Origin of the sequence: Paracoccus marcusii, from assembly GCF_028621715.1 — a bacterium.
Classification (GTDB): domain Bacteria; phylum Pseudomonadota; class Alphaproteobacteria; order Rhodobacterales; family Rhodobacteraceae; genus Paracoccus; species Paracoccus marcusii.
This window is the reverse complement of sequence record NZ_CP117466.1, coordinates 2441365-3175811: the sequence shown is the minus strand read 5'-3', so window position 1 is coordinate 3175811 and position 734447 is coordinate 2441365. Positions and strand designations below refer to the sequence as shown.

705 protein-coding genes, 14 tRNA genes, 1 other RNA gene, 1 pseudogene and 1 riboswitch (1 of these 722 running past the window's edge) are annotated in these 734447 nt (G+C 67.5%); of the genes and pseudogenes, 387 read left to right on the top strand and 334 right to left on the bottom strand.

Annotated elements, in window-relative coordinates; translation table 11 throughout:
• Positions 1-16: 16 nt before the first annotated feature.
• Positions 17-2371: pseudogene (gene uvrA / locus PRL19_RS15680) on the top strand (excinuclease ABC subunit UvrA); the annotation flags it as partial.
• Positions 2372-2496: 125 nt separating this feature from the next.
• A tRNA-Gly gene (locus PRL19_RS15675) sits at positions 2497-2571 on the top strand.
• A gap of 295 nt (positions 2572-2866) precedes the next feature.
• Here the strand turns inward: PRL19_RS15675 and PRL19_RS15670 are convergent.
• Positions 2867-5359, bottom strand: coding sequence for a GcvT family protein (locus tag PRL19_RS15670; protein WP_273743509.1), 2493 nt, complete (start codon positions 5357-5359; stop codon positions 2867-2869).
• A 152-nt stretch (positions 5360-5511) separates the two neighbouring features.
• Between PRL19_RS15670 and panC the strand changes: the two genes are divergently transcribed.
• Both panC and panB read left to right on the top strand, forming a co-directional pair.
• The gene (panC, locus tag PRL19_RS15665) at positions 5512-6357 is read left to right on the top strand and encodes a pantoate--beta-alanine ligase (RefSeq protein WP_273743508.1); all 846 of its coding nucleotides are present in this window, start codon (positions 5512-5514) and stop codon (positions 6355-6357) included.
• Positions 6358-6395: 38 nt separating this feature from the next.
• Entirely contained in the window at positions 6396-7205 is an 810-nt protein-coding gene (panB, locus tag PRL19_RS15660; protein WP_273743507.1) for a 3-methyl-2-oxobutanoate hydroxymethyltransferase, read from the top strand.
• An 8-nt stretch (positions 7206-7213) separates the two neighbouring features.
• On the opposite strand, the gene PRL19_RS15655 is transcribed toward panB, so the two are convergent.
• Positions 7214-8356, bottom strand: coding sequence for an MFS transporter (locus PRL19_RS15655; RefSeq protein ID WP_273743506.1), 1143 nt, complete (start codon positions 8354-8356; stop codon positions 7214-7216).
• Entirely contained in the window at positions 8356-9360 is a 1005-nt protein-coding gene (locus PRL19_RS15650) for a 2-hydroxyacid dehydrogenase (protein ID WP_273743505.1), read from the bottom strand. The genes PRL19_RS15655 and PRL19_RS15650 overlap by 1 nt, the downstream gene beginning before the upstream one ends.
• A gap of 152 nt (positions 9361-9512) precedes the next feature.
• On the opposite strand from PRL19_RS15650, the gene PRL19_RS15645 reads away from it, so the two are divergent.
• The 24 genes from PRL19_RS15645 (at position 9513) to trmB (ending at position 31459) form a co-directional block, all read left to right on the top strand.
• On the top strand, positions 9513-10064 hold the full coding sequence (locus tag PRL19_RS15645; protein WP_148912076.1) for an SH3 domain-containing protein: 552 nt from the start codon (positions 9513-9515) through the stop codon (positions 10062-10064).
• A 190-nt stretch (positions 10065-10254) separates the two neighbouring features.
• Positions 10255-10572, top strand: a complete 318-nt coding sequence (gene ndhC, locus PRL19_RS15640) for an NADH-quinone oxidoreductase subunit A (protein WP_206692694.1) — start codon at positions 10255-10257, stop codon at positions 10570-10572.
• The gene (locus tag PRL19_RS15635; RefSeq protein ID WP_176695081.1) at positions 10572-11096 is read left to right on the top strand and encodes a NuoB/complex I 20 kDa subunit family protein; all 525 of its coding nucleotides are present in this window, start codon (positions 10572-10574) and stop codon (positions 11094-11096) included. The genes ndhC and PRL19_RS15635 overlap by 1 nt, the downstream gene beginning before the upstream one ends.
• A gap of 2 nt (positions 11097-11098) precedes the next feature.
• On the top strand, positions 11099-11719 hold the full coding sequence (locus PRL19_RS15630) for an NADH-quinone oxidoreductase subunit C (RefSeq protein ID WP_273743504.1): 621 nt from the start codon (positions 11099-11101) through the stop codon (positions 11717-11719).
• Positions 11716-12957: an NADH-quinone oxidoreductase subunit D gene (locus PRL19_RS15625; protein ID WP_045998809.1), complete on the top strand. Its 1242-nt coding sequence runs from the start codon at positions 11716-11718 to the stop codon at positions 12955-12957. The genes PRL19_RS15630 and PRL19_RS15625 overlap by 4 nt, the downstream gene beginning before the upstream one ends.
• Positions 12957-13850: an NADH-quinone oxidoreductase subunit NuoE gene (nuoE, locus tag PRL19_RS15620; protein WP_045998810.1), complete on the top strand. Its 894-nt coding sequence runs from the start codon at positions 12957-12959 to the stop codon at positions 13848-13850. Before PRL19_RS15625 ends, nuoE begins: the two co-directional genes overlap by 1 nt.
• Positions 13851-13885: 35 nt before the next feature.
• A complete protein-coding gene (locus tag PRL19_RS15615) occupies positions 13886-14440 on the top strand; it encodes a hypothetical protein (protein ID WP_273743503.1) in 555 nt (184 codons plus the stop codon).
• Positions 14440-14649: a DUF5337 domain-containing protein gene (locus PRL19_RS15610; protein ID WP_045998811.1), complete on the top strand. Its 210-nt coding sequence runs from the start codon at positions 14440-14442 to the stop codon at positions 14647-14649. The genes PRL19_RS15615 and PRL19_RS15610 overlap by 1 nt, the downstream gene beginning before the upstream one ends.
• 24 nt (positions 14650-14673) lie before the next feature.
• Positions 14674-15969, top strand: coding sequence for an NADH-quinone oxidoreductase subunit NuoF (gene nuoF, locus PRL19_RS15605; RefSeq protein ID WP_045998812.1), 1296 nt, complete (start codon positions 14674-14676; stop codon positions 15967-15969).
• 101 nt (positions 15970-16070) lie between these two features.
• Positions 16071-16472, top strand: coding sequence for a DUF5333 domain-containing protein (locus PRL19_RS15600; RefSeq protein ID WP_127898878.1), 402 nt, complete (start codon positions 16071-16073; stop codon positions 16470-16472).
• 10 nt (positions 16473-16482) lie between these two features.
• Positions 16483-18495, top strand: coding sequence for an NADH-quinone oxidoreductase subunit NuoG (nuoG, locus tag PRL19_RS15595; RefSeq protein WP_273743502.1), 2013 nt, complete (start codon positions 16483-16485; stop codon positions 18493-18495).
• Between the two features lie 35 nt (positions 18496-18530).
• Complete coding sequence (locus tag PRL19_RS15590) at positions 18531-19247, top strand: hypothetical protein (RefSeq protein ID WP_240542436.1); 717 nt, start codon at positions 18531-18533, stop codon at positions 19245-19247.
• Positions 19248-19265: 18 nt separating this feature from the next.
• Positions 19266-20297 carry an NADH-quinone oxidoreductase subunit NuoH gene (gene nuoH / locus PRL19_RS15585; RefSeq protein WP_045998816.1) on the top strand — a complete coding sequence of 344 codons (1032 nt, stop codon included), beginning with the start codon at positions 19266-19268 and terminating at the stop codon, positions 20295-20297.
• 3 nt (positions 20298-20300) lie between these two features.
• Positions 20301-20792 (top strand): NADH-quinone oxidoreductase subunit NuoI, encoded by a 492-nt coding sequence (gene nuoI / locus PRL19_RS15580; RefSeq protein ID WP_045998817.1) that lies wholly within the window; start codon positions 20301-20303, stop codon positions 20790-20792.
• The gene (locus PRL19_RS15575) at positions 20789-21202 is read left to right on the top strand and encodes a carboxymuconolactone decarboxylase family protein (RefSeq protein ID WP_045998818.1); all 414 of its coding nucleotides are present in this window, start codon (positions 20789-20791) and stop codon (positions 21200-21202) included. The genes nuoI and PRL19_RS15575 overlap by 4 nt, the downstream gene beginning before the upstream one ends.
• The gene (locus PRL19_RS15570; protein ID WP_045998819.1) at positions 21199-21801 is read left to right on the top strand and encodes an NADH-quinone oxidoreductase subunit J; all 603 of its coding nucleotides are present in this window, start codon (positions 21199-21201) and stop codon (positions 21799-21801) included. Before PRL19_RS15575 ends, PRL19_RS15570 begins: the two co-directional genes overlap by 4 nt.
• 58 nt (positions 21802-21859) lie before the next feature.
• Complete coding sequence (gene nuoK, locus PRL19_RS15565) at positions 21860-22165, top strand: NADH-quinone oxidoreductase subunit NuoK (protein ID WP_042248542.1); 306 nt, start codon at positions 21860-21862, stop codon at positions 22163-22165.
• A gap of 4 nt (positions 22166-22169) precedes the next feature.
• Entirely contained in the window at positions 22170-24308 is a 2139-nt protein-coding gene (gene nuoL, locus PRL19_RS15560; RefSeq protein ID WP_273743501.1) for an NADH-quinone oxidoreductase subunit L, read from the top strand.
• A 1-nt stretch (position 24309) separates the two neighbouring features.
• Positions 24310-25863, top strand: a complete 1554-nt coding sequence (locus PRL19_RS15555; protein WP_273743500.1) for an NADH-quinone oxidoreductase subunit M — start codon at positions 24310-24312, stop codon at positions 25861-25863.
• 10 nt (positions 25864-25873) lie between these two features.
• Complete coding sequence (gene nuoN, locus PRL19_RS15550) at positions 25874-27334, top strand: NADH-quinone oxidoreductase subunit NuoN (protein WP_273743499.1); 1461 nt, start codon at positions 25874-25876, stop codon at positions 27332-27334.
• A 25-nt stretch (positions 27335-27359) separates the two neighbouring features.
• Positions 27360-28094 (top strand): biotin--[acetyl-CoA-carboxylase] ligase, encoded by a 735-nt coding sequence (locus PRL19_RS15545; protein ID WP_273743498.1) that lies wholly within the window; start codon positions 27360-27362, stop codon positions 28092-28094.
• Positions 28095-28098: 4 nt separating this feature from the next.
• Positions 28099-28878, top strand: a complete 780-nt coding sequence (locus PRL19_RS15540; protein ID WP_045998823.1) for a type III pantothenate kinase — start codon at positions 28099-28101, stop codon at positions 28876-28878.
• The gene (locus tag PRL19_RS15535) at positions 28871-30547 is read left to right on the top strand and encodes a ribonuclease J (RefSeq protein WP_273743497.1); all 1677 of its coding nucleotides are present in this window, start codon (positions 28871-28873) and stop codon (positions 30545-30547) included. The genes PRL19_RS15540 and PRL19_RS15535 overlap by 8 nt, the downstream gene beginning before the upstream one ends.
• 198 nt (positions 30548-30745) lie before the next feature.
• On the top strand, positions 30746-31459 hold the full coding sequence (gene trmB, locus PRL19_RS15530; protein WP_148912088.1) for a tRNA (guanosine(46)-N7)-methyltransferase TrmB: 714 nt from the start codon (positions 30746-30748) through the stop codon (positions 31457-31459).
• A gap of 27 nt (positions 31460-31486) precedes the next feature.
• Here trmB and glmS read toward each other — a convergent pair whose 3' ends face one another.
• Complete coding sequence (gene glmS / locus PRL19_RS15525; RefSeq protein ID WP_273743496.1) at positions 31487-33304, bottom strand: glutamine--fructose-6-phosphate transaminase (isomerizing); 1818 nt, start codon at positions 33302-33304, stop codon at positions 31487-31489.
• On the bottom strand, positions 33304-34647 hold the full coding sequence (glmU, locus tag PRL19_RS15520) for a bifunctional UDP-N-acetylglucosamine diphosphorylase/glucosamine-1-phosphate N-acetyltransferase GlmU (protein WP_273743495.1): 1344 nt from the start codon (positions 34645-34647) through the stop codon (positions 33304-33306). The genes glmS and glmU overlap by 1 nt, the downstream gene beginning before the upstream one ends.
• 117 nt (positions 34648-34764) lie before the next feature.
• Here glmU and PRL19_RS15515 point away from each other — a divergent pair, with 117 nt between their 5' ends.
• A complete protein-coding gene (locus PRL19_RS15515) occupies positions 34765-35439 on the top strand; it encodes an HAD-IA family hydrolase (protein ID WP_273743494.1) in 675 nt (224 codons plus the stop codon).
• 4 nt (positions 35440-35443) lie between these two features.
• Here PRL19_RS15515 and bfr read toward each other — a convergent pair whose 3' ends face one another.
• Complete coding sequence (gene bfr, locus PRL19_RS15510) at positions 35444-35929, bottom strand: bacterioferritin (protein WP_045998827.1); 486 nt, start codon at positions 35927-35929, stop codon at positions 35444-35446.
• Positions 35877-36170 carry a (2Fe-2S)-binding protein gene (locus PRL19_RS15505; RefSeq protein ID WP_127898865.1) on the bottom strand — a complete coding sequence of 98 codons (294 nt, stop codon included), beginning with the start codon at positions 36168-36170 and terminating at the stop codon, positions 35877-35879. Before PRL19_RS15505 ends, bfr begins: the two co-directional genes overlap by 53 nt.
• A gap of 118 nt (positions 36171-36288) precedes the next feature.
• On the opposite strand from PRL19_RS15505, the gene queA reads away from it, so the two are divergent.
• The 3 genes from queA (at position 36289) to lpdA (ending at position 40135) form a co-directional block, all read left to right on the top strand.
• Positions 36289-37335 (top strand): tRNA preQ1(34) S-adenosylmethionine ribosyltransferase-isomerase QueA, encoded by a 1047-nt coding sequence (gene queA / locus PRL19_RS15500; protein WP_139598370.1) that lies wholly within the window; start codon positions 36289-36291, stop codon positions 37333-37335.
• An 85-nt stretch (positions 37336-37420) separates the two neighbouring features.
• Positions 37421-38677: an MFS transporter gene (locus PRL19_RS15495; protein ID WP_045998830.1), complete on the top strand. Its 1257-nt coding sequence runs from the start codon at positions 37421-37423 to the stop codon at positions 38675-38677.
• A gap of 66 nt (positions 38678-38743) precedes the next feature.
• Positions 38744-40135, top strand: a complete 1392-nt coding sequence (lpdA, locus tag PRL19_RS15490) for a dihydrolipoyl dehydrogenase (RefSeq protein WP_273743493.1) — start codon at positions 38744-38746, stop codon at positions 40133-40135.
• A gap of 54 nt (positions 40136-40189) precedes the next feature.
• On the opposite strand, the gene PRL19_RS15485 is transcribed toward lpdA, so the two are convergent.
• Complete coding sequence (locus PRL19_RS15485) at positions 40190-42607, bottom strand: penicillin acylase family protein (protein ID WP_273743492.1); 2418 nt, start codon at positions 42605-42607, stop codon at positions 40190-40192.
• A 137-nt stretch (positions 42608-42744) separates the two neighbouring features.
• On the opposite strand from PRL19_RS15485, the gene PRL19_RS15480 reads away from it, so the two are divergent.
• The 3 genes from PRL19_RS15480 (at position 42745) to PRL19_RS15470 (ending at position 45770) form a co-directional block, all read left to right on the top strand.
• Entirely contained in the window at positions 42745-43611 is an 867-nt protein-coding gene (locus tag PRL19_RS15480; protein WP_273743491.1) for an NAD(P)-dependent oxidoreductase, read from the top strand.
• Positions 43612-43664: 53 nt separating this feature from the next.
• The gene (locus PRL19_RS15475; protein WP_045998834.1) at positions 43665-44048 is read left to right on the top strand and encodes a PaaI family thioesterase; all 384 of its coding nucleotides are present in this window, start codon (positions 43665-43667) and stop codon (positions 44046-44048) included.
• A 78-nt stretch (positions 44049-44126) separates the two neighbouring features.
• Positions 44127-45770 (top strand): long-chain fatty acid--CoA ligase, encoded by a 1644-nt coding sequence (locus PRL19_RS15470; RefSeq protein WP_273743490.1) that lies wholly within the window; start codon positions 44127-44129, stop codon positions 45768-45770.
• Between the two features lie 12 nt (positions 45771-45782).
• Here PRL19_RS15470 and PRL19_RS15465 read toward each other — a convergent pair whose 3' ends face one another.
• From PRL19_RS15465 to PRL19_RS15390, 16 genes are all read right to left on the bottom strand, one after another.
• Entirely contained in the window at positions 45783-46022 is a 240-nt protein-coding gene (locus PRL19_RS15465) for a ribbon-helix-helix domain-containing protein (protein ID WP_084693622.1), read from the bottom strand.
• Positions 46019-46204: a DUF4169 family protein gene (locus tag PRL19_RS15460; protein ID WP_273743489.1), complete on the bottom strand. Its 186-nt coding sequence runs from the start codon at positions 46202-46204 to the stop codon at positions 46019-46021. Before PRL19_RS15460 ends, PRL19_RS15465 begins: the two co-directional genes overlap by 4 nt.
• A gap of 64 nt (positions 46205-46268) precedes the next feature.
• Entirely contained in the window at positions 46269-47663 is a 1395-nt protein-coding gene (fumC, locus tag PRL19_RS15455; protein ID WP_273743488.1) for a class II fumarate hydratase, read from the bottom strand.
• 94 nt (positions 47664-47757) lie between these two features.
• The gene (locus tag PRL19_RS15450; protein WP_273743487.1) at positions 47758-48645 is read right to left on the bottom strand and encodes a dihydrodipicolinate synthase family protein; all 888 of its coding nucleotides are present in this window, start codon (positions 48643-48645) and stop codon (positions 47758-47760) included.
• A gap of 4 nt (positions 48646-48649) precedes the next feature.
• A complete protein-coding gene (locus tag PRL19_RS15445; RefSeq protein WP_045998839.1) occupies positions 48650-49135 on the bottom strand; it encodes an SspB family protein in 486 nt (161 codons plus the stop codon).
• Between the two features lie 84 nt (positions 49136-49219).
• Positions 49220-50020 carry a sugar phosphate isomerase/epimerase family protein gene (locus PRL19_RS15440; protein WP_273743486.1) on the bottom strand — a complete coding sequence of 267 codons (801 nt, stop codon included), beginning with the start codon at positions 50018-50020 and terminating at the stop codon, positions 49220-49222.
• Complete coding sequence (locus PRL19_RS15435; RefSeq protein WP_273743485.1) at positions 50017-51249, bottom strand: DUF6005 family protein; 1233 nt, start codon at positions 51247-51249, stop codon at positions 50017-50019. The genes PRL19_RS15440 and PRL19_RS15435 overlap by 4 nt, the downstream gene beginning before the upstream one ends.
• On the bottom strand, positions 51246-53963 hold the full coding sequence (locus PRL19_RS15430) for an IucA/IucC family protein (protein WP_273743484.1): 2718 nt from the start codon (positions 53961-53963) through the stop codon (positions 51246-51248). Before PRL19_RS15430 ends, PRL19_RS15435 begins: the two co-directional genes overlap by 4 nt.
• Positions 53953-55653 carry an IucA/IucC family protein gene (locus PRL19_RS15425; RefSeq protein ID WP_273743483.1) on the bottom strand — a complete coding sequence of 567 codons (1701 nt, stop codon included), beginning with the start codon at positions 55651-55653 and terminating at the stop codon, positions 53953-53955. The genes PRL19_RS15430 and PRL19_RS15425 overlap by 11 nt, the downstream gene beginning before the upstream one ends.
• 128 nt (positions 55654-55781) lie before the next feature.
• The gene (locus PRL19_RS15420; protein ID WP_273743482.1) at positions 55782-56120 is read right to left on the bottom strand and encodes a hypothetical protein; all 339 of its coding nucleotides are present in this window, start codon (positions 56118-56120) and stop codon (positions 55782-55784) included.
• Positions 56117-56506 (bottom strand): response regulator, encoded by a 390-nt coding sequence (locus PRL19_RS15415; protein ID WP_045998843.1) that lies wholly within the window; start codon positions 56504-56506, stop codon positions 56117-56119. Before PRL19_RS15415 ends, PRL19_RS15420 begins: the two co-directional genes overlap by 4 nt.
• A gap of 10 nt (positions 56507-56516) precedes the next feature.
• Entirely contained in the window at positions 56517-57389 is an 873-nt protein-coding gene (locus tag PRL19_RS15410; protein WP_273743481.1) for a CheR family methyltransferase, read from the bottom strand.
• On the bottom strand, positions 57386-57856 hold the full coding sequence (locus tag PRL19_RS15405) for a chemotaxis protein CheW (protein ID WP_042250654.1): 471 nt from the start codon (positions 57854-57856) through the stop codon (positions 57386-57388). The genes PRL19_RS15410 and PRL19_RS15405 overlap by 4 nt, the downstream gene beginning before the upstream one ends.
• 3 nt (positions 57857-57859) lie before the next feature.
• Entirely contained in the window at positions 57860-59941 is a 2082-nt protein-coding gene (locus PRL19_RS15400; protein WP_273743480.1) for a chemotaxis protein CheA, read from the bottom strand.
• Between the two features lie 2 nt (positions 59942-59943).
• Positions 59944-60312: a response regulator gene (locus tag PRL19_RS15395; RefSeq protein WP_127898852.1), complete on the bottom strand. Its 369-nt coding sequence runs from the start codon at positions 60310-60312 to the stop codon at positions 59944-59946.
• Positions 60309-60584: an STAS domain-containing protein gene (locus PRL19_RS15390; protein ID WP_042250649.1), complete on the bottom strand. Its 276-nt coding sequence runs from the start codon at positions 60582-60584 to the stop codon at positions 60309-60311. Before PRL19_RS15390 ends, PRL19_RS15395 begins: the two co-directional genes overlap by 4 nt.
• Positions 60585-60746: 162 nt before the next feature.
• Between PRL19_RS15390 and PRL19_RS15385 the strand changes: the two genes are divergently transcribed.
• The 4 genes from PRL19_RS15385 (at position 60747) to PRL19_RS15370 (ending at position 65344) form a co-directional block, all read left to right on the top strand.
• Positions 60747-61718: a CheB methylesterase domain-containing protein gene (locus PRL19_RS15385; protein ID WP_273743479.1), complete on the top strand. Its 972-nt coding sequence runs from the start codon at positions 60747-60749 to the stop codon at positions 61716-61718.
• Positions 61715-62236: a chemotaxis protein CheD gene (locus PRL19_RS15380; protein ID WP_252928339.1), complete on the top strand. Its 522-nt coding sequence runs from the start codon at positions 61715-61717 to the stop codon at positions 62234-62236. The genes PRL19_RS15385 and PRL19_RS15380 overlap by 4 nt, the downstream gene beginning before the upstream one ends.
• Before the next feature lie 90 nt (positions 62237-62326).
• On the top strand, positions 62327-64525 hold the full coding sequence (locus PRL19_RS15375; protein WP_273743478.1) for a methyl-accepting chemotaxis protein: 2199 nt from the start codon (positions 62327-62329) through the stop codon (positions 64523-64525).
• 138 nt (positions 64526-64663) lie between these two features.
• Complete coding sequence (locus PRL19_RS15370; RefSeq protein WP_273743477.1) at positions 64664-65344, top strand: spermidine synthase; 681 nt, start codon at positions 64664-64666, stop codon at positions 65342-65344.
• 33 nt (positions 65345-65377) lie between these two features.
• On the opposite strand, the gene PRL19_RS15365 is transcribed toward PRL19_RS15370, so the two are convergent.
• Complete coding sequence (locus PRL19_RS15365) at positions 65378-66844, bottom strand: methyl-accepting chemotaxis protein (RefSeq protein ID WP_252928334.1); 1467 nt, start codon at positions 66842-66844, stop codon at positions 65378-65380.
• 108 nt (positions 66845-66952) lie between these two features.
• Positions 66953-67309, bottom strand: a transfer-messenger RNA (tmRNA) gene (ssrA, locus tag PRL19_RS15360).
• A 57-nt stretch (positions 67310-67366) separates the two neighbouring features.
• Between ssrA and PRL19_RS15355 the strand changes: the two genes are divergently transcribed.
• Positions 67367-67639: a PepSY domain-containing protein gene (locus PRL19_RS15355; protein WP_084693624.1), complete on the top strand. Its 273-nt coding sequence runs from the start codon at positions 67367-67369 to the stop codon at positions 67637-67639.
• Between the two features lie 58 nt (positions 67640-67697).
• On the opposite strand, the gene PRL19_RS15350 is transcribed toward PRL19_RS15355, so the two are convergent.
• The 4 genes from PRL19_RS15350 to ectA are packed head-to-tail and all read right to left on the bottom strand — an operon-like array spanning position 67698 to position 71410.
• Positions 67698-69116, bottom strand: a complete 1419-nt coding sequence (locus PRL19_RS15350) for an aspartate kinase (RefSeq protein ID WP_273743476.1) — start codon at positions 69114-69116, stop codon at positions 67698-67700.
• Positions 69116-69505, bottom strand: a complete 390-nt coding sequence (locus PRL19_RS15345; RefSeq protein WP_127898845.1) for an ectoine synthase — start codon at positions 69503-69505, stop codon at positions 69116-69118. Before PRL19_RS15345 ends, PRL19_RS15350 begins: the two co-directional genes overlap by 1 nt.
• A gap of 5 nt (positions 69506-69510) precedes the next feature.
• Positions 69511-70806 (bottom strand): diaminobutyrate--2-oxoglutarate transaminase, encoded by a 1296-nt coding sequence (gene ectB / locus PRL19_RS15340; protein WP_273743475.1) that lies wholly within the window; start codon positions 70804-70806, stop codon positions 69511-69513.
• Between the two features lie 55 nt (positions 70807-70861).
• Positions 70862-71410, bottom strand: a complete 549-nt coding sequence (ectA, locus tag PRL19_RS15335; protein WP_420704430.1) for a diaminobutyrate acetyltransferase — start codon at positions 71408-71410, stop codon at positions 70862-70864.
• A gap of 206 nt (positions 71411-71616) precedes the next feature.
• Here ectA and PRL19_RS15330 point away from each other — a divergent pair, with 206 nt between their 5' ends.
• Positions 71617-72120, top strand: a complete 504-nt coding sequence (locus tag PRL19_RS15330) for a MarR family winged helix-turn-helix transcriptional regulator (RefSeq protein ID WP_273743473.1) — start codon at positions 71617-71619, stop codon at positions 72118-72120.
• On the opposite strand, the gene gndA is transcribed toward PRL19_RS15330, so the two are convergent.
• The 3 genes from gndA to PRL19_RS15315 form a co-directional block, all read right to left on the bottom strand.
• Positions 72121-73521, bottom strand: a complete 1401-nt coding sequence (gndA, locus tag PRL19_RS15325) for an NADP-dependent phosphogluconate dehydrogenase (RefSeq protein ID WP_273743472.1) — start codon at positions 73519-73521, stop codon at positions 72121-72123.
• A gap of 37 nt (positions 73522-73558) precedes the next feature.
• A complete protein-coding gene (locus tag PRL19_RS15320; RefSeq protein WP_045998855.1) occupies positions 73559-74020 on the bottom strand; it encodes a PaaI family thioesterase in 462 nt (153 codons plus the stop codon).
• 140 nt (positions 74021-74160) lie between these two features.
• Entirely contained in the window at positions 74161-74703 is a 543-nt protein-coding gene (locus PRL19_RS15315; RefSeq protein ID WP_045998856.1) for a biotin transporter BioY, read from the bottom strand.
• A 392-nt stretch (positions 74704-75095) separates the two neighbouring features.
• Between PRL19_RS15315 and PRL19_RS15310 the strand changes: the two genes are divergently transcribed.
• The 9 genes from PRL19_RS15310 (at position 75096) to PRL19_RS15270 (ending at position 83064) form a co-directional block, all read left to right on the top strand.
• A complete protein-coding gene (locus PRL19_RS15310) occupies positions 75096-77381 on the top strand; it encodes a putative monovalent cation/H+ antiporter subunit A (protein ID WP_273743471.1) in 2286 nt (761 codons plus the stop codon).
• Position 77382: 1 nt separating this feature from the next.
• Entirely contained in the window at positions 77383-77799 is a 417-nt protein-coding gene (locus PRL19_RS15305; RefSeq protein WP_045998858.1) for a Na+/H+ antiporter subunit B, read from the top strand.
• A gap of 7 nt (positions 77800-77806) precedes the next feature.
• A complete protein-coding gene (locus PRL19_RS15300; RefSeq protein ID WP_273744525.1) occupies positions 77807-78175 on the top strand; it encodes a Na+/H+ antiporter subunit C in 369 nt (122 codons plus the stop codon).
• Complete coding sequence (locus tag PRL19_RS15295) at positions 78172-79671, top strand: Na+/H+ antiporter subunit D (protein WP_194885729.1); 1500 nt, start codon at positions 78172-78174, stop codon at positions 79669-79671. The genes PRL19_RS15300 and PRL19_RS15295 overlap by 4 nt, the downstream gene beginning before the upstream one ends.
• Positions 79668-80144, top strand: a complete 477-nt coding sequence (locus PRL19_RS15290) for a Na+/H+ antiporter subunit E (RefSeq protein ID WP_273743470.1) — start codon at positions 79668-79670, stop codon at positions 80142-80144. The genes PRL19_RS15295 and PRL19_RS15290 overlap by 4 nt, the downstream gene beginning before the upstream one ends.
• Positions 80145-80149: 5 nt before the next feature.
• A complete protein-coding gene (locus tag PRL19_RS15285) occupies positions 80150-80440 on the top strand; it encodes a monovalent cation/H+ antiporter complex subunit F (RefSeq protein ID WP_052715060.1) in 291 nt (96 codons plus the stop codon).
• Positions 80437-80796: a monovalent cation/H(+) antiporter subunit G gene (mnhG, locus tag PRL19_RS15280; RefSeq protein WP_052715061.1), complete on the top strand. Its 360-nt coding sequence runs from the start codon at positions 80437-80439 to the stop codon at positions 80794-80796. The genes PRL19_RS15285 and mnhG overlap by 4 nt, the downstream gene beginning before the upstream one ends.
• A 111-nt stretch (positions 80797-80907) precedes the next feature.
• On the top strand, positions 80908-82077 hold the full coding sequence (rnd, locus tag PRL19_RS15275; RefSeq protein ID WP_127899399.1) for a ribonuclease D: 1170 nt from the start codon (positions 80908-80910) through the stop codon (positions 82075-82077).
• 3 nt (positions 82078-82080) lie between these two features.
• A complete protein-coding gene (locus tag PRL19_RS15270; protein WP_273743469.1) occupies positions 82081-83064 on the top strand; it encodes a GNAT family N-acetyltransferase in 984 nt (327 codons plus the stop codon).
• Here the strand turns inward: PRL19_RS15270 and PRL19_RS15265 are convergent.
• Positions 83061-83834: a PAS domain-containing protein gene (locus PRL19_RS15265; protein WP_240542432.1), complete on the bottom strand. Its 774-nt coding sequence runs from the start codon at positions 83832-83834 to the stop codon at positions 83061-83063. The genes PRL19_RS15270 and PRL19_RS15265 overlap by 4 nt on opposite strands.
• A gap of 194 nt (positions 83835-84028) precedes the next feature.
• Between PRL19_RS15265 and gmk the strand changes: the two genes are divergently transcribed.
• The 12 genes from gmk to PRL19_RS15205 all read left to right on the top strand — a co-directional run bounded on the left by gmk (position 84029) and on the right by PRL19_RS15205 (position 97665).
• Entirely contained in the window at positions 84029-84661 is a 633-nt protein-coding gene (gene gmk / locus PRL19_RS15260) for a guanylate kinase (RefSeq protein WP_176695079.1), read from the top strand.
• Positions 84658-85182: a gamma carbonic anhydrase family protein gene (locus tag PRL19_RS15255; RefSeq protein ID WP_273743468.1), complete on the top strand. Its 525-nt coding sequence runs from the start codon at positions 84658-84660 to the stop codon at positions 85180-85182. Before gmk ends, PRL19_RS15255 begins: the two co-directional genes overlap by 4 nt.
• Before the next feature lie 4 nt (positions 85183-85186).
• The gene (locus tag PRL19_RS15250) at positions 85187-86293 is read left to right on the top strand and encodes an ATP-binding protein (protein ID WP_273743467.1); all 1107 of its coding nucleotides are present in this window, start codon (positions 85187-85189) and stop codon (positions 86291-86293) included.
• Positions 86294-86367: 74 nt separating this feature from the next.
• Positions 86368-87120 carry a ribose-5-phosphate isomerase RpiA gene (gene rpiA, locus PRL19_RS15245; RefSeq protein WP_127898834.1) on the top strand — a complete coding sequence of 251 codons (753 nt, stop codon included), beginning with the start codon at positions 86368-86370 and terminating at the stop codon, positions 87118-87120.
• Between the two features lies 1 nt (position 87121).
• On the top strand, positions 87122-88501 hold the full coding sequence (gene gorA / locus PRL19_RS15240; RefSeq protein ID WP_273743466.1) for a glutathione-disulfide reductase: 1380 nt from the start codon (positions 87122-87124) through the stop codon (positions 88499-88501).
• A 115-nt stretch (positions 88502-88616) separates the two neighbouring features.
• Complete coding sequence (hflK, locus tag PRL19_RS15235; protein ID WP_194885723.1) at positions 88617-89915, top strand: FtsH protease activity modulator HflK; 1299 nt, start codon at positions 88617-88619, stop codon at positions 89913-89915.
• Positions 89915-91126 (top strand): protease modulator HflC, encoded by a 1212-nt coding sequence (gene hflC, locus PRL19_RS15230; RefSeq protein ID WP_273743465.1) that lies wholly within the window; start codon positions 89915-89917, stop codon positions 91124-91126. Before hflK ends, hflC begins: the two co-directional genes overlap by 1 nt.
• 374 nt (positions 91127-91500) lie before the next feature.
• On the top strand, positions 91501-92898 hold the full coding sequence (locus PRL19_RS15225) for a DegQ family serine endoprotease (RefSeq protein WP_232303267.1): 1398 nt from the start codon (positions 91501-91503) through the stop codon (positions 92896-92898).
• Positions 92899-92998: 100 nt separating this feature from the next.
• Complete coding sequence (locus tag PRL19_RS15220; protein ID WP_045998869.1) at positions 92999-93322, top strand: 2Fe-2S iron-sulfur cluster-binding protein; 324 nt, start codon at positions 92999-93001, stop codon at positions 93320-93322.
• Between the two features lie 138 nt (positions 93323-93460).
• Positions 93461-93892, top strand: a complete 432-nt coding sequence (locus PRL19_RS15215; RefSeq protein WP_273743464.1) for a DUF2141 domain-containing protein — start codon at positions 93461-93463, stop codon at positions 93890-93892.
• A 33-nt stretch (positions 93893-93925) separates the two neighbouring features.
• Positions 93926-95038, top strand: a complete 1113-nt coding sequence (locus PRL19_RS15210; protein ID WP_273743463.1) for a metallophosphoesterase family protein — start codon at positions 93926-93928, stop codon at positions 95036-95038.
• A complete protein-coding gene (locus PRL19_RS15205; protein WP_273743462.1) occupies positions 95035-97665 on the top strand; it encodes an AAA family ATPase in 2631 nt (876 codons plus the stop codon). The genes PRL19_RS15210 and PRL19_RS15205 overlap by 4 nt, the downstream gene beginning before the upstream one ends.
• 2 nt (positions 97666-97667) lie before the next feature.
• Here the strand turns inward: PRL19_RS15205 and PRL19_RS15200 are convergent, their stop codons facing one another.
• Entirely contained in the window at positions 97668-98282 is a 615-nt protein-coding gene (locus PRL19_RS15200) for an aspartate/glutamate racemase family protein (RefSeq protein WP_273743461.1), read from the bottom strand.
• A 235-nt stretch (positions 98283-98517) separates the two neighbouring features.
• On the opposite strand from PRL19_RS15200, the gene PRL19_RS15195 reads away from it, so the two are divergent.
• From PRL19_RS15195 to PRL19_RS15165, 7 genes are read left to right on the top strand one after another with little or no spacing between them, the layout of a single operon-like run.
• Positions 98518-100122 (top strand): ABC transporter substrate-binding protein, encoded by a 1605-nt coding sequence (locus PRL19_RS15195; RefSeq protein WP_337960262.1) that lies wholly within the window; start codon positions 98518-98520, stop codon positions 100120-100122.
• Between the two features lie 52 nt (positions 100123-100174).
• On the top strand, positions 100175-101128 hold the full coding sequence (locus tag PRL19_RS15190; RefSeq protein ID WP_045998875.1) for an ABC transporter permease: 954 nt from the start codon (positions 100175-100177) through the stop codon (positions 101126-101128).
• A 4-nt stretch (positions 101129-101132) separates the two neighbouring features.
• Positions 101133-102014, top strand: a complete 882-nt coding sequence (locus PRL19_RS15185) for an ABC transporter permease (protein ID WP_273743460.1) — start codon at positions 101133-101135, stop codon at positions 102012-102014.
• A complete protein-coding gene (locus tag PRL19_RS15180) occupies positions 102001-103014 on the top strand; it encodes an ABC transporter ATP-binding protein (RefSeq protein WP_217845681.1) in 1014 nt (337 codons plus the stop codon). Before PRL19_RS15185 ends, PRL19_RS15180 begins: the two co-directional genes overlap by 14 nt.
• The gene (locus PRL19_RS15175; RefSeq protein WP_139598344.1) at positions 103011-103988 is read left to right on the top strand and encodes an ABC transporter ATP-binding protein; all 978 of its coding nucleotides are present in this window, start codon (positions 103011-103013) and stop codon (positions 103986-103988) included. Before PRL19_RS15180 ends, PRL19_RS15175 begins: the two co-directional genes overlap by 4 nt.
• A gap of 3 nt (positions 103989-103991) precedes the next feature.
• Positions 103992-105161, top strand: a complete 1170-nt coding sequence (locus tag PRL19_RS15170; protein ID WP_273743459.1) for an amidase — start codon at positions 103992-103994, stop codon at positions 105159-105161.
• On the top strand, positions 105158-105628 hold the full coding sequence (locus PRL19_RS15165) for a RidA family protein (protein ID WP_252928482.1): 471 nt from the start codon (positions 105158-105160) through the stop codon (positions 105626-105628). Before PRL19_RS15170 ends, PRL19_RS15165 begins: the two co-directional genes overlap by 4 nt.
• Here the strand turns inward: PRL19_RS15165 and PRL19_RS15160 are convergent.
• Positions 105615-106505 (bottom strand): LysR substrate-binding domain-containing protein, encoded by an 891-nt coding sequence (locus PRL19_RS15160; protein ID WP_139598389.1) that lies wholly within the window; start codon positions 106503-106505, stop codon positions 105615-105617. The two genes, PRL19_RS15165 and PRL19_RS15160, sit on opposite strands and share 14 nt — an antisense overlap.
• Before the next feature lie 106 nt (positions 106506-106611).
• On the opposite strand from PRL19_RS15160, the gene PRL19_RS15155 reads away from it, so the two are divergent.
• The gene (locus PRL19_RS15155) at positions 106612-107820 is read left to right on the top strand and encodes an acyl-CoA dehydrogenase (protein WP_273743458.1); all 1209 of its coding nucleotides are present in this window, start codon (positions 106612-106614) and stop codon (positions 107818-107820) included.
• The gene (locus PRL19_RS15150; RefSeq protein WP_273743456.1) at positions 107813-108958 is read left to right on the top strand and encodes a CaiB/BaiF CoA transferase family protein; all 1146 of its coding nucleotides are present in this window, start codon (positions 107813-107815) and stop codon (positions 108956-108958) included. The genes PRL19_RS15155 and PRL19_RS15150 overlap by 8 nt, the downstream gene beginning before the upstream one ends.
• Here PRL19_RS15150 and PRL19_RS15145 read toward each other — a convergent pair.
• The 5 genes from PRL19_RS15145 to ribA are packed head-to-tail and all read right to left on the bottom strand — an operon-like array spanning position 108942 to position 113055.
• Positions 108942-109772: a RibD family protein gene (locus tag PRL19_RS15145; RefSeq protein ID WP_273743455.1), complete on the bottom strand. Its 831-nt coding sequence runs from the start codon at positions 109770-109772 to the stop codon at positions 108942-108944. The two genes, PRL19_RS15150 and PRL19_RS15145, sit on opposite strands and share 17 nt — an antisense overlap.
• Before the next feature lie 20 nt (positions 109773-109792).
• Positions 109793-110566, bottom strand: a complete 774-nt coding sequence (locus PRL19_RS15140; protein WP_273743454.1) for a class I SAM-dependent methyltransferase — start codon at positions 110564-110566, stop codon at positions 109793-109795.
• Between the two features lie 2 nt (positions 110567-110568).
• Positions 110569-110964, bottom strand: coding sequence for a 6-pyruvoyl trahydropterin synthase family protein (locus tag PRL19_RS15135; protein WP_273743453.1), 396 nt, complete (start codon positions 110962-110964; stop codon positions 110569-110571).
• 13 nt (positions 110965-110977) lie between these two features.
• On the bottom strand, positions 110978-111922 hold the full coding sequence (locus PRL19_RS15130) for a zinc-dependent alcohol dehydrogenase (RefSeq protein WP_273743452.1): 945 nt from the start codon (positions 111920-111922) through the stop codon (positions 110978-110980).
• A complete protein-coding gene (gene ribA, locus PRL19_RS15125) occupies positions 111919-113055 on the bottom strand; it encodes a GTP cyclohydrolase II (RefSeq protein WP_420704402.1) in 1137 nt (378 codons plus the stop codon). The genes PRL19_RS15130 and ribA overlap by 4 nt, the downstream gene beginning before the upstream one ends.
• 195 nt (positions 113056-113250) lie before the next feature.
• On the opposite strand from ribA, the gene PRL19_RS15120 reads away from it, so the two are divergent.
• Entirely contained in the window at positions 113251-113982 is a 732-nt protein-coding gene (locus PRL19_RS15120; RefSeq protein WP_273743451.1) for an FkbM family methyltransferase, read from the top strand.
• Here the strand turns inward: PRL19_RS15120 and PRL19_RS15115 are convergent.
• Positions 113979-114761, bottom strand: a complete 783-nt coding sequence (locus PRL19_RS15115) for an inositol monophosphatase family protein (protein ID WP_273743450.1) — start codon at positions 114759-114761, stop codon at positions 113979-113981. The two genes, PRL19_RS15120 and PRL19_RS15115, sit on opposite strands and share 4 nt — an antisense overlap.
• Before the next feature lie 185 nt (positions 114762-114946).
• Between PRL19_RS15115 and PRL19_RS15110 the strand changes: the two genes are divergently transcribed.
• Together PRL19_RS15110 and PRL19_RS15105 are read left to right on the top strand one after the other, a co-directional pair.
• Positions 114947-116056: an efflux RND transporter periplasmic adaptor subunit gene (locus tag PRL19_RS15110; protein WP_273743449.1), complete on the top strand. Its 1110-nt coding sequence runs from the start codon at positions 114947-114949 to the stop codon at positions 116054-116056.
• Positions 116053-119121, top strand: coding sequence for an efflux RND transporter permease subunit (locus PRL19_RS15105; RefSeq protein WP_273743448.1), 3069 nt, complete (start codon positions 116053-116055; stop codon positions 119119-119121). Before PRL19_RS15110 ends, PRL19_RS15105 begins: the two co-directional genes overlap by 4 nt.
• Before the next feature lie 3 nt (positions 119122-119124).
• Here PRL19_RS15105 and PRL19_RS15100 read toward each other — a convergent pair whose 3' ends face one another.
• Positions 119125-119760, bottom strand: a complete 636-nt coding sequence (locus tag PRL19_RS15100) for a GntR family transcriptional regulator (RefSeq protein ID WP_273743447.1) — start codon at positions 119758-119760, stop codon at positions 119125-119127.
• Positions 119761-119852: 92 nt separating this feature from the next.
• Here PRL19_RS15100 and PRL19_RS15095 point away from each other — a divergent pair, with 92 nt between their 5' ends.
• From PRL19_RS15095 to PRL19_RS15070, 6 genes are all read left to right on the top strand, one after another.
• Positions 119853-121430 carry a gamma-glutamyltransferase family protein gene (locus tag PRL19_RS15095; RefSeq protein WP_273743446.1) on the top strand — a complete coding sequence of 526 codons (1578 nt, stop codon included), beginning with the start codon at positions 119853-119855 and terminating at the stop codon, positions 121428-121430.
• 10 nt (positions 121431-121440) lie between these two features.
• Positions 121441-122421, top strand: a complete 981-nt coding sequence (locus PRL19_RS15090) for a bile acid:sodium symporter family protein (protein ID WP_148912138.1) — start codon at positions 121441-121443, stop codon at positions 122419-122421.
• A gap of 76 nt (positions 122422-122497) precedes the next feature.
• The gene (locus PRL19_RS15085) at positions 122498-123025 is read left to right on the top strand and encodes a 2Fe-2S iron-sulfur cluster-binding protein (protein ID WP_273743445.1); all 528 of its coding nucleotides are present in this window, start codon (positions 122498-122500) and stop codon (positions 123023-123025) included.
• Positions 123022-123984, top strand: a complete 963-nt coding sequence (locus PRL19_RS15080; RefSeq protein ID WP_273743444.1) for an FAD binding domain-containing protein — start codon at positions 123022-123024, stop codon at positions 123982-123984. Before PRL19_RS15085 ends, PRL19_RS15080 begins: the two co-directional genes overlap by 4 nt.
• Positions 123981-126197 (top strand): xanthine dehydrogenase family protein molybdopterin-binding subunit, encoded by a 2217-nt coding sequence (locus PRL19_RS15075; protein WP_273743443.1) that lies wholly within the window; start codon positions 123981-123983, stop codon positions 126195-126197. The genes PRL19_RS15080 and PRL19_RS15075 overlap by 4 nt, the downstream gene beginning before the upstream one ends.
• A 50-nt stretch (positions 126198-126247) precedes the next feature.
• Positions 126248-128521 carry an FdhF/YdeP family oxidoreductase gene (locus PRL19_RS15070; RefSeq protein WP_273743442.1) on the top strand — a complete coding sequence of 758 codons (2274 nt, stop codon included), beginning with the start codon at positions 126248-126250 and terminating at the stop codon, positions 128519-128521.
• Here PRL19_RS15070 and PRL19_RS15065 read toward each other — a convergent pair.
• Complete coding sequence (locus PRL19_RS15065) at positions 128425-129006, bottom strand: MarR family winged helix-turn-helix transcriptional regulator (RefSeq protein ID WP_273743441.1); 582 nt, start codon at positions 129004-129006, stop codon at positions 128425-128427. The genes PRL19_RS15070 and PRL19_RS15065 overlap by 97 nt on opposite strands.
• Positions 129007-129164: 158 nt before the next feature.
• Between PRL19_RS15065 and PRL19_RS15060 the strand changes: the two genes are divergently transcribed.
• Positions 129165-130352, top strand: coding sequence for a hypothetical protein (locus PRL19_RS15060; RefSeq protein ID WP_273743440.1), 1188 nt, complete (start codon positions 129165-129167; stop codon positions 130350-130352).
• Positions 130349-131596, top strand: coding sequence for a Zn-dependent hydrolase (locus tag PRL19_RS15055; RefSeq protein ID WP_273743439.1), 1248 nt, complete (start codon positions 130349-130351; stop codon positions 131594-131596). Before PRL19_RS15060 ends, PRL19_RS15055 begins: the two co-directional genes overlap by 4 nt.
• On the opposite strand, the gene PRL19_RS15050 is transcribed toward PRL19_RS15055, so the two are convergent.
• Both PRL19_RS15050 and PRL19_RS15045 read right to left on the bottom strand, forming a co-directional pair.
• On the bottom strand, positions 131593-132165 hold the full coding sequence (locus tag PRL19_RS15050) for a retropepsin-like aspartic protease family protein (RefSeq protein ID WP_273743438.1): 573 nt from the start codon (positions 132163-132165) through the stop codon (positions 131593-131595). The two genes, PRL19_RS15055 and PRL19_RS15050, sit on opposite strands and share 4 nt — an antisense overlap.
• On the bottom strand, positions 132162-132782 hold the full coding sequence (locus PRL19_RS15045) for a MarC family protein (RefSeq protein ID WP_045998899.1): 621 nt from the start codon (positions 132780-132782) through the stop codon (positions 132162-132164). The genes PRL19_RS15050 and PRL19_RS15045 overlap by 4 nt, the downstream gene beginning before the upstream one ends.
• A gap of 195 nt (positions 132783-132977) precedes the next feature.
• Here PRL19_RS15045 and PRL19_RS15040 point away from each other — a divergent pair, with 195 nt between their 5' ends.
• The 14 genes from PRL19_RS15040 (at position 132978) to PRL19_RS14975 (ending at position 143606) form a co-directional block, all read left to right on the top strand.
• Positions 132978-133244, top strand: coding sequence for a twin-arginine translocase TatA/TatE family subunit (locus PRL19_RS15040; protein ID WP_045998900.1), 267 nt, complete (start codon positions 132978-132980; stop codon positions 133242-133244).
• A 28-nt stretch (positions 133245-133272) separates the two neighbouring features.
• Positions 133273-133764, top strand: coding sequence for a Sec-independent protein translocase protein TatB (tatB, locus tag PRL19_RS15035; RefSeq protein ID WP_127898799.1), 492 nt, complete (start codon positions 133273-133275; stop codon positions 133762-133764).
• Entirely contained in the window at positions 133765-134625 is an 861-nt protein-coding gene (gene tatC, locus PRL19_RS15030; RefSeq protein WP_045998902.1) for a twin-arginine translocase subunit TatC, read from the top strand.
• Complete coding sequence (locus PRL19_RS15025) at positions 134622-135461, top strand: ATP-binding protein (protein ID WP_045998903.1); 840 nt, start codon at positions 134622-134624, stop codon at positions 135459-135461. The genes tatC and PRL19_RS15025 overlap by 4 nt, the downstream gene beginning before the upstream one ends.
• 3 nt (positions 135462-135464) lie before the next feature.
• On the top strand, positions 135465-136754 hold the full coding sequence (locus PRL19_RS15020; RefSeq protein ID WP_337960261.1) for a short-chain fatty acyl-CoA regulator family protein: 1290 nt from the start codon (positions 135465-135467) through the stop codon (positions 136752-136754).
• A gap of 63 nt (positions 136755-136817) precedes the next feature.
• Complete coding sequence (locus PRL19_RS15015; RefSeq protein WP_045998904.1) at positions 136818-137177, top strand: response regulator transcription factor; 360 nt, start codon at positions 136818-136820, stop codon at positions 137175-137177.
• Positions 137177-137452, top strand: a complete 276-nt coding sequence (locus PRL19_RS15010; RefSeq protein ID WP_127898796.1) for a hypothetical protein — start codon at positions 137177-137179, stop codon at positions 137450-137452. The genes PRL19_RS15015 and PRL19_RS15010 overlap by 1 nt, the downstream gene beginning before the upstream one ends.
• Positions 137442-140087: a sensor histidine kinase gene (locus tag PRL19_RS15005; protein WP_127898795.1), complete on the top strand. Its 2646-nt coding sequence runs from the start codon at positions 137442-137444 to the stop codon at positions 140085-140087. The genes PRL19_RS15010 and PRL19_RS15005 overlap by 11 nt, the downstream gene beginning before the upstream one ends.
• A 61-nt stretch (positions 140088-140148) precedes the next feature.
• Positions 140149-141258, top strand: a complete 1110-nt coding sequence (locus PRL19_RS15000) for a FliM/FliN family flagellar motor switch protein (protein WP_273743437.1) — start codon at positions 140149-140151, stop codon at positions 141256-141258.
• A gap of 87 nt (positions 141259-141345) precedes the next feature.
• The gene (gene infA / locus PRL19_RS14995; RefSeq protein WP_010397442.1) at positions 141346-141564 is read left to right on the top strand and encodes a translation initiation factor IF-1; all 219 of its coding nucleotides are present in this window, start codon (positions 141346-141348) and stop codon (positions 141562-141564) included.
• 37 nt (positions 141565-141601) lie between these two features.
• Positions 141602-142204 (top strand): Maf family protein, encoded by a 603-nt coding sequence (locus tag PRL19_RS14990; RefSeq protein ID WP_420704401.1) that lies wholly within the window; start codon positions 141602-141604, stop codon positions 142202-142204.
• Complete coding sequence (locus tag PRL19_RS14985) at positions 142201-143256, top strand: ribonuclease E/G (protein ID WP_273743436.1); 1056 nt, start codon at positions 142201-142203, stop codon at positions 143254-143256. Before PRL19_RS14990 ends, PRL19_RS14985 begins: the two co-directional genes overlap by 4 nt.
• Positions 143256-143417, top strand: coding sequence for a DNA gyrase inhibitor YacG (locus PRL19_RS14980; RefSeq protein WP_127898792.1), 162 nt, complete (start codon positions 143256-143258; stop codon positions 143415-143417). The genes PRL19_RS14985 and PRL19_RS14980 overlap by 1 nt, the downstream gene beginning before the upstream one ends.
• A 113-nt stretch (positions 143418-143530) precedes the next feature.
• Positions 143531-143606: transfer RNA gene (locus tag PRL19_RS14975), tRNA-Phe, on the top strand.
• A 309-nt stretch (positions 143607-143915) separates the two neighbouring features.
• On the opposite strand, the gene sciP is transcribed toward PRL19_RS14975, so the two are convergent.
• Positions 143916-144224 (bottom strand): CtrA inhibitor SciP, encoded by a 309-nt coding sequence (sciP, locus tag PRL19_RS14970; protein WP_217845909.1) that lies wholly within the window; start codon positions 144222-144224, stop codon positions 143916-143918.
• Positions 144225-144430: 206 nt separating this feature from the next.
• A complete protein-coding gene (locus PRL19_RS14965) occupies positions 144431-144592 on the bottom strand; it encodes a hypothetical protein (RefSeq protein ID WP_273743435.1) in 162 nt (53 codons plus the stop codon).
• Positions 144593-144814: 222 nt separating this feature from the next.
• Between PRL19_RS14965 and PRL19_RS14960 the strand changes: the two genes are divergently transcribed.
• The 4 genes from PRL19_RS14960 (at position 144815) to PRL19_RS14945 (ending at position 150167) form a co-directional block, all read left to right on the top strand.
• Positions 144815-145564 carry an SDR family oxidoreductase gene (locus PRL19_RS14960; protein WP_127898789.1) on the top strand — a complete coding sequence of 250 codons (750 nt, stop codon included), beginning with the start codon at positions 144815-144817 and terminating at the stop codon, positions 145562-145564.
• A 391-nt stretch (positions 145565-145955) separates the two neighbouring features.
• On the top strand, positions 145956-146747 hold the full coding sequence (gene radC, locus PRL19_RS14955) for a RadC family protein (protein WP_420704429.1): 792 nt from the start codon (positions 145956-145958) through the stop codon (positions 146745-146747).
• 823 nt (positions 146748-147570) lie between these two features.
• Positions 147571-149088 (top strand): coiled-coil domain-containing protein, encoded by a 1518-nt coding sequence (locus tag PRL19_RS14950; protein ID WP_273743433.1) that lies wholly within the window; start codon positions 147571-147573, stop codon positions 149086-149088.
• A 26-nt stretch (positions 149089-149114) separates the two neighbouring features.
• Positions 149115-150167, top strand: a complete 1053-nt coding sequence (locus PRL19_RS14945; protein ID WP_273743432.1) for a TAXI family TRAP transporter solute-binding subunit — start codon at positions 149115-149117, stop codon at positions 150165-150167.
• Here the strand turns inward: PRL19_RS14945 and PRL19_RS14940 are convergent, their stop codons facing one another.
• The 12 genes from PRL19_RS14940 to PRL19_RS14885 all read right to left on the bottom strand — a co-directional run bounded on the left by PRL19_RS14940 (position 150168) and on the right by PRL19_RS14885 (position 165994).
• Complete coding sequence (locus PRL19_RS14940; RefSeq protein WP_273743431.1) at positions 150168-151775, bottom strand: AAA family ATPase; 1608 nt, start codon at positions 151773-151775, stop codon at positions 150168-150170. It lies immediately after the preceding gene.
• A gap of 1003 nt (positions 151776-152778) precedes the next feature.
• Entirely contained in the window at positions 152779-153531 is a 753-nt protein-coding gene (locus tag PRL19_RS14935) for a hypothetical protein (RefSeq protein WP_273743430.1), read from the bottom strand.
• A 211-nt stretch (positions 153532-153742) separates the two neighbouring features.
• Positions 153743-154498, bottom strand: coding sequence for an ABC transporter ATP-binding protein (locus PRL19_RS14930; RefSeq protein WP_273743429.1), 756 nt, complete (start codon positions 154496-154498; stop codon positions 153743-153745).
• The gene (locus PRL19_RS14925) at positions 154495-155529 is read right to left on the bottom strand and encodes a FecCD family ABC transporter permease (RefSeq protein ID WP_045998917.1); all 1035 of its coding nucleotides are present in this window, start codon (positions 155527-155529) and stop codon (positions 154495-154497) included. The genes PRL19_RS14930 and PRL19_RS14925 overlap by 4 nt, the downstream gene beginning before the upstream one ends.
• Entirely contained in the window at positions 155526-156536 is a 1011-nt protein-coding gene (locus PRL19_RS14920) for an ABC transporter substrate-binding protein (protein WP_273743428.1), read from the bottom strand. The genes PRL19_RS14925 and PRL19_RS14920 overlap by 4 nt, the downstream gene beginning before the upstream one ends.
• Before the next feature lie 188 nt (positions 156537-156724).
• The gene (locus PRL19_RS14915; protein ID WP_217845918.1) at positions 156725-156973 is read right to left on the bottom strand and encodes a DUF2188 domain-containing protein; all 249 of its coding nucleotides are present in this window, start codon (positions 156971-156973) and stop codon (positions 156725-156727) included.
• 148 nt (positions 156974-157121) lie between these two features.
• Positions 157122-158306: an alginate export family protein gene (locus tag PRL19_RS14910; protein WP_273743427.1), complete on the bottom strand. Its 1185-nt coding sequence runs from the start codon at positions 158304-158306 to the stop codon at positions 157122-157124.
• A 21-nt stretch (positions 158307-158327) separates the two neighbouring features.
• A complete protein-coding gene (locus PRL19_RS14905) occupies positions 158328-160484 on the bottom strand; it encodes an aminoglycoside phosphotransferase family protein (protein ID WP_273743426.1) in 2157 nt (718 codons plus the stop codon).
• Complete coding sequence (locus PRL19_RS14900; RefSeq protein ID WP_273743425.1) at positions 160468-162321, bottom strand: ABC transporter ATP-binding protein; 1854 nt, start codon at positions 162319-162321, stop codon at positions 160468-160470. The genes PRL19_RS14905 and PRL19_RS14900 overlap by 17 nt, the downstream gene beginning before the upstream one ends.
• Positions 162321-163481 (bottom strand): glycosyltransferase family 4 protein, encoded by a 1161-nt coding sequence (locus PRL19_RS14895; RefSeq protein ID WP_273743424.1) that lies wholly within the window; start codon positions 163479-163481, stop codon positions 162321-162323. Before PRL19_RS14895 ends, PRL19_RS14900 begins: the two co-directional genes overlap by 1 nt.
• Positions 163481-164713, bottom strand: a complete 1233-nt coding sequence (locus tag PRL19_RS14890) for a glycosyltransferase family 4 protein (RefSeq protein WP_273743423.1) — start codon at positions 164711-164713, stop codon at positions 163481-163483. The genes PRL19_RS14895 and PRL19_RS14890 overlap by 1 nt, the downstream gene beginning before the upstream one ends.
• 27 nt (positions 164714-164740) lie before the next feature.
• Positions 164741-165994, bottom strand: coding sequence for a glycosyltransferase family protein (locus PRL19_RS14885; RefSeq protein ID WP_273743422.1), 1254 nt, complete (start codon positions 165992-165994; stop codon positions 164741-164743).
• Positions 165995-166210: 216 nt separating this feature from the next.
• Here PRL19_RS14885 and PRL19_RS14880 point away from each other — a divergent pair, with 216 nt between their 5' ends.
• The 5 genes from PRL19_RS14880 to arsJ are packed head-to-tail and all read left to right on the top strand — an operon-like array spanning position 166211 to position 171648.
• Entirely contained in the window at positions 166211-167791 is a 1581-nt protein-coding gene (locus PRL19_RS14880; protein ID WP_273743421.1) for a sensor histidine kinase, read from the top strand.
• Complete coding sequence (locus PRL19_RS14875; RefSeq protein WP_127898772.1) at positions 167788-168474, top strand: response regulator transcription factor; 687 nt, start codon at positions 167788-167790, stop codon at positions 168472-168474. The genes PRL19_RS14880 and PRL19_RS14875 overlap by 4 nt, the downstream gene beginning before the upstream one ends.
• A gap of 60 nt (positions 168475-168534) precedes the next feature.
• Positions 168535-169371, top strand: coding sequence for an arsenate reductase/protein-tyrosine-phosphatase family protein (locus PRL19_RS14870; RefSeq protein ID WP_273743420.1), 837 nt, complete (start codon positions 168535-168537; stop codon positions 169369-169371).
• Between the two features lie 4 nt (positions 169372-169375).
• Positions 169376-170386, top strand: a complete 1011-nt coding sequence (locus tag PRL19_RS14865) for an ArsJ-associated glyceraldehyde-3-phosphate dehydrogenase (RefSeq protein ID WP_273743419.1) — start codon at positions 169376-169378, stop codon at positions 170384-170386.
• A complete protein-coding gene (gene arsJ / locus PRL19_RS14860) occupies positions 170383-171648 on the top strand; it encodes an organoarsenical effux MFS transporter ArsJ (RefSeq protein ID WP_273743418.1) in 1266 nt (421 codons plus the stop codon). The genes PRL19_RS14865 and arsJ overlap by 4 nt, the downstream gene beginning before the upstream one ends.
• Positions 171649-171665: 17 nt before the next feature.
• On the opposite strand, the gene PRL19_RS14855 is transcribed toward arsJ, so the two are convergent.
• Together PRL19_RS14855 and PRL19_RS14850 are read right to left on the bottom strand one after the other, a co-directional pair.
• Positions 171666-172226, bottom strand: a complete 561-nt coding sequence (locus PRL19_RS14855) for a P-loop NTPase family protein (protein ID WP_273743417.1) — start codon at positions 172224-172226, stop codon at positions 171666-171668.
• Positions 172227-172399: 173 nt separating this feature from the next.
• Positions 172400-172476, bottom strand: a tRNA-Ile gene (locus tag PRL19_RS14850).
• A 106-nt stretch (positions 172477-172582) separates the two neighbouring features.
• Here PRL19_RS14850 and purM point away from each other — a divergent pair.
• Together purM and purN are read left to right on the top strand one after the other, a co-directional pair.
• Positions 172583-173623 carry a phosphoribosylformylglycinamidine cyclo-ligase gene (gene purM / locus PRL19_RS14845; protein WP_273743416.1) on the top strand — a complete coding sequence of 347 codons (1041 nt, stop codon included), beginning with the start codon at positions 172583-172585 and terminating at the stop codon, positions 173621-173623.
• Positions 173620-174207: a phosphoribosylglycinamide formyltransferase gene (purN, locus tag PRL19_RS14840; protein ID WP_273743415.1), complete on the top strand. Its 588-nt coding sequence runs from the start codon at positions 173620-173622 to the stop codon at positions 174205-174207. Before purM ends, purN begins: the two co-directional genes overlap by 4 nt.
• Here purN and PRL19_RS14835 read toward each other — a convergent pair.
• A complete protein-coding gene (locus tag PRL19_RS14835; protein WP_273743414.1) occupies positions 174204-174806 on the bottom strand; it encodes a thiamine phosphate synthase in 603 nt (200 codons plus the stop codon). The two genes, purN and PRL19_RS14835, sit on opposite strands and share 4 nt — an antisense overlap.
• A gap of 68 nt (positions 174807-174874) precedes the next feature.
• Here PRL19_RS14835 and PRL19_RS14830 point away from each other — a divergent pair, with 68 nt between their 5' ends.
• From PRL19_RS14830 to PRL19_RS14820, 3 genes are read left to right on the top strand one after another with little or no spacing between them, the layout of a single operon-like run.
• Complete coding sequence (locus tag PRL19_RS14830; protein ID WP_273743413.1) at positions 174875-175603, top strand: RNA methyltransferase; 729 nt, start codon at positions 174875-174877, stop codon at positions 175601-175603.
• A gap of 35 nt (positions 175604-175638) precedes the next feature.
• A complete protein-coding gene (ctaA, locus tag PRL19_RS14825) occupies positions 175639-176784 on the top strand; it encodes a heme A synthase (RefSeq protein ID WP_045982910.1) in 1146 nt (381 codons plus the stop codon).
• On the top strand, positions 176781-178250 hold the full coding sequence (locus tag PRL19_RS14820; RefSeq protein WP_273743412.1) for a carboxypeptidase M32: 1470 nt from the start codon (positions 176781-176783) through the stop codon (positions 178248-178250). The genes ctaA and PRL19_RS14820 overlap by 4 nt, the downstream gene beginning before the upstream one ends.
• Positions 178251-178355: 105 nt before the next feature.
• On the opposite strand, the gene preA is transcribed toward PRL19_RS14820, so the two are convergent.
• The 5 genes from preA to PRL19_RS14795 form a co-directional block, all read right to left on the bottom strand.
• The gene (preA, locus tag PRL19_RS14815) at positions 178356-179654 is read right to left on the bottom strand and encodes an NAD-dependent dihydropyrimidine dehydrogenase subunit PreA (RefSeq protein ID WP_273743411.1); all 1299 of its coding nucleotides are present in this window, start codon (positions 179652-179654) and stop codon (positions 178356-178358) included.
• A gap of 10 nt (positions 179655-179664) precedes the next feature.
• On the bottom strand, positions 179665-181020 hold the full coding sequence (locus PRL19_RS14810) for an NAD(P)-dependent oxidoreductase (RefSeq protein ID WP_273743410.1): 1356 nt from the start codon (positions 181018-181020) through the stop codon (positions 179665-179667).
• Between the two features lie 97 nt (positions 181021-181117).
• Complete coding sequence (locus tag PRL19_RS14805; protein WP_273743409.1) at positions 181118-182416, bottom strand: ATP-binding protein; 1299 nt, start codon at positions 182414-182416, stop codon at positions 181118-181120.
• Positions 182413-183072, bottom strand: a complete 660-nt coding sequence (locus PRL19_RS14800; protein WP_045998937.1) for a response regulator transcription factor — start codon at positions 183070-183072, stop codon at positions 182413-182415. The genes PRL19_RS14805 and PRL19_RS14800 overlap by 4 nt, the downstream gene beginning before the upstream one ends.
• Before the next feature lie 10 nt (positions 183073-183082).
• Positions 183083-183439 carry a PepSY domain-containing protein gene (locus PRL19_RS14795; RefSeq protein WP_273743408.1) on the bottom strand — a complete coding sequence of 119 codons (357 nt, stop codon included), beginning with the start codon at positions 183437-183439 and terminating at the stop codon, positions 183083-183085.
• Between the two features lie 132 nt (positions 183440-183571).
• Between PRL19_RS14795 and PRL19_RS14790 the strand changes: the two genes are divergently transcribed.
• The 5 genes from PRL19_RS14790 (at position 183572) to PRL19_RS14770 (ending at position 188676) form a co-directional block, all read left to right on the top strand.
• Positions 183572-184573 (top strand): PepSY-like domain-containing protein, encoded by a 1002-nt coding sequence (locus PRL19_RS14790; protein ID WP_273743407.1) that lies wholly within the window; start codon positions 183572-183574, stop codon positions 184571-184573.
• 210 nt (positions 184574-184783) lie between these two features.
• Complete coding sequence (locus PRL19_RS14785; RefSeq protein WP_045981663.1) at positions 184784-185902, top strand: extracellular solute-binding protein; 1119 nt, start codon at positions 184784-184786, stop codon at positions 185900-185902.
• Between the two features lie 50 nt (positions 185903-185952).
• Positions 185953-187017: an ABC transporter ATP-binding protein gene (locus PRL19_RS14780; RefSeq protein WP_127898758.1), complete on the top strand. Its 1065-nt coding sequence runs from the start codon at positions 185953-185955 to the stop codon at positions 187015-187017.
• Positions 187010-187891 carry an ABC transporter permease gene (locus tag PRL19_RS14775; protein WP_045998942.1) on the top strand — a complete coding sequence of 294 codons (882 nt, stop codon included), beginning with the start codon at positions 187010-187012 and terminating at the stop codon, positions 187889-187891. Before PRL19_RS14780 ends, PRL19_RS14775 begins: the two co-directional genes overlap by 8 nt.
• Positions 187888-188676, top strand: coding sequence for an ABC transporter permease (locus PRL19_RS14770; protein WP_273743406.1), 789 nt, complete (start codon positions 187888-187890; stop codon positions 188674-188676). Before PRL19_RS14775 ends, PRL19_RS14770 begins: the two co-directional genes overlap by 4 nt.
• Here PRL19_RS14770 and PRL19_RS14765 read toward each other — a convergent pair.
• Positions 188673-189284 carry a nucleoside/nucleotide kinase family protein gene (locus PRL19_RS14765; protein WP_273743405.1) on the bottom strand — a complete coding sequence of 204 codons (612 nt, stop codon included), beginning with the start codon at positions 189282-189284 and terminating at the stop codon, positions 188673-188675. The genes PRL19_RS14770 and PRL19_RS14765 overlap by 4 nt on opposite strands.
• A gap of 123 nt (positions 189285-189407) precedes the next feature.
• Here PRL19_RS14765 and PRL19_RS14760 point away from each other — a divergent pair, with 123 nt between their 5' ends.
• The gene (locus tag PRL19_RS14760; RefSeq protein WP_127898754.1) at positions 189408-190523 is read left to right on the top strand and encodes a PAS domain-containing protein; all 1116 of its coding nucleotides are present in this window, start codon (positions 189408-189410) and stop codon (positions 190521-190523) included.
• Positions 190520-190987, top strand: a complete 468-nt coding sequence (locus PRL19_RS14755; RefSeq protein ID WP_127898753.1) for a response regulator — start codon at positions 190520-190522, stop codon at positions 190985-190987. The genes PRL19_RS14760 and PRL19_RS14755 overlap by 4 nt, the downstream gene beginning before the upstream one ends.
• On the opposite strand, the gene PRL19_RS14750 is transcribed toward PRL19_RS14755, so the two are convergent.
• Both PRL19_RS14750 and PRL19_RS14745 read right to left on the bottom strand, forming a co-directional pair.
• Positions 190968-193106, bottom strand: coding sequence for a histidine kinase dimerization/phosphoacceptor domain -containing protein (locus PRL19_RS14750; protein ID WP_127898752.1), 2139 nt, complete (start codon positions 193104-193106; stop codon positions 190968-190970). The two genes, PRL19_RS14755 and PRL19_RS14750, sit on opposite strands and share 20 nt — an antisense overlap.
• A gap of 47 nt (positions 193107-193153) precedes the next feature.
• Complete coding sequence (locus PRL19_RS14745) at positions 193154-193684, bottom strand: biliverdin-producing heme oxygenase (protein ID WP_273743404.1); 531 nt, start codon at positions 193682-193684, stop codon at positions 193154-193156.
• A 164-nt stretch (positions 193685-193848) separates the two neighbouring features.
• Between PRL19_RS14745 and PRL19_RS14740 the strand changes: the two genes are divergently transcribed.
• Complete coding sequence (locus tag PRL19_RS14740) at positions 193849-195114, top strand: glycerate kinase type-2 family protein (RefSeq protein WP_273743403.1); 1266 nt, start codon at positions 193849-193851, stop codon at positions 195112-195114.
• Here the strand turns inward: PRL19_RS14740 and PRL19_RS14735 are convergent.
• Positions 195111-195806, bottom strand: a complete 696-nt coding sequence (locus PRL19_RS14735) for a GntR family transcriptional regulator (RefSeq protein ID WP_157001347.1) — start codon at positions 195804-195806, stop codon at positions 195111-195113. The two genes, PRL19_RS14740 and PRL19_RS14735, sit on opposite strands and share 4 nt — an antisense overlap.
• Positions 195807-195887: 81 nt before the next feature.
• On the opposite strand from PRL19_RS14735, the gene uxaC reads away from it, so the two are divergent.
• From uxaC to PRL19_RS14690, 9 genes are all read left to right on the top strand, one after another.
• Entirely contained in the window at positions 195888-197294 is a 1407-nt protein-coding gene (uxaC, locus tag PRL19_RS14730; protein WP_273743402.1) for a glucuronate isomerase, read from the top strand.
• Positions 197295-197317: 23 nt separating this feature from the next.
• Positions 197318-198289: a TRAP transporter substrate-binding protein gene (locus PRL19_RS14725; protein ID WP_045981674.1), complete on the top strand. Its 972-nt coding sequence runs from the start codon at positions 197318-197320 to the stop codon at positions 198287-198289.
• Positions 198290-198356: 67 nt separating this feature from the next.
• A complete protein-coding gene (locus PRL19_RS14720) occupies positions 198357-198950 on the top strand; it encodes a TRAP transporter small permease (protein WP_232303234.1) in 594 nt (197 codons plus the stop codon).
• A gap of 4 nt (positions 198951-198954) precedes the next feature.
• Complete coding sequence (locus PRL19_RS14715; protein WP_045998951.1) at positions 198955-200235, top strand: TRAP transporter large permease; 1281 nt, start codon at positions 198955-198957, stop codon at positions 200233-200235.
• A gap of 13 nt (positions 200236-200248) precedes the next feature.
• Positions 200249-200530: a cupin domain-containing protein gene (locus PRL19_RS14710; RefSeq protein ID WP_045981676.1), complete on the top strand. Its 282-nt coding sequence runs from the start codon at positions 200249-200251 to the stop codon at positions 200528-200530.
• Positions 200531-200541: 11 nt separating this feature from the next.
• The gene (gene kduI, locus PRL19_RS14705; RefSeq protein ID WP_273743401.1) at positions 200542-201366 is read left to right on the top strand and encodes a 5-dehydro-4-deoxy-D-glucuronate isomerase; all 825 of its coding nucleotides are present in this window, start codon (positions 200542-200544) and stop codon (positions 201364-201366) included.
• The gene (gene kduD, locus PRL19_RS14700) at positions 201363-202103 is read left to right on the top strand and encodes a 2-dehydro-3-deoxy-D-gluconate 5-dehydrogenase KduD (protein WP_045998954.1); all 741 of its coding nucleotides are present in this window, start codon (positions 201363-201365) and stop codon (positions 202101-202103) included. Before kduI ends, kduD begins: the two co-directional genes overlap by 4 nt.
• Position 202104: 1 nt before the next feature.
• Positions 202105-203505, top strand: coding sequence for a mannitol dehydrogenase family protein (locus PRL19_RS14695; RefSeq protein ID WP_476445277.1), 1401 nt, complete (start codon positions 202105-202107; stop codon positions 203503-203505).
• Positions 203498-204973, top strand: coding sequence for a UxaA family hydrolase (locus tag PRL19_RS14690; protein WP_273743399.1), 1476 nt, complete (start codon positions 203498-203500; stop codon positions 204971-204973). Before PRL19_RS14695 ends, PRL19_RS14690 begins: the two co-directional genes overlap by 8 nt.
• Here PRL19_RS14690 and PRL19_RS14685 read toward each other — a convergent pair whose 3' ends face one another.
• Positions 204974-205906 (bottom strand): sugar kinase, encoded by a 933-nt coding sequence (locus tag PRL19_RS14685; protein ID WP_273743398.1) that lies wholly within the window; start codon positions 205904-205906, stop codon positions 204974-204976.
• A gap of 13 nt (positions 205907-205919) precedes the next feature.
• On the bottom strand, positions 205920-206582 hold the full coding sequence (locus PRL19_RS14680) for a GntR family transcriptional regulator (RefSeq protein WP_045998957.1): 663 nt from the start codon (positions 206580-206582) through the stop codon (positions 205920-205922).
• Between the two features lie 159 nt (positions 206583-206741).
• On the opposite strand from PRL19_RS14680, the gene PRL19_RS14675 reads away from it, so the two are divergent.
• The 3 genes from PRL19_RS14675 (at position 206742) to PRL19_RS14665 (ending at position 210125) form a co-directional block, all read left to right on the top strand.
• The gene (locus PRL19_RS14675; RefSeq protein ID WP_273743397.1) at positions 206742-207200 is read left to right on the top strand and encodes a putative pterin-binding protein; all 459 of its coding nucleotides are present in this window, start codon (positions 206742-206744) and stop codon (positions 207198-207200) included.
• Complete coding sequence (locus PRL19_RS14670; protein WP_273743396.1) at positions 207197-209422, top strand: hybrid sensor histidine kinase/response regulator; 2226 nt, start codon at positions 207197-207199, stop codon at positions 209420-209422. Before PRL19_RS14675 ends, PRL19_RS14670 begins: the two co-directional genes overlap by 4 nt.
• A 130-nt stretch (positions 209423-209552) precedes the next feature.
• Positions 209553-210125, top strand: a complete 573-nt coding sequence (locus PRL19_RS14665) for a L,D-transpeptidase (RefSeq protein WP_045981684.1) — start codon at positions 209553-209555, stop codon at positions 210123-210125.
• A gap of 32 nt (positions 210126-210157) precedes the next feature.
• Here PRL19_RS14665 and PRL19_RS14660 read toward each other — a convergent pair whose 3' ends face one another.
• Positions 210158-211615: an aldehyde dehydrogenase family protein gene (locus PRL19_RS14660; protein ID WP_273743395.1), complete on the bottom strand. Its 1458-nt coding sequence runs from the start codon at positions 211613-211615 to the stop codon at positions 210158-210160.
• 11 nt (positions 211616-211626) lie between these two features.
• Here PRL19_RS14660 and PRL19_RS14655 point away from each other — a divergent pair, with 11 nt between their 5' ends.
• Positions 211627-212607, top strand: coding sequence for an NAD(P)-dependent oxidoreductase (locus tag PRL19_RS14655; protein ID WP_420704400.1), 981 nt, complete (start codon positions 211627-211629; stop codon positions 212605-212607).
• On the opposite strand, the gene PRL19_RS14650 is transcribed toward PRL19_RS14655, so the two are convergent.
• The 8 genes from PRL19_RS14650 to PRL19_RS14615 are packed head-to-tail and all read right to left on the bottom strand — an operon-like array spanning position 212604 to position 222974.
• Entirely contained in the window at positions 212604-214010 is a 1407-nt protein-coding gene (locus PRL19_RS14650; protein WP_273743393.1) for an amidase, read from the bottom strand. The two genes, PRL19_RS14655 and PRL19_RS14650, sit on opposite strands and share 4 nt — an antisense overlap.
• A 7-nt stretch (positions 214011-214017) precedes the next feature.
• Positions 214018-215148, bottom strand: a complete 1131-nt coding sequence (locus PRL19_RS14645; RefSeq protein ID WP_273743392.1) for a M20/M25/M40 family metallo-hydrolase — start codon at positions 215146-215148, stop codon at positions 214018-214020.
• Positions 215145-216314 (bottom strand): M20 aminoacylase family protein, encoded by a 1170-nt coding sequence (locus tag PRL19_RS14640; protein ID WP_273743391.1) that lies wholly within the window; start codon positions 216312-216314, stop codon positions 215145-215147. Before PRL19_RS14640 ends, PRL19_RS14645 begins: the two co-directional genes overlap by 4 nt.
• Positions 216298-217971 (bottom strand): ABC transporter ATP-binding protein, encoded by a 1674-nt coding sequence (locus PRL19_RS14635; RefSeq protein WP_273743390.1) that lies wholly within the window; start codon positions 217969-217971, stop codon positions 216298-216300. Before PRL19_RS14635 ends, PRL19_RS14640 begins: the two co-directional genes overlap by 17 nt.
• The gene (locus tag PRL19_RS14630; RefSeq protein ID WP_273743389.1) at positions 217971-218846 is read right to left on the bottom strand and encodes an ABC transporter permease; all 876 of its coding nucleotides are present in this window, start codon (positions 218844-218846) and stop codon (positions 217971-217973) included. Before PRL19_RS14630 ends, PRL19_RS14635 begins: the two co-directional genes overlap by 1 nt.
• On the bottom strand, positions 218846-219787 hold the full coding sequence (locus PRL19_RS14625) for an ABC transporter permease (protein ID WP_045981692.1): 942 nt from the start codon (positions 219785-219787) through the stop codon (positions 218846-218848). Before PRL19_RS14625 ends, PRL19_RS14630 begins: the two co-directional genes overlap by 1 nt.
• Before the next feature lie 55 nt (positions 219788-219842).
• A complete protein-coding gene (locus PRL19_RS14620) occupies positions 219843-221408 on the bottom strand; it encodes an ABC transporter substrate-binding protein (RefSeq protein WP_273743388.1) in 1566 nt (521 codons plus the stop codon).
• Positions 221409-221450: 42 nt separating this feature from the next.
• Positions 221451-222974 (bottom strand): M81 family metallopeptidase, encoded by a 1524-nt coding sequence (locus PRL19_RS14615; RefSeq protein ID WP_273743387.1) that lies wholly within the window; start codon positions 222972-222974, stop codon positions 221451-221453.
• 78 nt (positions 222975-223052) lie between these two features.
• On the opposite strand from PRL19_RS14615, the gene PRL19_RS14610 reads away from it, so the two are divergent.
• Positions 223053-223844 carry an IclR family transcriptional regulator gene (locus tag PRL19_RS14610; protein ID WP_273743386.1) on the top strand — a complete coding sequence of 264 codons (792 nt, stop codon included), beginning with the start codon at positions 223053-223055 and terminating at the stop codon, positions 223842-223844.
• Positions 223845-223897: 53 nt separating this feature from the next.
• On the opposite strand, the gene PRL19_RS14605 is transcribed toward PRL19_RS14610, so the two are convergent.
• Positions 223898-223972, bottom strand: a tRNA-Gln gene (locus PRL19_RS14605).
• Positions 223973-224066: 94 nt separating this feature from the next.
• On the opposite strand from PRL19_RS14605, the gene PRL19_RS14600 reads away from it, so the two are divergent.
• Positions 224067-225236 carry a BaiN/RdsA family NAD(P)/FAD-dependent oxidoreductase gene (locus PRL19_RS14600; protein ID WP_273743385.1) on the top strand — a complete coding sequence of 390 codons (1170 nt, stop codon included), beginning with the start codon at positions 224067-224069 and terminating at the stop codon, positions 225234-225236.
• Here the strand turns inward: PRL19_RS14600 and PRL19_RS14595 are convergent.
• Genes PRL19_RS14595 through PRL19_RS14580 form a run of 4 tightly spaced genes read right to left on the bottom strand, consistent with a single transcriptional unit; the run spans position 225233 to position 229785 of the window.
• Positions 225233-226540: a mechanosensitive ion channel family protein gene (locus PRL19_RS14595; protein ID WP_273743384.1), complete on the bottom strand. Its 1308-nt coding sequence runs from the start codon at positions 226538-226540 to the stop codon at positions 225233-225235. The genes PRL19_RS14600 and PRL19_RS14595 overlap by 4 nt on opposite strands.
• The gene (gene kdsA, locus PRL19_RS14590; protein ID WP_273743383.1) at positions 226537-227379 is read right to left on the bottom strand and encodes a 3-deoxy-8-phosphooctulonate synthase; all 843 of its coding nucleotides are present in this window, start codon (positions 227377-227379) and stop codon (positions 226537-226539) included. The genes PRL19_RS14595 and kdsA overlap by 4 nt, the downstream gene beginning before the upstream one ends.
• Complete coding sequence (locus tag PRL19_RS14585) at positions 227376-229106, bottom strand: KpsE/RkpR family capsule polysaccharide export protein (RefSeq protein ID WP_273743382.1); 1731 nt, start codon at positions 229104-229106, stop codon at positions 227376-227378. Before PRL19_RS14585 ends, kdsA begins: the two co-directional genes overlap by 4 nt.
• 25 nt (positions 229107-229131) lie before the next feature.
• A complete protein-coding gene (locus PRL19_RS14580; RefSeq protein WP_045981699.1) occupies positions 229132-229785 on the bottom strand; it encodes an ABC transporter ATP-binding protein in 654 nt (217 codons plus the stop codon).
• 169 nt (positions 229786-229954) lie between these two features.
• On the opposite strand from PRL19_RS14580, the gene PRL19_RS14575 reads away from it, so the two are divergent.
• The 5 genes from PRL19_RS14575 to PRL19_RS14555 all read left to right on the top strand — a co-directional run bounded on the left by PRL19_RS14575 (position 229955) and on the right by PRL19_RS14555 (position 236623).
• Positions 229955-230545, top strand: coding sequence for a uracil-DNA glycosylase family protein (locus PRL19_RS14575; protein ID WP_273743381.1), 591 nt, complete (start codon positions 229955-229957; stop codon positions 230543-230545).
• Positions 230546-230683: 138 nt separating this feature from the next.
• The gene (locus PRL19_RS14570) at positions 230684-231649 is read left to right on the top strand and encodes a TAXI family TRAP transporter solute-binding subunit (protein WP_139085344.1); all 966 of its coding nucleotides are present in this window, start codon (positions 230684-230686) and stop codon (positions 231647-231649) included.
• An 83-nt stretch (positions 231650-231732) separates the two neighbouring features.
• The gene (locus PRL19_RS14565) at positions 231733-234537 is read left to right on the top strand and encodes a TRAP transporter permease (RefSeq protein ID WP_127898720.1); all 2805 of its coding nucleotides are present in this window, start codon (positions 231733-231735) and stop codon (positions 234535-234537) included.
• On the top strand, positions 234530-234955 hold the full coding sequence (locus tag PRL19_RS14560; RefSeq protein WP_127898719.1) for a universal stress protein: 426 nt from the start codon (positions 234530-234532) through the stop codon (positions 234953-234955). Before PRL19_RS14565 ends, PRL19_RS14560 begins: the two co-directional genes overlap by 8 nt.
• 3 nt (positions 234956-234958) lie before the next feature.
• Positions 234959-236623 (top strand): formate--tetrahydrofolate ligase, encoded by a 1665-nt coding sequence (locus PRL19_RS14555; RefSeq protein WP_273743380.1) that lies wholly within the window; start codon positions 234959-234961, stop codon positions 236621-236623.
• A 5-nt stretch (positions 236624-236628) separates the two neighbouring features.
• Here the strand turns inward: PRL19_RS14555 and PRL19_RS14550 are convergent, their stop codons facing one another.
• Entirely contained in the window at positions 236629-238020 is a 1392-nt protein-coding gene (locus tag PRL19_RS14550; protein WP_273743379.1) for a hypothetical protein, read from the bottom strand.
• A gap of 160 nt (positions 238021-238180) precedes the next feature.
• Here PRL19_RS14550 and PRL19_RS14545 point away from each other — a divergent pair, with 160 nt between their 5' ends.
• The gene (locus tag PRL19_RS14545; RefSeq protein ID WP_045981705.1) at positions 238181-239776 is read left to right on the top strand and encodes a peptide chain release factor 3; all 1596 of its coding nucleotides are present in this window, start codon (positions 238181-238183) and stop codon (positions 239774-239776) included.
• On the opposite strand, the gene PRL19_RS14540 is transcribed toward PRL19_RS14545, so the two are convergent.
• From PRL19_RS14540 to PRL19_RS14530, 3 genes are read right to left on the bottom strand one after another with little or no spacing between them, the layout of a single operon-like run.
• On the bottom strand, positions 239773-240630 hold the full coding sequence (locus tag PRL19_RS14540; RefSeq protein WP_273743378.1) for a transglutaminase-like domain-containing protein: 858 nt from the start codon (positions 240628-240630) through the stop codon (positions 239773-239775). The genes PRL19_RS14545 and PRL19_RS14540 overlap by 4 nt on opposite strands.
• Positions 240630-241052, bottom strand: coding sequence for an OsmC family protein (locus tag PRL19_RS14535; RefSeq protein ID WP_045999588.1), 423 nt, complete (start codon positions 241050-241052; stop codon positions 240630-240632). Before PRL19_RS14535 ends, PRL19_RS14540 begins: the two co-directional genes overlap by 1 nt.
• Before the next feature lie 60 nt (positions 241053-241112).
• On the bottom strand, positions 241113-242279 hold the full coding sequence (locus tag PRL19_RS14530; RefSeq protein ID WP_273743377.1) for a deoxyguanosinetriphosphate triphosphohydrolase: 1167 nt from the start codon (positions 242277-242279) through the stop codon (positions 241113-241115).
• 74 nt (positions 242280-242353) lie between these two features.
• On the opposite strand from PRL19_RS14530, the gene PRL19_RS14525 reads away from it, so the two are divergent.
• Positions 242354-242677, top strand: coding sequence for a HesB/IscA family protein (locus tag PRL19_RS14525; RefSeq protein ID WP_045981709.1), 324 nt, complete (start codon positions 242354-242356; stop codon positions 242675-242677).
• Here PRL19_RS14525 and PRL19_RS14520 read toward each other — a convergent pair.
• Positions 242674-243207 carry a hypothetical protein gene (locus tag PRL19_RS14520; RefSeq protein WP_273743376.1) on the bottom strand — a complete coding sequence of 178 codons (534 nt, stop codon included), beginning with the start codon at positions 243205-243207 and terminating at the stop codon, positions 242674-242676. The genes PRL19_RS14525 and PRL19_RS14520 overlap by 4 nt on opposite strands.
• 58 nt (positions 243208-243265) lie before the next feature.
• Here PRL19_RS14520 and xth point away from each other — a divergent pair, with 58 nt between their 5' ends.
• Entirely contained in the window at positions 243266-244051 is a 786-nt protein-coding gene (gene xth, locus PRL19_RS14515) for an exodeoxyribonuclease III (protein WP_273743375.1), read from the top strand.
• Positions 244052-244075: 24 nt separating this feature from the next.
• Here the strand turns inward: xth and PRL19_RS14510 are convergent, their stop codons facing one another.
• Positions 244076-244963, bottom strand: a complete 888-nt coding sequence (locus PRL19_RS14510) for a cation diffusion facilitator family transporter (RefSeq protein WP_045981711.1) — start codon at positions 244961-244963, stop codon at positions 244076-244078.
• 285 nt (positions 244964-245248) lie between these two features.
• Here PRL19_RS14510 and PRL19_RS14505 point away from each other — a divergent pair, with 285 nt between their 5' ends.
• On the top strand, positions 245249-246406 hold the full coding sequence (locus tag PRL19_RS14505) for a choline transporter (RefSeq protein ID WP_045998981.1): 1158 nt from the start codon (positions 245249-245251) through the stop codon (positions 246404-246406).
• 15 nt (positions 246407-246421) lie between these two features.
• Here the strand turns inward: PRL19_RS14505 and PRL19_RS14500 are convergent, their stop codons facing one another.
• The gene (locus tag PRL19_RS14500; protein ID WP_045981713.1) at positions 246422-246754 is read right to left on the bottom strand and encodes a hypothetical protein; all 333 of its coding nucleotides are present in this window, start codon (positions 246752-246754) and stop codon (positions 246422-246424) included.
• Positions 246755-246884: 130 nt separating this feature from the next.
• Positions 246885-248741, bottom strand: a complete 1857-nt coding sequence (locus tag PRL19_RS14495) for an extracellular solute-binding protein (protein WP_420704399.1) — start codon at positions 248739-248741, stop codon at positions 246885-246887.
• Positions 248742-248985: 244 nt separating this feature from the next.
• Here PRL19_RS14495 and PRL19_RS14490 point away from each other — a divergent pair, with 244 nt between their 5' ends.
• Entirely contained in the window at positions 248986-249768 is a 783-nt protein-coding gene (locus tag PRL19_RS14490; RefSeq protein ID WP_273743373.1) for a 3-hydroxybutyrate dehydrogenase, read from the top strand.
• Between the two features lie 185 nt (positions 249769-249953).
• On the opposite strand, the gene PRL19_RS14485 is transcribed toward PRL19_RS14490, so the two are convergent.
• Together PRL19_RS14485 and PRL19_RS14480 are read right to left on the bottom strand one after the other, a co-directional pair.
• Positions 249954-250331: a host attachment family protein gene (locus PRL19_RS14485; RefSeq protein ID WP_252927274.1), complete on the bottom strand. Its 378-nt coding sequence runs from the start codon at positions 250329-250331 to the stop codon at positions 249954-249956.
• Positions 250332-250384: 53 nt separating this feature from the next.
• On the bottom strand, positions 250385-251587 hold the full coding sequence (locus tag PRL19_RS14480) for a pyridoxal phosphate-dependent aminotransferase (protein WP_273743372.1): 1203 nt from the start codon (positions 251585-251587) through the stop codon (positions 250385-250387).
• A gap of 81 nt (positions 251588-251668) precedes the next feature.
• Between PRL19_RS14480 and PRL19_RS14475 the strand changes: the two genes are divergently transcribed.
• From PRL19_RS14475 to PRL19_RS14465, 3 genes are all read left to right on the top strand, one after another.
• Positions 251669-252016 (top strand): helix-turn-helix domain-containing protein, encoded by a 348-nt coding sequence (locus tag PRL19_RS14475; protein WP_042249702.1) that lies wholly within the window; start codon positions 251669-251671, stop codon positions 252014-252016.
• Positions 252009-252311 (top strand): FAD assembly factor SdhE, encoded by a 303-nt coding sequence (locus PRL19_RS14470; RefSeq protein WP_273743371.1) that lies wholly within the window; start codon positions 252009-252011, stop codon positions 252309-252311. The genes PRL19_RS14475 and PRL19_RS14470 overlap by 8 nt, the downstream gene beginning before the upstream one ends.
• 176 nt (positions 252312-252487) lie before the next feature.
• A complete protein-coding gene (locus PRL19_RS14465; RefSeq protein WP_127899388.1) occupies positions 252488-252943 on the top strand; it encodes a MarR family winged helix-turn-helix transcriptional regulator in 456 nt (151 codons plus the stop codon).
• A gap of 45 nt (positions 252944-252988) precedes the next feature.
• Here the strand turns inward: PRL19_RS14465 and PRL19_RS14460 are convergent, their stop codons facing one another.
• On the bottom strand, positions 252989-253417 hold the full coding sequence (locus PRL19_RS14460) for a VOC family protein (protein ID WP_148912353.1): 429 nt from the start codon (positions 253415-253417) through the stop codon (positions 252989-252991).
• A 137-nt stretch (positions 253418-253554) separates the two neighbouring features.
• On the opposite strand from PRL19_RS14460, the gene thyX reads away from it, so the two are divergent.
• On the top strand, positions 253555-254460 hold the full coding sequence (thyX, locus tag PRL19_RS14455; RefSeq protein WP_045999591.1) for an FAD-dependent thymidylate synthase: 906 nt from the start codon (positions 253555-253557) through the stop codon (positions 254458-254460).
• 30 nt (positions 254461-254490) lie between these two features.
• On the opposite strand, the gene PRL19_RS14450 is transcribed toward thyX, so the two are convergent.
• The gene (locus PRL19_RS14450; protein WP_273743370.1) at positions 254491-255207 is read right to left on the bottom strand and encodes a calcium-binding protein; all 717 of its coding nucleotides are present in this window, start codon (positions 255205-255207) and stop codon (positions 254491-254493) included.
• Between the two features lie 132 nt (positions 255208-255339).
• On the opposite strand from PRL19_RS14450, the gene PRL19_RS14445 reads away from it, so the two are divergent.
• From PRL19_RS14445 to PRL19_RS14435, 3 genes are read left to right on the top strand one after another with little or no spacing between them, the layout of a single operon-like run.
• Complete coding sequence (locus tag PRL19_RS14445; protein ID WP_273743369.1) at positions 255340-255645, top strand: PepSY domain-containing protein; 306 nt, start codon at positions 255340-255342, stop codon at positions 255643-255645.
• A complete protein-coding gene (locus PRL19_RS14440; protein ID WP_273743368.1) occupies positions 255645-256307 on the top strand; it encodes a response regulator in 663 nt (220 codons plus the stop codon). Before PRL19_RS14445 ends, PRL19_RS14440 begins: the two co-directional genes overlap by 1 nt.
• A complete protein-coding gene (locus PRL19_RS14435; RefSeq protein WP_273743367.1) occupies positions 256304-257647 on the top strand; it encodes a sensor histidine kinase in 1344 nt (447 codons plus the stop codon). Before PRL19_RS14440 ends, PRL19_RS14435 begins: the two co-directional genes overlap by 4 nt.
• A gap of 3 nt (positions 257648-257650) precedes the next feature.
• On the opposite strand, the gene PRL19_RS14430 is transcribed toward PRL19_RS14435, so the two are convergent.
• From PRL19_RS14430 to PRL19_RS14410, 5 genes are read right to left on the bottom strand one after another with little or no spacing between them, the layout of a single operon-like run.
• Positions 257651-258064: a VOC family protein gene (locus PRL19_RS14430; protein ID WP_273743366.1), complete on the bottom strand. Its 414-nt coding sequence runs from the start codon at positions 258062-258064 to the stop codon at positions 257651-257653.
• 54 nt (positions 258065-258118) lie between these two features.
• Entirely contained in the window at positions 258119-259168 is a 1050-nt protein-coding gene (locus PRL19_RS14425) for a glycosyltransferase family 4 protein (protein ID WP_273743365.1), read from the bottom strand.
• Positions 259165-260109: a lysylphosphatidylglycerol synthase transmembrane domain-containing protein gene (locus tag PRL19_RS14420; protein ID WP_045998988.1), complete on the bottom strand. Its 945-nt coding sequence runs from the start codon at positions 260107-260109 to the stop codon at positions 259165-259167. Before PRL19_RS14420 ends, PRL19_RS14425 begins: the two co-directional genes overlap by 4 nt.
• A complete protein-coding gene (locus PRL19_RS14415) occupies positions 260106-261683 on the bottom strand; it encodes an alkaline phosphatase family protein (protein ID WP_273743364.1) in 1578 nt (525 codons plus the stop codon). The genes PRL19_RS14420 and PRL19_RS14415 overlap by 4 nt, the downstream gene beginning before the upstream one ends.
• On the bottom strand, positions 261680-262423 hold the full coding sequence (locus PRL19_RS14410) for a CDP-alcohol phosphatidyltransferase family protein (protein WP_273743363.1): 744 nt from the start codon (positions 262421-262423) through the stop codon (positions 261680-261682). The genes PRL19_RS14415 and PRL19_RS14410 overlap by 4 nt, the downstream gene beginning before the upstream one ends.
• A gap of 102 nt (positions 262424-262525) precedes the next feature.
• Between PRL19_RS14410 and PRL19_RS14405 the strand changes: the two genes are divergently transcribed.
• The 7 genes from PRL19_RS14405 (at position 262526) to PRL19_RS14375 (ending at position 271701) form a co-directional block, all read left to right on the top strand.
• Entirely contained in the window at positions 262526-263074 is a 549-nt protein-coding gene (locus PRL19_RS14405; protein ID WP_273743362.1) for a cytochrome b, read from the top strand.
• 163 nt (positions 263075-263237) lie between these two features.
• Positions 263238-266303 carry a response regulator gene (locus PRL19_RS14400; RefSeq protein ID WP_273743361.1) on the top strand — a complete coding sequence of 1022 codons (3066 nt, stop codon included), beginning with the start codon at positions 263238-263240 and terminating at the stop codon, positions 266301-266303.
• On the top strand, positions 266300-267163 hold the full coding sequence (locus PRL19_RS14395; protein WP_045981320.1) for a CheR family methyltransferase: 864 nt from the start codon (positions 266300-266302) through the stop codon (positions 267161-267163). The genes PRL19_RS14400 and PRL19_RS14395 overlap by 4 nt, the downstream gene beginning before the upstream one ends.
• The gene (locus PRL19_RS14390; protein WP_139598141.1) at positions 267153-268982 is read left to right on the top strand and encodes a response regulator; all 1830 of its coding nucleotides are present in this window, start codon (positions 267153-267155) and stop codon (positions 268980-268982) included. The genes PRL19_RS14395 and PRL19_RS14390 overlap by 11 nt, the downstream gene beginning before the upstream one ends.
• A 201-nt stretch (positions 268983-269183) precedes the next feature.
• On the top strand, positions 269184-270218 hold the full coding sequence (locus tag PRL19_RS14385) for a methionine ABC transporter ATP-binding protein (protein WP_420704398.1): 1035 nt from the start codon (positions 269184-269186) through the stop codon (positions 270216-270218).
• Positions 270208-270882, top strand: coding sequence for a methionine ABC transporter permease (locus PRL19_RS14380; RefSeq protein WP_045981317.1), 675 nt, complete (start codon positions 270208-270210; stop codon positions 270880-270882). Before PRL19_RS14385 ends, PRL19_RS14380 begins: the two co-directional genes overlap by 11 nt.
• Before the next feature lie 30 nt (positions 270883-270912).
• The gene (locus tag PRL19_RS14375; RefSeq protein WP_273743359.1) at positions 270913-271701 is read left to right on the top strand and encodes a MetQ/NlpA family ABC transporter substrate-binding protein; all 789 of its coding nucleotides are present in this window, start codon (positions 270913-270915) and stop codon (positions 271699-271701) included.
• Here the strand turns inward: PRL19_RS14375 and PRL19_RS14370 are convergent.
• From PRL19_RS14370 to thiD, 10 genes are read right to left on the bottom strand one after another with little or no spacing between them, the layout of a single operon-like run.
• The gene (locus tag PRL19_RS14370) at positions 271688-272443 is read right to left on the bottom strand and encodes an ABC transporter permease (protein ID WP_273743358.1); all 756 of its coding nucleotides are present in this window, start codon (positions 272441-272443) and stop codon (positions 271688-271690) included. The genes PRL19_RS14375 and PRL19_RS14370 overlap by 14 nt on opposite strands.
• The gene (locus PRL19_RS14365; protein ID WP_273743357.1) at positions 272431-273126 is read right to left on the bottom strand and encodes an ATP-binding cassette domain-containing protein; all 696 of its coding nucleotides are present in this window, start codon (positions 273124-273126) and stop codon (positions 272431-272433) included. Before PRL19_RS14365 ends, PRL19_RS14370 begins: the two co-directional genes overlap by 13 nt.
• A complete protein-coding gene (locus PRL19_RS14360) occupies positions 273123-273800 on the bottom strand; it encodes a TenA family protein (protein ID WP_273743356.1) in 678 nt (225 codons plus the stop codon). Before PRL19_RS14360 ends, PRL19_RS14365 begins: the two co-directional genes overlap by 4 nt.
• A complete protein-coding gene (locus PRL19_RS14355; RefSeq protein ID WP_273743355.1) occupies positions 273797-274729 on the bottom strand; it encodes an ABC transporter substrate-binding protein in 933 nt (310 codons plus the stop codon). Before PRL19_RS14355 ends, PRL19_RS14360 begins: the two co-directional genes overlap by 4 nt.
• Entirely contained in the window at positions 274726-275697 is a 972-nt protein-coding gene (locus PRL19_RS14350) for a HesA/MoeB/ThiF family protein (protein ID WP_273743354.1), read from the bottom strand. The genes PRL19_RS14355 and PRL19_RS14350 overlap by 4 nt, the downstream gene beginning before the upstream one ends.
• On the bottom strand, positions 275694-276290 hold the full coding sequence (locus PRL19_RS14345; protein WP_273743353.1) for a thiamine phosphate synthase: 597 nt from the start codon (positions 276288-276290) through the stop codon (positions 275694-275696). The genes PRL19_RS14350 and PRL19_RS14345 overlap by 4 nt, the downstream gene beginning before the upstream one ends.
• Positions 276287-277048 (bottom strand): thiazole synthase, encoded by a 762-nt coding sequence (locus tag PRL19_RS14340; protein WP_273743352.1) that lies wholly within the window; start codon positions 277046-277048, stop codon positions 276287-276289. The genes PRL19_RS14345 and PRL19_RS14340 overlap by 4 nt, the downstream gene beginning before the upstream one ends.
• 3 nt (positions 277049-277051) lie before the next feature.
• Entirely contained in the window at positions 277052-277249 is a 198-nt protein-coding gene (gene thiS, locus PRL19_RS14335) for a sulfur carrier protein ThiS (RefSeq protein WP_273743351.1), read from the bottom strand.
• Positions 277239-278198, bottom strand: a complete 960-nt coding sequence (locus PRL19_RS14330; RefSeq protein ID WP_273743350.1) for an FAD-dependent oxidoreductase — start codon at positions 278196-278198, stop codon at positions 277239-277241. The genes thiS and PRL19_RS14330 overlap by 11 nt, the downstream gene beginning before the upstream one ends.
• The gene (gene thiD / locus PRL19_RS14325) at positions 278191-278994 is read right to left on the bottom strand and encodes a bifunctional hydroxymethylpyrimidine kinase/phosphomethylpyrimidine kinase (protein ID WP_273743349.1); all 804 of its coding nucleotides are present in this window, start codon (positions 278992-278994) and stop codon (positions 278191-278193) included. The genes PRL19_RS14330 and thiD overlap by 8 nt, the downstream gene beginning before the upstream one ends.
• A gap of 70 nt (positions 278995-279064) precedes the next feature.
• Positions 279065-279167: riboswitch (TPP riboswitch) on the bottom strand.
• A 94-nt stretch (positions 279168-279261) separates the two neighbouring features.
• On the opposite strand from thiD, the gene PRL19_RS14320 reads away from it, so the two are divergent.
• The 8 genes from PRL19_RS14320 (at position 279262) to PRL19_RS14285 (ending at position 288272) form a co-directional block, all read left to right on the top strand.
• Positions 279262-279738, top strand: coding sequence for an acyl-CoA thioesterase (locus tag PRL19_RS14320; protein ID WP_045999004.1), 477 nt, complete (start codon positions 279262-279264; stop codon positions 279736-279738).
• A gap of 147 nt (positions 279739-279885) precedes the next feature.
• A complete protein-coding gene (locus tag PRL19_RS14315) occupies positions 279886-281793 on the top strand; it encodes a DEAD/DEAH box helicase (protein WP_194885573.1) in 1908 nt (635 codons plus the stop codon).
• Positions 281794-282015: 222 nt separating this feature from the next.
• Positions 282016-283119 carry an ABC transporter ATP-binding protein gene (locus tag PRL19_RS14310; protein ID WP_045981305.1) on the top strand — a complete coding sequence of 368 codons (1104 nt, stop codon included), beginning with the start codon at positions 282016-282018 and terminating at the stop codon, positions 283117-283119.
• A gap of 25 nt (positions 283120-283144) precedes the next feature.
• A complete protein-coding gene (locus PRL19_RS14305; RefSeq protein WP_273743348.1) occupies positions 283145-284215 on the top strand; it encodes an ABC transporter substrate-binding protein in 1071 nt (356 codons plus the stop codon).
• A gap of 74 nt (positions 284216-284289) precedes the next feature.
• The gene (locus tag PRL19_RS14300; protein WP_373946421.1) at positions 284290-285399 is read left to right on the top strand and encodes an ABC transporter substrate-binding protein; all 1110 of its coding nucleotides are present in this window, start codon (positions 284290-284292) and stop codon (positions 285397-285399) included.
• 59 nt (positions 285400-285458) lie between these two features.
• Complete coding sequence (locus tag PRL19_RS14295; RefSeq protein ID WP_273743347.1) at positions 285459-286760, top strand: ABC transporter permease; 1302 nt, start codon at positions 285459-285461, stop codon at positions 286758-286760.
• A gap of 4 nt (positions 286761-286764) precedes the next feature.
• Positions 286765-287715, top strand: coding sequence for an ABC transporter permease (locus PRL19_RS14290; RefSeq protein ID WP_045981301.1), 951 nt, complete (start codon positions 286765-286767; stop codon positions 287713-287715).
• On the top strand, positions 287712-288272 hold the full coding sequence (locus PRL19_RS14285) for a hemerythrin domain-containing protein (RefSeq protein WP_273743346.1): 561 nt from the start codon (positions 287712-287714) through the stop codon (positions 288270-288272). The genes PRL19_RS14290 and PRL19_RS14285 overlap by 4 nt, the downstream gene beginning before the upstream one ends.
• Positions 288273-288358: 86 nt before the next feature.
• On the opposite strand, the gene PRL19_RS14280 is transcribed toward PRL19_RS14285, so the two are convergent.
• The 10 genes from PRL19_RS14280 to PRL19_RS14235 all read right to left on the bottom strand — a co-directional run bounded on the left by PRL19_RS14280 (position 288359) and on the right by PRL19_RS14235 (position 296843).
• The gene (locus PRL19_RS14280) at positions 288359-289303 is read right to left on the bottom strand and encodes an AEC family transporter (RefSeq protein ID WP_194885567.1); all 945 of its coding nucleotides are present in this window, start codon (positions 289301-289303) and stop codon (positions 288359-288361) included.
• Positions 289300-290106, bottom strand: coding sequence for an MBL fold metallo-hydrolase (locus PRL19_RS14275; RefSeq protein WP_273743345.1), 807 nt, complete (start codon positions 290104-290106; stop codon positions 289300-289302). The genes PRL19_RS14280 and PRL19_RS14275 overlap by 4 nt, the downstream gene beginning before the upstream one ends.
• Entirely contained in the window at positions 290103-290897 is a 795-nt protein-coding gene (locus tag PRL19_RS14270; RefSeq protein ID WP_273743344.1) for a TatD family hydrolase, read from the bottom strand. The genes PRL19_RS14275 and PRL19_RS14270 overlap by 4 nt, the downstream gene beginning before the upstream one ends.
• A gap of 3 nt (positions 290898-290900) precedes the next feature.
• The gene (locus tag PRL19_RS14265) at positions 290901-292010 is read right to left on the bottom strand and encodes a DNA polymerase III subunit delta' (RefSeq protein WP_273743343.1); all 1110 of its coding nucleotides are present in this window, start codon (positions 292008-292010) and stop codon (positions 290901-290903) included.
• Positions 292007-292603, bottom strand: a complete 597-nt coding sequence (tmk, locus tag PRL19_RS14260) for a dTMP kinase (protein ID WP_273743342.1) — start codon at positions 292601-292603, stop codon at positions 292007-292009. The genes PRL19_RS14265 and tmk overlap by 4 nt, the downstream gene beginning before the upstream one ends.
• A complete protein-coding gene (locus PRL19_RS14255; protein WP_273743341.1) occupies positions 292603-293757 on the bottom strand; it encodes a D-alanyl-D-alanine carboxypeptidase family protein in 1155 nt (384 codons plus the stop codon). Before PRL19_RS14255 ends, tmk begins: the two co-directional genes overlap by 1 nt.
• Positions 293758-293845: 88 nt before the next feature.
• Complete coding sequence (locus PRL19_RS14250) at positions 293846-294418, bottom strand: thymidine kinase (protein WP_127898678.1); 573 nt, start codon at positions 294416-294418, stop codon at positions 293846-293848.
• A 111-nt stretch (positions 294419-294529) separates the two neighbouring features.
• Positions 294530-295771, bottom strand: a complete 1242-nt coding sequence (locus tag PRL19_RS14245) for a DEAD/DEAH box helicase (RefSeq protein WP_045981350.1) — start codon at positions 295769-295771, stop codon at positions 294530-294532.
• Positions 295772-296158: 387 nt separating this feature from the next.
• Positions 296159-296608 carry a D-aminoacyl-tRNA deacylase gene (gene dtd / locus PRL19_RS14240; RefSeq protein ID WP_273743340.1) on the bottom strand — a complete coding sequence of 150 codons (450 nt, stop codon included), beginning with the start codon at positions 296606-296608 and terminating at the stop codon, positions 296159-296161.
• Between the two features lie 7 nt (positions 296609-296615).
• Positions 296616-296843 (bottom strand): hypothetical protein, encoded by a 228-nt coding sequence (locus PRL19_RS14235; RefSeq protein WP_273743339.1) that lies wholly within the window; start codon positions 296841-296843, stop codon positions 296616-296618.
• Positions 296844-296954: 111 nt separating this feature from the next.
• Here PRL19_RS14235 and PRL19_RS14230 point away from each other — a divergent pair, with 111 nt between their 5' ends.
• A complete protein-coding gene (locus PRL19_RS14230) occupies positions 296955-297206 on the top strand; it encodes a DUF2312 domain-containing protein (protein WP_042248738.1) in 252 nt (83 codons plus the stop codon).
• A 30-nt stretch (positions 297207-297236) separates the two neighbouring features.
• On the opposite strand, the gene PRL19_RS14225 is transcribed toward PRL19_RS14230, so the two are convergent.
• Positions 297237-298112 (bottom strand): hypothetical protein, encoded by an 876-nt coding sequence (locus PRL19_RS14225; RefSeq protein WP_273743338.1) that lies wholly within the window; start codon positions 298110-298112, stop codon positions 297237-297239.
• A 229-nt stretch (positions 298113-298341) separates the two neighbouring features.
• Here PRL19_RS14225 and PRL19_RS14220 point away from each other — a divergent pair, with 229 nt between their 5' ends.
• The 8 genes from PRL19_RS14220 to PRL19_RS14185 all read left to right on the top strand — a co-directional run bounded on the left by PRL19_RS14220 (position 298342) and on the right by PRL19_RS14185 (position 305427).
• Positions 298342-299934: an ABC transporter permease gene (locus PRL19_RS14220; protein ID WP_273744517.1), complete on the top strand. Its 1593-nt coding sequence runs from the start codon at positions 298342-298344 to the stop codon at positions 299932-299934.
• A gap of 30 nt (positions 299935-299964) precedes the next feature.
• Positions 299965-300039 (top strand) — tRNA-Thr (locus PRL19_RS14215).
• A 155-nt stretch (positions 300040-300194) separates the two neighbouring features.
• A complete protein-coding gene (locus tag PRL19_RS14210) occupies positions 300195-300401 on the top strand; it encodes a cold-shock protein (RefSeq protein ID WP_042248736.1) in 207 nt (68 codons plus the stop codon).
• Between the two features lie 99 nt (positions 300402-300500).
• Positions 300501-301316: a TIGR00282 family metallophosphoesterase gene (locus PRL19_RS14205; protein ID WP_273743337.1), complete on the top strand. Its 816-nt coding sequence runs from the start codon at positions 300501-300503 to the stop codon at positions 301314-301316.
• 102 nt (positions 301317-301418) lie between these two features.
• On the top strand, positions 301419-303203 hold the full coding sequence (locus tag PRL19_RS14200; protein ID WP_045999020.1) for an SLC13 family permease: 1785 nt from the start codon (positions 301419-301421) through the stop codon (positions 303201-303203).
• Positions 303204-303325: 122 nt separating this feature from the next.
• Positions 303326-303553, top strand: a complete 228-nt coding sequence (locus PRL19_RS14195) for a hypothetical protein (protein ID WP_273743336.1) — start codon at positions 303326-303328, stop codon at positions 303551-303553.
• 124 nt (positions 303554-303677) lie between these two features.
• Positions 303678-304421, top strand: a complete 744-nt coding sequence (locus tag PRL19_RS14190) for a YebC/PmpR family DNA-binding transcriptional regulator (RefSeq protein ID WP_045981286.1) — start codon at positions 303678-303680, stop codon at positions 304419-304421.
• Positions 304422-304518: 97 nt separating this feature from the next.
• Positions 304519-305427, top strand: coding sequence for a DMT family transporter (locus tag PRL19_RS14185; RefSeq protein WP_273743335.1), 909 nt, complete (start codon positions 304519-304521; stop codon positions 305425-305427).
• Between the two features lies 1 nt (position 305428).
• Here PRL19_RS14185 and PRL19_RS14180 read toward each other — a convergent pair whose 3' ends face one another.
• Complete coding sequence (locus tag PRL19_RS14180) at positions 305429-305671, bottom strand: hypothetical protein (RefSeq protein WP_273743334.1); 243 nt, start codon at positions 305669-305671, stop codon at positions 305429-305431.
• Positions 305672-305695: 24 nt separating this feature from the next.
• Positions 305696-306625: a heparan-alpha-glucosaminide N-acetyltransferase domain-containing protein gene (locus PRL19_RS14175; protein ID WP_273743333.1), complete on the bottom strand. Its 930-nt coding sequence runs from the start codon at positions 306623-306625 to the stop codon at positions 305696-305698.
• Between the two features lie 116 nt (positions 306626-306741).
• Here PRL19_RS14175 and PRL19_RS14170 point away from each other — a divergent pair, with 116 nt between their 5' ends.
• Positions 306742-307071 (top strand): DUF3140 domain-containing protein, encoded by a 330-nt coding sequence (locus tag PRL19_RS14170; RefSeq protein ID WP_045981284.1) that lies wholly within the window; start codon positions 306742-306744, stop codon positions 307069-307071.
• 16 nt (positions 307072-307087) lie between these two features.
• Here the strand turns inward: PRL19_RS14170 and PRL19_RS14165 are convergent, their stop codons facing one another.
• Entirely contained in the window at positions 307088-307987 is a 900-nt protein-coding gene (locus tag PRL19_RS14165) for a bifunctional allantoicase/(S)-ureidoglycine aminohydrolase (protein WP_084697227.1), read from the bottom strand.
• Positions 307984-309390 (bottom strand): allantoinase PuuE, encoded by a 1407-nt coding sequence (gene puuE, locus PRL19_RS14160; RefSeq protein WP_273743332.1) that lies wholly within the window; start codon positions 309388-309390, stop codon positions 307984-307986. Before puuE ends, PRL19_RS14165 begins: the two co-directional genes overlap by 4 nt.
• A 218-nt stretch (positions 309391-309608) precedes the next feature.
• Here puuE and PRL19_RS14155 point away from each other — a divergent pair, with 218 nt between their 5' ends.
• On the top strand, positions 309609-310910 hold the full coding sequence (locus PRL19_RS14155) for an NCS2 family permease (protein WP_045999024.1): 1302 nt from the start codon (positions 309609-309611) through the stop codon (positions 310908-310910).
• A 6-nt stretch (positions 310911-310916) separates the two neighbouring features.
• Here PRL19_RS14155 and bhcR read toward each other — a convergent pair whose 3' ends face one another.
• On the bottom strand, positions 310917-311717 hold the full coding sequence (gene bhcR / locus PRL19_RS14150; protein WP_273743331.1) for an HTH-type transcriptional regulator BhcR: 801 nt from the start codon (positions 311715-311717) through the stop codon (positions 310917-310919).
• 268 nt (positions 311718-311985) lie between these two features.
• On the opposite strand from bhcR, the gene PRL19_RS14145 reads away from it, so the two are divergent.
• The 12 genes from PRL19_RS14145 (at position 311986) to PRL19_RS14090 (ending at position 326838) form a co-directional block, all read left to right on the top strand.
• A complete protein-coding gene (locus PRL19_RS14145) occupies positions 311986-313464 on the top strand; it encodes a nucleobase:cation symporter-2 family protein (protein ID WP_273743330.1) in 1479 nt (492 codons plus the stop codon).
• Between the two features lie 107 nt (positions 313465-313571).
• Positions 313572-313922: a hydroxyisourate hydrolase gene (uraH, locus tag PRL19_RS14140; RefSeq protein ID WP_045981279.1), complete on the top strand. Its 351-nt coding sequence runs from the start codon at positions 313572-313574 to the stop codon at positions 313920-313922.
• A 1-nt stretch (position 313923) separates the two neighbouring features.
• The gene (locus PRL19_RS14135; protein ID WP_420704397.1) at positions 313924-315177 is read left to right on the top strand and encodes a urate hydroxylase PuuD; all 1254 of its coding nucleotides are present in this window, start codon (positions 313924-313926) and stop codon (positions 315175-315177) included.
• A gap of 295 nt (positions 315178-315472) precedes the next feature.
• Positions 315473-316921 (top strand): xanthine dehydrogenase small subunit, encoded by a 1449-nt coding sequence (gene xdhA, locus PRL19_RS14130; RefSeq protein ID WP_273743329.1) that lies wholly within the window; start codon positions 315473-315475, stop codon positions 316919-316921.
• 3 nt (positions 316922-316924) lie between these two features.
• Positions 316925-319234, top strand: coding sequence for a xanthine dehydrogenase molybdopterin binding subunit (gene xdhB / locus PRL19_RS14125; protein WP_273743328.1), 2310 nt, complete (start codon positions 316925-316927; stop codon positions 319232-319234).
• Positions 319231-319962 carry a xanthine dehydrogenase accessory protein XdhC gene (gene xdhC / locus PRL19_RS14120; RefSeq protein ID WP_273743327.1) on the top strand — a complete coding sequence of 244 codons (732 nt, stop codon included), beginning with the start codon at positions 319231-319233 and terminating at the stop codon, positions 319960-319962. The genes xdhB and xdhC overlap by 4 nt, the downstream gene beginning before the upstream one ends.
• Positions 319950-321230: a guanine deaminase gene (gene guaD / locus PRL19_RS14115; RefSeq protein ID WP_273743326.1), complete on the top strand. Its 1281-nt coding sequence runs from the start codon at positions 319950-319952 to the stop codon at positions 321228-321230. Before xdhC ends, guaD begins: the two co-directional genes overlap by 13 nt.
• Before the next feature lie 314 nt (positions 321231-321544).
• Entirely contained in the window at positions 321545-323488 is a 1944-nt protein-coding gene (locus tag PRL19_RS14110; protein WP_273743325.1) for a potassium transporter Kup, read from the top strand.
• Between the two features lie 98 nt (positions 323489-323586).
• Entirely contained in the window at positions 323587-324798 is a 1212-nt protein-coding gene (locus tag PRL19_RS14105) for an acyl-CoA dehydrogenase family protein (RefSeq protein ID WP_273743324.1), read from the top strand.
• The gene (locus PRL19_RS14100; protein WP_273743323.1) at positions 324795-325802 is read left to right on the top strand and encodes a phosphotransferase family protein; all 1008 of its coding nucleotides are present in this window, start codon (positions 324795-324797) and stop codon (positions 325800-325802) included. Before PRL19_RS14105 ends, PRL19_RS14100 begins: the two co-directional genes overlap by 4 nt.
• Positions 325799-326080, top strand: a complete 282-nt coding sequence (locus tag PRL19_RS14095) for a hypothetical protein (RefSeq protein WP_045999032.1) — start codon at positions 325799-325801, stop codon at positions 326078-326080. The genes PRL19_RS14100 and PRL19_RS14095 overlap by 4 nt, the downstream gene beginning before the upstream one ends.
• Positions 326077-326838: an SDR family NAD(P)-dependent oxidoreductase gene (locus PRL19_RS14090; protein WP_273743322.1), complete on the top strand. Its 762-nt coding sequence runs from the start codon at positions 326077-326079 to the stop codon at positions 326836-326838. The genes PRL19_RS14095 and PRL19_RS14090 overlap by 4 nt, the downstream gene beginning before the upstream one ends.
• A gap of 48 nt (positions 326839-326886) precedes the next feature.
• Here the strand turns inward: PRL19_RS14090 and PRL19_RS14085 are convergent, their stop codons facing one another.
• Positions 326887-327594, bottom strand: a complete 708-nt coding sequence (locus PRL19_RS14085; RefSeq protein WP_273743321.1) for a gamma-glutamylcyclotransferase — start codon at positions 327592-327594, stop codon at positions 326887-326889.
• A 212-nt stretch (positions 327595-327806) separates the two neighbouring features.
• Here PRL19_RS14085 and trpB point away from each other — a divergent pair, with 212 nt between their 5' ends.
• Complete coding sequence (gene trpB / locus PRL19_RS14080) at positions 327807-329033, top strand: tryptophan synthase subunit beta (RefSeq protein ID WP_252926462.1); 1227 nt, start codon at positions 327807-327809, stop codon at positions 329031-329033.
• Here trpB and PRL19_RS14075 read toward each other — a convergent pair whose 3' ends face one another.
• Genes PRL19_RS14075 through pth form a run of 4 tightly spaced genes read right to left on the bottom strand, consistent with a single transcriptional unit; the run spans position 329034 to position 331736 of the window.
• Positions 329034-329633, bottom strand: a complete 600-nt coding sequence (locus tag PRL19_RS14075; RefSeq protein WP_273743320.1) for a DUF4893 domain-containing protein — start codon at positions 329631-329633, stop codon at positions 329034-329036.
• Positions 329623-329997 (bottom strand): DUF2237 family protein, encoded by a 375-nt coding sequence (locus tag PRL19_RS14070; protein WP_045999036.1) that lies wholly within the window; start codon positions 329995-329997, stop codon positions 329623-329625. The genes PRL19_RS14075 and PRL19_RS14070 overlap by 11 nt, the downstream gene beginning before the upstream one ends.
• Positions 329998-330045: 48 nt before the next feature.
• The gene (locus tag PRL19_RS14065) at positions 330046-331044 is read right to left on the bottom strand and encodes a DUF2332 domain-containing protein (protein ID WP_273743319.1); all 999 of its coding nucleotides are present in this window, start codon (positions 331042-331044) and stop codon (positions 330046-330048) included.
• Entirely contained in the window at positions 331041-331736 is a 696-nt protein-coding gene (gene pth, locus PRL19_RS14060) for an aminoacyl-tRNA hydrolase (protein ID WP_273744516.1), read from the bottom strand. The genes PRL19_RS14065 and pth overlap by 4 nt, the downstream gene beginning before the upstream one ends.
• A 155-nt stretch (positions 331737-331891) precedes the next feature.
• Here pth and PRL19_RS14055 point away from each other — a divergent pair, with 155 nt between their 5' ends.
• The 5 genes from PRL19_RS14055 (at position 331892) to PRL19_RS14035 (ending at position 335234) form a co-directional block, all read left to right on the top strand.
• Positions 331892-332524: an ATP-dependent Clp protease proteolytic subunit gene (locus PRL19_RS14055; protein ID WP_045981267.1), complete on the top strand. Its 633-nt coding sequence runs from the start codon at positions 331892-331894 to the stop codon at positions 332522-332524.
• 161 nt (positions 332525-332685) lie between these two features.
• Positions 332686-333951: an ATP-dependent Clp protease ATP-binding subunit ClpX gene (gene clpX, locus PRL19_RS14050; RefSeq protein ID WP_045981266.1), complete on the top strand. Its 1266-nt coding sequence runs from the start codon at positions 332686-332688 to the stop codon at positions 333949-333951.
• Positions 333952-334034: 83 nt separating this feature from the next.
• Positions 334035-334409: an NADH:ubiquinone oxidoreductase subunit NDUFA12 gene (locus PRL19_RS14045; protein WP_045981265.1), complete on the top strand. Its 375-nt coding sequence runs from the start codon at positions 334035-334037 to the stop codon at positions 334407-334409.
• A 1-nt stretch (position 334410) separates the two neighbouring features.
• Complete coding sequence (gene mlaD / locus PRL19_RS14040; protein ID WP_273743318.1) at positions 334411-334887, top strand: outer membrane lipid asymmetry maintenance protein MlaD; 477 nt, start codon at positions 334411-334413, stop codon at positions 334885-334887.
• 26 nt (positions 334888-334913) lie between these two features.
• Complete coding sequence (locus PRL19_RS14035; RefSeq protein ID WP_232303241.1) at positions 334914-335234, top strand: DUF2155 domain-containing protein; 321 nt, start codon at positions 334914-334916, stop codon at positions 335232-335234.
• On the opposite strand, the gene aat is transcribed toward PRL19_RS14035, so the two are convergent.
• The 6 genes from aat to hisA all read right to left on the bottom strand — a co-directional run bounded on the left by aat (position 335225) and on the right by hisA (position 339703).
• Positions 335225-335842: a leucyl/phenylalanyl-tRNA--protein transferase gene (aat, locus tag PRL19_RS14030; RefSeq protein ID WP_273743317.1), complete on the bottom strand. Its 618-nt coding sequence runs from the start codon at positions 335840-335842 to the stop codon at positions 335225-335227. The two genes, PRL19_RS14035 and aat, sit on opposite strands and share 10 nt — an antisense overlap.
• A 7-nt stretch (positions 335843-335849) precedes the next feature.
• On the bottom strand, positions 335850-337196 hold the full coding sequence (gene accC / locus PRL19_RS14025; RefSeq protein WP_045981261.1) for an acetyl-CoA carboxylase biotin carboxylase subunit: 1347 nt from the start codon (positions 337194-337196) through the stop codon (positions 335850-335852).
• Positions 337197-337200: 4 nt separating this feature from the next.
• On the bottom strand, positions 337201-337719 hold the full coding sequence (accB, locus tag PRL19_RS14020; protein ID WP_045981260.1) for an acetyl-CoA carboxylase biotin carboxyl carrier protein: 519 nt from the start codon (positions 337717-337719) through the stop codon (positions 337201-337203).
• A 107-nt stretch (positions 337720-337826) separates the two neighbouring features.
• On the bottom strand, positions 337827-338144 hold the full coding sequence (locus tag PRL19_RS14015) for a phosphoribosyl-ATP diphosphatase (RefSeq protein WP_273743316.1): 318 nt from the start codon (positions 338142-338144) through the stop codon (positions 337827-337829).
• Entirely contained in the window at positions 338141-338902 is a 762-nt protein-coding gene (hisF, locus tag PRL19_RS14010) for an imidazole glycerol phosphate synthase subunit HisF (protein WP_127898659.1), read from the bottom strand. Before hisF ends, PRL19_RS14015 begins: the two co-directional genes overlap by 4 nt.
• An 84-nt stretch (positions 338903-338986) precedes the next feature.
• Positions 338987-339703, bottom strand: coding sequence for a 1-(5-phosphoribosyl)-5-[(5-phosphoribosylamino)methylideneamino]imidazole-4-carboxamide isomerase (hisA, locus tag PRL19_RS14005; protein WP_273744515.1), 717 nt, complete (start codon positions 339701-339703; stop codon positions 338987-338989).
• A gap of 135 nt (positions 339704-339838) precedes the next feature.
• Between hisA and PRL19_RS14000 the strand changes: the two genes are divergently transcribed.
• Both PRL19_RS14000 and PRL19_RS13995 read left to right on the top strand, forming a co-directional pair.
• Entirely contained in the window at positions 339839-340222 is a 384-nt protein-coding gene (locus PRL19_RS14000) for a DUF2147 domain-containing protein (RefSeq protein WP_273743315.1), read from the top strand.
• An 86-nt stretch (positions 340223-340308) separates the two neighbouring features.
• On the top strand, positions 340309-341124 hold the full coding sequence (locus PRL19_RS13995; protein ID WP_273743314.1) for an alpha/beta fold hydrolase: 816 nt from the start codon (positions 340309-340311) through the stop codon (positions 341122-341124).
• Positions 341125-341161: 37 nt separating this feature from the next.
• On the opposite strand, the gene PRL19_RS13990 is transcribed toward PRL19_RS13995, so the two are convergent.
• The 3 genes from PRL19_RS13990 to PRL19_RS13980 form a co-directional block, all read right to left on the bottom strand.
• Positions 341162-342337 (bottom strand): NAD-dependent epimerase/dehydratase family protein, encoded by a 1176-nt coding sequence (locus tag PRL19_RS13990; protein WP_148912305.1) that lies wholly within the window; start codon positions 342335-342337, stop codon positions 341162-341164.
• 113 nt (positions 342338-342450) lie between these two features.
• Positions 342451-343119, bottom strand: a complete 669-nt coding sequence (locus PRL19_RS13985; protein ID WP_045981253.1) for an ABC transporter ATP-binding protein — start codon at positions 343117-343119, stop codon at positions 342451-342453.
• On the bottom strand, positions 343116-344339 hold the full coding sequence (locus tag PRL19_RS13980) for a KpsE/RkpR family capsule polysaccharide export protein (RefSeq protein ID WP_246071247.1): 1224 nt from the start codon (positions 344337-344339) through the stop codon (positions 343116-343118). The genes PRL19_RS13985 and PRL19_RS13980 overlap by 4 nt, the downstream gene beginning before the upstream one ends.
• A gap of 281 nt (positions 344340-344620) precedes the next feature.
• On the opposite strand from PRL19_RS13980, the gene PRL19_RS13975 reads away from it, so the two are divergent.
• Positions 344621-345532 carry an ABC transporter permease gene (locus tag PRL19_RS13975; RefSeq protein WP_052714598.1) on the top strand — a complete coding sequence of 304 codons (912 nt, stop codon included), beginning with the start codon at positions 344621-344623 and terminating at the stop codon, positions 345530-345532.
• Here PRL19_RS13975 and choV read toward each other — a convergent pair.
• From choV to choX, 3 genes are read right to left on the bottom strand one after another with little or no spacing between them, the layout of a single operon-like run.
• The gene (choV, locus tag PRL19_RS13970) at positions 345529-346533 is read right to left on the bottom strand and encodes a choline ABC transporter ATP-binding protein (RefSeq protein WP_045999051.1); all 1005 of its coding nucleotides are present in this window, start codon (positions 346531-346533) and stop codon (positions 345529-345531) included. The genes PRL19_RS13975 and choV overlap by 4 nt on opposite strands.
• Positions 346530-347378 carry a choline ABC transporter permease subunit gene (choW, locus tag PRL19_RS13965; RefSeq protein ID WP_273743313.1) on the bottom strand — a complete coding sequence of 283 codons (849 nt, stop codon included), beginning with the start codon at positions 347376-347378 and terminating at the stop codon, positions 346530-346532. Before choW ends, choV begins: the two co-directional genes overlap by 4 nt.
• A gap of 55 nt (positions 347379-347433) precedes the next feature.
• The gene (gene choX / locus PRL19_RS13960; RefSeq protein ID WP_217846095.1) at positions 347434-348375 is read right to left on the bottom strand and encodes a choline ABC transporter substrate-binding protein; all 942 of its coding nucleotides are present in this window, start codon (positions 348373-348375) and stop codon (positions 347434-347436) included.
• A gap of 87 nt (positions 348376-348462) precedes the next feature.
• On the opposite strand from choX, the gene betI reads away from it, so the two are divergent.
• The 3 genes from betI to betA are packed head-to-tail and all read left to right on the top strand — an operon-like array spanning position 348463 to position 352086.
• The gene (gene betI / locus PRL19_RS13955) at positions 348463-349029 is read left to right on the top strand and encodes a transcriptional regulator BetI (RefSeq protein ID WP_045981248.1); all 567 of its coding nucleotides are present in this window, start codon (positions 348463-348465) and stop codon (positions 349027-349029) included.
• Positions 349026-350471, top strand: coding sequence for a betaine-aldehyde dehydrogenase (betB, locus tag PRL19_RS13950; protein WP_273743312.1), 1446 nt, complete (start codon positions 349026-349028; stop codon positions 350469-350471). Before betI ends, betB begins: the two co-directional genes overlap by 4 nt.
• On the top strand, positions 350458-352086 hold the full coding sequence (gene betA, locus PRL19_RS13945; RefSeq protein ID WP_273743311.1) for a choline dehydrogenase: 1629 nt from the start codon (positions 350458-350460) through the stop codon (positions 352084-352086). Before betB ends, betA begins: the two co-directional genes overlap by 14 nt.
• A 33-nt stretch (positions 352087-352119) precedes the next feature.
• Here betA and metH read toward each other — a convergent pair whose 3' ends face one another.
• From metH to PRL19_RS13930, 3 genes are all read right to left on the bottom strand, one after another.
• Positions 352120-354837, bottom strand: a complete 2718-nt coding sequence (metH, locus tag PRL19_RS13940; protein WP_273743310.1) for a methionine synthase — start codon at positions 354835-354837, stop codon at positions 352120-352122.
• Complete coding sequence (locus PRL19_RS13935; protein WP_045981245.1) at positions 354830-355867, bottom strand: homocysteine S-methyltransferase family protein; 1038 nt, start codon at positions 355865-355867, stop codon at positions 354830-354832. Before PRL19_RS13935 ends, metH begins: the two co-directional genes overlap by 8 nt.
• A 96-nt stretch (positions 355868-355963) precedes the next feature.
• Positions 355964-356416: an Lrp/AsnC family transcriptional regulator gene (locus tag PRL19_RS13930; protein WP_148912299.1), complete on the bottom strand. Its 453-nt coding sequence runs from the start codon at positions 356414-356416 to the stop codon at positions 355964-355966.
• Between the two features lie 128 nt (positions 356417-356544).
• Here PRL19_RS13930 and hppD point away from each other — a divergent pair, with 128 nt between their 5' ends.
• Both hppD and PRL19_RS13920 read left to right on the top strand, forming a co-directional pair.
• Complete coding sequence (hppD, locus tag PRL19_RS13925) at positions 356545-357657, top strand: 4-hydroxyphenylpyruvate dioxygenase (protein WP_273743309.1); 1113 nt, start codon at positions 356545-356547, stop codon at positions 357655-357657.
• 43 nt (positions 357658-357700) lie between these two features.
• A complete protein-coding gene (locus PRL19_RS13920; protein WP_273743308.1) occupies positions 357701-358054 on the top strand; it encodes a Rieske (2Fe-2S) protein in 354 nt (117 codons plus the stop codon).
• A gap of 29 nt (positions 358055-358083) precedes the next feature.
• On the opposite strand, the gene PRL19_RS13915 is transcribed toward PRL19_RS13920, so the two are convergent.
• The 6 genes from PRL19_RS13915 to PRL19_RS13890 all read right to left on the bottom strand — a co-directional run bounded on the left by PRL19_RS13915 (position 358084) and on the right by PRL19_RS13890 (position 364164).
• Positions 358084-359121 (bottom strand): ABC transporter substrate-binding protein, encoded by a 1038-nt coding sequence (locus PRL19_RS13915; protein ID WP_273743307.1) that lies wholly within the window; start codon positions 359119-359121, stop codon positions 358084-358086.
• A gap of 95 nt (positions 359122-359216) precedes the next feature.
• A complete protein-coding gene (locus PRL19_RS13910) occupies positions 359217-359960 on the bottom strand; it encodes an SDR family NAD(P)-dependent oxidoreductase (RefSeq protein WP_273743306.1) in 744 nt (247 codons plus the stop codon).
• A 58-nt stretch (positions 359961-360018) separates the two neighbouring features.
• Positions 360019-360903, bottom strand: coding sequence for a polyphosphate kinase 2 (ppk2, locus tag PRL19_RS13905; RefSeq protein WP_273743305.1), 885 nt, complete (start codon positions 360901-360903; stop codon positions 360019-360021).
• Between the two features lie 4 nt (positions 360904-360907).
• Positions 360908-361834, bottom strand: coding sequence for a homoserine O-succinyltransferase (locus PRL19_RS13900; RefSeq protein ID WP_273743304.1), 927 nt, complete (start codon positions 361832-361834; stop codon positions 360908-360910).
• 1 nt (position 361835) lies between these two features.
• Positions 361836-362699 (bottom strand): ATPase, encoded by an 864-nt coding sequence (locus PRL19_RS13895; RefSeq protein WP_273743303.1) that lies wholly within the window; start codon positions 362697-362699, stop codon positions 361836-361838.
• 307 nt (positions 362700-363006) lie between these two features.
• Positions 363007-364164 carry an outer membrane protein transport protein gene (locus PRL19_RS13890; RefSeq protein WP_045981236.1) on the bottom strand — a complete coding sequence of 386 codons (1158 nt, stop codon included), beginning with the start codon at positions 364162-364164 and terminating at the stop codon, positions 363007-363009.
• Positions 364165-364375: 211 nt separating this feature from the next.
• Between PRL19_RS13890 and guaB the strand changes: the two genes are divergently transcribed.
• On the top strand, positions 364376-365824 hold the full coding sequence (gene guaB / locus PRL19_RS13885; protein WP_045981235.1) for an IMP dehydrogenase: 1449 nt from the start codon (positions 364376-364378) through the stop codon (positions 365822-365824).
• Positions 365825-365912: 88 nt separating this feature from the next.
• Here the strand turns inward: guaB and katG are convergent, their stop codons facing one another.
• Entirely contained in the window at positions 365913-368099 is a 2187-nt protein-coding gene (katG, locus tag PRL19_RS13880) for a catalase/peroxidase HPI (protein ID WP_273744514.1), read from the bottom strand.
• 250 nt (positions 368100-368349) lie between these two features.
• Here katG and PRL19_RS13875 point away from each other — a divergent pair, with 250 nt between their 5' ends.
• Together PRL19_RS13875 and PRL19_RS13870 are read left to right on the top strand one after the other, a co-directional pair.
• Complete coding sequence (locus PRL19_RS13875; RefSeq protein WP_273743302.1) at positions 368350-369498, top strand: RsmB/NOP family class I SAM-dependent RNA methyltransferase; 1149 nt, start codon at positions 368350-368352, stop codon at positions 369496-369498.
• Between the two features lie 63 nt (positions 369499-369561).
• The gene (locus PRL19_RS13870; protein WP_273743301.1) at positions 369562-371676 is read left to right on the top strand and encodes an ATP-binding protein; all 2115 of its coding nucleotides are present in this window, start codon (positions 369562-369564) and stop codon (positions 371674-371676) included.
• Between the two features lie 8 nt (positions 371677-371684).
• On the opposite strand, the gene PRL19_RS13865 is transcribed toward PRL19_RS13870, so the two are convergent.
• On the bottom strand, positions 371685-372272 hold the full coding sequence (locus PRL19_RS13865; RefSeq protein ID WP_045981232.1) for an alpha/beta hydrolase: 588 nt from the start codon (positions 372270-372272) through the stop codon (positions 371685-371687).
• A 241-nt stretch (positions 372273-372513) separates the two neighbouring features.
• Here PRL19_RS13865 and recA point away from each other — a divergent pair, with 241 nt between their 5' ends.
• The 4 genes from recA to PRL19_RS13845 all read left to right on the top strand — a co-directional run bounded on the left by recA (position 372514) and on the right by PRL19_RS13845 (position 377534).
• Positions 372514-373593, top strand: coding sequence for a recombinase RecA (gene recA / locus PRL19_RS13860; RefSeq protein WP_045981231.1), 1080 nt, complete (start codon positions 372514-372516; stop codon positions 373591-373593).
• 139 nt (positions 373594-373732) lie between these two features.
• Positions 373733-376384, top strand: coding sequence for an alanine--tRNA ligase (alaS, locus tag PRL19_RS13855; RefSeq protein WP_273743300.1), 2652 nt, complete (start codon positions 373733-373735; stop codon positions 376382-376384).
• Entirely contained in the window at positions 376381-376680 is a 300-nt protein-coding gene (locus PRL19_RS13850; protein WP_045981229.1) for a DUF1330 domain-containing protein, read from the top strand. Before alaS ends, PRL19_RS13850 begins: the two co-directional genes overlap by 4 nt.
• A gap of 59 nt (positions 376681-376739) precedes the next feature.
• The gene (locus tag PRL19_RS13845) at positions 376740-377534 is read left to right on the top strand and encodes a class II glutamine amidotransferase (protein ID WP_045981228.1); all 795 of its coding nucleotides are present in this window, start codon (positions 376740-376742) and stop codon (positions 377532-377534) included.
• Positions 377535-377537: 3 nt separating this feature from the next.
• On the opposite strand, the gene PRL19_RS13840 is transcribed toward PRL19_RS13845, so the two are convergent.
• Positions 377538-377846, bottom strand: coding sequence for a DUF4177 domain-containing protein (locus PRL19_RS13840; RefSeq protein ID WP_045999071.1), 309 nt, complete (start codon positions 377844-377846; stop codon positions 377538-377540).
• A gap of 29 nt (positions 377847-377875) precedes the next feature.
• Positions 377876-379387, bottom strand: coding sequence for an Asp-tRNA(Asn)/Glu-tRNA(Gln) amidotransferase subunit GatB (gatB, locus tag PRL19_RS13835; protein ID WP_045999072.1), 1512 nt, complete (start codon positions 379385-379387; stop codon positions 377876-377878).
• A 277-nt stretch (positions 379388-379664) separates the two neighbouring features.
• Here gatB and PRL19_RS13830 point away from each other — a divergent pair, with 277 nt between their 5' ends.
• Positions 379665-380276 carry a transglycosylase SLT domain-containing protein gene (locus PRL19_RS13830; protein ID WP_045981225.1) on the top strand — a complete coding sequence of 204 codons (612 nt, stop codon included), beginning with the start codon at positions 379665-379667 and terminating at the stop codon, positions 380274-380276.
• 50 nt (positions 380277-380326) lie between these two features.
• Here PRL19_RS13830 and PRL19_RS13825 read toward each other — a convergent pair whose 3' ends face one another.
• A complete protein-coding gene (locus PRL19_RS13825; RefSeq protein WP_273743299.1) occupies positions 380327-381712 on the bottom strand; it encodes a M20/M25/M40 family metallo-hydrolase in 1386 nt (461 codons plus the stop codon).
• A 163-nt stretch (positions 381713-381875) separates the two neighbouring features.
• Here PRL19_RS13825 and hemA point away from each other — a divergent pair, with 163 nt between their 5' ends.
• Both hemA and PRL19_RS13815 read left to right on the top strand, forming a co-directional pair.
• Positions 381876-383105 (top strand): 5-aminolevulinate synthase, encoded by a 1230-nt coding sequence (hemA, locus tag PRL19_RS13820; RefSeq protein WP_045999074.1) that lies wholly within the window; start codon positions 381876-381878, stop codon positions 383103-383105.
• Between the two features lie 205 nt (positions 383106-383310).
• Entirely contained in the window at positions 383311-384519 is a 1209-nt protein-coding gene (locus PRL19_RS13815) for a helix-turn-helix domain-containing protein (RefSeq protein ID WP_420704428.1), read from the top strand.
• 28 nt (positions 384520-384547) lie between these two features.
• Here PRL19_RS13815 and PRL19_RS13810 read toward each other — a convergent pair whose 3' ends face one another.
• Complete coding sequence (locus tag PRL19_RS13810; RefSeq protein ID WP_273743297.1) at positions 384548-385594, bottom strand: dipeptidase; 1047 nt, start codon at positions 385592-385594, stop codon at positions 384548-384550.
• Between the two features lie 123 nt (positions 385595-385717).
• On the opposite strand from PRL19_RS13810, the gene PRL19_RS13805 reads away from it, so the two are divergent.
• Both PRL19_RS13805 and parA read left to right on the top strand, forming a co-directional pair.
• Positions 385718-386038: an antibiotic biosynthesis monooxygenase family protein gene (locus PRL19_RS13805; protein WP_045981336.1), complete on the top strand. Its 321-nt coding sequence runs from the start codon at positions 385718-385720 to the stop codon at positions 386036-386038.
• 75 nt (positions 386039-386113) lie between these two features.
• Positions 386114-386746, top strand: coding sequence for a ParA family partition ATPase (gene parA, locus PRL19_RS13800; protein ID WP_045999076.1), 633 nt, complete (start codon positions 386114-386116; stop codon positions 386744-386746).
• A gap of 28 nt (positions 386747-386774) precedes the next feature.
• On the opposite strand, the gene PRL19_RS13795 is transcribed toward parA, so the two are convergent.
• Positions 386775-387077, bottom strand: coding sequence for a hypothetical protein (locus tag PRL19_RS13795; RefSeq protein ID WP_052714596.1), 303 nt, complete (start codon positions 387075-387077; stop codon positions 386775-386777).
• 130 nt (positions 387078-387207) lie between these two features.
• A complete protein-coding gene (locus tag PRL19_RS13790; protein WP_127898633.1) occupies positions 387208-387402 on the bottom strand; it encodes a cation transporter in 195 nt (64 codons plus the stop codon).
• A gap of 64 nt (positions 387403-387466) precedes the next feature.
• On the opposite strand from PRL19_RS13790, the gene PRL19_RS13785 reads away from it, so the two are divergent.
• The 4 genes from PRL19_RS13785 (at position 387467) to lepA (ending at position 391831) form a co-directional block, all read left to right on the top strand.
• A complete protein-coding gene (locus PRL19_RS13785) occupies positions 387467-388168 on the top strand; it encodes an HAD family hydrolase (protein ID WP_273743296.1) in 702 nt (233 codons plus the stop codon).
• Entirely contained in the window at positions 388165-389070 is a 906-nt protein-coding gene (locus PRL19_RS13780) for a DMT family transporter (RefSeq protein WP_273743295.1), read from the top strand. The genes PRL19_RS13785 and PRL19_RS13780 overlap by 4 nt, the downstream gene beginning before the upstream one ends.
• 200 nt (positions 389071-389270) lie before the next feature.
• On the top strand, positions 389271-389966 hold the full coding sequence (locus PRL19_RS13775; protein ID WP_273743294.1) for a type 1 glutamine amidotransferase domain-containing protein: 696 nt from the start codon (positions 389271-389273) through the stop codon (positions 389964-389966).
• 65 nt (positions 389967-390031) lie between these two features.
• Positions 390032-391831 carry a translation elongation factor 4 gene (lepA, locus tag PRL19_RS13770; protein WP_127898630.1) on the top strand — a complete coding sequence of 600 codons (1800 nt, stop codon included), beginning with the start codon at positions 390032-390034 and terminating at the stop codon, positions 391829-391831.
• Positions 391832-391834: 3 nt separating this feature from the next.
• Here lepA and PRL19_RS13765 read toward each other — a convergent pair whose 3' ends face one another.
• The 8 genes from PRL19_RS13765 to guaA all read right to left on the bottom strand — a co-directional run bounded on the left by PRL19_RS13765 (position 391835) and on the right by guaA (position 400109).
• A complete protein-coding gene (locus tag PRL19_RS13765; RefSeq protein ID WP_273743293.1) occupies positions 391835-392218 on the bottom strand; it encodes a hypothetical protein in 384 nt (127 codons plus the stop codon).
• Positions 392219-392359: 141 nt separating this feature from the next.
• Positions 392360-392506 carry an entericidin A/B family lipoprotein gene (locus PRL19_RS13760; protein WP_064503532.1) on the bottom strand — a complete coding sequence of 49 codons (147 nt, stop codon included), beginning with the start codon at positions 392504-392506 and terminating at the stop codon, positions 392360-392362.
• Between the two features lie 63 nt (positions 392507-392569).
• Entirely contained in the window at positions 392570-392953 is a 384-nt protein-coding gene (gene rbsD / locus PRL19_RS13755; protein WP_273743292.1) for a D-ribose pyranase, read from the bottom strand.
• A 9-nt stretch (positions 392954-392962) separates the two neighbouring features.
• Positions 392963-394144, bottom strand: coding sequence for a dipeptidase (locus tag PRL19_RS13750; RefSeq protein ID WP_273743291.1), 1182 nt, complete (start codon positions 394142-394144; stop codon positions 392963-392965).
• A 58-nt stretch (positions 394145-394202) separates the two neighbouring features.
• A complete protein-coding gene (locus PRL19_RS13745; protein WP_273743290.1) occupies positions 394203-396023 on the bottom strand; it encodes a M3 family oligoendopeptidase in 1821 nt (606 codons plus the stop codon).
• 70 nt (positions 396024-396093) lie between these two features.
• Positions 396094-396891: a GNAT family N-acetyltransferase gene (locus PRL19_RS13740; protein ID WP_273743289.1), complete on the bottom strand. Its 798-nt coding sequence runs from the start codon at positions 396889-396891 to the stop codon at positions 396094-396096.
• Between the two features lie 62 nt (positions 396892-396953).
• A complete protein-coding gene (locus PRL19_RS13735) occupies positions 396954-398474 on the bottom strand; it encodes a cryptochrome/photolyase family protein (RefSeq protein WP_273743288.1) in 1521 nt (506 codons plus the stop codon).
• 75 nt (positions 398475-398549) lie between these two features.
• Positions 398550-400109, bottom strand: a complete 1560-nt coding sequence (gene guaA / locus PRL19_RS13730; protein WP_273743287.1) for a glutamine-hydrolyzing GMP synthase — start codon at positions 400107-400109, stop codon at positions 398550-398552.
• Between the two features lie 123 nt (positions 400110-400232).
• Here guaA and PRL19_RS13725 point away from each other — a divergent pair, with 123 nt between their 5' ends.
• Entirely contained in the window at positions 400233-400745 is a 513-nt protein-coding gene (locus PRL19_RS13725; protein ID WP_052714591.1) for a CAP domain-containing protein, read from the top strand.
• A 47-nt stretch (positions 400746-400792) separates the two neighbouring features.
• Here PRL19_RS13725 and PRL19_RS13720 read toward each other — a convergent pair whose 3' ends face one another.
• The 6 genes from PRL19_RS13720 to proS all read right to left on the bottom strand — a co-directional run bounded on the left by PRL19_RS13720 (position 400793) and on the right by proS (position 407862).
• Positions 400793-402127 carry a branched-chain amino acid ABC transporter permease gene (locus PRL19_RS13720; RefSeq protein WP_127898621.1) on the bottom strand — a complete coding sequence of 445 codons (1335 nt, stop codon included), beginning with the start codon at positions 402125-402127 and terminating at the stop codon, positions 400793-400795.
• Between the two features lie 12 nt (positions 402128-402139).
• Positions 402140-403147 carry a branched-chain amino acid ABC transporter permease gene (locus PRL19_RS13715; protein WP_045981210.1) on the bottom strand — a complete coding sequence of 336 codons (1008 nt, stop codon included), beginning with the start codon at positions 403145-403147 and terminating at the stop codon, positions 402140-402142.
• A gap of 3 nt (positions 403148-403150) precedes the next feature.
• On the bottom strand, positions 403151-403978 hold the full coding sequence (locus PRL19_RS13710) for an ABC transporter ATP-binding protein (protein ID WP_084693643.1): 828 nt from the start codon (positions 403976-403978) through the stop codon (positions 403151-403153).
• Positions 403975-404757: an ABC transporter ATP-binding protein gene (locus PRL19_RS13705; RefSeq protein ID WP_045981209.1), complete on the bottom strand. Its 783-nt coding sequence runs from the start codon at positions 404755-404757 to the stop codon at positions 403975-403977. Before PRL19_RS13705 ends, PRL19_RS13710 begins: the two co-directional genes overlap by 4 nt.
• A gap of 114 nt (positions 404758-404871) precedes the next feature.
• Complete coding sequence (locus PRL19_RS13700; RefSeq protein ID WP_273743286.1) at positions 404872-406056, bottom strand: ABC transporter substrate-binding protein; 1185 nt, start codon at positions 406054-406056, stop codon at positions 404872-404874.
• A gap of 444 nt (positions 406057-406500) precedes the next feature.
• On the bottom strand, positions 406501-407862 hold the full coding sequence (gene proS, locus PRL19_RS13695; RefSeq protein WP_127898619.1) for a proline--tRNA ligase: 1362 nt from the start codon (positions 407860-407862) through the stop codon (positions 406501-406503).
• Between the two features lie 129 nt (positions 407863-407991).
• Between proS and PRL19_RS13690 the strand changes: the two genes are divergently transcribed.
• Genes PRL19_RS13690 through PRL19_RS13675 form a run of 4 tightly spaced genes read left to right on the top strand, consistent with a single transcriptional unit; the run spans position 407992 to position 413684 of the window.
• Entirely contained in the window at positions 407992-409203 is a 1212-nt protein-coding gene (locus PRL19_RS13690; RefSeq protein ID WP_273743285.1) for an AI-2E family transporter, read from the top strand.
• Between the two features lie 4 nt (positions 409204-409207).
• Positions 409208-409912, top strand: a complete 705-nt coding sequence (locus PRL19_RS13685; RefSeq protein WP_331497796.1) for a P-loop NTPase family protein — start codon at positions 409208-409210, stop codon at positions 409910-409912.
• Between the two features lie 28 nt (positions 409913-409940).
• On the top strand, positions 409941-412106 hold the full coding sequence (locus PRL19_RS13680) for an RNA degradosome polyphosphate kinase (protein ID WP_273743284.1): 2166 nt from the start codon (positions 409941-409943) through the stop codon (positions 412104-412106).
• 54 nt (positions 412107-412160) lie between these two features.
• Positions 412161-413684, top strand: coding sequence for a Ppx/GppA family phosphatase (locus tag PRL19_RS13675; RefSeq protein ID WP_273743283.1), 1524 nt, complete (start codon positions 412161-412163; stop codon positions 413682-413684).
• Positions 413685-413765: 81 nt separating this feature from the next.
• Here PRL19_RS13675 and groL read toward each other — a convergent pair whose 3' ends face one another.
• Together groL and PRL19_RS13665 are read right to left on the bottom strand one after the other, a co-directional pair.
• The gene (groL, locus tag PRL19_RS13670) at positions 413766-415412 is read right to left on the bottom strand and encodes a chaperonin GroEL (protein ID WP_045981206.1); all 1647 of its coding nucleotides are present in this window, start codon (positions 415410-415412) and stop codon (positions 413766-413768) included.
• A gap of 45 nt (positions 415413-415457) precedes the next feature.
• On the bottom strand, positions 415458-415745 hold the full coding sequence (locus PRL19_RS13665; protein WP_045981205.1) for a co-chaperone GroES: 288 nt from the start codon (positions 415743-415745) through the stop codon (positions 415458-415460).
• 184 nt (positions 415746-415929) lie between these two features.
• On the opposite strand from PRL19_RS13665, the gene PRL19_RS13660 reads away from it, so the two are divergent.
• Positions 415930-416937, top strand: coding sequence for a TraB/GumN family protein (locus PRL19_RS13660; protein WP_273743282.1), 1008 nt, complete (start codon positions 415930-415932; stop codon positions 416935-416937).
• Between the two features lie 6 nt (positions 416938-416943).
• On the opposite strand, the gene PRL19_RS13655 is transcribed toward PRL19_RS13660, so the two are convergent.
• On the bottom strand, positions 416944-419847 hold the full coding sequence (locus tag PRL19_RS13655; RefSeq protein ID WP_273743281.1) for a hypothetical protein: 2904 nt from the start codon (positions 419845-419847) through the stop codon (positions 416944-416946).
• Between the two features lie 201 nt (positions 419848-420048).
• On the opposite strand from PRL19_RS13655, the gene PRL19_RS13650 reads away from it, so the two are divergent.
• Positions 420049-421029 carry an SIMPL domain-containing protein gene (locus PRL19_RS13650; protein WP_273743280.1) on the top strand — a complete coding sequence of 327 codons (981 nt, stop codon included), beginning with the start codon at positions 420049-420051 and terminating at the stop codon, positions 421027-421029.
• Between the two features lie 50 nt (positions 421030-421079).
• Here the strand turns inward: PRL19_RS13650 and PRL19_RS13645 are convergent, their stop codons facing one another.
• Both PRL19_RS13645 and PRL19_RS13640 read right to left on the bottom strand, forming a co-directional pair.
• Positions 421080-422366, bottom strand: coding sequence for an O-acetylhomoserine aminocarboxypropyltransferase/cysteine synthase family protein (locus PRL19_RS13645; RefSeq protein ID WP_148912273.1), 1287 nt, complete (start codon positions 422364-422366; stop codon positions 421080-421082).
• Between the two features lie 105 nt (positions 422367-422471).
• A complete protein-coding gene (locus PRL19_RS13640) occupies positions 422472-423314 on the bottom strand; it encodes an AAA family ATPase (RefSeq protein ID WP_273743279.1) in 843 nt (280 codons plus the stop codon).
• A 173-nt stretch (positions 423315-423487) separates the two neighbouring features.
• On the opposite strand from PRL19_RS13640, the gene dksA reads away from it, so the two are divergent.
• Together dksA and PRL19_RS13630 are read left to right on the top strand one after the other, a co-directional pair.
• Positions 423488-423910 (top strand): RNA polymerase-binding protein DksA, encoded by a 423-nt coding sequence (gene dksA, locus PRL19_RS13635; protein WP_045984066.1) that lies wholly within the window; start codon positions 423488-423490, stop codon positions 423908-423910.
• Between the two features lie 67 nt (positions 423911-423977).
• Positions 423978-425096 (top strand): FAD-dependent oxidoreductase, encoded by a 1119-nt coding sequence (locus PRL19_RS13630; RefSeq protein WP_273743278.1) that lies wholly within the window; start codon positions 423978-423980, stop codon positions 425094-425096.
• A 72-nt stretch (positions 425097-425168) separates the two neighbouring features.
• On the opposite strand, the gene glmM is transcribed toward PRL19_RS13630, so the two are convergent.
• The 7 genes from glmM to PRL19_RS13595 form a co-directional block, all read right to left on the bottom strand.
• Complete coding sequence (gene glmM / locus PRL19_RS13625; protein ID WP_148912271.1) at positions 425169-426512, bottom strand: phosphoglucosamine mutase; 1344 nt, start codon at positions 426510-426512, stop codon at positions 425169-425171.
• Positions 426509-427501 (bottom strand): dihydropteroate synthase, encoded by a 993-nt coding sequence (folP, locus tag PRL19_RS13620; protein WP_420704396.1) that lies wholly within the window; start codon positions 427499-427501, stop codon positions 426509-426511. The genes glmM and folP overlap by 4 nt, the downstream gene beginning before the upstream one ends.
• A gap of 6 nt (positions 427502-427507) precedes the next feature.
• Positions 427508-428305 (bottom strand): dihydroneopterin aldolase, encoded by a 798-nt coding sequence (locus tag PRL19_RS13615; RefSeq protein WP_273743277.1) that lies wholly within the window; start codon positions 428303-428305, stop codon positions 427508-427510.
• Positions 428306-428346: 41 nt separating this feature from the next.
• A complete protein-coding gene (locus tag PRL19_RS13610) occupies positions 428347-428943 on the bottom strand; it encodes a cell wall hydrolase (RefSeq protein WP_052714635.1) in 597 nt (198 codons plus the stop codon).
• Positions 428944-429267: 324 nt separating this feature from the next.
• A complete protein-coding gene (locus PRL19_RS13605; RefSeq protein ID WP_273743276.1) occupies positions 429268-431811 on the bottom strand; it encodes a putative PEP-binding protein in 2544 nt (847 codons plus the stop codon).
• A 174-nt stretch (positions 431812-431985) separates the two neighbouring features.
• Entirely contained in the window at positions 431986-432663 is a 678-nt protein-coding gene (locus tag PRL19_RS13600; RefSeq protein WP_252928240.1) for a peptidylprolyl isomerase, read from the bottom strand.
• A complete protein-coding gene (locus tag PRL19_RS13595) occupies positions 432656-433162 on the bottom strand; it encodes a peptidylprolyl isomerase (protein WP_273743275.1) in 507 nt (168 codons plus the stop codon). The genes PRL19_RS13600 and PRL19_RS13595 overlap by 8 nt, the downstream gene beginning before the upstream one ends.
• A gap of 176 nt (positions 433163-433338) precedes the next feature.
• Here PRL19_RS13595 and PRL19_RS13590 point away from each other — a divergent pair, with 176 nt between their 5' ends.
• Positions 433339-434541 carry a phosphoglycerate kinase gene (locus PRL19_RS13590; protein WP_273743274.1) on the top strand — a complete coding sequence of 401 codons (1203 nt, stop codon included), beginning with the start codon at positions 433339-433341 and terminating at the stop codon, positions 434539-434541.
• A 28-nt stretch (positions 434542-434569) separates the two neighbouring features.
• On the opposite strand, the gene PRL19_RS13585 is transcribed toward PRL19_RS13590, so the two are convergent.
• A complete protein-coding gene (locus PRL19_RS13585) occupies positions 434570-434830 on the bottom strand; it encodes a hypothetical protein (RefSeq protein ID WP_127898607.1) in 261 nt (86 codons plus the stop codon).
• A 204-nt stretch (positions 434831-435034) separates the two neighbouring features.
• On the opposite strand from PRL19_RS13585, the gene PRL19_RS13580 reads away from it, so the two are divergent.
• The gene (locus tag PRL19_RS13580) at positions 435035-435967 is read left to right on the top strand and encodes a class I fructose-bisphosphate aldolase (protein WP_045999101.1); all 933 of its coding nucleotides are present in this window, start codon (positions 435035-435037) and stop codon (positions 435965-435967) included.
• A gap of 83 nt (positions 435968-436050) precedes the next feature.
• Here PRL19_RS13580 and PRL19_RS13575 read toward each other — a convergent pair whose 3' ends face one another.
• From PRL19_RS13575 to scpA, 4 genes are all read right to left on the bottom strand, one after another.
• Positions 436051-437340, bottom strand: a complete 1290-nt coding sequence (locus PRL19_RS13575; RefSeq protein ID WP_127898606.1) for a homoserine dehydrogenase — start codon at positions 437338-437340, stop codon at positions 436051-436053.
• 107 nt (positions 437341-437447) lie between these two features.
• A complete protein-coding gene (locus PRL19_RS13570; protein WP_217846140.1) occupies positions 437448-437966 on the bottom strand; it encodes a hypothetical protein in 519 nt (172 codons plus the stop codon).
• Positions 437963-438787: a glycosyl transferase gene (locus tag PRL19_RS13565; RefSeq protein ID WP_273743273.1), complete on the bottom strand. Its 825-nt coding sequence runs from the start codon at positions 438785-438787 to the stop codon at positions 437963-437965. The genes PRL19_RS13570 and PRL19_RS13565 overlap by 4 nt, the downstream gene beginning before the upstream one ends.
• Positions 438788-438913: 126 nt before the next feature.
• Positions 438914-441046, bottom strand: a complete 2133-nt coding sequence (scpA, locus tag PRL19_RS13560) for a methylmalonyl-CoA mutase (RefSeq protein ID WP_273743272.1) — start codon at positions 441044-441046, stop codon at positions 438914-438916.
• 57 nt (positions 441047-441103) lie between these two features.
• Here scpA and PRL19_RS13555 point away from each other — a divergent pair, with 57 nt between their 5' ends.
• Positions 441104-441691: a DUF4174 domain-containing protein gene (locus PRL19_RS13555; RefSeq protein ID WP_273743271.1), complete on the top strand. Its 588-nt coding sequence runs from the start codon at positions 441104-441106 to the stop codon at positions 441689-441691.
• A gap of 93 nt (positions 441692-441784) precedes the next feature.
• Positions 441785-441976, top strand: coding sequence for a hypothetical protein (locus PRL19_RS13550; RefSeq protein ID WP_148912262.1), 192 nt, complete (start codon positions 441785-441787; stop codon positions 441974-441976).
• On the opposite strand, the gene PRL19_RS13545 is transcribed toward PRL19_RS13550, so the two are convergent.
• Positions 441942-442619, bottom strand: coding sequence for a hypothetical protein (locus PRL19_RS13545; RefSeq protein ID WP_273743270.1), 678 nt, complete (start codon positions 442617-442619; stop codon positions 441942-441944). The genes PRL19_RS13550 and PRL19_RS13545 overlap by 35 nt on opposite strands.
• A 47-nt stretch (positions 442620-442666) precedes the next feature.
• On the opposite strand from PRL19_RS13545, the gene PRL19_RS13540 reads away from it, so the two are divergent.
• Positions 442667-443053: a DUF4174 domain-containing protein gene (locus tag PRL19_RS13540; protein ID WP_273743269.1), complete on the top strand. Its 387-nt coding sequence runs from the start codon at positions 442667-442669 to the stop codon at positions 443051-443053.
• 10 nt (positions 443054-443063) lie between these two features.
• Here the strand turns inward: PRL19_RS13540 and PRL19_RS13535 are convergent, their stop codons facing one another.
• The 7 genes from PRL19_RS13535 to PRL19_RS13505 form a co-directional block, all read right to left on the bottom strand.
• A complete protein-coding gene (locus PRL19_RS13535; protein ID WP_273743268.1) occupies positions 443064-443432 on the bottom strand; it encodes a hypothetical protein in 369 nt (122 codons plus the stop codon).
• The gene (locus PRL19_RS13530) at positions 443429-445474 is read right to left on the bottom strand and encodes an acetyl-CoA carboxylase biotin carboxylase subunit (RefSeq protein WP_273743267.1); all 2046 of its coding nucleotides are present in this window, start codon (positions 445472-445474) and stop codon (positions 443429-443431) included. The genes PRL19_RS13535 and PRL19_RS13530 overlap by 4 nt, the downstream gene beginning before the upstream one ends.
• A gap of 99 nt (positions 445475-445573) precedes the next feature.
• Entirely contained in the window at positions 445574-445786 is a 213-nt protein-coding gene (locus tag PRL19_RS13525) for a hypothetical protein (protein ID WP_042246739.1), read from the bottom strand.
• A 75-nt stretch (positions 445787-445861) separates the two neighbouring features.
• Positions 445862-446104 carry a hypothetical protein gene (locus PRL19_RS13520; RefSeq protein WP_045999109.1) on the bottom strand — a complete coding sequence of 81 codons (243 nt, stop codon included), beginning with the start codon at positions 446102-446104 and terminating at the stop codon, positions 445862-445864.
• 127 nt (positions 446105-446231) lie between these two features.
• Positions 446232-446645 carry a hypothetical protein gene (locus PRL19_RS13515; RefSeq protein ID WP_045983965.1) on the bottom strand — a complete coding sequence of 138 codons (414 nt, stop codon included), beginning with the start codon at positions 446643-446645 and terminating at the stop codon, positions 446232-446234.
• 87 nt (positions 446646-446732) lie between these two features.
• Positions 446733-446888: a hypothetical protein gene (locus tag PRL19_RS13510; RefSeq protein WP_157001723.1), complete on the bottom strand. Its 156-nt coding sequence runs from the start codon at positions 446886-446888 to the stop codon at positions 446733-446735.
• Positions 446889-447093: 205 nt separating this feature from the next.
• A complete protein-coding gene (locus tag PRL19_RS13505) occupies positions 447094-448626 on the bottom strand; it encodes an acyl-CoA carboxylase subunit beta (RefSeq protein WP_139599025.1) in 1533 nt (510 codons plus the stop codon).
• Positions 448627-448796: 170 nt separating this feature from the next.
• On the opposite strand from PRL19_RS13505, the gene alr reads away from it, so the two are divergent.
• The 6 genes from alr (at position 448797) to PRL19_RS13475 (ending at position 453915) form a co-directional block, all read left to right on the top strand.
• The gene (gene alr / locus PRL19_RS13500; RefSeq protein WP_273743266.1) at positions 448797-449813 is read left to right on the top strand and encodes an alanine racemase; all 1017 of its coding nucleotides are present in this window, start codon (positions 448797-448799) and stop codon (positions 449811-449813) included.
• On the top strand, positions 449810-450568 hold the full coding sequence (locus PRL19_RS13495) for an MlaE family ABC transporter permease (RefSeq protein WP_127898596.1): 759 nt from the start codon (positions 449810-449812) through the stop codon (positions 450566-450568). The genes alr and PRL19_RS13495 overlap by 4 nt, the downstream gene beginning before the upstream one ends.
• A complete protein-coding gene (locus tag PRL19_RS13490) occupies positions 450565-451287 on the top strand; it encodes an ABC transporter ATP-binding protein (protein WP_273743265.1) in 723 nt (240 codons plus the stop codon). Before PRL19_RS13495 ends, PRL19_RS13490 begins: the two co-directional genes overlap by 4 nt.
• A gap of 135 nt (positions 451288-451422) precedes the next feature.
• Positions 451423-452499 carry a PhoH family protein gene (locus tag PRL19_RS13485; protein WP_273743264.1) on the top strand — a complete coding sequence of 359 codons (1077 nt, stop codon included), beginning with the start codon at positions 451423-451425 and terminating at the stop codon, positions 452497-452499.
• Entirely contained in the window at positions 452492-452989 is a 498-nt protein-coding gene (ybeY, locus tag PRL19_RS13480) for an rRNA maturation RNase YbeY (protein ID WP_045983969.1), read from the top strand. The genes PRL19_RS13485 and ybeY overlap by 8 nt, the downstream gene beginning before the upstream one ends.
• On the top strand, positions 452986-453915 hold the full coding sequence (locus PRL19_RS13475) for a hemolysin family protein (protein ID WP_084693645.1): 930 nt from the start codon (positions 452986-452988) through the stop codon (positions 453913-453915). The genes ybeY and PRL19_RS13475 overlap by 4 nt, the downstream gene beginning before the upstream one ends.
• Before the next feature lie 37 nt (positions 453916-453952).
• Here the strand turns inward: PRL19_RS13475 and PRL19_RS13470 are convergent, their stop codons facing one another.
• Positions 453953-454891 carry an alpha/beta fold hydrolase gene (locus PRL19_RS13470; protein ID WP_252928267.1) on the bottom strand — a complete coding sequence of 313 codons (939 nt, stop codon included), beginning with the start codon at positions 454889-454891 and terminating at the stop codon, positions 453953-453955.
• Between the two features lie 8 nt (positions 454892-454899).
• Positions 454900-455184, bottom strand: coding sequence for an SCP2 sterol-binding domain-containing protein (locus tag PRL19_RS13465; RefSeq protein WP_042246766.1), 285 nt, complete (start codon positions 455182-455184; stop codon positions 454900-454902).
• A gap of 130 nt (positions 455185-455314) precedes the next feature.
• Between PRL19_RS13465 and PRL19_RS13460 the strand changes: the two genes are divergently transcribed.
• From PRL19_RS13460 to PRL19_RS13410, 11 genes are all read left to right on the top strand, one after another.
• Positions 455315-455827, top strand: a complete 513-nt coding sequence (locus PRL19_RS13460; protein ID WP_232303246.1) for a tetratricopeptide repeat protein — start codon at positions 455315-455317, stop codon at positions 455825-455827.
• Between the two features lie 9 nt (positions 455828-455836).
• A complete protein-coding gene (locus PRL19_RS13455) occupies positions 455837-458767 on the top strand; it encodes a helicase-related protein (protein ID WP_273743263.1) in 2931 nt (976 codons plus the stop codon).
• Position 458768: 1 nt separating this feature from the next.
• Positions 458769-459062: an RNA-binding S4 domain-containing protein gene (locus PRL19_RS13450; protein ID WP_273743262.1), complete on the top strand. Its 294-nt coding sequence runs from the start codon at positions 458769-458771 to the stop codon at positions 459060-459062.
• Between the two features lie 31 nt (positions 459063-459093).
• On the top strand, positions 459094-459432 hold the full coding sequence (gene fdxA / locus PRL19_RS13445; protein WP_045999118.1) for a ferredoxin FdxA: 339 nt from the start codon (positions 459094-459096) through the stop codon (positions 459430-459432).
• A 292-nt stretch (positions 459433-459724) separates the two neighbouring features.
• Positions 459725-460234, top strand: a complete 510-nt coding sequence (locus PRL19_RS13440; protein WP_042246772.1) for a CarD family transcriptional regulator — start codon at positions 459725-459727, stop codon at positions 460232-460234.
• Positions 460235-460372: 138 nt separating this feature from the next.
• Positions 460373-461290 carry a manganese-dependent inorganic pyrophosphatase gene (locus tag PRL19_RS13435; RefSeq protein ID WP_148912254.1) on the top strand — a complete coding sequence of 306 codons (918 nt, stop codon included), beginning with the start codon at positions 460373-460375 and terminating at the stop codon, positions 461288-461290.
• Positions 461290-462159, top strand: coding sequence for a TIGR01459 family HAD-type hydrolase (locus PRL19_RS13430; RefSeq protein ID WP_273743261.1), 870 nt, complete (start codon positions 461290-461292; stop codon positions 462157-462159). The genes PRL19_RS13435 and PRL19_RS13430 overlap by 1 nt, the downstream gene beginning before the upstream one ends.
• 141 nt (positions 462160-462300) lie before the next feature.
• On the top strand, positions 462301-462744 hold the full coding sequence (locus PRL19_RS13425) for a MaoC family dehydratase (RefSeq protein ID WP_127898588.1): 444 nt from the start codon (positions 462301-462303) through the stop codon (positions 462742-462744).
• 29 nt (positions 462745-462773) lie between these two features.
• The gene (locus PRL19_RS13420) at positions 462774-463703 is read left to right on the top strand and encodes a bifunctional riboflavin kinase/FAD synthetase (protein WP_045999121.1); all 930 of its coding nucleotides are present in this window, start codon (positions 462774-462776) and stop codon (positions 463701-463703) included.
• Complete coding sequence (locus PRL19_RS13415) at positions 463703-464143, top strand: YcgN family cysteine cluster protein (RefSeq protein WP_045984124.1); 441 nt, start codon at positions 463703-463705, stop codon at positions 464141-464143. Before PRL19_RS13420 ends, PRL19_RS13415 begins: the two co-directional genes overlap by 1 nt.
• Positions 464140-465180, top strand: coding sequence for a threonine aldolase family protein (locus PRL19_RS13410; protein ID WP_273743260.1), 1041 nt, complete (start codon positions 464140-464142; stop codon positions 465178-465180). Before PRL19_RS13415 ends, PRL19_RS13410 begins: the two co-directional genes overlap by 4 nt.
• Here PRL19_RS13410 and PRL19_RS13405 read toward each other — a convergent pair.
• The 5 genes from PRL19_RS13405 to PRL19_RS13385 all read right to left on the bottom strand — a co-directional run bounded on the left by PRL19_RS13405 (position 465177) and on the right by PRL19_RS13385 (position 470666).
• Complete coding sequence (locus PRL19_RS13405; protein ID WP_084697672.1) at positions 465177-465647, bottom strand: CinA family protein; 471 nt, start codon at positions 465645-465647, stop codon at positions 465177-465179. The two genes, PRL19_RS13410 and PRL19_RS13405, sit on opposite strands and share 4 nt — an antisense overlap.
• Positions 465644-466141: a phosphatidylglycerophosphatase A family protein gene (locus PRL19_RS13400; protein ID WP_127898585.1), complete on the bottom strand. Its 498-nt coding sequence runs from the start codon at positions 466139-466141 to the stop codon at positions 465644-465646. Before PRL19_RS13400 ends, PRL19_RS13405 begins: the two co-directional genes overlap by 4 nt.
• Positions 466138-467280 (bottom strand): bifunctional 2-C-methyl-D-erythritol 4-phosphate cytidylyltransferase/2-C-methyl-D-erythritol 2,4-cyclodiphosphate synthase, encoded by a 1143-nt coding sequence (locus tag PRL19_RS13395; protein ID WP_273743259.1) that lies wholly within the window; start codon positions 467278-467280, stop codon positions 466138-466140. Before PRL19_RS13395 ends, PRL19_RS13400 begins: the two co-directional genes overlap by 4 nt.
• A complete protein-coding gene (gene purL / locus PRL19_RS13390) occupies positions 467277-469457 on the bottom strand; it encodes a phosphoribosylformylglycinamidine synthase subunit PurL (RefSeq protein WP_273743258.1) in 2181 nt (726 codons plus the stop codon). The genes PRL19_RS13395 and purL overlap by 4 nt, the downstream gene beginning before the upstream one ends.
• A 303-nt stretch (positions 469458-469760) precedes the next feature.
• Positions 469761-470666 carry a LysR family transcriptional regulator gene (locus PRL19_RS13385; protein ID WP_045999125.1) on the bottom strand — a complete coding sequence of 302 codons (906 nt, stop codon included), beginning with the start codon at positions 470664-470666 and terminating at the stop codon, positions 469761-469763.
• Between the two features lie 161 nt (positions 470667-470827).
• On the opposite strand from PRL19_RS13385, the gene PRL19_RS13380 reads away from it, so the two are divergent.
• The 8 genes from PRL19_RS13380 to PRL19_RS13345 all read left to right on the top strand — a co-directional run bounded on the left by PRL19_RS13380 (position 470828) and on the right by PRL19_RS13345 (position 480146).
• Positions 470828-474217, top strand: a complete 3390-nt coding sequence (locus PRL19_RS13380; protein WP_273743257.1) for an indolepyruvate ferredoxin oxidoreductase family protein — start codon at positions 470828-470830, stop codon at positions 474215-474217.
• 67 nt (positions 474218-474284) lie between these two features.
• Positions 474285-475097, top strand: coding sequence for a glutamate racemase (locus PRL19_RS13375; RefSeq protein WP_273743256.1), 813 nt, complete (start codon positions 474285-474287; stop codon positions 475095-475097).
• Between the two features lie 18 nt (positions 475098-475115).
• Positions 475116-475565, top strand: coding sequence for a cytochrome c maturation protein CcmE (gene ccmE, locus PRL19_RS13370; RefSeq protein ID WP_045999619.1), 450 nt, complete (start codon positions 475116-475118; stop codon positions 475563-475565).
• A gap of 96 nt (positions 475566-475661) precedes the next feature.
• Positions 475662-476273 (top strand): holin-associated N-acetylmuramidase, encoded by a 612-nt coding sequence (locus PRL19_RS13365; protein ID WP_127898579.1) that lies wholly within the window; start codon positions 475662-475664, stop codon positions 476271-476273.
• Positions 476264-476791, top strand: coding sequence for a holin family protein (locus PRL19_RS13360; protein WP_273743255.1), 528 nt, complete (start codon positions 476264-476266; stop codon positions 476789-476791). Before PRL19_RS13365 ends, PRL19_RS13360 begins: the two co-directional genes overlap by 10 nt.
• A 102-nt stretch (positions 476792-476893) precedes the next feature.
• Positions 476894-478858: a heme lyase CcmF/NrfE family subunit gene (locus PRL19_RS13355; protein ID WP_273743254.1), complete on the top strand. Its 1965-nt coding sequence runs from the start codon at positions 476894-476896 to the stop codon at positions 478856-478858.
• A complete protein-coding gene (locus PRL19_RS13350; protein ID WP_273743253.1) occupies positions 478855-479313 on the top strand; it encodes a cytochrome c-type biogenesis protein in 459 nt (152 codons plus the stop codon). The genes PRL19_RS13355 and PRL19_RS13350 overlap by 4 nt, the downstream gene beginning before the upstream one ends.
• A 62-nt stretch (positions 479314-479375) precedes the next feature.
• Entirely contained in the window at positions 479376-480146 is a 771-nt protein-coding gene (locus tag PRL19_RS13345; RefSeq protein ID WP_273743252.1) for an enoyl-CoA hydratase-related protein, read from the top strand.
• Here the strand turns inward: PRL19_RS13345 and PRL19_RS13340 are convergent.
• From PRL19_RS13340 to PRL19_RS13330, 3 genes are all read right to left on the bottom strand, one after another.
• Positions 480143-480814: an NUDIX hydrolase gene (locus tag PRL19_RS13340; protein WP_273743251.1), complete on the bottom strand. Its 672-nt coding sequence runs from the start codon at positions 480812-480814 to the stop codon at positions 480143-480145. The two genes, PRL19_RS13345 and PRL19_RS13340, sit on opposite strands and share 4 nt — an antisense overlap.
• A complete protein-coding gene (locus PRL19_RS13335; protein WP_045984140.1) occupies positions 480811-481209 on the bottom strand; it encodes a DUF983 domain-containing protein in 399 nt (132 codons plus the stop codon). The genes PRL19_RS13340 and PRL19_RS13335 overlap by 4 nt, the downstream gene beginning before the upstream one ends.
• A gap of 63 nt (positions 481210-481272) precedes the next feature.
• Positions 481273-482658, bottom strand: coding sequence for a diguanylate cyclase (locus PRL19_RS13330; protein ID WP_273743250.1), 1386 nt, complete (start codon positions 482656-482658; stop codon positions 481273-481275).
• A gap of 105 nt (positions 482659-482763) precedes the next feature.
• Here PRL19_RS13330 and PRL19_RS13325 point away from each other — a divergent pair, with 105 nt between their 5' ends.
• The 6 genes from PRL19_RS13325 (at position 482764) to PRL19_RS13300 (ending at position 487853) form a co-directional block, all read left to right on the top strand.
• The gene (locus tag PRL19_RS13325; RefSeq protein ID WP_045999135.1) at positions 482764-483054 is read left to right on the top strand and encodes a DUF3572 family protein; all 291 of its coding nucleotides are present in this window, start codon (positions 482764-482766) and stop codon (positions 483052-483054) included.
• A 70-nt stretch (positions 483055-483124) separates the two neighbouring features.
• Positions 483125-483694, top strand: a complete 570-nt coding sequence (locus PRL19_RS13320) for a hypothetical protein (protein WP_052715087.1) — start codon at positions 483125-483127, stop codon at positions 483692-483694.
• An 11-nt stretch (positions 483695-483705) separates the two neighbouring features.
• Positions 483706-484677: a GGDEF domain-containing protein gene (locus PRL19_RS13315; RefSeq protein WP_045999621.1), complete on the top strand. Its 972-nt coding sequence runs from the start codon at positions 483706-483708 to the stop codon at positions 484675-484677.
• Positions 484678-484953: 276 nt separating this feature from the next.
• Positions 484954-485751: a Crp/Fnr family transcriptional regulator gene (locus tag PRL19_RS13310; RefSeq protein ID WP_273743249.1), complete on the top strand. Its 798-nt coding sequence runs from the start codon at positions 484954-484956 to the stop codon at positions 485749-485751.
• Positions 485752-485834: 83 nt separating this feature from the next.
• Positions 485835-487115 carry a hypothetical protein gene (locus PRL19_RS13305; RefSeq protein ID WP_148912237.1) on the top strand — a complete coding sequence of 427 codons (1281 nt, stop codon included), beginning with the start codon at positions 485835-485837 and terminating at the stop codon, positions 487113-487115.
• A gap of 3 nt (positions 487116-487118) precedes the next feature.
• Complete coding sequence (locus tag PRL19_RS13300; RefSeq protein WP_139599046.1) at positions 487119-487853, top strand: COG3904 family protein; 735 nt, start codon at positions 487119-487121, stop codon at positions 487851-487853.
• A 15-nt stretch (positions 487854-487868) separates the two neighbouring features.
• Here PRL19_RS13300 and PRL19_RS13295 read toward each other — a convergent pair.
• Positions 487869-487953, bottom strand: a tRNA-Leu gene (locus PRL19_RS13295).
• Between the two features lie 47 nt (positions 487954-488000).
• On the bottom strand, positions 488001-489590 hold the full coding sequence (locus tag PRL19_RS13290; RefSeq protein WP_273744512.1) for an NAD(P)H-hydrate dehydratase: 1590 nt from the start codon (positions 489588-489590) through the stop codon (positions 488001-488003).
• Positions 489591-489745: 155 nt separating this feature from the next.
• Between PRL19_RS13290 and PRL19_RS13285 the strand changes: the two genes are divergently transcribed.
• The 3 genes from PRL19_RS13285 to PRL19_RS13275 all read left to right on the top strand — a co-directional run bounded on the left by PRL19_RS13285 (position 489746) and on the right by PRL19_RS13275 (position 492010).
• Positions 489746-490084: a P-II family nitrogen regulator gene (locus tag PRL19_RS13285; protein WP_042248864.1), complete on the top strand. Its 339-nt coding sequence runs from the start codon at positions 489746-489748 to the stop codon at positions 490082-490084.
• A gap of 75 nt (positions 490085-490159) precedes the next feature.
• Complete coding sequence (glnA, locus tag PRL19_RS13280; RefSeq protein WP_045983010.1) at positions 490160-491566, top strand: type I glutamate--ammonia ligase; 1407 nt, start codon at positions 490160-490162, stop codon at positions 491564-491566.
• A gap of 174 nt (positions 491567-491740) precedes the next feature.
• On the top strand, positions 491741-492010 hold the full coding sequence (locus PRL19_RS13275; protein ID WP_045999139.1) for a hypothetical protein: 270 nt from the start codon (positions 491741-491743) through the stop codon (positions 492008-492010).
• 67 nt (positions 492011-492077) lie between these two features.
• Here PRL19_RS13275 and PRL19_RS13270 read toward each other — a convergent pair whose 3' ends face one another.
• Positions 492078-493145, bottom strand: a complete 1068-nt coding sequence (locus PRL19_RS13270; RefSeq protein WP_273743248.1) for an alkene reductase — start codon at positions 493143-493145, stop codon at positions 492078-492080.
• Positions 493146-493362: 217 nt separating this feature from the next.
• Between PRL19_RS13270 and PRL19_RS13265 the strand changes: the two genes are divergently transcribed.
• From PRL19_RS13265 to PRL19_RS13245, 5 genes are all read left to right on the top strand, one after another.
• Entirely contained in the window at positions 493363-495912 is a 2550-nt protein-coding gene (locus PRL19_RS13265; protein WP_273743247.1) for a cation:proton antiporter, read from the top strand.
• A 39-nt stretch (positions 495913-495951) separates the two neighbouring features.
• Positions 495952-498243, top strand: coding sequence for a Tex family protein (locus PRL19_RS13260; RefSeq protein ID WP_273743246.1), 2292 nt, complete (start codon positions 495952-495954; stop codon positions 498241-498243).
• A 10-nt stretch (positions 498244-498253) separates the two neighbouring features.
• The gene (locus PRL19_RS13255; RefSeq protein ID WP_337960260.1) at positions 498254-499477 is read left to right on the top strand and encodes an AGE family epimerase/isomerase; all 1224 of its coding nucleotides are present in this window, start codon (positions 498254-498256) and stop codon (positions 499475-499477) included.
• Between the two features lie 106 nt (positions 499478-499583).
• A complete protein-coding gene (locus PRL19_RS13250; protein WP_273743244.1) occupies positions 499584-500657 on the top strand; it encodes a sensor histidine kinase in 1074 nt (357 codons plus the stop codon).
• A gap of 102 nt (positions 500658-500759) precedes the next feature.
• Positions 500760-501536 (top strand): transglutaminase-like domain-containing protein, encoded by a 777-nt coding sequence (locus PRL19_RS13245; protein WP_139598615.1) that lies wholly within the window; start codon positions 500760-500762, stop codon positions 501534-501536.
• Positions 501537-501540: 4 nt separating this feature from the next.
• On the opposite strand, the gene cbiB is transcribed toward PRL19_RS13245, so the two are convergent.
• Both cbiB and PRL19_RS13235 read right to left on the bottom strand, forming a co-directional pair.
• A complete protein-coding gene (gene cbiB, locus PRL19_RS13240; RefSeq protein WP_273743243.1) occupies positions 501541-502452 on the bottom strand; it encodes an adenosylcobinamide-phosphate synthase CbiB in 912 nt (303 codons plus the stop codon).
• Between the two features lies 1 nt (position 502453).
• Complete coding sequence (locus PRL19_RS13235) at positions 502454-502993, bottom strand: histidine phosphatase family protein (protein WP_273743242.1); 540 nt, start codon at positions 502991-502993, stop codon at positions 502454-502456.
• Between the two features lie 144 nt (positions 502994-503137).
• On the opposite strand from PRL19_RS13235, the gene PRL19_RS13230 reads away from it, so the two are divergent.
• The 7 genes from PRL19_RS13230 to PRL19_RS13200 are packed head-to-tail and all read left to right on the top strand — an operon-like array spanning position 503138 to position 511503.
• The gene (locus PRL19_RS13230; RefSeq protein WP_273743241.1) at positions 503138-504298 is read left to right on the top strand and encodes an acyl-CoA dehydrogenase family protein; all 1161 of its coding nucleotides are present in this window, start codon (positions 503138-503140) and stop codon (positions 504296-504298) included.
• Complete coding sequence (locus PRL19_RS13225; protein ID WP_045983021.1) at positions 504298-504786, top strand: lysozyme inhibitor LprI family protein; 489 nt, start codon at positions 504298-504300, stop codon at positions 504784-504786. Before PRL19_RS13230 ends, PRL19_RS13225 begins: the two co-directional genes overlap by 1 nt.
• 1 nt (position 504787) lies before the next feature.
• Positions 504788-506335: an AMP-binding protein gene (locus PRL19_RS13220; RefSeq protein WP_273743240.1), complete on the top strand. Its 1548-nt coding sequence runs from the start codon at positions 504788-504790 to the stop codon at positions 506333-506335.
• The gene (locus PRL19_RS13215; RefSeq protein WP_045983023.1) at positions 506332-507936 is read left to right on the top strand and encodes a carboxyl transferase domain-containing protein; all 1605 of its coding nucleotides are present in this window, start codon (positions 506332-506334) and stop codon (positions 507934-507936) included. The genes PRL19_RS13220 and PRL19_RS13215 overlap by 4 nt, the downstream gene beginning before the upstream one ends.
• Before the next feature lie 10 nt (positions 507937-507946).
• Positions 507947-509872, top strand: a complete 1926-nt coding sequence (locus PRL19_RS13210; protein ID WP_273743239.1) for an acetyl/propionyl/methylcrotonyl-CoA carboxylase subunit alpha — start codon at positions 507947-507949, stop codon at positions 509870-509872.
• Positions 509865-510728: a hydroxymethylglutaryl-CoA lyase gene (locus tag PRL19_RS13205; protein WP_273743238.1), complete on the top strand. Its 864-nt coding sequence runs from the start codon at positions 509865-509867 to the stop codon at positions 510726-510728. Before PRL19_RS13210 ends, PRL19_RS13205 begins: the two co-directional genes overlap by 8 nt.
• On the top strand, positions 510721-511503 hold the full coding sequence (locus PRL19_RS13200) for a crotonase/enoyl-CoA hydratase family protein (RefSeq protein WP_273743237.1): 783 nt from the start codon (positions 510721-510723) through the stop codon (positions 511501-511503). The genes PRL19_RS13205 and PRL19_RS13200 overlap by 8 nt, the downstream gene beginning before the upstream one ends.
• On the opposite strand, the gene PRL19_RS13195 is transcribed toward PRL19_RS13200, so the two are convergent.
• Positions 511500-512756, bottom strand: a complete 1257-nt coding sequence (locus PRL19_RS13195) for an Nramp family divalent metal transporter (protein ID WP_045999154.1) — start codon at positions 512754-512756, stop codon at positions 511500-511502. The two genes, PRL19_RS13200 and PRL19_RS13195, sit on opposite strands and share 4 nt — an antisense overlap.
• Positions 512757-512881: 125 nt before the next feature.
• Positions 512882-514177, bottom strand: coding sequence for a serine hydroxymethyltransferase (gene glyA, locus PRL19_RS13190; RefSeq protein WP_273743236.1), 1296 nt, complete (start codon positions 514175-514177; stop codon positions 512882-512884).
• Positions 514178-514293: 116 nt separating this feature from the next.
• Between glyA and PRL19_RS13185 the strand changes: the two genes are divergently transcribed.
• On the top strand, positions 514294-515118 hold the full coding sequence (locus PRL19_RS13185; RefSeq protein WP_127898552.1) for an NAD kinase: 825 nt from the start codon (positions 514294-514296) through the stop codon (positions 515116-515118).
• 7 nt (positions 515119-515125) lie between these two features.
• Here PRL19_RS13185 and PRL19_RS13180 read toward each other — a convergent pair whose 3' ends face one another.
• The 3 genes from PRL19_RS13180 to PRL19_RS13170 all read right to left on the bottom strand — a co-directional run bounded on the left by PRL19_RS13180 (position 515126) and on the right by PRL19_RS13170 (position 518270).
• Complete coding sequence (locus PRL19_RS13180; protein WP_240542409.1) at positions 515126-516160, bottom strand: hypothetical protein; 1035 nt, start codon at positions 516158-516160, stop codon at positions 515126-515128.
• Between the two features lie 68 nt (positions 516161-516228).
• On the bottom strand, positions 516229-517137 hold the full coding sequence (rpoH, locus tag PRL19_RS13175) for an RNA polymerase sigma factor RpoH (RefSeq protein WP_045999157.1): 909 nt from the start codon (positions 517135-517137) through the stop codon (positions 516229-516231).
• 110 nt (positions 517138-517247) lie between these two features.
• Positions 517248-518270, bottom strand: a complete 1023-nt coding sequence (locus PRL19_RS13170) for an RluA family pseudouridine synthase (protein WP_273743235.1) — start codon at positions 518268-518270, stop codon at positions 517248-517250.
• On the opposite strand from PRL19_RS13170, the gene PRL19_RS13165 reads away from it, so the two are divergent.
• Positions 518269-518580: a DUF6476 family protein gene (locus PRL19_RS13165; protein ID WP_252928590.1), complete on the top strand. Its 312-nt coding sequence runs from the start codon at positions 518269-518271 to the stop codon at positions 518578-518580. The genes PRL19_RS13170 and PRL19_RS13165 overlap by 2 nt on opposite strands.
• Here the strand turns inward: PRL19_RS13165 and PRL19_RS13160 are convergent.
• Positions 518571-518828, bottom strand: coding sequence for an accessory factor UbiK family protein (locus PRL19_RS13160; RefSeq protein ID WP_045983033.1), 258 nt, complete (start codon positions 518826-518828; stop codon positions 518571-518573). The two genes, PRL19_RS13165 and PRL19_RS13160, sit on opposite strands and share 10 nt — an antisense overlap.
• A gap of 119 nt (positions 518829-518947) precedes the next feature.
• Here PRL19_RS13160 and lgt point away from each other — a divergent pair, with 119 nt between their 5' ends.
• Genes lgt through pgeF form a run of 3 tightly spaced genes read left to right on the top strand, consistent with a single transcriptional unit; the run spans position 518948 to position 521623 of the window.
• On the top strand, positions 518948-519829 hold the full coding sequence (lgt, locus tag PRL19_RS13155) for a prolipoprotein diacylglyceryl transferase (protein WP_273743234.1): 882 nt from the start codon (positions 518948-518950) through the stop codon (positions 519827-519829).
• Positions 519826-520884, top strand: coding sequence for a class I SAM-dependent methyltransferase (locus tag PRL19_RS13150; protein ID WP_273743233.1), 1059 nt, complete (start codon positions 519826-519828; stop codon positions 520882-520884). The genes lgt and PRL19_RS13150 overlap by 4 nt, the downstream gene beginning before the upstream one ends.
• Positions 520868-521623 carry a peptidoglycan editing factor PgeF gene (pgeF, locus tag PRL19_RS13145; protein ID WP_273743232.1) on the top strand — a complete coding sequence of 252 codons (756 nt, stop codon included), beginning with the start codon at positions 520868-520870 and terminating at the stop codon, positions 521621-521623. Before PRL19_RS13150 ends, pgeF begins: the two co-directional genes overlap by 17 nt.
• Here the strand turns inward: pgeF and PRL19_RS13140 are convergent.
• Positions 521620-522645: a hypothetical protein gene (locus PRL19_RS13140; protein WP_273743231.1), complete on the bottom strand. Its 1026-nt coding sequence runs from the start codon at positions 522643-522645 to the stop codon at positions 521620-521622. The two genes, pgeF and PRL19_RS13140, sit on opposite strands and share 4 nt — an antisense overlap.
• 3 nt (positions 522646-522648) lie before the next feature.
• Positions 522649-523149 carry an Lrp/AsnC family transcriptional regulator gene (locus tag PRL19_RS13135; protein ID WP_045999164.1) on the bottom strand — a complete coding sequence of 167 codons (501 nt, stop codon included), beginning with the start codon at positions 523147-523149 and terminating at the stop codon, positions 522649-522651.
• 156 nt (positions 523150-523305) lie between these two features.
• Between PRL19_RS13135 and trxB the strand changes: the two genes are divergently transcribed.
• Positions 523306-524289 (top strand): thioredoxin-disulfide reductase, encoded by a 984-nt coding sequence (gene trxB, locus PRL19_RS13130; RefSeq protein WP_084693651.1) that lies wholly within the window; start codon positions 523306-523308, stop codon positions 524287-524289.
• 4 nt (positions 524290-524293) lie between these two features.
• On the opposite strand, the gene PRL19_RS13125 is transcribed toward trxB, so the two are convergent.
• On the bottom strand, positions 524294-524836 hold the full coding sequence (locus tag PRL19_RS13125; RefSeq protein WP_273743230.1) for a hypothetical protein: 543 nt from the start codon (positions 524834-524836) through the stop codon (positions 524294-524296).
• Between the two features lie 191 nt (positions 524837-525027).
• Between PRL19_RS13125 and PRL19_RS13120 the strand changes: the two genes are divergently transcribed.
• The 3 genes from PRL19_RS13120 to PRL19_RS13110 all read left to right on the top strand — a co-directional run bounded on the left by PRL19_RS13120 (position 525028) and on the right by PRL19_RS13110 (position 529072).
• Entirely contained in the window at positions 525028-526737 is a 1710-nt protein-coding gene (locus PRL19_RS13120; protein WP_273743229.1) for a bifunctional sulfate adenylyltransferase/adenylylsulfate kinase, read from the top strand.
• A 110-nt stretch (positions 526738-526847) separates the two neighbouring features.
• Positions 526848-528275 carry an MFS transporter gene (locus PRL19_RS13115; protein ID WP_273743228.1) on the top strand — a complete coding sequence of 476 codons (1428 nt, stop codon included), beginning with the start codon at positions 526848-526850 and terminating at the stop codon, positions 528273-528275.
• Entirely contained in the window at positions 528272-529072 is an 801-nt protein-coding gene (locus PRL19_RS13110) for a TolB family protein (RefSeq protein WP_273743227.1), read from the top strand. Before PRL19_RS13115 ends, PRL19_RS13110 begins: the two co-directional genes overlap by 4 nt.
• Here PRL19_RS13110 and PRL19_RS13105 read toward each other — a convergent pair.
• From PRL19_RS13105 to PRL19_RS13095, 3 genes are all read right to left on the bottom strand, one after another.
• Complete coding sequence (locus PRL19_RS13105; RefSeq protein WP_273743226.1) at positions 529069-529296, bottom strand: DUF1150 family protein; 228 nt, start codon at positions 529294-529296, stop codon at positions 529069-529071. The genes PRL19_RS13110 and PRL19_RS13105 overlap by 4 nt on opposite strands.
• Positions 529289-529717: an Hsp20 family protein gene (locus PRL19_RS13100; protein ID WP_045983045.1), complete on the bottom strand. Its 429-nt coding sequence runs from the start codon at positions 529715-529717 to the stop codon at positions 529289-529291. Before PRL19_RS13100 ends, PRL19_RS13105 begins: the two co-directional genes overlap by 8 nt.
• Positions 529718-529824: 107 nt before the next feature.
• Positions 529825-530256 (bottom strand): hypothetical protein, encoded by a 432-nt coding sequence (locus PRL19_RS13095; RefSeq protein WP_045983046.1) that lies wholly within the window; start codon positions 530254-530256, stop codon positions 529825-529827.
• A gap of 122 nt (positions 530257-530378) precedes the next feature.
• Between PRL19_RS13095 and PRL19_RS13090 the strand changes: the two genes are divergently transcribed.
• Genes PRL19_RS13090 through PRL19_RS13075 form a run of 4 tightly spaced genes read left to right on the top strand, consistent with a single transcriptional unit; the run spans position 530379 to position 532598 of the window.
• Positions 530379-530594 (top strand): YdcH family protein, encoded by a 216-nt coding sequence (locus PRL19_RS13090; RefSeq protein ID WP_045983047.1) that lies wholly within the window; start codon positions 530379-530381, stop codon positions 530592-530594.
• Between the two features lie 60 nt (positions 530595-530654).
• The gene (purE, locus tag PRL19_RS13085) at positions 530655-531140 is read left to right on the top strand and encodes a 5-(carboxyamino)imidazole ribonucleotide mutase (protein ID WP_045983048.1); all 486 of its coding nucleotides are present in this window, start codon (positions 530655-530657) and stop codon (positions 531138-531140) included.
• Positions 531133-532167: a 5-(carboxyamino)imidazole ribonucleotide synthase gene (locus tag PRL19_RS13080; protein WP_273743225.1), complete on the top strand. Its 1035-nt coding sequence runs from the start codon at positions 531133-531135 to the stop codon at positions 532165-532167. The genes purE and PRL19_RS13080 overlap by 8 nt, the downstream gene beginning before the upstream one ends.
• On the top strand, positions 532164-532598 hold the full coding sequence (locus tag PRL19_RS13075) for an NUDIX domain-containing protein (RefSeq protein WP_273743224.1): 435 nt from the start codon (positions 532164-532166) through the stop codon (positions 532596-532598). The genes PRL19_RS13080 and PRL19_RS13075 overlap by 4 nt, the downstream gene beginning before the upstream one ends.
• Positions 532599-532655: 57 nt before the next feature.
• Here the strand turns inward: PRL19_RS13075 and purF are convergent, their stop codons facing one another.
• The 3 genes from purF to radA all read right to left on the bottom strand — a co-directional run bounded on the left by purF (position 532656) and on the right by radA (position 536277).
• Complete coding sequence (purF, locus tag PRL19_RS13070; protein WP_045980781.1) at positions 532656-534146, bottom strand: amidophosphoribosyltransferase; 1491 nt, start codon at positions 534144-534146, stop codon at positions 532656-532658.
• Between the two features lie 130 nt (positions 534147-534276).
• Positions 534277-534870, bottom strand: a complete 594-nt coding sequence (locus PRL19_RS13065; protein ID WP_045980780.1) for a CvpA family protein — start codon at positions 534868-534870, stop codon at positions 534277-534279.
• Between the two features lie 42 nt (positions 534871-534912).
• The gene (radA, locus tag PRL19_RS13060; protein WP_273743223.1) at positions 534913-536277 is read right to left on the bottom strand and encodes a DNA repair protein RadA; all 1365 of its coding nucleotides are present in this window, start codon (positions 536275-536277) and stop codon (positions 534913-534915) included.
• Positions 536278-536412: 135 nt separating this feature from the next.
• On the opposite strand from radA, the gene PRL19_RS13055 reads away from it, so the two are divergent.
• From PRL19_RS13055 to PRL19_RS13040, 4 genes are all read left to right on the top strand, one after another.
• Positions 536413-537708 (top strand): lipoprotein-releasing ABC transporter permease subunit, encoded by a 1296-nt coding sequence (locus PRL19_RS13055; RefSeq protein WP_273743222.1) that lies wholly within the window; start codon positions 536413-536415, stop codon positions 537706-537708.
• The gene (locus PRL19_RS13050; RefSeq protein ID WP_148912205.1) at positions 537701-538366 is read left to right on the top strand and encodes an ABC transporter ATP-binding protein; all 666 of its coding nucleotides are present in this window, start codon (positions 537701-537703) and stop codon (positions 538364-538366) included. The genes PRL19_RS13055 and PRL19_RS13050 overlap by 8 nt, the downstream gene beginning before the upstream one ends.
• 64 nt (positions 538367-538430) lie before the next feature.
• A complete protein-coding gene (locus PRL19_RS13045; RefSeq protein WP_273743221.1) occupies positions 538431-538838 on the top strand; it encodes a c-type cytochrome in 408 nt (135 codons plus the stop codon).
• 4 nt (positions 538839-538842) lie between these two features.
• Positions 538843-539340 carry a phosphatase PAP2 family protein gene (locus PRL19_RS13040; protein WP_273743220.1) on the top strand — a complete coding sequence of 166 codons (498 nt, stop codon included), beginning with the start codon at positions 538843-538845 and terminating at the stop codon, positions 539338-539340.
• Here the strand turns inward: PRL19_RS13040 and selD are convergent.
• Positions 539337-540398: a selenide, water dikinase SelD gene (selD, locus tag PRL19_RS13035; protein WP_273743219.1), complete on the bottom strand. Its 1062-nt coding sequence runs from the start codon at positions 540396-540398 to the stop codon at positions 539337-539339. The two genes, PRL19_RS13040 and selD, sit on opposite strands and share 4 nt — an antisense overlap.
• Before the next feature lie 156 nt (positions 540399-540554).
• Between selD and tig the strand changes: the two genes are divergently transcribed.
• The 5 genes from tig (at position 540555) to PRL19_RS13010 (ending at position 543206) form a co-directional block, all read left to right on the top strand.
• Positions 540555-541889, top strand: a complete 1335-nt coding sequence (tig, locus tag PRL19_RS13030) for a trigger factor (protein ID WP_045980797.1) — start codon at positions 540555-540557, stop codon at positions 541887-541889.
• A gap of 96 nt (positions 541890-541985) precedes the next feature.
• Entirely contained in the window at positions 541986-542405 is a 420-nt protein-coding gene (locus PRL19_RS13025; RefSeq protein WP_045980796.1) for a DUF1489 family protein, read from the top strand.
• A gap of 42 nt (positions 542406-542447) precedes the next feature.
• Positions 542448-542521 (top strand) — tRNA-Gly (locus PRL19_RS13020).
• Between the two features lie 18 nt (positions 542522-542539).
• The gene (locus PRL19_RS13015; protein WP_273743218.1) at positions 542540-543082 is read left to right on the top strand and encodes a histidine phosphatase family protein; all 543 of its coding nucleotides are present in this window, start codon (positions 542540-542542) and stop codon (positions 543080-543082) included.
• Positions 543083-543131: 49 nt separating this feature from the next.
• A tRNA-Val gene (locus PRL19_RS13010) sits at positions 543132-543206 on the top strand.
• A 103-nt stretch (positions 543207-543309) separates the two neighbouring features.
• Here PRL19_RS13010 and PRL19_RS13005 read toward each other — a convergent pair.
• Positions 543310-543399: transfer RNA gene (locus PRL19_RS13005), tRNA-Ser, on the bottom strand.
• Positions 543400-543507: 108 nt separating this feature from the next.
• Between PRL19_RS13005 and PRL19_RS13000 the strand changes: the two genes are divergently transcribed.
• From PRL19_RS13000 to PRL19_RS12985, 4 genes are all read left to right on the top strand, one after another.
• On the top strand, positions 543508-544365 hold the full coding sequence (locus PRL19_RS13000; protein WP_273743217.1) for a hypothetical protein: 858 nt from the start codon (positions 543508-543510) through the stop codon (positions 544363-544365).
• Positions 544362-545423 (top strand): NUDIX domain-containing protein, encoded by a 1062-nt coding sequence (locus PRL19_RS12995; RefSeq protein WP_273743216.1) that lies wholly within the window; start codon positions 544362-544364, stop codon positions 545421-545423. Before PRL19_RS13000 ends, PRL19_RS12995 begins: the two co-directional genes overlap by 4 nt.
• A gap of 84 nt (positions 545424-545507) precedes the next feature.
• Positions 545508-546539: a cysteine synthase A gene (locus PRL19_RS12990; protein ID WP_273743215.1), complete on the top strand. Its 1032-nt coding sequence runs from the start codon at positions 545508-545510 to the stop codon at positions 546537-546539.
• A gap of 8 nt (positions 546540-546547) precedes the next feature.
• Positions 546548-549010: a DUF3772 domain-containing protein gene (locus PRL19_RS12985; protein ID WP_273743214.1), complete on the top strand. Its 2463-nt coding sequence runs from the start codon at positions 546548-546550 to the stop codon at positions 549008-549010.
• 42 nt (positions 549011-549052) lie between these two features.
• On the opposite strand, the gene PRL19_RS12980 is transcribed toward PRL19_RS12985, so the two are convergent.
• The 4 genes from PRL19_RS12980 to PRL19_RS12965 all read right to left on the bottom strand — a co-directional run bounded on the left by PRL19_RS12980 (position 549053) and on the right by PRL19_RS12965 (position 554124).
• The gene (locus PRL19_RS12980) at positions 549053-550141 is read right to left on the bottom strand and encodes an AI-2E family transporter (protein ID WP_084697130.1); all 1089 of its coding nucleotides are present in this window, start codon (positions 550139-550141) and stop codon (positions 549053-549055) included.
• A gap of 59 nt (positions 550142-550200) precedes the next feature.
• Positions 550201-552978 (bottom strand): DNA gyrase subunit A, encoded by a 2778-nt coding sequence (gene gyrA / locus PRL19_RS12975; RefSeq protein WP_371927532.1) that lies wholly within the window; start codon positions 552976-552978, stop codon positions 550201-550203.
• Between the two features lie 103 nt (positions 552979-553081).
• Positions 553082-553549 (bottom strand): disulfide bond formation protein B, encoded by a 468-nt coding sequence (locus PRL19_RS12970; protein ID WP_045980734.1) that lies wholly within the window; start codon positions 553547-553549, stop codon positions 553082-553084.
• The gene (locus tag PRL19_RS12965) at positions 553546-554124 is read right to left on the bottom strand and encodes a YqaA family protein (protein WP_139598592.1); all 579 of its coding nucleotides are present in this window, start codon (positions 554122-554124) and stop codon (positions 553546-553548) included. Before PRL19_RS12965 ends, PRL19_RS12970 begins: the two co-directional genes overlap by 4 nt.
• 148 nt (positions 554125-554272) lie before the next feature.
• Here PRL19_RS12965 and ypfJ point away from each other — a divergent pair, with 148 nt between their 5' ends.
• A complete protein-coding gene (gene ypfJ, locus PRL19_RS12960; protein WP_045980732.1) occupies positions 554273-555109 on the top strand; it encodes a KPN_02809 family neutral zinc metallopeptidase in 837 nt (278 codons plus the stop codon).
• A 137-nt stretch (positions 555110-555246) separates the two neighbouring features.
• Here the strand turns inward: ypfJ and PRL19_RS12955 are convergent, their stop codons facing one another.
• The gene (locus PRL19_RS12955) at positions 555247-555426 is read right to left on the bottom strand and encodes a hypothetical protein (RefSeq protein WP_127898487.1); all 180 of its coding nucleotides are present in this window, start codon (positions 555424-555426) and stop codon (positions 555247-555249) included.
• 71 nt (positions 555427-555497) lie between these two features.
• Between PRL19_RS12955 and PRL19_RS12950 the strand changes: the two genes are divergently transcribed.
• Positions 555498-555956 (top strand): type II toxin-antitoxin system RatA family toxin, encoded by a 459-nt coding sequence (locus PRL19_RS12950; RefSeq protein ID WP_045999186.1) that lies wholly within the window; start codon positions 555498-555500, stop codon positions 555954-555956.
• Between the two features lie 38 nt (positions 555957-555994).
• Here PRL19_RS12950 and metK read toward each other — a convergent pair whose 3' ends face one another.
• From metK to PRL19_RS12915, 7 genes are all read right to left on the bottom strand, one after another.
• Positions 555995-557173 (bottom strand): methionine adenosyltransferase, encoded by a 1179-nt coding sequence (gene metK / locus PRL19_RS12945; protein WP_273743213.1) that lies wholly within the window; start codon positions 557171-557173, stop codon positions 555995-555997.
• Between the two features lie 4 nt (positions 557174-557177).
• The gene (gene ahcY, locus PRL19_RS12940) at positions 557178-558563 is read right to left on the bottom strand and encodes an adenosylhomocysteinase (protein WP_127898484.1); all 1386 of its coding nucleotides are present in this window, start codon (positions 558561-558563) and stop codon (positions 557178-557180) included.
• A 75-nt stretch (positions 558564-558638) separates the two neighbouring features.
• Positions 558639-559283: a TetR/AcrR family transcriptional regulator gene (locus PRL19_RS12935; protein ID WP_045999189.1), complete on the bottom strand. Its 645-nt coding sequence runs from the start codon at positions 559281-559283 to the stop codon at positions 558639-558641.
• 256 nt (positions 559284-559539) lie between these two features.
• Positions 559540-561360, bottom strand: a complete 1821-nt coding sequence (typA, locus tag PRL19_RS12930; protein ID WP_045999190.1) for a translational GTPase TypA — start codon at positions 561358-561360, stop codon at positions 559540-559542.
• A gap of 141 nt (positions 561361-561501) precedes the next feature.
• A complete protein-coding gene (locus PRL19_RS12925; protein ID WP_273743212.1) occupies positions 561502-562626 on the bottom strand; it encodes a hypothetical protein in 1125 nt (374 codons plus the stop codon).
• Between the two features lie 218 nt (positions 562627-562844).
• Positions 562845-563603 (bottom strand): hydroxypyruvate isomerase family protein, encoded by a 759-nt coding sequence (locus PRL19_RS12920; protein WP_273743211.1) that lies wholly within the window; start codon positions 563601-563603, stop codon positions 562845-562847.
• Entirely contained in the window at positions 563604-564149 is a 546-nt protein-coding gene (locus PRL19_RS12915) for a DUF1285 domain-containing protein (protein WP_273743210.1), read from the bottom strand.
• 63 nt (positions 564150-564212) lie between these two features.
• On the opposite strand from PRL19_RS12915, the gene PRL19_RS12910 reads away from it, so the two are divergent.
• From PRL19_RS12910 to lpxB, 8 genes are all read left to right on the top strand, one after another.
• A complete protein-coding gene (locus tag PRL19_RS12910) occupies positions 564213-565220 on the top strand; it encodes an AAA family ATPase (protein WP_273743209.1) in 1008 nt (335 codons plus the stop codon).
• The gene (locus PRL19_RS12905; protein ID WP_273743208.1) at positions 565217-566080 is read left to right on the top strand and encodes a DUF58 domain-containing protein; all 864 of its coding nucleotides are present in this window, start codon (positions 565217-565219) and stop codon (positions 566078-566080) included. The genes PRL19_RS12910 and PRL19_RS12905 overlap by 4 nt, the downstream gene beginning before the upstream one ends.
• Complete coding sequence (locus PRL19_RS12900) at positions 566080-568827, top strand: DUF4159 domain-containing protein (RefSeq protein ID WP_273743207.1); 2748 nt, start codon at positions 566080-566082, stop codon at positions 568825-568827. The genes PRL19_RS12905 and PRL19_RS12900 overlap by 1 nt, the downstream gene beginning before the upstream one ends.
• Positions 568824-570917 carry a hypothetical protein gene (locus tag PRL19_RS12895; RefSeq protein ID WP_273743206.1) on the top strand — a complete coding sequence of 698 codons (2094 nt, stop codon included), beginning with the start codon at positions 568824-568826 and terminating at the stop codon, positions 570915-570917. Before PRL19_RS12900 ends, PRL19_RS12895 begins: the two co-directional genes overlap by 4 nt.
• A 60-nt stretch (positions 570918-570977) precedes the next feature.
• Positions 570978-571454 (top strand): 3-hydroxyacyl-ACP dehydratase FabZ, encoded by a 477-nt coding sequence (gene fabZ, locus PRL19_RS12890; RefSeq protein ID WP_045981419.1) that lies wholly within the window; start codon positions 570978-570980, stop codon positions 571452-571454.
• Positions 571447-572235: an acyl-ACP--UDP-N-acetylglucosamine O-acyltransferase gene (gene lpxA / locus PRL19_RS12885; protein ID WP_273743205.1), complete on the top strand. Its 789-nt coding sequence runs from the start codon at positions 571447-571449 to the stop codon at positions 572233-572235. The genes fabZ and lpxA overlap by 8 nt, the downstream gene beginning before the upstream one ends.
• Complete coding sequence (locus PRL19_RS12880) at positions 572232-573041, top strand: LpxI family protein (protein WP_273743204.1); 810 nt, start codon at positions 572232-572234, stop codon at positions 573039-573041. The genes lpxA and PRL19_RS12880 overlap by 4 nt, the downstream gene beginning before the upstream one ends.
• A 63-nt stretch (positions 573042-573104) precedes the next feature.
• A complete protein-coding gene (gene lpxB, locus PRL19_RS12875; RefSeq protein WP_273743203.1) occupies positions 573105-574259 on the top strand; it encodes a lipid-A-disaccharide synthase in 1155 nt (384 codons plus the stop codon).
• Here the strand turns inward: lpxB and PRL19_RS12870 are convergent.
• Complete coding sequence (locus PRL19_RS12870) at positions 574243-574590, bottom strand: RidA family protein (RefSeq protein WP_045981415.1); 348 nt, start codon at positions 574588-574590, stop codon at positions 574243-574245. The two genes, lpxB and PRL19_RS12870, sit on opposite strands and share 17 nt — an antisense overlap.
• 99 nt (positions 574591-574689) lie before the next feature.
• Here PRL19_RS12870 and PRL19_RS12865 point away from each other — a divergent pair, with 99 nt between their 5' ends.
• Complete coding sequence (locus PRL19_RS12865) at positions 574690-575151, top strand: MmcB family DNA repair protein (protein WP_252929178.1); 462 nt, start codon at positions 574690-574692, stop codon at positions 575149-575151.
• On the opposite strand, the gene PRL19_RS12860 is transcribed toward PRL19_RS12865, so the two are convergent.
• A complete protein-coding gene (locus PRL19_RS12860; protein WP_045999198.1) occupies positions 575132-575347 on the bottom strand; it encodes a DUF6324 family protein in 216 nt (71 codons plus the stop codon). The genes PRL19_RS12865 and PRL19_RS12860 overlap by 20 nt on opposite strands.
• 100 nt (positions 575348-575447) lie before the next feature.
• Here PRL19_RS12860 and PRL19_RS12855 point away from each other — a divergent pair.
• Both PRL19_RS12855 and PRL19_RS12850 read left to right on the top strand, forming a co-directional pair.
• Positions 575448-575524, top strand: a tRNA-His gene (locus PRL19_RS12855).
• 102 nt (positions 575525-575626) lie between these two features.
• The gene (locus tag PRL19_RS12850) at positions 575627-577003 is read left to right on the top strand and encodes a GntP family permease (RefSeq protein ID WP_273743202.1); all 1377 of its coding nucleotides are present in this window, start codon (positions 575627-575629) and stop codon (positions 577001-577003) included.
• Here PRL19_RS12850 and PRL19_RS12845 read toward each other — a convergent pair.
• From PRL19_RS12845 to PRL19_RS12820, 6 genes are all read right to left on the bottom strand, one after another.
• On the bottom strand, positions 577000-578850 hold the full coding sequence (locus PRL19_RS12845) for an ABC transporter ATP-binding protein (protein ID WP_273743201.1): 1851 nt from the start codon (positions 578848-578850) through the stop codon (positions 577000-577002). The two genes, PRL19_RS12850 and PRL19_RS12845, sit on opposite strands and share 4 nt — an antisense overlap.
• Position 578851: 1 nt before the next feature.
• Complete coding sequence (locus PRL19_RS12840) at positions 578852-579874, bottom strand: oligopeptide/dipeptide ABC transporter ATP-binding protein (RefSeq protein ID WP_273743200.1); 1023 nt, start codon at positions 579872-579874, stop codon at positions 578852-578854.
• Positions 579871-580983 carry an oligopeptide/dipeptide ABC transporter ATP-binding protein gene (locus PRL19_RS12835; protein ID WP_273743199.1) on the bottom strand — a complete coding sequence of 371 codons (1113 nt, stop codon included), beginning with the start codon at positions 580981-580983 and terminating at the stop codon, positions 579871-579873. Before PRL19_RS12835 ends, PRL19_RS12840 begins: the two co-directional genes overlap by 4 nt.
• 1 nt (position 580984) lies before the next feature.
• Entirely contained in the window at positions 580985-581911 is a 927-nt protein-coding gene (locus PRL19_RS12830) for an ABC transporter permease subunit (RefSeq protein WP_240542400.1), read from the bottom strand.
• A 3-nt stretch (positions 581912-581914) separates the two neighbouring features.
• Complete coding sequence (oppB, locus tag PRL19_RS12825; protein ID WP_045981409.1) at positions 581915-582838, bottom strand: oligopeptide ABC transporter permease OppB; 924 nt, start codon at positions 582836-582838, stop codon at positions 581915-581917.
• Between the two features lie 85 nt (positions 582839-582923).
• Entirely contained in the window at positions 582924-584525 is a 1602-nt protein-coding gene (locus PRL19_RS12820; RefSeq protein ID WP_273743198.1) for a peptide ABC transporter substrate-binding protein, read from the bottom strand.
• 130 nt (positions 584526-584655) lie between these two features.
• On the opposite strand from PRL19_RS12820, the gene cobU reads away from it, so the two are divergent.
• From cobU to PRL19_RS12795, 5 genes are all read left to right on the top strand, one after another.
• Complete coding sequence (gene cobU, locus PRL19_RS12815; RefSeq protein ID WP_273743197.1) at positions 584656-585186, top strand: bifunctional adenosylcobinamide kinase/adenosylcobinamide-phosphate guanylyltransferase; 531 nt, start codon at positions 584656-584658, stop codon at positions 585184-585186.
• Positions 585173-586126, top strand: coding sequence for a nicotinate-nucleotide--dimethylbenzimidazole phosphoribosyltransferase (gene cobT / locus PRL19_RS12810; protein ID WP_273743196.1), 954 nt, complete (start codon positions 585173-585175; stop codon positions 586124-586126). Before cobU ends, cobT begins: the two co-directional genes overlap by 14 nt.
• A complete protein-coding gene (gene cobS / locus PRL19_RS12805) occupies positions 586119-586841 on the top strand; it encodes an adenosylcobinamide-GDP ribazoletransferase (protein ID WP_273743195.1) in 723 nt (240 codons plus the stop codon). The genes cobT and cobS overlap by 8 nt, the downstream gene beginning before the upstream one ends.
• 117 nt (positions 586842-586958) lie before the next feature.
• Positions 586959-587570 carry a TRAP transporter small permease subunit gene (locus tag PRL19_RS12800; RefSeq protein ID WP_045981404.1) on the top strand — a complete coding sequence of 204 codons (612 nt, stop codon included), beginning with the start codon at positions 586959-586961 and terminating at the stop codon, positions 587568-587570.
• Entirely contained in the window at positions 587567-589471 is a 1905-nt protein-coding gene (locus PRL19_RS12795; RefSeq protein WP_273743194.1) for a TRAP transporter large permease, read from the top strand. Before PRL19_RS12800 ends, PRL19_RS12795 begins: the two co-directional genes overlap by 4 nt.
• 93 nt (positions 589472-589564) lie before the next feature.
• On the opposite strand, the gene PRL19_RS12790 is transcribed toward PRL19_RS12795, so the two are convergent.
• A complete protein-coding gene (locus PRL19_RS12790) occupies positions 589565-590683 on the bottom strand; it encodes a TRAP transporter substrate-binding protein (protein WP_273744510.1) in 1119 nt (372 codons plus the stop codon).
• 239 nt (positions 590684-590922) lie between these two features.
• Here PRL19_RS12790 and PRL19_RS12785 point away from each other — a divergent pair, with 239 nt between their 5' ends.
• Entirely contained in the window at positions 590923-592338 is a 1416-nt protein-coding gene (locus PRL19_RS12785; RefSeq protein WP_273743193.1) for an aminotransferase-like domain-containing protein, read from the top strand.
• 4 nt (positions 592339-592342) lie between these two features.
• Here the strand turns inward: PRL19_RS12785 and eno are convergent, their stop codons facing one another.
• The 3 genes from eno to PRL19_RS12770 form a co-directional block, all read right to left on the bottom strand.
• On the bottom strand, positions 592343-593617 hold the full coding sequence (gene eno / locus PRL19_RS12780) for a phosphopyruvate hydratase (RefSeq protein ID WP_045981400.1): 1275 nt from the start codon (positions 593615-593617) through the stop codon (positions 592343-592345).
• Between the two features lie 60 nt (positions 593618-593677).
• Entirely contained in the window at positions 593678-594358 is a 681-nt protein-coding gene (locus tag PRL19_RS12775) for an endonuclease/exonuclease/phosphatase family protein (RefSeq protein WP_045981399.1), read from the bottom strand.
• Between the two features lie 78 nt (positions 594359-594436).
• Positions 594437-595825 carry a protein adenylyltransferase SelO gene (locus PRL19_RS12770; RefSeq protein ID WP_273743192.1) on the bottom strand — a complete coding sequence of 463 codons (1389 nt, stop codon included), beginning with the start codon at positions 595823-595825 and terminating at the stop codon, positions 594437-594439.
• Positions 595826-595935: 110 nt separating this feature from the next.
• Between PRL19_RS12770 and obgE the strand changes: the two genes are divergently transcribed.
• Both obgE and proB read left to right on the top strand, forming a co-directional pair.
• On the top strand, positions 595936-596970 hold the full coding sequence (gene obgE / locus PRL19_RS12765; RefSeq protein WP_273743191.1) for a GTPase ObgE: 1035 nt from the start codon (positions 595936-595938) through the stop codon (positions 596968-596970).
• Positions 596958-598073 (top strand): glutamate 5-kinase, encoded by a 1116-nt coding sequence (proB, locus tag PRL19_RS12760; protein WP_273743190.1) that lies wholly within the window; start codon positions 596958-596960, stop codon positions 598071-598073. The genes obgE and proB overlap by 13 nt, the downstream gene beginning before the upstream one ends.
• A gap of 80 nt (positions 598074-598153) precedes the next feature.
• Here proB and PRL19_RS12755 read toward each other — a convergent pair whose 3' ends face one another.
• Complete coding sequence (locus PRL19_RS12755; protein WP_240542399.1) at positions 598154-599065, bottom strand: 1-acyl-sn-glycerol-3-phosphate acyltransferase; 912 nt, start codon at positions 599063-599065, stop codon at positions 598154-598156.
• 10 nt (positions 599066-599075) lie between these two features.
• Positions 599076-601649 (bottom strand): aminopeptidase N, encoded by a 2574-nt coding sequence (gene pepN, locus PRL19_RS12750; protein ID WP_273743189.1) that lies wholly within the window; start codon positions 601647-601649, stop codon positions 599076-599078.
• 182 nt (positions 601650-601831) lie between these two features.
• Between pepN and PRL19_RS12745 the strand changes: the two genes are divergently transcribed.
• From PRL19_RS12745 to PRL19_RS12725, 5 genes are all read left to right on the top strand, one after another.
• Entirely contained in the window at positions 601832-602482 is a 651-nt protein-coding gene (locus PRL19_RS12745) for a hypothetical protein (protein ID WP_148912176.1), read from the top strand.
• A gap of 195 nt (positions 602483-602677) precedes the next feature.
• Positions 602678-604252: a Re/Si-specific NAD(P)(+) transhydrogenase subunit alpha gene (locus tag PRL19_RS12740; protein ID WP_273743188.1), complete on the top strand. Its 1575-nt coding sequence runs from the start codon at positions 602678-602680 to the stop codon at positions 604250-604252.
• A gap of 12 nt (positions 604253-604264) precedes the next feature.
• Positions 604265-605707 carry an NAD(P)(+) transhydrogenase (Re/Si-specific) subunit beta gene (locus PRL19_RS12735; RefSeq protein ID WP_045980869.1) on the top strand — a complete coding sequence of 481 codons (1443 nt, stop codon included), beginning with the start codon at positions 604265-604267 and terminating at the stop codon, positions 605705-605707.
• A 123-nt stretch (positions 605708-605830) separates the two neighbouring features.
• Positions 605831-607135, top strand: coding sequence for a DUF3422 family protein (locus PRL19_RS12730; protein ID WP_273743187.1), 1305 nt, complete (start codon positions 605831-605833; stop codon positions 607133-607135).
• A gap of 145 nt (positions 607136-607280) precedes the next feature.
• Entirely contained in the window at positions 607281-607625 is a 345-nt protein-coding gene (locus tag PRL19_RS12725) for an arsenate reductase family protein (RefSeq protein WP_246071275.1), read from the top strand.
• A gap of 37 nt (positions 607626-607662) precedes the next feature.
• On the opposite strand, the gene PRL19_RS12720 is transcribed toward PRL19_RS12725, so the two are convergent.
• From PRL19_RS12720 to PRL19_RS12710, 3 genes are all read right to left on the bottom strand, one after another.
• Complete coding sequence (locus tag PRL19_RS12720) at positions 607663-608094, bottom strand: protein tyrosine phosphatase family protein (protein ID WP_337960259.1); 432 nt, start codon at positions 608092-608094, stop codon at positions 607663-607665.
• Between the two features lie 66 nt (positions 608095-608160).
• On the bottom strand, positions 608161-608838 hold the full coding sequence (gene gph, locus PRL19_RS12715; protein ID WP_273743186.1) for a phosphoglycolate phosphatase: 678 nt from the start codon (positions 608836-608838) through the stop codon (positions 608161-608163).
• Entirely contained in the window at positions 608835-609389 is a 555-nt protein-coding gene (locus tag PRL19_RS12710; protein WP_273743185.1) for a thioredoxin family protein, read from the bottom strand. Before PRL19_RS12710 ends, gph begins: the two co-directional genes overlap by 4 nt.
• A gap of 221 nt (positions 609390-609610) precedes the next feature.
• On the opposite strand from PRL19_RS12710, the gene PRL19_RS12705 reads away from it, so the two are divergent.
• The 3 genes from PRL19_RS12705 (at position 609611) to grxD (ending at position 610536) form a co-directional block, all read left to right on the top strand.
• On the top strand, positions 609611-609778 hold the full coding sequence (locus PRL19_RS12705; RefSeq protein WP_176695092.1) for a hypothetical protein: 168 nt from the start codon (positions 609611-609613) through the stop codon (positions 609776-609778).
• A gap of 119 nt (positions 609779-609897) precedes the next feature.
• On the top strand, positions 609898-610140 hold the full coding sequence (locus PRL19_RS12700) for a BolA/IbaG family iron-sulfur metabolism protein (protein WP_045999221.1): 243 nt from the start codon (positions 609898-609900) through the stop codon (positions 610138-610140).
• A gap of 33 nt (positions 610141-610173) precedes the next feature.
• The gene (grxD, locus tag PRL19_RS12695; protein ID WP_045999222.1) at positions 610174-610536 is read left to right on the top strand and encodes a Grx4 family monothiol glutaredoxin; all 363 of its coding nucleotides are present in this window, start codon (positions 610174-610176) and stop codon (positions 610534-610536) included.
• Between the two features lie 36 nt (positions 610537-610572).
• On the opposite strand, the gene PRL19_RS12690 is transcribed toward grxD, so the two are convergent.
• The 6 genes from PRL19_RS12690 to PRL19_RS12665 all read right to left on the bottom strand — a co-directional run bounded on the left by PRL19_RS12690 (position 610573) and on the right by PRL19_RS12665 (position 615159).
• Positions 610573-611232: a phage holin family protein gene (locus PRL19_RS12690; RefSeq protein ID WP_273743184.1), complete on the bottom strand. Its 660-nt coding sequence runs from the start codon at positions 611230-611232 to the stop codon at positions 610573-610575.
• 10 nt (positions 611233-611242) lie between these two features.
• Positions 611243-611674, bottom strand: a complete 432-nt coding sequence (locus PRL19_RS12685) for an ElaB/YgaM/YqjD family protein (protein ID WP_045980861.1) — start codon at positions 611672-611674, stop codon at positions 611243-611245.
• Positions 611675-611786: 112 nt separating this feature from the next.
• Positions 611787-611870, bottom strand: a tRNA-Leu gene (locus PRL19_RS12680).
• A 110-nt stretch (positions 611871-611980) separates the two neighbouring features.
• Complete coding sequence (gene lipA, locus PRL19_RS12675) at positions 611981-612937, bottom strand: lipoyl synthase (protein WP_273743183.1); 957 nt, start codon at positions 612935-612937, stop codon at positions 611981-611983.
• A 93-nt stretch (positions 612938-613030) separates the two neighbouring features.
• Entirely contained in the window at positions 613031-613939 is a 909-nt protein-coding gene (locus PRL19_RS12670; protein ID WP_273743182.1) for a hydrogen peroxide-inducible genes activator, read from the bottom strand.
• Between the two features lie 74 nt (positions 613940-614013).
• Positions 614014-615159, bottom strand: a complete 1146-nt coding sequence (locus tag PRL19_RS12665) for a DUF6456 domain-containing protein (protein WP_139597611.1) — start codon at positions 615157-615159, stop codon at positions 614014-614016.
• A 216-nt stretch (positions 615160-615375) separates the two neighbouring features.
• On the opposite strand from PRL19_RS12665, the gene PRL19_RS12660 reads away from it, so the two are divergent.
• Positions 615376-615711: a DUF6477 family protein gene (locus tag PRL19_RS12660; protein ID WP_045980859.1), complete on the top strand. Its 336-nt coding sequence runs from the start codon at positions 615376-615378 to the stop codon at positions 615709-615711.
• A 3-nt stretch (positions 615712-615714) separates the two neighbouring features.
• Here the strand turns inward: PRL19_RS12660 and PRL19_RS12655 are convergent, their stop codons facing one another.
• Positions 615715-617265 (bottom strand): helicase HerA-like domain-containing protein, encoded by a 1551-nt coding sequence (locus PRL19_RS12655; protein ID WP_273743181.1) that lies wholly within the window; start codon positions 617263-617265, stop codon positions 615715-615717.
• Between the two features lie 466 nt (positions 617266-617731).
• On the opposite strand from PRL19_RS12655, the gene PRL19_RS12650 reads away from it, so the two are divergent.
• Entirely contained in the window at positions 617732-618532 is an 801-nt protein-coding gene (locus PRL19_RS12650) for an invasion associated locus B family protein (RefSeq protein WP_273743180.1), read from the top strand.
• A 75-nt stretch (positions 618533-618607) separates the two neighbouring features.
• Here PRL19_RS12650 and PRL19_RS12645 read toward each other — a convergent pair whose 3' ends face one another.
• From PRL19_RS12645 to PRL19_RS12630, 4 genes are all read right to left on the bottom strand, one after another.
• A complete protein-coding gene (locus PRL19_RS12645) occupies positions 618608-619906 on the bottom strand; it encodes a beta-ketoacyl-[acyl-carrier-protein] synthase family protein (protein WP_273743179.1) in 1299 nt (432 codons plus the stop codon).
• Positions 619903-620169, bottom strand: coding sequence for an acyl carrier protein (locus PRL19_RS12640; protein ID WP_045980857.1), 267 nt, complete (start codon positions 620167-620169; stop codon positions 619903-619905). The genes PRL19_RS12645 and PRL19_RS12640 overlap by 4 nt, the downstream gene beginning before the upstream one ends.
• A 12-nt stretch (positions 620170-620181) precedes the next feature.
• Positions 620182-621282, bottom strand: a complete 1101-nt coding sequence (locus PRL19_RS12635) for a UDP-3-O-(3-hydroxymyristoyl)glucosamine N-acyltransferase (protein ID WP_045999272.1) — start codon at positions 621280-621282, stop codon at positions 620182-620184.
• A gap of 70 nt (positions 621283-621352) precedes the next feature.
• Entirely contained in the window at positions 621353-623008 is a 1656-nt protein-coding gene (locus PRL19_RS12630; protein WP_273743178.1) for a L,D-transpeptidase family protein, read from the bottom strand.
• A 303-nt stretch (positions 623009-623311) separates the two neighbouring features.
• On the opposite strand from PRL19_RS12630, the gene mepK reads away from it, so the two are divergent.
• Both mepK and PRL19_RS12620 read left to right on the top strand, forming a co-directional pair.
• Positions 623312-623875, top strand: coding sequence for a peptidoglycan L,D-endopeptidase MepK (gene mepK, locus PRL19_RS12625; protein ID WP_045980855.1), 564 nt, complete (start codon positions 623312-623314; stop codon positions 623873-623875).
• A gap of 133 nt (positions 623876-624008) precedes the next feature.
• Positions 624009-624593: a TetR/AcrR family transcriptional regulator gene (locus PRL19_RS12620; protein WP_052714525.1), complete on the top strand. Its 585-nt coding sequence runs from the start codon at positions 624009-624011 to the stop codon at positions 624591-624593.
• Here the strand turns inward: PRL19_RS12620 and PRL19_RS12615 are convergent.
• A complete protein-coding gene (locus PRL19_RS12615) occupies positions 624590-625207 on the bottom strand; it encodes a TetR family transcriptional regulator C-terminal domain-containing protein (protein WP_232303252.1) in 618 nt (205 codons plus the stop codon). The genes PRL19_RS12620 and PRL19_RS12615 overlap by 4 nt on opposite strands.
• A gap of 141 nt (positions 625208-625348) precedes the next feature.
• On the opposite strand from PRL19_RS12615, the gene aptA reads away from it, so the two are divergent.
• The 7 genes from aptA (at position 625349) to PRL19_RS12580 (ending at position 633126) form a co-directional block, all read left to right on the top strand.
• Positions 625349-626674 carry an omega-aminotransferase AptA gene (aptA, locus tag PRL19_RS12610; RefSeq protein ID WP_139597606.1) on the top strand — a complete coding sequence of 442 codons (1326 nt, stop codon included), beginning with the start codon at positions 625349-625351 and terminating at the stop codon, positions 626672-626674.
• A 63-nt stretch (positions 626675-626737) separates the two neighbouring features.
• Positions 626738-628003: a Zn-dependent hydrolase gene (locus tag PRL19_RS12605; RefSeq protein WP_420704395.1), complete on the top strand. Its 1266-nt coding sequence runs from the start codon at positions 626738-626740 to the stop codon at positions 628001-628003.
• Between the two features lie 69 nt (positions 628004-628072).
• The gene (gene hydA / locus PRL19_RS12600) at positions 628073-629524 is read left to right on the top strand and encodes a dihydropyrimidinase (RefSeq protein ID WP_273743177.1); all 1452 of its coding nucleotides are present in this window, start codon (positions 628073-628075) and stop codon (positions 629522-629524) included.
• A gap of 1 nt (position 629525) precedes the next feature.
• Positions 629526-630299, top strand: coding sequence for an ABC transporter ATP-binding protein (locus PRL19_RS12595; protein ID WP_273743176.1), 774 nt, complete (start codon positions 629526-629528; stop codon positions 630297-630299).
• Positions 630300-630318: 19 nt separating this feature from the next.
• Positions 630319-631161 (top strand): ABC transporter permease, encoded by an 843-nt coding sequence (locus PRL19_RS12590; protein ID WP_273744508.1) that lies wholly within the window; start codon positions 630319-630321, stop codon positions 631159-631161.
• Positions 631158-632090: an ABC transporter permease gene (locus PRL19_RS12585; protein ID WP_273743175.1), complete on the top strand. Its 933-nt coding sequence runs from the start codon at positions 631158-631160 to the stop codon at positions 632088-632090. Before PRL19_RS12590 ends, PRL19_RS12585 begins: the two co-directional genes overlap by 4 nt.
• Positions 632091-632142: 52 nt before the next feature.
• Entirely contained in the window at positions 632143-633126 is a 984-nt protein-coding gene (locus tag PRL19_RS12580; protein WP_273743174.1) for an ABC transporter substrate-binding protein, read from the top strand.
• Between the two features lie 34 nt (positions 633127-633160).
• On the opposite strand, the gene PRL19_RS12575 is transcribed toward PRL19_RS12580, so the two are convergent.
• Both PRL19_RS12575 and PRL19_RS12570 read right to left on the bottom strand, forming a co-directional pair.
• The gene (locus PRL19_RS12575) at positions 633161-636271 is read right to left on the bottom strand and encodes an efflux RND transporter permease subunit (protein WP_273743173.1); all 3111 of its coding nucleotides are present in this window, start codon (positions 636269-636271) and stop codon (positions 633161-633163) included.
• Positions 636268-637419, bottom strand: a complete 1152-nt coding sequence (locus tag PRL19_RS12570) for an efflux RND transporter periplasmic adaptor subunit (protein ID WP_273743172.1) — start codon at positions 637417-637419, stop codon at positions 636268-636270. The genes PRL19_RS12575 and PRL19_RS12570 overlap by 4 nt, the downstream gene beginning before the upstream one ends.
• Positions 637420-637841: 422 nt before the next feature.
• Between PRL19_RS12570 and PRL19_RS12565 the strand changes: the two genes are divergently transcribed.
• The 3 genes from PRL19_RS12565 to PRL19_RS12555 all read left to right on the top strand — a co-directional run bounded on the left by PRL19_RS12565 (position 637842) and on the right by PRL19_RS12555 (position 639241).
• The gene (locus PRL19_RS12565) at positions 637842-638168 is read left to right on the top strand and encodes a hypothetical protein (RefSeq protein WP_273743171.1); all 327 of its coding nucleotides are present in this window, start codon (positions 637842-637844) and stop codon (positions 638166-638168) included.
• A gap of 91 nt (positions 638169-638259) precedes the next feature.
• Entirely contained in the window at positions 638260-638802 is a 543-nt protein-coding gene (locus PRL19_RS12560; protein ID WP_273743170.1) for a CAP domain-containing protein, read from the top strand.
• Between the two features lie 310 nt (positions 638803-639112).
• Positions 639113-639241 (top strand): hypothetical protein, encoded by a 129-nt coding sequence (locus tag PRL19_RS12555; protein ID WP_255352761.1) that lies wholly within the window; start codon positions 639113-639115, stop codon positions 639239-639241.
• 258 nt (positions 639242-639499) lie between these two features.
• Here the strand turns inward: PRL19_RS12555 and PRL19_RS12550 are convergent, their stop codons facing one another.
• The 4 genes from PRL19_RS12550 to PRL19_RS12535 form a co-directional block, all read right to left on the bottom strand.
• Positions 639500-641764: an adenosylcobalamin-dependent ribonucleoside-diphosphate reductase gene (locus tag PRL19_RS12550; protein WP_273743169.1), complete on the bottom strand. Its 2265-nt coding sequence runs from the start codon at positions 641762-641764 to the stop codon at positions 639500-639502.
• A 94-nt stretch (positions 641765-641858) separates the two neighbouring features.
• A complete protein-coding gene (olsA, locus tag PRL19_RS12545; RefSeq protein WP_273743168.1) occupies positions 641859-642692 on the bottom strand; it encodes a lyso-ornithine lipid O-acyltransferase in 834 nt (277 codons plus the stop codon).
• Positions 642689-643474 (bottom strand): L-ornithine N(alpha)-acyltransferase, encoded by a 786-nt coding sequence (gene olsB, locus PRL19_RS12540; RefSeq protein WP_476445276.1) that lies wholly within the window; start codon positions 643472-643474, stop codon positions 642689-642691. Before olsB ends, olsA begins: the two co-directional genes overlap by 4 nt.
• Positions 643475-643601: 127 nt before the next feature.
• The gene (locus PRL19_RS12535) at positions 643602-643781 is read right to left on the bottom strand and encodes a DUF3553 domain-containing protein (RefSeq protein WP_042249936.1); all 180 of its coding nucleotides are present in this window, start codon (positions 643779-643781) and stop codon (positions 643602-643604) included.
• Between the two features lie 42 nt (positions 643782-643823).
• Here PRL19_RS12535 and PRL19_RS12530 point away from each other — a divergent pair, with 42 nt between their 5' ends.
• Positions 643824-644447, top strand: a complete 624-nt coding sequence (locus tag PRL19_RS12530) for a histidine phosphotransferase family protein (RefSeq protein ID WP_273743167.1) — start codon at positions 643824-643826, stop codon at positions 644445-644447.
• Here the strand turns inward: PRL19_RS12530 and PRL19_RS12525 are convergent.
• The 5 genes from PRL19_RS12525 to PRL19_RS12505 all read right to left on the bottom strand — a co-directional run bounded on the left by PRL19_RS12525 (position 644444) and on the right by PRL19_RS12505 (position 647945).
• Positions 644444-645700 carry a glutamate-5-semialdehyde dehydrogenase gene (locus PRL19_RS12525; RefSeq protein ID WP_420704427.1) on the bottom strand — a complete coding sequence of 419 codons (1257 nt, stop codon included), beginning with the start codon at positions 645698-645700 and terminating at the stop codon, positions 644444-644446. The genes PRL19_RS12530 and PRL19_RS12525 overlap by 4 nt on opposite strands.
• Positions 645701-645777: 77 nt before the next feature.
• Positions 645778-645854 (bottom strand) — tRNA-Asp (locus tag PRL19_RS12520).
• Positions 645855-645882: 28 nt separating this feature from the next.
• Positions 645883-645959: transfer RNA gene (locus PRL19_RS12515), tRNA-Asp, on the bottom strand.
• Between the two features lie 194 nt (positions 645960-646153).
• On the bottom strand, positions 646154-646723 hold the full coding sequence (locus PRL19_RS12510) for a PRC-barrel domain-containing protein (protein WP_273743165.1): 570 nt from the start codon (positions 646721-646723) through the stop codon (positions 646154-646156).
• 115 nt (positions 646724-646838) lie between these two features.
• On the bottom strand, positions 646839-647945 hold the full coding sequence (locus tag PRL19_RS12505; RefSeq protein WP_273743164.1) for an anhydro-N-acetylmuramic acid kinase: 1107 nt from the start codon (positions 647943-647945) through the stop codon (positions 646839-646841).
• Positions 647946-648002: 57 nt separating this feature from the next.
• On the opposite strand from PRL19_RS12505, the gene tyrS reads away from it, so the two are divergent.
• From tyrS to PRL19_RS12490, 3 genes are all read left to right on the top strand, one after another.
• Complete coding sequence (tyrS, locus tag PRL19_RS12500; protein ID WP_273743163.1) at positions 648003-649244, top strand: tyrosine--tRNA ligase; 1242 nt, start codon at positions 648003-648005, stop codon at positions 649242-649244.
• Positions 649245-649365: 121 nt separating this feature from the next.
• Positions 649366-649518, top strand: coding sequence for a hypothetical protein (locus tag PRL19_RS12495; RefSeq protein WP_157001283.1), 153 nt, complete (start codon positions 649366-649368; stop codon positions 649516-649518).
• Positions 649519-649727: 209 nt separating this feature from the next.
• The gene (locus PRL19_RS12490; RefSeq protein WP_273743162.1) at positions 649728-650675 is read left to right on the top strand and encodes an alginate O-acetyltransferase AlgX-related protein; all 948 of its coding nucleotides are present in this window, start codon (positions 649728-649730) and stop codon (positions 650673-650675) included.
• Positions 650676-650763: 88 nt separating this feature from the next.
• Here the strand turns inward: PRL19_RS12490 and PRL19_RS12485 are convergent.
• The 4 genes from PRL19_RS12485 to pdxH form a co-directional block, all read right to left on the bottom strand.
• Positions 650764-650840 (bottom strand) — tRNA-Pro (locus PRL19_RS12485).
• A 40-nt stretch (positions 650841-650880) separates the two neighbouring features.
• Entirely contained in the window at positions 650881-651366 is a 486-nt protein-coding gene (locus PRL19_RS12480; RefSeq protein ID WP_337960258.1) for a DUF192 domain-containing protein, read from the bottom strand.
• 16 nt (positions 651367-651382) lie between these two features.
• Positions 651383-651964, bottom strand: coding sequence for a cold-shock protein (locus PRL19_RS12475; RefSeq protein WP_045999287.1), 582 nt, complete (start codon positions 651962-651964; stop codon positions 651383-651385).
• A gap of 148 nt (positions 651965-652112) precedes the next feature.
• On the bottom strand, positions 652113-652727 hold the full coding sequence (pdxH, locus tag PRL19_RS12470) for a pyridoxamine 5'-phosphate oxidase (RefSeq protein WP_045980837.1): 615 nt from the start codon (positions 652725-652727) through the stop codon (positions 652113-652115).
• Between the two features lie 79 nt (positions 652728-652806).
• Here pdxH and fabI point away from each other — a divergent pair, with 79 nt between their 5' ends.
• The 4 genes from fabI (at position 652807) to PRL19_RS12450 (ending at position 655676) form a co-directional block, all read left to right on the top strand.
• Positions 652807-653634, top strand: coding sequence for an enoyl-ACP reductase FabI (gene fabI, locus PRL19_RS12465; protein WP_045980836.1), 828 nt, complete (start codon positions 652807-652809; stop codon positions 653632-653634).
• A 16-nt stretch (positions 653635-653650) separates the two neighbouring features.
• The gene (locus PRL19_RS12460) at positions 653651-654259 is read left to right on the top strand and encodes a LysE family translocator (protein WP_206692642.1); all 609 of its coding nucleotides are present in this window, start codon (positions 653651-653653) and stop codon (positions 654257-654259) included.
• Between the two features lie 11 nt (positions 654260-654270).
• A complete protein-coding gene (gpt, locus tag PRL19_RS12455; RefSeq protein WP_045980835.1) occupies positions 654271-654771 on the top strand; it encodes a xanthine phosphoribosyltransferase in 501 nt (166 codons plus the stop codon).
• A 137-nt stretch (positions 654772-654908) separates the two neighbouring features.
• Entirely contained in the window at positions 654909-655676 is a 768-nt protein-coding gene (locus PRL19_RS12450; protein ID WP_273743161.1) for a PRC-barrel domain-containing protein, read from the top strand.
• A gap of 54 nt (positions 655677-655730) precedes the next feature.
• Here the strand turns inward: PRL19_RS12450 and trpE are convergent, their stop codons facing one another.
• The 4 genes from trpE to PRL19_RS12430 form a co-directional block, all read right to left on the bottom strand.
• Positions 655731-657236 (bottom strand): anthranilate synthase component I, encoded by a 1506-nt coding sequence (trpE, locus tag PRL19_RS12445; RefSeq protein ID WP_273743160.1) that lies wholly within the window; start codon positions 657234-657236, stop codon positions 655731-655733.
• Positions 657236-659113: a peptidylprolyl isomerase gene (locus PRL19_RS12440; protein ID WP_273743159.1), complete on the bottom strand. Its 1878-nt coding sequence runs from the start codon at positions 659111-659113 to the stop codon at positions 657236-657238. The genes trpE and PRL19_RS12440 overlap by 1 nt, the downstream gene beginning before the upstream one ends.
• Before the next feature lie 67 nt (positions 659114-659180).
• Positions 659181-660356: an aminotransferase gene (locus PRL19_RS12435; protein WP_273743158.1), complete on the bottom strand. Its 1176-nt coding sequence runs from the start codon at positions 660354-660356 to the stop codon at positions 659181-659183.
• Between the two features lies 1 nt (position 660357).
• The gene (locus PRL19_RS12430) at positions 660358-660897 is read right to left on the bottom strand and encodes a hypothetical protein (protein WP_194885416.1); all 540 of its coding nucleotides are present in this window, start codon (positions 660895-660897) and stop codon (positions 660358-660360) included.
• A gap of 122 nt (positions 660898-661019) precedes the next feature.
• On the opposite strand from PRL19_RS12430, the gene PRL19_RS12425 reads away from it, so the two are divergent.
• The 7 genes from PRL19_RS12425 to lexA all read left to right on the top strand — a co-directional run bounded on the left by PRL19_RS12425 (position 661020) and on the right by lexA (position 666551).
• Positions 661020-661610, top strand: coding sequence for an anthranilate synthase component II (locus tag PRL19_RS12425; RefSeq protein ID WP_045980829.1), 591 nt, complete (start codon positions 661020-661022; stop codon positions 661608-661610).
• Entirely contained in the window at positions 661607-662626 is a 1020-nt protein-coding gene (trpD, locus tag PRL19_RS12420; protein WP_127898391.1) for an anthranilate phosphoribosyltransferase, read from the top strand. The genes PRL19_RS12425 and trpD overlap by 4 nt, the downstream gene beginning before the upstream one ends.
• Positions 662623-663258 (top strand): uracil-DNA glycosylase, encoded by a 636-nt coding sequence (locus PRL19_RS12415; protein WP_273743157.1) that lies wholly within the window; start codon positions 662623-662625, stop codon positions 663256-663258. The genes trpD and PRL19_RS12415 overlap by 4 nt, the downstream gene beginning before the upstream one ends.
• Before the next feature lie 48 nt (positions 663259-663306).
• Positions 663307-664098 (top strand): indole-3-glycerol phosphate synthase TrpC, encoded by a 792-nt coding sequence (trpC, locus tag PRL19_RS12410; RefSeq protein ID WP_217844426.1) that lies wholly within the window; start codon positions 663307-663309, stop codon positions 664096-664098.
• A complete protein-coding gene (gene moaC / locus PRL19_RS12405) occupies positions 664095-664568 on the top strand; it encodes a cyclic pyranopterin monophosphate synthase MoaC (RefSeq protein ID WP_273743156.1) in 474 nt (157 codons plus the stop codon). The genes trpC and moaC overlap by 4 nt, the downstream gene beginning before the upstream one ends.
• Positions 664565-665746: a molybdopterin molybdotransferase MoeA gene (locus tag PRL19_RS12400; protein ID WP_273743155.1), complete on the top strand. Its 1182-nt coding sequence runs from the start codon at positions 664565-664567 to the stop codon at positions 665744-665746. The genes moaC and PRL19_RS12400 overlap by 4 nt, the downstream gene beginning before the upstream one ends.
• Positions 665747-665834: 88 nt before the next feature.
• Positions 665835-666551, top strand: coding sequence for a transcriptional repressor LexA (lexA, locus tag PRL19_RS12395; RefSeq protein WP_045980823.1), 717 nt, complete (start codon positions 665835-665837; stop codon positions 666549-666551).
• 32 nt (positions 666552-666583) lie between these two features.
• Here the strand turns inward: lexA and hemC are convergent, their stop codons facing one another.
• The gene (hemC, locus tag PRL19_RS12390; RefSeq protein WP_273743154.1) at positions 666584-667522 is read right to left on the bottom strand and encodes a hydroxymethylbilane synthase; all 939 of its coding nucleotides are present in this window, start codon (positions 667520-667522) and stop codon (positions 666584-666586) included.
• A gap of 74 nt (positions 667523-667596) precedes the next feature.
• Between hemC and hemE the strand changes: the two genes are divergently transcribed.
• Positions 667597-668625, top strand: coding sequence for a uroporphyrinogen decarboxylase (gene hemE, locus PRL19_RS12385; protein WP_273743153.1), 1029 nt, complete (start codon positions 667597-667599; stop codon positions 668623-668625).
• Here hemE and PRL19_RS12380 read toward each other — a convergent pair.
• From PRL19_RS12380 to PRL19_RS12355, 6 genes are all read right to left on the bottom strand, one after another.
• Positions 668622-669602, bottom strand: a complete 981-nt coding sequence (locus tag PRL19_RS12380; protein ID WP_273743152.1) for an SPOR domain-containing protein — start codon at positions 669600-669602, stop codon at positions 668622-668624. The genes hemE and PRL19_RS12380 overlap by 4 nt on opposite strands.
• A gap of 69 nt (positions 669603-669671) precedes the next feature.
• Positions 669672-670301 (bottom strand): uracil phosphoribosyltransferase, encoded by a 630-nt coding sequence (gene upp, locus PRL19_RS12375; protein ID WP_273743151.1) that lies wholly within the window; start codon positions 670299-670301, stop codon positions 669672-669674.
• Positions 670301-671266 (bottom strand): adenosine deaminase, encoded by a 966-nt coding sequence (locus PRL19_RS12370; RefSeq protein WP_273744506.1) that lies wholly within the window; start codon positions 671264-671266, stop codon positions 670301-670303. Before PRL19_RS12370 ends, upp begins: the two co-directional genes overlap by 1 nt.
• A complete protein-coding gene (locus tag PRL19_RS12365) occupies positions 671257-672435 on the bottom strand; it encodes a phosphopentomutase (RefSeq protein WP_273743150.1) in 1179 nt (392 codons plus the stop codon). Before PRL19_RS12365 ends, PRL19_RS12370 begins: the two co-directional genes overlap by 10 nt.
• Positions 672432-673715, bottom strand: coding sequence for a thymidine phosphorylase (locus tag PRL19_RS12360; protein ID WP_273743149.1), 1284 nt, complete (start codon positions 673713-673715; stop codon positions 672432-672434). The genes PRL19_RS12365 and PRL19_RS12360 overlap by 4 nt, the downstream gene beginning before the upstream one ends.
• On the bottom strand, positions 673712-674110 hold the full coding sequence (locus PRL19_RS12355; RefSeq protein WP_273743148.1) for a cytidine deaminase: 399 nt from the start codon (positions 674108-674110) through the stop codon (positions 673712-673714). The genes PRL19_RS12360 and PRL19_RS12355 overlap by 4 nt, the downstream gene beginning before the upstream one ends.
• A gap of 142 nt (positions 674111-674252) precedes the next feature.
• Here PRL19_RS12355 and PRL19_RS12350 point away from each other — a divergent pair, with 142 nt between their 5' ends.
• Together PRL19_RS12350 and PRL19_RS12345 are read left to right on the top strand one after the other, a co-directional pair.
• Complete coding sequence (locus PRL19_RS12350; protein ID WP_252930510.1) at positions 674253-676532, top strand: NADP-dependent malic enzyme; 2280 nt, start codon at positions 674253-674255, stop codon at positions 676530-676532.
• Between the two features lie 174 nt (positions 676533-676706).
• Positions 676707-678593, top strand: a complete 1887-nt coding sequence (locus PRL19_RS12345) for a propionyl-CoA synthetase (protein ID WP_273743147.1) — start codon at positions 676707-676709, stop codon at positions 678591-678593.
• Here the strand turns inward: PRL19_RS12345 and aroA are convergent.
• Complete coding sequence (aroA, locus tag PRL19_RS12340; RefSeq protein WP_273743146.1) at positions 678590-679921, bottom strand: 3-phosphoshikimate 1-carboxyvinyltransferase; 1332 nt, start codon at positions 679919-679921, stop codon at positions 678590-678592. The genes PRL19_RS12345 and aroA overlap by 4 nt on opposite strands.
• Positions 679922-680040: 119 nt before the next feature.
• Between aroA and PRL19_RS12335 the strand changes: the two genes are divergently transcribed.
• On the top strand, positions 680041-680754 hold the full coding sequence (locus tag PRL19_RS12335; RefSeq protein WP_273743145.1) for a DNA alkylation repair protein: 714 nt from the start codon (positions 680041-680043) through the stop codon (positions 680752-680754).
• Here PRL19_RS12335 and PRL19_RS12330 read toward each other — a convergent pair.
• Positions 680742-681221, bottom strand: a complete 480-nt coding sequence (locus tag PRL19_RS12330) for a hypothetical protein (RefSeq protein ID WP_045999307.1) — start codon at positions 681219-681221, stop codon at positions 680742-680744. The genes PRL19_RS12335 and PRL19_RS12330 overlap by 13 nt on opposite strands.
• Positions 681222-681338: 117 nt before the next feature.
• Here PRL19_RS12330 and moaA point away from each other — a divergent pair, with 117 nt between their 5' ends.
• Positions 681339-682346 (top strand): GTP 3',8-cyclase MoaA, encoded by a 1008-nt coding sequence (gene moaA / locus PRL19_RS12325; RefSeq protein ID WP_273743144.1) that lies wholly within the window; start codon positions 681339-681341, stop codon positions 682344-682346.
• A 62-nt stretch (positions 682347-682408) separates the two neighbouring features.
• Here moaA and ispG read toward each other — a convergent pair whose 3' ends face one another.
• From ispG to PRL19_RS12300, 5 genes are all read right to left on the bottom strand, one after another.
• Positions 682409-683542 carry a flavodoxin-dependent (E)-4-hydroxy-3-methylbut-2-enyl-diphosphate synthase gene (gene ispG / locus PRL19_RS12320; protein ID WP_045980812.1) on the bottom strand — a complete coding sequence of 378 codons (1134 nt, stop codon included), beginning with the start codon at positions 683540-683542 and terminating at the stop codon, positions 682409-682411.
• 62 nt (positions 683543-683604) lie between these two features.
• Entirely contained in the window at positions 683605-684267 is a 663-nt protein-coding gene (locus PRL19_RS12315) for a thiamine diphosphokinase (protein WP_273743143.1), read from the bottom strand.
• 8 nt (positions 684268-684275) lie between these two features.
• The gene (locus tag PRL19_RS12310) at positions 684276-684485 is read right to left on the bottom strand and encodes a DUF2842 domain-containing protein (RefSeq protein ID WP_045980810.1); all 210 of its coding nucleotides are present in this window, start codon (positions 684483-684485) and stop codon (positions 684276-684278) included.
• 87 nt (positions 684486-684572) lie between these two features.
• Positions 684573-685865, bottom strand: coding sequence for an adenylosuccinate synthase (locus PRL19_RS12305; RefSeq protein ID WP_127898375.1), 1293 nt, complete (start codon positions 685863-685865; stop codon positions 684573-684575).
• 163 nt (positions 685866-686028) lie between these two features.
• Positions 686029-686244, bottom strand: a complete 216-nt coding sequence (locus PRL19_RS12300) for a SlyX family protein (protein ID WP_045980808.1) — start codon at positions 686242-686244, stop codon at positions 686029-686031.
• Between the two features lie 58 nt (positions 686245-686302).
• Here PRL19_RS12300 and hisS point away from each other — a divergent pair, with 58 nt between their 5' ends.
• Genes hisS through hisG form a run of 3 tightly spaced genes read left to right on the top strand, consistent with a single transcriptional unit; the run spans position 686303 to position 689534 of the window.
• A complete protein-coding gene (hisS, locus tag PRL19_RS12295; RefSeq protein WP_273743142.1) occupies positions 686303-687784 on the top strand; it encodes a histidine--tRNA ligase in 1482 nt (493 codons plus the stop codon).
• On the top strand, positions 687781-688842 hold the full coding sequence (locus tag PRL19_RS12290) for an ATP phosphoribosyltransferase regulatory subunit (protein WP_420704394.1): 1062 nt from the start codon (positions 687781-687783) through the stop codon (positions 688840-688842). Before hisS ends, PRL19_RS12290 begins: the two co-directional genes overlap by 4 nt.
• Positions 688839-689534, top strand: a complete 696-nt coding sequence (hisG, locus tag PRL19_RS12285) for an ATP phosphoribosyltransferase (RefSeq protein WP_148911710.1) — start codon at positions 688839-688841, stop codon at positions 689532-689534. Before PRL19_RS12290 ends, hisG begins: the two co-directional genes overlap by 4 nt.
• Before the next feature lie 16 nt (positions 689535-689550).
• On the opposite strand, the gene PRL19_RS12280 is transcribed toward hisG, so the two are convergent.
• A complete protein-coding gene (locus tag PRL19_RS12280; protein ID WP_127898371.1) occupies positions 689551-690459 on the bottom strand; it encodes a nickel/cobalt transporter in 909 nt (302 codons plus the stop codon).
• Positions 690456-691121: a DUF1007 family protein gene (locus PRL19_RS12275; protein WP_273743141.1), complete on the bottom strand. Its 666-nt coding sequence runs from the start codon at positions 691119-691121 to the stop codon at positions 690456-690458. The genes PRL19_RS12280 and PRL19_RS12275 overlap by 4 nt, the downstream gene beginning before the upstream one ends.
• Before the next feature lie 154 nt (positions 691122-691275).
• On the opposite strand from PRL19_RS12275, the gene PRL19_RS12270 reads away from it, so the two are divergent.
• The 4 genes from PRL19_RS12270 to PRL19_RS12255 all read left to right on the top strand — a co-directional run bounded on the left by PRL19_RS12270 (position 691276) and on the right by PRL19_RS12255 (position 695343).
• Entirely contained in the window at positions 691276-692235 is a 960-nt protein-coding gene (locus tag PRL19_RS12270) for an alpha/beta fold hydrolase (protein ID WP_273743140.1), read from the top strand.
• Between the two features lie 63 nt (positions 692236-692298).
• Positions 692299-692958: a glutathione S-transferase family protein gene (locus PRL19_RS12265; RefSeq protein WP_139085723.1), complete on the top strand. Its 660-nt coding sequence runs from the start codon at positions 692299-692301 to the stop codon at positions 692956-692958.
• Positions 692959-693058: 100 nt separating this feature from the next.
• Positions 693059-695020, top strand: coding sequence for a DNA topoisomerase IV subunit B (gene parE / locus PRL19_RS12260; RefSeq protein ID WP_127898368.1), 1962 nt, complete (start codon positions 693059-693061; stop codon positions 695018-695020).
• Complete coding sequence (locus PRL19_RS12255) at positions 695017-695343, top strand: YnfA family protein (protein ID WP_369799393.1); 327 nt, start codon at positions 695017-695019, stop codon at positions 695341-695343. Before parE ends, PRL19_RS12255 begins: the two co-directional genes overlap by 4 nt.
• 10 nt (positions 695344-695353) lie before the next feature.
• On the opposite strand, the gene hemF is transcribed toward PRL19_RS12255, so the two are convergent.
• Positions 695354-696220, bottom strand: coding sequence for an oxygen-dependent coproporphyrinogen oxidase (gene hemF / locus PRL19_RS12250; protein WP_273743139.1), 867 nt, complete (start codon positions 696218-696220; stop codon positions 695354-695356).
• Between the two features lie 62 nt (positions 696221-696282).
• On the opposite strand from hemF, the gene PRL19_RS12245 reads away from it, so the two are divergent.
• On the top strand, positions 696283-696699 hold the full coding sequence (locus PRL19_RS12245; RefSeq protein WP_127898366.1) for a hypothetical protein: 417 nt from the start codon (positions 696283-696285) through the stop codon (positions 696697-696699).
• On the opposite strand, the gene PRL19_RS12240 is transcribed toward PRL19_RS12245, so the two are convergent.
• Genes PRL19_RS12240 through clpS form a run of 3 tightly spaced genes read right to left on the bottom strand, consistent with a single transcriptional unit; the run spans position 696696 to position 698834 of the window.
• The gene (locus PRL19_RS12240) at positions 696696-697502 is read right to left on the bottom strand and encodes an SDR family NAD(P)-dependent oxidoreductase (RefSeq protein ID WP_273743138.1); all 807 of its coding nucleotides are present in this window, start codon (positions 697500-697502) and stop codon (positions 696696-696698) included. The two genes, PRL19_RS12245 and PRL19_RS12240, sit on opposite strands and share 4 nt — an antisense overlap.
• Complete coding sequence (locus PRL19_RS12235) at positions 697499-698512, bottom strand: class I SAM-dependent methyltransferase (protein ID WP_273743137.1); 1014 nt, start codon at positions 698510-698512, stop codon at positions 697499-697501. The genes PRL19_RS12240 and PRL19_RS12235 overlap by 4 nt, the downstream gene beginning before the upstream one ends.
• A 4-nt stretch (positions 698513-698516) precedes the next feature.
• On the bottom strand, positions 698517-698834 hold the full coding sequence (gene clpS / locus PRL19_RS12230; protein WP_045980873.1) for an ATP-dependent Clp protease adapter ClpS: 318 nt from the start codon (positions 698832-698834) through the stop codon (positions 698517-698519).
• 271 nt (positions 698835-699105) lie between these two features.
• On the opposite strand from clpS, the gene PRL19_RS12225 reads away from it, so the two are divergent.
• The 4 genes from PRL19_RS12225 (at position 699106) to PRL19_RS12210 (ending at position 703902) form a co-directional block, all read left to right on the top strand.
• Positions 699106-700788: a D-alanyl-D-alanine carboxypeptidase family protein gene (locus PRL19_RS12225; RefSeq protein ID WP_273743136.1), complete on the top strand. Its 1683-nt coding sequence runs from the start codon at positions 699106-699108 to the stop codon at positions 700786-700788.
• A gap of 143 nt (positions 700789-700931) precedes the next feature.
• Positions 700932-701498 (top strand): GbsR/MarR family transcriptional regulator, encoded by a 567-nt coding sequence (locus PRL19_RS12220; RefSeq protein ID WP_273743135.1) that lies wholly within the window; start codon positions 700932-700934, stop codon positions 701496-701498.
• Positions 701499-701502: 4 nt separating this feature from the next.
• Positions 701503-702888, top strand: coding sequence for a cytochrome ubiquinol oxidase subunit I (locus tag PRL19_RS12215; protein ID WP_273743133.1), 1386 nt, complete (start codon positions 701503-701505; stop codon positions 702886-702888).
• A 3-nt stretch (positions 702889-702891) separates the two neighbouring features.
• The gene (locus PRL19_RS12210; RefSeq protein ID WP_194885401.1) at positions 702892-703902 is read left to right on the top strand and encodes a cytochrome d ubiquinol oxidase subunit II; all 1011 of its coding nucleotides are present in this window, start codon (positions 702892-702894) and stop codon (positions 703900-703902) included.
• A 36-nt stretch (positions 703903-703938) separates the two neighbouring features.
• Here PRL19_RS12210 and ychF read toward each other — a convergent pair whose 3' ends face one another.
• On the bottom strand, positions 703939-705036 hold the full coding sequence (ychF, locus tag PRL19_RS12205; RefSeq protein ID WP_273743132.1) for a redox-regulated ATPase YchF: 1098 nt from the start codon (positions 705034-705036) through the stop codon (positions 703939-703941).
• A 154-nt stretch (positions 705037-705190) separates the two neighbouring features.
• On the opposite strand from ychF, the gene trpA reads away from it, so the two are divergent.
• The 5 genes from trpA to PRL19_RS12180 all read left to right on the top strand — a co-directional run bounded on the left by trpA (position 705191) and on the right by PRL19_RS12180 (position 708262).
• Positions 705191-705988 carry a tryptophan synthase subunit alpha gene (trpA, locus tag PRL19_RS12200; RefSeq protein WP_045983790.1) on the top strand — a complete coding sequence of 266 codons (798 nt, stop codon included), beginning with the start codon at positions 705191-705193 and terminating at the stop codon, positions 705986-705988.
• Positions 705985-706545, top strand: a complete 561-nt coding sequence (locus PRL19_RS12195; protein ID WP_273743131.1) for a VOC family protein — start codon at positions 705985-705987, stop codon at positions 706543-706545. The genes trpA and PRL19_RS12195 overlap by 4 nt, the downstream gene beginning before the upstream one ends.
• Positions 706542-707036: a GNAT family N-acetyltransferase gene (locus PRL19_RS12190; RefSeq protein ID WP_273743130.1), complete on the top strand. Its 495-nt coding sequence runs from the start codon at positions 706542-706544 to the stop codon at positions 707034-707036. Before PRL19_RS12195 ends, PRL19_RS12190 begins: the two co-directional genes overlap by 4 nt.
• A 140-nt stretch (positions 707037-707176) precedes the next feature.
• Positions 707177-707842 carry a molecular chaperone DjiA gene (locus PRL19_RS12185; protein ID WP_045999326.1) on the top strand — a complete coding sequence of 222 codons (666 nt, stop codon included), beginning with the start codon at positions 707177-707179 and terminating at the stop codon, positions 707840-707842.
• A gap of 39 nt (positions 707843-707881) precedes the next feature.
• A complete protein-coding gene (locus PRL19_RS12180) occupies positions 707882-708262 on the top strand; it encodes an AAA+ family ATPase (RefSeq protein WP_273743129.1) in 381 nt (126 codons plus the stop codon).
• On the opposite strand, the gene PRL19_RS12175 is transcribed toward PRL19_RS12180, so the two are convergent.
• The 10 genes from PRL19_RS12175 to PRL19_RS12130 form a co-directional block, all read right to left on the bottom strand.
• A complete protein-coding gene (locus PRL19_RS12175; protein ID WP_273743128.1) occupies positions 708259-710133 on the bottom strand; it encodes a 3'-5' exonuclease in 1875 nt (624 codons plus the stop codon). The genes PRL19_RS12180 and PRL19_RS12175 overlap by 4 nt on opposite strands.
• Positions 710133-710495 carry a response regulator transcription factor gene (locus PRL19_RS12170; RefSeq protein ID WP_042244394.1) on the bottom strand — a complete coding sequence of 121 codons (363 nt, stop codon included), beginning with the start codon at positions 710493-710495 and terminating at the stop codon, positions 710133-710135. Before PRL19_RS12170 ends, PRL19_RS12175 begins: the two co-directional genes overlap by 1 nt.
• Positions 710488-710991, bottom strand: coding sequence for a hypothetical protein (locus PRL19_RS12165; RefSeq protein ID WP_127898357.1), 504 nt, complete (start codon positions 710989-710991; stop codon positions 710488-710490). The genes PRL19_RS12170 and PRL19_RS12165 overlap by 8 nt, the downstream gene beginning before the upstream one ends.
• Positions 710988-712802 carry a DUF294 nucleotidyltransferase-like domain-containing protein gene (locus tag PRL19_RS12160; protein ID WP_273743127.1) on the bottom strand — a complete coding sequence of 605 codons (1815 nt, stop codon included), beginning with the start codon at positions 712800-712802 and terminating at the stop codon, positions 710988-710990. Before PRL19_RS12160 ends, PRL19_RS12165 begins: the two co-directional genes overlap by 4 nt.
• 60 nt (positions 712803-712862) lie before the next feature.
• Positions 712863-714770, bottom strand: coding sequence for a sodium:solute symporter family protein (locus PRL19_RS12155; protein ID WP_127898355.1), 1908 nt, complete (start codon positions 714768-714770; stop codon positions 712863-712865).
• A 10-nt stretch (positions 714771-714780) separates the two neighbouring features.
• On the bottom strand, positions 714781-715038 hold the full coding sequence (locus PRL19_RS12150; RefSeq protein ID WP_042244402.1) for a DUF4212 domain-containing protein: 258 nt from the start codon (positions 715036-715038) through the stop codon (positions 714781-714783).
• Between the two features lie 119 nt (positions 715039-715157).
• Entirely contained in the window at positions 715158-717113 is a 1956-nt protein-coding gene (gene acs / locus PRL19_RS12145) for an acetate--CoA ligase (RefSeq protein WP_273743126.1), read from the bottom strand.
• 178 nt (positions 717114-717291) lie between these two features.
• Positions 717292-718827, bottom strand: a complete 1536-nt coding sequence (locus PRL19_RS12140) for a SulP family inorganic anion transporter (RefSeq protein WP_273743125.1) — start codon at positions 718825-718827, stop codon at positions 717292-717294.
• 70 nt (positions 718828-718897) lie between these two features.
• Entirely contained in the window at positions 718898-721192 is a 2295-nt protein-coding gene (locus PRL19_RS12135) for a glycosyl hydrolase family 28-related protein (RefSeq protein ID WP_273743124.1), read from the bottom strand.
• A gap of 129 nt (positions 721193-721321) precedes the next feature.
• Positions 721322-722908 carry a lysine--tRNA ligase gene (locus PRL19_RS12130; RefSeq protein WP_273743123.1) on the bottom strand — a complete coding sequence of 529 codons (1587 nt, stop codon included), beginning with the start codon at positions 722906-722908 and terminating at the stop codon, positions 721322-721324.
• An 87-nt stretch (positions 722909-722995) separates the two neighbouring features.
• Between PRL19_RS12130 and PRL19_RS12125 the strand changes: the two genes are divergently transcribed.
• Positions 722996-723418, top strand: coding sequence for a tellurite resistance TerB family protein (locus PRL19_RS12125; protein WP_045999336.1), 423 nt, complete (start codon positions 722996-722998; stop codon positions 723416-723418).
• Here PRL19_RS12125 and PRL19_RS12120 read toward each other — a convergent pair.
• The 3 genes from PRL19_RS12120 to PRL19_RS12110 form a co-directional block, all read right to left on the bottom strand.
• Entirely contained in the window at positions 723415-724800 is a 1386-nt protein-coding gene (locus tag PRL19_RS12120) for a D-alanyl-D-alanine carboxypeptidase (protein ID WP_273743122.1), read from the bottom strand. The two genes, PRL19_RS12125 and PRL19_RS12120, sit on opposite strands and share 4 nt — an antisense overlap.
• On the bottom strand, positions 724797-725390 hold the full coding sequence (locus PRL19_RS12115; RefSeq protein ID WP_273743121.1) for a nicotinate-nucleotide adenylyltransferase: 594 nt from the start codon (positions 725388-725390) through the stop codon (positions 724797-724799). Before PRL19_RS12115 ends, PRL19_RS12120 begins: the two co-directional genes overlap by 4 nt.
• Positions 725391-725479: 89 nt before the next feature.
• On the bottom strand, positions 725480-727081 hold the full coding sequence (locus PRL19_RS12110) for a bifunctional metallophosphatase/5'-nucleotidase (protein WP_273743120.1): 1602 nt from the start codon (positions 727079-727081) through the stop codon (positions 725480-725482).
• A 141-nt stretch (positions 727082-727222) separates the two neighbouring features.
• On the opposite strand from PRL19_RS12110, the gene PRL19_RS12105 reads away from it, so the two are divergent.
• Both PRL19_RS12105 and PRL19_RS12100 read left to right on the top strand, forming a co-directional pair.
• Positions 727223-727558, top strand: a complete 336-nt coding sequence (locus tag PRL19_RS12105) for a DUF952 domain-containing protein (protein ID WP_139597533.1) — start codon at positions 727223-727225, stop codon at positions 727556-727558.
• Positions 727555-728607, top strand: coding sequence for a quinone-dependent dihydroorotate dehydrogenase (locus tag PRL19_RS12100; RefSeq protein ID WP_273743119.1), 1053 nt, complete (start codon positions 727555-727557; stop codon positions 728605-728607). Before PRL19_RS12105 ends, PRL19_RS12100 begins: the two co-directional genes overlap by 4 nt.
• Before the next feature lie 2 nt (positions 728608-728609).
• Here the strand turns inward: PRL19_RS12100 and cysE are convergent, their stop codons facing one another.
• The 4 genes from cysE to PRL19_RS12080 all read right to left on the bottom strand — a co-directional run.
• Positions 728610-729437, bottom strand: a complete 828-nt coding sequence (gene cysE / locus PRL19_RS12095; protein WP_045999342.1) for a serine O-acetyltransferase — start codon at positions 729435-729437, stop codon at positions 728610-728612.
• Between the two features lie 77 nt (positions 729438-729514).
• A complete protein-coding gene (locus PRL19_RS12090) occupies positions 729515-730225 on the bottom strand; it encodes a DUF2793 domain-containing protein (protein ID WP_273743118.1) in 711 nt (236 codons plus the stop codon).
• The gene (locus PRL19_RS12085) at positions 730215-734096 is read right to left on the bottom strand and encodes a baseplate multidomain protein megatron (RefSeq protein WP_273743117.1); all 3882 of its coding nucleotides are present in this window, start codon (positions 734094-734096) and stop codon (positions 730215-730217) included. Before PRL19_RS12085 ends, PRL19_RS12090 begins: the two co-directional genes overlap by 11 nt.
• A gap of 24 nt (positions 734097-734120) precedes the next feature.
• Positions 734121-734447: the 3' portion of an NlpC/P60 family protein gene (locus PRL19_RS12080; protein ID WP_273743116.1), read on the bottom strand. Its footprint extends 99 nt past the window's final position; 327 of the gene's 426 nt are visible here — the last part of the coding sequence; the start codon falls outside the window, past its right edge; its stop codon occupies positions 734121-734123.

Here is a 734447-nt window from a genome sequence, read left to right as displayed (position 1 = left end):
GGAGCTGGCCGAACTGCGCCGCCAGGGCTTTCAGCGGGTTAAGATCAACGGCACCTTCCACGACCTGGACGACGCGCCGACCCTGGACAAGAAGTTCCGCCACAACATCGATATCGTGGTCGACCGCATCGTCGTGCGCGAGGGGCTGGAGACGCGGCTGGCAGACAGTCTGCGCACCGCGCTGAACCTGGCCGACGGCATCGCCCATCTGGAGCTGGCGCAGGAGGAGGGGGCCGAGGGCGAACCCGAGCGCCTGACCTTTTCCGAGAAGTTCGCATGCCCCGTCAGCGGCTTCACCATCCCCGAGATCGAGCCGCGGCTGTTTTCGTTCAACGCGCCGTTCGGCGCCTGCCCGGTCTGTGACGGTCTGGGGGTCGAGCTGTTCTTCGACGACCGCCTGGTCGTGCCCGACGCGGCCCTGTCGGTGGACAAGGGCGCGATCGTGCCTTGGGCCAAGACCAAGTCGGCCTACCTGACCCAGACCATCAACGCGCTGGCGAAGCATTACGGTTTTGACAAGAAGACCCCGTGGAAGGATCTGCCCGACAGCGTCCAGCAGATGTTCCTGCGCGGGTCGGGCAAGGACGAGATCAAGTTCCGCTTTGACGACGCCGGCCGTGTCTATGAGATCAGCCGCGTCTTCGAGGGCGTGATTCCCAACATGGAACGCCGCCTGCGCGAGACCGACAGCGCCTGGGTGCGCGAGGAGTTCGAGCGTTATCAGAACAACCGCCCCTGCGGCGCCTGCGGAGGCTATCGCCTGAAGCCCGAGGCGCTGGCGGTCAAGATCGCCGGCAACCACGTGGGCGAGGTCGTGCAGCTGTCGATCCAGGAGGCGCTGGACTGGATAACCGACGCGCCGAACCACCTGTCCAAGCAGAAGGCCGAGATCGCCGCCGCAATCCTCAAGGAGATCCGCGAGCGGCTGGGATTCCTGGTCAATGTGGGCCTGAACTATCTGACCCTGTCGCGCGCGGCAGGCACGCTGTCGGGCGGCGAAAGCCAGCGCATTCGCTTGGCCAGCCAGATCGGGTCGGGCCTGACGGGCGTGCTGTACGTTCTGGACGAGCCGTCCATCGGCCTGCACCAGCGCGACAACGACCGGTTGCTGACCACGCTGATGAACCTGCGCGACCAGGGCAACTCGGTGTTGGTGGTCGAGCATGACGAGGATGCGATCCGCCATGCCGACTATGTCTTTGACATGGGGCCGGGGGCGGGGGTGCATGGCGGCAGCGTGGTCAGCAAGGGCACGCCTGCCGAGATTGCCGCCGATCCCGACAGCCTGACTGGCCAGTATCTGTCCGGCAAGCGCGCGATCGAGGTCCCCGAGACCCGCCGCAAGGGCAACGGCAAGAAGGTCACCGTGGTCAAGGCGACCGGCAACAACCTCAAGGATGTCACCGCCGAATTCCCGCTGGGCCGCTTCGTCTGCGTGTCGGGCGTGTCGGGGGGCGGCAAGTCCACCCTGACCATCGAGACGCTGTTCAAGACCGCATCCCTGCGCCTGAACGGCGCCCGCCAGACCCCCGCGCCCTGCGAGACGATCCGTGGGCTGGAGCATCTGGACAAAGTCATCGACATCGACCAGCGCCCCATCGGGCGCACGCCGCGGTCCAACCCGGCGACCTATACCGGCGCCTTTACGCCCATCCGCGACTGGTTCGCGGGCCTGCCTGAGGCCAAGGCGCGTGGCTACAAGCCGGGCCGGTTCAGCTTCAACGTCAAGGGCGGGCGCTGCGAGGCCTGCCAGGGCGACGGTGTCATCAAGATCGAGATGCACTTCTTGCCCGACGTCTATGTCGAGTGCGAGACCTGCAAGGGCAAGCGCTATAACCGCGAGACGCTGGAGGTGCAGTTCAAGGGCAAGTCCATCGCCGATGTGCTGGACATGACTGTGGAGGACGCGCAGGAATTCTTCAGCGCCGTCCCCTCGATCCGCGAGAAGATGGACGCGCTGATGCAGGTGGGCCTCGGCTACATCAAGGTGGGCCAGCAGGCGACGACCCTGTCGGGTGGCGAGGCGCAGCGCGTCAAGCTGTCCAAGGAGCTGTCTCGTCGGTCCACTGGCCGCACGCTGTATATCCTGGACGAGCCGACGACGGGTCTGCATTTCGAGGATGTCCGCAAGCTGCTGGAGGTGCTGCACGAACTGGTCGATCAGGGCAATTCGGTCATCGTGATCGAGCATAACCTGGACGTCATCAAGACGGCGGACTGGATCATCGACATCGGCCCCGAGGGCGGCGATGGCGGCGGCGTGATCGTGGCGGCAGGCACGCCGGAGGACGTCGCGCAGGTCGAGGCCAGCCATACCGGGCGCTATCTTGGACCCATGCTGAACCCGGCCCGTAGCCGCGCTGCGGAGTAGGGCAGGGGGTGCAAAAGAAAATCGCCGATGGTGCGTTTTTTCCTCTTGCACCCCCCGGCGGGCTTTCGTAAATACCCGCTCACCGAAGGCGAGACGGTGAAACGGATCGCAAGAGGAACTGGAGTGCGGGCGTAGCTCAGGGGTAGAGCATAACCTTGCCAAGGTTAGGGTCGGGCGTTCGAATCGCCTCGCCCGCTCCAAAAACAAAAGGCCAGACCCTCGGGTCTGGCCTTTGTCATTTGTGGCCTGCGGCTTGGCGTCAGGCGGCAATAGCCCGAATTCCATCGTGATTGCCTGCGACGATGGTCTGGGTGATTCCGGGTGCACAAACAGCTTTTGTTGGCACGCGGAGGATGATCCGCCGGATGCGGCGACCATGGTCAGTCCCGCTGCCCCGTACGCCGGTCAATCGGTGACGACATAGGCCGATCCAACCATCGGTACCCTTGGCGTCCGTGCGCAGGCGATCGCGGGGGGACCGCCTGCGCAACCTTGTCAGCCGTCGACGCGAATGCGGGCGTTCTGCGGGTCGTGCGGGCTGTCCTCGGTCACCACCGCGTCATACAGCTCGCGGAACATCCGCACCTGAAGCTTGGTGCCGGGCGTCGCCAGGTCGGGGCGGACATAGCCCATGCCGATCTGCTTGCCGAAGGCCGCCGAATAGCCACCCGAGGTCAGGCGCCCGATCTTTTCCCCGTCCAGGAACAGCGCCTCGCGGCCCCAGGGGTCCGCATCCGCCGGCCCGTCGATCAGCAGCGTGACACAGGTGGACCGGATCCCCTTGGCCTGCATCGCGGCCTTGCCGCGGAACTCCTTGCCCAGGTCCACGAACCGGTCCAACCCCGCCTCCAGCGGCGTCGCATCCCGGCCCAGTTCGGTGCCGAAGGCGCGGTACGACTTCTCCTGGCGCAGCCAGTTCTGAGCCCGAGCGCCGACCAGCTTCATGCCAGACGGCTCTCCGGCGGCGATCAGCTTGTCGAACAGGTGGTTCTGCATCTCGATCGGGTGGTGCAGCTCCCATCCCAGCTCGCCGGTATAGGCGACGCGGATGGCCATGACCGGGACCATGCCCAGCTCGATGTTGCGCATCGACAGCCAGGGAAAGCGCTTGTTCGACAGGGCGGTCGCAGGTTCCGCGTCACGGATCATCCGGGCCAGGATGTTCCGGCTCTCAGGCCCTGCCAGGGCAAAGACGCCCCATTGCGTGGTCACGTCCTGCACATGGACGTATTCGCCCCCAGCGGCCATGAAATCCTGCGCCAATTTCAGCAGGTTGTCGCGGTCGTAATCCGTCCAGGCCCCGGCGCTGACCAGGTAGTAATCCTGCTCTCCGCGCCGCACGATCGTGTATTCGGTCCGCACCGTCCCGGCATCGGTCAGCGCATAGGTCAGGTTGATCCGCCCCACCTTGGGAAGCTTGTTGGTGGTCAACCAGTCCAGGAAGGCGGTCGCCCCGGGCCCGGTGACGGTGTGCTTGGCAAACGCCGTCGCATCGACCAGGCCCGCCGTCTGGCGCACGGCCTCGGCCTCGGCCTTGGCGTATTGCCACCATCCGCCGCGACGGAAGCTGCGGCTGTCATGGTCGTCAAAGCCCTCGGGCGCGTAGTAGTTCGGGCGTTCCCACCCGTTCACATGCCCGAACTGCGCGCCATGCGCCGCCTGCCGGTCATAGGCAGGCGAGGTACGCAGCGGGCGGCAGGCGGGCCGCTCCTCGTCGGGATGGTGCAGGATGAAGACGTGGTCATAGGCCTCCTCGTTCTTGCGGGCGGCGTATTCCGTGGTCATCCAGGACCCGAACCGGCGGGGGTCCAGCGAGGCCATGTCGATCTCGGCCTCGCCCTCGGTCATCATCTGCGCCAGGTAATGGCCCACGCCCCCGGCTGCGGTGATGCCAAAGCTGAACCCCTCGGCCAGCCACATGTTGCGCAGGCCCGGCGCGGGTCCGACCAGCGGGTTGCCGTCGGGGGTATAGCAGATCGGGCCGTTGAAGTCGTCCTTCAGACCCACCGTCTCCGAGGTCGGAATGCGATGGATCATCGCCATGTACTCCTCCTCGATCCGCTCCAGGTCCAGGGGGAACAGGTCGGCGCGGAAGCTGTCCGGCACGCCGTATTCGAACCGCGCGGGTGCGCCTTTTTCATAGGGACCCAGGATCCAGCCGCCGCGCTCCTCGCGGACATACCACTTGGCATCGGCATCGCGCAGGACCGGATGCTCGGGGTTGCCTTCGGCGCGCCAGCGCATCAGCGCGGGGTCTGGCTCGGTTACGATGAACTGGTGTTCGACCGGGATGGCGGGGATCTTGATGCCCAGCAGCTTGGCCGTGCGCTGTGCGTGGTTGCCGGTCGCGGTCACCACATGTTCGGCGTGGATGTCATAGACCTCTCCGGACGGGATCAGGTTGCCGCCGCGATCGACCATCTTTTCCACCGTCACGACCCATTCGCTGCCGGTCCAGCGATAGGCGTTCACCTGGATCTTGCGCTCGATCCGGCAGCCCGCCATCCGCGCGCCCTTGGCCATGGCCTGGGTCACGTCGGCGGGGTTGATGTATCCGTCGGTCGGGTGGAACAGCGCGCCCTTCAGGTCCTCGGTGCGGACCAGCGGCCAGCGCTCCTTGATCTGGGCGGGGGTCAGGAACTGATGCTCGATCCCGATCGTCTCGGCGGTGGCGGAATACAGCATGTATTCGTCCATCCGCCCATCCGTCTGCGCCATGCGCAGGTTGCCGCAGCGGGTGAAGCCCGCGTTCAGCCCCGTCTCGGCCTCCAGCCCGGCATAGAGCTTGACCGAGTAATCGTGGATATGGCTGGTCGCATAGCCCATGTTGAACAGGGGCAGCAGCCCCGCCGCGTGCCAGGTCGATCCGGCGGTCAGCTCGTCGCGTTCGACCAGCAGCGTGTCCCAGCCCGCGCGCGCCAGATGCAGCGCGATGCCGCATCCGACCGCGCCCCCGCCCACGACCAGAACCTTCACATGCGACGTCATCGCGCTCTCCTGTTGGAACCGTTTCGCCTGTGATGCCCCATCGGTGAAACGCCGCGTCAAAGGCGCCCGACATCTGCGGGCGAAAAACGACATGGCCTTGCCCAGACCCGCCCCCGTCGCTAGGTTGCGGCCCACGCCAACAAGGGGGCACCATGGACATCTGCCGCAGCACCGACGCCATGCGCGCCTGGCGCCGGGACGCGGGCCGCACAGCCCTGGTGCCGACGATGGGCGCGCTGCATCAGGGCCACTTGACCCTGGTCGCGCGGGCCCGCGACTGGCTGGATCGGCAGGGCGGCGGCCGGGTGGTGACCTCGATCTTCGTGAACCCCGCGCAGTTCGGCCCGAACGAGGATCTGGACAAGTATCCTCGGCAGGAGGCGCAGGACCTGGACCTGCTGCGCAAGGCCGGTTGCGACGCGGTGTTCCTGCCGCAGGTGTCCGACATCTGGCGCCCCGGTGCGCAGACCCATGTGCAGGTGACGCAGTTGGGCGGCATCCTGATGGGCCGCCTGCGCCCTGGCCATTTCCGCGGCGTGGCGACTGTGGTCACCAAGCTGTTCAACATCGTCCAGCCCCAGGCCGCGGCCTTCGGCGAAAAGGACTATCAGCAGCTGACCCTGATCACCCGCATGGTCGAGGACCTGGACATTCCCGTGACCATCCTGCCCGTGCCGACCGTGCGCGAACCCGACGGGCTGGCCATGTCCTCGCGCAACCAGCGCCTGACGGCCGAGGATCGCGCCGCCGCCCCGGTGCTGGCCCGTGCGCTGGACCATGCGGCGGAATCGGTCGCGATGGGCACGCCCGTCAGCCTGTTGCGCCGCCAGATCCGCGCCATCCTGTCCACGGAACCGCGGGCCGACATCCGCTCGATCGACATCCGCGACGCGCGCGACCTGTCACGCATCGCCGTCGTGGGCGGTCCGGTGGCGATCCTGCTGGCGATCCGTTTCGGCGACGTGCTGCTGATCGACCAGCGCACCGCCCATCCCTGACCCGCGCGGCCCCGCGCATCCCCTTGAAAGGCCGACCCATGTCCGCGCAAGCCCCCGTCCGCCGCGTCACCGCGCCCCAGATCGCCGACTGCAAGGGTTCGACCCCCATCGTTGCGCTGACCGCCTATACCGCGCCGATGGCGGCAATGGTCGATGCCCATGCCGACGTGATTTTGGTGGGCGACAGCCTGGGCATGGTGGTCCACGGCCTGCCTTCGACGATCGGGGTCACGCTGGAGATGATGATCCTGCACGGCCAAGCCGTCATGCGCGGGTCCGACCGCGCCATGGTCGTCATCGACATGCCCTTCGGAAGTTATGAGGAATCGCCGGAACAGGCGTTCCGCAACGCCGCCCGCGTGATGGCCCAGACCGGCGCCGGCGCCGTCAAGCTGGAGGGGGGCGCCCGCATGGCCCCCACCATCCGCTTTCTGGTCGACCGCGGCATCCCGGTCATGGCCCATGTCGGCCTGACGCCGCAGGCCACGAACACGATGGGCGGCTTCAAGACGCAGGGCCGCGATCCAGCCACTTGGCCCGCCTTCGTCGCGGATGCCCGCGCGGTCGCCGATGCGGGCGCGTTCAGCGTCGTGGTCGAGGGGGTGATGGAGGCCTTGGCCGATCAGATCACCGATGCCATCGCCGTGCCGACCATCGGCATCGGCGCCAGCGCGCGCTGCGACGGGCAGATCCTGGTGCTGGACGACATGCTGGGCCTGTCGGGTCGCGTGCCGCGCTTTGTCCGCCGTTTCGGGGAATTGGGCAAAGAGGCCGACCAGGCCATCGCCGCCTATGCGGCCGCGGTCCGTGACCGCAGCTTTCCTGCCGCGGCCGAACTGTACCGCTAAGGCGGCGCTCAGTCGTCGCGCGGTTCGAAATCGGCGGTGGCGGCCAGGCGGGACAGCAGCAGCGGGATCAGCAGCAGGGCGGCAAGTCCCAGATAGATGGTGCCAAGGCTGAGGTGTTCGGCCAGGAAACCGATGCTGCCCGGCGCCAGCAGGATGCCGGAATAGCCCATCATCGTGACCACCGACAGGCCCATGCCTGCGGCAAGCCCCGGCACGTTCCCGGCCGCGGAAAAGGCGATGGGCACCATGTTCGCGATGCCGATGCCCGCCAACGCGAACCCCGCGATCGCCGGGGCGGGGCTGCTGGACAGCCCGGCCAGGACCAGGCCCGCCATCGCCACGGCCGAACTGGCGCGCAGGGTGGTGACCGCGCCAAAGCGCCGGCGCAGTCCGTCGCCCGCAAAGCGCATCGCCGCCATCGTGCCCGCGCAGGCGGCAAAGCCCAGGCCCGCGACGGACAGCGACGCGCCCATCTCGCGCTGCAGATAGACGGCGGCCCAATCCAGGATCGCGCCCTCGGGAATCATCGCGGCCAGGGCCATCAGCCCGATCAGCCAGGGCAGGGGGCTGCGCGGCAGGCGCAGCGGCGCCTTGGGCGCGCCCGCATCGGGGGCGTCCTGCAGCAGCCGCGGCAGCGCCCACAGCAGCACCAGCGCAAAGACTGCGGTGATGACGGCGGCATGGGCCAGTTCCCCGAATCGCTGGATCAGCCAGCCGCCCGCGGCGGCGCCGGCAAAGGCGCCCAGGCTCCAGAATCCGTGGCAGGACGACATGATCGCCCGGCCACGCGCGCGTTCCACCGCAACCGCGTTGGCATTCATCGCCACGTCCATGCCGCCGACCATGCCGCCGAACAGCACCACGGTCGCCGCCACCGTCCAATAGGTCGGCGCCAGAGAGATCCAGATCATCGACGGCGCGGCCAGCCACGCGGCCAGCCTCACGGCGCTGGCCGATCCGGCCCGTGCGACCATCGCCCCGAACAGCGGCATCACGCAGATCGAGCCCAGGCCCAGCCCCAGCACGATCACCCCGGCGCTGGCCTCGGTGATGCCAAGCCTTTCCATCAGGACGGGAATTTTCGGCGCCCAGCTGCCCACCAGCAGGCCGTTCACGAAAAACAGGACCGACACGGCCCAACGCATCGTCATCACAGCATCGACGGCACGACCAGGTCGGGCGGGCGGTGCCCGTCGGAAAAGGTCTTGATGTTGATGATCACCTTCTCGCCCATCTCGGCGCGGCCCTCGACGGTCGCGCTGCCCATATGCGGCAGCAGGACGACGTTGGGCAGCTCGCGCAGGCGGGGGTTGATCTCGTGGCCATGCTCGAAGACGTCCAGGCCCGCGCCCGCGATCTCTCCGGCGCGCAGCATGCGGGTCAGGGCGTTCTCGTCGATGACCTCGCCGCGCGAGGTGTTCACGATCACGGCGGTCGGCTTCATCAGCTTCAGCCGACGCGCGTTCAGAAGGTGGAAGGTCGAGGGCGTGTGCGGCGCGTTCACGCTGACGATGTCCATGCGCGCCAGCATCTGGTCCAGGCTCTCCCACCAGGTCGCGCCCAGGGCCTCCTCGATCTCGGGGCGCAGGCGGCGGCGGTTGTGATAGTGGACCTGCATGCCGAAGGCGGCGGCGCGGCGCGCGACCGCCTGGCCGATGCGGCCCATGCCCAGGATGCCAAGACGCCGCCCGCCGACGCGCCCGCCCAGATGGGCGGTGGGCGACCAGCCCTGCCAGCGTCCGGCCTGCATCTCGGCCAGGCCCTCGGGGATCTTGCGGGTCACGGCCAAGATCAGCGCCAGCGTCATGTCGGCGGTGTCCTCGGTCACGACGCCGGGGGTGTTGCTGACCAGAACGCCGCGCTGGCGGGCGGACATCACGTCGATATGGTCGATGCCCGCGCCGAAATTCGCGATCAGCTTCAGCCGCTCGCCCGCGCGGGCCAGCATGGCGGCGGTGATCTGGTCGGTCACGGTCGGCACCAGGACGTCCGCGTCCTGCATCAGCGATACCAGCTGATCGGACGACATCTTGCGGTCGTCGTCGCGCAGGGCCACGTCGAACAGTTCGGACATGCGGGTCTCGACCGCCTCGGGCAGGCGGCGCGTCACGGCGACGCGCAGTCTGCTGCGGGGGGCTGCGGGGGTGGCGGGCATGGTCACCTCACTGTGTCAGAGCCTTGATCGGTCGCCTGCAGGCACGCCCTTCCCATCGGCGGACGCTTTTGGCAAACTGCCCGCGTTGAGGGGCAGGCACAAGACCCCAGAAGGGGCGTCCGCGCCCCGCACAGGACAGGAACGGACAACGCATGACGGCACGGCCAGGCAGGACGGGCGCAAGGGTGGCACTTGCGCTTGTGGCGATGATGGGGGCTGCCGCCCCGCAGGCGATGGCCCAAAGCGAACCGCAACAAAGCCAGGGTGCGACCGAACAGCGGGGTCCGGTGACCAACCTGCCGCTGCCCCGCTATGTCAGCCTGAAGGGCAACGAAGGCAACGCCCGGCGCGGGCCCAGCCTGTCTCACCGCATCGACTGGGTGTTCCGCCATGCGGGGATGCCGCTGCGGGTGGTGGCCGAATTCGGTCATTGGCGCCGGGTCGAGGACAAGGATGGGGCAGGGGGCTGGATCCACTATGCGCTACTGTCGGGGGTCCGCACAGCACTGGTCACCCAGGACATGCTGGAACTGCGCGCCCGACCGCATCGCGATTCCGACATCGTGGCGCGGGCCGAGGCCGGGGCCATCCTGCGGCTGAACGAATGCGAGCCCGAATGGTGCCGCGTGTCGGGCGGCGGCCAGCGGGGCTGGGTGCCCAAGACGGCGATCTGGGGCGTGGACGCGGGCGAAATCCGCGACTGATCCGCGCCGCATTGCAACAATTCGCCGCGCTTTCGATCCCCTGCGCCCGTTGACCCCGGACGGTCACGGGTCTAAACCGCACTCAGCCAACCCGTCGCGGGGTCAGCCGTGATCCCCGCGACCGACAAGGGGATCGTCACCCGTGCAAAACATTACGCAGGACTATCTGCCCATCCTCGTCTTCGCGGCGATGGCCTCGGCGCTTGCGCTGATCTTGCTGCTGTCCGCGTTCGTCATCGCCGTGCGCAATCCCGACCCCGAAAAGGTCAGTGCCTATGAGTCGGGCTTCAACCCGTTCGACGACGCGCGGATGAAGTTCGACGTGCGATTCTATCTGGTGTCGATCCTGTTCATCATCTTCGACCTCGAGGTCGCGTTCCTGTTCCCCTGGGCGGTCAGCTTCCAGGCGATCAGCGAGACCGCGTTCTGGTCGATGATGGCGTTCCTGGGCGTGCTGACCGTGGGCTTTGCCTACGAGTGGAAGAAAGGAGCCTTGGAATGGGCGTGATGGCAGGGGCGAATACCGCCGGACCCGATCGCGAATACGCGACCAAGGCCTTGAACGCGGAGCTGCAGGACAAGGGTTTCCTGCTGACCACGACCGAGGACATCATCAACTGGGCGCGCAACGGCTCGCTGCACTGGATGACGTTCGGCCTGGCCTGCTGCGCGGTCGAGATGATGCAGACCTCGATGCCGCGCTATGACCTGGAACGCTTCGGGACCGCGCCGCGCGCCTCCCCGCGCCAGTCGGACCTGATGATCGTGGCGGGCACGCTGACCAACAAGATGGCCCCGGCGCTGCGCAAGGTCTATGACCAGATGCCGGAGCCGCGCTATGTCATCAGCATGGGCAGCTGCGCCAATGGCGGCGGCTATTACCATTACAGCTATTCCGTGGTGCGCGGATGCGACCGGATCGTGCCCGTGGACATCTATGTCCCCGGTTGCCCGCCGACCGCCGAGGCGCTGCTTTACGGCATCCTGCAACTTCAGCGCCGCATCCGGCGCACCGGCACGCTGGTGAGGTGATCATGGCGACCTATACCGATCCCGACGCGCTGGACCAGCTGGCCGAGCACATCAAGCTGCGCCGCCCGAACGAGGTCATCGGCACCGACGTGGCCTTTGGCGAGCTGACCGTGACGGCCACGGCCAGCGGCATCCTGGATCTGCTGGATTTCCTGCGCAGCGACAGCAGCTGCCGGTTCTCCACGCTGGTCGACATCACCGCCGTCGATTACCCGTCGCGCCAGCAGCGGTTCGACGTCGTCTGGCACTTCCTGTCGATGTACCAGAACCACCGCGTCCGCGTGAAGGTCGCCATCCGCGAGGATGAGATGCTGCCGACGCTGACCGCGATCTATCCCGCCGCAAACTGGTTCGAGCGCGAGATCTTCGACATGTTCGGGATCCTGTTCACCGGTCATCCGGACCTGCGCCGCATCCTGACCGACTATGGCTTTTCCGGCCATCCGCTGCGCAAGGACTTTCCGACCACCGGTTATGTCGAGGTTCGATATGACGACGCCGAAAAGCGCGTGATCTATGAGCCCGTGTCGCTGGTGCAGGAATACCGGCAGTTCGATTTCCTGTCGCCCTGGGAAGGCGTGCAATACGCCCTGCCCGGCGACGAAAAGGGGGCCGCGAAATGATGGACGGCGACATCCGCGCGAACAGCTATGACGACGGCAGCCACGACCTGGTGACCGGCGAACAGCGCATTCGCAACTTCAACATCAACTTCGGTCCGCAACACCCTGCCGCGCATGGTGTGCTGCGCATGGTGCTGGAGCTGGACGGCGAGGTCGTGGAACGCGCCGACCCGCATATCGGCCTGCTGCACCGCGGCACCGAGAAGCTGATGGAAAGCCGGACCTATCTTCAGAACCTGCCGTATTTCGACCGGCTGGATTACGTGTCGCCGATGAACCAGGAACACGCCTGGTGCCTGGCGATCGAACGTCTGACCGGGACGGTCGTGCCGCGCCGCGCCAGCCTGATCCGGGTGCTGTTCTGCGAGGTGGGGCGTATCCTGAACCACCTTCTGGGCCTGACGACCGGCGCGCTGGACGTCGGCGCCCTGACCCCGCCGCTATGGGGTTTCGAGGCGCGCGAGGATCTGATGATCTTCTATGAACGCGCATCGGGCGCGCGTCTGCATGCAGCCTATTTCCGGCCGGGCGGCGTCCATCAGGACCTGACCCCCGACCTGCTGGACGACATGGAGGCGTGGTGCGAGCGTTTCCCCAAGGTTCTGGACGATCTGGACACGCTGCTGACCGAAAACCGCATCTTCAAGCAGCGGCTGGTCGACATCGGCATCGTGTCCGAACAGGATGCGCTGGATTGGGGTTTCTCGGGCGTGATGGTGCGCGGATCGGGCATGGCCTGGGACCTGCGTCGCAGCCAGCCTTACGAATGCTATGACGAGTTCGACTTCAAGATCCCGGTCGGTACGAACGGCGACTGCTATGACCGTTTCCTGTGCCGGATGCAGGAAATGCGTGAATCGACGCTGATCATGAAGCAGGCGATCGCCAAGCTGCGGGCCGAAGGGCCGGGCGAGGTTCTGGCCCGCGGCAAGCTGACCCCGCCCAAGCGGGGCGACATGAAGCGGGACATGGAAAGCCTGATCCATCACTTCAAGCTGTACACCGAGGGCTTCCGCGTTCCCGCCGGAGAGGTCTATGCCGCCGTCGAGGCCCCCAAGGGCGAGTTCGGCGTCTATCTGGTCAGCGACGGCACCAACCGTCCCTATCGTGCGAAACTTCGCGCGCCGGGGTTCCTGCACCTTCAATCCATGGACTGGATGTCCAAGGGCCATCTGCTGGCCGACGTCCCGGCCCTGATCGCCACCCAGGATATCGTCTTCGGAGAGGTTGACCGCTGATGCTGCGCCGCCTGCACCCCGTCCAGCCGGACAGTTTCGAATTCACGCCTGCGAACCTGGAATGGGCGCAGGCACAGATCACCAAATACCCCGAAGGTCGTCAGCAATCGGCGATCATTCCTGTCCTGTGGCGTGCCCAGGAACAGGAAGGCTGGCTGTCGCGTCCCGCCATCGAATATTGCGCCGAACTGTTGGGCATGGCCTATATCCGGGCGCTGGAAGTGGCGACGTTCTACTTCATGTTCCAGCTGCAACCCGTTGGGACTGTTGCGAACATTCAGATCTGCGGCACCACGACCTGCATGATCTGCGGAGCCGAGGACCTGGTCGCGGTCTGCAAGCGCAAGATCGCGCCCACGCCGCATACCCTGTCGGCCGACGGCAAGTTCAGCTGGGAGGAGGTCGAGTGCCTTGGCGCCTGCGCCAACGCCCCGATGGCCCAGATCGGCAAGGACTACTATGAGGATCTGACGCCCGAGAGCCTCGAGGCGCTGATCGACCGCATGTCGGCCGGAGAGGTTCCGGTGCCCGGATCGCAGACCGGTCGCTTTGCGTCCGAACCCGTCAGCGGGCTGACCAGCTTGGCCGATCTGAAGGGGCAGGAGGGTCACAACGCCAGCGTGCAACTGGCCTCTGACCTGGGCGAGACGCTGAAGCGGATCGACGGGACCGAGGTTCCGATCCTGACGAAATGGCGCCGCAAGCCCGATGCCGCGGCGGACGACCAGACCGGCGTGGACACCGCGCCGGAACGCGAACCGCGCCCGTCGGACGGGGCACCGGTCGATTCGACCGGCGTGACCGAGCAGGAGGCGCAGGCCAGTTCGGCCGCGCGCCCGGTTTCGGCGCGCGAACCGGCCGATGTGCGCAAGGATGACAAGGACCGCGACTGACCGCAGCCCGACGACCCGCAGAAAGGACGCCAGCCATGACACCCGCCAGCAGAACCACCGGAGCCGTCACGGCGCTGCTGGTCTTTCTGGGCATCGGCCTGTTCGGGCAGATGGGCTGGCTGGCGGCCTTGGTGCTGGCGCTGATCGCGGGTGGCCTGCTGGCCCTGATGGTGGCTTGGCTCGGCGATCCCCGCGGGGTCCGAATGGACGAGCCGGACTGGGACGCGATGCCGCTGCCGCCGCAGGCGGCCGCGCCCGTCCGGCAGGCACCGGCGCCTGCGGCTGCGCCCGAGATTGCGCCGTCGGGTGATGCCATTCCTCCGGCCGCCCCGCGCGAGACGCCGGACGCCGCGCGCAGCATCTATGCCGGCGGGCCGGACGACCTGCGGGCCATAAAGGGCATCGGGCCGAAGGTCCAGCAGGCGCTGGAACAGGCGGGCGTGACGCGGTTCTCGCAGATCGCGGCCTGGGACGACGCCGACGTGGATCGCATGGCGGCCGGGATCGGCCGCGCCGCGTCGCGCATCCGCAATGACGACTGGGTGGGGCAGGCGCGCGCGCTGGCCGCACGCAGGCAGGAGGCGGGGTGATGGCGGACCCCGCGCAGGACGCCCGCCAGATGCGGCTGGTCGCGATCGTGATCGCGACGACCATGCTGATCTGGCTCGCCATCCAGGCGATCGGGCAGCACTATGACTGGGCGGCGCGGTGGGCCTTTCTGGCCGACCTTGCCGCCATCGGCGCTTTTGTCTGGTCGCTGATCGTGACCTGGCGTATCTGGCGGCGCAGGAATGCGTGACGCCGGGAATAAAGGACGTATCGGATGCTGAAAGACCAGGATCGCATTTTCACCAACCTGTATGGCATGGGCGACCGCAGCCTGGCGGGCGCGCAGAAGCGCGGCCATTGGGACGGGACCGGCGACATCATCGGCCGCGGGCGCGACAAGATCATCGAGCAGGTCAAGGCTTCGGGGCTGCGTGGACGTGGCGGCGCAGGCTTTCCGACCGGTCTGAAATGGTCCTTCATGCCCAAGGAATCGGACGGCCGGCCCAGCTATCTGGTGATCAACGCCGACGAATCCGAGCCTGCGACCTGCAAGGACCGCGAGATCATGCGCCATGATCCGCACACCCTGATCGAGGGTGCGCTGATCGCAAGCTTCGCGATGAACGCGCATGTCTGCTACATCTACCTGCGCGGCGAATACATCCGCGAAAAGGAGGCCCTGCAGGCCGCCATCGACGAATGCTATGATGCGGGGCTTCTGGGCGCGAATGCGGCCGGGTCGGGATGGGATTTCGACCTGTACCTGCACCACGGCGCCGGCGCCTATATCTGTGGCGAGGAGACCGCGCTGCTGGAAAGCCTGGAGGGCAAGAAGGGCATGCCGCGCATGAAGCCGCCGTTTCCGGCGGGTGCGGGCCTTTATGGCTGTCCGACCACGGTGAACAACGTCGAATCCATCGCCGTCGTGCCGACGATCCTGCGCCGCGGGGCGGAGTGGTTCGCGGGCTTTGGCCGTCCGAACAACGCGGGCGTTAAGCTGTTCGGCCTGACCGGCCACCTGAATGCCCCCTGCGTGGTCGAGGAGGCCATGTCGATCAGCATGAAGGAGCTGATCGAGAAGCATGGCGGCGGCGTGCGCGGCGGCTGGAAGAACCTCAAGGCGGTGATTCCCGGCGGCGCCTCCTGCCCGGTCCTGACGGCCGAGCAGTGCGAGAACGCCATCATGGATTACGACGGCATGCGCGAGCTGAAATCCAGTTTTGGCACCGGCTGCATGATCGTGATGGATCAGTCGACCGACATCATCAAGGCGATCTGGCGCCTGTCCGCCTTCTTCAAGCACGAAAGCTGCGGCCAATGCACGCCCTGCCGCGAGGGCACCGGCTGGATGATGCGCGTCATGGCGCGCCTGGTGTCCGGCGAGGCCGAGGTCGAGGAGATCGACATGCTGCTGGACGTGACCAAGCAGGTCGAAGGCCATACCATCTGTGCCTTGGGCGACGCGGCGGCATGGCCGATCCAGGGCCTGATCCGCAATTTCCGCGGAGAGATCGAGGATCGCCTGATCGCCAAGAAGACCGGGCGCACGGGCGCGCTGGCCGCGGAATGAGCATGAAGGCGGCATATCACGATCCCCGCACGGGGTCGTGTCGGGCAATGCGCCCGGCCGGTGATTACGTGGAGGCACGTGATTACCGAAAGGATGCCGTGATGAAACGACCCATGCTTGCCGCCATCGCCCTGGCGTTCCTGGCCCTTCCTGCCGCCGCGCAGGTGCCGCTGAGCCAGGAGACCTATATCAACGACCGGCTGGTCCAGGCCCGTGTGGCCGACATGCTGCGCCGGGGATGCCCCGACATCAGCGCGCGGATGATCCGTGCCTTCAGCGAGGCGCGCGCGCTGAAACGCTATGCCCTGGATCAGGGCTATTCCGAGACCGAGATCGAGACCTTTCTGGACAGCCGCGAGGATCGCCGACGCATCTATGCCGAGGCAGACCGCTATATGGTCCAGAACGGTGTCGTGAACGGACAGCCGGAAACCTTTTGCCGCCTCGGGCGGGACGAAATCGCACGGCAGACGGTCGCAGGATCGCTGCTGAGTGCCAGATAAGGAAGTCATCATGGCCGAATTGCGGACAATCAAGATCGACGGCATCGAGATCCAGGTCGATCCGAACCTGACCTTGATCCAGGCCTGCGAGCAGGCCGGGATCGAGATCCCGCGTTTCTGCTATCACGAGCGGCTGTCCATCGCGGGCAACTGCCGGATGTGCCTGGTCGAGGTCGTAGGCGGCCCGCCCAAGCCCGCCGCCTCCTGCGCGATGCAGGTCAAGGACATGCGCCCCGGTCCCGACGGCGCGCCGTCTGAGATCCGCACCAACAGTCCGATGGTCAAGAAGGCCCGCGAAGGCGTGATGGAGTTCCTGCTGATCAACCATCCGCTGGATTGTCCGATCTGCGACCAGGGCGGCGAATGCGACCTGCAGGACCAGGCGATGGCATACGGCGTCGATTTCAGCCGCTATCGCGAGCCCAAGCGTGCCTCCGAGGAGCTGAACCTGGGGCCGCTGGTCGAGACCCACATGACGCGCTGCATCAGCTGCACCCGCTGCGTGCGCTTCACCAGCGAGGTCGCGGGAATCACCCAGATGGGCCAGACCGGTCGCGGCGAGGACAGCGAGATCACCAGCTATCTGAACCAGACGCTGGAATCGAACCTGCAGGGCAACATCATCGACCTGTGCCCGGTGGGCGCGCTGGTGTCGAAGCCCTATGCCTTCACCGCCCGCCCGTGGGAGCTGACCAAGACCGAGACGATCGACGTCATGGACGCGCTTGGCAGCGCGATCCGCGTGGACACCAAGGGTCGCGAAGTGATGCGCATCCTGCCGCGCAACCATGATGCGGTGAACGAGGAGTGGATCAGCGACAAGACCCGCTTTGTTTGGGACGGTCTGCGTCGCCAGCGTCTGGACACCCCCTATCTGCGCGAGAACGGTCGCCTGCGCCCGGCCACTTGGCCCGAGGTGCTGACCGCCGCCGCCCGCGCGATGCAGGGCGGAAAGGTCGCGGGCCTGGTCGGCGACCTGGCCTCGGTCGAGGCGGCCTTCAGCCTCAAGACGCTGGTCGAGGGGCTGGGCGGTTCAGTGGAATGCCGCACCGACGGCGCGCGCCTTCCCGCGGGCAACCGGTCGGGCTATGTCGGCAATGCGGTGATCGAGGATATCGACACCGCTGCGTCCATCCTGCTGATCGGGACCAACCCGCGCGACGAGGCGGCCGTGCTGAACGCCCGCCTGCGCCGGGCCTGGGCACGCGGCGCGCAGGTCACGGTCGTCGGTCCGGCGGTCGATTTGACCTTCGATTATGACCATGCGGGCACCGATCGCGCGGCGCTGTCCGCCTTGCTGGACAAGGCCGAACAGTCCGAGGACGCGGGCATCATCATCATCGGGCAGGGCGCCCTGCGCGAGGCCGACGGCGAGGCCGTGCTGGCCGCCGCCCAGGCCTTGGCCCAGACCACCGGTGCGCGCCTGCTGGTCCTGCACACCGCAGCGGGCCGCGTGGGTGCGATGGACGTGGGTGCCGTGACCGAGGGCGGGATGTCCGCCGCGATCGACGGGGCGCAGGTGATCTTCAACCTGGGCGCCGATGAGGTCGAGATCGCCGCGGGTCCTGTAGTCATCTATCAGGGCAGCCATGGCGACCGGGGCGCGCATCGCGCCGACATCATCCTGCCCGCCGCCTGCTATACCGAAGAGATGGGCCTGTTCGTGAACACCGAGGGCCGTCCCCAGCTGGCCATGCGCGCCAATTTCGCGCCGGGCGAGGCCAAGGAGAACTGGGCCATCCTGCGCGCCCTGTCGGCCGAGCTGGGCCAGACCCTGCCGTGGGACAGCCTGGCGCAGCTGCGTCGTGCGCTGGTCGAGGCCGTGCCGCATCTGGGCCAGGTCGATCAGGTCGTCGAGAGCGACTGGCAGCCCCTGCCGATGCGGGACCTGGGCCAGGCGGCCTTCGTGAACCCGATCCGTGATTTCTATCTGACGAACCCGATCGCACGCAGCTCTCCGCTGATGGGAGAGTTGTCGCGCATGGCTGCGGCGCGCCATATGCCCGCGTTGGCTGCGGAGTAACAAGGATGACCCCCACTGTTCGGACAAGCGCTTCGGTGACGGCCCTGATCGGGGCCGTCTTGGCCCTGTCGGGCTGCATGCAGACCTCGACCGGTGGGGGGGCGGAGGCGCGTCCTCCGGTGGCGGCCTCGGTGGCGGGGGGCGACAGGCTTGGCCGCGCCCGCGTGTCCAGCCAGTCGGGAGAGATCCTGATCCTGGAGGAGGACGGCAGCGTCACGACGATGGATCTGGACAGCCCCGGAGGCCGCGACGCCTTTGCGGTGACCGAGGCCGACCTCGAGGCGCTGAACCAGAACCTGGATCTGGATTTCGCAGGCCTCGTCGCGCCCAACCGCCCGCGGGAGAAGACCGCGCAGCAGAAGGCGCTGGAAGCGTTCGCCGCCCGGACCCAGCCCGCGCTGCCGGTGCTGGCCGAGGGGACCGAGATCGCGCCCGAATCCTTCATCGCCGTGCAGGTGGTGCCGCTGAACCGCGGCGCGGGGGCCGATCTGGTCGAGGTGACGGCCAATCTGCAGCAGGGGGTGGACGCGGATATCGCGTTCTCGTATGCCACCTGCGCATTGGCCGGTTGGGCCCGCGACAACGGCAACCCCTATGGTCGGCATGTCCGCACGCTTCAGGCCGAACGGAACGGCAAGCTGCTGATCGGATCGGCGTTCCTGCTGTCGGACAGCAAGCCGATGGGATTGCGGGTGATGGAAACGGAAGAGACCTTGCGCGAATGCGACGCACGCGGCATTCCAACGGCGTAAGGCAAAGGGACTGGCATCATGGCTGAATTTTGGGCATCCTCCTGGGGCATCGCGCTGATCCTGCTGGCGCAGGGCCTGGCGCTGATCGTCTTCGTGATGCTGTCGCTGGTCTACATGGTCTATGGCGACCGCAAGATCTGGGCGGCGGTGCAGATGCGCCGCGGACCCAACGTGGTCGGGCCCTGGGGCGTCCTTCAGACATTCGCCGACGCGCTGAAATTCGTGGTCAAGGAAATCGTCGTGCCCGCGGGCGCGGACAAGTTCGTGTTCTTCCTGGCGCCGTTCCTGTCGATGATGCTGGCGCTGCTGGCCTTCGTGGCGATTCCCTTCGCGCCGGGCTGGGTCATGGCAGACATCAACGTGGGCATCCTGTTCATCTTCGCGGTCTCCTCGCTGGAGGTCTATGGGGTGATCATGGGGGGCTGGGCGTCCAACTCCAAGTTCCCGTTCCTGGGCTCGCTGCGGTCGGCCGCACAGATGATCAGCTATGAGGTCAGCCTGGGCCTGATCATCATCGGCGTGATCATCTCGGCAGGCTCGATGAACCTGACGGCCATCGTCGAAGCGCAGCGCGGGGCGGGACTGCTGTCCTGGTTCTGGCTGCCGCACCTGCCGATGGTCGTCCTGTTCTTCGTGTCGGCCCTGGCCGAGACCAACCGCCCGCCCTTCGACCTGCCGGAAGCGGAATCCGAACTGGTCGCGGGCTTCATGACCGAATATTCCTCGACCCCCTATCTGCTGTTCATGGCCGGCGAATACATCGCCATGTGGCTGATGTGCGCGCTGATCAGCCTGCTGTTTTTCGGTGGCTGGCTGTCGCCCATCCCCGGCCTGCCGGACGGCGCGATCTGGATGTTCCTCAAGATGGTCATCTGGTTCTTCATGTTCGCGATGGTGAAGGCCATCGTGCCGCGGTACCGCTATGACCAGTTGATGCGGATCGGCTGGAAGGTGTTCCTGCCGCTGTCCCTGGGCTGGGTCGTGATCGTGGCTTTCCTTGCGAAATTCGAAGTCTTCGGGACCTTCTGGGCCCGTTGGGCAGGAGTGTAAAAGATGGCTTTCGACGTCGTCCGCGCCACCAAGTACTTCCTGATGGTGGATTTCATCAAAGGGTTCGGCCTGGGCATGCGCTATTTCTTCGCGCCCAAGGCGACCATCAACTATCCCCACGAAAAGGGTCCGCTGTCGCCGCGCTTCCGCGGCGAGCACGCCCTGCGCCGCTATCCCAACGGCGAGGAGCGCTGCATCGCCTGCAAGCTGTGCGAAGCGATCTGCCCTGCGCAGGCGATCACCATCGATGCCGAACCGCGCGACGATGGCTCGCGCCGCACGACGCGCTATGACATCGACATGACCAAGTGCATCTATTGCGGCTTCTGCCAGGAGGCCTGCCCGGTCGATGCGATCGTCGAAGGGCCGAACTTTGAATTCGCCACTGAGACCCGCGAGGAGTTGTTCTACAACAAGGACAAGCTGCTGGATAACGGCGCTCGTTGGGAATCCGAGATCGCGCGCAACCTGGCGATGGACGCGCCCTACAGATGACCGATCCCTTCACCAAGATGTTCCAGCAGATGCTGAGCCAGGGACAGGAGATGGCGCGGACCTTCAATCCGGCGCTGGAGCATTTCGACGTCAAGGCGTTCGAGAAGATGTTCCCGACCATGCCCGCGGACATGCTGGAGATGTGGTTCGGCAAGACCTTCAACCGCGACGGCCTGGATGCGCGCACCCGCCTGCTGGTGACCATTGCGGCGATGACCGTGCAGGGCGCGCTGGCCGAACCGCAGATGCGCATGACCATCCGCCACGCCATCGAGGCAGGCGCCACCCCGCGCGAGATCGCCGAGGTGATCTATCAGATGGGCATGTTCGGCGGCCTGCCGGCGATGCAGAAGGCGCTGGAGATCGCCCAGGGCGTCTTTACCGAATCCGAGGGGAGCCCCCAGTCATGATGACATTCGCATTCTACCTGTTCGCCATCTCTGTCTGCACGGCGGGCTTCATGGTGGTGCTGGCGCGCAACCCGGTCCATTCGGTGCTGTGGCTGATCCTGGCCTTCCTGTCGGCCGCGGGGCTGTTCGTCCTGCTGGGCGCCGAGTTCGTGGCCATGCTGCTGATCATCGTCTATGTCGGTGCGGTCGCGGTGCTGTTCCTCTTCGTGGTCATGATGCTGGACGTGGACTTCACCAAGCTGAAGGGCGAGTTCGCCCGCTATCTGCCGCTGGCCGGCCTGATCGCCATCGTCCTGCTGGCGCAGCTGGCCATCGCCTATGGCGCGTGGGAAAGCAGCGATCAGTCGGCGACCCTGCGGTCCGTGCCGATGGCGACCGAGGTTCTGAACACTAACGCGATCGGTCTGCTGCTCTATGACCGCTACATCCTGCCGTTCCAGATCTCGGGCCTGATCCTGCTGGTCGCGATGATCGGGGCGATCACGCTGACCATGCGGCACCGCACCAACGTCAAGCGCCAGGACGTGATCGCCCAGATGCACCGCGATCCGGCCAAGGCCATGCAGCTGCGCGACGTCAAGCCGGGGCAGGGGCTGTAAGCCTTCGCCCCAGCCAACGGAATATCAACGGGTGAGAGAGCCCGGAGGGACTGAACTGATGATCGGATTGACACATTACCTGGTCGTGGGCGCGATATTGTTCGTCGCCGGGATCTTCGGCATCTTCGTGAACCGCAAGAACGTCATCGTCATCCTGATGTCGATCGAGCTGATGCTGCTGGCGGTCAACATCAACTTCGTCGCCTTTTCAGCCCATCTGGGCGATCTGGGCGGGCAGATCTTCACCATGTTCATCCTGACCGTCGCCGCGGCCGAAGCGGCCATCGGCCTGGCCATCCTGGTCGTCTTCTTCCGCAACCGCGGTACGATCGCGGTGGAAGATGTCAACGTGATGAAAGGTTAGGGTCATGGCTCAGTTCATTCTTTTCGCGCCCCTGCTGGGTGCGCTGATCGCGGGCTTCGGATGGCGCCTGATCGGAGAGCGCGGCGCGCAGATCCTGACGACCACCATACTGTTTGCCGCCGCGGCCCTGTCGTGGGTGGTCTTCCTGACCCTGGGCGAGCCGCAGAGCATCCCCGTCATGGACTGGATCGTCTCGGGCGACTTCACCTCCGAATGGGCGATCCGACTGGACCGCCTGACCGCGATCATGCTGATCGTGATCAATTCGGTCTCGGCGCTCGTGCACCTCTACAGCTTCGGCTACATGGCGCATGACGAGAATTTCGGCGACGACGAGCCCTACCGCGCGCGTTTCTTCGCCTATCTGTCGTTCTTCACCTTCTCGATGCTGATGCTGGTGACCTCCGACAACCTGCTGCAGATGTTCTTCGGTTGGGAAGGCGTGGGCGTCGCCTCGTATCTGCTGATCGGCTTCTACTTCAAGAAGCAGTCGGCGGGCGCCGCCGCGATGAAGGCGTTCATCGTCAACCGCGTTGGTGACTTCGGCTTCCTGCTGGGCATCTTCGGCCTTTGGTGGATGACCGGGTCGATCCAGTTCGACGAGATCTTCGCCCAGGTCCCGATGCTGGCCCAGACCGAGATGACCTTCCTGTGGCGTGACTGGAACGCCGCCAACGTGCTGGCGATCCTGCTTTTCATCGGCGCAATGGGCAAGTCGGCGCAGCTGTTCCTGCACACCTGGCTGCCCGACGCGATGGAGGGCCCGACCCCGGTGTCGGCCCTGATCCACGCGGCGACCATGGTCACCGCGGGCGTGTTCCTGGTCTGCCGGATGTCGCCGCTTTACGAATTCGCGCCCGAAGCCAAGATGTTCATCGTCTATATCGGCGCGACCACCGCCTTCTTCGCGGCGACTGTCGGTCTGGTCCAGAACGACATCAAGCGCGTCATCGCCTATTCGACCTGTTCGCAGCTGGGCTACATGTTCGTAGCAGCAGGCGTCGGCGTCTATTCGGTCGCCATGTTCCACCTATTCACGCATGCCTTCTTCAAGGCCATGCTGTTCCTGGGCGCGGGTTCGGTGATCCACGCGATGCATCACGAGCAGGACATGCGAAACTATGGGGGGCTGCGCAAGAAGATCCCGCTGACCTTCGCGGCAATGATGATCGGCACGCTGGCCATCACGGGCGTGGGCATCCCGCTGACCCATATCGGCTTCGCGGGCTTCCTGTCCAAGGATGCCGTGATCGAGAGCGCCTTCGTCGGCAGCACCTATGCCTTCTGGATGCTGGTGATCGCCGCGCTGATGACCAGCTTCTATTCCTGGCGACTGATGTTCATGACGTTCTTCGGCACGCCGCGCGGCGATCATCATGCGCATGACCACGCGCATGAGAGCCCGCGCGTGATGACCGCGCCGCTGGTCGTGCTGGCCTTCGGCTCGATCTTCGCAGGCATGATCTGGTACAACAGCTTCTTCGAGGAGGAGGGCGTTGCCGGCTTCTTCGGGATCGAGGCCGCCGTCCACCACGAGGAGGCCGGACATGCCGAAGGCGCCGCCGTCGCGGGCACCGGCACGGCCCTGGAAGGCAGCGTGGCCGAGGCCCCCGCAGCGGAGCCCGAGGGTGCCGCAACCCACGCCGCCGCAGGCGCGGCCGAGGATCCGGCCGACATCGCCAGCTATGCCGTGACGCCCGGTGCGATCTACATGCGGCCGGACAACCACGTGATGCATGACGCCCACTATGTCCCCGCCTGGGTCAAGGTGTCGCCGTTCATCGCGATGCTGATCGGGTTCGGTCTGGCGTGGCTGATGTACATCCGCCGTCCCGAACTGCCCGGCCAGCTGGCGGCACAACAGCGGGGCCTGTACCAGTTCCTGCTGAACAAGTGGTACTTCGACCAGGCCTATGACGCGATCTTCGTGCGTCCCGCGCGCTGGATCGGCCGCAAGCTGTGGACGGCCGGTGACGGAGCCGTTATCGACGGCGCCATCAACGGGCTAGCCTTGGGAATCATCCCGCGCCTGACCCGGTTCGCCGGACGGGTGCAGTCGGGCTATCTGTTCCACTACGCCTTCGCGATGGTTCTGGGCATCGTGGGCTTGCTGATCTGGGTGATGATGCGGGGCGCGCACTGACATGACGAACCTTCTTTCCATCATCACCTTCCTGCCGATCGTGGCGGCGGGCATCCTGGCCCTGTTCCTGCGCGGCGACGACGCCGCATCGCAGAAGAACGCCAAGTGGCTGGCCCTGATCGCGACCAGCGCGACCTTCCTGGTGTCGCTGTTCCTGCTGTCGGGCTTCGAGCCTGCGAACACGGGCTTCCAGTTCGTCGAGGATCACGCCTGGATCATGGGCCTGCGCTACAAGATGGGCGTCGACGGGATCTCCGTCCTGTTCATCATGCTGACCACCTTCCTGATGCCGCTGACCATCCTGTCCTGCTGGGACGTCAAGATGCGGGTCAAGGAATACATGATCGCCTTCCTGGTGCTGGAAGGGCTGATGATCGGCGTCTTCGCGGCGCTGGACCTGATCCTGTTCTATCTGTTCTTCGAGGCTGGGCTGATCCCGATGTTCCTGATCATCGGCATCTGGGGCGGTAAGAACCGCATCTATGCCTCGTTCAAGTTCTTCCTCTATACGTTCATCGGCTCCGTGCTGATGCTGGTCGCGATGATCGCGATGGCACGCACTGCGGGCACCACCGACATCGCCCAGCTGCTGGCCTTCGACTTCCCGTCCGAGACGATGGCGTTCATGGGCTTCAGCATCGTCGGTGGCATGCAGACGCTGCTGTTCCTGGCCTTCTTCGCCAGCTTCGCGGTCAAGATGCCGATGTGGCCGGTCCACACCTGGCTGCCCGACGCGCACGTGCAGGCGCCGACTGCGGGGTCCGTGGTCCTGGCGGCGGTTCTGCTGAAAATGGGTGGCTACGGCTTCCTGCGCTTCAGCCTGCCGATGTTCCCGGTGGCGTCCGACCTGCTGCAGGGCATCGTCCTGTGGATGTCCGCCATCGCGATCGTCTACACCTCGCTGGTGGCACTGGCACAGTCGGACATGAAAAAGCTGATCGCCTATTCGTCGGTCGCCCACATGGGCTATGTGACCATGGGCATCTTTGCCGCCAACCAGCAGGGTCTGGACGGGGCGATCTTCCAGATGCTGTCGCACGGCTTCATCTCGGGCGCTTTGTTCCTCTGCGTGGGCGTCATCTACGACCGCATGCACACGCGCGAGATCGACGCCTATGGCGGTCTGGTGAACCGGATGCCGGTCTATGCGCTGGTCTTCATGTTCTTCACCATGGCCAACGTGGGCCTGCCCGGCACATCGGGCTTCGTGGGCGAGTTCCTGACCCTGATGGGGACGTTCCATGCCAACACCTGGGTGGCCTTCGTCGCAGCGACCGGCGTGATCCTGTCGGCGGCCTATGCGCTGTGGCTTTACCGCCGCGTCACCATGGGCGCGCTGATCAAGGAAAGCCTGCGCACGATCACCGACATGACCCCGCGCGAACGCTGGATCTTTGCGCCGCTGATCGCCATGACCCTGATCCTGGGCGTCTATCCGCGCCTGGTCACCGACATCACCGGCCCCTCGGTCCAGGCGCTGCTGGTGAATTACAACGACGCGCTGCCTGCTGATGCGGCGACGGGCGACCTGGCCTCGGCCACCGCCAGCCATTGAGGAACGCACGATGACCGGTTTGGATATCTCCACCATTCTGCCCGAGCTGCTGCTGGCGATCTATGCGCTGGCCGCGCTGCTGGCGGGGGCCTATCTGGGCAAGGACCGGATCGCACGGCAGATCCTGTGGGCCAGCGTGGCGGCGCTTCTGGCGGCGGCGATGGTGGTGGGCATGGCCGACCGCCCGCAGCAGAGCGCGTTCTTCGGGATGTTCATGGACGACGCCTTCGGCCGTTTCGCCAAGGTCACGATCCTGCTGTCCGGCGCCGCGGTGCTCGCGATGAGCGCCGAGTACATGGAACGGCATCGCCTGATGCGGTTTGAATACCCCATCCTGATCGTGCTGGCGACCGTCGGCATGATGGTGATGGTGTCGGCCGGCGACCTGCTGTCATTGTACATGGGCCTGGAGCTGCAGTCGCTGGCGCTGTACGTCGTCGCCGCCATGCGCCGCGAAAGCGTCAAGTCGTCCGAGGCCGGGTTGAAGTATTTCGTGCTGGGCGCGCTCAGCTCTGGCCTGCTGCTCTATGGTGCGTCGCTGGTCTACGGCTTTGCCGGCACCACGCAATTCGCCGGCATCATGCAGGCCGTTCAGGCCGGAAGCCTGCCTCTGGGCCTGCTGTTCGGTCTGGTGTTCCTGCTGGTCGGCCTGGCCTTCAAGGTGTCCGCCGTGCCGTTCCACATGTGGACGCCGGACGTCTACGAAGGTTCGCCCTCGCCGGTGACCGCGTTCCTGGCCACTGCGCCCAAGGTCGCGGCGATGGCGCTGATTGCGCGGCTGATGTTCGACGCCTTCGGGAACGTGCCGGCCGATTGGGGTCAGATCATCGCGGTGCTGGCGCTGCTGTCGATGTTCCTGGGCTCGATCGCGGGCATCGGTCAACGCAACATCAAGCGTCTGATGGCCTATTCCTCGATCGCGCATATGGGCTTTGCACTGGTCGGCCTGGCTGCGGGCACCGCCTACGGGGTGCAGGCCATGCTGATCTACATGGCCATCTATGCGGTCATGAACGTGGGCAGCTTTGCCTTCATCCTGTCGCTGGAACGCGATGGCCGCCCGATCACCGACCTGGAGAGCCTGAACCGCTTTGCCAGCGCCGAGCCGCTGAAGGCGATGGCGGTCCTGCTGCTGATGTTCAGCCTTGCGGGCGTGCCGCCGCTGGTCGGTTTCTGGGCCAAGTACGGCGTGCTGTCGGCAGCGGTCGATGGTGGCATGGCATGGCTGGCTGTCGCCGGCGTGATCGCATCTGTCATCGGCGCATTCTATTACCTGCGCATCGTGTACTACATGTATTTCGGCGCCGAGACCGAGGGCGTGACCAGCCGCATGGGCAGCGTGCAGTACGCCGCCCTGCTGGTGCCGGCCTTCGCGCTGCTGCTGGGTTCGATCACCCTGCTGGGCATCGACGATTCCGCGGCGCTGGCCGCGCAATCGCTGGTCGGTCAAGCCACGGTTGCGGGTGAATAACCCGCCCGCCACATGGCCCCAGGGCGTGGCACGCCATGTCCTGGACCGTGTGGACAGCACCAACGCCGAAGCCTTCAGGCTGGCCCCGACGCTTGGTGGGCCGGCCTGGATCATGGCGCGCGAACAGCAGGCCGGCCGTGGCCGCCGCGGCCGCGCCTGGACCGATCCGCCCGGAAACTTTGCCGCTACGCTGGTCCTGCGCCCGCAGGGGGTTGCGGCCGATGCGGCGAGGTTGTCTTTCGTCGCGGCGCTGGCCGTGCATGACGCGCTGCGCGACCTCTGCGGTCCAGCGCTGAACCTGTCCCTGAAATGGCCCAACGACGTCCTGCTGAACGGCGGCAAGCTGTCGGGCATCCTGCTGGAGAGCAGCGGGGCAGGGGGACAGGTCGCGGTGTTGGCGATCGGCATCGGCGTCAATCTGGCGCAGGCCCCGGAGCCGTCCGAGGTCGAGGCCGGTGCGCTGCGTCCGGTCAGCCTGGCCGGAGAGACCGGCCTGACCGTGACGCCCGACGATCTGCTGGACGCGCTGGCCGTCCGTTTCGACGAAGGCATGCGGAAGATGTCGGCCTATGGCTTTGCGCCGATCCGCGCAGCCTGGCTGGCCCGCGCCGCAAGGCTGGGAGAGACGATCACCGCCCGCACCGGCACCGCCGAGATCACCGGGCGCTTCGACGGTATCGACGAAACCGGCGCCCTGATCCTGACGGGTCCGCGCGGCCGCCAGGCGATTTCCGCCGCAGACATCCATTTCGGGGGCTAGATCCATGCTGCTGTGCATCGATACCGGCAACACGAACACTGTCTTCTCGATCTGGGACGGGACGCGGTTCCTGTCCCACTGGCGGATCCGCACGGATCATCGGCGGACGGCGGACGAATACTATGTCTGGCTGTCCACGCTGATCGCGGTGCAGCGGTTCGAGCTGCAGATCGACGCCTGCATCATCAGCGCCACGGCGCCGCGGGTGGTCTTCAATCTGCGGGTGCTGTGCAACCGCTATTTCGACACGCGGCCCCTGGTGGTGGGCAAGCCCGACTGCCTGCTGCCGGTGCCGCCGCGGGTCGATGCGGGGACGACCGTGGGGCCCGACCGGCTGGTGAACACGGTCGGCGCCTATGACCGGCACGGCCCGGACCTGATCGTGGTCGATTTCGGCACGGCCACCACATTCGACGTGGTCGACATCGACGGCGCCTATATCGGGGGCGTCATCGCGCCGGGCGTGAACCTGTCGCTGGAGGCGCTGCACATGGGGGCGGCGTCCCTGCCGCATGTCGATGTGACGATGCCCGCGACGGTGATCGGCACGAATACGGTTGCATGTATCCAGTCAGGCGTGTTCTGGGGATATGTGGGGCTGGTCGACGGTATCGTGGACAAGATCCGCGCCGAGCGCGACCGACCCATGAAAGTGATAGCCACTGGCGGGCTTGCGCCATTGTTCGATCAGGGGTTCGACCTGTTCGATGCGATTGAAGACGATTTGACGATGCACGGGCTTCGGCTCATTCACGACTTTAACAAGGAGATGGGAAATGGCTGAACGCCTGATCTATCTGCCGCTCGGCGGAGCGGGCGAAATTGGCATGAACGCCTATGTCTATGGATACGGCCTGCCCGGCAAGGAGCGGCTGATCCTGGTGGACCTGGGCGTAACCTTCGGCGACATGGAGGGCAGCCCGGGGATCGACCTGATCATGCCCGACCTGACCTGGCTGGAGAAGAATCGCCACCGGCTGGAGGCGATCTTCGTCACCCACGGCCACGAGGACCATATCGGTGCCATCGCGCATCTGTGGAAGCGGCTGGACGTGCCGATCTATGCGCGCCGCTTCACCGGGACGCTGGTGCGCCTGAAGATGGAAGAGCACGGCCTGCCGTCCGAGGTGGTCAACATCACCGAAGCGCGCCCTGCCGTGACCAATGTCGGCCCCTTTGGCGTGCAGTTCGTGCCGATCAGCCACTCGATCCCGGAAAGCAGCGCGCTGATCATCGATACGCCTGCGGGTCGGGTCGTGCATACGGGCGACTTCAAGATGGACGTGACCCCGGTCGTGGGCGACGCCTTCGACCCGGTCGGCCTGTCGCAGATCGCGGCAGAAGGTAAGGGCGTCAAGGTCCTAGCCTGCGACAGCACGAACATCTTTTCGACCCATCCCGGCCGGTCCGAGGCGGTTCTGGCGACCCCGATCCTGGAATGGGTCATGGCGCAGCAGAACATGGTCGTGGCCACCACCTTTGCCAGCAACATTGCGCGTCTGAAGACGCTGGCCGATGCGGCCCGCGCCTCGGGGCGCAAGGTTTGCCTGTTGGGCCGCGCGATGCGGCGCATGGTCAGCGTGGGCTTCGACAGCGGCATCCTGAAGGATTTCCCCGAGACGATCGGGCCCGAGGAGGCCGCCAAGCTGCCCCGCAACAAGGTCCTGCTGCTGGTCACCGGCAGCCAGGGAGAGCGTCGCGCCGCCAGCGCGCAACTGTCGCGCGGCCGCTATCTGGGCCTGTCGCTGAAGGAGGGGGACAGCTTCCTCTTCAGCTCCAAGACCATCCCTGGCAACGAGAAGTCGGTCGGCCGCATCATGAATGCGCTGAGCGAGGCCGGAGTCGAGGTCTGGGACGCCGATGACGGGCTCTACCACGTCTCGGGTCACGCGAACCGGCCCGACATCGAGGCGATGCACGACCTGCTGCGGCCCAAGGTCGTGATCCCCATGCATGGCGAGCACCTGCACCTGCGCGAACACGTGATGCTGGCCCGTGCCAAGGGCATGACCGCCGAGATCGTGACCAACGGCACGATGCTGGACCTGACGGGCGATCGCCCCAAGGTCTGTGATCAGGTCGAAACGGGGCGTCTCTATCTCGACGGCAACTTGCTGATCGGCGCGATGGACGGGGTCGTACGCGACCGCATCCGCATGGCGCTGAACGGGCACGCGATGGTCAGCGTGATCGTGGACGAGGACGACAATGTCCTGCCCGATGCTTGGGTCGAACTGATGGGCCTGTCCGAGCGGACCCGTTCGGGCGGCGACCTGGCCCGCCAGATCGAGGCCGAGCTGTCCGAGTTCCTGGAGCGTGCCGATGCCCGCACCGTGCGCGACGACGGCAAGATGGACGAGGCGATCCGCAAGATCACCCGCCAGGTCGCGATGGAGGAGATCGGCAAGAAGCCCGAGGTCACCGTCAGCATCAGCCGCCTGATGGCCGACTGACCGGAACCAGGCTTGCTTGCGTCCCGCGATGGGCCGGGGGGCCAGCCCCCCGGACCCCCCGATGTCCCACGGAGCGGAGGCGAAGGCTTGATCATCCCGCAGGGGGTCCGGGGGGTGCGAAGCCCCCCGGCCACCGCGGGACGCAAAGGCGCACAGGGGGCTTGAAACCGCGCCGCGCTTGCGGCAATGCCCGGCATCATGAGCGACACATCCGAATCCGGCTTTGATCCGAACCCGCCCCGCCGCAACTTCTATGGACGGCGGCACGGCAAGACCCTGCGGCAAAGCCAGAAGGGCTATCTGTCCGAGGACCTGGGCGAGCTGCGGCCCCGCGGCATCACCCTGCAGGACAACCCGGAACGAACGCCGGTCGATCCTGCCGCGATCTTCGGCAACGACCGCCCCGTCTGGCTTGAGGTTGGCTTTGGCGGTGGCGAGCACATGGTCCACATGGCCGCCACTTATCCCGACATCAACATCATCGGGTGCGAGCCGTTCATCAACGGCGTCGCGATGCTGCTGGGAAAGATCCGGGCGGCGGGCGTGACGAATGTCAGCGTCCATCCGGGCGACGCGCGCGATCTGATGGATGTGCTGCCCGATGCCAGCGTCGAGCGCGCCTTCCTGATGTATCCGGATCCCTGGCCCAAGGCGCGCCACCATCGGCGGCGGTTCGTAACGCCCGAACACCTGCGCCCCCTGGCCCGCGTGATGCGCCCCGGCGGGATCTTTCGCGTCGCCAGCGACATCCCGGACTATATCCGTCAGACCCGCGAGGAGGTACCGCCCGCCGGGTTCGAGACGCTCGACGACACCGCTGTCGCATGGGACGACTGGATCAGCACCCGTTACGAGCAGAAGGCCCTGCGCGAGGGGCGTCCGCCCCATTACGTGACCTTTCGCCGTCTGTAAGGAAAGGCCCGCCGAAGCGGGCCTTTTTCATTCCACGGTGACGGATTTTGCCAGGTTGCGGGGTTGATCGACATCGGTGCCCTTGGCGACCGCCGTGTGATAGGCAAGGTACTGCATCGGCACGGCATAGAGGATCGGCTGGAACACTCCGCCGCCGGTGGGCAGGGCCAGGCTGGCCGTGATGCCGTCGCCCGCCGCCGCAATCCCCGCCGCGTCCGAAATCAGCAGCACCTGGCCGTGACGGGCCATCACCTCCTGCATGTTCGAGATGGTCTTGTCGAACAGCGCGTCATGCGGCGCCAGCACCACCACCGGCACGTCGCCGTCGATCAACGCGATGGGGCCGTGCTTCAGCTCTCCGGAGGCATAGCCCTCGGCGTGGATGTAGCTCAGCTCCTTGAGCTTGAGCGCGCCTTCCAGCGCGACGGGGTACAATGCGCCCCGGCCCAGATAAAGGACGTCGCGGGCCTGCGCCAGCCAGTCGGCCTGCATCCGGCAGTCGTCCGACAGGGCCAGCGCCTGCGCCAGCAGCGCGGGGATGGCGCGCAGGTCGCGCAGATGGGCCGTCAGGGCGGCATCGTCGAGCCGACCACGGTCATGCGCCGCCTTCAGCGCCAGCACGGCCAGCACGGCCAGCTGGCAGGTGAAGGCCTTGGACGATGCCACGCTGACCTCGATCCCCGCCAGGGTTGGCAACGCCATGTCGGCGTCGCGCGCGATGGCCGACGTGCCCACGTTCACCAGCCCCACGGTCCGCGCGACCTTGCCGCGGGCATAATGCAGGGCGGCCAGCGTATCCGCCGTCTCTCCGGACTGGCTGACGGCGATGAACAGGCTGCGATCCGACAAGGGCGGTTCGCGATAGCGGAATTCGGAGGCGACATCGATGTCGCAGGGCAGGCCCGCCAGCTGTTCGAACCAGTATTTCGCCACATGCCCCGCCAGATGTGCGGTGCCGCAGCCGACCAGGGTCACCCGGTCCAGGTCCGCGAAATCCAGGCCGTCCGGCAGGACGATGCGGTCGCCCTTGACGTAATGGTTCAGCACGTCGCCGATCACCACCGGCTGTTCGGCGATTTCCTTGGCCATAAAGTGACGGTGCCCGGCACGGTCGATGACGGTCGCGCCGACATCGATGCGGGCGGTGGCGCGGTGGACCTGGTAGCCCTCCGCGTCCCAGATCTGCACGCCCGCGCGTGTCAGAACGGCATGGTCGCCATCCTCCAGATAGGTGATGCGGTCCGTGAAGGGCGCCAACGCCACCGCGTCCGAACCAAGATACATCTCCTTGTCGCCATGGCCCACGGCCAGCGGGCTGCCCTTGCGGGCCGCGATCAGCAGGTCGGGCTGATCCTGGAACAGGAAGGCCAGCGCAAAGGCCCCCTGCAGGCGGGCCAGCGTGGCACGGGCGGCCTCCACCGGCGACAGGCCCTGATCCAGGTGATGCGCGGTCAGCAGCGCAACGGTTTCGGTGTCCGTCTGCGATTCTGGCATAATGCCCCGATCGGCCAGTTCGGCGCGCAGTTCGCGAAAGTTCTCGATGATGCCGTTATGGACGACGGCGACGGGGCCGGACTGATGAGGATGGGCGTTGACCTCGGTCGCGGCGCCATGGGTGGCCCATCGCGTGTGTCCGATACCCGCATGCCCCGTCAGCGGTCGATGGACCAGCAGGTCCGACAGGTTGACCAGCTTGCCCACCGCGCGCCGGCGCGACAGCTGTCCGGTCCCGTCCACGGTCGCCACGCCGGCGCTGTCATAGCCGCGGTATTCCAGCCGCTTCAGCGCATCGACCAGCTGCGGGGAAACCTCGTGGTTGCCCAGGATTCCGATGATGCCGCACATCAGCGCGCCTCCTTCTTCAGCCGCAGCGCCGCCATCAGGCGGGTCGCCAGGCCCGGTTTCGTGACCTGGCGGGCCCGGCCGATGGCCAGGGCGCCGTCGGGGATGTCCTCGGTGATGGTGCTGCCCGATCCGGTCATGGCATCCGCACCGACATGGACGGGGGCCACCAGCATCGTGTCGCTGCCGATGAAGGCGCGCGGGCCGATCGTGGTCCGATGCTTGGAGACGCCGTCGTAATTGCAGGTGATGGTACCAGCGCCGATATTCGTGTGCTCGCCCACATGGGCGTCGCCCAGATAGGTCAGGTGGCCGACCTTGACGCCCTCGTCCAGGACGGCGTTCTTGATCTCGACGAAGTTGCCGACATGGACATCCGTGCCCAGTTCGGCGCCGGGGCGCAGACGGGCGAAGGGTCCGACGGTGGCCCCTTCACTGACATGGCAACCCTCCAGATGGCAAAAGGGCAGGATCTCGGCGCCCGATTCCACCGTCACGCCGGGGCCGAAGACGACGTTGGGCCCGATCACGGCGTCGCGCCCGATGACCGTGTCCAGCGCCAAAAAGACGCTGCCCGGATCGGTCAGGGTCACCCCGTCTTCCATCAGCGCCGCACGGGCACGGGCCTGGAAGGCGGCCTCGGCTGCGGCCAGTTCGGCGCGGGTGTTGATGCCAAGCGTCTCGGCCTCGTCGCAGATCACCACGTCGGCGCGACGCCCTTCGGCGCGGGCCAGGGCCACCAGGTCGGTCAGATAGTACTCGCCCGCGGCATTGTCGTTGCCCAGGCCCACGATCAGGCGGCGCAACAGATCGGCCTGCAGCGCCATGACGCCGGAATTGCACAGCACGATCTCGCGGGTCGCGGCGTCGGCGTCCTTGTACTCGACGATACGCTCCAGCCCGCGGTCGGTGACGACCAGCCGCCCATAGCGGCCGGGATCGTCCGCCTCGAAGCCCAGAACGACCAGATCTGCGGGGTGGGCTGCCAGTTCGTCCAGCGTCTCCTGGGCGATGAAGGGGGTGTCACCATAAAGGATGATCACCCGTCCCTCAAATCCTTCCAGGCTGGGCAGTGCCTGGCGCACGGCGTGCCCGGTGCCCAGCTGTTCGGCCTGCAGCACGGTCGCGGCCTCGGGGTCCAGCTTGGCCACCGCCCGGGCGACGGCGTCCGCGCCGTGGCCCGTCACGACCACGATCTGTTCCGGCTGCAGGTTGCGCGCCGCGCGCAGCGCATGCCCGACCAGCGGCACCCCGCCAAGACGGTGCAGGACCTTGGGCAGGTCCGATTGCATCCGGCTGCCCTGTCCCGCCGCCAGAACCACGACCGCCAATCCAGCTTCCGACATCACCGCCCCCATCGCCTGTTTGCTTTTTCTTCATGGCGTTCTAATCGGGGCGGGACGCGCTGGAAAGGCCCGGCGCGGTCACCTTTGTTTTCCGAACATTTCCACGGGGGATGGCGCATGGCGGGTACGGTGGTCTTCGATCTGGACGGAACGCTGGCGGATACGTCAGGCGATCTGGTCGCGGCGGCGAATGCGTGCTTTCGCGCGCGGGGCCTGGGCGACCTGCTGGACCCGGTCGCGGATGCGCTGATCGCGTTTCATGGCGGACGGGCGATGCTACGGGCGGGCTATGGCCGGATGTCGGATGATACGCTGCTGCCGCCTGGTGCCGAGGAAGAGGATTTCGACAGCCTGCTGTCCCATTACGGTGCGGCGATCGCCGTGCACACGCGACTGTATCCGGGGGTCGAGGCGGCGCTGGACCGTCTGGCCGCCGACGGGCACCGCCTGGCCGTCTGCACCAACAAGCCCGAGGCCCTGGCCGAGACGCTGCTGCGCGAACTGGGCATCCGCGACCGGTTCGGCGCCATGATCGGCGCGGACACGCTGCCGGTGCGCAAGCCCGACCCGCGCCCCTATCAGGCCGCCGTCGAGGGCGCGGGCGGCACCGTCGCGCAGTCCTTCCTGGTGGGCGATACCGAGACCGACCGCAAGACGGCCGCGGCTGCCGGGGTGCGCGTCGCACTGGTCAGCTTCGGTCCCGAGGGCGAGGCGATCTCTCGCCTGGCGCCCGAGGTTTTGCTGGCGCATTTCGACCAGCTGCCCGCCATTGCCCGCGACTGGCTGGGCTGAGGGCCTATTCGGCCTCGTCGGCGGACTTGGCGTTCAGCTGGCCATAGTTTTGGGCGCCGATCGTCTCGAAAAGGTGGATCTGCGTCTCCAAGAAGTCGATATGGCCTTCCTCGTCCTGGATCAGCTCCTCGAACAGCATCTTGCTGGGATAGTCGCCAACGGCATCGCAATGGTCGCGCGCCTCGATGTACAGCGTGCGCGCGTCATGTTCCGCGGCCAGATCGCTGTCCAGCGTCTCGCGCAGGTTCTGTCCGATTCGCAGCGGGTCCAGCCGCTGCAGGTTGGGATGACCCTCCAGAAAGATGATCCGCTGGATCAGCTTGTCGGCGTGGTTCATCTCCTCGATGGATTCGGCGCGCGACTTGGCGGCGATCTTGCCGAAGCCCCAATCCTCCTGCAGACGGTAATGCAGCCAGTACTGGCTGACCGCCGTCAGCTCAGAGCGCAGTGCGGCGTTGAGATACTCGATGACCTTGGCGTCGCCCTTCATGGGTGGCATCCTTCTTGCTGTCGGTTCTGGCCCGCAAAATCGGCGGTGCGACGCCCAGCTTATCGCACGCGCGCATGGTGTCCAGAAACAGCGGCATGCACCCCCCGCAATCGGCGCGCTTGCCCAGGGCGTGATAGATCTTGCCTGGCGTGATGATGGTCTGGGCATCCGCCGCGCGCATCCAGTCGATGGCGGCGCGGATGTCGTGATCCGAGATCATGGCGCAGTGGCAGACGATCATGGCGGGCTCCTGTCGGGCGGAGACTTACCAATTCTGTCGGGCTTGTAAAGTCCGACGTTTTCGCTTTGGCATCACGGCTGCTTGACGCGGGCGCGGGCGGGCCGCAAAACCCCGTGCCATGAAGCTGTCCGATTTCGATTTCGACCTGCCCGCCGACCTGATCGCCACGCGGCCCGCCAAGCCGCGCAGTTCCGCACGCCTGCTGCTGGCGGAAGGCGGGGCCATCGCCGATCGGCATGTGGGCGATCTGCCGCAGATCCTGCGCCCCGGCGACCTGCTGGTGCTGAACGACACCAAGGTCATTCCCGCCCGCCTGACCGGCACCCGCGCCCGCCAGACCCCGCAGGGCGAGGCCGTGGCGCGGATCGAGGTCACGCTGCTGGAACCCGCCGCCGAAGGCTGGCAGGCGCTGGCCAAGCCGCTGCGCAAGCTGCGCGTGGGCGAGGTGATCCGGTTCGGCGACGCCCTGTCCGCCAGCGTGGCGGAGATGACCGCGACCGGCCTGCGCCTGGTCTTCGACGCTACGGGTGATGCGTTCGACGCGGCGCTGCAGCAGGTGGGGGCGATGCCCTTGCCGCCCTATATCGCGGCGCTGCGGGCGCCGGACGACCAGGACCGCGACGACTATCAGACGGTCTGGGCCGCGCGGCAGGGCGCGGTCGCGGCCCCCACGGCAAGCCTGCATTTCGACGCCCCCCTGCTGGAGACGCTGGCGGCGCAGGGAGTCCAGTTCGTGCATGTGACCCTGCACGTGGGGGCGGGGACGTTCCTTCCGGTCAAGGTCGACGACGTCACCACCCACCGGATGCACGCGGAATGGGGAGAGGTGTCCCCCGAGGCCGCCGAGGCGATCAACCGCGCCAAGGCCGAGGGCCGCCGGGTGATCCCGGTGGGCACCACCGCCCTGCGCCTGATCGAATCGGCCGCCCCCCAGGTCGGGCGGATCGCGCCGTTCCGGGGCACGACCGACATCTTCATCTATCCCGGTTATCAATTCCGGGTGACCGACGGGCTGATGACGAACTTTCACCTGCCCAAATCCACGCTGCTGATGCTGGTTTCGGCCCTGATGGGGTCCGAGAAAATCCGGGAAATCTATGGACATGCGGTCGAACGGGGCTATCGTTTCTTCAGCTATGGCGACGCGTCGCTGCTGATCCCCTGAGGTCGGTTTCCTGCTGGCATCGGGGCCCCGTCGGGCATAGGTCGGGCATTCCGCCCCCACGCCCCTGAACAAGACGAGACCCGCGATGATTTCGGTGTTGCGCACCACATGGCCGCTGCTGCTCGGCATCCTTCTGCTGATGGTCGGCAACGGCATGCAGGGCACCCTGCTGGGCATCCGCGGCGGGATCGAGGGCATCCCGACCTTCCAGATGTCCATCGTCATGGCCAGCTATTACGGCGGGTTCCTGCTGGGCAGCCTGACCGTGCCCGACCTGATCAAGAACGTCGGCCATGTCCGCGTCTTTGCCGCCCTGGGGTCGCTGATCAGCGCCGTGCTGGTCCTGTTCGCGGTCGAGCCGCACTGGATCAGCTGGACGGTCCTGCGGTTCCTGATCGGGTTCTGCTTCTGCGGGGTCTATGTCACGGCGGAAAGCTGGCTGAACGCCGGCTCCACGAACGAGAACCGCGGCCAGGCGCTGTCGCTCTACATGATCGTGCAGTTGCTGGGCATCGTGATCGCGCAGGCCCTGCTGAACGTCAGCAGCCCGGCGGGTTATCTGTTGTTCATCATCCCGTCGGTGCTGGTGTCGCTGGCCTTCACGCCGATCCTGCTGTCGGCCCAGCCCGCGCCGCAGTTCCAGACGATCAAGCGGATGTCCTTTGCAAAGCTGTACAAGGCATCGCCGCTGGGCTGCGTGGGGATCTTCCTGATCGGGGGCGTGTTCTCGGTCCTGTCGGGCATGTCGTCGGTCTGGGGCGCCCAGATCGGGCTGTCGGTGGCGCAGATCAGCCTGTTCGTGGCCGCGATCTATGCGGGGGGCCTGGTCCTGCAATATCCGATCGGCTGGATTTCGGACCGCTATGACCGGCGCAAGTTGGTCCTGGGCATGTCCGCCATCGGCGGGCTGTGCGGCCTGGTGACCGTCGCGGCACAGCCCGGAACCCTTGGCCTGGTCATCGCTGGGGCGATCATGGGCGGGGTCGCGAACCCGGTCTATGCGCTGCTCTTGGCCTATACCAACGACTATCTGGATCAGTCCGACATGGCGTCGGCATCGGCGGGCCTTCTGTTCATCTATGGCATCGGCAGCATGGGCGGGCCGATCATCACCGGTTGGATGATGGGGATCATCGGGCCCGACGGGTACTGGGTCTACATGGGCGTCCTGCTGGCGCTGCTGACGGCCTATGCGGGATGGCGCACCACGCAGCGTCGCGCCCTGACCCCGGACGAACAGGGCAGCTTTGCGGTCATCACGCCCAACGCCACCCCCCTGGCGGTCGACGCAGTGCTGGAGGAGGCGCAGTCGGACGACCCGTCGCCCCAGCCTGCGACCTGACCGCCCGCTTGCCGCCTTGGGGCAAATGGTTTAACGCTGAACTATAATTCATCAGCGGGGGATCCGATGGCCCAGAATTTCGACTTGGTGGTGATCGGCGCAGGGCCGGGCGGCTATGTGGCCGCGATCCGGGGCGCGCAGCTGGGCCTGAAGGTGGCCTGCATCGAACGCGAGCATCTGGGCGGCATCTGCCTGAACTGGGGCTGCATCCCGACCAAGGCCATGCTGCGCTCCGCAGAGGTCTATCACCTGATGCACCGGGCCAAGGAATTCGGGCTGAAGGCCGAGGGGCTGAGCTATGACCTGGACGCGGTCGTGAAGCGGTCTCGCGGCGTTGCCAAGCAGCTGTCCGGCGGCATCGGACACCTGTTCAAGAAGAACAAGGTGACGGTGATCATGGGCGAGGCCAAGCTGGCCGGCAAGGGGAAGGTCACCGTCAAGACCGACAAGGGCACCGAGGAGGTGACCGCGAAATCCATCGTGCTGGCCACCGGCGCGCGGGCGCGCGAGCTGCCGGGGCTGGAGCCGGACGGCAAGCTGGTCTGGAACTACAAGCACGCGCTGGTCCCGCCGCACATGCCCAAGAAGCTGCTGGTCATCGGGTCGGGCGCCATCGGCATCGAATTCGCCAGCTTCTTCAACACGCTGGGCGCCAAGACCACCGTGGTCGAGGTCATGGACCGCGTCCTGCCCGTCGAGGATGCCGAGATCAGCGCCTTTGCGAAGAAGCAGTTCGTCAAGCAGGGCATGACGATCATGGAAAAGGCCGCGGTCAAGAAGCTGGACCGCAAGGGCTCGACCGTCACCGCCCATATCGAGGTCGGCGGCAAGGTCGAGACGCAGGAGTTCGACACCGTCATCTCGGCCGTGGGCATCGTCGGCAATACCGAGGGGCTGGGCCTGGAGGAGGCGGGGATCAAGGTCGATCGCACCCATGTCATCACGGACGAATACTGCCGCACCGGCGTCGAGGGCGTCTATGCCATCGGCGATCTGGCCGGCGCGCCCTGGCTGGCGCACAAGGCCAGCCATGAAGGCGTGATGGTGGCCGAGCTGATCGCGGGCAAGCACCCCCATGCGATCAAGCCGGGCAGCATCGCGGGCTGCACCTATTGCCACCCCCAGGTCGCATCGGTGGGCCTGACCGAGGCCAAGGCCAAGGAGCAGGGGCTGGACATCAAGGTCGGCCGCTTCCCCTTCGTCGGCAACGGCAAGGCCATCGCGCTTGGGGAACCGGAAGGCATGATCAAGACCATCTTCGACGCCAAGACGGGCGAGCTGCTAGGCGCACACATGGTCGGCGCCGAGGTGACCGAACTGATTCAGGGCTATGTCATCGGGCGCCAGCTTGAGACGACCGAACAGGACCTGATGGAGACGGTCTTCCCGCATCCTACACTGTCGGAAATGATGCACGAATCCGTGCTGGACGCATACGGGCGGGCCATCCACTTTTGATTACTACTGGAACACGGGAACGAAGGGGGGCGGTTTTGCCCCCCTTTTTTTTCGTCAGTCGGCCGGTGTCAGCGTGGTGATGCCCGCGGCCGCGGCACGGGCCAGGTCGGGGTCCAGCGACATGCCGATGTATTCGCCTCGCCGCCACAGGCCTGCCAGGTCGTCGTAATGGCGCGACAGCGGATGACCCGACTGTCCGGTCGAGGTGATGAACACCGAACTGTCCGGGTCCGCCAGGTCGATCACGCTGCGATAGCCGGCCCCGCCGATCGCCTGATAGGGGTCGTCGCCGGTGCCGATCATGCCGGTGCGGGCCACGGTGAACTCTCCGCCCGAAATCGACTGGGTGATGTTCATGATCCAGCCAAGTGCGGGCAGCGCGCCCAGGCCCGGATGCACGTGACGCGCCTGATGCGCGTCGCCCCACCGCCAGCTGGTCACGTCGGGACCGTATTCGGCCGTCAGGTCCAGGATGGCGCGGTCCAGCGACTGGCGGGCGATGGTCGCGCAATCCTCGGTCGCGGCGCTTTGGACCACGTCGCACCAGGCGGCGGCGCCGTCGCGATCGCGGAACACCGCGTCGATGAAATGCGGTTGCAGGCGGATCAGGTCGTCGGCCAGCGGCCCCAGCTCGTCCCGGACCAGGCGGTCCTGCAGCGCACCCATCCAGGCGGCATAGATCAGGGGTTCAGGCAGGTGCTCGTTCATGGCGCCGTCCCATTCGGCCAGCAGGGTCAGGGCGTCCTGACGCTGGCGTTCCGGGGTGCCGGGCGCCGCCGGATCGCCGGTGAACCAAAGATTCGCCCCCACCAGCGGCAGCAGGGCGCGGGCCGCAGGGCTGACGACGTCCAGCTGTGCGGCGATGAAGCTGTCGCGGGAATGCACCTCGCGCCCGCCCAGCAGCCCGGACAGCCGGTCATGGCGTAGCCCGTCGGCCTCCGGCTCCTCCGTCGCGAGGGCAAGCCCGTCCTGCGGGCGACGCGCCTGGGTCGCCAGCGACACGGTGCCCTGCCATGCGGTTTCGGTCAGCCAGCCGGGCGAGGGCAACGCGCCCTTGGTCGGATGGTCGTCGGCCCGCTGGGGTGCCGCGCCTGCGGCCAGCCGGGTGACGGTCTCTCCCTGCGCCAGGGTCACGTCCAGCGCCGGGGCGACCACGTCGGCCAGGGCGCGGGTCGCCTGATCGGCGTCGCCGGCCCGCATCAGCGCCATCAGCGCGGACATCGTGCGGTCGCGCTGCGACAGCCCCGTCCAGCGCAGCGACGGAACATGCCCGATGGGCGTCACGTCGCGCAGCCCCGGGTCCAGGCCGGGGACGACGGGACCGTTCTGCGTCTCCCGCAGGGTGATGGTCTGGGGGCGCGCGTCCAGCACGCGGATCACCTCGGTCCGGGTCTGGAACTCCGTCCAGCCCTGCGTGCCGCGATAGCGGTCGGTGTTGCCGGGCTGGACCTCCTCGATGGCGATGTCGGCCACGTCCAGGTCCAGCGGCGTCAGCGCCCAAGACAGCGTCGGGTTGCGCCCCGACAGGACCAGCGGCATGCCGGGCACCGTGGCTCCGATCACCCCGCCGCCTTCCAGCTCCAACCGCGCCAGATAGTACAGCGACGGCACCGTCAGCCCGGCATGCAGGTCGTTGGCCAGCAGCGCGGCCCCCGCGGCCGTCCGCTGTGCCTCGGCGCCGAAGGCATTGCCGCCAAGCGCCTGTTCGGGGCGCAGGAAGCCAAGCGGGTCGTAATCCGCCTGCGGGTCCAGGCGCCGTTCGGGCGCACCAAGGCGGGCACCGGGAAACAGCCCCGCATAGTCGGGCAGGGCAGCAGGTATGCCGGCCCGGTCGACGATCTGCATGCCGCGTTCGGGCCAGGCCAGGGCTAGCCGGGCGCGCAGGATCTCCTCTCCCGCGGAATCGGTGCCGGCCGCCGCCATCAGCTTCAGGATCGCCAGCGAATCGGCGGGCTGCCAGAAGGTGATGACATCCGGGAACAGGAAGAATTCGGGCGCGCCGCGCCCCATCGCACCGTCGTTGACGATGCGGATCCACTGGTTCACCCCGTCGGCATAGGCCTGCAGCGCCGCAAGCGTGTCGTCGTCCTGCACCTCCAGCGAAGCCTGGGCCGCGCGCTGCAGGCCCAGCCTGCGGATCAGGTCGTCGGCGGGCAGGGCGCGAGGGCCATGGACCTCGGCCAGCCGGCCCTGCGCCGCGCGGCGCAGCAGGGTCATCTGGAACAGCCGGTCCTGCGCGTGGGCCAGGCCCAGGGCAAAGAACACGTCCGCGTCGGTCTTGCCGAAGATGTGCGGCACATTCTCGGTCGAGCGCACGATCTCGACCGGGGCGGTGATGCCCGTCACCGGATAGCTGGCGGTATAGTCGGGCAGGGACCGCACGGCGAAATACCAGACCAGCACGGCGGACAGAACCGCCAGGACGATCAGCGCGATGGTCAGCCGCAGAAGCCAGCGAAACAAGGTCAGCATGTGCGGGCAGGTCCTTGGCCGGGGGCGCGGCACGGGTTGACCCTGCCGCGCATGGATGGTGGTGTGTTGCATAGGACAGGCGCGCGGGCATTTCAACGCACCCCCGCGCCACGGGCAGCGACCCGAGGGAGATTTGCATGGCCAAGACGGCGTTTCTGGGACTGGGCGTGATGGGCTTTCCGATGGCCGGGCATCTGGCCGCGGCGGGACATCAGGTGACGGTGTTCAACCGCAGCCCGGCCAAGGCCGAGGCCTGGGTCGGCCGGCACGCCGGCGCCTCTGCGGCGACCCCGCGCGAGGCGGCGCATGGCGCGGATCTGGTGATGTGCTGCGTGGGCAATGACGACGACCTGCGCCAGGTGTGCCTGGGGCCCGACGGGGCATTCGCGGGCATGGCGCAGGGTGCGGTCTTCGTCGATCACACCACGGTGTCGGCCAAGGTGACGGAGGAGCTGGCGCAGGCGGCGGCAGAGGCGGGCATCGGCTATGTCGATGCACCCGTATCCGGCGGTCAGGCGGGGGCCGAAAACGGCCAGCTGTCGATCATGTGCGGGGGCACGGTCGCGGATTTCGATCGCGCCGCGCCGGTCATCGATGCCTATGCCAAGATCTGTCGCCGGATGGGCGATGTGGGCGCGGGACAGATGACCAAGATGTGCAACCAGATCGCGATCGCGGGGTTGGTTCAGGCGCTGTCGGAATCGCTGGCATTCGCGCAGAAGGCGGGGCTGGACGTGGCCGATGTCGTCGAGGTGATCAGTCAGGGTGCGGCCGGCAGTTGGCAGATGGTCAATCGTCATGCGACCATGCATCGTGGCGAATTCCAACACGGATTCGCCGTCGACTGGATGCGGAAGGATCTGGCGATCTGCCTGCAGGCAGGGGACCAGCTGGGTGCGGCGCTGCCGGTCACGGCACTGGTCGACCAGTTCTACAAGGATGTGCAGGCGATGGGCGGCGGCCGGTGGGACACCTCGTCCCTGATCGCGCGGCTGACCCGCTAGGGACGGGGAACGACAAAAGGCGGGATGCCCGCCTCTAACGAAGGGACTTGGGGATGGCGGATCACAGCCTCGCCGGACAGATCGAGTTCGAGATCACCGGCGTAAACGAGCAGGAAGCCACCGGAGAGATGACCGTGACCGCGGGCATCCTGAACCCGTTCGGAACCATCCATGCGGGCGCGCTGGTCTGGTTCGCGGACGTGGTCGCGACGAACCTGGTCCTGGGCGGAGAGCAGCCGCAGGAGGGCATGGACAACTTTCCCGTGGCCATCACGCTGAACGCCCAGCTGCTGACCAACCGCCGCGACGGGGTTCTGACCGCGCTGGCATCCTGGATGCGGCGCGGGCGTCGCATCTCGACCGTGCGCACGCAGGTCACCGATGCGGACGGGGCGGTGCTGCTGGACCTGACCTCGACCCATGTCAGTGCCCGCTGACCCTGCGGCACCATCGCGCCGGGCGGGTTGAAACGCCCGGCAATCGCGTCATCATGGCGCCATGATGGAGGAGACGTCATGGACGGTCTGATGATGCACCGCCCGCTGCTGCAAAGCGGGCTTCTGGATTTCGCCGCCGAGAGCTTTCCCGAAGCGCGGATCGTGTCGCGCCGGGTCGAGGGAGACCTGCACCGACAGAGCTGGGCCCAGACCCGTGCCCGCGCGGTCCAGCTGTCCTTCGCGCTGGAGGGTTGGGGCGTGGCGCCCGGCGACCGGGTCGCGACGCTGGCCTGGAACGGGCACCGCCATCTGGAAATCTATCACGCCGTGCCGTCCATCGGAGCGGTCTGCCACACGATCAACCCGCGGCTGTCGGCCGACCAGATGGTCTTCATCGCGCATCACGCGGGCGACCGGCTGCTGTTCACCGACCTGAGCTTCGTGCCGCTGCTGGAAAAGCTGCAGGACCGCCTGCCGCCCATGCGCTATGTCGTCATGACCGACGCGGCGCACATGCCGCAGACGACGCTGGATGCGCTGTGCTATGAGGACCTGCTGGCGGGGCAGCCGACCGACCGGGTCTGGCCGGATCTTCCGGAAACGACCGCATCGGGCCTGTGCTATACGTCCGGTACGACGGGTGATCCCAAGGGCGTCCTGTATTCGCACCGATCGAACATGCTGCACGCGCTGGCCACGGCGGCGGTGCTGGGCCCGGACCTGGGACCGCAGCCGCGCATCCTGCCGGTGGTGCCGCTGTTTCACGTCAACGCCTGGGGTCTGCCCTTCACGGCCCCGCTGATCGGGGCCAGCCTGATCATGCCCGGCCCGGCGCTGGACGGAGCCAGCCTGTGGGACCTGTGCCAGGCCGAGGGCGTCGAAAGCGCCTGGGGCGTGCCCACCATCTGGCAGGGGCTGTTCGCCGAGATCCAGTCCCGCGGGGCCAAGCCCGCAAACCTGCGCCACATCGTCGTCGGCGGCAGCGCGATGCCCCGCAGCCTGACCGAGGGCTTTGAACGTCTGGGTATCGACGTGAACCACGCCTGGGGCATGACCGAGACCTCTCCGCTGGGCAGCCAGGGGTCGCTGACGCCGGCGCAGCGCGATCTGCCGTTCGACCGGCGCATGGCGCTGAAGCAGGCGCAGGGGCGGCGGGTGTTCGGTGTCGAGATGAAGATCGTGGACGACGCGGGCACGCGCCAGCCCCATGACGGCCAAGCCATGGGAGAGCTGTTCGTGCGCGGCAACACCGTGGCCGCCGGTTATCACGACAATGCCGGTGCGACGGCGCGCGCCATCGACGCCGACGGCTGGTTCGGGACAGGCGACATCGCCTCGATCAGCGCCGACGGCATCCTGACGCTTCGCGACCGGGCCAAGGACCTGATCAAGTCGGGTGGCGAATGGATCAGTTCGATCGACGTCGAGAACCTGGCAGTCGCCCATCCGGACGTGGCGCAATGCGCGGTCATCGCGTTGCCCCATCCGAAATGGGATGAACGCCCGCTGCTGGTGATCAAGCCCAAGGGGGCCGCCCGACCTGGGCTGGAGGAGATGCGGTCCCATCTGGGCGCGCATCTGGCCAGCTGGCAGCTGCCTGACGACGTCGTCTATGTCGACGAGATGCCCCTGACCGCGACCGGCAAGATCAGCAAGCTGACCCTGCGGGAGCAGTTCCGCGACCACGTCCTGCCCGATTTGCGGGGCCAGGCGGCTGACTGACCCAATGGCGGGTCAGGGATCCTGCGCCTGCAGGGTGGACAGCACATAAAGGCGCAGGGCCGTGGCCAGTCCGATCTGCGGCGGCCGGGCATGGTCGATCTGTCCGATCAGCGCGGCGCGGGTCAGGTCGCGCGCCGCGGCCTGGGTCGCCAACGCCTTCCAGAACGCATCTTCCAGCGACACCGACGTTCGGTGCCCGTCTATGGTCACCGACCGCTTCAGCGGCGGCGTCATGGCGGGCAGGTCGATCATTCGTCGGGCGTGTCGCGCCGATGCGCGTCCAGCACGCGGGCCGCGCGGTCGCGTTCGGCCTGGCGCGCGTCGCGCAGCGGCTTGGCCTCTCCGTGCAGGGCGGCGTTCGCGTCGCCCTCGGCGCGCTTGGCGTCGCGGTCGCGGGCCTTGCGGGCCTGGCGCAGGTTGATGATGCGGGTCATGGCGGTCCGTGAAACGACGAAGGGCGCGCCACTGTGGCGCGCCCTCCGGCCTTGGGTCAAGAGGTCAGCCCTTGGGGCTGATCATGTCCTCGGGGCGGACGACGCGGTCGAAGGTCTCTCCGTCGACGAAGCCCAGGGCGATGGCCTCCTCGCGCAGCGTCGTGCCGTTCTTGTGCGCGGTCTTGGCGACCTTGGTAGCATTGTCATAGCCGATGGTGGGCGCCAGCGCCGTCACCAGCATCAGCGATTCGCGCATCAGCTGGTCGATGCGCTTTACGTTGGCCTGAGTGCCCACGACCATGTTGTCGGTGAAGCTGGAGGCCGCATCGCCCAGAAGCTGCATGGATTGCAGCACGTTGTAGGACATCATCGGGTTGTAGACGTTCAGCTCGAAATGCCCCTGCGACCCGGCAAAGCCCACGGCGGCGTCGTTGCCCATCACATGCGCGCAGACCATGGTCAGCGCCTCGGCCTGGGTCGGGTTCACCTTGCCTGGCATGATCGACGATCCCGGCTCGTTCTCGGGCAGGATCAGTTCGCCCAGACCCGAACGCGGCCCCGACCCCAGCAGGCGCATGTCGTTGGCGATCTTGAACAGCGATCCGGCCACCGTCTTCAGCGCGCCCGAGAACATAACCATCGCGTCATGGGCGGCCAGCGCCTCGAACTTGTTCGGCGCGGTGACGAAGGGCAGGTCGGTGATCTTGGCGATTTCCGCGGCGATGGCGGTGTCCCAGCCCTTCTTGGTGTTCAGGCCGGTGCCGACCGCCGTGCCGCCCTGGGCCAACTCATAGATGTCGGGCAGGCAGGCCTTGACCCGCTCGATCCCCTTGCGGACCTGATGGGCATAGCCACCGAATTCCTGACCCAAGGTCAGGGGCGTCGCATCCTGGGTGTGGGTGCGACCGATCTTGATGATGTCCTTGAACTCGGCCGACTTTGCCTCCAGCGCGGCGGCTAGCTTCTCCAGACCCGGCAGCAGCGTGTCGCGCGCCAGCATGGCGATGCCCACATGCATCGCGGTCGGGAAGGTGTCGTTCGACGACTGGCCCATGTTGCAGTGATCGTTCGGGTGGACGGGTTTCTTGGACCCCATCTCTCCGCCCATGATCTCGATCGCGCGGTTGCTGATCACCTCGTTGGCGTTCATGTTCGACTGGGTGCCGGACCCGGTCTGCCAGACGACCAGCGGGAAGTTGTCGTCGAACTTGCCCTGGAACACCTCGGTCGCGGCCTGCTCCATCGCATCGGCCAGATCGGCAGGCAGGTCGCCCGTGGCGCGGTTCACCCGCGCGGCGGCCAGCTTGATCGCGCCCAGGGCGCGGATGATGGGCACCGGCTGGCGTTCCCAGCCAATCGGGAAGTTGATGATCGAACGCTGCGTCTGCGCGCCCCAGTATTTCGAGGCGTCAACCTCCAGCGGGCCGAAGCTGTCGGTTTCGGTGCGGGTCTTGGTCATCGGGTCGCTCCCTCACGGTTTCGTGGCGGGTTGTAGCCGTCCGGGTCATCGGGCGCAATTCGTATGCAACGGTATGCTGGCGCAAACAGCGCCCTCAGTCGTCCAGCGCATGCATCGCCGCGCGCAGGCGCGGGGTCAATGCGTCGGGCAGGGGCAGGATCGGTCGGGGCGGCTGCGCGTCGGTCAGGTCCATCAGCCGGGCGCAGGCATGAACGACCCGCAGGCTGCCATGGGCCTGGAACAGGTCCCACATCGGCTGGAACCGGGCCTGCCAGCGGGCCGTTTCGGGCCGGTCGCCCGCACGGGCGGCACAGGCCAGGGTCAGCGTCTGGTCGGGCCACAGGCCCGCCGCCACGCTGAACCAGCCGTCGGCATGGTTCAAAAGCGCGTCGGGACAGCCCCAGTCGCCGCTGTAGCCGATGGCGAAATCGGGCGGCAGATCGGCGCGCAGGGCCGCGATCTGGCCTGCGAAGTCCCCGCCTGCGGGCAGCGGCATCTTGACCGCCGTGACGGTCGGCAGCGACGCCAGCCGGGCGATCAGCGCGGGCGAAAAGGTGAAATGCGTGGTCGATGGATTGTTGTAGATGCAGATCGGCAGGTCCGACGCCCCTGCGACGGTTTCGAAATGCCCAAAGACCTCAGCCTCGGTCAGGGGGGTGTAGGACATCGGCGCCAACAGCAGGCCCGTCGCCCCCGCATCCGCCGCATGACGCGCCAGCGCGGCCGAGGTGTCGCTGCGCAGCGCGCCCACGCCCGCGATCACCGGCACCCTGCCGCCGGCGGCGTCAAGCGCGGTCTCCAGCACCTCCCGGCGCTGGTCGGCCTCCAGATACGCATAGCCGCCCGTCGATCCCAGCACGCCGATGCTGTCCACGCCCGCCCGCGCAAGGCGCAGGATCAGGCGGCGCAGGTCGGCGGGCAGGGGGTGGCCCGCGGCGTCGGTCGGCGTGATCGGAAAGGCCGACAGGCCGCGCATGGTCATGGCGCTATTTCCGCCAGCGGTCCAGGCGCACGACATCGGCGCCGCCCGACGGGGGCGTGTCGTCGCCGTCATCCTCGGCGTCCAGCTGGTATTCGGCGTCGGCCTCGGCGTCCTCATCCTCGTCGTCGTCGCTGTCCTGCGTCTCGAAGCGCAGGCCGAATTCGACGGACGGGTCCACGAAGGTGCGCAGCGCATCGAACGGGATCTTCAGCGGCTCCGGCTGGTTGCCGAAGTTCAGCGTGATGGTGAAATGGTCGGGCTGGATCGTCAGGTTGTCGAACCAGTGCTGGATGACGATGGTCATCTCCTCGGGATAGCGTTCGCGCAGCCAGTCCGCCATCTCGACACCGTCGTCGCGCGTGTCAAAGGTGATGAAGAAATGATGCTCTCCGGGCAGACCGTCGCGGGCGACCTGGCGCAGCACCTCGGCGATCAGCCCCTGCATCGCGCGATGCATCATTCCGCCGTAATCCAGTCCCGATCGCGCCATGACGTCACCCTACCTTTTCTTGCCGGCAAGCATAGGGATATGACCGGGGATGAAAAGGGGGGCGGAGGTGGATTCCGCGTCCCCTCACGCCGCGCGGTCCAGCAGGTCCCGCCGCAACGCGCGCAGATCGGCCGCCATGGTCGCCGCGGGCTTTGGGCCGAACCATTCCAGCGACGCACCCATCCCCGCCGGCACCGCGCGCAGGAACGCCGCATAATCGACGACACCCGTCAGCAGCGGGCACATGCCGTCACGGCTGCCGCGCGGATCGTGGACGTTGTCCGGGTGAAAGACCGACAGGCGGTCGCGCGCGGTCACGGATTTCAGGTGCAGGTGCTCGATATGTTCGCGCAGTGCGGCGACTGCAGATACGGGGTCGTCGCCCGACTCCCACACATGCAGCACGTCGAAGTTCACGCCGACCGCGGGATGGTCCAGCGCATCCAGCAGGTCCAAGGTCGCGGGCAGGCTGTCGGCCAGGGTCTGCGGATGCGTCTCGACCGCGATGCGCAGGCCGCGGTCATGGGCCATGTCGGCCGTCGTGCCCAGGTCGCGCAGGATCGCGCGGCGCTGGTCCGCCCCCGCCTGATCGCGCCCCACGCCCCCCGCGAACAGCCGCAGCCGTGGCGCGCCCCAGGTCCGGGTCAGGTCCAGCAGGTCGGCCGCGTCGGCGCGGCTGAAACCGGCAGTGCCCAGGGGCAGATAGCCCGCCAGCATCGGCACCGGGGGACGCTGCGGCAGATCACGCCATTCGACGGCCAGCGCGCGGGCATGCGCGGCCCAGACCTCCAGCCCGTCGAACCCCTCGCGGGCGACATAGCGGGCGAGGTCGCGGGCGGTCACGTCCAGGTGGCGGAAGGCCACGGAACAGGCATTGATCCTCATGCGCGCGCCCTCTGCCAGCGGTCGAACCACTGGCCCACGGTGGCCTTGATGCCCCGTTCCAGCAGGGTCAGCCGGTCCAGATCGGCCAGCACCTGCAGCAGATCGTCGCAGTCACCGCCGCGGGCAAAGGCCACCGCGCGCAGATGGGCCGCGTTCAGCCCGCCATGCAGCGCCGCGATCCGGTCGCAGCATTCCTCGAACGCATCGTGATCGGCGCCCTCGATGTCGCCGAAGATCGCCAGCGCGTGCTCATAGGCGTATTTGCGGATCGCGATGACCGGCAGTTCGCGCAGCGCGGGTTCCAGATCGGCGCGCGGCAGGTCGGCGACATGGGCCTGCACGATGCGGCGGATCGCGTCGATCAGCGGCACGGCCTGCGCGTCGAAGGTCGCGTGGTGCATCGCGGCGATGGTCGCGTCGTCCGCGGGATGCGCGCCCGCATTGTCGAAGGCGAAGCCCCCGGCCACGGTGGGTGCCAGGAATGCCGCCCGCAGGTCGCGGGCAGGCAGCGGCCCCTCCCACCGGAAATCCGGGTCGCGCATCAGCCAGGTGTCGGGGTCCGCCGTGGGCTCCAGCAGGGCATAGTGGGGAAAGCTGGCCTGGGCGAACTTGTTGTCGCGTTGCGGCAGCAGCGCCATGTCGACCATCGGCATGACGTAGCGGCCGGGCCGCCAATCGGCCAGCAGCGCGTGCAGGTGGTCCAGGTTCCGCGCGCCCGGCGCGGCATCCTCATGCCAACGCGTCACCTGCAGGCCGAACAGGCGACCAGCCCAATGCAGATAGAAGCCGTGATCGATCCCCGGCGCGTGATAGGACAGGCGCATCCTGTCGTCGACGATCACCTGCCCGTCCCACAGGCCCAGATACAGCGGGCGGTGGTCGATCCCGCCGCGGTCCTTCAGCGCCTGGCACAGGCAGCTGACGACGCAATGGACCTTGATGTCGACAGGTTCATCGGGTGCGGGGGTCACGCCCGCCAGCGCCATCGACAGCGCCTGCACGGTCATTCCGGGGGCGCGGTCGAACGTATCCTCGGCCATGGTGATGCCCGCCTCGTCCAGGTGCAGCATCAGCGTCATCAGGGCGACCGAATCCAAGCCCAGGTCATGGCCAAGACGCGCGTCGGGACCAAAGGCCGCCATGCGCGGGCAGGCCATCGGACCGGCCAGGATCGCGCGGATGCGGTCCTGCATGTCCTGTGGGGCGGGGATGGGGTGGGGGTCGGTCATGCGGGGGCCTCCGACAGGGTTTCGGCAAGGGCGCGGCGGGCGATCTTGCCGTTCGCACCACGCGGCAGGGCGGGCAGGCGGACCAGACGCACCGGCCGCTGGCGTGGCGACAGCAGCGCCGCCAGATGGGCGTCCAGCGGCGCCTCGGCGATGTCGCCGGCATAGGCAAGCGCGGGGCGCTGATGCGCGACGGGGTCCGGGACGGCGAATGCCACCGCGTCGATGATGCCCGGCAGGCTCAGGGCCGCGGCCTCGATATGGGCGGGATAGACGTTCAGGCCCGCGACATCGATCACCTCGGCCTGGCGCCCGGCAAAGATCAGGTGGCCGCGGGCGTCGATCACGCCCAGATCGCCGGTCTGCACCGTCGCGCCTGCGGCATGGACGGAGACGGGGCCGGGTGCGTCCCGTCCGGCCTGCAGGCGGACATGCGGCAGGGGCAGGCCCATATCCTCGGGCCGGTCGGGGTTCTGCGCGATGGCCAGGCATCCCGCCTCGGAACAGCCGTACTGCTGGAACAAGTGGCGCGCCGCGCAGCGGATCGCGTCAAACCACGGCTGCGGCAGCACAGTCCCCGACGACATCACCGCGTGCAGCCCCTGCGCCCCGGCCAACCGCGCCAGCACATGCAGCAGCGGCGGTGCGGCATAGATCAGCGGATCGCGGATCCGGGCCAGCTGGCGCAGGATGGCGCGCGGGTTGGCGTGGTTCAGCACCACCGGAGCATGTCCCCGAGCCTGTCCGACAAGCACACCGGCGATCAGTCCATAGGAATGGGTGATCGGGGCTGCGATGACCGGCGTCATCCCGACCGCCTGCGAAAAGGCCTGCAGATAGGCGTCGATCTCGGTCTGGATGGCGGCCCAACTGCGGGCGATGATCTTGGGTGCGCCGGTGGTGCCCGAACTGGTCTGGATCAGCACCCCACCCGGCGCATGCGGCGCATCCTGTCCCAACCCCTGCAGACCCGCATCGGTCATCATCAGGTCGCAGCCCGCCCGCCTTGCCAGATCGTGCGCCTGATCGGGGGGCGTTTCCGGGTGGATCGGATGACAGGACGCGCCCGCATCCCGCAGGCGCAGGATCTGCGTCAGGCATGCCGCGCGGTCAGTCATCAACAGTGCGATGCGCGTGCGTTCGGGGTCGCGGCCGGCCAGCAGGTCGGGGGCGTCCGGGCCGAACGGATCGATCAGCGTGTCGTTCAGGTGGAACAGGCGGGTCATGGCGGGCTCCTTCAGCGGGTTCGGCGCAGGGTGGGTTTCGGTGCGGCCCAGCAGCCCCGCGGCCAAGCTCTCCGCCGGAACCGTCGCGGCGTCGGTGCGCAGGCTGGGGGCATGGGGCAGGGCGGCGCGGGCCAGCCGCCAGAAGATCGCTTCGGACAGATGGCCGGTGCGGTGCAGCAGATCCGCCAGATCCGACAGCACGTGGGTAACCAGACAGTCGGCGACCAGATCGCGCAGGTCGGTGGCCCGGCCCATGCGGTGATAGGTGCCGTCCGGTGCCCCCGCCATCGCCGGTTCGATGGCCGCAAGGTCGGGGGCGGCCAGGCTCAGCCGGTCCGGCAGGTACTCCAGGCTTTCGCTGAAATCGCGGGCCACCAGCCCGGTCGGCCAGCCGCCGTCATGGGTGATCAGCAGGTTCTGGCCATGCGCCTCCAGCGCGATCCCGTGATGGGTCATCAGGCGCCAGACGGGCTGCAGGATCGTCAGCAGCCGCGCGGTCCACGCCTGGGTGCCATGCGCGGCCAGCCAGGGCGCGATCAGTGCGCGCCCGTCCGGCTGGGTCAGCGACAGGGCCGACAGGGGCATGGCACCTGGGGGCGGGGGGCTGCGCCGGATCGCAGCCAGCCTGCCGCCCAGCAGCTTGCGTGCGACGATGGCCGCGCCATGTTCCGGGAGGATCGTCAGCCCGGCCAGGTGCCGATCGGACGCCACCACGCGTTCCAGCCAGTCCGATATGGCCGGCGCCACCGCCACCGACCACGGCATCAGGTCGCGGACCGAGGAGGTCACCCCCACGCTAAGCGACAGCTTCAGGTGATCGCCCCCGTCGCAGGCGGCCAATGTCCGCAGCGACGCCGTGGCCTGCATCCGCGGCCCCTCCGCCGGCAGCACCTTCAAGGCCCCGCGCGCCATCAGCGCCTGCACCGCCGGGTCACGTTGCAGGCGCCGCCACTGCCACGGGTGGACCGGGATGGCCCCCGGCGGCGCCCAGCCCTGCGCGGGGTCCGTTCCTGCACGCGTCACGATTGCGGGGTCGACCGATAGCCAGACCGGCACGATGGTCCTGCCGCCTTCGGGGCCGAAGGCGGCATTGTCAGTGTCCGAAAACCCGGCGCGGGACTTGAAGCCGGGATGATACGGATGCCCCTCGATCAGGCTCGCCTCCAGCGCCGGGCCGGTCAGCGACAGGCGGTTGTCGCGAACCGGCCCCGCCGCGCGCAGGAAATGCGCGCTGCGCCGCATGGCGGTCATCAGCGCCGCGGGATCGTGGCCGGCCCTGGCCAGCGCGCGTTCCAGGTCGTCCGGTTTCAGCAATCCGCCGGTGGCATCGCGCGGGTCGTCCAACAGCCTGACACGGCCGCTGGCCTGCAGGCGATATGGCGCCCGGATGGCCAGGCCGCCCACTGTCCAGCCGCCCTGCGCCGGGCGCAGGATGCGTTCGAACGCCAGAGCCTCTATCGTCTGGCGCAGGGCGCGGGTCTCAGGCGACATCGGACAGCATCCCGGCATGGGCCAGCGCGGGCAGGGGGTTTGGCACGCGGATCATGGGTGCGCGTTCCCCGGGGATCAGCAGTTCGTCCACACCGCCCAACTGGGTCAGCAGATTGCCTTTGGCGGGCAGATGCGGCTGCGTCAGCCAACGGCGGGCCAAGGGGCCGCCATGACCCGGCAGGCGGGTCAGACCGCCAAGATGGGCTGCCAGCGCGGATAGCGCCCGCCGCTCTGGCCAGATCCCGTCCAGCGCCATGCGGTGGATCACGCCAAACACCTGGTTCACGATCAGCGAATAGGTCAGGGCGTCCTCTGCCTCGGCGCGCGGATAGAACAGGTTGGGAATGGCGCGCAGCGTGGCGCAGGCCATGTCGTCGGCCACATAGAAGCCCTGGTTGTCGCGGATGTCGCAGCGGCGCGGCAGACCTTGGGAGAGGTCCAGCAGGGCGTTCTGCTGATGTGCCTCGACCGCGATGCCGGTGGCGTCATACAGGCGCAGCAGGGGGGCGACGGTGCAGTCCAGATAGGCGTCGAACCAGGCGGCCGGGTCGTGCCCCGCCATGACCTGCGCCAGCATCGACGGCCGTCCCGGCAGAGGTTCGGCGACCAGGCCCGCGACCTGCATCACCTGCCCCCCGCGTCCCCCGCGCCACGGGTTGCGGCGCAGGATCACCTCCAGCCCGGATTCGATGCGACCGGGCAGGGCCAGGGTCAGCCAATGCGGGTCGTCGATCAACCGCAGCCGCCCGAACCGCCCCTGCAGCGCGCCGATGCGGGCCGACATCGCCGCGCCCGCCAGCAGTTCGTGACGCTTGTTCACGCGCTGCGAGTTGGTGATGGTGACCGGCAGCGACACCTTGACCTGCCACGGGCTGTCGCCGCGCCACAACGTCCGCACCGAGGATGTCGCCCACCATGCCGGTCCCACCGGGCCAAGTTCGCGGATGGCGCCCTGCGACAGCAGCGCGGCGATGGCCGGATCGCGGCGGGCGCGGTCCCAGGTCAGCGGATGCGCGGGCAGCAGGATGCGTCCGGGACCGGGGTCCAGATCCATGCCCGGCAGATCGCGCGCACGGTCAGGGTCGGTGCCTGCGATCAGGTCTTTGCGGACCGACAGGCCGACAAGGTGCAACGCGCCGCACCAGTCGGGGGTCATCGCGCGTTCCTCGGGCAGGGACATGCCGGACAACGCCTTGGGGCAGGGATGCATCCAGTGGCCGAAGATCACCGCCTGTTCGGCGGTCAACCAGTCGGGTGCGGGGTGCGGCCGCGCCAGGCGCTGTCCGCAGATCGTGGCGATCCGATGACGGCTGGCCTGCACGCGGCGGGCCAAGGCGGCGCCTGCAGGTCCGTGATCGCCTGTCAGTCGGTCCAGGATCAACGACAGCGCCAGGTCCGGGTCGATGGGGCGCGATCCGTCCGGCCCGTGCCGGATCAGCCCGCGGATACGCGGCAGGCCCGATGCCATCGGCGCATCGGTCACGACCTCCAGCCAGCCGCCGGCGACCGGGACCAGATCGCACCCGCCGCCCAGCTCGCGTCTGTCGCAGATCAGCAGCGCGCGCAGGCTGGCCAGATCGGCGATGCCCTGCGCGTCAGACGCAGGGCAAGGATCGGGCAGGGTGCCGGCCCCCGGACCTGCTTGGTCAGGATGTCGGACAGCCAACAGGCACGGGTCGGAAAAGGTCATCTGCGCCTCGGAGTGCGGCCATGGGCCGTGGGATCACGAGGCTGGCAGATGCTGGCAAGGCGTGGGTTATTATTGTTTATTATTTATGTCAAGTATATCCTATGAACATGCAGGTATTGTCGCGTCCGCTACCACAGGTCGATTGTCGGGGTACTGTCGGCCGCCGGCGCCATCCCGCCAAGGCGAACGGCCTGCGCCCGCAGATCCAGGCCAGCCGCGGCTTGGCCTGGGTTGCAGGGCTGCCCCGGCGGGGTCTGCTGCGCCAGCACGCCCAGAAACCGCGACAGCCCCTCGACCTCCTGACGCAACAGGTCGGCGGCCTGCAGCGACTGGGCCGCCGCATCGGTCACCTGCAGCATCGCGCCCAGGGCGGCATCGATCCGCCCCAGGCCTTGGGCGATGCGATGCGCCTCGGCGGCGGCGCGATGCAGGGCCGCGTTCAGACAAGGATCGGGCGTCGCCGTCATTGCAGCTTGCCCGTCACCGATTCGATGCAGCGCAGCAACGCCTCCTTGGTGAAAGGCTTGGCGATGAAGTTGTTCATGCCGGCGCGCTGGCCCCGCTCGATCATCTCGCGCGTGGCGGTGCCGGTGATCAGGATGAAGCCGATGCGCTGGGTGCTGGGATTCTGACGCAGCGCCTCCAGCAGGCCAAGGCCGTCCATTCCGGGCATGTTGTAATCCGAGATGACCAGATGAACCGGAGCCGCGGCCAGTCTGCGGAACGCCGTCTCTCCGTTCGCCTCGTATTGGACGTTGACCAGGCCGGCCCAGTCCAGCGCCTGTTCGATCAGCGAGCGGCTGATGGTCATGTCGTCCACCACCATTACATGAAGGTTCGATTTCAGTGCCATGTTGTCCCTTTCACGTCCTGGCAGAGGCCGGCGTCGCATTGCGCCGGTATTGGGTTGTGCCTGTTGCGGCGAATAGGCCCGCGGCCGGGCCGTCCAGCCGTTCCGAATGACCGATGAACAGCGCGCCGCCCTCGTTCAGGGCGCCACCGAAGCGCAGCCACAGGCGCTGGCGCGCGGCACTGTCGAAATAGATCGCGGTGTTGCGGCAGAAGGTCACGTCGAACCTGCCGGAAAATGGCCAGTCGTCATGCAGGTTCAGTTCGCCGAACCGCATGATGCGCCGGACCTCTGGCTTGGCCTCGAAGCCCGCGGCATGGGGCTGGAAATACCGCTTGACCTGGGCGGGGGGGACCGGGGCCAGCGCATCGGATGCAAAGCGGCCCTGCTGGGCGCGGTCCACCATTTCGGGGTCGATGTCGGTGGCCAGGATCAGAACGTCATGCTGCGCCGCATCGGGAAACGCGTCCAGCAGCGTCACGGCCATCGAATAGGGTTCCTCGCCCGAGGAGGAGGCCGCGGACCACAGCCGCAGCCGCCGTCCGGCGCGGGCCTGGGCGATCAGCGGGGGCAGGACCTCCTGCGCCAAGGCCTGGAAATGGTGGCCCTCGCGGAAGAAGGCCGTGACGTTCGTCGTGATGGCCGACAGCAGGTGGCGGCGTTCCTGCGGTCCGTCAGGCCCTTCCAGACGGTCGCAATAGGCGCCGTAATCGGGCAGCGTCAGGACCCGCAGGCGGCGGTTCAGGCGGGCCATCAGCAGGCTGCGCTTGGATTCCGACAGGATGATGCCGCTGTCCTGATGCACGATCGCGGCGATCTTGCGGAATTGTCCATCGGTCAGGACCGGCCCCGCGGGGGTGGGGGTCGAAAGGGGTGCTGTTCTCACGCGTCGACCCCGTGGGCCGCGGGCAGCAGCTGCGCCAGGTCGATCTTGCGCAGGATGCGTCCGTCCTCCAGCGTGATCATGCCGACGATGAACTCGCGCGCGGGGTTCGACGCGATGTCGGGCACCGCCTGGATGTGATCGTCGTTGATGGGCAGGATGTCGGACACCAGGTCCGCCAGCAGCCCCACGATCCGCCCGGCATGCATCGCGATGATGACGACATGGCGGTGGGACGGCGTCGCAGCGCCAAAGCCGAGCCGCGCCGACAGGTCGACGACCGTCACGACCGATCCGCGCAGGTTGATCACGCCTTTGACGTAGTCGGGCGCGTGGGGCAGCATGGTCGTTGGGGTCCAGCCACGAATTTCGCGGACCAGCCCGATGTCGATGCAGAAGTCCTGATCGGCCAGCTTGAAGGCCACGACGTCGCTTTTGCCGACGGAATTATGCGAGATGGATTGCAGCATGCGTCACCCGTTCGATGCCATGGCGGCCATGCGGCGGCCCTGGTCGTTGGACATGGAAAGAAGGATTTCTTCGGGATCGATGATCAGGGCGATCTTTCCGTCGCCCAGGATCGTGGCGGCCGACACGCCCGGCACGCGGCCGTAGTTCTGTTCCAGGCTTTTGATCACAACCTGTCGCTGATCGAAGATCGCGTCGACCCGGAAGGCCGCGCGCCTGCGGCTGTCGGTCTCGACCACGATCAGCACGCCGGTGTCGGGACCCTCCGCGGGCCGGGTGACGCCGAAGCTGGTGCACAGGTCGATGATCGGGATCAGCTCTCCGCGATTGGACAGCAGCTGCGATCCGTGGCCCACGCCGTGCAGCATCGTGTTCTCGGGGCGCAGCGTTTCCTGGACCGCGGTGATCGGCAGGACCATCGTCTGGTCGCCCAGCTGGATCAGCATCCCCTCGACGACCGCCAGCGTCAGCGGCAGCGCGATCGAGAAGGTCGTGCCCTGACCCTCGGTCGACTGGATCATCACGCGGCCGCCCAGGTTCATGATCTCGCGGCGCACCACGTCCAGGCCGACGCCGCGACCGGACAGGGCCGACACCTCGTCCTTGGAGGAGAAGCCTGGCAGGAACAGCAGCTGATCGATCTCGGCGGGCGACAGGTTGGCGCCGGGCGCGATCAGGCCGCGATCCTCGGCGATCTGACGCACCTTGGCGCGGTTGATGCCGCCGCCATCGTCCGACACCTCGATTTGGACGCGACCGGACCGATGGGCGGCCGACAGGGTGATCGTGCCTTCCTGGGGCTTGCCGCGACGCTGGCGCGTCACGCTGTCCTCCAGCCCGTGATCGACCGAGTTGCGGATCATGTGCGTCAGCGGTTCGACCAGGCGTTCGATCATGGTCTTGTCGACCTCGGTCTGCTCACCGATGGTGATCATGCGGACGGGCTTGCCGGTGGCGTCGGCCGCCTCGCGCAGGATGCGGTGCATGCGCTGGAACACCAGCTTCAGCGGTTGCGCCCGGATCGCCATCACGCTTTCCTGGATGTCGCTTGCCAATTGCCGGATCGCATCCAGGCCGGCGACGACGTCGGGCTGCTCGTGCAGGCCCGCCGTCTGGATCACCTGGGAAAGCATCGCCTCCTTGATGACCAGTTCGCCGATCATGTTCATCAGACGATCGACACGGTCCAGCGCCACGCGGATGGTCGGTGCGGCCTGGGCGCTGTCCTGTTGCTGGACCGCGCGCGGCGGAGCGGTGGTGGGGGCATCGCGGACGATCTGGGCGACGGGGGCGGTGTCTGCAGGCGCGGCTGCGGGTTCGGGGGTAGGCGCGGGCAGGTCGTCCTCGGTCAGCGGGCGGACCGTCAGCGCGCAGCAATCCTCGACGAACTCGAACACGGACATGACATCGGGCTGGCTTGCCGCGCCGGTCAGGCGGACCTGCCACGACAGCGCGGGCTGTTCGGGCGACCAGTCCTCCAGCAGAGCGACCGCGTCGCAGTCCAGGTGGACGTCCGCATCGCCCAGCTTGCGCAGGGCGTTCAGCAGGGCCATCGGATCGTTGCCCGAACGGTACAGCTGAAAGGTGGGCGTCATCTGGACCAGCAGGCCCGACGCCGGTGGCGGGATCGGATCGAAGGACAGGGGCACATCGAAGTCCAGCGAGATCGGTGTGAACTCGAACGCGGTCTCCTCGGGGGTTTCCGTGTCGATCAGGGCAGCCAATTCGGTCATCAGCCCGTCGACCTGGGCCTGATCGGTATCGCGGCCCGACCGGGCGCTGGCGACCAGATCCGTCAGGCAGTCCGAACAGCGGTGCAGCAGCGCCATGATCTGGGGCGTCACGTCCAGCCGGTCCGACCGGACCAGGTCCAGGACAGTCTCGAAGCGGTGGGCAAAGGTGACCAGCGTGGTCAGGCCGAAGGCGGCAGCGCCCCCCTTGACCGAATGCACCGCGCGGAACACGGCATGCACCGTTTCCACGTCGAAGCCGGGCTGCTCGATCTGGCGCAGGCCGGTGGCCAGCACCTCCAGCAGCTCGTCGCATTCGACGAAGAACATGTCGCGGAATTCGTCCATGTCAGCCATCGTCAGCGCCCCAGGACCTTGTCGATGACGGCGATCAGACGCTCATCCTCGAAGGGTTTCACGATCCAGCCGGTGGCCCCCGCGCTGCGGGCGCGTGCCTTCAGGTCGGCGCCGCTTTCGGTGGTCAGGACCAGGATGGGCACGTCGGCATAGGCGCCGGTCGCGCGGACGTTCTCGATCAGGCCGAAGCCGTCCATGCGCGGCATGTTGATGTCGGTGATGATCAGATGCGGATCGGCCTCGCTCAGCGCGCCGACGCCGTCCACGCCGTCCACGGCCAGGAACACGTCAAAGCCCGCATTGCGCAGGGCCTTGGACACAAGCGCGCGGATTGTCGGCGAATCGTCGACCGCCAGGATACGGGTCGTCATGCGGGTCCCCCGGTTTGAAGAAGCTGGACCGAGGCGCCGACAGCCTGGATCGTGGTCAGAAACGGGTCCGAGGCGTCACGGATCGACAGCGTCTTGCCGTCGGCCTGCCACTGCTTGCGCGCTGCGATCAGCAGCTCGACCGCAAGGGTGCCCATGCGCGCGACCCCGGACGCATCCAGGACCGCATCCGCGCCCCGATGGTCCAGCAGGGTGCGGGCAAAGGCAGAGACGGCCTTGCGGTCGAACGTCTCGGGCAGGGGCAGGGCATGCATCTCAACTACCTCGTATTGTCGTCGGCGTCCCCATCGCTAACAGCCATGAGTTAAGGAACCATTGCCGCCACTGATTAATTTCCCGTCCGGCAAGTCTCTCACAGGAAACGATATTTTAATCTTTCCCGGCGATGGTCCCCTGACCCATCCAGGAGTGTCCCTGTGTCGAATCCGGTCCTGCTGATCGTTGAACCGAACCCCGCCCGCCTGACCGCCCTGCTGCGCCGATGCGAGGAACAGGGCGGTGTGACCGTGCTGGGCGCCACCACGCCCGGCGAGGCCTATGTGCTGATCGAACTGCACCTGCCGCGCCGCGTGGCCGTGGCCGCCGAATTCGCCGAATCGATCGAATTCGACGCATTGGCGGACATCCTGACGATGATCGACGCGGGCGTGGTCATCTATGGTCAGATGCGCGTGCCGGCGGGCGGATATCCGGTGATGTCCAGCCCCGAACAGATGCTGTCGCGCCTGTTCGGTGGGCTTCAGCCCGCCCGCGCCGCACCGATCCGTGCCGCAGACCCCGTACCACCCACGGACGCGGCGGCCGGGCTGATCCTGCTGGGCGCCTCGACCGGCGGAATCACCGCGTTGGAGGCCGTGCTGGCCGGATTTCGCGCCGACTGTCCACCGACGATGATCGTGCAGCATATTCGCCCGGGCTTTGCCGAAGGGCTGATCCGCCGGCTTGATCAACTGCTTGCGCCGCAGGTTGTCGCGGCGCAGGACAACATGCCCCTGCGGCGGGGCGTCGTCTATCTGGCCGCCGCGCCTGACAGGCATCTGGGCGTGACCCTGCGGGGCGGACCCCGCGCGCGTCTGTCCGCGACCCCACCCGTATCCGGGCACCGTCCGTCCGTGGACGTGCTGTTCTCCGACGGTGCGGCGATTGCCGATCGTCTGGACATCCGTGCCGCGCTGCTGACAGGGATGGGGGCCGACGGCGCGCAGGGGCTGTGCGCGCTGCGTCGGGCAGGGGCGCACACGATAGCTCAGGACCGTGCCACATCCGTCGTCTGGGGCATGCCGCGTGTCGCGGTGGAGCTGGGCGGTGCGGTCGACGTGCTGCCCCTCACGCGCATCGGCCAGACGCTTTTGACGCGGGAACCCGCCCGCCTGAGGAGGCTGTCATGATCCGCGATGCCGCGACGCGCGTCATCCATGTCGTTCAGGGCGAACATGCCATCAGCGACGATCCTGACGCGATCCTGACCACCGTCCTGGGGTCCTGCGTGTCGGCCTGCATCATGGATGCGGACCGGGAAATCGGCGGGCTGAATCACTTTCTGCTGCCCGATGCGGGGCCGGGCGGCCCCGACATCCGCTATGCCGCCGCCGCAATGGAAGTTCTGGTGAACGGGCTGATGCGCCGCGGCGCCGTGCGCAGCCGCCTGCGCGCCAAGCTGTTCGGCGGCGCACGGATGATGGCCGGCCTGCCCGACATCGGCCAGCGCAATGCCGATGCCGCCCGCCGCTTCCTGCAGGACGAGGGCATTCCGCTGATCGCCAGCGACCTCTGCGGCACGCAGGCGCGGCGCATCCGGTTCTGGCCCGTCATCGGTCGGGTGCAGCTGCACCTGCTGGGCGAGGCCCGCGCACCCGTGCGCGAACAGCCGATGCCGCAGCGTGGCGGCGACGTCGAACTTTTCTGACCAACATCCGCCGACAGCCGCGGCCCAACTGACACATCGACCCGCAATGCGCCCTCGTGGCGCCTCGCCATCCCCGTTCCGGAGAAAGACATGATGATGAAGAATACCCGCATCGCGACGCGCATCGCGGCAGGCTTTGGCCTGATCCTGCTGATGCTGGCGGTGCTTGCCGGCTTTACCTGGAACCGGATGGACCGGTTGCAGGCCATCGACGCCCAGGCCCATGATGCCGAGGTGCTTGCGCTGGCGGCGGCGGACATCAATTTCGGCGTGGCCCAGGCCGGGCTGGCGCTGGACGATTTCATGGTTTCGGCCTCGGATGCGGATCGTCAGCGGGTGCAGGACGGCATGACCTCGGTCATGGTGCTGGCGGAAAAGGCGCAGGCCCTGGGCAGCCCGCATGCCGGGGCCTTGGTCGCGCTGAAGGAGCGGCATGTGACCGAGGCCGACCAGCTGTTCGACAGCTTCCAGCCGCTGTCTGCGCTGACGGCACAGATGCGCGAGCTGGGCATCACCCACCGTCGCAACATGGAACAGCTGCAGACCCTGTACCAGCAGCGTGGTGATCGCGATGCGGCTTATGCCGCCCTGCAGGCCGCCAACGAATTCCTGGTCGCGCGTGTGCGCATCGACCGCTTTCTGGAAGGCAGCGCCGTGAAGGATTTCGACGACGCGGCCGCGCCCTTCCAAAGGTCACGGCAGGCCTTGTCCGATCTGCAGCCCCGTGTGATGGGCGATGACGCGCGTACCCTGCTGGCAACCACGCTGTCCGGTATCGACGAATACTGGTCGATGGCGCAGCAGAGCCGGACGCTGGAGCTGGTCGTGCGCGACCATCTGGCGACGCTGTCGCTGACCGAGATCGAGGTCCTGGCCGCCGTCGAACGGATCCGCGACGACGCCATGTCCAGCCTTGCCCGGCTGGAGGAGGAGGCAGCGGCGGTGATGGATGCCACGGTGATGTCACTGCTGGCAGGGGTCGCGGCCACGATCGTGATCGGCGCAGTCATTGCCGCATGGATCTCGCGTGATCTAGGGCGCCGCCTGGCGGTGACGGTCGACCAGACCAACCGGTTGGCGCGGGGCGATCTGGACGTCGAGATTCGCGGAACCGAGGGTCGCAACGAGCTGGCACAGCTGGCCCAGGCCCTGGCAATCTTTCGCCAGAACGCGGTCGAGGCGCGCACCATGGCCGACGAGGCCCGCCGCCTTGAGAACGAGGCTGCCGCCGCCCGCGACATCGAGGCCCGCCAGCAGGCCCGGGTCGTGCGCGACATCGGTGCCGGGCTGGACAGGCTGGCGCAGGGGGACCTGACACAGCAGATCCCGAACCCGCCGTCGGACCCGTTCCCGGCCGGCTATGACGGGCTGAGAGAGGCGTTCAACAGCGTCGTGTCGAACCTGACCGGCACCATCAACCGCATCACCGACGTCGCCGATCAGGTCCGGGGTGGCGCAAGCGAGATCACCTCGGCCGCGCAGGACCTGGCCTCCCGAGCCGAGACGCAGGCCGCCACGCTGGAGCAGTCCGCCGCGGCCCTGAACCAGATGAACGCCAGCGTCACCTCGACCGCCGAACGCGCGCGCAATGCCGAGCAGGCCAGCCGTCAGAACCGCGACATCGCCGAAACCAGCGCCGAGGTCGTGCGCGACGCCGTGACCGCCATGCGCGGGATCGAGGCGTCGTCCGACCAGATCACCCGCATCATCGGTGTCATCGATGACATCGCGTTCCAGACCAATCTGTTGGCCCTGAACGCGGGCGTCGAAGCCGCCCGTGCCGGAGAGGCCGGCCGCGGCTTTGCGGTCGTGGCCTCCGAGGTGCGGGGCCTGGCACAGCGCGCCTCGGATTCCGCGCGGGAGATCAAGTCGCTGATTTCGCAGTCCGCATCGCAGGTCAAGGCGGGGTCCGCCCTTGTGGGGCGGACGGGCGACAGCCTCGGCCAGATCCTGTCCAAGGCGCATGAGGTGTCGGAACAGATCACCGCGATCTCGCTTGCGGCCAACGAACAAGCGATCGGCTTGGCCGAGGTGAACACGGGCGTGAACCAGCTGGATCAGGTGACCCAGCAGAACGCCGCCGTGGCCGAACAGGCCAACGCCGCCGCCGCATCGCTGCAGCAGCGGTCCGAGGATCTGATCCGCGAGATCGCCGGGTTCCGGATCGGCAGCCGCACCAGCCGGCCCGAGGTGGTCCGCACACGTGCATCCGCGCCGCTTCCCGTGGTCGAACCGGTCCCCCTGCGTGTCGTGGGTGGTCGCGGCGAAGGCCAGATGTTCGAGTTCTGACCGAAGCGACCTGCACCATGTCCGACCCGCGCCGATCCTGTCGGCGCGGGTTTCGCATTGCAGCCATGCCCAAGCGCCTTTCCGGCACGGAACCGATCGGCTAGATCAGGACCGGGTTACGCAGAATGGGACATCGGCATGCTGCCTTGGGTGCAACTGGCCAGCGCGACCGCGCCGGATGGCGACACGCTGCGGCTGATGCGGCGGGGCGACGAATTCTCAATCAGGCTGCAGGGCGGAAACGAGCTGATGAACAGCCGCTTGGGTGGGTCCGAGGAGGCTCTGGCGACGCTTGCGCTGGACCGGCTGGCCGACCGGTCCGCGCCGCGGGTGCTGATCGGCGGGCTGGGCATGGGGTTCACCCTGCGCGCGGCCCAGGCCGTGGCCAGCCCCCAGGCCCGGCTGATCGTGGCCGAGATCGTGCCCGAACTGGTCGGATGGGCGACGCAGCACATGGCGGCGGTCTTTGCAGGCTGCCTGTCCGACCCGCGGGTTCAGGTGCGGATCGGCGATGTCGGCGCGCAGATCCGTCAGGCCACGACGGCGTTCGACGCGATCCTGCTGGATGTCGACAACGGTCCCGACGGGCTGACGCGGACCGGGAACGATGCGCTGTACGGGACGGCCGGTCTGCAGGCGGCGCGGCGCGCGCTGTCGCCCGGCGGTGTGCTGGCCGTCTGGTCGGCAGAGCCGGACGCCGCGTTCGAACGGCGCCTGGCCGGGTGCGGCTTTGCCGTCAGCACGCACGGGGTGCGCGCCGGCGGGTCGGGGCGCGGATCGCGGCACGTGATCTGGATCGGCGTGCGGCGGGACGACTGAAACGCACGCCCTGTTGGGGCGCGCGGCGCAAGGTTAGACGGCCTGGCGGTAGGTCTGCTGATGCAGCTGCGGGCGGGGGGCCGCCATCGTGAAGCTGCTGACGATGCGGGTCAGGTCCTTGACCTCTGCGTTCAGCAGGGTGCTGGTGGCGTTGGCTTCCTCGACCATCGCGGCGTTCTGCTGGGTCACGTCGTCCAGGTACCGGACCGCGCTGTTGATCTCGGAGATGCTCAGCGACTGGCGTTGGGCGGTGGAGGACATCTCGGTCACGATCCCTTCGATCTCGTTGAAGACCAGGATGATGTCGGACAGCGCCTGGTGCGTCGCGCCGACCAGCGACACGCCATGTGTCGTCTGCTGGACGCTGCGGTCGATCAGTGTCTGGATGGTGCGCACGGCCTCGGCCGATCGTTGGGCCAGGGCGCGGACCTCGGCGGCGACGACGGCAAAGCCGCGGCCGGCCTCACCGGCGCGGGCGGCCTCGACGCCGGCGTTCAGGGCCAGCAGGTTGGTCTGGAAGGCGATCTCGCTGATCACGCCGATGATCTGGCCCATCTCTCCGGCGCTGGAGGAGACGTCGTCCATCGCGGTGCGCGTCTGGTCCATGATCTGGCTGCCATGCGCGGCGACCTGGCGGGCGCGGGCGGCCATCTCCTCCGCCTGGCGGCTGCGGGTGGCGGAATCGCGCACGGCCTCGGTCATCTCGTTCAGCGCGGCGGCGGTTTCCTCCAGGCTGGCCGCCTGCTGTTCGGTACGGCGCGCAAGATCGTCGGAGGCCGCCGCGATCTCTCCGGTGCCGTTGCCGATCTGGCCGGCGGAATGGCGCACCGATCCGATGATGCTGGCCAGCTGTTCGACCGTTTCGTTGAAGCGGGTGCGGGCCGACAGTTCCGGGTCCAGCCGGGTGGTCAGATCGCCTTCGGCCAGACGGCCAAGGGCGCCCGACAGGGCCTCGAAGGCACGTTGCTGGGCATCCTCGACCTCTTTGCGGCGACCGTCGATCTGGTCCAGATAGGTCGAGATCGACAGGTCGATGTCCAGCAGGGACGCCCGCATCAGGACCGAGATGTCATCGGCCAGGCGCTTGCGGCTGGCGGCGGTCCAGGTGCGGCGTTCGCCCAGCATGTCGCGGATCACATAGTCCAGAACAAGGCCATAGCCGCCGATGTACCAGCGCGGCTCCAGCCCGATCCGTGCGTGCACCGCGCCGATGCGGCGGACCGACAGCGCATAGTCGGCGCCAAACTCTCCAGATGCGATACGGGCCCAGTGCTGGGCTTGGCTGCTTTTGGCGCGCTCGGTATGGGCATTGTCGGTAAAATATCGGCGCAGGACGGGGGTCGACGCGATCTTGGTGTAAAATTCGGACAGGGCAGGGCCGACGCTGGCCGCGATCCGGGGGGCCAGGGCCTTGAGCCGGGCCTGCGCCGGGGCGTCCAGGCCCAAAAAGTCCAGCCTGTCCTGCAGGTGGATCGTGTCGTGGGAATCGGGGTGTGTCACCGCTTGATCCTTTCGCATGGCAAAGGCGGACAAGCGCAACAATAGACCTCGCGCGTTAAGGAACGCTGAATGCCGGACAAGACGGTTCAAAAATATCAGGGGGTATAAGGTGCAGGATTCTGTTGCCAGGCTCCTGCGGGCCCCGCCTTACGCTGCTAGGCGCAAGGGCTTAGGTTTCGATCTTGCGGACTGCTTACGCAGCCAGCGCGACCGGAGCACGGTTGTCATTGGCAACTGTACGTTTTGCACCGATAACGGTAGTAGCTCACCGAGACAAAGCATAACCCCTTTAGACGTTCGTCGATCCTGTTTCGGCCCCATTCGCCCCCAATGAAGGGTTGTTTGGTGGAGCCGCCGGGTACCGCCCCCGGGTCCGATCCGCTTATTACGAGCGCGTTTATGTCCATAGTCGGAATTGCTTCCGACAGCACCGATATAGGTCATCGGCACGGATGCGGCAAGGGGTCGGAACCACGGGCCTTGGGTGCGGGTTTGACCGCAGACCCACAACCGGAGAGAACGATGACCTTCCGCACCCTGACCGCCGCCGCCCTGATCCTGTCGCCCACCGCGCTGATGGCGCAGGAGGCCATGCGCGGTGCCCCGCCGGCCGATGCGATGGCCCTGTCCGAGATCGTCGCCAAGATGGAGACGGACCTGTCCGCAGAGCTGGGCTATATCGAGGATATTCAGTGGGACGACGACGGCTATTACGAGGTCGAATACCGCACCCAGGACAACCGCGAGGTCGAGATGCGTGTCGATCCGACGACCGGCGAAGCGATGGCGCGCTGATTGCGCCATCCAGAATGCGAACGGGCGGCCCTTGCGGCCGCCCGTTTCGTTTTGTGCCTCAGGCCACCTTGGCCAAGGGTTGCGCAGTCTGTTCGATCAGCGCGCCATGCAGGGCCTTGATGCCGGGCGCCAGCGCCGTGCGTTCCAGGATGAACTGCACGTCCACCGGCCGCGGTCCCTGCGTCGCCCCGATCGCCTCCAGCCCCGCGGCCGCCAGCGCGTTCAGACCGCGGCTGAGCACTGCCAGGCCCTCCAGGTCGCGGCCCACGGCCGAGGCCATGGCCACCGCCCGTGACGACACCTGTGCCGAGGGATAGCGTTCGACCAGGTCCTTCTCCACGCGGCGCAGCACCTTGAGGCTGCTGTCGACGTAATGCGTGATCGTGTTGGCGTTGGACACCTTGCTGACGATGCGCACGCGGTGGCGGGTCAGCACCTCCAGGATGAACGCATCATAGCCCTTGGCGCCGACCATGTCCTGTTCGAACAGTTCAAGCGCAAAGACGTTCAGGCCTGTCACGATCTCCACCGCCGGGGTGGGGGCGGGCTGGTCGTCGATCAGCGTGCCGGGATCGTGCGGCTCGAACGCGTTGGTCACGCGCAGCGGGACGCCGGACTGGCGCAGGGTCTTGGCGGCCTTGGGGTGGATCGCCTCCATCCCCAGGTTCGACAGCTGGTCGGCCACGTCATAGTTCGTGCGGCCCAGCTTGCGCACCGCATCCGCCCCGACCAGGTTCGGGTCGGCCGAGGACAGGTGGAACTCCTTGTGGATGATCGCCTCTCGCGCGCCGGTTAGTGCCGCCAGCCTTGAAAACGTCACCTCGGAATAGCCGCGGTCGAATTCGCGCATCAGCCCCTCGGTGCACTGGGCATAGCCGGTGACGATGGGCATTTCGGTCGTGGGATCGACGCCGGCCATCGCGCCGGTGATGCGTTCCTCCAGCGTGACCTGTTCCGTGTCGCGCCATCCCGACAGGTCGACGAACCGTGCCTGGATGCCCACGCGCTGCAGCATCAGGGTGGTGACGAAGGCGGAATGCGCCTCTCCCAGTCCCGACAGCAGTTCACGCGTGTGCAGCATGTGTTCCTCCAGCCGGAAATGGCCATAGGAGCACAGGCGCTGCAGGTCGATCAGGCAGTTGCGCGCCCCGACCAGCCGGTCGCGGACAAAGGCATCGGCACGTTCCAGATCACCGGGATGATCCAGAACCGCCCGATGCGCCTCGATCATCGCGTCGCTGGCACGGTCCAGCGCGGCCAGCCAGCCGTGATCGCCGTCGCCCGACGCGAAGGCTGCGTAGACGCCCGACTCTCCAGACTTCTTGTGTTCCAGAAGCAGGTTCGTGATGCCGCCAAAGGCCGACACCACGAAGATCCGGCCATAGGGCGCGTCGCGGTCGGCGATCAGCACCGTGTCGCGCAGCTCGTGCACGCGCGACATCGAGGTGCCGCCGATCTTCTCGACCGTATGACCCATCACGCGGTCTCGGCAGGGGCGTAGCTGCCGTCCTCCTGATGCACCTCGGTCCCGGTGACGGGCGGGTTGAAGCAGCAGGCCATGACCAGCGTCTCCTCGGCCCGCAGGATGTGCTTGTCATGCAGGTTCAGCGCATACATCACGCCCGGCGTGATCTCATGCGTCTCTCCGGTGCCCAGATCGGTGATCGAGCCCTTGCCCTGCATGCAGAACACGCTTTCGAAATGGTGCTTGTAGTGGAACTGGTGCTCCGACCCGGCCTGCAGCGTGGTGATGTGGAATGAAAAGCCCATCCCGTCATCGGCCAGCAGCATTCGGACCGAATTCCATTGCGCGTCTGACACCGAACGGTCGGTGTCCTTCAGTTTGTTGAAATCACGTACGATCATGTGAATTACTCCGCAGCAATCTTGGTGGTGGCAAGGACGTCGCGGGCGGCATCCAGCAGGATGTCGAAGCCGCGCGACAGCAGCGTGTCGGGGGTGGTCAGCGGGGCCAGGACCTTGACGACCTGATCCTCGTTGCCCGATGTCTCGATGATCAGCCCGCCGTCGAAGGCGCGCTTGCAGATGGCGGCCGCCAGATCGCCCGATCCGACGTCGACGCCGCGCATCAGGCCGCGACCCTTCAGATAGGCGCCGGGCACCAGTTCGGCCAGTTCGGTCAGCCGGGTCTGGATCAGGTCGGCGCGCCGCGCCAGGTCGGCCTCGAACGCGTCGTCGGACCAGAACTTCTCGATCGCCACGCGGGCGGTCACGAAGGCATGGGTGTTGCCGCGGAACGTGCCGTTGTGTTCGGCCGGACCGAAGACGTCATGTTCCGGGCGCACCAGCACCATCGCCAGCGGCAGGCCAAAGCCCGAGATCGATTTTGCCAGCGGCACCAGGTCGGGCATCACGCCCATCTCCTCGAACGAGAAGAACTTGCCGGTGCGGCCACAGCCGGCCTGGATGTCGTCCATGATCAGCAGCGCGCCGTGGCGCTTTGCAATGTCCGCGATGGTGCGTACGAATTCGGCGGACGCGGCGTTCAGGCCGCCTTCGCCCTGCACGGCCTCCAGCATGATGGCGGCAGGGGCGTCGATGCCGCCCGAATTGTCCGACAGCATCTGGTCCAGCAAGGCCGCGCTGTCCAGCCCGTCGGCATAGCCGTCGAACGGCACGCGGGTCACGCCCTGCGTCTCCATCCCGGCGCCGCCGCGGTGGTATCCGTTGCCGGTCGCGGCAAGCGCGCCCATCGTCACGCCATGAAAGCCGTTGGTGAATGCCACGACATTGGTACGGCCGGTCGACTTGCGGGCGATCTTCATCGCCGCCTCGACCGCGTTGGCACCGGTGGGGCCGGTGAACATCACGCGATGATCCATGCCGCGCGGCGTCAGGATGTGACGTTCGAAGGCGTCAAGGAACGCAGCCTTGGTCGTGGTGTGCAGATCCAGGCCATGGGCGATCCCGTCACCCGCGATGTGGTCGATCAGCGCGGACTTCATGTCCGGATCATTGTGGCCATAGTTCAACGACGAGCAACCGGCCAGAAAGTCGATGTAGTCGCGTCCGTCCGCCCCGGTCATCACCGAGCCGCTGGCCTTGGTGAAGACGGTGGGAATCCCACGGCAATAGGATCGGGCCGCGCTTTCGCGGCGTTCGAAGATGGCGGTTCCGGGCATGGTGGCGGTCATGTCTTTGGGCATGGGAAGTCCTTTCGCATCATGTGCGTCAGTCTGAATGCTTCGACGGGCAAAGGGATCAGGCGGCGCGGGCCTGATCGGCGTGACGGGGCAGGGTGATCGTGACCATATGCTCGGTCGCGTGCCGTCCGTCGAAATGATCGTGGCGGGTATAGTGAGGATCGTCGGTCAGCCGCCCGCCCTGCTGGCGGGCAAAGCTGCGGAACAGCGCCCATGACGCGTCGTTGTCGCGGGTGATCGTCGTGTTCAGCCGCTGCGCATCGGCGCATTCGTCGCGTTCCACCAGATGCGTCAGCATCTTGCGGGCCAATCCCAGACCGCGCGCATCCGGTCCGACAGCTACCTGCCACACGAAAAGCGCGTCCTCGTTCGGGATCATGTGCCCCGAGATCCAGCCCACGATCTGGTCGTCCAGCAGGGCCACGACACAGGTGTCGCGGAAATGCTCGGCCTGCACCAGATTGCAATACATCGAATTCTCGTCCAGCGGCTTGCAGGCCCGGACCAGCTCCCAGATGGCGGCGCCGTCGGTCGGGTCGGGCTTGCGCAGCGTCAGTTGGCGGGGGCGTTCGAGTTCTTGCACGTCTTTGGGCATGGGGCGGCGGATCCTCAATTGCTTCGTCCCTCTAACTAGTCAAAATGCGTCTTGGTTGCAACCTTGGCGTGGAAAATACGCGGGATTTCGTCTAAGACCTTACGCTGGCGTGATATTTGGACACGGCCGCGTGACCGCTAGGTTCGCCTGCCGAAATATCAGGTTCCGAAAGCATGCCATATTGCCCTGTTCCGCGCGCTGATGGCATACAGGAGGGCATGAGCCAGCCGCCCGCAATTCCGCGTACCGACGCCGCGCTGATCGCGCTGCGGCGGATCCTGCGCGCCACCGAACATTATGAACGCGACCTTGCCCAGGCCGCCAAGCTGACCCCTGCCAAGCTGCGCGTCCTGCAGATCCTTGCCGGAACCGAGACGCGGTCCGCCATGCCGACCCAGCTGTCGACCCAGATGGGCGTCAGCCAGGCGACCGTGACGGCGCTGGTCGATCAGCTGAACAAGCTGGGCCTGACGCAGCGTCAGCGCTCCAGCACCGACCGCAGACAGCTGCACGTGATCCTGACGGATGCCGGGCTGGACGCGCTGCGCAATGCGCCAGACGCGCTGCAGCAGCATTTCGTGACCGGTTTCCAGGCCCTGCAGGATTGGGAACAGGCGATGCTGGTCGCATCGCTGGAACGCGTCGCGGCGATGCTGAACGCGCAAGGCATCGATGCATCGCCGCTGCTGACCCTGGGCGACATCAGCCGCCCGCGCGGCTGATCAGGTCGCGCTGCCCCAGGGGCCGTGCGGATCGTCGATCCCGTCCAACCGCTGGAACCCGTGGGCACCGAAGAAGTCGCGCTGCGCCTGGATCATGTTCGCTGTGCCGCGCGCGGTGCGCATCATGTCAAACCACATCAGCCCGGATGCCAGGGCGGGCAGGGCGTGGCCCGCGGCGATCCCCTGCGACACCACCCGGCGCAGACCCGGCAGGGCGCCTTCGATCAGGTCGGCGAAGAACGGCGCCATGATCAGGTTGCGGGCCGGATCGTCCGCCAGCGCGTCGGCCATGTCATTCAGCATGGTCGACCGGATGATGCACCCCGCCCGCCAGACACGTGCGATCTCCGGCAGGTCCAGCGTCCAGCCGAACCGTTCCGAGGCGCCTGCGATCATCGTGAAGCCTTGGGCGTAGCACAGGATCTTGCCCGCGATCAGCGCCTGTTCCAGATCGTCGGGCGTCAGGTCGACCGCGCCGGGGGCGGCCCCGAAGCGGGCCTGGCCCGCCTGCCGTTCGTCCAGGCGTGCGCTGACGTTGCGGGCCATCACCGCAGCCTCGATCACCGGGATGGGCGCGGACAGGTGCTGCGCCTCGATGGCGGTCCAACGGCCGGTGCCCTTCTGGCCGGCGCGGTCCAGGATCACGTCGGGCATCGCGGCCCCGGTATGCGGGTCCCGCGCCGCGGTGACCTTGGCCGAGATCTCGATCAGATAGCTGGACAGCGTGCCGCGGTTCCAGTCGGCGAAGATGTCGGAGATCGCCGGGGCCTCTAGCGTCAGCCCGTCGCGCATCAGGCCATAGGCCTCGGCGATCATCTGCATGTCGGCATATTCGATGCCGTTGTGGACCATCTTGACGAAATGCCCCGCGCCCGCGTCGCCCATCCGTGCGGCACAGGGGGTGCCGTCATCGGCCTTGGCGGAAATGGCGGTCATCACATGCGCCACGCGGTCCCAGTCCGCGGCGTCGCCGCCGCCCATGATCGCGGGGCCGTGGCGTGCGCCCTCCTCTCCGCCGGACACGCCCATGCCCAGGAACCGGAAGGGCAGGCCGGCCGCGGCGCGGCGGTTGGTGTCGTGAAAATCCGCATTGCCCGCGTCGATCACCAGATCGTCGGCGTCAAGCAGCGGCGCCAGCGCCTGCAGCTGATCGTCGACCGCCTGTCCCGCCGGGACCATCAGGATGATCGCGCGCGGCGGCGTGATGGCCTGGACCAGCGCCCGCAGGGAATCCGTGGGGATCACGCGGGGGGCCAGATCGCCGGCCTGGGCAGCAAAGCGGTGCGTGACCTCGGTCGTGCGGTTCCACACGGCGATGGGAAAGCCCTTCTCGGCGATGTTCAGGGCCAAGGCGGCCCCCATCGTCCCAAGCCCGATCAGCCCGATTTCTGCCTGCGCCATCGCCGTCCTCCTGCGGATAGTTTGATCGCGGTTTACGCTAACGGCCGGGCGGTGTCACGGGGGCGCGGCCCCGGACGCAGATCAGCGTCTGCAGCCCGGTCGCGACATGGGTCCGCGCGGATCCGTGGACCGCATGGACGTCCAGCTGGCACACGGTCAGCGTCCGGCCCGCCTTGACGACCCGGCCGATGGCCTCCAGCCAGTCGCCCTGCGCGGGGTTCAGCAGGTTCAGCTTGAATTCGGTGGTCAGCACGTCGTCGCCCTGGGCGAACAGCGTCAGCGCGGCATAGCCCCCGGCGCTGTCGGCCAAGGCCGTGGTCGCACCGGCATGAAAATATCCCATCTGCTGGGTCAGTTCCGGCCGGAAGGGAAGGCGCAGCGTGACCTCGGCAGGGCGAATGGCGGCGATCTCGGCACCAAGATGGCGCATCAGGCCCTGGTCGCGAAAGCTGTCCTCGATGCGGGCGATGGTGTCGGGTGTCAGGGTGGTGGGGGTCAAGCGCTGCTCCTCCTGCTGGCTTGGGCGCAGTCTGGGCGCGGGCGGGGCAGGGGAAAAGCCCCGATGGCGGGGCGGACGCGGGGTCACCATGCGAAACGGGGCCCGCATGGGGCCCCGTCGCGGTCATTCGGCGGTCTGGTTCAACCGCGGCGGGTGACCGCCTGCAGGGCCAGCGCGCCCAGGGCGATCTTGACCATGTCGCCCAGGATGAAGGGTGCGACGCCCACGGCCAGCAGCCGGTCGGCCGGCACGAAGGCCGACAGCCAGATCAGGCCGGGCACATAGATCGCCACGGTCCCGGCCAGCATCGCTACCGCCCGCATGCCCAGGCCGCGGCCCTGCGCCAGCGCGCCGGTCACGATCATGGACAGGGCCATGCCGATCAGAAAGCCGGTGGTCGGGCCCGCAAGATAGGCCAGGCCCAGCCCGCGTTCCGGCGAACCGGCAAAGACCGGCAGCCCCGCCAGTCCCGCCGCCATGTAGGCCCCCATCGCGGCCAGGCCGAGGCGCGGCCCCAGACCGGCGGCGATGACCAGCACAGCCAGCGTCTGCAGCGTCATCGGCACCGGCCAGAACGGCACCTGCACCTTGGCGCCAAGCGCGATCAGCGCGGCGGCGGCCAGGGTCAGTCCGATCTTGGCGCCAAGGCTTTGTTCGGCGATGCGGTCGCGTGCGAGCAGCATGGGATGTCCCTTTCATCGAGATGTCGCGAATCGAGGGCAGCCTGCTGCGCCCCGGTTGCCGCGCATCAGACCCCAAACGGGGGGGCGCGCACAAGCCTTCAGATGACAGGCGCCGGACATGCGGCCGCAAGGCCCTGTCGGCGCGGCATTTTCGATGCTTGAAACGCTGCGCCAAAATGTCGCAATCCGGCGACCGCAGGGGTCACCGGACGGATGCGGCCGGAAACCCGATACCTATTTACAGGGCGCGCGCGCACGTAAGGGCGGCCACCGTGCCCCGATGCGCAATTTTCGGTCGTCAGCGCCGATTTAGCCGCCCCAAGCGACTGTTTTCCGCCGACCAAGGGTGCTAAGCCATCCGCCAATTGCATGCCGCGACAAGGGTTCGAGACATGGCTGACGACTATCCATCGGTGGACCGCGTCATGGGAGGGCCTGCGGGCTGGATCTCGATCGCGTTCCCGACGATCCTGTTCCTGTACTTCCTGGGACTGCTGCCGGAAATCGCACAAGGCCCGCAGGTCTATGGCTTTGACTGGGTGCCCTCGCTGGGGGTGCAGCTGTCGGTCCTTCTGGACGGGCTGTCGATGACATTCGCCCTGCTGATCACCGGGATCGGCGCGGCGGTCACGCTGTATTCGGCGCGCTATCTGGGCGATCACCCGGATTATCCGCGTTTCGTCAGCTATCTGCTGATGTTCATGGTCGGCATGCTGGGCCTGGTCCTGGCCGACAACCTGATCATGCTGTTCGTGTTCTGGGAGATCACGACCATCGCGTCCTATCTGCTGATCGGCTTCAACGCCGACAGCGCGGCGTCGCGCAGGTCCGCGCTGCAGGCGCTGCTGGTGACGGGGACGGGGGGCCTGATCCTGCTGGCCGGCCTGATCGTGCTGGGCACGGTCGCGGGCACGTCGCAGCTGTCGCAGATCGTGACGATGGGCGACATGATCCGCGCGCATCCCTGGTACCTGGGCATCCTGCTGCTGTTCCTGGCGGGCGCGTTCACGAAATCGGCGCAGGTGCCGTTCCACTTCTGGCTGCCCAACGCGATGGCGGCCCCTACGCCCGTATCGGCCTATCTGCATTCGGCCACGATGGTGAAGGCGGGCGTTTTCCTGATGGCGCGCATGAACCCCGCGCTGGGCGGGACGGATGCGTGGTTCTGGATCCTGACGCTGTTCGGCGGGGTCACGGCGGTCTTCGCCTCGGTCATGGCGCTGCGCCAGACCGACATCAAGCAGGTGCTGGCCTATACGACGCTGATGGCGCTGGGCACGCTGACCATGTTCATCGGCGCGGGCACGCATTACGCCATCGTCGCGGCAATGCTGTTCCTGGTGGTGCACTCGCTCTACAAGGCGGCGCTGTTCCTGATGATCGGCATCGTCGATCATGCCACCGGCACGCGCGATGCGGGCGTCCTGGGCGGCCTGTCCAAGGCGATGCCGCTGACCGGGCTTGCCGCCGCGCTGGCCGCGATTAGCATGGCGGGCATTCCGCCGATGATCGGCTTTATCGGCAAGGAATTCATGTACAAGGCCGGCCTGGGGCTGGACGGGTTCGGCGCGTTCTGGGTGACCGCGATGGCCTTCGCGGCATCGGTCCTGATGTTTGCCGTCGGCGGCATCGTCGCGCTCAAGCCGTTCCGCGGCGATCTGCGCCCGACCCCCACCACTCCACATGAGGGGCCGTGGGCGATGCTGGCGGGTCCGCTGGTCCTTGGCGCACTGTCGCTGATCTTCGGCCTGCTGCCGGGCGTGCTGGGCCACTATCTGGTCGGCCCTGCCACCCATGCCGTCTTCGGAGAGGTCCGCGAGGTCCACCTGTACCTGTGGGGCGGCATCAACATGGCGCTGATCCTGTCGCTGCTGACCTTCCTGGCGGGCTGGCTGGTCTATCGCCGCCATCAGGCGATCCGCGACCGCCTGGCCGCGTTCGAGGCGCGCAGCCCGATCGACTTCGACGCGGGCTGGGACCGTCTGCTGGACGGGTTCAAGGCCTTCGCCGCCTGGCAGACCAACCTGATCCAGACCGGCAGCCTGCAGCGCTATATGGCCGTGATGTTCGCGACCTTCGTCGTGATGGTCGGCGGCTCGTATCTGATCAAGGGCGCGTTCCAGGGCGTGCCGGGCCTGTCGGCCGAGGGCGTGCACCCGATCCAATGGACGGTGCTGGGCCTGATCGTGGCGGGCGCGATCCTGACCGTCTGGACACACAGCCGCATGACGGCCATCGCCGGGATGGGCGCGTCGGGCATCGGCGTGTCGCTGATCTTCATCATGTTCAGCGCCCCCGACGTGGCCATCACCCAGCTGCTGGTCGAGGTGCTGGTCGTCGTGCTGGTCAGCGTCGTCATGCTGCGCCTGCCCTATCTGCCGCGCCGGTCCAAGACCCGGTTCCGCACCGGACACGCGGTCATCGCGGGGGGCGCGGGCCTTGTCACGACCTTCCTGCTGATGTCCGTGATGGCGACCGATTTCGACCGCCGCCTGACGTTCTTCTTCGAGGCCGCGTCCTATCCCGAGGCGCATGGCCGCAACATCGTCAACGTCATCCTGGTCGACTTCCGCGCCCTGGATACGTTCGGAGAGATCACCGTCGTGGCCATCGCCGCCATCGCCGCGTTCGCCCTGCTGCGCGGTGCCACCCGCCGCAAGCCCGAGGAGGAGAGCTGAGATGCAGTCGCTGATCCTGACCACCACCACGCGCCTGCTGGCGGCCCTGCTGCTGATGTTCTCGGTCTATGCGCTGCTGCGCGGGCACAACCTGCCCGGCGGCGGCTTCATCGGCGGGCTGATCGGGGCCACGGCGTTCATTCTCTATACCATCGCCACCTCGGTCGAGGAGGCGCAGGCCGCGCTGCGCATCGATCCGTCGAACCTGGCGATGGCGGGCCTGGGCGTCGCGGCCCTGGGGGGCATCGGCGCGGCCTTCGCGGGTCAGCCCTTCTTCACCGGACAGTGGCTGTTCCTGTTTCGCGACGGCGACAGCTATGTGCCGCTGTCCACCGTCCTTGTCTTCGACATCGGAGTCTACATGGCCGTCTTCGGCGGAATCCTGACCCTGGTCTTTGCCCTGGAACAGGAGATCTGATTTGGAAATGCTGCTTGCCCTGTCCGTCGGCGTCCTTGTCGCCGCGTCGGTCTATCTGATGCTGGACCGCAACATCCTGCGCTTCCTGTTCGGGCTGGCGCTGCTGTCGAACGCGGTCAACCTGTTGATCTTTGCCAGCGGCCGTCTGACCCCAGGCGCGCCTCCGCTGATCGATGCGGGCGAATATGCCCCCACCGGCGTCGTCGCGAACGCCCTGCCGCAGGCACTGGTGCTGACCGCGATCGTGATCGGGTTCGGCCTGCTGGCCTTCACCCTGGCGCTGGTCTATCGCACGTTCATGACCCTGGGCACCGTCAACAGCGACGAGATGCGCGTGGCCGAGCCCGTCGATGCGGGCAAGGAGGCCGGGAAATGAGCTGGCTTCTGGTCTATCCGATCCTGATCCCGCTGCTGACGGCGGTCCTGTCCTATCTGTTCCGCAAATCGCCGGCCGGGCGCTGGATCTCTGTCGCGGGGACGGTCGCGCTCTTGCTGGCCAGCGTCGTCCTGATGGCCGAGGTGCTGGAGGAGGGCGTCGTCGCCGCCCAGATGTCGAACTGGCAGGCGCCCTTCGGCATCACGCTGGTGGCCGACCTGCTGGGTGCGGTCATGGTCGTCATCACCGCCATCACCGGCCTCGCGACCGTGATCTATACCCTGTCCGAAATCCCCGAACGGCTGGAACGGCTTGGTTTTCACGCCCTGCTGCAGACGCTGCTGATGGGCGTCTGCGGGGCCTTCGTCACGGGCGACCTGTTCAACCTGTATGTCTGGTTCGAGGTCATGCTGATCTCCAGCTTCGGCCTGCTGGTGCTGGGGGCCAGCCGCGAACAGCTGGACGGCGGCATCAAGTACGTGCTGCTGAACCTGGTCTCGACGATCATGTTCCTGGCGGGAACCGGTCTGCTGTACGGCCTGACCGGTACGCTGAACATGGCCGACCTGCACCTGGCCGTCCGCGAGGTCGAGAATACCGGCCTGCTGACCACCGTCGCGGTGATGTTCATGGTGGCCTTCGGCGTCAAGGCCGCGCTGTTCCCGCTGTTCTTCTGGCTGCCCGCCTCCTATCACACGCCCCCGGTGGCGGTGTCGGCGATCTTCGCGGGCCTGCTGACCAAGGTGGGCGTCTATGCCCTGATCCGGATGTTCACGCTGGTCTTCGACCAGGATGTCGGGTTCACGCACACGATCCTGCTGTGGGCGTCGGTGGTGACGATGGTCACGGGCGTTCTGGGCGCGGCGGCGATGAACGACTTCCGTCGCATCCTGTCGTTCCACATCATCAGCCAGATCGGCTACATGGTCCTGGGCTTGGCGCTATACACGCCGCTTGGCCTGATGGGAGCGGTGTTCTACCTGGTCCACCATATCATCGTGAAGGCGAACCTGTTCTTCGTCGCGGGCGTGGCCAAGCGCATTGCCGGATCGACCGATCTGGCACGCATCGGCGGCCTTTACGCCCATGCCCCGGTGCTGGCCTTCCTGTTCCTGATCCCGGCATTCTCGCTGGCGGGCTTTCCGCCGCTGTCGGGCTTCTGGGCGAAATACGTGGTCGTCAAGGCCGCGCTGGACCTGGAAATGTGGTTCGTGGCCGGGGTGTCGCTGGCGGTCGGTCTGCTGACCATCTTCTCGATGACCAAGATCTGGGGCTCGGCCTTCTGGCCCGCGCATCCCGACGGGGTCAAGCCGCGCCTGTCGGACCTGCCGATGGGCGACCGGATGGCGCTGATGCTGCCGATCGTCGCGCTGGCCGCGCTGACCTGCATCATCGGCCTGTTCCCGGAATCCTTCGTGCTGTTCGCCGAACGGGCGGCCGCGCAGCTGCTTGATCCGACCGACTATGTCACGACCGTCCTGGGGGTGCAGCCATGAACCTGTTCGCCATCAACATGGTGCTGGCCTTTGCCTGGGTCGCGTTGACCGGCGGGCTGACCCTGGGGGGACTGACGACCGGCTATCTGGTCGGCATGGCCGCGATGTGGCTGGTCCGTCCGCTGTTTCCCGAAACCGGGGTCTATTTCCGGCGCCTCTACTACTGGACGCGCCTGATCGTGATGTTTGTCTATGAACTGGTGGTCAGCTCGATCCCGGTCGTGCGCGACGTGCTGACGCCGGGACAGTCGTCTCAGCCCGCGCTGATCGCGGTGCCCATCACGGTGACGACCGACCTGCAGATCACGCTGCTGGCCAACTTCATCTCGCTGACCCCGGGCACGCTCAGCCTCGACGTGTCTGAGGACCGCAGCACGCTGTATATCCACGCAATGTTCGGCGACGACCCGGACGCGATCCGCGCGCAGATCCGCGACCGGTTCGAGGTCTGGGTCCGCGAGGCGACGGAGTGAACGACATGACCCTGCTGGAATTTGTAATCCTGTTCGGCTTTGCCTTGGTGATCCTGGGCGTCGTGCTGGCCGCGATCCGGCTGGTACGGGGGCCAAGCCTGGCGGACCGGATCGTGGCGCTGGACCTGATGACGGTGCAGCTGGTCTCGTTCGGCGGCCTGACGGCGCTGCTGTCGGGCAGCGCGGGCTTTCTGGACGTGGCCGTCGTGCTGGCACTGGTCGGCTTTCTGGCGACCGTGTGCCTAGCGCGCTATCTGGAGCGTCGCATCCTGCTCAAGGCGGAGGAACTGACATGATGCATGACATCATCGTGGCGATCTTGGTGCTGTCCGGCGGCATCTTCTGTTTCGCGGCGGGGATGGGGGTGCTGCGGCTGCCCGACCTGCTGACGCGGATGCATGCCTCGACCAAGGCGGGAACGCTGGGTTCGGGCCTGATCCTGGTGGCCGTGGCCGTGCAGTTCGCCGAAGGGACGGTCATCGCGCGGGCGGTGGCGGCGATCCTGTTCTTGCTGATGACCGCGCCGGTCGCGGCCCATCTGATCGGCCGTGCGGCCTTTCGCACGGGCGTGCCGATGGTCGACCGGACCGTCTGCGAGGACGGCGTCGCCGACGCGCTGCGCGCCCGTCCGGGCGAGCAGGCACCGGACTAGGACCTGTGCCCCGGCGGCGGGCGACGGGGCTTTTCAACGCGCTGCCGTGGGCGTAAAGCTGTCCAATTGGCGGACGAACCGCCCGATCTGAAAGAGCGCATGAGCCAGGACATCCCCACCATCACCCGCACCGAAGACCTCGCCCGTTTCTGCGAGGCCGCAAAGCTTGCCCCCTATGTGACCGTCGACACGGAGTTCCTGCGCGAGCGGACCTATTGGTCCAAGTTGTGCCTGATCCAGCTGGCGATCCCGCCGGCATCGACGGCCAAGACCGGCGGGGGCGACGCCGTCCTGGTCGATCCCCTGTCCGAGGAGCTGTCGCTGGAGCCGCTTTATGACCTGTTCCGCCACGAGGCGACGGTCAAGGTGTTCCATGCCGCCCGCCAGGATCTGGAGATCTTCTATCACGACGCGCAGCTGTTCCCTGTGCCGCTGTTCGACACCCAGGTCGCGGCCATGGTCTGCGGTTTTGGCGAACAGGTCGGCTACGAGACGCTGGTCCGCAAGATCGCCCGGGCCGACCTGGACAAGTCATCGCGTTTTACCGACTGGTCGCGCCGTCCGCTGTCGGATGCGCAGGCCGCCTATGCGCTGGCCGACGTGACCCACCTGCGGGTGATCTATGAATACCTGTCGGCCGAGCTGAAGAAGACCGGCCGCGAGGCATGGCTGGCCGAGGAGATCGCGGTCCTGGAGGACCCCGAGACGTATATCACCCGCCCCGAAGAGGCTTGGCTCAAGGTGCGCACCCGCACCAACTCGCCCCGCTTTCTGGCGATCCTGCGCGAATTGGCGCGGTTCCGCGAAAGCTATGCCCAGGCCCGCGACATCCCCCGCAGCCGCGTCTACAAGGATGACGCGATGATCGAGCTGGCCTCGACCAAGCCGCTGACCGAGGCCGATCTGGGCAAGTCCCGCCTGCTGCTACGCGAGGCGCGCAAGGGCGACATCGCCAACGGCATCCTGGCCGCGGTCAAGGCCGGGATCGAATCCAAGGACCTGCCGCAGCCCAAGGGCGAGGAGCCCGGCAAGCCCGGCAATGCCGCCCTGTCGGATCTGCTGCGCGTGCTGCTGAAGGCCAAGGCCGATGCGGCGGGCGTCGCGCCAAAGCTGATCGCGTCGTCGTCCGAACTGGACGCGCTGGCCACCGGCAGCCGTGACCTGCCGGCATTGCAGGGCTGGCGGGCCGAGGTCTTTGGCCGCGACGCTTTGCGCCTGGCCGCCGGGGAGATCGCGCTGTCGGCCAAGGGCGGCGCGGTCCGGGTCGTGCCGGTCGGATAGGCGATGCACCCGCCGGTCGCCCTGACGCGCCCCTGGCCCGAGGATGCCGACGACATCGCGGCAGCCCTGGCCGATTGGGACGTCGTGCGCTGGCTGACCAGGCTGCCCTGGCCCTATGGCACGGCTGACGCGCGCGATTTCATCGCGGCCGCGGGGTTGGACGAACATGCGATCCGTCTGGATGGACGGCTGGTCGGCATGGTCCAGGCGGGCCGCATCTTTGGCATCTGGATCGCACCGGACCGGCAGGGGCAGGGGATCGGCCGGCGCGCGGGCGTGCTGGCCCTGTCGCGCCTGTTCCTCTCCGGCGCGACCGAGGTGCATGCCCATTGTCTGATCGGCAACGACCGTTCAGCGCGCCTTCTGGCTTGGCTGGGGTTTCGGTCCTGTGGCCGGACGGTGCTTCGGTCGCGCCCGCTGCGGGCCGAGGTTCCGGCCGAGATGCTGCATCTGGACCGCGACACGTTCCAGCAGCGCCACGCGATCGCGTTGACGACGCCGCGCCTGCGCATCGACGCGGTGACCCCGGACGACCTGCCCGCGCTGCACCGCATCGTGACCAAGCCCGACGTGGCACGGATGCTGCTGCGCTATGACCCTGCCATGACGCTGGACGATGTCCAGCCGCTGTTGCTGCAGGGCGCGCTGCTTCCGCCGTTGCGGCTGGCGGTCCGATACAGGGGGCAGGTCGTCGGCATCGTCGGCCTGTCCGAAGGCCCACCGCCGCGCCTGAACTATTTCCTGGACCCCGCCCATGCCGGGCAGGGCCTGGGGCAGGAGATGGTCGCCGCGGTCTTTGCCGAACTGGTGGCGCGGTTCGACCCCCCCGAGGTTCTGGCAGGCGCCTTCGTCGACAATGATGCGTCGCGCAAGATCCTGAAGAACCTTGGTTTCCGGCGGGGCGAGGATCTGGAGCTGCAGAGCCTTGGGCGTGCGTCGCCGGCGCCGGCCGCGCTGTATCGCTGGCGGCCGGGGTTGCTGGGCTAGGCGTCGGGTTGCCGGGGCTGGATGACCCGGAACAGGGCGCGCCGTTCCTCGGGGGTTTCGGCCTGGGGGAAACCGCGCAGGGGCTTTTCCGCTGCGGGTTTGTCCGGCACGGCCCCGCGCGGCTTGAAATCGGCGCGTCCTTCGGCAAAGCCGATGGCCGAGGGCGAGGGCTTGACCGTCGTTCCGCCTTCGATGATCGGCATGACCTCATCCGCCAGGATGTCGAAGCGGCGGGGCGCGATGCCGGTGTCGCCCTCCGCCACCAGGCAGCCCAGGGCGCGGGTGACGTCGCCCAGATCCGAACGCAGCGGCAGCAGCAGCATCTGGGCGTTCAGCTGCGGGCGGCCATAGTCGGGCTTGCCCTGCAGCGTCAGCCGCGCCATCTGGGGCGCCTTGAACACGCTTTCCAGCACGTCCGAGAACCGCCCCCGCGATGAGGTGTTCAGGAAGGCGCAGACGGGCATGCCGCGCACCTCCATGCCCATCAGGTCGATCAGGTGCCGTCCCGCCAGACGCAGGCGCCCGGCGCCCGGCGCGATGCGTTCCAGGATGAACGCGTAATCCAACGTGCGCGCGATGCCCCGCGGATCGACATCCGACCGCGCCGGGATCGCCCGGCCCTTGCGGATGCCGTCCCAGTATTCGCGCATCTCGCGCAGAACGCGGTCCGGCGTGCAGGTCTCATAGTCCTGCAGGCGCACGATCCGTCCCATGGCGTCCTGGGGCGGCATTCCCGGCTTGGTGTCTGGTCCGTCTTCCCGGTCCGGCACGGTCAACCCTTTACTCTCTCCGGCCACGGCCGGTCACTGCTCACCCCTGACAATAGCGCGTTCCCCGCCCGCTCGCCGAGTCATTTAATGAACGAATGGTTAAGATGCCTTCCGGTTGCGGGTCTTGACCCCTGCGGCGCGACGGGGCATCCCCGGACGCATCGCGACCAACCGCCAGGGAACATGCCGCCATGATCGAACGCACCGGCCTGATGGTCATCCTGTCATCGCCCTCCGGGGCGGGGAAATCCACGCTGGCGCGGCGGTTGATGGACTGGGACGCGGGGCTGCGCTTCTCGGTCTCGGCCACCACGCGGGCGCCGCGGCCCGGAGAGATCGACGGAGAGCACTACCATTTCACCACCCGCGACGGCTTTCTGCGGATGGTCGCCGAGGGGCAGATGCTGGAACATGCCGAGGTCTTCGGAAACCTTTACGGCAGCCCGCGCGGGCCGGTCGAACAGGCGATGCTGGCCGGGCGCGACACGCTGTTCGACGTGGACTGGCAGGGCGGCCAGCAGATCCGGGCATCGGCCCTTGGGGCGCATGTCGTGTCGATCTTCGTGCTGCCGCCGTCGCTGCCCGAACTGGAACGCCGCCTGCGCGGCCGCGGCCAGGACAGCGACGCGGTCATCGCCGGGCGCATGCAGAAAAGCCGATCCGAGATCAGCCACTGGGCCGAATACGATTACGTCCTGGTCAACGACGACCTGGACCAGACCGAGGCGCGGATGCGTGCCATCCTGACGGCGGAACGCCTGCGCCGCGACCGGCAGGCGGGGCTGGGCGCCTTTGTCCGCGACCTGATGTCCGAAGGTGTCGCATGATCTGGTCGCTGGACGGGATCACGCCGCAGATCGACCCGCAGGCCTGGGTCGCGCCGGACGCGCAGGTGATGGGGCGGATCGTGCTGGCGCCGGGCGCCTCGGTCTGGTTCGGGGCGGTTCTGCGCGGTGATACCGAGGTGATCGAGGTGGGGCAGGGCAGCAATGTCCAGGACCTGTGCGTGCTGCACACCGATCCGGGCCACCCGCTGGTGATCGGGGCCGACTGCACGATCGGGCACCGTGCGATCCTGCACGGGTGCCGGATCGGCGACGGTGCGCTGATCGGCATGGGAGCGACGGTGCTGAACGGGGCGGTCATCGGCGCGGGTGCGCTGATCGGGGCAGGGGCGCTGATCCCCGAGGGCAAGGTGATCCCCGACGGCGCGCTGGTCATGGGCGCCCCGGGCCGCGTCGTCCGGATGCTGGACGCCGAGGCGCAGGCGGGGCTGCGGGCATCCGCGGCGCGGTACCGGGACAACGCGGCGCGGTTCCGGGCCGGGCTGTCGCCGGCGGGGGACTGACGCGATGGCGGCCGGGCCGCGCCGGGTCGAAGGGTTCCTGGACGGCATCCCGCTGCCCATGCTGGCCGTCGACCGCGAGGCGCGGGTGATCGCCGCCAATCCGCTGGCGCTGGCGCTGTTCGGCCCGGGCCTGGTCGGGCGACCGTTCGTGACCGTGCTGCGCCATCCTGCCATCGTGCAGGCCGTGGACTGGGTCTTGGACCCGGAGGGGATGCCTGCGCCTACGCCCGATCAGACGCTGCCCACGGCGCCCGACGGGGTCGCCACCCTGCGCGCGACCTGTGTCGCCGACGGCCGCGAGATCCTGGCCGAGGTGACGGTGGCGCCCCTGCCAAGCCCCCTGGGGCGTGGCGCGACGGTCGCCGTCCTGGACCGCAGCGTGGCCGAGGAGGCCGAGCAGATGCGCCGCGATTTCGTGGCCAATGTCAGCCACGAGCTGAAGACCCCGCTGACCGCCATGACCGGCTTCATCGAGACGCTGCGCGGTCCGGCGCGTGACGACGCCCGCGCCCGCGACCGGTTCCTGGACATCATGGAGCGTGAGGCCGCGCGCATGAACCGCCTGATCAGCGAGCTGCTGTCGCTGAGCCGGGTGCAGGCCGAGGAGCGGTCGCGCCCCTCGGGCCGGGTCGATCTGCCGGGGCTGCTGCGTGGAACGCTGGCCATGCTGGCGCCGCGCATCCAGACCGCCGGGGTGAGCGTCGCGACCGAGGGGCTGGACATCGACCTGCGCCTGCCCGGCGACGGCGACCAGCTGACCCAGGTGTTCCAGAACCTGATCGAGAACGCGGTGAAGTACGGGGGATCGGGCGGCGTGCTGCGCGTCACGCTGTCGCGCATCGCGCACGAACCGCTGCTGCGCGGGCCGGCCTGGGCCGTGGCCATCGAGGACTGCGGCGACGGCATCGAGGAGCAGCACCTGCCGCGCCTGACCGAGCGGTTCTATCGCGTGGACACCCACCGGTCGCGCGAACAGGGCGGTACCGGGCTGGGCCTGGCCATCGTCAAGCACATCGTGAACCGCCACCGCGGCCGGCTGCGGATCGAGAGCCGGGTGGGGCAGGGCAGCCGCTTTACCGTGATCCTGCCCGAGGGACTGGCGCGCGGCTGACGGGTCGCGGCCTCTCGCCCTTGGCGGTGGCTTGGCCTATAAGCGGGCGAACGGATTTTTCAGGGGATGTCGTCATGTCGCAATCACCGCAGGTCGATCCCGCCAAGCTGGCCGCCGCCAAGGCGGCGGTCGCGCTGGTCGAGGACGGGATGAGGCTGGGGCTTGGCACCGGCTCGACCGCCAGCGTCATGGTGCGCGAACTGGCCGCCCGCGTGCAGGCCGAGGGTCTGTCCCTGCGCTGCGCCGCGACGTCGCGCGCCACGGCCGAGCTGGCCGAGAGCCTGGGCCTGCGCATCGAGAGCCTGGACGACATCGGCTGGCTGGACATGACCATCGACGGCGCGGACGAGGTCGATCCCGACCTGCACCTGATCAAGGGCGGCGGCGCGGCGCATCTGCGCGAGAAGATCGTGGCCGCCGCCAGCGACCGCATGGTGGTCATCGCCGATCCCGGCAAGGTGGTCGAGACGCTGGGCGCCTTTCCCCTGCCGGTCGAGGTGCTGGAATTCGGGTTCGAGACCACGCGCAAGCTGATCCGCCGCGCGCTGGAGGGGCTGGAGCTGGGCGATCACGACATCCTTCAACGCCTGAAGGGCAGCGACCCGGTCGTCACGGACGAGGGCAACCTGATCCTGGACCTGCACCTGGAGGTGATCCCCGATCCGTCCGCCCTGGCGCGGGCGCTGTCCTGCATTCCCGGCGTCGTCGAACACGGGCTGTTCCTGGGGATGTGCGATCTGGCCATCATCGGCCGCGAGGACGGCAGCGTGATCGAACTGGCGCGCAACGACATCGACGCCGACATGCTGGCGCAGGAAGGGGAATGACGTGACCTTCGACTATGACCTGTTTGTCATCGGCGGCGGCTCGGGCGGGGTGCGCGCGGCGCGGATCGCGGCGGGCGAGCACGGCGCCAAGGTCGGCCTGGCCGAGGAGAGCCGCATGGGCGGCACCTGCGTCATCCGCGGCTGCGTCCCGAAAAAGCTGATGATCTTTGCCTCTCAGGCCGGGCTGATGGCCGAGGAGATGCGCGGCTATGGCTGGTGCGACGCGCAGGCCGGGGCATTCGACTGGGAGGTGTTCCGCGAGAAGCTGGACGCCGAACTGTCGCGCCTGGAAGTGATCTATCGCGCCGGCCTGACCCGCGCGGGGGTCGAGATCCACGACCAGCGTGCCACGCTGGACGGCCATCACCGGGTCCGGCTGGCCGACGGTACGACGAAGACGGCCCGCCACATCCTGATCGCGGCCGGCGGCCGTCCCGCGCCCATCGGCATTCCCGGAGAGGAGCTGGCGATGATCTCGGACGACCTGTTCCTGATGGACAGGCTGCCGGGGCGCATCCTGCTGGTCGGCGGCGGCTTCATCGCCTGCGAATTCGCGACGATCCTGGCGGGGCTGGGGGTGGACACGGTGCAGGCCTATCGCGGTGACGCGGTGCTGCGCGGTTTCGACCGCGAGGCGCGCGACCTGGCGACGCTGCAGCTGAGCGCGGTGGGCGTGGACCTGCGCCTGGGCCTGACGCCCGCGGCGCTGGAACGCGACGACGACGGCATCCGCGTGCGCTTCGACGACGGATCGGACGATCGTTTCGACGCCGTGCTGATGGCGACCGGGCGCGACCCCTATACCCGGGGTCTGGGCCTTGAGACGACCGAGGTCCGTACGAAACCCAACGGCGCGATCGAGGTCGACGAATGGTCACAGACCTGCGTGCCGTCGATCTTTGCGGTGGGCGACGTGACCGACCGCGTCAACCTGACCCCGGTCGCGATCCGCGAAGGGCATGCGTTTGCCGACACGGTGTTCGGCGCACGGCCCCGGACGGTCGATCACGGGTTGGTCGCCAGCGCCGTCTATCTGCGCCCGCACGAGCTGGCCAGCCTCGGCCTGACCGAGGAGGAGGCCAAGGCGCGCGGTCCGGTCGACGTCTTCGCGACGACCTTCCGGCCGATGCGGTCTATGTTCGCGGGCAGCGACGCCAAGGTGATGATGAAGCTGCTGGTCGATCCGGCGGACGACCGCGTGCTGGGCTGTCACATCTTCGGCCCCGAGGCCGGGGAGATGATCCAGCTGGCCGCCATCGCCATCACCATGGGCGCGACCAAGGCGCAGTTCGACGCGACCGTGGCCGTCCACCCGACCGCGGCCGAGGAGTTGGTGACGATGCGCCAGCCCACGCGCCGGCATCAGGGCGTGGCGGGCTGACAATCCCGTGGGCGCGGCCTTGGGTCGCGGCCAGGGGCGGGTGTCAGGGTTGACATTTCGGCCGCGCGCCCCAGTTTTCAACTAACGGAAATTTCTACGAAAGAAGGTCTATCGGATGGCAAATCAGGGCCCCTGGGGCGGAGGCGGCGGCGGCAACGGCGGCCGGGATGACGGGGATCGTGACAAGAAGCCTGCCGGCCGTCCCTGGGGCGAACAGCCGCCCCCCGGCGGGCCGCGCCGTCCGAACAACGATCCGCAGCGCCCCGAGATCGAGGACCTCATGAAGAAGGGCCAGGAACGCCTGCGCGTGCTGATGGGCGGTCGCGGCACCGGCGGCGGCACGGGCGGGGGTGGCGGCGGCGGTCGCAGCCCGATGGGTCCGAACTTTGGCCTGAACCGCTCGACCTTGGTCGTGGCGGGCCTGGCTGCGGTCGGTCTGTGGGCCTTTGCCAGCTTCTATCGTGTCCAGACCAACGAACAGTCGGTCGAGTTCCTGTTCGGCCGCGCCATCGCCGTGGGGACCGAGGGTCTGAACTTTGCCCCCTGGCCCGTCGTCACCGCCGAGGTCGTGCCCGTCACGAACGAACGCGTGACCGAGATCGGCACCGGCCAGGCCGGCCCGATGGACAGCGGCCTGATGCTGACCAGCGACCAGAACATCGTGAACATGGAATACCAGGTGGTCTGGAACATCCGCGATCCGCAGATGTACCTGTTCAACCTGGCCGACCCAGCAGACACGATCCGCGCCGTGTCCGAGGCGGCGATGCGCGACATCATCGCGCGCAGCGAACTGGCCCCGATCCTGAACCGCGACCGCGGCGTGATCGCCAGCGACCTGCGCGCCGCCGTGCAAAGCACGCTGGACAGCTATCAGTCGGGGATCAACGTGATCCGCGTCAACCTGGACCGCGCCGACCCGCCCGAGGAGGTCATCGACGCCTTCCGCGAGGTGCAGGCAGCCCAGCAGGAGCGTGACCGTCTGCAGAACGAGGCCGACGCCTATGCCAACCGCGAACTGGCCGCAGCCCGGGGTCAGGCGGCCCAGATCCTGGAACAGGCCGAAGCCTATCGCGCCGAGGCGGTCAACACCGCCGCGGGTGAGGCCGCGCGCTTCAACTCGATCTACGAGGAATACGTGAACGCGCCCGACGTGACCCGTCGCCGGATGTATCTAGAGACGATGGAGCAGGTTCTGGGCGGCGTGAACAAGATCATCATCGGTGAGGGCATCGGCGGTGGCGAGGGTGGCTCGGGCATCGTGCCCTATCTGCCGCTGGACCAGCTGCGCGGCACGGGGCAGGGCGGCGCCACGCCCCCGGCGCCGACCGCCGGCCAAGGCGCGGGCCAGACCACCGGCACGCAGGCGGGCACCCAGCCCGGCACCACCACGACCAGCGGAGGGACGAACTGATGGCTGCGCGCAAGAACCTGCTGACCGCCCTGGCCCTGCCGGCCGTGGTCGTCGTCGCCGTCCTGGCCGGATCGGCCCTGTTCATCGTGGACGAGCGGGAAAAGGCGCTGGTGCTGCGTCTTGGCCGGGTCGTCGACGTGCAGGAGACGCCGGGCCTGAACTTCAAGCTGCCCTTCATCGACAACGTGGTGAAGTACGACGGGCGCATCCTGGGTCTGCCGACCAGCCCGCTGGAGGTCACCCCGCTGGACGACCGCCGCCTGGTGGTCGACGCATTCGCCCGCTGGCGCATCACCGATCCGGTGCGGTTCCGCCAGGCGGTCGGCGTGCAGGGCATCCAGGCCGCCGAAATGCGCCTGGAGCCGATCGTGATCGACGCCATTCGCGGCGTTCTGGGTACGGTGCCCTCGACCTCGGTCCTGTCGGATGATCGGACCAGCTTGATGAACCAGATCCGCGACGAGGCGCGGTCGAATTCGGGCGGCCTGGGGATCGAGATCATCGACGTCCGCCTGACCCGCACCGACCTGCCCGAGCAGAACCTGAACGCGACCTATGCCCGGATGCGGGCCGAGCGTGCCCGCGAGGCCGCCGACGAGGTTGCACGCGGCAACGAGGCTGCGCAGCGCGTCCGCGCCGCCGCCGACCGGACCGTGGTCGAGCTGACCTCCGAGGCCGGCCGCCGGTCCGAGATCGTCCGAGGCGAGGCCGACGCGCAGCGCAACGCGATCTATGCCGACGCCTATGGCCGCGACCCCGAGTTCTTTGCCTTCACCCGCTCGCTGACCTCGTATCAGCGCGCGCTTCAGGGCAGCAACAGCTCGCTGGTGATGCAGCCGGACAGCGAGTTCTTCAGCTATCTGTCCAGCGACGGGGCTGCGAACGCCAACCCCGCATCGACGCCGGTACCGCCGGGCAATTCGGCCGAGCGGCTGGGTCTGAACGGTCCCGCCGAAACGCCCGAAGGCGAGGAGCTGGTCGTTCCCGAGGTGGTCGACCGCGACGGCAATCGTCTGGGCGAATCCGCCGGGATCGAGCTGACCCCGGTGCCCGAGAATCTGGCCACGCCCCCGCAGGAGCCGTCCGAGATCCTGTCGCCGGACGCCCCGGCTGAGGGCGCTGCCCAGAGCGAGGATGCGCCGGTCGAGGAAGCCCCGGCCCCCGAGGCCCCGGCCGAGGATACGGCGGCGGAACCCGCGCCCGCCAACTGACGAACCCGAGGCGGGCGGAGGGAAACCTTCGCCCGTTTCTGCAATGAAAATCACGATCTGTTCACAAGTCGAGAGCGTGGTTTATTTGCCACGGCACCTTACATTGGCGTCATATCCAACAGGCAGTCCGGGCACCCGCCCCTGATCGCTGCCGTCGAGAGATGAGGACATCCCGCATGAAACCGCTTTTCCCTCGCCATATCCTGACCGCGTCGGCACTGGCGCTGGCGGTGGGGCTTGGCCAAGCCGGCGCGCAGGCCGTCGACCCGGCCAATGACGACGTGCCCCCCGAGGTCAGCCAGCAGGCCCAGGAGGCCGCCGAGGCCAACCAGCCACTGGGGGCGGACGCCGCGACCGCCGACACGTCCCAGGTCATGCCCGGCAGCTTTGCCGACCTGGCGCAGCAGGTCTCGCCCGCGGTGGTGAACATCACCACGACCTCGGTCGTGTCGCAGCCGACCGGCGGGCCGGCCTTCCCCGAGGGCAGCCCCTTTGCCGACCTGTTCCGCGAATTCGGCCTGCCCGGCGGCCCCGGTGCACCGGAAGGGATGCCGACGCCCCGCAGCCCGCAGCGGTCCAACGCGCTGGGGTCGGGCTTCGTCATCTCGGCCGACGGGTTCATCGTCACGAACAACCACGTCATCGAGGGCGCCGACCAGATCGAGATCGAGTTCTATTCCGGCGAGACGCTGCCCGCCGAGGTGGTGGGTACCGACCCGAACACCGACGTGGCCCTGCTGAAGGTCACCAGCGAGACGCCGATCCCCTTCGTCACTTTCGGCGACAGCGACAGCGCCCGCGTGGGCGACTGGGTCCTGGCGCTTGGCAACCCGCTGGGTCAAGGCTTTTCGGCCAGTTCCGGGATCGTGTCGGCGCGCAACCGCGAGCTGTCGGGGACCTATGACGATTATCTGCAGACCGACGCGGCGATCAACCGCGGCAACTCCGGCGGGCCGCTGTTCAACCTGAAGGGCGAAGTGATCGGCGTGAACACCGCGATCCTGTCGCCCAACGGCGGATCGATCGGCATCGGTTTCTCGATGGCGTCGAATGTCGTGTCGCAAGTCGTTGAACAGCTGCAGGAATTCGGCGAGACCCGCCGCGGCTGGCTGGGTGTCATGATCCAGGATGTGACCCCGGAAATGTCCGAAGCGATGGGTCTGAACGTGGCTGGCGGCGCGATGATCACCGACGTTCCCGAAGGCCCGGCGCGCGATGCAGGCCTGCAGACGGGCGACGTCATCACCAGCTTTGCCGGCACCGAGGTCGAGGACACCCGCGGCCTCGTCCGCCGCGTGGCCGAGGCCCCGGCGGGAGAGACCGCGCAGGTCGTGGTGATGCGCGACGGCGACGAACTGACGCTGGATGTGACCCTGGGTCGCCGCGAGACGGCACAGAACGGCGCGTCGGAATCGCCTGCGGCGGCAGAGCCGTCGGAGAGCGATGTCCTGGGCATGACCGTGACGGTGCTGACGCCTGAAATGGCGGCCGAGCTGGGTGCGCCGCGTGACGCGACCGGCCTGGCCATCACCGGCATCGACCCCGAGGGTGCGGCCGCAGAAAAGGGCCTGGCCCCCGGCGACATCATCACCGACGTCAACCAGCAGTCCGTCGCCAGCGTGGCCGACCTGAATGCCCGCATCGACGAGGCCCGCGAGGCCGGTCGCCGGTCGGTCCTGATGCTGATCCGCCGTGGCGGAGAGCCGCTGTTCGTGGCGCTGCCCCTGTCAGAGACCGCCCCCGCGGACGAGGACACGGCTCCGGTCGAATAAGCTGCGGCCCATGGCAAAAGAGGGGCGGCCTTTCGGGGCTGCCCCTTTTCAATGGCCGTCCGATCCCGTAATTCCGGGGAACACAAGGGAACAAGCACTCATGGCGAAGATTACCTACATCGAACACAACGGCACCCGCCACCAGGTCGAGGTCCGCCCCGGCATGACCGTGATGGAGGGTGCGCGCGACAACGGCATTCCCGGCATCGACGCCGATTGCGGCGGCGCCTGCGCCTGTTCGACCTGCCATGTCTATGTGGCGCCGGAATGGACGGACAAGCTGCCGCCGGTGGACCCGATGGAGCAGGACATGCTGGACTTTGCCTACAAGCCCGACCCCGAACGGTCGCGCCTGACCTGCCAGCTGAAAGTGACCGAGGCGCTGGACGGCTTGGTCGTGCAGATGCCCGAACGCCAGATCTGATCGTCCCTCACGGTGACGTGTCGATGGCCGCGCCCGCACAGGCGCGGCCATCTGCGTATCAGGCCCTGGCGGCGGTTGTCCGGCACCGCGTTTCGTGGTGACCTGCCACGTCATGTCACGACCGTCACGGGGGAACGGATGCAGCATCGTCGCAGGATCGGGATCGCGGCCTTGGTCGCCGCAACCACGCTGGCCGCGCCCGCGATCGCGGGCACCATCCAGGTGACGGTGACCGGCATCCCCGATGACCGCGGCGTGCTGGCCTGCAGCCTGCATGCCGATCCCGCGGGGTTTCCCGACGGGGCGGGCGCGGTCCATGACGCGTCCCCGCCGCGCGGTGGCCAGGCTGTCTGCACGTTCGAGGGCGTGATGCCGGGACGCTATGCGGTGGCGGTGCTGCATGATGCGAATGCCAACGGGCGGCTGGACACCAACGTGCTGGGAATGCCGCAGGAACGCTGGGGCATTTCTGTCGGGCCTGCACCGCGCTTGCGCGCGCCGCGTTTTGACGAGGCCGCGTTCGACATGGGCACCGACCCGCTGCAATTGCGGATCGACCTTGATCCGTGACTGTGACCCGTTGACCGACAAGGATTTTCACGCATGACATTCCGCTTTCTGCACGCATCGGATCTGCATTTGGGCAAGCCCTTCGGCGGCTATCCCGAGGGTATCCGCAACCGCCTGCGCGAGGCGCGTCATGCCGCCATCGGGCGCCTGGCCCAGGCCGCCCGGCAGGGCGGTGCACAGGTCGTGCTGCTGGCGGGCGACAGTTTCGACGCGGAAACCCCGGCCCCCGACACCCTGCGCCAGGCGCTTCGCGCGATGGCGGAGGAGGCAGACATCCGCTGGATCATGCTGCCCGGCAACCATGACAGCCTGGCGGCGACCGAGCTGTGGCGGCACATCGCGACCGATGGCCCGGCGAACCTGAAACCCCTGCTGGATGACGGCCCGGTGACCTTGGCCGACGACGTCTGGCTGCTGCCCGCGCCTTGCACGCAGCGTCGCGCCGGGCGCGACCTGACGCAGGCGATGGACGCGGCCACGCCGCAAGGCGCGCGGCGGATCGGCTTGGGCCACGGCCCGGTGACGGATTTCGACGAGAGCGACGGGCGAACGGGCATCATTCCGCCCGACCGTGCGGCGCGGTCGGGGCTGGATTACCTGGCACTTGGCGATTGGCACGGACAGCGCCAGATCGGCCCCGCGACCTGGTATTCGGGCGCGCCAGAGGCCGACAGCTTCAAGCATGACGGCCCGGCGGGTGCGCTGCTGGTCGAACTGGGCGCCCAGGTGACGGTGCAGGCGGTGCCCGTGGGGCAGTTCCGCTGGACCCGCTCGCACCTGGACCTGCTGCCCGGCGCGGATGTGCGGGCGGCGCTGACGCGCGCCCTGCCGACGGAACGGGCACGCGATCATCTGGTCAGCGTGACGGCAGGCGGCAGGCTGGCCCTGTCGGACCGTGCGGCGCTGGACGCGGCCCTGCAGGCGGCTGCGCCCGATTACGGCTGGTTCGCCGCCGACTTGTCCGCCCTGCAGGTCGAGGCCCGGCCCGACGATCTGGACCTGATCGACCGCGCGGGCGCGCTGCGCCACGCCGCCGACGCGCTGCTGGCGGATACGACCGACCCGCAGCGGTCGCAGGCCGACCGCGACATCTCGGCCGCGGCGCTGTCGCGCCTGTACAGCTTTGCGCAGGAGGTGCAGGCATGAAGCTGCGCGCGATCGAGCTGACCAACCTTCGCCGCTTTGCCGGGCGCCGGGCGGTGCTGTCCGACCTGGGCGACGGCATCACGGTTCTGTCCGAACCGAACGAGTTCGGCAAATCCACCTTTTTCGATGCGCTGCACGCGCTGTTCTTTGAACGCCACCGCAGCAGCCGCGCACCGGTCAAGGCGCTGCAACCCCATGCCGGCGGCGCGCCTGAGGTGGCGGTCGAGATCGAATCGGCCCAAGGGCGGTTCCGCATCCACAAGCGGTTCCTGTCGCGCGCGCACGCGCGGATCACGGACGCGCAAGGCCGCCTGATCGCCCAGGAGGACGAGGCCGAGGCCTGGATCGACCGCCTGCTGGATGGGGGGCTGGCCGGACCGTCGGGTCTGTTGTGGGTCCGCCAGGGCCTGTTGGGGCTGGAGCCGGAAGGCAACAGCGCCGCGGACCGGCAGGACCGCGATCGCAACCTTGGGACGCGGCGCGACCTGCTGTCTTCCGTCACCGGAGAGATCGACATGATGACCGGGGGGCGGCGCATGGACGCGGTCCTGGACCGCGTCGGGCAGGAGATGGCACGGCTGGCCACCGCCACCGGCCGCCCCAGGGCCGGGGGAGAATGGCAGCGTGCGATCGAGGAGGCCGAGCGACTGTCCCGTGCCGAAACCGAGGCTCGCGACAAGGCCGCGCGTCTGTCCGGCGACTTGGCCCGCCGCTCCGAGGTGACGCGTATGCTGGCCCGCGTGACAGACCCGGAGGCAGCACGGGCCCGCCAGGCTGCCCTGACGCAGGCCGAGGAGGCGCATCAGGCCGCCCGCAAGCATGCAGACCGCCTGGCGCAGGCGGAACGCGACCTGACGCTGGCCCGGATGGCCGAGACGACCGCGCGCCAGCAGATCGACCAGACCCGACAGCTGTCCGACCGCGTGACCCAGGCCCGCGAGACGCTGCGCCTGGCCGAAGCGCGCGCGGTGGCCGCCCGCGATCGCGCCGAGGTGCTGGCCCTGCGCGATTCGCAGGCTGCCGAGGCGCACCGCCAGGCTGGCGAGGTCGCGCGCGATCTGCGCGGACGCCTGTCGCGGGCACAGCAGGCGCGGCTGGCGCTTGCGGCGCGGTCTCGGGTGGTCGATCTGACCCATCGGCTGGACCGGGCGCAGGCGCTGCAGGCGCAGCTGCACGCGGATCGGGCACAGCGGGCGCGGCTGACCATCACACCCAAGGCGATGGCACGGCTGGATCAGGCACAGACGGTGCTGGACCGCCTGGACGCGCGGGCCGAGGCACAGGCGGTGACCATCGAATTTCACGCGGACGGGCCTCTGGCGACGCTGGCGGACGGAACCCCCGTCGAGGGTGCATGGGCGGTGCCGGGGCGGACGCACGTCACGCTGCCGGGCTTTGGCGCGATCAGCGTCGATCCGGGATCGGGGCGGGGGGCGCAGCTTGCCGCAGATCTGGGGCAGGCGCAGCGGGACGTGGCAAGCGCGCTGCAGGATTGTGGGGCGGCCGATCTGGCCGATGCGCGTGACCGGCTGAACCGCGCGACGCGGCTGGACGATGCGCTGCGCCAGGGGGCGCAGGCGCTGGACGATCTGGCGCCGCTGGGCCTGGATGCGTTGCGCGAAGCACTGGCCCTGGCCACGGCCGAGGCTGCCGATGCCCCTGCGGATGCCGAGGACGCGGCAGTGCTGGAACCTCTGCTGACCGCCGCCGATACCGCCGAGGCGCAGGCGCAGTCCCAATCCCGCAGCGCCCATGAGGCCGCGACCGCCGCCGGGGAGGCGCGTGCCGATGCCGAGGGAGAGCGCCGTTCCGCCGAACGCGCGCTGGCGGATGTGCTGGCCGAGGCCGGATCGCTGGACGATCTGGCGGCGCGTCTGGATGCGCTGGCCGCCACGCTGCCCGACCTGTCGGCCCGCAGCGCCGAGGCCGCCCGGCTGTGCGCCACCCTGTCGGATGCGGCCCCCGACCTGACCACCGCCCAGGCCGCGCTGTCGCGTGCCACCAGTGCTGCCGAACAGGCCCGGCGCGACGCGGAGACGATGGAGCGCGACCTTGCCGCGCTGAACACCCGCATCGCGCTGTTGGCCGAGGAGGGGATCGAGGAAACGCTGGACGAACTGTCCGGGCAGTGCGCCGAGGCCCACGCCCGCGCTGACCGCTATGCCGCCGAGATGGCCGCCCTGACGCGCCTGCGCGACACGCTGGAGCAGGCGCGCACGCGCCAGCGCGATGCCTATTTCAAGCCGGTGGTGCGCGAGCTGCAGCCGCTGTTGTCGATCCTTCATCCCGGCGCGGCGCTGCAGATCGACGACCAGACCCTGCTGCCGCATGCGCTGACCCGTGACGGACAGGCCGAACCGCTGGACATCCTGTCGGGCGGCACGCGCGAACAGGTGGCGATCCTGACGCGGCTGGCCTTTGCGCGCCTGTTCGCGCAGGCCGGGCGGCCGGTCCCGGTGATCCTGGACGATGCGCTGGTCCACACCGATGACGACCGGATCGAGGCGATGTTCACCGCGCTGCACCGCGTCGCCACCGATCAGCAGGTGCTGGTCCTGACCTGCCGCCAGCGGGCGTTCCAGTCCCTGGGCGGCACCCGCGCCCATGTCCGGATCGAGGACCTGTAACCTCAGCGGGCCAGCAGCTGCGCCATCGCGCGCGCGGCCTCGGGGACGGGCTGGATCAGCGGTACGGGGGACAGGGGCGCCAGCCGGACCGCCGCCTGCGCCAATGGGCCGCCGCCGATGATCACCGCCTCGGCACCGGCTGCCGCGGCCCGCATCACCGCCTCCAGCAGGGCGTGATCCAGCGCGTCGGGATCGCCCATCACATCTGGGCTGTCGGTCAGGTGACACCCCAGATAGCGGCCGGGCTGCCCCCGCATCAGCGCGTCGATCCGGTCCCGCAGGGCAGGGGTGGTGGTCGCGACCGCAAAGGCGCGCCCCCCCTGCGCCGCCGCCCGCGCGGCTGCGGCCCCGATGCCGATCACCGGCACCGCAAGGCGGGCTGCCAGCCGATCCGCGCCCGGATCGCCGAAGGCGGCGACGATCACGCCGCGACACGCCGCGGGCGGGTGCAGCGCCGCGATGCCGTCGGCCGCACGGTCCAACTGGTCCGGGGTGACGATCACCTGCGGCCCTGTGGGCGCCGTCCACCCCTGAAGGTCCGCCAGCCACGGCGCCGCGATCGCGCACATCGCCGCGGTCGTGACCGGGTTCGCATTGGGATTGGCCAGCAGGATCATCCCGCGCCTGTGGCCCGCTTATCGATGCGCTGTCCATCCCGAAAGACCGGCCGCGATGGCGAAAACATTGCGTGCAGGAATTGTCAGCAATCTGACCGCCCGGCGTGCAGCACGCAGGTTTTTTGCGAACCGACCCCCGCGCGATGCCCGCCCGCCGCTGCGCAGCCCTGCAGCGGCGGTCCAAGGTGATCCCAATTCGGGGCAGCAACGACCCCGGCCAACAGGGAGAACGACCGTGCTTGATCTGAGAAAAGGCATCGCCGCATTGGCGCTTTCGGTGGCGGTGCTGGCCGGACCTGCGGCCATGGCCCAAGGCACGCTGCGCATCGGCATGACCGCCGCCGACATCCCGCTGACCACCGGCCAGCCCGATCAGGGCGGCGAGGGGCTGCGCTTTATCGGCTATACGGTCTATGACGCGCTGATCAACTGGGATCTGACGCAGGGCGACGGGCCGTCCGGCCTGGTGCCGGGCCTGGCCACCGCATGGGAGGCCGACGAGGCCGACCGCACCCGCTGGACCTTCACGCTGCGCGAGGGGGTGACCTTCCACGACGGCAGCCCGTTCAACGCCGAGAACGTGGTCTGGAACCTGGACAAGCTGCTGGACGAAAGCGCCGAACAGTATGATCCGCGCCAATCGGCGCAGGGCAAGTCGCGCATTCCCGCCATCGCCAGCTATCGCGCCGTGGACGATCTGACGGTCGAGATCATCACGCATGAGCCGGACGCCACGCTGCCCTATCAGCTGGCCTGGGTGATGATGTCGTCCAAGGCCAACTGGGAGGCTCTGGGCAAGGACTGGGAGCAGGTCGCGGCCAAGCCGTCGGGGACGGGGCCGTGGATGATGGAATCCTTTGTCCCGCGCGAACGGGCCGAGCTGGTGCCCTTTGCCGATTACTGGGACGAGACGCGCATTCCCAAGCTGGACCGGCTGGTGCTGATCCCGTTGCCGGAATCGAATGCACGCTCGGCCGCGCTGATGTCGGGGCAGGTCGACTGGATCGAGGCGCCGGCCCCCGACACCATCCCCGCGATGCAGGGCAACGGCTTTGCCATCACCCAGAATGCGCTGCCGCATAACTGGACCTGGCACCTGAGCCGGGTCGAGGGGTCGCCCTGGAACGACATCCGCGTGCGCAAGGCCGCGAACCTGGCCATCGACCGCGAGGCGATGGGCGCGCTGCTGGGCGGGCTGATGATCCCGGCCAAGGGGTTCGTGCCGCCCGAATCGCAATGGTTCGGAGAGCCGGATTTCGACGTCACCTATGACCTGGAGGCCGCGCAGGCCTTGATGACCGAGGCCGGGTTCGGCCCCGACAACCGGCTGAAGGTCAAGGCGCTGATCTCTCCCTCCGGGTCGGGCCAGATGCTGCCGCTGCCGATGAACGAATACATCCAGCAGTCGCTGGCCCAAGCCTGGATCGACGTCGAGTTCATGGTCGTCGAGTGGAACCAGATGATCAACCTGTGGCGCGCAGGCGCCGCCGATCCGTCGGTCGAGGGATCGCAGTCGATCAACTTCACCTACTTCATCCAGGACCCGTTCACCGGCTTCATCCGGCACCTGGATTGCGACCTGATGGCACCTAACGGCACCAACTGGGGCCATTACTGCGACGAGGACATGCAGGGCCTGTTCGAGGAGATCAAGACGACCTTCGACCCCGCCGAACAGGACGCGGTCCTGCGCCGCACGCATGAGAAGTTCGTCGATGATGCGCTGTTCCTGATGGTCACGCATGACGTGGCGCCCCGCGCCATGTCGCCCAAGGTACAGGGCTTCGTGCAACCGCAGAACTGGTACCTGAACTTCTCGTCCATAACGATGGCCGAGTGACCCGCAACCGGCCGCGCCCGTTGCGGGTGCGGCCCAGCCAGGGACACATGACGTGCTCAGCTATTTCCTTCGACGCCTGATCCTGGTGCTGCCGGTGGCCTTCGGGGTGTCGGTCGTCTGCTTTGCGCTGGTACAGATCGCGCCGGGCGACCCGCTGACGGCCATCATGCCGGTCGATGCCACCGCCGAACAGCAGGCCGCGATGCGCGCGGCATACGGCTTGGACAAGCCGGTGCCGGTGCAATACCTGATCTGGGTCGGCAACCTGCTGCAGGGAGAGATGGGCCGCTCAATCGCGTCGGGCCGCCCCGTCGCGGCCGAAGTCTTCGGCGCGGTCGGCAATTCGCTGCTGCTGGCGGCGGCGGCGGCGGTGATCGCCTTTCCGATCGGCATCTTCCTGGGGTTCCTGGCGGGCTATTTCCGCGACACGGCGCTTGACCGGGCGGTGACGGCGCTTTCGATCACCGGGGTGTCGGTGCCGAACTATTGGCTGGGCATCGTGCTGGTCATCATCTTTTCGGTCAATCTGGGCTGGCTGCCGTCGATGGGCGCGGGGCCGGGCGGGTCGCAGGACTGGCAATGGGACTGGGCGCATATGCGCCACCTGGTCCTGCCTGCGGTGACGCTGGCGGTGGTGCCCATCGGCATCGTCGCACGCACCGTCCGGGCGCTGGCGGGCGACATCCTGTCCATGGATTTCGTGACGGCGCTTTACGCCAAGGGTCTCAGCCGCGGTGACGTGCTGCGCCACGTGGCCCGCAACGCCGCCGCCACTGCGCTGTCGGTGATGGGGTTGCAGCTGGGATACCTGCTGGGCGGGTCGATCCTGATCGAGACGGTGTTCAACTGGCCCGGATCGGGGTTCCTGCTGTCCAACGCGATCTTTCAGCGCGACCTGCCGCTGCTCCAGGGGACGATCCTGGTGCTGGCCATGTTCTTCGTCGGCATGAACCTGATCGTCGATGTGGCCCAGGCCGCCATCGACCCCCGCGTGAAAAGGAGCTGAGCGCATGGTTCAGGTGACCACAACCATCCCCGCCGTCCCGCCCGCGCAGCGCGGCTACTGGTCGGGCGTGCTGGCGCGGCTGCGGCACGACCCGGTGTCGATGATCTGCGCGGCCGTGCTGGCGCTGCTGGTCCTGTCGGCGGTCTTCGCGCCCTGGCTGGGCCTGGCCGACCCCTATCAGGGCAGCATGATCAACCGCCTGGCCGCCCCCGGCACGCCCGGCCACCTGCTGGGCACGGACGAGCAGGGCCGCGACATGCTGTCCCGGCTGATCCATGGCGGGCGGCTGACGCTGTTCATCGGGCTGATGCCGGTGGTGCTGGCCTTCTTCATCGGCGGCACGTTGGGGATCATCGCGGGCTATGTCGGCGGCATCACCAACACGATCATCATGCGGGTCGTGGACGTGTTCTTTGCCTTTCCGTCGGTCCTGCTGGCCATCGCCATCTCGGGCGCCTTGGGGGCGGGGGTGCTGAACAGCCTGGTGTCGCTGACCATCGTGTTCATCCCGCCGGTGACGCGGGTGGCCGAGGCGGTGACATCGGGCGTGCGCAGCCTCGATTACATCGACGCGGCGCGGGCGTCGGGGGCGAATGCGCTGACGGTGGTCCGGGTGCATGTGATCGGCAACGTGCTCTCGCCGATCTTCGTCTATGCGACCTCGTTGACGTCCGTCTGCATGATCCTGGCGGCGGGGCTGTCGTTTCTGGGCATCGGCGTGCGCCCGCCCGAACCGGAATGGGGGCTGATGCTGAACACGCTGCGGTCGGCCATCTATGTGAACCCGTGGCTGGCTGCGTTGCCGGGGGTGATGATCTTTGCCACCTCGCTGTGCCTCAATCTGCTCAGCGACGGTCTGAGGAGTGCGATGAATGTCCGCGACTGACAAACCACTGCTGAGCGTCCGCGACTTGAAGAAGCATTTTCCCATCAAGGGCGGCATCCTTGGCCGCACCCAGGCCATGGTCCAGGCCGTGGACGGCGTCAGCTTCGACGTCCGCGCGGGGGAAACCCTGGGCATCGTCGGCGAATCCGGCTGCGGAAAGTCCACCACGGCGAAACTGCTGATCGGCCTGGTGGACCGCGACGAGGGCGACATCGACCTGGGCGGCAAGTCCCTTGGCCGCGACATCAGCCTGCGCGCGCTGCGCCGCGACATCCAGATGGTGTTCCAGGACAGCTATGCCTCGCTGAACCCGCGCATGACCATCCTGGACAGCATCGCGTTCGGCGCGCGCGTGCAGGGCCTGGACGATCCGGCGGGCCGGGCGCGCCGCCTGATGGCGCGGGTCGGGCTGGATCCCGACCGCTTTGCGGGCCGCTATCCGCACGAACTGTCGGGCGGGCAGCGCCAGCGCATCAACATCGCCCGCGCCCTGGTCATGTCGCCCAAGGTCGTGGTCCTGGACGAGGCCGTCAGCGCGCTGGACAAATCGGTCGAGGCGCAGGTGCTGAACCTGCTGTCCGACCTGCGCGCGGAATTCGGGCTGACCTATATCTTCATCAGCCATGACCTGAACGTGGTGCGCTACATCTCGGACCGCATCCTGGTCATGTATCTGGGCGAGGTCGTGGAACTGGCCCCGGTCGACATGATCTGGGCCGAACAGGCGCATCCCTATACCCGGTCGCTGTTTTCCGCGATGCCGTCGATGGACCCGGACAACCGCACGCAGAAGCCGCCGCTGACCGGCGATCCGCCGAACCCCATCGACCCGCCGCCGGGCTGCCGGTTCCACACCCGCTGCGCCTTTGCGGCCGACATCTGCAAGACCCGTCACCCCGCCCTGGGGCCGATGGTCGCCGGGTCGCCGCATTGGGTCGCCTGCCACCTGCACGACCCGGCATCCGGCCATCCGCGCGCCGGACAGGGGGTGCCCGCATGACGCCGCTGTTGCAGATCGACAATCTGGACGTTCGTTTCAAGGGCGGGCGCACGGTCCATGCCATCAACGACCTGTCCCTGACCCTGATGCCGGGCGAAACCTTGGCCCTGCTGGGCGAGAGCGGGTCGGGCAAGAGCGTCACGCTGAAGACCCTGCTGCGCCTGCTGCCCGAGAAACGCACCGACCTGTCGGGCGACATCCGCTTTGACGGGACCGACATCATGACCCTGTCGGGGCGGGCGTTGCGGTCCTATCGCGGGGGCGACGTGTCGATGGTGTTCCAGGACCCCGGCCTGGCGCTGGACCCGGTCTATACCGTGGGCCAGCAGATCGCCGAGACGGTGATGCGCCACAAGGGCCTGTCCCGGGAGAACGCGATGGACGTGGCACTGGACATGCTGCACCGCGTGCGCATCCCGTCGCCGAAACGGCGGCTGGCCAATTATCCGCACGAGCTGTCGGGCGGCATGCGGCAGCGGGTGATGATCGCGCTGGCGCTGGCCTGCCGTCCGCGCCTGCTGCTGGCGGACGAGCCGACGACCGCGCTGGACGCGACGGTGCAGATCCAGATCCTGCTGCTGCTGCGCGAACTGCAGCGCGAATTCGGCATGGGGGTGATCTTCGTCACCCACGACATCGGCGTGGCGGTCGAGGTCTCGGAACGTATCGCGGTCATGTATGCCGGCCAGATCGTCGAGGAAGGCACCACGCGCGACGTCATCCGCAACCCGCGCCACCCCTATACCCAGGGGCTGCTGGCCGCGAACCTGCATGACGTGGCGCGTGGCGCGCGGCTGGACGCGATCCCCGGCGCCCCTCCGTCGCTGGAGGTGCGGCCGGACAGCTGTTCCTTTGCGCCCCGCTGTCCGATGGCGCTGCCGGCCTGCCGACAGGCGTTGCCGCCCGTCCTGACGCCCGGCCCCCGCCGCCGCGTGGCCTGCCTGCGCGCAGGCGAAACCCTTGCCGCAGAGTAGATCATGACCGACCCCTGGCACGCCTTTCTGCCCTATCCGCCCGTCCCGGTTCCCCATGCGGACCAGGGCCCGCTGTCGGGCCTGACCCTTGCGGTCAAGGACATCTATCATGTCGCCGGATACCGCACCGGGGCGGGGTGTCCGCTGTATCTGGCGGAAAGCCCGGTCCACGCGGACACCGCCCCCTGCGTCCAGCGCCTGCTGGACGCCGGAGCCCACTTTGTGGGCAAGGTCCACACGGACGAACTGGCGTGGTCCATGTACGGCATGAATGCCCATTTCGGCACGCCCGTGAACCCGGCCGCCCCGGATCGCATTCCCGGCGGGTCGTCGTCGGGGTCGGCGGTCGCGGTGGCGGGCGGGCTGGCCGACATCGCCATCGGGTCGGATACCGGCGGCTCGGTCCGCGCACCGGCCAGCTTTTGCGGGACATGGGGGTGGCGGCCGACCCACGGCCTGATCCCGATGGCGGGCGCGATGGCGCTGGCGCCCAGCTTCGACGCCTGCGGGCTGTTCGCGCGCGACGGGACGGTGCTGGCCCGTGCCGCCGCCGTGCTGGTCGCGGATGCAGCCCCCGTGACCGCGCCGGACCTGATGGTGCCCACCGACATGCTGGCCCTGCTGGGGCCAGAGGCGAGCGCGGTGTGGCAGGACGGGTTCGGACATCTGCCTGCGCGCGGGGTGAGTGTCTATCCCGACAGGGTGGATGCGGCCTATGCGACGTTCCTGACCGCGGTCATGGCGGATGCCAAGGAAACGATCCTGCCCTTCATCCGGGCCTCGCGCATGCCGCTGGTGCGCGGCATCGACAGGCGCGCCGACGCGGCCGACGCGCTGACCCCCGACCAGATCGCCCAGGGTCGCGGCGCGCGCGAGGCGTTCGCGCGGCACATGGACGCCCTGCTGGGCGCGAATGGCGTCCTGCTGGCCCCGGTCGTGCATGACGCGCCGTTCCGCCTGGACGCGCCCCAAGCGGTGTTCGACGGCTTTCGTCACGATGCGCAGCGGTTGCTGTGCGTGGCTGGCATGGCGCGGCTGCCGCAGGTCGTGTTTCCCGCCGGAACCGTCGACGGTGCGCCGTTCGGCCTGTCGCTGATAGGGCCGCGCGGGTCCGACCTGTCGCTGATCGCGCTGGCCTGCCAACTGTCCCGCCAACCGCAGGAGGCCGCATGACCTGTCCCATAGAGACGCGCCTGGCCGACCTGGGCCACGCGCTGCCGCCATCCGCCCCGTCGCGGGCGCTGTTTCTGCCCGGCAAGGTCAGCGGCAACCTGCTGTTCCTGTCGGGCCAGATCTGCGAATGGGAGGGGGTGCCGCAGTATTTCGGCCCCATCGGTCCCGGCTTTGATATGGCGGACGGGCAGGCGGCGGCGCGGATGTGCGCGCTGAACCTGCTGTTCTCGATCCGCGCGGTGGCTGGCTCGTTGTCACGGGTGTCGCAGGTGATCCGGCTGGGCGGGTTCGTCGCCGCGCCGCCGGGCTATGGCGATGGACCGGCGGTCGTGAATGGTGCGTCGCAGCTGTTCATCGACCTGTGGGGCGATGCGGGACGCCATGCCCGCACCGCGGTCAACGTGGCCTCGCTGCCCGCCAATGCGCTGGTCGAGGTCGAGGCGATCGTCGAGCTTACCCCGCCGTGACCTGATCCGCGATCCAGGTGCGAAACCGGGCAAAGGCCGGGTCACCCTGACGGCGGTCGGGCCATGCCAACCAATAGGCGCCCTCGCCGGGAACGCCCGCGCGCAGGATCGGCTGCAGGCGGCCCTCGTCGATCTCGGGCTGGGCCAGATAGCTGGGCAGCAGCGCCACGCCAAGCCCCGCGATCGCCGCCTGGATCATCATCGAGAACTGGTCCATCACCATGCCCGACACAGCCGGCGGCGTGCCGCCCTGGGCCGCGAACCATGCGGACCAGCCCGAAGGCCGCGTCTCCAGCTGCAGCAGGGGCAGGCCCGCCATGTCCGAGGGATGCGCCACCGGATGATGCGCCAGCATCTGCGGCGAGGCGCAGGCCGTCAGGCGTTCGTCGAACAGCCGCAGGTGATGCGCGTCGGGCCAATCGGGTTGGCCGAAGAAGATCACCGCGTCAAAGGCTTCGCTGGCAAAGCTGAAACGCTGGATCTTGGTCGACAGGTTGATCGAGATGCCGGGATTGTCCGACAGGAACTGTCCGATCCGCGGCGCCAGCCAGCGCGTGGCAAAGGTCGGCAGCACCGACAGCGACAGCACCCCCCCGCCCGGATTGGCGATCAGCCCCATGCTGGCCCGCTGGATCACGTCCAGCCCCTGGGTGACGGACGCGGCATAGGTCACGGCCTCGGGGGTGGGGGTCAGGCGCTTGCGGTCGCGGGTGAACAGGGGTTTGCCCAGCTGCCGTTCCAGTGACGCGACCAGCCGGCTGACGGTGCTTTGCGTCAGGTGCAGCTCGTCCGCGGCGGCTGTGACGGACCCGTGGCGCATCACCGCCTCGAAGGCGATTAGTTGGGACAGGCTGGGCAGGAACCGGCGTTGGCGCATGGGATCATTCATAGAATGCATGAACGCATGAGGAAATAGCGTTTTTCATGCGACGCTTGCCGGGTTACCCTGTGTCCAACAGTCATCACATGCAGGACCCATCGCCATGCTGGACAAGACAACCGTCGATCATAAGGGCACGGCTTTTGCCTGGGAGGACCCCTTCCTGCTGGACGACCAGCTGGAGGAGGATGAACGGATGATCCGCGACACCGCCGCCTCCTTCGCCGCCGACAAGCTGGCTCCGCGCGTCACCGACGCCTATCTGAACGAACAGACCGACCCCGAGATCTTTCGCGAGATGGGGGCCAGCGGCCTTCTGGGCGTGACCATCCCCGAGGAATATGGCGGGGTCGGCGCGGGCTACGTCGCCTACGGCCTGGTCGCGCGCGAGGTCGAGCGGATCGACAGCGGTTACCGGTCGATGATGTCGGTGCAGTCGAGCCTGGTGATGTTCCCGATCCATGCCTATGGGTCCGAGGAGCAGCGGATGAAATATCTGCCCAAGCTGGCATCGGGCGATTGGATCGGCTGCTTCGGCCTGACCGAACCGGATGCAGGCTCCGACCCCGCCTGCATGAAGACCCGCGCGACCAAGACCGAGGGCGGCTATGTGCTGAACGGGGCCAAGATGTGGATCTCGAACAGCCCGATCGCGGATGTCTTCGTGGTCTGGGCCAAGTCCGAGGCGCATGGCGGCAAGATCCGCGGCTTTGTCCTGGAGAAGGGCATGAAGGGGCTCAGCGCGCCCAAGATCGGCGGCAAGCTGAGCTTGCGCGCATCCATCACCGGCGAGATCGTCATGGAGAACGTGGAGGTGTCCGAGGACGCGCTGCTGCCCAATGTCAGCGGCATGTCCGGTCCCTTCGGCTGTCTGAACCGCGCGCGTTACGGCATCAGCTGGGGCGTGATGGGGGCGGCCGAGGATTGCTGGTTCCGCGCGCATCGCTATGGCATGGACCGCAAGCAGTTCAACCGTCCCCTGGCCGCGACGCAGCTGTTCCAGAAGAAGCTGGCCGACATGCAGACCGAGATCGCCCTGGGCCTGCAGGCGTCCTTGCGCGTCGGTCGCCTGATGGATCAGGGCCGCTTTGCGCCCGAGATGATCTCGATCATCAAGCGCAACAATTGCGGCAAGGCGCTGGATATCGCGCGGCTGTCGCGGGACATGCATGGCGGCAACGGCATCCAGGCCGAATATCACGTCATGCGCCACGCCCAGAACCTGGAGACGGTGAACACCTATGAGGGCACGCATGACGTCCATGCCCTGATCCTGGGCCGCGCGCAGACGGGGCTTCAGGCCTTTGCCTGAAGGCCCGCTCTCTGGTCTGCGCGTCGTCGAGCTGGCGCGCATCCTGGCCGGTCCCTGGATCGGCCAGACCCTGGCCGATCTGGGCGCCGAGGTCATCAAGGTCGAGGCCCCCGAAGGCGACGACACGCGCCGTTGGGGTCCGCCCTTCATCGACCGCCTTCGCGCCGACGGCACGGTGGAGACGGTCGCCGCCTATTTCCACGCCACGAACCGCGGCAAGACCAGCGTCACGTGCGACTTCAACGATGCGGGCGATGTGGAGCGTCTGCGTGCGCTGATCGACGGCGCCGATGTGGTGGTCGAGAATTTCAAGGCGGGTGGCCTGGCGCGGTTCGGGCTGGATTACGCGATGCTCTCGGCGCGCAATCCGGGCTTGGTTTATGCGTCGGTTACGGGGTTCGGGCAGACCGGGCCGCGCGCCAGCCAGCCGGGATACGACTTCATGATCCAAGGCATGGGCGGCATCATGGAGCTGACCGGCGATCCTGCAGGCGATCCGCAGAAGGTCGGCGTGGCCTGGATCGACATCTTCACCGGCCTCTATGGCGTCATCGGCATCCAGGCGGCGCTGGCGGAGCGGGCGCGGTCGGGGCGGGGGCAGCAGGTCGATCTGGCGCTGTTCGATTGTGCGCTGGGGGTGCTGGCCAATCAGGCGGCGAACCATCTGCTGGGCGGGGTCGAACCCGTGCGGCTGGGAAATGCCCATCCGAACATCGTGCCCTATCAGGTCTTTCCGGCGCGGGACGGCCATCTGATCGTCGCCTGCGGGAACGACCGTCAGTTCCGGTCGCTGTGCCTGGCGCTGGACCTGTCCGCTCTGGCGGATGATCCGACGCTTGCCACGAATGCGCAGCGGGTGGCGGGGCGCGAGGCGCTGTGCGCGACCCTGGCGCGGGCGATGACATCGCGCGACCGCGCCGACCTGATCGCGGCGCTGACCGCGGCCGGAGTGCCCGCAGGTCCGATAAACCGCGTGTCCGAGGCGCTGTCCGACCCGCAGGCGCAGGCGCGGGGCATGGTCGTGTCGCCCGAGGGCATCGCGGGGTTGCGCACGCCCATCACCCTGTCCCGCAGCCCGACGGTAGCAGAAGATGCCGCCCCGGCCCTGGGCGAGGGTTCGTTCAGCTGGCGGCGGTGACCAGCGGCTGCGGCGCATGCAGCGGCAGGATCGCCCGCGCCGCCTGATCGCCGAAGGCGCAATCGAAGACGATGTCGCTGCCCATGCCGAAGACGCGCGTGTCCGGGCGAAGCGCGTCTTTCAGCTTGTCCACCGGGGACAGACTGGTCAGCCCCTGCGGCCCCGATCCGATGATCAGCGGTGCAATCGACACCTGCAGCCGGTCCAGCAGGCCAGCCTCCAAGAAACCGGTGATGGTGATGCCGCCACCCTCGATCAGCAGCGATCCAAGGCCCATGTTCCGCAAGCCATCAAGCACCTGTATGGGGTCCATACGTCCGTCTGGGGCGGGCAGGCGCAAGACCTCGATCCCCGGGGCGCGGGGGCGGTTTACGCCAGTGACGATGATCCGCCGCGCACCATCCGCCATCAGCACCAGCGCATCGTCGGGCAGCCGCCCGCGCGGGTCGATGACGATGCGCGCAGGGTTGTGGCCGCTGCACAGCCGCACAGTCAGGCGCGGCTGATCGTGCAGCGCGGTCTTGACCCCGATCACCACCCCGTCGACCAGCGCGCGCAGGCGGTGCAGATGGGCTAGGCCTTCGGGGCCGGACACGTCACGCGCATCGCCGGTGGCCGTCGCGACCCGCCCGTCCAGCGACTGTCCGATCTGCGCGATCGTGACCGGACCAAGATCGCGTCGTGCGACCGGCGCATAGAGGTCAAGCGCCGCGCGTTCGCCGGCGCTGAACCGACCGCAGCAGGCGCAGGCCTGACCGGTGCGGACCGACAGAAGCCGGTCCCAGACCCGAGGGGTGACGTCGACGGCATGCATGGGCGGTCCTCCTCTGGGTGTCAGGCCGTGCCGGGGGGCAGGGCCAGCATGTCATGATGCCCGATCAGGCAACGGCTGTCGCCTGCCATGGCGATCCGGCTGCGGCCCCAATCGGTGGCGACGGACAGGCCGGTCTCGGATGCGGCCTCGGCGATGCCCTGGACCAGCGCGCGGTGCAGAGGGGCCTGATCGGGGCCGATCCGCCACGGGCTTTGGCCGGTGTGGACGTCGAAGCCCGCGTCACGGAAGATCTGCGTGGCGGTCACGGCCGCATCGGGCCCAAGCGCGGGGCCAAGTCCCTTGTCGCCGCGCTGATGGTCGTTGAACGCCCGCGTGACATCCGCATCGCGCGGCAGCGCCGGGTCCCACGTCATGATGCCGTCATAGGACAGCGCCGCATAGAACGGCACGCCGGCATCAGCCAGTCGCGTGGCCAGCGCGGCGATCCAGTCGGCGGGCATCAGGTCCAGCAGGGCCGATGCCGTGACCAGCGTCACGCCGTCCAGCGGCAGCCCCTCCAGGTCGCGCAGGTCCAGCTGGTGGACGGTGGCGCGGCCCGGCGCCTCGGTCGCCGCGCGCTCCAGCAGGGCTGGATCATTGTCGACCAGGTGCCAGCGGGCATTGTCGGGCAGATGCGGGCCAAGCGTGCGCAGGGTCGATCCGGTGCCACAGCCCAGGTCCAGCACGACCGGGTTCGGCCCGGACAAAACCGCAGCCTGCGCCATCAGGGTCGCGTCGCGGGCGGCCATGTCGGCGGGTTCGCGCAGGCCCAGCCATTCCGCCGAGAACCCCATGCTCAGATATCCCCTTCGTACCAGGCGCGGGCCATGTGGCTTTCGTGCAGCAGGACGCGTAGCTTCTTGACGCGGCCGCCATCCTTCAGCCCGCCGGCCCGCACGGTACCAGCCATCTGGTCGAAAATGTGCTTGCACAGGAATTCTGTGGTGGTCATTTTCCCTTTGAATTCAGGAATTTCATCCAGGTTCTTGTAGCGCAGCGGAGCCAGCGTCTCGGCCAGGGCTTCGGTTGCAAGGCCGATGTCGACGACTAGGCTTTCGTCATCCATCTCGGCGGCGAAGAAGGCGCAGTCTACAGTGAAGGTCGCGCCATGCACCCCTTGTGCCGGACCGAAGGTCGGCGAGGGAAAGGAATGGGCGATCATGATGTGGTCTCGGACTTCGACGGCGAACATGGTGTCTCCAGGGTCAATAGATGATGCGGTGGCACAGCGTGGCGGGGTCCGCCAGGATGCCGGGATAGGCGTCGGGCAGGTCGGCAAAGGCCGTTTGCCCCGAAATCAGGGCGTCCAGCCTCGCGTCTCGAAGCAGGTCCAGCGCCTTGGTCAGGCGGCGTCGATAGGTCCAGCGCGGCGCACGGTCGGGCGGGATCCCGCCCACCTGCGTGCTGACGATGCGCAGGCGGCGGCTGTGGAACGCGCCGCCCAAGGGCAGGGCCACCTGTTCGGCGCCGTGCCAGCTGGCTTCGGCGATGGTGGCCTGCGGCCCGGCCAAGGACAGCGCCAGCACCAGCCCGGCTTGGGATGCGCTGGTATGGATCACCACGTCCTGATCACCGGGGGCATCACCGGGGTTTGCAAAGGCGCAGCCCAAGTCGCGCGCGGTGGTGGCGCGTTCGGGCAGGGTGTCGATCACTGTGACCTCTGCCCCCGGCAGTCGCGCCGCCAGAGAGGCCGTCAGCAGTCCCACCAGCCCACCACCGACCACGGCGATGCGGTCACCCGCGCCCGCGCCGCTGTCCCACAGGATGTTCAGCGCTGTCTCCATGTTCGCGGCCATAATCGCGCGTTCCGGCGGCAGCTCGTCGGGCAGCGGGATCAGCGCATCCTCCGGCAAACGAAATTCGGTCTGGTGGGGGAACAGCGAAAAGACCATGCGACCGGCAAGCGCCCCGTCGGTTGCCTGACCGACATTGGCATAGCCGTACTTGACCGGAAACGGAAAGTGGCCTTCCTGGAACGGCGCGCGCATGCGGTCATGTTCGCTGGACGGCACCTTTCCCGACAGGACCAACCGTTCCGTGCCCCGGCTGATGCCGGAAAACAGGCTGCGGACATGGACGCCGTCGCCGACCTGTGCGGGACGCAACTGCGCCTCGCCCGGTGTGGTGCACCAGAGTGCGCGGGCCGTCATGCCAGCAGATGTCCCGACTTGCGTGCCTTGGTGTCCAGATAGCGGGTGTTCTCGGGGCCGCGGCCGACCTTGAGCGCGACGCGGTCCACGACCTCGATGCCCTCGCTGTCCAGACGGGCAATCTTGGCAGGATTGTTGGTCATCAGGCGCACGCGAGCGATCCCCATCTGGCGCAGCAATGCCGCGCCCGTGCGGAAATCGCGTTCGTCATCCTCGAACCCAAGGCGGTGATTGGCCTCGACCGTATCCAGTCCCTGATCCTGCAGGCTGTAGGCGCGCATCTTGTTGGCAAGGCCGATGCCACGACCTTCCTGGTTCAGATACAGCAGGACGCCGGTCCCGTTTGCCTCCATCGCGCGCAGGGCGGCCTGCAGTTGAGGGCCGCAATCGCATTTCAGGCTGCCCAGCACGTCGCCGGTGAAGCAGGCGGAATGCAGGCGGACCAGCACGGGCTGGCTGCGATCGGGTGTGCCGACCTCGACCGCGTAATGCTCGGGGCCGCCGTCGGGCGCGCGGAACACGTGCAGCCGTCCGTTTCGTGCCGCCAGCATCGGCACGCGGGCGTTCGACACGGGGCGGGGATCGCGGGGCAGCAGGATCTGATTCAGGACATCATCGGCGGCCAGGATGCCCAGATCGTTGCGCAGGGCGGTCTCGACGACATCGGGGCCGGTCACGACCAGAACGGCGGGCAGCAGTTCGGCCGCCTTGACCAGACGGATGGCGGCGCGGTGCATCGGGGCGGGGGCGTGCTGCGGTGCCTGGGGCACGGCGGCCGATGCGGGCATCTGGCGCGACGGATCGGCCAAGGCCTGGATCCAGTCCAGACGTGCGCCGGCGGGAACCGGGATCAGGGCGACCTCACCCTCGTGGGGACGATGGCGCAGGGCGTCCGCGCGACGGGCCGTCAGCACCAGTTCACCCCCGGAACCAAGGGCCGCGAACCGTTCCGGCGACAGCGTCTCGACCGGCAGGATCAGCGCCGCAGCGGGCTCGCCCAGCAGCACGACGGGCAGGCCAAGCCTGAGATCGGAGACCATGCGCGCAACCCGTTCGGCCGTGCGCAGCGCCAGCGGATCACCGGTCGCGGTGACCGAAAGCGCAGCGGGGGTGGTCGGGGGAAATACGTGCATTGGTCAACCTTCGTCCCTGCAAATTGAGGTGTCACGCAAGTCGCAACGTCTTGAAACACGTAGCAGTTCCGCAAAGGTTGCGGCGTTGTGGCAGAATGTCGCAAAGTTTCGCGCGGCGTTTCGGCACGCCCCGGTTTTCTGGACGCGGGCCGCCGATGGCCCTAGGCTGCGACCGTTCAAACCTGAGGATACCCGATGCAACTGCGTGCCTATCTGGGGCTGATCCGGTCGCTTGCCATCTATTACAACCCGCTGCGGCGCAGGCAGCTGCGGGCGTTCTATGGCGGGCTGCTGCAACCGGGCGACCTGGCCTTCGACATCGGCGCGCATGTGGGCAGCCGGGCGCGCGCCATGCGGGCCGCCGGGGCGAGGGTCGTGGCCTGCGAACCGCAGGAGCCGTTCGCGGGCTTTCTTCGCCGCAGCCTGCCGCGCGACATCGTGCTGGTGCAGCAGGCCGTGGGCCCGACGGAGACGGTGGCCCGCATGGCGGTGTCGTCGCTGCATCCGACGGTATCGTCGCTGAGCACCAGCTTTGCGGCCGAGGCGGCCGCTGCCCCCGGCTTCGAGCATGTCCGGTGGGACCGCAGCCAGGAGGTGCGGATGACCACCATGGACGCGCTGATCGCGGCGCATGGCCTGCCCGATTTCGTCAAGATCGACGTCGAGGGGTTCGAGCTGGACGTGCTGTCCGGGCTGGGCCAGCCGCTGCCGATGCTGTCGGTCGAATACCTTCCTGCGTTCCGCGACCGGACGCTGGCGGTGATCGACCGGCTGCAGGATCTAAGCCTTTACCGCTTCAATCCGGTGACCGGCGAGGCGGGCGGATTCCTGTGGGACGACTGGCGCGACGCGGATGCCGTGCGCGCCTGGCTGAAGGGCCTCGACCCGCAGGGCGGGTCGGGCGATCTTTACGCGCGGCTGGCCTAGCGGTCCGCACGCAGCGTCGCGGCCAGCCGGTCGAAGATCGGCGCCGGGGCGGTGATGACGGTCCCCGTCTCCTCGGGGCGTTCGTCGGGGGTCCAGCCTTCGACCTGCATCCCCGCCTCGCGGACCAGAACCAGGCCGGCGCTGATGTCCCAGGGACGCAAGCGGCGTTCCCAGAACCCGTCCAGCCGCCCGGCCGCCACATAGGCCAGATCCAGCGCCGCGGCACCCATCCGGCGCACCCCCGCCGTGCCCGGCAGCACCCGCGCCAGGTCGGCCGCGTGATCGTCGATGTAAGGCATGTTGCCGAACGGCAGGCCCGTCCCAAACAGCGCCACGTCAAAGCCCGGCGGCGCGGCAGGGTCCAGGCGGCGCCCGTTCAGCTGCAGCCCCGACCCTGTCATGGCGCTGAACGTTTCTGCCTTCAGCGGGTCGTGGACCACGCCCAGCACCAGTTGCCCGTCCTGTTCCAGCGCGATGGACACCGCCCAATGCGCGATCCCGCGCAGAAAGTTCGTCGTGCCGTCCAGGGGGTCCACGATCCAACGGCGCCGGCCGGGACGGGCGTCGGTCTCCTCGCCCAGCCAGCCGTCGTCGGGGTTGGCGCCCAGCAGGCGGTCGCGCAGCAGTGCCTCGGACTGGTGGTCGGCCTGCGACACGAAGTCGCCCTGACGCTTGGCGTCGATGGTCAGCAGGTCGCGGTCGTTCCAATGCGCCTGCAGCAGCGCACCGGCTGCATGGGCGGCGTCGATAGCCAGGGTCAGGTCGTCGGTGGTACCCATCGGGGATCCTTTCAGGGGGCGGGCCGCATGCCCCCTGCGGAGGCAACGGGGGCGTATCGTGCCCCCTACACGGGATTATCAGTTGCACGATGCGCACCAAGGGGCAATCTGCGCGCAGCACCGCCCGGCGACAAGGGCGGCAGGAGGCCGACCGACCCCAGGCCCGTCACGGGAGAATACAGACCATGCGCTTCGTCAAGGCAACCATCGGCGCCATCGTGATCATCGCCGCGGCCGCCGGGGGCATGACGCTGTCGGACCGTCTTCTGAGCGAACCCGAACAGGCCCGCCGCCCGTCCGACGGCGCCGGAGAGGCGGTGCCGGTCGAGACCGTGGCCGTCCAGACCGCGCGGTTCGTCGACAGCGTCCGCGCCGTCGGCACCGCACGTGCCCGCAGCGCGGTCGAGCTGATGCCCGAGGCGAGCGGCCGCATCACCCGCATCGCCTTTCGCCCCGGCGCACAGGTCGAACGCGGCGATGTCCTGCTGGAACTGGACGACCGTGCCGAACAGGCCGATCTGGCCGCCGCCGAGGCGACCCTGGCCGAGGCCGACGCCGCCTTTGCCCGCCAGGAACAGCTGAATGCCAGCGGATCGTCGTCGGACGCCGCCTTTCAGACCGCCCGCGCGGCCCAGCTGCGCGCCCGGGCCGAACGCGACCGCGCCCAGGTCCTGCTGGAGGACCGTCTGCTGCGCGCCCCGTTTTCCGGCGTCATCGGCCTGACGGACCTGGTCGAGGGGCAGATGCTGGACAGCGGCACCCCCATCGCCACGCTGGACGACCTGGAGGTGATCGAGGTGGATTTCGGCGTGCCCGAGACGCTGTTGCCGCGCCTGGCGGTCGGGCAGGGGGTCCAGCTGCGGTCCTCGGCTTGGCCCGACCGGGTCTTCGACGCGACGATCAGCCTGATCGACACGCGGGTCGATGCCGCCACGCGGTCGATCGCGCTGCGCGCGCAGATGCCGAACCCCGACCGCGCCCTGACCGGCGGGATGTTCCTGCAGGTCGAGCTGGTCCTGGATCAGCGCGAACGCCCCGCGGTCCCCGAATCCGCGCTGAGCGTCGAGGGCGATGTCCAGCGCGTACTGATCGTGCAGGGGAACGAGGCGGCCTGGGCCGACATCCAGGTGGGCCAGCAGTCCGACGGACTGGTCGAGGTCCTGGCGGGTCTGGACCTGGGCACCCAGATCATCGTGTCGAACCTGCACCGCGTCGACGCCGGCACCGTCGTCACCGCCACGCCGCGCCCTGACCGGACTGCCGCCGCCGAACCCCTGGTCGGAGCCGACGGATGAGCGTCCCTGATTTCGCCCTGCGCCGCCCGGTCTTCGCAACCGTCATCAACCTGCTGATCGTGCTGATCGGGGCGGTGGCCATCACCCGCCTGCCGGTCCGCGAGCTGCCCTCGGTCGAGGCGGCCGAGGTCAGCGTCCGCGTGAACTATACCGGCGCCGCGCCCGATGTGGTCGACAACCAGCTGGCCACGGTGATCGAGGGCGCGCTGGCCGGGGTCAGCGGCGTGACCGCCATGCGCACCAGCTCGGACCGGGGACGGATGCGCAGCGTGCTGACATTCGATCCGGGACGCGACATCGACAGCGCCGCCAACGACGTGCGCGCCGCCGTCGAACGGGTGCTGAACGACCTACCCGACGGGGCGGACACGCCCCGCGTGGAAAAGAACGACGACGAGGGCGACCCGGTGATCCGGCTGGCCCTGTCCAGCCCGTCGATGACGCCGCTGGAACTGTCCGATTACGCCAGCCGCTTCATCACCGATCGCCTGGCGCGCCTGCCCGGCGTGGCCAATGCGCAGATCTTTGGCGAGCGCGCGCCGTCGATGCGCATCTGGCTGGATCAGTCGCGCATGGCCGCCTATGGCATCACCACCAGCGACATCATCGGCGCGCTGCAGGCCAACAACGTCGAACTGCCCGCGGGCCAGATCGAGACGAGCGCCCGCCAGCTGCAGGTGCTGGCGCAGACGCGCTTTACCTCGGCCGACGTGTTCCGCCAGGTCGTGCTGCGCGACGAGGGCGGGCGCCCCCTGCGCCTTGGCGACGTCGCGCGGATCGAGGAGGGGGCCGAGGACACCACGACCATCTATCGCGCCAACGGCACCGTGGCCCTGGGCCTGGGCGTCCAGCCGCAGGCGCAGTCGAACACCGTCGCCATCTCGACCGCCGTCCGTGCGGAACTGGACCGCATCCGCGACACCCTGCCCGACGGCATGGCGCTGACCATCACCACGGACGAGGCGGTGTTCATCGAAAGCTCGATCGAACAGGTCCTCAAGGTGTTCCTCGAAGCGGTGGCCCTGGTCACGGCGGTGATCTTCCTGTTCCTGGGGTCGCTGCGGCTGTCGCTGGTGCCCATCGTGACCATCCCGGTATCGGCCTTGGGCGCCGCATTGGGGATGCTGGCCCTGGGGTTCACGATCAACATCCTGACGCTGTTTGCGTTGATCCTGGCGATCGGCCTGGTCGTCGACGACGCCATCGTCGTGCTTGAGAACATTCAGCGCCACCGCGCCATGGGCAAGTCGCGGGCAGAGGCCGCGCGGCAGGGCGCGGGGCAGGTCAGCTTTGCCGTCATCGCCACCACCGCCGTGCTGATCGCGGTCTTTGTCCCGGTCAGTTTCATGGACGGGGAACTGGGCCAGCTGTTCGCGGAATTCGGCATCGTGCTGGCCATTGCGGTGGCCGTGTCGGGCCTTGTCGCGCTGACCCTGTCACCGGTGCTGGCCGCGCGGGTGATGCCGCGAGAGGATCGTCCGAACCTGCTGACCCGCACAATGAACCGGGCCATCGTCTGGCTGGAACGCGGCTATGACCGCATCCTGCGGGTGCTGATCGCGCGGCCCGTGGTAATTCTGGCGGGCACGGCCTTCCTGGTCGCGGGGGCGGTGTCCGTCTATCAGGCGCTGCCGCGCCAGCTGACCCCGGACGAGGATCGCGGCAGCTTCCGCATCATTCTGAACGCGCCCCAGGGGTCGAACCTGGAATATACCGACGCGGCGACCCGGAAGGTCGAGGCGATGATCCAGCCGCTGCGCGATCAGGGCATCGTGGAAAACGTCACCGCCATCGTCGGGCTTGGCGCGAATGCGCGCCGGGCGCTGCTGTTCGTCAACCTGTCGCCGTGGGACGGCCGCGATGTCAGCGTGGAGGAGGTCATGGCCGACCTGCGCCCGCAACTGTCCGCGATGACCGAGGTGTCGACCTCGATCCGCCCGTCGGGTGGCCTGGGCCTTGGCGGCGGCAGCGGAAGCATCAGCTGGTCCATCGGCGGGCCGGACCTGGACCGCGCCGCCGCTTGGGCCGAGGACGTGGCCGCCCGACTGGCCGATGCGCCGGGCCTGTCCGGGATCGAGGTCGATTACGCGGCCAACCAGCCGGGCGCGTCGCTCGACATCGACCGCACCCGCGCCCAGGACCTTGGTCTGGACAGCGAAACCGTGGCCCAGACGCTGCAGGTGCTGTTCGCGTCCCGCACCGTCGGTGAATACACCAGCGACGGCCGCCAGTACCCGGTCATCCTGCAGGCGGCCCCCGAAGACCGCGACAGCGTTCAGGACATGCTGTCCGTGCTGATCCGCAACACGCGCGGCGACCTGATCCCGCTGTCGGCCTTTGCCGACGTCACGACCGGGGCCACGGTCCCGTCGATCGCGCGGAACGACCGCCTGATTTCGGTCAACACCGAGGCCGATCTGGTCGAGGGGACCGACCTGGCCCGCGCCATCACCCTTGTCGAACAGGCCGCGGCCGAGCTGCCGGCGGGCGCTCTGCTGGTCTGGCGCGGTCAGGCGGCGGACTACCAGGAAAACCAGGGCGGCGTCGCGACGGTCTTCGGAATGGCGCTGCTGATCGTGTTCCTGGTGCTGGCGGCACAGTTCGAGAGCTTTCGCACGCCGCTGACGATCATGCTTACGGTGCCCCTGGGCCTTGCGGGGGCGGTGGCGACGCTGCTGCTGACGGGGGCGTCGGTGAACATCTTTTCACAGGTGGGGATGATCCTGCTGATCGGGATCATGGCCAAGAACGGCATCCTGATCGTCGAGTTCGCCAACCAGCTGCGCGAGGAGGGCCGCGATCTGGTCACCGCCGCGCGCGAGGGGGCGGTGACGCGCCTGCGGCCCGTGCTGATGACGACCATCGCCACGATCCTGGGAGCCGTGCCCCTGGCGACCGCGACGGGGGCGGGGGCGGAAAGCCGCCGCGCCATCGGTGCGGTCATCGTGGGCGGGCTGTCGCTGGCCTTCGTGCTGACGCTGCTGCTGACGCCGGTGATCTATGTGCTGATCGAACGGATCGGGCGCCGGGACGTGCCCGCGACCGATCCTCAGCCCGCGGAATAGCGGTCAGTCCCGCCCCGCGATCATCTCCAGGATGACGCCAAGCGAGGTGCCCATATGCGCCCGCATCAGGTCAGCCGCGCGATCCGCGTCGCGCGCCGTGATCGCCCCCAGGATCGCGCGATGTTCCGCCCGCGAGGTTTCGATGCGCGCCGCGCGGACCTGGAACTGCGCGTTGCGCCACGGCAGGCTGCGCCGGTTCAGGTCGGCCAGCAGGTCGGCCAGCACGGCGTTTCCCGCGCCTTGGCGCAAGGCCTCGTGAAAGCGCATGTTGGCCTGGGCGTAATCCGCGCCGGGCAGGTCGTCGCGGTCCAGGATGCCCGCCAGCAGCGCATGGTCGGTCGGGGTCATCCGCAGCGCGGACAGGCTGGCGCACAGTGCCTCCAGTTCCGCCAGGGCCTCGAACAGGTGGCGCAGGGCGTCGCTGCCCATGCGGCGCACCAGGAACGCCCGGCGGGGGCCGCGTTCAACCAGCCCTTCGGCGGCCAGCCGCTGCAACGCCTCGCGCACCGGGGTCCGGGACAAGCCGAACCGCGCGGCAAGGGTCGTCTCTCCCAACGGGTCGCCGGGACGCAGCGTGCCCGCGATGATCTGCGCGGAAAGCGCATCGTGGATCTGATCGGCCGAACGGATGGGAGGCATCGGGAATTCCGTCAATTGTATTCCTGTGCCTGCAACATGTATACATACCGCAGCCGCTTGACCATGTGATTCCTCGCCGGAGAGCCTGTTCCATGACCGCATTCGATTTCCTGTCGGGCCGCAGGCCGTCCACCCTTGCCGGTCGTGCGATGGTCGCCACCTCGCACCCGCTGGCCAGCGCATCGGGCCTGGCCATCCTGGCCGAGGGAGGGAACGCGGTCGACGCCGCCATCGCCGCCAGCGCGGTGCAGGCGGTAGTCGACCCGTTGATGACCGGGATCGGCGGCGACTGCTTTGCGCTTTATGCACCGGCAAACGGGCCGGTGCGCGCACTGAACGGGTCGGGCCGCGCCCCCGCCGCGGCGACGGTCGAGGCGCTGCAGGCCGCGGGTCTGACCGACACCATTCCTCAGACCAGCGCGCATGCGGTGACCGTGCCCGGCGCTATCTCCGCGTGGTGCCGCCTGCATGCCGATCTGGGCCGCCTGCCGCTGTCGCGCCTGTTCCGCGACGCGATCGGCTATGGCCGCGACGGGTTTCCCGTCACCCCCCGCGTCGCCCAGGACTGGGCCGAAGGGCAGGCCACCGTCGCAGGCGATCCGCATGCGGCGGCGCATTTCCTGCCTGTCCCGGATGCTGGCGCCCGCTTTGCCCAACCCCTGCTGGCCGACCGCTTGGAGGAGATCGCGGCCCATGGTCCGGCCGCCTTCTATCAGGGCGACACCGCGGCACGCATGGTCGCGCATCTGCGATCCTTGGGCGGGCTGCACACCCAGCAGGATTTCGCGGATGCCACCGACGGCGCCGAATGGGTCGACCCGATCAGCGCCCGCTATCGCGGGTTCGACGTCCATGAATGCCCGCCGAACGGGCAGGGGCTGGCCGCGCTGTTGATCCTGAAGATCATCGAGGGGTTCGACATGGCCGCGCTGTCCGTGGCCGACCGCATCCATGTCCAGGCCGAGGCGACGAAGCTTGCCTATCATCACCGCGACGAACTGCTGGGCGATCCCGATCATTGCGCCGGCCTGACCAAGGCTCTGATGTCGGAGGCCGCCATCGCGGCCCTGCGCGCCCGCATCGACATGGCCCGCGCCCAAGCCCCGGCCCTGTGGGACGAGCCCGAGCACAAGGACACCATCTATCTGTGCGTCGTGGACGCCGCGGGGAATGCGGTGTCCTTCATCAATTCGATCTTCCACGGCTTCGGGTCCGGGCGGCTGGACCCCGCGACCGGCGTGCTGTTCCAAAGCCGCGGTGCGTCGTTCCGTCTGATCCCCGGCCATCCGAACGCGATCGGCCCGCGCAAGCGCCCGATGCACACGATCATCCCCGGCATGCTGACCCAGGGCGGCCGCACGGTCATGCCCTTTGGCGTGATGGGCGGACAGTACCAAGCGGCGGGCCACGCGGCCTTCCTGTCGGCGGTGATCGACCGCGGCCTCTCGCTGCAGGCGGCCATGGACGAGCCGCGGACCTTTGCCACCGACGGCGTGCTGCAGGTGGAACCGACCCTGCCGCAGGACATCTGCGACGACCTGGCCGCGCGCGGCCATGTCATCAAGCGCCTGACCGGCCCGATGGGCGGGGCGCAGGCGATCCGCATCGGCGACGGCCTGCTGGAAGGCGGGTCGGACAGCCGCAAGGACGGCATGGCCATCGGCCTGTAAGGAGACGGACATGGGCTTTCTGAAACGCATCGGAATCGACAGCTACATGCTGATGCTGCTGGGCACCGTCATGGTGGGCCTGGTGCTGCCGGCGCGGGGCGTGGCGGCCGACGCCCTGGGTCAGGTGACCTATTGGGCGGTGGCGCTGCTGTTCTTTCTGTACGGGGCCAAGCTGGATCCGGCTTCGGTCAAGGCGGGCATGCTGAACTGGCGCCTGCAGGGACTGACATTCGCCGCGACCTATCTGATGATCCCGGTGCTGGGCATGGCATTCGCGCTGATCTTCGGCGATCTGCTGGGACCGCAGGTCACGCTGGGGCTGGTGTTCCTGGCGGTGCTGCCCTCGACGATCCAAAGCTCGATCGCCTTCGTGTCGATGGCGGGGGGCAACGTCCCCGCGGCGATCTGCGCGGCGTCGCTGTCGAACCTGGTCGGCGTGGCGCTGACCCCGGCGCTGGTCGCGGTGCTGTTGAAGACCGGAGAGGGCGGCGTCAGCCTGGACGCCGTGCTGCGCATCGGCACGCAGATCCTGCTGCCCTTCGTCCTGGGCCAGATCCTGCGCCCGTGGGTGGGCGCGTTCGTGCGCAACCGCAAGACGCTGACCTTGGTCGTGGACCGGGGTGCGATCCTGCTGATCGTCTATTCGGCCTTCAGTGCGGGCACGGTGTCGGGCCTGTGGGCGTCGATCCCGCCGACTGCCCTGATCGCGCTGATCGCGGTCATGCTGGTGCTGCTGGCCTGCGTCTTCGGGATGATGGTCGGGGCGGGCCGCGCCTTCGGCCTGCCGCTGGAGGACCGGATCGTGCTGTTCTTCTGCGGGTCGACCAAGAGCCTTGCGACGGGCCTGCCCATCGCCACCGCGCTGTTCCCGGCCGAGACCGTCGGGGCCACCGTCCTGCCCGTCCTGGTCTATCACATGGCACAGCTGCTGATCTGCGCGATGATCGCACAGAACCGGGCGCGGCGGAACGCCACGGCCCTGGTGGCGTAAGGGCGAAAAGACATGGGAACCGGGTTGCCCGGCCCACGTTGCCTTGGACCCAGCACCGCGGTCCAAGGAGCCCCCAATGGCACAACGCCCCGCCGCCAGGTTGTCCGTCAACGGCCAATCCCATGAATATCACGGCGACCCCCGCCGCAGCCTGCTTGACGTCCTGCGTCTGGACCTTGGCCTGACCGGCACAAAGAAGGGCTGCGACCACGGTCAATGCGGCGCCTGCACCGTCATCGTCAACGGCCGCCGCATCAACTCCTGCCTGACGCTGGCCGTCATGCATGACGAAGATGAGATCACCACGATCGAAGGCATCGGCACGCCCGATGCGCTGTCGACCCTGCAGGCGGCCTTCGTGGCCCATGACGGGTTCCAGTGTGGTTATTGCACGCCCGGCCAGATCTGTTCGGCGACCGCGATGATCGAGGAGATCCGGCAGGGCTGGCCCAGTGCCGTCACCGCCGATCCGGCCGACAAGCCCGCCGTCGCCGATGCCGAGATCCGCGAACGGATGAGCGGCAACCTGTGCCGCTGCGGCGCCTATGACAACATCCTGGCCGCCATCCGCAACGCCATGGCCCAGACGGAGGCCGCGCAATGAAGGCATTCGAATACGAACGCGCGGGTGATCTGGCGCAAGCCGTCGGCAACCCCGCCATGCTGATCGCCGGCGGCACCAACCTGCTGGACCTGATGAAGCTGGAGGTCGCGACCCCCGATGCCCTGCTGGACATCACCCGCGTCGGCCTTAAGGAAATCACCCCCGAGGGTGCCGGTCTTCGCATCGGCGCGCTGGTCAGCAACTCGGACTGCGCGGCGCATCCGCGCATCCGTGCCGACTGGCCGCTGCTGTCGCGCGCCATTCTGGCCGGTGCCAGCCCGCAGTTGCGCAACAAGGCGACGATGGGCGGCAACCTGTGCCAGCGCACGCGCTGTGGTTATTTCATGGACGGGCGGTCGCCTTGCAACAAGCGCGAACCGGGCACAGGCTGCGCGGCGCAGGGGGGCGTGAACCGCAACCATGCGATCCTGGGCGCGTCCGATGCCTGCATCGCGACCTATCCGGGCGACATGGCCGTGGCTCTGTCAGCCCTGCGCGCCACGGTCGAGACCGAAGGTCCTGACGGCACCCGTGAAATTCCGATGCGCGATTTCCACCGCCTGCCGGGGGACGATCCGTCGTGCGACAACGTGCTGAAGGCGGGTGAGGTCATCACCGCCATCCGCCTGCCGGCACCGTTCGGGGGACGTCAGCTGTATCGCAAGGTGCGCGACCGGGCATCCTATGCCTTTGCGCTGGTGTCGGTGGCGGCGGCGGTTCGCATGGACAATGGCCGCATCGACGCCGCGCAACTGGCGTTCGGAAGCATTGCCCACAAGCCGTGGACCGACGACCGCGTCGAGACGCTGCTGGTCGGGGAACGCCCGACGCCCGCGCTGTTCGACAAGGCCGCCGACCTTCTGCTGGTGGATGCGCGCGGCCAGGGACACAACGATTTCAAGATCACGCTGGTCCGCCGCGCCCTTGCGGCGGTGCTGGCGGAAGCCACGGGGGAATGACGATGAGCGATACCTATGACACCCCCGACACCCGCGACATGCTGGACCGCACCCGCCAGGGGGTGATCGGCAAGCCGCTGGACCGGCCGGAAGGCCGGCTGAAGGTGGCGGGCACCGCGACCTATGCCGCCGAATATGCACGCGAGAACTGCGCCGAGGGCGTGCTGGTCGGCGCGACGATCAGCACCGGTCGGGTCAGGAAGATCAACCGCGACGTCGTGATGGCGATGCCCGGCGTTCTGGGCGTCTATTCCTCGGAACGGATGCTGCGCCGCGCGGCGCAGGGCACCGCGGGCGAGGCCCCCGAGCAGGACGTCTCGAAGGTCGACTTTCCGATGCAGCCGGTGGCCCTGGTCGTCGCCGAGACGTTCGAGCAGGCGACCAATGCCGCAAAGGCGCTGGACATCGAATACGAGGATCAGTCCGGCGACGCGCAGTTCCTGCCGGATGCCGCAGATGCGGAACCGGCCGCAGATCCGATCAAGGCGGGCGATCTGGACAAGGCCATGCGCGACGCCGCGCATTCCGTCGATCTGACCTTCACAACCCCCGGCCATGCCAGTGCCGCAATGGAGCCGCATGCGGCGGTCGCGGAATGGAACGGCAAGGATCTGACGCTGTGGGGCAGCCTGCAGATGCTAACCTATAACGTCGCGGAGCTGGCCGACAGCCTGGGGATCGACCCCAAGCACGTGCATCTGCTGTCGCCCTATGTCGGCGGCGGGTTTGGATCCAAGCTGGGCATCTCGCACGAGGCGGTCGCCGCGGCGATTGCCGCCAAGGAACTGGGCCGCCCGGTCCGTGTGGTCATGAGCCGCCAGCAGGTGTTCCAGTCGATCATGCGCCGGTCGGAAACCGAACAGCGCATCCGTCTGGGCTGCGGCCCCGACGGTCGCCTGACCGCCTTTGCCCATGAGGCACTGGTATCGAACCTGCCCGGAGAAAGCTTCTCTGAACCGGTGACGCAGGCGTCCGAATTCCTGTACGCCGGCGAGAACCGCCTTTTGGCAGTGCGTAAATCCGACATCACCCGTCTGACCGCCGGATCTGTCCGTGCGCCGGGCGAGGCCGTCGGCATGCAGGCCCTTGAGGTCGCAATGGACGAACTGGCCGAAGCCACCGGCATCGACCCGGTCGAATTGCGCAAGCGCAACCTGCCCGACGAGGTGCCGGGCGAGGGTACGCCCTATTCCTCGCGCAGACTGGTCGAGGCGCTGGACGCCGGCGCTGCAGCTTTTGGCTGGGACAAGCGCAACGCCACACCCTGCGCGCGGCGCGAGGGTGAATGGTGGATCGGCATGGGCGTGGCATCCGCCGCCCGCGTGAACATCCTGGCCAAGGCCGAGGCCCGCGTGACCCTGACCGCCGATGGCCATGTGGTGGTCGAGACCGATCATACCGATATCGGCACCGGCAGCTATGCCATCCTGGGTCAGGTTGCTGCAGAGATGCTGGGTCAGCCGATCGAGCGCACTACCGTCCGTCTGGGCGACAGCCGCCTGCCGTCCGGCGCCGGTTCGGGGGGCAGCTGGGGCGCGTCGTCAACAGGTTCGGCGGTGTTCCTGGCGTGCGACGCGATCCGCGCAACCTTGGCACAGGCGCTTGGCTGTGCGTCCGACGACCTGCTGCTACAGGACGGCAAGGCCTGGGCCGAGGGCGTCGAGCCGCGTCCCGTGACCGACCTTTTGTCCGAGGATCTGACGCGGACCGGCAAGATCGAACCGGGCAAGCTGATGGAGAAGGTCAACCAGTCGACCTACGGCGCCTTCTTCTGCGAGGTCGCGGTCAATGCCTTCACCGGAGAGACGCGTTTGCGCCGCATGACCGGGGCATTCGGCTTTGGCCGGGTGCTGAACGCCAAGACGGCGCGGTCGCAATGTCTGGGCGGCATGGTCTGGGGCATCGGCAGCGCATTGACCGAGGAGCTGTCCTTTGACAGCCGCGACGGTCATCTGGTGAACCACGATCTGGCCGAATACCATGTGCCGGTCCATGCGGACATTCCCGACATGGAGGTGATCCTGCTGGAGGAGCGCGATCCGTACGCATCGCCCATCCAGGCCAAGGGGGTCGGCGAACTGGGCATCTGCGGGGCGGCGGGGGCGGTGGCGAATGCCATCTACAATGCCTGCGGCGTGCGTCTGCACGATTTCCCGATGACGCCAGACAAGCTGCTGGTCCATCTGCCCGATCCCTTCGCCCCGGCGGCGTGATCGCATGCGGGGGCGGTGCGCCGCCCCCGAACCCCTGACAGGAGCCCGACATGTCCGACGACCAGCCCAACACCGACGACCGCGTTTTTTCCTATGACGGCCCCGTCGGGGGGTGGGGATCGGCGAAGGGGATGGCCCAGGTGGCCCGTGCCGCAAAGCCGGGGCCGGGCGCGTTTGAAACCTTGCGGGGTCAGAACAAGGCGGGCGGCATGATGTGCGCGTCCTGCGCCTGGGGCAAGCCGCCCAACCCGCATGTCGTTGAATTCTGCGAGAACGGCGCCAAGGCCACGCTGTGGGACCTGACCTCGGAACGCTGCGGGCCCGACTTCTTTCTGGATCACACGGTGGCCGAACTGGCCACCTGGTCCGAATACGACTTGGAGATGGCGGGACGGCTGACCCACCCCCTGCGCTATGACGCGCCCAGCGACCGTTATCTGGAAACCACGTGGGATGAGGCCTTTGCCGAGATCGGCCAGGGCCTGCGTGCGCTGGACCCCAAGACCGTGACATTCTATGCCTCTGGCAAGGCGGGGCTGGAGGCGTCGTTCCTCTATGGGCTGTATGCGCGTGCTTATGGGCATGTGAACCTGCCCGACAGCTCCAACATGTGCCATGAGACGACATCCGTGGGGCTCAAGACCGTTGTCGGATCGCCGGTCGGCACCTGCGTGCTGGAGGATTTCGATCATTGCGACATGATCCTGCAGATCGGCCAGAATCCCGGCACGAACAGCCCCCGCATGCTGCACCCGTTGCAGCAGGCGGCCAAGCGCGGCTGCTGCATCGTCGCCATCAACCCGCTGCGCGAGAAGGGTCTGCTGGAATTCGCAAACCCGCAAAGCCCGTGGCAGATGACCGTGGGCGCACCCACCGAGATCGCCGACCGCTATCTGCAGGTGCGCGCGGGCGGCGACATCGCCGCATTGACCGGTATCGCCAAGCATGTGCTGGCGTTGGAACGCAGCCGGGGCGGCGTGCTGGATCATGACTTCCTAAACAGGCATGCACATGGGTTGCAGGACTGGATGGATTGGGTCGATTCGACCGACTGGACCGAACTGGAGGAGGTCAGCGGCCTGACCCGCGCGGCGATGGAGGGGATCGGTACGATCTATGCCCGGTCGCGTGCCGTGATCGGTGTCTATGGCATGGGCCTGACGCAACATGTTCATGGGTCAGACGCCATTGGGGCGCTGGTCAACCTGCTGCTGCTGCGCGGAAATATCGGGCGCAAGGGCGCAGGGTGCAGCCCGGTCCGCGGCCATTCCAACGTGCAGGGGCAGCGCACCGTCGGCATCACCGAAAAGCCCGACCTTGTCCCGAACGACCGCCTGCGCGCGCTGTTCGACATGCAGCCGCCGATGGAGGAGGGGTGGAACACCACCGCCTTCGTCGAGGCGCTGCTGGAAGGGCGGGCCACAGGGTTCGTGGGCTTGGGCGGCAACCTTGCGCGCGCGGTGCCCGACACCGATCGCGTGGCCGACGCCTGGCGGTCGATGCCGTTGACCGTCCACGTGGCGACGCGCCTGAACCGCACCCACCTGATGCCGGGACAGGCGTCCTGGATCCTGCCCTGCCTGGTCCGGGCCGAACAGGACATGCAGGGTGGCGTCAACCAGCAGGTCTCGGTCGAAGACAGCTTCAGCCATATCCACGGATCGATCGGCAATCGCACGCCCGCCAGCCCGCATCTGCTGTCCGAGACCGAGATCGTCGCCCGGATGGCCGCCGCGACCCTGGACCCCAACCCCAAGATGCCGTGGAGGCATTGGGCAGGCGATCATGCCCGCCTCCGCGCGTTGATCGAGGCGGTCTATCCCGATGATTTCCGCGATTTCGAGACCCGCATGAACCAGCCGGGCGGATTTTATCGCGACAACGCCGCCCGCAACCGCGTCTGGAAGACCGAGAGCGGCCGCGCGCAGTTCACGCGACCCGCCGATCTGGACGCGACCGGCCTTGGCGCGCAGGAAGGCGTGTACCGCCTGATGACGCTGCGGTCGAATGATCAGTTCAACACCACCGTCTATGGCATGTCCGACCGCCTGCGCGGGATCGAGGGCGACCGCATGCTGGTCATGATGTCGCCCGACGACATGGCGGCGGCGGGGCTGGCCGCGGAGCAGCGCATCACCCTCACCTCGGCCGCCGAGGACGGGATCGCGCGGAGGGTCCAGGGGCTGCGCGTCATCCCCTATGACATCCCGCGCGGCTGTCTGGCCGGCTACTTCCCGGAGCTGAACCCGCTGTCGCCGCTGTCGCGCGGGGATCTGGCATCGGACACCCCGGCGTCCAAGGGCATCCCGGTCCGCCTGGCCTGATCGGGCATCACCTGCGATCTCACCAGCCGTGGTCCCGCGGCGATCTTTCGGCACAATGCCAGAAAGGTCGCCCGTTCCCCGGCATCCAGCACGCCGAATATCTCGTCCTGACGCAGCCTTGCGGTCTGGCGGATCGTGGCCAGCAGGTCGGACCCGTTCTGGGTCAGATACAGCCGCTTGGCCCGCGCATCCTGAGGGCAGGGACGCTGTTCGATCAGGCCGCGCGCCTCCAGCAGGGCCAGGGCGCGGCTGACGGTGTTCTGCGGGCGCGGGAACAGGTGCAGCAGATCGCGTGCCCGGAGTCCCGGAAAGCTGACCGTCGCCAGCAGCGCGGACCAGCATTGCACGGGCATGTCGTGGACACGCTCGATATGGCGGTTCGTCACCTGGTTGTTGGCCAGCACGACATAGCTGATCGACAGCAGCTCCGACAGGTCGCTGTCCAGCAGCTGCGCCAGCATCGCATCAGGGTCGTCGGTCTGCATCGGCTCCTCCTGTCGTGGCCGTCGCGTGAACGCGACGATTGACCGTTGCACAATACATCCAGATGGATCAATTGTAACGCGCATCACGGCCGGCGCGCGGGGTTTGTTGCGTCACGCGGCCGGTCTTTGACAGATCCTGATCCGAAAGGCTTGGACCCATGCCGCAATTGCTGGCCTTCTCCATCTTGGCGCTGATCCTGTGGATCGGCGATGTCGTCTCGACCCGGACGCGGTCCTGGCTGCCGTCGGTCTTCGTCTGCGCGATCCTGTTCCTGGTGGGCTACTGGACCTTCTTCCCCGAGGACATCGTCCAGGTCGCGGGGTTTCAGACGCCGATCGTCTTTCTGGCCATGTACCTGCTGATCACCAATATGGGGACGCTTCTGTCCTTTGCCGAACTGGCACGGCAGTGGCGCACCGTCGTCGTGGCGTTGGCCGGAATCGGCGGCATCGTGGCACTGCTGTTCACCCTGGGCGTGATGCTGCTGGACTGGCAGACGGTGGTCGTGGCGACGCCGCCGCTGGTCGGCGGGGTGGTGGCGTCGCTGATCATGTCGCAGGCGGCGGCGGACGCGGGCCTGCAGGCGCTGTCGGTTCTGGCGATCCTGATCTATGTGATGCAGGGCTTTGCGGGCTATCCGCTGACCGCCATCATGCTGAAGCGCGAAGGGCGGCGCGTTCTGGACCTGCACCGCGCGGGCCGCTGGCAGGGGGCGGCACCGGTGGCCGACAGCGCCGATGCGCCGATACCGCCGCGCCTGTTCGCGCGTCTGCCCGCCGCCTATGACACCGTCTACTTCAAGATGCTGCGGCTTGGGGTCGTGGCCTTCGCGGCATGGGGCCTGTCGGAACTGGCCGCGCCGGTCGTCACCATCAGCCCCTTCGTGCTGTGCCTGGTCTTCGGCGTCATCGCGACGTCGGTCGGGTTCCTGGAGCGTGAGCCGCTGCGCAAGGCCAATGCCTTCGGCTTCACCGTGCTGATCCTGATGGTCTTCATCTTCGACGGGCTGAAGCGCGCGACGCCCGAGATGCTGGGCCAGCTGGCCGTGCCGCTGGTCACCATCATCGCGATCGGGCTGGTGGGGATGTACATCGCGTCCTGGATCGTGGGGCGTCTGCTGGGCATCACGCCCGCAATGGCCTTTGCCTGCTCGCTGACCGCGCTGTACGGGTTTCCCGCCGATTACATCATCACCAAGGACGTCATCGACACGCTGACCGACGATGCCGCCGAACGCGAGGCATTGACCGCGCATCTGCTGCCGCCGATGCTGGTCGCGGGCTTTGTCACGGTGACGATGGTGTCGGTCGTGCTGGCAGGTTTGTTCGTGGGGCTGATCGGATGACAGGATTTGCGGATGCACGCCGGATCGAGGCGCTGATCGAGGGCATCGACCGTTTCAACGCAACCCCCGGCAGGGGTACGACCCGGCTGACCTACAGCCCCGAATACCGCGCCGCGCGCGATTTCGTGGCGGGCCAGATGGTCGAGGCCGGGCTGGAGGTCCGAGAGGACGCCGTCGGCAACGTCTTTGGCCGGCTGGAGGGCAGGCGCCCGGATCTGGCGCCGATCCTGGTCGGATCGCATTTGGATTCGGTGCCCAATGGCGGGCGGTTCGACGGCCCTGCGGGCGTCGTGGCGGGGATCGAGACCGCGTTCCTGTTCCGCGACCTCGGCCTGCAGCCGGATCGCCCCATCGAGGTGGTGGCCCTGATCGAGGAAGAGGGCACCCGCTTCGGCGGCGGCCTGTTCGGATCGCGGCTGCTGACCGGGCAGGTGGACCCGGCCGGTCTGGACGACCTGCGCGACGATGCGGGCGTGTCGGCCGCGCAGGCGATGACCGATTACGGACTGGACCCGGCACGGGCGGGGCAGGCGGCCCTGGCGCCCGGATCGGTGCATGCGTTTCTGGAACTGCATATCGAACAGGGCCCGGTGCTGGAAACCGAGGGTCAGGACATCGCCATCGTCGACCGCATCGTGGGGTTGGCGCAGCTGCGCGTGACCGTGCGCGGTCAGGCGGGCCATGCCGGCACCACGCCGATGGATCAGCGCCGTGATGCGCTGACCGGTGCGGTCGGCATCCTGTCGCTGCTGCCCGATCTGGCGCGGCAGGTGGGGCGGCAATCGGTGCTGACCGTGGGCAAGATGGAGGTGCTGCCCGGTGGTGCAAATGTCATTCCCGATCTGGTGACCTTCACCGTCGATCTGCGCGCCCCCGCCGAGGAGGACGTGCTGCGCCTGATCGAGATGGTGCAGGGCGCCGTGGCGCATGCGCAGGGCAACGGCCTGACCGCCCAGGTGGAACGACAGCTTTATGCCGCGCCCACGCCGCTGTCGGGTCAGATCCACGCGGCCTTGTCCGCGCAGGCCGAGGCGCTTGGCGTGTCGCATCGGGTCATGGTCAGCGGCGCGGGCCATGACGCGATGATCATGGCGGGTTTCGCGCCCACGGGGCTGATCTTCGTGCCAAGCCGGGGCGGCATATCGCATGCGCCCGAGGAATGGACCGACTATGCCCAGCTTGCGCGCGGCATCGACGTGATCTTTGCGACCATCCGCCAGATGGCCGGCGCGATGCCGCGCTAGCGTTCCAGGATCAGCAGGTCGCCTTCAAAGCTGACGCGGGCAAAGCGGCGCAGATAGGACATGCCCAGCAGGCTGTCCTGCAGCGCGCTGTCGATTACCACGGCGCGCACGTCGCGGTCCACCGCATCGCCGATGGCGAATTCGGCGATCGTCACGGGGGCCGTCGCCACGCGGCCGTTGGCCGTCACCGCCTGGCCACCAAAGCGCAGCGTGTCGGGGTCCAGCCCGATCGCACGCGCATCGTCGCGGCTGAGCGCGACGCTGGTGGCGCCGGTGTCCACGATGAAGTCGATGGGCGTGCCGTTCAGCACGGCTTCCAGGTGGAAATGGCCGCCGGGGCCTGCGGGAACCACGATCCGGGCGCCGTTTTCCAGCACCTGCTGGCGGGGGCCATAGGTCTGCTGCCACCAGTCGTATCCGGCGGCCAGACCGGCGATGATCACCGCCCACATCAGCAGCGCGCGCAGGGCGCGGCCGCCCCGGCCCGCGAATTCGAACACCATCGCGCCGCCGATCACGACCAGCAGTATCGCATAGAAGGCCAGGCGGGCGATGTCGTCGCCGCTCACCCGAACAGGCCCGATCCGCGCAGCCCGTCGATCACGAACTGCACCGACAACGCCGCCAGCAGCATGCCCAGCAGCCGGGTGACGACCATCACCCCCGTGCGCCCAAGCGCGCGCGCCAGGGGCGTCGCCAGCGCGAACAGCACCATGCAGATGCCCAGCACGATCAGCATCATCAGGTGGACCATGACGACATGACCCACGCCCTGGTTCTCTCCGACCAGCAGGATCATGGTGGCCAGCGCGCCGGGCCCCGCCAGCAGCGGCATGGCCAGCGGAAAGACCGAGGGGTCGTGGCTGGGCTGGTCTCCGTCGGCTTGGCCCTCGCGGCGTTCGGTGCGGCGTTCGAACAGCATGTCCAGCGCGGTCAGGAACAGCAGCAGCCCCCCCGCGATGCGGAAGGCCGAGATCGAGATGCCGATCGCCGACAGGATCGCATCGCCCGTCAGGCCGAACAGCGTCAGCAGGACGGCGGCGATGACCAGCGACCGCGCGCCGATGCGGCGGCGTTCCGCCCCCGACTGGCCGGGGGTCAGTGCGATGAAGATCGGGGCCAGGCCGATCGGGTCGATGACCACGAACAGGGTGACGAAGGCGGTCAGGTACAGCTGCAGGTCCATGCGGCCCTTATCGCGTGCCGCGCCGCCCCTGCCAAGCCGGGACGCGCCGTCAAAATCGCGTCATCGCAGGCTGCGCCGGAGGGGGGCGGGGCTTTATCGCGCCGGGTGGGCTTTCAACGGCTACGGACTGGGCCTATAGTTGGTTGCAGTCCTTGAAATCAGGTCAACGGCCTGACACCGGTACGGAGAACTGAAATGCACGCACCGTCCCCCATGGCCCTTCTGGTCATCGCCATCGTCGTCCTCGTCCTGTTCGGACGCGGCAAGGTTTCGTCCCTGATGGGCGAATTCGGCAAGGGAATCACCGCCTTCAAGAAGGGCCTGAACGATCCTTCCGCCGAACAGACCGCCGACAAGCCTGCGGCAAGCCTGGACACCCCGACCCAGCCTGTCGCACCGGTCCACACCGTCCCGGGCACCGATGCACGCGACGTGACGCCGCATACCGACACCCGCACCTGAACCGTGCGCCCCAAGGTCGAGTTCCCGAATGCTTGATATCGGCTGGAGCGAGTTGCTGCTGATCGGGGTGGTCGCGCTTGTCGTCATCGGCCCCGAGGATCTGCCCAAGCTGTTCCATACGCTTGGGCGGCTGACCTCGCGCGCCCGGTCGATGGCACGCGAGTTCACCAGCGCGATGGAGGATGCGGCCAAGGCCAGCGGCCTGGACGACGCGGCCAAGGGGATGAAGAACCTGTCCTCGATGACCTCGAAGAACAGTCGCGGCCTGGACGCGCTGGATCGCGCGGTCACCAAGTTCGAGAAGTGGGACCCCAAGACCAACATGGGCCAGCGCATCCAGCCAGACCCCGCGGCCCCGGTCGCGGACAAGGGCGCAGATGCGGCCATCCCCGCGGCGCCCGCCGCGCCGACGGTCCAGCCTGCGAACACGGCCACCCAGCCTGCCGCCGACGTGGCGCCCAATCCCGATTCGCGCCGCCGCATCTCCGGCGTGCGGCGGACGGACACGAAGGACCTGTAAGTGTCAGCGCATACCCCGATCGACGACGATCTCGACGGCAGCTCGGCCCCCCTGATCGAACATCTCAAGGAACTGCGCACGCGGATCATCTGGTCCGTGCTGGCCCTGGTCGTGGCGATGATCCTGGCCTATCTGGTCTGGAACCCGATCTACAACTTCCTGACCCGGCCCATCTGCGCCGCGCTGGAGGAGCGTGGCCAGGAATGCGGCCTGATCCTGCTGAAGCTGCAGGAAGGCTTCTCGGTCGCGATCCGCATCGCCTTCTTCGGCGGGTTCATCCTGTCGTTTCCGGTGATCGGGTACCAGCTGTGGCGCTTTGTTGCGCCGGGCCTGTACAAAAGTGAACGCCGCGCCTTTCTGCCCTTCCTTCTGGCATCGCCCATCATGTTCGTGCTGGGCGCCGCCTTCGCCTATTACATCATCCTGCCGATGGTCTTCGCGTTCTTCCTGGGCTTTCAGCAGGGTCCGCTGGCCCTGCCGGACGATCCGGCGGCCGTGGCGGGCGAGGGAAGCCGGCTGGCCGGCATCGTGTTCCAGGGTTCGGTCAGCGAGTATCTGACCCTGACCACGCGGTTCATCCTGGCCTTTGGCCTGTCGTTCCAGCTGCCCGTCGCCTTGGCGCTGCTGGGCCGGGCGGGGCTGGTGTCGTCGCAGTCGCTGGCCAACACGCGCCGCTATGCCGTGGTGATCATCCTGACGCTGGCCGCCTGCCTGACGCCGCCCGATGTCGGCAGCCAGCTGGTGCTGTTCTCGGTCGTCTATGGCCTTTACGAGATCTCGATCCAGATCGTCCGCCGCATCGAGGTGGTGCGCGAACGTGACCTGCGGGCCCAGGGCCTGTGGATCGAGGATGACGAATGACGGCTGCGCTGACGCGCATCGCCGATGCGCTTGAACGACTGGCCCCGCCGGCCGTTCCGGTGCCCCGGTTCGACGAGGCCACGGCATTCGTGTGGCAGGCCGACCCCGACCGGCTGGTGCCCGTGGCGCATGTCGCCGGTGTGCCGCTAGACCAGCTGATCGGCATCGACCGGTCGCGGCGCACGCTTCTGGACAACACGCTGCAGTTCGCGCGCGGCCTTGGGGCGAACAATGCCCTGCTGTGGGGCGCGCGCGGCATGGGCAAGTCGTCGCTGGTCAAGGCGGTCCATGCCGAGGCCGTGGCCCAAGGCCTGCCGCTGGTCCTGGTCGAGATCGCCCGCGACGACCTGCATTCGGTCGGACGGCTGCTGGCGATCCTGGGCGCCGCACCCGAGCGGCGCTTCGTGCTGTTTGCGGACGATCTGTCCTTCAGCCACGACGACACCCAGTACAAGTCGCTAAAGGCGGTGCTGGATGGCGGGATCAGCGGGCGGCCCGCGAACGTGATCCTCTATGCGACCTCGAACCGCCGCCACCTGATGCCGCGCGAGATGATCGACAACGAACGCGCCAGTGCCATCCACCCCGGAGAGGCGGTCGAGGAAAAGGTGTCCCTGTCCGACCGCTTTGGCCTGTGGCTTGGCTTTCATCCCTGCGACCAGGACCAATTCCTGGCGATGATCGACGGCTATTGCGCGGCCTATGGGCTGTCGGTCGACCCCGGTGATCTGCGTGCGCAGGCGATCGAATGGCAGGCCACGCGGGGCGCCCGGTCGGGGCGCGTGGCGTGGCAGTTCTTCACCGATCTTGCCGGGCGCCACGGTCTGGCGGTCTAGGCCGTGCCCGCGCGCGCAGCCACCGTCCTGACGGGGACGCGGATCCGGGAACGCCGCTTGGCGATGGCCCGGCGTCAGGCCGACATCGCGCGCGCCGTGGGCATTTCTCCCGCCTATCTGAACCTGATCGAACACAACCGCCGCCCCGTCGGCGCCGACCTGATCGCCCGCTTGGCCGAGGTTCTGGAGGTTCCCCCCGATGAACTGGCCGAAGGCCGCGAGGAGGTCCGCATCGCGGCCCTGCGCGAGGCCGCGGCCCATCCCGTCGCCGTGGGCACCGTGCCGGAACTGGACCAGATCACCGAATTCCTGGCCCGCTTTCCGGGCTGGTCGGGCCTTTTGATCGCCCATGCGCGGCGGGGCGCCGGATTGGAACGGCAACTGGTCGACCTGTCCGACCGCATGACTCGCGATCCCTATCTGCTGACCACCCTGCACGAGGTGCTGTCGGCGGTGACCTCGGTCCGCTCCACCGCGGCGATCCTGGTCGAGGAGGGCGAGATTTCCGCCGAATGGCGCCAGCGGTTCCATGCGAACCTGCACCAGGACAGCCAGCGCCTGTCGCTGACCGCACAGGCCCTGGTCGCCTATCTGGACAGCTTCGAGGCCGAAGGTCAGGCCACCACCCCCCAGGAGGAGGTCGAGGCCTGGCTGGCCGAACCCGGCGTTGCGGACCCCGATCCGGGCGATCTGACCTCGGATGCGGCGCGGGCGATGGCCGCGGATCTGTTGGCCGGGATGCTGGACGACCGGGACGCGCTGTCGGACCGCGCGCTGACCGAGGCGATCCCCGCGGCGGGAACGCCGCCCGACCCGGTTCGGCTGGCCGCGCGGCTTGGCCAGCCCCTGGACCTGGTGATCCGGCGGCTGGCCGATCTGCGCCCCGAGGGGTTCCAGGGCGCGGGCCTGCTGGTCTGCGACGGATCGGGGGTGTTGACCCTGCGTCGCGCCGCGCTGGGATTTGCGCTGCCACGGCCTGGTGACAGCTGTGCGCTGTGGCCGCTGTATCATGCCCTGGCGGTGCCGCAGGTGGCACTGGCACGGATCGTCGTCACGCCGGATGGGCGCGCGTTCCGCACCCTGTCCTTTGCGCAGCGCAGTCAGCCCCTGGGCCTGGACGGCCCGCTGCTGACCGAGGCGCTGATGCTGATTCTGCCGTTCGACGGACCACCCCCCGACGATGCGCTGCCCATCGGGCCCGCCTGCCGGATCTGTCCGCGTGCCGACTGTCCGGCGCGCCGCGAACCCTCGATCCTGGTGCCGCAGGGCGGGCAGGCGCAAAGGTCCCTTTGACACGGGGCCGTGATCCGGCCCATGATCCGCCCCGGCCCGCCGGGCCGCACGCGGGGAGGGCGGATGCAGCCGGACATCCTGATGATCGAGGACGAGCCCAACATCGCCGAGGCGGTGCGCTTCATCCTGTCGCGCGAGGGGTGGTCGGTCGACCTGCATCCCGACGGCGCAGGCGGCATCGAGGCGATCCTGGCCGCGCGCCCGCGCCTGGTGATCCTGGACCTGATGCTGCCCAACCGGTCGGGGACCGAGATCCTGCAGGATCTGCGCGCCGCCGATGACGCCGACCTGGCCGCGACGCCGGTGCTGATGCTGACTGCGCGGGGGCAGACCGGCGATGACGGCGCGCGCGCGGATGCGGTGCTGGCCAAGCCTTTCGACAACCAGGAACTGCGCGCGACGGTGCGCCGGATGCTGGCCTGATGCCCGACCGGCCGCTGTTTCTGGAACGCGCCTCGTTCCATCGCCGCCGCCTTGGCGATGCGGCGCGGGTGCTGCCGGTGATGACGATGATGCTGCTGCTGGTGCCGGTCTGGTGGATGCCGGGCAGCCTGTCCTATGCCGGGGGCGCGGTCTGGCTGTTCGGCCTGTGGGCGGTGCTGATCGTGGTCATCCGCGCGCTGCACCGCGCCCTGCTGCGGGCAGAGGCCGCGACCATGCGCGCCGAGGCACCGACGGGGGGCCCCGATGCCCTTTGAGGCGCTGGTCGGCGCCTGCCTCGCCTATGTCGCGCTGATGTTCGGGGTCGCCTATGCCGCCGACCGGGCGGCGGCGCGCGGGCATGTGCGGTGGCTGGACCATCCGCTGGTCTATACGCTGTCGCTGTCGGTCTATTGTTCGGCATGGACGTTCTATGGCGCGGTGGGCTATGCGTCCCGGTCCGGGCTGGAGTTCGCGACGATCTATCTGGGACCGACGCTGGTCTTCACCGGGGCGTGGTGGGGGCTGAGGCGGCTGGTTCGCGTGGCGCGGATGCATCACGTCACCTCGGTCGCGGACCTGATCTCGGCCCGGTTCGGGAAATCGAACCGGCTGGCGGCCATCGTGACGCTGATCGCGGTCATCGCGTCGACCCCCTATATCGCGCTGCAGCTGCAATCGGTGCGCCTGTCCTTCGACATCTTCGCCACCGACGTCCCCAACGGCGCCGATGCGGGCGCGATGGGGGGAACGGCCCTGTGGGTCGCGGCGGGGCTTGCGCTGTTCACCATCCTGTTCGGCACCCGCAACCTGGCGGCGGATGAACGCCACCACGGCGTCGTCACAGCGATCGCGCTGGAGGCGGTCGTGAAGCTGGCGGCCTTCGTGGCGCTTGGACTGTTCGTGGTCTGGGGGCTGGCCGACGGGCCTGCGGACATGCTGGCGCGCATCGCCCGTGCCGCGGCCGATCCCGACGTGGCGCAGGGCTGGCTGCTCAAGCCCGACCGCTGGACCGCGCTGATCCTGGTGTCCGCCGCCGCCATCCTGACCCTGCCGCGCATGTTCCAGGTCATGGTGGTCGAGGCCGCGGACGAGGAGCGCCTGCATGTCGCGGGCTGGGCCTTTCCGGCCTATCTGTTCGTGATGTCGCTGTTCGTGCTGCCCATTGCGGTGATGGGGCGTGAACTGCTGCCCGCGGGGTCGGACCCGGACCTCTATGTGCTGACCCTGCCCGCGGCGGCGGGCCAGGACATGCTGGCGCTGCTGGTGTTCCTGGGCGGGTTTTCTGCGGCGACGTCGATGGTCGTCATGTGTGCGATCGCGGTCGCCACGATGGTGTCGAACCACTGGCTGGTCCCCGCCTGGCTGGCGCTACGCCGCATCCCCGCCCCGGACGAGACCGACGATCTGCGCGGCTTCGTGCTGAACGCTCGGCGGGTCGCGATCCTGGCGGTGGTCGCAGCGGGCTGGGTCTATCACCAGGCGTCGGGGGGCACGGCGGCACTGGCCGCGATGGGGCTTGTGGCCTTCACCGGCATGGCGCAGGTGCTGCCCGCGATGCTGGGCGGGCTATTGTGGCGCGGCGCAAACCGCAAGGGCGCCTATGCCGGCATCGGCACAGGATCGGTCCTGTGGATGGCGCTGATCTTCCTGCCGTCGGTGGGGGTGGGGGGCGATCTGCCGGTGCCGCCGGGGGTCGATCCCTGGACGGCCGCCGTGGCGCTGTCCCTGACGCTGAACACGCTGGCCTTCATCGGAGTGTCGATCTTCGGGTTCCCGGACCCGGTGGAACGCCTGCAGGGCCTGTCCTTCGTGTCCGCGGTCGAGCCGATCCGCCACAGCCGCATGCTGCGCGCCGACGACCGGGCCGAGCCGCTGTTGGCCATGGCGCGGCGGGTCTGGGGACCGGACGCCGCGCTGCGCTATTTCCAGGCCGAGGCGCGGGCGCAGGGCAAGACCGGCTATCTGCCCGACCTGACGCCCCGGTTCCTGACCCGACTGGAGCGGCGGCTGGCGGGGTCGATCGGCTCTGCTACGGCGCATGCGATGATCGACCGCGTGGCGGGGGGCGTCGCGCTGACGGTGGCCGACCTTCTGCAGGTCGCAGACGAGGCGCAGCGCGCCAAGGAGGAGACGCAGCGCCTTGAGGCCGCGCAGGCCGAACTGACCCGCACCGCCCGACAGCTGCGCGAGGCCAATGACAAGCTGACCGCCCTGTCGGTCCAGAAGGACGCCTTCCTGGGCCAGATCAGCCACGAACTGCGCACGCCCATGACCTCGGTCCGGGCGTTCTCGGAGATCCTCAAGGAGCCCGACCTGACCGCCGAGGAGCGCGGCAAGTTCGCAGGCATCATCCATGACGAGGCCGGCCGCCTGACGCGGCTCTTGGACGACCTTCTGGATCTGTCCGTGCTGGAAAGCGGGCGGGCGCAACTGACGATCTCGGTCGCGAACCTGCACGACCTGATCACGCGCGCGCTGGCCGCGGCGTCGGCCACGCGGCCGGAACGCGGCTTTCTGATCGACCGCGACCTGCCGTCAGAGCACTTGGGCCTGATCACCGATGCGGACCGCCTGCTGCAGGTGCTGATCAACGTCATCAGCAATGCGCGCAAGTATTGCGACGCGGCGCATCCGGTGCTGATCATCCGCGTCCGTCATCCTGAAGGCGGCGGCGCGGTCATCGACATCGTCGACAACGGCAGCGGCATCGACAGCGGCCGCCAGACGCTGATCTTCGAGAAGTTCGCGCGTCTGAACGACCCCGCCCGCGCGGGTGGCGCAGGCCTGGGGTTGGCCATCTGCCGCGAGATCATGCTGACCCTGGGCGGCGACATCAGCTATCTGCCGGGGCAGGGGGGTGCAGCGTTCCGCATCCAGCTGCCGGCGCGGCCGCCGGTGCCCTCCGGTTAACCCTTTCTCAATCCTGACGGTCCATTTTGAACGGGCAGCGACAGCCTGATTCGGACGTGACATGACCCATGCAGACCCCGCCACCCAAGCCCCTGGCGTCTTGCGCCGCATGCTGCAGGCGCGTGCGCAGGTCAGGCTGGGCCAAGGCGGGGCCCCGCAGCTGCCCGCATCTCCCGCGCCGACCCCGGCCCGCGCCGCCGCCACCGCGATCGGACGCGCCGCCGACCGGCTGTACCAGCTGCCCGTCCGGGCACTGTCCGTCCAGCCCGGCGCGCTGACGCTGGCAGAGCTGCCGGAGCTGCTGCCGGAACTGCCGCTGGTCGTCGTGCTGCAGGGGCCGGGCGATCTGCTGGGGGCGATCGCGCTGTGCCCGCAGGCGGTGGCGGCGCTGGTCGAATGGCAGGCCCTTGGCCGCGTGACGTCGCGCGGGCTGGAGCGGCGCCGACCCACCCGCAGCGACGCACTGCTGTGTTCCGACTTCATCAACGCCCTGCTGACAGAGCTGACTGCCGAGATGGAGGGGGTCGAGGGGTTCGAGGCCGTCGGCGGCTATCAGTTCCTGACCCATCTGGACGATCCCCGGCCCCTGTCCCTGATGCTGGAGGATCGGCCGCTGCGCAGCCTGTCGTTCCACCTGGCGATGGGGGCGCCCGACATGCGCGAGGGACGCGTGCTGCTGGCCTTGCCCCAGCCCGCGAACCAGGCGCGTCCGCGCCCCGATGCCGCCCCTGTCGCGGCCCCGGCGCCCCCGGTCGCCGCCCCCGTTCGGGTCAGCCTGGCCGCGGCGATGCAGGACGCCCCCGTCTCGGTGACCGGCGTGCTGTGCCGCAAGCGCGTGTCGCTTGCCGAGCTGCGCGGATTTCTGGACGGGCGGCTGCTGAGCCTGCCGCGCACCTGTCTGACACAGGCCACGCTGGAGACGCAGGACGGCCAGGTCCTGGCCACCGGAAAGTTCGGCGAGGCCGAGGGATGCCATGCGATCCGTCTGCGCGACCCCGCGTCGGCCGCGACCGATGACGGCATGGTCCCGGTGATGGGCCAGGCAGCCGCGATGATGGCCGCGCATGCCCCGGGCGACCTGTCCCAGCCCGACCCGTTTCGCGCCCAGGACCTGTCGATTGACGACCTGGGGCTTGCCACGGGCACCGACCTGACGGCGCTGCGCGGCTGACCGGGCGCTTTTTCCTTGAATTCCCCGCATTCTGGTCGCATGTAACGTCGGTCCCGAATCTGACGGGATGACAAGAACGGAGTGACCATGGCCAAGGAAGAAATGCTCGAATTCCCCGGCGTCGTGAAGGAACTCCTGCCCAATGCGACATTCCGGGTCGAGCTTGAAAACGGCCATGAGATCATCGCGCATATGGCAGGCAAGATGCGCAAGAACCGCATCCGTGTTCTGGCAGGCGACAAGGTTCAGGTGGAAATGAACACCTATGACCTGACCAAGGGGCGGATCAATTACCGCTTCAAGTAAGCCGTCCCCCGGGACGGCCGACACCACCGGAGGCCGCATGATGGCCGATACGCCCCCCAGGCTGATCCTGGGATCAGCCAGCCCGCGGCGGTTGGAACTGCTGGCCCAGATCGGGATCGTTCCCGACGCGCTGCGCCCCGCCGATATCGACGAGACCCCCCGCAAGGCCGAACCACCCCGCGACTATGTCCGCCGCATGGCCGCCGAAAAGGCCGCCGCGCTGGATCTGGCCGAGGGCGAGGCGTTGCTGACCGCCGACACCACCGTGGCCGTGGGCCGCCGCATCCTGGGCAAGCCCGCCGATCGCGACGAGGCTGCTGCCTTCATGCGGCTGATGTCGGGGCGCCGGCACGTCGTGCTGACCGCCATCGCACTGCGCCGCGGATCCCGCACCGCCCTGCGCCTGGTCGAGACCAAGGTCCGCATGCGATCGATCGATCCGGCCGCGCTGGAGCGGTACCTGGATGCGGGCGACTGGCAGGGCAAGGCCGGCGGCTATGCCATCCAAGGGGCGGCGGCCGCCTTCATCCCGTGGCTGGAGGGGTCGTTTTCGGCCGTCGTCGGCCTGCCTCTGTCGGAAACCGCCGCCATGCTGGCCGCGATCGGCATCCATCCCAAGATCAAGGAAGACGCCCGATGAAGGGTCGCCAAGTCGTTCTGGGGCATCTGTTCGGCCTCGAAGCCGCAGCCCTGATGCAGGACGGTCAGCTGATCGACCTGCTGGTGGCCAGCGATCCGCTGACCGCGCTGGCGCCCGGCGCGATCTGTCGTGCCTCGACCGACCGCTTCATGAAGGGGCAGGGCGGCGTGTTCCTGCGCCTGCCGGATGGCCAGACGGGCTATCTGCGCGATCGCAAGGGCGTGTCCGAGGGCAAGCCGCTGCTGGTCCAGGTCGCGGGCGTGGCCGAAGACGGCAAGGCCGTGCCCCTGTCCACGCGCCTGCTGTTTCGCGGCCGTCACGCGCTGGTCACGCCGGGCGCGCCGGGGGTCAACGTGTCACGCAGCATCCGCGACGAGGATCGCCGGGATGAGCTGGAGGCGATCGGCAGGGCGTCCCTGGGCGATCGCGATCATGGCCTGATCCTCCGTAGCGTCTGCCTGGACGCGGAGGACGACGACATCCGCGCCGAGTTGGACGACCTGATCGAATTGGCGGATCGCGTCTGCGCCGAAACCGCGGGCGCGCCGGAACTGCTGCTGGACGCGCCCACGCCGTGGGAGCAGGCGTGGATGGACTGGGCCGAGCCCGCCCCCGACGCCGTCGAGGAAGGCGAAGACAGCTTTGATCGCTGCGGCGTGCTCGACGCCGTCGATGCGCTGCTGTCTTCCCGCGTGCCCCTGCCGGGCGGCAGCGACGCGCATGTCGAGGCGACCCGTGCGCTGGTCGCGGTCGACGTGAACACCGGCAACGACACCTCGCTGGCCGCGGGACTGAAGGCGAACATCGCGCTGGCCCGCGAACTGCCCCGGCAGCTTGCGCTGCGCGGTCTGGGCGGACAGATCGTGGTCGATTTTGCGCCTATGCCAAAGCGAGACCGCGCGACGCTGGATCAGGTCCTGCAGGGGGCCTTCCGGGGGGCTGGGTCGGAAACGACCTTGGTCGGTTGGACCGCGATGGGTCTCTACGAATTGACGCGCAAGCGTGACCGCGTGCCGCTGGCACGGCTGGCCTCCGCAAGCGGGGATGCGTGATGGCCTGCCCGATCTGCAAGAAGGACAGCCAGCCGCAGTATCGCCCGTTCTGTTCCAAGCGGTGTGCGGATGTCGACTTGGCCAAGTGGCTGCGGGGAGCCTATGTCATCCCCGGCCCGCCGCTGGAGGACCTGCCGCGCGATGATGCCGGTGACGACTAAGCAGCGCGCCGAAAAAGCGCCGCAGGTCGTCGAAAAACCGCAGATTCGGTCTGGACAGTTCTGCCGTCGCTTCGTAAACACCGCCTACCCAAGACCCGCCAGGGTCCACCGGGGCCCGGATAGCTCAGTTGGTAGAGCAGCGGATTGAAAATCCGCGTGTCGGCGGTTCAAATCCGTCTCCGGGCACCAATAATCTCACTATTCTCAGCCAATTAACGCATATCGGCTGTCGGCATTTTGCGCTTTAATGTGCTTGTGACTGCCTAGGGTATACTACGAACACCGTAAGTAATCTGCAAATTAACGCCGCGACGAATGTACGTCCGTTGGAAACGGAAGGCACTCCTTTGCCGCATCACGCGGTCGGTGCCAAACTACACGTCGACCCCTGAGTAGCTGGAGATGACTTGTCGAGCAAATGCTATGCCATTTGGCACAACGTAACCGTCGATGAAACAATCGCAAGACCGATGCTCAAGCCGATGCTGACCTTTGCAGCTAGTCCGCAGAAGTATCAGTCGATTGATCAGATTGTGGCTGACGGTACTGCAGCAGTGCGGTCACCGTCAGGGCTGCCTTTCCACGGGCCGCGCTGGCACGGCACCACGAGTTGAACTCGTCGTCCGACAGGCCATAGCGCCGCAATGCATCATCCCTGTCGATCAGTCCGTGCAGCACGGCGAGCACCACTGTCTGCTTGCGCGAGGCAACCCAACGCGTGTCGGCATCGGGCAGATCGGCGACGCTGAGGATGCTGCCGTCATCGATCGTGACGGTGCGGAGGCGGGATGACTTTCGAATGAACATGATGAACCTCTTACGCGACAATAGATGGACAGACGTGCAGTGGGCAGGAAGGGAAGTCGGCGGGCCCACGCATTGTCTGGATTGTGGACAGGCTGCGATTGGATCACGAATATGACGGCACACGGAACTAGCATGCCGCGTGATGTGACTTATCGTCTATATTCTAAAGGCATGTCAGTTATGTCGATTGAGCCTACTGACTGGGCTCAGCCTTCGCGGAACACGCCCCAGGTGACGGCCTGGTGCTGCAGCCTGTCGCGAAGGTCGCGGAACTCTGCGTTGTGGGAATAGGCGCCGATGGCGGAAAGGATCATCGCCAGGTCTTTCGCCGAAACGACGGGACGCAGATCGGTCTGGTTCTGGTGCATGGGAAAAATCCAACTCAATAAACTATACAAATTTAACTAGCCGACACCCGCCGTCCTGAGAACCTGCCTTTTCGCACAGGTTGTGACACCTGCTCTGCGAAATTCCTGCGATTGCATGGCGCAGGCGGCTTGGGATGCACGCAGCGGTGCCGTAATGTCGTAGTCTGGTGGACCGGCTTGCTGGCCGTGTCCGTGAAACTGATGGCAAGGCAGGAGTGAGGAATGGTCGATCTGAGGGGCAAGGCGGTTCTGGTGACCGGGGCAAGCCGGGGCATCGGTGCGGCGACGGCACGGGTGCTTGCCGAGGCCGGGGCGCTCGTCGGCCTCATGTCCCGTGATGCACGCGCGATCTCACCGCTGGCCGACGAAATTGGCGGCATGGTTTTGGAAGGCGATGTCGCACGTGCCGCCGACATGGAGCGGGCGGTCGCGTCATTCTGTGATCGCGCGGGCCGGTTGGACGTCCTGATCAACAATGCCGGTGTCATCGGCCCGATCGCCGGCATGTCCGATGCCGATCCGGATGCCTGGGGGCAGGCCATCGACATCAACCTGAAGGGCGTCTTTCACGGGATCCGTGCCGCACTGCCGGTCATGCGGTCCGCCGGCGGCGGGACTATCCTGACGGTGGGGTCGGGCGCCGCCCATGCTCCTCAGGAGGGGTGGAGCGCATATTGTGCCAGCAAGGCAGGCGCATTGATGCTGACGCGCGCGGTGGATCAGGAGGCGCGGGCGGACGGCGTTCGGGCGATCAGCCTGTCGCCGGGTACCGTGGCGACAGACATGCAGGCGGCAATCCGCGACAGCGGCGTCAATCCGATCAGCCAGCTGGATTGGACGGTGCATATCCCGCCGGAATGGCCCGCACGTGCACTGCTTTGGATGTGCGGGCCGGACGCGGATGCGTTTCTGGGTGCCGAGATCTCGCTGCGCGATGAGGCCATTCGGCGGCGTGTGGGCCTGATCTCCTGAGCGGCCGAGAAAGGGACCATGCACGCTTGTGAAAGAGATATTGGCCCCCTGCGGCAGCACCAACCGCGGTAATGAAACACACGTAGTGGCTTGGGCTACCGGCAATGAGTTTGTTGCATCAAGCTCGCATATTCAGTGCCTGCCGTGTTGCCCGTTAAGGTTTGATTTACCTTATTTGCGCAATGTGTCCCGCTGAGGGCCGGGAATGCGCAAGACGATTGCCCGGCATCGTATTTCGGTATGACGGGGGCGCATCATGATCTGGGGTCGAAGCGGCAAGGTGCAGGCGTCGGAAACGGAGGAGGTGCGGGATACGGTCGAGCTTCCGATTCGGTCGCCGGGCGGGTTCTCCGAAGAGGCGCTCAAAGGTCTGGCCGACCTCGAGGCCCGCATGCCGCCCCCCGAGGCGGTGACCGAGCCCGCGTTCACCAGGTCCTTCCGCATGACGGACCGGCTGAAGCCCGATGCCGCGGCGGGCGGCGGGCTGGTGACAGGGACGGACGGGACCGCCCGGCCGCATTACTGGGGTCATCGTGAACGGCTGCGGACCCGCTTTCTTGAGGGCGGTCATGCGCCGATGCCCGATTACGAGATGCTGGAGCTTTTGTTGTTCAACGCCGTGCCGAAGATCGACGTCAAGCCCTTGGCCAAGCGCCTGCTTGCCACATTCGGGGACCTGAACGGCGTCGTTGCGGCATCCGAACATCGCATCCGGCAGGTCGAGGGCGCGGACCGTTGGGTCTATCTGCAATTGCGGCTGGTGGACGCGTTCGCTCAGCGGATGGCCCAGGCCAAGGTTCTGCAGCGCGAGGTGCTGTCGTCCTGGCAGGCGCTGATCTCCTATTGCCGCACCTGCATGGCCTATCGCGAGACCGAACAGTTTCGGGTGCTGTTTCTGGATCGAAAGAACACGATCATCGCCGATGAGGCCCTGGGTAACGGCACCGTCGGGCACGTGCCGGTCTATCCCCGCGAGGTGGCCAAGCGGGCCCTGGAACTGAATGCAAGCGCCGTGATCCTGGTCCACAACCATCCTTCCGGCGATCCGACCCCCAGTGATGAGGACATCACCATGACCGCCCGCGTCGCTGCGGCCTGTGAGGCGATCGATGTCTCGGTCCACGACCATGTCATCATCGGCAAGGATGCGGAGGCGTCATTCCGGGAGCAGGGGCTGTTGTAGTCCATTCGGGTGTCGGCTGCCGCCAAGACCGGTTGTACCGTGCCGTATCCAATCGATATGATGCCAACGGCGGAACCGAGCGATGGCATAATCGGATCGACTTGGTATTGGTCGAGTAACGGAAAGGACCCGTCCGAATCGGACGCGGTTCCTGTGATGGGGATCGGCTCTGGGCTGGTCGACGTGGCCACGGCGCGCCGGCTTGTTGGTAGACCATTATGTCAGGTATTGACTGGATCAGTCTCAGAACTGACGCTCGCTGCCATCATTTCGTCGCGCAGGATTTCATCGCGCAGGGAACAGGGCACGTTCGTAACATCACAGCCGGCCCTAATTACCTCGTTGCTCCGCGATAGAATGTACAGATACCAAGGAGGGACATGACTGTCTGTGCGTCTGTAGCATGGTACCTAGGCTCAATAGAACCTGCGACTCTGCCGCCAAGTTCGCGGACAGATCTCTCTATCCCGAAATAGGCATCTCGCAGAGCTGAAGTTTCAATGCATGCAGAACCTTGCGCGCTGCCCGTCCTTGACAGCGTAGGTTTTCTCGTGTCGCGGCGCCATGTACGTCCATAAACACGGTGTTCCGATCAGGCGATAGCGCGCCGGATTTGCACGGTTAGTGATTCAGATGCGCTGTGCGCTATCAGGAGCGTTTGCGGGGATTTCTCTACAGATGAATCCCCGCATCTGGGCTGGCCAAACTTGACAATCCGTCATGTGGCTTCATTATGAAACTACGGAGGATTTTAATTGTGTTCGTGTTTTCTCGTGTTCCGATAGCCGCTTTGGCAGCGGTCGGCTTTCTGGGGACGGCTCCCTTGGCATCGGCGCAGGCGGCGCCGGATGATCTGGCCGCGCAGGCGCAGGCCTTGCGTCAGATCATCGCGCAAATGGAGCTTGAGGCTGCCGAGCTGGAGCCCCAAGTCGAGGCAGCGCGCACGGAGCTGAGCGACCTGACGGCCAGGATCGAGGCGGCGACTAGCCAGCTTGCGCAGGAGCAGGAGAGCCTTACCGGCGCGCAAGAGAACCAGGGCACAGTTGAAAGCGGCACCGAGAGTGCAGAGGCGCAGGATGCTGATCTGAGAACCCGGATTGCGGCGGCTGAGGCAGAACTTGAGGACTTGAACACCACCCTCGAAGCGCGGCGCGCCGAGGCGGAGGAACTGGCTCAACGGACGGAAGATCTTCGCACGACCGAGCAGGAGCAGGCACAGAGACTTGCCGTGCTGGAGGAGGAGATAGCAGCCGCCACCGCCAGCCGTGACGAGATAACCTCTGCGCGGCAGGAGATTGAACCGCAGCTTGACGGGATGCGTGCGGAGCTGGCCGATCTGACAACGCGTCGCGATGCGATGCAGGCGGAATTGGAGCGGTCCGAAAGCCTTTCTGCAGAGGTTGCAGAGAGACAGGAACAGGCTGCTGCCGTCGAGGCACAGCTGGCCGCCGCGCAGGCTGAACTGGCTGAACTGACCGCACGTCGCGACGCGGTGCGGGTGGAACTGGAGCAATCCAAAGACCTCTCTGCACAGGTTGCAGAGCGGGAGGATCAGATGGCCGCCGCTCAGGCCCAGTTGGACGAAGTTCAGACGGAACTCTCGGAGTTGACCGCGCGTCGCGATGCGATGCAGACGGAGCTTGAGCAGGCGGAAGGCCTCTCCACGCAGGTTGCGGAGCGAGGGGAGCAGGCTGCCGCTGCGGAGGCGCAGCTGAATGCCCTCCAGACGGAACTGGCAGAGCTGATCACGCGTCGCGATGCGATGCAGGCTGAGTTGGAGCAGTCCGAAAACCTCTCCGCGCAAATCGCGGAGCAGGAGGAACAGGCGTCCGCGGCCGAGGCCGAGTTGAATGCAGTGCAGTCGGAACTGGCGGAACTGACCACGCGTCGTGACGCGATGCAGGCCGAGCTGGACCGGTCCGAGAGCCTTGCCGCACAGATCGTGGAGCAGGAGGAGCGTGCCGCAGCGTTGCAGACGCAGATCGAGACGCTGAGCACCGACCTGGCCGCACAGCAGGCTGAGCCGGAGCAGGCAGCCGCCCCCGAGCCGCCGACGGATGCGCCCGCCGAACCGGCCCCCGTGGCAACGCAGGAACCTGCGGCAGACGCGCAACTGGCGGTCACCGGTGACGACGGCTTGGCTCTGCAACCGCGGGACGCGGATCAGGTCAGCGCCATCCTGGCCACCACGCCCGGTCTTCCGCAATCACAGGCGTCGCGCGACCGGCTGCGCGACCTGCTGGTCGAGGGCCAGTGCACCATCGACGCGCTGCGCGAGGTCCAGAACCCCATCAACCGCCAAGCGTTGCTTGTCCTTCTGGCCGGGCTGGACGGATGCTGACATTCCTCAAGCGGAAAGAGACGACGATGCCAATTTCCAAGCTTCTGCAACGCCTTGCCGTCGGGATCTGCGTGGCGTCCGGCATGTCCGTCGCAGGCCATGCCCAGAACGCCGACATGACGATCATGACCGGATCTCCGACCGGCACCTATATCCAGATCGGTCGCGACCTGAGCGGCCTGATGCAGCAATGCGGCCAGAACCTGGAGGTCGTCGAATCGGCCGGCTCGCTGGAGAATTTCCTGGCCGTGCGTCAGCGCCCCAACACTCAGTTCGGCATCGTCCAGAACGACGTGCTGGAGTACATGCAGACATTCGCAAGCGATGATCCTGCCGTGGCGCGGGCCATCGCCGGCGTTCGGATCGCCTTTCCCCTGTACGAGGAGGAAGTCCACATCCTGGCGCGCCGCGACATCGCCGACTTCGGCGGGCTGAATGGCAAGCGGGTCGCCATCGGGGTCGAAGACAGCGGCACCTATCTGACCGCATCGCTGATGATCTCCTTGGCCGGCATCGAACCGGCCGAGGTATTGCCCATCGCACCCGGCGATGCGCTGCCGCAGCTGGAAGCGGGCGACATCGATGCCTTCTTCTATGTCGCGGGGGCGCCGGCCGCGCTGTATGCCGAAAACGAGATCGACGGAGAGCAGTTCCACCTGCTGCCGATCCCGGATGACACGCTGCAGGCGGTCTATACCCCGGCGACGCTGGCGGGCGGGACCTATGCCTTTCAGCCGGACCCGGTGGACCTGGTCGCCGTCAAGGCGGTGCTGATGACCTATGAATACGATCCGCGCGGCAACCGCTATCATCAGGCCAGCTGCCGCGGCGTGTCGGACCTTTCGTCGCTGATCCTGTCGAACATCGACACCCTACGCTCCGACGGTCATGCAAAATGGCAGTCGGTCGACCTGACCGACATTCCGCCGGGCTGGGACATCTCAACCTGCGTGAACCGGGGGATCGACCCGGAATACGTGCCCAGTTGCACCCCCGTCGCGCCAGAGGCCGAGACGCCGACCGACAGCGAGGCCAACGCCGCCTATCGCCGCAACATCTGCGCCGTTCTGGGCTGCTGATCAGGGTGCCGTCGGCACCGCCCAGTCCGATGCCGGGCCGGGCGTACCGTCGGCGCGCAGGGCCGCGACCCGCCACCGTGCAACGGGCTGTTCGATCAGGGCAGCTGTCAGGTCGGTGTCGATCTGTTCGATCTGCTCCGATCCTTCGACGTTGAATTCCACGCGGTACTGCACCGGGTCCGGCCCATCGGGTGCGGACCAGTACAGTTCGGACTGACCTGCCGTCAGGATGGTCTGGCGGTTCGGGGTGGGCATGCCGGGAACCTCTGCGGGGGACGGATCGGCGACATCAAGCTCGCGCAGCCGTGCAACGGCCCCCGAGATATCGGGCGCCTTGCGATACCATGCGCGGGCGCTGTTCGGATCGGCCTCGACCCCGATGCCCGTCTCATACAGCTGACCCAGATAGTACGCGGCCCGTTCGTTGCCCCACAGCGCAGCACGCTTGTACAGCGCCAGCGCCGCCGCCTGATCGACGATATCCGCCTCGAGCGCCTGCGTCAGGAGGATCTGCGCGTCCGGGGCATTCTCCTCGACCTCCGTCACGATCGCGGCCTGCCGCGGGGTGGGCTCGGCCACGGGTTCCGGTGCGATGGGCGCGGGTGCAGGGGGCGCCGCTTGGGGTGCTTGGACAACCACCGCCGGAGTTTCCGCGGCCTGATCGACGGGCGCCCGGTCCGGGGTCAGCAGATAGCCGCCGACTGCGACAAGACCGATCACGGCCGCGCCGGCCAGGGCGGGCGTCTGCCACCGACGCGCGGGCGGCTCCTCCAGCAGCAAGGGCACATGCCCCGCGGGCGCCGTCCCGACATAGGGTTCCGGAAAAGACGGCGGTGCAGCGGGTTCTTCGATAGATGCCGCTTCATCGCGGTACCCGCCTGCAGGCAGGTCGGGCAGTGGGTGGGGCAGGGTCCCGGCCTGCGCCAAGTCGGACAGACAGGCATGGACGAACACTTCGTCCATCCGGCTGCCTGGAGCCATGCGCTCCCGGGACAGGCAGTGGCGCACCAGGCGGTCGATCTGGCCGGGATTGCCGCCGGAGGCCTCATGGATCAGCCAAAGCCCGCCGGCATCGAACGGCTGGCGTCCCCCGTGACAGGGGCATTTCCGGATGCGGAAGCGATGCGCGATATAGTCGGCGGTCTCTGCCTGCGTCAGGGGCTGCATCCGCAGATGCCCCCCGATCCTGCGCCGCAACTCCTCATGAATTGGGGGGTCGAGCAGGGCTGCGGCCTCTCCGCGTCCGACCAGCAGGACATACAGCGGCTGCGGCAAGCCCGAGGCCGCCGTGATCTCTTCCAGGAATTCCTTGGAAGGTTCGGACAACAGATGCGCATTGTCGACGATCAGGACACATTTCCGGTAGGTCGAGCGCCCTTTCTCCAGAAGCCGTGTCAGTTCCGTCAGCGGGTCAGGGGAACTGATGCCGAACGCCTTCGGCGCCTCCTGCGACAGATCCATGCCCGGACGATCCAGCGTGACCCGTCCGATCTTCATGTCACCGGAGGATTGCGCGATGAACTCCGACGTCAGGACCGTCTTCCCGATCCGGGCCGGCCCCGACAGGACCAGCAGCCCACGATCGAACTTGGTCCAGGCCTTGATCATCGCCAGATGATCACGATGCGCTTCGGTCAGATACAGTTGATGTCGGCCCGGTGCCGACGCGAAACTGGGGCAGGACAGTGTATCAAAGGCGTTGTCCACTGCTCTCTCCACCAAGGCACGAGGTCCAGGCATACCGCAACGAATGCCACACAATCGAAATGCTCTGTTAACCAAGGTAAACAAGAATGGCGCGAGGGTCCATCGGCCACCTGCTCAGGTCCCTGAAAAGTGCATGTCAATTGTTGGTATTGTCCGGCGGTATGGCGATGCCATGATGAACAGTTCTGTTGAACCGTCCACTGACGCTTCGGGACAACATGCGGCACATATATTATAGAGGAGTCTTTTGTGTGATCGCTTAAAATGCCGAGTTTTTTAAATCATACCAGTATGGGATTGTGTTTATGGTATGACTGACAGATTTGTTAGGGATAATGCTAGAATATCCATAAGGTGAGTTTTTGGAATTTTTATTATAAATCAAATTCATGTAATTTAATGGTCTTGGAACTTGGCGAAGGATATCCAATAAGTAGTGTACGTCTTCACGTTAATACTTTTGGTATCTTAAAATGCCCTTCTGGGCGTTATTAGCGCAAACGGCTTTGCATCTGTTGATGCCGTGGCGCATGCGCATAATAGAAAGTTTTGCCCGGACTTTTAAGTATAGAACAGCATATTTCACTTCTTTTACCGATATGGATGATTGAGCCATATTCTCCAAAAGGTTGATCCGAAAATAATCCATCAACCATGTAGCGAATATTGGAGGAGAGTTTGTCGCTTTTGGCACCGCTGAAGCGTTCAGGAAAACTGCAAGTATACCGAGCTTTTAAATGATCGGCAGGCTGGCGTAATCAAGACGCCCAGTACTAGGCGCTGGCGATTTCATGGCCTGTTTTATAGGGGAAAGGCCAGCCCACCCGGAAAGGCAAGTCATGATCGCCCTGGCTTTACGCCAGAGTATTCCGGTCTCCGGAGGCGCCAGTGCAGACGCCCCCAATCACGGCAACCAGATTTCGATCGTGCCGTCACGCGGGGTGGGGCGGAAGAAGGTGAAGTCTGCCACCGTCGCCCGGCCACCCCCGCCGATCAGGTCGGCGATGGTCCCGGAAACCTCGCGGTCGGCGTCCTGAAAGTAGCGGATGCTCTGGCGGTCGACTGCGTAGCGGACGGGACGGGTCTCGACCTCGGCGGTGCCCAGGGCGCGCAGCAGGCGGCTGATTTCCTGCGAACGCTCGAACCCACCACGTTCGGGATAGTGGATCACGACCCGCGCCTGCGCCAATGTCCGCGATCCGAAGGACGGTGTCGCCGCGGGGATGCCATTCCACGGCACGGGGGCTGTCGTGGCAGGGGGTTGCGTGAATACGGGTGCACCGGGAGGTGAGACGGGCACCGGCGATGGCGCAACGGGCACAGGCACAGGAACCGGCACGGGCGCCGGTGATGGCGCGACGGGCACGGGTACCGGCGCCGCGACAGGCGGGCTGGGTGGCGCGACGGCGACCGGCGTGCGGGGAGCGGGTTCCACCGGTGCCGCCCGCTCGGGTCGGGGCGCCGGGGGTGCTTCGGGCGCCGGCTGCGGTTCGGGCGCGGCAGCCTGGCCGGGCAGGGGCGGCAGGTGCCGCCAGATGTCCTGCGCAGTGGGAATGCCCCCCGTGTTGCCCTGCGCCCCCGCCTGCGCGGCGATCAGGCAGGCGGTCATGGTCAGTGCCCCAAGACGGGCTGTCAGCTGGCTGCGGCGTTGGATCATGTCACGGGCCTTTGCTGTGATGCGTGCATCCCGGCACCTTGATCAGCCACCAGGGCGTTGCACGCGTTGTGGGATGCATAACGGACCCCGCCCGCGTGTCACGTCAAGTTCCGGTTATCCCAGCTGAACGGCAAAAAATCGCTTAATTTCAACGCTTAATTGCGGAAGGCGCCATGCCTTTCCGTCCAGGTTGTTGGTCCGACCGCTGGTCCTATTGGAACAGGATGTGACGCCGTCCGTCGCGCGCGTGATGAAAATCGCATGTCACCCGGAACACGTCGGCCAACAGGTCCTGCGTCAGCACCTCGGCCGGGGGACCATCCGCCACGACGCGGCCCTGGTCAAGCACCAGCAGGCGGTCGCAGAACATGGCCGCGTGGTTCAGATCGTGCAGCGCCACGATGCTGGTCAGCCCCAGTCGGGAAACCAGCCGCAGCAGGTCCAGCTGATGCTGGATGTCCAGATGATTGGTCGGCTCGTCCAGGAACAGCTCTCGGGGCTGCTGGGCCAGGGCACGGGCGATCTGGACGCGCTGACGCTCGCCGCCCGACAGGCCCTGCCAGCTTTCATGGCGGAACGCGGTCATGTCGACCTGTTCCAGCGCCCGTTCGACCGCGATCATGTCGGCCGTCGAACATCCCGCCAGAGGCGCGCGGTGGGGTGTCCGTCCCAGCATCACGACCTCCTGGACGGTCACGTTCATCTCGGTCTGCGCGTGCTGCTGGACCAGAGCCACGCGCCGTGCCAGGTCGCGCCGGCGCATTCCCGCGATGTCCTGTCCATCCAGCGTGACCTGGCCCCCGTCCGGCCGCCGCAGCCCCGCCAACAGCCGCAGCAGAGAGGACTTGCCCGACCCGTTCGGCCCCAACAGCCCCAGGATCGTGCCCGGCTGAACGCGCAGCGACACGTCATGCAGGATCGCCTTGCGCCCGACGCCCCAGGACAGGTTGGTGGCTGCGATGCTCATGCCGTGGCCCTCGCGCGGTACAGGATCAGTGAAAAGCACGGGACGCCCACCAGCGCGGTGACGATGCCGATGGGCAGGGTCTGCTGGGTCATCACGCTGCGCGAGACGATGTCGGCCAGGACCATGAAGACCGCGCCGACCACCGCGCAGGCGGGCAGCAGACGCATGTGTCCCGGCCCGATCAGGAACCGCACCGCGTGGGGGACGACCAGCCCGACAAAGCCGATGGATCCGACCATGCTGACGATGGTCGCGGTGATCAACGCCGTCGTCGCGAACAGGACGATCCGCACCCGGCCCACCGCGATCCCCATGGACGCGGCCGCGTCGTCGCCGAAGGTGAAGGCATCCAGCGCGTGTGCATACCAGATGCAGACGACAAGCCCGATCAGCATCACCACGGCCAGCAGCTGGAATTCCGGCCAGCGCACGCCGCCAAAGCTGCCCAGCAGCCAGAACATCACGTCACGCGCCTGCTGAGCGTTGCCCGATGTGGTGACGACATAGGCGGTCAGCGCGTTGAACAGCTGTGCGGCCGCGACCCCGGCCAGGATCGTGCGATCCGGCCCGCCGCGCCCGCCATCCGACAGCAGCGCCACAAAGGCAAAGGCCGCCAGCGCCCCGGCAAAGGCGCCGGCCGACAGCGACACGGTGCCCGCGCCGACGCCCAGGATGATCACCGCCACGGCCCCCGTGGACGCACCGGCGGACACGCCCAGCACATAGGGCTCGGCCAAGGTATTGCGCAGCAGCGATTGCAGGATCGCACCGCAGATCGCCAATCCCGCCCCGCACAGCGCCGCGACCAGCGCCCGGCTGAGACGCAGATCCCAGATCACGCTGTCCTGGATGCGGCTGATCTGCGCATCGGTCCAGCCCAGGTGGTTGGTGGCCGACAGGCCGACGGTCGCCAGCGGGATCCGCATCTCTCCAATGCTGACGGCCAAGGCCACCGCGACCGTCAGGGCCGCGGTCGCGATCATCAGCAGGGCGGCGAAACCGCCCCTGCCGCGATGGGCCGAAACGCTCATTTCCCCTGCAGCGCGTCCAGCTGACGGGCCAGCTCCTCGGCGCCATAGATGGTGCGGATCGTCGGGTTCATCGCCGCGCCGTTCATGGTCAGAATGTGGCCCTGCTGCACCGCGGGCATCTGGCTGACCGAGGGGTCGCTTTCCAAAAACGCAATCTTGTTGTCGGCGCGGTCCAGGTCCCACCGGTCGCGGTCCAGCGATGCGGCGACGATATAGGTCGGATCGGCGGCGATGATGCCCTCCCACCCGACGGTCGGCCATTCCGCCTCGGTCGTGATCGCGTTGCGGCCGCCCAGCAGGTCGGCGATGAAGCCCGATGCACCGTTCTTGCCGCCCAGATAGGCGTCCTCTCCGGCCGAGGGGCTGGAGAACCAGAACAGGAAGGTCGTGTCGTCGTCGTGGTCGAACCGCGCCCGCAGGTCGGCCTCGCGCTTGCGGAAGTCGGCGATCAGCGCCTGCCCGCGATCGGCCACGTCAAAGATGCGCGACAGCTCGTCAATCTCCTGGTACAGAAGATCCATGTTCCACAGCTGATCGCGGCTGCCATAGATGTCGCCGGCGTCGTCGCGGGTGTTGCAGATGCCGGGCGACAGATAGCTTGGAATGCCCAGATCGGCAAAGTCCTGTCGCTTGGCGACCTTGCTGTCATCGCCCAGCAGCAGCGGCAACTGCGCCGCCACGAAGTCCGGCTCCTTGGTCAGGATCCCTTCCAGCGTGGGCTGTTCAACAGTCAGGATCTCGACGGCGGCATTCGCCTCTTCCAGCTCGGGCAGCACCTTGGTGGGCCAGAAGGCCGACGCGGCCAACCTGTCCTGCAGCCCCAGCATCAGCAGGATCTCGGCGCTGTTCTGGCCCAAGGCCACGGCATTCTGCGGCGCCTGCTCGATGGTGATCTCAACGCCGCAGTTCTCCAGCGTCAGCGGATACTGCGTCGGTTCGGCCCACAGCGTCGCGGGCGCTGCAAAACAGGCCAAGGCCGCAAGAATGAATCGGGGGGGCTGGTGCATGGTCTGCTGCCTGATCGTGTATGACGTTGCGGGGCCGATAGCACCGCCGGATCAGGTCGGCAACGAAAATAGTCAACTTTAGCGCCCCTCAACGAGGGCGTCGCAGGGTAGCGGTCTTGCGGCGACGGAAATATCAGCGTCGGCACAGGGGTTTGCGCCGACGCTGTCAACTTTAAGGCCTATCCTGCTTATTTCGCGCCGTCGCGGACGTCGACCTCGGGGCGGTCGTCGCCCGAGACGTCCTCCTCGCGCCAGGTGCCCTTTTCGTCCTGGTACTGGACGACCTCCGACTCGCCGCTCAACTGTTGCCGCGCGGCGACGTCGTTGGCGGCGGCGGTCGCCTGTTCCTTTGTGGGATAGGTTTCCGAGAATACGTCGTCCAGCTTGTAGGCCCAGCCACCGTCATGCTCGACGATCTCGTACACGATTTTGGTCATTCGCTTTGTCCTTGCTTGGGCAGGCGCACGGTCACGGGTCGTCCGGTCCGCGCGATTGCCTGTTTTCGGAGCTTCTGCATCAACGGCCGGCCCGCTCGCTCCGTTCCGCGAAAACTTTCCTGGCCCTGCATGCCCGCTGGCAGGCGCATCAGAACGCGTATTCCATCTCGATCCGGGCAGCCATGCCGCGGTCGGGGTCGGCCGCGTCGGACCCCCCGGCGAACCACCCGATCGCCGCGTCGATTTCCAGTGCATCGGTCGGACGAAGGCCCAGGACCAGGTCTAACGCGTCGCCCAGGTGGCGGTCTTGTCCCTGCGCCACGGAAACGCGGCGATAGTGGTGATACAGCAGATCGACCGATACCGCGTCGTTTGCGGTCAGGCCGACGCCCGCGGTCGCGATGCGGATGTCGCTCAGATCGGGATCAAGCGCCTCGCCATAGTATTTCAGCTTGGCGAACCCGCCCAGACGCGCCTCGTTCGACTGCAGCCCGGTCTGGCGATAGGCGCGGTCGGTGCCGTCGTCGGGGTCGCCGTCGCCGCTGCCTTGGGCAAAGGCCACCGTCACGCGCGGCTGCAGGTCGTGATCCTCCCACAGGCGGGTCGCGCGGATGTCGAACCCGTATCCCTTCAGGCGGCGATCGTCGTCCGATCCGCGCGACAGCCCCGCATCCGCCCAATAGGTCAGGCCGTCGCCCAACTCTCCCCAGGATCGCAGGCCCAGGGACAGCTGCTCCCCGGCGCCCCTCTCGCGGTCGTCGCCAAGGATGGCGAAGGCCTCGACATAGCGGTCATCAGCGGGTTCCATCTGCGCAAGCAGGCCGTAATAGGCGATGCGGTCGCCGCGCGACCCCGGCTCGAACAGGGTGCGGGGCAGCCAGCCCACGCGGCCGGCCAGCGCGTCGACGCGTACCGGGCCCGCGTCAAAGCGGGCCATGACACCGTCGATGTTCTTGTCGATCAGCCATTCGCGTTCGTCGCGGTACAGCCACCGCCCGGCGCGAATGCGAAAGCCGTCGTCATACTGCAGATAGGCCTGATTGACGCGCGCGGTGTTGGTCGTGCTGCGCGGCTCTCCACGTTCCCAGACCCGTTCGGAGAAGACGTCGAATTCGAAGAAGCCGGACCAGGTTTCCTCTGACGCGACCTCGCCGATCAGGCGGAACAGCGGGCTGACGGCCCCCTCACGGTCCCGGTCGCCATCATCCGTCTGCCGTTCATAGGCCAGGTCCAGCTGCAGCGACCGACGGAACTCGATCGCGGGCGGGTCGGCCAGGGCCGGGACGGGAAGGGACAGGGTCGCGGCAATCAGCAGGGGGCCGATACGGTCCATGCGCAGGGTCTCTCTTGGGAATCAGGTTGGCTGGTGGCAGGTGGCGCAGGCTTTGAGGGACTGCTCGATCAGCGCGTCCGTCGTGTGCCTGCGATCATCGAAACGAAGGCTGATGCGGATGTGGCGGGCCAGCGACAGCGTGCGCATGGTTGCGATGCGCCGGGGGCAGGGCAGGGGGCGGATGCCGGCATAGCCGTCCAGGAAGGCCCGGGCCGATGCGCTCAGCGCGCCGACGTCGCCTGTGGTCCGCAGGGCGTATTCGTCCAGATGCGCCAGGAAATTGCCCAGGTCCACCGCCGGGTCACCCACCGCGTACAGGTCCAGATCGACCAGCCAGACCTGCGCATCGGCGATCAGCACCTGGTCGAAATAGAAATCGCGGTGGATGCCGCAATGCTGGTCGTCGCGCAGCCGGCCCATCCGATCCCTGGCGGCGTGCAGGATGCGCCGCAGTTCCGCCTGTCGCGCGGGCAACAGCTCTACCGCCTGGGTCAGGGCGCGATCCAGGACCGACAGCTCGTCCGCGTGGGTCCAGCGGCGGTCGGTGACAGGGGGAACCCCATGCAGGTGGGCCAGCGCCATCCCGGTTCGCGCCATCGCCGCGACATCCGTCGGGGTCAGGGGTCGGCCGGGCACCTCGTCCTGCAACCACATCCGCATCGTGTCGACGATGCCGCGGGCGCGCGGGACACCTGCCCCGTGCGGTGCCCGACCGTCCAGACCGGCACCGCGCAGGGCATCGTGGATGGCGGGCATGCGGCCGTCCGTTCCCTTGGCACGCAGCTTGCCCAGGATGGCCGTGGTCGCCCCGCCTATCGGATAGCGGACCAGTGCCCTGCGGCCCGGCTTGTGGCGGAGGAGCTGGGGGCGGCTCGTGAGATCAAGCCCCGTCGCCGCCTGCAGCGCGGGCCGCGCTTGGTCTGGGTTCAGGGCGGCGTCCAGCTGTGGCATGGCGGAGTCCGCGGATGCGCCGCGCATGACCTGGGCCGCACGGTCCAAGAGGGTCCGCGCGCGCGCAGGCCAGTCGGGATGGCGGGCACGAAACCCCTCGGTCACCAGCAACATCAGGGCGCGGGCATGGTGGAGGGGCAGCGTGACGGGCCCGCCGCCATAGCCGCGCAGGACCGCGCCCGTTATGGCATCGGCCTGGACGCGCGACAGGATGCCGTCCACCACCTGCGCATCGATCCGGGCCAGGAAGCTGCCCAGATCGCGGGCCGGATCGCCGCAGCCGGCGTTGTCCCAGTCCAGGATGACCGGACCATCGGCCCCCGTCACCACCTGATCCGCGCTGAAGTCGCCGTGCACCATCACCGGATCGAACGTGACCTGGGCCAGCCGGTCGGCCAGATCGGCCGCGATGTCATGGGCCAGGACGCTCAGCTCGGCATCCAGCGGCGCAAGATCGGCGGCGGCGGTCAGGACCGACCTTGCATCGGCCTGGGCGGTCCATGCGGCGGCGGGTCGGAACGGATCGGCATGCAGCGCGGCCAGGGCCGCGCCGATCCGCGTGCAGGTGTCCGCGTCGGGCGCGTGACCGGTCATCTGCGGGCAGACGGGGCGTCCCGGCACCCACGCGGTCATCATCGCGCGCAAGCCGCTGTCGGCCCCCAACAGGGCGGCCTGCCCATGCGCCATGGCCGCCGTCGCGCCGACAAGCGCCTGGTCAAAGCCCGCCCCGGCCATGATCTTCAGAACCCCTCGCGGCTGACCGTCAAGGTCGAGGCGGGCCACCAGCCGTCGCCCCGGCTTGTAGCGCAACAGGGTCAGGTCGCCCGCGGCCAGATGCGGCTGCACACCGGTCACGCGCCGCAGGGCGTCCTGTCGCCGTGCAGGGTCCAGGAACCGCGCAAGGCTGCGCAGATGACGGTCCAGCCGCGCCGGGATGACGATCACGCCGCGGTCGGGCAGCATCACGACATCGAGGTTGTCGCGCCAACGGGACCGGCGGCTTTCCTCGGCATACCGATCGGGGGCATAGGCATAGGCGGCCAGCGCCTCTCCGTCCGCGGACAGGAACGACGCGACGCAGCTGACCCCGGGTTTGTAGCGCAGATAGGCCGGCTGCAAGGCGTCACGCCCCAAGGCCGCCGCCATCGCCTGCGCGTCCAGCATCAGGGGCAGACCGACCAGCGCCGGATCTCGGTCGCAGATCGCGCGATCAGCCGGCGACAGCATGCAGCGCCCCCCCATCCTGACCACGACCCTGCAGCGCCCACAGACGGGCATAGCGTCCGCCGCGCGCCAGCAGGTCAGCATGGCTGCCCTGTTCGGCGACCCGGCCCGCCTCCAGGAACATGATGCGGTCCGCGCGGGCGGCCTGCGACAGGTCGTGGGTGATCAGCAGGCTGGTGCGGCCCTTGGCCAGGCGCCAGATCGCCTCGGACACGGTGGCCTCGTTGCTGCTGTCCAAGCCGGTCGTGGGCTCGTCCAGGACCAGCACCGGACAGCGGCGCAGGGCGGCGCGGGCGATGGCGATTCGCTGGCGCTGGCCCGCCGACAGGGTGGCGCCGCGTTCCGCGACCTGGGCGTCATAGCCGTCGGGCAGGGCCGCGATGAAGTCATGTGCGTTGGCCAGGCGGGCTGCGGCCTCAATCTCGTCCCGGGTGACGTCGCGGCCCGCGCCCAAGGCGATGTTGTCGGCCAACGTACCGCTGAACAGGACGGTCTCCTGCGGGACAAAGCCGATCTGGCGGCGCAGGCTGGTCATCGTCACGTCGCGGATGTCCTGCCCGTCGATCAGGATGCGCCCGCCCAACGGATCGTAAAGGCGCAGAAGCAGTCCGGCCAGCGTGGACTTGCCCGCCCCGGACGGCCCGGTCAGCGCCACGTTCGTGCCCGCCGGAATGTCCAGCGTCAGCCCGTCCAGCGTGGGCCGACCCCCGCCATAGCCGAAGGTCAGGCCGTCGAATGTGATCCGCCCGGCATAGGCGGGGGCGGCCACGGCATCGGCGCGGTCGCGGATCTCGGGCACCTCGTCCAGCAGCTGGACGACCCGCTCGCCCGCGGCGCTGGCCTTGGCCAGACGGGACGCGTATTTGGCATAGCCCCGGATGGGCCGGAACGTCGCCTTGAGATAGGTGATGAAGACCAGCAGGTCGCCCGGCGTCAGCCGCCCGCGCAGCACCTGCAACGTGCCGAAATAAAGAACCAGCGCGATGGCGCAGGCGACCAGCAGGTCGACCAGCCGTTCCAGCCCCGCCGCGATGCGCTTGGCCCGCACGTCGCCCGCCATGCTGGTGCCGTTCGCGCCGGAGAAGGTGTCGGCCGCGCGATCCTCGATCGACAGGGCCTGAACCGTGCGCATGGAGGACATCGCCTCGGCCGCAGTGGCGGCCATCTGGCCCTCGACCTTGCGCTGCTTGCGGCTGGCGGCCTGGATCTTCTTTCCTGCGCGGATGGACGCGAACCACAGAACCGGCAGCGGAATCAGCGCGATCAACGCCAGCTGCCAGTCCAGCACCATCATCACGGCGACCATGCCCAGCAGGACCAGCACGTTCGCGGCCAGCGGCAGGGCGGCAGTGACGGCAGTTTCCTTGAGCATGGCCACGTCGCCGATCAGGCGCATGGTCAAATCGCCCGCCTTGGACCGGGTGTGAAAGCCAAGCGACAGTCCCTGCAGGTGCCGGAACAGGTCGCCGCGGACCTGGGTCAGCACCCGGTTGCCGACGATCGCAAAGCCGATGGTCGCCAGGTACTGGAACAGCGCGCGCAGCCCGATGATGCCCACCAAGCCAAGCGCGCACAGCGCCAGAAGCGTCATGGGGTCCAGCGTATCCACCGCCGCGACCCCCGATCCGCCTGTTCCCGCCGTGCCGGACGGCACCACGCGGTCGATGACGAATTTCAGCGGCCAGGGTTCCAGCAGCCGCATCAGCGTCGCGCTGACCAGCGCGGTGGTCGCCCCCGCCAGCACCGCCCGATGCGGGCGCAGATAGGGGGCAAACCGATGCAGCACGCGGCGCAGGCCCGGCAGCGATTCCGTCAGCGTCTCGGGACGCGATCGCGACATCACGCGGCCTCCTGTCCTGCGGCGCCGGCACGGGCGATGATGCGGGACACGATGCGGTCCCACCCGTGATGGGCCAGAACCTCGGCGCGGGCGCGTGCGCCCATCGCGGTGGCCGCCGCGGGATCGCGGGCCAGACCCGCAAGCGCCGCAGCTAGGGCGTCCGGATCATGCGGTACCACGGTGACGCCAAGTCGGCCCCGGTCCAGCACCTGCGCCAGATCGCCCACGTCGCTGGCCACCACGGGCAGCCCCGCAGCCATGTATTCATAGAGCTTCAGCGGAGAGAAATAGAACGGCTGATCGCCCCGATAGGGAGCCGTGGCGACATGCATCCGTGCCAGCCAGCCGGGGATCTGGTCGGGCTGGACCGCCCCCGTCAGGTGAGCCGCATCCGACAGGGAAAGCTGGTCCAACCGGTCCAGGATCGCCGCCCGTTGCGGCCCGTCACCCACGATCAGCAGGCGCGCGTCGGGAACGGGGCCCCGTCGCAGCAGGGCAAAGGCCTCGACCAGGGTCGCGGTGTCGTGCCAAGGCTTTAGCGTGCCGACGAAGCCCACGGTGAACGGCCCGTCCGGCGCAGGGCTGCCGTCGAAGCGTGCCGCATCGACGCCGTTGGGGATGACCGCCACCCGGTCGGGCAGGGCACCCAGATCGCGGGCGTAATCCGCCGCCGCCGCCGACACGGCCGCGACCAGACGGGCGGCCCCGAATGCCCGGCGGGCGCTGGCTTGGGCGTCCGACTGGCGGACCATGTGGCGGTGACGGGTCTGTTCGGCGATCAGGGGGGCGTTCAGTTCCAGGGCCGACGGCACACTGCCGCGACTGGCCCATTCCATCGCCCCATGCGCGAACAGCGCATGGCGTTCATAGACCAGGTCGAACGGCCCCGCCTGCGTCAGCGCCGCGGCGACCGTCTCGTTCAGCGCCAACGCCCAAGCGGCACGCGCTTCCGCGTCGTCGCCACGCGGCGCGCCGGGCAGGGGGTGCAGCGCCACCGTCGCAAACTCCGCCGCGGGCGCCACCGTCAGGCACGGAGAGAACAGCGTCACCCGGTAGCCCATCGCCAGCAGCACCCGCAGCACGGATTGCACATGGATCGACGCACCCTTGGTGCCGAAGGGCGGAATGCCAGGATCGGTGGTGACATAGGCGACGTGCATCACGCGGACCTCTGCTGGGGAAGGTCGGTGCCCGCGATGGCGTCGTGCCAGATGGCGCGAAGCTGCGCGGCGTTGACGTGCTGGTCGAATTCCTGCGCGATCAACGCGCGTCCCGCGGTCGAGAACTGCTGCCGCAGGTCCGCATCGTCCAGCATCCGCGCAAGCGCCGTGGCCAGCGCCTGGGGGTCGCCTTCCGGGACGCAGAACCCGGTCTGCCCGTCGCGGACCAGTTCCGGGATGCCGGTGACGGCGGTCGAGACGCAGGGCGTTCCCAGGGCCATCGCCTCCAGCAGGACGGTGGGCAGGCCGTCGCGGTTGCCGTCGTGGCCCACCACGCAGGGGCAGGCGAAGACGGCAGCCTGGCGCATCATCGCGATCACCTCGGATTGCGGACGCGGGCCTGCCAGGGTGACCGCATCGCCCAGGTCGGCGGCGGCGATCTGGGCCGCCAGATAGGACGCCTCGTCCCCGCCGCCCACGATTGTGCAGCGCACGCTGCGGCCCTGGTCGCGCATCAGGCGCACGGCCTCGATCAGGATGTGGAACCCCTTCTTTTCGACCAGGCGTCCGACCGCCAGGATGTCGGTCGCATCGGGTGCGGGGTTTTGATGGGCGAAACGGTCCAGGTCCAGGCCGTTGTAGATGCGGCTGACATTGGTCGCGTCCTGGCCGAAGCGCTGTTCCAGATAGCCGACATTGTAATCCGACACGGTGACGACATGGGCCGCGTCGCGCAGCTTCTCGTCCAGGCGGATGTTCTCCTCGTAGTCGAAATAGATGTCCTTTGCATGCGCCGTGAAGGTATAGCCGATCCCCGCCAGCTGCGCCGCCAGCCGCGCCACCGTCGTGGAAACGGTGCCGAAATGTGCGTGCAGATGCGCCACCCCGCGTTCGCGGCAGGCCAGCGCCAGCTCCAGCGCCTGCGCGACATCCTGGCCGCTGCTGTTCTTCATCTGGCCCAACAGGGTCCATGACGCCGCGGGCAGCCCGGCCCGGGCGCGCATCATCAGCCGCCAGAACGCGTCGGGGTTCTTCAGCCGTTCGGTCAGTCGGGTGACGGGCGCGCGGACCTTGCCCAGGTTGTCCTGAAAGTGCGTCTCCTCGACCGGGCGCAGCGAGAAGATCTCGATCGGCTGGCCCGCGGCCTCGTGCGCTAGGATCTCGTTGACGATGAACGTCTCGGAATAGCGGGGATAGCGCTTCAGGACATAGCCGATCTTGGGTGCGGACATGGGAGGACGGTTCCTTGTGTCGGGTTTTCAGGCCAGGCGGCGCAGGGATTTGCGGGGGGCCAGCATCCGCGTGGCCATCGCGGTGACGCGCGACAGCCCGTCCAGGTCCACGCCGCGGGGTCCGGCCTGCCGGGTCACCGCGCGGCCCAGCCAGTCGCCGATGGCGGCGGGCGACAGCGCATCGGGATGAATCATGTCGGCGATGCCGCGATCCTGCATGCGCTGCGCGCGGATCAGTTGTTCGGTGCGCGGCCGGACCCGCGGGACCACCAGCGACGGCAGGCCGAACGACATCATCTCGCAGGCGGTGTTGTAGCCGCACATCGCCACAAGCGCCGCCGCGCGCGCGGCCAGCCCCACCGGTTCGGCCACGAAATCGACCACGGTCAGGTCGGTCCGGCCCTGCGCCAGCGCCGCCACGCGGGCCCGTGCCTCGGGCGGCATCTGCGTGCCGGTGATCAGGATGCCCTGATGGCCCGCGGGCATGGGCGCCGCGGCGAAGGCCGTGCACAGGGCCACCCCGTCGCGCCCGCCGCCCACCTGGCACAAAACGAACGGGCGCGCATCGCCTCCCGTCACCTGCAGCGGGTCGGCCCCCTGCGCATCGGGCGACAGGCGCGCCCGCTGGTCCAGATAGCCGGTATAGGTCACGCGGGCGGACAGTTCGGGGCCCAGCCCGTATTCGTCGGCCGTGGGAAAGAACGCCGGGTCGCCATAGACCCAGATGTCGTCGTAGTGATCCTGCAGCGCCTCGAAATTGCGCTGGCGTAGCCATTGCTGGCGCATGACGGACGGCCGGTCGATGATGTCGCGCAGCCCCAGGACGATCCGCGTGCGGCCCGACCGTTTCAGTGCGCGCAGGGTCGGGCCCAGTTCGTACTGGGCACCGCGGGGAACGTTGTCGACGATCATCAGGTCGGGCTGAAAGTTCTTGACGGCGGCGCGGATCGTCGCCGCGCGGATGTCGCACAGCGCGTCGACCCCGATCCCCAGGTCGCGGGCATGATAGGTACCGTCGGAGGCTTTGGCATAGGCCGGCAGCGTCAGGCAGTCGACGCCCGCGGGCAGGGCAAATGCCCCGGCCTCGCGCATGCCGGCCACCAGCAGCACCTCGGGGTCGTGACCGCAGTCGCGGATCGCCTGCGCCAGCAGCATGTTGCGCCGCAGATGACCAAAGCCCAGAGTGTCGTGCGAATACAGGACCACCCGCGGCGCGCGGGTCCGCTGACGGCGCAGCGCGGCGGCGTAATGCAGCGGATCGGCGGGGTTCATCTTGGTCATCGGGCCCTCGGGATCTGGGGGTGCGGAGGTGCTTGGACGGCGGCGTCTTCGTGCTTCCAAAATATTGGCGTGCGATCCAAAGCTGCAAATTAGAAGATCATTAGAGCCGCGCATCGGCGTTTTTACGGCCGCGAAGTTGCGCTAGTCTGCCGTCTCAGGCGGCACCGTGCCGCGACCGGCCGGGAACGCAACGCCATGAGAATCCGCACGAAAATCATGCTCAGCCACTTGACCGGCCTGGTCACGGTCACGCTTGTGTGTCTGGCGATCATCATCGGGCTGGGCCTGACGCGCGAGGACCGGCGACAGCTTCAGACGTCCTATGCGCAGCTGCGCAACATCAACCTGGTGGCGGTCGACGCCAACAAGCTGTCCGCCCAGATCGCGGAACTGTTCGTCGCCGGGGACCAGGACGCCGAGATCCGCGAGGCGCGCGATTCGCTGCTGTCCGGGCTGCAGCGCCAGCGCGACCTGATCCGCGAGGAGCATGCGCTGGCCGGAGAGCCCGATGCGACCTGGGGCGGACTGGACCGCGTCGCCCAGATGGAGATCAAGGTGCAGGAGATCGACCAGTCGCGCCTGCTGATCCAGGATCACCTGCAGGCGGGCCGGCGCGCGGAGGCGCTGCAGGTGTTCAACACGCGCATCTATCACCAGCTGGGGCAGGTGCTGCTGGAGCTGGTCGAGGAGGCGACCGTGCGCGAACGTGCCGAGGTTGCCGAGGCGCTGGCCAGTTCGTCCCGACTGTCGGAACGCGCCGTCGATCTGGCCATCGGGCTGATCGTGGTCGTGGCGGTCTTGGGCGTCGCGAACATCGTGATGATGAACCGCGCGATCCTGCGCCCCGTCTCGGCGCTCTACGCGGGGGCCGAGGCGGTCGGGCGGGGCGATCTGACGCATGTGATCGACAATCCGTCGCCCGACGAGCTGGGTAACCTGTCGCGCCGCTTCAACCAGATGACCGGACAGATCCGCGACCAGCGCGACAGCCTGCTGCAGGCGCAGTCCACGCTGTCCCAGCAGGTCGAGGAGCGTACCCGCGAACTGCGCGAACGGTCGGAGGCGCTGGTGGCCAGCAACGATCGGCTGCGGTCGGTCGATGCCAGCCGCGCGAATTTCTTTGCCGATATCAGCCACGAGCTGCGCACGCCGCTGACGATCCTGCGCGGCCAGGCCGAGATGGCAATCCGCACCCCCGACGCCGATGCCGCCACCCTGCAGCAGGTGCTGTCCGAGATCGTGCGCAAGACCGACCAGATCGGGCGGCTGATCGATGACCTCCTGTTCCTGGCGCGGTCGGAATCGGGATCGATCATGGTCAACCGCACGCGTGTCGTGCTGCAGGACATCGTGGGTGACGTGCTGCTGGACGGCCAGAACATGACGATGCGCCCCGGCGTGCGCATCCGTCCCAGCCAGCCCAGCGAACCGGTCGAGGTGCGCGGTGACCCCGACCGCCTGCGTCAGGCCGTGCTGATCGCGCTGGACAACGCGATCCGCCTGGCGCCCGCCGACACCACCGTCAGCCTGGAGCTGGCGCAGTCACAGGATCACGCCCATATCCGCGTGCGCGACCAGGGACCAGGCTTCACGGGCGACGAACTGGGCAGCGCCTTCACCCGCTTCTATAGCGCGCGCCCGTCGCGGCCGCGGTCGGGTCGCGGGTTGGGCCTTGGGCTGTCCATCGCGAAATGGATCGTCGACCAGCATGACGGCGCCATCCGCATCGACAGCGCGCCCGGCCGCGGCGCCGTGGTCGAGATCACCATGCCGTTGGCACGCAGGGCCGTCGCATGAGCCCCGATCGTGTCCTGGTGGTCGAGGACGACACCGAGATCGCCGCCCTGCTGGCCGGTGGCCTGACGGCCGAGGGCTATCACGTCGATCTGGCCGACTGCGCGGCGGGGCTGGACCAGCGATTGCGTGACGGGGGCTATGACCTGGTGGTGCTGGACCGGATGCTGCCTGACGGCGACGGCGCCGACCTGTGCCAGGAGATCCGCGCGGCGGGCCATGACGTGATGATCCTGATGCTGACCGCCAAGGACGCGCTGGCCGAGAAGTTGGAGGGGCTGGGGGCAGGGGCCGACGACTACATGACCAAGCCCTTCGCCTTCGAGGAACTGCTGGCCCGCATCGCGGTCCTGCTGCGCCGTGCGCCTGCGCGCGAGGACCGCCCGTCCCGCATCGTCATCGGCGATCTGTGCCTGGACCTGGACACCAAGACCGCGACGCGACGCGATCGCGACCTGGACCTGACCGCGACCGAGTTCTCGCTGCTGCGGTTTCTGGCAGAGCGTCCCGACAAGGTTCAGTCGCGCGTGGACATCCTGAAGGGTGTCTGGGGATACAATTTCGACCCGCAGACCAACATCGTCGAGGTCTATATCGCCTATCTGCGCAAGAAGCTGGATCAGGACGGTGATGAGCGGATGATCCACAACCAGCGCGGCTTCGGGTATCTGCTGTCGGCCCGGTGACGCGGTCCTGTCATGAAAGCTTCACTGGCGACGGGGTCATTATTCCATTATTCGGGAATCATGGAACATGACCGCGCCGCCAGTGCCTTCGCTACCCTTGGCCATCCCGGGCGCCTTGCCGTCGCCCGGCTTCTGATGCGTTTTGCCCCCCGCGCCGTCCGCCCGACCGAGATCGCGCAGGCGCTGGGGCTGAAGCCGAACACCCTGTCGCACTACCTGTCCGACCTGACGGGATGCGGCCTTGTCGCCGTGCGGCGACAGGGGCGGTCGCTGCTCTATTCGATCGATGTCGATGCGACGGGCCGCCTGCTGGGCTATCTGGCAATGGACCTTGGCCGCGCGCGCCCGGACGTTCTGACCAGCATCCCACAATCCAAGGAGCCGACCGTGACGCATACCGGTTTCCATGTCCTGTTCATCTGTTCAGGCAATTCCGCCCGATCGCTTTATGCCGAGGCGCTGCTGCGCGATCTGGGCGGCGATCGGTTCATCGCCCATTCGGCAGGCACCCGGGCGGGGACGCATCCGAACCCCCTTGCGCTGCAGGTGCTGGACCGCAACGGCCACGACACGACCACCCTGCGGTCCAAGCATCTGTCCGAGTTCCAGTCACCCGACGCCCCCAGGATGGATTTCGTCTTCACCGTCTGCGACACCTCCGCGTCCGAGGAATGCCCCCCTTGGCCCGGCCAGCCGATCACCGGGCATTGGGGACTGCCCGACCCGGTCAAGGCGCAGGGGACGGACGCCGAACGGGCGCTGGTCTTTGCCCGGACCTATGCCGCCCTGCGCCGCCGGATCGAAGCCTTTGCCGCCCTGCCGGTGGCCAGCCTGGACCGAATCTCACTTCAGAACCGGGTTGATCAGATCGATGCCCGCGAACTTGCCAAGGACTGAACCCATGACCCGAATCGCACTGAATGGCCTGGGCCGCATCGGAAAGCTGGCCCTGCGCCGGATGTTCGACCTGGGCCTGGGGGACCGGATCGTCCTGCTGAACGACGCGGCGGGCGATGCCGATCAGCACGCCCTGCTGATGGAATTCGACAGCGTTCACGGCCGCTGGCCCAAGCCCGTCGCGGCAGACGGCGCAGCGTTGGTCCTGGATGGCCACCGCATCCCGCTGACGCATCACCGGACCATCGACGCCCTGCCGCTGCGTGACCTGGAGGTCGACCTGGTGATCGACGCGACGGGCGTGTTCAAGACCGCGGACCGGATCGCGCCCTATTTCGATGCCGGCGTGGCGCGTGTCGTGGTCAGCGCACCGGTCAAGGATGGCGGGGCGTTGAACCTGGTCTATGGCGTGAACCATCACCTCTATGACGGCAGCCAGCGGATCGTGACGGCGGCCAGCTGCACGACGAACTGCCTGGCCCCGGTGGTCAAGGTCGTCCACGAGGCCTTGGGAATCCGCCACGGGTCGATCACCACGATCCATGACGTCACCAACACGCAGACCATCGTCGACCGACCGGCCAAGGACATGCGCCGCGCGCGCTCGGCGCTGATGAACCTCATTCCCACGATGACCGGCAGCGCCACGGCGATCACGCTGATCTATCCCGAGCTGAAGGGTCGGCTGAACGGCCACGCGGTCCGGGTGCCGCTGCTGAACGCCTCGTTGACCGACTGCGTGTTCGAGGTCGAGCGTCCGACAAGCGTGGAGGAGGTCAACGCCCTGTTCGCCGCCGCCGCGGCGGGACCGCTGGACGGCATCCTGGGCTATGAGACGCGGCCGCTGGTGTCGACCGACTATGTCAACGATCCGCGCAGCGCGATCATCGACGCGGGATCGACGATGGTCGTGAACGGGACGCAGGTCAAAATCTATGCCTGGTACGACAACGAATGGGGCTATGCCTGCCGGCTGGTCGATGTCGCGCGCATGGTCGCGGGGCGGATGGCATGAACCCGGTCCGCGCCTATGCCGCGGTGACGGCGGCCTATTGGGCGTTCATGCTGTCGGACGGCGCGTTGCGCATGCTGGTGCTGCTGCACTTCAACGGACTGGGCTTTTCCCCGATCCAGCTGGCGTGGCTGTTCCTGCTGTACGAGGCTGCGGGGATCGTCACGAACCTGGCCGCGGGCTGGCTGGCGGCCCGGTTCGGGCTGGCGGCGACCCTGTACGCGGGCCTGGGCATCCAGATCGCGGCCTTGGCGACGCTGGCGCAGCTGGACCCGGCATGGAGCGTCACGGCATCGGTGATGTTCGTGATGGCGGTGCAGGGCGCGTCGGGTGTCGCCAAGGATCTGTCCAAGATGTCGTCGAAATCGGCGGTCAAGGTCCTTGTCCCTGCCGCCGATGGCGGGCTGTTCCGATGGGTGGCTGCGCTGACCGGGTCCAAGAACGCCGTCAAGGGCCTGGGCTTTTTCCTGGGCGCCGCACTGCTGGCCTTTGCGGGGTTCCAGGCGGCGGTCTGGGGCATGGCCGCGGTGCTGGCTGCGATTCTTGCGGCGGTGGTCCTGTTCCTGCCCGCGGGCTTGCCCGGTCGGGTGAAGGCGGCCGAAGGATGGTCAGGCTGGCGGTCGCGGGACAGCCGCGTGAACCGGCTGTCCCTGGCGCGCATGTTCCTATTCGGCGCGCGCGACGTGTGGTTCGTGGTGGGCATCCCGATCTATTTTCAGGCCGTCCTGTCCGATGGCACTGCCGAAGGGCGGCGCGAGGCCTTCTTTCTGGTGGGCGGTTTCATGGCGCTGTGGATCATCCTTTATGGCGCGGTTCAGGCCGCCGCCCCGCGCATCCTGGGCGGCGCCGGCCGACCCGAGGCGCAGATCACCCGGGACGCGGTCCGGTGGGCAGGTCGGCTGGTGCCCATCCCCTTCGTGATGGCGGCGGCGGTCGTGATCGCGGGCGATCCTGCGCCGTGGCTGACGATGCTGCTGGTTCTGGGGCTGCTGGTCTTCGGCTTCGTCTTTGCGGTCAATTCGTCCGTTCATTCATACCTGATCCTGGCCTTTGGTCAGGCACAGCGGATCACGCGGGATGTCGGGTTCTACTACATGGCGAACGCAGCGGGCCGCCTGATCGGGACGCTGCTGTCGGGCCTGTCCTATCAGGTCGGCGGGCTGCCGCTGTGCCTGGCCACCGCCGGCGCGATGGCGGCGGCCAGCTGGTGGGCGGCACGCCGCCTGCTGATCGACAACCCGGAAAGCGCGGGGCCGACCCGCTGAAGGCCGTCCTGCATCCTTTACGGTCGCAGCAGAAAACCCCGCGTGCGCGGCACGGGCGCGCAGCGGCGCAGGAACCGCCGCGCCTGCCACCCTGACCGGATATGCGCAAGCGCCAGTCGGGGTCCTGCGGCGGCGATGACCTCGGTCGCGCGGTCGCGATGAAACTGCCGCGAGGTGCGGGCATAGGCCATGGCATCCAGCGTGTGCCAGCCGAACGTCTCGCGGCACCCCTCTCCCATGCCCGGCCGCGTGCGGTTGTGATAACGCAGCGACCGCCATGCGACGCGGGCGACCTGCACCGGCCTGGACGGATCGACCCAGATCAGAAGATGGGCCCGGGCGGCGCGCTCATGCATCGTCTCGTAATGACCGCCCTCGATGATCCAGTGCTCCTGTGCATGGATCTCACGCGTCAGGGCATCAAGCTCACCGGTGCTACGATGGACAAAGCCCGGCATCCAGCTCAGCTGATCCATGTGGTACGCGGGCAGGCCGGCCAACGCGGCCAGCCGCATCGCCAGCCAGGACTTTCCCGTCCCTGACCCGCCCAGAACCATCACCCGTGTCACCAAACTCATCCATCCCCCAACCGCTCACGAACGCGCGATCAACACGCTCTACGCGGATTGGTTCGGATTTGGCAGGATAATTTCAGCTTGGGACGATTCACGCCGATCCTTGCGAGACGCTGGTTCCGCAACCTCGCAGCGCGGAGGACGTCCATGCGTGGGATGGGTCGGCGGTGTGGGGATGGTAGGCCCGGCAGGACTTGAACCCGCAACCAAGGCGTTATGAGCGCCCTGCTCTAACCAATTGAGCTACAGGCCCCCGCAGCACGCATTGCCTAGTGCCGCATGGCGTTCAGGTCAAGCTTGGGCGTTGCCCAATGGGTGCGGTTCCGCTATCGGGGGGCCGACATCAGCCGGGGGCCGACATGACACAGAACGGGATCAGCTATCGCGACGCAGGCGTCGACATCGACGCGGGGAACGCTCTGGTCGAACGGATCAAGCCCGCCGCCGCCGCCACGCAGCGGCCGGGCGTCATGGATGCGCTTGGCGGGTTCGGCGCGCTGTTCGACCTCAAGGCTGCGGGCTATGACGACCCGATCCTGGTCGCCGCCACCGATGGCGTGGGCACCAAGCTGCGCATCGGCATCGACACCGGACATCTGGACGGTCTGGGTCAGGATCTGGTCGCGATGTGCGTGAACGACCTCGTCTGCCAGGGCGCCGAGCCGCTGTTCTTCCTGGACTATTTCGCCACCGGCAAGCTGTCCGTAGACGAAGGCGCCCGCGTGGTCGAGGGGATTGCCCGCGGCTGCAAGGCCGCCGGTTGCGCCCTGATCGGCGGAGAGACCGCCGAGATGCCCGGCATGTATCACGACGGCGATTTCGACCTTGCGGGCTTTGCGGTGGGCGCGATGAACCGCGGCGCGGCGCTTCCCGCGGGCGTGGGGCAGGGGGACGTGCTGCTGGGCCTGGCCTCGGACGGCGTGCATTCCAACGGCTATTCGCTGGTCCGCAAGGTCGCGGAACGCGCCGGTCTGGCGTGGTCCGACGCCGCGCCCTTTGCCGACACCACCCTGGGAGAGGCGCTGCTGACGCCCACGCGGCTCTACGTCACGCCCGCCCTGGCAGCAATCCGCGCGGGCGGCGTGCACGCGCTGGCCCATATCACCGGCGGCGGCCTGACCGAGAACCTGCCCCGCGTCCTGCCCAAGGACCTGGGCGCGGACATCGACCTGGGCAGCTGGCCGCTGCCCCCCGTCTTCGCCTGGCTGGCCCAGGCCGGCGGAATTGAGACGTCCGAAATGCTCAAGACCTTCAACAGCGGCATCGGCATGATCCTGGTCGTGGCCGCCGACCGCGCCGATGCGCTGACCGACCTGCTGTCCCAGCAGGGAGAGACGGTGCATCGCCTTGGCACCGTCACGGCGGGCGCGGGCGTACGCTATTCCGGCACGCTTGCGTGAAACGGGTCGCGATCCTGATCTCGGGGGGCGGGTCGAACATGATCCGCCTGCTGCAGGACATGACCGGCGATCACCCGGCGCGCCCCGTACTGGTCGCGTCGAACGATCCGCAGGCGGGCGGGCTGGCCCGTGCCGCCGAACTGGGCGTGCCGACCGCGTCCGTCGATCACCGCGACTTTCCGCACGACCGGGCGGGGTTCGAACAGGCGCTGCTGCAGCCGCTGCTGGCGGCCCGGCCCGACATCATCTGCCTGGCCGGCTTCATGCGCATCCTGACGCCCGAATTCGTGCAGCGGTTTCAGGGGCGGATGCTGAACATCCATCCTTCTCTTTTGCCCAAGTACCCCGGTCTCGACACCCATGCCCGCGCCATCGCCGCCGGTGACGCCGAGGCCGGCTGCACCGTGCACCTGGTCACTCCGGAACTGGACGCAGGGCCGGCCTTGGGTCAGGCGCGCGTGCCGATCCTGCCCGGCGATGACGCCGCGACCCTGGCCGCGCGTGTGCTGGTGCAGGAACACCGCCTATACCCGGCGGTGCTGCGGCGGTTCGCGTCAGACGACCGGACGCCCCTGGTCCTTTAGCCCCACAACAGGGCCAGTGTCGCGGCCGGGTCTTCCTGGGTCCAGATCTCGGGGCCCAGGGCGATGAAGTCGGTGATCGGCGTCAGCTGGGTGATCAGCTCTCGTGTGATGGCGCCTTCGGCCACGACCGGCACCTCGATCATCTCGGACCACCACTGGAACAGCTCCAGCTCGACCGGATCGCCACGATAGAGCGCGCTGTCGCTGACCGGACCAAAAGCCACGTAATCCGCACCCGCCTCGGCCGCGTTCATGCCCTCGTGGCGCGACGTGCCGCAGAACGCGCCGACGATCGCGTCGTCGCCCAGCTCCTTTCGGGCATAGCGCACGGCCTTGGCCCCGTCGTTCAGGTGCACCCCGTCCAGCCCGTGGCGCAGGACCAGCTTGACGTGATCGTCGATCACCACGGCCACGTCGCGGGCATGGGCGATCTCGCGTGCCATGTCGGCCAGGCGGCCCAGCTCGTCCTCCTCGGCGCCGCCGCGGATGCGCAGGCAGGCAGGGGCCACGCGGTCCATCACCTCGGCCAACATCGGTGCCAGGCTGGATGCCTGGGCGCCGGCAGGGGTCATCAGGTACAATTGAGGGGCGTCGGTCATGGCGATCTCCTTTGTGTCGCAGATAGCGCAGCTTGCCCGCCGCCGCCAGACGGACTATCTGCCGGACCATGCAGATCGAACGCCAACCCGTCATCATCCTCGTGCGCCCGCAGATGGGCGAGAACATCGGCGCGGCCGCCCGCGCCATGCTGAATTTCGGCCTGACCGACATGCGCATCGTCGATCCGCGCGACGGCTGGCCCAACCCCAAGGCCGTCGCCATGGCCTCGGGGGCGGCGGGCCGCGTGCTGGACACGGCCCGCGTCTATCCCACGCTGGCCCTGGCGATGGAGGGCATCGACTATGCCTATGCCACCACGGCGCGCGGGCGCGAACTGACCAAGCCCGTCTTCACGCCCGCCACCGCGATGGCCCAGGCCCGCGCCCATGATGGCCGCTCCGCGGTCATCTTCGGCCCCGAACGTACGGGGCTGGAGAATGACGACATCGCGCGGGCCAACGCCATCGTGACGGTGCCGGTGAACCCCGATTTCCCGTCGCTGAACCTGGCCCAGGCCGTCCTGCTGATGGGATACGAATTCGGCCGCGACATCCTGCCGCCCGAACCCGCGCCCCATCTGCGCCGGTCCGAGGCCGAAGCCCCCGCCGACCGCATCGAGATCGAGCGGTTGGGCGACCATTACGACGACCAGCTGACCCAGGCCGGATTCTTCTTCCCGGAAACCAAGGCCGCGTCGATGCGTCTGAACATGCGCAACATGTGGTCGCGCCTGACCCTGACCAAGGGCGACGTGCGGATCCTGCACGGCGTCCTGCGTCAGTTGACCCGGCGCTGACCCGCCCCTAACCTCCGCCCGAAAGGAGCCTTGCGATGGCCAAGCGACCTGTCTTCCAGGAAGTCTCGGACCCGACCGCAGCCCGACCCGTCCAGACCACCGGCATGATCGATGCCCGCCCCCGCGGCGCGCGGCGCGCGATCCGCGCCTGGCTTGCCGTGCTGTTCGTGCTGGTCCTGGCGATGATCGTCGTGGGCGGCGCCACGCGCCTGACCGGGTCGGGCCTGTCGATCACCGAATGGAAACCCGTGACCGGGGCCATCCCGCCCATGAACGCCGCCGACTGGCAGAGCGAATTCGACCTTTATCGCCAGATCCCGCAGTACCAGGAGCTGAACCGCGGCATGTCGCTGTCGGAGTTCCAGTACATCTACTGGTGGGAATGGGGGCACCGTCTGCTGGGCCGCGTGGTCGGTCTGGTCTGGGCCCTGGGCTTCGTCTTCTTCTGGGCCACGTCGCGCATTCCCACAGGCTGGACGCCCCGCCTGCTGTCCCTGGGGGCGCTTGGCGGCCTGCAGGGCGCGATCGGCTGGTGGATGGTCAGCTCGGGCCTGAACGAGGGGATGCTGCGTGTCGCGTCCTATCGCCTGGCCACGCATCTGGGCATCGCCTTCCTGATCCTGGGCCTAATCACCTGGTACGTCCTGCAATTGTCGCGCTCCGAGGCCGAGCTGATGCGCGCGCGCCGCGCCGGAGAGGCCAAGCTGTTCCGCATGTCCACGGGGCTGATGCACCTGACCTTCGTGCAGATCCTGCTGGGCGCGCTGGTCGCGGGCATCGACGCGGGCCGCACCTATACCGGCTGGCCCACCATGGGCGGCGAATGGATCCCGGCGGCGATCTGGGACGGCACCCTGGGCTGGCGGAACTTCTTCGAGAACCCGGCCCTGGTCCAGTTCATCCACCGCATGACCGGCTATCTGCTGGCGATCTTCGCCGTCGTCGTTTGGCTGCGGGCGCGCCGCTCGCCCCATCCGGTGACGCGCGGCGCCTTCAGCGTCATGATCGTGGCGATGGCCGCACAGATCGGGCTGGGCATCCTGAACGTGATCCACGCATCGCCCCTGCACCTGGCCCTGACGCACCAGTTCGGCGCCGTCGTGCTGTTCGCGATGATCCTGCGGGCGCGCCACCATGCGCGCTATCCCTTTGAAACCTCGATCCGGGGGGCGATCCGATGACCGCGCTGACCGACCTGCTGGCCTTCCAGCGCCAGACCGAAGCCCTGTCCTCCGTCGCCGAACGGTTGGGATGGGACCAGGAGACCGTGATGCCCCGCGGCGCCGCCGAACAGCGCGCCGAGGAGATGGGCGCGATGGAGGAGGTGCTGCATGACCGCCGCACCGATCCGCGCATCGGCGAATGGCTGGACGCGGCCGATCCGCAGACGCCTGCCGACCGCCGCGCCGTCGCCCTGATCGCGCGCGATTATGCCCGCAGCAGCCGCATTCCCGCGCGGCTGGCCTCCGAACTGGCGCGGCTGACCTCGCTGGCCCAGGGCATCTGGGCCGAGGCCCGCGCCAAGGACGCGCCCGCGGATTTCCTGCCGACCCTGGATCAGGTCCTGATGCTGAAGCGCGAGGAGGCCGCGTGCCTGGCCGATGGCGGCGATCTTTATGACGCGCTGCTGGAGGATTACGAACCCGGCATGACCGGGGCGCGCCTGGCGACGCTGTTCGACGCGATGCGCCCGCGCCTGGTCGCGCTGCGCGACGACGTCTTGGGTGCCGATCAGCCGCAGGCGCTGAAGGGCCATTTCCCGCAGGAAACCCAGCTGCGCCTGGCCCGCGCCTGCGCCACGGCCTTCGGTTATGACTGGACGCGGGGGCGGATGGATCTGGCCGTGCATCCCTTCAGCTCGGGGCGCTGGCAGGACAGCCGCATCACCACGCGGGTGGTCGAGACGGATCCGTTCAACTGTCTCTACTCCACCATCCACGAGGTCGGCCATTCCAGCTATGAGCTGGGCATCGATCCCGATTACGCCTTCACCCCCCTGGGGCGCGGCGTGTCTATGGGCGTCCACGAAAGCCAGAGCCGCATCTATGAGAACCAACTGGGCCGCGGCCGCGCCTTCACAGGCTGGCTGTTTGAACGCATGTCCGAGGCCTTCGACGGGCTGAACATCACCGATCCCGACGCCTTCTATGCGACGGTCAACCGCGTCACGCCGGGCTATATCCGCACCGAATCGGACGAGGTGCAGTACAACCTGCACGTCATGCTGCGCTTTGATCTTGAACGAGACCTGATCTCGGGGCGGCTGGATACGCAGGACCTGGAGGCGGCGTGGAACGCGCGCTTCCTCAAGGATTTCGGCGTCGCGGTCGATCGTCCCGCGAACGGCGTGCTGCAGGATGTCCATTGGTCGGTGGGCCTTTTCGGCTATTTCCCGACCTATGCCCTGGGCAATGTCTATGCAGGCTGCCTGAACCAGGCCTTGCGCGGCGCGGTGCCTGATCTGGACGCGTCCCTGGCCCAGGGCGACGCGACCCCCGCCACCGAATGGCTGCGCGAGAACGTTCAGCGCCACGGCGGCCTGATGACCCCGACCGCGGTGATCGAGAGCGCCGCGGGCCAGCCCATCGGACCCGACCCGCTTCTGGACTATCTGGAACAGAAGTTCGGCCGCATCTACGGTCTCTGATCGTCCCGCATGACAAAGCCCCGCGGCCATCGCCGCGGGGCTTTTTCGTTCACCAAATACCCTGCGGATGGCCCGGGGGGCGCAAGGCTCCCCAGCCGCATCGGATCACTCGGCGGCGCGGGCCATCGGGTTGTTCGGATGGCTGGTCCAGTTCGCGTATTCGCCGCGCGGAATGCCGGTGCGCTTGTCGATCTCGCCGATCTCCAGCTCACGCATGGTGATGCAGTCCTCGACCGGGCAGACATCGACACACAGATTGCAGGCGACGCATTCCTCCTCGATCACCTCGAAGACGCGGCCCGGCTTCATGGCAATGGCCTGGTGGCTGGTATCCTCGCACGCGGCATAGCAGCGGCCGCAGCTGATACAGGCATCCTGGTCGATCACCGCCTTGGTGACATAGTTCAGATTCAGCTGCTGCCAGTCGCGCACGTTGGGCACCGCGCGGCCGATCAGGTCGGACAGGCCCATCTCATGGCTGTCCAGATAATCGTGCAGGCCGGTGATCATCTCCTGGACCACCTTGAAGCCATAGGTCATCGCCGCCGTGCAGACCTGCACATTGCCCGCGCCAAGCGCCATGAACTCGGCCGCGTCGCGCCAGGTGGTGACGCCGCCGATGCCGCTGATGGGCAGGCCTGCGGTCGCGGGGTTGCGGGCGATCTCGGCCACCATGTTCAGGGCGATGGGCTTGACCGCCGGGCCGCAATAGCCGCCATGGCTGCCCTTGCCGTCGATGGTCGGCTGGGGCGCGAAGAGGTCCAGATCGACCGAGGTGATCGAGTTGATCGTGTTGATCAGGCTGACCGCATCGGCACCGCCGCGCTTGGCGGCCTCGGCGGGCTTGGTCACGTCGGTGATGTTGGGGGTCAGCTTCACGATGCAGGGCATGCGGCTGTATTTCTTGACCCACCGGGTCACCATCTCGATGTATTCCGGCACCTGGCCCACGGCCGATCCCATGCCGCGTTCGGCCATGCCGTGGGGGCAGCCGAAGTTCAGTTCCACCCCGTCGGCGCCGGTATCCTCGATCCGGGCCAGGATGTCCTTCCAGCTATCCTCGTCGCAGGGCACCATCAGGCTGATGATCAGCGCCCGGTCGGGATAGTCGCGCTTGACCGACTTGATCTCGCGCAGGTTCACCTCTAGGGGGCGGTCGGTGATCAGCTCGATGTTGTTGATGCCCAGGACGCGGCGGTCGGCGCCATGGATCACGCCATAGCGCGGGCCGTTCACATTGACGACGGGCGGGCCTTCGGACCCGAGCGTCTTCCACACCACGCCGCCCCAACCGGCCTGGAAGGCGCGGCGGACGTTGTATTCCTTGTCGGTCGGCGGGGCCGAGGCCAGCCAGAAGGGGTTCGGGGACTTGATCCCGATGAAATTGCTGCGCAGGTCTGCCATGGGTTCGTCCTCAGCCGGGGATTTCGACGGGACGTCCGGTCAGCCGGGCGTCGATGTCTTCTGCCGCGTCGCGGCCTTCGGCCACCGCGGTCACGGTCAGGTCGTCGCCGCCGGATGCGCAATCGCCCCCGGCCCAGACCCCGTCCAGCGTCGTGCGGCCCGGCCCGGTCACCAGGATCTTGCCGCCCGCCAGCTCCAGCCCCTCGGGCGCGCCCTCCAGGCGCTGGCCGATGGCGCGGAAGACCTGGTCGGCCTTCAGCCGGAAGCGGTCCTCGGTCAGGACCAGCCCGTCGGGCTCGGCGCGGGTATAGGCGAACTCGACCTCGGTCACCGCGCCGTTGCCATGGACCGCCAGGGGCGCCGCATTGCAGATGATCCGCACGCCGCTGGCGGTCGCGTGGTCCTGTTCATGGCGGCTGGCGCCCATGCGGTCCTGACCGCGGCGATAGACGATGCTGACGTTCTCGGCGCCCAGCAGGCGGGCCTGTACGGCGGCATCCACGGCGGTCATGCCGCCGCCGATCACCACCACGTCGCGGCCGACGGGCAGGGTGCCCAGATCGCTGGCCTGGCGCAGGTCGCGGATGAAGCTGACGGCGTCCAGCACATGCGTGCGGTCCTCGCCGTCTGCGCGCAGCGCGTTCACGCCGCCCAGGCCCATGCCCAGGAACACTGCATCGTATTCGGACTGCAGCGCAGCCATGGTGATGTCGCGGCCGATCGCCTGGTCGTGGCGCAGCTCGATCCCGCCGATGCCCATCAGCCAATCGACCTCGGCCTGGGCGAAGCCGTCCACGGCCTTGTAGCTGGCGATGCCGTATTCGTTCAGGCCCCCCGGCTTGGGCCGCGCCTCGAAGATCACCACATCATGGCCCTTGGCGGCCAGACGATGCGCGCAGGCCAGACCCGCAGGGCCCGCGCCGACCACGGCCACGCGCTTGCCCGTGGGGGCGGCGCGCTTGAAGGGGTGCGACCCTTGCGCCATCAGCCCGTCGGTCGCGTAACGCTGCAGCGCACCGATCTCGACCGGCTTGCCCTCGGCCTCCATGCGCACGCAGGCACCCTCGCACAGCTGTTCCGTGGGGCAGACACGGGCGCACATGCCGCCCAAGATGTTGGCGTGAAAGATCGTCATCGCCGCCGCATCCGGCGTGTCGGTCGCGATCTGGCGGATGAACAGCGGGATGTCGATGCTGGTCGGGCAGGCCGTGATGCAGGGCGCGTCATGGCAGAAATAGCACCGGTCGGCGGCCACATGCGCCTCGTGGCGGTCCAGCGGCGGGGCGACATCGACGAAGTTCGCCGCCAGCTGGTCGGGGGTCAGTCGTCCCGGCACCACGCCGGGGCTTAATCTCGCTTGGGACATTTTCGTCTCCTGGCTCACCTGTTGGTGAAATCAGGCTGACACAGGTCCATTTTTTTATCAAATGGTAAAATATGGGCCGCAAAGCTTTGCGGAAATTTCAGGCAGGCAGATCCAGAACGGCGGCCAGACCGCCCAGATCGGACCGTTCCAGCCGCAATTCGCCGCCATGCAGCGCCGCCAGATCGGCCACGATGGCCAGGCCCAGCCCCGCGCCGGGGGCGCCCAGTTCGTCCAGCCGCGCGCCGCGCATCAGGGCAAGGGGCGCCTGGTCGGGGGGCAGGCCGGGACCGTCATCCTCGATCCGCAGGATCAGGCGGTCCGGCGGGGTGCGCACGGTGATGCGCAGGCGCGTGCGCCCCCATTTGGCGGCATTCTCGGACAGGTTGCCGATCATCTCCTCCAGGTCCTGGCGTTCGCCGGGAAAGGCCGCGTCCGGGGGGCAATCGACATCGGCGGTCATGCCGCGGTCGGCCAAGGGCCAGCGCAGCACCAGCAGGATGTCGTCGACGACCGGCGCGACCGGGGTCCGCTGCCCCAGCAGGCGCGGCCCGGCCTGACGCGCGCGGCGCAGGTGCCAGCCGATCAGGCGATCCATCCGCGTGATCAGGGCCTGGCCCTGATGATCGGGCGGCAGCTCGTTCGACAGGGCCGCCAGCGGCGTCTTCAGCGAATGGGCCAGGTTCCCCAGATGCTGGCGCGACCGGGTCAGAAGGGCCGCGTTCTGATCCAGCGCCGCGTTGATCTCTGACGCCAGGGGGCGCAGTTCGGACACGTCGGGGCGGGCCAGCCGGTCGCTGTCGCCCGCGCGCACGCGGGCCAGATCGGCGCGCAGGCGGTCCAGACTGCGCAGGCCAAGCGTCACCTGGATCACGCTGGCGGCGGCCAGACCCAGCCCCAGCACCACCAGCGCGACCGCCAACGGGCGCACGATCTGCGCCAGGCTGCCCTCGATCTCGGCCAGGGGGGCGGTCACGGTGACCGCGATCAGGGCGTCGCTGTCGGGAATGGTCAGCTCTCGGCGCAGGATGCGCAGGCCCGCCGCATCGGCGTCGCGGCCCGTCGCGCCGGTCAGATCGCCCGCGGGCCCGGTCAACTGCCCGTCCAGCAGCGACGGAGATCGCGCCACCGTCGCATCCCCCGCCATGACCTGCCAGTACCACCCCGACAGCGGCAGGGTGAAGCGCACGTCCAGCGGCGTGTCGTCCAGTTCGACCCGGTCGTCGTCGACCTCCAGCTGGCCGATCAGGCTGTCGGCGATGGCCAGCGTCTCGGCGTCGAACCGGTCGGTGACGAAATCCTCCAGCAGCTGCGCGATCAGCAGGAATGCCCCCAGCAGCGCCGCCGTCAGCCAGACCGCCGCCAGCAGCAGCAGCCGGCCGCGGATCGACCGCGTCACGCCGACCTCAGGACATAGCCCTCGCCGCGGCGGGTCTCGATGATGCCGTCGCCGACCTTCTTGCGCAGGCGGCCGATGACGACCTCGATCGACTTGAAGTCGCGGTCCGTCTCGGCCTCGTAGAGGTGTTCGGACAGTTCGGTCCGGCTGATGACGCGGTCCTGATGGGTGATCAGATAGGTCATGATGCGCTGTTCAAACGCCGTCAGCCGCAGCGCCATCCCGTCCAGGGTGATGACGCCCAGCTGGCCGTCCAGCTGCAGCCGCCCGGCCGCGATCTGCGGGCGCGCATGGCCCGCGGCACGGCGGATCAGGGTCTGGGCGCGCAGCACGACCTCGTCCAGGCGGAAGGGCTTGACGGCGTAATCGTCGGCGCCCGCGCGAAAGCCCGCCACCTTGTCGGTCCAGTCGCCGCGCGCGGTCAGGATCAGGACCGGCATGGCGATGCCCTGGTCGCGCCAGCGGGTCAGGACCTCGATGCCGGGCAGGCCGGGCAGGCCCAGGTCCAGCACGGCCACGTCATAGCTTTCGGTGGCGCCCAGGAACTCTCCCTGGGTGCCGTCTGGGGCGATATCGGTTACGAAGCCGGCCTGGATCATGGCCTGGGACAGCTGGTCGGCCAGCAGGGGGTCGTCCTCGACGATCAGGGCGCGCATGTCAGGTCCTTCAGTCTTGGGTGCGGGGCGCGCGGCGCGCCTCCAGCTGGCCGCGTCCGGCCACTTCCAGGAAACGCCCGGTGCGGGCGTCCACGCGGATATTGAGGATGTTGCGCTGCGTGGTCAGCAGGCGGAACTCATAGATCAGCTCGACCCCCGCGGCGCGTTCGGCGGGGCGGGGCGGGCGCGTCTCGGCCGCGACCAGGCGGCCGTCATAGCGCGCGGTGACCGCCTCGGCCATGCGGTGGAACGGTTGCGGCTGAAAGCTGGTGGCCCAGGGGTCCGGCGGGGGAGCTGGCTGAGGCAGGGCCGCCAGCGGCGCCATCAGGGCCAAGACCAGGATCAGAGGATTCGGGGCACGTGTCATGGGGCCACTATGCCCTGTCCGGGGGAAATGGAAACCAAACGGCGCATTGGCGATCCGTTCGGTTGCATTGGGCTAGAAACGATTCGCAGAAGGCCGGACCCGCCGGCCGACATCGACCCAAAGGAGTGTCACATGACCCGCAAGCATCTTGCATCCACCGCCGCCCTGATCGCCGTCGTGGCCGGGACCGTCCCCGCAGCCGCCCAGACCCCCGGCGTCGAGCTGCCCGCCATGCTGCAGGGCCTGGACCTTGACCGCATCAGCTTCGAGACCAAGCGCGACGGCCAGCGCGAATACGAGGGCTATCTGCCCGACGGCACCCAGATCGAGGCCGAGTTCGACATGGCCGGCAACCTGATCAAGATCGAGGCCGACGACGGCAGCCTGCCCGCCCCGCTGATCGACGCCGCACTGCCCGGCGAGATCCGCGGCACGCCCGCGATGGCGCTGTTCACCCGCTATGAGGAGATCAAGCAGACCCCGCGCCATCTGGAGATCAAGGGCTGGCAGGAAAGCGGCGCCGAGGTCGAGGTCAAGTTCGCCCCCGACAATACCCTGATCGAGATCGAGACCGACGACACCGCCCTGCCGCAGCCGATCATCGACGCGATCCTGCCGCAGGCCGTGCGCGGCAACGAGGTCATGGCCCAGTTCGGCATGATCGAGGAGATCAAGGCCGAATACGGCCGCTTCGAGGTCAAGGGCGAGGATACCGGCGGCCAGGACATGCGCGCGGCCTTTGACGAGGCGGGGGCCGTCCTGCGGTTCGGCCGCGACGACGACCGCCGCGGCGGGCGTGACCATGATCGCGGCCCGCGCGGACACGGCTCGCGGGGTGACGGCCCCCACGGCGATGGTCCCCGCGGCGACGGCCCGCGCGCCGAAGGCCCCCGGGGTGATGGCCCGCGTGCCGAAGGCCCCCGGGGTGACGGTCCGCGCGGCGACATGCCCCCCGCGCCGCAGTTCGACACCGTCGCGGCAAACCAGCGCCTGACGCAGGCGGGCTACAGCGCGTTCGGCCTGATGCGCCAGGAAGGGCCGCGCGTCCTGCTGGACGCGACCAATCCCGACGGGGAGACCGTCACTCTGGAACTGGACCCGCAGGGCCAGCTGGTGCGCGAAACCGCCCGCTGATCGCGGCGTCGGCTGCGCCGCAAGGGCCGTCCCGTCCGGGACGGCCCTTTTTCCATGCCGCGACGGGCTGACCAAGAAGACACTTTGCCTTGGCGCGGCCCCGGTCTAGGCTGCGGGCCAAGCCAAAGCCCTTGGCGTCGTGTCATTTTATCGACACGCATGCCCGATAACGGGAAACGGCTGAGTGACAACGACATGGAGGATCTTTCTATGACACGGATCGACCGACGCGGCCTTCTGCGCGGGGCTGCGGCCACGGCTGGCGTGGCACTGGCCTCTCCCTATCTGGCGCGCGGCGCCATGGCGCAGGGTGCGGGGCAGGTGAACATCTTTGCCTGGGCCGGCTATCTGAACGACGAGATCCTGGGCGCCTTTCAGGAGGCCACGGGCATCACCCCGAATTTCACCCCCTATGGCACCAACGACGAGCTGCTGAACCAGCTGCGTGCCAACAACGGCGCCGGGTTCGACCTGATCTGGCCGACCGTCGACCGCGTCCCGAACTATGTCGAGTTCGGCCTGATCCAGCCGCTGGACGAATCGCGCATCGAGGTCGCCAAGGTCCTGCCCAGTGCATGGGAGAACTCGGTCAACCTGGGCGCGGTCGTGGACGGCAAGCGGTACCAGGTGCCGACCGACTGGGGCACCGAGGCGATCGCCTTTGATACCGAACAGAACCCGCTGGAATACGGCACCGCGTCCTATGGCGATCTGTGGAAGGACGGCGCGCAGGCGACCGTGCGCGGGCATTCCTCGCTGATCGGCCTGGGCCTGTGGCTGGAGGCCGAGGGCAAGCTGCCGCGGCCGCTGCTGGATGCGTTCACCGATCCCGATGCGCAGATCGAGATCTTCGACGTGATCCTGGCCGAGGCCATCGCGCGCAAGGGCAACATCATCCAGTTCTGGACCAACGAGAACGAGGCCCAGGGCGCGTTCCGCGTCAACGGCGCCACCGTGGGCCAGACCTGGGATTCGACCGCGGCCGCCCTGGCGTCCGAAGGTCTGCCCGTGGGCTTCATCGCGCCCAAGGAAGGCGCGCTGGCCTGGATGGAGGGTCTGTCGATCCCGACGGGGGCGGCGAACCTGGACGGCGCCTATGCCTTCATCAACTGGTTCCTGACGCCCGAGGCCGGCGCGATGTACACCAACGCGACCAAGATCAACTCGACCGCGGTGGGCTCCGATCAGCTGACCTCGGACGAGGCCAAGGCCTTCTTCGCCGCCGCCTATCCGGGCGACGCGCTGGAGAAACTGTGGTGGTGGCCGATCCAGGAAAGCTGGTACATCACCAAGCGCAACGAGTATCAGGACCGCTTCCTGTCGGCCTGAACCCAACCGGGGGCGGTTTTCGCCGCCCCCCAACTCCTGCAGGAGACACAATGTCCCATTCGGTCGAACTTGCCGGCATCGGCATGACTTTTGGCACCACCCGCGCCGTCAGCGATGTCAGCTTCAAGGTCGAGGCCGGAGAGTTCTTCTCCATCCTGGGGCCGTCGGGCTGCGGCAAGACCACGATCCTGCGCATGATCGCGGGCTTCATAGAGCCGACCGAGGGGCGCGTGCTGATCGGCGACCGGGACATGAAGGGGCTGGGCCCCAACCAGCGCCCGACCGCGATGATCTTTCAGTCGCTGGCCCTGTTCCCGCTGATGTCGGTGCGTGACAACATCGCCTTCGGCCTGGAGGCCCGCGGGGTCGGCCGCGCCGAACGCCGGGCCAAGGCAGACGACCTGCTGCGCCTGATCGCGCTGGAGGGATACGGCGACCGCATGCCGGGCGAACTGTCCGGCGGCCAGCGTCAGCGCGTGGCCATCGCCCGCGCCTTGGCCGTGGAACCGGGTGTCCTGCTGCTGGACGAACCGCTGTCCGCGCTGGACCTGAAGCTGCGCCAGCACATGCGCGCCGAACTGCGCGCGCTCCAGAAGCGCACGGGCGTCACCTTCATCTATATCACCCACGACCAGTCCGAGGCGCTGGCCATGTCCGACCGCGTCGCCGTGATGTCGGCGGGTCTCTTGCAGCAGGTCGCCACGCCCCGAGAGCTGTACGACAACCCCGCCACGCCCTTCGTGGCCCGCTTCGTGGGCGAGACGAACGCCATTCCCGGCCGCATCACCGACGTGCAGGCCGGCACCGCCCGGATCGAGACCGACCTGGGGCCGCTGACCGGTCGCGCGGGACAGGGTGCCGCGCCGGGCGTGCAGGGCACGATCTATGTCCGCCCCGAGGCGCTGGTGCCCGGTATCGGCCAAAACCCCCTGCAGGCGCAGATCGAGCGCGTCGATTTCGAAGGCTCCTTTGCGCTGGTCCACGGCCGGTTCGACGGCGGGACGGCGCTGACGGCATCGGTGCCCTCGACGCGGCTGGCCGATGCGCCGGTTCCGGGCAGCCGGGCGGGGTTCGGGTTCGACGCGGGACATGCGGTGGTGCTGGGCGATGGGTGATCTGAAAAACCGTTTCGGACCGGGGCTTTCGACGATCTTCCTGATCCTTGTCCTGTTCTGGCTGGCCGTGATGGTCCTGGCCCCGAACCTGATGATGATCGACTATGCCCTGCGACCGAACCTGCCGCCCGCGGCGCTTGGGGGGCCGGACGACACCTATACGCTGTCGAACATCCTCTATCTTGCCGGAGAGCCCACGCACCGCGCGATCTTCTTCAAGACGATCTGGGCCAGCGGCCTGGTGGCGGCGGTGACCTTTGCCGTATGCTATCCCATTGCCTTCTGGATGGCGCAGCGGGCCACGACGGGGCAGCTGGCCATCGCGATGATGCTGATCATCATCCCCTTCTTCATCAACGAGGTGCTGCGGACGCTGGCCTGGTTCATCATCCTGGCCTATCGCGGGCCGCTGAACGCGGTGCTGACGAATATCGGCCTGATCGACGCACCGATCCGCTGGCAGGGCGACGGCGGCGTGCTGGCGGCGATGGTCTATGCCTATATCCTGTTCATGCTGCTGCCGATCTACAACGCCATCGAATCGCTGGACAAAGCCCAGATCGAGGCCGCCCGCGACCTGGGCGCGTCGCCCTGGCGCATCCATACCCGCGTGGTGATCCCCCATGCCAAGGCCGGGATCGCGACGGGTTTCGTGTTCACCTTCATGCTGGCCGCCGGCAGCTATGTCGCGCCCGCGCTGCTGGGATCGCCCGGCAGCCGATGGTTCACCGAGATCATCTACAACTGGTTCTTCGAGGGCGGCGACTGGAACCGCGGCGCGGCCTATGCGCTGGTGCTGCTGGTGCTGTGCCTGGCGGTCGTCCTGATCACCTTGCGGCTGTTCCGCGTCAACCTGACGGATGTCGCGAAATGAGGCCGGAACGCATCTTCGGCGCCATGTTCTGGCTGTATCTGATGGTCTTCGCGGCCTATCTGTTCGCACCGCTGATCATCATGGGCGCGGCCAGCTTCAATGAAAGCCGCTTTCCCACGGTGATCCCGTGGCAGGGGACCACGACGGAATGGTTCGCCGCCATGTGGGCGGACGCGGCCATGTGGCAGTCGCTGTGGACGTCCGTGCTGGTTGCGGTCTGCGTGGTGGTGATCGTGGTGCCGGTGGGCACGGCGGCGGCGCTGGTCCTGACATCGCTGCATGCGCGGGCGCGCAGCTTTGCCTATGCGGTGATGGTGTCGCCCCTGCTGACGCCGGGGGTGGTGATCGGGATCTCGACCCTGATCCTGTGGCGGCAGATGGGCGTGGGCGGCGGGGTGTTCCTGATCGTGCTGGCGCAGTCCACCTTCATCATCTGCTATGTCATGCTGATGGTCATGGCCCGCCTGCAGCGGTTCGACCGCACGCAGGAGGAGGCGGCCCTGGGTCTCGGCGCCAACCGCGTGATGGTGTTCCGCCGCGTGACGCTGCCGTTCCTGCGGCCCGCGCTGATTGCGTCGGCGGGCCTCGCGGTGCTGCAATCGATCGAGAACTACAACACCACGCTGTTCGTGCGCGGGTTCGAGACGCCCCTGACCGTCTTCATCGCGACCAAGGTCCGCACCGGCCTGACGCCCGCGGTGAACGCATTGGCGCTGATCATCATCGTGGCCACGGTCATCGGTGCCATCGCCTATGAGGTCGCGCGGCGCCGGCGCGCGGCCTAGCCGTTCGGCAGGATCAGGTCGGGCGCACGGCTGGCGGTCAGCACCAGCTCCATGTTGGGCAGGTCGTTGGCCTCCAGCTTGGCGCGGGCCTGATCGGGGGGCAGGTCGCGCCAGCGGGCCGTCAGGCGGGCCCGCAGCACCGCCTGCGGCACGTCCAGCATCACGGTCAGCGCGAAATGACGCCCCAGGTCGCGCCAGCCGGGCCGGTCCAGCAGCAGATAGTTCCCCTCGACCAGGATCAGCCGGGCGCTGGCGGGGATCTCACGCGCGGCGGCGCGGCTGATCTCCAGGTCACGGTCGAAGACGGGGACCAGCACGTCGCGGCCGTCATCGGCGGCCAGCCGGTCCAGCATGACCGCAAAGCCGTCCAGGTCGAACGTCCAGTGCGCCCCCTTGCGCGGCAGATCGCCGCGTGCCGACAGCAGCCGGTCGTCCAGGTGATACCCGTCCATCGGCAGCAGCGCCGCCCCCGGCAGATCGGCCAGAAGCGCATCGGTGACATGGCTCTTGCCAGCGCCCGGAGGGCCCGCCAGGGCGATCATGGTCCGGCCGGGGCCGCGGGCCATGGCCCGCAGGCGCTCTCTCAGGTCGGGAAGATCTGTCGTCATGGTCATCATGTCACCTTGGAGGGCCTGTCACCGCGATCCTTTTCCGATATTCCGGAACCATTCAAGGCGGCAGTGTCTTGAAGCAGACGACAGGGTCTGGGGCAGGCTTACAAGGGACGCGACGTGGACGAACGGGACGACTGGCACCTGACCGAGGCGCTGCATCATGAACACGGACGCGGCGATCCCTTCGCGGCCGCGGTGCGGGCAACGCGCATGCCGATGATCATCACCAACCCCAGCCTGCCCGACAATCCCATCGTCTTTGCCAATGACGCGTTCCAGCGCCTGACCGGGTACGACCGCGACGAGCTGATGGGTCGCAACTGCCGGTTCCTGCAGGGGTCGCAGACAGACCAGGACACGATCCGCCGCCTGCGCGAGGCGGTCGAGAACGGGACCGACATCTCGGTCGATATTTTGAACTATCGCAAGGACGGGACGTCGTTCTGGAACGCGCTGTATCTCAGCCCGGTGCGCGACGATGCGGGCCGTATCCGGTTCTTCTTTGCCTCGCAGCTGGACGTCACCGACCGGATCGACGTGCAGTCCCGCATGGCGCGCGAGAAATCGCGGGTCGAGGCCGAGGTGACCCGCCGCGTCGCCGAACTGCGCGATTCGCTGGATGCACAGCGTCTGCTGCTGCACGAGGTCGATCACCGCGTGAAGAATAACATGACCATGATCGGGTCGATCCTGCGCCTGCAGCTGCGCGAGGCGGCGGACAGCGACACGGCCGACATGCTGCGCGCGATGATGACCCGGATCGACGCCTTGGCCACGGTGCATCGCCACCTGTACCAGTCCGACGACGTGACGCGGTTCGACATCGGATCCTACGCCGTCAACCTTGCCTCCGACCTGACGCAAAGCCGGGCCGATTGCGACATCCGCATCCGCGCCGATCTGGGCCGGGCCGAGGTGCCTGCGGGGCAGGCGGCGGCGATCGGGCTGATCGTGAACGAGATCCTGGCGCACATGATCCGCCCCGAGAACGTCGCGAAGGGCCAGGTCTTCGACATCTCGTCGCGGACGACGCCCGCGCGGGTCGAGCTGTCCATCGGCTTCGGACCTCCGGGCCAGGGGGACGCCGAGGCCGATCCGGTCTATTCGCCGTCCGGGGTGAACGAACAGATCATCTCTCGGCTTGCCGCACAGACACGAACGCGCGTGGCCTGGTCCAGGACCGATCAGGGGTCGATCCAGGTCAGCGTCGTCATCGACAAGGAAATTCCATGAACCGCCCCAAGGCGCCGCTGTCGATCCTCGTGGTCGAGGATGAGTTCATCATCGCGATGGACATCGAGATGATGATCGAGGATGCCGGCCATCAGGTACTGGCCGTGGCATCTTCGCTGCAGGACGTGATGGCGCTGCCCACGGACAAGGCCCCGGACGTCGCGCTGGTCGACATGCAGCTGGCACGCGGCAGTACCGGCCTGCAGGTCAACAGCGCCATCCAGAAGCAGTGGCCCGACACCATCGTGGTCTTTGTCACGGCCAACCCGAAGAAGATCCCCGACGATTTCGACGGCGCGCATGGCGTCATCGCCAAGCCGTTCTCATCGGCGGGGTTCGTCGCCGCGCTGAAATATCTGGAGGAGGGCGTGTGCGATCCGCCCCCCGTGTCGCCCGAACCCGGCAGCTTCGTGGCCTCGCCCGCCTTCGCCGCGCAATGGGGCGTCAGTCCAGGGGAGCGGTGATCACCACCCGCAGACCGGGCGCATTCGTGTCCGACTGCAACTTGCCGCCCAGCTGCTCGACCAGCGACGCCACCATCCGCATGCCAAAGCCGGTGCCCTTGATGGACCCGTCCGACCCCACGCCGTTGTCGGTCACGGACAACAGCATCCCGTTGCGCGTCTGCGACAGCACGACCGACACCGGGCCGGGCTGGCCATCGTAGGCATACTTGATCGCATTCGCGACGATCTCGTTGGTCAGCAGGCCGATGCTGACCGCACGATCCGCTGATACCAGGATGGGCGCGAATTCGGTCTGGATCGCGTCGGCCCATGCCGGGTCCAGCGACGATTTCATGTCGCGCAGCAGGTCGTCCAGATAGATCGCCAGGTCCACGATCTGGGCGCTGTCGTCCTGATAAAGGCGGCGATGGACCAGACTGACGGCCGACAGTCGGCTTTGCGCCTCGTCCAGCTGGGTGCGGACCAGGGGGTCGGCGCCGCGGCCCTGCATGCGCAGGAAGGATGCCACCAGGGCCAGGCTGTTCTGGACGCGGTGGTTGACCTCGCGCAGCAGGAATTCCTTTTGCTGGATCAGGCTCTCGTTCTCGCGCAGCGTGATGGACAGTTCGGCGTTCAGCCGGCGGATGCGCCGCGAGCTGCGCGCCTCCAGCATCAGGCGAACCAGGCGGCTGGCGGCCTCGACCTCGGCGGCGGTCCAGGGGCGCGACTTGCCGCGCACCTCGTCGGACCAGGCCGCAAAGGATGCGCGCGGCTCCAGCGTGGCGCCGGGGACCGTGGGGACGTCCTTGTGCGGGTTGCCGGCCCAGGTCACGACCTGCAGCTTTTCGGCGCGGAACCACATCAGGATCGTCGGCACCTCGGTCGACATGGTGACCGACAGCATGCCGCTGGCAACGTCGCGATAGGCCGCCGCCGCAGGGATGACGCGTTCCAGGTTGGAACTGACAAAGGGGGTGATCGCCGCCGACTGGCGCACATGGTCGGCCAGATGGCGCAGCGCCGCCGGATCGGGGCAGCTGCCCGACGAGAACAGCTCGCTGCCCTGAACGGCGGCAAAGCCGTCGGCGCCCACCAGCTCGGCCAGCGGTCCCGCGGATTGCGCGAAGAACTGGTCCAGCTGGTCGTCAGGACCAAGACGGGCCAGCACGGTATCCTCGTGCGCGCGCAGCCGGATGCGTTCACGGTACAGCACCGTCTCCTCGCGCAGGCGGATCTGGCGGGCCAGGCTGTCGGCCAGGGACTGGCAGGCCAGACGCGTGGCCAGCGACAGGTCGCGCGGTTCGGGGTGGTGGCAGGCGACAAGACCCCAAAGCGCCCCGTCCTTGATGATCGACATCGACGCCGATGCACCCACCCCCATGTTGCGCAGATAATGCAGGTGCACCGGAGAGACGCTGCGCAGCATCGAATCGCTGAGGTCGATGGCCTCGATCCCGGGAACGCTGCCGGTGATCGGCTGGACCGGGGCATGCACGTCGGCGATGACCCGCACGCGGTTGCGCACGTAGAGGGCGCGCGCCTGGCGGGGAATGTCGGATGCCGGGAAATGGTGGTTCATGAACGTGCCCATGCCCTCGGCACGGCTTTCGCCCACCACGGCCCCGGCCTCGTCGTCGATGAAGCGATAGATCATCACCCGCGCGTGGCCGGTCAGCTGGCGGAACACGCCCGCCGCGTTCCGCATCAGGTCGGGCAGGGACGACGCCCGCTCCAGCACCGCGTCCAGCGCCTGCATCCGGCCCAGGAAACGTGCATCCAGCGGCGGCTGATCCAGCGCGGGCAGCATCTCGATCACGACATGCGCGCCGCTGCGATAGGCCAGCAGGTCCCAGGATGCCCCGTCGATCATCACGGGTGCCAGGGGAACGGGACCAATATCGGGCAGATCGTCGATTGCATTGCGCAGCACGCCGCCAAGCGCCTGCGACAGGGTCTGGCCGATCATGTCGCGCGTCAGGCCGTCGGCGCGTCCCGCGGCGCCGACGATCCGGCCGTCGCCCGGGTCGACGATCAGAAGGTGGCCATGCGCCTGGATCGATCCGGGAACATGGATCGGTTCGCGGTCGCAGGCAGTCAGATCACGGGCATCGGCAGGGTTGGGCAGGGCTGTGGACATTACGGATTTCTAAGGCGGCCCAGGTCAGCCGTCCAATTGCTTTTCGTTTACCGTTGCGTAAATGCGGTCATGGCGGTCTGGAACACCGCCCGCGCGGCCTTGACCGCCCGCGCGGGGTCCGGGTCCGCGGCATGAAGCCAGTCCAGGAACCGCCGCCACCGGCGCGGATCGCCCGTCTGCAGCGCCAGGTGGGACGCGCCGTGGCCCGTGGTGTACCCCAGGGCCGCCGCCCTGCGCGCGATCAGCGTCGCACCGATGGACGATCCTTCGACCACATACAGCGCGCCCGCGACGGCCGCGGCGTCGGGCAGGGCGGGCGGGGTCACCGGGGTCGGGCGCCCTGCGCCAAGGTCCTCCAGATCGCGCGCCGTCGCATCCGACAGCATCACCGGCCGCCAGCCGATCCGGGCCGAGCCGGCCTCCAGCAGCGGATCGATAGCGCTGCGAAACGCGTGGCTGCCGCGCAGATAGGCCAGATAGGCCGCCGGGCTGTCCAGCGCGCCCACCTGCGCGTCCAGCGTGGCGTGCAGATCGCCGGTGCCGTCGCGAAGGACGCTGCGCAGAACATGCTGGGTCACCGGGGCCTCGGGCGGGTTGGGGCGGCGCGGGGCCGCAATCCGGGGCGCCCTAGCAGATCGGCGGGGCAGGGGCCAGCGGCGGCGGTGCTGGCAAACCGCGGCACCATCCCTATGATGGCGCCACAGGCGCGCCCCCGGGCGACGCGATCACCGACGGAGGCGGAATGAACCAGGACCAGGCACAGGCGCTGTTGCGCGACATGTTCGATGCGGCGGTGGGCGCCGCCGATCCCGCGCAGGTGCTGGCCGATCATCTGCCGCCCAAGCCGCAGGGCCGCTGCATCGTGGTGGGCGCGGGCAAGTCCGCCGCCGCCATGGCCGCCGCGCTGGAGGCCGCTTGGCCCGATGTCGACCTTTCCGGCATCGTGGTCACACGACATGGGCACCAGGTTCCGACGCGGCGCATCACCGTGTGCCAGGCGTCCCACCCGGTGCCTGACGCGGCGTCGCAGGATGCCGCCGAACGAATCCTGGCTGCGGCCAAGGCGGCGGGACCGGACGACCTGGTGCTGGCGCTGATCTCGGGCGGGGGGTCGGCGCTGATGGCGGCGCCCCGCGCGCCGCTGACGCTGGAGGACAAGATCGTGGTCAACCGCCTGCTGCTGCGGTCGGGGCTGACGATCGAGGACATGAACCGCGTCCGCCGGCGCCTGTCGGCGATCAAGGGCGGGCGGCTGGCGCAGGCGGCCGCGCCCGCACGGCTGGTGACGCTGGCGATCTCCGATGTGCCGGGCGACGATCCGGCGGCCATCGCGTCCGGTCCGACGGTGCCGGACCCCACCGCCGGACAGGACCTTTCCTGGCTGGTCGACCGGCTTGGCCCGGCCCTGCCGCAGGCGGCGCTTGATCTGCTGATGGCGCCGCCGCAGCCCGCCGCGGCCTTCGACGCCGATTACCGCCTGATCGCCACGCCGCAGATGTCGTTGCTGGCGGCCGCCCGCGTGGCGGAACGGGCCGGGGTGACGCCCCTCCTCTTGGGCGACGCGCTGGAGGGAGAGGCCGCGCAACTGGGCATCGCCATGGCCGGCATCGCCCGCGCGACCGCCGCCCATGGCACCCCCGCCCCGGCCCCCGCGGTCCTGCTGTCGGGCGGAGAGACGACCGTGACCATCGGCCAGGGCGATCCCGGCCGCGGCGGGCGCAACACCGAGTTTCTTCTGTCCCTGGCCGTGGCGTTGCGCGGGCAGCCGGGCATCCACGCGCTTGCCGCAGACACCGACGGCATCGACGGGACCGAGGACGCGGCAGGCGCCATCATCGGCCCCGATCTGCCGCAGCGGGTCGCGGAGTTGGGCCTGGACATGCGTGCGGCCTTGGCGGGGCATGACAGCTACAGCCTGTTCGACGCGACGGACAGCCTGATCCGCACCGGGCCGACGCTGACCAACGTCAACGATTTCCGGGCGGTGCTGGTGGTCCCGGCCGACTAGGCCAGGATGCCCGGCTGGTCGATGCGCAGCCGTTCCAGGATGTGTTCGATATGGCTCAGATGGTCGCGCAGGGCGCCTGCGGCGGCCTCGGGGTCGCGGGCGCGCAGGGCGGCCAGGATATCCCGATGCTCGATGAACGCGGTCGAGGCGCCGTAGGACAGCGATAGAAAGCGCGCGCGGTCCATGTGGCCCTTGTTGTCGCGCACCAGGTTCCAGACGAATTCCTTGCCCGCCGCCGCGCAGATGTCGCGGTGGAACTGGTCGTCCAGGGCATGGAAATCGCTGCGCCGGTCCTCCCGGCTGGCGGCTTCCTGCAGGTCGATCAGGCGTTCCAGGCCATCCCAGTCCGACGGCTGCAACGTCAGCGCCGCGACCCGCATGGTCGCCTGTTCCAGCGCGCTGCGGATGAAATAGGCCTGCATCACCGCCTCGGTCGAGATCGGGGTGACGGTGGTCGCGCGCTGCGGGCGGATCTGGATGAAGCCCAGCTGCGACAGCCGATAGAAGGCGTCGCGCACCGGTTGGCGCGACACGCCCATCCGGGCCGCGACCTCGGCCTCGGACAGCTTTGCGCCGGGGGGCAGGTCCAGCCCGACGACCCGTGCATAGAGATGCTCGAAGATCTGGTCGGTGACGGTGCGGGGGCGCAGATCCTGCAGCGGTGGCAAGCTGTCCAGTTCCTGAACCGACATGATCATCCCCGCGTTGACCGAACCTGTAAACTAGCATATTAGACGACTAGCGGAATGGCAAGTGAGTCGGAGGGGGATCACATGACACTGCTGGATGACGACCGCCTGTTCCCGACCCAAGGCCGCGCCCGCGATCTGGCCCGCGCGCTGTACGAACAGGTGCGCGACCTGCCGATCGTCAGCCCGCACGGCCATACCGATCCGCGCTGGTTTGCGGAAAACGAGGCGTTTCCCGACCCCGCGCAGCTGTTCGTGACGCCCGATCACTACGTGTTCCGCATGCTGTGTTCGCAGGGGGTGGCGCTGACCGACCTGGGGGTGCCCCGCGCTGATGGCGGGCCGACCGAATCGGACGGCCGGACCATCTGGCGGCTGTTCGCGCGGCACTATCCGCTGTTTCGCGGCACGCCGTCGCGCCTGTGGCTGGACCACAGCTTCCAGCACGTCTTCGGCATCGACCGCCGCCTGTCCGAAGACACGGCTGACTGGTATTACGATCACATCGCTGATTGCCTGGCCCGGCCCGAATTCCGGCCCCGCGCGCTGTTCGACCGTTTCAACATCGAGGCGATCGCCACGACCGAGGCCGCGACCGACGATCTGCGCTGGCATCGGATGATCCGCGACAGCGACTGGGGGGGCAGGGTCATCACCGCCTATCGTCCGGACGGTGTGATCGACCCCGAGATGGCCGGGTTCGCCGATAATGTCGCGCTGATGGGCCAGCAGACCGGGTTCGACACCGCGACCTGGGACGGATACCTGGACGCGCATCGGGCGCGTCGGGCGTTCTTCATCGACCATGGCGCGACGTCCAGTGACCATGGCCACGCCTCGGCCCGGACCGAGGATCTGCCCCGCGACCAGGCCGCTGCGCTGTTCGCCAAGGCCCTGCGCGGCACCTGCACCGCAGAGGAGGCCGACGCGTTCCGCGGCCACATGCTGACCGAGATGGCGCGCATGAGCCTTGACGACGGGCTGGTCCTGCAGATCCACCCCGGGTCGCGCCGCAACCATTCCGACGACGTGCTGGCGATGTTCGGCCGCGACAAGGGCTTCGACATCCCTGGCCGCACGGATTACGTGACCGCGCTGCGGCCGCTGCTGAATGCGGTGGGCATGGACCCGCGCCTGACGGTGATCCTGTTCACGCTGGACGAGACCGCCTATGCCCGCGAACTGGCACCGATGGCCGGGGTCTGGCCCTGCCTGCGGCTGGGTCCGGCCTGGTGGTTCCATGACAGCCCCGAAGGGATGCGCCGCTTTCGCGAGATGACCACGGAAACGGCGGGGTTCTACAACACCGTGGGGTTCAACGACGACACGCGCGCCTTCTGTTCGATCCCGGCCCGTCACGACGTGGCGCGCAGGGTCGATTGCGCCTGGCTGGCCGACCTGGTCGCATCGGGACGTCTGGAGGAGGACGAGGCCCCCGAGGTGGCGCGCGACCTAACCTATGGCCTGGCCAAGCGGGCCTACAAGCTTTGAGCATCTGTATCTGGGAGGATAACATGAAACTGCTGATGACAACCCTGGCGGGCCTGCTGGCCTCGGCCAGCTTCGCCACCGCCTGCGAGATCACGCTGCGGTCGTCCGACACCCATCCCGACGGCTATCCGACGGTCGAGGGCGTCAAGGCCATGGCCGAGGAGGTCCGCGAGAAGACCGACGGCCGCATCTGCATCGAGGTGTTCCCGTCGTCCCAGCTGGGCGAGGAGAAGGACACGATCGAGCAGACCCAGTTCGGCGTCATCGACATGGTCCGCGCCAGCTTCGGGTCGTTCAACGACATCGTGCCGGTCACCCAGATCATGTCGCTACCCTATCTGTTCACGTCCGTCGAGCACAGCCACGCGGTCCTGGACGGTCCCATCGGCGAGGAGATCGCCGCCGCGTTCGAGGAGCGCGATCTGGTGGCACTGGCCTGGTATGATGGCGGGGCGCGCAGCTTCTACAACTCGCAGCGGCCGATCCAGTCGATCGCCGACCTCGAGGGAATGAAGTTCCGCGTCATGCAGAACGACGTGTTCGTCGACATGATGGACGCGCTTGGCGCCAACGCCACGCCGATGCCCTATGGAGAGGTCTATTCCAGCATCCAGACCGGTGTGATTGACGGGGCCGAGAACAACTTTCCCAGCTATGACAGCTCGGGCCACGCCGAGGTCGCCAAGTACTTCACCCTGGACGAGCACCTGATCGTTCCCGAACTGGTCGCGATGTCCAAGACCAGCTGGGACAAGCTGACCCCCGAGGATCAGGCGATCCTGCGCGAGGCGGCGCAGAATTCCTCGACCCTGCAGCGCGAGCTGTGGGCGGCGCAGGAACAGGAATCGCTGGACAAGGTGACCGCCGCCGGTGCCGAGGTCATCACCGAGATCGACAAGACCCCGTTCATCGAGGCGATGGTGCCCGTCTACGACAAGTACGTGACCACCCCCGAGAACAAGGACCTGGTCGAACGCATCCGCGCGACCCAGTGACATCACGCCGCCCGCGGACCTCGCGGGCGGCCTTTTCTTTTCCGGGGGATGCGCGATGCGCGAGGGGATGATCAGATTTGCCACGCTGACCGGCGCGGTCGCGCAGGCGGCCTTGTGGCTGGCGGGGATCGGGCTGGTCCTGATGACCGCCTTTGTCTTTGCGCAGGTGTTCTTCCGTTACGTGATGGGGTCCAGCCTGTTCTGGGCCGAACCGGCCGCCGTCATGCTGATGGGCTGGTTCATTTTCCTGGGCGCCGCCGTGGGGGTCAAGGAAGGTTACCACCTGTCGTTCGACGTGGGCCTGATGGTCGTGCCGGAAAGCTGGCGGCCGTGGTTCCACAGCCTGTCCGACGTGGTCGTGACGGCCTTCGGCTTCGGCATGGCGTGGTTCGGCTGGCAACTGGCGGCGCGCGCGGCCAGCGGCGTGGTGCCGGGCATCGGCATTTCCCGCCTGTGGGATTTCGCACCGCTGATCGGGGGCGGCATCCTGCTGATGCTGTTTTCGGTCGAACGCATCCTGCGCCGCGCGGCCGGGCTGAAGACGATGCGCTTTGGTGACATGGACGATGCCGCGGACGGCGTCGTCGACGGCGCGCCGGGTGCGGTGCGCGCCGATGACCTTCTGGACGGCAAGGCTGCGCGCCCCCGCGAAAGGACCTGAGATCATGGAATTGTGGATCCTGTTCGGCAGCTTCGTGACGCTGCTGATGATCGGCACGCCGGTGGCCTTCTGCCTGGGCGTGGCCAGCTTTCTGACCGTCCTCTATATGGGACTGCCGCCGGTGGTGGTGTTCCAGCGCCTGAACAGCGGCATTTCGGTCTTTGCGCTGATCGCCATCCCGTTCTTCATCTTCGCGGGCGACCTGATGGTGCGGGGCGACATCGCCCGGCGCCTGGTGGCGCTGGCCGGTGCGATGGTCGGGCACATGCGCGGCGGGCTGGGCCAGGTCAACATCATGGCCTCGCTGATGTTCGGCGGCGTGTCCGGATCGGCCGCGGCCGACGCCAGCGCGGTGGGCGGCCTGATGGTCCCGCAGATGAAGGCGCGCGGTTACGACGTCGACTATGCCGTCAACATCACGGTCGTCAGTTCCATCATCGCGCTGATGATCCCGCCCAGCCACAACATGATCATCTACTCCATCGCCGCCGGGGGCCGTCTGTCCATCGCAGACCTGTTCACCGCCGGTATCATTCCAGGCCTGCTGCTGGCGGTATCGCTGATGGTCACCGCCTGGTGGGTCGCGCGCCGGAAGGGCTATCCGACCGAGCCGTTCCCGGGCCTTCGGATGCTGGGCGCGCTGTTCGTGTCCGCCATGCCCGGCCTGATCCTGATCGCGATCATCTTCGGGGGCGTGCGGTCGGGCTGGTTCACGGCGTCCGAATCCTCGAACGTGGCGGTGGTCTATGCGCTGCTGGTGACGGCCCTGGTCTATCGCAGCCTGCCCTGGTCCGAATTCGTCGAGGCGACCAAGGGTGCTGTGCGCACTACCGCCATGGTGCTGCTGGTGATCGGTTGCGCGGCCTGCTTCGGCTGGCTTCTGGCCTATCTGCGCGTGCCGACACAGCTGGTCGAGATCCTGCAGAGCGTCTCCAGCAACCCCATCGTGATCCTGTTGATGATCAACATTGTCCTTCTGATCCTGGGGACGTTCATGGACATGTCGCCGCTGATCGTCATCACTACGCCGATCTTTCTGCCGGTCGCCACCGCCTTCGGTGTCGATCCGGTGCATTTCGGGGTCATCATGATCCTGAACCTGGGGATCGGCCTGTGCACGCCGCCCGTCGGCGCGGTGCTGTTCGTGGGCTGCGCGGTGGGCCGCATCAGCATCTGGCAGGCGATGCGCACGATCTGGCCGTTCTACGGCGCGGCCTTCGCCACGCTGATGCTGGTCACCTATGTCCCGGCGCTGTCGCTGTGGCTGCCCTCCGTATTCCGCTGATGGAGGTGTCGCAATGACCGATCCCGTCCGCTCCGTCCTAGCCCATGCGCCGGACCTGATGGTCGTCCGCTTTGCCTTTGCGGCGGGCGACCGGGGCGCGCTGCACAGCCATCCGCATGTGCAGTCGACCTATGTTCAGTCGGGCCGCTACCGCTTCACCATCGACGGCCAGCCGTCCGAGGTCGGGCCCGGCGATGCCTTCATCATTCCCTCGGGCGCCGAACACGGCTGCCTGTGCCTGGAGGAGGGTGTGCTGATCGACAGCTTCACCCCCCGCCGCGACGATTTTCTGTGAAAGGACCCCTGATGACGCATGTCGAAACCCGCCACGCGATCCACCCGGACCACGCCCGCGGCATGGACACCGCCCAGCTGCGGCAGCATTTCCTGGTCGAGGGTCTGTTCGCCGCCGGTCACATTCGCCTGACCTATACGCATTACGACCGCTTCGTGGTTGGCGGTGCGGTGCCGGACGGGGCGCCCCTGACCCTGGACGCCATCGACGAGACCCGCACGCCCAGCTTTCTGGACCGCCGCGAGATGGGCATCGTCAATATTGGCGGGCCGGGCCGGGTAGAGGCTGCGGGGCAGGGCTGGGACATGGCCAATGGCGACGTGCTGTATCTGGGCATGGGTGCGGGGGCGGTGACGTTTTCGAGCGGGGGGCGGTTCTACATCACCTCGGCGCCTGCGCATCGCGCGCTGCCGCATCGGCTGATCACCGTCGATCAGGCCAAGAAGGTCGAGATGGGCGCGACCGCGACCTCGAACAAGCGCGTCATCAAACAGTTCATCCACCCGCTGGTCATGGAAAGCTGCCAACTGGTGCTGGGCTATACCTCGTTGCAGGAGGGGTCGGTCTGGAACACCATTCCCGCCCATGTCCATGACCGCCGGATGGAGGCATACCTTTATCACGGCATGGCGCCGGAATCGCGCGTCCTGCACCTGATGGGCGAACCGCAAGAGACGCGCCACCTGTTCGTGGCCAACGAACAGGCGGTGCTGTCGCCGACCTGGTCGATCCATTCCGGCGCGGGCATTGGCGAATACACCTTCATCTGGGCGATGGCGGGGGACAATGTCGATTACACCGACATGGACTTCATCCAGCCGGAGGACCTGCGGTGACCCCCTTTTCCCTTGAGGGACGCACAGCCCTGGTCACCGGCGCGAACACCGGCATCGGTCAGGCCATCGCCGTGGCCTTGGCGCAGGCCGGGGCGGACGTGATCGCCAGCGGCCGGCGCGACTGCGCCGAGACGGTGGCGATGATGGGCCAGGTGTCTGACAAGGCGGGGCGGTCGCTGACCTTGGATTTCGCCGATCCGATGGCGGCGCGCGACGTGTTCGCGGACCAGCCGATCGACATCCTGGTGAACAATGCGGGCATCATCCGCCGCGACGATGCGGTCGATTTCACCGAGGCCGATTGGGACGCGGTGATGGACGTGAACGCCAAGGCGCTGTTCTTCACCTGCCAGGCCTTTGCACGCGCCGCCCTGCCACGGGGAAGGGGCAAGATCATCAACATCGCGTCGCTGCTGTCCTTTCAGGGCGGCATCCGGGTGCCGTCCTATACCGCGTCGAAACATGGCGTGGCGGGGCTGACCAAGCTGATGGCCAACGAATGGGCCGGGCGCGGGCTGAACGTCAACGCCATCGCCCCGGGCTATATCGAGACGAACAACACGCAGGCACTGCGCGCCGATCCCGACCGCAGCCGTGCCATCCTGGAGCGCATCCCCGCGGGCCGGTGGGGTCGCCCCGAGGATATCGCCCAGACCGCCGTGTTCCTGGCCGCGCCCGCGTCCGATTACGTCAACGGCGCGATCCTCAACGTCGATGGAGGCTGGCTTGCCCGCTAGATTGCACCATACCCCGTCCGCCGCACCCGCGGGCATCGTCCATCTGGGCCTTGGCGCGTTCTTTCGCGCGCATGGCGCCATCTATGTCGAACAGGCCATGGCGGCTTCGGGCGGTGACTGGGGCATCATCGGCGTGTCGTTGCAATCGCCCGGCACGCGCGACCGGCTGGCCCCGCAGGGCTGGGCCTATACCGCGCTGCAGCTGGGACCGGAGGGAGAGACCGCGCAGGTCGTCACCGTGCTGCGCGACGTTCTGGTCGCGCCGGAAAACCCCCAGGCCGTGCTGGACGCGATGATCGCACCCGCGGTGCGAATCGTCAGCCTGACGGTCACCGAAAAGGGCTATTGCCATGAGCCTTCCACGGGGCGGCTGAACGCCGATCACCCCGACATCCGCCATGATCTGGACAATCCGCTGCCCAGATCGGCGCCGGGTTTTCTGGTCCGGGCCCTGCAGGCGCGCCGCGCGGCCGGTATCCCGCCCTTCACCGTGCTGTGCTGCGACAACCTGCCGGAAAACGGCCATGTCGTGCGTGGCGTCGTGCTGGACCTGGCGCGGCTGATCGACCCCGATCTGGCCGCCTGGATCGAGGCGCAAGGGGCCTTCCCCTCGACCATGGTCGACCGCATCGTTCCGGCCACCACGCCCGCCGATCTGGACCGGGTCGAGACCCTGACGGGCCGGCGCGACGAGGCCCCGGTGATGCACGAACCCTTCCGCCAATGGGTGGTCGAGGACCGGTTCTGCAACGGCCGCCCGGACCTTGGCGCGGTCGGCGTGCAGCTGGTCGACGACGTGACGCCGTTCGAGCACATGAAGCTGCGGATGCTGAACGGCACCCATTCCAGCCTGGCCTATCTGGGCTATCTGGCCGGGCATCAGACCATCGCCGACACGATGGCCGACCCGGTGATGGCGCAATTCGTCGACCGTCTGTGGCGGTCCGAGATCATCCCGGCGCTGACGCCGCCGCCGGGCACCGACCTTGTGGCCTATGCCGACGCGCTGGCGGCGCGCTATGCCAATCCGGCGATCCGTCACCGGACCTGGCAGATTGCCATGGACGGCAGCCAGAAGCTGCCGCAGCGCATCCTTGGCACCATCGCCGAAGGCCGCGCCGCCGGGCGGCCCGTACCGGGGCTGACCTTGGCCGTGGCGGCCTGGATGCGCTATGCCTCGGGGCGCGACGAGGCGGGCGGGGCGATCGAGGTCAAGGACCCGCTGGCCCCGCAGATGGCCGCGCTGTGGCGCGACGATCCGGCGGCGACGGTCGACGGGTTCCTGGCCCTGTCGCAGGTCTTTCCCGCCGTGCTGCGCGACGATGCGGGGTTCCGCGCGGAGCTGAGCGATGCGCTGACCAGGCTGGTGCGTGATGGCGCGCGGGTCGCCGCAAGTGGCTGAACCGCTGGTCCTGAACCCGTCGGACACCGTCGCCATCCTGACCACGCGCGGCGTGGCGCCTGCTGGACACAAGATCGCCCGCGCGGACATCGCGCGGGGGGCGGCGGTGGTGAAGTACGGGCAGGTCATCGGCTATGCCACCTGCGACATCGCGGCGGGCGACCACGTTCACAGCCACAACCTGGCCTTTGGCGATCACGACCGCGACCAGACCCCCGGCGCCGGGCTTGCGGCCGCGCGGGCGGCTCTTGACCGGCATCGCGGGCGGGAATTGCAGTTTCAGGGCTATCACCGCGACGGCGGACAGGTCGGCACGCGCAACTTCGTGGCGCTGGTGGCGACGGTCAACTGTTCGGCGACGGTCATCCGCCGCGCCGCCGACGAATTGCAGGCCGAGGGCGCGCTGGCCGATTATCCGAATGTCGACGGGGTGGTGGCCTTTGCCCATGGATCGGGCTGCGGAATGGCCGACAGCGGACCGGGCTGGATCGCGCTGCAGCGGGTGCTGACCGGGCATGCCGGGCACCCGAACGTCGGGGCCGCACTGTTCGTAGGGCTGGGCTGCGAGGTGATGCAGATCGCCCGCATGAAGCAGGAGCTGGGACAGGCCGCGCGCTTTCACGGGCTGACGATCCAGGACAACGGTGGCACCCGCGCGACCATCGACGCCATCAAGGCCCGTGTCCGCCAGATGCTGCCGCAGGTCAATGCGGTGACGCGCGCACCCGCCCCGGCATCGGCCCTGCGGATCGGGCTGCAATGCGGCGGGTCGGACGGATTTTCGGGCATCACGGCAAACCCGGCACTTGGGGTGGCCTGCGATATCCTGGCCGCGCAGGGCGCATCGGTCGTGCTGTCCGAGACGCCCGAGATCCACGGCGCGGAACGCCTGCTGCTGGACCGCGCCGCCGACCCCGCATTGGCCGACCGTCTGCTGGCACGCCTGCGCTGGTGGGAGGGGTATGCCGCGATGAACGGTGCCTCGCTGGACAACAATCCCAGCCCCGGAAACAAGGCGGGCGGGCTGACGACGATCCTTGAGAAATCCCTGGGCGCGGTGGCCAAGGCGGGCGCCACGCCGCTGAACGCCGTGCTGGATTATGCCGAACCCATCACCGCGCCGGGCCTGAACTTCATGGACACGCCGGGTTACGACCCGGTCTCGGCCACGGGTCAGATCGCCGGGGGGGCCCAGCTGATCGTGTTCACCACCGGGCGGGGATCGGCCTTCGGGTCGAAACCCGCGCCGACCCTCAAGCTGGCGACGAACGATGCCCTGTTCGCCGCAATGCGCGACGACATGGACCTGAACTGCGGCGACGTGCTGTCCGGCGTCAGCCTTGACGACAAGGGCCGCCAGATCGTCGATCTGATCCTGCGCACCGCCTCGGGCCAGGTCACCCGAAGCGAGGCCCTGGGTCTGGGCGACCACGAGTTTCTGCCCTGGCAGATCGGCGCGGTGCTGTAGTCAGCGCCGGGCGTCCTGAACCGCCTGCCGGATCAGCGCGCCCGGATGGCGGATCACCTGTCGCCCAAGCGCGTGCCCGGCCCGGATGGCACCGGCGCAATCGGCCCCCGTCAGCCATGCCGCCAGATAGCCCGCATTGAAGCTGTCGCCCGCGGCGGTGCTGTCGACCGGGGTCTCGACGCTGAGATCGTCGATGTGGCCCGCACCATCGCGCCCACCGAACCGGATCGGCCCTCCGCCATTCTTGACCACCACCTGGCCCGCGCCCAGGGCCAGATAGCGGTCCAGCGTCGCCTGCGGATCGGCATCGCCGAACAGAGCGGCCTCGTCGTCGAAGCTGGGCAGGACCAGGTCCGCGCGGCCGGCAGCGTCTTGCGTGACCGCACGCATGGTGTCCACGTCGGCCCACAGGCGCGGCCGCAGGTTGGTGTCGAAGACGACCGTGGTGCCGGCCTGCCGCGCCCGGTCCAGTGCCTGCAGCAGGCCGATGCGTCCCTGCGGGGGCAGGATCGCCAGCGTGATCCCCGACAGATAGGCCATTGCGCAGCCCTGAAGGGCGGCGTGCAGCAGGTTCGGGTCGTCGGCCAGCCGCCGCGCCGCGGACGTGTCGCGCCAGTAGGAGAAGCTGCGTTCCCCGTTCGTCAGGCTGATCGCATAGAGGCCGATCTCGGCATCGGGCTGGCGGGTGACATGGGCGGTGTCCAGCCCTTCGGCCCGCAGGAACTCGACCATCCGGGTCGAAAAGTCGCCCGTGCCGACCCGCGTCAGATAGTCGACCTGCCAGGCGTCGTCCAACAGGCGGCGCAGGTACCAGGCCGTGTTCAGCGTGTCGCCGGCAAAGCCCATCCGCCACAGGTCCGGATCGGGGGCGCGCGACATCTCGACCATGGCCTCGCCGATGGACAGGATGCGGATGGGGTCGGCTTGCGGCATGCTTCGGGATCTTTCAGTCGGTGAAATAGTCGGGATGCGCCGCGGCCATCTGCGGCAGTTCGGTCAGCATCTGGCGCAGATGCGTGCGGATGGCATCTTCGGCGCCATCGGCGTCGCCGGCCTGCAGCGCGGTCAGGACGGCACGGTGCTGGGCGATGGTCTGGCTGCGGTCGAAGACGCGCATCGACAGGTGCCGCAGGCGGTTCATCTGGGCCTTGAGCCGTTCCAGATCCTGCCAGACGGCGCCTTGATCCGCCGCCAGGGCCATGGCCCGGTGGAACCGGTCGTCCGATTCGATGAACCCCGGCACGTCGCCTTCGACATCGCATCGTTCCTGCACGGTCAGTTCGGCGGCCATCGCGGTCAGATCGGGGCGAGTGGCGGCCACATGGCGGGCCAGGTCGCTTTCCACCGCCTCGCGGATGAAGCGCGCCGACAGGACCGCCCGCATCGAGATGCGCCCGATATAGGTGCCCCGTTGGGGCAGCACCTCGGCCAGGCCATCGGCGGCAAGCCGGATGAAGGCCTCGCGCACGGGCTGGCGCGACAGGTTGACCTGGGCCGCGATCTCGGTCTCCGACAGGCGCGTGCCCGGCAGCAGGTCGCCGCGCAGGACGCAGCGGTACAACCAGTCATGGACCTGCTGGGCGGTCGTGGCAGCGCGGATCGGAATCATGTCAGGCCCTTTTCCGCAAATTTATACCATACTTCCATACCAGTAAAGGGCATCGGTCGGTCGATAGCATTTTAGAAAGGATTCGCTGCCAGAATGGCGCGGCGGGCGTCAAGATCAAGCGACACCGCAACCCCGACCAACCTTGTCGAAGGCAGTCCCATGAAGATCGCAGCCCTCTCCCTTTTGCTTGCGCTGGCCGGTCCGGCGCTGGCCGACGATCCGTTGCTGACCGTCGTCGGCCCGGACGGCACGCAGACCTATGACGAGGCGGCGCTTCAGGCGTTTGGGCCGGTCAGCTTTGCCACATCGACCATCTGGACGGAGGGGCAGCCGACCTTCACCGGGGTCCCGCTGCAGACGATCCTGACCGATGCGGGCATCGATGAGGGCACGGTCTCGGCCGTGGCGATCAACGATTACGCGGTGCAGATTCCCGTGGACGAGGTGACGGCGGATTATCCCATCGTCGCGTTCCAGCAGGACGGGCAGGCGATGTCCGTGCGCGACAAGGGGCCGCTCTGGGTGATCTATCCCTATGACTCCGATCCTGCACTGCAGTCCGAGGTGACCTATGCCCGCAGCATCTGGCAGCTGGTCCGGATCGAGGCCGTGCGGTGATCAACGCAGTGGGCACCGACCTGCATCCCCCGCGCATCGCGCGGGCGGTCAGGATGATGCCCGCCTTCTTCGGTTGCGTGATCCTGGCCCTGGGGCTGGTCGTCTGGCTGCTGCAGGTCGATGCGCGCCGTCAGATCGACGAGATGGGGACCGCCGCCACGGACAACACCCAATGGTTCCTGGCCCAGTCCGAGGTTGAGGTGCTGGCCCTGCAGCGTGCCGCGCTGCTGCTGGCCGCGCCCGGTGCCGGCGCGGATCAGGCGCAAGATCTGCGGCAGCGGTTCGACATCTTCTACTCGCGCATCCAGACGCTGCAGCAGGGGCGGACCTATGACCACCTGCGCGCGGAACCCGGCATCTCGACCGCGCTGCAGGCGATCCAGTCCGGGCTGGACGCCGCCGTGCCGGTGATCGACGGCGATGACGCGGGACTGATCGCGGGGCTGCCCCGGATCATGCCCATCGTCGACGCCGCCGTGCCCCTGGTCAGGCAGGTGTCGCTGGAGGGGGTGCGGCTGTTCGCCGAGAAATCCGCGCTGCGCCGCGAAGGCGTGGCCCGCGCATTGACGACCCTGTCGCTGCTGGTCGTTCCGTTGTTCATGGTGCTGGCGGGCAGCGTCGTGGTCCTGGCCGCGATGGTGCGCAGCGCAGGCGAACGAAACCGCCGCATCGCCGCTGTCAGCAATCGCCTGAATTCGCTGTTCGAGGCGTCGATCGACGCAATCCTGGTGGCGCGCCCCGATGGGCGGATCCTGGGTTTCAACGCCGCAGCACAGCGCATCTACGGATATGACCGGGCCGAGGCCGTGGGCGCGGACGTCGTCGACCTGCTGACCCCGCACGACCGACGTGCCAAGGTGCGCGAAGTTCTGGCCCGGGTCCGTGACGGCACCACCCGCCCGCGCGCCGGCGGGCCCGATATCATGCAGACCGCCGCCCGGCACAAGTCGGGCCGGATCATCCCGGTCGAACTGTCCATGTCGGTCGCCCGAGGAGAGGACGGACCGCTGGTGGTCGCCTTTGTGCGCGACGTGTCACGACGCGCGGCCGAGGAGGCCGAACTGATCGAGGCCCGTGACCGCGCCGTCGCGGGCGAACAGGCCAAGACGCGCATGATCGCCGTGATGAGCCATGAGATGCGGACACCCCTGAATGGCATTCTGGGCTTGCTGGACCTGCTGAGCCTGACCGAACTGGACGACCGCCAGCGCCAGTACGTCGCTGCGATGGAGCATTCCGGTCGCATGCTGCTGGGCCATGTCAACGATGTGCTGGACACCTCGCGGGCGCGCAGCGGTCAGTTGGTTCTGGCCCGGAACCCGGTCGACCTGCGCAGCTTGGTCGATTCTTCGATCCTGGGTCTGCAGACGCAGGCACAGGCGGCGGGCAACCAATTGATGGCGGTATATTCCGGCGACGATATGGCGCCGGTCCTGGGCGATGCTGCGCGACTGGAACAGATCGTCGTGAACCTGGTCGGCAACGCCATCAAGTTCACCGAGAACGGACATATCACCGTGTTGGTCGATACGTCGGGGCCACCGGGACACGTCACGTTGCGCGTGACCGACACAGGTATTGGCATCCCCGCAGGCGATCTGGACAGGATCTTCGATGCGTTCGTCACGTTGGGTTCGACCTTCGACCGCAAGGTCGAGGGGACGGGACTTGGTCTTAGCATCGTCAAGGGCCTGGTCGATGCCATGGGCGGAAAGATCACGGTCTCAAGCCAGCCGGGCAGGGGGACCGCGTTCCGGATCACGCTGCCCCTGGAGCCTGCGCCCGTTGCGCCCGACACGGTGCCCCAGCAGGCGGTGGCCAGTCCGGACTGTCCCGGCCTCAGCATTCTGATGGTCGAGGACAATGCCATCAACCGTCTGGTTGCCCGCGAGATGCTGCGCCGCCAAGGATGCGAGGTGACCGAGGCCGAGGATGGCCTTGCCGGCGTCGCCGCCGCCCAACAGCGCCGGTTCGACCTGATCCTGATGGATATCAGCATGCCCCGCATGAACGGCATCGACGCGGCCCGGCGCATTCGCGCGGGTGACGGCCCCAACCGCGACTGCCCCATCGTGGCCCTGACGGCCCATGCCATGCCAGAGGATCTGGCAAGCTTTCGTCAGGCCGGGATGGACCGGTCGCTGGTCAAGCCGCTCAGCCGGGCGGCGCTCAATGCGCTGTTGCAGGCGGTGCGTCCCGCGGGTCCGTTGCCGCAGGCGTGATCGGCCGCGTTCCCCTGCATCTGTTGCAGAATCTCCGGGGTGGGCCGCCAACCTTGCGGCGGGGGCTTGGGGGAAGGGACGCGGAGGGCTATTGTCGCTGAAAAGGCCAATACAAGCACGAGGCAGCAGCATGTCCACGAATCGTCCCTTCGGCGACCGAAGAACCTTCCTTCAGGGTCTTGCGGCGACGGGCGTCCTGATCCCCGCCATGGCCTATGGCCAGGAAAACCCGGGACCGCAGCGCAACCAGTCGTCGTTCCGCGCGCGGCATTGGCAGGATTTCTATCCGTCCTTGGGCAAGGGGGTTCTGCTGGCCGACGTGACCTCGCGCGCGGTGCATTTCTGGTCGGGTGACGAAAGCGTGCATTTCGTCTTTCCCTGCGCGATCCCGATGACAGACGAACTGACCCGCCGCGGCCAGACCGAGATCGTGCGCAAGGTCGCCAACCCGCCCTGGACGCCCACCCCCAGCATGCGCGTCAAGGATCCGACCCTGCCGCAGCGGGTCGAGGGGGGCGCTCCCGAAAACCCGTTGGGCAAGTTCGGCCTGTACCTGGGCTGGCCGGCCTATCTGGTCCACGGCACGCATGACACGCGTAAGATCGGGCGGCGGTCGTCGTCGGGCTGCTATGGCCTGTATAACGAGCATGTCGAAAAGCTGTATGCGGTCGCAGAGATCGGCACACAGGTGACGGTGTTCTGATCGCCAGGGCGGGGCGCATGGCGCCCTGCCTTTCAACCGTGGTGGATCGCGATGGTCTTGGTGCGGGTGAAGCCGTACAGCGCCTCGAACCCCTTTTCGCGACCATGCCCCGACTTGCCGATGCCGCCGAAGGGCAGCTCGACCCCGCCCCCCGCGCCATAGTTGTTGATGAAGACCTGGCCGCAGTTCAGCCGGCCCGCCAGGCGCAGCTGTCGCGCCCCGTCGCGGGTCCAGATGCCGGCGACCAGTCCGTAATCGGTGCCGTTGGCGATGCGAAGGGCCTCTGCCTCGTCGGCAAAGGGCATCATGACCTGCACCGGACCAAAGATCTCCTGCTGCGCCAAGGTGTGATCGGGGGGTACGTCCGCAAACAGCGTGGGTCGCACGAAATGGCCGCCGGCCGCCGCGTCAGGATGCAGGCGCCCCTGAGCCGCCAAGGTCAGTTCGCGGGTGCCAAGATCGATGAAATCCTGCACCAGTCGCCTCTGGCGCGCCGACACCAGCGGACCCAGGTCGTGGCTGTCGGGCGCCGGTCCGGCCACAAGCCCGTTGAAGATGTCGGACATGCGGCGACGCACCTCGTCGTAGACACCGGCCTGCACCAGGACGCGCGACGCGGCCGAACAGGTCTGCCCGGCATTCTGCATGCAGGCCCCGACCAGAACCGGGATCGCCCGGTTCAGGTCAGCATCGTCAAAGACGATCTGGGGCGACTTGCCCCCCAGTTCCAGCGTTACGGGCACGGCGTTGGCCGCCGCCGCGCGCTGAATGCCGGCCCCGGTCCCGACCGAGCCGGTGAAGGACAGATGATGCACGCCCCGATGTGCGGACAGCGCCGCGCCCACCTCGGCCCCCAGGCCGGTCACGACGTTCAACGCGCCGGGGGGCAGACCCGCCTGATGGGCGATCTGCGCAAAGACCAGGGCCGAGAGCGACGCATCCTCAGCCGGCTTCAGCACCACGGCATTGCCCGCGGCAAGCGCCGCCGCGACGGCCCGGCCCAGGATCTGCATGGGATAGTTCCATGGGATGATGATCCCGCAGACGCCATGCGGCTCGCGCAGGGTATAGGCGGTATAGCCCTGCTGATAGGGAATTGTGCTGCCCATCAGCTTGTCCGCCGCACCGCCGTAGAACTCCAGATAGCGGGCCAGGGCCACCGAATCGCGGCGCGACTGGTCCAGCGGCTTGCCCACGTCCAGCGTCTCGATCATCGCAAGATCCTCGGCCCGGTCCAGGACCAGGGCGGACATCCGCGTCAGGATGCGCCCGCGGTCGGTGGCGGTCAGCGCCCCCCAGGGGCCGTCGAGGGCGGCACGGGCGGCGGCGACGGCGACGTCGACATCGGCCGGGGTGCCGCGACCGATCACCCCGATGGCATCGCCGGTCGACGGATCCTCGACCGGCAGGGTGCCGCCTTGGGGGCGGGTCCAGTGGCCATCCACGAAGATCAGGCTGGTGTCGATGCGGGTCAGATCGTCGATGATCATGCTGCGGTCCTGTGGTCGGTGGAAAAATTGCGTCCGGTCACCTTGTGGCCCGGACGGCCAGCGCCCAAGCTGGCCCCCCGGCAGGACAGGAGGAGACGATGGACAAGATGACGGTCGGCATGGTGGGCGTGGGTCTGATGGGCCACGGCATCGCGCGAAACATTGCGGCCAAGGGGTGGCCGCTGCTGTTTCTGGATCATCCCGGCAACCAGCCGGTCGGTGACCTGACGGCGCTTGGTGCGCGCCGCCTCGACAGGCTGGAGGCCCTGGCGGAATGCCGCGCGGTCATCCTGTGCCTGTCCGGCACCCCCCAGGTCGAAGAGGTGCTGCTGGGCGCGGGCGGTCTGCTGGCCGCGATCCGTCCGGGAACCGTGATCGTCGACTGTTCGACCGCGATCCCGGCATCGACCCTGCGCCTGGCGGGGCTGACGCGCGAGGCGGGCGGGGAATTCATGGACGCGGCCATGACCCGCACCCCGAAGGAGGCCGAGGAAGGCCGCCTGAACCTGCTGGTGGGCGCGGACGGTGATCTGTTCAACCGCATGCGCCCCCTGCTGGGCACGTTCGCCGAGAACATCTTTCACGCGGGCGAGGTCGGCGCGGGCCATACGCTGAAGCTGCTGCACAACTTCGTCTCGATCGGCTGCGCGACCCTGATCAGCGAGGCCGCGGCCTGTGCGCGGCAGGCGGGCATCCGTGACGCGACCTTTGTCGACGTGCTGTCCAAGGGCGGCGGGCACGGTGCCGCGCTGGACCGGATCGCGCCCTTCCTGCTGTCGGGGGACACATCGGGAATGCGCTTTTCGGTCGCGAATGCGGCCAAGGACCTGTCCTATTACCGACAACTGTCGCGGGACGTGGGCGCCGCGCATGACGCGGCAGACGGCGTCGGGGCAGCCCTGGACGGGCTGGCCCAAGGCGGTTTCGCCGACAGCTATCTGTCGGAAGCCGCGGCCCTGTTTTTTCCGCAGGACAAGCCCTCGCACGACTAGCCCGTGACCACGGGCCAGGGGCGTGCGGGCGGGGCGATCCGTTCCCACGCCCGCGCGGCGCGCAGCACGCCCAGGTCGTCGAACCGGCGGCCCGCGATCTGCAACCCGATGGGCACGCCGTTCCGGTCATGGCCGCAGGGCACGCTGATCGCCGGTTGTTCGCCGATGTTGAAGGGCGCGGTAAAGCCGATATGCTGCATCGCGCGAGTCACGTCGTTGTCGGCCGGATAGGCCCAATCCGCCGGAAAGCTGACATTCGGAGAGATGGGCGACAGGATCAGGTCCAGATCAGCCATGGCCTGCGTGGTGCGACGACGGATCTCGACCGTGGCGCCATAGCTGCGCCAGACGTCCTCTCCGGACCGGCCCAGACCCGATTCGGCCCATTCCCGCACCAGCGGCAGGATCCGGGCCCGCTGTTCGGGCGCCAGCGCCAGCACGTCCAGCCCGGCCCGCGTGCGCCAGAAATCATCCAGGCTCTGCAGCAGGTCGGGGGTCATCCACGGATCGATGGGCCGGATGACGGCACCAGCCTGTTCGAACAGCGCCGCCGCGGCGGTCACGGCGTCGCTGACCTGCGGGTCGACCGCCGTGCCGCAGCCGGCGTCCATCAGCAGGCCGACGCGCAGCCCCTTCAGGTCGCAATCCAAATTCATCCAGTCGATCGTCGCGGGCGGCAGGGACATGTGGTCGCGCCCGTCGGGCTGGGACAGCACCGCCATGGCCATCGCTGCATCGGTGACGGTCCGCGTCATCGGTCCCGCCGCGCGCCCCATGAAGGGCGGGTCGATCGGCACGCGCCCCAGGCTGGGCTTCAGCCCCACCAGCCCGCACCACGCGGCGGGCAGCCGGATCGATCCGCCGATATCGGTCCCCAGATGGAGCGGCCCATAGCCCGCAGCCCCTGCCGCTCCCGCCCCCGCGCTGGAACCGCCGGGGTTCATGGCGGTGTTCCACGGGTTGCGCGCCAGCCGGTGAAAGCTGGACAGGCCCGAGGACAGCATCCCGAAATCGGGCATGGTCGTGCGTCCCAGAAAGACCGCCCCTGCCTCGCGCATGCGGGCGGCGGGGGGCGCGTCCTCGGCGCGCGGCGTCATGTCGCTGACCGCGGTGCCCAGGGGCATCGCCACGCCGCGGGTGGCGATGTTCTCCTTGATGGTGATGGGCACGCCGTCCAGCGACACGCCTTTCACCGTCAACGGCGCGCCGCGCCGCCAGCGCTCCTCGGACGCGCGGGCGGCCTCCAGCGCCACGTCGTGATCGACGGTCCACATCGCGTTCAGTACCGGCTCGCAGGCCTCGATACGGTCCAGGACGGCGCGGGTCACCTCGACCGGGGACAGGCTGCGGTCGGCGAAGCCCGCGGTCATCGCGGCGGCGGTCAGGTCGGCAAATGCAGTCATGGGGTCCTCAGATGATCCGGGTCAGCAGGCCCGCGGCCAGGCGCGCGCGCTCGGGCAGGCTGTCGATCTCGATATGTTCGTCCAGCGTGTGCAGGCCGCGGCCGCGCACGCCGATGCTGTCCAGCGTGGGCACGCCCATTGCGCCGGTGAAGTTGCCGTCCGACCCGCCGCCCGACCGGTCCGACGACAGGTCGAACCCGATCTGTGCCGACAGGTCGCGCGCCAGGTCATACAGCGCCATTGTGCCCGGCTGCGGCTCCCAGACCGGGCGGGTGACGCCGCGGGTGACGGTGAATTCCACCCCGTCCCGTTCGCCCTGCAGCGCCAGCATGGCCGCAACGCCGCGGTCCAGGTCGGCTTGCGTTTTGGCCATGGACAGGACCTCGGCCCGGCATTCCGAGGCCACGCAGTTCACCCATTGCCCGGCATGGATGACGCCCACCGAGAAGGTGCAGTCCTCGGTGGTCATCGCCTCGATCTCCAGGATGCGGCGCGCCATGGCGGCGATGGCCGACCGCCCGTCCTTCAGCGCCCAGCCCGCATGGCTGGGCCGGCCATGGGTCAGCAGGTCGAAGCGCGCGATCGCGTATCGCCCGATCACCGCGCCCCCGTCGGGCAGCGCAGGTTCGGGCAGCAGCACGGCGCGCTGGCCGCGGGCGGCATCCTCGATCAGGCCGCGGGTGGCGGGGGTGCCGACCTCCTCGTCGGGGGTGAAGAGGAACGTGACCGGCAAGGGTGTGGTCAGCCCGCCCCGCGCGATCTGGCGCATCGCCTCAAGAAAGACGTAGTTGCCACCCTTCATGTCCATGATGCCCGGCCCCCAGGCCTTGCCGTCCTGCACGCGGAAGGGCAGCTTCTCCAGCGTGCCCAGGGGATGGACCGTGTCCATGTGCCCCGACACCAGGATGCCCGGCTTGCCCTGGTCGGCATGCGGAAAGGTCGCGCGGATCGAGGTGCCGAAGCCCCTGGTGCCCGGCACCGTCTCGACCGTGGCGCCGATCGCGGACAGGTCGCGCGCGGCCAGGTCCATCATCCGGCTGACGGCACCCGCGTCCCAGGTCGGGCTTTCGCATTCGATCCAGGGGCGCAGGCCCGCCAGCATCTCCTCCGCGTCGAAGGGCAGGTGCAGCGCGCTCATGCCGCCACCGGCAGGCGGCGTTCGATCAGCCGCGCATAGATCGACGCGCCGACGGGCAGGATGCCCTCGTCCAGCACGAAGCCCGGATTGTGCAGCGGCACCGTGCCCGCATGGCCAAGGTTGCCATAGGCGCCGGGGACCTGCTGCAGCATGTCGGCAAAATCCTCGGACCCGGTGAAGGGCTGGGAATCGTCGCGCACATTGTCTGCGCCCAGCACGTCGGCGGCGGCCTGGGTCCAGGCGTCCGACAGGTCGGCATCGTTCACAAGCACGTCGAAGATCTCGCGGAACGCGCAGGTGATCCGCAGATCGAAGGCCTGCGCGGCACCGTCGCAGATGGCGCGCATCCGCGTCTGCATCAGGTCGCGGACCTCGGGGCGGAAGAAGCGGATCGTGCCGGCCAGGGTCGCGGTCTCGGGCACGACGTTGTAGGCGCTGCCCGCATGGATCTGGGTGACCGACAGAACCGCCTGATCCAGCGGCGCGACGTTGCGGCCCAGGATCGTCTGGAACTGCCCGACCAGCCCCGATGCCGCGACCAGGGCGTCGCGCGACTGCTGCGGCATGGCGGCATGGCTGCCCTTGCCCGTCACGGTGATGTCGAAGAAGGACGCCCCCGCCATGGCCGGCCCCTTGCACAGCGTCGCGCGGCCCGGCTGGCCGGTCGGCTGGTTGTGCATGCCATAGACCTCGTCGACCGGAAAGCGCTGGAACAGCCCGTCCGCGATCATGGCGCGGGCGCCGCCCAGGCCCTCCTCGGCGGGCTGGAAGATCAGGACCGCGGTGCCGTCGAAATTGCGCGTCCGCGCCAGATACTGCGCGGCGCCCAGCAGCATCGTCGTATGCCCGTCATGGCCGCAGGCATGCATCTTGCCGGCCTGGGTCGAGGCATGGGCCAGCCCCGTCGCCTCCTGGATCGGCAGCGCGTCCATGTCGGCGCGCAGGCCGATGCGGCGGTTGCCCTGACCCCGGCCATGCACGATGCCCACGACGCCGGTCCTGCCCACGCCCTCGTGGACCTCGTCCACGCCCCATTCGCGCAGCTTGGCCGCGACGACCGCGCTGGTGCGGACCTCCTCCATGCCGATCTCCGGGTGCGCGTGCAGGTCGCGGAAGATCTCGGTCAGTTCCGGGACGGCGGCGTCGATCTCAGGCAGGTTCGGCATGTCTCACCTCTGGCATGGCACGGAAGTTCTGGAAGTCCCATGACCGGCCGGGAGCGGCCTCGATCAGGGCGCGGGTATAGGGATGGGCGGGCGCGGCCAGCACCTCGCCCGCGGGGCCGTGTTCCACCACGGCGCCGCGCTGCATGACGATCACCTCGTCGCAGATCTGGGCGGCGACGCGCAGATCGTGGGTGATGAAGACGATGGCGATGCCCAGGTCGCGCTGCAGCTGGTCCAGAAGGTCCAGCACCTGCGCCTGCACCGACACGTCCAGCGCCGACACGGCCTCGTCCGCGACCAGCACGTCGGGGCGCATCATCACCGCGCGGGCGATGGCGATGCGCTGCCGCTGCCCGCCCGAGAACTGGTGCGGATAGCGGGCCAGCGCGTCGGCGGGCAGGCCCACGACGCCCATCAGGCGCGCGGCCTCGGCCATCGCGTCCGTACGGCTGGTGCCATAGTTCAATGGCCCCTCGATCAGGCTTTCGCCGATGGTCCAGCGCGGGTTCAGCGACCGCATCGGGTCCTGGAACACCACCTGCAGCTTCTGGCGGTGCGGGCGCAACGCGCCGCGCGAAAGGTTCGCGATGTCGGCATCGTCCAGCAGGATGCGCCCCGAACTGGGGTCGATCAGCCGCATGATGCAGCGCGCGACGGTGGACTTGCCGGACCCGCTCTCGCCGACGATCCCCAGGGTGCGACCGCGCGACAGGGCGAAGGTCACGTCGCGGGCGGCATGCGCCTGCGGCAGCTTGCGCAGGATGCCGCCGCCGCCATAGATCTTGTTCAGCCGCTCGACCCGCAGGACGGCATCCGCCGCCTGGGGCCGGGCTTCGCGGGGCGACAGGCTGGGCACGGCCTTCAGCAGCTTGCGGGTATAGTCCGCCTGCGGGCTGCGCAGCAGCGTCTCGACCGCGCCATGTTCGACGATCTCTCCCTGCTTCATGACATAGACGGTGTCGGCAATTTCCGCGACGACGCCCATGTCATGGGTGATGAACAGCACCGCCGTGCCATGGTCGCGCTGCAATTCGTCGATAAGCGCCAGGATCTGCTTTTGCGTGGTCACGTCCAGCGCGGTCGTGGGTTCGTCCGCGATCAGCAGGACGGGTTCCAGTACCAGGGCCATCGCGATCATGATCCGCTGGCGCTGGCCGCCCGACAGCTGATGCGGATAGCTGCGGAAGATGCGCTCGACATCGGGCAGATGGACCTGCTCCATGATTGCCACGGCGCGACGGCGGCGTTCCGCGGCGGGCAGGTCGGTGTGCAGCTCCATCACCTCCATGATCTGGTCGCCCACGCGCAGGACCGGGTTCAGTGCGGTCATGGGCTCCTGGAAGATCATCGCGACGCGGGCCGCGCGCAGGTCGCGCATCTGCGCCTGTGTCAGGGGCAACAGGTCGCGCCCCTGCAACTGGATCGTGCCCCCCGCGACGCGCAGCGCGTCGGGCAGCAGCCCCATGATCGCCAGCGAGGTGACGGATTTCCCCGACCCGGATTCGCCCACCAGGCAGACGGTCTCGCCCGCGCGGATGGTCACGTCGATGCCCTTCAGGACCGCGGGGTTTCCCGGCGTCTCGGGCAGGGTCACGGTCAGCTCGCGGGCCTCAAGCACCACGTCGGCCGCGTCGAAGTTGCGTGTCTTGAACTGCATCAGCCTGCCCTTTTCTTCAGCCGCGGGTCCAGCATGTCGCGTGCCGCGTCGCCCAGAAGGTTGATCGACAGGATGCACAGCGACAGCGCGATGCCGGGATAGAGGATCAGCTCCGGCTTGATGCGGAAGAACAGCCGACCCTCGGCCATGATGTTGCCCCAGGTGGGGGTCTCGGTGCTGACGCCTGCGCCCAGGAAGGACAGGATCGCCTCGGTCAGGATGGCGCTGGCCAGGATGTAGGTGCCCTGCACGATCAGGGGCGCGGTGGTGTTCGGCACCAGGTGGCGTATCAGGATCTTGCGCATCGGCGTGCCAAGCGCGATCGCGGCCTCGACATAGGGCTCCTCGCGCGCGGAAAGGACAACGGCGCGGACCAGGCGCACGACGCGGGGGATCTCTGGGATGGTGATCGCGGCGATGACCGATCCGACCGACGGGCCGTTCAGCGCCACCAGCGCGATGGCCAGCAGGATCGAGGGGATTGCCATAAGCGCGTCCATCGCCCGCATGATGATCGCGTCCGCCGTGCGGAAGAAGCCCGCGATCATGCCGATGATCAGACCCAGCAGGACCGACACCACCGCCGTGGCGATGCCGATGATCAGCGACAGCTGTCCCCCGATCAGCACGCGGCTGAAGATGTCGCGGCCGAAATTGTCGGTGCCAAGGGGATGGCCCTCGATCGGGCCCTGCAGGCGGGCCATGGGGTTCATCGCCAGCGGGTCGTGCGGTGCGATCCAGCCCGCCAGCAGCGTCAGGAGGACGATGACGGCCAGCACCAGCGCCGCGATCTTGCTGCCTGCGCCCAGATGCGGCAGGCGCAGCGCGCGCAGGACCGGCTGCATCGCCGAGGTCGGTTGCGGTACCTGTGCCATCAGTAACGGATCCTTGGGTCAAAGAGGCTGTAGCTGAGGTCGATCAGCAGGTTCACCAGCACATAGAGGAAGCTGGTCAGCAGGATCATCGCCTGGATGACCGGATAGTCGCGCGCCAGGATCGCATCGACCGTCAGGCGGCCCACGCCGGGAATGTTGAAGACGGTCTCGGTCACCACCACCCCGCCGATCAGCAGGGCAAAGCCGGTGCCGATCACGGTCAGGATCGGCACGGCCGCGTTCTTCAGCGCGTGGCGGAACAGGACGGTGCGTTCCGGGGCCCCCTTGGCGCGGGCTGTGCGGATATAGTCCTCGCCCAGCACCTCCAGCATGTTGGCCCGCGTCATGCGCGCGATCAGCGCGACATAGATGGTGGACAGCGTCAGCGCGGGCAGGAAGGCATTTGACAGAAACCCGCCCAGGCCCGACGACAGGGGCGTGTATCCCTGCACCGGGAACCAGCCCAGCTGCAGCGAGAAGACCAGGATGAAGAGGTATCCGATCACGAAGACCGGCACCGAAAACCCCAAGACCGAGAAGGTCATCACCGCGTAATCGGCCATGCTGCGATGCTTCCACGCGGCCAGCACGCCCATCGGCACGGCGATCGCGACCGACATCACGATGGTCAGCACCGCGATGGACAGGGTCGGCGCGATGCGGTCGGCGACCATCGTGGCCACCGGCGTGTTCGAGATCAGCGACACGCCCAGATCGCCCCGCAGCAGCTGTCCGACCCAGGTCACGAACTGGATGTGCAGCGGGTCGTTCAGGCCCATGGCCTCGCGGATGCGCTCCAGCTGGGCGGGGGTCGCCATGTCGCCCGCGATGATCGCGGCCGGGTCGCCCGGCGTCAGGCGCAGCAGCAGGAAGACGAAGACGGCGACCAGCAGCATCACCGGAATGACGGCCAGAATGCGCCGCAGGATGTACCCCAGCATCAGGTTTCTCCGATCAGGTGGGTGGGGGGGCGGCGGGACCGCCCCCTGCTTTCGATCACTCGGACTTCTGCAAGCCCCAGAAGACCGGCACGGGCGAGTTGATCATCTCGGTGATCGTGGTGCGGCGGGCCTGCGGCAGGGTGTACTGACCCAGAGGGATCAGCAAGCCGTTCTCCAGGGCGTGGGCCTGGATCTTCTCGGCGACCGCGGCCTGGGCTGTGGCGTCGGGGGCGTCGATGAACTCCTCCTTGAGACCCTCGATGGTCTCGTCGGTGGGCCAGCCGAACCAGGCGTCGTCGCCGCGTCCGTTCAGCATCGGGTTCGAGATCGGGTTCGAGATCTCCGGCACCATCCAGTTTGTGATGAACACGTTCCAGCCCCCCTCGGCCGGGGCCGCCTGGCTGGCGCGGCGGGTGACCAGCGTCTGCCAGTCCATCGGCTGCAGCTCGACCTGGAACCCGGCCTCGCGCAGCATCTGCGACACGACGACGGGCTGAGTGGCCAGCGCCACCATGTCGGTGGGCGCCATCAGCACGACCGGCGTGCCGTCATAGCCCGCCTGTTCCAGCAGCGCCCGCGCCTCCTCGGCGCCGCCGCCCTGGGTCAGGGTTTCGGTGCCGGTCGCGTTCTCTAGCGGCGTGCCGCAGCCCAGGATGGCGCCGCAGACCGAATAATATTCGGGGTTGCCGACCATCGCGGCCAGGACCGGTTCCTGGGTGATCGCCTTGATGGCCGCCTGGCGGACCTGGACGTTGTCGAAGGGCGGGTGCAGGAAGTTCATCCGCGTCATCGTCTGCATGCCGGTCGGCTCGCGCGTTTCGACGACGATGTTCGGATCACCCTCCAGCAGCGGGATCAGGTCGACCTGCATCGCCTCGATATAGTCGATCTCTCCGCCCGACAGCGCGTTCACGGCGGTCTGGACGTCGGGCATGTTGACCCATTCGACGCGGTCGACATTGACGACCTTGCCGCCGGCCATCCAGTCGGCGGGTTCGTCGCGCGGCACGTATTCGTCGAACTTCTCATAGACGACCATCAGCCCCGGCTGGAACTCCGCCTCGACAAAGCGGAACGGCCCCGAGCCCACGTATTCGGTGATCGCCTCGTCGGCCGAGGTCTCGGCCACGCGGGCGGGCATGATGAAGGGGGGCAGGGCCGACTGCTTGGACAGCACGTCCAGCATCGGCACGAAGGGTTCGGTCAGCGTCCAGGTGATCGTCTTGTCATCGGTCGCCTCAAGGCTGGCGGTGCGGTCCATGATGACCTGTCCGCCCGCGTCCTTCTGCCCCCACCGCTGCAGCGAGGCCACGGCATCGGCCGCCGTCACCGGCGCGCCGTCATGGAAGGTCAGCCCGTCGCGCAGCGTGAAGGTATAGGTCAGCTGATCGTCCGAAATGGTCCAGTCGGCCATCTGCGGCTGCGGCTGGAAATCGGAATCCTGCGCGATCAGCACGTCATAGATCATGTAGGCATGGTTGCGCGTGATGTGGGCGGTGGTGATCACGGGGTCCAGCACGCGCAGGCCGGAATGCATCACGGCCTTGACGGTGGTCTCGGCCCAGGCCGCGCCTGTCAGCATGGTCGAGGCCAGAAGCGTGGCAGTCAATTTCTTGAGCATGGTGTCCTCTCTGTTGAACGGGTCCGCGGGGTGATCTTGGCGTCAGCCTTGCGCGGGGGGTGTGAAGGGTGCGCCGCCCGGCTCAAGCCGGATGCCGGGGGCAAGGTTGCGAAAGGGCAGGCTGGCCGGGCTGACGGGCATGGGCCCGGGCGCGGCGCAGGTCAGGATCGCCGCCGCGATGGGGGCGAAATCGGCACGGAAATGGTTCGAGCTTTTTACGACCAGGATGGCCTGCTCCTCGGGAACGATCCCCAGGAAGCGGAACATCTGCCGATCCGCCATCTGCGCCTTTTCCGACGCGACGGCGACCCGCACGCCCCCGATGCTGAGGCAGGCGGACGGCCCAAGCGCCAGATGCGCGCCGCCATAGAACGGGCCCGTGGCATGGCAGGCCCCGTCGGACAGCGCGTCCACGGTGAATTGGCCCTGAAATGGCGCATCGCCCGGAATGCCGGACCGACCGCCTAGGGCCAGATCGATGGTCGCGCCCACCCCCGCGGCATGGGCCGCCGCCGCCGCCTCCGGATCGATGATCAGGCCGATGGCCGCGTCCCGGGCATCGGCCTCGACCAGGGCGCGCAGCATGCCGGTCGTGTCGGAATTGCCGCCTGCGCCGGGATTGTCCTGCGTGTCGACCAGGATCACCGGCCGATCTGTTGCGCGGCGCATCGCCTCTGCCACCCCGCCCGCGGCGCTATGGCATTCGCCGCGGAACGCGGGTTCGGCCTCGCGCAGGGCCTGTGCCAAGCCGTCGGCCATCGCATCGGCCTGTGCCTGCGTCTGGGCATAGGCGATGACCGAGGGGCGGCAGTCGGCGAAATCGGCCGCGGGAAACCCCACGAACAGCGACGCACAGCCCTGACCGTCGCAGGCGGCAACCCGGTCATAAAGCCCGGCTGCGGGCTGTGCATCGGTCGCCTGCCAGGCGATCGGGATCAGAAAATCCAGCTGCCGGAACGCCTTGGCGTTAGGCGCGCCGCTCATCAGGCGGTCCAGTTGCTGAGCCGCACGATGCCCGGTCAGGGCCATGTCGACATGCGGATAGGTGCGGAACCCCACCATTAGGTCGGCATTGTCCACCATCCGCGCCGTGATGTTGCCGTGCAGGTCCAGCGCCGCGACGACAGGCGTATTCGGCCCGACTGCCTGGCGCACCCGCTCCAACAGCAGGCCTTCGCCGTCCGGCGCCCCATCGGCCACCATCGCGCCATGCAGGTCCATAAAGACGCCGTCCAGTGGCCCCGCATCGCGCAGGCCTTGGACGATCTCCTCGGTCAGGGCGGCGTAGCAATCGGCGGTCACCGGCGCGGATGGGACCGCACCGGCCCAGACGACAGGCACCATCTGCCAGCCCTGCTTTTCGCCATGCGCGATGACGCCGGCGATCGGCAGGTTCACGTCCCGCGCCCGATCGATGATCTGCGCCCCGCGGCACAGAGGCAGATAGCCGCCGCCCTGTTCAAAGGCCGCCATGTCGGCGGGGCTTGGGGCAAAGGAATTGCTCTCATGAACGAAGCCCGCAAGGGCGATCCGCAAAGGACGGGCAGGAATCGTCTGGGTCAGCAATGTATTGTCATCCGATACAGTTGCATTGTATCACGAGTGTATTAACCCAAAATTGATCATGTCAATGTCGGAGATTGCATGCAGCGCAAGAATCACGATCCGGACGGTCCGCAGGCAGAGAATGCCTTGTTCGTCCAATCCCTTGCCCGCGGAATGAGCGTTCTGGAAGCGTTTCGCGATGCCGACGGGGCACTGTCGCTTGGCCAGATCGCCACGCGGACCGGGCTGACGCGCAGCGCGGCGCAGCGTCTGGTGCACACCTTTCGCAAGCTGGGCTATCTGACGTTGGCCGAGGATGGTCGCGGCTTTCGTCTGGACCTGCCGATCCTGGACCTGACGCACGACTATCTGCGCCTGAACCCGCTGGTGCGTCGCGCCAGTCCGATCCTGCTGGACCTGCGTCGCAACGTCCGCGAACGGGTCGACCTGTCACTGTTCGATGGTCAGCGCATGGTCTATGCCGCCCGGATGCAAAGCAAGCGCGAGACGTTCTTTGCGACCTTGGTGGGCAACAGCGTGCCCACGACCTGCACGTCGGGCGGGTGGGCGGTCATGGCGATGCTGCCCCCGACCGAGGTCGACCAGATCCTGGACCAGGCCAGTCTTCGGCCGCTGACGCCCCGGACCCTGACCGATCCCCAGGCGATCCGCGACCAGGTCGCGTTGGCGCGAGAGGCCGGCCACGCGCTGGCGCTGGAGCAGATCCTGATGGGAGAGGTGGCCCTTGGCGTGGCGATCCCGGACGCATCGGGCCGCCCGATCGCCGCGATCCACATCGCCGGATCGCTGTCGGAGTGGGATCCGGAGGAGTTCCGCCGCCGCAACGCACCCTTGGCCGCCGAGGCCGTGCGCAGCATCATGTCGGCGTAGGCGACATGATGTATGGCAGCCAAGTACGGCTGATTATTCGACTTTCTGGATATTGGCTGGGGCGGTAGGATTCGAACCTACGGTACACGGTACCAAAAACCGATGCCTTACCACTTGGCCACGCCCCAACTGTGGAGGGTGATTACCCAAGCCCGCAGATGGGTGCAAGACGAAAAATGCAGAAATCTTGCCCCCGTCCCAAAGCCCCGGTATCGACGCGCCATGGAACATGCCGATATCGTCATTCTGGGGGCCGGGGCGGCCGGATTATTCTGCGCAGGCTCTGCCGTCGCGCAGGGCAGGCGGGTCGTGGTGCTGGATCATGCGCCGACGCCCGCCGAAAAGATCCGCATTTCCGGCGGCGGGCGGTGCAATTTCACCAACTTCGCGACCGGGCCGGACCGTTTCCTGTCGGACAACCCGCGCTTCGCAGCCAGTGCCTTGGCGCGGTATCGTCCGCAGGCCTTTGTCGATCTGGTCGACCGGGCGGGAATCGCCTGGCATGAAAAGACCCAGGGGCAACTGTTCTGCGACGGCAAGGCCACGCAGATCACCGACATGCTGCTGGATCGCATGGCCGGGGCAGACCTGCGCCTTGGCACGCGCATCGACGGCGTCAGCCAGGATGGTGATCGGTTCGTGGTCGCGACCTCCGGCGGGCCGATCAGCACGGGTCGGGTCGTCGTGGCGACGGGCGGCAAGTCGATCCCCAAGATCGGGGCGACGGGGCTAGGCTATGATCTGGCGCGTCAGTTCGGGTTACGTCTTGTCGATACGCGGCCCGCGCTGGTGCCGCTGACCTTTGCGGAACAGGATCTGGCGCTGTGCCGTCCGCTGGCCGGGCTGTCGGTCGAGGCGCGGATCACGCATGGCAGGGGCAGCTTTCGCGATGCGCTGCTGTTCACGCATCGCGGGTTGAGCGGCCCGGTGATCCTGCAGATATCAAGCTTCTGGCAGGCGGGCGAAGTGCTGACCATCGATCTTGCGCCCGACCGCGACATCGCCGCCGACCTGAAGGCCGCACGCGGCGGCAAGGCGCAGGTGGCGACCGTCCTGGCCCAGATGCTGCCGGAACGCCTTGCGCAATCCGTGGCGGCGGACGCGGGCTTGGCACAGGCGCGGCTGGCCGATCAGTCGAACGCCCGGCTGGACGCGCTGGGCGCGCGTGTGAACCGGTGGCAGGTCCGACCCGTGGGGACCGAAGGCTATCGCACCGCCGAAGTGACCCTGGGCGGCGTGGATACGCGCGATCTGGACGCGCGGACCATGCAGGCGCGCCAGGTGCCCGGACTGGCGTTCATCGGCGAATGCGTCGACGTGACGGGGTGGCTGGGCGGCTATAATTTTCAGTGGGCCTGGGCGTCAGCGGATGCCGCCGGGCGCGCCGCCTAGGTCCGTGGCGTCGGGCTGAGCAGGTCGCGTCCGTCATCGATGCGACCCCGTTCGACCATCTCCTCGAACGCGGCGTCGGGGTTCAGGTCGGACAGGCGCGCATCGGCGGGGCGTGAGGGGCGGGCAGGGCTTGGACGCGCCTCCGCCTCGGGCTGTTCCAGGCGGATGCGGTGGACGGGTTCCGGCACCAGGTAGCCCTTGCTGTCCAGCGCATGGCGCAGCAGGCGAAACGCTTCTCCACGCGCCAGGTCGAAATCGGTGCCGTCCTGCGAGACCCACCCCCCGGCGCGGATGACCACGTGATCCGGTCCCTGGGCATCCAGCCAGGCGACGGGTTCGGGACGCTTCAGCACGAAATCCATCCCCGCCAGCGTCCTGAGCACCAGGTCGCGCGCGCGGCCCAGATCGGCGCCGGGGTCGATGGTCAGGTCGACCATAAAGCGACGTTCGGGGTTGCGCGTGTAATTGGTCAAGACGGCCTTGTAGATGATCTGGTTCGGGATGCGGATGTGATTGCCGTCCAGCGTCAGCAGGGTGGTGCCGCGACTGGTCAGGCGGATCACCCGACCGCGCAGGCCGTTCACCTCGATCAGGTCGTTCGGGTTGAAGGGTTGGCGCAGCGACAGCAGCATCGTGGCCACGAATCCTTCGATCGTGTCGCGGGCCGCAAAGGACAGCGACAGGCCGAAGATGCCCGCCGCACCCAGCAATGTCCCCAACAGAGCCCGCGCGCCCATCAGGTCCAGCGCCACAACAAGCGCAACGATCCATGCGGTCAGCCGGATCGTCTGCGCCAGAAACCCGGCGATGAAGGGGTTCGGTGCGATCCCCGACAGGGTTCGTTCCCGCCGCGACAGCCAGCCGCCCGCCAGCACGATTATCGCCCCCACGGCCAGGCCCAGTGCCATGAAGGGCAGTCCCGCGATAACAGCGGTCAGGCGGGACTGAAACCTGTCGCGGACCGAAACCAGCCGCGTGCCCAGGTCTGTAGACAGGGTTACCTGATCCTCGATCGCGACGACCCCCTCGACACGCGCAAGCAACGACTCGAGGCGCGAGATGGTCTGCTGTTCGGTCACCTCGCCGACAAGGGTCACGATCCCCGCATCGACACTGGCACGGACGCCATCAAATTCAGGGACTTGCGCCAGGATGCTGGAAATCCGCGACAGGATTGCCAGGTCCGTCGCCCGATTGTCCTGTGTCGAGATCGCGCCGCTTGGCGTCGACGGTGCTGATGGATCGGCGACCTGGGCGGCCACGGGGGCCGCCAACGTCAATAGGATCAGCAGTACGCGGATCATGCCGGGAGCGGGTCCGCCTTTGCCAGCCGGTCGAAGGCCATCAGCGATGCGATCAGCGCGGACATGCGGTCCAGCGGGATCATGTTCGGCCCGTCGGACGGCGCGGTGTCGGGGGCTTCGTGCGTTTCGATGAAGACGCCGGCCACGCCCAAGGCCACCGCGGCCCGTGCCATGACCGGGGCGAATTCACGTTGTCCGCCCGAACTGCCGCCCTGACCGCCCGGCTGCTGGACCGAATGGGTCGCGTCCATGATCACCGGATAGCCGGTGCGCGCCATGATCGGCAGCGACCGCATGTCGGCCACCAACGTGTTATAGCCGAAGCTCGCCCCGCGTTCGGTCAGAAGGATGTTTTCGTTCCCGGTCGAGGCGACCTTGTCCGCGACGTTGGGCATGTCCCAAGGGGCCAGGAACTGACCCTTCTTGATGTTGACCACCGCGCCGGTGCGGCCCGCAGTCAGCAACAAATCGGTCTGGCGGCACAGAAACGCGGGGATCTGGATCACATCGACCACTTGCGCGGCGCGCACCGCCTGGTCGGCGTCATGAATGTCGGTCAGCACGGGGCAGCCGAACCTCTCGCGGACCGCGGCCAGGATCTCCAGCCCCTCGTCGATGCCTAAGCCTCGGCGACCCGACAAAGAGGTGCGGTTCGCCTTGTCATAGCTTGCCTTGAAGACGAAGGACGCCCCGGCATCGGCACAGGCCTTGGCCATCACTTCGGCGATCATCAGCGCGTGGTCCAGGCTTTCCAGCTGGCAGGGTCCGGCGATCACCGTCAGCGGCAGGTTGTTGCCGCAAGTGATCGAACCGATGGGGATATGCTTGGCAGTCGTCATGTCGATACCTGTTCGCGTAGGATGGAGGCCGTCAGCGACAGCATCAGATAGATACCCGAAAACACCAGGAATGCCACCAGGGTGTTCTGGAAAGCGCGCGGATAGGTGGCCTCATCCGGCGGGATGGGCGCGATGGACAGCGACAGATAGCGGACCTGCTTGTTCGCCTCGATGCGCGCGGTCTCCATCTGGGCGGCGGCGGCGGCCAGCATTTCCTGGCGGGTCAGCATCTCGGCCTCGGCGACGCGCAGCTCTCCGCCGATGGCGGCCAGAGAGTTGCGGGTGTCGTTGCCCTGCGTCAGCTGCTGGCGGGTCTGGGTGATCAGGTCACGCAGGCGGGCGATGTCGCCCTCTACCGCATCGACGCGGCTTTGCAGGGGGCGGGCATTCGACAGCAACTGGCCCAGTTCCAGCTGCTTTTCGGCCAGTTGGCCTTCCAGCATGCTGACCTGCGCCATGACCACGCCGCTTTCCGCGACAGGGTCCAGGACGCCCAGCCTCTCCTGCAACTCCTGGACGCGAAGCTGGGCGGCCAGCATCTTCTCCTCGGCGTCCTGATAGGTCTCGCGCGCGCCGTCCATCTGGTCGGAGCGCATGCGTGAGGTCAGGGCGTCAACAAGCTGTTCCGCATAGGAAATCAGCGCGCGCGAGAACTGTTCGCTTAGCTGCGGGTCGGGCGCGATGACCTCCATGTTCAGCACGCCTTCGGTCGGGTCATAGCCGATCTTGACGGAATCCTTGTACAGGCTGAACGTGGCCTCGTTTGTGGCATCCGCGGGCAGGCGCTTGATCGCATCGACCGACGGGTCCTGGAAGGCGCGCCGGAAGCCCAGATCCTCGTCTAGCCGCAGCATCGCGTCGCGCGATGTCAGATAGCTTTGCACCGCGACCGCGTCCTGGTTCGTGCCCAGGCCCGACCCGCCCAGCATCCCGCTGAGCCCGCTGGCGCCGGATCCGCTTTCGGCCGACTGGATCTGGAACTGCGATACCGTTGCGTAAAGCGGAGAGGCATAGCGGCCGTAATAGATGCCGACCAGTGCGGTCGGCAGGAACACGAACAGCGCCAGCCGCATCGCCAGCATTGCCATGCGACGGCGGCGGCGGCGGGCCAGGTCGCGCTGGATGCGATAGATTTCGGCGGCGCGCTTTTCTTCGGTCAGTTCCTCGCGGGACGGCAGGGCGGGGCGGCCGGGGGGCGCCGGGCTGCGGTCGGGTAGGATCGACGGCACGGGGGCCTGCCGCACGGCGGGCGCGTTGGGTGAGGGGGCGGCCTGCGCGCGCGTGCCCTCCGACGACAAGATGCTGCCGACGGCGGTGCGATGGGACGGATCGATCCCCCGCTCGCGCAGACGCAGCACGGCCTCCTCGGCCGAGGAAACCTCGATCTGGTGCAAGGCGGCGATGCGCTTAGCGATGCGCAGCTGGCGTTCGGTCAGCTTCTCTGCGCGGATGGCGGCCAGTCGCGCCTCCATGTCGCCAGAATCCGCAGGGGGGGCGGCCGGCATGTCCTTTTCGGGGGACGGCGCTGCGGGCTTGGTCAGGCGAAAATCACCCAGGCCGTCGTCGATCGGTTCGGTGGCCAGGAACCGTTCCAGCCGCGCCTGGCGTTCGGACGCGTCAGAGGCGGGGGCATCGCTGCGGCGCGCGACCTCCAGCCGGGGCGGCGCGGGGCTGTCCGATGCGGTCGGTTCCGCCGGCGGGGGCGTCTGGGGCGTGATCGAGGCCATCGCCTGCGTGTTGTACCGGCGCGCTTTAGGAGGTGTAGTCATAATATTGCTTGGCCTCGTCGAGGGTCTCGAACAGATACAACCTGCCATCGCGCAGGATCGCGGCGCGGTTGCAGAACTTCTCGATCGTGCTGGGCTGGTGGGACACGATCACCGTGGTTGCGGTCTGAAGCCGCTCGAACAGGACGCGACCGGCCTTGCGATTGAATTCCACATCCGTGGTCTGGGGCATGCCCTCGTCGATCAGGTAGATGTCGAAATCCAGCGCCAGCAGCAGCGAGAAGTTGAACCGTTGCCGCATGCCCGTGGAATAGGTGCCGACCGGCATGTCGAAATATTCGTGGATGTCGCACAGCCACCGCGTGAAGGCCGCGACGTAATCAGGGTCCAGCCCATAGATGCGCGCGATGTAACGCGCGTTCTCGTTGCCGGTGTGGCGCGTGACCAGGCCACCCATGAACCCCAGGGGAAACGAGATGCGGCATTCGCGGCGGATCTTGCCTTCGTCGGGCTTTTCCAGCCCGCACATCATGTTCACCAGGGTGGTCTTGCCGGTGCCGTTGGGGGCCAGGATGCCAAGCGATTGCCCCAGCTCGACCCTGAACGAGGCCTGCTCGAGGATGATCTTGTGCTGCTTGCCGGTCCAGAACGATTTGGACACATTGTCGAATTCAAGCATGGCCTTGTTATACCAACGCGTTTCGGCACGAGGCGTGCCATGCCGGGTGCCTCGACTGCCAAGGCGACATTAGGGTGGGGCGGACGGGGTGTCCAGTCTTGCCATCGGGCCCGATAATTTGTGATCTGACCAGCCTTATATCGCCGCAATTTCGCCATAAATGCGACGCATGTATCATCACGACGCCCCGCTGACCGAGCGTATCCGTGCCTGCAGGCTGTGCGCGGACCGCTTTGCCGTGACCGCCACGCGCCATGCGCCCCGACCGGTGGTCTGGTTCCGGCCGGGAACGCGGATCCTGATCGTGGGGCAGGCGCCGGGGGCGCGGGTCCATGACAGCGGGCGGCCCTTCACCGACCGTTCCGGCGACAGGCTGCGCGACTGGATGGGGGTGGAGCCGGACATTTTCTATGACCGCGACCGGATCTCGATCGTGCCGATGGCCTTCTGCTTTCCGGGTTACGACGCCAAGGGAGCGGACCTGCCGCCCCCGCCGATCTGCGCGGCGACGTGGCGGCGGCAGGTGATGGACCAGCTGAACCCGCAGCTGACCCTGCTGGTCGGCGGGCACGCGATGCGGTGGCATCTGGGCGCGCGAAACGTGACGCAGACCGTCCGAGACTGGCGCACCCATGCGCCCGCGGTGTTTCCGCTGCCCCATCCCAGCTGGCGCAACACCGGATGGCTGCGCGCCAACCCGTGGTTCGCGACCGACCTGCTGCCCGTGCTGCGGGACCGCGTGGCGACCCTGCTGGGCTGATCAAGGCCAGGTCCACGCCCAGGACGCTTTGTGGCCGTGCGGGCTTGTGTTTCGCACACGCATCCGTGACGATAAGACCATCCAGCGGGAACGCGCCTGTCATGCCTTCCCGCCAATCATCGTTAGGGAGACGCCGACATGGGTAAATTGAAACCGATCCTGCTGAGCACCGCCATGGCACTGGGTGCCACGCCGCTGATGGCGCAGGAAGAACAGTTCATCACCATCGGCACCGGCGGCCAGACGGGCGTCTATTACGTCGTGGGTCAGTCGATCTGCCGCCTGGTGAACCGCGACACGGCGACCACCGGCCTGCGCTGCACCGCGCCCGCGACCGGTGGATCCATCGACAACATCAACCAGATCCGGTCCGGCGGCATGACGATGGGCGTGGCCCAGTCCGACTGGCAGTTCCACGCCTATAACGGCAGCTCGGACTATGAGGGCGATGCCTTCACCGACCTGCGCGCCGTGTTCGCCGTCCACCCCGAGCCCTTCACGGTCGTTGCTCGCGCCGACAGCGGCGTCGAGACCTTCACCGACCTGGCAGGCAAGCGCGTGAACGTCGGCAACCCCGGTTCCGGATCGCGCGGCACGTTCGAGGTCGTCCTGGAAGCCATGGGCATGAGCATGGACGACTTTGCGCTGTCGTCGGAACTGCGCCCCGCCGAACAGTCGGCTGCCCTGGGCGACAACCAGGTCGATGCCATCAGCTATACCGTGGGCCATCCCAACGGTTCGATCCAGGAAGCGACCTCGACCGTGGATGCGACCCTGGTCGACGTGTCCGGCGAGGCGATCGACAAGCTGATCGCGGACAATCCGTTCTACTCCAAGGTCGTGATCCCCGGCGGTATGTACGCCGGCAACGACGACGACACCGAGACCTTCGGCGTCAAGGCGACCTTCGTGACCTCGGCCGCGATCCCGGACGAGACGGTGTACCAGGTCGTCAAGGCGGTCTTCGACAACTTCGATCGCTTCAAGGGCCTGCACCCGGCCTTCGCCTCGCTGACCCCCGAGGAGATGATCGCCGACGGCAACAGCGCGCCCCTGCACCCCGGTGCCGAGCGCTACTATCGCGAACAGGGCTGGATCCAGTAATCCAGGCCTGACCGGGGCGGCCCCATCGGGCCGCCCTTCATCATGACCAACGAACAACAAGATGCATCGCAGGGGGTGCCGTGATGAGCGACGACGACAAGACCAGGGAGCGCCAGCAGCAGGCCAGCGCGGTCGAGATGCAGGCGTCGGGCCACGGCGCCCTGACTCAGGAGGAACTGGACGAACTGGTTGCCTCGTCGGACACGGGCGCGCGCACTCCGCCGGGTTTCGTGGGCAAGCTGATCCTGGGGGTGGCCCTGTGCTGGTCGCTGTTCCAGCTGTGGATCGCCTCGCCGCTGCCCTTCATGCTGAACTTTGCCATCATCAGCGCCACGGATGCCCGCGCGGTCCATCTGGCCTTCGCGCTGTTTCTGGCTTTCATGGCCTATCCCGCTGAGAAGTCGCCTTTCCAGCTGGCCCTTGGTGTGTCGGTTCCGGTGATCCTGTCCGGGCTGTTCATTTATGGCGCGCCCGCCGCGATGCCGCTGTGGTGGCTGGCACTGGCCGGGGCGGGCGTCGTCGCGGCCGTGCTGCTGGGCAGCCCCAAGACCCGCGTTCCGCCATGGGAATGGTTGCTGGCGCTGGCCGGCGTGGTCGTCACCATGTACGTCTTTATCAACAGCGACGCGCTTGGCCGCCGGGTCGGCGCGCCGATCACCACGGACCTGATCGTGGCGGTCGTGGGCATCCTGCTGCTGCTGGAGGCCACGCGCCGCAGCCTTGGACCGGCCCTGATGATCGTGGCCACGGTGTTTCTGGCCTATACCTTCCTGGGCCCCTACATGCCGTCGATCATCGCGCATCGCGGCAATTCGCTGGCCGAGGTCGCCAACCACCAGTGGGTCACGACCGAAGGCGTGTTCGGCATCGCCCTTGGGGTGTCGACCAGCTTCGTGTTCCTGTTCGTGCTGTTCGGCGCGCTGTTGGACAAGGCGGGCGCGGGCAACTATTTCATCCAGGTCGCCTTTTCGCTGATGGGCCACCTGCGCGGCGGGCCTGCCAAGGCCGCCGTCGTCAGCAGCGCCATGACCGGCCTGATCTCGGGCTCGTCCATCGCCAACGTGGTCACCACGGGCACCTTCACCATTCCGCTGATGAAGAAGGTGGGCTTTTCCAGCGAAAAGGCCGGGGCGGTCGAAACCGCGTCGTCGGTCAACGGGCAGATCATGCCGCCCGTCATGGGCGCCGCAGCCTTCCTGATGGTCGAGTATGTGGGCATTCCCTATTTCGACGTCGTCAAGCACGCCTTCCTGCCCGCCACGATCAGCTATATCGCACTGGTATATATCGTGCATCTGGAGGCCATGAAGGCCGGGATGCAGGGCCTGCCACGTGCCTATACGCCGCCGCCGCTGCTGCGCCGGCTGATGTTCGCGGCCTTCCTGATCGCGGGCATCTGCGCGCTGTCGCTGGCGGTCTATTATCTGATGGGCTGGATCCGGCCCGCATTCGGTGCGGCCGCCCCCTACGTGGTGTTTGCCGTCCTGACGGCGGCCTATGTCGGCCTGCTGTGGGTCGCATCGCGCGAGGAGCCGCTGCAGATCGACGATCCCAACGCGCCGGTGACGGAACTGCCGCTGCCGGGGCCGACGGTCCGGTCGGGTCTGCACTTCATCCTGCCGGTGGTCGTGCTGGTCTGGGCCCTGATGGTCGACCGCCTGTCGCCGGGCCTGTCGGCCTTCTGGGCCACCGCCTACATGATCTTCATCCTGCTGACGCAGCGACCGCTGATGGTGCTGTTGCGCGGGTCCGACCGCACCGGAAACGCCCGCACCGGGCGCGCATTGCGTGCCGGGTTCGACGATCTGGTGGACGGGCTGATCTCGGGCGCACGCAACATGATCGGCATCGGCATCGCCACGGCGACCGCGGGCATCATCGTGGGTGCGGTCAGCCAGACCGGCGTCGGATCGGCCCTGGCCGAGGTGGTCGAGGTCCTGTCGGGCGGCCATCTGCTGGCCATCCTTGGCCTGACCGCGGTCCTGTCGCTGATCCTGGGGATGGGTCTGCCGACGACGGCGAACTATATCGTCGTCTCGGCACTGCTGGCGCCGGTCATCGTGACGCTTGGTCAGCAGAACGGGCTGATCGTGCCGCTGATCGCGGTGCACCTGTTCGTGTTCTATTTCGGCATCATGGCCGACGTGACCCCGCCCGTGGGCCTTGCATCCTTTGCCGCGGCCGCCGTGTCGGGGGGCGATCCGATCAAGACCGGGGTCGTCGCCTTCGGCTACAGCATGCGCACGGCGGTCCTGCCGTTCCTGTTCATCTTCAACACCGATCTGCTGCTGATCGACGTGGGCTGGGGGCAGGGGATCTTTGTCTTCATCACGGCGACCATCGCGATGCTGCTGTTCGCGGCCGCGACCCAGGGCTGGTTCCTGGTCCGCAGCAAGCTGTGGGAGACGGTCTTGCTGCTGGTGATCGCCTTTACCATCTTCCGACCCGGCTTCTTCTGGGGCTACGTCTTCCCGCCGTTCGAGGAGCGTTCGGGCGCGGAACTGGTCCAGGCGCTGGAGGACAGCGAGGTCGGCGACGGCCTGCGCCTGCGCATCGCCGGGCTGAACGACATCGGCAACCCCGTTGAGTTCACGGCCCTGCTGCCCGTCCCCGAAGGCGCCACCGGAGAGGAACGGCTGGAGGCCGCGGGCATCACCCTGATCCAGGACGGTGATCGCACGCTGATCGATAACGTGGCGTTCGACAGCCCGGCGCAGGCGGCGGGGCTGGACTGGGATCAGACGGTGCTTGCCGTGAACGCCCCGGCGGCGGCGCCGTCGCGGTACTGGATCTATATCCCGGCCTTCCTGCTGATGGGGTTGGTGATCTGGTCGCAGCGTCGGCGCGAGACGCGCCCCCAGCCCGTGAAAGGACCGCGCCATGCATGACGTCGTGCTGTTGCCGATCGACCTTCAGCATCCCGAAAGCTGGGAAAAGGCCCTGCCGGCCGCGATGCGGCTGGCGGGGGACCAGGGCGTGATCCACCTGCTGGGGATCGTGCATGATTTCGGCAGCTCGATGGTGGCGACCTTCCTGCCCAAGGGGTACGAACAGAAGGCCCTGCAGAAGATGAAGGGCGCACTGGACGATTTCGCCAGCCAGCATTTCCCCGACCAGTCGCGCGTGCAGGTGCATGTCGGCCACGGGCATGTGGCCGAGACGATCCTCAAGGCCGCGGCCCGGCACAAGGCGGACCTGATCGTGATGGCCAGCGACAAGCCGGACGAGCTGCGCAGCATCCTGGTCAGCCGCGATGCCAACGCGGTCGTGCGCCATTCGCCGGTCTCGGTCATGGTGGTGCGCTAGGACATGCAGACCGACCTTCAGATCGCGCGCGCCGCGACCAAGCGGCCGATCAACGACATCGCCGCCCGTCTTGGCCTGACGCCGGATCAGATCCTGCCCTATGGTCATGACAAGGCCAAGATCACCCATGACGCGCTGGCCGGTCTGACCGGCCCCGAAGGCCGCCTGATCCTGGTCACCGCCATCAACCCGACCCCTGCGGGAGAGGGCAAGACCACCACGACCGTGGGCCTGGGCGATGCGCTGAACCGGATCGGCCACCGTGCCACCATCTGCATCCGCGAGGCCAGCCTGGGCCCGAACTTCGGCATGAAGGGCGGCGCGGCCGGCGGCGGGCGCGCGCAGATCGTGCCGATGGAGGAGATGAACCTTCACTTCACCGGCGATTTCCATGCCATCACCTCGGCCCACAATCTGCTGGCCGCAATGATCGACAACCACATCCACTGGGGCAATGCGCTTGACCTGGACACGCGGCGCATCACCTGGCGGCGGGTCATGGACATGAACGACCGCGCGTTGCGCGATGTGGTCGTGGGGCTGGGCGGTGCGGCGAACGGGTTTTCGCGCCAGACCGGTTTCGACATCACCGTCGCGTCCGAGGTGATGGCGATCCTGTGCCTGTCGCGTGATTTGGCCGATCTGCAGGATCGGCTTGGCCGGATCGTCGTGGGCTATACCCGCGACCGCCAACCCGTCACCGCGCGCGATCTGCAGGCAGATGGCGCGATGACCGTTCTGCTGAAGGACGCGTTGCAGCCGAACCTGGTCCAGACGCTGGAGAACAACCCGGCGCTGGTTCATGGCGGCCCCTTCGCCAATATCGCCCATGGCTGCAACAGCGTCATCGCGACCCGCGCAGCCCTGCGCCTGTCCGATTACGTGGTGACCGAGGCGGGCTTCGGCGCCGATCTGGGGGCCGAGAAGTTCCTGAACATCAAGTGCCGCCTTGCGGGGCTTGCGCCAGCGGCCGTCGTGCTGGTGGCCACGGTGCGGGCGCTGAAGATGAACGGCGGCGTGGCCAAGGCCGATCTGGCGGCGGAAGACGTCGCGGCGGTCACCGCGGGCTGCGCCAATCTGGGCCGGCACATCGAGAACATCCGCAGCTTTGGCCTGCCGGTCGTCGTGGCGCTGAACCATTTCGACGGCGACACGCCGGCCGAGATCGCGGCCCTGCAGGACTACTGCGCCGAACAGGGGGTGCAGGCCATCCTGGCGCGGCACTGGGCCATGGGTGGCGCCGGTGCCGAGGATCTGGCCCGCGCGGTCGTCGCCCTGGCGGAACAGCCTGCGGCATTCGCGCCGCTTTACCCCGACGCGATGCCGCTGTGGGACAAGATCCAGACGGTCTGCACCCATATCCACCGCGCCGCGCGGGTCGAACCCGGTCCCGGCGTCCTGGATCAGCTGGCCGCCTGGCAGGCGGCGGGCCATGGGCATATGCCGGTCTGCATCGCCAAGACGCAGTACAGCTTTTCGACCGATCCGGACCTGCGCGGCGCGCCCACCGGGCATGTCATACCGGTGAGAGAGGTGCGGCTGAACGCGGGCGCGGGCTTTGTGGTGGCGATCTGCGGGCAGATCATGACCATGCCGGGCCTGCCGCGCCGCCCCGCGGCCGAGGTCATCCGGCTGGATGATCTGGGACAGGTCGAGGGGTTGTTCTGACCCGATCAGGCGGCGGCCACTTCTTTGGCTTCCGGTTCAAACAGGCGGGACAGCAGGGTCAGGCGATCCAGGCTGTCCAGCATCCGGGGCAGGGGCGCATCCTGCGTCAGTGCCTCGACGCACAGGCGGCGGGTCATGGCGCGGACCGCGGGGCTGGCCGGGCCGTCCGCGTGATGCTGCGCGATGCGGGCGCAGTCGGTGAAGGCCGCGACGTCACCGGCCAGCGCGGCGCGGTCCCACAGCCGCATCACGGCATCCGGCAGGGGGGTCGCGATGGCCACGATGCGCCCGGTCAGCCATGCGGCCTCGGGTCCGTCCAGGCCGGACGGGCGGTCACCGTGACGCGTCAGGCCAAGCCATGCGCGCAGATGCCGGGCCGCGACCGCGTCGCGAAAGCAGATGCGCGCCAATCGGGTCAGGTCATCGGGCACCGCCTGGCGCGCGGGGGACAGGCGGGCGAACCAGTTCTCTCCGGTCGCGCGGGTCAGGCTGGTTGCCGCGTGCAGGGCCTGCGCCTTGGGGATGTCCATCGCGGCGATCCGGTCGGCCAGCTGGCGGGCGGTGGCCTGGACGGGATGGGGCTGCAGCCAGACGGGCGCGGGACCGCGCCAGCGTTTCCACGCCGCCATGTGCAGCGCCATCGCCACATGGACCGTCGGCTGGACCGCATCCGCGAACGTCTGGTCCGCGGTGGCAAAACCCAGCCTGACGGGAAATGATCCGTCGGGCCGCTGGACCTGGATCAAGTCGGACAGCATGTCCGCCACCGGGTGGTCGTCGTCCAGAAGCCGCAGGCAGAACGCGATCCGGGCAACCGACCCCGTGCATCCCGCGCCCTGCGCCCAGGTTGCCAGCATTCTCAGGTGGTCGAAGATCAGCGTATAGGCGCGCGGGTGGGACAGACGGGGACGCCGCGCGCCATGATGATAAAGCTGCATCAGCAGCTGCGCCACCTGTGCCACGTGATCGGGGGTGATCGAGGTCGGGGGCGTGGTTAGCACGGCCTCGGCCTGTGCCAGCAGGACGGGGTCGTCGGACAGCGCCAACCTGTGCGGCAGGGGCAGGGCGGGGTCGTCGGCCAGCGCCTCGCAGGCCAGTTGCCACAGGGGGTCCATCTGGGCGACCAGACCGCCCGCCAGCGTCAGGCGGACCAGCGCATCGTCCCGCGCGCCGTCAAGAACGCGCATGGCGCCTTGACGTACCAGATCTGGCGTCAGGCGACGCAGCACGATCACCTCGATCGGCGAGATGCGCCCGCGCAGGCCCGACAGCACCGGTGCGATCTGTCCCACCAGCGCCAGCGCGCCGATGTCGGGATGATCCAGCGGGCAGGGATCGGGCAGGGCCATGATACGCTGGCGCAGCCATTCAAGGCCGCGGTTGGACAGCAGCCGCATCAATTGGTCCCATGATCCGTCCATCTGCGCCCTCGTCCGTTTCGCGGTTGATCATGCGACAAGGACGCGCGGGTTCAAGAACCGGATGCAGACAATTCGTGCCATTGGCGGCATGATGCCGGGAATTGCGTCGGACGCGCGCGCAGGATAAAGCGGCGGCATGACAAACCGCCCCCAGCTTCCACCCGAAATCGCCCGCCGCCGGACCTTTGCGATCATCTCGCATCCCGATGCCGGCAAGACAACGCTGACAGAGAAGTTCCTGCTGTACGGTGGCGCCATCCAGATGGCCGGGCAGGTGCGCGCAAAGGGCGAGGCGAGGCGCACGCGGTCGGATTTCATGAAGATGGAACAGGATCGCGGCATCTCGGTGTCCGCGTCGGCGATGTCGTTCGATTTTGACGGACATCGCTTCAACCTGGTGGATACGCCGGGCCACAGCGACTTTTCCGAGGATACCTATCGGACGCTGACCGCGGTGGATGCGGCGATCATGGTCATCGACGGGGCCAAGGGTGTCGAATCGCAGACCCGCAAGCTGTTCGAGGTCTGCCGCCTGCGCGATCTGCCGATCCTGACGTTCTGCAACAAGATGGACCGCGAATCCCGCGACACGTTCGAGATCATCGACGAGATTCAAGAGAACCTGGCCATCGACGTGGCGCCGGCATCCTGGCCGATCGGCGTGGGGCGAGAGTTCATCGGCTGCTATGACATGCTGGGCGACCGGCTGGAGCTGATGGACCGGGCCGACCGCAACAAGGTGGCGCAGTCCATCTCGATGAAGGGGCTGGACGACCCGCGGCTGGCCGATCACGTTCCCGCCGATCTGCTGGCCAAGCTGCGCGAGGAGGTCGAGATGGCCCGCGAGCTGCTACCGACCTTTGACCAGCGGTCGTTCCTGGAGGGGCACATGACGCCCATCTGGTTCGGCAGCGCGATCAACAGCTTTGGCGTGCAGGAGTTGATGCAGGGCATCAGCACCTATGGCCCGCCGCCGCAGCCCCAGAACAGTGCCGAGCGCGAGATTTCCCCGGACGAGAACACCGTGACGGGCTTCGTGTTCAAGGTTCAGGCCAACATGGATCCCAAGCACCGCGACCGCGTGGCTTTCGTTCGGCTGGCATCGGGACATTTCGAACGTGGCATGAAGATGGTCCACGTCCGCACGAAGAAACCGATGGCGGTGTCGAACCCGGTCCTGTTCCTGGCCGCCGACCGCGAACTGGCCGAGGAGGCCTGGGCCGGCGACATCATCGGCATTCCGAACCATGGCCAGCTGCGCATCGGCGACGCCCTGACTGAGGGAGAGACGCTGCGCTTCACGGGCATTCCGTCATTCGCGCCCGAGCTGCTGCAGACGGTGCGCGCGACGGACCCGATGAAGGCCAAGCATCTGGAAAAGGCGCTGATGCAGTTCGCCGAGGAGGGGGCCGCCAAGGTCTTCAAGCCCGCGATCGGATCGGGCTTCATCGTGGGCGTCGTGGGCGCGCTGCAGTTCGAGGTGCTGGCCAGCCGGATCGAACTAGAATACGGTATCCCGGTGCGGTTCGAGGGCAGCCAGTTCACCAGCGCCCGTTGGGTCAGTGGCGCCAAATCGGTGGTCGATGCCTTTGCCGAAACGAACAAGGCGCATCTGGCCCATGACCATGACGGCGATCTGGTCTATCTGACCCGCCTGCAATGGGACATCGACAGGATCGGTCGCGATCACCCGGACCTGAGGCTGACCGCGACCAAGGAGATGATGGTCTAGCGCCGCGTCTCCTGACCGAAGGCCATGCCGTCCAACTCCTGCCCGGTTTCGTCGACCGGGTGGCACCAGACGGTGAAGTCCAACAGTTGATGCGGGCCAAAGCTGGCCAGCATCGCTACATCGGCGGCATCGCGACCCCGTGCGACGACGACGCGGCCAAGGCGGCGTTCGTTGTTGCGCGGGTCGAAGGTCCACCAGCGGCCAGATAGGTAGACCTCGATCCAGGCGGCGAAATCCATCGGCGCGTCGACCTTGGGCACGCCGATATCGCCGACATAGCCGTTCACATAGCGGGCCGGGATGTTCAGCGCCCGCAGATAGGCCAGCGCCAGGTGCGCGAAGTCGCGGCAGACGGCCATGCCGCCTTTGCTGGCATCATGCGCGGTCCGAAACACCGACGCCGTGCCGTAATCGAATGTCAGGACCTTGTGGCCATGGTCCAGCACCGCCTGAACACGGCCCCAGCCCGGTTGCAGATGACCGAATAGGTCCCATGCCTGCTGGGACAGGACGTCGCTTTCGACATAACGGGACGCCATCAGATAGATCAGCGCATCGTCGGGCAGATCCTCGACCCGCGTTTCCTGGGCCGCGAAATCGACATCGTCCCACATTTCGTCGTCATTCAGGGTCACATCGCCACGAAGGACAAATTCGCCTGCAGGGGCAACCATGCGGCGGCAGATGTTTCCGAACAGGTCGCGATACTCATGCACGTCGACATGAGGAACGGTCGTGACCTGTTCGGGGGCTATGAAATCATCGTGCCGTGCCGCCTCGGGGGCGACAAGGCAGATGAGGGGGGTCGGCTGCTCGACCTTGATACGGAACTCGTGACCGACCCGGATGCGCATCAGGAAACCGATGCGTCCATCGTGATTTCGGCATTCAGCAGCTTGCTGATCGGGCAGCCTTCCTTGGCCTTTTCGGCGACTTCGAGGATCTTCGCCTGGTCCGCATCAGCGGTGATGGTCGTGGTCAGGTGGGCCTTCTTGACGGCGAAACCGTCGCCTTCCTTGTCCATCGAGATATCGGACTTCGTCTTGATCGACACGCCCGAGATGCCTTCCTGTTCCAGCATCATCGCCAGCGCCATCGAGAAGCACGATGCATGCGCGGCGCCGATCAGTTCCTCGGGGTTGGTGCCGGGCTTGTCCTCGAAGCGGGTGTTGAAACCATAGGGCTGCGCCGACAGCGCGCCCGACTTGGTCGAAACCTGGCCCTTGCCCTCTTTCAGGCCGCCAGTCCATTCAGCCGATCCGGTGCGGGTAATCATGTGATCCATCCTTTTCCTTGGTCAGTGTTGCCCGCCCAACGCGGCAACACCATCCAAGGTTCAGGACTGTGGCTGAATCAGGCGTTGATGTTCCGCAATCGCATAGCGGTCGGTCATCCCTGCGACGTAATCCAGCACAAGACGCGCGCGTTCCGTCGGATCGTTCAGGCGCATGGCCGCGTCGCGCCACTGGTCGGGCAGCCGGTCGGGATGATCCAGGTACAGCGGAAACAGGTCGTTCAGCATCTGCGTGACATGGGTGCGTTCGACGACGACCGAGGGCGCGCGATACATGCGCTGGAACAGGAAGGACTTGATCGCCTTGATGTTCTGGTACAGCGGCTTGGAAAAGCGGATGATCGCCCCGTCCATCGCGCGGATGTCGTCCGCCGATCGCGGCTGCAGCCCGGCAAGCCGGTTCTGGGCAACGGCGATCACATCCTCGACCATGACGCCGAAGACGCGGCGCAGCGCCTCGTAGCGGCGCCGCGTGGGGTCCAGGCCGGGATACAGGCGGTCGACCTCGGCAAAGGCCGGGCCGATCACGGGCAGTTCCGCCAGATCGTCCTCGGTGAACAGGCCTGCGCGCAGCCCGTCATGCAGGTCGTGGTGATTGTAGGCCACGTCGTCGGCCACCGCCGCCACCTGCGCCTCGGCGCTGGCATTGCTGTGCAGTTCCAGATCCCACAGCGCGTTCACCTCGGCCAGGGCATAGGGCAGGGGGCCGGTCACCGGGCCGTTGTGCTTGGCGATGCCTTCCAGGCTTTCCCAGGTCAGGTTCAGCCCGTCGAAATCGGCATAGTGGCGTTCCAGCTTGGTGACGATGCGCAGCGCCTGCGCGTTGTGGTCGAACCCGCCATAGGGCGCCATCAGCGCGGACAGCGCGTCCTCTCCGGTATGACCGAAGGGCGGGTGGCCCAGATCATGGGCAAGGGCTATGGTCTCGGCCAGGTCGGTGTTCAGGTGCAGCGCCCCGGCGATGGTGCGCGCGACCTGCGCAACCTCGATCGTATGGGTCAGGCGGGTGCGGAAATAATCGCCGCGATAGCCTTCGCCATCATGTTCGACAAAGACCTGGGTCTTGTGTTTCAGTCGGCGGAAAGCGCTGGAATGGATGATGCGATCGCGGTCGCGTTGCCAAGGCGACCGGAAGGTGGACAGGCTTTCGTCCTGCAATCGCCCGCGGCTGTCTTGCGGATGGCAGGCATAGGGCGCGAGTGCGGTCACGGGGTCAGCCTTCCTTGCGGGTTCACCCGGCGGACCCTATATTTGATGCGACCAGACGAAAACGGGAACGCCCCATGAACCTGCCGCCCAAAGTGACCGACCGCGCCTTTGACCGCCTGTCCCAGATCAATGCGGGCAAGGACCCGGTACCGCTGCGCATCGCGGTGCTGGGCGGGGGATGTTCCGGGTTCCAGTACGACATCCGCCTGGACGCGCCCGAGACCGACGATCTGATCCTGGAGAAATCGGGACAGAAGGTCGTCGTCGATCCGGTGTCGCTGCCCTATCTGGCGGGGGCGGTCATCGATTTCACCGACGAGCTGATCGGTGCGCGCTTCGTGATCGAGAACCCGAACGCCACGGCAAGCTGCGGCTGCGGGACCAGCTTCTCGATCTAGTCGCAGGGAATGCTGCGCGGGTCCAGTCGCCGCTCCACATAACGGAACTGCGTCCCCGAGGGCAGCGTCTTGACGACGCGCGTGCTATCCCACCCGGCGTTCTGACAAATGACACGGTTCTGCCGGTCGGTGATCCGCAGGCCGTCACCCTTCTTCGACAGCGTGATCGCCTGCCCCTCGCGCCGCGTGCCATCGATGAAGAAGGGCAAGGGTTGCGGCAGCACGATGGCAGGCGCGCCGAACAAGTCGGGCAGACCCTGCCAGTCCTGCGCGGGCCCGCTGGCCACCGTCAGGCGGTGATCTCCCGGCGGCACCAGCAGCCGCAGAACCGCGCCGCCGCGCAGATAGCCGCTGATGACGGGCGTTCCTTGGTCATCCGTCAGGATGATCGCGTGATCCATGTCGGCCGGGGCGCGGACCTGCAGGGGGATCGTCGCGGGCAGGGGGCTGGCCTTTTCCAGCAACCCGGTGACCGGGCGCGCAGCGGCCGCCACGGGCAGGACCATCAGCAGGATCAGCAGTCGGATCATCGCGGCCCCTTTCCGGTTCGTGTTGCCAAACGCGCAGGCGGCGCTAAAGATGCCGCCCATGAAAATCGCAAGCTTCAACATCAATGGCGTCAAGGCCCGCGTGCAGGCCCTGACCGACTGGCTGGCCTCGACGGATGCCGATCTGGTCGTGCTGCAGGAAATCAAGTCCGTGGACGAGGGGTTCCCGCGAGAGCATTTCCAGGACCTGGGATGGCAGGTGGAAACCCACGGCCAAAAAGGCTTCAATGGCGTGGCGATCCTGTCGCGGCTGCCGTTGGAGGACGTGACCCGCGGCCTGCCCGGCGACGATGCCGATGAACAGGCCCGCTATATCGAGGCGACCGTGGTGGGCACCCGTGCGGTGCGTATCGCCGGGCTGTACCTGCCCAACGGCAACCCCGCGCCGGGGCCGAAATACGACTACAAGCTGGCATGGATGGAACGCCTGCGCCTGCGCGCGGCGGAATTGCTGGCATCCGAGATGCCGGTGGTGATGCTGGGCGATTACAACATCATTCCCGAACCGCGCGACGCGGCCCATCCCGACCGCTGGACCGAGGATGCGCTGTTCCTGCCGCAAAGCAGGGCGGCGTTCCGGGCCATCGTGAACCAGGGCTGGACCGATGCGGTGCGCATCCGCGACCCCTGGGCCACGCGCGGGCCGTTCACCTTCTGGGACTATCAGGGCAGCGCGTGGGAGCGTGACAACGGCATCCGCATCGACCATCTGCTGCTGTCGCCCCAGGCGGCCGACCTGATGATCGAAACGGGCGTCGACCGCGATGCGCGGGCCGGTGAAAAGCCAAGCGACCATGTCCCGGTCTGGGTGCGCTTGGCCGCCTGAAGGCAGGCGGCGCCGGGCGGCGGGTCAGATCACCAGAACGCCGGAATGCTTGGCCTTGTGTTCCGGTTCGACATGGATGGTGATCTGGGCGTCGGGCAGTTTGGCCTTCAGGCTGGCCTCGACCCGGTCGCAGATGTCATGGGCGTCGGACACGGTGGTCTGGCCGTCCACGACCAGGTGAAAGTCGATGAAGGTGACGGCGCCCGCATGACGGGTGCGCAGGTCATGCGCCTCCAGCGCGCCGCTGGCCTTGTCCGAGATGATGTCGCGGATGGTCACCAGCGTCTTTTCGGGCACGGCCTCGTCCAGCAGGCCGGACACGGACGACGCCATGACCTTCCATCCCGACCACAGGATGTTCACCCCCACCAGCATCGCAAGCGCCGGGTCCAGGATCGACCAGCCGGTCGCCACTGCCAGCCCCACGCCCAGCAGGACGCCCCCCGACGACACCACGTCCGTCAGCAGGTGCTTGCCGTCCGCGACCAGCGCCGGAGAGCGCAGCCGCCGCCCCTGACGGATCAGGATGCTGCACCAGATCGCGTTCAGCACGCCCGCGCTGGCGTTGATGGCCATGCCCATGCCGACGGCCTGAATCTCGCGCGGGTTCTGGAAGGCGTGCCACGCCTCGCGCAGGATCAGCAGGGCTGCCACGATGATCAGCACCCCTTCCAGCACGGCGCTGAGGAATTCGGCCTTGTGATGGCCATAGGGATGCGACTGATCCGCGGGCCGTTGCGCCACCGAGATCGCGACCAGCGCCGCAACCGCGGTCGCCACGTTCACGATGCTTTCCAGCGCGTCCGACAGCAGTGCCACCGACCCGGTCAGGTACCAGGCCAGGGTCTTCAGCCCAAGCACGATCAAGCCGACAAAGATGCTGCCGACGGCGATTTTCAGGCTGCTGGACATCAGATCGTCCCCTTGGCCATGGACGGGATGGGTATGAGGCGCAGCATGTCGCAGATGCTTTGTGAAATCTCAAGCCACGGTTGCAGCCATTTGCGCACAATAGGCGTTCGGGTGCCGGATAGACACGCATTGCATTTGTTGATTGACCCGTCACTCAATATAAAGCATCCTTAGAGTATCAAAGAAACATGCGGCCACTTGGCTGCGATCATGCGCGTACAGCGGGCCACATGCCCGGTTGCACTGTGGCGCTGATCGTTCATCTGTCTAAGGAGGATTGCGCCCATGACGCCAATCATCACCGTCGCCTATCTCAGTGTGCTGGCCTGCGCGCTGTTCGTCCTGATCCGCTGGCCCCGCCTGCGGCTGCAGGGCGAAGAGCCCGTCGGCCTGTTCACCCTGATCGCCCTGCTATTCACCGCCGGACTGGACATGGGCCTGGTCATGCTGCCCCTAGCGGAGTTCCCGATCTATGAGGAGGACCCCGCCTTCGGGTTCACCAATGCCCTGGCCGTGGAATTCGGCATGTGGGGGCCGCTGGTCTGGCTGATGTATTTCGTGGCCACCTTCTATTTCATCGCGCTGGAGCCGCGCCTGCAGCTGTTCCAGATCCCGGCGGTCAAGTGGGTCTACAACCTGACGGTCATCGCGACCTGCTCGTTCACCTGCTATCTGTTCATGTCGAACCTGCCGACCTATGCCCCGGACCTGCCGCAGGGCGCGGTCTGGGCGCTGGTTGTGGTGGTGATCGCCACCGCCGTCCTGTCCAGCGGCAACATGGCGGTGATGAAGTGGCTTGCCATCATCTCCAGCTATGGGTTCGGCATGCTGGCCTTCACCGCACTGGCGATGATCGCCTTCGTCTACAGCCGCGTGGGTCTGGGCGATTTCTTCGACAGCGTCGGCCTGCTGGGCGGGTACTTCGCGCATCTGCCGCGCTTTGCCACGCCCATTTCGGATTACCATGAATTCTATCTGTTCTGGTGGTTCGCGTGGTCGATCATGATCGGCCAGTTCGTCGCGCGCTTCGTCGGTGGGCTGAGGGTCTGGCAGCTGGCATTGGCGATGGTGGCCCTGCCGGCGATCCCCCTGGGGCTGTGGTTCAGCGTGCTGTTCGTCTATCACCAGGGCGGGATCGTGATCCCCGGCTGGCTGAACTGGTTCATGATCGCTGTCGGTGTGGTCTTCGTCGTGAACTCTCTGGACAGCCTGATCCGGCTGTATTCGACGAACCTGAACTGGTCGCGCGAGACGTTGGGGGACCGGCGCTATTACCCGCTGCATTTCCTGCTGCAGCTGGGGCTGGTCGGGGCCTATGTCTTCACCCCGTTCGAGATCCAGTGGGTCGGCCTGATCGTCGCGGCGCTGTACGGGGTGATCTATGTGCTGCTGGCGCGGCACATGGGCAAGCTGGGCGGCATCGGCCGCCCCGCCGCGGGATAGCGGGCGGACGCCCTCTCAGTCGTCCTTGTCGCTGTCGTCGTCGCCAAAGCGCGAATCGTCCGAGAACTCGTCCTCGCCCTCGTTGACGAACTTGGACGACAGCGCGATCGAGTGGTTGTCATGGACGGGGTCCATCACGACGTCCGACGGGATCTCTCCGACCAGCCATTCGCGCAGCTCCTCGCGGATCTCGGCGGGCTCCTGGCCGGTCACCTCGACCAGATAGGCGATGAAGGCGCGCTGGTCGCCGTCGATCTCGTCCAGTTCGGTGTCCTCGGCCTCGGGCCACTTGTCGATGATCGCCTCATAGAAGGCCGCCCAGTTTTCCTGAACATGGTGCCACTTCATCAATAACCTCCTGTCGGAAGGCTGCCCTGGAACCAGCGCGCCGTCCCTGTAATGTCCTCGCCGACACCGGCGACGGTGTTGCAACCGGCCAGCATCGTGCAAGCCGCTACAGTAACCCAAAACATTCGCATCAGTTCGTCTCCTGCCACCAGACTTCGGGCAAAAAGCCCGGCCAGTCCCCGTACATGGGTATTTCCTCTGGGTATTTCAGATCCGCGGCATGGGCCAGCCGCGAGATCGGCGAAAAGCTGACCGGAATCACATAGCGCCCCGCCGTCAGCACGCGGTCCAGCGCCCGGACCGCGGCGGTGAAATCCTCGGCCGTGTCGGCGGCCGTCATGGCGTCGATCATCGCCTCGGCCGCGGGGCTGTCTATGCCCATCCAGTTGCGGCTGCCGGGCGTGGATACGCCGTCGCGGCCCCAGTACAGGCGCTGTTCGCTGCCCGGCGACAGCGACAGGCCGCGTTCGTACCATGTCATGTCGAACTGATAGTTGTTCGTGCGTTCGATGTACTGCGCGGAATCCAGCAGGGTGATGCGCGGGGTGATCCCCAGGGGGCGCAGCGCCTCGACATAGATGTTCACGATCTGCTGGACCTCGGACCCGCTGCGCATCGCGGTGCCGTTCTGGTTCAGCAGGATCTCGAAGGCGAAGGGCTGGCCCTGCGCGTTCTTCAGCTGTCCGTCCTGAACCGTCCAGCCGGCATCGGCCATCAGCGCCATCGCGCGGCGGACACCGGCGCGGTCCATCGCGCGGTCCGAACCTTCGGGCAGGGTATAGCCGTCCAGCGTGCCGGGCGGCAGGTCGGCCGCGAACGGCGCCAGCAGTTCCGCCACGCGCCCCGTCGCCGGCCCGTCCTGCATCGCCAGGACCGAGTTCGAGAAATAGGACGTGATCCGGGGATCGGCACCGCCGTTCAAGGTCTGGTTGATGAAGCGGAAGTTGAACATCTCGATCAGCGCCTGCCGCACGCGCCAATCGGCGAAGGCCGGGTTGCGCGTGTTCATCACCAGGCCGACGATGCCCGAGGGGCGTTCGTTCGGGATCTCTGCCTGGACCGCGCGTCCGTCCGTCATCAGCGGAAAGCCGTATTCGCTGGCCCATTTCTGCGCCGACAGTTCGCGCCAGACGGTGACGGCACCGGCCTTGAACGCCTCGAACATCGCGTTGGCATCGGCGAAATAGTCATAGCGGATGACGTCGAAATTGTTCACCCCCGCCATCAGGGGCAGATCGCGGCCCCAATAGTCGGGGTTGCGGCGAAAGCTGATCGACCGCCCCGGCTCGACCTGATCGACGACATAGGCGCCGCTGCCGATCGGCGCCTCGAGCGAGGAGGCGGCGAAATCCTGCCCCTCCCACTGGGCCTTCTTCAGGATCGGACGCAACCCCATCAGCAGGGGCAGCTCTCGGTCGGGTTCGGTGAAGGTCAGGCGTACGCTGCGGGGGCCCGTGGCCTCGATCCTGTCGACGCGCGACCAGGCCGCCAGATAGCGGGGATGGCCCTGCGTCCCAAGCGTCTCATAGGACCAGATCACGTCGTCGACGGTGACCGGACTGCCGTCGGAAAACCGCGCCTCCTCGCGCAGGGTGAACTCGACCCATTGCCGGTCGGGCGCGACCTCGATCGTCTCGGCCAGCAGGCCGTAAAGGGTGAACGGTTCGTCGATCGACCGCATCATCAGGGATTCCGTCACGTGGACGCCCACGCCCCATGCGGCATTGCCCTTCAGCACCCAAGGTTTCAGACTGTCGAACCCGCCCGGTTCCGCCAGCCGAATCGTACCGCCCTTGGGCGCGTCCGGGTTGGCATAGGGCAAATGTGCAAAGCCCTGTTGCAGGGCAGGTTCTCCATAGATTGCAATGCCATGGACAGGTTCGGCAAGGGTTGCCAGCGGCATAGATGCAACACCGCCCGTCAGGGTCAGCAGACCCAAGGCAGCCCCCCTGATCGCGGATTTGTTAAGGTTTTCGAAGATTCGCATTGCCTGCCGCCCGGTCGTTTCTTGTTTGGCCGCATTATCAACAGGCTTGACCGGGGGGCGTCAACCAAGGTGGCAAGATCGCTGTTGGACTCGCGCGGTTCCTCGCGTATAAATAGGGCACTGCTCGATAGGTTTCTTGCCTGTATGAAACCTGCCTCATAACTTGCGCCCGCCTTGTGCGGGCGTTTTTTTTTGCCCATGCTGCACCTGCAAACCGCCTTTCGGGGCCGTCAAGGAGCAGCCGATGTATGAGAAATTCCTCAAGGGCAAGACCGCCGTCGTCACCGGATCCAACTCTGGCATCGGGCTGGGCGTGGCCCACAGGCTGGCGCGCGCCGGCGCGGACGTGGTCCTGAACAGCTTCAGCGACACCGACGAGGATCACGCTCTGGCCGAAGGCATGTCCGGCGAACACGGGGTCAAGGTCCGCTACATCCGGGCCGACATGTCCAAGGGCGACGACTGCCGCGCGCTGATCGAAAAGGCCGGCGCCTGCGATATCCTGGTCAACAATGCCGGCATCCAGCACGTCGCGGCGATCCCCGATTTCCCGGCGGCGAAATGGGACGCGATCATCGCGATCAACCTGTCGTCCGCCTTCCACACCACCGCGGCGGCCCTGCCGCTGATGCGTGCAGCGGGATGGGGCAGGGTGATCAACATCGCCTCGGCCCACGGACTGACGGCCAGTCCCTACAAGTCGGCCTATGTGGCGGCCAAGCACGGCATCGTCGGTCTGACCAAGGTGACGGGTCTGGAAACCGCGCGCGAAGCGATCACCGCCAACGCCATCTGTCCGGGCTATGTTCTGACGCCGCTGGTGGAAAGCCAGATCCCGGACACGATGGAGAAATACGGCATGGGCCGGGACGAGGTGATCGAAAAAGTTCTGTTGGAACGCCAGCCGTCCAAGGAATTCGCGACGACCGACCAGCTGGGCGACACGGCGGTCTTCCTGTGCAGCGACGCCGCGGCCCAGATCACCGGGACCACGATCAGCGTCGACGGGGGCTGGACCGCCCTGTGACGGGAACCGCGCCGCGTCCTTTGCCGTTCCATATCAACACAATGTGAGGAGATGGTGATGAAGGGTCTTGTGGCGTGGTTCTTGGGGGTTCCGGTCGTTGTGATCGTGATCCTGTACGTTCTGGGCATCTTTTGATGCGAAAGGGCGCCCCATGATGCGGGGCGCCCTTGGTCTGTCCGGGGTCTTCAGGACAGGCTGTTCTGGATGGTCTGGACGTCGGAATTCGTCAGCGTTTTGGCGACTTCCTTGCGCAGCCGAAGCTGCAGTTCCTTGTGATAGTGCTTGCGCATGACGCCCAAGGTCGAAGGGTCTGCGATGATCGCGATATCCTCGAACTTATTCTTCAGCACCATCGCGTTCAGGTGACGCGACAGCTGGGCCGCAAACGTCGCCTCCTCGTCATCCCGGGGCGACCCTTCGTCGATCTGCGCGCCGTCGCCCGACAGGCTCTCCTGCGTCACCTTGGTCGTTTCCGACAGTTCCAGCCCGGATTTGGCCGTGTTGCGGAACAGGGTGGCAGAGTGGCCGTCGGCAACGACGACCAGGGCATTGTGGGGCAGCATGGTCAGCTCCTTCTTGCGTTCGCTTTCACGGGTTCAACGCAAGCCGGGACCGGTCAGTTGCAGCCTTCGCAAAAGCGGCGGATGCGTGCCATCGCGTCCTGAAGCACGGCGTCGCTGGTGGCGTAGGAGATGCGGAAATGCGGCGACAGGCCGAATGCCGCACCGAAGACGACCGCGACCCCGGTTTCGTCCAGAAGCGCGTTCGCAAAGGCTTCGTCGCTGTCGATCAAGGTGCCGCCGGCGCTGGTCAGGCCGATCAGCCCGGCGATCGACGGATAGACGTAGAACGCCCCCTGCGGCACCGGGCAGTCCAGCCCCGGACAGGCGTTCAGCCCTGCCACGACCAGGTCGCGCCGCCGCTGGAACACCGCGCGGCTGTCGGTGATGTAATCCTGCGGCCCGGTCAGCGCGGCCTCTGCGGCGTACTGGCTGATCGAGCAGGGGTTCGAGGTCGATTGCGACTGCAGCTTGGCCATCGCCTTGATCAGCGCCTCGGGGCCCGCCCCATAGCCGATCCGCCAGCCGGTCATGGCATAGGACTTGCTGACCCCGTTCATGGTCAGGACGCGGTCCTTCAGCCGGGGTTCGACCTGTGCGGGGGTGCAGAACGCGAAGCCGTCGAAGACCAGGTGCTCATAGATGTCGTCGGCCAGCACCCAGACCTGAGGATGACGCAGAAGCACATCGCACAGCGCCGCCATCTGCGCCCGGTCATAGCCCGCGCCCGACGGGTTCGAGGGCGAGTTGAGGATCAGCCACTTGGTCCGCGGGGTGATCGCGGCCTCCAGCGCGTCGGGGGTCAGGCGGAACCCGGATGCCTGGTCGCATTCCACGACGACCGGCGTGCCGCCCGCCAGCAGGACCATGTCGGGATAGCTGACCCAATAGGGTGCCGGCACGATCACCTCGTCGCCGTCGTCCAGCGTGGCCATCAGCGCATTGTAGAGGATCTGCTTGCCGCCGGTGCCGACGGTGATCTGGGCAGGCGCATAGTCCAGCCCGTTCTCGCGCGCGAACTTGTCGGCGATGGCGCGTTTCAGGGACGGCGTGCCGTCGACGGCGGTATAGCGGGTGTGGCCCGCGTCGATCGCGGCCTTTGCCGCGTCACGGACGTTTTCCGGGGTGTCGAAATCGGGCTCTCCGGCGGACAGGCTGATGATGTCGCGTCCCTGTGCGCGCAGGTCCGCCGCGCGGGTGGTCATCGCGATGGTGGGCGAGGGTTTGATGCGGGCCAGCCGGTCCGAGATGAACGCCATGAGACACCTTGCTGCTGTCGGTTTGAACTGTCGGCCCGCATGGCATACGCTGCGCCGCACGCCCTCACAAGGACGAGAGACATGATCGACAGCTATGCCGAACCGGTGGCGACCCTTGGCGACCGCCTGACCGCCGCGCGCGAAGGTGCGGGCCTGGACATTGCCGCCATGGCCGATGCGCTTGGCCTTCGCCCCGAGACGCTGGAGGGGTGGGAGGTCGATCAGGCCGAACCGACGGCCAGCCTGATGGGACGGATCGCCACGGTCACCGGCGTCTCGCCGGTTTGGCTGTTGACGGGGCAGGGCGCGGGACCGCAAGACGCAAGCGCGGGGGCGGCCCTGCGTGCCGAGCTGGCCGATCTGCGCCGCCTGCTGGCCGAGGCCGCCGCCCGCGTGGACCGTCTGGAGGAAGCACTGTCGCATGGCTGATACGCTGGAAACCCCCGAGAACCGCCTGAAACGTCTACACATGCGCAGCTGGCGACGCGGCATGAAGGAGATGGACCTGATTCTAGGCCGCTTCGCCGATGATTGCCTGTCCGGGCTGTCCGGCCCCGATCTGGACCTGTACGAACGCATGCTGGCCGAGAACGATCAGGATCTGTACCTGTGGGTCACCGCGCGGATCGGCGACGGTCCCACCCGCGAGGCACCGCAGATGCTGACCCCGATGCTGGATCGGATCGCGCAACATGCCGCGACGCGCTTTGCGGTCGATCGCTAAAAATTTCGGCATTCCTGGCGCAGGAAGAGGCGGCAATTAACCGAAGATTGTCTTTTCTCTGTCATTGAGAGGTCATGACGAACAGGACAGGACATCCCGAAGCCATGCTTGCACCTGCACCCCGCGAACAGCATCCGACAGTCGATCCCACGGCCCTGGACGTGCCCCTGTCGGACATGACCGACGCCTATCTGGAATCCCTGCAGCTGCTGGAGCGGATGCACCGGCTGATGCTAGATCTGGTCAAGGACGAATTCGAACGCCTGCACCGGGGCGACCTGACCCCGGTCCAGGCCATGATCCTGTACAATCTGGGCGAGGCCGAGGTCTCTGCCGGAGAGCTGCGGTCGCGCGGCATGTATCAGGGATCGAACGTCAGCTACAATCTGAAGAAGCTGGTCGCGATGGGCTATGTCCATCACGAACGCTGCGACATGGACCGACGCTCGGTACGGGTGCGCCTGACGGCCGAGGGCCAGGCGGTGCGCGACCTGGTGCAGCGCCTTTTCATCCGCCACGCCGAAGGGCTAGCCATGTCGGGCGTGCTGGAGGATCCGCCGCTGGATCAGGTGAACCTGCAATGCCGCCGCATCGAGCGGTTCTGGACCGAGCAGATCCGCTATATCTATTGAATTGAACCCGGCCCTGCGGGGCCGGGTGTGCCGTTTTCTGGCGCCTTACCAGGTGCCGGTGTTCTCCATGCTGGACCACGGCTCCTGCGGGGGCAGGTGATCGCCTTCCTGCAGCAGCTCGATCGACACGTTGTCCGGGCTGCGCACGAAGGCCATGTGGCCGTCGCGCGGGGGGCGGTTGATCGTGACGCCGGCGTCCTGCAGCTTCTGGCACATCTCGTAGATGTTGCCGACGCGGTAGGCCAGATGGCCGAAATGGCGGCTGTCCGAGGGCAGGCCGTCATCGCCGTCCCAGTTGTAGGTCAGTTCCACCGGGCATTCCGGCTGGCCCGGAGGCGCCATGAACACCAAGCTGAAGCGGCCCTTGTCGTTGTCGATGCGGCGCGTTTCCTCCAGGCCCAGCAGGCGGAAGAAGTCCATCGTCTTGTCTAGGTCCTTCACGCGGACCATCGTGTGCAGATAGCGGATGTTCATAGAGTATCCTTTGACGTTTGGGTTGAAGGAGACATGGTCTTGACGCCGGCGCAACGCAACCCCCGCGGGGGCGGTTGCCGCAGTCGCGTTCTTGACTTAGGACGAGGGTCACCGCACCGCCTGAAAGGACCGCCGCAATGCCCCTCACGCCCGAACAGCAGGCCGAGATCGACAGCCAGCGCGCCACGCCTCGCCAGACGCTGCGCGCCGTGTCCGAGGGGATGGAGAACCACCTGTACGTGGCGCATCAGGTTCTGGATCACGGGCTGGTGCGGGTCATCGACTACATGGGCGACGACGCGGCAATCTGTCAGGCGGCGCGCGTCAGCTATGGCAAAGGGACCAAGTCGGTGCAGAACGACGAGGGCCTGATCCGCTATCTGATGCGGCACTGGCATTCGACGCCCTTCGAGATGTGCGAGGTCAAGTTCCACGTCAAGCTGCCGGTCTTCGTGGCCCGCCAGTGGATCCGTCACCGCACCGCCAACGTGAACGAGTATTCCGGCCGCTATTCGATCCTGGACCGGGAATTCTACATCCCCGCGCCCGAGCATCTGGCCGCGCAGTCGTCGCAGAACCACCAGGGCCGGGGCGAGGTGCTGCAGGGCGCCGAGGCGCAGCGCGTGCTGGACCTGCTGCGCGAGGACGCGATGCGCAGCTATGACAGTTATGAGGCGATGCTGAGCCAGGAGGGGCAGCAGGGTCTGGCGCGGGAACTGGCGCGCATGAACCTGCCCGCGAACATCTATACCCAGTGGTACTGGAAGGTGGACCTGCACAACCTGCTGCATTTCCTGCGCCTGCGCGCCGACAGCCATGCCCAGTACGAGATCCGGGCCTATGCCGACATCATGTGCGACATCACCCGCGACTGGGTGCCCGCCGCCTTTGGTGCATTCCAGGATTACCGGATGAATGCCGTGAACCTGTCCGCGCAAGCCGCCGATGCGCTGCGGCGGCGCCTGGCCGGAGAGGTCGTCACGCAGGAAAATGCCGGCATGGGCGCGCGTGAATGGCGCGAGTTCCAAGCCGTCTGGGGCTGAACGGGGGCGCGCCACGCGCCCCCGTCCGGATCAGAACGTGAAGTCGTTCAGGTCCAGGTTGGCGCGGTTAAAATCCTCCAGCACGATCACGGTGGACGCGTTCACCGTCAGGATCGTGTCACCGCCCTGCTGCACGGCGCCGTTGATGGCGCGCTGGACCTGGCCGCGGTCCAGGTCGTCGATCTCGATCCGGTCCAGGCCGTTCTGGAAGTCGACGATACGGTCGCGCCCGTCGCCCAGGTCGAATTCGAACCGGTCGGCGCCGATCCCCCCGGCCAGGATGTCGTTGCCCCGACCGCCGTCCAGCGTGTCGTTGCCCTGGTTTCCGTGCAGGATGTCGGCGCCGTCGTCGCCCTCGATCTCGTCATTACCCTCGTTGCCGAACAGCCGGTCATTGCCGCCGTCGCCCTCCAGGTCGTCCCGGCCCTGACCGCCATAGAGCAGGTCGTTGCCCTGATTGCCCTCCAACTCGTCGTCGCCCCGGCCGCCGAACAGGGTGTCGAAGCCGAAGCCGCCCCACAGATCGTCGTTCCCGTCATCGCCGCGCAGCAGGTCGTTGCCCGCACCGCCCGCCAGGCTGTCATTGCCCGCGCCGCCGTTCAGCACGTCGTTGCCGTTCTCGCCCCAGATGCGGTCGAAGCCGCGATTGCCATTCACCACGTCGTTGCCGTCGCGCCCATAGATCAGGTCTGCCAACGCGCTGCCGTTGATCCGGTCTGCACCCGAGGTTCCGTTATAGCGTGCCATTCAAGCGATCCTTTCATGTTGCCGGCCACCCATGCGGCGGCCCTGTGCGAATCGCGATATCACGGGCCCGCTGACAGCAGGCTGACGGGGGCTGTCAGCGGGCTGTCAGCTTGGCCGTGCTAGGACGCGGTGATGAAACGATCCCTGTCCGGCCTGATGCTGATCCTGCTGCCGCTGACCCTTGCGGCGCAGCCGATCGCCCCCGATTACGAGACCGCCCGCCAGGCGGTGGACCGCGGCGACATGCTGCCGCTGGAACAGATCCTGGCGCGGATCGAGGCGCGCCATCCCGGCCGCATCGTCGAGGTCGAGCTGGAAGACGAGGACGGCCTGTGGCTCTATGAGATCGAGGTGCTGACCCCCGAGGGCCGCCTGATCGAGATAGAGCTGGACGCCCGCACGGGGGCGATTCTGGGATACGAGGAAGACGACGACTGATGCGCGCCCTTGTGGTCGAAGATGACAGCCGGATCGCCGCCGATCTGGGCCGGGCGCTGACGGTGGCCGGGTTCCGCGTGGACGGCACCGCATCGGGCCAGGACGCCTGGTTCCGGGGCGGGACCGAGGGGTACGACCTGATCGTGCTGGACCTGGGGCTGCCCGACCTGGACGGTCTGACCGTGCTGAAACGCTGGCGGGCAGAGGGGTGCGATTCGCCCGTGCTGATTCTGACCGCACGGGGCGCCTGGACCGAGCGGGTCGAGGGGATCGAGGCCGGTGCCGACGACTATCTGCCCAAGCCGTTCCGCATGGAGGAGCTGGTGGCGCGGGCCCGCGCCCTGGTGCGCCGGGCAGGCGGCCGGGCCGAACCGCGGATCGAGGCGGGCCGCCTGACCGTCGATCTGAACCGCATGACGGCGCTGGTCGATGGCGTGCCGGTCCCGCTGACCCCGCTGGAGTTCCGCCTGATCGCGCATCTGGCCGTTCACCGCGACCGCGTCGTCTCGCCCACGGAACTGCTGGAGCACCTTTACGGCGACGATGACGCGCGCGAGGCCAACGCGCTGGAGGCGGTGGTGACCCGCATGCGCCGCAAGCTGGGTCCGGGCATCGTCGCGACGCGGCGCGGCTTCGGCTATCTGCTGGAGGGCGGTGCATGAGGCCTTTGTCGCTGCGCCTGCGGCTGATGCTGCTGGGCGGGGCGACCATCCTGCTGGTCATGGCGCTGTCGGTGACGATGCTGGCGGTGTTGTTCGACCGCCATGTCCAGCGCGTCGCCGTGTCGGACCTGCGCGATCGGGCGCTTGTTCTGCTGTCGGTGATCGAACCCGGCACGCTGCCGCAGATGCGCGACCAGCCTCGCAACCCGTCGTGGCAGCTGCCATTCTCGGGGCATTACTGGCAGGTGTGGCTGGGGGACCAGCCCCTGCGGTCGCGGTCGCTGTGGGACGTGACGCTGCCTGTGCCCGCGGATGCGCCGCCGCCGGGCGAGGGGCGGGTGCTGCAGCTGGACGGGCCGGGCGACCAGCGCCTGCTGGCGCTGGATCAGCAGGTGCTGATCGGGCAGGGCGCGACCGCGTCGCCCATCCGCCTGATCGTGGCCGAGGACATGGAAGATTCCGCGCAGGCCCGTGCGGCCTTTCTGCGCGACCTTGTCCCTTGGCTGGCAGGATTGGCGGCGCTGCTGCTGGCGGCGTCCTTCGTCCAGGTCACGCTTGGCCTGCGCCCGCTGGCCCAGGTCGGCGCGCATCTGCGCGGGTTGGCGCAGGGGCGCAGGCGGCGTCTGGGCGACGATCTACCGGCCGAGGTCGCGCCCTTGGCACGCCAGCTGGACCATCTGCTGGACGATCGCGACCGAGAGCTGGATCGCGCGCGCCACCGCGCCGGCGATCTGGCGCACGGGTTCAAGACGCCGCTGCAGGCGCTGCTGGGCGATGCCGAGGCGCTGCGCGATCAGGGGCGGACCGAACAGGCCGACAGCATCGAACATGTCGTTACCGTCATGCGCCGTCATGTCGACCGTGAACTGGCGCGCGCGCGCATCCGCACCGACGCCGCACAGGCCCGCGCGCATCCCGCGCCGGTCGTTGCCCGGCTGGTGCAGGTGTTGCGACGCACGCCCGCGGGTGCCGGGCTGGACTGGCAGGTCGACCTGCCGCAGGCGGTCGCGCTGCGCATCGATCCCGATGACCTGACCGAGGCCTTGGGCGCGCTGCTGGAAAACGCCGCGCGCCATGCGCGGTCGCGGGTGCAGGTCGTGCTGCGCGCGAATGGCGATCGGGTGGCCATCGTCATTCGCGACGATGGGCCAGGCGTTCCCGACACAGAACTGGCGCGGTTGGCGCAGCGCGGCGTGCGGCTGGACCAGGGTGGCGACGGTCACGGCATCGGTCTGGCCATCGTCACCGACATCGCCGAGGCCGCGGGCGGTCGCCTTGAGCTGATCAACATGCTGCCGGGCCTTGCGGCGGAATTGCACCTGCCGCGCCACCCGGACTGATGGTCAGGACGCGAACAGACCGTCGAAATCGGCAAAGCCCTTGACCTCGATCGGGTTGCCCGAGGGGTCGAAGAAGAACATCGTCCGCTGCTCTCCGGGCTGGCCCTTGAAGCGGATCTGGGGCGGGATGTCAAAGGACACGCCCGCCGCGGCCAGGCGGTCGGCCAAGGCCAGCCAATCCGCCAGCGGCAGCACGACCCCCAGATGCGGCATCATCACCATGTGATCGCCCACCCGGCCGGTGCGGGTCGTGGGAAAGGGCGTGCCCAGATGCAGCGACAGCTGGTGGCCGAAAAAGTCGAAATCGACCCAGGTGTCGGTGGACCGACCCTCGGCACAGCCCAGGATGTCGCCATAGAAGCGACGGGCCGCGTCCAGGTCGGTGACATGGATGGCAAGGTGGAACAGGGATTTCATCGCGGCCTCCGTGGTTGCGGGGCAGTGATGCACGCGCGGGCCGCGCCCCGCAAGTCAGTCCAGCGCGTCCAGAACCCCGCCCGCCACGCGTGCGGTGTCCGACCAGCTCGGCAGCGCCGCCCCCGCCCGTGCGGCGGCGGCCGCCCGTGCGGCACGCTCGGCCGGGTCGGTCAGCATGCGGCGCAGCGCCTGCGCCAGCGCGGGCGCATCGTCGGGTGCGACCAGCAGGCCCGCATCGGCCGGAACCGTTCCCGGCACCGCGCCCGCGCGCGTGCTGACGATGGGCAGGCCATGGGACAGCGCCTCGTCGAAGACGATGCCGTAACCCTCGTACCGGGTCGCCAGTGCAAAGATCGAGGCCTTTCGGTACAGGTCCGCCAGGCGATCCGCCTCGACCCGTCCGGCCAGCTCAAGCCGTCCATCCAGTCCGCTGGCGGCGATCTGCGCCTGCAGGTCGGCCACATGGGCCGCGTCCCAGGGGTTGCCCACGATCACCGCCTGCCAGTCCAGATCGGCCAACGCCGCCAGCGCGGCGATCAGGACATCATGACCCTTGCGAGGGTGCAGGATGCCCACCGACAGGATCAGCGGCGGGTCCTGCGGCGTGGCGGGCTGTTCCGGGCGGTCGGTGCCGGGGCGGGCGACGGTGATCCGGTCGGCGGGCACATCATAGCGGTCGACCAGCATGTCGCGCGTATGCTGGCTGGGCACCATCACGTGGCGCGCATGGGCCAGGTTCGCGCGCTCGGTCCGCCACAGATGGTCGGCCAGATCGGCGGGCAGGGCGCTTTCCTGGGCCAGGGGATGATGGATCATCGCCACGATGGGCGCGCGGATCGCGGCCACCCCCTGCGGGTCCAGCGCGCCAAAGGCCAGCCCGTCGATGATCACTGGCCGATCCGCGGGCAACGCCTGCAGCGCGTCAAGCGCCTGGCGCATGTCGCTGTCGGACGGGGTCGGAAAGCTGTCGGGCAGGGCCAGGACATCGACATGCCGGCCCTGGTCGCGCAGCCCCTGGACCATGCGGCGGTCGTAGATATAGCCGCCGGTCAGGGTGGTGATGTCGCCCGGCAGGGCAAAGGTCAGGGTCTTTGGGTCGGTCACGGGTCTGCCTGTATGGCTGCGGGGGCGGGACGGTTGACGCGGCGCTGCGCCAGCAGGACCAGCAGCCCCGGCAGGGTGCTGGCCAGAAACATCAGGCCGAAGGCCAGGCTGGCGGCAAGCCCCGCCTGCGCGCTGGCGCCGATCAGGGGGAACAGCCCGGCGGCCGCACCCTCGCGCAGACCCCACCCGCTGACGGTCAGCGGCAGGATCATGGTCAGCAGGATCAGCGGCACCAGAACGGCGGTCTCGACCGGGGACATCATCGTGCCGGTGGCCGCGGCGCAGAAGGCAAAGGCCGCAAGGTTGGCCCCGGTGATCGCCAGGTTCAGCGCCACCTGACGCGGCAGGGCGCCCGGCGCCAGCAGCGTGACGCGCAACGCGCCCCGCAGATCGCGTGCGGCGGTGCCCGCGCGCCCAGGCAGCTGTCCCGCGCCGCCGATGGCCAGCATCGCGATCAGCGCGACGCTCAGCAGCGCGCCGATCAGGCCCATGACCCAAGACGGCAACGTCAGCCCGCCCGGCATCAGCGTCACGGTCAGCGCGCCCGCCGCCAGCACCAGGAACAGCGCGACCTGGCCCGCCAGGCGCTCGATCGCGACGGCGGCGCCGGCGCGGCGCAGGCCCGCCTGATGACGCGCGCGGACTGCGCGGCCGGCATCGCCCACGACACCGCCGGGCAGCGACTGGTTGACGACCTGCGCAAGGTAGTATTCGCCGATGGCCCGGGTGAGGGGGATGGTCTGGCCAAGCTGCCTCGCCGTCAGCCGCCAGCGCATCGCCGACAGCACCGTTTGCGCCGTCAGGGCCAGCGCGGCGGCCGCCAGCCACAGCGGATCGGCACGCACCAGCAGGTGCAGCGCCTGTTGGCCGTCAAGGCCGAACCACAGAAGCGCCATCACCGCCAGGGCGACCAGAATTTGAAGACTACGTGTCACGTTCATGCAGGAGGCACGTCCAGGGACCCGGAAAAGTTGCGCATGAAACGGTCGCGAAGTGCCTCCATCGGCATCGCCGGGCTGCCCGGTTCCGGGACCAGCCCCCGCGTCAGGCCCCAACCGTCGGTCCGCGCGACCAGATCGGGCGGGCCGATGACGTGGATCGGAACCTCTCGGCGGTCGTCCAGGCCGATGGTGGTGGCGGCCTGGTGATCGCCGACCAGGATCATCAGGGGCGCGTCCTCTTCTTGCCGCGCGGCATAGTCCAGCACCGCCTGCAGCGTATAGTCGATCGTGTCACGATACTGGGCCCGCACCCGGTCGCGGTCGCGCCATACGACGTTCGGCGGATCGCCCGCTTGCGCCATCGCGTCGAATTCGGTGCCGTCGCCCAGATCCTCCCAGGGCAGCATTTCGGGGACAGGGGTCCAGGGCGCGTGGGACGAGATCAGGGCGATCTGCGCGAACAGGCGGCGCGGGTCGCTGCCGTCGCGCAACAGGCGGTCGGTGGCGGCCAGCGTGAATTGATCGGGCATGGTGACCCAGTTGAACGGCTGCCCGCGATAGCCCAGGTCGGGTGCCGCCAGGATCCGCTGGAAGCCCATCGTCGACGCCTCGGGCCAAGGACGAACGATGGCGGGCATCACGGCCGCGGTACGGAACCCGGCATCGGCGGCGTGGTGGAACAGCGTGCGGCGCCCGCTGGCGATGGCCGCCTGATAACGCGTCTGGTCATTGACCCACAGCCCGTTGGCCAGCGTCGCATGCGCCAGCCAACTTTGCCCGCCATGCGTCGGCGACGTCAGGAAGCCTGATGCCATGGCCAATCCGCGATCCTGCAGCACCTGTTGTCCCTGGCGCAGCCGGGGCAGGTGCGTGTCGGCATAGAAGGGCGTGTCAAAGCTGGTGCGGCCATAGCTTTCCAGAAAGATCACCAGAACGTCGCGGTCGATCAGCGCCAGCGGATCCTGCAGCCCGGCCAGCGTGTCCTGGCGCGCCTGTTCGTTGAACTGGCGCAGCTCTGTCACGGTGCGTGCCGACAGCTGCGCGCGGTCGATGGCATAGGCGGCCGTCGGGGGCGGCATTACCGCCAGCAGTGCGATCCCCGCGACAGAGGCTGCCAGACCGGCGATCCGCATCCAGGCGGCACGCGGGGCCCGGCGCATCAGCACGCCCATCGCCCACCATGTGCCCGCTACGATAAGCAACGTGGCCAGAAGCGCGGCCAGAACCGCACCCGCCGCCTGCCAGGGGCCCAGGCTGCCGGCGATCAGCCGGACGGATGCATCGATCAGGGGCAGGTCCGCGACCGGGTTGAACCTGCGGCCCAGGCTTTCCAGCATTGCCAGGTCCGCGACCTTCAGCACGGTGACCAGCGTCAGGGCCAGGGTCGCCGCCACGCGCAGCAGCCGCCCCGCGACCGTCCGGCCCGCGGCCAGCGCCAGCAGGATCAGCACCGCCAGTTCCGGCGCCGGGCGTGCCAGCGCGGCCCAGGCCAGCTGATCGGGATGCGCGGGCAGCGCCAGCAGGACGTGCAGCAGCAGGATGGCGGCAAGGACCGACAAGGGCCGGGGGGTCACCGATGGCCCCGCAACCACAGTACGTCGCGGCCAAAGGACCAGATCAGCGCCGCCGCCGCGATCCGCGCCAGGGTGATCGCCAGATCGTCCGACAGGACCGGCACCTGAAGCGCGATCAGCGTCGCAAGCTGCAGCACGCAGACGGCCTTGCGGGCATAGCTGACCGGCAGCGGCGCCATGATCCACGGCCAGACCAGCCCCGCCCCGATGAACAGATAGCGCATGACGCCCAGGGCCAGGATCTCGGGTCCGACGGGGCTGCCGGCAAGGGCGTGCAGCGCCAGGATCAGGGCCAGCGCGGCGTCGACCTCCATGTCGAAACGGCCACCGAAATCGGAGCACAGGCCGCTGCGCCGCGCCAGCCAGCCATCCACCCCGTCCAGGGTCAGTGATATGGTCGCGATCGCCGCCACTGCCCAGCCCGCCGCGACCCCGCCGACCAGGGGCGCGATCAACGCCGTCGTCAGCGCCATGCGCATCAGCGTCACCGCGTTGCACGACCCCAGCCTGGCATGCGGATAATGCCTGCGCATCGCAACGCAGACCAGCGCGGCCCCCGCCAGATAGACGACGCCCGCGACCAGGGCACCCGTGCCCTGGCCCAGGACCATCACGCCGATGCCCAGGTTCAGGGCCAATCCCGCGGGAATGGCCAGGATCAACCCCTCGGGCAGGCGGCGGCCTGCGGCGGGGGCCGGTCTTACGGTGGGATTGGTAAGGTCGGGGCGGGAAATTTGCATCGGGTGAACATATGACAGGGGCATGACGCGTCAAGCTGACTTCTGAACAGGCTTGCCTCAGCACGATCCCGGGCTATCCTGTCACGACAGGAGGGCTGCGCCATGGATCACCGACCCGCAGGCTATGGCACCACGGCGCGGATGCTGCACTGGCTGGTCGCGGCGCTGATCCTGGCGATGATCCCGGTGGGTCTGCTGATGGTGCAGGACGGGCTGGACCGCGGCCTGGGCGACGCGCTGTACCTGTTTCACAAGAACGTGGGCAGCCTGCTGATCGTCATCATCGCGGTGCGGCTGGTCTGGCGGCTGACGCATCCGCCCGCGCCGCTGCCCGCGACCATGCCCGACTGGCAGCGGCGGGTGGCGGGGCTGTCGCATCTGGCGCTGTACGGGCTGATGATCGTGATGCCGCTGTCGGGGTACGTCCGCGTGCGCGCGGGCGGCTTTCCGATCGAGGGGCTGGATGCGCTTGGAATGCCGACGCTGGTCCCCCGGTCAAAGCCCCTGGCCGACGCCGCCAGCAGCCTGCACGAACTGGCGGCCTGGGCGCTGATGGCGGTGTTGGCCCTGCATGTCGGCGCGGCGCTGCACCATGCGCTGGTCCGTCGCGACGGGGTCTGGGCGCGGATGTGGCCGCCGCGGGCGCGCTGAGCCCTCGACAGGACCGTCCGGTTTGGATATGGCCATGCGGCGCGAATGACGGGGACCGTTGGGTCGCACCGGATTATCAAATATTGATCACAGGCGGTTGAACGAAAGGTCCTGTCGCGGCGTTCGACGGTGACGTCGAAAATGCCGCCGACCAGGAGAGATCGTGACCAAGACCCAAGACCTGACGATTCTGGTCGTCATCGCAGCGGCGCTTGCCGGCGTGTTCACCCTCGATCTGATGGTGCCGTTGGGGACGGCGGTCTGGCTAATCTATATCCTGCCGTTGAGCCTTGCGGTCTTCGCGCGCTGGCCCGCGCTGCCGGTGGCCACGGCCGTGCTAGTCTGCGTGGCGATGGCGCTGGCGTTCCAGAAGGACAACACCGGCATCGATCCGACCGTGGCGGCCGTGAACCGCGGCTTGGCCGGGATCGTGTATCTGTGCCTGGGATTTCTGGGGCGAAGGCTGATCGTCACCCGCGGCAAGCTGCTGGACACCGACTGGATCACCGGCACCCAGGTCGCGGTGTCCCGTGCCGTCCAGGGTGACCTGACCGCGGAAAAGCTGGCCCGCCAGGTCCTGCAGGTGCTGGCCGACCGGATCGGCGCGCGGGCCGCCGTCGCCTATGCCCGCAATGGACATGGCCACCTGCGGCTGGCGCAATGGGGCACCGACGGCGACGCCCTGGCGGAACGCGTGGCGGACGACGAAGGCCATCTGGGTCGCGCCGTCACCGAAGGTCGCATCCTGCAGATGTCCCTGGCGCCGGACCAGGCGCTGGGCTGGGCGACGGGACTGGCGCGGGGGCGCACGGCGCATGCGCTGATCGTGCCGATGCGGGACGGGCAGCTGATCAACGGCGTGCTGGAGTTCGGGCTGGATGCCGCCCCGCTGCCTCGCGTGATCGACCTGTTCGAGCGTATCGGAGATAAGCTGGGCATTGCGCTGCGATCCGCCCAGTACCGCCAGCAGCTGCAAGAGTTGCTGGAGGAGACCCGCCGTCAGGCCGAGGAGTTGCGCGCCCATACCGAGGAGCTTGCGGCGTCCAACGAGGAGCTGGAGGAGCAGACCCGCGCCCTGCAGGACAGCCAGCGCCGGTTGGAGGCTCAGCAATCAGAGCTGGAAGAACAGAACGCCCAGCTTGAAAGCCAGACCCAGGAGCTGGAGGAACAGCGCGATGCGCTGGCCCGGTCGCGCCGGATGTTGGAGGATCAGGCGCAGGAGCTGGCGCAGGAGAGCCGCTACAAGTCCGAATTCGTCGCCAACATGTCGCATGAGCTGCGCACGCCGCTGAACGCGCTGCTGATCATGTCGCGGCTGCTGTCGGACAACCGCGGCCGCAACCTGTCCGAGGAGCAGGTCCGTTGGGCCGAGACGATCGAGGCATCGGGCAAGGATCTGCTGGCGCTGATCAACGACATCCTGGACCTGTCCAAGATCGAATCCGGCAAGATGGACGTGTCGCGCGACACGGTCGAGCCGCAGGCGCTGGCCGACAAGCTGGTGCGCGCCTTCGAGGCGCAGGCCCGCGACAAGGGGCTGACCCTGTCGGCGCAGGTCGATCCCACGGTCGCGGCGTTCTCCTCCGACCGGCAGCGTCTGGAGCAGGTGCTGCGGAACTTCATCTCGAACGCGCTGAAATTCACCGAACGGGGGCAGGTGGTGCTGCACATTTCCCCGGCGGCGCAGGGGATCGCGCTGTCGGTGCAGGACAGCGGCATCGGCATCGACGCCAGCCAGCAGGAGACCGTGTTCGAGGCGTTCCGGCAGGCGGACGGCACCATCTCGCGCCGCTTTGGCGGAACGGGGCTGGGCCTGTCGATCTGCCGTGAACTGGCCGATCTGCTGGGCGGGCGCATCACGCTGACCAGCGCGCCCGGCAAGGGCAGCACCTTCACGCTGATCCTGCCCGCCGCCCCGGCGCTGCAATCGCCGGCGCCTGCGCGGCGGTCCTTGCCCGCGCCCACGATGCCCGAACCCGCGCCGATGATGCTGGACGCCCTGCCGGGGGTCGAGGACGACCGCGCGGACATCAGCGCCGGCGACCGGGTGATGCTGGTGGTCGAGGACGATCCGGCATTCGCCCGCATCCTCTATGGTCTGGCGCAGGAGCTGGGCTTCCGCTGCGTCTGCGTGGGCCGAGCGGATGACGCGGTGCGTGCGGCGCGCCATTTCCTGCCGCAGGCGATCGTGATGGATGTGGGCCTGCCCGACCATTCGGGCCTGTCCGCGCTGGACCGGCTGAAGCGTGACACGACCACGCGACACATCCCGGTGCATATGGTCTCGGCCGACGATTACACCAAGGAGGCGCTGGCCCAGGGCGCCATCAGCTATATGATGAAACCGGTGCGGCGCGACGACTTGGCCACGGCGATCCGCAATCTGGAGACCCGCCTGGAACAGCGCCTGCGCCGCGTGCTGATCGTCGAGGACGATCCCGCGCAGATGCTGGGGCTCAAAGCGCTGCTGACCAGCGACGGGGTCGAGACGGTGGGCGCCGGTACCGCCGCCGAGGCACTGCAGATCTGCCGCAGCCAGACGGTCGACTGCATCGTACTGGACATGACCCTGCCGGACGCCTCGGGGTTCGAGGTGCTGGAGCAGCTGGACGGGGACGGAACGGCGTCCTTCCCGCCGGTCATCGTCTATACTGCGCGCGCCCTGTCCGAGGCCGAGGAGCAGCGCCTGCGCCGCTATTCGAAATCGATCATCATCAAGGGCGCCAAGTCGCCTGAACGCCTGATCAACGAGGTTACGCTGTTCCTGCATCAGGTCGTGTCCGACCTGCCCCAGAAACAGCGCGACATGCTGGCCGCATCGCTGAACCGCGATGCGCAGCTGGAAGGGCGCCGCATCCTGGTGGTCGAGGACGACATCCGAAACGTCTACGCCCTGACCGGCGTGTTCGAGCCGCATGGCGCGACCGTGCAGATCGCCCGGAACGGCCGCGAGGCGCTGGAGGCCCTGGGTCGCATCAACGACGGTGCCGCGCCCAAGATCGACCTGGTGCTGATGGACGTGATGATGCCCGAGATGGACGGCCTGACCGCCACGCGCGAGATCCGCAAGATCGACCGCTGGAAGGGCCTGCCCATCATCATGCTGACCGCCAAGGCGATGGCCGAGGATCAGAACCAGTGCCTGGCGGCGGGGGCGAACGATTATCTGCCCAAGCCCCTGGATGTCGACAAGCTGCTGTCGCTGACCCGCGTCTGGATGCCGCGATGAGCGTCGATCCCGTCCCCCTGCGCGCGGCCGACGCAATCGAGCTGGACCTGTTCCTGGAGGCGCTGAACCGGCGCCACCATTACGACTTCAGGTCCTATTCGCGCGCATCGCTGGCCCGTCGCGCCGAACTGGCGCGCGAAAGGCTTGGCTGCGCGACCCTGTCCGAGGTGCAGGGCCGCCTGCTGCACGATCCCGCGGTTCTGCCCGACATCATTGACGCGATGACCGTGCAGGTCAGCGAGCTGTTTCGCGATCCGGCCTATTACCTGGCGCTGCGCCGCGAGGTGATCCCGCATCTGCGGACATTCCCCTCGCTCAAGGTCTGGGTGGCGGGCTGTGCCGATGGCGAGGAGCTGTATTCGCTGGCCATCCTGTTCCGCGAGGAGGGGCTGTTCGACCGCACGATGTTCTATGCGACCGAAATCAACCGCCGCGCCCTGGCCCGGGCCGAGGCCGGCATCTATGACATCGATCGCCTGCCGGTCTTCTCGCAGAACTATCAGCGGGCGGGGGGGCTGGGATCGCTGTCGGATTACTATACCGCCGCCTATGGGCGCGCGGCCTTTGACCGGGGCCTGCGGTCGCGCACGGTGTTCACCGAGCACAACCTGGCCACCGACCAGGTCTTTTCCGAGGTCCAGCTGGTGTCGTGCCGGAACGTGCTGATCTATTTCGACGGGACGCTGCAGGACCGCGCCGTGGGCCTGTTCGCCGAGGCGCTGGCGCGGGGCGGCTTTCTTGGTCTCGGTTCTCACGAGACTTTGCGCTTTTCCACCCATGCCGCGTCCTTCGCGGCCTTTGCTGAACCGGACCGGATCTGGCGCCGGAATGCCGACCAGGAGACTGTTCATGCCCGATAGACCCATCCGTTTCCTGATCGTCGACGACATCGCGGAAAACATCATGGCGCTGGAGGCGCTGCTGCGGCGCGACGGGCTGGTTGTCGACACCGCGCGGTCCGCGACCGAGGCGCTGGAACTGATGCTGCAGCACGATTACGCGCTGGCCTTCCTGGACGTGCAGATGCCCGGCACCGACGGCTATGAGCTGGCGGAGCTGATGCGGTCCACCGAACGCACCCGCGGCGTGCCCATCATCTTCGTCACCGCCGCCGAGATGGACGAGGCCCGCCGGTTCCGCGGGTACGAGGCGGGGGCGGTCGACTATATCTTCAAGCCCATCGACCCGGTGGTGCTGAAATCCAAGGCCGAGGTGTTCTTCCGCATCGGCCGCCAGGCCAAGGACCTGCAGCGCCAGCGCGACGAGATGCAGGACATCGCACTGCACCGCGACCGCGCAATGGCGCAGCTGAAGGCGCATGCCGACAATTCGCCGCTGGCGTTTGTGACGTTGGACCGGAACCTGTGCGTGCGCAGCTGGTCCAAGGGGGCCGAACGCATGTTCGGGCGGCCCGCGGGAGACATGCTGGGCATGACCGCCACCGCGGCGGGCTGGCTGGACGAACAGGGGGCCGCGCTGCTGACCGGCTGGCTGGACAGCCAGCAGGACGGCGTCCCGCGCTTCTCGGCCGAGATCAGCCTGGATCACGCCGATATCGGCCCGATCTGCTGTGAGGTCTATGGATCGGTCCTGTCCGAGGGTCTGAACCGCCAGTCGCTGTCGCTGCAGGTCCAGGACATCACCGAACGAAAGCAGTCCGAAGAGGTCCGCGCCCTGCTGATCGGAGAGCTGAACCACCGCATCAAGAACACCCTGGCCAACGTTCAGGCCATCGCCCGCCAAAGCCTGCGCCAATCCGGCAGCCTGCCCGAATTCGAGACCAGCTTTGGCGGACGCCTGCAGGCACTGGCCCGCGCCCATTCGATCCTGTCGGATGCGACCTGGGCCAGCGCACCGCTGGATCAGCTGATCGACGACCAGATCAGTTCGGGCACGCTGGACGGCGACCGGCTGCGCCGCGACGGCCCGCCGGTGGAACTGGCCCCCGACACCATGCTGCGCCTTGCGCTGACGCTGCACGAACTGGGCACGAATGCGGCGAAATACGGGGCGTTGTCGGTTCCGGGCGGGATCGTGCACATCGCCTGGCGCCTTGAGGGGCAGCGCCTGGTCCTGACCTGGCGCGAGACGGGCGGGCCGGCGGTCACCGCGCCGTCGCGCATGGGCTTCGGCATGACGCTGATCGGGGCGGCCGGCGGCGGCGATGCGGCCGCGGTCAGCGCCGACTGGAACCCCGACGGCGTCGTCTGGACCATCCGTCTGACCGACGGCGTGACCCGGCTGGCGGGCCAGGCCGCCGCCGCCGAGGCGCTGGTCGGCCAGCCCGTCATCCGCGCATCGACGCTGGAGGGCGCGCGCGTCCTGCTGGTCGAGGACGAGCCGCTGGTCGCGCTGGACCTGCGCTATGAGTTGGAGGATGCCGGAGCCACCGTCACCGGCGTCGCCCGCAGCGTCCCCGAGGCGATGGCCGCCGCCCGGAACGGGCCCATCGACCTGGCCCTGCTGGACGGCAACCTGAAGGGAGAGCCGGTGGACGAGGTCGCGGCCCTTTTCGACAGCCTGTCGGTGCCGTTCTGCTTCGTGTCGGGCTATGGCCGCGAGAACCTGCCGCAGGGGTTCGACCATGCGCCGCTGATCGAAAAGCCGTTCCGCCCCGACACGCTGCGCACGATCCTGACCGCGCTTCTGGCGCGCGGGGTGCCAGACGCCGCTGAATAAGGACGCCGTCCTGCCCGATGCGCGTCCCGACCGCCGCGGTCCGTGCGCATCGGCTGGGGCAGGTCCTGCGTTCCGGCAGGCTGCGCGGCGCGCGAACGACCGTTCCGTGCATGATCACGGTGCGGCTGCGGCACGGCTTGCGCCCGGCGGCCGTTTCGGGCAGGACCGCGCCCTGACTTTTGGCAAGCATGCAGGATGCGGATGACCGGCGCGGCGATAACCTTCGAAGGGCTGGGCAAGTCCTTTCCCAAGGCGGGAGGGCAGGTGACGGCGCTGGCCGACATCACCCTGTCGGTCCCTGAGGGCAGCATCACCGGCATCATCGGCCGGTCCGGCGCCGGCAAGTCGACGCTGCTGCGCATGGTGAACGGGCTGGAGCGTCCGACGACGGGCCGCGTCACGGTCGCGGGGCGCGACGTGGGCACCGCCACGGGGTCCACGCTGCGCGCGATCCGGCGCGATGTCGGCATGATCTTCCAGCACTTCAACCTGCTGGCCTCGCGCACGGTGCGGGGCAACATCGCCCTGCCGCTGGAGGTCGCGGGCACGCCGCGCGGCCAGATCCGCGCCCGCGTCGACCAGCTGATCGAGCAGGTGGGCCTTGGCGCGCTGGCCGACCGCTATCCTGCGGAACTGTCGGGCGGGCAGAAGCAGCGCGTGGGCATCGCGCGCGCCCTGGCCACCGGCCCCAAGGTCCTCCTGTCGGACGAGGCGACCAGTGCGCTGGACCCCGAGACCACGCAGACCGTCCTGGACCTGCTGGCCCAGATCAACCGCGATCTGGGGGTCAGCGTCCTGCTGATCACGCATGAGATGGCGGTGCTGCGCGACATCGCCAGCCACATGGCGGTGATCGAGGCGGGCCGCATCGTCGAGGCCGGTCCGACCTACGACATCTTTGCCCGCCCCCAGCACCCGACCACCCGGCGCTTCCTGTCCGGTGTCACGGGCGCCACGCTGCCGGCCTTCGTCGCGGCGCGGCTGCAGACCGATCCGCCGGGCGACCAGGTGATCCGCGTGACCTTTGCCGGCACGCATGCGACCGACCCGATGCTGGCGCGGCTGGCGACCGATCTGGGCATCAGCGCCAACATCCTGGGCGGCACCATCGAGGAGATCGGCACGCGCCCGTTCGGCAACCTGCTGATCTCGGTCCCCCAGGACCGGGGCGACCAGGCCCGCGCCTTCCTTGAGCAACACGGTCTGACCACGGAGGTGCTGGGCCATGTCCGCTAACCTGATCCCGATCCTGTGGGATGCGACGCTGCAGACCCTCTATATGGTCGCCATCTCGGCGATCCTGGGCACCTTGGGCGGGCTGCCTCTGGGCGTGTTCCTGGCCTGCTCTCAGCGGGGGGAACTGCTGTCGGCGCCGTGGATCAACAAGGTGCTGGGGCTGGTGGTGAACGCCACGCGTTCGGTCCCGTTCATCATCCTGGTCGTGGCGATCATTCCCTTCACGCGGGCCGTCGTCGGCACGTCGATCGGCACGGACGCGGCCATCGTGCCGCTGACCCTGGCCGCCATCCCCTTCATCGCGCGGCTGGTGGAAAACGCCATCCGCGAGGTCGATGCCGGCCTGATCGAGGCCGCGCGCGCCATGGGTGCGACGCCGTTCCAGATCATCCGCAAGGTGCTGATTCCCGAGGCGCTGCCTGGCATCACCCTGGGCCTGACCCTGGCCGTGGTCAGCCTGATCGGCTATTCCGCGATGGTCGGCGCGGTCGGCGGGCAGGGCCTGGGCGATCTGGGCATTCGCTACGGCTATCAGCGCTTCATGCCCGAGGTCATGGCTGCCGTCGTCGTCATCCTGATCGTGCTGGTGCAGCTGGTCCAGTCGCTTGGAGAATGGATCGCGGCCCGCGTCGACCGCCGCGCCCCCCGCAATCGCGGCGCCTGAATTTCCCGCAGACAAGAAAGGACAAATCCCATGCTGCGTCTGACAACCTTCGTATCCGCCATCGCCCTCTCCACCGCCGCCATGGCCTCCGCCGCCATGGCCGAAGACATCAAGGTCGGCGTGTCCCCCGGCGAACATGGCGAGATCATGGAGAAGGTGGCCGAGGTCGCCGAACCCCTGGGGCTGACCATCGAGGTCATCGAGTTCTCCGACTACGTCGTGCCGAACCAGGCGCTGGCGGATGGTGATCTGGATGCCAACAGCTTCCAGCACCGCCCCTATCTGGAGAACCAGATGAAGGACCGCGGCTTCGAGCTGGTCGAGGTCGGCACCACCATCACCACGCCGATGGGGATCTATTCCGACAAGGTCGAGGACATCGCCGACCTGCCCGAGGGCGCGCAGGTCGCGATCCCGAACGATCCAACCAATGGCGGCCGCGCGCTGCTGATCCTGCAGGATCTGGGCCTGATCACCCTGGCCGAGGGCACGGGCCTGGTCCCCAGCCCGCTGGATGTCAGCGACAACCCCAAGGGCCTGCAGTTCCTGGAGCTGGACGCGGCGCAGCTGCCCCGCGCGCTGGCCGATGCCGACATCGCGGTGATCAACACCAACTATGCGCTGGCCTCTGGCCTGTCCCCGCGCGCGGATGCCATCGCCATGGAAAAGGCCGACAGCCCCTATGTGAACATCCTGGTCGTCCAGCAGGGCCGCGAGGCAGAGCCTTGGGTCAAAACCATGGTCGAGGCCTATCAGTCGCCCGAGGTCAAGGCCTTCATCGACGAGAAATACGACGGGGCCGTCATCACCTCGTGGTGATCGCCTGGGGCCGTCCTTCGGGGCGGCCCTTTTCCGTCAGACGCTGGACCGCGCCCGCCGCGGCGAACAGCGCCAGTCCCATCGCGGTCAGCATGGCCAGGGCTGCGAACATCAGGTCGGTCTGACCCCGCCCGTTCGCCATCAGCATCACATGGCCCAGGCCCCGGCTGGAGCCGACCCATTCGCCCACGATCACCGCCAGCGGCGCCTGCACCGCCGCCAGCCGCAGCCCCGACCCAAGCGCGGGCAGGGCGGCGGGCAGCTGGATCAGCGTCAACCGCCGCAAAGGCCGCGCGCCCATTGACCGCGCCAGATCGTCCAGCGCCGCGGGCGGGCGCATCAGCGCGTCGAACAGCACCGACGCCACCGGGAAATACACCACCAGCGCCACCATCACGACCTTGCTGGGCGCGCCGTAGCCCAGCCACAGCGTCAGGATCGGGGCCAGCGCAAAGACCGGCACCGCCTGCGCCGCGATCAGCATCGGTCGCAGCAGCCACCGCGCCGCGGGCGACAGCGCCAGATTGACCGCCGTCCCGACCCCAAGCGCCACCCCCAGGGCCAGCCCCGCCGTCAGATTGGCCAGCGTAAAACGCGCATTCACCGCCAGCATCGCGGCGTGATCCATCAGTGCCTGCGCCACCCGCGCCGGTCCGGGCAGGATGAAGGGCGGCACGCCGCTGGCCCAGACCACGCCCTGCCAGACCGACAGCGCGATCAGGACGGCGATCAGGCCGCGCATGGCATCAGGCTGCGGAACAGCGCGGCCTGGGCCGCGAGAACCTGCGGGTCGTCCAGCGCGCGCGGCGTGGGCGTCGCGGGCAGGGCCAGCGGGCGGGTTCCCCGGGCATCCAGCAGGATGGCCGCGTGGCACAGCCGCGCGGCCTCCAGCGGGTCGTGGGTGATCAGGATCACCGTGCGCCCGGCCAGGTGCCGCGCCCCCAGATCCTGCATCTGCGCCCGCGTGGCGGCGTCCAGCGCCGAAAAGGGCTCGTCCAAAACGACGACCGGGCGATCCTCGATCAGGGTGCGGGCCAAGGCCACGCGCTGACGCTGGCCGCCCGACAGCTGGGCGGGGCGGCGCGCCTCCAAACCCGCCAGGCCCAGATCGGCCAGCAGGGCACGGGCGCGGGCCCGGTCGGGGGCCTGCCCGCGCAGCCGCGCGCCGATGGTGACATTGGCCAGCGCATCGGCCCAGGGCAGCAGCTGATCCTGCTGGCCCATCAGCGTGACCGGGCCCCCGACATCCACCGCCCCGGCCAGACGCGCGGCCACGGGCAGGCCCGCCACGATCCGGCCCAGGGTCGACTTGCCCACCCCCGACGGCCCCATCAGCGCCGTCCAGCGTCCCGGAGGACAGTCCAGCGCCAGATCCGGCAGCAGCACCCGCCCGTCCAGGATCAGATCGCCCGTGATGCGGATCATGTCCGGTCCAGCCCCATCTGCCAGAACCCGACCTCCAGCTGGGTGGCCTGGGTGAAATGGCGCGCCAGCGTCCGCGCGCGGGGCAGGGCGGGCCAGTGGGGGCCCAACCGCGCCTCCAGCGCCGCGTCGATCAGCGCGCCGACGTCATGACAGACGCGCTGATAGTCGGCGCCGCCATAGGTCGCGGTCCATTCTCCATAGGGGCCGCCGCTGTCCGCATGCGCCAGCCCGATCTGGCCATAGCCGAAGACGCAAGGTGCCAGCGCCGCCAGCAGGTCCAGCATGTCGCCCGCATAGCCAGTGGCCTGCACGAACCGCGTATAGGCCATGTTCGCGGGAGATTCCGGTGTGTCCTGCAGCATGCCTTCGGTGATGCCTTCCCGGCCGCAGATCGCGACATGCAGCGGCATCTCTCCGTTCAGCAGGCCGTGGGCGATGGAGGAGGCCAGCGCCATCTCCGACATCCGGTCCGACTTGGCAAAGACCAGCGCCCAGGACCGCGCGAAATGCAGCAGGAACACGTAATCCTGCCGCAGATAGTGCAGGAAGCTGTCGCGGGGCAGGCTGCCCGTCGCCAGCTGCCGCACGAAGGCATGGTCCACATAGGCGTCCCAGTGATCCCCCGCCGCGTCCCGCCACAGCGCGAAGGCGCGGCCATAGTCGGGCGCGCTCATGGTGCGGTCACGTCGATGGCCAGATCGGACAGCGACTGTCCGCCCGGCGTGGCGCCCTGGTCGGCCAGGAACGCCTCGAAGCGCAGATAGCGGCCCGCGTCCAGCGCGGCGGGGCGCCCGGCAAAGCGGGGCCAGGTGTCGGCCCATGCGGCCTCGTTCAGGGGGGTGCGCAGTTCGGCGGCGGTCTCCGCGAAGATCCGCCATGCCGCGTCGGGGTCGTTCCTGATGAAGGCCGTCGCGCGTTCCGTGGCCTCCAGGAAGGCCGCGATGGCGGCGCGATCCATGCGGGCGGGATCGGCCAGATAGATCAGCTCGTCATAGGCGGGGATGCCGTGATCCTCGGGGTTCAGGCAGCGGCCCTCGAACCCCTCCAGCCGCAGCTGGTTCAGCTCGAAGTTGCGAAAGGCGCCGATGACGCCGTCCACCTGTCCCGACATCAGCGCGGGCGCGATGGACCAGCCGATGTTGATCTGTTCGACATCGTCGGGGGCCAGCCCGCCATCGGTCAGCATGGCGTCCAGCATCACCTCCTGGACGCCCGCTACGGCAAAGCCGACCTTGCGGCCGGACAGGTCGGCAGGGGTGGTGATACCGCTGTCGGCCAGCACGACCAGACAGGTCAGCGGCGTTTCCACCAACGTGCCGACGCGGGTCACCGGCAGGCCCTGGTGACGCGACAGGTGCAGCTGCGGCTGATAGCTGACGGCCAGATCGACGCGCCCGGCGGCGACCATGCGCGGCGGATCGTTCGGGTCGGACGGGGCCACGGTCTGAACCGCCAGCCCGGCGTCGGCGAAATATCCCAGTTCCTGAGCCAGCACGATGGGGGCGTGGTCGGGGTTCACGAACCAGTCCAGCATCACCGTCAGGCGGGTTTCGGCATGGGCGGGCAGGGCCAGCACGGCCAGCGCCAGGGTCAGCGTCTTCATGGGCGTCCTTTCAGGTCGTCATCGGTCAGGGCCAGCAGGGCGATGCGCCCCGGCCAGCGTGATTGCAGCACCTGCCCGGCATTGTGCGCGCGCAGGCCGGTGCGACAGGCCAGCACCACCCGCGGGGCGGGGCCGGGGTCCAGATGCGCGATGCGGTCTGGGGGCAGGTGGCGGGCGCCGGCGATGGGCGCGGCTTCGGTCCGCAGGTCGATCAGCAGGTCGCCGGGGGAGACCTGAGCATGGGCGATGAAAGGCAGGGGATCGGCGGGTTCGGGCGCGGTGTCGAAGCGGAAGCCGCCCATCCGCCAGCCGCCTGCGTCCCAGGTGATCAGCCGCCCCAAGGGCCGAGGCTCCAGGCCAAGCAGCACGGCCAGCGCCATCTGCGCCTGCAGCGCTCCGATCATCCCGACGACGGGGCCCAGCACGCCTGCGCTGGCACAGCTGGCGGCCTGCGCGGGCAGGTCGGGAAAGATCGCGCGCAGGCTGGGCGCCCCGCCGCAGCAGCCCGCGGCATAGCCCGACAGGCCAAGCGCAGAGGCGGTGATCATCGGCCTGCCCGCCGCCATGCAGGCATCCGACAGCGTCAGGCTGACCGCAAAACTGTCGGCGCAATCCAGCGTCACGTCGGCTGCCTGCACCAGACCGCCCGCGTTGGCCGGGGTCAGCCATTCCACACGCGGCACCACCTGACAGTCGGGGTTCAGCACCGCCAATGCGGCCGCCGCGGCCTGGGCCTTGGGTCTGCCGACCTGGTCCATGCGATACAGGGGCTGGCGGTGCAGGTTCGTCTCCTCCACGCGGTCGGGATCGACCAGCGTGATCCGACCCACTCCCGCGGCGGCCAGGTATTGCAGCGCGGGGCAGCCCAGCCCGCCTGCGCCCACGACCAGCACGTGGGCCTGCGCCAGCCGATCCTGGCCTGCGGCGCCGATGCCCGGAAGCACCATCTGGCGGGCATAGCGGTTCATGCCGTCACCGCCAGCCAGTCGGCGATCCGCGCCTCGGGGTCGGGGTTCAGCGTGATGTCGGTCACGGCCGATACGATGTCCGCCCCCGCCGCCAGCGCCTGCGCACCGCGATCGGGGGTCAGCCCGCCGATCGCGACCAACGGAATGTCGCCCACCAGCGCCTTCCATTCGGTGACCCGGTCCAAGCCCTGTTCATGCCAGCGCATCTTTTTCAGGATCGTGGGCCAGACGGGCCCAAGGGCCACATAATCGGGGGCCAGCGCCAGCGCACGGTCCAGTTCCGCCCGGTCATGGGTCGAGACGCCAAGCCGCAGCCCGGTGCGGCGGATCGCGGGCAGGTCGGCGTCGTCCAGGTCCTCCTGCCCCAGGTGCAGCCAGTCGGCGCCCAGATCGATCGCCGCCTGCCAGTGGTCGTTGACGACCAGCGTCGCGCCATGTGCGCGCGTCAGGCGTAGCCCGCGGGCAATCTGGTCGAGGACGTCGGCGGGGTCGCGGTCCTTCAGCCGCAGCTGGACCAGCCGGACGCCCAGGGGCAGAACGCGGTCAAGCCATGCGGCATCATCGAAGATCGGATAGAAGCGCGGCAGCGTCACAGCCAGGCCCTCCCGATCAGGGGGGTGGAGGGCGCACCCATGTCGCGCACCCCCATGGGATCGGCGTCGCGCGCCAAGGCGCCCGCCTGCACGGCCAGCGCAAAGGCGCGGGCCATCGCGACCGGGTCGCCCGCCTGCGCCACCGCGCTGTTCAGAAGGACCGCATCGAACCCCATCTCCATCGCCTCCGCCGCATGGCTGGGCAGGCCAAGGCCCGCGTCGATCACCATCGGCACGTCGGGAAAGGCCGCGCGCAGCATGCGCAGCCCGTGGCGGTTGTTCAGCCCAAGGCCAGACCCGATGGGCGCGCCCCAGGGCATCAGCACCCGGCACCCCGCATCCAGCAGGCGGGCGGCCAGAACCTGATCCTCGGTCGTATAGGGGAACACCTGGAATCCCTCGGCGCAGAGCGTCGTCGCGGCCTCCAGCAGGCCGAAGGGATCGGGCTGCAGGGTGTCGGCATGGCCGATCACCTCCAGCTTGATCCAGTCGGTCTCAAAGACTTCGCGCGCCATGCGGGCGGTGGTCACGGCCTCTCGCGCGCTGTGACAGCCGGCGGTGTTGGGCAAAACGCGCACGCCCATGTCTCGGATCAGCGACCAGAAGGCCTGGCTCTGGCCCGCCTCGCGGCGCAGCGACACGGTGGCCACGCCCGCACCGCTGGCGCGGAACGCCTCCTGCAGGATTGACGGGGACGGGTATTGGGCGGTGCCCAGCATCAGCGCGTTGGGCAGGGTGACGCCATAGAAATCACGCATCGCCTATCCTCCCTGCATGGGTGCCAGGACCTCCAGCCGGTCGCCGTCGCGCAGCGCCTGCGTCGGGCGGGACGCGGCGGGCAGGAAATTACCGTTCAGCGCCGTGGCCACGCGGGCCTCGCCCCAGCCCAGTTCGGACAGTGCGTCGGCCACGGTGGCGGCGGCGATGTCGCGGGGGGTTCCGTTGACCTCAATCCTCATGGACCAGTTCTCCCTTGGTTCCGGTGATCAGGTAATCGGCCGCCTGGCGCGCCAGCGCGGGGGCCATCAGGTATCCGTGACGGAACAGCCCGTTCAGGTGCAGTACCCGCCTTCGGACGGTCACGCGCGGGACGTTGTCGGGAAATGCCGGGCGCAGATCGGCGCCCATCTCGACGATGGCGCCCTCTGCGAAGCGGGGGTCCAGCGCATAGGCCGCCGACAGCAGTTCCAGCACCGACCGGGCGGTAGGACGCGCACGGGATGCGCTTTCGATCTGGGTCGCGCCCAGCATGAACAGGCCGCCCGCGCGGGGCACGATGTACAGCGGATGACGCGGATGCAGCAGGCGAACCGGCCGTTTCAGGGCGATGTCGGGCGCGTGCAGAACGACCATCTCGCCGCGCACGCCGCGGAGGTCGGGCAGGGCGGCCGACAGTCCGCGGGCATCGATCACCTGGCCTGAGACGTCGCCGGGCTCGGCGGTCGCGCATTCGATGCCGATGCCGCGCGCGGCCAGCCACGCGGCCAGGTCCGCCAAGGCACGTCGGGGGTCCAGATGCGCCTCGGTCGGAAAGATCAGGCCGGGCCGGGGTGGCAGGTCTGGTTCCAGATCGGCGCTGTCGCAGGGGTGATGCGCCGTGGCGCGGCGTGCATAGCGCGCCAGTTCCGCCCGGTCGCGGTCCAGCGCCAGGACCAGCGTGCCGCGCCGCGTGACGGGCGTAACGACTGACCAAGCATCGGCGGCCTCTGCGCCAAGGCGGGTGATCACGGGGTCGGCGGTCACGCCCTCGCATTGCGGGGCCAGCATGCCGCCGGCCCACCATGAGCAGCCGTGTGGGCCAGGCGCGCCGTTGCGGTCCAGGATGCGCGGTGTCAGCCCGCGCTGCACCAGCACATGGGCCGCGAACAGCCCGGCCACGCCCGCGCCGATGATGGTGACGTCAGCCATGCGACCAGACCGCATGGAAATGATGCACCGGCCCGTGCCCCGACCCCACGCACAGATCGTCCGCCGCCGCGATCGCGCGTTGCAGATAGCGGTGTGCGACCCCGACCGCCTGCTCCAGCGGCAGGGCGTGTGCCAGGCCTGCGGCGATGGCCGCCGACAGCGTGCAGCCGGTGCCATGCGTGTTGCGGGTGGACAGGCGTCGGGCGCTGAAGGGCGTCGCCCCCTGCGCGGTCACCAGAAGGTCGGTGCAGATCGCGCCGTCGCCATGCCCACCCTTCATCAGCACGGCCCCCGCGCCCATGGCACGCAGCGCGGCGCCCTGTTCGGCCATCTGGGCCGGGGTGGTGGCCGGGGCACAACCCAGCAGGCAGGCGGCCTCGGGCAGGTTCGGGGTCAGCAGCGTTGCGCATGACAGCAGGGCACGCAGCGCGTCGATGGCATCGGGCGGCAACAGGCGGTCGCCCGATTTCGCCACCATCACCGGGTCCAGCACGATGGGCAGGCCGCAGCCGTCCAGGCCGCCGGCCACCGTGGCGATGGCCTGGGCCCCGCCCAGCATGCCCAGCTTGACCGCCCGGACGTCCAGATCGTCCAGAACGGCACGCATCTGCCCCGCGATCATCGCGGGGCTGGCGGGTTCGACCAAGGCCACGGTGCGGGTGTTCTGCGCCGTCAGCGCGGTCACCACGCTGGCGCCATAGCAGCCAAGGGCCGAAAAGGTCTTCAGATCCGCCTGAATGCCGGCGCCGCCGCCCGAATCGGACCCGGCGATGGTCAGGGCAATGGGTGCTGTCACGTCGTCCCCCGTAATGTGGCGGGTCGTGACCGGGCAAAGGGGTGGGGACACAGGGCGGGCCGATGGCCGCGCGGATATCTGCACCGTTCCCTCCGCCGGTATGACCCGGATCAGGTTCGATGGGTTGGCTGTCGCCTCTCAGCCCCTGTGACGGGACACCCCAACGGTTTGCCCCCCAAGGCTAGGCGCGGCGGACGCGGGGCGCAAGGGGGGCTTTTCGCGCCCGCGCGATTGTCGCAGGATGGCGGGGCAGCGGACGGGGGACAGATGGACAGGCGCGGGCTGGAGATGACGGTGCTGATGTCGCCGGACATGGCGAATTTCAGCGGCAAGGTGCATGGAGGCGCGCTTTTGGCCTGTCTGGACCGGGTGGCCTATGCCTGCGCGTCGCGCTGGTCGGGAGAATATGCAGTGACCCTGTCCGTCGACCAGGTGACCTTCAAGGAGGCCATCCACGTGGGAGAGCTGGTGACCTTTCGCGCGCGGGTGAACCATACCGGCCGCACCTCGATGGAGGTCGGCATCCGGGTCGAGGCCGAGAACATCCGCCGCGGTACCCGCAGGCATACCAATTCCTGCTATTTCACCATGGTCGCGGTCGACGAACGCGGCCATCCTGTGCCGGTCCCCAAGCCCGAGCTTGAGGACGATATCGACCGCCAGCGCTGGCGGTCGGCCGAGGTCAGGCGCACCATGCGGCGCGAGATCGCGGCCCGCCAGGAGGCCGCGTCGAACACCCCCTGATTGGGCGTGGACTTTGCGATCCAAACCGCGTAGGGAACCGCCTTTGGCCCTGCTAGTCCGGGGCGGCGGGTGCAGGGTGGGCCGGTCGCAGCGACGATAGGTGCCGCTCATCGGGTCGCTCACGGCCCCCGCATTTTGGCGAATCACATGACTGAACTGAATTTCCCCGCGCCGCTTCAGGCGGCGTTGGCCGACAAGGGCTATGAGACGTTGACTGCCGTGCAGTCGGCGGTGCTGGCGCCCGAGGCCGCGGGTCGCGACGTGCTGGTCTCGGCCCAGACCGGGTCGGGAAAGACCGTGGCCTTTGGCCTGGCAATGGGCGCGGACCTTCTGGACGGCGACCGCATCATCGCGGGCGAGCTGCCGCTGGCCCTGGCCATCGCGCCCACGCGCGAACTGGCGCTGCAGGTCGCACGCGAGCTGGAATGGCTTTATGCCGGGACCGGCGCGCAGATCGCGACCTGCGTCGGCGGTATGGACTATCGCAACGAAAAGCGCGCCCTGCAGCGCGGCGCGCAGATCGTGGTCGGCACGCCCGGCCGCCTGCGCGACCATATCGACCGCGGCAGCCTGGACCTGTCGGACCTGCGCGCGGCCGTCCTGGACGAGGCCGACGAGATGCTGGACCTGGGCTTCCGCGAGGACCTGGAGTTCATCCTGGGCGCCGCCCCGGTCGAGCGCCGCACGCTGATGTTCTCGGCCACGGTGCCGTCGGCGATCGAGAAGCTGGCCCGCGATTTCCAGCGCGACGCCCTGCGCATCGCCGCCATGGGCGAGGCGCGCCAGCATGGCGACATCGCCTATCGCGCCTATACCGTGACCGCCCGCGACCGCGAGCCCGCGATCTTCAACCTGCTGCGCATCCACGAGGCGCAGACCGCCATCGTCTTCTGCAAGACGCGGGCCAACGTGAACCACCTGCTGGCGCGCATGTCGAACCGGGGCTTCAAATGCGTGGCCCTGTCGGGCGAGCTGTCCCAGCAGGAGCGGACCCACGCCCTGCAGGCGCTGCGTGACGGGCGCGCCCGCGTCTGCATCGCCACCGACGTGGCCGCGCGTGGCATCGACCTGCCGGGGCTGGAGCTGGTGATCCACGCGGACCTGCCGACCAACCCCGACACGATGCTGCACCGGTCGGGCCGCACCGGGCGCGCGGGCTCCAAGGGCGTGTCCGCGCTGATCGTGCCGTCGGCCGATTATCGTCGGGCACAGCGTCTGCTGCAGAACGCCAAGGTCTCGGCCGAATGGTTGGATGCGCCGACCGCGGACGAGGTGCGGGCGCGCGACGATCAGCGCATGCTGGACCATCCCGGCCTGCATGAACCCGTGGGCGACGACGCCGCCTTGGCCGCGCAGCTGCTGGAGCAGTTCAGCGCCGAACAGGTCGCCGCCGCCTTCTTGCGCCTGTGGCGCGAAGGCCGCCCCGCCGCCGAGGAACTGTCCGAGGCGCATGCGCCCCCCGCACCGATGGCCCCCCGTGCGCAGCGCGAGTTCGGCCCTTCGGTCTGGTTCACGCTGTCGGTCGGTCATTCCGGTCGGGCCGAGGCGCGCTGGCTGCTGCCCAAGGTCTGCGATGCGGGCGGGATCACCCGCGACAGCATCGGCGCGATCCGCGTCAAGCAGGACCTGTCCTATATCCAGATCGCGTCGGAAGTCGCCGCCAAGTTCGGCGATTTCATCGAGATCACCCCGGAGGTCACCATGCGCCGCATGGACGGCGCCCCCGACCTGGACGCGCCGATCGAGCGGGCGCCCCGCGCCCCGCGCACCGACAACCGTTCCGAGGGTCGCAAGCCCGCGCCGCGTGCCAAGCACGCCGCGTCGGACGAGGGTCACCACGCCCGCGTCAAGTCCGCCCGCGGCGGCTGGCTGCCCGATGATGCCCCCGCCGAACCGCGCGAGACTGGACCGCATGCGGCCGTGAAGTCGTGGAAGAAGAAGTCGTCGGCCGACGCTGGCAAGGGCCCCAAGCCGGCCTGGGCCAAGTCTAGGCCCGCCGGCGACAAGGCGGGCGCCCCCAAGGCGCATCGCAAGGGACCCAAGCGGCCCGCCTGACCGACAACTGCCCGCGGTGCCCAGCAACTGCCTGACAAACAGGCAGTGGGCCCTGCACGCTCTGCAATCCACATGGCCCTCGCGCCCGAAGCTCCCTTGCGGGGTTTCGGGCGCGACGCGTTCGGGGCATGGAATGTCGCAATTGATATTGCCAGTCGGGCAGGGCGACGCTTAACCTGATCCTTGCGCTGAATAACCAACGACATAACAGGGAGAGCGCTTTTGCTGGACGACCGCCACGGCGACGCATTCGTCGCCTTCGAGCATGTGCAAAAAAGCTATGATGGACAGACACTTGTCGTCAAAGACTTGAATCTGTCGATTGGACGGGGTGAATTTCTGACGATGCTGGGGCCGTCCGGTTCCGGCAAGACGACCTGCCTGATGATGCTGGCGGGCTTCGAGACCGCGACGAACGGAGAGATCCGTCTTGGCGGGCGTCCGATCAACCAGGTGCCACCGCACAAGCGCGGGATCGGCATGGTGTTCCAGAACTATGCGCTGTTCCCGCACATGACCGTCGGAGAGAACCTGTCCTTTCCGCTGGAGGTCCGCGGGATGGGCAAGGACGAACGCCAGACGCGCATCGCCCGCGCGCTGGACATGGTCCAGATGGGCAAGTTCGCGAACCGGCGTCCGGCGCAGCTGTCCGGCGGGCAGCAGCAGCGGATCGCCCTGGCCCGCGCCCTGGTGTTCGACCCCGAACTGGTGCTGATGGACGAGCCGCTTGGCGCCTTGGACAAGCAGCTTCGCGAGCATATGCAGTTCGAGATCAAGCACCTGCACGAGAAACTTGGAATCACCGTCGTCTATGTGACCCATGACCAGGGCGAGGCCCTGACCATGTCGGACCGCATCGCGGTCTTCAACGACGGGCGCATCCAGCAGCTGGCCCCGCCGTCCGATCTCTACGAGCGCCCCGAGAACAGCTTCGTCGCAAGCTTCATCGGAGAGAACAACGCCCTGGCCGGCACGATCGAGCAGCTGGATGGGGACAAGGCGCTGGTGCGGCTGGACGGGGGCGGGGTGATCGACGCCACCGCCGTGAACATCCGCGAGAGGGGTCAGCGCACGACCGTGTCGATCCGCCCCGAACGGGTCGAGTTCAAGCCCGAGATGATGTCCCAGGGCGCCCACACGATCGAGGCGCAGGTGATGGAGGTCATCTATATGGGCGACATCCTGCGCGCCCGGCTGAAGGTCGCCGGCAGCGACAATTTCGTCATGAAGATGCGCAACACGATCGGCCAGACCCGTCTGGACCCCGGCCAGGTCATCCGCATCGGCTGGCATCCCCAGGATGCCCGCGCGCTGGACCCGATCTGATCCCTTTTCCCAACCGGAGACTTCGATGAAGCGTTTTCTTGCACTCAGCACCGCGATGGGCCTGGTCGCCGGGCCAGCCCTGGCCGATGTGAACCTGCTGTCCTGGGGCGGCGCCTATGGCAACAGCCACCTTGAGGCCTATGCCAAGCCGTTCACGGCGGAAACGGGCATCAACGTCGTCATGTCGGACGCCGACAACCCCGCGACCCCGATCAAGGCGCAGGTCGAGGCAGGCAATGTCAGCGTCGACGTCGCGTCGGTCGAATATGCCGATGCGGTGCGCCTGTGCGACGAGGGCGCGCTGGAGATGATCGACGCCGCCATCCTGCTGCCGGCCGAGGACGGGACGGCCGCGGCCGACGATTTCATCGACGGCGCGGTGACCGAATGCTTCGTGGCGACCGACGTCTATTCGATGGTCCTGGCGTTCAACGAGACCGCGTTTCCGGAGGCCAAGCCCGCGACCCCCGCCGATTTCTTCGATCTGGAAGCGTTTCCGGGCAAGCGGACCATGCGCAAGGGCGCCAAGTTCAACCTTGAGCTGGCGCTGATGGCCGATGGCGTGCCCGCCGCCGAGGTCTATGACGTGCTGTCCACCCCGGAGGGCGTGGACCGCGCCTTTGCGAAGCTGGACACGATCAAGTCCGAGGTGATCTGGTGGGAGGCAGGCGCCCAGCCCCCGCAGCTGCTTGCCGATGGCGAGGTCAGCATGGCCTATGCCTTCAACGGCCGCATCTTCAACGCGGCGCAGGCCGACGGCCAGCCCTTCGAGATCATCTGGGACGCCCAGATCTATGAGATGGAGGGCTGGGTCGTGCCGAAGGGGGCGCCAAACCTGGAGCAGGCGATGGAATTCGTGGCCTGGACCACCGCGCCCGCGCCCCAGGCCCGCGCCGCCGAATTCATCAGCTATGGTCCGCCGCGCCGGTCCGCCGCCGCGATGGTCGGCAACATCGAGGGCACCGAGGAGCCGATGGGCCCGAACCTGCCCACCTTCGACGCGAACATGGCCGGGGCGCTGGCATCGGACCTGGATTTCTGGGTCGACCGCGACGCCGAGCTGATCGAGCGTTTCAACAGCTGGCTGGCCAGCTGATCCAGTTCGGACCGGGAGGGATTCGTCCCGCCCGGTCCGCGCCCCGCCAACGGGGCCAATGACAACGGGCAAAAATGCCCGAGACCAAACCAACCGGGAGAACCAACGTGAAATCCACCCTGATCCTTTCGACCGCCCTGTGCGGCGTGGCCTTTGGCGCGATGGCGCAAGAGGTCAACGTCGTGTCCTGGGGCGGCGCCTACGAGGTCAGCCAGGTCGAGGCCTATAACAAGCCCTTCACCGCTGAGACCGGCATCACCGTCAACATGATCGCCGCCGACAACCCCGCGACGCCGCTGCGCGCGCAGGTCGAGGCCGGCAACGTCACGGGCGACGTTTTCGACGTCGAGGTCAGCGACGCGATCCGCCTGTGCGACGAGGGTGCGCTGGTCGAGATCGACCCCGCCGACCTGCCCAGTGCGCCCGACGGCACCGCTGCGGCAGATGATTTCGTGCCCGGCGCGCTGCAGGATTGCGCGGTCGCCAACATCGTCTGGGGCACGGTCATTTCGTTCAACACGACCAAGTTCGAGGGAGAGACCCCCAGCACGGCGGCCGATTTCTTCGACACCGAGACCTTCCCGGGCAAGCGCGGCCTGCCCAAGAACCCCAAGCGCACCCTGTATCTGGCGCTGATCGCCGACGGCGTGCCCGCGGCCGAGGTCTATGACGTGCTGTCCACCCCCGAGGGCGTGGACCGCGCCTTTGCCAAGCTGGACACGATCAAGGCCGACACCGTCTGGTGGGAGGCCGGCGCCCAGCCCGTGCAGTTGCTGGCTGACGGAGAGGTCAGCATGACCACCGTCTATAACGGTCGCGCCTTTGACGCGATGGTGGCCGAAAAGCAGCCCTTCGAGATCATCTGGGACGGCCAGTACCTGGACATGGACATGTTCGTGATCCCGGTCGATGCGCCCAACCCGGACGCGGCGATGGAATACCTGAAATTCGCGACCGACACGCAGCGTCTGGCCGATCAGGCGAAATACATCGCCTATGGCCCGGCGCGGAAATCGTCGAACGAACTGGTCGGGCTGTACCAGGACGGCGTGACCGAGATGGCGCCGCACATGCCGACCAGTCCCGAGGCGCTGGCCAATGCGGTGACGGACGATCCGGAATTCTGGGCCGACCATTCCGCGGAACTGACCGAACGCTTCAACAGCTGGCTGGCCGCGTCCTGAACTGACACCCTGCCGCCCCCGCATCCGGGGGCGGCGGACCTGACTGCCCGGGGGACGACATGGCCGACGCCGCACTTGATCCACATGCCGCCATCGCCACCACCGCATCCGGTGTGGGATCTGGCACGCTGACGACCGCCGACGGAATGCCGCTGGCCCGCGCCCTGGCGCACAGCCAGCGCCGGGCGCGACGGCGGGCCTTTCTGCTGGTTCTGCCGCTGTTGGCCTTCATCCTGATCACCTTTGTGGTGCCGATCGGGCAGATGCTGGCGCGGTCGTTCCACAATGACGGCTTTTCCGCGAACATGCCGCAGGTCTCGGCCTGGTTCGCATCGACGGAGCCCGGCACCGCGCCCGACGAGGCGGCCTGGACCGCATTGGCCCAGGACCTGATCGCCAGCGCCGATGCGCGCAGCATCGGGGTGGTGGGCACGCGGATCAACTATGACATGCCGGGGACGCGGTCGCTGTTCACCGCGACCGGGCGCCAGGTCCGCCGCGGGCTGGAGCCGCCCTATCAACAGGCCCTGCTGGAGATCAACGAGGATTGGGGCGACCCGCGCCTGTGGTCCGTCATGCGATCGGCATCGACGCCGGTCACGGCGAACTTCTATCTGGCAGCGGTCGACCGCACCCGGGACGAGGCCGGCAACATCCAGCAGGTTCCGGAACAGCAGCGGATCTATCTGACCCTGTTCTGGCGCACCTTCTGGCTGTCGGCGGTGATCACCGGCCTGACCTTCATCCTGGGCTTTCCCATCGCGCATCTGCTGGCGACGCTGCCCATGCGCAAGTCGAACCTGCTAATGATCCTGGTGCTGCTGCCGTTCTGGACGTCGCTTCTGGTGCGCACGACATCCTGGATGGTGCTGCTGCAGCAGCAGGGCGTGGTGAACGACATCCTGGTCTGGCTGGGCGTGATCGGCGGCGGGCAGCGGTTGCAGATGATCTACAACCAGACCGGCACGATCATCGCGATGACGCATATCCTGCTGCCCTTCATGATCCTGCCGCTGTACTCGGTGATGCGGACCATCAACCCCGCCTATGTCCGTGCGGCGCGCAGCCTGGGCGCGACAAGCTGGACCGCGTTCCGCCGGGTCTATTTCCCGCAGACCCTGCCGGGCCTGGGGGCGGGGGCGATGCTGGTCTTCATCCTGGCGGTCGGATACTACATCACGCCCGCGCTGGTCGGCGGATCGTCGGGGCAGCTGATTTCGAACATGATCGCCCAGCACATGACCGGCACGCTGAACTGGTCGATGGCGGCGGCGCTGGCGGCCCTGCTGCTGGGGTCGGTGCTGATCCTCTATTGGCTCTATGACCGCCTTGTCGGCGTCGACAACCTGAAACTGGGGTAAGCGAATGGCTGTTCCGACCTATGCAAGCCCGCTGGAGCGTGTCTGGCACTATACCTACCTGACGGTCTGCGCGCTGATCTTCGTGTTCCTGATCGCGCCGATCATCGTGATCATCCCGTTGTCGTTCAACGCCGAGCCTTATTTCACGTTCACCGACCGGATGCTGTCGCTCGACCCCGACGGCTACAGCATGCGATGGTATTCCAGCCTGCTGACCTTCGGGATGCAGAATCCGGATTCGACGGGCTGGGCCTTCTGGTCGGATGCCTGGGCGAATGCGAAATGGGTGCAGGCGGCCAAGAACTCGATCATCATCGGCGTGTGTTCCACCATCGTGGCGACGGTTCTGGGGACGCTGGCGGCTCTGGGCCTGTCGCGGCCCGAGATGCCGTTCCGCCGGGCGATCATGGCGATCCTGATCTCTCCGATGATCGTGCCGCTGATCATCACGGCGACGGGGATGTTCTTCTTCTACTCGAACCCCTGCGAACTGCTGGCGCTGGTCGGGCTGTCGCCGGAATGCGGGCGGCTGGCGGGAACCTATCTGGGGGTGATCCTGGCCCATGCGACCCTGGGTATTCCCTTCGTGATCATCACCGTCACCGCGACACTGGTGGGGTTCGATCAGTCGCTGAACCGCGCGGCGGCCAGCTTGGGGGCCAATCCGCGCACGACCTTCTTCAAGGTGACGATGCCGCTGATCCTGCCAGGCGTAGTGTCGGGTGCCTTGTTCGCCTTCGTCACCTCGTTCGACGAGGTCGTGGCGGTGCTGTTCATCGCCGGTCCCGATCAGCAGACCATTCCGCGCCAGATGTGGAACGGCATTCGCGAACAGATCAGCCCGGCCATCCTGGCGGTGGCGACGCTGCTGGTGATCTTCTCGATCGCGCTGCTGACCACGGTCGAACTGCTGCGCCGGCGGTCCGAGCGTATCCGGGGCGTCACGCCCCGATGACGCCGGAAGAGCTGGAGGACGAGGGCGCGCGTCCCGCGCCCCCGTCCTATCCCGCCATCACGCGGGCCGAGCGCGCACATGGCCGGCGCCTGGCCGCCATCCACGACATGTACCGGGCCGAACTGGACGGCGTGCAGCGGCTGCTGGTTCAGGTCCGGGCCGCGCAGGCCGATCCGGCCCTGGTCGCACCGGCGGTGGCCGGGACGGCGTTGGCGCGCAACATGGCGCAGTTCGGCACTGCCTGCGGCCGCGACTGCGCGCTTTTGCAGAACCATCACGACATCGAGGAGCAGTGGATGTTTCCGGCCCTTGCGGAGCGGGGCGGGTCGGCACTGGCCCCGGTGATCCGTCGGCTGAAGGCCGAGCATGAGGTGATCCACAGGTTGATCGGCGCGTTGCACGAGGCGGCACAGGCGCTTGTCGCGGATCGGGGGCCAGCGGCGCTTGATCTGTGCGCGGAGCGGTTCGCGGCGCTGGATCGGGCGATCCGGTCGCATTTTGGGTACGAGGAGCGGGCGCTGGAGGAGCCTTTGGGGGCGCTTCGCGTACCGATCTGAGGCAGGTTGCGTCCCGCGATGGCGGGGGGTCGGCCCCCCGCACCCCCCGCCGGGGAGCCTGCGGCCCCCCGGACCCCCGCGACGCCTCAGGGCAGCAACGCCAGCCACATCCAGATCGTCAGCGTGGACAGCGCCGTGGCGATCAGCACGCTGGAGGCTGCGACGCGCTTGGCCACGCCGTAGACATTGGCGAACAGATAGGCGTTCACGCCCGGGGCCATCGACGCCGTCAGCACGGCCGAGCGCATGCCGTCGCGGTCGAGATCCAGCGCCCAAGCCGTGCCGAAGGTGATCGCGGGATGCAGGATCAGCGATGCGGCGCAGCACAAGGCGATGGTCGCCATGTCGCCTTCGGGACGATAGCGATAAAGGACGCCGCCAAGGCCGAACAGTGCGGCGGGCAGGGCGGCGCGCGCGATCATGTCGGCGGCGTCCCAGAACCCCTGCGGCAGGGCCAGCCCCGCCTGCGACAGCAGGTTCACCGACAGGCCCGCGATGATGCCGATGACCAGCGAGGTGCGCAGCACCCCCGTCAGCGCACGCAGGGCCACGCGCCCGACCGACAGGCCACTGCCGCGGGCGCGGGTGAATTCCATCACCGTGATCCCGAAGGTGTAGAGCATCGGCGAATGGATCGCGATGATCGCCCAGTTCCCGGCCAGTGCATCCGGGCCGTAGGCGCGTTCCGTGATCGGCACACCCAGCAGCAGCGTGTTCGAGAAAAGGCACACGAACCCGATCGCCACGCAGTCCACCGGCGGCCTGCCGAACAGGAACCGGGCGCCCCCCCAACCCGCTGCAAAGGCCGCGAAGGCGCCGGCATAGAAGGGGATCAGCAGCTGGGCGCGAAACTCGGTGCCCAGGTCCAGACGCGCCATCGACACGAAGAGCAGCGTGGGGACTGCGAAGTTCTGCGCGAAATTCATCAGCCCGTCGACACCGCTGGCCGAGAACCAGCCCCGCCATGCCACCAGATAGCCGAAGCCCACGATCAGGAAGACGGGCAGGATGATCGTGAACAGCGCCGTCATGTCGCGGCGGGCACGGTGATCTGCATGCCGTCGAAGGCGGGCTCGACATGGTCCGGGGTCTGGGCTGCGACCGCGGCATAGTCCATGTCGATATGCATGTTCGTCAGCACCGCGCGGGGGCTGCGCGCGCGGGCGATCCAGTCCAGCGACAGGGCCAGGTGGGCATGGCTGGGATGGGGTTCATGGCGCAGGGCGTCGATGACGAAGACCGGAGCATCCTCGATTAGCGGCCATGCGGCGTCGGGAATGTCTGAGACGTCGGGCAGATAGACCAGACCGCCAATGCGAAAGCCCAGGGCGGTGATCTCTCCGTGCTGGACGCGGAACGGGGTCAGGGTCAGCGGGCCACCGGGGCCGTCTATGGTGATCGGGCCGTTGATCGCATGCAGCGCGCAGATCGGGGGATAGAGACTGCCCTCGGGCGTCTCGAATACATAGCCGAAGCGGGTCGTCAGCGCTTCGGCCGTGGGTTGATCGGCCCAGACCGGCAGGATGCGGCGCGCGTTGAAGACTAGTTGGCGCAGGTCGTCGATGCCGTGGACATGATCGGCATGGGCATGGGTATAGACCACGGCGTCCAGTGTCGCCACGCCCGCGTCCAGCATCTGCGGCACCAGGTCGGGGCCGGTGTCGATCAACACTTGGGTGGTGCCGTCCGGCCCGTCGCGTTCGACAAGCAGCGAACAGCGGCGGCGGCGGTTTCGCGGGTTTTCCGGGTCGCAGGCGCCCCATCGGTTGCCAAGGCGCGGCACCCCGCCGGACGATCCGCAGCCCAGGATCGTGGCGCGGATCGTGTCGCTCATCGGGCGGCCTTCCAGAACAGGCGTTCGAAATTGGCCTCGGTCCGCGCGGCGAAATCGGGCAGGGACAGGCCGAACAGGTCCGCGCCCACCGCGGCGGTATGGGCGACATAGGCGGGTTCGTTCCGGCGCCCGCGATGCGGGGGCGGGGCCAGATAGGGGCTGTCGGTCTCGACCAGGATGCGGTCCAGCGGCGCGGCCTTGAAGATGTCGCGCAGATCGGACGACCGCGGAAAGGCCGCGATGCCCGACATCGACAGGTAGAACCCCAGGTCCAGCGCCGCCTGCGCCAGCGCGGGGGTCGAGCTGAAGCAGTGCATGACGCAGGTATATTCGCCGGCGCGGTGTTCCTCTGCCAGGATGCGCGCCATGTCGTCATCGGCGTCGCGGGCGTGAATGATCAGGGGCAGGCGCGTCCGCCGCGCGGCTTCGATATGAATACGCAGGCTGTCCTGTTGCGCCTGCGCGCTTTCGGCGGTGTAGTGGTAATCCAGCCCGGTCTCGCCGATGGCCACGAATTTCGGGTGATCGGCCAAGGCCACCAGTTGATCGACGGTGGCCATGGGTTCGTCCGCGACGCTCATCGGGTGGGTGCCGGCGGCGTAGAAGACGCCGTCATGGGCCTCGGTCAGGGCGCGCACGGCGGGTTCCTGGCGCAGGCGGGTGCAGATGGTGACCATCCGCCCGACGCCCGCGGCACGGGCACGATCGATCAGGGCTGCGTGTTCGCCGTCGAAATCGGGAAAATCCAGGTGGCAATGGCTGTCGGTCAGCCGGAGGGCCGCATCGGTCATCGGTCAGGCCTTGGTCAGGGACGCTTGCGCGGGCGGCAGCTGCGCCAGTTCCAGCACCATATCCATGACCAGCGCGGCAGGGTCAAGGTTGACCGCCCGTCCCGTGCGGGCACGCGCCGACAGGCGGGCCTGCGCCTCGGCCCAGATGCGGGCGGCGTGGTCGTCGGGTGACAGCCGCGCCATCAGCGCCCCTTCGCCGCGCGCGGCTTGGGGCAGCGGCGCGCCCATCAGTCCCGCCCGCGCCAGCCGGGTGACGAAGCGGTCCAGCACGGTGATGGTCAGATCGAACGGGTCGCCGTCGGCGCCCGCGCGCCCCGCCGCGCCATCGGCGAATTTGGATGCCGCCAGCCGGTCCAGCCGGGGCAGGGTGGCGAACAGGTCGACCAGGTCCTGATAGCGGTCAAGCCCCCCCTGGCCGGCCAGCCGCAGCGCCTCTCCAACCGATCCGTCGGACAGGGCCGACAGCGCCTCGGCATCCTCGTTCAGGCCCATGTCGGACAGGATCGCCGACATCTGTCGCGGCGGCAGCGGCGACAGGCGCAGCGTGCGGCAGCGTGACCGGATCGTGGGCAGCAGGCGTGCGGGCTGATGCGCAATCAGCAGGATCAGCGCATCCGACGGCGGCTCCTCCAGCACCTTCAGAAGGGCGTTGGCGGCAGGAATGTTCATATCGTCGGCGGCATCGATGATCGCCACGCGACGACCGCCTTCGGCAGCCGAGAGGTGGAAGAAGGACAGCAGCTTGCGGATCTCGTCCACGGTGATCTCGGCGCGCAGGCGGCCGGTCTTATCGTCCCAGGGGCGGCGGATCAGGGCCAGGCGCGGCTCGGACAGGGCGGCGATGCGGCGGGCCTCTGGCGTGTCGGGATCGACGGCCAGGTCGGCCCGCCCGCTCTCGGCCAGCAGCCAGCGCGCGATGGCCCAGGCCAGCGTCGCCTTGCCGACCCCGCGCGGCCCGGTCAGCAGCCAGGCGTGATGCAGCCGGTCGCCCTGCGCGGCCTGCAGGAACGCCGCCGCAGCCGCGTCCTGGCCGATCACGCGCGTCGCGTGACGCGGATGGGGTGCGCCCGGAACCCGGTCGGGTTCGGGAATGTCGGCGGCCTCGGTCTTCACAACGCGGCCATGATGCGGGCGGACACGTCCGCGGCGCTGCCTCTGCCGTCGATCAGCCGGACGCGATCGGGATATTCGGCGGCCAGCGCGCGAAAGCCCGTCGCCAGCCGCTGCTGGAAGGCCAGCCCCAGGCTTTCGAAGCGGTCCTCAGCCCCGCCGCGCGCAGTGCCACGGGCAAGCCCCGTTTCTGGGTCGATGTCGATGACGAAGGTCCGGTCCGGCTCGACCCCGATCATCAGCGCGTGCAGCCGGTCCACCATGTCCCGCAGGTCGCCCCGCGCCGCACCCTGATAGACGCGGGTGCTGTCGGCGAACCGGTCGGTCACGACGACCTGCCCGGCCTGCAGCGCGGGTCGGATCGTGCGTTCCAGATGATCGCGCCGGGCGGCGGTGAACAGCAGGCATTCCGTCTCAGGCGACCAGCGTTCGCCCGCCCCCTCGACCAGCAGGCGGCGGATCTCCTCGGCGCCGGGGCTGCCGCCGGGCTCTCGGGTCAGCACGACCTCGCGGCCCTGCGCCCGCAGCGCGTCGGCCAGCAGGCGGGACTGGGTGGACTTGCCGCAGCCGTCGATGCCTTCCAGGCTGATCAGCATCAGCCGGTGACGGCGGTGATGGCACGCTGGCCAAGCTGCATCACGGCCCCCTTCATGCGGCCCACCAGCCCGGCCTCGGGGACGTCCTGCGTGGCGATCAGGGGCGTGACGGTGTCGCGCGTGCCGGGGATGGTCACGACCAACTGGCCAAGACGGTCCCCCCGCGCGATGGGCGCGGGGACGGGGGAATCGTAGACCACCTCGACCTTGACCTGGTCCTGGACGCCGGCGGGAACCAGGACGTTGACGCCGTTCTGGGTGGTCAGGCCGACCCGCGACACGGTGCCCAGCCAGACGGGCACCTGCGCCACGTCCTCTCCGGCGGGGACCAGGGTGCGCATGCTGAATTCGCGGAATGCCCAGTTGACCAGGCGTTCGGATTCCTCGGCCCGGGCACGGTCGCTTGTCAGGCCGGTGATGACGAAGATGATGCGACGCCCGTCCTGGATGGCCGACCCGACCAGGCCGTATCCAGCCTCCTGGGTGTGGCCGGTCTTCAGCCCGTCGGCGGTCCATTCGCCCGTGCCGATGGACAGCAGCGGGTTGCGGTTGCCCGCGTTCGACGGCACACGGCCCTTGTAGTTGAACGAGGTCATGGCGAAGTTCGGATAGAGATCCGGGAATTCCGTGATGATGTAGGTGGCCAGCAGACCCAGATCCTCCATCGACATGCGATGTCCCGGATCGGGCCAGCCCGAGGCGTTCGTCAGCGTCGTGTGGGTCAGTCCCAGTTGTGCCGCGCGTTCGTTCATCTGGCGGGCAAAGGCTTCTTCGGTCCCGGCCAGGCCCTCGGCCACGACGACGCAGGCGTCATTGCCGGAATTGATGATGATGCCGTGGATCAGATCCTCGACCGAGGGGCGGTCAGCTGGTTCCACGAACATCTTGGACCCGCCCATGCGCCACGCCTTCTCGGACACCGGAAAGGTCGTGTCCATGCCTACGCGCCCGTCGCGCAGCGCCTCGAACAGCATGGTCAGGGTCATCAGCTTGGACATCGAGGCCGGGGGAAGCGGAGTCTCGGCGTTCTTCTCCATCAGCACGGTGCCGGTCTGGACGTCATAGACCCACGCGGCCGATGCTGTCGTGTCAAAGGCCCTGGCGGGGGCCGTCATGGCCAGCACGGCCGCCACCCAGATCAGGAATCCGCGCATGATAAGTCCCCCTAGGTTGTTTTCCATGATGGTTACATCAACCCAATCCGCCCCGCAACGCGCCATGGCCGGGGCGGGGCAATCGTGATCAGTTTCCCGTGGCCTCGCGCCAGTGCCTGCGGCAGAGCGAGACATAGGTCTCGTTCCCGCCGACCTGCACCTGCGCGCCCTCGGTGATCGCCTGTCCCGCCTCGTTGCGGCGGATGACCATGGTGGCCTTCTTGCCGCAGTGACAGATGGTGCGCACCTCGCGCATGTCGTCGGCCAGCGCCAGCAGGGCAGCGGATCCCGGGAACAGCATGCCCCGGAAATCGACCCGCAGCCCATAGCACATGACCGGAATGCCCAGGTCGTCGGCCACGCGGGCCAGCTGCCAGACCTGGTCCGCGGTCAGGAACTGCGCCTCGTCGACGAACACGCAGGCGGGGCGTGGCGCGGTCTGCGCCACCAGCGTCAGCAGATCGGACGCGCTGTCAAAGGACAGCGCCTCGTCGGCGATGCCGATCCGGCTGGCGATGCGCCCCTTGCCGGCGCGGTCGTCCAGCGCCGCGGTCAGCAGCAGCGTCTCCATCCCGCGTTCGCGATAGTTGTAGGACGCCTGAAGCAGCAGCGTGCTCTTGCCCGCGTTCATCGTCGAATAGTTGAAATACAGCTTTGCCATGGTGCCCGGCCCATACCCGCGCGCATCACGCGCGACAAGCGAAAGCCGCCGGAGATTGCGCCCCGGCGGCCTGTTCGTTGTCCAGATACAGATTCCGCCTTGCGGCAGGGATCAGGCGGTGCGGCTCTTGGGTGCGCGCGACGGGCGGCGTGCCGGGCGCTTGTGGGCGCCCCCGTCCATCGGCTTGCCGCGTCCGCGCTGTGCGCCGCCGGCAGGACCCGCCGCTGCGGCCGCGGCGGCCGAGGGCACGTCGCCGCCGATCACGGGAATGGCGTTCTTCATCGCCTTCTCGATGGCGCGCAGCTCTCCCAGTTCGGCAGGCGAGCAGAAGGCCACGGCGCGACCGTCACGGCCCGCACGCGCCGTCCGGCCGATGCGGTGGACATAGTTCTCGGGGACGTTCGGCAGGTCGTAGTTGTAGACATGCGCGACCTCGGGGATGTCCAGGCCGCGGGCGGCCACGTCGGTGGCGACCAGCACCTTGGTCTCTCCCTTGCGGAAGGCCTCCAGCGCACGCTCGCGCTGGCCCTGGCTCTTGTTGCCGTGGATCGCAGCGACGGCAAAGCCCCATTTCTCCAGCAGCTTGGCCAGCTTCTCGCAACCATGCTTGGTGCGGCCGAAGACCATGGCCAGCTCGTTGGTGTGCTTGGACATGTATTCGGCCAGAAGGGTGGCCTTGTCGCCCTGGCTGACGAAGTGGACACCCTGCTCGATCTTCTTGGCGGCCTGGCCCGGCGGGTTGACGGCGACCTTAACCGGGTTGGTCAGGTAGGTATCCGACAGTTCCGACATCAGCTTGGGCATGGTGGCCGAGAACATCAGCGTCTGGCGTTCACGGGGCAGCATCCGCGCGATCTTGCGCAGCGTGTGGATGAAGCCGATGTCCAGCATCTGGTCGGCCTCGTCCAACACCAGATAGGTGGTGGCCTCCAGGCTGATCGCGCGACGCTCGATCAGGTCCATCAGGCGGCCCGGGGTGGCGATCAGTACGTCCACGCCACGCGACAGCCGCTCGGTCTGGGTGTTGATCGAGGCGCCGCCCACGACGCGGAACGACCGGATCGGCGTGCCCTCGGCATAGGCGTCGATGTTCGTCGCGATCTGGGTGGCCAGTTCGCGGGTCGGTGCCAGGATCAGCGCGCGGCAGGTCTTGGGGTCGGGCTTCTTGCCATAGTTGATCAGGCGGGTCAGCATCGGCAGGCCGAAGGCCGCCGTCTTGCCGGTGCCGGTCTGGGCCAGGCCCAGCACGTCGCGGCCCTGCACGATGGCGGGGATGCCCTGTTCCTGGATCGGGGTGGGCGTGGTCAGGCCCATCGCGATGATGTTGGCGTTGATGCGGTGGTCGATCCCCATATCCGCAAAGGGACCGGTGATGACGGGTTCGCGGGCGGGGGCGCGGCGGCCTTCGTTGGCCTGGATCGGCGGGCGGGCGGGGGTGGACTTGCCGCCACGGTTGGGGCGGCGGCGGGTGTTGTTCTGTTCCATCAGGATCTTTCGTCCCTTCCGTCCCCCGTATCGGACGCAAAGGCAGGGGCCCCGCGCAGGGCGCGGCCAGTGGCAGGGGTGCAGGCGCGATACGAGGATGCCTGCTGCCTCCCCGCGTGAATGGGAAACTGGATTGGGTGTCGGCGTCATCGGGCAGGGACCCAAGGCTGCTCACGCGGCAGCGGACGGCGATGGGGGTCAGATGGGCGGAAATGACGTGAAAGTCAAGCCCCGTCAGGCACGGCCCTTGGATGGTCAGGCGCGGTCGGCGCTGTCCATCCAGATCGTCACCGGGCCGTCATTGACCAAGGCCACCTGCATGTCCGCGCCAAAGCGCCCGGTTTCGGTGGCGACCCCCAGGTCGCGCAGCGCCTGAGCGAAGCGTTCGTACAGGCGCCGGCCATCGTCAGGCGCGGCGGCCGAGGAGAAGCCGGGACGGTTGCCGCTGCGGGTGTCGGCGGCCAGGGTGAACTGGCTGACGACCAGCGCCGTGCCGCCCGTGTCCAGCACCGACCGGTTCATCCGCCCCTGATCGTCGCGGAAGATGCGCAGCCGTGCGACGCGCCCGGCCAGCGCCGTGACGGTCGCGTCGTCGTCGCCCCGCATCGCGCAGGCCAGGATCAGCAGGCCCGGCCCGGTCTGCCCCACGATCTGGGCGTCGACGGTGACGCGGGCTTCGGCGACGCGCTGGATCAGGACCCGCATCGCCGGATCACCGGGCCAAGACGATGCCGATGACGACCATCATCAGCCCGATGACCGAGGCCGCCAGCGCGCCCATGTTCACGGCCAGCACGCCGTGCATCCGCTCGCGCAGCGCCGCGTCGTCCAGGCCCCGCGCGCGGGCGCGGCTGACGGTCCAGATGCACCAGACAAGGGCGCCCAGCCCGATCAGGGTCAGGGCCGCGCCGCTCCAGATGATCCAGTCGAACAGGGTCATGGTCGTCTCCTTGCGCAAAGCGGGGTTTCGCGACCGTCCCCTAGCGGCGATTGCACCCCGCAACAAGACCGCCTAACACCCGGTGCAAACGCGCAAGAAGGGACGAATCCGATGCAGGACGATCAAGCCTATGGGGTGGCCGCGGACGAGCTGCGCCAGTTCATCGAACAGTTCGAGCAGCTTGAGGCCGAAAAGAAGGACATCGCCGAACGCCAGAAAGAGGTGATGGCCGAGGCCAAGGCGCGCGGATACGACACCAAGGTTATGAAGCAGATCATCGCCCTGCGCCGCCGCGACAAGGATGACATCGCCGAGGAAGAGGCGATCCTGGACATGTACAAGGCCGCCCTGGGCATGGTCTGACGCACCCGTCCCGGGGCCGCCCGCGCGGCCCTAGGGCAGGATGAACTCGACGCCCGGCAGGACCGCGATCTCGGCCACGTCGGCGCGATAGTTTTCCGTCACCTGATCGACCAGCTCCTGCGTCCAGCCCGGCAGGTCGACGGTCTGCTCCAGCACCTCGGGCAGGGCATGGGCGGCCAGGACGTCGGAATAGATCTGGCGACGCTGCGCGACATTGGTCTGGTCGCGGCCCGCCATCGCTGCGCGCAGCTTCTCCATCCCGGACGGGCCCAGCAGGTCGAACATGTAGGGCATGTTTCCCGCCAGCGGCACGCCGTCGGGCAATGCGCCGATCAGCCGCACCACCTCGGGCCAGATCAGCGGCACATCCTCGTGGCACCACAGGACCAGGCGGCGGCCCTGAACCGATCGGACCAGCTTCTGGATGGCCAGCCGCCAGCGCAGCTGCAGCGGGTGGTTGCCCTGCATCAGGTCGTCATAGCCGCCGCCGCTGAACTGGGGCAGGACCTCGGCCAGCAGGGTGGCTGGATTGCGCATCGCCAAAAAGAACTCGGTCTGCGCCGACGGGAACAGCCGCGACAGCGCGGCCGCGCGCATGCCTATCTGCGGATAGAGCCCGTCGCGCCCCACGGCCCGGCCCGGCGCACCCATGAAGGTCGAGGTGGACATCACAATCCGCTTGGGATCGTCGCTTTCCAGCATCGCGTCCATCATGATCTGTTCCATCTCGGGCGTGGCCGTGCCGCCGTTCAGCGATGCCAGCGCCTCGTCGAACAGCCCACGGTGGCGGTTCGGGGTGACCACCTCGGTGCCGATGCCCTGCAGGGCGGCGCGGTTGTTCAGCAGCGTCTTGAGCAGGCGGTCGCGGTCGGTGCCGTGCACCCCCAGGTGGAAAACCATCTGCATCTGAACTGTCCCGTCTTTTCTTGGCCTTGCGGCGGGCAAGCCCACCCTGGTTGTGGCGCGCAGATTAACCGTCCGGCGTGGACAGTCAAACCGCTTTGGCATATCGCCCTTGGGCATGACCCGGACAGCCCCAGAACCGACCCGCAGCCGCCGTCACGATCATGCCCTGCGCCAGGGGGGCGGACGCGGATGGTCGGTCGCCGCGGTCCTGGTCGCGGGGCTGGTGCTGATGCCGGTCCTGTCGGTCGTCTGGTTGGCGCTGAACCCCACCGACAACATCTGGCCGCATCTGCTGTCCAGCGTCATGCCCCGCTATTTCGGCAACACGGTCGCGCTGGCGGTGGGGACGGGACTGCTGGCCGCGGCGATGGGCACCGGGGCGGCCTGGCTGGTCAGCATGTACGACTTTCCGGGCCGCGGCGTGCTGCAGTGGCTGCTGCTGCTGCCGCTGGCGGTGCCCGCCTATATCGGCGCCTATGCACTGGCCGATTTCCTGGATTATTCCGGCCCGGTCCAGATCGCCCTGCGCGGCTGGTTCGGGTGGGAGACGGCCCGCGACTACTGGTTCCCCCGCATCCGCTCGCTGGAGGCGGCGATCGTGGTGCTGGCCTCCGCGCTCTATCCCTATGTCTATCTGCTGACGCGCGCCGCGCTGCACGAACAGTCGGGCAGCGCATACGAGGTCGCACGCGCCCTGGGCACCGGCCCCTGGGGCCTGTTCGCCCGCGTTGGCCTGCCGCTGGCGCGCCCGGCCATCGTGGCGGGATCGGCCATCGCGATGATGGAGGCGGTCGCCGATTACGGCGTCGTCAGCTATTTCGGGGTCCAGACCCTGAACACCGGCATCTTCACCACCTGGCTGGAGCGTCGGAACGCCGGCGGTGCCGCCCAGATCGCCTGCGCGATGCTTGCCATCATCGTGCTTCTGTCGCTGTGGGAACGCTTTGCCCGCCGCAATGCGCGCTATCACCAAAGCGCCCGGCAGCCGCGGCCGATCCAGCGCCAGCGCCTGCGTGCCCTGCCGGGGGTCCTGGCGACGCTGGCATGCACGCTGCCTTTCGCGATGGGGTTCGTCCTGCCGGTAGGGGTGATCGCGACCTATGCGCTGGCCTATCCGCAGGGTTGGGTGTCGCCGGGGCTGGTGCGGGCCGCGTGGCACACGGTGTCATTAGGCGGGATCGCCGCGGTGCTGACGGTGCTGATGGCGCTGATCATGGTCTATGGGACGCGCCTGTCGGGGCGGGCGCTGCCGCGCCTGCTGATGCCGGTCACCACCATCGGCTATGCCGCGCCGGGGGCGGTGTTGGCGGTGGGCCTGCTGATCCCGCTGGCCGCGCTGGACCACCGGGTCGCGGATGGCTGGCTGGCGGTGACGGGCACCGATCCGGGGCTGATCCTGACCGGGACGGGCACGGCCATCGTGCTGGCCTATCTGGTCCGTTTCTTCGCGATCGGGCAGGGGGCGATCGACGCGGCCTTCACGCGGGTGCCGCCCTCGCTGCCGATGGCGGCGCGGTCGCTGGGCCGCGACAATGCCGGGGTGCTGCGCGCGGTCTATCTGCCGATGATGCGCGGGTCGGTGGGGGCGGCGCTGCTGCTGGTCTTTGTCGATTGCGTCAAGGAACTGCCCGCAACGCTGCTGCTGCGCCCGTTCAACTTCGAGACGCTGGCCACCCGCACCCACGAACGCGCCAGCCTGGAGGATCTGGGCAACGCCTCGCCCGCGGCACTGCTGGTGATGGCCGTGGGGCTCGCCGCGGTCGCGCTTCTGGCGCGCACCAACCTGGGCGGTGCCAGACGCACGAAGCCGCCGCTTGCGTAACATCGGGCGGCTTGGTAATCGGACGACGATGCCGGCTTAGCTCAGTGGTAGAGCGTCTGATTTGTAATCAGGGGGTCGGGGGTTCAAATCCCTCAGCCGGCACCAAGTTTCCCTTGCATTAAGGCCCTGTCCGCCCTATCTAGACATGGCTACGTTAAATTCTCTGCATCCTGTCTGCTTCTGCCTTCAGTCTGCTTTGTTAATCTGACGGCCAAGCCACCGCATACTGCGGGTGGAACACTAAGACAGGAGATCTCACGATGGCCAACGGCACCGTGAAGTGGTTCAACAGCACCAAAGGCTTCGGCTTCATTCAACCGGAAGGCGGCCGCCAGGACGTTTTCTTGCACATCTCGGCTCTCGAGCGCGCGGGCCTGTCGGCTCCGGCCGACGGCCAGAAGGTGACGTTCGAGCTGGAGCGTGGCCGTGACGGTCGCGAATCGGCAACGAACGTTCAGTTCGTCTGATCCGACGCCTTACGGCGACGATATGAAAGGGCTGCCGCAAGGCAGCCCTTTTGCATGTGCGCGCTTGAGGCCGCACGCAGATTGGCATAGCAGACCCCCATGAAAATTCTGTTTCTTGGCGATGTGATGGGCCGTTCGGGCCGTCGGGCGATCACCGAACGGCTGGCGGGGCTGCGCGCCCGGCTGAAGGCCGATCTTGTCGTGGTCAATTCGGAAAACGCAAGCGGCGGGCGCGGCCTGACCGCGGGTCACGCGCAACTGCTGCTGGAGGCGGGGGCCGATTGCCTGACGCTCGGCGACCATGCCTTTGATCAAAAGGACATGCTGACCTTCATCGACCGCGAACCGCGGATCGTGCGCCCGCTGAACTTCGCGCGCGAGGCGCCGGGCCGCGGTCACACGATCATCAGCGACCAGCGCGGGCGCAAGGCGCTGATCGTGCAGGCCCTGGGCCAGGTGTTCATGTCGCGTCCCTATGACGATCCGTTCTCGGCGCTGGACGGCGTGCTGCGCGCCCATCCGCCGGGCGGCATGGTGCAGGCCGCCCTGGTCGACATCCACGCCGAAGCGACCAGCGAGAAGATGGCCGTGGGTCATTTCTGCGACGGGCGAGCCAGCCTGGTGGTGGGCACCCACACCCACGTCCCCACGGCCGATGCGCAGGTGCTGCCGCGCGGGACGGCTTATCTGACCGATGCGGGGATGTGCGGCGACTATGACAGCGTGATCGGCATGGACAAGGCAGAGCCGCTGCGCCGCTTCATCACCGGCATGGTCCGCGACCGCTTCGTGCCCGCCGAAGGCGAGGCGACGCTGTCCGGCGTGCTGGTCGAGACGGACGACCGCACGGGGCAGGCGCGCAGCGTCCAGCCGGTGCGCGACGGCGGTCGGCTGGCGGCCACGCATCCGGCCTGACCCGCCGGCACCGTTTCAACTTTCGCTTGCGGCAGCGCAGAAAACTGCTCTACACCCCGATGTCGGGGCCGCATCCGGGCCGTGTGACGAGACAGGATCTTCATGCTTGGCTTTGAACTGACCGGCACGACCGCTTCCGTTGCCATGCTGATCATCGTCAGCATCACCTTTGTCCTCTTCATCCGCGAAAAGCACCCGCCCGAGGTCATCGCCATCGCCTCGGCGGCGACGATGATGGTGCTGGGGCTGCTGCCGGTCGAGGATGCGGCGGGGGTGCTGTCGAATGCCGCGCCCTGGACGATCGCCTTCATGTACCTGCTGATGGGCGGCCTGATGCGGACGGGGGCGCTGGACCTGATGTCCAGCATCGTGTCGGCCCGCGCCGACACCAATCCGATGCTGGCCGTGGCCAGCTTGTTCGGCTTCGTGATCGTGGCGTCGGCGGTGATGAACAACACGCCGGTCGTCGCGGTGATGATCCCGATCTGCATCCAGCTGGCGCTGCGGCTTGGAACAACGCCGTCCAAACTGTTGATGCCGCTTAGCTATTTCACGTTGATGGGGGGCATGATCTCGTTGATCGGCACCTCGACAAACCTGCTGGTCGACGGGGTGGCGCGCGAACGCGGGATGGAGCCCTTCACGATATTCGAGATCGCCCCGGTGGGCATCGCCATCACCCTTGCCGGGATCGCCTACTTCCTGCTGATCGGGCGCAAGCTTCTGCCCGAACGCACCTCGCTGGCCGGCTTCCTAGGGTCGCGCCGCGAGATGAAGTACTTCACCGAAGTCGCGATCCCCGAGGATTCGTCCCTGGTCGGCCAGACCGTGACCGAGGTGGCGCTGTTCAAGCGCGACGCGGTGCGCCTGATCGACGTGCTGCGGGGCGACGCGTCGCTGCGCCGCAACCTGCCCGAGGTGGTGCTGGCCCCCGGCGACCGCGTCGTCCTGCGGTCGGAGATGTCCGACCTGCTGGAGATGCTGGACAACAAGAACCTGCAGATGCTGGACAAGCTGGGCTCGGTTGCGACCGAGACGGTCGAGGTGCTGATCTCGCCGGGCTGTCACCTGATCGGGCGGCGTCTGGGCGATCTGCGCCTGCGCCGGCGCTATGGCATCTACGTTCTGGCGGCCCATCGGCGAAACCAGAACATCGGTCGCCAGCTGGACGACCTGGTGGTGCGCGTGGGCGACACCCTGCTGCTGGAAGGCGCCCCCGAGGATATCGGCCGCCTGGCCACCGACATGGAGATGGTCGACGTCTCGCGCCCCTCGGCGAGGGCCTATCGGCGCAATCGCGCCCCCATCGCGATCATCTGCCTGCTGGCCGTGGTGACGCTGGCGGCCCTGAACGTCGCCCCGATCCTGGCGCTGTCCTTCCTGGCGGCCGCGGTGATCCTGATCACCCGCTGCGTCGATGCCGAAGAGGCGTTCTCTTTCGTGGACGGCCGCCTGATGGCGATGATCTTTGCCATGCTGGCCGTGGGCGAGGCGTTGGAACATACGGGGACGGTCAACCTGATCGTCGACTTCCTGGCGCCGCACCTGATGGACCTGCCGCCGTTCCTGACCCTGATCGCGGTCTATTTCCTGGGCCTGATCCTGACCGAGGTCCTGTCGAACAACGCGGTCGCCGTTTTGCTGACGCCCATTGCCATCGCGCTGGCCACGACCCTTGGCCACGACCCACGACCCTATGTCGTGGCTGTCATGTTCGCGGCGACCGTCGCCTTTGCGACGCCCATCGGCTATCAGACACATATGATGGTCTATGGACCGGGGGGGTATCGGTTCTCTGACTTCGTCAAGGTGGGCGTGCCGCTGGACATCATCTGCGGCATCGTGGCGTGCCTGATCATCCCCATCCTGTGGCCGCTGGTCCCCTGACGCCTTGCGTTTGCCGCAACTGCAATGCTGCCATGCAGCATCGGCGGTTGCGATCGGGGGGCAAAACCCCGATCTAGGGCGCAGGGGAGGAAACGACTTTGTCCTATGCAAGGAGTTTCCACATGGCGACCATCGCTTCTGTCGATCACAAATCCACCGGTTTCTCGGCCGGCTCGCTGTTGGCGCCGTTCCGTGCCGTAGGCCGCTTCATGATCGCTTTCGCCGAGGCAAGCCCGCAGATGCGCGCGCTGAACCGCCTGAGCCAAATGTCGGATGCCGAACTGTCCGCCAAGGGCCTGACCCGCGACGGCGAAGTCCGCCGCATCCTGGGCGGTTCCGCCGCGCTGTAAGGCGCGCCCGATCACCGGACGACCACCGCGCGGCCCCCTGGGGCCGCGTTTCGCATTGCGATGGGGGTGCCCGCTGGACTAGAAGCGGGCCATATTCCAGTTTCCGCACGAAGGACGACCCGACATGGCAGGGCATTCCAAATGGGCCAACATCCAGCACCGCAAGGGCCGGCAGGACAAGCTGCGGTCCAAGCTGTTCTCCAAGCTGGCGAAAGAGATCACCGTGGCCGCCAAGATGGGCGACCCCGATCCTGAAAAGAACCCGCGCCTGCGCCTGGCCGTCAAGGAGGCCAAGTCGAAATCCGTCCCAAAAGACGTGATCGACCGCGCCATCAAGAAATCGCAGGGCGGCGACGCCGAGACCTATGACGAGATCCGCTATGAGGGTTACGGCCCGAACGGGATCGCGCTGGTGGTCGAGGCGATGACGGACAACCGCAACCGCACCGCGTCGAACGTGCGCAGCTATTTCACCAAGTCGGGCGGCGACATGGGCCAGACCGGTTCGGTCAGCTTCATGTTCGACCGGGTCGGAGAGATCGTCTATCCCGCATCCGCTGGCGATGCCGATACGGTCATGCTGGCTGCGCTGGAGGCCGGGGCCGACGACGTCGAATCCGACGAGGAGGGCCACTGGATCTATTGCGCCGACACCGCGCTGAACGAGGTGTCCAGCGCATTGGAGGCGTCCTTGGGCGAATCCGACACTGCCAAGCTGATCTGGAAGCCGCAGGCGCCCACCGAGGTCACCGACCTTGAGACCGCGCAAAAGCTGATGCGCCTGATCGACACGCTGGAGGATGACGACGACGTCCAGACCGTCACCGGCAATTTTGACATCTCGGAAGAGATCGCGGCGCAACTGTAATCGCCGTCGATCGCGCGGGCGGGCCGTTCCCATCGGGGGCGGCCCGTCTTGCGTTTTGCGCCTTGCGCGCCGCCGGGAAAGGCGGCAATTGCAGATCATGCAGATGCAAAGCGAGACACGCCGCGACCTGATCGGCATCGGATGGATGCTGGCGACAGGGCTGTGCTTTGTCGCGGTCAACACCATCGTGCGCGGGTTGGACGGCGCGCTGCCCGCGGCACAGGCGGCGTTCATCCGCTTTCTGTTCGGATTGGTGTTTCTGGCCCCGGTCATCACCAGCGCCTTGCGGGGCGGGTTTTCGCGGGGGATCTGGGGGCTGTTCGCGCTGCGTGGGGCGCTGCACGTGGTGGCGGTGGTCGCTTGGTTCTATGCGATGTCGCGCATCACCGTGGCCGAGGTGACGGCCATCGGCTTTCTGAACCCCATCATCGTGACGATCTGCGCCGCGCTGTTTTTGGGTGAAAAGCTGGCCTCGCGGCGGATCGCGGCGGTGGCGGTGGCGCTTATTGGCGCGCTGGTCGTACTGCGGCCGGGGTTGCGGGAGCTGGACCCCGGACATCTGAGCCAGGTTCTGGCCGCTGTCGCCTTCGGTCTGTCCTATCTGATCGCCAAGCAGCTGTCGGGTCGCGTGCCCGCGGCGGTGGTCGTGGCGATGATGTCGCTGACGGTATCGGTCGGTCTGGCACCGCTGGCCATCGCGCAGTGGGTGCCGCCGACGATGGGCCAGCTGGGCTGGCTGGCGCTGGTCGCGGTCTTTGCGACGCTTGGCCATTACACGATGACGCGGGCCTTTGCGGCGGCGCCGCTGACGGTCACGCAGCCGGTGACGTTCCTGCAGCTGATCTGGGCCAGCCTGGTCGGCGTACTGGTCTTCCATGAGCCGCTGGACCCGTGGGTGATCCTGGGCGGCGGTCTGATGATCGGGGCGATCAGCTATATCACCTGGCGCGAGGCGCGCATTCGCGCCCGCACCGTCACGCCACCGGTCAGCGCCACCAAGGTTTAAGCTAGGCCGCGCGCAGTCGGCCCATCCCCCATAGCAGCCGTTCGGCCAGCCAGTCGGCGGGCCGTCTGAGCTGCGTCAGCGTGGTCGCCACCGTCGTCGAGCGGCGCGCGGCGCGGTCGAAACCAAGGCTCATCACGCACAGCGCGGCCAGCAGGGCGGCGGTCCATATCAGTGCCCCGATCACGTCGGTGGGCTGGGGGGCGACCAGATACAGCAGGACATTGCCCCAGGCGAAGGTGAACATGCTGGTGCGGCCAAAGAAGGTGGCTTAAGACCATGCCCCGATGCTTCCGACCTTGCGGATGTCGATCATCCAGACGAAGAACAGCGTCATCAGCGTGGCCGACAGGATGCCAGTTGCGAAATAGAGCGGATTGCTGTCCCGGCGCAGGCTGCCATCTGCCAGGCCGTCGATCACGTCGACGCTGAGGAACAGCCCGCCGATCAGCGCGACCCCCGCGCCCCCGACCAGCAGCGCACGCACCCGGCGGCCAAAGCCCGGATCGGCCAAGGGGTCTGTCGATCCCGCCGCCGACCGGCCGGTCAGATAGCGGCCCAGGCATTGTCCGGCGATGACCAGCGTCAGCCCGTGCAGCACGGACGGACCTGCAAGCGGCAGGTCGCCGAAACCGGTCAGAAACTGCACGAGGCTGGCCACGGGGGTGGGCGCGCCCAGATCGTTCTGGACGTCCGGAAGGCCGCTGAGCAGGGGCCACGCCGCGTGACAGGCCAGCGCGGCGACCGCCAGCGGCAGCAGCCCGGTTTGCGCCCGGATCCACAACAGGATCGGCGCGATGGCGAGGACGATGGCATAGAACTTCAGAATTTCCGTATAGGGTGAATTTCCCATGAACAGGATCGTCGCGGTGCTGTAGGGCACCGAGTAGCCGTCATCGGTCAGGGCCAGCGTCAGGATCGTCAGCGCATAGAGAACCCAGCACTGGAACGCCCGCGACAAAAGCCGCATGGCAACACCATGGCGCGCCTGACGCGTGGTCCAGCGTGGGCGATAGACCACCTCCAGCATCGTGCCGAACAGCAGGATGAAGGTCGGTGTGGCGATCTGGAAGGCAAATCCCGCAACGCGGGTCAGCGGTTCGGACATGTGGGCGTAAAGGCCCACATCCGCAAAGACATGCGACGACATCGCCAGCACGATCGCCAGGCTTCGCGCCGCATCAAGGCCAATGATCCGCATCTGTTTACCACGTTAATAATTTGCAGTCTGTGCAACGCGGGGTCATAGCAGAATGCCGCCTGATTGGAACCGCGCATTGGCGCCAAGAGTTTTTCCGCCGATCGCAGGAGGATTCAATGGCATCGCATGAGCAGGTTTGGGACGACTGGCAGAAGCTGGTGAACATGACGCCGTCCCAGTTGAAGGATTGGCTGGACACTGACGACAGCAAGTCGGTGGGCGACACCGGCGGGCAGGGCGAAAGCACCGGCCACAAGTCAGGCCGCCACATCCTGCGCATCAAGGACAAGAAGAAGGCCGACCTGACCGACGACGACTGGTCGCACATGGCCAAGGTCGCGGGCTACATCAAGCGCCACTTGGCGCAGGGTGGGCCCGAAAAGGACAAGGAACACAGCGACTGGCGCTATTCCCTGATGAACTGGGGCCACGATCCGCTGAAGTGATCGCGGCCCCGGCGAATTAGCGGTTCGGCCACAGCGTCGCGTGGCGGTTCACGTCCTTGTACAGCAGATAACGGAACGGCCCCGGACCGCCGGCGTAACAGGCTTGCGGGCAGAAGGCGCGCAGCCACATGTAATCGCCCGGACCGACCTCGACCCAATCCCGGTTCAGGCGATAGACGGCCTTTCCTTCCAGCACGAACAGACCATGTTCCATCACGTGCGTTTCCGCGAAGGGGATCGAGCCGCCGGGTTTGAACGTCACGACGGTGATGTGCATGTCATGGCGCAGATCGGCCGGGTCCATGAAGCGCGTGGTGCCCCATGCCCCGTCCGTGTCGGGCATCATGGACGGGGCGATGTCCTGTTCCTGCACCACGATGGGGTCGGGCTTGTCCGTGCCGGCAAAGGGCTGCCAGCGCTTGCGCCACCAGTGAAAGCCCGCGGGGCCTGCGGTGCGGTTCCGGACCCGCCACGGCGTGCCAGCCGGGATATAGGCAAAGCCGCCAGGTGACAGCAGATGCTCGGTCCCGTCGATCACCACCTGCATGTCGCCGCCGGTGACGAAGATCGCGTGCTGGACCTCGGGGTCGTCGTCGGGCGTGTCACTGCCGCCGCCTTCGGCCAGTTCGACGATGTACTGGCTGAAGGTTTCGGCGAATCCGGTCAGCGGGCGGGCCAGCATCCAGAACCGCATCCCCTGCCAGCCGGGCAGATAGCTGGTGACGATGTCGCGCATCACGGTGCGGGGAATGACGGCATAGGCCTCGGTGAAGATCGCCGTGTCGGTGGTCATCCCCGTCTGGGGCGGCAGGCCCGCCACTGGCCCGGCATAGCGGATGCGCGGCGCGGTGGCATCGTCGGTGGGAAGCTGGGCGATGTCGCCGGTGGGGGCGCCCGCGGGGCCGGTCTGGGTCATTTCAGGATCTCTTTCAGGCGAAGGGTGGCGATGCGGGTGACCTGCGCCTCGGCTGTGGCGCGTTCGGTGGCGGTGTCGTTGTCGACGCGGGCCTGCATGGCGGACAGGATGCCCGCCTTGTCGTGGTCACGGACCGCGATGATGAACGGAAAGCCGTGCTTGGCGACATAGGCGTCGTTCAGGCGCGTGAATTCGGCCCGTTCCGCATCGGTCAGCGCGTCCAGCCCGGCGCTGGCCTGTTCGGCGGTGCTGTCGGCGGTCAGACGCTTTGCCAGCGCCAGCTTGCCCGCCAGATCGGGGTGGGCCTGCAGCACGCCCAGTCGTTCGTCGTCGCCTGACGCGCGGAACATCTGTGCCATGCGTCCGGCAAGGCCGCCCGGCGTGTCGTGGACGGCACCCATCTCGGCATCCCAGACGCGTTCGGCGATGAAGGGCGAATGTTCATAGACGCCGCCGAACCGCGCGACAAAGGCGTCGCGGTCCATCTGCGACGGGCGCGTGCGGGGCTGGAACGGATGTTCGGCCGCCCAATGGCGGGCGATGTCCAGGCGGCTGGCGAACCAGACGCCCTCGTGGCTGCGGGCGTGGTCCAGGAACCGCTGGATCGCCATCGCGCGACCGGGGCGCCCGGCCAAGCGGCAATGCAGGCCGATGGACATCATCTTGGGCGCGCCGGCGGCCCCTTCGGCGTAGAGGATGTCGAAGCTGTCGCGCAGATAGTCGAAGAAGTCGGTCCCCGTTCCGAACCCTTGTCCGCTGGAAAAGCGCATGTCGTTGGCGTCCATCGTATAGGGCACCATCAGCTGCGGCCGGCCGTTGTGGACGTGCCAATAGGGCAGTTCGTCCGCGATGGTGTCGGCCAGATAGGCAAACCCGCCTTCCTCGCAGCCCAAGGCCACCGTGTTCATCGACGTGCGCCCCTGATAGAAGCCGTGCGGGCGTTCGCCGGTGACGGCGGTGTGCAGGGCCACGGCCTGGGCGATGTGGTCGGCCTCGACCTCGCGCGGGACGTTGCGATAGTCGATCCACTTTAGGCCATGGGTCGCGATCTCCCACCCGGCCTCCTGCATGGCGGCAACCTGTTCGGGGCTGCGCTCCAGCGCGGTGGCGACGCCATAGACGGTGATCGGCAGGTCGCAAAGCATGCGGTGCATCCGCCAGAAGCCCGACCGCGCGCCATAGTCATAGATCGATTCCATGTTCCAGTGCCGCTGGCCGGGCCAGGGCTGGGCGCCGATGATCTCGGACAGGAACGCCTCCGAGGCGGGATCGCCATGCTCGATGCTGTTCTCTCCGCCTTCCTCATAGTTGAGGACGATCTGGACGGCGATGCGGGCACCGCCCGGCCAGCGGGGATCGGGGGTGGTCCGGCCATATCCGGTCAGGTCTCGGCTGTAGCGCATCTCTCTCCCCTTGTGCCTGTCGTTGCGTCAGCAAAGCGCGGCGGCCGCGTAAGGACAAGCGGTCAGGGACGGAATTCTGTATCAAGGAATGCGCGACAATGGTCGGGTCTTTCAAAATCGCGTTGAAAGACTTACGCGCCGGGGACAATTGCGGCATGAGGCCGCGCCGCCCACTGTCCGGCCCAACGGCGGACGGGGGGTCCGCCAAGGGGGGACGCATGGAACGCTATTTTGGACTTGCCGAAAAAGGCAGCAGCGTCAGGACGGAGGTGATCGCCGGGATCACCACCTTCCTGACGATGGCATATATCATCTTCGTCAATCCGGACATTCTGTCCACAACCGGCATGGACCGCGACGCGGTCTTCGTCGCGACCTGCCTTGCCGCGGCGCTGGGCTCGCTGATCATGGGGATGTGGGCCAACTGGCCCATCGGCATGGCGCCGGGCATGGGGCTGAACGCCTTCTTCGCCTTCACCGTCGTGGGCGTCATGGGCTTTACCTGGCAGCAGGCGCTGGGCGCGGTGTTCATTAGCGGGATGATCTTCCTGTTCTTGTCGCTGACGGGCATCCGGCGCTGGCTGATCGCGGGCATCCCCGCATCGATGCGCAGCGCCATCGCGGCGGGCATCGGGCTGTTCCTGGCGATCATCGCGCTGCAGTCGTCGGGCATCGTGGTGGGCAACCCCGCGACGCTGGTCGCGCTGGGCGATCTGACAGCCACGGGCACGCTGCTGACGATCTGCGGGTTCTTCCTGATCGTGACGCTGGATGCGCTGCGGGTCACGGGGGCGATCCTGATCGGCATTCTGGTGGTGACGGTCGCGGCGATCGTTCTTGGCGTCAGCCAGTTTTCGGGCGTCATGTCCATGCCGCCGTCGATCGCGCCGACCTTCCTGCAGATGGACCTGATGGGCGCGCTGACCTTCGGCATCTTCCAGGTCGTTCTGGTCATGGTCCTGGTCGAGGTCTTCGACGCCACCGGCACGCTGATCGGCGTGGCCAAGCGCGCGGGCCTGCTGACCGAGGGGCCGACCCACAAGAACAAGAACCTGGGCCGCGCGCTGATGGCGGATTCGACCGCGATCACGGCCGGTGCGCTGCTGGGCACGTCCTCGACGACCGCCTATGTGGAAAGCGCGTCGGGCGTGCAGGCGGGGGGCCGGACCGGCCTGACCGCCGTGGTCGTGGGCCTGCTGTTCCTGGCCGCGATGTTCTTTGCGCCGCTGGCCGGGTCGGTGCCCGCCTATGCGACCGCGCCCGCCCTTCTGTATGTCGCGACGCTGATGGTGCGCGAGCTGGCCGAGGTCAGCTGGGACGACGTGACCGAGGCCGCGCCTTCGGTGCTGACCGCCATCGCCATGCCGCTGACTTATTCCATCGCCAACGGCTTGGCCTTCGGCTTCATCAGCTATGCCGTGATCAAGCTGCTGACCGGCCGCGCGCGCGAGGTGCATGCCGCGACCTGGATCATCGCGGCCCTGTTCGTGGCCAAGTTCGCGCTGTTCGGCGCGCACTGACCCCGGTCAGCGGGTCGGGCCGCCCAAGGCATCGGACAGGTTGGCCGCAGCGGCGGCCACCACCGCGCCCAGGGTCTTGACGTGTTCGGCCCCGATGCGGTGCGTGGGGCCGCTGACGCTGATCCCGGCGATCGCCTCTCCGGACAGATCGAAGACGGGGGCCGCGATGCAGCGCATGCCCCGGCTGCGTTCCTCGTCGTCGAAGGAAAAGCCGCGGTGCCGGATGCGGGCCAGGTCTGCCTCCAGCGCCACGGGGTCGGTCAGCGTGGTGTCGGTGAACCGCGCCAGGGGACCCAGTGCCGCGACGCTGTCGGGCCGGAACGCCAGCAGCGCCTTGCCGATCCCCGATGCGTGCAGGGGCGACCGGGTGCCGGGGGGAAAGAACGCGCGGATCGTCTCGGACGTCTCGACCTGGGACAGGAACAGCACGCTGTCGCCCTGCAGGATGCCCAGGTTCGCGGTTTCGCCGGTATGTTCCATCAGCGCGCGCATGATCGGGCGGGCGCGTTCCACAAGGCCCGACCGGCGCATGAAGGCCGATCCCAGGCGGAACGCCTGCGGCCCGATGTTCCAGGCCTGCGTCGCGGGGTCGCTTTCGGCCATGCCGCGCGCGGCCAGCGTGTGCAGCACCCGGTGGACGGTCGAGGGCGGCTGTGCCGATCGGTCCGCCACCTCGGACAAGGTCAGGCCGGGATGGGCCGCCAGCAGGTCCAGAAGGTCCAGCGCCCGGTCCAGCGACTGCACGGTGCCCGGTGCGTCGGGCAGGGTCTTGCGGGGGCGCCCCCGCTTGCGGGTCGGGTCGGCCATTATGCGTCCCTTGTTAATGCTGCCTTTAGATGCGGGCGAAAATGACGCCTCGCAAGCCAAAAAGCCAACGCTTAGAAAACATTTCCATTTTCGGTCGCCGCGGGTTCCCGGCACGGGCTGGGCAGGGGCGGATTCGGTGCCGGGATTTCGGGCAGCCGGGGGTAGGGTGCCGACGTCGCCCTGAAAATCCGTTTCGGGAAAATGACGGGCCAAGCTAGGTCTGGGTCAGTCGCGCAACCACGACGCGACATCAGAAGGGGAGCCCGCCATGACAGACAGCCTTTCCCGGACCCAGGTCCATCCCGTCGACCAGATGCTGCCCACGGGGCGATTGATCACGCTGGGGTTCCAGCACGTGCTGGTCATGTATGCGGGCGCCATCGCGGTGCCGCTGATCGTGGGCCGTGCCCTGCAGCTGCCGCCCGAGGAGGTGGCCTTCCTGATCTCGGCCGACCTGTTCGTCTGCGGACTGGCGACCCTGATCCAAAGCCTGGGCATGACCCAGTATTTCGGCATCCGCCTGCCGGTGATGATGGGCGTGACCTTTGCGGCCGTGGGGCCGATGGTCGCCATCGCGGGCCAGACGCCGGGCACAGACGGGGCGCGCGCGCTGTTCGGGGCGATCATCGCGGCGGGCCTCATCGCCATCCTGCTGGCGCCGTTGATCGGGCGGGTCCTGCGGTTCTTTCCGCCCGTCGTCACCGGCACGGTCATCCTGGCCATCGGCATCAGCCTGATGCCCATCGGGATCAACTGGATCTTCGGCCTGCCGGTCGGTCCGACCGCACCGTTGCTGGTCGATCCCGCGCAGCAGGCCTGGCTGGACGGCGCCATCGCCGCGGGCGGCGTGCCCGAGGGGCTGCGCCTGGCGCCCGCCATGCCGAACCCCGCCTATGCTTCGGGGACGAACATCCTGATCGCGGTGCTGGTGCTGGGCACGATCCTGCTGGTGTCGCGGTTCGCCCGCGGCTTCATGGCCAACATCGCGGTGCTGCTGGGCATCGCCGTGGGCGGCGTCGCCGCGGCGGCGATGGGGCTGATGCAGTTCGACAAGGTCGGAGAGGCCGCTTGGTTCGCCGTCATCAAGCCGTTCCATTTCGGTCTTCCGACCTTTGACCCGGTGATGATCGTCACGATGGTCCTGGTGATGATCGTGGTGATGATCGAATCGACGGGCATGTTCCTGGCGCTGTCGGATATGTGCCGCCGTCCGATCAATTCGCGCGGCCTGGCCGCGGGCCTGCGTGCCGACGGTCTGGGCACGATGCTGGGCGGCATCTTCAACACCTTCCCCTATACCTCGTTCTCGCAGAACGTCGGGCTGGTGGGGGTCACGGGCATCCGGTCGCGGTTCGTCTGCGTGGCGGGCGGCATCATCATGATCGTGCTGGGCCTGATCCCCAAGATGGGCGCGCTGGTCGAAAGCCTGCCGACCACCGTGCTGGGCGGCGCCGGGCTGGTGATGTTCGGAATGGTCGCCGCCACCGGCATCCGCATCCTGAGCCGTGTCGACTTCACCGCCAACCGCCACAATCTGTTCGTCGTGGCCATCAGCATCGGCATGGCGATGATCCCGCTGGTCGCCCCGAACTTCAAGCAGTGGCTGCCCCATGCGATCCATGCGCTGATCCATTCGGGCATCCTGCTGGCCGCGGTCAGCGCGGTGGCGCTGAACTGGTTCTACAACGGTGCAGCCCCCGCGGACGAGGCTGAACTGGCCGAGGCCGGTCGGCTGGCCGATCACTGAGGGTCGATTATGCACGGTTTCTTAAGACTGCCTTGTCCATCAAGCCCCTGCCGCCCTTGGACAAATCGGGTATCACGGCGCAGGAACGATCAAGACGGGGGGATTTCATGTCGGGTTTTCTGACAACGCATGTTCTGGACACGGCGCGCGGGCTGCCCGCGCGCGGGATGCAGGTGGTGCTGTTCCGGCTGTCGCCCGCGCGCGAGGAGATCGCGCGCATGGTGACCAATGACGACGGGCGCACCGATGCGCATATCCTGCCGGCGGGCGATTTCGCCACCGGCACCTACGAGCTGGAATTCCATGCCGGCGCCTGGATGGACGCGTCGGGCGTGGCGCCCGAAAGCCCCCGCTTTCTGGACGTGATCCCGATCCGCTTCGGCATGTCGCAGAACGACCATTACCACGTGCCGCTGCTGGTCTCTCCGTTCGGCTATTCCACCTATCGGGGCAGCTGAGATGATCCCGGAAATCGCTATCCTGTGGGAGTTCCTCTCCTTTGCCGTCCGCTGGCTGCACGTGATCACCGCCATCGCGTGGATCGGGTCGTCGTTCTACTTCATCGCGCTGGACCTGGGCCTGCAGAAGGCACCCGACCTTCCCAAGGGCGCGCATGGCGAGGAATGGCAGGTCCACGGCGGGGGGTTCTATCACATCCGCAAGTACCTGGTCGCGCCCGAGCGCATGCCCGAGCATCTGACCTGGTTCAAATGGGAAAGCTATGCGACCTGGCTGTCTGGGGCCGCGCTGCTGATGGTCACCTATTGGGCCGGCGCCAACCTGTACCTGATCGAGCCTGCCAAGGCCGACCTGGCGATCTGGCAGGCGATCCTGATCTCGGGCGGGTCGCTGGCGGTGGGCTGGCTGATCTATGACGGGCTGTGCAAGTCGCCCCTGGGCAACCGTCCCACGGTGCTGATGCTGCTGCTGTTTGCGGCGCTGGTGGCGATGGGCTGGGCCTATGACCAGATCTTCACGGGCCGCGCGGCGCTGCTGCATCTGGGCGCCTTCACCGCGACGATCATGACCGCGAACGTGTTCCTGATCATCATGCCGAACCAGCGCATCGTCGTTGCCGACCTGAAGGCCGGGCGCCCCGCCGACCCGAAATACGGCAAGATCGCCAAGCTGCGGTCGACGCACAACAACTACCTGACGCTGCCGGTCATCTTCCTGATGCTGTCGAACCACTACCCGCTGGCCTTCGCCAGCCAGTACAACTGGCTGATCGCAGCGCTGATCTTCCTGATGGGTGTGACCATCCGGCACTTCTTCAACACCATGCATGCCCGCAAGGGATACCAGTGGTGGACATGGGCGGTCACGACGATGCTGTTCATCGGGGTGATGTGGCTGGCGTCGATCGGCGTGAACCAGGACAGCTATGATGAGGCGATGGCCCGGCCCCTGACCCCGGTCGAGACGCGCTTCGCCGAGGCCGAGGGGTTCGAGGATGCCAGCCAGGCCGTCATCGGCCGCTGTTCGATGTGCCATGCGCGCGAACCGGTCTGGGACGGCATCCGCACCGCGCCCAAGGGCGTCCTGCTGGAGACGCCCGCCGACATCGCCCGCGCCGCGCATCAGGTCTATGTCCAGGCGGGACTGACCGACGCGATGCCCCCTGCGAACATCACCGGGATGGAGGACGCCGAACGCGACGCGATCCTGCGCTGGTTCCGCGAGGTCGGACCCCTGGGGGTCGCGGGCCTGTAGGACTGTCCCTCGCTGAACGACAACGGCCCGCGCAACGGCTGGACACGGGGGCGCAGTCCCCCGGGCGCGGCGGCCCCCCTCGATGGGGGGCCGCCGCGCCTTTTTGCGCCCCCGGCAAGGTCGGCCACCGCTGGAAAGGGCTGCCGAAGATTGTCGCAGGTGGCGCGGCTTTCGCGCCTGACGCCATGTGACGGTGGCCCGCTTTCAACGGAACGTGTAAAGTCTTCTAGATCACAGCCGATTTCGAAACGCACCGCCAGGCCGTAGACTTGGACCAAGGCAAGGAAAGGCTATCATGACCCAGCTGCGGTTTCTTCTGAACGACACCGAGATCGCCCTGACAGAGGTCGGCGCTTCGGACACGCTGCTGGATCATCTGCGCATTGCGCGCCGGATGACCGGCACCAAGGAGGGCTGCGCCGAGGGCGATTGCGGCGCCTGCACGGTGCTTGCGGGACGCCTGACCGCCACGGGGCTGGTCTATGAGCCGGTGAACGCCTGCATCCGGCTGCTGGCCTCGTGCCATGCCACCCATATCGTCACGATCGAGCATCTGCGCGGCCCCGATGGCGGTCTGCACCCGGTCCAGGCCGCGATGGTGGACCATCACGGCAGCCAGTGCGGCTTCTGCACGCCGGGCATCGTGATGGCGCTCTACGGGCTGTGGATGACCAATCCCGATGCCGATGCCACCGAGATCGAGACCGCGCTGCAGGGCAACATCTGCCGCTGCACGGGCTATGCGCCGATCATCCGCGCGGCCCTGGCCGCGGGCGCGGCCGGAGGGCAGGCCCAGGACGCGCTGTCCCGCGAACGCGACGCGGTGGCCGCGCGCCTGGCCGGGATGCGTGGCGCACGGGTTTCGCTTGCGCGCGGAGCGGACCGGGCGCTTGTCCCCGCCGATACCGACGATCTGGCCCAACTGCTGCTGGACGAACCCAAGGCGACGCTGGTCGCGGGCGCCACCGATGTCGGGTTGTGGGTCACCAAGTTCATGCGCGACATCAGCCCGGCCATCTTCATCGGTCACCTGATGAAGGACATCACGGTCGAGGACGGCATGATCCGCCTGGGTGCCGGCGTGACCTACAGCGAGGCCGCGCCCCTGATCGCCCGCCATGTTCCGCAGGCCGCCGAATACTGGTCGCGCATCGGCGGCTGGCAGGTGCGCAATGCCGGCACCATCGGGGCGAACATCGCCAACGGCTCTCCGATCGGGGATACGCCGCCCTTGCTGATCGCGCTGGACGCGCGGATCGTCCTGCGCCGGGGCGACACGCGCCGCGAGCTGCCGCTGGAGGATTTCTTCATCGACTACGGCAAGCAGGACCGCCAGAAAGGCGAGTTCGTCGAGGAGGTCCTGATCCCTACGCAGCCCCAGGCGCGCATCGCCGCCTACAAGGTCAGCAAGCGGCGCGACAGCGATATCACCTCTGTCGCGGCGGGGTTCTGCATCGACGTGGCGGACGGCATGATCGCCCGCGCGCGGCTGGCCTTCGGCGGCATGGCCGGAACGCCCAAGCGCGCCCGCCGTGCCGAGGCCGCGCTGCAGGGGCAGCCCTTCGCGGCGGCAAGCTTCGATGCCGCCGCCCGCGCGATCGCGGAGGATTTCCAGCCGCTGTCCGACATGCGCGCCAGCGCGGAATACCGCGCTACGGTCGCACGCAACCTGATCCGGCGGTTCTGGCTGGAGCAATCCGAACCCGGCCTGCCCGTGCGGCTGCGCCAGAGCGAAGGAGTCTAGGCCATGAAGGACGACACCGCGACCATCACGGGCCAGGCCCATCAGGACACCGCCCATGACAGCGCCGCCAAGCATGTCACCGGCCGTGCCGAATACACCGACGATCTGGTCGAGCCCACAGGCACCATCCACGCCTATCTGGGCCTGTCGTCCTGCGCCCATGGCCGCATCACGGGCATGGATTTCACCGACACGCTGGCGCAGCCGGGCGTGCTGGGCATCCTGACGGCGGCCGATCTGCCGGGCGTCAACGACGTGTCGCCCAACGGCAAGAACGACGACCCGATCTTCGCCGAAGGCGTGGTGCAGTTCTGGGGCCAGCCGGTCTTTGCGGTCATCGCCGAAACGCGCGACCAGGCGCGCCGCGCGGCGCACAAGGCGCGGATCGACTATGACATGCTGTCCCATGCGCTGGACCCGATCGCGGCGCGCGACGCGGGCATGGGCTATGTCACCGACCCCCTTACCCTCAAGCGCGGCGATGCGCCTGCGGCGATGGCCGCCGCGCCGCGCCGGATCGAGGGTCGTTTTGCCATCGGCGGGCAGGACCACTTCTATCTGGAGGGCCAGATCGCGATGGCCGTGCCGGGCGAGGATGACGAGGTCGTCCTGCACGTCTCGACCCAGCACCCGTCCGAGGTGCAGCACATGGTGGCCCACGTCCTGGGGGTACCCAGCAACGCGGTCGTGGTGAACGTGCGGCGCATGGGTGGCGGTTTCGGCGGCAAGGAAACGCAGATGAACCTGTTCGCCTGCGTCGCGGCCGTCGCGGCCAAGCGCTGGAACCGGACGGTCAAGATCCGCCCAGACCGGGACGACGACATGATCGCCACGGGCAAGCGGCACGATTTCGTGGTGGATTACGCCGTGGGCTTTGACGATGACGGCCGCATCCGGTCGGTGGAGGGCGATTTCTATGCCCGTTGCGGCTTTTCGGCTGACCTGTCGGGGCCGGTGACCGACCGGGCGCTGTTTCACGCCGACAACGCCTATTTTTATCCCGACGTGCGCATCAGTAGCCACCCGATGAAGACGAACACCGTCAGCAACACCGCCTTTCGCGGCTTTGGCGGTCCCCAGGGTGCCATCGTGGCCGAACGCATGGTCGAGGAGATCGCCTATGCCTTGGGCATGGACCCGCTGGAGGTGCGCAAGCGCAACCTGTACCAGAACGGCCAGCTGACGCCCTATCACCAGACGGTGCAGGACCAGATCCTGCCGCGCATCTTCGATGAGCTGGAGGCCAGCAGCGATTATCACGCCCGCAGGCAGGCGGTGCTGGACTGGAACGCCAAGGGTGGGGTGATCCGCAAGGGCATCGCGCTGACCCCGGTGAAGTTCGGCATCAGCTTCACCGCGACCTGGTTCAACCAGGCAGGGGCGCTGATCCATGTCTATTCCGACGGCTCGATCCACCTGAATCACGGCGGGACCGAGATGGGGCAGGGTCTGAACACCAAGGTGGCCCAGGTGGTCGCCGAGGCGTTCCAGTGTGACCTGAGCCGCATCAAGATCACCAAGACCACCACGGAAAAGGTGCCGAACACCTCGGCCACGGCGGCGTCCTCGGGGACCGACCTGAACGGCATGGCGGCGCTGGATGCGGCGGAACAGATCAAGGCGCGCCTGGTGACCTTCGTGGCCGAAAAATGGCAGGTCGCCCCCGACCAGGTGGCCTTCGTGCCGGGTCACGTGCGGGCGGGCGATCAGATGATCCCCTTTGCCCAGGTGATCCGCGCGGCCTACATGGCGCGCATCCAGCTGTCGGCGGCAGGCTTCTACAAGACGCCCAAGATCCACTGGGACCGGACGACGGGGCAGGGGCGGCCGTTCTACTATTTCGCCTATGGCGCCGCGGTGGCCGAGGTGTCGGTGGACACGCTGACCGGCGAATACGTCATCGACCGCGCCGACGTCCTGCACGACGTGGGCCGCAGCCTGAACCCGGTGCTGGACCGCGGTCAGGTCGAGGGCGCGTTCGTCCAGGGTGCCGGCTGGCTGACGACCGAGGAATTGTGGTGGGATGCCAAGGGGCGCCTGCGCACCCATGCGCCGTCGACCTACAAGGTGCCTCTTGCTAGCGACAGCCCGCGCATCTTCAACGTCGCGCTGGCCGACTGGTCCGAGGCCAGCGAGCGGACCATCAAGCGGTCCAAGGCCGTCGGAGAACCGCCCTTCGTCCTGGGCATCAGCGTGTTCGAGGCGATCAACATGGCCGTGGCCTCGGTCGCCGACTATCGCACGCCTGCGCGTCTGGATGCGCCCGCCACGCCCGAACGCGTGCTGATGGCGGTCGAGCGGCTGCGCGGATGATCCGCGTCCGCGTCACCCGGGCCCTGGGCTCGACCCCGCGGGAGGCGGGGGCCGAGATGTTCGTGACCCCCGACCGGGTCACCGGCACCATCGGCGGTGGACAGCTGGAATACATGGCGATCGACCGCGCGCGGCAGATGCTGGCGCGGGACGAGGCCGATGCCACCATGGACGTGCCGTTGGGCCCCCAGATCGGCCAGTGCTGCGGCGGGCGGGTGGTGCTGACGCTGGACCGCCACGGCCCCGCGCCGCAGGATCACGCCGACGCGCTGATCTTTGGCGCGGGCCATGTCGGGCGCGCCCTGGCCCGGGCGCTGGAACCGCTGCCGGTCAACGCCCTGCTGATCGACAGCCGGGCAGAGGAGCTGGCGCAGGCCAGCGGCCCGACCCTGCTGACCCCCTTGCCCGAGGCGCAGATCCGCGCAGCCCGGCCCGGCACGTCCGTGGTGATCGTGACCCACGATCACGCACTGGATTTCCTGCTGGCGGCCGAGGCGCTTGCCCGCACCGACCTGCCCTATGTCGGGATGATCGGCAGCGCCACCAAGCGGGCCCAGTTCGAACGCTTCGCCGCCTCGCGCGGGGTCGACGCCGCCGGCCTGACCTGTCCCATCGGGGCAGGCTTCTCGCGCGACAAGCGCCCCGAAATCATCGCCGCCTTCACCGCCGCCGAACTGATGGCGCGCCTCACCTCTTCTTCTTTGAAAAAATACCCATGCAACAGCTGATCCGGGGCCGCGTCCTCGACTTTCATGCCGATCCCCAGGACACGGCCGACAATCATCGCTTCTGGGAAGACGGGGCCATCCTGGTCGATGACGGGCGCATCGTCGCCGTCGGCGATCATGCCGAACTGACCCGCGACGGGTTGGAGGAGATCGACCACCGCCCACATCTGATCCTGGCGGGCTTCATCGACCCGCATATCCATTTTCCCCAGTTGCAGGTCATTGCCAGCTGGGGTGCGCAGCTGCTGGACTGGCTGAACACCTATACCTTCCCGGCCGAGGCGGAATTCGCCGACCCCGCGCATGCCACCCGCATGGCGGGGCTGTTCCTGGACCAGCTGACCGCGCATGGCACGACGACCGCCGTTGCCTTCTGCTCCAGCCACAAGGCCAGCGCCGAGGCGCTGTTCGCTGCCGCCCATGATCGCGACATGGCCATGATCGCGGGCAAGGTGATGATGGACCGCAATGCGCCGGCCGCCGTGCTGGACACGCCACAGCAGGGCTATGACGATAGCGCGGCACTGATCCAGGCGTGGCACGGCAAGGGCCGGCAGCGCTATGCGATCACGCCCCGCTTTGCGATCACGTCCTCCCCCGAACAGATGGAAGCGGTCGGCGCGCTGGCCCGCGCCCATCCCGACTGCCACGTGCAGACGCATCTGTCGGAAAACGTCGACGAAATCGAATACACCCTGTCGCTCTATCCCAAGGCGCGCGACTATCTGGACATCTACGAGGGCTACGGCCTGCTGTCCGACAAGCTGCTGCTGGGCCATTCTATCCATCTGGAATCCCGCGAAATCGCCCGGATGGCAGAAAGCGGCAGCCATGCGGTGTTCTGCCCGACCTCGAACCTGTTCCTGGGGTCCGGGCTGTTCGACGCCGACGGGCTGCGCGCCGCGGGCATCGTCAGCGGCATCGCAACGGATGTGGGCGGCGGCACCAGCTGGTCGATGCTGCAGACCCTGGCCGAGGGCTACAAGATCCTGCAGATGCGCGGGCAGAAACTGCATCCGCTGGCGGCGTTCCACTGGGCCACGCGCGGCAACGCGCTGACCCTGGGCATGGAGGCCGAGATCGGCACCCTGGCCCCCGGCAGCGCCGCTGACCTGGTGGTCCTCGACGCCCGTGCCACCCCCGCCATGGCGTTGCGGATGGAAAAGGCCGAGACCCTCGCGCAGGAGCTGTTCATCCTGCAGATCATGGGCGACGACCGCGCGGTGGCCCAGACCTATGTCGCCGGTCGCCCGCAGAAGACGGGTTGATGCACCTCTGGCAGCCGGGCGACGTCCGGCTATGCCTGCACGCGTCGCGCCGGGGACGGGCGTGATTCGGCCCCTAACGATGTGACCCAACGACAGATCGAACCTGCCACCCGATCCGGCTTGGCAGAATCGTGCCGTTCTGATTGAACGATGGGCAGGCGGCACGCATGGTGCCGGTCTCGCCGGGCTAGGGTTTGACGTGATCGCCTTCGTGGATGTCAGATGAACGCGGGCCGTTCTTCTCAATGCGACGCGTGCCTGCTAGAGGCGGCAGCGCCTGCAGGCCTCGGCGCTGCCAAGAGAGTTGTCGACACATGAGCGATCACGTCACCCCCGACGGTCCGGCGCAACCTGCCGCCGCATCGGCGCACCTGTCCGATCTTCCCACCGCGGGGCAGCATGGTTCCAGCAACCTGGGCGGGCTGGTCCTGGGGGCGATCGGGGTCGTCTATGGCGACATCGGGACCTCTCCGATCTATGCGATGCGCGAATCGCTGCATGCCGCGTCGCGCGACGGGCTGTCGCCGGATGATGTGGTGGGGGTGATCTCGCTGCTGATCTGGACGCTGATCTCGATCGTCAGCTTCAAGTACGTCGCCCTGATCATGCGCGCCGACAACCGGGGCGAGGGCGGCACGCTGAGCCTGGTGACCCTGATCCAGCAGGCACTGGGCAAGCGTCCCGTCTGGCTGATGGTGCTGGGAATGATCGGCATATCGCTGTTCTTCGGGGACGCGATCATCACGCCCGCCATGTCGGTCCTGTCCGCGGTCGAGGGGCTGACCATCGTGGCCCCCGCCTTCGGCCCCTACGTGGTGCCCGTCACGCTGGCCATCATCACCGGGCTGTTCATCGTCCAGCGGTGGGGCACGGGGGCGGTGTCGATCCTGTTCGGGCCGATCATGGTCACCTGGTTCGTCGTCATGGCGGTGATGGGGCTGTCCCATATCGGCGACGACTGGTCGATCCTGCGCGCGCTCAGCCCCGTGCATGCCGGGGCGTTCCTGGTCACGAACAAGCTGGCCTCGCTGATCGTCTTGGGATCGGTCTTCCTAGCCGTCACCGGAGGAGAGGCGCTTTATGCCGACATGGGCCATTTCGGGCGTCGCCCGATCCGCATGGCCTGGGTGCTGCTGGTCTGGCCCGCCCTGACGCTCAGCTATCTGGGGCAGGGGGCGATGATCCTGGCCCATCCCGACCGGGTGACGAACCCGTTCTTCCTGATGGCGCCGCCCTGGGCGCTGCTGCCCCTGGTGATCCTGGCGACGATGGCCACGGTCATCGCCAGCCAGGCGGTCATCTCGGGCGCGTTCTCGATGATCAAGCAGGCGGTGCGCATGAACCTGCTGCCCCGGCTTGAGATCCTGCACACCTCCGAGACCCAGGAAGGGCAGATCTACCTGCCCAAGATCAACGCGATCCTGGCCATCGGCGTGGTCGTGCTGGTGGTGGTGTTCGGGTCGTCCTCGGACCTGGCCGCGGCCTACGGCATCGCGGTGACGGGGGACATGGTCATCACCACCATCCTGGCCTCGGTCGTGTTCCTGCGGGTCTGGCGCTGGCCCCTGATGCTGGTCGCCGTGGTGGTCACGCCGCTGCTGGCGCTGGAACTGCTGTTCCTGGGATCGAACGCGATCAAGATCCCGAACGGGGGCTGGGTGCCGATCATGATGGCCGCCGTGATGATCGTGCTGATGTGGACCTGGATCCGCGGCACCCGCCACGTCCAGGCCCAGGCCCGGCGCAGCGCCACCCCGACGGCCGCGCTGATCGAGATGCTGGCCCGGTCTGACCGGCTGGTCGAGGTGCCCGGCACCGCCGTCTTCCTGACCGCGGAACCCGACATCGCGCCGGCCGCCCTGTTGCACAACCTCAAGCACAACCATGTCCTGCACGAGACGAACATCATCGTCTGCGTGACCGTGGCGACGCGCCCCTATGTCGCCGACAACGATCGCCTGACGGTGACGCGCCTGTCCGACCGCTTCATCCGCATTGACATGTGTTTCGGCTACATGGAGGAGACGAACCTGCCCAAGGCGCTGACCCTGGCCCGCAAGGAAGGCGTGCGCTTCGACATCATGTCGACGTCCTTCTTCCTCAGCCGCCGCACGTTCCGCCCCGGCAAGACACGCGAACTGCCCGCGTGGCAAGAGACGCTGTTCGTGTCCCTGTCCAAATCCGCTGCGAACGCCACCGACTTCTATCATCTACCCAGCAGCCGCGTGATCGTCCTGGGTCAGCAACTGCTGATCTGACGCGGCGCCGTGTCTGGATCGCCCGGCATCGACATCGCGCGGAGGCTGGTGGATGGTGGTCCCCGGCAGGACGCGGAGCGTTTGAGGCGAGGACTGACATGATCGATTTCACCCTGGACCCCCGGTTGGAGGACATCCGCCGCCGTACCCGTGATTTCGTCGACACCCATATCCTGCCGGTCGAGGCCGACCGCGCCAACTGGGATGATCATGACAACATCGCCGATGCGCCCCTGCAGGCGCTGCGCGCGCGTGCGCGGGCGGCGGGGCTGTGGTGCCCGCAGGTGCCGCAGGCCCTGGGCGGCATGGGCCTACCCGTCACCGGCCGCGCGGTGATGTACGAGGAGGCGAACCGCTCGATCTTCGGGCCCGCGGTCTTCAACTGCGCGGCCCCCGATGACGGGAACATGGACATCCTGGCCCGCGTGGGCACCCCCGATCAGCAGGCGCGCTGGCTGGCGCCGCTGGTCGCGGGTGAGGTGCGGTCCAGCTTCGTGATGACCGAACCCGCGCCGGGTGGCGGGTCCGACCCCGGCATGATCGGCACGACCGCCGTGCGGCATGGCGACGTCTGGCGCGTCACGGGCCGCAAGTGGTTCATCACCGGGGCCGAGGGGGCGGCGCATTTCATCCTGATCGCGCGCACCGACCCCAATCCCGACGAGAAGCGCCGCCATCTGACGGCGTTCCTGTTCCACCGCGACCAGCCCGGCTGGAAGATCCTGCGCCGCATCGCCATCATGGGCCCCGAGGAGCATGGCGGCCATTGCGAGCTGGAATTCGACGGGCTGGAGATCCCCGACGAGAACCGCCTGATGGGCTTGGGCGACGGGCTGAAGGTCACGCAGATCCGGCTTGGCACCGCGCGGCTGACCCACTGCATGCGCTGGCTGGGCCTGGCCAAGCGCTGCGTGGCCGAGGCGCAGGCCTATGTCGACGCGCGCGAGGGCTTCGGCATCCGGCTGGCCGACCGGGAATCGGTGCGGCTGATGCTGGGCGGCGTGGCGCTGAACATTCAGATTGGGCGGCTGCTGACGATGAATGCGGCTTGGGCGCTGGACCAGGGCAGCCATGCCCGCAAGGAGGTTTCGATGGCCAAGCTGCATGTCGCCGACACGCTGCATCAGGCCGCCGACGTGGCGATCCAGCTGAACGGCGCGCGGGGATACAGCCGCGACACGGTGCTGGAATGGATCTATCGCTATGCCCGGCAGGCGCGGCTGGTCGATGGCGCCTCCGAGGTGCACCGGATGGTGCTGGCCGATGCCTATGCACGCGAGGGGGACGACTTCTGGGGCTGGGGCGCATGAGCCTGACGGATAACGCCGCACTTGACGCCTGGCTGGCGACGACGCTGGACCTGCCCGGCGCGCGGGTCACCGCCGCGGACAAGCTGTCTGGCGGCGCGATCCAGCAGAATTGGGTGGTGACGGTCACGGCGGACGGGATGTCGCGCCGCCTGGTGATCCGTCGCGACGCCCCGGCCACCATCGCCGCCAGCCGGTCTCGGGCAGAGGAATATGCGATCATCGCCGCGGCCCACCGCGCGGGCGTGCGCGTGCCCGAACCCCTGGGCTTCTGCGATGACGCCTCGGTCATCGGCGCGCCCTTCGCGGCGATGGCCTGGGTGGGCGGCACGGGCTATGGCCCCAAGGTCGTGCGCGACGCCAGCCTGGGCGGCGACCGCGAGGCCCTGGGTCGCGACCTGGGCTGCCAGCTGGCGCTGATCCACAGGATCGATCCGGACCAGGCGCTGGCAAGGGTCCTGGGGCCGCGCCCCGCCGATCCGGCCCTGCAGGCGGTGGCGGGGCTGCGCGGCTGGCTGGATGCGCGGCCCGCGCCGCGTCCGGGCCTGGAATGGGCGCTGCGTTGGGCCGAACGCCACGCGCCGGCGCCCGACAGGGTGACCCTGACACATCAGGATTTCCGCACCGGCAATTTCCTGGTCGATGCCGATGGGCTGACGGCCGTTCTGGATTGGGAATTCGCCGCCTGGTCGGACCCGGCCTGCGATCTGGGGTGGTTCTGCGCGGAATGCTGGCGGTTTTCGCGCCCCGATCTGGAGGGTGGCGGCATCGCCAGCCGTGCGGCCGTCCTGTCGGGCTATGCCGCCGCCGGGGGCACGGTCCCCGACCCCGACCGTGTGCGGTGGTGGGAGGTCATGGCCCATATCCGGTGGGCCGTGATCGCCCTCCAGCAGGGCGACCGCCACGACAGCGGGGCCGAACGCTCGCTGCATCTGGCGCTGACGGGGCGCATCGCCGACACGCTGGAATACCGCCTGCTGCAGATGGCCGCGCCGGAGGCCGCATGAGCGACGCACTGGACCTGATCGCAGAGGCCGAGGCGACCCTGCGCCGGGACATCGCCCCTGGCGGGCCGGATGCCCGATACCACGCGCTGCTGGCCGCCAATGCGCTGGCCATGGCGCAGCGAGAGCTGGCCCGCCCGTCGCGGGACGTGACCGCCGATGTGGCCGCGATCCGGGCGGGTGCGCATGACCATGACGCCGACCTGCATGCCCGCCTGCTGGCCGCCGCCCGGCTGCGCGCCTGGATCGCCGACCCCACCACCGCCGAGGAACCCGCATGAGCATGGATCGTTTCCGCCTGGACGGGCGCGTGGCGCTGGTGACCGGGGCATCGGGCGCGCTTGGCGCGGAATTCGCGCGAACGCTGGCCGGTGCGGGGGCGCGGGTGGTCCTGGCCGCGCGGCGGGTGGAGGCCATGCAGGTGCTGGCGCGGCAGCTGACCGATGTGCATGTCACTGCGCTGGACGTGACCGATCTGGACAGCGTGCGCCGCGCCTTAGACGGGGCCGAGGCCTGGGCAGGTACCCCGGTCGACCTGCTGGTGAACAACAGCGGCATCGCCATTCCCGGTGCGTCGCTGGAACAGTCCGACCAGGACTGGGCGCGGGTGATGGGCGTCAATCTGGACGGGGCACGGCGGATGTCGGTGGCGGTGGCCGCAAGGCTGGTCGAGGCGGGGCGGCCCGGGGCCATCGTCAATGTCGCCTCGATCCTGGGGCTACGGCAGGGGGCGGGGGTGTCTGCCTATGCCACGTCCAAGGCCGCACTGATCCAGCTGACCAAACAGCACGCCCTGGAATGGGCGCGCCACGGCATCCGCGTGAACGCATTGGCCCCCGGCTATGTCGAGACTGACATCAACCGCGATTTCTTTGCCACCGACCATGGCCAGGCCCAGATCCGCCGCATTCCGCAACGCAGGCTGGGCCGTCCAGAGGAGCTTTCCGGGCCGCTGCTGCTGCTGGCCTCGGACGCGGGCGCGTTCATGACCGGATCCGTCCTGGTGGCCGATGGCGGCCACCTGCTGTCGCCGCTTTAGAGGATCATGAGAGCCCCACGGCTATCTGCGCAAAGGGCGCGGGATGAGCTAGAGGCCAGTCGGGGGCACAAAGCCCGCCTCGGCCTCGATCCGTTCGGCGACCAGGTGCTGCAACGTCCAGATGTAATCGTCCTCGATGCCCCATTCGGCCAGTCCGCGCGCGGTGCGCAGCAGATATTCGGCGCCCGAGCCCGCAGCGCCTGCAGCGGTTGCCAGCAGCCGCGCCTGCTCCTCGACGGGAAGGCGCGCCACGGGGGCGTCGACCGGATCGGCATAGAAGGTCAGCGCGGATTCGACCCCGCGATCGGTGCGGACCTGGATCCAGCAGGCGTTCGCGGCCAGCTCGTGCGCGACCAGTTCGCGGCGCAGGATGGCGCGCATGGATTCGACCTCGGTCCCTTCGGCGATGTCCAGCACCAGCCCCTCGCAGGTTCCGCCCGATGCCAGCGCCAGCATCAGGCCGGGCCGTTCCGGCGTGCCGCGGAAATGGTCCAGCGTCAGCGAAAAATCGCGGTGCCAGCCGTTCGCCGTGGCGCGGCGGCGGTCCTGCACCGCAAAGCCCGGATTCCAGATCAGCGACCCATAGGCGAAGATCGGTATCGGGCCCGTTCGCCCCTGCGTCAGCCGCAGGGTCAGCGCGTCCAGGTCGCCATCCTCCAGCATCCGCCAGGCGGGGTTGTAAAGCAGCCCCTCGGCGGGGGCGACGCTGGCGACGTGGTGATCGCTCAGCGACAGGGTGCGGGCCTTGGGCATCATCCCTCCGGTGTGGCGTGTCGGGCGCAGGTTTTGACCGTCATCCGCCGGGCGTCAACCGCCAAACCTGTCCGCGTCACGACGTCGCGCGCAAATCGGGCGGTTTCGCGGGCCGCCTGCCTGCACGGGCTTCACCCTGCGCGCGATGGCGGCTAGAACGGGGGCAAGGGGCACCCTGCCTGCCCAGACACCCAAATAACCCAAAGGCGCATCCCATGGCCGACGATCTGCTGAACAGCTTTACCTCCGGCCCCGACGATCAGGGGCGCTTTGGCATCTATGGCGGCCGCTTCGTGTCCGAGACGCTGATGCCGCTGATCCTGGACCTGGAGGCGGAATACGAACGCGCCAAGACCGACCCGTCCTTCTGGGCGCAGATGGACGACCTGTGGACGCATTACGTCGGCCGTCCCAGCCCGCTGTATTTCGCGGAACGCATGACCCAGCATCTGGGCGGCGCCAAGATCTACATGAAGCGGGACGAACTGAACCACACCGGCGCGCACAAGATCAACAACGTGCTGGGCCAGATCCTGCTGGCGATCCGCATGGGCAAGACGCGCATCATCGCTGAAACCGGCGCGGGCCAGCATGGCGTGGCGACCGCCACCGTCTGCGCGCGGTTCGGGCTGAAATGCGTGGTCTACATGGGCGCGCATGACGTGGAACGTCAGTCGCCCAACGTCTTCCGCATGCGCCTGCTGGGGGCCGAGGTGATCCCGGTGACCAGCGGCCGCGGCACGCTGAAAGATGCGATGAACGATGCGCTGCGCGATTGGGTGACCAATGTGCGCGACACGTTCTATTGCATCGGCACGGTCGCAGGGCCACACCCCTATCCGGCGATGGTGCGCGATTTCCAGTCGATCATCGGCAAGGAGGTCCGCGAGCAGATCATGCCGCGCGAGGGGCGCTTCCCCGACACGATCATCGCGGCCATCGGCGGCGGGTCGAACGCGATGGGCCTGTTCTATCCGTTCCTGAACGACAAGGACGTGCGCATCATCGGCGTCGAGGCCGGGGGCAAGGGCGTGGACGACCGGATGGAGCATTGCGCCAGCCTGTCGGGCGGCCGCGCGGGCGTCCTGCACGGGAACCGCACCTATCTGCTGCAGGACGACGACGGCCAGATCCTGGAGGGTCATTCGATCAGCGCGGGCCTGGACTATCCGGGGATTGGGCCGGAACACGCTTGGCTGAAGGACATCGGCCGCGCCGAATATGTCAGCATCACGGATGACGAGGCGCTTGGCGCGTTCCAGCTGTGCTGCGCGCTGGAAGGCATCATTCCCGCGCTGGAGCCCAGCCATGCGCTGGCGCATGTCATCAAGATCGCGCCGGACCTGCCCGCCGACCACATCATCGTGATGAACATGTGCGGGCGCGGCGACAAGGACATCTTCACCGTCGCCAAGCATCTGGGTCAGGACCTGAAGACCTGATCAGCGCGTCAGCAGCAGGATGTTCAGGTCCGATTCCAGCATCGGCAGGGGCATCAGGATGCGCGCCCTTGTCGGGCTGACGACCTCGACCATGCCGACCTCGGGGACGCGCTGCGGCGTGGCCGCGGGGTCGATGCTGTCGGGCAGGTTGGCATAGGGCGGGGCGGTATCGCCGGCGATGTAGCCTGTGCCCAGATAGGCCTGTGCCCCGTCCAGATCGCCGATCATGCCCTGCATCCGCTGTGAGCCGGTCAGTTTCACGAACCCGCCGTCGGCGTCGATGCGACAGCGGAACGGCTGATAGACGACCAGAGGCAACCCGCCGGCCAGCTTCAGCATCCGGCACCACCAGTCGCCGGGCAGCAGGGCCGCGGCCCGATCGGCAGGCAGGGGACGGCCTGCAAGACCCTGCAAAAGCATGGCCAGATCGTCCGGGGTTCCCTGCGCAAGGGCACCCCTCAGCGTGCGTCCGGCCACCGTATCGACGTGCTCCAGCCGGATGCGGTCTTCGGCGCGGATGATGGGTGCCAGGTCGGGACCGAAGGCCGCGGCGGGTGTCGCGGCCAGTGCCGCGATCAGGATCGCCGTCCTAGTCCGCATCGGTCCCGGCATGGCGCTTCAACAACTCCAGCGGCACGATCTCCAGCGCGCGTTTGTGCGTGGATTCCAGCACCACGGTCGGCGCGGCGAATTCCTGCGCCGCCTGCAGAAAGCGGCTGGCGCACAGGCACCAGCGCTGGCCGGCCTTCAGCCCCGCAAAGCCGTATTCCGGCCGCGGGGTCGTCAGGTCATTGCCCAGATAGCGCGACATCGCCAGGAATTCGTCGGTCAGGATCACGCAGACCGTGTGGCTGCCCCGGTCCTCGGGCCCGGTGTCGCAGCAGCCGTTGCGAAAGAATCCGGTCATCGGCTTGGTCGAACAGGGCTGCAAGACGCCGCCCAGCACATTGATCGAAGCGTCCATGGGGTCTCCTTTGCGCCCAGCCTAGGCGCAGCCGGGCGCCGGGGAAAGTCACAAGTGCTTCGGCTGCCAGTCGATCCAGCGCCCGTGAAAATCCGCGCGGCCAAGCGACCAGTCGCGCCGGGTGCCGTCCCACAGCGTCAGGTCCAGCGCCGCGCCCTCGCCGCCATCGGCCTCCATCCGCAGATGGGCCACAGGCGCCGACGGGGTCGCGGTCCGGCCCGCGCGGGACAGTGCGTTCGTGCAGGCCTGCGCCGTCGCGGGCGGAAAATACTGGGCCGCGACGGTGTGATAGACCAGCGTCAGCCGGTCCGGCACCGGCTTGGCCAACCGGTCGGCCAGCCAGGCACCCGCATCGCCACGGTCGACCTGCGGCGGGTCCCGCCGGGCCAGGTCCAGCGCCGCCCGCAGGCGCGCCATGCGGTCATGCTGATCGGCCCAGCAATAGGCCATCAGCCGCAGCCCGTCGCGATCCAGGTCCAGCGGGTTCAGGTCGACCCCGCGACGGCTGGCAACCGTCACCGACCCCTGCGGCATCGCGCCCCGCCATTCGGGTGTCAGCACCACGCCGGTTTCCCCCGTACCCAGGTGATAGCGGTCGAAATTCAGGTTCAATCCGGCCGACGCCCCCAGCTCCAGCAGCCGCAGCGGCAGGGGTGACAGCGCGCTGAGGAACCGTGCCGCGCCGATCAGGGCCGCGGACCGGGCGACCTCGTTCGTCTGCGGGGGGCTGTCCAGCCATGACAGGATGGTTTCCGCATGATCGTCCAGCACGCGGCGCAGCAGGGCCGGGTCCACAACGCCGCCGTCATAAGCGCGTGCAAGGTCAGGGGCCTGCCCGGTCAACACCAGCGCATGCAGCGCCCCGCACAGGCGCAGGGGCAGCGAATCCGCCGCGGTGGACGGATCGCCCGTCCAGCCCAGCACGCGGTCCGCGACCGGTCCGTCGGCCAGAACCTGGGGCAGGGTCCGACACAGCTGTGCCGTCAGCGGTGAGCCAAGCGCGGCACAGGCGCGGGCCTGATGGGCAAAGGCCGCGGGGACCGTCACTTGAACCGGTCGCCCAGCGCGCGCAGGCGGTCGGTCAGGGTGACGGGCTGGGGCGCGGGGTCCGGTTTCGGCGCGGGCGGTCGTGCGGGTTTCGGGGCTGGGGCCTCGGTCCCGCTGTTGCGTGCCGGTGCGGTGCGGTTCGCCACCGCGTTCTGGAACCGGCCGCCATCGCCGGCCGCCAGCGCCGGGGCGCCGTCCGAGATGCCGCGCAACAGCTCGTCCAGCCAGTCCTGCTCTGCCTTGGCAAAGTCGGACAGCACATAGGACGCGACCTTGTCCTTGTGCCCCGGATGCCCGATGCCAAGCCGCACCCGTCCGTATTCCGCGCCGATATGCTGGTGGATCGAGCGAAGACCGTTATGGCCCGCATGCCCGCCGCCCTGCTTGACGCGGCACTTGCCGGGCGCCAGGTCCAGTTCGTCATGCAGCACGATGACGTCGGCGGGCGTCAGCTTCAGATAGCGCGCGGCCTCTCCGACGGACTGGCCGGACAAGTTCATGAAGGTCTGCGGTTTCAGCAGCGTGACGCGCATGTCGCCAAGGCGGCCGTCTGCGGCCATGCCCTGAAACCGGGCGCGCCAAGGGGTGAAATCGTGGTCCGCGGCGATCCGGTCCAAGGCCAGAAACCCGATGTTGTGACGATTGGCCGCATATTTCGCGCCGGGATTGCCCAGCCCCACGATCAGCTTCACGGCTGCCTCCTGTCCGCCCGCCGGGGGCGATTTGCGTTCCATCCCTTGCGGCTGTCCTTGCCCGTTACTAAGACTCTGTCAACACTTCGCGGGTAAGACAGGGACAAGTGCCCGGTCGAATCGCGGGGACAGGGGCGAACAGGCAAGGACAGAAGATGAGCGATCCGGCAGAATTCTACATGAACACCCTGGTGCCGATGGTGGTCGAACAGACCTCGCGCGGGGAACGGGCCTATGACATCTTCTCGCGTCTGCTGAAGGAGCGCATCATCTTCGTCTCGGGTCCCGTCCATGACGGGATGTCGACGCTGATCTGCGCGCAGTTGCTGTTCCTCGAGGCGGAGAACCCGTCCAAGGATATCAGCATGTATATCAACAGCCCCGGCGGTGTCGTGACCTCGGGTCTGTCGATCTATGACACCATGCAGTACATCAAGCCGCGCGTCTCGACGCTGGTGGTGGGGCAGGCGGCGAGCATGGGCTCGCTGCTTCTGGCGGCCGGAGAGCCGGGGCTGCGCTATTCTCTGCCGAACAGCCGCGTTATGGTCCACCAGCCGTCGGGCGGATACCAAGGCCAGGCCACCGACATCCTGATCCATGCGCGCGAAACCGAGAAGCTGAAGCGTCGCCTGAACGAGATCTATGTCCATCACACCGGCAAATCCCTGACCGAGGTCGAGGAGGCGCTGGAGCGCGACCGCTTCATGACCGCGGACGAGGCGAAGGACTGGGGCCTGATCGACGAGGTCGTGGCTCCGCGCGGCAAGGCCGTCCCGGAGAAGAAATAGCTTTGATGGGGATTGTGACGGGCCGGACTGGCCCGTAACATGGCGTGAATGACCCGCGGCGGCCGATCCGCCGCGGAAACCCGAAGATGCGGCGCGCGGAAACCCGATCCCGCCGTCGCCCGCCCCGCGTCCTTGCGGGACGGCAGTCAAGGAAATGGACGATGGCGAACCAGTCCGGCAGCGACAGCAAGAACACGCTCTATTGCAGCTTCTGCGGCAAGAGCCAGCACGAGGTCCGCAAGCTGATTGCGGGACCGACCGTGTTCATCTGCGACGAATGCGTCGAACTGTGCATGGACATCATCCGCGAAGAGACCAAGACCAGCGGTCTGAAATCCGGAGACGGCGTGCCCACCCCGCGGGAGATCTGCGGTGTGCTGGATGATTACGTCATCGGGCAGGAGCATGCCAAGCGCGTGCTGTCCGTGGCCGTGCACAACCATTACAAGCGTCTGAATCACGGCTCCAAGACCGACATCGAGCTGGCCAAGTCGAACATCCTGCTGATCGGGCCGACCGGCTGCGGCAAGACGCTGCTGGCGCAGACTTTGGCGCGCATTCTGGACGTTCCCTTCACGATGGCGGACGCGACCACGCTGACCGAGGCGGGCTATGTCGGTGAGGATGTCGAGAACATCATTCTGAAGCTGCTGCAGTCGTCCGAATACAACGTCGAGCGTGCACAGCGCGGCATCGTCTATATCGACGAGGTCGACAAGATCACCCGCAAGTCGGACAACCCGTCCATCACCCGTGACGTGTCCGGCGAGGGCGTGCAGCAGGCCTTGCTGAAGATCATGGAGGGTACGGTCGCCTCGGTTCCCCCGCAGGGCGGGCGCAAGCATCCCCAGCAGGAGTTCCTGCAGGTCGACACGACCAACATCCTGTTCATCTGCGGTGGCGCCTTTGCCGGTCTGGACCGCATCATCGCGCAGCGCAACAAGGGCACGGCGATGGGCTTTGGCGCTTCGGTCAAGGAAACGGGCGATCAGGGCGTCGGCGAGCTGTTCAAGGAACTGGAGCCCGAGGATCTGCTGAAGTTCGGCCTGATCCCGGAATTCGTCGGACGTCTGCCGGTCATCGCGACCCTGACCGACCTGGACGAAGAGGCGCTGATCATCATCCTGACCAAGCCGAAGAACGCCCTGGTCAAGCAGTATCAGCGCCTGTTCGACCTGGAGGGCGTTCAGCTGACCTTCACCGACGACGCTCTGACCGCCATCGCCAAACGCGCGATCAAGCGCAAGACCGGTGCCCGCGGCCTGCGGTCGATCATGGAGGAGATCCTGCTGGACACCATGTTCGAACTGCCCGGACTGGACAGCGTTCAGGAGGTCGTGGTCAACGACGAGGCCGTGGACAACCCCACCGCCAAGCCCCTGCTGATCCATGTCGATCCCAAGAAGGAAACCGCCTCGGCCGGGTGATCGGGGCGTCCGCGCAAGGCTGGACCTTGCGCGGAAACTGGGGCATATCCCAAGGGCAAAACTGATCGTTGAGGGTCCTGCCGATGTCGTTCCTGCTGCGCTTTCTGACCTGGTGGAACAGCCAGACGCTGAACACTCAGTTCTGGACCTGGCGCAACGGCGTCAAGGTTGGTGAGGATGCGGCCGGAAACATCTTCTACAAGACCAAGGACGGCAAGCGCCGTTGGGTCATCTATAAATCCGAATCCGAGGCCAGTCAGATTTCGCCGGAATGGCACGGCTGGCTGCACCACACCTGGAACGAGGCGCCGACCGAACTGGCCGTCCCGCGCAAGGCGTGGGAACAGCCGCACCAGGCCAACCTGACCGGCACGCCGGGCGCCTATGTGCCGGCCGGGTCGCTGTATCGCGCGGCACCCGCGGTGCGCAGCGATTATGACGCGTGGCGCCCGGAATAGCATGTCCGCCGACATCGCCCATGGGACCGAGGCGCGTGCCGAACTGATAGCCGGTGGCATCGTCCTTGCGGTCGCCGCGGGCTTTCTTGCTTGGGCGGCGCAGGGCCAATGGGGCGGCGGATCGGGTTATCCGCTGATCGCATCTTTTCCGGATGTCGACGGGGTCGCGGTCGGGACAGAGGTCCGTTTAGCCGGTGTTCGTATCGGCCGCGTCAGTGAGATTCGGTTGAACCCGCAGACCTATCTGGCCGATGCGGTCCTGACGATCCCAAACGACATCGCGCTGCCCACGGACAGTGCCGCACTGATCCAGTCCGACGGACTGCTGGGCGGCGCATACATCCAGCTGCAGCCCGGCGGCGCGGTGGACAATCTTGCCCCAGGGGACGAGATCGAGGATGTGCAGGGCGCGGTCAGTTTGCTGCAGCTGATGCTGAAATTCGTCGACAGCCAATCGGCCGATGAGTCCGCGCCGTGATTCGTGCCGCGCTTTGCCTGATGCTGATGGCAACACCCTTGGCCGCACAGGATACCGTGCGCGCATCGGGCGCGATGCTGCGGGGTCTGGACAAGGTGTCGGGGCGGACGACGGACCTGCCGCTTCAGATCGGTCAGGCCGTCCGTTACGGGCGGTTGGAGATCAGGCTGGGCGAATGCCGCTATCCTGCAGGCGATCCCAGCTCGGACGCCTTCGCGCAGCTGACCATCACCGACCTGCGGCAGAACGCGACGGTCTTCAGCGGCTGGATGATCGCCAGCTCGCCCGCGCTGTCGGCGCTGGATGACGCGCGCTACGATGTCTGGGTCATGTCCTGTCAGGGCTGAGCGGCCAGCATCTCGGCTGAGGGCAGTGGCGCCGCACGGATGTCGGCCTTGCGGCGGAGGGCCGCGGTCAGCCGCGTGTGATAGGTCTTGCGCGGAATTTCGATCCCACCCATCCGGGCGAGATGCGGCGTCAGGAACTGCGTGTCGAACAAGGTGAAGCCGCATCGCTTCAGGTGCGTCGACAGCCACCACAGCGCCATCCGCGATCCGTTCTCGCGGGGCGAAACCATGGATTCGCCGAAGAACGCCCCACCAAGGGTCACGCCGAACAGACCGCCCGCGAAGGCCCCGTCATGGCGGATCTCGATGGCATGCGCATGGCCCGCGCCGTGCAGCGCCTGGTACAGGTCCGCCAGCGGAGCGTTGATCCACGTCGTTTCGCGGTCGGCACAGGCGGCGACTACGGTTGCGAAATCACCGTCCAGATGTGCGGACCATCCCCCACGCCGCAGGTCTCGCCGCAGAGAGCGCGCGACATGGACGCCCCCCACCGGCAGGACCCCCCGCATCGGGGGGTCGAACCAGTACAGGCGGTCGTCATCCGCGCTTTCGGCCATCGGAAAGACGCCGCGCGCATAACCGGTCAGCAACTGCGCAGGCGTCAGCATCGGGCCCTTACGCGTAGTGCCGGGCCAGCCAGCGTTCCAGCCAGTGGATCGAATAGTTCCCCGACTGGATGTCCGGTTCCGCCAGGAGATCACGGAACAGCGGCACGGTCGTGTCGACCCCGTCCACGATCAGTTCGCCCAAGGCGCGCGACAGACGGGCCAGCGCCTCGTCCCGGTCCCGACCGTGAACGATCAGCTTGCCGATCAGGCTGTCGTAATAGGGCGGGATCGAATAGCCCTGATACAGCGCCGAATCCATCCGCACGCCCAGACCGCCCGGGGCGTGATACTGGGTGATCTTGCCGGGGCAGGGAGAGAAGCTGGGCACCTTCTCGGCGTTGATCCGCACCTCGATCGAATGGCCGTTGATCACCAGGTCCTCCTGGTGGAACTCCATCGGCAGGCCGGCGGCGACGCGGATCTGCTGGCGCACCAGATCGACCCCGAAGATCGCCTCGGTCACCGGATGTTCCACCTGCAGGCGGGTGTTCATCTCGATGAAGTAGAACTCTCCGTCCTCGAACAGGAATTCGATCGTGCCGGCGCCGGAATAGCCGATCTTTGCGACGGCATCGGCGCAGACCTTTCCGATCCGGGCGCGCTGTTCGGCGGTGATGGCGGGGCCGGGGGCCTCCTCCAGCACCTTCTGGTGGCGGCGCTGCAGCGAGCAGTCGCGTTCGCCCAGATGCACGGCGCGGCCCTTGCCGTCGCCGAAGACCTGGATCTCGATGTGGCGCGGCCGCTGGAGGTATTTCTCCAGATAGACGTCGGGGTTGCCGAAGGCTGCCTTGGCCTCGGACCGCGCGGTACGGAAGGCGACCTCAAGGCCCGCCTCGTTCTCGGCGACCTTCATGCCGCGACCGCCGCCACCCGCCGTGGCCTTGATGATGACCGGATAGCCGATCTGGGCCGCGACCGCCTTGGCCTGTTCCACGTCGTTCACGCCACCGTCGCTGCCGGGCACGCAGGGGACGCCAAGCGCCTTCATCGTGTCCTTGGCGGTGATCTTGTCGCCCATGATGCGGATGTGTTCGGCACGCGGACCGATGAAGGTGATGCCGTGATCTTCCAGCATCTGCACGAAACCCGCATTCTCGGACAGGAAGCCGTAGCCTGGGTGGATCGCCTGCGCACCCGTGATCTCGCAGGCCGAAATCAGCGCCGGCATCGACAGATAGGACTGCGCCGAGGACGGCGGACCGATGCAGACCGATTCGTCTGCCATGCGGACATGCATCGCGTCGGCATCGGCGGTCGAATGGACCGCGACCGATGCGATGCCCATCTCGCGGCAGGCGCGGATCACGCGCAGCGCGATCTCGCCCCGGTTGGCGATGAGGATCTTGTCGAACATGGGCTTACTCGACGATCATCAGGGGGGTGCCGAATTCGACCGGGTTGCCGTCATCGACCAGGATGCGACGCACCGTGCCCGCGCGGGGCGCGGGAATGTGGTTCATCGTCTTCATGGCCTCGACGATCATCAGCGTGTCGCCCTCGGCCACAGTCTGACCGACGGTGACAAAGGCCGCGGCGCCGGGCTCAGCCGACAGATAGGCGGTGCCCACCATGGGCGAGGTCACGGCGCCGGGCAGGCTGGCCGGATCGGCGCTGGCCGCGGCAGAGGCGGGCGCAGTGGCCGCGGCGGGCGCCGGGGCGGATGCCTGCGGTGCCGGGGCGGAGGGCGCCGCGGGGCTCTGGGCATAGACGACCTGCTTGCCCTGCTTGGTCAGGCTGACCGTCAGGCGGTCATGCTCGCCGTATTCGCGCTTGACCTGGATCTCGTTCAGTTCGCTGGAGTTCAGCAGCTCGGCCAGCGAGCGGATGAAGGCCACGTCGCCCTCGTGATGCTTGTCGTGGTGGGAATCGTTGCTCATGCCATCCTCTGACGTGTTCTGGTCGGGCCGCGTCCACGCGCGGCGATTGCAGGGCTTATAGCCCCTGTGCCTGCCCAAGGGGAAGGGTCCCGTCGCGCTTTGCGCGCTCAGGCGCCGGGGCGCGCGGCCTTTTCCGCAAGGCCAGAGGTGCCTTCGCGCCGCGTCAGCTCCGCCTCGACGTCCTCCAGCGTGATGTCGCGCGCGGCCAGCATGACCAGCAGGTGGAACATCACGTCGGCGGCCTCGGCGGTTAGGCGGGCGCGGTCGCCCTTGACCGCCTCGATGATCGCCTCGACGGCCTCCTCGCCGAACTTCTCCGCACATTTCTCGGGGCCCTTGGCCAGCAGTCTGGCGGTCCAGCTGCTGTCGGGGTCGGCGGTCTTGCGGTCTAGGACGGTCGCGGCCAGGCGGTGCAGGGCGGTCATGTCAGCCTCATGGGAATGCCGGCGGCGGCCATGTGGGCCTTGGCCTCGGCGATGGTATGCGTGCCGAAATGGAAGATGCTGGCGGCCAGAACGGCGCTGGCATGACCTTCGGTCACGCCCTCGACCAGGTGGTCCAGCGTGCCGACGCCGCCGGATGCGATGACCGGAACGTTCACCGCATCGGCGATGGCCCGCGTCAGCGGCAGGTTGAACCCCGACCGCGTCCCGTCCCGGTCCATCGAGGTCAGCAGGATCTCTCCTGCGCCCTTGGCTTCGACCAGTCGCGCGAACTCCACCGCGTCGATACCGGTTGGCTTGCGGCCGCCATGGGTGAAGATCTCCCACCGGCCGTCCTCCACGGTCTTCGCGTCGATCGCCACGACGATGCACTGGCTGCCGAACCGGTCGGCGGCGGCGGCCACCACATCCGGGTCGGCCACGGCCGCGGAGTTGAAGCTGACCTTGTCGGCCCCAGCCAGAAGCAGCGCCCGCACGTCGTTGTGCGTGCGCACGCCACCGCCCACGGTCAGCGGGACAAAGCATTGTTCCGCCGTCCGGGTCACCAGATCGAACATGGTGCCGCGATTTTCATGCGTGGCATGAATGTCCAGAAAGCAGATCTCGTCCGCGCCGGCGGCGTCATAGGCGCGTGCGGCCTCGACCGGGTCGCCGGCATCGACCAGGTCGACGAAGTTCACGCCCTTGACCACGCGCCCGTCGGCGACGTCCAGGCAGGGAATGATCCGGGTCTTGAGCATCGTCGGGGCCTTTGGCTGGGGCTGTTCAGCCCTGGGTTCTAACGCAGCGGCCGGGGCGGGACCAGTGGTCTGCGCCCGCCCGTGTCAGGCCAGCGCGGCCAGGGCCTGGCGCAGGTCCAGCGCGCCGTCGTAAAGCGCCCGCCCCGAGATCGCGCCCGCGATCACCTTGGTGTCGTCAAGCGCCTTCAGGTCGGCCAGCGACGAGACTCCACCGGATGCGATCACCGGAATCATGACGGCGCGGGCCAGCGCCTCGGTCGCGTGGATGTTGGGGCCGCCCATCGCGCCATCGCGGTCGATGTCGGTATAGATGATTGCGGCGACGCCCACGTCCTGGAACCGGCGGGCCAGGTCGGTGGCGTTCACGTCGGTTTCCGTGGCCCAGCCCCGCGTCGCGACTTTGCCTGCGCGGGCGTCGATACCGACCGCGATGCGGCCGGGAAAGGCGTCGGCGGCCTCGCGCACCAGGTCGGGATTCTCGACCGCGACGGTGCCCAGGATCACGCGGGTCAGGCCGCGCTCCAGCCAGGATTCGATCGTCGCCATGTCACGGATGCCGCCGCCCAGCTGGGTGGGGATGTTGGTGGCCGCCAGGATCGCCTCGACCGCCGCGGCATTCACAGGCTTGCCCTCGAAGGCGCCGTTCAGGTCGACCAGGTGCAGCCATTCGGCACCCGCATCCTGGAACGCACGGGCCTGGGCCGCGGGATCGGTGCCGAAGACGGTCGCGGCCTCCATGTCGCCGCGCAGCAGGCGCACGCAGTTGCCGTCCTTCAGGTCGATGGCGGGATAGAGGATCATGGCGGCACGCTCCGGTCTCAAGGGTTGCGCCCCCTTTGCCACGGGGCGGGCGGGAACGGCAAGGGACCTGACGTCATGCTTGCCCGGACGGGGGCAGCCCGCGCAATCTGGTCGCACCCTGAGGAGGAGGGACCCATGCGTCACATCATTCTGGCCGCCACGTTCGCGCTGGCTGCAGGGGCGGCCAGCGCCGACCCGATCGAAGGGGTCTGGCAGACCCAACCCGACGAGGGCGCGTTCGCCCATGTCACCGTCTCGCCCTGCGGCGGCGCATTCTGCGGCACGATCACCCGGACCTATCGCGACACGGCCGAATACCAGTCGCCCAACCTGGGCCGCCAGATCGTCATCGACATGGCACCCCAGGGCGGTGGCAACTATGCGGGTCGCGTCTGGCGGCCGTCCAACGACAAGATCTATGCCGGCAAGGCCTCGGTCGCGGGCGACCGGATGAGCCTGTCGGGCTGCATCGCCGGTGGCCTGCTGTGCAGCAGCCAGACCTGGGTGCGAGTGCAGTAGCACCGACAGAACAGTGATCGGGACCGGGCGAACCTGCCGCGGCCCCGACGCGTTCCCTGGGCGAAACAGCAATCAAGGAACGCACCATGCCGATGATTTCCGCGAAAGATGGCACGCAGCTTTACGTCAAGGACTGGGGGCAGGGCCGCCCGGTCGTCCTGATTCATGGCTGGCCGCTGACCGCAGACAGCTGGGAGACGCAGGCCCTGGGCCTGGCCGAGGCGGGCTATCGCGTCGTCAGCTATGACCGCCGCGGATTCGGCCGGTCCGAACAGCCTTGGAACGGCTATGATTACGACACGCTGTCGGACGATCTGGCCGCGGTGATCGACGAACTGGAACTGACCGACGCGGCCATCATCGGATTTTCCATGGGCGGCGGAGAGGTCGCCCGCTATGTCTCGCGCCACGGCGCAAAGGGGGCCAGCTGGTTAGGGTTCATCTCGTCTGTCGCGCCGGGGCTGCTGAAATCCGACGCCAATCCCGACGGTGCCCCCGCCGACCTGTTCGAAGGGATGCGCGACGGGCTGCGCAAGGACCGTCCGGCCTTCCTGCAGGATTTCGCCAAGCAGTTCTATGGCCAGGGCCTTCTGGGCGGCGTCAGTCAGGCCGTTCTGGACTGGACGCAGGGCATGGCGATGATGGCCAGTCCCCGCGCCACGATCGAATGCGTGACAGCGTTTGGGATGACCGATTTCACCGCGGACGTGGCGCAGATCAACCTGCCCACGCTGGTCGTGCATGGCACGGCAGACAAGATCGTGCCCATCGCCGCCACCGCGCACCGGATGGCCAAGATGGTCCCGAGCGCAAAACTGATCGAATACGACAACGCCCCGCACGGACTGGCCGCCACGCATGGCGAGCGGCTGCTGGACGACCTCAAGGCGTTTCTGGCCTGATCGGGGGCAGGGGGCGGACCGTCCGCCCCCCTGTCGCCTATTCTGCCGCCTGCGCCGCGCGCCACTGAGATACGCAGGGGATCTTGTCGCGGTCGCAGCGGTCGGAGTATTTGCGGGCGATGTCACGGACCTCTGACAGCAGACCCTCGGCCAGGGTGATCGGCTGCAGGCCCAGCCCCAGAAAGCTGTCGTTGACGACATGCAGGTCGTTCTCGTCAGCCTCGTTGCGGGGGTTCTTCTGGAACGCGACCTCGGTCCCCGTGCGGTCCGAGATCATCCGCGCCAGGTCGCGAACGCGGTGCGTCTCGGTCATCTGGTTCAGGATCTGTACCCGGTCGCCGCGTTTGGGCGGGTTCGCGATGGCCAGTTCGATGCAGCGGCACGTGTCCTGAATGTGGATGAAGGCGCGCGTCTGGCCGCCCGTTCCGTGCACGGTCATCGGATAGCCGATGGCCGCCTGCATCAGGAACCGGTTCAGCACCGTGCCATAGTCTCCATCGTAATCGAACCGGTTGATCAACCGTTCGTCCATCTGCGTTTCGGCCGTCTGCGTGCCCCAGACGATGCCCTGATGCAGGTCGGTGATCCGCAGGCCGTCGTTCTTGTTGTAGTAGAAGAAGAACAGCGCATCCTGGGTCTTGGTCATGTGATAGATGCTGCCCGGATTGGCCGGGTACAGGATCTGCTGGTCATGGGGTCCCTGTGCGGTCTGCACGGTCACGTCCAGATAGCCTTCGGGGATCTTCATGCCGGCGGTGCCGTAGCCATAGACGCCCATCGTGCCCAGGTGCACCAGATGGATGTCCTGACCCGATTCGACGATCGCGGCCAGCACGTCATGCGTCGCGTTCAGGTTGTTGTTCACGGTGTACCGCTTGTGGCGGGCCGATTTCATGGAATAGGGCGCCGCACGCTGTTCGGCGAAATGCACGATCGCGTCGGGCCGTTCACGCTCCAACAGCGCCAGCAGCCGGTCGTAATCCTGACCGACGGTCAGATCCTCGGTCCGGATGTGGTTGCCGGTCACCTCGGCCCAGGCACGGACGCGCTCGCCCAGGGGGCGGATCGGCGTCAGGGAGGCGACCTCCAACTCGACATCGATCTTGCGACGCGAGAGGTTGTCGACGATCACGACGTCGTGACCGCGGGCGGACAGGTGCAGGGCCGTGGGCCAGCCGCAGAAACCGTCTCCGCCCAGAACGATGATCTTCATGATATGCCTTGCCGAATGATGCGCTGAATTCATTCAAATCAATATCCATGCGTGCATGCAAGCGCCACCCCCGCAGGGGTTGCGTCATCCGGCTGTCATGAAACCGGCGGCAATCAGCCTGTCTGGGCCTGCTGCATGTTGACCATATGCGCCGCGATGGCGTCTTCCAGGTCGGGATAGAAGGTCAGCTTGCCCTGTTCCAGAACCGCCCCTGCGTGGCAGGTCTCGCGCAGCATTCCCATCGAATGCGCGACCACGATAGCCCCGGCATTCGACATGCGTTCGTTGAACACGCGGTTTGACTTGGTGCGGAAGGCCGCGTCGCCCACGGCCGAGACCTCGTCCACCAGGTAGGTGTCGAAGGGAACCGCCATCGACAGGCCGAAGGCCAGGCGGGACCGCATCCCCGAGGAATAGGTGCGGATCGGCAGCTTGAAGTGATCGCCCAGTTCGGCGAAATCCTGGACGAAGTACAGCAGCTCCTCGGTGTCCACGCCATAGATGCGCGCGACAAAGCGGCAGTTCTGCTCTCCCGTCAGCTCTCCGCTGAACGAACCGGCAAAGCCCACCGGCCAGCTGATCGTCCCCGTGGACAGCACCTTGCCCGACGACGGCAGCATGGCCCCCGAGATCATCCGCAGCAGCGACGACTTGCCCGCGCCGTTGCGCCCCAGCAGCGCGACCGACACACCGGACGGAAAGATCGCGGTGATGTCGTCGGCCACCACCTTGTGCTTGCCGTTCAGCGTGTAGGTCTTGCAGAGGTTCTGCAGATAGATCATCGCCGGTCGCGCAGGCTGTAGAAGATCAGGCTGCCGATCACCCACAGCACCGTCAGGAACCCTGCGATCATCAGCAGCAGCTTGGCGCGTTCGGGGAACTCGGCCTCCTGTGCAAGCGTCGGGCGGATGTACGGTGCCAGATAGCGCGACTGGCGCACGGCCTCGGCCCGCGCGGTCTCGAAGCCGGCAAGGGCCGCGGTATAGGTGGCCTCGGCGAACTGCCGGTCGACGGTCAGGATCTCGAACTGGCCGACGACATCGGACAGGGCCTCCTCGCCGCCGGTCGACCCGAACTTCTGGCGCTCGGCCTCGATCTGGTCGCGGATGACCTGAATGCGCAGTTCGGCCTGGCCGATCCGCGGGTCCTCGGGCTGCGCGTTCGCCTGCAGCAGGCCCAGGCCGACCAGCTGTTCGGCCAGTTGCTGCTGCAGCGATGTGACGACGCCGATCTGACCCTGCACGTCGGCCACCGGGTCCACCAGCTGATAGCGATTGCGGAACTCGGTCACCTCCTGGCGGGCCTCGCGCAGGCGATCCTGCGCCCGATCCAGCTCGTCGCGGGCATAGCGCAGGGCATCCTCGCGGGCGATGTCGTTCAGGCGGTTGATCAGGATGCCGCCCTCTTCCAGGATCGCGTTGGCGATGGTCTGGGCATCGACAGGATCGAAGGCCAGGATGCGCAGGTCGATCATCCCGGAATCGTAATGGATGCGGACCTTCCGCTCCCATTCCTCGACCAGGTCCTCCAGCGACGGCCCGCCGTTGAAACCGAAGATCGGATCGCCCGGGGCCTTGGACCAGACCTCGCGCAGGTCGATGCGGGCATTGACCCGTTCGACCAGGTCACGGCTCTGGATGAACTTGTAGAGGATGTCGGTGTCGCTGGTCGAACTGGACGTGACCCCCACCAGAGACCCCAGCCCACCCAGAACGTCCGCCGGGCTGGGCGCGGATTCGCTGCGGACCGAGAAGCCGACATAGGACGCGTACTGGTCCGATGCGCGCGTATAGATGTACACGGCGCTGAGGAGGACAGGAATGATCACCATCAGGACAAAGCTGATGGCCATGCCGTAATGGCGCCGATGCAGGCGCGCCGGACCGGCCGGGGGCAGAACGGGCTGCTGCATCGCGGCCTGGATGCGGGCCTGCATCTGCGGATTGTGCTGGCCGGGGCGGATCACCTGCTGGCCTGCGCCCTGACCGGGGCGATGGACCATCTTTCCACCCTGCTGGCCCTGCGCACGGGGCTGACCTGCGCCCGGTCCTTGGGGCCGCAGCGGTTGACCCTGTCCTGCCTGACCCTGGGTTGCCCCTTGGCCCTGTGCGGGGCCCTGGGGGCCTTCCTGCGGTGCGGTGGCACCGGGGGGCGTGTTCCTGTGGGGACCGGAGTTGGAATCCTGGGCGGACATGCGCTTACCCCGCCTGCCTTGTTGATCTTGCTGGCGCCGTCATACATAAGCGCGCAGAACAGTTCCAGCACCGATCCGTTGCCAGGATCGTGAGCAGCGCAAACGCGCCCCCGGCGCCATCCGTGATCCGCATGTCCCAGTCCACCACGCCCCGACACGGCCCGCCCGCCGCCCCCCTGCCGCAGCGCAAGACCGCCGCGCAGGGCCCGCGCGTCCTCAAGGAGGTGCGAAAGCACCGCAGCTTCGCCAGCCTGCGCGCCATCACGGCGCTGATCCTGCGCGAGGTCCAGACCAGCAACGGCCGCGCCTCGGGGGGGTATTTCTGGGCGGTCGCGGAACCTGCGGGCGGGATCATGCTGCTGACACTGATCTTCTCAGTCACCTTCGCGCTGCCGCCGATCGGGACAAGCTTTGCGATGTTCTATGCCACCGGGATGGTGCCGTTCCTTGGATACATGGACATCTCGAACAAGGTCGCGTCCTCTGTGCGCTATTCGATGGCGCTTCTCAGCTATCCGGCGGTGACCTTCATGGACGCGTTGCTGGCACGGATCGCCTTCAATGCGATCACCCAGGTTATGGTGGCCACAGTGATCTTCACCGCGATCATGATGACGTCGGAAACCCGGACCGACCCGCAGATGGACCTGATCGCGATCGGCCTGGCGATGATGATCCTGACAGGTGCCGCCATTGGCGTCATGAACTGCTTCCTGTTCGAGGCGGTCAGTTGGTGGCAGCCCCTGTGGGCAATCTTCATGAAGCCGTTCTTTCTGCTCTCGTGCATCTTCTTCATGTTCGACGATGTGCCTCAGCCCTATCAGGACTGGCTGTGGTGGAACCCGCTGATCCATGTCATCGGACAGATGCGGCGGTCGTTCTATCCGCAATATGCCGGCGAATACGTCAGCTATACCTATGTCTTCGGGCTTGGGCTGGGTCTGTTCGCCCTGGGGCTGGCGCTGCTGGTCCGGTACCACCGCGACCTGCAGAACAGCTAGCCCCGCGGGTCGATCAGGCGCGCCAGGACCGCGGCCTGCGTGATGCGCCCGCCGCCCTGAACGGGCAGGGCCGTGCGATCCGCCAAGAGGCCCATGACCGCGCGCACCGGCATGTCGCGGGGCACAGGCTCTCCCTCGGCGGTGCCGGGTTCGGCAACGTCCTCGGCTGTCAGCACGCCAAGCGGGTTCATGTGCGCCACGAAATCGGCGACATAATCGTTGATCGGATTGGCGATGATCTCTCTGGCCGTTCCGATCTGCACGATGCGTCCGCCCTCCATCAACGCGATGCGGTTGCCCAGCTTGAAGGCCTCGTCCAGGTCATGGCTGACGAAGATGATGGTCCGCCCGGTCTTGGCCTGCAGCTCGAGCAGTTCGTCCTGCAGGCGGGCGCGGATCAGCGGGTCCAGCGCGCTGAACGGTTCGTCCATCAGCAGGATCGGCGCCTCGGTCGCAAAGGCGCGGGCCAGGCCGACGCGCTGCTGCATGCCGCCGGACAGCTCTCCGACCTTGCGGTCGGCCCATTCCGACAGGCCCACGGTCGCCAGATGGCCCTCTATCTTGCTGCGACGTTCGGCCTGCGACATGCCCGCCAGTTCCAGCCCAAGGCCGACATTGTCGCGAACCGTGCGCCATGGCAGCAGGCCGAAGGCCTGGAACACCATTGCCACGTCGCGCAGGCGGATGTCGCGCAGCGCCCGGCTGCCGGCTGCGGTCACGCTGACCATCTGACCGCCGCGCTTGATGCGGACCTCGCCACGGCAGACGGGGTTCAACGCGTTCACCGCCCGCAGCAGCGTGGACTTGCCCGACCCCGACAGGCCCATCAGGACCAGGATCTCTCCATCGGCCACCGACAGGCTGCAATCGTGGACGCCCAGCACCTGCCCGGTTTCGGTCTTGATGGGGCCGCGGTCCAGACCCTCGTCCATCAGGGGCAGGGCGCGGTCGGGGTGGTCGCCGAAGACGATGCAGACCCGGTCGAATTCGACGGCGTTCATTTGCGGCCCTCCATGCGCAGCATCCGGTCCAGCAGGATGGCGACGACGACGATCACCATGCCCGATTCGAAGCCCAGTGCGGTGTTGACGCTGTTCAGCGCCCGCACGACAGGCACGCCCAGCCCCGATGCGCCGACCAGCGCGGCGATGACGACCATCGACAGCGACAGCATGATGGTCTGGTTCAGCCCGGCCATGATCTGGGGCAGGGCGCTTGGCAGTTCCACCTTCCACAGCAGCTGGCGGGGGGTGGCGCCGAACGCGGTCGCGGCCTCGACCAGAGCAGGCGGGGTCGAGGCGATGCCCAGCTGCGTCAGCCTGATCGGCGCGGGCAGCACGAAGATCACGGTGGCCAGCAGGCCCGGCACCATGCCGATGCCGAAGAACACGATCGCCGGGATCAGATAGACGAAGGTCGGCAGCGTCTGCATCAGGTCCAGGACCGGGCGCATCCAGGCATAAAGCCGCGGCCGGTGCGCGCAGGCGATGCCGATGGGCACGCCCACGGCCATGCAGACGATGCAGGCCGACAGGACCAGCGTCAGCGACTGCAGCATCTCGGACCAGTAGCCCTGGTTCAGCACGAACAGCAGCCCGAACATCACCAGCAGGCAGGTGCCCAACCGACGTTGCAGCGCGCAGGTCAGCGCCACGGCCAGCGCGATGAACAGGAACGGGTTCGGCGCCTCCAGCCCCGTCAGGATGGCGTCGATCAGCGCCTCCATCCCGGTCGAGATCGCATCGAACAGCCCGGCCGCATTGGCGTTCAGCCAGTCAAAGACCGTCTTTGCGGTCCGTCCCACGGGGATCTTGGTGTCGGTGACCCAATCGGTCAGCTGTTCCATGCCTGCACCCTCTATGACGTTGGGGGCCCCGGCGGCACAGCGCCGGGGCGGGGGGTCATTGCGCCAGCGCCTCGGTCAGCGCGGTCTGGGGGTCGTTGCCGTCGGCGGTGGTAACGTCGGCCAGCCAGGGGGTGGCCGCGTCCGGGTTGGCCGCCAGCCAGTCGCGGGCGGCGTCCATCGGATCCTGACCGTCGTTCAGGATCGCGCCCATGACCTCGTTCTCCATGGTCAGGGTGAACTCCAGGTTGGTCAGGAACTTGCCCACGTTGGGGCATTCCGCGACATAGCCGGCGCGGGTGTTGGTGCGAACCTCGGCGCCGCCAAGATCGGGGCCGAAGATCTCATCGCCGCCGGTCAGATAGGTCATCTCGAACTGGGCGTTCATGGGGTGGGGCTCCCATCCCAGGAAAATCACCGGCTGATCGCTGTTGGTCGCGCGCTGGACCTGGGCCAGCATGCCCTGTTCGCTGGATTCGACGACCTCGAAGGTGCCCAGGTCGAACTTGTCCATCGCCACCATCTCAAGCAGCAGGCGGTTGCCGTCGTTGCCCGGCTCGATGCCATAGATCTTGCCGTCCAGCGCCTCGCTCTGCGCGGCGATGTCCGCGAAATCGGCGATCCCCAAGTCGGCACCGGCCTTGTTTGTGGCCAGCGTGTATTTCGCGCCGGTCAGGTTGGTGCGCACCGTGTCGACCGTGCCCGCGTCGCGATAGGGGGCGATGTCGGCCTCCATCGTGGGCATCCAGTTGCCCAGGAACACGTCCACGTCGTCCGTGGACAGCGCCGTATAGGTCACCGGGACCGAGAGGATGCGTGTCTCGGTCTCGTATCCCAGGGCCTGCAGGACCGTCGACGCGATGGCCGTGGTCGCGGTGATGTCGGACCAGCCCACATCGGAAAACACCACCTCTCGGCAGCTGTCGGGCTCCTGCGCGGCGGCGGGCAGCGCCAGCGCGGGCGTCATCGCAAGGACCGCGAGGATGCGGGAAAGGGTCATGATGGGCTCCCTGTTCTTGATTGTTCAGTCAATTAACGTTACATGGAAACGGCAACGCAACAGAAATCTTCCGCCGCAGGTGCAATCATGCCGAAACTCGGGGCCGAGCCTATCCGAAAAGCAGCGCTGATCAATGCCGCGATCTTCGAGGTGGGGCGCGCGGGGTCGCTGGACGTCACCGTCGCGCAGATCGCCAAGCGTGCCGGCATGTCGCCGGCGCTGGCCCACCATTACTTCGGATCGAAGGACCAGATCTTCCTGGCGGCGATGCGGTATATCCTGCGCAGTTATGGGCAATCGGTCCATGACCGCCTGCCGGGGCGGGGTGCGCGGGGGCGGTTGGATGCGATCATCCACGCCAGCTTTGCGCCCCAGAACTTTCAGCGGGAGACGGTCAGTGCGTGGCTCAATTTTTATGCACTTGCGCTGAACTCTCCCGAGGCCGCGCGCCTGTTGCGGGTCTATCACCGCCGGCTGCATTCGAACCTGATCGTGGCGCTGCGCGGCCTGACCGACCACCCCGAGCGCACCGCCGAGACATTGGGTGCGCTGATCGACGGCGTCTATCTGCGCGCGGTCCTGACCCCCGGTCCGACCGATGCCGATGTGGCGCTGAACACCATCATGACCTATCTGAAGGAGGCCCTTGCATGAGCCTTTCCGCACAACCCACCGCATCCCTGTTCATCGGCGGCAAGCCGGTCGAAGGGCAGGGTGCCGACCTGCCCGTCCGCTATGCGTTGACTGGCGAGACCATCGCGACGCTGAAGGAGGCATCGACCGACCAGGTGGCGCAGGCCTGCGCCGCCGCCAAGGCCGCCCAGCCCGCATGGGCCGCGATGGCGCCCGTCGAGCGCGGCCGCATTCTCGGCCGCGCCGCCGCGATCATCCTTGAGCGCAACGACGAACTGGCGCGCCTTGAGACCCTGGACACCGGCAAGCCGATCCAGGAGACGTTGGTTGCGGACTGGCCGTCGGGTGCCGCGGCACTGGAATATTTCGCGGGTCTGGCGGCGACGCTGACCGGCCAGATGATCCCCCTGGGGGCGGACTGGGCCTATACTCGCCGCGAGGCCCTGGGTGTCTGTGCAGGCATCGGGGCCTGGAACTATCCCAGCCAGATCGCCTGCTGGAAGGCCGCGCCGGCCTTGGTCATGGGCAACACCATGGTCTTCAAACCGTCCGAAGAAACGCCGCTAGGGGCCCTGAAACTGGCGGAAATCTTCATCGAGGCGGGTATGCCTCCGGGCGTGTTCAACGTGGTGCAGGGCCGGGGCGATGTCGGTGCCGCGCTGGTCACCGACCCCAACGTGGCCAAGGTGTCCCTGACCGGTTCGGTGCCCACCGGCCGCCGCGTCTATGCGGCCGCCGCCGAAGGAATGCGCCATGTCACGATGGAGCTGGGTGGCAAGTCGCCCCTGATCGTCTTCGATGACGCGAACCTTGAGGACGCGGTCAGTGCCGCGATCCTGGCGAACTTCTACAGCTCGGGGCAGATCTGCTCCAACGGGACGCGCGTCTTCCTGCAGGAGGGTATCAAGGAGGACTTCCTGGCCCGCCTGGCGGAGCGTGTGAAGGCAGTCCGCATGGGCGATCCGCTGGACCCGGACACCAATCACGGTCCGATCATCAATGCGGCCCAGGCCGACAAGATCCGCGCCGCCATCCGCGCCGGGCGTGACGCCGGTGCCAGGCTGGTCTGCGGTGGAGAGGGCGAGGGGCCGTTCATCCCGCCCACGGTCTTTGCCGATGCCACCGACGACATGACCATCGTGACGGACGAGATCTTCGGGCCCGTCCTGACTGCTCTCAGCTTTGCCGACGAGGACGAGGTGATCGCCCGTGCCAACGGCACCGGCTTTGGCCTGGCCGCGGGGGTCTTTACCCAGGACCTGTCCCGCGCCCATCGCGTGGTCGCCGCGCTGGAGGCCGGCACCTGCTGGATCAACACCTACAACCTGACGCCGGTCGAGATGCCCTTTGGCGGCGTCAAGCTGTCCGGTGTGGGCCGCGAGAACTCCGCCGCCGCGATCGAGCACTATAGTCAGCTGAAATCCGTCTATGTGGGCATGGGAGGCGTCGATGCACCCTACTGATCTTCCGAAAGCCGCAAAGGACGCGGATTACGTCATCATCGGCGCGGGCAGCGCCGGCTGTGCCCTGGCCTATCGCCTGACCGAGGCGGGACGCACCGTCACGCTGATCGAGTTCGGCGGCAGCGATGTCGGCCCCTTCATCCAGATGCCGGGCGCGCTGTCCTATCCGATGAACATGAGCCGCTATGACTGGGGCTTTGCCAGCCAGCCGGAACCGCATCTGGGCGGGCGCAAGCTGGCGACGCCGCGCGGCAAGGTCATCGGCGGATCGTCGTCGATCAACGGCATGGTCTTCGTGCGCGGCAACCCCAAGGATTTCCAGCATTGGGCCGACAGCGGTGCTGAGGGCTGGGACTATGCGGGCGTCCTGCCGTATTTCAAGCGAATGGAGACCTGGCACGGCGGCACGTCGCCGGTGCGTGGCACCAGCGGCCCGCTGCACATCACCCGCGGCAAGCGCAAGAACCCGTTGTTCAACACCTTCATCGAGGCGGGTCACCAGGCAGGATGGCCACGCACGGACGACTACAACGGCACCCAGCAGGAGGGTTTCGGCCCGATGGAGGCCACCATCTGGAAGGGCCGCCGCTGGTCCGCCGCCAATGCCTATCTGCGTCCCGCGAAAAAGACCGGCCTGCTGACCGTCGTGCGCGGTCTGGCGAACCGCATCCTGTTTCAAGGTAAACGCGCCTATGGCGTTGAAATCGAACGCAACGGCAACGTCGAGGCCGTTCTGGCGAACCGCGAGGTCATCATCTCGGCTAGCACCATCAACACGCCCAAACTGCTGATGTTGTCGGGCATCGGGCCTGCGGATCATCTGCGCCAGCATGGTATCACGCCGCTTGCGGATCGTCCCGGCGTCGGGGGCAACCTGCAGGACCATCTTGAGATCTACATGCAGTACAAGTCGCTGAAGCCGGTGACGCTGTATACCTATTACAACCTGCTGGGCAAAGGCCGCGTGGGTGTCGAATGGCTGCTGCAGAAGACCGGCCTTGGCGCATCGAACCAGTTCGAAAGCTGCGGTTTCATCCGGTCGTCGGATGCCAAGGACTATCCCGACATCCAGTATCACTTCCTGCCGCTGGCGGTCCGTTATGACGGGAAATCGGCGGCCAAGGGTCACGGGTTCCAGGCCCATGTGGGGCCGATGCGGTCGAAATCGCGCGGCACCATCCGGCTGGCATCGGGTGACCCGTCCGTGGCGCCCGAGATCCGCTTCAACTACATGTCCCAACCCGAGGATTGGGAGGAGTTCCGGGCATGCGTCCGTCATACACGCCGCATCTTTGACGCCCCCGCGTTCAAGGAATACCGCGGCGACGAGATCCAGCCGGGCGATGCCGTGCAGACCGATGAACAGATCGACGCGTTCATCCGCGAACATGCGGAATCGGCCTATCATCCCTGCGGAACTGCCCGCATGGGTGCGGCCAGCGATCCCGACGCGGTCGTGGACCCCGAACTGCGCGTGATCGGGGTCGAGGGCTTGCGCGTCGCGGACAGCTCGATCTTTCCACGCATCACCAACGGCAACCTGAACGGCCCGTCGATCATGACCGGCGAAAAGGCCGCCGATCACATTTTGGGCCGCCAGATGCTGCGCGCCTGACAAAGAAAGGCCCGCAGCGATGCGGGCCTTTCCCTATGCCGCGTCAGCCTCTGCCTGACGCTTGGTGTAGTTGAGGACCGGGGCCAGCCAACGTTCGGCCTCGTCCAGGGTCCAGCCCTTGCGCGCGGCGTAATCGCGGGCCTGATCCTCCTCGATCTTGGCGACGCCAAAGTAATAGCTGTCGGGATGGCTGATATAGAGGCCCGAAACCGACGATCCTGGCCACATCGCCATGCTTTCCGTCAGCGTCACGCCGGTCGCAGCTTCCGCGTCCAGCAACTTGAAAAGCGTCAGCTTTTCGGTGTGGTCGGGTTGGGCCGGATAGCCCGGCGCGGGACGGATGCCGGTATAGGGTTCGGCCGCAAGTTCCTCGGGTGCAAAGCCCTCGTCCCTGGCATATCCCCAATAGTCGCGCCGCACGCGTTCGTGCAGCATCTCGGCCATGGCCTCGGCGATACGGTCAGCCAGCGCCTTGACCATGATCGCGCCGTAGTCGTCGTTGGCGCGTTCATAGCGTGCGGCGATCTCTGCCTCCTCGGGGCCTGCCGTCACGACGAAACCGCCGACATGGTCGGGGATGCCTTCGGGTGCCACGAAGTCGGACAGGGCCACGTTCGGCCGGTCGCCACGCTTGGTGACCTGCTGGCGCAGCGTGTGAAGCATGGCCTGCGTCTCCGACCGATCGTCGCCGGTGAACAGGCGGATGTCGTCGCCGACCGCGTTCGCGGGCCAGAAACCGACCACGGCGCGGGGCTTGAACCATTGGCCGTCGATGATCCGGGCCAGCATCTCCTGCGCCTCGGCGAACAGCTGGCGGGCGGCCTCGCCCTGCTTTTCGTCGTCAAGGATACGCGGATAGACGCCCTTCAGCTCCCAGGTCTGGAAGAACGGCGTCCAGTCGATATAGCGTGCGATCTGGGCCAGGTCCCAATCCTCGATCACCCGCGCGCCGGTGAAGGTCGGTGCGGTGGGCACATAGCCGCTCCAGTCGATCTTCAGCGCATTGTCGCGCGCCTTGGTCAGCGGAAGGCGCGATTTCGATGCCTCGGACCGCTCGTGTCGGTCGGCGACGGCAGCATAGTCGGCCCGGATTTCGTCGACATAGGCGGCCTTGCGGTCGGTCGACAGCAGGTTGGAGGCGACGCCCACGGCCCGGCTGGCGTCGGTCACATAGACCGCCTGGCCGCGCGTGTAGCGGGGCGAGATCTTGACCGCCGTGTGGATCTTGGATGTCGTGGCGCCACCGATCAGCAGGGGAATGTCCATCCCCTCGCGCTCCATCTCGGAGGCCAGGTGCACCATCTCGTCCAGGGACGGGGTGATCAGGCCGGACAGGCCGATGATGTCCACGTTCTCGTCGCGGGCGACCTGCAGGATCTTCTGCGCCGGGACCATCACGCCCAGGTCGATGACCTCGAAGTTGTTGCAAGCCAGCACGACGCCGACGATGTTCTTGCCGATGTCATGGACGTCGCCCTTGACGGTCGCCATCAGGATCTTGCCCGCGGTCTCGCGTTCTGTCCCGCCGGACAGGCGCTTTTCCTCCTCCATGTAGGGCAGAAGGACGGCCACGGCCTGCTTCATCACGCGGGCGGATTTCACCACCTGCGGCAGGAACATCTTGCCCGCGCCGAACAGGTCGCCCACCACGTTCATCCCCGCCATCAGCGGGCCTTCAATCACGTGCAGCGGACGTTCGGCGGCCTGCCGGGCCTCTTCGGTATCGGCCTCGATATATTCGGTGATGCCGTTGACCAGGGCATGTTCCAGCCGCTTGTCCAGCGGCCATTCGCGCCAGGACAGATCCTTTTCGCGCTTGGCGCCCTGACCGTCGCCGCGGAACCGCTCGGCGATCTCCAGCAGGCGTTCGGTGCCGTCGGGGCGGCGGTTCAGGACGACATCCTCGCAGGCCTCGCGCAGATCGGGGTCTATCTGGTCATAGACGGCCAACTGGCCCGCATTGACGATGCCCATGTCCATCCCCGCCTTGATGGCATGGTACAGGAACACGGCATGCATCGCCTCGCGCACCGGTTCGTTGCCGCGGAAGCTGAAGGACAGGTTCGACACGCCGCCCGACACATGCGCATGGGGCAGGTTCTGGCGGATCCATCGCGTCGCCTCGATGAAGTCGACGCCGTAGTTGTTGTGCTCCTCGATGCCCGTCGCCACGGCGAAGATGTTCGGGTCGAAGATGATGTCCTCGGGCGGAAAGCCCACCTCGTTCACCAGGATGTCGTAGGCGCGCTGGCAGATCTCGATCTTGCGGGCGGCGGTGTCGGCCTGGCCCTGCTCGTCGAAGGCCATGACCACGACCGCCGCGCCATAGGCCAGGCACAGTCGCGCCTGATGGCGGAACTGCTCCTCGCCCTCCTTCATGCTGATCGAGTTGACGACCGGCTTGCCCTGCACGCATTGCAGGCCGGCCTCGATCACCTCCCATTTGGAGCTGTCGATCATGATCGGCACGCGCGCGATGTCGGGTTCGGCCGCCAGCAGGTTCAGGTATTCGACCATCGCGGCCTTTGAATCGATCAGGCCCTCGTCCATGTTGATGTCGATGATCTGGGCGCCGTTCTCGACCTGATCGCGAGCGACCTCCAGGGCGGTGGCGTAGTCGCGCTCCTTGATCAGCTTTCGGAAACGGGCGGAGCCGGTGACGTTGGTGCGTTCGCCCACGTTCACGAAGGGGATGTCGGGCGTCAGGACAAAGGGCTCCAGCCCCGACAAGCGCAGGTAACGATCAGGCATAGGCGGGCACCTTTCTGGGGGCGAAGGGGGCCACGGCATCGGCGATGGCGCGGATATGATCGGGCGTGGTGCCGCAGCAGCCGCCAACCACGTTGACCAGCCCCGCGCGCGCGAATTCGGCGACCTGCGGGGCGGTGTCGTGGGGGCCTTCGTCATACTGGCCGAAGGCGTTGGGCAGGCCGGCATTGGGATAGGCACAGATCAGCGTGTCGGCCACGCCCGACAGTTCGACCAGATGCGGCCGCATGGCCGAGGCACCAAGCGCGCAGTTCAGGCCGATGGTCCAGGGGTTCGCATGGCGGACCGAATGCCAGAACGCGGTCGGCGTCTGGCCCGACAGGGTGCGCCCCGACGCGTCGGTGATTGTGCCCGAGATCATCATGGGAAGACGCTGGCCGTGATCCTCCATCGCCTGGATGCAGGCAAAGATCGCCGCCTTGGCGTTCAGCGTGTCGAAGATCGTCTCGATCAGCAGGATGTCGGCACCGCCGGCGATCAGACCCTTGGCCTGCTGCAGATAGGCGGCGCGCAGGTCCTCGAACGTCACGGCGCGGTATCCGGGGTCGTTGACGTCCGGGCTCATCGAGGCTGTGCGGTTCGTCGGCCCGATGGCGCCTGCGACGAAGCGGGCCCGCCCGTCCTGCGCCGTCGCGCGGTCCAAGGCACGGCGGACGACGCGGGCACCCTCGACGTTCAGGTCGTGGACCGCCTCGCCCAGACCATAATCGGCCTGCGCGATGGTGGTCGCGGAAAAGGTATTGGTCTCGACGATGTCGGCGCCGGCCATCGCATAGCGGTAATGGATCTCCTCGACCGCCTCGGGCTGGGTCAGGATCAGCAGGTCGTTGTTGCCCTGCTGGGGGTGATCGGTGTGATGGCGGCAGACATGACCGGACCCGTGGCCGGTATAGTCGTCCTCTCCCAGGCCAAGGGCCTGGATCTGCGTGCCCATCGCGCCGTCCAGGATCAGAATGCGTTCGGATGCGGCCTTGTTCAGGGCCGCAAAGGCGGGGGATGGGGGCAGGGACATGGGATCAGGCCTTTCGGTTTCAGCCCGTGATATAGGCGTTCCGCGTCCCATCGGCAAATTCATAGTATTTGACAAGATCATGAGCGAGGCGCATGGTCAGACCGGAACGCCGCCTTCGTCCTTGAGTGTCTTCAGAACGATCTCGGAGCGGACCTGCGCCACCTGCGGGTGTGGCAGCAGGTGGCGATGGACGAAATCGGCAAAGGCCTCCAGGTCGCGGGCGCGCACGTCCAGAACGTAATCGGCATCGCCGGATACCGAGAACGCCTGCCGGATCATCGGCTGTGCCGTCACGAAGCGGGCGAATTCGTCCTCGCGCCCCTGGCCATGGCCGCGCAGGTTGACGCGGATCACCGCCCGGAACCCGTGCCCCAGCTTGGCGGCCGAAAGCCGCGCGGCATAGCCCTCGATCACGCCGGCCTCCTCCAGGGCCGCGCGCCTGCGCGAGATCTGGCTGGCAGACAGCCCCACGACCTGTGCCAATGCGGCGTTGCTGAGGGCCCCGTCGCGCTGCAGGGCAGCCAGGATTGCACTGTCGAACCGGTCCATGCGTCACCCGTGCGTCATTTGCGCCATCGATGCGCGTTTCGTGCAATTTTGACCGCTTGGCGATCCTCTTTGCAAGCACATTGCAGCGGCCCGCGCGCATCATGGTGGCAACAAGCAGGAGGAATGCCATGGGACCCTTTCCCCACGATGCCCCCAAGGCCACGATCAGTGCCGCGAATCCCGCGGGAACGGATGGGTTCGAGTTTGTCGAATACGCCCATCCGGACCCGGCCGTCCTGGACCGCATCTTCCGGCAAATGGGGTTCGCCCCCGTGGCGACCCACAAGACCAAGGCGATCACGCTCTATCGTCAGGGCGACATCAACTATCTGCTGAATGCCGAGGCGGACAGCCATGCAGCCGGCTTTGTCGCGGAGCATGGCCCCTGCGCGCCGGCCATGGCGTGGCGGGTGGTGGACGCGCAGGTCGCCCTGAAGCGCGCGTTGGAGCTTGGCGCCACCGAATATACCGGCCCTGGCAAGTCGATCGAGGCACCGGCTGTCCTGGGGATCGGCGGGTCGCTTTTGTATTTCATCGACCGCTATGGGAACGCGGGCAGTGCCTATGACACGGACTACGACTGGATCGGCGAGGCCGACCCGCGTCCCGAAGGGTTCGGCTTCTTCTATCTGGATCACCTGACCCACAACGTGATCCGCGGCAACATGGACACGTGGTACAAGTTCTATCACGACACGTTCAACTTCCGCGAGATCCGCTTCTTCGACATCAAGGGCAAGCAGACCGGGCTGGTCAGCCGCGCCCTGACATCGCCCTGCGGCAAGATCCGCATCCCGATCAACGAGAGCACCGACGATCACAGCCAGATCGAGGAATACCTGCGCGAATACAAGGGCGAGGGCATCCAGCACATCGCCATCGCCTCGAACGACATCTATGCGGGGACCGACCGCATTGCCGAGGCCGGGATGGAGTTCATGCCCGGCCCCCCCGACACCTATTACGAGATGTCGCACCGCCGCGTGAAGGACCATGATGAACCGCTGGACCGCATGAAGGCGCGCGGCATCCTGATCGACGGCGAAGGCGTCGTGGGTGGCGGAGAGACGCGCATCCTGCTGCAGATCTTCTCGAAGACGGTGATCGGGCCGATCTTCTTCGAGTTCATCCAGCGCAAGGGCGACGACGGGTTCGGAGAGGGCAATTTCCGCGCCCTGTTCGAGTCCATCGAGGAAGACCAGATCCGGCGCGGCGTTCTCGACGCCACCCCGGCCGAGTAGGGAGGAGCGGCGCGGCGGCGGGGAGGCCGCCGCGCCGATCATCATGGCCTGGACCGATTACAGCAGCGCCCCGGCGCCCGGAACGCGCGTCTGCGCGGCGACCGGGGTCACCGGCGTCCATCCGCTGACCGTCACGACCGACCGCGGGTCGTTCCCGATGATCGTGCTGCGCGACGGCGACGTGCTGCGTGCCTATGTGAACGCCTGTCCGCACCAGTACCTGCCGCTGGATTACCGCGGCGATACGCTGCTTTCTGCGGATGGATTGCGGCTGCTGTGCACCGCACATGGCGCAAGCTTCGACAAGTCGACCGGCAGCGTCGTGGCCGGTGCGGAATGCGGGCTGGATGCGGTCCCGATCATGCAACAGGGCGACCACATCGTGATCGCCCCCTGACAAATTTCATGCGCGGTCCCTGACCGGAATCAGAAGCCAGCCTTGATCTTCTCGAACTCTGCCAACTGGCGCTGACGCAGTTCGGGGTCATTCGGGGTCTGGGCCAGGACCGGTGCGTCGATCTCGGCCAGACCTTCGGCGACGGCGGGTTCGTCGGCGATGGTCGCCATGGCCGCGGCCGAGGTATGGCCATAACCGATCGTGTCCAGCAGCGCCTTGGCGGCCGACGGCTCCAGCCAGGCGTTGATGAAGTCATAGGCCTTGTCTTCGCTGCCCGGACCGTCCTTGACGTTCACGTAGCCGCAGAAGAAGGTCGACGACCCTTCGGCCGGCTCACGCTGAAAGCCCACCGGATAGTTGTCGGCCTGCAGATAGACGACACCGTCGTTCCACGACCAAGCCACGTCCACCGCACCCGACGCCATCAGCTGTGCCTGCTCGGACGGGTCGGCCCAGTAGGCCGCAACATTGACATGCGCCTCGCGCAGCCAGGCGGCGGCGGCCTGGAACTGTTCGTCGGTCACCTCGGACCAGTCGGTCACGCCGGTCGCCAGATAGGCCAGCGCCCAGACATCATCCGAACTGTCGGGCAGCGAGGTGCGGCCCTGATATTTCGGGTTGGTGAAGACGCCAAGGCTGGCCACGTCCTCGGCAGGCACGGTCTCGGTGTTGTAGGCGATGGCGGTGGCGCCCCAGTCGGTGGGGATGAACCACACGCCCTGATCGTCGCGGAACACCTCGCTGTCCAGGAACCGCTCCTCGATCTGCTCGAAGTTCGGGATGCGCGACGTGTCCCAAGGCTCGATCAGGCCGGCATCGCGGTACTTGCCGACCATCTGGCTGCAGGGATGGATCACGTCCGCCTTGAATCCCGACGCGACCTTCTGGAACGCTTCGTCGTCATCGCCGTAGAAGGCATAGGTCGGGCTGTCGCCGTGCTTGTCCACATAGGCCTGGAAGATCGAGGGCTCGTCGAACCCGGCCCAATCGAAAACCGTCAGTTCGCGGTCGGCGGCATAGGCGGGCAGGGCCGCCGCGGCCAGGATGGTGGTGGTCAGCAAGCGCATGAAAACTGGCCTCTCTGTTGTCGGATTTGCGACAACGCTAAGGCGGGCTGCGGGCGCGCGCAAGGGTTTCGCGCGCCCGTGATGGGCCTGTGTGCCTAGCGCATCCGCAACGCGCCGTCGACGCGGATCGTCTCTCCGTTCAGATAGTCGTTCTGGACGATGAAGGCGCAGGTCCGCGCGAATTCGGTCGGATCGCCAAGCCGCTTGGGATAGGTCACCTCGGCCGCCAGGCTGTCCTGCACGTCCGCGGGCAGGCCCTTGAGCATGGGCGTGCCAAAGATGCCGGGTGCGATGGCGCAGACGCGGATGCCCTGTCCCGCCAGATCGCGCGCCAGCGGCAGCGTCATGCCCGCGATGCCGGCCTTGGAGGCGGCATAGGCGGCCTGGCCCTTCTGCCCGTCAAAGGCGGCGATGGACGCCGTGTTCACGATCACGCCGTTCTGGGCGCGCCCGTTCGCGGCCATGCGTTCGGCGGCCAGGCGCAGCACGTTGAAGCTGCCGATCAGGTTGACCTCGATCGTGCGGCGAAAGCTGTCCAGACGGTGCGGACCGTCGCGGCCCAGGGTCTTTTCGCCCACCACCACGCCCGCGCAGTTCACGCAGGCATCGATGCCCCCCATCCGCGCCACGGCATGATCCAGCGCCGCCGTCACGCTGGCCTCGTCGGTGACGTCTGTCACGGCATAATGCGCGCCGATGGCGGATGCGGCTTCGGCCCCCGCCGGGTCGCGGTCCAGCACGGTGACCTGCGCCCCCATGTCGCGAAAATGCGCCGCGGTGGCGGCGCCCAGGCCGGATGCGCCCCCGGTCACGACGGCGCGGCAGTTCGACAGATCCATGATCCCCTCCCAGGATGTTCCGGTCGGGTTCTGGCACGTGGGCGCGCGCGCGCCAAGATCAGTCGCGCAGCAGTTCCGGCCCGCCGGCGATCAGGGGGTCGCGCGTTCCGATGGCGGTCGGATCCTTGCCTGCGTAATCGACCGCGCCCAGAATGGTCTGGATCGCGGCGATCCGGGCGCGGCGCTTGTCGTCCGACCGGATCACGGTCCAGGGCGCGATCGGCGAATGGGACGCCGCCAGCGTGTCGCGGATCGCCACGGTATAGTCGTCCCACCGGGCCAGACCGTCCACGTCGATGCCGCTCAGCTTCCACTGCTTCAGCGGGTCCTTTTCGCGGTCCAGAAAGCGACGCAGCTGTTCGGCGCGGCCCACGTTCAGCCACAGCTTGACCAGGATGATCCCGTCGTCGACCAGCATCTGTTCGAACCCCGGCAGCTGGCGAAAGAACGCCGCGCGCTGCGTGTCGGTCGAAAACCCGAAGACCCGTTCGACCACGCCGCGGTTGTACCAGCTGCGGTCGAACAGGGCGATCTCTCCGGCGCCGGGCAGCCAGTCGACATAGCGCTGGAAATACCACTGGCCCGCCTCGCGCTCGTTCGGCTTGGGCAGGGCCACGATGCTGGCCGACCGGGGGTTGAGGTTTTCGCGCACGCGCTCGATCGTGCCGCCCTTGCCGGCGGCGTCGCGCCCCTCGAACAGGACCACCAGCCGCTTTCCGCTGTCGATCACGTCATGCATCATGCGAACCAGCTGCATCTGCAATGCAGCCATCTGCGGTTCGTATTCGGCCTTGGGCATCTCTGCGCTGTAGGGGAAGTCCGGGTCCAGGATGTCCTTGGACGACGCCTTCTGAACCGCCTTGCGGATCGGCGCGGGGGCCTCGTCCTGCAGATAGGCGGTGATCTTGCCCACCAGGGGCAGGTCCGGCAGTTCGGCGCCCATGTGCTCAGCCCTCTCCGATGCGCGACATGTCGTACCATGTCGTCTGATAGATCTCGTTGATCCAGTTACCGTAGAGCAGGTGCGCATGGCTGCGCCAGCGGTTCGCGGGCGCCCGCGTCGGGTCGTCGCCGGGATAATAGTTGGCGGGCACGTTCACCGGTTTCCCCGCCGCGACGTCCCGGTCGTATTCCTCCTTGAGGGTGGTGCTGTCATATTCGAAATGGTTGAAGACATAGAGGGCGCGGTGCCCCGGATCGGCCAGCAGGCAGGGCCCGACATCGGCGCTGGCCAGCAGGGTGGTCAGCGCCGGGCGGGCGTCGACGTCGTCCTGACGCACCTCGGTCCAGCGGCTGACCGGGACCAGCACCTCGTCCGAGAACCCGCGCAGATAGGGCGAGGCCGGCGCCAGATTGGTGTGCCGGAAACAGCCGAACGCCTTGGCGGGCAGGGGATGCTTGGGCAGGCCATGGAAATGCGCCGCCATCGCCATGCCGCCCCAGCAGACCCCGAAGGTCGAATGCACATGGGTCTGCGTCCAGGCAAAGACGCGGGTCAGTTCGTCCCAATAGGTCACGTCCTCGAACGGCAGATGCTCGATCGGTGCGCCAGTGATGACCAGGCCGTCGAACTTCTCTCCCCTGGCCTCGACGTCGCGGAACGGTCGATAGAAGCTTTCCATGTGGTCGGCGGCGGTGTTACGGCTTTCATGGTCCGACATGCGGATCAGCTGAAAGTCGATCTGCAGCGGCGTGGCGCCGATCAGCCGGGCGAACTGGTTCTCGGTCTGGATCTTCTTGGGCATCAGGTTCAGCAGCGCGATGCGCAGGGGACGGATGTCCTGGGTCGCGGCACGGCCCGGCGACATGACCATCACCCCTTCCTGGGACAGGATGCGATAGGCGGGCAGGCTTTCGTTCAACGTGATGGGCATGTCAGCTATCCTTGCGCGCGATGGCGGTCGCGATCAGGTCGGTGAAGTCGTCAGGGGTGCGGATCTGCGCCACCTCCTCGGCCAGGATGGTGACGCCGCGCCGGGCCATCGCCTCATAGCGCGGCTGGCGATGGGCCAGCGCCCGGGCATAGGTCCAGCGGATGAAGTCATCGGGGTTCACCTGGTCAGCCTCCAGCCCCTTTTCCACGCGATAGGCGATCCAGGCGCGTTCTAGGAATTGCGGCTGGTAATACATCGGCTTCGGCGCGCGGTCGAAGCGGCGGACCAGTTCGGCGGTATGCGCGTCGCTGCCCTTGATCCAGACCAGCAGCAGGTCGCGCGACAGGGCGGTCAGGACCGGGTCGTCGGGATCGTCCGGATTCACGACCTCGCAGATCGAGCCGCCGCTGTCGCAGACGAAATGCGGCGTGCCATAGATGTCGCCGGCGCGGTCCATGAAATGTCGGGTGTCCAGAAGCGAGGCGATCTCGGCCCGGCGATGCTGATCCTGGCGCTGGCAATAGGCGTCGAAGGGCAGCCCCCCGCGCGACGGGCTGCCGGGCTTGCCCAGATAGGTGGACAGCGGCGCCAGGTTGTCGAAGGTGATGTTGCTGGCGATATGCACGCTGTCAGACATCAGCAATTCGCGCAGAAACGGCACCTTCATCGCCTCGCGCTTGAAATTGTCGGCGATGTATTCACCCATGTAGCGCGTGCCGATCCGGTAATCGACGCTGTAGTGGAACCAGTCGCCCGTGTCCCGCAGCATCGAGGCCAGATAGGTCTTGCCTAGGCCGGACATGCCGAAAAGCACGACCCGCTTGCCCGCGGCGGCCCGCCATTCATCCGCGCTGCCATAGATCATCCGATGCCCTTTCCCTGCTCGGCCCCTAGGTAATCGCATGCGTGCGGCATGGAAAGAGGCCGACCGCACGGGCGTACCAAGCCGCGTCGCGCAGGACGCTGTGCGTCCCGCGCAGGCCGGGGGGCCAGCCCCCCGGACCCCCCGCCGTCACGATATTCCGCCAGTTCGTTGCGCATCGTCGGCCTGGCCCCGGCGCAGGGGCGTTTGGACGATGTCGCCGCCCACCACCACAGGGTTGACGTCCAACGAAAAACGGCCCTGTCACGGAGACAGGGCCGATCGGTGATGAAGAACGGTCAGGCGGCGATCAGAAGCTGTAGCCGATGCGGATGCCGATCCCCAGTAGGTCGCTGTCCTCCATCTGTGCACGGGGTTCGCCGCCGGTCTGGGGACGCGCGTCGCCCAGCTTGGAGTAGTTGATCCCCGTGGTGATCTTCATGTTGTCCATGGTGTAGACGGCGGCCAGCGTCAGGCCGAGGCGACCGTTGGTCGGCGCCAGGGGCGAGACCAGATCATCGTTCTCTGGCTCGTAGACCAGCGCTGCGGAGCCGGACCATGTCTCGTTGAACTTGCGGCCGACGCCGAGCGTATAGGTCGTCGTGTCCTCCAGCGACACGAGGCCGTCCGTGACGTTGAAGCCCAGCGGATCCGTCGCGGTGGGTGCGCGGGAGAAGATGCGCGGGTTCACGGTGAACTCCGACCAGTTGACCCAGCGGATGCTGCCGAAGACCAGCGTGTCCGCAGCGACGCCGGTCTGCGCTTCGAGGGTCAGCGATTCCGGGGTGTCGACGGTCGTGGTGGAACGTCCCAGGATGGTGCCGTTCACGCTCTCGACCGTGTCGAACTGATGTTCGACCTTGGAGTTGTAGGTCAGCGAGACGCGACCCGCGATGTCGGGAATCTCATAGGCTGCACCGACCACGAAGCCGACGCCCCAGTCCTGGTCCAACTGCACGTTGTAGCCGCTGATCGGACCATAGGCCGCGCCGCTCAGCGTCACTTCGGCATCGGCGCGCGAGCCGCGCAGGCCGCCATGGAAGGACAGGTTATTGGGCAGCTTGTAGCGCATCAGGGCGGTGACGGTCGTCGAATCGACGCGCGCTCGGGTGCCGCCCAGCAGGAACGATCCCCCATCGGCGGCAGGGGTGTAGGTCACGTCCGCGCCGAAGGGCTGTTCGATGATCAATGCGGCCGACAGCGCGTCGTTGAACTGGTGCTTGTAGCCCAGGCCCACGAACCCATAGCCGTTTGCCACGTCACCCGTGTCACGCTGCGGGATCGGTGCGCCCACGGGAGGGCTGTCCGGGCCTTCGACGGTCGGGTCGGCGCCGCCGAAGCTGAGTTCCGCGTAATTGCCCTGTTCGAACAGGATGTTCAGTGACTGGGGCGCGCGTTCGATCCCCCCGGCCAGCAGTGGCGCGGTTCCCGCCAGCAGCGCGGCCATGCTCGTGATTGCGAATTTCATGTCATCCTCCCTCGGTCGGGCGAACCGCCCCCGGAACCCACCGTAGCGCACGAACGTTATCGATCAATTACCCAAACACGCTGACGTGACGTCCGCGTCATGTCTGCCCGTATGCCGTGTCGTCCGTGCAACGCCTGCGTGCGGGCTGGACAAAGCGGACAGGGCGTGAAAGGGGAAACTGCCAAACGAGATTGCCGCAAGGACACCCCCCATGCAGATTCGTGAGGCCCTCACATTCGACGACGTTCTACTGGTTCCGGCAGCATCGACGGTGCTTCCCTCGACCGCTGACGTGACCACCCATGTCACCCGGTCGATCCGGATGAACATTCCGCTGCTGTCATCCGCCATGGACACGGTCACCGAAAGCCGCATGGCCATCGCGATGGCGCAGGCCGGCGGCATGGGCGTGATCCACCGCAACCTGACGACCGAGCAGCAGGCCGACGAGGTCCGCCGCGTCAAGCGGTTCGAGAGCGGCATCGTCTACAACCCGATCACCCTGACGCCGGACCAGACCCTGGCCGATGCCAAGGCGCTGCAGGACCGATACAACGTCACCGGCTTTCCGGTCGTCGATGCGGACGGACGCGTGCTGGGGATCGTGACCAACCGCGACATGCGGTTCGCCAGCGACATGCGCACCCCGGTGCGGGCGATGATGTCGTCGGACAACCTGGCCATCCTGCGCGAACCGGCCGACCGGGCCGAGGCGATCAGCCTGATGAAGGCGCGCCGGATCGAAAAGCTGCTGGTCACCGACGGGTCGGGCAAGCTGACCGGCCTTCTGACGCTGAAGGATACCGAAAAGGCCGTGCTGAACCCGCAGGCCTGCAAGGACGACCTGGGCCGCCTGCGCGTGGCGGCAGCCTCCACCGTGGGCGACGAAGGCTTCGAGCGCAGCTGCGCGCTGATCGAGGCCGGCGTGGACATGGTCGTGATCGACACGGCCCACGGCCATTCCGCAGGCGTCGCGCGCGCAGTCGAACGGGTCAAGGCGTTCCGCGAGGGCGTGCAGGTGGTTGCCGGCAACGTCGCCACGACCGAGGCTACGCGCGCGCTGATCGGCGCAGGCGCGGATGCGGTCAAGGTCGGCATCGGGCCGGGCTCGATCTGCACCACGCGGATCGTGGCGGGCGTGGGAGTGCCGCAGCTGACCGCGATCATGGATGCCGTGGCCGGTGCGGGCGACATCCCGATCATCGCTGACGGCGGGATCAAGTTCAGCGGCGATTTCGCCAAGGCCATCGCCGCGGGCGCCAGCTGTGCCATGGTCGGCAGCGCCATCGCCGGCACCGACGAAAGCCCCGGGGAGGTGATCCTGTACCAGGGCCGCAGCTTCAAGTCCTATCGCGGGATGGGCTCGCTGGGCGCGATGGCGCGCGGATCGGCCGACCGCTATTTCCAAAAGGACGCGGCCAGCGACAAGCTGGTCCCCGAGGGGATCGAGGGGCAGGTGCCGTACAAGGGGACGGCCAACGCCGTGGTGCACCAGCTGGTCGGCGGCCTGCGCGCCGCGATGGGCTATACCGGCTGTGCCACTGTCGCCGAGATGCGCACCAACTGCCAGTTCGTCCGTATCACCGGGGCAGGGCTGAAGGAAAGCCACGTCCACGACGTGCAGATCACGCGCGAAAGCCCGAACTACCGTCTGGGCTGAACGTCGGCCTCACAGCGAAAAGGCGGCCCCCGCAAGGAGGCCGCCTTTGTCATGGGCGGTCGGGGCGCACGGATGCACCCCTGCCGGATCAGGCCGCGATGTCGAAGCGGTCGGCGTTCATCACCTTGACCCAGGCGGCGACGAAATCACGGACGAACTTCTCGGCGTTGTCGTCCTGAGCATAGACCTCGGCATAGCTGCGCAGGATCGAGTTCGAGCCCACGGTCACGTCCACGCGCGACGCCTGCCAGCGGACGGCGTCAGTCTTGCGGTCGCGGATCTCATAGACCTCGGCGTCGCCTTGGGCCTTGGTCCAGCGGTTGGCCATGTCCGTCAGGTTGACGAAGAAGTCCTGCGTCAGCGCGCCTTCACGGTCGGTCAGCACACCCAGCTTGGACCCGCCATGGTTGGCACCGATCACCCGCAGCCCGCCCAGAAGGACGGTCATCTCGGCCGCGGTCAGGCCCAGCAGCTGCGCACGATCCAGCAGCAGCTCCTCGGCGTTGACGGCGAAATCGGCCTTCAGCCAGTTGCGGAACCCGTCATGCACCGGCTCCAGCGCGTCGAAGGATGCCGCGTCGGTCTGCTCATCGGTCGCGTCGCCGCGGCCGGGGGCAAAGGGCACGGTGATCGCGTGGCCCGCCGCCTGCGCGGCCTTCTCGATGCCGACATTGCCAGCCAGCACGATGACATCGGCCAGGGGGACGCCGGCCTCATCGGCGATGGGCTGCAGGACGGACAGGACGCGGGCCAGACGCTCGGGTTCGTTGCCGGCCCAGTCCTTCTGCGGGGCCAGACGGATGCGGGCGCCGTTGGCACCGCCGCGCAGGTCGGACCCGCGGAAGGTCCGCGCGCTGTCCCAGGCCGTGGCCACCATCTCGGCCACGGTCAGGTCGGTCGCCACGATTCGCGCCTTGAGGCCCTCGACGTCGTAATCGGTCCGGCCGGCGGGAACCGGGTCCTGCCAGATCAGGTCCTCGGACGGCACGTCGGGCCCGACATAGCGTGCCTTGGGACCCATGTCGCGGTGGGTCAGCTTGAACCAGGCGCGGGCGAAGGCGTCGTCGAAGCTGGCCGAATCGGCGATGAACTTCTCGCAGATGGCGCGATAGACGGGGTCCACCTTCATCGCCATGTCCGCGTCGGTCATGATCGGCATGGTCTGGATCGACGGATCCTCGACATCGGCGGGCATGTCCTCGGGCTTGATGTCCACGGGCTCCCACTGCCAGGCGCCTGCGGGCGACTTGCGCAGCTCCCACTCATGGCCGAACAGCATGTCGAAATAGCCCATGTCCCACTTGGTGGGATTGCTGGTCCAGGCGCCCTCGATGCCGCTGACCATCTGGTCGCGGCCGATGCCGCGGCGGCCTTCCTGCGCGTTCCAGCCCAGGCCCTGCTCGTGCAGCGCCGCGCCTTCTGGCTCGGCGCCCATGTTTTCGGCCCGGCCGTTGCCGTGGCTCTTGCCGATTGTGTGGCCGCCGGCGGTCAGGGCGACGGTCTCCTCGTCGTTCATGGCCATCCGGGCAAAGGTCTCGCGGATGTGCTGGGCGGTGGCCGCCGGGTCGGGCTGACCGTTCACGCCCTCGGGGTTCACGTAGATCAGGCCCATCTGCACGGCGGCCAGCGGGTTCTCCATCGTGTCGGGCTTGGTCACGTCCGCATAGCGGCTTTCAGATCCCTCCAAGAACTCCTTCTCGGCGCCCCAGTAGATGTCCTTCTCGGGATGCCAGATGTCCTCGCGGCCAAAGGCGAAGCCGAAGGTCTTCAGACCCGCCTGCTCATAGGCGATGGTCCCGGCCAGCACGATCAGGTCGGCCCAGCTGATCTTGTTGCCGTACTTCTTCTTGATCGGCCACAGCAGGCGGCGACCCTTGTCGGTGTTGTTGTTGTCGGGCCAGCTGTTCAGCGGCGCGAAACGCTGGTTGCCGGTGCCCGCACCGCCCCGACCGTCGCCAAGGCGATAGGACCCCGCCGCGTGCCAGGTGACGCGCGCGAACATGCCGACATAGCTGCCCCAGTCGGCGGGCCACCACTCCTGGCTGTCGGTCATCAGGGCGCGGATGTCGTTCTTCAGCGCCTCGACGTCCAGCGACTTCAGCTGTTCGCGATAGTTGAATTCGGGGCCAAGCGGGTTCGTCTTGCGGTCATGCTGGTGCAGGATGTCGAAATTCAGCGCACTGGGCCACCAGTCGGTGTTCGACGCCGCGGTCGAGGTATGGCTGCCATGCATCACCGGGCATTTGCCGGCGCTGTTCATCGGGTTGCCGTCCATCATCATCTCCATCTTGCGGGCCATGCGGGCGGTCCGGCGGCATTCCGCGGACCGGTCGCATCGCGGGCGATTCGTCATGGCCAGACAGTAGCTTGGTCAACGCATCAGGTAAACTTCGATTAACTGATCGACACCGTCAGGAATGCTGATGGGGCTGGCCCGGTCCTTTGTCATCATGATAGGCAAATGACCTGACAGATCAGCCAAGGGCACCCATGACCCATCACACCCTTTTCGGACGGGCGACATCGTGACGCCCGCCGCCCGCATCAGCGCCGCCATCACCGTTCTGGACCAGATCCTTGCCGGCAGCCCCGCGGAACAGGCGCTTTTGCGCTGGTCGCGTGCCAGTCGCTTTGCGGGGTCGGGCGACCGGGCCGCCCTGCGCGATCTGGTCTTCGGTGCCCTGCGGCAGCGAGACAGTCTTGCCGCCTTGGGCGGGGGTCTGACGGGGCGGGGGCTGATGATCGGCCATGTCCGCCAATCCGGTCCGTCGCTGGACGCGATCTTTACCGGAGAAGGCCACGCACCGTCACCCCTGACGGAGGCCGAGGCCGCCGTGGTTCCCCCCGACCCGCTGCCCGACGACCTGCCCGACTGGTTGCGCCCGGCCTGGCGGCAGGCCCTGGGCGATCAGGCCGATGCCGTGGCGCTGGCCATGACGCAGCGTGCGCCAGTCTGGCTGCGCGTGAACGGGTCGCGCGCGACGCCCGAACAGGCGGCGGCGGTGCTGGCCGCCGACGGGATCACGGTCGAGGCCGCACCCCAGCTTGCATCGGCCCTGCGGGTCGTGTCGGGCGACCGCCTGGTCGCGCGGTCCAGCGCCTATCTGGACGGCCTGGTCGAGTTGCAGGACCTGTCGCCGCAGATGGCCTGCGCGCGGCTGTCATTGGCTCCCGGCCTGCGGGTCCTGGACTATTGCGCGGGGGGCGGCGGCAAGGCGCTGGCCCTGGCCGCGCGGCAGCCTGGCATGCAGGTGTCCGCCCATGACGTGGCCCCGGCCCGCATGGCCGATCTGCCCGCCCGCGCCGCCCGCGCGGGGGCCAAGGTCCAGATCCAGACGCAGCCGCGCGGGACGTTCGACCTGGTGGTCGCCGACGTTCCCTGTTCCGGATCAGGGACATGGCGGCGGACGCCCGACGCGAAATGGCGTCTGACCGCGGCGCAGTTGAGCGACCTCGTGGCGCTGCAGGCCCGCATCCTGGATCAGGTGGCGGCACTGCTCGCGCCCGGCGGTCTGCTGGCCTACATGACCTGTTCCGTTCTTGAGGCCGAGAACGGCGATCAGGTGGACGCGTTCCTGTCGCGCCATCCCGGTTTCCGGCGCATCGACCAGCAGGCATGGACACCCCTGACCGGGGGCGACGGGTTCTTTCTGGCCCAGCTGCGACAGGGTTAACGCAAATTTAAGCAAAGCCACGTTACCCTGCGCAGGATCGGACGGAACAAGGGACGATTCGCGATGGCGCATCTTGACGAACAGGCGGGCCTGCCGCGCGGGGCGCTAGCGGCGCTGCCGCTGCTGCTGGCGCCGATGGTGCTGGGGGCGGCCGTGCTGATGGCGCGACCGGGCGCCGCGACCGGGACGGCGGCCGTGCTTGCCTCGACGGTCGCGGTGGCGTGGTACCTGCTGGGAGGCGCGGTCGCCGTGGGCCATCTGGCGCGCGGACTATCGGCCCGCAAGGCCCTGCGCGCCATCAGGGGAGAGGTGGCGACAGCCGCCGACCCGATCTGGATGTGCGATGCCCGCGGCCAGGTGCTGTTCCAGAACGAGGCCGCCCGGACCGAGTTCGAGGACCTGACCGGTCGCCCGGTCCTGTCGCTGATCGCGCGCCTGCGCGCCGATGCCGAAGGGCAGCTGGCCGACCTGACCGCCCGTGCGCTGCGGGTGGGCAATGCCGATCTGGAACTGGCCGAGGGAGAGATCCTGTCGCTGTCCTGCCTGCCCGACGCGCCGCTGCAGATCTGGTCGCTGCACCGCGCCGGGGTCCAGCCTGACGGGTTCGAACTGGCCCTGGCGATGGAGGAGGACCAGCCCCCCGCCGATGATTTCGACGCCATTCCCGTCGCGCTGCTGCGTCTGGCGACCGACGGCCGCATCTGCCGCGCCAACGCCGCGGCCCGTCATCTGCTGGACGGCATGCTGGCGGACGAGGGCCAGAACCTGGCCGAACTGCTGGAAGGACCCGGGCGCCCGCTGGCGGACTGGCTTTCCGACATGTGCGCCGGGCGCGCCACCAACGGAACGGAAATGCTGCGCCTGCGCCACCCCGACAGCCGCCAGGGAGAGATGCGCGACCGCTATTTCCAGCTGTCGCTGGCGCGCGATCCGGCCGAGGCTGGCCGCATGATCGCCGTGCTGACCGATGCCAGCGCCCTCAAGACGCTGGAGGCGCAGTTCGTGCAAAGCCAGAAGATGCAGGCCATCGGCCAGCTGGCGGGCGGCGTCGCGCATGATTTCAACAACCTGCTGACCGCGATCAGCGGGCATTGCGACCTGCTGATGCTCAAGCGCGACAAGGGCGATCCGGATTATGCCGACCTGGACCAGATCAGCCAGAACGCCAACCGCGCGGCGGCGCTGGTCGGACAGCTGCTGGCGTTCTCGCGCAAGCAGACGCTGCGGCTGGAGACGCTGGACCTGCGAGACACGCTGGCCGACCTGACCCACCTGCTGAACCGGCTGGTGGGGGAACGGGTGGGCCTGACCATCACCTACGATCCGGCGCTGCGCGCCATCCGCGCCGACAAGCGGCAACTGGAGCAGGTCATCATGAACCTTGTCGTCAACGCCCGCGATGCCATGCCGCAAGGCGGCGACATCACCGTGCGCACCGAAAACCTTCACCTGTCCGAGGCGATGACCCGCGACCAGGTCACGCTGCCCAAGGGCGACTATGTCCGCATCATCGTGCGCGACCACGGCTGCGGCATCGCGCCGGATCATCTTGGCAAGATCTTCGAGCCGTTCTTCACCACCAAGCGCACGGGCGAGGGGACGGGGCTGGGCCTCTCGACGGCCTATGGCATCGTCAAGCAGACCGGCGGCTTCATCTTCTGTGACAGCGTGCTGAGCGAAGGGACGACCTTCTCGCTCTATTTCCCGGCCCATGCCCGCGCCCAGGTCGCGGCGATTCCCGCCGCGCGTTCGGCCCCCCGGCCCACCCCGCAGCTGCAGACCGGCCCCAAGGCGACCGTGCTGCTGGTCGAGGACGAGGCGCCGGTCCGCGCGTTTGCCGCGCGTGCCCTGAAGCTGAAGGGGTATGACGTCCTTGAGGCCGGATCGGGAGAGGCCGCGCTGAGCCTTCTGGAGGGGCGCGACGGTCCGGTCGACATTTTCGTCACCGATGTCGTGATGCCCGGCATGGACGGCCCCACCTGGGTCCGCGAGGGGCGGCGGATGCTGCCTTCCGCCAAGGTCATCTTCATGTCCGGATATACCGAGGACATCTTTGTGGACGGACAGGTGCCCATTGCAGACGCATCGTTCTTGGCCAAGCCGTTCACGCTGACCGAGCTGACGCAGATGGTCGAGATGCAGCTGACGCGCCCCTCGGGCAGCGACCGGCTGCACTGACGCGCGGATCAGCTGCGGCTGTGCAAGGACGCGTATACGTCCAGGTCGCGGGCCATCGCGTGGCGCAGCTGCGCCTCGGCCGGTTCGGGCAGATGGACGTCGACACTGGGCGGCACGTTGATGCGCGGCAGCTCGATCGCGCAATCAAGTCGCGTCTCCAGGAAATCCACGAAGCTGGCGATGTCCTCGTAGCGGAAGATGCAGTCGACGCGATGATCGCCGTCCGTCAGAAACGCGCTCTGGCTGCCGATTTCGGGGTGCTGGCCTGCGGCGTAACGCGTTGCGAAACCGGAAAAGCTGATGCCGTCCATGGCATGGCGCGGATCGTCATGATCGTCGCGCAGCTTGAAGCGGTACCAGCTGCGCAGCCAGTCCACCGGCTCTCTCATCAGGGCGACCGTGGTGAAATCCGCACCGGTCTGCGCGGAAAGCCACGGGCCGACGAAACGGCGATAGGTGGCGATATCCGTGTGCTTGAGCGCGTCCGGTCGCAGCAGCGACGCAGAGGCCAGCGACTCGAGCGCAACCTCGATCGCCGTCGAGCCGGCCTTGGGCGTGGCGAGAAACACCAGCCTCTGGTCCCAAAATATCAGCATGCCTGTCGTCCGATCATGGTGTTGCAGATGCACGGAGGCGTTGGATAGCGGGCCCGCCAAAGGCTGTAAACGCTTTGTTAACCCTGTCCGCGCGATGCTGGCGCAGACGAATCGACAATCGTCCACAACATCCTTGAAAACCGGTTAAGGATGACGCATCTAGTGGTGAACAAGACAAGAACATCCGGTCGGTCGAATTGATTGCCCCGCCCGGAGGGCTGTGAAATAACGTGGGGATCACATGGCACAGGCGAGCATCTTCGACATGACGGACAAACGCGCGGCGGACAAGCAGAAGGCGCTGGACAGCGCCCTGGCCCAGATCGAACGGCAGTTCGGCAAGGGCTCGATCATGAAGCTGGGCAAGGACAATCCCGTGGCCGAGATCGAGTCGACCTCGACGGGGTCGTTGGGTCTGGACATCGCGCTCGGCATCGGCGGCCTGCCCAAGGGCCGGATCATCGAGATCTTCGGGCCGGAAAGCTCGGGCAAGACGACGCTGACGCTGCATGTCGTGGCCGAGGAGCAGAAGAAGGGCGGCGTCTGCGCCTTCGTTGACGCGGAACACGCGCTGGACCCGCAATATGCTAAGAAGCTGGGCGTGAACCTGGACGAGTTGCTGATCAGCCAGCCCGATACGGGCGAGCAGGCGCTGGAGATCGTGGACACGCTGGTGCGGTCAGGCGCGGTCAGCTTGGTCGTGGTCGACTCGGTTGCGGCGCTGACGCCCAAGTCCGAGATCGAGGGCGACATGGGCGACATGCAGATGGGCAGCCAGGCCCGCCTGATGAGCCAGGCCATGCGCAAGCTGACCGCCAGCATCGGGCGTTCGAACTGCATGGTGATCTTCATCAACCAGATCCGCATGAAGATCGGCGTGATGTTCGGCAACCCCGAGACCACAACAGGCGGCAACGCGCTGAAGTTCTATGCCTCCGTTCGTCTGGACATCCGCCGCACCGGCGCGGTCAAGGACCGCGACGAGGTCGTGGGCAACGCCACCCGCGTCAAGGTCGTTAAGAACAAGGTCGCGCCCCCCTTCCGGCAGGTCGAGTTCGACATCATGTACGGAGAGGGCATCAGCAAGGTCGGCGAACTTATCGACCTTGGCGTCAAGGCCGGCGTGGTCGAGAAGTCGGGCGCCTGGTACTCCTATGGTGACGAGCGCATCGGCCAGGGCCGCGAGAACGCCAAGCAGTTCCTGCGCGACCGCCCCGAGGTGGCCTTTGCCATCGAAGACAAGATCCGCGCCAGTCATGGCCTGGAATTCGGCGTCGGCGAAGGGTCGGACAGCGGCGACGACGACTCGCTGACCGAATAAGGTCGCTGCCATCACGACGACGGGCGCGGGGGAGACCCTGCGCCTTTTCGCATGCCGGTTGCTGGACAGGGCAGCGGCCGAGCGATAGACCATCGGCAGCCCGGCTTGGCCGGAGACACTTTTGCGATGAAGGCCCGCCATGCCCAGTCTGAATGACATCCGCTCGACTTTCCTTGGCTATTTCGAAAGGAACGGCCACCGGGTCGTGGACAGCAGCCCGCTGGTCCCGCGCAACGACCCCACGCTGATGTTCGCCAACTCTGGCATGGTGCAGTTCAAGAACCTGTTCACCGGGGTCGAGACGCGCGACTACAACCGCGCGACCACCGCGCAGAAATGCGTTCGTGCCGGCGGCAAGCACAACGACCTGGACAATGTTGGCTATACGGCGCGGCACCACACGTTCTTCGAGATGCTGGGCAACTTCAGCTTTGGCGACTATTTCAAGGACCAGGCGATCGCGCATGCCTGGGAGTTGCTGACCCGCGATTTCGCGATCCCCAAGGATCGCCTGCTGGTCACCGTCTATCACACCGACGATGAGGCCGTGCAGATCTGGAAGAAGGTCGCGGGCCTGTCCGACGACCGCATCATCCGTATTCCGACATCGGACAATTTCTGGCAGATGGGCCCGACCGGTCCCTGTGGCCCCTGCACCGAGATCTTCTTCGATCATGGTGACAAGATCCCCGGCGGCCCTCCGGGCAGCCCGGACGAGGATGGCGACCGCTTCATCGAGATCTGGAACCTGGTCTTCATGCAGAACGAGCAGTTCGAGGACGGCTCGATGCGCGCGTTGGACATGCAGTCCATCGACACCGGCATGGGGCTGGAGCGGATCGGCGCACTGCTGCAGGGCAAGCACGACAACTATGACACCGACCTGATGCGGTCGCTGATCGAGGCCTCGGCCCATGCGAGCAGCGCGGATCCCGACGGGCCGGGCAAGGTGCATCACCGGGTAATCGCGGATCACCTGCGGTCGACCAGCTTCCTGATTGCGGACGGGGTGATGCCCTCGAACGAGGGCCGTGGTTACGTGCTGCGCCGGATCATGCGCCGCGCGATGCGCCATGCGCACATGCTGGGCGCGCAGGACCCGGTCATGCACAAGCTGGTGCCCGCATTGGTGCGCCAGATGGGCGCGGCCTATCCGGAGCTGACACGCGCGCAGGCGATGATCGAGGAGACCCTGCGGTCCGAGGAAACGCGGTTCCGCCAGACGCTGGACCGGGGTCTGCGCCTGCTGGACGACGAACTGGCGCGCCTGCCCGAAGGGGCCGACCTGCCGGGCGAGGCCGCGTTCAAGCTGTACGACACGTTCGGATTTCCGCTCGACCTGACCCAGGACGCACTGCGCGAAAAGGGCCGCGCGGTGCAGACCGAAGGGTTCGACGCGGCGATGGCGGAGCAGAAGCGCATGGCCCGTGCCGCATGGTCGGGTTCCGGAGAGGCCGCGGATGCGACCATCTGGTTCGAGCTGGCCGAAAAGCACGGCGTCACCGAGTTCCTGGGCTATGACACCGAGGAGGCCGAGGGCCAGATCACCGCGCTGGTGATCGACGGCGCCGACGCGGTCGAGGCGGGCGAGGGGGCCAAGGTCGCCATCGTGGTGAACCAGTCGCCCTTCTATGCCGAAAGCGGCGGGCAGGTCGGCGATCACGGCCTGATCCGCACCGACACGGGCGCGGCACGCGTCACCGACACCAAGAAGGTTGCCGGCGTCTTTATCCATCAGGCCCAAGTCACGATGGGCACGATAAGCCGTGGCCAAGGGGCGCAGCTGTCGGTCGATCACGACCGCCGGTCGGCGATCCGCGCGAACCACTCGGCGACGCACCTGCTGCACGAGGCGCTGCGCGGGGCCCTTGGCGATCACGTCGCACAGCGGGGCAGCCTGAACGCGCCGGACCGGCTGCGGTTCGACTTCAGCCACAATCATGCGGTCACCGCCGAGCAGCTTGCGGCGATCGAGGCCGAGGTGAACGGCTATGTGCGCCAGAACAGCCCCGTCGAGACCCGGATCATGACGCCTGACGATGCACGCGCCTTGGGGGCGCAGGCCCTGTTCGGCGAGAAATACGGCGACGAGGTTCGCGTCGTGTCGATGGGCGCGCAGCCCGGCAGCGGCAAGGGCGCCGATGGGGCGACCTATTCGTTGGAGCTGTGCGGCGGCACGCATGTCGCGCGGACCGGCGATATCGGGGCGTTCGTGCTGTTGGGCGACGCGGCCTCCAGCGCGGGTGTCCGGCGGATCGAGGCGCTGACCGGACAGGCGGCGCTGGCGCATCTGCGCGATGCGGACAGCCGCCTGGCCGAGATCGCGGGCATCCTCAAGGCGCAGTCCGCCGAGGTGGTGACCCGCGTCCGCGCGCTGGCCGACGAACGCAAGGCGCTGGCCAACGAGGTCGCGCAGCTGAAGCGGCAGCTGGCGATGGGCGGCGGTGACGAGGCCGAGGAGATCGCGGGTGTCAAGTTCATCGCCCGCAAGGTCGATGGCGTGGGCGGCAAGGAACTGGGTGCGCTGGTCGACGAGATGAAGGCATCCCTGGGCAGCGGCGCCGTTCTGGTGCTGGCCGAGGATGGCGGCAAGGCCACCGTGGCCGCGGGCGTCACGCCCGATCTGACCGGTCGCATCAGTGCCGTGGCGCTGGTGCAGGCTGCGACCGCGGCACTGGGCGGCAAGGGCGGTGGCGGCCGCCCCGACCGGGCACAGGGTGGCGCGCCCTCTCTGGCGGCCGCGGAAACGGCGTTCCAGGACGCCCGCAAGATCATCGAGGACAGCAAATGACAGCGCTTTGGATTGCCCATGTGACCGTGACGGACCCGGACGCCTATGGCCTTTATGCCAAGGCGGCGGGCCCTGCGATCGCCGCCCATGGCGGTGTGTTCCTGGCCCGCGCCGGCCGCTATCACGTGCTGGAGGGGGCGGACCGCGCCCGCCACGTGGTCGCGCGGTTCCCGTCACTTGATGCGGCCGTTGCCTGTTATCACAGCACCGAGTACCAGGCGGCGCTTGCGCATGCCAAAGGGGCCAGCGAACGCGATCTTGTAATCGTGGAAGAGGCCGCACCCCCCACGGAATAGGTGAAACCTTCAGACTTTCGTGCTAGTCCTGTCACAAAAGAGACGTGAAGGGGCAGGGCATGTGTCGTTGGGCCGCCTATCTGGGCGCACCGATCTTTCTGGAGGATATCGTCAGCCGGCCAGCGCATTCGCTGATCCGGCAGAGCCAGGGTGCAATGCGGTGCCATACGCCGGTGAATGCCGACGGCTTCGGCATCGCGTGGTACGGCGAACGTCCCGAACCTGGGCTGTACCGCGATGTCATGCCGGCCTGGTCCGACCCGAACCTGCGCAGCCTTGTGGCGCAGGTGCGGTCCGGCCTGTTCATGGCGCATGTGCGGGCGTCGACGGGGACGGCGACCAGCCGCAACAACTGTCATCCCTTTGCCGTCGGTCGATGGAGCTTCATGCATAATGGCCAGTTCGGCGGCTATGACGCCTTCCGACGTCATGCCGACGTGCTGATCCCGGACGAATACTATCCCCACCGCAAGGGCGCGACCGACAGCGAGGCGCTGTTCCTGGTCGCCCTGGGATGCGGGCTGGACCAGAACCCCAAGGTTGCGATGGAACGGGCGCTTGGGCTGTTGGGCACATTGGCGCGTCAGCGCGGCTGCGCACCGCATGTCCGCGCCGCCTGCGCCCTGTCGGACGGAGAGCGGCTGTACGCGCTGCGCTACAGCAGCGACGATCAGGCGCCGTCGCTGTACCATCGGTGGTCGGAAAGCCGTCAGGGCTGGGCCGTCGTGTCCGAACCGCTGGAGAGCGACGAGGCGGACTGGACCGAGGTTCCCCCCGGCAGCTTCTGCACGTTCGAGCGTGGCCGGGTCGAGGTCGTGCCGTTCTGCCCCGAACCGCTCAGCGCGGCCGCCTGACCCTTACGGACGGTCGGTCATCGCATCGGGGGCCGCGGGCGCGGCCTCGGGCTGGGGCAGGCGGCGCAGTTCAGGATCGACGCTGTGCGGGCGGCGGAACACCAGCACATTATGATAGACCGTGGTGCGCCCGGTCAGGCCGCTGCGCTCCTCGCTTGGCAGGACATCGGCGCGCACGTATTCCCAGCCCTCGGCCGACATGCGGTTCAGCTCTGCCGTCAGCGACAGGGCATACCGATCGGTCGGCGTCTTTGCCTCGCGGGCCTTCTCCGTCTTGGTCGGCGCGGGGATGACGGAATATTCAAAGCGCATGTCGGCGTCCTGTCGCGATGGGATAAGGGTCACAGAGCCAGTTTCCGGGCGACCATGTCGTTGACGGCGGCGGGATTCGCCTTGCCGCCGGTGGCCTTCAGCACCTGGCCCACGAACCAGCCCGCCAGCTTGGGGTTGGCGCGCGCCTTTTCGACCTGGGCGGGGTTGTCGGCAATGATCTGATCGACCGCAGCTTCGATCGCGCCAAGGTCGGTGACCTGCTTCATGCCGCGTTCCTCGACGATCCGGGCGGGGTCGCCGCCTTCAGTCCACAGGATCTCGAACAGGTCCTTGGCGATCTTGCCGGAAATCGCGTCCGACGCGATCAGGTCGATCACGCCACCCAGCTGCGCGGCGGACACCGGAGAGGTCGCGATGGTCAGACCTTCCTTGTTCAGGCGGCCGAACAGCTCGTTGATGACCCAGTTCGCGGCCATCTTCCCGTCGCGGCCCGATGCCACGGCCTCGAAGTAGTCGGCGTTCTCGACCTCTGCGGTCAGCACGCCCGCATCATATTCCGACAGGCCCATGCCCTGCACGAAGCGGGCCTTCTTCTCATCGGGCAGTTCGGGCATGGATGCCGCGATGTCATCCACCCAGGCCTGCTCGATCTCCAGCGGCAGAAGGTCGGGGTCGGGGAAGTAGCGATAATCATGCGCCTCCTCCTTCGACCGCATCGACCGCGTCTCTCCCTTGTCGGGATCATAAAGGCGCGTCTCCTGGACGATCTTTCCGCCATCCTCAAGGATCGCGATCTGGCGCCGGGCCTCATAGTCGATGGCCGCCTGGATGAAGCGCATCGAGTTCATGTTCTTGATCTCGCAGCGCGTGCCCAGATGGCCGAAATCGCCGGTCTCCTGGAACCGTTCGTAATCGCCGGGCTTGCAGACGCTGACGTTGACGTCGGCGCGCAGGTTGCCGTTCTGCATGTTGCCGTCGCAGGTGCCCAGATAGCGCAGGATCTGGCGCAGCTTGACGACATAGGCGGCGGCCTCCTCGGGGCCGCGGATGTCGGGGCGGCTGACGATCTCCATCAGGGCGACGCCGGTGCGGTTCAAATCGACGAAGGACATGGTCGGGTCCATGTCGTGGATCGACTTGCCCGCGTCCTGTTCAAGGTGGATGCGCTCGACGCGGACGCGGCGGGCGACGCCGGGGGCCATGTCGACGATGATCTCTCCCTCGCCCACGATGGGGTGATACAACTGGCTGATCTGATAGCCCTGCGGCAGGTCGGGATAGAAATAGTTCTTTCGGTCGAACGCGCTGCGCAGGTTGATCTGGGCCTTCAGGCCAAGGCCGGTGCGGACCGCCTGCGCCACGCAGAATTCGTTGATGACCGGCAGCATGCCCGGCATGGCCGCATCGACGAAGGCCACGTTGCTGTTGGGCTCGGACCCGAAACGGGTCGAGGCGCCGGAAAACAGCTTGGCGTTCGATGCGACCTGGGCGTGAACCTCCAGCCCGATCACCAGCTCCCAATCGCCTTGCGCGCCTTGGATCACTTTCGGCTGCGGGGCGGTGAAGGTCAGGTCAAGCATGGCGGGCCTCTTTGGCGGCAAACGGTCTGGCGGCGGTTTTAGGGCAAGGCTGCGGCATTGTCACGGCCCCGCCCGCCACTGCCGCGCGAATCATCATGGGCGCCGTGCAATGCGTAAAATTCGAATGAACGGCGGCGTTCGTCCAAGGCCGTCGGCGGATTTCCGACCATCTGCCTTTCGCGTCGCGGCAGGTTCCCGCCGAGGCAAATCCTTCTTCTTGCAGGATATTCGACACACGCTATGGCAGAGGACGACGAAACCACCCTTTGAGGTAACCATGCGCGCCGCGCTTTCCCTTGCCGCCCTAGCCCTGGTGGCCGCCTGTTCCACGACCCCGTCGGGTCCGACCGACGCCCAGGTCGAGGCACAGGAGATGGCCCTGGCCCAGGTGCCCCCGATGCGGTGGGGAGAGCGCAACGGCTCTGACGAATGGACCCGCGCCACGATGGAGGCGCTTGACCGCGAAGGCGTGACGATGCTGTCCAGCGTCCCCCATGACATCGCGGAATTCTGCCCCAACTATCGCCAGCTTGCCCCCACCGGCCGCAAGGCGTTCTGGGCGGGCCTGCTGTCGGCCGTCGCGCGGCACGAAAGCACCTTCAATCCGCAGGCCGCCGGTGGCGGTGGCAAATGGATCGGCCTGATGCAGATCGCGCCGGCGACATGGCGCAACTATGACTGCACCGGCAACATCCGCAACGGCGCCGACAACATGGCATGCGCGGTCAAGATCGCCGCACAGCAGGTGGGACGCGACAACGCCGTCGCCCGCGACGACAACGGCTGGCGCGGCGTCGCGCGGGACTGGGCGCCGATGCGCAGCAGCAAGAAGCGCGCGGACATCGCCGCCTGGACCTCCAGCCAAAGCTATTGCAGCGCGCAGGGCTGAGACCGGATCAAGTTGGGGAAAGGGGGCCGGATCGGGCCCCCTTTTTCATGTCAGCGCAGAGCCGACAGGATGCGCGCCCAGGACCGCGCGCCCTTGGCAAAGCTTTCCACGTCGTACTTTTCGTTCGGTGAATGGATGCGGTCGTCGTCGCGGGCAAATCCAACCAGCATCGAATCCATGCCCAGCAGCTCCTTGAAATCGCCCGCGATGGGGATCGACCCGCCGCCGCCGATATAGGCGGCCTCCTGGCCCCATTCCTGCGTCAGCGCATCCTTGGCCTGGCCGAACGCCGGATCGCTGATGTCCATGACGCTGGCGGGCCCGGCGCCGTGGTCGTGGAATTCCACCCGGCAATCGGCGGGAACGAAGCGGCGCACGTGATCCTGGAAAGCCTGGCGCACCGCCTGCGGGTCCTGGGTGCCCGTCAGGCGGAAGCTGACCTTGGCCCGCGCCGTCGCCGGCAGAACGGTCTTGAACCCCGCGCCGGCATAGCCGCCGGCGATGCCGTTGATCTCGGCCGTGGGCTGGTTCCAGACCATCTCCAACGCGGTGCGGCCCCGTTCGCCGATGGGCTGGGACAGTCCCACGCGCGACAGATAGTCGGCGGCGTCGAAATTCAGCGCCTGCCAGTCGCGCGCCAGCTCCGGCGACAGATCCGCCACGCCGTCATAGAAGCCGGGCAGGGTGACGCGACCCGTGTCGTCCTTCAACGCCGCCAGCGCCTGCGCCAGGATCATGATCGGGTTCGCCGCCAGCCCACCGAAGCTGCCTGAATGCAGGTCGCGATCGGCGGCATGGATCACGACCTCCTGTCCCACCAGCCCGCGCAGTTGCGTGGTGATGGCGGGCCGCCCGTCGGCATAGCGCGCCGTGTCGCAGATCATCGCCAGATCGGCGCGCAGGCTGTCGGCATGTTCGATCAGGAACGGTCGCAACGACGGAGAGCCGGACTCCTCCTCGCCCTCGAGCAGCAGGATCAGGTCGGTGGGCAGGGCGCCATGCACGGCCTTCCAGGCCCGGAATGCCTCGACGAAGGTCATCAGCTGGCCCTTGTCGTCGGACGCGCCGCGGGCGCGGATCACCCGTCCCTGGGGCGTATCCTCGATCGCCGGTTCGAATGGCGGGCGGTCCCACAGGGACAGCGGATCCACCGGCTGCACGTCGTAATGGCCATAGAACAGCAGCGGGCGCGCATCGCCACGGGGGCTGCGGGCGGTGATCATCGGATGGCCGGGCGTGTCGTGGACCTGGGTGTCGAAGCCCAGGTCCCGCAGTTCCTGTGCCAGCCATTCGGCGGCGGTCCGCACATCGCCCGCATGCGCCGGATCGGTCGAGATGGACGGGATCTCCAGAAAACGCATCAGCCGTGCCAGCGCATCCTCCAACCCCTGGTCCAGATGCGTCAGGATGTCCTGCAGCCTTGCGTGTTCGCCCATGATTCCTACCTCTTGCGGTGTCGATTTCAGGTTTCTGCCTGCGCCTTTCGTCGAATTGCGACGTTTTCGGCCTGTTTTTTTTGCGCCTTGACCTCTATCAAGGCAGAAAGCGCGCGGTCGGAGAATGATCGCACCCAGCCAGCTATGCAAGGGATCGCCCGCCATGAAATATGATGTCGCCTTGGACAAGGCCCTTGCACGTCTGCACGAAGAAGGGCGCTATCGCACCTTCATCGACATCGAACGTGCGCAGGGCCGGTTCCCGCAGGCGGTCTGGAATCGCCCCGACGGCGAACGCCAGGAAATCACCGTGTGGTGCGGAAACGACTATCTGGGCATGGGTCAGCACCCGACCGTCTTGGCCGCGATGCACGAGGCGCTGGACGCCACCGGCGCGGGGTCCGGCGGCACGCGCAACATCAGCGGCACCACGGTCTATCACAAGCGCCTGGAATCCGAACTGGCGGACCTGCATGACAAGCAGGCGGCCCTGGTCTTCTCCAGCGCCTACATCGCGAATGACGCGACGCTGTCGACGCTGCCCAAGCTGTTTCCCGGCCTGATCATCTATTCGGACGAGCTGAACCACGCGTCCATGATTGAGGGGATCAAGCGCAATGGCGGCGCCAAGCGCATCTTCCGGCACAACGATCTGGCGCATCTGCGCGAGCTGCTGGCCGCGGACGACCCGGATGCGCCCAAGCTGATCGCCTTCGAATCCATCTATTCGATGGACGGCGATTTCGGCCCGATCGAGGGGTTCTGCGATCTGGCCGACGAATTCGGCGCGCTGACCTATCTGGACGAAGTCCATGCCGTCGGCATGTACGGCAAACGGGGCGGCGGCGTCGCGGAACGCGACGGGCTGTCGGACCGCATCGACATCATCAACGGCACCCTGGGCAAGGCGTTCGGCGTGTTCGGCGGCTATATCGCGGCCAGCGACAAGATGTGCGACGCGATCCGATCCTATGCGCCGGGGTTCATCTTCACCACGTCTCTGCCACCGGCGGTTGCAGCGGGGGCCGCGGCGTCCATCGCGCTGCTGAAGACGGCCGAGGGGCAGAAGCTGCGCGATGCGCAGCAGCTGCATGCCCGCATCCTGAAGATGCGCCTGAAATCGCTCGGTATGCCGATCATCGACCACGGCAGCCATATCGTGCCCGTCCATGTCGGTCATCCCGTGCATTGCAAGGCGCTGTCCGACATGCTGCTGCGCGATTACGGCATCTACGTGCAGCCGATCAACTTCCCCACGGTCCCCCGCGGGACCGAGCGGCTGCGCTTTACCCCGTCGCCGGTGCACGATCCGAAGCAGATCGATCACCTGGTCCGGGCGATGGATGCACTGTGGTCGCACTGTGCCCTGAATCGCGCGGAATTGAGCGCGTAATGCAATCCACGGGTGAACTGCTCTCGCCTGCGTGATAACCTTTGGCTAAAGAAGCTTTGGTAGCCTTCGATTCGGAGGCAGCCTATAACAAGCGGATGAGGCATAGGCGATGAGCAGGCTGCGGGCACCTGACCCGGCAGAAGATTTCGTGCAAGTCGGGGATACGGCAGTGTTCCTGGACGATGACACGCGGTTGGGCGATCTGATGCGCGGAGAGCGGGCGACGTTGGGCAAGTCCCTTCTGGACGTCCAGCGCGAATTGCGCATCCGTGCCTCCTATGTCGCCGCGATCGAGAACTGCGACGTCTCGGCCTTTGACGCGCCCAGCTTCATCTCGGGCTATGTGCGCTCCTATGCGCGTTATCTGGGCATGGACCCCGACTGGGTCTTTCGGCGGTTCTGTCAGGAATCTGGCTTTCAGCCGACGCATGGCATGGCTCCTGCCGCTGCCGGGCCCAAGCCGGGCCGCCGTCCGTCCGACCCTGCCGAAGCGCTGGCCAATCCCCGCGCCTTGTTCATCCCTCAGGAACGCGGATTCCTGTCCGAGGTCGAGCCGCGAGCCATCGGCGCGATCTTCGTGCTGATGGCGCTGATCGGCGGGTTGGGCTATGGCGGATGGGCCGTCCTGCAGGAGGTTCAGCGCGTCACGCTGACCCCGGGTGACGATCTGCCCACGGTGGTCGCCGAACTGGACCCGACACAGGGCGCGGGGCTGTCGGACCCTGACATCGACGGCGGACAGGGCAGCGACATCGCGCTGAGCCTGCCCCAGCCCGAGGCGCTGGATCGCCTGTACCGTCCGCAGATCCTCGAGGCACCGGTCCTGACCGCGCGCGACGGGCCCATCGCGGCGATCGATCCCGGTCTGCTGGACAGCTCTGCCACGGTCGAGGATGTGATCGCCTCGGCGGGACAGGTCGCGCAGGTGCCGCTTCCCCAGAACGCGCTGGCGCAGCAGGCCGGCGTGGCGCAGGTGCCGACCGGAACGCCCGGCGCCATCGGCGCCTTGCAGACCGCTCAGCCCGCCGCCGTGGAAAGCGTCGTGCGCACGCTGGCCCCGGATGCACCCCCGTTGGAGCTGATGGCGGCACGTCCGGCCTGGGTGCGCGTGACATCGGCGGACGGCACGGTGCTGCTGGAAAAGATCATGGATGCGGGCGAACGCTTTGCGCTGCCGCCGCTGGAACAGCCGCCCGTGCTGCGGACCGGAAATTCGGGCGCGGTCTATTTCGCGGTCAGCGGCCAGACCTATGGCCCGGCGGCGCCCGGGGCGCAGGTCATCAGCGGGGTGGAACTGTCCCCCGCCAGCCTGACCGAGCGTTATGCACTGGCCGATCCCGAGGCCGACCCGGAACTGGCGCAGATGATCGCGGTGGCGCAGGTCGCGACGCCCGGCCAGACCGAAACCGAGTGAGAGCCGCAGGGCCGGAACCCCGGCCCACCTAGCGCCAGGTGCGTTCCAGCAGGCCGATCCAGTTGTCGCAGGCGATCTTGCGGATCAGGTCGGGGCCGTAACCGGCATCGTCCATCGCTTTGATCAGCACGGGCAGCGCCGATGCGTCGGGCAGATCCCGCGGCATCAGCGCGCCGTCGAAATCGGACCCCAAAGCCACGCCATCCTCCCCCAGGATCTCCAGCAGGTGATCCAGATGCCGGATCATCATGCCCAGATCCTCCAATGGCTGGCGCCGCCCGTCGGGCCGCAGGAAGCTGGAGGCGAAATTCAGTCCGACCAAGCCCTTGCTGTCCGCGATCTGGCGCAGCTGCCGGTCGGTCAGGTTGCGGCTGCTTTCGCTGAAGGCATGCACGGCGCTGTGGCTGGCGACGAGGGGCGCGTCCGACAGCCGGGCCACGTCGTCGAAACCGGCCTGGTTCAGGTGCGACAGGTCCAGCATGATGCCAAGCGCGTTGCAATCCGCGACCAAGGCATGACCTTCGGGGGTCAGCGGGCCGCCCATGTCGGGGCTGGCGGGAAAGGCGAAGGGCACGCCCTCGCCGAACTGGGTGGGCCGCGACCAGACCGGCCCAAGCGAGCGCAGCCCCGCCGCGTGCCACAGGTGCAGCGCATCACGGTCGCGGATCGCCTCGGCCCCCTCCATGTGCATGATCGCGGCGATCCGCCCGGCCGCAATGGTCGCGCGCAACCCTGCGGCGTCGCGCACGATGTCCAGGGTGCCGGTCCGCTCCAGCGCCAGCAATGCCGCCGCTTGTGCGAAAGCCTGGGACAGGGCCACGTCGGACGCGATCTGGGCGGGCAGGGGTAGCTCAAACGGCGGGTTCTCCATCGCGTCCATCGCATGGTCGTCGCCCAGCCCTGCCGGTGTCGGTATCCAGATCGCGAAGAAACCGCCGACCATGCCACCGGCCTGCATCCGGGGCAGGTCCAGATGGCCGGTGCCGTCGCCATGCAGCCAAAGCTGGTCGGCATCCGCGCCCGCCGCCACGACGCGCTGCAGAAAATCGTTGTGGCCGTCGAATACCGGGGTCATGGCTGGTCCTTGCTGTTTCGTCCCGGCAGGATGCACATCGTGCAGCGCCCTGCAATGGCACTTTGCGCCAAGGGGCTTGGGGGTTACGCTGGTGGCAGGACCATGCCCATGAAAGGCCAGCCCATGCCCCGCATCACGCCCGATTTTGACGGCCAGACCGTCATCACCACCTTCGAGGTGACCCCCGGTACCGCGCATGACGTGCTGGACCTGCTGACCGAGGCGTGGGCGCAGGTCATCAGTCGACAGCCCGGCTGCCTGGGCGGGGCGATCCATCTGAACGACGCGCAGACCCGCATCGCCACCTATTCGCAGTGGCGCGACCGCCGCGATTACCAAGCGATGCTGCGCGACCCCGAGATGCGTCGCCGGAACCGCGAGATCCACGGAATGTGCAAGTCGTTCGAGCCCGTGATGTACGAGGTTCAGTCCGTGCATCCCTGATGCTGCACATGCAGAAACTTGGTGCAATCGGCCGCGTTGGACCCTAGGCTGGGCCAAACGCGGGGGATTGTCGCAATGTCAGGTCGGATCATCACGGTGGCTCAGCAAAAGGGCGGATCGGGCAAGACGACGCTGGCCGTCAATCTGGCGGTCAGCCTGCATGCGCGGGGTCATTCCGTCGCCCTGGTCGACACCGATCCGCAGGGCAGCCTGGGCCGCTGGTTCATGGAACGCATGTCCGCGGTGGGAGAGGACGAGGCGATGGATTTCTCGACCTCGTCGGCCTGGGGGGCCAGCTACGAATCGGAGAAGCTGAAGCGTCGGTTCGATTACGTTATCATCGACACGCCGCCCAAGATCGACAGCGACCTGCGCCCGGCGCTGCGCGTGGCGGATCTGGTGGTGGTGCCGGTGGCCACCAGCCATGTCGACCTGTGGGCAACCGAAGGGGTTCTGGATCTGGCGCGGCGCGACAAGGCGGATGTGCTGGTGGTCCTGAACCGCACCCGCCCCAACACGCGCCTGTCGGTCGAAGTGGCGCAGAAGGCGGCCGAGCTGGGTGCGCAGGTGGCCGACACGCAGGTCGCGAACCGCGTCGTCTATGCCGAGACCCTGGGACTGGGTCTGGGGGCGATCGAACGCCCCAAGGGTCCCGCAACAGCCGAGATGGCCGCGCTGACGGATGAGATTCTGGCCCGCATCGGCTGACCCGACCGGGCCAGCCGGTTCGATCAGATCAGCGACACAGCCGTTCGGATTGCGCCGCAAAATTGCGGTAGCGGGCCCAGAAGGCGTTGTCCGCATCACGCTTTGACGTGCGGACCTCTTGGGCGCGATGCGGCTCGCGGAAGAACTGCGCCGCCTGGCGCTGGTCCGACCGGGACAGGGTCTGGTTCGCGACCTGCTGGATGCAGCCGCACAGCGGTGCGTTGCCGCGCGCGCGGTCCGACCGGACGCAGGCGCTGTCGATGGGTCCGGCCATGGCCAGGGGGGTCGTCATGACGATCGCGGCGGCCGCGATCACGAAACGGTTCAGCATGGGACTGTCTCCTCGAAATGCCTCGGACGGCCGCGCGCCGGTTGGTCCGGTTCTTGCCCGCATAGGCCGATCGGGCGATCCTAGCATCAAGCGGCCCGCCGCTCAATCGCGGCGACCCGGGTGATCGGGGTCATGTGGCGGGCAGCGGGCGGGGGGTGAAGCCCGCGGCGGTCAGGGCGGATTGCGCGGTGGCGGGATCCAGCCCCTCGACGGTGACGCGCTTTTCGGGCAGATCGACGGTTGCGCGGCCGCCAGCCCCGGCGACGGCGGCCTCGATCGCGGCCTTGCAGTGGTCGCAGCTCATGTCGGGGACGGAATAGATCATCGGGCGCTCCTGTGCTGGGTCGTTCGATCCTGAAACAGCGCGGCGCCGCCCGCAAGAGGACGACATGACCCTGTTTGACGCCATCGGGCTGGATGCCGACGACACGCTGTGGGAGAACGAGACGTTCTTTCGTGTCACCGAGGCCGAGTTCTGCGCGCTGCTGTCGGACCACGGCGACGCCGAGACCATCGCGGCGCTGCTGTACGACACGGAAAGCGCGAACCTTGCGCGCTACGGTTACGGCATCAAGGGCTTCATGCTGTCGATGGTCCAGACCGCGATCGAGTTGACCGACGGACGCATCGAGGGCCGCCAGATCGCCCGCATCCTGGACCTGGGCGCCGAGATGCTGGCCCATCCCGTGACCCTTCTGCCGGGCGTGGAACAAGCCCTGGACGCGCTGGAGGGGCGGCGGCTGATCCTGATCACCAAGGGCGACCTGATGGATCAGGAGCGCAAGATCGCAGCCTCTGGACTGGCCGAGCGATTCGCGGCGGTGCAGATCCTGGCCGACAAGACGCCCGAGGCCTATGCCCGGGTCCTGATGGGGCAGGGGGTGGAGCCGTCGCGGTTCCTGATGGCGGGCAATTCGATGCGCAGCGACGTGATCCCGGTGCTGGATCTGGGCGGGACGGGAGTCTTCATCCCGCATGACCTGACCTGGAGCCATGAACATGCCGAGGCGCCCGATCATCCGCGCCTGCACCAGCTGTCCGACATGGGCAGACTGCCCGCACTGATCGCCGACCTGGAAGGTGCGGCGTGACCGACAACGGGCGTGCCGCGCTGTTCATGTCCGCATCGATGGCGATGTTCGCGGTCGAGGATGCGTTTCTCAAGGTGCTGACCCGGACGATGCCGGTGTGGCAGTTGCTGGCGATGGTGGGCGTGGTCGCAGGTGCGGTCTTTTGGATGCGTCTGGCGCGGCGGGGAGGGCGTCTTTGGACAGGTGACCTGATCCATCCCATGGCGCTGTTGCGCAATGCCGGAGAGATCGTGGGGGCCGTCTGCCTGGTGACGGCGCTGGCGGTGGGTGATCTGGCGGTGACCTCTGCGATCCTGCAGGTGCTGCCGCTGACGCTGGTGCTGGGCGCGGCGCTGTTTCTGGGCGAAAAGGTCGGCTGGCGCCGCTGGCTGTCGGTGGCGGTCGGGTTCGCGGGGGTGCTGCTGATCCTGCGGCCCGGGACGGCGGCGTTCCAGCCCGCAATGCTGTGGGCGGTGGCGGGCGTCGCGGGGCTGACGCTGCGCGATCTGGCCACGCGACGCATTCCGCCGGGTGTGGCGTCGGATCAACTGTCGGCCTCGGCCTATGGCGCGATGATTCCGGCGGGGGTGGTGCTGGGCGTGCTGGCCGGACCCGCGCCGGTGATGCCCGGCCCGGTCGAGGTGGTCTTGCTGGCGGGGACGGTGGTGTTCGGCGTCGTGGGCTATGCGACGCTGGTGGCGGCTTCGCGTCTGGGCGAGGCGTCGGTCGTCGCGCCGTTCCGATACACGCGGCTGGCCTTTGCGCTGGTCGTGGCGGCGGTGATCTTTGGCGAGCGGCCCGATGCGGCTACCTTGGCGGGGGCGGCGTTGATCGCGCTGGCGGGGGGCTATGCGATGTGGCGCGAGGCGGGGCTGCGGCGCAGGCGCCCCGTCGACAGCCTGGTGCGACCCGGTCCCGGCTGAGATCCTGCCTGCGCGTGGCTTGGGCGCACGAGGCCGCCTGCGGCCCCATCGAGGGGCCTTGGCGGCCGCGCGACCCAGATGGTCGCACCGGTGCGACATCGCGACCGGGAACTCGGACGCGTCGGGAACATTGACATGCCGAACGCCATGGCGCCATCCCGGCATCGTGGCGATTTTTGCATCCCTCAAGGAGGTTTACCATGCCCAAGGCCCTGTTCATCCTGACCTCGCACGACACGCTTGGCGACACCGGCAAACCCACGGGTTTCTATTGGGAGGAGCTGGCCGCCCCCTATTGGATCCTGTCGGACGCGGGCTGGCAGATCGAGCTGGCCAGCATCAAGGGCGGCAAGCCCCCGGCGGACCCTTCCTCGGCCGAGGGCGACGCGATGACCGACGAGGTCCGCCGCCTGCTGGCCGACGAGGCGGTCATGAACAAGCTGGAAAACACCACTAAGGTCGAGGACGTCGAGGTGTCCGGTTGCGACATCTTGTTCCTGCCGGGCGGTCACGGCACGATGTGGGACCTGCCCAATTCGAAGGCGCTGGGCGATCTGCTGGGCCGGGCGTTCGACAAGGGTGCGGTCGTCGGCGCGGTCTGCCACGGGCCGGCCGGGTTGCTGTCGGCGCGTCTCGCCTCGGGTGATCCGCTGGTCCACGGTCGACGCGTGGCGGGGTTCACCAACAGCGAGGAGGACGCGGTCGGCCTGTCCGACGTCGTCCCGTTCATGCTGGAGGACCAGCTGAAGGCCCAGGGCGGCCATCATCAGAAGGGCCCGGACTGGCAGCCCTTTGCCGTCGCCGATGGCAACCTGGTCACCGGCCAGAACCCTGCCTCGTCGGCCGAGGTCGCGCGCCTGATGCTGAAGGCCGCGGACCTTCCGACCGCGCCCTGACACCAAATAACGCAGGGCCGCGAAACCCTCTTTTCGCGGCCTTTGCGGGGCTGTATAGCCCGCCCATGACCGACCTTGACCTCATCCGCAATTTTTCGATCGTGGCGCATATCGACCACGGGAAATCCACGTTGGCCGACCGGCTGATCCAGTCCACGGGCACTGTCGCGGATCGCGACATGAAGGCCCAGATGCTGGACAGCATGGATATCGAGCGCGAGCGCGGGATCACCATCAAGGCCAACACGGTGCGGATCAGCTATCCGGCAAAGGACGGCCGGACCTATGTCCTGAACTTGATCGACACGCCAGGCCACGTGGACTTTGCCTATGAGGTCAGCCGGTCGATGCGCGCGGTCGAGGGGTCGCTGCTGGTCGTCGATGCCAGCCAGGGCGTCGAGGCGCAGACGCTGGCCAACGTCTATCAGGCGATCGACGCGGGCCACGAGATCGTGCCGGTCCTGAACAAGATCGACCTGCCCGCGGCCGAGCCCGACCGCGTCAAGGAGAACATCGAGGAAGTCATCGGCATCGACGCGCAGGACGCGATCCCGATCAGCGCCAAGACCGGTCTGGGCATCCCGGACGTCCTGGAGGCCATCGTCACGCGCCTGCCCGCGCCCAAGGGCGACCGCGACGCGCCGCTGAAGGCGATGCTGGTGGACAGCTGGTACGACGCCTATCTGGGCGTTGTCGTGATGATCCGCGTGATGGACGGGGTGATCCGCAAGGGCGACCAGATCAAGATGATGCAGACCGGCGCCAGCCACCGCATCGACAAGCTGGCCGTCCTGACGCCGCAGATGGTCGACATCGCCGAACTGGGCCCGGGAGAGATCGGTGTCTTCACCGGCTCGATCAAGCAGGTCCGCGATACGCGCGTGGGCGACACGATCACCCAGGAACGCAAGCCCTGTGCCACGGCGTTGCCGGGCTTCAAGCCGGCGCAGCCGGTGGTGTTCTGCGGGTTGTTCCCGGTGGACGCCAACGATTTCGAACCCCTGCGAGACGCCATCGAAAAGCTGGCCCTGAACGACGCCAGCTTCAGCTACGAGATGGAGACGTCGGCGGCCCTGGGGTTCGGCTTCCGCTGCGGGTTCCTGGGGCTTCTGCACCTTGAGGTCATCCGTGACCGGCTTGAGCGCGAATACGACCTGGACCTGATCACCACGGCGCCGTCGGTGGTCTTCAAGCTGCACATGCGCGACGGCGAGGTGCGCGACCTGCACAACCCCGCCGACATGCCGGACCTGACCCATGTCGACCATATCGAGGAGCCGCGCATCAAGGCCACGATCATGGTGCCGGACGAGTATCTGGGCGACGTGTTGAAACTGTGCCAGGACCGTCGCGGCATCCAGCTGGACCTGACCTATGCCGGCGCGCGGGCGATGGTGGTCTATGACCTGCCGTTGGCCGAGGTCGTGTTCGACTTCTATGACCGGCTGAAGTCGGTGACCAAGGGCTATGCCAGCTTCGACTATCAGATCAGCGAGTACCGCGAGGATTTCCTGGTCAAGATGTCGATCCTGGTGAACGACGAGCCGGTGGACGCGCTGTCGATCATGGTTCATCGCGACCGTGCCGAAAGCCGTGGCCGCGCGATGGTCGAAAAGCTCAAGGACCTGATCCCGCGGCACATGTTCAAGATCCCGATCCAAGCCGCGATCGGCGCGCGCGTGATCGCTCGCGAGACGCTGTCGGCCATGCGCAAGGACGTGACCGCCAAGTGCTATGGCGGCGACGCCACGCGGAAAAAGAAGCTGCTGGAAAAGCAGAAGGCCGGCAAGAAGAAGATGCGGCAGTTCGGCAAGGTCGAGATTCCGCAGACCGCCTTCATCCAGGCGCTGAAGATGGACAACTGATCATCATTCCCGAATGAAGGGAATGATGATGCGGCAATGGCTGGCCACGGCCTGACCGATCGACAGTGCGCCATCGCGCGGCCCTGATCCGAACTGGGACAGGCCTGCGCCCTGCGCCTGGCGGGCCGGGTCCAGCGTGAACAGGATGCCCTGACCTGCCTGGCGCGGCTTGGGACTGGCGCGCCAGATGCGCGTCGCGACCGGCTGGTTCATCACCTGCTGCGCAAGATCACCGGCGGCGCACCAGTAATCCGTGTCGGTCCGGCCCGCCTCGAACGGGACCGCGATATCGGTCGCATCGACCTGACGGGCTTCCATGCCATTGCGGGCGGTGAAAGCGTGGGCGGGCAGGGGTAGCGCGAGCAGCGCCATCAGGATGATCCGCATGATGGCCTCATCGTTTCTTTAAGGGATACGTTCAAACGGACCAGACCGGCATCGGGTTCCTTATCCAATGCCCCATGCGCATGAGAAAGCCCCCCGGCAGCACGCTGCGGGGGGCCGTCATGTCTTGCCGATCGATCAGGATCACATCCCGGCTTGAGCCTCGGCGCTTTCCTGCTGGACGACCGCGCCGGCGGTCGAGATGTCGCGTCCCGCACCTTGCACGGTTTCGCAGGCGGCCAGCGTCATCATGGCCAGAACGGCGGTCAGGCCCAGGATCTTCTTCTGCATCGCTCAGTCTCCTTGTGGATAAGCATCTGGGCTTGCAACGCAATATCGGCGCATCGGTTCCGTCTAAAACGCCACGCCGGCGTAAAGGGCCACATTGGCATAGGGGGTGCATTCCCCGGTCCGCACGATCGCGCGGGCGTGGCGCGACGCCGCCTTGAAGTCGTCATGCGACAGCATGGTGACCGGTCCGATGTCGCGTCGCGCGAATTCGGCCTGCAGGTCGGGGGCGGCTTCGGTCGCCATTGCCGAACGTTCGACGACCAGTTCGACCAGCACCGCATCCAGCACGTCGAAGACGCCCGGAATGCCGCGGGTCAGGGCCAGGTCAATGACCCGGACGCCGGCGGGCACGGGCAGCCCGGCATCGCCGATCACCAGCATGTCGCCATGGCCGAAGGCGGCGATCAGCCCTGACAGTTCGGCATGCAGCAAGGTCGTGCGTTTCATCGGTTCCTCTCAGTTCTCGGGCAGGGTTTCGGCCAGATAGGCCATCATGTTGCCTCCCATGACCTTGGCGATCTGCACCTCTGACATGCCCTGGTCAAGCAGTGCCTGGGTCAGTGCCGAAAGATGGGCGGCGTCGAACGGCGTGTCGACCGACCCGTCCCAGTCCGAGCCGAGCGAGACGTGGTCCTCTCCGGCGATCTCGATCGCGGCTGCGATGGCCTGGGCCACGTCGGCGGGCGTCGATCCGCAGACCACGTCCGACCAGAACCCGACGCCGATGATCCCGCCCGCCTGCGCGATGTCCGCGACCAGATCGTCGGGCAGGTTGCGGGGGCTGGGGCAGTGGCGGGTGATGCCGGTATGGGACAGGACCGGCCGCGCGCCCGGAATGGCCAGCACGTCGCGCACCATCTGTGGGCTGGCATGGGTCACGTCGATGATCATGCCGCGCGCGATCATCGCGTCCGCCACCTGACGCCCGAAATCGGACAGGCCCGCGCCGGTGCCGCCCTCTCCGTGCAGGCTGCCGCCCAGTTCGTTGTCGAAGAAATGCGTCAGCCCCATCAACCGGAAGCCCGCGTCATAGAGCACGTCCAGATTGGCCGGATCGCCCTCCAGAGGGTGACCGCCTTCCGATCCCAGCACCGCGCCCAGCACCTGCGCGCCTGCCTGCCGCCGCGCCAGATGGTCGGCCAGATCGGCGCGGCTGCGGATTACCCGCAGCCGGTCAGGTGCGCGATCCGCGGCGTCCTGCAACGCCTGCGCCTGCACCAGCGCCCGTTCGCGCAGCGAGAACCAGCTGCGCGGCGGGCGCAGCTGTCCGATGAACAGGGGCGTGATGTTGTCGCCGGTATCGGTGGAGTTGTGGTCATAGTTCTGGCCGCGGGGGCTTTTCGTGACGGTGGTGAAGACCTGCACCGCCATGTTCCCGTCCAGCAGGCGCGGAACGTCGGTATGACCCCGATCCGCACGGTCCAGCAGGTCGCGGTCCCACAACAACGCATCGGAATGCCAGTCGCCGATCACCAGCCGGTCATGCAGGGCCTGCGCCTCTGCCGTGACCGGCCAGCCTTCCGCAGGTATGGTGACGGGGTTCATCCCGCGTTCGACATAGGCCGGGGCGAAGGTCAGAAACCCCGCCACGCCCATCGCCAGGACCACGCCCGTCCCCAGCAGCACCCGTTTCCACATCGCTCCTCCGATCCGTTGCGCACAGTCTAGCGCGACGGACCGGGGACGCCAGACGGGATCACGCCTCCAGCGCCTCCAGCTGGTCGATCAGGCTCTCGATCATGGACAGGCCCTTGTCCCAGAAGGCCGGGTCGGACGCATCCAGGCCGAACGGTGCCAGCAGTTCGCGGTGATGCTTGGAGCCGCCGGCCTTCAGCAGGTCGAAATACTTGTCCTGAAAGTCCGGCAGGCCGTCCTCGTAGGCGGCATAGAGCGCGTTCACCAGCCCGTCGCCGAAGGCATAGGCATAGACATAGAAGGGCGAATGCACGAAATGCGGGACATAGGTCCAGAACGTCTCGTATCCCGGCATGTATTCGAAGACCGGGCCCAGGCTTTCATGCTGGACGGCCATCCACAGCGCGTTGATGTCGTCGGGAGTCAGCTCTCCCTCGGCGCGGGCGGCGTGCAGGCGGCACTCGAAATCATAGAACGCGATCTGACGGACGACCGTGTTGATCATGTCCTCGACCTTGCCCGCCAGCAGGGCCTTCTTCTGCGCGGGGTCGGTGGTCTTGGCCAGCAGCGCGCGGAAGGTCAGCATCTCACCGAAGACGGACGCGGTTTCCGCCAGGGTCAGCGGCGTCGAGGACAGCAGCTCCCCCTGACGGGCGGCCAGACGCTGATGAACGCCGTGGCCCAGTTCGTGCGCCAAGGTCATCACGTCGCGCGGTTTGCCCAGATAGTTCACCAGGATATAGGGATGCGCGGTCGAGACGGTCGGGTGCGCGAACGCGCCCGGCGCCTTGCCCGGCTTGACGCCCGCGTCGATCCAGCCCCTGTCGAAGAACGGTTCGGCCAGTTCGGCCAGTTCCGGCGAGAAGCCGGCATAGGCGTCCAGAACCGTCGACCGTGCCTCGGGCCAATCGATCACGCGGGGCGCGTCGGTCGGCAGCGGCGCGTTCCGGTCCCAGACCTGCAGCTTGTCCAGCCCCAGCCATTTCGCCTTCAGCGCGTAATAGCGGTGCGACAGGCGGGGATAGGCGGCGGTGACGGCATTGCGCAGCGCCTCGACCACCTCGGGTTCGACATGGTTCGACAGGTGACGGCCGTATTGCGGCGTGGGCATCTTGCGCCACTTGTCCTCGATCGCCATTTCCTTGGCCAGCGTGTTGTGGATGCGCGTGAACAGCCCGACATTCGCGGTGAAGACCTTGGCCAGCGCATGGGCGGCGGCCTCGCGGCGTGCCCGGTCGTGGTCGGTCAGCAGGTTCAGCGTGGCCTCCAGGCCCAGGGTCTCTCCGTCGACGTCGAAGGTCAGGGCGGCGGTCGTCTCGTCGAACAGGCGGTTCCAGGCGGCGGCGCCGACGACCGAAGTGTCGTGCAGGAACTGCTCCAGCTCGTCCGACAGTTGGTGGGGCCGCATCGCGCGCATCCGGTCGAAGACCGGCTTGTAGCGGGCAGGGCCGTCGGCGGCGGTGAACATGGATTCGTAGGTCGCATCGGGGATGCGGTTGAACTCCAGCGAGAAGAAGATGATCGGCGTCGTCAGATCGGTGATGCGCGCCTGCAGGTCGCCCATCTGCTTGGCACGGACCGGGTCGGTGGTGTTCTGGTAATAGCGCAGCCCGATATAGGACATGACGCGCCCGGCCAGGATATTGATTTGCTCGAACGCCTCGACCGCCTCCAGCATCTGCGCGGGCGTCAGGTCGGCCAGCTTGCCCTGGTATTCGGCGGCAAAGGCCTGCGCCTGCGTCTCGATGCGCGCGATGTCCGCGGTCAGTTCGGGGCTGTCGGGGGCGGTATAGAGGTCGCTGAGATCCCATTCGGGCAGGGTGCCGAAATCGCCCTTGGCGCGCGCCGGATCGGTTGCATCGAAGACGGTGTTGCCTGCCATGGTGGGTCCTTTCAAAATGCTTCGGCGTCAGATGTGGACCCTGCCGGGCAGCGCCGCAAGGGGCGCGCCGTCACAGCGCCGTAAAGGCCCCGGCATGGACGACAGCGCTACCCCGGGGCAGGCTGCCGTGGATCTGCAGGCCAGGTCCCGCATAGGGGGATGCCAGATCCGCGGGGACGAAGCCCGATCCGGCATAGACCGTGGGATCGCCCACGACCACGACCGGCCCCGTCGCGGCGCGCAGTGCGGCATCGATCAGCGCCCGACCGATGCCGCGCCGCTGCATGGCCGGATGGACGGCCAGCGGCGCCAAGGCGAATGCCGGTTCCGGCGCCTGCAGGGGCGACAGGGCGACAAGGCCGACCGGCACGCCTTCGACATGGGCCACCAGCGCGTGGGACAGATCGCCATCAGCCCGCAGCGCGCGCAGCAGGCGGGCCTCGGCCGGGCCATCGAATGCGCGTACCAGCAAGGCGTGCAGGGCTGCGTGATCCGACGGGACTTCGGGGCGGATCATGACCTGCGCGGCGTGGCGATGGAAATCGCGACCCATGTCGCGGCTGCGCAGGCCCCAGGGGCTGGATGCCGTGCGGGCCTGATGCGCCGCGAACGCGTCCTCATCGGCAAAGACCTCGGACAGGGTCCAGACCATCGGGTCGTCGGATTGCGCGATGTCAAAGCGCAGGCATCCCGGCTCGGCGCGGCTGGCATCGGCATGATCCTGCAGCAGGTCCAGCGCGGTCAGCATCTGTGCCGTGTCGTGACAGATCAGGCGTCCGTGCAGGGCGACGGGGGCAGGCGACAGGGGCACCGGCGTGCCAGAGGGGTCCAGGGCGGGGGTATGGGCATGGCCGCAGGCGCAATCCATCGGCAGGTCCTTTCGCTGATCGGCGGGCAGCGTGGCGGCACGGCAGCTCCGCGTCAAGCGGCTCAGACCGGATCGCCCGCATCCAGGCGGTCCAGGAACGCGGCCGCGTCGCTGCGGATCTGGCGGCGCTTGTCGGCGTCCATCCGGTCCCAGGTCGCATAAGCGCGCCCGATGCGGGGGTTCGACTGGAACCGGTCGCGATGACGCACCATGAAATCCCAGTAGAGCACGTTGAACGGGCAGGCGCCCGGCCCGGTCTTCTGCGTCACCTTGTAGGCGCATCCGCCGCAATAATCCGACATCTTGGCGATGTAGTTGCCCGAACTGACATAGGGCTTGGACCCAACCACGCCGCCATCCGCGAACTGGCTCATCCCGATGACGTTGGGTGCCTCGACCCATTCATAGGCGTCGACATAGACGGCCAGATACCATTCATGGACCTGCGCCGGATCGATCCCCGCCAGCAGGGCGAAGTTTCCCGTCACCATCAGCCGCTGGATATGATGCGCATAGGCGTGATCGCGGGTCTGTCCCACCGCCTGCGCCATGCAGTTCATCCGCGTGGGCGCACCCCAATAGACCGGCGGCAGGTCGCGGTCATGCACCAGCACGTTGCGCGCGGCATAGTCCGGCCCTTCCAGAAAATAGATGCCACGCATGTATTCGCGCCACCCGATGATCTGACGGATGAAGCCTTCGGCCGAATTCAGGCGGACCTTGCCCGCGGCATGGGCGTCGGCGGCGGCTTGGCACACCTCCATCGGGGACAGCAGGCCCGCGTTGATATAGGGCGACAGGATCGAATGATGCAGGAACGGATCGTCCTGCAGCATCGCGTCCTGATAGGGGCCGAATTCGTCCAGCGAATGGTCGATGAAATGCGCCAGGACCTGCAGCGCGCCGGCCCGGTCGGTGGCATAGCCAAAGGGCCGCAGACGGCCGAAATTGTCGGGAAACCGTGCCTCGACCAGGTCCAGCACCTGCGCGGTCACCGCGTCGGGCTCGAACCGGGGCGGGGGTATCCGCAGCAGATCGGCCTGGGCGGGCTTGCGGTTGTCGTGGTCATAGTTCCACTTGCCGCCCATCGGTAGGTCGCTCTCCATCAGCAGCCCGGTCTTGCGGCGCATCTCGCGATAGAACCACTCCATCCGCAATTCCTTGCGGCCGTCGGCCCAGGCCTCGAACTCCGGCTGGCTGCAGATGAAGCGGTCGTCGGGCAGCTGCGTGACGGGCACGGGCAGGTCGTCCAGCGCGGCGATCAGGCGCCATTCCCCAGACCGCGTGGCGATCACGCGCTCGGCGCCATGCGTCGCGGCATGGCGCAGCAGCTCTCCGGGAATGGACTGGGTGTTGTCCGGATCGTCCAGCGTCGCATAGGCGACGCGGTGGCCGGCCTCGCGCAGACGGTCCGCGAACTTGCGCATCGCGGCGAACAGGAAGGCAATCTTCTGGGGGTGGTGAGGGACATAGCTTGCCTCGGACATCACCTCGGCCATCACGATCAGATCGTCGGGGCGCGCCTCGCGCAGCGCTGACAGGTCAGGTGACAGCTGGTCGCCCAGCACCAGGATCAGACGCATTCCACACCCCCAGAATGACAAGGACGCGCAGGTTGCCCTGCGCGTTCCCGACATGTCATGCGACGCGGTGCCGCGTCATTCCCATTCGATCGTGCCCGGCGGCTTGGACGTGATGTCATAGGTGCAACGGTTGATGCCCTTGACCTCGTTGATGATCCGCGTCGCGGTCTCGCCCAGGAAGTCGTGGGTAAAGGGATAATAGTCCGCCGTCATCCCGTCGACCGAGGTCACGGCCCGCAGCGCGCAGGCGAAATCATAGGTCCGGCCGTCGCCCATCACGCCCACCGTGCGCACCGGCAGGATCGCCACGAAGGCCTGCCAGATCTCGTCGTACAGACCGTGCTTGCGGATCTGGTCGATGAAGACCGCGTCGGCCTTGCGCAGGATCTCCAGCTTTTCGCGGGTGATCTCTCCGGGGCAGCGGATGGCCAGACCGGGGCCGGGGAAGGGGTGGCGACCGATGAAGCTCTCGGGCAGGCCCAGTTCGCGGCCCAGCTCGCGGACTTCGTCCTTGAACAGTTCGCGCAGGGGTTCCACCAGCTTCAGGCCCATCTTCTCGGGCAGGCCGCCGACGTTGTGGTGCGACTTGATCGTGACCGACGGGCCGCCGCTGAAGCTGACGCTCTCGATCACGTCCGGGTACAGCGTCCCCTGCGCCAAGAAATCGGCGCCCTCGATCTGGCTGGCGTATTTCTGGAACACGTCGATGAACAGCCGACCGATGGTCTTGCGCTTGACCTCGGGGTCGCTGACGCCTTCCAGCGATCCCAGGAACAGGTCGGCCTCGTTCGCATGGATCAGCGGGATGTTGTAGTTGTCGCGGAACATCTTGACGACGTCCTCGCCCTCGTTCAGCCGCAGCAACCCGTGATCGACGAAGACGCAGGTCAGCTGGTCGCCGATCGCCTCGTGGATCAGGACCGCCGCCACCGACGAATCCACGCCGCCCGACAGGCCGCAGATCACCTTGCGGTCGCCCACGGTCTCGCGGATCTTGCGGATCGCCTCGTCCTTGTAGCTGGCCATGGTCCAGTCGCCGGTGAAGCCCGCCAGCCGGACGAAGTTCGCCAGCATGGTGCGGCCGTTCGGCGTGTGATGCACCTCGGGGTGGAACTGGACGGCATAGAAATGGCGCGCCTCGTCCGCGATCATCGCCATGGGCGCGTTGGGCGAGGTGCCGATGACCTCGAAGCCCGGCGCAAGGCTGGTGACGCGGTCGCCATGGCTCATCCAGACCTCTTCGCGGCCCGTGTCGAACAGGCCGGCAAAGATGCCGTCGGACTTGTGGCCCGGCGCGGGCGCGATGAAGGCGCGGCCGTATTCGGCGTGGTGCCCGGCCTCGACCCGGCCGCCCAGCTGCTCCATCATGACCTGCTGGCCATAGCAGATGCCAAAGACGGGCACGCCCATGTCGAACACGGCCTGGGGCGCGCGCGGGCTGCCGTCGGTCGTGACGCTGGCGGGGCCGCCCGACAGGATGATCGCCTGCGGCGCCATCTGGCGCAGCGTGTCGTCGGTCACCGTGTTGAACGGGTGGATTTCGCAATAGACGTTCAGTTCACGCAGGCGACGCGCGATCAGCTGCGTCACCTGGCTGCCGAAGTCGATGATCAGAAGGCGCTGGTGCTGGGTCATGGGTGCGCTTTAAGCGCGGTTTCAGCACCTTGCAAGCATTTCGGCGCCGGGGCGGGCGGGAACCGACGAAACCCGCGCGCGTTCGGGGTCAATCACCCCGATCCGTGCAAAAGGTATGTCCCGATGAAGCGCTTGTCCCTTGCCGCCACCTGCGTTCTGGCCCTGTCTGCCTGCCAGATGCCGATTCCCGGCCTGACGGCCCCGCAGGCCCCCGCCGATCAGGCGCTGGCCACAGAATGCCGCGGAGAGGTCGACGCGGGGCTGCGCCTGTCCGCCGCCGTCAACGCCGCCCGCGCGGCCGAGGGCAAGAACGCACTGGCCAGCAGTGCGGAACTGGACCGCATCGCGCTGGCCCATGCCTGCGACATGGCGCGAATGGGCCGCGCTGACGTGGCCGGGTCGAACGGGTCGAACGTCGTCGACCGCGCGCGGTCCGTGGGCTATCCGACCTGCGGCGTGGTCCAGCTGGTCGGCGCCGGCGGCACGCCCGAAGGAACGGTCAACGCGTGGCTTGTCCCCGGCCCGCAGCGGGAACAGGTCCTGGGACAGCTCAGCTATCAAATCGGCAGCGGAGTCGTGCGCGGCGCGGACGGGCGGCTGTGGCACAGCACGGTTCTGGGCAACAACTGCCGCTGAACGGACAAGGGGCGCGGTGTGATCCGCGCCCCTTTTCCATGTCGCCCTTATTTTTCGGGCAGCAGGCCCCGTGGCGCAAACCGCAGCACCAGCAGCAGCACCGCCCCCATCGCGATGAAGCGCATGTGCGGCGCGCTGTCCAGCAGGTGCGCCTTGACCGGCCCGTCGGCCATCGGCCCGGTCAGCATGGCGATCAGGGCAGGACCCCAGACCTCGGCCTTGATCCACAGGAACCAGATGGTGACGGCCCCCAGCACTGCACCCCAGTTGTTGCCAGACCCGCCGACGATCACCATCACCCAGATCAGGAAAGTATAGCGCAGCGGGTTATAGCTTGTCGGCGCCAAAAGCCCGTCCAGCGTGACCATCATCGCGCCCGCGACCCCAATGACCGCCGACCCCAGGATGAACACCTGCAGGTGGCGGCGGGTCACGTCCTTGCCCATCGCCTCGGCCGCGGTCTCGTTGTCGCGGATGGCGCGCATCATGCGGCCCCAGGGCGATTTCAGCGCCAGTTCGGCCAGCAGGATGATGACCAGCAGCACGACCAGGAACAGCGACATGTAGGAAAGTTTGACCCAGATGCCTGACGCCTCGGCCGCGGGGAAGCCCCAACTGGCGGCAAAGTCGACGAAATCAGGGTTGCGCTGCAGGGCCACCTCCTGCGCGACGGGGCGCGGGATCGAGGTGATGTTCTTGACCCCACGGGCCAGCCAGTCCTCGTTCTTCATCACGGCCACGATGATCTCGCCGATGCCAAGCGTGGCGATGGCCAGGTAATCGGACCGCAGGCCCAGGGCGACCTTGCCGATGGCCCAGGCCGCGGCGGCCGCGAACAGGCCGCCCACCACCCAGGACAGCAGCACCGGCAGGCCAAGGCCGCCGATATTGCCGTTGCGGGCCGGGTTGTTCGCCTCGATCGCGATGACCGCGGGATCGAACAGCCAGCGATAGGCGACAAAGCCGCCGATCAGCACGACCGCGGTCAGGATGCCGCTGCGGGTGCGCGTCCAGGCCAGCTTGGCCATGGCCAGCGTTCCCACGCCCACGGCCAGCGCCAGCATCAGCCGCGTGCCACCCGCGGCCCATGCTCCTTCGACCGGGGGCAGCGACACCAGGACGGGGGCCAGCGCGCCCATCGCCAGAAAGCCCACCACGCCCACGTTGAACAGGCCCGCATAGCCCCACTGCATGTTGACGCCCAGGGCGGTGATCGCGGACAGCAGCCCCATGTTCAGAATCGCCAGCGACGTGTTCCAGCTGCCCGAGAACATGCTGTTCCGGACCGTGCCCTCCAGCACGAACAGGATGGCCAGCACCGCGAACAGGATCGGCGCGCGCCAGGGGCTGGCGGATGTCGCGGCTTGACGGTTGGTTGCCATGATCTCTCCCCCTCAGACCGATTTGCCGCGGAACAGGCCGGTGGGCCTGAACAGCAGGACGACGATCAGGATCACGAAGCTGACCGCGAATTTGTATTCCGTGCCCAGAAGCTGCATCAGCCCGCCGGGTTCGTACCAAGGGGCCAGATAGCCCACGACCTTGACCCACGGATAGGTCACCGCCACCTCGGAGAACGCGACCAGGAACCCGCCCGCGATGGCGCCAAGCGGATTGCCCAGGCCTCCGACGATCGCCGCAGCAAAGATCGGCAGCAGGATCTGAAAATAGTTGAAGGCCTTGAACGACTTGTCCAACCCGTAAAGCGTGCCCGCGATGGTGGCCAGCGCGGCCGCGATGATCCAGGTCAGGCGCACGACGCGTTCCGGGTCGATGCCCGACAGCAGGGCCAGATCCTCGTTGTCGGAATAGGCGCGCATGGCCTTGCCCGACTTCGTGCGGTTCAGGAACCAGAACAGCGCGATCATCACGATCAGCGCCACCCCCACGGTCAGCGCCTGGGTCGAGCGCAGCGCCAGGCCTTCCTCCAGCCCGGTCATCTCGCGGAAATCGCGGACCGCGATCAGGAAGCGCGCGCCGTCGTCAAAGCGGATCTCGTCCACGCCGATCAGGATGCGGGTCAGGCCGTTCATCACGAACATCACGCCGACCGATGCCATCACCAGGATGATCGGCGCGGCCTTCTGCCGGCGATAGAATTTATAGACTGCGCGGTCGGTGCCCAGCACCAGCAGCGCCGTCAGCGCGATGCCAAGAGGAAGGGCGATCAGCGCCGTGGGCAGCGGGCCCGCGCTGATGCCCAGGGATTGCAGCCCCCAGGTCAGCAGGATCACGATGCCCGTGCCAAAGGCCATGGTGTCGCCATGCGCGAAGTTCGAAAACCGCAGGATGCCATAGATCAGCGTGACGCCCAGGGCGCCAAGCGCCAGCTGCGCGCCATAGGCGGCGGCCGGGATGAAGACGAAGTTCAGAAAGACCACAAGGGCGTTCAGGATATCCACGGCTCAGCCCCCCAGGAAGGTGCGACGCACCTCGTCGTTCTGCATCAGGTCGGCCCCGGTGCCGGTATGGGCGTTCGCGCCCTGCACCAGCACATAGGCCTTGTCGGCGATCATCATCGCCTGGCGTGCGTTCTGTTCGACCATCAGCACGGGCAGCCCGCCCCGCGCGATGGCGATGATGCGGTCGAACAGCTCGTCCATGACGATGGGGCTGACGCCCGCGGTGGGTTCGTCCAGCATCAGCACCTTGGGTCGGGTCATCAGCGCACGACCAACGGCGACCTGCTGGCGTTGACCGCCCGACAGTTCGCCCGCGGCCTGGCGGCGCTTGGCGGCGACGGCGGGGAACAGGTCATATACCTGCTCCATCGTCGCGCGGATGTCGTCGCGGCGGATATAGGCGCCCATCTCCAGGTTCTCCTCGACCGTCATGGACGGGAAGATGTTGTTGACCTGCGGGACGAACCCCATGCCCGCCTTGACCCGGTCCTGGGGGTTCAGCGCGGTGATGTCCTGACCGTTCAGCCGGACCGATCCCTGGCGCAGGTTCAGCATGCCGAAGATGGCCTTCATCGCAGTGGACTTGCCCGCACCGTTGGGGCCCACGATCACGGCGATCTGGCCCTGTTCGACCGCGATGGTGCAGTCGTGCAGGATGTCGGCGCCCTTGCCGTACCCGCCGGTCATCGCCTCGCCGATCAGAAATGGATCGCCCGCGCGACCGGCGCCCACCGGTCCGGACCGCCGTGTGCCGTCGATCTGGCCCATCCCCTTGATGTTCACCACCGAGGCGTCGCGGTTGCCGCGATTGCCAAAGCCTGCGTCGCTCATGCGCCCACCATGTCCTTGTTCTTCAGGCCGGTGCCCAGATAGGCCTCGATCACCGCCTCGTTCTTCATGATGTCCTGGGCGCTGCCCTTGGCAAGAACCTTGCCCTCGGCCATGACGATCACCGGGTCGCACAGCTTGCCGATGAAATCCATGTCATGCTCGATCACGCAGAAGGTATAGCCGCGTTCCTTGTTCAGACGGATGATCGCGTCGGCGATGGTCATCAGCAGGGTGCGGTTCACGCCCGCGCCGACCTCGTCCAGGAAGACGATCTTGGCGTCGACCATCATCGTGCGGCCCAGCTCCAGCAGCTTCTTCTGGCCGCCGGACAGGTTGCCGGCCTTCTCATGGGTCAGGTGGCGGATGGTCAGGAAGTCCAGAACCTCGTCGGCCTTGCGCTTCAGTTCGGCCTCCTCGCGCTCGATCCGGCCGCGCTGGAACCAGGTCTTCCAGATCGTCTCTCCGGATTGCGCGCCGGGGACCATCATCAGGTTCTCGCGCACGGTCATCGAGCTGAACTCATGTGCCAGCTGGAAGGTGCGCAGCAGACCCTTGTGAAACAGCTCGTGCGGCGGCAGGCCGCTGATGTCCTCGCCGTCCATGAAGACGCGGCCCGATGTCGGGGGCAGCACGCCCGCGATCACGTTGAACAGCGTCGACTTGCCCGCGCCGTTCGGCCCGATCAGCCCGGTGATCGAGCCGGTCTCGATCGTCAGGCTGGCGCCGTCCACGGCGCGAAAGCCGCCGAAATGTCTGTGAAGATCCTCGACACGGATCATGCGTCACCTTCCCTGTCTTCACATTCCTGGTGAAGATATGCCGTCAAGCGGCTGTTATCTTTGCAAAACGGCCCGGCACCAAAATGGTGCCGGGCCGCCTGTTCAGGTCTGCGATCAGCGATAGCCGACCACTTCCAGCTTGCCGTCGGTGAACTGGATCTCGCGGAAGGTGCCCGCGGATTCGCCCGGACCCACCAGCTCGACCGAGGTGCCGCCGACATAATCGACGTCGCCGCCGCCGTTGATGATCTCCAGCGCCTTGGCCAGTTCGCCCGGCAGGATCTCATCGCCGGGGCCGTTGGCCACGTCCATGATGTGCTCCTTGTAGACCGCCGGGTCCGACGACTTGGCCTTGGCCATCGCCAGCAGCATCAGCGCCGCCGCGTCATAGGCCTCGGCCGAAAAGGCGCCCGAGCCGTCAAAGCCCGCGGTCTCGGCCATCGCCAGATAGGCCTCGCGGCCTTCGCCCTCGGCTGCGGGGTTCTGACCGAAGCTGCCCTCGATCTCCGATCCGAAGTTGTCCTCCAGCGCCTGGCCGACCATGCCGTCCGGGAACACGAAGGTCTCGAAGGCGCCGCTGTCCAACGCGCCGCGCACGATGCCCGAGCCGCCCTGGTCGACATAGCCCACCACGACCAGCGCATCGCCGCCCGCGGCCGACAGGGCCGCGATCTCGGCCGAATAGTCGGCCTTGCCGTCGTCATGCGCGCTGTTGACGGTCACGGTGCCGCCATTGGCGGTGAAGGCCGCGGCAAAGCTGTCCGCCAGGCCCTTGCCATAGTCGTTGTTCGTATAGGTCACGGCGACGGTTTCGATGCCGCGGTCGGCGATGATCTGGGCCATCACCTCGCCCTGGCGGGCATCCGACGGGGCGGTGCGGAAGAACAGGCCGTCATCCTCGATGTCGGTCAGCGCGGGCGAGGTGGCCGACGGAGAGATCATCACGATGCCGTTCGCCTTGGCGACGTTCTCCAGCGAGGCGATGGTCTCGCCCGAGCACATGCCGCCGATCAGACCCTTGATGCCTTCGGATGCGATCAGACGCTCCACCGTCGCGGTCGCCGCGGCGGCGTCGATGCAGGTGCTGTCGCCCGTGACCGCCACAACGGTCGACCCGTCCAGCAGGAGGCCGGAATCGCTGACCTCCTTCATGGCCATCTCGGCGCCCTGCTGCATTGCGGGTGCCATCGATTCCAGCGGACCGGTGAAGCCGAGCGAGATGCCCAGCTTGATTTCTTCGGCGCCCGCGGCACCGGCCATCAGCGCCCCGGCGGCGGTCGCGAGAAGAAGCTTTTTCATGTGGAAGTCTCCCAGTTGGAACATTGTCCTGCGCGTCAGGTTAGAAGCGCAACATTCAAAAAGAAAGTGCGTTGTCGCGCGTATTTGCATGGTTTTTGGACAGGTTGACGTGTGACGCAGGGGCAACTTTGGACCGCCTGATCGCCCCTCGCTTCAACACGGCTTTGGGGCGGTCGGCCGTCGTCGTGGTCATCCCGTTCCGAATGGTGCCAACGGCGTTTCACAGGGTGTAGTGACGTCGGACGTCATCGCCGCTGTCGCAGAGCATCCGCCTAACTTGTGCAGCGGTTACGTCCCTGAAAATGCCACGTTCGAACCTGACATCCGCACTGGTCATCCTGTCAACCATGCCCCCGATGGCGGACCAACACAGAGGGGCAATGCACGGGTGGTCGGTTGCCACGACGCTTGCGACGAAGCGCGGCGGCAACCGTCCGTCGCGGCCTACTTGTCCGCGACCGTCACGCCCAACACGGGCTGATAGATCTGCGCAATCCGGGCGATGGCCTCCTGCGGAGAGACTTCCTCGGTCTGGCCGGTGCGGCGGCTGGTCAGCTCGACCTTGTTGCTAGTCAGGCCGCGCGGACCGACTGTGATGCGCCATGGCAGGCCGATCAAATCCATCGAGGCAAACTTTGCCCCGGCGCGTTCGTCGCGGTCGTCGTACAACGGGTCCAGGCCGCGGGCCTGCAGTTCGGCATAGATCGCGTCGCAGGCGGCGTCGGTGGAATTGTCGCCCTGCTTGAGGTTGACGATGCCGACGTGGAAGGGGGTCACACCCTCGGGCCAGATGATGCCCTTGTCGTCGTGGTTCGCCTCGATGATCGCGCCCAGCAGGCGCGACACGCCGATGCCGTGGCTGCCCATGTGCACGGGAACCTGCGCACCGTCGGAGTTGCGGACCATTGCGCCCATCGGTTCGGAATACTTGGTCCCAAAATAGAAGATCTGCCCGACCTCGATGCCGCGCGCGGTGCGGCGGCGTTCCTCAGGGACCTGGGCATAGACGGCCTCGTCATGCGTCTCGTCGGTGCGGGCATAGCGGCTGGTGAACTCCTCCAGCACGGCCTGGCATTCCTCGACGCTGTCATAGTCGATGTCCCGGTCGCCAAAGGTCAGGTCGGTGATCTGGCTGTCATAGAACACCTCGGATTCCCCGGTCTCGGCCAGGACCAGGAATTCGTGGGTGTAATCGCCGCCGATCGGGCCGCCATCGGCGCGCATCGGGATCGCCTGCAGGCCCATCCGCTCATAGCTGCGCAGATAGCTGACCAGGTGGCGGTTGTAGGCGTGCAGCGCGTCTTCCTTGGTCAGGTCGAAATTGTAACCGTCCTTCATCAGGAACTCGCGCCCACGCATCACGCCGAAGCGCGGACGGATCTCGTCGCGGAACTTCCACTGGATGTGGTACAGCGTCAGCGGCAGATCCTTGTAGCTGCCGACATGGCTGCGGAAGATGTCGGTGATCATCTCCTCGTTCGTGGGGCCGTACAGCAGGTCGCGCTTGTTGCGGTCCTTGATGCGCAGCATCTCCTCGCCATAGTCGTCATAGCGGCCGCTTTCGCGCCACAGGTCGGCGGGCTGCAGCGTGGGCATCAGCATCGGGATGTGACCGGCGCGAGCCTGCTCCTCGTGCACGATCTGCTCGATGCGCCGCAGCACCTTGAAGCCCAACGGCAGCCAGGAATAGATGCCCGCCGTCTGCTGCTTGATCATGCCCGCGCGCAGCATCAGCCGGTGGCTGACGATCTGCGCCTCTTTGGGGTCTTCCTTCAGCACGGGCAGGAAATAGCGCGACAGACGCATGGCACGGGTCCTTCAAAGCGGTTCGGTCCGCAGCGTTACCGGATCGGTCCGGCCTTGCCAAGCATCGCGCTTGCAACCAGACGCACGGGGCGGCACATTCGCCGCAGGTTTCTGGACAAGGGTCGAACCATGCGCATCCCCGTACGCAAGCAGGTCATGTGGTGGGGCATCGCGGCGCTGACGTTGCTGGTGACGCTGTGGCTGCTGGGGCAGGCCGTCCTGCCGTTCATCCTGGGGGCTGGCATCGCCTATCTGCTGGACCCGCTTGCCGACCGTCTGGAACGCGCGGGCCTGTCGCGCACCATGTCCGTGGTGGTGATCACCTTTGCGGTCGTGCTGGCCTTCGTCGCCATCGTTCTGCTGGTCATGCCGATCCTGGTGCGCCAGGCCACCGCCCTGATCGAGACCGCGCCGGAGATGATCAGCCAGGCGCGGGGTTTCCTGGACACGCGCTTTCCCAACCTGATCCCGCAGGGCGACGGGCTGCAGCAGACGCTGACCGACCTGCAGGCGACGATGGGCGATCAGGCCGCACGGCTGGCATCGACCGTCCTGGGATCGGTCACCGGCGTCCTGGGGACCGTGGCGCTGCTGGTCATCGTGCCGGTGGTCGCGTTCTATCTGCTGCTGGACTGGGATCACCTGGTCGCGGCCATCGACGACCTGCTGCCGCGCGAACATGCGGCGACCATCCGCCAGCTTGCCGCCGAGATCGACGACGCGCTGTCCGGGTTCCTGCGCGGGCAGGGGGTCGTGATCGCCATCCTGGGGACGTGGTACGCGCTGGCGCTGATGCTGGTGGGCCTGCCCTTCGGCTTCTTCATCGGGATCATGGCGGCGGTCCTGTCCTTCATCCCGTATGTCGGGGTGCTGATCGGGGGCGCGACGGCCATCGGCGTGGCGTTGTTCAGCTTCTGGGGCGATCCGCTGTGGATCGGTGCGGTCGTCGCGATCTTTGCCCTGGGCCAGATCGTCGAGGGCAACTATCTGCAACCCAAGATCGTCGGCGGCCATGTCGGCCTGCATCCGGTCTGGCTGCTTCTGGCGCTGTCGGTCTTCGGCGCGCTGTTCGGCTTTGTCGGTCTGGTCATGGCGGTGCCGATGGCGGCGGCGCTGGGGGTGCTGGCGCGGTTCCTGATCGCGCGCTATCGCGAAAGCTCGCTGTTCACCGGGCAGGCATTGCCGGCGGAACCGTCGCAGCCGATCCTGGTCGAGATGGTTCCCGCGGGCACCGTGGCCGCACGGATGCGCGCCGCGCGGATGGATGCCGACCGCGCCCGCAGCCAGCAGCAGATCGAGGCCATGCAGGAAAACCTGGCGCGCCGCGACCTGCAAGGCTGACGGGTTGAGCCTGTTTCCGCCCTCGCGCCAGCTGACGCTGGACCTGACCACGCCGCCCGCCCATGCGCGGGCGGATTTCCTGCCCGCGCCTGCCAACCATGCCGCGCTCAAGGCGCTGGACCGCCCCCAGGACTGGCCGGCGGGCCGGATGCTGCTGATCGGGCCCGAGGGGTCGGGCAAGACCCATCTGGCGGCCTTCTGGGCGGCCGAGAACGGCGCGCGCCGCATCAGCGCCTCGGCCCTGCGCCCCGATGCCGCCGATCTGCTGGCCGCCGACGGCGGCGCCGTGGTGGTCGAGGATGCCGACCACGCGGGCTTTGCCGCGGGGGCTGAACAGGCGCTGTTCCATCTGTGGAACCTGTGCGGACCCCGCGACTGCCTGCTGCTGCTGACCGCACGGACGCCGCCGCGGGACTGGGGACTGGTGCTGCCCGATCTGCGGTCGCGCATGGATGCGATGCCGCAGGTGCGGCTTGGGTCGCCGGACGAGGCGCTGATGGCCGCGGTACTGGTCAAGCTGTTCGCGGATCGCCAGCTGGCCGTGCCTGCGGGGCTGATCGACTGGCTGGTGCTGCACATGGATCGCGACTTGGGCCTGGCGCGTCGGCTGGTCGCGGCGATGGACCATGCGGCCATGGCGCAGAAGGGCCCGGTGACCCGCCGGATCGCGGCCGACCTGCTGGACAAGCTGTCCGAGGGTGACGCATGATCGCGTCCACGCCAGCCGCCGGACGATCATGACCCAAGCCGATTTTCTTCGCACGCCGTTCCCCGAACCCAAGACCCTGCCCGAGGGCGTTCCCGAAGGCGCCGCACGGTTCTTCAACCGCGAGCTGTCCTGGCTGTCGTTCAACTGGCGCGTCCTGGACGAGGCGCGCAATCCCCGCGTGCCGCTGCTGGAGCGCCTGCGCTTCGTGTCGATCAGCGCCACGAACCTGGACGAGTTCTACACTGTCCGCGTGGCTGGCCTGCGCGAACTGGTGCGCGAGGGCAGCACCACGCCCTCGGATGACGGCCTGACACCGGCGGAACAGCTGGCCCTGATCAACGCCGACGCGCGCCGCCTGATGGGCGCGCAGCAGAGCGTCTGGAACACGCTGCGCAAGGAGATGGAGCAGGCGGGCATCGTCATCCTGTCCCGCCAGCGCCTGACCCGCGCCGAGGAGGAGTTCCTGAACGGCCATTTCCAGAACCTCGTCTTTCCGGTCCTGTCGCCCTTGGCCATCGACCCCGCCCACCCTTTCCCGTTCATCCCGAACGCGGGCTTTTCGCTGGCGCTGGAGTTGGCGCGCGAGACCGATGGCCGCAAGATGCAGGCGCTGTTGCCGATCCCCGCGCAGCTGCCGCGGTTCGTGCCCCTGCCGGGCGGGCAGCGGTTCCTGCGGCTGGAGGATCTGCTGCTGATGCATCTGTCCAGCCTGTTTCCCGGCTATCGCGACACGGGCCATTGCAGCTTCCGCGTGCTGCGCGACAGCGATCTGGAGGTTGAGGAGGAGGCCGAGGACCTGGTCCGCGAGTTCGAGACCGCGCTGAAGCGGCGCCGTCGCGGCAGCGTCATCCGGCTGAAGATCACCGCCGGCGCCCCCGACCGCCTGCGCCGCCTGATCATGGAGGAGCTGGAGGTCAGCCCCGACGAGGTGATCGAGGTCGAGGGCCTGCTGGGCATGGCCGATCTGCGCGAACTGGTGCTGGACAGCCGCCGCGACCTGATGTGGCCCGCCTTCACCCCCCGTGTCCCCGAGCGGATCCAGGACCATGACGGCGACATGTTCGCGGCGATCCGCCAGAAGGACATGCTGCTGCATCACCCCTACGAGACCTTTGACATGGTCGTGCGCTATCTGGCGCAGGCGGCGCGCGACCCGGACGTGCTGGCGATCAAGCAGACGCTGTATCGCACCAGCCGCGACAGCCCCATCGTCGATGCGCTGTGCGAGGCGGCCGAGGCTGGCAAGTCGGTGACCGCGCTGGTCGAACTCAAGGCCCGCTTCGACGAGGCCGCCAACATCCGCCAGTCGCGCCGGCTGGAACGGTCGGGCGCGCATGTCGTCTATGGCTTCGTGAACTACAAGACCCACGCCAAGATCAGCACCATCGTGCGGCGCGAGGGCGAAGGCCTGGTGACCTATACCCACTACGGGACCGGCAACTATCACCCGATTACCGCGCGCATCTATACCGACCTGTCGCTGTTCACCTGCAACCCGGCCCTGGGCCGGGACGCGACCAAGGTCTTCAACTATCTGTCCGGTTATGTGCAGCCCGCAGGGCTGGAGAACCTGTCGATCTCTCCGATCGACCTGAAGTCGCGGCTGATCGACCTGATCGGCCGCGAGGCCGAATATGCACGCCAAGGCCGCCCCGGCGCGATCTGGGCCAAGATGAACTCGCTGATCGAGAAGGACGTGATCGAGGCGCTGTATGCCGCCAGTGCCGCAGGTGTCCGCATCAGCCTGATCGTCCGCGGCATTTGCGGAATCAGGCCCGGGATCAAGGGGTTGTCAGAGAATATTCGTGTGAAGTCGATCGTCGGGCGCTATCTGGAACACAGCCGGATCGTGTGCTTTGGGTCCGGCCACGGCATGCCGTCGCCCAAGGCGCGGGTGTTCATCAGTTCGGCCGACTGGATGGACCGCAACCTGAACCGCCGGGTCGAGACGCTGGTCGAATGCGTGAATGACACGGTCAAGGCGCAGATCGTCAACCAGGTCATGGCCGCCAACATGGCCGACGAGGCGCAAAGCTGGTTGTTGCAGCCGGATGGCCGTTTCCTGCGTTACCTGCCCGAGGGGCGTGACGATCTGTTCAACTGTCATCGCTTCTTCATGGAAAACCCGTCCCTGTCGGGACGGGGAACGGCGGGCGCGCGTGACGTGCCGGCCCTGACCCATTCGGCGGATTGACGGTTTGGCCCCGCCGGGCCACTTAACGGGCGACCAAGGACAAGGGGCTGCAAGATGAACGGCGTACGCACGACAAGCGGCCAGACGATCGAGCCATTCGGCGGCAAGTTCCGCAAGCTGCCCAAGCGGTCCCTAAAGCGGATCGGCGTGGTGGATGTCGGATCGAACTCGATCCGGCTGGTGGTGTTCGACGGGGCGGCGCGCTCGCCCGCCTATTTCTACAACGAAAAGGTCATGGCGGGTCTGGGCCAGGACATGGCCCGCACCGGCCGCCTGAACCCCGAGGGGATCAAGCGCGGCTTTTCCGCGCTGGCCCGTTTTGCGGCGCTGGCCCGCAGCATGGACATCGCGCCGCTGACCTGCGTCGCGACTGCCGCCGTGCGCGAGGCCGAGGACGGCCCCGCCTTCCAGCGCCGCGTCGAGAAGGAGACCGGCCTGAAGCTGCACGTGATCGACGGAGAGGAGGAGGCCCGGCTGTCTGCGCAGGGCGTCCTGCTGGGCTGGCCTGACGCCAAGGGGCTGGTTTGTGACATCGGCGGCAACTCTATGGAGCTGGCGGAGGTCGCAGACGGCAAGGTCGGGCGGCGCGTGACGTCGCAGCTTGGCCCGTTCCGCCTGCAGCAGGTCGCCCCCGATCAGCTGCGCGCGCATATCACCACGATCCTGCGGGGGCTGGCCGAAAAGCTGGGCACCGATCACGACCGGATCTATCTGGTCGGCGGGTCGTGGCGCGCCATCGCGCGGCTGGACATGGAGCGCGTGGGCTATCCCATGACCGTCCTGCACGAATACCGCATGACCCCCGACGCCGTCGCCGACACCGTCGCCTGGATCGGCAAGCACGACCTGGGCACGTTGCGTGCCAAGGTCGGCATCTCCGCCTCGCGGATCGAACTGGTGCCGCTGGCCTCGCAGGTCCTGTCGCAGATGATAGAGGTGTTCGGTCCCAAGGAGCTGGCGGTGTCCAGTTATGGCATTCGCGAAGGGCTGCTCTATGAGCACATGTCGACGACGCTTCGCAAGCGCGATCCCCTGATCGAGGCGGCGCGCTTCACCGAAAAGCAGATGGCCCGCCTGCCGGGTTTCGGCAAGAAGCTGTACCAGTTCCTGCTGCCGCTGTTCCCGAACCTGACGCCCCAACGCGACCGCCTGATGCGGGCGGCCTGCCTGCTGCACGACACCGCATGGCGCGCCCACCCCGATTACCGGGCCGAGGCCTGCTTCGACAACGTCACGCGCGCCAACATGGCGGCGCTGAGCCACCCCGAGCGGATCTTCCTGGGGCTGGCGCTGCTGCACCGATACAAGAACAACCGCGCGGAATCGCAGATGGCGCCGCTGTTCGCGCTGCTGGATGACGACGAGATCCGCGCGGCCGAGATCCTGGGCAAGGCGATGCGCTTTGGCGCGATGTTCGCGATCGACGATCCGTCCGATGCGGCCAGCTTGCGGCTGACCCCGGCCGGCACGCTGGAACTGCGCCTGACATCCACTGGCCGTCACCTGATGGGCGAGGTCGCGCAGTCGCGCTTTCTGTCGCTGTGCAAGTCGATCGGCGTCGTCGGCATCGTCAAGTAGATGGGCCATCGGCCCTGTCGGATGCGAAAAGGGCGCCCCGCGGGGCGCCCTTTCCTGTTCTGCCAAGGGGCAGGGGGATGATTACATCATCCCGCCCATGCCGCCCATGTCGGGCATGCCGCCGCCGGCACCGCCCTGGCCCTTGGGCTCGGGCTTCTCGGCGATCATGGCTTCGGTCGTGATCAGCAGGCCGGCCACCGACGAGGCGTCTTCCAGCGCGGTGCGGACGACCTTTGCGGGGTCGATCACGCCGAACTTGAACATGTCGCCATATTCCTCGGTCTGGGCGTTGAAGCCGAACGACTTGTCGGACGACTCGCGGACCTTGCCGGCCACGACGGCGCCGTCGACGCCTGCGTTTTCGGCGATCTGGCGCATCGGGGCCTCCAGCGCGCGACGGACGATGGCGATGCCTGCGTCCTGGTCGCTGTTTGCGCCGGTCAGGCCTTCCAGAACCTTGCCGCCCTGCACCAGAGCCACGCCGCCGCCGACGACAACGCCTTCCTGGACAGCTGCACGGGTCGCGTTCAGCGCGTCATCGACGCGGTCCTTGCGCTCTTTGACCTCGATTTCGGACATGCCGCCGACGCGGATCACGGCAACACCGCCGGCCAGCTTGGCCACGCGCTCCTGCAGCTTCTCCTTGTCGTAGTCCGAGGTGGTTTCCTCGATCTGCTGACGGATCTGGCTGACGCGTGCCTCGATCTCGGCCTTGTCACCGGCGCCATCGACGATGGTGGTGGTGTCCTTGTTGATCGTGATCTTCTTGGCGCGGCCCAGCATGTCGATGCCGACATTCTCCAGCTTCATGCCCAGGTCTTCGCTGATGACCTGACCGCCGGTCAGGATCGCCAGATCCTGCAGCATCGCCTTGCGACGATCACCAAAGCCCGGTGCCTTGACGGCAGCGATCTTCAGGCCGCCGCGCAGCTTGTTGACGACCAGCGTGGCCAGAGCCTCGCCCTCGACGTCTTCCGAGATGATGACCAGCGGCTTGCCCGACTGGATGACGGCTTCCAGCAGCGGAACCATCGGCTGCAGCGACGACAGCTTCTTCTCGTGCAGCAGGATGTAGGCGTCTTCCAGATCGGCGACCATCTTGTCGGGGTTGGTCACGAAGTAGGGCGACAGGTAGCCGCGGTCGAACTGCATGCCCTCGACGACTTCGACCTCGGTCTCCATCCCCTTGTTCTCTTCGACGGTGATGACACCCTCGTTGCCGACCTTCTGCATCGCGTCGGCGATCTGACGACCGATCGAGGCTTCGCCGTTGGCCGAGATGGTGCCGACCTGCGCGACTTCGTCGCTGTCGTTCACCGGGCGCGAGGCGGCCTTGATGGCCTCGACGACCTTCGAGGTGGCCAGGTCGATGCCGCGCTTCAGGTCCATCGGGTTCATGCCGGCGGCGACCGCCTTCATGCCTTCCTTGACGATGGCCTGAGCCAGGACCGTCGCGGTGGTGGTGCCGTCACCGGCCTCGTCGTTGGTGCGCGAAGCGACTTCGCGGACCATCTGGGCGCCCATGTTCTCGAACTTGTCGGACAGTTCGATCTCTTTGGCGACCGACACGCCGTCCTTGGTGATGCGGGGCGCACCGAAGGACTTGTCGATGACCACGTTGCGGCCCTTGGGACCAAGCGTGACCTTGACGGCATCGGCCAGGATGTTGACGCCGCGCAGCATGCGGTCGCGCGCGTCGGTGCCGAACTTGACTTCTTTAGCAGCCATGGAAAATCTCCTGAATGTTGGGGGAGGGAAGCGTCTTGGGGCCGATCAGCTCAGCACGCCCAGGATGTCGCTTTCCTTCATGATCAGCAGCTCTTCGCCGTCGACCGTGACTTCGGTGCCCGACCATTTGCCGAACAGGACGCGGTCGCCAGCCGAAACCGACGGTGCGATCAGTTCGCCCGAATCCTTGCGCGCGCCTTCGCCCACGGAAATGATCTCGCCCTCGGCGGGCTTTTCCTTGGCGTTGTCGGGGATGATCAGGCCGCCCTTGGTCTTCTCTTCCGATTGGACGCGACGGACCAGCACGCGGTCATGCAGCGGTTTAAATGCCATTGTCGAACACTCCTTGATTCAGGTTGCAGTGTTGCTTTGTTGGCACTCACCGGGTGCGAGTGCCAATGACGGCTAGATAGGCAAATCGCCCAAGCCTGTCAACGGGTCATCGCGGTCTGGTGTCTGGCGGCAGGGGGGCAAACATGACAGTCTGGCGGCCATTGACGGACCAGCAAGGATACCCATGCGACTGACGATTGCCGCCGCCCTGTTCGCCCTGTCGGGACATGGCGCGATGGCCGCCTGCACCGGCCAGAACCTGTTCGACACCATGCCCGCCGAACGCGCCGCGGCGATCGAGGCCGCCAGCCGCGACGTCCCCTTTCGCCAGGGCCTGCTGTACCAGGCCGTGCGCGACGATCAGCGCATCACGCTGGTGGGCACCTATCACTTCGGCGACGCGCGCCACCAGCCGATGATCAAGCGTGTCCGCCCGCTGATAGATCAGGCCCATGCGCTCTATGTCGAGGCCGCCCCCGCCGAGGAGGCCCGCCTGACCAAGGCGCTGACCGAGGATCCGACCCTGATGGTCGATCCCGACGGGCCCACCCTGCCGGAACGCCTGTCGCCCGACGAATGGGATGCGCTGTCGCAGGCCATGTCGGATCGCGGCACGCCGGGTGTCATCACCGCCCGGATGCGGCCCTGGTATGTCGCGCTGATGCTGGGCGTCTCTCCCTGCATGGTCCGCACCATGGCCGAGCAGGGAGGAGAGTCCGGCGGCCTGGACCACCTGCTGGTGGCCGAGGCGCAGGACGCGGGGATGCCCGTCCGCTCGCTGGAGCCGTGGGACACCATCTTCGGCCTGTTCGAGGACCTGACGCCCGAACAGGAGCTGGACATGATCCGCGCAAGCCTGCCTGCGGCCAGCTATGCCGACGATTACGCGGTGACGCTGACGGATGCCTATTTTGACGGAGATGTCTGGAAGATCTGGGAATTCGGGCGTTTCGACGCCTATGCCAATTCCGGACTGTCCAGGGAAGAGGTCGATCGCCAGATGGACCTGGCCCAGACCCGGCTGATGGACGATCGCAACCGCGCGTGGATCGCACCGCTGCTGGAGGGTGCCGCCGAGGCCGGGGATGAGGGAATTGTCGCAGCCTTCGGTGCGCTGCACCTGCCCGGAGAGGCGGGGGTCCTGTCGCTGCTGCAGGACGAGGGCTTCACGATCACCCGTCTGGACGGGTGACCGGATCTATTGGCCGTTCAGGACGCCAAGCGCGTGGGCACGGCCCTGTTTCTGATAGGTGATGCGGCTGTCGCCGATCTCGCTGATGGTGCCGCCGTTGATGCGGTCGCCGATGCGCAGCGTCAGCACGCGACCGTTGGACAGGCGGACCAATGCCCGGCTTGCCCGGCCCGCGCCGATCGTGCCGATGATCTGGGTGCTGCTCAGCTGGATCCCGTCCTTGACAGTGGCGCTGGCGGCGGCATTGCCGATGGCGTTCTGCGGGACGGCGGCCATGACCTCGGGCTCGCTGTCGACCTCGGGCGGGCGGTACTGCTGGTTGCGCGATGCGGCGGCCTGCGCCTCGGCCTGGGCCTGGGCGCGGGCGCGGGCTTCGGCCTGGGCACGAGCCTGAGCTTCGGCCCGGGCGTCGGCTGCGGCTTGTGACCGGGCGCGCGCCTCGGCCTGGGCCTGCAATTCGGCATCCTGCCGGCGCTGTTCGGCGATCGCGGCCTCGGCCGACTGTGCCTCGGCTGCGGCGCGCAGGTCGGGCGACGACGGCGACAGGGCCGCAGCGACCGGGGCGGCCGTGGCCACCATCGCGTTGACGGCGGCGCCACCGGCGCGGCGCGGCGGAATGGCCGACGATGTCAGCGCGGTCAGCGCCACCGCGCCGGGCGCGGCAGGGCTGTTGCCGATGGCCGATGCGATGGCATCCTCCACGGCCTGTTCCGACACCGCGGGGCTGGCCACGGTGCGCGTGCCGGGCCGGCTGTTCGGGCGGGCCGACCGCAGGATGGCGCCCGACGGTGCGGCGGTGGGGCCGGGATCGATGGCCGCGGGACGGGGTGCGGCAAGACTGGCCGCCGCACTGGCCCGCGGGGCGGGGCGGGCGGCATCGACGCCCTGTGCCACGGCATCCTGCACGGCCTGTTGGGACGGTGCGCGCACAGAGACCGGCCGGCGCGTGGGCCGGGCGTCGGCCAGTTGGAAGACCAATCCGCGCTCGGCCTGGCTCAGCGGCGCGTCACCTGCCTGCGCGGTCCGCAAATCGCGCAGCTGATCGATGATCAGGCTGCGTTCCGCCTGCGTCAGCGCCGCGGTCTGCTCGGGCGCGCTGCCTTCGTCTAGCAGGGACAGCCGGTCGGGGCGCGAGGGCGGGCGGGCTGACGGCTGTGCCGGGGCAGCCGCAGCCTCGGACGCAGGCCGGGCCGGGGCGGGACGCGCTTGGGCCGGGCTGGGCGGGCGTGCCGCCGGGGTGGCGGTGGCCTGCGCCGGGGCGGCCTGCACCGGGGCGGCCGCTGCTGCGGGGCGATTGGCCGGCGCCGAAGCCGGAGCGGATTGCGCGACGGGTGCCGCGGCGGGGCGCGACGGCGGCCGCGCGGCCGCTACCGGTGCCGCCGGCTGGTTCTGCACGCCATACGGCAGCGGATTGGCCGGGACCGTCGGCTGGCGGTCGGGCGTGGCAGGTACGGAGGCCGCAGCCGGGGTCGCCCGGGGAGGACGGGCCGACCGCGCCAACTGTTCGGCCTGCGCGGCGGCGGTTTGCGCGGCGGACGGGGTCGGTGCGGTTGCAGCGGGTGCCGGCGCCGTGGTCGCTGCGGGTGCAGGTTCGGCGGGCGTCGGCTCCGCGGCGGGCGCAACTTCGGCGGTCGCGGTGGCAGCCGGGGCGGCCGTCAGATCCGCGATCATCGATGCTGCAGGCGGCACGGCGACCGGTGTCAATGCAGGGGCAGGCGCACGGGCCTGGGCCAGCGCCTCGGCCAGGGCCTGATCCAGGGCGTCGGGCTGTTCAGGCGTCGTCTGCGCGGTCTGCGGTTCCTGTGCCACAGGGGCGGGGTCGACCGGCGTCGTGGGCGCGACAGGGATGGCCGCTTGCGGGGCGGGTGCCGTCTGCTGCGGCTGTGCCGCGACGGGGGGCTGCTGGACAGGTGCCTGCGGAACGGGGGCCTGCGGAACGGGGGCTTCGGCCAGTTCCTCCTGCGGCGCGGGGCGGCCAAGGAACAGCAACGCCACGACCAGCAGCAGGGCCAGCCCGCCCACCAGGACGGGCAGACGCGCCGGGTCCAGGGCGCGCAGGCGGTCGGACAGCGTCGGTGCGACGTCCTCGGCGGGTGCGGCCGCGTCGCGTTCCGCCCGTGCGGCGGCGGCGCGGCTGTGCACGGCCTCGGCCCGCGGCGACAGGCGCTTTGCGGTCAGCGGCCCGCTGCCGTGACGGATCACCGCGGCAGGCGTCTCACCCGTCGGGGGCGCGACGGTGTCGGTGGCGGGCTGGACCGCGACCGCCGCCGGGACCGCGACCACATGCGGGATGATGCGCGAGATGACTGGCACCGCGGCGACGATGGGCTGTTCGATCTCGATCTGCGGGGCGGTCACGCGCGCCTGGCTGAGGACCGGCTCGCTGAAGGGCCGGCGGTTGTACTGTTCCTGCACCAGCCGCGAGGGGCCGAAATCGGGATTGCCCTGGAACCGGTCGTCGCCCGGCCGCGCCTGAAATCCGGATGGGCGAAAGCCCTGGGCGCGGGCGAAATCCTCGGCCTCGTGCAGGGTGCGGCGGGCGACGGCGGCCACGCGCAACGTCTCGATGTCGCCGTTCGTGGCGGGGCACCAGTCGAAGGCCAGATCCTCGGCGCGATAGGGGGTCGACGCCTCCAGCGCGCGCGCAATGGTTGCAGCGGTGTCCGAGCCGAAGGGGACCGTCAGCACCGTGTACAGGATCTGATCGTCGGGGATCACCAGGACCGTGTCCAGTTCCCCGGCCTGGCCGCCCGCCTGCTCGCGCAGCCCGTTCAGCACGGCGGCCATGTCGCCGCCGGCGAAGCGGGCATGGCCCAGGGGCCGCCAATCCGGGCCGTTGCGGCATTCCAGCCGGACCGCCTCCTGGGTAAAGCTCATGGCGAATTCGGGTGGCGCGGCGTGCTGGTTCATGGCTGTCTTCACTGCTCGGGGTGCGTCGCGTGGTCGTGCCCGCGACGTCATTGTTCACCAATCACCACTACCGCAAATTGTGGAACGTTGAAAGAAGAACTGCCATATCTGTGATCGGTTTTGCGCGTGAAAGGGCTAGGAAGCGGGCATCGGTCAGGGCATCAACGCCTGAGCGAACACGCGATCAGAAAGGATCCCCTGATGCGACCGATCTTCCGTGCCCCCCCTGCCAGACGGCTGGCCCTGTCCGTGGCCATGACCGCCCTGATGGCCGCCCCCGCCCTTGCCGCGCCCATGGCCTGCGGTCCGGCCGGTCCGTCGCGCCTGACCGTCACCGGCGAGGGGCAGTCTCGCATCGCCCCCGACATGGCGACCGTCCAGCTGGGCGTGACCACGCAGGCCGACAGCGCCGCCGCCGCGATGGAGCAGAACAGCACCCAGCAGAGCGCCGTGATCGAGGCGCTGACCGGCGCCGGGATCGACGAGGCGCAGATCCAGACCTCGGGGCTGAACCTGAACCCGCTGATGCAGTACGGCGAGAACCAGGCCCCGACCGTCACCGGCTATCAGGCGACGAACACCGTTGCGGTGCGCGTGTCCGACCTGGCCCGTCTGGGCGAGGTTCTGGACGCCATCGTCACCGCAGGTGCCAATGAGATCAACGGCATCACCTTCAGCCGCGAGGATGGCGCCGAGGCGCAGGATCAGGCCCGCCGCGATGCCGTGGCCGACGCACGCCGCAAGGCCGAGCTGCTGGCAGAGGCCGCGGGCGTCGACGTGGGCCCGGTGCTGACGCTGCGCGACATTCAGACCGGCACGGGCGGACCGCGCCCGATGATGCGCATGGAGGCCGCGATGGCCGATGCCGTGCCCGTCCAGGCCGGAGAGGTCGAGATGGCCGCCCAGGTCGAGATCGAATACGCGCTGGCCGGAGAGGGTGCCTGTGCGCCGATGCCGCCGCACGGCATGGGCATGCATCACGGCGACCGCGGTCATGGCGGCCCCGAGCATGGTGGGCCTGAGCATGGTGGCCCCGAACATGGAGGTCCCGCGGGTGGTCCGGCGGGCGGGCCTGACGGCAGCCCCGTGCATCCGCCGATGCCCGGCGACGGCGCACCCGCGCCGGACGAACCGATCGTGCCCGGCATCGTCGAGCCGCTGCCCGAGACCCCGGCGAACTGATCGGACGACATTGCAGGGACGGGCCGGGGGGCGACCCCCGGCCCGTTTCGTCAGGCCGTGGCCTTGGCCAGGGCCTGATCCAGGTCGGCGATCAGATCGTCCGCATCCTCGATGCCCACCGACAGGCGGACGACCTCGGGGGCGGCACCGGCAGCGCGCTGCTGATCCTCGGTCAGTTGGCGGTGGGTGGTGGAGGCCGAATGGATCACCAGCGACCGCGCATCGCCCAGGTTCGCCACATGGCTGAACAGCGACAACGCATCGACCAGCTTGACCGCCGCCGCATAGCCGCCCCTGATCGCGAAGGTGAACAGCGCCCCGGCGCCCTTGGGATACAGCCGGCGCGCCGTCGCGTTCCACGGAGAGCTGTCCAGGCCGGCATAGGTCACCCGCTCCACCCGGTCGTCGGCCTCCAGCCAGGCGGCGACCTTCTGCGCGTTGGCGACATGGCGTTCCATCCGCAGGCCAAGCGTCTCGATCCCCATCAGCGTGTAATGCGCACCCTGCGGGTTCATGGTCATGCCCAGATCGCGCAGCCCGATGGCGATGCCGTGGAAGGTGAAGGCCATGTTGCCGAAGGTCTCGTGGAATTTCAGACCGTGATAGGCGGGTTCCGGGGCCGACAGGCTGGGAAACTTGTCGCTGGCGGACCAGTCGAAGGTGCCGCTGTCCACGACCACGCCGCCGGTCACCGTGCCGTTGCCGGTCATGTATTTCGTCAGGCTGTGCACGACCAGCGTGGCGCCCATCTCGATCGGGCGGCACAGATAGGGGGTGGCCAGCGTGTTGTCGACGATCAGCGGGATCCCCGCCGCATCCGCGATGGCCGCGACCGCCGGAATGTCGGTGACCGACCCGCCGGGATTGCTGATCGATTCGCAGAAGACCGCGCGCGTGTCGTCGTCGATCGCCGCGCGCAGCGCCTCGGGGTCGTCGAAATCGACGAACTTGGCCGACCATCCGAACCGCCGGATCGTGTGGCTGAACTGGGTCACGGTGCCGCCATAGAGCCGGGTCGAGGCCACGATGTTGCGCCCGGGCGCCATCAGCGGAAACAGCGCCATGATCTGCGCCGCATGGCCCGACGAACAGCAGACCGCGCCCGCACCCCCCTCCAGCGCCGCGACGCGCGCTTGCAGCGCCGCGACGGTCGGGTTGGTCAGGCGCGAATAGATGTATCCGACCTCCTGCAGGTTGAACAGGCGCGCGGCGTGGTCGGCGTCGCGGAAGGCATAGGCCGTCGTCTGATAGATCGGCACCTGCCGCGCCCCGGTCGCCGGGTCGGCGGCCGCCCCCGCATGGATCGCCCGCGTGTCGAAACCCTGTTGATCGCTCATAGTGTCCTCCCTCCGATGTGGCGCAAGCCTAGTCGCCGGGCCGGGCGGGCGGCAATCGGGAAAAGGCTTCTCCGGCGGGGGACCGGGGCAGGGGAAATCCTCTTCTCAGCGGCCTTGGCGGCGCGCCATGAAGGCCAGCTTCTCGAACAGGGCCACGTCCTGTTCGTTCTTCAGCAGCGCGCCGTGCAGCTTGGGCAGCATCGTCGCAGGATCGCGGGCCAGATCCTCGGGAGACAGGTCCTCGGCCAGGATCAGCTTCAGCCAGTCCAGGAACTCGCTGGTCGAGGGCTTCTTCTTCAGCCCCGGCACGTCGCGCAACTCCATGAACTGGGACAGCGCGCTGTCCAGCAGGCGGGGTTTCAGCCCCGGGTGGTGCACCTCGACGATGGCGCGCAGGGTCGCGGCATCGGGAAACCGGATATAATGGAAAAAGCACCGCCGCAGGAACGCGTCCGGCAGCTCCTTTTCGTTGTTCGAGGTGATGATGACCACGGGCCGGTGCGCGGCGCGCACCGTCTCTCCGGTTTCGTAGACATGGAACTCCATCCGGTCCAGTTCCTGCAGCAGATCGTTCGGAAACTCGATATCGGCCTTGTCGACCTCGTCGATCAGCAGCACGACCCGTGCGGGGGCGGCAAAGGCCTGCCACAGCTTGCCCCGCCGGATATAGTTCGACACGTCGTTCACCCGCGCGTCACCCAGCTGGCTGTCGCGCAGCCGACTGACCGCATCGTATTCGTACAGCCCCTGCTGCGCCTTGGTCGTGGACTTCACGTGCCATTCGATGATGGGCATGCCCAGGCTGGCGGCGACCTGCCGGGCCAGCTCCGTCTTTCCGGTTCCGGGCTCTCCCTTGACCAGCAGCGGGCGTTCCAGCGTGGCGGCGGCGTTCACCGCCAAGGCCAGATCGGGCGGGGCCACATAGCGGTCGGTTCCCGTGAACTGCATGAAACTCTCCTTTAGCGCAAGGTGCTTGGCCGCAACTGCCCGCAAAGTTGCGGCGAATTGCACGCCGCGCATCATTAGCGCCCTGAACCCTAGTGACAAGCAGCACGTCATACTTTAAGGGACCGCGCAAGGTGCCGGTAATTTTGCTCCGCCCGGCGCCGCCGGAGGACGTAATGAAAGCCCAGACCTTCCTTCCCCAGGATTATCGCCCCGCCGAGGACGAACCCTTCATGAACGAGCGTCAGCTCGAATATTTCCGGCGGAAGCTCGAGGCCTGGAAGCAGGAACTGCTCAGCCAGTCGGCCGAGACCCTGGAAGGACTGCAGGACAGCGCCCGCAGCGTACCCGACCTGGCCGACCGCGCCAGCGAGGAGACCGACCGCGCGCTGGAACTGCGTACCCGCGACCGTCAGCGCAAGCTGGTCAGCAAGATCGACGCCGCGCTGCGCCGCATCGAGACCGGCGATTTCGGCTATTGCGAGATGACCGGCGAGCCGATCAGCCTGCGTCGTCTGGATGCCCGTCCCATCGCAACCATGACGCTAGAGGCGCAGGAGCGTCACGAGCGCAAGGAACGCGTCCACCGCGACGACTGATCCATCCGTCAGCGCCGCGCCAGGCCCCGCCCGGTGCGGGGCCTTGTCACATCCGGAGGTCCTATCCATGTCCGCGCTTGAGAACCGTCCCGTGACCGTCATCGGCGCCGGAATCGGCGGCCTGACGGCGGCGCTGGCCTTGGCGCGACGCGGGGCGCAGGTCACGGTCCGGGAACGCGCGCCCGAACTGGGCGAAGTCGGCGCGGGGATCCAGATTTCGGCCAATGCGGTGCGGGTGCTGGATGCGCTTGACCTGGGAACCGCGCTGGATGGCGCCGCGCTGCGCACGGACGCGGTGCAGCTGAACGACGAACGCGGGCGGCGCGTGCTGCGCATGGACCTTCGGGCGCATCGCCCGGAGGCGCGCTTTCTGCTGATCCACCGCGCCCGGCTGATCGGTCTGCTGGCCGATGCGGCACGGCAGGCGGGCGTAACGATCCAGCTTGGCGTGACGGCGGCTGATACCGATGGCCTGACCATCGCCGCCGACGGGCTGCGCAGCACGCATCGGGCAGCACTGAACGGCCAGCAGGTGCCATTCTTCACCGGCCAGACCGCATGGCGCGCCCTGATCCCCGATCCCGGAGGCGCGCCCGTCGCGCAGGTCTTCATGGCCGCGCGCAGGCATCTGGTCAGCTATCCGCTGCCCGGCGGCCTGCGCAACATCGTGGCCGTCGAGGAACGCCCGGGCTGGCAGGACGAGGGCTGGTCCCATCCCGGCGACCCCGACCGCCTGCGCGCGGCCTTTGCGGGCATGGGCGGGCCGGTGCCGGGCTGGCTGGCCCAGGTGGACCATACGCATCTGTGGGGTCTCTTCCGCCATCCGGTCGCGGCGCGCTGGCATGACGACCGGCTTGCCCTGCTGGGCGATGCGGCCCACCCGACGCTGCCCTTTCTGGCCCAAGGCGCGGGCATGGCCATCGAGGACGCCTGGACGCTGGCCGCCTGCCTGGACGCGATCCCGGATCAGCCGCAGGCCCTGGCCCGCTATCAGGCGCTGCGCCAGCCGCGCGTGACCCGGATCGTCGATGCGGCGAACGCCAATGCCCGCAACTATCATTTCGGGGGTGTCATGCGGATCGGCGCGCATTCGGTGCTGCGCGTGGCGGACCGCCTGGCGCCGTCGCTGATGCCCGCCCGTTTCAACTGGCTCTATGACTTCGATCCGGTGGGACAGATACCCTGATCCGACATCGGCACCCCTCCGCGACGGGGGGTCCGGGGGGCGCATAGCCCCCCGGCCGCCGCGGGACGCAAATCAGGCTGCGCGTTCGACCGCCGCGACGATGCCGTCGACGACCTCGCGCAGGACGGCCTCGTCCTCGGCCTCGGCCATCACCCGGATCAGCGGCTCGGTCCCCGATTTCCGGATCAGCACCCTTCCAGATCCCGCCAGCCGCGCCTCGGCATCCGCGATCATGCGCTTGACCGGCTCGGCCGCCAGCGGATCGGCGCCCGCGGCATAGCGGACGTTCTTCAGCATCTGCGGCACGGGTTCGAACTGCGCGACCAGTTCGCTTGCCGCCCGACCTGTCTCGGCCATCGCGCCCAGCACCTGCATCGCGGCCACCAGCCCGTCGCCGGTGGTGGCATAGTCGGTCATCACGATATGACCCGACTGTTCGCCGCCCAGGTTGAAGCCGCCCTCGCGCATGCGCTCGACCACATAGCGGTCGCCGACCTGCGTCCGTTCCAGCCGCAGGCCGCGCGCGGTCAGGTAATGCTCCAGCCCCAGGTTCGACATGACCGTGGCGACCAGGGCGCCGCCTGCAAGCCGGCCCTGTTCGGCCCACCGCCCGGCCAACAGCGCCATGATCTGGTCACCATCCGCCACGCGGCCCGTCTGGTCCACGATCACCACCCGGTCGGCATCGCCGTCCAGACTGATCCCCAGATGCGCGCCATGGGCACGGACCGCATCGGCGCAGGCCTGGGGATGCGTGCTTCCGACGCCGTCGTTGATGTTGAACCCGTCCGGCTCGACGCCCAGGGGGATCACGTCCGCGCCCAGTTCCCACAGGACGTCGGGCGCGGCGCGATAGGCGGCGCCGTTCGCGCAGTCCAAGACCACCTTCAGCCCGTCCAGCCGCAGCTTGGCCGGGAAGGTCGTCTTGGCATACTCCATGTAGCGGCCCCGACCGTCGTCGATCCGCTTGGCCCGGCCAATGCTGGCCGGGGCGACGGGGTCCAGCGCGCCCGCGACCAGCGCCTCGATCTCGGCCTCGGCCTCGTCGGACAGCTTGAAGCCGTCGGGACCGAAGAACTTGATGCCGTTGTCCTCGGCCGGGTTGTGACTGGCCGAGATCATGATCCCCAGATCGGCCCGCATCGACCGCGTCAGGAACCCGACGGCAGGTGTCGGCACCGGGCCCAGCAGCAGCACGTTCATGCCCGTGCTGGTCAACCCCGCCGTCAGCGCGTTTTCCAACATGTAGCCCGACAGGCGCGTGTCCTTGCCGATCACCACGCGGTGCCGGTTGCGCCCGTCGCGGCGAAAGTATCGACCGGCGGCGGCGCCAAGGCGCAGCGCCATCTCGGCGGTCATCGGATAGGTGTTGGCGCGCCCGCGGACCCCGTCGGTGCCGAAAAGCTTTCTGCTCATGTCCCTGCCTTCCCGTTCTTGTTGAGGGCCGCGATCAAGCGCAGCCCCTGTGCGTGTTCCGCGACATCGTGGACGCGGTGGATCTGGACCCCCTGGGCCACGGCCGCGACCGTCAGGGCCAGCGTGCCGGGCATGCGCTCTGCCGCCAGGTCGGCCCCGCCGATCCGGCCGATGAAACGCTTGCGCGACACGCCCAGCAGGATCGGGCAGCCCAGCCCATGATACAGCGAAATCCGCCGCAGGATCGCCAGATTATGCGCCTCCGTCTTGCCAAAGCCGATGCCCGGATCGATCACGATGCGATCAGCGGGAATGCCCGCCCGGACCGCCCGGTCGATGCGTGCGGCCAAGGCATCATAGACGTCCAGCAGCACGTCGTCGTAACGCGGGTTGTCCTGCATCGTGGCGGGCAGCCCCTGCGCATGCATCAGGCAGACAGGTACCCCGGCACCGGCCACCAGGGGCGCCAGTCCCGCGTCAAAATCAAAGCCCGACACGTCGTTGACCATACCGGCCCCGGCGGCAAGCGCGGCCTGCGCGACCGCAGCCTTGCGCGTATCGACCGATATCGGCAACAGGCCGCGGGCAGCCTCGATCGCGGGCAGGATGCGGGCGATCTCGTCCGGGACGGCGATCTCCTCGGCTCCGGGACGTGTGGATTCGCCGCCGATGTCCAGCAGGTCCGCCCCATCCGCCACCAGGGTACGCGCCTGCGACGCAGGATCGTATCGGCCGCCATCCGAGAAGCTGTCGGGGGTCGCATTGACGATGCCCATCAGCCGCGGCCGGTCCAGCGTCAGGCCCAGGACGGACGGCCGCGGGGCCGTCAGGGCCACCATCACGCGATCGGGTGCGCTGTCGACGATGCGCGGGGCCGCGCCGCGTTGCAGGCATTCCAGATGCGTGAACCCGGTCCACCCCCCGGCGAGGGGCCAACGGCCGCCCTGATCCTGCGGGATGGGGCGATAGTAGAGGCCGTCCTGCATCATCGGATGTCAGGCGGTGCGCAGATGCGCGACGCTGACCGCCAACCCGTCCGGTACGACCGGCAGCGGCCTGTCGGCGGGGCCAGCGAAATCGATGTGATGGGCCCCAAGACGCCCCGCCAGCCACAGCGCAAGGCTGTCGGGACCGTCGCCTGCATCCGGGGCATCGGCGGCAAGACGCGTGGGCGCCCAGATCACCGGCTGACGCAGCTGGATCGCGGCGTCCAGTTCGGTGCGGGTCTCGGCCACCTCAATGCCCAGGTCGCCGCCAAGCCGCCATGCGGCCTGATCCAGCGACAACAGCGCCAGGCGGCGGGCATGCGGGCCGTCATCGGTCATGGTTTTGGCGCCCGGGACGATCACGACCGCCCCCGGGGCCAGCGGAGCGCCGGGGGCGTGCACCAGGATCGCCACCTGCGCGGCCACGCCCGTGGCGGGCACGCGGCCCCGATGACGGATGATCGACACGCCAAGGGCGCCCGGACCGCGGTCCAGCTTTTCGACGCTGACGGTGATGCGGGCGGCACGGGGATGGGCCAGCACCTCGGCGGCGATGCGTTCGGCCAGCGTCTCGACCAGGTTGTAGCGCTGATCGGCCAGCGCCGTGTCGACCGCCTGCGTCAGTACGTCATAGGACAGCACGGCGTCGACATGATCGCCGCTGCCCGCGACTGTCTCTCGCAGATCCACGGTCAGGTTGAATCGCAGGCGCTGATCCAGGCCGCGTTCCGATTGAAAGGCGCCGATCTCGGCCGAAAGGACGTGGTCGCGCAGAAAGATGCGGTCGGGATGTTCCATATCCGCCATTCACAGCAAATCCGCGGCGCGGGCAACCCCCGCCGCAGACCTCAGTTCGAGGCGACGCGCTGATTGGTGCGATAGAAGATGTGGCGGCCGATCTGGACGGTGCGCTGGAAACGGCGCGACCAGGACGGGCTGACCGCCGGGGTGTGGAAATAGGTGGCGCCACCGGTCAGCTGGCGCGGTGCGCCGGCCAGGGCTTCGGCCGCGATGTCCTGGGCGCGCAGATAGGCGGCCTTGTTGCGGATCGGCTTGGCGCCGCCGATGGTATAGCTGAACTGGCTGGGCTGGTTGATCACGCCGCAGACGGTGCGGGGAAAGGCGCCGCTGTCGACGCGGTTCAGGATGACCTCGGCCACGGCCATCTGACCCTGACGACCTTCGCCGCGGGCCTCGTGGTAGAGGGCCTCTGCCATGCAGTCCAGATCGGCGCGGGAAATCACCTTGCGCGTGTTGGCCAGATGCAGGGTTTCGACGGGCTCATCGGGAGTGATCTCGACCGTGACGGGCATCGCGTCGGTATAAAGCAAAGGCGTGGGCCGCGGAGCGTTCGCGGCGGCTTGCAAAGCGCCGAACATGCCGGTATCGGCGGAAAAAAGCGATCCGTTTCCCCCGGCAAGGGCAGTGGTCGTCAGAAGGGGCATGGCTGTTGCCGCACATAAAAGAGCGTGCGCCAGCCGTTTCGACAGCTTGGGCATGTACAGTCCTATACAAGGTCCCGTGTTGACGGGGCATTAATGCCCGGTCGACAGGGATGGTCTGTCACGCCGGGCGGGCTGACGATGTGATTAGGATTTTCGGCATCTGCTGTGCCATCCCACTTCGGCGTGAGGCCCGGAACCGGCCCGTTCGGGGCAGTTTTGGGCAGCAATCCGCCACGCCGTTGCGCGGAAACCGGCAACTTCCGGCACATGGGTGTAAGGGTCAGATGTTATGTCCAGACAAATCAGCAACTTGCAGTTGCAGAATCACGACCGGGGCACAGGCGGGCGGTTTCTGATGGCCGATTGCGCCGCCGCAAGCCGCGCGACCGGCACGCGGAAGGGTGAACAGGACACGTAATCCACGCCTGCCTGATGGCAGAACGCGATGGATTCGGGGTTGCCGCCATGCTCTCCGCAGACGCTCAGGGTGATGCCCGGAGCCTGCGCGCGGGCGCGCTGCACGCCGATCAGCAACAGCTCGCCGACCCCGTCCTGATCCAGGACATGGAAGGGATCCTCGGCATAGACCCCCTGGCCCACATAGGTTCCCATGAAGCGCCCGGCATCGTCGCGCGACAGGCCATAGGTCATCTGCGTCAGATCGTTCGTGCCGAAGGACAGGAAGGCGCTGTGGGCCGCGATGTCGCCGGCACGCAGGGCGGCACGCGGCGTTTCCACCATCACGCCGAGGCGATAGGTGAAATCGGTGCGCATCTCGTTCCTGACGGCGGCCGCGACGGCGTCGATGCGGGTCTTGACCAGTTCGACCTCGCGCATGGCGCTGACCAGCGGGATCATGATCTCGGGGACGACGGGGTCGCCCTTGCGGCTGGCCTGGACGGTCGCCTCGAAGATCGCGCGGGCCTGCATGTCATATATTTCGGGAACGGTGATCCCAAGACGGACCCCCCGCATGCCCAGCATCGGGTTGAATTCGGTCAGCGCCTCAACGCGCCGGGTCACGTCCGACAGCGGCAGGTCCAGCGATTCGGCCAGCTCGCGCAGCCCCTCGCGGTCATGGGGCAGGAATTCGTGCAGTGGCGGGTCAAACAACCGGATGGTGACGGGAAGGCCGGCCATGATCTCGAACAGACTGGCGAAATCCTGGCGCTGCATGGGCAGGATGCGGTCCAGCGACAGGCGCCGATCCTCGGGGGTGTCGGCAAAGATCATCTCGCGCATGGCGGGCAGGCGTTCGGCGTCGAAGAACATGTGCTCGGTCCGGCACAGGCCGATGCCCTGCGCCTGGAACCTGCGGGCGGCGCGGGCATCTTCGGGGGTGTCGGCATTGGCGCGCACGCCCATGCCGCCCGCATCCGCGGCCCAGTCCATCAGCTGCGTGAACGCATCGTCCAGCGCGGGGGGCAGCAGGACGGCCGCGCCCGCCAGAACCTCGCCAGAGCTGCCGTCGATGGTGATCTCGTCGCCCTCGTGCAGGATGCGGGATCCGGCACGCACGGTGCGGGCGCGGGCGTCGATGGTCAGGCCGCTGGCGCCCACGATGCAGGGCAGGCCCAGGCCGCGGGCGATCACTGCCGCATGGCTGGTCGTGCCGCCCCGCTCGGTCAGCACCGCGACCGAGGCGTGCATGCCGCGGATGTCCTCGGGCACGGTTTCGCGCCGCACCAGGATACAGGGTTCTCCCCGTGCATGGGCAGATTGCGCGCTGGCGGCGGAAAAGACGATGCGCCCGGTGGCGGCGCCGGGGCTGGCATCGATGCCGCGCGCGATCACGTCGCGGGGCGCGCGCGGGTCGACCTGATGGTGCAGCAGGTCGGCCAGGGCGCGCGGCTCGACGCGCATCAGCGCCTCCTCGGGGGGGATGATACCGTCGCGCGCCAGGCTGACCGCGATGCGGACGCCGGCGCGGCTGCCACGGGCCACGCGGGTGGCGTCGATGACGCTGATCCGGCCCTCGGTCACGACGAACTCGATCTGCATCTCCTCACGCAGGCGCTCGCGGGCGGCAATGCCGAAGCGGACCAGGTCGGCAAAGATCTCGGGCGCGGTGTCCTCCAGCGCGGGGCCGCGGTCGTCGCGGGTCAGGAACAGCGTCTCGGCGCCCGCCCCGACGGTCGCGCCGTGGCGCTGGCCGCGAAAGCGTCCGGTGACGCGCGGGGTACCGGTGACGGGGTCGATGAACTGGATCGTGCCCGATCCGCAGATGCCCGGACCAAGCGCCAGCGCCATTTCCTGCACCACCAGACCCAAGGGCGCATCCGCGGGCGCACCCTTGGCCTGACGCAGCAGGCGGGCGGTCGGCCCGTCCCATGCACGCGCCATGCTGCGCAGCACCTCGGACAGCTGTTCGGTGGGGTCCTGGGGGAAGGGCTGGTCCATCTCGTCCTGGTAGTGCCGCAGGCTGGCCGCCAGGGCATCGGGGCCGTCCTGCGTGAACAGGTCAGGGTCCAGCCGCGCGATATGGATCGCATAGCTTTGGACGAAGGACAGATAGACCGCGTCCGCATTGTCGCGCCCGATCACCTCGGCCAGCCGCGCGTGCAGCGCATCGTTGATGCCGACATTCAGGACCGTTCCGGGCCCGCCCCATTCCGGCATCGCGGCCGAGGGGCGCACGCTGACCAAGCCGCTGCCCGCAAAGATGTCCAACAGGGCGTCGGGCTGGATGCGCCGTCCCTGGGCGATCATGCGGACGGTGTCGGCAGGGATCGCAAAGCTGCGCGGGACGGGAAGCTGCATCCGGACCAGCCGCTGCAGGCATTTCGCACGCCACCCATGCAGCTCGCGGCTGATCGGGGCCGAGGGCGTGATCAGCAATGCGGTGGCGGGTGGGGGTGCGCTGGTCATGACCCCAGCATCCTAGGGGCGGCGACCGCAGTCCCGCAAGGCCATTATGCGGCAGTGCAGCAGAGGACCATGCGGCGCGTCCGCGCATGGCGCCGGATCGTCGATGAAAGAAGGGATATCCCCGCAGGGAGGGGGATCAGGGGACCGTGGCCCCCTGATCGGATCGCATGGGGATCAGCCCTCGGCGTCTTCCGCCGGGGCTTCCTCGGCCGGGGCGTCGGCAGCGGGTGCCTCCTCCGCGGGGGCGGCCGTGTCACCGTCCGCGATGGTCACGGTCATCATGTAGTCGGGCTCGGTCACCGATCCATTGGTGGCGGCGTCGCCCTTCTTGATGGAGTCCAGCACGTCCCAGCCTTCGATCAGCTGACCCACAACGGTATATTCACCGTCCAGGAACGGCGCCGGGGCCAGGTCGATGAAGAACTGGCTGTTGGCACTGTTGGGGTCCATGGCACGGGCCATGCCAACCGTTCCGCGGTCGAAGGTCTGTTCGGTGAACTCGGCCTCCAGGTCTGGCAGGTCGGAACCGCCCATCCCGGCCATCGCCGTGTCGCCGTCCTGACGGCCGTTCTCGACGTCGCCGGTCTGCGCCATGAAGCCGTCGATGACGCGGTGGAACACCACGCCGTCATAGGCACCCGAATTCGTCAGCTCGACCAGGCGGGCGACGTGGTTGGGCGCCAGATCCTCGCGGAGGTCCAGCACGATCGTGCCCTTGGACGTGCCTTCGGCGTCGGCAACCTCGATGACCATGTTCGGGCCGTCGGTATCCTCGACCTGCGGGTTGGTCCCCTGCGCGGTCGCGGCGGTGCCCAGCATCAGCAGGGCCGGAATCAGCGCGGCCTTACGCATCGGCGGCCACCTTGACGCTGATCATGCGGTCCGGGTTCACTGGCGGCTCGCCACGGGCGATCTTGTCGACATGCTCCATCCCCTCGATGACGCGGCCATAGACGGTGTACTGGCCGTTCAGGAAATGGTTGTCCTTGAAGTTGATGAAGAACTGGCTGTTCGCGCTGTTCGGGTTCTGCGACCGCGCGGCGCCGATGGTGCCACGGTCATGGGGCAGCTTGGAGAACTCGGCCGGCAGGTCCGGCTTGTCCGATCCACCCGTGCCGGCGCGGCCGGGGTTGTAGTCCTTTTCCATGTTCGCATGGGCCACGTCGCCCGTCTGGGCCATGAAACCCTCGATGACGCGGTGGAAGGCCACGTTGTCATAAGCGCCGGCGCGGGCCAGTTCCTTCATGCGCTCGGCATGCTTGGGGGCCACGTCGGACAGCAGCTCGATGACGACGGGGCCGTCCTTGAGCTGGATGACGATGGTGTTTTCCGGGTCCTTGATATCGGCCATGAGGCCCTCCTTTGTCAGGTGCGACCCCTGATCTAGGGTCTGTCGCTGCCCTGCGCAACGCGCGAAACCGTTATGGGGTCCGACCGGCAGGGGCGCGCGCATCCACCGGGCGCGGTTGACGCCGCGCCTGCCATGCGGGACAAGTTCGCCAACTCTTGGACCCTGAAGGATGCGACATGGCAAAGTTCAACACCATCGACGACATGGATCTTGACGGAAAGGTCGTGCTGACCCGGGTCGACGTGAACGTCCCCGTCGAGGACGGCCAGGTCACCGACACCACCCGCATCGACAAGATCGTACCGACGGTCAAGGACATCCAGGCCAAGGGCGGCATCCCCGTGCTGCTGGCACATTTCGACCGCCCCAAGGGACAGCGCGTCGAGGGCATGAGTCTGCGCCAGATCGTTCCAGCGCTGGAGGCGGCGCTGGGCCAGCCGGTCGTCTTCGCCGACGACTGCATCGGCGGTCCCGCCAAGCGCGTCGTCGCGGCGCTGCAGCCGGGGCAGGTGGCCCTGATGGAGAACACCCGCTTTCACGCAGGCGAGGAACAGAACGACGGCACCTTCGCCGCATCGCTGGCGGCGCTGGGTGGTGCCTATGTGAACGATGCCTTCTCGGCGGCCCATCGCGCCCATGCCTCGACCGAGGGGCTGGCGCGGCTGATGTATGCGGGTGCAGGTCGCCTGATGGAGGCAGAGCTGAAGGCGCTGGACGCGGCGCTGGGCGATCCGCAACGGCCGGTGATGGCGGTCGTGGGTGGTGCCAAGGTCTCGACCAAGCTGGACCTGCTGACGAACCTGGTCGAGAAGGTCGACCATCTGGTGATCGGCGGAGGCATGGCCAACACCTTCCTGGTGGCCAAGGGCGTCGAGGTCGGCAAGTCGCTGGCCGAGCGCGACATGGCCGATACCGCCCGTGCCATCCTGGAAAAGGCCGATGCCACCGGCTGCAAGATCCACCTGCCGGTGGACATCGTCGTGGCACGCGAGTTCAAGGCGGGCGCGGCATCCGAGACGCTGCCCGTCGATCAGTGCCCGGCCGATGCGATGATCCTGGATGCCGGCCCCGAGACGGTCGAGGCATTGCGTCAGGCGATGACCGCCTGCAAGACGCTGATCTGGAACGGCCCGCTGGGCGCCTTCGAGATCGAGCCCTTCGACGCGGCCACCAACGCCGCCGCGCGCGCCGCGGCCGAACTGACCGCGCAGGGACAGCTCGTGTCGGTCGCGGGTGGGGGCGACACCGTCGCGGCGCTGAACAAGGCGGGTGCGGCGGAGGAGTTCACCTTCATCTCGACCGCCGGAGGTGCGTTCCTGGAGTGGATGGAGGGCAAGACCCTGCCGGGCGTCGCAGCACTGGAAGCCGCCAAGCGCTGAGCGAACGGCGCGCCGGTGGCGGCGCGCCCTAGCCTCCGGTCTGAGCGGCCTTGGCGCCGTCTTCATAGGCCCAAAGCATCTTGAGCCACTGGGCATAGGCCATCGGCGGGGTGACGCGTTCCGCCGATTGCACCGTGGACGCGGGCAGCAGTTCGGTCTGGCTGGCACCCGCCGTGATGGGGCGCATCCAGACCGTCCGCTGGTCCGCGCCGATGCGGGTTTCCAGCGCGCTGGACCCGATGCCGAAGATCGGCAGCTGATAATGCGCCAGGGTCGTGGTCATGAACATGGCATCCTCCTGTCGGGGTCTGTCCCTGCCATGCAGGATGCGGACAATTCGTCAGAAAATCGATTCATCTGTGATTAAGCTTTTAGGGATCGCCCGCGCCGCGACGCGGCGGAAAACCGCATCTGCCTGAATTTGTTAGCGTAACCAGCATTGCCGCGGGTCCGGCGCATGCTATCCAGCACCCGACAATGATAGGAGAGACCCATGCAGATGACCGACACGGTGCGCCGCATCCTGGCCAATTACGAGGGCGAGACGCCGGGCGTGAAGGCGCAGCTGGCCCGCATGATGATGACCGGAAAGCTGGCCGGCACCGGCAAGATGATCATCCTGCCCGTGGACCAGGGGTTCGAGCATGGTCCCGCACGGTCCTTTGCGCCGAACCCGGCCGGCTATGACCCGCATTACCATTATCAGCTGGCGATCGATGCGGGGCTGAACGCCTATGCCGCGCCGCTGGGCATGATCGAGGCGGGCGCGGACACCTTTGCAGGCCAGATCCCCACCATCCTGAAGGTGAACAGCGCCAACAGCCTGATGTCGGGCACGGCGGGCAAGAACCAGGCGATCACCGCATCGGTGGATGACGCGCTGCGGCTGGGCTGCGCGGCGATCGGCTTCACGATCTATCCGGGGTCGGACATGGCGCTGGACATGTTCGAGGAGATCGTGGCCATGCGCAAGGAAGCCGCCGCCAAGGGCGTGGCGACCGTCATCTGGTCCTATCCGCGCGGCGAGGCGATCACCAAGGACGGCGAGACCGCGATCGACGTGGCCGCCTATGCCGCCCAGATCGCGGCGCTGATCGGCGCGCATATCATCAAGATCAAGCTGTCGACCGACCACCTGATGCTGCCCGAGGCCAAGAAGGTCTACGAGGAGAAGGCGATCGACGTGTCCAGCCAGGCCAAACGCGTCGAGCATTGCATGCAGGCCAGCTTTGGCGGACGCCGCATCGTGGTGTTCTCGGGCGGGGCGGCCAAGGGAACCGATGCGGTCTATGACGACGCGCGCGCGATCCGCGACGGCGGCGGCAACGGCTCGATCATCGGGCGCAACAGCTTTCAGCGGTCGCGCGAGGATGCGCTGGCGATGCTGGGCAAGCTGGTCGACATCTATCTGGGCAAGGACGCCTGACCAAACGGACGCGCCCCCGGAAACGGGGGCGCGACGCGATCAGCGCCTTGCGGCGCGGGACGGGGGCCGGTGGCCCCCTTTTTTCATACTTCCTCGATGCGCAGCTCGACCGGGTCGCTGACCAGGACTCCGGTGCGGGGCAGGGCCTCGATGGCGTAGTCGATGGCTTCGGGCGTGGTCTTGTGGGTCACGACCAGGACCGGGACGCTGGCCGGGCTGTGCTGGCCGTACTGGCGCATCCGGTCGATCGAGATGCCGGCATCGCCCAGGACCGTAGCGACCTTGGCCAAGGCACCGGGTTTGTCCTGCAACTCCAGACGGATGTAATAGGCTGCAGGCACGGCCGTGCGGGCGGGCTGAGCCGCGGTCAGCGATCCGGCAGGCTGTCCGAAGACCGGCATGCGGACACCGCGCGCGATCTCGACGATGTCAGACATGACCGCGCTGGCGGTCGGGCCTTCGCCCGCGCCTGCGCCGCGCAGGACGATCTGGCCCACGCTGTCGCCCTCGATCACGACCATGTTGGTGCCGCCCACCAGCTGCCCCAGGGGGCTGTCGGCGGGCACCAGGCAGGGCGACATCCGCTGTTCAAGCCCGCGGGCGGTCATCTGCGCGACGCCCAGCAGCTTGATCCGGTAGCCCATGTCGCGGGCCCGGTGGATGTCGTCGATACTGACGCGTTCGATGCCTTCGATCTCGACCGCGTCGAAGTTGACCTGGGTGCCAAAGGCGATCGACGACAGGATCGCCAGCTTGTGGCCCGCATCGATGCCGCCCACGTCCAGCGTCGGGTCGGCCTCCAGATAGCCAAGCTGGCGGGCCTCTTCGAAGACGGCGTCATAGGGCAGGCCCGCGCTCTCCATTCGGGTCAGGATGTAGTTGCAGGTGCCGTTCATCACGCCCATCACGCGGGTGATGCGGTTGCCGGCCATGCTCTCGGTCATCGACTTGATCACCGGGATGCCGCCCGCGACGGCGGCTTCGAACCGGATCACGCGGCCCAAATCCTCGGCCAGCTTGGCCAGGTGCTGACCGTGCATGGCCAGCAGCGCCTTGTTCGCGGTCACGACATCCTTGCCGGACCGCAGCGCGGCCTCGATGCTGTCGCGCGCGACGCCCGCATCCCCGCCGACCAGTTCGATGAAGACATCGACGTCATCGGCGGTGGCGACCGCCATCGGGTCCGCCTCCCACCGATAGGACGACAGGTCCGCGTCGCGGTTCTTCATGCGGTCGCGTGCGCTGACGGCGGTGATCGCCACCGGGCGACCCGACCGCATCGCCAGCAGGTCGGCGTGTTTCTGAACGATCTTGACGACACCGATCCCGACGGTGCCAAGCCCGGCGATGCCGAGGCGGAGGGGGGACGACATGAGTGCCTCTCATCCTTGATTTTGCGGGTGTTAGCGCGCCGGGCCGCGTGTTGCAACGCGCGATGCGGTCGCGGCGCGGTCCTGTGGCATGCGTGCCGACGAACCGATCACGGGTCGGCGCCCGCCCATTCCCCATCGATCCCGGTCCGCCGCATCACCGACACGACCTGGCGCGCCGCCTGCAGGGTCCGGTCGCGGACCTGCAGGACGTCTTCTGCCCCCATGTCATGAGGATGGCGTTCCCCGCGGGTGTTGATGAAGGTCGGGTGCCACATGCCGGGCCGTGCCCCCGGCCGCCAAGACGCATGGCACAGCAGGTTGCGCATCCGCCGCAGGTCGGTCAGCGTCGGTGGCAGCGCACCCAGCTCGACCCCCTCGCTGCGGCGGGCGGCGGCCAGAAAGCTGTCGATCAGCGTGCCCAGGGTGTCGTCGGCGATCTCCTCCATGCGGCGCAGCCAGGCCTCCAGGGCGTGGTCCTGCGCATCCTGGCCCAGACCCTTGCGGGTCAGCGAAAAGATCGCGCGCTTCAGCGCCTCCTCAAGAAAGCCGAAGGCCGCGACGGCATGGCCCAATGCCGCGGCCATCTCATCGGGCAGACGATCGGGCGCGCGGGGCAGGGGCATCATTCACGCCAAAGCTGCGCCACCCACGGGGTCGGCCGGACATAGTGGCGCAGATGCTTCAGGAAACCCTCGCGCCGCTGGCCGGTGAGGGCCGCGCGCAGGTGGTCCAACGGGGCGCGGGCCTCGTCGGCCTCGTCCCATCGGCCCAAAATCGCATCGGGCGGGTTCAGGCTGCCGGGGAACATCACGATGCGCGTCCCGCGCGGAATCTTGGGATCGCGCAGATAGTTCAGCGGGAATGTCGGCACGCAGTGAAAGCGGAAATGGGCCAGCCACCCGCGCGGCCAGAACTTGACCCCGCCCGGGGCATTGCGGGTGACAAAGCGCTGTTCGTACTTGTACTTGTCAGCGGCGGCTTGTGGGTCGGCGGCAAAGATCTTCTGCAGCGGCGCCAGATTGCCGACCCGCATCCGATAGACCGAGGTCTGGCCCATCTTCTCGAACGGCGTGTTGGGGTTCAGGCCCAGGATCGTGTCGTCCGGATCGCCATGTTCGAAGAACGCGTCAAGGCTGCCGGTGACGATCACGTCCAGGTCCAGGAACAGCACCACCCCCGTGACGTCGCCCAGATCCCCCCACAGCCGCGACTTGGGCCACTTGCCGCGGGTGTTGACCGGGGCCTGATAGGCGAAATCGGGCAGCGGGCGCACAGCGACATCCGGATGCAGACCGGTCCCGTCATCGGTGAAACAGAACAGCCGGAAAGGCGGCGTGATGTTGCGGGCGATCATCGCATGAAGGCGGTTGACATATTCGGGACCGAACTTGGCACCCCACTTGATGCAGATGATCTGCTTGACCGATCCGTTGCGCCCGTCGTCCATGTCTCACCCATTCGCTTTGGGTGCAGGGTTTCACAGCGCGCACCGCGAGGCAAGCAGACCTCACGGTTCCGCGCAGGCCACGGGGGGTGCGGGGGGCTGGCCCCCCGCCGTCGCGGGATGCAAATCTCAGGGTCGCGTCTCTCGGATCAGCCGCAGGATGTCAGCGGCCGCGGATGGGATGTTCGTGCCGGGGCCAAAGATCGCCTTGACCCCCGCACGGCGCAGGAAGTCGTAATCCTGCTGAGGGATCACGCCGCCGCAGATGACCAGGATATCGCCGGCGCCCGCATCCTTCAGGGCCTGGATCAGCTTGGGTGCCAGCGTCTTGTGGCCGGCGGCCTGGCTGCTGATCCCGATCACGTGGACGTCGTTGTCGATGGCGTCCTGGGCGGCCTCTTCGGGCGTCTGGAACAGCGGTCCCACGTCCACGTCGAAGCCGATATCGGCAAAGGCCGTGGCGATCACCTTGGCGCCACGGTCGTGACCGTCCTGGCCCATCTTGACGACCAGCATGCGCGGGCGGCGGCCTTCCTCCACGGCGAATGCCTCGACGTCGCGCTGGATCTGGGCAAAGCCCTCGTCCCCCTCATAGGCCGCGCCATAGACGCCGGCCAGGGTGCGCACCTCGGCGCGGTGGCGTCCGAATTCGTCTTCCATGGCCATGCTGATCTCTCCGACGGTGGCGCGGGCGCGGGCGGCCTCGACGGCGGCTTCCAGCAGGTTGCCGCCCTCCCGGGCGCGGCGGGTCAGTTCGGCCAGCGTCCCGGTGACGCGGCCCTCGTCCCGCGTGGCGCGGATGCGGGTCAGGCGGGCGATCTGGCTGTCCCGGACGGCGACGTTGTCGATGTCCAGGATGTCGATCGGATCCTCGGCCTCCTTGCGGTACTTGTTGACGCCGACGATCACGTCCTCGCCCCGGTCGATCAGGGCCTGACGCCGGGCCGCCGTCTCCTCGATGCGCAGCTTGGGCATGCCGCTGGCCACGGCCTTGGTCATGCCGCCCATCTCCTCGACCTCCTCGATCAGCGCCCAGGCCTTTTCCGCCAGTTCCGCCGTCAGGCTCTCGATGTAATAGCTGCCCGCCAGTGGATCGACGACATGGGTGATGCCCGTCTCCTCCTGCAGGATCAGCTGGGTGTTCCGCGCGATGCGGGCGCTGAAATCGGTGGGCAGGGCGATCGCCTCGTCCAGCGCGTTCGTGTGCAGCGACTGTGTGCCTCCAAGCGCCGCCGACATCGCCTCATAGGCGGTGCGGATGACGTTGTTGTAGGGGTCCTGCTCCTGCAGGGACACGCCGGACGTCTGGCAATGCGTGCGCAGCATCAGGCTGGCCTGCTTCTTGGGCTGGAACTCGGACATGATCCGGTGCCACAGCAGGCGCGCCGCGCGCAGCTTGGCGATCTCCATGAAGAAGTTCATGCCGATGGCAAAGAAGAACGACAGCCGCCCCGCAAAGGCATCGACATCCATCCCCGCCGCGATGGCCGCGCGCACATATTCGCGCCCGTCGGCCAGCGTATAGGCAAGCTCCTGGACCAGGTTCGCCCCCGCCTCCTGCATGTGATAGCCCGAGATCGAGATCGAGTTGAACTTGGGCATCTCTGATGAGGTGTATTCGATGATGTCCGCGATGATCCGCATGCTGGGTTCGGGCGGATAGATATAGGTGTTGCGGACCATGAACTCCTTGAGGATGTCGTTCTGGATGGTCCCGGACAGCACGGCACGGGAATGGCCCTGCTCCTCTCCGGTGACGATGAAGTTCGCGAGGATCGGGATGACCGCGCCGTTCATGGTCATCGACACCGAAACGCGGTCCAACGGGATGCCGTCGAACAGGATCTTCATGTCCTCGACCGAATCGATGGCGACGCCGGCCTTGCCCACATCGCCCTCGACCCGCGGATGGTCGCTGTCATAGCCCCTGTGGGTGGCCAGATCGAAGGCCACCGACACCCCCTGCTGCCCCGCGGCAAGCGCGCGGCGATAGAAGGCGTTCGATTCCTCGGCCGTGGAAAATCCAGCATATTGCCGGATGGTCCAGGGGCGGCCCGCATACATCGTGGCGCGCGGGCCGCGGGTGAACGGCGCGATGCCGGGCAGGCCGTCCAGGTGGTCCATCCCCTCCAGGTCGTCGCGGGTATAGACCGGCTTGACGGCGATCCCCTCCAGCGTGTCCCAGGTCAGGCTGTCGGGGTCGCGCCCCTTCAGTTCGCCCTGTGCCAGCTTGCGCCAGTCCTCCAGCGTGGGTTTTGTCATGATCCATCCTTTCCTGCCGACGGTCCTGCCCTATATTCAAGACATGACGAGGTGCCGATGAAGTTGAAATTTATGATATTCGTGATGGCGCTTGCGGCGATGGGCCCCGCGCGCGACGCCCCCCCGCCGGATGGCGCCGCCGTCCGGACACCAGACGGGGCGGCGGCCACGACGCGGCCGCGCGACACGGTGCCGCAACGCAACCCCGCCCGTCTGCCCCCAGTCGCGCAGCGCGTCGAGCCCGACCCGTTGCCGGACGCGTCCCCCCTGGACGACGGCTCTCCGCAGGTGCTGGACGCCGCGACGGTCAACCCGGACCAGTTCCTGTGGACGGCGCGCCCCGTGGTGATCTTTGCCGACACGGCGGACGACCCGGCCTTTGTCGACCAGGTGGCATCGCTGCGCCGTGACGGTCGGGCGCTGGTGTCGCGCGACGTGGTGCTTGTTCTCGACAGCGACCCGTCGGCCAACAGCGCGTGGCGACAGCAGCTGCGCCCGCAGGGGTTCTCGCTGGTGCTGATCGACAAGGATGGACAGGTCAAGATCCGCCGCCCCGTCCCATGGGATGCCCGAGAGATCGGCCGTGCCATCGACCGTCTGCCCCTGCGCCGGCAGGAGATCGGGCGCGGCAGCGTGATGCGATAAGGCGCAGGGCCGCGAAACTTGTGGATTTGCGGCGCGTTCCCTATATCATGACCGGTATCCGGCACGGTTGCCGGATCAGCAGGAGGGTTGATCATGGCCAATTCGCGTTCCGACCGCAGCCTGTCGCAACCGCGCGCGCCCAAGGCGCCCGCCCGACCCGACGCACCCGTGCTGCGCAGCGAAGCCAAGCCGAAACCGACCGCCGTCAGTCGTGCGAACGAAATCGTGCGTGCCATCGGATTGCGTCCCATCACCGGCCTCTCGGGTCCAAAGATCGGCTACTGACCTCGGTCGCCCACAGACGCTCGCGCATCTGCGCCAGTTCCTGCGGCAGGCGCGCACCGATCTGTGCCGCGGCCTGCGCCTCGTCCTCGTCCAGCATCGCCTCGACCGCGTCGGCACCGCCGCGCAGGCATTCGGTCAGCACCCGCATCGCCTGCAGGCCGGTATCGCGGGTTTCTTCCATCAGCTCCAGATAATCGGCCATCATCTGCGCCGCCCGCTTGCCGTCGCTGCGCGCGATCTGGCGCAGGTCGGTGGCCAGCGCGCCCATGATCGACAGCAGCCGATAGTAGAGCACGATCGGGTCGATGACCGGCGCGGGCAGGATGTGTATGTCGGAAATCACGGCTGCAAAGATGCGGTCGTTGGCCTGCTGCGGCAGGGTCGGCACGAAATCTCCCGACTCGATGCGCGACACCAGCAAGGCCGCATCCTGCGGCGACGGCACCTGCTGCTCCAGGGCAAAGACATGCGCCCGGATCTCTGCCAGCAGGGCGCGCTGTAGGTCGGTCTCGCGCGCGCGGCGCAGCGTGGCGTCGCGGCGGCGGGTCTGGGACGCGACGACGATCCAACCGATGGCCACGAAAAGGCCAGTGACGACCGCCTGCTGCAGCTGCGGGCTGAGCCATTGGTCAAGCGGCGCCATGGGAACCCGTCCCGCGCCATGCGCGTCCTGTTTCGGAAGGAGCGACCATGCACCGATTCTGCCTGTCTACCGTCCTGGCCCTGTGGCCTGCCATGGCACCCGCCGACACCGCCCGCGGTCCCGCGCCGCTGCAGGCGGACACGCTTGCCGCACTGCGTTGGCAGGCGCGCCCTGTCGTTGTCCTTGGACCCGAGGCGCAGGTCGCACGGCAGATCGCCGACCTGCAGGCACACGCGGAACAGTTGGCAGAACGCGAGGTGGTCATCCTGACCGACGGACCCGGTGCAGACGCGCTGCGCGACGGGCAGGGGTTCCAGGTTCTGCTGATCGGCAAGGATGGCGGGGTCAAGATGAGCTCGGCCACACCCGTCGCGGCAGAGGACATCCTGTCCCTGATCGACAGCATGCCGATGCGCCAGCAGGAGATGCGATAGCCCCCGCGCCTCATGCCACGCGCCCCCGTGTCAGCGACAGCGCCGCCAGACCTGCGGCGACATGACCGACAGCCGCCACGGCAAGCGCAGCCTGCCACGACGCATGACCGCCCAGCAGTGCCATCAATGCCGCGCCCCAGATGACCGCCGACAGCGGGATGGCCGCCGCCCAGAACCGCCACCCGCGCCAGCGTCCGGTGAAAACCCCGAAAACCAGCTGGAACAGCGCCAGCCCGACAATCGGCGGCAGCAGGTAGGCCAGTGGCACCTGCGTGCCGAGCAAGGGCGCGGTCTGCGCCGCCACCGCCGACAGGACGCCCGCCGCGCCCGCCAGCCCAAGTCCGGCCGACAGCAGATAGGCGGGCAGAGCGGGGATCATTCGAACTCCATGATCACGTCGTCGACCTTCAGGCTTTCGCCCGGCGCGGCATTGACGGATTTCACGATGCCCCGGCGTTCGGCGCGCAGGATGTTCTCCATCTTCATGGCCTCGACGGTGGCCAGCGCCTGACCCTCCTGGACCTCGTCCCCCTGGGCGACATTGATCATCACGATCAGGCCGGGCATCGGGCACAGCAGGAACTTGGACGTGTCGGGCGGAAGCTTTTCGGGCATCAGCCGTGCCAGCTCCGCCGCACGGGGCCGACGCACATGCACGCGCAGGTCAGCCCCGCGCGCACGCAGGCGCAGCCCGGCGGCGATCTTGTCCACCTTCAGCACCAGGGGGCGTCCGTTTACCTCCAGCCGCGCCAGCGACTGGCCGGGGCGCCAATCGCCCTCGACCCGGATCGTGCGCCCCGCGATGGCGACGTCGGCACCATGGGTATTGGCGGTGATGCGGACGGGCCAGTCATGCTTGTCCGCGAACACCACCCAATCGTCGCCCACATGGCGTTCGTGGTTGTTCAGGCGGCCGCTGATACGGGTGCGCCGGATCTCGGCCACGCGGTGCATGGCGGCGGCGGCGGCGGCAATGCGGAGCATCTCGTCCTCGGGAAGGGCCGCGCCGTGGAACCCGTCTGGATACTCCTCGGCGATGAAGGCCGTGGTGATGTCGCCCGCGACGAATTTCGGGTGATCCATCACCGCCGACAGGAAGGGCAGGTTGTGCCCGATCCCTTCGACCTCGAAGGCGTCCAGCGCGGTACGCATCGCCTCGATCGCCTCACCGCGGGTCGGTGCCCAGGTGCACAGCTTGGCGATCATCGGGTCATAGAACATGCTGATTTCGCCGCCCTCATAGACGCCGGTGTCGTTCCTGACCGCGGCCGGACCCGTCGGCGCGCCATGGGCAAGCCACTTGCCCCCGGTCAGCATCGGCCCCGCCGCCACCTCGACCGGTGGGCGGTAACGGGTCAGACGTCCGATGGAGGGCAAGAAACCGCGATAGGGGTCCTCGGCGTACAGCCGGCTCTCCATCGCCCACCCGGTGATCGTCAGGTCGGACTGCGCGAAGGGCAGCGGCTCTCCGGCCGCGACGCGGATCATCTGCTCGACCAGGTCGACGCCGGTGATCAGCTCGGTCACAGGGTGTTCCACCTGCAGGCGGGTGTTCATCTCCAGGAAATAGAAGTTGCGGCTTCCGTCGACGATGAATTCGACCGTGCCCGCGCTGGTGTATCCGACGGCCCTGGCCAGGGCCACGGCCTGCTGACCCATCGCGGCGCGGGTGGCCTCGTCCAGGAAGGGCGACGGCGCCTCCTCGATGACCTTCTGGTTGCGGCGCTGGATCGAGCATTCGCGCTCGTGCAGATAGACCGCGTTGCCGTGCTGATCGGCCAGGACCTGGATCTCGATGTGGCGCGGCTGCGTCACGAATTTCTCGATGAAGATCCGGTCGTCGCCAAAGCTGTTGGCGGCCTCGTTCCTGGAGGACTGGAAACCCTCGCGCGCCTCCTCGTCGGACCAGGCGATGCGCATGCCCTTGCCGCCGCCGCCCGCGCTGGCCTTGATCATCACCGGATAGCCGATCTGGGCACTGATGGCCGCGGCCTCGTCCGCGTCCGCGATCAGGCCCATGTGACCCGGAACCGTGCTGACCCCCGCGGCCTGCGCCAGCTTCTTGGAGGTGATCTTGTCGCCCATCTGCTCGATCGCGCCGGACGGGGGGCCGATGAAGACGACGCCCTCGGCCTCCAGCGCCTCTGCGAACTTCATGTTCTCGGACAGGAAGCCGTATCCGGGATGGACGGCCTCGGCGCCGGTCCGGCGGATCGCGTCCATGATCTTGTCGATCACGATATAGGACTGGTTGGCGGGGGCCGGGCCGATATGGACGGCCTCGTCCGCCATGCGCACATGCAGCGCATTGCGGTCGGCGTCGGAGTAGACGGCGACGGTGGCGATGCCCATCTTGCGGGCGGTCTTGATGACACGGCAGGCGATCTCGCCCCGGTTGGCGATCAGGATCTTCTTGAACATGGGCTCCCCCCCAGGACGGAACGTGAAAAAGCCGTCCGAAGCGCAGGGCTTCGGACGGCTTTGCAGACGGTCGGCGCGACGGGCGCGCCGATCAGCAGGTCACTGGCACAGACGGAAGTCGTTGCACAGCGCGCCAGCGGCGCCGCCGATGGCCGCGCCCTTGACGACGTTGGTGCCGCCGACCGATGCGACGGTCGCGCCGACGCCGGCGCCGATGAGCGCGCGGTCAGTGTCGGTCGGGTTGATGCCTTGGGTGCAGCCGGCGATGGCCGTGGTGCCGACCAGGGCAGCGATGGCAAGGAATTTGGACATGGTGAAGATCCCGTGGGTTGGGCGGCAGCCGCGCCGGGCGCGGGCTGCCGATAGGGTGAGAGGTTGCCGCAGCGATCAGTAGCGACGCTGGCAGACACCGGCGTCGTCGCACAGCGCGCCGCCGACGGCACCGATCGCGGCGCCGGTTGCCAGGTCTTCGTCCAGGGCCTTCGCGATGACGGCACCGGCAACGGCACCGCCTGCGGCGCGCTGCGCGTCGGGCGAGATGCCGCCGCCCTGATAGCCGGGGGCGCAAGCCGAAAGACCGGCGGCAACCAGGGCCAGGCCGGCAACGCGAAGCGAGAAGAATTTCTGCATGATAAGAAACCTGTCGTAATGGGCCCGTCGGGGGCCGATGGGAGGTGGTAAGGGGTTATCGCATAGCTGATGCCTGCGTCAAACTGACATGCGTGTGACTTCAAGGGGTTCAGCATCAACCTGCGCATCAGTCGTCGTCGGCCTCGTCGTCGTCCCAGCCGTCCTGGTCGTCCCAGTCGAACTCCTGGGGCGCATCCTTGACGAACAGCTCGGGGAAGGCGGCCTCCGCCTCGGCCATGTCGACCTGCAGCAATTGGTCGTAATCGGCAGGGTCGAACTGGCCCACCGGCTTGACCTCGCGGCCGATCAGCCAGGACAGCCGACCGGCATCAAGATTGCCGCGGGGAAAGGGTTCGTCGCCGAAATGCGCGATCAGCGCCGAAAGAAAGCCCGCATCGGCGCGCTTGTCGGCGGGCCTGCGGTCCTTGAACCGCTCGCGGCGCGTGATGGGCGTTGCGCCCTTCTTGCGATTCTCGCGCCGGATGACGAATTGGAAATCGGTGCCGGGCAGACGCCCGGGAAAGCCGCGATGCTTCAGCATGGCAGGGCCCCTGTGCTGGGGCGCGCGGGCCGGATCGCTGCGCACGGGCAGGCTGGCCGCCCGCGCGCAATTGTCGGACGTCTCGTCTTAGCCGAATTTGCTGTTGTAGACAGGCTCGGTCGTGACGGGGTTGACCATGGGCGCGGCCGGGGCGGTCGGGACATAGACGTCGGCAGGCTGCTGGCGCTGGCACGCGGCGAAGGCGGAAACCAGCACGAGGCCGAGGATGATCTTTTTCGACATGGAAACATGCTCCTGTAGGGCGGGCGGTGTTGCGCCCGGCTGCTCGGGTTGTGGTCGGCTTGTTGATCTGCCGGCCTGCGCGGCATGATAGAGAAGCCCGCCGCGATCAGACAGGGACGCAGGAAGGCGGGCACCAAAGCGCCGTCCCCCTGTGGCCCGGCTGCATCATTCACGACCTTGTGCATCGCGCGCCCGTCCCCGTCAGTCACAGCGGAATGTTGTCGTGCTTTTTCCACGGGTTCGTCAGCCGCTTGCCGCGCAGGCTGGCAAAGGCGCGGGCCACCCGGCGACGCGTCGACCGGGGCTGGATCACCTCGTCGATGAAGCCCTTTTCAGCGGCCACGAAGGGGTTGGCAAAGCGGTCCTCGTAATCCTTGGTGCGGGCGGCGATCTTGTCGGCATCGCCCAGTTCGCTGCGATACAGGATCTCGACCGCGCCCTTGGCGCCCATCACCGCGATCTCGGCGGTGGGCCAGGCATAGTTGAAATCGCCGCGCAGATGCTTCGACGCCATCACGTCATAGGCGCCGCCATAGGCCTTGCGGGTGATGACCGTGACCTTGGGCACCGTCGCCTCGCCATAGGCGAACAGCAGCTTCGCCCCATGCTTGATGACGCCGCCATATTCCTGGCCGGTCCCCGGCAGAAAGCCCGGAACGTCGACCAGCGTCAGGATCGGGATTTCGAACGCGTCGCAGAACCGCACGAAGCGCGCGGCCTTGCGCGAGCTGTCGATGTCCAGGCAACCGGCCAGCACCATCGGCTGGTTGGCGACGACCCCCACCGTTTGTCCCTCGATGCGGATGAAGCCGATGATGATGTTGCCCGCGAAATCCTTCTGGATCTCGTAAAAATCGCCCTCGTCCGCGACCTTGGCGATCAGCTCCTTCATGTCATAGGGCTGGTTCGGGTTGTCGGGGATCAGCGTGTCCAGGCTGGGCTCGATCCGCGCGGGGTCGTCGAAGAAGGGCCGGGTCGGGGCCTTTTCGCGGTTGTTCAGCGGCAGGAAGTCGAACAGCCGGCGGATCTCCGACAGCGCCTCGACGTCGTCCTGGAACGCGCCGTCCGCGACGGAGGATTTCCGGGTATGCGTGGACGCACCGCCCAGCTGTTCGGCGGTCACGACCTCGTTCGTGACCGTCTTGACCACGTCGGGCCCGGTCACGAACATGTAGGACGTGTCGCGCACCATGAAGATGAAGTCGGTCATCGCGGGCGAATAGACCGCGCCACCTGCACAGGGGCCCATGATCACGCTGATCTGCGGCACGACGCCCGATGCCAGCACGTTGCGCTGGAACACGTCGGCATAACCCGCAAGGCTGGCCACGCCCTCCTGGATGCGCGCGCCCCCCGAATCGTTCAGCCCGATCACCGGCGCGCCGTTCTGCATCGCCATGTCCATGATCTTGCAGATCTTCTGGGCATGGGTTTCCGACAGCGATCCGCCGAATACGGTGAAGTCCTGAGAAAAGACATAGACCATGCGGCCGTTGATGGTGCCCCATCCGGTCACCACCCCGTCGCCTGCCGGGCGGTCGTCCTGCATGCCGAAATCGGTGCTGCGATGGGCGACGAACATGTCGAACTCCTCGAAGCTGTCCTCGTCCAGCAGCAGGTCGATGCGTTCGCGGGCGGTCAGCTTGCCGCGGGCGTGCTGGGCGTCGATGCGCCGCTGGCCGCCGCCAAGCCGGGCCTGCTGTCGGCGTTCTTCCAGCTGCTGCAGAATGTCCTTCATCGCACCCTCCTGATCCGGTGTCCCAGGCTAGACTGCGATGCAGGTGCAGCAAAGACAATTCGGGGGAATTTGCAAAATACAGAAGCGACTGTTCATGCTAAGTGCATATATGCAAACACATGCTGCGGCAGCCTCTTGACGCGGGCCGGGCAGGGGGGCAAGCCACGCATATGGGATTGCAGATCGACATCGCGGCCATCGTGGCCAATCACGCGGCACTGGCCGCACTGGCCCCCGGCGCCCGTGCCGCCGCCGTGGTCAAGGCCGATGCCTATGGCCTGGGCGCCGACCGCGTCGCCCCGGCCCTCTATGCCGCCGGCGTGCGCGATTTCTTCGTGGCCCTGGCGCATGAGGGACGGGCGATCCGGCCGCTGCTGCCGCAGGACGCGCGCATCAACGTGCTGTCGGGGCACATGGAGGGCGCGGACCTGACCGGGCTGACCCCGGTCCTGAACAGTCCTGCACAGTTCTTTCGTGATCGCGCCATGCGCCCCGGCCAGCCCTTCGCCATCCAGCTGGACACCGGGATGAACCGCCTTGGCATGGAGGCCGTCGAATGGGGCGCCATCCGGGACGAGGCGCTGGCCGCCGGACCGGCCTTCATCATGTCGCACCTGGCCTGCGCGGACGAGCCCGACCACCCCGCCAATGCGGCGCAGCTGTCCACGTTCCGCGCAATGACCGATGGCTGTAACGTGCCGCGGTCGCTGGCCGCGACCGGGGGCATCCTGCTGGGACCGGATTATCACTTCGACATGGTGCGCCCCGGCGTGGGTCTGTACGGCGGGCTGCCCTTTGCGCAGGCCCGCGGCGTCGTCACGCTGTCGCTGCGCGTGATCCAGACCCGTGACGTGCGGAGGGGAGAGATGGTCGGCTATGGCGCCAGTTGGCACGCGCCGCGCGACTGTCGCATCGCCACCGTCGATGCGGGATATGCCGACGGCATCCTGCGTTCGCTGTCGGGCAAGGGCGCGCAGCTGTTCGCCGGCGATGCGGCCTGTCCGGTCGTCGGGCGCGTGTCGATGGACCTGATCACGGTGGACGTCAGCGATCTGGATGCGGTGCCAGACCGGCTTGACCTGATCTGCGCGCATCAACCCATCGACCGTCTGGCCGACATCGCCGGCACCATCGGATACGAGGTGCTGACCTCGCTTGGGCTGCGCTACCAGCGGACCTATCTGTGACGCCCATCCGGGCGATCGGACGACCCGCCCTACGCGCCACCCGGACCATCGGGGCGGTGGCGCTGTTCGCGATGCGGGGGCTGTCGGGGTTCGGGACACCCCGTGCAATCGTGCGCCAGGTGATGCAGATCGGCTGGCTGTCGCTGCCGGTCGTAGGGCTGACGGCGTTGTTCACCGGAGCGGCGCTGGCCCTGCAGATCCATTCGGGCGGAGAGCGGTTTCAGGCCGGCGACGTCGTCCCGGCAATCGTGGCCATCGGCATGGTTCGCGAACTGGGGCCCGTCCTGGGCGGCCTGATGGTCGCCGCCCGCGTCGCCAGCAGCATCGCCGCCGAGATCGGGACCATGCGCGTCACCGAACAGATCGACGCGTTGGTGACTCTGTCGACCGACCCGGTCCGCTGGCTGGTCACGCCCCGGCTGTGGGCGGCGATCCTGTGCATGCCGGTGCTGGTGGCCACGGGCGACATCATCGGCATCATGGGCGGCTGGCTGGTGGGCACGACGTCGCTTGGGTTCAATTCGGCCAGCTACATCGCGAACAGCTGGGCATATCTGGAGCCGTGGGACGTTACCTCTGGCCTAATCAAGGGGGCGGTCTTCGGACTGGTCATCGCGTTGTCGGGATGCTGGTTCGGCATGCGGTCGGGGCGCGGCGCGGCAGGCGTCGGACGGGCCACGACCAATGCGGTCGTCGCCGCCGCCGTCGGCATCCTGGCTGCGAACTTTGCGCTGACCGGGCTGTTCTTCGAATGATTCGGACCTGCGGCCTTAGCAAATCCTTTGGCGCCAAGCGGGTCCTCGACAGCGTCGATCTGAGCGTCGCCACGGGCGAGAGCCTGTGCGTGATCGGCCAGTCCGGCACCGGCAAGTCGGTCCTGCTGAAATGCATCCTGGGGCTGGAACGCCCCGATGCGGGGCAGGTGCTGTGGAACGGCCAGCCGCTGGACCGGGCACGCTTCATGGCGCGGTTCGGGATGCTGTTTCAGGGGGCGGCCCTGTTCGACAGCCTGTCGGTCTGGCAGAACGTCGCCTTCCGCCTGCGCCAGCGGATGGACGACCGCCGCGCCCGCGCTATCGCGCTGGACAAGCTGGCGCGCGTGGGGCTGGCTTCGGACATCGCCGACCTGATGCCCGCGCAGCTGTCGGGCGGCATGGCCAAGCGCGTCGGCCTGGCCCGCGCCATTGCCGACGACCCGGCGGTGATCTTCTTCGACGAACCGACTACCGGGTTGGACCCGATCCGCGCGCGGGCCATCGATGCGCTGATCCGCGGCATCGTGACCGAAACAGGGGCCACCGCGATCACCATCACGCATGACATGGCCAGCTGCCGGATCATCGGCGACCGTGTCGCGCTGTTGGCGGATGGTCGCATCGCGCATGACGGCCCGGTGGCGGACATGGACCGCGCGCCCGCCTTGTCCGGTTTTCTGGGAATCCCGTCTGCCGGGGTCAATGATCATGCGCGATAAGGATGCAACTTTTGCACAGGCTTGGCCGTTCTGCCACAAACGGGGGCAGTTGCGCCCCATTTACCACGAACATGAACTTGTGCGAATCCGACCGGCTTGCCACCATGGACCGACCAGATTGACCAGGAGAGACATTTGGGCCTGACCCCGACGCCACCCGTCACCGCGGCTTCTGCCGAAACCCTGCTTGAATTCCCCGACAACCGGCTGTTGATCGACCTGTGCGGTCCCAACGACCGCCATCTGGCCCGGATCGAGGAGGCACTTGGCGTCCATATCCTGCGTCGCGGCAACCAGATTGCCGTGGTCGGCGGCCCCGAGGCCCAGTCCGAGGCCGCGAACCTGCTTCGCGGCCTGTATGCGCGGCTAGAACAGCACCGCCCCGTCGGCCCCGACGAGGTCGAGGCCGCATTGCGCATGGGGGTCGAACCCGCCACCGACGTGACCCCGGCCGAACAGCTGGAGATGTTCGCGCAGGGCAACTACGAACTGCGAACCCGCAAGAAGTCGGTCGAGCCGCGCACGGATGCGCAGAAAGCGTATGTCCGGTCGCTGTTCCAGAACGAGCTGGCCTTTGGCATCGGGCCTGCGGGCACCGGCAAGACCTATCTGGCGGTGGCCGTGGGTGTGACGATGCTGATCGGCGGCCATGTCGACAAGATCATCCTGTCGCGCCCCGCCGTCGAGGCCGGGGAGCGGTTGGGCTTCCTGCCGGGCGACATGAAGGAGAAGGTCGATCCGTACATGCAGCCGCTCTACGACGCGCTGAACGACTTTCTCCCCGGAAAGCAGATGCAGAAGCTGATGGAGGAGAAGCGCATTGAGATCGCGCCGCTGGCCTTCATGCGCGGGCGCACCCTGTCGCGCGCCTTCGTCGTGCTGGACGAGGCGCAGAACGCCAGCAGCATGCAGATGAAGATGTTCCTGACCCGTCTTGGTGAAGGCTCGCGGATGGTCATCACCGGCGACCGCACCCAGATCGACCTGCCGCGCGGCATGATGTCGGGCCTGATGGACGCCGAGCGCATCCTGAAGGACGTCAAGGGCATCAGCTTCAGCTATTTCACCGCCGATGACGTCGTGCGCCACCCGCTTGTCGCGCGCATCATCAAGGCGTATGAGGTCGAGGACAACGCCGCCCTTGCCCGCGGTGAAACAGAGGAGCCGCGCGGCCAGTACGTTCCCCGCCGCGCATTCAGAAACGATGCCTGACGAGATTTCCGTCGACTGCGTCATCGAGGATGACCGATGGCAGGCCGCCGGTCTTGAGGACCTGGCGGCCCTTGCCGTCACTGCCGCGCTGGACCACCACCGCTTGGGCGGGGAGGTGGTCGTCATGGGCTGCGACGACGCCCGCATCGCCGCGCTGAATGCCGACTTCCGCGGCAAGCCCCGGGCCACGAACGTGCTGTCATGGCCGTCGGTCGAGCATCTGCCGCATGATCCCGGTCAGGCGCCCGAGATGCCGGACGAGGAGGAACTGGGCGACATCGCGATCGCCTATGATACCTGCGCGGCCGAGGCCGAGGATCAGGGCAAGCCCTTCGACCATCACGTCCAGCACCTGCTGGTCCATGCGACCCTGCATCTGCTGGGTTACGACCATCTGAACGATCCCGATGCCGAACTGATGGAGGCGACCGAGCGCGCCATCCTGTCCCGGCTCGGCATTCCAGACCCTTACCAGGAGAAAGACCGATGAATTCCGAAAGCCGATTATCCGAGCCCGCTCCTCAGCCGGCCATCGAGGAAGTCACGGCGATCGCCGTCGACGGTGGCGCCACCGAGGAGAAGGAGGCCGGTAATGGCAAAGGATTCTTTGGCCGCGTGCTGTCGGCCCTGACAGGGTCCGAAAGCGGCGCGGACGACGATCATCAGGACCGTCATGTCGTGGGCACCCCCGGCTTGGTCAATCTGCGCCGCATGCGGGTCGATGACGTCGCCATCCCCAAGGTCGAGATCGTGGCCGCCCCCGCGAACCTGTCGCTGGAGGATCTGGTCGAGATGTTCCGTGAGCACGGGTTTTCACGGATGCCGGTCTTTCGCGGCACGCTGGACAGCCCGCTTGGCCTGATCCATCTCAAGGACCTGGCGCTGAAGCACGGGTTCGGTGCGGGGGGCAAATTTACCATGCGCCCGATGCTGCGGCCGTTGCTGTACGTTCCGCCCTCGATGCCCATCGGGGTGCTGCTGCAGCAGATGCAGACCAAGCGCATCCACATGGCGCTGGTCATCGACGAATACGGGGGCGTCGACGGGTTGGTCACCATCGAGGACCTGATCGAACAGGTGATCGGCGAGATCGAGGATGAGCATGACGAGGTCGAGGGCGGCCTGTGGGTGCATGAGAAGACCGGCCAGTGGCTGATCCAGGCCCGTGCCGCGCTGGACGATGTCGAGGCTGAGACCGGCCTGCGCCTGATCGGCGACGAGGACGAGGATATCGACACGCTTGGCGGTCTGATCTTCATGCTGGCGGGGCGCGTGCCGCTGCGCGGAGAGGTGATCGCCCATCCCTCGGGCGCCGAGTTCGAGGTCGTGGATGCCGATCCGCGTCGCCTGAAGCGGATCCGCCTGCGCATGCCCAGCATCAGCACGCCGTCCGATCGGAAAAGCGCCCAATCCTGATGGGTCGGGGGGCGTACGGCCCCCGGTCCGTGTCGCGTCAGCTGGCCTCGAACCGGGCCAGCATCGCCTCGTAGAACAGGTCGCGCAGCGCATCCGTTTCCATCAGGATTTCGTGCTTGGCCCCCGGAATGGTCAGCAGCTCCGATTGCGGCCAGCGCGCGGCACGGTCCCGGATGGCCTGCGACGACACGACCTTTTCCTCGCTGCCGACAGACACCAGCATCGGCATGTCGGGCGATGGAATGCGCGACAGGCGGGCGCATTCGTTCAGTGCCCTGCCAACCCAATCGAAGGTGGCACCGCCGATGGTCAGGTCGGGCCAAGCCACCGCCTCGCGCACCAGACGCGCCCATTCGTCACCGTTGCCGGTCAGCAGATTGGCGTTGAAGCTCTCGTCCAGAGGATAGGTCGTCGCCGCCCCGCCGCTGCCCGGTGCCGTCAGGCCGCCACGCCCCACGCGTCCGGCCAGATAGGCGATACCCAGGGCCACGCCCTGCTGCATCCGGCGAAGATTGATGCCCCACATGGGCGCGGAGAACACCGCGCTCTGCACGGCCATGCCGCCCTCCAGCGCGGCCAACCCGATGCAGCCGCCCATCGAATGCGCCAGCAAATGCCACGGACGGGGCAGGTCAAGCTGTTCCGCCGCCACGATCATCTCGACCACGTCGTGCTGGTAATCCGCGAAATCGCGGATATGGCCGGGGCGGGGATTGGGCTGCAGGCGGTCCGACATGCCCTGACCACGCCAGTCGATCGACAGGACGTCGTAACCCTCGGCCATCAGGCGATGGGCGACGGGGGCGTATTTCTCGACGTATTCGGTCCGCCCGGGGAACAGCAGCACGCTGCCGCGTGCCGCATCCGCGGGCCAATGCGCCATGCGCAGGCGGACCCCATCGCCGGCCTGCGCCCAGAATGCGCGGGCGGGCTGCGACCGGTCGTCCGGAAGCTGATGGAAGGGTGCCTGCTGCACGCGGGCGCTTAGGACAGCTTCTGGCCCAGCTGCATCGCGACGCCCATCGAGCCGTCGATCTTCAGCTTGCCCATCATGAAGGCGGTCGCGGGGTTCACGTCGCCGTTCAGAATGCCTTCGAATGTCTCGCGGCTTGCCGTCAGGGTCACCTCGGCATCCTCGTCGCCGGCGCGCACGCCGTCTTCGTCGATCATGATCGCGCCTTCGCCGGTGATGACGAACTTTGCGACAGAATCGAAGCTGTCGATCTTTTCGCCCAGCTTCTGGACGGCCTTGGTCACGACTTCGCTCATTTCACGTCTCCTGGTGCGCTTTGTCTGGCGCCCGACCTGCGGCCTGGGCTACACCAGACATATGAACGCGGTCCGCCTGAATTTCCACTCTGCCGTCACGGCATTGCGTCACAAAGTTCTGACGATTTTCGTGGTTATTGCAAGCGTGGTACCGATCGCGGCCGCGGGCCAGGGGCTGGACGACGCCTTCGCGCGCCTGGCCCAGCCCGAGGGCGAGGGCTGGCGCATCGCGGAAAGCGACATCCTGCGTGAATGGTCGCGGTCCGGATCCCCGGCGATGGACCTGCTGCTGCAGCGGGGAGAGGCGGCGCTGGACATGGGGGACATCCCGTCGGCCATCGGTCATCTGACCGCGTTGACCGACCATGCCCCCGACTTTGCGGCAGGCTTCCAGACGCGGGCCGCGGCCTATGCGACGGCAGGCCAGTTCGGGCCCGCGCTGGCCGACCTGCGCCGCACGCTGGAGTTGGAGCCGCGCCACTTTGCGGCGCTGACCCAGCTGGGCGCCATGCTGGAGGAGATGGGCGACGACGCCCGCGCCCTGGCGGCCTATCGCGCCAGCCTGGCGATCCATCCCCACCAGCAGGAAGCCATCGATGGCCAGGCACGTCTGGAACACAAGCGCATCGGCACCGATATCTAAGGCATGAACATGACGACGCGCGGGCGGATCACCGCCATCCTGGGCCCGACCAATACGGGCAAGACCCACTACGCCATCCAGCGGATGCTGAACCACCGGTCGGGGGTGATCGGCCTGCCGCTGCGCCTGCTGGCGCGCGAGGTCTATGACCGGATCGTGGCCGCGCGTGGCCCCTCGGTCGTGGCCCTGGTCACCGGAGAGGAGCGGATCGTTCCCGACCGCGTCCAGTACTGGGTCGCCACAACCGAGGCGATGCCCGACATCGCCACCGATTTCGTGGCCATCGACGAGATCCAGCTGTGCGCCGATCCCGGGCGCGGGCACGTGTTCACCGACCGACTGCTGCATATGCGCGGTACCGTCGAGACGCTTTTCCTGGGCAGCAGCACCATGCGCCCGACCATCGCGGCCCTGGTTCCCGAAACCCAGTTCGAGCGCAAGGAGCGGTTCTCGACACTGTCATGGGCAGGATCGAAGAAGCTGTCCCGGATGCCGCCGCGCAGCGCGATCGTGGGCTTCAGCGTCGACGACGTCTATGCGATGGCCGAGCTGATCCGTCGGCAGAAGGGTGGCTGCGCGGTCGTGATGGGGGCGCTGTCGCCGCGCACGCGCAATGCCCAGGTCGAGATGTACCAGAACGGAGAGGTCGACTATCTGGTGGCCACCGACGCCATCGGCATGGGCCTGAACCTGGACATCAAGCACGTGGCCTTCAGCGCCACGCACAAGTTCGACGGCAAGCGGGTCCGCCCGCTGTTTCCCCATGAGATGGGACAGATCGCCGGCCGGGCAGGGCGGCACACCGAATCCGGCACCTTCGGCGTCACCGGAGAGGCCGAGCCCCTGGACGAGGGGCTGATCGACGCGCTGGAGAACCATCGGTTCGCCCCCATCAGCCGGCTGGTCTGGCGCAACGGCAAGCTGGATTTCGGCAGCATGGACCGGCTGGTCGAAAGCCTGGAGACCGGCCCCGGCCACGAACTGCTGGCCCGCGGGCGCGAGGCCGACGACGTGGCGACGCTGAAGATCCTGCGCGACTTTCCCGAGATCAAGGACCGCATCCGCGGCGGCAAGGACGTGCGCCTGCTGTGGGACGTGTGCCGGGTGCCCGATTTCCGGGGAATCTCGACCATGGAACATGCGACTTTGCTGGCGCGGATCTTCGGTTTCCTGCAGGATGGACATATCCCGGCGGATTGGCTTGGCCGGGCCATCGAACGCATCGACCGGACCGCTGGCGACATCGACGCCATTTCGAAGCGGTTGGCATATATCCGCACCTGGACCTATGTCGCGCAAAGAACGGGCTGGGTGGCGGACGAAAAGCATTGGCGCGGGGAAACGCGCGCTGTAGAAGACCGCCTGTCGGACGCGCTGCACGCGGCCCTGACCCAACGATTTGTGGACCGGCGCACATCCGTGCTTCTGCGCCGGCTCAAGCAGAAGGAGAGCCTGGTGGCCGAAGTGAATGACAAGGGCGAAGTGACGGTCGAGGGCGAATTCGCCGGCCGCCTGGAGGGCTTCCGCTTCCGCCCCGACCAGACCGCATCGGCGGACGAGGCCAGGATGCTGAGCCGCGCCAGCTATGACGCGCTCAAGCCCGAATTCCATCTGCGTGCGGACCGTTTCTACAACGCGCCCGATACCGAGATGGACTATACGGAACAGGGCGGCCTGATGTGGGGCAGCCAGGCGGTCGGCAAGCTGGTCAAGGGCGCCGATCCGCTGCATCCCGGCGTCGAGGTCTTCGTCGACGAGGAGGCCGGTCCCGAGATCGCCGACAAGGTCCGCCGCCGGGCCCAGCATTTCATCGACCGCAAGATCGCCGCGCTGTACGAGCCGCTGCTGACCCTGCAGAAGGACGAGGCGCTGACCGGTCTGGCCCGCGGCTTTGCCTTCCGGCTGGTCGAGGCGCTTGGGATCCTGCCCCGCGACGGCATCGCCGCCGAGGTCAAGGAACTGGACCAGGAATCCCGGGGCATGCTGCGCAAGCATGGCGTCCGCTTTGGCCAGTTCACCATCTTCCTGCCCGCGCTGCTGAAGCCCGCGCCGACGCGCCTGCGTCTGGTCCTGTGGTCGCTGCACGAGGGGCTGTCCGAATTCCCGGAAAGCCCGCCGCCGGGTCTGGTCACCATCCCGCATCTTCCGGTCGTGCCCGATCAGGTCTATGCGTTGTCGGGCTATCGCCCCGCGGGCGACCGGGCGATCCGCATCGACATGCTGGAGCGGCTGGCCGATCTGCTGCGCGCGCAGGACACGCGCGGCGGGTTCGAGGCCAATCCCGACATGCTGTCGATCACCGGCATGACGCTGGAGCAGTTTTCGGGCCTGATGCAGGGCCTGGGCTATTCCGCCGACAAGGGCGAGCGTGCCAAGGTCAAGGCGACCGAGACCCCGGCCGTCGTGTCCACCCCCGAGGCTGACGGCTCTGACGCGCCGATGACCGAGGAGGAATCGGTCCTGGCCGCCGAGACCCGCGCCAAGTGGGAGGCCGAGCAGGCCGAAAAGCGCAAGGCAGACGCCCCCGAGGCCGATGCCGTCGACGCGGAGCCCGAGTCCCCCGCCGAGGTCGCACCCCCGGAGATGGAGGTGTTCTATATCTTCAAATGGGCGCCAAAGCCTCGCGGCAACCGTCGCCCGCAGGGAGACCGCGGCCAGGCCGAGCGTCCCCAGGGTGATCGCCCGCAGGGCCAGCGCCGCGGCCCGCGCCGCGATGGCGCCCCGCGCGACGGTCAGTCCAAGGATGCGGCCCCGGCAGGGGATCGCCCACAGGGCGAACGTCGCGATCGCAACGGCAAGCCCGGCGGCAAGTTCGGTGGCCCCAAGAAGGGCGGCAAGCCGTCGCACCAGGCTCCCCAGACCTTCTCCTCGCGTCCCGAGAAGAAGGCCGATCCGGACAGCCCCTTTGCGATCCTAGCCCAGCTGAAGGACAAGACCTGACTTGACCGAGGCCGCCGCCGGCCTTCGGCTGGACAAATGGCTGTGCCATGCGCGGATCTTCAAGACGCGCGGCCTGGCCGCCGCCCGCATCGAGGCGGGCGGCATCCGGGTCAACGGCCAGCCCTGCCGCAAGCCGGGGCGCGCCGTGCGGCCCGGCGACGTGCTGACGGTATCCGCCTATCAGCGTGTGCGGGTGCTGACCGTGCTGGACCTGTCGGACCGGCGCGGCCCGGCCCCCGAGGCGCAGCTGCTGTATCGCGAAGACTTGATTGATCCCCCGGGAATGTCTAGGTGACAGCCCGAACAGACCAGACGAAAGCGCCCCGATGACCTATGTCGTGACTGACAACTGCATCATGTGCAAATACACTGATTGCGTCGAAGTGTGCCCCGTGGACTGCTTCTACGAGGGCGAGAACACGTTGGTCATCCATCCCGACGAATGCATCGACTGTGGCGTCTGCGAACCGGAATGCCCCGCAGACGCGATACGCCCGGATACCGAGCCGGCGATGGAAAGCTGGGTTGAGTTCAACCGCAAATATTCCGAACTGTGGCCGGTGATCACCCGGAAGAAGGACCCCCTGCCGACCGCCGCCGAGATGGACGGTCAGGAAGGCAAGCTGGAAAAGTATTTCTCGGAAACGCCCGGCGAAGGCGATTGATTCGACCGGGCAGGGCCTGCAAGGTCCTCTTTCGCCGCCATTAAATGCCCGGACAATGCCGATGCGCCGCCCGAAAGGCGGTGCTTTTTTTGGCGTCATTTTTGTGTTATAGTCCCTTATGTCGCGCCTTGTGCTGCTGCTTGTCAACAGGACTGTGTCGCATCCCAAACTGCCGGATCCGTGCCGACTGCAGGCAGGGGTCGTCAAACATGATCGAAAACGGACCGAGGGTGGCCTTGCCCCCCTGCGGCCCTTTGTGCCCGTCTCGCGGGCGCATGTCAGAGGAAGCCAGATGTCGAAATCGAAGAAGAACGAATTCCGCCCCGATGACTTTGTTGTCTATCCGGCCCATGGGGTCGGTCGTATCGTCTCGATCGAGGAACAGGAGGTCGCGGGCCTGCGGCTGGAGATGTTCGTGATCTCGTTCGACAAAGACAAGATGACCCTGCGCGTGCCCACTGCCCGCGCCAGCGAGATCGGCATGCGAAGCCTGTCGACCCCTGACCTGATCGACCGCGCGCTGGAGACCCTGAAGGGCAAGGCCCGCGTCAAGCGCGCGATGTGGTCGCGCCGGGCGCAGGAGTATGAGCAGAAGATCCATTCCGGCGACCTGCTGTCCATCGCCGAGGTCGTGCGCGACCTGCACCGCTGCGACGATCAGCGCGAACAGTCCTATTCCGAGCGTCAGCTGTACGAGGCAGCGCTTGACCGCCTGACCCGCGAAGTCGCGGCCGTCGGCGGTCTGGACGAAGGCGGCGCGCAGAAGCGTGTGGGCGAAGTCCTGCTGACCCGCGCCGCCTGAGCGCTGACCACGACGACCCCAAGGGCGCCCCGACCGGGCGCCCTTTCGCTTTGGTGGACCGTTGTGCCGAACGTGGACAACGCTGCCCCGCCTGCCTATAAGGCGGCCATCCATACCCAACACCCTTCGAGGCGCATCATGATCAAGGTCTTCGGCCACACTTCCCCCGACACGGATTCCACCGGCTCGCCCATCATCTGGGCCTGGTATCTGAACGAGTGCCGCAAGACCCCGGCCGAGGCCGTGCTGCAGGGAGAGCCGAACACCGAGGCGTTGTGGATGCTGGACCGCTGGAACTTGTCCAAGCCGCGCATCATCGACGACGTGACCGCCGACGACGTCTGCGTGATCGTTGACACCAACAACCCCGCCGAACTGCCCGCCAACCTGGAGCATGCCGAGGTGATCGAGATCATCGACCACCACCTGCTGGCCGGCGGCATCAAGACCCGTGCACCGATCAACATCACCATCCGCCCGCTGGCCTGCACCGCGACGATCATGCACGACCTGATCGGCGACGATCTGGCGCAGGCCCCCGAAGGGATCAAGGGCGCGATGCTGACCTGCATCCTGTCGGACACGCTGGAATTCCGCAGCCCGACCACGACCCCGCATGACCGCGCCGTGGCCGAGAAGCTGGCCGCCGACCTGGGCGTCGACATCGCCGAGTTCGCCGCCGAGATGTTCGCCGCGAAATCCGATGTCAGCGCCTTCAGCGAGGCCGCGCTGCTGAAGATGGACAGCAAGGAATACGAACTGGGCGGCAAGCAGCTGCGCATCTCGGTCCTGGAGACGACCGCGCCGCAGGTGATCCTGGACCGCAAGGATGCCCTGATCGCCGCCATGCCTGCCGTTGCCGCCGAAGATGGTGCGGACGAGGTCATGCTGTTCGTCGTTGACATCCTGCGTGAACAGGCGACGCTGCTGGTGCCCAACGACTATGTCAAGTTCGTGGCCGAGCGCAGCTTTGGCGTCACCGTCACCGGTGACACCGTTGTTCTGCCCGGCGTCATGAGCCGCAAGAAGCAGATCATCCCGGTCCTGGCCGTCTGATGACCCGCATCATTTCGTCGCTGGCCGAGGTTTCGGCCAGCTATGACGCGCTGTTCTGCGATCTCTGGGGCTGCCTGCACAACGGCAGGCAGCCCTTTCCGGCTGCGGTCGCGGCGCTGCAGGCGTTCCGCGCGCAGGGTGGCCAGGTCTGCCTGATGACCAACGCCCCGCGCCCGAACCAGTACGTGATCGCTCAGCTGGACCGCATGGGCGTTCCGCGCGATGCCTGGGATCTGGTCGTCAGTTCCGGCGACGCGGCGCAGGACGCGATGTTCGCGGGCGCCGTCGGGCGGAACGTCTGGCATATCGGGATCGAGAAGGACCACGGGTTCTTTACCGACATTCCTGACGCCCATCGCGATGCGGCGCCCATCCGGCGCGTCCCGCTGGAGCAGGCCGAGGGGATCATCGCCTCGGGGCCGTTCGACGAGCTGAACGAAACGCCCGAGGATTACCGCGACCGGTTCCAGGGGGCGGTCGACCGTGGTCTGCCGATGCTGTGCGCGAACCCCGACATCGTCGTCGACATGGGCGAGACGCGCATCTATTGCGCTGGCGCATTGGCCGATTTCTATCAGTCGCTTGGCGGGACGGCGCTGTATTACGGCAAGCCGCATGCGCCGATCTATGAGCGGGCGCGGGCGCTGATGGGACTTGGCCCCGACGCGCGGTATCTTGCGGTGGGCGACGGCATCGCCACCGACATCGCGGGTGCCGAGGCGCAGGGGATCGATTCGATTTTCGTCACCGGCGGTCTGGCCGCGGACGCCTTCGGTCCGGACGTCGAACAGCCGGATTCCGGGATGCTGCCTGAATGGCTGGGATCGCAGGGACGGGCGCCGACCTTCGCGATCGGGCGGCTGCGCTGAGGCGACGCGGCCCGCGATGCGCGGGTCACGGCGCAACAATGGAACGCAGATCGAAGGTATTAGGAAATATTGTTGCCATCCATGCTTTGTGCTGCTATGCAGCATGAGGCATGGATTATGGCATTCCGGATGAGCAGCAATATGTTGGACAATCTTCCACGCGGCACCATCGTCATCGAGGATCTGGAGATCGGCATGGTCCGGCACCTGCAAAAGCAGGTGACTGATCGCGACATCGAACTGTTCGCCGAGGTGTCGACCGACCGGAACCCGGTCCATCTGGACGACGCTTATGCGCAGGATACGATCTTTGAAGGCCGGATCGCCCACGGCATGCTGACCGCGGGGCTGATTTCTGCGGTGATCGGCGAACAGCTGCCCGGTCACGGCACCGTCTATCTGGGCCAGACGCTGAAGTTCATGGCCCCCGTGCGCCCCGGCGACATGGTCCGCGCCGAGGTCGAGGTTCAGGCCATCGACCATGCGAAACGGCGGGTCACGCTTGCAACCCGCTGCCTCGTCGGCGATACGGTCGTCTTGAAAGGCGAGGCGGTCGTGCTGGCCCCAAGCCGCAAGTTCGACTGAGGGGTGCGTGGCGCCCTGTTGGGGGCGCATTGCAGATCCATCGCGACTGGACCGGGCTGAAGGCCGAGGCACGCGGCGCATCGGTTGCCATGGGCAATTTCGATGGCGTCCACAAGGGTCACCGCGCGGTCATCGACGCCGCCCGCGCCGCCAGCGACGCGCCCTTGGGCATCCTGACCTTCGAGCCGCACCCGCGCGAGTATTTCGCCCCCGACGCGCCGCCCTTTCGCCTGATGAACTCCGAGGCACGGGCCAACCGCCTGTCCCGCCTTGGCGTTCAGCACCTCTACGAACTGCCCTTTGGCCCGGTGCTGGCGGGCCTGACCCCGCAGGCCTTCGCGCAGGAGGTTCTGGCCGACGGGCTGGGCATCGCGCATGTCACCGTGGGCGCGGATTTCTGTTTCGGCAAGAACCGCGCGGGCACGGCGCAGACGTTGCAGGATCTGGGTCGGACATACGGCTTCGGCGTGACCATCGTCCCGCTGATCGGCGCGGGAGAGGCCGAATACAGCTCGACGGCGATCCGCACGGCGCTGGCGCAGGGGCTGACCCACGAGGCCGAGCGCATGCTGGGCCATTGGCACCGCATCGAGGGTGAGGTCATCCACGGCGAAAAGCGGGGCCGGGAACTGGGTTGGCCCACCGCGAACTTGGCGATGGACGGGCTGCACCTGCCGCGCCTTGGCGTTTATGCGGTGTTGGTCGACATCCTGACCGGCCCGGACCGCGGCCCGTGCAAGGGCGTGGCCTCGCTTGGGGTGCGGCCGATGTTCGGGGTGAACACCCCGAATCTTGAGGTGAACCTGTTTGATTTTTCGGGCGATCTGTACGGACAACACCTGTCGGTCGCGTTGGTCGACTTCCTGCGCGACGAGGCCAGGTTCGACAGCCTGCAGGCGCTGATCGACCAGATGGAGCAGGACGGCGCCCAGGCCCGCGCCCTGCTGTCGGGCCGCTGATGCGCGAGCGTTTCTGGGAACTGCCGCTGCCCCGCCTTGCCCCCGACGAATGGGAGGCGCTGTGCGACGGCTGTGGCAAGTGCTGTCTTAACAAGATCGAGTTCGAGGACACGAACGAGCTGGCCTTCACGCGCGTCGCCTGCAAACTGCTGGACGGGGACGCCTGCCGGTGCAGCAGCTATCCGAACCGCCACGACTATGTCCCGGACTGCGTGGTGCTGACCCCCGCCAAGATCAAGGAGGTCGCCTGGTGGCTGCCCGTCACATGCGCCTATCGCCTGCGCCATGAGGGGCGGCCGCTGTATGACTGGCACCACCTGATCTCGGGCTCGACCGAGACGGTGCACGAAGCAGGTGTCAGCGTCCGTGGCTGGACCGTCAGCGAGCTGTCGGTCACCGAGGACGATTGGGAGGACCACATCATCGAGGATCTGTCATGAATTTCGCCTCGGACAATTCGTATGCTGCGCATCCTGCCGTCCTGACCGCGGTGGCCGATGCCAATTCCGGCGCGGTCATGGGCTATGGCGCCGACCCGGTCACCGCGCGGGCCGAGGCCGCGATCCGCGATCTGCTGGAGGCACCCGAGGCCGTCGTCCGCTTTGTCGCCACCGGGACGGCCGCGAATGCGCTGGTCTGTGCGCAGCTGTCGCCGTCCTTCGGGCGCATCTACTGCCACGACGACGCGCATATCGAGACCAGCGAATGTGCCGCGCCCGAGTTCTTCTCTCACGGGGCAAAGCTGGTGACCCTGACGGGCGAGGGCGGTCGGATCGATGCGGCCACCTTGGCGCAGACGCTGCAGGTCGGTGCCGGGGTGGGCCTGAACGGCGGGCGCAGCGCGCTGGTGTCGATCACGAATGCCACCGAATGGGGCACGGTCTATGACCCGGACCAGGTCGCGGCGCTGGCCTCCGTCGCCCATGCGGCGGGATTGCCGCTGCACATGGACGGGGCGCGGTTCGCAAATGCGGTCGCGACGCTTGGCTGTTCGCCTGCCGATCTGACTTGGCGCGCCGGTGTCGATGCGCTGTGCCTGGGCGGCACCAAGAACGGCGCGATGGGGGCCGAGGCGATGGTGTTCTTCGACCCCGCCCGAGCCGAGGGGTTCGATTACCGTCGCAAGCAGTCCGGCCACGTGATGTCCAAGAACCGCTATCTTGCGGCGCAGATGCTTGCGCTGGCGACCGACGGGTTGTGGCTGGACCTCGCGCATCGCGCAAACACCAAGGCGCAGGTCTTGGGACAGGCGGTCGTCGATGTCGGGGGTCGGCTGCTGCAGCCGGTCCAGTCGAACGGCGTCTTTGCCGCGATCCCGAAGGCGGCCCATGACAGGGCGCAGGCGGCTGGCGTGCTGTATCACCTGTGGCCCGACAAGACGGTGCAGGGGGCAGACCCCGTGCCGCTGCGCCTGGTCACCGCGTGGGATACGCCCGATGCGGACGTCGCGGCGATGGCCGCGATCCTGCGCGGCTAGTTGCGCAGCGCGTCCAGCAACAGTTGCAGCGCATGTTCGATGGTTGCCGCACGCACGCGGTGACGGCCGATCGCACCGAATTCGACGGTTTGGGTGAAGGTGCCAAAGGGCTGGCTGATGCCAAAGCAGACCCGCCCTTCGGGCTTGTGCTCGGATCCGCCGGGGCCCGCGATGCCGGTGACCGAGACGGCGATCCCGGCATCGGACTGGCGCAGCGCACCCTGGGCCATCTCGGCCGCGACCTGTTCGCTGACCGCGCCATGCGTATCCAGGGTTTCGGCCCGGACGCCCAGCATCTGCATCTTGGCCGCGTTCGAATAGGTGACAAAGCCCCGGTCGAATCCGTCGGACGATCCCGCAACCTCTGTCAGGGCGCCGGCGATCAGGCCGCCGGTGCAGCTTTCGGCCGTCGCGATCATGACGCGCCGGGCGCGGGCGGCGTCAAGGACCTGCGCCGCCTGGCTCACATCAGCACCGTATGGGCAAAGGCCGCGGCGGCCATCGTGGCCAGCGCCGCAAAGATGCCCGCCCACAGGTCGTCCAGCATTACGCCGGCACTGTCATGGCGGCGATCGGCGCGGCCGACCAGCCACGGCTTCCAGATGTCGAACAGCCGGAAGAACAGGAAGGCCGCGACCCAGCCCGGATAGGGAAAGCTGTCGGCGGGCAGCCCCGCGTGCCAGAACCCGAAGGACGGCGCCATCAGCGCCAGCCACTGGCCAGCGACCTCGTCGATGACGATCTCGCTGCGATCGGGGTCGTCCATGCCGACGGTGTAGCGCGGCACGACCCAGAACCCCAACAGGATCACCAGCCCCGTGGCCAGCGCCAGAAGCGGAAAATGCCCGATGCGGTGCAGGATCAACCCCATCGCAACGGCGACCGCCGACCCCCAGGTGCCCGGGGCGGGGCGCAGCAAGCCTGCGCCGAACCAGGTGGCCAGCATGCGATCCATGGTCATTCCTTGATCAGGGTGGCGGTCGCGATGGCGGCGATCCCCTCGCGCCGGCCGGTAAAGCCAAGGCGTTCGGACGTGGTGGCCTTGACGCTGATGCGCGCTTCCTCAACGCCCATGATTTCGGACAGGCGGTGGGCCATCGCCAGCGCATGGGGCCCGATCTTGGGCGCCTCGCAGATCAGGGTCACGTCGGCATTGCTGATGCGGAACCCCTTGTCGCGGGCCATGCTGGCCGCATGGGCCAGAAAGATCGCGCTGTCGGCACCCTTCCATTGCGGGTCCGAGGGCGGGAAATGCCGCCCGATGTCGCCCTGCGCCAAGGCGCCATAGATGGCGTCGGTCAGCGCATGCATGCCAACATCGGCATCGGAATGGCCCAGCAGGCCCGCGTCATGCGGCACCTGCACGCCGCACAGGGTGACGTGGTCCCCGGGTCCAAAGGCGTGCACGTCATAGCCATTGCCAAGGCGGATATCCATGTCGGTCCCCAGAATGCGTTCGGCCCGCGCGAAATCGGCGGGAAAGGTGATCTTCAGATTGTCTTCCGAACCTTGGGTGATGGCAACCTCCATCCCCGCGGCAAGCGCCAGCTGGACGTCGTCGGCCGCATCCCCCGGATGATCGCGATGCGCCTGCAGGATCCTGTCCAGAACGAAACCCTGCGGCGTCTGCGCCCGGAACAGCCCGTCACGCGGCGCGATGGCCGCGACACGCGCGCCGTCCCCCCGCCACAGCGCGTCCGACACGGGCAACGCGGGTGCGGCGGCGTCCGCACCCTCTTGCAGCGCCCGGATCACGTCGTCGATGACCGATGGTGCGACCAGCGGGCGTGCCCCGTCATGGATCAGGACATGACTGGCTTGACCCTGCAGGGCGGTCAGGCCAGCGCGGACACTGGCGGCGCGGGTCTCGGCGCCCGCGACGATGGTGATGCCGCCGGCATAGCGGGCGATGGCCTGCCCCATGTCATCGGGGTGAACGACCAGAACGATCCGTTCAAAGCCCGCAAAGGCCGCCAGGGTTCGGTCCAGGACAGGACGCCCGGCAAGATCGCGCCACTGCTTGGGCAGGCCGTCCCCGGCCCGCGTGCCCCGTCCCGCCGCCGTGATCAGCGCGGCAAAGCCCGCAGGCGCGCTGATCATGCGTGATCGGGCATGTCGCCCTGGATCGCAGCCGCAAAGGCCGTCCGATACAGGCTCGACAGTTCGGCCAGCGGCGCACTGTCGCCGCCCAGGGTCACGCTGTCGCCGCCAAAGCGGCCAACGGTAGCAATGGTCACGCCCGCGGCCTGGGCCGCGGCGGTCAGGGCGCCTGCGGTGTCGGGGCGGCAGGCGACCAGATAGCGGGCCTGATCCTCTCCGAACAGTTGGGCGATGTCACCGCTGTCCAGCGTGACGCCCAGGCCCGCGGCCTCGGCCATCTCGAAGGCGGCAAGCGCCAGGCCGCCGTCCGACAGGTCGGTCGCCGATGCCAGGTGGCCCCGGTTGGCGCGCAGGAATTCGCCGTTGCGGCGTTCGTCGTCCAGATCGACATGCGGCGCATCGCCGGATTCGATGCGGAACGCCTCCCACGCCAGGGCCGACTGTTCAAGGTGACCGCGCGTGGCACCGATCACCAGGGCCAGGTCACCCTGCGCGGGCAGGCCCGCGATCAGGTCGTCCAGATCGGCGATCAGGCCGACGCCGCCGATGGTCGGCGTGGGCAGGATGCCCTTGCCGTCGGTTTCGTTGTACAGCGACACGTTGCCCGACACGATGGGAAAGTCCAGCGCGCGGCAGGCCTCTCCGATGCCCTTGATGGCACCGACCAGCTGGCCCATGATCTCGGGCTTTTCGGGGTTGCCGAAATTCAGGTTGTCGGTCGTGGCCAGGGGCAGGGCGCCCACCGCGGTCAGGTTGCGATAGGCCTCGGCCACGGCCTGCTTGCCGCCCTCGAACGGGTTTGCCTTGACATATCGCGGGGTGACGTCGCTGGTGAAGGCCAGCGCCTTGCGGGTCCCGTGCACGCGAACGACGCCCGCGCCCATTCCGGGACGGCGGATCGTGTCGGCACCGACCTGCGTGTCGTACTGTTCCCAGACCCAGGCACGGTGCGCATGGTTCGGGCTGCCGACAAGCGCGCGCAGGCCGGCGATGGGCGCGATCGGGGGCAGGGCCGGCGCGGGCGTGGCCGCAGGCGTCTCGACCCAGGGGCGGTCATATTCCGGCGCACTGGAGGACAGCTTTGACAGCGGCAGGTCGGCCATGACCACGTCGCGATGAACGATCAGGAAGCGGTCCTCGGCGATGGTCTCTCCGACGATGGCGAAGTCCAGGTCCCATTTCTGGAAGATCGCCCGCGCCTCGGCCTCCTTCTCGGGCTTCAGCACCATCAGCATTCGCTCCTGGGATTCCGACAGCATCATCTCGTAGGCGGTCATGTTGGTTTCGCGTTGGGGCACGCTGTCCAGGATCAGCTTGATCCCCAGGCCGCCCTTGTCGCCCATCTCGACCGCTGAACAGGTCAGGCCCGCAGCCCCCATGTCCTGGATCGAGATCACCGATCCCGACGCCATCAGCTCAAGGCACGCCTCCAGCAGGCATTTCTCGGTGAAGGGGTCACCGACCTGCACGGTGGGACGTTTGTCCTCGATCGTGTCATCGAACTCGGCGCTGGCCATGGTCGCGCCGCCGACGCCGTCGCGCCCGGTCTTGGCGCCCAGATAGACGACGGGCATGCCCACGCCCGAGGCCGCCGAATAGAAGATCTTGTCGGCATCCGCCAAGCCCGCCGCAAACGCGTTGACCAGGCAGTTGCCGTCATAGCTCGGGTGGAAACGAACCTCTCCGCCGACGTTCGGCACGCCGAAGGCGTTGCCATAGGCGCCGATCCCCTCGACCACGCCCTTGACCAGATGCGGGGTCTTGGGGTGATCGGTGCGCCCGAAGGACAGCGCGTCCATCGCCGCGATCGGGCGCGCGCCCATGGTGAAGACGTCACGCAGGATGCCGCCCACGCCGGTCGCCGCGCCCTGATGGGGTTCGATATAGCTGGGATGGTTGTGGCTCTCCATCTTGAAGACCACCGCCTGACCGTCGCCGATATCGACAACGCCCGCGTTCTCTCCGGGACCGCAGATCACCTGGGGGCCGTCGACGGGCAGGGTACGCAGCCATTTCTTGGACGACTTGTAGGAACAGTGCTCGTTCCACATGGCACTGAAGATGCCCAGTTCGGTGAAGGTCGGTTCGCGCCCGATGATCTGCAGGATGCTGGCATACTCGTCCGGCTTCAGCCCGTGGGCCGCGATCAGTTCCGGGGTAAGCTGTGGTTCCTGCATGACACGACCCTTCCTGCGCATGAAATCACGCGTCTTCTAGGCGCTGGCGGCGTCCATGGAAAGGCCGCAGAACCCGGGCGCGGGACAAAAAAAAGCCGGGCACAAGGCCCGGCCTAAGTCCAACAGGGAGGTAGAAGGTGATGAGCGATTACGCTGATCATCGCCTTCTAAGCCCGATCTATGTGCAGTCTGTGAACTCTTCAAGACAAATGGCGCTGCGGCTGCAGCATAGCCGCCATGCGCTGGCGTAATGGCTGCACGCGGCGCGTGCATCATCCCGGTTTTGCCTGCGGTTTGGGCAGGTCAGACCTGCCCGGCCTCGCTTTGATGGCGCCGATAGGCCTGGATCTCTTCCAGGACAAAGTCGCGGAACACCGCGACGCGGCGCGTCTGGCGCATTTCCTCGGGATAGGCAAGGAAGACCGGCACCTCTCCCGATTCGGTGTCCGGGAACACGCGGATCAGGTTCGGGTGGTCGGCGGTCAGATAGTCGGGCAGGACGCCGATGCCCAGATTGGCCAGCACTGCCTGCAGCACGCCGAAATAGTTGTTCACCGTCAGGGTCGATCCGACGTTCTGGGACATCAGCTCCTGCACCAGGCGCGCGCCGGCCGCCACCTGAGGCTGGTCGGGTTTCTGGCAGATCAGACGGTGGTTGGACAGGTCGGCCAGAGATTCCGGCGCGCCATGCGCCGCGATGTAATCCGGGCTGGCGTACAGGCGCATCCGGATGTTCAGCAACCGGCGGCGGATCAGGTCGGACTGGCTGGGCTCCTTCATGCGGATGGCGACGTCGGCCTCGCGCATGGGCAGGTCCAGGACGCGCTCCTCCAGCAGCAGGTCGATGCGCAGGTCGGGATACTTTTCGTACAGCTTGACCAGGCGGGGTGCCAGCCACAGCGTACCAAAGCCCACGGTGGCCGTCACCTTGAGTTCGCCGAAGACGTTTTCCTCGCTGTCGCGGATGCGGGCCGAGGCGCTGTCCAGCTTTCGCGACATGGACGAGGTTGCCTCGAACAGCAGCTCTCCCTGTTCGGTCAGAATCAACCCCCGCGCGTGCCGGTGGAACAGCGTCGTGCCAAGCGACTCCTCCAGTGCGCGGATCTGGCGGCTGACCGCCGATTGCGACAGGTGCAGCACGTCGCCCGCATGCGTCAGGCTGCCGGCATCGGCCACAGCGTGAAATATTCTAAGCTTGTCCCAGTCCATCCCTGTTACAATCCTGTCATGACAGCCATGCGAATTTTGCAGACCTAACCTTCCCCTGCGATTCCGGCAAGGTCACGTCAAGGAAAGAATTTCCGCTTCGTTGGTCAGCATTTCTGACCTATAATGACCGTGGAGGCCTTTGGTCATGGGAGGAGAGGGTGATGAGCAAGCAGGAATTTTCGCTAGCCGATCGGTTCGATCTGTCGAAACGTCACGTGTTGTTGAACGGGACGCAGGCACTTGTCCGGCTGATGCTGATGCAATCAGCACGCGACAAAGCCGCGGGGCTTGATACGGCGGGACTGGTCACCGGGTATCGCGGCTCTCCCCTGGGCAGTGTCGATCTGCAGATGACGCGCGAGGCCAAGCGCCTGGCGGCAGCGCAGGTCCTGTTCCAGCCCGGCCTGAACGAGGATCTGGCCGCGACCGCCATCTGGGGCAGCCAGCAGGCCGAACTGCGCGGCGAGGGGCGTCACGACGGCGTCTTTGCGCTGTGGTACGGCAAGGGTCCGGGGGTGGACCGGTCGGGCGACGTCATGCGCCACGGCAACATGGCCGGATCGTCGCGCCATGGCGGCGTCGTGATGGCGATGGGCGACGATCACACGGGCGAAAGCTCGACCGTGCTGCATCAGTCTGACTGGGCGATGATCGACGCCTATATCCCCGTGCTGTCGCCTGCCGGGGTGCAGGAGATCCTGGATTACGGCCTGTATGGGTTCGCGCTGTCGCGCTATGCAGGGGTCTGGACGGGTCTGAAGACGATGAAGGACACGGTCGAGGCGACATCGGTTGTCGACGGCGATCCGCATCGAATGGCGTTCACCCTTCCGGAGCGCGTGCTGCCCGAGGGGGGGCTGAACATTCGCCTTGGCGACACGCCCGTCGCACAGGAAGCCCGGATGATCGACCACAAGCGTTGGGCGGCCGAGGCGTTCAGCCGTGCGAACCGCATCGACCGCAAGGTCTGGGGCAAGTCGGGCGCGCGGATCGGCTTTGTCGCCGCGGGCAAGAACTGGCTGGATCTGGTCCACGCCCTGTCCCTGCTGGGCATCGACGAGGCCGAGGCCGAGCGGTTGGGCCTGACCACCTACAAGGTCGGGCAGACATGGCCCATGGACATGAAGTCGATCCAGGAATGGTCCGAGAACCTGGAACTGATCGTCTGCGTCGAGGAGAAGCGCAAGCTGATCGAGGTGCAGCTGAAGGAGGCGATCTTTGACAACCGCCATGGGCGTCGCGTCCATGGCTGGAAGCACGACCGCACCGGAGAGGAGCTGTTCCCGACCCGCTATGCGCTGGACCCTGTGATGATTGCCCAGAAGATCGGCGGCATCCTGATCGAGGAGGGTCGCGGCACCGAGCGTCTGCGCACCGGGCTGGAGCGGCTGAACGAGGTGCGCCGCAACGACAACGCCCCCGAGATTGCGACCAGAACCCCTTGGTTCTGTTCGGGTTGTCCGCATAACAGCTCGACCAGGCTGCCCGAAGGCAGCCGCGCCTATGCCGGGATCGGTTGCCATTACATGGTGCAGTGGATGGGCCGTGAGACCGAGGGTTTCACCCATATGGGCGGCGAGGGTGCGAACTGGATCGGAGAGGCGCCGTTCAGCAACAGAGGCCATGTTTTTCAAAACCTTGGCGACGGAACCTATAATCATTCCGGGTCTTTGGCGATCCGCGCGGCCTTGGCTGCGGGGACCAACATCACCTACAAGATCCTGTACAACGATGCCGTCGCCATGACCGGCGGACAGCCGAACGAGGGCGGCCTGACCGCCCCGCAGATCGCCCGCGAACTGGTGGCGATGGGCGTCGGCACGGTCGTGGTGGTTCACGATGAAAAGGAGGACGTCGATCAGTCGCAGTTCCCCAAGGGCCTGCGGTTCGAGGAACGTGCGCAGATGATGACCGTCCAGCGCGATCTGGAAAAGGTCGCGGGCGTCAGCGCCATCCTGTATGTCCAGACCTGCGCGGCCGAGAAGCGCAGGCGGCGCAAGAAGGGACAGTTCCCCGACCCGGACCGCCGGATCTTCATCAATCCCGACGTCTGCGAGGGCTGCGGGGATTGTTCCGTCCAGTCGAACTGCGTCTCGATCGTGCCGTTGGACACGGAACTGGGCCGCAAGCGGCAGATCGACCAGTCGAGCTGCAACAAGGATTACAGCTGCGTCAACGGGTTCTGCCCCAGCTTCGTGTCGGTCAAGGGCGGCAAGCTGCGCAAGCCCAAGGCCGAGGCGTTCGACCTGCCCGATCTGCCACAGCCCACGCTGCCTACGATCAACGGAACGCATAACGTCGTCATCACGGGCGTCGGCGGCACCGGTGTCGTGACAATCGGCGCCGTGCTGGCGCAGGCCGCCCACATGGACGGCAAAGGCGCCGGCATGATGGAGATGGCGGGCCTGGCGCAGAAGGGCGGCGCGGTGCATATCCATCTGCGCCTGGCTGAACGCCCCGCCGACATCAGCGCGATCCGCGTTGCCGTGGGCGAGGCGGACTGTGTCATCGGCGGCGATCTGGTGGTGACGGCGGGGGCCAAGACCGTGGGCCTGATGACCCAGGGCCGCACCGGCGCAGTCGTGAACGACCACGAGATCATCACCGGCGACTTTACCCGGTTCCGCGATTTCCAAGTCCCGTCGGACCGGCTGCGCCTGTCGCTGCAGGCCCGTTTGGGCGACCGGGTGGCGTTCTTAGATGCAAACGATCTGGCGCTGCGGCTGCTGGGGGATTCGATCTATTCGAACATGCTGGTGCTGGGTGCGTGCTGGCAGCGTGGGCTGATCCCGCTGTCGCTGGAGGCGATCATGGAGGCGATTCGCCTGAACGGCGCGCAGGTCGACGCCAACCAGCGTGCATTCCAGATCGGCCGTTGGGCGGTTGTCTATCCCGAACAGACGCGCAAGCCCGCCGAGGTCACGCAGTTGCCGGTCGATCCCGTGGCCTATCGCGCGGAACGGTTGGTCGGCTATCAGAACAAGCGGCTTGCCGCCCGGTACCGCAAGCTGGTCGATGCCGCGCCCGCACAGCTTCGCGACAGCGTCGCAAGAAGCTATTACAAGCTGTTGGCGTATAAGGATGAATACGAGGTTGCACGGTTGCATCTGACCACCGCCGAACAGGTTGCGGCGCGGTGGGAGGGGGACGTGACCCTGTCCCTTCATCTGGCGCCGCCAATGTTGACCGGCAAGGACGCGAACGGCCGCCCTAGAAAGCGGGAGTTCGGTCCGTGGATGCTGCGCGCGTTTCGGGTTCTGGCCGGGATGAAGGGGCTGCGGGGAACGCCGCTGGACCCCTTCGGCTACAGCGCCGAACGCCGGCGCGAACGGGCGATGATCCGCGAATACGAGGCCGACATGACCCGCGTCTTCGCCTCGGTCACGGATGCGATGATGCCGGTGGCGATCGAACTGGCGGAACTGCCCCTGGGCGTGCGCGGCTTTGGCCCCGTCAAGGACAAGGCTGCCGATCTTGCCGCGACCCGGCGGGCCGAGCTGCTGGCGCAGCTGCAGGCTGGGCACCCACCCATCCGTGAAGCGGCGGAGTGATCCAGGTCATTTCCAAAAGCGGCGTGTCGCCCTATGAAGGGCGGCACGCGACGCGGGAGGTTCTGGGATGGCGATTGGGGTGTTCGATTCGGGTCTGGGCGGGCTGACGGTCCATCAGGCCATTACCGCGCGCCTGCCTGACCTGCCGCTGGTCTATCTGGGCGACAACGCTCATGCGCCCTATGGGGTGCGCACCGCCGACGACATTTTCGATCTGACCTGCAAGGGCGTCGAGCGCCTGTGGGACGAGGGCTGCGATCTGGTGATCCTGGCCTGCAACACCGCCAGTGCCGCGGCGCTGAAGCGGATGCAGGAAACCTGGCTGCCGGCGGACAAGCGCGTCCTGGGCGTGTTCGTTCCCATGATCGAGGCGCTGACCGAACGGGCCTGGGGCGATAATTCGCCGCCGCGCCGGGTGGCGGTCAACAACGTCGCGCTGTTTGCCACACCCGCGACCGTCGCCAGCCGCGCGTTTCAGCGCGAACTGGCGTTCCGCGCGGTGGGCGTCGATGTCGAGGCCCAGCCCTGCGCCGGCGTGGTCGATGCGATCGAGATGGGCGACGAGCAGCTGGCGGAGGCCCTGGTCACCAGCCATGTCGAGGCGCTGAAGCGCCGTATGCCGTACCCGGAGGCCGCGGTGCTGGGCTGCACCCATTACCCGCTGATGCAGGACGCGTTCCAGCGCGCCCTGGGGCCGCAGGTCAAGGTCTTCAGCCAGGCGGGGCTGGTCGCCGAAAGCCTGGCCGACTATCTGACGCGCAGGCCCGAATTCGTTGGGTCGGGCACGACGTCGATGTATCTGACGACCGGCGATCCGGTGCGGGTGGGCGGCAAGGCCACGCAGTTCCTGCGCCGCGCCATCAGCTTTGATCCCGCCTGAGGAGGACCCATGGCCGGCATGAAATCCCTGAAGAAGCAGCGCCGCGTCCAGGTTCTGGCGGCGGCAAGCCTGGCCCTGGTCGTGGCGGTGGGGCTGATCGGATACGGCTTCAGCGACGGCATCAATCTCTATCGCTCTCCCAGCCAGGTGGCCGAGACGGCGCCCGAGCCCGACGAGTTCTTTCAGCTGGGCGGGCTGGTTAAGGACGGATCCATCGTCAATGGCACCGGCATGGCGTTCGATTTCGTGATCACCGACGGCGCGGTCGAGATCCCGGTGACCTATGTCGGCAACGACCCCCGCCCGGACCTGTTCAGCGAAGGGCAGGGCACCATCGCCAAGGGTCACTACCGCGACGGCCGGTTCGAGGCGCGCGACCTGCTGGCCAAGCATGACGAGACCTATATGCCCCGCGAGGTGGTGGATACGCTGAAGGCGACCGGCGTCTATCAGGAACCCGGCACCTAAGGCAACGCGCGCAGGGTTAACGACAGGTTAACCGCATCGCCCCAGCATCCCCCGATGCGGCCCCGATCCGGGGCGCGCGTCAGACATGGGGGTGTCATGCCAAGCGTCGAACAGATTGCCCGTCAGATCGTGGCCCGCGAAGGCGGGTACGTGAACGACCCCGACGATCCGGGCGGGGCCACCAACTTTGGCGTCACCATCGGCACGATGCAGTCCCTGGGGATGGACCTGAACCGCGATGGCCGCATCGACGCCGCCGATGTGCGCGCCCTGACGCGGGCGCAGGCCGAACAGATCTTCGTCGAGCATTATTTTCGCAAGCCACGCCTTGCCGAACTGCCCGAACCGCTGCAGGCCAGCGTCTTTGACATGTATGTCAACGCAGGCGGGAATGCGGTCAAGATTCTGCAGCGCCTGGTCAGCCGAATGGGCTTTCGCACCGCCGATGACGGGGTCGTCGGGCCGATGACCATCGCGGCCGTGGCAGACGCGGCCGAGGCTGCGCCGGATCATCTGGTTGACGCCTATGGGATCGCGCGGCGCAACTATTACTATGCGCTGGCCGATCAGCGCCCGGCCAGCCGCAAGTACGCGCGCAGCAAGGCGGGCGGCAAGGGCGGCTGGATCACCCGCGCCGAGGAGTTCATGGCCCCCCGCTATCGCCTCAGCGAGGCTGAGCACCGCCAGAGGACATCCGCATGGGCCTGATCGACCGCTTCATCGGAATCGCCCCGACCGTCACCGCCCTGGGCAGCGCCGCGACCGGCATGGCCGAGGTCTTTACCCAGAACGCCACCCGCCGGATGGAACTGGACGAGGAGGCCTATGCCCGCGCCATCGCCCAGCACGGCCAGGAATTCGCGGTGCCGCGGCAGGGCTGGTTCGACGGGTTCGTCAACGGCCTGAACCGCCTGCCGCGCCCGCTGCTGGCTTTAGGGACGATGGCGCTGTTCATCTATGCGATGGTCGAGCCGATCGGATTCGGCATCCGCATGGAGGGGCTGCAACGCGTCCCCGAACCCCTGTGGTGGCTGCTGGGCGCCATCGTGGGGTTCTATTTCGGCGCGCGCGAGGCGCATCATTTCCGCCACCGCGTCTGGCCCGCCCCCGTGACCGAGGAGACGACCATCGTCTCCGGCACCGTCACAACGCCTGTCGCCATCTCCGCGGACGATTTCGCCGACAACGCGGCACTGCGCGACTGGCTGGCGACCCTGCGCGAATAGGCCGCAAGGCCCGCACGCAAAACTGAGCGACCGGGACCAAGGGGGGGCTTTTCCCCCCTTGGCCGCATCCCTATGCTGTCGGGCAACAAAGGATGCCCGCAGATGATCGCTGAACTTGGCCATTTCGCCCTGATCCTGGCCTTCATGGTCGCGATCTATCAGATGACCGTGCCGATGATCGGCGCCGCAAAGGAATGGCACGGCTGGATGGACAGCGCCCGCCCGGCGGCCATGGCCCAGTTGCTGCTGATGGTCATCAGCTTCGGCGCACTGACGATCGCCTTCGTCACGTCCGACTTCTCGGTCCTGCTGGTCTACGAGAACTCGCACACTCTCAAGCCGATGCTCTACAAGATCAGCGGTGTCTGGGGCAACCACGAGGGCTCGATGCTGCTGTGGGTGCTGATCCTCGCGCTGTTCGGCGCGGCGGCGGCGCTGTTCGGGGGCAACCTGCCGCCCAGTCTGCGGGCACGGGTGCTGGGGGTCCAGGCATCGGTCAGCGTGGCGTTCTATGCATTCATCATCTTCACGTCGAACCCGTTCTGGCGCATGGGCAATCCGCCTTTCGACGGGCGCGACCTGAACCCGCTGCTGCAGGACCCAGGTTTGGCTTTCCACCCGCCGTTCCTGTATCTGGGTTATGTCGGCCTTTCGATGGCCTTCAGCTTTGCCGTCGCCGCCCTGATAGAGGGTCGCGTGGATGCGGCCTGGGCGCGTTGGGTCCGTCCCTGGACCCTGGCTGCCTGGGTGTTTCTGACCATCGGCATCGCGCTTGGCTCCTGGTGGGCCTATTACGAACTGGGCTGGGGCGGCTTCTGGTTCTGGGATCCGGTCGAGAACGCCAGCTTCATGCCCTGGTTGCTGGCCGCCGCGCTGCTGCATTCCGCCATCGTCGTCGAAAAGCGCGAGGCGTTGAAAAGCTGGACGATCCTTCTGGCGATCATGGCGTTCGGTTTCTCGCTGATCGGCACGTTCATCGTCCGATCGGGGGTCATCACCTCTGTCCACAGCTTCGCAAACGACCCTGAACGTGGCGTCTTCATCCTGGCGATCCTTGCGGTGTTCATCGGCGGCGCCCTGACGCTGTTCGCGGCCCGCGCGTCCGAGATGACCGCCAAGGGCGTCTTCGCCCCCCTGTCGCGCGAGGGCGCGTTGGTGCTGAACAACGTGCTGTTGGCCGTGTCGGCCTTTGTCGTGTTCATCGGCACGATCTGGCCGCTGGTGGCCGAGATGGTCTGGGGACGGGTGCTTTCCGTGGGCCCGCCCTTCTTCAACCAGGCCTTTACCCCGTTCATGATCGTGTTGGCGATCGCCCTGCCCATCGGGTCGCTGATGCCGTGGAAACGCGCTACGCTGGCCCGCAGCCTGCGCCCGCTGCGCGGTCCGCTGATCCTGTCGGCGGCGATCATGATGCTGGTTTTTGCGGTGTCGACCGGCAATTCGGCGCTTGCCGTGATTGGGGCGGGGCTGGGATCCTGGCTGATCTTCGGCGCGCTGGCCGATCTGTGGCTGCGGACCGGCAGTTCCGGCGCGTCGCGCCTGTTGCGCCTGCCTCGTGCCGATTGGGGCAAGGCGGTCGCGCATTCCGGGCTGGGCGTCACCTTCGTGGCCGTGTCCCTGATCCAGGCTTGGCAGGTCGAGGATGTGCGCGTGGCGCAGATCGACCAGCCCTTTGCGGTCGGCAGCTATGACTTGGTCCTGCGCGACGTGCGCCGGGCGGACGGACCCAACTATCTGGCCCAGAAGGCCGTGATCGAGGCCAGCCGCGACGGCAGCCCGGTCGCGATCCTCTCTCCGGAAAAGCGCGTCTATCCCGTCCAGGGGATGCCCACGACCGAGGCCGCAATTGATTACGGCTTCTGGCGCGATCTGTATGTCGTTCTGGGTGACGAACAGCCCGGCGGCGGATGGGCGGTGCGGACCTATATCAAGCCCTTTGCCAACTGGATCTGGGCGGGCTGTCTGATGATGGCCATCGGCGGGCTGATCAGCCTGACCGACCGGCGCTATCGCGTGGCGGCGGGTGCGGCCCGGCAGGCGCGCCCCGGCGCGGTCCCCGCGGAATGAGGGTCCGGGCCGCCGCACTGGCGCTGATCCTGACCGCCTGTCCGGTCTTGGCCGTCCAGCCTGACGAGGTCCTGCCCGACGCCGCGATGGAGGCACGCGCCCGCGAGATTTCGCAACAGCTGCGTTGCCCCGTCTGCCAAGGAGAGAACATCGACGAATCCAACGCGCCGATCAGCCGCGACCTGCGGCTCTACGTGCGCGAGCGGTTGCTGGAGGGGGACAGCAACGACCAGGTGATCGACGCGGTCGCCGACCGCTTTGGCGAATTCGTGCTGTTCAATCCGCGGCCCGATGGGGCGAACATGATCCTGTGGCTGGCCGCGCCCCTGATGGCGCTGGTTGCATTGCTGACCGCGGCCGGCTTCCTGCGCGCCCGCAACCGCCCGGCGCCCGAGGTCGAGGCCCTGGACCCCGACGAACGTCGGCGCCTGGCCGAGATCATGCGCGATCCCTGACGCCGGGTCGCGCTTTCACCGCCCGCGAATTTCGGCATGATCGCCGGAAACGGGAGGATGACATGAACTTCGAGACCATTCAGTTCGCGACAGCCGACGGCGTCGCCACGCTGACGCTGAACCGCCCCGCGGTGATGAATGCGCTGAACACCCGCATGCGGGCCGAGATCACGCAGGTGCTGACGACGTTGGCGCCCGATGTGCGTGCCGTGGTGATGACCGGGGCAGGCCGGGGGTTCTGTTCCGGGCAGGACCTGACCGATGCGGGTGCCGCCGCCGATCTGGAGCGCACCCTGCGCGAGGAGTACGAACCGATGCTGGCCGCGGTGACTACCTGTCCCGTGCCGGTCATCGCCGCGGTGAACGGGGTGGCGGCCGGGGCCGGGGCGAACCTGGCGCTGGCCGCCGACGTGGTGATCGCCGCGGAAAGCGCCAGCTTCATCCAGGCCTTCACCCGGATCGGGCTGATCCCGGATGCGGGCGGGACCTGGATCATCCCGCGGGCGGTCGGCATGGCGCGCGCGATGGGGACGATGCTGTTCGCCGAACCCGTGTCCGCGCGGCAGGCGGCGGACTGGGGGATGATCTGGCAGGCGCTGCCTGACGCCGATTTCGCCGCAGGGGTCACGGCCCGGGCGCAGGCGCTGGCCAAGGGGCCGACCGGCGCGTTTCTGGCCATCAGGCAGGCACTGACGGCCTCGTTCGGGAACGACATGCAGGCGCAACTTGCGCTGGAGGCACGTCTGCAGGGGCAGGCCGGACGCAGTCACGATTTCGCCGAAGGGGTGACGGCGTTCCTGGAAAAGCGGCCGGCGGTCTTTACCGGCCGCTAGGCGATCTGGCGAAAGACCGGCACGGGCCCGCGATTATCAAAGAAGGGCACCGTGTCCGGCGCGGCCAGCGGCTGGTCATGCGGCAGGTCGCGGATCAGCGCCGTCAGTTCGGCCAGCACGACCTCGGTGATGAAGGGCAGATCCAGCGCGCTTGCCTGAGTCAGCGGCACCCAGTGCAGATGGGACAGCTCGTCGCAGGCGGCGCCAAAATCATCGGGGTCGCCGGCGATGTCGGCCGCATCCGCGACGAAAAAATGCGCATCGAACCGGCGGGGTCGCCCCGGTGGCGTGATGGCCCGGAACAAATAGATCAGCGGACCCGCATCAGGAGTCAGACCTGCCTTGACATGGCCGGGCCAGCCGCAGGGTGCGCCCCCCGGACGGCCGATCAGCAGGCCGGTTTCTTCGGCCAGTTCGCGCAGGGCCGCGGCAGCGATGGCGTCGGGGGACAGGCCATCCTCCTGCAGCAGGCGCGCGCGGCAGGTCGGGCCAAGGGGACGGGCCAAGGCAACCTGCGCGTCCTCGGGGTCGACGGCCCCGCCGGGAAAGACGAATTTCGACGGCATGAAGGCCGCGCCGGCGCCGCGCATGCCCATCAGGACCGACGCACCGTCCGCGTCGCGGCGCACGACCAGAACGGTTGCGGCATCGCGGATGGCGACGCTCATGCCCGGCCGAACCCGTGCATGCGCCGTGCCCACTGCAACCCGACCATGGCGCCCTTGATCACCGGCAGCATCGCCAGCGACAGCACAATCGCCCCAAGGCCAAAGGACAGGATCATCGTCATGGCACTGGGGCGCCACGCGATGAAGGATGCCAGCAACAATGGCGCACCCAGATGCGACACGATCAGGATGGTCAGGTAGGCCGGGCCGTCGTCGGCCCGCTGGTGGTGCAGATCCTCGTGGCAATGGGGACAGGCATCCGCCACCTTGAGGTAGCTGGAGAACATCCGCCCCTCTCCGCAGGCCGGGCAGCGGCCCCGTGCGCCGCGCAGCATGGCCTGGCCCGTCGGGCGTTCGGGGGTCAGCGATGGGGTGATCTTGGCAGCATCTGTCATGACGGGGTCCTCTGCGGGCTTGGACCAAACCTAGGCGCCGGGGCGGCACATTGAAAGTCCCTCCTATGCCGCACGTTCCGCACGCGAACAGACGACCTGGTTGCGCCCCGCAGCCTTGGCGGCCAGCAGCGCCCGGTCCGCGCGCTCAAGCGCCACGCGCGCCAGCTGATCCGGCCAGATGTCGTCCGCGGGCGCGACCATGGCCACCCCGACCGACGCCGTCACCCGGATCGCGCCGCCGCCGGACAGGCCCGGCAGGCGTACGGGCCGCGCCTGCACGGCCAGCCGCAGCGCCTCGGCAATGCGGGCCGCGCGTACCGGGGGACAGTTGCCCTGCACAGCCAGGAACTCCTCTCCGCCCATGCGGGCCGTCATGCCGTCCACGCCGATGGTATCGCGCAGACGCTGCGCGACCTCGGCCAGGACGGCATCGCCGGCGGTGTGACCATGGCAGTCATTCACCGCCTTGAAATGGTCCAGGTCGATGGCAAAGACCGCGAATCCCTGATGCGCCAGCATCGCGTCGCGCGCGATGTCGGCCAGCTTGGGAAGGGCATAGCGGCGGTTGTACAATCCGGTCAGCGGATCGGTCATCGCCCACAACATATGGCGCTGAACTTCGGCCCGACGCTGGTCGCTTTTGGATTTGCGCGACAGCAGCATCTGCAACGACACTGCCGCGGCCTCGGCCGTCGCAGCGGTGCACAGCGCGTCCGGCATCACGTCACCCGCCCCAAGATCCAGGGCGATGGCCGACAGCTCGGCCCGGTCAGGCCCGATGGCGATGACGAAGCCCGCATCCCGAGACCCCTGACGAGACCGCAGTTCGGACAGCAGGCGCAGCCCGTCACCACGCTCGCGGATATCGGCCGAGATCAAGTACAAGTCCGCCGTCCGCCCCGCGGATGCGGCGCCCAGCGCCTCGTCAGGATCGCGGATCTCGAACCTGCAGGGCATACGTTCGGACAGCATCTGCCGCCAGCGCCGCGCACGGGTCTGGCTGTCCGCGATGAGCACGATCAATGGACGATCGGCATGGACGAAACCGGCCGGTGCCTCGGCCATGCCCATCTGGCTGGCCTGCGGGGCATCCGACTGGCGCAGAATGTTTCGGATCCGCGCCATCAGCATCTGGTCGTCGACGTCGGGTTCAAGCGTCGCGGTTGCCCCCGCCTGCAGCGCGGCCAGCCGCTGTTCGGGCCGGACCAGCATCAGCACCGGGATATCCGCCAGCCGCGGATCGCGCGACAGCCGCCCGCAGATGTCGATGGCCGATCCCTCGGGGAAGTTTCCCAGGATGATCAGGTCAGGCAGGGCCGCGTCCAGTTCCTGCATCAGCTGCGCGGCCGAGGCGACCGCGGCCACGTCATAGCGCACGGCGGACAGCCGGACCTTCAACGTGATCCGCGCCGTCGCTATGCCATCTGCAACCATGATACGTGCCGTCATCGATCTATCCAGAAATCCGACATCTTCATTTCAATTTCACCTAAAATGCTTAACAAAGAGTTTCTGGTGCAGGCCAGCTCACGAAATTGCGATACGGATGGAAAAATGGCGTATTCGGCCCAGCAGGCCGCCGATCTGGCGACGCAGACGCTGATCCTGTTGGCCGATCGGCCGCAGGATCTGGCGCAGTTCATGGAGGCCGCCGGCCTGCAGCCCGCCGATATCCGCAATTTCGCCAGCCGTCCCGACATCGCCCTGTTCCTGCTTGATTTCCTAGTTGAGGACGATGACCGCCTGTGCAGCTTTGCCGACAGCCTTGGCGTGCGTCCGGGCGACATCATGACGGCTCGCACGGCCCTGTCGGGGCCGGGCAGCTATGGCTGGGAGGCCGACTAGACCTTTTTCCATCGGCGCTTTCCGATTTGTTTACGCCCTGCCGCTAGTTTCGGTTCGAATCGAGGTGGGCATGAAAAGTCTGATCAATCGCGCGATCGAAGAATTCCTCCGCGCCACGTATGGTGAAGACCTGGTCCAGTCCGTCGCCGACGAGGAGGCCGTGGCCGTCGGTCGACTGGCGCCGCTTGGTGCCGGGTTCGGGACGGGTGCGCTGGAACGCGCCGCGTTCCGCCTGTCGAAACCGCTGCCCGAGATGTTCGAGGATCTGGGCGGATGGATGACGCGCATCGAGCCTGTGCGGCGCCTGCTGCGGTTTTCGGGCCGCGACTTCAAGGATTTCCTGCTGCGTCTTGAGGAGCTGCCCGGTCGCGCGCATCTGGTCCTGCCCGACCTGGAGGTTCCGCGCCTGCAGGTCGAGGCGGAGGATCAGTCCGTCTGGCTGGTTATGCTGGAACCCGACCCGGTGTGGCAGCATCTTCTGGTCGGGCTGATCCGCGGTATGGCTGACGATTACGGCGCGCTGTGCCTCATCTCGGTCGAGGGGCTGTCCATCCGTATCGACATCTGGGACGAACAGTTCTTCGAGGGCCGCATCTTCAGCCTGCAGGGCGCGCAGCTGAGCGGCGCGGTGTCGTCGTGACGGGCCCGACCATGTCCGCCCAGGCGCTTGGGCAGCTGCTGCCCATGCACTTGTGGCTGTCGGCCTGCGGCAAGGTCCTGTCCGTCGGGCCGACGCTGTCCAAGCTGATCCCCGACCTGGCAGACGGGCTGGCGGACCGGTTGGTCAGCGGGCGCGCGGGGCAGGGGCCCTGTCCGCTGCAGGCGATCCGCACCGCAGTCGAACACCGCCGCCGCCTGTTCCTGCGCGTGGTCCAGTCGCGCGACCTGGTCCTGCGCGGCCATGGCGTTCAGGTCGATGATGGGACGCTGCTGGTCAATCTGGGTTTCGGCATTGGCCTTCATCGTGCGATTCGTGCTGCGGGGCTGACGGATGACGATTTTGCGCCCTCAGAACTGGCAATGGAACTGCTGTTCCTGCACGAGGCCAACCGCGGCGTCCTGACCGAACTATCGCGCTTTAATACCCAGTTGGCGCAATCGCGCGAACTGGCCCTGCTGCAGGCGCAGACCGATCCGCTCACCGGCCTGCAGAATCGCCGCGGGCTGGAGATCGCGCTGTCCCTGTCGCTGCGCACGGCCGATTTCGCGGACGAGGTCGCGCATCCCTTTGCTATCGCGCATCTGGATCTGGACCATTTCAAGCAGGTCAACGACCAGCTGGGGCACCAGGCGGGGGACGACCTGTTGCGGGCGGTCGGTGCGGTCCTGCGCAGCCATATCCGCAAGGCCGACACGGCGGCGCGGATAGGGGGTGACGAATTCGTCCTGATCCTGCGGGGCATGACATCGCGGGCCGCCCTGCAGCAGCTTGCCGACCGGATCATCGTGGCGATCCGGGCGCTGTCGCCGCCGGAACTGACCGATCTGCAGGTTTCGGCCAGCCTGGGCATCCTGGTCTGGCATCCCGGCGGTCCGGACCAGCCGGAGCAGGTACTGGCGATGGCGGACAAGGCCCTCTACCTATCCAAGGGGGCGGGGCGCGGGCGAGCGACAATCATCTAGGATCAACCGGCATCCCGTCGCCTGTTTCCTGTGCATTCCCGAAATTTTTCGTGCGCTAACAAGACTTGTGTCGCCCTGCCGACAGTTCCGCAATGAACTGTCCAATAAACCGGTGATGCGGGTCGAGAGTGTGGTACCTCGTGGACTGTAACCAGTGATGGCACACTTGATCCGCCACCGCCGTGTGCGTGGACCTTGGTTGACCATACGAAAACCTCTGTTCCTGCGCGGTCATGTCGATATACTTGGTCCTGCATCGATAATCGGGCAGGGGACATGCAGGCAGTTACCCCACGGACGACTTCGGCCAAGGGCAGGGCACCTGTCCAGATCCCCGACCTGCTGTCGATCCTGACGCGCCTGAAGCCTGCGCTGATCGCCGATCTGGACAAGCCTCAGCTGGCGGCCCTGGTGGCTGAAGCTGCCCTCGTTCATATCCGTCGCCCCAGGGACATCCTGCGCCAAGGCGAGCCTGCCGACTGGATCTATCTGATCATCAAGGGCCGGATCGAGGTCAACTATCTGGACATCAACGGAAATCGCGTGATGGCCCATCTTGCCGTTCCCGGCGAGGTGCTGGGAGAGGTCGAGCAGTTTTCCGGCCGGACCTGCGCGGCAAGCTGCACCACGCTGCCGGACACGACGGTGATGCTGCTGGATGCGGCAATGATCCTGCGACACGTTCCGGCCGACCTGCTGATGCGCAACTTTGCCAAGATCTTTCACGACCGCCTGACGCGGGACAACCGCCAGCACTCGGTCGCGATGTTCTATGCCGCCGAAGATCGCATCCGGATCAACCTGTTGACCATGACCAGCGCCGAATCTCCGCGGATCCAGCTGAGCCAGACCGATCTGGCGGCGATCGCCGGATGCTCGCGCCAGACCGTCAACAAGACGCTGTCGCAACTGCGCGCCGAAGGCATCGTCGAGATGGGGCGCGGAGAGATCCGGGTCCTGGACCGCGCCCGGCTGAAGTCCGCACGACCCGGCTGCGACCAGGTCCTGCCCGACGAGGGGTTCGCCCGCATCCCCGATGCCGCCATGCCCATCGTGGTCATGCCGAAAGCGTGACCGGCAATCGGCCGCAAGGGGCTGAGAATGCGGGCAATCTGCGGTTATCTGGGGCCAGTCCCTCAGCGCCACCCGGAGACCGCATGGCCCACGACCCCAACGCCGCCCCCGTCCCAGACCGCAGCCATGACCGCGTCGGCGACCGCTATGCCCGAGAGTTGGAGCGGCACCTGGACTGGCTGGACAGTTTCACCTCGACCGCGCTTGGGGTGCTGTCGGCCGCATCGGGCATCTATACCTATCTTGGGGTGCGGACGCTGCTGGACGATCCGGGCCTGTGGACGACCTTTGCGGCGCTGGCCTATTCCATCGCGGTGTCGGTGGGCATCTTCGTCTTCTGGTCCTACATGCTGCGGCTGTTGCCGGCGGTCCGCTCGGCCGCATCGCGGGTTGGCCTGCTGCTGACGATGGCGCTTGGTTCGGTGGCGATCGTCGCGATGTCGTCCTGGCTGAACGCCGCCGCACTGGCAGGGACGGCCGCGGTCGAGACGCACATGGCGGCCACCGTGCAGACCTATCAGACCTCGCTGGAACGCGCGCATGCAAACGCGGTGGCGGGGCAGGCGCTGTCGCGCGACGTGGCCCGGGTGCGGCAAAGCTTTGCGGACCTGTCCGAGCAGGAGGCGGGCGGCACCCTGTCCGGCTTTTCCGGTCGCGGCGCGGTCTTTCGGGTACTGACCCAGAAGGGCGCCGAACTGCAGGCGCTGGAGGACCAGTTGCTGGCCGCCGAAGCCCCCATCGAGGAAACCTTTGCGCAGGGGAACACCATCCTGTCCCGGATGCGCGGCACCTCGGTCGAGCCGGGACCGCTGGAGGATCGCACGGTCCGCTTTTCCGAAGACGCCGTCCAGCTGGCCGGTCTGATCACGCAGCTGCGCCAGTTGAACCCGGCGCCGCTGGTCGGACGCGCCGCGCAGGACTTGGCCGATGCGGTCGTGCTGCCCGAACTGGACGGCAGCACCGAGGCCACGCGCGCGGGCCAGTCCAGCACCATCACCTCTGTCCTGTCGCTGGTCGAACAGCGCGCCACCACCCTGGCGCAGGCCGCGACAGAGGTGATGTCCCTGCCGCAGGTGGACGAGGCCCTCTATACGCCCATGTCGGCCGCGGACGCGGTCATCGCCTATGCCGGCAACTTCGTTCCCGCATGGGCAGGCGCCATCGCCATCGACCTGCTGCCCGCGGTGCTGGTCTTCATCATCATGGTCGTGCAGGCCGCGATCCGATCCGGCCGCGGAGAGGGGCACAGCGACGAACGCATGACAGTCGGAGAGCTGCGTGCGGCGCTTGCGGCCTCTGACCTGCTGCGTCAGATCGATGCCGCACCGCCGCCCGCCGCCGACACTCCGCGGCGCGAGGGCTAGCCGATGGGGCTGTTCTCCTCCCCGCACAAGGTGGTGCGGGCCGTGTTGGTGTCGCAGGTGCTGTTGGCGGGCGCCATCGTCGGCCTGGACCTGATGCGCGCACCGGGATCGGCCGCGCCGGGGTTGTACGCCCCGCCCGCACAGGGGCCAAGCGTGCGCCCCTATCGCCCCGACCTGCGCCCGTCGGACCCGTCGCAGCCGGGCGGTCCCGCCATGCGCGCCATGCCCGAGGCGCTGGAATTCGATCAGGCCGATGACGCGATCACCATCGCGGGCCAGATCGCGCCGGGCGATGCGGACCGCTTTGCCGCCTGGCTGGACCGGACACGCCCGACGGCGACGCAGGTGACGTTGGACAGTTCGGGCGGATCGGTGTCCGACGCGCTAGCCATCGGGCGCACGATCCGCGCGGCGGGCTATGCGACCCGCGTGGGCGACGGGGCGGTCTGCCTGTCGGCCTGCCCCTATATCCTGGCGGGCGGCGCCACGCGGCAGGTGGCCGCGGGCGGCGTGGTGGGGGTCCACCAGCATTATTTCGGCCAGAACACGATCCTGCCCGCCTTCATGGCAGTCAGCGACCTGCAGCGCGCGCAGGCGGGGGTGATGGATTACCTGGTGCAGATGGGGGTCGATCTGCGGCTGATGACCTATGCCCTGCGCACCCCGCCGGCCGAGATCAACGTGCTGGAACCGGAGCTGATGGCGGAACTGGGCCTGACCACGCCGGCCGAAGGCTGAACGATCGATCGGTGGTGGTGCGGGTAGAGGGACTTGAACCCCCACGCCTTGCGGCGCCAGAACCTAAATCTGGTGCGTCTGCCAATTTCGCCATACCCGCGCTGTCCGCGATCTAGCAAATGGCTGCGGGCAGTGCGAGGGGAAAAATCACCCGCCCCATTCGGCAATGACGGGGGCCAGCCCGTCGATCAGATCGTCCGCGATCAGCCCCGGCCCATGCCGGCGTGCGACCGCCCCGTGCAGGCGTACTCCAAGGCAGGCTGCATCGAATGCCGGCAGGCCTCGCGCCAGCAGGCCGGTGATGATCCCCGCCAGAACATCCCCCGATCCGGCGGTGGCAAGCCAGGGAATTTGCGGGTCCGAATGGATCGCCACCTGTCCTTGCGGGTCGGCGATGACCGTGTCCGGCCCCTTAAACACGATCACCGCGCCGATGCGCCGCGCCGCCTCGCGCAGGATCGCGGGTTTGGGGCGGGAGGGTGCGTCGGTGGACAGCTGGTCGGCAAGATCGGGGAACAGCCGGGCGAATTCGCCGCCATGCGGGGTCAGCACGCAATCCGGTGGCAGGGCGCCCGGTGCCTTGGCCAACGCGGTCAGCGCATCCGCGTCCAGGACCGCCGGCCGCGCCGCAGCCCGCACGGCCTCCAGCAGCGCCGCTGCTCGCGTGACGCCGCAGCCCGGACCGATGCACAACGCCATCCCGCGGCGGTCGGACGCCAGCTTTGCCAGGGCATCCGCATCGTCGACCGTGCGCCGCATCAGCGCGTCGGGGGGAAGGGCGTGTTCGGCCATCGCCGCCGCAGGGGGCGCCAGCGTCACCAGTCCCGCGCCGACGCGCAGCGCGGCGCGTGCCGCCAGCCGCGCCGCGCCGCCCGACACCGCGCCCCCCGCCACGATCAGCGCCGCGCCATGCGCGTATTTGTGCCCGCCCTCGGATTGCTGCTTGCGCAGCCAGGGCCCTTCGCCGCCCGGCCCCTGCGGGCGGCGCCGGTCGGCCAGATCGAAGCGCGGCCAGAGCGCGGTCATCAGCGCCGGGCGCAGGCCGCGCCCGCCCTGGACGCGGAACGGCTCCAACCCGATATCGGCCACGACCAGCTGCCCGCAGGTCAGCGGGCCATGCTCCAGCAGGTGGCCGGGCTTGGGGCTGTCGAAGGTCACGGTCATCGCGACGCGCAGCGCGTGCCAGGGCGGGGCCGCGCGCCCCGAGCCCAGAATCACGCCGCTGTCCAGGCACAGACCGCTTGGCGCATCCACCGCGACAAGGCGCGGGCGATAGAAGGCCGCGTCGCCGCCCTCGCCGCCCAGATGGCGCAGCAGGGCCGCGACCTCGCCCTCGGGCGGGCGGGTCAGGCCGGTGCCGAAGATCGCGTCGACATAGACATCGGCATCGGGCAGGGCGCAGAGCGCCGCGCGGGTCAGCGGCAGGACCGGCCCGGGCCATTGCGCCCGCGCCGCCGCCGCGTCGGAGCCCGGTCGCGGGGCCGCGCCCAGCACATCGACCCGCCAACCCGCCTGCGCCAGCGCGCGCGCCACGACAAAGCCGTCGCCGCCATTCGCGCCCGGCCCGCACAGGACGACCGCCCGCCCCGGACTCGGCCAGCGCAGGCGGATCTGGCCCGCGACGGCGCGTCCCGCGCGGGTCATCAGGTTCAGCCCGGACGTCACGCCGCTGCCTATCGCCGCGGATTCGATGGCGCGCATTTGAGCGACGGTGACGATTTCACTGCCTTCCATCATGGTCAATGATTAATCCTTGGGCTGAATGGTGAAATATTAGGCATACGAGCCGGACAAACGGCTTGGGGGCTTCCAAGATCATGCTGCTGCATTTACGCGGTTCATCAAACGCGCCAATCAGTCTTCAGGCAAGCCGCGAGGAAGGGTCTATTGCGATGAAGAAGATCGAGGCGATCATCAAGCCGTTCAAGCTGGACGATGTCAAAGAGGCGCTGCAGGAAGTCGGCGTGCAGGGTCTTTCCGTGACCGAGGTCAAGGGTTTCGGTCGTCAGAAGGGCCATACCGAACTGTATCGCGGCGCTGAATATGTCGTCGACTTCCTGCCCAAGGTGAAGATCGAGATGGTGCTGCCCGACGATCAGGTCGATGCCGCCATCGAGGCGATCGTCGCTGCCGCGCGCACCGAGAAGATCGGCGACGGCAAGATCTTCGTCTTGCCCGTCGAACAGGCGATCCGCATCCGGACCGGAGAGACGGGCGACGACGCCGTCTGATCGACCGAAGTTACACAGGCCTTCGCGCCCGGCAGGCCCAGGCCGCCGGGCCGCATCTACGAAGAAAGGGAAGAGATGCAAATCAAGGATGTCTTGAAGCTGATCGAGGACGAGGATGTCGCCTATGTCGACGTTCGCTTCACCGACCCCAAGGGCAAGCTGCAGCACGTGACGCTGGACCGCGACCTGGTCGACGAGGACTTCTTCGAGGAAGGCTTCATGTTCGACGGCAGCTCGATCGCGGGCTGGAAGTCGATCGACCAGTCGGACATGAAGCTGATCCTGGACCCCGCCTCGGTCTATATCGATCCGTTCTATGCCGAAAAGACGCTGTGCGTGCATTGCAACGTGGTCGAGCCCGACACGAACGAGCCCTATTCGCGCGACCCGCGCGGCACCGCCGCCAAGGCCGAGGCCTATCTGAAGGCGTCGGGCATCGGTGATGCGGCCTATTTCGGACCCGAGGCCGAATTCTTCATCTTCGACGACGTGCGCTATTCGGTGACGCCGCAGAAGGTGTCGTTCCAGATCGACGCGGCCGACGCCGCCTGGAACACCGACACCGAATACGAGATGGGCAACACCGGTCACCGCGCGGCCCACAAGGGCGGCTATTTCCCGGTCAACCCCGTCGACACCGCCCAGGATATCCGCGGCGAGATGCTGTCCACCATGAAGCGCATGGGCATGCGCGTCGACAAGCACCACCACGAGGTCGCGACCTGCCAGCACGAGCTGGGTCTGATCTTCGGTGGTCTGGTCGAGCAGGCCGACAACATCCAGAAATACAAGTATGTCATCCACAACGTGGCCCATGCCTATGGCAAGTCGGTCACATTCATGCCCAAGCCCATGAAGGGCGACAACGGGTCGGGGATGCACGTCAACATGTCGATCTGGAAGGACGGCAAGCCGCTGTTCTCGGGTGACAAATATGCGGACCTGTCGCAGGAGGCGCTGTACTTCATCGGCGGCATCCTGAAGCATGCCAAGGCGCTGAACGCGCTGACCAACCCGTCGACCAACAGCTACAAGCGCCTGATCCCGGGCTTCGAGGCCCCCGTGCTGCGCGCGTTCTCGGCCCGCAACCGCTCGGGCTGCGTCCGGATCCCGTGGACGGAGAGCCCCAAGGCCAAGCGCGTCGAAGCGCGTTTCCCCGACCCCTCGGCCAACCCGTACCTGTGCTTTGCGGCGCTGCTGATGGCGGGCCTGGACGGCATCAAGAACAAGATCGATCCGGGCCCGGCCTCGGACAAGGATCTCTACGATCTGCCGCCCGAAGAGCTGGCCGAAATCCCGACCGTCTGCGGATCCTTGCGCGAGGCGCTGGAGGAACTGGAGAAGGACATGGACTTCCTGCTGCAGGGCGACGTGTTCACCCGCGACCAGCTGGAAGGCTATATCGCGCTGAAGTGGGAAGAGGTCTATGCCTACGAGCATACCCCCCATCCCATCGAATACGCGATGTATTACAGCTGCTGATCCCGTCCGCGGATCAGATCGGGGGGCGGTCCTGCGGGGCCGCCCCTTTCTCATGCGATCACGACGACCACACGGGACAACACGGTTTGGTGACAGGGTGTCACGAAAGTCGGTTTCCGGCGTGTCTGTAAGCATGGATCGACACGGTCCACCCACATGACACCCAGGAGAGACATGATGAAACGTCTTGTTGCCGCCGCCACCACCGCCGCCCTGATGGCGCTGTCCGCACTGCCCGCCGCCGCCGGCCTGGCGGGCATGAGCGAACGCCCCGATTTCGCGCCCGCGCCCATGGCGCAGGTCAAGGTCGAACGTCGCGCAGGTGATCTGTTCACCGCCCGCGAACTGGGCCAGCGCAACCTGATGGCCGACGATGTCGTGTCCGTCACGCTGCTGCCGTCGGCCGGTGACGCGGCCATGCGGTCCAGCCGCGACGACAGCTGATCGTCGTCAGCGTTGCAAAAAGGGGGCGGTCCGATGGGCCGCCCCCTTTGTCATGCGTGACGCCGGATCATTCCGCGGCGATGTCGGAGGCGGTGGGATAGTCGGTGTATCCCTCGGCGCCGCCTGCATAGAATGTGGCCGGGTCCTGGTCGTTCAGCGGCAGGCCGCGACGGAACCGTTCGGGCAGGTCCGGCGTCGCGATGAAATCGCGCCCGAAGGCCACGGCATCGGCGCGACCCTCGGCCAGCAGGGCCTCGGCGCTTTCGCGGGTCAGGCCCTCGTTCGCGATGACCGGGCCGCCGAAGGCGTCGCGGATGGCGTCCAGCAGGCTGTCCTCGGCCACGCGTTCGCGCAGGCACAGGAAGGCCACGCCGCGCGCGCGCATGTCGCGGGCGACCTGCGTGAACAGCGCGCGGGCATCGCTGTCGCCCATGTCATGGCTGTCGCCGCGGGGCGCCAGGTGGGCACCGACCCGGTCGCCGCCCCAGACGCCGACCACCGCATCGGTGATCTCGTTCAGGAAGCGGACGCGGTTCTGGATGTCGCCGCCATACTGGTCGGTGCGGGTGTTGCTGCGGTCCTGCAGGAACTGGTCGATCAGATAGCCGTTCGCGGCGTGGATCTCGACCCCGTCAAAGCCCGCGTGGCGCGCGTTCTCGGCCGCCTGACGATAGGCCTCGACGATGCCGGGGATCTCCTCGGTGGTCAGGGCGCGGGGCGTGACATAGGCACGCTTGGGACGCAGCAGGCTGACATGCCCGTCCGGCTGGATCGACGACGGCGCCACCGGCAGCTGCCCGCCCAGCAGCTGCGGGTCGGAAATGCGGCCCACATGCCACAGCTGCAGGTAGATCAGGCCGTCGCGTTCGTGCACGGCCTGGGTCACCTTCGACCAGCCGGCGATCTGGTCGTCGTTCCAGATGCCGGGCGTCGCCTCGTATCCCACGCCCATCGGCATGATGCTGGTCGCTTCGGACAGGATCAGACCGGCGCCGGCGCGCTGGCGATAGTATTCGACCATCAGGTCGTTGGGCACGCGTGCATCGCCCGCCCGCGACCGGGTCAGCGGGGCCATCACGATCCGGTTGCGCAGCGTCACCGCCCCCAGGGTCACGGGTTCGAACATCGAGGACATGCGGGTCCTCCTTTCTTGATCTTGCTTGTGGGGCCGTCCGGCCCGGAATGTCAGTGCGGGGCGCCCTGCGCCCCACGGGCCTTCAGCTGTGCGTGACGCGACCCGATTTCAAGGCCGCCTGCCGCGTCGTCACATCGCCGTCACCGGCGCGGAAAAACGCGCGCGGGCGGCGGGGTTGGCCTTCCATGTCGGTCGGTCCGCGACTATCCAGAAAGCCATGGATATCATGTTGCTGACTGCCTTTACCGCGGTGCTGTTCCTGCTGATCGCAGCGGCGGAACCCCTGGCCGCACGCCTGCGCCTTCCGTTCAGCGTGATGCTGGCGGCGGTGGGTATCCTGATCGGCGGCGGCGCCCTGTTCCTGCTACGCACCAACGTGACAGAGACGCTAAATCCGGTGGCGGTCGGCATCCTGTCGCTGCCGATCCGGTCCAGCGTGTTCATGTACGTCTTCCTGCCGACGCTGATCTTTCAGGCGACGCTGGAGATGAACATCCGGCGGATGATGGATGACTGGGTGCCGATCCTGACGCTGGCCGTGGTGGCCGTGGTGGCGGCGACCCTGACCATCGGTTTCGCGCTGCACTGGATCGGGGGGCTGCCGCTGATGGTGGGCCTGCTGATCGGGGCGATCGTGTCGACCACCGACCCCTCGGCGGTCGTCAGCATCTTCCGCAGCCTGTCCGCGCCCAAGCGCCTGTCCCGCATCGTCGAGGGCGAGTCGCTGTTGAACGACGCCGCCGCCATCGCGCTGTTCGGCTTGTTCCTGACCTATGTCATGCTGGGCGTCCCGAACCCGCAGCTGGGCGAGGCCCTGGGCCAGTTCCCCGGCCTGATCGTGGGCGGCGTGCTGGCCGGATGGCTGGTCGCGCGGATCGCGCTGGCGTTGATGAGCCTGTTCGGGCGGTTCGAGACGGCGCAGATATCCGTCTCGGTCGCGGTCCCATACCTGGCCTACATCGGCGCGGAACAGCTGCTGGGCGCGTCGGGCGTGATCGCGGTCGTGGTGTCCGGCCTGACGCTGAACCTGATGGGTCCGGGCCGCCTGGCGCCTGAATTCTGGGTCAACCTCAAGGAGGTCTGGGGCCTGCTGGCGCATTGGGCCGGGGCGCTGATCTTCATCTTGGCGGCGCTGCTGATCCCGCGCCTGCTGGGCGAGGTGCGGCTGAACGATCTGTTCCTGGTCAGCGTGGTGGTGGTCGCGGCCTTCGTCGCGCGGGCGCTGATCCTGTTCGTGCTGCTGCCGATGCTGACCACGCTGCGCCTGTCGCCCAAGATCCAGCGACCCTATCGCGTGGCGATCATGTGGGGCGGACTGCGCGGCGCGGTGACCCTGGCGCTGGCCCTGGCGGTGACCGAGAACCTGCGCGTGCCGGTCGAAACGAAGCGCATCGTCGGCATCCTGGCCACCGGCTTCACCCTGTTCACGCTGATCGTGCAGGGCACCACGCTGCGCGGCGTCATTGCCCTTCTGGGGCTGGACAAGCTGTCGCCGCTGGACCGGGCGCTGTCGAACCAGGTCGTCGCCGTGGCGCTGCAGTCGGTGCGCGAGGGCGTCGCCTCGGTCACCGAGAACTATGACCTGACCCGAGAGACGGTACGTTCCGAAGCCAAGCGCTTTGCCGCTCGGCTGGACAATGCCGTCGAGGCCGCCGAGGCCGAGGACAATGCCGAGATCCTGGACCGCGACCGCATCACGTTGGGCCTGATCGCCCTGGCCGCGCACGAGCGCGAGATGATCGTCCAGCGGTTCCGCGAGCGGGCGATCTCGGCGCGACTGTCGGAGCAGGCGCTGTTCGACGCCGACCGGGTCATCGAGGGCGCGCGTTCCGGCGGGCGCACCGGCTATCAGCGCGCGGCCCGGCGCAATCTGCGCTATGGCCCGGCGTTCCGGTTCGCGGCCTTCCTGCGCAACCGCATCGGCGTGGCCGGCCCGCTGGCCCGCATGACCGCGGACCGGTTCGAGATGTTGCTGGGCAAGCGTCTGATCCTGCGGGATCTTCACGGGTTCATCGACCGGCGCATCCGGCGCATTCACGGCCGGCGCGTGGCCGAACTGCTGCACGAATTGCTGCAGCGGCGGATCGAGGCGGTGGAGACCGCCCTGGAGGGTCTGCGCCTGCAGTTTCCCGGCTATGCCGAGGAGCTGGAGCGCCGCTTCATCCGCCGCACAGCCCTGCGGCTGGAGGAGCGCGAGTACAACGCCCTGCGCGACGACGGCCTGATCGGCGCCGAGGTGCACATCCAGCTGATGGACGATGTCCGCCAGCGGCGCCAGCAGTCCGAAGGCCGCCCCAAGCTGGACCTGGCCCTGCGCAAGAACCAGGTCGTGCGGCAATTCCCGCTGTTCGCCGATCTGGACGATTCCGAACTGAAGCGCCTGAGCCGAGAGATCCGCACGCGTTACGTCAATGCGGGCCATGTGATTACCCGCAAGGACACGCCCGCGCGGTCGGTCTTCTTCGTGGCTTCGGGCGCGGTCGAGCAGGAGGTCGCGGGCCAGACCGCGCGCCTTGGCCGCGGAGAGATGTTCGGCCAGATGGGCGTGCTGACCCGCCGCATCCGCAAGGCGGAGGTCCGAGCGATCACCCCCAGCACGCTGTTGGTACTGGACGAGGCCGGGTTCCGCCGCCTGCTGAAACGGTCCGCTGCGCTGCGCAAGGCGGTGCGCGACAGTGTCGTCGGCAAGACGGTCGCCGGAGAGGTCCTGCGCATGCCCGAACTGGCCCAGGACGCCCCGCTTGGCGAGACCGCTGCAAGCGGCTAGACCGGGGCGCAAGACCCACGGACGACAAGGCCCCCACGCATGGACATCTCTGCCCAGACCGCCACCCGCATCGCCCGCCAGATCGCGACAGAGATCGGCGCCAGCCCCGCGCAGGTCACGGCCGCCTCCGACCTGCTGGACGGGGGCGCGACGGTTCCCTTTGTCGCACGTTACCGCAAGGAGGTGACGGGGGGCCTGGACGACACGCAGCTGCGGACCCTGGCCGACCGCCTGTCCTATCTGCGAGAGATGGAGGCGCGGCGCACGGCGATCCTGGGATCGATCCGCGACCAGCGCAAGCTGACCGACGATCTGTCCCGTGCCATCGGCGCGGCCGAGACCAAGGCCGCGCTGGAGGACATCTATCTGCCCTTCAAGCCCAAGCGCCGGACCAAGGCGATGATCGCGCGCGAAAACGGTCTGGAGCCGCTGCTGCGCGCGATCCAGGCCGATCCGTCGCGCGATCCGGCGACCCTTGCGCCCACCTATGTGACGGGCGCGGTCGAGACGGCCAAGGCCGCGCTGGACGGCGCCCGCGACATCCTGGTCGAGGAACTGTCGGAAAATGCCGAGGTTCTGGGCCCGCTGCGCGAGTTCATGCGCGGCAATGCGGTGATCGCCGCCCGCGTGGTGGCCGGCAAGGAGGAGGCGGGCGCCAAGTTCAGCGACTATTTCGCGCATTCGGAAACCTGGTCGGGCATTCCGGGCCACCGCGCGCTGGCCATCCTGCGCGCCGCCAAGGAGGAGGTCGTGACCATCGACATCGCCCCCGAACCGGACACCGGCACCGCGCGGGCCGAGGGGATCGTGGCGCGGGGTCTGGGCGCGGTCGGACAGGGGCCGGGCGCCGACTGGCTGCGCGGCGTCGCGGGCTGGGCCTGGCGGGTACGGCTGTCGAACACGATGTATATCGATCTGCTGACCGAATTGCGCGCCCGTGCCCATGCCGAGGCGATCCAGGTCTTTGCCCGCAACCTGCGCGACCTGCTGCTGGCGGCACCCGCCGGGCCGCGCGCGACCTTGGGGCTGGACCCCGGCATCCGCACCGGCTGCAAGATCGCGGTCGTGGACGGCACCGGCAAGCTGTTGGACACCGCGACCATCTATCCGTTCCAGCCCAAGAACGACCTGCGCGGGGCCGAGGCCACTCTGGCGGCGCTGATCGCCAGGCATGGCGTCGACCTGATCGCCATCGGCAACGGCACCGCCAGCCGCGAGAGCGAGCGTCTGGTCGCTGATGTGCTGAAGCGCCTGCCCAAGGGGATCAAGGCGCCGACCAAGGTGATCGTGTCCGAGGCCGGGGCCTCGGTCTACTCCGCGTCCGAACTGGCCGCGAAGGAGTTTCCCGGCCTGGACGTCTCCCTGCGCGGCGCGGTCAGCATCGCGCGCCGGTTGCAGGACCCGCTGGCCGAACTGGTCAAGGTGCCGCCGCAGTCCATCGGCGTGGGGCAATACCAGCATGACGTGGACCAACGACAGCTGGCAAAATCGCTGGAGGCCGTGGTCGAGGATGCCGTGAACGCGGTGGGCGTCGATCTTAACACGGCCTCTGCGGCGCTGCTCACCCATGTCGCGGGACTGGGGCCGTCGCTGGCGCAGGCCATCGTCGCGCATCGCGATGCGACCGGCGCCTTCCCGTCCCGCGCCGCGTTGAAGAAGGTCGCGGGTCTGGGCCCCAAGGCGTTCCAGCAATGCGCGGGGTTCCTGCGCGTTCAAGGGTCCGAACCGCTGGACGCATCGGCCGTCCATCCCGAAGCTTACGGCGTCGCGCGCAAGATCGTGGCTGCCTGCGGGCGTGATCTGAGGTCGCTGATGGGCGACAGCACGACGCTGAAGTCGGTGCGGGCGCAGGATTTCGTCACCGAGGATTTCGGCCTGCCCACCGTGCGCGACATCCTGTCGGAGCTTGAGAAGCCCGGCCGCGACCCGCGCCCCGGTTTCGTCACCGCGACCTTTGCCGACGGCGTCGAGGCGATCGGCGACCTGCGCCCCGGCATGTCACTGGAGGGGACGGTGACGAACGTCGCGGCCTTTGGCGCCTTCGTCGATATCGGGGTGCATCAGGACGGGCTGGTCCATGTCAGCCAACTGGCCGACCGCTTCGTGAAGGACCCCCACGAGGTGGTCAAGGCCGGCGACGTAGTCCGCGTCCGCGTGACCGAGGTGGACGTGGCCCGCAAGCGCATCGGCCTGACCATGCGCAAGGACAACGCCCCCGCCGACCGCCCCGCGCGCGAGACCGCGAAACCCGCGCCCCGTGCGGCGCAGGCCGCGCCCAAGGGGGCGGGCGCATTCGGTTCGGCCCTGGCCGACGCGCTGCGCAAACGCTGAGGGGATGGCCATGAGCGTGCTTGACGACACCGATCACCGCGCCTTTCTGGCGCGAGACGCGCACCGGGCGCTGGACTTCTTCGATGCCAGCATCCGGCCCGAGGGCGGCTTTCATGTGCTGGACCTGGACGGCACCCCTCTGCCGGGCACGGTGCAGGAGCTGCACACGACCACGCGGCTGGTCCATTCCTATGCGCTGGCGCAGATGGCCGGACGACCGGACCGCGCGGGGATCGTGGATCAGGGCATGGACTGGCTGTGGCGCGCGCATCGCGACACCGATCACGGCGGCTATCTGTGGGCCGTGGACGGCACCGCGCCGGTCGAAGGGCCCAAGCTGGCCTATGGCCATGTCTTCGTGCTGCTGGCCGCGTCCAGCGCCAAGATGATCGGGCACCCGGATGCGGATCGCCTGCTGGCCGACATCACGCAGGTGCTGGACCGCCACTATTGGGACCACGACGCGGGACTGTTCCGCGACGAGTTCACGCGCGACTGGCAGGCGTTCTCGACCTATCGCGGCATGAACGCCAACATGCACGGGGTCGAGGCGCTGCTAGCCGCGTTCGAGGCGACCGGCGCGCCCGTCCATCTGGACCGTGCCGGGCGGATCCTGGATTTCTTCATCGCGGGGCAGGCGGCGGTGCATGGCTGGCGCATCCCGGAACATTACGACGACCGCTGGCGGCCCGACCATGCCTATGCCGGCAACCCGATGTTCCGCCCTGCCGGCACCACGCCGGGCCACAGCTTCGAGATGGCGCGCCTGCTGCTGTACTGGTGGGATCTGGCCGGGCGCCCCGACACAGGCGCGGTCGCGCAGGCGCGTGCGCTGGTCGATACGGCGCTGGCGGATGCCTGGGCCGACCGGGGCGGGCTGGCCTACACGCTGCGCGACGGTCGCGTGGACAATTCGGCGCGCTATTGGTGGCCGGTGACCGAGGCGATCGGCGCGCTGGCGGCCCTGATCAAGCTGGACCCCCGACCCGGCGACGGCGACTGGTACCGCCGCCTGTGGGCCTTCGCGGACGGGCGTCTGATCGACCATGCCCGCGGCGGGTGGTTCCCCGAGCTGGGCGATGACGACCGCCCGGCCGCGACGCAGTTCCGGGGCAAGCCCGACATCTATCACGCACTGCAGGCCGACCTGCTGCCGCTGGCGCGGGGCGTGTCGCATCAGGCGCGCGATCTGGCCCGCACATGTCCCTTGCGCGACGCGGCGGGCCTTGGCTGACCTTTCTGTGCCGTCCGGATTGGTCCTTGACGTGACCGGGCCGGAGGGCCAAGCGGGACGTCAAGCGGCGGGCCGGGACAGGCCCGCGTCACTGTCGGGTTCATCCATGGTTCCAACCGATCCGAATTTGCGCGCGATCGACCTGCTGGCCGGGTCCGAAGCGGGATTCGCGCTGTCGGTTCTGGATGCCTCGCCGGATTGCATCAAGCTGCTGGACCCCGAGGGGCGGCTGATCTTCATGAACGGCAACGGGTTGTGCGCGATGGAGATCGACGATTTCGCCAGCGTCGATCAGCGGCCCTGGCCGTCGATGTGGCCGCCCGAGGCGGACCGGATGCTGAACGACGCGATGCAGGCGGCGCTGACCGGCGCCGTGACCCGGTTCGAGGCCTTCTGCCCGACCGCGCGCGGCACGCCGCGCTGGTGGCACGTCACCGTGTCGGGGGTCCGGGACGCGGCAGGCCGCGTGGTGCGCATCCTGGCGTCGTCGCGCGACGTGACCGACAGCGTGACCATCCGACAGCAGCTGCAGCAGGAGGTCGCCCGCAAGGACGAGGCCATCGCCCGTCAGCACATCCTGATGGGAGAGATCGACCACCGGGTGAAGAACAGCTTTGCCGCGGTCATCGCCCTTCTGCGGATGCAGGCGCGCCAGCAGGCCGGCGGCCCGGCGGGCGCGCAGCTGTCCGATGCGGCGAACCGCATCTCGACCTTGGCGCGGGTGCACGACCAGCTGCACCTGGACCCGGGCAGCCGCGATGTCAGCCTGCGCGACTATGTCGAGGCGCTGGCGACCGACCTGGCGCAGGCGCTGGAGGCGGCGATCACCGTGGACGACGCGCTGGCGGGCGATCTGCGGGTGACGGCGGGGCAGGCGGCAGCGATCGGCCAGATCCTGGCCGAACTGATCGGCAATGCCGTCAAGCACGCGAATCCGGGCCGGCGGCCGGGGCTGTGGCTGGACCTGGCGCAGAACGCGGGCGCGTTGAGCGTTACGTTGTCGGATGACGGGCCGGGCCTGCCTGCCGGGTTCGACCCGGATGTGGCGCGCGGGCTGGGCATGCAGATCTGCCTGATCTATGCCCGCCAGATGGGCGGTGGGCTGGATCACGGTGCCTCTGACCGGGGCGGTGCCCGGTTCCGCGTCACCGTGATGCTGGATGCGGCTGCGTCATCCTGACGCCCGCGGAACCAAGCCGCCGCTTGACGATTGACAATGGCCCCGCAAGCGGGCACGGCTCTGCCCCTTTCCCGACCCACCCCAACCTGACAGGAGCCGCCGATGCGGATGAAGATCGACGTGACGCTTGACTATGCGCTGGAATCGCCCGGGCCCGCGCTGCTGCTGATCGAGGCGGCGGGCGTTCACGGACAGATCCTGAACCGCACCAACATCGACCTGGGCCAGCCCCTGAAGCTGGCCCGCGTTCCCGCCGAGGAGGGCATCGGCGAACGCATCGTCATGCGCCTGCAGGATCGGCTGACCTGCCGTTATTCGGCCGAGGTACAGGTGACCCGCCCGCGTCCCGATCTGGCCAGCCTGCAGGCCGTCGAGGTCGAGGACATGCCCGGCGACGCGCTGCGCTATCTTCTGCCCTCGCGCTATTGCCAGTCGGAACGGTTCGGTCATTTCACCGGCTCTCGGTTCGAGGGGCTGACGGGCGGCCCGCTGGTCGCCGCGATGCGCGATTGGGTGGAACGCAATCTGGACTATGTCGCCGGAACCAGCGACGGGGACACAACGGCGGCGGACACCTTCCTGGACCGGCGCGGCGTCTGCCGGGACTATGCGCATCTGCTGATCGCGCTGTGCCGCGCGCAGCAGATCCCCGCGCGCATCGCCAGCGTCTATGCCCCCCATGTCCAGCCGCAGGATTTCCACGCGGTCGTGCAGGTCTATCTGGGCGGCGACTGGCACCTGGTCGATCCGACCGGCATGGCCCATGCGGACCAGATGGCCCTGGTCGCGGTCGGGCGCGACGCGGCGGACGTGGCGTTCCTGACCACGAACTCGGTCGCGGAACTGCGCACGCAAAGCGTCGAGGTCATGCTGTTCTGATCCGTCAGAGCAGCGCCACCGCGGCCAGCAGCAGCGCCGCGACCACCGTGGCGCGACGGATCAGCGCGATGCCCCGGCGCAGGTCCGCCGCATCCGGGTCGGGCGCGGCGGCATTCAGCCACGGCTCGTCCGCGACCCGGTCGGCATAGACGCGCGGACCCGACAACCGGCAGTCCAGGGCCCCGGCCATCGCGCCCTCGGGCCAGCCGGCGTTGGGTGACCGGTGGGCAGACGCGTCGCGCAGCGTCACCCGCAGCGCGGCCCTCGCGCGCCGACCGGACGCGATCGCGATCAGCCCCGCCGACAGCCGCGCGGGAATCAGGTTCGCCACGTCGTCCAGGCGCGCGGCGATCATGCCGAACGCCTCGTGCCGGGGAGTGCGGTGGCCGATCATCGAATCCATCGTGTTGATCGCCTTGTAGGCCGCGATGCCCGGCAGCCCGCCGACCGCCGCCCAGAACAGCGGCGCGATGACGCCGTCGCTGAAATTCTCGGCCAGGCTTTCAAGGCTGGCGCGGGACAGCGCGGGCGTATCGGCGCGGGTGACGTCGCGCCCCACGATCATCGCGGTCGCACCGCGAGCGGCGGCCAGGTCGCCCGCCGCCAGGGGGACGGCCACCGCGCGCAGGTGCTGGTCCAGCGACCGCGCCGCGACCAGCGGCCACGCCAGCACGGCCGCGACCCACGGGCCCAGCCATGCCTGGATCAGGACCGCGGGGATCATGGCCGCCAGCAGGACGACGACCACGGTCAGCGCGCCCTTGGCGCGCCGCGCCCGGCCCTTGTTCAGCGTGCGATCCAGCGCCGCGATCAGACGCCCGGCCCAGGTCACCGGATGCCCGACCCGGCGATAGACCGCATCGGGCCAACCGATCAGCACATCCAGCACCAGCGCCAGCAGGGCGATCACGGCCATCCTAGTCTCCTGCGCGGAGGTTGACGGTCTGCACCGCCCAATCGGCACCGGCGCGCTGCAGCACGGTCAGCGACAGGGGCGCCACCGCGAAGGACAGGGCGGCAGGCCCGACCACCATGGACAGTGCCGCGCGCACAGTGCCCGCATGCGCCACGATCACCGTGTCCCGCCGCAGTGCCTGCAGGACCGGGATCACCCGCGCGGCCATGTCATCGAAGCTTTCACCGCCGTCGGGGCGGTGGCGGGCCAGGGCATCGACGGGCAGGGGACCAAGGTCGGGCAGGCGCGACGGGTCCATCCCCTCCCACGCGCCGAGGTCCTGTTCCCACAGCGCGGGCTCCAGCCTGTCGGGCACAAGCCCCAGGGCGGTGGCCGTCTGACGGCAGCGCAGCGCCGGGCTGGCGATGACCTGGGCGGGACGCAGGCGGGCCGCCTGGCGCGCGAATGCGGTAGAATCGCCGCAATCGGCAGGCACATCGCGCCGGCCGGCCAGCAGGCCGTCGGCAAGACTGGGGGCATGGCGCAGGATCATCAGTCGCATCGCCCTCCTTTGGCGCGTCGGGCGGGCAGGGACAAGCCCCGCGCTTGACGCATCGGCCCAACCGGCGCAGCCTGCTTGACGGGCGGGCGCGGCCTGCGCTATGGAAATGAACAAGCGTTCAATAACCGGGGAGGGGGGATCGCGATGTTCACGCGGGGCATGGAATTCGATCTGGGCGAGGATGTGAACGCGCTGCGCGAGATGGTCCACGGATGGGCCACCGATCGCGTCGCGCCCCTGGCGGCCGAGACCGACCGCACCAACGCCTTTCCCAACCAGCTGTGGACCGAGCTGGGCGATCTGGGCCTGCTGGGCATCACGGTGGATGAACAGTACGGCGGGTCGGGCATGGGCTATCTGGCGCATGTGATCGCGGTCGAGGAGATCGCGCGGGCCAGCGCGTCGATCAGCCTGTCCTATGGCGCGCATTCGAACCTGTGCGTGAACCAGATCAAGCTGAACGGCACCGATGCGCAGCGTGCGAAATACCTGCCCGATCTGTGCAGCGGCAAGGCCGTCGGCGCCCTGGCCATGTCCGAGGAAAGCGCGGGCAGCGACGTCGTCGCGATGCGCCTGCGCGCCGAGAAGAAGAACGACCGCTATGTGCTGAACGGCAGCAAGTACTGGATCACCAACGCGCCCGACGCGCAGACGCTGGTGGTCTATGCCAAGACCGACCCCGAGGCCGGGTCGAAGGGCATCACGGCATTCATCGTCGAACGCGACATGGCCGGTTTCACCACCAGCCCGCATTTCGACAAGCTGGGGATGCGCGGATCGAACACGGGCGAGTTGATCTTCGACAATGTCGAGATCCCGTTCGAGAACGTCCTGGGCGAGGAGGGCCGGGGCGTTCGGGTGCTGATGTCGGGCCTAGACTACGAGAGGGTGGTTCTGGCCGGCATCGGCACCGGTATCATGGCGGCCTGCCTGGATCAGGTCCTGCCCTATGTGGCGGAACGCAAGCAGTTCGGTCAGCCGGTGGGGTCGTTCCAGCTGATGCAGGGCAAGATCGCCGACATGTATGTCGCGCTGAACACCGCCCGCGCCTATGTCTACGAGGTCGCGCGGGCCTGCGACGCGGGCAAGGTCACGCGGCAGGATGCGGCGGGTGCGGTTCTGTATGCCAGCGAACAGGCGATGGTGCAGGCGCATCAGGCCGTGCAGGCGCTTGGCGGGGCCGGGTTCCTGTCCGACAGCGTCGTCAGCCGCCTGTTCCGCGACGCCAAGCTGATGGAGATCGGGGCCGGCACCAGCGAGATCCGCCGCATGCTGATCGGGCGCGAACTGATGGGGCTGGTCTGATGCGCATCCTGGTCGTGTTGGCGCTGATGGCCGCCCCGGCGATGGCGCAGGACGCGCCGTCCTTTGATCCCGCGCCGGTGCTGGCCTGCCTTGACAGCGATGCGGCGCCCGACAGCTGTGCGGGCCTGGCCGCGAATGCCTGCATGGAGGGCGAGGGCGGGTCCAGCACGGTCGGCATGGGGTTCTGCCTGGGCGCCGAACGCGACTGGTGGGACGATCGCCTGAACACCGCCTATGGCGAGGTGATGACGCGGGCCGAGGCAGGCGATGCGGAACTGGACAGCATGGACGCCGCGGGTCCGCGTCAGGCGGGCGCCCTGCGCGACATGCAGCGCGCCTGGATCGCCTTCCGCGACGCGGCCTGCGAATACGAGGCGACGCGATGGGGCGGCGGCACCGGCGCGGGGCCCGCAGCCGCGCAATGCGCGCTGACCCTGACCGCGCGTCAAGCGAACCAGCTGGACGGCTATCTGCGCGAAGGCCCCTGAGATGGCACGCCTGCTGCATCACGCGGACCACGCGCGGCTGTGCCGGGATTTCCGCTGGCAGTACCCCGCGCGGCTGAACATGGCCGACCAGTGCCTGGCCCATGCCGCGGACCAGGTGGCGATCATCGACCATGACGGCGCCCCGCACCCGGTGACCTTCGCCACGCTGGCGGCAATGACCGATGCGCTGGCCCACGCGCTTGGGGCCGATCGCGGCGACCGGATCGGCATCCTGCGCACGCAATCGTCCTGGACGGCGGCCGCGCATCTGGCGGTGTGGAAATCGGCCGCGATCTCTGTCCCGCTGTTCAAGCTGTTCGGCCCGGATGCGCTTGACCTGCGTTTGCGCGACGCGGGTATCTCGACCGTCATCACCGACGCCCAAGGGCGCCGGATGCTGGCCCCGTTCCCCCATCTGCGGGTGATCGTCCCCGAGGACGGCCTGCCCGATGCCGGGCCCTTCGCCACGCGCGACACCGGGCCGGAAGACCCGGCGGTGATCATCTATACTTCGGGGACGACAGGCACGCCCAAGGGCGCGTTGCACGGGCATCGCATGCTGACCGGTCACCTGCCGGGGGTCGAGATGAGCCACGACCTGCTGGGCCAGCCGGGCGACGTCATCTGGACGCCCGCGGACTGGGCCTGGATCGGCGGTCTGTTCGACGTGGCGATGCCGGGGCTTGCGCTTGGCGTGCCGGTGGTCGCCACCCCGATGGCCAAGTTCGATCCACATGCCGTCGCGGGCCTGATCCGCGACTGCGGCATCCGCAACGTGTTTCTGCCGCCCACCGCGCTGAGGATGCTCAAGGTCGCGGGGGTTCGCCTGCCCGGCCTGCGCAGCGTCGCATCGGGCGGAGAGACGCTTGGCGCCCCCATGCTGGACTGGGGCCGGGAGGCATTCGGCCTGCAGATCAATGAATTCTATGGTCAGACCGAATGCAACATGGTCGCATCGGGCAGCGGCGCGATGTTTCCGGCCCGTCCCGGCGCCATCGGGCGCGCGGTGCCCGGGTTCGAACTGGCGGTGATCGACGCGCAGGGCCGGCCCACCGATGCCGAGGGCGACATCGCCATCCGCCGCGGCGCCGGCAGCATGATGCTGGAATACTGGCGGAACCCGCAGGCCACGGCCGCCAAGTTCCGTGGCGACTGGCTGGTGACCGGCGACCGTGGCGTCATCCGGGACGGCCATGTCCAGTTCGTCGGACGCGACGACGACGTCATCACCTCGGCCGGGTACCGCATCGGTCCATCCGAGGTCGAGGACTGCCTGCTGCGCCATCCCGCCGTGGCGCAGGTCGCCGTGGTCGGCAAGCCCTGCGCGCTGCGCACCGAAATCGTCAAGGCCTATGTCGTGCTGCGGCCCGGCCATGAACCGTCGCCCGACCTTGCCGCCGACCTGCAGGCCCATGCCCGCAGCCGGTCGGCCGTCCATTCCTATCCCCGAGAGATCGCCTTTCTGGATGCCCTGCCCATGACCGTGACCGGCAAGGTCATGCGTCGCGCGCTGCGCGATCTGGACCTGGCCGAGGAGACCACACGATGAAACTGACCTCGACCGCGCTGCCTTCGTCCGAGGGGTTCCGCGCCAACCGCACCGCGCATCTGGCCCTGCTGGAGACCGCCCGCGAGGCCGCGGAGGCTGCCATCGCCGGCGGTGGCCCCAAGGCGCTGGAGCGTCACGTCAGCCGCGGCAAGATGCCCCCGCGTGAACGGGTGGCGAACCTTCTGGACCCCGGCAGCCCGTTCTTAGAGATCGGCGCGCTGGCCGCACATGGCCTGTACGACGGGGCCGCGCCCTGTGCGGGGGTCATCGCCGGGGTCGGGCGGGTGCATGGCCAGGACGTGATGGTCGTGGCCAATGACGCGACGGTCAAGGGCGGCACCTATTACCCGATGACGGTCAAGAAGCACCTGCGCGCCCAGGAGATCGCCGAGGAATGCGGGCTGCCCTGCGTCTATCTGGTCGACAGCGGCGGCGCGAACCTGCCCAACCAGGACGAGGTCTTTCCCGACCGCGACCATTTCGGCCGCATCTTCTTCAACCAGGCCCGGATGAGCGCCAAGGGCATCCCGCAGATCGCCGTCGTCATGGGGTCCTGCACCGCGGGCGGCGCCTATGTTCCCGCCATGTCCGACGTGACGATCATCGTGCGCGGCCAGGGGACGATCTTTCTGGCCGGTCCGCCGCTGGTCAAGGCCGCCACCGGCGAGGTGGTCACGTCCGAGGATCTGGGCGGCGGCGACGTGCACACCCGCCTGTCCGGCGTGGCCGATTACCTGGCCGAGGACGACGCCCACGCGCTGGCCCAGGCCCGCCGCGCCATCGCCAACCTGAACCGCCGCCGTCCCGACACCGTCGTCTGGCAGTCGCCGGAACCGCCCGCCTATGACCCCGAGGAGATCCTGGGCGTGGTGCCGGCAGACCTGCGCACCCCCTATGACATCCGCGAGGTCATCGCCCGCATCGTCGACGGCAGCCGCTTTGACGAATTCAAGGCCCGCTTCGGCGAGACGCTGGTCACGGGCTTTGCCCATGTCGACGGCTGCCCGGTGGGCATCATCGCCAACAACGGCGTGCTGTTTTCAGAGGCCGCACAGAAGGGCGCGCATTTCATCGAACTGTGCAGCACCCGCAACATTCCGCTGGTGTTCCTGCAGAACATCACTGGCTTCATGGTCGGCCGCAAATACGAGAACGAGGGCATCGCCCGCCACGGCGCCAAGATGGTTACAGCGGTCGCCACCACCAATGTGCCCAAGATCACCATGCTGGTCGGCGGCAGCTTTGGCGCGGGCAATTACGGCATGGCGGGGCGGGCCTATTCCCCGCGCTTCCTGTGGACCTGGCCCAACAGCCGCATCAGCGTGATGGGCGGCGAACAGGCCGCGGGCGTCCTGGCCACCGTCCGCCGCGACGGGATCGAACGTGCCGGCGGCCAGTGGTCGCCCGAGGACGAGGCAGAGTTCAAGCGCCCCACGGTCGAGATGTTCGAGCGCCAGTCCCATCCCCTCTATGCCTCCGCGAGGCTGTGGGACGACGGGATCATCGATCCGCGCCAATCGCGCGACATCCTGGCCCTGTCACTGCGCGCCAGCCTGAACGCACCCATCCAGCCGACGCGGTTCGGCCTGTTCCGCATGTGAGGGGCACGACATGTTCGACAAGATCCTGATCGCCAACCGGGGCGAGATCGCCTGCCGCGTCATCGACACCTGCCGCCGCTTGGGCGTGGCGACGGTCGCGGTCTATTCCGACGCCGACCGCGATGCGCGCCATGTCCAGATGGCCGATCAGGCCGTGCATCTGGGCGGGCCTGCGCCCGCCGACAGCTATCTGCGGGGCGACAGGGTCATCGCGGCGGCCCAGGCCACCGGCGCGCAGGCGATCCATCCGGGCTATGGCTTCCTGTCCGAGAACCCCGACTTCGTCGACGCGGTGGTGGCGGCGGGGCTGGTCTTCATCGGGCCATCGGCGGCGGCGATCCGGGCGATGGGCCTCAAGGACGCGGCCAAGGCGCTGATGGAGAAGGCGGGCGTGCCGGTCGTGCCCGGCTATCACGGCGCGGATCAGGACCCGGACCATCTGGCCGCCGAGGCCGCGCGGATCGGCTATCCGGTGCTGATCAAGGCGGTGGCGGGGGGCGGCGGCAAGGGCATGCGGTGCGTGGACGACCCCTCGGCCTTTGCCGATGCGCTGGAAAGCGCCCGGTCCGAGGCGCAGGGCGCTTTCGGCAACCCCGCCGTGCTGATCGAGAAATACATCCTGCAGCCGCGCCATATCGAGGTACAGGTCTTCGGCGACGGCACCCGCGCCGTGCATCTTTATGAACGCGACTGCAGTCTGCAGCGCCGCCACCAGAAGGTCATCGAGGAGGCCCCGGCCCCCGGCATGACCCCCGAAATGCGCGAGGCGATGGGTGGTGCCGCGGTGCGCGCGGCCGAGGCCATCGGCTATGCCGGGGCGGGCACGATCGAGTTCATCGTGGACGGCGCGAACGGGCTGCGGCCCGACGGGTTCTGGTTCATGGAGATGAACACCCGCCTGCAGGTCGAACATCCGGTGACCGAGGCCGTGACCGGCATCGATCTGGTCGAATGGCAGCTGCGCGTGGCCAGCGGAGAAGCTCTGCCCGCGCGGCAGGAGGACATCGCCCTGGCCGGCCACGCCTTAGAGGCGCGGCTTTACGCCGAGGACGTGCCGGCGGGCTTTCTGCCCGCGACCGGGCGACTGGCGCATCTGCGCTTTGCCGATCACGCCCGGATCGAGACCGGTGTGCGTCCTGGCGACGCGATCAGCCCGTGGTACGACCCGATGATCGCCAAGGTCGTGACCCATGGCGCGACGCGCGCCATCGCGCTGCGCGCGCTGGAGCAGGCGCTGGTCGATACCGAGGTTGCGGGTTCGGTCACGAACCTGGACTTTCTGATCGCGCTGACCCGTCATGCAGGGTTCAAGCGTGGCGAGGTCGACACTGGCCTGATCGCCCGCGACCTGCCGTCTCTGCTGGACGGCGGGGCCGAGGACCGCGCCGCTTTGGTTCTGGGCGTCATCGGGCTGGCCGGTCTGGCTGATCCCGCCGTTCGCGGCGGCGCGACCCTGTGGCAGCCGCTGCGCCGCACCATCGCGTGGGAGGGCGGTCAGGCGGTGCTGGAGGTGACCGGGCCGGGTGCGGCGCGCGTCACGCTGGACCGCGCGCATGAGGTGCGCTGGCAGTCGGGGCGCTGGTGGGTGGACGGGCAGCCCTGCCGCCACCGCGTCGTGACCCATCCGGCAGGCGTCGGCGTCTTTGGCGGCCGCGTGGTGCACCTGACCCCGCTGGACCCGCTGGCGCGCAAGGCGGTCGACGGGGCGGGGGACGGGGTGGCCCGGTCGCCGATGCCGGGGCTGGTCAAGGCGGTCCATGTGACGGCGGGACAGGCCGTCGCCGCGGGCGACCGGCTGGCCGTGCTGGAGGCCATGAAGATGGAGCACAGCCTGACCGCCGCCGCCGATGGCGTGGTGGCCGAGGTTCTGGCCCAGGCCGGCGATCAGGTCGAGGCCGGCGCACCCCTGATCCGGCTGGAGCCCGTTGATGGCTGAGCGCGTCCAGATCTTCGAGATGGGCCCCCGCGACGGCCTGCAGAACGAGAAGCGGCTGATCCCCACCGCCGAAAAGATCGCCCTGGTCGACCTGCTGAGTCAGGCGGGCTTTGCGGATATTGAGGTCACCAGTTTCGTCCCCGCAGCCTGGGTGCCCCAGATGGCGGACGGGGCCGAGGTGATGGCGGGCATCACCCGCCGCCCCGGCACGCGCTATGCGGTGCTGACGCCGAACCTGCGCGGCTATCAGGCGGCACGGGCGGCACGGGCCGACACGGTTGCGGTCTTTGCCAGCGCCTCGGAGGGGTTCAGCCGGGCAAACCTGAACGCCAGCATCGCCGACAGCCTGACGCGGATGGCCCCCGTGGCGGCGCAGGCGCAGGCCGATGGCGTCACCCTGCGCGGCTATGTCAGCGTGGTGACCGACTGCCCGTTCGACGGGCCGGTGGCGCCGGCCGCCGTGGCCCGCGTGGCCGCCGCCCTGCGTGACATGGGCTGTCAGCAGATCAGCCTGGGCGACACGACCGGGCAGGGCCGCCCCGAGACCATCGACGCCATGCTGGCCGCCGTGCTGGAGGAACTGCCCGCCAACCGCTTGGCAGGGCATTACCACGATACCGCCGGGCGGGCGCTGCAGAATGTGGATGTCAGCCTGGAGCGCGGGTTGCGGGTCTTCGACGCCGCGGTCGGCGGCCTGGGCGGTTGCCCCTATGCACCGGGTGCGGCAGGCAATGTCGCGACAGAGGCGCTGGCCCGCCATCTGGACACGCGCGGCTTCGCGCATGGGCTGGACATGGAGATCATCACCCGCGCCGCCGCCATGGCCCGCGCCCTGAGGGAGGCCCCTGATGCCTGACACCATCCGCATCGACCGCGACGACCGTGGCGTGGCGACCCTGTGGCTGACGCGTGCGGAAAAGCACAACGCCCTGTCCCGCCCGATGATGGACGAGCTGACCCAGGCCGCCGCCTATCTGGGCGCGGACCCGGCCGTGCGCGTGGTGATCCTGGCGGCCGAAGGCGGCAGCTTCTGCGCGGGCGGTGATCTCGGCTGGATGCGCGAGCAGATGGCCGCGGATGACGCCACGCGGCGCGAGGGCGCGCGGGCGCTGGCCGGAATGCTCTCGGCGCTGAACCTGCTGCCCAAGCCGCTGATCGCGCGGGTTCAGGGCAATGCCTTTGGTGGGGGCGTGGGCATGATGGCGGTCAGCGACATCGTGGTGGCTGCCGACACGGCGCGGTTCGGGCTGACCGAGGTCAGGCTGGGCCTGATCCCCGCGACCATCGGCCCCTATGTGCTGGCCCGCATGGGCGAGCCCGCGGCGCGGCGGGTGTTCTTTTCGGCGCGCCTGTTCGATGCCGGGGAGGCCGTGGACCTGAACCTGGTGTGGCGCCGGGTCGCAGCGGCGGATCTGGATGCGGCGGTGGAGGCCGAGGTGGCCCCCTTCCTCCAGGCGGCACCGGGGGCGGTCGCGGCGGCCAAGGCGCAGTGCCGCGCGCTTGGTCCGCGCATCGACGCCGCCGTCATCGAGGACAGCATCGACCGCCTGGTCGCTGTCTGGCAAGGCGCCGAAGCCCCCGAGGGGATCTCGGCCTTCTTCGACAGGCGCAAGCCCGCCTGGCAGTCCTAGAACAGCCGCATGATGGAGCTGCGTAGCTGATCGACGGCCAGCGCAGCAAAGGCCAGCGTGCAGATGACCAGCAGGATGTTGGTCAGAGGCTTGTTGCGCCATTCGGCGGGTACGCGGTCGGTGTTCAGGATCCACAGCAGCGTGACCGACATGAACGGCATGAACAGCGCGCCCAGCACGCCATAGGCCAGGATCAGCAGCACCGGCTGGCCCAGGAACAGCATCGCCATGGGCGGGATGGTCAGCCAGACGATGTAGGCGCGATAGTAGCGGCCTCCCGCCAGGCGGTCGGGATGGGCGTGCGGCTTGCCCTGCACATGACCCATGAAGTCCGCAAACATCAGGCTGACCCCGTTCCACACCCCGATCAGCGAGCTGAACGATGCCGCGAAGAACCCGATCAGGAACAGCTTGCTGAGCCAGGGTCCATAGCGTTCACCCAGGACGCGGGACAGGTCGACCATGCCCTGATCACCGCCGCCGATGGCGATGCCCGCTGAGTAGAGCAGTTCCGCCCCAACGATCAGCGTCGCCACGACGAACAGGCCGGTCACCAGATAGGCGACCGCGTTGTCGATGCGCATGACCGACATGAAGCGCGGGCTGTCCCAGCCCTTCTCGCGCAGCCAGTAGCCATAGGCCGCCAGAGTGATCGTGCCGCCGACCCCGCCCGCGACGGACAGGACGTTGATCATCGCGCCATCCGGGATCATCGGGGCAAGGCCAGTCAAGACCTCGCCAAGGTTGGGCAGGGTGGCTGCGGCGGCCAGGACCATGGCGATGAACATCAGGATGACCATCGCGGTCAGCACCCGTTCGAACAGGTCGTAGCGGCCCGACCAGACCAGCGCCAGGCCCAACAGGCCCGACAGGATGCCCCAGGCCGGAACGCCTAGGAACGGCATCAGCGAGGTCAGCGCCAGCCCCGTCCCGGCCATCGCCGCCGCGCCATAGACAAAGCCCCAGATCACGATGTAGGGGCCGAAATACCAGCTGGTCCATTTGCCAAGCGTGCTCCATCCCTCGAAGATGGTGTTGCCGGTGGCCAGGCTGTAGCGGCCGGCACCCTCGACCAGCACGATCTTCATGATGCAGCCCGCAACGACGGCCCACAGCAGGGCATAGCCGTATTTGCTGCCCGCGACGGTCGTGGCGATCAGGTCGGCCGCGCCGACGCCGGTTGCGGCCACGACCAAGCCTGGGCCGACCAGGCTCCAGCGCGGTTCGGCTTGGGGGCGATTGGGTGGTGTCATCTGTCCTCATCCCTAAATGTCCGCGCAAACCATGACGCGAAACTGCAGGATGCGCAAATGGCACAAACGGAAAACCCCGCCGCGCGGGTGCGCGGCGGGGCGTACAGGTCACCGATGTCGGGCGATCACATGCCCTGGTAGAGCGGGAAGCGGGCGCAGAGCTGGCCGACCTCGGCGCGGACCTTGTCCTCGACCGCGGCATTGCCCTCCTCGCCATTGGCGGCCAGGCCGTCGACGACCTCGACGATCCAGCGGGCGATCTGGCGGAACTCGGGCTCGGCAAAGCCGCGGGTGGTGCCTGCGGGCGCGCCAAGACGGATGCCCGAGGTCACGAACGGCTTTTCAGGGTCGAACGGCACGCCGTTCTTGTTGCAGGTGATGTGCGCACGGCCCAAGGCGGCCTCGGTCGCCTTGCCGGTCACGCCCTTGGGGCGCAGGTCGGCCAGGCACAGGTGGTTGTCGGTGCCGCCCGACACGATGTCGATGCCGCCCTTCATCAGCTCGTCCGCCATGGCGGCGGCGTTCTTGACGACCTGCGCCGCATAGGTCTTGAACTCGGGGCGCAGCGCCTCGCCAAAGGCCACGGCCTTGGCGGCGATCACGTGCATCAGCGGGCCGCCCTGCAGGCCGGGGAACACGGCGCTGTTGATCTTCTTGGCGATGTCCGCGTCGTTGGTCAGGATCAGGCCGCCCCGGGGACCGCGCAGCGACTTGTGCGTGGTCGAGGTGACGACATGGGCATGCGGGACAGGGGAGGCATGCGCGCCGCCCGCGACCAGGCCCGCGATGTGGGCCATGTCGACCATCAGATAGGCGCCGACCTCATCCGCGATGGCGCGGAAGGCGGCCCAGTCCCAGCTGCGGCTGTAGGCCGTGCCGCCCGCGATGATCAGCTTGGGCTTGTGCTGGCGGGCGCTTTCGGCGATCGCGTCCATGTCCAGCTGATGGTCCTGCGCACGCACGCCATAGCTGACGACGTTGAACCACTTGCCCGACATGTTGACCGGCGATCCGTGCGTCAGGTGACCGCCCGAATTCAGGTCCAGGCCCATGAAGGTGTCGCCCGGCTGCAGCAGCGCCAGGAACACGGCCTGGTTCATCTGGCTGCCGCTGTTGGGCTGGACGTTGGCGTATTCGCAGCCGAACAGCTGCTTGGCGCGCTCGATCGCCAGGTTCTCGGCGATGTCGACATACTGGCAGCCGCCGTAATAGCGCTTGCCCGGATAACCCTCGGCATACTTGTTGGTCAGGACGGACCCCTGAGCCTCCATCACGGCGCGGCTGACGATGTTCTCGGAGGCGATCAGCTCGATCTCGTCGCGCTGGCGGCCCAGTTCCTGGGTGATCGCCTTGGCAATGTCGGGGTCACGGCTGGCCAGGGTTTCGGTGAAGAAGCCGTTGTCGCGGGTCGGTGCGTTCATCGGTCTTTCGTCCTTTTTGGGCTGGGGCGGCTTGTGTTTGCGTCTTTTAACGCAACGTAGGGCATGCCGAAAGTGACAAAACGACCCGCATCCCGCCCGTTGCGACGCGCTGCGGAATGCGCTTGTCATCATGTCTGTCGCGCGTGATGGTGCGGGTCCATCAGGGGACAGGACGGCCGATGACGCGCAACGTGCATTTCACCGCAAGCCACGCCGAGACCGCCCGGGCGGCCCTGTCCGTGCTGACGGCGCGCTATGGCCAGGCCCCGCTGGCGGAGGCCGACGTCGTGGTGGCCCTGGGCGGGGACGGGTTCATGCTGCAGACCCTGCACGCGACGCAGGGTCGGGGGCTGCCGGTCTATGGCATGAACCGTGGCACGGTGGGGTTCCTGATGAACGCCTATGCCGAGGACGACCTGACCGACCGCCTTGCCCTGGCCGAGGAAACGGTCATCAACCCGCTGCGCATGCGCGCCACCTGTGCCGACGGCACCTGCACCGAGGCCCTGGCGATCAACGAGGTCAGCCTGCTGCGCGAGGGGCCGCAGGCCGCCAAGCTGCGCATCCATGTCGACGGGCGATTGCGGATGGAGGAGCTGGTCTGCGACGGTGCGCTGGTCTCCACCCCGGCGGGATCCACGGCCTACAACTACTCCGCGCACGGGCCGATCCTGCCGATTGGATCAGAGGTGCTGGCCCTGACCGCCATCGCGCCTTTCCGTCCGCGCCGCTGGCGGGGGGCGCTTCTGCCCAAGGGTGCATCCGTGGTGATCGAAGTGCTGAACGCCGACCGCCGCCCCGTCATGGCCGATGCCGACAGCCGTTCTGTCCGCCACGTGACGCAGGTCGAAATCCGCAGTGCCGACGACATCCGTCACCGCCTGCTGTTCGATCCGGGCCACGGGCTAGACGAACGCCTGCTGCGCGAACAGTTCGTCTAAGGGGGCGTCAGCCCGCGCAGATCTGCTGCAGCGCCAGCCACTGTTCGTCGGTCAGCAGGCGGGCAGGCGTGGTTCCCTGACGGATGGGGTCGGCCTCGATCAGTGGCAGGACGGCGGCGCCGGTCGGATCGATGCTGCGCGCATAGGGTTCGGTCGACAGCCCGCGTTCCGCGAAGGCAGGGGGCAGGGCGGCGAGGTCAGGCCGGGGCAAAGATTGCGACAGCAGCGTCTCTCCATAGCCCTGCATCGCGTCGCGCGACAGAGTCCCAAGCGTCATCAGGCGCAGTGCGTTCATCAGCCCCGCATGCCGCAGCGCATCCAGTGTCGCCTGCTTGTCCTCGACCGCCAGACGGGCGGCGATCAGGTGACCGGCAGAGGCTTCGGGGCCAGGGGTGGTGGCCAGCAGGTCGTTGCCCAGCACATAAAGATCACCCGGAAGGCGACGCGCCCCGTTCAGCGGCGCGGGCACGACCTGCACCAAGGCCTGGTCGCCGATCAGCTGGGGTGCGATCCAGTCCAGCACCTGCTGGCCCGACCGCCGACGGCAGACGGCACCGGCGCTGTGCTCCAGATCGGCCAGCACGGCCAAACCGATTGTTCGCGCCTGCGCGGGTGGAGCGATCCGGGCCGCATGGCGGATCAGCGCGTCGGGCAGCCAGAATGTCAGGGCAGCCAGCATGGCGACCGCGCCCAGCACCGTTACGACGCCCCGCAGGCGGCCCGGCACGGCACGGTGGATAGCGATGGCCCGTTGAACGCGTTCGATCCCCTCGATCATCAGCGGATCGTCGATCTCGACCGTCTCGTCGGGTGCCTGGCCGTTCGGAGTGTATATCGCGGGCAGTTGACCCGGATTGATCCGCGTCACCGCCGGCAGCGACCAGTGCGACAGAGGCCGGTCCGATTTCGGGTCCATCATCGTCAGAGTCGCGGCGCCCACCGAGACGATGACCTCGCGCAGCCGTGATTCGGGCGTCTCGCGCCACGAGCCCTGCGCCTCAAGGCGCTGGAATTCAGTCAGGGCAGTCACGGGGGCGGGCATGGTCTAGGGTCGTCCTGCAGGGTACCCAGACCATAGCGCCGCGCCGCGTTGCGTCAATGCGGCGCGGGTCACTCGACCGTATCGGCGATCCGCATGCCCTTGTCGCGGGCCAGGGTGCGCATCCGTTCCTGCAGCTTCTCGAACGCGCGCACCTCGATCTGGCGAATGCGTTCACGTGATACGCTGTAGCGGCTGGACAGATCCTCCAGCGTCATCGGATCGTCGCGCAGGCGACGCTCCATCAGGATGTCCTTCTCACGCTCGTTCAGCGCATCCATCGCGTCGATCAGCATCTGGCGCCGTGTGTCCAGTTCCTCGGATTCCGCATAGGCTTCGGCCTGGTTGGCGTTCGTGTCCTCCAGCCAGTCCTGCCACTGCGCCGACGATTCGCCGTCGCCCGACCCGACCTGCGCATTCAGCGAGGCGTCACCACCAGAAAGCCGGCGGTTCATGTCGACGACTTCCTTTTCGGTGACGTTCAGTTCGGTGGCAATTTGGGCGACGTTCTCGGGACGAAGATCGCCTTCCTCCAGGGCGCCGATTTTGGATTTCGCCTTGCGGAGGTTGAAGAACAGCTTCTTCTGCGCGCTTGTGGTGCCCATCTTGACCAAGGACCAGGACCGCAGGATGTATTCCTGGATCGAGGCGCGGATCCACCACATTGCATAGGTGGCAAGGCGGAAGCCACGTTCCGGGTCAAACCGCTTGACCGCCTGCATCAGGCCGACATTCGCTTCGCTGATCACCTCTGCCTGTGGCAGGCCATAGCCGCGATAGCCCATAGCAATCTTGGCGGCCAGACGCAGGTGACTGGTCACCAGCTGATGCGCGGCGTCGCTGTCTTCGTGATCGGCCCATGCCTTGGCCAGCATGTATTCCTGTTCGGGTTCCAGCAGCGGAAACTTGCGGATCTCCTGCAGATAGCGGTTCAGACCCTGTTCCGGGCTTGGGGCGGGAAGATTTCCATAAGTCGCCATGATGTTCGCCTTTCGCAGAGACCGGTTAACGCAGCGTCGAACGGCCCGGTTCCGGGACAGAATGCCGCATCCGCGCGGGCATTGTCATGTGTGGTCGCCTCACGCTTTCGTCAAGGGGCGGTGCGAAGGGCGTCCAGAAGGGCCTGCATGTCGTCGGGCAGGGGACTGTCGAACCCCATCTCGACCCCGGTGACCGGATGGACGAACCCCAGATGCGCAGCGTGCAACGCCTGTCGCGAAAACGTTTGGACCGCTGCCGCCGCGGTGCCAAGCGCCTTGGCAGAGGCACGTCGCGACCCGCCATAGACCGGATCGCCGATCAGCCCCAGGCCGCAATGGGCCATGTGCACCCGGATCTGGTGGGTGCGCCCCGTTTCCAACCGGCATTCCACCAGCATGGCCGAAGGCGGCGTGCCGAACCGCTCCAGCAGACGCGCGCGGGTTACGGCGTGACGGCCCTTGTCGGCAAAGACCGCCTGACGTTGGCGGTCGGTCGGGTGGCGCGACAGGTGCGTGGCGATCCGCAGAACCAGCCCTTCCTCGAACGAGACGCCGGGCGTGCCACGCAAACGCGGATCTGCCGCGTCGATCGCCCCGTGCGCCAGCGCAAGGTAGCGCCGGTTGGCGGTATGCGCCTCGAACTGGGCGGCAAGGCCGTGATGCGCGCGGTCCGACTTGGCGACGACCAGCAGGCCCGACGTGTCCTTGTCGATGCGGTGCACGATGCCGGGGCGCTTTTCGCCCCCGATGCCCGACAACGAATCGCCGCAATGCGCCAGCAGCGCGTTGACCAGCGTGCCGGTGGGGCTGCCCGGAGCGGGATGGACGACCATCCCGGCAGGCTTGTCGATCACGATCAGGTCATCATCCTCATGCGCGATGACCAGGGGAATGGCCTCGGCCCGCGTCTCGACAGGCTCGGGCGGGGCCAGGGCGATGCGGTATTCCTGACCCTCGGCGACGCGCGCCTTGACGTCGCGTGCGGGGCCATCCGGGCCGCTCACCGCACCGTCGGCGATCAGCCGCGCCAGGCGCGACCGCGACAGGGCCGCATCCTCTGGCACCGCCATGGCAAGCGCCTTATCAAGTCGGTCGGGCGGGTTGGCCGGAATGGTCACGGAAAGGATCGACATGGCGCAGGATGATACCGATTGGAAGGTGGCGGCGAAAGCCGTCCCGGAACTGCGCTTTCTGAAGACGCTGGTGACGGGGCTAACGCTGGTCATGGGGGTGGGGATGATCGCGGTCGTGGCGCTGCTGTGGGTGCGGCTGAACCAGCCAGTGTTGCCCGAACTGCCCGATGCTATCACTCTGCCTCAGGATGCGCAAACCCGCGCGGTGACTTTTGCAACCGATCGGATCGTCGTGCTGACGACGGACGACCGGGTGCTGGTCTATGACCGCGCGGGAACGCTGGTGGGGCAGACGGTGCTTCAGCCCTGAGGCTTGTCGGCACCCGCGGACAGGGCGTCCAGCCGCGCCTTCAGTTCGGCATTCTCGGTGCGGGCCTTGATCGCCATCTCGCGCACGGCCTCGAACTCCTCGCGGGTGACAAAGTCGCGGTCGGCCAGCCAGCGGTCGATCCAGCCCTTCATGGCCGTCTCGGCCTCGCTGCGGGCGCCCTGGGCCACGCCCATCGCGTTGGTCATCAGCTTGGACATGTCGTCGAAGAAACGGTTCTGGGTGGTCATCTGGCGGTGCCCTTCTGTCTTGCGTTGCGTCCTATATGGTCCGGTGCGGTCCAGGGTTCAATGTTGACAGTGCGGCTTTGGCGACTAGCGTGCGCGGCAAATCGCAGACCCGAGGCCCCATGATCCCGTTTCCCGACATCGCCCCCGAAATCTTCACGATCACCCTGGGCGGGTTCTCGTTCTCGCTGCGCTGGTATGCGCTGGCCTATCTGGCCGGCCTGATCCTGGGTTGGCGGCTGATCGTCGCGATGATGCGCCGTCCCGCGCTGTGGGGCGGCACGCCGCCCACCGCGCCCGACCGGGTCGACGACCTGCTGACCTGGGTCATCCTGGGGGTCATCCTGGGCGGGCGTCTGGGGTTCGTGCTGTTCTACGAGCCCGCCTACTATCTGTCGAACCCCGGGCAGATCCTGCAGGTCTGGCAGGGCGGGATGAGCTTTCACGGCGGGTTTGCCGGCGTGATCGTGGCGACTTGGGCCTGGTCGCGCAGCCAGGGCGTGCCCGTCCTGCGGCTGGCCGACGCGATGGCCGTCGTGGCGCCGATCGGCATCTTCTTCGGGCGCATCGCCAACTTCATCAACGCCGAACTGTGGGGCCGCCCCACCGACCTGGCTTGGGGCGTGGTCTTTCCTGGCGAGGCGGCGCAGACCTGTCCCGGCATCGTCGGACCCTGCGCCCGCCACCCCAGCCAGCTGTACGAGGCGGGACTTGAGGGCCTGCTGCTAGGGCTGATCCTGCTGGTCCTGGTCCGCGCCGGGGGGCTGCGCCGTCCGGGCCTGGCCTTTGGGGTTTTTCTTGCCGGCTATGGGCTTGCGCGCATGTTCGTCGAACTGTTCCGCGTCGCCGATGCCCAGTTCATCACGCCGGACAATCCGCTTGGCCACGTCCTGGGCGGCCCTGTGATCGGCCTGACGATGGGGCAGACGCTGTCGCTGCCGATGGTCCTGATCGGGCTGGCGCTGGTGGCTTATGCGCGGCGCCGCCCGCCTGTCGCCGCATGACGCCGCTGGCCGCGATCATCGCGGCGCGCATCCGCGCGACGGGGCCGATCAGCCTGGCCGAGTACATGCAGGTCTGCCTGATGGACAGTCGTTACGGCTATTACGCGACGCGCGATCCCTTCGGCACCGCAGGTGATTTCACGACCGCGCCGGAGATCCACCAGATGTTCGGCGAACTGTGCGGCCTTGCGCTGGCGCAGGCCTGGCTGGACCAGGGTGCCCCGGCCCCGTTCGCCTTGGTCGAGCCGGGACCGGGGCGCGGGACGCTGATGGCCGACATGCTGCGTGCGATGCGGCAGGTGCCCGGCCTGCACCAGGCCGCCGACGTCGCCCTGATCGAGGCCTCGCCGCATCTGCGCGGCGTTCAGCGCGATCGTCTCGGACCCGTCACGCATCTCGAACGGATCGAGGATATAGGATCCAAACCACTATTCCTGATCGGAAACGAGTTCATCGATGCCCTCCCAATTCGTCAGTACCAGCGGACCGACGATGGCTGGAGGGAGCGTCTGGTCGGGCTGTCGGATGATGGTCTGCGCATGGGGCTTGGCCCCGTCGTGCCGCTGTCCCAGACGGGGTCCGTGGGCGACATCGTCGAGGAGTGTCCCGAAGGCGCGGCCTTTGTCGAGGCCGCTGCCCGCCACATCGCGACCCATGGCGGCTGCGCGATCCTGATCGATTATGGCGGGTGGAACGGGTTCGGCGACACGTTTCAGGCCCTGCGCAATCATGCTCGCGAAGATCCGCTGGCGCATCCGGGGCAGGCCGACCTGACGGCGCATGTTGATTTCGCACCCTTGGCCGCCGCGGCCATCCGGGGCGGGGCGGTGGCGTCGCGTCCCGTGCGACAGGGCGATTGGCTGCGCGCCCTGGGAGCCGAGGCGCGGGCCGCCCGGCTTGCCGCTGCGGGTGACGGGGGCGCGATGGCCGCGCTTCGGCGCTTGACCCACCCCGACGAAATGGGTCACTTGTTCAAGGTAATCGCGATCTGGCCCAAGGGCGCGCCGCCCGTCCCCGGATTTGTCGCGCTGGAGGCCCATGCAGACCACGCTTGAGATCCTGACCCACCCGTTGCTTTCCGACGTAAGGCACGGGTTCTTCACGCGAAAGGGTGGGGCATCCTCCGGGCTGTTCGCAGGTCTGAACTGTGGGCGCCGCTCTTCGGACCAAAGTGAGATGGTGCTGGTCAACCGTGCCCGCGTTGCGGGCGCGATGGGCCTGCCGCTGGCCACCGTCAAGCAGATCCATTCGGCGGACGTGATCACCTTGACGGACGATCATGACGTCGATGTGGTCAAGGACATCAAGGCTGACGGGCTGGTCACCGCCCGGCGCGACGTGGCCTTGGCCGTGCTGACCGCCGATTGCCAGCCCGTGCTGCTGGCCGATGCCGCGGCTGGCGTCGTCGGCGCCTGTCACGCCGGGTGGCGCGGCGCCATCGCCGGCGTGATCGAGGCGACGGTGGCCGCCATGCGCGATCTGGGTGCGACCGACATCCGCGCGGTGATCGGCCCCACGATCAGCCAGCGCGCCTATGAGGTCAGTCCCGAATTCATGGATGAGTTTCTGGCCGACGATACTGCCAATGACCGGTTCTTTTCCGGCGGTCCGAATGGTCGGCCGATGTTCGACCTGCCCGCGTTCGGGCTGTCACGGCTGCGCGCGGCTGGCGTGCGGGCGGAATGGTCGCGGCACTGCACCTATTCCGACCCCGACCGCTTTTTCAGCTATCGCCGGTCCATGCATGAAGGCCAGGCCGATTACGGTCGGCTGATCAGCGCCATCTCGCTCTAGCCCCCAAACGCAACTGAACGCAACGGAGGCGGCATCCGCCGCGCAGGGTTCGGGCGCAGGCCGCGGCGCAGGGCCATCTGAACCCCGGCGCCCAGCAACGCCGCCATCTGTCCCAGGACCAGCGCGATCAGGGCTGCTGCGGCCATGGCGGCATCGGCCAAGCGCCGCATCAGGCGCAAGCTGTCGGATTTGCCCAGCACTGTCAGGACGCGGGTGGTGTCCGGCCCCGCGGCTTCTGACAGACGCGCCAGGCGGCGCAGGTCGTCCGGATCGTCGGCCAGCCGAAGGATCGGCAGCAGTTCGGGAACCGAGGCCTGTCGCCCGATCGTCCGCAGATCACCGGCGATGCCGGACAGGGCCCGGGCAGGCGCGGGGCTGCGCGCCGCAGCGGACAGGGCGCGCGTCATGCCTGGTGACAACGCATCGGCGCGACGCGCGACGCGCAGCGTGGTGACCGCGCCCTTGATCGACAGACTGCTGCCCGCCGTGACCAAGGTTCCGGCGGTCGCGGCAAGGCCTAGGGTCGCCAGCGCGGCCTCGATGCCGTCGGGGTCGCCTCCGGTAGCCCAGGTGCCGCCCTGCCGGATCAGGGCCGCGGCGTCGCCTGCGGGCGACAGTTCGAACGGCAGGGTGCAGGCGGCGACCAGCGACAGGCTGGGACAGGCGGTCACGTCGCGCATGCAGGTGCCGCAATCGGACAGCGTGTCCAGCATGCCGACCGCCAGCGCGGCGTCGGCGCGTGCGCGCAGGTCCGGTGGCAGCGGCGTACCCTGATCGCGGGCCAGATCCATCAGCATCTGCACCTGCTGGCGGTCGCCTGCATCCAGCGCGGCGGTCAGGCGGGGGATCAGCCAGTCCGGAGTCGCGCGGTCGGCCACGGCGCGCATCAGGGCCGCACGGGCCTGATCCAGGCCGCGATCGACCAGCGGAGCGGCAAACGGGTTCTGCGACATCATCCAGCCCGTCACCGCGACCGTCGCCAGCGACCAGATCAGCAGCGTCAGGCGGGCCAGCCTGCGCAAGGATCAGCCTGCTTCGCGGACGCGTTCCTCGACGATCTCGAAGGGGACGGCGGGTTCGTCCTTGGCGCCCCGGATCACCAGCGACGTCTTGACCGATGCCACGTTCGGCGCGGCGGTCAGGCTGTTGGTCAGGAAGCGTTGGAAGGTCGACAGGTCCGGAGAGATGCATTTCAGGATGAAATCGATCTCTCCGTTCAGCATGTGGCATTCGCGGACCAGCGGCCATTCCTGAACCAATGCCTCGAAGGCCGATAGGTCGCGTTCGGATTGCGACGCAAGGCGGACCATGGCAAAAACCTGAACCTCGAACCCTAGCTCGCGGGCGTCGATATCGGCATGGTATCCGCGGATATAGCCCAGCTCCTCCAGCGTGCGGACGCGGCGCAGGCAGGGCGGCGCCGAGATGCCCACCCGGCGGGCCAGTTCGACATTGGTCATGCGCCCGTCGGCCTGAAGTTCGGCCAGGATCTTGCGGTCGATGTCGTCCAGTTTGGCGCCGGCCATGGTTGTCTTTCTTCTGTCAGGTCTTGGCGTTGCCGGAAACTACAATGCCGCCCCGTCCGGCGCAACAATCTTATCGACGTCGGTCCGTGGCGGGGATGCGTTGCAGTCCGGCGCATGAGGGACTACCTCATGCACAAACCGCGAAAGGGGCGCAAGATGACCGAACGCAGCCATGTGAAACTTTTGATCGTGGGATCGGGCCCGGCGGGATACACCGCCGCCGTCTACGCCTCCCGCGCCATGCTGGAGCCGATGCTGATCCAGGGGATGCAGCCCGGCGGGCAGCTGACCATCACCACTGAAGTCGAGAACTGGCCCGGCGACACCGAGATCCAGGGCCCCGACCTGATGGTCAAGATGGAGACCCACGCTCGTGCAATGGGTGCCGAGATCGTGACCGATCTTGTGACCGCGCTGGACCTGCAGAAGCGTCCCTTCACGGCGACGTGCGACAGCGGTCGGGTGGTCACCGCAGACGCGGTGATCCTTGCCACGGGGGCGCAGGCGCGCTGGCTTGGCCTGCCGTCCGAGGAGAAGTTCAAGGGTTTCGGCGTCAGTGCCTGTGCCACCTGTGACGGGTTCTTCTATCGTAATCGCGAGGTCGTGGTGATCGGCGGCGGGAACACCGCGGTCGAGGAGGCGCTGTTCCTGACCAAGTTCGCCAGCAAGGTGACACTGGTGCACCGCCGCGACAGCCTGCGGGCCGAGAAGATCCTGCAGAACCGCCTGTTCGCCCACCCCAAGGTCGAGGTGATCTGGAACAGCGAACTGGCAGAGGTCACCGGGACCGAAACCCCGGTCGGCGTCAGCGGCGCCACGCTGCGCAACCTTGTCGATGGAACGACGCAGACGATCAAGGCTGACGGCGTGTTCGTGGCAATCGGTCATGCACCTGCCAGCGAACTGGTCAAGGATCAGCTGGAACTGCACAACGGCGGTTACGTCAAGGTCGAGGCGGGCAGCACGCGCACCTCGATCCCGGGCGTGTTCGCAGCGGGCGACCTGACCGATCACATCTATCGTCAGGCTGTGACCAGCGCGGGCATGGGATGCATGGCCGCGCTGGATGCCGCACATTTCCTCGAGGCTCAGGGCGAGGTCGAGCTGGAGCCTGAGCAGCGGGTTGCCGTCATCTACTGACGGCTCAGCCGCGCTCGCGCGAGCGTTCGCGGGCCGGCAGCTCGCCCGCGTGATCCAAGGCACCCGACGGTGCGGCGTCACGCTGCGTTTCTGCCAGACCGGCCTTCCCGGGATCGGCATCGGGGTCGTTCGGGTGCAGCGGTCCACCGGCCTCCATCATCGCATTGGTGGCGTCGTCCTTCAGTGCGGCTGCTTTCTCAGCCAGATCCTTCTGGCTGGGATCGGCATCGCCTTCGCGCCGTTCGCGTTCGGCCGTCGCCCGGTCCAGAGCGGCGGTCAGGAACTCGGCCTTGCTGCGCGTGCCCGCGTTGCCGGCCGCAGGGTTTGTGCCTTTGGGCCCGGCCTTTCCGCGCGCTTCGCGTCCTTGGCGGGCCGCAATGTCGCGCGCGCGGTTGCGACGGACACGCAGCAGCCCCACCAGATCGGACAATTCCTTGTCGGACAAACGGCCCAAGGCAGGTTGTCGGGTCTGGTTCGCCAGCTCCAGTTCATCCTGGGACAAGGCGCGCTGCTCTTCCTGGCTTGCGGTGGTCTGGTCGGTCATCATGCGCTCCTGTCGTTGCGGTTCGCGGACCCAACGTGACGCGTGTGGTCGGGTTCCCCGCGGCACGCCCGAAGCGAAAAGCGTTTTCCCAGACTTGAATATCGCTTTCATGGGGGCTATGCGTCGCCTCGAGTCGCGCGATCCCCGCAGGGTCGCGTGTTGATCCATTTCTGCGCAACCCACGAGTCGTGACCATGACCCTGCCCAAGCATGCCCCCATTCCCGAACTCTATGTCTCCGAGGCGTCGGCCGCCGCGCTCAAGGACGATGCCGGGCGGATGCCCAGCTGGGACCTGACGCCGCGCCAGATCTGCGATCTTGAGCTGCTGATGAACGGCGGCTTCAACCCGCTGAAGGGCTTTCAGACCCAAGCCGACTATGACGGCGTCGTCAGCGACATGCGCCTGACGTCGGGCGCGCTGTGGCCGATGCCCATCACGCTGGACGTCTCCGAAAAGTTCGCCGAAGGGCTGGAGCCGGGCACCGACATCGCCCTGCGCGACCAGGAGGGCGTGATCCTGGCGATCATGTCGCTGACCGACAAATGGGTGCCGAACAAGGCGCTGGAGGCCGAGAAGGTGTTCGGCGCCGACGACCTGGCGCATCCGGCAGTGAACTATCTGCACAACGTCGCGGGCCCGGTCTATCTGGGCGGCCCGGTCAAGGGCCTGCAGGCGCCGACGCATTACGATTTCCGCGCCCGTCGCAACACGCCCAACGAACTGCGCACCATGTTCAAGAAGTTGGGCTGGAGCCGCGTCGTCGCGTTCCAGACCCGCAACCCGCTGCACCGCGCGCACCAGGAGCTGACCTTCCGTGCCGCCCGCGAGGCTCAGGCGAACCTGCTGATCCATCCGGTCGTCGGCATGACCAAGCCGGGCGACGTCGACCACTTCACCCGCGTCCGCTGCTACGAGGCGGTGCTGGACAAGTATCCGGCGGCCACCACCAACCTGTCGCTGCTGAACCTGGCGATGCGCATGGCCGGCCCGCGCGAGGCTGTGTGGCACGGCCTGATCCGGGCCAACCACGGCGTGACCCACTTCATCGTCGGCCGTGACCATGCCGGACCCGGCAAGAACAGCCAGGGCCAGGACTTCTATGGCCCTTATGATGCGCAGGAGCTGTTCAAGGCCCACCAGTCGGAAATCGGCGTCGAGATGGTCGACTTTAAGCACATGGTCTATGTGCAGGAAAAGGCGCAGTATTTCCCCGCGAACGAGATCCCCGAGGGCAGCACCGTCCTGGACATCAGCGGCACCGAACTGCGCCGCCGCCTGCGCGAGGGGCTGGACATCCCGGAATGGTTCAGCTTCCCCGAGGTCGTCCAGCAGCTGCGCCGCACCTCGCCCCCGCGCGCCAACCAGGGCTTCACCGTGTTCTTCACCGGCCTGTCGGGGTCGGGCAAGTCGACGGTTGCCAACGCGCTGATGGTCAAGCTGATGGAGATGGGCGGTCGTCCCGTGTCGCTGCTGGACGGTGACGTGGTCCGCAAGCACCTGTCGTCCGAGCTGGGGTTCAGCAAGGAGCATCGCGACATCAACATCAAGCGCATCGGCTATGTCGCGTCCGAGATCACCAAGAACGGCGGCATCGCGATCTGCGCGCCGATCGCGCCCTATACCGCGACCCGCCGCGCCGTGCGCGAGATGGTCGAAGCCGGCGGCGCCTTCGTCGAGGTCCATGTCGCGACGCCCCTGGAGGAGTGCGAACGCCGCGACCGCAAGGGCCTCTACAAGCTGGCGCGGGAAGGCAAGATCAAGGAGTTCACCGGGATTTCCGATCCCTATGAAGAACCGGCCAACCCCGAACTGCGCGTCGACACGACCGACATCGACGTGGACAGCGCCGCGCATCAGGTGCTGCTGACGCTGGAGAGCATGGGCCTGATCGGCCTGTCCTGATCCCTGCCGCAGTGATACGAACGGCCCCGGTGCGACACCGGGGCCGTTTGGCGTCCGGAACCTTGCGCGCCTGCGGATGGTTCCGCGCTGACCGTCAACGGAGTTGCCCGATGCCCCATCCCGCCAGCCCGCCCAAGGGCGTCAACCCCTGGGCCGCAACCGTGCTATTGCTGATGGGCAATTTCATGAACCTGATTGATGTCAGCATCGTCAACGTCGCGCTGCCCTCGATCCGCACCGATCTTGGCGCCAGCGAGACGCAGATCGAATGGATCTCGGCGGCCTATGTGCTGGCCTTTGCGGTGGGCCTGCTGCCCTGCGGACGCTTCGGGGACAAGCTGGGACGCAAGCGGCTGTTCCTGTCGGGCGTGGGGCTGTTCACGCTGGCATCCGTCCTGTGCGGGTTGGCGCCCGACATCAACGTCCTGATCGGCGCGCGTGCGCTGCAGGGCATCGGCGGGGCGATGATGGTGCCGCAGGTCATGGCGATCATGCACGTGATCTTTCCCCCCGAACAGAAGGCCAAGGCATTCGCGCTGGCGGGCGTGGTCATCAGCCTGGGCGCGGTCACGGGGCCGCTGCTGGGCGGCGTGCTGATCAGCGGGAACCTTTACGGGCTTGAATGGCGGCCCATCTTCCTGGTCAACCTGCCGGTGGGGCTGCTAGTCGTATTGGCGGGGTTCTGGCTGATCCCGCGACTGGAATCGTCGCGCGACATGGCGATCGACTGGTGGGGCGTCGGCCTGTTCGGTCTGGCCATCACGCTGGTTGTCCTGCCGATGATCGAGGGACCGCTGCTGGGCTGGCCGTGGTGGACGCTGGTCACCCTGGTCGCGGCGATCCCCGTCGGGGCGCTGTTCCTACGGCGCCAGCACGCGCTGGAGGCAGAGGGTCGGGAACAGCTGCTGCCGATGGTGCTGCTGCGGGATCGGGGCTTTCTGTCCGGGGTGACGGTTGTGATGCTGCATTTCTCGGCCATTCCGGGAATGTTTCTGGTTCTGGCCATCTATTTCCAGACAGGCTTTGGCCTTACGCCGCTGGAATCGGGCATCGCCACGGCGCCGTTCCCATTGGGCATCATGCTGGGCAGCTATGTCACGGGGCGGTTCGGGACGCGGGCGCTGGTGGGGCGGGTCGCCCTGGGCGCGGCGGTGATGCTGGCCGGGATGATCTGGTTGCGCCACGCGGCGGGCCACCCGCCTGCCGATCTTGGCCCCGCTACGCTGGCCGGGCCTTTGGCGATGAACGGCCTGGGGATGGGTCTGGCGATCTCTCCGCTGTTCCAACTGGTGCTGCGTGACGTGCCGGGGCGCATTGCGGGGGCAGCGACCGGCGGGATGCAGGCGTTTCAGCAGATCGGCGCGGCCATCGGTATTGCCATTGTCAGCAGCCTGTTCTTTGTCCGCCTGCGCGTTGATCAGGACCATGCCGCGGCCATCGGCCACGCGCTGTCCTATCAGATCTGCGTCTTTGCGGCGATCCTGACGGTGCTGGCGCTGCGCCAATGGCGCGGTGACCGTAGGGCGGTGACGCCATGAGCTGGCGGTCGTCCCTGGAGGTCTGGGATGTCGCCACCGGGCAGTCCCGCGTGATCCTGCGCACCCCGATGCTGATCGAGGCGCCGAACTGGCACCCTGACGGCTGGTTTCTTGTGAACGGAGAGGGGCGCCTGTGGCGCGCCGATGCCGACGGCCTGCAGCTGCTGCAGACCGGCTGCGCCGAACGGTGCAACAACGACCACGGCTTTCTGCCCGACGGGCGGGTGATCTTTACCGCACATGACGGGACCGGGGCCGGGATGCATGTCTGGGACGGCGCGGCCACCCAACCGGTGGGCACGCAGCGCCCAAGCTGGTGGCACGGCGCGCATGGCGACCGGCTGGTCTATGCCTGCGCGCGGGGCGACCGCGTGGTGCGCATCGCCACCTGCGCCATGGATGGCAGCGGCGAACGGGTGCTGACCCCGGACGTCGCCCATCATGACGGTCCCGATTTCAGTGCGTGTGGCAACTGGATCTGGTTCAACAGCGACGCGACCGGTCATGCGCAGATCTGGAAGATGCGCGTCGATGGATTGGACGCCGCGCCGGTCTTTCGCGACGATTCGGTGAACTGGTTCCCGCATCCATCGCCCTGCGGGCGCCATGTCGTCTATCTGGCCTATGCGCCCGGGACGCTGGAACATCCGCGCGACCGGGACGTGTCCCTGTGGATCATGGCGCCGGACGGGACGGAACGGCGCAAGCTGTGCGACCTGTTCGGTGGGCAGGGCACGCTGAACGTGCCCTGCTGGTCGCCCGATGGGCGGGCCTTCGCGTTTATGCGCTATGCCTAATGGACGCTGACGGGCCGCAGCTCGTTCTTGCGCGCCAGGGTGAAGGCCAGGGCACGGTCCTGGACCAGGGCAAGCCGTTCGCCGTCGGTGTCGTGAACGGCGTACAGGGTCTGAACGCCGGGCAGTTCGTCTTGGACGTCGCGGGGCAGGGTCGCGGCGGCGACCTGCCGAATGTAGACGGTCTGGGCGGACGTACCGCCTCCGAAATCGAATTTACTATCCATGATGATCCCCTTGCTTGCGGCTGATCGGAATGGTCTTGACGACCTGCTGCGGGTTCACCCGGCGCAGGTCGATATGCAGAAGCCCGTTTTCCATCGCGGCGGACGTCACCTCGACCCCGTCGGCCAGCACGAAGCTGCGTTGGAAGGCGCGGGCGGCAATGCCGCGATGCAGATAGACGCGGGCGTCGTCCGGTTCGGGTTGCCGGCCGCGGATCACCAGCTGGCGGTCCTCGGTCGTGATGGCCAGGTCGTCCTCGGCAAAGCCGGCGACGGCCAGGGTGATGCGGAAGGCATCGGGCGGCAGGTGTTCGATGTTATAGGGCGGATAGCCCTCGGCCCCCTTGGAGGCCCGTTCCACCAGGCGTTCAAGCTGGTCGAACCCCAGCAGATAGGGATGTGCCCCTAAGGAAATCTTCGTCATCTCAGCCCTTTGCGTTGCAGCGACTGCAGGTCCGGGGCCCCGTTGCGGCGGCCCCCGTCCTGCCCAAGATATGGAAAGGACGGCATCGATTTGCAAGATCCGCGCTGTCAGGGCCGAAGGTCGCAGGCCTCCATCGCCTGTCCGATCGCGCGCCGAGACCCCTCCAACGGCAGGCTGAGGGTCACCGGCCCGGCCAGCAGGGTGACCTGCCGCCCCCCGGTCAGCGCCGACAACAGCTGCGATCCGGGATCGGCGGCGATCGAATGGACGCCGTTCGTCATGTCGGACGGTACGGCGATCCGCTGTCCGTCGACCAGGACGACGATCGGATCGTCGGTCTGTCCCATCCCGTCGATCACCAGCCGTCCCGCATCGCCGGGCCGGCAGACATAGCTGAGCCTGCGTCCCTCATAGGCGATCTCGGCGGCGTGGCCGGGCCCGTCGGGCAGGCGCCCCGTGTTCCAGGTGACATCGCCATCGGACTGGCCCGCGGCGGGGCCGGCGATCATCAGCGCAAGGATGGTGGCAAGCCGCGACATGGCAACCCTCCGGAACACACCCTCACGATGGCGTGAGCCGCGCGGTTTGTCCATGCCAGCTTAACAGATGCCGCGCGACGCGCTATAAGTCGGAACCACGGCATTTCCCAAGAGCCCGCCCGATGAACATGCAGCATTCGATGAACCACGACGAGATCAGCCGCGCCCGTCTTGCGGCCCTGCGCTGCGAGCATCGCGACCTGGACGAGGCCATCGCCGCCCTTCAGGGCCAGCTGACCGCCTCCGTCGCCTTGCAGCGGTTGAAGAAGCAGAAATTGTCGCTGAAGGATCGCATCGCCCGACTGGAGGATGAGCTGACCCCAGACATCATCGCCTGATTGCGACCCGCGCGGACCCGCGCTAGGACAGGCACGCGGCGCACAATACGGGGACGACAGATGACCGAAGCGGTGGGAATCATCATGGGCAGCCAGTCCGACTGGCCGACCATGCGCGAGGCGGCACAGATCCTGGACGAACTGGGCGTGCCCTATCACACACGCATCGTCAGCGCGCACCGCACCCCGGATCGGCTGTGGGACTATGGCAAGTCGGCGGTCGGGCGTGGACTGCGCGTGATCATCGCGGGGGCAGGGGGCGCGGCCCATCTGCCCGGCATGATGGCGTCCAAGACCCGCGTCCCGGTGATCGGGGTGCCGATCCAGACCAAAGCGCTGTCCGGCGTCGATTCGCTGTATTCGATCGTGCAGATGCCCAAGGGCTATCCGGTCGCCACGATGGCGATCGGGGCGGCGGGTGCCGCCAATGCGGGGCTGATGGCCGCGGGCATTCTGGCGCTGAACGACCCGGCACTGGCGCAGCGGCTGGACGACTGGCGCATGGCGCTGTCGGCCTCGATCCCCGAGGAGCCCGCCGATGACTGAGGTCCGTACCATCGGGATCCTGGGCGGCGGCCAGCTGGGCCGGATGCTGTCGGCGGCCGCAAGCCGCCTTGGCCTGCGCTGTCACATCTTCGAACCGGGCGCCGCCCCTGCGGGTGACGTCGCCTGGCGCGTGACGACCGCCCCCTATGAGGACGAGGCCGCGCTGCGGGCCTTTGCGGACAGCGTCGACGTCATCACCTATGAATTCGAGAATGTGCCGACCAGCGCACTGGATCTGCTGGAAAGCCTGCGCCCCATCCGCCCGGGGCGGCGCGCGCTTGCGGTATCGCAGGACCGGTTGACCGAAAAGACCTTCCTGACCGACATCGGCCTGACCGTCGCGCCCTTTGCCGACGTGCCGGTTCAGGGCGCGCTGGACGACGCCATCGCGCGGATCGGTCGCCCGTCGATCCTCAAGACCCGCCGCATGGGCTATGACGGCAAGGGGCAGGTGCGCATCGGAGAGGGTCCGGCCGACTGGACCGGCGCACCGTCGGTCCTGGAGGGGTTCGTCGACTTCACTGCCGAGATCAGCGTGATCATCGCACGCGGCACCGATGGCCAGGTGGCGGCTTTCGATCCGGGCCTGAACGTCCATGAGGGCGGCATCCTGCGCACCACCACGGTGCCATGCGGCCTGCCCGGGCGGGTGACCACCGACGCGGTGCTGATCGCCGCGCGCATCGCCAACGCGCTGGATTATGTCGGCGTGCTGGGGGTCGAGCTGTTCGTGACCCCGGAGGGTCTGATCGTGAACGAGATCGCGCCCCGCGTGCACAATTCCGGCCACTGGACGCAGGCCGGCTGCGCGGTCGACCAGTTCGAACAGCATATCCGCGCCGTGGCAGGACTGCCCTTGGGCGACGGCAAGCGTCATGTGGACGTCGTGATGGAGAACCTGATCGGCGACGACATGGACCGTGTGCCCGCGCTGCTGGCACAGCCCCGGACGCAGGTTCACCTCTATGGCAAGGGGCAGGCGCGGCCGGGCCGCAAGATGGGCCACGTGAACCGGATCGCCGGATGATCCGACTGGCGGTGCGTGCCGCGATCATCCATCGCGATCGCGTGCTGGTGGTGAATGCCTATCCGGGGCAGCAGTCCGACCTGTGGTGCCTGCCGGGCGGCGGGGTCGAACCGCACGCCTCGCTGCCCGACAATCTGGCGCGCGAGGTTTTGGAGGAGATGGGCCTGAGCATCGCCGTCGGTGATCCCTTCCTGGTGAACGAATTCCACGACCCCTCCCGGCGGTTTCACCAGGTCGAGGTGCATTTCCGCGCCACGCTGACAGGGCCCGACGTGTTGACGCTGGCCGATCCCGAAGGCGTCGTGAACCGTGCGCGATGGGTCACCCGTGCCGAACTGACCACGCTTAGGCACAAGCCCGATATGCTGGGCGATGCGATCTGGGGAGATGGCACGGCACGATACGACCCGCTGGAGCGGATCGTCGGCTGATGCGGAACCACGGCGGGGGGTCCGGGGGGCTGGCCCCCCGGCCGTCGCGGGACGCAACTACTCGGCGGCTTGCTTGACCGCGGTCTCGGATCCGACCTTCATGCGGAAGCCGCGCTCCAGCTGATCGAAGGGCGCCACCGGATAGTCGCCGGAAAAACAGGCGTCGCAATAGCGGGGCGCCTGCGGGTCGCGGCCCGCGGCCTCGCCCGCCGCGCGGTACAGCCCGTCCAGCGACACGAAGGACAGGCTGTCGACGCCGATCCATTCGCGCATCTGTTCCGGCGACATGTTCGCCGCCAGCAGCTTGTCGCGGTCGGGCGTGTCCACGCCATAGAAGCAAGGCCAGGCGGTCGGGGGCGACGCGATCCGGAAATGCACCTCGGCCGCGCCCGCATCGAGGATCATGTCCTTTATCTTCCGGCTGGTGGTGCCGCGGACCACGCTGTCGTCGACCAGCACGACCCGCTTGCCGCGGATCAGTGCCCGGTTCACGTTCAGCTTCAGCCGGACGCCCATATTGCGGATCTGGTCGGTGGGCTCGATGAAAGTGCGGCCCATGTACTGGTTGCGGATGATTCCCATGCCATAGGGAATGCCCGACTCCTGCGCAAAGCCGATCGCCGCGGGCGTGCCGCTGTCGGGGACCGGGCAGACCAGGTCGGCCTCAACCGGTGCCTCGCGGGCCAGTTCCACGCCGATCTGGCGGCGGGTCTCATAGACCGACCGGCCGCCGATGATCGAATCGGGGCGCGAGAAATACACGTGCTCAAAGATGCAGAACCGCCCGGTCGACGGGCCGAAGGGCCGCGACGATTCGATCTGGCCCTTGGAGATGACAACCATCTCTCCGGGCTCGATCTCGCGCAGGAATTCGGCGCCGATGATGTCCAGCGCGCAGGTCTCTGACGCCAGGACGTATCCGTCCTCGCCCACGCGGCCCAGCACCAGCGGACGCACGCCCAAGGCGTCGCGGACGCCGATCAGCTTGGTGCGGGTCATGGCGATGACGCTGAACGCGCCCTCGACCCGGCGCAGCGCGTCCTTCATCCGCTCGGGGATGTTGCGCTGGATCGACCGGGCCATCAGGTGAATGATGCATTCGCTGTCCGACGACGACTGGAAGATCGAGCCGCGCTCGATCAGTTCGCGGCGCAGGGCGGCGGCATTGGTGATGTTGCCGTTATGCGCGATCGCGCAGCCGCCCATGTGGAACTCGCCGAAGAACGGCTGCACGTCGCGAATCGCAGTGTTGGCCTTAGTTCCGGCGGTGGAATAGCGGACATGGCCGATGGCCAGCTGTCCCGGCAGCGTCGCCATCAGGTCGGGCTTCGTGAAATTGTCACGGACATAGCCGAACCGGTGGGCGCTGTTGAAGCCGAAGTCGGGATGGTGGGCGACGATGCCGCCCGCTTCCTGTCCGCGGTGCTGCAGCGCATGCAGCCCCAGGGCCACGAAGTTCGAGGCATCGACTACGCCGATCGCGCCAAAGATGCCGCACTCCTCGTGCAGACGGTCCGAATCGAACGGATGGGCCAGGAAAGGTTGCATCGCGCGGGCCTCGATCTGTGGGGGCTGATGTCGTCGTGCTGTCGGGGGACATGTAGTGCCGACGGCCGACAAAGTCACGCCCCCGCGGTTCCGCAGGGGCGCTTTTTCGTCATCTGCCTGTCATGGCGGATCAGTTCGCGGCGGGTGCTTCGGTCGTGACGGGGGTGCCGGTGGCGGTGCAGCCCATGACCATCTGTTCATAGCGGGTCACGATCCAGCCGGGCGCGTCGGCGGGAATCTGGTCGTCCATCTGGCCGCGCATGCGCTCGAAGACCTGGGCAGACCGCGAATTCTCGACCATCGGGACGTCCTGCGTGGTCATCACGCGGTCATAGACGATGAAGGCGATCGCGACCAGCAGGATGCCGCGCGCCACGCCGAACAGGAAACCCATCCCCTGGTCCACGCCACCCAGGGCCGAGCGTTGCACGACCGAGGAGAATAGCGGCGTGATGATCGAGAAGATCACCAGCGCCAGCGCGAAGACGACGGCAAAGCCCGCGATCGTCGCCAGCTCGCAGCTGTCGCCCATGAAGCGGTCCAGCACCGGCAGCTGCGCCACCATCGGCCGTACCGTGGGTGCAAACAGGAAGGCCAGCACGGCCGCCCCGATCCAGCCCAGGATCGCCAGCGATTCGCGCACGAAACCGCGCGACCACGCCAGGATGGCCGACAGGATGATGACAGCCGCCACCACCGCATCAATGATCGTAAATCCGTCCATAAAACCGCCCCTTGCGCCGGTTGTCGTTCAGTATCAGGCGGTTCAGCCGGCGCCGAAGACCTCGCCCACAAATGCGGTCAGATCGGTGATGCGCCGAAGGGACATCCCCGACTGGCCCTCAACCTTGGAGGCGTCGGGCAGGATAGCCTGTGAAAAACCAAGTTTCTGCGCCTCTTTCAACCTGTTTTCGGTCTGCGACACGGGGCGCAGCGCCCCCGACAGGCTGATTTCGCCGAAAAGCACGGCCTCCGGAGGCAGGGCGTTATCCTCGCGCGCCGACAGAAGCGCGCCGGCGATGGCCAGGTCTGCCGCGGGTTCCGCGACCTTCATGCCGCCTGCGACGTTCAGGAACACGTCCAGCCCCGCGAAGGGTATCCCGCAGCGTGCCTCAAGGACCGCCAGGATCGTGCTGACGCGGCCGCTGTCCAGGCCCACGACGGTCCGGCGGGGGCTGGCAAGCGTCGATGGCGCCACCAGCGCCTGAACCTCTGTCAGGACCGGGCGGGTGCCCTCGATGCCCGCAAAGACCGCGCTGCCGGCGATGGGCTGGCCGCGTTCCGACAGGAACAGCGCAGACGGGTTCGTGACCTCGGCCAGGCCGCTGCCGGTCATCTCGAACACGCCGATCTCTCCGGACGGGCCAAAGCGGTTCTTGACGCTGCGCAGGATGCGGAACTGGTGGCCGCGTTCGCCTTCGAAATACAGGACACAATCGACCATGTGCTCGACCACGCGGGGGCCCGCGATCTGACCGTCCTTGGTGACATGCCCCACCAGGATCACCGCGACACCGCGGCTTTTGGCGAATGTCACAAGCTCGTGGGCGGCGGCGCGGACCTGTGCCACGCTGCCCGGTGCGGCCTCGACTGTGTCGGACCATAGGGTCTGGATCGAATCGATCACCGCTACGTCGGGGCGTTCGGCGTCCAGCGTGGTCAGGATGTTCCTGAGGTTCGTCTCGGCTCCCAGGCGCATCGGTGCCTCGGCCAGCCCGAGGCGCACGGCGCGCATCCGCACCTGTGCGCTGGCCTCCTCGCCCGAAAAATAGATCGCCTGATAGTTCGCACGCGAAAACGCCGCGGCTGCCTGCAGCAGGATCGTCGACTTGCCGATGCCCGGATCGCCGCCGACCAGCAGTGCCGAGCCGGGAACCAGGCCACCGCCCAGCACGCGGTCCAGCTCGTCGATGCCCGACAGGAAGCGGGGCGGGGGCGGTTCGCTGGTCGAAAGGCCCGACAGGGGCACGGCCCGACCCTTTGCCGCGCCCAGTCCCCGGCCGGGGCCCTGGGACAGGGGCGCTTCCTCGATGATGGTGTTCCAGGCGCCACAGGCGTCGCAGCGCCCGGCCCATTTCTTGTGGGCGGCGCCGCAGGCGGTGCAGGTGAACGCTGTTGTCGCTTTTGCCATGCCCCTCATGTCGCACCGGGGCGCGGGCGTCGCAAGGTGGGTATTAGCACGAATGCAAGGCATTCACGCCTTTGTCGGCTTGAATTTCGGGGTCGGCGGGGGCAGGGTCCGGGCGGAAATTCAGGGGCTTGGACCATGGCGATAGGCTTTTCGCGTTTCGAATTCATGATCGCATGGCGGTACCTGCGGGCGCGGCGCGCCGAGGGCGGCGTCAGCGTCATGACCTGGATCAGCCTGATCGGCATCGCCCTGGGCGTCATGGCGCTGATCGCCACGCTGGCCGTCCGCGCGGGCTTCCGGGCCGAGTTCGTGGACACGATCTTGGGCGCGAACGCGCACACGACCGTCTACATGGCGCCGCAGACCATCACCAACGAGTTCACCGACGACGTCTATGTCGTACCCGGTCGGATCGCCGACTATGAGGCCATGGCCGCGCGGCTGGCTGAGGTTCCGGGCGTCACCCGCACCGCGGCGATCATCAAGGGCCAGGTGATGGCCAGCGCCAACGACTCCTCCAATGTGGCCGAGGTGTTCGGCGTCACGCGGGCCGACCTGGAGGCGATGCCCCGGATCGTCGATCCCGCCACGTCCGAGGGTGACCTTGCGCGGTTCGATCAGGGCATCGCCATCGGCTCTGGCATCGCCCGCGAGCTGGGCGTGGGGGTGGGCGACCGCATTCGCCTGATCGCGCCGGAGGGCGCGCGCACCGCAATGGGCACGACCCCGCGGGTGAACGCCTATGAGGTGACCTATATCTTCAGCGCCGGGCGTTATGACATCGACCGCACGCGGGTCTACATGCCCCTTGCCGAGGCACAGTCCTATTTCAACCGAGAGGGTGTCGCGGACGAGATCGAGGTCTTCGTCGACGACCCCGAACGCGTGGACGACTGGACGCTGCCCCTGATGCGCGCCGCCGGAGAGGGCGCGCAGACCTGGTCCTGGCGCGACAGTTCCGGGTCGTTCCTGTCCGCGCTGGACATGGAGGACGACGTGATGTTCGTGATCCTGTCGGTGCTGGTCCTGATCGCGTCGATGAACATCACCTCCGGGTTGATCATGCTGGTCAAGAACAAGGGCCGCGACATCGGCATCCTGCGCACGATGGGCCTGACCGAAGGGTCGATTCTGCGGGTCTTCTTCCTGTGCGGGGCCTTCACCGGCATCATAGGCACGATCGCGGGGGTGATCCTGGGCGTGGCCCTGGCGCTGAACGTGGACAACATCATGGCGGCCCTGAACGCGCTGACCGGGGGGGGCGCGTGGCAGCCCGAGGTGCGCGGCATCTATCGTCTGCCCGCCGACCTGCGGGCCTGGGACATCTTCCGCGCGGTGGCGCTGTCGCTGACGCTGTCCTTTGTCGTGACGATCTTTCCCGCGCGCCGCGCCGCGCGTATGAACCCGGTGGAGGCCCTGCGCTATGAGTGACGTGTTGCGGCTGGAAGGCGTGGGCAAGACCTATGCCAAGGACGGTCCCGCACCGGTGACGGTGCTGGACGGCCTGGACCTGACCGTCGCGCGCGGAGAGGTCGTGGCGCTGGTCGCCCCGTCGGGGGCCGGGAAATCGACGTTGCTGCATATCGCGGGGCTGTTGGACACACCCGATGCGGGACGCGTCTGGCTGGCCGGGCGCGACATGACCGGCCTGCCGGACCGCGCGCGGACCGAGGCGCGGCGGCAGGAGCTGGGCTTCGTCTATCAGTTCCACCACCTGCTGCCCGAATTCAGCGCGGCCGAGAACATCGTCCTGCCGCAGCTTGCCAATGGCACAGCCCCCCGTGACGCGCAGGCCCGGGCCGCCGACCTGCTGAACCGCGTCGGCCTGGCGCATCGCGCGGATCACCGCCCCGCGCAGATGTCGGGCGGAGAGCAGCAGCGCGTGGCCTTTTGCCGGGCGCTGGCGAACCAGCCCGCGTTGCTGCTGGCAGACGAACCCACGGGCAACCTAGACCCCGAGACGTCGGACAGGGTCTTTGACGTGCTGATGGGTCTGGTGCGCGATACCGGCCTGTCGGCGCTGATCGCCACGCACAACCATGCCCTGGCCGCACGGATGGACCGTGTGGTGCGCCTGACCGCCGCCTGATCGTTGCACCGCCCCGCGCGCGGGTGCATGCTGGACCAAACGACAACCGACGGGGGCACGGACGATGCGGGCAGTGATGATGGCAGGGGCGGCGGGATTGGCGCTGGCGGGGCTGGTCGCCGCCTGCGCGCCCGAGGCGCAACCGACGGGCGCGGCGCGCGATTACGCGGATTACTGTGCAAGCTGTCACGGGCCGGGCGGGCGGGGCAACGGGCCCGCCGCCGTGGGCATGGTGCCCGCACCCGCAGACCTGACCATGCTGGCCGCACAGGATGGGGGCGTCTTCCCCAAGACCCGCGTGATGGGCCAGCTGGTCGGATACACGATGGGGCGCAGCGAATCGCACATGCCGATCTTTGAGGTCCTGCGCGAGGGGCCGGTCGTCATGTATGACGATGGCTCGGGCCAGCGCCTCGCCACGCCGGCGCGGTTGGTCGCGCTGGCGGATTACCTCCAGACCCTGCAGCGCTAAAGCCATGCGCGCGGCAATTGTCGGGCTGACCTGCATGCTGGCCGTGCCTGCGGGTGCTGACGGGCTGGAACGGTTCGGGACCACGATGAAATATGCGCTGCCGCTGGCGGCCGCCGTCTGCGCGGCCGATCAGGATCGGCTGGAAGATTTCGCCGTGCGCGGTGCCCTGCAGGCGGCAGTGGTGCTGGGCCTCAAGGCGGTGTTCGACGGATCGCCCCTGGGCACCCGTCCGACCGGAGAGGGGCGGGGCTTCCCGTCGGGACATTCCGCCGCCGTCGGGTTCGGGGCCGCGGATCTGGCCGGCAAGTGCTGGGAGGACGATCCCGCTTTGGGCGCCGCCGCCTATGGCGCCGCAGGGCTGACCGCTTTCAGCCGCGTGCAGGCAGGCGAACATACGGCCGATCAGGCGCTGGCCGGTGCGCTGATCGGGATCAGCTTCGGCGCGGCCAGTTTTGGCATCGGCTCCGAAGGGGCCGCGATCAGCGTCGGCCTGCGCTTTTAGCGCAGAATGACGCGGGGCGCGTCGCTGCGCGGGCCGACCTCGCCGATGACGGCGGCATCCGCGAAACCGTGGCGCGCAAAGGCCGCCTGCACCGCCTCCAGCGCGTCCGGCGCGCAGGCGACCATCAGCCCGCCGCTGGTCTGCGGATCGGTCAGCAGCGCGCGTTCGGCATCGCCGAAGCCCTGCGGCAGGGCCACGCCCTCGCCGTAGCTGGCCCAGTTGCGGCCCGAGGCGCCCGTGACATGGCCCGCAGCGATCAGCGCGTCGATGCCCGGCAGGCGCGGCACGGCGGACCAGTCGATCATCAGATCGCAGCCCGATCCGCGCGCCATCTCCAACCCGTGGCCGCCCAGACCAAAGCCGGTGACATCGGTCATCGCATGCACGCCCTCGATGGCGGCAAGGTCCGGGCCGGGGCGGTTCAGCTTGGTCGTGACCTCGATCATGCGGGCATAGCCCTGGTCATCCAGTTGACCCTTCTTCAGCGCCGCCGACATGACCCCGACACCCAGTGGCTTGCCCAGCACCAACAGGTCGCCCGGCTGTGCCTCGGCATTGCGCTTCAGAAGGGCAGGGTCGATCAGGCCCAAGGCCACGAGGCCATAGATCGGCTCGACCGAATCGATGGTGTGGCCGCCGGCGATGGGGATGCCCGCTTCGCGGCAGATCGAAGCGCCGCCATCCAGGATCGCCGCGATCGTCGCATGAGAGATCGCGTTGATCGGCATGCCCACCACCGCCAGCGCCAGGATGGGTGTCGCGCCCATCGCATAGACGTCGCTGATGGCGTTGGTCGCCGCGATGCGACCGAAATCATGCGGATCGTCCACCACGGGCATGAAGAAGTCGGTCGTCGCCACCAGCGCCTGCCGGTCGTTCAGCTTGTAGACGGCCGCATCGTCCGACGTCTCGATCCCCACCAGCAGTTCGGGCGGGACGGGCAGGGCGGCGCTGCCCCGCAGCAGGTTCGACAGGACGCCCGGCGCGATCTTGCAGCCGCAGCCGCCGCCATGGGCCAGGGATGTCAGGCGCGGTTCTTGCATGTCGGTGGCGGTCATGGGGACTCCTGTCGGTTGGACGCAGCATAGCGCGGCGGCGGGGATGTTCCAGCGCCGGGTGACCGCAATCTGCTTGCAGGCCAGCGGCACGGCGACTAGAACGGCTCAAATTTTCAGGCCGCCGGATCGGTGGCCCTTCTTTCTATGAGGACGATGATGCAGGTCAAGGAAACGCAGAACGACGGTCTTCAGCGCGGGTATCAGTTCACGCTGCCCGCAGCAGACCTGGCCAAAGCCGTCGACGCCAAGCTGAAAGAAGCTCAGCCGGAAGTCGAGATGAAGGGCTTTCGCAAGGGCAAGGTGCCCATGGCGATGCTGAAGAAGCAGTTCGGCCCGCGCATCCTGGGCGAGGCCATGCAGGACGCCATCGACGGCGCGCTGAAGGACCACCTGGAGAAGTCGGGCGACCGCCCCGCCGCCCAGCCTAAGGTCGAGATGGAGAACGGCGAAACCTGGAAAGAGGGCAACGACGTCGTGGTCAACGTGACCTACGAGACGCTGCCTGCGATCCCCGAGGTCGACCTGACCGCGCTGTCGCTGGAAAAGCTGACCGTGCCCGCCGAAGACGCGGCCGTCACCGAAGCGCTGGAGAACCTGGCCAAGTCGTCGCAGTCCTTCGAGGACCGCAAGAAAGGTTCCAAGGCCAAGGACGGTGACCAGGTCACCATCGACTTCAAGGGTTTCGTCGACGGCGAGGCCTTCGAGGGCGGCGCGGCCGAGGACTATCCGCTGGTCCTGGGTTCGAACAGCTTCATCCCCGGCTTCGAGGACCAGCTGGTCGGCGTGAAGGCCGGTGACGAGGTCAAGGTCGAGGTGAAGTTCCCTGAGGAATACGGCGCACCGCATCTGGCCGGCAAGGACGCCACCTTCGAATGCACGGTCAAGGCGGTCAAGGCCCCGAAAGAGGCCGAGATCGACGACGAGCTGGCCAAGAAGTTCGGCGCCGACGACCTGGACGGTCTGAAGAAGCAGATCACCGAGCGTCTGGAGGCCGAGTATGCCGGCGCCGCCCGCGCCATCATGAAGCGTTCGCTGCTGGACCAGTTGGATGCGGCGGTCAAGTTCGACCTGCCCAAGTCGCTGGTCGAGGCCGAGGCCGCCCAGATCGCGCACCAGCTGTGGCACGAGGAGAACCCCGAGGTTCAGGGCCACAACCACGATGCCATCGAGCCGACCGAAGAGCACAAGACCCTGGCCGAGCGCCGCGTGCGTCTTGGCCTGCTGCTGGCCGAGATCGGCCAGAAGGCCGAGGTCACCGTGACCGACCAGGAGATGACCCAGGCCGTGCTGCGCGCCGCCCGTCAGTATCCGGGCCAGGAGCGTCAGTTCTTCGAGTTCATCCAGCAGAACCAGGCCGCCCAGCAGCAGCTGCGCGCGCCGATCTTCGAGGACAAGGTCGTCGACCTGATCGCCGAAAAGGCCAAGGTCGAAGAGAAGACCGTGACCAAGGCAGAGCTGGAAAAGGCCGTCGAGGCGCTGGACGAGCTGTGATTTCGGTCCACTGACCGCGCAGGGGCCGCATCTTCGGATGCGGCCCTTTTGCGTTCGGGGCTTGATGGACGGGTCGGGCGCGACTAGGTGATCGCCATGACGACAAGCCTTCACCTGATGAAACTGTGCGTGGGTGCCGAAGGCCCCGATGAGCTGGCTGCGTGGCAGACCCGGTTCGGGTCCGGCCCGGCGCGTCACGTAACGCGCATGTGGCCCAAGCGCGAGGCGGAGCTGCTGGAAGGCGGGTCGATCTTCTGGGTTTTCAAGGGCGTCATGATGGCCCGCCAGCGCATCCTGACCCTGGAACGGGTCGAGGGTGCCGACGGTATCCAGCGCTGCGGCATCGTGCTGGACCGCGACCTGGTTCGGGTTGCGGCCGTTCCGCGCCGTCCGTTCCAAGGCTGGCGTTATCTGGCCGCGGCGGATGCGCCACCGGACCTGCCCGCAGGCCGCGCGCTGGAGGAGGCCTTGCCCCCCGCCATCGCTGCCGCCTTGGCTGACATGGGCCTGCGGTGAGGCTTGACGGGACTGCGGCCAGCCGCTATCCGGACGAACGATGCGGGTGTAGCTCAATGGTAGAGCAGAAGCTTCCCAAGCTTACGACGAGGGTTCGATTCCCTTCACCCGCTCCACTTCCCGATCTGTATCTGATGCGTCATGGCGAGACGCTGTGGAACGTCGAAGGGCGCCTGCAGGGCCGCGGCGATTCCCCCTTGTCCGACCGCGGGATACGTCAGGCCGGATGGCTGGCGCATCTGACGCGCGGGATCGATGGCTTTTGCGTCTCCAGCCCGCTTGGACGGGCCGACCAGACGGCGCGGATCGTGTTTGGCGACAGGTTCCGGCATGATGCGCGCCTCTCCGAAATTTGCGTGGGTGAATTTGCGGGGCACCTGGAGCGCGATCTGCGCCGCAGCCATCCTGACCTGTTCCGCGGTGGCGATTTGGCGTGGTACGACCGCTGCCCGGGTGGCGAGGGGTTCGCCGCACTGGAGGTGCGGTGCTGCGCGTTCCTGATGGACCTGACCGGCCCCACGCTGGTCGTGACCCATGGCATCACCCTGCGCATGCTGCGCTGCCTTGCCTTGGGCCAAGCCCCCGCGCATCTGGCCCAGGGGGTGATTCACCAAGGCGGCATCCACGTGATCCGCAACGGTGCGGAAACCGTGACGCGCCACGCGGATGATGTCTGATCCGCCCTTGCCAAGCGGTACCCAAATCGGTTTTATGCGCGGCGAGCGTGGCCCGTTAGCTCAGTGGTAGAGCGTCCCGTTTACACCGGGCCGGTCGGGAGTTCGAATCTCTCACGGGCCACCATGCATCAATTCGGACATCACGACAGCATGGCCCTAAAATGGGACATTGGCACTATTCTATTGAAAAATGCCACATTGGCCATCGGAACTGAACTGATGGAAAATGGCGGAGAGGGTGGGATTCGAACCCACGGAACCCTTGCAGGCTCAACGGTTTTCGAGACCGCCCCGTTCGACCACTCCGGCACCTCTCCGCGCTTCTTGGTGTGGTGACGCGGAATTAGAGGGGTGGGGGTTGAAGCGCAAGAGGGTTTGGACGAAAAAATCCCGACCGTCGAAATTTTTCGCGAAAGGTGCGGGACATGCTGACCATTCTGGGATTGCTTGCCGTTCTGGCACCTCCCGCTCCGGCGGTGCCGCCGCCTGCGGACATCCATCTGGTGCAGATGCAGCAGGACCCGGCCGACCGCATGTGGCGCACCCTGGACCTAGCCGCGCTGATGCCGATCCTGCAGGAGGAGGCCGTGACCGAGGCCGCCCGGATGGAGGGCGAGGGGCTGATCGCCGGGGGCGGCTTGCCGTGGGCCCGTGTCGTCGCGCGAATCCACGACACCCCGCGGATGGAGGCGCTGTTCCGGGCGGGCGTCCGCGACGCCGCCGCGCGCATGGACCCGCAGCTGGTGGATCGCGCATTGGCCTTTCATGGGTCCGGCCTGGGCCAGCGGGTCATCCGCCTGGAGGGGTCCGCGCGGCGCGCCCTGCTGGAGGACGGGGTGGAGGATCAGGCCCGGGCGGACTTTGCCCGCGCCCTGCGCAACGGTGATCCGCGTGCGGAACAGATCGTCCAGCTGATCAACGGGGCGGACCTGATCGCGCCCAATGTCGCGGGTGGCCTGAACGCGGCCATCGCCTTTTCCCGCGGCTATGCCGAAGGGGGCGGGTTCGACATGGCTCCGGATCAGCAGCAGCTGATGGCCGATGCCTGGGCGCAGCGCGACCAGATCGAGGCGGAGGCGACGGTCTGGCTGCAGGGTTTCCTGATGCTGGCCTATGGCCCGCTGAGCGACGCCGAACTTGCGGATTATGCCCAGCACGCCGCATCGGCCGAGGGGCAGGCGCTGTCGCAGCTGCTGTTTGCGGGGTTCGACCGGGTTTTCGGACATACCTCATATGACATGGGCATGGCCGCGGCGCTTCGCGGTCAGGGACAGCAGCTTTGATCGTCGTCGTCGGCGCATTGGCGCAGCCGCAGCTGGGCGCGGTGCTGGGCCTTGACGGAACGCCCGTCGAGGTACCGGGTGTCCTGACCGGCGGCCACCGGGCGGGGGTCGTGCTTGACGGCTGGCCCGCGCTGCTGCCTGCGCCGGGGTCGGTCCCGGGGTTGGCCATACAGCCGACGCCGCAGCTGGATCGCTATGCCGCGGTGATGGGCCTGACGGTGCAGGAGGTGGGCGGGATGCAGGTCATGGGCATCGGACCCGGACCCGCCGCGGATCACGCCCCGATCGTCGACCGTGACGCGATCGCCGCCGAAATCGCAGTCCAGATCCTGCAGGCACCCGAAGGGACCGGGGCAGACCTGCTGGCATGGCGGCTGCCGATGATGGGGATCTGGGCGGGCAGCCGGCTGCGCGCCCGCGCATCGGCGCCGTCGGGGCAGGGCATCGTCTCGCAGCGTCCGGCCGATGCGTTGCGCGTTCAGCAGCGCAGTCAGCCGTTCCTGGGGTTCTTCGGGGTCGAGCGGCAGGTGCTGACCCATGCCCTGCATCAGGGCGGCGAGACCGCCCCCATGACCCGCGAGGCGTTCCTGTCGGGCGATGCTGCCGTCATGCTGCCTTGGGACCCTGTCCGCGACCGCGTTCTGGTGATCGAGCAGTTCCGCATGGCCCCCGCCCTTCGCGGCGATCCGCAGCCATGGCTGCTGGAGCCGGTCGCGGGTCGCGTGGACGCCGGTGAGACCCCCGAGGCCGCGATCCTGCGCGAGGCGCGGGAGGAAGCGGGGCTGCAGGTCACGCGGCTGATCCCGGCCTTCAACGCCTATCCCAGCCCCGGCGCGCTGTGCGAGTTTCTGTATCACTATGTCGGCATCGCGGACTTGCCGGACGGCTGCGCCGGTGTCCACGGGCTGGATTCCGAGGCGGAGGATATTCGCGGCCACCTGATGGACCGCGAAACGCTGTCCGCGCTGGTGGATGCGGGACAGATCGCCAATGGGCCGCTGGCCACCCTGTCCCTGTGGCTGGACGCGCGGCGGGACCGGCTGCGGGCGCAGGTCTGAGGGGCAGGGCGGGGTTGCCCCTCCAACCCGGGGGCGTATAGGTAAATGGAAACTCCTGCACCTGTGAACAAAGGGTCGATCGCCATGCGAATCTATTCTGATCTGGCCGACGCGATCGGCAACACCCCGTTGATCCGCCTGAACCGCGCCAGCGAGGAGACCGGCTGCGAGATCCTCGGCAAGGCCGAATTCATGAACCCCGGCCAGTCGGTCAAGGACCGCGCGGCGCTGTACATCATCAAGGATGCGGTCGCGCGCGGCGCGCTGCGCCCCGGCGGCACCATCGTCGAGGGGACGGCCGGCAATACCGGCATCGGCCTGGCCTTGGTCGGCGCATCGATGGGGTTCAAGTCGGTGATCGTCATCCCCGAGACCCAAAGCCAGGAAAAGAAGGACATGCTGCGGCTGGCCGGCGCGACCCTGGTCGAGGTTCCGGCCGCCCCCTACAAGAACCCCAACAACTATGTCCGATATTCCGGCCGTCTGGCCGAGGCGCTGGCGCGCACCGAGCCGAACGGGGCCATCTGGGCCAACCAGTTCGACAACGTGGCCAACCGCCAGGCCCATGTCGAGACGACCGGACCCGAGATCTGGAAGCAGACCGACGGCAAGGTCGACGGGTTCATCTGCGCGGTGGGCTCCGGCGGCACGCTGGCGGGCGTCGCGGACGCGCTGCAGCCCAAGGGCGTCAAGATCGGCCTTGCCGATCCCGAAGGCGCGGCCCTGCATTCGTTCTACACCACCGGAGAGTTCGACAGCCCCGGCAGTTCGATCACCGAAGGCATCGGCCAGGGCCGCATCACGGCCAACCTGGAGGGGTTCACCCCCGATTACAGCTGGCGCATCTCCGATGAGGAAGCGCTGCCCATCGTCTTCGACCTGCTGAAGGACGAGGGGCTGTGCCTGGGCGGATCGTCCGGCATCAACATCGCGGGCGCCATCCGCATGGCGCGCGAGATGGGGCCGGGCCATACGATCGTCACCATCCTGTGCGATTACGGAACCCGCTATCAGACAAAGCTGTTCAACCCCGACTTTCTGCGCGCCAAGGGCCTTCCCGTACCGGAATGGCTGACCCGTCCGGCGCCGGATCTGCCGCAGGTATACGAAGACTGAAAGGTTTCATGCGACATCTGATTGCAACGCTTCTGGTGGCGCTGCTGGCCCTGACAGCCGCGCCCGCCATCGCCCAATCCGTAAACTATGACACCTGGAACCAGGTTGCCGAACGCGCCGAGTCGCTGACCGCGAACCCCCAGGCCACCAACGAGGAGCTGGCCCGCACGCGGGCGCGGATCGTCGACTGGCGGGATCGGCTGCAGGAGGGTCAGAACGCCAACGGCGACCGCATCGCCACCCTGCGCAACCAGATCGAGGCCCTTGGCCCCGCGCCCGCAGAAGGCGCGACCGAGGACGAGGAGGTCGCAAACCGGCGGACCGAGCTGAACCAGCAGCTGTCCACCGCCCAGGCCCCCCGCATCGCCGCGACCGAGGCCACCAGCCGTGCAAACTCCATCATCGGCCAGATCGACGAGATCGTGCGGCAACGTCAGGCGCTGGAACTGGCCAAGCAGACGCCTTCTCCGGTGCTGCCCGCATCGTGGGCCGCGGCGGCGACGGACGGCCTTGCGCTGCTGGAGGGCGTCGGAGGAGAGGTGTCGGGCCAGGACGCGACGCCCGAAATCTGGGCCGACCTGCGTCCCCGGCTGCCCTATGTGGCGGGCTATCTAATCGCGGCGCTGCTGATCCTGACCTATGGCCGGGCATGGATCGTGGCGCTGCCCACCCGCCTGTCCAGCCGGGCGTCGGAATATTCCAAGGCGGTGCTGGCCTTCGTCGTGTCCCTGGGCCAGATCGCCGTGCCGATGGCGGGTGTCTATCTGGGCATCAGCGCCATCCAGGCCACCGGTCTGCCCGGACCCTGGACGACGCCCTTCCTGAACGCACTGCCGGTGGCGGCAGTGATCCTGTTCGGCGGGATCTGGATGGCCCGTGCGCTGTTTCCGCGCACCGCCATCGCCTATACCTCGCTGCAGATGACCGAGGAGGCCCGCGTCTCTGCAGGTCGCATGGTCCAGACGCTGGCCCTGCTGATGGCCATCCACCACATCCTGTCGCGCGCCATGCTGCCGCTGTCGGGCCTATATGAACAGGGCGAGGCGCAGGTCGGCCGTGTCCCCGTCCAGTTCGGAGAGGCCTCGGCCGGCGTCTGGCACCTTGTGCTGATCGTGCTGGCCGCGCTGGCGATGTTCCGGCTTGGCAACATCCTGCGGCGGCTGACGCGCGATGCCGTGACGCAGGACCTGTCCTATCGCCACTGGATCGCGGCTTGGGCTGGTCGCCTGACGCGCATCATCGCGCCGATCGCGGTGCTGCTGACGGCGGCCGGTTTCGTCAACCTGGGCAACCTTCTGGTCTGGCCGTGGCTGTTCTCGCTGGCGCTGGTGGGGCTGCTGATCCTGCTGCAGGACTTCACCGCCGACCTGTTCAACATGATGCAGCGCGGGGCCGAAGGCGCACGCGAGGGGCTGGCCCCGTTGCTGACCGGGTTCGGCCTGGTCCTGGCGTCGATCCCGATCTTCCTGATCATCTGGGGGTCGTCCGGCGCCGAGCTTGCCGAATACTGGGTCCGGTTCCGCCAGGGCATCAGCCTGGGCGGGGTGAACCTGTCGCCGGGTGCGATCCTGACCTTCCTGATCATCTTCGCCATCGGCTATGCGCTGACGCGCGGGGTGCAGGGGATGCTGCGCACCTCGATCCTGCCCAAGACACGGCTGGATGCGGGCGGGCAGAATGCCGTGGTGTCGGGCCTGGGCTATGTCGGGATCTTCCTGGCGGCGCTGTTGGCCATCACCTCGGCCGGGATCGACATGTCGTCCTTTGCGATCGTCGCGGGTGCGCTGTCGGTCGGTATCGGTTTCGGCCTGCAGAACATCGTGTCGAACTTCGTCAGCGGGATCATCCTGCTGATCGAGCGTCCGGTCAGCGTCGGCGACTGGATCAGCGCCGGCGGCCAGCAGGGCATCGTCAAGAAGATCTCGGTCCGCGCCACCTTGGTCGAGACCTTCGACAAGACCGAGGTGATTGTCCCGAACAGCGACCTGATCAGCCAGCCGGTGACCAACTGGACGCGTCACAACAAGGTCGGCCGGATCATCATCCCCGTCGGTGTTGCCTATGGCAGCGATACGAAGAAGGTCGAGAATGTCCTGCGCGAGATCGTCGAGGATCACCCGTTGGTCTCCATCGACCCGGCACCGGCGATCCTGTTCCGGGGCCTGGGGGCAGATGCCCTGAACTTCGAGATCCGGGCGATCCTGGCGGATGTCGGCACGGGGCTGGGCGTGACGTCGGACCTGCTGCACTCCATCGTCCAGCGCTTCGGCGCAGAGGGAATCGAGATCCCCTTCGCACAACGCGACATCTGGTTGCGCAACCCCGAAGCGCTGCCCGGTCAGTCGCACGGGCCGGCAGCGCGAAACGCGCAGCCGGGTGCCCTGACGGCACCCACGACCGTCAGCCCCGAACTGACCCGCGATGATGCCGATGAGGCGCCGGGCCTGCCGGACGACGGTGACAGCCGCTGATCGAGCCTCCGGGGCATGGGGCCAGGCGCCGCATGTCCCGGATCAGGCCGCCATCCGGTCAGATTGGACGTCGTTGTCACCGTCATCGGGCAACCCTTCGCGCGACAGCATCACGGCGACGCCCCGCAGCCAGGGGATATGGGCGCAGATGATCATCAGCGCGACCATGATCGGAACCGCCAGGAACATCCCCGGCACCCCCCAGATCGCCCCCCAGAAGGCAAGCGACAGGATGATGCCGAAACTGGACAGCCGCAGCGTCTGGCCCAGCAGCATCGGATCGATGATGTTTCCGATCAGGAACTGCGTGACCGCGCACAGCACGCCCACGATCACCGTGGCCGTCGGATCGCCGGTCAGCACGAAGGCCAGAAGGACCGCGATCAGCGTCGCGATGATCGACCCGACCGACGGGATGAAGTTCAGGACGAAGGTCAGAAGGGCCACCGCGGTGGCCAGCTCCAGCCCCATCGTCCAGAAGATCAGCCAGACGATCGAGGCCGTGACCGCGCTGACCCCGGTCTTGACCACCAGATAGCGGTTCACGCGGTGCATGATGGACGCGATGATGCGGCGGATCTGGCGCGCATGGTCGGCATCATTGGCCAAACGCTCGATCTTCAGCGGGAACCACACCTGTTCGGCGAACATGAATCCCACGAACAGGATCACCAGCACGCTGCCCGACAACAGCCCGGAGGCCTGTCCCGCCAACGACCGGATCCAGCCGGTGATGTTGAAGTTGGTCAGCGCCGTGATGATGCGTTCCTGTGCCTCGGGGCCAAGACGCTCGGTCAGGGCGGGCAGGGCGGCCTGCGCCCGTTCGGCATAGCTGATCGCCAGGAACACCACCTCGTTCACCTGCGCGACGATGGTGGTCGACACCCACAGCAGCCCAAGCGCGATCCCGATCAGCGCCAGCGTGGTTGCCAACCAGTTCGGCACCCGAAGCCGGGTCGAGATGGCATGAATCGCATCCGAAGTCAGCGAGAACAGGATGATCGCGATCGCCAGAGAGATCAGGATGAACTTGGCCTGCACCAGCATGAACATCAGCAGCGAGAATGCGATCAGCCCCAGAAACCCGGTCTGCAGGCGCTCTCTCAGCACGGTCTCGTTCGAATGGTCCAAATGACGCCCCTGCGGATCGGAAAAACCCGACCCCGGCGGCCGGGGTCGGGTCGATGATGTCAGTCCTGCGCGGGCGCGGTCTGGCCGGGATCGCCCTCGTCCAGGTCGACCGCGTCGCCCTGTTCGGCAATCCGCGCGACCGAGACGACGACCTCTCCGGCGGCTGTGTTGAAGACCCGCACCCCGCCCGCGCTGCGCGAGCGGAAGCTGATGCCCTGCACCGGAACCCGGATCGACTGTCCGGTCGATGTCGCCAGCATGATCTGGTCAAAGCTTTCGACCGGGAAGCTGGCGACCAGCGGGCCGCCCCGCATGGCGCGGTCCATGGCCATCACGCCCTGGCCCCCACGGCCACGGACCGGATAGTCGTGGCTGCTGCTGATCTTGCCCGATCCCTTGGCGGTGATGGTCAGGATCAGATCCTCGGCCGCCGACATTTCGATGTAGCGTTCCTGGGTGACGGTGCCCTCGGGGGTGTCGTCATCCTCGTCCGCTTCGGCGCCGTCGTCCAACGCACCGGCGACCGCACGGCGCATCTTCAGATAGGCCACGCGTTCGGACGGGTCCGCCTCGAAATGGCGAATGACCGACATGCTGACGACCTTGTCGCCCTCGGCCAGACGGATGCCCCTGACGCCGGTGGAATCGCGGCCCTTGAAGACCCGCACCGCCGTGGTCGGGAAGCGGATCGCGCGACCCTGCGCGGTCACCAGCATCACGTCATCCTGCTCGGTCGCCATCCGCACGTTCACCAGCGTGACGCCCTCGGGCAGCTTCATCGCGATCTTGCCGTTCGCGCGCACGCTGCCGAAATCGGACAGCGCGTTGCGACGCACGTCGCCGTCATCCGTGGCAAAGACCACCTGATAGTTGTCCCATTCCGTTTCCGGCGCATCCATCGGCAACAGCGCCGCGATGCTGACGCCCGCGCCGATGGGCAGGATGTTGACCATCGCCTTGCCCTTGGAGGTGCGGCCCGCCAGCGGCAGGCGCCAGGTCTTCATCCGATAGACCATGCCGTCGGTGGTGAAGAACAGCAGCTCGGTATGGGTGTTGGCCACGAACAGCGTGGTGACCACGTCGTCTTCCTTGGTGGCCATGCTGGACAGACCCTTGCCGCCGCGCCGCTGCGCGCGGAATTCGGCCAGCGCGGTCCGCTTGATGTAGCCGCCAGAGGTGATGGTGACGACCATGTCCTCGCGCTCGATCAGGTCCTCGTCCATCATGTCGCCGGACCAGTCGACGATCTCGGTGCGGCGCGGCACGGCGAACAGATTGCGGACCTCGCGCAGCTCGTCCGCGATGATCGCCATGATCCGTTCGCGCGACGCCAAGATGGCAAGATAATCGCGGATGCTGTCGGCCAGCGACTGCAGCTCGTCCGTGATCTCCTTGACGCCCAGCTGGGTCAGACGCTGCAGGCGCAGCTCCAAGATGGCACGGGCCTGCGTCTCCGACAGGTTGTAGGTCCCGTCCTCGTTCACCGGATGCAGCGGATCGTCGATCAGGCGCAGGTATTCGACGATGTCATGGGCGGGCCAGCGCCGCTCCATCAGCTTCTCGCGGGCCTCGGCGGCATCGGCGCTGCCGCGGATGGTGGCCACGACCTCGTCGACATTGCTGACCGCGACGGCCAGGCCGCACAGGACATGGCTGCGTTCACGGGCGCGGCGCAGCTCGTAGGCGGTGCGGCGGGCGACGACCTCCTCGCGGAAGCTGATGAAGTAGGTCAGAAAGTCGCGCAGCGCCAGCTGTTCGGGCTTGCCGCCGTTCAGCGCCAGCATGTTGCAGCCAAAAGTCGTCTGCAGCTGGGTAAAGCGGAACAGCTGGTTCAGCACTACGTCTGGCGTTGCGTCGCGCTTCAGTTCGACCACGACGCGCACGCCGTGGCGGTCGGATTCGTCCTGGACGGTGGCGATGCCCTCGACCTTCTTCTCCTTGGCCAGTTCGGCGATCCGCTCGATCAGGGTCGATTTGTTCACCTGATACGGGATCTCGTCGATGACGATGGCAAAGCGGTCCTTGCGCGGTTCCTCGATATGGGTCTTAGCGCGGATCATGACGCTGCCGCGACCTTCCAGATAGGCCTTGCGCGCCCCGGACCGGCCCAGGATCGTGGCGCCCGTGGGAAAATCGGGGCCCGGGATGATTTCCAGCAGGCGCTCGGTGGGCAGGTCGGGATCGGCGATCAGCTCCAGCGTGGCATCGATGACCTCGCCCAGGTTGTGCGGCGGGATGTTGGTCGCCATGCCGACGGCGATGCCGCCCGCGCCGTTGACCAGCATGTTCGGGAACCGGGCCGGCAGCACGGTCGGCTCGCGGTCCTTGCCGTCATAGTTGTCCTGGAAATCGACGGTGTCCTTGTCGATGTCCATCAGCAGGAAGTTGGCGGGCTTGTCCATCCGCACCTCGGTATAGCGCATGGCCGCGGCCGGATCGCCGTCCATCGACCCGAAGTTGCCCTGACCGTCCAGCAGTGGCAGCGACATCGAGAACGTCTGCGCCATCCGCACCAGCGCGTCATAGATCGCGCTGTCGCCATGGGGGTGATACTTGCCCATCACGTCGCCCACGGACCGCGCGGACTTGCGATAGGGCTTATCGGCGGTGTTGCCGCTTTCGTCCATCGCATAGAGGATGCGGCGGTGAACCGGCTTCAGACCGTCGCGCAGGTCGGGGATCGCCCGACTGACGATCACCGACATGGCATAGTCCAGATACGAGGTCCGCATCTCGGCGCTGATGTCGATCATGGGGCCGTCGTGATGCATCACCACGCGGCCCGCGGCACCGTCTTCGGGGGTTTCGGGCAGATCGTCTTCTGGGGTGTCGGCCACGGGTATTCCTCAACATCTAGTTGGGGTTCGGTATAGCCGAGCCTGCCGCAGGGGGCAATCGCGCCCCGCCCCCAAGGTCAGGAAATCACGCCTTGCGGGGGTCTCAGGCGCCTTTGCGGGCGGCCACTGCCCACAGGCCCGCCAGACCCGCCGACAGGATCGCGTTCCAGCCCGCCATGGATACGCCCATGAACTGCCACGCGATCTCGTCGCAGCGGACCACTGGGGCGGATTGCAGGCGGGCCATCAGGTCCTGGGTGGTCATCCGCGACAGATCGCCCACGCCGCCCGAACAATGCGCCGGTCCGGCCCACCATGTCATTTCGACCCCGACGTGATAGATCGCAAGCCCCATCGCCGCACCCGCCGCGATCATTCCCAGAACCGCCAGCGCCCGCACCCGGCCGGTCAGCCAGATCAGTGCCGCGATGCCAGCCGCCGCCACATGCGGCCAGCGCTGCAGGATGCACAGCTCGCACGGGGCATAGCCCGCCGCCTGGAAGCCAAGCGCCGCGATCAGCAGCAGCGCGGACCCCGCGCCCGCCAGAAGGGAAAGCCTGATGCCCGTCACAGGTACCTCACCGCCGCAAAGCCGCCGATCAGGCAGGCCATGAAGATGGAGAACATCAGCCCAAGCCGACGTTCGATGAAATCGCGAATCGGCGGACCAAACCGCCACAGCAGCCCGGCCACGACATAGAACCGCCCCGCGCGGCCGATGATGCTGGTCAGCACGAACAGGGGCAACGAAAAGCCCACGGCGCCGGAAAAGATGGTGATGACCTTGAACGGAAACGGCGTCAGCGCCGCGACCAGCACCGCCCAACCGCCGAACTCGGCAAAGCGCGCGGCCAGGTCGTCGAACGCGGCCTCCTTGCCGTACATGGTCAGAACCCACATGCCGACGCTGTCCATCAGGATCGCGCCGATCGCGTATCCCAGCAGCGCGCCCAGAACCGACCCCGCCGTGGCGATGAAGGCAATGGCCCAGGCCCGCGCCCGCTGCGCCAGCACCATCGGGATCATCAGCACGTCGGGCGGGATCGGAAAGACCGAACTTTCGATGAAGCTGACCGTGAACAGCGACGCGTTCGCGTGGCGATGCGACGCCAGCCCCATGGTCCAGTCGTATAGCCTGCGCAGCATGTCCGCCCCTTTGTCGCGTGCCCCGTGCATCCCCCCGCAGGGCCGTCGCGTCAAGCGCCTTGCACGCCCGTCGCGGCGCTGTGATGGTCGGCGGGAACCCCCGGCGGGGCGGGGCGTTCGGGGCGACAGCCAGCAGGGGGACCAGGGCATGCAGTGGCGCGGACGACGGGGCAGCGGAAATGTCGAGGATCGGCGGGGCATGGGCCGTGCCGGGGTCGGCGGATTGGGCGTGGCGGGCACGCTGGTGGTGCTGGCGGTCGGCTATTTCTTCGGGATCGACGTGACGCCGCTGGTCCAGGGCCTGGATCAGGGCGGCGGGCAGCCCACCGAACTGAGCCAGCGCGACCAGGAATGGGGCGAATTCGTCAGCGTGGTTCTGGCCGACACCGAAGAGGTCTGGCAGCCCGTGCTGCAGCAGCAGGCGGGCGTCGCCTATCAGGATCCGACCCTGGTCCTGTTCAGCGGCGTGGTGCAGTCGGCCTGCGGTGGTGCGTCGTCGGCCATGGGTCCGTTCTACTGCCCCGGCGATCAGCGCGTCTATCTGGACACCGACTTCTTCGACATGATGGCGGATCGCATGGGTGCGGGGGGCGATTTCGCCGCAGCCTATGTCATTGCGCACGAGGTGGGGCATCACGTCCAGAACCTGACCGGCACCCTTGGCGCCGCACAGCAGCCGGGTCTTTCGGAAACGCAGGCCAACCAGTTGTCCGTCGCGACCGAGCTGCAGGCCGACTGCTATGCCGGCATCTGGGCGCGCCAGGCGCAGGAACGTTTCGGCACCCTGGACGTTGGCGATCTGGACGAGGCGATGCGCGCAGCAGAGGCCGTCGGCGATGACGTGATCCAGGCCAGTGCGGGCCGGACCCCCATGCCCGACAGCTTCACACACGGAAGCGCGGCGCAGCGTCAAGAATGGCTGATGCGCGGGTTCGACTCGGGCGACATGAGACAATGTGACACATTCGGTGCCGGGGCCCTGTGATCCCGACACTTTACAGACCGGAGGAAATGATGACCCTGATCCTGACTTTCGCGGGCCTTCTGACCGCTTTCGCCATCACCTTGGCCCTGGGTGCGCCCAAGCCCCGTCCGGTCGCCATTCGCGATCGCGACTGACCGTCAGCGGGGCAGGCGGTGCGGGCGTTGGTCCTGCGTGGCCCAGTCCGGCCACCAGCCCAGCTTTTCCAGCGCCAGCAGCGCAAGCCCGATCGCGATCACGGCGATCACCAGCTTGACCATCTTGGCACTGGGAGGGTTGCGCGCCCATTTTGCCGCACGCAGCAGCCATATCATGTTCATCGCGCGTCCTGCCTGTTAAATCGGTGCCGAATCGAAACAGACGCCGCGACGAAACTCAAGAGCGATAGCCCGTGCCGAACCACCGCGACAGCCGCAACCTTCCCTACAGTGCCCGCCAGATGTACGATCTGGTGGCCGATATCGAAAGCTATCCGCAGTTCCTGCCTTGGAACAGTGCGGCCCGCATCCGGACGCGCACCACCCGCCCCGACGGCGCGGAGGAGATCGCCGCCGATCTGGTCATCAGCTTCAAGGTCTTTCGGGAACGCTTTGGAAGCCGGGTCGTCCTGTGGCCCGAACAGGACGGCGTCTGGAAGATCGACACGGAATATCTGGACGGCCCGTTCAAGTACATGCGCAGCGGCTGGTCCTTCAAGGATCGCCCGGAAGGGGGCTGTCATGTCGAGTTCTTCGTGGATTTCGAATTCAAGAATGCGATCCTTCAGCGCCTGATCGGCGTCGTCTTCCACGAGGCGATGTCCCGCATCGTCCGCGCCTTCGAGGATCGAGCCCGCAAGCTGTATGGATGACAAGGAAAAAGGCCGCCCGGCGGGGCGGCCTTCGTCGTTCAGCTCAGCGCCGCTTTCAGCGCATCTGCCTTGTCGGTGCGTTCCCAGCTGAACGCGGTCGCCCCGTTCAGCGCATAGGGTTCGCGACCGAAATGGCCATAGCTGGCCGTCGGGCGATAGATCGGATGCAGCAGGTCCAGTTCGCGGATGATCGCGAACGGGCGCAGGTCGAACACCTCGCGCACAGCCGCGACGATCCGGTCGACCAGCACGGTTTCGGTCCCGAAGCAGTTCAGGCTGATCGAGGTGGGCTCGGCCACGCCGATCGCATAGCTGACCTGGATCTCGCAGCGCTTGGCCAGACCGGCCGCCACGATGTTCTTGGCAACCCAACGGCCGGCATAGGCCGCCGAGCGGTCGACCTTGGACGGATCCTTGCCCGAGAACGCACCGCCGCCATGACGGGCCATGCCGCCATAGCTGTCGACGATGATCTTGCGCCCGGTCAGGCCGCAATCGCCGACGGGACCGCCGATGACGAACTTGCCGGTGGGGTTGATGAAGAACTTGGTCCCGTCCGACAGCCATTCCGCAGGCAGGACCGGGCGGATGATCTCCTCGATCACCGCCTCGCGCAGGTCGGCCAGGCTGATCTCGGGGTTGTGCTGGGTGGACAGCACGACCGCGTCGATCCCCTCGGGGCGGCCGTCGGCGTCATAACGCAGCGTCAGCTGCGATTTGGCATCCGGGCGCAGCCAAGGCAGAGTGCCGTCGCGCCGCACCGCCGCCTGGCGTTCGACCAGACGATGGGCATAGGTGATCGCGGCGGGCATCAGCACGTCGGTTTCGTCGCTGGCATAGCCGAACATCAGGCCCTGGTCGCCTGCGCCCTGCTCCTCCAAGCTGGCGCGGTCGACGCCCTGGTTGATCTCGGGCGACTGCTTGCCGATGATGTTGATGACCGAGCAGGTCGCCCCGTCAAACCCCACATCCGACGAATTATAGCCGATGTCGGTGATCACCCCGCGCACGATGGATTCCAGATCCACCCAGGCACTGGTGGTGATCTCTCCCGAGATGATGGCGACGCCGGTCTTGACCATGGTCTCGCACGCAACGCGGGCGCGCGCGTCCTCGGCCAGGATGGCGTCCAGGATCGCGTCCGAAATCTGGTCGGCGATCTTGTCGGGATGGCCCTCGGACACGGATTCCGAGGTAAAGGTCGAATACTCTGTCATGACATCAATACCGGTAATGGTCGGATTTGAAGGGGCCCTCGGGCGTCACGCCGATATAGGCGGCCTGTTCGGACGACAGCACGGACAGTTTCGCACCGATCTTGTCCAGGTGCAGTCGCGCGACCTTTTCGTCCAGCGCCTTGGGCAGGATGTAGACGCCGGGCTTGTAGTCGTCGCCCTTGGTCCACAGCTCGATCTGCGCCAGCACCTGGTTGGTGAAGCTGGCCGACATCACGAAAGACGGGTGGCCCGTGGCATTGCCCAGGTTCAGCAGGCGCCCCTGCGACAGCAGGATGATGCGATTGCCCGACGGCATCTCGATCATGTCCACCTGGTCCTTGATATTGGTCCATTTGTGGTTGCGCAGCGCCGCGACCTGGATCTCGTTGTCGAAATGGCCGATGTTGCCGACGATCGCCATGTCCTTCATGGCGCGCATGTGCTCCAACCGGATCACGTCGCGGTTGCCGGTGGTGGTGATGAAGATGTCGGCGCTGTCGGCAACATCCTCCAGGGTCACGACCTCGAACCCGTCCATCGCGGCCTGCAGCGCGCAGATCGGATCGACCTCGGTCACCTTCACGCGGGCGCCCGCGCCCTGAAGGCTGGCGGCCGAGCCCTTGCCCACGTCGCCATAGCCGCAGACGACAGCGACCTTGCCCGCCATCATCACGTCGGTGGCACGGCGGATGCCGTCGACCAGCGATTCCTTGCAGCCGTACTTGTTGTCGAATTTCGACTTGGTCACGCTGTCGTTCACGTTGATCGCGGGGAAGGGCAGCTGGCCGTTCTTCTGCAGGTCGTACAGGCGGTGGACGCCGGTTGTCGTCTCCTCGGACACGCCGACGATCTGGTCGCGCATCTTCGTGAACCAGCCGGGCGACTGCGCCAGGCGCTTGGCGATCTGCGCCTTGATGACGGTTTCCTCGTCCGACTGCGGCACGGGGATCACGTCCTCGCCGGCCTCGGCGCGGGCGCCCAGCAGGATGTACAGAGTCGCATCGCCGCCATCATCCAGGATCAGGTTCGGGCCCTCGGGGAACTGGAACGAGCGATCAAGGTAATCCCAATGCTCGGCCAGGCTCTGCCCCTTGATGGCAAAGACCGGGACACCCGCAGCGGCGATGGCGGCAGCGGCGTGATCCTGGGTCGAGTAGATGTTGCAGGAGGCCCAACGGACATCCGCGCCCAGATGGGTCAGCGTCTCGATCAGGACGGCGGTCTGGATGGTCATGTGCAGGCTGCCGACGATCCGGGCGCCCGCCAGCGGCTTGGCCTCGCCGTATTCGGAACGCAGCGCCATCAGGCCGGGCATTTCCGTCTCGGCGATGTCCAGTTCCTTGCGGCCGTATTCGGCCAGCGCAATGTCCTTGATGATGTAATCGGTCACGGCTGCTCTCTTCGGTCATTCACAGGTTGCAACCGGGATACCGCAAGCACCATGGGTCCGAAAGGGGCTAATCCGTCACATGCCGGCCATATGGGGCTGGCTGCTGCGCGCCATGCGATGCACGAAATCATGCGTCAGATGCTTGGCGGTGGTCAGGGAATCGCGCTCTTCGGTCCAATCCTTTAGGCGGCCGTCCAGAACCAGCCGCGCAAGCCCCACCACATAGCAGCGCGCGGACAGGGCCAGCATCGCGATATCCTCGCGCGGGTGCAGGCGACCGGTATCGCGGGCCCGCGCCAGCATGCGCAGCGTCAGATCGGCGATGCTGTCGGTATAGCGCCGCAGGATGGGTTCATGCCGTGCGTTGGTCAGATCGCAGTCCTGCAGCAGCCTAAACTGCGCGGGATAGCGGCAGGCCCAATCCAGATAGGTGTCGCCCAGGCTCAGGAACTGCGCGACGGGGTCGTCGGGATCGACGCGGACCACCGCGCGGGTGCAGCTGTCGATCAGCACGACCAGCGCCTGTTCGACGCTGGCCACCAGCAGGGCGCGTTCATCGGCGAACAAGGCACGGACCCGTTCGACGGGTTCGTCGACGGCTTCGGCAATATCGGCAATCGTGGGGGGCTGGCGGCGTTGGTCCAGGACAAGCGTCATCGCGGCACTGATGGCGCGGTCGTGCAGACCCCTGGGGTCACGGCGTTCCGACAGGTGTTTCATCACGATGCAATCCGATCCGTTGCGGGGTGGGCCAAACGAAAACAGATGACTTGAATGTGATTTAGGGCCAGAATGCCCCAGAAAAGCAGCCGTGGAATCTGTGTAGCAACCAAATTTGTGCATCTTAAAAGGGTGCGCAATTCGGATAAGACAATCATAGCACGAAGTGTCGCCTTGGCGACATATCTAAATGGACAGGTCCGCGTGCCGGGGGCACGCGGACCTGTGATTTCAGCAACCTTGCGGTGGATGCGTATCAGGCGCCGGATCGTGCGACGCGCTTGCGTTCGTGCGGATCCAGGTGCCGCTTGCGCAGGCGGATGTTCTTGGGCGTGACCTCGACCAGTTCGTCGTCGTTGATATAGGCGATCGCCTCTTCCAGCGACTGGCGGACCGGGGGCGTCAGGCGGACGGCCTCGTCGGTGCCGGAGGCACGGACGTTGGTCAGCTGCTTGCCCTTCAGCGGGTTCACCTCAAGGTCGTTGTCCCGGCTGTGTTCGCCGATGATCATGCCCTGATACAGCTCTTCCTGCGCGCCGATGAAGAACTTGCCGCGATCTTCCAGTTTCCACAGCGCATAGGACACGGACACGCCGTTCTCCATGCTGATCAGCACGCCCTGGCGACGGCCCTGGATGGCGCCCTTGTGCGGCGCCCAACCGTGGAAGATGCGGTTCAGCACGCCGTTGCCGCGCGTATCGGTCATGAACTCGCCCTGATAGCCGATCAGGCCACGCGAGGGGACATGGGCCACGATGCGCGTCTTGCCAACGCCGGCGGGACGCATCTCGACCAAATCGCCCTTGCGGTCGCCGGTCAGCTTTTCGATCACCACGCCGGTGTACTCGTCATCGACGTCGATGATGACTTCCTCGATCGGCTCCAGGCGCTGGCCATCCTCTTCCTTGTAGATCACGCGCGGGCGGCTGATCGACAGCTCGAACCCTTCGCGGCGCATGTTCTCGATCAGGACGCCCATCTGCAGTTCGCCGCGACCCGAGACAACGAAGGCCTCGCCGCCGGGGGTATCCTCGACCTTGATGGCGACGTTGATCTCGGCTTCCTTCATCAGGCGCTCGCGGATCACGCGGCTCTGGACCTTCTTGCCGTCCTTGCCGGCCAGCGGGCTGTCGTTGATGCCGAAGGTGACGCTGATGGTCGGGGGATCGATCGGCTGCGAGGGCAGGGCCTCCATCACGTCCGGGTGGCACAGCGTGTCGGCCACGGTGGCCTTGGCCATGCCCGCGATCGTCACGATGTCACCGGCCTCGGCCACGTCGATCGGGGTCTGGGTCAGGCCGCGGAACGCCATGATCTTGCTGATGCGGAACTGCTCCAGCCGCTCGCCGTCGCGCGACAGCGCCTTCAGCGTGTCGCCGGCCTTGGCGGTGCCCGCCTCGACGCGACCGGTCAGCAGACGGCCCAGGAAGGCGTCGGCGCCAAGCGTCGTCGCCAGCATCTGGAACGGTTCGTCCGCGCGGGTGATCTGCTTGGGCGGCTGGACGTGCTTCAGGATCAGGTCGAACAGCGCGTCCATGTTCTTGCGCTCGCCGTCCAGCGTCGCGTCGGCCCAACCGCCGATGCCCGAGGCATAGACATGCGGAAAGTCCAGCTGCTCGTCGCTGGCGCCCAGGTTGGCGAACAGGTCGAACACGTCGTTCAGCGTCTCGTCGGGCTCGGCTGCGGGCTTGTCGACCTTGTTCAGCACGACGATCGGACGCAGGCCCAGGGCCAGTGCCTTGGAGGTCACGAACTTGGTCTGGGGCATCGGGCCTTCGGCCGCGTCGACCAGAAGGCAGACGCCGTCCACCATCGACAGGATGCGTTCGACCTCGCCGCCGAAATCGGCGTGGCCGGGCGTGTCGACGATGTTGATGCGCGTGCCCTTCCATTCGACCGAGGTTGCCTTGGCCAGAATGGTGATGCCGCGTTCACGTTCGATGTCGTTGCTGTCCATCGCGCGTTCCGCGACGGCCTGGTTGTCGCGGAAGGAGCCCGACTGACGCAGCAGCTGATCCACCAGGGTGGTTTTGCCGTGGTCGACGTGAGCGATGATGGCGATGTTGCGGATATCCATGACGGCCTTAATCTGTAGGTTTCGCGGCTGCCCTAGCCGATAAGGGCCGCGAATGCCAGCCCGCAAATGCGCATGGCCCCCGACACGGGGGTCGGGGGCCACGCTTGTCACAGTTCCGTCGCGTCGGACGGAGACGTCCCGTCAGGTGCGGCGACGCGACAGGCCGCCCCAGACGCGACCGGCATCGCGGTCCGAACCCCCCTTGATGGCGCCCATCCAGGCGGCCAGACCGGCGACCAGCGACGACACGGCCAGGAACAGCGCGCTCCACACCGCACCGCGGCGGGCGGATTCTGCAGCGGCGATGGCGGCATCCTGTGCCTCTTGCAGCTGCTGTTCGGCCTGCGCCTGCAGTTCCTGGGCGCGCTCTTCGGCAGCGGCCACGGCTTCCTCGGCCTGAGTCCGCGCTTCTTCGATGCGGGCTTCGGCTTCGGCACGCAGGTCCTGAGCCTGGGTCACGGCTTCCTCGACGCGGGCGTCGATCTGGGCCGGGGTCAGGTCGGTACGGGCAGCAAGCGCGTCGCGCATATAGTCCAGATCGTCATCGGCCACCTCGCCCGTGCGCAGCACGGTCCCCAGGATGCCGGTGACCTCGTTGCGGATCGCCTCGTTCGAGAACTGATCCGGTGCCGCAGCCTCGCTGCGCAGCAGACGGTCGGTCACATAGTCCAGCGGATTGCCGCCCATGTCCTGACCACCAGCGGCATCACCGGCGCCCGAGATCGCGCCGCCAGCCAGCTGACCGACGCCGCTGACGGCACCGCCAGCGATCTGGCCCACGCCACCGACGACGCCGCCGGCCAGCTGGCCGGCGCCCTGAACGGCACCACCTACGGCGGAACCCGCAGCCTCGACCGCGGTCGACGCCGCGTTGCCGGCCGCGCGAACGCCGCTGGACACCGCACCTGCGGCCAGGATGCCTGTCAGGATCATGCCGATCGCCCAAACGGTCAGGCCATGGATGCCATCGCGTGCATCCGTTTGGTCCTCACCGGAATGGGTGCGACGGCGCATCCGTCCGGACACGTATCCACCCAGACCATAGACGGCCACCATGGACGCGAAGGCGAACAGGCCGACCAGGATCAGGGCGAACGTGCCCAGACCTTCGCCCGGCTCTGCCGAGACGGAACCAAGACCGATGGCAGCCGTGAAGCCCGTGAAGACGACCGAGGCGCCTGCGGCGATGGCCGCACCGGCAAGGATGGATGCCCAGTCGACATGGGGGCGCGAGCCGGTGCCGGCTGCTTCGAGGTTTTCGTTCATGCTGTTAACCCTCAACGCAGGCCGAGGAACGACAGGACGAACAGGACGACGACAACCAGGCCGACAATGTAGATGATCGAGTTCATGGCATTTTCCCTTTGCTTTCGGCGTCTGCCGCGCCCGGGGGCGCGACACGGCGACGCATCTGTCAGCAAACGGACCACGCTGCGCGCAAGTTCCCTGTTGCACAGGAAAATCCGACCGGATGTTGCGCGGGTTCAACCGGCGGCGTGCAGCCAGCCCAATCCGGACTGGGTGGTTCGGACGGGGGCGTATTCCGCCGATACCCAGCCACGGTACCCCCAGTCGTCCAACTCCGCGAACAGGGCGGGATAATCAAGGGTGCCGACGTCGGGCTCGTTCCGGCCGGGATGGCCCGCGATCTGGATGTGGCGCACCAGCGGGGCGACCTTGCGCCAGCAGGCCTGCATGTCGCCCGTGATGACCTGCGCATGATAGGTGTCCAGCTGCAGCCCAAGGTTAGGCGCGGCGATGCGGTCGATGACGTCGATGGCCATGCCGTAATCGGTCAGAAAATAGCCCGGCATGTCGGTGTCGTTCACGGGTTCGATCGTCAGGCTGGCATGGGGGGCGCGGTCCGTGGCCCAGGACAGGTTCGCGACAAGGGTCTCCAGCGCCTGAGCACCCTCGGCGCGACCGGCCATGATGTGGATGTGACGCGCGCGCAGCGCCTGCGCCACGCGCAGGCTGCGTTCGAAATCGCGACGAAAGCGATCCTCCAGCCCCGGAACGGCGGCAAACCCGCGCGGTCCGCCGGCCCAGTTCGGCGGCGGCGCGTTGATCAGCACGATCGGCAGCCCCGTCTTGACCGACGCGCGATAGAGGTCCTGCGCCGCGATGTCATAGGGGAACAGGATCTCGACCCCGGTGAACCCGGCCTCGGCCGCGGCGGCAAAGCGGTCGATCATCTGCAGTTCGGTGAACAGCGTCGTCAGATTGGCTGCGAACTGCGGCATTCAGGGCTCCAGCGCGAAGGACTGTCCGCCGGACCGCACCGCCGCGCGCCCGTCGGGCCCGGGATCGGCCGCGGCCGCCAGACGGTAGAAGGTCTTGCGGTCGATCAGCGCCTCCAGCCCGCCGCGCACATGGACATAGGGCCGCGGAACCTCGGCCGTGCCGCGGATGATGATCGCGTGATCCGGGCCCGCCGTCACCCGTTCGCACATGTTGGTGACGAAGGTGATCGCGTCCTGGGTGATGTCGGCGTCGGTGACCAGGAAGGGCGCATCCTCGACCTGAATGCCGATCTTCTCGACCGGAGAAACCAGGTAAAATCGGTCGCCCTCACGCTTCAGGATGCTGGCGAACAAGCGCACCATCGCGGGGCGTCCGATGGGCGTGCCTTCGTGCAGCCAGGTGCCGTCCGCGCAGATGGTCAGGTCCATCTCTCCGCAATAGGGCGGGTTCCACAGATGCACGGGCGCCGGCCCGTCCTTGGCCGCGATCGCCGCGGCCTGCGCCAGCCCGTCGGGGTTCACGCTTTTGTCACCGTTTTCCGCCATTCGATCTGGTCGCCTGTGTCTGGACTGCCTATGCTTTACTTAAACCAGCGCGGGGGCAATGTCATGACGTCGGACGAATTTCTGGTGCAAGAGGTCCAGGCCCTGGCCGCCCGCCTGTCGGATGCCCGCGCCAGCGTCGAACGTCGTTTCGTGGGCCAGCACGAGGTGGTCGAACAGGTCCTTGCGTCGATCTTGTCCGGGGGACACGCGCTGCTGATCGGGCAGCCGGGCCTGGGCAAGACCATGCTGGTCGACACGCTGTCCACCGTCCTGGGTCTGGACAGCGCCCGCATCCAGTTCACGCCCGACCTGATGCCCGCTGACATCCTGGGGTCCGAGGTCCTGGACGCGCGGCCCGACGGAAGCCGGGTGTTCCGTTTCATTGAGGGGCCGGTCTTCACCCAGCTGCTGATGGCCGACGAGATCAACCGCGCCAGCCCCCGCACCCAGTCCGCCCTGCTGCAGGCCATGCAGGAGCGCGAGGTCACCATCAGCGGCCAGCACCGCCCCCTGGGCCGTCCGTTCCACGTCCTGGCCACCCAGAACCCGATCGAGCAGGAGGGCACCTATCCGCTGCCCGAGGCGCAGCTGGACCGGTTCCTGCTGCAGATCGACGTCGATTATCCGGACCGCGACACCGAACGCCAGATCCTGATCGCCACCACGGGGCTGGAGGATGACACCCCGCACGCGGCCTTCACCCCCAACCAGCTGATCGCGGCACAGCGCCTGATCCGCCAGATGCCCGTCGGAGAGACCGTGGTCGAGGCGATCCTGGACCTTGTCCGCGCGGCCCGCCCCGGTGCACCCGAGGCCGCGTCCTTCGTCACCGATGCGCTGACCTGGGGACCGGGTCCGCGCGCCGCGCAGGCGCTGATGCTGGTCAGCCGCGCGCGTGCCGTGCTGAACGGCCGCTATGCGCCGACGCTGGACGACGTGGCCGCGATGGCGGCGCCCGTGCTGCGGCATCGCATGGCGCTGTCGTTTGCCGCCCGTGCACGCGGAGAGACGGTCGACGCGGTGATCGGCCGCCTGCTGGACGACCGCATCGGCACCCGTCGCGCCGCATGAGCGTCACGCCCACCGATCTGCGCGCGCGGGCCGAAGGGGTCGCCGGGCATCTGCCCGGCCTGATCCTGTCGGCCGAACGGCTGGCCGCGATGGTGGCCCCGGGCGCCCATGGCCTGCGCCGCGCCGGTCCCGGAGAGGATTTCTGGCAGTACCGCCCCGCGGGCGCGGGCGATGGCGCGCGCAGCATCGACTGGCGGCGCTCCGGCCGGTCCGACAGCCAGTTCGTGCGCGACCGCGAGGCGCAGACGGCGCAATCCGCCGCCCTGTGGCTGTCGCGCGCGCCCGGCATGGATTTCACCGGCGGGCCCAACCGCCCGACCAAGGCCGAACGCGGTCAGATCCTGACGCTGGCGCTTGGCATGCTGATGCTGCGCGGGGGGGAAAAGGTCGGGCTGCTGGGCCAACCCGCACGGGCCGGCCGCATCCAGGCCGACCGCCTTGCCGACCAGCTTGCGACGGGTACCGCCGCCGAGGATGCCGCCCCGGCCCACGCCCTCCGACCGAACCTGCGGGTGGTGATCCTGTCGGACTTCCTGACCGATCCGGGCTGGGTTGCGGACCTGCTGGGGCAGGCGGCGGGCCTGGGCCTGTCGGGTCTGCTGTTCCAGATCCTGGACCCGGACGAGGCGCATTTCCCCTATGACGGCGCGGTCGAGTTCCGCTCTGGCAGCCTGCGGCATGACAGCCGCGATGCCGGCGGGCTGCGCGCGGCCTATCTGGCCCGGCTGGCCGAACGACAGGCCTGGCTGGAGGGGCAGGCACGGCGGGCAGGCTGGCAGTTCGGCACGCATCTGACGGACGCCGACCCCGCACAGGCGCTGAACTGGCTGTGGCAGGCACTGGGGCAGGGGGCGCGCTGATGCTGCTGCTGGGGCCCCTGGGTTTCGCCGCGCCATGGCTGCTGGGCGCGCTGATCGCACTGCCGGTCCTGTGGGTGATCCTGCGCGCCATGCCGCCCGCGCCGCGGCGGGTGATCTTTCCGGGCGTCGCCCTGTTGGCGGGGCTTGTCGATCGCGCGCCCATCTCCAGCCGCACGCCATGGTGGCTGCTGCTGATCCGCTTGGCGGCGGTGGCGGCGGCGATCCTGGCCTTTGCGGGGCCCGTCTGGCGCCCCGTGGTGCAGCCCGCGGACGACGGGCCATTGCTGATCGTGATGGATGCGGGCTTTGCCGCCGCGCCCGATTGGGCGGCCCGCCAGACGCGCGTCGAAACCGCCCTGACGGATGCCGCCGCCGCGGGCCGGCCCGCGGCATTGCTGATGGCCGACGGACGGGGACAGGGCGCGCTGGCGTTTCAGCCCGCCGATGCCCTGCTGTCCGGCCTGCGCGCCGCGCAGCCGCAACCCTGGTCGACGCGCCTGCCCGACGATCCGGGCGCCGCGCTGGCCGATGCGCCGGAGGGGTCGCTGTCGACGCTGTGGATCGCGGACGGGACCGATCATCCGAACCGCGCGGCGTGGCTGGCGGCCCTGGCGGATCGCGGCCCGGTGACGGTCGTACCGCCCGCGCGTCCGCTGCGGACGCTGGCGCTGGCTGCGGGCGACACGCCGTCGCTGACGCTGACCTCGGTCGATGATGCCGCCCCGGCGATCCAGGCCATCGGCCCCGATCCGCAGGGGATCGAGCGTGCGCTGGCCAGCCTCACGCCCGGCGACGCGACGGATGCCGACGGGCTGACCGTCCGCCCCGTGGCCATCGACCTGCCGCCCGAACTGCGCAACCGGATCACCCGCTTTCAGATCGAGGCCGAAAGCCATGCCGGCGCGGTCGTTCTGGCGGACGACCGCGTGCGCCGCCGCAAGGTGGCCCTGGTCGGCGATCCGCTGGCCGAAGGTCAGCAGCTGTTGGCCCAGACCCACTACTTGCGCCAGGCGCTAGCCCCCACGACCGACTTGGTCGAAGGCGCCTTGGGCGATGTCCTGGACACCGCGCCCGACGTGATCGTGCTGGCCGATCAGGTGCAGCTGGCCGAGACGCTGGACCTGACGCAATGGGTGGCCGAAGGTGGGCTGCTGATCCGCTTTGCGGGGCCGCGCATGGCCGGTTACGACCGCCTGGCCGAAGAACCGCTGCTGCCCGTGGCGCTGCGCCAGGGCGGGCGCGACATCGGCGGCGCGCTGTCCTGGGGCGACCCGCGCGGGCTGGCGCCGTTCCCCGATGACGGTCCGTTTGCGGGCCTGCCCGTGCCGGATGATGTGTCCGTCCGCGCGCAGCTGATGGCCCAGCCCGCGCCTGATCTGGCGGGGCGCACCATCGCGTCGCTGTCCGACAACACGCCGCTGATCACCCGCGACCGGCTTGGCCAGGGGCAGGTCGTGCTGGTCCATGTGACGGCCAATGCCGAATGGTCGAACCTGCCGCTGTCGGGCCTGTTCCCGCAGATGATGGAGCGCCTTGTCGCCACCGCCCGCCTGTCGCCTTCCGAGGCTGCGACCGAGGACCTGACTCAACCCTTCTGGACGCCCGAGGCCGTGCTGGACGGGTTCGGGCGTCCCGCCGAGGCCCAGGGCCTGACCCCGGTGCCCGCCGCCGATCTGGCGCAGGGGACGGGCCCCGACCGCCCCGCGGGCATCTATGCGGCGGGCGAGCGGCGCCGGGCGCTGAACGCGGGCGGTCCCTTCGTGCGGGCGACCTGGCCCGGCGCCACGGTCGAGGCCGTCGCCGCCACGCCGGGACGCGACCTGAAGGGCGCGCTGCTGGCCACGGTGGCGCTGCTGCTGGCGCTGGATGCCATCGGGTCGGCTTGGCTGGGGCGCGGACGCAGGCGGGGGGCCATGGCGGCGGTCGCGCTTGTTTTGGCGATGCTGCCGGGACCGCGGGCGCAGGCGCAGGACCTGGATCCCGATCTGATGCGGGCCGCGGCCGACGTGGCGCTGGCCTATGTCGTGACGGGCGACGCGCGGATCGATCAGGCTTCCGAACAGGGTCTGACCGGGCTGTCGCAGGCGCTGCGCAGTCGCACCTCGGTCGAGCCGGGACAGCCGATCGGGATCGATTTGGACCAGCACGACCTGTCGCTGCTGACTTTCCTGTACTGGCCCATCACCGATGCACAGCCCGCGCCCGGACCGCAGGCCTATCTGCGGCTGAACGCCTTTCTGCGGTCGGGGGGAATGATCCTGTTCGACACACGCGACGGCGACATCGCGGGTGTCGGCGGCCCCGACATGTCGCAGGCGCTGCGCCGCTTGGCCGCGCCGCTGGACATCCCGCCCCTGGCGCCCATTCCCGACGATCACGTGCTGACGCGGACATTCTATCTGCTGGACGACTTTCCGGGCCGCTGGCAGGGCAATCCGGTCTGGGCCGAGGCCCCGACCGTCACGTCCCAGGCAGAGGCCGGCGTGCCGTTCCGCCAGCTGAACGACGGGGTCAGCCCGGTCATCATCGGCGGCAATTCCTGGGCCGAGGCCTGGGCGGTCAACGCCGACGGCTATGCGGCCTATCCCATCGGACAGGGCTGGGAGGGTGACCGCCAGAGAGAGATGGCGGCCCGGTTCGGCGTGAACCTGGTGATGTACGTGCTGACCGGAAACTACAAATCCGACCAGGTGCATGTGCCCGCCCTGCTGGACCGCCTGCGGACCGAGGAGATCCTGGCACCATGACATCCCTGACCCAGCTGCGGTTCGACCCGGCCCTGCCGTGGTGGGCCATCGGCATGCTGGCCGCGCTGGCGGTGCTGGTCGCGGCCTTCGCGCTGTGGCGCGGGCTGCGGGGCTGGGCATGGCGCGGCTTGGCGGGGCTGGCGGCTGCGCTGGCTCTGGCCGGGCCGGCGTTGGAACTGGGCACGCGTGCGGCCCTGTCCGACATCGTGATCCTGCTGGATGACCGCTCTGCCAGCCAGGCCCTGCCGGGGCGCGCCGCGCAGGTCGATCAGGCGGTGGACGACCTGTCCGCGGGCATCGCCGCATTGCCCGGCACCGACCTGCGTCGCGTGACCGTGGGCGACAGCGATGACGGCACGGCGCTGGCCACCGCCCTGTCGCGCGCCATCGCCGCCGAACCCGAGGCTCGGCTGGCCGGGGTGATCGCCGTCACCGATGGCCGCCTGCACGACCCGCAGATGCTGCCTCAGGGGATGGCGGCGCCGCTGCACGTGCTGCTGACCGGTCAGCCGCAGGACTGGGACCGCCGCCTGGTGATCGAGGAGGCCCCGGCCTTTGGCCTGATCGGGCAGGAGGTCACCATCCGTCTGCGTGTCGAGGATCAGGGCCTGGTCCCCGAGGCCAGCCGCACCGGCAGCGTCACCCTGCGCCTGTCTGTGGATGGCGAGGACGAGCAGACCGTCGCCGTGCCCCTGAACACCAGCCTGTCCCTTCCGGTGACGCCCGGCCATGCCGGCCAGAACGTCGTGCAGATCGCGCTGGACGACGCACCCGGAGAGCTGACCGACCGCAACAACGCCGCCGCCATCAGCATCAACGGGGTGCGCGACCGCCTGCGTGTTCTGCTGGTGTCCGGAGAGCCCCATGCGGGTGAGCGTACATGGCGCAACCTGCTGAAATCGGACGCGGCGGTCGATCTGATCCATTTCACCATCCTGCGCCCGCCTGAAATCATGTTCGATGACGTCCCGGTGGACGAACTGTCGCTGATCGCCTTTCCGACGCGCGAGCTGTTCCTGGAACGGATCGATGATTTCGACCTGATCATCTTTGACCGCTACAGCGTGCGGGGCATTCTGCCGCCCGAATACTACATGAACATCGCCCGATACGTCGAGGACGGCGGCGCGATCCTGGTGTCGGCCGGCCCCGAGATGGCGTCGGTCGAAAGCCTTAACCTGTCGCCTCTGGGGCCGATCCTGCCTGCGCGGCCCACCGGTCGCGTCATCGACCAGCCGTTCACGCCGCGCCTGACCGATGACGGACGGCGCCATCCGGTGACCGCGGGCCTGGGCGGCCCCGATCCCGACGCTCCCGATTGGGGCCGCTGGCTGCGCCTGTCCGAGGTCACGCCCACAAGCGACGCCCAGGTCGCCATGACCGGGGCCGAGGACAAGCCGCTGCTTATCCTGGACCGGGTCGGAGAGGGGCGCGTCGCGTTGTTGACGTCGGACCAGGTCTGGCTGTGGGGGCGCGGGTTCGAGGGCGGCGGCCCGCAGCTGGAGCTGCTGCGCCGCATCGCTCACTGGTCGATGAAGGAGCCCGAGCTGGAGGAGGAAGCCCTGCTGGCGGATGTCCGCGACGGTCTGGCCGTGCGGTTCACCCGCCGCACCATGCAGGACGGCGCCGGCCCGCTGCAGGTCACCGCCCCCGACGGCAGCATCAGCCAGGTCCCGTTGGCCGCCGACGGGCCGGGCCGGTTCGTCGCGGACTGGACCGCGCCCGAACCCGGCCTGTACCGCCTTGCGGATGGCGACATGCGCCGCGTGCTGGCGCTTGGCCCCGCGGCGCCCCGCGAATTCGAGGAGACGGTGGCCGAAGCGCCCCTGCTGACACCCTTGGTCGAGGCCAGCGGCGGGTCGGTTCAGCATCTGTCCGACGGCGTGCCGGACCTGCGCCAGACGCGTGCGGGCCGGGCGGCCAGCGGCGATGGCCTGGGCGGCCCCTGGATCGGCGTCACCCCGCGCGATGCCGCGACCGTCACCGGCCTGGACCGCAAGCCGCTGCTGCCCGGATGGGCATGGCTGGCGCTGATCGCGGGGCTGATCCTGACCGGCTGGCTGGCCGAGGGGCGGCGCCGTCCCGCCTGACCCGCTTGCCATCCGGCCCCCTGGTTGGTAACCCCGACGAAACCGTCTCAAGGAACGCAAATGGCTGACGACACGCGCAATCCCGCCCCCTATACCGAGGCCGACCTGTCGCTGATCAAGCGGATCATCCCACACCGCTATCCCTTCCTGTTCATCGACAAGGTGCGCGACATCGTCCCGTTCGAGAGTGCGGTGGGCATCAAGAACGTGACCAGCAACGAGCCGCATTTCCAAGGCCATTTCCCCAACCACCCGATCATGCCCGGCGTGACCATCATCGAGGCGATGGCCCAGACCGCGGCAGTCGTGGTGGGCATCAGCATGAACGTCATCGACGAGGAAATGCAGACCTATTTCATGGGCATCGACAACTGCAAGTTCCGCCGCATGGTCGTGCCGGGCGACGTTCTGGAGCTGCATTGCCGCGCCATCCGCGGCGGCGGCAAGATCTGGAAGTTCGAGGGCAAGGCCATGGTCGACGGCCAGCTGTGCGCGTCGGCGGAATACACCGCGATGATGGCCCGCAAGGATGGCTGATGCCCTGATCCACCCTTCGGCCGTGATCGAACCCGGCGCCCAGATCGGCGCGGGGGTGCGCATTGGCCCGTTCTGCGTGGTCGGACCCAAGGTCCGGCTGGCGGACGGGGTGGAGCTGAAATCCCATGTCGTCGTGACCGGCGACACCTCGGTGGGCGAGGGGACGGTGATCTTTCCCTTCGCCAGCATCGGTGAGGTCCCCCAGGACCTCAAGTTCAAGGGCGAGGACGTCCGCCTGCAGATCGGCGCCCGCAACCGCATCCGCGAATACGTGACGATGAACCCCGGCACCGCCGGCGGCGGCAGCGTCACCACCGTGGGCGACGACGGGCTGTTCATGGCGTCCAGCCATGTGGGCCACGACTGCCGGATCGGCGACCGGGTGATCCTGGCCAACAGCGTGGCCATCGCGGGCCATTGCGTGTTGGAGGATGACGTGATCGTGGGCGGGCTGTCGGGCGTGCATCAATGGGTCCGCATCGGCCGCGGCGCGATGATCGGGGCGGTGACGATGGTGACTGCCGACGTGGTCCCCTATGGCCTGGTCCAGGGGCCGCGCGGGCATCTGGACGGTCTGAACCTGATCGGGCTGAAGCGTCGCGGCGCGACCCGGTCCGACATCGCGGCGCTGCGGTCCCTGCTGGGCGATCTGGGCCGCGGATCCTTCCGCGATACGGCCCGTACGCGTGCCGAGGCGCAGGTGACCGGCATGGAACGCGACGTGCTGGACTTTATCCTTGGCCCGTCCGACCGCAGCTTTCTGGCGCCCAAACCCGAATGAGCCGGATCGCCATCATTGCGGGGCAGGGCGCCCTGGCCCCGGCCGTTGCCGCCTGCCTGGACGATCCGTTGGCCTTCGCCTTGCCGGGCTTTGCCCCGGACGGCCTGACCGCCACGACGTTCCAGCTGGAACGTCTGGTACCGTTTCTGGATGATCTGCATGCCAAAGGGGTGACCCGCGTGGTCTTTGCCGGCGCGATCCGGCGGCCGCGGCTGGACCCCGAGGCGTTCGACCCGCGGACCGCGCAGCTTGTCCCCCGCATCCTGACCGCCATGCAGTCGGGCGATGACGCCGCACTGCGAACGGTCCTCGACATTTTCGAGGAGAATGACCTTACGGTTTGTTCCGTCAGTGAAATTGCGCCTGAACTTATCCCGGCGGAAGGCATCCTGAGCGGAGAGCCGACCGATGCAGACCGCAGGGACGCGGGCCGGGCCGCGCGGATCCTGGCCCAGACCGGGCCGCTGGACCTGGGTCAAGGGGCGGTCGTCGCGCAGGGCCTGTGTCTGGCTCTGGAAACGCTGCCTGGCACTGCCGCGATGCTGGATTTCGCCGCGCGCCATGCCGACCTGCGCCCCAATCCCAAAGGCGCCCGCGGCGTCCTCTACAAGGCGCCGAAGCCGGGACAGGATCTGCGCATCGACCTGCCGACCCTTGGGCCCGACACGGTGGATCAGGCCGTATCGGCGGGACTTGCCGGCATTGCCTGGGCGGCGGGACAGGTGATCCTTCTGGACCGCCCGGAAATGGTGCGCCGTGCACAGGCGGCGGGCCTGTTCCTGTGGGCGGCAGGCGGGCTGGACTGAAAAGGCTGGCCCTTTCGCGTCCGTCCCAATACCCATGACTTGGCAGCAAGAAGGCGGCACGGCATGCGTTATTTCCTGATCGCGGGCGAGGCTTCGGGCGACCAGTTGGGCGCCGCGCTAATGGCGGGACTGCGTCAGCTTGATCCGCAGGCAGAGTTCCTGGGCGTCGGCGGCCCCGCCATGACCCCCCTTGGCCTGACCAGCCTGTTCCCCATGGACGAGCTGTCGATCATGGGCATCTGGGAGGTCCTTCCGAAATACCGCCACCTGAAACGCCGCATCGCGCAGACCGCGCAGTCGGTTATCGATGCCGCCCCCGACGTCCTGATCACCATCGACAGCCCCGATTTCGGCCTGCGCGTTGCGCGCCTGGTCCGTGCGCAGCGTCCCGACCTGCGGACGGTGCATTACGTCGCGCCTTCGGTCTGGGCCTGGCGGCCGGGGCGGGCGCTGAAGATGGCGCAGGTGATCGATCACGTGCTGGCGATTCTGCCGTTCGAACCGCCGCTGATGCGGGCCGCGGGCATGACCTGCGATTTCGTGGGTCATCCCGTCGCCACCGCCGACGTGGCTGGCCCGGACGAGGCGCAGTTGTTCCGCAATGCCCATGGCATCGCGCCCGACGCGCCGGTGGTCCTGTGCCTGCCCGGTTCGCGCCGCGGAGAGGTCACCCGCCTTGGCCCCCGCTTCGACGAGGCGCTGATCCGCCTGCGGGACCGCGTGCCCGAAGTCCGCGTGGTGCTGCCGACGGTTCCGGGCGTGTCCGGGATGGTCCGCGACATGATCCGCCGCTGGCCCACAGCCCCCATCGTGATCGAGGAGCCGGACGAGAAGCGTGCCGCCTTTGCCGCCGCCGATCTGGCGCTGGCCGCGTCGGGGACCGTCAGCCTGGAACTGGCGGCCAATCGCATCCCGATGGTCATCGGCTATGACATGGCGCCGCTGTCGCGCCTGATCGTGGGGGCGCTGCTGCGCACCGACACCGTCACGCTGGTCAACCTGGTCAGCGAGACGCGCGCCGTGCCCGAGTTCCTGGGCAGCCGCTGCCAGCCGGGCCCCATGGCACAGGCGCTGCAGGACGCGCTGGAGAACCGTGCAAAGCGGGGTGCCCAGTTGGACGCCATGGACCTGACCATGGACCGCTTGGGCAAGGGGGGAGAGGCGCCGGGCCTGCGCGCGGCGCGCTCTGTCGTTCAGGCGATCACAGGACCGCGGTGACGATGATCTCGACCGCGTAGTCGGGGGTCGCCAGCGCGGATTCGCCGGTGGCGCGGGCGGGCGTGTGGCCCTGGGGCACCCAGGCATCCCAGACGGCGTTCATCTCGGCGAATTTCGCCATGTCGGCCATCCAGATCTGGGCAGAGACGATGCGGGTCTTGTCGGTGCCGGCCTGCGCCAGCAGCGCGTCGATCTGGTTCAGGATCGCGGTGGTCTGGTCCGTGACCGAGGTGCCCGGCTCTCCGACCTGGCCTGCCAGAAAGACGAAACCGTTGGCGATGACCGCCTGGCTCATCCGCGGGCCGGTTTCCAGACGCTTGATATCGGTCATGATGCTCTCCTTTGGCGATATGCGCGCGGACGCTATACGCGGGGCGCGGGGGCGGCAAGGCGGGTTGCGGACGTTCCGGTTGCGTTCTATCCTGCGCCCATGTCCGACCTGTCCCCCTTGCCCGCCATGCCCGGCCAGCGCCTCGCGCGCGGCACGGGGCGGCTGCTGCGCAGCCTCGACCACGCGGTGCTGACCGAGTTCACCCCCGTCCGGGGCCTGCGCGTCGACCTGATCAGCCTTGGCCCAAAGGGAGAGCTGTGGGTCGTCGAATGCAAAAGCTGTCGCGCCGATTTTCAGGCCGATCGCAAGTGGCAGGGGTACCTTGACTGGTGCGACCGGTATTTCTGGGCGGTCGACTGCGACTTTCCGACCGATCTGCTGCCCGATGACACCGGCCTGATCCATGCCGATGCCTTCGGCGCCGAGATCACCCGCATGGCCCCCGAACATCGCCTGTCGGGTCCGCGCCGCACCAAGGTGCAGCGCGACTTTGCGCGGGCCGCAGCCCTGCGGTTGCAGGTGATGTGCGACCCGGGCGCGCTTATCGCCGGGGCTTCTTAGGCTTGCCGCCCTGTGCCATGGCGCGGGCGGCCTCGGCCGCGGCCATCAGCTCCTCGGCGATCTCGGTCGCCTCCTCGGGGTCGAAGTCCATCGGCAGGTCCACGCCCTCTCCCTGCACATAGATCCGCACCATCCCAAGGTCGGTCGGGCCGATCTGGATGTTCGCGGTGATGTCGCTTTCGCTGTTGATGCCCATGGCTTGTCCTTTCGCGGTGAAACTTTCTGTATCGCGGACGCAATTTCACGGCAAGCGGGGCTTGCAACCCTGCGGACACGGGGCTAAAGAACCGCCCTGTGCCGCCTTAGCTCAGTTGGTTAGAGCGCTAGATTGTGGATCTAGAGGTCCCCCGTTCAAGCCGGGGAGGCGGTACCACCTTTCCCCAGCATCCGGCCACTTTCTGCACTGCAGCATCTTGCGCAGCGCGTCCCGCGCGTGAGACCATGCACGCCATTGCAACCGGGAGAGGGACGCCGCATGGGCCTGCTGGGAATATTTCTGTCGCTGATACTGCTGATGTATCTGGCCTATCGCGGGATCAACGTGCTGATCCTGGCGCCACTGTTGGCGCTGCTGGCGGTGGTGATGTCCGGGGACCTGCCGATTCTGGCGACCTATACCCAGGTCTTCATGAATTCGCTTGGCGGCTATGTCATCACCTACTTCCCGCTGTTCCTGCTGGGCGCGATCTTCGGCAAGGTCATGGCCGACAGCGGCGCCGCGCGATCGATCGCGGAATGGATCGTCGACAAGCTGGGCGCTCAGCGCGCCGTGCTGGCGGTCGTCCTGTCCTGCGGCGTGCTGACCTTCGGCGGGGTGTCGCTGTTCGTGGTGGCCTTTGCGGTCTATCCCATCGCCAACGCGCTGTTCCGTCGCGCCGACATCCCCAAGCGCCTGCTGCCCGCGGCCATCGCGCTTGGGTCGTTCACCTTCACCATGACGGCATTTCCCGGCACGCCCGCGATCCAGAACGCCATTCCGATGCCGTTCTTCGGCACGAATGTCTTCGCGTCGCCGGTGCTGGGCACGCTGGCCGGGGTCATCATGCTGGCAGGCGGCACGATGTGGCTGAACCGCCGCGCCCGCGCCGCCGGGGCCGAGGGCTATGGCGACCACCCCGTCACCGCCGCTGACGCGACCCTGCCCGAGGATGCGGACCTGCCGCCCTTCGCGCTGGCGATCCTGCCTGTGGTGTCGGTGATCGTTCTGAACGCGGTCCTGACCTGGTTCGTCTTCCCGAACATGTCCGCGGACTATCTGGCCGAACCGCGCTATGGAGAGACGACCCTGTCGTCGGTCGCCGGCATCTGGGCGATCATCGTGTCGCTGGTCGCGTCGATCCTGCTGGCCGTCGGCCTGAACCTGCGCCGCTTTGCCAACCTGCGCGAGAGCGTCAATTCCGGCACGATGGGGTCGCTGCTGCCGATCTTCAACACCGCGTCCGAAGTGGGCTATGGCGCCGTCATCGCCTCGCTGCCGGCCTTTGCGCTGATCCGCGACGCCGTGCTGGGCCTCTTCCCGAACAACCCGGTGGCGTCGCTGTCGGTGGCGGTGAACGTGCTGGCCGGCATCACCGGATCGGCCTCGGGCGGCATGTCCATCGCGCTGAACACGCTTGGCGAACAGTTCGCCACGATGGGCCAGGAACAGGGGATCAGCATGGAACTGATGCACCGCGTCACGGCGCTGTCCTCGGGCGGGTTCGACGCGCTGCCGCATAACGGCGCGGTCATCACGCTGCTGGCCATCACCGGGCTGACCCACAAGAAAAGCTATCCCGACATCTTCGTGGTCGCGGTGCTGATCCCGGTCATCGCGCTGATTACGGTGATCGTGCTGGGGACGGTGCTTTAACGGTACCCCTGGGCCTGCAGCTCGAACAGCTCCTTGTAGCGGCCGGGCCGGGCGACCAGCTCGGCGTGGCTGCCCTGGTCCTGGACGCGGCCGCCCTCCAGCACGATGATCCTGTCGGCCATCCGCACGGATGAGAAGCGATGAGAGATCAGCAGCGCCGTCCGCCCCTGTGTCAGTTCGCGAAACCGCAGAAAGACCTCGTATTCCGCCCGCGCGTCCAGCGCGGCGGTGGGTTCGTCCAGCACCAGCAGCTGCGCATCGCGCATATAGGCACGCGCGATGGCCAGCTTCTGCCATTCGCCCCCCGACAGGTCCAAGCCGCGGGCGAACCGCTTGCCGACCATCTGGTCATAGCCCTTGGGCAGCTTGGCGATGACCTGATCGGCCAGGGACCGTTCGGCCGCCGTCACGATGCGGGGGCGGTCGTCGCGCGCGTCGATCCGGCCGATGGCGATGTTCTCGGCCGCGGTCACTGCATAGCGGACGAAGTCCTGAAAGATCACGCCCACGGTGCCGCGCAGCTGGTCCAGGTCATAGCTGCGCAGGTCGCGCCCATCCAGCGTGATGCGGCCTTCGTCCGGGTCATACAGACGCGCCAGCAGCTTGACGATGGTCGTCTTGCCCGCGCCGTTCTCTCCGACCAGGGCGACCGTCTCTCCGGCGCGCAGCTCCAGCGTCATGCCGCGGATCGCCCAATCCTCGCGGCCCGGATAGCGGAAGCCCACATTCTCGAACCGGAAGCCCTGCGCGATGGGCACCGGCACCGGCAGCGGATCGGCGGGGCTGGCGATGGCCGGGCGGGCGGTGAAGAAATCAAACAGGTCGTCCAGGTACATGGCCTGACCCGCCATGCTGGAGAACCCCGACAGCAGCCCCTCTAGCAGCCCGCGCAGGCGCAGGAAGCTGCCTGACAGGAACGTCAGATCGCCGATGGACAGCTGCCCCGTCAGCGTGCGCGCGATGATCCACAGAAAGGCCGCGTAATAGGCCAGCGTGCCAAGCGCGGTCAGCACCGCCATCACCGACAGCTGGCGGCGCTGGATCACCCGGTTCTCCAGGTAGAACCGCCGGGCCAGGGTCAGATATCTGTCGCGCAGCCAAGGGCTTAGGCTGAAGATCTTGACCTCTTTCGCGGTCTCGGCCGTAGCTGCGATCATGCGCAGATAGTCGCGTTCGCGCCGGTCCGCCGCGCGGGCGTGGTTCAGCGCATAGGTGCGGGCGTTGAAATGCATCTCTCCCATCAGGGACGGGATCAGCGCCAGCGCCAGAAGCACCACCAGCCACGGATTGTAGACCACCAGACCCACGCCAAAGCTGATGACGGTGACGCTGTCCTGCATCTGCTGCATCAGCTGGTTCAGCAAGGGGATGCGCCCCATTGTCTGACGCCGCGCGCGGTCCAGGCGGTCCTGAAAGCTGGCATCCTCGAAGGAGGCCAGGTCCAGATCCGCCGCGTGATCCATCAGCCGGATCGAGATGTCGATGACCAGCTTCTCCTGCAGCAGCGCATCGACATAGGCGACCAACCGCCCCAGCACGTCCTGCGCGATCGCCAGCGCCAGTTCCAGCGCCACCAGCCCGATCAGCGGATGCGCCAGCCCGCTGTCCCACCAGCCCGCCAGCGTGTCCGGCCCGCCCGCGGCCGACAGGGCCACGACCTGGTCGATGATCAGCTTGCCGACCCACAGCATCGCGACCGGCATCAGCGCCCGCATCAGGCGCAGCGCCACCATGGCCAGCGTCAGCGCGGGGCTGGCCCGCCAGACCATGACCAGAAAGGGCGGGATGTTCTTCAGCGCCGCCCAACGCGCCGCATAATCGGGGGATGCGGGCGCGTCGGGCGGCATCTCAGGCGGCCTCGGTCCGGCGGGCGTGGGCGATCTCGGCCTCGGTCAGGGGGCCGGGGAAATGGCACGCGACCTGATGGTCGCCGACCGTCAGCTGCGGCACCGACGCCGCGCATTCAGCCTTCGCCCGCGGACAGCGCGTCCGGAACACGCAGCCCGAGGGCGGGTTCATGGGCGAGGGCAGGTCGCCCGCCAGCGGCACGATGGTCTTGGCGGTCTCGATCGTCGGATCGGGGACCGGCACGGCCGATAGCAGCGCCTGCGTATAGGGGTGCTGGGGGTTGGCATACAGCGCCTGCACCGGACCCATCTCCATCACCTTGCCCAGATACAGCACCATCACCCGGTCGCTGATATGTTTCACCACCGACAGGTCATGCGCAATGAAGATCAGCGCCAGTCCCAGATCCTTTTGCAGCCGGATCAGCAGGTTGATCACCTGTGCCTGGATCGACACGTCCAGCGCGGACACCGGCTCATCGCAGATGATCAGCTTGGGCTCAACGATCAGGGCGCGCGCGGTGCCGATGCGCTGGCACTGGCCGCCGCTGAACTCATGGGGATAGCGGTTGATCTGGTTGGGCAGCAGGCCGACCTTTTCCATCATCGCCTTGACGCGCTCGCGCACCTGGGCGCGGGGCAGGTCGGGGCGGTGCGTGGTCAGGGGTTCGGCGATGATCTGGCCCACGGTCATGCGCGGGTTCAGGCTGGCCAACGGGTCCTGGAACACCATCTGGATGTCTTGGCGATAGGCCATCATCTGCCTGGGTGTCAGCGCCAGAAGGTCCTTGCCGTCTATCCATTCAGCCTGGCCCGTAGCCGGGACCAGCCCGATCAGGGCGCGGGCCAAGGTCGACTTCCCGCAGCCGGATTCGCCTACCACGCCCAGGGTCTCTCCGGGCGCCAGGGCGAAATCGACGCCGTTCACCGCGCGCAGCGGGTTGGGGCGGGTCCAGGGCATCGCGCCCTCGGGGCGGATCTGGAAGGTCACGCGCAGGTCGCGCACGCTCAGAAGATCGCTCATGGCTTGGCCTCCGATCCGGGGGTCTGGGTGGCGCCGGCCGCACCGGCACCGGCGACGGCGCCCTCGGGCAGGGCGTCGTCCGGCGGCAGGGTGTCACCAGCGGCGACTAGGTCGGGCTGCGGGTCGTCGATCATGCGCCGGGCCAGCACCTCGGCCACTGGGGCGTGGCAGGCACGGGCGCGGCCGGGGGCAAAGACCTCCAGGGCTGGGTCGACGCTGGCGCAGCCTTCGCGGCGATAGGGGCAGCGCGGCTCGAACGCGCAGCCCGAGGGCGGGCGGCTCATGTTCGGGGGCTGGCCTGGGATGGCGCGCAGGTCCTCATCATCCTGATCAACGCGCGGGATCGCGTCCAGAAGGCCCTGGGTGTAGGGATGCGTGGGTTCGGCAAAGATCGGGCGCACCGGCCCGGTCTCACGGATGCGGCCGCCATACATGACCGCGACCCGTTCGCATGACCCCGCGACCACGCCCAGATCATGGGTGATCAGGATCATCGCCATGCCGAAATCGCGCTGCAGGTCCGACAGCAGCGCCATGATCTGCGCCTGCACGGTCACGTCCAGCGCGGTGGTGGGTTCGTCCGCAATCAACAGCTTGGGGCGGCACAGCAGCGCCATGGCGATCATCACCCGCTGCCGCATGCCGCCCGAAAATTCGTGCGGATAAAGCCGCACGCGCCCCTTGGCGTCGGGGATCTTGACCGCGTCCAGCATCTGCACGGCCTGCGTTACGGCATCGCGTTTCGACAGGCCCTTGTGCAGCGTCAGCACCTCGGCCATCTGGTCGGCCACCCGCATATAGGGGTTCAGCGAGGTCATCGGGTCCTGAAAGATCATCGCGATCTGTTCGGCCCGGATGCGGTTCAGCACCTTGGGCGGGGCGTTCAGGATCTGTTGCCCGTCGAACAGGACGCTGCCCGAGGCGCGGCCGTTACGCGCCAAAAGGCCCATGATCGCGAAGGACAGCTGCGACTTGCCGCTGCCGGATTCGCCGACGATGCCCAAGGTTTCGCCCGCATCGACGGACAGGGTCACGTCGTTGACGGCCCGCACCTCGGCATCGTTGGTCTGGAAGCGGACCGAAAGGTCGCGCAATTCGAGAAGGGCCATCTCAGCGCTCCTTTGGGTCGAGGGCATCGCGCAGGCCGTCGCCCACGAAGAAGAAGCCGAACAGGGTGATCACGAAGAAGAACAGCGGAAAGGCCAGCTGCCACAACGTGCCATAGTTCATCGTGCCGGCCCCTTCCGAGATCAACGCCCCCCAGCTGGTCAGGGGTTCCTGCACGCCCAGACCAAGGAAGCTGATGAAGCTTTCCGTCAGGATCATCAGCGGCACCAGCAGCGTCGCATAGACCGCCACCACGCCCAGCAGGTTCGGCACGATATGGCGGACGATGATGCGGAAGGACGACACGCCGGTGGCGCGCGCGGCCTCGATGAATTCTCGGTTCTTAAGGCTAAGCGTCTGACCGCGAACGATCCGGCTCATGTCCAGCCAGGAGATCAGGCCGATGCCCAGGAACAGCATCGACATCGACCGCCCGAACATGACCAGCAGCAGGATGAGCACGAACATGTAGGGGATCGACATCAGGATATCGACCGTCCGCATCATGATCTGGTCGGTGCGCCCGCCGACATATCCCGCCGTCGCGCCATAGAGCGTGCCGACGATGACGGCGATGGCCGCCCCCACGACGCCGACCATCAGGCTGATGCGCGTGCCCTGCACGACGCGTGCATACAGGTCGCGGCCCAGGTTGTCGGTGCCGAAGAAGTGCCCGTTTTCCATGGACGGCTGACCCATCTGGGCGACCTGACCCATGACGCTGAAATCCAGCTCCTCGTTCGACCATTGGGCGAGATAGCCGCCGAAGATCGCGAACAGCGACACCAGCACCAGGATCGTCAGGCCCAGCATCGCGGCCTTGTTGCGGAAGAAGCGGCGGCGCGCGTCGGCCCAGGGGCTGCGGCCGCGGACCTCTGCCTCGACGAAGCGGTCGGACAGGGACTGCATCTTGGATTGATCGATGACCATGACCTAGTACCTGATCTTGGGGTCGATCCATGCGTAGAGCACGTCGACGATGAGGTTGAAGAGGATGGTCAGCGCGCCCACCAGGATGGTGACGCCCATCATCACGGCATAGTCGCGGTTTAGCGCGCTGTCCACGAAGGCCTTGCCGATGCCGCCGGTCGAGAAATAGATGTCGATCACCACCGACCCGGTGATCATGGACACGAAGACCGGCCCCAGATAGCTGATCACCGGCAGCATCGCAGGCTTCAGCGCGTGGCGGATGATGACGCGGTGTTCGGGCATCCCCTTGGCCCGGGCCGTGCGGATGTGGTTCGAGCCCAGCACCTCCAGCATCGACGATCGGGTGATCCGCGCGATCGACGCCATGTAGCTGGTCGACAGCGCGATCACCGGCATGATCCAGAAGCTGGGATTGCTGAAGCTCCAGCCGCCGCCCGGCAGCAGCCCGTACCACAGGGTCAGGACCAGCACCAACAGCGGTGCCATCACGAAGTTCGGCAGCACCTGCGCGCCGATTGAGACACCGACGGCCAGATAGTCGACCCAGCTGTTGTGCCAGATCGCCGCCACCACGCCCAGGGCCACGCCCACGACGACGGCCGCCACGAAGGACAGCCCGCCATAGGTCAGCGTCACCGGGAATCCGCTGGCGATCAGCTGGTTCACGGTGCGGTCGGGATAGACGAAGCTGGGACCGAAGTCGAAATGCACGACTACGTTGACCAGATAATTCCAGATCTGCAGCCACAGCGGGTCGTTCAGACCGTACTGCGCCTCCAAGTTGGCAAGGACGGCCGGGGGCAGGGCGCGTTCGCCCGTGAAAGGTCCGCCCGGTGCGATCTGCATCAGGACGAAGGAGAAGACGATCAGCAGAAGCAGCGTGGGTATCGCCACCGCCAGCCGTCGCAGGATGAATGCGAACATCGCGTGGGGCCTTCCCTGCGGGATGGTTGAAAAATGACAGGGCCGGGGCGGTCGTGCCGCCCCGGCCCCCGGTCAGGATGGCTGCTTATTCCGCGACGCGGTACAGGTCCTTGGCGTACCAGGTGTTCAGCAGGTTCTCGCGCGGCAGGCCCTTGATGGCCGGGTTGATCATGTCGACCTTGGCATAGTGATAGACGAAGACCGCCGGGTTCTCGTCGGCCAGGATCTCCTCGGCGCGCTGATAGAGGGGCGTTGTGTCCTCGGCCGTGCGGGCCTCGACCAGCAGCTTGTCGTATTCCTCGTTCGACCACTTGCCGCTGTTGTAGCCGTCGGTGCGGAACCAGTCCAGGAAGGTCGTCGCCTCGTTGTAGTCGGCGCACCAGGCATAGCGTGCGATCTCGAAGTCCTGGTTCTGCAGGCGGTCGGTGTGGACGGCCCATTCGACGTTGTTCAGCTCGATCTCGATGCCCAGGGGGCGCCAGAACTGCTGGGCCGCGATGGCCAGCAGGCGGTGGCTGTCGTCGGTGTTGTACTGCAGCTGCAGGCGCACCGGGTTGTCGGGACCGTAACCGGCCTCGGCCAGCAGCTCGGCGGCGCGGGCCATGCGGTCTTCCTGCGACATGTCCTTCATGCCGCCCTCGGGCGCGGCAAAGCCGTTGATGGCCCAATGCGTCCAGGTGTAGGCGGGCTCCTGTCCGCCCTGCAGGACCTGATCCACGATGACTTCGCGGTTCAGCGACAGGGCCAGCGCCTCGCGGACACGTTCGTCCTTCAGCGCCTCGGGGCCCTTCTCCGACAGGTTGAACACATAGGCGTAAGAGCAGCCGTAGGGCACAGACACCGCCTCTTCGGGGGATGACTCGGACAGGCGCGGATACTGGCCGGCGGGGATCTGGACGCGGTCCAGCTCTCCGGCCTGATAGCGGGTCAGGGCCACGTTGTTGTCGTTGACGGTCACGCCGCGCACGGTCTGCATCACGACGTTCTCGGCATCCCAGTATTCCGGGTTCTTCTCGAAGACGATCTCGACGCCCAGATTGTGGCTGGCCAGGGTATAGGCCCCGTTGCCGACCAGGTTGGCGGGCTGCACCCAGGCGTCGCCATGCTCCTCGACCACCGCGCGCGGCACGGGATAAGTCGTGGTGTGCGACAGGGTGTTCAGAAAATAGGGGGTGGGCGTGGTCAGCGTGACCTGCAGCGTCTTGTCGTCCAGCGCGACGACGCCCAGTTGGTCGGGCTCCATCTCGCCCGCGATGATCTGCGTGGCGTTCTGCAGGTTCATCAGCTCCATGTACCAGGCGTATTCCGACGCGGTCTCGGGCGTGACGACGCGCTGCCAGGCATAGACGAAGTCGTCCGCCGTCACCGGGTCGCCGTTCGACCACTTGGCGTCGCGCAGCGTGAAGGTGTAGGTCAGGCCGTCCTCGGACATCTCGTGGCTTTCGGCGACGCCGGGGATCATGTTGCCCGCGGCATCCTCGATCATCAGGCCTTCGAACAGCGAGCGCAGCGCGTCCGAACCCTCGACGTCGGTGTTCTTGGCCGGGTCAAGCGACTTGATCGCGTCCAGCAGCCAATAGGTATAGGTCTGGTTCTCGGCCAGGGTCTCGCCTTCGGCAGGCTGCACGGCCCAAGCGGGCATCGCCAGCGCGGTCAGCAGGGCGGTCGTCGCGAAAAGCTTAGTCATCCCAACTCCTCCAAGTTGTCTGTCGGTGTCGTGTCGCACCGGAATGGCGCGAGGTTTAGTGAAAGCACGGGTGTGGGCAAGCGGCGTTTCGCGCTTTCCAAGCCGACCGCCCTGTGGAAAACAGGCCCGCATGACGCAACGGGGACATATTACGCTGGTGACGGGCGGCGCGCGGTCGGGCAAGTCCGCCTTGGCCGAACGGCTGGTCCTGCGCCATGCGATGCCGCGCATCTATATCGCCACGGCCCAGGCCCGCGACGCCGAGATGGGTGAAAGAATCAAGGCGCATCAACAGGATCGCGGACAGGGTTGGCGCACCATCGAAGAACCGCTGGATCTGGCCGGCACGCTGCGCGCGACCGACGGACAGGGCGTGCGCCTTGTGGATTGCCTGACGCTGTGGATGTCGAACTGCATGGGTTCGGCGGATATCGGCGCATTGATGGTGACGTTACGTCAGCAATGCTGTCCTGTCGTGCTGGTCAGCAACGAATTGGGGCAGGGGATTGTGCCGGACAACGCCCTGGCCCGCCGGTTCCGTGACGATCACGGCCGGATGAACCAAGCGGTGGCGGCGCTGGCCGACCAGGTCTGGATGGCCGTCAGCGGCATGCCCCTGCGCCTGAAACCCATGGCAGAGAACCCCGATGCCCCGATTTGACCAGACCGCCGCCGACCGTGCCGCCGCGCGCCAAGCCACGCTGACGAAACCCGCCGGATCGCTTGGCCGGCTGGAGGCGCTGGCCGTGTTCATGGCAGGCTGGCAGGGGACCGACCGCCCCACGCTGGACCGCGCGCAGGCGCTGGTCTTTGCGGGCAATCACGGGATCACGGCACAGGGCGTCACGCCCTTTCCGCCCGGGGTGACGGCGGCGATGGTCGCGAACTTTCGTGCAGGCGGCGCGGCGATCAATCAGCTGTGCCGTGTGGCGGGGGCCGATCTGGGAATCGTCGCGCTGGATCTGGACCGGCCCACGTCCGATTTCACCCAAGGCCCCGCGATGACGTCGGCCGAGGTCGACGATGCGATGGCGCAGGGCGCCGCCGCCGTCGATCCCACCGCCCAGGTCCTGCTGCTGGGAGAGATGGGGATCGGCAATTCCACCACCTCGGCCGCACTGGCGGCGGCGACCTTTGGCGGACGGGCCGAGGACTGGGTCGGCCCCGGCACCGGCGCGCAGGGCGCGATGCTGGCCGCCAAGGTCCGCGTCGTGACGGAAGGGCTGACCCGCCACGCCGTGACTGGCACCTACGACACGCTGGCCGCGTTTGGCGGTCGCGAACAGGCGGCCATCTGCGGCGCGGTACGCCGTGCACGGGACCTGCGCATTCCGGTGATCCTGGACGGGTTTATCTGCACCGCCGCCGCCGCCGTGCTGACCCGCGATGATCCCGACGCACTGTCCCACTGCCTGATCGGCCATGAAAGCGCCGAACCGGGGCACCGACGCCTGATCGCGTCGCTGGCGATGCAGCCCGTCTTGTCGCTGGACATGCGCTTGGGCGAGGGGTCCGGCGCCGCCGTGGCCCTTCTGGTGCTGCGCGCCGCGCTGGAGTGCCACAACGGCATGGCGACCTTTGCCGAGGCCGGGATTGTCTAGGTCGCACCAGATCGTCCTGGCGCTGGTCTTCCTGACGCGGCTGCCGTTTGGGCGCCTGCTGCCGCCCGAGGTTCTTCCGCTGTCCCGCGCGGCCTGGGCCTTTCCGCTGGCGGGGGCGGTGCTGGGGCTGCTGGCCGGGGTGCCCCTGTGGATCATGGGGACGGGCCTGCTGCCGGCGGCGCTGTCCGTCGCCCTGGCCATCTGGCTGACCGGTGCGCTGCACGAGGATGCGCTGGCCGATTTCGCCGATGCGGGCGGCGGACGGGACCGCGCCGACCGGCTGCGGATCATGCGCGAATCGACAATCGGCAGCTATGGCGCGGCCGCGCTGGTGGCGACGGGCCTGGTCCGCGTGGCGGCGCTGGCGGCGCTTGGACCACTGGCGCTGATCGCGGCGGCCGCGGCGGGGCGGGTGGCACCGGTGATGCTGATGCGCGCACTGCCGCCGGCGCGGACCGACGGGCTGGGTCAGGGGGCCGGACAGCCCTCGCGCCGGGCGGTGGTTGCGGCCACGCTGACGGGCGTTCTGGCACTGCTGCTGGGTGCGCCGGGACCAGGGGCCGCGGCCTTGGCGATGGCGCTGACCGGGCTGTCGGTCGTGGCGGTCTCGCGCCGCGCCTGCCGCCTGCTGGGCGGGCAGACGGGCGATGTGCTGGGCGCGTCGGTGCTGCTTGCGGAATGTGCGGCGCTGGTCGGGATGGCCGCGCTGACCTAGGGTCAACTGGCGGAAAACCTTGACCCGCGCAGGCCGCTTGCCGCATATCCTGCCAGCCAGAACGACCGGGTCAACCGGACCGCGGCCAAAGGCCGTACCTTGAGGGAGGAGCATATCATGAGCGGCCTGTTGGCCCTTTCGCGCGGCATCGACCGCGTCACGACGCTGATCGGGCGCAGCGTCGCCTGGCTGATCCTGCTGGCCGTCGTCATCAGCGCCGTCAACGCGGTCGTCCGCAAGGTGTTCAGCATGTCGTCGAACGCCTGGCTGGAGGCGCAGTGGTACCTGTTTGGCGCAGCCTTCATGCTGGCCTCGGCCTGGACGCTGCTCGAGAACGAACATATCCGTATCGACGTGATCTACGGCCGCTGGTCGCGCCGGGTGCAGCATTGGATCGATCTTCTGGGCACGATCCTGTTCCTGATGCCCTTCACCACGGTCATGCTGTGGCTGACCTGGCCCGCCCTGATGGGCAGCATCCGCACCGGAGAGATCTCGATGAACGCGGGCGGCCTGCCGCTCTGGCCGGCGCGGGGCGTGCTGGTGGTGGGCTTTGGCCTGCTGTTCGCCCAGGGCCTGTCCGAGATCGTGAAAAAGATCGCCGTCATGCGCGGCATCATTCCCGATCCGCACCAGAACACCGGCCCGAACGAGGCCGCCAATCACGAGGCCGGGCTGATGCTGACGGGCCGCACCGACCAGACCGATGAACCGGAGCGCCGCCCGTGATCGACCTTATCGCCCACAACCTTGCCCCCATCATGTTCTTCTCGATGGTGGCGTTCCTGCTGTTCGGCTATCCGATCGCCTTTGCGCTGGCGGCCAACGGGCTGCTGTTCTTCTTCTTCGGAGTGTTCCTGACGCCCCTGTCCGACCAGGTGAACCTGGGCTGGAACCTGCTGGGGGCGCTTGGCGACCGGGTCTTCGGCGTGATGCGCAACGACACGCTGCTGGCCATCCCGTTCTTCACGCTGATGGGGATCGTGCTGGAACGGTCGCGCATGGCCGAGGAGCTGCTGGACACCATCGGCCAGCTGTTCGGCCCGGTCCGCGGCGGCCTTGCCTATGCGGTGATCCTGGTGGGTGCACTGCTGGCGGCCACGACCGGCGTGGTCGCGGCATCGGTCATCTCGATGGGCCTGATCTCTCTGCCGATCATGATGCGCTACGGCTATGACAAAAGCCTGTCGACGGGCGTGATCGCGGCGTCGGGGACGCTGGCGCAGATCATTCCGCCGTCGCTGGTGCTGATCGTGCTGGCCGACCAGCTGGGCCGTTCCGTGGGCGACATGTACAAGGCGGCGATGGTCCCGGCGCTGGCGCTGGTCGGCGTCTACATCGTCTATGTCCTGATCCTGTCGATCCTGCGCCCCAAGGCCATGCCCGCCCTGCCGCTGGAGGCGCGCAGCCTGGGCGGCGGCGGCTGGTCGCTGGCCGTGGTGATCGTGCTGGCCGTCGCGATCTTCCAACTGGCCAGCCGCTGGATGGACGCCAACGGCGTCACGAACGCGCCCATCTGGGCGGCGACCCTGGCGGTCGTGGTCCTGCTGATCCTGGCGGTCGCCGACCGTGCCACGGGCGGCCGTTGGCTGTCGCCGATGACGCGGCAGGTCATCATCGTGATGATCCCGCCCCTGGCGCTGGTCTTCCTGGTGCTGGGCACGATCTTCCTGGGCATCGCCACGCCCACCGAAGGCGGCGCGATGGGCGCGATGGGCGCGCTGATCCTCTCGGCGATCAAGCGCCGCCTCAGCTTCGACGTGCTGAACCAGGCGCTGCTGTCCACGGTCAAGCTGTCGGCCTTCGTGATGTTCATCCTGCTGGGCGCGACCGTCTTCTCGCTGACCTACTATTCGGTCAACGGCCATATCTGGGTGCGCGACCTGCTGACCGCGCTTCCCGGCGGGGTCACGGGCTTCCTGATCGTGTCCTGCATCATCATCTTCATCCTTGGCTTCTTCTTGGACTTCTTCGAGCTGGCCTTCGTCATCGTGCCGCTGCTGATCCCGGCGGCGAATGCGCTCGGCGTCGATCTGGTCTGGTTCGGGGTGATCCTGGCGGTCACGATGCAGACATCGTTCCTGACGCCGCCCGTGGGTTTTGCGCTGTTCTATCTGCGCTCGGTCGCGCCGCGGAAATCCTATCGGGACAAGATCACCGGCCTGATGATGGACCCGATCACCACCCTGAACATCTATCGCGGCGCGGTTCCCTTCGTGGGGCTTCAGGTCCTGATGATCGCGGCGGTGATCGCGTTCCCGGGGATGGTCATGCACTACAAGGGACCGGTCGTGGACACGTCGAACATGCGGATCGAGATCCCCATGGGCGGCGGCCTTGGCGGGGGGCTTGGCGGCGGTCTCGGTGGCGGCCTCGGTGGTGGGCTGGGCGGCGGCGGCGCGGCCCCGCAGGGTGGCAGCGGCGGGTTCGGCACGCTTGGCGGATTGGGCGGATCGCCCTTTGGCCAGCAGCAGCCGGCCCCTGCGACGCCGGTCCCGGACGCAACCGCCCCGGACGCACCAGCACCGGCCAGACCTGCGCCGGAAGCCGCGGCACCCGAGGCGGCGGCACCCTCCGGCGGGATGGGCCTGGGCTTCGGCGGGCCTCCTCCGGGCCTGTCGGGGAACTGACGGGCAGACCCGTCACCGCGGGCCCGATGCACCAACGAAAAACCCCCGCGCAGCATCTGCGCGGGGGTTTCGCATTCCGGTCGGGTCGACCGATCAGCCGCCGACGGCCAGGGTGCCGTTGCGCTGCTGGATCATCATGAACGTGTCGAACGTGTATTCCGCGGTCTGCTGGTACAGGTACCAGTCGTCGCGGAACTGCAGCATCGCCTCGTACTGCGTCTTGAAGGCCTCGTTCTCGGCCGAGACCTCGGCATAGACCTCGTTCGCGGCGGCGAAGGATGCGGCCAGCACCTCCTCGCTGAACGAGCGCAGCTGCGCGCCCGAACCGACCAGCTCCTTGAGCGCGGTCGGGTTCTTCATGTCGTATTTCGCCAGCATGTTCTGGTCGGTAGCCTGCGCGCAGGTCCGGAACAGCGACTTGTAGTTCTCCGGCAGTTCGTCCCACTTACCCTTGTTCACGAAGAAGCTGACCGTCGGGCCGCCCTCCCAGAAACCGGGATAGTAATAATAAGGCGCGACCTTCTGGAAGCCCAGCTTGCTGTCGTCATAGGGGCCGACCCATTCGGCCGCGTCGATCGTCCCGCGCTCCAGCGATGGATAGATGTCGCCGCCGGCGATCTGCTGCGGCACCACGCCCAGCTTTTCGACGACCCGGCCCGCCAGGCCGGAAATGCGCATCTTCAGGCCCTGCATGTCGGCCAGAGAGTTGATTTCCTTGCGATACCAGCCGCCCATCTGCACGCCGGTGTTGCCGCCCGGATAGCTGACCAGATTGTACTTTTCCAGGAAGGTGTTGTAGTTTTCGATGCCGCCGCCCTGATAGTTGTAGGCGTTCTTGGCGCGGGCCGAGAAGGTGAACGGCAGGTCGGCGCCACAGGCGAATGCCGGGTCCTTGCCCCAGTTGTAGTAGCCCACCGAATGCGAACATTCGACGGTGCCGTCGGTGGTCGCGTTGATGGCGTCCAGGCCCGGCACGATCTCTCCGGCCGAGAACACCTGGATCTGGAAGCGGCCGTCGGTCGCCTCGGACAGGCGCTGAGAGATTTCCTCGGCGCCGCCATAGATGGTGTCCAGCGACTTGGGAAAGCTGGAGGCCAGGCGCCAGTTGATCTGCGGTGCCTCTTGCGCGATGGCGGGCGCGGCCAGCACGCTGCCGGCTGCCGCCGCAGCACCGCCGATGGACGCCCGCGCGATGAAGGACCGCCGGTCCAACGCTTTGGAATCTTTCATTCTGTCTCCTCCGCTTGGGTCGGTGGGCCCCCTCGGCCCGCAACTTCCCACCCTGCATGGCCGACAGTTTAGCCCCGCTTTCGGGCCTGTCGAGTGTTCTGAGACCGATCCCTCAAAGTTATTTCACGCCGCCGGCCCTGATGCGGTCGCGCAACCGCACGCAGGCGATTGTGCCCGCAAAAACGGCGCATTATCAGGGATGTCGCGGCAAGGAGGCTCAGATGCGCATCGAGGATTGGCAGCCCGACCTGACCAGCCAGCCCGGACCCAAGTTCCGCGCCCTGGCCAACGCCCTGCGCGAGGCCGCGCGGTCGGGCCAGTTGGCGCCCGGCACGCGCCTGCCGCCGATGCGCGACCTGGCCTGGCGGCTGAAGGTCACGACCGGGACCGTCGCCCGGGCCTATCAGGTGGCCGCCGCCGAAGGCGTCGTGGAAAGTCATGTGGGACGCGGCAGCTTCATCGCCGCGGCGCGCCCCCGTCGCCCGGTGCCGCAGCCGCTGCTGTACGAAAGCCTGGACCACCCTGCATCCCCGCAGGGCCCGGCTGACCTGCGCATCCCGCAGCTGCCTGATTGCGGTCAGGCGCGGGTCCTTGCCACGCATCTGGCGGCGATGGCGGCGGACATGGACGCGTCGGTCCTGGATTACACCCCGCTCAGCCGCGACCAGGATTGCCGGGGCGCGGCGCTGGACTGGATGTCCGTCCGACCCTTGGGGACGGTGGCCGACCACGACATGGTCCTGACGCACGGCGGTCAGCACGCGATCACGCTGGTCATGGCGCTGTGCCTGGCGGATCAGCCCGCGCAGGTCATGGTCGAGGCGCTGACCTATCCCGGCATCACCCACGCGGCACGCCTGATGCGCGCCCAGACACAGGCGGTGGCGCTGGACAATCAGGGCATGATCCCCGAGGATCTGGACCGCGTCGCCCGCGCCACGGGGGCGCGGCTGGTGTGCCTGACGCCCTCGGCACAGAACCCGACGCTGGCGTCGATGGGGGCCGCCCGGCGCGACCGCATCGTCGAGGTGGCCCGCCGCCACGACCTGCAGATCATCGAGGACGAATGCTATGCGCCCAGCCCGCGCCCCGATGCGCCCCCCAGCCTGCGCGCCTTGGCGCCGGAGCGGGTCTGGCATGTCAGCAGCCTGTCGAAGATCATCGCCGCGGGCCTGCGCTTCGGCGTGCTGATCTGCCCCGAGGGGATGGGCCAGGCGGGGCGCGTCGCCGCGCAGCACAGTCATATGGGCCTGTCGCAGCCGATCACCGGGCTGGTGACGCGGCTGCTGCGGTCCGGCGATGGCGATCGGATCGCCCGCGAGGTTCAGGCGCAGGTGGCGGATCGGCTGGCCTTGGCGCAGGAGGCGTTGGCGGGTCTGGATGCGCGGGGTCAGGCCGGCGTGCCGATGGTCTGGCTGCCGCTGCCCGCGCCCTGGACGGCCGCTGATTTCGCGTCGCGCGCGGCGGCGGCGGGGGTGATCGTGCGCCCGTCGTCGGATTTCTGCGGACCGGCACAGGCGCCGGTGCAGGGAGTGCGCATCGCGCTGAACTGTCGGATGCCGCGCGACAGGCTGGCCGCCGCGCTGCAGACCCTGTGCCAGATGGCAAGGTCCGGCCCCGAGGCGGGGCCGGACTGAGGCCTCAGCGCAGAATGCTGCGGCCGGCGTATTCGGCGGTGGCGCCCAGCATTTCCTCGATGCGGATCAGCTGGTTGTATTTCGCCAACCGGTCGGAACGGGCCAGCGAACCGGTCTTGATCTGACCACAGTTGGTGGCGACGGCCAGGTCGGCGATGGTCGCGTCCTCGGTCTCGCCCGAACGGTGCGACATGACGCTGGTATAGCCCGCGCGGTCGGCCATGCGCACGGCGTCCAGCGTTTCCGACAACGTGCCGATCTGGTTGACCTTGACCAGCAGACTGTTGCCGCAACCACGCTCGATCCCCTGGGCCAGGCGCACGGGGTTGGTCACGAACAGGTCGTCGCCGACCAGCTGGATGCGGTCGCCCAGCTTGTCGGTCAGCATCTTCCAGCCGTCCCAGTCATCCTCGGCGCAGCCATCCTCGATCGACAGGATCGGATAGGCGTCGCACAGAGCGGCCAGGTAATCGACGTTCTCGCCGGGGGTCAGGGACTTGCCCTCGCCCTTCATTTCGTACTTGCCGCCCTTGAAGTATTCGGTGGAGGCGCAGTCCAGTGCCAGCATGATGTCGTCGCCGGGACGATAGCCGGCCTTCTCGATGGCCTTCAGGATGAAATCCAGCGCGTCGCGAGTCGAGGAGAGGTTCGGGGCAAAGCCGCCCTCGTCGCCGATGCCCGTGGACAGGCCCGCCGCCGACAGCTCCTTCTTCAGCGTGTGGAAGATTTCCGATCCCATGCGCACGGCTTCGCGGATGTTCTCCGCGGCGACGGGCATGATCATGAACTCCTGAATGTCGATCGGGTTGTCGGCATGCTCGCCGCCGTTGATGATGTTCATCATCGGCACCGGCAGGATGCGCGCGCTGGTGCCACCGACATAGCGGTAGAGCGGCTGGTTGGTCGCATCCGCCGCCGCCTTGGCCACTGCCATCGACACGCCCAGGATCGCGTTGGCGCCCAGGCGGCCCTTGTTGGGCGTCCCGTCCAGCTCGCACATCATCATGTCGATGGCGCGCTGTTCGGTCGAATCCTCGCCCACCAGGTTCTCGGCGATCTCGCCGTTGACGGCGGCCACCGCCTCCAGCACGCCCTTGCCCATATAGCGGGACTTGTCGCCGTCGCGCTTTTCGACCGCCTCGTGCGCGCCGGTCGACGCGCCGGAGGGAACGGCCGCGCGGCCCATGGTGCCGTCTTCCAGGGTCACGTCGACCTCGACGGTCGGGTTGCCACGGCTGTCCAGGATTTCACGGGCGAAGATGTCGATGATGGCGGTCATAAGCGCACTCCGGTTGATGCTTGGCGCCTTGTTAGCGCCGCAAGCCCGGTTTCGCAATCTTCACGGAAAGCGGATGCGCGCCCAGATCGGCAGGTGGTCGGACGCGTCGCGCGCGCCCGCCTCGTTGAAGACGCCGGTTTCCAGGACGTGCAGGTTTGTGGACAGGGCCATCCGGTCCAGCCGCAGCCGGGGCAGGGGCGCGGGCCAGGACGGTCCCGGCGCCACGACCCGGAACCCGGCCAGCGATTCAAGCCCCCGGTCGTCGCGCCATTCGTTGAAATCGCCCATCATCACGATGTGGTCGTCCGCGATCCGAGAGGCCTGCGCGGTGATCCGGGCCAGCTGCGCACGCCGCGACGACCGCGCCAGCCCCAGATGCGCGCCGATCAGCGTCAGGCCGGGCAGGCGCAGGGCCACCGCGCCGCGCGGCTCCAGACCCGGCAGGGGCAGGCGGCGCAGCACCGCCTGTTCGGCCAGATGCGGGCGCATCAGGATCGTCTGGCCATGCCAGCCCAGGCTGCTTTCGGTCGTGCCGTAGATATCTGCAGGCACCAAACCCGTTTCCGACTGGATCAGGTTGCGCGGCAGGGCTTCGGGACGGGCGCCAAGGCGAAAATCCACCTCCTGCAGGGCGATGATGTCCGGGTCCAGCGACCGGATCACCGCCAGATTGCGCAGCGGCGCATGCGGGCCGGTCATCCCGCGGCACTTGTGCAGGTTGTAGCTTGCGATCTTCAGCATCAATCCATCCGAGCTGGCGTTGCGGGTGATCTTGGCGGGGTCCGCGTCACGCGCAAGGGGCAGGCGCGCACAACCCCGTCAGGTGCCGCAGAACGTCTGGCGAACCGCCTGCGCAGGTGTCGGTGCCTGCGCCAGATCTGCCCAATCGGTGCGCAGGTCGCGCGGATGGGTGATCGCGTCGAACAGTCGTTCGAAAGGCGCCATGTCGCCCGCCACGGCGGATGCGATCGCCTGTTCGACCCGGTGGTTGCGCGGAATGTGCCGCGGGTTGGCCCGGACCATCACGGTCGTGTCGGGCGACAGCGCCTGCCAGTCGCGGGCCCAAGTGTCGAAGGCCGCGGGGTCGGCGAATTCGTCGCGCGCGGTCCCGTCCGACAGGCCCGCGAAGACGCGGGTGAAATCGGCCCGCTGTTCGGCCATCATCTGCAGCAAGCTCTCGATCAGCGACTGGTTCGCGGCACCGTCGATGCCCAGCTTGTCGCCGAACCGACGCAGCCATGCGGCCTGATACAGCGGTGCAAAGCGATGGACGGCGGTGGTGGCGGCCTCGACCGCGGCCTCCTCCTCTCCCATCAGGGGGATCAGGCAGGTCGCGAACTGGGCCAGGTTCCAGACGGCGATCTGGGGCTGGTTCGCCCAGGCATAGCGTCCCTGGCGGTCGATCGAGGAAAAGACCGTGTCGGGGTGATAGACATCCATGAATGCACAGGGCCCGTAATCGATCGTCTCGCCTGAGATCGCCATGTTGTCGGTGTTCATCACCCCGTGGATGAAGCCCAGCGCCATCCATTGCGCGATGGTTTCGGCCTGCGCAGCGACGACCCGGTCCAGCAGGGCCAAGGGGCCGTCCGCATCGGGATAGTGGCGCGCAATCACGTGGTCGGTCAGGGCCGCCAGTGCATCCTTGCGGTCGCGCACGGCAAAGTACTGGAACGTGCCGACGCGGATGTGGCTGGCGGCGACGCGGGTCAGGACGGCACCGGGCAGGCCGCCCTGTTCGCGCCACACCTGATCGCCGGTGGCGACGGCGGCCAGCGCGCGGGTCGTGGGCACGCCCATCGCCGCCATGAACTCGCTGACCAGGTATTCGCGCAGCACCGGCCCCATCCAGGCCCGCCCGTCGCCGCGACGAGAGAAGGGCGTCGGCCCCGACCCTTTCAGCTGGATGTCAAACCGCGCCCCGTCGGGGGCCACGATCTCTCCCAGAAGGACGGCGCGCCCGTCGCCCAGCTGAGGCACGAAGCCGCCGAACTGGTGCCCGGCATAGGCTTGGGCCAGCGGCGCCGCACCCTGCGGAACGGCATTGCCCGACAGCATCTCGACCGTCAGCGCGTCGCGGTCCAGCCCCAGTCGATCCGCCAACGGTCCGTTCAGCGCAAGCAGGCTGGGGGCGGTCACGGGGGTGGGGTCCACGCGGGCAAAGAACCCTTGCGGCATCCGGGCATAGCTGTTGTCGAAACGGATCATCGCGGTCTCCTTTGACCATTACATAGGCGCGCATCCCGGCATTGCCAGCCCGGAACCCTTGCGCCACAGGCGTCAAGGGCGTATCGGCATCCGGCAAAAGGAGCTGTCCCATGAAATTTCTCGACCTCGCCAAAGTCTATATCCGCTCGGGCGGGGGTGGCGCGGGCTGCGTGTCGTTCCGCCGCGAGAAGTTCATCGAATACGGCGGTCCTGACGGCGGTGACGGCGGCCGCGGCGGCGATGTCTGGGCCGAGGCGGTCGATGGGCTGAACACCCTGATCGATTTCCGCTATCAGCAGCATTTCTTTGCCAAGTCCGGTCAGCACGGCATGGGCAGCCAGATGACCGGCAAGTCCGCCGACGACGTCGTGCTGCGGGTGCCCGTCGGCACCGAGATCCTGGACGAGGACCAGGAGACCGTGATCGCGGACATGACCGAGGTCGGACAGCGCGTGCTGTTGGCCAAGGGCGGCAACGGGGGCTGGGGGAACCTGCATTTCAAGTCCTCGACCAACCGCAGCCCGCGCACCGCCAATCCTGGGCTGGAGGGGGTCGAGCGGACCATCTGGCTGAGGCTGAAGCTGATCGCGGATGCGGGCCTGGTGGGCCTGCCCAATGCCGGCAAGTCGACCTTCCTGGCTGCCGTGTCGAACGCGCGTCCCAAGATCGCCGACTACCCCTTCACCACGCTGCACCCCAACCTTGGCGTCGTCGGCGTGGACGGGCGCGAATTCGTGATGGCCGACATTCCGGGTCTGATCGAGGGCGCGAGCGAGGGCCGGGGCCTGGGCGATCAGTTCCTGGGCCATGTCGAACGGTCGAACGTGCTGCTGCATCTGGTGGACGGCACATCCGAGACCGTGGCCGAGGATGCGCGCACCATCCTGACGGAACTGGAGGCCTATTCGCCGGTCCTGATGCAGAAGCCCCGCGTGACCGCGCTGAACAAGATCGATGCGCTGGAGGAGGAGGAGATCGCCGAGCGCCGCGCCGCGCTGGAGGCGGAGCTGGGCCATCCGGTCATGCTGATGTCGGGCGTGGCCCGGACCGGCGTGACCGACGTGCTGCGCGCGCTGTGGACCCAGATCGAGCCATCGCGCGCACCCGCCGCCCCCGAAACGCCCGAGGGGACATGGCAGCCGTGAGCGTGCCGCAGCTTGGCAGGGCCCGCAGGCTGGTCGTCAAGATCGGCTCGGCGCTGCTGGTCGGCCCCGAGGGCCTGCGCGGCGACTGGCTGCGCGGGCTGTGCGATGACGTAGCCGCATGGCGGGCGCAAGGCTGCGACGTCGTGCTGGTCAGTTCGGGATCGATCGCACTTGGGCGGCGGGTGCTGGGCCTGCCTTCCGGCGCGCTGCCGCTGGAACAGGCTCAGGCCGCGGCGGCCGTCGGCCAGATCCGCCTGGCCCGCGCCTATGAGGAGGCTCTGGCACCCCACGGCGTCATCACCGCACAGGTTCTGCTGACGCTGGAAGACAGTGCCGACCGTCGCCGCTATCTGAACAGCCGCGCGACGATGCAGACCCTGCTGGGCTTGGGCGTGGTGCCCATCGTGAACGAGAACGACACCGTCGCCACCGACGAGATCCGCTTTGGCGACAACGATCGCCTGGCCGCGCAGATCGCCGTGACCTGCGGCGCGGACCAACTGCTGCTGCTGTCGGATGTCGACGGGCTCTATACGGCGAACCCCAAGACCGATCCGACGGCCCGCCATCTGCCGGTGATCGAAACGATCACCCCCGAGATCGAGTCGATGGGCGGCGACCCCGTGTCGGGCCTGTCCAAGGGCGGCATGAAGACCAAGCTGATGGCGGCGCGCACCGCGGTGGCGGGCGGATGTGCGATGGCGATTGCGGAGGGGTCGGTCCTCCGCCCGCTGTCGGCCGTTACACAGGGCGCCCGGACTACGTGGTTCCTGCCCGAGGCGGATCCGCAGCTTGCCCGAAAGCGCTGGATCGCCGCGATGAAGCCCAAGGGCACGGTCATCGTGGACGATGGCGCGCGCCTGGCGCTTGGCCGTGGCAAATCGCTGCTGCCTGCGGGCGTGACGCAGGTGCAGGGCGATTTCGGGCGCGGCGATCCGGTGGCGATCACCGACTACGCCGGCCAGCGTCTGGCGACCGGGCTGATCCGTTATACCGCAACCGAAGCGCGGGCCATCGCCGGTCATCACTCGGCGCAGATCGAGACGATCCTAGGCTATCCCGGTCGGGCGGCATTGATCCATCGCGATGACATGGTGACGTAACGGACATCTGACTCCCCATCGGGCAAAGGAACCGAAAGGGGGGTCCGGGGGGCTGGCCCCCCGGCTGTCGCGGGACGCAATCAGCCGCCGACGGGGCGCCGGGCTCCGGTCAGCCGGGCGACGCCGCGGCTGCGGGTCAGGCGGATCGCGGTGCTGCCCGGCGTGGGCAGCGACAGGACGGCCTGCCGCAACGCCAGGATTGCCTCGTCGCTGCTGCGCGGCAGGTCCGCTGGCATGATCGGTGCGCCGATGGTTACGCGATAGGGTTGGCCGGTCTTGTTCAACACCTCGTTGAACAGCGTCACGTCGCGCAGCGTCGGATGGATCTTGTCGAACAGGTAGAACAGCGCCGAATTGCGCGCACGGATGCGCAGCGGGATCACCGGCAGGTCGAACTTGCGGGCAATCATTGCGGCGCTTGCCATCCAGGGACGCTCGTTCAGGGTCAGGCCGGTGCGCTTGGCAAGGCGGCCCGACGGAAAGATCAGGCCGATCCGGCCCGCCGCAATCGCGTCGCGAGTATAGTCCATCGTCGCGCGGGTCTTGGCATGGCTGCGCTTTTCAACCCGCCATTCGACAGGGGCGATCATGTCGATCATCTGCGGCAAGACGCGGATCATGTCGTGGTTGGCATAGATGAAGACGTCGTCGCGCAGCTGCGAGATCACCGCATTCAGGAAGATCCCGTCCGCGATGCCGGTGGGATGGTTGGCCACGATCAGGGCAGGGCCGGTGGCGGGGATATGCTCCAACCCTTCGACCTGCAGATCGCGGACGATCAGGTCGCTCATCCGACGGAAGATCTCGGCCGGGGGCAAGTCGCGAAACTCGGCACCCAAATCGACGGTGCGGGGATAGCGCAGAAGATGCATCATCGCCCACCGCGCCACGCGATCGCGGGGACGTCCGGAAAACAGCCAGGGCGCCCGCTCCGCGATCAGCGGGTCCAGGCGCGCCTGCATCTCGGCGCGGGCCTCCTCATGCTTGCCCATCGCGTCCCCCTCAGCGTCCCGCAGCGATCATGCGCGAGACCATCTCGCGTGTATTGCGGCTCAAACCCGCGAGAGATGCGATCCGTTCCAATGCATTGCGCGCGTGATCGCGGCGCGCGGCGTCATAGCGGGGCCATGTCTCGAACGCGGTGGACATGCGCGCGGCGATCTGCGGGTTGACCGCATCCATGCGCATCAGCCAATCCGCCGTGAATGCATAGCCCGACCCGTCGGCCGCGTGAAAGCCCGCATGGTTCGCCGCCAGACCGCCCAGCAGCGCGCGAAAGCGGTTGGGGTTCTTCCAGTCGAAATCGGGGCGCGCGGCCAGCCGTTCCGCGACGGCGACGGCGTCAGACGGGGGCGCGGCCATGACCTGGATGCCGAACCATTTGTCCATGACCAGCCGGTTGTCGGCGAACTCGTCGTGCAGCATCCGCAACGCGCTGTCGCCGCGGCCAAGGCGCAACAGCACGGCCAGTGCGGCCATGCGTTCGGTCATGTTGCCCGCGATGCCGAACAGCACCTCGGCCCGGTCGCCGCCGTCGATCCGCCCCAGCAACCCCAGCGCCGCGATGCGCAGCGACCGGCGCGCAGCCGCGTCCGCATCGGGGGAATAGGCGCCCGGCACGGTCATCGTGTCGTACAGTTCTGCCAGCAGATCCTGATGCGCCATGGCAATGCGGCGGGCCAGCCCCGCACGCGCCTGTTGGATCGCATCGGGGTCGGGCGTGGTGCCGGTGGTGGCCAGACGGGTCGCGATCTCCTCCTCGCCGGGCAGGTTCAGGCACAGCGCACGGAATGCCGGATCGGCATCGGCATCGCCGGCCAGCGCGCCGATCGCGGTGATGTAGTCGTCGCCCGCATCCGCTCCGCGCGCCAGCTGGGTCAAGGCGGACAGCGCCAGTTCGCGCCCTGCCTCCCACCGGGCAAAGGGGTCGGTGTCATGGGCCAGCAGGAAGGCCCGCGTCGCATCGTCCATCTGCCGCTGCAGCATCACGGGGGCAGAGCACCCGCGCAGGACCGAGGCGACGGGCCGTGCGCCCAGACCTTCGAAGCTAAAGCTTTGCCGATCCTCGGTCATCTCCAGGACGCGGGTCGGCGCGACCTCGTCACCGTTCGGGCCGATCAGGCCGACCGCGATCGGGATGACGCGGGCGGGCTTGTCAGGTTGGCCGGGAGTGGGCGGCGTCTGCTGCGTGAAGTGCAGCGTCAGCGTGCCGTCCTGCCAGGTTTCCTGCAGGGTCAGGACAGGGGTCCCGGCGTCGGTGTACCAGCGCTTGAATTGGGCAAGGTCGCGGCCGGTGGCATCCTCGAAGACCTTCAGCCAATCCTCGATGGTGGCGGCATCGCCGTCGTGGCGGTCGAAGTACAGGTCCAGCGCGCGGGCATAGCCGTCGTCGCCAACCAGCCGCTTCAGCATGCCGATGACCTCGGCGCCCTTCTCATAGACCGTCGCGGTATAGAAGTTGTTGATCTCCTCGTACCGGTCGGGACGCGGGGGGTGCGCCAGCGGACCCTGATCCTCGCGGAACTGGCGCGCGCGCAGGGTCTGCACATCCTCGATCCGCTTGACCGCGGCCGAGCGCAGGTCGCTGGTGAACTGCTGGTCGCGAAAGACCGTCAGCCCTTCCTTGAGGCACAGCTGGAACCAGTCGCGGCAGGTGATGCGGTTACCGGTCCAGTTGTGGAAATACTCGTGCGCGATCACCGCCTCGATCCGCTCGTAGTCGCCATCGGTCGCGGTATCCGGAGAGGCCAGCACCAGTTTCGAGTTGAAGATGTTCAACCCCTTGTTTTCCATGGCGCCCATGTTGAAATCGTCGACCGCGACGATGTTGAACACATCCAGGTCATATTCGCGGCCATAGACGTCCTCGTCCCAGCGCATCGACGCGATCAGGCTCTCCATCGCAAAGCCCGCGCGGTCCTGATCGCCGGGACGGACCCAGACGTTCAGATCGACCGCGCGCCCCGACCGGGTGGTAAAGCTGTCGCTGACCGCCACCAGATCGCCCGCCACCAGCGCGAACAGATAGGCAGGCTTGGGCCAGGGGTCGTTCCATTCCGCGACGCCGTCCTGGGCGCGCACGGGGTTGCCGTTCGACAGCAGCACCGGCAGGTCGCTGCGCAGCGTCACGCGGAACGTGGTCATCACGTCCGGGCGGTCGGGATAGAAGGTGATGTGGCGAAACCCCTCGGCCTCGCACTGGGTGCAGAAGATGCCGCCCGACAGATACAGCCCCTCGAAGGCGGTGTTGTCCTGCGGATCAATGCGCACGTCGGTCGCCAGCGTGAAGGGCACGCGGGGCAGGGCGGCGGCGCGGATGGTCAGCGTCTCGTCATCGCGAAGGACGTGGGCCGGGTCCACGGTCAGCCCGTCGATGCGCAGCGACTGCAAACGCAGCCCCGCGCCGCCATCCAGCACTAGATCGACCGGCTGGTCCGACGGCTCCAGGTCCAGTTCGGTCAGAACGACCGTGTCGCGGGGGGCCAGGGTCACGTCCAGCCGGGTCTGTGACAGGGTGAACGGCCAGGGACGGTAATCGGCAAGGTGCTGGACAGGCTGCGGTTTCTCGACGGACATGGTCAGCGGCCTTTCGTAAAAATGCGGCCGCAAGCGGAACCCCGGCCTTTAGTCGGTGTTAATCGCCTGAACGCCGGCTCGCAAGGCGTGGCGTCGGGCGTTGGCGGTTGACAGCCGAACGGTCACACGCCACAGCTTCGCGACCTAACCCGGTCAAAATACAGTCTGAATCGGAGACCTGCATGAGCTATGATCCCAACGATCCGAACCGCGTGAAACCCGGCACCACCCCCAAGGAAACCTATGTCGAGCCGGTGGAGCGCAAGTCTTCCGCGCTGCCGCTGATCATCGGTGTCCTGCTGGCGCTGGCGCTGGCCTATTTCGTGCTGCAGCGTTTCATGGCTGATGACACGACCGTCGTCGAAGGTGACACCACCACGGTGACGACCACCGAACCCGCCCCCGAGACGACCACGGCCCCCGCCGTCGTCGAAGAACCCGAAGTCGATGCCGCGGCGTCCGAGGCCGAAGCCGCTGCCGACAACGCGGCAGCCGAAGCAGAGGCTGCAGCCGAGAGCGCGTCCGAGGCCGCCGATGACGCCGCCGCCGGTGCCGCCGATGCAGCTGACGACGCCGCCGATGCCGCCGGCGCCGCTGCCGACAGCGCGGTCGAAGCCGCAGGCAATGCAGCCGACGCAGCCGGCACCGCGATCGACAATGCCGTTGACGGTGCAGGCGAGGCCGCATCGAACGCAGCGGATGCCGCAGCAGAGGCAGCCGACAGTGCGGCTGACGCCGTTGACGACGCCGTCAGCGTCGAAGAGCCCGCGACCACCCCTGCGCCTGCGACCACCGCACCGGCGACCACCACGACGCCGGCCCCGGCCAACTGATCCGACCGGTCAGGTCACGGAACGGCCCGGATGCATCCGCATCCGGGCCGTTTTCACATGCGCTGGACCAGTTGTTCCCAAGCCGCCGCAGTTGTCTTTCCGAGCCGGTCGCGACAGCGCAGCCTTGTGAAACAATATTTCGCGATGCTATGACGTCTGCGACGAAAGATCACCAGACCGGGGGGCATCAGAGCCATGAAGATTGGCGCAACGAGGGAAAGCTTTGAAGGCGAGGCGCGGGTGGCGATCACGCCATCCACCGCCGCGCATCTGGGCAAGCTGGGGCATGACGTGTTCGTGGAAAGCGGCGCGGGCGCGCGCGCGGGTTTCGCTGACGACGACTATCGCGGCGCCGGCGTGACGGTCTGCCAGACCGCGGCTGAGCTGATCGATGCGGTGGACGTGGTGGCCAAGGTGCGCCAGCCGACCACGGCCGAGATCGGCCAGATGAAGGCGGGGCAGACGCTGATCTCGTTCTTCTATCCGGCGCAGAACGCCGAACTGCTGGCGCAGGCCAAGGACCAGGGCATCACCGCGATCGCCATGGACATGGTGCCGCGCATCAGCCGCGCGCAGAAGATGGACGCGCTGTCGTCGATGGCCAACATCGCGGGCTATCGCGCCGTCATCGAGGCGGCGAACAACTTTGGCCGCTTCTTCACCGGACAGGTGACGGCGGCAGGCAAGGTCCCGCCGGCCAAGGTGCTGGTCGTGGGGGCAGGGGTCGCGGGTCTTGCGGCCATCGGCACCTCGGTCAGCCTTGGCGCGCAGGTCCATGCCTTTGACGTCCGCCCCGAAGTGGCCGAACAGATCGAATCGATGGGTGCCGAGTTCGTCTATCTGGACTTCGACGCGCCCGCGCAGGACGGCGCCGCCACGGGCGGCTATGCCGCGCCGTCGAGCCCCGAGTTTCGTGAGAAGCAGCTGGCCCGGTTCCGCGAGCTGGCACCCCAGATGGACATCGTCATCACCACGGCGCTGATCCCCGGCCGCGACGCGCCCAAGCTGTGGACCGCCGACATGGTGGCCATGATGAAGCAGGGCAGCGTCATCATCGATCTGGCGGCCGAAAAGGGCGGCAACTGCGAGCTGACCGTGCCGGACGAACGCATCGTCACCGACAACGGCGTGGTCATCGTCGGCTATACCGACTTTCCGTCGCGCATGGGCGCGCAGGCCTCCGAGCTGTACGGCAACAACATCCGCCATTTCGTGGCCGACCTGACGCCCAAGAAGGATGGCGTCATCGTCCACAACATGGAGGACGACGTCATCCGCGGCGCGACGGTCGTGCATGACCACGACGTGACCTGGCCGCCCCCGCCGCCCAAGGTCGCCGCCATTGCCGCGCAGAAGCCCAAGGAGAAGAAGAAGGAGCTGACCCCCGACGAACGCCGCGCCGCCGACGCCGCGGCCTTCAAGGCCGAGACCGCCAGCCAGATCAAGCTTCTGCTGGGCGGTGGCCTGGTCGTGCTGCTGATTGGGCTGATCGCCCCCGCCAGCTTCATGTCGCACTTCATCGTCTTCGTGCTGGCCTGTTTCGTGGGCTTCCGGGTGATCTGGAACGTGGCGCATTCGCTGCACACGCCGCTGATGGCCATCACGAACGCGATCAGTTCGATCATCATCTTGGGCGCGCTGATGCAGATCGGGTCGGGATCGGCCTGGGTCGTGATCCTGGGCGCGCTGGCCGTGCTGATGGCATCGGTCAACATCTTTGGTGGCTTCATGGTCACCCGGCGCATGCTTGCCATGTTCCAGAAGTCGTAAGGGGTCGGGACAATGGAATACGGATTCACCACTGCGGCCTATGTGGTCGCCTCGGTCCTGTTCATCCTGTCGCTTGGCGGGCTGTCGGGACAGGAAAGCGCCAAACGCGCGATCTGGTACGGCATCGTCGGCATGGGCCTTGCGGTCGTGGCGACGCTGTTCGGGCCGGGTGCGGGCAACTGGCTGCTGTCGCTGATCATGATCGCCATCGGCGGCACCGGCGGCTGGCTGGTCGCCAAGCGCGTGCAGATGACCGAGATGCCCCAGCTGGTCGCGGCAATGCATTCGCTGGTCGGTCTGGCCGCGGTCTTTGTCGGCTTCAACGCCCAGATCGAGCTGTCGCGCGTCCTGCGCCTGCGTGCCGAAGGGTTCGAGGCCGAACTGACCGGTTTTGCGGCCCTGCTTGCCCACAAGACCGCCCCCGAGATCGCCATGCTGAAGATCGAGGTCTTCCTGGGCATCTTTATCGGCGCGGTGACCTTTACCGGGTCGGTCGTGGCCTTTGGCAAGCTGGCGGGCCGTGTCGACGGCAAGCCCAAGAAGCTGCCGGGCGGCCACATGCTGAACGCGGGTGCGCTGGCGCTGTCGCTGCTGATCGGGGTGCTGTATTTCACCGGCGTCGGTCCGGCGGTGTTCTGGCTGATCTTGGTGACGCTGCTGGCGTTCTTCATCGGCTATCACCTGATCATGGGCATCGGCGGCGCGGACATGCCGGTCGTGGTGTCGATGCTGAACAGCTATTCCGGTTGGGCGGCGGCGATGATCGGCTTTACCCTGTCGAACGATCTGCTGATCGTGACGGGCGCGCTGGTCGGATCGTCGGGTGCTATCCTGTCCTACATCATGTGCAAGGCGATGAACCGGAACTTCGTCAGCGTGATCCTGGGCGGTTTCGGCGGAGAGACCGGCCCCGCAGCCGAGATCGAGGGCGAGCAGATCGCCATCGATGCGGACGGCGTGGCATCCGCGCTGAACGAGGCGGACAGCGTCGTGATCGTGCCGGGCTATGGCATGGCGGTCGCGCAGGCGCAGGGTGCGGTCAGCGAACTGACGCGCAAACTGCGCGCGGCGGGCAAGACGGTGCGTTTTGCCATCCACCCCGTAGCGGGGCGTCTGCCGGGCCACATGAACGTGCTGCTGGCCGAGGCCAAGGTCCCCTATGACATCGTGCTGGAGATGGACGAGATCAACGAGGATTTCCCCTCGACCGACGTCGTCATCATCATCGGGTCGAATGACATCGTGAACCCCGCGGCCCAAGACGATCCGAACAGCCCCATCGCCGGCATGCCGGTGCTGGAGGTGTGGCGCGCCAAGCAGGTCTTCGTGTCCAAGCGCGGGCAGGGCACCGGCTATAGCGGCATCGAGAACCCGCTGTTCTTCAAGGAGAACACCCGGATGTTCTATGGCGACGCCAAGGACAGCATCAACAAGCTACTGCCCATGATCGACTGATCCGGCGCAATCGTGCCACGGACGCCCGCCGGTTCACAGCCGGCGGGCGTTCCCACTTGTGCCGCCTGTCGCGGTGGTCTTGAAATGGGGCAGGGGCCGTTGCCCCGTCTTCAGGAGCGGCAGATGAACCCGGCCACAGAACATCCCCTGCGTTATGCGCTGGTCAACGAACTGCATGCCCGGCCCTCGCCGCGGATCACCGCGCCGGCGACCGCGGTCTTCGTGGCGTTCAAGGAACCGCGCGACGCCGCCAACCGCGACCGGGGGCAGGATCTGGCGCATCTGGGCGAGCTGGTCAGCCGCCATGGCGGTCCACGCCCCGATCCCGATGACAGCCACTATCAGGGCCAGCTTGGCCGTCACGAACTGAAATGGGAGAGCCACACCGAGTTCGTGACCTACATGGCGATGACGCCGGGTCTTCCGATCCGTCCGTTCGACCCGTCGGCGGCGGCGATCTTTCCCGACGCCTGGCAGCACGCCGCGCCGGGCAAGCGCGTCGCGGCGGTGATGATCCAGGTCGACCTGCTGCCCGATGACCCGGCCGAGGCGCTGGCCCGCATCGACGGCTGGTTCGCGCGCGACAGCCTGGCCGCGATCTGGGTGCTGGACGAGACCGCGATGGTCGCGGGTGATTTCCGCATCGACGCGGATGGCTGGATGCGGTTCGCGATCTTCGTGCGGCCCGGCACGTCGGACGGCCGCATCGGGCGCCTGGTGCATCGCCTGGTCGAGCTGGAGACCTATCGCGCTATGTCGATGCTGGGCCTTGGGCGCGCGCGCGGTCTGGGCAACCGCCTGAACGAACTGGAGCCGCGCCTAACCGCGATCCTGGAATCGATGACCGACGACGCGCAGCCCGCAGAACAGCTGCTGCATGACCTGCTGGCGGTCTCGACCCAGCTGGAGGCGCAGGCCGTTCTGCATTCCTTCCGGTTCGGTGCCAACAGCGCCTATGAGGCGATCGTGCATGACCGGATCGCCGCCCTGCGGGAGACGCGGTTTCTGGACCGCCAGATGCTGACCGAATTCATGCGCAGGCGGTACCAGCCGGCCATGCGCACCGCGAAATCGGCGGAACGGCGGCTGGCCACGATGCTTGAACGCACAGCCCGCGCGGCCGAGCTGCTGCGCACGCGTGTCGACGTGGAACGTAGCGCCCAGAACCAGAAGATCATGCACCGCATGGACCGCCGCGCCGACATGCAGCTGCGGCTGCAGCACACGGTCGAGGGGCTGTCGGTCGTCGCCATCAGCTATTACGCGGTGGGCCTGCTGAGCTATGCGCTGGCGCCGCTGGCGGGGCGCGCGGGGCTGGACAAGACGCTGGTCGTCGCCGTGCTGACGCCCCTGACGGTGCTGGGCGTCTGGTGGGCGATGCGCCGGGTGCGCGCGCAGTTCCACGACCCTGGCAGCGACGATTTGTGACTTGTGGCACCTGCTGCGGGGGGCGATACATCGGGCCTGACCCATGAAGGACCACGACCGATGCGCCTGACCCTTGCCCTTCTGGCAACCCTGACCCTGACTGCCTGCGGCGTGCCCTTCGTTCCCCTGATCTGACGAGGTATCCATGTCCAAGACGCTGACGATGTACGGCCTTGCCCATTGTTCGACCTGCCAGAAGGCGCAGGCCGACCTGCAGGACAACGGATGGACGGTACAGTTCCGCGATGTCCAGAAGGAGCCGCTGTCCGCGGAGGAACGCGCGGCCCTTGTCGCGCAGTTCGGTGACAAGATCATCAACCGCGCCAGCCTGACATGGCGCGGCATGTCCGACGACGAGCGGGCGGCCGATCCGGTCGCCATGATGGGCGAAAAGCCAAGCGTGATGAAGCGCCCGGCGATTCGCGCCGATGATCTTTCCGGACTTGGTTGGACCGCAAATGTCAAGCGGTCATTTGGCGTGCCTGCCTGACGACACGGGGCAGGGCAGGGGCATTGCCCTGCCCGGTCTAGCCCTTGCGGCTGGCCAGCGACGCAATCAACGGCCGCACGCCGCTGAGGTCGTACCCGGCGGCGTCGGCCGTCTTCAGGATCTCATCCTCGGGCATGCGCCCGGCCTGCGTCAGCGCCCACAGGACCGTGCTGCGGTTGCCGGACCGACAATATGCGATCACCGGCCCCTGTCCCACGGTCGCCGTCCCGAAATCCGCGATCAGTTGCGGCGTGATCTGGCCCGGGTGGAACGGCAGGTAATGATAGCGCATTCCGGCAGCCTCTGCCGCCTGTGCCATCGCGTCGTGATCGATCTCGGCCTCGACCTCCTCGTCGGGGCGGTTGTTGACCAGGACCTTGAACCCCGCATCGGCCAAGGCCGGGACATCCTCGGGCAGGATCTGCGGAGAGACGGCGAGGTTGGGGCTGATTTGGCGCAGATCCATCATGGGGCCTTTCGTGCACGGGTCCGCCCCGAAGTGGCGTCTTTCGTCGCCGGTTGTCAAGCCGGCTGCCTAGAGCGCCATCGCCTGACCCACCAGACCCGGCAGATCGTCAAAGCGATCGAAGGCCGCGTGATGCGGCAGATCGGCGATGGGCGTCATGCGATAGCCGCCCGAATAGATCAGGAACGGCACTGGCACCGCCGCCGCGCAATTCGCGTCAAATTCACTGTCACCGACATAGAGCGCACGGGGGGCATTCCCCTCCACGCCCAGCATCTGCAGGGCCAGGCGCAAGGGCGCGGGGTCGGGCTTGCGCTGCGGCAGGCTGTCCCCTCCGACAACGACAGGGAACAGACGATCCAGCGCGAAATGCTGCAACACGCTGCGCGTCGGGCCCATCGGCTTGTTGGTGCAGATGCCCAAGGGATGACCTGCATCGGCCAGCCGCCCCACAGCCTCAATCACGCCTGGAAACAGGCGCGTCAGGGCCGTGGCATCGTGATAGCGCGCCATGAAGGCCGCGATCAGCGCGGGCCGATGCATCGGCTCGATACCGCAGGCGGCGATGATCCGGGTCCACAGAAGCTCGACACCGCCACCGATGAAGCTGCGCACCCGCGCCAGGGGCAGCGGTGCGATCTGATGCTGGCGCAGGACCGCGTTCACGCAGGCGTGAATGTCGGGCGCGCTGTCGATCAGCGTGCCGTCCAGGTCGAATACGATCGGGCAGGGTCTGTCCATGGTCATGCGGCCTTCCATTTGATCGAGCATCCCATTGATGCGACCTGATCGCGCGGACCTTGCCCGGTTTCCGCGATCTGCACCATGGCCAGATACAGGTCGCGGCGGGCGTCCGTCGCTGCCGCCGTGCGGGTCGAGGCATCCAGTCGACCGCGATACTGCAGCCGACCGTCGGCGGAATAGCCGAAAAAGTCAGGCGTGCATTCGGCGCCATAGGCCCGTGCGACCGACTGATCCGCATCATACAGGTAGGGAAAGCGAAAACCGTTCCGCTGCGCCAAGTCCTTCATATGCGCCGGGCTATCCTCCGGATAGGCCGCGACGTCGTTCGAAGATATGGCGACGACGCCGATACCGTGGTCCATCAGCGCATGCGCATCGCGGACAATGCGGTCCAGGATCGACCTGACATAGGGGCAATGGTTGCAGATGAACATCACCAGCGTCCCACACGATCCGGCGACCTGCGAAAGCGTCACGACGCTTCCGTCCGTATCGCGCAGCGCAAAGTCGTGCCAAGGCGTATCGAAATCGCAGACAGGTGGCGATACGGCCATATGATCCTCCGATCCATTTTACGGAACCTTGGAAGATGTGTGCCATAGGGACAAGTGGTGAAAAAGTTGAAAGGCTAACCAGAAAGACATTTTTGGTACATAATACAGATTATCAGAAAAATGTTCCCCCTGCTTTCGAATGCCTTTCTACAGCAATCCCGGAACCTGTGACCGTTGGTTTGCGTCTGTTTGACAGAACCTGACATCAAAGGACATTCATCATGAAATATGTGGCTGTGGGATTGTGCGGTGCGATGCTGGCTCTTTCGGCATGCGGGACGACGGTTGGCGAGCGCGCTGCGACCGGCGGTCTTGGCGGTGCGGCCGTGGCGGGTCCGGCCGGCGCGGTTGTCGGCGGAACCGTGGGTGCGGTCAGCGCGACGCAGTAACCCTTAATAAGATTAATCGTGGCGGCCGCGTTTCTCTGGAACGCGGCCGTTTTCGTGCCGGTCTTGCAGCCTTTGCCGGCATCCCCTACATCATGTGTGACAAAGACAAGGATCCGCCCATGGCCATGGAAGCGCATGATATCGAGGCCCTTCTGCGGGTCTCTTTTCCCCAGGCAAAGATCACGATCACTGATCTGGCCGGTGATGGAAACCACTATGCCGCCGAAGTTATCGACGAAAGCTTTCGCGGGCTGAACCGCGTGCAGCAACAGCGCGCCGTCTATGCCGCCCTTCAGGGCAAGATGGACGGCCCTGCCGGAGAGTTGCATGCGCTTGCCCTGACCACCAAGGCGCCTGACTGACGCGCCCCCTGCCCCATTACAAGGATTGCCGATATGAGCGACGCGAACACGCGCATCCAGGACATGATCGACCGCAACGACGTGGTCCTGTTCATGAAAGGCACGCCCGAGATGCCCCAATGCGGTTTTTCGAGCAGAGTTGCCGGCGTTCTGAATTATATGGGCGTGCCCTACGAGGGCGTGAACGTATTGTCGGACGCTGACATCCGCCAAGGGATCAAGGATTTCTCCGACTGGCCCACCATTCCCCAGCTTTACGTCAAGGGTGAGTTCGTAGGTGGCTGCGACATCATCACCGAGATGACATTGTCAGGAGAACTTGATCAGCTGCTGGAAAAAAAGGGCGTCGCGTTCGACAAGGATGCAGCCAACAAGATCCGGGAGGCAAATGCCTGATCTGGAACAAAAAAAAGGGCGCCGAGGCGCCCTTTTTTACATCATGTCGTCGGGATCGTAATCCATCCTGTCGTGTCGACGTTCCTGCATTGCTGCGGCCAACGTGACACCGACAGCGAACGCTCCAACCAGCTTGGTCATCGTCCCAGCATTGCTGTCGGTCGCTTGGCGTAACTGATGCGCGCCGTTTTGAAACGACTGCTTTGCAGCATTAACGTTGGAAGACGTCAGACCCGCAGCGCGAGCGGTATTGCGGACGCTGCCGAACAGCTTTTCTTCGGCATCAGAAGCAAGTTTGGTCGCGCGAGAGCCAGCCTGATCCATCAGCGAATGTGCCTTCGCTTCGGCCAGTTCGACAATTCGCGTCGCTTCCGCCCGCGCACGAGTCGCCGCCGCATCGGTCGCCAGAGAAACCCGAGCTTCGACCTCACGTTTCAGATCATCAGTTGTCGGCATAGTGTGCTTGCGCTTTGCCGCCATGGCCAGAAGGATGATCATCAGCACGATCAAACCTCCGCCGATGGTCAACGACGCCAAGGTAGAGCCCCAATCCAAATCGTTGGCAAGCCACGACCACAGGGCAGCTGTCAAGAACCCGCCAGCCATCAGTCCGACCATTCCGGCGACGGCCTTCATGGCCGTGCGCCGGACCGTGTCGCCGACAGCTTCCTGAACGCGTCGGGCGAAATCGAACATATGCCCGACCTCAGCGACGCGAGATCAGAAGACCGACCAGGAAGCCGACACCGGCCGCGATACCCAAGGCCTGCGCCGGGTTGCGGCGAACCATCTCGGACACTTCATCATAACGCTCTTCAGCGTAGTGAGCGACTTCGGTCGCCTTCTGCTGGCCTGCTTCGTACAGGCGCTCTGCCTCCAGACGCGCGCGGTCGGCATATTCCTGACCGGTCTCACGGGCACGCTCGGCATAGTACTTGCCCGTTTCGACGGCATCATCGGCCAGTGCTGCGCCACGCTCTTTCAGGCGTGCCGCACCCGAATTGTCGGACAGTTCGCGCGCGGTGTCACGAACGTCGTCCGCAATCTTGCGGGCACCATCCTTCAGGTCGCCGTGGGCTTCGTTCGCAGCCGAACGGGCGTCGCGTTTGATGTCGTCAGCAGTGGGGTTATGTGCCATGGTAATGTCCTTTCATCGGCGTCTTGTCACCGTCGATGGACAAACCGTCACAAGGTCTGGATTGTTCCCGCACTGCAGCAAAATCTTTGCCAGTGCTGAACGCGAAAGGGCGTGGTAGGGGCGGCCGGACTCGAACCGGCACTCATTGCTGAAACGGATTTTGAATCCGTCGCGTCTACCATTCCGCCACGCCCCCGGACTGGTCCCGGCGCCCTTTCGGCGGCGGTCCGTGCGGACCGTTGGGCTTGGCGTAAATCCAGTCGCGACGATTTGCAAGGGGCGGCGTGCGCCCCCTGCCCCGCGGCCTCAGGCGCGACCCAGCTTGACCAGTCGGGCGTCGCGAAGCTGCGCGAAGTCATCGCCCGCATGATACGACGACCGGGTCAGTGGCGTCGCCGACACCATCAGGAAACCCTTGCCATAGGCGGCCTTCTCATAGCCCGCAAATTCTTCGGGCGTGACGAAGCGGTCGACGCGATGGTGCTTGGGGCTGGGCTGCAGATACTGGCCGATGGTGATGAAGTCGATGTCTGCCGCACGCATGTCGTCCATGACCTGCAGCACGCCTTGGCGATCCTCTCCCAATCCGACCATGATGCCGGATTTGGTGAACATCGACGGGTCCAGTTCCTTGACCCGCTGCAGCAGGCGCAGCGAATGGAAATAGCGGGCGCCGGGACGGACCTCCGGGTACAGGCCCGGCACCGTTTCAAGGTTGTGGTTGAACACATCGGGACGCGCCTCGACCACGGTCTCCAAGGCGCCAGGCTTTGACTTCAGAAAGTCGGGCACCAGCACCTCGATCGTGGAGGTCGGAGAGCGGTGGCGAATCGCCCGGATGGTCTGGGCGAAATGCTCGGCCCCGCCATCGTCCAGGTCGTCGCGATCGACGCTGGTGATCACGACGTGTTTCAGGCCCAGCTTCTGCACGGCATGGGCGACGCGGCCGGGTTCGAACGTGTCCAGCGACTGCGGCTTACCCGTCGCGACGTTGCAGAAGGTGCAGCCGCGGGTGCAGATCTCGCCCATGATCATCATGGTGGCGTGGCCCTGGCTCCAGCATTCACCGACATTGGGACAGCCGGCCTCCTCGCAGACGGTCGACAGACGGTTCTCGCGCAGCAGGTCGCGCGTCTGCTTGTACCCCGCAGAGGTGGGCGCCTTGACGCGAATCCAGTCCGGCTTCTTGGGCTGGGCCTGATCGGGTCGGTGCGCCTTTTCCGGGTGGCGCTGATCCGGGATCCTGAGGTCGCGCAAGGTCATGGTCCTTTCGGTCGCGGTTCGGGCAGAAATAGGGGCTTTGCAACGATTTGGCAACGCATCCCCTGCCCCTGCGTCCACATGGCTGCCTTGCGATCAGCCCAGATCAAGCAGCGGTCGCGCCGCCGCGGTCAGCAGGCGGGCCAGATCGTCGAACCAGCCCTGCCCCGGAGTCGATGCGCGACGCATCAGCATGACCTGCCGCGCGGGCTGGGGGTCGGGAAACCTGACGGCCGTCAGGCCGGGTGCCGCGGCCAGCTCCTGCCGGCGGGCGATCTCGGGCAGGAAGGTCAGGCCCATGCCCTGCGCGGCAAGGCGGCACAGGGTCGACAGCGACGCGGCCCCCAGGTCCAGCCGCGCCGCGCGGCGGTTCAGCCCGCAGACCTCCAGGGCCTGGTCGCCAAGGCAATGCCCCTCATCCAATAACAGAAGTTGGCCGGGATCCAGTGCGTCAGGAGACAGCGGTCGGCTGCGCAGATCGGAGATTCGTGCAGCGCTGCCGGCCAGCAGAAAGCGGTCGGCAAACAGCGGTACAGCCTGCAGGCCCGGCCCCTCGGGCGGGCTGGCGACGACGATGGCATCCAGCCGCCCCGCCTGCAGTTCGTCCAGCAGGCGGTCGGTCTGCGCCTCGCGCAGATGCAGGTCGCGCCCGATGTCGCGCGCCCGCAAAAGGGGCAGCGCCTCGGGCAGCAGATAGGGCGCGACGGTGGGGATCATGCCCAGCATCAACCGACCGCCCTGCCCCGGCTGCCGCAGGTCCTGTTCCAGATCGGTCATCGCGGCCATGACCCGTTGGGCGTGGTCCTGCAGCGCGCGGCCCTGCGGGGTCAGGACGACACCCTGCGGGGTGCGTTCGACCAGACGGGCGCCGATCTCCTCCTCCAGCGCGCGGATCTGCATGGACAGCGCGGGTTGCGTGACGTTGATCGATTCGGCAGCGCGTGTGAAATGGGTGTGCTGCGCCAAGGACAGGAAATAGCGCAACTGGCGCAGGGTGATATTCATAAGGGGGCCTGATCAACGACGCGCGGTCAACGCCCACCATCTTATCGACCAGCCCCCGTCTGCGGCAATGACCTTCAGCCGATCAGCCGCGATCCCTTGCCGTAGGTTTCCTCATAGTGCCGCTCCAGCCGCATCAGGGCCAGACGCAGGACGATCTTTCCAGACCGTGCGGACCAGCCAAGACGCCGCTCCGTCATCTCGATCCCCTCCAAAAAGCAGCACACCCGTAGCACGATGTCGCCCATGCCCGGCCCCAGGTCGCGCAGCGCGACGGCCACCCGGTCGCGGGCCGATTCCGATCCGCCGCGATAACCACCGCCACCGCGCGACACGTCGATCCCCGAGGTCATGAAGCCATCCCAGTTCTGCGTTACCCGCGGACCCATCTGCGCCAGTTCGAAATCCTCGCGCAGGCGTTCGCCCGCCGTGACCATGCCCGGCGTCAGGAACGCCTGCCCATCATGGTCACGCCGCCGCGCCAGCACCAGAAGCGGGCTTTCCGCGATGTTCACCCGGGTCTGGCGGCGGCGGCCATCCTCGGGATCGTCGATGACGCGATCCTCCCACACCCGGTGACGGTCGCCGTGGTCAAAGGCCGCCTGGGCCTCGGCCATGCCGTGGACGGGCTGGGCGTCCTCGTGGACCGGGTGGGCGTCCGCAAACGACGATGGCCCCGGCACGGCGCTGCGCTGGCGGGGCGACCGCAGCATCTGGCGCAGGGCCTCGCGCCCTGCCGGCGCGATGACATAGCGCTGGATGCGCCCCCCGCCCCGCGTCTGCACGACCCATCCCTTCAGCGCCATCATCTCTGCCAGGGCGCGTTCCAGGACGGCGGTGCGGATATCGTCGCGCGTGACGATCGCCTTGTCCATGCCGGGGGCCGATGCCATGCACGCACCCGGCTCTGCCAGCCGGCGCAGCACGCGCAGGGCCTGACGCTCATCAGGCGCATTGGCCCCCTCGGGCCGCGGGGCCAGCGCGGCATCCACCAGCGGATCGTCGCGGCGCGCCTCGAACCGGCGGATACGGCGGAGGATGGTCGAGGCATGAACACCGGCCTCGCGCGCCAGGGCACGGATCGTCACCCCCTGGTCGACATGGCGCAGGTAAAGGCGCGCGTCCTCGCTCAGGTCGTCTTGCGCGCAGGTCTGCCCTTGCACCTGCGCACGGTGCTCCGCGATGCCCGTGTGGATTGCGAAATCACCGGTCAATATGGTCATGTCAGGTCCCTTGTCGTCCTCGGGCAGCCCGGCAGTAGACTACCCTGGGTTGAAATCTTTCCCTGTGGTTAACAGGGTGTTTCTGCACATAGCCGCAACATTCCCTAACAATTCCTAAAGAAACCTTGCTCCACCGCGCGCTGCGGCAGGGCTTTTGGCAACACACCTCAAGGTTGTGTGAAGGTGACCCCGTGGCAAACGCAAAGGATCAGCCCCATGACCGCAGTCTCGAACGTGATCGTTTTTCGCCCCCGCCCGACGAATCAGGGCCTGCGCCGTCCCGGAACGCTGATCCGGGCCGCCCGCGAAGGTCAGAAGACCTGGAAGCGCGATCGCGACCTGCCCCGCCTGCTGCGCAGCGACCGCTGCCCCGCGCCGGGTGCCGTCCTGTCCCGCCTGCGGGCCGAGGAGCAGATCCAGAACGACATGCGCGTGACCCAGGCTGCCGAATACGACCTGCGCCGCCACGTCCTGCTGGTCATCGCCATCCTGGCAGAGATGCGTGCCGCGATCGACGCCGCGCCGATGCCGGCCACGGCCATCGCGCTGTGACCATCAGCGCTTCTTGATCAGGGAACCCAGAACGCCCCGGACCAGCGCCTGCCCGGTCCGGGTCCCCAACTGCCGGGCAAGGCTCTTGCCAAAGGTCTGCACGATGCTGTCGGACCGCCCGCGTGGCGCAGCCTTCTCGCGTGCCGGCGCCTGATATGGTCGCCCCCGTCCCGCACCGGCGGGCATGTCGAACAACCCATCGTCATCCGTCTTCGCACTGGCTGCCTGGGCTGCGGCCTGTGTCTTGCGTGCCAGCATCTCGTGCGCGGAATCGCGATCCAGGGCGGTGTCGTATTTCGGCCCCATCGGGGACGTGGCCCGGATCGCCGCGCGCTCCTGATCCGTGATCGGGCCGACCTGACTGAACGGCGGCCGGATCAGCGTCCGCTGCGCGATGCCCGGCACACCCTTCGGCTGCAAGAACGAGGTCACGGCCTCGCCCGTCCCCACCTGCTGGATCGTCTCGGCGATGTCGAAATCGGGGTTGGTCCGATAGTTCTGCGCCGCATCGCGCAGGGCCTTCTGATCCTTGGCGGTGAACGCCCGCAGCGCGTGCTGAACCCGGTTGCCCAATTGGCCAAGCACCGCTTCGGGAATGTCGGCGGGGTTCTGGGTGACGAACCAGATGCTGACGCCTTTCGACCGGATCAATCGTGCCACCCGCTCGACCTTTTCGATCAGGGCCTTCGGCGCGTCGTCGAACAGCAGATGCGCCTCGTCAAAGAAGAACGCGACGCGGGGCTTGTCCGGATCGCCCACTTCGGGCAGCTGCTCGAACAACTCCGACAGCAGCCACAGCAGGAATGTCGCGTACAGCCGGGGTGCGTTCATCAGGCGCTCTGCCGACAGGATGCTGATGACGCCGCGCCCGTCCGCGTCCTGACGGATGATGTCGGTCAGCGCCAGCGCCGGCTCGCCGAACAGGTTCGCTCCACCCTCGGTCTCCAGCACCAGCAGCGCGCGCTGGATCGCGCCCACGCTGGCGGTGCTGACATTGCCATAGCGCGTCGACAGGTCGGCGGCGTTCTGTGCGACCCAGACAAGCATCGACTGCAGGTCCTTGAGGTCCAGAAGCGGCAGCCCCTCCTCGTCGGCGACGCGGAAGGCGATCGCCATGACGCCCTCCTGCGCCTCCGTCAGGTCCAGCAGGCGCGACAGCAGCAGCGGTCCCATCTCGGCCGGCGTGGTGCGGACGGGATGGCCGTGCTGTCCCCAGACATCCCAGAATGTCACCGGATAGGATGCATAGGTCAGATCGATCCCGATCTGACCGGCCCTCGCAAGGAAAGGCTCGTGCAGCTTGCCTTGATCCGATCCCGCCTTGGCCAGCCCCGCCAGGTCGCCCTTCACATCCGCCAGGAACACCGGAACGCCCGCAGCCGACAGGCTTTCCGCCAAGGTCTGCAGGGTGACGGTCTTGCCCGTCCCCGTCGCACCCGCGACCAGCCCGTGCCGGTTTGCCAGCTTCAGCAGCATCGTCTCGGGGGTCGCGTATCCGGCGCCGGCGCCGCCCACGAAGATCGTTCCTGCATCCAGGTCCAGAACCGAGCCCATCGCATCCCCCACCAACAAATTGCGCAACGCACGCCTTGAAAAGACAATTTTAACGCTTTCATGGCAAGGTGAAGTTGTCCGGATCGCAGCCGTGACCCGGACCTTCCTCCCTGTTGGACTGCCGCGCCCTCGGGCGCGGCTTTTTTTTATGTGATCGGGGGAAAATCCATAGACCGTTGACGGATCACGCCAACGCGATTAGCGTGCGTCTCAATGATGACCGGCCAGTCCGGCAGGGAGAATAACGCAACGCGTCGGGGGCCGTGGTGGAAGCCACGGCCTTTCGCGTCAATTCATGACGCGTGTCCGGCCGGTTCGGTTCCCACGCAACTTCTTCAATGCGCAATCCTGTGCGATGTCCCGACCTCAAGGGTTGGTGACAGGGCGTGTCGTGGCAGGGGACTGACAAGGCCCCGGCGCCGTGCTAGATCAGCCGCAATGCGTTGAGCAAAAGAAAGAAAGATTGATGTTCATCAGACATTCGCACGCGCTGTTCGCCGCCCTCGCCCTGATCACCGGGCCCGCATTTGCCCAGGACACCCCTGCGCCGGCCACGCCCGAAACGCCCGCGGCGGAAGCCCCCGCCGCCGATGCGCCCGCGACCGGCGCACCGGCCGCAGATGCCCCTGCCGCAGACGCGCCGGCCACCGCACCTGCCGATGCAGAGACGCCAGCCGCGCCCGCCGATGCCCCCGCGGCCGAAAACGCGCCCGCGGGTCAGCCCGCGCGCGATCCGAACGGACCTGGCAGCTATTACGCCAAGTCCGAGCATGGCGATTGGACCATCCGCTGCATCCGCGCCGATCAGGGCAAGGATCCGTGCGAGATGTACAAGCTGCTGACCGATGCCGACGACAACCCGGTTGCCGAACTGACCATGGTTCCGCTATCGAATGGCGACGTCGCCGCCGGCGCCACCCTGGTTGCACCGCTGGAGACGGACCTGATCGACGGCCTTGGCTTCCAGATCGGATCGGGCGAGATGCGCGGCTATCCGTTTAGCTTCTGCGCGCCGGTCGGCTGCGTCGCGCGCCTTGGCTTCACCAATCAGGAACTGGCAAGCATGAAGGCCGGCAGCACCGCGGCCGTGCAGCTGCTGCCCTTCGGTGGAGACCCGGATTCGCCGGTCCAGCTGAGCATGTCGCTGACCGGCTTCACCGCCGCGTTCGATGAACTGGCCGCCTATGCCGCCGCACCCGCGCCCGCCCCGGCCGCCGATGCAGAACCGGCAGAGGATGCCCCCGCCGAGGACGAACCGGCCGAGTGATCGCCCCTGCCATCGCATGAACGGAAAAGGCCGCGTCCCCTAGACGCGGCCTTTTTCATGTGTCCCGCATGACGATCAGACGCGGCGCAGGGCGATGACCGCGTTCAGTCCGCCAAAGGCGAAGGCATTGGACAGGACGGCATCGACCCGTGCCTCACGGGCCTCGTTGGGAACGACGTCCAGCGCACATTCGGGGTCGGCCTCCTGATAGCCGATCGTGGGCGCGATCACCCCGTCGCGCAGCGCCATGATGCAGGCCAGCAGTTCGACCGCGCCGGTGCCGCCGATCAGATGGCCGTGCATCGACTTGGTCGACGACATCATCAGCCGGTCCGCGTGATGGCCAAAGGCATGGGCGACCGCCGCACATTCCGTCTTGTCATTCGCGGCGGTGCCCGTTCCGTGGGCATTGATATAGCCGATATCCTCGCGGTTCAGGCCGGCATCGACCATCGCCCCGGTGATCGCGCGCTCGGCCCCCTGGGCCGATGGCATGACGATGTCCTGCGCATCCGACGACATGGCAAAGCCCACGACCTCGGCCAGGATCTCGGCGCCACGCGCCCGGGCGTGTTCGAAATCCTCGAAGACGAAGACGCCCGCGCCTTCGCCCTGGACCATGCCGTTGCGGTTGGCGCTGAAGGGGCGGCACGCGTCCTTGGACATCACGCGCAGCCCCTCCCATGCCTTGACGCCGCCAAAGCACAGCATCGCATCGGACCCGCCCGACAGCATGACGTCGGCCGCGCCCGACCGCACCATCTGGAACGCCAGGCCCATTGCGTGATTGCTGCTGGCGCAGGCGGTGGCGACGGTGAAGGCGGGGCCGCGCAGGCCGAATTCCATGCTGACATGGCTGGCCGCGGCATTGTTCATCAGCTTGGGCACCACGAATGGATGGACGCGGTTCTTCCCCTCCTCATAGACGGCGCGATAGTTCTCGTCCCAGGTGTTCAGGCCACCGCCGGCCGTTCCCAGGATGACCCCCGACCGCAGGCCAAGCGCGCCCTGAAAATGCAGGCCCGACTGCTCGACCGCCTGCTTGGCGGCCAGCAGGGTGAACTGGGTGAACTTGTCATAGAGCAGGATCTGCTGGCGGTTGAAATAGGTCTCGGGCGTCCAGTCGTGGACCTGTCCGCCGATCTGGATCGACAGGCGATCGACATCGCGAAAATCCAGCTGCGTGATCCCGCAGCGACCCTCGCGGAACGCCTCCAGGGTGGTGGCGACATCGTGGCCAAGCGCGTTGATCGTGCCGGCGCCGGTGATCACCACACGGCGAAGCCCGCCGCGGCCGGTCGTCTCGGCCGCAGGCCGGATCGCGGGTGCCGCGCGGCCTGCATCGATCAGCGCCTCGTCCACGGGGGCAGTCATTCCGCCTTTTCCGCGACCAGCCGATGCACCGCGGCGATGATCGTGCCCATGTTCGAGATGTCGAAGTCGGACTTCTCGGGCTCGTTCGCGTTGAACGGGATCGAGATGTCGAACTCTTCCTCGATGGCAAAGATCGATTCGACCAGGCCCAGACTGTCGATGCCCAGTTCGGCGGGGGTCGCGTCATCGGTGATCTGGTCGGGTTCCAGCATCGCCTGCTCCGCGATGATGGCCCGAATGCGCTGCGTGATGTCGTCTGTCATGTCGCCTCCTGTTCAGCCCTTTTCCAACAGGCGTGTAACGGTTTCCTGAAGCTTGGACAGCTGTTGTGCGAAACGCGGCAGCCGCCGCATGGCCTTCTGGATCTCCAGCTGGGTCTCCATCTTGACCGCGGGGTTGCCCAGGATCACCCGGCCTGCCGGCACGCGGGTGAAGATCTTGGCGGCACCGCCCGCAATGACGTCGTCCCCGATCTGGATGTTGTCGTTGACGCCCACCTGCCCGGCCAGCACGACCCTGTCGCCGATCACCGACGATCCGGCCACGCCCACCTGGCTGCACAGCAGGCAGTCACGGCCCACGACGACGTTGTGGCCCAGCATCACAAGGTTGTCGATCTTGGTGCCGTCGCCCACGCGGGTCGACCGGATCGTGCCGCGGTCGATGGTGGCGTTCGCGCCGATCTCGACGTCATGACCCAGCTCGACCGCGCCAAGCGAATGGATGCGCGTCCAGTGCTGCTGGTTGACCGCGGCACGGGCGCCCAGGGTGCGGCGGATCTCCTCGATCCCCGACTCCTCGGGGGTGACGAAGGAAAACCCGTCGCCGCCGATGGACGCGCCCGGCTGCACGATCAGACGGTCGCCCGCGGTCACGTCATGGCCGATCCGCACGCCCGGATGGATCAATGCCTGATCGCCGATGCGGGCGCCGCGACCGATGCTGACATGCGCCCCGATGCGGGCGCCCTGTCCGATCCGCACATGCGCACCGATGACGACAAAGGGCGCGATGGCCGCGCCGTCGCCGATCGTGGCCGTGGGGTCGATGACCGCAGTCGGATGGATGCCCGGCGCGATGTCCGGGCCGCGGTCGAAAGCCCGCGTCAGACCGGCCATGACCAGTCGCGGGCGGGGGGCAAAGATGGCGGCCTTCAGGCCATAGGCCTCGGGGTCCATCCCTTCGGCAAGGATGGCGATGCTGCCGGGCTTCAACGCCTCGGCGTATTTGGGCGCCATGGCCATGGCCAGCGTGCCGCCATCCGCGTCGACCGGACCGACCGCCGCGGGTTCCGCCGCACCCGTCACGCGGATCGACTGGTCGCCCCAGCATTGCGCGTCCAGAGCCCGCGCCAGCTCACCCATCGTCAGGACCATGGCCCCCCCTTTCGCGCAAGGACTTAGCCTGTTTGCAAGGCTGCTTCCAGTGCCCGCGTTCCGGGGCGGGTCACAACCCCGGGTTCAGGTCCGCGACCATGGCGGGCGCCGCCGCGCCAAAGCCCTGGGCCTGCAGCGCCTCCCATATGCGGGCGTCGCGGCCATAGATGTCGTCGAACAGCCGGATGCGCCCATCCGGGCCGGGCCAGGCGGTGAAATAGACCAGATGCACGGGAACCGGCGGCGTCAGCTTCAGCCAGGTCTCGCGTTCCCGGTCGCGGGCGCGCTGGAACATGGCAGCCGGATCGTCGGTCTGGCGCGACAGCAGCGCGCGGGCCAGATCGACCGGATCGCCGATGCGGATGCAGCCATTCGATTCCGCCCGCACCCGGTTCGCAAACAGGTGCTTGGACGGCGTGTCGTGCAGATAGATGTTCCAGGGGTTGGGGAAGATGAACTTGACCACGCCAAGGGCATTGTCGTCGCTTGGCTTCTGGCGCAGCCTGAACGGAAAGCTGGCGGCGCTATAGCGGCCAAAATCGATGCCGTCCCGCGCCAGCACCCGCCCCGCGCCATCCACCACGTCCAGATGCGACAGCGCATGGCGGTTCGCCTGCAGGCGGGGCAGATAGTCGCGAACGGCGATGGACCGCGGCACGTTCCAGCTGGGATTGACCACGACATTGGCCATCATCTCGGAAAATTCGGGCGTGCGCATCTCGGGCGTGTCCTTGCCCATGACGCTGCGGGTGCGGAACACCTCGGCCCCGTCTTCCACGATGGTCGTGCTGAATTCCGGGATGTTCACCCAGACATGGCGGCTGTCCAGATCCTCGGACGCCATCCAGCGCATCCGCTCCATCGCCACCAGGATCGCGCGTTGCCGCGCGTCCTGTCCGGTGCCGCCATCGCCGTTCAGTGCCGCGATGGTCCGCGGGCCCGCGACGCCGTCATCCGGCAAGCCGGCCGCACGCTGATAATCGGCGACCGCCCGCGCAAGGGCATCGTCATACAGCGTGGCATCCGGCGCATCGGCGACAAATCCGATGGCCGCCAGGCGCGTGCGCAGGTCGGCGATCGCCGCGGCCCTTTGGCCTGGCCGCCAGACACCGGTCGCAATCCTTGGTAGGCTCTGCGGCACCAACAGATCGGCCGGCCCGAACAGCGCCTGTTGCAGCGCAAGATAGGCCGGATGGTCCGGTCCGGCCCCGGCAAGGACCGCCGCAGGATCCGCCGCCGCCTCGAACCGCGCCAGCAGCGGGACCACCGCGGTCCGCACGGGCTGTCGCTTGATCTCGGGGTCGACGCGCGTCGGGTTCAGCACGCCGCCGGTCAGATCGCGCAGCAGGCGTGACAGGGAATGGGCATGGGCGATCTCGGCCGCAAGTCCTTCGGTCGCCGTCAGGCGGTCGGGCTGGTATCGGGCAACGGGGATGCCATGGCGCGGGGCGTTCCCGATCGCGTCCCGCAAAGCGAGTCGCCGGGCCTCTCCCTCGGGGCCAAGGAAGATCGGGCGCAACCCGTTGCTGCCATAGAACGAGGCAAGATCGGCGTCGTCCGACACTGCCAGCGCCAAGGCCATCTGTTGCGGCGTGAAGTCCAGCCGTGGCGCCGCGGCCACGCTCACGGCAGCGAGAGGTTCGCGTGCGCCGGACACAACGGGAAGCCAGCCGACGACCCCCGCCAGTGTCAGCGCCAGCACGCCCCGGACCATTCGAACCGCCATCTGAACCTCCGAAATTCTGCCCGTATTGTCCCACGGCCGCCGTGCGCGCGCCACACCCCACGCATCTGTTTGTGCAGTGGAAAAGCAGTGGTTGCCAAAACGCCACAGCGCCGCCGCCGATGTGCAACATTACCCGTTTTAGGCGAAATCTTGCCGAAATTCGGGTTAGGATCGGCCATCCCGGCAGAATCCGTTTCGTCGCGCACGCGCTTTTGACATATTGTTAATCAGGTCGGGGATAAACCACGACAGGCCGCGACGTGTCGCCGGCTTAAAAAAACGAAGCAGGACAGGCGATCTGACATGACAATGGACATTATCTCCCGTCGCGGCATCTTGGGTGTGTTCGCGGCAACCAGTGTTGCGGCGACCCCGGTGATGGCGAATGCCTTCGGATTTTTGCGCGGCAACGCGGGCGACATGCGGCGGGTCAAGATGTACAACGGCCGGACCGGCGAGAGCATCGACACGGTCTATTGGGTCGACGGAAAATACATCCGCGAGGCCCTGAACGAGATCAACGTGTTCATGCGCGACTGGCGCACCGGCGAGGTGATCGGCATCGACCCGCGGATGATCGACGTGGCGGCCGCATCCTCGCGCCTGCTGCAGACCAACGAACCGTACATGATGCTGTCGGGATACCGCTCGCCCCGCACCAACGCGATGCTGCGGCGCCAGTCCAGCGGCGTGGCGCAGAACTCGCTGCACCTGACGGGCAAGGCGGCCGACCTGCGGCTGAAGTCGCGCTCGGTCGGGCAGATGTACCAGGCTGCCGTGGCCTGCCGCGCCGGTGGCGTGGGACGCTACAGCCGGTCGAACTTCGTGCACATGGATTGCGGTCCCGTCCGCACCTGGGGCAGCTGATTTCAGACGACCTTTTCGCAAGGCGCAAACGCCCTCTGCCACCCGCAGACGGCGTTTTCCGCATTTTTCGGGCTTGCCGCCGCAACGCTGGCTTGCGACGCTGGCCGGAACAACAAGACAAGATCGGACCTGCATGAGCCCCCTCGAGACGCGCCGTTTCAAAACCGCCAAGAAAATCCAGGCCGCAGCCATCGAACTGGCCGTCCGCGACGGTCTTCCCAATGTCACGACCGAGGCGATCGCCCGACATGCGGGCATCAGCACGCGGACCTTCTTCAACTACTACCCCTACAAGGAGGCGGCCCTGATGGGTCCGCCGCCCGACTATCCGCCCGAGGCGTCCGAGATCTTCATCGCGGGCAAGGGTCGCCTGATCGAGGATCTGGGCCTGCTGATCGAGGCGCATCTGGCCCGATATCTGAACGAACGCGAACTGATCGGCGCGATGCTGGCCCTGTCCGACAAAGACCCCAAGCTGGAGGCGCTGCGCAACAGCGCCATGCTGGCGCGCCGTGCGCAGATGCGTACGCTGCTGCATCGGCGGATGCCCGGGTCGGACGAACGCGTGATCGAGATCCTGGCCGCCGCCATCATCGCCGCGACGAACGCCGCGACCAAGGATTGGGTGTCGGGCGCGCGCGAGGATTTCATCGCCGCAGCGCATGAGAACCTGTCGCTGATCCTGACGGCGGCCGAAATGCTGGACAAGCCCAGCTAGGGCGTCAGCAGCTTTCGGTACAGATCGTCCAGGAATGCCGCGCCCTCGGCCACGGGGTCGCGGCCGTCGCCCAGAACGGCGCGGACCTGCGTCTCGAAATCGGCATAGTGCTGGGTCATCGACCAGATCGAGAAGATCAGGTGGCGCGGCTCGACCCGCGCCAGCAGCCCTTGGTCCATCCATCCTTCCAGAACCGCGACCGTCCGGTCGACGATCTGTCGCAGATCGCCGCCCAGGATTTCGGTCAGATGCGGCGCACCCTGCAGGATCTCATGGGCGAACAGGCGGCTTTCGCGGGGATAGTCCTGCGACATGGACAGCTTGGCCTGCACATAGCGCAGCACCTCGGCCAGCGGCTCTCCGTCGGGGTCGATCTGGCGCATGGGCGCCAGCCACATCTCCAGCAGGGTCGTCAGCAGCGCCTTGTGGATTTCGTCCTTGGAGCCGAAATAGTACAGCACGTTCGGCTTGGACAGGCCCGCCGCCCGCGCGATCTGGTCGATGGTCGCGCCGCGCAATCCGTTGGCCGAAAACGCCTCCAACGCCCCGTTCAGGATCAGCTCCCTGTTTTTCTGCTGAATCCGGGTCATCTGGGGCATGCTGGTCTCTGTCATCGAAGCTCCGGCTCTGGCATGATCCGATTTTGGGCAGATCGGTCGGAATTGTCATCCGGCTTGTCAGGACGCTTGACTGCCCCCTGCCCCGTGCTAGCCTGATCCTGACCGTTTGGTCAATAATCCGTGAGGACGATGCCCATGCCGCTTGACCGCAAGCCTGCCCCGAATGACCTGCGCGCCTTCTGGATGCCCTATACCGCGAACCGTCAGTTCAAGTCGGCGCCGCGGATGTTGGTTGCGTCCAAGGACATGCATTACACGGCCGCAGACGGTCGCCAGATCCTGGACGGGACGGCAGGCCTGTGGTGCTGCAACGCCGGCCACTGCCGCCCCAGGATCACCGAGGCCGTCCAGAACCAGGTCGGAGAGCTGGATTATGCCCCCGCCTTCCAGATGGGCCATCCGCTGGCGTTCGAGCTGGCCAACCGCATCGTGGACATCGCGCCCGATGGGATGGACCATGTCTTCTACACGAATTCGGGCAGCGAGGCCGTCGATACCGCGCTGAAGATCGCGCTGGCCTATCACCGGGCGCGGGGCGACGCGGCCCGCACGCGGTTGATCGGGCGCGAGCGGGGCTATCACGGCGTGGGCTTCGGCGGGATCTCGGTCGGGGGCATCGTTAACAACCGCCGCCATTTCGGCACCCTGCTGGCTGGCGTCGACCACATGCCCCATACCCATCTGCCCGAGAACGTCTTCACCAAAGGGCAGCCGGAACATGGCGCCAACCTGGCCGACGAGCTGGAGCGCATCGTGGCCCTGCACGGAGCCGAGACGATCGCCGCCGTCATCGTCGAGCCGATGGCCGGGTCGACCGGCGTCCTGATGCCGCCCAAGGGCTATCTGGAAAAGCTGCGCGCGATCACGAAAAAGCACGGCATCCTGCTGATCTTCGACGAGGTGATCACGGGTTTCGGACGCTTGGGTAGCCCCTTCGCGGCCCAGCATTTCGGCGTTGTCCCCGACATGATCACCTGCGCCAAGGGCCTGACCAACGGCGTGATCCCGATGGGCGCAGTCCTGGCCACCGCGGAAATCTATGACGCGTTCATGCAGGGCCCCGAGCACATCATCGAACTGTTCCACGGCTATACCTATTCTGGGAACCCGATCAGCTGCGCGGCGGCCATCGCCACGCTGGACACCTATGCCGAAGAAGGTCTGTTGACGCGCGCCGCGTCGCTGGAAACCTATTGGCAAGAGGCGATCCACGGGCTGCGGGACCATCCGAACGTGATCGACATCCGCAACATGGGCCTGATTGGCGCTGTGGAGCTGGCGCCGATCGAGGGTCAGCCGGGCAAGCGCGCCTTCGACATCTTCGTGCGCGCGTTCGAGGCAGGCATCCTGATCCGCGTGACAGGCGACATCATCGCCATGTCGCCGCCCCTGATCATCAGCGAGGCGCAGATCGATCATCTGATCGGCACGCTTGGCGAGGTGCTGAAGACCGCCGCGTAAGCGGCCAAACCCATCCAGCCGACCCCGCGACAGAACGGGGCGGTCCGACAGGAAGGACTGCGAATGAGCGACGCAAGTGGCGTGATGACGGCTGCGAACATGACCGTCGATGGCGATCGGCTGTGGGATAGTCTGGACCAGATGGCCCAGATCGGCCCCGGCATCGCGGGGGGCTGCAATCGCCAGACCCTGACCGATGCCGATGCCGAGGGACGTAGCCTTTTCCAGCGCTGGTGCGAAGAAGCCGGCATGACGATGGGCGTCGACCGGATGGGCAGCATGTTCATGCGCCATGAGGGAGTCGAGCCCGATCTGGACCCCGTCTATATCGGCAGCCACCTGGACACGCAGCCGACCGGCGGGCGCTATGACGGGGTACTGGGCGTCCTTGCCGGGCTGGAGGTGATCCGGTCGATCCGGGACCTGGGCATCCGCACGCGCCGCCCCATCGTGGTGACGAACTGGACCAACGAGGAGGGCGCGCGTTTCGCGCCCGCCATGTTGGCGTCGGGCGTCTTTGCGGGCGTCTTGACAGAGGATTACGCCAACAGCCGGCAGGATGCCGATGGCAAGCGTTTCGGCGACGAGTTGGACAGGATCGGCTGGCGCGGAACCGAAGCGCCGGGCGACCGCAAGATCCACGCGATGTTCGAACTGCATATCGAACAGGGCCCGATCCTTGAGGCAGAGGGCAAGCAGATCGGCGTGGTCACCCATGGCCAAGGGCTGTGGTGGCTGCAGGTGACGCTGACCGGTAAGGACGCCCATACGGGCAGCACGCCCATGGCGATGCGCGTGAATGCGGGCCTTGGCATGGCGCGGATCATAGAGGCGGTGCATCGCATCGCGATGGACCACCAGCCGGATGCGGTCGGTGCCGTCGGCCAAGCCAACCTTTTCCCGAACAGCCGCAATGTCATTCCGGGAAAGGCGGTGTTCTGCATTGATTTCCGGTCGCCCGATCTGGAGAAGCTGACGTCGATGCGGTCGAGGTTGGAAGCGGAGGCCGCTGAAATTGCCGCGGAACTGGGGCTGGGAATCGAGATTGAGCCGGTCGGGCATTTCGACCCGGTGACCTTTGATCCCGACCTGGTCGGCAAGGTGCGCGGCGCGGCCGAGAAGCTGGGATATAGCCACATGGATATCGTGTCGGGCGCGGGGCATGACGCCTGCTGGATTGCCAAGGTTGCGCCGACAGTGATGATCATGTGCCCCTGCGAAGGCGGGCTGAGCCACAACGAGGCCGAGGCGATCACGCCGGACTGGGCGCGTGCGGGATGCGACGTGCTGCTGCACGCGGTGCTGGACGCGGCTGAGATCGTCCGCTGACGCGGACCGCGGCCGGGGGTTTCACCCCCGGACCCCCAGGGTATTTGGACAAAGAAGAAGAGGGATGCCATGAGCACGGTCATCAGGGGCGGAACCATCGTCACGGCGGATCTGAGCTATCAGGCCGACGTGCTGATCGAGGGGGGGCGTATTGCCGCGATCGGTCAGGGGCTGGTCGGTGACACCGTCCTGGATGCGGGCGGCTGCCTGGTCATGCCGGGCGGGATCGACCCGCACACGCATCTGGAGATGCCCTTCATGGGCACCTATTCGGCCGACGATTTCGAGAGCGGGACGCGGGCGGCACTGGCGGGCGGCACGACGATGGTCGTGGATTTCGCGCTGCCGTCGCCGGGCCAGGGACTGCTGGATGCGCTGCAGATGTGGGACAACAAGTCCGGGCGCGCGCATTGCGATTACAGCTATCACATGGCGGTCACGTGGTGGGGCCAGCAAGTGTTCGACGAGATGGAGGCGGTCGTGGACCGCGGCATCACCAGCTTCAAGCATTTCATGGCCTACAAGGGCGCCTTGATGGTGAATGACGACGAGCTGTTCGCGTCGTTCCGCCGGGTGGGAGATCTGGGCGGCGTGGCGATGGTCCATGCCGAGAACGGCGATGTCGTGGCAGAACTGTCCGCGCGACTGCTGGCCGAGGGGAACACCGGCCCCGAGGCCCACGCCTACTCCCGCCCGCCCCAGGTCGAGGGCGAGGCCACGAACCGCGCGATCATGGTGGCCGACATGGCAGGCGTGCCGCTGTACGTGGTCCATGTCAGCTGCGAGGACAGCCATGAGGCGATCCGCCGGGCGCGCGCCCAAGGCAAGCGGGTCTGGGGCGAGCCGCTGATCCAGCACCTGACGCTGGACGAATCCGAGTATTTCAACGCGGATTGGGATCATGCCGCACGCCGGGTCATGTCGCCGCCGTTCCGCAACAAGCAGCACCAGGACAGCCTGTGGGCCGGTCTGCAGTCGGGCAGCCTGTCGGTCGTGGCGACCGACCATTGCGCCTTCACAACCGATCAGAAACGTACCGGCATCGGCGATTTCACCAAGATTCCGAACGGCACCGGGGGCCTTGAGGATCGGATGCCGATGCTGTGGACGCATGGGGTCGGCACGGGGCGGCTGACGCCGAACGAGTTCGTGGCCGTCACCTCGACCAACATCGCCAAGATCATGGGGATGTATCCGAAAAAGGGCGCGGTCCTGGTCGGCAGCGACGCGGACCTGGTGGTCTGGGACCCCGAGGAAACCAAGACGATCACTGCCGGTGCCCAGCAATCCGCGATCGATTACAATGTGTTCGAGGGACAGACCGTCAAAGGCCTGCCGCGGTTCACCCTGACCCGCGGCGTCGTCGCGGTGACCGAAGGCAAGGTCGACAGCCGCGAGGGGCACGGCGAATTCGTGGCCCGCGAGCCGCGCGGTCAGGTGAACCGCGCGCTGTCCGCCTGGAAGGACCTGACCGCGCCGCGCCCGGTCCAGCGCGGCGGCATTCCCGCAAGCGGGGTGTGACTTGACCGTCATCGAGGCAAGCGGCGTCAGCCTGACCTTCCAGACCGCCGACGGGCCGGTGCACGCCCTCAAGGACGTGGACCTGTCCATCGCGCCCGGCGAATTCGTCAGCTTCATCGGGCCGTCGGGATGCGGCAAGACCACGTTCCTGCGCAGCATCGCCGCGCTGGAGACGCCTACCGACGGAACCCTGCGCGTCAACGGGATGGAGCCGGACGCGGCCCGACGGGCGCGCGCCTATGGGTACGTGTTCCAGGCGCCGGGGCTTTACCCGTGGCGGACGATCGCGGGGAACATCTCTCTGCCGCTGGAGATCATGGGGTTTTCCAAGGCTGATCGCGCGGAACGCATCACCCGGGTCATGGACCTGGTCGAACTGTCGGGCTTTGGCGGCAAGTTTCCGTGGCAGTTGTCGGGCGGCATGCAGCAGCGCGCCAGCATCGCCCGCGCGCTGGCCTTCGACGCCGACATCCTGCTGATGGACGAACCCTTCGGCGCCTTGGACGAGATCGTGCGCGACCGCCTGAACGAGGCGCTGCTGGCCCTGTGGCGCAAGACCGGCAAGACCATCGGCTTTGTCACGCATTCGATCCCCGAGGCGGTCTATCTGTCGACCAAGATCGTCGTCATGTCGCCGCGTCCGGGCCGCATCACCCGCGTGATCGAAAGCACCCTGCCCCCGGACCGTCCGCTGGACATCCGCGACACCCCCGAGTTCATCGCCCTGGCCCATGAGGTCCGCGAGGGGCTGCGCGACGGGCACAGCCATGACTAGGGGGCGGCTTGTGCCCGTGATGACGGTGCTGCTGGCCATCGTCGCCGTCTGGTACCTGGCCGCGATCCGCATGAACGCCCAATGGGAGCGTGACCAGGCCGCCCGGGCCGAGGTGACGCTGACCCTTCCCGACCTTGTCGCGCGCACCCTCGTGCAGGAACGCCCCGTGCTGCCCGCCCCCCACCAGGTGGCCGTCGGCCTGTGGGAGGGGGTGGCCGGTCAGGCCATCACCTCGCGCCGCAGCCTGGTCTGGCATGCTTGGGTGACCCTGTCCGCGACGCTGGCGGGCTTTGCCATCGGCACCGGCGCGGGCATCCTGCTGGCGGTCGGCATCGTCCACAGCCGCAGCATGGATCAGTCGGTCATGCCCTGGGCCGTGGCCAGCCAGACCGTTCCGATCCTGGCCATCGCGCCGATGGTCATCGTGGTCCTGTCCAGCATGGGTGTCACGGGTCTTTTGCCCAAGGCGATCATCGCCGCATGGCTGTCGTTCTTTCCGGTGCTGGTCGGCATGGTCAAAGGCCTGCGCACCCCCGATGCGATGCAGCTGGACCAGATGCGCAGCTGGAGCGCCAGCAACGCCCAGGTCTTCTGGCGGCTGCGGCTGCCGTCTTCGCTGCCCTACCTGTTCGCCAGCCTCAAGGTCGCGATCGCCGCGGCGCTGGTCGGAACCATCGTGGGCGAACTGCCCGCCGGAGCGACCGCAGGGCTTGGCGCGCGCCTGCTGTCAGGCAGCTATTACGGCCAGACCGTCCAGATCTGGTCGGCGCTGTTCGTCGCGGCCCTGCTGGCCGCGGGCCTTGTGGCCATCGTCGGATGGCTGGAGCGACGCACCCTCAGCCGCATGGGGTTGGCACGATGACAGAGCTGCACCTTGGTCGGACCTATTGGTTCCTGCAGAACATTCAGGTGGTCGCGGGGGGCATCGTCGCCCTGGTCGCCACGCATTGGCTGGCGCCGACGGCCGCGCCGCTGTTGGCGGTATGGCTGATCGCGTGGCTGTTCAACGCGTGGCTGGCCGGGTTCGACACGCCCGCCACGCGCGCCGTCGTGCCGATCATCTTTGGCGGCACGATCATCCTGCTGTGGGAGATGGCGGTCCGCGCCTATGCGATCCCGACCGTGATCCTGCCCGCACCCAGCCAGATCGCGGCCAGTTTTGCGGCCAATACCGGCATTCTGTGGACCGATTTCGTCCAGACGATCCTCAAGGGGGCGCTGACCGGCTGGCTGATCGGTGCGGCGGCGGCGGTTCTGACCGCCATCGCCATCGACCGCAGCCCCTTCCTGCAGCGCGGGCTGCTGCCCATCGGCAATTTCATCGCCGCCCTGCCCATCGTCGGCATCGCTCCGATTTTGGTGATGTGGTTCGGCTTCGACTGGCAGTCCAAGGCCGCGGTCGTGGTGGTGATGGTCTTCTTCCCGATCCTGGTGAACATGGTCGCGGGCCTGCGCGCCACTGATGCGATGCAGCGTGACCTGATGGCCAGCTGGGCCGCCCCCTATGGCGCGGCGCTGTGGAAGCTGCGCCTGCCCGCCGCGATGCCTTTTCTGTTCAACGGGTTGAAGATCACCACCACGCTGGCCCTGATCGGGGCGATCGTTGCCGAATTCTTCGGCAGCCCGACGCGCGGCATGGGTTTCCGCATCTCGACCGCGGTGGGACGTCTGGACCTGCCGCTGGTCTGGGCCGAAATTGTCGTGGCGGCGCTGGCGGGAACGCTGTTCTATGGCATCGTTGCGCTGATCGAAAAGAAGGTGACGTTCTGGCACCCGTCGCAGCGCAACTAACCGGGGCCGCATCCCCATCCGGGGCGGATCCCACCAACAGGAGAGACGGGAAATGACAAGACTGATGACCGGGGCCGCGGCCCTTGCGCTGATGGCCGGAGGGGCGCAGGCGGGCGATCTGACACTGCAGCTGAAATGGGTCACGCAGGCCCAGTTCGCGGGCTATTACGTCGCGCAGGAAAAGGGTTTCTACGAGGAAGAGGGCGTCAACCTAACCATCCTGCCGGGCGGTCCTGACATCGCCCCAACCCAGGTCCTGGCCGGCGGCGGCGCGGACGTTATCGTCGAATGGATGCCTGCGGCGCTGGCCGCGCGCGAAAAGGGCCTGCCGATGGTGAACATTGCCCAGCCCTTCAAGGCGTCGGGCATGATGCTGACCTGTCTGAAGGAAAGCGGCATCAGCGATCCGGCGACCGATTTCGCGGGCAAGACCCTGGGCGTCTGGTTCGCGGGCAACGAATACCCGTTCCTGTCCTGGATGAACACGCTTGGCCTGTCGACCGAGGGCGGCCCCGAGGGTGTGACCGTGCTGAAGCAGGGCTTCAACGTCGATCCCCTGCTACAGAAACAGGCGGCCTGCATCAGCACGATGACCTACAACGAGTACTGGCAGGTGATCGACGCCGGCATCGCCGAGGACGACCTGGTGACCTTCAAGTACGAGGACCAGGGCGTGGCCACCCTTGAGGACGGCCTTTACGTGCTGGAGGAGACGCTGGAGGACAGCGAGAAGGTGACCGACCTGGTGGGCTTTATCCGCGCCAGCATGCGCGGCTGGCAATACGCGGCCGAGAACCCCGAGGAGGCCGCCCAGATCGTCCTGGACAACGACGAGACCGGCGCCCAGACCCTGGAGCATCAAACCCGCATGATGACCGAGATCGCCAAGCTGCTGGAAGGTTCGGACGGCACCCTAGCCGAGGCCGATTACCAGCGCACCGTCGATATCCTGCTGTCGGGCGGGTCCGACCCGGTGATCCAGGCCGCCCCCGAAGGGGCGTGGGTGTCGACCATCACCGACCGCGCCTTCGACTGAACGACGGGCGGGCCACCCCATCGGGCGGCCCGCCTTATTCCGCTGGCTGTGCCGCCGCGCGTCGCGCCTGCCTGCGGACGCGCCTGCGTCCGTCCCATGCCAGCAGCGTCGGCGTCAGGATCAGCGTGACCGCAGTCGCCACCACCAGCCCCCCTGCGATCCCCGTCGACAGCTGGATCCAGAACTGGCCCGAAGGCGCGCCCAGGAACAGGTCGCGGCCGGTGAAATCGATGGTCATGCCCAGCACCATCGGCACCAGGCCGATGACTGTCGTGCCGGCCGTCAACAGCACCGGACGCACCCGTTCCGACGCCGCACGCCGCGCCGCGCGGTCCGGATCGTCGCCGGCCCCGCGATATTCGTTATAGGCGTCGATCAGCACGATGTTGTTGTTCACCACGACGCCCGCCAGGGCCATGATGCCGATGCCGCTCATCACGATCGAGAATGCTTCCTGCCGGACCATCAGCCCCAGGAACACCCCCGAGATAGAGAACACGATCGCCGTCAGCACCAGCAGCGCCTGATAAAAGCTGTTCATCTGGATCAGCAGGATGGTGAACATCAGAAAGATCGCCGCGACGAACGCCCCCATCAGAAAGGTCATCGCCTCCTGCTGGTCCTCGATCTCTCCTCCGAACGTGACCTCGATGTCGTCGGGCAGATCGGCCTGGTCGATGCTGGCCTGGATGAGCGCCAGCTCGGCCTGCAGCGTGGCGCCCGGGGCCAGGTCCGCGGTCAGGGTCTGGGTCTCTCTCGCGGCGATGCGGGTGATGGCGGAGGGTGCAGGCGCCGGGATCATCTGCACCATGTTGGAGATGGGCACCTGCGCGCCGGACGGTCCTGCGACGCGCAATGACGACAGGTTCTCCAGATTGCGCTGATCGGACGGATAGCGCAGGGCGATGTCGACCTCGTCATCGGCGAAATCTGGCAGGTAGGTGCCCAGGTTCACCCCCGTCGTCAGCAGCTGGACCGCGGTGCCGATGGTGTTCATGTCGATGCCGAAGCGCGCCGATTCCTCTCGGTCGACGACCAGCCGGATCTCGGGGTTTGGGCGGGGCGTGTCGTTGGCGATGTCCACGAAGCGGCGCTGCGCCTGCATCAGCTGTTCGATCTTGGCCGACGCCTGCTGCAGCGCCGGGCGGTCGGAGGCCGATATCTCGATCTGGACCGGGCGGGACGCACCGGGCCCGGATGCCGCGGCCTCGATCTGGATGCCCAGGCCCGGCACCTCCGCCGTGGCGGCGCGCAGCTGGTCGATCACCTCGGTCGAGGGGGCGCGGGTGCGCCAGTCGGTGAACTCGACCTGGATCTGGCCGATCACGTCGCTGGAGAGGCTGGAGCGGACACGCTCCTCGACGCTGCCGATGGTGCGGGAATAGACGCGCTCGATGCCCTCGAAACCCAGGACCTGTTCCTCGATCAGGCGCACCAGTCGGTCGCTCTCCTGGACGGAGAGGTTGCCGTTCGCAGTGATCTGGACCTGCGCGCGCTCGGCGTCGGTCTCGGGAAAGAACTCGACCCCGCGGTTCAGGTGGGAATAGGCATAGAGGATCACCAGCACCGTCAGGATCGACAGCCCCAACGTGGCGCCGGGCCGCGCGATGGTCCAGATCGACAGGCGCGCCATCGCGCCGGACGTGTCGTCGGCATCGGGTTCGGGCGGCAGCGCCTGCCCCCCGCCCACCACGCTGCCCGTCACAGGCACGAAGACCAGCGCCATCAGCAGCGACATCAGCAGCGTGGCGATCATTGTGGCGGGCAGATAGAACATGAACTGCCCAGCCAGCCCCGGCCAGAACAGCAGCGGAAAGAACACCGCCAGCGTGGTCGCGGTGGACGAGGTGATCGGCCATGCCATCCGCTGCGCCGCCAGCAGGTAGGCCTCGGCCTTGCCATGACCCTTGGCGATTAGGCGTTCGCCCATCTCGACCACCACGATGGCGCCGTCGACCAGCATGCCGACCACCAGGATCAGCGCGAACAGCACGATCACGTTCAGCGTGAAACCAAGCGCCCAGATGATCAGGATGCCGCCCAGGAACGATCCCGGGATGGCCACCGCCACCAGCAGCGATGCACGCAAGCCCAGAAACAGCACGGTGACCAGCATCACCAACACCACCGCCGCGATCACGTTGTTCTGCAGGTCCGACAGAAGGGTGCGCATCTCCTTGGACTGGTCGTTCATGAAGACGACGCCAACCTGTTCGGGCCAGTCGGCGCGGGTCTGCGCCACCACGTCGCGGACCGCGGCGACGGTGTCGATCACGTTCGCGCCCACCGTCTTGCGCACGTCGATGGCCAGGGCGGGCTGTCCGTCGATGCGGGCAAAGCTGACCGGGTCTTTAAAGGTCTGACGCACCTCGGCCACGTCCTGAACGCGCAGCACGGTGGCCCCGTCGACCAGCACCGGGATCGACATGATCTCGTCCAGGCGGACGACGGTGCCGGGGATCGACACCCCGATGCGGCCCGCGCCAGTGTCGAAAGACCCCGCCGCGATCAGCTGGTTGTTGGCCTGGATCGCCTGCGACAGCTGCCCCGGAGAGATGCCATAGGTTTCCAGCGCCAGCGGATCGATCAGGATCTCCAGCTGGTCCTCGCGCTCTCCGGTCAGGTCGGCCTGCAGGACGCCGCTGACGGTCTCGATCTCGTCGCTCAACGCGCGGCCAAGGCGGATCAGCTCGCGTTCCGGGACGGGGCCGGACAGCGCCACCGTCAGGATCGGGAACAGCGCCATGTCGATCTCGCGCACGAAGGGGCCGTCGGCCTCGGGCGGAATGTCCGGGCCCGCGTCGTCGACGGCATCCTTGACCGACTGCAACGCCTGCGCCTGATCGAAGCCGGGGCGGAACTCCAATGTGACCGAGGCGAAACCCTCGCTGGCCACGGTCTCCATCCGCCGCAGCCCCTCCAGCGCGTTCACCTGTCGCTCGATCGGTTCGGCCAGCAGGGTGGCGGCATCCTCGGCGCTGACGCCGCTATAGGTGACGTTCACGATGAAGATCGGGATGTCGACCTCGGGCATCGATTCCTTGGGGATGGTGACATAGGCCGTAAAGCCCGCCAGCAGCAGGCCCACCATCACCATCATCACCGTGCGGGCGCGGGAAAAGCCCGCCGCGATGATCCCGTTCATGGGCCGGCCACGGCGTCAGATGCCTGGGCCGTGCCCAGCAGCGCCGCCGCATCGGTCGCCCCGTCGCCCACGACGTCGCGATAGGGTTCCGGCGTGTCGCTGACGCGGGCCTGCTGCCCGTCGCTCAGCGCGCCTTGAGAAATGGTGACGACCCGCGCGCGGTCCTCCAGCCCGGTGACCCAGATCGCCTCGGCGCGGGCCTGCACGATCTGGACCGGCGCGAAACGCAGGGTCTGGCCGTCTTCGGCCACAACGAACACGCCGATCCGACCGGCGTCATCCAGCCGGATCAGCGCCGGCGACAGCCGGTGCGCGCGCACCGCGTCCATCGCCAGCGATATCTGCGCGCTGAGGCCCGCGGGCACGGCATTATCGGGGTTCGGAACCTCGACCTCGACGCGGAAGGTGCGCGTCTCGGCCGTGGCGACCGGCGCGATGAAGCGCACGCGGCCCTCGGCCTCGCGGCCGCCCTGGAACACGACCTGTGCGGACTGGCCAAGCGCGACCGAGGTGATCTCGGACTGGCGGACCTCGATCTGGGCGATCAGGGGATCGTTGCGCACGATCTCAAGGACCTCTCCGCCGGCATCCACGAAGCTGCCCAGTTCGGCCATGACGTTGCTGACGGTGCCGCTGATCGGGGCGGTCAGACGGGTGTTCTGCAGTTCCAACTGGGCCGCGCGCAGTTCGGCCCGGGCCGATTCCAGCTGTGCGAAGCGCGACTGCAGCTCCGCCTCCGAGGTCACGCCCCGTTCCCGCAACTGCCGCGCGGCGTCATAGTCGCGCTCGGCCGACCCCACGGCCGCATCGGCGCGCGCCACGCCGGCTTCGCGGTCGTCGGCAGACAGCAGCGCCAATTGCTCGCCCCGTTCGGCGACGTGGCCCTGGCGCACGACCTCCTCGACGATGCCCGCTGTGCGCGCCCGCAGGATCGACGTCTGGTCCGGCACGACATTCCCGAACAGCACCGTCCGCGGCACGATCTCCTCGGCGACGGACATGCTGGCCGCGACATGGGGAACCGCCACCTCGACCGGGGCGGCCTCGGCGGGGGGTTCACGGTTCAGCATGCCGCCACCGATCCAGAAGGCCAGAAAGCCCAGGATCGCCAGAAAGGCGAGCGTCGAGGAGGACAGGTACCGCGTCATCGTCAATCCATGTCAGGGGCCCCGCCCCGGCCATGGCACCGGGCGGTCTTGTCATCCTAGATGGTTTCTTGGGACGCGCAGGTCAACAGTCGTGACCCTTGTCCCCTGCGTCAAGGCGTCCGCCTTGGCCGAGACCCATGCCCGCCCCCGCACGTTCCCCTGCCGGAACCACGGCCAGAGAGGATTGATGACACGATGCGCCGCAGCGGTCCTGATCGCCTTGGCCCACCCTGCCTGGCGGGCTAACCAGCATCTAAACAACGAACGATCCGGCGCGCGATTGCCGCGTGATCGACCGGTCGTCACCGGACGAGGGCAGTTGGGCCGATCTTTCCTGCCCCGGCGTCGCCGGATAGTCCTATCTGCTGCGCCGGACCGACGGCTGCGAGTCGGTGACCTATGGTCATGCCGAAGGGCCGGGCATGCCGACATTCGGTGCCTTCAATCATGCGTGGCCCACCGAGGAATGGCGCATGGCGCAGGTCGGCGGGCGGCCCGTCGCCGTCGCTGCCATCCGGCGGCTTCACCTGGCCAATGGCAATGGCGGGCGGAGCACGCAGATCCTGGTCGTCTCCAAGGTCGGTCAGCCGGATGACCGCGCCGCATGCATGATGGGCTACGCGTCCGCCCATGATGGCGCCGCGGCGAACCGGCGCGCCCGCCGGATCGCCGACAGCGCCGCGACCCATAACTGCGCCCGTGACCGCCCGGTGGTGGAGTCGTCTGCCGCCCAAGTTCCGCCGCGCTGACGGTTTCGGCCAAGGTCTGCACAAAACAGGTGACAGGGCATGCCTTATGCGTGTCAAATGACACATAATGCAATCATGACGGGAGTTCCTGATGTTGGCATCTGGTCCCTACGGTCGTTGCGGGGTGCTGACCTTGGCGCTGCTGACGGCTGCCTGTGCGTCGGCCTCGACCGGCCCGGCATCGACGATCGACGTCCAGGCCTCGGCGCCCGGTCCTGCCACCTGCCCTGCCACGACGGCGGACCAGCAGGCGGCCGGGGTGCGGGCGACCAACGCGCTCCGGCAGCGATCCGGCCTGCCCCCGGTGCAGGCGAACGATCTGCTGGCGCGCGCCGCGGCGCGGCATGCCTGCGACATGGCGCAACGCGGCCGCATGACCCATGCGGGCAGCCGCAGCTCTGGCCCGTCGCAGCGGGTCAAGGCGCTTGGCTATGCGCCCACCGTCACGGCAGAAAACATCGCCGCGGGGCCGTTCGGCCTGGATCGGGTGCTGGCGGAATGGAACGCCTCTGCGGGCCATGTCTCGAACATCATGATCCCACAGGTCAGCAACTTCGGCATCGGGCAGGCACTTGGCGCGGATGGGCGCACGCGCTACTGGGCGGCGGTCTATGCGGCGCCACGCGGCAGATAAAGGCGATGCCTGTCCTGACCGGAAAGACAGGTTAGCAAATTGAACAAATGACCTATATAAGGCTTCGATAGTATCGGAGTCAGTATCATGTTTCGCCTGTCCCTCTGCGCCATCCTGGCGCTGTCCGCCTGCGCCGCCCCGAAGGACCCCTGCGCCGATCTGTGCATGAGCGCCTTCGTCGAGTACGAGCCAGGCTTCGAGCCCTGATCACCCCGAAACGGCGGTGATGCCGCCGACGTGTCTGTCCTTTTTCCTGCAAAGGCGTATCGTTTCCACCCGCCGGTCCCCGGCGGCTATTGGAGAAACGAACATGGCCAAGGGCATGGACAAACGCAAACGCGACGAAAAGAAGCCGAAGAAGCAGAAGCCCAAGACGAACGCTTCGGCGCCCAGCACCAAGGATGTCGTCTCGGCGGCCGTTGCTGCCAAGGGCAAATGACCATTGCAGTGTGTCTGACGGTGTCGGTGGCTGATCATAAACGCGCGTGACGCATGGGCATGCCCGTGATGCGGGATGGGGATCAGCGGAGCTGCACCCATCTCCGGTGGTTCATGATGGCTGACCTCTGCCCCTTCATAGCGCCTCACTCCGCGACAATATCAATCGCCAGACGCGTAGGGCTGCGCCGATCATGAACAAAAGGCGGCCCAGATGGACCGCCTTTTCCACTCATGATCGCCTGCAGACCGCTTCAGATCAGCCGCATTTGGAATGGCCGCAGCTGGGGCAGGTCATGCAGCCCTCGACCATGCGCATCCCGTACTGACCGCAGCTGGAGCAGGCGGGGCCGCGCGGCGTCTCGCCCACGGCCATCACTTCGGCCTGCGGGTCGGACTTGAGGCCCAGCCCTTCGCCCGCCAGGAAGCCCGTCTCGATCAGGTGGCGTTCGATCACGCCGCCGATGGCTGCCAGGATCGAGGGGACATAGCGGCCCTGCATCCAGGCCCCGCCACGCGGATCAAAGACCGCCTTCAGCTCCTCGACCACGAAGGACACGTCGCCCCCGCGGCGGAACACGGCCGAGACCATGCGCGTCAGCGCGACCGTCCAGGCGTAATGCTCCATGTTCTTGGAGTTGATGAAGATCTCGAACGGGCGGCGGTGGTTGCCGTGGATGATGTCGTTGATCGTGATGTAGATCGCGTGCTCCGACCCCGGCCATTTCAGCTTGTATGTCGCGCCTTCCAGCGCCGCGGGACGGTCCAGCGGCTCGGTCAGATAGACGACATCCGCGCCCTTGTCGGCCTCCGGCGCCTTTTCGGTCGTCTCGCTGACGGACAGCACCGAGCCGGTCACGTCGTTCGGACGATAGGTGGTGCAGCCTTTGCAGCCCAGATCCCAGGCCGCCATGTAGACGTCCTTGAACGCCTCGAAGCTGATGTCCTCGGGGCAGTTGATGGTCTTCGAGATCGAGCTGTCGACCCATTCCTGCGCCGCGGCCTGCATGGCGACGTGGTCCTTGGGTGCCAGCGTCTGCGCGTTCACGAAGTAATCGGGCAGCGCCGCGTCGCCCTTCAGGTCGCGCCACATCTGCACGGCGTAATCGACGACCTCCTCCTCGGTCCGCGAACCGTCTTTCTGCAGGACCTTGCGCTTGTAGGCATAGGCGAAGACCGGCTCGATCCCCGACGACACGTTGCCCGCATAGAGGCTGATCGTGCCCGTCGGCGCGATCGAGGTCAGCAGGGCATTGCGGATGCCGTGCTTGGCGATCGCGTCGCGGACGTCGGCGTCCATCTTGGACATGAAGCCCGAGGCCAGGTATTTCTTGGCGTCGAACAGCGGGAATGCGCCCTTCTCCTTGGCCAGATCGACGGATGCCAGATAGGCCGACCGCGCGATGGCCTTCATCCAGACGCGGGTCTGCGCGACCGCGTCATCGGCGCCGTAGCGCAGGCCCAGCATCAGCAGCGCGTCCGCCAGACCGGTCACGCCCAGGCCGATGCGACGCTTGTTGCGGGCTTCCTCGGCCTGCGCGTCCAGCGGGAATTTCGATGCGTCGACCACGTTGTCCATCATCCGGACCGCCGTGCGGACCAGATCGTCCAGGCCTTCGGGGTCCAGTTCGGCCGTCTCGGTGAACGGATTCTTGACCAGACGGGCCAGGTTGATCGAGCCCAGCAGGCAGGCGCCATAGGGCGGCAGGGGCTGCTCGCCGCAGGGGTTGGTGGCCGCGATCGTCTCGACATAGGACAGGTTGTTGGCCTTGTTGATCCGGTCGATGAAGATCACGCCCGGCTCGGCGAAATCATAGGTCGCCTTCATGATCCGGTTCCACAGGTCCAGCGCCTGGACGGTGCTGTAGACCCGGCCCTCGAACTTCAGGTCCCAAGGCGCATCGGCGCGCACGGCATCCATGAAATCGTCGGTGATCAGCACCGACAGGTTGAACATGCGCAGGCGCGCGCTGTCCTGCTTGGCCACGATGAACTGTTCCACATCCGGGTGGTCGCAGCGCATCGTCGCCATCATCGCGCCACGGCGCGAGCCGGCCGACATGATGGTGCGGCACATCGCGTCCCAGACATCCATGAAGGACAGCGGGCCCGACGCATCGGCCGCCACGCCCTTGACCACCGCGCCCCGCGGGCGGATCGTGCTGAAGTCGTAACCGATGCCGCCGCCCTGCTGCATGGTCAGCGCAGCCTCCTTCAGCATGTCGAAGATGCCGCCCATGCTGTCGGGGATGGTGCCCATGACGAAGCAGTTGAACAGCGTGACCGACCGGCCCGTTCCGGCACCGGCCAGGATGCGGCCCGCGGGCAGGTACTTGAAGTCCTCCAGCGCGGAATAGAACTTGTCCTCCCACTTGGCCGGGTCGCTTTCCACGCGCGCCAGGTCGCGCGCGACGCGACGCCAGCTGTCCTCGACCGACCCGTCGACGGCCTGCCCCTCGGAATCCTTCATCCGGTACTTCATATCCCAGATCTGTTCTGCGATGGGGGCGGCAAAGCGGGTCATACGCTCATTCCTTGGTGGTTTGTTCAGGGTTGGACACCAGATATAGCGTCAAAACGCGGCTGGCAAGGTCTTGACAGGGGTCGGCTGGCCGGTTTCAGGCAGGTGTGGCAAGACCGCGAAAATCGGCTTCTATCGCAGAATAGCATGCTGCCGAAAGGGTCTTGCGGTCGTTTCCTGCGACGGGAATCGGGGGGTGCAGCCGGACGGTCACATACCCGTGGCGTCTTGCCGCAAGAATCGACAGCAGGTGCGGCCCCAGATCCATATCCGCCCACCAGCCATAGAATCGCGGGTCCTGCCCCGGCGGCGCGTGATACACGGCACTGACCGGCTGGATCGCCAGACCGGCGGGCAGGTCGTCTGCCAGAAACCCCTGGAACAGGGTCGGCTTGAACGGCAGGACGCGGCGTCCGTCACTGGACGTGCCTTCGGGGAAGAACAGCAGGCGATGCCCGGCGCGGATGCGTTCGGCAAATTCCAGCGCCTGCGCGCCGGCCAGTTTCGGATCGCGTGTCACGAAATGCGTGTCGGTCACGCGGGTCAGGATGTTGATGCCGGGCCAGCGGGCGACCTCGGCCTTGCTGACGAAGAAGACCGGCAGGGCGGCGTTCAGCGTCAGGATGTCCAGCCAGCTGGAATGGTTCGCCACGACCGCGCCGGGGCCCCGCAGGGGCGTCCCCTCGCGCCGCCAGCGCAGGCCGATGCAGGCCAGGACCAGACGGCAGACGATCTGGACATGCGGTCCGGTCCAGGGGCGGCGGCGGCCATGCACCAGTCGCTCGATCCCGCGCAGCGGCAGGATCAGCAGCACGCCCAGCATCAGCACCAGAACCGCCGGCACGCCGCGGCGGATCACCCGCAGCCAGTCGCGCAGCCCACGCGGGGGGGCCGGCACAGGCGGTTCGGCATCGCGCCAGGTCGGGCTCATGTCGGCTGCCAGCGGCTTTCGTAGAATTGCTTGTGCTTGGCGGACATCGCGCCCGTGTCCATCAGCAGGAACACGTCGGTCGTGTTGAAGGCACGGTCGATGAACGCCCCCTCGCCCACCAGACCGCCAAGGCGCAGATAGGCCTTGATCAGCGCAGGCATCCCGACCAGCGCCTCGCGCCGGTCCAGGCGGTCGGGGGCGATCAGGTCCATCGTCTGGAACCCGTCGGGCCGCGCGCGGGGCCGCAGGTCCGGCGGGGCCAGGTGATGGTGGTGCAGCCAGGACAGCGACGGTGCCAGCAGCGTCGGGTCTGTGCCGTGAAAGCTGGCCACGCCGAACAGGATCTGGATGCCGTGGTCCAGCACATAGTCGGCCAGCGCGTTCCACATCAGGAACATCGCCGCCCCGCCCCGGTGATCGGGATCGACACAGGACCGCCCCAGTTCCAGCAGCGGCCGGCCGCTGTCGCGCAGCGGGGCGAGGTCGTATTCGCCGTCGCAGTAGAACCGCCCGAAATCGGCCGCCACATCGCTGCGCAGCAGGCGATAGACGCCGACCACGTGATCCAGCGCCTCCGCGTCGCGGCGCGTGTCGATCAGGCACAGGTGGTCGACGACGGGGTCGAACTCGTCCCGTTCCAGCCGGGCGTCGTGATCGACCAGCGGGCCAGTGCCGCCCAGCTCCTCGACGAACACGCGATAGCGCAGGCGCTGCGCGGCCATCAGGTCGTGGGGCGTCGTGGCAAGGCGGATCTGGAAAAAGGCAGGGTCGGCGCGGTTCACGATGGCCTCGGTGCTTGGGCTGCGGCCTGTCTAGGAAAGCCGCGCGACCAATGCAACACGTGCGGCCCAAGTTCCGCTTGCATCGCGCAACCTTCAGTTGCATCGTCGCGCAAGCAATATCAGGAGTTTACATGTCGCCCATGCGCAGGATCTGCAACGCCACGCGGCGTCCGTCGATGACCTGCTTGCCGGCCTCGGTAAAGTTCACGGTGATGCGGTCGCCGATCCGGGACTGGACCTGCCCCTCGCCCCATTCGGGCGCGCCGGGATGACGCACGATCATGCCGGGTTCAAGGATATCGTTCACCGCGAAAACTCCATTTCTCTGCACTTTGGAAGGTAATCATACATGACGGTCGATACAACGCGGATCGCTGCGGGCGATCTGGCCGCACTGCTGGGATCGCGGCTGTGCCATGACCTGGTGTCGCCCCTGGGGGCCATCGGCAACGGGGTCGAGCTGCTGGAGATGTCGCCCGATTTTCCGGGCTTGGCCCAATCCCCCGAACTGCGCCTGATCTCCGAAGCGGTGGGCGCGGCACGCGCGCGCATCCAGGCCTATCGCATGGCGTTCGGCATGGCGCAGGGCGAACAGCGGATCGGGCTTGCCGAGCTGCGCCTTCTGCTGGACGGGATCGCCGCACAGGGCCGCCTGACGATCACCCTGGACGCCGCAGGCGATTTCGCGCGGCCCGAGATCCGCATGCTGGTGCTGGCGGTGATGTGCATGGAAAGCGCGATGCCCTGGGGCGGCCGGGTGATCGTGCTGCGCGACGGTCCGCGATGGCGGCTGGTCGCGGAATGCGACCGCAGCAAGGTCGATCCGACCCTGTGGGGCTGGCTGGACGGTTCGCAACCCCGCACCCTCGCCCCGTCCGAGGTGCATTTCGCCCTGCTGGCCGAGGCGGCGCGGGCCGAGAACCGCTCCCTGCGCCATGAATTCGACGACACCGGGGGCGAGATCGCGTTCTAGGCGCGGATCGTCCCGTCGCCCGTGACCAGATATTTGAAGCTGGTCAATTGTTCCGCCCCCACCGGCCCGCGGGCATGCATCTTGCCCGTGGCGATGCCGATCTCGGCGCCCATGCCGAACTCTCCACCGTCCGCGAACTGGGTCGAGGCGTTCCGCATCAGGATCGCGCTGTCCAGCCCGGCAAAGAAACGCTCGGCGGTCGCGTCATCCTCGGTCAGGATCGATTCGGTGTGCTGGCTGCCATGGCGGCGGATATGGGCGATGGCCTCCTCGACCCCGTCCACCAGCTTGGCGGCGATGATCATGTCCAGGAACTCGCGCCCGAAATCGTCGGGCTTGGCCGGCACGGTGCCGGGGATGCGCGCCAGATCGCCATCGGCACGCACCTCGACCCCCGCCTCCAGCAGGTCGCGGATCAGGACGTCGCCATGGCGGTCACGGAACGCCCTGTCGATCAGCAGGCATTCGGCCGACCCGCAGACGCCTGTGCGCCGCGTCTTGGCGTTCAGCACCACGCGCCGCGCCTTTTCTAGATCGGCCGCGGCGTCGGCATAGATGTGGCAGATCCCCTCCAGATGCGCAAAGACCGGCACGCGGGCCTGGTCCTGCACCAGCCCGACCAGCCCCTTGCCGCCGCGCGGGATGATCACGTCGATCAGCCCCTGCGCGCCCAGCATGGCGCTGACCGCTGCACGGTCGCGCGTGGGCACCATCTGGATGGCGGTTTCCGGCAGGCCCGCCGCGCGAAGACCCTCGACCATGCAGGCATGGATCGCGCTGCTGGAATGCAGGCTTTCCGAACCGCCGCGCAAGATCACCGCATTTCCGGACTTCAACGCCAGCGCCCCCGCATCGGCGGTCACGTTCGGCCGGCTTTCATAGATGACCCCGATCACGCCGATGGGTGTGCGCACGCGGCGGATATGCAGCCCCGTGGGCCGGTCCCATTCCGCGATGACCTGCCCCACCGGATCATCCTGTTCGGCGACCTCGCGCAGGCCTTGCGCGATCGCGGCAATGCGTGTGCCGTCTAGACGCAGCCGGTCCAGCATCGCATTCGACAGCCCCTTTTCGCGCGCGAAGTCCAGATCGCGGGCGTTTGCCGCCAGGATATCAGGGGTACGGGCGGTGATGGCGTCAGCGGCAGACAGCAGGGCCATGCGTTTCGGTCCGGCTGGTGTCTGCGCCAGAACCACCGCGGCCTCTCGGGCGGCGGCGCCAAGGGCGTCGATCAGTTGCCGGGCTTGGACCATGTCCGTCATCGCTTCCTCCGATACGCAAAATCGACGCCGTCTTAGCGTGATCCTGACGAGAAGGGGAAGGGAAGAAATGGCGCGGTTGACGGGGCTCGAACCCGCGACCCCCGGCGTGACAGGCCGGTACTCTAACCAACTGAGCTACAACCGCGCATTTCCTTCGGGCGAATGATGAGTTGTGGCGCGGTTGACGGGGCTCGAACCCGCGACCCCCGGCGTGACAGGCCGGTACTCTAACCAACTGAGCTACAACCGCCCAACTCATCCCCCGGACGATCGCCCGCCGGAGTAGGCCGGGGTTTACGCAGACCGCCGCGTGGCGTCAAGGGTGCGTTGAACGAATTTTGCCACATTTGGGCAAATCTTTGAAATAACAGTGCAAAGAACGCGAAAGGGGCGCCCGATGGGCACCCCGATGAACCAAGCAACTTGTAAACAAACAGGGTGGGATCAGTCGCGGACGGTTTCCGTGTCGAATTCCGGCAGCGCTTCCAGTTCTTCCTGGCTGTAGTTGGTCGCCAGAACCGTGTCGTCACCGAACATCGCCATGTTCAGGACATCGCGGTCCAGCAGCACGGTGTGCGTGCCCATGCCCAGGAAACCGCCGATGTCGGCGATGTAGCCCATGACCTGACCGTCCGGCGACATCACGATATCGGACACAGTCGCGATCTCGTTCCAGTCACCCGGAACCGCATCACCCGTTGCATCGGTCCATTCGGTGGTCGACGGCTGGTTGGTCGTATAGATCGCGCGGCCCTGCAGCCACGATGCGGTGATGCCGGGATTCTCGGCCGACAGCGTCACTTCCATGTCGCTCATGTCGGTCGCCATCTCGTCGGCGGGCATCGTCTCGGCAGGCATGGCATCCGCCGGCATGGTCTCTGCGGGCATCGTCTCTGCGGGCATCGTTTCCGCGGGCATCGTCTCGGCCGGCATGGCGTCGGTGGCCGGGGGCGTCGCCGCGTCCTGTGCGAACACCGGAGCCGCAAATGCCAGAGCAGCAGCCGTCGTCATCATGAGGGTTTTCATTCTAGATCTCCGCATCAATTCTTTGTTTCGATGACGTCTTTTCGTCATCTTCACGGCATCAACGCGGGCATTTCGAAGATCGTTCCCTAAACATTTGTCTGATCTAGTCACGTGATCGTGGGTGACTGATCCGTCCTCCGCAGACCGGTGCCGGAACGCCCGTGGTCATCGGCCCCGATATGGGCAGCCCCCGCAGCACGCGCACCGCCAGCCAGCCGAAGGCCTGCGCCTCCAGCATGTCACCGTTCAGACCGATCGCCTCGACCGGCCGGACGGGCACGGGCAACGCTGCTGTCAGCGCATCCATGATGGCCGCATTGTGGCGCCCCCCGCCGCAGACCAGAACCTGCGCAGGCATCGCGGGCAGCCACGCCATGCCTGCCGCAACCGATCCGGCCAGTGCCGACACCAGCGTCGCCGCCGCATCGGCATCGGACAGCGGGGCAACCGCGCGGGTCAGGCCAGCGAACTGATTGCGATCCAAGGATTTAGGGGCGGGTCGCCGGAACCACGGATCATCCAGGAACGCCGCGACGATGTCCTGATCGGCGGTGCCGCTGGCCGCCAGTGCGCCGCCTTCGTCCCACGACAGACGGCGGCGCCGGCGCATCAGGTCGTTCAAGGGCGCGTTCGCAGGCCCCGTGTCGAAGGCGACGCAGGCACCGGCGGTCTCGGGTGCGGGGGCCGTGGGGTCCACCCAGCTGATGTTGCCGACGCCGCCCAGGTTCAGGAACGCCACGGGGGCCGCGGGCAGGCGCCCCTGCCCCACGGCCCAGTTCGCGCAGGCCCAATGAAAGAACGGCACCAAAGGCGCGCCCTCGCCTCCCTGACGCACATCCTCGGACCGGAAATCCCAGACCACGGGGCGATCCGTCATGCGCGCCAGGGCCGCGCCGTCACCCGCCTGATGCGTGCCGCGCCCGCGCGGATCGTGGGCCAGCGTCTGGCCGTGAAACCCGATCAGCTGCGCATCTGGAAACTGCCGTGCCAGGTCGGCATGGGCCGCCTGAACCAGTTGCGCCAGCTCTGCCACCTCCGGCGCGTCGGGCCACAGACCCAGCCCCGCATGCAGCACGGCCGATTCGTTGTCGCCGAACGCACGAAAGGCGCTGTCCCCAAAGCCGCCGATCCGCACCCCGTCGGTTTCGATCATCGCCGCGTCGACACCGTCCAGCGACGTGCCCGACATCATCCCCAAAGCCCGGATCATCGCTTTTCCTTCGCTGCTCCTGCCTGTATATCGCGCGGATACACAAGGATGAAGCCCATGACATACCAGCCCAAATCCGACTTCCTGCGCATCATGTCCGAACGCGGCTATCTGGCCGACTGCACGGATTACGCCGGGCTGGATCAGGCGCTGCTGGCGGGACCGATCACGGCCTATATCGGCTATGACGCGACGGCGGCCAGCCTGCATGTCGGGCACCTGCTGAACATCATGATGCTGCGCTGGTTCCAGAAGACCGGCAACAAGCCCCTGACCCTAATGGGCGGCGGCACGACCAAGGTCGGCGATCCGTCCTTCCGCAGCGACGAGCGCCCGCTTCTGGACGATGCCGCGATCCAGGCCAATATCGACGGGATGGGCCGGGTCTTTGCCCGCTATCTGAATTACGGCCCCGACGGGGCGGTCATGCTGAACAACGCCGAATGGCTGGACGGCCTGAACTACCTGACCTTCCTGCGCGACATCGGCCGGCATTTCAGCGTCAACCGGATGCTGTCCTTCGAATCGGTCAAGTCCCGGCTGGACCGGGAACAGTCGCTGAGCTTCCTGGAATTCAACTACATGATCCTGCAGGCCTACGACTTCCTGGAGCTGAACCGCCGCCATGGCTGTGTTCTGCAGATGGGCGGGTCGGACCAGTGGGGCAACATCGTCAACGGTATCGACCTGACGCGGCGCGTGGACGACCGGCAGGTCTGGGGCCTGACCTCTCCGCTGCTGACGACCAGCGATGGGCGCAAGATGGGCAAGTCGGCGGGCGGAGCGACCTGGCTGTCGGCGGACATGCTGTCGCCCTATGAGTTCTGGCAGTTCTGGCGCAACACCACCGATGCCGATGTGGGCCGGTTCCTGAAGCTGTACACTGAACTGCCGGTGGACGAATGCGACCGCATGGGCGCGCTGCAGGGGTCCGAGATCAACGAGGCCAAGGTCCGTCTGGCCAACGAGGTGACGACCCTGTTGCACGGCGCCGATGCCGCCGCCAGCGCCGAGGCGACCGCGCGCAGCGTCTTCCAGGACGGCGGCGCGGGCGGCGATCTGGAGGTCGCGGTGCTGCCCGCCGATCAGGCGCAAGGCGTCACCATCGCGCAGGCCTTGGTCCAGTCGGGCATCGTTGCCAGCGGCAAGGAGGTCAAGCGTCTGGTGGCCGAAGGCGGCCTGCGCGCCGACAACGCGCCTGTCACCGACCCGCAGATGCCCTTGGACCAGGCTGCACTGGCGCGCGGCATCAAGATCTCGGTCGGCAAGAAAAAACACCGGATACTGCGCATCGGCTGAGTTGACCGCATTGCATGGCTGCCCTGCACCCGCCCTGACCTTGCGTCAGGGCGGTTTCATTTTGACTGGGCAGTCAATATCTGACGGTCACGGGAGGAAACGCCCTGATCGGAGAATGACAATGTCGAACCAGACCCAGAAGCCGCTGAGCATCGCGGACCGCAAACGCAGCCAGCAGGCGGATGCCGCACTGGATCAGATGTACGGATACTATGCCCGCGAAGACGGCACCCGTCCCGTCGTCAGCGAACTGGACGCCCAGAAGGCTGCATGACACCGGAAAGATCGCCGAAAGCAAGGGGCCCACGCGGCCCCTTTTCCATGTCCGGACCGCGGAAGAACCGCGGCTGCCACCCGATGCCTCTGCACGGGTTCGATTAGGGCGTCGCGGTGCGGCCCGCCATGCGGTTCTGTCAAAACTTGAAACGTCAGGCTGCGGAACGGTACTGAGAGGAGCATGACAGTCGAAAAGGACATATCCCGATGATTGCGCAACCCGACGTGACGGTGCCGCCCAATATACGTCGCCTGGAGGACGGGCGGCTTGTGCTTGTCGGCGGAAATCACGGGGTTGCGCAGATGTTCGAACGCGGCAGTTCCACGGTTCCGGAGGAGCGCATCGAGATTTTCAGACGCAATCATCGCACGCGGAAGCAGTGGGCGGATGAGAACGGCTGCACCTATTCCCAATGGGTGTTTCCCGATCCGATCGTTCTGAACGCCGTCACGGCAAGGCTCGGGTATCGATCGATATTCGAACGCTCGATGCCATCTGACGCGCGGCCCAACGATCTGCTTTATCCGATCGACCATCTGTTCGGGCGGAATGATCGGCTGAGCATGACCGACAGTCACTACACTCCCGTCGCGAACATGCATCTGGCCGCCGACGTGGCTGAACGAACTTTGCATATCGATGCAAGCAAGGTTCTGGCTGATCTTACATCCAGCATGGGTCCGGAAAGAGAATACGTGGGGGACCTGGGTACACAATGCACGCCGAAAATCAGCGAGATCAGGCGTTCGCCGATGGCACATCCCCAGATCGCCTCGGCTGCCAATGGGGTTCAGGCCGGGAACATGGGAATCATGCACCTGATATTGTCCCCGAAATCGATAACGCCGCGGACGCTAATGATCTTTGGCGACTCGTTCTTTCGGTCGCTGCTGACAGAGTTGGCACGTTACTGGCGCAAGATCGTCTTCTGCCGCACGCCGTTCTTTCATCAGGAGATGATGGCGGCGGTCAAGCCGGACGACGTTCTGTGCGGGCTGGCGGAACGCTATTTCGCCTCCACCCGGCCCGACACCGAACGACCGCACTTTCTTGCCTATCCGCTGATGCATGGCCGAAGCACCGCTCCCGATGCGATGTTCGCCACGCTTTGGGACGAGATGATCGATGCCAACGCCTTGGCATTGAACAGATGATCGTTTGATCGCGACAGGTTCTGAACAAAGATCGAGAGAATACCGCGTAAGCGGGCGCGCAACGCATCAATAGAAGCGCGGTGTTCAGTGGTCGGGGCGATAGGATTCGAACCTACGGCCTACGGTTCCCAAAACCGTCGCGCTACCAGGCTGCGCTACGCCCCGACACCCGCGCTTTAGCGCAAGGGCGCGGCGGTGGAAAGCCCTAGCGGCATGGCCAAGCTGCGGTAGTGCGATCCAGCGCGGGATGAGCCAGTTGCTGGCCGGCGGCAAGGCCCAGCCTTGCCGCCTCGCCTCCTGCGATTTCCAGGACCATCAGGCGGTCCGGCCGCGGATCGCCGACGGCGCCGCCGGGGATTGGCGTTTCGTCCAAGGGGCGGGCGTTGCGGTGAATATGACGGATCACGCCGGTTTCGTCGAAGAAGATCAGGTCAAGCGGGATCAGCGTGTTACGCATCCAGAAACTGACCGGCTGGGGTTCGGGATAGACGAACAGCATCCCCTCTCCCGCAGGCAGGTTTCTGCGGAACATCAGGCCTTGGGCCCGTGATTCGGGTGTGTCGGCAACCTCGATTTGAAAGGACAGAGCCGTGTCGCCAGTTGTGCGAATCAGCGCCGCATCAGACCTGCATTGCGCATCGGCTGCCGGGACGATGGGTTGGGCCGCAAGCGGCGCAGCCAGCGCCAGCAACAGGGCGACTGCAAGGCTACTCCGCAACATGGGGAAGCGAGTTGTGAAGCGATTCGGCCTGCGCCTTTTCGTCATGGGCCGTCTGCGCCGCATCCCATGCCGCGATCTGTGCCGCCATGAGGCCACGCGGGCCCTCGACGATGCGCAGGCAAAGCGCCTCCCCGATGGCAAGGTCTGCAAAACCGGAATGGCGCAGGACCTCGATATGGATGAAGACATCCTCGGAGTAACCGAAGATGTTGGCGAACCCGAAGCCCTTGGATTTGTCGAACCATTTCACGCGCGCCGGACGTAGCGGCAGGCTGTCGAGGTTCTCGATGATGTCGATGTCCAGGTCGGCGATGGGGGCCTGTCCGTCGGTGGCGGGTGGCTCGACCGAAACGACCTCTGCGGCCTGCACGCCGCGGCTGGTATGCTGCACAAGCACCTGCACGCGTGACTGATCGGCGACGGAACTGCGGCCGAAATTGCGCAACACGTTGCCATGCAACAGAATATCGCTGCCGCCGTTTTCGTCCAGAATGAAGCCATAGCCCTTCGAGGGGTCAAACCACTTGACCAACCCTGTCACCAGCTTGAGGCTGCCGTCTTCTGTCATCGCATTTCCGTATTCACGCTAGCCGATTGTCCTAGGACAGTAATGACCCCCTCCACTGACTACAACACAACAGTGGCTTGGAGGCGAGACTATGCCAACGAGGTTAATAAAAGTTGGTTCCGTTCCTGCGACGACATATCGCGGCAGGTCATGGATAGAGCCGTTCGACCGACCATCCGGCATCCGCGTCGCGGGTCCACCGGAACCGGTCGTGCAGGCGAAACGCGCCGTCGGCCCAAAATTCCAGATGTGACGGAGTGATGCGATAGCCGCCCCAGAACGGCGGCCGCGCGGGGCGCGGACCGTGGCGCAGTCCGGCCTTGGCGGCCTCGGCCACCAGCGTCGCGCGGGCATCCAGCGGCTGCGACTGGCGCGAGGCCCAAGCCCCCAACCTGCTCTGCAGCGCGCGGCTGTCGTAATAGGCGTCGGCCTGGGGTCCGTCCTCTCTCGTGACGGTGCCGCGCACGCGGATCTGCCGGTGCAGCGATTTCCAGTGCATCACGAAGGCCGCCTTGCCCGAGGCCTCGATCTGGCGGCCCTTGGCGCTGTCATAGTTGGTATAGAAGACGAAGGATCCGTCCAGCCCCTGCCCGTCGATATCCTTGAGCAGGACCATCCGCACATCCGGCAGCCCGTCTGCATCGACGCTGGCCAGCGCGATGGCATTCGGGTCATTGGGCTCGGACGCCCGCGCCTCTTCCAGCCAGGCGCGGGCGATGTCGAACGGGTCGTCGCCCGCAAAGATTCCGGTCCGATCACTCATCGCGCATTCCTTGTGCTTGCTGCGACAGGACACTTGCCCTAATCACCTTTGAAACGGTTGAAAGCGTGAGGGACAGGACATGTCAAGCGAGCAGAGGCCCGGCCTGATGGCCGGCAAGCGCGGTCTCATCATGGGATTGGCCAACGACAAGTCGATCGCCTGGGGCATCGCCAAGGCCCTGGCGGCCGAGGGTGCGGAACTGGCGTTCAGCTATCAGGGCGATGCGCTGAAGAAGCGCGTCGATCCGCTGGCGGCGCAGCTGGGGTCGGACACGGTGCTGCCCTGCGACGTGTCGAACGAGGCATCGATCGATACCTTGTTCGCGGATCTGGGCGCGAAATGGGACGGGCTGGATTTCGTCGTCCATGCCATCGGCTTTTCGGACAAGGACCAGCTGCGCGGCCGCTATGCCGAGACGACACGCGACAACTTCCTGATGACGATGGACATTTCGGTCTATTCCTTTACCGCCGTCGCGCGCCGCGCGGCCGCGATGATGAAGGATGGCGGATCGATGCTGACGCTGACCTATTACGGCGCCGAACGCGTCATGCCGCATTACAACGTGATGGGCGTCGCCAAGGCCGCGCTGGAGGCCTCCGTCCGCTATCTGGCCGAGGATTTCGGCAAGGACAACATCCGTGTCAACGCGATCAGCGCCGGTCCGATCAAGACGCTGGCCGCCAGCGGCATCGGCGACTTCCGTTACATCATGAAGTGGAACGAACTGAACTCTCCGCTGCGTCGCAATGTCACGCAGGAGGATGTCGGTAATTCCGCCCTGTACCTTCTGTCGCGCCTTGGCGCCGGCGTGACCGGCGAGACGCATCACGTCGATGCCGGATATCACGTCGTGGGCATGAAGGCCGTCGACGCCCCCGACATCGCGACCGTCAAGAAAGACTGACGGACACGCAGCCCCCATGATCCAGATCACGGCCGAACAGATGGGCATCTTCGTGGCCACGCTGTCGGCCGCGATCCTGTCGCCTGGACCCGGCGTGATCGCCGTCAGCCAGGGCGCCTTTGCCCTGGGGCGCAGACGCGCGCTGACCTATGGGTGGGGCTTGGCGATCGGCGCGTCGGTCTGGTGCCTGGTCGCGCTGCTGGGGCTGACAGCCCTGTTCCGCGTCGCCCCCTGGACCCTGATCCTGCTGAAACTGTTGGGCGGGGCCTATCTGATCCGCATCGGCATCCTGATGTGGATCCATGCCCGCGACCCGATGCCCGACGCCGCGGCGGGCGGGATGAGCCTGTGGTCCGGCATGGCACTGAACCTGTCGAACCCGAAACCGGCGCTGTTTTACTCCGCCGTGCTGCTGTCGATCTTCCCCGCCGCGCTGAGTGTCGCCGACAAGGGCGCCATCTATGCCGTGGCCTTGTCGGTCGAGCTGTTCTTCTATACCGCACTGGCCAGCCTGATGGCCCTGCCGCTGTTGCGGCGGCGCTATGCGGCCCTGAAATTCTGGATCGACCGGGGGGCCGGGCTGGCGATCGCCGCCCTCGGCCTGTCCTTGGTCCTGCGCCCGTGAAGGAGACAACGATGAACGACCGCCTGCCGCACGAAAAAGGCTTCCATGTCAGCTGGGACCAGCTGCACCGCGACGCGCGCGCCCTGGCATGGCGCATGGACGGCACCGAATGGCGGGCCGTGGTCGCCGTGACACGCGGCGGGCTTGTCCCCGCGATGATCGTCGCGCGGGAACTGGACATCCGGACCATCGACACGATCTCGATCCGTTCCTACAAGGGCGTCGGCACGGAAGCGGGCCAGGGCCAGCTCGAGGTCCTCAAGCGCCCCGACCCCGAACTGATGGGCGACGGCGAGGGCATCCTGGTCGTGGACGACCTGGTTGATTCGGGACGCACGCTGGAACTGATCCGCGAGATGTATCCCAAGGCACATCTGGCCACCGTCTATGCCAAGCCCAAGGGCAAGCCGATGGTCGCCAGCTATGTGACCGAGGTCAGCCAGGACACCTGGATCTTCTTCCCATGGGACATGGCATTGCAGTACGTGCAACCTTTCCGCGGCGAAGACTGAAACGATATCAGGGGCTTGGCGAACCCCTGACATTTCTGTCACCGACAGGGCGGGAACCTGACGTGATGCCGGTGCATTAAGCACCCAATGGCGGGCTGCCCAAGCAACCCGCAAGGCACACACAGGAGACCAAAGACATGCGTAAGCTGCTTTTGACCACCACCCTTGCTCTGCCTCTGACCCTTGGCGCGGCATTCGCGCAGGACACGGCACCCGCCGCCGATCCCGCGATGGAGCCTGCCGATACCGCCCCCATGACCGACGCCGGAACCGGCGACATGGCGACGGGTGACATGGCCACGGATGACATGGCCACCGAAGACGCCGATGAAGCCGCCGCCGCCGCATCCGCCGCGGACAAGGTGGAGGTTCAGCAGGCCGAGAACGAATGGCGCATCGACTGGATCACCGGCGCCAGCGTGACGTCGCCTGATGGCACCGATATCGGCTCGATCAGCGACCTGATCGTCGATGGAGACACCGGCGAGATGAAGGCCGCGATCATCGGCGTGGGTGGTTTCCTCGGCATCGGCCAGAAGCAGATCGCCCTGCCGTGGGCTGACCTGACCATCAACTCGGACGCGCAGGAGATCACCAGTGATTTGACGCGCGAAGAGGCAGAGGCCGCACCCGAATACGTGTTCCGCGATCAGGAAGCACCGGCCGGCGACATGATGAGCGACCCGGCCGCTGACCCGACAGCGGCTCCTGCTGCGGACCCGATGGCTACCGGCACCGCGACCCCGCCTGCCGACACGATGGCGACCGAACCTGCAGGTGACATGGCGGCCGAACCCGCTGACGGTATGGCTGAACCCGCCGACACGATGGCGACCGAGCCGGCGGACACGACGGCAACGGAACCGACCGATGGCACGACGACCGAGACCGCACCCGCCAACTGATCTGTGATCCTGACGAAAGAACGGCGGCCCTTTGGCCGCCGTTTTTCATTGCGCTCAGTTGTTTCCGCGGACGAACCGCGACGCGCCTTCTGCGGCGCGTTGCAGGGCACGGCTTTTGTTGACCGTTTCCTCGAACTCCGCTTCGGGGTCGCTGTCGTAGACGACGCCCCCGCCAGCCTGAATATACAGCGCCTTGTCCTTGACCACGCCGGTGCGCAACGCGATGCACATGTCCATCTCGCCATTGGCCGCGAAATAGCCGACTGCCCCGCCATAGACGCCCCGCTTTTCAGGCTCCAGCTCGTCGATGATCTGCATCGCGCGGACCTTGGGCGCGCCCGACACCGTCCCGGCAGGCAGGCCCGCCAACAGCGCGGACAGTGCGTCCTCGCCCTCCCGCAACTCTCCGACGACGTTGGACACGATGTGCATGACATGGCTATAGCGTTCGATCACGAACTGCTCGGTCGGGCGGACGGTGCCGGGTTTGGCCACGCGACCCACGTCGTTGCGGCCCAGATCCAACAGCATCAGGTGTTCGGCCAGCTCCTTCTGGTCGGACAGAAGATCGGCTTCCAGCGCACGATCCTGCGCCTCGTCCGCGCCGCGGGGCCGCGTTCCGGCGATGGGGCGGATCGTCACCTCTCCGTCGCGCAGGCGGACCAGGATCTCGGGGCTTGCACCCACGATCTGGAAACCGCCCATGTTCAGGAAGAACATGAAGGGCGACGGGTTGGTCCGCCGCAGGCTGCGGTAAAGCGCGAAGGGCGGCAGCGGAAAGTCCATTCGCCACCGCTGGCTGGGAACCACCTGAAAGATGTCGCCCGCGCGAATGTAATCTTTGGCGGTCTCGATCGCGGCCAGATAATCGGGCTTGGCGAAATTGGACACCGGCGCGCCGATCTGCGTGTCGTCGCCCATCACCCGCGGCTCTGACGGCTGCCGATCAAGCGAGCGCAGCGCGTCCATGACCCGTTCCGCGGCGCGCGCATAGGCCGCGCGCGCATTGTCGGTACCGTCATGCCAAGCCGGGGCGCACAGGGTCACCTCCCCCTTCACGCCGTCCAGCACGGCCACGACCGAAGGGCGCATCATCATCGCGTCCGGCAAGTCCAGCGGATCGGGGTTCACATCCGGCAGATCCTCGACCAGCCGGATCATGTCATAGCCCAGATAGCCGAACAGGCCCGCCGCGACCGGCGGCACGCCCTCGGGCATCGCGTCGATCCGGCTTTCCGCGATCAGGGCCCGAAGGCTGTCCAGCGCCGGGCGGGGATCATCCTCGAAGTCCTGAGAGAACCGCGCCTGCCGGTTGATCCGCGCCTGACCGTCGCGGCATTCCCAGACCAGGTCCGGCTTCATGCCGACGATCGAATAGCGGCCGCGCAGCTCTCCGCCCGTGACCGATTCCAGCATGAAGCTCTGCGGTGCGGCCTCGGCCAGCTTCAGCATCAGGCTGACCGGGGTGTCCAGGTCCGCGGCCAGCCGGATGGTCACCAGCTGGTTGCGGCCTGCGGCCCATTCGGCCTCGAACTGTGGAAATTCCGGCGTCAGCTGCATCACTGGACCTGGGCGTTGATGGCGTTGATCGCGGACTGGTTCAATTCGACCGCGGACTGGCGCTGCGCATAGCGGGCGTAATAGTCGAACAGGTCGACCTGCAGCGACTGATCCAGACGCGACCGCACCCCGTCCAGCACCTGCGCCGCGTCAGGCTGGGACAGGTCGGCATCGTTGATCTGGTCAAGCCGCACGACGAACACCCGGTCGCCCGCATCGACGACCTCGGCCTGACCGGGTTCGGTCACGGCAAAGGCCTGCGACAGCAGCTGCGGGGGCAGTCCGTCCATCCAGTCGCTGCGCGCCAGGCCGGTCTCGGTCGTCCAGGCGGAGGCGTCGTCGGCCTGCGCCTCGTCCGGGGTCGCCTCGGTCTGGGCGACCTCGGCCAGGCTCAGATCGGCGGCCAGTTCCAGCAGCTGGCGCTGGACCTCGGCGCGGCGCCAATCGGCCAGAACCTCGTCGCGGACGTCCTCGAAGGGGCGCAGGGTGGGGGGCACGATCTCGTCCAGGCGCATCGCGAAGACGCCGCCATCCGCCAGTTCGGCCAGTTCGGGGAAATCGGTGCTTTCCATCTGGGCGGCACGTTCACGAAACGCCTCGTATCCGGCGATGCTGCCCTCGGCCGGCACCGCGTCGGCGGTCCAGTCGATCTGGCCCAGTTCCAGCTCGGTATCCTCGGCCAGCTCCTCCAGCGTCGCGCCGCTTGCCAGCGCGTCCTCCAGATCCGCGATGCGGTCCTGGATCTGGCGCGCGGCAGCGGACAGCGCCGCCTCTCCGCGCAGGCCTTCGCGCGCTTCCTCGAAGGGAATGTCGACGGGGTCCAGGATCGCGTTCACCGAAAACAGCGCAGGGCCCAGATCGGTCTGCAGGGGACCCACGACCCCCGGCTGGTCCAGCGCGAACACGGCCTCAGCCGCCGAACCCAGCTGCGCCTCGGTCACCTCGCCCAGATCGACGTCATCGAGCGTCAGTCCGCGCTGCAGGACGAAGGATTCGAAGGGCGCGGTGTTGGCGTCGATCTGCTCGCGGGCGGCCTGCGCCTGTGCCTCGTCGGGAAAGACCAGGCGGCTGACCATCCGGCGCGCGGGGCGCTGGAACTGGTCGATGTTCAGCTGATAGGTGTCGCGCAGCGCGGCCTCGTCCAGCTGCACGTCGGAGGACAGCATGTCGGGCGTCACCCAGGCATAGGTGATCGCGCGCGTCTCGGGCGCGGTGAAGCGGTCGCCATTGGCGGCATGCCAGGCGCGCAGCGTCGCGTCGTCGGGCTCGGCCACGGGCGCGGGCAACTCGTCCTCGGTCAGTTCCCGCCAGCTGAAATCGCGCGTCTCCAGCAGCCAGCGCGCGGTCTGGTCGACCATCGGCGCCGGCGCTGTCACGCCGCCCACGACGGCGCGCTGCAAAAGCAGGCGCGCCTCGTCGTCGCGCACGGTCGCCTCGAAATCGGCCTCGGTCAGGTTCTCGCGGCGCAGCACCTCGGCATAGGCGGCACGGTCGAACGACCCGTTCGGGCCCTGGAACGCACCCGCCTGCATGATCGTCTGCGCAACCTGCGCATCGCCCACCGACACGCCGATGGCGCGCGCCTGTTCCGCCAGCGCGGCCGCCGCGATCAGGTTGGCCTGCACCGACTGCGCCAGCCCCATCTGCTGGGCCTGCTGCATGGTGATCTGCTGGCCGGTCTGCTGGGAAAAGGCGCGCATTTCCGATTGCAGGGCGCGGGCATAGTCGTCGGCCGTGATCTTGGTGTCGCCGACCGATCCGATCTCGGTCGTGCCGCCCGAAAAGCTGGTGATGCCAAAGCCTCCCAGCCCCAGCACCATCAGACCCATCAGGATCCAGACGATGGTCGATTTGCCCTTGGTACGCAGCTGTGACATGGCGCGGCCTTCCTCGTGGTCGTGTCCCGCCCGTCTTTAGGGCGCGGGCGGGTCAGCCACAAGTGGATCAGGCCGAAAGGCCGGCCAGCCGGTCCGCCAGCGCCGCGATTCCGGCCGCATCGACATTGGCAAAGGCGATGCGCAGGTGGCGCGGGCCCGTGGCGTCGCCCTCGGGCGTGAACATCGTTCCGGGCAGCGCCAGGACGCCTGCGTCCCGCACCATCCGCCGCGCCAGATCGGCCGAGCCTTCGGCGAACGGGTGTTCGACCCATGCGAAATACGCCCCCGCGCTTTTCAACCGCCAGCCGGGCAAGGCGCCAAGGGCGGCCGCGGCGGCGGCACGGCGCGCCAGGATCTCAGCCCGCTCTCCGGCCAGCCAGTCCTGCAGGTGCTCCATCCCCCAGACCGCGCCGATCTGACCCAGTTGCGACGGAGAGATGGCCACGGTGTCCAGGAACTTCTCGACCTGCTGCAGCCGCTCGATGCCGGCGACGATGGCGCCGACACGATGCCCGGTCAGGCGATAGGCCTTGGAAAAGCTGTAGAGCTGGATCAGCGTCCCGTCCCAGTCAGGCCGGGTCAGCAGATCGTGCGGTGCCCCGTCGCGGCTGTCGAAATCGCGATAGGTCTCGTCCACCACCAGCGCGATCCCGTGCGCCTGCGCCAGATCGAAAATCCGCCCCACCAGATCGGCCGGGTATTCCGCGCCCGACGGGTTGTTCGGCGTGACCAGCACGATCGCCCGCGTGGCAGGCGTGATCAACGCGGCCGCGTGATCGGGGTCGGGCAGCATGTCGGCCCCGCAGGGCAGCGGGACCGTGGCGACGCCCGCCATGTCCAGCCACATCTTGTGATTGAAGTACCAAGGCGTCGGCACGATCACCTGATCGCCCTGCCCGGCCAGCGTCGCCATGACCGCGCAGAACGCCTGGTTGCACCCTTGGGTGATCGCGACGTTGGTCCCCGTCAGAGCACCACCATAGGCGGCGGAAAACTGCGCCGCCACGGCATCGCGCAGATCGCTGTTGCCCAGGACGGGGCCGTACAGATGCGCCTCGGGTCGGTGCAGGGCCGCCTCGGCGATGGCCCGGCGCAGCCCTTCGGGCGGCGGATCGACGGGGGCGGCCTGGCTGACATTGATCAGGGGTCGGTCGACGGAAAAGCTGACGCCGCTCAGCCAGCGGCGCGCCTCCATCACCGGGGGGGCAAAGGTCGCGGCAAGGGCGGGGTTCAGCGGGCGCATGTCAGTCTCGTTCCATTCTGCGAAGGTCGGTCAGGTCCGGCGGCAGCGACAGGTCCAGCGCCGGCGCGGGCATCACGGGCGCCCGGTCCATCGGCAGATCGTCCGACGGCGCGATCCGCGGCAACCCGTCCTGCGCCGCACGGATCGCGGGCTGCGGCGCGGGGCCGGTCACCGTCACCGGCGTATCGCCGCGCAGGGTCAGGCCGGGCGCATCGGCGGCCATGTCGGGCGCGGGTTGCGCCGGCATCCGGTCCGTGGGCTGCAGGCTGGGACGCATCGTGTCATTCGTCACGGGGGCCGGTTCATCTTGGGGTGCGGGCACCGCGGCGGGCGTGGCCGCATCGCGCAGGCTGGCCGCACTGGGCGCGGGCAAGGTCGGCGAGACGTCGCCCCCGCGTCCGAATTCGGACCCGATCGGCATGCCGATCGACAGCGCGTCACGCCCCGGCTGCGCCAGCGGCACCGCCAGCGACAGCCCGGCCAGCGCCAGGACCCCAACCAGCCCGCCCGTCGCCGCCCCCGCCAGAAATCCCCGTGCCATCCCTGCCCCGTCCGTGCTGTGCGTCCGCCCGGTCTTGACCCCCGGTGGCGCTTTGGCCCATCTATAGCGGACGCTTTTTCCGGGGGAAACCGCCCCCCTTCTTCTGGCCGCAAGGTGCATCGATGATCCTTCTGATCGACAATTACGACAGCTTCACCTGGAACCTTGTCCATTACATGGGCGAGGCCGGGGCCGAGGTCGTCGTGCGCCGCAACGACCAGATCACCGTGGACGAGGCCCTGGCGATGGCGCCGGACGGGATCGTGATCTCTCCGGGGCCGTGCGATCCGGCGCAGGCGGGGATCTGCCTGGACCTGATCCGCGCGGCCGCGGACCGGGCCGTGCCGCTGTTCGGGGTGTGCCTGGGCCACCAGGCGATCGGAGAGGCGTTCGGCGGTCGCGTCGTGCGCGCCAACCGCATCCTGCATGGCAAGGTCGACGCAATCAGTCATGACGGCACGGGCGTCTTTTCGGGGCTGCAATCGCCGCTGAACGCCACCCGCTATCATTCGCTAACCGTCGAACCCGAGACCCTGCCGAACTGCCTGCGCGTCACCGCGACGTCGGACGACGGCACGATCATGGGCCTGATCCATTCCGACCTGCCGATCGAGGGCGTGCAGTTCCACCCCGAATCCATCGCCTCGCAGTTCGGACACGAGATGATCCGCAATTTCCTGGATCGCTGCACCGTCCGCAAGGACGCCGCATGACGGACATCCGACCCCTGATCGGCCTTGCCGCTGAACGCCCCCTGACGGGATCCGAGGCCGAGGCCGCGTTCTCTGCGCTGTTCGACGGTGCGGCGACCCCCGCCCAGATCGGCGGCCTGCTGATGGCCTTGCGCGTGCGCGGCGAAACCGTGGACGAGATCGCAGCCGCCGCCCGCGCCATGCGCGCCCGCATGAACCGCGTCACCGCACCTGACGGCGCGATGGACATCGTGGGCACCGGCGGCGACGGCAAGGGGACGCTGAACATCTCGACCGCGACGGCCTTTGTCGTGGCGGGGGCCGGCGTGCCCGTGGCCAAGCACGGCAACCGCAACCTGTCGTCGAAATCCGGGGCGGCCGATGCGCTGACCCAGATGGGCATCAACGTGCTGGGCGGCCCCGCCGTGGCGCAGCGCGCGCTGGACCAGGCGGGCATCTGCTTCATGATGGCGCCGATGCACCATCCGGCGATGCGCCATGTCGGCCCGCCCCGGACCGAACTGGGCACGCGCACCGTCTTCAACCTATTGGGACCGCTGACCAATCCGGCCGGGGTCCGCCGCCAGCTGACCGGTGCGTTCAGTGCCGACTGGCTGCGCCCCATGGCCGAGGTGCTGCGCGACCTGGGGTCGACATCGGCCTGGCTTGTGCATGGCGGCGACGGCACGGACGAGCTGTCGATCGCCGAGGACAGCCACGTGGCCGCGCTGCAGGACGGCCAGATCACCGAATTCACCATCGCCCCCGAGGATGCGGGCCTTTCCCGCCATCCCTTCGCCGCGATCGTGGGCGGAGAGCCGTCGCACAATGCCGCGGCCTTCCGGGCCCTGCTGGACGGCGAACGGGGCGCCTATCGCGACGCGGTGCTGCTGAACGCGGCCGCTGCGCTGCTGATCGCGGGGCGTGTTTCCGACCTGCGCGACGGGGCCCGGATGGCCGCCGAATCGCTGGACAGCGGCGCGGCAAAGGCACGGCTGGTGGCGCTGGCGCAAGTCACCGGCGCACCCGAATCATGACGCCCCCGTCGGACTGGGCGCATCTGCCGTTCTTTCAGGACGACTGGCCGGCGATCCGCGACCGACTGTCGGACACGGCGTTCCTGCCCGGGCCTGATCGGATCTTCGCGGCCCTGCAGGCGACATCGCCGCGGGATGTACGCGTCGTGATCCTGGGCCAGGATCCCTATCCGACGCCGGGCCATGCGAACGGGCTGGCATTCTCGGTCACGCCCCACACGCCGCTGCCCCGGTCGCTGCGCAATATCTTTGCCGAGCTGCGCGACGATCTGGGCGATGCGCCCGCCACGGGTGATCTGTCGCATTGGGCGCATCAGGGCGTGCTGCTGCTGAACACCGCACTGTCGGTCGCGCCGGGACAGGCAGGAGCCCATGCGGGCTGGGGCTGGGAACGGCTGGCCCGACAGGCCGTTGCCGAGGCGCAGGCGCACGGTCCGCTGGCCTTCCTGCTGTGGGGCAATCACGCGCGCAAAGCGGTGGCAGGCCTGCCGCGCGCGCAGGATCTGGTGATCGCCACGGCCCATCCCTCGCCCCTGTCGGCCCGGCGCGGGTTCTTTGGATCGCGGCCCTTCAGCCGCATCAACGACTGGCTGACGGTCCAGGGGCGTGCGCCCATCGACTGGACCGGCTGACCGCCGCGCCCCCTTTCCCCGCCCGCGCGGTGGGGATAGAACGGGGGCATGGATATTCTGGACAAGATCAAGGCCTACAAGCTGGAAGAGATCGCCGCCGCCAAGGCCGCGCGTCCGCTGGCCGACCTCGACGCGCAGGCCCGTGCGGCCGACGCACCCCGCGGCTTTGCCCGCGCGCTGGACCGGGCCGCAGCCGGCGGCCCCGCCCTGATCGCCGAGATCAAGAAGGCCAGCCCGTCCAAGGGCCTGATCCGGCCCGATTTCGATCCGCCTTCGCTGGCCCGTGCCTATCAGGCGGGCGGCGCGGCCTGCCTGTCGGTGCTGACCGACGGCCCCAGCTTTCAGGGTGCGCCCGCGTTCCTGACGGCCGCGCGCGCCGCCTGCGACCTGCCGGCGCTGCGCAAGGATTTCCTCTACGACACCTATCAGGTGACAGAGGCCAGGGCCTGGGGCGCGGACTGCATCCTGATCATCATGGCCTCGGTCGACGACGCCCAGGCCCGCGACCTGGAGGATGCGGCGATGGGCTGGGGCATGGATGTCCTGATCGAGGTGCATGACGCGCCCGAACTGGACCGCGCCCTGCGCCTGAAATCGCCGTTGATCGGCGTGAACAACCGCAATCTCAAGACCTTCGACGTCACACTTGATGTGACGCGCGACCTTGCACCGCGCATCCCCGACGACCGCCAGCTGGTTTGCGAAAGCGGGCTGTTCACCCCGGCGGACCTGGGCGCGATGATGCAGACCGGCGCGCGGCGCTTCCTGATCGGGGAAAGCCTGATGCGTCAGGCCGACGTGACCGCCGCCACCCGCGCCATCCTGGACGTCGCCGCATGACCCTGACCCATTTCGACGCCGCCGGTCAGGCGCATATGGTCGACATCTCGGCCAAGTCCGAAACCGCGCGCGAGGCCGTGGCCACGGGCTGCGTGATCATGACACCGGAAACGCTATCCCTGGCGCAGGGGGGTGTGGCCAAGGGCGACGTACTGGGCGTGGCGCGCCTGGCGGGCATCATGGGCGCAAAGCGCACCGCCGATCTGATCCCGCTGTGCCATCCGCTGGCGCTGGCCAAGGTCGCGGTCGACCTTGTGGCCGATCCAGACCTGCCCGGTATCCGCGTCACCGCGACCGTCCGCACCACCGGCCGCACCGGGGTCGAGATGGAGGCGCTGACCGCCGTCACCACCGCCTGCCTGACCGTATACGACATGCTGAAGGCGGCGCAGAAGTCGATGGAGATTCAGGACATCCGCCTGCTGCGCAAGGATGGCGGAAAGTCCGGCCCCTACGAGGCGCCGCGATGATCTCGGTCACCGAGGCCCTTGAACGCGTTCTGGCCCTTGCCAACCCGCCGCGCCCCGAGATTGTGTCCCTGGCCGACGCCCATGGGCGCGCTCTGCTGCAGCCCGCCGTGTCCCGCCTGACCCAGCCCCCCTTCGATGCGTCCGCGATGGACGGCTATGCGATGCGGGCGGCCGATCTGGAAGACGCCCTGACCGTGATCGGGACCAGCGCGGCAGGCCATCCGTGGGGCGGTACTGCCCGCCCGGGAACCGCCATCCGCATCTTCACCGGTGCACCGGTGCCGCAAGGCTTTGACCATGTCGAACTGCAGGAGAACGTGGACCGCGACGGCGACGTGATCCACGTTTTGACCCGATCCGGGGGCAGCAACATCAGGGCGCGTGGCAACGACTTTGCGCAAGGCGATACCGTCGCGCCGGGGATCGTCTTGGGCGCCGCTCATATCGGTCTGCTGGCCGCGATGAACGTGGATAAGATCACGACCGCCGCGCGCCCCCGCGTCGCCATCTTGGCAGGCGGCGATGAATTGGTTCCCCCCGGCACGGACCCTGCGGAGGGTCAGATCATCAGCTCGAACGACCTGACCATTGCAGCCATGGTCCGTGATGCGGGCGGTGAGCCGCATATCCTGCCGATCGCGCGCGACACCGAGGACAGCCTGCGTGCCAGTTTCCGCGCGGCGGCGGACGCGGATCTGCTGGTCACCATCGGCGGCGCATCGGTCGGCGACCACGACCTGATCGGCAAGATGGCGCAGGAACACGGTATCGAACAGGCCTTTTACAAGGTCGCGCTTCGTCCCGGAAAGCCGCTGATGGCGGGCCGGATGGCGAAAGGCGCCATGCTGGGCCTGCCAGGAAATCCCGTTTCGGCAATGGTTTGCGCGGTTCTGTTCATGCAGCCCCTGATCCGCGCGATGCAGGGGCTTCCGGCGGATGCGCCGTTGCGCAAGGCAAGGCTGGCCCATGACCTGCCGGCTGAAGGACCCCGTCAGCATTACCTGCGGGCGACATTGGCTGCGGGCGAGGACCTGCCCCTGATCGCGCCCTTCGCGGATCAGGATTCGGCACGGCTGGCGCTGATGGCGCAAGCGAAGGCGCTGCTGGTTCGTCCGCCGCATGATCCGGCCAGGCCGGCGGGCGATCTGGTCGATTACATTCCCCTTGCCGCTAGTTAACTGTTTTTTCACCCTTTCACGGTCACTGATTGACGCGATTCTGTGGATAAGCTAGAACAGACGCGGAACACGAAGAAAAGGGCGGGCCATGTTGACGAAAAAGCAGATCCAACTGCTTGAGTTCATCCAGAGGCGGATGGCGCGGGACGGCGTGCCGCCTTCCTTCGACGAAATGAAGGATGCTTTGGACCTGCGGTCCAAGTCCGGCATCCACAGGTTGGTGACCGCGCTGGAGGAGCGAGGCTTCATCCGGCGCCTGCCGCACCGTGCCCGCGCGCTTGAGGTGCTTCGCCTGCCCGACGCCCTGTCCCACCTGACCGACGCCGCCCCCGAAGAGACGCGTCCGGCCTTCACGCCGCGCGTCATCTCGAACACGCGCCCCGCCCGCCCGCGCGGCGCCATGACGGTCGTCGACAGCCCTGCGGTTCAGCTGCCCCTGATGGGCCGTATCGCCGCCGGTGTGCCGATCGAGGCAATTTCCGAAGTGTCGCACCATGTCGCGGTGCCGGGAACGATGCTGTCGGGCCGTGAACATCATTACGCGCTTGAGGTGACGGGTGATTCAATGATCGAGGCCGGCATCAACGATGGCGACGTCGTGGTGATTCGCGAACAGGACACTGCGGAGACGGGCGACATCATCGTGGCCTTGGTGGACAATCAGGAAGCCACCCTGAAACGCTATCGTCGCAAAGGATCGATGATCGCGCTGGAGGCCGCCAATCCGGCCTACGAGACGCGGCTTCTTCCCGAGGACCGCGTGCGCATCCAGGGCCGGCTGGTCGGACTGATCCGCAGCTATTGACTCGCTTGCCGGGGCTGTGCCCCGGCATATCCTCAGGCGATCAGAAAACCGGGTCCGGCGCGGGACAGCAGTTCCTCCGCGAGATCTGTACCCATGGCCGCACCATCCGATGTCAGACCATCACGGACACCGGCGACGACCTCGCTGCCATCCGGGCGCAGGATTTCACCACGCAGCGTCATGCGGTCACCATCCAGCGTGGCAAGCCCCGCGATGGGCGTCTGGCAGGACCCGTCCAAGCGGCGCAGGAACGCGCGCTCTGCCTCAATCCGCAGCGCCGTCAGCGGATCGTTGATCGACGACAACAGCATCGCACAGCCCTGATCGTCGGCACGGCGCTCGATGCCGATGGCCCCCTGTGCGACAGCGGGCAGCATCTCGTCCGGATCGATGGCACTTTGGGCGACGTGACGCATGTCCAGCCGCGACAGTCCTGCCATTGCCAGGAAGGTTGCCACGGCAACCCCGTCTGCAAGCTTCTGCAGGCGCGTCTGCACATTCCCCCGGAATTCCACCAACTGCAGATCGGGACGACGGTGTGCCAATTGGGCGCGCCGCCGCAGGCTGGAGGAACCAACAACCGCCCCCTGCGGCAGCGCGCTGATCGAGGCCACGTGCGGGCTGACAAAGGCGTCCCGGACATCCTCCCGCGGCAGAAGGCAGTCGATGATCAAGCCGTCCGGTTGCAGCGTGGGCATGTCCTTCATCGAATGCACGGCGATGTCGATCGCGCCCTCGGTCAGGGCCTCCTCGATCTCGCGGGTGAACAGGCCCTTGCCGCCGATCTGCGAAAGGGGGCGGTCCAGGACGCGGTCGCCGGTGGTCTTGATCGGAATGATCTGGAACGCGTCCTGCGGAACGCCATGCGCGGCCATCAGGCGGTCGCGGGTCTCATGGGCCTGCGCCAGCGCCAGGACCGATCCGCGCGTGCCGATCCGAAGCGGGCGGGTGGGGGTGGGCATCTGTGTCATGCGCCACGGCATAGCCGCCGGGGCTGCGCTTGACAACGCCTGTCGCCTGACCTTCAAGGGGCGCAGGAGGCCCCATGACCAAACTTCTGCTGCGCGCCCTGGCCGGCGAGACACTGCCCACCCCGCCGATCTGGATGATGCGTCAAGCCGGGCGCTATCTGCCGGAATACCGTGCGACGCGCGCGCAGGCGGGCGATTTCCTGTCGCTCTGCTACAATCCCGACCTTGCCGCCGAGGTCACGCTGCAGCCGATCCGCCGCTTTGGCTTTGATGCCGCGATCCTTTTTGCCGACATCCTGCTGATCCCCCAGGCCTTGGGCGCCGACCTGTGGTTCGTCACCGGAGAAGGACCGCGGCTGTCCACCGTGACCAGCGCGTCGGATTTGGCGCGGCTGAAACCGGCGGATCAGGTCGATGCGCAGCTGGCACCCGTCTATGAGACGCTGCGGATCCTGTCACGCGAACTGCCGCGGGAAACCGCGCTGATCGGCTTTGCCGGCGCGCCATGGACGGTCGCGACCTACATGGTCGCCGGCCGCGGCACCAAGGATCAGGGTCCTGCGCATCTGCTGAAGGATCAGGACCGCGCGACATTCGCCGCGTTGATCGACCTGATCACGGATGCCACGATCCATTACCTGTCACGCCAGATCGAGGCCGGGGCCGAAGTCGTCAAGCTGTTCGACAGCTGGGCCGGCAGCCTGAAGGGCCAGGATTTCGACGACTTCGCGATCGCTCCGGCCAAGCGGATCATCGCCGCGCTGAAGGCGCGTCATCCCGGCGTGCCTATCATCGCATTCCCCCGTGAGGCGGGCGAGCGTTATGTCGGGTTTCGGGCGGCGGTCGGAGCCGACTGCGTCGCGCTGGACAATTCGGTGTCGACCGATTGGGCCGCCCGCCACGTCCAGACCGAGGGCTGCGTCCAAGGCAACATGGACCCGCGGCACATGGTCATGGGCGGGCCCGAACTTGTCGCCGAGGCGCAGCGGATCACCCGCGCCCTGCGCGGCGGTCCGCATGTCTTCAACCTGGGTCACGGGATCACGCCTGACGCCGATCCCGACAACGTCGCCCGGATGATCGAGGCGGTGCGCAGCGCCTAGCGCGCCACCGCCTTGGGATAGCCGTTCGCCCGCAGATCGTTCAGCGCGGCGATCAGGGCCTGCCGGTCGGTGAAGGGTCCCGCCATGATCAGCCGCAGCGGTTTCGTCCTATCCGTTGTTCGCCCCTGCCCCGTCGGATAGCCGCGCGCGGCCAGCGCCCGCAGCACGATCATCGCGTTCCCCTCGTCGCCATAGGCACCGACCTGAACATACCGCGCCGACGCCGGGATCATCTCGGGTCCCGGCACAGCCACTGGCTTGGGCGCGGCGGCGACGGGCGCCGCAGGGGTCGGTGAGGTCGCACGACGGGCGGTGGCGCGCGGGGTCGCGGCAACCGTCGGCCGCGCCGCCGGGGCCGTCCTGACGGCTGCCGGGTCTGGCCGTGGCGGTGCCGCGGTCACTCCCGTGGTCAACGACGCCGTCGCGGTGGCCGCGCGCATGCCGGGACACAGCCCCAAGGTAGAGCCCTGCGCGGATGCCGACGGGTCCGGCTTGTAGCCAAGGCGCGCGCACAGCTCCGGACTGCCCGACAGGCCGGTGGCCTCGCGCAGCGTCGGCGCCATGGTCAGGGCATCCTGCAGCGCGGTGTGGATCGGATCGGGCACCCGCGACGCGGCCGGTTCCGCGCGGGTCTCGGGTGGGGCCGGGTCCGCGGTCCATTCGCCGGGGCGCAGGTCGCGCGACAGCTGTTCCAGCAGCATGGTTTCGACATTGGGCGGCGGTGCCTGGGTCAGCGGCAGCGCCCGTTCCGTCAGCGGGTCCGTGCGCCGGACGTCCAGACTGGGGGGAAAGCCGCACAGCGCCTGCCCCTGCCCATCCTGGCGCGCGGTCCAGTCGGCGCCGCTGCGGGTGAAGACGCAGCCGTTGCCGTCGATATACTGCATCCCCGCGAAACCGGCGGGGGGCGGTGGCGTCGGAGCGGCCTGCGCCGCCCCGCCTAGCAAAAGCATCGCCAAGACCCGCAAGTGCCCGATCATCTGCCATCCATTCCGTTGTCCTGCCCCAGACTTAGCGCAGAACCGTGAAACGGCGGTTAACGGGCGGCCTTATTTCGTGCCGAACATCCGGTCGCCGGCATCGCCCAGGCCCGGGACGATATAGCCGTGATCGTCCAGGCGTTCGTCCAGCGCCGCCGTGAAGATCGGCACGTCCGGATGCGCCTCGCGCATGCGCGCGACGCCTTCGGGCGCAGCCAACAGGCACAGGAAGCGCATGTTCTTGGCCCCCCGCTCCTTCAACATGTCCAGCGCCGCGACCGACGAATTGCCCGTGGCCAGCATCGGGTCCACCACGATGGTCATCCGCGCGTCCAGCTCGCGCGGCACCTTGCAGTAGTATTCGACCGGCTTCAGCGTCTCGGGGTCGCGATAGAGGCCGACGAAGCCCACACGCGCGCCGGGGATCAGCTCCAGGATGCCGTCCATCAGCCCGTTTCCGGCCCGCAGGATCGAGATCAGGGCCAGCTTCTTGCCCTCCAGCGTTGGGGCCTCCATCTCGCACATGGGCGTCTCGATGTGCATGGTGGTCAGCTCCAGCTCTCGCGTGACCTCATAGGCCAGAAGCAGGCTGATCTCGCGCAGAAGGCGGCGGAAACCGGCGGTGGACACCTCTTTCTGGCGCATGATCGACAGCTTGTGCTGAACCAGCGGGTGGTCGACGACGGTCAGGTGTTGCATCAGGCGAATTCCTTTTTCAGGCGGTCGCGGGTGGACGCATCGCAGAACGCGGCGTCGGCAGCCCACTGGTTGATCTGTCGAAACTCGGTATCGCCCCAGCCCAAGGTCGACGCAAGCCGATCGTACTCATGGCACATCGTCGTGTGGAAGAACGGCGGATCGTCGGTGGACACGGTGACCCGCACCCCGGCATCGGCCAGCCGCGCGATGGGATGGGCGCCCCAGGACGGATAGACCCCAAGCGCGATGTTCGATCCCGGACACACCTCCAGCGTCACGCCGCGTTCGACCAGGTCGCGCACCAGCGCAGGGTCGTCGATCGCCTGCACGCCATGCCCGATGCGGGTGCAGCCCAGGTCCAGCGCCTGCCGGACGCTGTCGGGACCGCCCCATTCGCCTGCATGGCAGGTCAGGCCCAACCCGGCCTCTGCCGCGCAGTCAAAGCTCCAGGCGTAATCGGTGGCCCGGCCGACCTGTTCGGCCCCGCCCATGCCAAAGCCGGTGATCCAGCCGCCCGCGGTCTCGGCAGCACAGCGCGCGGTTTTGCGCGCACGATCCGCGCCGAAGTGACGGATCGCGGTGACGATGCCGCGGCTGTCGATGCCGTCCGCCCGGGCGCGGTCCGCGACCTCGGTCATCGCGGCCAGATGATCGCGCCAGGCCGACAGGTCCGCACCGCCGCAGAATTCCGGCGAGACGAACAGTTCCGCATAGACCACGCCCTCCTCGGCGCAGCGGTCAAGCACCTCGGCCAGCAGGCGGGCGTAGTCGCGCGGTCCGTTGATGACGCTGGTGGCGGCCTCGTAGCAGCGCAGGAAGCCCGGAAAGTCGTCATAGGCGTAATGCCCGCGGTCGTCGAAGACGCCGGACAGGTCGGCGCGTTTTTCCTGAGCCAGGCCGCGGATGAAATCGGGAGGCGCGGCACCCTCCAGATGCAGGTGCAGTTCGATCTTCTTCATAGAAATGATGTCCCGTGTCGGGGGGCGGGCAGCCTCAGATGCGCAAGGATCGAGGCGCCGATATCGGCAAAGCCCACCTGCCCCACGCCGCGCTCGCCCGCGCCCCGGCCCAGCACGGGGGCGCGTTCGCGGGTGTGGTCGGTGCCGGACCAGGACGGGTCATTGCCGTGATCGGCGGTGAAGATCGCCAGATCGCCGGGCGACAGGGTCGCCAGGAACCGGCCCGCGACACCGTCGAACCATTCCAGTTGCGTGGCATAGCCGGGAATGTCCCGCCTGTGGCCGAAATTGGTGTCGAATTCGACGAAGTTGGCGAATGTCAGGCTGCCGGGTTCGGCTTGGCTGCCAAGCCGGACCAGGTGTTCGGCCAGGGCCGCGTCATCTTCGCCCTTGTGCAAGCGGGTGATGCCGCGATGGCTGAAGATGTCGCCGATCTTGCCGATGGCATGGGTGACCCGCCCCGCACCCTGCGCGATGTCCAGGATGGTGTCGCCCGGCGGCGCGATCGCGAAATCGCGGCGGTTGCCGGTGCGACGGAACGCGCCGGGTTGGCCGACAAAGGGGCGCGCGATGACCCGGCCCACGCGCATCGCGTGCAGCATCGGTGACAGGTCGCGGCACAGCGCGATCAGGCGGTCCAGGCCGAACGCCTCCTCATGTGCCGCGATCTGCAGCACGCTGTCGGCCGAGGTGTAGCAGATCGGCCAGCCGGTCTGCAGATGCCGGGCGCCGAAGTCGTCGATGACCTGCGTCCCCGATGCGTGGCAGTTGCCCAAGATGCCGCCGGTCCCTGCCAGCTGGCAGATCCGGGCAGTCACGTCGGCGGGAAAGGCGGGATCGGTGTCGGGGAAATAGGTCCAGTCCCACGGCACGGGGACGCCCGCGATCTCCCAGTGGCCAGAGGGGGTGTCCTTGCCGCGCGACACCTCGGATGCCGCGCCCCACAGGCCGCGGGGTTCGGCGCCCAGACCCGGTGCATCGATACCCGAGGCCAGCCGCACCGCCGCCCCAAGCCCCAGCCCGTCCAGCACCGGCATCCGCAGCGGTCGCGCCTGCGCGATATGCCCGACGGTGTTCGCACCGGTATCGGGGCGACCGTCGTTGAAGAAGGCGTGGGCATCGGGCGCGCCGCCGATGCCCACGCTGTCCATGACGATCAGGAACGCCCGGCTCATGCGCCGATCCGGTCGCGGATCAGTGGGCCGGGCTGGCCGTCGCCCAGGACATAGGCGGCCTGCACGGCGGCGATGGCCACCTGTGCCGCCGTGTCGTCGGCGGCGTGGACCATGCCCAGGGGGCAGTCGGGGCCGACCTCCTCTCCCAGCTTGGCCAGGCGGTCCAGGCCCACGCGGTGGTCGATCGCCTCGGCCGCGCGCACGCGTCCACCGCCAAGCGCCAGGACCGCGTGGCCAAGCGCGGTCACGTCGATGCGCCCCACGCGCCCCTGGGCGGGCGCGGGGACGGGCAGGATCAACGGCGCGCGGGCCAGATGCGCCTCGGGGCGGTCCAGCAGGTCGCGCGGTCCGCCCTGGGCCGCGACCATGCGGCCGAACACCTCGGCCGCGGCGCCGCTGTCCAGCGTGTCGGCCAGACCGTCCGCGGACCGTCCCGCCAGCGTCAGGCATTCCGCCGCCAGCGCCAGCGTCAGGTCGCGCAGCGCCCCGGCCTCGCCCCGCAGGGCGCGGATCGCCTCGTGGATCTCCAGCGCATTGCCGGCGCTGCGGGCCAGCGGCTGATCCATGTCGGTGATGAAGGCAGACGTGCGGCAGCCCGCCCCGTTCGCGGTCTCGACCAGGGCCTGGGCCAGCCGGCCGGCGCTGTCGGCCTTCTTCAGGATGGCGCCCGACCCCGCCTTGACGTCCAGAACCAGCGCATCCAGCCCCGCCGCCAGCTTCTTCGACAGGATCGACGCGGTGATCAGGTCGATCGATTCCACTGTCCCCGATTCGTCGCGGATCGCGTACAGGCGACGGTCCGCAGGGGCCACGTCGCCCGTGGCCGCCACGATCGCGCAGCCGATGGTGCGCACGATGCGGCGAAAGTCATCCTCCGGCTGGTCGCACAGATAGCCGGGGATCGCCTCCAGCTTGTCCAGCGTACCGCCCGTATGGCCCAGGCCGCGACCCGAGATCATCGGCACGAACACCCCGCGCGCGGCCAGAAGCGGCGCCAGCACCAGCGACACCGTATCGCCGATGCCGCCGGTCGAATGCTTGTCCACCACCGGACCCGACAGGTCCCATTGCAGGACATGCCCCGAATCGCGCATGGCGCGCGTCAGCGCCACGCGGCCCGCCGGTCCGACGCCCTTGGTCAGTACCGCCATCGCAAAGGCACCCGCCTGCGCGTCGCTGACCGACCCGTCGGCCAGCCCCTGCGCGATCAGCGCCGCGCCCGGCCCGTCCAGGCCCCGCCCGTCGCGGATCGCCGATATGACAGGACGCGGATCGGTCATGTGCGCGCCATGTGGCCCGCGTCGAACCGGCCGGGCAACAGGTCGCCCACGGTCGTGTGCATCTGCGCGCCGTCGGTCGTGGCCAGCAGGACCGGCACCTCTCCGGATGCGAATTCCGCCAGCTTCTGGCGGCAGCCGCCGCAGGGCGGCACGGGGGTCGGGCTGTCGGCGATGACGGCGACCTCGATCAACTCCGTCTCTCCGGCGGCGACCATCGCGGCGATGGCCCCGGCCTCGGCGCAGGTGCCTTCGGGATAGGCCACGTTCTCGACGTTGCAGCCGCGATAGACGGTGCCCGACGCGCCGCGGATGGCCGCGCCGACCTTGAATTTCGAATAGGGCACATAGGCCCGTTCGCGCACGTCGCGCGCCGCATCCAGCAATGACGTCGTCATGGTTCACCCCGTTCGATCTGGCAGCCAATCTGCGCCCGCGGGCGGGGTTGTGCAAGACGCGCGCGGGCGCGCAGAACCCCGCTGTTCCCCGACGTCAGAATGGTTTAACGGTAAACCAATTCCGAAACCGGAGGGGCGAAAGATGGAAGACCGCAGGCAGGACAGCGCAAGACAGGCCGCGCTGGATTATCACGAGTTCCCGCGACCGGGCAAACTGGAGATCCGCGCGACCAAGCCGATGGCCAATGGCCGCGACCTGGCCCGCGCCTATTCCCCCGGCGTCGCCGAAGCCTGCCTGGAGATCAAGGCCGATCCCGCAACCGCCGCACGCTATACCACCAAGGGCAACCTGGTGGCCGTCATCTCGAACGGCACGGCCGTCCTGGGCCTGGGCAACATCGGCGCGCTGGCCTCCAAGCCGGTGATGGAGGGCAAGGCGGTCCTGTTCAAGAAATTCGCCAACATCGACTGCTTCGACATCGAGGTGAACGAGCCCGATCCGGTCAAGCTGGCCGAGATCGTCTGCGCGCTGGAGCCGACCTTCGGCGCAGTGAACCTTGAGGACATCAAGGCCCCCGACTGCTTCATCGTCGAACAGATCTGCCGCGAGCGGATGAACATCCCGGTCTTTCACGACGACCAGCACGGCACCGCCATCGTGGTGGGCGCGGCCGCGACCAACGCGCTGCGCATCGCCGGCAAGCGGTTCGAGGACATCAAGATCGTCTCGACCGGCGGCGGGGCGGCGGGCATCGCCTGTCTGAACATGCTGCTGAAGCTGGGCGTCAAGCGCGAGAACGTCTGGCTGTGCGACATCCACGGTCTGGTCCATGAGGGCCGCGACATCGACATGAACCCGCAGAAGGCCGCCTATGCCCAAGCCTCGGACAAGCGCAGCCTGACCGAGGTGATTGACGGCGCCGACCTGTTCCTGGGCCTGTCCGGTCCGGGCGTTCTGACGCCCGAGATGGTCGGCCGCATGGCCCCGCGCCCGATCATCTTCGCGCTGGCGAACCCGAACCCGGAAATCGACCCCGACGCGGCCCGCGCTGTCGCCCCCGACGCGATCATCGCCACCGGGCGCAGCGATTTCCCGAACCAGGTCAACAACGTCCTGTGCTTCCCCTTCATCTTCCGCGGCGCGCTGGACGTCGGCGCGACCACCATCAACGACGAGATGAAGATCGCCTGCATCGAGGGCATCGCCGCCCTGGCCCGCGCGACCACCGCGGCCGAGGCCGCCGCTGCCTATCGCGGCGAGACGCTGACCTTCGGCGCCGACTATCTGATCCCCAAGCCCTTCGATCCGCGCCTGATGGGCGTCGTGTCATCCGCCGTAGCCCGCGCCGCGATGGAGACGGGTGTGGCGACCCGGCCCCTGGACGACATGGCCGCCTACAAGCAGAAGCTGGACGGGTCGGTCTTCCGATCGGCGCTGATCATGCGCCCGGTCTTCGAGGCCGCGGCCACCGCCACGCGCCGCATCGTCTTTGCCGAGGGCGAGGACGAACGTGTCCTGCGCGCCGCCAATGCCATGCTGGAGGAGACGACCGATGTCCCGATCCTGATCGGCCGCCCCGACGTGATCGCCACCCGCGCCGAACGCGCGGGCCTCCCGATCCGTCCGGATGTCGACTTCGAGATCGTGAACCCCGAGAACGACCCCCGCTATCGCGACTATTGGGAAACGTATCACGGCATCATGGCGCGGCGCGGGGTCAGCCCCGACATCGCCCGCGCGATCATGCGCACCAACACCACCGCCATCGGCGCCGTGATGGTGCACCGGGCCGAGGCCGACAGCCTGATCTGCGGCACGTTCGGACAGTACAGCTGGCACCTGCAATACGTGCGCCAGATCCTGGCCCGTGACGGGCTGCACCCGGTCGGCGCACTGTCGATGATCATCCTGGAGGACGGGCCGCTGTTCATCGCGGACACCCAGTGCCACAACGACCCCACGCCCCAGCAGGTGATGGAGACGGTGATGGGCGCCGCGCGTCACGTCCGCCGGTTCGGCCTGACGCCCAAGATCGCCCTGTGCAGCCATTCGCAGTTCGGCAACACCGACAGCTATTCCGGCCGCAAGATGCGCGACGCCCTGGCGCTGCTAGACGCACGCGAGCCCGACTTCATGTATGACGGCGAGATGCATGTGGACGCGGCCCTGGACCCCGAGCTGCGCGAACGCATCTTCCCGACCTCGCGGCTGCAGGGTGTGGCGAACGTGCTGGTCTTTGCGGGCACCGACGCCGCATCGGGCGTCCGCAACGCGCTGAAGATGCGCGCGGGCGGCCTGGAGGTCGGGCCGATCCTGATGGGCATGGGCAACCGCGCCCATATCGTGACACCCTCGATCACCACGCGCGGCCTGCTGAACATGTCGGTGCTGGCCGGCACGCCGGTCACGCATTACGGCTGATTCGCCGACATTTTTGCAAATACTGTGGCGCGGCAAAGGAGGCTTTGCTGCGCCGTTCTGTTTGCAAACCCGATCGCCGGATTTCTGCTAATCAGCGCATTGTCACGCCGCTAACAAGGTTGCGCGACACCCCCCTTCCTGCGTAACAAAACCTAGGTTCAGGGAGGGGAGTCCATGTCCTATCAAGATCTCTACGCGCGCTGGAAGGCCGATCCCGAGGCGTTCTGGATGCAGGCCGCCGATGCCATCGACTGGACCCAGCCCCCAAGCCGCGCGCATTTCGATCAGGGCCCCGCCGGGGAATGGTTCGCGGACGGCATGGTGAACACCTGCTGGAACGCCATCGACCGCCATGTCGCGGCCGGTCACGGCGACCGCCTGGCGGTGATCCACGACAGCCCGATGACCGGCAGCGTCAGTCGCCTGACCTATGCCCAGCTACAGGACCAGGTGGCCCGGCTGGCGGGTGTGCTGGCCGCGCGCGGCATCGGCAAGGGCGACCGGGTCATCATCTACATGCCGATGATCCCCGAGGCGCTGCAGGCGATGCTGGCCTGTGCCCGGATCGGGGCCATCCATTCGGTCGTCTTCGGCGGGTTCGCCGCGCATGAACTGGCGGTGCGCATCGACGACGCCAAGCCCCGCGCGATCATCGCCGCAAGCTGCGGGCTGGAGCTGGGTCGCGTCGTCCCCTACAAGCCGCTGATGGACCGCGCCATCGACGAGGCCGTCCACAAGCCCGACTTCACCATCGTGTTCCAGCGCCCCGAATGCGCAGCCGACATGGTGGCGGGCCGCGATCTGGACTGGCGCCAGGCGGTGGCGGACGCGCAGCCCGCCGACTGCGTCCCGGTCGAGGGGAACCACCCGGCCTATATCCTCTACACCTCGGGGACGACGGGCCAGCCCAAGGGTGTCGTGCGCCATACCGCGGGGCATCTGGTCGCCCTGGCGTGGAGCGTGCCGAACATCTATGGCATCGGGCCGGGCGACGTGTTCTGGGTCGCGTCCGACGTGGGCTGGGTCGTGGGGCACAGCTATATCGTCTATGGACCGCTGATCGCGGGCGCGACGACCGTGGTGTTCGAAGGCAAGCCCGTCGGCACCCCCGACGCGGGCACGTTCTGGCGGGTGATCGCGGATCACAAGGTCAAATCCTTCTTCACTGCGCCCACCGCCATCCGTGCGGTCAAGCGCGACGACCCGGAGGGCCGGCTGGTCGGCAAGTACGACCTGTCCTGCCTGCAGGCCCTGTTCCTGGCAGGCGAACGCGCCGACCCCGACACCGTCACCTGGGCCGAGGATCGGGTCAAGGTGCCGGTGATCGACCACTGGTGGCAGACGGAGACCGGCTGGCCCATCGCCGCGAACCCCTTCGGCGCGGGGCTGATGCCCGTGAAAAAGGGCAGTCCGACCCTGCCCATGCCCGGCTACGACGTGCAGGTCCTGGACGAGGCCGGGCACCCGGTCGCACCCGGCACCCTGGGCGCGATCGCGATCAAGCTGCCCCTGCCGCCCGGCACCCTGCCCACGCTGTGGAACGCCGAGGATCGGTTCAACCGCGCCTATCTGCAGCATTTCCCCGGCTTCTACGAGACAGGCGATGCGGGTTACGTCGACGATGACGGCTATGTCTGGATCATGGCGCGCACCGACGACGTCATCAACGTCGCGGGCCACCGCCTGTCCACGGGCAGCATGGAGGAGGTTCTGTCCAGCCATCCTGCCGTCGCGGAATGCGCGGTGATCGGGGTCGCCGATCCGCTGAAGGGACAGGCGCCTCTGGGCCTTCTGTGCCTGAAGAAGGGGGTCGAGACCGAGCATGCCCAGGTCGTGGCCGAAGTGGTGCGCATGGTCCGCGACCGCATCGGGCCCGTCGCGGCCTTCAAGACCGCCTGCGTCGTCGATCGCCTGCCCAAGACGCGGTCGGGCAAGATCCTGCGCGCGACCATGGCCAAGATCGCGGACGGTGAGACGGTCAAGGCGCCCGCCACCATCGACGACCCCGCCATCCTGGACGAGATCCGCCGATCCCTGGCCGGGATCGGCTATCCCGCCTAGTCCAGCGTCGCGCCCAAGCGCATCATCAGCGGCACGAAGTCGGGGAAGGACGTGGTGATCGGCCCCGCGTCGTCGATGGTGACGGGCTGCTGGGTCGCAAGGCCCAGGATCAGGAAGCTCATGGCGATGCGGTGGTCCAGATGGGTCACCGCATGGCCGCCGCCCGCCACCTGCGCCGCGCCGTGAACGGTCATGGTATCGCGCGTGTCCTCGACCGTGACACCGTTCGCGCGCAGGCCCACGGCCATCGCGTCGATCCGGTCGCTTTCCTTGACGCGCAGTTCTGCGACGCCGTTCATCACCGTGGTGCCTTCGGCGAACGCGGCGATCACTGACAGGATCGGGAATTCGTCGATCATGCTGGCCGCACGATCGGCAGGCACGGTCACGCCCTTCAGCGGGCCGTGGCGCACCAGCAGGTCGGCCACGGGCTCTCCGCCCTCCTCGCGCGGGTTCTCGAAGGTGATGTCGGCGCCCATCTCCAGCAGGGTCACGTACAGGCCGTCCCGCGTCGGGTTGCGGCTGACGCCCGGCACGCGAATTTCGGACCCCGGCACGATCAGCGCCGCAGCCACCGGAAAGGCCGCACTGGACGGATCGCGCGGCACGGCCACGGGCTGCGGGCGCAGTTCAGGGCGGCCAGTCAGGGTGATCTTGTGGCCTTCGGACGTGGTCTCGGTCCGGATCTGGGCGCCGAAACCGGCCAGCATGCGTTCGGAATGATCGCGCGTCGGTTCGGATTCGATCACCACCGTGTCCCCTGGCGCATTCAGCCCGGCCAGCAGGATCGCCGACTTGATCTGGGCGCTGGCCACGGGGGTGCGATAGGTGACGGGCACCGGATCGGCCGCGCCTTGGATGGTGATGGGCAGACGCCCCCCCTCGCGCGCGGTGATCTGGGTGCCGAACTGCGACAGCGGGTCCGTCACCCGCGCCATCGGACGACGCGACAGGCTGGCGTCACCGGTGAAGGTCACACTGATCGGCGTGGTCGCGACCGCACCCATGATCAGACGCACGCCGGTGCCGGAATTGCCGCAATCGATCACGTCGGCCGGGCTGGAGAAGCCGCCCACGCCCACGCCATGCACTGACCAGTCCCCCGGCCCGTGCTGCGTGACCTGCGCGCCAAGCGCCTGCATGGCGCGGGCGGTGTCCAGCACGTCCTGGCCCTCTAGCAGACCGGTGATGCGCGTCTCTCCGACGGCCATCGAGCCCAGGATCAGGGCGCGGTGGCTGATCGACTTGTCCCCCGGCACCAGCGCCTCGCCCGACAGGGGGCCGGTGCGGCGGGCGGTCATCGGACGGGGGTCTGCGGAATGCGACATGGGCCTACCTCGTGGTTTTGCCGCGCCTTTTAGCCCGCCCGGCGCGCCCCTGCCACCATCATCTTGAGGCCGGCGCCCCCGCGCCCTAGAAGGGGGCCAATCACGGATTGGAGAATCCCATGCAGGAACTGGACCGGCTGCGCGACCTGGCCGACCCCGAACGCGCCGCCCGCGACAGTGCACGCCACAAGCGTGATCGAGAGACCCTGGGCATCACCCCCGCCGCCCTGGAGGAGGTCGTCGCCGAATGGCGCGCGGAACGTGATCTGGACGCGCGCATCGCGCTGGCCGAGGCGCTGTGGGACAGCGACGTCCACGAGGCGCGCCTGGCCGCCGCCCGCCTGCTGGTCCAGGCCCGGATGCGGCCCGACGACGCGGCCTGGGCCGCGATCATGGACTGGGCGCCGCAGATTGACGGGGCCGAGATCGACGATGCGGTGATGACCGCCGCCGCGCGTCGCGTGGTCGCCGATCCGACCCGCCTGGATCAGATCACGGCATGGGCCGGCAGCCGGAACCCGTGGCTGCGCCGGGGCGTGATGCTGGCCACGCTACCCTGGGCCAAGATGAACAACCCCAAACCCGAGGATCTGGAGATTCGGGAAAAGGTTCTGCAGCTGATGCTGCGCCTGGCGTCCGACCGTCACGGCGGCGTGCGTCAGGCGGCCAAGCTGTGGCTGCGCAACCTGGAAAAGCGCGACCCTGACCGCGTCGCCGTCTGGCACAGCGCCCACGAGGCGATGGCCGCGCCCGAACCGCAGCCTGAACCCCTGGCCGAGGACGCGCCGCAATCCGACGACGCGCCCCGCCCCGACGGCGATCAGGAGCGGTAGACTTCCAGCGTCGGCAGGTCGGTCAGCGGCACGCCCAGCAGCTGCAGTGCCGGCAGCGAGACCTGGCTGCCCGTGCCCGATCCCGACAGGGGCCGCAACTCGACCTGCGCCGACTTGCCCGTGGCGGGGTTCACGATGCGCCCCTGCACGGGCGCATCGACCAGGGGCGTCTTCATCCAGAACCCACCCTCGGACGGGTTGCCAAGCGATCCGACGGTCGTGCCAAGCCGCGTCTCGGCCGTCGCCGGAGCCTGGGCGGCGGCTACGCGCTGTTCGGGCGTCGTGGTGTCCAGCTGTGCGGGTGTCGCGCGTGCCGCAGGCCGGGGGCTGGGCGCGCGCGTCACGGCCGTCGCGGCCGCGGTCTGGGCCGCCGTCGCCTTGGGCGCTTCGGGCCGGTTCATCGTCGCGGCCATCTGGGTGCATCCGGCCAGCGACAGGCCCAGGACGGCAAGGGGGATCAGGCGCATCGGCGTCTCCTTCAATCATCGTTGCCGCAGATTAGTCACGCCAGCGTGGCAAGGTCCACCACCCGACCCGCGAATCCCCGCCTTGTGACCGCAGTCCAGCGCGCCTAGATAGGGGGGATGGACATGCACCCGCCCCTGATCGACCCGTTTGCCCGGCCCATCACCTATCTGCGGGTGTCGGTCACCGACCGCTGCGATTTCCGATGCGTCTATTGCATGGCGGAACACATGCAGTTCCTGCCCAAGGCCGATCTCCTGACGCTGGAGGAGCTTGACCGCCTGTCCACCGCCTTCATCGGCCTGGGCGTGCGCAAGCTGCGTATCACCGGCGGAGAGCCTCTGGTCCGTCGCGGCATCATGGGCTTTTTCCGCAACGTGTCGCGTCACCTGGGGAACGGCATGGACGAGCTGACCCTGACCACCAACTGCAGCCAGCTGGCCCGCCACGCGGCGGAACTGGCCGATATTGGTGTGCGGCGCGTGAACGTGTCGCTGGATACGCTGGACGCCGACAAGTTCGCGGCGATCACCCGGTGGGGCCGCCTGCCCCAGGTGCTGGAGGGGATCCGCGCCGCCACCGCCGCAGGACTGCGTGTCAAGATCAACGCCGTAGCCCTCAAGGGCGTCAACGACAGCGAGCTGTTCGATCTGGTGCAATGGTGCGGCGACGAGGGTCACGACCTGACCTTCATCGAGGTGATGCCCATGGGCGAGATGGGAGAGGAGGACCGGCTGGACCAGTACTGGCCCCTGTCCGACCTACGCGCCCGTCTGGCCGAACGCTTTACGCTGCTGGATCTTGCCGAACGCACGGGTGGCCCGGCCCGTTATGTCAGGCTGGCGCAGACCGGGCAAAAGATCGGCTTCATCACGCCCCTGACCCATAATTTCTGCGAAAGCTGCAACCGCGTGCGCGTCACCTGCACCGGAGAGCTGTTCATGTGCCTGGGCCAGGAGGACAACGCCGACCTGCGCGCGCCCCTGCGCGCCAGCGCCGACGACGAGGCCCTGCGCCAGACGATCCGCGCGGCCATCGCGCGCAAACCCAAGGGTCACGACTTCGACTATTCCCGCCAAGGCGTCGCAGGCCAGATGACCCGCCACATGAGCCATACCGGCGGCTGACGAGGCGCGCCGGCGGGGGGTCCGGGGGGCGCCAGCGCCCCCGGCCCTCGCGGGACGCAACCCTACTCGGCGGCGGCTTCCGCGGCGCGCGCCTCGGCGTCCAGAACCTCGGCCCGTTCCTCGACCAGCCGGACGATGTGATCGACCATCTGGTCGTTCGACAGCTTGTGGCTCTGCTTGCCGGCCATGTAGACCATGCCCGACCCGGCCCCGCCGCCGGTGAATCCCAGATCGGTCATCAGCGCCTCGCCCGGTCCGTTCACCACGCAGCCGATGATCGACAGGCTCATCGGCGTCTTGATGTGCTCCAGCCGCTTTTCCAGCGCCTCGACCGTACGGATCACGTCAAAGCCCTGTCGTGCGCAGCTGGGACAGCTGATGATCTGCACCCCGCGCGTCCGCAGGCCAAGCGATTTCAGGATCTCGAAGCCGACCTTGACCTCCTCGACCGGATCGGCCGACAGGCTGACGCGGATCGTGTCGCCGATCCCCATCCACAGAAGGTTGCCCAGGCCCACCGCCGACTTGACGGTGCCGCCGACGAAACCGCCCGCCTCTGTGATGCCCAGATGGATCGGCGCGTCCGTCGCCTCGGACAGCTGCTGATAGGCCGCGGCCGACAGGAACACGTCGCTGGCCTTCACGCTGATCTTGAATTCATGGAAATCGTTGTCCTGCAGGATCTTGATATGGTCCAGCCCGCTTTCGACCATCGCGTCGGGACAGGGCTCGCCATATTTCTCCAGCAGGTGCTTCTCCAGGCTGCCTGCATTCACGCCGATGCGGATCGAACAGCCGTGATCCTTGGCCGCCTTGATGACCTCGCGCACGCGGCTTTCGTCCCCGATGTTGCCGGGGTTGATGCGCAGGCAGGCCGCGCCCGCCTCGGCAGCCTCGATGGCGCGCTTGTAGTGGAAATGGATGTCGGCGACGATCGGCACAGGGCTCTCGCGGCAGATCTCGCGCAGCGCGCGCGTGGTCTCCTGGTCCGGGGCGCTGATGCGCACGATATCGGCGCCGGCATCCGCGGCGGCGATGACTTGGGCCAGGGTCGCCTTGACGTCGTGGCCGTTGGTGTTGGTCATGGTCTGCACGCTGATCGGGGCATCGCCGCCGACGGGGACCTTGCCCACCATGATCTGGCGCGACTTGCGGCGCTCGATGTTGCGCCAGGGACGGATCGGGTTCAGCGACATGGCAGGCCTCCGGGGGTTCGCCCCTCAGATAAGCCATGCAGGCCGCAACGACAACCGCCCCCTCAGCGCTGCATCGCCGTCAGCACCGTTCCAAGACAGTCTCGGGGCAGCATCAGCAGCATCGGCCCCTGCACCCGCAGGCTGACCAGCCCCGTCGCCCGGTTCGAGGTGCCGACCCGCTTGCCCGGAGCGAAATCGATCCCGTCGATGGGCCATTCCAGGCCTTGGCTGCTGCCGCGCGCCGGTCCCATCGGGTACAGCGACACCCGTGTCCCGGGCATCAGCGGCAGGGTCAGGCGCGGCGGGCACAGCACGATCACGTCATCGCTGGCCAGCATCACAACGCGCGGAACGTTGGGCTGGACCATCACCGTCAGCGCGGCCAGGGTATGGTCCAGTCGCAGCCCTGCAAAACCCACCGCCATGACCAGCGGCGCGTCGATTCGTCCCAGGCATTTGGCGAAATCCGTGCTGTCCTGCTCGGCTACCTCCAGCACGCGGGCGGCCGGAACCGACCGCCGCGCCGGGTCCGAGATGCTGTCCAGGTCCCCGATCACCCAGTCCGGCGCGTGCCCCAGGGCCAGCGCCCGGTCCGCACCCCCATCCGCCGCAACCAGCAGGGGCGCGACCGACAGCGCCACCGACAGATCGGCCGGCGTCACCATGCCGCCGCCGACCACGGTGACCCCGCGCAGGTGGCGGACCGGTCGGGGCTGGTCCACCATTGCCGCCCTCAGCCCTTGCCGACGCCGCTGAAGACGCGCTTGAACGGCAGCGCCCACAGCACGCCAAGCGCGACATAGATCAGCAGCTCGATCCAGATCGGCTGGCGTCCGAACCGCCCGTCCAGCCAGTTCATCAGCGACACCGCCGCGACGACATAGGCGGGCATGCCGATCACCAGGATCAGGATGGACAGCCGCTTGCGGGTCTTCAGTTCCATGTCGTCTGGCTCTTTCCTCGGTATCCCCGAACGCGCCCCAAGGGGGTCCGGGGGACAGGATGTCACCCGGCACGTCGCGGGACGCAATCAGTCGGCAAAGGGATCGGTCACCAGGATCGTGTCGTCACGCTCCGGGCTGGTCGACAGCATCGCCACGGGGCACTGGATCAACTCCTCGACGCGGCGCACGTACTTGATCGCGGCGGCCGGCAGGTCTGCCCAGCTGCGCGCCCCGGCGGTCGATTCGTGCCAGCCCTCCATCTCCTCATAGATCGGGCGCACCTTGGCCTGCAGCGCGGCCGCCGTCGGCAGATAGTCATACGTCACGCCGTCGATCTCGTAGCCGGTGCAGATCTTCAGCGTGTCGAACCCGTCCAGCACGTCCAGCTTGGTCAGCGCGATCCCGTTCACGCCGCTGATCGCGCAGGTCTGGCGCACCAGCACCGCGTCGAACCAGCCGCAGCGGCGCTTGCGGCCCGTGACCGTGCCGAACTCGTGACCCCGCTCGCCAAGGCGCTGGCCGTCTGCGTCGTCCAGTTCCGACGGGAACGGACCTTCGCCCACGCGGGTGGTGTATGCCTTGACGATGCCAAGGACAAAGCCGATCGCGCCCGGCCCCATGCCGGTGCCACTGGCCGCCGCCCCCGACGTCGTCGTGGACGAGGTCACATAGGGATAGGTGCCAAAATCGATGTCCAGCAGCGATCCCTGCGCACCCTCGAACAGAATCCGTTTTCCGGCCTTGCGGGCGTCGCCCATGATCTTCCAGACTGGCTGGGCATAGGGCAGCAGCTTGGGCGCCACTTCCATAAGCTTGGCCTTCAGCTCGGCGCGGTCGATCGGCGTGGCGCCAAGACCCGCGCGCAGCGCGTCGTGGTGGGCCAGCAGGCGGTCCAGACGGCTGTCCAGCGTCTCCTCGTCGGCCAGGTCGGCGACGCGGATCGTGCGGCGGCCGACCTTGTCCTCATAGGCGGGGCCGATGCCGCGGCCGGTCGTGCCGATCTTGGCCTTGCCGGCGGCCTCCTCGCGCAGCTTGTCCAGGTCCTGGTGCAGCGGCAGGATCAGCGGCGTGTTCTCTGCGATCATCAGGTTCTCGGTCGAGATGGCGACGCCCTGCCCCGCCAGCTTGTCGATCTCCGAGAAAAGCGCCCAAGGGTCCAGCACGACACCGTTGCCGATCACGGCCAGCTTGTTTTCGCGCACGATCCCCGAGGGCAGCAGCGACAGCTTGAAGACCTTGTCGCCGATGACCAGCGTGTGGCCGGCATTGTGACCGCCCTGAAAGCGCGCGATGACATCGGCGCGTTCCGAAAGCCAGTCGACGATCTTGCCCTTGCCCTCGTCGCCCCACTGGGCTCCGACAACCACAACATTGGCCATGAGCGATCCTTTTCGTTGTCCGAAGTTCTTTTCAGCCCGGCATTAGCGCATCGGGCACGGCGGGGAAAGCCGCTTTGTCGGGACCCTGCCGGGGGCGGCCGCCGGGGGCGCTTCGCCCCCCGGACCCCCGGAGGGTATTTGGTCAAAGAAGAAGCGGGCGGTCTCAGTAATGCGGCGGGCGCTGGTCGGCCAGCGCGACGCTGCCCGCCGCATCGGCCTGACGCTCGGCCTCGGCCAGCAGCAGTTGATCCAGGCGCCGGGTGACGCGGGCAAGGTCGCGGTCCTGTCGGGCGATGACCTCGGACAGCTCATCCGTCAGCCGCGTCAGATGGGCCAAGGCCTCCTCCAGCTGATGCAGGCGGTCCTGCTGCTTGTCCATGTCGTCACCTTCCGTTACAGCGGCGCCTGAATATGGGCCCGAAAAGGCGACTGATACCATGGCAAAAGACAAGAAGCAGCCCCGTCCCAAGGCCGAGACGCCCAAGGGGTTCCGCGACTATTTCGGGCAGGACGTGACCGAACGGCGCGACATGCTGGACCGCATCGCGCAGGTCTATCACCGCCATGGCTTCGATCCGCTGGAGACGAGTGCCGTCGAGACGGTCGAGGCCCTGGGCAAGTTCCTGCCCGACGTGGACCGGCCCAATGCCGGCGTCTTTGCCTGGCAGGAGGAGGCGGTGCCCGGCGGCGGGACCGCGGGCGACTGGCTGGCACTGCGCTATGACCTGACGGCGCCCTTGGCGCGCGTCGCGGCGCAGTACCGCAACGACCTGCCCAGCCCGTACCGCCGCTTTGCGATGGGACCCGTCTGGCGCAACGAGAAACCGGGGCCGGGTCGGTTCCGCCAGTTCTATCAGTGCGATGCCGACACGGTCGGGTCGGCCTCGGTGGCGGCGGATGCCGAGATCTGCGGCATGCTGGCCGATGCGCTGGAGGCGGTGGGCATCGACCGCGGCGATTATCTGGTGCGGATCAACAACCGCAAGGTTCTGAACGGCGTCCTGGAGGCGGCCCAGGTTCGCGAGGATCAGGCCGAGGATGTGCTGCGCCAGATCGACAAGTTCGACAAGGTCGGTCGCGAGGGCGTGCTGGCCCTGCTGACCACGGGCCGCCTGGACGATAGCGGCGCGCGCATCGATGGCGTGGGCCTGTCCGAGGCGCAGGCGGGGCCGGTGCTGGCCTTCCTGGAGGCCAAGGGCGCGGACAACGCCGCGACACTGGACAACCTGTCGACCGCCGTCGGCGGATCGGCCACCGGCGCCGAGGGCGTGGAGGAACTGCGCCAGATCGCCGCGATGCTGGCCGCGATGGGCGTGGCCGAGGATCGCGCCGTGATCGATCCGGCCGTGGTCCGGGGCCTGGGCTATTACACCGGCCCGGTCTTCGAGGCCGAGCTGACCTTCGAGATTCTTGATGAAAAGGGCCGCAAGCGGCAGTTCGGATCGGTCGCGGGCGGCGGCCGCTATGACGGACTGGTGGAGCGTTTCACCGGGCAGAAGGTCCCAGCCACCGGGGTCAGCATCGGCGTCGACCGTCTGCTGGCCGCTTTGCGCGCCAAGGGTCTGGCCGGGGCCCAGGTCGCCGGTCCCGTGGTCGTGACCGTGATGGACCGCGACCGCATGTCGGATTACCAGGCCATGGCCGCCGACCTGCGCGCCGCCGGCATCCGTGCCGAGGTCTACCTGGGCAATCCCAAGAACTTTGGCAACCAGCTGAAATACGCGGACAAACGCGGCGCACCCGTCGCGATCATCCAGGGCGGGGATGAGGCGGAACGCGGCGTGGTACAGGTCAAGGACCTGATCCTGGGCGCGAAGATCGCCGCAGAAGCCTCTGTCGAGGAATGGAAATCCCAGCCCGCCCAGACCGAGGTCGCGCGCGCCGACCTGGTTGCCGAAGTCCGCAGGATCATCGGATGATCCCGAAGCAGGCCAAGCAGGCGGTCGGACAGCGGCTGCTGTCGCGGTTCCGCGACGCCGGTGCGACCGAGATCGCGCCCGACATCCTGCTGCCCGCGGGCGACCTTCTGGACCTGTACGGAGAGGACATCCGCGCCCGCGCCTATGTCACCCAGGACCCGATCCGTGGGGAGATGATGCTGCGCCCCGACTTCACCGTGCCGGTGGTCCAGGCGCACATGCAGAACGGCGCCGATCCGGCCCGCTACTGCTATCTGGGAGAGGTGTTCCGCAAGCAGGACACGGGCGACACCCGCCCCGCCACGCCGCGCGACCACGAATACCTGCAATGCGGGTTCGAGCTGTTCACCCGCGACCCCCAGGCCGATGCCGAGGTCTTTGCGCTGTTCCACGACGCGCTGGCGCCCCTGGGCCTGCAGGCGCGCATGGGCGACATGGGCCTGCTGCTGGATGCGGTGCGCGGCCTGCCCCTGACCGAGGCGCGTTCGGTGGCGCTGCTGCACCACATCTGGCGGCCGGGCCGCTTTGCGCGCCTGCTGGCGCGGTTCTCGGCCCCGTCGATCGCACGGGAGTTTCCCGACGTCACCATGTCCTGGGCCGGGATGCGGACCGAGGACGAGATGATCCGCCGCATCGCCCGCCTGCAATCGGACGTGGCCGTGCCGCCCCTGGCCCCGGTCTGGACCGATCGGCTGGAGCGTCTGTTCGCCCTGCGCGCCCCGGCGCCGCAGGCGCTGTCGACGCTGGCCGACCTGGCCCGCGACATGCCCGCCATCGCGCCGGCGGTGGCCCGCATCCGCGACCGCCTGGACGCCATCGCCGCGCGCGGCATCGACCTGCAGACGGTGATCTTCGACGCCAGCCACGGGCGCACCACGATGGAATATTACGACGGCTTCACCTTCACGTTCCAGGCCGACCGGGCCGGATGGCCGCCGGTCGCGTCGGGCGGGCGCTATGACGCGCTGACCCGCGTGCTGGGCCGCGGCCGCGAGATCCCCGCCGTGGGCGGCATCATCCGCCCCGGCCTTGTTGCCGAACTGGAGGCGCAGGCATGATCCGTCTTGGCGTGCCGTCCAAGGGACGGCTGATGGAACAGACCTTCGACTGGTTCGCCGACCGCGGCGTACGTCTGTCGCGGGCCGGGTCGGACCGCGAATATGCGGGCCGGGTCGAGGGGGTCGAGGGCGTATCGCTGGTCCTGCTGTCGGCCGGAGAGATTCCCCGCGAACTGGCCGCCGGCCGGATCGAACTGGGCGTGACCGGCACCGACCTGGTGCGCGAGAAGCTGGCCGGATGGTCAAGCGACCTGGTCGAGGTCACGCCGATGGGCTTTGGACATGCCGACCTGATCCTGGCCGTGCCGGATTGCTGGCGCGACTGCACGGACCTGGACGATTTCGCAGCCATCGCGCGCGATTTCCGGGCCGAACATGGATTCCGTTTGCGCATCGCCACGAAATATCACCGCCTGGTCCGCGCCTGGCTGTCCGCCCACGAGGTCGCCGACTATCAGCTGGTCGACAGCCAGGGCGCGACCGAGGGCACGGTCGCCAACCTGACCGCCGAAGCGATCGCCGACATCACCTCGTCGGGCGAGACGCTGCGCGCAAACAACCTCCGCATCCTGGACGAGGCGCCGATCCTGCGGTCGCAGGCGACGCTGTTCGCCAGCCGCGCGGCGATGGGCCCGGCAATGGACGCGCTGATCGCCCGGCTGGTGCCGCCGCAAGCAGACCGGTCAGCCTAACCGCGCAGCGCCCGCGTCAAAGCCACGGCAGCAGCACCGCGACCGAGATCGCCGCGATCAGCACTCCTGCGCCCAGTTGCAGCGTTCCGGGCAGCCAGCGCGCGGCGCCCGCCCAGGGGCCATGTTCGGGCAGCAGGGCAAAGCTGCCGCGTCGCGCCCAGACCGCCAGGCAGGCGACCGCGACCGTCACCACCGCAGTGCCCAGGCCCATCGCCAGCGTCCCCAGGATGCCCATCCCGAAGATGCCCATCCGCCAGGTCAGGATCAGCAGAAACAGCGCTCCGGTGCAGGGCCGCAGCGCGATGCCCGCCACGACCAGCACCCCGTCGCGCAGCGACCGCGTCTGTGCCACCTGCTGCGGCGTGGGGCCATGCGCATGGCCACAGCCGCAGGCGTCGCCGTGGTGGTGATGGTGGTGGCGATCCGCCCGCGCCTGCGCGCGCAGCATCGACAGGCCGCGCCATGCCAGCCAGAGGCCGACCGACGCGACCAGGACCGTGCTGGCCTGCACCATCGCGACCTCCGACAGGTCGGTCAGGGTCTGGCGCCCCAGGTCCAGGATGGTGATGCCGCCCCAGACCAGGGCTATGGCCGTGCCTGCCTGCGCCAACGACGACGCGACCGACAGTCCGGCCAGCCGGGCCAGCGGAACCTGGGCGCCGAACCCATAGCTGCCGATGATCACCTTGCCATGCCCCGGCCCGACCGCATGGGCGACGCCATAGGCAAAGCACAACCCCAGCAGCGACGCGACCGCCCCCGGCTGGCCCGACCGCAGCGCCCGCAAGGCCCCGGCCATCGCGTTCTGGACGGCGCGCTGCTGGTCGGTGGCCCACCGCTCGATCCCGGCCAGACCGCCGCCCAGCCACAGCGCCACCAGCGTCAGGGCGACAACCAGCCCCGTCAGGGCGACGGCGCGCCTCATGACCCTGGACCGCAGCGGACCTGCACCGAATCCGCGCCGGTGGCGCCGATGTCCACGGTGATCAGGTCCGCCTCCTCGGCGCTTTGGCCGTCGCCCAGGGCCTCGCCCACCGCGCGGGCATAGGCGTCGGCGGCAGCATAGGGATCGCCCATGCGCAGATCGACAGCGCAATCGTCCCGCGCGATGGCCGGGGGTTCGGGGATGCTGAACTGGACATAGTATTCGGGGTCATAGACCTGGATCGTCAGCGGCCGGTCCCCGTTCAGCGGCTCGGCCAGCGGGCGCACATGGGCCGAGATCACCCGCCCGTCCTCATAGCGCGCGGCGAAATCCTGCGGGCCGTCCAGCGCCAGCCTGCGACCGTCCGCGTCCAGAAACAGCCGCCCGTCAAAGCCCGGCTCCCAGTCCGCGTCAAAGCCCTGCAGGGCTGCCTGTTCGTCGGTGGTCAGGACGCCGTCGCCATCGGGGTCCAGGCCCAGATCCTCGATGATCAGCAGGGAATAGAATTCGTCATAGGCCCATTCGACACCCACATGGGTCAGCGCCCCCGCCGCGTCGTGACGCAAGGACAGGCCCGCGTCGATGAACACATGCGGATGGGCCAACGCGCAAAGCGGCGCGACGATCAGCAGGGCGGACAGGCAGGACACGCGCGGCGACATCGGCAGGACACCTTGGCAAGGACGGCGGTTCCAGTTACCCGCGTGCGGCGCGGCTTGCAAATCACCGCTTTGCCAGCCCGGCGGAAAACCACGCGGGCGCCGCAACCCCGGGGCGGGTTCGGACGTGTCTGGATGCAGAGGAACAGGGGACGGCATGAAACGACGGGCATTCACGATGGCGGGGCTGGCCTTGGCGCTGACCGGGTGCGGGCGGATCGTCGATGCCCGCGCCACCGCGCGCGAAACCGCGTTCGAGGCCGAATTCCCCCCCACCGGGCAGCTGATCCAGGTGCAGGGCCGCACCGTGCATGTCGACATCCGCGGCAGCGGTCCCGACCTGATCCTGCTGCACGGGGCCAGCGGGAACAGCCGCGATTTCACCTTTTCCCTGGCCGACCGCCTGGCGACCCGGTACCGCGTCCTGGCCTTCGACAGGCCGGGGTTGGGCTGGACGGACGCTATCGGCGCGCAGACCGACAACCCCATCGCCCAGGCCGAACTGCTGCGCGCCGCCGCCGACCAGTTGGGCGTGCGCCGACCCGTGGTGCTGGGCCACAGCTATGGTGGCGCGGTCGCGATGGCCTGGGGTCTGCGCGCACCGGGCGACACGGCGGCGCTGGTGATCGTGTCCGGGGCGACGATGCCCTGGCCCGGCACGCTGACCGGATGGTACGCATTCCTGGAGACGCCCCTGGGCGACCGTGTCGGGCCACCGCTGCTGACCGCCCTGGCGCCGGTGTCCCTGGGCAACCGGATCATGGCGGGCATCTTCGCGCCCCAGCCCGTACCCCTGGGATATGCCGACTATATCGGCGTGGGGCTGGCCGCGCGGCGCGGCAACTATCGCGCGAATGCGTCACAGATCAACGGGTTGCGCGCCTATCTTCGCGTGATGGCGCCGCAGTATCCGCGCCTGACGATGCCGGTCGAGGTCATCCATGGCGGTCAAGACAGCATCGTGCCCGCCGACATTCACGCCCTGCCCCTGGCAGAGGCGCTGCCCAACGCCGCGCTGACGATCCTGCCCGATCAGGGCCACATGCCCCAGCATGGCGATCCGCAGGCGATCATCGACGCCGTCGACCGCGCCAGCGTCCGCGCGGGCCTCCGCTGACGGGGGCTTGCAGCGCCCGCGCCCGCGTCCCAAGGTGGCCGCCAAACCAAACCGGGGGCCATCATGCTGACCATCCACGGCGTCACCCGCTCGCGTGCATCGCGTGTCGTGTGGCTTTGTCACGAACTGGACCTGCCCTTCCGGCAGGTGCCCGTCATCCAGGCCTATCGCATCGGCAATGCCGACGCGCCCGATGCACCGCCCAACACCCGCAGCCCCGATTTCCTGGCCCTGTCCCCCGCAGGCGCCATCCCGGTGATCGAGGACGAAGGGCTGGTCCTGTCCGAATCGCTGGCGATCACGCTGCATCTGGCGCGCAAGCATGGCGGCCCTGCAGGCCCGCAGGATTACGCCGAAGACGCGCTGATGACCCAGTGGTCGATCTATGGCGCCACCGCGATCGAGCCCGACGCACTGACCATCCTGATGCTGCACAACCGCGGCACGCTGCAATCGGCCGATGACGTGGGGATCGTAGCGGACGCGGCCGAACGGCTGGTCCGGCCGCTGAAGGTGCTGGAGGACCATCTGGCAACGCATGCCTATCTGGTGGGCGGCCGATTCACCGTGGCCGACCTGAACCTGGCCGAGATCGTGCGCTATGCCCAGGGGCACGGCGCGCTGATGGAGGGGTTTCCCGCGATCCGCGCCTGGCTGTCGGCCTGCCAGGACCGCCCGGCGTTCCAGGCGATGTGGGCCGCCCGCATGGCGGAGCCGGAATAGGCGCAATCCTTTGGGGCGGGCCGCGCAGGGGACACAACCCCTTGCCGCCCGCCCCCGCGCCATGAGATAAGCGCCGCGATCCAAATCAGCGAGCGACCCCATGGCCGACGACCTTCTCTCCGGCAACGCCGCCAGCGACGCCTATTCCGCATCCTCGATCGAGGTGCTGGAGGGGCTGGAGCCGGTGCGCAAGCGTCCCGGCATGTATATCGGCGGCACCGACGAACGCGCGCTGCATCACCTGGTCGCGGAAATCCTAGACAACTCGATGGACGAGGCCGTGGCAGGCCACGCAACGCGCATCGAGGTCGAGCTGCTGGCAGATTTCAGCGTCATCGTGCGCGACAACGGCCGCGGCATTCCCATCGATCCGCACCCCAAGTTCCCCGGCAAGTCCGCGCTGGAGGTGATCCTGTGCACGCTGCATGCGGGGGGCAAGTTCTCGGGCGACACCTATCAGACCTCGGGTGGTCTGCACGGCGTGGGTGCGTCGGTCGTGAACGCGCTGTCCGACCTGATGGTCGTGCAGGTCGCGCGCAACAAGGAGCTGTTCGAGCAGCGCTTTTCCCGCGGCATCCCGCAGGGGCCGGTCGCCAAGATCGGGGCGGCTCCGAACCGGCGCGGCACCACCGTGACCTTCCATGCCGACGAGGAGATCTTTGGCCATCACCGCTTCAAGCCCGCGCGGCTGATGAAGATGGTGAAATCCAAGGCCTACCTGTTCAGCGGCGTCGAGATCCGCTGGAAGACCGAGATCGACGACGGAGAGACCCCGCGCGAGGCCACGTTCCATTTCCCCGGCGGCCTGGCCGATTACCTGACCGAGACCCTGACCGGGACCAGCACCTATGCCGACCGCCCGTTTTCCGGCAGCATCGACTTCAACGCCAAGTTCGGCGTTCCGGGCAAGGTGGACTGGGCGATCAACTGGACGCCCGCGCGCGACGGCTTCATCCAGTCCTATTGCAACACCGTCCCCACCCCCGAGGGCGGCACCCACGAGATGGGCTTCTGGGCCGCGATCCTGAAGGGCATCCGCAGCTATGGCGAACGCGTCAGCAACAAGAAGGCGGCCCAGATCACGCGTGAGGACCTGATCATCGGCGGTTGCGCGCTGGTCAGCTGCTTCATCCGTGAACCGGAATTCGTGGGCCAGACCAAGGACCGCCTGGCCACGACCGAGGCTGCGCGCCTGGTCGAGGGCGCGGTGCGCGACCATTTCGACACCTGGTTGGCGTCGGACACCAAATCCGCGGGCGCAATCCTGGATTTCCTGGTGCTGCGCGCCGAGGAGCGTCTGCGTCGCCGCCAGGAAAAGGAGACCGCGCGCAAGACCGCCACGAAAAAGCTGCGCCTGCCCGGCAAGCTGGTCGATTGCAGCGCCACCAACCGCGACGGGACCGAACTGTTCATCGTCGAGGGCGACAGCGCCGGCGGTTCCGCCAAGATGGCCCGCGACCGCACCAAGCAGGCCCTGCTGCCCCTGCGCGGCAAGATCCTGAACGTGCTGGGCGCGGCATCGTCCAAGATGGGTGCCAACCAGGAGATCAACGACCTGTGTCAGGCGCTTGGCGTCAACATGGGCACGCGTTTCAACGTCGACGACCTGCGCTATGACAAGGTCATCATCATGACCGACGCCGATGTCGACGGCGCGCATATCGCGTCGCTGCTGATGACGTTCTTCTTCACGCAGATGCGGCCGATGATCGACAAGGGGCACCTGTATCTGGCCTGCCCGCCGCTGTACCGTCTGACGCAGGGGGCCCACCGCCTGTACGTGGCCGACGACGCCGAAAAGGATCGGATGATGGCCAAGGGCCTGGGCGGCCGTGGCAAGATCGACGTCCAGCGCTTCAAGGGTCTGGGAGAGATGGACGCCAAGGACCTCAAGGACACGACCATGAACCCCGCCACCCGCAAGCTGATCCGCGTCAGCATCGACGACGACGAAGGCGGCGAAACCGGCGATCTGGTCGAACGCCTGATGGGCAAGAAGCCCGAGCTGCGGTTCGAATACATTCAGGAAAACGCCCGCTTCGTCGAGGAACTGGACGTGTGATCCCCACGATCGGCCTGTATGTCACGGCCGCCATGGCAGAGATCGCGGGCTGTTTCGCCTTCTGGGCCTGGCTTCGGTTGGACCGGTCGGCGCTGTGGCTGGTGCCGGGCGTGGTCGCGCTGGCGCTGTTCGCTTGGGCGTTGACGCGTGTTCAGGTCGATTTCGCGGGGCGCGCCTATGCGGCCTATGGCGGCATCTATATCGCCACGTCGCTGGCATGGCTGTGGCTGGTCGAGGGTCAGACCCCCGGCAGGCTGGACCTGCTGGGGGCCGGGCTGTGCATCGTCGGGGCCGCGGTGATCCTGGCAGGCGCCCGCCCGTAGGCGGTCGGGCCTAGACCCACTTGGCCAAGGGCGGCAGGCTCATCAGGACGGCATCGGCGTTGTGGCCCGTCTCCAGCCCGAATTTCGTGCCGCGGTCATAGACCAGGTTGTATTCCGCATAGAGACCCCGGTGGATCAGCTGCGTGTCGCGGTCGGTATCGTCGAACGCCTGCGTCATCCGCGCCTCTGCCAGCGGCAGGAACGCCGGCAGGAACGCCGCGCCCACGTCACGGGTGAAGGCGAAATCCGCCTCCCAGTCCCCGGTGTTCAGGTCGTCGTAGAAGATGCCGCCGACGCCCCGCGCCCGCTTGCGATGGGGGATGAAGAAATACTCGTCCGCCCAGGCCTTGAAGCGGTCATAGTAGTCCGCCCCGTGCGGCAGGCAGGCATCGCGCAGCGTGTTGTGGAAATGCGCGGTGTCATCGGCGTATTCGATGCAGGGGTTCAGGTCTGACCCGCCGCCGAACCACCACGCCCCCGGGGTCCAGAACATGCGCGTGTTCATGTGCACGGCCGGCGCGTGCGGGTTCCGCATATGCGCGACCAGGCTGATGCCCGATGCCCAGAACCGCGGGTCATGCTCCATGCCCGGCACGCCGCGGGCGGCCATCGCGGCCTGGGCGCGGGGGGCCAGGGTGCCATGCACCTCGGACCAGTTCACGCCGACCTTCTCGAAGGCGCGGCCGCCGCGCATCACCGACATGATGCCGCCGCCGCCGTTGTCGGCGCGTTCCGTGGGCGTCACCTCGAACCGGCCCGCGGGGGCGTCGCCCGGGGCGCGGTCCTCCAGCGCCTCGAAGGCGGCGGTGATGCGGTCGCGCAGCTCGCGGAACCAAAGCGCGGCGCGGTGGCGTTGTTCATCCATGGCGGGCCTCATTCGTGATTTGCCAGCCCCAGGCATCGCGACTAGCATCGCCTGCGTCCATAAAGAGAGCCGCCATGCGCCGCAACACCGCCCTTGCCCTTTGCCTTGCACCGGTTCTGGCCCTTGCCGCCTGCGGCACGCCGCAGGAACGCTGCATCAGCCGGAACACCAGCGAATACCGCACCGTCAGCAGCCTGCTGGCCGAGGTCGAGGGCAATCTGTCGCGGGGCTATGCCTGGGACGAACGCCAAGTCGTGCGGACGCGGTTCGCGCAATGCGAACGCGTGATCCGTGATCACGAGGGCAAGGCGCAGATCAGCACCTATGGCTGCTGGCGCGATTATGTCGATGTCGAACGGTTCCGCGTGCCCATCGACCCCGCGGCCGAGACGCGCAAGCGCGACGGGCTGGTCGAGCGCCAGGCGGCCCTGACGCGCGGTGCGAATGCCGCCGTGGCCGCCTGCCGCGCCGCCTATCCCGAGGAAGCCTAAAGCACCTGTGACGTCACCGGGTCGGCCAGGCTGCGTCCGCCGTCGACGGTGACGATCTGGCCGGTGACAAAGCGCGCGCCGTCGCTGACCAGGTAATGCACCGTCTCGGCCAGTTCTTCGGCCGGGGCGATGCGGCCCAGGGGTGTGCCAGCGATGATCTGCGCCCGCTGGTCGGGATTGTCCTTCAGCGCGCATTGCAGTTCATGCGACATGACACTGCTGAAGCTGACACCGTTCACGCGGATGCGGTGCGGCGCCAAGGCCAGCGCCAGCCCGCGCGTGGCCTGTTCCTGCGCCGCACAGGCGATGGAATAGCCCAGCATCGACGGAATCGGCCGCCGCGCCGCCAGGGTCGAGATGTTGACGATCGCCCCGGTCTGGGCGCTTGACCCTTCGCCGTCGGCCTGACGGATCATGCGCTTTGCGACCATCTGCGACAGACGCAGGCTGGCCAGCATGTTCTGGCGCAGCATCTCCTCCAGCGCGTCCATGTCGGTGTCCAGCGGATCGCTGCCCCGAACGAAGCGATGGGCGTTCACCAGGATGTCGACGCGGTCGAACGCATCCAGCGTGGCCGACAGCAGGTTCGCCATCGCCAGCTTTTCCGACATGTTCCCGACGAAATGGCGCACCTGGCTTTCCTCGTCGGCATAATCCGACACCGCCGACTGCACCGCCTGTTCGTCGCCATCCGCGAACATGACCGATGCGCCGCGTTCGGCCAGGTGCCGCGCGATGGCCAGGCCCACGCCGCGCCCGGCGCCGGTGACGATGGCCGTCTTGCCCTGGATCGACAGCGTCACCGCCGTGCCCCCCGGGCCCGGACCGTGGCAGTGCCCTTGCCCGCCGCGGTCGCCTCGATCACCTTGAAGCGCGTGTCGCCCGCGATCTCGTGGACCTGGCCGAAATGCTGGGCCAGGACCGATTCGTAGGGCAGATGCCGGTTGGCCACCAGCCACAGCCGACCCGCGCTGGTCAGGATGCGCGCGGCGGTGGCGATGAAGTCGGCCCCAAGCCGGGGGTCGGCCTGTCGCCCCTCGTGGAACGGGGGGTTCATGATGACGCCGTTGACCGGCTCCCGCAGGGTGAAGTTGCGCGCGTCCGCCCAGTGGAACTGTGCCCGCGGATCGGTGACGTTGCGCTTGGCCGAGGTCAGGGCGGCGTGGTCGGCCTCGACCAGGTGCAGCTCGGCGATGCCCGGTCGGGCCAGCGCCTGCGCGGACAGCCAGCCCCATCCCGCGCCCAGGTCGACCACGCGAGTGGGCATCTTGGGCGGCAGGTTATCGGCCAGCATCCGCGACCCCGGGTCGATCCCGTCGGCCGAGAAGACGCCCGGAAGGGTCACGAAGCCCGGCTCGACCTGACGCTCGGTCGCGGTCCAGTCGGCGGGCAGGCCTGCTTCGGGCAGCGTCACCTGAAAGATCTTGCCATGGGCCTTGCTGATGACATCGCGCACCTCGGCATTGCCGCGCAGTTCCTTCAGCAGGGAATCGACGCCGTCGGTCTTCTGCCCATCGACCCAAAGGGCCGCGCCAGGCGCCAGATGCGCCGCGGCCAGCGCAAGGCGCGCGCGTGCGGCGGCCTTGGCGCGCGGCAGGCGGACGACGGCCGCGTCGAAACGGCCCTCCGGCTCCGTCCGGACATCGAATCCGCGGGCGGTCAGTCCGTCATGATCGGGGAAGTTCCCCTGAACGATGGTCAGCTGTGCGGGGTCCAGGGGGGACAGGTCATCGGCGGCAGTGGCGCCGATGAACAGCACCCGGCCCCCGGGATGGCCGTCCGGAAAGGCCAGGTCCAGTCGTGATTGGGTCACGCGATTACTCTTTTTCCATGGTGCATTGCAGGGGATGCTGCTGGCGGCGGGCCAGCTCCATCACCTGGGCGACCTTCGTCTCGGCCACCTCGTGTGAAAAGACGCCGACGACGGCCAGACCGCGGCGGTGCACGGTCAACATGATCTCGATCGCCTGGGCGTGGGTCATGTGGAACAGCCGCTCCAGCACGTGAACGACGAACTCCATCGGGGTGAAGTCGTCGTTCAGCAACAGAACCTTGTACATCGGCGGCCGCTGCGATTTCGCGCGTGGCTTGACCGCCAGATCGGATTGGTCGTCGGGATTGTCGGGTGCGGTCATCCAGTGCGTCATCGGGCTGCGGTCGTTCCTGAATGCTGAGGCGAGGGGGTGGGCGCTGTCGCCATCCCCGGAAATATAGCGCAATCGCGCCCGGATGAAAGCCCCCCGCGCGGATGCGCCGCGATCCGGGTCCGGACGGCGTCGCCTACAGTGCAGACAAAATTAGCGTGATTGCCCGGTTTCAAGGTGAAAAGAGCCGTGCTATTATAGGTTGATTAACGACGGACGTGCGACAAACGACGCGCCCGCTTGAGGCAGAGAGACAGCGACAGTGACCCGATTTACCCATGCCTTCCGGCTGCTTTGTCATGCCGTCCTGGCCGTTGCCCTGTTGGGGCTTCCGGCTGCCGCGGCACCTTTCGCGGCCTATGTGATGGACGCCCGGACCGGGCAGCCCATCTATCGCCAGAATTCGGATACGCGACTGCATCCTGCCTCGCTGACCAAGATGATGACGCTCTACATGGCGTTCTCGGCCATCGAACGCGGTCAGGTGCGGCTGGATTCGAAATTCACCGTGTCCTCCAAGGCCGCGAACGAGCCCCCCTCCAAGCTGGGCCTGCGCGCGGGTCAGCAGATCGAGCTGCGCTATCTTCTGCGCGCCGCCGCGATCAAGTCGGCCAACGATGCCGCGACCACCATCGGCGAGGGGCTGGCAGGCTCCGAACAGGCCTTCACCCAGCAGATGACCCAGATGGCGCGGGCGCTTGGCATGAACAACAGCCAGTTCCGCAACGCCCACGGCCTGACGACCGAGGGGCATTATTCGACCGCCCATGACATGAGCGTTCTGGGACGCCACCTGTTCTACGACTTCCCCCAGTACTACAACCTGTTCTCGCGCCGGTCGGCCGATGCGGGCATCGCGCAGGTCGCGTCGACGAACCGCCGCTTCCTGGATGCCTATGCCGGTGCCGACGGGATCAAGACGGGGTATACGCGGGCTGCGGGCTTCAACCTGACGGCCTCGGCACAGCGCGGCAACCGTCGCCTGATCGCCACCGTCTTCGGCGGGACGTCCACGGCGCATCGCAACCAGGTGATGACCGAGCTGCTGGACAGCAGCTTCACCCGCATTCCCGACCGCGTGCGCGAGGTCCGTCCGCAGCCTCCGCGTCTGCTGGTGCAGGCCACGACGCGCCGCGCGCAGGTCGCCGCCAGCCCTGCCGCGACCCAGGCAGAACCGCAGCGCCTGGTGCTGCAGGCATCGCCGCCCCCCGCGACCCGCCCTGCCGCCGCCGCGTCGACCCTTGTCGCCGCAGCCCCCAAGGTCGACCTGACCGAGGCGTTGCGCCTTGCCGGCGCGACCGCGGCGCCCGCCGCACCGCCGGGCGTCGCCTTGGCCAGCAGCCAGCGTCCGCGCGCCCGCCCCGGATCCGCGGCCCCCGCGGCCGACGCGATCCAGCAGGCGCTTGCCACCGCCGTCGCATCGGACGACGCACCGGCGCAGCAGGCCAGCCTTGCGGCCCCCGTGCTGGCCGGATCGGCGCGCCCTGCACCCTCGCCCCGGCGCACGGCCAGCATCGCCGCCGTCGCCCAGCCCGAGCCCGCAGCCGCGCCCGCCCCGGAACCGCAGATGCAGGCGGCCCCCGGCACCCTGTCGCTGGACAGTTCCAGGGCGCCCAAGCCGCGGTCCGAAACCGTGATCCTGGCCGCAATGGGCGAAGGCGACCTGAGCGCACCAGAGGCACTGGAAGTCGTGCGCCGTCCCACCGACAGCGGCCGCAACTGGAGCGTCAGCCTGGGCCGCTACACCTCTCAGGCAGAGGCTGACCGGCTGCTGCTGCGTCTGGCCCTGCAGGACGGCAACCTGTTCGGCGCGGCGCGCCGGCACGTCGCCAACACCAATCGCGGGTTCGAGCCGCAGTTCGGAAACCTCTCCAAGGGCCATGCCGAACTGGCCTGCGAGCGGATGCAAAGCCGGTCGCAGCCCTGCCAGGTCATCGCCAACTGACGACCCGGTCAGACTGACCTGACGCCCCCGCCCGAAAAGGCGGGGGCTTTTTCATATGCGGGTGCGACAACCTGCCCGCTATGCCGGCACGTCGCTTGCTCTATGTTATTTTCAGTAATTTCTGAAATGACGGGAACAAGCGAATGTCAGTGTCGGCCTTGCGGCAGGAGTTCATCCTGCATTTCGGTGAAATGGGATCGCGGTGGGGCATCAACCGCACCGTCGGTCAGGTCTATGCCCTGCTGTTCCTGGCGGACGAGCCGCTGTGTGCGGACGACATCGTCGCCGCCCTGGGCTTCTCCCGTTCGAACGTGTCGATGGCGCTCAAGGAGCTGCAAAGCTGGAACTTGGTGCGCCTGCGCCATCAGCAGGACGACCGGCGCGAATTCTTCACCACGCCCGACGACCTGTGGGAGATCGTGCGCACGCTGATCAACGAACGGCGCAAGCGCGAGATCGATCCCACTCTGACCAAGCTTCGCGAACTGTCGATGGCCGAACCCGACCCGTCTGACCGCGTAGCCCACGCCCGCATCGCCGAACTGCGCCAGCTGATCGAACAGATGACGCGGTTCCACGATGACCTGGCCCGGTTCGAGACCGAGCGCCTGGTCGCGCTGATGAACATGGGCGCCCGTCTTGGCCGCCTTGTCGACGGCGCGGGCAAGCTGATCCCGATCCGCCGCAGCAAACCTCAATCGACAGGCTGAACCCATGGACCCGCTGATTCTGTCGCGGATTCAATTTGCCGCGAACATCTCGTTCCACATCCTGTTCCCGACCATCACGATCGCGCTTGGGTGGGTGCTGCTGTTCTTCAAGCTGCGCTTCAACCGCACGGGCGACGAAAAATGGATGGACGCCTATCGCTTCTGGGTGAAGGTGTTTGCCCTGTCCTTCGCGCTTGGCGTCGTGTCGGGCATCACCATGTCGTTCCAGTTCGGCACCAACTGGCCCGGTTTCATGGAAAGCGTCGGCAACATCGCGGGTCCGCTTCTGGCCTATGAGGTGCTGACCGCCTTCTTCCTCGAGGCCGCCTTCCTGGGCATCATGCTCTTCGGCTTTCGTCGCGTGCCGGGCTGGCTGCACACGACCGCGACCTTCCTGGTGGCGTTCGGTACCACGCTGTCGGCCTTCTGGATCCTGGTCCTGAACAGCTGGATGCACACGCCCGCGGGCTATGAGGTGATCGACGGCGTGGTCCACGCGATCGACTGGATGGCGATCATCTTCAACCCGTCGCTGCCCTACCGCCTGACGCACATGCTGCTGGCCTCGGGGCTGACGGTGGCCTTCCTCATCGCGGGCATCTCGGCGCTGCGCTGGATCTGGGGCGACCGGGGGGACGAGGTGCGGGCCACGCTGCGCTTTGGCGCGACGCTTGGCGCGGTGCTGATCCCGCTGCAGATCTATGCCGGCGACATGCACGGCCTGAACACGCTGGAACACCAGCCCGCCAAGGTCGCCGCGATGGAGGGCAACTGGGAGACGCAGGGCAACGTGCCGCTGGTCCTCTTCGCCCTGCCCGATCAGGAGGCGCGCGAGAATCGGATGGAGATCGCCATCCCCAACGTCGCATCCCTGATCCTGACGCACAGCCTGGACGGCGAGGTGCCGGGCCTGAACGATTTCGTGGCCGCCGACGGCACCCCCGAACACCCGCCCGTGGCCCCTGTCTTCTTCAGCTTCCGGATCATGGTGGGCATGGGCATGGCGATGCTGGCGCTGTCCTGGTCTGCCTTGTGGTTCATGCGCCGCGGCCGCGGGGTCGAAGGCCTGCCGCGCCCCTGGATCTATGCCTTTGCCGCGATGGGCTTCTCGGGCTGGATCGCCACGCTTGCGGGCTGGTACGTGACCGAGATCGGGCGTCAGCCCTGGCTGGTCACGGGCGTCCTGACCACCAAGGAGGCGGTCGGCCCGGTCACCGGCGGCATGGTCGCCTCCAGCCTGGTCGCCTACCTTCTGGTCTATGCGGTCCTGATGGCGGCCTATCTGGGCACGCTGACCTATCTGGCGCGCCGCGCCGCACGCCACGACCCGCTGACCCCCGACCTGCCCACCCCCGACGCGGGCGTGCGCGCCCTGCAACCTGCGGAGTAGATCATGCACCTCTTCGGTGATCCGTTCATCTGGCTGCCCTTCGTCTTCGCGATGCTGATGGGCATTTCCATCCTGGTCTATGTCGTCCTGGACGGCTTCGACCTGGGGGTGGGCCTGCTGTTCCCCTTCGCCACCCCGTCGGAACGCGACCGCATGGTCGCCTCGATCGGTCCCTTCTGGGACGCGAACGAGACCTGGCTGGTCCTGGCCATCGGCCTGCTGTTGGTGGCCTTCCCGGTGGCGCACGGGGTGATCCTGACTGCCCTTTACCTGCCGGTGACGGTCATGCTGATCGGCCTGATCCTGCGCGGCGTCGCGTTCGAGTTCCGCGCCAAGGCCCCGACCCGTCACCGCGCCGCGTGGAACCGGGCGTTCTTCGCGGGCAGCCTGGCCTCAACCCTGGCGCAGGGGTTCATGCTGGGCCTCTATGTCACCGGGCTGCAGCTCAGCTGGACCAACATCGCGTTTGCGCTGCTGACGGCGGTGTTCCTGACGGTGGGGTTCAGCGTCATCGGTGCGACCTGGCTGATCGGCAAGGCCGAGGGCGTTCTGCAGGCCAAGGCGATCCTGTGGGCACGGCGCGGCATCTGGGGGCTGGTGGCGGGCATCGCCGCGATCTCGGCCGCATCGCCCCTGGTCAGTGCCCGCATCTGGGACAAGTGGTTCAGCTGGCCCGAATTCGCGATCCTGGCCCCCCTGCCGATCCTGTCGGTGGTGCTGATCGCGACCCTGTGGCGGGTGCTGCACGTGCTGCCGATGGAGAACGACCGCATGGCCTGGACGCCCTTCGCCCTGACCACGGCGCTGTTCGTCCTGGCCTTCGGGGGGCTGGCCTACAGCTTCTACCCCTATGTCGTCCCCGAACAGATGACGATCTATCAGGCCGCCGCCGCACCCGAGGCGCTGATCATCATCCTGGTGGGCGCGCTGATCGTCCTGCCGGTCATCATCGCCTATTCGGTGCTGGCCTACACGGTCTTCCGCGGCAAGGCGACCGAACTGACCTATTCCTGAACGAACAAGGCGGGCCGCCTGGCCCGCCTTTCCTCATCAGCCGCTGAACAGGAAGTGCAGGACGTCCCCGTCCTTGACCTCATAGGTCTTGCCCTCGACGCGCAGCTTGCCCGCCTCCCGTGCCCCGGCTTCGCCCTTGCCGGCGACATAGTCGTCATAGGCGATGGTTTCCGACCGGATGAAGCCCTTCTCGAAATCGCCATGGATCACGCCCGCCGCCTGCGGGGCCAGGGTGCCCTTGGTGATGGTCCAGGCGCGGGCCTCCTTTGGGCCCACGGTGAAATAGGTCTGCAGACCCAGCAGGCTGTATCCGGCGCGGATCAGCCGGTCCAGGCCCGGCTCCTCCAGGCCCATCTCGCCCAGGAACATCTGCGCCTCCTCGGCGTCCAGCTGGCTGATCTCCTCCTCGATCCGGGCCGAGATCACGACATGGCCCGCGCCCTGCGCATCGGCCATCTCGCGGACCTTCTCGGACAGGGCATTGCCGTTGGCGGCCTCGTCCTCGGCCACGTTGCAGACGAACAGAACCGGCTTGGCGGTCAGCAACTGCAGCATGTCCCACGCGCGGCGGTCGTCGTCGGACACGGCGATGGTGCGCGCCGGGCGGCCCTCGTTCAGCACGGCCAGCGCCTGGCGCAGCAGGCGGTCCTGATCCAGCGCGTCCTTGTCCCCGCCCTTCAGCTTGCGCGACAGGTTGGCCAGGCGACGCTCGATCGATTCCATGTCGGCGATCATCAGCTCGGTCTCGATCACGTCGGCATCGGCCAGCGGGTCGATACGGCCCTCGACATGGGTGATGTCGCCATCCTCGAAGCAGCGCAGCACATGGGCGATGGCGTCCGTCTCGCGGATGTTGGCCAGGAACTGGTTGCCCAGGCCTTCGCCCTTGCTGGCGCCCTTCACCAGGCCCGCGATGTCCACGAAGGTGATGCGCGTCGGGATGATCTGCTTGCTGCCCGCGATGGCGGCCAGGGTGTCCAGCCGCGGGTCGGGGACCGCGACCTCGCCCACGTTGGGCTCGATGGTGCAGAACGGGAAGTTCGCGGCCTGTGCGGCGGCGGTTTTCGTCAATGCGTTGAACAGCGTCGACTTGCCCACGTTCGGCAAGCCCACGATCCCCATGCGAAAGCCCATGACAGCACCCTTTCCCGTCTGAATATCCCGCGCCTGTTACGCGCCCCGCGCGGCCAAGTCCAGCCTTGGCCCGGCCCACGCCCGACCCGCGCCCGGAGATTGCACCCACCCCCCATGCGCGCTAGGGATTGTGCCAAAGAATGCAGGGACGGACATGACCAGAATCGACGACAGGTTTGCGGCGCTCAAGGCCCAGGGCAAGAAGGCCTTCGTGGCCTACATGATGGCATCCGACCCCGACGATGCGACCGCGCTGCAGATCATGCGAGGCCTGCCCGACGCGGGGGTGGACATCATCGAGCTGGGCATGCCCTTCACCGACCCGATGGCCGATGGCAGCACGATCCAGGCGGCAGGCCAGCGCGCATTGGCCCAGGGCGGCAGCGTCAGCCGCACGCTGGACATCGTGCGCGAATTCCGGCGCGACGACACCACGACGCCCATCGTGCTGATGGGCTATTACAACCCGATCTATGCCCGAAAGGGCGGCGTGACCCAGTTCCTGACGGATGCGGTCGAGGCGGGGATCGACGGCCTGATCGTCGTCGACCTGCCCCCCGAGGAGGATTCCGAACTCTGCGTGCCAGCCACGGCCGCGGGGCTGAACTTCATCCGCCTGGCGACGCCGACGACCGATGACCGCCGCCTGCCTGCGGTGGTCAGGAACATCACGGGCTTTGTCTATTACGTCAGCGTCACGGGGATCACCGGCGCGGCCGCGGCCAATGCCGCCGACGTCGCCCCCGAGGTCGCCCGCATCCGCGCCGCCGCCGGCCTGCCGGTCGTCGTGGGCTTTGGCATCTCGACCCCCGAGGCGGCCGAGGCGATCGCGTCCGTCGCCGACGGCTGCGTCGTCGGCAGCGCCATCGTCAAGCAGATCGGCGAGGGGCGCCCCGTCCCGGAAATCCTGGCCTTCGTCCGCGACCTGGCCGCGGGCGCCCACCGCGGGTGAGCCTGGCCTTCGATCACGTGGCCATCGCCGCCCGCACCCTGGACGAAGGGGCGGCGTGGCTGGCCGGCCGCGGCCTGACGCTGGAACCGGGCGGGCGCCATCCGGGCATGGGCACGCACAACCGCCTTATGTCGCTTGGGCCGGGGGAATACCTGGAACTGATCGCGCCCGATCCCGAGGCCGATGTCCGGCCCTGCTGGTTCGGGCTGGACGGGTTCGACGGCCCGCCGCGGGTGGCGGGCTGGGTGATGCGCGCGACGCCCTTCCGCGCACCCACCGGCACGCGCGTCGTGCAGGCGCGCCGCGGCGACCTGTCTTGGCAGATCACCCTGCCGCTGGCCGGCCAGATGCCGCGCGACGGGGCGCAGCCCATGCTGATCGACTGGGGTGACCGGCCGCACCCGTCCGACCGCCTGCCCGATCGCGGGGTGCGCCTGACGCGGCTGACCCTGCCGCTGGACCGGCTTGAGCTGGACGACCGCCGGCTGATGCTGACCGGGGCGGGGACACCCCTGACCGCGACGCTGGCAACCCCGGACGGAGAGGTGACGCTGTGATCCTGCGCGACGCGACCGCCGCCGATGTGCCCGCCATCGCGGCCATCTGGAACCCCATCGTCCGCGACACCGCCATCACCTTCTGGCCCGATGAACGCAGCCATGACCAGATCGCGGCCCTGATCGCAGAGCGGCAGGCGGCCGGACAGGCCTTCATCGTGGCGGCCGATGGCGACCGGCTTCTGGGCTTTTCCACCTATTCCCAGTTTCGCGGCGGGGCGGGCTATGCGCGCAGCATGGAACACACGATCCACGCGGCTCCGGATGCGCGGGGACGCGGGGTCGGCCGGGCCATGCTGACCGCCGTCCAAGACCACGCCCGCCAGCGCGGCCACCGCATCCTGATCGGCGGGATCACCGGGTCGAACGACGGCTCGATCGCCTTCCACCGGGCCATGGGCTATGCCGAATGGGGCCGCATCCCGGCGGCAGGATGGAAATTCGGGCAGTTTCACGACCTTGTGCTGATGGGGCGCGATCTTTCGGCCTAGCATGCCGCCGCGGCGGCAATGCGCCCCTATCGCTTGGCCGGTTTCGGCGCTAACCTTGGGGCATGGATTGCTGCACCACCCCCGAAACTTGCACGGGCCCCTGCCCTGACCTGCCAAGGCCCCGCAGCTTCTGGCAGCGGATGGCCGACCGCATCACCGTGTTCCTGTGGACGAATCGTCCGGCGACGCCGCCGGAACGGTCGGTCGCCTTCACCATTGCGGTGATCGCGCTTGGGGCGAAGCTGGCCAAGGTCGACGGCACCGTCGAACGCTCCGAGGTCGCGGCCTTTCGCCGGGTGTTCATCATCCCCCGCTCCGAGGAGAAGAACGCCGCCCGCGTCTTCGATCTGGCCCGCAAGGACGTGGCCGGCTTCGATGCCTGGGCGCGCAAGATGGCGTCGATGTTCCAGCCCGGCGATCCGGTCCTTCTGGATGTGATGGAGGGGCTGTTCGTCATCGCCGTGGCCGACGGTGCGCTGCAGCCGGCCGAGATCGCGTTCTTGGACGAGGTCGGTCGCATCTTCGGGCTGGCGCCCGCGCAGATCGCCGCGATCCGGCGGCGGCATGACAAGGGCGCCGGCTGCCCGCCCTGCGAGGTTCTGGGCGTCGCCCCCGACACCCCCCTGCCCGAGGTCAAGCGCCGCTGGCGCCAGCTGCTGCGCGAGAACCACCCCGACCACGCCATCGGTCGCGGCCTGCCCCCCGAAGCCATCCGCCTGGCCGAGGCCCGCACTCGTCGGCTGAACGAGGCCTGGGACAGCTATCGCAACCTCTATCGCGGCAATCTGCAGGCCGGGGCCGCCTGAACCTTGCGCGGCGGGCCGGCACTGCCCATCTCATGGCCCATGACACGCATCCTGACCCCCACCGCCCTGTGCCTTGCACTGATGTCCGCCCCCGCCTTTGCGCAAGAGGCGCCGGAGGAACCGGGGTTCCTGGAACGCGGCCTGGGCGCGATCATGGGGCAGTTGTGGGGCGAGGAGGAGCCCGGCGCCACGTCGCCCCTGGCCCAGGACCTGGCCGGCGCTCTACGCCAGATGGGCCCCGTCCTGCAGGATCTGGCGGCGCAGGTCGACGACATCCGCAACTATCAGGCGCCGGAACGTCTGCCCAACGGCGACATCCTGATCCGACGCCGCGAGGACGCGCCCGCGCCGCCCCCCTTGGGCGACACGCTGCGCCCGGACGAAGACCCCGCCACGGACCAGCCGCAGATCGCGCTTTAGCGGTTCGCGTCGGCGATCAGCGCGCGGTGGTCGCGGGCCTTGGCCACGACCTCCTCGAACCGGGTGATGCCCTTGGCCTCCAGCGCGGGGATGAGCGCCAGATAGGCCTGCGCGGTGGCGATGGTATCGCCCATCGCGGTATGCCGGGCTTCGGGCGGGATGGCGATGCCAAGACGCTCGGTCAGTGCATCTAGCGTATGAACCTCCGACTGGCCCCAGACCATCGCCGACAGCAGCACCGTGTCGAGCACCCGGTTGTCGAACCGCGTGCCGGTCTGCGCCTCGGCGCGCCGCAGAAAGCCCATGTCAAAGGGCGCGTTATGCGCGATCAGCACGCTGTCGTCGCAGAAATGCCGGAACGCCGTCAGCGCCGCGGTCAAGTCCGGAGCGTCGGCCACCATCGCGTCGGTGATGTGATGGATCGCGGTCGAGGCCGGGGGAATGGGACAGCCGGGGTTCACCAGCGTCTCGAACCGTTCCCCGGTCAGGCGGCCGCGCGCCAGGCGCAGACCGGCGATCTGGACGATCCGGTCGCGATCGGTCAGCCCCGTGGTTTCGGTGTCGAAGACCACGCAGGTCAGGTCCGCCAGCCGCGACGACGCCGCCCCCCGCGTCGCCAAGGCGAAATCATAGGTCACGCCCGATCCGTCCGCGACGCCCTGCGCCAAGGCCAGCGGCATGACCAGCCGCGCCCTTGCGCCGTCCGTTTCCGGCCAGATGCCGGTGCCGTGGCGGGCCAATATCTCCGCCCCCGTCACATCAGGCTGGCCGGGATCGGGGGCGGCGGTCAGCCAACCCTCCAGCAGGTCGATAGGCACCGGCGACCCGCGCCAATCCAGCACCAGCCGCATCTGGTCGTCAGGGTCCGGCCGGACCGACAGCACCGGGGTGTGCCCCAAGGCGCGCAGCCGGGCATCCAGCAGCAGCAGCAGCGCGTTCAGGCTGGCCGCCTCTGCACGGAACGCCAGCGGCGGCAGATCCGCCGCCTCCAGCCCCGCGGCCAGTTCCGTCAGCGCAGCCACCGTGCCGGGCGCATCGCTGGCCATGATCCTGGACAGGCTGCGTGTGGCGTTGGCCAAGCCCTGTCCTTCGGCGCGGATCGCCTGAGCCAACGCGGGCGGGATCGGCCCGTCCAGCGCGTCCAGCATCGGAACCAAGGTCGACGCATGGCGGCGCAGCGCCTCCAGCATGTCGCGGGGTGCGGGGCGCTGGACCGCGCCATCGCGCAGGATCAGCAGCAGCCCGTCGTCGATCGCGCGCAACCGACCCGACAGGCGGACACCACCGACCGTCAGGCAGGTCAGGTCCGTCGCGGCGGCCCCCGCGGCCAGCCGCATCTGTGCCGCCCGCAACGCGCCCGACGTCAAAAGCGTGTCCAGCGCACGGTCCAACGCCAGTCCCGGCAGCAGCCGCGCCGCGCTGGCGTTATAGAAGACCACCCGCCCCCGTGCGTCGGCCATGACCGCGCCCGCGCCGAAATCGGCCAGGATCGCCTCCAGGCTGGCCTTTTCGCGCAGGGTTTCGGCGGCGTGATCCTGCAGCGCCTGCGCCAGCGCCTGATCGGACCGTTCGCGCGCCAGGGCCGCGTCCCGGGCGGCCGGGCCCAGATCGGCAAGGTGACGGGCCTGCGCCAGGTCGGGAACGCGCCCGGTCCGCAACGCCCCGGCCAGCGATTCCAGCGGCCGGGCCAGGTGCCGGTCGAACAGGAACCACAGCGCGGTCATCAGCCCCAAAAGGCCAATGCCCGCGATCATTGCGGCCTGGATCACCGCATCCTGCCCGCCCTGCACCACCCGCCACAGCGCCAACCCCGCCAGGACCAGCGCCGCGACCAGCGCGGCCAGGAACAGCATCAGGATGCGCCGGCGCATCAGGACAGCAGGCGGGCCATCTCGGCACGCAACTCGGCCAGTTCGAAGGGCTTTGCGATAAAGCCGTCGGCGCCAAGCGCCAGCCCCTTGCGCCGCTCGACCACGGAACCGCGCGCGGTCATCATCAGCACCCGCACCCCCGCCAGGTCGGGATCGGCGCGCACGTCCTGGACGATCTGATACCCCGATACCTCGGGCAGCATCACGTCCAGCAGGACCAGGTCCGGCCGCGTCTGGCGGATGCGGTCCACGGCGCCGCGTCCGGTGGCGATGCGGTCATGGCGATGGCCGTCGCGGGTTAGCAGGAAATCCAGCGCGGTGGCGATGTTGTCCTCATCCTCGATGACCAGGATGTCAGCCATTGGTCCCTCCATCCGGGCAGACGGTGGCAAAGGCCGCATCATCGCCCGCGGGCATCCAGTCGGCACGTCCCGGACGGATCCGCGCGCCCGCGCAGTCGAAGTCCTGCGGCACGATCACGGTCTGGCCGCGGCGCTCCACCAGCATGATCGGCGCACGGCGCGTGCCGTCCGCGCCCTGCGTGATCTGCGCGGGGTCCAGCGCGGCAAACCGCGTCTCGACCGGGAACAGATAGGTCCAGGGCGCCCAGGGCTGGCTGTCATGTCCCACGACCAGCACCTGCGAACCGGCAGGCAGGCTGGCCTGCGCGCGGTCGAACCACGCATAGTCGTTCCACACCGAATAGGCGACCATCGACAGGCCGATGCCCGCCGGCAGCAGCCAGGCGGCGGGCGACAAGCCCAGCTTGCGCGCCAGATGCATCCCGGCATACAGCACCGCCGCCGCCCCGACCGCCGCGGCGATCACCCCGATCAGATCGCTTCCGATCCCTGTCATCCCAGCATCCCCTTGCCATGTCCCACCGCCGACTGCATTCCGCGCACGACGACGAAGGCGTCGCGCAGGTGGCTGCGTTCGAAATCCGACAGATCCGCCGGTGAGAGGTAATTGTCGGGCCTGCGCCCCGCCCTGACCAGATGCGCCTGATTCTCAAGCCGCACGGTCTGGATCATGTCGTAGGCCGCGATCAGGTCGCGCCCGCCCGTGGCCGAGATCACGCCCCGCGCCTCGGCCTCCTCCAGCCGGGCACGTGTGTTGACCGTGCCGATGCGTCCCTGCAGGGCATAGACCCGCGCCAGGTCGGTCACCGGGACCACGCCGTTGTGCTTCATGTCGATATGGTGGCGATGCTCTCCGGTCCGGATCGTGGCAAAGCCGCCGATTAGGCCAAGCGGAGGCCGATGTTTCAGTGAATTTCCAACCATATGCGCAATGAAAATCGAATTCTTCGAGGCCGCGTCCAGGGTCCCGTCCTGCAGGTCGCCCAGCAACGTGACGTCGCCGCCGATGGCGCGCAGGTCGAACATGACCGAGGCCAGCATCTGCGCCTCGGGGCTGGGATGGGTCATCCAGTCGCGAAAATAGCCCTGCCAGACGTCCAGCGGCTGACACCAGCGCGGGTTGGTCGCCATCATGTCGCCCGGGCAATGCACATAGCCGCAGGCATGCAGCCCATCGCTGACCCGCCGCGCCAAGGTGGTGAACCACGGGTCCTTCGGATCGGCGCCGGGTGCCAGGATCACGCAGTTGTCCTGATCGCTGGTGCCGGTCTGTTCCTGGCGGCCCTGGCTGCCGCAGGCGGCCCAGCACCAGGCGGCGGGCGCAGGCCCAAGGTCGGCGGCCGTCAGGTCCAGTAGGCGGCGCGTGACCGCGTCGGCGATGTCGGTGATCATGCGAGTGATGATCTCGTGCCGCTGGCGGGCCTGAACCAGCTGCGTCAGCAGTTCGGGAATGCGGGCCGTGATGGCAGCCATCTGTGCGGTGTCGCGCGCCTTGGCGACCTGTCGGATCAGCCCCGCGGCGGAAATCGCCTGGACCCGCGTCAGGTCGGTCTGGCTGATCATGCCGACGAAACGGCCGTCATCGACCACCGGCAGATGCCCGATGCGCCGTTCCAGCATGATGTTAAGCACGTCATAGCCCAAGGCCGTGGGGGCCAAGGTCACAGGGTCGGGCGTCATCACGGCGCTGACCGGCTGACGCATGTCGCGCCCTTCGGCCACGACGCGGTTCGACATGTCGCGGATGGTGACCAGCCCGATCAGGCGGCCGCCCTGGGTGATGCCCAGGCTGCTGACGCGGGCATCGCGCATCTGGCGGGCGGCCTCGATGATCGGGGTGTCGGGGGTGCAGCTGACGGGTTTGCCCGACAGCAGTTCCCCCACCTTGAGGCGGGCCAGGTCGCCCCCGCGGTCGGAGGGCCCCCTTCCCCGGTCGAAGAACCGGGCGACTGCGCGATGGTCGGCAATCAGGCGCGTCACCTCTGCCCGGGGCAACATCAGGATCACCGCCGGCCGGTCCATGACCCGCGCCGACGTGACTGCCACCCCGTCGCGCAGCAGGCCGCGTTCGCCGAAGGAATTGCGCGGCCCCAGCTGGGATACGCTGTCGCCGTTGCGGTCGGTGACCGCGACCTGGCCGCTTTCGATCAGGTACAGGCCCGGCAGGCGGTCTCCGAACTGATAGATCAGGTCGCCGGGGGCGAATGTCCTGCGGCTGAAGGAGGTGGCGACGCGCGCCAGCTCGTCCCGCTTCAGGCTGTCATAGGGATGCACGGTGGCGATGAAATCGACAATGCTGTCGGGCATCCGGGGTGACCTTGTGGGAAGGAGGGTGCCGCGCCCCCGGTCGGGGACGCGGCAGGATGATCAGTGCGCGACGGCACCGCCCGCACCGCGCGGGACACGGATCGATTCGACCAGTTCCTGCACATGGGCGGGGGGACGCTTGCTGACGGCCGAGACGCCGAAGGCGACCGCAAAGTTGATCACCGCGCCCACGGTGCCGAAGGAGGCCGGCGAGATGCCGAACAGCCAGGCGTCGGGCGTATCGGGGAACATGTTGGTGCCCGCGATGAAGAACCAGCCCTTGTAGGCGAAGATGTAGAGGATCGTGGACAGCATGCCCGCGATCATGCCGGCGATCGCTCCTTCCTTGCCGACACGCTTGGAGAAGATCCCCATCATCAGCACCGGGAAGATCGAGCTGGCGGCAAGGCCGAAGGCCAGTGCCACGGTCTGGGCCGCAAAGCCCGGCGGGTTCAGGCCCAGCAGGGTCGCGACCAGGATCGACAGCGCCATCGAGACGCGCGCGGCCATCAGTTCGCCCTTTTCGCTGATGTTCGGGCGCAGCGTGCCCTTGATCAGGTCGTGGGACACGGCGCCCGAGATCGCCAGCAGCAGACCCGCCGCGGTCGACAGGGCGGCGGCCAGGCCGCCGGCGGCGACGATGGCGATGACCCAGCCCGGCAGGTTGGCGATTTCGGGGTTGGCCAGCACCATGATGTCGTTGTTCACGGTGGTCAGCTCGTTCCCGACCCAGTTCTGCTCGGCCGCGGGGGCGCCCGGCAGGGCGGCATGGGTCTCGGCCAGGCGGGCGTCATAGGCGGCCTGGGCCGCGTCGATCGCCGCCTGGTCGCCGCTGGTGCGGGCCGCGGCCAGCGCGGTCGCCTGTGCGGCGGCACCGTCGTTGTAGTACTGGATCAGGCCGTCGCCGTTCTTGTCCTCCCAGTTCAGCAGGCCGGTGGTCTGCCAGTTGCGCATCCAGGCCAGGTCCTCGCTGGTCTCGATGTCGGCCAGCGACACGGCCGGCTGGCTGAAGGTCTCGCCCTGCGCGGCGCCCGGCCACATGGTCGCGGTCAGGTTGAAGCGCGCCATCGAACCCACCGCCGGAGCGACGGTATAGAGCAGCGCGATGAAGACCAGCGCCCAGCCTGCCGACTTGCGGGCATCGGAGACCTTGGGCACGGTGAAGAAGCGGATGATCACGTGCGGCAGACCCGCGGTGCCGATCATCAGCGCCATCGTGAACAGGACCATGTCCAAGGTCGAGTTGTGGTGTTCGGTATAGGCGCGGAAGCCCAGGTCGGTCACTAGACCGTCCAGCTGCGCCAGGAACGCCACGCCCGATCCCTCATGCGTGCCGAACAGGCCCAAGGGCGGCAGGAAATTGCCCGTCAGCTGCAGCGAGATGAACACCGCCGGGATCGTGTAGGCGATGATCAGGACGACATACTGCGCGACCTGCGTGTAGGTGATGCCCTTCATGCCGCCAAGAACGGCATAGCAGAACACCAGCGCCGCGCCGATCCACAGGCCGGTCGCGTTCGACACCTCGAGATAGCGCGAGAAGGTGACGCCCACGCCGGTCATCTGGCCGATCACGTAGGTGATCGAGACGATCAGCAGGCAGATCACGCCGATGATCCGCGCGGTGCGCGAATAGAAGCGGTCGCCGATGAATTCCGGCACGGTGAACTTGCCGAACTTGCGCAGATAGGGCGCCAGCAGCAGGGCCAGCAGCACGTAGCCGCCCGTCCAGCCCATCAGGTAGGTCGAGTTGTCATAGCCCGTGAAGGCGATCAGACCCGCCATCGAGATGAAGGACGCGGCCGACATCCAGTCGGCGGCCGTCGCCATGCCGTTCATGACCGGTCCGACGCCGCGGTTGGCGGCATAGAACTCGGCCGTGGATTTCGCCCGGCAATAGATGGCGATGCCGATATACAGCGCGAACGAGGCGCAGATGACCAGCAGGTTCAGGGTGAATTGGCTCATGGCTGGGTCCTCACTCGTCCACGCCGTGTTCGGCGTCCAGGCGGTTCATGCGCCAGGTGTAGAAGAAGATCAGCGCGATGAAGCACAGGATCGACCCCTGCTGCGCGAACCAGAATCCCAGATCCGTTCCGCCCACCGAGATGCCCGACAGCAGCGGCCGCAGGATGATGCCGAAGCCGTAGGACACCAGCGCCCAGATCGCGAGGCAAATGTAGATGATGCGTAGATTGGCCTGCCAATAGGCATTCGAGGATTGTCTGTCACTCATGTCCCTAGGTCCCTCCCTGTTCAGACATGTCTGTCACTCCGCCCTAGTGTTCTTCCAAGCCCGTCCCCGGCGATGGGCGCAGGCAGGTTTGCGGGGACGCCAAGGCCCCCGGCCGGTCGTCAGCCGCGGTTCATGCGGTTGGCGATCAGATCGTCCACGACCTCGGGTTCGGCCAGGGTCGAGGTGTCGCCCAGGGTGCCGTGGTCGTTTTCCGCGATCTTGCGCAGAATGCGGCGCATGATCTTGCCGGACCGTGTCTTGGGCAGGCCCGGCGCCCACTGGATCAGGTCCGGCTTGGCGATCGGGCCGATCTCGGTGCGGACCCATTTCTCCAGGTCGGCGCGCAGCTCCTCCGAGGGGTCCACGCCGTTCATCAACGTGACATAGGCATAGATGCCCTGCCCCTTCATCGGGTGCGGATAGCCCACGACCGCGGCCTCGGCGACCTTTTCATGGGCGACCAGGGCGGATTCGACCTCGGCCGTGCCCATGCGGTGGCCGCTGACGTTGATGACGTCATCGACGCGGCCGGTGATCCAGTAATATCCGTCCTCGTCCCGCCTGCAGCCATCGCCGGTGAAGTAATAGCCGGGATACTGCTGGAAATACGCCTCCTCGAAGCGGGCGTGATCGCCCCACAGGGTCCGCATCTGGCCGGGCCAGCTGTCGCCGATGCACAGCACGCCCTCGGCCGGGTCGCCATGCTGCACCTCGGCCGAGGCCGCGTCCAGGATCACCGGGACCACGCCAAAGAACGGCACCGTGGCCGATCCGGGCTTTGTCTCGATCGCACCGGGCAGCGGCGTGATCAAGTGGCCGCCGGTCTCGGTCTGCCACCAGGTGTCGACGATGGGGCAGCGGCCCTTGCCGACATGTTCGTTGTACCAGTTCCAGGCCTCGGGGTTGATCGGCTCTCCGACGGTGCCCAGGATGCGCAGCGACGACAGATCATGCGCCTCGACCGGCTCGGGCCCCTTGGCCATCAGCGCGCGGATGGCGGTCGGTGCGGTATAGAACTGGGTGACCTTGTGCTTGGCGCAGACCTGCCAGAAGCGTCCGGCATCGGGCCAGGTCGGGACGCCCTCGAACATCACGGTCGTGGCGCCGTTGGCCAGCGGGCCATAGACGATATAGCTGTGGCCGGTGACCCAACCCACATCCGCCGTGCACCAGAAGACGTCGCCGTCCTTGTAGTCGAACGTGTACTGATGCGTCATCGCGGCATAGACCAGATAGCCGCCGGTCGTATGCACGACTCCCTTCGGCTTGCCGGTCGATCCCGACGTGTACAGGATGAACAGCGGATCCTCGGCGCCCATGGGGCGGGGCGGACAGTCGGGGGCGACCTGCTCCATCTGCGCCTTGACGTCGATATCGCGTCCCTCGACCCAAGTGGTCTGGTCGCCGGTATGCTTGACCACAAGGCAGCGCACCTTGTCCGAACAATGCAGCAATGCCGCGTCGGCGTTCGATTTCAGGTTCGTGCGCCGGCCGCCACGCGGCGCGGTGTCGGCGGTGACCAGAACCTTGGCGCCGCTGTCGTTGATCCGGTTGGCCAGCGCATCGGGCGAAAAGCCCGCGAAGACGATCGAATGGATCGCCCCGATGCGCGCGCAGGCCAGCATCGCATAGGCGGCCTCGGGGATCATCGGCAGATAGATCACCACGCGGTCGCCGCGCATCACGCCCTGGCTCAGCAGGACGTTCGCGAACCGGTTCACCTTTTCGGACAGCTGAGCATAGGTGATGTGCTGGGCGGGCGTCTGCGGATCGTCGGGTTCGAAGATGATCGCGGTCTGGTTGGCACGGGTCGGCAGGTGGCGATCGATGCAGTTGACCGAGGCGTTCAGGACCCCGTCCTCGAACCACTTGATGCTGACCTGCCCCAGGGTGAAGTCGGTGTTCTTGACCTTGGTATAGGGCGTCATCCAGTCCAGCCGCTTCCCCTCGCGGGACCAGAAGCCCTGCGGGTCGCGGATCGATTCGTCATACAGCCGCGCATAGTCCTCGGGGCCGGCATGAGCGTCCTCCAGGCCGGCCGGAATGGCGTGTTTGCGAATGTTTTCAGCGGTCATGACTTTCCCCCTCGTCGTCGCCATGCTGCAGCCCGGCCGCGACGACCCGTATAGGGTGTGGGCGCAACGCTGCGTCGCCACCATGTTAATCACAGATGGGGGAACAAGTTAACTTGTTTTTTATAAACGGAAATTTTGTAAATGAATTCACTTGAGGATCACCGATCCTGTCAATGCTTCACAAACGGGCAGAGTCCTCGGCAACCGTGACGCTGCCGTGCAGTCCCGCCCGCAGCATCGGCCGTGCATGGACCGCCACGACCCGGGTTCCGCGGCGCGCCAGCCGGTCGGACAGGTCGCGGATCATCTGGGCGCCGCTTCGGTCGATCAGCGTGACCTGTGACATGTCCAGAAGCAGCAGGCGGGGATGCGCGTCGATCCGGGCCAGCGCCCCCTCGATCCGCGCGACCGAGCCGAAGAAGACCGGCCCGGACAGATGGATCACCATCCGGTCCGCCGGTCCATCGGGGTCGGTTGCCAGGGCATGAGCGGTCCCCTCGCGCGACATCCGCGCGATGAACAGCATCCCGGTCAGCGCCATGCCGATCAGGATGCCGGTCGTCAGATCGTGCAGGATCACGCCCAGGAAGGTCGCGACCATCACCCCCGCCTCGGCCCGGTCGATGCGGGTCAGGCTGATCATCGCGTGCCATTCGATCATCTTCCAAGCGACGACCATCAGAAGCCCCGCCAAGCCGGCCAGGGGAATGGCCCCGACCAGCGGCGCGGCGACGATCAGGAAGCCCAGCAGCAGCGCGGCGTGGATCATCCCCGATGCGGGGCCGCGGCTGCCGGCCTTCACGTTGGTCGCCGTCCGGGCGATGGTGCCGGTGACGCAAAAGCCGCCGAACAGACCCGCCCCGATATTGGCAAGCCCCTGCCCGATCAACTCGTCATCGGGACGCATGCGGGTGCCGGCCATCTGGTCGGCGACCATCGCCGACAGAAGCGACTCGATCGCCCCCAGCAAGGTGAAGCCCACCGCGAAGGGCAGCGCCGCCTGAACGGACGCCCAGTCCAGCGCGGGCAGCATCGGCATCGGCAGACCGGCCGGCAGCGCGCCGAAGCGATCAAAGACCGATGGCGCGTCCAGCACCTGTGCGGCAAGGGTGGCGGCGACGATCCCCAGCAGCAGCGCCGGCAGGCGGGGCGCCAGGCGCTGTGCGAACACGATCACCGCGACCGCGGTCAGCGCGACGCCGATGACCTGCGGATCAGCCGTGGCACGGGCCTGCCATAGGGCGGACAGCTTGGGCATCAACGCGGCAGGTTCGGGCGCGGACAGCGTCAGGCCTAACAGGTCGCGCAGCTGGCTTGCGGCGATGATCACCGCAATCCCGGCAGTGAACCCCAGGATTACCGGATAGGGCACCAGTCGGATGGTCCCGCCAAGACGCAGCAGGCCCAGCACCGCCAGCATGGCACCGGACAGCATCGTGGCCAGGATCAGGCCGTCGATGCCGATCGCCGCGACGCAGCCCGCGACCAGCACGATGAACGCGCCTGCCGGGCCGCCGATCTGGTGGCGTGACCCGCCCATGGCGCTGACCAGGAACCCGCCCACGATAGCCGTGACCAGCCCGCGGTCGGGACCGACGCCACTGGCGATGGCGATCGCCAGAGACAGCGGCAGCGCCACGATGGCGACCGTAAGTCCTGCCTGCAGGTCCTTGAGATCGAACGAAAGATCCAGAAAGGCGGGGCGATAGCCCATGGACCCTCCGCACATGGCCTTGGGCCGAGGTTGCCCCCGGCCCAAGGCGCCTGTCAACAGCATGATCGTGCTATTGCGGGCGATCCATCCGCGCATAGATGCAGACCCGGCCGCGCAGGGGCTGTGACCAGGTCAGCCGGATCTGGCGTTTTGACGTGCCCGAATCCGGCACGACCGTCGGAGTCGCATCGACACGGGCGCCGCTGGTCGACTGCAGCGCGACCTCGGTCACGACGGACTGGACGGACCGCGCCCAGCCCTGGAATGGCAGGCCGGTCAGGACCGGCGTGGTCCAGGTCGCCGTGGCGGTGTTCTGGGTCAGCTGGATCATCAGCGGGTTCGACACATAGGTGTTGATGCCGTTGAAGGTGTTGGCCTCGAACTGCAGGTTGCGCATGCTGTTGTAGTTCAGGTCGGCGATCGAGGTGTCGACCCGGTCGATCCGCTCCACGTTACCGTAAAGCGCCTTGAAAACGTTCCCCACGACGTTCAGCCCCTGGATGAAATGCCCCGAGCCATAGGGCTTGACGGTGATCCAGGTGAACCACGCAACGGTGTTCGAACACAGGAAGGTGTTGCCCGTCAGGGTCAGGCCGCCAAAGCTGAACTCGGAGCCGGTGAAGTTCGGGATGGCGCTGTGTTCGTTGGTCCATTCGATCGAGGCGTTGTCGATATAGTTTCCCGACACCGTCGTCTGCACGTTGGGCTGGGTCAGCACCAGGCCCGCATAGCGCAGCCCCTGCCCCGACCCGTCGCCCTGGAACCAGTGGTTGCCGCTGATGATGTGGCCGCCGCCGTTCGCCACCATGAAATGCGCGAACCGCACGAAGCGGTTGTTGCGGATCTTGATGTCGTTGGCGTTCACGTTGATCGCGACCGTGGTGCGCTGCTGCGCCGGCAGGTCGAGGTCGTTCGAGATGAACTGGCAGTTGTCGACCAGCAGGTCCTGGCAGCCGCGCCCGATCGAGGTGATCGCCCGGTCCATCGGACGGGTGAAGTAGCAATCGGCGAACTGGATCATCTCTCCCTGCTGGGGCAGCATCACGCCACTGGAGATGCGGTCGCAGCCGAAATCGACCTTGGAGAAGTTCAGGCGGCTCAGTTCGCGCACGCCCGAAAAGTCGAACAGATAGCGATAGCGTTCAAAACTGTACTGCCGCGTTCCCGCGCCGCCATAAAGCGGCTGCGACAGGCTCAGCGTGCCTTGGGCGACGTTCTTGGCGTTCACATAGACCTCGCGGCCGACGCCACTGCCGATGATGCGGCTGCCGACCTCGATGGCCGCGACATTGGCGACGTTGCTCAGCAGATAGGGCTGGGCCGGGTTGTAGGTGCCGGGGCTGGTCGCGCGGCCGGTCTGCCATGCGGGGCCGGGCTTTGCCTGGATCGAGCCGTTCTGGATCACCCGGCGGTTCGCAAACCCCTCCAGCGTGGGGGCCAGTTCGGCCAGCATCAGCGGTTCATCCAGGTCCACGCGGCGCCCGCCAAGGTCCAGAGAGATGTGGTCGGTATAGCCAAGCAGCGCCTGAAGCGCCTTCTTCATGCCAAGCGTCTCGTCGCCGAAGGCATCCGCATAGGTCGGGAAATCAAAGCTGCGCAGCAGCGACACGCGTGTCGAGGGCGGGGTGGTGAGGCGGCCCTTGAAACGGATGCGGCTGTTGATCGACAGGTCGCCCGAAATGAAGAACGTCCCTGCGGGCACCACGATCGATCCGCCCGCCGCCGCCTGGTCCGCCGCCAGGAACGCGGCCCGGTCGTTCGTGACGCCATCGCCGACCGCGCCGAAATCGCGCACGTCCACCCAGTCCAGCAACGACGGCACGAACGCCGCGGTGATATCGTCGATACGGATCGATTCAACCCGGAACGCCCCGCCATTGGCGCCCACCAGGTCCAGACCGAAATGCCCATAGACCGCGCGCGTGCCCCACGGCAGATCGACGCCCGGCCGGTTGCCGACGCCGACGATGGCGCTGACCTCGACCACCTCGCCGTAGTTGCGCAGCGCGACAGTCGTCCCCGCGGTGACCAGGCCCGCGACCGCGTTGCGCGACCCGTCGCCCGCCCAGCCCGCGATGCGAACGCTGGCCAGCGGGCCGGCGACGATCTTGACCCGCGCCGACACGCGCAGATAGACGCCGGGGATCATCGGCGTCTCTCCCATGAAGCGCAGGCTGGTCGTGGTCTGCTGCTTGACGACCTCGAAGCAGGGACCGAAATCCTGGTCGGCGGGAACGATGCCGGCATTGCCCGCATCGGCCCAAGTAGGACTGCCCGATGTGCCGTCGCTGCGCGACCAGACGCCCAGGCCCGCCCTGAAGGCGGGTGGGGTCAGCAAAAGCCCGTTGGTGATCGCTATGTTCATCGGCTATCCCTTCCGTATCGGCATGGCGGGCGGGTCCGGGAAGACCCGCCGTGATGCGGACAGAAATAGTTGATGAAAGGTTAACGGGGCCTGAACGCAGCGTGCGCCGCAACGGCCCCGTCCGCAACGTCAGCCGTGGTTCATGACCAGCTTGCCGTCAAGCGCGTCCCGGATCAGGTCACGGGTCTCATCCACGCCGTAAAGCGCGATGAAGCCGCCGAACCGGGGCCCCTGGTCCGCGCCCAGCAGCACCTGGTACAGGGCCGCGAACCAGTCGCGCAGCGGCTCGAACCCGTGCTCCTTGCCGACGGCGAAGACCATCGACTGCAGCGTCTCGGGGTCGGCGGGCTGGTCCCATGCGGCCAGGCGATCGGCCAGGTCCTGCATCGCGGCACGCTCGACTTCGGTGGGTTCGCGGAACTGGCGCGAGGGGGCCACGAAATCGGTGAAATAGCGCAGTGCGAAGCCCGCAGCCCGATCCAGACCGGGATGCGTCTCGGGGCTGGCCTCGGGGGCATAGCGGCGGATGAACCCCCACAGGCCCTCCTTGTCGGCGGCGCCCGCGACGGATGCCAGGTTCAGCAGCATCTGGAACGGGATCGCCATGTCGGACGCCGGCACGTTGCCGCCGTGGATGTGCCAGACAGGGTTCGCCAGCTGCTGTTCGGGGGTCTGGTCGGGAAAGGCACGCAGCTGCTGGTGGTATTCGTCCACCGCCTTGGGGATCACGTCCAGATGCATCCGCTTGGCCGTCTTGGGCTTGAGATACATGAAATAGGACAGACTTTCCGTGGACGCATAGGTCAGCCAGTCGTCGATCGACAGGCCGTTGCCCTTGGATTTGCTGATCTTCTGGCCGTCCTGGTCCAGGAACAGCTCATAGGTGAAATGCTCGGGCTTTTTGCCGCCCAGGATCTCGCAGATGCGGTCATAGATCGGCGTGTTGGTGCTGTGATCCTTGCCGTACATCTCAAAGTCGACGTCCAGCGCGGCCCAACGTGCACCGAAATCGGGCTTCCACTGCAGCTTCACATTGCCGCCGGTGACCGGCAGGGTGATCTCCTCGCCGTCCTCGTCAAACGTGATGGTCCCGGCCTTGGCGTCGACATGCTTGATCGGCACATACAGCACGCGGCCCGTCTTGGGGCTGATCGGCAGGAAGCAGGAATAGGTCTGCTGACGCTCTTCGCGCAGGGATGCCAGCATCACCGCCATGATGTCGTCATAGCGTTCGGCGGCGCGCAGCAGCACCGCATCGAACTGGCCGGACTTGTAGAACTCGGTCGCGCTGACGAATTCGTAGTCGAAGCCGAACGTGTCCAGAAAGCGGCGCAGCATGGCGTTGTTGTGACCGCCGAAGCTGTCGTATTCGCCGAACGGATCGGGGACCGAGGTCAGGGGAAGCTGCAGGTGTTCCTTCAGCATCTCCTGGTCGGGGACGTTCTCGGGGACCTTGCGCATGCCGTCCAGATCGTCCGAAAAACAGACCAGCCGCGTCGGGATGTCGCTGATCTCCTGAAAGGCGCGGCGGATCATCGTCGTGCGCGCGACCTCTCCGAAGGTGCCGATATGGGGCAGGCCCGAGGGGCCATAGCCCGTCTCGAACAGGACATAGCCCTTTTCGGGGGGCTGCTTCTCGTACCGTTTCAGCACCCGGCGCGCTTCTTCGAACGGCCAGGCCTTCGATTGCATCGCGGCGTCGCGCAGGGTGGTCATGGTCGGATCTCCTGTTGAGGTCCGGAACGCTTATTGAAAGCGCCGCAGATCGTCAATAATTTGCACCCGAACGAAGCGGAGTGTGCCATGACCATCGACCTGCCTTCCCTGTCCCCCTGCGATGCGCTTGTCGCGGTGATGGTGGCGGTGTCCTGCTCGGACAGCACCATCCGCACGTCCGAACTGGTGGCGATCCAGCGGATGGTCGACCATGCGCCGGTCTTTGCGGCCTATGACGACGACCGCATCCGGCCGATCAGCCAGACCGTGATGACGCTGTTCGACGAAGAGGACGGCGTGGACGCGCTGTTCGGCCTGATCCGCGACGCGCTGCCCGAGAAGCTCTATGAGACGGCCTATGCCCTGGCCTGCGATGTGGGCGCGGCCGACGGCCGCCTGTACGAGGGCGAGGTCATGATGCTGGCCGAGATCCGCGACCAGTTGAACATCAGTCGCCTGCACGCCGCCGCGATCGAGCTGTCGGCCCGCGTGCGCCACATGACCGTCTAGGCCAGACGACCCGCGAAACTGTTCAGCAGATCGGCCTGCAGCGCCTTGGCCTGCCGTGTCCAGGTGCTGACCCCTGCGGGCAGCTCCTCTCCGATGGTGGCCCGGCGACGCACGGCATCGGCGCAGAAGATGGTGAACACGCCTTCGGTTCCCGACGTCCCGGTGACATATCCGGCCAGGTTCGACACAAAGTTCAGCGTCCCGGTCTTGGCCGCGACCGGCGCGTTGACCGGGTGGTCGTCGTCGGCCAGCGGATTGCGCCGCATCAGGCGCGACAACAGCAGATCGCGCCCCGGCCCCGCTAGGACGCGCGTCATCGCATAGGGGCTGATCCGGCTGGCATCCGACAGGCCCGAATGATCGGCAAGACGCATCCCCTGCCCCAGCCCGTCCAGCCAGCCGCGCATCGCCTGTCCCGATTGCACCAGATCGGGCGCACCGCTGGCATGCAGTCCAAGCGCCTCAGCCGTCAGGTTCGTGGAATATTCCAGCATGTCGCGGACCAGCGCCTCGACCGGGGGACTGTCATGATACGCGATGTCCTGGCCCGCTGGCAGGCGGTCGATGACGTCTGGCGCGGGCAGGACCAGCCCGCGGGCGCGGCACAACGTCTGGAACACGTCCGCCGCATAAAGTTCGGGCAGGCGTACAGGCAGCCAGCGGCTGCCCGTTCGGCCCATCGCGGCGCGCGACACCGTCCAATATTCGCGTTCCAGATCATGGCGATAGGAGAACAGGTCGGACTGGTCGCCCGGCATCGCGGTGACGGTATAGGCGCGGGGGGAATTGTCGGCCGCCCGCGCCTCGACACTGATCTGATGGTCGACGCCCACGCGGGTCCAGCCCAGATGGACACGGTTGAAGTTCAGCATCAGCCCCGAGATGGCGGGGTTGTAAGGCAGATGATCGTCCTGTTCGGGGGCGATTTCGGCGATGCCGGGCAAGGCGCCGCCCCAGACAGCAAAGCGCGCAGGGCTTGGGGTCTTCAGCCCGACAAGATCGTCGGCCAGACGCGCCAGGTCATCGGTGGTCAGCACAGGGTCGCCGCCGCCCGCCAGGATCAGCGTGTCCCCTGCCCTGATCACCCGCGTGCGGAACCGATGGGCCGGGCCAAGCCGGTCCAGCGCATAAAGCGCAGTGATCGCCTTCATCGTGCTGGCCGGCGCCAGCAGCGCCCCCGCCTGGCGCAGGGCCAGCGGTTCGGTCCCGTCGGTCAGCGCAAAGGCCACCCGCCCGGGCAGACCGGACCGCGTGACAAGATCGCCGGGTTCCGGAAGCGGTCGCGGCCGGGGGCGCAGGTCCAGCCCCTGAGCAGATAGGGCACTGGGGGCCAGGGTCGCGGCCGCCATCATGGTCAGCATCCGGCGTCGGTTCAGCGTCATCGCAGCCCTTTCCGCAGTTCGGTGGAGGACAGGCCTGACATCGGCAGGTTCAAAAGCACCCAGGCCGGCGGCCGTGCCTGCGCCAGCAAAGCGGCCCGCGCTTCCGGCAGGCGCGCGCGGCGCAGGATGGTGGCCGCAACGGCATGACGGGCCGCCAGCCGCGATCCGGGCCGGGCCATCACGGCGATCGGCACCTGGTCGGCGATCGCGCGCCAGCGGTCCCAATGGTGAAACTGCACCATGTTGTCGGACCCCATCAGCCAGACGAACCGCACCCCCGGATAAAGCCGCGCAAGCGCGTGCAGGGTATCCGCCGTCTTGCGCAGGCCAAGCTTGGCCTCGATGTCGGTGACAAGGATTCGGGGATCGCGGGCGTTGGCACGGGCGGCGGCCATGCGCGTCGCCAACGGCGCGGGGCCGTGCGCCTTGAGCGGGTTTCGGGGAGAGACCAGCCACCAGACCCGGTCAAGACCCAGCCTGCGCAGGGCGACCTGGCTGATCAGCAGGTGCCCCTGATGGGCCGGATCGAAGGACCCGCCCAGAATGCCGATGCGCTGGCCTGGCCGCGCGAGGGGAAAGCCCGTTCGCATCCGGCCCGATTAGCGCAAGGCGACGTCCGCGCCAAGCACGCGGACCGCAAAAAGCGGGTGCCAGACCCACGGCCCGGCACCCCTTGGCGTCATTTCACGGTGATGCGGCCATCGACATAGGGGGCATAGCCCTCCTGACGCGCGCCCAGGTAATCCGCCACCACTTCGGCCAGATCGGGTCCGAAATCATAGGCGTTCTGGCCGCCCGTCGCGAAGATCTCGTACCCGTCGCCGCCCCCGCGCATGTAGTTGTTGGTGGCGACGCCATAGGTCGCGGCAGGATCGATGGGCACCCATTCGCCATCCTGTTGCACCATCACCTCGCTGATGCGCGCGCCCGGTTCAGCAGCAGGATCGACGGTGTATTTCAGTCCCGCCACCTGCGCGAAACGGCCTGCGGCCTCCTCGTACTGGCTGGCGCCGTTCTCCAGTGCGGCGACGACATCGGCACCAGTCAGCTGAAAGGTTGCCAAGACGTTCTGGAACGGCAGGACGGTATACACCTCGCCCATCGTCACCTCGCCCTCGTCGATCGACGCGCGCAGTCCGCCACCGTTCTGGATGGCGATGGTGACGCCCTGATCCGCTACGCGGTCCAGCATGGCGTCGGCCACAAGATTGCCCATCTCGCATTCCTGCGCACGACAGACGTCCCGGTCGCCGTTGATCGGCGCCGATGTGCTGGCCACCACCTCCTCGCGCAGCGCGGCAATGGGTTCGGCCATCTCGGCCACGCGGGCGGCGATCGCCTCGTCCTCGGGAACCGAGGCGTCCAGCAGAATGGGCTCGCCCTCGACCGACGTCAGAACGCCCGCATCATCGAAGGTCAGCGTGAGATGGCCCAGATACTTGCCATAGGCATAGACCTGCGCCACAGGCACCTGCGCGCCGTCTGCCCCGTCCACCATGGTGGGATAGGCCGCCGTCGCGCCCTCCATGTCACCCAGCAGGGTGTGAGAGTGGCCACCGATGACCGCATCGATCCCCGGCACCTCGGCTGCCAGTTCCAGATCGCGCAGATAGCCGACATGGGTCAGGGCGATGACCTTGTCGACGCCCTGATCGGCCAGTTCCGCCGCTGCCGCAGCAAGGCTGTCGGCGTCATCCTGAAAGATGACATTGGGCCCGGGCGACGCCGTTTCAGGCGTGTCCATGGCCAGGGCCGAGACGATGCCGATCTTGTGGTCGCCGACCTCCAGAATGGTGTGCTTGGCGACCTTGTCGGCCAGCACGTTCGACTGGGAAACGTCGATGTTGCTGGACAGGACCGGAAAGTCGACGCCGTCGGTCAGTACCGCCAGACCCTCGGGTCCGTCGTCGAACTCATGGTTGCCGACCGCCATCGCGTCATAGCCGATGGCGTTCATGAATTCGACCACCTCGGTGCCCTTGTAGGTCGTGTAGAACAGCGATCCCTGGTACTGATCGCCCGCATCCAGCACTATGACGTTCCCGCCCTCGGCCGTGATCCGGTCGCGCAGTTCCTTGATCTTGGTGGCGATGCGGGCCATCCCGCCAAAGCATTCGCCCGCGGCGGTCTGTTCCGCATCGCATGTGCTGTCGCGGTCGCTGATCGGCTCGATCCGGCTGTGGACGTCATTCGTGTGAAGAATGTGCAGAACGGTTTCGGCTTGCGCGGTTCCTGCGAACAGCGCGATGGCGGATGCGGCGGCAAGAAGGCGTCGTGTCATCCCTGATTCCCTATGTGGCCCTGTTGGTTGGCCCCGGCAGCTTGGCGCAGCCGACGGGGCGGGTCAAACCTTCAGGTCCCTGGGCGGCATGGAGGCCGATGACGTCTTGACCCGCAGCCCCGGGCGGAGGCAAATGCCGCCATGCAGATCTTCAAGGTATTTCGCGCGGCCGAATGGGCCCAGATGCAGCAGGACGGCCGCACCCTCGGGGCGCCCGTCGATCTGGCCGACGGCTATATCCACTTCTCGACGGCCCAGCAGCTGTCGGTGACATTATCCAAGCATTTTGCGAATGAGGACGGGCTGATCCTGCTGTCATGCGATCCGGACGCCTTGGCTCCCGATCTGCGGTGGGAGCCGTCGCGCGGCGGGGCGCTGTTCCCGCATCTGTACCGGGCATTGACGCTGGCGGATGTGCAATGGTCGCGACCCATTGGCCTGACCGACGCGGGTCACGACACGGGGATCGCGCCATGAGCGTGGTCGAAAAGCTGGGACTTGCCGCGCTGCACCGCATTGACGCCGAACGGGCGCACGACCTGTCGATCGCGGCGCTGGCACACGGTGTGGTGCCGCTGCACGGTCGAGCCGTGACATCCGACAGGTTGCAGGTGTCTCTGGCGGGAATGACGTTGCCCAACCCGATTGGCCTTGCTGCGGGATACGACAAGAACGCGCGCGTCATCGCCCCCCTGATGCGGTCCGGCTTCGGCTTTCTGGAGGTCGGGGCCGCCACACCGCGCCCGCAACCGGGCAATCCCAAACCGCGCCTGTTCCGACTGACGGAACAACAAGCCATCATCAACCGGTTCGGCTTCAACAACGAAGGTGCGGACGTGATCGGCCGGCGCCTGGCGGCGCGTCCCGCGGGCGTGCCGGTCGGATTGAACCTAGGCGCCAACAAGGACAGCACGGACCGGGCCGAGGACTTTGCCCAGGTCCTGCGCGTCGCGGGACAATCAGCGGATTTCGTGACCGTAAACGTCTCGTCGCCGAACACGGAACGCCTGCGCGACTTGCAGGGGGCAGAGGCACTGTCTGCCTTGCTGGACCGGGTTCTGACAACGCGGGACGGCCTGGCGAAGCGCGTGCCGGTTTTCGTCAAGATCGCCCCGGATCTGACCGACACTGAAATCGCGCAGGTCGCGTCGGTCGCCATGAATGCCAAGCTGGACGGCATCATCGCCACGAACACGACGCTGTCGCGTGACGGCATCACCGGACCGCATGCCGGACAGGCAGGTGGGCTTTCAGGTCGCCCCTTGTTTGCCCGGTCCACCCGCGTCCTTTCCCTGCTGTATCGGGAAACGAAAGGCGCTTTGCCGCTTGTCGGCGTCGGCGGTATTACCAGCGTGGACGATGTGTGGGAGAAGCTGCGAGCCGGCGCCACGGCGGTGCAGATCTATTCGGCCATGATCTATCAGGGACTGTCGATTGCGCCCCGCCTGGCAGAGGCGCTGGACGACCGGCTGACCCGCCAGCGCATCACCCTCGACGAGTTGAGAGGCAGCGCCAGGGCCGACTGACCCTAGCCGTAGTCGTCGGCGCCCAGCAGCTGGTTCATGCTGTGCGATGGTTCGGGGCAACCTGCGTCGCCAATGACGCGGGCGGGGACGCCCGCGACGGTCTTACAGGACGGAACCTCGTGCAGCACGACCGACCCGGCCGCAATCCGCGAATGGTGCCCGACGCGGATGTTACCCAGAACCTTGGCGCCCGCGCCGATCAGCACGCCGTCGCCGATCTTGGGATGACGGTCGCCATCCTCCTTGCCGGTCCCTCCAAGCGTCACAGAATGCAGCATCGACACGTCGTTGCCGACGGTCGCCGTCTCACCGATGACGATGGAATGGGCGTGATCCATCATGATGCCCGTGCCGATGCGCGCCGCGGGATGGATGTCCACCCCAAAGCATTCCGAGCACCGCATCTGGACGAAGTACGACAGATCCTTGCGATCCTGCTGCCACAGCCAATGCGCCATCCGATAGGCCTGCAGCGCCTGGAACCCCTTGAAGAACAGCAGCGGCTGGATCAGCCGATGCGTCGCCGGATCGCGGTCATAGACCGCCATCAGGTCGGCCCGCGCGGCGTCCCCCAGTTCAGGGGCATTGGCATAGGCATGATCGGCGATCTCGCGCAGGATCTGTTCGCTCATCTCGCCCGATGCCAGCTTCAGCGACAGCCGATAGGCCAGTGCTGCCTCAAGGCTCTTGTGATGCAAAAGCCCCGCATGGATCAGCGCACCCAACAGCGGCTCGGCGGCGGCTGCCGCCCGCCCCTCGTCCCGCAGCTGCGCCCAGATCGCATCACGGTCCAGGGACAGCGGTGTCTTTTCGGTATGCAGCATGTTCATCTTAGGCCCGCCCGGTCTGTCTAACCTCCTACATAGGACAGAATGCGGTCCGGGAAAAGACGGGCGGGCCCGGTCGATCAGTTCGGTAGCCGCATTTCCAGCCAATGCACCGCCAGAGAGATGCGCCCGCCCGTGAACGTGCCGCCCTCGGCCGTGACGATCAGCGGATCGGCCTGGTAATAGGCCATGGGCGAACCAAGCATCCCCCTTGCCCATGAATCCTGCTGCTTGCCAAGGCCCTGACCGAAGCGGTTCAACGCCCCCGCCGTACCAAGACGCCAGCCGGTCAGCGAACCGGTCAGAGTGGCCGTAACCCGCCCGACAGCTCCGATCACCAGCGCACCCGCCGGGATGAAGACCCCGGTCACCGTGCTGCTGCCCGTGCCCAAGATGACCTCGCCCTCGGCCATCCCGGTGACCAGGCCCGACCCGCGGCTTCCCATGCTCATCGCGCCGACGATCCAGGCAGTGCCGTCATGAATGGCCTCCACCCCCCTGTCGGCGACGAACGCGCGCATGCCGCGGGACGGCGGCAGAAAGACCCACCCGCCGTTCGATCCGACGGCGATGCGCCCCGTCTGCCCCACCCATGCCCCCGTGGGCGCCGCGGGAACGCCCCAGCACTGGCCATCCAGAACTGTTGCCGGGGGCGTCTGCGTCGACACGCTCTGCAATACAAGGTTCACCATGCCGTCCAGCCGCATCAGCGCCTCGTTGACGGTGACGTGCTTCTGGGCCTGCGCGGGCTGCAACAGGGCCATCTGAAGGCGCGCGGTTTCACTGGGCATTGAAGTCTCTCCTTGCAAAGGGGCCGCGCCCGAAGGTCTGCGACAATTGAGCCACCTCGATCGTGACCTGTCCGGGCTGCAACTGGTCGCGGACCGCCGCGGGGATGGTCCATGACGGGGTCTGCGTCTGCGCCTCGGCGACGACTTGTCCCGCCTGGATCAGGCGCAGCAGGTAGCGTTCCGATTCCTCGCCAAGCGGAACGTCGGCGCCGTCCCAGCCATCACCCTCGATCCGGCTGCGCCTGATCCAGGTGATGTCATTGTCCTGCTTGCGCAGGTGGCAGGGCGCATAGGGCCGCAGCCCGATCCCCGGCGCGACCGTCGTACGGCTGCGGTAGCTGGCGTCGTCCGGCGCCCGCAGGGCCGGACCCACCCGCCAGAACCGCTCCTGGCCGCGAGTGGAGGGTGGCAGGTCGACCTGGCGCGGGCCGCCATCCAGCAGCACGACCAGACTGCCAGCGGGCCAGACATCCGGCATGATCGCATCCGTGCCGGCCTGCCCACGCAGGCGGCGGCTGATCTGCCAGGTGTCCGGCGCCACCAGCTCTGCGTTCGCGAACTGGATGATCTCCCATCGGATCAGGCTGCCGTCCCCGATCGCCATCGCGTTCGCACCCGACAGCAACGCGCGTTCGTTCACGGACCGCAACGGATCGCGAAGCATCCGCAGACGCAGCGGTTCGCCCCGGTCGATCAGACCCGGGCTTGCACGCCCCAATGGCGTCAGCGTCCGACCGATCAGGGCACGGCGCTGAAGCATCAGGTTCAGGTCGAACCCGCCCTCGGCCTCGGCGGAGCCATAGACCGCGACCGATCCCGGCCAGGGATGGGCCGCGACCGCCAGCCACGGGGCATGCGGAACCTCGTCGCCCCGCAGCAGGGGCAGGTCCATGAACACCGGGAACACGGGCATCGGCGGCAGATACCGGCCGATACCGCCCTGATCCTGATGTGCCAGACGCGGCGTGTAGAGGCCGGGATCGACCCTGACGGCATCGACCGTGATGGCTCCCGCCCGCTCGACCCGGTCGATCCGCCAGCGGCGGCTCTCCTGCCCCGGCATATGCGTCACGACAACGTCGCCAGGGCCAAGATCCGCACGTGATGGCGAAAGCGCGAACCGTGCCGTATCGCGCGCCACCTCGGCCTCGGCGATCCAGCGGTCGGTGATGGCGCGCCCTTCCGGGCGGGTCAGCACCATGGCAAGTTCGCTTTCGGACACGGCGCGACGGTCGATATCCGTCAGGCTGGCCTCGGCCGTCGCGACCGCATAGTCGCCCCCTGCCGCGACATGGCTCAGGCGCAGCTGATCGATGTTCGCGGATTCCATCTGACGGACGGTCTCGAACCCGGTCACGTCGCCGGTGATGGCCAGGTCATCGGGTCCGATCTGCGCGCGTGCCAGTCCGTCACGCGAGACGAACTTCAGCACGCCGTCGCGCTCTACCGCGTCAAACCCATGTGCCAGCATCAGGGGCTGCAATGCCGCCCGCCCGGATTCGGAACCCTGCAGGGCATAGCCCCGCACCACGCCTGATATTCCTGACATATCGACGGCGCTTACACCCGCACCCTTGCAGATGTCCGTGACCACGGCGCGAAGCGTGACAGCGCCCGCACGCCCGTTCAGCCAGTGTCCGCGATCCCACGCAGGACCGTCCGACCACAGATCGCCGCGCCCCGGAAAGGCCGGATAGGGCCGCGCGTCCCAGCACCAGACATGCGCGCGGTCCACGTCCAGCATCCGCATGCCATCGGCATTGACCGGGTTGTTGGCCGGGTCGCGCCAATGCGCCATCGTCGCCTCGACATAGGCGGCCTGGATCGCATCGTTCCGCGTACCGTTGGAGAAATGCGGCAGCATGCTCTCGGACGACATCGCGTCCAGGAACTTGTTCGGCTGGTTCGTCGCCTTGTCCAGGGCGGCGCAGCCGAACTCGGTGAACCAGATCGGCTTCGACCCGGGCACCCATGCGGTCGCTTCTCTTTGCCGCACACCACCGGGGCGGTTGTAGTGCAGGTTCTGCCACCAGCCCGTCAGGTCCTTGTAACGCCAGACCCAGGCCTCGTCATAGGCACCGTCCGTGATAGGCGTACGGTTCTGTGTCAGACGGTCGGCGTCGCTGGCATAGAACCAATCGTACCCCTCTCCTCCCGCGACATTGGCGCGCAAATAGTCGATATTGTCGATCCGACCCCAGGACGCATCCAGATGGTCGTCGCCATCGCGCCAGTCGGACAGCGGCATATAGTTGTCGATGCCGATGAAATCGATGTTCGGGTCTGCCCACAGCGGGTCCAGATGAAAGAACAGCTCTCCATTTCCGGGGTGATGGCCAAAATATTCCGACCAGTCACTGGCATAGCCGATCTTGACGTTCGGCCCAAGAATGCCGCGGACATCTGCAGCCAGGCGGCGCAGGGCCGCAACGGCGGGATAGGTGTTTCCCGGACCGCGAATCTGGGTCATCGCGACCATCTCGGACCCGATCAGAAAGGCATCGATACCGCCCGCCGCCGCGCAGACATGAGCATAGTGCAGAATGAACCGCCGGTACGACCATTCGGCCGGACCGGAATAGGTGACGGTCTCACCGATGCGCGCGAAATCGGTCGGAGCAGCCGATCCGAAGAACGCGGCCACCTGATCGACGGCGGCCAACGTGCCGTCGGTGGTGTCGGTCCGGCCGGGGGCGACGCTGGTCGTGATGCGGCCGCGCCAGGGCATGGCAGGCTGTTCGGTCGCGCCGTAAGGGTCGGTCAATCCATTGCCGCCCAGTTGCTCCATCAGGATGAACGGATAGAAGATCGCCTTGCGCCCCGACGCCGACAGCGCCCTGAGCCCCTCGATCACCGAGCGGTCAGACGGCGTGCCGCCATAGATCGGACGTCCATCCTTGCGCGCGACCTCGGCCGCGTCCGCACGGCCGATGCCACCCGCGCGCCACGGCATCTCCGCCCCGTCGACCTGACGGTATTCGACCTTGGGCTGCACACGGCACTGACCGATGCGCAGATCGCTGCCGAACCAGGACACGATCAACGAAACCGAACCCACATTCGGCAGTTCGCGCCCCAGGACATCCAGCGATGCACGAAAGTCGGTCCCGCCCATCGGCGTGTTCGTGTTGAAGCTGCGGCTTTCGCCCAGGTCACCACTTTCGGTAACCGGCGTCGTGGCCAGCGAATACTCCCCCGTGCCGGGGATCAGGGCGACGGCTCGGACGTCGCGCGACAGGCCGCTGCCGTCACGCGCCGGGCATGTCACCTCAAAGCTCAGTTGCGGCATGCGGTTGCCCCACCGCTCCAGGCTCAGGTTCTCCAATACGACATAGGCCGTCCCGCGATAGGCGGGGGCCGCGTCGCCTTCGATGGCGGCGATCACGGGGTCCGGCATCTGCGCCTCGCCACCACGATAGATCCGCATGTTCAGATCCGCCTGTGCAATCTCCTCGCCATCGGCCCAGACCCGGCCCACTGACAGGATCGGACCTTCGGCCAACGCCAATGCGACAGACAGACGATAGCTGATCTGGGTCACCTGGGTGCTGGGCGCGCCCTTTCCACCACTCGCATTCTCGGACCGCGTGACCTCTTCAAGGTCGGATGCCCAGATGACATGCCCAGGCAGGCGCATTTGTCCCCAGATCCGGGGGATGGCCATGCCCTCTCCGGCTGTCTGGATGCGAAGGCGGTCGATCCGGCCCGTCTCGACGGCCTTCGCCCCACCGCCCAGCAGGCGCTGATCGATGGCACGACCCAGGACGGCTCCTGCTGCACGGCCCAGAACGGCACCCGACAGCCCAAGGACCGCCCCCCCGAAACCTCCGCCAAGCGACGCACCCACGGCAGACAGGACAATCGTGGCCATAAGGGCCTCCTTCGTTCGAATTGGTCAGGGAAAGCGGAACCGCGCCACGATCCTGGATTGCCACGGAGGGGTCAGCGGACTGTCGATGACACCGTGGCCGGTATAGGCATGTAGAAACCGCGGGGCATCGCCCGCGGCCGACAGGATGCCCAAGTGCTTGGCGATGGCGCCCTGCCGCATCCGAAACAACAGCACCTGCCCAGGCTGCCAGTCCGCATCATCGACCGGACGCAGGTGCCGCATGGCCGCGGACAGCAGCACTTCGATGCTGCCGCATTCGGCCCAATCGGCGGTATAGGCCGGAGGCGCCTCGGGCTCCGCCCCATACAGGTCGCGCCAGACGCCGCGGAT

Bases quoted from the DNA above. Each gene is read 5' to 3' on its own strand.
- PRL19_RS15670 (WP_273743509.1), bottom strand. From the start codon at position 5,359: ATGACGTCGCATGTGAAGGTTCTGGTCGTGGGCGGGGGCGCGGTCGGA.
- panC (WP_273743508.1), top strand. From the start codon at position 5,512: ATGGACATCTGCCGCAGCACCGACGCCATGCGCGCCTGGCGCCGGGAC.
- panB (WP_273743507.1), top strand. From the start codon at position 6,396: ATGTCCGCGCAAGCCCCCGTCCGCCGCGTCACCGCGCCCCAGATCGCC.
- PRL19_RS15655 (WP_273743506.1), bottom strand. From the start codon at position 8,356: ATGACGATGCGTTGGGCCGTGTCGGTCCTGTTTTTCGTGAACGGCCTG.
- PRL19_RS15650 (WP_273743505.1), bottom strand. From the start codon at position 9,360: ATGCCCGCCACCCCCGCAGCCCCCCGCAGCAGACTGCGCGTCGCCGTG.
- PRL19_RS15645 (WP_148912076.1), top strand. From the start codon at position 9,513: ATGACGGCACGGCCAGGCAGGACGGGCGCAAGGGTGGCACTTGCGCTT.
- ndhC (WP_206692694.1), top strand. From the start codon at position 10,255: ATGGCCTCGGCGCTTGCGCTGATCTTGCTGCTGTCCGCGTTCGTCATC.
- PRL19_RS15635 (WP_176695081.1), top strand. From the start codon at position 10,572: ATGGCAGGGGCGAATACCGCCGGACCCGATCGCGAATACGCGACCAAG.
- PRL19_RS15630 (WP_273743504.1), top strand. From the start codon at position 11,099: ATGGCGACCTATACCGATCCCGACGCGCTGGACCAGCTGGCCGAGCAC.
- PRL19_RS15625 (WP_045998809.1), top strand. From the start codon at position 11,716: ATGATGGACGGCGACATCCGCGCGAACAGCTATGACGACGGCAGCCAC.
- nuoE (WP_045998810.1), top strand. From the start codon at position 12,957: ATGCTGCGCCGCCTGCACCCCGTCCAGCCGGACAGTTTCGAATTCACG.
- PRL19_RS15615 (WP_273743503.1), top strand. From the start codon at position 13,886: ATGACACCCGCCAGCAGAACCACCGGAGCCGTCACGGCGCTGCTGGTC.
- PRL19_RS15610 (WP_045998811.1), top strand. From the start codon at position 14,440: ATGGCGGACCCCGCGCAGGACGCCCGCCAGATGCGGCTGGTCGCGATC.
- nuoF (WP_045998812.1), top strand. From the start codon at position 14,674: ATGCTGAAAGACCAGGATCGCATTTTCACCAACCTGTATGGCATGGGC.
- PRL19_RS15600 (WP_127898878.1), top strand. From the start codon at position 16,071: ATGAAACGACCCATGCTTGCCGCCATCGCCCTGGCGTTCCTGGCCCTT.
- nuoG (WP_273743502.1), top strand. From the start codon at position 16,483: ATGGCCGAATTGCGGACAATCAAGATCGACGGCATCGAGATCCAGGTC.
- nuoH (WP_045998816.1), top strand. From the start codon at position 19,266: ATGGCTGAATTTTGGGCATCCTCCTGGGGCATCGCGCTGATCCTGCTG.
- nuoI (WP_045998817.1), top strand. From the start codon at position 20,301: ATGGCTTTCGACGTCGTCCGCGCCACCAAGTACTTCCTGATGGTGGAT.
- PRL19_RS15575 (WP_045998818.1), top strand. From the start codon at position 20,789: ATGACCGATCCCTTCACCAAGATGTTCCAGCAGATGCTGAGCCAGGGA.
- PRL19_RS15570 (WP_045998819.1), top strand. From the start codon at position 21,199: ATGATGACATTCGCATTCTACCTGTTCGCCATCTCTGTCTGCACGGCG.
- nuoK (WP_042248542.1), top strand. From the start codon at position 21,860: ATGATCGGATTGACACATTACCTGGTCGTGGGCGCGATATTGTTCGTC.
- nuoL (WP_273743501.1), top strand. From the start codon at position 22,170: ATGGCTCAGTTCATTCTTTTCGCGCCCCTGCTGGGTGCGCTGATCGCG.
- PRL19_RS15555 (WP_273743500.1), top strand. From the start codon at position 24,310: ATGACGAACCTTCTTTCCATCATCACCTTCCTGCCGATCGTGGCGGCG.
- nuoN (WP_273743499.1), top strand. From the start codon at position 25,874: ATGACCGGTTTGGATATCTCCACCATTCTGCCCGAGCTGCTGCTGGCG.
- PRL19_RS15540 (WP_045998823.1), top strand. From the start codon at position 28,099: ATGCTGCTGTGCATCGATACCGGCAACACGAACACTGTCTTCTCGATC.
- PRL19_RS15535 (WP_273743497.1), top strand. From the start codon at position 28,871: ATGGCTGAACGCCTGATCTATCTGCCGCTCGGCGGAGCGGGCGAAATT.
- trmB (WP_148912088.1), top strand. From the start codon at position 30,746: ATGAGCGACACATCCGAATCCGGCTTTGATCCGAACCCGCCCCGCCGC.
- glmS (WP_273743496.1), bottom strand. From the start codon at position 33,304: ATGTGCGGCATCATCGGAATCCTGGGCAACCACGAGGTTTCCCCGCAG.
- glmU (WP_273743495.1), bottom strand. From the start codon at position 34,647: ATGTCGGAAGCTGGATTGGCGGTCGTGGTTCTGGCGGCGGGACAGGGC.
- PRL19_RS15515 (WP_273743494.1), top strand. From the start codon at position 34,765: ATGGCGGGTACGGTGGTCTTCGATCTGGACGGAACGCTGGCGGATACG.
- bfr (WP_045998827.1), bottom strand. From the start codon at position 35,929: ATGAAGGGCGACGCCAAGGTCATCGAGTATCTCAACGCCGCACTGCGC.
- PRL19_RS15505 (WP_127898865.1), bottom strand. From the start codon at position 36,170: ATGATCGTCTGCCACTGCGCCATGATCTCGGATCACGACATCCGCGCC.
- queA (WP_139598370.1), top strand. From the start codon at position 36,289: ATGAAGCTGTCCGATTTCGATTTCGACCTGCCCGCCGACCTGATCGCC.
- PRL19_RS15495 (WP_045998830.1), top strand. From the start codon at position 37,421: ATGATTTCGGTGTTGCGCACCACATGGCCGCTGCTGCTCGGCATCCTT.
- lpdA (WP_273743493.1), top strand. From the start codon at position 38,744: ATGGCCCAGAATTTCGACTTGGTGGTGATCGGCGCAGGGCCGGGCGGC.
- PRL19_RS15485 (WP_273743492.1), bottom strand. From the start codon at position 42,607: ATGCTGACCTTGTTTCGCTGGCTTCTGCGGCTGACCATCGCGCTGATC.
- PRL19_RS15480 (WP_273743491.1), top strand. From the start codon at position 42,745: ATGGCCAAGACGGCGTTTCTGGGACTGGGCGTGATGGGCTTTCCGATG.
- PRL19_RS15475 (WP_045998834.1), top strand. From the start codon at position 43,665: ATGGCGGATCACAGCCTCGCCGGACAGATCGAGTTCGAGATCACCGGC.
- PRL19_RS15470 (WP_273743490.1), top strand. From the start codon at position 44,127: ATGGACGGTCTGATGATGCACCGCCCGCTGCTGCAAAGCGGGCTTCTG.
- PRL19_RS15465 (WP_084693622.1), bottom strand. From the start codon at position 46,022: ATGATCGACCTGCCCGCCATGACGCCGCCGCTGAAGCGGTCGGTGACC.
- PRL19_RS15460 (WP_273743489.1), bottom strand. From the start codon at position 46,204: ATGACCCGCATCATCAACCTGCGCCAGGCCCGCAAGGCCCGCGACCGC.
- fumC (WP_273743488.1), bottom strand. From the start codon at position 47,663: ATGACCAAGACCCGCACCGAAACCGACAGCTTCGGCCCGCTGGAGGTT.
- PRL19_RS15450 (WP_273743487.1), bottom strand. From the start codon at position 48,645: ATGACCATGCGCGGCCTGTCGGCCTTTCCGATCACGCCGACCGACGCC.
- PRL19_RS15445 (WP_045998839.1), bottom strand. From the start codon at position 49,135: ATGGCGCGATCGGGACTGGATTACGGCGGAATGATGCATCGCGCGATG.
- PRL19_RS15440 (WP_273743486.1), bottom strand. From the start codon at position 50,020: ATGAGGATCAATGCCTGTTCCGTGGCCTTCCGCCACCTGGACGTGACC.
- PRL19_RS15435 (WP_273743485.1), bottom strand. From the start codon at position 51,249: ATGACCGACCCCCACCCCATCCCCGCCCCACAGGACATGCAGGACCGC.
- PRL19_RS15430 (WP_273743484.1), bottom strand. From the start codon at position 53,963: ATGTCGCCTGAGACCCGCGCCCTGCGCCAGACGATAGAGGCTCTGGCG.
- PRL19_RS15425 (WP_273743483.1), bottom strand. From the start codon at position 55,653: ATGACCTTTTCCGACCCGTGCCTGTTGGCTGTCCGACATCCTGACCAA.
- PRL19_RS15420 (WP_273743482.1), bottom strand. From the start codon at position 56,120: ATGACGGCGACGCCCGATCCTTGTCTGAACGCGGCCCTGCATCGCGCC.
- PRL19_RS15415 (WP_045998843.1), bottom strand. From the start codon at position 56,506: ATGGCACTGAAATCGAACCTTCATGTAATGGTGGTGGACGACATGACC.
- PRL19_RS15405 (WP_042250654.1), bottom strand. From the start codon at position 57,856: ATGCTGCAATCCATCTCGCATAATTCCGTCGGCAAAAGCGACGTCGTG.
- PRL19_RS15400 (WP_273743480.1), bottom strand. From the start codon at position 59,941: ATGGCTGACATGGACGAATTCCGCGACATGTTCTTCGTCGAATGCGAC.
- PRL19_RS15395 (WP_127898852.1), bottom strand. From the start codon at position 60,312: ATGACGACCCGTATCCTGGCGGTCGACGATTCGCCGACAATCCGCGCG.
- PRL19_RS15390 (WP_042250649.1), bottom strand. From the start codon at position 60,584: ATGCATGCCCTGCCCCTGCCCGAGACGTTCGACCGCAAGGCCGTCTCT.
- PRL19_RS15380 (WP_252928339.1), top strand. From the start codon at position 61,715: ATGATCCGCGATGCCGCGACGCGCGTCATCCATGTCGTTCAGGGCGAA.
- PRL19_RS15375 (WP_273743478.1), top strand. From the start codon at position 62,327: ATGATGATGAAGAATACCCGCATCGCGACGCGCATCGCGGCAGGCTTT.
- PRL19_RS15370 (WP_273743477.1), top strand. From the start codon at position 64,664: ATGCTGCCTTGGGTGCAACTGGCCAGCGCGACCGCGCCGGATGGCGAC.
- PRL19_RS15355 (WP_084693624.1), top strand. From the start codon at position 67,367: ATGACCTTCCGCACCCTGACCGCCGCCGCCCTGATCCTGTCGCCCACC.
- PRL19_RS15350 (WP_273743476.1), bottom strand. From the start codon at position 69,116: ATGGGTCATACGGTCGAGAAGATCGGCGGCACCTCGATGTCGCGCGTG.
- PRL19_RS15345 (WP_127898845.1), bottom strand. From the start codon at position 69,505: ATGATCGTACGTGATTTCAACAAACTGAAGGACACCGACCGTTCGGTG.
- ectB (WP_273743475.1), bottom strand. From the start codon at position 70,806: ATGCCCAAAGACATGACCGCCACCATGCCCGGAACCGCCATCTTCGAA.
- PRL19_RS15330 (WP_273743473.1), top strand. From the start codon at position 71,617: ATGAGCCAGCCGCCCGCAATTCCGCGTACCGACGCCGCGCTGATCGCG.
- gndA (WP_273743472.1), bottom strand. From the start codon at position 73,521: ATGGCGCAGGCAGAAATCGGGCTGATCGGGCTTGGGACGATGGGGGCC.
- PRL19_RS15315 (WP_045998856.1), bottom strand. From the start codon at position 74,703: ATGCTGCTCGCACGCGACCGCATCGCCGAACAAAGCCTTGGCGCCAAG.
- PRL19_RS15310 (WP_273743471.1), top strand. From the start codon at position 75,096: ATGGCTGACGACTATCCATCGGTGGACCGCGTCATGGGAGGGCCTGCG.
- PRL19_RS15305 (WP_045998858.1), top strand. From the start codon at position 77,383: ATGCAGTCGCTGATCCTGACCACCACCACGCGCCTGCTGGCGGCCCTG.
- PRL19_RS15300 (WP_273744525.1), top strand. From the start codon at position 77,807: ATGCTGCTTGCCCTGTCCGTCGGCGTCCTTGTCGCCGCGTCGGTCTAT.
- PRL19_RS15295 (WP_194885729.1), top strand. From the start codon at position 78,172: ATGAGCTGGCTTCTGGTCTATCCGATCCTGATCCCGCTGCTGACGGCG.
- PRL19_RS15290 (WP_273743470.1), top strand. From the start codon at position 79,668: ATGAACCTGTTCGCCATCAACATGGTGCTGGCCTTTGCCTGGGTCGCG.
- PRL19_RS15285 (WP_052715060.1), top strand. From the start codon at position 80,150: ATGACCCTGCTGGAATTTGTAATCCTGTTCGGCTTTGCCTTGGTGATC.
- mnhG (WP_052715061.1), top strand. From the start codon at position 80,437: ATGATGCATGACATCATCGTGGCGATCTTGGTGCTGTCCGGCGGCATC.
- PRL19_RS15270 (WP_273743469.1), top strand. From the start codon at position 82,081: ATGCACCCGCCGGTCGCCCTGACGCGCCCCTGGCCCGAGGATGCCGAC.
- PRL19_RS15255 (WP_273743468.1), top strand. From the start codon at position 84,658: ATGATCTGGTCGCTGGACGGGATCACGCCGCAGATCGACCCGCAGGCC.
- PRL19_RS15250 (WP_273743467.1), top strand. From the start codon at position 85,187: ATGGCGGCCGGGCCGCGCCGGGTCGAAGGGTTCCTGGACGGCATCCCG.
- rpiA (WP_127898834.1), top strand. From the start codon at position 86,368: ATGTCGCAATCACCGCAGGTCGATCCCGCCAAGCTGGCCGCCGCCAAG.
- hflK (WP_194885723.1), top strand. From the start codon at position 88,617: ATGGCAAATCAGGGCCCCTGGGGCGGAGGCGGCGGCGGCAACGGCGGC.
- hflC (WP_273743465.1), top strand. From the start codon at position 89,915: ATGGCTGCGCGCAAGAACCTGCTGACCGCCCTGGCCCTGCCGGCCGTG.
- PRL19_RS15225 (WP_232303267.1), top strand. From the start codon at position 91,501: ATGCCCGGCAGCTTTGCCGACCTGGCGCAGCAGGTCTCGCCCGCGGTG.
- PRL19_RS15220 (WP_045998869.1), top strand. From the start codon at position 92,999: ATGGCGAAGATTACCTACATCGAACACAACGGCACCCGCCACCAGGTC.
- PRL19_RS15215 (WP_273743464.1), top strand. From the start codon at position 93,461: ATGCAGCATCGTCGCAGGATCGGGATCGCGGCCTTGGTCGCCGCAACC.
- PRL19_RS15210 (WP_273743463.1), top strand. From the start codon at position 93,926: ATGACATTCCGCTTTCTGCACGCATCGGATCTGCATTTGGGCAAGCCC.
- PRL19_RS15205 (WP_273743462.1), top strand. From the start codon at position 95,035: ATGAAGCTGCGCGCGATCGAGCTGACCAACCTTCGCCGCTTTGCCGGG.
- PRL19_RS15200 (WP_273743461.1), bottom strand. From the start codon at position 98,282: ATGATCCTGCTGGCCAATCCCAATGCGAACCCGGTCACGACCGCGGCG.
- PRL19_RS15185 (WP_273743460.1), top strand. From the start codon at position 101,133: ATGGTTCAGGTGACCACAACCATCCCCGCCGTCCCGCCCGCGCAGCGC.
- PRL19_RS15180 (WP_217845681.1), top strand. From the start codon at position 102,001: ATGTCCGCGACTGACAAACCACTGCTGAGCGTCCGCGACTTGAAGAAG.
- PRL19_RS15175 (WP_139598344.1), top strand. From the start codon at position 103,011: ATGACGCCGCTGTTGCAGATCGACAATCTGGACGTTCGTTTCAAGGGC.
- PRL19_RS15170 (WP_273743459.1), top strand. From the start codon at position 103,992: ATGACCGACCCCTGGCACGCCTTTCTGCCCTATCCGCCCGTCCCGGTT.
- PRL19_RS15165 (WP_252928482.1), top strand. From the start codon at position 105,158: ATGACCTGTCCCATAGAGACGCGCCTGGCCGACCTGGGCCACGCGCTG.
- PRL19_RS15160 (WP_139598389.1), bottom strand. From the start codon at position 106,505: ATGCGCCAACGCCGGTTCCTGCCCAGCCTGTCCCAACTAATCGCCTTC.
- PRL19_RS15155 (WP_273743458.1), top strand. From the start codon at position 106,612: ATGCTGGACAAGACAACCGTCGATCATAAGGGCACGGCTTTTGCCTGG.
- PRL19_RS15145 (WP_273743455.1), bottom strand. From the start codon at position 109,772: ATGCATGCCGTCGACGTCACCCCTCGGGTCTGGGACCGGCTTCTGTCG.
- PRL19_RS15140 (WP_273743454.1), bottom strand. From the start codon at position 110,566: ATGGGGTTCTCGGCGGAATGGCTGGGCCTGCGCGAACCCGCCGACATG.
- PRL19_RS15135 (WP_273743453.1), bottom strand. From the start codon at position 110,964: ATGTTCGCCGTCGAAGTCCGAGACCACATCATGATCGCCCATTCCTTT.
- PRL19_RS15130 (WP_273743452.1), bottom strand. From the start codon at position 111,922: ATGACGGCCCGCGCACTCTGGTGCACCACACCGGGCGAGGCGCAGTTG.
- ribA (WP_420704402.1), bottom strand. From the start codon at position 113,055: ATGCACGTATTTCCCCCGACCACCCCCGCTGCGCTTTCGGTCACCGCG.
- PRL19_RS15120 (WP_273743451.1), top strand. From the start codon at position 113,251: ATGCAACTGCGTGCCTATCTGGGGCTGATCCGGTCGCTTGCCATCTAT.
- PRL19_RS15115 (WP_273743450.1), bottom strand. From the start codon at position 114,761: ATGGGTACCACCGACGACCTGACCCTGGCTATCGACGCCGCCCATGCA.
- PRL19_RS15110 (WP_273743449.1), top strand. From the start codon at position 114,947: ATGCGCTTCGTCAAGGCAACCATCGGCGCCATCGTGATCATCGCCGCG.
- PRL19_RS15105 (WP_273743448.1), top strand. From the start codon at position 116,053: ATGAGCGTCCCTGATTTCGCCCTGCGCCGCCCGGTCTTCGCAACCGTC.
- PRL19_RS15100 (WP_273743447.1), bottom strand. From the start codon at position 119,760: ATGCCTCCCATCCGTTCGGCCGATCAGATCCACGATGCGCTTTCCGCG.
- PRL19_RS15095 (WP_273743446.1), top strand. From the start codon at position 119,853: ATGACCGCATTCGATTTCCTGTCGGGCCGCAGGCCGTCCACCCTTGCC.
- PRL19_RS15090 (WP_148912138.1), top strand. From the start codon at position 121,441: ATGGGCTTTCTGAAACGCATCGGAATCGACAGCTACATGCTGATGCTG.
- PRL19_RS15085 (WP_273743445.1), top strand. From the start codon at position 122,498: ATGGCACAACGCCCCGCCGCCAGGTTGTCCGTCAACGGCCAATCCCAT.
- PRL19_RS15080 (WP_273743444.1), top strand. From the start codon at position 123,022: ATGAAGGCATTCGAATACGAACGCGCGGGTGATCTGGCGCAAGCCGTC.
- PRL19_RS15075 (WP_273743443.1), top strand. From the start codon at position 123,981: ATGACGATGAGCGATACCTATGACACCCCCGACACCCGCGACATGCTG.
- PRL19_RS15070 (WP_273743442.1), top strand. From the start codon at position 126,248: ATGTCCGACGACCAGCCCAACACCGACGACCGCGTTTTTTCCTATGAC.
- PRL19_RS15065 (WP_273743441.1), bottom strand. From the start codon at position 129,006: ATGCAGACCGACGACCCTGATGCGATGCTGGCGCAGCTGCTGGACAGC.
- PRL19_RS15060 (WP_273743440.1), top strand. From the start codon at position 129,165: ATGCCGCAATTGCTGGCCTTCTCCATCTTGGCGCTGATCCTGTGGATC.
- PRL19_RS15055 (WP_273743439.1), top strand. From the start codon at position 130,349: ATGACAGGATTTGCGGATGCACGCCGGATCGAGGCGCTGATCGAGGGC.
- PRL19_RS15045 (WP_045998899.1), bottom strand. From the start codon at position 132,782: ATGGACCTGCAGCTGTACCTGACCGCCTTCGTCACCCTGTTCGTGGTC.
- PRL19_RS15040 (WP_045998900.1), top strand. From the start codon at position 132,978: ATGCACGCACCGTCCCCCATGGCCCTTCTGGTCATCGCCATCGTCGTC.
- tatB (WP_127898799.1), top strand. From the start codon at position 133,273: ATGCTTGATATCGGCTGGAGCGAGTTGCTGCTGATCGGGGTGGTCGCG.
- PRL19_RS15025 (WP_045998903.1), top strand. From the start codon at position 134,622: ATGACGGCTGCGCTGACGCGCATCGCCGATGCGCTTGAACGACTGGCC.
- PRL19_RS15015 (WP_045998904.1), top strand. From the start codon at position 136,818: ATGCAGCCGGACATCCTGATGATCGAGGACGAGCCCAACATCGCCGAG.
- PRL19_RS15010 (WP_127898796.1), top strand. From the start codon at position 137,177: ATGCCCGACCGGCCGCTGTTTCTGGAACGCGCCTCGTTCCATCGCCGC.
- PRL19_RS15005 (WP_127898795.1), top strand. From the start codon at position 137,442: ATGCCCTTTGAGGCGCTGGTCGGCGCCTGCCTCGCCTATGTCGCGCTG.
- PRL19_RS15000 (WP_273743437.1), top strand. From the start codon at position 140,149: ATGACCCATGCAGACCCCGCCACCCAAGCCCCTGGCGTCTTGCGCCGC.
- infA (WP_010397442.1), top strand. From the start codon at position 141,346: ATGGCCAAGGAAGAAATGCTCGAATTCCCCGGCGTCGTGAAGGAACTC.
- PRL19_RS14990 (WP_420704401.1), top strand. From the start codon at position 141,602: ATGATGGCCGATACGCCCCCCAGGCTGATCCTGGGATCAGCCAGCCCG.
- PRL19_RS14985 (WP_273743436.1), top strand. From the start codon at position 142,201: ATGAAGGGTCGCCAAGTCGTTCTGGGGCATCTGTTCGGCCTCGAAGCC.
- PRL19_RS14980 (WP_127898792.1), top strand. From the start codon at position 143,256: ATGGCCTGCCCGATCTGCAAGAAGGACAGCCAGCCGCAGTATCGCCCG.
- sciP (WP_217845909.1), bottom strand. From the start codon at position 144,224: ATGTTCATTCGAAAGTCATCCCGCCTCCGCACCGTCACGATCGATGAC.
- PRL19_RS14965 (WP_273743435.1), bottom strand. From the start codon at position 144,592: ATGCACCAGAACCAGACCGATCTGCGTCCCGTCGTTTCGGCGAAAGAC.
- PRL19_RS14960 (WP_127898789.1), top strand. From the start codon at position 144,815: ATGGTCGATCTGAGGGGCAAGGCGGTTCTGGTGACCGGGGCAAGCCGG.
- radC (WP_420704429.1), top strand. From the start codon at position 145,956: ATGCCGCCCCCCGAGGCGGTGACCGAGCCCGCGTTCACCAGGTCCTTC.
- PRL19_RS14945 (WP_273743432.1), top strand. From the start codon at position 149,115: ATGCCAATTTCCAAGCTTCTGCAACGCCTTGCCGTCGGGATCTGCGTG.
- PRL19_RS14940 (WP_273743431.1), bottom strand. From the start codon at position 151,775: ATGATCAAGGCCTGGACCAAGTTCGATCGTGGGCTGCTGGTCCTGTCG.
- PRL19_RS14935 (WP_273743430.1), bottom strand. From the start codon at position 153,531: ATGATCCAACGCCGCAGCCAGCTGACAGCCCGTCTTGGGGCACTGACC.
- PRL19_RS14930 (WP_273743429.1), bottom strand. From the start codon at position 154,498: ATGAGCATCGCAGCCACCAACCTGTCCTGGGGCGTCGGGCGCAAGGCG.
- PRL19_RS14925 (WP_045998917.1), bottom strand. From the start codon at position 155,529: ATGAGCGTTTCGGCCCATCGCGGCAGGGGCGGTTTCGCCGCCCTGCTG.
- PRL19_RS14920 (WP_273743428.1), bottom strand. From the start codon at position 156,536: ATGCACCAGCCCCCCCGATTCATTCTTGCGGCCTTGGCCTGTTTTGCA.
- PRL19_RS14915 (WP_217845918.1), bottom strand. From the start codon at position 156,973: ATGACCAAAATCGTGTACGAGATCGTCGAGCATGACGGTGGCTGGGCC.
- PRL19_RS14910 (WP_273743427.1), bottom strand. From the start codon at position 158,306: ATGGACCGTATCGGCCCCCTGCTGATTGCCGCGACCCTGTCCCTTCCC.
- PRL19_RS14905 (WP_273743426.1), bottom strand. From the start codon at position 160,484: ATGCTGTCGCCGGCTGATCGCGCGATCTGCGACCGAGATCCGGCGCTG.
- PRL19_RS14900 (WP_273743425.1), bottom strand. From the start codon at position 162,321: ATGTCGCGATCGCGTCCCGAGACGCTGACGGAATCGCTGCCGGGCCTG.
- PRL19_RS14895 (WP_273743424.1), bottom strand. From the start codon at position 163,481: ATGCACGTCGCCTATGTCACCACCGATCCTGGCATTCCGCCCTTCGGC.
- PRL19_RS14890 (WP_273743423.1), bottom strand. From the start codon at position 164,713: ATGTCCGCACCCAAGATCGGCTATGTCCTGAAGCGCTATCCCCGCTAT.
- PRL19_RS14885 (WP_273743422.1), bottom strand. From the start codon at position 165,994: ATGACCAAGATGAACCCCGCCGATCCGCTGCATTACGCCGCCGCGCTG.
- PRL19_RS14880 (WP_273743421.1), top strand. From the start codon at position 166,211: ATGCTCAGCCACTTGACCGGCCTGGTCACGGTCACGCTTGTGTGTCTG.
- PRL19_RS14875 (WP_127898772.1), top strand. From the start codon at position 167,788: ATGAGCCCCGATCGTGTCCTGGTGGTCGAGGACGACACCGAGATCGCC.
- PRL19_RS14870 (WP_273743420.1), top strand. From the start codon at position 168,535: ATGGAACATGACCGCGCCGCCAGTGCCTTCGCTACCCTTGGCCATCCC.
- PRL19_RS14865 (WP_273743419.1), top strand. From the start codon at position 169,376: ATGACCCGAATCGCACTGAATGGCCTGGGCCGCATCGGAAAGCTGGCC.
- arsJ (WP_273743418.1), top strand. From the start codon at position 170,383: ATGAACCCGGTCCGCGCCTATGCCGCGGTGACGGCGGCCTATTGGGCG.
- PRL19_RS14855 (WP_273743417.1), bottom strand. From the start codon at position 172,226: ATGAGTTTGGTGACACGGGTGATGGTTCTGGGCGGGTCAGGGACGGGA.
- purM (WP_273743416.1), top strand. From the start codon at position 172,583: ATGACACAGAACGGGATCAGCTATCGCGACGCAGGCGTCGACATCGAC.
- PRL19_RS14835 (WP_273743414.1), bottom strand. From the start codon at position 174,806: ATGACCGACGCCCCTCAATTGTACCTGATGACCCCTGCCGGCGCCCAG.
- PRL19_RS14830 (WP_273743413.1), top strand. From the start codon at position 174,875: ATGCAGATCGAACGCCAACCCGTCATCATCCTCGTGCGCCCGCAGATG.
- ctaA (WP_045982910.1), top strand. From the start codon at position 175,639: ATGGCCAAGCGACCTGTCTTCCAGGAAGTCTCGGACCCGACCGCAGCC.
- PRL19_RS14820 (WP_273743412.1), top strand. From the start codon at position 176,781: ATGACCGCGCTGACCGACCTGCTGGCCTTCCAGCGCCAGACCGAAGCC.
- preA (WP_273743411.1), bottom strand. From the start codon at position 179,654: ATGGCAGACCTGCGCAGCAATTTCATCGGGATCAAGTCCCCGAACCCC.
- PRL19_RS14810 (WP_273743410.1), bottom strand. From the start codon at position 181,020: ATGTCCCAAGCGAGATTAAGCCCCGGCGTGGTGCCGGGACGACTGACC.
- PRL19_RS14800 (WP_045998937.1), bottom strand. From the start codon at position 183,072: ATGCGCGCCCTGATCGTCGAGGACGACCCCCTGCTGGCCGACCAGCTG.
- PRL19_RS14795 (WP_273743408.1), bottom strand. From the start codon at position 183,439: ATGACACGTGCCCCGAATCCTCTGATCCTGGTCTTGGCCCTGATGGCG.
- PRL19_RS14790 (WP_273743407.1), top strand. From the start codon at position 183,572: ATGACCCGCAAGCATCTTGCATCCACCGCCGCCCTGATCGCCGTCGTG.
- PRL19_RS14785 (WP_045981663.1), top strand. From the start codon at position 184,784: ATGACACGGATCGACCGACGCGGCCTTCTGCGCGGGGCTGCGGCCACG.
- PRL19_RS14780 (WP_127898758.1), top strand. From the start codon at position 185,953: ATGTCCCATTCGGTCGAACTTGCCGGCATCGGCATGACTTTTGGCACC.
- PRL19_RS14775 (WP_045998942.1), top strand. From the start codon at position 187,010: ATGGGTGATCTGAAAAACCGTTTCGGACCGGGGCTTTCGACGATCTTC.
- PRL19_RS14770 (WP_273743406.1), top strand. From the start codon at position 187,888: ATGAGGCCGGAACGCATCTTCGGCGCCATGTTCTGGCTGTATCTGATG.
- PRL19_RS14765 (WP_273743405.1), bottom strand. From the start codon at position 189,284: ATGACGACAGATCTTCCCGACCTGAGAGAGCGCCTGCGGGCCATGGCC.
- PRL19_RS14755 (WP_127898753.1), top strand. From the start codon at position 190,520: ATGAACCGCCCCAAGGCGCCGCTGTCGATCCTCGTGGTCGAGGATGAG.
- PRL19_RS14750 (WP_127898752.1), bottom strand. From the start codon at position 193,106: ATGTCCACAGCCCTGCCCAACCCTGCCGATGCCCGTGATCTGACTGCC.
- PRL19_RS14740 (WP_273743403.1), top strand. From the start codon at position 193,849: ATGAACCAGGACCAGGCACAGGCGCTGTTGCGCGACATGTTCGATGCG.
- PRL19_RS14735 (WP_157001347.1), bottom strand. From the start codon at position 195,806: ATGTCGGTTCAGGAACTGGACAGCTTGCCACCGCTGCAGGATCTGCGC.
- uxaC (WP_273743402.1), top strand. From the start codon at position 195,888: ATGACACTGCTGGATGACGACCGCCTGTTCCCGACCCAAGGCCGCGCC.
- PRL19_RS14725 (WP_045981674.1), top strand. From the start codon at position 197,318: ATGAAACTGCTGATGACAACCCTGGCGGGCCTGCTGGCCTCGGCCAGC.
- PRL19_RS14720 (WP_232303234.1), top strand. From the start codon at position 198,357: ATGATCAGATTTGCCACGCTGACCGGCGCGGTCGCGCAGGCGGCCTTG.
- PRL19_RS14715 (WP_045998951.1), top strand. From the start codon at position 198,955: ATGGAATTGTGGATCCTGTTCGGCAGCTTCGTGACGCTGCTGATGATC.
- PRL19_RS14710 (WP_045981676.1), top strand. From the start codon at position 200,249: ATGACCGATCCCGTCCGCTCCGTCCTAGCCCATGCGCCGGACCTGATG.
- kduI (WP_273743401.1), top strand. From the start codon at position 200,542: ATGACGCATGTCGAAACCCGCCACGCGATCCACCCGGACCACGCCCGC.
- PRL19_RS14685 (WP_273743398.1), bottom strand. From the start codon at position 205,906: ATGCCGCAAGCCGACCCCATCCGCATCCTGTCCATCGGCGAGGCCATG.
- PRL19_RS14680 (WP_045998957.1), bottom strand. From the start codon at position 206,582: ATGATTCCGATCCGCGCTGCCACGACCGCCCAGCAGGTCCATGACTGG.
- PRL19_RS14675 (WP_273743397.1), top strand. From the start codon at position 206,742: ATGAAGATCGCAGCCCTCTCCCTTTTGCTTGCGCTGGCCGGTCCGGCG.
- PRL19_RS14665 (WP_045981684.1), top strand. From the start codon at position 209,553: ATGTCCACGAATCGTCCCTTCGGCGACCGAAGAACCTTCCTTCAGGGT.
- PRL19_RS14660 (WP_273743395.1), bottom strand. From the start codon at position 211,615: ATGATCATCGACGATCTGACCCGCATCGACACCAGCCTGATCTTCGTG.
- PRL19_RS14650 (WP_273743393.1), bottom strand. From the start codon at position 214,010: ATGACTGCATTTGCCGACCTGACCGCCGCCGCGATGACCGCGGGCTTC.
- PRL19_RS14645 (WP_273743392.1), bottom strand. From the start codon at position 215,148: ATGAGCGCGCTGCACCTGCCCTTCGACGCGGAGGAGATGCTGGCGGGC.
- PRL19_RS14640 (WP_273743391.1), bottom strand. From the start codon at position 216,314: ATGCCGAACCTGCCTGAGATCGACGCCGCCGTCCCGGAACTGACCGAG.
- PRL19_RS14635 (WP_273743390.1), bottom strand. From the start codon at position 217,971: ATGCAGTTCAAGACACGCAACTTCGACGCGGCCGACGTGGTGCTTGAG.
- PRL19_RS14630 (WP_273743389.1), bottom strand. From the start codon at position 218,846: ATGGCACAGGTACCGCAACCGACCTCGGCGATGCAGCCGGTCCTGCGC.
- PRL19_RS14625 (WP_045981692.1), bottom strand. From the start codon at position 219,787: ATGCTGGGGTACATCCTGCGGCGCATTCTGGCCGTCATTCCGGTGATG.
- PRL19_RS14620 (WP_273743388.1), bottom strand. From the start codon at position 221,408: ATGCTCAAGAAATTGACTGCCACGCTTCTGGCCTCGACCATGCTGACA.
- PRL19_RS14610 (WP_273743386.1), top strand. From the start codon at position 223,053: ATGCAGCGCAAGAATCACGATCCGGACGGTCCGCAGGCAGAGAATGCC.
- PRL19_RS14600 (WP_273743385.1), top strand. From the start codon at position 224,067: ATGGAACATGCCGATATCGTCATTCTGGGGGCCGGGGCGGCCGGATTA.
- PRL19_RS14595 (WP_273743384.1), bottom strand. From the start codon at position 226,540: ATGATCCGCGTACTGCTGATCCTATTGACGTTGGCGGCCCCCGTGGCC.
- kdsA (WP_273743383.1), bottom strand. From the start codon at position 227,379: ATGACGACTGCCAAGCATATCCCCATCGGTTCGATCACTTGCGGCAAC.
- PRL19_RS14585 (WP_273743382.1), bottom strand. From the start codon at position 229,106: ATGGCCTCGATCACGCCCCAGACGCCCCCGCCGGCGGAACCGACCGCA.
- PRL19_RS14580 (WP_045981699.1), bottom strand. From the start codon at position 229,785: ATGCTTGAATTCGACAATGTGTCCAAATCGTTCTGGACCGGCAAGCAG.
- PRL19_RS14575 (WP_273743381.1), top strand. From the start codon at position 229,955: ATGTATCATCACGACGCCCCGCTGACCGAGCGTATCCGTGCCTGCAGG.
- PRL19_RS14570 (WP_139085344.1), top strand. From the start codon at position 230,684: ATGGGTAAATTGAAACCGATCCTGCTGAGCACCGCCATGGCACTGGGT.
- PRL19_RS14565 (WP_127898720.1), top strand. From the start codon at position 231,733: ATGAGCGACGACGACAAGACCAGGGAGCGCCAGCAGCAGGCCAGCGCG.
- PRL19_RS14560 (WP_127898719.1), top strand. From the start codon at position 234,530: ATGCATGACGTCGTGCTGTTGCCGATCGACCTTCAGCATCCCGAAAGC.
- PRL19_RS14555 (WP_273743380.1), top strand. From the start codon at position 234,959: ATGCAGACCGACCTTCAGATCGCGCGCGCCGCGACCAAGCGGCCGATC.
- PRL19_RS14550 (WP_273743379.1), bottom strand. From the start codon at position 238,020: ATGCGGCTGCTGTCCAACCGCGGCCTTGAATGGCTGCGCCAGCGTATC.
- PRL19_RS14545 (WP_045981705.1), top strand. From the start codon at position 238,181: ATGACAAACCGCCCCCAGCTTCCACCCGAAATCGCCCGCCGCCGGACC.
- PRL19_RS14540 (WP_273743378.1), bottom strand. From the start codon at position 240,630: ATGCGCATCCGGGTCGGTCACGAGTTCCGTATCAAGGTCGAGCAGCCG.
- PRL19_RS14535 (WP_045999588.1), bottom strand. From the start codon at position 241,052: ATGATTACCCGCACCGGATCGGCTGAATGGACTGGCGGCCTGAAAGAG.
- PRL19_RS14525 (WP_045981709.1), top strand. From the start codon at position 242,354: ATGAACCTGCCGCCCAAAGTGACCGACCGCGCCTTTGACCGCCTGTCC.
- PRL19_RS14520 (WP_273743376.1), bottom strand. From the start codon at position 243,207: ATGATCCGACTGCTGATCCTGCTGATGGTCCTGCCCGTGGCGGCCGCT.
- xth (WP_273743375.1), top strand. From the start codon at position 243,266: ATGAAAATCGCAAGCTTCAACATCAATGGCGTCAAGGCCCGCGTGCAG.
- PRL19_RS14510 (WP_045981711.1), bottom strand. From the start codon at position 244,963: ATGTCCAGCAGCCTGAAAATCGCCGTCGGCAGCATCTTTGTCGGCTTG.
- PRL19_RS14505 (WP_045998981.1), top strand. From the start codon at position 245,249: ATGACGCCAATCATCACCGTCGCCTATCTCAGTGTGCTGGCCTGCGCG.
- PRL19_RS14500 (WP_045981713.1), bottom strand. From the start codon at position 246,754: ATGAAGTGGCACCATGTTCAGGAAAACTGGGCGGCCTTCTATGAGGCG.
- PRL19_RS14495 (WP_420704399.1), bottom strand. From the start codon at position 248,741: ATGCGAATCTTCGAAAACCTTAACAAATCCGCGATCAGGGGGGCTGCC.
- PRL19_RS14490 (WP_273743373.1), top strand. From the start codon at position 248,986: ATGTATGAGAAATTCCTCAAGGGCAAGACCGCCGTCGTCACCGGATCC.
- PRL19_RS14485 (WP_252927274.1), bottom strand. From the start codon at position 250,331: ATGCTGCCCCACAATGCCCTGGTCGTCGTTGCCGACGGCCACTCTGCC.
- PRL19_RS14480 (WP_273743372.1), bottom strand. From the start codon at position 251,587: ATGGCGTTCATCTCGGACCGGCTGGCCCGCATCAAACCCTCGCCCACC.
- PRL19_RS14475 (WP_042249702.1), top strand. From the start codon at position 251,669: ATGATCGACAGCTATGCCGAACCGGTGGCGACCCTTGGCGACCGCCTG.
- PRL19_RS14470 (WP_273743371.1), top strand. From the start codon at position 252,009: ATGGCTGATACGCTGGAAACCCCCGAGAACCGCCTGAAACGTCTACAC.
- PRL19_RS14465 (WP_127899388.1), top strand. From the start codon at position 252,488: ATGACCGACGCCTATCTGGAATCCCTGCAGCTGCTGGAGCGGATGCAC.
- PRL19_RS14460 (WP_148912353.1), bottom strand. From the start codon at position 253,417: ATGAACATCCGCTATCTGCACACGATGGTCCGCGTGAAGGACCTAGAC.
- thyX (WP_045999591.1), top strand. From the start codon at position 253,555: ATGCCCCTCACGCCCGAACAGCAGGCCGAGATCGACAGCCAGCGCGCC.
- PRL19_RS14450 (WP_273743370.1), bottom strand. From the start codon at position 255,207: ATGGCACGCTATAACGGAACCTCGGGTGCAGACCGGATCAACGGCAGC.
- PRL19_RS14445 (WP_273743369.1), top strand. From the start codon at position 255,340: ATGAAACGATCCCTGTCCGGCCTGATGCTGATCCTGCTGCCGCTGACC.
- PRL19_RS14440 (WP_273743368.1), top strand. From the start codon at position 255,645: ATGCGCGCCCTTGTGGTCGAAGATGACAGCCGGATCGCCGCCGATCTG.
- PRL19_RS14435 (WP_273743367.1), top strand. From the start codon at position 256,304: ATGAGGCCTTTGTCGCTGCGCCTGCGGCTGATGCTGCTGGGCGGGGCG.
- PRL19_RS14430 (WP_273743366.1), bottom strand. From the start codon at position 258,064: ATGAAATCCCTGTTCCACCTTGCCATCCATGTCACCGACCTGGACGCG.
- PRL19_RS14420 (WP_045998988.1), bottom strand. From the start codon at position 260,109: ATGAACGTGACACGTAGTCTTCAAATTCTGGTCGCCCTGGCGGTGATG.
- PRL19_RS14410 (WP_273743363.1), bottom strand. From the start codon at position 262,423: ATGCAAATTTCCCGCCCCGACCTTACCAATCCCACCGTAAGACCGGCC.
- PRL19_RS14405 (WP_273743362.1), top strand. From the start codon at position 262,526: ATGGATCACCGACCCGCAGGCTATGGCACCACGGCGCGGATGCTGCAC.
- PRL19_RS14395 (WP_045981320.1), top strand. From the start codon at position 266,300: ATGAGCGTCGATCCCGTCCCCCTGCGCGCGGCCGACGCAATCGAGCTG.
- PRL19_RS14390 (WP_139598141.1), top strand. From the start codon at position 267,153: ATGCCCGATAGACCCATCCGTTTCCTGATCGTCGACGACATCGCGGAA.
- PRL19_RS14385 (WP_420704398.1), top strand. From the start codon at position 269,184: ATGACCGGCGCGGCGATAACCTTCGAAGGGCTGGGCAAGTCCTTTCCC.
- PRL19_RS14380 (WP_045981317.1), top strand. From the start codon at position 270,208: ATGTCCGCTAACCTGATCCCGATCCTGTGGGATGCGACGCTGCAGACC.
- PRL19_RS14375 (WP_273743359.1), top strand. From the start codon at position 270,913: ATGCTGCGTCTGACAACCTTCGTATCCGCCATCGCCCTCTCCACCGCC.
- PRL19_RS14370 (WP_273743358.1), bottom strand. From the start codon at position 272,443: ATGCGCGGCCTGATCGCCGTCCTGATCGCGCTGTCGGTCTGGCAGGGC.
- PRL19_RS14365 (WP_273743357.1), bottom strand. From the start codon at position 273,126: ATGATCCGCATCACGGGCGATCTGATCCTGGACGGGCGGGTGCTGCTG.
- PRL19_RS14360 (WP_273743356.1), bottom strand. From the start codon at position 273,800: ATGAGCGCGCCCGACTATGGCCGCGCCTTCGCGCTGTGGCGGGACGCG.
- PRL19_RS14355 (WP_273743355.1), bottom strand. From the start codon at position 274,729: ATGAAGACGCTGACCCTGGCGCTGGCCGTGCTGGCCCTGCCCGCCCAT.
- PRL19_RS14350 (WP_273743354.1), bottom strand. From the start codon at position 275,697: ATGAACCGCTATGCCCGCCAGATGGTGCTTCCGGGCATCGGCGCCGCA.
- PRL19_RS14340 (WP_273743352.1), bottom strand. From the start codon at position 277,048: ATGCGTGATTTCTATGGCGTCACCCTGCCCAACGCGCTGATGCTGGGC.
- thiS (WP_273743351.1), bottom strand. From the start codon at position 277,249: ATGAGGATTGAGGTCAACGGAACCCCCCGCGACATCGCCGCCGCCACC.
- PRL19_RS14330 (WP_273743350.1), bottom strand. From the start codon at position 278,198: ATGGCTGACGTCACCATCATCGGCGCGGGCGTGGCCGGGCTGTTCGCG.
- PRL19_RS14320 (WP_045999004.1), top strand. From the start codon at position 279,262: ATGGACAGGCGCGGGCTGGAGATGACGGTGCTGATGTCGCCGGACATG.
- PRL19_RS14315 (WP_194885573.1), top strand. From the start codon at position 279,886: ATGACTGAACTGAATTTCCCCGCGCCGCTTCAGGCGGCGTTGGCCGAC.
- PRL19_RS14305 (WP_273743348.1), top strand. From the start codon at position 283,145: ATGAAGCGTTTTCTTGCACTCAGCACCGCGATGGGCCTGGTCGCCGGG.
- PRL19_RS14300 (WP_373946421.1), top strand. From the start codon at position 284,290: ATGCCCGAGACCAAACCAACCGGGAGAACCAACGTGAAATCCACCCTG.
- PRL19_RS14295 (WP_273743347.1), top strand. From the start codon at position 285,459: ATGGCCGACGCCGCACTTGATCCACATGCCGCCATCGCCACCACCGCA.
- PRL19_RS14290 (WP_045981301.1), top strand. From the start codon at position 286,765: ATGGCTGTTCCGACCTATGCAAGCCCGCTGGAGCGTGTCTGGCACTAT.
- PRL19_RS14285 (WP_273743346.1), top strand. From the start codon at position 287,712: ATGACGCCGGAAGAGCTGGAGGACGAGGGCGCGCGTCCCGCGCCCCCG.
- PRL19_RS14280 (WP_194885567.1), bottom strand. From the start codon at position 289,303: ATGACGGCGCTGTTCACGATCATCCTGCCCGTCTTCCTGATCGTGGGC.
- PRL19_RS14275 (WP_273743345.1), bottom strand. From the start codon at position 290,106: ATGAGCGACACGATCCGCGCCACGATCCTGGGCTGCGGATCGTCCGGC.
- PRL19_RS14270 (WP_273743344.1), bottom strand. From the start codon at position 290,897: ATGACCGATGCGGCCCTCCGGCTGACCGACAGCCATTGCCACCTGGAT.
- tmk (WP_273743342.1), bottom strand. From the start codon at position 292,603: ATGCTGATCAGCCTGGAAGGCATCGACGGCTGCGGCAAGTCCACCCAG.
- PRL19_RS14255 (WP_273743341.1), bottom strand. From the start codon at position 293,757: ATGCGCGGATTCCTGATCTGGGTGGCGGCCGTGCTGGCCATGACGGCC.
- PRL19_RS14250 (WP_127898678.1), bottom strand. From the start codon at position 294,418: ATGGCAAAGCTGTATTTCAACTATTCGACGATGAACGCGGGCAAGAGC.
- PRL19_RS14245 (WP_045981350.1), bottom strand. From the start codon at position 295,771: ATGGGGATCGACCACCGCATCAACGCCAACATCATCGCGATGGGCCTG.
- dtd (WP_273743340.1), bottom strand. From the start codon at position 296,608: ATGCGGGTCCTGATCCAGCGCGTCGCCGAAGCCCGCGTCACCGTCGAC.
- PRL19_RS14235 (WP_273743339.1), bottom strand. From the start codon at position 296,843: ATGACCCTGTTCGACTGGATCATCTGGAGCGGCGCGGCCCTGACCCTG.
- PRL19_RS14230 (WP_042248738.1), top strand. From the start codon at position 296,955: ATGCAGGACGATCAAGCCTATGGGGTGGCCGCGGACGAGCTGCGCCAG.
- PRL19_RS14225 (WP_273743338.1), bottom strand. From the start codon at position 298,112: ATGCAGATGGTTTTCCACCTGGGGGTGCACGGCACCGACCGCGACCGC.
- PRL19_RS14220 (WP_273744517.1), top strand. From the start codon at position 298,342: ATGCCGGTCCTGTCGGTCGTCTGGTTGGCGCTGAACCCCACCGACAAC.
- PRL19_RS14210 (WP_042248736.1), top strand. From the start codon at position 300,195: ATGGCCAACGGCACCGTGAAGTGGTTCAACAGCACCAAAGGCTTCGGC.
- PRL19_RS14205 (WP_273743337.1), top strand. From the start codon at position 300,501: ATGAAAATTCTGTTTCTTGGCGATGTGATGGGCCGTTCGGGCCGTCGG.
- PRL19_RS14200 (WP_045999020.1), top strand. From the start codon at position 301,419: ATGCTTGGCTTTGAACTGACCGGCACGACCGCTTCCGTTGCCATGCTG.
- PRL19_RS14195 (WP_273743336.1), top strand. From the start codon at position 303,326: ATGGCGACCATCGCTTCTGTCGATCACAAATCCACCGGTTTCTCGGCC.
- PRL19_RS14190 (WP_045981286.1), top strand. From the start codon at position 303,678: ATGGCAGGGCATTCCAAATGGGCCAACATCCAGCACCGCAAGGGCCGG.
- PRL19_RS14185 (WP_273743335.1), top strand. From the start codon at position 304,519: ATGCAGATGCAAAGCGAGACACGCCGCGACCTGATCGGCATCGGATGG.
- PRL19_RS14180 (WP_273743334.1), bottom strand. From the start codon at position 305,671: ATGTTCACCTTCGCCTGGGGCAATGTCCTGCTGTATCTGGTCGCCCCC.
- PRL19_RS14175 (WP_273743333.1), bottom strand. From the start codon at position 306,625: ATGCGGATCATTGGCCTTGATGCGGCGCGAAGCCTGGCGATCGTGCTG.
- PRL19_RS14170 (WP_045981284.1), top strand. From the start codon at position 306,742: ATGGCATCGCATGAGCAGGTTTGGGACGACTGGCAGAAGCTGGTGAAC.
- PRL19_RS14165 (WP_084697227.1), bottom strand. From the start codon at position 307,987: ATGACCCAGACCGGCCCCGCGGGCGCCCCCACCGGCGACATCGCCCAG.
- puuE (WP_273743332.1), bottom strand. From the start codon at position 309,390: ATGCGCTACAGCCGAGACCTGACCGGATATGGCCGGACCACCCCCGAT.
- PRL19_RS14155 (WP_045999024.1), top strand. From the start codon at position 309,609: ATGGAACGCTATTTTGGACTTGCCGAAAAAGGCAGCAGCGTCAGGACG.
- bhcR (WP_273743331.1), bottom strand. From the start codon at position 311,717: ATGGCCGACCCGACCCGCAAGCGGGGGCGCCCCCGCAAGACCCTGCCC.
- PRL19_RS14145 (WP_273743330.1), top strand. From the start codon at position 311,986: ATGACAGACAGCCTTTCCCGGACCCAGGTCCATCCCGTCGACCAGATG.
- uraH (WP_045981279.1), top strand. From the start codon at position 313,572: ATGTCGGGTTTTCTGACAACGCATGTTCTGGACACGGCGCGCGGGCTG.
- PRL19_RS14135 (WP_420704397.1), top strand. From the start codon at position 313,924: ATGATCCCGGAAATCGCTATCCTGTGGGAGTTCCTCTCCTTTGCCGTC.
- xdhA (WP_273743329.1), top strand. From the start codon at position 315,473: ATGACCCAGCTGCGGTTTCTTCTGAACGACACCGAGATCGCCCTGACA.
- xdhB (WP_273743328.1), top strand. From the start codon at position 316,925: ATGAAGGACGACACCGCGACCATCACGGGCCAGGCCCATCAGGACACC.
- xdhC (WP_273743327.1), top strand. From the start codon at position 319,231: ATGATCCGCGTCCGCGTCACCCGGGCCCTGGGCTCGACCCCGCGGGAG.
- guaD (WP_273743326.1), top strand. From the start codon at position 319,950: ATGCAACAGCTGATCCGGGGCCGCGTCCTCGACTTTCATGCCGATCCC.
- PRL19_RS14110 (WP_273743325.1), top strand. From the start codon at position 321,545: ATGAGCGATCACGTCACCCCCGACGGTCCGGCGCAACCTGCCGCCGCA.
- PRL19_RS14105 (WP_273743324.1), top strand. From the start codon at position 323,587: ATGATCGATTTCACCCTGGACCCCCGGTTGGAGGACATCCGCCGCCGT.
- PRL19_RS14100 (WP_273743323.1), top strand. From the start codon at position 324,795: ATGAGCCTGACGGATAACGCCGCACTTGACGCCTGGCTGGCGACGACG.
- PRL19_RS14095 (WP_045999032.1), top strand. From the start codon at position 325,799: ATGAGCGACGCACTGGACCTGATCGCAGAGGCCGAGGCGACCCTGCGC.
- PRL19_RS14090 (WP_273743322.1), top strand. From the start codon at position 326,077: ATGAGCATGGATCGTTTCCGCCTGGACGGGCGCGTGGCGCTGGTGACC.
- PRL19_RS14085 (WP_273743321.1), bottom strand. From the start codon at position 327,594: ATGATGCCCAAGGCCCGCACCCTGTCGCTGAGCGATCACCACGTCGCC.
- trpB (WP_252926462.1), top strand. From the start codon at position 327,807: ATGGCCGACGATCTGCTGAACAGCTTTACCTCCGGCCCCGACGATCAG.
- PRL19_RS14075 (WP_273743320.1), bottom strand. From the start codon at position 329,633: ATGCGGACTAGGACGGCGATCCTGATCGCGGCACTGGCCGCGACACCC.
- PRL19_RS14070 (WP_045999036.1), bottom strand. From the start codon at position 329,997: ATGGACGCTTCGATCAATGTGCTGGGCGGCGTCTTGCAGCCCTGTTCG.
- PRL19_RS14055 (WP_045981267.1), top strand. From the start codon at position 331,892: ATGAGCGATCCGGCAGAATTCTACATGAACACCCTGGTGCCGATGGTG.
- clpX (WP_045981266.1), top strand. From the start codon at position 332,686: ATGGCGAACCAGTCCGGCAGCGACAGCAAGAACACGCTCTATTGCAGC.
- PRL19_RS14045 (WP_045981265.1), top strand. From the start codon at position 334,035: ATGTCGTTCCTGCTGCGCTTTCTGACCTGGTGGAACAGCCAGACGCTG.
- mlaD (WP_273743318.1), top strand. From the start codon at position 334,411: ATGTCCGCCGACATCGCCCATGGGACCGAGGCGCGTGCCGAACTGATA.
- PRL19_RS14035 (WP_232303241.1), top strand. From the start codon at position 334,914: ATGGCAACACCCTTGGCCGCACAGGATACCGTGCGCGCATCGGGCGCG.
- aat (WP_273743317.1), bottom strand. From the start codon at position 335,842: ATGCTGACGCCTGCGCAGTTGCTGACCGGTTATGCGCGCGGCGTCTTT.
- accC (WP_045981261.1), bottom strand. From the start codon at position 337,196: ATGTTCGACAAGATCCTCATCGCCAACCGGGGCGAGATCGCGCTGCGC.
- accB (WP_045981260.1), bottom strand. From the start codon at position 337,719: ATGAGCAACGATTCCCACCACGACAAGCATCACGAGGGCGACGTGGCC.
- PRL19_RS14015 (WP_273743316.1), bottom strand. From the start codon at position 338,144: ATGACCGCCCTGCACCGCCTGGCCGCGACCGTCCTAGACCGCAAGACC.
- hisF (WP_127898659.1), bottom strand. From the start codon at position 338,902: ATGCTCAAGACCCGGATCATTCCCTGCCTGGACGTCGCCGACGGGCGC.
- hisA (WP_273744515.1), bottom strand. From the start codon at position 339,703: ATGATCCTCTATCCCGCCATCGACCTGAAGGACGGCAACTGCGTGCGC.
- PRL19_RS14000 (WP_273743315.1), top strand. From the start codon at position 339,839: ATGCGTCACATCATTCTGGCCGCCACGTTCGCGCTGGCTGCAGGGGCG.
- PRL19_RS13995 (WP_273743314.1), top strand. From the start codon at position 340,309: ATGCCGATGATTTCCGCGAAAGATGGCACGCAGCTTTACGTCAAGGAC.
- PRL19_RS13990 (WP_148912305.1), bottom strand. From the start codon at position 342,337: ATGAAGATCATCGTTCTGGGCGGAGACGGTTTCTGCGGCTGGCCCACG.
- PRL19_RS13985 (WP_045981253.1), bottom strand. From the start codon at position 343,119: ATGATCTATCTGCAGAACCTCTGCAAGACCTACACGCTGAACGGCAAG.
- PRL19_RS13980 (WP_246071247.1), bottom strand. From the start codon at position 344,339: ATGGTCCATCGCCCCGGTCAGGGCGCAGGCCAGCAGGTGATCCGCCCC.
- choV (WP_045999051.1), bottom strand. From the start codon at position 346,533: ATGAACGCCGTCGAATTCGACCGGGTCTGCATCGTCTTCGGCGACCAC.
- choW (WP_273743313.1), bottom strand. From the start codon at position 347,378: ATGGAACAGCTGACCGATTGGGTCACCGACACCAAGATCCCCGTGGGA.
- choX (WP_217846095.1), bottom strand. From the start codon at position 348,375: ATGACCCTTTCCCGCATCCTCGCGGTCCTTGCGATGACGCCCGCGCTG.
- betI (WP_045981248.1), top strand. From the start codon at position 348,463: ATGCCGAAACTCGGGGCCGAGCCTATCCGAAAAGCAGCGCTGATCAAT.
- betB (WP_273743312.1), top strand. From the start codon at position 349,026: ATGAGCCTTTCCGCACAACCCACCGCATCCCTGTTCATCGGCGGCAAG.
- betA (WP_273743311.1), top strand. From the start codon at position 350,458: ATGCACCCTACTGATCTTCCGAAAGCCGCAAAGGACGCGGATTACGTC.
- metH (WP_273743310.1), bottom strand. From the start codon at position 354,837: ATGCCTGATCGTTACCTGCGCTTGTCGGGGCTGGAGCCCTTTGTCCTG.
- PRL19_RS13935 (WP_045981245.1), bottom strand. From the start codon at position 355,867: ATGTCCCTGCCCCCATCCCCCGCCTTTGCGGCCCTGAACAAGGCCGCA.
- PRL19_RS13930 (WP_148912299.1), bottom strand. From the start codon at position 356,416: ATGGACCGGTTCGACAGTGCAATCCTGGCTGCCCTGCAGCGCGACGGG.
- hppD (WP_273743309.1), top strand. From the start codon at position 356,545: ATGGGACCCTTTCCCCACGATGCCCCCAAGGCCACGATCAGTGCCGCG.
- PRL19_RS13920 (WP_273743308.1), top strand. From the start codon at position 357,701: ATGGCCTGGACCGATTACAGCAGCGCCCCGGCGCCCGGAACGCGCGTC.
- PRL19_RS13915 (WP_273743307.1), bottom strand. From the start codon at position 359,121: ATGCGCTTGCTGACCACCACCATCCTGGCCGCGGCGGCCCTGCCCGCC.
- PRL19_RS13910 (WP_273743306.1), bottom strand. From the start codon at position 359,960: ATGGATCTGTCGAACTGCCGCGCCGTCGTGACCGGGGGCGCATCCGGC.
- ppk2 (WP_273743305.1), bottom strand. From the start codon at position 360,903: ATGGGCGCCGAACTGCCGGACCTGCCCCTGGTGGGCAAGATCACCGCC.
- PRL19_RS13900 (WP_273743304.1), bottom strand. From the start codon at position 361,834: ATGCCCATCACGTTGAACGAAAGCCTGCCCGCCTATCGCATCCTGTCC.
- PRL19_RS13895 (WP_273743303.1), bottom strand. From the start codon at position 362,699: ATGATCTATGGCAGCGCGGATGAATGGCGGGCCGCCGCGGGCAAGCGG.
- PRL19_RS13890 (WP_045981236.1), bottom strand. From the start codon at position 364,164: ATGAAATTCGCAATCACGAGCATGGCCGCGCTGCTGGCGGGAACCGCG.
- guaB (WP_045981235.1), top strand. From the start codon at position 364,376: ATGCAGATTCGTGAGGCCCTCACATTCGACGACGTTCTACTGGTTCCG.
- katG (WP_273744514.1), bottom strand. From the start codon at position 368,099: ATGGACGGCAACCCGATGAACAGCGCCGGCAAATGCCCGGTGATGCAT.
- PRL19_RS13870 (WP_273743301.1), top strand. From the start codon at position 369,562: ATGGCGCATCTTGACGAACAGGCGGGCCTGCCGCGCGGGGCGCTAGCG.
- PRL19_RS13865 (WP_045981232.1), bottom strand. From the start codon at position 372,272: ATGCTGATATTTTGGGACCAGAGGCTGGTGTTTCTCGCCACGCCCAAG.
- recA (WP_045981231.1), top strand. From the start codon at position 372,514: ATGGCACAGGCGAGCATCTTCGACATGACGGACAAACGCGCGGCGGAC.
- alaS (WP_273743300.1), top strand. From the start codon at position 373,733: ATGCCCAGTCTGAATGACATCCGCTCGACTTTCCTTGGCTATTTCGAA.
- PRL19_RS13850 (WP_045981229.1), top strand. From the start codon at position 376,381: ATGACAGCGCTTTGGATTGCCCATGTGACCGTGACGGACCCGGACGCC.
- PRL19_RS13845 (WP_045981228.1), top strand. From the start codon at position 376,740: ATGTGTCGTTGGGCCGCCTATCTGGGCGCACCGATCTTTCTGGAGGAT.
- PRL19_RS13840 (WP_045999071.1), bottom strand. From the start codon at position 377,846: ATGCGCTTTGAATATTCCGTCATCCCCGCGCCGACCAAGACGGAGAAG.
- gatB (WP_045999072.1), bottom strand. From the start codon at position 379,387: ATGCTTGACCTGACCTTCACCGCCCCGCAGCCGAAAGTGATCCAAGGC.
- PRL19_RS13830 (WP_045981225.1), top strand. From the start codon at position 379,665: ATGCGCGCCGCGCTTTCCCTTGCCGCCCTAGCCCTGGTGGCCGCCTGT.
- PRL19_RS13825 (WP_273743299.1), bottom strand. From the start codon at position 381,712: ATGGGCGAACACGCAAGGCTGCAGGACATCCTGACGCATCTGGACCAG.
- hemA (WP_045999074.1), top strand. From the start codon at position 381,876: ATGAAATATGATGTCGCCTTGGACAAGGCCCTTGCACGTCTGCACGAA.
- PRL19_RS13815 (WP_420704428.1), top strand. From the start codon at position 383,311: ATGCGCGGAGAGCGGGCGACGTTGGGCAAGTCCCTTCTGGACGTCCAG.
- PRL19_RS13810 (WP_273743297.1), bottom strand. From the start codon at position 385,594: ATGACCCCGGTATTCGACGGCCACAACGATTTTCTGCAGCGCGTCGTG.
- PRL19_RS13805 (WP_045981336.1), top strand. From the start codon at position 385,718: ATGCCCCGCATCACGCCCGATTTTGACGGCCAGACCGTCATCACCACC.
- parA (WP_045999076.1), top strand. From the start codon at position 386,114: ATGTCAGGTCGGATCATCACGGTGGCTCAGCAAAAGGGCGGATCGGGC.
- PRL19_RS13795 (WP_052714596.1), bottom strand. From the start codon at position 387,077: ATGCTGAACCGTTTCGTGATCGCGGCCGCCGCGATCGTCATGACGACC.
- PRL19_RS13790 (WP_127898633.1), bottom strand. From the start codon at position 387,402: ATGATCTATTCCGTCCCCGACATGAGCTGCGACCACTGCAAGGCCGCG.
- PRL19_RS13785 (WP_273743296.1), top strand. From the start codon at position 387,467: ATGACCCTGTTTGACGCCATCGGGCTGGATGCCGACGACACGCTGTGG.
- PRL19_RS13775 (WP_273743294.1), top strand. From the start codon at position 389,271: ATGCCCAAGGCCCTGTTCATCCTGACCTCGCACGACACGCTTGGCGAC.
- lepA (WP_127898630.1), top strand. From the start codon at position 390,032: ATGACCGACCTTGACCTCATCCGCAATTTTTCGATCGTGGCGCATATC.
- PRL19_RS13765 (WP_273743293.1), bottom strand. From the start codon at position 392,218: ATGCGGATCATCCTGATGGCGCTGCTCGCGCTACCCCTGCCCGCCCAC.
- PRL19_RS13760 (WP_064503532.1), bottom strand. From the start codon at position 392,506: ATGCAGAAGAAGATCCTGGGCCTGACCGCCGTTCTGGCCATGATGACG.
- rbsD (WP_273743292.1), bottom strand. From the start codon at position 392,953: ATGAAACGCACGACCTTGCTGCATGCCGAACTGTCAGGGCTGATCGCC.
- PRL19_RS13750 (WP_273743291.1), bottom strand. From the start codon at position 394,144: ATGTGGAAACGGGTGCTGCTGGGGACGGGCGTGGTCCTGGCGATGGGC.
- PRL19_RS13745 (WP_273743290.1), bottom strand. From the start codon at position 396,023: ATGGCAGGCAACACCGTCTTCGATGCAACCGATCCGGCGCGCGCCAAG.
- PRL19_RS13740 (WP_273743289.1), bottom strand. From the start codon at position 396,891: ATGGATTGCGCCTGCGGCCATGCCCATACCCCCGCCCTGGACCCCTCT.
- PRL19_RS13735 (WP_273743288.1), bottom strand. From the start codon at position 398,474: ATGCGTCTGATCCTGGTGCTGGGCGACCAGCTGTCACCTGACCTGTCA.
- guaA (WP_273743287.1), bottom strand. From the start codon at position 400,109: ATGACCCAGCACCAGCGCCTTCTGATCATCGACTTCGGCAGCCAGGTG.
- PRL19_RS13725 (WP_052714591.1), top strand. From the start codon at position 400,233: ATGAAGCGCTTGTCCCTTGCCGCCACCTGCGTTCTGGCCCTGTCTGCC.
- PRL19_RS13720 (WP_127898621.1), bottom strand. From the start codon at position 402,127: ATGGCAACCAACCGTCAAGCCGCGACATCCGCCAGCCCCTGGCGCGCG.
- PRL19_RS13710 (WP_084693643.1), bottom strand. From the start codon at position 403,978: ATGAGCGACGCAGGCTTTGGCAATCGCGGCAACCGCGACGCCTCGGTG.
- PRL19_RS13705 (WP_045981209.1), bottom strand. From the start codon at position 404,757: ATGATCCGTGTCGAGGATCTTCACAGACATTTCGGCGGCTTTCGCGCC.
- PRL19_RS13700 (WP_273743286.1), bottom strand. From the start codon at position 406,056: ATGAAAAAGCTTCTTCTCGCGACCGCCGCCGGGGCGCTGATGGCCGGT.
- proS (WP_127898619.1), bottom strand. From the start codon at position 407,862: ATGCGTCTGTCGCGCTATTTCCTGCCCGTGCTGAAGGAAGACCCCAAA.
- PRL19_RS13690 (WP_273743285.1), top strand. From the start codon at position 407,992: ATGCGCATCCCCGTACGCAAGCAGGTCATGTGGTGGGGCATCGCGGCG.
- PRL19_RS13680 (WP_273743284.1), top strand. From the start codon at position 409,941: ATGACCCAAGCCGATTTTCTTCGCACGCCGTTCCCCGAACCCAAGACC.
- PRL19_RS13675 (WP_273743283.1), top strand. From the start codon at position 412,161: ATGAACGGCGTACGCACGACAAGCGGCCAGACGATCGAGCCATTCGGC.
- groL (WP_045981206.1), bottom strand. From the start codon at position 415,412: ATGGCTGCTAAAGAAGTCAAGTTCGGCACCGACGCGCGCGACCGCATG.
- PRL19_RS13665 (WP_045981205.1), bottom strand. From the start codon at position 415,745: ATGGCATTTAAACCGCTGCATGACCGCGTGCTGGTCCGTCGCGTCCAA.
- PRL19_RS13660 (WP_273743282.1), top strand. From the start codon at position 415,930: ATGCGACTGACGATTGCCGCCGCCCTGTTCGCCCTGTCGGGACATGGC.
- PRL19_RS13655 (WP_273743281.1), bottom strand. From the start codon at position 419,847: ATGAACCAGCACGCCGCGCCACCCGAATTCGCCATGAGCTTTACCCAG.
- PRL19_RS13650 (WP_273743280.1), top strand. From the start codon at position 420,049: ATGCGACCGATCTTCCGTGCCCCCCCTGCCAGACGGCTGGCCCTGTCC.
- PRL19_RS13645 (WP_148912273.1), bottom strand. From the start codon at position 422,366: ATGAGCGATCAACAGGGTTTCGACACGCGGGCGATCCATGCGGGGGCG.
- PRL19_RS13640 (WP_273743279.1), bottom strand. From the start codon at position 423,314: ATGCAGTTCACGGGAACCGACCGCTATGTGGCCCCGCCCGATCTGGCC.
- dksA (WP_045984066.1), top strand. From the start codon at position 423,488: ATGAAAGCCCAGACCTTCCTTCCCCAGGATTATCGCCCCGCCGAGGAC.
- PRL19_RS13630 (WP_273743278.1), top strand. From the start codon at position 423,978: ATGTCCGCGCTTGAGAACCGTCCCGTGACCGTCATCGGCGCCGGAATC.
- glmM (WP_148912271.1), bottom strand. From the start codon at position 426,512: ATGAGCAGAAAGCTTTTCGGCACCGACGGGGTCCGCGGGCGCGCCAAC.
- folP (WP_420704396.1), bottom strand. From the start codon at position 427,501: ATGATGCAGGACGGCCTCTACTATCGCCCCATCCCGCAGGATCAGGGC.
- PRL19_RS13615 (WP_273743277.1), bottom strand. From the start codon at position 428,305: ATGGCGGATATGGAACATCCCGACCGCATCTTTCTGCGCGACCACGTC.
- PRL19_RS13610 (WP_052714635.1), bottom strand. From the start codon at position 428,943: ATGCCCCTTCTGACGACCACTGCCCTTGCCGGGGGAAACGGATCGCTT.
- PRL19_RS13605 (WP_273743276.1), bottom strand. From the start codon at position 431,811: ATGACCAGCGCACCCCCACCCGCCACCGCATTGCTGATCACGCCCTCG.
- PRL19_RS13600 (WP_252928240.1), bottom strand. From the start codon at position 432,663: ATGCGTAAGGCCGCGCTGATTCCGGCCCTGCTGATGCTGGGCACCGCC.
- PRL19_RS13595 (WP_273743275.1), bottom strand. From the start codon at position 433,162: ATGGCCGATATCAAGGACCCGGAAAACACCATCGTCATCCAGCTCAAG.
- PRL19_RS13590 (WP_273743274.1), top strand. From the start codon at position 433,339: ATGGCAAAGTTCAACACCATCGACGACATGGATCTTGACGGAAAGGTC.
- PRL19_RS13585 (WP_127898607.1), bottom strand. From the start codon at position 434,830: ATGTTCATGACCACGACCCTGGCGCATTATCAGCTGCCGATCTTCGGC.
- PRL19_RS13580 (WP_045999101.1), top strand. From the start codon at position 435,035: ATGCAGATGACCGACACGGTGCGCCGCATCCTGGCCAATTACGAGGGC.
- PRL19_RS13575 (WP_127898606.1), bottom strand. From the start codon at position 437,340: ATGTCGTCCCCCCTCCGCCTCGGCATCGCCGGGCTTGGCACCGTCGGG.
- PRL19_RS13570 (WP_217846140.1), bottom strand. From the start codon at position 437,966: ATGATGCCCCTGCCCCGCGCGCCCGATCGTCTGCCCGATGAGATGGCC.
- PRL19_RS13565 (WP_273743273.1), bottom strand. From the start codon at position 438,787: ATGGACGACGGGCGCAACGGATCGGTCAAGCAGATCATCTGCATCAAG.
- scpA (WP_273743272.1), bottom strand. From the start codon at position 441,046: ATGACAAAACCCACGCTGGAGGACTGGCGCAAGCTGGCACAGGGCGAA.
- PRL19_RS13555 (WP_273743271.1), top strand. From the start codon at position 441,104: ATGAAGTTGAAATTTATGATATTCGTGATGGCGCTTGCGGCGATGGGC.
- PRL19_RS13550 (WP_148912262.1), top strand. From the start codon at position 441,785: ATGGCCAATTCGCGTTCCGACCGCAGCCTGTCGCAACCGCGCGCGCCC.
- PRL19_RS13545 (WP_273743270.1), bottom strand. From the start codon at position 442,619: ATGGCGCCGCTTGACCAATGGCTCAGCCCGCAGCTGCAGCAGGCGGTC.
- PRL19_RS13540 (WP_273743269.1), top strand. From the start codon at position 442,667: ATGCACCGATTCTGCCTGTCTACCGTCCTGGCCCTGTGGCCTGCCATG.
- PRL19_RS13535 (WP_273743268.1), bottom strand. From the start codon at position 443,432: ATGATCCCCGCTCTGCCCGCCTATCTGCTGTCGGCCGGACTTGGGCTG.
- PRL19_RS13530 (WP_273743267.1), bottom strand. From the start codon at position 445,474: ATGTTCAAGAAGATCCTGATCGCCAACCGGGGCGAGATCGCCTGCCGT.
- PRL19_RS13525 (WP_042246739.1), bottom strand. From the start codon at position 445,786: ATGTCCAAATTCCTTGCCATCGCTGCCCTGGTCGGCACCACGGCCATC.
- PRL19_RS13520 (WP_045999109.1), bottom strand. From the start codon at position 446,104: ATGCAGAAATTCTTCTCGCTTCGCGTTGCCGGCCTGGCCCTGGTTGCC.
- PRL19_RS13515 (WP_045983965.1), bottom strand. From the start codon at position 446,645: ATGCTGAAGCATCGCGGCTTTCCCGGGCGTCTGCCCGGCACCGATTTC.
- PRL19_RS13510 (WP_157001723.1), bottom strand. From the start codon at position 446,888: ATGTCGAAAAAGATCATCCTCGGCCTCGTGCTGGTTTCCGCCTTCGCC.
- PRL19_RS13505 (WP_139599025.1), bottom strand. From the start codon at position 448,626: ATGAAGGACATTCTGCAGCAGCTGGAAGAACGCCGACAGCAGGCCCGG.
- alr (WP_273743266.1), top strand. From the start codon at position 448,797: ATGGGATTGCAGATCGACATCGCGGCCATCGTGGCCAATCACGCGGCA.
- PRL19_RS13490 (WP_273743265.1), top strand. From the start codon at position 450,565: ATGATTCGGACCTGCGGCCTTAGCAAATCCTTTGGCGCCAAGCGGGTC.
- ybeY (WP_045983969.1), top strand. From the start codon at position 452,492: ATGCCTGACGAGATTTCCGTCGACTGCGTCATCGAGGATGACCGATGG.
- PRL19_RS13475 (WP_084693645.1), top strand. From the start codon at position 452,986: ATGAATTCCGAAAGCCGATTATCCGAGCCCGCTCCTCAGCCGGCCATC.
- PRL19_RS13465 (WP_042246766.1), bottom strand. From the start codon at position 455,184: ATGAGCGAAGTCGTGACCAAGGCCGTCCAGAAGCTGGGCGAAAAGATC.
- PRL19_RS13455 (WP_273743263.1), top strand. From the start codon at position 455,837: ATGACGACGCGCGGGCGGATCACCGCCATCCTGGGCCCGACCAATACG.
- fdxA (WP_045999118.1), top strand. From the start codon at position 459,094: ATGACCTATGTCGTGACTGACAACTGCATCATGTGCAAATACACTGAT.
- PRL19_RS13440 (WP_042246772.1), top strand. From the start codon at position 459,725: ATGTCGAAATCGAAGAAGAACGAATTCCGCCCCGATGACTTTGTTGTC.
- PRL19_RS13435 (WP_148912254.1), top strand. From the start codon at position 460,373: ATGATCAAGGTCTTCGGCCACACTTCCCCCGACACGGATTCCACCGGC.
- PRL19_RS13430 (WP_273743261.1), top strand. From the start codon at position 461,290: ATGACCCGCATCATTTCGTCGCTGGCCGAGGTTTCGGCCAGCTATGAC.
- PRL19_RS13425 (WP_127898588.1), top strand. From the start codon at position 462,301: ATGTTGGACAATCTTCCACGCGGCACCATCGTCATCGAGGATCTGGAG.
- PRL19_RS13415 (WP_045984124.1), top strand. From the start codon at position 463,703: ATGCGCGAGCGTTTCTGGGAACTGCCGCTGCCCCGCCTTGCCCCCGAC.
- PRL19_RS13410 (WP_273743260.1), top strand. From the start codon at position 464,140: ATGAATTTCGCCTCGGACAATTCGTATGCTGCGCATCCTGCCGTCCTG.
- PRL19_RS13400 (WP_127898585.1), bottom strand. From the start codon at position 466,141: ATGACCATGGATCGCATGCTGGCCACCTGGTTCGGCGCAGGCTTGCTG.
- PRL19_RS13395 (WP_273743259.1), bottom strand. From the start codon at position 467,280: ATGATCAGCGCGCCTGCGGGCTTTGCCGCGCTGATCACGGCGGCGGGA.
- purL (WP_273743258.1), bottom strand. From the start codon at position 469,457: ATGCAGGAACCACAGCTTACCCCGGAACTGATCGCGGCCCACGGGCTG.
- PRL19_RS13385 (WP_045999125.1), bottom strand. From the start codon at position 470,666: ATGGACTGGGACAAGCTTAGAATATTTCACGCTGTGGCCGATGCCGGC.
- PRL19_RS13380 (WP_273743257.1), top strand. From the start codon at position 470,828: ATGAGCAAGCAGGAATTTTCGCTAGCCGATCGGTTCGATCTGTCGAAA.
- PRL19_RS13375 (WP_273743256.1), top strand. From the start codon at position 474,285: ATGGCGATTGGGGTGTTCGATTCGGGTCTGGGCGGGCTGACGGTCCAT.
- ccmE (WP_045999619.1), top strand. From the start codon at position 475,116: ATGAAATCCCTGAAGAAGCAGCGCCGCGTCCAGGTTCTGGCGGCGGCA.
- PRL19_RS13365 (WP_127898579.1), top strand. From the start codon at position 475,662: ATGCCAAGCGTCGAACAGATTGCCCGTCAGATCGTGGCCCGCGAAGGC.
- PRL19_RS13360 (WP_273743255.1), top strand. From the start codon at position 476,264: ATGGGCCTGATCGACCGCTTCATCGGAATCGCCCCGACCGTCACCGCC.
- PRL19_RS13355 (WP_273743254.1), top strand. From the start codon at position 476,894: ATGATCGCTGAACTTGGCCATTTCGCCCTGATCCTGGCCTTCATGGTC.
- PRL19_RS13350 (WP_273743253.1), top strand. From the start codon at position 478,855: ATGAGGGTCCGGGCCGCCGCACTGGCGCTGATCCTGACCGCCTGTCCG.
- PRL19_RS13345 (WP_273743252.1), top strand. From the start codon at position 479,376: ATGAACTTCGAGACCATTCAGTTCGCGACAGCCGACGGCGTCGCCACG.
- PRL19_RS13340 (WP_273743251.1), bottom strand. From the start codon at position 480,814: ATGAGCGTCGCCATCCGCGATGCCGCAACCGTTCTGGTCGTGCGCCGC.
- PRL19_RS13335 (WP_045984140.1), bottom strand. From the start codon at position 481,209: ATGACAGATGCTGCCAAGATCACCCCATCGCTGACCCCCGAACGCCCG.
- PRL19_RS13330 (WP_273743250.1), bottom strand. From the start codon at position 482,658: ATGACGGCACGTATCATGGTTGCAGATGGCATAGCGACGGCGCGGATC.
- PRL19_RS13325 (WP_045999135.1), top strand. From the start codon at position 482,764: ATGGCGTATTCGGCCCAGCAGGCCGCCGATCTGGCGACGCAGACGCTG.
- PRL19_RS13320 (WP_052715087.1), top strand. From the start codon at position 483,125: ATGAAAAGTCTGATCAATCGCGCGATCGAAGAATTCCTCCGCGCCACG.
- PRL19_RS13315 (WP_045999621.1), top strand. From the start codon at position 483,706: ATGTCCGCCCAGGCGCTTGGGCAGCTGCTGCCCATGCACTTGTGGCTG.
- PRL19_RS13310 (WP_273743249.1), top strand. From the start codon at position 484,954: ATGCAGGCAGTTACCCCACGGACGACTTCGGCCAAGGGCAGGGCACCT.
- PRL19_RS13305 (WP_148912237.1), top strand. From the start codon at position 485,835: ATGGCCCACGACCCCAACGCCGCCCCCGTCCCAGACCGCAGCCATGAC.
- PRL19_RS13300 (WP_139599046.1), top strand. From the start codon at position 487,119: ATGGGGCTGTTCTCCTCCCCGCACAAGGTGGTGCGGGCCGTGTTGGTG.
- PRL19_RS13290 (WP_273744512.1), bottom strand. From the start codon at position 489,590: ATGATGGAAGGCAGTGAAATCGTCACCGTCGCTCAAATGCGCGCCATC.
- PRL19_RS13285 (WP_042248864.1), top strand. From the start codon at position 489,746: ATGAAGAAGATCGAGGCGATCATCAAGCCGTTCAAGCTGGACGATGTC.
- glnA (WP_045983010.1), top strand. From the start codon at position 490,160: ATGCAAATCAAGGATGTCTTGAAGCTGATCGAGGACGAGGATGTCGCC.
- PRL19_RS13275 (WP_045999139.1), top strand. From the start codon at position 491,741: ATGATGAAACGTCTTGTTGCCGCCGCCACCACCGCCGCCCTGATGGCG.
- PRL19_RS13270 (WP_273743248.1), bottom strand. From the start codon at position 493,145: ATGTCCTCGATGTTCGAACCCGTGACCCTGGGGGCGGTGACGCTGCGC.
- PRL19_RS13265 (WP_273743247.1), top strand. From the start codon at position 493,363: ATGGATATCATGTTGCTGACTGCCTTTACCGCGGTGCTGTTCCTGCTG.
- PRL19_RS13260 (WP_273743246.1), top strand. From the start codon at position 495,952: ATGGACATCTCTGCCCAGACCGCCACCCGCATCGCCCGCCAGATCGCG.
- PRL19_RS13255 (WP_337960260.1), top strand. From the start codon at position 498,254: ATGAGCGTGCTTGACGACACCGATCACCGCGCCTTTCTGGCGCGAGAC.
- PRL19_RS13250 (WP_273743244.1), top strand. From the start codon at position 499,584: ATGGTTCCAACCGATCCGAATTTGCGCGCGATCGACCTGCTGGCCGGG.
- PRL19_RS13245 (WP_139598615.1), top strand. From the start codon at position 500,760: ATGCGGATGAAGATCGACGTGACGCTTGACTATGCGCTGGAATCGCCC.
- cbiB (WP_273743243.1), bottom strand. From the start codon at position 502,452: ATGGCCGTGATCGCCCTGCTGGCGCTGGTGCTGGATGTGCTGATCGGT.
- PRL19_RS13235 (WP_273743242.1), bottom strand. From the start codon at position 502,993: ATGCGACTGATGATCCTGCGCCATGCCCCCAGTCTTGCCGACGGCCTG.
- PRL19_RS13230 (WP_273743241.1), top strand. From the start codon at position 503,138: ATGTTCACGCGGGGCATGGAATTCGATCTGGGCGAGGATGTGAACGCG.
- PRL19_RS13225 (WP_045983021.1), top strand. From the start codon at position 504,298: ATGCGCATCCTGGTCGTGTTGGCGCTGATGGCCGCCCCGGCGATGGCG.
- PRL19_RS13220 (WP_273743240.1), top strand. From the start codon at position 504,788: ATGGCACGCCTGCTGCATCACGCGGACCACGCGCGGCTGTGCCGGGAT.
- PRL19_RS13215 (WP_045983023.1), top strand. From the start codon at position 506,332: ATGAAACTGACCTCGACCGCGCTGCCTTCGTCCGAGGGGTTCCGCGCC.
- PRL19_RS13210 (WP_273743239.1), top strand. From the start codon at position 507,947: ATGTTCGACAAGATCCTGATCGCCAACCGGGGCGAGATCGCCTGCCGC.
- PRL19_RS13205 (WP_273743238.1), top strand. From the start codon at position 509,865: ATGGCTGAGCGCGTCCAGATCTTCGAGATGGGCCCCCGCGACGGCCTG.
- PRL19_RS13200 (WP_273743237.1), top strand. From the start codon at position 510,721: ATGCCTGACACCATCCGCATCGACCGCGACGACCGTGGCGTGGCGACC.
- PRL19_RS13195 (WP_045999154.1), bottom strand. From the start codon at position 512,756: ATGACACCACCCAATCGCCCCCAAGCCGAACCGCGCTGGAGCCTGGTC.
- glyA (WP_273743236.1), bottom strand. From the start codon at position 514,177: ATGAACGCACCGACCCGCGACAACGGCTTCTTCACCGAAACCCTGGCC.
- PRL19_RS13185 (WP_127898552.1), top strand. From the start codon at position 514,294: ATGCGCTTGTCATCATGTCTGTCGCGCGTGATGGTGCGGGTCCATCAG.
- PRL19_RS13180 (WP_240542409.1), bottom strand. From the start codon at position 516,160: ATGCCCGCCCCCGTGACTGCCCTGACTGAATTCCAGCGCCTTGAGGCG.
- rpoH (WP_045999157.1), bottom strand. From the start codon at position 517,137: ATGGCGACTTATGGAAATCTTCCCGCCCCAAGCCCGGAACAGGGTCTG.
- PRL19_RS13165 (WP_252928590.1), top strand. From the start codon at position 518,269: ATGGCGCAGGATGATACCGATTGGAAGGTGGCGGCGAAAGCCGTCCCG.
- PRL19_RS13170 (WP_273743235.1), bottom strand. From the start codon at position 518,270: ATGTCGATCCTTTCCGTGACCATTCCGGCCAACCCGCCCGACCGACTT.
- PRL19_RS13160 (WP_045983033.1), bottom strand. From the start codon at position 518,828: ATGACCACCCAGAACCGTTTCTTCGACGACATGTCCAAGCTGATGACC.
- lgt (WP_273743234.1), top strand. From the start codon at position 518,948: ATGATCCCGTTTCCCGACATCGCCCCCGAAATCTTCACGATCACCCTG.
- PRL19_RS13150 (WP_273743233.1), top strand. From the start codon at position 519,826: ATGACGCCGCTGGCCGCGATCATCGCGGCGCGCATCCGCGCGACGGGG.
- pgeF (WP_273743232.1), top strand. From the start codon at position 520,868: ATGCAGACCACGCTTGAGATCCTGACCCACCCGTTGCTTTCCGACGTA.
- PRL19_RS13135 (WP_045999164.1), bottom strand. From the start codon at position 523,149: ATGGCCGGCGCCAAACTGGACGACATCGACCGCAAGATCCTGGCCGAA.
- trxB (WP_084693651.1), top strand. From the start codon at position 523,306: ATGACCGAACGCAGCCATGTGAAACTTTTGATCGTGGGATCGGGCCCG.
- PRL19_RS13125 (WP_273743230.1), bottom strand. From the start codon at position 524,836: ATGATGACCGACCAGACCACCGCAAGCCAGGAAGAGCAGCGCGCCTTG.
- PRL19_RS13120 (WP_273743229.1), top strand. From the start codon at position 525,028: ATGACCCTGCCCAAGCATGCCCCCATTCCCGAACTCTATGTCTCCGAG.
- PRL19_RS13115 (WP_273743228.1), top strand. From the start codon at position 526,848: ATGCCCCATCCCGCCAGCCCGCCCAAGGGCGTCAACCCCTGGGCCGCA.
- PRL19_RS13110 (WP_273743227.1), top strand. From the start codon at position 528,272: ATGAGCTGGCGGTCGTCCCTGGAGGTCTGGGATGTCGCCACCGGGCAG.
- PRL19_RS13105 (WP_273743226.1), bottom strand. From the start codon at position 529,296: ATGGATAGTAAATTCGATTTCGGAGGCGGTACGTCCGCCCAGACCGTC.
- PRL19_RS13100 (WP_045983045.1), bottom strand. From the start codon at position 529,717: ATGACGAAGATTTCCTTAGGGGCACATCCCTATCTGCTGGGGTTCGAC.
- PRL19_RS13095 (WP_045983046.1), bottom strand. From the start codon at position 530,256: ATGTCGCGGCTTGCCACCATCCTTGCGCTGATGATCGCCGGCCCCGCC.
- PRL19_RS13090 (WP_045983047.1), top strand. From the start codon at position 530,379: ATGAACATGCAGCATTCGATGAACCACGACGAGATCAGCCGCGCCCGT.
- purE (WP_045983048.1), top strand. From the start codon at position 530,655: ATGACCGAAGCGGTGGGAATCATCATGGGCAGCCAGTCCGACTGGCCG.
- PRL19_RS13080 (WP_273743225.1), top strand. From the start codon at position 531,133: ATGACTGAGGTCCGTACCATCGGGATCCTGGGCGGCGGCCAGCTGGGC.
- PRL19_RS13075 (WP_273743224.1), top strand. From the start codon at position 532,164: ATGATCCGACTGGCGGTGCGTGCCGCGATCATCCATCGCGATCGCGTG.
- purF (WP_045980781.1), bottom strand. From the start codon at position 534,146: ATGCAACCTTTCCTGGCCCATCCGTTCGATTCGGACCGTCTGCACGAG.
- PRL19_RS13065 (WP_045980780.1), bottom strand. From the start codon at position 534,870: ATGGACGGATTTACGATCATTGATGCGGTGGTGGCGGCTGTCATCATC.
- radA (WP_273743223.1), bottom strand. From the start codon at position 536,277: ATGGCAAAAGCGACAACAGCGTTCACCTGCACCGCCTGCGGCGCCGCC.
- PRL19_RS13055 (WP_273743222.1), top strand. From the start codon at position 536,413: ATGGCGATAGGCTTTTCGCGTTTCGAATTCATGATCGCATGGCGGTAC.
- PRL19_RS13050 (WP_148912205.1), top strand. From the start codon at position 537,701: ATGAGTGACGTGTTGCGGCTGGAAGGCGTGGGCAAGACCTATGCCAAG.
- PRL19_RS13045 (WP_273743221.1), top strand. From the start codon at position 538,431: ATGCGGGCAGTGATGATGGCAGGGGCGGCGGGATTGGCGCTGGCGGGG.
- PRL19_RS13040 (WP_273743220.1), top strand. From the start codon at position 538,843: ATGCGCGCGGCAATTGTCGGGCTGACCTGCATGCTGGCCGTGCCTGCG.
- selD (WP_273743219.1), bottom strand. From the start codon at position 540,398: ATGACCGCCACCGACATGCAAGAACCGCGCCTGACATCCCTGGCCCAT.
- tig (WP_045980797.1), top strand. From the start codon at position 540,555: ATGCAGGTCAAGGAAACGCAGAACGACGGTCTTCAGCGCGGGTATCAG.
- PRL19_RS13025 (WP_045980796.1), top strand. From the start codon at position 541,986: ATGACGACAAGCCTTCACCTGATGAAACTGTGCGTGGGTGCCGAAGGC.
- PRL19_RS13015 (WP_273743218.1), top strand. From the start codon at position 542,540: ATGCGTCATGGCGAGACGCTGTGGAACGTCGAAGGGCGCCTGCAGGGC.
- PRL19_RS13000 (WP_273743217.1), top strand. From the start codon at position 543,508: ATGCTGACCATTCTGGGATTGCTTGCCGTTCTGGCACCTCCCGCTCCG.
- PRL19_RS12990 (WP_273743215.1), top strand. From the start codon at position 545,508: ATGCGAATCTATTCTGATCTGGCCGACGCGATCGGCAACACCCCGTTG.
- PRL19_RS12985 (WP_273743214.1), top strand. From the start codon at position 546,548: ATGCGACATCTGATTGCAACGCTTCTGGTGGCGCTGCTGGCCCTGACA.
- PRL19_RS12965 (WP_139598592.1), bottom strand. From the start codon at position 554,124: ATGCTGCGCAGGCTATACGACTGGACCATGGGGCTGGCGTCGCATCGC.
- ypfJ (WP_045980732.1), top strand. From the start codon at position 554,273: ATGCAGTGGCGCGGACGACGGGGCAGCGGAAATGTCGAGGATCGGCGG.
- PRL19_RS12955 (WP_127898487.1), bottom strand. From the start codon at position 555,426: ATGAACATGATATGGCTGCTGCGTGCGGCAAAATGGGCGCGCAACCCT.
- metK (WP_273743213.1), bottom strand. From the start codon at position 557,173: ATGACAGAGTATTCGACCTTTACCTCGGAATCCGTGTCCGAGGGCCAT.
- PRL19_RS12935 (WP_045999189.1), bottom strand. From the start codon at position 559,283: ATGAAACACCTGTCGGAACGCCGTGACCCCAGGGGTCTGCACGACCGC.
- typA (WP_045999190.1), bottom strand. From the start codon at position 561,360: ATGGATATCCGCAACATCGCCATCATCGCTCACGTCGACCACGGCAAA.
- PRL19_RS12925 (WP_273743212.1), bottom strand. From the start codon at position 562,626: ATGAACGAAAACCTCGAAGCAGCCGGCACCGGCTCGCGCCCCCATGTC.
- PRL19_RS12920 (WP_273743211.1), bottom strand. From the start codon at position 563,603: ATGCCGCAGTTCGCAGCCAATCTGACGACGCTGTTCACCGAACTGCAG.
- PRL19_RS12915 (WP_273743210.1), bottom strand. From the start codon at position 564,149: ATGGCGGAAAACGGTGACAAAAGCGTGAACCCCGACGGGCTGGCGCAG.
- PRL19_RS12910 (WP_273743209.1), top strand. From the start codon at position 564,213: ATGACGTCGGACGAATTTCTGGTGCAAGAGGTCCAGGCCCTGGCCGCC.
- PRL19_RS12905 (WP_273743208.1), top strand. From the start codon at position 565,217: ATGAGCGTCACGCCCACCGATCTGCGCGCGCGGGCCGAAGGGGTCGCC.
- PRL19_RS12900 (WP_273743207.1), top strand. From the start codon at position 566,080: ATGCTGCTGCTGGGGCCCCTGGGTTTCGCCGCGCCATGGCTGCTGGGC.
- PRL19_RS12895 (WP_273743206.1), top strand. From the start codon at position 568,824: ATGACATCCCTGACCCAGCTGCGGTTCGACCCGGCCCTGCCGTGGTGG.
- fabZ (WP_045981419.1), top strand. From the start codon at position 570,978: ATGGCTGACGACACGCGCAATCCCGCCCCCTATACCGAGGCCGACCTG.
- lpxA (WP_273743205.1), top strand. From the start codon at position 571,447: ATGGCTGATGCCCTGATCCACCCTTCGGCCGTGATCGAACCCGGCGCC.
- PRL19_RS12880 (WP_273743204.1), top strand. From the start codon at position 572,232: ATGAGCCGGATCGCCATCATTGCGGGGCAGGGCGCCCTGGCCCCGGCC.
- lpxB (WP_273743203.1), top strand. From the start codon at position 573,105: ATGCGTTATTTCCTGATCGCGGGCGAGGCTTCGGGCGACCAGTTGGGC.
- PRL19_RS12870 (WP_045981415.1), bottom strand. From the start codon at position 574,590: ATGACCGATATCAAGCGTCTGGAAACCGGCCCGCGGATGAGCCAGGCG.
- PRL19_RS12865 (WP_252929178.1), top strand. From the start codon at position 574,690: ATGTCCGACCTGTCCCCCTTGCCCGCCATGCCCGGCCAGCGCCTCGCG.
- PRL19_RS12860 (WP_045999198.1), bottom strand. From the start codon at position 575,347: ATGGGCATCAACAGCGAAAGCGACATCACCGCGAACATCCAGATCGGC.
- PRL19_RS12850 (WP_273743202.1), top strand. From the start codon at position 575,627: ATGGGCCTGCTGGGAATATTTCTGTCGCTGATACTGCTGATGTATCTG.
- PRL19_RS12845 (WP_273743201.1), bottom strand. From the start codon at position 578,850: ATGCCGCCCGACGCGCCCGCATCCCCCGATTATGCGGCGCGTTGGGCG.
- PRL19_RS12840 (WP_273743200.1), bottom strand. From the start codon at position 579,874: ATGAGCGATCTTCTGAGCGTGCGCGACCTGCGCGTGACCTTCCAGATC.
- PRL19_RS12835 (WP_273743199.1), bottom strand. From the start codon at position 580,983: ATGGCCCTTCTCGAATTGCGCGACCTTTCGGTCCGCTTCCAGACCAAC.
- PRL19_RS12830 (WP_240542400.1), bottom strand. From the start codon at position 581,911: ATGGTCATCGATCAATCCAAGATGCAGTCCCTGTCCGACCGCTTCGTC.
- oppB (WP_045981409.1), bottom strand. From the start codon at position 582,838: ATGTTCGCATTCATCCTGCGACGGCTGGCGGTGGCGATACCCACGCTG.
- PRL19_RS12820 (WP_273743198.1), bottom strand. From the start codon at position 584,525: ATGACTAAGCTTTTCGCGACGACCGCCCTGCTGACCGCGCTGGCGATG.
- cobU (WP_273743197.1), top strand. From the start codon at position 584,656: ATGACGCAACGGGGACATATTACGCTGGTGACGGGCGGCGCGCGGTCG.
- cobT (WP_273743196.1), top strand. From the start codon at position 585,173: ATGCCCCGATTTGACCAGACCGCCGCCGACCGTGCCGCCGCGCGCCAA.
- PRL19_RS12800 (WP_045981404.1), top strand. From the start codon at position 586,959: ATGAGCGGCCTGTTGGCCCTTTCGCGCGGCATCGACCGCGTCACGACG.
- PRL19_RS12785 (WP_273743193.1), top strand. From the start codon at position 590,923: ATGCGCATCGAGGATTGGCAGCCCGACCTGACCAGCCAGCCCGGACCC.
- eno (WP_045981400.1), bottom strand. From the start codon at position 593,617: ATGACCGCCATCATCGACATCTTCGCCCGTGAAATCCTGGACAGCCGT.
- PRL19_RS12775 (WP_045981399.1), bottom strand. From the start codon at position 594,358: ATGCTGAAGATCGCAAGCTACAACCTGCACAAGTGCCGCGGGATGACC.
- PRL19_RS12770 (WP_273743192.1), bottom strand. From the start codon at position 595,825: ATGATCCGTTTCGACAACAGCTATGCCCGGATGCCGCAAGGGTTCTTT.
- obgE (WP_273743191.1), top strand. From the start codon at position 595,936: ATGAAATTTCTCGACCTCGCCAAAGTCTATATCCGCTCGGGCGGGGGT.
- proB (WP_273743190.1), top strand. From the start codon at position 596,958: ATGGCAGCCGTGAGCGTGCCGCAGCTTGGCAGGGCCCGCAGGCTGGTC.
- PRL19_RS12755 (WP_240542399.1), bottom strand. From the start codon at position 599,065: ATGGGCAAGCATGAGGAGGCCCGCGCCGAGATGCAGGCGCGCCTGGAC.
- pepN (WP_273743189.1), bottom strand. From the start codon at position 601,649: ATGTCCGTCGAGAAACCGCAGCCTGTCCAGCACCTTGCCGATTACCGT.
- PRL19_RS12745 (WP_148912176.1), top strand. From the start codon at position 601,832: ATGAGCTATGATCCCAACGATCCGAACCGCGTGAAACCCGGCACCACC.
- PRL19_RS12740 (WP_273743188.1), top strand. From the start codon at position 602,678: ATGAAGATTGGCGCAACGAGGGAAAGCTTTGAAGGCGAGGCGCGGGTG.
- PRL19_RS12735 (WP_045980869.1), top strand. From the start codon at position 604,265: ATGGAATACGGATTCACCACTGCGGCCTATGTGGTCGCCTCGGTCCTG.
- PRL19_RS12730 (WP_273743187.1), top strand. From the start codon at position 605,831: ATGAACCCGGCCACAGAACATCCCCTGCGTTATGCGCTGGTCAACGAA.
- PRL19_RS12725 (WP_246071275.1), top strand. From the start codon at position 607,281: ATGTCCAAGACGCTGACGATGTACGGCCTTGCCCATTGTTCGACCTGC.
- PRL19_RS12720 (WP_337960259.1), bottom strand. From the start codon at position 608,094: ATGATGGATCTGCGCCAAATCAGCCCCAACCTCGCCGTCTCTCCGCAG.
- gph (WP_273743186.1), bottom strand. From the start codon at position 608,838: ATGACCATGGACAGACCCTGCCCGATCGTATTCGACCTGGACGGCACG.
- PRL19_RS12710 (WP_273743185.1), bottom strand. From the start codon at position 609,389: ATGGCCGTATCGCCACCTGTCTGCGATTTCGATACGCCTTGGCACGAC.
- PRL19_RS12705 (WP_176695092.1), top strand. From the start codon at position 609,611: ATGAAATATGTGGCTGTGGGATTGTGCGGTGCGATGCTGGCTCTTTCG.
- PRL19_RS12700 (WP_045999221.1), top strand. From the start codon at position 609,898: ATGGCCATGGAAGCGCATGATATCGAGGCCCTTCTGCGGGTCTCTTTT.
- grxD (WP_045999222.1), top strand. From the start codon at position 610,174: ATGAGCGACGCGAACACGCGCATCCAGGACATGATCGACCGCAACGAC.
- PRL19_RS12690 (WP_273743184.1), bottom strand. From the start codon at position 611,232: ATGTTCGATTTCGCCCGACGCGTTCAGGAAGCTGTCGGCGACACGGTC.
- PRL19_RS12685 (WP_045980861.1), bottom strand. From the start codon at position 611,674: ATGGCACATAACCCCACTGCTGACGACATCAAACGCGACGCCCGTTCG.
- lipA (WP_273743183.1), bottom strand. From the start codon at position 612,937: ATGACCTTGCGCGACCTCAGGATCCCGGATCAGCGCCACCCGGAAAAG.
- PRL19_RS12670 (WP_273743182.1), bottom strand. From the start codon at position 613,939: ATGAATATCACCCTGCGCCAGTTGCGCTATTTCCTGTCCTTGGCGCAG.
- PRL19_RS12665 (WP_139597611.1), bottom strand. From the start codon at position 615,159: ATGACCATATTGACCGGTGATTTCGCAATCCACACGGGCATCGCGGAG.
- PRL19_RS12660 (WP_045980859.1), top strand. From the start codon at position 615,376: ATGACCGCAGTCTCGAACGTGATCGTTTTTCGCCCCCGCCCGACGAAT.
- PRL19_RS12655 (WP_273743181.1), bottom strand. From the start codon at position 617,265: ATGGGCTCGGTTCTGGACCTGGATGCAGGAACGATCTTCGTGGGCGGC.
- PRL19_RS12650 (WP_273743180.1), top strand. From the start codon at position 617,732: ATGTTCATCAGACATTCGCACGCGCTGTTCGCCGCCCTCGCCCTGATC.
- PRL19_RS12645 (WP_273743179.1), bottom strand. From the start codon at position 619,906: ATGACTGCCCCCGTGGACGAGGCGCTGATCGATGCAGGCCGCGCGGCA.
- PRL19_RS12640 (WP_045980857.1), bottom strand. From the start codon at position 620,169: ATGACAGACGACATCACGCAGCGCATTCGGGCCATCATCGCGGAGCAG.
- PRL19_RS12635 (WP_045999272.1), bottom strand. From the start codon at position 621,282: ATGGTCCTGACGATGGGTGAGCTGGCGCGGGCTCTGGACGCGCAATGC.
- PRL19_RS12630 (WP_273743178.1), bottom strand. From the start codon at position 623,008: ATGGCGGTTCGAATGGTCCGGGGCGTGCTGGCGCTGACACTGGCGGGG.
- mepK (WP_045980855.1), top strand. From the start codon at position 623,312: ATGACAATGGACATTATCTCCCGTCGCGGCATCTTGGGTGTGTTCGCG.
- PRL19_RS12620 (WP_052714525.1), top strand. From the start codon at position 624,009: ATGAGCCCCCTCGAGACGCGCCGTTTCAAAACCGCCAAGAAAATCCAG.
- PRL19_RS12615 (WP_232303252.1), bottom strand. From the start codon at position 625,207: ATGACAGAGACCAGCATGCCCCAGATGACCCGGATTCAGCAGAAAAAC.
- aptA (WP_139597606.1), top strand. From the start codon at position 625,349: ATGCCGCTTGACCGCAAGCCTGCCCCGAATGACCTGCGCGCCTTCTGG.
- PRL19_RS12605 (WP_420704395.1), top strand. From the start codon at position 626,738: ATGAGCGACGCAAGTGGCGTGATGACGGCTGCGAACATGACCGTCGAT.
- hydA (WP_273743177.1), top strand. From the start codon at position 628,073: ATGAGCACGGTCATCAGGGGCGGAACCATCGTCACGGCGGATCTGAGC.
- PRL19_RS12590 (WP_273744508.1), top strand. From the start codon at position 630,319: ATGACGGTGCTGCTGGCCATCGTCGCCGTCTGGTACCTGGCCGCGATC.
- PRL19_RS12585 (WP_273743175.1), top strand. From the start codon at position 631,158: ATGACAGAGCTGCACCTTGGTCGGACCTATTGGTTCCTGCAGAACATT.
- PRL19_RS12580 (WP_273743174.1), top strand. From the start codon at position 632,143: ATGACAAGACTGATGACCGGGGCCGCGGCCCTTGCGCTGATGGCCGGA.
- PRL19_RS12575 (WP_273743173.1), bottom strand. From the start codon at position 636,271: ATGAACGGGATCATCGCGGCGGGCTTTTCCCGCGCCCGCACGGTGATG.
- PRL19_RS12570 (WP_273743172.1), bottom strand. From the start codon at position 637,419: ATGACGCGGTACCTGTCCTCCTCGACGCTCGCCTTTCTGGCGATCCTG.
- PRL19_RS12565 (WP_273743171.1), top strand. From the start codon at position 637,842: ATGCCGACATTCGGTGCCTTCAATCATGCGTGGCCCACCGAGGAATGG.
- PRL19_RS12560 (WP_273743170.1), top strand. From the start codon at position 638,260: ATGTTGGCATCTGGTCCCTACGGTCGTTGCGGGGTGCTGACCTTGGCG.
- PRL19_RS12555 (WP_255352761.1), top strand. From the start codon at position 639,113: ATGGCCAAGGGCATGGACAAACGCAAACGCGACGAAAAGAAGCCGAAG.
- PRL19_RS12550 (WP_273743169.1), bottom strand. From the start codon at position 641,764: ATGACCCGCTTTGCCGCCCCCATCGCAGAACAGATCTGGGATATGAAG.
- olsA (WP_273743168.1), bottom strand. From the start codon at position 642,692: ATGAGCCCGACCTGGCGCGATGCCGAACCGCCTGTGCCGGCCCCCCCG.
- PRL19_RS12530 (WP_273743167.1), top strand. From the start codon at position 643,824: ATGACGGTCGATACAACGCGGATCGCTGCGGGCGATCTGGCCGCACTG.
- PRL19_RS12525 (WP_420704427.1), bottom strand. From the start codon at position 645,700: ATGGTCCAAGCCCGGCAACTGATCGACGCCCTTGGCGCCGCCGCCCGA.
- PRL19_RS12510 (WP_273743165.1), bottom strand. From the start codon at position 646,723: ATGATGACGACGGCTGCTGCTCTGGCATTTGCGGCTCCGGTGTTCGCA.
- PRL19_RS12505 (WP_273743164.1), bottom strand. From the start codon at position 647,945: ATGATCCGGGCTTTGGGGATGATGTCGGGCACGTCGCTGGACGGTGTC.
- tyrS (WP_273743163.1), top strand. From the start codon at position 648,003: ATGACATACCAGCCCAAATCCGACTTCCTGCGCATCATGTCCGAACGC.
- PRL19_RS12495 (WP_157001283.1), top strand. From the start codon at position 649,366: ATGTCGAACCAGACCCAGAAGCCGCTGAGCATCGCGGACCGCAAACGC.
- PRL19_RS12490 (WP_273743162.1), top strand. From the start codon at position 649,728: ATGATTGCGCAACCCGACGTGACGGTGCCGCCCAATATACGTCGCCTG.
- PRL19_RS12475 (WP_045999287.1), bottom strand. From the start codon at position 651,964: ATGACAGAAGACGGCAGCCTCAAGCTGGTGACAGGGTTGGTCAAGTGG.
- pdxH (WP_045980837.1), bottom strand. From the start codon at position 652,727: ATGAGTGATCGGACCGGAATCTTTGCGGGCGACGACCCGTTCGACATC.
- fabI (WP_045980836.1), top strand. From the start codon at position 652,807: ATGTCAAGCGAGCAGAGGCCCGGCCTGATGGCCGGCAAGCGCGGTCTC.
- PRL19_RS12460 (WP_206692642.1), top strand. From the start codon at position 653,651: ATGATCCAGATCACGGCCGAACAGATGGGCATCTTCGTGGCCACGCTG.
- gpt (WP_045980835.1), top strand. From the start codon at position 654,271: ATGAACGACCGCCTGCCGCACGAAAAAGGCTTCCATGTCAGCTGGGAC.
- PRL19_RS12450 (WP_273743161.1), top strand. From the start codon at position 654,909: ATGCGTAAGCTGCTTTTGACCACCACCCTTGCTCTGCCTCTGACCCTT.
- trpE (WP_273743160.1), bottom strand. From the start codon at position 657,236: ATGCAGCTGACGCCGGAATTTCCACAGTTCGAGGCCGAATGGGCCGCA.
- PRL19_RS12440 (WP_273743159.1), bottom strand. From the start codon at position 659,113: ATGTCACAGCTGCGTACCAAGGGCAAATCGACCATCGTCTGGATCCTG.
- PRL19_RS12435 (WP_273743158.1), bottom strand. From the start codon at position 660,356: ATGCGCCCGCTGAACCCCGCCCTTGCCGCGACCTTTGCCCCCCCGGTG.
- PRL19_RS12430 (WP_194885416.1), bottom strand. From the start codon at position 660,897: ATGGCACGGGGATTTCTGGCGGGGGCGGCGACGGGCGGGCTGGTTGGG.
- PRL19_RS12425 (WP_045980829.1), top strand. From the start codon at position 661,020: ATGATCCTTCTGATCGACAATTACGACAGCTTCACCTGGAACCTTGTC.
- trpD (WP_127898391.1), top strand. From the start codon at position 661,607: ATGACGGACATCCGACCCCTGATCGGCCTTGCCGCTGAACGCCCCCTG.
- PRL19_RS12415 (WP_273743157.1), top strand. From the start codon at position 662,623: ATGACGCCCCCGTCGGACTGGGCGCATCTGCCGTTCTTTCAGGACGAC.
- trpC (WP_217844426.1), top strand. From the start codon at position 663,307: ATGGATATTCTGGACAAGATCAAGGCCTACAAGCTGGAAGAGATCGCC.
- moaC (WP_273743156.1), top strand. From the start codon at position 664,095: ATGACCCTGACCCATTTCGACGCCGCCGGTCAGGCGCATATGGTCGAC.
- PRL19_RS12400 (WP_273743155.1), top strand. From the start codon at position 664,565: ATGATCTCGGTCACCGAGGCCCTTGAACGCGTTCTGGCCCTTGCCAAC.
- lexA (WP_045980823.1), top strand. From the start codon at position 665,835: ATGTTGACGAAAAAGCAGATCCAACTGCTTGAGTTCATCCAGAGGCGG.
- hemC (WP_273743154.1), bottom strand. From the start codon at position 667,522: ATGACACAGATGCCCACCCCCACCCGCCCGCTTCGGATCGGCACGCGC.
- hemE (WP_273743153.1), top strand. From the start codon at position 667,597: ATGACCAAACTTCTGCTGCGCGCCCTGGCCGGCGAGACACTGCCCACC.
- PRL19_RS12380 (WP_273743152.1), bottom strand. From the start codon at position 669,602: ATGATCGGGCACTTGCGGGTCTTGGCGATGCTTTTGCTAGGCGGGGCG.
- upp (WP_273743151.1), bottom strand. From the start codon at position 670,301: ATGCAACACCTGACCGTCGTCGACCACCCGCTGGTTCAGCACAAGCTG.
- PRL19_RS12365 (WP_273743150.1), bottom strand. From the start codon at position 672,435: ATGAGCCGGGCGTTCCTGATCGTCATGGACAGCGTGGGCATCGGCGGC.
- PRL19_RS12360 (WP_273743149.1), bottom strand. From the start codon at position 673,715: ATGACCGATCCGCGTCCTGTCATATCGGCGATCCGCGACGGGCGGGGC.
- PRL19_RS12355 (WP_273743148.1), bottom strand. From the start codon at position 674,110: ATGACGACGTCATTGCTGGATGCGGCGCGCGACGTGCGCGAACGGGCC.
- PRL19_RS12350 (WP_252930510.1), top strand. From the start codon at position 674,253: ATGGAAGACCGCAGGCAGGACAGCGCAAGACAGGCCGCGCTGGATTAT.
- PRL19_RS12345 (WP_273743147.1), top strand. From the start codon at position 676,707: ATGTCCTATCAAGATCTCTACGCGCGCTGGAAGGCCGATCCCGAGGCG.
- aroA (WP_273743146.1), bottom strand. From the start codon at position 679,921: ATGTCGCATTCCGCAGACCCCCGTCCGATGACCGCCCGCCGCACCGGC.
- PRL19_RS12335 (WP_273743145.1), top strand. From the start codon at position 680,041: ATGCAGGAACTGGACCGGCTGCGCGACCTGGCCGACCCCGAACGCGCC.
- PRL19_RS12330 (WP_045999307.1), bottom strand. From the start codon at position 681,221: ATGCGCCTGATCCCCCTTGCCGTCCTGGGCCTGTCGCTGGCCGGATGC.
- moaA (WP_273743144.1), top strand. From the start codon at position 681,339: ATGGACATGCACCCGCCCCTGATCGACCCGTTTGCCCGGCCCATCACC.
- ispG (WP_045980812.1), bottom strand. From the start codon at position 683,542: ATGTCGCTGAACCCGATCCGTCCCTGGCGCAACATCGAGCGCCGCAAG.
- PRL19_RS12315 (WP_273743143.1), bottom strand. From the start codon at position 684,267: ATGGTGGACCAGCCCCGACCGGTCCGCCACCTGCGCGGGGTCACCGTG.
- PRL19_RS12310 (WP_045980810.1), bottom strand. From the start codon at position 684,485: ATGGAACTGAAGACCCGCAAGCGGCTGTCCATCCTGATCCTGGTGATC.
- PRL19_RS12305 (WP_127898375.1), bottom strand. From the start codon at position 685,865: ATGGCCAATGTTGTGGTTGTCGGAGCCCAGTGGGGCGACGAGGGCAAG.
- PRL19_RS12300 (WP_045980808.1), bottom strand. From the start codon at position 686,244: ATGGACAAGCAGCAGGACCGCCTGCATCAGCTGGAGGAGGCCTTGGCC.
- hisS (WP_273743142.1), top strand. From the start codon at position 686,303: ATGGCAAAAGACAAGAAGCAGCCCCGTCCCAAGGCCGAGACGCCCAAG.
- PRL19_RS12290 (WP_420704394.1), top strand. From the start codon at position 687,781: ATGATCCCGAAGCAGGCCAAGCAGGCGGTCGGACAGCGGCTGCTGTCG.
- hisG (WP_148911710.1), top strand. From the start codon at position 688,839: ATGATCCGTCTTGGCGTGCCGTCCAAGGGACGGCTGATGGAACAGACC.
- PRL19_RS12280 (WP_127898371.1), bottom strand. From the start codon at position 690,459: ATGAGGCGCGCCGTCGCCCTGACGGGGCTGGTTGTCGCCCTGACGCTG.
- PRL19_RS12275 (WP_273743141.1), bottom strand. From the start codon at position 691,121: ATGTCGCCGCGCGTGTCCTGCCTGTCCGCCCTGCTGATCGTCGCGCCG.
- PRL19_RS12270 (WP_273743140.1), top strand. From the start codon at position 691,276: ATGAAACGACGGGCATTCACGATGGCGGGGCTGGCCTTGGCGCTGACC.
- PRL19_RS12265 (WP_139085723.1), top strand. From the start codon at position 692,299: ATGCTGACCATCCACGGCGTCACCCGCTCGCGTGCATCGCGTGTCGTG.
- parE (WP_127898368.1), top strand. From the start codon at position 693,059: ATGGCCGACGACCTTCTCTCCGGCAACGCCGCCAGCGACGCCTATTCC.
- hemF (WP_273743139.1), bottom strand. From the start codon at position 696,220: ATGAGGCCCGCCATGGATGAACAACGCCACCGCGCCGCGCTTTGGTTC.
- PRL19_RS12245 (WP_127898366.1), top strand. From the start codon at position 696,283: ATGCGCCGCAACACCGCCCTTGCCCTTTGCCTTGCACCGGTTCTGGCC.
- clpS (WP_045980873.1), bottom strand. From the start codon at position 698,834: ATGACCGCACCCGACAATCCCGACGACCAATCCGATCTGGCGGTCAAG.
- PRL19_RS12220 (WP_273743135.1), top strand. From the start codon at position 700,932: ATGTCAGTGTCGGCCTTGCGGCAGGAGTTCATCCTGCATTTCGGTGAA.
- PRL19_RS12215 (WP_273743133.1), top strand. From the start codon at position 701,503: ATGGACCCGCTGATTCTGTCGCGGATTCAATTTGCCGCGAACATCTCG.
- PRL19_RS12210 (WP_194885401.1), top strand. From the start codon at position 702,892: ATGCACCTCTTCGGTGATCCGTTCATCTGGCTGCCCTTCGTCTTCGCG.
- ychF (WP_273743132.1), bottom strand. From the start codon at position 705,036: ATGGGCTTTCGCATGGGGATCGTGGGCTTGCCGAACGTGGGCAAGTCG.
- trpA (WP_045983790.1), top strand. From the start codon at position 705,191: ATGACCAGAATCGACGACAGGTTTGCGGCGCTCAAGGCCCAGGGCAAG.
- PRL19_RS12185 (WP_045999326.1), top strand. From the start codon at position 707,177: ATGGCCGACCGCATCACCGTGTTCCTGTGGACGAATCGTCCGGCGACG.
- PRL19_RS12180 (WP_273743129.1), top strand. From the start codon at position 707,882: ATGACACGCATCCTGACCCCCACCGCCCTGTGCCTTGCACTGATGTCC.
- PRL19_RS12175 (WP_273743128.1), bottom strand. From the start codon at position 710,133: ATGCGCCGGCGCATCCTGATGCTGTTCCTGGCCGCGCTGGTCGCGGCG.
- PRL19_RS12170 (WP_042244394.1), bottom strand. From the start codon at position 710,495: ATGGCTGACATCCTGGTCATCGAGGATGAGGACAACATCGCCACCGCG.
- PRL19_RS12165 (WP_127898357.1), bottom strand. From the start codon at position 710,991: ATGACAGGGATCGGAAGCGATCTGATCGGGGTGATCGCCGCGGCGGTC.
- PRL19_RS12160 (WP_273743127.1), bottom strand. From the start codon at position 712,802: ATGCCCGACAGCATTGTCGATTTCATCGCCACCGTGCATCCCTATGAC.
- PRL19_RS12155 (WP_127898355.1), bottom strand. From the start codon at position 714,770: ATGAGCCAATTCACCCTGAACCTGCTGGTCATCTGCGCCTCGTTCGCG.
- PRL19_RS12150 (WP_042244402.1), bottom strand. From the start codon at position 715,038: ATGAGTGACAGACAATCCTCGAATGCCTATTGGCAGGCCAATCTACGC.
- acs (WP_273743126.1), bottom strand. From the start codon at position 717,113: ATGACCGCTGAAAACATTCGCAAACACGCCATTCCGGCCGGCCTGGAG.
- PRL19_RS12140 (WP_273743125.1), bottom strand. From the start codon at position 718,827: ATGGGCTATCGCCCCGCCTTTCTGGATCTTTCGTTCGATCTCAAGGAC.
- PRL19_RS12135 (WP_273743124.1), bottom strand. From the start codon at position 721,192: ATGAACATAGCGATCACCAACGGGCTTTTGCTGACCCCACCCGCCTTC.
- PRL19_RS12130 (WP_273743123.1), bottom strand. From the start codon at position 722,908: ATGACCACCCTGCGCGACGCCGCGATGCAATCGAAGGCCTGGCCGTTC.
- PRL19_RS12125 (WP_045999336.1), top strand. From the start codon at position 722,996: ATGACCATCGACCTGCCTTCCCTGTCCCCCTGCGATGCGCTTGTCGCG.
- PRL19_RS12120 (WP_273743122.1), bottom strand. From the start codon at position 724,800: ATGACGCTGAACCGACGCCGGATGCTGACCATGATGGCGGCCGCGACC.
- PRL19_RS12115 (WP_273743121.1), bottom strand. From the start codon at position 725,390: ATGCGAACGGGCTTTCCCCTCGCGCGGCCAGGCCAGCGCATCGGCATT.
- PRL19_RS12110 (WP_273743120.1), bottom strand. From the start codon at position 727,081: ATGACACGACGCCTTCTTGCCGCCGCATCCGCCATCGCGCTGTTCGCA.
- PRL19_RS12105 (WP_139597533.1), top strand. From the start codon at position 727,223: ATGCAGATCTTCAAGGTATTTCGCGCGGCCGAATGGGCCCAGATGCAG.
- PRL19_RS12100 (WP_273743119.1), top strand. From the start codon at position 727,555: ATGAGCGTGGTCGAAAAGCTGGGACTTGCCGCGCTGCACCGCATTGAC.
- cysE (WP_045999342.1), bottom strand. From the start codon at position 729,437: ATGAACATGCTGCATACCGAAAAGACACCGCTGTCCCTGGACCGTGAT.
- PRL19_RS12090 (WP_273743118.1), bottom strand. From the start codon at position 730,225: ATGCCCAGTGAAACCGCGCGCCTTCAGATGGCCCTGTTGCAGCCCGCG.
- PRL19_RS12085 (WP_273743117.1), bottom strand. From the start codon at position 734,096: ATGGCCACGATTGTCCTGTCTGCCGTGGGTGCGTCGCTTGGCGGAGGT.